Here is a 922,746-nt window from a genome sequence, read left to right as displayed (position 1 = left end):
CGCGCCTTGATCTTCTTGAGATCGGCGAGGCTTTCGATCTTCACCTTCGAATGGAAGAAGACCTCTTCCGGAAGCGGCGACAGGGCGCCGGGGAAGGTCATGACCTTGTAATCGCCCATCATCTTGTTCATGAGGTCGGCGCCGCCGCCGTAGTTGAACCACGTCCGGAGCGCTTCGCCGGCGAGCGCGCCGGGACGGGAGCTGATGAGACCGGCCGCCTTCCACTTGTCGAGGTTGTACATCGGGCACGTGTAGCACATCTGGAGAACGTTGTCGTTCACGGCGTCGACTTCCTTGTACGCCGGGACGATCGACCCGCCGACGAACGGCTTCACTTCGAGACGCCCGCCGGTCGCTTCGGTGATCGCGTTGCAGAGCTTGTCATGGTAGATCTGCGAGGGGTCGGACGCCGGGCCGTGGCCCGAGGATTTCCAGACGATCTTCTTCGGCGCGTCGGCGCACTCGCCCGTCATGCACGGGATAACCATTCCGGCCGCAACGAGCGACAGGATCGCTGCGAAAAGAACCTTCTTCAGAACCGTCATTGCGTACCCTCCTCCAATTTCGATGTCTTTCCGGGGTCCGCAGTGGTCCGGATTTGTGGAACCCCGCAATTCAGGAGCGTTGAGGTCTATTCGACGAAAAACGAACTGCCCGTGACGTTATGGAAAAATCCTCCGTTCGCGGCGCGAAGGCGCGCCATCGCGGTCTCTCCCGTACAGTGCGACACGCCGATCCGCCCGATGCCGTTCTCCCCGAAGTAGCGGACCGCGCTCTCGACGCCAGATTCGTCGGCCTCGACGAGGTGCGTTCCTCCCAACACCGCGTATATCGGCTTTTTCATACGTTCCCGGACCGCGTCGAGCATGTTCCTGACCCCGGGGTGCGAACAGCCGAGCAGGACGACAAGCCCGCGAGACGTTTCGACGGCGAGCAGGATCTCGTCTTCGAAGGCATCCGGTTCGAACCCGTCCGGCGTCCGGAGAACGAACCTCGGGTTGATCCGCTCGTCGTCGTGGATCCTCGGAAAGCCGGAAAGCGCGGAAACACCCGGAACAACCTCGCGGACTTCCTCCTGCACGACCGAATATCGGATTCCGCTTTCCGAAAGGAAGTGCTCGTCGAAGTCGTTGCCCAGAAACGAGCAGCCACTCTTCCCGTACCCGTACTTCTCCCGGAAGAACCCCGGACCGACGACGAGTTCGAACGACCGGGTCATTCCGGCGAGCGCCCGCAGGCCGCCCGAGTGGTCGTAGTGACCGTGGCTGAGAACGACGAAAGCGACGTCCGAAAGGTCGATTCCGAGATGCGCCGCGTTCTCGAGAAATGCCCCGGATTGTCCCGTATCGAAAAGAATCTTTTTTCCGTCCCGCTCGACGCAGAACGAGAGTCCGTGTTCGCAGCGCAACGCGTGATGCTCTCCGGGAGAGTTTTCGATCAGCGTCGTGATGCGCATCGTTCGCTCACCTTCCGATCCGCTCCGTATCCCGCATCCCGGCGGGCTGTGGCCGCTCCATGGATGCCCTGATGTCTTCAAGCGCGTTGTTCAGGTGCAACGTCATCCTCCGTTCCGCCGCCTCCGGATCCCCCCCTCCGATTGCCTCGAGGATCTCCCCGTGTTCATCCACGGTCTTCAGCACGCGCCCCGGTATGTGCAGGCTCGTGATCCATCCCTCCGGCAATGATTTCGTCATCGTTCGCATCAGGTAATAGAGCGTTCTGTTGGTCGTGGCCCGGGCAATCCTTCGGTGAAAGGTCTCGTCGGCCTGGATGAGCGTCGGAATATCGCACGCCGCGCCCCGCGCATTCGAGACGAACGCGTCGTGCGCCCTCCGTATGTGTGCGACCGCTTCGGCGTCCGCCTTTTCGGCGGCGAGCCGCGCGGCCTGCGGTTCGATGATGAGGCGGACCTCGAAATGGTCCAAAATGGAGGTTTCGTTGTTCCTGAGCCAGCCCGCGAACGGATCGGAACGATCTTCGGAGGGGTTCGCGATGAAAATGCCCTTCCCGTGGCGCACGACGACGCGCCCCGTCACTTCGAGGATCCGAACCGCCTCCCGTATCGAGGAGCGGCTGACCTCGAGCTTCGCGGCGAGTTCGTTTTCCGAGAAGAAACGGTCGCCAGGGGCGAAACGGCCCCCCGCTATCATCGTCTCAATGGCGTCGATCACACGGTCGGACAGGCGGATCCTCGGTATCGGTCCCATGGTCACGCTCGCACGGATGTTTTTTTGAGTCGATCCTGTGAAGTCGTCTACTCTTCAGACAAGTTGAATTCTACCGTCACATCCTTGCGACGTCAAGCTCGCGGAAGATGCGCAGGGAAGGTCAGCGGACCAGGCGATATCCCGCCCCGTACGCCGTCAGCAGGTGACGAGGCTCGGAAGGGTCGTTCTCGATCTTCTGCCGCAGTCGCACGACGTGCTGGTCCACCGTGCGCGTCGTCACCTCGCACGAAATGCCCCAGACATCTTCGAGAAGCGTGTTCCGGTCCACGACGCGCCCCTCGTGCGCAAGCAGGAAGCGGAGCAGCGCCGCCTCCTTCGGCGTCAACGGGAAATCCGTCCCGTCCGGTTTTCTGCCGCGGAGCGCGGCGAGATCGAGTTCGACGGAGCCGAGCGTCACGAGCCCCGAGTCTTTTCCTCCATCCCTCGGAAGCGACGACGCGAGGGCGCCGCGCCGGAGCGCCGAATGCACGCGCGCCAGAAGTTCGGCGATGCCGAAGGGTTTCACGATATAGTCGTCGGCGCCGAGTTCGAGGCCGATGACCTTGTCGATCTCCTGCCCCTTCGCGGTCAGCATGACGACGGGCGTGACGCGGTCCATGACGCGGATCTCCCGGCATACGTCGTATCCGTTCATCTTCGGGATCATGATGTCGAGGAGAACGAGATCCGGACGTGCGGCGCGAAAACGCTCGAGCGCCGCCGTTCCGTCGCGCGCGATGTCGACCGTGTACCCCTCGCTTTCGAAAAGATCGCGGATCCCCGTGAGGATCGCGGAGTCGTCTTCGACGACGAGAATGCGTTCGTTCATGACGGTGTCCTCCTTCGGTCGTTTTCCCGAGGAAGCCCCGGCAGGCGAAGCGAAAAAACGCTGCCGCCTCCCTCCCGCGGCGCGTACGTCACGTCGCCTCCGTGCCGCCTCGCGATGTCCCTCGCGATCGAAAGTCCGAGCCCCGTTCCGCTCCGGGACGACGAGAGGGAGTCGTCGCACCGATAGAATTCTTCGAAGATGCGCGTCGCCTTGCCGGGATCCACGCCGATGCCCCGGTCCATCACGCGGACAACTGCCTCGTCATCATCGGTGCAGGTGGACACCGAAATCTCTTTCGTCTCCCCGGAATACTTTTCCGCATTCGAGAAAAGATTCATGAGAACCTGCCGCAACGCCTCGGGGTTTCCCCGCACGGTCACCGACTCCTCGAGGTCAGTCGAAAGCGAAAAGCCGTTTCGCGTCAAGTTCGGTTTGAGCTGCGCGACCGTTTCTCCGGCCAGTCGCGAAAGATCCAGATCTTCCATGGCGTAGTCGGCCTTCGCGGTCCCCTTGCGGGAGAAGGCGAGAACGTTGTCGACGAGGCGCGAGAGCCGCTCGGCCTCGGAGAGCATCGTCCGGAGATATTCGTCCCGTTTCCTTTCGTCGGGCTGCCGCCGCTGAAGGAGCATTTCGGCGAAGAGTCGGATCGACGTCAGCGGAGTCTTGAGCTCGTGCGACACGTTGGCGACGAACGTAGTCTTCTGGCGCGCGAGGCGCGTTTCGGACGACAGCGTCCTGATGACGACCGCCCCGCCCGCGGCGATGACGACGAAGAGCGTCGCGACGAGGAGCGTCGCCACGATCGAGACGAAATGCGCCTGGGACTCCACGAGCGAGGGATCGGAGAGCCACGCTCCCGCCTCCCAGCGCGGCAGGAGCGGCGAGATTTCGCGTGCGACGAACGGGCGCCGCCAGTCCGGCCGCGGCGCGTTCTCCGGAATGAACACGGGCTTCCCGCTCTCGTCGAGGACCGTCAGGATACGGACCTCCGAACGCGTTTCCGGCACGACGTCCGCGAGACGATTCCTGAGTTCTCCCATGGAGACCGTGCATCCGACCGCGCCGCCCGGACGGCGCATCCAGAAAAGGAGATCGAGTCCCGTCTCCGAGAGCCGGGGCAGAAGTCCCCATTCGCCTTCGAGCGAAAGATCCCGGAACGACCTGCCGCGCGAGACGGTCTTCGAGCGCTCTTCCTTCGCCCCTCCGGGCGGCGTCATCTGGACCTGAGCCTGCGGCATCACGTTTCTCTGGAGAAGACGGAACCCTTCCTTCTCCGCTTTCCGGAAGGTTTCCTCGCGAAGCGTCGAATCGGTCGCGATCCGTCCGGCGGCCTTCTGTCTTTCGACTCCGTCCCACGCGCGTTCCGGTACGGCGGGAGTGCCCTTCGGAAGAGCGGAAAGAGCTTTCGGCGCCGAAGGCGCCTCTTCCGCAACCGGCGCCGCGATATGGTTTTCAGGTTCCGCCTCCGGCGCTCGTCCGCCGGATGGATGTTCCTCATTCCGTTCCGTCGCACCGGGAGCTTCCGTCTTCGACCGCAAGGACGCGAACGGCGTCCACTCTCTGCCATCGTCCGCATCGGCGGTCATCCGTCTCCGGTAGACATTCGCGATATCGTCGTAGACGGGAAGCTCCGTGCGACCTTCGAGAAATGCCCCGAAGGCCGACCGAAAAGCTCGGTCATCCGCCCCTGCCGGATCCGGAGTCGAGAGGCGCCCCGCTTCGAGCGCGAACGGAACCGCAACCAGCGCGTTCCGGCGTCTCCACGATTCGAGCGCCGCTTCGACGGAATCCTCCAGAGGCGCATCGTCCGCGAGTTCGCGCCCGATCCGGCGAAGCAGGTCCGCGATCTGGCCTGCGGCGTGGTTCACTTCGGCGAGAAGCGTATTCTCGAGTCTGCGCTCCACGTAGAGCGCTTCCCTGTTTGCGGCGCGAAGCGCGAGAAGGCTCAGCGCGACGCACGGCAGGAGAACGGCGAGAACGAAAACGAACGCGAGCGGGAGGCGGATTCCTCCGCCCCCCCGCCTTTCTTTCCGATCTTCTGACGTTCGTCCGAACATCGTGCGATCACCACGCTTCCCGCAGCGCCGTCACGCGGGGCGACGCCGTCCCTTCCTACTGATGGTCCGCGCTGACATCTCCGCTGACCGTCACGGGGGCTTGCTGGTTCTTCTGGACATACGCGTCGTTCATGACCTGCTTGCGTTCGGCGGACGACATTCCTCCCGCCGCCGAGATGCTCTGAGCGAGCTGTTCGAAGAGCCCCGCCTCAGCTTCGAGCTTCGGTGCGGCCTGTCCGACGCTCGGGGCGAGAAGGCGCAGGTCCCCCTTCCTGTGCTCGAGCAGTTTCGCCGCTTCCTTCGCCCGCCCTTCGTCCGCGAGCCGGATCGCCTCCTCGCGAACTTCCGCGTTCTTCGCAAGGGCCGTCTGGGCGACGATATCGCGGTTGAGAGAGCGTTCCACGTCGGCCCTGTCCTCCGCCGAGGAGACCCTGACGTTCGACAGTTCCTTCCGGACCTCCCCCGTGGACGCGTCCGTGTACTCGAGTTCGAGCTCCGCCGCATCGAACGAGGTTCCGGCGGGACGCTCGGGCAATTCGACCTCGAACAGCGCGTACTTCTCCCCCGTCCCGTAGAGATTGTCGATCGTCGTCTCCAGAGCGTTGTCGCGAAGGATTCCCTCGCGTCCGACAACTCGGACCGGACGCACGCCCTCGGGGCACCGGAGCGTGATGCGGACCCTTCTGGCCGTCACCTCGACCGCGTCCCGCATGTCGCGCGCGAAGATCTCCGGCAGCATCCCGGCGTGCCGCGCGAAGTAGGCATTTCCGCCGCTCGACGCCGCGACGGCCGTCATCAGGTCCTCATTGTAATCCAGACCGAGCCCGATCGTCGTGATCGTCATCTCCCGGTGCGCGAGCCTCCGGCCGAAGGCCGCGAGCTCCGACGTCGAAGACGGTCCCACGTTCGCGATGCCGTCGGAGAGCAGCACGATGCGCGGAATGTACCCCTCGTCGACGAACGTCCGCAACTGCTCCGCTCCGAGCGCGAGGCCGTCGTACAACGCCGTCGAACCTCCCGGAGACAGCCGCCGGATCGCTCTCGCGAGCGCCGGATCGTCCGCGCCGTTTCCGACGCTTCTCGGCGAGGCGAGAACCCTCGCGACATCGTCGTACGCGATCAGCGCGACGACGTCCCGCCGATCGAGGACATTCATCGCTTCGAGCGCACCGAGCTTCGCGTTTTCAATTTTTCCGTCCGCGCCCATCGACCCGGACTTATCCAGGACGATCGCGACCGCAAGCGGCGACCGCGTGAGCACGCGGCGCCCATCGGGCCGGACCAGCGCCCGGACGATCACGCGCTGTCCGCGTCTCGCCTCGACGACAGGCATATCCGTCGCGACCTCGAAAACCACCGAGGGCTTCTCCTGTGCGACGGCCCGTTTCACGAACCCTCCGAATCCCATCAGGGAAACCGACACCTCGAACCCCATGATCGCGCATGCGACGTACGCTCTTTTCCGGACCATGACAACCACCTCCGGAAAGAGAGTACGCCGCCCGAGCCGTCGATGTGTCAGAACGCCGTCACCCGGATGTCACGGGAGTGTAACATCTTCGGACTCCACTCGGGAGGAAGCGCGGTTGACAATGGAGTTCGTTCCGCTCTTCCGGCGCCGGGGTCATCCTTCGCCGTCCCTTGAAGCGGTGAGGATCGCCTGAGCCTCGTGAAGCAGCTTTTTTTCCGCAATGAGAAGCAACGTATCGAACGCCTCTATCACCGTCTCCCCATTCGGGACGACGAATCCCGGTCCCCTCCGGAGCAGCAGGATGAGCGACCCCTGTGGCAGCGACAGCTCCGAAACCCGCCTGCCGACCACAGCGGCGTCCGGCAGAATATCGATCTCGCGCGTTTCGCCGGGCATTCCCGTACCGGTCCTTTCAAACTCGAGCGGATATCGCGGGCGGGATACGAGCGGCTCGTCGACGCCGAGCAGTCTCGCGACGGACATGAGCGTCCTGCCCTGCAGCAGGACGGATGTCAGCACGATGAAAAACACCATGTTGAAGAGAATGTCCGACCGTTCGTACCCCGCCGTAAAGGGAATCGTCGCGAGAACGATCGGGACGGCCCCGCGAAGCCCCGTCCACGCGACAAGCGTCCGCTGCGCCGGGGAGAAGGAGCTTCCCAGAAGCCCGAGACAGACGGCGATCGGCCTCGCGACGAACATCAGGAACGCGGACACGATCAGAGCCGGGAGTGCGACGGCGGGAAGTCGCGACGGGAACACGAGCAACCCGAGGACGAGGAACAGGACGATCTGCATAAGCCAGCCGAGACCATCGTGGAACTTCGCAAGCGTGCGTTTGTTCACGAAGTCCGTGTTTCCGAGAACGATGCCGCAGACGTAGACCGCGAGGAAGCCGTTGCCGTGCAGGATTTCCGCGCCTCCGAACGTCAGCAGGACAAGGCTCATGCCGAGAACGGGGTAGAGTCCCTCGTATTCGAGCCGGACCGAGTCGAAGAGCCGCCCCGCGAGAAATCCGGTCGCCGCGCCCGTGAGAAAACCGGCCGTCATATCGACGCCGAGCGACGGAAGCAACGACACCCAGGATTTCGACGGGTCCGAGATGAGTCCGATCATCGCCGTTGTGAGAAAGATCGCCATCGGGTCATTGCTGCCGGACTCGAGTTCGAGAAGCGGCCTCAGATTCCCCTTCAGGCCGACGCCTCTGGAACGCAGGACGGCGAAGACCGCCGCCGCATCGGTGGACGACACGATGGATCCGAGAAGAAATCCCTCGTACATGTCGAAACCGAGGACCTTCCATGCAAAAATACCGACGAGCGCCGCTGTGAGAGCCACTCCGAGCGTCGCAAGCGCCAGCGCATTCCCGAGGACCGGGCGGACGCTGTCCCAGTTCGTGTCGATTCCGCCCGAAAAAAGAATGAAAGCCAGAGCGAACGTGCCGACGAGATTGGCGACCTCGGCGTTGTCGAAATAGATTCCCCCGGGTCCGTCCGCTCCGGCGAGCATTCCGATGGCGAGAAACATCAGGAGGACCGGCAGTCCGAACTTCCCGGAGATCTTGCTCGCGAAGATGCTCAGGAAGACGAGAAGTCCGACCGTGAAGACGACGAGATGCGGCGTCATCGTCTCAAACCATGTTTTCCGTCGGGCTTCGGCCCGAGGAAAAACCACGCGACATCCGGAAGGCGCGCCGGATCATGTCGGAACGATTCGTTTTCGGGCGGCGGAGAATGCAGCGTCTTCATGGCGAGTCCTCCCAGTGAGCGTCATTCCTCATTTGCGCTCATCGTACCACAGGGAGAACATGGAACAGAAGACGTTCCGGGGGATACGCCGCGTCTACGGTTCCTCCCCCGGGATGTTCCGGAGGTCTTCGAGCCAGGGGGCGTCCTCCCCGTCGCTCGGAGCGCGGTAGTCTCCCCGCGGCGACAGCGCCCCTCCCGACCCCACCTTCGGGCCGTCCGGAACGCACGACCGCTTGAACTGGCTCGTCCTGAAGAAACGACGGACGAAGACCGAAAGCCAGTGCCGGATCTCGGCAAGCGTGTACTCGTGCCGGGATGCGGGAGGGATGTCCGGCCACGCCCCCGCGCCGCGGTCGCGCCACGCGTTCCACGCGAGGAATGCGACCTTCGACGGCGAAAATCCGTACCGCGTGATGTAATACGTCGTGAAGTCCTGGATCTCGTACGGTCCGACGACCGCCTCCGTGCTCTGTCCCGGCGCGGAGCCGTCCTTCCCCGGAACGAGCTCCGGGCTGATCTCCGTGTTGAGGATATCGTAGAGGACCGTCGAGGCGTCGAGGCCGAACTGGTTGTTCGCCGCGGTCCAGCGGATGAGGTACTGGATCAGCGTCTTCGGCACGCTCGCGTTCACGTTGTAGTGCGACATGTGGTCGCCGACGCCGTAGGTGCACCATCCGAGAGCGAGCTCGCTCAGGTCGCCCGTGCCGACGACGAGCGCGCGCCGCAGGTTCGCGAGCCGGAAGAGCGTCGACGTCCGCTGCCCCGCCTGGACGTTCTCGAAGGTCACGTCGAACTCCTGCTTCCCCTGCGCGAAGGGGTGCCCGATGTCTTTGAGCATCTGGATGCACGCGGGCCGGATGTCGATCTCCCCGGTATCGACCCTGAGGGCCTTCATGAGCCGCGATGCGCTGTCGCGCGTTCTCGCCGACGTCGCGAATCCGGGCATCGAAAAGGCGCCGACATTCCTTCTCGGCAGGCCGAGGCAGTCCATCGTCTTCGCGCACACGATGAGCGCCTGCGTGGAATCGAGTCCTCCCGAAACCCCGACCACGAGATTCGTGACACCCGTCGTCTTCATGCGCTTCGCGAGCCCCTGAACCTGGATCTCGCTGATCTCCGAACATCTCCTGTCGCGGAGCGCGGGATCCTGCGGGACGTACGGGAAACGCGGGAACTCCCGGATCGGGAGGATCTTCCCGAACGGCGCTCGCAGCGGGACGCTCACCCTGCGGAAGTCGGGAACCGTCTCCGTCTTCGAGAAGCTCGTGAGCGTCATCCGCTCTCTCGAGAGACGGTCGACGTCGATCTCCGTGACGGCGACGCCCGGCTTCCACGAGAAACGCTCCGTCTCCGCGAGCTGGACGCCGTTCTCGCAGACGATCGCATGTCCGTCCCACGCGAGATCCGTCGTCGATTCCCCCGGTCCGGCCGCCGAGTAGACGTACCCCGCGACGCAGCGGGCGGATTGGCTCGCGACGAGATTGCGCCGGTAGTCGTCCTTTCCCGTCGTGATGTTCGAGGCAGACAGATTCGCGATCACGGTCGCGCCGTTGAGCGCCGCGTAGCTCGACGGAGGGACGGGAGCCCAGAGATCTTCGCAGATCTCGCAGTAGAACCGGAAGTCCGGGATGCCGTCGACCTCGAACACGAGATCCGCTCCGACCGGAACGTTCCTCTGGCCGCAGAGGTCGATCGTTTCGACGGGCAGTTCCCGGGCCGGACGAAAGTGCCGCAGCTCGTAGAACTCGCGGTAGTTGGGAGGGAAGCTCTTGACGGCGACGCCGGCGATCCTGCCGTTGCAGAGGACAACGCCGCAGTTGTAGAGCGCGTCGCGGATTTTCAGGGGCGCGCCGACGACGACGACCATCTCCATGAGCGATGTCGCGTCAGCGACGGCCCTGATTCCGTCGAGCACGGACCGCAGCAGGGCTTCCTGGAAGAAGAGGTCCCCGCACGAATACGAGGAAATCCCGAGCTCCGGGAAGACCGCGAGAAGGACGTTCCGCTCCTTCGCCGCACCCGCGAGTTCGACGGTCTTCGCGGCGTTGAAGGCCGGGTCCGAGACGCGGACTTCGGGAACGCACGCGGCGACCCGGACGAACCCGTGACTGTAGATGTTCGTGAACTCCCGGCGGGAAGCGCTGACGTCGATCTCGGGAGCGCGCACCTTCCCCGCGAGAGCGGCGAGCGCCGACGCACCGATCCGGCTCTTCTCGTCCTGCTTCCACCTATTGATGATCTCCGGGCTGATCCCGAGATCCCTGACGATGTCGCCGACGGTCTTCCCTTCGGCGATGAACCTTTCGAGCTCCTGCCTGAAATCCGGACCGCCGTACCGCGTCTCCTTCGAATCTCCCATTCAGGACACCCCCCCGGACGTCACTCATTTTCGGGGCCGCGCCCCGTTACGTCAACTGCCGGGGGAAAGGAACGCTTTCAGAGATCAGCGTCAGCACGAGACGAGGGAGTCTCTCCGAAATCGGCGGGAACGAAAACCCTGACGCCGTTATGGTCGACGATCTCGGCATCGAATTCGAACGCGTCGCGGATCATCGTTCCCGTCACCTCTTCAGGTTTCGCCGCGTGGATCACGGTCGCACCGGCTTCATCCGGAGAGTGCGAGAGAAAGAGCACCCGGTCCGCGAATCGGAGCGCCATGTTGATATCGTGAATGGTCATGACCGCCGCGATATGGTGCTCGCGGACAATGCGCCGGACGATCCCGAGAATCTCCATCTGGTGTCGCGGATCGAGGCTGCCCGTGGGCTCGTCCATGAGGAGAACGCGGGGATCCTGCACGAGAGCGCGGGCGAGAAGGGTCATCTGAAGCTCTCCTCCACTCATCTCGTCGACGCTCCGCAGCGCCAGACCTTCGATGCCGAGACGCCGCATCACGGCATCGGCCGCCCGGATATCCGCCCCTCCGATGCTCCAGCGGACGTGGGGACGCCTTCCGAGAAGCACGGCATCGAAAGCCGTGACTCCCGCGAGAACGGAACGCTGTGGAACGTACGCGAGACGCCGCGCCCTCTCCGCGCGCGGGAGACGCGTGATCGGGACGCCGTTCGTTTCGACGCTCCCCGAAGACGCCGGAAGAACGCCGTCGACGCACCGGAGCAACGTCGTTTTTCCCGCGCCGTTCGGGCCGAGAATCGCCAGAAATTCCCCCTCCCGCGCGTCGAACGACACGTCCCGGAGGACGACTCTGTCGGCGTAACGGAATCCGAGAGATCGGACCGAGAGACCTTCGGTCATGCGGTCCTCGTCCTCAGGATGATCGCGAGAAAAACAGGAACGCCCAGAAACGCCGTCAGCACCGAAACCGGCAACACGCGCGGCGCAAAGACAAGACGCGCCGCCGTGTCCGCCGCGAGCAGCAGGCACGCTCCCGCAACGGCCGACGCAGGAAGGAGGAATCGATGGTCGTTGCCGATGACGCGCCGGAGCATATGCGGGGCGACAAGCCCGATAAAACCGATGACTCCGAGGAATGCGACGACAACGGCGCTCAGCAGGGACACGACCCCCATTCCGAGAACCCGCAGGACGTCGACCGGGATTCCAAGACTCCGGGCCGTTTCGTCCCCCGCTTCGAGCGCGTTCAGATCGAGCGCGAAAAACGACGCCCCGGAGAAGACGCCCGCGAAAACGACGGCTATGATCGCGAGTTCCCGCCACGTCGCACGCGAGACGTCGCCGAACGTCCAGAACACGGCGGCCGCAACCTGCGAGTCATCGGCGAAATACTGGAGAAACATCGTCCCCGCGGTGAAGAGCGATCCGAGAGCGACACCGGCGAGGACCATCACTTCGGGCTTCGAGCGGCCCGCGCGTGCGATCAGCAGGACCAGCGCCGAAGCGAGCACGCTGAAGCAAAAGGCGCACGACGTGGCCGTAAGTGGGTTCGAGACGCGCACCGCGTCGGCTACAGTGCTCTGCATACGCCCCGCCCCGAGAAAGATGATCGAAAACGCTCCGCCGAACGCGGCCGCGTTCGAGATCCCGAGAGTGAACGGCGATGCGAGCGGATTGCGAAGGAGCGCCTGCGACAAAGTCCCGCAAAGCGCGAGCGAGGCGCCGGCGAATATCGCCGTCAGCGTCTGCGGCAACCGGATGTTCCAGACGATCGCCGAGATCCGCGGCGCCGTCCCGCTCCCCGAAAGCGCCGCGAGGACATCCGGGAGGGGAATCCTGACCGCGCCGAGACACACGGAGGCAATCGCGACGACGCACGTAAGGAGAAAGAGTCCCGTCAGCAGAGTTCTCTTGCGCGCGACATACCGGAGATATCCGTCCGGGACATTCCCCTGCTCGAGGTGCATCAGTCCTTCTGCGGCGAAAGTTTCGTAAAAACCTGGTTTCCGTACCCGGAATTCACCATCGGGAAAACGGGTTTTCCGACCAGGAATGAATAGATTTCGTCGGCCTTCTTCACGGGATCGACATCCGCGAAAAGCTCAGGATACAGAATCTTCCCGACGAACCATGCGTCCGCCAGGATCGAACCGAAGTTTATGGAGTAGGAATTATAGGGCAACACTCCGTAGATCTCGCCATTCCTCACCGCTGCGATGGTTGCAAGGGACGAGTCCGTTCCGAGTTCGATCAGCGCGTTCGCTTCCTTCCCTCCCGTTGTCGTGGAAAGGTCGATGAAGAAAACGGCCGGATCCCATTCGAGCAGTTTTTCCTTCGCGATCGTCGCGGTCCCCATCCCCTTGCCGGCCGGAACCGAAGCTACGTTTTCCGCACCAACCAGCGCGAACGGAGGATACCCCGGCTCTGTCGACGTGATGCCGTGCGGCCCTTTATAGGCAACGCCGCCGACGTAGCAGCGACGCCGTTTCTCCGGGGCGACGCCGGCAGTGCGACTGCGGATGCCTTTCATTTGTTCCTCGAAGAAGGCGACCACGCTTTCTCCTCGCTCCTTCACTCCGAGGACATCGGCCATGAGGCGCAAAGCCGCGAAAAACGTCTCTTTCTGGTCCGACAGATTCCCGTATTCAAAAGCGACGACGGGAATACCCGTCTTTGCCTGCAATTCGTCGGGCTGAACCGCCGATGGGGCGAAAACCTTGAAGATTACCTGAGGTTGCCGGGACAATCCAAGAATGAGCTCCGGGTTGTCCATTCCCCGGAATTCGCCGAAGAGCGGGAGTCCGGACAGTTCCGGATGCGCAGCGAGGTACGGTTTCGAAGAATGCAAAGAAGCGAGCGGCCCTGTGCGCTTTTCCGCCGAATCCACGCCGACCGCGCGATCCTGCGCATTCAGATACACGAGGAGGCGGAGACACCCCGACCCGGAACAGAGAACGCGCTCCACGGCGTCCGGAATCTCAACCGTCCTCCCCATTCCGTCGCGTATCGCACGCGCGCCGGCGAGTGACGAAAAAGCCGGTGAAAAAAGCAGGAACAACGCGAACATGAACGCATAACGACGACGCATCTCCATGCCTCCCGTTTCCCGCGGGAATTCCCGCAATATGGTTTGTTCTATAATAGCACGAAATATTACTTACGTGCTATGATTTCTCCGTCGGTCGGGTCGCAAAAGCACGCGAGAGGCATATAGTTGGTGTGCACCCAAGCAGCTCAGCGCACCTGTGTTACAATTCTATGATATCGTCACACGGAACGGAGGAATGACACGTGGTTGGATGTACCATCGACAAAGCGACGATCGGACGTACGATCGCGTTCCACGGGCACCGGTGCCCGGGCCTTTCCATCGGAATCCGCGCGTCGGAGATCGCGCTCCGGGAGGTCGGTTCGAGCCGGGACGAAGAGATTGTCGCGGTGACCGAGACGGACATGTGCGCCGTAGACGCCGTTCAGTTCCTCACGGGATGCACGTTCGGGAAAGGCAACCTCCTCTTCCTCGACCACGGGAAGGTCGCGTTCAGCTTTTTTCGCCGGAGCGACGGGCGATCATTCAGGATCGTCGCGAAGCACGCTCCGCGTCCCGATGACCGCGCGCGACTCGAACTCAGGATGCTGATCGCGTCGGGACGAGCGACGCCGGAAGAGGAGAAGGCGTTCGACGCCGCACAGCTCAAACGCTGCGACCTGATCATGGAGGCCGACCTCGACGATCTCTTCGAGATCGGGAGGGTTCCGTTCGCGCTTCCCGATCGGGCGCGGCTCTTTCCGACGCTCGTCTGCGACAAGTGCGGCGAGCCTTTCATGGAGCCGAGGGGACGGTTCTACAGGGGCGCAACGCTCTGCATCGCCTGTTTCAACAGGATCGAGCGCGGCGTCGAGTTCCTGTAGCCGCGAAGAACCGCAAAAAAGGGCGGAGGGGATTCCCTCCGCCCGCGTCGTTCAGAGCCCCTTCTTCTCGAACCACCGGAAAAGCACAAGCGTTCCCGCCACGAAGACAGCAATGACGATCCAGTGATTGACGCCGAGCAACTGCGGGACCGTTATCTTTCCGTAGTCGCCCCAGGTGAGGACCGTATTCTTCATAAGCGGGTAGATTTCGGCATAGATTCCCGCCCCGACAAGCATCCCCGCAAGGCCGAAGGCCGCGTCCAGCCGCCCCTCGCCGAGCGCACCCATCGCCGTTCCAGGGCAGTACCCGAAGATCGCCCATCCGACGCCGAAGAGCGCGCCGCCGATGACGACGCCGCCCAGAATCGTCGGTTTTGTCGACAGTTTCGCCATTCCGAGATCGACGAGAAGGTACGTTCCGACCATCGCGACGCAGATCGTCGAGAGCATGAACTTGAGGATCGTCATGTCGCGAAGGCGCAGCGCCGCGAGCTGCTTGTCGTACCGGATCACGCCGGCGCGCTGCAAGAGGACGCCGAAGATGATTCCCGTGACGAGTCCGAAAACCATTTCCCGGTTCATGTGTCGTCACCTCCGTACAGCATCCTGGCCACCAGGGCACCGACGACGAAGAACATCGCGAGCGCGATGAATCCGCTGACCGCAAGCTGAAGCGACCCGCTCAGCCCGTGACCGCTCGGTCAGCCGTCCGCGAGGCGCGTGCCGATCATCGCGACGACGCCGCCGATGAACGCCGCCGCGCTCCTCTTGCCGATCCCCGCGCCGAAACGCTCCCGCCACATGTCCGGAACCGAACGGAAGGAAAAGGTCCCGGAGAGAACGGCCGCCGCGAGCGATCCGACGAAGATCCCGATCACGAACATGAACTGCCAGTCGATCTTCGGGGCTTCCTTCATGAAGTACGCCATCTGCGCGACCCGTTCCGGGCCGAATGCCTTTTCGACGTAGCCCGCGGCGCGGACGAACGTCGTCGACGCCCCCAGGTACTTGCCCGCAAAGGCGACCGATGCGACGGAGAGCACCCCCGCGAGCGCGCCGGACACATACGGGTTCCACAATGCGTCCCTGCGTTCCGCCATACCCCTCACCCCGATTCTCTCACTCCTCCGGGAATCACCGGAGACACGAAGGGGGCCCGCGAAGGCCCCCGGCGTTTCACTTCAGCGCTTGCCGTAGACGTCTTTGGGATTCCACTCTTTCCAGACGTTTGCCACGAGACCGATACCCGGCTTCAGGACCTTGCCGCCCGGCGTCCAGCCCGAAGGGGTCACCTCTCCGCCCTTCGTCTCGCGGACGTGCTGGAAGGCGCGGATCTGCCGCAGCGTCTCGTCGACATTGCGTCCGACCGGGGGCGTCAGGACCTCCATGCCCTGGATCACGCCGTCCGGGTCGATGAGGAAGCGCCCGCGGACGTCAACTCCCGCGACCTCGTCATAGACGCCGTAGGCGCGGCCGATCGCTCCGCCGCTGTCCGACGCCATCGCGAAGGGTACGCCGCCTTCGACCATCTTCGACAGTTCGACGTCGTTCCACACCTTATGAACGAACTGGCTGTCGACGCTGACGGAAATCACTTCTGTTCCGAGGGCCTGGAATTCCGGGTATTTATCGGCGACCGCCGATACTTCGGTCGCTCAGACGAATGTGAAGTCCCCGGGATAGAAGCAGACGACAACCCACTTTCCGAGGAACGATGACAGCGACACCGGGGTGAAACTTCCCTTGTGGTACGCTGGCGCCGTGAAATCCGGAGCCTTTCTTCCGACCATGATCGTCATTCCCTTCGCCTCCTTCTTCGGTTCTTCCAGAGCGCCCGTCCCGGCGCTCTCCATCGCGGCGACGACCGCCGCCGGCCGCTCGCAACTCGCCTTTCCCTCCTGCATGTGGAATCCCTCCCTTTACTCTGTGAAATTACTCTATACAGGTATTATAGCATCAAACCGTTCGGAAGAAACCCCGGAATTACGGTTTCGGGCTCTGTGCATCCTTTCGTTTGAGATAATCGCCGACCGACTCCCGGACCTTCTCGTCGTTGACTCCCGGCAGCTTCTTGATCGAAACATCCCGGGACACGGTCTCCGGAAGCCCCGCGGCCGAGATGAAGACGTCTTCGGGCAGCTTCACGGCCTTCGCGGCCTGCGAAATCGTCATCCATCCGAATATGGAATCCGCCGAGGCGCTCTGCGCCGTCTTCGGCGACGCGTAGGTCACCCACAGCCCCGTCGCTTTCGCGCCTCCCCAGATGCCGAGAAACAGTGCGACGCCGAGAAGTCCGACGAACATAACGGAATGGTTTCGTGCGGCAGTTCCGAAGCGCAGCGTATCGGGAACCGGGCAACGTTCGGCGCACTGTCCGCACGCGAGGCACTCCGCACTTCTCACGACGGGAACGGTCTCGGGGTCGAGTCCGACGGGACATGAGCGGCCGCAGGCATGACAGTTGACGCACCGGGCTTCGTTCCGCCGGATCTTCACGAGGCTCAGCTTCTGGATGATCGCAAGAACGCCTCCGAGCGGACAGAGGTAGCGGCACCAGAAGCGTTCGACGCCGACGAAACTCGCGGCGATCACGGCTCCGAAGAGAACTGCGTACCCCCACGGGTTCTCCGACATCTCTCCAATTCCCGCCGAGAGGTGCATCCAGGCGACCCAGGGATCGAGACCTCTCCAAACGAGCGTCCCGGTCTTCCACGTCAGAAAAATGATGATCCCGAGCGTGAGATACTTGAGATACCGCGCGGGACGATCGATCGACGAAGGGAGGGAGAGTCTCCGGATCCCGACTTTTCGCCCTGCGGAGGCCGAAAGCTCGCCGATCGTCCCGAGGGGACAGATCCATCCGCAGAAGACGCGCCCGACGACAATCGTTACGAGAACGACGCCGACGAACAGGACGAGGGCGCTCGGCGCGACGCGTCGGAGCCATCCTCCCGTACCCAGGAAGGCGTACAGGGATTCGAGGCCGCCGAACGGACACATCGCGTCCACGGTTGGAACGCCCGTCGGGCCGCCGCCGAGCACCTGATGCCTGTAGCCCATCCACGACATGAACGCGAGAAACGCCACCTGCACCGCAAGGCGCACATTTCGGGAACTCATGGCTTCCCCCTCCTTTTGTTCGCGTATCGTGCGTCTATAATACATGAATGGAGAAATACAACACAGCTCGAGGTCCAACAAGGAGGATATCGCCCATGAATGCGACGATCGTCGCCGTGTGCGTGAGCCCGGCGCGACGGGAACCGAAGGTTCCTGTCGACATTGCGTTTCTCGAACCCGGAGGCATCAGGGGGGATTCGCACTTCGGCGTCTCATCGCGAGAGGTCAGCATGTTGCGCGAAGAAGACATCAACGCTGCGGCGGAGAAGGCCGGATTTCCGTTCCCGCCGGGGGCGCTCGCCGAAAATCTCGTGATCTCGGGCCTCCCGTCGGACCTTCCGACGGGAACGGTCATCGAGGCCGGGACGGCGCTCCTTCGGGTCGTCGAACGCGGCAAACGCCCCGGTGAACCGCATTCGTACGACTATCGAGGATACTGCCTGCTTCCGACGGTCGGCTTTTTCCTCTCGGTGATCCGAAGCGGCGTCGTCCGTCGCGGAGACGCCGTCGTCACGGAGAAATGATTCCCCGCGCGGACGGCCGGAAGGCGCGGGGACGTGCCGAATGACAGGGGGAACGACGAGCGGAACCGCGATGACGGTTCCGCTCGTCGTTTTTGGGGCATCGACACGAGAATCGGCCGAAGGGAATCTGTCTTATATATGCAACTTGCATATATAAGATTTATGTGGTACTCTTTCAGCGGAACGCAATGAAACGGTTTTCCCGAATCACGGAACGGAGGCGACGACATGCCGCAGGGGCGATGCAGACGACACGGGAACGGCCCGTGTTCGTGCGGAATGGGGAATATCTACCGTTTCGTCGAACCCGTCGTCCTCTTTCTTCTGAAAACCAAAGGCCACTCTCACGGATACGAACTCGCCGGGGATCTCGCCGAGTGCACGCTCACCGACTCTTCCGTCGATCTGGGAGGGCTCTATCGCATCCTTCAGCGCCTCGAGGGAGAGGGATTCGTCGTGTCCGAATGGGACACGTCGGGCGCGGGTGCGGCCCGCAGGATGTACGCGATCACTCCGGCGGGAGAGAACCGCCTCCGCCAATGGGTGACGGTGCTCGGGAACATGACGCGCTCGATGAACGCATTCCTCGAAAGGGCAAAAGAATCGGGCGTTGTGCCTTTGGCGGAAGGAGGGAGCGATCATGCCGCGAGGTGACGGAACAGGACCGTGCGGAGCCGGCCCCGGAACGGGACGCGGGAAGGGACGCTGCGGCGCCTCTCGCAGCGACAGTCTTCCGGGAGCGCGACGACGACAGGGTGGTATGGGAGGGGTGTTCCCCGTCGGGGACGATGGGGCGCCGCCGGATTCAAACGAAGGGAGCGATTGAGAATGCCACGAGGTGACGGAACGGGACCGACGGGACTGGGGTCGATGACGGGACGCGGAATGGGGTATTGCGCCGGAGCGGGGTTCCCCGGCTATGTCCGCGGAGGCAGAGGTTTTTTCGGATTCGGACGGGGGTTCGGAATGGGACGCGGCTTTTTCCGCGCGGTTCCGCCGGCGTATGGGTTTTTTCCGGCTGCGCCGGTAAGCCCCGAACAGGAAAGGACTGCGCTCGAAAATCAGGTTGCGGCGCTTGAATGGAATCTCGCCGAGCTCAAGAAACGTCTTTCGGAGATCGCGTAGAGTCGGCGGAGAGGTATCGCGCGACCGGCGCGAAAAACGGAGGCGCCATTCACTTTTTTCCGTTCCTTCCCGCGTCCGGGGAAGAGGCTTCCGGTTTATGTGGGAACCTCTTCATTCATCTGTCGAGGAGGTTCGTCATTCATGAAGATCGCTTTTTCCGCAAAGGGAACGACGCCTGAATCGCCGCTCGACGCACGGTTCGGTCGTACGGCTCGTTTTCTCGTCTTCGACCCGGAAATGGAAACCTGGGGTACGGTCGAAAACACGCAGAACCTGAACGCCGCACAGGGCGCGGGCATCCAGTCCGCGCAGAACGTGATCCGTTCGGGCGCGAAGGCTGTCGTCACGGGAGGTCATTGCGGCCCGAAGGCATTCGATGTTCTCCGGGCGGCCGACATCGAGGTGTTCGCGAGCGATGCCCCATCGGTCGCCGAAGCGTTGCGGCTCTTTCAGACCGGAAAACTCGAACGGATCGACGCGGCGGACGTGGAAGGGCACTGGGCATGATCCTTGCCGTGGCTTCCGGCAAGGGAGGTACGGGAAAGACGACCGTCGCGCTGTCCCTCGCGTCCGTCGCAAAGAACAGGATTATCTACGTCGACTGCGACGTCGAGGAGCCCAACGCGCACCTCTTTCTCAACCCCAGGATCGACCGTTCCGACGAGATCTGTATCCCTGTTCCGTTCGTGGACGAGACGCGATGCACCCACTGCGGGAAATGCGCGTCCATCTGCCGGTACGGAGCGATCGCCTCACTTCCGGCGATGACGCTCGTCTTTAAAGAACTCTGCCACGGATGCGGCGGATGCACGATCGCGTGCCCCGTGAGCGCGATAACGGAAAAGCAGCACCGGATCGGTGTCGTCGAATCCGGCTCGAGCGACGTTCTGGAACGCGTCACGCTCGTTCAGGGACGGATCGATGTCGGCGTTCCCCTGTCACCTCCCCTGATCCGGGCCGCAAAGAAGGCCGCGGACGATGAGAAGAATGTTCTCCTCGACTGCCCGCCGGGAACGTCATGCCCGATGATCGCGTCGGTGCGGGGCGCCGATTACGTCGCGCTCGTCACGGAGCCGACCCCTTTCGGCCTGCACGATCTGTCGCTCGCCGTGGAAACGCTCCGCGAACTCGCTCTCCCTTTCGGCGTTATCATCAACCGGTCATGCGAGCGCGACGGAATCATCGAAGCGTTCTGCGACGCGACGGGAACCGCGATCCTCGGGCGCATTCCGGATGATCGCAGGGTTGCGGAAGCGTATTCCCGCGGGGTTATCCCGACGGCGGAGTCTCCTCTCATGCGGAGGGTGTGCGAACGGGTCGCCGAGAGTGCTGCGGAACGGGCCTCGGAGAAAGGAGTCCGCCGATGAAAGAAGTTCTCGTCATCTCGGGCAAGGGCGGAACGGGGAAGACCAGCATCACGGCGTCGTTCGCCGCGCTGTCGCGTGATGCCGTGGTCGCCGATTGCGATGTCGACGCGGCGGACCTCCACCTTGTGCTTGCGCCGGAAACCCGGCGGCGGGAGGCCTTCATTCAGGGGAATCTCGCAACCGTTCGCACGAATGCATGCACGGCCTGCGGCCGCTGTTCGGAGGTCTGCCGTTTCGGCGCCGTTCGGACGACGGCGATCGGACACGCGTTCATCGACGCGTCGTCCTGCGAGGGGTGCGGCGTCTGCGTCTGGAACTGTCCCGTACAGGCGATCGACTTCCCCGAACGCGAGTGCGGCGAATGGTTCGTATCGGAGACGCGCTTCGGAACGATGGTTCACGCCCGTCTCCGGGCGGCCGCGGAGAATTCGGGAAAGCTCGTGAGCCTCGTGCGCCGAGAGGCGCGCAGGATCGCGGAGGAACGGGACAGGGCGATTCTCCTCACCGACGGCCCCCCGGGCGTCGGATGCCCCGTCATCGCCTCCCTGACCGGGGCGGACGCGGCCGTCATCGTGACGGAGCCGACGGTATCCGGAGAACACGACATGCAGCGCGTTCTCGGGCTCGCGCGTCACTTTCGCGTTCCCGCATACCTGTGCGTCAACAAGTGGGATATCAATCCGGCGATGTCGAAACGCATCGAAACGTTCGCGGCGCGCGAGAACGTACGGCTCCTCGGCAGGATTTCGTACGATGCGGCCGTGACGGACGCGCAGGTCTCAGGCCGGACGGTTACAGAACACGGGGGGACCGCAGCCGGAGAGATCCGGACGATCTTTTCGGCGCTTCGCGGCGCACTCGGGCTCGAAGCCGCCGAACGCTGTATTTGAACACGGCAAAAATCCAATTTCAAGGAGGGACCACGAACATGAAGATAGCCGTACCCGTAGCGAACGGAACACTGTGCATGCACTTCGGCCACGCGCCGCAGTTTGCGATCCTGACCGTCGACGACGCGACGAAGAAGGTCACGTCGAACGAAATTCTCGAAGCTCCCGAACACGAACCCGGCCTGCTCCCGAGGTGGCTCGGAGAGAAGGGTGTCACCGCGATCATCGCCGGCGGCATGGGGTCGCGCGCGCAGGGACTTTTCGGCGAACGGGGTATCGCCGTCGTTACCGGAGCGGCGGTCGGAACTCCGGACGAGGTCGTTCGCGACTATCTCGCCGGAACGCTGCAATGCGGCGAAAACGCCTGCGACCACTGATCTTCCGGAAGAACGCCCGCACATGAGGCGGACGGATGCATCGCCGGAAGGTGGAGAAGAACGGGCGTTCCGTCTTTCCGGCGGAACGCCCGTTCTTTGTACGACGCTGCGGCGGCTCAGTTGTAGGCGAGCCGCGTCTCCGGATCGCAGACGACCTGCGAGATCATCTCCTGCCACGAAGGCGATTCCCAGGTTTTCAGAGCCGTATGGATCGTGTAGTACTTCTCCGGGATCGGGTGCGTTCCGATGACGACGGGGAGCCCGTACGCCTCGTCGATGTAGCGCCGGAAGAAATCGATTCTGTGGCATGGCGGGTATCCCACCACGAGCCCCGTCGCGAGGTGGATCACGGTCGCTCCGTTCTTCTTCATCTCGGCGGGCGCGTACTCGACATTCCCGCCCGGGCATCCGTCGCATGTCGTATAGCCGACGAGCTCGACCTCCCTGCCCTTGTAGAGGCTGAAGGCCCCTTCGCGGTTCCGCAGCGACCGGAGGCATTTCCCCCCGGCGCAGGTGTGGTATCGGTTGCAGATGAGGATCCCCACCCGAACGATGTTGGTATTCATACAAAACCCCTCCCTGGCTCGGAAATCGTGTGATTCGCCCCCCGTTCCGTCTGTGGAACGGACACCACATACTGTACCGCAGATTGCCTCGTTTGTAACCCTCTCGGGGTTTTTTCATCGCGTGAAACAGAGCCTGTCGCGCGTTGCGTCTTCGACGATGTGCGATAATAGCAAAAGAAACACAACAATGCGTCTCTCCGGGAGATGATGGGATCATGCTCGATTCGCTCAAGGTTACCGTCCTCGTCGAGGACAGCGCACCGTACGAGAGTCCGCTTCTCGGGCAACACGGAGTCTCTTTCTGGCTCGAGGCTGCAGCCGGAGGCAAGACACGGCGGATTCTCGTCGATGTGGGACAGAACGCCGATACCCTGCTCCACAACGCCGGAGCTCTCGGAATTCCGCTCGGGGAAGCGGACGCCGTCGTGATCACGCACTGCCACTACGACCACACCCGAGGTCTCGCCCGTGTCGTGAAGGCCATCGGGAAAAGGGACGTTCCGGTCATCGCGCATCCGGCGCTCTTCCGGCCCAATTTCATCACCGCGCCGTTTCTTCGTCACGTCGGCATCATGCAGGAAGACGAACCGGAGGACATCCGCGCCGCGGGAGGAACGCTCTTCCCGGTTTCCGGACCGCTGCAGCTGATGCCGGGACTCGTCACGACAGGCGAAGTCCCACGCGTCACGGACTTCGAGGAAGTCGGCATCGCCCTCTCGACAATCGACGAACGGGGTCACGCCGTCCCGGACGCCATGCCGGACGATATCGCGGTCGCGGCGCGCGTCGCCGGGTGCGGCGCAGTCATCGTCACAGGGTGCAGCCATGCGGGGATCGTCAATATCCTGAAACACGCCACCGCTCCCGGGGAGCGCATCGCCGGGATCGTCGGCGGCCTGCATCTCGTCGAAGCATCGCAGGAACGAATCGCGAAAACCGTCGCGGCACTCTCGGAGTTCTCGCCATCCCTCCTAGCGGCCGGACACTGCACGGGGTTCCGGGCACAGGCGGCCATCTACGCGGCCTTCGGCGATCGGTTCGCAACCATGGGCTCCGGAACTGTCTTCGCTTTTCCGGCATAGCTTCGAATTCCGGTGCGAGGACGTTCCCGAAACGTCCTCGCCGTAGCGGAGAGCCTCGTCTCTGACGCTACACGATCCACTTCCGCCGCACGTTCCGCACGCTGAAGGCGAAAAGTACGGCGCAGAAGCCGGCGAGCGCCGCGAAATCGAGCGCGAGCGGCATCGACGCGCCGTTCGAGAGAGACTTCCGAAGCGCGTCCGCGCCGTACGTCAGCGGCAGAACGTAGGAAAGCGGCCGAAGCAGAAGCGGCAGCCGCTCGATCGGGAAGAACAGCCCGCACAGAAAGACCATCGGAAATCGGAAGAAGTTCGAAAAGGTCTGCGCCTCGAAGACCTCGCTGACCGACACGGCGACGAAGAGTCCGAGGAATGTGCATGAGACGGCCATGAGGAAGGTCGTGACGAGAAACGCACCCCACGAAACCTCGGAGAGGTCCGCGAGGAACGACGCGATCGCCACGGGAACGAACGCGTTGAGCACTCCGAAGAGGATCGCTCCCGACGTTTTCGCGAACATCAGAAGCTCCAGCGAAACCGGGGCGAGCAGGAGCCGTTCGAACGAGCGGCTTTTCTTTTCGAACGTGATCGTCACGGCGAGCATCGACGTCGTCCCGAACAGGATCGAAACCGCCACAACCCCAGGCAGGACGCCTGCGATGCTTTCGACGCCCTGCCCCGAGCGGATGAAGAACATTGCCGTCCACGCGACCGGAAAGATCAGTCCCCAGCTGACGTTCGGCGGCTTGAGATAGTACGTCTTCGTGTCCTTCAGAAGGATGTTCCAGAACGCGATCCACCGCTTCATCCGTTGCCACCGCCCTTTTCCTTTTCTTTTTTCATCGACTCCGCTTCGAGGCCCGTGATCCGGACGAAAATATCCTCAAGCGACGGACGCACCTTCCGCGCCTCTTCGACCTCGACGCCGCGTTCTTCGAGAAACCGCACGATCGGCCCGACCCGAAAGGGTTCCGTCCCTTCGGCGCGGACGCGCCCCTGCCCCGCGGAGTCGAACCGGAGAGCGGGAAATGTTCCGGAGAGCTGTTCGCAGACGTCGCCGGAACCGGAAACCGTCAGAACCGCCGCGCGAACGCCGCGCACTGGTTCGAGAAGATCGGACACCGAGTCGACGCGCAGGATCCGCCCCTTGACGATGAAGGCGACGCGGGTGCAGAGGCGTTCGGCCTCTTCGATATAGTGGGTGGTCAGAAGGATGGTCGTCCCCGAAGCATGGAGCGCCGCGAGGCGCTGCCGGATCGCGCGGGCGCTCGCGACGTCGATCCCCGTCGTGGGCTCGTCGAGGAAGAGAATCGGCGGCTCGTGGATAATCCCGGCCGCGATCGTGAGGCGGCGCTTCATGCCCTTGGAGTAGCCTCCGAAGAGCCGATCCCCGGCTTCCGAAAGACCGAACTCGTCGAGAAGGCGTTTCGCCCGCACGAGCCGCTCCGCCTTTGGCAGGCCGTAAAGCGCCCCGCAGAACGCGATGTTGTCGAGCCCCGTCATCTCTGGGTAGAGGTTGCTTTCGTCCGGCACGACGCCGATCAGGTGCTGCGCGGCTCGCGGGTTTTTGGAGCAGTCGACGCCTCCGATGGAAATCGTACCTCCGTCGGGACGCGCCAGCCCGATCAGCATGGAAATCGTCGTGGTCTTCCCCGCGCCGTTCGGCCCCAGAAGCCCGAAAAAGTCTCCCGTTCCGACGGAAAAGGAGACGTCTGAAACCGCCTGAACCGCGCCGAATCTCTTTCGCAACGCATTGACGACTATTGCGGACATGCCTGCGCTCCCTTCGCTCCCGGCGCCCGCGTCGTTACTGTCTCGTCGAAAGAAGCCCCTCAAGCCCCTCCCGGAAGCGGTCGAGAGTTTCCCCGTTCACGCGATAGTGGACGAAATAGCCCCTCTTGTCTGCGACCAGGATTGCGGCCTCGCGCAAAACGCGAAGATGCTGCGAGACTGCCGCCGGGGTGACCTCCAGGCGGGCCGCCAGCGCGTTCACGCAAAGTGGTCGCCGAAGCAGCAGTTCCACGATACGAACCCGTGTCTCCACCGAAAGAGCCTTGAATATTCGGACGAATTCAGATCGTTCCATGAGCGCCGTCCCTTTTAAGTGTATGCGCAGATACTTTATTCCACGTACGGTGATCCGTCAAGCGCCGCTCTTCCCGCGCGTGATCTTCGCAACGACCGCTCCGGTCGCACGCCGGAGGTCGTCGGGCGAGAGAAGCATCTGGACTCCGCGGGTTCCGGCGCTGACGCAGATTCGTTCGTGGGAGAACGCCGACTCGTCGAGAACGACTGGATAGGCCTTTCTCGTCCCGACCGGCGAGACGCCGCCCCGGACATACCCGGTCAGCGGACGGACTTCCGAAAGATGGACCATCTCCGCCCTCTTGTGCCCCATCGCGGCGGCGAGCCGCTTGAGATCGAGTTCTTCGGGACCGGGGATGCACGCGAGGACGATATCCCGCCCGTCGCAGCTCGCGACGAGCGTCTTGAAGACCCGGCCGGGGTCGAGACCGAGTAGCGAAGCGGCCCGTCCCGCCGAAAGGTCGTCCTCGTCCGGTTCGTACGTACGGACGTCAAGGGCGATCCCCATTCCCTCGAGAAGTCGGATCGCATTGGTCAGTGTCGCCATGGTATCAGTCCCTCCCGTCGCGGCCCAGCGCAACGCCCGCACGCATGAGCGGCGCATCGACATCGGGATCGTCGGCGCGGATCGACGTCACGGCGACACGCAATACGAAGAACTCCCGACCGAGCCCCGATATCGCGCGCTGCTCCTCCGAGCGTTCACGGATATGCTCCGCCAACAGCACCGCCGTCTCTTCCTCCACTCCGGGAAGGAGTACGGCGAATTCCGCGTCGCCGATGCGTCCCGCAACTCCTTCGGCGCCGATGCATTCGCGAATCACCCTTGCGATGGTCGTCAGGACACTGTCGCCCTTCGCGAATCCGAATCGATTGTTGACACGCCTCAGAGAATCGGAAGCGATCAGAAGCAACGGAACCGGAATGCCTCCGTGGCGTCTGAGGCGAATCCATTCGCCTTCGAGACGGGCGAGGAACGCCCGTCTGTTTGGAAGTCCGGTTACGGGATCGGACGCGGAACGTTCGCGCGACTCCCGTTCGCTCTCCGAGAGCGCTTTTTCCGCACGGACACGCCGCAAGGCTTCTGAATCCAGGTCGTCCGCAGTCTTCCGGATCCGGTTCGCCAGGTCGGAGCAGGAGCGGAACAACGTGTTGAACTCGCGGATCCGTCCGCCGGCATCCGCGACTTCGGAACGCTCGCCCCTCGCAAGCGCGGCGACGGCGTCGTTCAACCGGAGAACCGATTGCGCCGCCCGTCCGGAAAGGAAAACTCCAGAAAAGATGACGATCGCGAGAATACCGGCAATCAGAGCGATCGTCACGCGATGTTCCCTCATGACGCCCGACATGACGGCAGTCTCCGGAAGGACGACCACAACGAGCCAGTCGATTCCGGGAAGATCCCGCAGGGGACAGACCCGCAACGTGTATCTCCTGCCGTCGAGCGTGAATGAAAGATCCTCCGCCGAACGGACATTACCGAACGTCCCGAAGCGCTTCGCAATCGACTCCGCAGCGCGTCGCACCTCGGGAACGGCGCTGTCGAGGACATTGACGCGTCGTTGCATTCCGGTCTCCGCGACGACCGTGAAAGGCATTTCCCGTACGGACGACGCCACGAGAAATCCAGAACGCTCCATGACAAAGGCGAGCCCCGTGGGGCTGAAATGAAGTCTCGAGAGGAAGCGGGCGATGTGCGACAGGAAGACATCCACCGTGACGACGCCAAGCAGTTCCCCTTGCCGCGAATGGACGGGAAGGCTCGCCGGAAGGGCCATGTCCTGTCCCGTGAAGAGAACATAGATATCGCTCCAGACGGACGTTCCCTTCAGGACGGCATCGATATACCAGGAGCGCGTCCGAGCGTCGAAATTCGGAATACGCGCCAGAAGCCGGCCGAGCCGTCCTTCTTCGTCGACCTCATATTTCCGGAAAGTTCCGGCGACGAATCCATCTGTCAGGATCACGTATCGCGCGTCGCTGGACGTTTCCCTCCCGCTGTTGACCAGTCCTCCACTGGAATTGCCGAAGGAGATGCTCGAGACGGCCCCGAAGATGCCGATCTGTTCCCGAAAGCGGCTGGCAAGCCCCGAAGGGTCGTCCGGGGCGAGGAGCCCTTTTCTGAGGCTTCCGGCATTGGCCCGGTTTATGAGATGCGGAACGGAGAGAAAACTTTTTACGTGCTCCTCAATGCGGGACGAAATCTCGTCCCGCAAAACTTTCGATACATCGGCGACGGCATGTCGCCCGCCATCGAACGCGACATATCCGACAAGACCGGTCGTCAGAATTATGACCGCGATCATCGAGGCAATCAGAACGTTCTTCAGGGAAACCTCGGCAACCGGCTTCATTCCGTGTCAATTCCTTCCCGTGGTGACGGCGCAGGACCCGTCCCTGCACATTCATCGTGATGATTATAGCGCACTGGAGAAATCGCTACGGTTCCGCCCCGTCTCTTTGACGAAACACGTCCGCCGCGAGAAGGCACACTCCGAGTCCGACCCAGAGATCCGCGATATTGACGAAGAGCCCGGGGATTCCCGCGAGGCCGAGCGGAAGAAAGAGAAAATCGGTCACCCCACCGAGCGCAAGTCGTTCGACGGCATTGGAGAGGCCTCCGGCCCAGAGGAGCGCGAGACCGTACCGGCCCGCCCGTCCGCGAAGGGGAACAACATACGTGAGATACAGGAGGATGGCGACTCCGACGACTCCGAGCGCCCCCCCCCATGAACCGGCCATCCCGAACGCGACACCGGGGTTGGCGTGAAGACGAAGGAACGCACCGAACGGCAGGGAAACCGTCGTTCCGGAAAGAAAGGCCCGCGCGGCGGCCTTGGCGACCGCATCGAAAACAACCGCAAAGACAAAGAGTCCGTGCGGTCGCGATCTTTCGTTCTCTTTCCGGATGGACATCCCCTCCTCGCCCGGAGTCATGACCGATGTCGACACTATACCCGGACAACCGGACTTTGGAAAGAATCTCACCGAATCGTCCCGCCTATTATGGACGATACCAGTCCTGCACGTCTTGCCGGAAAATTGCGCCTGAACGTTCCATCATGTACTATTATAAATATTTTCAAATCGGAACGACACGCGGGTGTGTTCGATGACATCGTTTTCTTTCGGGAGATCGCACGGAGAACAGGAACCGGTTTACAGGTCTGCCCCCGGGAAATCCCGACTTTTCCTTCAGTACTTCCTCATCGGGATAATCCCGTCGCTTGTGTTGCTTGCGCTCCTCCTCCTCATCACGTATTACGCCCTCGTTCCCCTCGTCGACAGGAACTTCCGCCGTCTCAAGAACGAAACCTGCCGCACGATCGCAGAGGTCTTCCTGAGTTACCTCCGTTCAAAGAACGACGAGGTCCTCTCTCGCGAAATCTCGCTGGAGGACACGAAACGCGTCGCCATGAAGCGCCTTCCGGATCTGCGGTTCGGCCCGAACGGCAGGGATTACATCTGGATCATGTCGGACGAGGGACGGGTTCTCGCGCACCCGTTCCGCACGGATATCGTCGGACGCGCTCCCGGAGAACTTCCCGGAGTCGAAGGAGAACGACTCTCAGCGTTGTTTCGGCGGATGATCGGGATCGCACTCTCCCGAGGCGGCGGTTTCATCGACTACGAATGGACCCGCGTGGACAAGCCGTCCGAAAAGGGGAAGAAAACCGCCTATGTCGCCCGTTTCGAACCATGGGGCTGGATCATCGGTACCGGAATCTACATCGACGATATCGAGACGGAGCTTGCGCTCCTGAAACGGAACATCGTCCTGATCGCGCTGCTGATGGTTGCGTCCGCGATGATCGTCTCGCTCGCCATGTCCGTAACGGCCGCCCGGATCCGCATGCGGGAGCTCGCCGCGTCCAAGCGGATGCGCGAAAGCGAACGGCACTTCAGAGCGCTCTTCGATTCGAGCCCGTTCGGCATCACGCTCCACCGCCTACGGGACGGAGTCCTCCTCAACGCCAACCGGACCTTCGAGCAGATGGCGCGACGCGACGCGTCCGTCATCATCGGAAGGGAACTCGCCCGCCTCGCCCTTTTCGACGTCGCGGAGCTCGAACGCCGGGTCGTCGTCCCCATCGGACGCGGCGAATCACCGGACGGAATCCTCATCTCGTTCCGCCCCTCGCCCGAGGAGGAACGGATACTCCTGCTCTCGGCGGTCGCGATGGAAACGGGCACGGAACCCTGCATCCTCATGATGATGACGGACATCACCGAACAACAGAAGCTCCTGTCGACCAATCAGGAACTCGAAGCGCTCATCCGATCCCGCGAGGACGGATTGCGGGCGCTCGACGAGGAACTCCACAGCAGGCAGACGGCTCTCGAGCAGACGGAAAAACAGCTCGCGCTCATCGGGACAGTCTTCGATCACGTCGGCGAAGCCGTCTTCATCACGGATCCGGACGGCGCGATCCTCTCGGTGAACCCCGCGTTCACAAGCATCCTGGAGTACGAAAAGGAAGAAATCCTCGGGAAAAATCCCCGAGTCTTCAAGTCGGACCGTCACCCCCGGGAGTTCTACGAGGAGATGTGGAATTCGCTGATCCAGCAGCATCGCTGGAGCGGCGAGGTATGGAACCGGCGGAAGAGCGGCGAGGCCTTCCCCGGCCTCGTGAACATCACGAGCCTGACCGATGCCGGAGGACACGTCATCAACTACATCGCGGTTCTCCGGGACATGAGCGCTCTCCAGGAGACGAAGGACCGTCTGCGGCACCAGGTCCTTCACGACGCGCTCACGTCCCTTCCGAACAGATTCCTGTTCATCGAATCCCTGCGCGGGATGTGCGAACGCGCCCAGGCGTCCGGTCTGGGGGTCATCGTCGCGATGGTGGGGCTCGACCGTTTCGACGCCGTCAACAAGACACTCGGATACGTTCTCGGAGACCGTCTGCTCCAGGAGGCGGCGCGGCGAATGAAGGCAGTCTTCGCCGAAGATGGGGCTCTCGCCCGCTTCGGAGGCGACGAATTCGTCGTCGCATACCCGTTCCGCGAGAGCACGATGGCGGCCCTCGGCAGAATCGAACGCGCGCTCGAAGCCCTCCGCACGCCGTTTTTCCCGGATTCGCACGATATCTACATGACCGCGAGCGCCGGCGTCAGTCTCTTCCCGCAGGACGGAAACTCTTCGGAAATACTGTTCCGGAAGGCATCTCTCGCGATGGCGCGTGCGAAGAAGCAGAAAGGGAACACCTACGAACTGTTCACCGACGACATGAACGAACTCATCCACGAACGGATCCGGATGGAGGGAAACCTGCGCCGGGGCATCCAGCGCGGCGAGTTCCTGATGTATTTCCAGCCGAAGATCGTCGCCGGGACGCAGGCGATCGCCGGAGCCGAGGCGCTCATGCGGTGGATGACGGCGGAAGGGACGCTCGTCTCCCCCGCGCACTTCATTCCGCTCGCCGAGGAAATCGGAGAGATCAACCGGCTCGGGGAGTTCGCCCTTCTCGACTCGTGCAAAAAGGCGACCGGATTCTTCGCGATGGGACACCCGATCACGGTCAGCGTCAATGTTTCGTCGCACCAGTTCTCGAACCCCGATTTCCACTTCACCGTCATGAACGCGATCGAGAAGGCCGGACTCGATCCGAACTTCCTCGAACTCGAGATCACCGAGAGCGTCGTCATGAACAACCTGAGCGGAACGGTCCGCACGATGGAGCTCCTCCGCAGGGAAGGCGTGCGTTTCTCTCTCGACGACTTCGGTACGGGGTATTCGTCCCTGTCGTACATCCGGCATCTGCCGCTCTCGGGCATCAAGGTCGACAAGGCTTTCATATCGGACATCACGGGAAACACGGAGACGCAGGCCATCTTCCGCATGCTCGTGTCGCTGACGAAGGAGCTCCGGCTCGAGATCACGGCCGAAGGGGTGGAAACGATCGAGCAGCGCGACTTCATCGCATCCCTGGGAAGTGACATCCTGATCCAGGGATACTACTACTCCCGTCCGCTGCCTCCCGACGACTTCGCGGCGTTCCTCGGCGGCGCCCGCTGACCAGCGCCCAGGAAGCGGAGAGTGTTACAATACGTTTTGTTTTCCGCCCCGAACGTATTCCGCCGAAAGGATGAGTTCCATGCCGTCGCTTTCGATCCGCGGGCTCTCGAAGACCTTTGGGGCTCTCAGAGCCGTCGACGATTTCCCGTTCGACGCCGCGTCCGCGTCGATTCACGCGCTGGTCGGAGAGAACGGCGCGGGCAAATCGACCGTCGCTCGGTGTTTGTACGGCATGTACCGCCCGGACGGAGGGGAGTTCCTCCTCGACGGGAAAACCGTGTCGATCCGTTCGCCGCGCGACGCGATGCGACTCGGAATCGGGATGGTCCATCAGCACTTCATGCTCGTTCCGTCGCTTTCCGTCTTCGAGAACGTCGTCCTCGGCAACGAACCCCGAAAGGGCGTCCGATTCGCCCGCGACCGCGCGCTCGACGAAGTCCGCGAACTGATGGACCGCTATTCGATGGATATCGACCCGCTCGCTCCCGTTCGCACACTGTCCGTAGGCCTCCGGCAACGTCTCGAAATCCTGAAGCTCCTCTACCGCCGGGCGACGCTGCTCGTCTTCGACGAACCGACCGCCGTCCTCGCCCCGGAAGAGATCCTCGGACTGTTCGACATCTTCAGGACGTTCCGCGATGAGGGCAAGACCGTGATCTTCATCGCGCACAATCTCTCGGAGGTTCTGGCCGTTTCGGACAGAATCACCGTCATGCGGCACGGCAGGCACGTCGCGACGATGGATCGCGCCGGAGCGACACCGGACCTCCTGACGCGTCTGATGGTCGGGCGAAACGTCCCGTTCCCGGCCGCTCCCGGGGAGGACGCACTCCTCCGTTCCTCCGCCCCGGTGCTCGAAGTACGCGACCTCGGCCTCTTCCCTTCCTCGAAGGAAGGGGTCTCGTTCGACGTTCGGGGCGGCGAAATCCTCGGAATCGCCGGAATCACGGGAAACGGCCAGAAGGAACTCGAGGACCTCCTGACAGGTCTGAGCCCGGTCAGGCACGGGAGGATCCTTCTGTCGGGAACCGACATCACGCGCCGTCCGGTTCGGGAACGGCGCGACACGGGAATGGCGTTCATCCCGGAGGACAGGCTTCGGACGGGCCTCGCGCCGCTCGCGGCCGTCCGCGACAACGCGATCCTCGGCCATCACAGAGAGACGCGATTCCGATCCGGTCCGTTCGTCCGGAGGGGGGCCGTCGGAAACTTCGTCCGGACGCTCCTCGCCTCGTACGGGATCGCGGCGGCGCACGACGCGATCCAGGCCGGAACGCTCTCCGGCGGAAACATGCAGCGCCTCGTGATGGCGCGCGAACTCGAGCATTCCCCCCGTTTCCTTCTCGCGGCGCAACCCACGAGAGGCGTCGATATCGGCGGCCGGGCGGCGATCCACGAACGCCTTCTTTCGCTCCGTCGCGACGGCGGCGCGATCCTCCTGATTTCGGCGGATCTCGACGAAATCCTCTCTCTGAGCGACCGTATCGCGGTGCTTCTCGGAGGGCTCTTTACGGCGGTGCTTCCGAGGTCGGACGCTTCGCGCGACAGGATCGGAGCGCTCATGCTCGCGTCCGCGAAGTGACGGGCCCGTCGCGCGAGAAAGAAAAAAAGGAGAGATCCCACGTGAACCGTTCCGTTTTCCGCGAACAGCGAGATCTTCTGATCGTCATCCTGTCGTTCGGCATCAGCCTGTTCCTCGGCGCCCTCTTCATCCTCCTCTACGGGGCCGATCCGATCGATGCCTACGCGGGCATGCTCCGCGGAGCTCTCGGCGACCGGGACGCGCTCATCGCGACGCTCGCGCGCGCCGTTCCGATCGTCCTTTCGACGATGAGCATCGCGGTCGCGTTCAACGGCGGCATATGGAACATCGGCGCTGAGGGGCAGCTCTTTCTGGGTGCCTTCGCGGCCGCCTGGGTCGGAATCGACCTGAAGTTCCTGCCGGGGTACGTTCTCATCCTTCTCGGCCTCGCCGCCGCGATCGGCGTCGCGATGTTCTGGGCATGGATTCCGGCGCGACTCAGCCTCGACAGGGGGATCAATATCGTCGTCCTCACGATCATGCTCAACTCGATCGCGATTCTCTTCACGACATGGCTCGCGACCGGTCCGTACGCGGGCGCCCGCGCGAACGCCGGAACGACGGACCGTATCGTCGAAAGTATGCGCCTGCCGCATTTCGGCGCGTTCGGAACGCTGAACTGGGGGGTCTTCGCGGCCGTCGCGGCCGTCGCGGCCGTCGCGGTCATGATGACGGCGACCGTAGCCGGCTACGAGTGGCGCTGCTGCCGCCTGAACCCGATCTTCGCACGGTACGGCGGCATCGACGTGCCTGCGCGCAAGATGCAGGCGATGCTTCTGAGCGGCTCGCTCGCCGGACTCGCCGGCGCGTTGCTCGTCATGGGAGACCATTACCGTTTCATGACGACGATCTCCGCGGGGTACACGTGGACCGGGATGATCCTCGCGATGATGGTCGCGAACGCTCCGGCCGCCGGAATCGCCGCAGCGATCGTCTACGCCGTGATGAGTTCGGGAGCGCTCGAAATGGAGCTCGCGACGGGCGTCCCGACCGAACTCGTCTCGCTCATCGTCTGCTGCGCCGTGCTCTTCGTCACGGCGGGGATCGCCGTGGCCGACCGTCTCGCGAACCGCATCCGGGAGGACTGACGTGGAGCTCGTCCGGGCCTCCATCAGAATGGTCACGCCGCTGCTGTTCACCGCGCTCGGCGGAGCGTGGACGCAACAGACGGGAATCCTCAACATCGGCCAGGAGGGGGCCATGCTCCTGGCGTCGTTCTTCGCGATTCTGGGGAATTACCTCCTCGGCGGATGGATCGCGGGGGTCCTCTGCGCGATCGCCGCGTCGCTCGCGTACAACATTCTCTTCGGACTCCTCTGCGTGACGCTGCGGTCGAACATCTGGGTCGTCGGCATGACGATGAACATTCTGGCCGACGACATCGCGATGATTCTGATGAAATTCTTCTTCCACACGAAGGGGGGATTCCGCGATCCCTCCATCGTTCCGATGCCCGATATCTCGCTCCCCTTTCTGCCCGAATGGCTGAACGGACTGTCTGTCGCCGTGTGGGCCGCCATTGTCGTACTCGTCGTTATGCTCCGGATCGACAGATCCACCGTTTTCGGCCTCCGGCTCAAGTGCGCCGGAGAGAACGAAGACGCGCTCGCTTCGGCGGGCGTTTCCCCGACGAGGATGCGGTACGTCGCGCTGCTCGTGAACGGCGTTCTCGTCGGTGCCGCCGGAGCGTACCTCTCGACATCGTATCTCGTCGCGTTCGTCGTCGGAATGAGCGCCGGACGAGGGTGGATCGCCGTCGCGGCCGTCATCTTCGGAAATGGGCACCTCGGGTGGACCATTGTCGGCGTCTGTCTGTTCGGGCTTGCGCAGGCAACCGGAATTGAACTACAATCGCATGGTTTCTCGAGCCATCTCGCGCTCATGCTTCCGTACCTTCTCGTCGTCGCGGTACTCGTCGCGAAGCAGTGGCGTCTCCCCGGTCGTGAAAGACCGGGTCGTTCGGCCCCGGCTCAGGGGAATCCCAGACACAAGAGGTGAGGATCACTATGAAAAAAACGTTGGCTGTAACGCTGCTTCTCTCGCTTCTCGCGGGTGCGGCGTGGGTGTCCCCCGTCTTCGCGGCGGCGAAGACGAAAGTCGCCCTTCTGGTCGCGGGGCAGCTCGGCGACGCGTCGTTCTACGATTCCGCGAACGCGGGACTCCGCCGCGCCGAAAAGGAGCTCGGGGTCATCGTCAAGGTCATGGAGTGCAACATGGATCCCGCGAACTACGTGACCTACATGGCGACGGCCGCGAAGAATTTCGACCTCGTGATCGTCGTCGGGTTCGAATTCATCGACGCGATCGAGCAGGTCGCTCCGAAGTTCCCGCAGACGGACTTCGCGTACTTCGACGTCGCCGGGAAGACCGAGCACGTCACCTACGTCGATTTCAAGGAAAACGAGGGCAGCTTCCTTGCTGGCGCCCTCGCGGCGCTCATGGCGACGCGGAAGGGCGACCCGATGGTCTCCGGAAAGGCGATCGTCGGAGCCGTCTGCGGCGAAGACATCCCGGTCATCCACAACTTTCTCGTCGGCTACGAGCAGGGGGCGAAGTACATCGATCCGAACTGCAGGGTCGTCACCGGGTTCATCGGGAGCTGGTACGACCCCGCGAAGGGGAAGGAACTCGCCCTGAACCAGCACAAGAACGGCGCGGACGTGATCTTCCAGGTCGCGGGGGGTTCGGGAGAAGGTGTCATCGCAGCCGCGAAGGAGGCGCGGTTCTACGCCATCGGCGTCGACTCCCCGCAGGAGCGTCTCGCCCCGGACGTCGTTCTCACGTCGATGCTCAAACGTCTCGACGTCGCCGCGTTCGACATGATCAAGGCAAAGACGGAAGGGCGTTTTCCGCGAGGAACGACCGTTTCCTACGATCTGAAGAACGGCGGCGTCGACCTCTCGTGGTCCGAGAGCGCCCTCAGGCTCATCCCTGCGGATGTCGCCGCGAAACTGAAAGCCATTACGAAGGAGATCGCCGACGGAAAGATCGTCGTCGACGAATACAAGTAACCGGAAGGGTTTCCCCGGAAAGGAGATTCCATGAAACGGACGATCCGTACCCGCGCCCTCGGGGCGCTCGGATTTGTGTTGCTGCTTTTCGCGGCCGCGTGGACGGCGGACGCCGCGTCGGGCGTCGTGACGCTGCTTTCGATCAACGACATGCACAGCCACGTCTTCCCGTACAGGATCTCGGTCGAAGGCACGGAAGGACGGAAAGACGTCGAGGTCGGCGGACTCGCCCGCGCCGCGACGCTCATCCGGCAAGAAAAGGCGAAAGATCCGGGAAACGTTCTCGCGCTTTCGATCGGCGACGTCGACGAAGGGCCGCTCTTCTACTTCTACCACGGCGAGGTGGAGCTTCGCGGGCTTTCGCTCGCCGGATTCGACGCCGGGACGCTCGGCAACCACGAATTCGATCTCGGCGAAAACGTTCTCCGCGATGCGCTCGCGTGGGCGCGCTTCCCGATCGTCGTCTCGAACCTTCAGCCCCGTGCCTCCGACACGCGCGTACCATGGAAGACGTACGCGATTTTCACGATGCAAAACGGTCTGAAAGTCGGCCTTTTCGGCCTCGTGCCACCCGAACTCGCGATGGTCACGAGCGGGAGCGACGCGTTTCGAGCGGAGCAGGATCTCGCTGCGGTCGCGAACCGCATGGCGCCGTTCCTCCGGGACAAAGGCTGCGACATCGTCGTTGCGATGAGCCACGCGGGACTTTACGCCGACCGTGCGCTCGCTGCGTCGACGTCCGGAATCCACGCGATCGTCGGCGGACATTCGCACGATCTCCTGACGAAGCCCGAGATCGTCGAAGGACCCGGAGGGTGGAAGACCATCATCGGCCAGGCGGGGTCCATGTGCCGGTACCTGGGCGTCATGACGCTCGGCGTGAAGGACGGAGCGCTCGACTCCGGCGTATCGCGGTGGACCGTCCGGGAACTGGCGGCCGACGTCCCGCAGGATTTCAAGGTATCGCTGATTCTCGATCCGTACCAGGCGGAGCTCGAAAAGAAGCTCGGCGTTCCGATCGGCCCGATGGACCAGGCAGACGTGAGGAAGATCGTGGTCCGCGCGACCGAATCCGCCGTCGGCGACTTCATCGCCGACGCCTTCCGCTGGCGCGGCAACACGCAGATCGGCATCCAGAACGGCGGCAGCATCCGAGGCGACCGCGTCATCCCGGCAGGGAACGCCTCCTACAGGACGATGGTCGAGCTCATGCCCTACGGGAACTCGCTCGTCCGCATGACGCTGACCGGAAGGGACATCCGCGAGGCGATGGAGGCTTCCGCCTCGGCGCTCATCGGAGCGGGCGACCAGTACGACGGGAAGCTCCGGACGCCCACGGGCGGGTTCCAGCAGGTTTCCGGGCTCCGCGTCACGATCGACCTCCGGCTTCCGCCGGCGCTCATCGACAACGACGGCGTCACGAGGCAGGCGGGGCGGCGCGTCACGTCGATCCTCGTCGAGGAAAAGCCCGGAGCGTGGAGTCCGCTCGACGACGCAAAGACCTATACAGTCACGACATCGACGTGGGTGGCGGGAGGCGGCGACAAGATGACGGTTCTCAGGAAGAACGCCCGCGACCTCACGGATCTCCACATTCTCGACGCGGAGGCCGTCGCGGAATACGTCCGGCTCAAGGGAGGCATGAAGCCCGAACTCGAGGGGCGGATCACCCTCAAGCGATGACACGGTTCTTCGGAAACGGTGCGGGGGAGTCGCAGGACACGGCTCCCCCGCCTTCTGTCCTTCGTCGAATTCCGCCCCGGGATCGTCCGGGATCACGCCGCCGACGGGCAATTCCCCTTCGTTCCGTCGTCGAAGACGCCGACGCCCTGATCCGCAGCTCGCAGAATCTCCGGAACAACGTTCGTTTCGTCGAGGGGATTGACGACGAGCGCGTCGAATCCTCCTTCGATCATCTCTCTGAGCGCGACAAGGCTGTGCGTCCGGCGTTCCCCCGCACCCCGGGAGGATACAGGTGATTTTCCCGCCCCGTCCTACAGGACGGAATACGCGCGTTCCATATCCGTCCAGAACGCGTTCGCGCGGTCGCAGAGGAGAACGCCGGTCCGGAGATCACCGGAGGCGGTCATCGTCAGGCTTTCCGCGCCGCGATGATCGCGGCGCCGAGAGCCCCCGCGATCTGGGCGTCTTCCGATACGAGAACCGGACGGCCCGTCCTCCGTTCCAGAAGGCGCACCAGGTTCGAACTTCGCGAGACACCGCCCGTAAAGGCAATCGGTCCGTCGCCGCCCACTTTCTGAAGCATGGACGCCGCGCGCGCCGCAACCGAATCGAGCAGCCCCAGCGCGATCGAGCGTTTGTCGACGCCACGCGCGAGCAGGCTCACGACCTCCGATTCCGCGAAAACGGTGCACATGCTCGTGATCGGCTGCGGCGCCACGTCGTCGGGAATCGCGCCGAAGTCCGAAAGATCGTATTCGAGCAGAGACGCCATCATCTGGAGAAAACGACCGGTCCCGGCCGCGCACTTGTCGTTCATGAGAAAGTCCCGGACCGAGCCGTCGCGGTCCAGGAGGATCGCCTTGCTGTCCTGACCGCCGATATCGAGGACGGCCCGGGCTTCCGGATGCAGAAACACGGCGCCCGCCGCGTGACACGTGATTTCGGTCACGCGGTCGTCCGAAACGAACGCGTTGCGGCCATACCCCGTCGCGACGACGCGGAAGAGCGCGTCGCGACGAAGACCGTTCCGCTCAAGCAGCGTTTCCATCGCCGCCACCCCCGTTTCGCGGGGATTCCAGCCCGTTGGGGCAACAATCCGGTCGATAATCCTCTCCCTGTAAATAACCGCCTTGATCCCGACGGATCCGAGATCGATGCCGAGGACGAGCGGCGTCATCTCAGAGCATCTCCAGAAAGGCCGCGACGCGCGTCGAAAGCTGCCCGACGTCGCCCTGCGAGTAATCGGTCTCGATCGCCATATACGGCGTCCCATCCGCCCTGAACGATTCGCGGAGTCCGTGCGTCTCTACGTTGTAGGTGTGGCACGCCTGCAGGATGACGTCGAGGACGCCGTCGGCCCGGTACTCTCGCCCGAAGCGTTCGAGAAACTCCAGCCTCCGCGGATTCGGCGACATGCAGGAACACGGCGTCTTCAGATATCTTTCCGTCAGCGCGTCGACGGGGTCGATCGTCTCGTCGACGAGATCGGTCGTTCCCTTGAGGTTTCCGCAGTTCTCGAACGCGACAACCGTCCCGAGCCCGCCGTCCTCGACCGCGCGGACGACCTTGTGGAGGCTCCTGCCGAGCGGACACCCCGTGACGAGAATGCGTTTTCCCCCTTCCGGGACGCGGCGTTCGCCGGCCTCGTAGTTCTCCGCGACGCAGCGGATGAACGTCTCCTCCTGCGTGAGGACGGTTTCGTAGTCGAACCCGTATTTGACGTAGTCCGACGCCGTGAGGATGTCCATCCCGCTCAGCGCCGGCGGATCGGTTCGCGCGAGCGCGAAGAGACGGTTGAGGACGCTTCGTTCGCGGTTCCTGAGCCGGATCGCGTCACGGAGCGCGTCGTTCGTAACCGTCACGGAGAACACCTCCTCGACATAGCGGATCAGACGGAGAATCTCCTCCTTCCAGGCCGCGAGCGACTCCGGCACCGCCGACCGATACGGAAGATACATGACGTGGACCGGTTTCAGGGCGTTCAGATACTCGAACATCTTCTTCTTTCCGTCGCACGTCGTCTCGCCCAGAACGAAGTCGCAGAAGTGGAAGTAGGGACACGTGTCCGTTATCGCGAAGCCGTAGCTCGACTTGATGAGCGGGCACAGATTTCTCGGAAGGTGTTCCTCGGCCGCCGCGATCGGTTTCTCGCTCGTGCTGCAGAGCGAGACCGTGACGGCCCCCGCCGCGCGAATCACCTCCCAGGGCGTGAAGATGCAGAAGGTCCCGACGACGGGCGTCCCGGATTCCTTCGACTCCTTGATCCTGACCGGTGCCGCCGCCACGGAATCCTTCATGGATTCCAGCATGCTGTCGATATCGTGCATGATTTCTCTCCTATCGTGTGTATCGCCGTTTCGTCCTGATTTTCGGACAGGACCACCGAAGACGGAATGACGCATCCCACGGCGTATTGCCGGTAATATTCCATCGCGCCGAGCGATGCGCCATCGGGCACGACGACACTTTCGAAGCGTTTCGAAAGAGCGTCAATCCTGAGCCTCGGGGCCATCGTCGTTTCCGTACCCTTCCCCGGAAATCGCCGCGTCGAGCGTATCGAGGATCGACGCCGTCAATCGCCCGTACTCGGGATCGTCGCGGCGGCGCGGACGGTCGAACGGGACGGGGACCATCGCCGTGACGCGTCCGGGGCGCGCGGAAAACACCACGATCGTGTCGGCGAGGTAGACGGCCTCGTCGACGCTGTGCGTCACGAACAGGACGGTGTTCTTCCGGACCGAGCGGATCCGGAGCAGCTCCCGCTGCAAGAGGATCCGCGTGTGCGCGTCGAGCGCGCCGAACGGCTCGTCCATGAGCAGGACGTCGGGCTCCGCCGCAAGCGACCGCGCGATCGCCACGCGCTGGCGCATGCCGCCCGAAAGCTCGTGCGGCAACGCATTCTCGAAGGACGACAGCCCCACGAGATCCAGAAATTCCCGGGCGCGTTCGATGCGCTCGCACCCCGGCGCCCGTGCGTATTCAAGCCCCAGCGCGACGTTGTCCAAGACGTTTCGCCACGGGAGCAGGGAATACTCCTGAAACACCATGCCGCGCTCGCGTCCGGGACCCGCGATGGGGATCCCGCGATACTCCACGGTTCCGCCCGACGCATGTTCGAGTCCCGCGACGACGCGGAGCAGCGTCGACTTGCCGCACCCGGACGGGCCGACGATGCAGACGAACTCGTTCTCGCACGCATCGAGCGAGACTCCGTCCACGGCCGTCAGCGTCCCGCCGGAACGCTTCGGAAAGGTCACCGAAAGGTCCCGGACCGACACGACGGGAACAGCTTTCATCGGCTCAGGCGAACCCACTGGAACTTCCTTTCCTCGATCCGCCGGAAGCCGTAGTCCAGGAGCGCGCCGACGAAACCGATGCCTGCCATTCCGGCCACGACGACGTCCGTCCGCGCGAGCGTGTACGCGTGCGTGATGAGGTACCCCACGCCGGAGATGCTTCCGGGAAGCATTTCCGCGGAGACGAGACACATCCAGGCCAAGCCGAGCCCGACCCGGAGGCCGTTGACGATCGACGGCATCGCGCCCGGAAGGAGAATCGACCGGAAGATGTCGCGATCCGACGCCCCAAGCGTCCTCGCCGAGTCGATCAGGATCGTGCGCACGCCCCTGACGCCGTGGATGGCGCCGCTCAGGATCGGATAGACGGCGCCGATGAAGATGATGAAGAGCATCGAGAGCTTCAGGTTGTTCAGCGGCACGAACAACCTCCCTTCCTCCACGCCCGCCATCGTCGCGAAGCTGGCGACGCCGAACCACGCGAGAACGAGCGGCACCCACGCGAGCGGCGGAATCGGCCGGAAGAGGGACAAAAACACGTTGAGCAGTTCGTGGCACCGCGAGCTGTGCCCCATCGCGATCCCGAGGGGAATTCCTACGGCGACCGCAAGCGCGTAGCCGGTCAGGACGCGGGCGAGGCTCACGAGGATGTTGGACGCGAGCGACCCCATCCCGATGACAGACGCGAACGGCGACGCGAAAAGTTCCCCCACCTGTTCCGGTTGGGGAACGACCACCTGATTGTTCGCCTTCACGGCCGCGACATGCCACAGGAGAAGAAAGAGCGCGGGGATGACGAATGGAACGAGCGAAAACGTCCGTTGTTTCTTCATGACGAGAGAGGAGGAACCGCCCCCCGGAGAAAAGGGGGGAAGAAACCGGGGGACGGTCCGAACCTCAGCCTGTACGCGTCCCTATTTGCGGACGTGCGAAAAATCGAAGAGGATCTCCTGCGCGTCCTCTATCTTTTTGCCCTTGAGCGACCCCGAGAGCTTGTTCATCGCGTTGAGGACGTCGAGATAGGCCCCCGCGCCCCGAATCCAGCCTTCGGTCGGGTCGGTCCCGAAGACGATCGTCGAGCGTTCGACGGCCTCACGGGGCATTCCGAGCCACTCGGCCGTGATCGTCGCGGCCTCGCCTCTGTTCGCGTTGATCCACGCCGCGCTCTTCGTCAGCAGATCGACGAGGGCTGCCGTTTCGGCCGGATGCGCCTCGAGGATCTCCGTCCGCGCTGCGGCGACGCAGCACGGGAAGTTCGACCAGCGGCCCGCAGGAGGCAGGTCCTTCAGATCCATGACGATCTTTCCGGCCTTCTTCTCTGCCGCGACGGCCGGAATCGGGTCCGGCCCGACCCACGCGTCCACCTGTCCGCTCGTCAGCGCCATGATCAGATTTGACGTTTCCTTGAGGTCCACGAGAAGCACCTGGGCCTTCGAGTCCCCGGGGTCCTCCGTCACGGCGAGGCCCGATTCGCGCAGCGAGCCCTCGATGACGATTCGCGGGGCGCTCGTCGGAGAGTGGTAGCCCACTTTGACCGGCTGCTTCGCGCCCTTGACCCACGCGAGGAAGGAGTTCCAGTCGGAGACGGGATTCGTCGGGGCAACCACGAGCCCCATACCTTCGGTATGCACCGGGCAGAGGACCTTGATCGGAAGCCCCTTGTCGATCGCGGTCATCATGGCCGGAAGCGACCCGAGACCGACGTCGAGGTGCTTCTGGGCGAAGAGCGTCGATGTCTCCGCCCCGCTCTTCGCGACGATGACGTTGAGGCGCGCGACCGCGTTCCCCTTCACCATGAGGTCGTACTTCTCCTTCGCAACGACGGGCTTGAGATACACGCCCGAATCCGCGAACGCATCGCCGCGCGCGAGCGCGACCATGAAGGGCTCCTGGTGCGTCGTGAAAATATAGCTCACCGAAAGGCGCGGCAATTCACCGCCGAACGCGGCCGGCGCAAGCGCGAGCGTCGCCGCCGCGAGAAACGCGAAAATGATCTTTTTCAAAACGGATCCACTCCTGTCATAGTATGTCGATCGATTCTGATATCACTGTACACGCAGAGGAGCTTTGGTTTTTCCTCTCAGAGCCCCTCCCGGGAAACATCAGCCGCTGCGCGCCGCACGGCGCGGAGAGACCGGAACAGCAACAGCGCCAGTACACCCAGCCCGGCCGTCCTCGCGGCCGGGAACGGCGTCAGCAGGGCGAGCCCCGCCGCGGCGAAGGCCGCGCGGTCGGGAATGTCGATATTCCGGAAGCACCACCCCTGCGCGCCCAACGCGACGACGACGACGCCGAGCGCGGAGAGAGCGAGAACGGCCGTCGTCCCGAAGAGAGAGGTCCCCTGCAGCAGCATTTCCGGACTGTAGACGAACGCATACGGGATAACGAACGCGGGAATCGCCATAAAAAACGCCGTTTTCCCCGTCATCGACGGACTCGCTCCGGCTATCCCCGCGGCCGTGAACGAGGCGAGACACACGGGCGGCGTCACGTCCGCGAGAATGCCGAAGTAGAACACGAACAGGTGCGCGGCCAGCAGGGGGACCTTCAGCGCCGCCAGCGCCGGGACGACGACGGTGCTCGTGACGATGTAGTTCGCCGTGGTCGGAAGCCCCATCCCGAGGACGAGACACGCCGCCATCGAGAAAAAGAGCGTCGGGAAAAGGCTGTTTCCCGCCAGGCCGACGATGTTGTTCGAGATCGCCAGGCCGACGCCCGTCAGCGCAGCCGTCCCGACGACGAATCCGACGAGGGCGCACGCGACCGCCACGCCAAGACCTTCCCGCGCTCCTTCCGCCAGTGCGTCCCATATCGCCCGGAACGACATCCGCGTATGACGCCGCAACGCGCTGCACGCAACGGTCGAACAGACGCCCCAGAAGGCCGCCGTCAAAGGCGTGTACTTCCGGAGCAACAGCGCGATCACGACGATCACGGGCAAAAGCAGATGCCCGTCGCGCTGCAGGACCAGCCGCGCGTTCGGGACCGCGTCCGGCGGCAGCGCGCCGAGGGCGTTCCGGCGCGCGTTGAAATCCACGTTGCAATAGATCGAAAGGTAATAGAGGATCGCCGGGAATAGCGCAGCCGCGGCGATCGTGAGATACGAAACGCCCAGGAACTCCGTCATGATGAAGGCGCCCGCGCCCATGATCGGAGGCATGAGCTGCCCCCCGGTCGAGGCCGTCGCCTCCACGGCTCCGGCGAATTCCGGCCGGCAGCCGATCTTCTTCATGAGCGGGATCGTAAAGGTTCCCGTCGTGGCGACGTTCGCCACGGACGACCCGTTGATCGTCCCGAGAAGACCGGACGCCACCACCGCGACCTTCGCCGGACCACCGGGACTCCTCCCCGCCAGCGAGAGCGCGAGGTCGTTGAAGAAACGCGCCCCGCCGCTCGCGCCCAGAAACGCTCCGAAGAGGATGAAGAGAAACACGTAGGTGCTCGATACGCCAAGCGCGATTCCGAGGATTCCCTCCGTCGTCAGGTACATCTGCTGCACCACCCGGGAGAGCGAAAACCCCTTGTGCGCGAGAATCCCGGGCATATACCGGCCAAGAAAACAATAGAGCAGCGCCGCGAGGGCGATGCACGGGAGGACGTTCCCCGTCACCCTTCTCCCGGCTTCCAGGACGAGAACGAACGTCAGCAGACCAAGCCAGAGTTCGTGCGGCTGCACGAGCGCCCCACGCTCCATGATGGCGTCGTGCGCGATCACGAGGTATCCGACGCCGACGCCGGCAAGAAGCGCCAACAGCCAGTCGAACCATGAAGCGTTCTCGTTCCGTCCCGGCGCGGCGGGATAGAGAACGAACACCGCCGTCAGAACGAAAAAGAGGTGGATCGCACGGTGAATTTCCGTCGGCATCAGACCGAATCCGGCCGTGTAGAGGTGGAAGCAGGACATGGCGACAAGCCACAGCGTCAGCAGTGTTCCCGATACCCCGGCCCGCATGCGCCGGCGCGGGCCCGAAAGCGCTGACGCCTCCTCCGTTTCTATTCCTCGCGCCGTGTCGCTGTCCCGCCGGTTCATGGCCTCACCTTCTACTTCACTGCGCCCTTTTCGCGATAGTACTTCTCGGCGCCCGGGTGCAGCGGCAGCATGATGTGCGCGACATTTTCAAAGGTCATTCCGCTCATCTTCGGCGCATTCTGGATCAATGCATCCTTGTGCTCGTAGAGCGCCTTCGTCATCTCATAGACCAGGTTCGCATCCAGGTCGTCGCGGACGGTGAGCATGTTCCAGCTCGCGTATCCGACGACATCCTTCGTCTGCCCCTTGTACGTGTTCGCCGGAATGACGAATTTGTCCCACGCCGTCAGATCCTTGAGGACCTTCGCCAGGACGTCGTCCGGGACATCAAGGAAGTCGACGAGGCCGAGCGTGGTGATCTCCACGACGCCGGGAACTCCGAGGGATCCCACGAAGACGGCCGCGTCGATGCGCTTGTCGGCGAAGGCCTTCGCGGTGTCGGCGATGCTCAGGCGCTCGGGCGCGATGTCTCTGTCGGGATCGATCCCCGCCGCGGTCAGAAGCTGCCTGGCCATGACCTCGGTTCCGCTCGCGACCGCTCCGATGGAGACGCGCTTGCCCCTGAAGTCGGCGAACGTCCTGATGCCGCTGTCCTTCGCGACGATGAGCTGGAGCGCCTCGGGGAACAGCGGAACCATCGCGCGGATGAACGTCTGCGGCTTGCCTTCGTACTTGCCCTCGCCCCTGTATGCCGGGATGGAGACGCCGTCCATGAAGGCCACGTCGGCCTCCTTGTTTCCCATGAGCTGGATGTTGTGCACCGTACCGCCCGTCGTCTGGACGCCAGCCTTCATGTCCTTGACAGCGTCGTTCCAGATCTTGGCCATGACGGAGCCGATGGGATAATACGATCCCGAGGTACTGGCCGTCGCGATGTTGATGAACGTCGCCGCCTCCGCCTGCACGGCCAGCGTTGCGGCCGCCGCGAAGGCGGCGAGGGTGCGGATGAGATTTTTCGTCGTCATATGAATGTCCTCCCTGTGGTTCGATAGTGTGTTTCCGTTCGTCTTCAACTGAATTTTGCGGGACGCAGTTTCACGGGACGCCGCGTTTCTGGCGCAACACGTCCCCGCACGTATCGGAGCGTCTCCGTGAAATACCGGGCCGGTCTGAAGCTGCGCAGCCTTCGCGGTCTATCCGATCACGATGTTTTTCGACGCCGCGAAGACCGCCTCCGTGATCTCGAACATGTTGGAGATGCTTCCGACACCGACGGCGTCCGTCACGCCGAAGTGCTTCGCGCAGGTGCCGCAGACGAGGATCGTAACGCCCTTCGCCTCCATTTCCTTCAGCGTGTCGCACGTGGAGTGCTCGGGCAGCGCGAGGAAGACGCCGCCGTTCATGAGCGCGACGACCCTTGGCAAATCCTTCCGTTGCGCAAGCGTCCCGAGAAACGCTTTCATGAGGACGTCCCCGAGTTCGGGAGACTCGCTCCCGAGCGTCTTCGCGAGGATCAGCACGGCATAGTCGCCGCCTCCGGGCGCTTCAGGCGAGCACGTACAATCGGCCGCAGCCTCTGAGACCGCCTCGCCGGTCTTCCTGCCATACACCGTGAATCTCCCCGCCGCGCCGGCACGGGTCGTCTCATACCCCCGGCTCCGGAGATACTTCTCGACGTTGGAAACGGCGACTTGGTTGTCCACGATGACCTCCAGCTCCCCCGCGCCGTTGTCCGCGGCCGCCCTGGTCATCATCACGGGCTGCGGACAGTCCTTTCCCATCGCATCGATTCGCACCATGCTTCATGCTCCCTTCCCGGCGTCGCCGCCGTCTGTATTCGTCATCCGGCTCCGGCGCAAGACCCTGACCGGAACCGGACATTCGTTTGCGATACGTTCCACCGCGCCGGCGACGTCCGCGTGGAAGCGGAGCGCGATGCCGCAGCTCGCGTCGAGATCCCGCGGCGTCGGACAGATGTCGTGGGGAATCCCCGCACGTACGAGGGATTCGTGGAACCTCATGCCGTCGGTGTGCGACCCGAACACGGCGTAGACGGCGTCCGTCCGGAGCATCGTCGTGCCGTTCTTCGGTCAGCGAAGACCTTCAAGGAAGGCTTCGATCCTCGTTTTGAGCTGCCCCTCGTCGCCGGGCGCATAATCGGTCTCGAAGGCAAGAAAAGGAATATTCTCGGCCTGCATACGCTTCCGCAGCTTTTCGGCCTCGACCTGATAGGTCGTGCAGAAGCTCAGGTTCGCGTTGACGACTCCGTCTGCCTTGTATTCCCGCGCGAGGCGAACGATATCGTCGGCTCGGGTGCCGTTCGGCGTAAAGCATGCGCAGTTGATGTGATCGAAGTAGCGGTGCGCGATCGCGTCGATCATCCCCGGGACATCGGACGCGTCCGTTCCGACACGCTGCTCGAAATACCGCGTTCCGGTGCAGTTTTCCTCGACGACGACGGAAGCGCCGCTCGTCTCGATGAGGTGGTGAATCTTCCAGTTCGGGACGACGATCGGCGTCCCCGTAACGAGAATGCGCGGGGCGTTCGCCGCGAAGGGGCTCTCGCCGCTCGCGACGCGCTTCTCGCACTCGTCCGCGAGTTCGTTCGTCTTCGCGATGAAACGCTCGGGGTCGTCGTAGAACGCGATCTGACTCACGAGAAGGGCGTCTTTTCCGGAGATCGGCGATGGCGTCGCCTTTCGCGCGTCGTAAAGGCGCGAGAGAGCCGTTCGCTTCCGGTCCACGACGTCGATCGCTTTCCGGAGCCCCTCTGAGGTCAGTCGGTTGCCGGTCTTCTCCCCGAGCACGCGGACGAGTTCGTCGATTTCGGCGCGCCAGAGCGCGAATCCAGCGGGGCTCTTGGTGTTCGGAAGGTCCATGACGTGGATGGGGACGTGGTCGCCGAGGATCTCCCACGCCTTCTTCTTGCCGTCGCAGGTGTTTTCCCCCACGATGAGGTCGACCGACTGGAAGTAGGGGCAGGTTCGGGAAAGCTTCGCGCCGACTCCCGCCTTGATGAGGGGGCAGAGATTGCGCGGCAGCGCCGCCTCTCCCGCCGGAACCCAGAACTGCGACCCGGCGCAGAGCCCGACGGAAACCCCGCCGAGCGCGAGAATGATCTCCTCCGGAACGAAGATGCAGAACGAACCGATGATCTTTTCTCCCCGGAACTTGTGTTCGATGAGCTCCTGAATGCGGAGTCCGTGGACCTCCGCGATGACCATGTTGTAGTAGCCCATTCCTTCGGGGCGTTTCTCCTGTCCGAGGAAGTGCTCCTCGAACATGGGAGGAAGCGCGTCGCAGAGAAGGTCATGCGTCGGCAGGTCCATGCCGAGGGATTCCCACATCCTGTGATAGTCCGCCATACGAGTCATCTCCTTCGATCGCTGCGCGATCATCAGTATCGGGGCGCGCGCGTACGGCGCCCGCCAACGCCCGGCGACAGGCGCGGCTTCGGGAGCGAGAGACGACGCGGCCGGTATGACGCGTACCGTGCGGCTACAGGGAAATCGACGTACGACAGAAAGGGGGAACGGATCGACCGTTCAGCGACAGGAGGCGATACAGAATCGGGAAGGACGATATCCGGTCGGTGCGGGCGTCCGTCGGTCAGCCGACAGCGTTGTCTGCGATGAATGCATCCCGTGCATTGCCGATTCACACCGTCACCGGAATACCCGGACCATGGGCGCGCACACCTCCTTGTCATCGATCGTTCGGACTGTTGTTTCGTCCGGTTCGGAATTATATCATACACGTGTCCCCGGCAAAAACACGGGGGAACAATAATGCGGCAGGCCCTTCGATCCCGGTTCGTCTCCCTCCGCGCCGGCCGGAACGAACGATGATCGGGAGGGAGTATCATGCCGGAGTCGGAAAACCGCGAGTTCTTCTTCCGTTTCGACGCAACGCCGTTCTATGCCGAAAAAAGGTGGCTTCTCGGGTGCGGTCCGGTCGGCGGCAAGGCCAGAGGGCTCGCGTTCGCCCACCGGGCTCTTTCGGAAAACGCATTGTCGGCATCGGTTCGTTTCCCTCCCGTAACGCTGGCGGTCGGAGCCGACGTATTCCTCGGTTTTCTGGCCGACAACGCGATGGACTGGGTGTACGACGAGCCCGACTGGACACGGATCGCCATCGCTTTTTCGAAGGGACGTTTCCGCGAAAGCCTCACGGCCGACATCGGACGCGGGCTCGCGAAGCTCGGCGATGCGCCCGTGGCCATCCGTTCGAGTTCGGTCCTCGAGGACTCGATCCGGCTGTCTTTCGCGGGAAAGTACGACACGTGCTTTTCGGCCAATACCGGAACTCCCGTCCGCCGGATGCGGGAGATCGGGGACTCTCTGCGGACGGTCTGGGCCTCCCTGTTCAAGCCCGCCCCCCGCGCCTACAGGGCGAAGCACGGCTGTCGCGACCGGGACGAGGCGATGGCTGTCCTGATCCAGCCGATCATGGGGACGCTCCGCGACGACCTTTACTATCCGGAGCTCGCGGGAGCGGCGTTTTCCCGCGTCTACCGGCGTCCGACCCCGCGCGTCCGGAAGGAGGACGGAGTTGTTCGCCTGTGCTTCGGTCTCGGAACCCGGACCGTCGAGCGGTCGAACGCGCGGGTCTTCTACCTCACGAACCCCGATCTGCGCCCCGAGGGCAATCAGCCCCGGGACATCGCGCGCGCCGCGCAGACCGAGTTCGACTATATCGACCGGACCTTCGGGAGCTTCATGACCGGATCCCTCGGACAGTATCTCCCGTTTATCCTCTCACGACACAAATCCGTCCATTCGTTCGTCGAGGTCTTCGCCGACAATCTGCTCTACTGGGCCGGATATACCCAGACGGCGACGTCGCGTCCGGTCTTTTCGTTTTCGTCGTTTCCCGGCAAGCATCCGCACTTTTTCCGGCTCGTGCGCAACCTCCTGGCGTACCTCGAGAGCGCCATGGGAATGCCCGTCGACATCGAGTTCACCTACGACACGGAGGATCGTATCCTGCACCTGATTCAACTCAGGCCTCTCGCCGCGTATTCCGAAACGGCCCGCGTCGTCGCGCCGGACATTCCGCAGGACCGGGTGCTTCTGCGGGGCGACAGAATGGTGAGCACGGGGATGATCGAGCGGACCAAGTGGCTCGTCTACGTGGATCCGGATCTGTACGGAACCGATGGACGCAATCACGAGATCGCCCGCGAGATCGGCCGGATCAACCGGCAGCTCGAAGGCAGCCGCTACGTTCTTGTCGGTCCGGGACGATGGGGCAGCACGAACCCTGATCTCGGCGTCCCTGTCCAGTACGACGAACTGTGCAACGCGGGGTGCATCGTCGAAATCGGCATTCGCGAGCGCGATTTCACGCCCGAGCTTTCCTACGGAACGCACTTCTTCCTCGACATGGACGTCGACGAAATCCTCTACCTGCCCGTCTTCGCCGGGGAACCCCGCAACGAATACGCGAAAGAATGGTTCGACGGGAAACCATACACGAAGGGAAACCACCCCGCAGTCCGTATCTACAGGGGAATGTTCGCCGCATACATGGATGGAGAGAGCGAGACCGGCAGCGTCTTTCTGCGCTGAAAGGACAACGGGAGAAAATGGGAGGGGAGAGGAAGACGTTCCTCTCCCCTCCTGGCGTTTACAGCCTGTATTCAGACTGCCGTGCGCCGATCAGGGCCAGATTCCCCGGAAGCGCATGGCCAGGACAATTCTGCTTATGGCCCGGACGTATGCCGCCTGTCGCATGCGGATATTGTGCTGTTTTCTGATCTCCCAGATCTCGCGGAAAGCCATCGAAAGCCGCTCGTCGAGCTTTTCGTGAACGGTCTTCTCGGTCCAGTAGTCTCCCGATCGCCCCTGGATCCACTCGAAACAGCTCACCGTCACGCCCCCGGAATTCGCGAGGACGTCGGGGATCACGAGCGCCCCGTTGTCGGTGAGTATCTGTTCCGCCGCAGGCGTCGTGGGACCATTCGCAAGCTCGAGAACGATCTTCGTCTTTATCCTGCTCGCGTTCGTTTCGGTCAACACGCCCTCAAGCGCTGCCGGAATGAGGATATCGACGGGCAGTTCGAGGATGTCGTCCGTCGTGACGCGATCGCCCTCCGGATAGTCCGCGACCGTTCCGCTGTTCTTTTTGTGCGCGACGAGGGGCGCGTATTCGAGCCCCTTCGGGTTATAGACGCCTCCCTTGCTGTCAGCGGCTCCGACAATCGTTATCCCGATCTCCCCGAAGAGCTTGTGGGCGTTACCGCCGACATTTCCGAATCCCTGGATTGCCGCCGTGAGGGGTTTCCCCAGAAGTCTCAGCTCTCTGAGCGCCTCGCGGAGTACGTACATCCCGCCTCTCGAGGTCGCGTCGCCGCGCCCGAGCGATCCTCCGAGCGCGATGGGCTTGCCGGTGTAGCAGGAGGGCTCGCTCCTGCCGACGATCTTCTCGTAAGTGTCGATGAACCAGGACATGATCTGCGGATCGGTGTAGACGTCCGGGGCGGGGACGTCGACGTCGGTTCCCGTGAAACGGACGATCGCGAGAGCGTACGCCCGGCTCAGGCGCTCGAGCTCGTTCTTCGTGAGGTCGTGCGGCGAGACGCGCACGCCGCCCTTACCCCCTCCGTAGGGAAGCATCGCCGTGGCGCATTTGATCGACATCCATGCGGAGAGCGCCGTCACCTCCTCGCGCGAAACGTTCGGATGGTACCGGACCCCTCCCTTGTACGGCCCCAGCGCGTTGTTGTGATGCGATCTCCATGCCTTGACCATCTGGATCGTCCCGTCGTCCAGTTTCAGTGGAATGCTGACCTCCAGAACTTCCTTCGGTTCCTTGAGGATATCGATGTACTCCTGTTCCACACTCAGGTACGGAACCGCCTCGTCCACCTGTTTCAGGAACATCTCGAACGGGTTCATCTTCGCCATCTGTCGTCTCTCCTCCCGTTGTTTCCGTCCGGGCGATCGGCCCGGACGGATTCGACTCCGGAGCCTTCAATACTCATTCCGTCATCCTCCGACCGACCGCAGCTTCCTTTTGGATCACCTCTTTTTCCGCCCCCGCCCGAAGGGTCGGTCGCTTCCCCGGCGAAAATCACGACAGGCGCCATGCTCGCACATGAGCAGGCGCCTGTCGTTCGTCGTCCCGAGTGTGAAGTTCAGCGAGGTGCCTGCCCGTCAGGGCAGGTCAGTTCGACTTCTTCTCGTCCTTTTTGGGGTTCTTCTGGAGATCCTTCGGAGCTTCCTTCGCGTTTTCGAGGGCCTTGCGGCGCATCTCGACATCCGTCTTCCACGCCGAGGCCGCTTCCATCCAAGCCTTCTCGACATCTCCTCCGGGGACAACCATGCCGACAATCATCCGGACGGTATCGAGACCGGACGCCTCGAGCCGGAAGGAACGCATTCTCGCGACCGCGTCGCGGATCGTGAAGATTCCCTTCATCACGTCGTCGGTATCCGACCCCATGAACTGCCGCCAGTGTTCGCGATTCTTCACGACGTTGAGAAGCTCTTTGAGGAGCTCCTGGTTGTCGAGGAAGATCCACCCGTAGAGATCGTTCCGGGCGAGAAGCGTCGCGAGTTCCTGCGACGGCTTCGCCGGAGACGCGAGCTGCTTCGCGTCTAGGACGCCGAGAAGCAGCGTCGGGCCTTTGACCGCGAAGGTCAGCGTTCCCATCATGTCGAGTGCGGTCACGGAGTCCCATCCCTCGACTTTCGGCTGTTCCATAGGCGCGCCGAGACCGGAAACCACACCGGTCAGGGCGTCGTAGACCTTCTTCGCCGCGTCGCCCTGTCCGTTCAGGACCACGTAGGCTCCGGGGCCGGCCGTTCCGGCGTAGTTCGCCGTGCCGCCGATCACGGCGGTCACGGTTCCCGTCAGCAGATTCCTGAGGTCGTCCTCTTCGAGCCCGAACTGCCTGATGCCTTCGGTGATCTCCTTGTAGGCGTCCGCCCCCTCCTCGCCGCCATACTGGAGCAGCGAGCGGCGGAACTGGTCGAACACGAGCGGAGTGTGCATCACGGAGACGACGCTTCCCCCGCCGATCAGCAACGGCTGGGTCTTTACGGGAGCGAACTTCGCGAGATCCTCGGCGCTGAACATCGCCTTCGCGAGGTTCGTCGATATTCCGGCCGACCAGTCGTCGCCCTTCATGCCGAAGGCCGCCTCGAAATGAACGACGTCCCTCAGAAGCACGGGGACACCGCCGGCGAGGAGCCCCATCTGGAGCAGGCCGTTGTCGTTGAACAGGAAGAAGTTCGGTTCCCTGAAGGCACGCGGCACGTTGATCCGTTTCGCGGGATCCGCAAGCGCGTCCATGCACGCAAGCACTTCGTCGGCCGTGAATCCCATGAGCAGGAGGTTTTCCTTCGCGCCGACATAGAACCCTATGGGACCGAAGGAGAGTCCCTGAACCCGATAGACGGAAACGTTCTCTCTCGGAGAAAACGGCCCTTCGAGCTGGATGCCGAAAGCTCCGAAGGTGCCCTTGTCATCCGACGTAAGAGTTCCCGTCACCATCCTGCCAAGCATGGGCTGGAAGGATTCCTTCACGGTCGCCGCGATGTGGGCATGAAGGACTCCCTTGCCGATGCCTCCGCCGGCCGCCACGGAAACGAAGGGGAGCTGATCGATGATCGCCCTCGCCTCTTCGAGTCCGAGTTCCTCGGACGCGTCACCGGAGAGCGCGCTCCATGAGAGGACCGTTTTCGCCAGTTCCGGGACGTTTTCGACGTGTCCCACGAGATACTGGGACTCCGCCGTCCATGGGAGCAGCGCGTCCGCCGGTTTGAGCGGCGTTCCCGCCGCAAAGGCAGCGGCAGGAAGGATACATAGTGCGAGAAGGACGATCTGGAGACCTCGGATATTCCGCCTCATTCGTACCCACCTCCTTGAGATTGACGGTGCATCACGATCATGTAGAAGTATTGTATCTTTTCGCGCGCGTTACGCAACCGGAAAGTGCGCGCGGGGGTATAATGCGACGTATCGGGGGGGAAACGCATGCGGAAAACGCCACCTACGAGAGGGGCCTTCGTCCGGGCAGGAAGCGCGCTCACCCTCGCGCTTCGCGGCCACGACATCCTCGAACGGAAGCGACAGGTCCTTATGATGGAACTGTCCCGACGTATTCACGAGGCCGGGGAAATCCAGCGGACTACCCGCCGTCTCTTCGAAAAGGCGTACGCGAGCCTCCAGACGGCCGGACTTTCGCTCGGCATCGACACCGTCGAGGACATCGCGCACTCCGTTCCCGAGACATCGGATTTCACGATCCGGCTCCATGCCGTGATGGGAGCCGAGATTCCGGACGTGGACCCCGTTTCCTCCACCCCTTTCCCATGCTACTCCTGGTACGGGACCTCGGCTTCGCTCGATATGGCGTTTTTCAGGGCGAGGGAAGTCTGTTCCCTTATCGCGCGTCTTGCCGAGGTCGAAACGAGCGTCTACCGCCTCGCGGTCCATATCCGCAAGACGTGGCGGCGGGTCAATGCGCTCGAAAAGGTCGTCATACCCGGGCTGAAGGCGGATATGGCCAGGATCGCCGGATCGCTGGAAGAAGCGGAACGAGAGGATTTCGTGCGGATGAAGACTGCGCAGAAACTCCTCCGGCGAAAGGAGGCAAAGAGGAAAAGATGAATCTGCGGGAGGTATTGTCTACGCTGATCGCGACGGAAGATCAGGCGAAATCGATCGTCGAGGAGGCCAAAAGAACCGCAGCCGTGAAACGACAGGAAGCGCGGCAACGTTTCGCCTCGGATCGCGAGGCGCGTATAGCGGAAGCGCGGGAACAGGCACGGACGATCATCGAGAACGCACGGACCGCAGGAGAGGCGGAAGCGACGCAGATCCTGCAGCTTGGCGCGCGGGATCGCTCCCGTGCGGAAGACAGGTTCCGCGAACGTGCGGATTCCGTCGTTTCCGCTCTCGCGCTCGAGATCGCCGTTTCCCTGGTATCGAAGAGCTCGGCGCAATGAGCATTTCAAGCTTCGGGATCCGCGCCGCCATTTCCGTCAAGGCACGAACCCTTTCGGGAACCCTGATGACCAACGAACTCTTTCGGACCCTGCTCGCGTGCGCGACGGTCGGAGAGATCGCCGTCTGTCTGTCCGGCGTCTCCGGATACGGAGACGTCTTCGGGGACGCCCATCCCGAGACGCTTCACAGATCGGATCTTGAGGCGCGCCTCTATCTCGTCCCGTTCGCCAGAATGCTTCCGTTTCTTCACTACGCGGACCCCGTTCGCAGGAGAATCCTCCTGTCGTGGAAGGCCCGTTTCGACGGAGACGTGATCAAGCGCGTCCTCCGCTTCGTCCAGGCGCAGGGAGGAGAACGGGAAATACTCGGCCGCATGGTCGCGAAAGTTCCTCTCACGTCGGTCGACGGAGAACGTCTTCTCTCCGCCGAATCGATCGAAGACGTTCTCGCGGCGCTCTCCGGTTCTCCCTTCCACGAGGTCCTGAAAGAACCCCTCCGGCGGATGCGACGCCAGGGAGAGACGCTCTTTTCCGCAGAAATGGCGATCGACACGTCCGTCATCGACGCTCTCACCGCTTCCTTCGCTCCGCTGGGAGGCGAAGAGAAGCGGCAGCTTCTGCTTCTTCTCGGAACCAGGGCGGACCTCCTGAACATGTACTGGATTTATCGCGCGAAGCGCTTTTTCGGTCTCTCTCCCGAGGAAATCATCGGACGGCTGCTCCGCCTGAGGTACAGGGCGCCGTTCAGACTCCTTTCGGCGCTCGCCCGGGCGGAATCGCCCGACTCATTCCGTTCGTTGATCGAGTCGTCGCATTACGCGTCCGTTTTTTCCACCATTCCGGCGAAGCGCAACGAGATCGAGGAGATGGCCCTGGAAGCTTCCATGTATCGCCTGATCCGAAACACCGCCTGCAGGGTCCGCGACAGCGGGACCCCAGGCATCCATGTCGTTCTCGCGTGGCTCGTGCTGCTCGAAATCGAAATCCTCGACATCATCACAATTATCGAGGATGTCCGATATCGGCTCGACCGCGCTTCCGCGCGCCGATTCCTGTCGCGCGACATCGAGGCGGAGGTGAATCCCGCATGAGCATCGTGCGAATGTCCGGCGTCACTCTCGTCGGCCCCAGACAATCCGTCGAGAGCGTGGCGCTCCGTCTCCTCGCGACCGGACGATTCCAGCCCGTCCCGCTCGATCTGCTCATGACGGACCGGACGACGCTTTCGCGCGTTCGGCCCGGGCGCGACAACCCGTACGAGGAGATTCTCGGTCAGTTGCGTTCCGTGTGGGACACGGCGGGGGAACCCCTTCCCCAACCCGACTTCGGCAAGGTTACCGGACTCCTTCCGCTCGACGATGCTCGTTCGGGAATCCGAGCGACGGCCGAGCGGCTGACCCTTTGGGAAAAGCGCCGCCAACAGCTCGTCGAAGAGATGGAAGAACTTCAGGCCGCGTCTCTTTTCGTCGAATCCCTGTCGGATACGGGTTCCGTCGTCGGCGGGGCACTTGCCGCAACGACGTTCGACGTCTTCTTCGGCCGCGTCACGGAAGACAACTTCGCCCGACTGAGGGAATCCGCTCCCCTGTTGCCCGTCGTTCTCGTTCCCGTTCTCAGGCGGGAGCGCAGGGCCTGGTTTTTCGTCTTCTCCCCCGCATCAATGCGCGATCAGGTCACCCATATGCTCGATTCGGTCTACATGACGCGGTACGATCTCGCCGACCTTCTCGTTCACACGGAAGAAGGGCGGCTCGAGACGCTCCGGCACCGCATCGAAAACCACAAACGCGCGATCGGGGGACTCACCAGAGCCGCGAAGGAGTTTCTCGGGCGACACAGAAAGGAACTCGACCTGTTCTATAACCGCGTTTACTGTATGCAGCGGGTCTACGAACTCTGCGGACGCCGGGGAGAACTCGGGGACATGTTCGTCGTCTCGGGCTGGCTCCCGGAGGACGCGCTGCCGATGCTCCGCGAATACCTGAAGGAAAAGGCGCCGGACGTCATTCTGCTCAGCGAGGACGGACAGGCGGCGGACCGCTCCGGACGGACGATCCCCACTCTTCTGAGGAATCTGCCGTTCGTCCGGTGGTTTCAGGACATCGTGGCGCTCTACAGCCTTCCTTCGTATCGCGAAACCGATCCGTCGCTGCTCGTTGCGCTGAGTTTCTGTTTTTTCTTCGGATTCATGTTCGGCGACGCTGGACACGGCCCGATGCTCATAGGAGCGGCCGCACTGCTGAAACGGCGGGGAATGATGAAGCCGACGTTCGCGCATATCCTCGCGTTGTCCGGAGTCTCCTCCTTCGTTTTCGGCCTGCTTTACGGCAGCGTCTTCGGATCCGAGAACCTGCTCCGTCCGCTCTGGATCTCTCCCATGAAAGACGCGAACGCGCTCATCGTCGCCGCCATGGCCGTTGGAATCATTTCCCTGAGTGTGGGGATTCTCGTCAATATCCGCATCCGATACAAGCGCCGGGAGTTCGGAGAAATGCTCTTCGACGGACATGGACTCGCCGGACTCCTGCTCTACTGGACCATGGCGCTTCCCGTGTGGGCGATCCTCGCCGGCCACCCCTTCCCCGTTTCCGGAACCGTCGTCGGCGGAGCCATCGCCGCACTCTTTCTCGTCGTTCTCTTCGGCAACGTGCTCTCGGATTTTCTCGTTCGGCGCGAAGCGCGGAAAAAGCATCGGGAAAGCCCGGTCGTCCATACGTTTTCGACGCTGCACCACCTTCTTTCCTTCGTCAGCAACACGGCATCGTTCATGCGTCTCGCCGCCTTCGCCCTGAATCACGCCGGGCTTTCGATGGCGGTTTTCATGCTCGCGGACATGGTCCAGCACCTTCCGGGAGGCATCATCGCCCGCCTCCTCATCCTGATCGCGGGGCACATTCTCATCGTTTCGCTGGAAGGTCTGATCGTCTTCATCCAGACGCTCCGCCTGGAATACTACGAGTTCTTCGGCAAGTTCTTCTCCGGCGGAGGACGTCCGTTTATCCCGGTCACATGGTCGTCCCCGGCTTCAGGAAAGACTGTCGGAACGAAAGGAGTTGGTCGCTCGTGAATGCGCTCTTCACGCTTCCCTGTGTCTGTATCGCCGTGATTTCCATCGGATTCCGGCTTCGGAGACATGCCGTGAAACGTCCCCACGCGGTTCTCGCGATCGCATCCGCCGTGCTCTTCCTTACGCTTCTGCTCACGGCGTGCGTTCCGTGGTTCGTCTCGTCCGCATCCGCGGCGGGCGAGACCGTCGCCGCGGATGGCTCTTCGGGCATGGGATTCATCGCGGCCGGGATCTCCACCGGCCTCGCCTGCATCGCAGCCGGGATCGCGGTCGGAATGGTCGGCGCAGCCGCCCTCGGTCTCGTGGGCGAGAAACCGGAAATGCTGGGAACGACACTCATCTATCTCGGCCTCGCGGAAGGGATCGCAATCTACGGCATCATCGTCTCCCTGCTCATCCTCGGCAAGGTGTAGGCGATGCGCGCATTCCTGGTCAGCGACAACCACGATACGCTCGTCCTGCTCCGACTGGCAGGCATCACCGGAGTCATCGCACAGGGGATGGACGGTACCCGTTCCGCGGTGCAGCAGGCGCTCTCGATGCGCGACCTCGGAATCCTCGTCATGACGGAAAAAGCCGTTGCGGCCGTGCCCGATCTCGCGAGAGAGCTCAGAGAGAGCGGCAAGCTTCCGCTTCTCGTGGAAATCCCCGACCGGCACGGCAGCGTCCGAGGCAACGACGCGCTGACCCGCTACATTTCGAACGCGATCGGAGTGAAGGTCGGATGACGGAGCAGGAACGCGTCCCGGCACCCGAATTCCAGGACATGTCGGAAGAACGTCTTTCCGCCCTGAAGAACCTCCTTCTCACTCAGGCCGCGGAAGAGCGTAACAGAATCCTGGAAACGGAGACGCGGGAAACCGAAGCATGGCTGCGTGAAGAGGAGTCCCGCCTCGTTTCGATGATCGATTCGATCGCGGACGATGCGAGGAAACGCGCCGCTGAAATCCGTCAGAGGCAGGTCAGTACGGCCGAACGGGAGCGGGAGCACGATATGCTCCGGCTCAGGAACAGGCTTCTGGCTCAGACCCTCGAACAGATGCAGCAGGCGTGTTCCGAGTTCAGAAACAGGCCGGACTATGGGGATATCCTCTTTGGACTCGGGAAGAGCGCGCTCGACAGTCTGCCGGGAAGCGACGCGATCCGGTTGCGTCTGGCCGCGACGGATGCCGCCCTCGGCCCGGAGCTCGCGGCGCGTCTCTCCGATCCCGGGAGGGGCGTGACGATCTCCTTCGATCCGGATCCCGCACCGATCACGGGAGGGCTGTGGCTCGTCGCGGAGAACGGGAAACGCCAGTCCCTCGCCGACTGGAGCGTCGTCGTCCAGGAACACGCGGAACTCGTCGCGAAACGGCTCATGGCCATCCTCTAGCGAGGTCTCCCGATGACGATGCCTGAATGCCGCGTTACCAGCGTCAACGGTCCCGTCGTCAGAATTCTGGGCGCACGGGACAGGGCGATGCGGGAGCTCGTTCGCGTCGGATCGCTCGGCCTGCTCGGCGAAATCGTCCGGCTCGAGGGAGACGAAGCGCTCGTCCAGATGTACGAAGACACCCAGGGGCTCCGAGTGGGGGAATCCGTCGAGGGAACGGGACGTCCGCTTTCCGTGACTCTCGGCCCCGGACTCGTCGGAAGCATTATCGACGGCATAGGCAGACCGCTTTCGGCACTGCTGAAGGAAGAAGGAGACTTCATCTCCCGCGGCGTCTCCGTGCCGCAGCTCGACCTTTCCCGATCGTGGGAGATCCGCTCCGTCGTTTCCGCGGGCGATGTGGTCACGCAGGGGATCGTCCTCGCGACGGTCCGCGAATCCCCGTTGCTCGACCACAGAATCCTCGTCCCGTCCGGCGTGTCCGGCGAGGTCGAATATATCGCCCCGTCCGGCTTCGCGAAGGGATCGGACGTCATCGCGCGAATCAGGGATCCGATGGGAAAGAACCACGAGATCGGCATGGCGGCCCCCTGGCCGGTGCGCACGCCTCGCCCCTACGGCGAACGGCTTCTTCCCGACGAACCCCTCGTCACAGGGCAACGCGTGATCGACGGACTCTTTCCGATCGCGAAGGGAGGGGTCGCGGCGATTCCCGGCGGATTCGGGACCGGGAAGACCGTCACGCAGCATCAGCTCGCGAAATGGAGCGACGCGACTGTCGTCGTCTACATCGGGTGCGGCGAGCGGGGCAACGAAATGACCCAGGTTCTCGAGGAATTCCCCGCGCTCGAGGATCCCCGAACGGGAAGAGCGCTCATGGAGCGAACGATCCTCATAGCGAACACGTCGAACATGCCCGTGGCCGCGAGAGAGGCCTCCATCTATACGGGCATCACGATCGCGGAGTACTATCGCGATATGGGGTACGACGTCGCCCTGATGGCGGATTCGACATCCAGATGGGCCGAGGCGCTCCGGGAGATTTCCGGACGTCTCGAGGAAATTCCGGCGGAAGAGGGGTTCCCCGCATACCTGCCGACGCGTCTCGCCGAGTTCTATGAGCGCGCCGGACATGTCGTGACGCTCGGCGGCGAACGCGGAAGCATATCGATCATCGGCGCCGTATCTCCTCCGGGCGGAGATTTCACCGAACCAGTCACGCGCCACACGAAACGTTTCATCCGGTGCTTCTGGGCGCTCGACAGGTCGCTCGCGAACGCGCGCCACTTCCCGGCCATCAGCTGGACCGATTCGTACAGCGAATACGCCGAAGAGGTCGAACCCTGGTTCGAAGCGCACGTCGACGCCTCGTGGGGAAGTCTCAGGGATGAAGCGCGCAGCATCCTCGCCGAGGACGAGAAGATCCAGCAGATCATCCGGCTGGTCGGAGAAGACGTGCTTCCCAACGATCAGCGTCTCGTCGACCTCACGGCGTCTCTGCTGCGAAACGGATATCTCCAGCAGGGAGCGTTCGGGGCGGATTCCTTCTGCCCGCCCGAAAAGGGATTCGCGATCCTGAATCTGATCCTCCGTTTCCACAGGGCGGCCGAGAAGCTCGTGGCCGCAGGATGTCCTCTGTCGCTGATACGAAACATGGACGAACTCGTGGAACTGATTCACGCGAGAGAGATTCCTCCGGAAGAGACCGAAAGGCTGGAGGATCTGGGGAAACGGATCGACGAATCCCTTTCGCGAATCGGGTCGGAGCGCATGGCGCCGGAAGGGAGGGCGTAAAACCCGTGGCACGCACCGAATACGTGGGAGTCGACGCGATAGACGGACCGTTCCTGATGCTCGGCGGCATTCAGGGTGTGGGATATGACGAGCTCGTGGAGATCGAGGCTCCGGGAGGATCCCGGAGGCAGGGTAAGGTCGTGCTCGTCGGCGAGAATGCGACTCTCGTCCAGGTATTCTCCGGCACGGAAGGGCTCGCGCCTTCGGATACGCGCCTTCGTTTCTCGGGAATACCGCTCGAGATATCGGTCGCTCCGTCGATGATAGGTCGGACGTTCGATGGTCTCGGCCGCCCTCTGGACGGGTGCGGCACCGTTCTCGGAGGGGAACTCAGGAACGTGAACGGAGCTCCCATCAATCCGATGGCGCGCCAGTATCCGAGGGATTTCATTTCGACGGGAATCTCCGTCGTCGACACTCTCATGACGCTCATCCGAGGGCAGAAGCTTCCCATATTTTCCGGCAACGGACTGCCCCACAACCGGCTCGCCGTCCAGATCGCAACGCAGTCGCGCCTTGTCGGAGCCGAAAACTTCGCCGTCGTCTTCGCCGGGATCGGCATCCGGCACGACGACGCGGCGTTCTTCACGACCCGGCTCCAGGAATCGGGGCAGGGAAACAACCTGGTCCTCTTTCTCAACACGGCCGACGACCCCGTCATCGAGCGCATCGCGACGCCGCGACTCGCCCTGACGGCGGCCGAATACCTCGCATTCGACCTCGGGATGCACGTCCTCGTCATCCTGACCGATATGACGAGTTACGCCGAGGCTCTCCGTGAGCTCAGCGTCGCCCGCGGCGAAGTTCCGAGCCGCAAGGGATACCCCGCGTACCTCTACAGCGATCTCGCCTCGATGTACGAACGCGCGGGCGTGATACGGGGACGTGCGGGAAGCGTGACGCAGCTTCCGATCCTGACGATGCCGAACGACGACATCACGCACCCGATCCCGGACCTGACGGGGTTCATCACTGAAGGACAGATCGTACTGTCGCGCGAACTCGACGCTCGCGGCATCTACCCGCCGGTCGATCCCCTCACGAGTCTCTCGCGTCTCATGAAAGACGGGATCGGGAAGGGGTTCACGCGCGACGACCACCCGGGAGTATCGAGCCAGCTCTTTGCGGCATACAGCCGGACGCAGGATGCCAGATCCCTCGCGGGGGTCGTCGGCGAGGATGAAATAGGGGACACGGACAAAAAGTACCTCGAATTCGGGAAGGCCTTCGAAGAGCATTTCATCGCGCAGGGATCGGACGAAAACCGCGAAATCGGGCAGTCGCTCGACATGGGATGGTACCTGATCTCAATGCTTCCTGCGGCCGAGCTGACCAGGGTCACCATGGAGGAGTTGCGCACGCACGTCGGAGGTCCGGAAGGGACGAAATGACCGCAGGGCGGTCAGGCCGCCCTGCTTCCGACGTCCTGTGAAACTGTCATCGTATTCCCTTCCGCGAACGAAATCTCCGCGACGCGGATCCCGAAGCCGCGGGCGAGCGATTCGAGAGTCGCCCGCGCGGACGCGAAAACTTCCGGCTGTATGTCGCGCACGAGCGCCATCGCGCGCGATTCGGCGTGCGAGCGCGCCGCCCTGACGAGGCGGTTCCGGTCGTCCTCCCGAAAGTCGTCCCCGAGAAATCCGTTCACGAGATCCGGCAGAAGCCACGGAAGCAGGCGGGATCTCTGCTCGTCGTAGAACCGGATGTCGCGGATCCGCGTCTCGCAGCGGCAGGGCGGCATTCTTATGTCGACGAGTTCGTCGTCGACGGGCTCGATGGCGAACCCCGGGTCCCGGAGGTCGTACCTGAAATCGATCTCGAATTCGAAAATCATCGCCATCTTGCGGGACGACAGGATCCAGGAGAGATACTTGCGCCCGAAGTCTCCCCACGAGTGATCCGTTTCCGTGACGATTTCGCGCGTGAATGCGCGGTAGACCGACAGATGTCCGATGGAACGGAGCTGTTCGATCCCTCCCTGAACGTCCACACGAGGGCTCCTCCTGCGTGAACGGAACAGGAACAGCGCGGCCGCCGACGTCGCGACGAGGGCCCAGAGCGCCAGAAGCATGTTCGTGAGCGAGGTCATCCCGTTTCACCTCTCGTCGTTCTTTTCCTGATACGCGTATAATCCGTCACCGTGAGCACTCCGTCAAGGGCAGGACTCCTGGGAAGAGGCATCGCGTCTCGCGGAACGAAACGCCGAATCACTCTTCTGGACAAGGTGTGGGACTGCTATAATGGCATACAATTCGCCGCCGGACAGCCCGTCCCGGAACCAGGAGTGATTCCCATGAATGTCCGAAATGCCCGCCCTCCAGTACAGATCGCGCTGCTCAGCCTGCTGCACTTTCTGAACGACGTCAATGTCGCCTTTCTGCCGACGTTCGTGCCAGAAATCGTCAGGAGGCTCGGCCTCTCGCTCGCGCAGGCCGGAGCGCTGAACTCGCTCGCGGGGCTCATCACGATGTTCGGCCAGCCACTTTTCGGCTACTGGTCCGATCGGACCGAACGGCCGTGGTGCATCCTCCTCGGTCCGCTGCTCGCGTGCATCGGCGCGACACTCTTCCCGATCTCGCCGAACTACGCCGCCGCACTGTTTCTCGCGGGTCTCTGGAGCACCGGAAGCGCGATCTTCCATCCGCAGGGGAGCGGCGGCGTGGGACACCTCTGCGGCGGGTGCAACCTCTCGACGTACATCGCGATCTTCGGACTCGGCGGTATGCTGGCCGCCTCCGTGAGCCCCCTGTACGCCGTGACGCTCGCCCGCGTTATCGGGGTCAGGTGGATGTGGGCGGTCGCGATCGTTCCGGTCGCCGCTGCGACGGCACTCGCGTTCGTTATGATCCCGAAACTCAGGGACCGCGACGGCGTCTTTGTCTCGACGGGGATCATCCGCAGTTTCGGGGACGTTTTCGGAAAGGTCTGGAAGGTCTGGCTCGTGTCGGTGTTCCGTTCGATCTCCGAGCAGGGAATCCGCTTTTTCCTGCCCGTCGTCGTCGCCGCGCGCGGGGGAACGCTCGAGATGATCGGAACGGTGCTTTTCGTCGTCGTGATTTCGTCCGCCGTGTCGCCGCTCGTATTCAGCCGTGTCGCGGAACGCCGCGGACGCAACAGGACGCTCGCGCCGCTGCTCGCGGTCTCTCCGGCGCTTCTCGTTCCTGCCGCGCTGACCGACGGGTGGGTTTCCGTCTTCCTTTACATGCTGGGATACGGGGCTCTGACGGCGACCGAGCCGATCACGAACGCGATGGCGCAGGAGGCCGCCCCGCACGCGCGCGCGATGGCGAGTTCAATCATTATGGGGTTTGCGTTCGGGCTCGGAGGCCTCTTCACGGCGCCGCTCGGCGCCGTCGCCGACGCGTTCGGCCTTCACGTCACGATGGTTCTGCTCGGACTGGCGCCGCTGTTCGCGATCCCGGCCGTCCTGAACTTCCGGCCGGCGGCGAAGGAGTGACGTCCGTCGCTTCTCCCTTGTAGAGAAATTGGGGATACGGGCGAAGCGACTCTCCGTCGAAGAACTCGCTCGCCTTTCTTCCCGAAGCCACCTGGATAAAGGTGTCCATCCACCAGTAGACATCCTTCTGCCGGATCGTGTTCCGCAGCAGCCGCATGCGCCTCCGCTGCTCCTTCCGCGGCATAGAGACCGCCTCGGCGATTGCGTCCGCAGTCCCGTCGATATCGTGCGGATTCACGAGCATCGCGCCCCTGTAGAGCTGCGCCGCCGCTCCCGCGAATTCGCTGAGGACAAGGACGCCCGCCCCGTCAGTCCGGGCCGCGCAGTACTCCTTGCACACGAGGTTCATCCCGTCCTTGAGCGGAGTGACCATCGCCACATCGGCGGCCCTGTAGTGGGCGACAAGTTCCTCCCGGTTCACGCCCCTGACCATGAGGACGACGGGAACCCATCCGGATGACGTGAACCGTCCGTTGATGTGCCCCGCGATCTGTTCGATTTCCCGCCGCAGGGGAAGGTACCCTTCGACTCCTTCCCGGCTCGGGACCGCTATCTGAAGGAACGTAACATTTCCGCACAGCTCGGGGTGCGTCCCCAGCGCTTTCTCGAACGCCTTCAGCCTGTGGGGGATTCCCTTCGTATAGTCAAGACGGTCGACGCCGAGAATGATTTTCCGGTTGCCGGCGGTCTCCCGAACGCTCTGCTCGGCGAGGTGCGCCGAAGCGCTCCGGGAGATATTCTCGAATTCACGCGCGTCGATCCCTATCGGAAACACCCCGAGACCGACCTGACGGTTCTCCCTCCGGATGCGGATCACGTTGCCCCGACCGGAAGGGTGCGAACATGGGGAAATGTCGTCCACGCAATCGAGGAAGTTCCTGCGGTCGCGAAATGTCTGGAACCCCAAGAGATCGTAGTGGAAGAGCGCCTCGAGGATCTCCCGCCTCCACGGAAGTTTCATGAAGATGTCGGGCGGCGGGAACGGAATGTGCAGGAAGAAGGCGCAGGTTCTCTTCGTCCCGTGCTCCCTGAGGAACCGGGCGACATCCATGAGATGATAGTCGTGCACCCACACGAAGTCCCGCTCCTCGGTGCAGGATTCCACGCAGTCGGCGAACATCCGGTTCGCATCGAGGTAGGCCTTGTGGTACGCGATCTCGAAGACGGTTCGTCCCTGGAGATCGTGGAACAGCGGCCAGATCGTCGCGTTGGAAAATCCGTCGTAGTATCCTGTCGCGACGTCCTCGGGCAGAAAGACCGGGACCAGGTCGAATCCCCAGTCCGCACTCCCCGCCTCGAGGGTCTGGAGGACCTCCGGCTCCGGGACGCCGTCCGAATGTCCCGGCCACCCGATCCACATCCCTCCCCGCGCCCGCAGCACGGGAGTCATTGCCGAAATGAGTCCTCCCGATCCCGGAATCGCGCGGAGTCCGTCCGAGTTCCGTTCGATGACGACCGGAAGCCTGTTCGAGACGACGACAAACCGCGCATGCTTCCTCATTCGGGGCCCCCTCCTTCCACCGACGCCGCCCATCGTCCGAGAAACAGGAGGAGTTCCTCCGGCGGAACGATCCGATGTCGGGCTGCCGTCGGTCTCGGTTCCTTCCGGACGAGAACCGCGAGTCCCCTTGCTCCGAGAGCGAGAAACGCGTCCTCGTCCGTGAAATCGTCTCCGAGATAGGCAACGGCGTCGTCTTTCCCCGTTCCGGAAAGGATTTCCGAGACGGCCAGGGCCTTGCCGACTCGCTGAGGGCGCAGTTCGATTCCTCCGTCGAACCGCTGCAACGAGATTTCCTCCCGTCTCTCACCGAGCAGGGAGCGCCACACGCGTTCGAGAACGTCGAGACGGCGTTCTCCCTCCGGAACGCCGCGCACGTGGGCCGCGAGCGAAAGTCGCTTGCGCTCGAGTCGCACCCCGGGGCTTTCTCTCTGCGCCATTTCAACGGCTTTGGCAAAGAGCGTCTCCTGTTCCGCCCCCGGCGGGAAGAGAAAAACAGAAGCGCCGTCGCGGAAACGTTCCCCGCCGTGTTCGCCCCACAGATCAATCCCCGGCGTGTCGAGAAGTCCGAAAATCTCCCGCGCGGGGCGCCCCGAAACGACCGCGACTCTCGTCCGGCTGCGGGAGATACGGATAAGCAGCTCCCGGACTCCGGGATACGGAACCGCACGCGATGGATCGTCGCAAAAGGGCGCGAGAGTTCCGTCGTAATCGAGAATCAGAACGGGGGATTCGCTCGCGGCCGCTTTCCTCCAGAACCCCTCGGGAATCGGAGGCGTCCCGATCACAGGAAGACCTCGAGGCTGTCGGTTTCTCCGGCGCCGAGAGCGACCATGACGCTGAGTTCGTTCCGGAGCTGTCGGGTGATCAGAAAGTGCTCCCGGACGAACGCATACGCCTTTTCTCCCATCGTCTTCGCTTCCCCGGGATGCCGGACCAGATAGCGCATCCAGAGCGCGGCGCCCTCCGGCGTCCGGACGCGGAAGCCCGTCACGTGATCGATGACCTGGATGCGGATGCCCCCCGTGTCTCCCCCGATTACGGGACGGTGCTTCCACATCCCCTCCGCGACCGTGAGCCCGAATCCTTCCTTCGTCGACTTCTGGATGACGACATCCGCGCCGCGCTGCAGCGCGTTGATCGTCCGGTGCGCATCCGACGGCAGCGTGAGGACATGGATATCCGGATCGTCCGCGGCCGCCTCGCGAACCTCCCGGAGCACTGCGGCCCCCTCCGGATCGTCCGCGGCGTCGCCCCCGGCCAACACGAGCTGCAGGTCCATCGAACGCCTGCAGAGCCGGTAGGCTTCTATGACTCCGACCGGATCCTTGAAGCGGTCGAAGCGCGATACCTGGAGCGTCACGGGGCGCTCGGGATCGATTCCGAAGGAAATGAGAACCCGTCGGATCTCGTCTTCCGGGAGTTCGACGTTCTTTTCGCTCAGGGGATCGATACTTGGAGGAACGATATATTCCGGATGCGGCAACGGCTGCGCGTATTCGGCCATCGAAAAGACGCTCGCATCGTACGGTTCGACCCATTCGCGAAGGAAGTCCCAGACACGCCGTTCCGGGCGTCCGGAGTCGATGTGGCACCGCCAGATCCATTTTCCGCGCCGTCCCGGACACATCCTGAGGAGCGCGGCTGGCTGAGGATCGTGGATGAACACGAAATCCGCCGCCTCGAGAACGCTTCTCAGCACTTCCGCGTTGGCTCCATTCGTTTCCGTGTATGTCTTCTTCATCGCGTCCGAGAGCGCCTGTCCCGCCCCCTGGATCGCGTTGTGCATCCGTTTCGTGACCGCGAAAAACTCATCCGCGCCCGAGATGACCTCCCATCGGACGTCGATTCCGAGTTCCTCCATGAGCGGGACGAACCGGTCGAGAATTTCCGCGACGCCTCCACCTGAACGCGTCGAATTCACATGGACGACGGAGGCCCCTGCAAGCTTGCGCCCGAGAAGACGAATCTGCGAGAGAACGGTCGGGTGGACGACGCGTTCGTACTCCTGAAGCATTCCGCTCATTCCGGAGACCTCCCTTCGGAGCCTGTTCCGTCGCCGCGGACGGCCGCGACGATTTCCTCGCGCAACTGGTCGAGCGCGAAGATGAAAGGGTCGATCCTCCCGAGCTTCCGACGCAGCGAATCCGTCCGACTGCCGAAACCGGCGAGCCAGGACGAGATATCGTCCTCCTTCGCGCGTGTCCGTCTCCTGGCGTCGATGATGTGATAAAACACGCTTCCCCGATCGAAGGAACTCACCGCTTCCGGAAGTTCCTCGACTCCCGAGAAGCGTTTGTCCGTCGGGAAGACGAGGATCTGCGCCCGCACGAAGAAAAACGGATGATCGCTCTTCGCCCATGTGAGCGAATCGTCTTCGTCCATGCGTTCGTCGATCCTTCCGAGGATTTCGCGCCGGACGCCTTCGAGCGATTCGTGCTCCTCCGGGTTCACGGCGCTCAGTCGTTCCGCGAGAGTGATGTCTCTCAGGGAACGGGCGATCCATTCGGCGAAATCGTTGAAGTATTCCGTTTCTCCGATCTGGGGACGGAGTCTTCGTCCCCAGAAATGATAGTGGAGGCACCCTTCCGGAACGATCGTAACGGCCTGGCGCAGTTCGCCGATCGTTCTCGCATGGATGCCCGTGCTGATGGTGACAAGTTCGCACGTGCGAACTTCGAATGGAGCGTCGCCGGAATTCCTCTCGGTCATTGCCGTATCACCTCCTGGAAATTGCGGTGGGAGCGAAGCGCGGTGAAAATCCTGAAACGGGAGAGTTGTCTGTAAATAGGATATGATACCAAGAATGTTTTTGTATTATAGCACAACTTGTTTTTCGTACCGGCGACAAAAAAAGACGGGCCCCTCCCCCTGAGGGGGGTGGATCCCGTCTTTTATTTGTTGCAGGGTCGTCTATTCGCCGGTCTCTTTGACTTTCAGGATTTCGTCGAGGTCCTCATCGTCAAGAAGGAGGTCCTGCTCCGTCGGAACGGGAGCCTCCCCCTTCAGCCGGAGGATGATCTCCTCGGCGCGCTGCAGATCTTCTTCCGTGAGCGGTTTCTTCTCCTGTTCCATCTCCTTCGCCTCCCCCGAGATGTCAGCTCCCGCGTCCTACAGGAGCGGATACTGTCCGACGCTCGCCCTCGCTCCCATCAGGATGCGGACGTACTGTGCCCGCTTCCAGGCGTGCGGGTCCGTGTTGTGGAGCGCGTCCCGCCGCCCCAGGGCATCGGCGACGGTCGCGTAGCCCGCCATATCCATCCATTGCTGGAGTTCCTTTTTCATCGCCCCGATCGCGGAGATCTTCTTTCTGTAGATCGCGCTCACGACCTGAACCGCCGTCGCTCCGGCGAGGATCATCTTCGCGATGTCGAATCCCGACGCGATCCCTGTGGACGCACAGATGTCCGCGCCGATCCGTCCGCTCGCGAGCGCCGTGAAACGCAGCGGGAGCCGGTTTTCCATGCCCGTGCTCAGGTCGAACGTGAAGACGCTTTCCTCCGTCGCCGCGTCGAGATCGGGCTGGAAGAAGCGGTTGAAGAAGACGACGCCGCGCGCGCCGGCCTTCGCCATTCTCGACGCGAGATTGAGCGGGTTCGCGGAGAACGCCGACATCTTGACCGCAACGGGAAGCGGCGCGACGGTCCGGCAGACGTCCTTCACGATCGCCACCTGGTCGTCCTCGATGGCGTTCCCCGCGACCGACGGATCGACGGGCGTCGAATAGAGGTTGAGTTCGAGGCCGTCGACTCCCGTCCCGGCGAGGCGCTCCGCCCAGTTCCGCCATATTTCGTGCGTGTCCGCATTCAGCGACGCGAACATCGGTATGGATACGGCTTTCCGCGCCCGCACGAGCCATTCGAGATGCTCTTCGGGACCGGCGTAGGCCATCCCCGGGGAAAACGAGATCTCCGGTTGTTCCCGGCTGTCGTAGTCCATCGCGAAGTCTTCGAGGAGGTCGTTCTGAAGCGTGATCTGTTCCTCGAAGAGCGACGCCGTGACGATGGCGCCCGCTCCGGCATCCTGGATCTTCCTGATGACGCCCATGTCCGCGGTAAGACGGCTCGCGCCCACGATCAGGGGGTTCGCGAGGGAGATTCCGAGCCAGCGTGTCGCAAGATCAGCCATTTTCGTTCCCTCCTTCGTTTTCGGTGTCGAGATGCACCCGGCTTTCCGGACAGCTGCGGCTCCTGTCGAGAAAATCCATGACGATTTCGAAGGGGAGATCCCGCTCCGCGACGATATCCGAAAGGCGGGTCCCCGACTGCGCAAAGAACTCACGCCGTCCCCCCGCCCGCATGTCGGACACCGGAGACGTGTCCAGCGTGAACAGCCGACTCCACCCCGGTCCGGGTTCTTCGTCCCCGACGACGATGCGCGTCTCCGCCATGAGGTCAGTCCTCCCCGAAAACCGTTTCGGGTTTGCCGAGCGCCGCGTAGAGACCGTCCGGGTCGTCCGTCCCGACGACAAGGCGCCGTCCGTTCGTAAAACGGAGCTCCAGCGCGGTGCGTCCGGAAGCGTTCCAGATCCATCCTCCGGGAATGAGCTTGATGCCGATCGAATGCCACGGAACCAGGACCCGCGTCACGGACGCTATCGAGTCGAGCGGGACCCTCTTCCGGAGGAGTCCGACTCCGAGACGCAGGAGAAGCGCGTCTTCCGTCACCCGGGTTTCCATCCTGAAGAACAGAATCGCCACGAACGCCATCATTCCGAGGGTCACGACGAAATTTCTCGTCGAGCCTCCTCCGGCGGCCAATTTGTAAATCCCGTAAAAAAGAAGCGTCATGACGAGACACATCACGAGCGTGATTCTCGCCGTCTGGCTGTGACGATAGCGATCCATGGCATCCTCCTGCTTTTCGATGATTCTATGCTATTCTAGCATGGAGCACACCAAAGGACTTCAACGGACGGAGCGGACTCGATGGATTTCTACGACTGGCAGCTGCGCGCCTTCGAACACATCAGGGGACGGAGCGCCGTGCTCTCTTCCCCGACAGGTACGGGCAAGACCCTCGTGGCCTACCTGTGGACGGGAATCATGCTCGGGGACGGACGAATCACAGTCCCGGACGAACGGGTCATATTCACGGCGCCGATCAAGGCGCTCTCGAACGAACGCTATCTCGACCTGCGGCGCATGGGGCTCGACGTCGGCATCGAGACGGGCGACTTCAAGCGGAACGAAGGCGCTCCGATCGTCTGCTGCACGCAGGAGATCTATACGCTCAAGTACTGCCGCCTTCCGGGGCAGCGGCTCGTCGTCGACGAATTCCACTACGTCTTCTCGGATCCCGACCGTGCCCGCGCGTACATCGACGGCCTGCGCGACACGCACCCCGATACGCCCGTCCTCGTGATGTCCGCGACGTTCGGCGGATCGGAGACGGTCGGTTCGTACCTCTCCGCCGTGTCGGAACGCCCCTTTACCGTATACGAGAACACCGAACGCGTGACCGAACTGATCTTTCGTCCGAAACCGCCAGCGACGGTCGAATCAGTCCGCGACGCGCTCGTTTTCGTCTTTTCGCAGAAGGGGGCGAGGGAGCTGGCGTACAGGATCGCACGCGCGCGACGCAGAATCCCGTCCGAGGGGCGGAAGCGCCTCTACGAACTCGCCGACATCCTCGACGTCCCGAAAGTTCAGATGCCGTTGCTCTGCGGCGTCGGCGTCTATCACGGAGGGATGCTGCCGAAGGAGAAGCTTCTGGTGGAAGCCGCCTTTCGGGAACGGATCCTCGACGTCGTCGTCGGGACGGATGCGCTCTCGCTCGGAGTGAATCTTCCGGCGGAGACGGCCGTGTTCGCCCAGCTCGTCCACTACCACGACAATGCGCCGATCTCGAAGATCGAGTTCCTGCAGATGGCGGGACGAGCGGGACGAAAGGGGCTCTTCGACACGGGGTACGTGACGTGGCTCGCGGACTCTCCGTTCGAGCACAAAGACTTCAGGACGGACCTCGTCTTCCGCGACCTTCTCGAAGCCGAGCCGGAGGGTGCGTGCGTGACGTTGCGCCCGGCGTTCGGGCGGCTGCTGCGGAAGCAGGTCACTCTCGAGGACGAGGCCGCCTATATCTGCGACTATTCGCTGCCGCGTCAGGATCCCGCGATCGTAGGGGGCATGCTCAGGGACGGCCTGAAGAAGATCGACCGCGCCCTCCGGAGGCTCGTTCCCGTCAAGGCGCGGGAACGGTTCCGGAAGATCCTCGCGAACATCTGGTACGAGGAAATGGACGTCGACGAAAACCTCGAGGTCGCGCTGCTCTTCTTCCGGGAGGACACGCCGAGCGCCATCGAGGCGGCGAAGCTCGTCGTCCCGTTCGAGCGCAATTACCTGCAGGCGCTCCTCAAGATCAAGCGTTTCGCCAACCGTCTCCCGAAGGGATGCCGATTCCGGGGGATGCGGGACCTGAACACCGCCGTCGATTCGATCGACCCGACGATCTTCGGCTTCGAGGAGCGGATCGGCGAGATCGAGCACACGCTGTCGCTCGCGGATACCGGACGATGGTCAGTAGTCTCCTCCCTTCCCGAGGTCGTCGAAGGCCTTGATGATATACCTGCCGTCTCCGGCGCCGAGGTCGACGAACCGGGCGTCTTCTGACGGCCGTCGCCCTTTGCCGTCCAGCTCGATGATCACCTTCGGGCGGACGAGGTCCTGGTCCATGGCTCCGGCGACGACGCCGATACTGTAGTCCGAAAGCTCGACGACCGTCCCCGGCGGGTAGAGTCCGAGCTGCCGGAGCAGCGCCCGGACTACCCTGCCGTCGAAGTGCGTTCCGGCGCTCCCGACGATCAGCGAGACCGCCATCCGGCTCCCCATCGCGTCCTTGTAGATCCGCTTCGTCGTCAGCGCGTCGAAGACGTCGACGACGGCCGCGATCCTCGCTTCGAGGGAGGCCGTCTCAGCGGCGGTCCCGTCGGGGTAGCCGCAGCCGTCCCATCGTTCGTGGTGACCGCGGACCACCGAGAGGATTTTCGGATCCGCGACGCCGGAGTTCCGCGCAATGGCTTCGCCGTATTCGGGGTGCCTGCGCATGATCGCGAACTCGTCCTCGGTGAGTCGTCCCGGTTTGTTCAGGATTCCGAGAGGGATCGAGGCCTTCCCGAGATCGTGGAGAAGTCCGCCGACGGCCATCGCTTCCGCGAGATCCGGTCGTTCCGGCACGAGATGGGACGCGACGTACGAGCCGAGGAGCGAGACGTTCAGGGAATGGACGAACGTATATTCGTCCCAGCTCCGGACACGTCCAAGACACAAAAGGATCTGCGGCGACTTCGCGACCTCGCGGGCGAGGGTCTGCCCCTCCCGGACGAGTCCCCACACCGCCTCGCGGCTGTCGGCGTCCGAAACGATCCTCTGATAGACTTCCTGGACCTGGTGCAGCGTGTGCCGTGCGAGATCGGGATCGAGGCGCTCGATGGACGGTTCGGCACGATCGAGCATCCCGGAGAACTCCTCGAAGGACACGTCTGTGTTCCTGACGATGGAAAGGTATCCGATGCCCCGTCGGCGAAGCTGATCTGGCAAATCCGGAATGCTCCTGAGCACCGCACCGATATCGCTGCCTCTCGGGACGAGGACGGCGCCGTCGGAGGAGAGCACGTCTTCGGCGGTGCGACCGGCGACGTCCTTCAGTTCGTCCAACGGAATTCTGTTCCGGATCTCCATGCGTTTCCCTCTGATTCAGCCGATATGTCGTTTTTCAATAACCGCAAGAGATTATCACATCTCATGTCGGATTGCATTACAGACGAATCGTCTTAAGATTCTTCTGGGCGTGAACGATCGCCGAAATCGTCGCGGCCATGGATTCGAACTGAAGCGACGCATCCTCCATGACCTTCACGGATGCTTCCATCTCGTCGGAACTTCTCCGGATCGTTCCGCCCGCATCGGTCATCGCAGCATCCATTCGTTCCATGAAATTCTTGTTGGTCGAGAGAAACTCCGTGAACGACGCGAGCGACGTCCGGATCACGTCGAACATATCCGTAACCCTGCGGATATCGTCCATCGCATCCTGGACGGATGACGAAATTTCCGTGACCTTTTTCGCGATGGATTCCGAGGCGCTCTTCGTCTCGGCGGCGAGTTCCTGGACGTTTTTCGCCACGATCGCGAAACCGCGTCCGTGCTCCCCCGCCCGGGCGGCCTCGATCGACGCGTTGAGTGCGAGAAGGTTCGTCTGTTTGGCGATCCGCTGGATCTCCTTCGACATCTTTTCGATTTCAAGGAAGGACTGGAGCGTCCCGTAGGTCGCGTCCACCGTCCGGCCGACATCTTCGCTCATTCCCTCGAGGTCCGTGCCGGACTTCTCGAGGTCGCGCGCGAGCGTCTCGTTCATCTTGGCGATCCGTCCGACGCTTTCCCGCGTCTCCTCGCTCTTGTGCGAAAAGTCGCTCTCGAGCTCCGACAGCATATCCCGAAGCGTCGAGAAGCGCTCCGTCGTGTTCGAGATCTCGCCCTCGACGCGCCGGACCCGGCTGACAAGGACCTCGTCGAGCTGCGACATGAAAGAATTCATCAGGGTGTCGGCGAAATACGCCGACGCGAGGCGGCGGATCACATCGGAATAGGCGGCATCCATACCGGATCTCTCCTCACTTCCCGTAGATGTCACCCAGGACATCCGTGCCGCACTGGAGGCGCTCGAACCAGTCGAGGAACTTCCCGACGTTCTCCCCAGCCATGACGGCGCCATGTTGCGGAGCGATCACCGCGGGATCGAGCGCGCGCACGAGAGACACCCACTTTCTGCACGCGGCGTTCGACGCCATGTAGCGCCTGTGGAATCCCTCCATGAGGCGGATGTGGCTCTCGAAACTGCCCGCCTCGGGATACCGGCCGCCCTTCGGGAAGATCGCGGCGCCGATGTCCCCGGAAAAGAGGACGCGAGAGAGCGGGTCGAACAGCGAGAAGCATCCCGTGGAATGAAGGAAGTGCGACGGAATCAGCTTCACGGCTGCGCCGTTCCCGAAGGTCAGCGTCTCTCCATGGTCGGGGATGGCGGCGATCCTCTTCGTGTCGTAGATGCCGAAGTGCGGCAGGAAGCGGACCCAGAGTCCTGAGATGTGGACGGTTGCGCGCTCGGCCATCGAGAGCCAGAGCGTGATTCCCGAGGAGACGTCCGGATCCTGGTGCGAGTAGAAGATGTGACGGATCTTCCGGAGATCCACGATCTCCGCGACGTTGGCCAGAACCCTCGGGAAGACGTGCGCTCCGCCCGGATCGAGGAGCATGACCTCGTCGCCCGACGTGATGACGTACTGGTTCGTCTGAACCGCGGTCTCCTCTTCCTGTTCCTCCCATCCGAGGAAGAGGAATCTGTGCCCTCCCCGGTCGTACAGTGTCGTGGAACTGACGTGCTCCATAACGCTCAACCCCTTCCTGGAGTGGTGTTCCGTATGAAAGAAGCCCCGGCGTCCCCGCCCTTCAGATTCCTGACAGCTTCCCGCGGCGGCAGGGGGTGACCGAGAAGATACCCCTGGACCAGGTCGCACCCCTCCGAGCGCAGGAATTCGAGTTGCGCCGGCGTTTCGACCCCTTCCGCGAGAACGGAGATCCCGAGCGAATGCGCGAGATGGATGATCGTCCGCGAGATGGCGACGTTGCTCGCGTCCTCCGGGATGTTCGAGAGAAAGGATTTGTCGATCTTGATGATGTCGATCGGCAACGCCTTGAGGCGAGAGAGAGACGAATAGCCCGTGCCGAAATCGTCGATGAGGATGTGGACGCCCATGTCCCGGAGTCCGAAAAGCGTATTCTTCGCGCTGTCGACGTTCCCGATGATGCCCTGCTCGGTCACCTCGACGCCGACGGCCGACGGCGGAACGCCTGTCTCGTCCATGACGCACCGGATACGCTCGAGAAGTTTCGACGAGTGGAATTGCCGCGGAGACAGGTTGATCTCGACGCGGAAAGCCGGGACGTTCTCCTTCGTCCACTCGGCGCGTTGCCGCATCGCTTCGGCGAGAACCCAGTCCCCGACCGGGACGATGAGTCCGGAATCTTCGGCCACGGGAATGAAGTCCATCGGAGGAACGAGCCCCCGTTCGGGGTCGTTCCATCTGAGAAGCGCCTCCATGCCGCGGATCTGGCCGTCGGCGAGCGACATCATCGGCTGGTAATGCAGCACGAACTCGCGCTTCTCGATCGCGCCCCTGAGCGCGTTTTCCATGCGAAGCCGCATCGACGAGCGTTCGCCGAGTTCGGGCGTGAAGAACCGGTATGCGCTCGTTCCGATCTCCTTGGCCTTGCTCATCGCCATGTCGGCCTTCTTGAGGAGCGCATCGGGGCTCGTTCCGTCCTCCGGACAGACCGCAATGCCGATCGAGGCGCTGACGAAGAGCGTCTGTCCCCCCGCGAGCACGGGACGATCGAAGCTCCGCACGAGCGAGTCCGCCAGCGACGCGATCCGTTCGACCGATTCCGCGTCCGGGAGAAGAATGTAGAAATCGTCCCCTCCGACGCGCGTCACGGTCGGCCCCTCGCCGAGCGATGCCGACAGGCGTTCGGCAACCGCCTGGAGAACCTGGTCGCCGACGAGATGCCCCAGCGTGTCGTTGATGTTCTTGAAGCGGTTGATGTCGAAAACCATAACGCCGATGCGGGGTACGGGACGTTCCCGGTCCGCGAGTTCCTGCTGCAGGCGGTCGAGGAAGACCGACCGTGCGGGGAGCCCCGTGAGGTAGTCGTAGTTCGTCCGCAATTCGAGCTGCGCCTCCGCGAAACGCACTTCCGACAGATCGTTGAAAACCGAGACATATTCGGAGACGTTTCCTTCCCTGTCGTATACGGCCGTGACCGTCATCCATTCGGGGTAGACCTCTCCGTTTTTCCGCCGGTTCCAGATTTCGCCCTCCCACTTTCCGCGGCGCAGGAGCGTGTTCCAGAACCCCTCGTAGAATTCGCCGTCGTGACGGTCGGACTTGAGAATCCTCGGATTCCGTCCGACCGCTTCCGGCGCCGTATACCCCGTGATCGCGGTGAATGCGGCGTTCACGCGCCTGATCGTGCCGGCCGCGTCCGTGATGACGATCCCTTCGATAGTGTTGTCGAAGACGCTCGTGGCAAGCTGGAGCTCCTTTTCGGCGCGCCGGCTTTCGGTAATGTCCCGTGTCGTTCCGATAACGCGCACGACATTCCCCGCATCGTCCCGGACCGTCCTGGTGACGGCGAGCAGCGTCCGCTCGCCGCCTCCGGGAGGCAGCATCCGGTATTCGTACGACGCGGAATCGAGCTTTCCCGAAAGGATTCGTTCCGCAATCGCACGGATTTGCCCGCGATCGTCGGGGTGGACGAACCGATAGAACACGTCCCGGCCCGGCGTGCATTCATTCCGCGCGCAGCCGATCATCCGGAAGATGTTGTCCGACCAGATCATCGTCCCCGAGACGAGATCCATCTCCCACGACCCCATGTTCACGAGAGTCTGCGCTTCGTTGAGCATGTCCTCGCTCCGCCTGAGGTTCGCGAGCGTCCGCGTGTATTCCGTTATATCCCGTCCCATGGCGACGAGGAGGTTCCGTGTTCCGTCCTTCGAGAAGAACGGGACGCGGATCACATCGAAGGTCCTGGCCGCTCCGTCGCGATCCGGGATCGCGACCTCTCGCCGCGTGACGTCCCCGCTCCTCCACGTCTCTTCGTCAGCTTCCGATGCGCGCAGAAAGAGGTCGCCGTACGACGGGAAGAGGGCCGCAAGATCCTGAAATGCCGCTCCGGCATACTCCCTTTCGTCGATCCCGAAAAGACGTTTCGCCGTCCCGTTGGCGAAGAGCCACCGACCGGTTCCGTCCCGGATTACGAACATATCGGGGGAAACGTCGAAGAGTCGCCTCACGTCGACACCGCGTTCTCGAAATTCGGCGTCCGGAATCCGGTCCATGCGGCGATTCAGCTCCCCGCCGCGAGCGATGTCTCGCCCAGGATCGTTTCGACGAGGGTCGTCGCCGCGTTCGGGAACGCGAGGGCGCGCGAGCGCTTCCGCATCGTCGCGAGCTGCCGCCGGTCGCGCGAAAGCCGCAGGAATATCGAGCCGACGTCGTCCGCCGAACGCGCGAGGATCCCGGCGCCGTTCTCCTGGAGATACATGGAATTGTTGATCTCCTGCTTCGGGATGGGGTTCACGAGGATCATCGGAATTCCCGTACAGAGCGCCTCGCTGACGGTCAGGCCGCCGGGCTTCGTGACCAGCAGGTCGGAACGCCGCATGAAAGAGTCGAGATCGCTCACGAACCCGTACGTCGAAAGACGGACGTTCGGAGGCATATCGACGCGTTCGAGATCCCTCAGAAGGTCCCGGTTCCGTCCCGTCACGATCGTGAGATCCGTTTCGACGCCCGTTCGCCCGAGCGATCCCATGATGTCGAGCGCGAGTGAATTCGGAATGCTGCTCGTCACGAAGAGCGTCCTGAAACGTCCATCGGAGGACGGCTCCGGCGGAGTTCCGTCGCACCCGGCATACGCACGCATGACGGGGATTCCGGACATCGTGATCCGCTCCGCCGGAACGCCCCCGTCGAGCAGGCCGGTGCGGATCCATTCGCTCGCGATGAAATAGCGGTCGACGTATTCGTTGAGCCACATCCTGTGAAGGCCGTAGTCCGTGATGATCGTATAGATCCGGCCGCCGTAGAGCCCCTGTTTCTTCATGCGCGAAACGACGTTCAGCGGAAAGAAGTGCGTGCAGAGGATGACCTCCGGCTCATTTTCCGCGATGTACCGCATGAATTTCGTGACCTGGTTCATCGTGATGCTCTCGAGAAAGCGAAGCATCACGCTCTCCTCGCGGTTCTGGTCCGTGAGATCGTACATCATCCGGCACGCGAGGTGCGAATGCTCGCTCACGAACGCGTAGACGTCGCTGTACGACCATTTGAACAGATCGCTGGAGAAATCCAGAAGATCCATGATCACGTTCGGCACTCCCATGCGGTCGAACTCTTCCCGGACCGCACGGGCCGCCATGCGGTGACCGTTCCCGGCGGTCACGTAGACGATATGCACCGGCCTCATGCCGAAACCTCCCGACTCCGTGTGATTGTGATGCGTGATATCGGACACGAACGCCACAATTATACCCGACGCCGCATGTTAGAATGGTCCCCGGTATGCGACGGAACGTCGCCGATCAATTTCCGGACGGGAGGAAGATCCGTACATGGCCAATGCCACGCATAGAACGATGCACGCGCTCATTCTTGCGGGCGGAAGCGGGACCCGGCTCTGGCCGCTCTCGCGCGAGGAGCTTCCCAAACAGTTTCTGTCCCTGTCGGGAACGCGGACGCTGTTGCAGCAAACCGTCGACCGGATGTGCGCCGTCGTGCCTCCGTCGCGGATCCGTGTCGTCGCGTCGGAACGATGGCGGAGTCTCGTCACCCATCAGCTGAAAGACATCGTCGGAATTCCGAAGGATCCCGTCGTCGGCGAGCCTGCCGCGCGAAGCACCGCGCCCGCCATAGCGCTCGGCGCGACACACCTTCTGGACGAAGGAGCGGCCCCGGACGATCTGTTGCTGGTCTGCCCGAGCGACCACTATATCGCCGACCGGGAGGCATTCTCTCGCGCCGTCGAAATCGCTTCCGAAGCGGCGTCGGATGACGCGCTCGTCACGTTCGGCATCGTGCCGGAGTGGCCTGAGACGGGGTACGGCTATATCGAAGCTCCTCCTGACGAATCTCTCCCCTGGCGCAATGTATCGCGCTTCGTGGAAAAACCGGACGCGGCGACCGCGCAAGCGTACATCGATTCGGGGAATTTTTTCTGGAACGCGGGGATCTTCTGCTTTTCGATTACATCTTTCCTGTCCGCTCTCGACGAATACATCCCGGACCTCGGAGCGCTCGCCCGGCTGGGGAGCGCCGCGCTGACGGAGGCGTTCCCGTCGCTTCCTCCGGCTCCGCTGGAGTACAGCATCATGGAGAAGATCGGCGGCATCCGATGCGTACCGCTCGCGGCCGGATGGTCCGACGTCGGCTGTTGGGACACGGTCTACGACGTTTCGCCGAAAGACGTCTCGGGAAACGCGACATCAGGCGACGTTCAGCTTTTCGACTCGTCCAACACGCTGGTGCGCGGAGACAGGCGCCTGGTCGTCGGAATGGGACTGACCAATATGATCGTCGTCGACACGCAGGACGCGCTCATGGTGGCGAACCGCGGCTGCTGCCAAAACATGCGCGGCATGATCCACGCCCTGAAATCGCTGCACCGCCGCGAACTCGTCGAGACACCGGAGAGCACGCGGCCGTGGGGAACATATCGCGTTCTCTTCCAGGGAGACCGGTTCAAGATCAAGCATATCACCATCAATCCCGGTATGCGGTTGAGTCTACAGTATCACTTCCACCGTTCGGAGCACTGGGTGGTCGTTCGCGGAACCGCAAAGGTCTCCGTGAACGACAGGGAGCAGCTCTTTCACGAGGGAGAGAGCGTCTTCGTCCCGAAGAGCGCCGTCCACAGACTGGAGAACCCCGGGCGAGTCCCGCTCGAGATCGTCGAGATCCAGAACGGGGAATACCTCGGGGAGGACGACATCATCCGAATTCAGGACGACTTCAACCGGTAAAGGCGGGAAGACGCCGCGATCATTTCCCGGTAATTTCGAGATACTCCCGAAGCGCGAGCAGAACCGTGGCGGCGTCCCAGATCCAGGCGCCGCCATTTTTCGCCTCCCTTTCGAGACGCCGCGCCTCCGGCAAAACATCCAAAAGGACACGCTCCGCGAAGTTCCGGTCGCCGCACGCCAGCGCAAGGCGCAGGACGATCGCCATGTGGCCCGCCGACATCCGGTCGCATCCACGGTCGACGAAAGCCCGCTCTCCCGTGTCGCCATAGATGGCGTCTCCGATATCCGGCCATCGGGCGGCAATGAATGCGAGCGTTCTCCGTGCCGCTTCCGGAACGCTTCGCGCGATTCCGAGCGCGATCGCCGCGGAATCCCCCGGCTTGACGATGAAGTTCGGCGAAAAATGGAACGATGGAAGACACCCTCCGAAAAGAGAGTGAAGTTCGGGATCGAAGGAGCTGTGGAAGAGGCCATTCGGAAGAAACGCTTCGAGGACGAACGCGCGTGAACGCGCAGCAAGCCCTCTGAGGAGGTCGCCTTTTCCCGGGTCGCCTGCGGATGCCGCAAGCTCGTCGAGCAGATCCGGCGCGTACCCGAGCGTGTAGCTGTTCGGCGAAAACGCGCCGGTTCCGTAGTTGTAGTAGTTCCGGACGCGCCATGTCCGTCCGACCCCGTCTTCGTGCATCGCGTACCCGTCCGCAAGGTCCGTCGCCTCCCGAAGCAGTTCCTCGTCGCCGAAGCGGCGCGCTCCGGCGACGAGCGCTTCGACGCACAGCAGGATCTCCGTCGTTCCCGTGGCGTCCTTCTCCCCTCGACGGCCCAGACGCCACGAAACCGTCCGGCGGATGCGCCCCGCCACGTCAACCGAAACGACATACCCTTCCATCCCGGCGCGGATCTCATCGAACAGCCGCCTGTCCCCTGCCGCCGCGGCGGCGATCCACATCGTCGCACCGTCGACGGCGTACGAAAACCCGTCCTCCCGCGCAATCCTGCCCGGAGGGCCCGAAGCCCGAAGCGCAGTCGAAAGCCCGTCTGCTGCGCTCCCGACCGGGGACGGCACTCCGGATCGCGCCGGCGCAACCGCCGGGAAAAGAAGGCTATGGACGCACAACAGGAACAGAAACCGGCCGAACGTGTTCATGCTGTGTCGCCTCTTCCCGAAGGATCACCTTCCAAAATCCGTTGCCGAAAAAGATTCTTTCCGAGATCTCCCGCGTCGCGGACGACGGGAGCACCGCGATTCGCGAGGCGCTCCCCCTGGGCGCGCGGGAGACATCCGAAAGAAAGGCGAGGACGTCCGCGCCGTCTTCCGGCAACGACACCGGCTCGCGGGAACGCGTCACGCTTCTGAGGAATGCGGCCGTTTCCGCGTCCTCGGGGTACAGCGCGGCGATCTCCGGTTCTCCCTGAAGCGCCTGTTCCCACATCTCCAACAGCGACCATGTCCGTGGAAGTTCATACCACCCGACAGCCGAGAGAACGACGAGCAGCGTCAGTACGGGCACATTTCGCCGCCAGCCGCGGGGGGCGGCGGCCACGGCCGCGAGGCAGAGCATCGTCCCCATCGCGAGAACGAGGACGGGAATCTTTTCGTCGGAATCCCTTCCGAGAACGAACAGCGCCGCCAGAATCAGAAGATGCGCGATCCAGAAGGATTCGAAACGAACCATCCGGCCCCTGTCGCAGATCGTGAACGCTCCGTCGCGCGTCAGCATCAGTCGGCACGACGCGTCGTTTTCCGGATAGGACTGCCGGCCAATCACAAAGAAAATACAGGCGAGAAGGAGAAGGGAAAGCCGGCTCGAACCCCATATTGCATACAGGGCCCGGACGTTCGGAAAGAGCGGTCCGCCGCGCTCGTAGATCCAGTGCAGGAAGGCCCAGCCGCCTCCGAGAAGGGCAAACGGGGAGAACAGGACGATATAGAGCGCCAGCTTCCTGTCGCGATCTCCGGGAAACAGCATCCAGAGGATCATCGCCATGCCGATGACGTAATACAGCGCCGCGGGGTGGACGAACGGCGCCGCCCCGAGCGCAAGGCCCGCTACGAAAAGGAAGAACGTCCGTTCCAGAACGGCATAGGACAGGAGGGAAAACGCCGCAATGGAGCAGAACGCCAGAAGCAGCGCCCCGCCGGGACTCGTCGTCCCCGTGAACAGCAACGAAGGCGACGAGAGGGCGGCGAGGAAAAACGCGAAAAATCCGGGACCTTCAAGATGAGATCGCGTCGCAAGAAACAGAAGGACGCCCGTAAGCGTGGACACGCCCAGCGCACAGAGCACCCCCCATCCGGCGACGACGCCGTCCGGCGTCCTCCGGAAAAACGGGAAAACGGCTTTCCAGAGGACATGAACGCCAAGCGGCTTTCGCAGGATCGAGTCGGCCACGGAAAGCCCCTCGGGATCCCGCGCTTCGAGGAGCATCGGAAATGCCTCGGGAAGAAGGAATTTTTCCGCAAGCGGGACCGTCACCGTGCAGAACAGCGGCAACAACAGCGCCAGTGCGAAAAGCGCGCCTAAGAACTTACGCTGTCGGGTGTTCCGTATGGGACGCAAGTCCATGAGTCGTCTTCTCCCAATAGAACGGATTCGTCAGCAGCTGCCAGAGCGCCTTGTAGGCCGCCGTGGAGTGCAGGATCCAGTAGGCCGGATTGAGCAGCGCATAGGGTGTCAGCCAGAAGTACTGGCGCCGGAAGACCGCGAGCATGTTCATGTAGATCGCGACGGCATTCCCCAGAATGAGGTTCATATTCGAGATAACCACTACGGCGGGAGGAAAGTACGCATCCATCCATTGCGGACGGAGCGCAAGCCAGAGAATGAAGACGAGCCAGAGAATCGGGTTGATCAGAAACGTCAGGAAGGTTCCCCCCACCAGCAGCTGCAACCCCCAGAAGGCGCGCCAGCCCGCCTGACGGACGAAGCGGACGGGATGCCGCATATGGACGAGATATGTCATCATGAATCCCTTGATCCAGCGCGATCGTTGCCGGATCCAGTTGCCCGCGCGGCTGTTCGATTCCTCGTACGTCGTCGAATTGATGGTGGCGATCCGGTACCCCCTGGCGCTCGCACGGATGCCCAGATCCGCGTCCTCTGTGACGTTGAAGGGATCCCACCCTCCGAGGGCGCGAAGCGTCTCCACCCGGAAGTGATTCGATGTTCCCCCCAGAGGAATCGGGAAGCGGAGCGTCTCGATGCCCGGCAGCATGTAATCGAACCAGTACGAGTATTCCAGCGTGAACATCTTCGTGAGGAAGTTCTGCCGCGCGTTGAAATAGTTCAGGGCCGCCTGGACGCACGCGAGATTCTCCGGCCCCTTGGCGAAGGCGACGAGCGCCTTCTTGAGCTGGTCTCTGTCGGGAACGTCCTCCGCATCGAAAATCGTGAGGAATTCCCCGCGCGCGAAGAGAAGACCGTAGTTGCACGCCTTCGGTTTCGTCTTCGGGAACGAGTACGGCACGCGGACGATCTCGAAGTGCGCAGGCGGCTGAATCCGCCGCAGCGATTCGTACGTTTCGACGTCATCCTCCTCGAGCAGGATCTTCACGTCGAGCTTGCTCGTGGGATAGTCGAGCTTTTTGACCGACTCGATCAGCATCTTCACTACGACGGGCTCCCTGTACATCGGGAGAAGAACCGTATAGACGGGAAGATCCTCATCCTTCAGCTCCGCGACCTCTTCGTCCGAAACCTGCTGCCGGATCTCCGTGTGCGCGCCGGCCATCGAAGCCGTGAATTTGAAGAGAATCGAGACGAGATACAGGATGTTGACGAGGAGGACGATCCCGGTCCCCACAACACGCGGCCATTCGTATATACCGAAGAGCAAGGCCGTGACGAAAATGAAAATCGCCGCAAGCTGCGCGTTCGTGAAGGTCTGGATCGCCGACTGTTCGGGCGTTCTGTAGAAGAGTCCCATCACGGTTTCGTCGATATATGTCTGTCTGAAGACCGACATGAATGAGCGGGACATGTCCCGCTCGCTCGCGACGTACAGGACGATCTCCCGCCCGAGGCGCTCCGGAAGCTCTCCGCCGAAAACGGGGTCCGTGGGGTTGGAAGTCGCAAACGCGATCTTTCCGCCCTCTTCCCCGAGAGGGAGCGTCGAATGCGCGCGGAGAAACGATTCGCTGACGCGGGACAGAACATGGCGGAGCACGGCGGGATCCGGCGGCTCGGCTCCCGGATCGCGGTACGAGAGCGAAAACTGTTCCGCGAGCGCGAGCGCGATCTGCCGGGAGTTCACGAGTCCCAGCGCCATCAGGATCGTTCCTATCGGCGATGTCCACGTCTTCTGGATCTCCACCGCCCGGTCCAGCGTTTTCTGATCGATTGCGCCCTGCCTGAGAAGAATCGCTCCGAGTTTCATGTCGCCTCAGCGACGGGACGGAAACATCGTCGAAATGGAGAGTTCCACGTTCGTCCCCTCCCCCGTATAGGCTCCCAGAATGTCCCGATAGACGATAAGCGACAGCGAGTATCCGCCCGCGAGATGAACGACCGGTCCAAACCCCGCCTTCCAGAGCCTGTGTCCGCGTTTCGGGGCGGTCGGATCCGCGGGGTTCGGGCGTGCGATATGGTCGCTCTCCTCGACGTTCAGAGCCAGCTGCACTCCCCATGAGGGGGACAACGGCGTATAGAGGATTCCGTCGAACCGGAACTGGTTCGGCTCGTCGCCGTCGAAGGCGCGATACCCGGCTTCGAGATTCACGTAGCCGTAGCCGCCGCGCAGGGGCCAGCTCCTGCTCCAGACATAGCGGAGGTCCGCGTAGCGGTTCCCGGTTCCCAGCGCGACCGGAATCCGGTCGTCATATCCGGCCGGGACTCCGAACAGCAGCTGCAGGGCGGCGGCCTCGCTTCCGCGGTTCCAGAGCCGGCGTCTGAGTCCGATTTCTATGTCTCCGACGCCGCTGTCCGAGAGATCGGACGGCGACGCCTTCTCCTGGCGTTTCCAGGGAAGATTGAGAATGGCCGTGTACCGGTCGGTCATGCCATACTCCATGTACAGCCGCGCCTCGGTCTTCGAGAACGCCCCATCGAGAGCCTTTTTGCTCTCCCGCTGTTCGTCCCAGTACCAGGAGCTTTCATACCGCGCGACCGTCACGGTCATGTTCAGTGCGCCCTGGGGCTGCGTCCACGCTCCCGCGTGGGCGGCGGAGACACATGCGAGGACGAGGACTACCGGAAACAGTCCGCCGATCGCCCTCGGGCGATTCATGGGATCAGGACACCTTCCTTTTGTTCCCGAGCGCGATCTTCGCCAGAAGAGCGGTCACGAGAACCCAGATACCGAGCAGAATATAGCCGCGGTACCGGAACCAGATCCGTTCCGCCGTCGCCACGGGTTCGAGCGTGCGGACGCCCGTTTCCGGGCTTCTGGTATCGAAACTTCGCGAGAGTCCATCCTTCCCGTGAATGAAGAGCGTTCCATACATCTCTCCAGCACGCGCGGGATCCGTCGCGAACGAGACGGCCCGCCGCAGCGTCTCCGAATCCGCCGCGGTCGCCAGCAGTACGGGGCGGCCGGCGAAACTCCCGATTTCGAGCATTGCGTATCCCTTCGACGGTTCATGAGTAAAAACAACCTCTCCCGTGCTCTTCCGGTAAACGACACCCCCGATTCCGGGATCGAGCGGAAGGGTCCCTCGCAGCTGCTCCGGAAGAACGACGCTTTTCAGTGATCCGACGATGAGGGCATATCCCCGCTCTCCTTCATTCTTCAGATCCTCCAGAGGATGAAGGTCGGGGAGGAAAAAGACGTCTTCAGGATACTGTCGGTTCAGGAAAACGAGAAGATCAACCGTCGTCCTGAGGATCTCCGGATCGCGAATTCCATCCGTATAGACCGCACCGCGTGACATTCCGAAGAGTCCGAACGAGTCGAACGCCAGATTCCCGATCGGGAAGGTTCCATGCCCCGTCACGAAACTCCGGGAAAGAAGCCGCAAACGTGACGGAGTTCGGAGATACCGGCACAGACCCTCCGTGGACGGGTATTGTACGACCGCCCGGAGAGTGTTACGCGTGAAAAGGCCCGACTCCTTCGGCACCAGGAGATTCACGGCGAAACTTCCAGAATTGTCAAGCCTTTCGCTTTTCTCCAGCTTTCCGTTCCAGAAAAGATCGAGTCTCGGACGCCGGATCGCGTCATCGACAGGCGTATAGACCCCTTCGAGATGGAATGAGAGATCCGCCGGGGGCGTCGACATCAGTCCGGGGTAGACGGGAAGATCGGCCGCCGCGGAGAAATGCCCCGAGCCTTCCGTTTCGGCCGCAAACGCCGGGCTTCGATTCCCTGTTGTCCATTTTCGCACGGAAAACGCATCCCCCAGAACGGGGAAAACATTCCGCGCGGGGAGCGCCGAGATCTGCAACAGCAAGGCCGCGTCGTCCGATCCGACGATCGAAAGGTCTCCGGAAACCGGAGAGAATCCGTCCGGGAGAAGCGGCAGATCCGGGAAACGTTTTTTTCCCGATGAAATCAGAATCTTCGGCTGCGCGGCGGAGAAGGGTTCGCCGGCCACATGCAACGGAAAGGGCTGCCCCGGATACGTTTTTCGCAGCATCGACGCGATCCAGACGCCGGCAGTGGCTTCTCCGACCGTCGGTGACGGAGGGAGAAAGATCGCCGCGCCCGCAACGAGTGTGTCGAAAAAATCTGATGCCGAACGAACCGGCGGATGGCTGTAGCGGACCGTCAGACGCGAATCCGAGAGAATACCGTAGTACAGTCCTCCGCGCGACATATCGCTGCAGAAATCCTCCGTGATGAACAGCCGCGGTTCGATTCGAGCATGGAGGAATCCTCGCGACGCCACGTCCTCCGGCAACGGCAATGAGACAACCGGATTCTTCAGGAGATCCGCAACGCTTCGTCGGGTCGCAAGCCGGTCGTTGAGGAAAAACGAGAAGCTCGAAAGCGCATTGAGGGCGGACGAAGGGCGCAGCTCCCACGTCATGACCCCTTCTTCGATGGCGACCCGCGGCACCGGAAAGTATACCGACAACGGTGTCGCAGGCCCCTCGAAGAACATCTCGTCGGGATACCCGAGATCCCGAAGCGACAGGGAACGCGAATCCGCTACGGCGATATCACAAGCGGCGAAAACCGCGAAACATGCGGTCAATGCAACTTTCCACCATCTCGCACGATCCTTCGGATACGGAAGCACGGACTTCCCCTCCTTCGTCTTTATTCGCCCCTCCCAGTGCGCCGGAACAGCGCAGCGTCTCAGCTACTTCTTCTTCGCCAGGTTTCTGTCCCGGAAGTCGATCGCGGGTTCGTAGCTCGGATTCGTCGAAATCGAGCGGTCGATCCACTCGCGCGCGACACTCTTCTTGCCCATCTTGTACGCCGTGACGCCGGCCCAGTACATGTCGAGATAATTTCCGGAGTAGATCTTCACGGCTTCCTCGAACTGCTTCAGGGCGCGCGAGAAATTTCCCTTCGTGAGGTTATAGTACCCCGCCTTGTGGACGATGCTGATATTCGCCTTCTGTTCGGGCGTCAGCGGCATCGCGTCGAGAACGTCGATCTGGTCCGACTTGTTCGCGGTCGAGCCGGACAGAGGATTCACGGGAGCCTGCGTCGGCTGCGGTTCGGGCGTGGGCTCGGGTATGGGACGGACCGGCTCCGGAGTGGGCCGCGCGGTCTTTCCCTTCGGCGCGCCCGTCGGTTCCGGCTTCGGTTCGGGCGTCGGTTCGACCGCAGGAGTCGCCGCCGAGCCACCACCGAGGACGTTAAGCGCGGTCGCAATGCTCCGCCGCTTCAGCGGAACCTGATCCGGCTTTCCGAAAAACAGCTCGACGAGGTCGCCCCGGCCCGGAGCTCCTTCCATCCGGACGACCTCGCACTTGGAATAGGCGTTCTGAACTTCCTTCGCCTTCAGAATCGCGAGGTAGTTCTTTTCGATTCCGAGGACCTCTCCCTTGAGCCCGACGACGGGAGTTCCCTCGAGGTAGACCGCGAGCATCTGGCCCGGCTGGATCCCCTGCGACATGCCGGCGTCCACCGTCGCCACATCGCCGGCATACGCGAGAACGTGGTACGAGGACCCCGAAACCATCTGTCGCAGACGCTGCGCGATCTTCTGGATCGCGTTGTATGTCGCGGCCGAGAGGATGCCTCCGGATTCCCCCTCGCCGAACGCAAGTCCGGAGATCATGACGCCTCCCGCCGAGCGGTCGGCCGTCCCCGTCTCGCGTACGACCGACACGACCTCGCCGGTCTGGACGCGGACGACCCTGAGATCGAGCGCAACCTTCGCCGTCGAACTCCCCACGGCGACGCCCGTAAAGCCGCCGAGCGGGATGAATCCGCCCGAAGTCTTCGTCGAGAATTCCGTGATGGCCCCCGTTACGATCGCCTCGACGCCGACGAGCCGCCCGAGGGAAACGGCCGTGGTCGGATCGACGAGCCCCGACGCCGAAAGCTTCTGTTCCTTCGCGATCGCCTCGATGCGGCTGCGCTCATAGACGGTGAAGGCTCCGGTTTTGACGAGTTCCGTCGTGAGCATGTCCGTGATGCCGCGCCGGACGCCCTCCGTCACTTCCTTCGCTTCCGTGGCGTTGTTCTGGAACTCCAGAACGGCGATCCGCATCTTCGCCGATGCGACGCCGGAAAGCGCCGCGATGAAGAATGCACTCAACAACAATACGGTGCAACGGTGACTCCGGAGTTTCATGAACATGCCCCCATGTTTTCAGGATAGTGGTCCCTCGGGAGGAGGGACTTCGATATCACCGATCATTTCGAGAATTATACCATCCGCTTCGAATCCCCATCGACACGAATGGCGTTAAAAACAATATGATCAGATACATGAATTTATGCGCAAATGGATTGTCATTTTTCGGGCTTCCCGTACTCTATTCACAATACGACCGGAGGGAGGTGGAGATTCTGGATAGCGGAAGAGAGACGATTTTGCGGACGCTGGCGTCGGCGTTGTCGACGAACGGCGCGAAGGAAGACGGATGGCAGGAAACGGCCCTGTTCCTCGTGGATCTGAGTCTGAACGTAATCGTATCCGAGGGATCCGTTCGCGAGGGAGAAACGCTCGGAGAGGAGACCGCGGGGCAGAAATGCTATCGCGTTTTCCACCGGAGACGGGCCCCATGCCGCAAGTGCGCGACCCTCGAAACGATGCGCGACGGAATGCCCCACACGTTATTCACGGAGACCGGGGGCAGGAAGAAGAGAACCCGCTACCGGATCGATACCTTCCCCATCCGTGACGGGGCGGGAAAAATCTGGGGCGTTGCGGAACGGGTCTTCAGAGAGATGGAGAAAGAAACTCTTTCGAAAAAAGAGAAGGAGGAATGAGAGATGACTATACGGAACAAGCTTATCGGAATGGCGTGCATCGTTCTTCTGGTGATCGCGGCAATGGCGGGCGTGACGTACTATCGCGGCAGCGCCATGATGTTCGATCAGGTCGGGACGTCGGGGATGGAGATCGTGAAAGGAGCGGCCGAGGCCGTCAATTCACAGTTCGACAAGATCGAGGGAATCGTCGCGACCGCTGCGGATTCGGTCCTTCACGCGTGGCTCGTTCTCGGAACGACCGACGAGGAAGGTGTCGAGAAGGTTCTGACCTCGCTCGTCGAACGTGCTTCGGATAGCGGAATCGCCGACCTGTATTTCGGAATCGAATCGACCGGCAAACTCGCGCACGGTCGCGGCTGGAAGGAACCCGAGGGCTACGACGCGCGCGTCCGCGCCTGGTACAGGCAGGCCGCGGCAGCCGGAAAGGGAAAGGTCATTTTCACCGAGCCGTACGTGAACCAGAATACGAAGAAGGTCGTCGTCTCGGCGGCGACGCCCCTTTACGACACCGCCGGAAAACTTCTCGGCGTCCTGACCGGCGACATGGACACGACGGCGCTGAACGAATACGTCGTCAACCTCAAGATCTTCGGACAGGGGAGCGGCGTCATGATTCTCAGGAGCGGAGTCTTCGCGGCATACCGCGTCGCGGAGGACGTCCTGAAGGCCAACATGATGACGGACAGCAAGTTTCCAGAGCCCGTGCGGAACATCGCGAAGAAGATGGTCGCCGGAGAGAGCGGATTCGAAACCTACACCTACCAGGGCGAAGACCGCCAGATATTCTTCGCACCTGCGAGCCGCGACTTCTTCCTCGGAATCTTCTTTCCGAGATCCGTCGTCACCGGAATGGTGCGGGGACTTACGAACGTCCTGCTCGCGATCGCGGTCATCGCGATCCTCGTGACGGGCGGCGTCATCTTCGTCATCGTCCGGGGACTCACGAAGTCGATCGGGTCGATGAAGGCAACCACCGAAAAACTCGGAGCCGGGGACCTGACCGTCCACTACGCGGACTCCGGCAAGGACGAAATCGCAGACATATCTCGGAATCTCAACGGAATGGTCGTTTCGCTGCGCGATGTCATGGTTTCGATCCGGAAGGAGTCCGAGGAGACGGCCAGGCGCGCCGAAACCCTCGCGTCGCTTTCGGAGGAGACGCTCTCCTCGATGGAGGAGGTCTCGGGATCGATCGAGAAGGTGCAGGCCATGATGGAACACAGTTCGGCCGCCCTCGAGGAAACGAACGCATCGATCGAGGAGATCGCGTCGAGCGCGCAGTCGGCCGCGAAGGCGTCCGGCGACGGGGCCGAGGGCGCCACGCAGGCTTCCGAGGCGGCGAAGGGCTCTCTCTCCGAAGTCAACCTCGCCATCGGCAACATCAGGAACGCCGCGGGGGAATCGGCGAAGAGCATCGATCGGATCAAGGCGCTCGCGAAGTCGGTCGAGGACATCTCGGGATTCGTGACGACGATAACGTCGATCGCGGACCAGACGAACCTTCTGGCGCTGAACGCGGCGATCGAGGCGGCGAGGGCCGGAGAGGCGGGACGGGGCTTCGCGGTGGTGGCCGAGGAGGTCAGGAAGCTCGCGGAGGAATCGGCGCGGGCGGCGAACGAGGTCAACAAGCTGATCGACGGACTCCAGAGGCACTCCGGCGACTCGATCGCGGCGACCGAGAAGACGGGGACGATCCTGGAAGAGACGATGCGAGGCGCCGAGGCGACGCAGAAGAAACTGACGGCCGCGGTGGAGTCCATCGCGAAGATGGCGGAGGCGGTCCAGAGCATCGCGGCGGTATCGGAGGAGCAGGCCGCGGCGAGCGAGGAGATGACGAGCGCGGTTCAGAGCGTGACGGAATCGACGGGAGAAGTCGTGGAATCGGTGACGTCGATTCAGGCGGCGTCGCGGGAGACGACGAAGGCCGCCGAGGGGATCGCGACGGAGGCGCAGGACATGGCCTCGACGTCGGAAAACCTTCTGAATCTCGTCTCCCGGTTCATCATCGGCGACGACGCAACGCCGAAGGGGCTTGTGCCGAAGAAGTAGCGCTTCTCCGAACGCACCTCTCTGAAAACAAGGCGGATACACAGGAGCGCCCCCGCAGAAAGCGGGGGCGCTCCTGTGCCGGAAACCGCACGATTATTCCCTGTCCATATATTCCCTGCGATCGAACCCCAAATTTCTGAGACTCTCGAGTCCCGAGCTGAAGACGCCGTACACGGTCGCGGTCGTCTCATCCTCCGCGGCGGGGTCGGTGACGTCGAAGACCGCCGACCACTCCGCGAACGTCTGTCCGGTGGCGACGACCGGCGCGACGCGAATCACCGCGATGTAGTTTTTCAGCTTCATGCCGGTCTCCAGAATACTGTAGGCCACCGTTCGGTCGATATCGGAGATCCCGAGCAGACGTTCGCGCATTTTCACCCCTCCGGCGAGCGTGAAATGCCGCACGCACCCGACGTCCGTCCCCTCCTCCAGTTCGCTGTCCACGATGCCCGGGTGCCATTTCGGCAGGCCGTTGAAATCCCGGACCATTTTCCACACGACCTCGACGGGTGTATCGATGACAGTGCTGTAGTATACTCTGGGCATTGCCCGATTCCTCCCCCCGGTTCGCCCCGGACTAGAATTTCACGGCCTTGAAGGCCTGCGTCTGCGCCTTGATCGCGGTCTCCGTCGGCAGGCGCTCCATCGAACTCGCCCCGTAGAAGCCGTTGACGTTTTTGCAACGCTTCAGGACGTACGCCGCATCCTCGGGCATCGCGATCGGCCCGCCGTGACACAGGACGATGACGTCGTCGCGCACCGCCCGCGCCGCCGCGGCCCACTCGTCGATCAGCCCGACGCACTGATCGAGCGTCTTGGCCGTCTGCGCCCCGATCGAGCCCTTCGTCGTGAGCCCCATGTGGCAGACGAGGATGTCCGCGCCCGCCTTCGTCATCGCGACGGCGTCCTTCGCGCTGAAGACGTATGGCGTCGTCAGGAGATCCCGTTCGGCCGCCATGCGGATCGACTCGACCTCGAGCGCGTACCCCATCCCCGTCTCCTCGAGGTTCGCCCGGAAGACTCCGTCGATGAGGCCGACGGTCGGAAAGTTCTGGACGCCCGCGAATCCCAGGGACTTGAGGTCGTCTAAGAAGCAGTCCCAGATGACGAACGGGTCGGTCCCGTTGATCCCGGCGAGGACGGGGGTCTTCTTCACGACCGGAAGGACCTCCTTCGCCATGTCCTTCACGATGTCATTGGCGTTCCCATAGGCAAGCAGCCCTGCGAGCGATCCGCGCCCGGCCATGCGATACCGGCCCGAGTTGTAGATCACGATGAGGTCGATGCCGCCCGCTTCCTCCCACTTCGCGGAGATCCCCGTCCCCGCGCCGCCGCCGATGATCGGCTCCCGCTTCCGCACCATGTCCCGGAAACGGGACATGAGCTCCGATCGCGTCTGTCGCACCACCGTCGTTCCCCTCCCTCTCCGGAGCCTAATGTCCGGTGATGTCGCGGAAATTCGCCACGAGCGCGTCGGCGAATTCCGGATCGTTGATGTTGTACGGCAATCTCACAAGCCTCCGCAGGTTTGTCTGGATCACGGTGCGTTCGAGGGAATCGAAGAGCGCCGCGTCCGCCTCCGGCCAGTGGAACGGCTGTCCCGGAGCGTCGATCAGCGAGACTCCGTTGAGCGGCAGCAGGAAGCGGACCGGTCCCTCGCACCGGTTGAGTTTTTCCCCGATCCACTTGCCCATGTGGGCGTTCTCCTCGGGAGTCGTCCGCATCAGCGTGACCTGCGGGTTGTGGACGTGGAGCTTCCGGTCCCTATAGTGCGGCGGGACGGTCTCCATCGCGCCGAAATTGACCATGTCGAGCGCCCCGACGGAGCCGACGTAGGGGATCCTGGTCCGGACGATCGCCCCGAGCCGGTCCTCGCCGGCGCTGAAGACACCGCCCATCAGAAGGTCGCAGACCTCCGTGGTCGTCGCGTCGATCACGGAGGGGATCAACCCGGAATCCACGAGCTTCTCCATCGACTGGCCGCCCGTTCCGGTCGCGTGGAACACGAGGCAGTCGAATTCCTTCGCGAGCGCGTGTCTCACTCGCTCCACGCACGGCGTCGTCACACCGAACATCGTCATTCCGACGAGCGGTTTGTCCTCGCCGGATGGAACCGTTCCGCGAACCATGCCCGAGACGGCGTTAGCCGCGTTCGAGAGGACGACGCGCGAGATCCGGTTGATCCCGGCGACGTCCGTGACGGAGTACATCATGCAGATGTCGTTCGGCCCGACGTAAGGCGCGACGTTCGCGGAAGCGACGGTCGAGACCATGAGCTTCGGCACGCCGATCGGGAGCGATCGCATCCCCCGCGTCACGAGGGAGGTACCGCCCGACCCGCCGAGGCCGATGACGCCGCCGATGTCGCCCCGTGTCAGCAGGAACGCCGCGAGCGCCTCTCCCATTTCCGCGACGGCCTGCCCCCTGTCCCTCACGGAGTCCAGAAAACCGGGCCTGTCCGGATGACACGCAGCCACATCCCGGTTCGACACGTCGACTCCCGGTCCGGGAACACGCACCGTCGTCCCGACATCCACGAGGACGGCCGGAACCCCCTCCGCCTCGATGCGCTCCTTCACGAAGTGGAGATCCTCATACTTCGTATCGCACGTTCCGATGACGTATGCCTTCTTCATGGCGTCCCTCCTTGTCGGCATGACGGACACACTCGCCCGCCGATATGGTGCATGATTCCGAAAAAAAACGAAAATGCAACGATATGGTACTCCTTCGTGCGCCGGGGAACAAGATCGTTTCGTTCCCGACCCGCATGGTCGTTCATTCCACTTGCGAAACCCGGGGGATTTCGCGTATGCTCACAGGTATCCGAAGCAGGGATAGGAGCCGGATCACGATGAGCGTAACGTTGCGCGAACTCCTCGAAACACCTCTTCTGAAGGGCATCACCGTGCTCGCGGGGCATCGCGGGCTCGACCGGCGCGTGACGTCCGTCACCGTGCTCGACGCGCCCGACGGAGTCAACTGGCTCCAGGGCGGCGAGCTCGTCATCACCTCGGGCTATATCTTCCGGGACGATCCCAGGAGCCTCATCCCCGTCATCGACACGCTCCAGAGCCGCGGAATGTCCTGTTTCGGCATCAAGGTCAGCAGATACATCGGAAAAGTGCCGGACGAGGTGCTCCGCCACGCGGACGAACTCGGTTTTCCCCTTCTCGATATCCCGTTTCCGTTCGCTTTCCGGGACGTCATCGACCCGGTCCTGACGACCGTCGTCAACCGCCAGGCAGAACAGCTCAGGCTCTCGGAATCGGTTCTCCGGTCGTTTTCCGAAATCATGATGAACGGCGGCCCGACGGCGGAGATCGTCGCGGCCCTCCGGCGCTTCATCGGCTGCGACCTCGCGTTCGTCGACACGACGTTCGGCGAGAACATCCTCGCGTCGCGGAACCCGGCTTTCGATTCGCTCGTCCGGGACATGAGCCTTCCGCAGCTTCTCAGCAATCGCAGCAACGTGGCGGTCACGCTCGATAACAAGACGTACGGATATCTCGTCTTCGACGTTCTTCCCGAAGAGCCGCGAACGGGGTATGAGTGGGACATCTGCGTCGACCACGCAAAGACGGTCCTGCTCCTGAGCATCCAGAAACGCATCGCCCAGACGGAGGCCGAGCGCCGGTACCGGGACGAGTTCGTCCAGGATATCCTTTTCAACAACCTCCGGTTCGAAAAGGAAGTCTGGAACCGCGCGAAAATGTTCTCGTGGGACCTGAGCGGCCCGCAGGTCGCCGTCGACGTCGATATCGACAACTACAAGCTTCAGTTCGAACACTTCAGGGAGCGCGAGTCGGCGACGCTCATCGACGAAGGCAAGAAGCGCATCTACACCGTCGCCGCGGCTCACGTCCAGGATCGCTTCCCGAAAACGCCCTACGCCGAACTCAGCGACTCCATCGTCTTCATCCTGCCCGCGCGGAACACCCCGCCTGCGGAGTTCCGCTCCGAACTGAACTCGCTCGCGGCCGAAATCCAGCAGGACATCCGCGACCGGACCCACTTCACGGTGACCGTCGGGATCGGAGGCGTCAAGGAGAGCGTCTTCCAGTGCCACCAGAGTTACGACGAGGCGCGCAAGGGACTCGAAATGGTCCGGACCTCCTATGGCGGCGGGCGCGTCGTCTTCTGGGAGGAACTGGGCGTCTACAAGCTCCTCGGTCCCCTCTTCAATTCGCGCGACGCGGTTGCGTTTTATACCGACTACATCGGTCCGCTGATCGAATACGACCGGAAACGACGCGGCGAACTCGTGAAGACGCTCGAGGCGCTCGTCCGGCATAACTGGCAGGGGAAGCAGGCCGCGGAGGATCTTAAAATCCATTACAACACGATGAAGTATCGTTTCAGGAAAATCCGCGAGCTCATCGGACTCGACATCAACGACGGCGAACAGCGACTCGACATCGCCCTCTCCCTCAAACTATACATGATGAACAGTTTCTTCAAGTGACATTGTTCCTGAAGGACATCTACAAAAGCGCCGCCTGCTCTGCCTTATCCTTTATAGATAATAAAACAATATTAGTTTGTCCCTAATAACCACACATCTATCCCCCTCTCCGGCACATTGTTCCTCAAAGGCCTTTTCCTCGTATACTTTCGTCCTTCACAGCCATAGATTCCTCTCGCCACCTTTCCTATCATGGCGTCGTCGCACCGCGAAGGGGGAAAGGAGGGCGCGGCGCGCACGCAAACACGACGCGGAGGTGCAGGTTATGCCCGATATAGTTTTGAAAACGGCGAATGCCGGTATGGTCTGGGGAATCGCGATCGCGATCATCGCCATCGTTCTCGCACAGGCGCTTCTGTATGCGCGGCTGGCGTTCCGGACGGCCGAAACGATCGGCTTCCCGAAGGAAAAGTGCATGCTCGGGTTCCGGTCCGGAGCGATCTCGGCCATCGGTCCGTCGATCGCGGTCTTCATCGTCATGGTTGGAATGATGTCCGTCGTCGGCGGCCCGATCACGTGGCTTCGCCTGTCGATCATCGGAGCGGCCCCCACGGAACTCACGGCCGCCACGGTGGGCGCCGAGGCGCTCGGCGTCAAGTTCGGATCCCCGCAATACGATCTCATGGCCCTGGCTTCATCCTGGTGGACGATGGCGGTCAACGGAACGGGGTGGCTCCTCGTCACCGCGCTGTTCACCCATAAGCTCGAAGATCTCCGCGAAAAGGTCGGAGGCGGAGACGTCAAGTGGCTGGCGATCCTGTCGAGCGCGGCGATTCTCGGGTGCTTCGGCTTCCTGAACTCCCGAACCATCATCGCCGGCGTCAAGGCGCTCTCGTCGGGCTCGACGCAGGCGAGCGGACCCTTCTACGCCACCATCGGCGGGCTCGTCAGCATGATGCTTCTCGTCAAGCTCGGCCAGAAGATCCCGGCGCTTCGCGAATACAACCTCGGACTCGCCATGCTGATCGGAATGGCCACGGCCGTCATTCTCGCCTGACCCTGAGAGAGGAGAATCCCGAATGTCCACCGTCAATCACGAAGAATTCGAACGCATCTGGAAGGGACCGGCGATCCGCATCGGCGTCGTCACCGTCGTCGTTCCGATGCTCATGTGTTTCCTCCCCAACGTGTATCTGTACGTCGTTCACGGCGTCTTCCCGCCCTGGGGCGTCGCGTTCAAGGCGTGGGGCATGATCGCCGCGATCTTCGGCGCGTTCTACATCGTCGAACCGATTTCCTATTACCCCATCCTCGGCCTCACGGGAACCTACATTTCCTTTCTGAGCGGCAACATCGGCAATCTTCGCGTTCCGTGCTCCGCCGTCGCGCAGGAAGTCGTCGGCGTCGAACCGGGGACGCCCGAGGCGGAGATCGTCTCCACCCTCGGAATCACGGGATCCGTCATCACGAACCTCTTCTTCACCACGCTCGCCGCGATCGCGGGGGCGACGCTTCTTTCGATGCTGCCCGTCAGCATCGCCAACGCGTTCAAGAACTACACGGTCGCAGCGATTTTCGGCGCCATGTTCGGCCAGTTCACGCTCAAATATCCCCAGCTCGGACTCGTCGGGCTCGGAATTCCGGTCGCGCTGGCGCTCGGGGCTCCGGCGCTCGGGCTCCCTTTCCTGGCCCAGACGTGGGTTCTCATCGTGGCCTCCGTGTTCGGAACGATTCTTGTCGGCAGGATTTTCTATAAGGCGCACATCATCTGACGCGCCCGGGGAAAGAGAGGACGGAAGCAATGCGAACGTTCAAGGAAGAAGCGCACGGCATCCGGGAACAAATCGTCGCCTGGCGGCGCGATCTGCATCGGATTCCGGAAACCGGAGTCGACACGCCGCAGACCGAAGCGTACATCTGCGCGCGGCTCGACGAGATGGGGATCCCGTACCGGAAGGGAATCGCCGGTCATGGCGTCGCGGCCCTGATCGAAGGCGAAAAGCCCAGCCGCGTCTTCGCGATCCGAGCGGACTGCGACGGCCTTCCGATCCGCGAAGAGACCGGACTTCCGTTCGCGTCGACCAACGGCTGCATGCACGCGTGCGGGCACGACGCGCACGCGGCGATGGGGCTCGGCGCCGCGAAGATCCTCCACGAGCACCGGAAAGAGCTTTCAGGAACCGTGAAAGTGATCTTCCAGCCCGGCGAGGAAGGGTGTGTCAGCGGCCCCGGCGGCGCGAAGCGCATGATCGACGACGGCGTTCTCGAGAACCCGAAGGTCGAGGCGATTACGGCCCTGCACACGGGGTCGATCTGGCGCGAGGGATTCGTCCCCGGCGACGTGGGATACCGATACGGCGGCGTCATGGCCTGCATGGACCGCTTCGAGATCGTCGTCAGGGGCAAGGGGGCGCACGGCGCCTATCCACACGGCTCGATCGATCCCATCAGCATCGCAAGCCACATCGTCACGGAACTCCAGACCATCGTGAGCCGGGAGGTGAACCCTCTCGAACCCGCGGTCATTTCCATCTGCATGATCCACGCGGGGAGTGCCTTCAACATCATCCCCGGAGAATGCACGATCACGGGGACGGTCCGCGCGCTCAACCACGACGCGCGAACGTTCCTCGCGAAGCGAATCGAAGAGATCGCCTCGTCCGTCGCGCAGGGGATGCGCGGCTCGATCGCGTTCACATACGGATGGGACGGCCCCGCGCCGGTCGTCAATGACGCCGCCCTTACCGACATGTTCAGGAATGTCGCCGTCGCGGTCGTCGGAGAAGAACACGTCAAGGAAATCACCGTGCCGTCGATGGGCGGCGAGGATATCGCCTTCTTTCAGGAGCGCGTTCCCGGGACCTTCTTCTTCCTTCCGGGATGCGACGAGTCGAAGGGACAGACCTGGCCGCACCACAACTCGAAGTTCGACCTCGACGAAAGCGTCTTCCCGATCGGATCCGCGCTTCTCGCAACGATGGCCTCGGAGTGGCTCCGGACGCACGCGGAATAGCCGTCGCACACACACAACGACACTCTTCGGTGACGCTGTCTCCATCCCCCTGGGGACCTGTCGTCGCCCACTTCCTCCGGACCGGGACGGACTACGTCCCGGTCCTTTCGTTGCTGACATCCGCCGCGGAGTGAGCTATGATGACTGTGGATCCGGTTATGGATTCCAATTTCGTGTCAGCGCGTGCGCATTTAAGGAGGAACGGTATTCCGATGTGGTTCATCATTCTGGGCGTTTGTGCGATCGTTCTGGCCTCGCGAAAGGCATTCGCCTGTAGCGGACTGATTCTCGGGAAAGACGTCTCCCCGACCGGTTGCGTCGTCGTAGGACACGTAGAGGACGATGGCGGAAGGCTTCTCGTGCGGCACGGACTGGTTCCCGCCCGAACGCACGCCTCGGGTTCGGTGATCGTCGCCGAGGACGGTTCGGCGCGCGTTCCACAGGCATCCGAAACGTTCGGCTTCTTCTGGAGCGAGGTCAGGGGAGAACGCGGCCTGTCGAACGCGGACGTCTTCCACAACGACCGCGGCGTCTGCATCGTAACGGACAGCTGCCGCGATTCCCGGCTCGACAACGAACCCGACCTGATCGGCGGCGGTATCGAATACGCCCTCCGGCGCATCCTGGCCGAGCGGGCGACATCTTCGGCGCACGGCGTCCAACTGGCCGCGGAGCTTCTCGACCGCTACGGCTACCGGGGGTCGGGACGAACGTATCTCATCGCCGACGCGAGAGAAGCGTGGATGTTGCAGATCGCACAGGGACGACATTTCTGCGCGATCCGCGTCCGCGACGACGAGGCGGCCTTCATCCCGAACCACTACACGATCCGCGCCGGAGATCTCGCGACGCACCGGTTCCGGATGTCGGACGGACTCATCGGATATGCCCGGGACCGCGGCTGGTGCGACGTGGACGACGCGTCGCCGGAGCGTTTCGACTTCGCCCGGGCCTTCCAGGATCCTTCCGGATGGCGGAAGGACGTCAACACCCTCCGGCACCGGCATGCGTTGCGACTTCTGACCGGACGCGAGTGGGACGCCGACGGAGAGCTTCCCTTCGGCGTTCGCCCCGAGCGGATCGTGAGCCGGAGAGAAGTCGCGGCGATTCTCCGAACACACTACGAAGGGACGCCCGACGACAGACGCGTCCCGTTCGCGGGACGGTCGCCGCACTATACGCCGATCCGCCGCATCTGCTCCGGGACCACGGTGGAAGGACTCATCGCCGAACTCGACGAACACCCGGAACTCACGCGGCTCGTCATCGCGCAGGGGCACCCGTGCTCGGCGCCCTTCCTCCCGCTTCACGCCGGAGTCTCTTCCCTTCCGGAGTCACTGGATCCGATGGACGATCCGGCGGCGGAGCTCGAGACACACTGCGCCGCTAAGCCGCACCTCCTCGACGCGGACGGAAAAGGCTGGTGGCGCGTACGGCGCCGCCAGGCGATCATCGACCTCAGGTGGAACGACGTTCGCGGGACTCTCGGCGAATGGATCGCCTCGTTCGAGACGGATATTGACGCGGAGGAAGCCGACGTGCGTTCACGGGCGCGGGCGCTCTTCGACGAAGGGCGCGATTCCGAGGCGCGGACCATTCTGAACGATTGGGCAGCCCGCATCGCGGAAGAGGCCGAACACGGAATCGAAGCCGTCTTGCGTCCGTTCGTCCCGGCGGACGCATCATGCGACAGGAGCGGAATCACGCGAGGCGACCGTTCGGGCGAACTGGCGGTCAGTTTCCGTTGCGCCGGAACGCCGGACGAACCATCGATCCGCATGGGACAGGACGGAGTCTCCCACACGCTCTGGGCGACTCCTCTTCCCGGTACGCTGAGATCCGACGGAGACGGCTGGACGGTGCGTTTCCGCGTCCGCGAACTCACGGAAGCGGCCGTCCCGTGTCTTTCCGACTTCCACCTCGGCGGTCGGGATGCGGCCGGACGCGGCTTCGCGGCTCGGGTCACCCTCCGCGTGCTCCCTTCCGCGCAAGAGGATACGCTACCATACTGATTCCAGCCCGACGCGCACATCCGCGGCACTCCGACCCGGAGCATCAAGCGCATCCAGAACCATCGTGACGGCCGCGCCGCGCGTGAGCGTATCCTCCGCGGCCATCCCCCCCGGGAGGAGGATTCCCCGCCCGGAGGAACGGTCGCGGATCGAAATCGTTTCGAGGGCACGCCTGAATACTTCCGCGGAGGGAAACGGATCGGGCTGAGCGAGCCGGCCGGGAGTGCAAAAGCGTCCCGGAAACGCGACAGACAGACGTCCGAGGAGCTCGCTCGCCTGCCGCGCGGTCATCGGAAGCGACGGCGCGTACAGATCGCGCGTCATTCCCGGAAGGAGACCGTAAAGCGTCGCGATCTGGACGGCCTCCCACTCTGGAGTACCCTCGGGGACATCGGCAAACGCTTCCATCGAGAGACGGCTCCTCGCGTCGAGAAGAATCAGCTGGACATCTATCGGGTCCACATCGCGGACCTCGCACCCATTCCGGACGGCGAGGGCCGCGATCGCTCCGGTGGCCTGTCCCGCGAGCATGACGGCAGGTTGCAGCCTGATCGCTCCGTTCACGAGCCGCGATACAGAGATGTTTTTCTCCGCGGCGAGGAGGCCGTCGATCCTTTCGGGCACGAAGACGCCGAATGGAATCTGGAAAACACCCCTGCTCGGTTCCCATCCTCTCGGAAACGACGCGGCCGATTCGCCGAGATCGTGTTCCATGAAGCGGTCGAGGTGCGATCCGTGGATATCGACGGGATACTCGCCGAGAGCCATCGCCTCGGGCCAGTTTCTGAGCGCGCGTCCGTCCGAGCGGACGATGTCGGCGTTCCGCAGCGTCTCGAGCCCGACGAGCCGGCGCGACTCCCGGACGTACGGAAAGGGCGGGAAACAGCGCAGCGCGGCCGCGAACGCGTCCTTTGTGACGCCCCACACGTCCCACGCGGTCGTCGAGCGGCCGCTGTATCCCTGCGAATCGTCAACCGACCAGTCCGTCTGCCCGAGTTCCGACCGCAAATAGTGAAGAAAGCCGAGCGTCTTGAGAAGCGCCCCGCGGTCGGCGTGCTTTCGGAAAAGCCGGTCCTCGAGGTACCTGACCGTGAGCCCGGGGACGTCGCCGCCCCGGCCGGGCCAGTCGTTGGCCCAGTTCACGCCGGTCTTCGTGACGTTCGGCCACGTCGACGGCGTTCCGCTGTCCACAGGGAGCGGGTTCGCCGGATCGGGAAGGCCGCGGTAGGCGTTGTGGCTCACGACGTCGAACGGATAGCGTCCCGGCCATCGGTTCCCGTCGCGCGTCACGACCTTTCGGAAATCCGGGAGCATGGCCCCGTACCCCGGGGGTGGCGCGGTCGCGGCGGTCGCCTCCGCCACGGATGAAGATCCGTATTTCCGGATCACTGCGACGTACGTGATGTCCTGAATATTCGCATCCATGTCGATATCCGGGGACACGGAGTTCCCGGCCCGATAGCGGGCCCCTGCAAGCGGCAGCAGGTCGCCGCATTCGGTCGCGTCGACGAACACGGCGGCGCGGTATTCCGTAGGGCGGAAGTCGCGCACGGCGGTGACGGAGACGAGTCGGTTTCCTTCGCGCCGGGCCTGCGTCACGCGCGTTTCCGTCTCGACCGTCACGGAGCCGGGGGGCGGGACATTCCGGATCATTTCACGCAGGATCTCCTGCCCGACTGCAGGTTCGAACGCGATCGTGCCCGGCCCCCAGTAGCACGTCGAGACGCTCTTTCCGAGCGCGGCGTAGCGCGCCCGGACGCGCTCCGTGAACTCCCGGTATATTCCGGTCCTCGTCCGGCCGACGTCATCCATCGTCGAGACGGCGCCTCCCGTCATCTGCCCGCCGATCCAGTCGGATTCTTCGAGAATCAGGACGCGCATCCCAAGCCTCGCCGCCTGGATCGCCGCGGCGCACCCGCCCGCTCCCCCTCCGACGACGACGACATCGAACGAACGCACGGTCGCGGACGCCTGAAAGGCGAGCAATATGCCGAGAACGGCCGACAGGCACACTGCACGTCGCATCGTATCTTCCCCCTTCGCATCTTTCCTGCAATGATACATCCGTTTTCGCCCGACGCAGACGCTTCTTGAATTCCGCACAGGCGTGCTCTACAATTTTCTCTGAGAAAGACGCAAGGGAAGGGAGGGAGGCCGAAGAGTCGCCGGTCCTTTGTGGTTCTGGAGTCCGTCGCAACGATGACGGATCATGTCGTTTCATAACTTTTGCCGTTGAGGAGCGTGATTTTCATGAAAAAAGTTCTTCTGCCGTTTTTCGTCGTCTCAATGTTGCTTCTGGCGTCCGCGACAGCGTTCGCGGCGTTCGACTTCCTCGGCTTCGCCCAGAGCGAGCTTCTCGGCTGCGTCCATCCGACGGCCAGCGCCGAGAAGGCCAAGGTCGAATACGAAAAGGAACCCGTCCAGGACGGCGACCTCATCAAGGCACGGGTCAAGGTATTCTACAAGGGCTGGACGAAGAACAATTCCATGCTCGCGGACATCTACTACCTCGAGAACAAGAACGTGAAGCTCGTCCACGCCGAAGTTCTCGAGGATACGGCTTCAACCGGAAACGTCGCTCCGTGCAAATACGTCAACAGCTGGCAGGAAGTCAAGTAACGCCAGCTCCGGAGCGGACACAGGCGACCGCTTTATGTGGAAGCTGAATCCGGAAAACGTACGGCGGCGGTTTATGTCACTGGCGACGGTGACCGCCGCCGCTCTTTTTCTTTCCGTAGTGTTGTGGGTTCTCTACCGGGCTCTTTTTCCGTTTCTCCCCGAATCCGTCAGATCCCTGCTCGCCGAACTCGGACAGTCGGACTGGAAAGAGAGCGTCCGCAGACTGCGGGATGCCTTTGATTCGCTGGGATGGGCCAGAATTCCCGCGTTCCTGGGGGTGCAGTGCGCCCAGGTTTTTTTCGCTCCGATTCCCGGTCAGGTGACGGGGTTTCTCGGCGGCGTCCTTTTCGGCTTTCGCGACGGACTCGCGCTGACAATGGTCGGTCTGAGCATCGGCTCCGGACTTGCCATGGGAACGAGCCGCCTTCTGGGACGCCCGTTCGTGGTCCGCATGGCGGGCACTGGCGTCTTCGACAAGTTCGCGTATCTCATCGACGGCGGAGGGCTTTTCGGCTACTTTCTGCTCTTCCTGCTGCCCGCGCTTCCTGACGACGCCATCTGCTTCGTCGCGGGACTCTCCCGACTGCCGCTCGGTCGCCTCGTGCTCGTGTGCGTCATCGGAAGATTGCCCGGAATGGCGGTTCTCACGCTCGTGGGAGCGAGCACGGATACGGGAGGCATGACCGCGAGGGTGGTTTTCGCCGTCGCGATGCTGCTCTCGGGGCTTATCTGGCTTTATCAGGATCCGATCGAAACGTGGTACCGGACCCGCACAGGCGGAGGACGGAACTGACCTTCGTAATGAAAGGAAGTATGCGATATGGAATCGTTCACTGAAAAGGAACTTCGCCCCTCCTGGAAGTACAGCTGGCATCTCTTCCTTCTCTGCATCCTGATCGTACCCCTCGTCATGTACAAGGCCGGTCTCTGGTGGCTCTGGCTTCTCGTCTTCGGCATCCTGCCCGTCGGCTACGCCGCGATCGTCCGCGCCTCGACGCACCTCCTGATCAAAAAAGACGAAATCACGCTGGAAAAGGGACTCCTTTCGCGTGATTCAACCGAAGTCAAGATCCGTGACATCAAGACGATCGACGTCCAGCAGACGTTCGTGAACAGGATTCTCGGCATCGGCCGCCTCAGAATCGCCACGGCCGGAACGGAAGGATGGGAAATCGTCATCGACGGCATCGAATCGCCGAACGAAGTGCGGAATCTGATCCAGGCGCTCCAGGGTTGAGGTCCGGAAGGCCCGTCGCCTCCATCTGGCTCCGGCAACGGAAACGTGATATCCTTGTCGTGCAAGTCCGAACATACGATCGGGGAGGCGAGAGCCATGAAACGGGTGGTTGTTGCGGTGGATGGAAGCGAGGTCAGCAGGGCACTGATGGGGTACGCGTTCCATTACGCGTACCGCGAGGGAGATACGGAGCTGTATTTCCTGCACGTCGTGGAAACCACGAAATACGCCGGTTTCGAGCCGGGGCCGCTCTGGACGGGAGCGTACCTTCCCTGCGACGAGGATCGCATGAATCAGGCGCGGGCGTCGATCGAGGCCGGTGTGCAGGAAGCGCGGAAATCGTTTCCGCACGAGATCCCGAACATGTCCGTAACCGTGGTTCTCGGCGTGCCCTACCAGGAGATCGTGGACTTCGCGAAGGGAAAGGACGCCGACATGATCATGATCGGCCATCAGGGGCTGAGCAACCTGGAACGCTTCTTCATCGGAAGCGTCGCGGCGAAGGTCGTCGCGCACGCTCCGTGCAGTGTCTATGTCCTGAGGCCGAAGGCTGTCCCCGGAACGGGAGAAACGCAAAAGGCGTAGATCGGAACCGATGACAGGAGGGAAGCGGCACGCCGCTTCCCTCCTTGATTTTTCAGACGGGACGTATGCAGTATATCCTGAAATGGGACGCTCGCGTTCCGTGCCATGAATTTCATTTTCCTGTAGAATCAGAAACATATACGTTCAACGCGATACCTACCGCCGATCGGAGGTGATCGGGAAGCAACGGCGACACGACAGAACCGCAATGACATATCGCAACGACATATTTCGAAAGGAGACTTTCCACCGATGAAAAAGCTTGGCGTTCTTCTCGTTGCCGTCATGGCTCTCGCGATCCTTTCACTTCCCGCGGCCGCGGCCGGAAATTTCGTCACGATCGTCACGGGCAGCACCGGCGGAACGTACTACCCGGTCGGAACGATACTCGCCAACCATTTCAACACCGTCCTCGGTTCGAAGGGCATCAAATGGTCCGCGCAGAGCTCGGGCGGAACCGCCGAGAACCTCGAAATGATGAAAAAGAACGAGGCCGAAATGGCCATCGCGATGGCGAACCTGACCGGTTTCGCATATACCGGAACCGTCCGGTACGAGGGGAAGAAAATCGAGAACCTGCGCTACGTGATGGGGCTCTGGCCCGATGTCACGCAATTCGTCGTCCGCAAGGAAGCGAACATCAAAACGTGGGCCGACCTGAAGGGCAAGAAGATCGCCGTCGGACCGGCCGCCTCGGGCACCGAGTTCTCGAGCCGCGTCCTCCTGAAGGCGCTCGCCGGTTTCACGTTCGACGATATCGTCCCAGAACGCGTCGGCTATAACGAGGCGTCCCAGGCGCTCCAGAACGGAATGATCGACGCGTTCAACGCCGAGGCCGGAGTTCCGGTCGGAGCCGTCGCGGAACTCTACGCCGGACGCACCGAGGCCGGGATGCTCGAATTCTCGGACGAGGACATGGCGAAGCTCAAGACCGACGCCCCGTTCTACTACAGGGTCGTCATTCCCGCCGGTACCTATCCGAAGCAGGACAAGGACCTGAAGGTCGCGGGCATCAAATCCGCGCTCCTGGTCGCCAAGGACGTCCCCGAGGACGTCGTCTACCAGATGCTCACGGTCATCTACAACGACCGGGAAGCCATGAAGAAGGAACACGCGGCATTCACGAAGATCGATTTCGAACATCCGGCCGACGGCCTCTTCGGCGCTCCGCTGCATCCGGGCGCCGTGAAGTTCTTCAAGGAGAAGGGGCTTCCCGTCCCCGATTCCCTGATCGCGAAATAGCACCGCAGGCGACAGAATAGTCCGGAACGGGGCGGCCTTCCGAAAGGCCGCCCCGGTTTGATTCGAGTGGAGGAATTACCGTATGGCACTGAATTCCCTTCTGAAAGCGATCTCCCCGTTCGAGCAGATCCCGACCAGATCCCTGACGGGACGCATCGGTCTGTTCGCGCTGTGCCTCACCGTCGCGACGTCGCTCGTCCACTGCTGGATGAACACGTTCGGCGTGATGATGACGATCAAGATGAACGCGATCCACCTCGGGACGCTGATGGCCGTCACGTTCCTGCTCTATCCCGCGTTTCCAGGCTCACCGAGGGAGCGGCCGTCAATCCCCGACTGGATCCTCGCCGGACTGTCCCTCTTCGGAATGGCGTATCTGCTCCTCGTCTACAATCGCCTTCTCGACTCCAATATGGAGCCGCTGTTCATGGATCTCGCCGTGTCCGTCATGACCATGGCCGTCCTCACGGAGGCGAGCCGCCGTTCGATCGGCCTGCCGCTCACGATCCTGAGCGTCCTGTTCCTCGCCTACACGCGTTTCGGGCCATACTTCCCCGGACTCTTCGCACACCGGGGGTTCAACTGGGAACGGATCATCGTCCGCATGGCGCTCACGGACGAGGGAATTTACGGCACCACGCTGACCGTTTCGGCATCCTACGTGTTCATGTTCATCCTGTTCGGATCGTTCCTCGCCGCAACGAAGACGAGCGAGTTCTTCAACGACTTCGCGATGGCCCTCGCCGGACGCTTCCGGGGCGGACCGGCGAAGGTCTCCGTCGTCGCGTCCGGGCTCATGGGGACGATCTCGGGCAGCGCGCAGGCCAACGTCGCCACGACCGGAGCGTTCACGATTCCGCTCATGAAAAGGATCGGATACAAGGACTACTTCGCGGGAGCCGTCGAGGCGGCCGCGAGCACGGGCGGAATCTTCATGCCGCCGATCATGGGAGCCTCGGCATTCATCATGAGTTCGTTCCTCGGGCTCCCGTACACGACGATCATGCTCGCGGGGTTCGCTCCCGCCTTCCTGTACTATCTCGGGATCATGTTCATGGTCGACCTGAGGGCCAAGAAGGTGGGCATGAAGGGGCTCCCGAAATCAGAGCTGCCGTCGCTCCGGGCGACGATGAAGGACAAGGGGCACATGCTCTTCCCGCTCGCCTTCATCATGTACATGCTCATCGCCGGATACACGCCGCTGTATTCGGCGATGATGGGGCTGCTCGCGATCATCGTCGTCTCGTCGCTCAAGAAATCGACGCGGATGAACTTCCGGGCGTTCATCAACGCGCTCGACGACGGCGCGAAAAGCTCCGCCCCCGTCGCGGTCTCGTGCGCGGTGGTCGGGTTCATCGTCGGCGCGGTCGGAATGACGGGGCTCGGCCAGGTCATCGCGATGAACATCATGCGGTTCTCGGGCGGACACCTCTGGATCGCGTCGGTCCTCTGCATGGTCGCGTCGCTCGTCCTCGGCATGGGGCTCCCCTCGACGGCATGCTACATCGTCACCGCGACCATCGCGGCGCCCGCGATGCAGACGATGGGCGTCCACCCGCTCGCGGCGCACTTCTTCGCGTTCTACTTCGGCACGATGTCCGGCGTCGTCCCGCCGGTCGCGCTCACGAGCTTCACGGCCGCGGGGCTCGCCGGAGCCAAGCCGACGAAGGTCGCCATCGTCGGCCTCGCGCTCGCGTCGTCGGGACTCATCCTGCCCTTCCTCTTCGTCTACAATCCCGTGCTGCTGCTGATCGATTTTTCCTGGTCCCTCTTCCTCTTCGACTTCGCGATCGCGGCGCTCGGGATCTTCGCGCTCTCCGTGGCGTTCATCGGAATCTGGCGAAGCGTCACCCCGATGTGGGAACGCATTCTGTTCTTCGCCTCGGGTGTCGCACTCGTGAATCCGGTCCGGGACATGAGGTTCGGAGCGATCGCCGCCTTCGCGGCCGTCGTCGCGCTGCACTGGATCATGACCCGGCGGAGGGTCCGACACGCCTGAGACGGCGGGAGGAAAGCGCTCTGTACCAGCAAGGAAATGCCCCGGTCCCCGGACCGGGGCGTTTTTTTTCATGTGTATGAAGTGGCGTTTCCCCCGAGCCGCGCAACCGCCGCGAGATCCCGGACGAGCGGTCCGAGCCGGACGCAGTCGCGCCTCACGATTGAGTCGACGACTTTCGGGCCGCCATCCGTATCGAGGCGCAACGCACCGAAGAAGAACCCGGACTTCCACGTCACACCCAGGACGCGGTCCAGCCGGAGTTCGTCCTTCCTGGGCGTCAGGGCTCCCTGTTTCAGGAACAGGAGTCTTCGGTCCGTGACGAAAAGAACCCACGTATATTCCGCATAGAGACACCCCGTCATTCCGAAAAGGGCCTCGCCCTCTTCGAGAACGCCCGCAAGCAGCGCCGGTTCGTTGCGCCGCCGCCACTTCGGATATTCGGGAACGCCCTCGAGCTGCCGGAGAACAGAGTCTTCGTCAATGGGCATTTCATGCGCCTCCGATCCGGGATCGTACTCCGGATTCCATCATACACGACCGGAACGGAAAAGTCCGGTCTCCCCGACGATGGAGAGGCCGAACGCCGCATTCCCTGATCCTTTCAGGATTTTTTCTCGGACGCCATGACCGAACGGTACGCGAGGCAGAGGCCTTCGAAATCCCGCTCCATATCGACACTGTCGCACGTTCCGCGAACCGCCGCCTGTTGCTGTTCCTTCTTCTCCATCGTCGTCACCTCCCTTGCAGGAATCCTCACGCGACCCGCCGGACGCGACTCGCCTTTCCGTCGCTCCGGCCGAGCGCCCCGGGCTCCACGATCCGGAAACCGACGCGGATGCCGAGAACATCCCTGAGAGCGGCCACAGCCTCGCGCGCCAGCGCGTCGTAGGAATGCGCCGGGACGTCCGCCTCCGCCTCGCAGAGAAGAGCGAGCTCGCTGAGCCCCTCCCGTTCGCTGACATCGATCCGGTATTGCATCGACAACCCCGGAACGCGGGGCAGCACCGATTCGATCTGGGACGGAAAGACATTCACTCCCCGAATGATGAGCATGTCGTCATTCCGCCCGGGCACACGGCCGATCCTGACGCCCCCACGTCCGCACGCGCACGGCTCCTGCGTCAGACTCGTGAGATCGCGCGTCCGGTAACGGACGAGCGGCAACGCCTCCTTGCCGAGCGGCGTGAGGACAAGTTCTCCCGTTTCCCCGTCCGGAAGCGGCTCGAACGTCTCAGGATCGACGACCTCCGCGAAGAAGCGTCTCCCGTCGATGTGCATCCCGTCGCGATGCGGGCACTCCATCGCGACCCCAGGTCCCATGATCTCCGACAGACCGTAGATGTTCAGCGCGGTCACGCCGAGGCGCTCCTGGAGGGAATCCCGAAGCTCCCCGCTCCACGCCTCGCCTCCGAGAATCGCGATCCGGAGGCTGAGCCGCGACCGGACACCGATCTCTTCGATCCGCTCCGCAAGGTGCAGCGCATAGGACGGCGTACAGGCGAGAACGGTTGTCCCGAGGGATTCCATGAGCATGAGCTGTCGCTCCGTGAAACCGCCCCCCGCCGGAATCACGGTCGCTCCGATCCGCTCGCCGCCGTAGTGAAACCCGAGCCCGCCCGTGAACAGACCGTATCCGAACGCCACCTGGATGATGTCGTCGGCGGTCACTCCGGCCATCCGGAGACAATCGGCCATCGCTTCGGTCCAGTTTTCGAGATCGGCCTTCGAGTACGGGACGAATGTCGGCGTCCCGCTCGTTCCGGAGGAGGCGTGCAACCTGACGACGGCTTCACGGGGGCAACTCATGCTTTCGAAGGGTCCGCGGTCGCGGAGATCCTGCTTCGTCATGAACGGGACCTTCCGGAAATCCGCAATGCTCCTGACGTCGTCCGGAAGCATCCCGAGAGAACGCATCCGCTCCCTAAAGAGGGCGTTCACCCCGAAAACCCGATTCACCGTATCCCGCAACCGCTCGACCGTCTCCATCCTGAACGTCATCCCGCTCACGCTCCTCTCCTGGTTCCGCGCATAAAAAAAGGCCGGGTTCCCACGTGGGAACCCGGCCTGAGAGATCGGACCAACGACGCCTAGGCGTCGGCCCACCCCCGGGGTCCCACGCATCTGCGCCAAAAGGTAAAGGAGAAAACGGTTGTCTGCCCTGCCTTTTCGGATACCCCGGTACGCGCGATCATGTCGCACGCTCCTCTCCCTGCTCGGATTGCGGATGTTTATACCACCGCTCCGCCCGTATGTCAACAGTTTGCGCGACGACAGCCGGATTCGTCGCCGCGGCCCTCCTGCGGGACCCCGGCACTGGAAACTTTCATGGGAACTTCCCGCGTCTTTATGGTACGATTACATCGCGGAGGTGATGGAATCATGTACCATAGGGTGGGATACGAGCGTCTGCTCTCCCGGACGCAGGAAATTCTCGAGAAGATCGGATATCCGGCGCACAAAGCGAACATCACCGCGTGGGTTCTCGCCGAGGCCGACGCCAGAGGCGTCCCGTCGCACGGCGTCACGCGCGTCAAGGTCTACCGCAACGAGATGGAACAGGGCCACGTCAATCCCGAAGCGGAACCCGAGATCGTTCACGAGACTCCCGTCTCGATCGTCGTCGACGGCCATTACGGCGTCGGGGCGCATATCGCGGACTTCACGATGCGGCGCGTGATCGAAAAGACGCGGGAGCACGGAACATGCTACGCGTCGGTGCGCAACTCGAATCACTTCGGAATGGCGGGGCTCTGGGCCGAGATGGCCGTAAAGGAGGGGTTCGGCGGGAGCGCGTTCACGAACACGATCCGGTGCGCGGTTCCGACGCTTGGCTGCGAGCGACTCCTCGGGACGAACCCCATCGCCTTCGGACTCCCCTCCGACGAGGAGCTTCCGTTCCTGCTCGACATGGCGACGACAACCGCACCGCGCGGCAAACTCGGAGTCTATAAGCGACGCAATCGTCCGCTGCCCGAAGGATGGTTCGTCGGCGAAAACGGCGAACCGGTGACGGATCCCGCCGAGGCGACCTCCATTCTCGCCGATCCGACCGGAACGCACGGCGGCCTCGTATTCCTCGGCGGAACGACCGAGATCATGGGCGGCCACAAGGGATACGGGCTCGCGCTCTTCGTTGACATGCTCTGCGGCCCCCTCGCCCACGGTCCGTGGACGCGGGATGTCTTCCAGACGCAGGACGCGAACGTCGGGCACTTTTTTTCGGCGTTCCGGCTCGACCTCTTCGGCGACGAAGGTGACGTCCGCCGCCGGGTGGGCGACGTGCTCCGCGCGCTTCGCGCCTCGTCCCCGGGCGAACCGGCGGGACGCGTCCTTACGCACGGCGAAAAGGAAGCCCTCCGGAGAGCGACGGCCCTGAAGGACGGCGTCGTTCTCGACGAAACCACATATGAGATGATGGAGGAGTACGCGAAGGAATTCGGACTCGGGCCTCTTCCGGCGATCGAATGCGAAGAAACGGAGAAATAGGGGCGTCCGTCGGAGTTTCGGACCTGTGGAAAGCGAGGGAGATTCCATGGCGCGCATCGATTTTCCCTACCCCGGAATCGCAGGGGCGGACATTCCGGACGCAAATCTGACGGCGATTCTCGAACCCAGGGCGACACCCCCCGCCGCGGAGGACGATACGGCGGAAGTCCGCCGGGCGATGTCCTCCCCGATCGGAACGCCGCGGCTCCGCGACATGGCGCCGCGCGGGGGATCGGTCCTCATCCTGATCGACGACAACACCAGAAACACGCCGGCGGACCGGATTCTGCCGCTGCTGCTCGAAGAACTCGAACAGAGCGGCGTCGCGCCGAAGGACGTTACGATCATGATCGCGCTCGGCACCCACCGCCCGATGACGCGCGAGGAGACGGAACGCAAGGTCGGGCGCGCGATCCTCGAAACGTGCCGGATCGTCGAGCACCGATGGGACCGCCCCGACGGCCTTGTCCGGCTTGACGACACGGAGGGCGGCACTGAAGTCTGGGTCAACAAAATCCTGCTCTCGTCGGACCTCGTGATCGGCCTCGGACACATCACGCCCCACCGCGTCGCGGGCTTTTCGGGCGGATCGAAGATCGTCCAGCCGGGAGTCTCGGGCGGCGTCACGACCGGACAGACACACTGGATCAGCGCGCTATACGACGGGAAGGACATCATGGGCAGGCGCGACAACCCCGTCCGGCGCGAGATGGATTCCGTAGCGAAGGCAGCCGGGCTTCGTTTCATCGTGAACGTGATTCTCGACCGGCACGAGCGGATCTACCGCTGCGTCTGCGGCGACCCCGTAGAAGCCCACAGGGCCGGATGCGACGCGTCGCGCGAGATCTTCGGCGTCCCGTTCGGGCGGTACGCCGATATCGTCGTCGCCGACTCCTATCCGGCCGACTGCGAACTCTGGCAAGCCGCGAAGGGCATCTACTCGGCCGACCTCGCGCTCGCGCCGGGAGGAACGCTCATCCTCGTCACGCCCTGTCCCGACGGTGTCGCGAACGGACATCCGGAGCTCTCGAAGATCGGATACCTCCCGTTCGCCGAAATCGACGCGCTCGTCCGCGACAGGAAGATCGACGATCTCACGCTCGCCGCCCACATCGCCCACGTCGGACGCATCGTGCTCGACAACGGACGCAGGGGCATTCTCGTCAGCCCGGGAATCGACAGGGCGACGACGGAACGACTTCACATGGAGTATGCGGCGACTCCGTCCGAGGCGCTCGCGGCGGCTTTCGCACGCCACGGAAGGGACGCGCGAGTGACCGTCGTCAAGAACGGCGGGGACATGCTTCCGGTCTACGCGCCCGAAAAAGGAGGAGCGTGACATGAAAGGCGTCCTCGGGGTCGCGGAGGGGCTCTACCGACTGCTTCTCACGATCATGGCGATCGTCCTGTTCTGCGTCGTCGGCGCCTCCGTCTTCACGCGCTACTTCCTGAACAGCTCCCTCGGCTGGGCGGATGAACTCTCGCGCTTCACCTTCATCTGGATCTCGTTCCTCGGAGCGGCCTACGCGTACGCCTACGACGAACACCTCGGCCTCGACTTCGTCGTGGACCGCATCAGACCCGCAAGGCTCCAGCTTTTCGTCCGGCTTTTCGGCGACATTTCGATCGGCGCGGTCATCCTCGTCATCACGATCTACGGATGGACGGTCGCCGACTCCGCGACGAATCTTTCGCCCGCGCTCTACATCCCCATGAAGTGGGTGTATATGATCGTCCCGGCGACGGGCGCGTTCATGGCGGTCCTGAACCTGGCCAAGATCGCCGGACGCGTCATGGCCCTTTTCGGACACGACGCGGGGGCGGGACGCCACCCCGCTGACGGAACGGAGGGGAACGGCTGATGCTCTTGATCTTTCTTTCCATCCTCTTCGGCGTTACGATCCTCGGGGTTCCGATCGTCTTCAGCCTCGGCGTCGCGAACCTCGTGATGCTCGTCGTCATGGACCTTCCGTTCATGGTGCTCCCCGCGGAGATCATCTCGGGGATGAACAGCTTCCCCCTGCTCGCGATTCCGTTCTTCATGTTCGTCGGCGAGGTCATGAACCGCGGCGGCATCGCGAAACGCCTCGTCGACTTCGCCGATTCGCTCGTGGGGCATATCACGGGCGGACTCGGGCACGTGTCGATCCTGAGCAGCATGTTTTTCGGCGGCATCTGCGGTTCGGCCGTCGCCGAAGCCGCTGCGATCGGCGGACTCCTCGTGCCGCCGATGGTCAAACAGGGGTACCCATCCCCCCTAGCGGGCGCGATCACGGCGTCCGCGGCCGTCATCGGGATCATCATCCCGCCGAGCATTCCATTCATCCTGTTCGGAATCGTCACGAACACGTCCATCGCGAAGATCTTCCTCGGCGGCATCATCCCGGGGATCCTCGTCGGCCTCGCGCTCATGGTCACGACCTATTTCATCACGAAGAAACGGAACATCGCGACGCGGAAGACCGAGCGCCGCTTCTCCGGCGCCCGCGTATGGGAGACGTTCAAGGGAGCGGCTCTCGCGCTCTCGATCCCCGTCATCATCGTCGGCGGCATCCTCGGCGGAATCTTCACCGCGACCGAGGCCGGAGCCGTCTCCGCCTTCGTCGCGCTCTTCCTCGGACTCTTCGTCTACAGGGAAGTCTCGTTCCGCGACATTCCGGGAATCTTCCTCTCGACGGCGAAAACGACGGGCATCGTGCTCTTCCTGTGCGGCATGGCGATGGGGACGGCATGGCTCCTGACGCGAGCGCGCGTTCCGTTCGAGCTCGCGGAGACCGTCCGCTCGCTGACGGATTCCCGGATGGGAATCCTGCTCCTGACAAACGTCATCCTCTTCTTCGTCGGCTTCGTCATGGACCTGACGCCCGCGATGCTCATCCTCGCGCCGATCCTGCTTCCGCTCGTCCAGTCGGTCGGCATCGATCCCGTCTACTTCGGAGTCGTCATGTCCGTCAACCTCGGCATCGGACTGATCACTCCGCCGGTCGGAACGGTGCTCTACGTCAGCTGCGGCGTCGCGAACGTGCGCTTCGACGACCTCGTCCGTTCGATCGTCCCGTACGTCGTCGCGGAGGTCGCGACGCTCGTCCTGCTGCTTCTTTTCCCGCAGCTCGTGCTCTTCGTCCCGAACCTGGTGATGCGGTAGGGCCGGCGTTTCATCCGACGTCGCGGCAATGTCGGAAAGGAAGGGGGCGGCTCGGGGGAGGAGACGAACAGAGATACGGAGCGGAGAAGTTCGGGATCATGGAGACAGGCCGGTCCTTCCGGCATGTCGGGCGCCGGTGTTCGGCGATTTCCGGCAACGCTTCCGGAAAGGGGCGTTGCATGAAAGGAGACGTGACGTCATCGTGAAAAAGACTTTTTCGGTTCTTGCAGCTCTCGTACCGATTCTGTCCGTCTGTTCCGTCGCTTTCGCAGCCGAAACGTTCAAGATCTCGGCCGGGATCGGCCTCAACGACAAGTCCGCACAATACAAGTCTCTCGTATTCTTCAAGGATCTCGTCGAAAAGAACGGCCAGGGCCGGATCAAGGTCGATCTGTACCACTCCAGCCAGCTCGGAGACGACCGGAAGATGATGGAGGCGCTCAAGATGGGGACGCAGGAGATGACCTGCCCCTCGACGGCCCCGATGACCGGCTTCGTCAACGCGTTCAAGATCTACGACCTGCCGTTCATCTTCCCGAGCGAAGAGGTCGCGGATTATATTCTCGACGGCCCCGTCGGGAAGAAGATCCTCGACATGCTCCCCGCGCAGGGGCTCGTCGGCCTCGCGTACTGGGAGAACGGATTCCGTCAGCTCACGAACAGCACTCGCGCCGTGAAAACCCCCGAAGACATGAAGGGGCTCAAGGTTCGGACGATGGAGAATCCCATCCACCTCGCCGCGTTCAAGACCATGGGCGCGAATCCGACGCCGATGGCGTTCGGCGAGCTGTTCTCCGCGATGCAGCAGAAGGTCGTCGACGGACAGGAAAACCCGTGGGGAACGATCTACCTGCAGAATTTCTTCGAGGTCCAGAAGTTCGCGACCGACACCGGCCACATTTATTCGCCGTTCGTCCTGCTCATCTCCGAGAAGTTCTGGGACAAACTCCCCGACGATCTGAAGAAGATCGTCCAGGACGCCGCGAACGAGTCGAAGATTCACAACCGGAAGCTCAACCGCGAGATGAACGCCGAGTACCTCGAAAAGCTCAAGACGAAGATGGACGTGACCATCCTGACGCCCGAACAGCGCGCGAAGTTCCAGGAGGCCGTAAAGCCCGTCTATGACCAGTTCGCGAAGGAAATCGGAACCGAGCTCGTCGACGAGGTCATGAAGCTCGTCAGGGAGTACAAGAAGTAGTTTCGCAAACGAACGGGGCGCGTCCCGGGCGAAGGGAATGCGCCCTTTTTTTCGCTTCGGGCCCGTGCGCCGTCAGAGGATCAGGGCGTTCCGCCCCTCGATCCCTTCCCTGTAGATCTCGAGAACCGCAGCCGCATCCGAAGAACGCATCGGACGGATCATCCGGACGACCATCTCCGACTTTCGCAAATTTTCCAAATATTCTACGTCATCCGTTTACAAAAATCGCCGTCTGGAGTGAAATTGCTCTGGAACTCTCCAATCCGAAAGGAGGATCATCCGTGAAAACATTCTCCGAAAAGGATCTCGACGACGTCTGGATCCGGACCGAAATGAAACCCGGCGATCTCGGTGCGATCGTCCATCTGCACGGAACCCTCTACGCGAAGGAGTACGGCTTCGACACGACGTTCGAGACGTATGTCGCCAGACCTCTCTGCGATTTCGTGCTTCAGCCGTCGAAACGGCAGAAGATATGGCTCGTCGAGCGGGAACAGTCGCTCCGGGGGTGCATCGCGATCGTGGAGTCCACCCCGGAGGTCGCGCAGCTCAGATGGTTCCTGCTCCACCCGGACATCAGAGGACTCGGCCTCGGACGCTATCTCGTCGGAGAAGCCGTGAAACACTGCCGCTCCGAGGGGTTCTCCGAAGTGTTCCTGTGGACGCTCGAATCGCTCAGGGCCGCGCTGAAGCTCTACCGTGAACAGGGGTTTTCGCTCGTGGAGGAAGATCGCCACGTGATATGGGGACAGACGGTGACGGAGCAGAAATACGCGATGTCGCTGAGGAAGCCGGTCGCCTGACGGACCGTGCGGGACGGACGAGCATCCGTTCGCGTCCGCCCCTGCGCGATCCCCGAAACCGAAGCCTACGCTTTGAGATACCGCTCGAACCAGGCGACGATCTCCCGAAGGCGCGCGAGCCGGGGCTTCGGTCGCCCGGAACGGCTGAGTTCGTGGTTCTCGCCCCTGAAGACGCAGATTCTCGAGGGAACGCCATGACGCCTGAGCGCCGTGAACATCTGGAGCCCCTGGGTAAGTTCGCAGCGATGGTCCTCGTCGGAGTGGATGAAGAGCGTCGGCGTTTTCGCCCTGTCCGCGTATTTCAGCGGCGAATGCCACCAGAGCTTGTCGACGTCCGTCCAGATGTCGGCGGCCTGCTGATCCGGCACGAAGTAGTACCCGATGTCGGAGATCCCCGCCTTCGAGATCCAGTTCGAGATGCTCCGCTGCGCGACGGCCGCCCGGAATCGGTCCGTATGGCCGATGATCCAGTTCGTCATGTAGCCGCCGTAGGAGCCTCCCGTGACGCCGAGACGCCCCGCGTCGACGAACGGGAGGTTCGCGGTCGCCCAGTCCGTCACGGCCATGAGGTCGTCGTAGTCGATCGTGCCGTACTTTCCGCGGATGTCGTCGAACGCGTTGCCGTAACCGTCGCTCCCGCGGGGGTTCGCGTACACAACGACGTACCCTTTCGCGGCCCAGCACTGCATCTCGTGGAAGTAGACGTCGCCGAACGTCATCTTCGGGCCGCCGTGGATGTTGAGGATCATCGGGTACTTCGCGCCCTCGCGGAAACCGACGGGCCTCATGAACCAGACGTCGAGCGGATCGCCCGACCCCGGGTCGGTCCGGACGTGTTCGGGGCGGATCACGTCGATTTCCGACAGGATCTCCCGGTTGAAGTTCGTGACCCTCCGTTCACCGTCCGCATCGACGATGTACAGCTCTTCGAGGTCCTGCCCCTCCATGCCGACGACAGCCGCCCTGTCGCCGTTCACGTCGTAGTCGTCGACGGTCGAGATCGTCTTCGTGAGCCATTCGACGGCCCCTGACTCATCGACCCGTTCGAGGACGGAACGGGAGCCTTCCGTCGATACGAACCACGCCTTCCCGGTGCCGGAGAAGAAGCTCAGATTCAGATCCGCGCACCCGTAGCGGCAGTCGGACGCCACCGAATTTCGCAGGCCCCTGTCGAGTGCCGGGGTGACGCACGCGCGTTTCCCGCCCGAAAGCACGTGGAACCGCACGTTCTCGTTCACCCCGTGGGCGAGGCAGTCGCTCCCCGTGAGCAGGATCGCGTCGTCCGCGCCCTCCCACGGCGCGTAGTCGGCGCACTTGCACGAGAAGCCTTCCTTTTCTCCGTCGAGAAGGATTTTCCGGTCTCCGCCGTCGATCGCGATCTCCATCAGGACGTTTCTCTGCGGGCGGACGTCCCTGTAGACTGGTCCGAGCGCGAGGACGTTCGTCCCGTCCCGGGAAACGCGATATCGTTCGACATCCATATCCTCGGGCGTCAGCCGCGTGAGCGAGCCCGTCGAGAGGTCGCACAGGCAGAGCGCGTGTTTCTTCCCTCCCGTGAACCCCTTGCCGTTCGAGCAGAACGGCACCGATTCGAATACCATATAGTCGGCCTGCTCCGGATTGTCGATCTCGGGCTCGAAGGCCGCGAGAACGAGAGCGCGAGCCTCGCCGAGCGCCCGGATGCTCGTCACGTCGCGGGCGATCGTACAGACGGGACGGGCCTCTCCGCCGTCCGGCGAGAGCGCGTAGATTCTCGTCTGCCCCTTCGGAATTTCGGCGCGGTCGCTCGCGAAAATGATCTCGGATCCATCGCGGCTCCAGCAGAAGAACTTTTCCCTCGCGGATGTCGTGAGACGGCGGCTCGCGTCGCGGACGCAGTCGTACAGCCAGATGTCCGACGAATATCGGTTGGCCTCGAGGTCAGCCTGATGGACGAAGAACGCGACCTTCGTCCCGTCCGGCGAGAATCCCGGACGGGAGAGGAAACGGAAACGCAGGATATCCCTGGGTTCAACGGGTCTTTTCACGAACGATCGACTCCTTCCAGACGGATGCCGGAAATGCGAAACGGCGCCCCGGTCTTCAGGAACGCCGCCATATACTATCATATTCCGTTCCCCTGTCCGATCCTGCCATTGTCAGGCGAAAGCCGCACAGCGCCGCCCTTTTGCCGCCGTCACCGGCCCTCTCCCGCAGCTTCCTTCCCGATGGCTTCCCAGAGCCCGGCAAGGTACATGATCCCGAGTGCGCGGTCGTAGAGCCCATACCCCGGTTTCCCCGTCTCGCCCCAGATCATGCGGCCGTGGTCCGGACGCATCGGGCCCGAGAAGCCGACGTCGTGGTACGCCTTCATGATCTCGAAGATATCCAGCGATCCGCAGGCGCTCGGATGGGCGCTTTCGTGGAAGTCGCGCCCCTCGAGGATCTTCACGTTCCGAACGTGCGCGAAGTGGATGCGCTTCCCGAAACGCCGGATGATCTCCGGAAGATCGTTGTCGCGGCTGACGCCGAACGATCCGGAACACAGCGCGAGTCCGTTGTTCGGACTGTCGGCGAGCGACAACATCCGCTCGAGCGCCGCCTCGCACGTGATGATCCTCGGAACGCCGAACACCGGCCACGGCGGGTCGTCGGGGTGGATGCCCATACGAACGCCGGCCTCCTCCGCGACCGGAACCACGCGTTCGAGGAAGTAGCGGAGGTTCTCCCAGACGCCCTCTTCGCCCATGTCCCGGTACGCGTCGACGAGGCGGGGCATCTCCTCTTCGCCGTAGGAGAAGATCCACGCGGGAAGCGACTTCCCCCACGAGAAGAGATTCATCCCCGAGATCGCGTCGTGGTCGTACGAAAGGCATGTCGACCCGTCGGGAAGCCGCATGGCGAGATCGGTCCGCACCCAGTCGAACAGGGGCATGAAGTTGTAGCACAAGACGCCGACGCCCGCGCGCCCCATGTTCCGGACGCTCTCGCAGAACGCGTCGATATAGGCGTCGCGCGTTCCCCTGAGCCCGAGCTTGATGTCCTCGTGGACGGGGATGCTCTCGATCGCGGAGAGCGAGAAGCCCTTGTCCTCGACGCTCTTTCTGAGCGCCAGGATGCGGTCGGACGGCCAGACTTGCCCCGGCGGGATATCGAACAGGGCGCCGACGATTCCCGTGACGACCGGGATCTGTGCGATCCGCTCGAGCGTCACGGGATCGTCGTCGCCGTACCATCGGAACGAAAACTGAACCATGCGCTTCCTCCTTTTCTGCGGGCCCCCGGATCAGAACCCGATGCTCGTTCCGCCGTCCACCGGCAGCACGACGCCGGTCAGGTACCTCGCGGCGGGCGAGAGCAGGAACGCCGCGGCCATTCCGACCTCTTCGGGCGTTCCGAGACGATCCATCGGGGTCCTCGAGATGACCTTCGCCCTCCGGTTCGGATCGCCCTCGAACGCCTTGCGCGACATGGCCGTGTCGATGAACCCGGGAGCGACCGCGTTGACGGTCACCCCTTTGGGCGAGAACTCCGTGGCGATCTGCTTCGCCAGTCCCGCGACGGCCGCCTTGGACGCCGTATACGCGCAGACCTTCGGGATTCCGAACAGCGACGTCATCGAGGCTACGAAGAGAACGCTCCCCTCGCCGCGCGCAAGAAGCCGTTTGCCGACCTCGCGCGTCATCGCGAACGCGCCGAGAAGGTTGATCTGCAGGACCGCGAGAAATTCCTCGTCCGACGTGTCGACGACGTCCTTCTTGAGATTTCTCCCGGCGTTGTTGACGAGCCCCCAGAGCGGGCCCTTTTCCTCGACCTTCGCGACGAACGCGGGGATCGACGGAAGATCCGCGACGTCGCCGACGAACCGGGAACTCCGTTCGCCAAGCTCGCTGCACGCCGCAGCGAGCGTCTCTTCGTGACGTCCCGAGAGAACCGCGAAGCCACCGGCGTCGACGATCGACCGCGCGATCGCGAGTCCGATGCCCTGCCCCCCTCCCGTCACGAGAATGCGCTTTCCTTCGAGCGAAAACGGGTGCGCCATAGTTCCGTAGCCTCCCTGACCCGTTCCGGGTCCTGTGTTTGCGTTTCTACCTGCCGAGAAGGAGATTCGGCAGGAAGAGCGTGACCTGCGGCACGTAGGTCACGAGCCCCAGGACGACGAAGCTCGCCGCCAGGAACGGCAGGAGTGCCTTCGTGATATCCATGATGGACACCTTTCCGATTCCCGAGGCGATGAACAGACAGACGCCGACGGGGGGCGTATTCAGCCCGATGACCAGATTCAGGACGCACATGACCGTGAACTGGATCGGGTCGACGCCGACCTGGACGGCGACATTGAGAAGGATCGGCATCAGGATCATGACGGCCGCGATCGTCTCCATGAAGGTCCCCACGAAGAGCAGGAGAATGTTGATCATGAGCAGCAGGAGGTATTTGTTCCGCGTCAGGTCGAGCATCCACTCGGCCACCATCTGCGGGACCTGCTCCGTCGTGAGGATCCACGCGAAGAGGTTCGCGAGACCGACGAGCATCATGAGCGACGACGTCGTGATCGCCGTGTCCAAGAAGATCTTCGTGAGATCCTTCCATCCGAGATTCCGGTAGACGAAGACGCCGATCACGATCGCGTACACGACCGCCACCATCGCGGCCTCTGTCGGCGTGAAGTATCCGTTGGCGATCCCGACGAAGATGAGGACGATGAGGAGAAGCGCCCAGACCGCGTTCCAGATGGACGCGAAGAACTGCTTCAGCGACATCGGGGGTTCCTTCGGGTGGTTGTGCTTGACGGAGATGTAATACGACACGACGCCGAGCGCGAGACCCAAAAGAAGTCCCGGAACGACTCCCGCGATGAACAGCTTGCTCACGGACAGCCCCGCGACGGTCCCCGCGACGATCATCGGAAGGCTCGGCGGAATGATCGGGCCGCACATCGACGACGCGGCCGTGACCGCACACGAGAAGTCCGCCTCGTACCCCGCCTTCTTCATCGCCGGGATCAGGATCGCGCCGATGCTCGCGGTATCGGCGGCCGCCGTTCCGGAAATTCCGGCGAAAAAGACGCTCGCGGCGATGTTCGCGAGCGACAGGCCGCCGCGAATCCGTCCGACGAGGGCGTTCGAGAAGTCGATGATCCGTTCGGTGATCCCGCCGACGTTCATGAGGTTTCCGGCGAGGATGAAGCCGGGCACGCAGAGAATGACGAACGAGTCGATGCCGCTGAACATCCGCTGCGGGATGATATTGAGGGGGATATCGGCGACGATGAGGTAGACCGCCGAGGAAAGGCCGAGACAGAAGGCGATGGGGAAACCGATCAGCATGGCGAGGAAAAAGACCGCGAACATCGTGAGGATCATGGCTTGAGCGCCTCCCTTCCCGCGTCTCCGCCCGAAAGGAACGCGCGGACCGCTCCGCCGAGATCGGCGACGAGGTAGACCGTCAGCGTCAGGGCCGCCAGGAACATGCTGAAATAGAAGACGCTCATCGGCATCATCAGCGCCGCGGACGTCTGTCCCTCCACCGCGACGACGATGGACCACGCCTCGACGGTCACGGCCCCGAAAAAGGCCGCGAGGACGACGTCGATGAAGACTGCGAGGACGGTGTTCACGCGCGCCGAAAGGCGCGACGTAAGGATATCGACGTTCACGTACGCCCGCTCCCTGACCGCGAGCCCCGCGGAGAAGCCGACCGTGTAGAGCAGCATCAGCCGCGACACCTCTTCCGTCCACGTCGGGACCTTCGGGAAGAAGAGCCGGGCGACGACCTGGAGCATGACGACGCTCACCATTCCCGCCAGGCTCGCGATGCTTCCGAGTTTGAGAATTCCTTCGCATATGTTCCTGAGAGCCTTCACGCGGAATCGCACCTCCTGCAAGAAAGAACGGCAGGCGCCGCGTGCGCGGGCGCCTGCCGCGGGTCGATTACTGGATCGCCTGGATCTTTTTGTACATCTCCTTCTGGCCGTCGTTCAGGTTCTTCAGGACGGCTTCGCTCGCGATCTTCGCGAACGCCGCCTGATCGACGTCGACGAACGTCATCTTTTCCTTCAGGAACTTCTCGAGCTTGCCCTCCTCTTCGAGGAAGAGCGTGTTCTCGTACGCCTGCATCTCCCTGCCCGCGTCGAGGATGACCTTCTTCAGGTCGTCCGGAAGGGACGCGAAACGCTTCTCGCCGATGCAGACGTAGATCCAGCCGCGCACGTGCGACGTCTTGTTGAGGTACTTCTGGACTTCGTAGAAGTGCGCGCTCGAGATCAGCGCGTAGGGGTTCTCCTGCCCCTCGATGGTCCCCTGCTGCAGGCTCGTGAACACCTCGGAGAACGCCATCGGGATCGGCTTCGCGCCGAGGGCTTCCCACGCGGCGAGGAATATCGGGACGTTCGGCAGGCGGATCTTCATCCCCTTCAGATCGCCGGGGGTCTTCACGGGACGGCTGGAGGTCAGTTCGCGCGGGCCGCGCTCCATGTAGCCGAGAACGCGGAGTTTCGCCTTTTCGAGAACCTGGGCCTCGATCTCCCTGCCGATCTCGCCGCCGGCGACCTTGTGAAGGTGAGCGGCGTCGCGAAGAAGGTAGGGGGTCGCCATGAAGATGGTCTTGTCGGCGCCGAAGGTCGTCAGCGTTTCGCCGAAAATCCCCATGTCAGCCGTTCCGGTCTGGATGGACGTCACGAGATCCTTCTCCTTGCCGAGCTGTTCGTTCGGATAGATCTTGACCTCGATGCGGCCGCCGGAATTCTTCTCGACGAGTTCCTTGAACTTCAGGGCGCCGAGATGCCAGGTGTTCTTCTCGTCGGCAAGGTGTCCGAACTTCAGGACGATCTTGTCAGCCGCGAGCGCGGCGGAAGCACATGCAACGAAAATGGAAAGCGCGAGCAGTACGATACCCAGTTTCCTCATCCTGTTCCCTCCTTCGAATAGCCCCGCCCTTCGGTCGGGGGGATAGCCGCACGAAAGACGTTCCCGACGGAATCAGAACGTCAGAATCACCTTGCAGGTCTCTTTCGGAGAGCGTTCGATCATCGTTATCGCCCCGGCGGCCTCCTCCATGGGGAAGACGTGCGAGACGAGCGCCCGGGGGTTGACTTCGCCGCGCTCGATCCACCCGAGGGCCTCGGGGAACTTTCCGTTGTGGAGGCGGGATCCGAGAACGTCGAGTTCCCGCGCCGTGATCGAGCGTTCCGCAATCCTCGACGGTTCGGGGCCAAACCCCAGGACGACGATCCGTCCCGCCGGAGCCGCCATTTCGACGGACTGTTCGAAGATGTCGGCGCGGCCGACCGCATCGACGGTCACCGAAGGACCAACGCCCCCCGTCGCGGAGCGGACCCATTCGCGGATATCCCCCGCCGACGAGTCGAAGACGTCCGACGCTCCCATACACTTCGCGAGCGCAAGTCGCTCGGGGATGATGTCCGCGACCAGAACCCTCGTCCCGAGGCGGAGAGCTCCCTGGAGGATCACCTGGCCGATCGGGCCTGCTCCGAAGAGAAGCATCGTGTCGTCCCCCGTCACGCGCCCCCGCCAGAGCGTCTCGGCCGCGATCGTGAACGGTTCGCAGAGCACCGCGGTCTCGAACGGGATATCCTTCCGGAAAACATGGAGCGACGAGACGGGAAGAAGCAGCTGTTCCCGGGCCATGCCGTCGGTGTGGACGCCCCGGACGCGGAGATTCGAGCAGACGTTCCTGCGGCCGATCCGGCAAGCCGGACATTCGCCGCAGAAAATCACGGGATCGACGACGACGCGGTCGCCCGGCGACAGGGTTGTGACATCCGGCGCGACGGCGATCACCTCTCCCGCCGCCTCGTGGCCGATGACGCGGGGATAGGACGCGAAGGGGTTCTGTCCGTGAAGGATGTGGATATCCGATCCGCAGATCCCCATCGCGCGGACCCGGACGAGGACGTGTCCGGACTGTGGCGCGGTCGGAACTTCCCGTTCGACGATCCGGAGTTCTCCGGGTCGTGTCACTTCGATGGCACGCATGACGACCCCTCCCTCGATCTGGCGATCTGGTGGTTTTCTTGCGAGCGTTACTTACGAGCGTTATTTGCGAGCATTGTTTGCGAGTGTTATATGCAAGCATTGTAACAGAGATACGGCGGAAATGTCACCGGACGGCAATGCGTTCTGGCATATGGAACAAATAGACCGGCATATTTTTTCGTATTCTCCAGAAATCCCGCTTACTTCTGTACTTCGCGACTTTTTGGTAGAATGCCTTCTCGTGCGGTCCTCGCAGCCGGACCGTATATCTCCTGGAAAAGAGTGATGAGTGTGCACCGCGTTCTGCCGATCGTTCTCCTCGTCTTCTCGAACATTTTCATGACGTACGCATGGTACGGGCATCTGAAGGATATGCGGGCGAAACCGCTCATCGTCGCAATTCTCGCGAGCTGGGGGGTCGCCTTCCTCGAATACTGCCTCCAGGTTCCCGCCAACCGGCTCGGGAGTTCGATCTATTCGCTCGGGCAGCTCAAGGTCATGCAGGAGGTCATTACGATGTGCGTCTTCGCGGGATTCAGCATCCTCTACATGCGCGAACGCGTGACGCTCGACTTTCTCTGGGCGGGACTCTGCATGGCGGGCGCCGCGTACTTCATGTTCCGGGGGATCGCCGCGGGAGCGTAGTCCCGCCTTCGGAACGCACCTCGCGGGGAGGGAAAATGCGAAGCGGGGCCGCCCCTGTGGCGAGCCCCGCTTTTCTTCCAGCGATGTCGTACACGGGGGCCGTCCCCGCTAGCGTCTTCGCGCGGCCGCTATTCGGGCGGAAGCGAATCCGGCGGCCTTCCGGAACGTCGCGTCGTCTGCGCAGTAGAGCCGCATGAGCGGCAGGACGCCGGAGGAAAGCGAGACGACGCCGATGCCGTCATGCGGGACCGCCTTGCGAAAACGGTCCCACGGCAGCCACTTCGAGGTCCTGTAGTCCACCCGCGCCTGCGGTGGAAGCGCGTATACCCGCGCCGAGAGGGACTGCCCCAGTGAGAGGTCCGACGCGGAGCCCTTCGCGAGGCGCCCGTTCTCCATCGAGACTCCCTTCGAGTTCATGACGAAACGCGCGGCGAAGCGATTCCCGAGACCAGCGAGCGAGAAGAGAAGGTACGCCGCGTCGAACGCGGCGATAATGATCACGAGGAGTCCGAAAAAAGCCAGGAGCCCCGGGCGCGTGGGGACATACCCGAGAAAATTCGCGGCAACCGGAACGATGACGGCCGGAAAGACGAACGCCATGCACGAGAACATCAGGACGTCTCCGATGATGCACGGGTTCGTCACGATCGGGACGAGAACCTCCCACGCGACGACTTCGCCGCGTTCGGCCGGAGCCTCTTCGCGCCCGCCCGCCTCCTCGTTACCGCTCCCCTGCCGCAGCCGAAGCGCTCTCGGCAGTCCCTGTTTCCGTTCCGGCATCGATCGTCCCTCCATGTCCGGCGGCGAATCCCGCGTTACCGCTTGAGCTTCGGGTCCAGCGCATCGCGCAGTCCGTCGCCGACGAAATTGAGCGCGAGAATCGTCATCATGATCGCGAGTCCCGGAAAGAGCGTAATATGCGGGAAATCGCGGATGTAGGTTCGTCCGCTCGACAGCATCGCCCCCCATTCCGGAATCGGCGGCTGGATGCCGAGACCGATGAACGAGAGCCCCGCCGTGTTCAGAATGGCGGAGGCAACGCCGAGCGTCGCCTGGACGATGACCGGCGCCATGCAGTTCGGAAGCACGTGGCGGACGATGATCCGCGCATCCGACGATCCGACCGCCTTCGCGGCTTCGATGAACTCCTGGTTGCGGATCGACAGCACCGACCCCCGGACGATCCTGGCGTACCGCGGAACGCTCGCGATGCCGACGGCCACCATGAGATTGAAAAGACCGGGACCGAGCGACGCGGCGATCGCTATCGCGAGCAGCGTCGACGGAATCGAAAGCAGTATGTCCATCGTCCGCATGATGATATTGTCCGTCCTCTTGCCGTAGAACCCCGCGACGGCACCGAGGAGTCCTCCCAGGATCATTCCGATTCCGACCGCCACGAACCCGACCTGCAACGATACGCGGGCACCGTAGATGACACGGCTCAGGATGTCGCGCCCGAACTCGTCCGCACCGAACGGGTGATCGCGCGACGGGGGGTCGAGGGAGAGGAGAAGATCCTGTTCCTCGTAGCTGTATGGCGCGATGAAATCCGCAAACACGGCGAGGACGCACAGGCAGATCAGGATCGCCGCCCCGAAGAGCGCGAGGCGGTTCCTGCGGAATCGGGAGAGGATCTCCCGGGCGTTGCTTCGTCTCTTGGCCATGCCACTACCGTCCCTGATACTGCGCCTTGATCCGGGGATCGACATAGGCGTAGACGATGTCGACCAGAAGGTTGATCAGGCTGAACACGACGGCCATGTAGAGCACGCCTCCCTGCACGAGCGGGTAGTCGCGCGTCTTGATGGCCTCGACCATGAGACGGCCGACCCCCGGAACCGAGAAGACCGATTCCGTGAGCACCGCTCCCTCGAGAAGACCGCCGAACTGGAGCCCGACGATCGTGACGATCGGGATGAGCGCGTTGCCGAGCGCGTGCCGCCAGATGACGATGGATTCCTTCTGTCCCTTGGCGCGGGCGGTCCGGATGTAATCCTGGCGGATGACCTCGAGCATGCTCGAGCGAGTCATCCGCGAAATGACCGCGAGCGACGGCGTCGAGAGCGTCACTGCCGGAAGGACCATCGCCCGGAACGAATCGAATCCCGAGGCCGGAAACCATCCGAGGTGGACCGAAAAGAAGAGGATCAGGAGCAGGCCGAGCCAGAAGACCGGCATCGAGATCCCGACAAGCGCGAAGACCATCGCCACCGTATCGAACAGCGAATATTGCCGTATGGCAGAGACGATCCCGAGCGGAATGCCGAGGACGATGGCGATGATGACCGAAAAGATCGCGAGCTTGAGCGTCGCGGGGAATGCCGCGAGAATCTCTCCGGTTACGGGGTGTTTCGTGATGTAGGAACGTCCGATGTCCCCCTGGAGTGCGTTGAGGATATACCGGCCGAACTGGACGAAGAACGGGTCGTTCAGCCCCATCTCCTGCCGGAGGGCCTGAACGCGGTCCTCCGTGGCCATATCGCCGAGGAGCATCCGCGCCGGATCGCCCGGCGTCATGTACAGCAGGAGGAAGATGATGAAGCTCACCCCGAGAAGCACGGGGATGAATGCGACGACACGGCGGAGAATGTACCTCCACATGAGTCCCAGCCTCTTTTCCGACGGGGCGGAGAGGAACCTCCCCTCCGCCCCGTGAATATCATTTCCGGTCTCCTATTCCTCGAAATAGACCGTATGGAGCACGTGGTAACTCCCGGGATCGGGGGAGAAGCCCTTCACGTACTTCTGGGTTCCGACGAGCTGTTCGCCGTTGTGCAGCAGGAGCCACGGCTCCAGTTCGGCGATCCGCTTCTGGATGGAGCTGTAGATCGCTCCCCGCTCCGCGCCTTCCGGCGTGACGCGCCCCTTTTCGATGAGATCGTCGATATCCTTTTCCACGACCATCGACCTGTTCAGCCCTATCCTGGCCTGTGACGAGTGGAACGGTCCGAAGACGGAATAGTCCGGATCCGGAACCGCCGTCGTCCAGCTGTTCAGGTAGACCTCGTGAGTCCTGTCCTTGAGTTTCTCCTGGAATGCGCCCCACTCCATGACGTTGACGCCGACCTCGATGCCGACCTTCTTGAGCTGGTTCTGGATCACGGTGGCCATGTCGATGCGTTCCTTGCGGTCCGCGGTGAGGATCGTGAACCTGAAGCCGTCCTTGTACCCGGCCTCCGCGAGAAGGGCCTTCGCCTTTTCGGGATCGTAGGAATACGTCGGCATGTTCGGATCGTAGTACTTCACCGACGGAGCGAAGACGCTCTTCGGTACACCGCCGACACCCCGGAAGATGACCTTCACCATCTTCTCGACGTCGATCGCGTGGGCGATCGCCTGCCGGACACGGATATCGTCGAACGGCTTCTTCGAGAGATTGAATCCCATGTACTGCACGACCGCGTCCGGAGTCCGGAGCAGCCTGAGTTTCGGATTCGACTGCACCTTGCTCAGGTCGATCGGCAGGATCGCGTAGGAGATGTCGACGCCGCCCGCCTCGAGCTCGATGACCCTGTTCGTCGCCTCCGTGATCGTGCGGACGACGATGTTCGGAATCGCGCTCTTCTTGCCCCGGTAGCCGTCGAATCGCTTCAGGACGATCCGGTCGCCCTTCGCCCAGGAGACGAATTCATACGGCCCGGTTCCGACCGGGTGCGTCCCGAAGTCCTGTCCGGCGGCCTTCGTCGCCTTCTCGTTGAGGATGCATCCGCCGCCCCAATGCGTCAGGTGCGCGAGGAAACTCGTATCCGGAACCTTCGTCCGGATGATGATCGTATAGTCGTCGACAACCTCCGTCTTCGCAAGATCGATGTTTCCGAGGACGTAGTTGATCTTTCCTATGGCCGCCTTGCGTTCGAACGTGTACTTCACGTCGCTCGCCTTCAGCTCTTCGCCATTGTGAAACTTCACTCCCCTGCGGAGCGTGAAGCGGTAGGAGAGATCGTCGATGCGCTCGACCTTCTCGGCCAGGGACGGCTCGATCTGTCCGCCGGGCCCGACTTTCACGAGCGTTTCGTAGATCTGCACCATGATGTGCGCGGACGCTCCGTCTGGGGACTCGTGCGGATCGAGCGTCTTCGCGTCCGACGTCGTGGCGACGACGAGCGTGTCTCCCGCAGCGAGGGTCGGAAGCGACCACAGTGCGAGAATCGCGGCGACCGCCGGGAAAAGGATCCAGAAACGGTTCCACTTCATTACGGACACTCCCTTCGATCCCTGTCGTTCATTCAACGACCTACTCTTCAAAGAAGACCGTGGAAAGCCTGTGGTATCCCGCGGGATTCGGCACGAAGCCCTTCACGTTCCTCCGGATGCCGACCACCTGTTCCCCGTTCTCGACGTAGACCCACGGGGCCTGCTCGCACAGCAGCACCTGCAGGTCATGGTAGACCTTCTCCCGCTCCGGACCGTCCTTGAGCGTCCGTCCGAGATCCATGAGTCGGTCGGCCTCCGGGTTCGAGTAGACGGCCTTGTTCATTCCGGTGATCTGCGAAGAGTGGAAGATGCCGTAGACGGCGTAGTCAGGATCCGGCACGGGAGTCCCCCACCCCATCATGTACATGTCGTGGTTCTTCTCCTTGAGTTTCTCGAGGTAGGCCCCCCACTCCATGACCTGGATCTTCACGTCGATCCCGACTTTCTTGAGCATACTCTGGATCACGGTCGCGATGTCGATGCGCTCCTTCCGGTCGTTCGTCCAGATCTCGGCCTTGAACCCGTTGGGGTATCCTGCCTCGGCCAGAAGTTTTTTCGACAATGCCGGATCGTACTTCACGGGCGGCAGATTCGGGTTGGAGTAGCGGATGCCGGGCGGTACGGGCCCGAGAGCCGGCTTGCCGATGCCGCGGAAGACGGCCTTCACGAGCTTATCGAGATCGATCGCGTACGTGATGGCCTGCCGGACCCGGACGTCGCTGAAAGGCTTCTTGCTGCAGTTGAAGCCCATGTGCTGCACGGAAGTGTCGGGCGTGCGGAGAAGGACCAGCTTGTCGTTCTCCTGCACCCGCTTGATGTCGATCGGCGGGATCGCGTAGGCGATGTCCGCGCCGCCCGATTCGAGTTCGATCGTGCGGTTCGTCTCCTCCGTTATCGACCGGACGACGACATTGGGAATCTTCGCTTTCTCGCCCCAGTAGTTCTCGTTGCGCTTCAGCGTGATCCGGTCGCCCTTCGCCCAGGAGACGAATTCATAGGGGCCCGTCCCGACGGGACGCGAGCCGAACTCGTTGCCGGCGGCCTTCACCGCTTTCTCGCTGAGAATGCAGCCGCCTCCGAAGTGCGTCAGAAGGGCGAGAAAACTCGTGTCCGGCGTCTTGGTCTTCATCTCGACCGTGTAGTCGTCGATGACCCGAAGACCCTCCGGATCCATGTTGCCGACGATGTAGGCGATCGTCTTGCCGACGTCGAGGGCCCGCCTGAACGTGAAGACCACGTCCGACGCCCTGAGCTCGTCGCCGTTGTGGAACTTCACTCCCTTCCGGAGCGTGAAGCGATATGTCGTGTCGTCGACGCGCTCGAACTTTTCCGCGAGGTTCGGAACGACCTCGCCCTTGTCGGTGACCTTCACGAGCGTATCGTAGATCTGGACCATGATATGCGCCGACGCGAGATCCGGAGTCACGTGCGGATCAAGGCTTTTCGCGTCGTACATGTTGGCGACGACGAGAGTGTCTTTCGGTGCGGCGGAAACGAAAGCCGCTCCGGAGAGCAGGAACGCGAGGGCGCTTCCGAACGCCAGCGCCGTGAAACGATGGAATCGCATAGCCGTTCCCCCTTTGCGATTTGATGACGATGGTTACGGATTTCCCAGGATGTGACGGATATCTTCAGCCAGCGAATACAGGCGGTTGATCTGCGACCCGACGTATCCTTCCAGGACCAGCCTCCCTTCAGCGGAGCCCTTCCAGTCGAGAAGAGGATCTCCCGCCATGACGATTCCGGGAAGCCATCCCTGCGCGCACCCCGGATCCTGCCCGTACGCCGGGCACCGGACGTACAGGGCCTGATTGAGTTTCCTCACGACCGCGAGCCGGAGTCCGACCGGACGCTCCCGCGAGGGGAGCCCCCCCCAGAGCGACGCGAGGTCGCGATATTCCCCGAGGACGCCTCTGAGATCCGCAATCCGCGCATAGCGCCCGCACGCCGACGTCAGACGGTCGAGAAGAAATCCGAAGAGGGCGGCGACGTCCGGAGACGGGTCGTCGCCCGAAACGAGCGCTTCCGTCGCCCGGGCGTACACCTCCGCGTCCGTCGCGAGGATCGCGGGGTCGTGATATTGCAGGAGGTCGTCTTCCGTGTGCCACCACCAGCTCATGAACCCTTTCCCCGTCCGGTCCGGGCTGGAATCGGGCAACGTCGACCCCCACGCGAAGAGCGTCGAAAGCCCCATGTTCTGGAACGACTGGTCCCAGGCCCGGACGGGATCGGGCCATCGCCCCGTCTGCCCCGTGACGTCCCGTACGACTTTTTGCGCGAGCGCAAGGAAGTCCGGTCCCGCCGTGATCCGGCTGAAATCCGTGGCGCCGCGGAGTCCCGGCATGTCGGCGTTCACCGTGGCGATGCAGTTGCGGTACAGGTCGAGGAAGCGAAGGGAGGCGTACGCGGATGATCCCGCGTACTTTCCGTATTCGTGTCCGGACCACCAACACACGCGGAGCCCGTACCGGCGGCGCGGCAGGGACGCCGCGTGCAGCGCGAGGGCGAGCGTCAGGGCGCATCCGGTCGCGTTGTCTGTCGCCCCGTAGTGTTTCGCGTCGAGATGGCTTCCGGCGAGGAGAAACCGGGGATCCTCTTCTGTGGAGGGGATGGTCGCCTCTATCTGCTCGATTTCACGGACGCCGCGCTCCGCTTCGACGGAGAACCGGAGGCGGACGTCGCCGGTCCGCATCCTGGACTCCAGCTCGATCCCGTCGGCCCTGTTGATCGCGATCACGGGGATGTCGGTCAGGAGGGGCATTTCCTCCGGAAGCGGAATTCCCCACGGCAGAGATATGCCGCTTTCGTGGATCTGCCTCTCGTCGCCGTATGACCATCGGATGACGAAGGCGATCGCTCCCCGTGCCTGCGCTTCGAGAACCGCGAGGGGAGACGATGATTCCGTGACGACGACCGCCCCGTCGAGATCCCGCTCTCCCGGGAGCGACCGTTCCGCCATAAAGACGAGCGGATTCGTTCCGAAGCCGTTCTCCGGAACCCACGCCGCCCGTCCCTCCCGGATCGCGCCGTCCGTGGACGGAGAGAACCCCCACACGCGGCACGGGATCTCCGTTCCGTCCGCGTAGTGCAGCGTCCCGCGTCCCGGGACGCCGAGCAGAGCCTTGTGACGGAGCCGCCGGACATTCACGCCGGCGCTTCCGAGAACGTCGGCGATATACGCCCGTGCGGCCGCCTCTCCCTCGCCGCATGTCCGCCGGTGATGCGACGCGATGACGGCGAGGTGCCGCTCGATCTCATCGAACGGGAAACGCATGTCAGCGTCCGACGTCCAGTTTGAGGAATTCGCGGATGAAGGCTTCGATATACTCCGTCACCGCGTCGAACATTCGGTCCCCCCACTCCGGGGTCGCCGCGGACGATTCGTCCGGACCTCCGAATCCTCCGGTCGGAACGGAGTCGCGCACGTCGCGGATCATCCGGACAAATCCACCGCCGAACGAGATCTGGTGCAGGTGCGTATTCCGGAGAGCATCGCTGAAATGGTTCACTTCCGCGTCGCAGAGATCCGAACGGTCCACCCATTCCGGGCGCAGCGCCATCATCATCGCTGCCTCCTGCCCGGCGCCGTGGCCGCCGATCCACTCCCGGTTCAGCTGTCCAGCGAGGATCCACCAGTCGATGGTGGCCGCCTGGCCTCCCGCCCGGTAGATTTCGAGAGCGACCCTGTCGAGGGCGACGTTGTTTCCGCCGTGACCGTTCAGAAAGAGGAATTTCCGTACCCCCGAACGCAGCATCCCCGTCGCGATCCCGTTCAGGACGGCCGTCAGCGTCTCGATCCCGATATCGATCGTCCCCGGAAACGAGGTCAGTGTGGGCGCGTAGCCATACGGCATCGCCGGGAGAACCACGACGTCGTTCGGGAAGGAGGTCTCGATCCTTCGAGCGAACTCCTCGGGGATCAGGTAATCGGTCCCCAGAGGGCCGATCGGTCCGTGCTCCTCGACGCTTCCCAGAGGCATTACGGCGATCGTCCCGTCGGACAGCAGCCGCTCCGCCTTCTTCCAGCTCAGCCCCGCAAGATACATGGATCTCCACGCTCCTTGCCATTTCGGGATAGGTGAATCACGTACCGCTATTACTGGATCCAATTAAAAATCCACTCTACGCTCCCCTACCCTTTCCTGTCAAGGAACCTCGCTCCCCTGCGGACGACGGCTTCGAGAGACCGGACGCCCGTCACGAGCGTCGCCTCGTCCACGTCGAAGTGATCGTTGTGATGTCCGACTCCCGTATTGGAGCCGAGGCGCATGTAGGTCGCGACGCCGCCGCGGTCCTGGACGGCTCGCATCATCCACGTCGCGTCGTCGCTGCCGAGCGCGTCCCCGTCCATCTGCAGGTTCGAGATTCCCGGAACTCCGTCGAGCGCGTCGCGGATGATTTCGCGCAGGACAAAGTTGCTGTCGGCCGAAATCGCCTCTCCCGTCTTCTCGACCTCGGAGCGGACCCCGTAGGTTTCGGCGCTTCCGCGAACGACCGCCATCGCCCGCTCGTACATGTAGGACGCGACTTCGTCGTTGTCGCCGCGGGTTTCGGCTTTCATGAACGCCTTGCCGGGAATCACGTTCCGCCCCGTCCCAGCCGTCAGGACCCCGACGTTGATCCGCGTACGTCCCTCGCTGTGCGGGGCGATCGCGTGAAGGTTCAGCGCAGCCGTCGCGGCCGCGAGAAGCGCGTTGCGTCCCTCCTGCGGGGACCCGGCGGCGTGCGTCGACACGCCCGTATAGGTGACATCGAATTTCGTCGTGCAAAGGAATCCGTGACACCCTGTCGTGACCGTTCCGGACGGGATGCCGCCGCCGATGTGGATCGCGACGAGCGCGTCGACGCCGAGCAGGATCCCCCTGTCGACCATTGCGCGTGCGCCGCGGACGCCCTCCTCGGCGGGCTGGAAGACGATCAGGATCCTGCCGCAGAGCTCGTCCTTCTCCTCCGAGAGAACGCGCGCGAGCATGAGTCCCATCGCCGTGTGCGCGTCGTGCCCGCAGGCGTGCATCCAGCCCGGATTCACGGACGCGAAGCCCTCTTTCCGGGGCCGGTGGTCCGGGTCCTGCGTCTCCGCGACGTCGACGCAGTCGATGTCGAACCGGAAGGCCACGGTCGGCCCCGGACGCCCCGTGTCGAGGATCCCGAGCGCCCCGGTGTAGCCGTCCATGCGTTCGATCCACTTCGGATCGGCCCCCTGTTCGACGGCACGGGCGATGTTACGCTCGATCACGTCCTGCGGCGCACGCCCCATCACGGACTTCGGCGCGATCACGTCGAGCCCAGTGCGGACCTCGTATCCGAATCCCTCCAGCATCGACGCCGCGATCGAGGTGGTACGGAATTCGAGCCACCCGCTTTCCGGGTAGGTATGAAGATCCCGCCGGATACGGATCGCTTCCTTTTCGACGGCTTCCCAGTCGATCATTCTTCAAATCGCCCCTTTCAGGAATGGACGCGACGTCCGTCGGCTTCCGCCGTTCGCCGGAGAGCCTCTTCCGCCGTCATCCGTTCGGTTGTCTTCCCCGCAAAGCATCATAATCTCAGAACGAAAAGCGGGCAACGTGGCAACGTGGAGATTCCCGGCTCATCGCAGCGTGGCCGGTTTCTCGCACGGTACTATAATAACCTGAACGTTCCGGCAAAAACGAAAAGGAGCTGGTTACGATGGATTCCATCCCCTACGACCCGATTCGCGAGGATCCCGCGAAAGACCCCGATTTCCCGGCGACGATGCACGGATGCGTCTTCCGGGTGACCTATGCGCCCGAAAACGGCGAGCAGCGACTTTTCGGAATCGCCTACCTCCCGGGCGGTCGCGGCCCCCATCCGTGCATCCTGCTTCTTCACGGCTTTCCCGGCAACGAGAAGAATCTCGACCTCGCCCAGATGCTGCGACGCGCCGGCTGCACCGTCGTCCAGTTCCACTACAGAGGCTGCTGGGGAAGCGACGGAGAGTACTCCTTCGAACACGTCCTCGAAGACGTCCGCTCCGTCGTCACACTGCTTCGGACGCCGGAGTGGCGCGAACGGCTCCGTATCGATCCGGAGCGCTTCGTCCTCATGGGGCACAGCCTTGGCGGATTCGCTTCCCTGATGACAGGCGCGTCCGTCCCGGAAATCCGCGCAGTCTGCTCGATCGCGGGGTACGACCTCGGAGCGGTCGCGTCGCTCCTGAAGAACGATCCCGGCGACGCGTACGGCATCCGGGCGATGTTCCGGGACTCCGTCCTTCCGCTGAAGGGAACGAGCGACGGGATCCTCCTCCGCGAGGTCGAACGGCATGGCGCGACGTGGAACGTCTGCGGGCACGCATCCTCCTTCGCGGGAAAGAACGTCCTTCTCGTCTGCGCTCTCAGGGATAGTACGTCCATTCCGGAATTCCACCACCGGCCACTCGTCGCCGCACTTGCGGCGCACGGCGCGAACGTCTCCGAGGAAACGTTCGACGAGGAACACGGCTTCGACAGCGGCCGTCTGGAGCTCGGGGATGCGGTGCTCCGATGGATGCGCCGGAGCGGAATCGTCCGCGCGCAGGGCGATTTCCGACGGAAAGGGCATTCGTAACGGAAGAAAGAGCCCTGTGCGATCGCATCGGGGCTCTTTCCCGAAGGAAGGGGAGGTTCTCTATGAAAACGCCGCCTTACCCCGCGGCGGAGGGGACATCCGTGACGTCACGAAGCGCCGGGCCGCACGGGACATCCTTGTTGATGAACACGACGCCGTCAGAAGAGCTTCCGCCAGGGCGTCGTCTTTCCCGCCAGCGGACGATCTCCATCGCCCCGTCGAAATGTTCCACGAGCGCGGAGCAACTGTCGATCCAGTCGCCGCAGTTTGCGTACGCGAGTCCGCGAATGTTCCTGATCACAGGGTGATGAATGTGTCCGCAAATGACGCCGTCGACGCCGCGTTTCCGCGCCGACCGGACGAGGAAGTCCTCGAAATGCCCCACGTACATCACGGCATCCTTGACCTTCCGCTTCAGAAATCCCGAGAGCGACCAGTACCCGAGCCCGAGCGGAGAACGGACCGCGTTCAGAAACGCATTCGCCCAGAGCGCCACGTCGTACGCACGGTCGCCGAGCCGCGTAAGCCACTTCCGGCATCGTACGACGACATCGAACTCATCGCCGTGGACGACGAGGAAGCTGCGTCCGTCGGCCCCGGTGTGGACCGCTTCCTTCCGGACCGAGATGCCTCCGAAGCGGTACCCGTCGAATTCATCCATGAACGTGTCGTGATTCCCGGGGATATAGACGATGTCGGTCCGCTTCGACATCTTGAGCAACCACCGAACGACCTCGTTGTGCGACCGGGGCCATCGGGGACGTTTCCGCAGCTTCCATCCGTCGATGACGTCGCCGACCAGGTAGAGACGCTCGCACCGGAACGACGCCAGGAACGAAGTCAGCTCTTTCGCCCGGCACCATCGCGTCCCGAGGTGGATATCGGACAGGAATACCGTTCGGTATGAGGAGATCGTCGTATTTTTCATGTCGACAGCATACCACAGACCGTATAACGCGACGGTTGCCGAAATGCGACGGATGCGTTACGACCGTCCGAGTCCGTGATACCATGGTATTCAGGGTGAATTCGTTCCAGATTTTCGGGGAGGGTGTCGCATGAAAAGGGTATTCGCCGTCGTTCTCGCGCTTCTTTCGCTCCTGCCCGTCCCGTCGTGGGCGGAGCTTTCGGGGCAACCTCCGGAGGAGACGATGCGTTCCGTGATCGCTGAATTCGAGTCCTACGCGGTCCGCGCGATGAAGGATTGGGACATTCCCGGGATGTCGGTGTCGGTCGTTCTGGGAGACCGGACGATCTACGCGCGCGGGTTCGGCGTCCGCGGGATCGGCGGAACGGACCCCGTGAACGAACATACGCTCTTCCAGATCGGCTCGATCTCGAAATCGTTCACCGCGACGCTCGTCGCGATCCTCGCCGACCGCGGAAAGATCGAATGGACCGATCCCGTGACGGACCATCTCCCGGACTTCTCGATGTACGACCCCTGGGTGACGCGGGAATTCCGCGTTTTCGACATCATGTCCCAGCACAGCGGACTTTCCCCGTACGCCGGGGACTTTCTCCCCCTGCTCGGGTTCGGGCGCGCGCACATCCTCCGTTCTCTCAGGTTCCTCCGCCCCGTATCGAGCTTCCGTTCCGAGTTCTCGTACGTGAACAACCTGTTCGTCGTCGCGGGGCTTCTCGTCGAAAAGTATTCCGGGAAAAGCTGGGAAGACACGCTGAAAACCCAGCTCCTCGACCCGATCGGCATGAGGGAGAGCAGCGCGTCGCAGAAATCCTTCACGGGTGCGTCGAACGTCGCCTTCCTGCACGTGAGGGACAGGGGCGGCGTCAGAGCGCTGCCGATGGACTGGCCCTTCATGCGATGGGTGTACACGTACGCTCCGGCGGGCGGAATTGCCTCGACGGCCTCCGATATGGCGAAATGGATGCGCTTCCAGCTCGCGGACGGCGTCGCCGGCAGCAGGCGCATCGTTTCGAAACGAAACCTCGACGCGACGCACGCACCCAGGACGTCGCTCCCGATGTCCGCAGCGTATCCGGGAAACAACGCCTACTGCATGGGGTGGGTCCGAACCGAATACCGTCCCTATTCCCTTCTCTGGCACAACGGCGCGACGAGCGGCGTCTGCTCGGTCGTCATGCTCGCGCCGGAGATCGGCCTCGGAATCACGGTTCTCACGAACCTCTCCGATACGCAGGCGCCCGAGGCCGTCGCGAAACGTTTCATCGACCTCTTCTGCGGGACGAAGCCTTTGCGCGACTGGAGCGCCGAGGCTCTCGCGGAGGCACGGAAAGCCTCCTCCGCGCCGAAGGTCACCGCGCCGGAGTCCCCGGTCCCACCGATGCCGTTCGACGTCTACGAGGGAACGTACGACAACCCCGTCTTCGGATCTCTCGCGCTCGTCGCTTCGGGAGACACGCTGACCGGCGTCATGGGGCCCGACAGGGTCCGCATCGTTTTTCGCCACAGGGATCGCGACGAATTCATCATGGGCGTGCCGGATTTCGACCCCGAGATGGGGCGGGCTCATTTCACTTTGCGGAACGGAATCGCCGACACCCTGATCCTGGACGAACTCGAGAAGGACGGCATCGGGACGTTCGTCCGGAAAAATCCGTGAGAAGGAGGGCGTGAAGATGGAAGTGAACGTCACGCCGCGCAACAGTCAGGTTCGTCTGGAAAACGTTTTCTTCCCGGCAATGGAGTATCACGCCTTCCCGGCGAACGCCGCGCCGGGACTCAAGCCACCCGGAATGGGACGGTTTTCCGTCAAGGCCGAAGAACTCGACGAGACGCCGAAGAAGTGGCTCATCCAGGTGGAGCTCCACTCGGAAAAGAATCCCCCGAATACGCCGACCTATCTGTACGAGTTTTCCCTTGTCGCGGTCGGGGTCTTCGCATGGCAGGGTGACGAGCGTTCTCCGGCGGAAACACGGAGGTCCGTGGGGGAACTGGGCGCGTCGATGCTCTACGACGCGCTGCGGGAAGCCGTGAAGTACATCACGCACCTCGGGCCATACAAGCCGTTCCTGCTCCCTCCGCTCGAGTTCTCGGTCGCCGGGGGGAACGGGGACGACGATATCGTCCCGTTGCGAAAAGACGACGCGTAGACCAGGGAAAGGACGTGCAGCCATGAGATCGGATGTCGAACGGATCAAAATGGATATCGAACTCCTCGCAGCCTTCACAGCGACGCCGGGCGCCGGGGTGACCCGGTACAGCTTCTCGGACGAAGACCGGAAGGCGCGCGCCTACATCCGCGGCGAGATGGAGAGCGCCGGACTCCGCACCAGGGAGGACGGCGCGGGAAATCTCTTCGGAAGACGCGAGGGGCAAAGGGACGACGCGCCGCCGGTCGTCGTGGGGTCGCACTTCGACTCCGTGCCGAACGGAGGCGCGTTCGACGGCGACGCGGGCGTCTCGACGGCCCTCGAAATCGCGCGTATCCTGCGCGACCACGACGTCGTCACGGAAAAGCCGATGGAGTTCGCCGCACTCGTCGAGGAGGAGGGAGCGCGTTTCGCGTGCGGACTTTACGGAAGCCGGGCGATGACCGGACTTCTCGGGGACACGCATCTCGACGCCTTCAAAGATCGGGACGGCAGGACGCTCCGTTCGGTGCTCCGCGATTCCGGCTTCGCCCCGGAACGTTTCGCGACGGCCCGAAGGGCGCCCGGGTCGATCGCGGCCTTCCTTGAACTCCACATCGAACAGGGACCCGTCCTCGAAACCGAAGGAATCGACCTCGGAGTCGTGAGTGCGATCATCGGCGTGAGCCAGTTCGAGGCCGCCTTCGCGGGACGCGCGGACCACGCGGGCTCCACGCCGATGACGCTCCGGAAGGATGCCCTGGCGGCGGCGGCTGAGGTCGTCCTCGCGCTTCAGGCGGCGGCGCGGCGGGAAGGGGAAGGGACGGTCGGCACGGTCGGAAAGATGGCCGTCTCGCCGGGCGGTGCGAATATCGTCCCTGAGACCGCGACATTCACGATGGACATCCGTTCCTTCGACGAATCGCGCATGACGCGCGTCATAGACGACATGAAGACGCTCATGGGACGCATCGCCGCGCGCGACGGACTCGGGTGGCGAATGGACGAAAAGGTTCTGATCCCGCCCGTCGCGATGCATCCGGAGATCGTCGGCGCGTTCGAGGATTCGGCCCGCGGCCGCGGCTACAGCGCCCGGAGGATCGTGAGCGGCGCGGGACACGACGCGATGGTCATGTCGCGGCTCGCGCCCGTCGGAATGGTCTTCGTCCCGAGCCGGGGCGGACGAAGCCACTGCCCCGAGGAATGGACCGACTACGCGGATATCGCGAAGGGGGCCGACATCATGCTCGACGCGGCGCTCCACCTGGCGGTGCGCATCGCATAGGGGCGAAAAACGAATCCGGGGGGCTGGAAACGCATCACGTCCTCGCCCCCCGGTCGCGTCATCGCGTTACAGGAGCCACTCGAGCCCGAGCCGGAGAAGCGTCCCGGCTGGAATCGGGTCGGCGTCGGCGTCGTTGCCGAATCCCGCGTCAACGGCCCGGGAGAGCGTCGAGACTCGTTCCGCAGCCGCTTTCAGCTCGCTTTCGGAATACTGCCATCCGACCGCGGCCGAGAGGATTCCGGCCATGCGGCCGTCCGGATTTCCGGCCGTTCCCGTCATCCACGGCAACGAAACGTCCTCCTCCGGAGCGCCGTCGCCCGCGAGGCGCCTCATGGCCTTCGGGTCCGCGAATTCGGGTTCCGACGTTCCCTGGACGACGACGGCCTTCAGGCGCTTGTCCGAGAGGACCGATTCAAAGGGCGACAGTTCGTCCTCCCCTTCCGCGTTCCCGATCGCGAGGATGCCGTACCCCTCTCCGCTGAGCGTCTCCGAGATCGCGTCCTCCGTCTCCTCGGCCTCGGAGTTCCAGATATCCCCGGCGTCCACGACCTGCGCCCCCTCGTCGTCGTCGACGGAGAGCAGCGACGGGGCTTCCGACGCTCCCATGACGACAATCGCGTCGAATCCGCTCTTCTTGAGCGCTACGGGAAAGGCTCCTTCGAGACGTACCGTTCCGATTCCCGCACCGTCCGGCATCCTGAAGACGGCGGTCCCACGGTCGAACCCGTCCATCGGCGCGCCCGTCAGCGGCCCTGCCGTGAAGACCACCGGGTTGTCCGCCTCGGCCGCGGGAACCATCGGGTCAGCCATATACCGGAAAAGCCGGACCGCAATCCCCTCGCACCCGACATACGCGCGCAGCCACTCCTCGGGAAGCGGCAGCTCCTGCGCCGTTTCCTCGGTCAGATCGACAACGAGAACCCGTCCCCAATACCCCTTCATACCCATCCGTCCCTTCGTCGTTTTCTCTCTCACAGGCCGGAGCGCCCCACTCCGGTCCCTTCTCCCTCGCGGAACCCCGCGCGCTCGGCGACGAAGTAGAGCGGTCGTCCCTTCGCCTCGCGGTAGATGCGCCCGATGTATTCCCCCATGATCCCCAGGCACAGGAGCTGAACGCCGCCCATAAAGAGCAACGCGATGAACATGAGCGTCCAGCCGCTCACCCAGATATTCGTGAACAGCCGCAGCACGAGCGCGTAGACGATTCCGAGAAGCGCCATCGCACTCGCGGAAAAGCCCGTGAACGTCGCCACGCGCAGCGGTTTCGTCGAGAACGACAGAATGCCGTCGAGCGCGAACGCGAGCATCTTCCTCAGGGGATACTTGCTTTCTCCCGCGAAACGTTTCGCGCGGTCGTACGGAATAGCGCACTGCCGAAAGCCCACCCAGCTTATCATGCCGCGCAGGAACCGGTCGCGCTCGGGCATCTGCCGCACGGCCTCGACGACGCACCGGTCCATGAGTCGGAAGTCGCCCGTATCGAGAGGGATCGGCGTATCCGAAAGGCCGTTCAGGATCCGGTAGAATCCCCTCGCCGTCGCGAGCTTGAAGGCCGTCTCCCCTTCGCGGCTCCTCCGCCGTCCGTACACGACGTGAAAGCCCTTCTTCCATGCGTCGAGCATCTCGGCGATGACCTCGGGCGGATCCTGGAGGTCCGCGTCGATGAGGACGACGGCGTCTCCGGAGGCGTGGTCCATCCCGGCGGTGACGGCGATCTGGTGCCCGAAGTTCCGCGAGAACGACACCATCCGGACCCTGTCGTCGGCGTCCGCGAGCTCTCGGAGGATTCCGGGCGTCCCGTCGCGGCTTCCGTCGTTCACGTAGACGATCTCCCATGTCGCGCCGAGTCGGTCGAGAACGGCCGACAGGCGCCGGTGCGTCTCCCGCAGGACGGCCTCTTCGTTATAGCACGGGACGACGACCGAAAGGACCGGTGCCATCACTCCGCATCTTCCATTCCGAGCGTCGAGGCGCGGAGACGCTTGTCGGAGAAGACGTCCTTCTTCGGACCGAAACGCCGCCGATGCCATTCCCAGGCGGTCCGGACGATATCTTCGATCGCCGGAAACGCGCGTTTCCACCCGAGCGTCCGTTCGGCCCTCTTCGAGGAGGCGACGAGAACTGCCGGATCTCCGCTCCGACGCCCGGCCTCGGCGACCGGAACCGGATGCCCCGTTACGGCGCGGACGGTATCGATGACCTCGCGGACCGAATACCCCGTTCCATTCCCGAGGTTGAACGCCTCGCATCCGCCCTTTCCCTTCAGGAGGCGTTCGAGCGCGCTCACGTGGGCCGATGCGAGGTCGCTCACGTGGACGTAGTCCCGGATACAGGTTCCGTCCTTCGTCGGGTAATCCGTTCCGAAGAGCGTCGCGACGTCGCGACGGCCGAGCGCAACGTCGAGAAGGACCGGGATCAGATGCGTCTCCGGCTCGTGATGCTCTCCCGTCCGCCTGAGGACGTCGGCTCCTGCCGCGTTGAAGTACCGCAGCGAGACGCTCTTCAGGCCGAACGCGTCGTGGAAGCGCCTGAACGCCGTTTCGACGAAGGCCTTGCTCTCCCCGTAGGGGTTCGCAGGAGCGAGCGGCGCGTCTTCCGTGATGACCGTCGTATCCGGCTCGCCATAGACAGCCGCCGACGACGAAAAGACGAGGCGCTTCACGCCGTGGGCCTTCATGACTTCGAGAAGCGCCAGCGTCCCCGCGACGTTGACGTCGTAGTACTCGTCGGGCCGTTCCATCGATTCGCCGACGAGCGAACGGGCCGCGAAGTGGACGACGCCATCGATCGGGTGCGCCCGGAAAACCGCGTCGAGCGCGTTCCGGCTGCGGATGTCTCCTTCGACGAAGACGGCCCCGAACGCGAGGTCGCGATGTCCGCGGCTCAGATCGTCGTAGACGACGACGCCGTGCCCCGCCGCGATGAGCGCGAGGCTCGCCGCACTTCCGATGTACCCTGCACCGCCGGTGACGAGGATCATGGTCATTCTCCCTTCGTGACGGACCTTCGGCCGTTTCTGCGGAACCGTAGTCAATCCTACGGCAGGATGCGCTTTCGGGCAATGGGATGACGCGACGCTTTCGTCCGTCCGGGCGTGGTATCCGCGAGGGGCGTTGCTGTAGAATGATGCGCGGACGCCTGCATTCCAATTCTCCTGACGCGGAGGAATCACGATGACACATACCGTTGCGGTCGTCGGGGCCGGAATCACCGGACTCGCCGCCGCCTTCGACCTGATCGCCGGAGGGGACGCCGTCACGCTGTTCGACGTCTCTCCGGAAACCGGAGGACTGGCCTTCGACGTTCCGTGCGGGCACGGGCGCGTCGAGGCGTTCTACCGCCATATCTTCACGAGCGACACGAACATCCTGGACCTCGCGGCTGAGCTCGGTCTCGGCGGATCCATCCGCTGGCACGAACCGGACAACGCCGTCGCGCTCCCCGGCCCCGGAGGAAAGACGACCCTCCATCCGTTCACGACCCCCGGAGACCTGCTGCGTTTCTCGCCGCTTTCAATCGTCGGACGTCTCCGGCTCGGGATCTCGGTGCTCGGCGCGAAGCGCGTACGCGACTGGCGGGCGCTCGAAGGGGAAACCGCGCGTGACTGGGTGGTCCGGACCGCGGGACGCGACGTCTGGCGCACGGTCTGGGAGCCGCTGATGCGCTCGAAGTTCGACGACGACGCCGACGACGTGTCGGCCGTCTGGCTCTGGAACAAGCTTGCGCTGCGCGGACACACCCGCTCCTCGGGGATGAAGTCGGAACTTCTCGGCTACATGGACGGAGGATTCGGCCGCATCGCGCTCTCGCTGACCGACCGGATCCGAACGGGTGGGGGAACGGTCGCGACCGGAACGACCGTCGACCGGATCGAACGGGTGGAAGACGGCCGTCTTTCGATTGCGGCGACGGGGCCGAACGGTTCAGGCGCCCGGATCTTCGACCGCGTTCTCTGGACCGCGGCTCCGTCGCTCTTGGCCGACGCGATGCCGGCCCTGCCACCGGATGCCGCGCGCGTCCTCCGCGGCGTCCGCTACAAGGCGAACGTCTGCGCCCTGCTCGAACTGTCGCGGCCGCTTTCGTCCCGCTACTGGATTTCGGTCGCCGACCCCTCGATCCCGTTCGTCGCCGTCATCGAACACACGAACCTCGTCGGAACGGAACCGTACGGACGGCACATCGTCTACCTGAGCCGCTACCTCGACGCGTCGAAGCGACTTTTCACGGCGACGGACGGCGACGTTCTCGATTGTTTCATGGCCGCGTTGCAGCGCATCGCTCCCGGGTTCGACCCCGCGACGGTCCTCTCCGCGCGCGTCACGCGTGCGCGCTACGCCCAACCCGTAATCCCACGCGGCTATTCGGACAGGATCCCCCCGTTCGACCCCGCTCCCGGGAGCCCGATCTTCCTCGCCTCGATGCCGCAGATCTACCCCGAGGACCGCGGAATGAACTACGCCGTCCGGATCGGCCGCGAGGCCGCTGCGAGAATGCTTTCGCCGGAGGGGCCGCGATGAGCGACTACCCCGCCCTGCTGAAGCTCCTCTTCGCCGGAGAATACGGAGTCTGGTTCCTGAAGTGGTGGGGCGCGATCGTCCTGCTCGGACTGATCGCCGCGCCGCTCACGCGCGTCTTCATGGGGAGCCTTTCCGACCACGGCTATCCGTTCGCGCGCGTGACCGGATGGCTTCTCCCGGCGCTCGGGGTCTTTCTCGCGTCGATCCTCCGCGTCCTTCCGTTCGCGCGTCAGACGATCCTTCTCTCGGTCGCGGCCCTCGCGATCCTTTCGCTCGCCGCGGCGTTCGCGACGGCGCGCCGCGAGGGACTCCGGTCCTGCTTCCCGTCCCTTTCCGCGATCCTGACGACCGAATACCTTTTCCTGATCTGCCTCGCGGGATGGGCGTTCGTACGGAGCTTCCGCCCCGACATCGAAGGGCTCGAGAAATTCATGGATTTCGGGTTCGTCAACGCCGCGCTGCGCGCGGAATGGATGCCCCCCGTCGACATGTGGCTCGCGGGGGAACCGATCAACTACTACTATTTCGGGCACTATCTGACGGCGTTCATGATCCGTCTCACGGGAGTCCCTCCCGAGGTCGGCTACAACCTCATGATCGCGACGCTGTTCGCGCTCGCCTTCACGCTCGCGTTCTCCCTCGGGGCGAACCTCGCCGCGCGGTTCCTTTCCGACAGACCGCGGCTCGCGACGATCGCCGGGCTTCTCGCGGGCTGCCTTCTCGCGCTCGGCGGCAACCTTCACGGCTTCATCTTCGGCGATCTGCTCCCCGTCCTGAAGGAGCGGGGATACGTGTCCCTCGAACTGAAACCGTATCACTATCCCGACGCGACGCGCTTCATCGGATACTACCCGAAGGAGACCGACGACAGGACGATTCACGAGTTCCCGTCCTACTCGTTCGTCGTCTCCGATCTCCACGGGCACGTCCTCGATATCCCGGTCGTCCTGACAGCGATCGCCTGCTGCCTCGCAGCCGTTCTCGCGCGACGGAGGCGACCGGGCGACTCTTCCGCGCGCGCTCCGGCGATCGAACCGGCGGAGTGGCTTCTCGCGCCGCTCCTTTCGGTCATCTGGATGACGAACTCGTGGGATTTCCCGATCGTCGCGGGAGTCGCGACGGGGAGCATGCTCCTCGCGCGCCTCGCCGTCCGCCCGACGGCCCGGTCCGCGATCGATGGTCTCGCCGCCGCCATGATCGTCGTCCTCTGCTCGGTTCTCCTGAGCGTCCCGTTCACGCTCCACTTCGTCAACATCACGCAGGGGATTCACGCCGTCATGTCGCGCAGCCCCCTCTGGCAGCTCGCCGTACTCTGGGGGTATCAGGGCTTCTTCGTCGTCTCACTCCTTATCTTTCTGGCCGTCAGAAGCGTCGCGATCCTCCGCGAGAGGGATACGCCCGGACGGATTCCCGCCCTCCTGACGCGCCACGAGCCCGAGGATCTCTTCATTCTCGGACTCGCCGCCGCCGGAGCGCTTCTCGTGCTCCTCCCCGAGCTCATCTACGTGAAGGATATCTACGGAACGACCTATCATCGGTCGAACACGATGTTCAAGCTCACGTATCACGCGTTCATGCTCCTCGCGATCGTCTCCGCGTACACGGCGGTCCGCGTCCCGGCACACTTTCACGGGTGGAAGGGACTCGCGGCCGGACTCGTCGTCGCGTGCGTCGCGATTCTCCCGATGACGTATCCATGGAAGGCGATGAACGGCTTCTACGCGCGCCCCACACCTGCGAACTACAAACGCCTCGACGGACTCGCCTTCCTGCCCGCAGACGAGCGCGACGCGATCCGCCGGCTGAACGACACCGTCCGCGGAAATCCGGTCGTTCTCGAATCGGACGGGGACAGCTACACGCTTTTCGGGCGAATTTCCATGGCCACCGGCTTGCCGACGCTCCTCGGATGGTTCGCGCACGAATGGCTCTGGCGCGGTTCTCCCGATATCCCCCAGAAACGCAGCGCCGACGTTCGGTCCGTCTACGAAGCGACGACGCCGGACGCCGCAAGAAGGATTCTCGACGCCTACGGGGTCACCCACATCGTCCTCGGCGAACGGGAGCGATCGCGCTTTCCCAGAATGAAGGAATCCGTCGTCCGATCACTGGGAGAAACGATCTTCCGCTCGGGAAACACCGAGATCCTGCGCGTGACGTCAGGTCCCGCCCCGGACCCGAAAGGGGCACAGACGCAGTGACGCCGGATTCAGCCCCACATTCCCTCTGGAACGAGATCCCGGCGATGCTCTGGCGGACCGACAGTCGTTTCAGGCTCGTATCCGTCAGCAGGACGGCCGCGGAATACATGGGATTGTCCCTTGGGGACGACCTCGACGGACAGTTCGCCGGATGTGTGCATCCCGACGACAGCGAACGGGTCCGCGACCGTTTCGCGAACCCCGGGAATCTGCGGGAGTCCTTTCGGTGTACATTCCGCGTTCGCCCCGCGATCGGAACGAATGCGGAGTACCGCCGGATCCTCGAAAACGGGGCCCCCTTTTTCGGATCGGATGGAGAATTCCGAGGCTTTGCGGGGCTCTGGAGCGACATCACCGAACAGGTCGAAAACGAACGTCTGCTCAGGGAACTCGACGAGACTCTCGAGCTGCGCGTCCATGAGCGCACCGCGACGCTCAACCGGACGATCCGGGTGCTCGAACGCGAGGTCCGCGAAAACGCGGTCCTCGGCGAGGTGCTTCGCGTGTCGCGCGACGCCGCCGAGAAGGCCAGTGCGGCGAAGTCCGAATTTCTTTCCAATATGAGCCACGAAATCCGCACGCCGCTCAACACGATCATCGGAATGACCACGCTCGCCCTGCGCGACACCAGGGAGCCGAAGACGCGCAGGGCGCTCGAGGCCGTGAAAACGGCCGCCCTGCACCTGATGGAGCTCGTCAACGACGTCCTGGACTACTCCCGGATCGAAGCCGGCAGAATGGACATCCGGGGCCGCGCCTTCATGCTCCGCGCACTCGTCGACGAGGTTCTCGATATCGTCACGCCGCAAGCCATCCGCAAGGGAATCGCCGTGACGGTCCGCGTCGATCCGGAAACCCCGGACTATATCCGATGCGATCCGCTCCGCCTTCGCCAGATTCTGCTCAATGTCCTCGGCAACGCCGTCAAGTTCACCGAAAAGGGGCGAATCTCCCTCCGCGTGGAACTCGGCGAAACCTTCCCGGACGGAACCGACCTCGAGTTCGAAGTCGGGGACACGGGGCCGGGAATCGACCCCGTGAAGCTGTCGTCGCTTTTCAATCCGTTCTCGCCGCTCGACGTCTCCCCTTCGAAACACTACTCGGGAACCGGTCTCGGACTCGCGATCAGCAAACGTCTCGCGGAAGCCATGAACGGCCGGATCGACGTCTCGAGCGTCTCCGGAAACGGAACGACGGTCAGATTCTCGGTTCGCTGCACGCTTATCGATCCACGCGACGACCGCAACGTCTCCGGAACGACCGTGACATTCGCGGACGTCGATTCAGGAGAGAAGCTCAGGGTTCTCGTCCTGGACGACGATCCGTTCGGCCGAGCAGTCGTCGGGGGATATCTCGAGGAGACCGGATGGACGGTCGACAGCGCGTCCACGGGACAGGAAGCCCTCGAACTCCACGAAAAACGCCCGTACGACCTGATCCTGACCGATATCCAGCTTCCAGGGATGGATGGATTCCTGACCGCGCGAAAACTGCGGAACATCGACGGGAAACGTGGGCACAGGACGCTCATCGTCGCCCTGACCGCCTACGCGATGGAGGGGGACCGGGAACGCTGCCTCTCGGAGGGAATGGACGGATACCTCTCGAAACCCGTCGTCCCGGGGACGCTCTTCGAAACGCTCCGCCCCCTGTTGGCGAAGCGCGCCCCGGCCGTGAGCGCCGCGATGCCGTCCGTCCTTCGCAACGACGGAATGTTCTTCGTTCAATTGATCGACACGTTCCTCTCCGGAATGACGCTTCTCCGGCGCGAGCTCGACGAGGCCCGGAATAGCGACGATACGGATCGCCTCGCCTTCGTGTGCCACAGGATACGTGGAAGCGCCTCGTATCTCGATCTCCACGTCTGCGCGGAACTCGCGGAACGCGCCGAAAGGGCCGCAGCGGCGGGAGAAACCGACCGGCTCGCGGAGATCCTCTCTTCGCTGGCTCCCAGGATCGACGAAGCGATCGCGATGGCCCGGAAGATGCGGGATGAGGTCGAATCTCCGGAAGGAAGGGAGGAATAGCGAATGCGATACCGGGTGCTCATCTGCGAAGATGACCCCATGGTGGTTTCGATCAACGAGAAGTACCTCTCCTGCCTCGAAGGGTTCGAAGTCGCGGGGCGGTTTCCGGACGGAGCCGCGCTTCTCGATGCGTTTTCGCGAAGCGGCTGGGCGGACCTGATCCTGCTCGACCTCTTCCTGCCCGGGATGGACGGACTGGAAGCGCTGCGCCAACTTCGGTTCCGAGGCTACGAGGGAGACGTGATCGTCCTGACGTCCGGCAACCGCAGCGGACTCCTCCGGCGTGCATTCTGTTTCGGCGTTCTCGACTACCTCGTGAAACCCTACACGTTCGAACGGTTTTCGACGGCGCTGGCCCTCTTCAGAACCTTTCGCCGCTCTATGGACGAGATCAATCGTTCTCCCCGGCTGACGCAGGAACTCGTCGACGGCATCATGCTCTCCTCGCCCAGGGAGGAAAACGCGGACGTCATCAGGAAGGGAATCCAGGACGCGACGCTCCGGAGCGTGCTCGACGCGCTTCGCGGGGGAGAGGCTCTCTCTTCGGACGACATCGTCGCGCGAACGTCCCTCTCACAGTCCACCGTCCGAAGGTACGTCGCCCATCTGACCCAGATGGGACGCATCGTCGTCGAATTTGAATATCGCTCGGCGGGACGCCCCGTGAACCGGTACCGCCTGACTCCGTGACGATTAATGGAGAAAAACCGCGCATCAATGGGCGGAATCGTGGGAAATAGGGCGAAAACATTGCCGCCCCCTCTCCCCTTTTTCCATAATTACGGGAAACCGACACAACGGGGAAAAAGGAGGGACCGCGATGAAAATCTGCTGCACCATGCGCGTCGGAACGAAACTGTTCGTGATGCTCGGACTTATGCTCGTCCTCATGGCGGGCATCAGCGCGACGGGATACTGGTTCAACCGAAAAAGCACCGAAACGATAAGCGACATGTACTCGAACAAGCTCGTTCCGGTCCGGCTTCTCGGAGACAACCGCACCTTCAACCGGCAACTCGAGGCGATGATGCTCACATTGTTTCTCGTCACGAAAGAGGACGAACGCAAACACATCCTCGACGAAATGGGCGTCGTCGTCAAGAAATTCTACGAGAACCTCGAAGCATACGCGAAAACGCCGCTGGATCCGTTCTCCACGGATACGCTCGCAAAAATCCGGAATATCCTGTCCGCATATCGCGAAAAGCGCCTCGGCATTCTCGATCTCGTCGCGCAAAACCGCTCCGCCGACGCGTACGCGCTGTACGCGAAATCCCTCGCGCCCGTCATGAAGGATCTGGCGGACGAACTCGGAACGCTCGGAGAGCACGCACGTCAACTCGCCGGAGAGCAAAACGCCGAAAACATGAGCGAAGCCGCGCTGGCGTCGAGGCTGCTCGTTATCGTCCCCATGACGGCGGCGCTCCTCGCAATCGTCCTCGGCATTCTGATGACCCGGATGATCACCCGACCGCTGAAGCGCACCGTAGAGCTTGCGGAACGCGTCGGCGCCGGAGACCTGACCGTTTCCCGCGGGGACTTCTGCTACGACGGATCCGACGAGATCGCCGTGCTCTGCAATGCGCTCTCGAAGATGGTCCGGAATCAGGCCGATACGATGCGCCTGATCAAAAATACCGCCGAAACCATCACGCAGGGGGCCGAAAACCTCGCCGCGCTCTCGCAGGAGACGAACGCCGCCATCGAGGAAGTCAAGGGGTCGATCGAGGAGGTCACGACTCTCTCCGAATCGAACAGCGCCGCGATCCAGCAGACCAACGCCGGCATCCAGGAAGTCGCCTCCGGGACGCAGACGGCCGCGAAATCGGCATCCGAAGGCGCGAACTTCGGTACGACCGTGGGAGTTATGGCGAAAGACGCCGTCGATAACGTCGGGGCTGTCATCGCCGAGATCCGCACCGTCAGCGGAAAGTCGCAGGAAAGCGTCGAAAAGATGCGGACGCTGGCCGGATCCGTCGAAGAGATCTCCTCGTTCGTCTCCGTGATCGCATCCATAGCAGACCAGACAAACCTCCTCGCGCTCAACGCCGCGATCGAGGCGGCACGCGCCGGAGAAGCCGGACGCGGTTTCGCCGTCGTCGCCGACGAGGTCAGAAAACTCGCCGAAGAGTCCGCGAAGGCGTCGCAGCAGGTTTCCCGACTGATCGGATCGCTCCAGTCGCACGCGCAGAGTTCGATCACGGCGACCCAGCAGGCAGGGGAAATCATGAATGGCGCCATGGAACGCGCCGAATCCTCGCAGAAAAAGCTCGGGGACGGACTCGTCGCGATCGGAAGAGTCGTCGACGTCATCCACAATCTCGCGAGCGTCGCCGAGGAGCAGGCCGCATCGGGCGAACAGATGGCCGGAGCCATGGACACCATCTCCAAGGCGACGATCCGGATCGTCGAAATGATCGAATCCATCCGCAACGCGTCGACCGATACATCGAAGGCGTCGGAAGGCGTCGCCAGGGAAGCCGAGATCATGGCGACGGGGGCCGAGCGCCTCAAGGAACTGCTCTCGCGGTTCCGGATCGATCACTCGGAACGGGGACTAGCCCCAGCGGACGTTTCGCACTAGAATTCCGTTGCGGAGGAGGGCGTTTTCCCGCTCCTCCCGCAACGGCAGGGGGGAGTGACGCATGAGCCCGGAGTTCCATTACGCATTCGACAACATTCCGCTTCCGGTCCTGATTCTGGATGCGAAGGGACACTGCGAGTTCGTGAACCAAGCGCGGCTCGACTTCACGGGAAGAAGGATGCAGGACGAACTCGAATGGGGCTGGCTCGAAGACGTCCACCCGGAAGATCGCGCACCCTACGTGAACAGCTGTCGCATCGCGTGTCGTACGGCCGCCCCCGTCCGTATGGAATATCGTCTCCGTTACCGGGACGGATCGTACCGGAACGTGCTCGAATCGGGACTTGTCCTCGACGAGGAGGGTGACCCGGAGCCCAGGATTCTCGGAGTCTGCACCGACGTGACCGACGTCCGGAATTTCATGGAAGCGCTGACGAACAGCGAACGTCGTTTCCGCTCCCTCTATCAATGTATGTCCGAGGTCGTCGCATTGCACCGGCTGATCCGCGACGAACGCGGAGTTCCGGTCGACTACAGGATTCTCGATGTCAACCCGGCGTTCGAGAGAATCATCGGCTTCCCGCGGAGCCGTGCCATCGGCTCAACCGCGTCGGATCTCTACGGCACGGGCGACGCTCCCTATATCTCGGTCTACGCGCAGGTCGCCGAAACGGGGCAGTCGTTCGCGTTCGACACCTACTACCCGCCGCTGCGAAAACACTTCCGGATCTCAGTCTTTTCTCCCGAGCACGACACGTTCGCGACCGTAACGTCCGACATCACGCTGTGGAAGGAAGCCGAGGTCCGCCTCGCGGAAAACTACGCCCGTCTCCGGGGTCTCTTCGACAGTATCGTGACGGCGTTTTCCTGCATCGTCGAAAAGCGGGATCCGTATACCGGAGGGCACCAGCGAAGGAGCGCCGCGCTCGCCGAAGCTATCGCGGCGCTCCTTCGCGTCGACGACGACACGAAGGAATCCATCCGGATCGCGGCGCTGCTCCACGACATCGGCAACGTCGAAATTCCATCGCAGATCCTGAACAAACCCGGTCCGCTTTCGGAGGCGGAATTCGAGATCGTGAAGACCCACCCGACGGCGGGGTTCGAAATCCTCTCGGGAATCGAATTTCCGTGGCCGCTTGCCGAAATCGTCCTTCAGCACCACGAGCGCCTCGACGGATCGGGATATCCGACGGGACTTTCAGGGGATTCGATCCGCCGCGAGGCGAAAATCCTCGCCGTCGCCGACGTCGCGGAGGCGATGGCTTCCCACCGGCCGTACCGTCCGGCGCACGATCTCGACACCGTCATGCGTTATTTTCGAGAAACGGCCCGCGACGCATTCGACCCGGCCGTCGTCTCTGCCCTCGGCGAGCTTCGCGACAACGGTCTCCTCGCTCGAATCCTCGCCTGAATCCCCTGTCCGGAAAGCGCGAAAGGCCGCCCGGATCACTCCGGGCGGCCTTCGTTCGCGCGTCGACGTCGCCTTACTTCGCGATCTCGACGCCGCGGAAGAAGTCCCAGTTCCGCGGGGAGATATAGAGCCCCTTCACGGTCGGCTTGACCATGTACGGCGTCGCGTAGAAATAGATCGGCGCGACGATCGAATCCTTCATGAGGATCTCTTCCGCCTTGCGGAAGTTTTCGGCGCGCTTCGCCGGATCGTCGGCGGACATGGCCGCTTTCACGAATTTGTCATAATCGGCATTCGCAAGCCCGATGACGTTCTCGGGGAATCCGGTCACGAACAGCTCGAAGAGGCTTCCCGCATCGAAGAAGTCGACGAGATACGCATGACGCGCAAGGTCGTAGTTCTTCTGGATCCGAGTGTCGATGAACACCTTCCACTCCTGGTTCGCCAGCTCGACCGTGACGCCGAGGTTCTGCTTCCACATGGCCTGGAGCGCTTCGGCCACACCCTTGTTGATGACGCTCGTGTTATAGGTGTAGGTCACCTTCGGGAACCCCTTGCCGTCCGGATACCCGGCTTCGGCGAGGAGCTTCTTCGCCTCGGCGACATCCGCTCGGACCGGGAGATACTTCGGCGACTCGGCACGGAAATCCTTGTCCTTCGACCCTCCCGGGATCACATCGGGGATGAAGCCGACGGCTGGCTTCTGTCCGCCCTGCGTCACCTTCGCGACCATCGCCTCGCGGTCGATCGCGAGCGAGAAAGCCTTGCGCACGCGCGGGTCGTCCCAAGGTTTGCGCGTCAGATTGAAGCAGACGAAGGCCGTCCCGAGCGTCGGAGCGACCTTGGCCTCTCCCGCGGCGATGAGCTGGGGCACCATCGCGGGCGGGACGTTCTTGAAGTAGTCGATCTTGCCGGACTTGAACGCCGCGAGCGACGTATTGTCGTCGGCGATCATGACGAGACGGACCTTGTCGATCTTGACGTTCGCCGCGTCCCAGTAGTTCGGGTTCTTCGCGACCGTCATTTCGCTGTTGTGCTGCCAGTCTGTCAGGACGAACGGGCCATTGCAGACGATCGTCTCGGGCTTCGTCGTCCAGCCCCGGGGGTCCTTGTCGACGACATCGGGCCGTGCGGGGTAGAAGACATGATAGGCCAGGTAATCCAGGATCAGCGGCCACTTGTACTCGAGACGGATCTCGAACGTTTTGTCGTCGAGCGCCTTGAGCCCAACTTCCTCTTCCTTCGCCTTGCCCTCGTAGAACTTCTGGGCGTTCTTGATGAAGAACCCGTAATGCGAGTACGGGGAACCGACGTCGGCCCGAATCAACCGCAGGAAGCCGTAGCGGAAGTGCTCGGCCGTCATGGGCTTCCCGTCGGACCACTTCATGCCGTCGCGGAGATGGAAGACCCATGTCATTCCGTCGTCCTTCACGTCCCAGCTCTTCGCGTACCCCGGCTCGGGACGATCGTCGAAGCCGATGCGGACAAGTCCCTCGAAGATGTTGTAGATAACGGTCGAACCGTCCACGGCATTGTTCAGGACCGGATCGATCGTCCTCGGTTCGACGCGCAGATTGTAGACGAACGTCTTCTCGTCGGCAGCCGCAACGCCGGCCAGCGACGCGCACACCATAATCACCAGGGTGCAGAGTGCGAATAGCGTTTTCCTCGACATTGTGAACCAATCCCTCCTCAGTTTTTTTCGATGGATCACTTGACGAGACAGGCGCAATAGTGACCGTTGCCGCGATCCGTCAGTTCCGGAACCACCTCCCTGCATCTGGATTCGGCGTATCGGCAGCGCGTATGGAACTTGCAGCCCGGCGGTGGATTGATCGGGTTCGGGATCTCTCCTTCGAGCGGGATTCTCCGCCGTTCGTCCGCCCGGTCCGGGTCGGGAACGGGGATCGCCGAGAGGAGCGCTTCGGTGTACGGGTGCAGCGGCCTGGTATAGAGTTCGTTGCTTCCGGCGATCTCGACCATCGTCCCCAGGTACATCACCGCGATGCGATCGCTGATATGCTTGACCATCGAGAGATCGTGCGCGATGAAGAGATACGTGAGGGAGAACTCCTTCTGGAGATCTTCGAGCGTGTTCACGATCTGCGCCTGGATGGAGACGTCGAGCGCCGAGATCGGTTCGTCGCAGACGATGAATTCCGGCGACGCGGCGAGCGACCGGGCAATCCCGATCCGCTGACGCTGCCCCCCCGAAAATTCGTGCGGATACCGGTTGGCGTGCTCCGAGTTGAGGCCGACGGTTCGCAGAAGTTCCCGCGCGCGTTCCCGGCGTTCCCTCGGCGCGTGAAGCGAGTGGATCGTCATCGGCTCCATGACGATATCCCCAACCGTCATCCTGGGATTCAGCGACGCATACGGATCCTGGAAGATCATCTGCATCCGCCGCCTGAACGGGAGCATCTCGCGCTGCGAGAGATGCGCGAGGTCCGTCCCGTCGAACACGATCTCCCCCGCCGTCGGGTCGTACAGCCGGATGATCGACCGCCCAACGGTCGTCTTTCCGCACCCCGACTCGCCGACGAGCCCGAGAGTCTCGCCGCGCCCGATCGAAAACGAAACGCCGTCGACCGCCCGGGCAGCCTGATGCCGTCCGACCCGGAAGTGCATCGCGAGATTCCTGACCTCGAGAAGCGCGCTCATGCGCACGCACCCCCCGCGACGGACCGGGCACATCTCCGGTCGTGAAGCCAGCAGGTCGCGACGTGCCCCTCCGAAAGCGACGTCGGTCCGGGCGGCAATTCCATGCAGACGCGCATCGTCTCGGGGCACCGCGCCGCGAACGGGCACCCGGGGGGCGGGTTCAGCAGGTCCGGTGGCTGCCCTTCGATCGGAACCAGGCGTTCGCGGACGAGAGTGTCCGGGTTCGGCACGGAGTGCAGCAACCCTTTCGTATACGGATGGCCGGGTGCGTAGAAGATATCCTTTCGCGTTCCGCGTTCGACGATGCGTCCGCCGTACATGACGACCACGCGGTCGGCCATCCCGGCGATGACGCCGAGGTCGTGCGTGATCAGGATAATCGACGTCCCGGTACGCGCCTGAAGCGCCTTCATGAGTTCGAGGATCTGGGCCTGGATCGTGACGTCGAGCGCCGTCGTCGGCTCGTCGGCGATCAGGAGCGCGGGGTCGCACGTCATCGCCATCGCGATCATGATGCGCTGCCGCTGCCCACCGGAGAACTGGTGCGGATACTGGTCGATCCTTTTCTCCGCCGGACAGATCCCGACGTGACGGAGCATTTCGATCGCGCGTTCGCGCGCCTGCGTCTTCGTCATTCCCCTGTGCCGGATCAGAGGTTCCATAAGCTGGTATCCGACGCTCAGAACCGGGTTCAGGCTCGTCATCGGATCCTGGAAGATCATTCCGATCCTGTTCCCGCGGAGGTGTGCGACCGTCTCGTCGTCCGCCTCCGCGAGCTCCATTCCGTCGAAACGGATGTTTCCGCCAACGACGCGTCCGGACGTCCCCAGAAGGCGCAGGATCGAGAGCATCGTCACGCTCTTGCCGCTCCCCGACTCTCCGACGATTCCGAGAACCTCTCCGCGCCGCAGCGAGAGCGAAACGTCCCGCACCGCACGGACCTCTCCGGCGGGCGTGAAGAACGACGTATAGAGGTTCGTGATCTCGAGAAGCGTATCCATCTGGGACCTCACTTTCGCAGCCTCGGGTCGAGCGCGTCGCGGAGACCGTCGCCGAGGAAGTTGAACGCGAGGATCGTGACCGAGATCGCAGCCGCGGGGAAGAAGAGCTGGTACGGATAGATCGCGAGCGTGTTGATCGCGTCGCTCGTCAGAACGCCCCAGCTCGCCATGGGGGCCGACACGCCGAGGCCGATGAAGCTCAGGAACGCCTCGACGAAGATCGCCTGCGGGATCGAGAACGTCAGCGTGACGAGGATCGGTCCCATCGCGTTCGGGATCAGGTGTCGCAGCAGGATCCGCCGGGGCGACGCGCCGAGGACGCGGGCCGCGAGAACGAACTCCTCGTTCTTGATCCGGATCGTCTCCGCTCGGACGATCCTGGCCATCGACGCCCAGTACGAGATCCCGAGCGTCAGGAAGATGCTCTTGAGTCCCGGCCCGATGACGACCATGAGCAAAATGACGTAGATCATCAGCGGGATGCTGTGAATCGCGTCGACGATGCGCATCATGACGTTGTCGGCGCGCCCTCCGAGGTACCCCGAGATTCCGCCGTAGACCACGCCGATCGTGAGGTTGATCAGACTCGCAACGAGGCCGACGGCCAGCGATATCCGAGCGCCGTACAGCACCCGCACGAACAGGTCGCGCCCGAACATGTCCGTTCCGAAAAGGTGCGTTCCGGACGGCGCCTCGTTCGCGACGAGGAAGTCCTGCGCGTCGTATTCGTAGGCCGACAACATCGGGCCGAACGCCGCGAAGAGCACGACGATCACGATGACGGCGAGCCCTCCCATCGCGAGCGGGTCCGCCTTCAGCCGCCGCCACGCATCCTGCCAGTAGCTCACGCTCTCGCGGAGGAATTCGTCCTTTCGTTTCTCGTCGTCGCTCACACGCTCGAAGAGTGCCGGATCGATCGTCGAGAGCGACGCTTCCGAGGCGCCGTTTCCGCTTCTCATCGTCTCCATGGTCGCCTCTCAGCCTCCGAGCTTGATTCGCGGGTCGATGAAGCCGTAGCAGATGTCCACGACAAGATTCAGACTCACGAGCAACGCGCTGTAGAAGACCGTGACTCCCATGATCGTCGTGTAGTCGCGGTTCTGGATGCTCGTCACGAAGAAGGTTCCGAGCCCCGGCACACCGTAGATCTGCTCCACGACGAAGCTTCCGGTAAGGATTCCCGCCGCGAGCGGACCGAGGTACGTCACGACCGGGATCACGGCGTTCCTGAGCGCGTGGATGTAGACGACCGTACGTTCGCGCAGTCCTTTGGAACGGGCGGTCCGGATATAGTCCTGCTGGATGACCTCGAGCATGCTCGACCTGGTCAGGCGCGAAATGAATGCCGTCGGGTACCCGGCGAGCGTGATCGCCGGAAGGATCGCCGTCGAGATCCCCTCCCAGAAGCCCACCGTCACGATTCCAAGCCGGTACGCGAAGATGTAGACCATCAGGGTCGCGATCACGTAGTTCGGGATCGTGATGCCGAGCGTCGCCACGACCATGGCGCTCTTGTCCTGCCACCCGCCGCGCCTGAGCGCCGAGACAATCCCCGCCGGAACGCCGACGCCGAGAGCGATCAGGATCGCAAGCGACCCGATGAGAAGCGATATCGGAAAGCTGTTGCGTATGAGGTCGTTGACCGACATTCCCTCGTACCTGAAGGACGGTCCGAGATCGAAGCGTGCGAGACTCTGAAGATAGTGAAAGTACTGGACGTGGATGGGATCGTTCATGTGGTAGCGTTCGAGAACCTTCGTGAGAATCTGGGGGGGGATCGCTTTCTCGTCGGTAAAAGGACCGCCCGGGATGGCGCGCATCAGGAAGAACGTGAGCGTGATGACGACGAACAAGGTGACGGCGCTGGTCCAGATACGCTGAAAGATATACCGGCTCATTTCGATCTCCTTCCGGGAACAGAATGAATCCGAAATACAAGTTTATTATAGCCTTTTCGCTATCCGGATCAACTGTATCCTTTTATGTATCCAAAATTACGGGCAACAGAGTTGCATCTATGCGCCTCTTCTGCTAGTATTGTGAACACAATCACCTTCAATTAAGGAGGGATCGCAGTGTTTTCGCCAAAGATTCGAGTGGTCCAGTACGGGTGCGGAAAGATGGGGCGCGTGTTCCTCAGGTATCTTTACGAGAACGGAGCGGAGATCGTCGGAGCGATCGACAGCAATCCCGCCGTCGTCGGAAGGGACGCGGGCGAAGTCGCCGGGCTCGGTTTCCGTCTCAACGTCCCAATACGGAGCGACGCGCGCGAAGTCTTCGAGGAGTGCGACGCCGACGCCTGCATCGTCGCGGTCGCCAGTCTCATGACCGATATGTACGCGCACCTGGAGATCCCCGTGAGCTACGGCGTCAGCACGATCACGACCTGCGAGGAGGCCTTCTACCCGTGGACGACGTCTCCGTCGCTCACGAACCGGCTCGACCGGCTCGCCAAGGAGATGGGCTGCACCGTCACGGGGTGCGGCTACCAGGATGTCTTCTGGGGCAACCTGATTTCGGTCCTCGCCGGAGCCACGCATAAAATAACGCGCATCGAGGGCGTGACGAGCTATAACGTCGAGGATTACGGCATCGCGCTCGCGAAGGTCCACGGCTCGGGCCTGTCGATGGCGGACTTCGACCGGGACATCGCGCGCAACGATTCGCTGCCGTCCTACGTGTGGAACTCGAACGAATGGCTCTGCTCGCAGCTCGGCTTCACGATCAAATCGATGAAGCAGAAGCTCGTCCCCACGACGGCGAACGTCACGCTTCACTCGACGACGCTCGGGATGGACATCCCGCAGGGGCACGCAACGGGGATGTCGGCGGTCGTCACGACCGAGACCTTCCAGGGGCCGGTCATCGAGACGCAGTGCGTCGGCAAGGTCTACGCCCCCGGCGAGACGGACTGCAACGACTGGACGATCCTCGGCGAGCCGGACACGACCGTGAAGATCGCCTGCCCCGCAACGGTCGAACTGACGTGCGCGACGATCGTCAACCGGATTCCGCAGCTTCTGAACGCCCCGACGGGCTACGTCACGACCGAGAAGCTGCCGCCGGCGAAGTACCTCGCCTACCCGATGGAGCACTACCTCGAAGAGTAGCTTTCATCTGTCAGGATGACCGTGATACAACAGGGAACGACGCGGGACGCAAAAAAACAGCTTGCGTCCCGCGTCTTTTTTCGTACCATATGATATGGATCGTGACGGTTGTACGCGTCCGTCGTCCGAATATCCGGAACACGAGGGAGAGGGGAAAGATGAAGGCCAGATCCACCGCAGTGCTTGCCGTGTGCGCCATGCTCTTCGCAGGATGCGTCGCCGCCGTTCCCTGCGGCGCCCAAACGGCCGCCGTTTTCCCGGAGAAATGCGTTGTCGCGGCCGGGGCGACCGAACTGGACATCGCCGCGCTGTTCGACAGATGGAACGAGGCGCTCAGGTCCGGGGATCCGGAGAAGGTCGCCAACCTGTACGCCGAACGGTCGATCCTCCTGCCGACGCTCTCGAACACGCCCCGCCTCACGCGCGGAGAAAAGGTCGACTACTTCCGCCACTTTCTCGAGCGTCGGCCGTCCGGAGAGATCGTCATGCGACAGATTTCGATCGGAGCCGACATCGCCGTCGACACCGGCCTGTACACGTTCCACTACGCGACGACGGGCGAAAGCGTGCGGGCGCGCTACAGCTTCACCTACCGCTGGAACGGCGACAACTGGCGCATCGTCAGCCACCACTCGTCCGTCATGCCGGAGAAATAGGCGGGTAGCATCGGAAAAACGGAAGACGATGAACCTTTCGGCGCTTGTAACGGAGACATTACATTCCAAGCAGGCTTAGCTGGGGAATGGCACGGATTGGAGGGTGGAATAATGTTGCAGCGGCTTCGCATTCAAAATTTCAAGATCTGGAAGGACACCTCGGATATCCGGATGGCTCCGATTACGCTGTTTTTCGGGGCTAACAGCTCGGGGAAGTCGAGCATCGGGCAGTTCCTGATGATGCTCAAACAGACCGTGGAGTCTCCCGACAGAAAGGCCGTCTTCTACCCCGGAGGGAGGAACACGGCCGTACAGCTCGGTTCGTATCAGGACATCGTCTTTCATCACGATCCCAAAAAAGATCGCGTTCGAATATCAATGGGACGTGCCCGAGACGCTCAGATTCAGGGATGCGAAGACTAGCACCCAGTTTTCGGGAAACGCCGTGTCTTTCAACGGCGAAATCGGACTGGACGAAAAGGACCAACATTCGTTGATCGTCGATCATTTTTCGTACCGGCTTCTGCAAAAGGACAGTATGGTCCTGTTCGTCGGAATGCACCGGAACTCCGGCGCCAAGGCCGAATACAAGGTTGAGTTCGAGGACTACCAACTCAAACGGAATCCCGGGCGTGCGTGGAATCCCGGAGCGCCGGTCCGGTTCTACGGATTTCCGGACGAAGTCGTCGCCTATTATCAGAACGCGGACTTCGTCCAGGAGCTGAACCTGCGGCATGAAATGCTGTTCCGTTCTCTCAGCTATCTGGGGCCGCTGCGAACAAAGGCTGAACGATTGTATTCCTGGACGGGGATCGAACCGGAGAGCGTCGGGTACGCCGGTGAACATACCGTCGCCGCCATCCTGGCGGCCAAAAAGCGGAGAATCAACTTTGGTCCGAAACGTCCCACTTTTCCATTCGAAGGTGTTATAGCCAGAAAACTGAAGGAAATGGAATTGATCGAGGAATTCAGAGTCAACCCGATCTCGGAGCAGCGTCAGGAATACGAGGTCAAGGTTCGCACAAAGGGTTCTCCGGACTTTGTGGATCTTCCCGATGTGGGATTCGGTATCTCACAGGTGCTGCCCGTACTCGTTCAGTGCTTCTACGCCCCCAGCAACTCCATCATCCTCATGGAACAGCCGGAGATCCATTTGCACCCCCGGGCGCAGTCGCTTCTGGCGGACGCCATGATCGACGTCATCAACTCGCGGGAAAACGGCAAACCGCGCAACATCCAGATGATCATTGAGACACATTCGGAACACTTTCTTCGCCGCCTTCAAAGACGTATTGCGGAGGACGCAGTCCCCCAGGAAAAGGTGGCGGCGTATTTCGCCAACGTGTCGCAGCATCCGGCAACGCTGGAACACTTGGAAATCGACGAGTTTGGACGTATCAGGAACTGGCCGGAAAATTTCTTCGGCGATGAAATGGAAGATATCACGGAACAATCAAAAACTGCGATGGGAAAACGCATGGAGCGGAATGAGAAGAAAGAGAGTTCCGCAGAATGAGCAAATGCGTCGTCGATACGAACGTGCCTTTGGTTGCAAACCGTGCGCTGGACAGTGGAAGAAGCTGGCCGAATGGCTGGCTCCGAAGGTCGACGCTCTTTTCGAACAGCTGACGGACCGGTTCATTCTTTTCGGAGAATGGTGTTATGCGCGGCACACGGTCGCCTATGACAGGTTGCCCGACTGGTTTCTCGGTTTTGACGCATACGACAGGGAAGCGGCCCGCTTCTTCTCCGCGGCGCGAAGAAACGATCTGCTGAAAAAAGCGGGGATAATTCCCGTTCCGCAAGTCGCCAGAGGCCGGTTTACCATCGACGAGTTGAGCGGACTCCTGACGCGGTCGCGTTTCGGCGACAGACCGGCCGAAGGCCTGTATCTCCGGTCCGACGAGGGCGACTGGCTCGCAAGAAGAGCCAAGCTGGTTCGCCCGGCGTTCATCCAGTCTATCGAAGAACACTGGTCGCATTCGGGCATCACGGCGAACCGACTGAAAGCCTTCTGACCTTCAGTCGCGCCGGTCGATCTCGGGGACCGAGTCGTCGGAGACATAAGCACCGATCTTTTTCGGCGCTTACTCCTTCCGCAGATAGACGCTGTCGCACTCGATCGTGGCCTTGAGGGCGAAGCCGTGACGTTCGAGCAGACGCCGGATCGGCACGGTGTGCATGTTGTTTTCCACCGTGATCGCGCGGATCGGCACGGAGAAGTCGAATGTCGCGAGGATCTCGTATTCGCTGCCCTCCGTGTCGATCGAGAGGAAGTCCACATGATCGATCCCGAAGCGGCGCAGGAGGTCCTTCAGCGTCACGGATTCGACGTCGATGAAGTCGGAGTGCTTCCCCGAACGTTCGATGCGGCGCAACGTCCGGTCGTTATAGGCGTCTTCGATGCCGCTCATCGCGCTCGCGGCGCCCTCGACCGCCCGGAAGCGCACCGTGCCGTTCGCCGCGCCGATGCATCCGCGGAACAGGTTGCACGTGCGATTCCTTCGGAGTTCCTCGAATACGGCGGGGTGCGGCTCCACGGCGAGCCCGGTCCAGCCGAGCTCTTTTTCCATGTGGTACGTGTTGCTCAGCTCGACGCCGTCGTAGGCGCCGACGTCGACGAAGACGCCGCCGCGCATGTTTCCGAGCAGGTCGAGGACGTAGGCGTCCTGTCCATACTGGCTGTAGAAGCCCTTCGGCGCGGGGATCCGCTTCATGAACAACTTCGAGACGATCAGTTCGGCGATGCTTCGCACCCGGAACCACCCCTCGGGGAACGTATTTTTCGGAATGCGTCAAAGTTTTCCAAAGTTCGCTCGCTTCGGTTGAAGCGGCAGCATTGTACCACACGGCGATTGTCCCGGCGGGCTCGGTCGCGAAGAAACGAAAAGACGACGGATTCCGGCGTGCGGCGAGGGCCCCGGAACTGCGCCCAGGGGCCCTCGCCATGCGTTCAAAACGGATAGGAATCCGCTGTTTCAGCGCAGAACGTTTTTCAGGACGACGGTCTTGACCTGCGTGACTTCGTCGAGCGTGCAGGCGATGCCCTCGTTGCCGATGCCGCTCATCTTGTAGCCGCCGAAGGGCATTTCGCAGGAACGGAAGAAACTGCATCCGTTGACGACCACGCCGCCGCACTCCATGGCGCGCGCGACTTTCATCGCCCGGTTGATGTTCCCTGAGAAAACGTTGCCCGAGAGCCCGAAGCTCGACGCGTTCGCGATGTCGACGGCCTCTTCGTCCGTGTCGAAGCCGATGATCGGAATGACCGGGCCGAAGATCTCCATATCCACGGCGACGTCCATCGTCCGCGTGACGTCCGCGAGAACGGTCGGCGCGTAGAAGGCTCCCTTGCGCACGCCGCCCGCGACGATTTTCGCGCCCTGCGCGACCGTCTTCGCGACCTGCTCTTCGACGGTTTTCGCGGCCTTTTCGCTGATGAGGCACCCGACCGTCGTCTTCTCGTCGGCGGGGTCGCCCTGGACGAGCGTTTTGAGTCGCGCGACGATCTTTTCGGTGAATTCCTTCTTCACGGAGTTATGGATCAGGAAGCGCTTGCTCGCGCAGCAGACCTGGCCCGTGTTGTAGGTGCGGCCGAAGATCGTCTCCTCGACCGCGAGGTCGACGTCGCCGTCTTCGAGGACGATGAAGGCGTCGTTGCCGCCGAGTTCGAGCGCGCAGGGCGTCAGGTTCGCGGCGGCGGAGCGCATCGTCTCGATGCCGACCACCGTGCTGCCGGTCAGGCTGATGACGCCGATTCCGGGGTTCGCACAGAGCCGGCTGCCGACGGTGGATCCGGGGCCGGTGACGATTTCGATCGCGCCGTCCGGAACGCCCGCCTCGATCAGCAGTTCGCAGAGCCGGATCAGCGTGAGCGGGTTCTCGGTCGAGGGCTTCACGATGGCAGCGTTGCCCGCGATGAGCGCAGGGGCGATCTTCTGTCCGAACAGGTCCACCGGGAAGTTGAACGGAATGACGCACGCCACGACGCCCACAGGCTCCCGGACCGTTATCTGGAGCGTCGCCTCGGTTCCGGGCTCCGTTCCGGCGGGGATGGCCTCGCCGTACAGGTGCTTCGCCTTTTCCACGAATCCCTCGAACAGCGCGGGAATGTTGCCGATCTCCGCCCGGGCCTCGCGAATGGGTTTGCCCGTCTCGCGCGAGAGCAAGGATGCAAGCTCTTCCTTCTTCGACAGCGCGATCTCGACGAAACGGCGCAGAATCCGTCCGCGCTCGTGGAGCGGAACCGCGCCCCAGACTTTCTGTCCCGCTATCGCCTTCGCGACCGCTTCGTCGACATCTTCCGCCGCGGCGTTCGGGACCGTATCGACGACGGTTCCGTCCGCCGGGTTGATGACGTCGATCGTCGCGCCGCCGCGCGCGTCGACTTTCTTTCCTCCGATGATCATCTTCGCCATTTTCAAAACACCTCCGTGTTCGTTTCGCCGCTATTTCCCGAGCAGCATGAACGAGAGCATCAGACCGCCGCAGCCGTTGGCCGAGCCCTTCTCGAATCCGTATTCGCCGAACGTGAAGACGCCGATGTACGGAAGGCCTCTCGCGCTCTTCTTCAATTGTTCGGAGACCTCGCCGATGCGATCTCCGATGCCGCCCCGCCGTCCGCCGCAGTGAACGGCGATCAGCGCGCCCGGTTCGCCCGCAAGGCGCTCGCGGCAGACGCCGACCGCATCACCGACGGAGCCGACGAGTTCGTCGACTGTGGCCTCCATGAGTTCGACGGAACACCCTTCGACGAGGTTGTTGCCGACGTTGATGCTCATGTCCGGGTTGCCGCCCATGGGATGCCGGATCCATACGTGTTTCGCGTCCACGAGGTCGCGCTGCCCCAACGGATTCGTGATCGTCCGGAAGAGCAGATTCGCCCCCATCAGTGTGTCGGGAGAATTCCCGAGCCATCCGGCGACGACTTCGAGCGCCGGTTTTCCGTCGATTTCGCGCAGCACGCGTTTGTTATCGACCTTCGTCACGATGCCGCGCTTTCCGGTCGGTCGGTAGGCCCCGGTGTAGCGGTTTCCGAACGGCTTGTTCCAGAAGAACGCGACCGCGACGCCCGAGGGCATGGCTTTCTGTCCGTAGACATGCCACTTTCCGGTCAGGTCGTTGTCCGCCGCGCTTCCCCCGAAGAACGGGATCCGGCCGACGACCTCCTGGATTCCCGCAAGGTACGATTCCTCCTCGCCCGGAGGCGCGACCATGTAGAACCAGTCGGGATCGTCCGTCCGCCCGGAATTCCGCAGCGCCGCTTCCGCAACGCTGTGTCCGGCCTTGCGGGGACATTCGCCGCGCTCTCCGGAGGCGACGCCGACGGTCATCGACGGATCCTCGATCGCCATGACCCCCGCGAACCCGTCGGCTCCTCCGACGAAACCTTCGGGCGTGAGAACGCCGGTGAACGAACTGCACCCCAGAAACGGGACGCCGCCGAGACCTTCCTTGACGCCGGAGAGAAATTCCTCCGCGTCGTACCCTGCGCTGCCGTAGACGAACGCGACGCTTCCGTTCAGCCCCCGCGACGCCTTTTCCGCAGCTTCCCTGCCCGCCCGGCGCGCATCCGCCGCGACGCTTGACCCAACTTGCGCCTTCAGCATTTTCTGTCCCCCTCCTCGTAGTTCGTGACTCGTGAAGCTTCGATGCCCCATCTGAAACACACTGGAAGAGATCCGGTCGACGCCGTACAATAGGACGAAAGTCACATAATCCGACGCTATTCGTCACAATACTGATGCAATTTTATTCCGTTTATTTTTTCCCGTAAATTACGCACATTTTTGTAAGCAGGGAACAATTTTGTACCCTTCGACGGATCACGGGGAGAAACGGGGGGAAAACAGATGCCTTCGACGTTGCGGGACGATCTGCGGAAAAAGCTCGCGAACGGGGAATTCCACTGCGAAAAGGAACTGACGATGTCCATCATCAGCGGGAAGTACAAGGTCGTGATCCTGTGGCATCTGGGGCACGACGGCCCCATGCGCTACGGAGAGATCCACCGGCTCTTCCGCGAGATCAGCAACCGGATCCTCACGAAACAGCTCCGCGAGCTGGAGCAGGACGACATCGTCGACCGGACGATCTATCCCGAGTCGCCGCCGCACGTGGAGTACCGGCTGACGGACCGGGGCCGGACGCTCGTTCCCGTCGTCGACGTGATTTACGGGTGGGGATGCGCGAACATCGACTTCTACAGACGGAATATGTGACCGGCGCGAACCGTCAGGCGTTGCCGCGCCGTTCGATCCGCCTCCGGATCAGCCGGACGATGCCGGACACGTCCGTGACGACGCTCCAGGCGAGCACGAGATAGGGGATGCCGAGGATCGCCGAGGTCCAGATCATCAGCGCCGGTCCTTTGAAGAAGAGCAGCGCGGGCGTCAGGACCAGGAAGATCAGAATGATTCCGTAACGCGCCCGGATCGGCGGACGGCGCTCTTCTTTCCGCGCGGTGTCCGCGATCCGGAGGAAGCAGAAGATGAACAGAATGTCCGCGGCGCTGCACATCATGTTCGTGGCGACCTCGAACGTTCCGAGAAGTCCGCGGATGCCCTCCCATCGGGCGATCCACAGGTAGAAGACGTCAAGCAGCGAAGTCATGTTCCCCCGCCTCCCGCCGCAGGTTGCGCCACAGCAGCAGCGCGATCACGCCCATGCTCCCCTCCAGAACGAGATAGAGTCCGTTGACGATCCGGAAGTAGAACAGGCAGAGGAACTCCCACTCGAGCGGGTTCAGCCCGTACCGCCGCGTCACGGAGAGCGCGCCGCCGAACCAGAGTGCGTAGAGGATCAGGCAGCCGGTCGTCCACCAGAATGCGAAGCGCGCGCCGGCGGCTCCGGGATCCGCGCCCCGCACGGCGTGGAGCCGGTAGATCCGCCACTCGAACGACACGAGGCCGCCGTCGAGGATCAGCATGACCGTGCACAGGAATTGCCAGACCAGCGAGGGTGAGTTGTTCGAGTGCGGATGGACGGGCGGCAGGATCCAGAGGTCCGCAGCCGCGAGCGCGATGAGTGCGGCAAGCAGCGCGATCTGCTGCACGACGAAGCGACGCAGGTCGCGAGGGCGCTCTTCCGGGGCGCCGGCAGGCCGGACATTTTCCAGCAGGGTTCCGCGCAGATCATAGCAGGCCCATTTGGCGCAGCACAGGCACGTCTGCTGGACGAACACCCAGAAGAGCGCCATGGCGAAGCTGAACAGACGATAGGTCACGAACATCCGCCCCCTTCATCACGCCCGGCGACCGGTTCGCGCCCGTCGTTCCGGGGAATCAGCGACGCGCACGACGGATCGCAGCGTTTCCACCACTCCCGGGCGCTTCGGAAAGACCGCGTCGCGTAGCAGTACGAGCAGCCGAAAAGACACGTGTCGTATTCGCCGATGTCCCGGCTCGGAGCGCACCGGCACGCATGTCGCTGCCCCGGGTCCTTCGCCGCGGACGGCGGAAGCGACACGCCGCCGGTGAGCCTTCCGATCAGATCGGCGTCGATGCACGCGCCCGGAAGAATGCCGCTGTCCGCGCATATCAGCGGTTCGGCGCACGAACGAAGCTCCATTCCGGCTTCCCCGGCCGATTCGCGGAGCGAGCGCAGCATCGGTCGGATGTCCACGCCCTCCGGAACTTCGCCCGGAAAGAGCGACCGGGCCCCGTCAGCGCATCGCGCGACATGCGGCTCGCAGTCCGGGCCGAGCGCCCGAAGCCTCCGGGCCGCCGCGGCGTAGGGATCGTACAGGCTCAGGACGCATCGCCGCGTCGCGCCCGAAAGCGCCGACGACAGGCGCCGGAATGTTGCGATGTGCCATTCCGGCGGGGTCCGGCCCGTCAGCAGGATCGGGTCGTAGCGCCAGACGACGCGATCCGGACCGATCCGGTCGGCCAGTTCCCGGAAGGTCCGTACGGCGTTTTCGGGCGGGGGAACGTGCGGCTCGAAGACACCGGGCAATCCCGTGAGGGTGACCTGAACGTAAAACCTGTGCCCCATCCGTTCGATTTCCGGAATATGCGGCGTCAGCGGCGCGAAGTTCCTCGTCCAGAAGACGATGCAGCGCACGCCTTCCGGCGAGAGGTCCACCCGCGACAGCACACGCGGATTCCTCGGGTTGCGCGCATCGCATCGCCCCGCACGAAGACGGGCCATCATCCAGTCGGCGTAGAATGCCGGGATGTCCGTCCGGCGCGACGCGCTGACGATCATGTCTGGGCCGGGGGCGTTCACTTCGGAACTCGTTCGGCCCGCATCTCGACGATTCTGCGCCCGTTTCCGTACATGAAGAGGACGATGCGCAGGCTGTTGTTCCCCTCGTCGGGCCGCATCCGCACCCACAGCGGCATCGTCCGCCCGGAAAGCCAGATTTTCCCCCGGTAATGCCCTCCCCACCAGGTGAAGTCGATCGCAAAGCGGCCGGGCAGGACCGATATTCCGCGAAGCGAATCGAACCCGCCGAGTCTGAGGTCGAACATCCGATCCTCGTCCGTCCCCCGGATGACTCCCGCGGGGTCTTTCAGGATCCACCGCCCGACGAGCGGCCGGATGATTTTCAGCGTGTCGGGTGAAAGCGACACGTGGCTTCCGGCGTCTTCGTAGGCGTTGAGGACCACGAACCCGGCTCCGAGCAGAAGCAGCACGCCGACGAGCCCGCCCAGCGCAACGCGCGTCTTCTCCCGCGGCGCCCCGTCCGAATCGTCGCCCCCGTCGTCGGCGTCGTCCTCCGGAGCTACGGAACCGTCCGTCGCCGGGACGTTCCCGCGGGGGATCCCCGCGATCGCGCCGACGAGAAACAGGAAGACGTACAATCCTGAGTCGAGGAACGTGAAGCCGCGCCACCAGCCTCCCGTCAGCATCCCGGAATAGTTGCGGAAGTTGCCGACGCCGTAGAAGGGCTCCCTGATGAACCCCGAGGACACTTCGCCGAGCCATTCGAGCGGTCCCTCGAACGGGGCCGCCTGCATGAATCCCATCGTCAACAGCGTCGCGGACGTGAAGACGCACGCCGCAGCGATGCCGAAGAAGAACCGCTGACCGACGGACAGATATTCCGGGGAATCGTTCCTCCCGAGCCATCCCGCCGCGTAGCCGGTCGCGAGACCGATCGCCATCCCCTGAATCCCCGGCAGGAAGGGCATTCCTCCCCTGAGAATCCCGACCACGACGCCGAACGCCGCGCTCAGTCCAAGAACCGGGATAAATCGCCACAACAGCCATTCGGGAGCCCGCATCGCGTGATCTTCCGATCTCATCGGCTTCACCTCCGGACATGTCTCACAGTGTCCCGATGCAAGTATCATACCTCTGCGCGAACGCGCGGGAACAGTCCCGAAAAAAAGAGCCCCTTCGCGCGCTGATGCGGAAGGGGCTCTCGGCTCGCAAACGTCTAGTCGAGTTCGGCGACGACGTCGATCTCGACGAGGATGCCGCCGAGCAGTGCGCTTCCGACGGTCGTCCGCACCGGGAAGGGCGCCGTGAAGAATTCCTTGTACACGGCGTTGAACGCCTGGAAGTCGTCAAGATTCGCGAGGTGAACCGTGCTCTTCACGACGTGGTCCATCGTCGCGCCGCCCGCCGCGAGGATGTTTTTGATGTTCGTCATCACCTGGCGCGTCTGCGCCTCGATCCCTTCGGGCGTCGTCTTCGTCGCGGGATTGCGGGGCCCTTGTCCCGAAACGTACACCCTGTTGCCGATCACGAGCCCCTGCGAGTACGGCCCGATCGGGTCCGGGGATTTGTCGGTCCTGATTTCCTTCTTCATGTCGATCACTCCTCCTCTGTCGCAGCGTATGACGTATTTTTTTCTTTTCTTTCCCAGTTTATAATAATTGAAGGGGAGCAGAGCGTCAACGTCATCCGCTCCCTGTGCGCCGAAGGAGGCGGACTCGTGATGGGGATCAGGAAGTGCGACATTCTGGGACATATCGAACGGCTCGGCGTGGTGGGAATCGTACGGACGAAAGATGCCGGCGTAGGCGTCGCTTCCGGCGAAGCGATGTTCCGGGGCGGCGTGACGGCCGTCGAGGTTTCGACGACCTACCCGGGGGCGCTCGAAATCCTCGCGGAAGTCGGACGGCGCTGCCGCGCGCTGCCGAACGGGAAGGATCTCGCCATCGGCGTGGGAACGGTGGCGGACGCGGAGACGGCGCGTCTCTGCATCCTGAACGGCGCGGAGTTCATCGTCTCGCATTGCCTCAGCGAGGACGTGGCCCGGACCTGCAACCGCTACGGCGTGGCCTACATGCCCGGCGTCGGGACCGTGACGGAGCTCGTTCGCGCGATGGAACTCGGCGCCGAGGTCGTCAAGGAATTTCCGGGGGATGTCCTCGGGCCGAAGTTCATCAAGGCCGTCCACGGCCCGGTTCCATGGGCGAAAATCATGCCGATCGGGGGCGTCTCGCCGGAAAACCTCGGAGAGTGGTTCGCGGCCGGAGCCTTCGCGGTCGGCCTCGGAACCGCCCTCATGAAGCCGAAGGGTGTCGAGGGAGACATCGACGCAGTGCGCGAGGCGTCCGAACGCATCGTCGCGCGCATCGCGGAAATCCGGGCGAACCGGGACTGAGGACCGTCCCATGGCTCGCGTGGAATCGCTCGAACTGTTCAAAGTCCCTCCGCGCTGGCTGTTCCTGAAGATCACGACCGACGAATCGGAATTGCGATCGACGAGGCGGTCGTCCGCGAATGGGCGGGCGTCGGACACTCGTGGAAAAACCCGGTCTGGAGGAACGCGGACGGTTCCGTGACCGAGTGGTGAGCCGCCCGTACCGGGGCGGAAGGGAGCGAATCGTGAAATCAGGAGTTTCGCAGAAGGGAACCTGGCTCCATCGTCTCGCGGTGCGCCTTCTCACTGTCGTCCTCGCCGTGCTCGTCTTCTGGGTCCTCGATTTTCTCGTCGGGGACATCCGCACGATCCGGGGCCCCGATTTCGCCTCGATCGAAAAGGTGCATATCGCCCCGGATCTGATCGCGCATCGCGACGAACTGGCGCGGCGGATCTCGGACGTCGCGCGACGGATCGAGAGCGCAACCGAAAAGCAGCGTATCGTGGGCGACAGTTCGAGGAATCTCCAGCAAACGATCACGCAGCTTCTCGAACTCCGGAAGCTCGGGATCCAGAAGAGCGCGACGGTCTCTGAGGCCGAGCAGGAGAACGTTTCGACGGGCCTGAACGTCTTCCTCGAAAACCAGCGGAGATACCAGGAACTCGGTCAGGACGTGTCGGACCTTATCGAACGGCGTCAGTCACTCATTGCCGAAAAGGAGGAGACCGAAAGAAAGATCGGGGCGCAGCGCGCCCCTGCTCAAGAGGAGTACGACGCGCTCATGCAGGCGCACCGCATGAAGCTGGCTTTACTGCAACTCGCGCTTCTCCTGCCGGTTCTCGCCGTCGCGGCGTACGTCATTCTGGGAAAGCGTTCAGGGATTTATTTCCCGGTTTCGCTCGCATTCGGCGCCGCGACGCTCGTCATGATCGCCCGCGTCGTCCACGAATACTTCCCGAGCAGACTTTTCAAGTATATCTTCGTCGGCGGCCTCGTGATCGTCGTCACGAGAATTCTCGTCCACTTCATCCGGACGATCGCGTTCCCGAAGGCGCAGTGGATCATCCGGCAGTACCGCGAGGGGTACGAGCGCTTCCTCTGTCCGGTCTGCGACTACCCCATCCGGGTCGGCCCGCGACGTTTCCTGTTCTGGACGCGGAGGACGGTCAACAGGGCTGTCGTTCCGGACGAACGGAGCGCTCAGGAAGAGCCCTATGTCTGTCCATCGTGCGGCAGCGTCCTCTTCGACGAGTGCCCCTCCTGCCATGGGATTCGCCACGCTCTTCTGCCATATTGCATCCATTGCGGCGCGTCGAAGGAGGTCGCGGAGAGGGCGGAAGACGGGTGTGGGGGTACATAGCGGAAGCGATGCGCTCCGTGGGGCGCATCGCTCTCGTCGCGTACGCGTGCCTTTTCCTGTTCGCGTGGTTTCTTTCGGACAGGATCATCTTCCAACCGCATCCGTCGTCGTATGCGGACGGGGCGCCGTACCTGAAGATTCCGGTGCCCGGCGGCGGAACCGTCGCCGTCAGGCATATCGTCGTTCCCGGCGCGGATTTCACGATCCTCTTCAGCCACGGAAACGCCGAGGACCTCGGAAACATCTCCCCCGCCCTGTCCGCGTTCGCGTCGCGGGGGTTTTCCGTCGCGGCGTACGACTACAGCGGATACGGCGCGAGCTCCGGACGCCCCTCCGAACGGGCCGCATACGCGAACATCCGCGCGGTGTACGATTACCTTCGCTTCGAGCAGGGAGTCGCGCCCGAACGGATCGTCGCGTTCGGGCGCTCCGTCGGATCGGGGCCGAGCGTCGAACTGGCGCTCCGCGAACCCATCGGAGGACTCGTCCTCGAGAGCGCGTTCGTCTCCGCGTTCCGGGTGCTGACCATCCTTCCCATACTTCCGTTCGACCGTTTCGACAACATCCGGAAGATACCTTCGGTGAGATGTCCGATCCTGTTCATCCACGGCCGTCGTGACGGAATCGTCCCGTTTCCCCACGGCCCGGCCCTTTACAACCGCGCACGTTCCCCGAAAATGTGCCTCTGGGTTCCCGGCGCGGGGCACAACGACGTCATGACGACGGCAGGGGGCGCCTACTGGGAGGCTCTTCTGGTGTTCGCCCGACGCGTCCGCGCTACAGACCGAGAACGTTCGGGAGCCACGTCACCGTCCACGGAAGGTAGGTGACAATCGCGAGCGTGGCGAGCAGGGGGATCATCATGATCGCGAGGTCGTGAAGCATCTCCCGGAGCGTCGTCTTCGCGATGCCGCACGACACGAAGAGGCAGACCCCGAGAGGGGGCGTGCACATCCCGATCGTGAGGTTCACGGCCACGACCACGCCGAAGTGGACGAGGTCGATGTTGAAGGCCTTCACGAGCGGCAGGAAGAGCGGCACGAAGATCGTCAGGGCGCTGATCGTGTCGATGAATGTTCCCGCCACGAGAAGGACGACGTTCATCAGGAGCAGGGCCGTCCACTGGGAATGCACGATCTGCAGCAACACCTGCGTGACCTGCTGCGGGATCATCTTCACGGTCATGAACCAGATGAACAGGCTCGCGGTCATCAGAACCGTCAGGATGACCCCGTTCATGATCGCCGCGTCGATGAACGCATCGACGATGTTCCGCCAGGTCAGTTCGCGGTAGACGAGCCCGCCGATCAGAAGCGCGTAGGCGACCGCAATTCCGGCCGATTCGGTCGGCGTGAAGATTCCGAAGACGATGCCGCCGATGATGATGAACGGCATGAACAGCGCGAGAATCGCGTCCTTGAGTCCGGCCCACAACTCCGCGCGGCTCGACCGCGTCTCGCGGCCGACGTAGCCGCGCTTTTTGCTGACGATGTAGTTCACGATCATGAGCGCGATTCCCATGATGATCCCCGGGACGACGCCGCCCATGAAGAGCTTCGCGATCGACGCGCTCACCATGACGCCGTAGACCACGAGCGGAATGCTCGGCGGTATGATCGGTCCGATGGACCCGGCGCAGGCCACGAGCGAGGCCGTGTATTCCCTCGAGTATCCCTTCGAGACCATGACGCCGATGAGGAGTCCGCCGATGGCGGCGGTCGCCGCGATCGCCGACCCCGTGACGGCCGCGAAGATCATCGACGCCACGATCGTGACCATTCCGAGGCCACCCGGCCAGTGTCCGACGAGCGACTCCGAGAACGACGTGATCCGCCGCGAGATGCCGCCGACGGCCATGAGATTGCCCGCCAGGATGAAGAGCGGAATCGCGATCAGCGCGAAGTTGTCGACGCCCGTGAACATCCGCTGGACGATGACCTCCATCGGAATCGAGCCGCCGGAGAGCCCGACGAGCGTGACGAACCCCAGCGAGAACGCGATCGGGACGCCGAGGAAAAAGACTCCGAAAAGTCCGAAGATCCAGCTCACGCGGCGTCGCCTCCCTTCCGGGGAGAGCTGAAGACCGACCGGTACGTATCGACGACGAGGAAGACGATCATGACGGAGACGCAGAGCGGGATGATCGCGTAGACATAGCTCATCGGGAACATGAGATAGGGGGTGTACTGATCGGCGTTCGCCGTGATGAAGCGGAAGCTGTACCAGAAGACGGAAGCGAGGAAGACCGTCACGATGACGTTGGAGACGATGTCGAGCTTCGCCCGGACGGCCTCCGGCAGGGCGTGGACGACGACGTCGATGTTCAGGTGGGCCTTCTTGAGAACGCCGACCGCCATTCCGAGAAAGACCGAATAGACGAAGAAGATCCGGATGACGTCTGTGGACCACGGCATCGCCATCTGGAAGACGTAGCGCTGGATAACCTGCGCGAATGTCACGAGGAAAACAACGGCCAGGCACGCCCCGGAGAGAACGGACAGGACCGTCTGCACTTTTTTCACGTCACTCACCCCTGCGGGCGGACGCCCCCCGCACGAGAACGATCGGGGGCGTCCGCAAAGTCACTTCCCGTTACTTGGCTGCGGCGACCTCGTCCTTGATCATCTGGACGAGCTTTTCCGGGACCGTATCGGCGAGAACCTTGTGGATATCCGCCGTGGCCTTCGCGAACGCTTCCTTGTCCGGATTTTCCTCGATCACGACGCCGGCCTTTCTGATGATCTCGAAACGCTCTTTGTCCTTATCCGCGAGCGTCTGGCGCTGATAGGCGGCCGCGTCGGCGGCCGCCTTCAGGATGATGGCCTGATATTTCGGATCGAGCCCGCCGAACCACTTCGGGTTCGCGACGACGAGCGCCGGTTCATAGGTGTGGCCCGTGAGGGAGAGATACTTCTGTACCTCGTAGAATTTCATCGAGTAGATCGTCGCGATGGGGTTCTCCTGCCCGTCGACGACCTTCTGCTGGAGCGCCGAGTAGAGTTCGCCGAACGGGATGGGCGTCGCGACCGCGCCGAGGCGGTTCATGAATTCGATCCAGATCTTGGATTCCTGAACCCGGATCTTCAGCCCCTTCATATCCGCGGGAACCTTCACGGGGCGCGTGTTGTTCGTCATATTCCGGAAGCCGACCTCCCAGAACGCGAGGTTCCGGAAACCCTTCGCCGCCATGATGTTCGAGATTTCTTTACCGCCGTCGCCGTCGAGAACCGCGTACACCTTTTCGCGGGACGGGAACAGGAACGGAATTCCGAACAGCTGGAGTTCGGGAACGAATCCCGCGAGGTTTCCGGCGGCGACGGAGGCGATTTCGATCGTCCCCATCCTTACGCCTTCGGCGAGATCGCGCTCGCCGCCGAGCTGAGCCTGCGGGAAGATCGTGACCTTCAGTTCCCCCTTTGACTCCGCCTCGACGAGTTTCTTGAACTGCTCCGCGCCGATCTGGTACTGGTGCTCGAGACTTCCCGAATGCCCGAACTTGATCTCGATCGCCGCCATCGCCGGGACCGAGAACACCGCGGCACATGCCGCCGCTGTTGCCAATACGCCAAGTGCTCTTCCGAAACGCATTTCCCTACCCCTCCTGTCTCAGTGTGGACTACAGATCGTATACTTCCGGAGCCCGATCGGCGAATACCGGAAGGTACTTCCTCACCTCGCCCGACTTCGCGGGGTCGATCGTGACGAACGCGACCTCTTCGCCCCTCCCCGCCTCGAAGAGAACCTCGCCCCACGGAGACACGACGAGCGACCCTCCGCCGAAGACCGTTCCGCGCGTCTCCCCGCAGCGGTTGCACGCCACGACGAACATCTGGTTCTCGATCGCCCGCGCGATGGTGAGCGCCCGCCAGTGCGCGGCGCGAACGAGCGGCCACTCGGCGCTCACGAACAGTACTTCCGTCCCCTTGAGCGCGTAGGTGCGCAGAAGCTCGCAGAAACGGATGTCGTAACAGACGACGCATCCCGCCTTCGTCTCACCGAGATCGAAGAGCCCGAGCCCCGATCCCGGAGTGATGTGGAGATGCTCGTCCATGAGGCGGATCAGGTGGACCTTGTCGTACTGCGTCACGAGCTCGCCTGACGGATTCACGACCTGCGCCCGGTTGAAGAACTTTCCGCCCGACGACGCAAGGACGGAGCCGCCCGTGAACCAGACGTCGTACTTCCTCGCGAGCTCCCCGAGGAATTCGGCGGCGCTTCGCCCCTCGGGGTCCGCGACCGTCTTCGCCCGTTCGAGGTCGTACCCGACGTCCCAGATCTCGGGGATCACGATCGCGGTGGGATGCTCCGACGGCGTCAGACTCCGTTCGAGATGCGCCTCGAGGTTCCGGCGGTTCGCCTCGCGGTCGCCGACGCGGATATCGATCTGTACGATGCCGACCCGCAACATCGCCAACCCCCCCTAGTTCCTGTCCGGAAGGATCCGGACCGAATACTCGTGACGGATGCAGCGGCCGAGAACCGGGTCGCGGAGTTCGATCAAGAAAGCCTCTCCGTATACGATGTCGCCGCCGATGACGGGGAGCGTTCCCGAAAGAAGCGCGACGCGCGCTCCGGTCGGAACGTCAGTCCCCGTCCGTTCCCCGGCGAGCTCGAAAAGCTTCTCCGGAGGCAGCAGCCGAGCGAGCGTCCCCTGCTGATAGAGCGCCCAGCCATGTCTGCGCCCCTGCCGCGTGACGGGGCGGACACTGCACGTCAGCTCGAGAGCGTCCCAGTGGTCCCTGATGTCCGACACGTTCCAGAAGCACGGCCCGATCACCTTGGGGCAGATCTGCTTCGCCTTCGCGACGGAAACCGTTTCGAGCTGCCGGTCCGTATGGTCCGACGCAACGGTCACGCACATGTTTCCGACCTCGTCCCTCGCGAGAAAGACTTCGATCTCGCCGGATGTCTTTTCACCGACCGCCGTGATCTCCGTCGTGCAGGAGACGAGGTCCGGCGTCACCCAGTACATGCTTGGGATCGTCGACGGCACCGGGACGCCGATCGCCCGGAGCTCCTCGATATGCGCCCTGACCGCATCCTGATCCCGCCCCGCATATCCCACCGCGACGCACGCGTCGAACGACAGGTATGCGCGCTTCGCGTCGCCGTTTGAGCGCAAAACCACAGATTCGATCTTCATTCCCGTCACAGTTCCTCCTTCCCGCCGGAGTCCGCCGCCGTAAGCGACGCTCCGGACGTTCCTTCCGTTTCTCCGCTATCCCCGAATCGCGTCCATGTTCATTTCCGTGACGCGAGCCATCAGACGCCGCTCGGTGTCGTCGAGATGCGCGGTCATCGCCTCGCGCGATCCCCTTCGGAGCCTTCGCCGGACCGCTTCGACGATCCGTTCGTGTTCGCCGGTGACGGTATCGTAGCGCCGCTCGTCGTGTCCCATCGCCAGAATGCCGAGCCAGACGACGTCTTCGCTTAGCGTCTTCCACATCCGCGAAAGGCGGGTGTTGTGGAGCGCGTCGAAGAAGACCGCGTGAAACGCCTGATCCGCCGTGATGAACGAGTACAGATCCCCCCGCGACGCTCCCATGACGGCCATCGCCTCGTCGAGCTTCCACGGAAGCGACGCCGCGATCCCCAGGGAAAACGCGAGATCGATCGCCGCAGGCTCGATCATCCGCCGGGCCTGGAAGACTTCGCCGAAGTCGGAGATCGTGACCTCGCGGACCTGGATGTTGCGCCGCGCGTTGATCCTGAGCCAGCCCTCCTGTGCAAGGCGCTGGATGGCCTCGCGGACCGGCGTCCGGCTGACCTCGAGATCCTCCGCGAGAGCGCGCTCCGTCAGCAGCGTCCCCGGCTGATACTTCAACGACAGGATTCGGGTCTTCAGCTGCGCGTAGATCACGTTCGAAATCTTCCTGACTTGCGCCTGACCTTCCGCGCGAGAATCGGACGCGGTCGTCCCGTCGTCCGGTCGCGACGCGGCAGACTCCCGGCGTTTCACCGGCACGGAATCATTCCCTCCCGCCTCAGGGTCCGCAAAAGGCGTCACCGCTCGCGTTGCCCCGTCACTGCCGTTTGAGGAGCGAACAGGACGGGTCGAGAGGCTTCGCGGGATCCTGGTAGCGCGTCTCGAAACAGAGACACGACACGGGAATCTCGTACGGCCCGTGGACCATTCCGACGGGTCTGCACGCGTAATATCCCGCGGGGGCCGTCAGGTTCTTCGCCGTGTCGACCATGTATCCTTCGAGGATGAACACTTCCTCGCAGAAGTCGTGAACCTGCGTCTTCGGGATCGTCACTCCCGATCCGAAGCGCACGAGCCGCGTCAGATTCCCCGTTTCCGGATCGAGAGCGAGAATCTTCTCGAAGATGCCCTCCGAGGCCCCCTCGACCTGCCGCCATTGCCCCATCGGCACGGTGTCGCTGAACTCGATCGTCGGTTTCGCCATTCGCCTCACGTCCCTCCTCGGTGATGGTCCAAAACGGAATTCCCCGCCCGGACTTCCACGGCGACGCTTCACCGGAGAAAACGTCGCTCTATTCCTTGCTTGTATATGGCATTCCAGATCGTCATCTGGTATGCCACAAGCCTAAACGACTTTCCCCCGAGCGTCAAGCGAGCGTCACGCGAACGTCCCGGAGGACGGCCGTTCACGATACGGTCAGAACGCTTTCTCCATGTCCACCGGGCGCGATTCTCCAGCGAATTCCGGCGAGCCGTCCGAGAAAGCGTTCGTCGTGGCTCACGAGAAGCAGGGCGCACGGACACGACGCGAGCGCGCCTTCCAGCAGCTCGACTGCCGGCAGGTCGAGATGATTTGTCGGCTCGTCCATGACGATAAGGTGCGGAGACCGTGTCACGCCGAACGCGAGAAGAAGCTTTCGGACCTCTCCGGGGCTCTGCTCCAGATGCCCGATGATCTGCTCCGGCCGGGACCCGAGACAGCTCATCACCGTCATCAGGAGCCCCTTCAGATGCGTCGGGAGCGCCGCGATTCTCGAGGCGAGCTCCGCTGTTTCCTTCAGATCGACCTCCTGCGACATGTAGAGGACCCTTTGGGAGGAGAGGGTCACGTTTTCGAGGATTCGCCGCACGAGCGTGCTCTTTCCTCCGCCATTCGGTCCGCTCAGCGCAATGCGGTCCCGCGGCCCGATTTCAAGGTCAGGAAAGGCGAGCGTTTTCCCACCCCCGAGCTGGATCGTTCCCGCGCGCATCCGGAGGAGCGCGTTCCGGCACGAGTGCGAGTCGGGCAGCCAGAAGTTCATGTCATACCGTTTGACCGGGCGCTCCTCACGCAACGCCTGCACGGCTTGCCGAAGACGCCCGTCGAGCTGGCTCGCGAGACGTCCGGCGTGGCCATCGGCTCCCGAAACGCGCGCTGCATTGATCTTCGCCCTGCCGTCACTGTCGTGCAGTGCGAGTCCGCGCTTGGAGCAGCGACGATCGGCCGCGCTCGCCTCCGCGCGGCGACGCCGCTGCTCCGCCTCGATCCGCAGGACGTCTCTCTGACGCCGCTGGTACGCCTCCGCCGCGCGCGATTCGTCGAGAGCGCGCTGTTCCGAGGCGCGCGTATACCCTCCCCGGAAGACGAGATGCCGGGGTGGGTCGAGAAAGACGCACCAACCGCACAGGTCGTCGAGCAGACTCCGATCGTGGCTCACGAGGATTCCGACGCCGCGATGGCGCGCGAGCGCGTCCCGAAGCAGCGATCGGACCTCCGCGTCGACGTGGTTCGTCGGTTCGTCGAGGAGCAGGACGTCCGGGACGCTTCGAAGCGCCGCGGCGATCTGCGCGCGCTTTCGCTCTCCGTGGCTGAGCGTCGTCCAGCGGTTCTCCCAGTCCCCCCCGATCCCGAGGGCGGCACGCAGGCGAAGCGCTTCGGCATCCCGCGAACGCAGGAGCTCCCCGAGATCGTCTGGAGGCGCGTCGGTCCGCTGTTCGCAGAGGACGATCCTCCGCGGACGGATGATGCGCCCCTCCGTCGGTTCGAGAAGACCGGCGGCGAGGTAAAGCAGGGTTGTCTTGCCGGAGCCGTTCGCTCCGACGACGCCGCTCCACCCGGCGTGAAAATCGGCGTTGAATTGTCGAAACAGCGGTTGAGCCGAAAGGTCGTATCGGAAAGTTACGTTGCGAAAGAGAAGCGACACGGAAACCTCCAGTCCGTCCCCTTCACGGGGACTCGGGCAGGGCGCCCCGCCCTCCGGAACGCCGAAACGACATGCGTCCGCGACGCGACGATCCCGCCGCACGGACGGAAGATTGCGCGAAGATCGCGGCGATACAGATTGTTGGGAGATTTTCGTTTCGGAACGAACTGGAAGGGGGGACACGCAGAACAGACGGCTCTCTGACGCGAAAGCCGCGGAAAAAGGGACGACGGATTCTGCCTGTGTCCGGTCTAGCTTCGGCGCATCGGCGCGGTCTCCTGTACACACGAGAGGGTTCGTTCCCGGACCTCCGGGAACGAACCGATCCTACCCCCCCGGCGCTGAGACGTCAAGACGACGAATTGCCTCGCAAAAAATCCAAACGAAAGAGGAATGTTGCCTCACGTATGAATCCAAACGAACTACGATTCCCTGTAGGGTGGAGACCCGAAGGGGAAAACCGAGGGGGCCGTCTGACCTTCTCAGGAATTGACGGACGCAGAAGTGTCCGGAAAATGAAGGAGAAAACGACGAGGGTGTTTTAGGTGGAGGAAAAGCGGCAACGCCACTACGATGCGGAATTCAAGAAAGAAGTACTGAAGATGACGATGGAAGGCAAGTCGGTCGTTGACGTGGCGCGGGATCTTGGGATATTGCCGGAGCGCATCTACAAATAACGACGGGACGAAAAGCGCCAGATAGGTACAGTGGCGTTCGCGTCTGCGGGAGGCATGGCGCTGATGCCGGAAGAAGAACTTGGAGCCCTCCGGAAGGAACTTGAGACAACAAAACGAAACCGTCTTGTCGAAGAGATCCGGAAGCTTCACGAGGAAAGCGGCCGGGGGTACTCGATCGTGCCGAACATCCTGAACAGGGACTTCGAGTCGTCTGAACCGAACCGGAAATGGGTCTCCGACATCACCTACATCGCGACGGGAGAGGGATGGCTGTACCTGGCAGCGATCATGGACCTGGCGTCGAGAAGCATCGTGGGATGGGCGACAAGCGCGAACATAGACACGGCGCTCGTGAAGAAAGCGCTCGACCGGGCCGTGGCGAACAGGAAACCGCCGGTCGGGCTGATCCTGCACACGGACCGTGGGAGTCAGTACGCGGGGTATGAATACAGGAAAGCGCTCTGGAGAAACGGGATCATCTGTTCGATGAGCCGGAAGGGGAACTGCTGGGACAATGCGCCGATGGAAAGCTTCTTCGGGACATCGAAGAAGGAATGCGTCCACAGGGGAGAACACCGGACGCATGACGAAGCGAGGACGGACCTCTTCAGGCATATAGAAATGTTCTACAACAGAAAGCGGCTTCATTCGGGATTGGGGTACAAGGCCCCGGAGGGCTGCGAAAAAGAAAGGCAACGGGCGTAAATCTGTGTCCGGAGTTTCTGCGGAAGGTCAGTGCGTGCGGAATTTGGGGAATCATGTAGAATAGAACCTATGCAGACTAGAAAAGTTCTATTAGGATAATTTATGAAAGGGGTTTTTTTATGAGCAGAAATAATGAAAAAACACCACACCTAGTTCAATATCAAGGCTCGAAAAGACTTCTGGCTTCTAGCATTCTTCAGTATATGCCTAATACATTTGAACGTCTTGTCGAACCGTTTTCTGGCATGGCTGCAATTACGATTGCTGTAGCACAAGAGAAGAGAGCTTCCGCATATCACATTAACGACATAAATGGTCCACTAGTTTCTTTATTAAAAGAAGTTATAATTTCACCTGAAAATTTGGTATTACGCTATGAAAAACTATGGAAAGAACAGTTTGTATTCGCAGAAGGACATATTCAGCATTTCTATAAAGTGCGTGAAGATTTTAATAACGGAGATGAGTCTCCGGAGAAGATGCTCTACCTATTAGCCCGTTGTGTAAAAGGTTCTGTGCGATATGGAAAGACTGGAAAATTTAATCAATCACCAGATAAAAGAAGACACGGGGTCAATCCAAAGAACATTGCTAAAAGTGCATATTCAATATCTTGTTTGTTAAGAGATAAGTCGAGCTTTTCTTCAAAAGATTATAGAGAGATATTCGAAATGGTGCGTCCTGGTGATTTGCTATATATAGACCCTCCATATCAAGGTGTAACAAATACTAGGGATAATAGATATTTTGCTGGTATTTCATACGAGGATTTTGTAACGGCTATTGATACTCTGAACAAGAAAAGTATAGATTTTTTAATAAGCTATGATGGCGAATGCGGTGGAAAGTCTTACGGTATGGAATTACCAAAATACTTAGGATGCCAAAAGATGTTATTAAATGCTGGACTTTCAAGCCAAGGAACACTATTAGGAAAACAACAAACGACGTATGAAGCTTTATACATTAGCAAAAACTTGCAGCGATACATAAGACCTCGGCAGTTAGCATTGGATGATGTGGTATGAGTGATTATACTCAAGAATTTTTAGACTTTCTTAATTCTATACAAAGTAAGCGTCCTAAAACTGTCATTCAACATATCTTGGACCATGGGCATGTTACCTCGCAAGAGTTAAAAGATAAATATGGTTATAATCATCCCCCACGTGCTGCTCGTGATGTGAGAGAACAAGGTGTTCCACTAGATACTTTTTATGTAACAGGGACGGATGGAAGACGTGTGGCAGCCTATAGATTTGGGAATCAAAATGATTTAGGTAATACGCTGGCAAAAGCGTTAGGCAGAACAGCACTTTCAAAAGCAATAAAAGATGCCTTGATTGAAAAGTATGGTCCGAGGTGTTTTATTTATCTCGAAACAATAAGTAGCAACCTTTTGCAGGTGGATCATAGAATCCCGTATGAAATAGGTGGTAATCAGGACGAAGAAAATATAGAAATATATATGCTATTAAGCCCTTCGGCAAATCGCGCAAAATCTTGGGCTTGTGAGCACTGCCGGAATTGGTTGGAGAAGGACTATGATTTTTGCGTGAAGTGTTTCTGGGCGCATCCAGAGAACTATGAACATGTTGCAGGACGCTTTGAAAAGATAATCTCCATTGTTTTTTCAGGTGACGAGATATATGATTATAATGAGTTAATTAAGCTTGCTGGGTCTAGTGCAGCACAAACAACAATAAAAAAAATTATACACGAGTATCTGAAATAGGGGTTGATTTGTCGGAAGCGTACTTTCAATGGACAGAAGGCACGAATGGGAGAATGCTCATCGCATGAGCAGCGGCAACAGCGGCGGGAGGACGAGGATGATGCTGAGCAGGCGGACCGTCTGGATCAGGCTCACGATGACCGGATCCGCGCCGAACTCGTCGGCGATGCTCGCGATCTGCGACAGGCCTCCCGGAGACGAGGCGAGCATGCAGGTCATCGGCGAGAAGCCCGCGATCCTGTGAAGAAGCACCGCGAGCAGCAGGGATCCTCCGATCATGCCGACGGTCAGCAGCGCCAGCGGGCCGAGAAGCGACAGAAATCCGAGAAGGACCTCCTTCGTGATGGATCGCGCGATGATGACGCCGACGCCGACCTGCCCGAACGTCCTGATGAGCCGGTCTGGAAGCCGTGGTTCTCCTGCGGCGTTCGTCACGGCCCCCGAGGCTGCCATGGCTCCGATCAGCGCTCCCGCCGGAAGGGAAAGCCACTTTCCGGCAAGGCCTCCGGCGACGGCGGCGGCGGCGCACAGGACGTTCGTCCGCAACCGTGCGCGCGAAGGAACGGGCGTGCGGACTAGCTTGATGGGGTCGTCTCCTTCTTCCGCGACGCAGCAGACGGGCGACGGGTGGTTGCGCATCCACATGCGGCACAGCACCGGCGTCGTGAGCACGGCGGCCAGGAGCCGGAAGATCTGGAGCAGCGTGACGCTCGCGACGTCGGCCCCCATCGAGAGCGACAGGAGCGCCATCTCGGTGATCCCCCCGGCCGTCGAGCCGAGCATCGCCGTCGGCAGCGGCAGCGACGTGAAGGTCGACATCAGATACCCCATAGCGAGCGACAGGCCGAGCATCCACCCCGAAACGAGAATCGCGGGGCCGGGAAGATTCCGCAGGAGCCTGCACGATTCGCGGTTCAGCCGCACCCCGAGAAACAGCCCGATCGCAACGTTGCTCAGGAACGAGAGCGTTCCGGACGGATACGCGGGCTGCGTTCCCGTCATCGCCCAGAGGGCCGAGATCACGAGGGCGCCCAGCAACGCCGCGGCCGGGATGCGCGCTCTTTTGAAAAGCGCTCCCCCGGCCCAGCCGACGCAGACGACGAAAATCAGGTCACACCCCTGCAACAGAAAGGAAACCACGGTCAAACGAACATCCGCCTTTCGATACGATATCTCAAGAGGATACCACACGATACAGCGTATCGATGACGGAGCCGTCGCGGTATTCGACGACGCCGACGGGATGGTCGCGGTCGAGCGCGATCGGTCGCGGGACGCCCGTGATGCGCTCGACCCGTTCCTTGAGTTCCCGGATGTCCGTCACGCGGAGCCCAGCGCCCGCGAGCGCGTCCGCGAGGTCGGGCCGCCGCGGATTCACGCACGTTCCGCGCTCCGTGACGATGACGTCCACCGTTTCGCCCGGCGTCACGACCGTCTGCACGGCATCGCGGATCGACGGAACCCCCTCGCGGAACGACGGGACGACGACGACGGAGAGCTTCGCCCCTGCGGCCGTGTCGCAGTGCCCGCCGGAAGCCCCGCGCAGGACGCCGTCGTGCCCCGACAGAACGTCGACGTTGAAATCCACGTCGACGTCGAGCGCCGCGAGGACGACGACGTCGAGGTCGTCGACGAGACACCCGGACGCCGAGGGGTCCGCGTACCACGCGGCGTCGATCTCCACGTGTCGGGGGTTCGTCGCGATGGACTCCGTGACGGCGGCGTCGAAGCTCTGGACGTCGTAGAGCACCTCGAAGAGGTCGTCCGACAGCATCTGCGCCATCGACGCCGTGACGCCGCCGAGGCCGAACGATCCGCGGATCTTTTGTTCGAGCATGTACTCGCGGACGAAGCGCGCCACCGCGAGGCTCGCGCCGCCGCCGCCGACCTGGAAGGAACAGCCGGGGACGATGAGCTCGGACGCCCGGATGGCGCGGAAGGCGTTCTCCGCGATGACGAGGCTCAAGGGATCCCGCGTGATCCGCGTCGCGCCCGTCGCGATCTTCGAGGGGTCTCCGATCGACGGCACGACCGCGACCTGGTCCACGAGATACTGCGGGATCGAGACGCGCCCGGGGAGCGGACCGTCGAGAAGCGTGTCCGTAACCGCGACGACGTGTTTCGCGTAACGTGCGTCGACCATCGCATACCCGAGCGAGCCGCACGCCGACGGCCCGATCGAGCCCGTCAGGTTTCCTGCGGCGTCGCACGCGGGCGCGGCGATGAACGCGACGTCGATGACGACGGACCCTTCCGAGAGCGCCCGAGCCCTGCCGCCGTGGCTGTGGATCACGACCGGGTTCCGGACGCGGCCCGACGATATGGCCTGCCCCACCCGGCCCCGGACGCCCGACGTGTGGATCGTCGTGACGACGCCGCGTTCGGCGAGTTCCGCGACGCACTCGTGAGCGTCCGTCAGGGAGCTCGGGGCGAGCGTGAGGTCGCGGATTCCCATCTCGTCGATCGCCTGCATAACGAGCGGCAGAACGAAGTCGCCGTTCCGGAAGTGATGATGGAACGAAACTGTCATTCCGTCGCGCAGTCCGCTGCGGCGGATGGCCTCTTTGATGTCGCGGACGACCTTCCGCCCGCGCCCCGCTTCCCGCACGACGCGCCGTTCCGCTGCGGGAGTCATCTGACCATACGGAACGAGCCGGCCGTGCGCCACGGCAAGCAGTTCATCCGGGATGATCCGTCCGATGCCGTTTATCGTCCCGCTCATTCTGTCGGAACCTCCATTCCCGCGATGCGCGCAAGCTCGATCGTCCTGCGCGCCTGCGCGACGACCGGGGCATCCACCATTCGGCCGTCGACGGCGATGACGCCGACGCCCCGCTCTTCGGCCTCGCGCGCCGCCCGGACGACGCGTGAGGCCTTTCGGACTTCTTTTTCCTCCGGACGGAACGCCCGGTGAATCACGGCGACCTGCGACGGATGGATTGCGGCCTTGCCGCTGAAGCCCATGTTCGCGGCCGCGGCCGCGTCGGCGAAGAGTCCGTCGCAATCGTTCACGTTCGTGAAGACCGTGTCGAACGCGTCAACGCCGGCGGCCTTCGCCGCGGTCACGATCGCGGCGCGCGCGTAGAGCAGCTCGCCGCCGTCGCGCGTCCGCCGGATGCCGAGGTCGGCCGCGAAGTCCTGTCCTCCGATGGAGATTCCCGAAACGCGCGGGCTCGCCGAGGCGACGTCATACGCATGAAGCAGTGAGCGGGCAGTCTCAACCATGGCCTGGATGACCACGCTTCCTTCCGGCAGTCCGGCCTCGCGCTCGATGCGGGTCATCAGCGCATCCGCGCGGAGGACATCATCGGCGCCGTCGGTCTTCGGCAATCGGATGCCGTCCGGGCGCGCCGGAACGATCGCGCGGATGTCCTCCTCGAAGAAGGGCGTATCCGCGCCGTTCACGCGGACGAACACGGTCGTCCCCATAAAATCCAGCGTCTCGAGCGCATGCCGGACGAGCGACCGCGCCGCGTCCTTCTCCGTCAGCGCCACGGCGTCCTCGAGATCCAGGATGACCGCGTCCGCCCCGAGAACCATGCAGTTCTGCACCATCGACGGGGAGTTGCCGGGCACGTACAGCAGCGACCGCAACGGTCCCGAAGTTCTCACGCTGATCATCTCCCTACGGGCGGACGTCGGTGATCTTCCGGCGCTTCCTGAGCGAATAGACGATCGATATGGCGGCGAGGACCAGAAGCGTCAGGGATATCGGCTTCTCGACGAAGAACAACAGGTTTCCGTTTCCGATCGTCATCGCGTTCCGGAACGCCTGTTCCGTGGTTCCCCCGAGAATGAGCGCGAGCACCAGAGGCGGCAGCGGGATGTCGAGCTTCATCAGCAGATATCCGCCGAGCGCGAACAGGGAGACCAGGATGAAATCGAAGGAGCTGTAGTTCAGGAAGTACGTCCCCATGAACCCCATGCCCAGAATCATCGGCAGCATGATGCGCTGCGGTATCCGGAGGAGCTGCACGAGCGGAACCGCGAGCGGCAGGTTGATGACGAGGAGGATGATGTTGCCGACGATCATCGACGCGATGACGCCCCACGCGATCTCCGGATGCTGCTGGAAGAGGATCGGGCCGGGGCGCACGCCGAGCATCATGAGCGCGCCGAGCATGACGGCCGTGGTCCCCGAACCGGGAATCCCGAGCGTGAGCAGCGGCACCATCGCGCCGCAGGAGCACGCGTTGTTCGCCGCCTCGGGCGCCGCAAGTCCTTCGATGGCGCCCTTGCCGAACTTCTCGGGGTGTTTGCTGAGCGATTTCTCCACCGCATAGGACATGAACGTCGCGATCGTCCCGCCCATTCCCGGCAGGACGCCGACGACGAATCCGAGCGGCGAGCTGCGGAGCATCGGCACGAGGCACTTCTTGAAGTCCGCCCAGCTCACCCACACGCGGCCGATCGTCTTCGAGTCGACCCGGTACTCCGTGTTGATGTCCCGGTAGTTCTTGAAAACCTCCGCCACGGCGTAAATTCCGATCATGACGACGAGGAAGTCGATGCCGTCCTGGAGGTCCGTGACGCCGAACGTGTAGCGGATCACGCCCGACTGACCGTCGATGCCGACGGTCGCGAGCATGAAGCCGATTCCCATGGAGATGAAGCCCTTGAGCAGGCTCCCCTCAGAGAGCGTGACCGTCGCCGTGAGCGCGAAGAGCATCAGCGAGAACATCTCCGCAGGGCCGAACTTGAGCGCGACGGACGCGACGGGTTGCGTGAGGAAGATCAGAAAGATCATTCCGAGCGTCCCGCCGATGAACGACGCGATCGCCGATATCGCGAGCGCCGGTCCCGCTTGGCCGTTCTTCGTCATCGGGTAGCCGTCGAAGCACGAAACGATCGCGGACGAATCGCCGGGCGTATTGATCATGATGGAGGCGCGCGATCCGCCGAACATCGCGCCGTAGTACACGGCGCACATCGTGATGAGCGCCGTGGCCGGGTTCATGCCGTACGTGATCGGGATCAGGATCGCGACCCCGGTCGCGGGGCCGAGTCCCGGCAGCATTCCCATGATCGTTCCGAGCAGTCCTCCGAAAAAGACCCAGAGGACGTTGATCGGCGTCAGCGCCGTCTGGAGACCGATTCCGAGATTCTGGAAGATGATGTCCATTATGATTCCCCCCCCCGACTGCCCTAGAACGGCAGGAAGCCCAGAAGTCCCCTGGGCAAGCTCAGCTTCAGGAGTACCGCGAAGACGCCGAAGCTCACGAGGGAAAACGAAATCGAGATGACGGCGTTCTCCAGATGACGCCGGACGTTGATGAACGACGTGACCGCGAACATGAACAGGATCGTGGCGATGACGTACCCGAGCCAGTCGAGAACCATGCCGTAGACGACGCCGCAGACCATCGTGAGCGCGATGCGCGTCCAGACGTCACGCTCTTGCACGAAGCGGAGCGAAAACGCCTCGCCCGGCTTCCCCGCGCGCTCCCTTCTGTCGGCGGCGACGAGTGCGCCGCCGGAGAGCATCATGACGACGGAGACGATGACCGGAAAGAGCTTCGGCCCGACCTCGTCTCCTGCCGTGACCTCGGGAAGCAGCAACGTCGACGCGAGATACGCCGCGCCCAGAATAAGCGCGAAAAGTCCGGAAACGGTATTCTTGGTCATTTCGGACCTCCTCCAGAGAACTGGTTTTGAACGAACCGCGACGCTGCCGCCGGAAGGACGGACGTCGGAAAAGGCGGCGGAAGGCGCGCAATCCGCCTTCCGCCGCTGCGTGAACGCGCGAATCTCCGCTATTTGCTCAGTCCGACCGCCTTGAACAACTCCTTCGACCCCTCGTTCGTCTTCTCCAGGAATTTCTCGTTATCCGCGGCGTTGAGATAGTACGGATCCCATCCGAGCTTCTCGAGCGACTCCTTCCACGTCTTGCTCGCGACCATCTTCGCCATCGCGCCGTCCCAGAACGCCTTCATCTCGTCCGTGATCCCGGGAGCGGCGATGACGCCGCGCCAGTGCGGGAAGATGTGGTCGACCCCCTGCTCTTTCCACGTCGCGACATCGGTAAGCAGCGGATGTCGTTCGGGGGAGCTGATGCCGATGAGCCGGACCTTGCCGGCCTTGTGCTGCTCGAGCGTTTCCGCCATGCTGATCGTGATCGCCTTGACGTGTCCGCCCATGAGAGCCGGGATCTGCTCGGCGGCCGTGTTCGGATAGACGACGAGCTTTATCGTCTTGGGATCGACGCCGTACGCCTTGGCGAGCATCAGGAGCTGGATGTGGTCGTCATTGCCGAGCGCCGGGCCGACTCCGATCGGCATCGAAGCGGGATCCTTCTTGAGCGCCTCGAAGAACTCCTTGCCGGTCTTCCACGGCGAGTCCGCCGCAACGGCGACGACTTCCCATTCCGCCTGAAGATTCGCGATGACCGTAAAATCCCTGAATGTCAGATCGCTCTTGCCGAGAAGATTGTTCTGGAGGATGAGTGCCGAGGTCACCGCAAGGAACTCCCCCTGCCCCTTCTTGCCCCTGAGGTACGTCCACCCCGTCGCTCCGCCGCCGCCGGGCTTGTTCGTCACGACGATGGGAACGTTCACGATCTTCTCTTCGGTCAGCGCCTTCTGCATCGTCCGGGCCAGAAGGTCCCATCCGCCGCCGGGGCCGGCCGGAGCGACGATCTCCACCGGTCTCGCCGGAGCCCATGCCGCCCACCCGAGCGACGCGCCGCACAGAACCACCATCGCCAGAACGCCGATTCCAAGAACCTTTCTCATACATTCACCCCTCCTTTTCGTCTGGACACCCCCTCGGGGTGTCGAGTACTCGAGTTTCGGCTACGGAAGAACCTCCGGTTCGTCGAGGCGCTGCGGCAGCAGCACGACGCGCGGGAACTCCCGCGTGAAGATGTCGCGCACGGCGTTCCACGCCCGACGTTCCGGGTCGAAGCGGTTGTGGCACATGACCCGCGCGGGGCGAAGCATGTCGACGACTTCCAGAAAACGTCGGAGAGCATCTTCCCTCGAAACCGCCATCCCCGCCCCCCAGAGCGGCAGGCACGCGAGATCGATGCGCGGGCATTCCGCGGCGAGCTCGCGGAACACGGGATCGGGAACGCAGTCCCCGACATGAATGACTGTCGTCTCTCCGAGCGCGAAACGGTAGAACCCGTTCGGTTCGCAGGGTACGACCGCGTCTTCGGACGAAAGCGCCGGCGCTTCCGGATGCGGACACACGCGGTACGTCGCGTCGAACACGTCCCCGTGCATCGTCCACCCGTCGCCGACCTCCCGCACGGCGACACCTGCGCCCCGGGTCCGTCTGATATATTCCGCCAGCGGTTCCGGAGCGTAGAGAGGCGCGGCGCACGCCGCCGCGATGTCGGCCGAGTCCCCACGTCCCCAGTGTCCCGGGTGCCCGTGCGTGACGAAGACGTGCGTCGCGCGCCCTGGTCGAAAGTCCCGGAGGTCGAGGGAGCAGCCCGGGTTTCCCCGGATCCACGGATCGACGGCGATCCGGACTGCGGGCGACGCGATCTCGAAGAACGCGTTACCGCGCCAGGTCACCGACACGCGTCTCCCGGAGCGGCCCTCGTCTCGACGCATCGTCAGACGTAGTCCTGCCCGGGTTCCATGTCGATCGCCTCGAAAAACGACCGGAACGACGCATCGAGGTGTTCCTGCCAGAGCGCACACGCGCCGTCCTCGTCTCGGGCCTCGAGAAGGCCGAGAAGACGCTCGCGCGTTTCGAAGCTCTTCCAGAGCCGAGCGGTGATGATCACGCGCACGACGCTGAACCGCTGGAGGTAGTCGCGGTGCGTCCATATCAGGGAAATCAGGCGCGGAATGCGGCAGACATCGATCAGTATCCTGTTGTAGCGCGCGGCGAGGGGAATCAGCGCCTCTGCGAGGTTCTCCGCAGGAACCTGCGACTTCACCTCCGCCGCCTCGCGGACGACGTCCCGCAGCGAGTCGAGTTCCCCGGCTGTGATCTTCCTGGCCGCGTAGCGGACCGCAAGGCCTTCGATCGCCTTTCGGATCGCGAAGATGTGCGCGATCTCCTCGCGCGTGATTCCCGTCACGACCGTCCCCTTGCCGGGCTTGCGCTCGACGAGCCCTTCCGCCTCGAGCTTCCGGAGCGCCTCGCGGACGGGCATCCGGCTGACGCCGAAGCGCTCGGCGAGGTCCGTATCCGTGAGTTGCGTCCCCGAGGCCAGTTCGCCGACTATGATCGCCTTGCGGAGGTAGTCGTAGATCACCTCGCGGTACGACTTCATCACGGGGATTCCTTCGGAAAAAGCGATAATGGCGATCCTCTCCCCTCAGGATGTCTCATATGGATCATGGATCCATGATCCAAAATCACGTTCCTGAGATATACTATCCCTGCAACACTATTCTGTAAAGAGAGAAGGGGAGATTCGTGGGATACTCCTGCGCACAGAAACTCATCCGATCGCACTGCGCCCCCGCGACCGACTTCCGGCCGGGCGGCGAGATCCCGCTGCGCATCGACCAGACGCTCACACAGGACGCGACCGGAACCATGGCGTTCCTCGAGTTCGAGGCGATGGGCGTCCCGGGGGTCCGGACGGAGCTTTCCGTGAGCTATATCGACCACAACACCCTCCAGACGGGATTCGAGAACGCCGACGATCACGCCTTTCTCGCGTCGGCAGCCGCGAAGTACGGTGTCCGTCTCTCGCGAGCCGGGAACGGAATCTGCCACTTCGTCCACCTCGAACGTTTCGCCGTTCCCGGCAGGACGCTCCTCGGCTCCGACAGCCACACGCCGACGTGCGGCGGACTCGGAATGCTCGCGATCGGGGCCGGCGGACTCGACGTCGCGATGGCCATGGGCGGATACCCGTTCGTCGTCCGGATGCCGCGGATCGTCCGCGTTCTCCTGACGGGATCGCTGCCACCGTGGTGCTCCGCGAAGGACATCGTCCTCGAACTCCTGCACCGTCTCTCGACGAGCGGCGGCGTCGGAAAGATCTTCGAGTACGCGGGGCCCGGCATCGCCACGCTCTCGGTCTACGAACGCGGCACCATCACGAACATGGGTGCGGAGCTCGGCGCGACATCGTCGGTCTTCCCGAGCGACGAGCGGACCCGCGAATTCCTGAAGATACACGACAGGGAACGGGACTACGCGCCGCTCGAAGCGGACCCGGACGCGACCTACGACGACACCGTCGAACTGGATCTTTCGAAGCTCGAACCGCTCGTCGCGCTGCCCCACAGCCCCGACGCGGTCGTCCCGGTCCGGGAGGTCGCGGGGACGCCGCTCGACCAGGTCTTCATCGGCAGCTGCACGAACGGATCGTACCTCGACATGGCGCGCGTCGCCGCGATCCTCAGGGGGAAGGTCGTCCCGCCGAACATCTCGCTCTGCATCGCCCCGGGGTCGCGCTCGACGGTCGTTCAGCTCTCGCGCGGCGGCGAACTCGCCGATCTCGCCGAGTCGGGCGCGCGGATACTCGAGAGCGCGTGCGGCCCGTGCGTCGGCATCGGACAGGCCCCGCGCTCCGGGGGCGCGAGCCTCCGGACGTCGAACCGCAACTTCGAGGGACGCACCGGGACGAAGGACGCGCGCGTCTACCTCGCGAGCGCCGAAACCGCCGCCGCGTCCGCCCTCCGGGGGTGTATCGTCGACCCCAGGACACTCGGCGAATTTCCATCGCTGACGTGGCCCGAATCGCTCCCGTCAGACGACCGGATGATCGTCATGCCGCCCGAGGACGGAAGCCGCGTCGACATCGTCCGGGGACCGAACATCGCGCCGCTGCCGGTCTTTCCGCCGCTCTGGGACGATCTCGACGCCGAGATCCTTCTCGTCCTCGGCGACGACGTCACGACCGACCACATCATGCCCGCCGGCGCGAAAATCCTGCCGCTCCGGTCGAATATTCCCGAGATCTCGAAGCACTGCTTCGAACTCGTCGATCCGACGTTCCCCGCCCGGGCGCGCGAATCGGGAGCCGGAGCGATCGTCGCGGGCGACAACTACGGTCAGGGATCGAGCCGCGAACACGCGGCGCTCGCCCCGCGATACCTCGGCGTCCGCGCCGTCGTCGCGAAATCGTTCGCCAGGATCCACCGGCAGAATCTCGTCAATTTCGGCATCCTGCCCCTCCAGTTCGATGACCCCGCGGCCTACGCGCTCTTCCCGCCGGGGATGGGCGGACGCATCCGTCTCCGCGGAATGCGCCGGGCGCTCGAACTCGGCCGTTTCGAGGCGGAGTCCGACGCAGGGACTGTTCGCCTCGTCTGCCCGCTCTCGGAACGCGAGCGGGGCATCCTCCTCGCGGGCGGCCTCTTGAATCTCGCCGCGAAGCGCTGAGCCGGCGGCGGATACCGGAGAGTCATTCGCCATGTATTCGGAACGGTGGATCGGCGACGCGGAACGAGAGGGAGCGGAACGCCGGAAGCTGCTTGAATCGCTCGCTCTCTCGGTTCCCACAACGGATCCCGGGGACCGGATCCTCGGGATCTACGACGAATCGGACCGGCTCGTCGGAACGGGGACCCTGGTCGGCGCGACGCTCCAGTGCTTCGGCACACTGCCGGAATGCCGCGACGAAGGCATCGCCGCGCGGATCGTCTCCGCGCTTGTGAAGGAAGCGATCCGGCAGGGTCGGACGGAGCTCTCCGTGTTCACGAAACCCGAAACGGCACCGGTTTTCGGGGCGCTCTCGTTCGACCTCGTGGCGCAGACCGACGAGGTTGCGCTGCTGGAGTGGTCCGTCGCCGGAAGGGAGCGCGGAGGGCTCGCGTCGTATCTGTCGTTCCTGTCCGCCGTCGCGGAGGGCGGCCCCGACGGAGCCGGATCGGTCGTCGTCAACGCGAATCCCTTCACGCTCGGTCACAGGTATCTCCTCGAGACGGCGGCAGCCCGCTCGCCGCGTCTGTATGTCATCGTCGTCGAGGAAGATCGCTCGGCCTTCCCGTTCGATCTGCGGTTCGAGCTCGTCCGCGCGGGAACGTCCGACCTCGCGAACGTGTCCGTCCTTCGCGGCGGAGCGTACGTCATCTCGTCGCGGACCTTCCCGTCGTACTTCACGCGCGACGATGCCGTCGCGCGCGTCCATGCAAAACTCGACGCGACGATTTTCGCCGGGCGCATCGCCCCCGCGCTCCGCGTCTCGGAGCGCTTCGTCGGAACAGAACCCTTCTGCCCGGTCACGAGGACGTACAACGAGACGCTGAAGCGCGTGCTGCCGCCCGCAGGGATCCGCGTGACGGAGATCCCCAGGGTCGAACACGACGGCGAGGCCATATCGGCATCGCGCGTCCGTGAGCTCATCCGCGAGGGGCGGCTCGCGGAAGCGCGGCTTCTTCTCCCCGCGACGACCTACGACGCACTCGCAGCGATAGAGAGCGGCCGCGACGACGACCGTCGGGCCGCCGCTCTCTGGAGCCGCATCACACGCGCGGGGCTCAGGCATTGACGCGCCCCGCGGACGACGAACACGGAAAAAGGAGTGGGTATGACGTGAAGATCGAAAAAACCGCCAATGCGGGGTCGCTCGAATCGAGCGACGCGATGGTGACGGTCGGACCGCACCCGGGGGGGATCGAGATCGCCGTCACGAGTCCGGTCGAGCGCCAGTTCGGCGACCGGATGCGCCGGACCGCGCGCGACATCCTGGCCGGAAAAGGCATCATGGAGGGCCTCATCAGGATCGACGACAGGGGCGCGCTCGACTGCACGCTCCGCGCGCGCCTCGAGACCGCCATAGAGCGGGGGACGACGCCCCGCGGATGATGGCGCCTCCGTCGGAGTCACGCACTTCGATCGTTCACTTCGCGAAGAGCATCGTCGCGTAGCTCGTGCAGGGGGCGTCGGGCAGGTCCCGGATGGCGCCCGAGTCCGAATGGTCGAGGACGACGCCGCGCAGGCTTCCGAGGTCCCGGACAAGCGCGAGAAAGAGCGCCGCGCCACGCAGGGTGTCGATGTCGAGACCGCGAAGCGACGTCGCATCCATCCGCGCGAGGACGGGCAATGTCCGGGCGTCGTCGCGCGCCGCGTTCGCCGGGCTTTTATAGTGCGAAAGATCCATGCTCAGGATCACGAGTCCGCCGTCGCGGAGGAACGGCGCGAGCAGCTTTCTGAGAACGAGAAGCTGCATGTCGGACGCGGACGTCCGGACGACGACCGGAAGCACGGTCGCGTCCGGAAACGCCTCCCGGAGAAACGGAAGATGCGTCGTCACGCCGTGTTCGCGCACGAAGATCCGGTCGTCGCGCGTCGCCGCGCCCGAACGGACGACCGCGCCGACCATGCCCTCGTCCGCCGGGAGCTTCCCGGAGGCGGTCTCCCAGTCCGCGCCGCAGACCGTGACGGCGCTCCGACCCGCCCGGTAGTGGTCCGGAGCGATGAGAACGACGCGCTTCGGTGAGAGCCCCGAGGCCTTCAGCGTCGCGTAGAAGCGCAGGATCATCGCCCCGGCGACGTCGTGGTGCGGGGCGATGCCGCCGACGATCCGGCCTGCGACCGCAAGCTCATCGAATGAAGCCCGACCGGAGGCCGCGAGCCGGATTCCGGCGGGCGGCGGCGGACACACGAGCGCGTGCGCGCCGCAAGGGAAGACCAGCCCCCCGAGCAGCGCACACGCGACGACCGCTCGTACGAGCGCAGCGAGCGAAGCGAGCGGAACAGACACAGCCGGCGCTCAGTTCTCCGGTTTTCTCGTCCAGGCCGGCCGCAGGGCGTCGAGCGCCTTCTGGTCCTTGCCGTAGGCCAGCTTCTTCCAGGCCGCGTCGTCCATTCGCCCGGAAGCGAGCGGCCGCGCGAACGAATAGAACGAGAAGACCGCCCCCCGCGTCACGCGCGGACCACCCCACGGATCGTCGACGAAGACGTTGATGTATCGGGGCGCTCCGGTCGCGACATGGAGCGCGCGGCCCGCGAAATAGTCGGACGCGACGTCGGCGACGAGCGCCATCCGGAGCCGGTCGCGGACGTCGTCGGCGACCGGCGGATAGAGCTGCTGCATATCCTCGGGCAACAGGAGTTCGCGCGACAGCTCGCACGGGAACTCCCGGACGAAGCGGTAGTCGTCGGCCGTGATCTCGCCTCCGGTCGTCTCCTTTCCGGCGATCGCCGCGAGCCGCTTCATGAGGTCGGCGAAGGTCGCGAGTTTTCCGGAGTATTCCTCATCCGTGATCCCCGCGTTCGAGAGGAACCCCTTCACGCCCGACGCGCAGGACGCGAGCGCGTCGAAGAGCTTCGGCTGCGGCTCGACGTACCCGCGAGGCTCCGGGAACAGAAAATCGGGCGCGTACCAGACGTCTCCGCCGTCGCCCATCTCCGCGCCGGACTGCTCGCCGTAGAGGATCGTGTCGTGCTTCAGTTCCGCCCAGGCCGCCGATGCCGTGACGAGCTTCCGGTATTCCCAGTTCGGCGATTTCGTGAAGAACTGCCCGCCCCCCGTCGGCTCGAAGTACTCCGAGAGGATCCGCAGCAGTCGGGAGTAGACGTTCGCCGAGAGCGGATTCCGCGGGAAGGTCTTCCACGATTCCCGAAGCGTCTTCAGGTTCTCGCCGTATTTCGCGAATCCCTCGAACGCTTTCGCTTCGAACCGCGCGGCGGACGACCCGAGGGCCGCCATGACGTCGAGCGGGTCGGGCAGGTTCCGCGGCTTCTCGTCCGTTCCCGTCCTGGGCGACGTCAGCATATTGAAGGCCATCGCGTCGAACGTGAACCGCCGTCCGATGAACCGGAACCCGACCGCGTCGTCCGACCGCTCCTTCTGCGTCGCGCCGGTCCTCGGGGCCGGGACGCCGATGATGAGCGGCGGGCGGCTCGCGTCGAGGAGCGCGCGGTTGAGGGCACGCATCCGTTCAACGTCTCCGGGGGCGTCCGGCGAGAAGAGCTTCTTCGCGACGGGACCGTAGTCGTACCACGAGTTGTCGTTCGACGCGCCGACGAGTTCCGTGAATGGATCGAAGAGTTTTTTCCACGCCGCGAGCGTCGCCGGGTCTTCGAGCAGCGTGCAGAGGACCGCGATCACGCCCGTGTTCCGGAGCGCCGCCGCTTCCTCCTGCGCCTTCAGACCGAACGTGACGCCTCCGAGAAAGCTCATCGAGCGGAAGTACCGCTCGAGTTCCGGCGAGAGCGTGTAGTGTCCGCGCGGACGGTAGAGCGTATAGTCCTCCTCCCGGCCCGAGAGCGTCGATCGCGTCTTCTCCCTCGCGGCGAGAATCCTGTCGACTTCGGCCTTCGCTCTCGCGGAGAGGCGCCCCTCGCCCGTCAGCAGCGCGGACGCCACATCGACGTAATCGGACACCACATCCGCCGCCGCCTTCCCCTCGTCGCCCGCCGAGAGCGCCGGGGTCAGATTCGCGAGACCTTTCTTCATGAGCCCGAGCAGAGCCGCGAGCGAGGGCGCGAAGTGCCCTGCCTCGATCTTCTGGAGCATCCTGTCGAAAATCAGGTGGAACGCGTGGAGTCCGAGATCGGCCGTGATGAAGAGCGGCGTCACGTGGTCGCGAACGCGCGGATACGATTCCACGAGGTCGTCGACCTCGAGCGTCTCGAGGATCACAGGCTTCGGATCGACGTAGAATCCGTGGGCGACGAGCTTCCTGCGCTCCGCCTCTCCGAGGGCGATCCGCTTCTTCATGCTTCCGTCCTGCTCCGTCATGATCTGGGTCGGAACCCGGGACTCGTCGACCTTCGAGAGATCCGGAACATACGAGGCCCCGAGGCGCGTCAGGTCCGACGCCCGCGCCCACGCGAAGCGCGTCTGGACATCCGCGGGTTCCGGATTCTCCTCCGAGGCGCCGACGCTCGAGAAACGCAGCAGGATCCACTCCCCGCCGTCCGTCGATGCCTTTCCGACGCCCGTCACGGCCACTCCCCGCGGCAGGAAGAACGCGCTGTACTTCGCGGCCGGGTGTTTTCCGGGAAGCAGGAAGAGTTCGAGTCTCTCCGTCCTGACGGAGTAGGTTCCGGGGTCGGAGGAGTCGTACGCCGGGAACGGAACGATCGCGTTCTTCTCGATGAAGCCGAGCACCGTCTCTCCGCTTTTCAGCGCGACCCATTTCGAGGCGTGCCTCCCCGACACGGGGGCGACCGTCACGCGGCTTCCGTAGTAGACGCACGCCTCGATGTCGTCCCGCACTTCGATACCCCGGCCGTTTTCGACCGTTTTGTAGGGTCCCGGGTTCTTCATCACCGGCGCGATCTGACGGACGACGACGCAGGTTTCGTCGGCCGCGGCGACCGTTCTTCCTCCCGACGCTGCAAGCACGCAAAGCGCACACAACAGGACGATGCGATTCGCTTTCATACGCTCACGCTCCTCTCGATTCCGATATTCCGTCTGAAGTGTTCGTATCGTACACCGGAAACGGACAAAAGGAATCCCCCCTCCCGGGTAGCGGAAGGGGGGATTGCAGGTCTTCCGGAATACGACGCCGGGATCAGCGCGGCGCGACGTTCCGGATCACGTCGATGACCGTCCCGTCCCGATACTCGACGACGCCGATGATCCGGTCCCCGAACCTCGGTGTTTCCGGTTCGCCCGTCAGCGCGTACGCGTCGTCACGAAGGTCGGCGATATCGCGCAGGGGCAGGCGCGCCTTCCTGACCGCGCCCTCCAGATCCGTCCTCGCCGGGTTCACGGCGACGCCGCGCTCGGTCACGATCACGTCGACGGTCGAACCGGGCGTCGTGACCGTCAGGACCCGGTCGACGACCATCGGGAGCCTGCCGCGCAGCAGCGGCGTCACGATAACGGTCATCCAGGCGCCCGCAGCCGTGTCCATGTGTCCGCCGATACCGTGGAGGAGCACCCCGTCCGATTCGGTGTTGACGTTCACGTTGAAATCGACGTCGACCTGCGTCGCTCCGAGGATCGCAGCGTCGAGCCGGTCGACGACGCACCCGCGCGGTCCCGGACACGCGTACATCGCGGCGCTCATCTCGCGGTGGTTCGGATTCCGGACGAGCGACCGGATCGCCTCGGCGTCGAAGCTCTGGACATCGAGCAGCGCGTCGAAGAGCCCCTCTTCGTGCATTGTCACGAGATCGCCCGTGACGCCCCCCGACGCGAAGCTTCCCCGGACGCCCCGTTCGATCATCCGCGCCCGCACTGCGGCCGTCGCCGCGAGCGAGATGCCGCCCGCGCCGGCCTGGTACGACATTCCCGGCGCGATCACGCCGCACGCGTCGAGGACGCGCGCCGTGCGGTCGGCGATCAGGAGGCGCATCGGGTCCTTCGTGACCGCGAGCGTCCCCGAGACGATGCGTTCCGGAATCCCGATCCGTTCGACCGGAACGACCCAGTCCACGCAGGTCTGATCGATGGACGCGCGCAACAGTGGGTACGGGACGAGAGTGTCCGTCAGCGCGACGACCTGACGCGCGTAGCGCGCGTCCGTGTGCGCGTAGCCGAGCGAGCCGCACGCGGACGGCCCCGACAGGCCGCTCAGATTGCCCTCGGGGTCGGCGGTTGGCGCGGCGATGAACGCGACGTCGACCGGAAGTTCTCCTGAAGCGGCGGCGCGCGCCCTGCCCCCGTGCGACCGAAGCACGACGGGGCCGTCGAAGAGTCCGTCCGACGCGGCCCGCCCGACGGGACCGTTCACGCTGCCCTGAATGCCCGCGACTGCGCCCGTTCGGACGTGCGCCAGGATGGACTCGTGCGCCGGGAAGAGCGCCGTCGGCGCGAGGATCAGTCCCCTGAGGCCGCGGCGCGCCAGCGCGTCGAGGACCATCGCGACGACGAGATCCCCGTCGCGGAGATGATGGTGGAACGAGATCGTCATTCCGTCGCGCAGGTCGAGAAGGTCGAGCGCCCGTTCGAGCGGGACGACCTTCGCGCCGGAACGCCTGTGTGTTTCCGCGTCGCGCCCCCTCTCCGGAGCCTCGCTTCGGGGCGCGGCGGCGCCGTTCGGCGCAAAGGGACGCACGTCTCCATACCCCGGAATGCGGCCGGGAATTTCCCGTCCCGCGCCGTTCAGCGACATGACGACTCCTCCTCTCCGGGAAGCGCTCCGGCCGCCCGGGCCAGATCGAGCACCTTCCGCGCGCGCTTCAGCACCGGGGCGTCAACCATCTTTCCGTCGACGACGACGACGCCGACACCCTTTTCCTTCCCCTCGGCGAGGCCGCGCTCGACGCGCAGCGCCGCCGCGATCTCCTTCTCCGAGGGCGTGAAGGCCCGGTGAACGACCGGAATCTGGCGCGGGTGAATCACCGACTTGCCGTCGAACCCGAGGATCCGCGCCCGGCGCGCCTCCTCGAAGAGTCCCTCGTCGTCCGCGACGTCCGAATAGACCGAGTCGAGCGCCTGAACGCCGGCGACGCGCGCGGCAAGCAGCATCCGCGCGCGCAGGTCCGCAAGCTCCGCCCCGTCCTTCGTTCGGATCGCGCCGACATCGGCCGTGTAGTCCTCCGCGCCGAAGTTCAGCGCCGTGACGCGCGGGCTCGCCGTCGCGATCTCCATGACGTTCCAGGCGCCGAGCGCCGTCTCGATGATCGGCATGAAAGCGATCGATCCGCGTTCGACGCCCGACGCGGCCTCCAGATCGCCGACGATCCGGTCGACGTCCGTCACGTCCTGCGCGGTCTCGCACTTCGGGATGCGGATCGTGTCCGGGCGCTGCGGGACGATCATGTCGAGATCCTCCCGGCCGAATGGCGTCGAAAGGGAGTTGATCCGAACGACCACTTCGGCGGATGCGTAGCGTACGGTCGACAGCGCGTTCCGGAGAAGGGTTCGCGCGGCGTCCTTCTCCGCAAAGGGCACCGCGTCCTCGAGGTCGAAGACGAGGACGTCCGCCCCGTAGATTCCGGCGTTGATCAGCATCGCCGGGTTGTTTCCCGGAACGTAGAGCGAACTGCGGCGCAGGTTCTTCGTCACGTGCGGCTCACCTCCGCCGAAGCCCGGGCGCGCCGGACGGCGGTCTCGACGCGCGCCGCCAGCGTGCAGTCGAGCGCGCCCCGGTCCCTGATGACGACATCGGCGTCCGTCACGCCCAGGGCGCACAGCGTTTCCAGCGCGACGCGCCGCATCCTGTCCCCGCAGACCGCCAGGGAGGGGCTTTCAAGATGCAGCGAGACTCCCCCTCCGGGCGGGGGAAGCGTCACGACCACAAGCGCGTCGCAGGACTCGAACGACCCGGAGACGCCGCGGCCGGGGACGGCGGCTTCATTGCGATGCGCGACGGACATCGGCCCGGAATTCATGTTTCAGCGTCCCGTTCCGGCGCGGCGGCTGAGAACGACGACCAGCGCCAGAAGCACGATCCCGACGGCATCGGTGACGATCCCCGGAACGATCAGCAGAATCGCCGCGGCGAACGCGAGGAACCGCAGGGGGAGCGAAACCGGCCCGAGAGCGTAGCCCTCGGTGGCGACCGCCAGGGAGAAGACGCCGACGCAGGCCGTCACGACGGCGACGCCGAACGAGACCCAGTTCGTCACGTTCGTCAGCATGAGTTCGGGAGAGTAGATGAACACGAACGGGATGATGAACCCCGCGAGTCCGAGCCGCATCGAGGCGATGGCCGTCCGGTTCGGGTCGGCCCCGGCGATTCCCGCGGCCGTGTAGGCGCCGACGCATACGGGCGGCGTGATCGAGGAGAGCGCCGCGAAGTAGAAGACGAAAAAGTGGACGTCGAGCGGCTTGCAGCCGAGAAGGATGAGCGCCGGAGCACCGACCGCGCTCGCCATGACGTAGCTCGCGGTCGTCGGCATTCCCATGCCGAGGGCGACCGCCAGAAGCATCGTCGCGATCAGCGTCAGCGCGAGGCTTCCCTGCGTCATCGTGAGGATCGCGTCGCCGACGCGCAATGCGATGCCGGTGGCGCCCATCATCCCGATGACGACGCCGACGATGAAGCACGCGACCGCCACGGAGAGGGCGCTCTTCGAGCCGTCTTCGAGGGTTTTGATGAACTTCTTCGGCTCCATCCGGTCCTCCTTGCGGACGAAGCTCAGGATCACCGCGAGGATAATGCCCCAGCACCCCGCGTAGAGCGGGTTGTACCCCTGAACGAGGAAGTAGATGATCCCCGCGAGCGGAATGGCCTTGTACCCGTCTCTGAGAATGACGTCCTTCGCCTTCGGCAGTATGCTCTTCTCGAGCCCCTTCAGGCCGAGTTTCGAGGCCTCGAGGCTCAGGCTGCACCAGATTCCGAAGAAGTAGAGGATCGCCGGGACGACGGACGCCACGAGAACCTTGAGGTACGATATCCCGAGCGTATCGGCGATGATGAAGGCAGCCGCCCCGAGGACCGGCGGCATGATCTGCCCCCCGGTCGAGGCGGCGGCTTCGACCGCCCCCGCGAAGAACGGCTGGTATCCGATCTTCTTCATGAGCGGTATCGTGAACGTCCCCGTCGTCGCGACGTTGGCCGAGGTGCTCCCGCTGATCGTGCCCATCAGCGCGCTCGACAGAACCGCGATCTTCGCGGGACCGCCCTTGAGGTGCCCCGTCAGCGCCATCGCGAGATCGTTGAAGAACTTCGCCGTCCCCGTCGATCCGAGGAAGGCGCCGAAAAGGATGAACAGGTAGATGTACGTCGCCGACACTCCCGTCACGAGGCCGAAGAGGCCGTCGGTCGTGAGGTAGAGCTCCTCGATGATCCTCGGGACCGAGAGTCCGAAATGGCGGAAGGGGCCCGGCATGGACCGCCCGAAGTATGCGAAGAAGAGGAAGAAACCGCAGAAGACCGGAAGCGAATATCCGAGAACGCGGCGACCGGCTTCGAAGACGATGAAGATCATCATGGCTCCGAGGAAGAGCTCGATGGTTTTGTACATTCCCGCCCGATTCGCTATGTCCTCGTAGTTGAGGTAGATATAGATCGTGCAGACGGCGGCGATGACGGCCAGGATCCAGTCCGTCGCCGACGGGCGGTCCGCCGGCGACGACTTCCGCATCGGGTAGATCAGGAAAACGAGCGGCAGGACGAACGCCATGTGGAGGCTGCGCTGCTGCATGGCCGGGAAGAGGCCGAAAAACGCCGTATAGAGCTGAAAGGCCGCGAGACTGACGGTCAACACCGTGATCAGCGTTCCAAGCCGCCCCGTCGGCGAACGCTTCTTGCCCGCGACCGGCTTCTGGTCTTCCTCTTCGAGGAGAAGATCGTTTGGGTCCATGATCCGAAACCTCCCTTTCCCGCAAGAACGGGGGAGAGACGTTTCCCTCCCCCGTCGTATATCCTTTCTATTCCTTCAGGAGCCCCTTTTCGACGTAATACTTCTTCGCGCCCGGATGAAGCGGAACGGCCATTCCGTCGAGGGCCGTCTTCAGTTCGAAGTTCGCGAAGTAGTTCAGGCGCTCGCGAAGGAACGGCACGTTTTCGTGGAGCATCTTCGTGATCTTGTAGATGACGTCCTCCGGCATATCCTCGTACGTCAGCAGCGAACCGATCGCGGCGACGACCTGGACGTCCTTGTCGTACCCGGGATAGGTCCCCGCCGGGATGACCGCCGGAGCGTAGTGGGGGAACTTCATGACGATCTCGTGGACCTTGGCGGTCTCGATCGGAATCAGGCCGACCTTGCCGGAGCGAATCATGTCGGAAACCTGCGCGTTCGGCGCGTTCGTCGTCCAGATGTGGGCCTGGGAGTCGCCGGTCTTGAGCGCCTCCTCGACCTCGGAGCGACCGAAGCGTTCGACCGTCACGTCCGCGTCGGCAAGGCCGTAAACGGACATGAACTCGCGCGTGTTGACCTCGATCCCCTGTCCGACGGAGCCGTAGTCGACCTTCTTGCCCTTGAAGTCCGCGATGCTCTTGATCCCCGCGTCCGTGTTCACGAGAATGTGCGCGGGCATCGGATAGATCGCGGTCACGTAGCGCAGCGTCTTGATCGGCTTGTCCTTGAACGAGCCCGTTCCGTTCCACGCGTCGTTCACCGTGGACGACTGCACCATTCCGAGTTCAATTTCCTTCGTCCCGAGGTTGATGCAGTTCTTGACAGATCCGCCGGTGACGGCCGTGAAGTTGATGTCCTTCACCTTCGCGGTTCCCAGCTGCGCGATCGTATTTCCGATCAGGTAGAATCCGCCGCCCACCGTACTCGTTCCGATCCGGACGAACACATCCGCCGCCGGAGCGGACGAGGCCGCCAAAAGAACCATCGCCGCCGCAAGTGCTCCCAAACTCCGCTTCATTGCACACCCTCCCTTGAATTGGATTCCATTCGTTTCGAGCCCCGCACCGGGGAAAAACGAATCCGCACTTTCCGACGATACGCACAAAGCCCGAAGACCACCGTGCAGAACGCTTCGGGATCAAAACGCCTCGTCGAGAAACTCGCACTTCTTCGCGTCGAGCTGCTTGCGGACCCAACCGCGGTCCGCCGTTCCGTCGATCGCCGCCTGAAGCTTCGCCGTATCGCTCTTCTGGAACTCCTGCGCCTCGCGCAAGACGCGCTCGGCGTCGCGCCGCGGGATGACGATGACGCCATCCTCGTCGCCGACGACGATATCCCCGGGGTGAACCTCGACCCCGCCGCACGAAATCGGAACGTTCACCTCTCCCGGTCCCTCCTTGTACGGGCCGCCGGGCGTCGAGCCCGTCGCGTAGACGGGGAGTCCCGCCGTGGCGATGGCGCCCGCATCGCGGATCGGGCCGTCGAGAACGATTCCCGCCAACCCTTTCCGCTTCGCGTACTGCACCATGATCTCGCCCATCAGAGAACGGTTCCGCCCGCCCTCGTTGGAGACGACCACGACGTCCCCCTCGCCCGCCATGTCGAACGCCTGGTGGATCATCAGGTTGTCGCCGTAACACGTCTTCACGGTCAGCGCGACGCCGACCATATTCGACTCCCCGGCGAGCGTCATTCGACGAATCTCCGGATGCATCGCGAAATGCCGTCCCATGCAGTCCGCGACGTTCGCGGCCGGAATCGAGCGGAACGCCTCGACCAGCTCCCTCGGCGGCGTATTTCGTTTCATATACACGCGGAATCCTACGGACATATCTCACTCTTCCCTTTCTCTGCCGCGTTCCCCGTTCACCGAAGAACGCGCCGTTCTGACGGGATCAGCAATAGTTCTTTTTCTGCCAGATTCCGTACACGTCCGCCAGCGTCTTCGGAGCGACGCCTCCGAGTTCCTCGCGCGTTCCGAGCGAGGCGGACTTCTTCAGCCGCCGGACGATCGCCTCGGCCATGATCGGCTCGACGCCGACGTCGCGCATCTGCCCGATGGACTCCTCGACTTCGAACGCGCGCCGCTCCGCGTGGACGAGGTCCGCCGCGATCATCCGCTGCGCCGTGTTCTCGAACGGGACGTTCAGCGTCGCCGCGAGCGACGAGAGGACGATATCCTCCGCCCCGCTCCGGCGCGCGAACAGGAAGGTTTCCACGAGAAGCGCCTCGAGCCCCTTCATGAAGACGCTGCGGACGAGCTTGATCGCCGACGCCGCTCCCGCATGTCCCTCCGTGACCTCGATCTTCATGCCGTAGGGCGCCATCATCGCGGCCCATTCGGCCGCCGCCGCTCCGGACGCGAGGATCGGCACGCGGTGTCCGTTGACCGGCAGGGGGCCGAGCATCGCTCCGTCCACGCACCGGATTCCCCGCGCCGAAAACGCGTCTTCCATCTCGCGCTTCGAGGCGGGTTTCGCCGTCGTGACGTCCACGTAGAACTGCCCGGCCCGCATGAGCGGCAGCGCGTCCCGAGCGGCCTGCGGCGCGTACTTCGCCTGAACCGCGGCGATAACGACGTCCGCGCGCGCAAGCATGTCGGCGAGCGAATCGCACAGGACCGCGCCCGCTTCCGCCGCTCGGGACCGGATCGTGTCCGCATATGCGCCGTCGTTCGAAAGCGCGGCGTCGAACCCGACGATGTCGCCCCACCCGGCCCCCTCCAGGCCCTTCGACATGTGGTAGGCGACCTCGCCGAAACCGATGAAGCCCAGAACTCCGCTCATGCAGTCACCTTCGTTCCGCGTCTACTCGACGAACTTCGGCAGGAATTCCTTCTCCTGCTCGCGGAACTTCGGCACGCCGACCAGGTCCTTGAACTCCGTAAAGGTGGCGACGAGATCGGTCCGGCCGGGAGCGAGCTGTCCCCCCTTGATGGCTTCGAGGTACTTCTCGACGCCGCGCATCGCCGCGAACGTGGTTCCGACCGGGATGCTCACGCGCGCGACGCCCATGGCCGCGAGGTCCTTCACGGGGACGAGCGGCGTCTTTCCGCCCTCGACGTTGTCGAAGAGGTTGATGCTCACGAGCGCCCTGATCTCCCTGACGGCGCGGCCGATCTCCTCGACCGACCGGGGAGCCTCGACGAAGATCATGTCGGCGCCGGCGTCGGCGTACGCGTTTCCGCGCCGGATCGCCCCGTCGACGCCTTCGACCGCGATCGCGTCCGTACGCGCGTTGATGATGAAGTCGGGGTCGAGTTCGTCGCGCACCTTGCAGCACGCGCGGATCTTCAGGACCATCTCCTCCGTCGGAACGATCGTCTTGCCCTCGATATGGCCGCACCGCTTCGGAAAGACCTGATCCTCGATGTTCATTCCGGCGGCTCCGGCCTTGATGTACTGCTCCGTGACGCGCATCGCGTTGATGCTGTTGCCGAATCCCGTGTCGGCGTCGCCCATGACGGGGATCGACACGGCGTCGACGATGTTGCGCGTGAAGTTCAGCATGTCCGTCGACGACAGGAACGCCATGTCGGGCAGCCCGAGATACGTCGCGGCCAGGCCGAACCCGCTGACCTGGATGATCTCGAAACCGGCGCGCTCGATGAGCTTCGCGGAGATCACGTCATGCGCCCCCGGCGCCGGAACCGCCCGCCGTTCCTTCAGAATCCTGCGGAGAATCGTACTCTTCTTCATCGGAGCCTCCTTGAAAAACTTCCAATATATGGAAGTTATTTTCAATATATGGTATATTTATAATACCTGATCCCAAGGGCTTGTCAATCCGGCAAAAGGGAATATTCTGATGCGTGCGGGCCGACACCCGGCGGCGCGCAGCGAAGAAGAAGCGGAGGAGACATGTCATGCGATCATCCGAACACGAAGGGGGCACGGCCGCCCTCAAGAAGGGACTTTCCGTCCTCACCTGCTTTTCGTGGTACACACCGGCGCTCTCCGTCTCCGAGATCGCCGCGAAGCTCTCCCTGCCGCTTTCCACGGCGTCTCGGATCGTCTCCGCGCTCGTCGAGACGGGGTTCCTCGACAGGGACGATAGTTCGAGGCAGCTCCGCCTCGGGTCCGTCTGCTACTATCTCGGTTCTCTCGCGAAGCGGAGCGGGGCGCTGCGGACGGTCGCGCTTCCCTACATGGAGGAACTCAGGCGGCGTTTCAACGAAACGGTCAATCTCTACCTGCGCGAGGGGCGCATCCGCGTCTGCTACGAACAGCTCGAAAGTTCGCACAATCTCAAGCGATCCGCGAAACTCGGCGACCGTTTCCCCCTCTGGGCCGGAGCCTCGGGACGATGTTTTCTCGCGTTCATGTCAGCCGACGAGGTCGCGGCGGTCCTCAGGGACTCGACCCCGCTGACGCCGAATACGCTCGTCGATCCCGCGAAGGTCGAGGAACGCCTTCGAATCGTCCGGACCCGGGGATACGAGATGAGTACGGCGGAACGCGAACAGGGGGTCTCCTCGGTCGCGGTGCCGATATTCGACGCGAGCAACGCGCCCGTCGCGTGCCTGACCGTCTCGGGGCCGATTCCGAGGTTCACCGAGCCGATGATCGCCGAACTGGTCCCCGCGGCCCTCGAAAGCGCCCGCGCGATTTCGCTCCGTCTCGGCGCCGATCTCGAGGAGGGAACGACGCTTCCACGACCGGAAGCCGCGAACGACGGGAAGGGGGAATGACTCCGTGAAACCGCTCGATTCTTTCAGGGCGATTCTCGACGCGAGGGAGGAACGGACTCGCCGGCGCCTGGACTTCGCGAAACGATACGGACGCGCCATTCTCACCGTCACGATGAACATTCCGGGGCCCGACAAGAGTCCGGAACGCTACACCCACGCCTTCCGGACATTCGTTTCGGCGTTCGCCGCGTTCTGGAGCGAGATCGACTCCGGTATCCGGCATCTCGGCGTCATCGAAGGCATGGCCGGAACCGAGGCGCACTTCGCGACCCGCATCGACGCGGCGGACGCGAAGCGCCGCGCCGTCGGGTTCGAAAGCGCCCACCCGTGGGGAAGGTGCTTCGACATCGACGTTCTGGATCCCGAAGGGATCCCCGTGTCGAGACAGGGTCTCGGACTGCCGGAGCGCTCCTGTCTGTGCTGCCCGCTTCCGGCGCGTCTCTGCGCGCGCGACCGGACACACCCGCTCGCGGATCTTCTGGACGCGATCGATCGTGTGCTCGCGCTGCCGCCCGAACGATGAGGCTGAGTCTCCTCGAGCGGACGGTCCGCGATCGGGCGCTCCGGGCGATGCTCTACGAAACGGCCGTCCATCCGAAGCCTGGGCTCGTCGGTCCGTTCGACGCGGGGGCGCACCGCGACATGACGCGGTTCACGTTCATCGACAGCGCCGTCGCGCTCGCTCCGTGGATGCCGCTCTTCGTCCGCGCCGGTTTTCGCCGCAGGGCCGCGGCTCCTGGCGACCTGCTTCCGGTCGTCCGCCGGATCGGACGCCGCGCCGAACGGGCGATGTTCCGCGCGACGGGCGGCGTCAATACCCACAAGGGGCTTCTCTTTTCGTTCGCCATCCTGTGCGCGGCCGTCGGCCTGCTCGCATCGCGGGAGGAACCGGCCTCTCCGGAGCGACTCAGCGCCGTCGCCTCAGGAATCGTCGGAGGGATCGTGGAACGGGAACTCGCGTCTCTCCTCGTCACCCCCCCCTCCAGGCCACTCACCGCCGGGGAACGGCTCTACCTGAGCCACGGCCTCACCGGCGTCAGGGGAGAAGCGGAACTCGGGTTCCCGACCGTCGTCCGGCACGCGTTGCCCTTCCTCCGCGAAGCGCTGGATTCGGGACGATCTCCGGCCGAAGCCGGAACCGACACGCTTTGCGTCATCATGACGCGCTCGGACGACACGAACGTCGTCCACCGCGCAGGAATCGAAGGGCTCGAGTTCATGCGTGCGACAGCGAGGAAAATTCTCGCCGCGGGGGGAATGTCCACGGCGGAGGGAAGGCTCCTGCTCGCCGAGGCCGAACGCGCCTTCATGGAACGCGACATCAGTCCCGGCGGCAGCGCCGACCTTCTCGCCGTCGCCTTCATGCTGTATTTTTTCGTCTGAGCGCAGCCGAAAAGGACTCAATAGTTTATTAAAAAAACTATTGTTTTTCATTCTTCTTTCCGCTTCGGACGCCTCTCTTTACGGATTGAATATTTCCCGATCGTGAACGATCGTCTTGCACGCGTCCGGACTTCAGGGGATAATGAATTCGCTTTTTGCATGAAGGGATGTCTGCGATGCTTTCGATCGTCTGTACACGCTCCGATCCTGGATGGAACGGACGGCGGCATTCGTCCGCGGAGCGAAGTCCGTTTTTTTCATGATTGAATTGCGGCGCGTTCTCGCAGTGTCGTTTTTCCTGTTTCTCTGCCTGTTCGCGACATCCCGGATCGCAACCGGAATGCCGCGTCGTGTCGTCTACGGCATGGTGGAACTCCGGCCGCTGTTTTTTCGCGACGAACTGGGAGCCTTTCGTGGGTTCTTCGTCGATCTTCTTCAGGCCGTAGCCGGGGAAGAAGGCTGGGATCTCGCTTTCGTTTCCGCTCCGGGCGAGAGGCTCGTCTCCCGCCTGGCTTCGGGAGAGATCGATCTCGCGAGCATGACTCCGACGCCGCGCCTGACGGCCCAGTTCGACTTTTCGAAGATCGCCCACTACGGTACGTGGTTCACGATTTTCATGCACCCAGGGGAATCGTTTCTCGACATTCTCGACCTTCGAGGCCGGACGATCGCGGCCCAGAGGGGCTTCATCGGAATATCCGAACTCCGGAAGATTGCGGAACAGCTGAAGATGGACGTCCCGGTCCTCGACTTCGCGACGATCGGGGAGGCCTTCGACGCGGTCTCGAAGGGACACGCCCACGGCGTCCTCGCCGAATACGCCATCAACCTTCCCCTGGCCCGGAAGCACCATCTTCTCCGAACGCCGCTCGTCTTTTCGCCGAGCCGGGTCTTCTTCGCCACGACGAAGGGACGGAACCCGGACCTTCTCGCGGCGCTCGACCGACGCCTTTCCGACATGATCGGCGACGCGAAATCCCCCTATTACACGTTCCAGCGGCGCTGGCTCTACGACGAGGATCTCACCTTCATCCCGAACTGGACATACTGGGCCTTCGGCATCGGACTTCTGGTCCTGCTCGTGTTCACCTGCGGCATCATCCGCATCGCCCGCACGAGCGCGGCCCTGCGGTCCAGGCAGCGGGAACTTTCGCGCCTGCTCGGACACGAAACCGCAGTCTCCGAAATCGCGCGCATCCTGCTGAGCCACCGCGGCGCCGAAGACGTTCTCTCGCGGACGTGCGTTCGTCTTCGAGAGGCATCGGGCAGTCCGTGGTGCGCCATCGTCCGCATCGTCGCTCGCGAAGGCGGAAAAACGGCAAACGATTCGGCGGGCGGTCAGTGCCTCCACGTCATCGCCGAGTCCCGCGACGTCCCTCCGCACGCGAGCGCGGAATCCCCGACGCCGGCCCGCCTTCCCGTAGGACGTTCCCTTCTTCCGTTCATCGACTCCCTGAAGGAAGGAAAGAACGTCCTCCTCGGAAGGGACGCGATCCTGAACGCGCTGCCCGATGTCTCGCCGGGAAACGCTCACACATTTCTGTTCCTTCCGGTGTCCGAAGGGCGAACCATTTGGGGGACGCTCGGCGTCGCCTCCGTACAGCCGGACTTCGCCTGGGACGAAGAGACGCTCCGTCTCTTGCGGACGACCGCCGACATGGCCGGTGCCTTCCTTCGGATCCGCTCGGTCGAATCGGAACTCAGAAAAACGAGCGAAGTCGATCCCCTGACGGGGATCATGAACCGGCACGCGTTTCTCGAAACGCTCCGGCGCGAGATCTCCCGGAGCCTCCGCCACGGATACCCGCTGGTCCTCGCGATCGCCGACCTCGATCACTTCAAGGAAATCAACGACACGTTCGGCCACGATACCGGCGACCTCGTCCTCATGGACGTCGCGCAGGCGATCCGGGAGGAGCTCAGAGCGGAGGACCGCGTCGGACGCCTCGACGGCGAGGAGTTCGGGATCCTGATGCCCGAGAGCTTCCGGGAAGACGCCCAAGCGGCGCTCGAACGCATCCGCCTTCGGATCGAGTCCCTGAGCCGGGCGGGCGGTTTTGTCGGGAATCAGCGAAGCGTCGCCTCGCCGAAGATCAGCATCGGATTCACCCTCTTCAGGGGACGCGACGACTCCTCGCAATCGCTGTACCGACGGGCGGATCAGGCGCTGTATCGGGCGAAGGCGGCGGGGGGCAACGGGATCCTCGGGGACTGAACGCGTCCCGTCGGACGCCGGGGAGGGGGAACTATACGCCCGGTCCGCGGAGGATGTCGAGAACTTCCAGAAAAACGGGAACGAGATCCGGGTCGAACTGGCTTCCGGCGCACCGGACCAGTTCTTCGCGGGCCCGCGCTTCGCCGAACGGGGGTTTGTACGGTCTCTCGCTCCGCATGGCGTCGTAGGCGTCCGCGATCGAGACGATGCGGGCCGCAAGCGGAATGGCCCAACCGGAGAGTCCGAGGGGATATCCCGTTCCGTCCCACCGTTCGTGATGTCCCCGGATTCCGTCCGCCGCCGACGCGATATCCGGCGACGAGGCGCGCGCGATCCTGAAGCCCACGTCCGGATGTCTCCGGATCACCCGCCATTCCTCTTCCGACAGGGGCCCCGACTTCGAGAGAATACTCAGGGGGACCGATATCTTTCCGATGTCGTGGAGTCGTGCGACGAGATCCAGAATTTCGAGCCCCGCGTCGTCGAGCCGAAGCGCCTTCCCGATTCCGGCGCAGAGCGCGCGCAATCTGTCGGCATGTCCCTTCGTCTCCCGCGACGTCTCTTCCATCATCGTCTCGATCGTCTGCAGCAGAGCGTTGTGCATCGATCCCCGCCTGCCGCGCTTCTGTCTGAGCATACGCTCTTCCGCGATCTGAAGCAGCTCGCTCATCGGGCGTTCTCCCGTCGTCCGCGAAGCGCATCCCGTCGAAAAGCCGTACGGAATCCCTTCCGTCGGACACCCGGCAATCGCCGAGATGCGTTCGCTTATCCCCCTCACAAAGTCGGGACCGACGCCTGGCAGAAGCACGCAAAACTCGTCCTCTCCGATCCGGGCGATGACGTCCTTCGCACGACACGCGCCGCGAAGGACATCCGCGATATGGCGGAGAACCGCATCTCCCCTGTCGGTCCCGAACACGTCGTTGATCGTCTGCAGTCCGTCGATATCGAGCGCGAGAAGACTTGCCGAAAGCGTTTCCGGCGAACCGTCCGCCTCGCGCAGGATCCCGTCGAATGACGCCCGCGTCCGGAGTCCCGTGAGCGCATCCGTCTCGTCCGTTCCGCATCTCCCGCCGGACGTTCCGTCATCCCACGCCAGAAAACACCGGTACTCCCCCGGTATTCGGGCGAAGATCCCGGTGTCGTTCCTGATCGACACCACGGACGATGTCCGCTTCCGGGAGTCGCGGCGAACGCGTACGGGCCTGCCCCCCGCGTTTCTCATCCATGCGGGCAGGGAGCGCGTATACGCGATTTCCCCCGTGATCCGGCGCCATTCGGCGTTCCAGAACAGCGGGCGTCCCGTCATGTCCGCGACGCAGACGCCGACGGGAACGAACGACAACGGGTTCGTTTCCAGAGGGATGGACCACACGAGATCGCCGACGACCGATCGCGCCGTACAGTCGAAGGCATTCCCGTCCTGAAACGCGTGCACGTGGAAAAACGACGGCTCCTCGAGATACAGCGGGCATTCGGGACACGGGGTTTCCCTTCGCCGGAACACGCGATGGCACGCGCGACCGGCGAGGTATCGGACATCGGACGGTCCGTCGTCAAGAAAACAGGACGCGCTCCAGATCACGCACCTCGGCCCCACGAGGCATTCGTATTCTTCGCGCATCACCGAACCGGCGTTTCCGGGCCCTTCCCGCACGGCTGGCTCTCCTCCTCCCGAACGACGAAGAATTCCCCGGCACCGGGGGCATTCCGGCCGATGCCGATCCATCGTTCCCCATCCCCTCTTTCAGGTGCTCGTATACGGCGACAGGACGTCCGGCCGAAGCGCCGCATCGGAGAAATTGCCCCGTCATGAAGGCAACCGTCGGATCCGGTTCGGCGAGAAGGACGAGAGGCCTTCCCATGCGTACGCGCCGTATGTGCCAGGAGGCAGACCGATACGAAACCTCCCTCCGGTTCGAGCGGCGGGAGAGCGCCCGGCTGCGTGGGAAAAAGAGCGACATTGGGAAAACCATGTGAAGAATATGCGACGGCATCTCCTTCATCGGGGCGCGCGGACAGCGGATAACGAAAGTGCGGAACGCTCCGGGCAACGAAGCGTTCCGCACTGTGGCCTATTTATTTCTTCGGCACGAGTCCGTTCGGGACCGCGTCGCCGAGGACGAAGCGTCCGACGAGCTTCTGCAACTTCTCGGCCGTCGCGGCCATGTCCTGCGCCTCCGTCGCGATCCCCTCGGCAGCCTTCGTCGTCTCGACGGACGCGGATCTGATCGAATCGACCGACTCGACGATCTCTCCCGCCGAAGCCGTCACGCTCTGGATCGCGCTCGACATCTCCTCGCTCGAGGCCGCCTGCTCTTCCGATACGGCCGCGATGCTCTGGACGGCGTCGGCGACGCGCGCTATTTCCGAAACAGCCCCTTTGAGCTTCTCCTGCGTCCCGGCCGCCCGCTTCATGGTCTCGTTGAGGATCCTGCCCGTGTTCTCCGTCGCGGAAATCGAGTCGCCGGAGTGCCTCTGGAGTCCGTCGATCAGCTTGTTGACCTCGTTCGCCGCCCGCGCCGATTCCTCCGCGAGCTTCCTGACCTCCTCGGCCACCACCGCGAAGCCCCGTCCCGCCTCTCCGGCCCTCGCCGCCTCGATCGCCGCGTTCAGCGCCAGAAGGTTCGTCTGGTCCGCGATCGACGTTATCGTCGTCACGAATCCCGAGATGTCCTCGACCGACTTCGCGAGCGCCCTGATCCGATCGATGCTCTTCGCCGATTCCCCCGCGGCGTTCCTGATGTTGCCGATGACTTCGTCGACTTCCTTCACGGAAGTGCCTGCCGAGGCGGACGCCCGCGCCGCGTTCTCGGCCCCGTCGCCGGACGTCTTCGCGACGGACTGGGCGCTCGACGCGATCTCCTCGATCGACGCGTTCGCCTCCTCCAGCGCGGCGGAACTGTGCTCCATCATCTCGCGAACCTTCTCGATCGATCCCGAGACCTCCTCCATCGAGGAGAGCGTCTCCTCCGAAAGCGACGCGAGGGTTTCGGCGCGTTTCGCCGTTTCCTCGGATTCCTTCCGGATCGAGGTCATGACATCCCGCAGCGACGCGACCATGGCGTTGAGGATCTGCGAGATATGGGCGATCTCGTCCTTTCCCGAGTCGTCGTAACGGACCGTCAGGTCACCGTCGCCGAGCTTTTCGGTTACCCGTTCCATCGATCCGATGGACTTCGTGAGTCCCCTGGCGATGACGAAGATGACGCCGCCCGTCACGACGAGGGCGACGGCCGCGATCACGAGAAGAATCGTCGTCAGCCCCCGGACCGTCGACGCGATCTCCAAAACGGGATACTGGATGCCGAGAAAGAACCCCCGTTGCGTCGGGGCGTAGAACATCTGTTTCTCCTCGCCCCGGTAGGCGTACGTTTCGAACCCGGCCTCCCCGGAGATCATCTTCTTCGCGACCGAACGAAGCGTTTCGGGAAACTTCTCGTCCTTCGCGAGATTCGCCCTGAGGATATCGTCCTTTTCCGGACCGGCGGCGACGGTCCCGTCCCTGAGAAGCAGCATTCCGTAGCCTTTGCCGAAAATCCGGAGATTCGCGATCGATTCGTTCGACCCCGCGATATCCATATCTCCCGTCAGGACGCCCAGGAGCGCGCCGTCCTCGTACAGCGCGGTCGCCACCGAAACGACCAGCTTCTTCGTGATCTGGCTGACGTACGGGTCGGTGAAGATGACCTTCCCCTTTCCCGCCGCCACGGCCTCCCTGTACCACGGTTGGGTACGGGCGTCGTAGTCCGCCGGTTCCTTCCATCCGAGCCCGTCGGAAAGCTTCCCGGTCGCCTCGTACCCCATGTAGATATCGGAGACGCCGCTTTCCGCGGCGCTCCGGAGCACCGACGAAAGGATTCGTTCGATGCCGTCCTCGTCCCTGACGTCGAGCTGCGAATACGCGTGACGAACGGAATCCGCCGCGGCGCGGACGACTCCGGCGACCGTATTGCAGAGTCCGTCGATATTGCCCGCGGCGCCTCTGACGATCTCCATTCCGGCCCTGTCCACCTGATCGCGCATCATGGAGGCCCCGCGATAGTACGTCACGCCCGCCATCGTCGCTATGACGACGAGAACGACGACCGCCATTCCGAGAAGCTTGCCCCGAATCGTCAACCCCTATCCCTCCGTCGCACACAGGATTCTTGAGATCTTTTGTGTTTCCACTATATTACGGAAAAGTATCGCTTCGACCAGTTTTCTTTCTCTATGTTTCCGTTATTTCCACTTTTTTTCACGCCGCGTCACAACAACCGATAGAGCTGTGCGGGCCGCCCCACGGAGCGAAACGACACCGTCCTGCAAAGGAACCCGCACGCCGCGAGGTACTCCAGGTAGCGCCAGGCGGTCGTCCGGGAAATCCCCCACTCCGCGGCGATGTCGGCGACGCGGCTCAGGACGATCATCATCGAATCGCTGAACCGCTGGACGATCCTGACCGATTCGAGATCTCCGCGCCGCGACATCGCGGGCTCCATCAGGACGATATCGAAAGAGGCGCGCCGCAGCTCGTCCTTCATCTCCTCGCAGGTGAACGCCCTCCCGGCGCAGACAAACCCTCCGTTGCGCTGCACGCATCGTCCGACGATATACATGACCATCGGATCGGGCCCCGCGATCAGAACGCGTATCGAATCCCGACCCGCTTCCTCCCCTGGAACGTTCCGGCTCTCCACCCGTCGACCCACTCCCTCGTCCGGCCGCCCGACGCAACCGAACAGCATTCCATATCGCACGGGCATCCATGGCGCGCACCGTGCGTCTCTCCCGTTCCGTTCCGGTCCGTTCTGTATCGTCACTTCGCGAGCGGGGAGAGAATAACGAAAAGAAGAACAGCGAAGCGGTAGTTCCCTAATGAAAAACCGATGGTCCGGTTCCGTGCGACCGGTAATACTACATCTCGTGAAAGTCGTTGTCTTGTGTAAACTATTGCATTTTTCCCGGAGCGATATTTTACGCGGTGGGCATTTTGCCAGCAGACCGGTGTCTCTGCAGCGAGTGCGAAGTTTCCGTCGGATTCCGAACCTTTCTTCCCGAAATGACAATATACCTAATTTTATTTTTCGTGTTATAATGTCCTGAAGTTTACCACCCCGAAGAGCGGGTGAAACTTGGGGAGCGATACGGACATGGACAAGGCGGTGCTTCTTCTCGAGGACGGGGCGTTTTTCACCGGAACGGCGTTCGGCCGGACCGGGACGAGCGCGGGCGAGGTGGTCTTCAACACGGCGATGACGGGATATCAGGAGACGCTGACCGATCCTTCCTATAACGGACAGATCGTCGCGATGACCTATCCCCTGATCGGGAACTACGGCTTCAACGACGACGACGTCGAGTCATCGCGGCCGCGCGTCGAGGGCTTCGTGGTCAAGGAGCTCTGCGACGGCCCGGGAAACTGGCGGAGCACGATACGCCCCGCGGACTACTTCCGCGAACACGGCATCGTGGGCATCCGCGGGGTCGATACGCGCGCGCTGACGCGTCACCTTCGCGTTCGGGGAAGCATGTTCGGCATCATATCGTCCGAACGCGGCGACGCGTCCGTTCTCATGGAACGACTCGCGACGGCGAAATCGGTCCGTCGGGATCTCGTGGCCGAAGTGACCGTGGCGAAACCTCGCTTCGTCCCCGGAGAAGGAAAGCGCCTCGCGGTCCTCGACTTCGGCGTCAAGGAATCGATCCTGCGATCGCTCGCGTCCCGCGGTTGCGCGCTCTCGGTCTTCCCGGCGTTCTCGACGCCCGAAGAGATTCTCGCGTGCGCGCCCGACGGCGTCGTACTCTCGAACGGCCCCGGGGATCCGCGCGATATCCCGACATGCCTCGACACGGTCCGCTCCCTGATCGGGACTCGTCCGATCCTCGGGATCTGTCTGGGACACCAGCTTCTCGGCCTCGCGCTCGGCGGCGAGACCTACAAGCTTCCGTTCGGGCACCACGGCGGCAACCATCCCGTGAAAAACCTCGTCACGGGCCGGTGCGCGATCACGTCCCAGAACCACAATTACGCGCTTGGGGCCGGCTTCGCCGACGACGTCGCCATCACGCACGTGAACGTCAACGACGGAACGGTCGAAGGATTCCGCCACGCGTCCCTGCCGATCCTGAGCGTTCAGTTCCATCCGGAGGCCGCTCCGGGACCGCGCGACAGCGCGTCGATTTTCGACGACTTTCTCTCTCTCGTGGAGGATTGCCATGCCTCGGCGAACGGATATTGAGAAGGTTCTCGTGATCGGTTCCGGACCGATCACGATCGGTCAGGCGGCCGAATTCGACTACTCCGGCACGCAGGCCTGCACGGCGCTCCGGGAAGAGGGCATATCGGTCGTTCTCGTCAACAGCAACCCGGCGACGATCATGACGGACGCCGATATCGCGGACCGGGTCTACATCGAGCCGATCACGCCCGAGTACGTGAAGGCGATCATCCGGCGGGAATGCCCCGACGGGATTCTCGCCTCCCTCGGTGGACAGACGGGGCTCAACATGGCCGTCCGGCTCGCGGAGGACGGAATTCTCGACGAATTCGGCGTCGAACTTCTCGGGACATCGCTCGACTCGATCCGAAAGGCGGAAGACCGCGAACTGTTCAAGAAGACGATGGTCGGAATCGGCGAAAAGGTTCCTCACAGCACGATCGTCACGAACATGGACGCTGCCGTCGCTTTCGCGGCCGAAGTCGGATTCCCGATCATCGTGCGCCCGGCCTACACGCTCGGCGGAACGGGAGGGGGCATCGCCCGCGGTCTCGATGAATTCCGCTACATCTGCGGCAAGGGACTCAAGCTCAGCATGATCGGGCAGGTGCTTCTCGAACAGAGCGTCGCCGGGTGGAAGGAGATCGAGTACGAGGTCATGCGCGACGGCGCCGACAACTGCATCGTCATCTGCAACATGGAGAATTTCGACCCGGTCGGCGTCCATACCGGCGACAGCATCGTCGTCGCGCCGAGCCAGACGCTGTCGGACGTCGAATACCAGATGCTCCGGTCCGCTTCGATCCGGATCATCAGGGCTCTCGGGATCTGCGGCGGATGCAACATCCAGTACGCGCTGAACCCGGAAAGCTTCGAATACGTCGTGATCGAGGTCAATCCCCGAGTCAGCCGGTCGAGCGCGCTCGCGTCGAAGGCGACCGGGTATCCGATCGCGCGCGTCACGGCGAAGATCGCACTGGGGCTCACCCTCGACGAGATCAGGAACCCCGTCACGGGGACGACGTCTGCGTGTTTCGAACCAGCGCTCGACTATGTCGTGACGAAGGTCCCGCGCTGGCCGTTCGACAAGTTCGCGGGCGCCGACAGGACGCTCGGCACGCAGATGAAGGCGACCGGAGAGGTCATGGCGATCGGGCGGACGTTCGAGGAATCGTTGCTCAAAGCCATCGACTCGCTCGACGTCAAGTTCGACTACCAGCTCGGACTGAGCCTCTTCGAGCCGTTCTCCCGCGAACAGCTTCTCGATTTCATGAAGGGACACAACGACCAGATCGTCTTCGCGATCTGCAAGGCGCTCCAGAAGGGCGTCACCGTCAAAGAAATCGTTTCCGTCACCCGCATCGACGAGTTCTTCGTCCGAAAGCTCGAGAACGTCGTCCGGCTCGCGGAGGAGATCCGGGACTCGGGCTTTCTCCGGCTCGACTACGATCTGTACTCCAGGGCCAAGAAAATCGGCTTCGGCGACTCGTACATCGCGAACCTCGCCGGCGTCCCGCTCGATTCCGTCATGAGGTTCCGCCGGAAATTCCCGGTCAACCCGGTCTTCAAGATCGTCGACACGTGCGCCGGGGAGTTCGAGGCCGTCACTCCCTACTTCTACTCCACCTACGAGGAAACGGACGACGTCCGCGTGTCCGACCGCCGCAAGGCGCTCGTCATAGGGTCGGGACCGATCCGGATCGGACAGGGCATCGAGTTCGACTACTGCAGCGTCCATTCCGTCCGAGCCCTGCGGGAACTCGGGATCGAGTCCATCATCGTCAACAACAATCCGGAAACCGTCAGTACGGACTTCGACACGTCCGACAGACTGTACTTCGAGCCTCTCACGAAGGAGTGCGTCATGGACGTCATCGCCAGAGAACGCCCCGAAGGCGTGATCGTCCAGTTCGGCGGCCAGACCGCGATCAACCTCGCCGCGCAGCTCCAGGCCGAGGGCATCCGGATTCTCGGGACATCCGTCGAGAGCATCGACATGGCCGAGGACCGCGAGCGATTCCTCGAACTCCTCACGAGCCTCGGGATCCCGTTTCCCGCTGGAGGCAGCGCGACATCGGTCGAAGAGGCTCTGGACATCGCCGGACGCATCGGATACCCCGTTCTCGTGCGGCCGTCGTACGTCCTCGGAGGACGCGCGATGGAGATCGTCTACGGAGATTCGGAACTCGCGGAATATATGGGACGCGCCGTGGATCTCTCGACGGGACACCCTGTCCTGATCGACAGGTACATCCCCGGCAGAGAGGTCGAGGTGGACGGAATCTGCGACGGCTCCGAGATCCTGATCCCTGGGATCATGGAACACTTCGAGCGCGCGGGCGTCCACTCCGGCGACAGCATCGCCGTCTACCCGCCCCGAACGCTCGACGCCGAGACGATCGACACGATCGTCTCGTACGCCGGACGTCTCGCCGCGGCGCTCCGGATCGTGGGGCTCTTCAACATCCAGTTCGTTCTCGACGCGCACGGACGCGTTCACGTGATCGAGGTCAATCCGCGCGCGAGCCGGACGGTTCCCGTCATGAGCAAGATCACGGGAATCCCGATGGTGGACGTGGCGACGAAGCTGATGTTCGGCGCGACGATCCGGAGCCTCGGGTACGCGCCCGGGCTCGCGGCGGAGACAGGATTCGTCGCCGTCAAGGCACCCGTCTTCTCGTTTTCGAAAATGACGAACGTGGACACCTTCCTCGGCCCCGAAATGAAATCGACGGGAGAAGTCATGGGCGTGGACGCCGATTACGGGACGGCGCTCTACAAGGCGCTCCTCGCTTCGGGGCTCTCGATCCCTCCGTCAGGCCGGGTGCTTCTCTCGGTCGCCGACCGCGACAAACCCGAGTGCGTCCGGATCGCGCGCGCATTCGCGGAACGAGGGTACGACCTCTGCGCGACGGAGGACACGCACGCGGCGCTCGCGGGCGGGGGCGTTCCGGTCCGACTCGTCCCGCGCGGCGATGCCATCGGAGAGATCGTCGGCAACCGGATCTCGTTCGTCATCAACACGCCGACCCGCGGCAGAATCCCGGACCGATTCGGCTTCCTGCTCCGGCGCACCGCGATCGAGTACGGCGTCCCCTGCATCACGTCGCTCGATACGGTCGAGGCCATGCTCCAGGTGATCGACCGTTTCGTCGACCCGGGGCGGATCTCGGTGAACGCGCTCGACGAATACTCGGGAAAGCTCCGGGACGAACCGGCGTCTGCCTGACAACGCCCCCGGTCGCGCACGGAACGGAGCCGGACCGGTATGACCCCGGCCCGGCTCCGTTCCGTTTCCCGCATCGTATAATGGGTCTTCGAAGAGTGTCATCATCCCGATCCGAGGTGAATCGCGTGCGCTACGAAACCGATCGGCTCGTCCTGCGTTCCATTTCCAGGAGGGATGCCCCCCTTCTGCTCGACTACCTTTCGCGGAACCGCGACTTTCTCGCCGGGTGGGAACCGATCCGCGAGGAGTCATACTACACACCGGAGTCGGTCGCCGAAATCATCCGGTCGGAACACGCCGACCACAGGCGCAAGAGCGCGCTCAAGCTCCACATCTCGAAGAAGGGCGAACGCAGGATTATCGGGTATATCGGACTCTCGAACATCGTCCGGGGGGCGTTCCTTTCGTGCTTCGTCGGCTGCCGTCTCGATTCCGCGGAGATCAACAGAGGGTACACGACCGAGGCACTCGGCGAGGTTATCCGGATCGCGTTCGGATCGATGGGACTCCACAGGATCGAGGCGAATATCATTCCGAGGAACGTCCGCTCACGCAGGGTCGTCGAGAAACTCGGCTTCACGCTCGAAGGCCTGAGCCGGAAGTACCTCCGCATCAACGGGGTCTGGGAGGACCACCTCCACTACGTCCTTCTCAACGACGGGATCTAGCCCTGAAGATCCGCGATCGCGGACAGAAACGCGCCGCACCCCGTCTTCCTGCGGTGGAGCTTGTCGCGGTACATCCTGTCGTCGGCGACCCGGAAGGCCGTGCGCATCGGCGTCGCCGGGTCGGCCGACATGGCCCATCCGAGCGAGAGACGCGGAACGGCGAGGGAATTCGTGCCGGCGCGCGCGCCGCGATCGCGGAGCGCCTCCCCGATCCGGCCGACGATATGCTCCATCAGGCTCTCGTCGGCTCCCGGAAGCAGGATCGTGAATTCGTCCCCGCCGATCCGTGCGACGATATCCGTCTTCCGGACGACGTTCTCGAGCACGCGGGCCGTGTCGACGAGAAGCGCGTCCCCCTGGCCGTGCCCGAGCGTGTCGTTCACGAGCTTGAGGCCGTCGACGTCCGCCACGAGAAGTCCGACGGCTCCGGTCCGCCGGTGGTCGAGCCGGTCGAGTTCCTCCTCGAAGTAGGTCCTGTTGTACAGCCCCGTCAGGGCGTCGTGGAAGCTCAGGAAACGGAGCTGTTCCTCGGTCGCCTCCCGTTCCGTGATGTCGCGGATCGCGGCGATGTGGACCCGCCGCCCCCTCCAGTCGAAGTGCGTCGCGCGGATTTCGACCGGGAAGACCGTTCCGTCCTTCTTCCGGTGCCACCTCGTGGGAATCGATGTCATGCCCTCGAGCGTCGCACGCGTCGTCTCGTCGGGTTCCGCGGAGACGTCCGTATTCCTGAACGCGAGGAGTTCCTCGCGCGAATAGCCGTAGAGGAGTTCCGCCGCGCGGTTCACCTCGAGGATCCGTCCGCCGTCGTCCTCGATCAGGAAGATGGCGTCCGACTCCATCTCGAAGAGCTGGCGGTAGCGGTCCTCGCTCTCCTTCAGTTCCTCGGCCCGCGCCTGCGCGAGCTCCATCTGCTCCTGAAGCGCTTCCGTCCTGATCCTGACCATCTTTCGAAGCGTTCCGACGATGACGAGCAGGATGACGGCCACGATTCCCGCGACGACGAAGGCGATCTGAAATGCCCTGATCGTTCCTCCGTTCCCGAGGGGATCCCCCATCCACCGCCGGTCGATCTCGCGATATTCCGCGTCCGTGATGGCCGAGAACCCCGTCTCGAGAAGTCGCATCGTCGCGACGTCTCCCTTGCGGACGGCCCTGTGGAAGAATCCTCCGTAAAGAGGTTCCGACTGCCGGAAATCCTCGCGCAGCCCGAACCGGTAGAGGAAATAGTGGGCGGGCGGTTCGTCGACGACGAAGACCGCAACGTCGCGGGAACGCGCGGCCGTGACGATCTTCTCGTAACTATCATACTCGACGAGATCCCTGACGCCGTGACTTTCAAGAAACCGGATGGCGGCATCCCCCTTCTTCACGGCGACCCGGAACCCCTGAAGCGAAGATGCGTCGGCAATTCCGGAAAGCTCCGACCTGAAAAAGATCGGGACGTCGATCGGAGCGTAGGGCTCCGAGAAGTCGAAGACGCGCTCGCGGTCCTCGCTCCGGAAGACGGTATCGATAACGTCGAAATCTCCGGAAGCCATCCGGGACAGGGCTTCGCTCCAGTCCATGCCGAACAGCTCGACTCGGATTCCGGCACGCTCCCCGAAGAGACGCCACTGATCGACGAGGATCCCCCGCAATATTCCGCTCCCGTCCCGGAAGATGAACGGCGGGTAGTTGTCGTCGAGGACGACGCGAAGCGGTCCCGGACGCGTCGACGTGACCGTCGCCTCCGCATCGGCCCGAACCGCGGCGAAAGGGAACAATGCGACGACGAGAAAAAGGCCTGCGATCACCCGGAACAGGAAACGGAACCGACCCGACACGAACACCCCTCCCGCAGCCTCGACGGAAACCGGAAACGCTTCGGAACACCCGAGGCACGTTTCGGCCTTTTCGATAGTGTAATACGAAACGGAGTGCAGGAACAGCCCGCATCTTTCGCGAGCGATAAGCGAGCGGCAAGCGACCGCAACGCTCAGTCGCATATTCTGCAATGTTCCGTATTTACTGTATTATACAACAAAACAGGACATTGACATTTTTATAGTGCTATTTAATAATGCAATACTTCGGAAGACGGGATGAAGCCATTTCCCGGAATCTGCTTTGCACCTTGAGGCTTCATGAGGTGTGTGGTGCGTGGTTTTTTGTTCTTAATCGCCATGTTCGCACACTCTTCGGGTTCCCGATGCGAGCGTCCTCGAGAGCGGTTCACAACCAGTTCCCCTCAGGAGAGAAGAGCCATGCGTCGCAGGCGAACGGCCGGACTGAACGTGTGCGGCGCCGCGATCGCGAACATGATCTGCGTCAACAACGTCATCGCGGCGGTCATGGCGTACCTCATCTCGAAAGGCTTCAACCCGCTCCCACTGAAGGCGTAACCCGACGGAATCGGGAGAGTTCAATCAGGTCGGATACATGAGGAGGGCTCCCCGCGAACGCGGGAAGCCCTCCTCGTTCCAAGCGGAAACGCTCGCCGCATATCGCGCCGATTTCGTCCTCAGATCTCCCCGATCATTTTGAGGACGACCTGCGCGATGACGGCCGAACCGACGTACGTCCCGATGAAAACGACGAAGGAGACGACGACGATCCGCCAGCCCGTCTTCTTGAGCATGTCGAGATCCTTGCCGAGCGCGATTCCGGCGTAGGCGAGGATCGGCGTCGTCAGCGCGAGGAAGTTCACCTTCTTGACCCACGCAGAGATCGTCGCCGCTCCGGGGAAGCCCGGATAGGTCAGGATGCAGGCGAGCGTCACGATATAGGCCACCGACGGAATGCGGACCGGAATATGCTTCGCGCAGAGAACGCCCGCGATGCAGATCGCTATCAGGACCGCCATTCCGGGGAGCGCGTCCTGAACGGGAATCTTCGCCCCAACGAGATTCGCGGCGAGCGACATGATCGCGACGATGACGAGGACCGCGAGAACCTCGAGAGTCTTCATGAACGGACCTCCTTATAGACGGGTCTGTCGGGGAGCTGCCCGTATTTCATTCGGTAGCACGTCCTGTAGAGCCATTCGGACATCGGAAGCGCCATCCAGAGCGACATGTAGATGCCATCGAGGCCGGAGAGCATGTTACTCGCCGCGCCGAGCGCCTGGATCTTGTCCGCGAGCTGCGGGTACGCGGCGCTCAGCGATCCGACCGACGCCGTCATCATGCTCGCGCTTCCCACGCCGGACGCCATTCCGAGCGCGAGCGGGTGGAAGATTCCGAGCGCCGCCGTCACGGTCGCCATCAGGCCGTAGAAGATCGTGCCGAAGACCGTTCCGCAGATGTAGACGCCCATGACACCCTGTCCCTCGGCTCCGTCGAGACCGTATATGTCGCCGATCAGGGCGACGTTCGGTTCCCGCGCGACGGAGTGCGCCGCGCCGATCGCCTCGCGCTTGAGTCCGAGGAAGACCGCGACCGGGATGCCGATCAGCACCGTCCCGAGGTTGCCGAACTCCTGAAGGATGAGCGCGGGGCTCGTCTTGAGGATCATCGGAAGGTTCGGACCCACGAGCGTCCCGTAGCGGGCCATGAGAAGCATCAGCGTCACGCCGATGAGACTTCCGGCCTCGACCATGTCCTTCTGTTTCACGAGCTTCAGGAACTTCGGCCCGAGCAGCGCACCCGCGGCGAGCGCGTAGAGCATCGGGAGCAGGACGATCGTCCCGATCCCGACCTTGAACGAGTGGATGCCGATATACTCGGCCCCTATGACGAGAATGAGTACGAGGATATGATTCTTCCAGTTGCGTATTCCGTCCACCACTTTATTCCGCCCCTTTCATCGCGAAATACCGGTCAAGATTCCGGATGTACTCTTCGCGGCTCATGAGCGGGGGAGTACGCCGCATGACGTCCTTCCCCCCTTCCGCCCCGCCGGCCAGAAGGTCGATCACCGCCATGGCCATGACTTTCGCCGGAAGCACCACAGCCGCCTCGAAGTCGACGACCCTGAAGTCCCCCGAATGCAGCGCGCCCGTGACGCCTCCGAAATACGGGTGGATCGCGGGCATGATGTGGCAGATATCCCCCATGTCCGTCGACGCGTCGAAATGCGGCCCGATGACGACATCGTCTTTCGACAGGAGCGCCGCCGCGTTCGCCGCGAAGACCTCGTTCAGACGATCGGAACACGCGAGCGGCAGGTACCCCGGAATCGTCACGATCTCGGTCTTGGCGCCGACCGCGTCGCCGCCTGAACGGAACGCGCGGTCGAACTTCGCGTGCGTCGCGTCGATCGCCGCGGTGCTCTTCGCGCGGACGTACGCCTCGAGACGGACGTCCGCGGGGATCGTGTTCACGGAGTCCCCGCCCTTCGTGATGATGAAGTGCACGCGAACGTGATCGTCGTCGCGGAACGTCTCGCGCATCGAGTGGACCGCGTTGATCCCGATCACGGCGGCGTTGAGCGCGTTGATCCCCTCGTGCGGCGCGGCCGCCGCGTGCGTGGCCTTCCCCGTGTACCGGATCGTCTTCGCGACGAAGCCGTTTCCCGTTTTTCCGAGCATGAACCCGGGTTTCGGGACGTTCGTCCCGGCGTGGACCATCATCGCCATATCGACATCGTCAAACGCCCCGATCGCGACGAGCTCCTGCTTGCCGCCGAGAAACCGGATCTCTCCGCGCGCGCGACGCTCCATGCGCTCGCCGATCTCGATGAACTCCTCGGCCGGGACACCCATGAAGCACACGTTCCCATCGAGCGTTCCGGCGACGCCCGCGAGCCCCGCAGCCGCGCCGAGCATCGCACCGAGCTGAAGGTTGTGCCCGCACGCGTGCGCCGCGTTCGTCCCCTTCACGACCTGCGGGTGGTCCGGACTGATGACGCCGTCGAGTTCGCCGAGCACCGCAACGGTCGGCCCCTCGGAACTCCCCACGAGGCGCGCCTTCACGCCCGTGAGCGCCAGCCCGGTCTGTACGGGAAGCCCGAGATTTCCGAGAAACTCCGCGACGAGAGCCGACGTCCGGACCTCTTTGAACCCCAGTTCCGCATGTTCGCCGATATCCCGTACGAGCGAGAGCAGTTCGTCCTTCCTGCCGTCGATGCGCCGGCAGACCTCTTCCTTCAGCGCGCGACCATCCATGCCGACACCTCCATGCCGTTCCCTGTTAGCATTGCCGGTATACACTTTATCCTATCATGAAGTGAGAGGAATTCCCCGCATGTCTTCGTCGAAAATACAGCGACGTGGACTCTCCGCGATGCGGAAAGTTTCCGCGATCGCCGGAGTCGCCTCGTCGTGTCTCCCCGAAACGACGAGCGTCGGAATGCGGATCTCTCCGAGCCTCGCGACGATATCCCAATCCCGGATCACTCCGGTGACGTGGAACTCGCTCGGCCCGTTCATGACGGCGTACACTTCCGGATCGCGCGCAACCTTCTCGAACGTCCGCCGAACGCACTCGGGCATCGGATCGAGACGCCGGCGGCTTTTTCCAGCGTTCTTCGACGGGTATCAATCCCCGGCCGCCTTCGTTTTTCTCCAGACGGAAGAATCCCACGAGCTTCCGAAGTCCGACGGACAAAGACGCAAGATCGGCGATCTTCTTCGCCGCCCCGTCGCTCTCCTCTGCGAGCTTCCGGACCTCTTCCTCGGCGCCCGCGCCGGACTTGTCGGCCATCTCTTCGAGCGAGGCCCCCATTCTGGCGATCTCGTCCTTTCCTTCCGATTCGAACTTCGCGGCGGGATCTCCCGCAGCGAAGCGACCGACGCCATCGCGCAGACGGTTCAGGGGTTTCGATATCCTGGAGGCGATACAAAGACCGAAAGCGACGGCGAGGATGATCGCGCCGAGGGAGATCCAGACGATCAGGTGGATCGCCGTCGCGGCATTCTCTCGCTCGCCGTATTCAATCCTTTGGCCGATACGCGTTCGTATTCCGCAAAGTCCCGGACTTCCTTCTGATATTCGGTGAAGATCGGAAGCGCGTCTTTCGTAAACTGCGCGTACCCCTGTTCGTTGAGATTCGCCATGGCCGATCGGACGGTCTTCTCACATGCGGCGTCGAAGCGCCCCACAAGAGGACGCATCCTGGCGATTCGTTCCGTCTCCTCCGCTCCCGAGAGGCTCTTCTCGAGACTCGAGAAATTCTCTTCGACGGTCTTTTTCCTTCGCTGGATGTCGGCGAGGAGTGCCTGGTTTTCCTGCGCGTTGACTGTAAGCAGAAGCGCGCAGATATCCCCCTGAATGGCCCTGCCGTGAACGAGGCTGTCGAAAAGCCATCCGATCGGCTGAATACGAGAAGAGAACATGACTCTGGAATTAGCAGCGATCCGCGTGCCGTAGAAATATCCCGTATACCCCACACATCCGAGGAGTACAGAGACAAGCGCGATCAGAAAGAGGATCTTTGCTCTCGTACTCAGGTTCACGAAACACCGCACGACCGACTCCTCCTTCTTGGCCTTTCTTCGAAGATCGTACCGGGGGAATGATATATATTTAAGGACACCGGCGACAGAATATTGTCGACAGGATGATTATGGAGTATTCTAGTGCTTGCGGACGAAAGTATGTTTCGCTCGGAGGACGATGAGGCGGAAAACGTCGGGGAGCCGGATCCGGCTCTCAGGCGAAATACAGGAGAAAGAAGGTCGTGGCAATGGTTTTCAAGGCGGCGTTGTCGAACGTCACGGTGCTGGATCTGACGAGGGTACTGGCGGGGCCCTTCTGCTCCATGATGCTCGCGGACATGGGAGCGAACGTCATCAAGATCGAAAACCCGAAGGAAGGGGCCGACGAACGGAAGATGGGCCCCTTCAAGAACGGCGAGAGCGCGTACTACATGAACCTGAACCGGAACAAGAAGGGCGTCACGCTGAACCTCAAGAACCCGAAGGGGAAGGCGATGTTCCTGGAGATGGTGAAGAAGGCCGACATCGTCCTCGAAAACTTCCGCCCCGGAACGATGGAAAAACTCGGGCTCGGATACGAGGACCTGAAGAAGGTCAATCCGAAGATCGTCTACGGGTGCATCTCGGGGTTCGGCCACACCGGACGGTACAGCCAGAAGCCCGGATACGACATCATCGCGCAGGCGATGGGCGGACTCATGAGCACGACCGGGTGGCCCGGCGGCGAAGCGACGCGCACGGGAACCGCGATGGGCGACATTCTCGCGGGGCTTTCGGCCGGCGTCGGCGTCCTCGCGGCCCTGAACGCGCGCACCGTCACGGGCCAGGGGCAGAAGGTCGACATCGCGCTCGTCGACTCCGTCGTCGCGAGCCTCGAAATCATCAACATGATCTACCTCGTCCAGGGACGCATCCCCCAGCGCATCGGCAACCGCTACGAATCCACCTATCCCTACGACTCCTTCCGGGCATCCGACGGAAGCCTCGTGATCGGGGCGGGGAATGACAAGCTCTGGCAGGACCTCGCGAAGGTCATGGGAATGCCCGAACTCGCGGAGAAGCCCGAATTCCGGACCGTCCCGGACCGCGTCGCCCACCACGAGGAACTCCGAAAGATCATCGAGGGGTGGACCGCGAAGTACACGGTGCAGCAGATCTACGACATGGTCGACGGCGCGGGCGTCCCCTGCGCGCCGATCTACTCGATCGACCAGGTCGTGAAGGATCCCCACATCGCGGGCGACCGGAAGATGTTCGTCGAGACCGAACACCCCGTCGCGGGGAAGATCACGCTCACGGGCTCGCACCTGAAGCTCAGCGAAACGTCGACGGACGTCCGGAACCCGTCGCCCGCGCTCGGGCAGGATAACGAGAACGTCTACGAGGAACTTCTCGGCTATTCTCCGGAAAAGGTCGCCGAACTCAGGGCGGAAGGGGTGCTGTAGATATGAATTTCGACGGGCTGCCGAAGCGCGCGCACATCCGCGAAGTCTGCCCCCGCGACGGCTTTCAGAGCGTGAAGGACTTCATTCCGACGGAGAAGAAGCTCGAGTTCATCGAGGCGATGGTCGCCGCGGGAATCCGCGAGATGGAGGTCACGTCCTTCGTCAGTCCGAAGGCGATTCCGCAGCTCGCCGATTCGGCCGAAGTCCTGTCGGCCGTGAAGGCGCGCTGCGGCGACGCGGTCCGGCTCGTCGCGCTCGTCCCGAACGTCAAGGGCGCGGAGCGGGCGCTCGCGGGCGGCGCGGACTGCCTCAACTACGTCTTCTCGGCGAGCGAGTCGCACAACAGGGCGAACCTGAACCGGAGCGTCGACGAATCCCTCGCGGGGCTCGCCGACGTCATCGCGCTCGCGAAGGGAAAGGCGGAGCTTTCCGTCTCGATCGCGACGTCGTTCATGTGCCCGTTCGAGGGGCGCACCGCCCCCGCGCGCGTCACGGATCTCATGGAGAAGGCCCTCGACATGGGAGCCGACGGCATCTGCCTCGCCGAGACGATCGGGACGTGCAACCCGCTGCTCTTCTCCGAGACGCTCGCGGCCGTCCGGTCGCGTTTCGGCGACTATCCGATCTACCTGCATATCCACGACACGTTCGGCATGGCGCTCCTGAACGTCAAGGCGGCGCTCGACCTGGGCTACAGCCGTTTCGACGCGGCCATCGGCGGGCTCGGCGGCTGTCCGTTCGCGCCCGGAGCCGCCGGAAACGCGGCGACGGAAGACCTCGTCTTCTTCCTGAACGGAATCGGCGTCGAAACCGGAATGGACGCCGCGTCGCTCGTGAACGTCGCCCGCTCGCTTCAGGATTACGGGCTCAGGACGCTCGGACACCTCGTCGTCAGCAGCTTCGGACGGGAAAAGGAAGGGTGCTGCGGGGCATAGAGCTCCCGGGACAGCGCAACGACGAAGAGGGCGCCCGGACGGGGCGCCCCCTTTCTCATATCCGATACCCCGTTCAATATACGGGAGCGTTCCCGGTCCGATCCTGGAACTTCCGGAGAAAGACATGCGCGCTCTGGAGGACGTCCTTCGCCTGCGAGAAGGTGAACCGGTCCAGGAGAGCGGCCGCCTCCGCCTTTTTCCCCTCGCCGATCAGCTTCAGCGCCCTCGCCTCGATCACGGCGCAACTGTTCGCGATCACGGCTCGCCGCCCTTCCCAGAAACTCTTCAGGATACAGAACAGGAGATCGTGATCGCCGTCCGTCACCTTCTGCAGCATCCTGAAGGTCCACCAGGCCGAGTTCGGGCCATAGGCGCTGTTGACGTTCCTGTACTCTTCCGGGATCAGGGATGCCCCCGCATATACGGGGAAGTATCCGGAGTACCCCGGAATCGTCATGGCGTACCACATGACGCAACCGACCTCGACCGGAAGATGTCCGCGAAGATGCGCCACGGTGGACGACTGACAGAGATTCGTGCGGATCGCCCGCGGGATCAGGAGCTTGTCGGTCACGTCCTCCCATGGTTCCATATGATTGATCGGCTTGTGATACTTCGGAGTTCCCTCGTAGGCGTCCATCAGCACGGCCACGATATCGCCCGGCATGATCGCTCCTCTTTTGTCCTTCAGAAGATCGTAGGCGCGATTCTCACGATCGACATCGTATGGAGACGACATTCGTGCCGGATCGCCATAAACGGCCCTGAAGTTGAGCTTCGAACCTTCCTTTGCGGCGAACCAGCCCTTGTCCCGTGCCGTCTTCTCGAGACCCGCGCTCGCGAGATCGTATTCATCCCCGATCGTGAAACGGTTCGCTACGACGAGGACTTCGTCGTCCTTCACTCGCCTCGCGACCCAGTTTCTCGACGTCGTTTCGACGATCCAGGCTTCCGTCGGATCCGCGAGGCAATACGTCAGTCCGCCCCAGTCGGCCTGCCCGTACGTGTCGATCAGGGTCGCGATCAGCGAGACCGCTTCCCTTGCGGTCTTCGCGCGTTCGAGAATCAACTGCCGGATCGCGTATCGCCGGACGCCCTTCCCCGGCAGATTTTCCTCCTTCGAGTACATCCAGTTGCAGCTCATCGTCACTCCGAACTCGTTCATCCCGACGAGGACCGAGTCGTACGGTCGCGCTTCGGTCGCGATGCCGAGTCCGGAGGTTCCGAACGCGTTTCCCGACGCCCAGTAGCGGTACGTGACGCTCGGGACGTCGAGCTTCACGTAGGGGACGTCGACCTTTTCCCCCTGCCCGTGGGCGTTTCCTGCGACGGACCAGAGGCGTCCGACCGCCGTGAACCCCATATCCTCGTTATGTCCGTGCAAAACGGCGCCGTCCGCGGTTGCGTTCTTTCCGACGAGAATCGTCGTGCATCCTTCGGACGGCGCCGGAACGCCGCAGAAAACCGCAACAAGCAGAAGAACGGCGATGCGTATTTTCATCTCGCAGACTCCTTTCTTTGCCGATTCGTCTCCGCACTCGGGAACGACGAAAAAGGAAAGACGGAGCGCTTTTCGTTCTCTTCCGCAGCGTTGGCTCGCTTCTACGCGAGCCGCCGCACGACCATCGCGACGCCCTGGCCGCCGCCGATGCAGGCCGAGACGACGCCGAGTTCCTTGTCCTTCCGTTTGAGGACGTTGATGAGCGTCGCGAGGATTTTCGCACCCGTCGCGCCGATCGGGTGTCCGAGCGCGATCGCGCCGCCGCACAGGTTGAGTTTGTCCATGTCGAACGGCATCGCCCGATGACACGCGATGATCTGCGCCGCGAACGCCTCGTTGATCTCGATGACGTCCATGTCCGCAAGCGTCATCCCCGCCTTCGCGAGCGCCTTCGGCATCGCGAGCGTCGGCCCGAGGCCCATGTGATCGGCCGCGAGCGCCGCGGACGCATACCCCAGGATCTCGGCCATCGGCGCAAGCCCCTTCGACGCCGCCCAGTCGGGATCGGCGACGACGACCGCGCTTCCCGCGTCGCAGAGCGCCGAGCTGCTCCCCGCCGTGATCGTCCCGTCCTTGAAAAAGACGGGCGGCAATTTCGCAAGAGCCTCGATGGTGGTGTCCTTCCGCGGGATCTCGTCCTGGCGGACGGGGATGTCGCCCTTCTTGCGGTCCTTGAGGACGACCGTCACGATCTCGTCGTCGAACGCGCCGGACTCCATCGCCGCGACGGCCTTTCTGTGGCTTTCGAGCGCGTAGGCGTCCTGCTCCTCCCGCGTGATGCCGTATTCCTTGACGAGAATTTCCGCCGTCGCGCCCATGAGCATCCCTGCGAGCGGACACATGAAGCCGTCCTGATGCAGGCCGTCGACGGCCTTCTTCTCCCCCATCCGCATGCCCCACCGGGCGTCCGGAAGCAGGTAGGGCACGTTCGTCGCGGATTCCATGCCGCCCGCGACCATGCAGGCCGCGTCACCGAGGCGGATCCGGTCGGACGCGAGCATGATCGCCCGAAGCCCCGATCCGCAGCGCTTGTTGATCGTGAACGCCGGGATGTTCTGCGGCAGACCGGACCGGAAGAGCGCGATCCGGGCCGGGTTCGCCCCGACGCCCGCCTGCCAGCCGTTTCCCATGATGACTTCCTCGACGTCGGACGGATCGACCTTCGCGCGCGCCATGGCCTCCTTTATGGCGACGGCGCCGAGGTCCGGAGCGCTGAGATCCTTGAACGCACCGCCGAACTTTCCGCCGGCCGTTCTGCACGCCGACAGGAGCACCGGGTGTTTCCCTGATACAGTGCAGGTCATTTGCATCCCTCCATGGGCAGGACCGTATCCGCGATCTTCAGCGTCATGTCCGTGTGTGCGACGAGTTCCTCGACGGTGACTTCCGGCGCGATTTCGCAGAGCGTCATCACGCCGTCGATCTTCCGGACGACGCAGAATTCGGTCACGATGACGTCCGTGACTTCGGCGCCCGTCAGCGGCAGCGTGCAGGTCTTCACGAGCTTCGACTTCCCCTTCTTGTCGCAGTGCGTCGTCGCGACGTACACGGTCTTCGCGCCCGTCACGAGATCCATCGCGCCCCCCATTCCGGGGACGAGCTTGCCGGGGATCCACCAGTTCGCGAGGTTGCCCTTCCCGTCGACCTCGAGCGCGCCCAGGACGGTCGCGTCGAGATGGCCGCCGCGGATCAGCCCGAAGCTCATGTCGCTCGCGACGATGCTCGATCCGGGAAGCAGCGACAGGCAGCGTCCGCCCGCGCCGATGAAGCGCCAGTCGTCTTTTTCGGGCTTGGGCCCGGCTCCGACGACGCCGTTTTCGGTCTGCGTCACGACCGAGCGCCCCTCCGGGACGTAGTCCGACACGAGCGTCGGAATCCCGATCCCGAGGTTCACGACCGCGCCGTCTTCGAGATCGAGCGCGATGCGTTTGGCGATCCGGTGACGGACGATCTCTTCATCAAGTACGGGAAGCATAGTATCCGTCTCCTTTCAGCACGAGGATGTCGACGACGATTCCCGGCGTGACGATGTCGTTGGGGTCGATGCCGCCGAGTTCAAGGATCGCGTCGACCTCTGCGATGACGAGATCCGCGGCCGTCGCCATCGCGGGGTTGAAGTTCCGCCCCGTCCCGAAATAGGTCAGGTTGCCGTAGCGGTCCGCCTTGTGCGCCCGGATCAGCGCGACGTTCGCGCGAAGCGGTTTTTCGACGATATATCGTTTGCCGTCGACCTCGACGATCTGCTTGTCGTCTTCGTAGCAGGTTCCGACGCCCGTCGGCGTGAGGACGCCGCCGAGCCCGAACCCGCCCGCGCGGATGCGTTCGACGAACGATCCCTGGGGCACGAGTTCCAGTTCGAGTTTCTTTTCGTTGAAAAGCCGTCCCGTCTCGCGGTTGAGCCCGATATGCGACGCGGTGACCTTTCGCACCTGCCCGTTCACGACGAGCATTCCGTGACCGACCCCCTGCGGAACCGAGTCGTTGGCGTAGAGCGTGTCGTTGGCGATCAGGTGGAGATCCTTCACGCCGGACTTCACGAGCGCATCGACGAGCGTGTAGGGAACGCCGCCGTAGTTGAAGCCGCCGACCATGACGGACATTCCGTCACGGACCCCCGTGACCGCCTCATCGGCGGACATGACGGGCTTGATGAGTTTTGCGGGCACTTTTCACCGCACCTCCCTTTGTGTGTTCCGTCTCCCTCGCGCAGCCTACGTTAACTTTCCGCCGGCGAACCGGGATCGGAAGAAATAGAGTCCCGCGAGAATCACGACGCCGATGACATCCGTAACGATGCTCGGATGGATGAGCATGAACGGCACGGCCAGCAGCAACGCGCGTTCGATCAGCGTCAGTTTCGAAGTGTAGAATCCCTGGATGCCGGCCGAAAGGCCGATGACACCCATGACCGCCGTCACGGTGCTCCAGACGATCGAGAGAACCGATCCCTGGCACAGGAGCGCCGGGTTGTACACGAACATGTAGGGCACGAGGAACCCCGCGAACGCCGTGACGAGCGCCGTGAACCCCGTCACGAGAACCCCCGACCCGGCGATCCCCGCCGCCGCGTAGGTCGCGAGCGCGACCGGCGGCGTGACGTCGGCGAGCACGCCGAAATAGAGGCAGAACAGGTGCGCCGACATGAGCGGCACGCCCATCGCGTTCAGGGCCGGGGCTGCGAGCGTCGACGTGATGATGTACTGCGCCGTCGTCGGGACGCCCATTCCGAGAATGATCGATCCGATCATCGTGAGGATGAGCGCGAGCGGCAGGATTCCGTACGACATGCTCATGACGAACGACGAGAACGCGAGACCGATCCCGGTGATGCCGATGACGCCGATGATCAGGCCCGAACACGCGCACGCGGCCGCGACTTCGACGGCTCCGCACGCGCCGTCTATGAGCGCCCGGAGGACGCTCTTCGGCGTCATGCGGTATTCGGGCCTCCCGAGCCACGTCGCCGCGATCATGAGGACGATCGACCAGAAGACCGCCTTGACGGGCGAATATCCCGTCGCGAGGAATCCCACGAGCGTGACGAGCGGGAGAATATAGTGCCACCCGTTTTTGAGAACGAGCCGGACGTTCGGGATCATCTCCTCGGGCAATCCGGTGAGCCCCCGCTTCCCCGCCCTGAAGTGCACCATCGCGAACAGCGAGAAGAAATAGAGCGTCGCCGGGATGAACGCCGCGACGACGATCTCCCAGTACGCGACTCCGAGGAACTGGGCCATGATGAACGCGGCCGCGCCCATGATCGGCGGCATGACCTGTCCTCCCGTGGACGCCGCCGCGACGACCGCGCCCGCGAATTCCGACCTGTATCCGCCCTTCTTCATGAGCGGAATCGTGAACGCGCCCGTCGTGACCGCGTTCGCGACCGAGCTTCCCGAGACCATTCCCATGAGGCAGCTCGCGACGACCGCGGCCTTGCCCGGACCGCCGACGCTTCTCCCCGTGAGCGCGATCGCGAGGTCGATGAAAAACTGCCCCGCTCCCGAGACGCTCAGGAACGATCCGAAGACCACGAACAAAAAGATGAATGTCGCAGAAACGCCGAGAGGAACGCCGAAGATGCCGTCCGTCCGGAGGTACTGGAACGGTCCGAGTTCCTCGAGCGAGAATCCGGCGTGGGCGATGATGTCGGGAAGGTAGGGGCCGGCCATCGCGTAGAGCATCGCGACGATCGCCACGGAGGGCAACGCCCACCCCATCGAACGCCGGGCCGATTCGATGACGAGGACGATCATCATGACGCCGAGGACGATGTCCGAGGTGATCGGATTTCCCTCGCGCATCGAGATGGCTTCCCAGTTGAGGATGATGTTCATGCATCCGGCGATCATCAGGCCCGCGAGGATGAAGTCCCACCAGTCGATCCTGAGCCGGGAGCGATTCTTCGTCCCGGGATAGAGCAGAAAGATCAGCACACCCATCAGCATCCAGTGGATGCTTCGCTGGTACATTGCCGAGAGCAGGCCGAAGGCCGCCGTATATAGATGAAAGACGGACGCGGCGAGCGCTATGCCGGAGACGAGCCAGAGCTGCCACCCGCTCAGGCGGCGCTTCTTGCCCTCGCATTCTTCGAGCAGTTCCGAGGGATCCCTCGCGACGCCCGTCGTATCCTGTTCCGTCGTCATAATGTCGTTTTCCCCCCAGATTGACAGATCTGAAGCGGTCCGGCGGGAACCAGCCGCGCCGGACCGCGGGAATGCCGGACTACTTCTTCATCGTCACGCCTTTCTCGGTGAAGTATTTGACCGCACCGGGAGTGAAGGGGATAATACCGACGCTGGCCTCTTCCGGAGTGAAATGCTCGGCCTGCTTCGTCACGGTCACGAGATCGTTCCGTTTTTCGACGAACGTCTTGACGATGTCGTACGCGAGCTTTTCCTTCATGCCTTCCCTGACAACGAGGTAATTGGCGTCGGCGATGGTGAGAACATCGCCGTCGACCTTCGCGTAGGTTCCCTTTTTGATCGTGAACGGGAGCAGGAACGGATTCTTATCGACGACGCGCTTGACGAGATCCTCCGGAAGGGGAACCAGCACGATGTCGCGCTTTGCGGCGACTTCGAGGACGGCCGCGCCGGGGATCGCGAAATTCCAGAACACCGCGTCGATGTTTCCGTCGCTCAGCGCCATGACGCCTTCCGGCTGCGTGAGCTGATATTTTTTGATGTCCTTCTCGGGATCGATGCCGGCTTCCTTGAGGATCAGCTGCGTAAGGACCTGGTCGCCGCCGCCGGGGGCGCCGAGAGAGACTCTCTTGCCCTTGATGTCCTCGAACTTCTCGATGCCGGATCCCTTGACGGCCACGAGGTGCTGCGGCGCCGGGTACATGTTCATGAGGATCGAGAGCGGCAGCTTGCCGTCGTCCTTGAACGCCTCGATGCCGTTGACCGCCTGGAAGAGCGTCGAGCCCATCGACATTCCGATATGCGCCTTGCCGGACGCGACGAGGCGGCAGTTTTCCTTGGACGCGGCCGTCGCGCGCGACGTGGCCTTCACGTCGATTCCGGCCTTGTTGAGCATTTCAGCCATCGCGCCTCCGAGCGGATAGTACGTTCCTCCGACGCCGCCGGAGCCGATCGTGACGAACTCGAGCGCATACGCGCCTCCGGCGAGAGCGAGAACCGCAACAAGCGACAATACCAATCCGAACCGTTTCATACCCGTACCTCCCTTCAGATTGCCGGCGCCTGCGGCGCCGTCATCCCCGCGCCTTCGCGAGAAGAATCTCCGCCGCAGCCGCGAGGCCTTCCCCGAGGCGACGGACGATTTCGTCGATCTGCTGCGCCGTGGAGATCAGCGGAGGAGCGAGAAGGAACTGATCCCCGGCGCACCCGTCGATCTGCCCCGTCCCGGGGTAGATCACGAGTCCGCGCTCGAAGCACTCCGCGGTCGCTACGCCCGCCGCCTTGAACGACGCCGGGAAGGGTTCCTTCGTCCTTTTGTCCATGACGAGTTCGACGCCCCGCATCATCCCCATGCCGCGGACCTCGCCGACGATCGGGTTGTCCGTCACGGACGCGAGCGCCGCGCCGAGCCGCTCTCCCTGGACGGCGGAGTTCCCGAAGACGTCGTGGTCCTTCATGTACTTCACGGTCGCGGCCACGGCCGCCGCCGTGACGGGGTTCGCGTTGTACGTGTGTCCGTGAACGAAGGCCCCGCTCCCTTTCCGGAGCGTGTCGACGATCTCGTCCCGGACGATGATTCCTCCCGCGGGCGCGTACCCTCCGGTTATGGCCTTGGCCGTGCAGATGATGTCGGGCGTGACGTTCCAGTGATTGACGCAGAACGCCTTCCCCGTCCGGCCGAAGCCGGTCATGATTTCGTCGGCGATCAGAAGAACGTCGTATTTGCTGCAGATCTCCCGGATGATCGGCCAGTACTCCGCCGGCGGGTGAAGTCCGCCGACCGTCGACCCGACGACGGGCTCGGCGACGAAAGCGGCCACATACTGCGGCCCGATCCTGCGGATCTCGCTCTCGAGCCGGCGCGCGCACACGACGTCGCATTCCGGATACGTCTTCCCGTAGGGGCAGCGGTAGCAATAGTGCGCCTCGATCTTCGGCCCTTCCCTGAAAATCGGTGCGTAGAGCTGTCTCCGGGCCATGCTTCCCGCGAGCGCCATCGTTCCGATCGTGCTCCCGTGGTAGGAGTTCCAGCGCGCGATGTACACCGACTTCGCGCTCCCCGCCCCGTCGCGCTCCACGAAATACTGGCGGCTGATCTTCATCGCCGACTCGATCGCCTCGCTGCCGCCGCTGACGAGCCAGACCTGCGAAAGCCCCGCGGGAGCGATCGACGCGACCGCGTTGGCGGCCTCGACGGAGGCCTTCGATACCCAGCGCGATGGGTGGGCGAACTCGATCGACTCGAGCTGGGCGATCATCGCCTCGCGGATCTCGCGGACGCCGTGCCCGATGCTCGACAACAGCGCGCCGCTGCATCCGTCGATGTACTGCTTCCCGTCTTCGTCCCAGATGTAGATCCCCTCGCCGCGAACGGCGGTCTTGAGCGAACTCGCGTAACTTCTCGGGATCAGATGTCCCCATTCAGTCATGATCGCTGTGATTCCTCCTTTCCTTCGTGCCGTGCCTTCCGTTTCGATGTCCGCGCCCGATTCCCGCTCTCACCCCCCCGGTCGTTCATATCCGGAAACGGACCACCCGCCGCATAGACGCCCTGCTCGGTCCAGATCCGTTCGAGTTTTTCCAGACGTTCGCGAACACCGTCGAGATGGTTCGCGACCGAGAGGATCAGGCCGTTCAGCGCGCACAGCGGCGTCGTCAGCGAGTCGACGAACGAAACCGGCTGATACGCCACGGTCAGGAGGTGTCGCGCCTGTCGCCCGAGCGGACTCCCCGGCGTATCAGTCACGGCCGCGGTCGTCAGTCCCGAATTCCGTGCGAACGTGAGGACGTCCACGGTCCAGCGGGAGTAGCGCGGAAAGCTGATGCCGACGACGACGCTTTCCTTCGGGGCATTCACGAGCATTTCGTAGGGAACGTCATCCCCGATCAGGGAGACGTTCGGGAGAAGCCAGCAGAGGTAGAACGAGAGGTAATACGCGAGCGAATAGGAACTCCGGTACCCGGCGATGTAGACGGACGACGCGCGAGCGAGCGCCGCGCCGAGCTCGTCGGAGGCCTCCGGAACGAGCTGCCGCTGATAGGCCGAAAGAGTGACGAGATCCGCCTCTACGGCATCCGTCGCGGACGCCTTTCCGCCTCCCGTGGAGGATTTCTGCAGGCGTTCCAGCGTCGAGAGGTGGTCCATGAGCATTTCCTTTACGGCGTCCCTGAGCGCGTGGTATCCCGAAAAACCCAGGAAATACGCGAAGCGGATCACGCTCGCCTCGGAAACTCCCGCGGCGGCGCCAAGCTCCGTCGCGGTCATGAAGGCGGCTTCACGCGGAGAATGGAGGATCATGTCGGCGATTTTTCCCTGCCGGTCGGACATCTGCGATCGTCTGGTCTGGAGCAGCGTTCTCAGCACCAAATGCGCCTCCCTTCGACAAGTAAAGAAAAAAATCATCGTGAAGGATTTTTTTCGTATACAATACATTTATGAAGGATTTCCTTCAAAACTGTAGCATCCGGCGCGTCGAGTGTCAAGAATTGTCTTGTAGCTGGTGTCGTCGGACAGCGATGTGTCGTATTGAAGTGGAACAATGTCATGAAGACGCGGGGTGGTATTTTTCCGGGCGTCCGGAAAGCGGCACGAATAGCGGTGTTCGAGGGAACGCCGTGGGGAAAGGTGACGATGTCCGGTCAGGATGCCTCATTGCCGAAAGCTCAGTGTCGGACTGCGTCCGGCTTTTCGCTGTCACGAAGACCGGAAACGATTGAACTTCGGTTTTTCCGGAGCGAAGCGCCGCTCCGGAGTCCGTCCGGGATTTGCTACAATGTATACCATGTCGCCCGATGGATCCAAAAACGGATCGCATTCTGCGCGCATCATCTTCCCCTCAAGGAGTCGATACCATGAACGTCAACCGTCTCGGTCCCCGCATCACGGCAATGGTCCTCATCCTTCTCGCCGTCGCCGTCGGAACCGTTTCGTGGTTCGCGCTCGCGCGAAGCACGAACAGCCTCGAAGCGGCCGCCGACGCCTACGGCCGCGAAGCCGCCCTCCGCGTCGCGAACCAGCTCAGCGACACCTTCGACCGTTTCGACGGAACCTTGCTCGCTCTCAAGGCCTTCCTCGAAGGCACGTTCGAATTCGAACAGGCGAAAGACAACATGAAGATCTACATGTCCGTCTTCGTCCACGACAACAGACTGCTCGTCGAGAAGCTCGGCGGACAGTCGCCGGAGATCCGGGACATGTACATCTACTTCAACCCGGAGTTCTTCGGCGGCAAAGTCTTCGCCCTCACCTTCTCGCGTCCGGGCGAAAACGACGCGTTCGAACTCTCCCAGAAGCCGAAAGAAACCCAGGCGGAACTTTTCGACCGTGCGAATCCGCAGACATCGTTCTTCTGGAAACCGTTCGACGACGGCCAGACGTGGGGCGCCCCATTCCGCAGGGGGGACGCCGAACTGATCGGCTACGGAATGCCCGTCACCTCGGGAGGCAAGACGGTCGCCGTTATCGGCATCAATTTCGACTACGCGTTCGTCCGGAAGACCCTGAAGGATATCCGTCTCTACGACACGGGATATGCTGTGCTGCTCAACAGGGATCTCAGGTTCCTCTACCACCCCGCGTTTCCGTTCGATGGCCCCGGGTTTCGCGAGGTCTCGGGCGGACAGCTCGCTCCATTCGCGGATACGATCCTGAAAAACGCGATCGGAAGATCGGACTACGTCATGAACGGCATTCGAAAGACCTTCCACTTCGCGCACATGAAGAACGAGTTCATCGCGCTGATCGCCGTGAGCCGGAACGAGATCACCGCTCCCGTCGATTCGCTCAGGATGATGATCCTGATCGCCTCGGGGCTTATCTTCGCCGTCGCCGTCGTCGCTGCCGGGATCTTCGCGAAGAGCGTTTCCTCCCCGCTCCGCGCCGCCGCGGCCGCCGCGGCGGATGTCGCGAGGACCGGCGACCTCAGGCGCCGGATCGAGATCGCGACATCCATCGAGGAAATCCGCGGCGTTGCGGAATCCCTGAACGCCCTTGTTTCCGCAATGAAGGGGTCGGTCGGCGAGATCCTGGGCGGCGCGAACCGCGTGCTCGCGAAAGCGGAGGAGCTCAGCGCGGTTTCGGAGGAAACGACTGCCTCCGCCGAGGAAATCCTCGCGCTCGCCGACCGGGCGAGCAAACGCTCCGCGGACGCGGCATTGGCCGTCGAATCGGCGAACGCCGGCATCCAGGAGGTGGCGGCAGCCGCTACGACCGGCGCGAAGACCGCGGCCGAGGCCGGCGAACGCGCCGCCGAGATCGCTGCCGCGTCCGAACGGGGGGGACAGGCGATCCGCGATACGGTTGCGCTCATCGATACGATGGCATCCTCGAGCGGCAAAGTGGGAACCGCGATCCGCGAACTGGCGGATTCCGTCGGCGGAATCACGGGGTTCGTCAATACGATCACCTCGATCGCGGATCAGACCAACCTTCTCGCGCTCAACGCCGCAATCGAGGCGGCGCGCGCGGGCGAAGCCGGACGCGGATTCGCCGTCGTCGCGGAAGAAGTCAGAAAGCTCGCCGAGGAATCGGGCAGGGCTGCGCGAGAGGTCAGTTCCATCATATCGACCATCTCGTCGCGCACCGAGAACGCCGTCCGCGACAAGACGGAGGCCGACGGAAAGATGCGCCTCGTGATCGGAAAGGTCCGCGAGACCGAGGGAATCATCGGCGACGTGGTTTCGCGGATCGCGACGATCACGGACAACGTCCAGTCGATCGCGGCGGCGATGGAGGAACAGGCAGCCTCGTCGCAGGAGATGACGGCCGGAATGGATTCCGTCGCCCGCAACAGCGACGACATCGTGGAACAGCTCTCCTCGATCGACGCCGCGACGCAGGAGCAGGAGAAGGCGACCGAAACGCTCGCGCAGGCATCGGAAGAACTCGTCCGCCTGAGCGGCGAACTCCGGAACGCCGTCGCCCGATTCACGGTCGAAGACGCCGCGATCGAACCATCGCCTGCGACGAAGTAGCATCTGTCCGGGGACAGAAGGCTCAACGCCGGGCTCCTTCCGTTGCTGCGGGAGGAGCCTTTTTCGTTCACCCGCGCTTTCCTCCGCAGTCTCGCAAGACGGAGCCGCGACCTCCTCCCTTTCGTTTTCCGCGACATAACCTTTCCGTCGTTCCCTTTCCCGGACGAAACGAAAGTGTTATTGTTCCGACATGTTCAATCAGGAGGTGAACGACATGTTCGATTTTGCGCCGGAATTACCTGCAATGGCGATGATTGGAGTGCTTCTCTTCGCAACGCTCCCGGCAGGCGCCGCCGTGACGGCATCGGACGACGCGAAAGCGTCCGTACAGGCCTCGCGCGGTTCAGTACGCCTCCGGGGGTTCCGCGACCCGGAGATGGACTTCCAGGTCATCCGCTCGATCGGCGCGGATGCCTATGGAGGCGGAACGATCGGGGAGATCCTCGCCGCCCGCGACTCGATCGCCGACGGCGATCCGTCCGCGTGGACCGGCGCGTTCGCGGCTCTCGCGGAACGGCTCGAAGCCGACGGGAAAGACCGGATGCTGCGCGGGCATCCGGTCAGCGCCCGGGACGCCTTCCTTCGCGCCTCGAGCTATTGGCGGGCGGCGGAATACTACGGCGACCCTCGAAGAGATGATGCGCAGCGGTGCGGACTCCGATGCCGCGAGGCGTTTCTCGCCGGGACGCGACTCCTCCCCGGCGGAGTCGAAGATCTTCGCATCCCGTTCGGCGACACGCCGATCCGGGGATATTTCCTGCGGGCGGCATCCGACGACGTCGTCCGTCCGACGGTCCTCATGATGAGCGGGTACGACGGAACCTCCGAGGAGATGTTCTTCGCGGCCGGACGCGCCGGACTCGAGCGCGGATACAATGTCCTGCTCTTCGACGGCCCGGGCCAGACGGGGATGCGGCGTTTCTTCCCCGACTCGGCCTTCATCCCCGATTACGGCCCCGTCATACGCGCGGTCATCGACCACGCGATGTCGCGGACGGACGTCGATCCGAAGCGCATCGCGCTCTACGGCGTCAGCATGGGCGGATACCTCGCGCTCAGCGGGTCGATCGGCGAAGGACGCCTCGCGGCGCTCGTGCTCAACTCGCCGATTACGAATCTTCACGAGTACATGTCGGCCTTTATGTCCCGATCGCGCGACTCCCGGGACGATATGACCCTCGACGAGCTCGCGGCGCTTCCCGACGACGTCATTCCGTGGGGGCTCCGCAGCGCCGGGATGAACTTCATCCGGCGCTTCGGGGCGACGACGTTCTCGGGCGCGATGAAAGCGCTCGAGGCATTCGATAATCGTCCGCGCCTGAAGAGGCTGAAGGTTCCGACGCTCGCGCTCGCGTCTCGCGGCGAAGGAGCGGCCCCGGTGCGTCTTGCGGAAGAGTTCGCGGCGACGTCGCCCCGTCCCGTGACGCTCAGGATCTTCGAGCAATCGTCCGGAGCGAACATGCATTGTCAACTCGACAACCTGCCGCTGTCCGCGGCCGTGATCTTCGACTGGCTCGACGAAACCCTCCGGTGACGAAAGAGCGGGGGCGCGTTTTCCCCGCTCTTTCGTTTCATATTCGTCCGGCCGGCTTCGCGCGGGTTATTCCTCGAGGCGGACTCTCCCTTCCCGGAAAAGGGACTCGCATGCGTCGACGACTGCCGGGTCGTACGCGATCCCCTTTTTCGATTCGATCTCGCCGAGCGCCGCGTCGATGCCGAGCGCGGGCCGGTAGGGCCGGTGCGACGCCATCGCCTCGACGACATCCGCAACCCCGATGATCCGCGCCGCGGGAAGGATGTCGCCGCCCGAAAGCCCTCTCGGATACCCAGACCCGTCGATCCTCTCATGATGCTGATAGACGATTTCCGCGAGCGGCCACGACAGTTCGATGCCCTTCAGCAGCCTGTACCCCGCGGCGGCGTGCTCACGCACCAGTTCGAGCTCGATCCGGCTGAGTTTCTTCGTTTTCCCGAGGATTTCCGACGGCGTCTCGATCTTGCCGAGGTCATGGACCAGCGCCGCGAGTTCGATATGCCTCGCCCCATCCGGGCTCATCCCCATCTCGAGCGCGATCGCCTTCGAGAGATGCGCCACTCTGCGCTGGTGTCCCGCCGTATAGGGGTCGCGCGCCTCGGTCGTCGCCGCGAGCACCCGGATCGTCTGGAGACGCGCCCTTTCGAGCGCCGCTATTTCCTCCTGCAACCTCCTGTTGGAATCCGCCGCGCGGCGTTCCGCATCCTTGCGGGCGCCGATATCCTGATAGACCGCGTAAATCCCCGGGCACCCGGGCGACAGCATCACGGGAAACCCGGTGAAAGCGACCTCGATGACGGTGCCATCCTTGAGTTCGAGCACCATGCGATGCTGCGCCGTGACGTCCGGCGTGTAGCCGAGGATCTTGCCTCCTTCGATGCGGACGATGTCGATTCTGTACCAACATCTGGCGCCGTCGCGCCTGTAGGAAAAGATCCAGGAGTCCTCGTCCTTCAGGCGTCCGATACGGTCCCGCGCCTCGTTTTCCGCTTCCGGAGGAAGCAGCGTCCAGAGGGGTCCGGACATGGCCTGTCCTTCCTTCTGTTCCATCATGCGCAGAAATGCGGAGTTGACCTCGAGGACATTTCCCGCGGCGTCGGCGACGAACACGCCGATCGGGACGTGTTCGACATAGACCCGGAAGCGTTCCGTGCTGAACCGAAGCTCGCGACGCATCCGGTCGACGCCCGTCATGTCGACGACGCGAGCGGTCGGCTTGACACGAAGTAAAAAAAGCGTAGTATTTTGTGTTACGAAATAAAACTTTTGTGTTATAAATTGACGAAGGAGGGTATTTTTGTGACGAAACGCACACTCTCGCTTTTCGCGACGATTCTCTGCCTCGCGGCCTGCCTCGCGGCCGTTCCCGCGGCGGCGGCCCCTTCGACCGAAAAGACCATCACCTATTCCTGGCCCCTCAACGCCGGAGACATCAATCCGCATCTCTACTCCCCGAACCAGATGTACGCCCAGGCGCTCGTCTACGAGCCGCTCGTGAGCTTCGGCGACTCCGGAAAGATCGAACCCTGCCTGGCGGTCTCGTGGGCGATTTCCGACGACGGAAAGGCATACACCTTCACGCTGCGCGACGGCGTGACGTTCAGCGACGGGACGCCCTTCGACGCCGCGGCCGCGAAGAAGAACTTCGACACGATCATGGCGAACGCGAAACGCCATTCGTGGCTCGCGATCGTCGAGCTCATCGAAAAAACAGAAGCCGTCGATCCGAAGATCTTCCGCCTGACGCTGAAGGCCCCGTACGCGCCGACGCTCAACGACCTGTCGCTCATCCGCCCCTTCCGTTTCCTGTCGCCGAAGGCGTTTCCGGAGAGCGGCAATACCGCCGACGGCATCCGCGCGACGGTCGGAACCGGTCCGTGGGTGCTCGCGGAGACGAAGAAGGGCGAGTATGACGTCTTCGTGCGCAACGAGAATTATTGGGGACCCAGGCCCTTCTTCGACAAGATCGTCGTCCGCGTTCTGCCCGATCCCGAGGGGCGCGTCGTGGCGTTCGAAACGGGCGAGATCGACCTGATCTACGGATCGCAGATCAACATCGAATCCTTCATGCGCCTCAAGGGCTCCGGACAATACGCCACGGCCGTCTCCGGACCGATGACGACGCGCGCGTTCGCGATCAACTCAGCGCGCGGGGCGACGAAGGACCTTGGCGTCCGGCGCGCCATCCAGCACGCCGTGAACCGGGATGCGATCGTCCGATCGATCTTCCGCGATCTCGAACCGCGCGCGGACTTCCTGTTCCCGACGACGACCGCCTATTGCGACACAGGCGCGACACCGTACGAATACGACCCGGCGAAGGCCGCGAAACTTCTCGACGATGCCGGATGGAAGAAGGTCGCAGGCCGCGACTACCGGGAAAAAGACGGCAAAAACCTCTCCATGGAGGTCTGTTTCGTCGGCAACGATCCGCTCCAGAAGGCGCTCGCCGAAGTGATTCAGGGCGACTTCCGGAAGGTCGGCATCGAGGCCGTCCTGATCGGCGAAGAGCGGGATTCGTTCTACGGCCGCCAGAAGACCGGCGAATTCGATCTGATCTTCAGCCAGACATGGGGAGCACCCTACGAACCGCACGCGGTCGTCGGATCGATGCGCGCGCCGTCGCACGCCGACTATCAGGCGCAGGTCGGGTTGCCGATGAAGAAGGACCTCGACGCATCGATCACGAAGGTGCTGAGCGCCACCGACGAGGCCGAACGCGCGAAGCTCTACCGGGAAATCCTGACGACGCTTCACGAACAGGCCGTCTATCTGCCGCTGACCTATCCCACGCAACTTGCGGTCTACTCGAAGAAAATCGCGGACTTTCCATTCTCCGTGCTCCAGTATGTCGTTCCGTTCGAACGGATGAGCGAACGGAAGTAGGCGTCCCCGAACGATGCTGAAATTCATCGCGCGGCGTCTGCTCGCGCTCGTCCCGATCCTTCTGCTGATGTCCGTCGTCGTCTTCCTGATGCTCCGCATGGCGAAAGGAGACCCCGCGATGGCCTATCTCCAGCTGTCGAACATCCCTCCGACCGACGAGGCCATGGCCGAGGCGCGAAGCTCGCTCGGACTCGACCGACCGCTCGCCGTGCAGTACGTCGACTGGCTCGGACGGGCGCTGCGCCTGGATTTCGGCATTTCGTACACGTCGAAGCGGCCCGTTCTGGAAGGGATTCTCCGGTCGATGCCGGTGACGCTGGACCTCGCGTTCAAGGCGCTCGCCGTGACGCTTCTCGTCAGCTTTCCGCTCGGCATCCTGGCGGCGCTCCGCAAGGACCGCCTGCTCGACCACGCGACGCGCGTCTTCGCGTTCGTCGGCGTCTCGCTGCCGGGATTCTGGTTCGGCCTGATGCTCGTGACGCTCTTCTCGGTCGTCCTCAAGGTCCTGCCGCCGATGGGGCGCGGAACGCCCGCGCACTACATCATGCCACTCGCGACGCTGTCGCTCATGTCGATCGCGATCAATATCCGCTTCATCCGCGCGTCGCTTCTCGAGCAGATGAAAAGCCGCTCCGTGCTTTACGCGCGCTCCCGGGGCCTCACGAAGGGCGCGATGCTGCTCCACGTGCTGCGCAACGCGCTGCTTCCCGTCGTGACCGCGATCGGAATGCACCTCGGAGAGCTTCTGGGCGGGGCGGTCATCGTCGAAAACATCTTCGCCTGGCCGGGCGTCGGGCGGTATGCGCTCTTCGCGATATCGAACCGCGACTACCCCGTGCTCCAGTGCTTCATCCTGTTCATGACGGTCGTGTTCGTGCTCTGCACGCTCGCCTCCGATATCCTCTGCGCGTGGCTCGATCCGCGGCTTCGCCTCGGAAGCGGGGAACGGCAATGACGTTCTTCCGGCAGCCGCTCGTCGCCGTCGCGGCCGTGATTCTCGCGTTCATCGCCGGGCTTGCGCTCTTCGCCCCGATCGTCGGCTCGGGCGACCCCGTCGACACGCACCTCGAACGCAAGCTGGAGGGACCGAGCGCCGAGCACTGGCTCGGAACCGACCACCTCGGCCGGGACGTCCTCTCGCGCCTCGCGTTCGGGGCGCGGACGTCGCTCGGCGCCGTCTCGGTCATCCTCGCGATGATCCTCGTTGCGAGCACCACGGTCGGATGCGTCTCCGCGCTGTGCGGCGGCATCGTCGACTCGGTGCTGATGCGCCTCTGCGACACGTTCCTGACCTTTCCGACGATCATCCTGGCGATGTTCCTGACCGGAATCCTCGGCACGGGGATCGTCAACGTCGTCATCGCCGTCGTCCTGACGCACTGGGCGTGGTACGCGCGGATCATCCGGAGCCTCGTGCTTTCGGTCAAGAACCGCGAGTACGTCGCGGCCGCGAAGGTTTCCGGAACGACCGGAATCCGAACGGTCTTCCGGCATATCCTGCCCGCGACGGCCGCGCAGCTCGTCGTCCTCGCGACGCTCGACATCGGACACATGATGCTCCACGTCTCGGGGCTCTCGTTCCTCGGACTCGGCGTCCGTCCCCCGCTGCCGGAGTGGGGCGTCATGATCAACGACGCGCGCCCCTATCTGTGGACGCAACCGCATCTGATCCTCTACCCCGGTCTGCTGATCTTCCTGACCGTCGCGGCGTTCAACCTCTTGGGCGACGCGCTCCGGGACTTCCTCGACGTCGCCTCGACCGGAGGAAACCCATGAGCGACACGCTTCTGTCCGTCGAAAACCTGTCCGTCGCGCTTTCCCGCAGTCCTGAGACGCGTCTCGTGCGTTCGGCGTCGCTTTCGGTCCGGCGCGGGCGCGTGACGGGGCTCGTGGGCGAGTCGGGGTGCGGCAAGAGCCTGACGTGCCTCTCGGTCCTCGGCCTTCTCCCGGAGGGGGTCGCCCTTACGGGCGGATCGATCGACCTCCTCGGAACGCGCATGGACCGCGCATCCGAGGAGGAGCTTCGCGACATCCGGGGGCGTACGGCGGCCTTCGTGCTCCAGAACCCTGCGAGCTGCTTCGACCCCCTCTTCACGATCCGCCGGCATTTCTCGGAGACGCTGTCGTCCCACGGGGTCGGCGACCGGAAGCGACAGCGCGAACTGGCGGCGGCGCGCCTCGTCGAGGTCGGATTCCCGTCTCCGGCCGGGATTCTGGACGCCTATCCGTTCCAGCTCTCGGGGGGCATGCTCCAGCGCGTGATGATCGCGATCGCGCTCCTCTTCGACCCGCCGCTTCTCGTCGCGGACGAGCCGACGACCGATCTCGACTCCGTGTCGCAGTCGCACGTCCTCGACCTGCTCCAGTCCGTCCGAAAGCGGTACGGTATGTCCATTCTCCTCGTGACGCACGATCTGTCGGTCATCGATCGGATGGCCGACGACGTCTTCGTGATGCGCTGCGGCGAGATCGTCGATTCGGGAACGAAGGAGGAGCTGTTCGAGCGAAGCCGTCAGCCCTACACGCGGCTTCTGGTCGAGGCGCACCGGAAACTCTGCGCCTCGTGCGACGGGACGAAAGAGGGAGAAACACATGCAGACGCTGCTGTCGCTGCAAAGGGTTCATAAGTCGTACAGCCGCGGGGGCGTCTTCTCGCGCGGCGAACGGATCGACGTCCTGAAAGGCGTCGACCTGTCCCTTCCCGAGGGGGGCTCCGTCGGCCTGATCGGGCTGAGCGGGTCGGGCAAGAGCACGCTCTCGCGCGTCGCGCTCGGGATCGAGCGCCCCGACTCGGGAACCGTGTCGTACCTCGGGCGCGATATCCGGACGGGCGGCCGCGGCTGTTTCGCGGATTTCCGCCGGAACGTCCAGGTCGTCTTCCAGAACGTCCCGGCGTCGGTGAACCCGCGGATGACCGCCGCGCGGATCATCGCGGAGCCATTGTCGAACTTCGAATCGCTGACGGACAAAGAGACGCGCGAGCGCGTCCTCGAACTCCTGTCCGACGTCGGACTCAAGGCGACCGACGCGGAGAAGCTCCCTCACGAATTCAGCGGCGGCGAACTCCAGCGCGTGTGCATCGCGCGGGCGATCGCTGCGCGGCCGCGCCTGATCGTCTACGACGAGGCGGTCAGCAGCCTCGACATGATCGTCCAGGCGCAGATCCTGTCGCTGATCGAGCGCCTTCGCGCGTCGCTCGGAACCGCGTCGCTCTTCATCTCGCACGACCTTCGCGTCGTCCGCTCGGTCTGCGACGACATCGCGATGCTTCACGAAGGCCGCATCGTCGAACGGCTTCCGGCCGGCAAACCGCTTTCGGCGTGGTCGCACCCGGCGGCCGTCGACATCGCGAAGGCCGCCGCGAGAAATCTGCGGCCGTCCTGGGCGGGAGCCTGACGATCCCCTCTTCCCGGGAGGCCGTCAGCAGCCCGGACTCCCGGGAATCCGCTCGTTCGTGAGGATCCAGTAGAGCCCGACACGCTGGACGGCCTGCGTGAACTCGTCGAAGCTCACGGGCTTTCGGACGTAGCCGTTCGCGCCGAGATTGTAGCTCTCGACGATATCCCGCTCCTCGCTCGACGACGTGAAGACGACGACCGGAAGAAACCGCGTCCGCTCCTCCGAGCGGATGCGGCGGAGGACGTCGAGCCCGTCCACCTTGGGAAGCTTCAGATCCAGGAGGACGACGACTGGAAGTTCCCGGCTCCGCTCCGGCCCGAGCAGGCGGTCGATCGCCTGCGCCCCGTCCCGGACGACCGTGATCCGGTTCGTGATGTTCGCCTTCCGGAGCGCCCGCACCGTGAGTTCCTCGTCGTCCGGATTGTCTTCCACAAGAAGGATTTCCCTGTCTTCCACCGCCGCCTCACACTCCCTCTTCCGGCGCCGGCATCGTGAACGAGAAGGTCGCCCCCCCGTCGACGATTCCGTCCGCCCATATCCGTCCGCCGTGCCGCCGGACGATCCGCTGGACCGTCACGAGCCCGATTCCCGACCCGGGGAACTCGTCCGCGCGGTGCAACCGCTGAAACGGACCGAACAGCTTGTTCGCGTACTCCATGTCGAATCCCGCGCCGTCGTCCTTCACGAAGCACTCCCACATGTCGTCGTTCCTCGCCGCGCCGAATTCGATCCGCGCGGACGGCTTTTTCCCCGTGAACTTCCACGCGTTGCGCAGGAGGTTATCCATGACGATCCGCGCGAGCCCCCGGTCCGCCATCACGGGGACGCTCTCCGGGACAACCGTTTCGACGCGGCGGTCCGACTCCGCCTCCCGAAGCTCCTTCAGGATCGCCCGCGCGAGTTCCGCGAGATCGACGCGCTCGGGGTGCAGCTCGGATCGCGAGATCCGGGACAGCATCAGCAGGTCGTCGATCAGGCCGCCCATCCGGTCCGCCGCCGCGCAGATCCGGCCGACATACCCCCGGCACCGTTCGTCGAGCGCGTCGCCGCAATCCTCGGAAAGCGCCTGTCCGAACCCCGTCATGGCGCGGAGCGGCGCGCGTAGGTCGTGGGAAACGGAATAGGTGAACGCCTCCATCTCCGCCGTCGCCGTTTCGAGCTCCCTGGTCCGCTCGCGGACGCGCGACTCGAGATCGGCGTTCATCGTCCGGATGGTCTCCTCGGCGCGCTTGCGTTCGGTGACATCGCGGATGATGGCCTGGGAGAAAGTCCTGCCGTCGACGACGATGGATCGCGCGCTGATCTCCACGGGGAAGACGGTTCCGTCCCTTTTCCGGTGAAGCGCTTCGCTGCGGTAGGCTCCTTCGCGACCGATCCTGCGGATCCTTTGCCGGAACTCCTCGAGATCTTCGGGGGCGACGAGGTCGGTCGTCCGGAGCCGGAGGATCTCGTCCCCCGAATAGCCGTACGCCTCGGACGCGCGTTCGTTCGCCTCGACGATTCGTTCGTCGCCGTCGACGAGAAGGATGATGTCGTTGGCATACCGCACGAGGTATTCGAAATGACGGAGCAGCGCGTCGCGCTCGCGCCGCGCCTCGGCTTCGGCGCGGTAGCGTTCCTTCTGCACGCGCTGCACGAAGAAACCGGACACGACGAGGACGAGTGCCATGGAACCGAAAACGAGTGAAAAGATCAGCGCCGACTGCGTCCGGAAGCCTTCGAAAGCCTCCTCCTCGCTGATCTTTGCGATCAGGAACCACGACATCGACGGGATGGGTTCGATCACGGCAAACACCGGAACGCCGTTGTAATCCCGCCCGCGCGTGAAGCCCGTGTATCCGCGCATCGCCGCGACCGCCGGGACATCGGCCGTTTCGTCTCCGATGCGCACGCGGAGCGTCATTGCCGTGTTCCTGCGTTGGCGGAGTTCGTTGAGGGCCAGCACGAACTCTCCGTCTCTGCGGACGATCAGCGATTCGGCCGTTCGGCTCGGAACCGGCCAGGTCCGGATCATCGGGTAGAGGAACTCATCGGGGGAAATTTCGAGGTAGACCGCCCCGATCGCGCGAGCGGAGGCGCTGCCGCGCCGGAACAGCGGCGTCGCTACGCCGCACGTGGCGCCGTGCCCGGGCGCCGTGTGGAGATCGACGAAAAACGGCGTCCGGAGCTCCATGGCCCGGAGCGCCGCCGAGTGGACCTCCGGGCAGACGGGCTTCGGATCGCCGGAGAGGTTCAGGATACGTTCACCATCAGCGTCGAGCAGAATGACATCGGAATACCCGTAATAGAGCCGAAAACGTCTCAGGATTCCACGGACGCTGTCGGCGTCGGCTGAGGGATCTTTCGAAAGCAGCCGTTCGACCTCGCGGACGAGAAAGGGGCTTTCCATGACGATCCCGCCGTCGCCGAGCCGCTCGCGCCGCCAGAGTCCGATCTGATCGACCTTGAGGCGCGCGACCGTCAGGAGTTCGTTCCGGACGTCCGCGAGCACTCTCCCCTCGCGGACGTGATGGAAGACGAGCCCTCCCGCGAGAATGAGTCCCTCGACGAGAAGGACGACGAAAACGAAGGAAAACGGAAAAATCCGTTCCGTCTTCGCCATAGCCTCACGTCCGGCGCAGTCCGTCCTCAAAACGCGCCGTCATCGCTCCACCGCCGGCGGAAAATCGAACCGGCCTTCCCGAAACAACGCGACGCACGCGTCGGCGACGCAGGCGTCGTAGAGAACGCCGCGTCTCGCCCCGATCTCCGCGAGCGCGGCGTCGAGGCCGAGCGCGCTCCTGTACGGACGATCGGAGGTCATGGCCTCAACGACGTCCGCCACGGCCAGTATCCGGGCCTCTTCGCAGATCGCGTCGCCGGTCAGCCCGTCGGGGTACCCCGAGCCGTCCATTCGCTCGTGGTGTTCCCTGACGATCCGGGCAAGCAGCGGCGGGAAACCGACCTCGCCGATGATCCGGCCCCCCTCGGAGGCATGCCGCCGGACGAGATCCATCTCCTGCGGCGTCAGGGCGCCGGGCTTCCCGAGGATGTCCGGAGGAATCGAGATCATGCCGATGTCGTGAAGCATCGCGGCCGCCCGGACGAGATCGGTCCGCTCGGGATCGTAACCGAGTTCCCGCGCGACGGCCTCGGCGAGCAGGGCCGCCCTCCTGTCGTGCCCGGTTTCCGGACACTCCAGGCGATCCAGGATCTTCGTCGTGAGCGCGATGGCGTCGTCCATGAGCTTTCGGACGCGGCTCTTCTGCATGTCGGACTCCGAGAGAAGATCTTCGATAATCCGGGTGCGTCGCTCGAGATCCTCATTCGCCCGCCGGAGCTTCTCCTCCGCCTCGTGAAAGTCCGTGACGTCGTGGGCGATCGAAAAGATCATCGTCGCGCCCTCCATTTCGACCGGGCCCGCGAAGACCTCCATCCACCGGGATGAGCCGTCCCTGAGGCGATGCGGCATGAGGTACCTCCGCGGCCCCTGCGACGCTTCCAGAAGCCGTTGCCGTAACTCCTCCTCGACGGGCTCGGCGCTCAGGTCGCGTGTCCGGAGCTTCAGGAACTTCTCCCTCGGGTAACCGTAGAACTTCGTCGTCGCAGCGTTGCAATCGACGTATCGGCCGGTCTTCGGATCGACGATGTACATGACGGCGTGGGATTTGTGGAAGATGCTGCTGTATCGCCGCTCGCTCTCGCGCAGCGCGGTCTCCGTCTCGCTCTGCGCCGTGATGTCCCGCCCGACGAGTATGATCCCGGTCGGATCGCCGCCGGATGCCTCGTAGAGGTTCCGGACGGTCCATCGCATGTGGCGGCTCTTGCCGGATTTCGTTCGGATCGTCGAGATGAAATCTTCCGACGTTCCCTCCCCGCCGCCCAGGATCCTGAGACGCGACTCGACGGACGCCCGGTAGACCGGATCGGGATACAGCCACTCCCTGAATCCGGCCCCCTCCATGACGACTTCGCCTCGCGTGTATCCGCTGATGATCTCCGCCGCCCTGTTCCAGATGACGGGTTCGCGGTTTTCGTTGAGGACCTCGAACCAGATGTTCGCGTGATCGATGACGCTTTCGAGGTACTGCTTCAGGCTTTCCTGTTCCTGTTCCGCGAGGATATGCTTCGTCACGTCGCTCAGGATCGTCGCGAAGTATCCGAGCGCGGGCGAAAAGACGGAGATATCGAGGTGCTTGCCGAGTTTCGGATAGTACGCGACGAAGCGCGTCGAATCCCGTTCGAGCGCGGCTCTCGCGTAGATCGACAGATACGGGACGGGCGATCCGAAAAGCCCGCCTCCCCTTTTTCCGACGATTTCCTCGCGCGAGAGTCCGACGATGCGTTCGTAGGCGCGGTTGACGTCGAGAAACTCGTAGTCCGCGGCCCTTCCGTTCTCCATGATGACCCTGTGGAGCGCAAGGCCTTCCGCCATATTCGTGAACAGGGATCCGGCGAGATCGTGGATCCGGGCCGGGGATGGCTTCATATCGCTTTCCGCGCGACTTTCGATTTTCCTCTCCATGGTCTCAATCCTCCGCGACACTCATTTGAAGGCTTCGCGAACGATGGCGTTTCCGTCCGTGTCCAGTGTGAAAGAGGAGAACGTTTCCACTTTCCTGATGATCATCGTCTGGTCGAAAATCCGGATCGTCACGTTCGGGTAGATCTTCTCCCGGATACGGACCTTCGGCAGCACGACGCCGTCCGCGAACGGCCGCCGCCGCACGAGCTCCTCCTCGGCCGCCTGAAGCTCCGAGAGCGTCTTCACGAGTTTCGTGTGGTGCTGCGCGAGAGCGAGAACCGTCTTCCGGTCGTCGACGGACATCAGATCCTGCTGGAATCCATGAGTCTTCGTCTTCATCGACGCGAGGGCGAGTTCCACGCGCCCTTTCAGTTCTTCCGACTCTTTCTTCCTGGCAACGATATCCCTGAGCCACTCCTGAACGAACGGATCGGAACCGGCCTGGAGCTGCGTCACCGGCTCGAGGACCGATCCCGCGCCGAACAGCTCGATGAGGTTCCTCGCCATGACCTGCCCTCCGACGACACCGCGCTGGTTCTTCCCGAGCACGAAGACTGTATCCCGCGACTTGAGCGTCGCGAAAAGCGAATACCCCTGGACGTTGATATTCCCCGCCGCAATCACCGTTCCATACTCCACGAAACCGACCGTGGCCCCCTTGTCCGCCCGGATTACCGACTGGTCGCCGATCACGCCGCCCCTGACGAGGCAGACGCCTCCGCAGAAGACCTTTGCGTTGAGGACGCTCCTCGCGATCTCGACGTTTCCCGTCGCCTTGATCCGGAAGCCTTGCTGGAGACTTCCGCTGACGACGACCGCGCCGGGAAAGTCGATATCTCCCGTGTGCATCCCGACGTCTCCCTTTATATTCAGGACGGAGACGACGTCCAGAATTCTTCCGTCGAACGAAGGCTGTCCGTCGATTCGCGAAAGGACGCGCAGCGCGTCTCCTTCGGGGACGGCCTCGACGTTCGGACCGCAGGCGATCCCGAGATCCTTCGCGGGCGCAGCCGGAACCGGGGCGCCGAAGACATCCGTGCCGTCGCTCCCCGGAACCGGCAACGTGACGATCGCGATGGAATCGCCTTTCGCGACGACGGGGTTGCTCCACATATTCTTCCAGTCGATCGCCTGTTCCGTATTCGTATCATAGGAACGCGTCCGCTCCATCCGACACAGGAAGTCGATCGAGGAGGGCGTCGGTGACGTCGGCGGCGTTCCGCGCAGGACGACCGCCTTTTCGTCGACGATCGTTTCGCCGCTGTTGCAGCGTTCGACGAGCGACGTCGCAAGAGAGCGATCGACTTCGAGACGTTCCTGCTCGAGCGCGAGAAGAACTTCGGCCAGATCGACGGAGGCTCCTCCCGAGACTGGAGGGTAGAGCTCCAGCCATGCCGTCATCCGGTCCCGGTCGACGCGGATCTTGTAGCTGCCGTCGCGCGGCACGGGATCCGGAGGTTCCTGAATCGTCACTCCTGAGAGAAGGCGTTCGACGTCTTTCACGAGTTTCTGCAGGTTCGCGAGTTTCAGATCTTCGGTCGTCGGTTTCATCCCCTTTTTCGGAGGATCCGGCTGCGGTGACACGCGAAAAAACGCGAAAGACTCTACACGCAAATGGGATTTTACTGTATTGTTATACCATACTCGAACGTAGAAAACATATTACCGTGGTCCACAGGCGCACTTCCGAACGATGCTCCGCCCGGGAAACGAGGTGAGTGACGGGATGGCGCGCGAACCGCAGTGTCGCATCGGACTGTTCCGCTTCAGTCGATTCGGGAACGCCGCGATCGGATCGGGAATTGTTCTTGCGCTCTCGCTCGTCGCGCTTCATATCGCCGGGGAAACGTATCGCGAACGCCTGCTCGCGGAAGAACGAACCCGCGTCTCAGCGGAACTCACGCCGTACGGAATCGCCCTCGGCGTCCTCCTCGACCGCCAATTCGCCGCCATCGACGGGCTCGACTCGCTCATACGCTCGCATGCGGGAGGAGACATCGAAAATCTCCGGGATCACTTCCTCCGGTACGCCGAGAACTTCTACCCTCGCAGGAAGGGTCTTCGCGCACTTCAGATCTTTCCGCGTTCGGGAAGGGTTTTCGTCTATCCCGAGGCCGGGAACGAGGCGTCGCTGAAACGGACGCTCGATGACCTCGTCAACGATGAACGCCCCGCCGTCCGCGAGGACGTCCGGCGCGCGATCGAAACGAAAAGTTCGACGGTGAGTGGTCCGTACGAACTGCGTCAGGGTGGACTCGGGCTCGTCACGCGACGCGCCGTCTTCACGGGCGATACGCTCTGGGGAATCACCGTCATCGTCACGGACATCCCGTCCCTGCTTCGCGAGGCGGGTCTCGAACCCTCTCCCGACGGCATCGAGACCGCCATACGGAACGATCGCGGATTCGTCTTCCACGGACGAACGGAGGTCTTCGATTCCCTTCCCGCATCCTGCGACATTCCTCTCGCCTCGGGACACTGGCGGCTCGCCGCGATACCGGCCGAAGGCTGGGAACGTTCCGTCTCGGGCTCGATGCGTCTTTTCAGGATCATGGGGACGATGCTTGCGCTTCTCCTCTCGTTCCTCGCGTTTCTGTCGGTCTACCGGGGAGAGACGCTCAGAGAGCTCGTCAAGGCGCAGAACATCGAGCTCGACGACTCTCGACACCGCTACCGCCAGCTCTTCGACGCGAATCCGGACGCGCTGTTCGTCGTGACGCCCACGGGGGAGATCCTCGACGCGAACCGGTCCGCATGCAACTCCTACGGATATTCGCCCGAGGAATTCCGCTCCCTCGGGATCGAAACGCTCTCCCCCGACGACCGCAACAGGGAGATCCGGAAACGACTCGTCGTCGCGTCCCTCTCCGGAACGCCGTTCGAGTGGCGTCACCGGCGCAGGGACGGGAGCGAATTCTCCGTCGAGATCCATTCCGCGGCGATCACGCTCCAGAAGAGATCGTGCCTGCTCGAAACGGTCCGTGACATCACCGAACGCAAGGAGGAGACGATGCGACGGGAGATGGAACTCGAACGCCGCGTCCTGGAGCGCACCGCGAAACTCGAAGCCGCCAACGCGGAACTCGAGAGCTTCTCGTACTCTGTCTCGCACGATCTCCGGGCTCCCCTCCGGGCGATCAACGGATACACGGGAATCCTCCTCGAGGATCACGCGCCGCATCTCGACGACGAGGGGCGGCGCGTCTGTTCCATCATCCTCGAGAATACGACCCGGATGAGCGCCCTGATCGACGGCCTTCTGCCCCTGTCGCGCTTCGGGCGGATGGCGATGTCCCTTGTCCCCATCGATACGGAGGCCATGGTGCGTTCGGTCATCGGAGACATCGCGGCCGGGGGCGGGGAAGGACGCATCGACTTCCGCGTCGGTCCGCTCCCCGACGCAATCGGGGACGCCACGCTGCTGCGGCAGGTCTGGACCAATCTGATCTCGAACGCGGTCAAATTCTCGTCGAAACGGGATCACCCGCGCATCGAGATCGAAGGGAACGACGACGGCGCGGAGTTGACATTCACGGTCCGGGACAACGGCGCCGGGTTCGACATGCAGTATGCGGACCGGCTGTTCGGCGTCTTCAGACGGCTTCACAGCCCAGAGGATTTCGACGGCACGGGGGTCGGCCTCGCGATCGTCCGGCGCATCGTCGAACGCCATGGAGGCGGCATCCGCGCGGAAGGCCGGGTGGACGCGGGAGCGTCGTTCGTCTTCACGCTCCCGCATCTCCGGGAAGAGATGGGAAACCAAGACGGGGGGAAAGGTTGATCCGTGGACACTCCACTGCGAATCCTGATGGTCGAAGACATGCCCGCCGACGCGGAGCTCGCGCGGCGCGAAATCTCGCGGGACATTCCCGAATGCGCGTTCCGGAGGGTCGAGACGAAGGAAGACCTCCTGCGGGAACTCGAGGAGTTCCGTCCGGACGTCGTCGTCTCGGACTATTCGATGCCGCGCTTCGACGGGATGACCGCGCTGCGCCTGAGCATCGGGCGCGATCCGACCATTCCGGTGATCATCCTGACGGGATCGATGAACGAGGACACCGCGGTCGCGTGCATGAAGGCAGGAGCGACCGATTACGTCATCAAGGAACACACCAAGCGTCTGGGCCCGGCAATCCTCGGCGCGATCGAGAAGCGGAGGCTCTGGGTGGATGCGGCCCGCAGGGAGCGCGAGCGCGAAGATCTGTTCGCACGCCTTCGCGCGTCGCTCGACGGAACCGTCCACATCATCTCGACGATCGTCGAAAAGCGGGACCCCTACACGGCCGGACATCAGCGGCGAGTCGCGCTCCTTGCGGCGAGGATCGCCGGGGAAATGGGACTCCCGGACGACCGCGTCGAAGGGGTCCGGATCGCCGGAGTCCTGCACGACATCGGAAAGGTCGCGATTCCGTCGGAAATTCTGAGCAAGCCGTCGAGCCTGACGCGCAACGAGTTCACGCTCATCCGGCAGCACCCGTTCGAAGGGTACGAAATCCTGAAGGACACCGACTTCCCGTGGCCGCTCGCGCGAATGGTCCTCGAACATCACGAACGCATCAACGGTTCGGGATATCCGGACGGCAGACGGGGGGAGGATCTTCTGCCCGAGTCGAAGATCCTGATGGTCGCCGACGTCGTCGAGGCCATGGCGAGTCACCGCCCGTACCGGCCGGCGCTCGGCGTCGACGCGGCGCTCGATTTCGTCGCGGGAAGCAGCGGAACGCTCTTCGACCCACAGGTCGTCGACGTGTGCATCTCGCTTTTCCGCGAACGGGGCTTCATGTGGGACGGCGCTCCGTCCGCTTTCGGCGCTGTCCGGATAAACGAAAATACCCCCTGAGGACCGGACGGAGGATGGCTTTCGTCAGCCCCGGATGTCCGCCACCGAGGGATACCCGAACCCGCCGCGGGCGGAACGGACCGCGTCTGCGACCGCCTCCTCGACCGCGCGCGACGCGAGCGCGCCGAGCGCGTTCAGGTCGGCATCGAGATCGCCGACCGACAGGGCGAATATCGTGTCTCCGTCGACCATCGTATGCGACGGCCTCATGGATCGTGCGTATCCGTCGTGCGACATCGACGCGAGCTTTCCGGCCTGCGCCTTCGTCATATGCGCGTTCGTCGCGACGACGCCGATCGTCGTATTTCCGGAAAAGACGTCCCGCTTCTCCCCGAGCGCCGCGATGACCGCGTCCTCTGTTCCGAGGAAGCGTCTCTCGTCGCGATCCCACGCTCCCGCGAGAATCCGTCCCGTCCCCGGTTCGATGACATCGCCGAGACAGTTCACGGCGATCAGGGCGCCGACGACGACCGCCCCGGCCCGCCATGCGCACGCTCCAACGCCGCCGCGCATCGCGAACTCCGCTCCGTGGAACTTGCCGACGGTCGCGCCCATGCCGGCCCCGACGGAACCGCACGAGGGAACGTACGCAGGATCGATCGCGTTTTCCGCGGCCCTGAGTCCCATTTCGCGCCCCGGTCTTCGGGACCAGTCGCCGCAAAACAGGTCGAAAAGAACGGCCGAACAGACGATCGGCACCTTCGTGACGCCGACATCGAAACCGACACCGCGCCGTTCGAGAAACTCCATCACCCCCGAGGCGGCGTCGAGGCCGAACGCGCTTCCGCCCGACAGCACGATCGCGTGAATTCGCTCGACCAGGTTCCGCGGGTCGAGAAGATCCGTTTCGCGCGTCCCTGGCGCACCGCCCCGGACATCGACCCCCGCTACGGCACCGCCCTCGCAGAGCACGACCGTACATCCGGTCCCTGCCGTCTCGTCATGCGCGTGTCCAACGCTCAATCCCGGAATATCGAAAAACGACATCGATTCCATCAGAACCGCTCCCTCCGTCCTTCCACGACATCGTCAGCGCGCGGTCGATGGCGATCAGAACGCCCGTGACGCCCTCGGCGTGCACTGGTCTCGGAATGACCGTGCGCGTTACGGATCGCTCACGATGCTCCCCTTCCCGTCTCTTCGGACGGAACCGGCCCGGTCCGATGAAGGGCGAATTCGCGAATAATGCAGTGAAGTACGCAATATGCACGCAGTATAGATATCGGATCCGGCGCTGTCAAACGAACGGAATGTTTTCCGTATACATTTCAGCAGGTTCCGCCAATTAGTGAACTCATTGACGAATGGTATGGACAGTGATATCGTCTTCCCCGAAGATACGTGAAATACTTCTCATTGTTTGAGGGAGGGAATGAACGTGTGGGACAGTACGATAGACATCGGTTCCGTTCGCGAGATCAGGACGAAAACGACGGCGTATCTTGGCGTCGGCGCCATCGCGAAGATCGCTGACATCGCGACGGAGCTTCGCAACAGGGGAATCGACAGGGTGCTCGTCATGTGCGGCAGGGGATCCTACCGCTCGACGGGGGCGTGGGATCACGTGCAAAAGGCACTCGCTGCAAGCCGTATCGCGTTCGCGCTCTACGATAGAGTCACGCCGAACCCCACCGTCGACAGCGTGGACGAGGCCGTGGCACTCGGTCGTTCGTTCGGCGCACGGGCCGTCGTCGCGATCGGCGGCGGAAGCCCGATCGACGCGGGCAAGAGCGCGGCCATTCTTCTGGAATACGGGGACAAAAGCGCGCGCGACCTCTACGAGCTGAAATTCGTCCCTGAACGGGCCGTGCCGGTCGTCGCCGTGAACCTCACGCACGGGACCGGCACCGAAGTCGACCGCTTCGCCGTCGTGAGCATCCCGGAGAAGGAGTTCAAGCCCGCGATCGCCTACGACTGCATCTACCCGCTCTACGCGATCGACGACCCGGCGCTGATGACGGGCCTGTCGTCCGATCAGACGCGCTTCGTCTCGATCGATGCGGTGAACCATGTCCTCGAGGCATGCACGACGAAGGCTGCGTCCCCTTACACGATCCTGCTCGCGCAGGAGACCGTCCGTCTCGTAGCCCATTATCTGCCGATCGCGATCGAAAATCCGAAAGATCTCCGCGCCCGGTACTTCCTGCTGTACGCGTCGATGATCGCGGGAATCTGCTTCGACAACGGTCTTCTGCACTTCACGCACGCGCTCGAGCATCCGCTGTCCGCGATGAAGCCGGAACTCGCGCACGGTCTCGGGCTTGCGATGATCGTGCCGGCCGTCGTTCGCGAGATTTATCCGGCGGTGCCGGCCGTTCTCGCTTCCGTCCTCGAACCGATCACCGGACCGCTCAAGGGGCTTCCCGAAGAGGCCGAGACAGTCGCAAAGGCTCTCGAATCGTGGCTCTTTTCGCTCGGTGTCACGAAGAAACTCAGGGACGAAGGGTTTGCCGAAGACGCAATCGCCCGTCTCGTACACCTCGCGCGGCACACGCCGTCGCTCGACGGGCTGCTTTCGATGGCTCCCGTCGCGTCCGGCGATGACGTCATCGAACGGATCTACCGGACCTCGCTCGCTCCCCTGGCGTAACGCCCGGGGACTTCCTCTTTCGCAGCTCCACCCCCGAAACGAACGGCCGGGATTTCTTCCCGGCCGTTCGTTGTCCGTTCCGTTATCTCCGCCGTCGCGACCTCAGGAATCCGCCGCACCGGACGGCCGCGGGCTCCATTCCGTGAACAGGCGCGCACGTTCGGCTCCATCGGCGCCGAGGACCGAATGAAGGTAGCTTCGGACACCCGAGGGAGATTCCATCGTTTGCGTCCGCACGCTCACGAGCCCCCGTCCTTCGGTCGGACGCAGGAACTCCGCCTCGACGTGCGAGATTGCCCGCCCGCGCAGAACGCCGTCGGGAACGGCCTCCGCCGCCCAGGCGAAGTACACCGCGTTGTTGACGTGTCCGTTCAGGTCGAGATCCCATTCCCGGATCCGGAACGGCACTTCGAAATCCTCCCCGTCGAACGGAGGCAGATCCGGCAAATCGCCGGCGACCGGACGCGCCTCGCTGACGTAAAGGGGCGTCGAGCATCGGTCGAGCCGTATGGGGCGTCCGCGTCCGACGTCGATCAGAATCCAGCACGTCAGTGCCGTCGCGAAAGTTCCGTCGTCGTCGCGCATTTCGAACGCGCGCATCGAGTAGAGGTTTCTGTGCGGCTCGTGCCACGTCGTCACGTGGAGTTCCCGTCCGTGAACGGGGTAGCGGTCCACGCGGATGCTGTAGCGGCGCAGAACCCAGCTCACGCCGCGCGGCAGAAGGTTCGCGACGGACATGTCCATCCGACGCGCGTCGCGGTCCGCCATGTCCTGAAAGATGTCGAGAAGTACGGGGAATTTCATCCGTCCGTCCGGACCGATTCCCGCATACGGAATCTGTAAGGTCGCCTCGAGCACACGCATCATCCCGTTTCGTCGAATAGTGATCTTTCGTATTATGCGCCTTTTCGCACGTTCGCGGCGGGCGTCGTATAATATTGAAATTGGATGGCATTTCATTCGCGCCCGAACCCGGGCGCCGGAGGTCGAACGACGCATGAGGCGTACTGTCCGCGCGCTATTGATGCCGCTTCTCCTGTTGGCGGCCTGGGCCGGCTCCCTCTCCGCGGCGGAGCATCCGTTCGCGGTCCACACGGTGAAGGCCGGAGATACCGTTCAGGGCGTCGCAGCCCGCTATCGCATCGATCCCATGAACCTGACCGCCGCCAACGGGCTCTCCGCAGCGGACGCGCTGCCGCCGGCGGGGACGGTCCTTCTGATTCCGAAGTCGCCGAAGGACGTCCTCGCGACGCTCTACGAGGCCAAGCGCCGGGGACTCGGAGCATGGCCGAAACCGCGGTTCGCAGACGAATTTCTCGCGCCGCTCGTCCCGCAGGAGGACGTTCCCGAAAGTCGGGACTACCGCGCAAAGGTTCCCGATCGCGTCAGCGTCGCGACGCCGAAGGGCGGACACGAACAGCTGCGCCCCGACGAAGCGGCCGCAACCGCGCCGACACCGGCGCCGAAGGGCGAAGAACCCGCAGCCCCGCCCGCTCCCGAAGCGGCCTCCGGACGGAAGCCGGACGCAACGGAACATCTGGTCCGCGAGGGAGACACTCTCTACCGCATCGCGAGATCCTACGGGGTTTCGTTCTCGGAACTCCTGCGCGTCAACTCCTTCACGGAGTCGACCGTCATCCGGATCGGGCAGACGATCCGGCTTCCCGGCGCGGCGGACACGCCGACGCAGGAAAAGGCCCCTCCGAAGTCCGCGAAGCCGCGCGCCCGGGAGGCGAAGCCGACGCAACCACCGCAGCCCGCGAAGCAGAGCGGCCTCGAACTCCAGTGGCCGCTCCGGAGCGGTTCGGCTCCCAAACAGGTGGGCACGAACTTCGGATCGGGGCTGAGCGCGAGCGCGAAGCCCGGCGAGACCGTCTATGCAGCCGCCGACGCGACCGTGCTCCACGGCGGATGGATGAAGGACTTCGGCAACGCGGTCTACCTCAACCACGGCAACGGCATCGCCACGTTCTACGGAGGGCTCGGAACTCTCTATGTCACATCGGGACAGACCGTGAAGCGCGGGACGAAGATCGCGACAATCGGCGACGGCCCGGCCCCGAAGCTGGTCTTCCATCTCCTGCGCGACGGCAAGTCCGTCGATCCGAGGCCCTATCTGGCGAAGCAGTGATCTCCCCCCGGCCCGGGGAGCGCGGACGACAGGATCAGGTTCCGAGCGTCAGCCGTTCCCCGTAGCTGTCGAGGAAGTTGTACGCGATATCTCTGAATTCCCGTTCGTTCGCGAGGAACGCGTCGACGACGTCGGGATCGAAGCTCTTTCCCCGCTCTCCGGTGATGATTTCCACCGCCTTCGCGTGGGAGTAGGGCGGTTTGTAGACGCGCCGGCTGATCAGCGCGTCGTAGACGTCCGCAAGAGCCATGAGACGTCCGGAAACGGGGATGTCCTCGCCGGCCAGTCCGCAGGGATACCCCTGTCCGTTCCATTTTTCGTGATGCGTCGCGGCGATTTCGGCGGCAATCCGCAGGAAGGTACTCCCTCCCATGCTTTCCTCGGCGTTCCGTAACGCGCTCCGGCCATAGGCGGTGTGGAGCTTCATCTCCTCGAATTCCTCGCCGCTCAGCTTTCCGGGTTTCTTGAGGATCTGGTCCGGGATCCCGACCTTGCCGATATCGTGCAGCGGCGCTGTCTTGAACAGGAGGTCGATGATACCGTCCTCCGAGAGGTAGACACGGAATTTCGGGTGGCTTCTGAGGTGTTCGGCAAGCACGCGGACATAGCGCTGCGTACGCAGGATATGGCCGCCGGTCTCGAGATCCCTCGTCTCGGCGAGCGCGGAGAGGCTGTTGATCATGACCTCCTGCAGGGCGACGATTTCTCTGGTTCGTTCCCGGACGAGCTCCTCGAGGTGATCGCGGTATCTCTTGAGGTTCAGGTGGTTTTTCACGCGGGCCTTCACGAGCTCCAGAATGAACGGCTTCGTGATGTAATCCACGGCACCCATCGCCAGGCCGCGGGCCTCGTCGCTTTCCTCCGTCTTCGCGGTCAGGAAGATCACGGGGATATCCGCCGTTTCCGGAGCGGCAGACAGGCGTTCGTAGACCTCGTATCCGTCCATATCGGGCATGATGATGTCGAGCAGGATGAGATCGGGGCGGTCTTCGGCGGCGGTTTCCAGCGCCGTCTGTCCGTCCATCGCCACGCGGACGTCATAGAGATCCCCGAGCGCCGAGACGAGCTCGTCGACACTCGATTCGACGTCATCGACGATGAGGACTTTCGCCGGGGAAGATTCAACCATGTTTTCCGTCACTTCCTTCCTGTTGCGAAACAGCGTACTCCATCCGACCGCAATTTTCCACTATTCCTCTTTATCCGAAATATCGTCATCCGGGAATTCGCGGGCTATTTCCCCGATTTCATCCCCTACCCCGAGAAAACAGTCCGTCATTCCGGGATCGAACGACGTCCCGCGCCCTTCGGCGACGACCGAAATCGCGCGGTCATGCGGAAACGGCTCCTTGTACACCCGACGGCTGACCAGTGCGTCGTACACGTCGGCAAGAGCCATGATCCGACCCGAAACCGGGATTTCGGCTCCCCCGACGCCGCGGGGGTATCCGCTTCCGTCCCATTTCTCGTGGTGGGAGTACGCGATCTCGGCCGCCAGACGCATGAACGAGTTGGATCCAAGCCTTTTTTCCGCCATACGCAACGCCCGGAGTCCATACACTGTGTGTCGCTTCATCTCCTCGAACTCCTCGTGCGTGAGCTTTCCCGGCTTTCTGAGAATCGCATCGGGAACGCCGACCTTTCCGATATCGTGGAGTGGCGCGGATTTGTACAGGAGGTCGATCGTCGCGTCGTTCAGGGAGTCCCGGTATTCAGGAAGCAGGCTCAGACGTTCGGCGAGAAGGCGGACGTACCGCTGCGTCCGGAGTATGTGGCCGCCCGTCTCGGGATCCCGCGTTTCGGTGAACGACGCGAGGCAATATATCGCCACCTCCTGTGTCGCCGCCAGTTCGGCGGTGCGTTCCCGCACGAGATCCTCCAGTTTGTCGCGATAGCGCTTGAGTTCGATCTGGTTGTTCACGCGCGATTTCACGAGTTCGGGGCTGAAGGGTTTCGCGATGTAGTCCACCGCGCCGAGCGCAAGCCCGCGCGCCTCGTCGCTCTCGCTTGTCATCGCCGTCAGGAAGATGACGGGGATATCGTTCGTCGCGGCATTCGCCTTGAGGCGACGGCACACCTCGTACCCGTCCATTCCGGGCATCATCACGTCGAGAAGGATCATGTCCGGCTTTTCTTCCGAGACCGCCTCGAGCGCGCCCGCTCCGTCCATCGCGACGCGGACGTCGTAAACCGCGTCGAGCGTTCCGACGAGGACATCGACGTTCGCCTCCGTATCGTCGACAACCAACACCTTCGGCGGACCTCCTGTCATCCGTCTTTCGCCTCCTCTCCGGACAGCACGCGCAGGAGCGCCGTCACGCGGAGTTCCGCCTCCCTGAACTTGTACTGTCCGAGCAACGCGTCCATCTCGACCAGGGACCGGGAGTACCCGTCCGGCCACGAAAAGGCAAGGATCTCCGCCATGATTTCCCGGCACGGCCGCGGTTTGCGCTTTCGCATTTCGGGGAGCAGCCTTTCGAGCATCGACGCGAGCCGGGCAACGTCTCCGGGTTCGCTTCCTCCGGCGGACGAGGCTTCTTCCCCGGCAAGGCAGGCGACTACCGGATCGAGATCCCGGATCACGCGCACCAGCTCCTGCTCGAACGGCACCAGCGCACTCTCGTCCGTGAGTCCGGAGGAAACCGCCAGCGCCGATTCGAGGAGTTCGGCCCTTCTCTGGAGATCCGGCGCCCCGATCGTTCCCGCGACGCCTTTGATCGTGTGCGCCATTCTGAGGGCGCTCTCCGTGTCCCCGCCAGAGAGGGCGGAACGGATCTGTCCGGAAATCCCGGCGTAATCGCGATGGAACTTTCCCAAAAGGCTCGCGTACAGCTTCGTGTTCCCGGATACTCGGGAGAGACCGATCTCGCTGTTCACGACCGAGAGACTCGACAGGTCGCACGGATTCCCTTCCTCTTCCGGAACCGCTGGATTCGGGACCGCGTATTCCGGCGGGAGCGTCCGCTCTCCGGGACGGATCCACCGCACGAGCGTCCGCAAAACGTCCGCAGGGTCTACGGGCTTGGTCACGTAATCGTCCATTCCGCTTTCGAGGACCCGTTCCCGCACCCCCGCCATGGCGTCGGCGGTCATCGCGACAATCGGCACGGCGGTGGCCGCTCCGCCGGGTCCGACCTCCGCTTTTTCCCGGCGACGGATCTCGGAGGCGGCCGCGAATCCATCCATCTCCGGCATCTGAAGGTCCATGAGGACGACGTCGTAGGGCGTGGACGATCGTCTCGCCTCCGTCACCCGTTCGACGCCGATGCGTCCGTTTTCGGCGATGTCGACGAAGAACCCCTCCGACGAGAGAAGTTCCGTGGCGAGCTGCCGGTTGATTTCGTTGTCCTCTACCAGCAGCAGACGCGCCCCTCGGCGCTCGTCGAGCCCGTCCGGCGCCTCGATCTTCCGCTTCCCCTTCTCGATTCCCTGTTCCGCGGGATGCCCGAAAGCCTCCATGATCGCATCGAAGAGAAGGGACTGTGTCACGGGTTTGAGAAGATATCCGTCGAGATTGATCCGTTTCGCGTCCTCCATGACGTCATCCCGACCGTAACCGGTCACGAGGATGATTTTCGGGATCCGTTCGAGTGTGGATTCCTGCTGGATCCGTTTCGCCGCCTCGATGCCGTCCATTCCTGGCATCATCCAGTCCATGAAGACGAGGTCGAAGGGAAGCTCTCCCATAAAGGCGTCGGAACGGAGTTTTTCGACGGCCGCTTCCCCCGAGGCGGCGGAGAAAACGTCGCACGAGAACCCCCTCAGATAGTGCTCCATGACCTCGCGGAATGTGGCGTTATCGTCGACGACCATGATCTTCAGGCCGCGCACGGCCTCCGGAGCTGCGACGCGCGAGGACTGCCCTTTCCGGAGGCCGAATTCCGCGGTGAACCGGAAGACGCTTCCCTTCCCCGGCACGCTCTCGACTCCGATCGAACCTCCCATGTGCTCGACGAGGTTGCGACTGATGCTCAGACCGAGTCCCGTTCCGCCATAGCGCCGCGTCGTCGAGGCATCGGCCTGTTCGAAGGAGCGAAAAAGCCTGTTTCGCTGCTCTTCCGTCATTCCGATTCCGGTATCGCTGACCGCGAAGTTCAGCGTCGCGTCGTCCGGGCCGGCCCGGCCGCACGCGACGGAAACGACGACCTCGCCCCTTTCCGTGAACTTGACCGCATTGTTCACGAGGTTGAGCAACACCTGCCCCAGCCGCAACGGATCGCCGACGAGCGCCCCCGGAACGTCCGGAGCGACGTCGAAGATCAGTTCGAGTCCCTTCTCCTGTGCCTTCATCGTGACCTGATTCGCGAGATTTCCGAGGACTCCGCTGAGTTCGAAGTCGATTCGTTCGAGATCGAGTTTTCCGGCCTCGATCTTCGAGAAATCGAGAATGTCGTTGATGTCCCGAGGAGGTTCTGTGCCGAGGCGTTGACTTTCGTGACGTAGTCCCGCTGCTTCGGCGTAAGGTCGGTCCTGAGGGCCAGATGGCTCATTCCGATGATCGCGTTCATCGGCGTCCGGATCTCGTGGCTCATGTTCGCGAGAAAGTCGCCCTTCGCCTTCGTCGCCTCTTCGGCCTCGCGCCGGGCCTTCTCGAGGTCCGCCAGCATTTCCTGCATCCTGCCCTTCGCACGGTCACGTTCGGCGATCTGCACGCGCAGCTCTTCGCCGGTGCGATTGAGTTCGGCGACGACATGCCGGAGTTCGTTTTCTGCCTGCTTTCTCGCGGATACCTCGGACGAGAGCCGTCGGTTCCAGAACAGGATCAGCGAGAGCAGGAAGAGTGCCCCTGCCGTGACTTTCCAGACGAGCGCGTAGTCGATTCCCTTCGCGTATTCGACGTGCATCCAGCGGCTTTCGATCTCCCGGTGTTCCTGTTCCGTCATCGACGCGAAGACCTTGTCGATGATCGAGACAGCCTCAGGAAACCGCAAGTCGACGCCGATCCGGTGGTCGAACCGATACCCCGCCTCGCCCGCGATCTTGAGGTTCGAGAGACCGAGATCCCGCATCACCTCGATGGCGACCGCCATGTGCTCCACGAACGCGAACGCGCTGCCGTCGGCGACTCTCAGGAGTCCTTCGGCGACGTCGTTCGTTTCGACGATTCGGATTTCGGGGTAGTGCCTCCTGAGATAGTTCGCGGCCGTATACCCCCTGCCCGCGGCGACGGTCCGTCCCGCAAGCTCGCCGATGTCCCTGATGTAACTCACGTCGTTCCTCGTGACGATGACGAGCGGAAAAGAGGCGTACGGGGCGGACAGGAGGATCTCCCGTCCAGCGTCGTCGCCGCTCGCGAGCGCCGGGATCATGTCGATCTCGCGGCGGGCGTAGGCATCGAGAACATCGGACCACGTGTCGCGTTTGCGATACTCGAAACGCAGCCCGGAACGCTCCGTGATGATCTTCAGGTAATCGGCGATCAGTCCGTCGAAGGCTCCGGATTCATCGACGACGGATATCGGCCTCCAGTCGACATCGCTGAAGGTCATCGGTCCGTGGGATTCGACAAATGCCCGTTCGGCGGGCGTGAGCGGAATTCGCCCGTCCTTCCGGACCGACGCGGACTTCTTCCCGGTCCATTTTTCGTAGAGCCGCCGGACGTCGCTCTCCGGGATCAGCGCCATCCCACGACGAAGGATCGACGCGAGCAGCGGCTGATCCTTCCTGACCGCGACGTGCAGCCGCAGCGGACCGGCTCCCGCGATTCCGATATCGTCGCCGCGGACGAGTTCCTGTTCCCCGAGCCTCTCGCAGAGGAATTCGACCACGGGAACCGCGTCGACAACGACGTCCGCCTTCCCCCGTGCGACGGCCCAGACCGCCTCGCTCGAATCGGGAGTCTCGAACAGGTCGATCGAGGCGAAGCGATGAAGGATGTCCCGGGAAACGAACCCCCTCGTGACCGCGACGCGACGGCCGGAAAGATCCTTCACCGAGGTCACGCGGGGCGTTCCCCGGCTCGTGAACGGAGCGACCTCGACGGACGCGTACGCGGGCAGGAACGAGAGGAACTCCTCCCGTTCAGAAGTTGCCGCGACATTCAAAAGGACATCGAGATCCCCGGAGCGAATCATCGAGAAGAAATCGTTCCACTTTCCGTGAGTGACGAAACGGATGTCAAGCCCCGTCTTTTCCGCGAGCAGCATCATGTATTCGATCGAGAGTCCCTTCGGAATGCCGCCCTCACGGTAGTTCAGCGGCGCCCAGTCCTCCTCGTTCTGGACGCGGATCTCCCGCGTGTTCGCGAGAAAGGTCCGTTCCTCGTCGGTAAGCGCGGCCGCGAACTCGGCCGGGATCTGTCTCGCGTGACGGACGATCCACTTCTTCTCCAGTCCGTCGCGATCCCTGACGGAGATCTTTCCGAGCCCATCGTTGATGAGAGGAAGCAGGTCGGCTCTGTCCCGGGATACGGCGGCGCAGTAGACCTGCGAGAAGAGCGGCGCGGATTCGTCGAATGAGAAGATGTTCGAGAGGCGGTTTTGTCCCAGAAAGTAGTTCAGGCCGATCTTCGTCGACACGAAGACCTTGACGTCCCCACGCATCGCTGCGCGGAAGAGCGCGTCGAAGTCGTCGTAGAACGCGATTCGCGAAGCCGGGAGACGGGCCCAGAGAAAATCCTGCGTATAGCCGCTGGTGGCGATGCCGACGATCAGTCCGGACGTGTCGTCGAGCGTCCGGACGCGGCGGATCGCCGGGTGGGAGAACAGGAAGTAGTCGAGGCTCAGGATTGGGGCGGAAAACGCGAGGTACGATTCCCGCTCCGGCGTGCGGAAGACTCCGGCATGGATATCGGCGCTTCCCGTCCTGAGGTATTCGAGTGATTCGTTCAGTCCGGGGGCGCGCACGAGGTCGACGGACACTCCGGCCTTTTCCGACCAGAGCCGCCAGAAGTCTGCGAAGAGCCCCATCGCGTCCCCGGATTCGCTCTCGAACTTCAGCGGCGCGACGCCTGGGTTGTAGACAAAACTCAGCCGCGCTCCTCCCGACGTGGCGCCGGAATGCGTCGGAAACATCATGAAGGTCGCGAGCAGAAGAACGGCGAACAATGGAACGAACCGGCCGGAACGGGAACGGTCGCATTTCCGCATCGGGCACCTCTCCTCGGAGACTGCGTCAGAATGCGTTCATGTTTCCCCGGGTTTCCGGAATACCGTGTCGTATAATCGCCTGTCTGCGGACATACGAACCCTGTCAGTTGTATTCTATCAGAATCTTCGCTCTCCCGCTCCGTTTTTCCCTCGTTTTGTCCGCGTCAGGCCGTGAGCCGGCCTCCCTCGACGACGACGCGGCCGTCGAGCCGCAGCGTCGGCTTGCGCATGACGCCGTCGATGTGAATTCCCGCGGCGACGGTTCCTCCGAACGTATCGTTGCTGCCGAGCGCGATGTGTACCGTCCCGTAGATCTTTTCATCCTCGAGAATCACGCCCGTGAAGCGTGCGCGGTCGTTCGTCCCGATGCCGAGCTCCGCGAGGTTGCGGGCCTTCGGATTGTCCCCGAGCTGCGCGAGGATCGTGGAGCCTCCCCTTCCCTCGATGCCGGCGAGAAGCCCGTCCCGGAACGTCAGCAGCAGCGGTTCGTCGAGGACGCCGAGCCCGACGAACGATCCGTCGATGACCACGGAGCCGTTCGCACTCCCTTCGACCGGCGCGATGTACGCCTCTCCCGAAGGGAGGTTGCCCGATTCGCCCCTGTTGCGATAGACGCCCGTGCTCGGATGCCCTTCGCGCCCGGCGAGGGACATCGAGAGAGAGTGTCCGCCCGTTATGATCTCGGCCGTTCCGGCGTGGGAAAGCAGCTCAGTGTAGCGTTTCGTCACCGCTTCGACGATCGTGTAGTCGGCCGTGATCGGACCGTTGAAGTACATATCCCCGGTGATTCGCGGCATCGTCGCCACGCGGGCTCCCGCTTCGCACGCGCGCTTTCGCGCCTGCGTATGCGTCAGCGAGGCCCCGGTCGGGGCCACAACGACGTCGGCGGCCTTCATCGCGGCCGAGACGATGTCGTCCGGCTCAGCGCCGTTCCGTTCGGGAACGGGAATCCGGATCGCAGCCGTCTTCGCACCCAGGGCGCATCCCGCGAGAAACAGACTCTCGCCGATCTGCAATGTCGTCTCGTCGTAGACGACGACCAGCCGTTCGCCGGCGACAAGCCCCATATTGTCCTTCAGAAGCCGCTTCGACACATCGACGAAATCCATATTCCGAACGCCCCTCCTCATCCGATCAGTTCGCGAACGACGCGGGCGACGATGCCCCGCGCCAGGATCACGGGCCTGTCCGTCACTTCCCGGACCGCTTCCTGCATCGCAAGCGTATACCCCATGCAGTCCATGACCGTGAGATCGGCCCCCCATTCCTTCATCTCCGCCGCGGCCGCCCGAACGGCCCTTTCGGCATCCGCGTAGGGCGACGCCGGAACCACGCGAAGATCCGAGCAGACGCTCTTCCAGCGACGTCCGGATTGCGCGATCTGGTCGCGCGACGGCGTCAGGAACCCGACGCGCAATCCTTTCGCGACCGCCTCGACCGTATTGTACAGGATGCGTTGCGGACGCAGGAGCAGACCGTCGGTCGGGAAATCCGGGAATTCTCCCGTGCAGAGCAGCAGAACGGTCGAAAGACCGTTGTCGAAATGCTCCGCGATCCTGGCTTCCACGCGGGGCGCGATATATTTTTCGGCGACCTGGATCGACGAACCGTCCGCCAGGCGCGTGACGAGAACGTAGTCTCCGGTCTCGGGGGCGAGAGACGCGATCTCGTCCCGGGAGAGTCCGTCGAGCGCGCCGGCCTCGACGATGTCGATTCCGTCGCCGAGAATCGCGCGCAGATCGGGCGTCACGTCCGTTCGCGGCGACTGTCCGATCGTCACCGTTCCGAGAATCCGTTTCATCGGTCATTCTCCTTTCGAAGTTCGTCCCGATAACAGCACGCGAGATGATCCGCGCCGTTCGGTCCGCAGCGGAGGCACTCGTCGATGGAGCCGGCGACGCCGCTCGTCTCCGCTCCCCTGACACTCTCGAGAACCATCCGGAACGTCTCGAACCATCGGTCGTCGCCATCGACGACGAACGTCGCTCCGCCTTCGGCTCCCGAGACGCCGCCGCGTCCGATGACCCACGCGTCGCGCGCCCCGAGCGCGCGCAACGCCTCGGGTTCGCTCACGATCCGCCCGAAGAGGGGCACGAGTCCCACCGCCATGCCCATGGACCACGCCGGCGCCTTTCGGCCGCAGGCTTTCATCGCCTCCGGCACGGAAGTCGGGGAGATCTTCTCGACTCCCGCGGCGATGATGCATCGCACCCCCTGCGACGGCAGGAGCGGCAGTATCCGTCCCGGCTCGCCGCCCATGAACCGCCCGGCCATCATCGCCGCGTTCCCGCAGGAGTCGACGATGTTGGCGCCGCAGACGACGACGTCGTCCGGGCCCATCTCGGCGGCGATCGCCTCGAGACGGCCATCTGCCGCTTCGGGACGCCCTCCGCGAAGCAACAGGGAGTGCGCCCCTTCGACGGTCCGGGCCGCCGCGACGGTCCCCCGGAGGGATATCCGTCCGGAAATCCGGAGCGGCGTCCCGGCCAGTTCTTCCGCGAGCGCCGAGACCGTCGTCCCGCCCTTGAGCAGGATCATCCCGTCCGCCAACGCGCGGCGCACTTCGGGAAGCGCGGCGATCCCCTTCGCGATCAGTTTTTTGCCTTCCGCGACGGTAAGGGAAAACTGCGCTTTCATCTCATACGTCGCCCATTCCCTGAAGGTGCGTCATCGGGCCGTAGAGTTCGACCATGCGGTCGTATTCGGTCGGATCGTAGAAAGACAGATTCCCTTCGCCGAAGGCCTTCGCGACCTCGATGACGAACCGGACGGCCGATTCGATATCGACCGGCTGCGACGCACCCGTTGCGCATCCGGGAACCGCCGACTCCGCCGTAAGCGCGACGCCGACAACCGGAGCCGACGTCGCCGTGCACGGCTGCAGGATGCTGTTCAGATGGTAGAGTCCGTTGCCGTACGGGGTGATGTCCTGCATCGACAGCGGGAAGACGACGGGGGCGCGCCCGGTCACGTACGACATGACGGAGAGCAGGTCCTCGCTGACGCGCATGATCCAGCCCTCCCTGACGGTCGGCGAGATGGCGAACCCGCGATGGTTGATGACCCGGTTGCCGCGCGTCGTATCCACGGAGAGGACCGCGTCGAGATTTCCGGACATCTCCTCCGCGTTCGCGATCGCCATGTTGATCGGAGAATCCATGAACGGGACGGGGTCGTGCGGGCGCGTCGGAGCGTTCGGACAGATGTGGGTCGATACGAAGACGTCACCTTTCAGGACGTCTCCGACGGCCGACATGCGGGCCAGCTTCATCGCCGTCGCCACGGCCGTGACGGCTCCGTCTGCGTCCGACACCAGGCCGGTCCGCTCGGGTCTCGCCCCGATGCCGCCCAGTCGTCCGACGATTCCGAGCGTCGGGGCTGTTCCCCCGGATATTCTGCCCGACGAACCGCGTACCCAGACCTTCACGAAGTCGGTGTTTCCTTTCGGTCCCGTGACGGTCCGCACGACGACGTCCGCCTCCCCCGCCTCCAGAATCGCCGCCCTGACGGATTCTCCCGTGACGACCGGAGAATCCAGAAGTTCCATGGCCTTCATGGTCCAGTAGAGAGACATGAATTAGCTCCTTTCCCGGGATCCCCCGCGCGCATCGAAGGACAGGTACGCGAGAACGGGCTCCCCGACTATGCCCTCGACGGGCTCGAACAATTCCCTGCACCGCATCCCCGCTCCGAGAAGCAGGTTTCCGGACGGCGCGGCCAGAACGACGACGCGCATGTCGCGCCGAAGCTCCGCGGTCGTCACTGGAACTCCCGTCCCCGCGTCGAGCGTCATGATGAGGTCGGGGAACGTGTACCGGCGTTTTCCTCCGACGTCGAGCGTCATGTATTCGTTCCAGAAGGTCGCGGACACTCCCCCTTCGACCTCGATCCGGCCGTGGTCGAACCCGCCTTCGGTCGCGAGGTCGTACCGCACGACCGCGCCTTCCGCAACGACCGTTCCGCCGAGGAGCGCAGCCGCGGCGGCCGCGACCGCTTCCCCGCCGAAACCGGCGTCGCGCATCGCGAATCCGACCTCGATCGCCCTCCGGACCCCGCCAGGCGCCGCGTGCCGTTTCGCGTACGACGCCGGTACCGGATTTCGGGCCACGGACACAAGTCCGCCCGCACGTACGGAACTCTGTCGTACGAGCGCCGATACCGCCTCCATCGGTCCCCTGAAGATCGCCTCGAGGTACGTCCCCTTCTCAGGATCCCCACCCGCCGCGGCCTGCACCGAGCGATACGCGGCGTCGCGATGGAGCCCCATCGAGCCCATGAGCCCCGTCGGATGGGCGCGACCGTTGCACGGGGCGTCAACTACCGGTCGCCCGGTCATCGCGGCGGGAACCCATCCGTTGCAGATCGCGCTGCCACCGCATTCGTTCGTGATGAGCCCGCCGACCGAGAGATCCTCGAAACGTTCGAGCATCGTCACGACGCGTCCCGCCGCCTCCGGCGAAGCGCAGGCGTCTCTCGCCGCCGGCGCCCCTACGGCCGAACACGTCAGCAGCACGGCTTCCGGATCGACATCGTCGATATCGACGAGGTTCACTCCCCCGAGGCGCACCGCCTCGACCGCGAGAAGGCGCCCCTTCTCCATGGATCCGCCGCCGCCGCCGCCGAGCAGGCACCCTCCGAGAATCGCGGCATCGATTTCTTCCCGTGTCAGTTTCATACCCTTCACCCGCGTTTCGTTCTCTACGTCAGCAGAGTGCGGCGCGCATGGCCGCTCCCGCCGCGATCAGCGGATCGATGACGACAAGCCCCGTCTGCTCCCGAAGCACGGCCGCGATTCCGATCGTCGCGAACCCCGTACACGCGAGCGCGAGCACCCGGGCGCCGCGATCCCTCATCAGGCGCGCCGAAGCGATCGTCCGTTCCCGTCCTCCGTGAGTCATGAGGTCGAGCGTCGACGACACCCCATCCGGACGTCCGGACGCAACCAGCGCGTCGCCGAGAATCGCGCGCATCTCTTCCGGGATGTCCTCCATGATGCCAAGAACGCCCACCGCCGCCCCGAACGAACGGGCAAGATGCGCCGTCGCGATTCCCGCGCCGACGACCGGAACCGTGAGATCCCGCTGAAGCGTCCGTACGGCGGGATCTCCCGCACAGCTCACGAGAATCCCCCCGACCCCATCTCGTTCCATTTCGCGGGCAAGCGCGATCACTTTCGGAATCGCGAGGCGCTCCGTCCCGGAATCGTGGATCCCCTCGGGTTGGTCCGGAATGCAGCGGGACTCCACCCGAAGCCCCGGAAAGGTCCGTTCGAGGATGTCGCCGTGACGCCGGAGCAGCGACTCGTCGTCCGTGGTCAGGACCCGGATGAGGCCGACTTTCGCTTCGGTTACCACCATCCGAAACTCCTCCCGAGCGCGTTCACGAAGCCGTAGATTCCGTCTCCGGCAATGAACCCCGCGCCGTACAGCTCGAGGAGCTCCCCGTGATTCTTCTCGAACGCGAGTCTGATGGCGACGGCGACAAGAAGCCCTATCCCGTAGATCGGGTTGTTAATCAGGAGTCCCGTCGCGAAGAGCACGCCGAGCGCCTTTTTCGCGCCTCCCGCGAACTGGAGCACCGCTCCGGCAACCGACCAGACCAGAAGCTGGCGCAGGATCTCCGGGTGCGATCCCGCCTTGATCGTCGCCGCAAACACCTTGCTGACGGGCGGGATGAGATTCTGCCGGAAGTGCATGTCCATGAGAAGTCCGACGACGACCATCGCGATGACGCCGCCGATCAGCTCGGAGATCACCTGCTGGCGTCTGCCGTCGAGCTCGTATGCCGGGTTCGTTCCCCTGCCGCGGATGATCCATCCGGTCTTCAGGTCGTATCCCATATCCGCGAAGCACGGCCCGGTGCTGGCGACGTACCCCGTCAGCAGCGCGAGCGCCGCGGGGGGGAACCCCATGAAGAGTCCGAGACTCAGGAAGATGATGCTGATCGCGAACCCGGGAAACCATCCCGAGTGCATCGCGCAGAGCCCGACGAGAATCGGGCTGACCAGCGCGGAAATCGTGCTCCAGGTCACCCAGAGCGACAGCGTCGAAGCCGACATCTCCGACCAGATGCCCGAGATGAGCGACAGGGCCACTGCGCCCGCGAGGAAGAGGACGAAGCCCATTCCGATGGCCTTCTTCGTGGCGTCTTTGCTCACACTGTACGTATCCTGCATTGTTTCCGCGGCGCCGTTTCCGGATTTGCGCGTGATGATGACGATGGCCTGGATCAACGAGACGACTCCGGCCCCGATCATGACGCCATGGGGGATATAGGTCTTCCCGAGATCGACTGGGAGCCCCGAAATTCCCAGACTTCCAAGAAACGCCGCGATCTGCGGGAAGTACCCGCGGACGAGGAGTCCAAGGGCCAGCGCGACCATCGCGAACGTATTCGCGATGAAGGCGATGCCGACTCCCGCCATCGGCAGTCCGGCGGCGAGAAACGGCTTGATCTTGAGAGCCGCTCCCGCCGCTCCGAGCAGGATGCCTCCGAAGAGCAGCCGCCCCTTTCGTCCGCCTTCATCCCCCGCTATGAGCGCCTGCGCCGTCGCGACACCGGGAGGCCATGAACCGCTCGCCAGGAACAGCTCGGAATCGTAGACGCGATACACGAAGTACATCCCGATCAGCGTCGCGATCCCCGATCCGACGAGCATCGGAATGAGCTGCTTCATGTCGCCGAAGGCGAACAGGATTCCGACCGCGAGGAGTCCGCAGTTCGCCGCCCCGAAACCGGCGGCGGATGTCATCGTCTGCACGAGATTCTGCCTGTCGAGACTCCGGAACTTTTCCATCGACGCGAGCGGAATCCGCGCTATCGCCATCGCGAGCAGCGCCCCGATCACGGATGTGTTCGGGGTGATGCCGATCCTCGCGATGATCTGCATGCAGATCACGGCCGACAGAACCGAAACGAAGACGCTGACCAGCAGCGTCTCCCTCTCGAGCGCCTTCACGTGTGGTTCGTGTGGATCCTTCATGTGACCGCCCCCCTCAATTCGTCGTCAGAAAACGAACGGAACCGGAAAACACGCGCAACCGTAACGATCGTATCGCTCTCTCCTCTCTCCCGACCCGGGCACAGTGTACTATTTCCACTCGTCGGACGATATCGGCCATGTCGTATTTTCTGACATGACGAGGTCCGGAACAATGGTCCGTGGACACGAAAGTCCCCGAACTTCTCTGTGCGGGAGGCACACTCCTCAGGTGCGGCCTGAGTGCAGGTGACAGGAGACCTCCCGTCCGCCCGCCAGAACGCGGGGAGGCGGAGTTTCGCAAACATCGGACGCATCCGGACACCGTGTCCGGAAGGCGCAGCCTCCCGGCGGGTCGAGCGGACTCGGAATCTCTCCCCGGACGGGGTCGGATGTCATTCTCCGTCCCGGATCGGGAACGGCGCTCAGTAACGCCCTCGTGTACGGGTGAAGCGGAGAGTCGACGATATCCGAGACAGTTCCGCTTTCCACGATCCGCCCGAGGTACATGACCGCGACGCGGTCGGAGAAGCAGCTGACGATCTTGAGGTCGTGCGTGATGAGCAGGTATGTCAGGGTCCGCGTTCCGCGGATTTCCATAAGGAGGTTGAGGATCTGCGCCTGCACCGAGACGTCGAGTGCGGACGTCGGCTCGTCCAGCAGGAGCAGTTGCGGTTCGAGGATCAGGGATCGCGCGATCGCGACGCGCTGCTTCTGTCCGCCAGACAGTTCGTGCGGATACTTCGGAAGCAGATCCCTTCCGAGGCCGACGAGATCGAGCATCGCGGAAACCCGACCGGAGCGTTCGCGCGCGTTCCCCATTCCGCGGATCAGGAGTCCCTCCTCTATCTGGAACCTGATAGTCTTCCTCGGATCGAGCGATGATTCGGGGTCCTGAAAGACCATCTGGACGCACGCGCGCCTCCTGTCCGACTCCTTCAGCGGTTCGCCGGAGAGCAGAATCTCGCCCGACGTCGGCCGATGAACGCCGGCGACGAGATTGGCGACGGTCGACTTCCCCGATCCGCTCTCGCCGACGATACTGAACACGCTTCCGCGCGGAACCGAAAACGACACGGAACGTACGGCGTGAAGTTCGAGCGTCGGACGTCCGAACAGGTTTTTCCGGACCGGAAACGTCTTTCCCACGTTGCGCACTTCGAGGATGTCCATGGGTTTCACGCCCCTTCTCCACGGTATTTCCAGCACCAGACGACGCGGCCGCCGAAATCGCGGGGGGGCGGCGGCTGAGTCCGGCACACGTCCATGACCGCGTCGCATCTGGGATGGAACCGACACCCCGGCGGAGGGGAGAGCGGACTCGGGACGGTGCCCCGGATCGCCGCGAGCGGACATCCCCTCCGTTCCGCCCCGAGCGTCGGAATCGACCGGAGCAGACCGACGGTGTACGGATGGAGGGGATTCGCGAAGATGTCCGCGACCGGCGCGATCTCCATGACCCTCCCCGCGTACATCACCATGATCCGCTGCGCTATCTGCGACACGACCCCGAGGTCGTGCGTGATGAAGATGAGCGCCGTGTTCGACACCCGCTGCAACTCCCGGAAGAGATGAAGGATCTGCGCCTGGCTGATCACGTCGAGCGCCGTCGTCGGTTCGTCGGCGACCAGCAGCGCCGGTTCGCAGAGCATCGCCATTGCGATCATGACGCGCTGCCGCATTCCGCCGCTGAATTCGAACGGATACCGCTCCAGCATCCGCTCGGGGTCGGGAATCGCGAGGCGCTCCATCATTCCGACGACCCGGTCCCTGGCGGACGGGCCCGGCATTCCCAGATGCTCCTCCAGTACCTCGCCGAGCTGCCTGCCGATACGGATGGACGGGTTCAACGAGTTGAGGGGGTTCTGGAAAACCATCGACACGTCGCGGCCGCGGAACGCGGCCAGCGACGCGCAGGGCTGTCCCCTGAACGTCAGGTTTCCTTCCCTCCGGACCGATGGAGCCGAAACGAGATCCATGATCGAGAGGACCGTGACGCTCTTACCCGAACCGCTCTCCCCGACGATGCCGAGGGACTCCCCCCTTTCGACCGAGAAGGAGACGTCTTCGCACGCCGTCAGGATCCCTTCCGGAAGGCGGAAGCGGACCGAAAGCGAGCTGACGGAGAGCAGCGGAACGGAACGGTCCGTCAAAAATCCCGTCTCCTCTCGCGGAAGTACCGCGTCGCTTCGCGCATCAGATCTTCGTCGGCGAAGAGATCGCACGCCGTCAGCGCGAGAGCCTTGACGGCCCGGAGCATCGCGCCGTAGCCGTATTCGGAATCGGAACACGCGGCGAACTCGGGCGTATGCGTCGGGATCTTCTCTCCGGCCGTGATGTCGATATACCCCTGCGTTCCGGCGACGACCTGCGTCACCGCCCCGACGTCCGTGGATCCGACTCCGTCCCCGTAGATCCGCGGAGACACCTTCTCGCCGACGAGTTCGTAGTTCCTGTCGATCGTCCGCGCGATCGGGACGTTAACGTACACCTCGGGCTGCGCGTCCCGGAGCGTCAGCGAAACGCGGCAGCCCGTCATTTTCGCGGCGCCCTCCGCGATGTCGCGCAGTCGGACCTCCATCGCGTCGACTTCCTCCATGGTCAGCGCCCGGAGGCCGATCTCCGCCTTCGTATAGTCGGGGATCGTGTTGAACGACTGTCCTCCGTCGAGGATGATGCCGTGGACGCGCGTCCGCTCCTTCATCTGCTGGCGCATGAGACCGATGCCATTGAAGAGAGAGATCATGGCGTCGAGCGCGTTGACGCCCTTGTAGGGGCCGGCGGCCGCGTGCGCCGAGTGGCCGAAGAATTCGACGTAGAAGACCTTGATTGCGTACGAGATGTCGAACCCCGTGCTGAGCGTCGTCGGATGGATGATCATCGCCGCGTCCACGTCGCGGAAAACGCCTTTTTCGACGAGATGGATCTTGCCGCCGCCGTGCTCTTCGGCGGGGCAGCCCACGAACAGGATCATCCCCCGGCCCGGCGAGGGGATTCCACAGCTCCTGAGCGCGACGGCGGCTCCGGCTCCGATCGTTCCGATCATATTGTGGCCGCACGCGTGACCGACGCCCGGCAGGGCGTCGTACTCGCCGAGAAGCGCGATCCTCGGCGTTCCGGAACCGGACCGGGCGACGAACGCGGTCTCGAGTCCGCCCGCGTTCCACTCGACGTCGAATCCGTTTTTCCCGAGGAACTCGGCCAGCTCGCGCGACGAACGACGTTCCTGCCACGAAAGCTCATTGTATTCAAAAATCCGCTTCGCGATTCCGACAAGCTCATCCGAAAGAGCGTCGACACGGGATATGATTCGCTGCTTCACCGCATACACATCTCCTTTTCTTTCCGCGCCCCTCACGAACGCATGCGCGGGTCGAGGACGTCCCTGAGGCCGTCGCCCAGAAGGTTGAATCCGAGACACGTCACGAGAATCGCGACGCCCGGGAATATCGCGAGGAGTGGCGCCTTGTCGATGAAGGGCATCGCTTCGCTCAGCATACTCCCCCACGAAGGCGTCGGCGGCTGGATGCCGAGTCCGAGGAAGCTCAGCGTCGCTTCGCTGATCACGGCGCCCGCGAAGCTCAGCGAGGCGTAGATGATCACGGTCGGCATGATGTTGACGATCAGGTGTCGCGAGATGACCCACCATCCCGACGCGCCGAGAACACGCGAGGCGGTGACGAAGTCCTCGTTTCTGAGGCCGAGAACGGAACTCCGGACGACACGCGCGAAGCTCGGCACCATGACGAGTCCGATCGCTATCATCGCGTTGAAGAGACCGGCGCCGAGCGTCGCCATCATCGCGATCGCGAGGAGAATGTAGGGAAACGAAAGAAGCGCGTCCATGAGACGCATGAACAGGGCGTCGGGGAAACCGCCGCAATATCCCACGACGACGCCGATGGTCGTCCCCACGAACGCTCCGATGCCGACCGCGATGACGCCGACGAGAAGAGAGACGCGGGCCCCCCAGACGAGCCGCGTGAAAACGTCGCGCCCGAAATCGTCCGTTCCGAGGGGATGTCCGCCGACGCCCGGCGACGCGAGCGTATTCGCGAAGTCCATATCCTCGAACCCGAACGGCGAGATCGCGGGAGCGCCGAACGCGAGCGCGACGTTCAGCAGAACGATGCAGAGTCCCATGACTCCCTGCTTGCTCCTGAAAAAACGTTTCAGAAACGTCCCGGACATCTCACGCGCCTCCGTACGATTTTCGGATTTTCGGGTTCAGGAAGGCGTAGATCACATCGACGGCGAGGTTCACGAAGATATACAGGACCGCGATGAACAGGACCTCTCCCTGGACGAGAAGGTAGTCGCGGCGCATGATCGCGTCGACCATCAGCTTCCCGAGCCCCGGAAGGGCGAAGACCGACTCCGTGAGCACCGCTCCGGCGAGAAGGTGCCCGAGCTGGAGTCCGACGACCGTCACGACCGGGACGAGCGCGTTCCGAAGCGCATGTCGCCCGAGAACGAGCCGATCTCTGAGTCCCTTCGAACGGGCCGTCCGGATGTAATCCTGACGCATGACCTCGAGCATGCTCGAACGCGTGAAGCGGGTGATGATCCCCATGGACTGGAATGCGAGCGCGAAGGAAGGAAGGATGAGATGGCTCGCGACGTCCCATGCCCCCTTCTCCCAGCTTCCGAGACCGACCGAGGGAAGCCAGCCGAGAGTGAGGACGAAAAACACGATGAGCATCATTCCCACCCAGAAGATCGGCACCGATACCCCGGTGAGCGCGAATGTCGTTATGAGAAGATCGCTGAAACGATTGTGGCGGAGAGAAGCCCATATTCCGAGGGGCACGCCTGACAGCACCGCGAGAGAAAGCGCGCAGACGCTGAGCGTCATCGTCACGGGAAGCCGTTCGAAAATCAAGGAAAGGACATCCTGCCTGTAAATCAGCGAACGGCCGAGATCGCCCCTGAAGACACCCGAGACATAGGACGCGAACTGCGCGGGCAGAGACCGGTCGAGACCGAGTTCGACACGGAAGCGCGCGACATCTTCGGGACTCGCCTCGGGACCGAGAAGCACGAGAGCGGGATCACCTGGTATCATCTTCATGAGAAGAAAGATGACGAGCAGAACGAAAAACAGAGTCGGAACAATCTGGATGCAACGTCTGAGAATGAATCGTCCCACTCCGGCGCCTCCTTGCTCTGAATCCGGAATTCCTTCCATCCTGCGCGGGAAACGCCGTCTCAGCCGCGAAAAACGGAACGGAATCGGTGATATCCGCTCCGGGACCCCGGGAAGGGGGAGAGGCAGGTTCCCAGGTTTCCGGAGCGGATATCGCGGCGGGACGCGGAGCGGATCTCCCCCCCCGCCGGTGGTACGACGATCAGTCGGAAAGCCAGGCGCTGTATCCGGGGCCGAACAGGCGAATCACGCCGTTCGTCGCCGGGTGATAGTCCCTGAGACGCTTGTCCACGCCGTTGAGCGGCACGAGATGGTAGAGCGGATAGTAGCAGCGGTCCTTCATGATCAGCTCTTCGGCCTGTCGGTAGCAGCGGATTCGGTCTTCCTGCTTTCCTGTGGCCGCCGCCTTGTTGATGAGCGCGTCGACCTCCGGATTGCTGTACGCTCCGCCGTTTCCGTAACTCCCCTTCTTTTCCGAATGGAACATGTAGTAGATAAAGAACAGGGGGTCGGGATACCAGGTCCAGCCGATCGCGTAGATATCGGCGTCCGCCTTCGCGGTGACGCCCATGAAGCTTCCCCACTCGAGCGAAATGACCTCGACGTCGACGCCGACCTTCCGGAGCATCGCCTGCGCGATCACGGCGGCCTTCTTCCGGCGCTCGTCTTCGGACGTGTATATTTTCAGCTTCAATTCGCCGGGTTTCTTTCCAAGTTCCTTCAGAAGCTCGACAGCGCGCGCGGGGTCGTGCTTCGTATAGAAGCTGCGGACATCGGGATTATAGGCCCACGTTCCCGGAGGAATGGGTCCGTACGCCGCACGGCCGCTTTCGCCCGGGAAAAGGACTTTGGCGATCTGCTCGACGTCGACCGCACGGAAGAAGAGTTCGCGAACCTTCGGATCCGTCGTCGGCCCCTTGACCGAGTTCATATAGAAGGCGTAGACGTTGCACGGAGCCGCGGAAACGATATCGTACCCCGCCGCGGCCCTGATCTTCGAGACGTCCTGGTCGAGGACCTCCCGCGTCACGTGGACCTGTCCGCTCAGGAGCGCCGTCGTCATCGCGGTCTTGTTCGTGATGTACCGGAACGTGATCTTCTTCGGGAAGGGCTTGTGTTCCGCGTCCCAGTAATTCTCGTCGAGGGCGAGTGTCATGTGCGAGTCCTTCACCCACTCGACCATGCGGTACGGACCGCTTCCCACGGGGTGCAACGTGAAATCGGCGCCCCACTTCTCCACGTCCTCCTTCGGCACGACCGCCGCACCGACGTCGGTCAGAACCGCAAGGAGCGCCGCGAAGGGCTGGTTGAGCACGAGCTTCGCCGTACAGGCGTCGACGACCTCGACGTGATCGAGCATGAACAGGCGCTTCATCGGCGCGATCCTCGCCGCCCGTTCGAAGCTGTACTTGACGTCCTCGGCCGTGATTTCGCGTCCGGGCTGGTTGTCGGTCTTCTGGAAGCGCACGCCCCCGCGAAGCCGGAAGGTCCACGTCCGGAGGTCTTCGGAGAACGACCACGATTCGGCGATGCACGGGACGACCTCCGTCATCGGTCCGTTGTACCGAACGAGCGTCTCGTATACGTGGTACATGACCTGCGACGACGCCGCGTCCTGATACAGGGCCGGATCCATCGTGGTGGTGTTCTGATCCGTTCCGACGACGATCTCCCCCGAGCGATCCCCGGCCGCGAGGGCGATCGGGGTCGCAAACGCAGTCAGCGAGACGAGACACAACACAACGAAGCACCTTCTCATCATACGTGTCACCTCCAGTGGATTTGTCGCAATTCCCGGCTTTCTTCCGACGCACCGGTCGCGCAGCGCCGATTCGCCTCAACAATACATATTTTATTTATTATGAAACAAATGTTGCGAAATGCGCAATGTGTCGCGGAGACGAAAGAACTTCCACGCATTTATGCACTCCGCACGAGAACATTCAGTGGTTCAGCGCGAGGAATGTGAGGGCGATACGGTAGAGGAACGCTTCGTACCCTGTGAGCGCTCCGGGAGGAAGGAGTTCTTCGATCTTCGAAAGGCGGTATCGCAGCGTGTTTCTGTGGATATGGAGGATTTCCGCGGCTTCTTTGCAGGAACGGTCGCATTCGAGGAAGACTTTCAGTGTCTCGCAGAGGCTGGCGTTGTGTTCGCGATCGAACGATGACAGCGGCCCGAGGAGGGAACGCAGAGACGCAAGAAACTCCTCCCTCGCCGGATGATCGTCGAGACACGACAGGATCCCGCAGTCGCGGAAGCGGAACACTCCGCTGCGACACCCGAGCGCGGCGACGATGTCGAGGGTCCTTCGGGCTTCGTAGAGGCTCCGGCGCACGCCGCACGAGAGCCCGTGCGATTCTCCGGCGCCGATGAGGAACGCCATGTCGCCCGAGTCCGGCCGGAAGCGTCGCAGCATCGGCGCCGGATCCTCATCGGGGGGACTCTTCAGCAGAAAGACGATATCTTCGCCCCTGACGGTCAGGAGAAAGTCACGTCCGAGCGACACGAACATCTCGTACAGAGCGCTCCTGATCCACGACGCTGCGCTCCCGCCCGCCCGGAGGACAACGATCCGTACGGGGGCGTGTGCCTCCCAGCCGAAACTGCCGAGTTCCTCGGCGGCCTTTTCGGGCTCCGTCCCGTAGAGCAGCCGCGCAAGGCAGTCCTGCCGGAGCGACGTCGAGCGCATCTGCGCCTCCCGGTCGAAGATCGCGGACATGACTTCCCTGATGATGGGGATATAGGCTGTGGAACGGTGGAGTCGGACGATCGGGAGCGCGCTCTCGTCGGCGATGCGGTACGCCTCGGGCGGCAGGTCGTCGATGAACCTCCCGAGCTTGATTCCGAATCCCGAGACCCTTCGTTCGACCCCCGCGCGGATCAGGCGGCAGAGGGCTTCGGGTTCGTCCTTGAAGGCATAGGCCGTCGTGAAGAGGAAGCAGTCCGGGATGATCCAGTTTTCGGCATCCGGGACCTCGATGACGTCGACCGAACAGACGTACCGGTCGACGCCTCTTGCGCCGGCAATGACCTCGGCTTCCGCGAAGAGCGGCAGCCTGAGCATTTCCCCGACCCGGATCACGCCCCTTCCTCCTTCCCTGTATCCTCACGGAAGATCGGCTTCCGGTACAAGGGTACCCCATCGGGAGGCCCGACGCAACGCTCCCGATGGAACCGCCCCGTCATGCGTCCAGAGGGATCCGCAGGAGTTCCGGAAGTTCCATGATCCGGACCTCGGGCCCGAAGGCGTTCGCCGCGGGGATGATCGCCGTTCCCATGAGGATCGCCGGGATTCCGGCCGCGTGCGCCCCCACGACGTCGATCTCCGGCGTGTCGCCGACCATGACGCACCGGGTCCCGGAAGGGAGTGTCGCAAGTGCCTGCCGGAACATGTCCGGCGAGGGCTTTCCGACGACGTGCGGCTCGCGCCCGGTCGCGATCTTCAGCGCCTCGACGAGAACGCCGACGGCCGGGAGCGGGCCGCGTTCGGAGGGGTACGTCCTGTCAGCGTTCGTCGCGATGAAGCGGGCTCCTTCCCGGATCGCGATGCACGCCTCGCGGACATCCCGCATCGTGATCGCGTCGGCCCAGCCGACGATCACGGCGTCCCAGCCGGAACCGTCGCCGGTGGGACGCACGTCGAGCCCGGCCTCGCGGCATTCGTCGAGGAGCGCGTCGCCGCCGAGGATCATCGGCCGCTTGAGCCCTTCCGAGCCCGCGTATATCGCCGTCGCCCTGGCGGCCGTGAAGACCTCTTCGGGGAACGCGTCGACGCCCATCCGGTTCAGGCGCGCGGCGATCCCTTCGCGCGAGACGCTCGGATTGTTCGTCAGGAAACGCAGCCGCTTCCCGCGCGACCGGAGTTCGCGCAGCGTCTCGGGCGCCCGGGGCGTCGGATTGCGCCCGATGTACACGACGCCGTCGAGATCGAAGAAAAACGCGTCGAAAGAATCCGCGATGGTCCGTTGTTCCACGGCTCCGGTCCCCTTTGTCCGGTTTACGGTCATATCCGTCGCGTCACTGCCGGGCGCGCAGCAGACGCAGCGCGATGACGAAGAGCAGGATGCCTCCCCAGAGCGCGATGGCCAGATGCGGGCTCAGCCCCAGGAGGTTCAGACCGCTGCCGATCACCTGAAGCACCATCAGCGCCGCGACGAGCCCTCCGACCTTGCCGAAGCCGCCGTCGGGATTCACGCCGCCCAGAACGGACGCGAGAACGGTCACGAGCAGGTAGGAGCTGCCGTACCCCGCGCGCGCCGAGTTGAACCGCGCGATCATGATCAGGGCGGCGACGCCGCAGAGCAGGCCCGAAAGAATGTACGCCTTCATGAGAACGCGCTTCACGTCCACGCCCGAGTAGGCCGCGGCGTTCGCGTTCGAGCCGGTCATCCGGACGCCGACGCCCCAGGGCGTCCGGTCGATCCATACGCCGACGAGCACGGCGCAGACCGCGAAGATCACGATCGGAACCGGGATCCCGAGGACCGTTCCGTTCCCGACGAAGAGCACCGCGTCCGGAAAGCCCGAGATCACCGATCCCCGCGTGACGAGGACGCCGATCCCCTCGAGAACCGTCGTCGTCCCGAGCGTCGCGAGAATCGCGGAGACGCCCAGGTGCGCGACGACGAAGCCGTTCGCGGCGCCGACCAGCGCGGAGACGACCATGGCCGAAGCGTAGGCGAGCGCCGTAATTCCGAGGACCGCGCCGGACGACGCGTCGGCGCCGGCGAGCCGCGTGAAGCAGAACGCGGCGGTGATTCCCGCGAGATTCGCGGTCGTGATGATCGAGAGGTTGATGCCCCCGGTCATCATCGCGACCATCATCGCGAGCGCGAGGATGCCGAGCTCAGGGAGCTGGAAGGCCATCGACTGAAGGTTCGCGAGGCTGAAGAACCGCCCACCGAGAAGCGACGCGAAGAGCGCAACGAGGCAGGCCAGCAGCGCGAGCAGCGAACGGATCACGGGATCAATCCGGAACATCGATGCCGACCCCCCTTCCGGCTCCGTTCCGCGCGTTCCACGCCGTGGCGCTCACGGACGACAGGATCACGCACCCGATGACGATCTGGTGCCAGTACGACGAAACTCCCAGAAGCGTCAGCCCGTTCTGCAGGATCGCGATCAGCGCGACGCCGAGCATCGTCCCGAGGAGCGTTCCGCCGCCGCCCGAGAGGCTCGCGCCGCCGAGGACCACGGCCGCAAGGACTTCCAGTTCCCGCCCGACGATCGAGTTCGGAGCGACCGTCTGCATGACCTGCGCCTGGACGACCGCGCCGACCGCCGCGAGAAAGCCCATGTAGCAGAAGACGAACAGGCGCAGGCCGAGCAGGTTGAAGCCCATGCGCGTCGCGGCCTCCGGGTTTCCGCCCATCGCGTAGATCTTGCGCCCGAGCGTCGTCCGGTTCAGAAGGAAGGCCGTGAACGCGAGAACGGCGATCAGCGCGCAGATCGCGAGCGACAGGCTGTAGGTCGCGCCGCCCTGCGTGAAGCTCCAGACGTTCACGCCGTCGGCGAACCACTTCGGGAAGTCGTAGAGCCACTTTCCGCGCGTCACGAAGATCAGGATTCCGTAGAAGACGTTCAGCGTCGCGATCGTCACGATCATCGCGGAGACGCGGAGCGAGTGGACCAGCAGACCGTTCACCGCGCCGAGCAGCAATCCCGTGCAGGCGGCCGCGCTGAAGATCACGATCCAGCCGAAGGGAGCCCCCATCGACCCGCCATACTGCACGAGGATCGACGCGACGACGTACTGGGCCACCGTGGCGGTCGCCATGAAGGAGATGTCGATTCCGCCCGAGATGAGGACCGTGAGCAGCCCGGCCGCCATGATCCCGACGAAGGCGTAGCTGTTCAGCAGATCGAAGAGATTGCTCCACGAGAGAAAGCCGTCGGTCTTCGCGCCGAGAAAAGCGACGAGGAGCAGGATCACCCCCGCGAGCAGGAACTCCCCGCGCAGGGCCGCGAAGCCCACGCGCGTTCGGCCGCAGAGGCGTTCGTCATTCCGCATTGATCTTCACCGCCAGTTCCTTTTGAGAGATGCTGTCGGGGCGATACTCCCCGACGATCCGCCCCTTGCGCATCAGCAGCACGCGATGGGCGTTGCAGAGAACTTCGGGAACCTCGTCGGAGATCAGGATGATCCCGATCCCCCTGGCCGCGAGCGCCTTCACGATCTCGAAGATGCCGTGCTTCGCCGCGATGTCCACGCCGACCGTCGGCGAATCGAGGATCAGGATCTTCGGGTTCGTCGCGAGCCACTTGGCGAGAACCACCTTCTGCTGGTTGCCCCCCGAAAGCGTCCGGACCGGTACGACCGGGTCGGAGACCTTGATGTTCAGGCTTTCGATCCACTCCCGTACGGTCGCGTCGCACCTTCGGCCGTCGATGAGGCCCCCGCGGCCGACGAGGGAGTCGACAATCGAGAGGACGACGTTGTCCCCCGCCGACTGGTCCAGGACGAGCCCGAGCGTCAGCCGGTCCTCGGGCAGGTAGCCGATCCCGGCCCGGATCGCGTCGCGGTTCGATTCGAGCCGGACGGCCGTCCCCTCGACGCGGATTTCCCCGGAGTCCGGCGCGGAGCAGCCGAAGAGCGACAGCGCGAGTTCGGTGCGGCCCGATCCGAGCAGCCCCGTGACGCCGAGGATCTCCCCCCGGCGCAGCGTGAACGAAATATCGGCGTAGTTGCGCTTCTTCGAGAGATTCCGGACTTCGAGCAGCGGCGCGTTCCCCTCGCAGGAGGTCCGGTTGATGCCCCAGGTAAACTGCTTCCCCGTCATCAGAAACGCGAGACGGGCGTCGTCCAGCTCCCGCGCGTCGTACACGCCGGCCTGTTCGCCGTCGCGCAGGACGGTCACGCGCCGGGCGATCTCCATGACCTCGTCGAGCCTGTGGCTCACGAAGAGAATCGCGAGGTCCCGGCGCTGCAGATCGCGGACGACCGAAAGGAGCGCGTCGACCTCCGTTCGCGTCAGGGAGGCCGTCGGCTCGTCCATGATGACGAGACGAGCGTCCTCCGCGATCGCGCGGCAGATCGCGACGAGCTGGCGGTCCGCGATCGACAGCTCGCGGACGGGCCTGTCGGGGTCGAGCGACACGCCGATCCGGCGCATCGCGTCGTCGGCGGACTTCCGGAGCCGCCGCCAGTCCACGAGGCGCCGTCCCTTCTCCATGTACTGCCGGATGCCGATGTTCTCGGCCACGGAGAGGTTCGGGAAGAGCGAAAGATCCTGATAGATCACCTGGACGCCCGCCGCGATCGACTCGTGCGGCGTCAGGCGCGCGCACGGCTTGCCGTCGATGCGGATCTCTCCCGCGTCGGGCGCGTAGACGCCGGACATGATCTTGATGAGCGTGCTCTTGCCGGAGCCGTTCTCCCCGACCAGGCAATGGACCTCGCCCGGGGAGATCGAAAAATCGACCCCCTTCAGCGCGTGGACGCCGCCGAAGGACTTTCGTATTCCCGTGAGTTCGATGACGCAGGGCATATTCCGAGCCTCCAGACTGAAAAAGGAGCCGCGCCGACTGCGGGAGCGGCTCCCTTTGCTGCTGCTTTTTCCGCGAACGGCGTGCGGACTTCCCGCGAACGCCGTTATTGACTTCCCGCGCCGCTAGAAGCCGAGCTTCCCGGCGCTCTCCGCCGTGATGTCGAGGATCTTGTCGAACGTGATGACCTTTCCCTTCGTGTCCGGGTCAGTCACGATCTTCATGGCGCCGAGTCCCTTGATTTCCTGCCCCTCTTTGATCTCCTGCTTGTCGAGCATGGCCTTCGCCACCGCGACCATCGCGTAGCCCGCGTCCGCCGGATCCCAGAGGTAGCCGTGCGTGATGTAGCCGTCCTTGAGGGAGGGGGCCGCGTGGCTCGGGATCACCGTTCCGACGACCGCGACAGCGCCCGCCGGGCCCTTCTTCTTCAGGGCCTGCGCCGCGCCGATGGGGCCGAGGCTTCCGAAGCCGACGATGCCCTTGAGGTTCGGATAGGTCTTGAGAAGGTCGTTCGTCTTCTTGAACGACTCCTCGACCGACTCGCCGCAGGGGATCCGGTCGGTGACGAGCTTCATCTCCGGATACTTCGCCTTCACGTAGGCGAGGCCGACATCCGCCCAGTAGTTGTGGAGCGGAACGGTCAGACTGCCGACGAATACCGCGAACTCGCCCTTGCCGCCCATTGCCTTCGCGACGCGCTCGAAATTCATCTCGCCGAACTTCTTGTTGTCGATCAGCTCGATGTCGAAATCCGCGCCCTTCTGCTTGTCGGACTCGTGCGTCAGGACGATGATGCCCTTGGCCTTCGCCTTCGCAAAGACGGGTTCGAGCGCCTTCGCGTCGTTCGGGACGACGCAGATCGCGCTCACGCCCTTGGCGATGAGGTCTTCGACGATCTTGACCTGCTGCGCCGGGTCGGCGTCCGACGGCCCCTGCTGATAGGCGTTGACCTTGAGTTCGCCGGCCGCCCGCTTGACGCCCTCTTCAAGGCGGTTGAACCAGGGAATACCGCTGATCTTCACGACGACCGCGATTTCGGCGTCCTTCGCCTCCGCGGCGACGCCGCAGAGGATCAGGGAAAGAGCCATGACAAGCGCAAGAGCCACAGATACGTTCTTCCTCATATCCACACTCTCCTTCGTGCGATGATCCCCCGTTTTCGGGGGGAGAACTCATCCCCGCGCGGCCCGGAGCTTCCGCAGGGCCGCGTCCCACTTCCCATCCCGCCCCGGTTCGTAGGTCGCGATGTCGTACGATCGTCCGACGATCTCCCTCCCTTCCTTCGTTCCGGAAACGTCTCCCGTCGCGACGAGCTGCGACAGCATGTTGCCGACCGCCGTCGCCTCGACGGGCCCGGCGTGGACCGGCAGGCCCGAGGCGTCCGCCGTGAAGCGGCACAGAAGCTCGGCCTGCGACCCGCCGCTGACGATGTGAACGGCCGTCACGGGCCGTCCGAAGATCCGTTCCATATCCCCGATCGCAAGAGCGTGATTCAGCGCGAGGCTCTCGTACACCGACCGGGCGATCTCCGCTGCGGTCTGCGGCGCGTCCTCTCCCCGGTCCACGAACCACGCGGCGATCTCGCGCGGCATGTCGTCCGGATTCATGAAACGGGGGTCGTCGGGGTCGAACACGAAGCGGAGCCCCTCCGCCTCCCGCGCGGCGGCGTGGATGTCCGCGAACGAGAGGTCGTTCCCCGCTTCGCGCCAGCACCGGCGGCACTCCTGGATGAGCCAGAGCCCTCCGAGGATCTTGTTGTACGCGATCGTATCGGCGACGCCGCACTCGTTGGAGAAGTTCGCGTCCATCGACGCGGCGGAGCGCTCCGGCGTCGCGAGTTCGCGTCCGAGCAGCGACCACGTCCCCGCGCTGATGAACGCGCAGTCCGGCCCGACGGCCGGCGTCGCGTAGAACGCCGAGGCCGTGTCGTGTCCGCCGACCGCGACGACGCGGACGCTCTCCGGCGCCCCCGTGATGGAGCGCATCTCGGGCGTCAGCGGTCCGAGGACGGTTCCGGGCGCGACGATCGGGCACAGGAAATGGTGCGGGATTCCGAGCCGGTCGAGAAGGTCCCGCGCCCACTCGCCCGTTCCGGGGTCGAGGAACTGCGACGTCGACGCGATGGTCCGCTCGCTGACGCACCGCCCCGTCAGGACCCAGTTGAAGAAGTCCGGCGGAAAGAGCAGGCGCCGTGCCCGTTCGAGCACCCAGGGACGCGCCTTCTTCTCCGCGAAGAGCTGAACGAGCGTGTTGAACTGGATGAACATGATTCCCGTCGTCGCGTAGATCTCCTCGCGCGGCAGGAGCGGGAAGATTTCGTCGTAGAGCCCTTCGGTCCGGGGATCGCGGTAGTTATGGACATTCCCGAGGATCTGCCCCGTTTCGTCGACGAGCGCGACGTCGACGCCCCATGTATCCACGCCGATCGTGAACGGCTCGCCGCCGCTCTTCCGGACCGCGGCGCGGATTCCCTCCTCCACCTCCGACACGAGCCGGAGCATGTCCCAGTACCAGCCTCCGTGCATCCGGACCGGTCCGTTCGGGAAGGTGCGGAGAACCTCCATCGACAGCCGTCCACCGTCGAAGGTTCCCCAAAGCGCCCGGCCGCCCGAGCTGCCGAGGTCGAACGCGAGAAGGCGTCGGGGGTTCATGGTCACTTCTGGCCGTAGTTCGCGAACTTCCCGATGACGACCTCCATCTCTCCCCTCGGGAGGATGACGGGGTCGCCCATCGCCTTCGCGCGAACGTAGATCTGCGCCACGAGTTCGATCTCCTCGGCCGTCGAGAAGGCCCCGAGCATCGTCGGGCCGACCGCGAGAAGGCCGTGGTTCGCCATCAGGACCGCGTTGAACGAGCCGAGCGCGTCGGCCGTGTTGCGGGCGAGTTCGGGCGTTCCGTAGGTCGCGTACTTCGCGAGCGGGACCTTGTATCCCGAAAAGCCGACGAGGTAGTGAACGGCCGGAAGCTCCCACCCCATGCAGGCGATCGTCGTCGCGAAGACCGAGTGCGTGTGGACGACCGCGTTCACGTCGGGTCGCCGGCGGTAGACCTCGAGGTGCATCGCCGTCTCGCTCGACGGCTTCTTCGGAACTTCGACGGGCGTTCCGTCAGGCTCGAAGAGCGCGACGTCCTCCGGCTTCATCTCGAAATAGTCGACGCCCGAGGGCTTGATCGCGACGAGCCCCTCCTTCCGGTCGAAAAAGCTCAGATTCCCGCCCGTCCCCGTCGTCAGACGCGCCGTCACGAGGCGTCGCCCGAACTCAACGATCTGCGTCCGCGCCGTTTCCATTCTCATATCGTTTCCTCCATTCGCGCCGGAACCCGGCGCCCGTTTGTCCGCTCCGTATTCCGCGAAACAACGGGCATTTACTTTTCATTCGATATAATACACTACGAAGGGAAGAAAAGATGCCGCGCACCGTTACGGAGCATCTTTGAAGGAGGAGCGAAGCATGGACGACGAACGCGCTGTCCTGGGCGTGGACTTCGGAACGGATTCCGTCCGGGCGCTGGTCGTGGGCGCGACGGACGGCAGAGAGATCTCGGCCGGAACGGCCCCCTTCCCGCGATGGGCGGAGGGACGCCATTGCGACCCTGCATCCAATCGTTTTCGTCAGCACCCCCGCGACTACATCGAGGCGATGGAGCAAGCCGTACGGATGGCCCTCGATCCGCTGACGCGCGACGAACGCGCCGCAGTCGCCGGGATCGGCGTCGACGCCACGGGCTCCACGCCGTGCGCCGTCGATGCGTCCGGCGCTCCGCTCGCGCTGCTCCCGGAATTCGCGGACGACCCGGACGCGATGTTCCTTCTCTGGAAGGACCACACGGCCGTCGACGAAGCCGCCGCTATCAACGACGCCGCCCGACGCTCGCCGATCGACTACACGCGCCGTGTCGGCGGCGTCTACTCGTCGGAGTGGTTCTGGGCGAAGATCCTCCACGTCCTGCGCGTCTCGCCGAAGGTCCGCGCGGCCGCGTTCTCGTGGGTCGAACAGAGCGACTGGATCCCCGCGCTGCTCACGGGCGTTCGGAACGCCGCCGGCATCCGCCGGAACCGCTGCGCCGCCGGGCACAAGGGGGCGTGGTGCGCGGAGTGGGGCGGATTGCCGCCCGATGTTTTCTGGACGCAGGTCGATCCGTTGCTCGCGGGCGTCCGCGGCCGCGTCGCGGCCGAAACGGTCACGTCCGACCGGGCCGCCGGCGGCCTCTCGCCGGAGTGGGCGGAGCGCTTCGGGCTCGCACCCGGAATCCCCGTCGCGGCCGGAATCATCGACGCCCACGCGGGCGCGGTCGGCAGCGGCATCCGCGAGCGGACCCTGCTGCGGATCATGGGGACGTCGACATGCGACATCATGGTCGTCGACCCTGAGGTGATCGGCGACCGGACGATCCCGGGGATCTGCGGCCAGGTCGACGGCTCGGTCGTCCCGGGCCTCGTCGGGCTCGAAGCCGGGCAGTCGGGCTTCGGCGACGTCTACGACTGGTTCCGCCGCCTGCTCCTCTGGCCGATCACACACCTCGGGGGCAATGTCGCCGACTTCGAAAAGAAGATCCTTCCGGCGCTCTCCGACGCGGCCGCCGTCTTGCCGCCCGACGCATCGCTCCCGATCGCGCTCGACTGGTTCAACGGCCGACGGACGCCGTTCGCGGATCAGCGCCTCACGGGGGCCGTCGCGGGGCTCTCGCTCGGGACGGACGCCCCGCGCCTCTTCCGCTCGCTCGTCGAGGGAACCGCGTTCGGCGCCCGGGCCATCTTGGAACTCTTCCTGCGCGAAGGAATCTCGATCGACGACGTCATCGCGGTCGGCGGCATCCCGGACCGGAACCCCTTCGTCATGCAGGTCCAGAGCGACGTCATGGGCGTCCCGATCCGCGTCGTGAAGTCCGCGCAGCCGTGCGCCCTCGGGGCGGCCGTTTGCGCGGCAGTCGCCTCCGGAATCCACGGGACCGTCCGCGACGCGCAGGAACGGATGGCGAGCCCCGCCCGCGCGACCTACGCACCCGACCCCGCGCTGCGGTCGTTCTACGACGGGCGATACCGCTCGTATCGCGCGCTCGGCGAGGCGGCGGAACAGCTGATCCGCTAGAAAACGAAGGAGCGGGCTGGAGACTCCCCGCCCGCTCCGGAATGTCTCCGAAGCCGTCTAGCGCCTGCGCTTCCGAAGCGTCAGAAGAGCCGTCGCGAGAAGCAGCGCCATCCACGGCGTCCCCGCCGCCGAGCACCCGCCGCCCCCACTTCCGCCGGCCGCCGGAGTGACGCCTCCGGCGGTCCGGACCTTCGCGACGAACGCGTCGAAGATGAGCCCGCCGCCGTAGTGCGTCTGGAAGGCTCCCTCCGTAACCGGGAAGTTCGTCGACGTCGTCCATCCGGAGACGTACGCGCTCCCGGAGGCGTCGACGGCGATCCCATAGATCGCATCGGAATCGTTCCCTCCGAGATACGACGACCAGGCGAGCCCGACGCCCCCGAAGTGGAACTTCGTCACGAACCCGTCCCAAACGCCGCCGCAGAAGGCCATCCGAAACGCGCCCGGCGTCACGGGAAAGTCGGCCGCGAGCGTCCATCCGGTCACGTAGGCGTTCCCCGCGGAATCGGCGGCGATGGCGCGCCCCTCGTCATTGAGCATTCCGTCGCCCCCGAGGTACGTGGCGTAGACGAGCGACACCCCGCCGGGCGCGATCCGCACCACGAACGGGTCCGAATATCCCGCGCCCGTATAAGTCGTATCGAAGGCGCCCGGAGTCACCGGAAAGTTGGGCGAGGCCGTCATCCCGGTGATGAACGCCTCTCCCGTCGCGTTCACGGCGATGCCCATGCCGGCCTCGCCCTTGTCGCCGCCGAGATACGCCGAGTAGAGCAGCAGCGAACCGTCGGCGCTGAGCTTCGAGACGAAGGCGTCTCCATTGTCGTGATACAGGTTCGAAAACGATCCCGGCGTGACCGGGAAGCTGTCCGAAGCCGTCTGCCCCGTCACGTACGCGTTTCCCGACGCGTCGACCGCGATGGCGTAGGCCCTGTCCATTCCGACCCCGCCGAGGAACGTTCCGTAGACGAGGCCGGGGAGCGATCCCTTCCCGACGGCCGCGCCGCCCCCGGACATCCGCGCGAACGGCCGCGCGACGGCGCATCCGCGCGCCTCGGGGACCGCGCCGCACGGGCGCGGACCTTCTCGTACCTTCCGACACCGCATTCACATCCGGACACCTGACGGAACATCGCGACCACTCCTTTCCGAAAACCGCTCCCGGCGCCGAGCCGGGCACGATCTCTCCGGAACGGCGCACAATACGAATAACGCGCACAAACTCGAAAAATCCATCTGCTTTTGTGTTTATCATACCGGAAACCGCGCGGTCAATGAATGGATACCGGAACCCATCATTCATGGACCACTCGCATCCCGCACACCGGCATGATGCAGCGCGTTGCAATAGCGAGAACACTGTGTCATGATGCTCTCCGGCCGGGGACGTCTTCATCCGTCTCCGGACCTAACGCCTCATACGGGAGGAGAAACGAGATGCTCACACAGCGCGATGTACGGTTCACGAAACCGTGTCTTCAGGCGGTCGTCCTCGTTGCGGCGCTGCTGTTCGCGGCCCCGGCCCCGGCGGCACTTCCGTCGCTTCCCGGTCCGACCGAAGGCGCGGGACTCCAGAAGCTCCCCGCCCTGCCGGACCTCCCGACGCTCCCCGATCCCGGCGACGCCGCGGAACCGACGCCGGGCGCCGCGGCTGGTGGGCGCGAATGGACGATCATCGCCTACGTCGACGGCGACAATAACCTCGAACGCTACCTCCTCGCCGACGTGAAGGAGATGGAGCGGGCCTGTCCCGAATCCGGTCTCGATGTGATCCTCCTCATCGACCGATCGAAGGGATACACGAAGGCCTTTGGAGACTGGACCGGAACGCGCGCTTACCGCCTCAGGAAATCGTCCGCCGACGATGCGCTCGGCTCCGAACTCCTCAACGATTACGGCGAACTGAACATGGGCGACCCGAAGCTCCTCGGGGACTTCATCCGCGAAACCCTCAGGAACTACCCCTCCCGAAAGGTGGCCCTCTTCATGTCGGACCACGGCGCGGGATGGATCAACATGGCCAACGACGACGACGCCCCCGGCGCCGCGAAGAAGACGGACGAGATCACGCTCCAGGAGTTCAGGGCCGTCCTCGAACGGACCGCGCCTCTCTGTCCCGGAAAGGCGTTCGACCTCGTCTTCTTCGACATGTGCCTCATGGGACAGGCCGAAACGGTCGCCGCATGCGCCCCGTTCGCGCGCTACATGGTCGCCTCCGCCCCCACCGTCCCGGGGGTCGGCATGGACTTCACGAAGGCGCTCCCGCTCTTCGTCTCCGGGAAAGACACCCGCGACATCGCCGCGGGAATGGTTCGCGCAGGCGTCAGCGGATTCCTCGAAAACGGCGACCGGGACGGCTCCTACACGGCATTCGACCTCTCGAAGACGGACGCGTTCCTCGGCGCGTTCAGGGCATTTTCCGACACACTGACGACCATGATCCCCGGAGAATGGGCGAACATAACGCGGACGATCTTCTACTCGCAGAACTACGGCGGGCGCGAGGACTTCCTCAGGAAGAAGGATTCGATTTCGAGCATCGACTTCCGGGACTGGATCTCCCGCCTGTCGAAAACGCTCGCGAATCCTCCGGCCGCACGGATCGCGTCCCTCGAGAAGGCCCTGGACGCGCTGATCATCACGACGGAAAAGGGGCCGATGCTTCCGTTCTGCAAGGGCCTCTCCCTCTACGCGCCGCTTCGCGAAGACAACCTTCGCGCGGGGTACGACGACCTGGACTTCAGCCGGAAGACGGGCTGGAACGCGGCCCTCTCCGCGCTGTACGAGCGGCAGAAGGTCGACGGGATGACGCCGCCGAAGGTCGTCGCCATCGAAGTCGGCAGCCCGGTTCTCAAGGCGGGCGTCGGAAAACCCACCGGAGGGAAGGACTTCGACATCGCTCCGGCCCGGGAGGTCGTCCCGCTGTCCGGCGGCGACATCCGCGGAAGCTACGTGAAACTCACATTCGACGGGAAGGCCATCCTCTGGGGGTACGCCGCGTTCGCCTGGGCCGACGCCGAAAACGGCGAATACACCGTCGTCCACGACACGCTGCTCCTCGACGAGGACATCGATCCCGAAGCGAGCGCAAAGAAAAAGGAAGAGGCCGCGGACGTCACGACGGCACTGACCCCCGTCTTCACCGACGGCCGGAACGAACTCCTCTACCAGATCGGGGGACTCGTCCACAAGCTCGCGAACGGCGACCGGAGCGTCCCCGTCACGATCAAGTACCGGAACGTCGCCGACCTCTCCCGCTTCACCATCGCCGCGACCTACGCCGACGCCGAGACGAAGGGCGAGGTCCCGATCGAAATCACCGTCGACGCGACCGACTACAGGATCGCCGGCATCATTTCCATCGTTCCCACGGAAAACGGCGTCTCCGTCAGCAACGTCGAACCGAAGCCGGACGGGATCGTCCGTCCCTCGCTCCTGAAGTTCGGCCCGGACGGCAGGATCGTCGCGGTTCCGGGAGAACCGATCGAGTGGGGCGACGGACTCGACGTCATCCTCGACCTCATCCCGGGGGGAAAGATCCTCCGCATTCTCGGAAAGGCCGAATCCATCGGAGGCCGGGGAGCCGCGCTTCTCGGCGGTCCCGTCGTCGTCGCGGCAAACCCGCTGCTCACTCCGTACATCGATGCGACGCACCGCTTCGGAACGGAAAAACTGCCCGGACGATACGCCGCGTTCGGCGCGATTCCGTTGCGTTCCAACCCGAAGGAATACACGATGGCGCCCACGGGGGTCGTCATGGACCTCCGGGACGACGCAAATAACGGGAGAACGTTCCGGGGCGTCATCGAAAGCATGGGCGAAAAGCCCGTCGAACTTTCCTTTCTCTGGGAACCGCGCGGACTGCCGATGCTGACCTCCTGCGTCCCAAGCGATGACGGGAAACGCCTCGTCCCGATCGACCGGAAATTCGCCGTCCTCGTGACCGAAAACGGCAGGCATTCGTGGACCACCGTAAGCGCATCGGACGGATCGTTCCTCCGGCTCGTCCCCATCGGCGAAGCCGACTTCCCCCGGGAATTCCTGAGCGGAACGTGGAACGGAAACGACGGCAGTACACTCACGCTCGCGAAAGGATCGGCAGTCTACATTCCGGACAAAGGAGCGCGGATCCGCGGCGCGTTCACCGTCCGGGACAACCTTCTGACCATCGCCCCGGCGTCCGGCACGGCAGTGTCGCTGTATTTCGGCGTCAACAGGGAGGACAACAGCCTGACGGCGACGTTCACAGACACCGATACGGCCGTGATCTACACGAGGGGGAAGCCCGCGCCGAAGCCCACCGCGCAGCCGAAACCCCAGCCGCAATCACAGGGCATCACCCTCGACGGAACGTGGGGAACCATGTTCAACGGCCAGCAGCTCGTCATGCAGGTCGCGGGGAATCGCTACCAGGTCTGGATCGACGGAGCACCCTACGAATCGGGCGTGTTCAGCGTCCAGGGGGACGTCATGCACGTGCGGACCGCGAACGGGATGGTCTTCAGCCAGTACTTCCGGATCGACCCGACGGGAACCGTATTCACCGTTACGAACGCGCAGACGGGAATGACGGTTGTCTACCAGCGCCTCCGATAGCGCGAATAAAGCGACACCGGCCGGCCTGGCTAGGCCTCTCCCTCCGCGTCCCCGACCGGCCGGATCGCCCCGATCCCGAGAAGCGCTTCGAACGTATTGGCGGCGCCTCCATGTTTGACGAGCAGACCGTCGACGCCCGATCGAAATCGACGCCGTCGATCGTCACCTGTCTGCCGGTCGGAGCCACACCCAGCCAGGAACCCGCGCGAGTCCCGCGCGACGGTCTGAAAATTCGCGGCCTCCTCAATCAATCTCCGGCTCACCGCCTCGTTGCGCTCCTCCGTCGTCATGGCATCCTTCTTCTCTCCATCCATACACCCTGTGAGGCAACGAAAATATGACATTAATAACCTAATCCACATCAATGTAATGAATGCATTCTTTTTAATTATACAAATAAGCATATCTCGTGTTCCGAACGTCCGCAAGAATCCGTATAATATGCGCAGGTACATTTCGGGAGGGTTTTTTATCGAATGAAACTCATGACGTGCTCGCTCTGCCAAAAGCTTTTTTCCGGCGATGGCCCCGAAATCTGTCCGAACTGCATGGACAGGCTGAACTCCCTTTTCCATGTCATTCGCGACTATATCGAAAACAACCCGGAAAAGGATCTCGACGCGTATTCCCTGTCCAAGGCGCTGGACATCGATCTTCGATACGTCCAGGCGCTGGTTCGCCTGGAATACCTCGAACCGATGGTGCTGCCGCTTCCGGAACCGGCAGAGGTTCAGGAGCTGGGAGACGAAACCGAAAAAAAACGCGTGCTTGCCCGGCAGCTTCAGGAATCCCTCTCGAAATCGCTCGCATCGCAAGAGCAAAAAAGTTCGAGAGGCCTGAAAAACGCAATGTACGCACAGGACAAGTATGGCATCAAAGACGGAGGAAAATAGAATGGAATTTCTGGACCTGGCGCGACAACGGTGCACGACACGAGGCTTCACCGACAAGGAAATCGACGCGAGCGACCTCGGCTATATCCTCTCCGCCGCGCGCGTGGCGCCGACCGCGTGCAACAGGCAGCCGCAGCGGATCATCGTCGTCCGGCAGCCCGATGGAATTCTCAAGGTCCGGAAGGCGTACCATACCTTCAACTCCCGATGCGTCCTCATCGTCTGCCGGGACGCGAGAGACGCGCTCGTGCGTCCCTTCGACCAAAAATGTTCGGCCGACCTGGACATCGGCATCGTGTGCGACCACATGATGCTCGCCGCGCGGGAGCGAGGCATCGGTAGCGTTCTCGTCGGCCTCTTCGACCCGCGAATCATTGCCGAAGAGTTCGGCCTCCCCGGATATATCGAACCGACGACGCTGCTCTTCCTCGGGCGCCCGGAAAAAGGCTTCCTGAGCCCCGACCGGCACGAGACGGAGAGGAAGCCGCTTGAAGAGACGGTGATGTACGAGGGGTACTATCTCTGACGGATGCGATGGACAGCGGGCAACAGGATACGCGCCATGATCGCGATCCTGATTTCCGGCTTCATGACCGCCTTTTAACCTTTGCTCAGAATCAATGTTCGTTTTCTGCAACCACCCGTTGCGCCTCGACGATAAAGTCACGGATAGCGGGCGAAGCCTCTTTGAGGGAACGTATCGCGATCCCGAGTTCCCGGTGCGAATGAGGAAACACCGGCAGGACGCGCACCTTGTCGCAGCGTCCGCGTATCGCCAGCTCCGGCAGGATAGTCAAACCCATACCGTGCTCGATCAGATTGATTAAAGCCTGATCATCGATGTTTGTTGGGATGTAGTTCGGTTTTGCGCTGACGGACTCCATGGCGTGCATCATATCGACATCGAACCCTTGTGACGCCACATAAAGATCCTGGCCATCCAACTTCTCGAGACTGAATACCGCCTCACCCTTGTTGTCGTAATCAGGCGGAAGAACCGCATATAACGGGTCATCTTTCAGATAGACCCAGTCATACTTCCCTTCGGTAAGTCTGCTGGTGAAAACGATGTCCATCCCATCCTTGTCCAACAGCAACTCAATTGTATTCGACAAATCCACCATTCGAAAATCGACACTCACATTCGGATGCTTTGCGCTGAAACGCTGAATGACGACGGGCATCCATTGGATGGCGACACTTGCCAAGGTTGCAACGTGAATCGTTTCCTTATGCGCGTTTCTGATCTGCTCGATTTCGGCGCTCAGAGCGTCATAATCCTGTATTACCTTTCTGATCGCCGGCGCAAGGCGCTTTGCATCTTCTGTCAGTGATACGCCGCTATATTTGCGGACAAGAAGGGGAAAGCCGATTTCTTTTTCCAGACGGTTCATCATGCGCGTCAGACCTGCCTGCGTATATCGGAGCGCATCTGCGGCTTTGTTCATGCTGCCGAGCTCAACTGCTACGAATAGGGCCTTGATCTTTTCAACATCCATTATGCTCTCCCCCAAACAGCTATAACGACTTGTTATAGTCTTATTATATCTTGTCGTTTCTCAGAAAGCTATGGACTTGCTAAAATAGTAAAAATATTGCATTCGTGTTTGAGAAGGGATGAAAAATGAAAGATAGCAAATCTCCATTCGCATCGGTATTGCTCACGAGCGCATCTTTTGCGGGGTACAACATCGGCTCCGGCTTTGCCACCGGTGTGGAACCCTTGCAGTTTTTCGGTGCCTGGGGCGCGCAGTACGCATTTTGGGGAGTCTTCATAGCGGCGCTTGTTTGTATTGCGGTCTTGAGCGCGGTGTATGTGACGGGATATGAACAGCAGTTTACGAAGGGCAACGAGATATATTCCCATTTTTTCGGCCGGCGTCTCGGTATCGTGCTCGATTGTTATATTTACGTCAGCATGATTTGCGTCACGCTCACCATGATGAGCGGGGCAGGCGCTACGATTAGTCAGTACAGCGGGCTTCCTGCGTTTGTCGGAGCCGCGCTCATGGGGACTTTATGCATTATAGCCGCACTGCTCGGCCTTGAGAAGCTCAGGTACATCCTGAGCTATCTTTGCGTTTTTATTGTTCTGTTTGTTCTGCTCTGTGGAGGCTACGCCGCCCTCACGTCAGAGGTCGGCCCCTTTGCAGGCTCCGCCAACGTCGATCAGTATGCGGCGGCGGGAAAGGTTCTACGAGCCAACGTTTTTGGTTTTCGGAATCCTTATCTCAGCGGGGTATCCTCGGCCGGGCTCCTGATCGGCTCGGGCTTTGCGTGGACTTCCGCCACAGGCGGCCTGTGCGGCAGTAGAAAAGAGGCGGCCTTGTCCGGCATCTTTTCCTCGATGTTCTATTACGCTGCAACGGCGGTCGTCGTTTATCTGGTGCTTACCGCCATGAATCACATTGCGGGCGCAGAGGTGCCCTTGCTGGCGGTGGTGCAATTCTTTGTACCGAAACTGTCCGCTGTTTATTCATTCATTATCGTTGCGGCCATCTTCTCGACCGTTTCCGGCAGATTGTTTCTGATCGCCGAAAGATATGACCGCGGCAACAAAAAGCTGCACATCGCCATCATTGTCAGCATTACGATCTTCGCAGCAGCCTGGGCGTCTTTTATTCCTTTCAGCAAAATATCCAACGTCATGTTTTCCATTATGGGAGCCGTCGGAATTATATTAGGAAGTATTGTGTTGATGCGATTTTTTATTTTGAAAAGAGCGTCAAGTCAATAATTAGGAGGATCATGTAAATAAACAGATCCACGCTTGTCTAAATTTTATTTGGGATAGCCGCATATTTGTGATCATATCATCGCACGGAAAAAGTCCACGAAGTATTTTCCTCACACTCCCGTCGGGAAAAAGTGGTCGCATGCCTTCAGAAGGAGCTTCCGCTTCAGCGGATGCTCCCCCACGGATCCCCCGATCATCCCATCGAGGATGTCGAGAATGTCCGCCTCGTTTTCGTTCTCCAGACCGCGTCGGAGGATATTCACCGGGTCGGTGCGCATCTGCAGGACATGGATTTCCTGTTCGATTTCGGAGGCCGCCGAGAAGCGTTCTTCCGTCGTGAGCGACCGGTCGTCCTGCAGCCGCCTGAGTTCCAGCCGCGTATGTCCGATGCGCGCACGGTTCGTTTCGTAGTTCGACAGGCACCAGGCGATGTATTCGCCTATTCCACAGGGAATGCTTCTCATGTCCGCCTCCGCATCCGGTGGAGAACCCCGTGGTATCCCCCCGATCTGGCGTTTTGTCCCTTTCCGGCTATTGTCCCCGAAGAGCCCCGTTTTTTCCATTGAAAAATGCAGGAAATTTCTCTATTTTCCATCATAATATCCCTTTCCTCTTGAAGGATCGCTCGGATTCCGCGTTCCGCCCGGTGCGTGGCGGCGTGATATCATATTCCGTCGGTATACGGAATGGGGACGCATCCCCGGGATAGACGAGGAGTGAAGACGGAATGAGCGAAGGGAAAGAACCCGCCGCGGGCTCGCGCGAGGATTACGCGCTGACGCCCGTGCCGGAGAGCGAACGCAGGGGATTTTTCTCGATTTCGATGGTGATGCTCGGGTTCACCTTTTTCGCCGCGAGCATGTGGACGGGCGGGACGCTCGGAACGAGTTTTCGTCTCTGGCCGGATCTCGTGGTCACGGTGCTCGCGGGGAACCTGATACTCGGCGTCTACGGCGCGATGCTCGGATATGCGGCCTCGGCGACGAATCTGTCCACTCACGTTCTCGCCCGCTACGCTTTCGGCGTGTTCGGGTCGAAGTTGCCGTCCTTCATGCTGGCGATCACGCAGATCGGCTGGTTCGGCGTCGGCGTCGCGATGTTCGCCTACCCCATCAACAGGCTCACCGGCGTGCCGGTCATGCCGCTCATCGCGATTGGAGGCATCCTGATGACCGCGACCGTGGTCATAGGGTTCCGCGCCATCGAATGGATCAGCTGGATCGCCGTGCCGGCGATCGTCTTCCTCGGCTTCTGGTCGATGACTCACGCGTTTCTGGACGCGGGCGGGATTACCGCCCTCGCGGCGATAACGCCGACGAAGCCACTGTCTTTCGCGCAAGGGATCGCCCTCGGCGTCGGGTCGTTCATCAGCGGAGCGACGCTGACGCCGGATTTCGTGCGTTTCTCGCGCAGTCGTTCGGGCGGCGTCGGCGCCACGGTCGTCGGGTTCACGTTCGGCAACAGCCTGATGTTCTTTTTCGGCGCGATCGGAGCCATGGCCACAGGTCTTGCCGACATGTCCGAGGTTCTGGCGGCGCAGGGGCTCCTCGGCGGCGGCATCGCGCTTCTGGCGCTGAATATCTGGACCACGAACGACAACGCGCTCTACGCCTCCGGACTCGGGCTCGCGAACATCACGGGCGGCAGGCGCGCGCGGCTCACCGTCGTCGCTGGAACGACGGGAACTTTCCTGGCAGACTTCCTCTACAACAACTTCACGGGGTGGCTCGTCTTCCTGAGCGTTTCCCTTCCTCCGATCGGCGGCATTCTCATCGGAGATTTCTTCCTCCGACGGAGGGGACGCTGCCCTTCACTGAATGACGTATCCTTCCGCTCGGTGAACTGGGCCGCCATGATCGCATGGGCCGCGGCGATCGGCGTCTCGTCCGTCTCCCCCGCCCGCGGAGTTTTCTGCATCGCCCCCCTGAACGCGATCATCGCCGCCGCGGTTATCTATGTCGCCGCCGATCGACTCTTCTCGGGTTCCGTTCGGGTTTCGGACCGCGAGAAGTCGCTTTCCGCCGGGTGCGACGCGAAGGAGGAATGAAACGCATGATGGATCTCGTGGTACGAAACGCACGCCTTCGGTGGTGCACGGAACCTCGCGATATCGGCATCGACGGGGGCGTCATCCGCTCGGTCGGTCCGGCGCTCGAAGAGAAGGGGCGCGAGGAGATCGACGCGGCGGGACATCTGACGACGTCTCCCCTGTGCGATCCGCACCTGCACCTCGACGCGGCGCTTTCGGTCGGTGATCCGCGATACAACGAGTCCGGTACGCTGCTCGAGGGAATCCGGATCTGGGGGGAACGCAAGTCGGGACTCACGCGGCAGGTCATCGTCGACAACGCCGTCGAAGCCGTCCTCTGGGAGTTCGCGAACGGCGTCCAGTTCATCCGGACGCACGCGGACGCGACCGATCCGAAGCTGCTCACGGTCGAGGCGCTTCTCGAGGTGAAGGATCGCGTGAAGGATCTCGTCGACATCCAGATCGTCGCGTTTCCGCAGGACGGCGTCTTCACGACTCCCGACGGCGAAAAACTGATGCGTCGGGCGATGGACATTGGGGCCGATGTGGTCGGAGGAATCCCCCACAACGAGTTCACGCGCGAGGACGGCGTGCGTGACGTCGAATTCGCCTTCGCTCTGGCCGAAAGGCACAGCGCGATGATCGACATCCACTGCGACGAGACGGGCGACGACCAGTCGCGATTCGTCGAGGTCATGGCGAAGCTCGCGATCGCGGGCGGAATGGGAGAGCGCGTGACCGCGAGCCACGCGACCGCCATGCACAACTACAACAACGACTACGCGTTCAAGCTTCTCGGCGTCGCGAAGCGCGCGAAGATGAACTTCATCACGAATCCGTTCGACAATTCGGTGCTCCAGAACCGTACCGACGGCTACCCGCGCCGCAGGGGGCACACACGCGTCGACGAAATGACGGAGCGGAGCGTGAACGTCTGCATCGGACACGATTCGATCATGGACCCGTGGTACCCTATGGGGAAAGGTTCGATGCTCCAGGCCGCGAATCTGTTGATGCACACGGCTCACATGAGCGGTTTCGGGCAGATCGGGGCGCTTTTCGACATGATCACGGACAACTCCGCCCGAACCCTTCAGGTGGAGGACCGCTACGGCATCGCGCCGGGCAGGCCGGCGAATCTCGTTGTGTTCGACGCGGAAAACGAATTCGACGCGATCCGGCTGGGCAGCGAATGCCTTTTCGTGATTCGCGGCGGCGCAGTGGCGCTTCGGACCGTTCCCGCGCGACGGTCGCTCGATTTCGCGGGTTTTCGCAGGGATGTCGACTTCCGCGCGTCCGGACCGGTCGGAGCGTCCCCCGGAAGAACCCCCGGGGGACGATGACGACACGCGCCGCCTTCTTTACGAAGGCGGCGCGTGTCTTTTCTCCCCGTTTTTCTTCGATCCGCCGGCCTCAGAGCGTGATTCCGGCGTCGATCCTTCGGATCGTCCGTGCAAGAACCTCCGCGCCCCGAACGAGGTCATCCGGAGCCGTGTATTCGTCTTTCGAGTGACTGATGCCGCGAACGCTCGGCACGAAGATCATTCCCGTCGGGATGACGTGCGCGATCGGGCTCGCGTCGTGCGACGCGCCGCTCGGCATCCTGACGCACGCGACGTCGAGGTCGCGGCACGCCCCCTCGATGGCGTCCTGCATGACGCTGTCGAGGCGGACGGCGGGCTTGGCGACCATGAGCCGCATCGCTCCCGAACATTCCGTATCGGCCGACAGCAGCGAACGGAATTCGTCGGCCGCCTTCGCGGTGATCGCGTCTTCCGTGGACCGCAGCTCGAGCGTGAAGACGGCCGTTCCCGGAACGACCGGAGCGACGCCGGGTTCGAGCCGGAAGACGCCCACCGTGCTGACCATGTCCGTCCTTTCCCCGATCGACGCGAACCATCGGTCGAGGATCCGCGCCGAGGTCCGCATCGCGTCGTGGCGCTCCTTCATCGGCGTCGTGCCCGCGTGGTTCGCCTCTCCCGTGACCGTAACCTCGTAGCGCGTGATACCGACGATCGCGGTCGGGATGCCGATCGCGATTTTTCTCCTCCAGAGCGTCGGTCCCTGTTCGATGTGGAGTTCGAGGTACGCGGCGTAGCGCGAGGAGTCCGCCTTCGAGGCGGCGACGTCATCCGCCGTGAGCCCCACGTGTTCGAGCGCGAGCGGCGGCGTTTCGGACGCCATTCCGGCGAAGGAGCGGCTTCCGAACGTTCCGCCGAGCTCGCCGCCCTCCTCGGCCGTGAACGCGGCGATTTCGATGGTCCGCGTGTGCGGCGCGTATTCGTGGACGGCGCGCGCGGCCTCGAACGCCGCAAGGACGCCGTAGGCCCCGTCGTAGATTCCTCCGCCGGGGACGGAGTCGAGGTGCGACCCGGCGAGGATGGCGGGCTGGTCGGGCTCGGTCCCTTCGTACCAGCCGAAGAGGTTGCCGACCCTGTCGATCCTCGTGGCCATCCCGGCCGATTCCATGAGCGAACGGACGGAGTCCCTGCCTTCGGCATACGCGGCGCTGTAGGCGGTCCGGTTCAGTCCGTTCCCGCTCCAGCCGATGCGGCCGAGGGCCGAGACGTTACGAACCAGCCGTCCGCCGTCGAGCGAGAAGCCCTTACCGGACGGCAACGCCGAGACGCTCCAGAATTGCCCGGATGGCCTTTTTCGTTTCGTCCGTCGCGGGAAGGATCGGGAGACGCGGCAGGCCGCCCCTGTAGCCGACCATTTCCATGGCGGCTTTCATGCCGCCGATGCCGAACTTCGCCGTGACGGCCGCGTTGAGCGCCATGAGGTCGAGCTGGAGTTTGCGGGCCTTGTCGATGTCGCGCGCGACGCACGCTTCGTAGAGGTCGACGCAGCGGTCCGGCACGACGTTGGCGAGCGCGAGCGTCCCGCCGACGCCGCCCAGGAGCGTCGTGGCCATCAGGAAGCTGCCCGACCCGGCGAAGACGGAGAACGATTCGTCCACTCCGGCCAGGACTTCCGCGATCTGGACGATGTTTCCGCCGGAATCCTTGATTCCCGTGACGTTCGGGTGCTTCGAAAGGCGGATCGTCAGCGCCGACGGGATATTGACGCCGGAGTTTCCGGGCATGTTGTAGAGCATGACGGGAATCGGCGACGCGTCCGCGACCATCGCGAAGAACTTCTCGAGCGCGGCGTCGGTCATGTCCTTCTTGTAGTAGTTCGGCGTGACGACGAGCGCCGCGTCGGCTCCGGCGTCCGCGCATGCCTTCGTGAGCGCGATGGTTTCCCTGAGGGATTCGCAGCCCGTTCCGGCGATGACGGTCTTTCCGGAGGAAAGCCCCTTGCGGGTGGCCGTGACGAGCGCGACTTTTTCCTCGAACGAAAGCATCGTGAACTCGCCGTTGCTCCCGAGGGAGACGAGTCCCGAAAGCCGTGTCTTATCGTACGACGCCATGTTTTCGGCGTACGCGCCCCAGTCGATCTCTCCGTCTTTCGTGAAGGGCGTCGCTACGGGTGCGAAAATTCCGGTGATCCGTTTCATCTTCGATAGTCCTCCTTAGCGATTCTGTGCGGGTGTCCGCCTGTATGTCATTGTATTACCTGAAGAACTGCAATGGCCAGAGGGAAAGTGCGGGAATGTAGGTGATAAGGAGAACGGCGACGAGGTTCGCGAGCATGAATGGAATCGAGCCCCGAAGGACCTTTTCGAACGGTGTCTTCAGGATGTTGGCCGCGACGAAGAGGTCCACGCCCATCGGCGGCGTCACCATTCCGAGCGCGAGGTTCGCGACGATGAGGATTCCGAAGTGGATCGGATCGAGGCCGATCCTCGTCGCGAGCGGCATGAGCAGAGGCGTGAAGAGAACGATATTCGAGAGCGTATCGATGAACATTCCACCGATCAGGAAGATCACGTTGAAGATGAGCAGAATCACGACCTTGCTGCTCGTGAAGGACGTGATGAGGTTCGCGAGCATTCCCGGGACGTCCTTGACGTAGAGGAACTTCGCGAACGCTCCCGCCGCTCCCATCAGGATCAGGCACGACGCCGTGATGACGGCCGCTTCGACCATCGCCTTGCAGAGTCCCGAAAGCGACAGCCCGCGCGTGATGAACCCGAGCGCGATCGCGTAGACGACAGCGACGACCCCGGCCTCGGTCGGCGTGAAGACGCCCGAATAGATTCCGCCGAGGATGATGATCGGCATGAGCAGCGCCCACTTCGCGTCCCAGAAGCGCCCCACGACCCAGAGCGCCCCTCCCTGCCGCGGCGCGCCGACGTAGTTGCGCTTCTTCGCCATGAAATAGGTCAGGACCATGAGGGCGACGCCGACGAGAAGCCCCGGAACGACGCCCGCGATGAAGAGGTCGGTCACGGAGGTGCCGGTCGTGACGGCGTAGACGATCATCGGGATCGACGGCGGAATCAGGACGCCGATGCCGCCTCCGCACGCGAGGAGCCCGCCCGTGAATCCCTTGTCGTAGCCGCGTTCGTTCATCGCCGGGATCATGATCGCCCCGATCGCCGCGACGGTCGCGGGGCCCGATCCCGAGACGGCCGCGAAGAACATGCACGCGACGACGGCGGAGATTCCGAGTCCGCCGGGGAAGTCGCCCGCGACGGCTTCGGAAAGGTCGGTGAGCTTTTTCGAGATGCCGCCGTTGCTCATGAGCGTTCCGGCGAGGATGAAAAACGGCAGCGCGAGCAGTGTGAAGGAATCGGCCGTGGTGACCATCTTCTGGGCCGTGAGGATCATCGCGCGGTCGATGCCGCCCGGCATCCACGCCGAGAAGACGAGACTGCTGACGCCGATCGAGACGGCGATGGGGACGCCGACGAGCATCAGAAGGAACATCGTTCCGAAAACCGCGAGGAGCATGTCCTCTCCCCTCCTATCCGCGTGGAGACGGAGACGCGAAAACCGTCTTCCGCCGCGCGAGAAGCGGGATAATCTCCCGCTGTACGATCCGGACCACGAGCAGCCCGAACGCGACCGGCCCCACGACGAAGTAGGACCATGTCGGCAGGCTCATGGCCGGCGTTATTTGCCCGCTCGAGTATTGCATCTCCGTGATGATGACCGAATAGCGCACGAGAAGGACCGAAAATCCGACGAAGACGAGCGACGACGCGAGATCGAGGAACCATTGCGTCCTCGGTCCGACGAGAAGCTTGAGGATTTCGACCCTGACGTGCTGGAGCTTCTTCTCGCACAGCGCGAAGCCGACGAGACACAGCATGACGAAACAGACGCGCATGAGCTCCTCGGCCCAGCCGTAGACGAAGCTCATGAGATACCGCGTGAACACCTGCTGGATACCGACGAATGTGATGATCGAGAAGAGGACGACCGTGACGGCTTCTTCGAGATACGCGTCGATCCACTTGAAAACGTTCATGGAACTCACTCCCGTTTCCCCGGCCGGTTTGCGTGCGGCGTCATCCGGCGAGGATATAGTGTGCCGGGGGAGAGGGGGATCTCCCCCGGCGTCGAAAGGGGTGCGTCGAGATCAGTTCTGGGGTGGAACTTCCTTGAAGTCCTTCTGGAAGTCCATGACCTTCGTGTAGATATCCTCGCCGACTTCCTTGATGTGATCGTCGTAGACCTTCTGCGCGGCCTTGCGGAACGCGGCGCGCTGCTCGGCCGTCAGTTCGACGATCCCGGGCGCTCCGGCGGCCTTGAACTCCTCCATGACCTTGCGGTTCGCCGCGAGGACGTTTTCCTGGTCCCACGCGCAGGCGGCCTTCGCGGCCTTCATGACGACGGCCTTCTGATCGTCGCTGAGGGAATCCCACGTCTTTTTGGAGATGACGAGCATCATCGGATCGAGGACGTGTCCGTCCATCGTGATGTACTTCTGGACCTTGTAGAAGCCCTGCGCCTTGATGTTCTCGAACGGGTTCTCGCCGCCGTCGATGACGCCCTGCTGCAGCGCCGTGAAGACCTCGGAGAAGTCCATCGGGATCGCGTTCGCGTTCATGGCCTTGAACAGCTCCATGTGGATCGGCGTGGACATCGTGCGGATCTTCAGGCCCTTGAGGTCTTCGGGCGTCTTGATGGGCTTGTTGGAGTGGATGTGCCGCCACCCCTGCGTCATGTAGCCCACGGCCTTGATGCCCTTCTCTTCGAGGGGCTTGGCCACTTCGAGCGCGAGATCGCTGTTGAAGAACGCGATGCCCGCCTCGGCGCTCTTGAAGAGGTACGGAAGGTCGTAGATCGCGACGGCCTTGCTGAAGGGCGCGAGAAGCCCCGTGCTGATGACCCAGAAGTCCGTGACGCCCATCTGGATCTGTTCGATGCCCTCGCGGTTGTTGCCGAGCGCTCCCGCTCCGATGACGTTGACCTTCATCGCGCCCGCGGATTCCTTTTCGACGAGTTCGCCGAACATCTTCGCGGCTTTGCTGAAGATGTTCATGTCCTGCCCGGTATGCCCCAGCGACATCTGCCGGACGTCCGCGGACGCCGTTCCCGCGGTCATTGCGACGAACAACGCTCCGGAAACCAGCGCCTTCACTATCGACTTTCTGTTCATTCTCTGTGTCCCCTCCTTTGGGTAATCGGCGCTAGAACACGGGGTTGTAGCGCCGTTGCTTGCTGATGGATACGCCGTATTTCACGAGTCCCGTCGCGACGATGAGCGCGCAGACCACGCCGTCGAGCACCGGGACGCCGAGTTCCCGCTCCATGCGCTTGTCGAGTTCCGCGAAGCCCGCGCAGCCGAGGACGAGAACTTCGGCCATGTCTTCCGCGAGCGCGCGGCGCCCGACCTCGATAAGCTTCTCCTCTTCGGTCCCGGTCGCACCGTGCTTCGGGGCGCGGACGGAGGCGCAGTCGTCCGCGAGGTGGTACTTGCGGATCAGCGCCCATTTGTTCGGGACGTTGTGCTCGACGGGCGCGATGACCGTGAAGCTGTGCCCCAGCATCGTCGCGATCTTCATCGAGGCCTCCGCGATGCCGACGACGGGCTTCGTCGTGATCTCCTTCATGAGGTCCATGTTCGGATCGCCGTGGCACGCGATGACGAACGCGTCGAATTCATCCTGGTGCTGTCGCACGAGGTCGGCCATTCCGGGCGCGGCCTTCGCGTGATCCTCGTACGTCGCGACGAACTTCGACGCTCCGGGCGTCGAGACCGCGACGACCTCGTACTCCCCGTTCGCGAACGATTCCGCCTTTCGGCGGATCGCGTCCGTCATCGCCGCGTCGCTGTTCGGGTTGATGAGCAGAATCCGCATCTCAGCGGCTCCGCTCGGGGGTCAGGCATTTCCCCCAGCCCTGCGCGGACGCGTCGACCTTCCGGTCGCGCATGACGATCCGCCCGCGGACGATCGTGTGCACGGGCCGTCCGATGAGTTCCATTCCGTTGTACATCGTTCCGATGGCCTTCGCGTGCGTGACGAGGTCGTCGTTCGAGACCTTCCAGACCTTGTCCATGTCGACGACGACGAGATCCGCGTCCGCGCCGACAGCGAGGATCCCCTTTCGCGGGAAGAGCCCGAAGATCCGGGCCGCGTTCTCGCTCATGAGTTCGACGCAGCGTTTCAGCGTCAGCTTGCCGTCGCGGACGGCCGTGAGCATCAGCGGCAACGACATCTCGACGCACGGCGAACCGGCCGCGGCCGTGAAGATGTCCTTCAGACCCTTCTCTTTTTCGGAGAGCAGGAAGGGGCTGTGGTCGCTGCCGATGTAGTCGACCGATCCGTCGCGGACGTAGTCCCAGAGCTTTTCCATTGATTCGCGGCTCCGGAGCGGCGGATTGCCCTTGGCGAACGGGCCGATCTTCGCGATGGTCTCGTCCGTGAGGAAGAGGTAGTGCGGGCAGGTCTCGAGGTAGACCTCCTGCCCCGCGCGCCTGGCGCGGACGATCAGTTCCATCGCCTCGGGCGTCGAGACGTGCGCGAACGCGACGCGCGTTCCGGTCTCGCGCGCGAACCTGATGAGCTTCTCGACCGTCTCGACTTCGGCCAGTTCGGGACGCGACAGCGCGTGATATTCGAAGCCGGTTTTGCCTTCGGCCCGGAACTTCCTGATCAGGCGCTGGATCATGTCGTTGTTCTCGGCGTGGACGGTCAGGATCAGGCCCGTCTTCGCGACGGCCGCGAATCCGTCGAGGATCGCGCCGTCGTTGGCCATCGTGAGGCCCCGGAACTCCTCGTCACGCCCCTCGGGGGCCTCGTGGAGGAACGTCTTGAATGCGACGATGCCCTCCCTGGCGACCCGTCCGATCTCGTCCGTGAACTCCGATCCGGCCGCGCCGAAAAACGCGTAGTCCACGAGACACTGCGGAGTCGCCGAATCCTTGCGCCTCTGCAGGATCTCCGGCGAATAGGGGGGCGGGCAGGAGATCGGATGCTCCAGGAACGTCGTCACGCCCGCGCTCGCGCAGGCCATGCTCTCGGTCACGAACGTCCCGCGCTCCCTGTGGCCGGGATCGCGGACATGCATGTGCGAGTCCACAACACCGGGAAGGACCGCCTTGCCCCCCGCGTCCAGCTCTTCCCGTCCGGCAGGGAGGAAACGATCGTCGCCGATCGCGACGATCTTCCCTCCGTCGATCGCTGCGCCGCCCGGAACCAGCTCTCCGTTCGAATACACCTTCGCATTGCGTATGACAAGATCAACCGTGTTCATGATTTCTCTTCCGTACCTCCTCGTCCCCGACACAAGCGGGGGTTCAATTCATGTATTCCGCATTCGCCGACCGCTCCGCGCCGGAGTGACGGAGCCATTGCCCCCACCCGCGCGCCGTCGCGTCGGCGGAACCGTTCGAATAGACGCATCTTCCGCGCACCCACGTCGCGAGCACGCGCCCGACGACCTCGCGTCCGTCGTAGAGCAGCGCCGTTTCGCGCGCCTTCGTGAGCATCCGCTTCCGGTCCAGAACGAAGGGGTGCTCCGTATCCGCGAGGACAAGGTCCGCGTCCGCTCCCACGGCGATGACGCCCTTTCGCGGATAGAGGCCGAACGTGCGCGCCGCACGCTCGCCCGTGCAGCGGAGGAACGCGTCGAAGGCGAGCCGTCCGTCGCGGACGGCCGTCAGCAGCAGCGGCAGGCGTTCCTCGAACCCCACGCCGCCCGCGGGAGCCCGGAAGATGTCCGAAAGGCCGGGCTCCTTCTCTTCCGGCAGGAACGGGCCGTGATCGCTGCCGATGTAGTCGACCGTTCCGTCCGTCAGGAAGGGCCAGAGCCCCTCCATCGAGACGCGGTCGCGGATCGGCGGGTTGTATTTCGCGTACGGGCCGAACGCGGCCGCGTCATCCTCGCAGCAAAAGAGGTATTGCGGGCAGGTTTCGGCGTATACGGGGCGCCCGGCGCGCTTCGCGCCGCGGATCAGCTCCATCGCGCCGGGGGTCGAGACGTGGCAGACGCTCACGCGCGCACCGGCGTCGCCCGCATAGCGCAGGACCTTTTCGACCGCCCGGACTTCGGCGAGCGGGGGGCGCGACAGGCCGTGCGCCGCGAAATCCGTCCGTCCGGCCGCGCGAAGGCGCTTCGTCGCCGCGCCGATGATGTCGTCGTTTTCGGCGTGAACGGCGCAGATCCGCCCGGTCTTCGCGACCGCCTTGAACACGTCGAGCAGGACGCCGTCGTCAGGGGACAGGATCCCCTCGAACTCGGCCTCCCGGCCCGAGGGCGCGCGGAACAGAAAGGTCTTGAAGGCGACGACGCCCGCCGCCGCGAGTTCGGGGATGCGGTCGATATGCTCCGCTCCGGCGCCGCCGTAGAAGCCGAAATCGACGAGCGAAGCGCGGGAGGCGATGTCGATGCGATTTTTGAGGATGGCGGCGGAATACTGGGGCGGAGCGGAGATGGGCATTTCAAGAATCGTTGTGACGCCGCCGGCGGCGGCGGCGGCCGTTTCGGTCGCGAAACCGCCCCGTTCGGGGCAGGCGGGCTCGCGAAGATGAACGTGCGTGTCGATCCCGCCGGGAAGGAGCAGCGCGCCTCGCGCGTCGATCCGCTCCGTCGCCTGCGGGAGCCAGGAGCCGTCGCAGAGAACCGCGATCCGGCCGTCCCGGATCCCGACGGCGCCCCGGAAAACGCCTCCGGGGCAGGCGACGGTCGCGTTCCGGATCAGCAGATCGAGGACCGGGGCCATATAATCCGCTACGCTCCTTCCGCGGGAGCCTGCGTCAGATCCACGCGTTTGCGGATCTCTTCGGCCGCGTCCAGGACCTTCTGGACGAGAATTTCCAGCGTCTCTCCCGTCGCGCGGTTATCGGGCAGCGTAATGCCGACGCTGCCGCAGGAGCATTCGAACGGGAAATAAACCGGAACCGCGATTCCCGTAACGCCGGGATCGACCTCGCCCGACGCGACGATGTAGCCCTTTTGCCGTCGCTCGAGATACTTCTCGAAGACGTGGCCCGGATCGGTGATCGTCTTCGGCGTGAACGCCCTGAGGGGTTTTTCGTAGAGAATCTGCCGGACGCGTTCTTCGGGCATGCACATGAGAACGGCGAAGCCGGTCGCCCCTGCATGCAGCGGGAAATGCTGCCCGAGTTCGGAAGAGATCTTGAGGCGATGCGTCGTTTCGATCTTGTCGACGCAGATGGCCCCCTCCTCGTCGGACATCGTGAGGATGACCGTCTCGCCCGTGTCCGCGGCAAGCTCCTCGAGAACCGGCCGGGCGGCGGAACAGGACGTGATGCTCCGGTCGACGATGCGTCCGAGCGCCAGGACCTTGAGTCCGAGGCGGTACTTGTCCGTCCCCGGAACCCGAAGCAGCCACCCCGCGTGTTCCAGTGTAATCACGAGACGGTGGATCGTGCTCTTGTGGATTCCGACGATGCGGCTGATCTCGGAAACGCCGAGCGGGCTGGTGTGGCGGCTGAACAATTCGAGGATCTGCAACGCGCGCTGTATGGAGTGGTTCAGATACCGGGACGGATCCATTCCGCTCCCTCCATTTTTGTCTTGCATATCGAGACTGTGTCTAATTGTCTATTGCATTGTATCGGATTGTCCGTCAGATGTCAACGATTCTTCCGGGGAATGCGGCCGGGTGAAAAAACGGCCGGTCCCATACCGAGACCGGCCGAGGTCCGTGACGTCTCCCGTGAGGCGTGAATCCGATTCATACGCGCCGTCGGGAACGAAGCCTTTCCCGGTTCCCTGACGAACCGGGGTTCATCGCGTTCCGGCGTGTCAGATTTCCCGTCCGCCGGAAAAGAACTGGTCCGTCACCGCATTCGACGGGGCCGGCGTCGCAAGGCTCACGACGACGAGCGTTATCGTCCCGGTGATAAGCGACGGAAGAATCGGGAACCAGCCGAAGGGCTTTCCAAGCGCGTACCACGCGATCGCGGTCAGCAGCCCCACGATCATGGAAGCGAGCGCGCCCTGGCTGTTGGCCCGTTTCCACGCGAACCCGGCAAGCACGACGACGGAAAGGGTAGACCCCATGACGCCGACCATGTTCGCCTGAATCCACATGACGCTTTCGGTTGTATAGATCGTGAATCCGATCGAGAGGAACCCGATGACGAGCGTCGCGATACGGGATATTTTGAGAAGCTCTTTCGATGTATAGTTCCTGGACGAGAACTTCTGGAGAATGTCGCGGACGAATGTCGTGCCGGCAAGCAGCAGCACAGAGTCCGCAGTCGAAATGGCCGCTGCGAGGACGCCCGCCATGATGAGCCCGGCAGCCCACGGAGACATGAGTTTTCCGATCATCATCGGAGCGACGGCGTCGCCTTTTTCGATTCCCGGGAAGAGAATGATGCCCGCAAGGGCGATGAGCATCAGGGGCAGATAGAAGAAGAGAAAGCTTATCGTCGTGTATCCCATGCTCTTCGCCGCCGTTTCGGGATCCCGCGCGGAGTAGATGCGCGTGCTGAACTGCGGGGCTCCAAAGTTCCCGATTCCCCAGGTGAGGATCCACGAAATCGCGACTCCGACCGTGATTCCGCCTCCCGCGAAGGGGTCGAGCGCCGTCGGTTTGATCTTCGCGAGCGTCCTGTGGATTTCGCCCACGCCTCCCGCCGCTCCGACCGCCCGGAACATCAGCAGCCAGATCCCGGCGAGAATGACGACGGTGCAGAACGTGTCCGTCCAGGCCACGGACTCCATGCCACCGAGCGCCGTGAATATGATGAAGACAAGGCCGATGACGACGATCGCCGTCGTCCTGTCGACGCCTGACGACGTAACGACGACCTGCGCGGACCCGGCAAGCTGCGCCGACGTGAAGAACAGCATTGCAATGAGGATGATCACTCCGCCGAAGATGCTATGGGCGCGGCCGTATCTGGCTTCGAGAAAATCGGGCAATGTGACCTGGCCGAACCTGCGAAGCCGTTCCGCGAACCACATGGCGGCGATCAGCGAGGTGAGGGCCGTTCCGGCCCAGTTCCACCATCCGCCCCATCCCATCTTGTAGTAATACCCGAGATATCCGACGACGGAAACAGTGCTCACGATGGTTGCGAAGTACGTGCCGACAAGCGGGATGATGCCAAGGTTCCGCCCTGCGACGAACCAGTCTTCTTCCGTTTTGATGCGTTTCGATACCGCCACGCCGACAAGAAACAGAACGACGAGAAAGCCGACGATGCTGACGATGAACTCCATGGCGTTATTTCCCCGCTTTCTGCGCGTTTTGTGTTTTTCCGCGGTACTTCACGCCGACGTAAACCGCCGGGAAGATGCAGATGACTCCGAAAAAGACCCAGAAGAGCAGCAGAGAGTTCGGTATGACGTCCATGTGTTTTCCCCCTCCTTGCGAACGAAACAGGTGCGCGCGACTTCCTATCCGCTTTCCCCGAAGGACGCCCTTGAATCTTCGTCTGTCTGTCGGTCCGTCCCCCAAAATCCCCCCTTTTCAGAAAAAAGATCTTCAGGCCAAGCTTGTCTCACATATTAAGACAACGTCTTTATATTTGTGACTCATTATAAAAGTCATGCAATCGAACGTCAACTTTTCCTAAAAACACGGAACGCTTATATATGCAGGAGCGAGTAGCCTTGACGTTCTCTTTGCGTCGGAGTATGTATATCTATAGAAAATCTTGAGAAATTTTCGCACTGCCGTTTTTCCGGCGCCGCACAGAATTCCATCAATCAGGGAGGGATCGCGTTCATGTTCAGAAAGCACCTTGCATGGCTTCTTCTGTTGCAGCTCGTCTTTGTCCTCGGAGGGTGCGGAGGCGGGAGCGACTCAGTTCCGCCGTCGCACGTTTCCGTGCGATCGGTGGACGTCCTCCAGGAGGGAACGATCGAACCGAAAAGCGTCACGGCGATGTCGGTGACGCTGAGCAGCGACGCGGACTTCGCCGATCTCGCGGTTGCGTACTACCTCGTCAGCGGGGATGAGGAAGCCGGAGAGCCGGAGCTGTTCTACTTCGGCGGCGCGGTCATCCCGGCCGTCGCGTCCGGGGAAAACACGTACATCCAGAGCTTCGTCTTTTCCGACGACGTCCCCGCCGGAACGTATCACATTGCGGTCCACCTGGACCCCCTCGGGACGACGCTGCCCCGCGACATCATGTATTTCGCGCCGGACGACATCACGGCGCGGATCGGGACGGACCAGGGCAAGCCGGACCTCGTGCTTCACGACATCCGCCCCGATTCGTCGTATCTTATCCTTCTACAGGATGACGAAACCGGCGACGGCGTTCGGCGCGACAACCTCTCCGCGACGATCGACGTCGAATCCGTCGCGCACGGCGCCGAGAATGTGACTGCGATGGCCTATATCCAGACGACCGCGGGCTACGAACCCGTCCGGATCTGGAATCCGACGGGCGGCGTCTTCGCGGAGACCTTCACGATTCCCTCGCTCGGCGCGAACTCGGTTCAGTCGGTCGCGCTGGACCTTCTCGTGCCGGAAGATGTCCGCGCCAGACTGGCCGGAATGACGACGACGAACGTGAAGATCGTCGTCGACCCGCTTGACGCCGTCGACGAGAACGAAGATCTCATGGTTCTTTACGACCGCGCGAACGACAACGAACTCGTCGAGCCGGTCAATATCTTCGCGGGGACGCCCGTCGCGCCGAAAGGCGAAGGCGGCGCCACGTTCGAGACGAGTTTCAGCAAGGGATTCGACAACAGGTTCTTCGGCGCGAAGGTCGATTTCCGCGCCAAGGCGTGGTTCTCCGGGAAGGGAATCGGGTCGGAGGTGTCCGGCGCGACGCCCGTGACGGTCCTGAGCCACACCTTCGATTTCCTCGGCGTGACATCTTCCGCGCGCTACAACCCCGTTGCGCCGACCGATTCGGGCTTCGACCTCGACGTCGAGTTCGCGGGCTCCACGGTGTACTCCAAACACGGCGACGCGGGATTCACGTGGGAGCAGACGTGGCAGGTCGAGAAGAGCAAGGGGTTCGACCAGCGCTTCGTCATCGCCATCGTTCCGGTCAAGGTGAGCGCGGGCGTGAGCGGAGCCCTCGGCTTCAGGGCGGCCGTGAACGTCGGTTCGGCCTTCAACGGGACCGTGTCGCCGTTCGTCGATATCGGAACGTACGTCTCCGCGGGCGTCGACGCGTTCGTCGCGAAGGCCGGCGTCCGGGGGAATCTCCACCTGATCAAGTTCGACCTCGGAACGACGCTCGGCGGAACGATCGCCGCAGACGCGGGCGCGACGCAGCTCACCGGAACGCTCGACGGGACGGTCGGCTACACGCTGACCGGTCCGAAGGGCGAGATCGTGATCTATGTCGGGTATCCGTGGTGCTGCAAGTGGTGGATCATCTGCAAACCGTGCACGAAGGACGCGGAATGGACGCTCGTGAGCTGGTCGCCCTACTCGAAGACCGACACGCTGTTCGATAAGCACCAGTCGGTGACCGTGCCGCTGAAATAGCGCCCGGGAGTGAAACGCTGAAGGGGCCCCCGGGACGCGCTGCGTCCCGGGGGGCTTTTTTTCGCGCGACTGTATTTACGCGCCTGTGCGCCTTGACGATCCGGGGGCGACGCGGTATGTATACTTTTGAAGACTCCGGCGACGCATGCGGATCGACGACGATCCCCGCGCGCCGCCGGAGCGTTTTTTTCCGTTCTTCCATATTCCATACAGGGGAGGCAGCATGTTCATGCACAGAAAGTATCTGGTCTGGTTCCTGCTCCTGCAACTCGTCTTCGTCCTCGGAGGGTGCGGCGCCGGCGACGATCCGGCGCCTCGGTCGCAGGTCGCGGTCGGTTCCGTGGAGCTTCTCACCGCCAAAACGGTCGAAAAGGGGCAGGAGATCTCTCTGTCCGTGACGCTGAGCAGCGACGCGGATCTGAACGGCCTCGGAATGTCGTACTACCTTATCAGCAAGGACGAAGCGGCGCAGCGGATCGACAGCTATCACTTCGGCAGCGCGACGATTCCCGTCGTTTCATCCGGAGAGCATATCTACGCGCAGTCGTTCGTCTTCTCGGACGACGTCCCGGCGGGAACCTACAATCTCCTGGTTCACGTCGATCCGCTCGAAACCTCGCTGCCGGACGACATCGCGTACGAAGCGCCCCGCGACGTCGCCGTCACCGTCGACACGAACCACGGGAAGCCGGACCTCGTGGTTCACGCCATCCGCGCCCATTCCCCGTATCTCGTGATCTCGCACGACGAGGAACTCGGCGACGGGAACCGTCGCGACCACATTTCCCTGACCGTCGATGTGGAATCGGTCGCGCACGGCGCTTCGAACGTCGACATCATGGCCTACGTCGAGACGACCGCCGGGTACGAACCCGTCCGCATCTGGAATTCCGCGGGCAAGGCCTTCGGAAACAGCCTGGTTCTTTCAACGCTCGACGCGAACGTCCTGCAATCGGTCATGCTGGATCTTCTCGTCCCGCCGGAGGTTCTCACCCGGCTCGAAGGGAAGACCTCGACCAATGTGAAAATCGTCATCGATCCGCTCGACGCGGTCGACGAGAACGAGAACGCCCTGACGCTCGCGGCCCGCGCGAACGACAACGAACTCGTGCAGCCCGTGAACGTCTATGCGGGCTCCCCCGTCGCATCGAAGGGCAACGCCGGCCTGAACTTCCAGACGAGCTTCACCAAGGGCTTCGACAACCAGTACTTCGGGGCGAACCTCGACTTCCTCGGCAAGGCCTGGTTCGGGCTCAACGGCATCGGGGCGTCCGTCTCCGGAAAGCTGCCCGTGACGGTCCTCGGACACACGTTCGACTTCCTCGGCATCACGTCGGACGCGCACTACAACCCGATCCTGCCGACGGATTCCGCGTTCGACCTCGACGTCGAGTTCGCCGGAATCACGCTCTACAGCCAGAGCGGCAACGCGGGATTCGAGTGGGAGAAGACATGGCAGATCGAGAAGAACATGGGCTACTCGCAGACGTTCGTGATCGGCATCGTTCCGGTCGAAGTGAGCGCGGGAGCGAGCGGCGCGCTCGGCATCAAGGCGACCGTCAGCGTCAATTCGAAATTCGAGGGAACCGTGTCGCCGTTCGTCGACGTCGGCGCGTACGCATCCGCGGCCGTCAACCTCGTCGTCGCCAAGGGCGGCATCCGTGGAACGCTCTACCTGATCGGCTGTTCTTTCGATACGAAGCTCGGCGGAACCATCGCGGCCGACGCGGGCGCGACGCAGCTCACGGGGACGCTCGACGAGACGATCGGCTACACGCTCTCCGGCCCGAACGGCGGCCTCGTGATCTACGTCCAGTGGCCGAAGACGTGCTGGAAGTGGCATGTCATCCCCTATCCGTGCGGCTGGAACACCAAGGACTGGAGCCTCGTGAGCTGGTCGACGTACTCGAAGACCGACACGCTGCTCGACAGGCGCCAGTCCGTGACCGTGCCGCTGAAGTAGGGGCGCGCACTCCATGCGGCGTCGCAGCGTCGTTATCGCATCGTTTCTGCTGATCGCGGCCATTGCGGTTTTCGTCAACGGGAAAGCGGGCGTCCGCGTTCCGACAGCGTCGCCGGAGCGACCGCAACTATCCCGAACCGCGGCGGCGTTCGCCTGGTCGCCGGGAAGCGGCGCACGCTACGAAATCGACATCACGAGCGCCATTATGACGGGAGCGTCTTCGGACGCTCCCGTTCCTCCGACGCTCCATCTCTCGGGCGTCCTGAACGTTCGCGTTCTTTCGACCGACGCCGGCTCGGTTCTCGCGGGCCTGCGCCTCTTCCCGGTCTCGTGCGCGCTCTTCGGCGAAGTCCGCCCCGAGATGCGCGACCGATTCTCGCTCCCCTTCTCCGCGCTCTTCGGCAAAAACGGAACGATCGAATCGGTCAGCCTCTCCCCGACGCTTTCCGAAAACGAACGCACCGTCCTCGGGGAAGCGCTCCGGGCCCTGCAGATCGTCGTTTCGGGCGACGCCGCCTCGTGGACCGTGCGCGAGGAACACGCGACCGGGCCGTACGAGGCCCGGTACGAACGGACGTCCGACGGCGCGATCCGCAAGCGCAAGACGCGCTACCTCGCGCTTCCAGCGCCGATGCGCGTCGACGTTCTCGCGTCGGAAACGGTCGCACGCCTCTCGCCGACGCTGTGGCTCCAGTCCGCCGAGGGCCGCGAATCCCTCGCCGCGTTCAGCGGCGGGTCGCCGCTCCTCACAACGACGCTCGTATTCTCCCTGAAGACGCTTCCCGGGGCGCCGGACATTCCGGCCACGCTCGCCGGAATCGTCGCGATGCAAAAGGCCGGCCGCGTTGCGGAGCCTTCGACAGGCGCGGGAACGTTCGTCGCCATTTCGGGCGATACGGCCCCCGCCTCGGGCGACGCGAATGAAGCAGCGACGCGGTTCGCAGCGTCCCTCTCCCGGTTCGACCGCCGCAACCGGGAGACGTTCGACGACCTGATCGCGCAGCTCCGCGAACATCCGGAACTCGCGGCGGCCGTTAAGGCGCGCATTCTCGCTCCCGGAACGGACGACGCGACGCAGGCCGCGCTCATGGACGTTCTCGGAACGAGCGACACGCCCGCGGCGCAGACGGTTCTTCTTGAGATCGCCGCGGATCCGGGCGCGTCGCACATGAACGCGCTCCGTGCGATCATCGCCCTGGGCGGCGTCGCGCATCCGACGTCCGAAGCGCGCGACGGGCTCCTGTCGATCGCGCGGAAGGAAGGCGGCCCCGAAATCGCCGACCTCTCGCGCACGGCCCTTCTCGCGCTCGGCGCCATGGCGTCGACGCTGCGGACCAACGACGACCCGGCGGCGTCCTCCGTTACGGCGGACCTTCTTTCGGCGATCCCCGAAAAGGAGGGGCCGGACCTCCGCGTCGCGCTCAAGGCGCTCGGAAACACCGGCGATCCGGCCGTCGCGGGACGCATCCAGTCCTATCTCGCGTCGGAGAACGCGGCGACCCGTGCGGCTGCCGCGACGGCGCTCCGTCGGATGCCGGACGCACGGACAGGGGAGCTGCTGCTCTCGTCGCTCGCGAACGAGAAGACGCCCGAGGTGCGCGGCGCGGTCGTCCGAAGCATCGCCCAGCGCGGCCCCGACGACAATGCGCTCGCCGCGATCGCCGAAAGCGCCCCGAAAGAACAGAACGCCCTCGTCCGGGGCGAGATGATCCGCGCCCTCGCGAAGGGGGCGGACTCGTTCCCGGCCGCGCGCGACACATTACAGCGCCTGCTCGAAACCGAGCAGGACGCGCAGAACCTCGACCTGTTGCGCCGGACGCTCTCGAAGGCGCCGAAGACGCCGTAACGCGCGGACCGCGTCCACGCGGCCAAGAAAAAGCGCGACGAGGGCCCTCCGGAAACCAGGAGGGCCCTCGTCGCATTCAGGGGGAAGCACGTTGTATCCGCGTTTCACCGGGAGGCTCTCTGTTCCTCCGGAGGATGCGCTATTCCTTCACGAGCCCCTTCTGGAGCGTTCCGACGGCCTTGCCGAATTCGATCGCGTAGCCGCACTTGACGCACGCGCGCTCGACCGCGGCGATCGCGGAGACGAGAACGTGCTTGTCGACGTTGCCCATGTGTCCCATGCGGAAGCCCTTGCCCGCGTACGCGCCGAGACAGCCGGCAGTCTGCGCGCCCTCTTCGGCCAGCGCCTTGCGGAACGCCGCGTCGTCGAGGTTCGAGCCCTTCGGATAGAGGTAGACGGAAAGCGTCGGCGCACGGTACGGATTCTTCGCGGCGACCTCGAAGCCGATGGATTCGAGCGCGGCGTCGAACATCGCGGCCTGCCGCGCGTGACGGTCGAAGCGCTCCTGGAGTCCCTCGGCCTTCATGATCCGGATGGATTCCTTGAGGGCCCAGATCAGGTTGATCGCGGGCGTTCCCCAGTATTTGCTCGGGTCGTGCATGACGGGAAGCCATTTCTCGAAGTCGACGTAGGACTCGGGGATGTCGGGCATCGACTTGCGCTTCGCGACGGCCCGCTCGCTCGCCCACAGGAGAGCGAGTCCCGGCGCCACGCCGAAGGCCTTCTGGGAGCAGGACAGGAGGATGTCGATCCCCATCGGGTCAACGTACTGCTCGACGCCGCCCGTCGCGGCCACGCCGTCGACGATGTAGAGAACGTCGGGGTGCTTCTTCTTGAGCATCGCGCCGATCGCCGCGACCGGAGCCGCCACGCCCGTCGACGTTTCGACGTGGGTCACGGTGACGACGTCGTATTTCTTCGCGGAGAGCTTCGAATCGAGAAGTTCCGGCGTCACGGTCGTCCCCCACTCGACGGACAGGACGTCCGTCTCGAGCCCCTTGCGCTTGCACATGTCGATGAAGCGGTCGCCGAAGAACCCGTTGGAACAGATCAGGATTTTGTCGCCGCGCTTCGTGACGTTCGCGACGGCCATTTCCATGCCCATCGTGCCCGATCCCGCGACGACGAACGCCTCGCCCGAGCACTTCCACATCGCCTTCATGTCCGTCAGGACGTCCCGGAAGTCCGCGACGAACGCCGCGTCTCCGAAGGCCACCGTTTCCCGCGCCATCTGATCCTGGATGGAGCGCACCACCGGGGTCGGTCCCGGTATCATGACGAGCTTGTTCGTTGCCAGCATAATTTTTCTGCCCCCTTCTTTATTGCTGCGCCCGTATGGGCACAGGTATCGGCGTTTTTTGAAATGAACGCAGCGCGTCGGAGACCGCGCGGGCCGTTGTTCGCACCATCTCGCCGCGTTCGGGAACCATGGACGAGGGGAAGCGATAGACCGGCGCCGATATGCTCACCGCGCCGACTGGCCTTCCGAGTTCGTCCGTGACGGCCGCGCCGACGCAGCGCAACCCGGCCTCGTTCTGTTCGTCGTCCACGGCGTAGCCGCGTTTTTGTATGTCGCGGATCTCGGAGAACAGCTCGGCCGGGATCGTCTCGCCCAGTCCCTTCCGGTCTTCCGGCGAGAGGCTCGCGATGATCGCCTTCCCCGCCGACAGGTTCGTGAGGGAGCCCCGGACGCCGACGCGCGAATGCATTCGCACCTGGTACGGACTCTCCAGCTTGTCGAGGTAGAACAGCTCTCCGCTCTCGAACACGAACAGGTGCACCGTCTCCTTCGTATCGTTGCGAAGGTCGAGAAGGAACGGATGGGCGACTTCGGAGATCACCGTCCGCACCCTGTAGGCGTCCGCGAAGAGCAGCATCGTCGGTCCGACCGCGTATTCGCGCCCCCGGGTGATGACGGCGCGGATGTTCTCCAGGCTGGAGAGAATCCTATAGACCGTCGCCTTCGGAAGATCGGTCGCAGCGGCTATTTCCGTCACGCCGACGGGGCGCTTTTCGTCAGCCATGTACATGAGGATCGCAAACGCCCTGTCGAGAACCCGTATCGAGGAATTCTGGTCTTCCATATTTTTCACCTGTCGGATTTTTTGTTCGCACCGCGAACACGACCGTATGCTACCCTACCGAATCCAGTTATGTCAAGAGCCGAATTTCGATGAAAAAAAAACCCGCCTGCGATCGCATGCAGGCGGGCGACACGACATCACGTTCCTCCGGAAGCGGTCAGTCCCGGGTTTTCCCGAGGAACCGCAGGATGCCGTCCAGGATCGTCATCGGGTGCGGCGGGCAGCCGGGGATGAAGAGATCGACCGGGACGACCGGCGCGCGTCCGGCGAGGCACTCCGGCCGGGACGCGTACGCGCCGCCCGATATCGCGCACGTTCCGACCGCGATGACGAACTTCGGGTCGGGAATCGCGTCGTATGTTTCACGGACGGCGTACTCCATGTTTTCCGGAACGGGGCCGATCAGCAGCATGCCGTCGGCGTGCCTGGGCGACGCCGCGTACGACACGCCGAAGCGTCCCAGATCCCACGCGAGCGTGTTCAGGACGTTCGTGTCCGCCTCGCACGCGCCGCAACCGCCCGCGCTCACGACGCGGAGCGAGAAGACGCGGCCGTAGAGCCCCGACGCGTCCGAGTTCAGCGCGGCGGGCGCGGGGTTCGGCTCGCCGTTCGCTCCGCTGACGACAAGTCCCTCCCGCGAGGACGACGCGAGGCGATAGTCCTTCCCGAACGCGATGGCGCCGTTCGGACAAGCGTGTTCGCATTCGCGGCAAAAGACGCAGCGTCCGAGGTCGAAGCGCAGTCGTCCGCCGTCGCGGAGGATCGCGCCGGTCGGACAGGCGTCGACGCAGGGGCCGTCGCACCCCGCGCAACGGGACCGGTCGAGCCGCAGAAGGCCCGCGAAGCGCTCGGGCATGGCCGGCGCCGGTCCGGCCGGGTAGGGCATCGTCTGATGCCCCTGGATGAATCTCGTTCGGAAGATGTTATAGATCATGTCCCGTTTCCTCCGTCATCCGGACTACAGGTCGAACCCGCAGTACGAGAGGTTGAAACTCTTGTTGCACAGCGGGAAGTCCGAGATGCCCCGGTTGCGCATGGCCATCGCGAGCCCGAACCAGTTGTGGAAGCTCGGGTCGACGATCTTGTACCGCGACAACGCGCCCGCGCCGTCCGTCATCGCGATGTGGACGATCTCGCCGCGCCAGCCTTCGGTCATCGAGACGACCATCGAGTCGGGCTCAGGAGCGGCGTCCGGTCCGGCGAAAAGCGGCGTGTCCGGCAGATCGAGAAGGCGCGTGCCGACGTAGTCGAGCGACTCGACGACCTCCCGGCTCCGGACCCGGGCCCTCGCGAGGACGTCGCCCGTCTCCTCCGTCCGGATCGGAATCGGCGCGTCGTCGTACCCCGCGTACGGGAACGCCGACCGCACGTCGCGGGCGACGCCGCACGCGCGCGCCGCGGGGCCGACAAGCCCGATCGCGACCGCGTCGTCGCGCGTGAGGACTCCGGTCCCTTCGAAACGCGCCATGACCGTCGGCGTCTCCCAGAGAAGGTTCACGGCATCGACGGCGTCCCTGCGGACGCTCCGGAGCTGCCCCAGAAGGTGCGCCGCGAGCGGTTTGTCGATATCCTGCGTCACGCCGCCGGGCCGCAGGAGTCCGCGCGAGAAGCGGTTGCCGCAGAGGGCGGCCGTCATGTTCAGCACGACGCCCCGGATGCGCCCGCAAAACGAACTCGTCGGCAGGAACCCCACGTCCCCGGCCATCGCGCCGAGGTCGCCGATGTGACAGGCCGCGCGCTCGAGTTCCTGGGCAATGTTCCGGATCATCCGCGCGCGCCCGGGAACGCGGGTGCGCGAGAGCGCTTCCATCGCGCCGCAGTGCGCCGTTGCATGTCCCGCAGTGGAGTCGCCCGAGACGGACTCCGCCATGAGGCGCCGCATGACCGGCGTCGCTCCGGGAAACGCTTTTTCCACGCCCCGGTGCTGATACCCCAGCGAAATCTCCAGGTGCAGCACGATCTCGCCGTGGCACTGGAAGCGGAAGTGCCCCGGTTCGATGACGCCCGCGTGCACCGGGCCCACCGCAACCTCGTGAACTTCCTTCCCCTCGACGCGGTAGAAGTCCATCGCGCCGATCGAGCGGTGCGGCAGTGCGCTGTTCCGCGGGAAGCGGACCGGCTTGAGCCACGGATGCCCTTCGGGAAGCGGCCCCCCGTTCTCGGCGATCTCGCGCTCGAAAAGGTGCGCCTGGAGGCAGTCCGGCGTCAGCGAGGGGTAACGGTCCCCGTCAACAACGCCGAACGTCGCGCCGAGCGAACGGCTCCCGTCGTCCGCAAGGACGGCGCACAGCTTCGAACGGCCGTCGCCCGGGACGTGGAACAGCGCGACGAGGCGTTGCCCCGCCGCGACCTGACGGATGACGAGATCCCTGAAGTCCGCAATCGGACAGACCGGGACTTCGGAGAGCGGAAAGGCGTGCGCGTTTCGTATCGCCGGCCGGGACGTCGTCATATCAGAGCCCTCCCATGACCGCGGCCGCCTGCGTGATGAGCCGCGTCACCGGCTCCGGCAGCCACACGCCGAGCAGAAGGACGACGCAGAGCAGCGCGAGCGGCGGAACATCCGCGACGCTCAGGAAACGAACCGGCGCGCCGGACGCATACGACTCGGGCGGACGACCGAACGCCATCGGGATGATGATCCGCTGCATCCCGACGAAGACGATCCCGAGCGTCAGAAGGAACATCGCGAGCGTCCACCAGCGACCGTTCGCGCCGAGAACGGTCATGACGGAAAACTCGCTGACGAACGTCCCGAAGGGCGGGACGCCGCAAATCGCGAGAAATCCCGCTATCCAGAGCAACCCCGTCATCGGAGCGACGCGGAGCACGCCGGTCACGGTTTTCGTAGACTTCGTATGATAGGCGCCGAGGATGGCCCCCGCGACGAGGAAGAGCGCCCCTTTCGTCAGGGAGTGGTTCAGCGCGTGCAGAAGTCCTCCGAACGACGCGCCGGCGCCCGCGGCGATCGCAAGGATTCCCATGTGCTCGATGCTCGAATAGGCGAGAAGGCGCTTGAAGTCCGCCTGCTGAAGGATGAACCAGCCCGCGAGGAACATCGACCCGACGCCGAACGCGACGAGCAGGCCGTTGCTGTAGTCCCCGACCCCGGCGCGGACGAGGATCGCGTTCGTCCGCAGGATGCCGAGGAACGCGCAGTTGAGCAGCGCGCCGGAGAGCAGCGCCGATACGGGCGACGGGGCTTCGCTGTGCGCATCGGGCAGCCACGTGTGCATCGGCGCAAGCCCCATCTTCGTCCCGTATCCCACGAGAATGAACGCGAAGGCGATTTTCAGCCACACGGGGTGCAGCGACGCCGCGTGCGCCGCAAGCCCCCGGAAGGTCAGCGGAAGGCCGTACGTCGCCGGATGAAACGCAATCGAAACGGCAAGCGCCGTATTGCCGACCAGCGCGATCGCGATTCCCACCGAGCAGATCAGAAGGTACTTCCACACGGCCTCGAGGGATCGCGACGAGCGCTGGTGACTGATCATCGGCGCGCTCGCAAGCGTCGTGGCCTCGATGGCCATCCAGAAGACGCCCGTATGAAGGCTCAGGATCGCAAGCGTCGTCGTTCCGAGGAAGAAGAGCATGCAGCAGGTGAAGACGGCCTCGCGCGAAAACCGGCCACGCCGCTCCTCCGGAAGCTCGTGCGCCCGCAGGTACGTGACCGTCGCGAACGAGGACGCCGCGAAGAGCGCGCTCGTGATCAGCAGGAACAGCAGCGAAAGCGCGTCCAGCCCGAGCCACCGCCCCGCGGTCGGTTCGAGGCCGGCCGCCCACAGCGAGAGAGAGCAGGCGAGGTGAAAGAACGAGACGGCGGCGATCAACCGCCGCCGCACGCGGTCCGACGCGATTCCCAGGCTCGCGAGCCCGGCGAGAAACGGCGCGAAAAGCAGGATCCGGAGCATCATGCGATCAGTCCCTCAATTCGGAAAGCCGGTCGATATCGATATGTTTGAACTCCTGCCGGATATGCAGGATGATGACGCCCATGATGAACACGCCGACGAAGACGTCCAGCAGAACGCCCGTCTCGACGATCAGCGGCCCGTGGACCGCGAGCGCCGGGGCGAGGACGTAGACGCCGTTCTCCATCGCAAGGTAGCCGATGGCCTGGGAGATCGCCTTCCGCCGCGCCACGATCAGGAAGAGCCCCGTGATCATGGAGATCAGGGCCGCGGCGACAACGAGCGGGTCGGCGGCGCCGTCCGGCATCGGAAGCTGCGCGGCGGCCCAGATCGAGAACCCCGTGACGATCAGTCCGATGAACAGCGACACGCGATACCCGACGAGAGGCTCCACCTCGCGGCGGATTCCGGCGGACCGGAGCGCGCGCGTCATCATCGCGGGCAAAACGGCGCACTTGACGAGTCCCGTGACGGACAGGAACGTCCACCCCTCCAACGATACGGCCTCCTCGCGCGAAACGACCGCGAGGCAGACGAGAAGGAACGCCTGCAGGGCGACCCCGCGGATCAGGCTGTCCAGGCGGGACGTCGCGAACATCCGCAGATTGACGAGAAACAGCAGCGCAATGACGAGCTGATCGGTCATCGTTTCACCTCACCACCCACATGATCCAGAGGGTCGACATCACGAACGCGATTCCCAGCAGCAGGGGCACGCGCCCCATTTTCAGACGGGCCATCAGGGACTCGACGAGCCCCACGCAGATCTGGAGCGCCGCCATGCAGGCGAGCGAAACGCCCGCGTCCAGCCAGAAGGATCCGGTCGAGACCGGGAAGACGATCCCCGTGATCAGCAGGCCGAGCACCCAGAGCTTGAGCGCCCCGGCGTACTCGATGAACGCGAGGTCGACGCCGCAGTGATCCAGGACCATGACCTCGTGGATCATCGTGAGTTCGAGGTGCGTCGTCGGGTCGTCCACCGGAATCCGCGCGTTCTCCGTCAGGTAGACGATCACGAACGCGGCCAGGATGAAGATCATCGCCGGAAGGTGCGAGCCCAGAAACGCCGAGTTTCCGAGGCGTCCGTAGATCTCGCTGAGCGACACGCTCCCCGTGATCGCGCCGAGCCCCGCCACGCCGAGCAAAAGCGCCGGCTCGCTCAGCGCCGAGAAAAACGCCTCTCGGTTCGCGCCCATTCCCTCGAAGCTCGATCCCGTGTCGAGCGCGGCCAGAATCGTGAAGAAGCGCCCGAGGGCGAGAAGGTACGCCATCAGAAGGACGTCGCCTTCGAAGCGCAGCAGCGCGGGGTTCCCGCCGAACGGGACCAGGCACAGCGCGCCGAACATCGTCGCCAGCGTGACGACCGGCCCGGCCCGGAACATCCAGGTCGTCGTCGTGCTGTACACCGCGCCCTTGCGGAGAAGCCGCGCGAGGCTCCAGTAGGGCTGAAGCAGCGGAGGCCCCTGCCGTCCGGCCATGCGCGCCTTCGTCCGGTTGATGAGCGTCCGAAGGAACGGCGCAAGAATCAGCGCGAGGATCACGCCGAAAAGCGCGGCGAAGAAATCGGCGATCATAGCAGGCTCCAGACGAGAACCGCGACCAGCGCGAGGACGACGTAAAAGACATAGACGTGCGTCCCTCCCTGCTGGATCCGGCGCATCCGCAGCGCGACGCGCGCGAACGCGGCGAAGACCGGCGTGTAGAACCGGCGCATGAAGAGCCCCGGCGTGTGCGTCGTAAAGCTGGACGGACCCGGCAGGTATCCGGCCGGCCATTCGCCCCCCAATTCGGTGTGCAGCAACGATCGGAACGCGACGATGAGCGGTTGCGCAAAAGAGGACGCCGTGTACTGCATTCGCGGCGTGCCTCGCGGATATCCGCATCCCCAGGTCGGCCCCGTCCGGACGACGCGCCCCTTCTGGAGATGATCCCGAAACCGCCGGAGGCCATAGACTGCGGACAGAAGCACAAGCGCCGCGAGCGTGACGTTGAGATACAGCACGGCCGCTCCGCGCAGCGGAGAGAAGTCCGCTGCGGCAAGCGCGAGCGGATGGATTCGTGCGGCCACAGGAGAGACGACGCCGATCAGGAGACTGCCGCCGAGGCCAAGCGCGACGCAAAGCGCGGCAAGGACTTCCATCGGAATCAGCATCTCCCGTTCGGGATCGGTCGCGGCGAGACCATGCCCGGACCGGGGCTCCCCGAGAAAGACGATTCCGTACGCCTTCGTGAAACACAGCGCCGCCAATCCGCCGATAAGCGCCAGCGAGGAGATGACGACAAATCCTCCCGCTCGGAGGTTCACGGACGGCAGCCCCTGAGGAAGAACGCTCCAGTACGACGCGAGATAGATCAGGAATTCGCTGACGAAGCCGTTCAGAGGAGGCAAACCGCAGATTGCCGCCGCAGCCGTGAGAAAAATGACGCCGGTCTTGGGCATACGTTTCTGCAGACCGCCGAGGACGTCGATTTCCCTCGTGCCGACGGACCGGATAACGGCTCCGGCGTCAAGAAAGAGACAACTTTTGAATATCGCATGATTCAGCACGTGCAACAAAGCGCCCGCTATCGCAAGCTGCGCGACCGGGCCGACGGAGCGAGCCCCGAAGACGCCGACTCCGATTCCGAGACAGATGATGCCGATGTTCTCCACGCTATGATAGGCCAGCAAACGCTTCATATCGTGCTGTACGATCGCGAAGAGCACGCCGCCGATGCCGGACGCGATGCCGATGCCGATCAGCGCCCATCCCCACCAGGCGGGCCAGTCGTTCGCAAGGACCATCACGCGAAGCAGGCCGTAGATTCCGGTCTTGATCATCACGCCGCTCATCAGGGCGGACACGTGGGACGGAGCCGCAGGGTGCGCCTCCGGGAGCCAGACGTGAAGCCCGAAAAAGCCCGCCTTCGCCCCGAAGCCGATCACCGCCAGCACGAAGACGACATCCGCGACGCCTCCGAGCCCGTCGAAGTCACCGAAGTCGAACGAGCCGCACCGGCTGCCGAGCAGGACGAACATCGCGAACAGAAAGGCCGTTCCGAGGTGCGTCGCGACCAGGTAAACCCACCCCGCCTGCCGGACCTCGCGTTCCTCGTGCTCGAACACGACGAGAAAGAAGGCCGCCATCGACATGATCTCCCAGGCCAGCAGGAAGAGCAGGCCGTCCGAAGCGAGCAGCACGAAGAGCATCCCCCCCGCAAGCAGCTGGAGGAAAAGACCGCACGCATCAATCTCGCGGGGACGGTCGTGATGTCGCAGATACCCCGTACCGTAGAACGAAACGATCGGAGAGACAAGAATGACGGGAAGGGCGAACCATGCGGAGAGCAGATCGAGATGCAGGTGGAACGAACCGACCGGCAGACTCCAGGCGACCCGCAGGTCGACGGGCGCGCCGCCCGCAAGGACGTACAGGACCGGAACGAGCGCGCAGAGCGACGCCGCGACGCTCCCGAACGGAACGATTCTCGTCCCCCACACGGGATGTCGCCCCATTGCGAGCGACGCCAATCCCGAAAGAAGATACATGAGAAGAGACAACAGGAGAAAGAATGCCACCGTACACCCTCGCCTTCCGGGAAGTCCGAATTCGAAATCCCGCCCGAACCGCGTGAATCCGGCGCGCGCGGACGGGCGCAATAATCGGGATTTTATGCCATGATCGGCGCTTTGTCACGAACCATTGTCATTATCTCGCAAAAGAACAAAAATGTCAGCGCGCGTGCGTCGAATCGCCCGCACGGTCGTCCGTCAACGGAGCTACGACGCCGCGATAATCTCCAGAACGCACCGCAGCAACACGTTCGCCCCGTTGGCCAAATCCTCCGGCTCGGTGCGTTCCTCGGCGCAATGGCTCCTGCCGCCGATCGACGGGACGAAAATCATCGCCGTCGGACAGACCCGGTGCATGAACTGCGCGTCGTGCCCCGCGCCGCTCGGCATGAAAATCGTCGAAAGCTCCAGCCCCCGGGCCGCGCGCTCGACGACCTGCGTCATGAACGGAAGGAAACGGACCGGCAGCGCGTCCACCTTCTGCTCCAGTTCGAACGGAACGCAATGCTTTTCGGCGATGCGCCGGACCAGATCCTCGACCCGCCGCTTGCCCCGCTCGAACAGGTCGTCGTCGTACTGGCGGAAGTCGATCGTGAAAAAGGCCTCCGAAGGAATGACGTTCACCACGTCGGGAACGACACGGATCCGCCCCATCGTCGCGACCGTCCCGCTCCCGAGTTCCAGCGCGAGGGCGCGCAGTTCGCAGCAGAGATCCGAGGCGGCGAGCAGCGCGTCTTTGCGATACTCCAGCGGCGTCGTGCCCGCGTGATTCGCCTCGCCGCCGAAATGTCCGTACCACCAGGAGATCCCCTGGATTCCCCGGACGATGCCGATCTGAATCTTTTCCCTGTCGAGAACGGGCCCCTGCTCGACGTGCAGTTCGAGGTACGCGGACGCCTCGATCCTGCCCTTCCCCGAGTAGCCGATCCGGTCCAGCTCCTCGCGCACGGAGATCCCGTCGTCATCCATCGCGCGATACGCGCGGTCGATATCGAGAAGCCCGGACACGTACAGGCTACCCATCATGTCCGGCTGGAACCGGGCGCCTTCCTCGTTCGTAAAGGCCGCAACAGCGACCGGCTGCTGCGTCTCCACGCCGTGATCGTTCAGCGTCCGGATCACTTCGAGTCCCGCAAGAACGCCGAACGCCCCGTCATACGCTCCCGCGTCGCACACCGTATCGAGGTGCGACCCCATGACGATCGGTTTGGCGTTCGGATCCCTGCCGGGCCGGACGCCGCAGATATTGCCGATCGGGTCGATAACGACGTCGAGGCGTTCCTCCCGAAGCCATTTCACGAAGAGATCCCTGCCCGCGCGGTCCTCGTCGCTCAGCGTAAGCCGGGTCCGACCCGGACGCCCGGGATGCGCTCCAACCGCCCCCATCTCGTCGAGGGACCGGAGCAGCCGTTCCGGGGTGATCCGCATCTTGTGCATATGCTCATCCTCCTCTTCGCGGTTCGTGCCAGTTTATTGAAGAATTGTACCGCACAAAGGCGTCTTCGGGGGGGGGCGCGAGGGGATGCGGACCGCAACATTCCGCCTGCCGAGGGATGCCCCGCGCCGCTTTCGTATGGTATTATTCTATGCCAATTGTTACGGAAGCATAACGGTCCGGAAGTCTTGGACGCGAGATTCGCACGAGAGAAGGAGACGCGCATGCCGGGAAGAAGAGATGAAATAATCGGCTCCCTGCTGTATCAGGAGGACCGGGAAAAGATACTGACAATGGTGCGCAAGATGGGCAATATGGTTTCGGAGGCCATCGCCTCGGCCGTACAGTCCCTGGAAGGCAGGGACAACGCCCTCGCCGACCGGATCATCGAAGCGGACGACATCGTGGACGACCTCGAAGTCGAGATCGACCAGGAGTGCCTCTCGTCCATCGCGTTGCGCCAGCCGCTCCGCAAGGACCTGCGCTTCGTGTTCGCCGTGCTCAAGATCATCACCGACCTGGAGCGCGTCGGGGACCAGGCGGTCAATATCGCGAAGCGGGCGAAAGCGCTGAACCGATATCCGCTGCTGAAGCCCCTCATCGACATCCCGAAAATGCGGGATATCGCCACCGGCATGCTTCGGGACGCGCTGACATCGTTCGAAGAGGAAGACCCCGCGCTCGCCGAAGAGGTCTGCCTGCGCGACGAGGCGCTCGACATTCTCGACGAGCGGATTTTCGACGAACTCACCGGAATCATGGCCGGACAGAAGGCCGGGGACGCCGGCGTGGTCCAGCGGGCCGCGGGACTGATGTGGGTATCGCGGCATCTCGCCCGCGTCGGGGACCACGCGACGAACGTATCGGAGCGCGCGTACTTCATGGTCCGGGGCGAACGTCTGAAGCCGCTTATCGAAGCACGGAAAAAGGCGGCCGCGGAGAGCTGACCCGTCCTTCATTCAACATCCGCCTCCCGGTCGCCGAAACTAATGAAAGAACAAAGTGCGGAGCGAAACAACGTCGGTGCATCGTCTCAAAGCTCCAGGGAGGGATGTCCATGAAGATACAGAATGACGAAAACCTGATTTCCAGAATTTCGGGCGTGTTGTCGTCCATATTGTCTTCGAAGTCGCCTTCGGGCGGAAGCAGCGCGACGGAACAGTCGGCGGGCGCGGCTTCGTTCGGAGCGCTGCTCTCCGGAATGACCGGACAACAGCGCGTCAGCTTCGGCGACTGGATTCAGGAAGACGGAACGTGGTACCGCTCCGTCACGCCGCCCTATCAGACGCGCGGCGTGTCCTATTACGCCGACGCGGAGGGGAACCTGTACGCGAAGAGCGTCGTCCCGGGCGCGGAGATGCGTTCCGTGGAGACGCCCGACTGGTTCAGCGGGATGAGGCCGGGGAATCCGCCGGTATCGGTCTTGGGAGTCTCGTCTCAAGGACAGTCGTCGTATTCCTACGGCGGCACGGTCACGATCGACGGAAAAGAATACACGACCGTTGCCGTCAATGCCGCCCCCGGACAAGCCGGCGGCGGCTCCGGATTCCTCATCGACAACGACGGAAAATGGTACCGTCTTTCCGCCTCACAAGGAAACAAGCCCGTCTCGATCGACACCCCCTCCTGGTGGGATGGCGTTCTGCCGAACGGCGAGATGATCGCATTCACGTCGGCTCCAAGGCAGGATGCGTATTCCTACGGCGATGCGGTCACGATCGACGGGAAGGAATACTCGACCGTTTCCGTCAATGCCGCCCCCGGACAAGCCGGCGGCGGCTCCGGATTCCTCATCGACAACGACGGAAAATGGTACCGTCTTTCCGCCTCACAAGGAAACAAGCCCGTCTCGATCGACACCCCCTCCTGGTGGGACGGCGTTCTGCCGAACGGCGAGATGATCGCATTCACGTCGGCTCCAAGGCAGGATGCGTATTCCTACGGCGATGCGGTCACGATCGACGGAAAAGAATACACGACCGTTTCCGTCAATGCCGCCCCCGGACAAGCCGGCGGCGGCTCCGGATTCCTCATCGACAACGACGGAAAATGGTACCGTCTTTCCGCTTCACAAGGAAACAAGCCCGTCTCGATCGATACCCCCTCCTGGTGGGACGGCGTCCTGCCGAACGGCGAGACGAATACGCAGCTTTCCTCTTTTTCCGCGTCCTCTGCATCGTCGCTTGGGTTTCTCAGGCTCGGTCCATGGGAGAACATCAATGGGACAATGTATCGGACAATCTGGCAACCAGGCGTAGCGAACAGGGGTGGCGAGTACCTCATCGACGCCGGCTTTTCGTGGTACTACCGCACAGACGCTCAAGAAAGCAATCCGATACGCATTGACACGCCGGAATGGTTTTTGTAAGCATAGAATAGACTGAAAAACGGCTGTCGAATACTCTGAAAGAGGCTCCGCCGCCTGGCGGCGCCTCTTTTTTTGTCATCCTTCCTGCGTCTACGCGAATTCTCATCATCAGTCCTTTCGCTTTCTGCTTCAATGCTCTATAATGGCACCACGTTCAGATAGTAGCGCTTTTCAAAACAGGCAAAAGCATCGGGATGTTCAGCTCTGTTGAAAAGGCGTGGTTTGGAGAGTCTGTGCGTGCGCTTCTGAGGCGGTTCTACAGGTTATTGAACTATTGTTTCTGAGAGTAATTTTGAAGGGAGAGGGTCAACGTGCGAGTACGTTACAGAGCATTGTCGTGTGTCTGCGCTGTCGTTTTTTCCTTCTTTTTTCTTGCTCCGGTCATTGCAGGCGAAATTTCCCAGGCGCCGATCAACCCTGATTACCTGAAGTATGTGGAGGACTTGAAGACGGGGCGTGCTTCAACAATGCAGACCGGTGTTTTCACCGGCTATCGTCCTGGACCGCTTGACCTGTCGCACCTTGCAGGAAAGCGCATTTTCGGGAAAAATCTTTCCCGTGAGGCAACGTTTCCCGCTTCGTTCGATCTGAGGACATTGGATCGTGTCACGGCAGTCCGCGACCAGCAGTCGGCGGGCACGTGCTGGGCGTTTGCGGCGCTCGGTTCCGTCGAATCGAATATCCTGACGCAGGGTGGGGGCGTCACGAGTTTATCTCCGAAACACCTCGCATGGTTCGTGTTTAAGTCACCGGTCCACTTCACGTTTTCGCAGCAATACTTCGACGGCGACCCATCACAACCGTTCCCGCCGAACAGAAACGTCTTCGAGCAGGGAGGCAACAATTGGCAAGCGATCGCTGCGCTCGCACGATGGATCGGCCCGGTGAACGAGGCCGACTGTCCGTACGGAACATTCCCGTATAGCACTGCAGAGTTGTCGACAAGTGAACTGCCGACAGGGAATGAGACTGTCCAGCGCCATCTTCAAAACGCTCTCTATCTTGCAGGCCGACTGGGGGCATCACAAGTTTTCGAGCTTCCGGCGCATGCAGCGTTTGTCGCAAACGTAAAGACGGCTCTCCAGACATACGGTGCACTCTCGCTTTCGTACAGATATGACCCGAAGTTTCTCAACGAAGCGCATTCTGCGTTCTACCAGCCCGATGGGCAGGGCGGATTAAACGGACAGTACTCAAATCATGCCGTGACGCTCGTCGGTTGGAATGACAATTATCCGAAGGAAAATATGGTTGTCAGCGGCGATGACGGGGCCGGGTACACGCCTCCCGCGAACGGGGCATGGCTCTTCAAGAACAGCTGGGGTGCTTCAGCCGGAGACAATGGGTATTACTGGATCTCGTATTATAATAGAGTCCTTAAAGATGGAATCGCCTACGTCACCGAAGCGACAACGAATTACGACGCAGTATACGAACATGATCCGCTCGGATGGGTCACTTCTTATGGATATACTGCTTCGGCAACACCTGACACCGCGTACTTTGCGAATGTTTTCACCGCCGGAACGCCAACAGATCCGCTCGCTGGAAACTTCTCGGGAAGAACGTCTTCAGTTGAAACGCTCCGTGCAATAAGCTTTTATGCAGGAGCAATCAATTCCCAGTATACGATCCGGGTGTATCGCGGCGGAAGCGCCGGCGATCCGACGAACGGTACTCTGGTCTCCGGTCCGCAGGTCGGAGTTCTGGAGGCGCCCGGATATCACACCATCACGCTCGAAACCACACCGTCGTTTTCTGCCGGAGAACGATTCACCGTCGTCGTTCGCCTCAAAACTCCGGAATACACTTACCCGGTTCCAGCGGAAATGGTGTTTGCCGGGTACTCTGATGCTGCAACAGCAGGTGCGGATCAGAGTTACATTTCCTCAGACGGAACAACGTGGACGGATATGGTTACGGGTGAAGCTACCGCCAACGTCTGCCTCAAGGCGTTCACGACGACCTCGACGGTGACGCCGACGCCGACGACGACAATCGCGCCGACCGTCACCCCGACCGTCACGCACGCGCCGACCGTCACCGGCGGCGGAAGCAGCGGCGGCGGCGGATGCTCGGCAGGAATGTTCGCTCCGTTCGCGCTGCTGCTCTTCGTCCCGTTGTTCCTGACCCGGAAGTAACCCGCTCCAGTTCCGGACAGCGCATCGCTCAAAAAGGCGCAGCCTCCGTCTCAGGATGGAGGCCGCGCCTTTTTCGTCAAACCCTAGGGACGCCTCGTCGCCCGCGCGCGTATCGTTTTTTTTCCTTTATGCCGTACAATATTGTGCAATTATTTCACCCCCTTATGAGGAGGCATACACAAATGCGGCGTTTCTCGTTCCTTCCGACCCTTTTCCTGGCGATGCTCCTGTTCTCCGCTCCGGCGCTCGCGCTTTCATCCCGGTCCGCCCCGCTCGCACCAGAGTTTCTGGAGTCTCGCGGGCATGTTTCCGGCGAGGGGGTCGCCGGAAAGACCGGCTACCGGCCCGGGCCGCTCGACCTGTCGCACCTCGACGGCGTCCGGCTGTTCGGCGACTCGGCCTCCCGGACCGCGACCTTCCCGCTCTCGTTCGACCTCAGGAGCCTGAACCGCGTTACGCCCGTACGCGACCAGCAGATGACGGGAACGTGCTGGGCCCACGCCCCGCTCGGCTCGATCGAGTCGAACATCCTCACGCAGGGTGGCGGCGCGACGAGCCTGTCGCCGAAGCACCTCGCGTGGTTCGTCTACAGCGCTCCGGTCCACTTCACGGTATCGCAGCAATACTTCGACGGCGACGAGTCGCAACCGTACCCGCCGAACAGAAACGTCTTCGAGCAGGGCGGCAGCAACTGGATGGCCGTCGCGGCCCTCGCCCGCCTGATCGGCCCCGTCGACGAAACGGACTGCCCGTACGGATCGTTCCCCTACAGCCCGACCGAACTCACCGCAGACGAACTTCCGACCGGGAAAGAACCCGCCCGGCGCTTTTTGCGGCACGCGCACTTCCTGGCCGGTTCGGCCGAGGCGGCGGGACAGGTGTTCGACCTGCCCGCGCACGCCGCGTTCGTCGACAACGTCAAGACCGCGCTTCAGACCTACGGCGCGCTCGCGCTTTCCTACGGCTCCCTGTCGCAATACATGAACAAGGCGCACAGCGCCTTCTACCAGCCTGCCGGACAGGGAAGCGCGTCCAGCAACCACGCGGTCACGCTCGTCGGGTGGGACGATTCCTATCCGAAGGAGAACATGGTCGTCAGCGGCGACGACGGCGCGGGGTACATGCCGCCCGCAGACGGCGCGTGGATCTTCAAGAACAGCTGGGGAACGGACGCAGGCGAGTCCGGCTATTACCGGATCTCCTACTACAGCCGCGTGCTCAAGCACGGCATCGCCTACGTCACGGACGAGGCGGCGGCGGACGAATCGGTCTATGACCACGACCCGCTCGGATGGGTCAACTCGCACGGGTATCCCGGGTCGGACGCGGCGTTCTTCGCGAACGTCTTCACGGCGGGATCGCCGTCCGCCCCCCTCGGGACGTCCCGCGCGGGCGGAACGACGCGCGAAACGCTGAAGGCCGTGAGCTTCTACGCCGGGGCCGCCGGATCGGAGTACGTGATTCGCGTCTTCCGCGGCGGCGACGAGGGGAATCCGGCGAGCGGGACGCTCGTTGCCGGACCGCAGTCGGGAACGCTCGACACGCCGGGATACCACACCGTCGCGCTCGACATGGCGCCGACCCTTTCGGCAGGCGAGCGCTTCGCGGTCGTCGTGCGTCTGCGGACGCCGGGCTACCTGTATCCGATCCCCGTCGAATACGCGATCTCGGGCTACTCCGACGCCGCGACGGCGAACGCGGGCCAGGGGTACATTTCGGCGAACGGGACGACATGGGAAGATGCGTCGCTCTTCCATAACGGGACCATGAGCGTCTGCCTCAAGGCGTTCACGAAGACCGTCGCGACCACGCCGACCGTCACGCAGAGCGACAAGGGCAGCGGCGGCGGGTGCAGCGCCGCTGGGCTCGCCCCGCTCGCGCTGCTGCTGTTCGTTCCGCTCGTCCTGAAGAAGCAATAACCGCTCCGCACGCAACACGGCGCCCCATCGGTTTCCCGATGGGGCACTTGTCCCCTCGGTGATCCGTTCTCTCGAAAACCATGCAACGGATCCGCATCTTTCGTACGAAAAAATGCGGCGATTTTCCTCCCGCGGCGGTTCCGGATACGGTACACTTGACGCAATGGGGCCGCTCTCGTTCGCCTGCGTCCGGCCCCCTGAAAGGAGATGGTACCGTGTTCGCCGTTTTCTTCCTCTCCCTCTGCGCGCTGGTCGTCTACATCGCGATCGCGCTGATCCGCCATCGCATGAGGCAGAGAGGCGCCCCGAAGGAGGACGACGATTCCGGATTCGTCTTCCTGTCGAAAGTCCGCGGGCGTCTTTCCGGGTTCCCGTTCGTCAGGATCGTCCTGATCTTCGCCGCGGTTCTCCTGTGCGTCATGACGGTCACGCGGATCTTCTACACGGTTCCGGAGGGCTCCGAGACCATCGTCGTACGGCTCGGAATCCCCGTCGGAATCAAGGGCCCCGGATTCCACGCGAAGATTCCGTTCCTCGATTCGACCTATTCGCTCAGGACCGGGCGCGTCCTGCGCCAGGAGTTCGGATTCCGGACCGTCAGGGCGGGACCTCCGGCGCAGTACGAGGACGTCCCGATCGAACAGGCCATGCTCACGCGGGACAACAAGATCGTCCGCGTCGAATGGGCGCTTCAGTTCCGGATCGCCGATCCGCTCAGCTACTTCCTGAACCTGATGCGGAACTCCGACGCCACTGACATCGTCCGCAACTGGTCCGAATCCTCGATGCGCGAGGTCGTCGCGTCGCGCGAACTCGACAAGGTGCTGACCGTCGAGCGCGAGGCGATCCAGAAGGAGGCTCGGAAGACGATCCAGGCCCGGCTCGACGCGATCCATTCCGGCCTCGTCGTCACGGCCGTGACGCTTCAGGACGTACTGCCGCCGCAGGCCGTCATCGACGCGCTCAACGACGTCACGACCGCGAAGTCCGAGAAGGACCGCGACATTCTCCGGGCGGAAGAGTATTACAACGACGTCGTCCCGAAGGCAGAGGGCGAGGCGTCGCGGATTCTCAACGACGCGGAGGCCTACCGCGACCGCCGCGTCGCAGCGGCGAAGGGCGAGACGTCCCGGCTCGCGAGCCTGAAGGAAGCCTATCTCGCCAACCCCGAACTCGTCCGACTGAACTTCTACATGGAAAATCTGCGAGATGGATGGTCGAAGGCACGCGTCGTCTTCGTCGAGGACAATGTCGTGAACTTTCTGTCGCTCGGAGGAGAAGACACCCCCTTTTCCGAGGCCGTCAGACGGCAGTCCGGACAGCAGCAAAAGGGCCAGTAAGGCGGACGGGAGGATACGGACATGACACGAACCAGACTTCTGTTTCTTTCTCTTTTCGCGCTCCTTCTCGCGCTCGTCGGCGCGCAGGGCTTCTGCGTCGTCGGGCCGGACCAGCAGGGGCTCCTGCTGCGATGGGGAGAGGTCGTCACGACGTTCGGCCCCGGACTCCACATGAAGATCCCGTTCTCCGACTCGCTCGTGACGTACCCGACCTACGTGCTCCAGTACGATTCGGACCCGGTCGATACGGTGACGAGCGACAAGAAGAATCTCGTTCTCGATTCGGTCGCGCTCTTCCGGATCACGATCCCCAAGGTCTACTACAGCCGCTTCCGGACGATGGACGCGACGCAGCGAGGGCTTTCGGACGTCGTCGACGGAACCGTGAAGCTCGTCGCGAGCAGCCAGACGATGGAGGAACTTCTCGCGACGAAACGCGAGGAAGTCTTGCGCCGGATTCTCGCCATCGCCCGCGAGCAGACGAAGGACTACGGCCTGTCGATCGAGGATGTCGCCTTCAAGCGCGTTTCGCTGCCCAAACAGAACGAGCAGTCGGTCTACGAGTCGATGAGCACCGAGCGCAAGCGCATCGCGACGCAGCTGCGCTCCGAGGGCAAGGCGATGCGCGAGGAAATCATGTCGAAGGCCGACCGCGAGCGCACGCGCAGAATCGCCGATGCCATGCGCCGAAGCGAGGAGATCCGCGGCCTCGGCGACAGAGAGGCCCAGCGGGTGCTTTCGGAAGCCACGATCGGCGCGGGCGGAGAACTCTACTCGTTCCTGAAGTCCATGGAAATCTGGAAGAACGTCCTGCCTCAGGCGACGTTCGTGATCCGGCCGGGAGGCATCTTCCGGGATCTTCTCCGCTTCGATCCGGCGAAACATTGATCGCCCGGAACACCGGCGAGGCGCATTGGACCGCCTCCCATGAGGCCGCCGTTTCCGGAAAAACCCTCCTGATCGCATACCCCGGGACGGCCCCCCGTTGAGAAAAACGGCGCCACTTGGACGAATCGTTTTTCATGTCGTATAATGAACGGGTATTCACGCATCCATATGTGTATCCATTTTTCGCAGATTCAGGAAAGGGAGCGATGCCATGGGTCGATTCATCCTCCGGCGACTCGCGATGCTGATTCCCGTTCTCGTCGGAGTCTCTCTCGTCGCCTTCCTCATCCTCCACCTCGCCCCGGGAGATCCCGCCCGTCTCATGGCCGGAATCGACGCCTCGCAGGAAGACGTCGAGATGCTCCGCCACAAGTTCGGCCTCGACCGTCCCCTTCCCGCCCAATACGCGATGTTCGTCAGGGGGCTCTTCACGGGAGAGCTCATGTCGCTCCGGTACGAAAGCCCCGCGATGGAGGTCATCCTCCCCAGGCTCAAGAACACGCTGGTCCTCGCGTGCGCGAGCATCGTCGTCGCGGTCGTCCTCGGCGTCTCGGCGGGCGTGCTCTCCGCGACGCACCGGCGGTCGTGGGTCGACTACGCGGCCACGGTCCTCTCGCTCTTCGGCATCTCGATGCCGGTCTTCTGGTGGGGCCTGCTCCTGATGCTTCTCTTCTCCGTCAAGCTCATGTGGCTTCCGTCGGGCGGCATGGGGACGATCCGCCACATCATCCTCCCCGCGCTCGTCCTCGGAACGGCGTCGACCGGGATCATCGCACGGATGACGCGGTCGAGCATGCTCGACGTCCTGCGGCAGGACTACATCACGACGGCGACGGCCAAGGGCCTGACCAGGCAACTCGTCGTCAACCGCCACGCGCTCCGCAACGCCCTGATCCCGACCGTCACGGTCGTCGGCCTCCAGTTCGGACAGCTCCTCGCGGGCGCGGTACTGACGGAGACGGTCTTCACGTGGCCGGGGATCGGACGGCTTCTCGTCTCGTCGATCCTCGCGCGCGACCTCCCCGTCGTCCAGGCGACGCTCGTGATCGTCGCGCTCTTTTTCGTGTTCGTGAACCTGGCCGTGGACATCCTCTACGCCATCCTCGACCCGAGGATCCGCTATCATGGCTAGCCGGTCGCAGGGTTCGCTCGTCGTCCGCCGCATCCTCCGCAACCCGGTCGCGGTCGTCGGCCTCGTCATCGTCCTCTCCTACCTCTTCGTCGCCGCGTTCGCGCCCAGGATCGCCCCGTTCGATCCGAACGAACAGGATCTCTCGAAGAGCTTCGCGCCGATGTCCGCGGAGCACCCTTTCGGCTGCGACGAGTTCGGCCGCGATCTCCTTTCCCGGATCATCTTCGGGGCCAGGACGTCGCTGATCATCCAGATCTTCTCCGTCTGCATCGCCCTCGTCGTCGGCGTCTTCCTCGGCGCGCTCGGCGGATACTTCGGCGGATGGCTCGACGAGGGCATCATGCGCATGATGGACATCCTCCTCGCCTTCCCCGGAATTCTCCTCGCGCTCGCGATCGTCGCGATGCTCGGGCCCGACCTGCGGAACCTCATCATCGCGATCGGGATCTACTCGATCCCGCAGTTCGCGCGGATCACGCGCGGCTCGGTGATCTCCGTCAAACAGAACGACTACGTCACGGCCGCCCGGGCCGTCGGGGAGACGCAGGCGTCGATCATCCTGCGCTACGTCCTCCCGAACGCGATCTCCCCGATCATCATCCAGACGACTCTCCGGATGGCGACGGTCCTTCTCACGGCCGCGGGGCTCGGATTCCTCGGGCTCGGCGTGCAGCCCCCCGAGCCCGAATGGGGAACGATGCTCAGCAACGCGCGGATGTACCTCAGGAGCGCTCCGATGGTCGCGGTCATCCCCGGCCTGTCGATCATGCTCGTGGTCCTCGGGTTCAACTTTTTCGGCGACGGGTTGCAGGACGCGCTGAACCCGCGCCTCAAGGAGTAGGATCATGAAAACGCCGCTGCTGTCCGTCCGCGGACTGACCGCGCACTTCCATACCGAGGCGGGAATCGTGAAGGCGCTCGAGGACATCAGCTTCTCGATCGCCGCGGGTGAGGTCCTCGGGCTCGTCGGCGAAACCGGATGCGGAAAGTCCGTCACCGCGTCGTGCATCATGCGCCTCATCCCGATGCCCCCCGGACGTATCGTGTCCGGAGAGATTCTCTTCGACGGTCGGAATATCCTCGCTCTGCCCGACGACGAGATGCGCCGGATGCGGGGACACGACATGGCGATGATCTTCCAGGACCCGATGAGCAGCCTCAATCCCGTTTTCACGACCGGATACCAGGTCGGCGAGGCGATCGTCACGCACGAGCCGCAGATTTCCCGCAAAACGCTCCTCGGCCGCGTTCTCGACCTCTTCCGGAAGGTGAACATCGCCGATCCCGAGACGTCCGTGAACCGATACCCCCACATGATGTCCGGCGGCATGAAGCAACGCGTGATGATCGCGATGGCGCTCTCGTGCGGTCCGAAGCTCCTGATCGCAGACGAGCCGACGACCGCGCTCGACGTCTCGATCCAGGCGCAGATCCTCACGCTGATCAGGCGCCTCCGGCGCGAGGAGGGCAGCAGCGTCCTTCTGATCTCGCACGATCTCGGCGTGATCGCGTCGATGGCCGATCGCGTCGCCGTGATGTACGCCGGGAGCATCGCCGAGATCTCGCGCGTGAAGGATCTGTTCGACGCCCCGCAGCACCCCTATACGAAAGGGCTTCTCGGGGCGATCCCCCGGCTCGACCGCGACCAGGGGCGCCTCGCGGTGATCGCCGGGACGCTCCCGAATCTCATGGACCTCCCGAGGGGATGCAAGTTCCGCGAACGCTGCGCGGAAGCCCTCCCCGTCTGCGCGGAAGAGCGTCCCGCCCTGACGGAAATCCGACATGGACACGAGGTGGCCTGCCATGCCCGTACTCGACGCTGAAAATCTCGTCAAGCTCTACCCCGTCCGGACGGGGGGCTTCTTCGGACAGCGGAAGGCCTTTCTCCGCGCCGTCGACGGCGTCTCGCTCTCGATCGAACGCGGGGAGACCCTGGGGCTCGTCGGCGAATCGGGAAGCGGGAAGTCGACGGTCGGGATGCTCTGCCTCGGCCTGCTCGAAAAGACGTCGGGAACGATCCGCTTCCTCGGCCGGCCGATCGAGGACTATGCGGCGCGCGACGCGTTGCTCTTCCGCCGGAAGGCGCAGATCGTCTTCCAGAATCCGTTCGCGTCGCTGAACCCGCGGATGATCGTCCGGAACGTCATCGGCCGCGTGCTCGAAATCCACGGCCTCGCGACCGGCGCGGACGTCGGCGACAGGGTCGGCGCGCTGCTGCGGGAGGTCGGCCTCCGCGAAGACCAGATGACGCGCTATCCGCACGAGTTCTCGGGAGGGCAGCGACAGCGAATCGCCGTCGCCCGGGCGCTCGCGCCGGATCCGGAACTCGTCGTTCTCGACGAGCCGACGTCGGCGCTCGACGTCTCCGTCCAGGCGCAGATCCTGAACCTGCTCCGGGACATCCAGGCCGCTCGCGGCCTCGCCTATCTCTTCATCTCGCACAACCTCGCGGTCATCCGTCACGCGAGCCACCGCGTCGCCGTCATGTACCTCGGACGCCTCGTGGAAACGGCACGAAAGGACCATCTCTTCGCGCGTCCGCTGCACCCCTATACGAAGGCGCTCCTCGCAAGCGTCCCGAAGCCGTTCGTAACGGGCGACGACATCGAGGACGCGGTCATCTCGGGCGACATCCCGAGCCCGCTCCGTCCGCCGTCCGGATGCCGCTTCCACACACGCTGCGCCTGCCCGGTCGACCGATGCTCGACCGAAGAACCCACGTGGAGGGAGGTGGAGCCGGGACACTGCGTTGCCTGTCACCGCGTCGGCGATATTCCGTGACATCGAAAGACGAAACCGTGAAGGAGGCTGAGTGATCCAATGAAATCCCGTTTCCGGATTGCGATACTGTGCGCGTTCGTTCTGGTTCTCGCGGCCGCTCCGGCGTTTGCGGCCGGCGTGGTCCTGAAGGTCGGCCAGGGCGCCGAGCCCGTCGAACTGGATCCGCAGAACATCACGGATAACCCGTCCGAAGAGGTCTGCCACAATATCTACGAGGGGCTCGTCGGCTTCGACGTGAAGGACGACAAGCTCGTCATCGCCCCTCGCCTCGCGGACACGTGGGAGGTCACCCCGGACGGAAAGACGTGGACCTTCCATCTCAAGAAGGGCGTCGTCTTCCACAGCGGCGCGCCGTTCGACGCGACGGCCGTCAAGAAGAACTTCGACCGGCTCATCGGCGGGAACTACAAGCGCACCTCGCTCTTCAAGCCCATCCTCTCCGAAGTGAGGGTCGTCGATCCCCAGACCGTCCAGTTCATCCTGAGCCAGTCCTTCGGTCCGTTCATTCACACGATGTGCCATACCGCCGGACTCATCATCGACCCGACGCTCATCGACTCGAAGGCCGAAATCAAGAAAAACCCCTCGGGCACCGGCCCGTTCAAGTTCGTCAACTGGCAGAAGGGCGACAATATCACCGTCATGGCGTTCGACAAATACCGCGAGGGCAAGCCGAAGGTCGACACGGTCGTCTTCATGACCATTCCGGACGACAACGCCCGGACCATGCAGCTCGAGACGGGTGAGCTCGACATCGCCGAGCGGATCGCCACGTTCGAGGTCGAGCGGCTGAAGAAGAACGCGGACATCAAGCTCACGATCCAGCCCGGGATGCGCGTCATGTACGTCGCGATAAACGCGCAGCACCCGATCCTCAAGGACATGCGGATCCGCCAGGCGTTCAACTACGCCGTGGACCGCGCCGCGATCTGCGCGAACATCATGAAGGGCTTCGCGCACCCGATCGATTCGCCGATGGCGTTCGCCGTCAACGGCTACGCACCCGTCAAGGGATACACCTACGACCCGGCGAAGGCGAAGGCGCTTCTCGCCGAGGCCGGATGGAAAGATTCCGACGGAGACAAGATCCTCGACAAGGACGGGAAGAAACTCGAGGTCACGTTCTGGTCGCCGAGCGGCCGCTACCCGATGGATTACAAGGTCGCGGAGGCGATCCAGGCATACCTCAAGGCCGTCGGCGCCGACGTGAAGCTCTCGACGATGGACTGGGCCGCGTTCCTTTCGGAAACGTCCCGGAAGCCCGAGGAGACGAAGTCGCAGATGATCCTCATGGGCTGGTCCCCCTCGACGGGCGATGCCGACTGGGTGCTCCGTCCGATGTTCCACACGAACCAGTGGGTCCCTGGCGGCAACAACCGTTCCTTCTACTCGAACGCCGAGGCCGACAAGTACATCGATGTCGGCATGACCGAAAACGACCCCGCGAAACGCATCGAAGCCTACACGAAGGCGCAGGAGATCATCGTCCGCGAAGCCGCGTGGATCACGCTCTACGTCCTCGACAACGTCAACGGCCGCAGGGCGAACATCGAGGGGCTCGTCGAGTCCCCGCTCGAACTCCTCTTCATCAAAAACGTCGTGAAGAAGTAGCTCTGGCGCGGGCCATCCGCCGCATGACAAACGACAGGCCCCGGGGCGTTTCGGGCTCCGGGGTCTGTCGTTCGTCCCGCCGACGCATCGCCCCGTACGTACACGCGATCCTTCACCTGCGGTCTCCGCTGCGTCCACTCCGCAGGAAAAGCGGCAGGACAAGCAGCGCCATGACCGGAGCGAAACCGCCGGAACACCCTCCGCCGCTGCCCATCTCTCCAGAGGAGGGCATGGGTGACGTACCTCCCTTCCGGTACGTCACAACCACAGAAGCGACGTGGGAAGAAACGCTCCCGTTCACTGCTCCATCCTCGTCGGTAACGCCGCCATCCCGAACCGTGAAGGCACAGCTCCTCTTTCCCCCTTCGGGATCAAGTGCGATGCAGGCGACGTGCTGCATCGCGTACGCTGCGGAGTCGCCGCGTTCGTCAAAGGTCCGCAAGAGTACGAAGACCTCCGAAGCGTAATCCGGAGACGTGGAACCATAGGTGAACTCGATCCGGAACGCAATGTCCGGACTTTCAGGAGCGGAACGGTCTTCGGGCAAGAACGTCGAAGTGACGGAAAAGAACCGCACGAGTCCGGCATTGTAGTCGCCTGCGGCGATCGCCTCGGGATTCGTCCGCAGGAGACAGTCCTTCAGAGCTTCCGAGGAGAGGACGTCCCACGAAACCGTCGGGCCCGCTATGTCCGACGAGGAGACGATGATTCCCCCGCCGAACCCGCTGACCCAGATCCATGGCGGAATGACGACGGGAGACGGGCTGGGGGTCGGCGTGGGGGTCGACGCTCCGGACGGCGCGAGAGATGATGTCGGTCCCCCGGGCGTCGGACTCACCGGGAGTGACGTCGGCGCAAGGGTAGGCGTCGGAACTCCGGACGGAAACGGAACAACCGTCGGGGTGGGCGATCCGGGCGTCGGACCCGTCGGGGTCGGCGTCGGCGTCATGGTCGGGGTCGGCGCATATTCGTAGGCCCCGATGTCGTAGCCCTTGAGCATGGGTCTGCTGACGCCCCGCTGGTCCGCATCGGGAGCGCCGAAGGATGTCCCGGCGTCGATGGCGGAGCTGCCATCCCGAAGCGCGCAGGTTTCGGTGAGGCCTCCGTTGTCCGCGGGCGGCAGTAGCAGCGGATCCCCCGAGACGATGTGATTCGCGGCGTCGGTCGCGGCGTCGCACCCTCCACGGACCACGCAGTACGTCACCGTCGGGGAGCCGCCGTCGATCGCGAGATCCCTCCCGTCTCCATCCCAGAGGATGCAGTTGGTCACGACGGGGGCGCCCTCATCGTTGTACATGCCGCCGCCATCGGCGGCCTCGTTCCCCGAGAACGTGCAGTTCACGACCGCGGGACTGCTGTCGGAATTGAACATGCCTCCTCCGGTGCTGTTGGCGGCATCTTGGGCGATATTTTCCACAAACGTGCAATTCGTCACCTTCGGGGCGGCCGACATATTCCACATTCCGGCGCCGTCGTAGGCGGCGACGTTCTCCGAGAACGTGCAACCGCTCACCGTCGGCCTGCCGCCATCCCCGTTTCCCATGCCGCCGCCGAAGCGGGCGCCGTTGCGTTCGAACGTGCAGGCGGTCACCTCGGGGCCGCTTTTGACGTCCCTGTTGTACATTCCACCGCCGACAAGGTAGCTTGAGTTGTTCCTGAAGACGCACCCCGTCACCTTCGGGCTGCCCTTTTCGTTGTACATCCCGCCGCCGTAGAAATCGGCGTAGTTGTCCTCGAAAATGCAGCCGGCAACCGTGGGGCTTCCTTCGAAGATATATATTCCGCCGCCGTAGTTGTCGCTGTTCATGATATTCCTGTACGCATAGCCTCCGGTGACGACGAAGCCGTCGAGAACCGCCGTCCCGTCCGCGCCGCCTCCGGTCACGACGTGGTAGCTGTTGTCCGTGGAGAGCGCCTTATTCCCGATATTGCCCGAGAGAATCGTGACGTGCGTCGCCGGGTTCCGTTCTTCCCTGGAATTCTCGGTTCCCGCGAACCCTCCGTAGAGCGCCACGCCCGTCTTCAGGGCAAACGAGACGGCCCGATCCGTTCCCATGGTGGGTTTGTAGGTCCCTTCCGCCACCCAGATCTCCGTAACCGCCACGGCGCCGCTCAAGCCCCCCCGCAGGTCCGACGAGGCCCAGGCGTGATCCCAGTCGTTGCCGTCGCGTCCCGCTGCGCCGCCGTTTTCCGTGACGTACCTCCGTTTCAGCGAGGGAACCGGCGTCGGCGCAGGCGTCGGCGTCGGGGTCGGAATGGGGACGGGCGTGGGTGCGGGGGCGCCGTACTCGAACGCGCCGATGTCGAAACTTCCCCCTGCGGGATACGGCCGCGGCGCGCCCCGCTGGTCCGTGGCGGGGGCGCCTGAGGACGTCCCGGCGTCGATGGCGGAGCCGCCGTCCCGGATCGCGAACGTCTCGACGCCGCCGCCGAGGTCAGCCAATCCCGTAAGTAACGGATCCCCCGAAACGATGTGGTTCAACGCATCGGTCGCCGGATCGCACCCCCCTTCGACGACGCAGTACGTCACAGTCGGAGTCGCCGGAAAACAGTCGGGGTCGGCGACGATCTCGCCCTCTTCGTCGCCCCAGAAGATGCAGTTGGTCACGACGGAGCTGTCGCCGCAGAGGCGTATGCCGCCGCCGCGGCCGCTGTCGATGGCTTCGTTGCCGGAAAAGGTGCAGTTGGTTATCGTGCAGCCGCTGCTGATGCTCATGCCTCCGCCCCGATTGGCGACATTGTCCGCGAACGTGCAGTTCGTAATCGTAACGGCGCCGACGACGGCCATTCCGGCGCCGAAGCTGGAACGGTTTCGCAGAAAAGTGCAGCCTGCAAGTGCGGCTCCCCTTTGGCAGTAGACGCCGCCTCCGGCGTAGGACGCCTCGTTGTCCGCGAAGGTGCAGCCGGTCACTGCGGAAGCGCTGTTGTATCCCGTGAACATGCCGCCGCCCATGCTCGAGGTCCTGTTGCCCGCGAAGACGCAGCCGCTCACCGCGGGGCGGCCGAAATTGGCGTTGTACATGCCGCCCCCCTGGTCGTCGGCGTAGTTGTTCGCAAATCTGCAGGCGGTCACCGTGGGGCGACTGGAGGAGTCGTTATACATCCCGCCGCCGTTTCCGTTCTCCCCGATATCGTCCGCGTTTCCGTCGGCGACGGTGAATCCGTCCAGAATCGCCGTCTCGTCCGCGCCGCCGCCACGAATCACATGGTAGCTGTTATCCGAAGCGCTCCCCGTATCGCCGATGTTTCCCGAAAGCGTGACGACATTCGCCGCCGCGTCCCGCTGCCCCCGTTCCGTTTCCGCGCCCGAGAAGCCGCCGTACAGGGCGACGCCGCTTTTCAGCACGAAGGAAACGGTGCGATCCGTTCCCGCGGTCGGCTTGTAGATTCCGGCCGCCACCCAGATCTCGTCGCCGGTCACAGCCGCCGTCAACGCATCTTGCAGGTCCGTGAACGCGTCCGTCCACGATGTTCCGTCGTTCGATCCGCCCGCTCCGGCGTCCACATAGCGGATCTGCGCTCCTTCGGCAACCTCCGGGCGCACGGGAATCGCCCCGATGCCCGACGCCAGGAGGACTGCAATACATATCGCCGTTTTCAAGAATCCGGACAGTATTTTCCTCAACCTTTTCCATCTCCCGATTTGGAGCGCTTATCCGACGATTGCATACAACCGCCGGATTCATCGACAGTGTATTTGAGAGCGGGCGATGAGTGCAGGGGGATTTCTTTCACCCCCCCAGGGGAGGGGGTATCGTTCCGCGTACATTTCGGCGGAACGATCGCGGAAAAACGCATGGGAGCGGGTCCATGCGGCGGACATCCATAGGAACACCCCGGTCTTCGCGCCGGCCATGGCGATACCCCGAATTTCGCGGAGCGTGCGCCTACATCGTCTGCCTTCTGACCAGCTCAGCGAAGAGGCCTCCCTTCGCGAGAAGCCCGTCGTAGGTTCCCTCCTCGACGAGGGAACCGTCGTCGAGGACGAGTATCCGGTCCGCGCCGACGATCGTCGAGAGCCGGTGCGCGATGACGACCCGCGTTGCGGGGATGTTTTCGAGGCTCCGGCTGATCGTCGCCTGCGTCCTGTTGTCGAGCGCGCTCGTGGCCTCGTCGAAGATGAGGACGTGCGGCGCGCCCGCGATGGCCCGCGCGACGAGGAGCCGCTGCTTCTGGCCGCCCGAGATCGTGTTCGCCCCGTCCGTGATGACCGTGTGGATCCCCATCGGCATCGCGGCGATGTCCTCCTCCATTCCGGCCATCCGGAGGGCGTCCTGGACCTGTTCGACCGAGAGCGGCCGCGAGCACCGGACGTTCGACAGGATGTCGCCCGGAAGGAGCCCGCCGCTCTGGAGGACGACGCCGATCTGCCTCCGGAGCTTCCCGAGATCGAGTTCGCCCAGGGCCTTCCCGTCGTAGAAGACGCTCCCCGATTCCGGCCGGTCGAACCCGAGAAGGAGCCGCACGAGCGTCGATTTTCCCGCCCCCGACGGACCGACGACGGCGACGAATTCGCCCGGTTCGATGTGGAACGACAGCCCCTTGAGGACCGCGGGGCCGTCGCTCCGGTAACGGAAGAAGACGCGCTCGAAGTCGATCCGCCCGGCGAGATCTCCCGGATCGGTTCGGAGTTCCCCGGTCTCCGGCTCCGACTCGAGGATCGGCGCGAGGTTCTCGACCGTCGGCAGCATGTTCAGCGTCCCCGTCGCCGACCGGAGGATCTGGAAGAACGCCGTCTGGAGCGATCCGAACGCCGACCAGAACGCCATGAACCGCCCCGTGTCGTAGGAGCCGTCGTCGGCGCTCCAGCGGATCAGGACGTAGAGGAGGACCATCGAGACGCACAGCGGGAAGAACGCGAGCAGCGTGTTGAGGCCGACTTCGAGGCGCCTCGCGTGCGTTCCCATGGTCCGCTGCGCGCCGAACAGCTCGGCCCACCGCGAAAACGACCGGTCCTCCGCGCCCGCGACCCGGATCTTGGCGATTCCGTTCAGGATCTGGAACGTGAGGCTCGACAGGCGGTTCTGGAGCGCCGCCATACGCCGCTGGAAGCGGAGCTGCATGAGGTTCACGGCCGCCATGACCGCGCCCGGGACGACGAGGCACCCGAGGCCCGCGAGAGCGAGCTTCCAGTCGTACCAGAGCGACTGCCCGAGATGGAAGACGAGGAAGACGCTCTGGACGATGATGGTCTTCACGGTCCGGGAGACGGTCTCGCGAAGGAGGAAGACGCCGAGCGCCCTGTTCGCGAGGTCTCCGGCCGTCGTCTCCCGGAAGAACGTCACGGGCAGCCGGAGAATTCGGTCCCAGAGACCGGCCGAGACGTCGTGGTCGAGAACGGTTTCCGTCCGCAGAAAGGCCGCGCCGTTCGCGAGATGCAGCAGCCCCGTCGACAGCGCTACGGAGACGAGGATCGCGAAGAGCTGGAGCATCCGTCCGCGCTCGGCCTGCGGGATGACCTCGCCGAAGATGATGCGGTTGAGTTCCGGCGGGACGAGCCCGAGGGCCGCGAGGGCGACGGCGGTCGCGAAGAGGAACGCGATGTCGCGCCCGGTCCCCTTCAGTCCGAAGCGGAAAAGATTCCATCCTTTGAGGGACGAAGCGGGCAGCGGACGGTAGAGGTGGAAGGCGTTCGGCGAGAGCGTCGCCGCAATATCTTCGGTGACCGGATCTTCGGCGTCTCCGTCGACGATCCGGTAGCCGCCCCTCCCGGTCGGGATGAGCGCGACGGGCGACTCCCCGCGGAACGCGAGGAGCGGCGCGCCGTCCGTCGTCCACCAGGGGCCGGCGAGTGTCACGCTCCGGACCTTCACGTTCGCCGCAAGCGCCAGATCGCTCACCGACTCGTTTTCTTTCGCTCCGGAGAGCGGAGGGGGAATCTCGACGCCGAACGACGCGGCGGCCGTCGCGAACGCCCGCCTCAGGGGGGATTCCTCCCGGACGGAAACGCGCCTCCGTCGGCGCCCCGAGAGCGCGGACGCGAGCATTTCGAGCGACGCGGAGAGCGCGTGTCTTCCGGCGGCCTGCATGTGCCGGAGCGTTCCGAGGTCGTCCGCAGCGCGGAGCCGGGCGTTCATCGCGAGCGACGAGAAGACCATGCCGCAGAACGCGTCGAGCGCGGGAGCGAGCCGCCCCGAACGGACGAGGTCTTCGGTCCTTCGCCCCGTCGCGACGCACGCTTCGAGCGGCATGATCCAGCAAGTGGAGGGAATCGCGAAAAGCCCGCTTTCGGGCGAGAGGTCCTCCGTGCCCGTGAAGAGCGCGAGTCCCTCCGAAAGTTCCGCCCAGAGCAGAGCGTCGCTTCCGGCCGCCCGGCCCGGTTCGAGCCGGACGCTCCCGACGGCGAGCTTCTGCCGGATCCGCGGCTGCGGGACGATATCCTTGACGATGCCGCGCCCGAGCCCTTCGAGAAAGGCGTCGACAAGCGACGCAACGACGGCGGGGCCGTCGCCGTCCGTCTTCGAGAGGAGTTCGGCGCGTGCGACGCGCAGGACTCGTGTTCCGGGAATCCCGCCCGCCACGAGGCCCATCGTCGCTCCGAGAAGTCCGCCGTCGACGCCGAAAAGGACGTCTCCGGCGACGGCGCGGAAGAGAAAGTCCCGTCCGCCCGTCTGGACGTCGCCGTCGCGCGCGGCGACGTAGACGTTGACCTCGCCGTCGAGGACGCACCACAGCGTCTCCGGGTTGTCGAGGAAGAACGGCGTCTTCCCCGTGATTTCGAGTTCGGTTCCCCGTGCGGCGAGTTCTTCGAAAAGCGCGATCATCGCACCGCTCCCTTTTCCGGTCAGTTCTCGATGAGGCCCGCGTAGCGGCCGCCGAGCGAGAGAAGCTCCTCGTGGGTTCCGCGCTCGACGACCTTCCCCTGGTGGAGCACGACAATCTCGTCGCAGTCGCGGATCGTGGACAGGCGGTGGGCGACGATGAGGCAGGTGCAGCCGCGCCTGCGGAGCGCCCTGTCGATGGCCTCCTCGGTGGGGGAATCGAGGGCGCTCGTGGCCTCGTCGAGGACGATCAGGGACGGCGACCGGACGAGCGCGCGGGCGATTTCGAGGCGCTGACGCTGGCCTCCGCTGAAGTTCCGCCCGTTTTCCTCGACGTCCGCGTCGTATCCGCCCTTCCTCGCGGCGATATCCCGGTGGATCATGGCGTCGCGACACGCCGCCACGACCTGCTCCGCCGGGACGGAGGCGTCCCAGAGCGTGACATTCTCGCGGACCGTCCCCTCGTAGAGGACGATCTCCTGATCGACGAACGCGAACGACGTTGCGAGTTCCTCCTTCGAGATCTCCCCGAGCGGCCGGCCGTCGAGAAGCACCTCTCCCGACCACGGCTCGAACAGCCCGCAGACGATCCTGGCGATCGTCGACTTTCCCGACCCCGATCCGCCGACGAGCGCGACGCGCGACCCCGGGACCAGCGTCAGCGAGAATTTTTCGATGAGCGGCTCCGCGAGGCGCGAATAGCCGAACGAGACGTCGCGGAGTTCGAGACGTCCCGAGAGGCGGACCTTCTTCCCCTTCCCCGCGAAGGCGCCCTCGCCGAGCGTCTTCCGCGGCTCCATCCGGGGGTAGCGGAAGACGTCCTCGATGCGGTTGATGTTCCCCTGCGCGGCCTGGAACGAATCCCAGAGCGTGACGAGTTCCGTCACGGGCGCGAGCGTCTGGTTCATGAGCGTCTGGAGCGCGAGAAGCATTCCCATCGTGATGACCCCGTCCATCACGCGGAACCCGCCGAGGCAGAGGACCGCCGCCGTCGCCAGCGACGAGAGCATCGGGAGGAAGGCGTTGATCCGGACGGAGATCCGGGCGAGGGACGTCCGCGCGTCGGCGATCTTCGCGAGATGTCCCGCGAGGCGCGCGAACTGGTCGTCCTCGCCGCCGAAGGACTTGATCGTCTCGATGATGTTCAGGCCGCCGACGGCCGTCCCAGCGAACTTCCCGATCTCCCCGGCGACGCGTTCGTTGAGGTCCGAGCGCTTCCGGTTCACGGAGACGAGCATGAGCGCGCAAAGGACGGCCGTCCCGACCGCGACCGTCGCGAGCTGCGGGTCGTAGAGGGTGATCATGACGCAGTAGAAGCAGACCGTGAGGCACTGGAAGACCGTCGCGGCCAGTTCCCTCGAAAGAAGCTGCGCCACCCTGTCGTTGAGTTCGACCCTGTTGCCGATCTCTCCGGCGTACCGCTGGAGGAAAAACATGTACGGCAGCTGCAGCAGGTGGTTCACGAACGACGCCGATCCCCGGACCGCCATCGCGATTTCCTGCCGCAACAGCACCGATCCCTGAAGCTGCGTGAGCGCCCCTTTGACGACGGCGACAAGCGCCATGAGCGTCAGCAGCGGCCGGAACCATTCGAACCGCCCCTCGACGAGGAGACGGTCGACGAAGACCTGCTGGAACGCGGGCTCCATGAGTCCCGGAATGACGAGCGCAAGTCCCGCGAGAACGGCGAACGCGATCGCCCCGAACGCGCCCCGAAGACGTTTCCCGAGTGCGGCCCACGGACTCCGCCCACGTCCCGCAGGAGTGAAGTCCGGGCCGGGGACGATGGAGAGCGCCACGCCCGTGAACGCCCGGTCGAGCGTCTCCCTGTCCACGATTCTGGGGCCGGAGGCGGGATCGTTGAGATACACCCGGTCTCCGACGACGCCCTCCAGGACGAGAAAGTGATTGAAGTTCCAGAAGAGGATGACCGGAAGCGGAAGATCGCAGAGCCTGTCAGGCTCCTTCCGGAACCCCTTCGCCGTCATGCCGCGCGCGCGCGCCACCTTGAGGATGTTCAGCGCCTTGCTGCCGTCGCGGCTGATGCCGCACTCCTCGCGGAGCGTCTCGAGCGGCAGGTGGAGGCCGTAATGCCCCATCACGATTCCGAGCGCGGCGGCGCCGCACTCGGTCGCCTCCATCTGGATCACGGTCGGCGTCGAGACTCGCCGGTTTTTCCAGGGGACTTCCATAATCGCGGCGTCAGGCATCCTTTTTCCCTCCGGAGCGTTCCTCTCCGATCCCGAGGAAGAAATTCCTGAGGAACGGCAGGATGAGCGTCACCGGGGCCTGCCTCCGGACGACGACCGTCGCGCCGCAGAGCGTCCCGCTCTGGAGCGTGAGGGGCGGCCCGTTCCCCGAGGACCAGTCGTAGCCGCTCTCGGTCTTCTCCGAGGGAATGAGGGCCAGCGTCACCGTGATGGGCGCGCCGCCGCGAGAGAGCGTCTGAACGAGCTGATCGTTCCCGAGAACGCGCGACATCCCCTTCGCCGACGCCGGAAAGGACGACACGTGCGTGACGCGGGCCCGCAGGACGCCGAACTCCTCCTGCTTCACGACCGACGGGGTCACCTGCGCCTCCATGCCGGGGACGATCTTCTTGCCGTCGCGCGGCTGGACGTAAGCCCGGACGAAAAGGCGTTCCGTCCCTCCCGTCGTCCTCTCGACCGAGAGCAGCGCCTCGCCCGCGCCGATGACCTGCCCCTCCGTCTTGAAGACCTCGAGGACGCGCCCCGACGCGGGGCTCCGGACCGAGGACTCGAGATCGAGCCGTTCCTCGAAGGCGATCAGCTGCTTTTCGGCGGCGAGGATCCGCATCCCGACGTCGATCTTCTCCTTCTCGCGCTGCGAGGTCGAATCGGCCGCCGTCATGGGGATCCGCGCGAGGTCTTCGTTGTAGGAGAGGATCTCCTGGAGCGCGGCGTTGTACTTGTCCTTCACGTCGAGATATTGGCTTCGCGTGATGAACTTCTTCGCGTAGAGGGCGTCGTAGCGCTCGAGCTGTTCGCGGAGGGCCGCCGCGCGTTCGCGGGCCGCGCCGAGTGACGCCGAGACCGCCTTCCTCCGGCGCGCGAGGTACTCCGTCTCGAGGGTTTTCCTTGTGTCTCCCATTTCGGCGTCCGTATCGCGCTCGACACGCAGGATCTCGAGCTTCGCCCGGAGTTCGGCGATCTGGTGACGCAGTTCGGGCTGCGCGAGGCGCGCGATGACCTGTCCTTCGGCGACCGGGTCGTCTGCGCCGGCGAGAATCGCCTCGATCCTGCCGTTCCCCGGCGAGGGGGCGTCCTCGATGCCTCCCTGCCGCAACAGGATCCCCTGGCCGCTGACGAGCGTCGTCACCGTACCGAGGAAGCCCCACGCGACCAGGACGCCGAGCAGGAGGATCGCGGCGGCGAGCGCGGCCCACGCGGACGGACGGACGACCTGGAAGAGCATGTCGAGCTGCTCGGGCGAAGACAGCCGGTCGAGGACGGACTGTCGGAAGATCTGTCGCTTCATGGCGTTCCGACTCCTTTACGTTCGCGGACATCCGTAGCGCATCCGCGGATCTTCGGGTACAATACGTATTATATTTTCATGCAAAAATTTTTTATTGTACTATATCTTTGATGGAGGAACCATGGGACACCTTCGCATGCTGCTCGCCGCTTTCGCAATATCGTTCGCGTTATCCGGAACGGCTCTTTCGTCGCCGATCTCCGAAGAGGCCTATCTCGACCTCGTCATGGAGCGGAACAACTCCCTGAAAGCCCTCCGGAACGAGATCCGTTCGAGGGGATTTTCGATCCGCTCGGACCTCGCGTCGCAGCGCCCGTCCCTGAATCTCGCGGCGGAAACCGATCGCTGGTTCGACCACGACCGCGGCGACCGCTACGTCGACCTCGCCGTGACGCACCGCTTCGACCTCGCGGGACGGTACGGCATCCAGGAACGCGATCTTGTCCTCGGACTCGACATCCTGCGCTGCTCCTACGCCGATTCCGTCAACGACCTCCTCGCGCGGGCCGCCTCGACCTACCGGAGCGCCGTCATGGCGGCGCTGAAGCGCGACGCGATGGAGCGCATCCTCGGGCAGCGGCGCCGGTCGCTGCTCGTCACGCAGGAGAAGTTCGACAAGGAACTCGTCCCGCGGCTCGATCTGTTGCGCGCGAAGTCGCAGGTCGACGACGGCGAGGCGCTCGTCCTCCAGGCGCGCCAGACCTGCGACCAGCGGCTCATCGAACTCTCTGCGCTCGCGGGGCGGACTCCCGTGACGCCCGTGGTCTCCGTCCCGACGGTCACGTCGGCGGACGCGTCCGTCGATCCCGAAACGGCGTGGCGACGTCGCCCCGACGTGACGGCGCTCCTCCTGACGAAGGAGCGCGCGTTGCTCGCCCGGTCGCTCGCCGCCAGGGGGCTTTCCCCCGTGTTCGACGTCTCCGTGGGCCTTCGCCTGATCGAGGATTACCGCTCCTCCTACGCCGAGGACCAGAAGGGCGAGGTTCTCGCGAAGATCGTCATCTCCCTCCCGGTCGCCGACGGCGGGAAGACGTCCAACGCCGTGAAGGCGCAGGCGCTTCTCGTCGAAAAGGCCGCACGGGAACTCGACGCGCGGCGCGACAGCCTCCGGAAGGAGGTCGATCTCGTCCGCGAGCGATGGATCAGCGCCCTCCAAGCCGAGTCGATCCGGCGCCGGCAGTCCGTTCGGGCCTCCGAGGAACTCGAGATCGCGGACATGATGTACCGCGAAGGGCTCGCCTCGCAGCTCGACCTCATCAACGCCCAGGAGGCCCGCCAGAAGACGCTCACGGAACACCTCTCCGCCGTCGAGGAGCTGTGGCTCGTCCTCGCCGAAGCCGACCGCGTCATGGGGCGCTACGTCCGCTCCGGGCCGGAATGAAACCGGCCTGATTCAATCTTCGCGACATGAGCCCCTACGCCGCAGCAATCGCGATGTACCCGACGATGAAGACCAGGACCATCATGATCGTTCCCCCGGTCACGGCCTCGAGTTCCTCGTCGGTCATCTCGGGATTCCGCTCGAAGACGACCTTCTGCATCTCCTGTTTCGTGAATTCGAACCCGAGTTCCTTCTTGACGTACGGCTCGATCCTCTCCGGAGTCGCCAGCTCCCGGATTTTGTCCGCCACTTTCGTGTCCTTTTCGAGAAGTTCGTAGAACGCAACGGCCGCTTCCATCGACATGTCCGATCCCTCCCGTTTTCCTCCCCCGGCGGAACGTCACCGGGGGCTTCCCTTTTCAACAATCCGCTTCTAGCAGCGTCCCGGCCGCGAAGAACCGCCAGAGCGCCCCGGCGTTCATCCGGTCAACGGCCTCAGGGCGGACGACGAATTCGCCGAGCGGCGTCGCCCCGATCAGGCGCCGGACTTCCGGACGAAGATCCGGAAGCGACGGCCCGCTGTGCCAGAAGCCCGTCTTCCGGGTCTGGAAACGCACCCGTTCCGGTACTTCCGGGAAGAGCAGCCGCAACGGGTATTTGAGCATCCCCCCGCCGTAGAGAAAGTCGAGCCGGAAGCGCGACACGAGGTCGACGACGCCCGCGTCGAGCAGCGGCGCGCTTCCCCGGAGCCCGAAATGGTCCGCGAACCGGCGGTCGTAGTGGAGCAGATACCGCAGGCTCCGCACGGTCAATCCCTGACGCCTGAGGGCGTCCCAGTCGCCGAGGTCGGCCGCGAAGAAACGGACTCCCCGGCGTCCGACGACATCCTCCCGCGACAGTCCGAGAACGTCGCACGCCCCGCCGTCGCTGAAGGCGACCCAGCTCGCCGTGCGCGTGAAGCAGCGCCGGACGATCCGGAGGTCGAGGACGGGAAAGGGCGGACGCGCCTCGTGGAGCGCCTCCAGGCGCGCCGCCGTCTCGGGATCCCGCGCGCGGAGCTTTTCCATCGCGGGAGGAAAGTGCCACGGGTACCCGCAGAAGAGCTCGTCTCCCCCCTGGCCGCTGACGACCGTCCGCACCCCCGCGCGAGCCATCGTTTCCATCAGCCGGAACTGCGGGAGGGGCGCGCCCGGAATGTGCGCCGGAATCCCGAGGACGCGGAGCATCCGCCGCAATTCGTCGAGATCCGTCGTCTCCGCGAATTCCGGAAGAACCGGCCGGACGCCGAGAGATTCCGCCGTTTCCAGCGCGAGTTCCCGATCCTCCGACCCGGGGGCGCCATAGACGAAACACTGCGGTATTCCCGTTCGGCTCCAGGCCGCCGCAATGGATGAGGAATCGACGCCTCCGCTCAGACAGAGCGCGGCGTCCTCTCCGAGCCCCTCCACGGCGTCCGCGATGCGTTCCCGAAGCCGCGGAAGCGCCTCCTCGCCCAGTTCCTCCGTCGCGTCGGGCAGAAGGTCCCGGGCCGCGACGGACCATCGTCCCGACGTTATCCGAAGGTCATGTCCGGGCGGAACTTCGTAAACGCCTTCGAAGAATGTCGCTCCGTCGGGAAAGACGGCGATTCCGGCGGCGAGGAAGTCGATCATCGCGTCCTTCCGCCACCGCTTCGGAATCCGCCCCGAACCGAACAGATCGCCGTAGGTCTTTCCGACCGCCACGCCGCCGTCGAACGTCGCGTAGACGACCGGCTCGAGTCCGAGACGATCGCGCGAAACGACGGCATCTTCTCCGGCCGGAACGACGAAGGCCCGGGAAGGGCGCCGTTCCGCCGACGCATCGGCCGGTGTTCCGGTCGTCTTCGTCGGGTTCCGTTCCCCCGGCCGGGAAGAACGCACGCCTACGCTCCTGCGCCCGCGGCCCACATAAGGAAGATGAAGAGAAGCGCCCCGAAGGATCCGCCCGTCACGGCCTCGAGCTCCTCGTCGGACATTTCCGGATTCCGCTCGTAGATGACCTTCTGCATTTCCTCCTTCGTGTAGTCGAACCCGAGAACGTTCTTGACATAGGGTTCGATCTTTTCCGGCGTTCCGAGTTCCTTGATGTGATTCTTCACGTCCTCGTCCGTCTCCAGCCGCTCGTAGAACGCAATCGCCGATTCCATCGACATGTGTGGGACACCTCCTCGTTTATTGCCCCTCTCGCCGGAGGGGTGTATCCGTACTGCTGCGTCTTATGCGCAAGGCCCCGTTCAGGCCCGGTCGCTCCCGTGATTTTCGGCGCCGTTGGAAGGCGACGCGCCGAGGACTCCGCTCCAGAGACTCCTGGATGTCTTCGCCGCGAGAAACTCCTCGATCAGGTCGATCGGCTCCATTCCGGTTTCGGGAATGACATCGGGGAGCATCGCTCCGCTCCACGGGAACCCTTCCGCCCGAAGATGCTCGCGCGCGAGCTGCATGAACGGGACGATCGACGCCCGCCGCCATTCCGCCCGCCAGATGTCTTCGTTGTCGCGGATGATCGCCTCCCGGTTCGCGGCCCTCTTCTTCCACTCCGGATATCCCCCGCGGAGACGAAGCTCGTCGAGAAGCGCATCGGTGTTTTTGCCGTGGACCCGTCCCTGCATGAACCAGCGGTGCAGACGGTGGATCAGCACCTCCTCCTCGAGAAGACGCCGGAGGTCGCCGTCGTCGAGGTCGTTTTCTGTCTTCCATCGGGCGAAATCCTCGTCGGCCTTGAGATGGAAACGCCGTCGCAAGCGTTTTTCCTCCGCCTCGACCTCCCGATCCTCCGGTTCGACGCCCCACTGCGCGGCGAGAAGGAGGACGAGCTTCCGGTTCAATGCCCGAGCGTTCAGGTCTTCGGCCTCGGGGTGCGCGAAGGTGGCCATGTCGCCGATGCACCACTGCCGGAGCGGTCCGGTCGGCGAGTCGACCGGGCGATCGCGCTCTTCGAGGGAACGGAAGATCGCGGAGTACTCCCGCCTCGCTCCGGGTTGTCGCGCCGCACGAACGGCGTCCCCGTTTTCGGCAAGTTCCCTCACGCGGCGAAGCAACGCTTCGGTATCCGCCCGCACCGGATCGGGAGCCTCGAGCAGCCATTCACGGAAGCGTTCGACGTCGTTTCCGGAGAGCTCATTCGCCGCGTGCGACTCCAGAAGCGCCTCCCACGTCCGACGGCGCCAGAAGAGCCCTTCCGCCGCGCGCGTCAGTTCGAGCGTCGCCGCTCCGGAAAGAACGGCCTCCTTCGCCGCCTCGCCCAGAACGTCCCGCATGACCACGAGCGGCACGGAGAGGAGCCGCACTCCGTCCGGTCCCATCTCCCAGTCTCCGAGAACCTCGTCGTCGCGTTCGAGTTCGCCCGACGCGACGCGCCGGAAGATGCTCCCCACGCCCTCCATGCCGCACGGTGCGAGCTCCGCCGCGCGATGCGCCCCGACACCTGCGGCTCCGACGACCTTCACGCCCGCGTCCAGCGCGTACAGGATCTCCTTGTGCCACGTGGGAAGTGACCGGTAGGGCAGGTCGCAGTCAAGAAGACCGATCACGGCCGGATGATGCTTCCGGAACGCCGCGAGGACGTCTCCCTGCGCGGCGGGGGGAAGAACGACGATACCCTGAATCGGGAGATCGATCCCGCGAAGGGACGGACCTCCGAAGACGACCGCTACCATTCGGCTCCCTCCTTCCGGAAAAGAGGACTTCTCTCGCCGTAACCGTGCTGCATCGCAGCTTTCGCCCTCGCTCCGGGGCTGTAGTAGGGGAAGATGTACCCCTCGGCTCCCGGGATCACGACCCGCACGGCCTGGACGGGGTCGTCGGCGCGAGAGAGACGGAAGACGATCACGCGGTCCAGTCCGACCGAGGCGAGGCGGCGCAGGATGAAGGCGACGTCGTCCTCGAACGCGTCGAAGATCGTGTTCCAGAGGCCGGAGAGGTCGAGGCGCTCCGAAACGCTCTTCTCCGTCTGCCGCATCGCCCACGCACCGTCGGAGCGGAGCACCCTCCGGTACTCCTTCGACGGCACGATGTCCCTGACTCCGGAGAGAAAGACGCAGCGCGACTGCACCGACTCGGTGATCGCCCGGATCATGGCGGTCTCGTGGTCGATGGCGCTCCCCATGCCGTGGGCCGTGGCGATGGAACTCCTCTCTTCGAGATCCATGAGGTAGCAGTTCCACGTCGGGATGCCGACATCCGTACCGTTTTCCGCGAGCATCATCCCGATCCCGGCTGCGCGGACGCGCTCCGCGAGTTCGCGGACCCTCGGAAAGAGAATCGTTTCGAGACGCGCGATCCGGCGGACGGGAGCGGAAAATCCGGCCGCCCGGGCCGCCATCGTGCAACAGGTGACGGAATCCCGTTCGACGACTTCCAGAAGCGCCTGGGTGACCGCCTCGAGAAGATGGACGCCGCACGCAAGGCCGTTCGACCCCGCCTGGAAGAGCAGCCCCTCGGAAAGATCCGCGAGCTTGCGTTTTCCGCAGCCCGGGGAGAGGCGGACGAGTTCTAGGGGGACCGGGACCTCCTCCCCTTTGACCAGGTCCCACCCCAGGACCCACGGGATATCGAGATCCCTGTGGAAGAAGGAGTGGGGCGTCAGGGGCAGCCGTTCCGGAGGGATCATGGGGTATTTCCGCGACAGTTCGTTCCACGTTCCCCGGAACGACGGGATCTCCGCATTGACGCCGAACCAACGTTCGAGCGACTCTCCGGCCGCGGACAGCCGCGCGGCCGTCGGCGTGAATCCCTTGCCGTGGGCGGCCGTATACCCGTCGAGGCTCGGCCGGAGCACGTTGAAGACCGGGATGCCGATTCGGTCGAGCTGCGTGATGTCCGAAACCCGCGTCACGCCCGTCTTCTCGAGGAAGGGGCGGAAAGTTTCCCAGGCCTCGCCGGCGAAAACCGGGTGCGGCGACGTTCCCTCCGTGTCGGACGCCTTCGAAAGACGCATTTCGCAGCCCCGGAAGAAGACGGGCGACGAACGGGAAGCCACGGTCATGCAGGTTTCGGACACAGGAAACACGCTCCTCTCGGGACAAAACCGCGCCCGGATCCTTCGGGAAAAAAGATCGGTCCGGGGTGAAATCCAATGCAGTGTACCAAGGGAAACAGGCGCGAGGTAAGGGTGAAAAACATCCCCTCCCCTTGCGAAAGCTGTGATCCCACGATCCTACGGCTCTTTCGACGTGTGATATGCTTTTTTGAAGGAGGGAGATAGTGGTGACTACTGTTCCGGGTTCGTCGCGGGCAGGCGCGGCGGCCGTTTTTTTCCCGGCCTTCGCGCGGAATTCCGCAGGGTTGGGAACGCTGCTGCTCTGGCAGTGGCTCACCGTCCTGAAAGGGCCCCTCTTCGGGGTCGCCTCCTCGGCGCTGTTTCGCGAGCGTCGCATGGGCTACGTCGTCTTTTCGATCGTCCTGTGCGCAGCGTTGTTCGTCATCGCGCGATTCGGAGCGCGCCTTTCGCGTTCGTGGAACCGAAACGTCCTGTGGTACGCCGCCGTTCCCATGGCGCTCGCATGGCTTCCTGCTGCGGCGGCGAACGGGCTGTCGCACGCGGCGGCCGTCCTCGTCCTCTCGCTTCCGGCCATCGGGTCGGCGTTCCAGATAACATCGTGGGAATGGACGCTTTCCCGGTCTCCGAAAGCGCATCGGTCGACGGTCTTCGGCGCGGCGTGCGCCGTCCGGACGTTGGCGATCCTCGCGCTCACCCTTCTCGTTCCTACCCTGCTTCCCTTCGCGGCGCCGCTTCTTCCGTTCCTCGCCGCCCGCCTCTGGCCCGTTCCCGCCGAGGACGACGCAGGGCCGGCCGAGGACGACGCGTCGGAGGCCCCGGGCGGACCGTCGCGGAACGGCGTCCGGCTTCCGGCGGCATTCGTCCTCCGCGCCGCGTCGTTTTTCGTCGTCTCCGCGATGTTCGTGTCGCTCTTCCTGGCCAGGATGGGCGGCCGGATGGGACTCGCCGACGTCTTCAGCGACCCGTTCTCCACGATCGGCGCTCTCGCGGTCGCGATCTATCTCCGCCGCACCCCGGATCCGGATCGGGGGAAGGTCTATCTCTGCGCCGAAACGCTTCTGGCGATCGGATTTCTCTCCCTCGCGGCCGTCGGTTCGAGGAGCCCCTTTTTCCCGATGGCGTGCCTCCAGTCCGGCGCCGGGATCTTCGGCTCCTTCATCTTCGCCGAGATTCTCCGGTTAGGGGCGCAGGCCGGGCGCGACTTGGCGCTGCCACTCGTCGCGACAGGGCAGCTGGTCGTCACGGGGTCGCTGCTCGCCGGTACGCTGCTCGCCTCCGCGATAGGATCCCTCGCGGCTGCGGACGGCCTCTCCATCGTGCTGACATCGGGTCTTCTCGGCATCGGAATTCTCTTCTTCGCCGGCCTGTTCTTCAGAAACGGGCGATCGGGAGACGCCGCGAGGGACGTTCCCGACGGAACCGGAGACGCCTTGCGGGCGACGGTCCCGGACGAGACACCGAGAGGGGAGGAGCTTCTGGGACTCAGGTTGTTGCAGTCGGGTCTTTCGCGCAGGGAGGTATGCGTCGCGCTTCTCGTCGCGCAGGGACGGTCGAACGACGAGATCGCCGGGATCCTGTATATCACGGCCAATACGGTCCGCTCGCACATGAAGAGCATCAACAGGAAAACGGGGGCTTCCTCTCGGTCGGAGTTGAGGGAACAGCTGGAACAGCTACAGCGGCAATGACGGAAACGAGTTTTCCCCCCCCAATCGCCGCAGGCCGTGTACGCATACGGGGAGGCGCCCCGGGCGCATCGCCCGGGGCGCCTCCCCTCCCTTCCCGAAGATGACTTTGAACGGGTTCGTTCAGCGCCGCAGGAACGACGCGAGGACCAGCGGGACGAGCGACAGCCACGCGAATCCTCCGGCCGTCACGCGACAACCCCCGCCGCCGGAAAGCGCGTCGAGAAGGGCATCCGTCCACCACGGCTCGGCGCCGTGAATCCCGTCGTCGGCCTTGAACCAGACCCTGTTGTTCAGAAACCTCGCTCCGACCGGGGCGCTTCCCGTCGCGCCGGGGCGCACATCGCGCAGCATCGCCGTCCCGGCGTCCCATCCGTCGGTCACCCAGGGCTCAGCGCCGTGAACGCCGTCGGTCGCGAAAAAGACGACCGTATAGAACGTCGAGGCCATTTCGCCCCAGGAGATGCTTCCGTCGGGAGCGCCCGGGTTGACATCCTTCACCATCTGCGTTCCGGCCGTCGTCCCGTCGGTCCTCCACGGCTCCGCGCCGTGGACCCCGTCGTTGCCGATGAAGAGCAGCATCGGGTCGGCGACCGCGAACGCGTAGGGGTTCCCGTTCGCGGGGCCGGGGTTGATATCCCTGAGAAGCGCGGCGCCGGCGTAGTCGCCCGGGGCGACGGACCAGAGTTCCTGTCCGTGAGCGGCGTCGAACGCGGCGAAGACGAGCTTCCCGTTGAAGAGATTCATCCCGGACGGGAAGGCGCTCCCTGTCGGGTTCACAGTGTACATCTTCGTCCCGGCGTTCGTGCCGTCCGACTCCCAGAGCTGCCGTCCGATCGCGCCGTTATCGGCGGCGAAGTACGCGACCGCGCCCGAGCCCGGATAGTACGGCTGGGACGGGTACCCGTTCGCCGCGCCGGGATTGATGTCCTTCACGAGGAACGTACCCGCAGCCGTTCCGTCGGAGACCCAGAGCTCCCGTCCGTGGACGCCGTCGTCCGCGGTGAACAGCACCTTCCCCCAGGAGCTCCCGATATGCGTCAGATATTGCGGGGAGCTTCCGCCGGCCCCCGGATTGATATCCTTGACGAGAACCGTTCCCGCAGCCGTTCCGTCCGTCTTCCAGAGTTCATCTCCGTGAACGCCGTCATCCGCGGAAAAGAAAATCACGCCCGCGGCGATCTCGAACCATCCCGGGTTCGAGTCCGCCGCCCCCGGATTGATGTCCTTGACGAGAACCGTTCCCGCAGCTGTTCCGTCCGTCTTCCAGAGTTCGTCTCCGGCGATGCCGTTGTTCGCCCGGAAGAGGACGAAGTCTCCGCCGACAGCGAGCATTCCCGTCGGGTCGGAGTCGCCCGGGCCGGGGTTGATGTCCGCCAGAATCTGTGTTCCGGTCGTCGTTCCGTTGGAGATCCAGAGTTCCTTGCCGGCGATGCCGTCGTTTCCATTCAGAATGTAGATACCGGAACCGAGATAGACGAATTCGTCGCTGTTCCCGCTCTGGATTCCGGGCCGGATATCCCTGAGCAGGTTTGTCGCGGCCAGTCCCGACGTCGCACACGCGAGCACGAGACACACCGAAAAGACTCCCCGCAGAAGACGCATACAGCATCCCTCCTCTTCTTTGCGTTTCTTTGATTTCTGCATGGTATTCCTTCCAGAAAAATGCGTACGGTTCTTTCGGCTCATGCGCCGCGCGACCTGCGGAACGCGGAGACAAAAAAAAGAAACGCCCCGGGAGGAGCGTTTCTTCGGGTGATACATGCGACGATTTCGGAAGGCGCGATATCAGCGGCGTCTTCCGAAAAAGGCGGCCAGCGGCAGGAGAAGCAGCGGAATCAGGGGCGAGGCCCCGAGCGCGCATCCCCCGTTTTTCGCGGAAGATGCCGGCGCGGAGGTTCCGTCCGTCCACCAGGGCTCGGAGCCCCGACCGGTCTCGGCGCGGAACCAGAGCGTCGCTCCTCCAACGTACAGGATCGACGGACGGCTTGAGGACGGACTTCCGTCCGCGTCGACAAGCATCGTCGTTCCTTCGGCCGTTCCGTCCGAGATCCAGAGCTCCATGCCGCATTTCCCGTCGTCGGCCGGAAAGACGAGCCTGTTTCCGAACGCGACAAACGACGAGGCGGAGCCGAAAAGCGCCCCTCCTCGCCTGATTTCCGCGACCATCCGCGTCCCTTCGGAAGTTCCGTCGGATGTCCAGAGCTGCGATCCGTGAATGGCGTCGTCGGCCTGGAAGAACACCCTCCCTCCCGCAAACGTGAAGCACGACGGCGTCGAGGACGCCGTCCCGGCCGCGATATCTGCGAGCATCGATGGGGATTCGTCGCCGTCCCGCAAGATCCAGGGCTCCAGTCCGTGAACGCCGTCATCGGCCGCGAAGACGAGAATTCCGTTTCCGTACGCCATGTCCGACGTCCAGCGAAGCGTTCCCTGCCCGAACGCGACGGCGATCCGCGTTCCCGAACGGGTTCCGTCGCTCTCCCAGATCGCGCGGCCCGATACGCCGTCGTCCGCGAGAAAAAAGACCTTTCTCGAAGCGGCCACGATTCCAGACGGCATCGATCCGCCTCCTCCGCGCCGGATGTCGCGCACGAGTCGCGTTCCGGAACAAGTCCCGTCGCTCGTCCAGAGTTCGACGCCGTGCGTCCCGTCGTCGGCGGAGAAAAAGATTCGATCGCCGACGGGAACGAGCGAGGAGATCCTCGCGCCAGTCCCCCTCGGATTGATAGTATACAGAAGCGACGTCCCGACTTCCGTTCCGTCGCTCGTCCAGAGTTCCCTGTCCCCGGACGCGTTCGAAGCCTCGAAAAAGATTCTGTTCCCGGCAGCGACGAGTTTCGCGGGAGCCGCCCCTTCGCCGGGAGCGGGCACGAGGTCGGCGACCATTCGCGTTCCGTCAGGCGTCCCGTCGCTCGTCCAGAGCTCGCAGCCGTGGATCCCGTCGTTCGCGGCAAAATACGCCCTTCCTCCGTGCACTACGAAGAAACCGGGATTGCTGCTGCCCGTTCCTCTATTGATATCGGCCACGAGAAACGGAACCTCTCCCGGACCTTTCGTGGCCCAGAGTTCCTTCCCCTTCCGCCCGTCGTCGGCATCGAAGAGGAACAGACCGCCGACGGCCGTCATCGAAAGGGGTGCGCTCCCGTGAAGTCCGACGGACATCCCTCGGACGGGTTCCGTCCCCGCGAACGCCTGGGAGCACAAGAAAAGACACACCGCGAGAAAACGCGCGAAAACAGATCCGATGCACCGGAACCAACCAAGGCCGGTCATTCGAGTTCCTCCCCGAGGCTCTCCTCGAGAAGCCTGCGCGTCGTGACAATTTCCTCCTCCACGCGCTCAAGCATTGCCTTTCTCTTTTCCGGATCGATCGTCGCGGCTTTGGGGTCGGACACCAGGTACGTCCGCTTCTTTTCGAGAATCACCAGAAGCTGTTCGCGCTCCCGGATCATCCGCATCCGTTCGATGCGCTCCTGCTGGTCGCTGTCTTCCTTGACGAATGCGCCGCTCATGCCCGTCCCTCCCCGACATGCAGATTGTGTTATTGTACCCCACAAACGCGAAACGGGGGGAGAAGGGACTACCGTTTTCGAAGCGCCGCGGCGGGAAGAACGAACAGAAACGCAAAAAACGCGCCCGTGCCGGCGGAACATCCACCTCCGCCGCTCGCGGGAGAGGTCGTCGGCGTTGCGCTCGGTCCTTTCGTCGGCGATGGCGACGGCTCCGCGACGATAATATCGCATCGGGCGACGAGCCCTCCCGCCCGGGCCGTCACGATGGCGCGTCCGGGCGAAACGGCCGTGACGCTCACAGAGTTTCCCGTTACGCCGCTCAGCGTCACGACGTCGCGCAGCACCCGGTTCCCCTCCGGCGGCGAGAAAGTTTCGACGCCCCACAAAACATCTCCGGCAACGGGGCGACGAACGGCGGTGAGGGCAAAAGATCTCCCGACGACGACCGCGTCCGTCGGACACCTCTCTATGGCCAGCGTCCACGGCGTCGGCGCGACGCTCGGCGTCGGAATCGGTTCGACCCTCGCGATGTACAGGATGTTCTCGATCCTGCTGTCGGCTTTTCCGTCGAACACGAAGAGAACATCGTTCCCGGTGCTCAGGGTGGCGTTTTTGAAAGTCCTTCCGCCGGGAGACGGGCCGTCGACGACGAACACCGTCATCCACACCGTGAGATGGTCCACGGGGATGCGTCCGCCGCTCCGGATCTCGTCCGCGTCGGCCGCGACGAAACTCTGGCGGTCGAGAAGCGGCTTCGCGCGCCCCCCAAGATCGCTGGTGATATCGGAGGCGTTTCCTGAGATCGGGCGGCTCCTGAGCGTGAAGGCACTCCAGAAGAGTTTCCGCCAGTCCCCCGAGAAATCGTATCCGGCGAGCTTCCCCGCTGGGATCGTGAAACGGAGCTGCACTGGAAGGATGCCGCGCCCTCCGGCCGGGTCGACTCCCTCGACGGAGAACGCGTCGTACCAGACGAGCGCGTCTCCCTCCGCCGCGCGGAGCGCCGCGATGCCGGGGAAGTCCGATGGATCGGGGTTCCGGATGAATTCCGCGCGTCCGACGTCGAGATCGTCCGAGATGACGGAGATATCGCCGCTCAGATCCGGGAGAACGGCCCTCAGCCCCGCGACGATCGCGGGAGCCTCGCAGTCGCACGGGGCGTGGACGAAGAGGACCGAACAGTCGGGGGAACAGTCGTTCGAGACGAGACGCAGCGCGAACGCGAAGTAGTTCGTGTTCCACCGCCCCCGGACGGTCGTCCCGTCCTGCGCGGCGAAGACGAAATCGCTGTTCGCCATCGGCTGGATCGTCTTCGTGAACGCGGGGTAGACGGCGCTCCCGCAATTCAGGGTAATGATGTCGCCCGCTTCGGGATCGCCCACGCCTTTTCCGTTCCAGCGCCAGAAGTCGCCGTATCGGTAGGCGGCGTCGATCGTATACGATCCCATAGGCAGCCCGAGAAAAAGAAGAGGCGTCGATCCGTAGATTCCCCGTCCCCCGATATCCGGAATTTCCGGACGGTCGACCGCGTCGACGAACAGATATGGCAGCGTATCGCAGAGCCCGCAATCCGTCCCGCAGATTCCGTGCGCCGTGAGATCGCCGCAGCAGCCGGAAACGTCGAGCTTTCGTACGCCGAGGTTCTGGACCAGGACCCTCGGAACGAAATACGTCTCCGGCATGCCGCACGGATTCGCCCCGCAATCGCACGAGTCGGGACCGAGAAGCTCGAATCCTCCGTACCAGACGCCCAGATCGAGCGCCTCGCCGAACCGGATGTCGGCGATCTCGGTCAGATCCCAGGACGCGAACAGATCGAGGGACGTGAGCGATCCGAACAGACTCGTCCGCCACAGATAGCGGTCCAGAAGAAGTCCCATCTGGTCGGATGAGGTTCCCGTGTATTGCGGACAAGAGTTGTAATCCTTCTTCCACGGTCTGACGACGACATCGGAAAAATCGGGGAGGTCGCATGGCGATTCGGGATCCACCATGCTGTCAAGCAACTGCGTCAGCCAGAAGATGTGTGAATTCGGCGCAACCCTGACCCGGACGATATCCGCCGCGTCGTTCAGGCGCGCGACAGTCAGCGGGAAGCCCATGAATGCCGGCGTCCATTGGTCCGGGACATAGGCGAAACGAAGATCCTGGCAGCAGTATACTCCCGCGCGATCCGGCACGTCGAACCATACGCGGAGGCTCTGCCCGACGACATCCGCGTAGTCGCGCGCCGCACAGTCGTTCAGCGAAAAGCGCAGTCCGCAACACGCCGTCGAACAGGCGCCGGCACCCCCTCCGAAGAGATCGAGAAGGTTCAGGGTCCCGATCGTCTGCTGCGCGTCAGCGGAGACGAACACGCGGAGCGGAATCTCGACGGCGTTTTCGAGTCCCGGAGCGTTTCGGGTCGTCCGCAGCAACGCGCCGAACCATGAGAGCGGTGGGTCGGTCGCATCGTGCGAGATGTATCCTCCCTCAGTGCACGGCCCCCATGAATCGAGGACGTTCCAATCGGAACGAATCGTGACGAGCCCGGCCTTCACGAGAAAATCGAAGCTGGCAACCGATGCGTCGTCCCGGCTCAGAACGAAGGAAAAACCGGGAACATCCGCGGACAGAATCCCCTTGTTCCAGGAATTCAGAATGAGAGGGAAGGGAGACAGAGCGGACATATCCCCGCTGATCGTAAACATGTCGAACGCGCCCGAAACGCCGTAAGGGGCAAGAACGGCGTCTTCTCCGCCGCCGAGGGCATTCGCCGCCTCCCCCGACAGAAGCGCGAAAAGGAACGAAAGGATAGAAACATATCGTCGCGGGCCATGCAAGATTTTCATATCCGATCGATCCCTCCTGAGGGCCAAGGCACACGGAAAATTCTTCTGTACTCTTTTTCCTATATTGAGAATAGTCGTATGCAATTCGCGGAGTGTCAAGAGGAAAAAATGAAAAAAGTCCCGGAAAAGATCTCCCGGGACCCGTTATGACAATTGCGGTATGGAAACGGCGCCGGGACTCAAAGCATCCGTTTCCTCCAGAGGAAGTACGCGGCCCCGCACGCGAGGACGAGGGAGAGTCCGGTAACGAATGTGAATCCCATCGGATGTCCTGTGAACGGAACCGGGACATTCATTCCGAAAAAGCTGCTCACGGCCGTCGGAATCGCCAGAAGGATCGTCATCGAGGCGAGGAATTTCATGACGATGTTCAGGTTGTTGGAGATGATCGACGCGAACGCGTCCATCATGCCACTCAGGATGTTGCTGTACATCTGGACCATTTCGAAGGCCTGGTCGTATTCGATCTTGACGTCCTCGAGGAGATCCTCGTCCTCCTCGCGAACCCTGATGAGTTCGTGCATCTGGGAATTCGAGCAGAGGCGGATGAGCTTGTCGACGACCGCGCGATTCGCCCGGAGGGCGGCCGTAAAGTAAGTGAGTCCCTTTTCGAGGTCCAGAAGCTGGAAAAGCTCCTCGTTCTTCATCGACATGCGGAGGTTCCGCTCGATCTGGTCAGACTGACGGCTGATCTGCGTCAGGTGCTTGAGAAAAAGCGTCGCGGTCTTGAAGAGGATCTGGAAGAGAAAACGGGTCCGCTTGTAGGAGCAGAAGCCATTGATATTCCCGGGTTTTCTCGGAAGGATGTCGTTCTCTTCGAGGCAGACCGTCACGATATAGTCGGCCGTGATGACCACACCGAGCGGAATCGCGTCATAGTTGAAATTGCCGCATGCCTTCGGCGTATTGATGACGACGAGGATCGCGTTGTCCTCGACCTCGATGCGCGACGTTTCCTCGACGTCGAGGGCCGCGACGAGAAGATCCCTCTGAACTCCGGTAATCTTCGAGATCGTCTCCAGTTCCTCGCGAGACGGAGCGACGGCATTGATCCAGGACCCGCCGATTGCGCCTTCCGGCGCGAGCGGCTGCGATTCCTTTTCCGAAAAGCTCTTGACGATTGACAGCATCGATACCACCCCTTGTACCCAAAGATCGCGCGCGTTCGTCGCTCGTCGTCCGGGCGGCAGAACGCAACGCACCCGTGCGCGTTTCCGCACGGGAGAACGAAGGGTGGGCCTGAAAAGAGGAATCCTCTGCGATCTATGGGAATTTCGCGCCTCTCCTCATGCCCGGCAGGCGCCGGACATGGTCGGAACCATGAGGGGGCGCCGGAGATTATTCGGGTACTACAAAAGCGAAACAATGAAAACCGCACAACGGAACTTTTTGGCTACTGTCGCTTTCCATTCCACATCTCCTTCCCGTCCTGTGTGACACCGACCCATAGTGATTGTACTCGCCCCGATCACAATCGGCAAGGGGGGTAATCTGCGCCTCATGGAGTGCATTGAGTGCGAAAAAAGGCCTTCTTCGCGTTCATGCTTCTTCTGAGGGTTCTTTTCTAAAAAAAACGACGGCCCTTCCGGTCTCCCGGAAGGGCCGTCCGATTCCAGCAGCGCAGGAAACCCGCTACCGGCCCGAAACGACGCGCCCCTACTTCGACGGGACAGAAGACGGCGCGACCGCCTGCGTACCCTGCGCGGGAACCTGAACGTTCGCCGCGGCGTTTTCCTTCACCTGTTCCGCGAGCATCCGCTCGAAGCGCCACGCGGCCATCTCGGAGCGGAGAGACTGGATCTTCGCGAACAGATCCCGCGCCTTCGCCTGATCGACGGGATTCTCCATCATCGCGAGTCTCAGCTGAAGACGGGTCTTTTCCATTTCGGTCATCTTCGTTCTGAGCTCGGCGGGGACATCCATCCGCCCTTCACGCCGTCCCATCATCTTCCGTCCCCCGAAGCGGCAGTCTCCGTCATCGAAGCTCCGCATCATCCGCGATCCGCGAAACCCGCACGGTCCCCCACAACCGGACGCACCTCCCTGAGCCATGACGCACTCGCCGCCCGCCGCTCCGCACACCCCGCGCCCCATGCCGGGGCCGTACGCAAAGGCGACACCCGCGACAACCAGAACGACGACCGCCGCTCCCGCAAGAACCATTCGCTTCATCTCTCGCACCTCCAGTGGATTTTCCGATATGGCGCAAGTGTACGGTCCGGAAGTCGCAGGGACATCGGCAGAATACTCCAGCACAGTATGCGTACTTCTACGGGGTGTACAAAATCCGGCGAAGGATTCCTGCGCGAGATCGCGCAAAACGGTCGGACAGGGCGATCTATCTCCGCGCCCACCACAGGTACGCGAGGATCGCAGCCTGAATGACGACGACACCCCACGAAATGTATTGGAACGTTTTCTTCGAGACCTTGTGACGGAAGAGCCGCTGCGCCAGGAGGCCGGCCGGAGAACCTCCGAGGAAGTCGAGACCGTGCAGAATCCACTCCGGCACGCGGATCAGGTCGGTTTTCGAGATGACCTTGTCGTAGCCGTACATCCCGAACGTCACGACGTTGATCGAGAGAAGATACGCACGGACCGGATGCCACCGGAAGCGGAAGATGAGGTACGACGCGGCCGTGACGATCAGGAGAGCCGCCGTCGCGCCGAAGATCCTGTAGGGCGAGAGCTGCATCCCGAGCGTCGTGACCGACGTCGCGGCGAGCCCCTTCTCGGTCTTTTCGTACGCGAATTCGACGCGCACGCCGACGGCGGGGTTCATGTTCCCCGTGACCTTCGTCCCGTGGAAGAAGACGTCCCCTTCAAGCCCCTTCGCAGCGATAAAGCCGTACCCCTCCCCGGAATCGTACTTCACGATAACGCCCTTCATGGCGTCTGCGCCCCCTTTCGGCAAGAGTGTGGATAGGAGTAGTATACCCCCGTCCGCCTCGTCACACGAAAAATACGGCGAACTCCCGGCATCCTGGGAGGGCCGAGTCCGACGACACAACGAAAACTATCCGCTTGACAGCGTCCCGACAGCGTGCTACTCTACCGCACAATTCGAACCATCGGAGGTTTTTCGTCATGCAGCAGGCACAGAAGAGAGGGCAGCTCGTTTCCTACGTCTACTCCTATACGTACGCTCCGCGCCGTTACGACGCCGGAGAGGTTTGGACGTGTCCCCGGAGAGCCTGATCTTCTGAACGAAGTTTCAACTCCGCAAGGGCCGCCGACCAACCGGGTCGGCGGCCCTTTTTTTATTTTCGTGGAGATTTCTGGAGGTGGGAGTCATGCAGGGTATGGACGGTTGGGTGCTCGTATCGGGAGCGTCGCTTCTTTTCGCGTCGTTGTGGTCATTGTTCCGGCTCGTCCGGCCGAAACGGCGGAGGGTACGGGGATGGGCGCGCTGACCTGGGGACTCTGGATCGGGTACGCGGCGCTCCTCGTCTGGCTGTCGCGCTCGGGGCTCGGACGGCACGCACTCGCGCCGGGACGCGTCGGCGTCATCGTCCAGGCGTTCGCCTACGTCGCGACGTACGTCTCCGCGGTCGCGCTCGTTGGTTTCGCAGGGCTCTGTCACCGGTACGGACTTCAGATGCTCCTTATCGCCGCGGGCAACGTCTGGCTCGGCGTCTGGTTCGTCTACCGCTTCCTCGCATGGCCGACGAGGCTGCATCAGCGGCGGCTGGCGGCGAAGACCCCGGCGGAACTTCTTTCTCGCGCCTATAACGCCCCGCTTCTTCAGCCATTCCTCGGAGGCCTTTGTTCGGCGCTTCTCGTCGTGTACGGTTCCGCCGTCCTCAAAGGTGCGGCGATCATGCTTTCGGGCGCACTCTCGATTCCGGTCACGCATGCTCTCATTCTCGCCACTGCGTTCGTGAGCTTTTCGGTTATCGTCGGCGGCCTCCGGGCCGTCCTCTACACGGAGGCTTTCCAGGGAATGGTGATGGTAGCCGGAGTTTTCTTTCTCTTTTTCGCGACACTCCGCGCCGTCGGAGGTCCGGTCGAAGGTCTGAACGCGCTTGCGGCGCTTCCGCCGGTCTCGTCCGCGAACCGGGGCTTCCTCTCGCTCTCGGGCGGTGAAGGCGGTATGGCGATCCTCTTCCTCGCGTTCGTCACATCGGTCGGCGTCTGGGCACAGCCCCAACTCATCCAGCGCCACTTCGCGCTCGAAAGCCGCCGCGACGCGCGCCGCGCGATTCCCGTCGCGATGCTCGCGATGGCAGTCGTCGTGGGCGGAGCCTACCTCGTAGGAGGTCTATCGCGGCTGATTCTCGGCGGACAGGCTATTTCCCCGGACGACGTCATCCCGACGCTCACGCGGATGCTTCTCCCAGAGGCCGGACGGCAGCTCTTTTCCCTTGCGATCGTCTCGGCATCTCTTTCTACCGCAACGGCGCTGCTCCACGTCTCGGCGGCCGGAATCGGGCGCGATGTCGTCCGGCGAAGCCTCGAAGCGCGCGAGTGGCGGGCGTTCGTGCTCTTCGCCGCGATCGCCGGAGGCGTTCTGGCGATCAGAAGCTCGTCGCTCATCGCGTGGATCTGCGCGACGAGTTGGAGTCTCGTCGCCTGCGCGATCCTCGTTCCATACCTCGCCATGCTCGCGGGGCTGGCCCGCGCTGGACGCTTCGTCGCATGGGCGTCGTCGCTCGGAGGACTCGGAGGATGCGTGCTGTGGTATGCGTTCGGCTATGCGTCGACGTCCGTGAAGATGACGGGGCTCTCCGCTCCCGGACTCTGGGGCGCGCTTCACCCGCTCGCCGTCGGACTTGCGGCATCCGCGCTTTCTTTCGCAGTTGTCGCGCTCGTTCCGGCCCTCGCCCGGAAACTCGCCGGAGACAGCGCGCCAGTATAAGGAGAAAAAACGTTATCCGCGGAAGAGACGGCAACACGGACACGCCTCTTCCGCGACTCTCAGCGGGGTCTCCCGAACGCGATCACGGGAACGAGACACAGGGCCGAAACTGCGAGGCCGACGAAGAGAGGCTCGATGCCGGGAAGGATCAGCGGGGCGAGAAGCATACTCCCGAGGCCGCTCGTGGAAAGGAAGAACGCACTCCGACGCGTCAGCGCTCCGGGATGGAAGATCGCCATGATCAGCGGGAGGAACATCCCCGCGCCCCGGAGCCCCATGCCCACGTAGCTCAGCTGGAGGATCAGGCTCCCTTTCAGCGCAAGTGCCGAAATCGCCGAGATCGCGACGACGAGAACCACCGCCCCCCGGCTCATCCGCAGAACGCACGCGTCGCTTCCGTTCGCGCCGGGAATCTTCATATATAAATCGCGAGACAGGTTCGTCGCCACGCCGAGCGTCAGCCCCGCCGCGCCGCCGACGACCGTGATCGCGAGCCCCGCCCAGAGTGCACCTGCGACTGCGGGTGAAAAGTGCGCATTCAGAAAAAAGGGAAGCGCCTGTGCGGCGTCGACCACGACGCCGGACGCCCGCATACCCGAACCGATCCACACCCCCATGAGCCCCAGCGGAGGAATCAGGACGGACGCGACGAGGCAGCCCATTCGCGCGGCGCCTTCATCCCGGGCGGCGAAAACCGCCTGCATGTAGATCTGCGTGCACAGCACACCGATGAGGAGCGACACGCACGCGCCGACATCCACGCCGACGCCGCGCTCGAAGACGCCGAACCACGGCCGTGCCGCGAGATCGTGCGCGAAGTCGTTGGGCGAGAAACCCAGAGATATCGTCTTCGCCGTACAGAGGGCGAGCAGAAGATACAGGATGGCCGTCTTCACGTTGCCGATAACGCTGAAGCTCTTGAGTCCGCCCGTGAAGATGAACGCGAGGATCATGGCGGACAGGGCCGCCGTCGCGCCCCCCCGCGACACGGGAAAGACCGACTGGAGCAGGGCCACGCCCGCGATGAACTGCGCGATGATGGAAAGCAGCGTCCCGAGCGACGAACCGGCGAGCGTCAGAAGTGCCGTCGGCGCGCCGTACTGCCTCTCGATGAATTGTGGCAGCGTCACGAGTCCCGACCTCCGGACCGGACGCGCGAACCACAGCCCCAGAACGAGGCACCCGATGCCGCTCCCGAGCGTGAACCACCATCCCGACAGACCGTAGAGGTACGCCATTTGCACCGTGCCGATCGTCGACCCGCCCGCGACGAGCGCCCCCATGACGATCCCCGTGACCGAGAGCGGCCCGGCTCTGCGGTTTGCCATTTCGTAGGCGTTTGCGCTTCGGACCTTTCCCGACGCCGCCGCCCCGGCCGCGCAGAACGCGACGATCACGCAGAATGCTGCGAGCATGAACAGAGGCGTCATGGAATCACCTTCGGGGAGCACGAAATACTTCGGAGCACGATCGATCGCCACATTTCGTTCGGGGATTGGAAGCGGAAAGACGCATTCCGGGGTTCATTATCGCCGCTTACGAACAATACGGCCAGTAGTTGCACAATAGACAGAAGGTTCATTTCGCGCCGGCATATCCGACGAAACAATATTGTGCCTTCGTTCCCACACACAGAAAGGCATCGAAGATCCGTTCGAAGACGAATCCCCGATGCCTTTGCGAACCGCAGCATAGTTGGGACGGAGTGCTACCCCCGCCGCTCCATCCATTTGCTCTTTATCGTTCCCCAGACGCCCAAGGGCAGCCAGATGATGAAGATCACGAGCGCGACGCCGTAGATCACGAGGCGCAACGAGCCGGCCATTCGCAGGAACTCGGGCAGCAACGTCAGCGCGACGGCGCCGAAGACGGGGCCGAAGAGCGTCGTCATGCCGCCGAAGATGATCATGACGAGAAGGTTGATGGACTCCGCGATCGTGAAGGTGACGGGGCTGATGAACAGGATGTAATGCGCGTAGAACGACCCCGCCATTCCCGCGAGCGCGCCGCCGAGCGTGAAGGCGAACACCTTGTACGCCATCGCGTCCACGCCGATCGACCGGGCGAGTTCCTCGTTCTCGCGGATCGCGATGAGCGCGTTGCCGATGCGCGAGTTCACGAGGCGATACAGCAGGAACGCGACCAGTCCGACGAAGACGAGCCCGAGGTAGTAGTAGTCCGCGCGCGTCTCGAACGAGAGCGTCAGTCCGGGCAGCGAAATCGGCGACGGCCTCGGGATGCCGGGGACGCCCATCGGGCCGTTCGTCAGCTCGATCCAGTTGTTCAGGATCAGCGTGACGAGAACGCCGAAGAAGGCGGTCGTGATCGCGAGGAAGTGCCCGCGAAGGCGCAGGACCATCTTCCCGATGACGAACGACAGCAGCCCCGCGACGGCTCCCGCGCACCAGATCGTGACCCAGAAGGGCAGGCCGGACTTCAGGCTGATCAGCGCGGAGGCGTAGGCCCCGACGCCGTAGAAGGCCGCGTGCCCCATGGACACCTGGCCGGAGAAGCCCACGATCAGCGCGAGCGACATGGCGAGGACCGCGTAGATTTCCGACATGACGAACATGTGAAGGTAGTAGTCCAACGAGAAGAACCGCGGCACGGCGCAGAGCAGCGCCGCTCCGGCGAGTCCGGCGAGCCATTTCGCCCCGGTCATGCGTCCGTTCATCGTCCGCTCCCTCCCGTCAGCCCCTGCGGCTTGAGCATGAAGAGCAGCACCAACAGCAGGAAGGGGTATGCGTCCTTGTAGGCGTACGATATGAAGCCGCCCCCGAGGCTTTCGGCGAGGCCGATCATGACGGCCGCGACGATGACGCCCCGGATCTTTCCGAAGCCGCCGAGCGCGATGATGATGAAGCACTTGAGCGTGACCGAGAACCCCATCTCCGGCGAGACGAAGAACATCGCGCCGACCATCGTTCCGGCGGCCGCCGCGAGCGCCCCGCTGATCGCGAATGTGACCGTGTAGATCCTGGAGACGTTGATTCCCGCGAGCTGCGCCGCGACGCGATCCTGCGAAACCGCGCGCATGGCCTTGCCCGTCCGCGTGCTCTGGATGAACCAGGCGAGAAGCGTGACGAGCGCGACGCCGACGACGAGCACCATCAGGCGTTCGGCCGTGAGGTGCAATCCGAAGAACCGCAGGTGGTAGTCGGCGAGGCCGGATTCGATCTTTTGCGGGTCGGCGCCGAACAGCAGCAGCGCGAGGTTCGCGAGCGCCGTGGACAGGCCGAACGAGAGGAGCATGCTGTTGATCAGCGGCTTGCCGACGATCGGGCGGAAGACGGCCCGTTCGATGATCGCGCCGATGATCCCCATGCCGATCATCGCGATCAGGAGCGCCGGGAAGAAGGAGACGCCGAGCCCGGACATCGAAAACAGCGCCATGAAGGCGCCGAGCATGTAGAACTCTCCGTGCGCGAAGTTGGCCACTTCGAGGATCCCGAAGATGAGCGACAGCCCGAGCGCGATGAGCGCGTAGATGCACCCCAGGATGATTCCGTTCAGCGCCTGTTGCAGGAAGACCATGAGCATTCCGGCGATTCCCTCCCCGTATGACGGAGCCGTTCCCGCGTCGCGCGCGGAAACGGCCCCCGCAAGCTGTACCGTATTACTCCGCCATTATGGGTCCGGCGACGATTTCGAACTTCCCGTCCTTGACGGCGATGATGTATTCCCCGATCTGGAGCTGGTTCTTCGCGTCGAAATGCGCCTTGCCCTGCGGACCTTCGTATTCGATCTTCGCGAGCGCCTCGCGGACCTTCGCCGTGTCGGTCGAGTCGGCGTTTTTCACCGCGATCGCGACCATGTGCGCCACGTCGTACCCGGCCTGCGCGTACTTCTCGGGCGGGATGTTGTAGCGCTTCTGGTAGTCGGCGACGAACTTCTCCGCCTTCGGGGTCTTGATGGACGCGACGAAGCGGCTCGCGCCGATGATTCCGTTCGCCTTGGCCTTGGCCAGTTCAAGGAACTTCGGGTTGAAGGTTCCGCTCGTGGGATCCATGACGGTGATCTTTTCCTGGAGTCCCATCTCGTGGAACTGATTCACGACGCGCGACAGGTCAACGGTCTCGCCGAGCAGGCAGAGCGCGTTGGCCGGAGACGCCTTGAGCTTCGTGATGATGGGGTAATAGTCGGTTTCGCCCTGCTGGAAGTACTCCGTGTAGACGACCTCGCCGCCCAGGTCCTTGACCTTCTTGCCGAACGCGTCGACGGAACCCCGGCCGTAATCCGTGTTCACGCCGATGAACGCCCACTTGTCCAGCTTCTTTTCCTGTACGGCCCACTTCGTGAAGGCCTTCGCGATCATCTCGGAGCTGTCGCATCCGCGGAACGTCCAGACGTTCCCAAGCTCCGTGATCTTCGGGGCGAGGGAGATCGGGGTGATGAGCGGCGTCTGGGAACGCTTCGCGACGTCCATCATCGCGAGCGTGCCGGAGCTGCCGAAGTCGCCGATGACGGCGACGACCTTCTGCATTCCGACGAGCTTCTCCATCGCCGCGACCGCGGTGGCCGGAACGCCCGCCGAATCCTCGACGAAGAGCTCGATCTTGTGTCCGTTGACGCCGCCGGCCGCGTTGATCTCGTCGACCGCCATCTTGACGCCGTTGAGCGCCAGTCCTCCGTCATACGCCAGCGTCCCCGACGTCGGCATGACTACGCCGACGCGCACATTCCCGTCCGGCAGGGCGGCCCACGCCGCACACCCGAGGGACAACAGCGCCGCCACGCACAGAACCGACCGCAGAATGCCCTTTCCTCTCATTTCCCCGTCACCTCCATTAGTGTTTTTCCGGGTCATACGCCCAGATAGGATTTTCGGACCATATCGTTTTTCAGAAGCTCCGACGCCTTGCCCGAGAGCGCCACGCGTCCCGTTTCGAGGACGTACGCCGCATCGGCCAGCCCGAGCGCCATGAAGGCGTTCTGTTCCACGAGAATGATGGTCGTTCCCGAATTCCGGATTTCGCGGATGATATCGACGAGGTGTTCGACGACGATCGGGGCGAGCCCGAGCGACGGCTCGTCGAGCATGAGCAGCCGCGGGCCGGACATGAGCGCCCGTCCGATCGCGAGCATCTGCTGCTCCCCGCCCGAGAGGCTTCCGGCAAGCTGCGCCGACCGCTGCTCCAGGATCGGAAAGTGCGCGTAGACGCGCATGAGCCGGTCGCGAACGAGCGTCGCGTCGCCGACCTGGAATGCGCCCATTTCGAGGTTTTCGAGAACGGTCATCCCCGGCCAGACGCGGCGTCCTTCGGGGCACTGCGACAGGCCGAGCCGGACGATTTCGTCGGACGGGAGCCCGTCGATCCGGCGGCCGTCGTACTCGATTTCGCCGGAGATCGAGCGCAGAACGCCCGAGACGGCCATCATGAACGTGCTCTTTCCGGCGCCGTTCGCGCCGATCAGGGTGACGATGGACCCCTCCGGCGCGTCGATATCGACCGAGGAGAGGGCCTGGACTCGGCCGTAATGGGCGCTCAATCCCTTCACGCTAAGAAGCATGGCGGAACCCCCGTCCCAGATAGGCCTCGATGACCGCCGGATCGCGGGAGACCTGCGCGGGGCTCCCCTCCGCAATCTTCCGCCCGTAGTTCAGCACCGCGATGCGGTCCGATATGGAGATCACGAGATTCATATTGTGTTCGATCAGGAAGACCGTGATCTTGCGCTCGTCCCGTATGCGGTAGATGATGTCGATGAGTTCTTTCGTCTCGACCGGGTTCAGGCCCGTCGCGGGCTCGTCGAGGAGCAGAAGCGCCGGATTCGCGGCAAGCGCGAGCGCGATGGAGAGCATCCGCTGCTTGCCGTAGGGGAGGTTCTTGCCGAGATGCGCCGCCCACGGGGCGAGGCCCGTGAACTCCAGGATCTCGCGGGCGCGTTCCCGGACCTCGCGGGCTTCGGCGCGCGCGTCGGCCCCGCCGAAGACGATGCTCCCGAGCCCCGCCTTCAGCCGCGTGTGGAACCCGATCGCGATGCTGTGCTCAACGGTCGTCTCCGCGAAAATATTGGTCTTCTGGAAGGTGCGAACGAGCCCCAGCGCCGCGATGTCGTGCGGCGGCAGGCCCGTGACGTCCCGCCCGCGGAAGGAGACGGTCCCCCGGTCCGGGGCGAGGAATCCGGTGATCAGGTTGAACGCGGTGGTCTTTCCCGCTCCGTTCGGACCGATCAGCGTCATGATTTCCCCCTCGTTCACGAAGAGGTCCACTCCTTCCACCGCCTTGAGTCCGCCGAAAGAGATGGAAATGTCCCGCGCTTCGAGAAGCGTCATTCGTCTCCCCTCCTGCCGGTCGACGCCGTTGCGGAAAGCCGTCGCGGAAGAATGCGCCGTGCGGCGGCTTCGAGTTCCCGCAACATTTCGTCGATCCTGTCTTCGATTTCCGTCCGGGCTCCGGCGACGCTGAGCCCGGCTATCAGGTTGCCGTCGTCGTCGAGAATCGGAACCGAGATTTCCGCCGCTCCGGGAGTGAGCTCCTCGATACTTCGCGCATACCCGCGCGCGACGATGCGGTCGAGTTCCTCGCGAAGCGCCGGCGCATCGACGATCGTCGTCGGCGTGAATCGTTCGAGAGGTTGCGAAAGGACCCGTTCCTGAACGCGTTCGGGACTGAAGGCGAGGAGAATTTTGCCGCACGCGGCGGCATGGAGGGGGAACGTTTTGCCGACCTCGGCGACGAGCTTGAACGTCCGGACGGGCTCGACCTTGTCGATGCATCGTCCGCAATCGCCGTCGAGGACGAGAAGGAGCACCGTCTCCTGAGTCCGGGCGGAGAGATCCTCGAGAATATGCCTCGTCTGGTGAACGAGCTCGAAGCGGAGCCTCCACGAATTCGCGTAAGCGAGGAATCGCAGCCCGAGGCGGTATTTCTGCGTTTCGGCGGTCCTGCGCACCCATCCTGCCGTCTCCAGGGAGGAGAGCATCCGCTGGACGGTACTTTTCGGGACGTCGACCATCCGGGCGATGTCACGAATGCCGAGTTCGTCTTTCTGTGCAAGCAGGAGGTCCATCAGAAGCGTGACGCGTTGAACGGAATCCATTCGGGCGACACATCCTCTCAAATATGGGACACCTGTCCTGAATTTTACAACTCGCGGCGAAATTGTCAAGCAAATTCTCCATCTCGATATCGACTGTCTTTCGGGGAAGGGATTGCGGACTGGGACGGAAACATCGGGGGTACGTTCATCGCCCGAAAGGCGAATTTTCGAAACCTGGCGGGGAAGTCGATATCCGAGCGGAGTACTGTGCTATTGATCCGCTTCGCCTTTTTTGGTACAGTATTCGAGATTTGCTTCCATATATGGTCCGTCGCAGATAAAGATGCGGAAAGGAGGTCTTTCGGGTGATGTCCATGGTGTGACGCCGCAACGGTTCGATGCACGGGGTGCATTCGGCCGACCGGAAACGCACAGTGCAGGCATCGGAGCCCGGAAGATTCCCGTTCTTTTCGGACTGACCTCTTCCTCATTCTTCCCTTTCTGACGTCCTGTTCCACCTCCAAAAAAACGTTTGGCGGCGTTCTGTGCGCCCGTCCCGATCCGTTTCGGGGCAGGGTCGTGCCGTGTCTGCCATGTTCCTCGGCGTGATCGGCGGAGACAGCGTTCTGTCTTTCGTACTCCAATACACAATCTGAAAGGGGATCTTTTTTGTGAAGAAATCTCGCGCATTGCGCTGCATGCTCGCTTTCGTCCTCGTGTCCATATGTCTCGTCTCCGCGGCTTCGGCCGCGATGTCCGCGAAAAAGGCGGAGTACTTCGTCGATGTCGCCTGGCTCGCCGCCAATCTCGACAAGGTTGTCGTGCTCGACGCCCGGTCCGACAAGCATTACGCAGTCAGCCACATCCCCGGCGCGATCCACTCCACATGGACGAACTGGACCGACAGGTCCAAAGGCAAGCAGGGAGACAAGGGCTGGAACGTCACGATGGAGAAATCGAAGCTCGAAGCTTACGTGGGATCGCTCGGCATCGACGGAAGCAAGCCGATCGTCGTGTACGGCGATCCGAGCGGACTGGCCGAGGACGGCCGCGTGATGTGGGAGCTGCGCCTCGTCGGCGTGAACGCCGTCAAACTGCTCGACGGCGGCTTTCCGGCATGGAAGGCCGCGGGCAAACCCGTGACGGCCGACGCGCCGAAGATCCGGCCCGCGAAATTCGCGTTCTCTGCGATCCACGAAGAGTATCGCGTGCTGTTCGACGAGATCAGAACGAACCCGAAAAAGTGCGTCATTCTGGACACGCGCTCCCGCGACGAGTACATCGGCAAGATCAACCACGGCGAAAAACGAAACGGGCATATTCCGGGTGCGGTCTTCATGGCGTTCAACGAACTGTACCACGACGACGGAACGGTCATGGACGTCGACGAGATCCAGAAGCATCTCGAGTCAAAAGGCGTGAAGAAGGACCAGTGCATCATCACCTACTGCACGATCGGCATCCGCTCCGGGTTCACCGCACTGATGCTGCGAATGGCCGGGTACGACGCGCGGAACTACGAGGCGTCCTATTCGGAGTGGGCCGGCGACGCTTCGCTGCCGATCGAGAAATAGCGGCATGAAGGATTCGAAGCTTCGCCTGTTCCTCTGGCTGTCCGTTGCGGTGCTGGGCGGGTTCGCGATCCTGTACTTCACGGTTCCATCGTTCGCGCTGTTCATCAATGAGAGTACGTCCATTCTCGTCACGGCGGACATCAAGCGGATGCGGATCTACATACGGAGCTTCGGCGCCATCGCTCCACTCGTCTCCATGGGAATCATGGTCTTCCAGTCGATCGCGTCGCCGCTGCCCGCATTCGTCGTGACGTTCGCAAACGCGTGGGTGTTCGGCTGGCAGCTCGGCGCGGTGTATTCGTGGACCGGGGCCATGATCGGCGCGGCGCTCTGCTGGGCGATCGGCAAGGGGTTCGGCCGTCCGGTGGTCGAAAAGATGGTCGGGAAAAAGGCGCTCGACACGTCGGACAGGTTTTTCGAGAACCACGGAAGGCACGCGGTCTTCATCGCGCGATTGCTGCCCATCATGCCCTTCGACGTGATTTCCTACGCGGCCGGCCTGACCACGATGGGCTTCTGGGGGTTCTTCTGGGCCACGGGCCTCGGCCAGCTCCCCGCCACGATCCTGTACTCCTGGTGGGGGGAGAAGATGACCACGTCGGGAAAGGTCTTCCTGTGGGGCATCGCGGGATTCCTGACGCTTCTCACGATCGCGTGGGCACTCAAACAGCGGGCTTCGCGAAAGAGCGCGAACGCATGAACGCAAAAACGCTTTGCGTCAGGATCGCCGTTTCGGCGACGATCCTGATGCTTCTGTGTCGGGGTCTCGACCGTAACGGTCTGCTCCGTCTCGTCCGCGAGGCGGATCCCGGGTGGATGGCTCTGGCGGCCGCGTGGGTCGCCGCATCGATGGCCATCAGCACGGGAAAGTGGCGTCGCCTGCTGCTCGCACAAGAGATTCCCGTTTCATGGGGAACGCTCTGGCGCAGCTACTGGGTGGGACTCTTCTTCAACAACTTTCTGCCTTCATCGGTCGGTTTCGATGCGATACGCATCCTGACGCTGCGCGACGAAGGGCGGACGCCCGGAATTCTGCTCTCGGTCGTCGTCGAACGGCTGCTTGCGCTCGCGGGACTCGCCCTTGTCGGCGCGATCGCCGTCGCGTCCGGAAGAGCCCCGGCCGGCCTCGGGGCGCTGTTCGCGGTCGGAGGCGGCTTCGCCGTCGCACTGGTCGCGCTCGTCCTGTTTCCGCCCGCCCTGCCTTCGGGTCGGTCCGGAACGCGGATTCTCGCAAAAATCCGCGCCTTTCTCTCCGAGACCGCCGGCGAAGGCCGGCGTCTGCGCGCGCACCCCAGGACGCTGCTTTCGGGCATTCTTTGGGGAGCCGCGTTTCAGCTCACGGTGATCGCCGTCAATTACTCGCTTCTTCGCGCCTTTGGCGCGTCCATCGGTCTGCTCGAAGCGTGCGCCGCTATTCCGGCTGTTTCCGTCGCCGCGATGATCCCTCTTTCGATCAACGGCTTCGGCTTCCGCGAAGGAGCGACCGTATCGCTGCTGGGGTTCTACGGAATCGCGCACGAGACGGCCTTCGCGGTATCGTTGTCCTTCGCGCTCCTCGTCGCCGCCGAGAGCCTGTACGGCGGACTCCTGTGGATCGCGCGGAGCGCCGGGGAAAGGAGCAACGCATGACGTTCGCGGAACGTGCGCGCGAGTCGGCCCTGCGCGTGATGAAAGAGCGGGACAATTGCGCGACGGCCGTTCTGCTCGGCGTCGCCGACGCGTTCGGGGTCGGGATTCCGGAGCCGCTCGTCGATTCGAGCGGTTTTCTGCGCGAGGGCATGTTTTCGGGCTGCTGTTGCGGCGCGCTTTCGGGAGCCATGATGGCGAGCGGCGTCCTGAACGGCATTCGGCCGCACCCCCTCGGCGCGCAACTTCCGAAAGCGCTGCACGACGCCTTCCGGGAACGCTTCGGAGCGACGTGCTGCCGGGCCATTCGCGCACGACGCACGCTGCTGCAGCGGATCGGACGGAACGCCTGCCGCGACCTGACGGCCGAAACCGCCGCCATGACGGCGGATTTCTGGGCACCCGTCTTCGAGGAAGCGCAGAGGCGCGCGAAACGGACCCCGGACATCGCGAAGACGTAGCCCACGACTCCATGCCGCCTCGCTACGCGCCTCTGGAAAGCGGCATGGAGCCTTCCCGTGGGAATGGCCGCAAGAATTTCATTGAAGGAGGTATTCGATATCATGAGTCAGGAATACTACGATCCGGCGGATTTGCAGGACTTTCCGAAAATCGGCGAGGTCGCGTCCGTCCAGGGGGAAAAATTCTTCGCGTATTACGCCGCCGCGACATCCGCCGGCAGGCTCTCCGAACGCGAGAAAGCGCTGATCGCGCTCGCGGTCGCCACGGTCCGCCATTGCCCCTACTGCATCGACGCCTATACGAACAAATGCCTGTCGCTCGACGTCGACGAAAACGAGATGATGGAGGCGATTCACGTCGGCGCGGCCATGGTTGCGGGCGATACGCTCGCGCACGCGACGCAGATGCGCAAGATCGTCCGGAAAAAGGGGATGTAGATGGATCTCCGCGAGCAGCACGCACTTCTGGACGGCCTCGACCACCCCGAATCGTTCGCGGACAGGCTGCGTTCGTGCGGCGCCTATCCTTTGCGCGCGGCTTCGGTGGAGATCCTGCAGATGAATATCACGCGACGGTGCAACCTGTGCTGCCGTCACTGCCACGTCGAAAGCTCTCCCGCGCGCGCCGAGGAGATGAGCCGGGAGGACATGAAGGCATCCTTGCGCGCGGCCGCGCACCCTTCTATAACGACGCTCGATGTCACGGGCGGCGCGCCGGAGATGCACCCGAATCTCGAATGGTTCCTCCGCGAGGCCGCTATGATGGGAAAACGGCTTCTCGTCCGCAGCAATGCGGCGATTCTGCTCGACGCACCCTACCGGCATTTCGCGGACGTCTACGCGGAGACCGGCGTCGAAGTCGTCGCGTCGCTGCCGGGACTGAGCCGCGAAAATACGGATCGCATGCGCGGACCGGGAGTCTTCGACCGGATTATCGCGGCGCTCGTTGAACTGAACGCGCGCGGCTACGGGAAACCGGGTTCCGGGCACGTCCTCGACCTCGTCCACAACCCCGTCGGCGCGTTCCTTCCCGCGTCGCAGCAGACGCTCGAAGACGAGTACAGAATCAAGCTGCGGCGCGATTTCGGCATCGAGTTCAACCGCCTCTACTGTCTGACGAATTGCCCCGTCGGCCGGTACCTCGATTACCTCAGACGCAGCGACAACCTCATCGACTACATGAACCTTCTGCGGCAATCGTTCAATTCCGCCGCGGTCGGCAACGTTATGTGCCGCACGACGGTTTCCGTGGGAAGCGACGGTCGTCTCTTCGATTGCGATTTCAATCAGATTCTCGACCTTCCGCTTTCGCACCCCGCACCGGGCCGTATCGGAGACTTCGACTACGACGCACTCGCTCGCCGCGAAATAGTCGTCCGCAGCCACTGTTTCTCCTGCACCGCGGGAGCGGGGTCCTCGTGCCAGGGAGCGCCTGCGGACAAGTGACGCGAAAGGCCGCGCAGGATTTTGCGCATCGCTCCGCAATGACGCCATGACCGCCCCGAAACTCGTCGTTCTCGCGAAGTATCCCAGGCCCGGAGAGGTCAAGTCGCGCCTGATCCCCGCCCTCGGAGCCGACGGGGCCGCGGAACTCGCCCGGACGTTCTTCGAGCGGACCGTCTCGGAGGGGGTGAGGGCATCGGAGCTGCTGGGGATGGATCCCGAGGTGCGCGGCAGCGGCGCGCCGGACGCGGCGTTCCGCGCGCTTCACCACGGCGCGTGGCGCTATGCCGACCAGGGCGGCGGCGACCTAGGGGATCGACTTCTGCGAAGCTGTCGCGAGGCGGCCGCCTCCGGCGCGCCGTCCGTCCTGTTCGTCGGAACCGACTGCCCGGATCTCGACGCTTCCGTCTGCGACGCCGCGCTGAAGGCGCTCCGGACGCACAGGGTCGCTCTCGCTCCAGCGACGGACGGCGGGTATGTGCTTCTCGGGCTCCGGCTCGAAAAGAAGGACGATCTGCCGCGGATGCTTTTCGACCGCATCCCGTGGGGCACCGACCGCGTCGAGCGCGAAACGCTCGGCCGCCTCGCCGGCGCCGGTATCCGGACGGCGATCCTGCCGACCTTCTCGGATGTGGATCGTCCGGAGGATCTCGCATCCCTGCGGCGGGAGGATCTCCCCATTTCCGTCGTCATTCCGGCGCGAAACGAGAGCGCGTCCATAGCGGACGCCGTGCGTTCGGCACTGTACGGACGAGCCGTCGACGTCATCGTCGCCGACGGCGGCAGCGCCGACGACACGCGCACGCGCGCCCGGGAAGCCGGATCGCTCGTCGTGCAAAGCGGTCCGGGGCGCGGGCGACAGCTCAACGCGGGAGCCTCCGAAGCCGCGGGGGAGATACTGCTCTTCCTCCATGCGGACACGACGTTGCCCCCCGGATGGGCGGGGCGCATCCGGCGCGCGATGGACGATCCCGGAACGGCGGGAGGCGCGTTCCGTCTGTCGTTCCGGAACGCGTCGCCGGGTCTCGCGCAGGTGGCGCGCTGGGCGAACGTCCGCGCCCGACGCTTGGGCGTCCTCTTCGGAGACCAGGGAATTTTCGCGCGCGCATCCGTCTTCCGAAGTCTCGGCGGTTTTTCGGACGAACCGCTCATGGAGGATCTCGCGTTCGTCCGCGCGCTGCACGCGTGCGGGCGCTTCGAGCTGCTCCCGGACGCGGTCGAAACGTCGGGGCGACGGTACGAGCGGAACGGCGTCTTCAGAACGTGGCTCCTCCACCAGCTGCTGCTCGCGGGCTGGTTCGCCGGCATACCGGGCGCAACGCTCGCGCGCCTGAGAACGCGTTTTTCCCACGGATAGACCGGCCGCGTACCAATGTGTCTTCCCGATACGTCGGAAGTCGTCCGGAACGCCGCGGACCGGACTTTCGGTCCGCGATGCTCCGGACGACATGGGGGCACGTACCTGTCGGGAATGTCGCGCCATGAGCCGAATGCGAGAATGCGTCGAAAGAACGGCGGCCGCCTTTACTTCCCTCCGCCGAGGGTCTTCCGGATCGCGTCCCGGGCGGCGCGTCCCCGTTCGAGAAGCTCGCGGACCTTCCGCTCCTGCTCCCGGACGAACGTCTCGTCGCGGATGGATCCCAGGTTGATGTTCAGGTTCATGACCGCGCCCTCGACCCCGGCGAGCGATGCCGCCAGCTCGTCGGCACGTTCGCGGATTTTCGCGGCGAGCGGCCAGTATTCCTCGTAGCCCTTCTTTCCGTCGGTCAGACGGCAGACCATCGCGACCAGCCCCGCGGCCAGGGATCCCGAAAGCGCCGAGGCGCTTCCGCCGCCCGGTGCGGGCGAATCGGACGCCAGCTCCCTGACGAATGCGTCGACGGACAGCGACGACAGCTTCACGGAGACTACTCCTCGCCCAAGGCGAGGATGTTGTTTTCGAGGATCTGCTTTTCGTCGAAATCGACGAGGCGCAGGAAATACTCCGCCGCCGAAAGCAGGTCGCTCTGGTGGAGCGTTCCGCAAATCTGCGTTCCGACCACGGAGAGTCCGTACCGGCGCGCTTCGTTCTCGATGAGCTGGAAGGTGCGGTAGATCGGCGTGCTGTCCGTATCGAACATGTTCATGGACACGGCGACGTTGTCGTGGTTGTCCGGCTTGAACGCCACGGCGCGGATCGTGCTGAAGCCGCCGCTGGGTCCGCGCATCATCTTCGCGATGCGCCTGGCGATTTCCATGTCCGTCGTGCTGAGCAGCACGTTGATCGCGACGAGATTCTTCGCGGCCGCGCTCACGATCGTCGCTCCGGCGGTCGGATGAAGCTTCGCCGGTCCGATGTCGGGGGCGCGCTCCGGCAGGTACGCCACTTCCTTCAGACCTTCGTACTGCCCCTTCCGGATGAACGCGAGCTCCTTCCGTTCCGGCGTGCGCGCGTTCTCGCCGCTGAAGTAGATGGGAACCTGGTAGCGCTCCCAGACCTCGGCTCCGATTTCCTCGGCGAGGTCTTTCACCTCTTCGAGGGTGATGCCGCGAAGCGGGAAGAGAGGGATCGTGTCCTGGGCACCGATTCTCGGGTGCTTCCCGCGCTGTTGTTCCATGTCGATGAGTTCGTAGGACTTCCCCGCCATGCGGAGCATCGCCTCACGAAGCGGCTCCGGCTCCCCGATGCACTCGATGACGGTTCTGTTGAAGTCCGAATCGGGATAGTATCCGATCAGGCGGACGCCTTTCGTCCCGCGGACCTGGTCGACGATCGTCTCGAAAACGTGTTTGTCCTTGCCGTTGCTGAAATTGGGCACTGCGTGGATGTATTTCGTCACGAAATTCCTCTCCTTACGAATGGGTGTCTTCCCGGACGAATCAGGGCGGCCTTTCGGGCCGCCCTGCGAATCCGCCCTCGGGTTATTTCATCGACGCTTCGACTGAGGCCATCTCCTCGCGGAACTGTGCGAGCAGCTTCTTCGCGAATTCCGGGTTCCTCGAAAGCTGGAAGTACGTCTCGTCGGCCTTCTTGGCGATCTCGCGGAACGCGGCGCGCTCTTCGGCGGTCAGTTCGACGAGCTCCTGCCCGGGCTTGAATTCCTTGACCATCATTTCGAGACGCTTCGTGTTGAGGTCGTCCTGAACCTTCAGGATATAGGGGCGAAGCTCCTCGACGCTTTCGAGGACGATCTTCCGGATGTCCTCGGGAAGGCCCTTGAGGAACTGGAGATTCGCGAGATTCTGCATGACGTAGATGTTGTGGCGGGACGCGATCAGACACTTCTGGACTTCCATGAACTTCATTTCCTGAACGATATACGGCGCGTTCTCCTGCCCCTCGACGGTCCTGAGCTGGAGGGCGCTGTAGAGTTCGTTGAACGAAAGCGGCGTGGGGTTCGCGCCGTAGGCCTTGTATGCCGCGACGAGAAGTTCGGAGGGCATGACCCGGAACTTCACTCCCTTGAAGTCGTCGGGCTTGCGGATGGGTTTGTTCGCGGTCCAGTACATCGCGCCTTCATTGAAATAGGCGAGGACCGAGAGCCCCTTCTTTTCGTATATTGCGTTGAGTTCCTGGTTCAGCGCCTTGCTCGTCGCGAGGAATGTGTCGTTGACCTTCTGGTTGTCGCTGAACAGGAAGTGCAGTCCGAAGAGCTGGTTTTCCGGAACGATGGAACCGGACTGGCCGGGTCCGGTGAGGCAGAATTCGACCGCACCGTTCAGCGTCAGTTCGAACATCTCGGTCGGAGATCCGAGCGTCCCGGACGGATACACGTCGAGCTGGATCGCGCCTTTCGATTTCTCCTTGAGGAGGCGCGCGAATTCATGGGCGTACATGTCGGCGACGCTGCCCGCGATTTCCTCGCTCGCGATCCTCCACTGGTATTTCGGAGCCGCGATCGCCACGTTCGATACCGCCATCATCAGAAGAACCGTCACAGCTATGCAGGACATCCACTTGCGCTTCACTGCTACCCCTCCCTTTCGATTTCGGAACCTTCGCCGGATTCCGGCCTTCATGGAACACACCTTTCGGGGACAGATCCTTTCGTTTCCTTCGGCAACACCCCCCGGGCGACTCAGCGTACGGCCATGTCGCGCAGGAAGAGCGCGATCTGCGGGAACATGATCAGCAGCGCCGATACCGCGACCAGCATCGCGATGAACGGGAACACGCCCCGGACGACGTCGATGTATTTCTGCTTGAAGATGGCTATCGCCGTGAAGATGTTGCATCCGAACGGCGGCGTCGAGGATCCGATGGCCGCCTGCAACGTCACGATCGTTCCGACAAGCACGTTGTCGAGCCCCGAAGCGACGATCGCCGGCTTGAAGATCGGCGTCAGGATCATGATGACGACGACGGGATCGACGAACATGCATCCGAGGAAGTACGCGAGCGACAGAATCGTCAGGATCCGCGCGACCGACGGCGCATCGCCCAGAAGCGGCGGAAGGATGAGGTTCGGGATCCGCGCGAACGAGACCGTCCACGAAAACGCCTGTCCCATCGCGATGAGAATGAACACGATCGCCGTCACGACGCCGGTCCGCAGCGCGATGCGCGGGACATCGCGGAGCGTGATCGAGCGATAGATGAAGTATTCGAGGATGAACGCGTACAGCACCGAGATCGCGGCCGCTTCCGTAGGGCTGAAAATCCCGGAATAGATGCCCCCGAAGATGATGACGGGGAACGAAAAGCTCAGGAACGCCCGCCTGAGGGCAATCATCCGTTCGCGCCATGGGGCCTTCGGCATACTGTGCCCCTCGCCGGAGACGAGATAGCAGTAGACGCAGAAGAACAGCCACATCAGGAGCCCCGGTCCGACGCCCGCGATGAAGAGTTCGCCGATCGAACAGCCGCCGACGACGCCGTAGACGATCATGTAGACGCTCGGCGGAATCAGCAGCGCGATTTCCGCGGCATTTATGATGAGTGCCGTCGAGAAGGACGGAGAATATCCCGCGTCGAGAAGCAGGGGTCTCATCGGTCCGCCGATCGCGACGACCGTCGCCTGCGTCGAACCGGAGACCGCGCCGAAAAGCGTGCACGCGGTCGTCGCGGCGATCGGAAGACCTCCGCGTTTGTGCCCGACGAATTTGACGACGACGCCGAGAAGTCGTTCCGCTATTTCGCCCGACGTCATCAGGTCGGCCGCGAAGATGAACATCGGGACCGCGATGAGCGACACCGACTGGACTCCGCCGATGATCTGCTGTACGAGCATCGAGGGATTCACTCCCTGAAAATACACGCCGACCGTCACGAACGCGCCGACCGCAAGCGGCACCATCATCGGGAACCCGAGGAGCAGCAGGAACATCATGATTCCCATCATCAGAAGAAACATCGGGCCCCTCCCCCTAGACTTCGTAGGATTCCGAGGTTTCCTGCCCGTCGGCGAGCGTCGGGGAGATGTAGACCTCGTGTTCCCGCAGATTGCGGATGAACGTCGCGACGTACTGGAGCCCCGTCATCACGAATCCCACCGGAACCCACAGGATGACGAGATACAGCGGGATCTGGAGTCCGAGCGTATGGCGCTGCGTTTCGACGAGTTTCATCGTGTAGACGCCGCCGTACCACGCGAGATAGAACATCAGCGCGGCCGTTCCGGCCGAGATGACGAGCATGAGTCCCTTCCTGCCGCGCGGCCCGAGCGCGTCGAACAGCGCCGTCATCCGGATGTGCGCTCCCTTGCGCGCCGCGTAGCTCGTGCCTATGAACGTCACCCATACGATCGCGAACTGGGTCACCTCCTCGGCCCAGGAGAAGCTGTGCTGGAAGAGGTTCCGGCCGATGACGTTCGCGATGGCGACGAGCGCCATCAGGATGATGCTGAAGGAAACGACGAAGCGCTCGAATTTCTCCGCCGCCAGGTTCACCGCGTCTATCACATGCATTCGAATCGCACTCCCTTACCGCGTCGCAAGATATTCCGAGAGGACGTCCGCGATACGGACGACGCTCTCGGGACGGACATACTCGTCGGGCTGATGGAAGAAACCCTCGTCTCCGGGACCGAGCATCACGAACGGGACGCCGAGAGCCGGGACGAGAATCGAGGCGTCCGTGAAGTAATGGACTCCGCACGTCTTCCACGCGAGGGAGCGTGCGGCATAGATCGATCTGAAGGACTGTACGAGCGGGGCGTTCTCGTCCATTCCGATCGGAGGACGGTTGTTCGTGACCTCGATGGAGATCCTGAGTCCTGGTTTTTCCCGCTCGACGCCTCTCGCGAGCGCCGAAACGCCGGTCAGAAGGGTGTCGTGATCGACGCTCGGAAGCGTCCTGATGTCGATCGTCCCCTCGCAGCACTCGGGGACGACATTCGGCATATCTCCGCCCCGCAGCGTCGTAATCGTGCAGGAAGAGCGGCCGAGGAGTTCGTGTTTCCTTTCGGTTCCGAGAAGCGCCCTGATCCGGTCCGCAAAGGAGGAGAAAATCCCGAGGGCGTTGATCCCCGATTCGGGCATGGCGGCGTGCGAACTTCTGCCCTGAACGCGCACGCGCAGCCAGATCGCCCCTTTTTCGGCGAGGCCGATCTTCTCTCCGGTGGGTTTGACGACGACGAGCTCCTCGACTCCCGCCAGATATCCGCCGCCGACCAGGGCCTTCGCTCCCGTGCCGCCGACCTCTTCGTCGGCCGTGAAGCAGAAGTGAACCGTATTTTCCGTCCGGACACAGCGATCGAGCATCCGACGCGCCGCGAGGATCATCGACGTCAGGCCGCCCTTCATGTCGGAGGCGCCGCGCCCGAAGACGCATCCGTCCGACTCCTCTGCGCCGAACGGCGAACGGGTCCAGAGCGCCGCGTCCCCGATCGTGATGGTGTCCATATGTCCCGTGACGGCGACCGAACTTCCGGGTCTTCGTCCGCGAAAGGTCAGGACCAGGCTCGCGCGGTTCCCCTCATGCCCGATGAATCGCTTTTCGGCCCGTTCCTCCGGGAAAAGCGACGCGATGTAGACAGCCGCGTCGCGCTCGTCTCCCTCGGGCTGGACCGTCCGTATCCGGATGAGCTGTTTCAGGATCTCGGCCGCCGTGCGTATCTCCGTCCGTTCCACGAATACCCCTCCTTTGCGTTCTCAGGGTACCCGTTTCCGCTCGGAGGGGCATCGTCATGGCGTGAGAATCACGTTCCGGCTTTTTGTCACTTGTTGACAAAACCATCCTTTTCGGGGATGAGGTCGAGCAGGCGAAGGGCGAGACCGACGCGGAACCTCGAAGCCGCGTCATCGGGGTCGATTCCGAGGATTTCGCGGAGGCGGGCGTAACGATACTTGATCGTGTTGTAGTGGAAGCACATCTTCTCCGAGACGGCCCTGACGTTCCAGTTACACGCGTCCAGCATCCGGAGCGTTTCGAGAAGATCGGAGGCGGAGGAGACCATGTCGTCGAGCAGCGGTCCGAGAAGGTCGGCGCACAGGCGTCCGGCCTCGGGAGTCCGCGACATCAGCGACAGCAGGCGGTATTCTCCGAGGGAATCCCAGAAGATCGCTCTTTCGCCCGGAAAGACGGCGGATTGGACCGCGGCCGCGTACAGCGCCTCCCCGTGGCTCCGGGAGACCTCCGTCACGTCTCGCGCACGACCTCCCGCCGCGACCGATACCGAGAGGCCGAATTCCCTGGAGAACTCGTCCCCGAGGGACGCGGCGAACGACGATATGTTCTCACGGACACGGCCTCCCGGGGAATCTTCCGAAGAAAGGGGAACGATGAAGACGAGACATTGCGTCGTCACGGTATAGACGGTTCTCGGGAAAAAGGCTTTCAGGCGGGCGCGGGTCAGCTGTACTACCGCCTGAACGCTCAGCGGATCGGCGCTCTTCCCCCGCCCGTCGGAAACACGGACGATGACGACGAAGATCGTCCCTCCGAGATCCCATCCGAAAGACCGGGCCTTTTCGAGGGCCTTCTCCGCGTCCGGTACGCGCCCGTTGAGCAGATCGAGAAGGAATTCGTCGCGCTGTCCGAGCTCCGTCTGTCTGCGGCTCAGGAGACGCTCCGTATGGAGCGTCAGGGCGATGCGGAGATTTTCAAGCAGACGCCCCGGGATGTTTCCGACGCGGTCCCTTCCGTCGTTCGGGACGTTCAGCACGAGAATTCCGGCGGAGAGATCCCCGATCCGGATTTCCATCGTCCGGTAGAGACGAAGAACTTCCCGGAGAGGATAGATCTTCGTCGCCTCGCGAAAGCTCTCGGACTGCGCGCTGACCCAGAGCTTGCGGTTCAGCGTGTCGTGAAAGGCCAGATCGAGACCGGTCGCGCACCGGAAGAAATCGAGGAATTCCGCGACGTTCCCGCCTTCGAGCAGGATCGCCGCGAACGGAGCGAACGAATGAACGTCGTCTTTCATCGGTTCTCTTCCGGCCTCCTCCACCGGTGGGTTCGACGCGCCGTACCCCCTCTGCACGTTCCTTCGGACATGGACTGCGCCATGAAACGCGACGGGACGGAAGAAAGGAAAGACTCGGGCGCGGCAGCTCCCGCAGAAAGAGAGCCCCCTGCCGGGGGCTCCTGGGGGGATCGTCGATTCAGCGGTATCCGCCGAAGGCGGACGGTCCCGTGTAGCAGAAGCGTTCGTTCAGAAGGAAACGCACCCTGTCGGTGCACAGATCCCACGCGTCGGGTTCCCTGTTCAGCAGCGTCACCATCTCGTTGAGTGCCGCATCGATCGCGCCGGGCGTCGCCTTGGGATCGGCCGCGACGCTCTCGATCTTCGCGATGAGCTCCTTCGCTTTGGACATGATTCGGTGTCACCTCCTCCGTTTTGGTGCATCCGCCCGGATTATAGCAGAGGCGAAACATTGCGCATCGCGAAACGATCTCTCGCATTTTCCGCATCTTCGGGTATCATAAAGAAGTTTTATCTGACGGGATTTTTGGCCTGTTTTTTTCATGAAATGAAACACCGAGGTGAACCGCTCGTGACGTCCACTTCCCGATCAGGCCCGATTGCCGCAGCGTTTCTTCACTCCTTCTCGGGTTTTCTTGCATGCAGCGAACGCCCTCTCCTGTACGCCGGGATGCTTGCCGTCGAGGAAATCAACGCGAAGGGCGGCGTTCTCGGCCGGGAAATCCGTCCCGAAATTTACGACGGAGCCTCCAGACCGGAAAAATTCGCGGAATGCGCGAAACGGATCCTGCGTACGGAGTGCCGGACGATCTTCGGCTGCTGGACGTCGTCCGCGCGCAAGGCGGTGCGTCCGGTCGTCGAAGGCGCGGGAGGGATCCTCTGGTACCCCGTCCAGAACGAAGGGCTCGAGGAATCTCCGAATATCGTCTACACCGGGAGCTGCCCGAATCAGCAGATGATTCCGGCGCTCGACTGGCTGTCGGAAAACGCGGGGAACCGATTCTTCCTGATCGGATCGGACTCTGTGTATCCCCGGACGATGCACATCCTGATCCGTTCGGAGATCGAGCGGCGTGGCGCGGAGGTCGCGGGGGAGGAGCTCCTTCCGTCCGGAGTCGGGACCTGCCCCGACGCAGTTTACCGCGAAATGCTCGAATGCGCCCCCGATGCGGTCATCTCCACGCTGAACGTCCCCAACACCATCGACTTCATCACCCGATGCCGCTCTCACGGAATCGACCCGCGCGTGATCCCCGTCATGCACCTCGACGTTTCCGAAACGGAAATGCGTGCGGCCGGAGACGCGGCGGCCGGGCACATGGCGTGCTGGTCCTACTTCGAGAGCCTCCGGACGTCCGCGAACAGGGCATTCCTGTCGCGCTTCCGCGCGCGGTTCGGCTCCGTCCCATGCACCGCGAGAATGATCTCCGCATACGTCCAGGTCCACCTCTGGGCGCGGGCGTGCGAACGCGCGGAGTCGTTGGATCCCGGAGAGATCTCCTCCGTTCTCGACGGCGTGACGTTCGACGGTCCAGGAGGTCCCGTGCGCATCGAAGCCAACCGGCACGTGTCGATGATGAGCCACATCGGGCGATATGGCTCCGACGGCGAATTCGTGGTCCTCAGGAGCTCGGACGGGCCGATCCCCCCGACGCCATGGCAGGGTGTCGAATACTCGCGTTCCAGATTTCGCCAGATCGTTCGCGGCGCTCTGGGATATCTCAGCGAGGAGATTTTCCGTTCCGCGACGCTCGGAGAAACCCTCCTCGAGCGCACCACCGAACTCGAGGCCGCGAACCGCGAGCTTCGCCGGGAGATCGGCGAACGCGTCCGGGCACAGGAGGAGTTCCGGAAGAGCGAGGAGCGCTTCCGTACGCTCTTCAGCAAGGCTCCCGTCGCCATGGCGTTTCTCGGAGAGAACGGAACGCTGCTCGACGTGAACGAACGGTTCGTCGAGCTGACAGGGTACACACTCTCCGAAATCCGGGATTTCTCCGAGTGGATCGAACTGGGACTGCCCGACGACGATACGCGGCGAACGGTCGCCGAACTCTGGAACGGATTCGCGCCGACGCTCCGGACGGATATTTCCATCGGGGACCGACGGATCTCCCCGAAACGCTTCTCGATCCGCCGTGCATCCGACGGAACGCTGCGTTTCGTCGAATGCACGGCATCGATCCTGGACCGGGGAATCCTGATCTGCATGAACGACGTCACCGAACAGAACACCGCGATCGAATCGCTCCACCAGCTCAAGGAGAGTCTCGAGATCCGCGTCGTCGAGCGGACATCCGAACTGGAGATCGTCAACAGGAGGCTGCGGATGGCGAGCATGGAGGACGCGCTCACGAAGCTCGCCAACAGGAGATGGTTCAACGCGACCTTCGAACGCGAAATCCGCCGGGCACGACGGACAGGCGACTCCCTCACTCTCATGATGATCGACGTGGACTTCTTCAAGCAGTACAACGACCGCTACGGGCACATCAAGGGCGACCTCTGTCTCAAGAAAATCGGCGCCGCGCTCCGGGAAACGTTCCGCAGGGCCGAGGATCTTCCCTGCCGCTACGGCGGCGAGGAGTTCGCCGTCATCCTGCCGGGGATCGCCGCCGACAGCGCTCTTTCGCTCGCGGAACGCGTCCGTCGGAAGATCGAGAATCTGCTGATCCCGCACGACGCGTCTTCCGTCGCTCCCATGGTCACGATCAGCGCGGGTGTCGCGTCCGAAGTCCGCCCGTCGATATCGATGGAACAGTTCATCGACCGGGCCGATCGAGCGCTCTACAAGGCCAAGGAACAGGGACGCAACCGAGTCGTCCTCTGGGAGTGACGCGCCGGAAGACATACGTGTTGACAACTCTCTTCCATTTCATTACAATAAGTATGCTTTCCCAAGGGAGGGATACGCGATGTCATACGCCGAAACAAACGTCGGATCGGCAGGAAGCGCCTGCCTCGAAGTCCTCAGGAGAACCGTTGCGCTCGAACGGGGAGATACCGGGATCCTTCGGCTCGGCGGGAGTCGGGACATTCTCGTGATCGACCGAAAGCTGGCTCCCGGCGAGGGACACCTGACCGTCGCCGTCAAGGACGGTCGCGTAAAACTCCTCCGGCGCCGGGGCGCGTTCGATCTTTCGGGGCTCTTTCACCTGTTTCGCGAACCGCGGAAGGCTGTCACCCTGTAAATATTCCGGGCATTACCGGACGGCGATCTCGACGACGACCGCTACACCGTCGCCTTCGAGGAACGCGGAAACGACCTCCGCGGGGTTCCTCACGAACAGCGCGTCGAGCGCGGCGAGCGAAGCGAGCCCGGCGACGGAACAACCTCCCCGAAGGCAGATCACGGCCGTCGTCGTCTCCGGAAGAACGGAAATGTTTTCGGGAAACGCCCGGACGACGCGCGTCCGGGCCGAGACCCGGGCGCGAAGCGCCATGACGTTGAAATCCCGGATCGGACCGCCGCGGAGCGTTCCCGTAACGGGGACGTCTCCCGGGAAAACGAACGGATCGCCGAGCGCATCGAGCGTCGTCGCGCGGCCGTCGACATCGAGCGCCATTCCGTCGCCGTCGACGACGATGAGCGTCCGGTCGTACCCCGGAAAGAGCGAAAAGGGGCCGTCCGCCCGGACGACTGCGGAACTCAGCCGCCAGAGAAACGGATCGGCCATCGACGCTCCTTCCGGTTCGATCGCGATTTCCTCGGTCACGCCGAGCCCATTCCTCCACGGCATCTTCAGGTGTTGACCGCTTCTCCTGATCGTCACCCCATCCATTCCCGCCCCTCCTTCAGCCTTACCCGAGCAGCCGGTAGCGCATCACGGGGCGCCCGGTCCTGCCGTATTCCGGCTCGCACCGCGCCACTCCGCTCTCGGTGAGAAAGTCGAGGTATCGTCCCACCGTGGCACGCGACAACGAAAGCCGCTCGGCGATATCGGAAGGCGAGATGGGGCCAAGCGCCTCGCGCAACGCACTCGTGACGAGATCGAGCGTCGTTTGTTGCAACCCCTTCGGCAGACTCCCTGGCGCGGATGTCTGCTTCGTGCGGCGGAAAATCGCATCGGCGTCGTCCTGACACCCGGCAAGGCACCGCGTCGATACACGGAGTCTGTACGAGCGGTACGCGTCGAGCGTCTCGCGAAACCGCTCGAACGTGAAGGGCTTGAGAACGTAGTCGAACGCGCCGAGTCTCGCCGCCTCGGCGATCGTCCCCGTGGACTGTTCCCCGGAAACGCAGATCACGTCGATCGGATGTCCCCACGAACGGACCAGTCGGAGGACGTCGATGCCCTCCATTCCCGGCAGGTGGAGGTCGAGGATCACGAGGTCGATGTCGCCCGAGAACAGATGGTCCATGACGTCTTCTCCGCGCGCGGTCGTGCGGACGATCTCGAAGGATTCCGCCGACCGCAGCAGTGTCTCGTAGATTCTGAGGAGCATCAGGTCGTCTTCGACGATGAGCGTTCTGATTCGCTGTTTTCCGTCTGCTGATTGTCTGACATTCATCGTCCTATTGTACACCCGGCCCTCCGGAATCGCTTTCCTCCTACCGCCGCATCCAGAAACTCCTGTCTTCGACCACTTCGTAGACCCGCCCCTCCGTGCGGTCCCACGCGTACGTTCCGTTCGGGACGGGTCTCCCGACCGCATCGAGAAACGTCATTCCCTCAGCGAACGCGCGGTCGCGCGTGACGAATCCGCGAACCTCGCGGGCGAGCGGCAACCTGCCGACGATATCTCCCTTTCGCCAGACGCCGTGTGGGGGGAGCACTCCCTTCCGGGCGAGGAGATCGATGGCCATCGCGTATTCCGCGGGGCAATGGTCCGCGAAGAGCAGCGCCGCGGCCGGATTCGAGAGAAACGCGAGAAGGAGTTTTCTCGCGAGCCATGGCGCTCCGGGATCGTCCATCGGAGAAAGGGCGGACACGGCGACGAACAGGGCGTCGACGGCCGCGAGAGGTTTCGGAATCTCCCGCGGTCTCCAGAATCCGGCGACTTCGTTCCAGCGGGCTGGATCTCCGCCGGGCACGAGGGAATCGAGCAGGGCGAGCGCGTTCGCGGCCCGCTGCTCCGGCGACATGTCTCCACGCAGGAGCGAATCCCTGAGGTCGAGCGGCGATACGTTCTCCGCCAGAGCCGCGAGGCGAAGACGCAACGAGACGGCCGCCTCGTTGCCCGCCCATGTCGTCTCGTATCGCGCCGCGAGTTCGTCGAACCTCGACGCCGCTTCCGCGGACACTCCGGCCAGGACGATCAGCAGCGCGGCTGCGCACGCGTTCCATCCTTTCGTTTTCATGCGGGGTCACCTCCAGATGTCAGTTCATGTCAATGGTTCGGTACGCTTTTTCCGGCGCCCGTTTTCCGGCGAAACCAGTCTATCTCCTTTCCACTCCGTTGTCATGCGCCGTCTTCCCGCGATATCCGGGGCTTCATGTCAGCCGCACCCGGCCATCCGTGGAACATAAAAAGGGCGGCTCGCCTGAGCGAGCCGCCCTTCGTTCTTTCGTTTTCTCTATTTTTCCGGTTTCAGCCGTCACGCATCCCTGAATTTGGTCTTTTGATACCACCATTCGGCCGCAACGATCACGACGCCGATGATGTCCGTCGTAATCCCCGGCTTGATCAGAAGCAGCGCAGCCGCGAAGACGGCGACGCGCTCAACGATCGTGAGTTTGCCGCGCCAGAAACCGACTCCCGATACGGCAAGACAGAACGCTCCTATCAGGGCCGTCGTCGAGACGAAAATGACCTCCATCGCGGTCGTGTTGATCATCAGAAGCGACGGATTGTACGCGAAGATGAACGGGATCAGGAACGCCGCGATGGCGAGCCGGAGCGATGTCCACCCGGTCTTCATCGCGTTCGCGCCCGCGATTCCGGCTCCGGCGTACGCAGCGAGCGCGACCGGAGGCGTCAGGTCCGCGATGATTCCGTAATAGAGGATGAACATGTGCGCGGCCATCGGCGGGACACCGAACTTCTGAATGGCCGGCGCGGCCATCGACGCGAGGATGATGTACTTCGCCGTTGTCGGAAGTCCCATTCCGAGGATGATCGATGCGACCATCGTGAAGACGAGCGTGAAGAAGAAACTCCCTCCGGCCAGCAGGATGATGCCGTTCGCCATCTTGAGACCGAGTCCCGTGAGCGTGACGATGCCGATGATGATTCCGGCGCACGCGCAGGCGGCGGCGACGCCGAGCGCGCTTCTCGCGCCGTCCTCGAGGGCCTGCATGATATCGGAGAACTTCAGGCGCGTGCTCTTTCGCATCATGGCGACCACGACCGTTGCGATGATGCAGACGAGCGCCGCGCGAAGCGGCGTGTACCCCGCGACGAGCATGTAGATGATGACGCCGAGCGGGATCAGCAGATGACCGCCCTCTTTGAGAACCTTTTTCGCGTTAGGGAGCGTCTCCCGCGGCAGCCCCTTGAGCCCGAGACGTTTGGCCTCCATGTGGACCATCAGCGCGACTGCGAGATAGTAAAGCACGGCCGGGAGCGCCGCCGCGATCGCGATCTTGACGTAGGGAACGCCGATGAATTCGGACATGACGAACGCCGCCGCTCCCATGATCGGGGGCATGAGCTGTCCACCGGTCGAAGCGGCCGCTTCGACCGCCCCCGCGAAGAACGGCGGGTATCCGATGCTTTTCATGAGCGGGATCGTGAAGGTTCCCGTCGTCACGACATTCGCAACCGAACTTCCGGAAATCGTCCCGAAGAGACCGCTCGCCATGACCGCAACCTTCGCGGGGCCGCCCACCGTGTGTCCCGTGGCCGCAAGGGCGAGGTCGATGAAGAATTTGCCGAGGCCGCTCTTGTGCAGGAATGCGCCGAACAGGATGAACAGGTAGACGAACGTCGCGGAGACGCCGAGCGGCAATCCGAGGATGCCCTCCGTCGTCAGGTAGAGGTGGTTCAGGATCCGTTTCATCGCGAAGCCCCTGTGCCCGAGCATTCCCGGAATATAGGGACCGAGCAGGGCGTACGCGATGAATATCGTTGCGATGATGGAAATCGGCGCGCCGACGACGCGCCGGGACCCTTCGAGCACGAGAAGGACGGCGAGAGCCGCGAAGGTAAGATCGAGCATCGTCGGCAGACCGCCCCGCAGGACGATGTCTTCGTAGAAGATCACCATATAAAGGCCGATCGCGGTTCCGAGAATCGCGAGGACGATATCGAGCGGATGGATCGACGAACGGGATCCTTTCGATGTCGCCGGATAGAGCAGGAAAATGAGCGGCATCGCGAACGCGAGATGCGCGGCTCGCTGGATCTGGGCAGGAAAGACGCCGAACGCCGCCGTGTAGAGCTGATACAGCGAGAAGCAGACGCAGAGGATCTTGACGATCTGCGCCCACGATCCGGTCAGGACGCGGAACGTGGACTCCTTGTCGTACTTCGCGAGAATCTCGTCGACATTGATGGTCTTCGTTTCTTCCCCGGACTGTTTCTTTTCTTCGCTCACTGCAATACCTCCTGAAATGCTATCCAGAATACCGGACGGAACTCAACCCCGAACGTCAGGCTGCCCCCCGGTTTCTCCCACGCACGCAGCGGCGTCTCGTTCCCCCGCAGCAGCAATGCGTGTTCCGCCACACGTCCGACCCGGACGGTCACGCTCGGGAACCGACGCCGCATTCCCACCACCCGAAAGACGTCACGTTCGACAAGAAAGCGCTCCGCATCATACGGTTCGAAGGGCAACCCGGCGCCGAAGGCATCGAACGTCGTCTCCCTGAGAAGCAGTCCGCCGTCCCGCGCGGCGGTGAAGATTTCCCGGACCGGGCGACGGGCGACGGAATGCGTGTACCGGATGATGAAAGAATCCCCCGCGCCGAGCGGAAAGATCCGGAGAAGAGTCCCCGAGGCGTTCCGAACCGTCAGGGTCGGAACGATCGCGGACAGAAGCACGAAAACGGAGCATGAAATCAGAACCGCCGTCAACCGGCGCCGAATACGTCGTTCCATTAACGCCTCCCTCTTTCCCGAACATCAAGTCAAAAACGCCGGGGTGGGGATGCCCTCCCCTCCCCGGCTCCTTCGGATCGAAAAAAGTCCGAACCTTACTTGACCAGGCCGATCTCCTTGTAGTACTTCAGGGCGCCAGGATGCACCGGAACCGTGATTCCGTCGAGCGCTCTCTTGGGATCGATGCTGTTTCCCTTGTGATGCGCCTGCGCGATCTCCTTCTTGTTCTCGAAGAGCGCCTTCGTCATCGCGTAGACGATATCCTCCGGCAGGTTGTTCGCGACGATCAGGATCGCCTGGACCGCGACGGTCTCGACAGGTTTGTCCTGTCCCTTGTACGTGTTCGCGGGAATCGCCTCAGCCGCGAAGAACGGATATTTCTTCATGAGAAGATCCCTGTCGGCCCCCTTGATCTCGACGAACTTGAGGGGATGGAGCGTCGCGATGTCCTGAATCGCGGAGTTCGGCGCGCCGGTCGTGAACATGAAGGCGTCGATGAGCTTGTCCTTGAAGTGGTCGCCGGTTTCGGCATAGGAAAGGAAGTGGGCCTCGAAGTCCTTGTAGGTCATTCCGAAGACATCGGTGATCTGGCGGACGTTGGCCTCGTTACCGCTTCCCGGGGCTCCGACGGAGATCTTCTTGCCCTTGAAGTCCTTCACGCTGTCGATCGGGCTGTCCTTGCGGGTGACGGTCTGGATGATCTCGGGATAGATCCGGGCCATCGCGCTGAAGTTGGCGTTCTTCGTCTTGAAGAACTCGATGCCGTTATAGGCGTAGTGCGCGATGTCGTTCTGGACGATGGCGATGTCGACGTCGCCCGCGCCGATGAGGTTCATGTTCTCGACGGAGGCCCCGGTCGACTGAGCCGTAATGTTCACGAGTCCCGTCTTGGTGCTGATGATCTGCGCGATCGCTCCGCCCAGAGGGTAGTACGTCCCGGCCGTTCCGCCGGTCGCTAGCGTGAGCTGTTTGGGGGCCGCAAACACCGAGCCCGCCGCAAACATCACGCACAACAGCGCCGTCACCGCAATTACGAGCCTCATGCCGCTCCGTTTCCCTGTCACTCGCCGCATCATTCCTATCGCCTCCGCAACATGGATTTTGGAAATATCTTTCACAAAGACTTTATCGTAAATCGACGCAAAATGGAAGCTCCCGGCATCCTTGGATACAATGTCCCATACCACGCGCTCCACGCGTCTCACTTCCATTCATCGCCGCCTCAGTCCCTTCCGCGCGGCGAGCGTCGCGGCAAGCGACGCGAGGGCGTCCGCGACGGACGGTTCCGCGATGCGGCCCCGGAACGCTTCCCGGTAGCGCAGAAACGCATCCCGGTCGCCCGGTATCGTCACGGGTCGCGATGTCTGCATGCGCGCTTCCCTCCGGGGCGGGCGGATCCGTCCGACAAATGGCCGGACGCCTCGAAGCGCTATTCCGAAGCTCCGCTCGGCCCGCTCGCAGATGCGCCGTCCGTCGAGCATCGTCCGGTGAGCGACGGCCTGCGTCGTCGCGGCGATCACGAGGCAGCCGTCTTCCACGCGCACTGGAAACGTGATGGGCGCGAGCACCGGCCCCGCGACCTCCGTCCAGCGACGCGAGAGTTCCGCGAAGCGGAAATGGGCTTCCGCGCCGCGCGGAAGCGCGTTCCTGACCAGTGCCGACAGCTGGCGGACACTGCTGCTCCTGTACGTCCGATCCACGCCTGCCGCCTCCCTCCCCTTTCGACCCATGCCGGATTCTCCGGTGATGACGATTGTAGCATTCACCGCCTTCCGCAGCACTTGTCACTCTCCGGAACAGGGCGTATATTCTGTGCGGTAATGTCCGGGGCGTGTTTCGTCTTTCGGGAAAGTCCCCCCGGAAGAATCGAAATTCAATCTCAGGGGAGGGGTATCCGTAATGATCGGAAGAAAGCTGTTGCCGCTCACGGTTCTCGCGTTGTCGCTTCTCGCGTCGTCCGTCGCCGCCGCCGCCGATTCGGTCAAGGCGTACACGACGCTCGAGGAACCGCTCGCGAAGGCGCTCTTCGAGACGTACGAAAAGAAGAGCGGAGTCCACGTCGAGTGGATCCGCCTGACGACGGGAGAGGCCGTCGCGCGAATCGAAGCCGAGAAAGCCAATCCCCAGGTCTCGATCTGGGTCGGCGGCGTCGGCACGCTTCACATCGACGCCAAGGCGAAGGGACTCACCGTTCCCTACCGTTCGCGCGCGGCGGAAACGATTCCGGCAAAATACCGCGACCCCGACGGCAACTGGATCGGTCTGTACATCGGCCCCATTTCGTTCGCGACGAACACGAAGCGCGCCCAAGAGCTCGGCATTACGCCGCCGACATCATGGGCCGACCTGCTGAAGCCCGAGTACGAAAAGAAAGTCCGCATGGCGAACCCCGGCACGTCAGGCACGGCCTACAACGTCGTCACGACGCTCATCCGCGTGCATGGCGACGAAGGCAAGGCGTTCGACTTCATGAAGAAGCTCGACAAAAGCGTCGACCAGTACACGAAATCCGGTGCCGCGCCCGGCAAAAGCTGCGCCATCGGAGAGATTCCGGTCGCGATCGGCTACCTGCACGACCAGATCAAGCTGAAAAAGGAAGGCGCTCCGGTCGAGATCACGATCCCCTCCGACGGCACCGGATTCGAAACCGCGTCGATGTCGCTCGTGAAAGGCGGTCCCGACGCACTTCAGGCAAAAAAGCTCTACGACTGGATTCTCGGCAAGGCGGCGATGGAAATCATCGCGAAGTGGTACGTGATCCCGCTTTCGAGCGAGGCCGTCGCGACCGATACGGGCTTCGAGCTTTCGAAGATGAAGCTCGTCGACCAGGACGATCAGTGGGACGCGAAAAACAAGGCGCGGCTTCTCGAGAAGTGGAACGCCGAAGTTCCGGCCGCGGGCAAGGCCCAGACGAAGTAACCCGAACTTCGGTCCGAAAGGAACGGCGACGGTGTCCGTGAATCCCGCTCCCTCGCGCCTCCCGTTGAAGGGCTTGATCGTGCTGCTGCTTGCGCTCGCCGTCTTCGCCGCGGCCGACGCGTGGGTCTGGCGGACGCTCGAGATCGCCTACACGGGAGCGCGCGACGGGCGGATCCGCGGAACGGTCGCCTCCATCGCCGCTTCGGTTCCCGCGTCTCAGGAGGAGCGCATCGCCTGGGGGAAGCGACTCTCCGGGGCGGAGCGGGATTTCGACGCAGCCGTGACGGAGGGGTTCCCCGAAGCCGGGAAACCCTCCGGATCCGCTTCGATCGTCTCAACGGATCCTTCCCTCGCGTCGCTGATGACCGCGCCGATCCCGGATGTCGCGAAGGGAATCGAAAGCGTCGGCTACGACGAACCCTACCGGTTCACGCACCGCCCGACCGACGGAAGTCCCGAACGCATCTTCGTCTTCGCGCCGCTTCACGGGGCGGCCGGCGACGTGACGGGGGTCGCCCTGTTCGCGTTCCGGACGGACGGGTCCGACCGGTTCGTCTTTCTGCTGCGCCTCTTCGCGCTCCTCGCGACCGCCGCGTTCGCGGCCGTCCTGGCCATCGCGCGGTTCTCCCGCGACCCGGCGCTGACGGCCGTTGTCCTGACGCTCTTCGTCATCGTCGGCGTCTTCACGGCCTACCCGCTGTACGAGGCCGGACGGCTCACGCTCGTCCGCGCCGACGGATCCTTCACCTGGGACGTCTGGAAGTCCGTCTTCACGGAAGGGCGCTATATGGCCGCGCTCCGGGGGAGCATCCTCCTCGGCGCGCTGACGGCCACAGCGTCGACGCTCCTCGGATTCCTCTTCGCCTTCGTCGTCGGCCGAACGACGATCGGCTGCAAGCGCCTCCTCACGGCCGCCGCGACGATGCCCGTCATCTCGCCGCCGTTCTCGCTGACGCTGTCGGTCATCCTGCTCTTCGGCAACAACGGCCTCGTCACGAAACAGCTTCTCGGCCTCCACGACGTCTCGGTCTACGGCCTGACCGGCCTCGTTCTCGTCCAGACGATGGGGATGTTCCCGATCGCGTTCCTGACGCTCGCGGGAATCCTCGAAGGGATCGACTCGACGCTCGAGGAGGCGGCGATGGATCTCGGCGCGTCGCGCCTGCGCACGTTCCGGACCGTCACGCTGCCGCTCGCGGTTCCGGGGCTGCTCAGCGCGTGGCTTCTCGTCTTCACGAACTCGCTCGCGGACTTCGCGAATCCGCTGATCCTCGCGGGGGACTTCCACGTTCTCTCCGTCGAGGCCTACATCGAAGTGACGGGGATGAACCGCCTCGGAACGGGCGCGGCCCTGTCGATCCTGCTGCTGCTGCCGACGCTGACGGCTTTCACGGCGCAGCGCCGGTGGGTCGCGCGGAAGTCGTTCGTCACGGTCACGGGCAAGCCCTCGGCCCGGATCACGGAGATCGTCTCGCCCGGCGTCCGCCGCATCCTCGCGATCGCGGTCTGGGGCGTCGTGATCTTCCTCGCCGCCCTCTACGGGACGATCATCGCGGGATGCTTCGTCAAGAACTGGGGCGTGGACTACTCCTTCAGCCTCGTGAACATCCGCGAGGCGTTCGAGCGCGGGCGCGACGCGCTGATCGACACCGTCACGCTCGCGGCGATGGCGACGCCGATCGCGGGCGTCCTCTCGATGGTCGCGGCGGCGATCCTCACGCGACGCGCCTTCGCATTCAAGCGCCTTCTCGAATACGGCATCATGACGCCGTTCGCGCTGCCGGGGACGCTCATGGGCATCAGCTACATCCTCGCGTTCAACAAGCCGCCCGTCCTTCTCGTCGGCACGGCCGCGATCATCGTGATCAACTACGTGATCCGCGAGCTGCCCGTCGGCGTCGAAGGCGGCGTCGCGGCGCTCCGGCAGATCGATCCGTCGATCGAGGAGGCCGCGCAGAACCTCGGGGCCGACGCGCCGCGCGTCTTCCGCGACATCATCCTGCCGCTGCTGCGGCCGGCGTTCATCTCGAGCCTGTCGTACACGTTCGTGCGTTCGATGACGGCAGTCAGCGCCGTGATCTTCCTGATCTCGGCCCGCTGGTACCACGTCACGGTCCTGATCTACAACTTCTCGGAAAACCTCCGGTTCGGCCTCGCGAGCGTCCTCGCCACCGCGCTCATCGTCATCGTCCTCGCGGCGATGGGGCTCATGCGCCTTCTCGTCGGACGCAACCGGAACCTCGACAAGACACTGCTGTCGCGATAAGGAGAGGATTCGAATGCCCCCGTCCGGAGAACGGCGCGCCCCGAAATCCGTCAGGATCGAAAACGTCACGAAGGCCTTCCGCGATCCCTCGACGGGTCGGGAAAACATCGTCGTCAGCGACGTGTCGCTCGACATCGCGCCCGGAGAACTCGTGACGCTCCTCGGCCCGTCCGGCTGCGGCAAGACGACGACGCTCCGGATGGTCGCGGGGTTCGAACTCCCCACATCGGGACGGATCCTCATCGGCGGCGAGGACGTGACTCCCCTGCCGCCGAACCGGCGCGACACCGCGATGGTCTTCCAGAGCTACGGGCTCTTCCCGCACATGAACGTCCGCGAGAACGTCGCGTACGGGCTGAAGCTCCGGAAGATCCCAACGCCCGAGACGACCGCACGCGTGAACGACATGCTCGCGATGGTCGGACTCGCGGGATACGGGGACCGGCCTCCCTCCCGGCTCTCGGGAGGGCAGCAGCAGCGCGTCGCCCTCGCGAGGTCGCTCATCGTCGAACCCGGAGTCCTGCTCCTCGACGAGCCACTTTCGAACCTCGACGCGCTGCTGCGCGAGCAGATGCGCGTCGAGATCCGCAAACTCCAGCGCTCCCTCGCCATCACGGCGATCTACGTCACGCACGACCGCGTCGAGGCCATGAGCCTGTCCGACCGGATCGTCGTCATGCGCGCGGGCAAGATCGTCCAGACGGGGACGCCGCAGGAGATCTACCGGAACCCGACGTCCGTCTTCACGGCAGGATTCGTCGGCAAGGCGACCTTCTTTCCAGGCACCGTCAGAGGCGACGCCGTCGAGATCCGCGGGAAACGCGTCCGGGTCGCCCGATTCGCCCCGGAACTGAAGGACGGAGACGCGTGCGCCGTCATGTGCCGCCCGGAATCGCTCGTCCTCCTGCCGCCCGGCGATGGCGTCGCGGAAGGAGTCGTCGCCGCGAACATCTACCTGGGCCACAGCGTCGAGTCGATCATCCGGCCCATCGGAGCCGACGCGTCTCAGGCGGCCGATTTCGTCGTCCAGATCGACAACCCGCACCGGGAAGGCGACGGCGAACCGAGAGTCCGCCCCGAGGGATCGTGCGTCTCGATCGGCATCGATTCCACACTCGCGAAGGCGCTCTCCCCCTCCGGCGAAGAATAGGAAGAGCGAGTTCCGCGAAAAAAGAATATACTCTATTTCACGGAGGACGCGTCCGATCCGTTCCCCGGGGAGGCCCGTCCTTCGAATTCTCCGGAAAAGGTGGGACGAACATGGAACGGCACGCGTTCAGCGTGATTCTGGCCGGAATTCTCGGACTGGTTTTGTCGGTGCAGGCATTCGGCTGTACGACGACGATAACGGGGAAAAAAGCGTCCGCGGACGGCTCGGTGATGGTCTCGCACACGGATGACGGACTCGGCGACGCGAGGGTCGTCTACGTTCCGGCGACGGACCACAAGCCCGGGAGCACGCGCCCCGTGTTCTACGACGTCGCCGCGCTGGGCTACATGCCGAAATGGGGCGGCAGCGAACGGCATCGGCTGATCACCGACACCCGCGGCCCCGGGTACGACATCACGGGCGAGCCGAAGAGCGTCCCGCTCGGGTTCATCCCGCAGGTCCCGCACACGTACGCCTACATCGACGCGAACTACGGGATCATGAACGAGCACCAGCTCTCGATCGGCGAATGCACGGACAAGGCGAAGGTCCACCCCGAGCCCGAACCGGGCAAACGCATCTTCTACTCGTCCGAACTCTCCCGTGTCGCGCTCGAACGCTGCAAGACCGCGCGCGAGGCCATCCGGCTCATGGGCGACCTCATCGCGAAATACGGCTACTACGGCACCGGCGAGACGCTTCTCGTCGCCGACCCGGACGAGGGCTGGGTCATGGAAATGGCCGGATACGACATGAACGGAACGGACGGCGTCTGGGTCGCGCAGCGCGTTCCGGACGACGGCTACTTCGTCGCCGCGAACCAGTTCCGGATCCGCGACGTCCGCGAGAACGCCGACGACATGATGTTCTCGCCGAACATCTTCGACGTCGCGAAGGCCAAGGGCTGGTGGAAGCCCGAAGACGGCGCCCTCGACTGGACGGCCGCGTACGGCGACGGGGAATTCCACCACCCGTACTACTCGCTGCGGCGCGTCTGGCGCGCCCAGTCGCTCGCCGCGCCGTCGCTGAACCTTCCGGCGTGGGTCGACGGACCGAATACGCGCACGTACCCGTTCGCGATCAGGCCCGACAAAAAGCTCTCGGTCCTCGACGTCTTCACGATCCATCGCGACAACTACGAGGGCACGGAGTTCGACCTCACGAAGGGCCTCGCCGCAGGGCCGTTCGGGAACCCCAACCGGTTCGAGGGAAGCGCCGAGGCCGTCGCCGACAAGGAAGGCAAACTGACGCCGCTCAAGGGCGAATTCGAGCGGCCGCTGAACATCTACCGCTGCGCGTACGCCTACGTGAACCAGTCGCGCAAGTGGCTTCCCGACGAGATCGGCGGCGTGACCTGGCTCGGCGAGGACCGCCCGGCGACGGCCGCGCTCTTCCCGCTCTACGCGGGCGGCAACGGTCTGCCGAAATCCGTTCAGAAGGCGGACGTTCTGAAATTCGACAAGGGCAGCATGTGGACGACGTTCAACTTCGTGGCCAACTACGCGATGCTCAAGTACTCCTACATGATCAAGGACATCCGGGCCCAGCAGCAGCGGTTCGAGTCGCGCGCGTTCGGCCTCCAGCAGGGCGTCGAGGCGAAGGCGCTCGCGCTCCGGGAAAAGGGCGACGTGAAGGGCGCGCGCCGGATGCTCACGCAGTACTCCGAGAAGAACGCGTCGGAACTCCTGTCGGCGTGGTGGAAGCTCCAGGAATCGCTCTACATCAAGTACAACGACGGCTACCTCAACACGAAGGCCGGCATCGCGCAGGCGATCTTCTATCCGTCCGAGTGGCTCAAGGCCGTCGGCTACGAGAACGGCCCGACGTCGTACGAGAAACCGGCGGCGAAGTAGGAGGCGGCCTCCGGAAAGCGTGATACCATGAATCGACGCATCCGCGTCGCCCCGTGACCCGGGACATGGAGGAATCGACCAATGGGCAGGCCCCTCGACACAATCACCGTGAGCGGGTTCAAATCGATCCGCTCGCTCGAGAATTTCGAACTTCGGAACCTCAACGTGCTCATCGGCGGCAACGGCGCCGGCAAGAGCAACTTCATCGAGATCTTCCGGCTTCTTCGCGAGATGATGGCCCGGAATCTCGGCGGGTATGTCCTGTCGCGGGGCGGCGCGGATGATTTTCTGTTCAACGGTCCGAAATGTACGAAAGAGATCTTCGTTCGTTTCAGTTTCGGAGACAATGAGTATTCATTCTCGCTCGAACCGACGGTCGACGAGAAGTTTCTGATAAAGACCGAAGCAGAGAGATATGTGCACAGCTATTGGAAAACCATCGGATCCGGAATTTCCGAAAGCGCCCTTCCGGGCCGAAGGAACGAAGAAGGGATATATACGAAACAAGGCGTCGGGTTTTACGTGTATGACGCCGTTTCCAGCTGGACCGTGTATCACTTTCATGATACGGATGCGACGGCGCCCATGCGGCGGTCGGAGATCGTCGAAGATTGCGGCATGCTCCGACATGACGCCGCAAACATCGCCCCGTTTCTGCTCCGTCTGCGCAGCGAACATCCGCGTCGCTACGCGGAGATCGTCGATGCCGTCCGCCTCGCGACGCCCTTCTTCGACGACTTCCTCCTTGACGTCATGACGTTCGGCGAAAAGCGGAAGGTCAAACTCTCCTGGCGACAGAGGGGCTCCGACTACCCGATGCAGCCGTACCATCTCTCCGACGGAACGATCCGCTTCATCTGCCTGACGACGGCGCTGCTCCAGCCGAATCCGCCCTCGACCATCATCATCGACGAGCCGGAGCTGGGGCTTCACCCGGCGGCGATCGCCGTTCTTTCGGAGCTGATCGAAAACGTCTCGACCCGAACGCAAATGATCGTGGCCACGCAATCGCCGGCGCTGATCGACCACTTCGCCGTCGAAGACGTGATCGTCGTCAACCGCAGGGACGGCGCTTCGACCTTCGAAAGACTCCGGCAGGAGGATTTCAGCGAATGGCTCGAGGACTATTCGGTCGGCGAACTCTGGAGCAAGAACGTCATCCCCGGAGGCCCGGTCTATGAGTGAGTTCGCCGAAATCGTGGCGCTCGTTGAAGGAAAGACTGAAGAGATTTTCGTATCGAAGCTTCTCGCGCCGCATCTGTCCGCGTTGAGTGTGTACATGAAGCCGATCGTCATTTCCAAGCCGGGCGAGAAGGGCGGCGACGTCCGGTTCGGCCGCGTGAGAAACGACATCGGCCTCCACCTGAAACAGCGAACGGAAACGTACCTGACCCTCTTCATCGACTACTACGGGCTCAAGGGCGACTGGCCGGGGCTCGGCGAAGCGAAAAAACGCTCGCACGCCGCAGACAAAGCCGAAGCGGTCAACCGCGCGACGAAAGACGCCGTCTGCCGCCTCTTTCCCGAACGGAGGGCCGAGCGGCGATTCATCCCCTATGTCGCGATGCACGAATTCGAAGCCCTGCTCTTCAGCGCCCCGAAGATTCTCGCCTCCCGGCTTCAGGTGAAGCCGGCGCGGATCGCGGACATCGTCGCCGAGTGCGGATCGCCCGAGGAGATCGACGACTCGCCCGAGACGGCTCCGTCCAAAAGACTCATCCAACTGTCGAACGGTTTCAGAAAAACGACCACAGGCATCGCCGTCGCGGAGGAAATCGGGCTGCCCGGTATCCGCGCACAGTGCCCGCTCTTCGATGAATGGCTGACGGCCATCGAACGCCTCCCGGCATCGGATTCGGACTGAGCGACGGACATTCCGGAGCATACGGGAAGGAGACCCTTCATGAAACGAATCGTCATCGGCGTGGACCGGGACGGAAAAATCCGTATCGTCGAAAACCCGAAGAACGACTTCTTCATGGGGACGCTGTTCGTCCCCCAGTCGCGGGCGGAGAGGGATCCTCCCCACCCGGTCATCAGGGCGTTCGTCGAGGCGAGCATCCGAAAGGGATCGTAACGCCGGGAATCAGGGAACTCCGGCCCGCAGCTGCCGCCGCGACCGGGGGCTTCGTATTTCCATCCAGTCGCCGGACCGGGCCGTCACCCGGAAACCGAGCTTTTCATAAACGCCGTGGGCGTCCTTCGTGATCAGAAGCCACTGGTAAACGTCCTGCAGATCTTCGTGACAGAGGATTCCCCGGACCATCATTTGTCCTATTCCCTGTCGTCGACAGTTCTTGTCGACGTAGACATCCAGAATGTACGCGAAGCGCGTCCTGTCCGAGATCGCCCGCGCATACCCGACCTGCTCGCCGCCGTGGAACGCTCCGACGACCAGGGCGGAATTCTCCGCCCCACGCCGGACCTCGGCCTGCGAAATTCCCTCGCACCAGAAGGCGCCGGCAAGCATCGCCGTCACTTTCGCGAAATCCATCGCGTCACACCCGTATCGAAGACTGTATTCTCCGGCGCTCACGTGCGTCACCATCGGAACCCCTCCTGACGACCGTCTCGCATTCATTCCGATATGGTACCGCATTCCCTGCGTGATCGAGAGAAGAATCATCCGCGCCGTTGCCGTTCCGGTACCATGGCGCAAACCTGCCGTTGCCATCCGGAAGTAGCATTGAAGCACCGGGACGCATACTCGGACTTCATTTCGGAGGAGGCATCTGCATGCGAAAGTTCTGTGCAACACTGGCGCTCTTTTTCCTGCTCTCCACTCCGGCATTGGCCGCCGGGGTCATTTTCACGGAGCCGTATCTGCTGTCGCTGAACCCCGCGGCGGAGATGAACATCTGCTGGCTCACCGATTCGGCCGCTGAGACATGGGTGGAGTTCGGCGAGACGGCCTCCCTCGGCTCCAGAGTCGCAGCGAAACCATATGTGATCACAGGCCTCCGGACATCCGCCCGCCCCGACGGATACGATCCGGATCCCGCGAAGAACCCTGAACTCCCGGTGCGTCAGCACATCGCGACGCTCACCGGGCTCAAAGCCGGAACGACATATCACTACCGCGTCGTGACGCGGTTCGGAGCGCATACCGTCGAGGGACGCAAATACGATTTCCGCACCGCGCCCGAACAGGGGAAGCCATTCTCTATGATCCTGCTTTCCGACCTGCAGCAGAAACAGCAGATCCGCGACACCGTCCGGCTCGCGGGACAGCAGGGAGCGCAGTGCATCGTCTACAATGGCGATTTCCAGAACACTCCGTGGAAAGCCGGCGAATGGTTCCCCGTCGAAGGGTGTTTCATCGATCCGAAGGAAAAGGGCAAGGAGTGGTTCCCGACCATGCAGCAGACCGAAGGCGGCGCACGCTTGCTGCAACATGTCCCGTTCTTCCCGTGCCCCGGAAACCACGAAGCCGACGACCAGCGCATCTGGACCGACAAGGCGCTCGCGCAGAAGCCCGAACTCAAGACCCTGGCGATCTACCTCCAGCTCTTCCGTCCACTCTACCCCGAACAGCAGGCGCAGCATAACGGCAAACACTGGTACTCGACCGATTTCGGCGATCTCCATATCGTCTCCCTTTCCGTGATCCGGTGGCATCCATGGGATGGGTTCGAGGCGCCGGGCTGGTTCCCGCTCGACGACATCACCACTGACAGTCCGCAGATCCGCTGGCTCGAGAAAGACCTTACCGAAAGGAAGACCCGCTACACATGGGTCACGCAGCACTGGCATATGCTCAACAGAGGCGCCGACGGATGGGTGCCGTTCTCGGCCCCCCTCACCGATCCCGTGAGCGGCGACAGGACTATCTATCCCTACGGCGATCTCTGCTGGACCGTCCTTCGGCCGATCTACGAGAAGTACGGCGTCAATGCCGTGAGCTTCGGACATTCACACGTCTACGAGCGCTATCTCATCAACGGCGTGAACTACGTCGAGGCCGCCAGCATCGGCAACAACTACCGTGCCGGCAACGATCCCTTCCATTTCAGCGGCAACAGACCCGTGATCGAGGAGAACCGCTTCCGGTCGTTCCTCCTCGTGAACGTCACTCCCGAGAAAATGGAAGGCCGCGGCATCCGTGCAAGTGATGACGGCGGCGACGGCGTGAAGGTCGGCGAGGCGTTCGATACCTATGTGATCGCGAAATAGTTCCGCATAAGGCAACAGAATACATTCCACAGAAATACCGCCCAATCGGACACGATGGGCGGTATTTCTGTATATCCTGTTGACAGGTGAACGATCGTTGACTAGAATGACGGTAAACGATCGTTTGCTTCATGGAGAGGATGCCCGGATGCCCGACACGAAAGAGAACATTTTGCACGCCGCGCTTCGTCTGTTTGCGCGGGACGGATACGAGGCCGCCTCGGTCAGCGATATCGCCGGGGAACTCGGCATGACGAAAGGGGCCTTGTACAAGCACTACAGGAACAAGCGGGATATATTCGACAGCATCGTGGAACGCATGTATCGGATAGACGCCGAACGGGCGAAACGGTATGACGTTCCGGAGGAGACATTCGACGCATCGCCGTCGGCCTACCGCAACACCGCCGTGGATCACATCAGGACTTTCATTGAGGCGCAGTTTCGTTTCTTGACGGAGGACGAATTCGCAAGGAACTTCCGGAAAATGTTGACGCTGGAGCAATACAGAAACCCCCACATGGCCGAGCTGTATCACAAATGCTTCACAAGCGGGCCGGTCAGCTATATGGAAGACTTGTTCCGTGAAATGATGGAACAGGGCCTCTGGAACACAGGCGACCCGAAACGGCTTGCGATCGAGTTTTACGCACCGTTTTATCTGTTGATAAGCATTTCGGACGCGACGCCGGACGGGAACGAGGCCGCGAGGCTCCTGGCGGAGCATGTCGACAGGTTTATCGAAAGGAACGCCTCCCCGCGGGAATGCGCGCAGCGGATCCCCAAGACAGAAGGAGCATGACAATGGAAGAGATAAAGATCCACGAATTTGATTTCAATCTCATCAATGAATACTTCGCGGGATTTGAACGGCAGGGTCCAGGCAGCCCCGAGTACACCATCAAGGCGTTGGGTTTTGTCGGCGCCCTTTCTGACACGGCCAAAATCGCCGATCTGGGCTGCGGCACAGGCGCCCAGACGATGGTTCTGGCGCACAACACGGAAGCGAGCATCACCGCACTCGACCTGTACGCCGGTTCGATCGACACGCTGAACGCACGAGCCGGAAAACTTGGTTTGCAGAACAGGGTACACGGCGTTGTCGGGTCGATGGACGATTTGCCGTTCCAGAACGACGAGTTTGACCTTATATGGTCCGAAGGGGCCATCGCCAATATCGGCTTTGAAAAAGGCCTGAATCACTGGAAGAACTTCCTCAAAAAAGGCGGGTATGTCGCCGTAACCTACGAGTCGTGGTTCACCGACGAGCGGCCCGCCGAAATCGAGAAGTGGTGGACGGACGCGGTTCCCGAAATGAATACAATTGGGTATAATATTTCCGTCATGCAGAAATCAGGGTATGTTCCCGTCGCCATATTTACATTGCCGGAATATTGCTGGATCGATAATTATTTTATCCCGCAGAAGCCGAGGCAGGAGGAATTCCTGAAACAACATGCCGGGAACAGGACCGTCGAGAACATGATTGCGTTTATGAGGAGAGAATTTGATTTATATTTAAAATACAAGCAGCATTATGGATACGTCTTTTATATTGGGAAGAAAATATAAATAGAATTCCGGTATACGTCCCACCCTCGTACACCGGAACTTTGGGTGCGTTGTGTCCGGGGGAACGACGCGCCGGTTGCGCCTCGATACAGAATCGGACAATGCGGAGGGTTGACAATGATTGAGCAGCACATCGAACACGATCTGATAGAAAAACTGATCGACCTCAAATACGCCTACCGCCAGGACATACGCGACCGCGCGGCGCTGGAACGGAACTTCCGCAAACACTTCGAGGCATTGAACCGCGTGAACCTCACCGACAACGAATTCGGCCGACTGCTGGATAGCATCATCACCCCGGACGTCTTCGCCGCCGCCCGTAACCTGCGCGAGCGCAACACCTTCGAGCGCGACGACGGCACGCCGCTCCATTACACGCTGGTCAACATCAAAGACTGGTGCAAGAACAACTTCGAGGTCATCAACCAGTTGCGCATCAGCACCGATTACAGCCATCACCGCTACGATGTGATACTGCTGATCAACGGCGTGCCTGTGGCGCAGATCGAACTGAAGACGCTGGCGATCAGTCCGCGCCGGGCCATGCAGCAGATCGTCGATTACAAGAACGATCCCGGAAACGGCTACGGAAAAACGCTGCTCTGCTTCATGCAGCTCTTCATCGTCAGCAACCGCAGCGATACATGGTATTTCGCCAACAATAACAGCCGACACTTCAGCTTCGACGCCGACGAACGCTTCTTGCCGCTGTATCAGTACGCGGACGAGAGCAACAGGAAGATCACCCACCTGGACAGCTTCGCCGACGCCTTTCTGGCCAAGTGCACTCTGGGCGAGATGATCAGCCGCTACATGGTGCTCGTGGCAAGCGAACAGAAGCTGTTGATGATGCGCCCATATCAGATATACGCCGTCAAGGCGATAGTCGAGTGCATCCACCGACACTGCGGCAACGGCTATATCTGGCACACCACGGGCAGCGGAAAGACGCTCACGTCCTTCAAGGCGTCGACGCTGCTCAAGGACAATCCAGATATCGACAAATGCCTGTTCGTGGTCGACCGCAAGGATCTTGACAGGCAGACCAGGGAGGAATTCAACAAATTCCAGGAGGGCTGCGTCGAAGAAAACACCAACACCGAAGCACTGGTGCGGCGCCTGCTCTCCGATGACTATGCCGACAAGGTGATCGTCACCACCATCCAGAAGCTCGGCCTCGCGCTCGACGGCAACAACAGCAGGCGCAACTACGCGGAGCGGCTTGAGCCCTTGCGCAAAAAGCGCATGGTCTTCATCTTCGACGAGTGTCACCGGTCGCAGTTCGGAGAGAACCACAAGGCCATCAAGGAATTTTTCCCCGACTCCCAGTTGTTCGGATTCACCGGCACGCCCATCTTCGAAGAGAACGCCTCCTATCAGCAGATCAAGGGACAGCAGGCCAGCTACAGGACCACGGCGGACATCTTCCAGCAGCAACTGCACGCCTACACCATCACGCACGCCATCGAAGACCGGAACGTCCTGCGCTTCCATGTAGACTACTTCAAACCGGAAGGGAAGATGCCGGCCGAGACCGATGAACCACTCGCCAAGAGAGCCGTCGTCGAAGCGATTCTCGCCAGGCACGACGCCGCCACAAACGGACGCAAGTTCAACGCCCTGTTCGCCACATCGTCGATCAACGACGCCATCGAATATCACGAACTCTTCAAGGCGGTGCAGGCCGAAAAGCAGGATGAAGATGAGAACTTCCGGCCGCTGAACGTCGCCTGCGTCTTCTCGCCTCCCGCCGAGGGCAACAAGGATGTGCAGCAGATACAGGAAGACCTGCCGCAGGAAAGAGCCGACAACGAGCAGGAGCCCGACAGGAAGAAAGAAGCCCTCAGGAGCATCATCGCCGACTACAACGCGCGCTATGGGACCAACCACGGCGTGAGCGAGTTCGACCTCTACTATCAGGATGTTCAGAAGCGCATTAAAGACCAGCAATACTCGAACAGCGACCTTGCGCACAGCTCGAAGATCGACATCGTCATCGTGGTGGACATGCTGCTCACGGGCTTCGACTCCAAGTTCCTGAACACCCTGTACGTGGACAAGAACCTGAAGCACCACGGTCTGATTCAGGCGTTTTCCAGAACAAACCGCGTGCTCAACGACACCAAGCCCTACGGCAACATCCTCGACTTCCGCCAGCAGCAGGAGGCCGTTGACGCCGCCATCAGCCTCTTTTCCGGCGAAGCCGCCAAGCCGGCGAAGGAAATATGGCTGGTGGACAAAGCGCCGGTCGTCATCGAAAAGTTGGAAAGAGCTGTGCAGAACTTGGGGCAGTTCATGCAATCGCAGGGGTTGGAAAACAAACCCGAAGAGGTTCCCAACCTCAAAGGGGACGCCTCCCGCGCACAGTTCATCAACCTGTTCAAAGAGGTGCAGCGTCTCAAAACCCAGCTTGACCAGTACACCGATCTGACGGACGAGAACAAGGCGACCATCGAACAGGTGCTGCCCAAGGAAGCGTTGCAGGGCTTCAGGGGCGTCTATGTGGACACCGCGCTGCGTCTGAAGGAGAAGCAGGACAAAGGCGATGAGGGCGCGGAGCCTGAGGCCGGCGACACAGTGCAGCAGCTCGATTTCGAATTCGTTCTTTTCGCCTCGGCGGTGATCGACTACGACTACATCATGGCGCTGATCGCGAAGTATTCGCAGCAGGAGCCCGGCAAGCAGAAGATGAACCGCGCCCAGCTTATCGGCCTGATCCAGGCCGATTCCAAGTTCATCGACGAACGCGACGACATCGCGGAGTACATCGAAACGCTGGAAGCGGGCAAAGGGCTGGACGAGAAGACCGTCCGCGACGGGTACGTGCGCTTCAAGGAACAAAAGAACGCCCGTGAGCTTGCCGCCGTCGCCGAAAAACACGGCATCGAGCCCGCCGCCCTGCAGACGTTCGTGGATGCCGTTCTGCGCCGCATGGTCTTCGACGGCGATCTCCTGGGCGATCTGCTCGCTCCGCAAGATCTGGGGTGGAAGGCGCGCACGCGGAAGGAACTGGCGTTGATGGAAGACATGCTGCCGCTGTTCAAGAAACTCGCGCAGGGGCGGGAGATTTCGGGGCTGAGCGCGTATGAGCAATAACATGGAAGACACGAGCATGACGCCGAAGGCGCAGTGCGCGCTGGTTCCCAAACTGCGCTTCCCCGAGTTCCGGGATGCGGGGGCGTGGGAGGAAGTGTTCGGTGACAATCTCTTTGAGCAAGTGAACGATCGGAATCATGAGCAAAATCTTCCCGTCCTTGCCATAACTCAGGAGAATGGTGCGATCCCTCGTGATCTTATCAATTACCATGTCGTGGTAACAGAAAAAAGTATTGAAAGCTACAAGGTTGTACAAGTAAGTGACTTTATAATAAGCCTTCGATCTTTTCAAGGAGGCATAGAATATTCTCAGCATCACGGAATATGCAGTCCAGCATATGTCATCCTTAGACGATTGATTGATGGTTCGGATATTTATTTCAAGCACTACTTCAAGACGGAAAGATTTATTCAATTGCTCACGAGAAATCTTGAAGGGTTGCGGGACGGCAAGATGATTAGCTACAGGCAGTTTTCAGAGCTATTGCTGCCAGTTCCTAAGCCGTCAGAACAACAAAAAATCGCCGACTGCCTTTCCTCCATCGACGAGCTGATCTCCTTGGAGGCCCAAAAACTCGACGCGCTCAAGGCCCATAAAAAAGGACTGATGCAGCAGCTCTTCCCCACCGAAGGCGAAACCCTCCCCAAATTGCGTTTCCCCGAGTTTCGAGATGCAGGGGAGTGGTTCAATGAGCCGATGGAAGAGCTATACACATTCAAGGGAACCAATTCCCTTTCAAGAGAAAAGCTGAACTATGAAATTGGTTCAGTAAAAAATATCCATTATGGTGATATACATACGAAGTTTTCCACCCACTTCGAAATTCAAAATGAGGTAGTTCCGTATATCAATCCTTCAGAGCCTCTCTATAATGTTAAACCAGAAAGTTACTGTGTTGAAGGAGACATGATCTTTGCGGATGCATCAGAAGACACGAAAGATATTGGGAAATGCATTGAAGTGATCATGCTAAACAATGAGAGATTGCTATCAGGGCTACACACTATTCTGGCTCGCCCAAAAGGAAAACGCCTGATAATTGGTTTTGGTGGTCACTTGTTCCGCTCAGATAGCATACGGAAGCAAATTCAAAATGAATCTCAAGGCACTAAAGTATTAGGTTTATCTACAGTGAGATTGTCGAAAATTAAAATATGCTATCCAAAAAACAAAGCAGAACAGCAAAAGATCGCCGACTGCCTCTCCTCCATTGACGACCTGATTGCCTTGCAGATCAAGAAACTCGATTCGCTCAAGGTCCACAAAAAAGGACTGATGCAGCAGCTTTTTCCGTCCCCTGGCGAGGTGCGGGAATGACGCAGCTCATTCTCTACACCAGCGAAGACGGGCAAAGCCGGGTGCAACTGCGGGCCGACCGGGGCACGGTGTGGCTTACGCAGCTGGAAATGGCGGAGCTGTTCAGCACCAGCAAACAGAGTATTTCACTGCACCTGAAGAATATCTATCAGGACTTGGAGCTGGCCCCTACCGCAACTGTCAAGGATTCCTTGACAGTTCAAACCGAGGGCGGGCGCGAGGTGCGCCGCAGAATCACGCTCTACAATCTCGACGCCATTCTCGCCGTGGGGTACCGCGTGCGCTCGCCGCGGGGCGTACAGTTCCGCCGCTGGGCCGGCTCGGTTCTGGCGGAGTATCTGCGCAAGGGGTTCGTCATGGACGACGAGCGACTCAAGAACCCCGACGGCCGCCCGGACTATTTCGACGAGATGCTGGCGCGCATCCGCGATATTCGCGCCTCGGAGAAGCGCTTCTATCAAAAGGTGCGGGATCTCTTCGCACTGGCTGCCGATTACGACAAGACGGATCAGGCCACGCAGCAGTTTTTCGCCGCCGTGCAAAACATGCTGCTGTACGCCGTCACGCAGCGGACCGCCGCCGAAATCATCTCAGGCCGCGCCGACCCGAGTGATGCCCATTTCGGCCTGATGGCCTGGAAGGGCGACCGGGTGCGCAAGCACGACATTCTGGTGGCGAAAAACTACCTGACCGAAGAGGAAATCGACACGCTGAACCGTCTGGTGGTTATCTTTCTTGAAACCGCCGAATTGCGGGCCAGGCGGCAAACGGTCACCACCATGGGCTTCTGGCGAGAGAACGTCGTGCAGATCATAGCCACAAACGGCTTCCCTGTGTTGACGGGAGCGGGAACGATCAGCCATGCCCGCATGGAGCGGCAAATCACCCCGCTCTTTCTGGACTACGAGCAACGCCGAAAATCCCGGGAAGCCCAGGCTGCGGACGCACAGGACGAGGCGGAGTTGAAGGCGCTGGAAAACAGGATCAAGGGCCGCAAGGAGGCGGGAGCATGACAGAGCAAGACAAAAGACAACTAGGAACTATCCTCTGGGCTATCGCCGATCAACTGCGCGGCGCGATGAACGCGGACGACTTCCGCGACTATATGCTCTCCTTCCTCTTCCTGCGTTACCTGTCGGACAACTACGAAACGGCGGCGCAGAAGGAGCTGGGGCCGGATTATCCGACGCTGCAACCAGGCGACCGCCGCCCCCCTCTGACCGTGTGGTACGGCCAAAACTTGGACGATACCGCCGAGTTTGAAAAGCAGATGCGCCGCAAGACGCACTATGTGATCAAGCCGGAATACCTCTGGAGCAACATCGCCGAGATGGCGCGCACCCAGAACGGCGAGCTGCTGCACACCATTGAAAAGGGATTCGGCTACATCGAAAACGAATCCTTCGACAGCACCTTCAACGGACTGTTCTCGGAGATCAACCTGAATTCGGAGAAGCTGGGCAAGGGGTATGAGGCTCGCAACGCCAAGCTCTGCAACGTCATCAGGGCGCTTGCCGAGGGGCTGGCGGAATTCTCCACCGCGAACGACTCTTTGGGCGACGCCTACGAATACCTTATCGGCCAGTTCGCCGCCGGTTCGGGAAAGAAAGCGGGCGAGTTCTATACGCCGCAGCAGATATCCGGCATCCTCTCCGGCATCGTCACGCTGGACGGCCAGGAACCGGCCACCGGCCTGAGGAAGAACCTTGAAAGCGTCTTCGATTTCGCCTGCGGTTCCGGTTCCCTGTTGCTCAACGTGCGCCACCGCATGGGGACGAACGGCATCGGCAAGATCTACGGGCAGGAGAAGAACATCACCACGTACAACCTGGCGCGCATGAACATGCTGCTTCACGGAGTGAAGGATTCGGAGTTCCATATCTACCACGGCGACACCCTCACGAACGACTGGGACTGGCTGCGAGAGATGAACCCGGCCAGGATGCCGAAGTTCGATGCTGTGGTGGCCAATCCGCCGTTCAGTTACCGATGGGAGCCGACCGAAGCGATGGGCGATGACATGCGTTTCAAGAACTACGGTCTTGCGCCCAAATCCGCCGCGGACTTCGCCTTTCTGCTGCACGGCTTCCATTATCTGAAACCGGAAGGCGTCATGGCTATCATCCTGCCTCACGGAGTGTTGTTCCGGGGCGGCGCGGAAGAACGCATCCGCACGAAGCTGCTCAGAGACGGCAATATCGACACGGTTATCGGTCTGCCCGCCAACCTCTTCTTCTCGACGGGCATTCCGGTCTGCATCCTCGTGTTGAAGAAGTGCAAGAAACCGGATGACGTTCTCTTCATCAACGCCGCCGAGCACTTCGAGAAGGGGAAGCGCCAGAACCATCTGACGCCCGAACATATCCACAAGATCATCGACACGTATCAGCACCGCAGGGAAGAGGATCGCTACGCCCGCCGCGTTTCGATGGAAGAGATCGAAGAGAACGGCTACAACTTGAACATCACGCGCTACATCAGCACGCAGCAGATGGAGGAACCGATAGATTTGCAGGCGGTCAACGCCGATCTGGCCGCGCTGACAGAGGATATCGAGAAGGCGAGGAACAAACACAACGCGTTTCTCGAGGAGCTGGGCTTGCCGCTCTTGTAGCGGTTGGAGCTTTCATACCGCTCCCCATCGCCGACAAGCCGCGAAGAAGCCATCCAACAGGGGTATCCGAAAGGACTGTCGGCTATGGAGAGCAATCGTAGCGGTCGCCTCCCTCCAGGCCGCAGAGGCGCATTATGCCCCGGCGTCACAGCCCCATCGCGGCGCGGAGCTTCGCGAAGACGTCCGTGTTGTCGTACGAGCCGCGAAACAGCTCCTGCCCCGCGCCGACCGCCGATACGGGCATCGGCGCACCCGTGTGAACGAACGTCGTCCAGCCGATCCCAGCCTTGCGGCCGAGGATTTTCGTCGCCGCCACAGTGAGCGGATCGTATTCGCTGTACTTCCGGTATGGCTCTCGGCCCGCCTTGCGGCCTCGAAGCCCCGTCACGCTCTGCGCGAAGGCCTCGCGAAGCTCGCGGACGTCCGTCCCGTCGAGCGCGACGCCGTCGGCTGCGCCGCGGCCTTCCCCGAATCCCGCCGGGTATCGGAAACCGAAGAACGCCGCGAGGTCGCCCGCGACGTCTCCGAAGCGGGCCGTCCGGGCGTTGTGCGTCCGGATACAGTTCGCCATGAACGAGTCGAAGCGCAGATACGAACTCTTCTGCCGCGCCAGGACGGAATGGAGGCGTTCCATTCCTGCGGCCGCGTCGACGGACATCCCGCCCGTTTCGTGGTCGCCGAGGACGACGACGAGCGTCTCCGAGGGGCGCCGCCGGTAAAACCAGTACGCGACGCGGACCGCTTCGTCGAATGCGAGCGTCTCCCGGACGGCCGTCGCCGCGTCGTTGGCGTGACAGGCGAGGTCGATCTTTCCCCCTTCGACCATCAGGAAAAAGCCGTTCGGATTGTCGAGAAGCTCGATTCCCTTCGCGGTGAACGCCGCGAGCGATGTTCCGCCTTCCCTTCGGTCGATGTCGTAGGGCGTCGCACGCTGGACGGCGAAGACTCGGCCGGACGACGCGTCCAGGGCGTCGAAGTCCTCCCGCGTCTCCGTCACGCGATACCCCGCGTTGCGGATCGCGCCGAACGCGTCGGGGCGGTCTTTTTTCTGTTCCTTCGGCCGCCGGAGCCCGCCTCCGGCGAAGTAGTCGACGCCGCTTCCCGCGATCTGGAGCGCGATGTCGTAGTACGCGCTCCGCGAGACGGAATGCGCGTAGAAGGCCGCGGGCGTCGCGTCGTCGAGCGTTGAGGACGAGACGACGCCGGTCTTCATTCCGGCAGCCTTCGCAAGCTGCGTGATGCTCCGGAGGGTTTGTCCCTCCGGGTCGACGGCGAGGCGCCCGGCCGTGGTCTTTCGCCCGCACGCGAACGCCGTGGCGGCGGCGGCCGAGTCCGTGACGCGCCCGTCGGCGTCGTGCGTCGCGCAGACGCCCCGTACGGGGAGGGAGTTCATCAGGAGTCCGCCGGTCTTCCGCCCCGAGGCCTCCCGTTCGCCCGCAGCGAAGAGTTCCGCGGCGGTTCGTTGCCCTTCGGCCATGCCGTCGCCGATCATGAGAAAGACATATTTCGCCCTGGCCGCCGCGAAGGCGGACGATGCCGAGAGCGCACACAGGACGAAAACGACCAGAAGGAAAACACTCCGGCGCCGCTGCGCCGACGCGCGGTACAACCGTGCGGACACGAACATCACCTCGACGGTCTGTCCGGATTTCTCGGGACGGCTCGTCCCGGCCCGGTTTTCCGAACTATAGCAGATCGTCGTGGCGATGTCTCGGATGCGGATGTCCCGGATACGTCACCGCATCTCGTGTGCAGGCGTTGATTCTTCCTCCGGAAGCGGGTCGCGCGAGTACGCGAACGCGCCGACCGCGGCCGTCAGCGGCGCGACGAGAACGAGTCCGAAACTTCCGACGAGCGTGTGGAGAAATTCGGCGGCCGTGTAATTCATGTTGAAGACGTTGACCAGCGGAATTCCCTGCCCCATGAAAACCATGAGCATCGTCACGTAGCTTCCGGAGTAGGCCAGCAAGAGCGTCGTCGTCATCGTACCGATCACGGAGCGACCGATCCGGATGCCGGAACGGAAGAGTGCGGTTGCGCCGATCCCCGGCGTGTGGACCGCGATCTCCCGGAGTGCGGCGGACAGATCCATCGCGAGATCCATGACCGCTCCGGACGATGCAAGAAAGATCCCCGAGAGGAAGATCCTCGTGAGGTCGAGGAAGCCGAAGCCCGAGTAGAGCAGCGTTTCCGAGAAGGGACGCACCGCGCCGTGAAGCCGGAACGGCGGCGCGATGGCGAGCGCGAGCGCGCCCGTGAGGACGAGGCCGACCGTCGCGCCGCAGAAGGCGACGAATCCCTTCAGACCGAGCCCCGCGACGAGGAAGACGATGACGGCCGTCAGGGCGGTCACGACCGCGAGGCTCACGAGCAGCGGATCCCACCCCTTCAGGAAAAGCGGGATCACGAGCTTCCAGACCGCGAGCGCCGTGAAGAGAAAGCTCAGGAGCGCCTGGAACCCCGCGAATCCGCCGAAGAGCAGCAGCAAAAGCGCGAACGCGCCGAGCAACGCAAGCTCCAGCGTCACGCGGTAGTGGTCCGAGGCGTGGGCGTACGCGACCCTTCCACCCGAAGCGGTCAGGTCGACGAGCGCTGTGTCCCCCGGACGGAAGACCTTGTCGAGTTCGAGTTTCCCCATGAAGCGGTTCTCGGCCCGGACGACCGTTCCCTTGAACGTTCCTTCCGAGATGCGGACTTCGAGCACCTGAACGCCGTCGCGGATGAAGCCGTACTGTCTGACGAGCGAATCGTCGACCGAAAGAACCTCGCCGCGGACGTGTTCCATTCCGTCCGGAAGCCGGTCCTCGAACCCCGTGGGCAGGAACCAGAGCGCGACGACGAGCGCGGCGACGATGGCGGAAAACGCGACATCCCTGCGGCGAAAGCCTGAAAAAAACGACGAGACGTATTGCCGGAACATATTCATTTCCTCCAGTTCCGCCCTTCGCTCTGTGTCGCAAGCGGGGCGCCACTCGCACGAACGCTCCGGAGATCGGCCCGAAAAGGCCGACGGAAGTGAAAACGCGCGTCCGGAGCGCGAACGCGGCGACGCTTCCCGAAACGGCGGGAAGCGTCGCACAAAAGGCACGATGCGGATGATTCCTACAGGCCCATGGCCGCCTTCATCTTCGCGTGGACGTCCGTGTTGTCGTAGTAGCCGTTGAACGTCTCCTGCCCGACGCCGATCGCGGACACCGGCACGGGGACGCCCGTATGAGCGTAGGTTGTCCAGCCGATTCCGGCCTTGCGGTTGAGGATGTGGGTCAGGCAGATCGTGAGCGGCTCGTACTCGCCGTAGAGCAGGTAGGTTTCCTCGTCGCTCGAACGCTCCTTCGCGCCCTTCATGGTCTGGGCGAACGCGGCCCGGATGTCCTTCATCTCGCGCGGTTTGACCGCGAGTTCGAGTTCCTGCGCGGCCGCCCTGTCGCCGCCCTTCGCCTTCGACTCGAGATCGACGATCTTCTCGTCGGGCAGAAAGCGGAAGCCGAAGAACTCCGTGACCGTCGCCGCGATGTCGTCGAATTTCGCCGTTTCGGGCGAATGCGTCTTCTTGTACCCGTCGAGGAAGGCGTCGAACGCGATGTACGAGCCCTTCTGGAAGCGCAGCTTCGAGAAGAACGTGTCGTACTGCGTGCCGGCAAAACCGATCGACATGCCGCCCGTCTCGTGGTCGCCAAGGACGACGACAAGGGTTTCGTCCGGGTGCTTTTTGCAGAAGTCGAGCGCGACGCGGACCGCGTCGTCGAACGCGACCGTGTCCCGTATCGAGGCGACCGCGTCGTTCGCGTGGCACGCCCAGTCGATCTTTCCGCCTTCGACCATCATGAAGAAGCCGTTCGGGTTGTCGAGCAGCTCGATCCCCTTCGTCGTGAATTCCGCGAGCGTGATCTCTCCGTCTTTGCGGTCGACCTCGTACGAGAGCGCCTTGTCGCGGTCGAGCACGGGATTGATCGCGAGAATCTTCCCGGAGGACGCGTTCAGCTTCAGGAAGTCGTCGCGCGTGCGCGTGATGACGTACCCTGCCTTTTCGATAGCCTCGAACGCGTCCGGCTGGTCGCCCTTGTCGCCTTTGGGTTTCTTGAGTCCGCCGCCCGCGAAGTAGTCGAAGCCGCTCGACGCGAGCTGGAGCGCGATTTCGTAGTAGACGCTCCGCCCCGCCGCGTGCGAATAGAACGCCGCGGGCGTCGCGTGGTCGATCGACACGGACGAGACGATCCCGATTTTCCGGCCCGACGCCTTCGCGAGCTGCGTGATGATCGGAAGCTTTCGCTCGCCGTTCGGGTCCATCGCGATGACGCCGGATTTCGTCTTCTCGCCGCACGCGAACGCGGTCGCCGCCGCCGCGGAATCCGTGATCAGCGAGTTCGTCGAATAGGTGGTGCACATCCCTTGCGCGGGGAGTTCGTTCATCGCGAGTCGGACGATGCCGGGCTTCGTCGCGTCCCTTCCGGCCGCGAGGAAGATTTCGGCGGCGTTGCGCTGCGGGAGCGCCATGCCGTCCCCGATCATGAGGAAGACGTACTTCGCCTTCGTCGCCGCGAACGACGCGGACGAAAGCGCCAGAAGAACCAGAACCGCAAACGACAGCGCGATTCCGCGCCGTCGCGCCGACGCACGAACAGACATTCCGGACATGAGATCACCTCGCCATGAGATTCCGGAGCAACCCTCCGGGGGGTTCCGCCGAAGACTTTACACGGCGAAGGTCTCGGAAGCGTTTCGGGAATGTGCGAGGTTCGTAAAAAGCGTGTCAGTGCGGGACGGCGGGCGTCGGCGGGCTATCGGCATTCCGGCGGTCGGTCCGCCCGGGAATCCTCGGACGAAAGGCAGCGGTCGGAGGGCGACGCGTCCGGCGGCGTTTCGTCGTCCCCGCCCGGCGCAGAGAAGCGCGCGGCTCCGCGCCGTCCCTTCGCGAAGTCCTTGAGATCCTGCAGCGTCTGCGGATCGATCGTGCGGCCGATGTACGGCGCCCAGACCGTATTGTTCTGGAGCAGCGGCTCGGACGCGATCTCCGGAGAGCGGGCGCACGCATCGGCGAACATTCGGGTGCCCGGCAGCGGCGAGAACTCCGCGAGCTTCGGGACGGCCCCCCGCGAGCGGACGAACGCGATCGCGTCCGCGACCGACTCGGGCGTCTGGCCGGGGAGCCCGACGAGAAGGTACGTTTCCAGCCGTTCGGGCTCGTACCCCGCGTCGAGGAGGTTCGCGACGGCGCGTGCGTACTGGTCGCGCGAGACCTTGTCCGACCCCGAATGTCCGATCCCCGGATCGACACTCTCGAGGCTCAGCCGAAGCGTCACGAAGCGCGCACGCCGGAGCGCGCAGGCGCACGCCGCGTCGATCTCGCGGACGTGGAGGCCGTTCGGCGTGTGGAACCGCGCCCCGTCGAAGCGTTCGAGGAACGAAGCGAGGGGGAGGAAGCGCGTCTCGCGCCCCACGAGGAGCGCATCGTCGTAGAACGCGATGTCGTTCACCTCGGGAAGCGACAGCTCGAAGGAAATCTCCCGCTCTACTTCGTCGGGCGGACGGAGGACGAACGACGGCCAGAGGCGCGACGAGGCGCAGTAGCCGCACCGCAGCGGACACCCCCACGACGTCGCCGTGACCGCGTAGCCGAGGCCATCGTAGAGGTCGAACGCGGGACGCGCGGCCGAGACGGGGCGGAACTTCGTCTGGACGACGTCCGCGCCGAGCGAGTCCGCGTGCTCCGGACACAATCGCGCGTACACGCCCCCGAGGAGCACCGGAACGCCGGGCAGGACGTCGCGAAGGATCGCGAGGCACCACGCGACGCCGGGGTACCAGTAGGTCATCCCGGACGTCAGGAGCACAGCGTCGGGCCTCGGGAGCAAGGCGAGGCGCGACCGGAAGGCGGCCTCGCCCATGCCGTACTTCCAGTAGCGCCTCGGAATGTCCCGGTACGGCGCGGGCTTCGGAACGCTTTCGCGCGCGATCCGGAAGCGTCCGAACGGCAGCGGCTTTTCGCGCCCCTCGTGGACGCAATCGATCAGGGCCACGGAATTGCCGCGCTCGCGAAGCTCTTCGAGCAGGTAGAGCAGACCGAGCGGCTTGGCCCACACGTCGCCGAACGCGAAGTCGACGACCGGCGGGTTGACGCCGAGGACGAACGCGCCGTCGAGCCCCGCGAGGAAGGCGTCAGCGCGAGAGGTCGTAATAGTCCTCTCCCCAGACTGTCGCGATGAACTCGTCGCGCCCGGACTTCGCCCGGTCCTCGTGGTATTCGTCGGGGCTCTTTTTGTAGAAGTCCTGGTGATACTCCTCGGCGTCGTAGAATGTGGACGCGGGCAGGATCGGCGTCACGATGGGGCCGGGGAAGCGTCCCGATTCGTCCATCGCCTTCTTCGACGCCTCCGCCGCAACACGCTGCTCGTCGGTGACGTAAAAGATCGCCGTCCGGTACGAGGAGCCCCGGTCCTGGAACTGGCCTCCGTTGTCGGTCGGGTCCACCTGCCGCCAGAACGCCCGGAGCAGCGTGTCGTAGGAGACCGCGTCGGGATCATAGCGCACGCGGATCGCCTCGTAGTGCCCGGAGGTCTGGCTCTTCACGTCTGCGTACGTCGGGTTCGCTAGTCTGCCGCCCATGTAGCCCGAGCGCACCTCGACGATGCCGTCGAGCGCGTCGAACGGCGACACCATGCACCAGAAGCAGCCGCCCGCGAAATACGCCGTCGCCGTCGCCGTCGCGGTCTTTCTCACTTCCGTCTGTTCGTTCATGAAGACCCCCCGTTTCGTCGTGAGAGCGTTCATAATCTGACACAGCTTGCGCGGAAACACAACTCCTCCGGAGACTGCGGCAATGTGATGCAGGCGTCGGTTTGTCCGCGACGCGATTTGGCATCAATTGATGACATCTATTGATTGAAATGCTATACTTGTCACGATTCCAGAAACGGGGTACATCTCGTGGACGATACGCTTCGTTCGGTCAACGCGTTTCTCGACATGGCGCGATCGTCCGGAAGCTGCACGCGCCGCACCGAAGAAACGGCCCCATGGAGGAAAGCGATTTTTCGAAGCCGCCGGGAACGCTCTTTGACTTTCTGAAAAACGAGGAGCTGGATGAGCGGATACGGCCTCTTTACATCAAGCTGAAGATTCCCGACGGCGAACCCAGACTGCTGGTTCTGTCCATTCATGTTCAGGACGGCGCCGATGCGTGACGAACTCCCGAAAGGAGGGGAATTTCATGGGCGTCCTTTTTTGTCCGAATTGCGAACAAAACACCGCGTTCAAAACCGTAATGCGGAATCACGACATCGCCGTACGCGGGGAGACGTTTTGCGTTTCCGGCGAGGTGGACCTGTGCGAATCGTGCGGGGAGATTCTCTGGAACGAAAAATACGACGGGCTTCTGGCGCGGGCGTACGAGATGTACAAGAAAAAGCACGGATTGCTCTCCTCCGGAGAAATCCGAGATATCCGCACATCGTACAATCTTTCTCAGGACGTTTTTGCGGCTATTCTGGGAATCGGCTCCGCCTCTCTCCAACGCTATGAAACCGGAGCTGTGCAAACCATCCCCTACGATCGCCTGCTCCGTGAGGCCTCCGACGCAAAGCGGCTTCTCGACCTTCTGGAGACAAACCGATCGCGTCTGAGCGAAGAAGCGTACCGGGCGGCGAAAGAGAACATCCGAAAGAAAACGGCGCCCGACGCGAGTTCTCTCAGGCGTCATCTCCTTGCGGAGCTGCAGGAAAGGCCGTCGGATTTCAACGGGTTCCGCTCCTTCTCGCCGGACTCGTTCCACGCTGTGATCGCGCGCCTTCTCTCGCGGCTGAAGGACTCATGCGCCCCGATAACAAAGCTCCACAAGTTGCTCTTCTATATCGATTTTCTCTCGTTCAAAACCCGGCGTATATCCATGACGGGGCTGTGCTATGTCCATTGGCCCCATGGCCCGGTCCCCGGGGGCGCGCTCTCGTACGACCTCTATGACTCCGCATCCGAGGCGGGCATCGTCCGCATAGAGGAAGAGGAATGCGATGACGGAAACATCAAGCGGACCATCGCGCTTTCGGACGGAACCGTTGCGGACATTCCCGACCCGGAAGAACGAAGAATCATCGACCGCGTCGCCGACGCGCTCGGCAAACTCGGCGCACGGGAACTTTCCGCACTGTCCCACAACGAAGACGCCTACATGCGGACGCGGGACAAAGAACGGATTTCGTATGCGTACGCCGCAACGCTGAAAGCGATCCGGTGATACGGCAACCTACAGACTATAAATAATCCTGCAATCGATTATTTCTCACAGACAGCGCAGGGACAAGGGACCCCCTTTTCCCTGCGCTGTCTCCTGCCCTTCCTACCCGACGTTGACCGCGGAGTTCAGCAGCTTCCGGCGCTCCCGCCAGTCGGGAAGAAAGCCGTCCATCAGCGCCTTGAAGCGCGCGCCGTGGCCGCGTTCAAGCAGATGCGCCAGCTCGTGGACGACGATGTACTCCAGGCAGGGCTCCGGTTTCCGCGCCAGCTCCAGGCTGAACCAGATCCGGCGCGCCGCGATGTTGCAGCTCCCCCACCGCGTCTTCATCCTGCGGATGCGCCATTCGTCGACGGTCACGTTCATGACGGACCGCCATCGGTCGATCAGCGGCGGGATCAGTTCGGAGAGCCGGTCGCGATACCAGTCGAGCAGCGCGGCCTCCCGCTGCTCCCGCGTGCTTCCGGGCCGAACGGTGATCGCGATCGTCGCGTCGCCGCACACATCGACGCGGGCCGCGCGGTTCCGCTCGCGCACCAGCAATCGCCGCGGCTCCCCGAGAAACGCGTGAACCTCGCCGTCGACGAAGTCGACCGGGGCAGGCGGAGGGGCGGCCGCGATCTTCTCCCGCTGCCGCTCGATCCACGCAAGCCGCTCCGACGCCATGCGGAGCACGGTCTCGTCGCTCGCCTTCAGCGGCGCGGAGATCCGGACGCGCCCGTCCGGGGGGGAGACGCTGAGCCGCAGGGTCTTCATCCTCTTGCGCGTCACCTCGACGGGGATGTCGCCGAGCATGATGATGTTCGAAGCAGCCTTCATCGTTCGCTCACCGCGCGAATTCGTGCCGGATGTCCGTGATGCGTCCGCGCCAGTAGGGCTTCGGTCCGTCGGGAAGCAGCCACGAGACCTCGCCGTCGAGCCGCGAGAGGATACCGTTCGTCCTCCGCCTCCACAGAAATCTCCCCGCGCACGCAGCCGACGCAAGCAGCGCAAGCGTCGCGAAGGCAGCGACGACGAGAATTCTCAGGAACGCCGTCACGCCGGATAGTCCGACGGAACTCACCTGTTGAGCATCCACTTCCGCAACTCGCCCGCTTTCTTCGCATCGACCCTCTCGAGCGCGGCATACGTCTTTCTGGCCTTCGCGTCCTCACCCAGAAGCGTCTGCGTCATACCGAGGAGCAGAAGGGCCTCCGCATTATCCGGGTCGATCGCCAGCGCGTCCCCCAGAACGCCGGCAGTCTCGCCGAGCGATCCTATCTCGAAGAAGAGCTGCGCGAGCGCGAGGTACGCCGGAACGTACCGTTCGTCCGCGTCCATCGCCCGGGCGAAGAAATCAGCCGCTTCACCGATCCGCCTCCGGTCCTTGTACAGTCGCCCCATCAGGAGATAGGGCTCCGGGAGGTGCGGCGCAAGCTGTATCGCCTTCTCGAGTTCCGAAGTCGCACTGTGTGAGTCGCCCATCATGAAATAACATTTTCCAGCGAGCAGCCAGGCTTCCGCGAACGAAGGGGCGAAGGTGACGGCCTGGCGGGCGGCAAGAAGCGCGTCCCGATATCTGCCGGTTTCGAAGAGAATTCCTCCGAGGAAGAAACGCAACACTGCGTGCTTCGGACTCATTCGCGTCATTTTCTCCCAGAACGGCAGCGACGCGGTCGGATTGCCGAGGTTGTAGCGCCCGAGCGCTTCGTAGAGGTAGTATCGATAGTCGTCGGTCGCCTTCCCCTTGGTGGGCCGGCCCCTCGTCACGATCGCAAGGATGTCGGCCGCGAGGTTTTTCGACGCGAGCGCGATGTCGTCCTCGCCATCGGGAGAAACGCGCTCGAAACTCGCGAGGACCACGGACGACTCCACGTCGACGAGACGCGCCGTCGCGATGACGATCGATCCGAAACGCGTCACGGCTCCGAAGAGAAAATATCGCGCGCCGACGAGTTTTCCGGTTCGTACGGCCGTCTTTTCGTCGACGAGGCCCGAAAGGGCCAGCTTGTACTCTCCCGCAACCGCCGCAAGACGATTCCGCTCGACGACGACGAGATCCCTGTGCCCGACGAGTTCCGACGTCACGGCGTCGTTTACGGCGGAACCGAGCCGGATGCTCGTTCCCTGCGAGAGGAAGGGCGCGACGGCGAGTGTGACGGCACCTTCGGCCTCCGGAGAGATGAAAACGCACATGATCAGCAGGAACGCCGCCGCGATCGCGCGGGCATACCGACAAAGCAGAAGCTCGAAGCGCATACACGCGGGATGCGGCATTTTCTCCGTCCACACGCCGATTCATCGTCCTTTCTTTCGACTGGCCACAGCTTTGCAATACAACAAGGCTTTATTTTCAGAATTTTATCATGATCCACGGGACACTCACAGCGGATCTGCACGGGAAAAGGCATCCACCGGCGGGATCTCACGGTGGCGGAGGTTCACTGCTCCGAAACTGCGGAGGATCCGTCAGCGTTTTTCCGGCATCATTTTCGCGAGTGCTTCGAAGTATTCCGGTCTGCCGGTCCTGAAGAGGTTGTACCATGCGTCCAGGACCTCTGGGGTGAAGATGTCGAGCCTGCGGAAGATATGAAGCGCGAATTCGAGAGCTCCGGTTCCCGGGGCGGTGATCACGTTTCCGTGCGTGACGGCGGGCGCGTCCTCGTACAGCGCGGCCCCGCGATACTTCGTCGCCGCGAGGTATTCCCGCGAATTGCTCGTATGCCGGACATCGTCAAGCAGCCCGGCGCGGGCGAGTCCCGCGGTGGCGCCGCAGATCGCGGCCACGGGAACCCCGGCTTCGAGAAACACCCGGGCGACGGCGAGTGCCTCGCCGTGCGCGTCGCCGTCCCAGGTCGTTCCGCCGGGAAGGATCAGCATCGCGCTGCCCTCCGACGACACGCCCGAAAGGGGCGCGTCGGGTAGGATACGAATGCCACCCATCGTTACGACGGACGTACCTTCACCGGAACACGTCCGCACCCGGAATGCGCCCGGGCGTTTCTGGAACGGCTCGCTGCCGATCCCGGAAACGGCGTAGGCGGGTTCCCAGTCGGACATTGTATCGAGAACGTAGAGCCAGATCGTCTTTGATTTCATGGAATCACTCCGGTCGGAACGATCGTCGCGCTTCCGAGCCTCACGCGACCGAAAACGCCAGCAGAAACGCCAGAACGACAATGAACCCGAGAACGCCCTTGCCGAAAGCCATCGCTCTTCCCCCTTTTCGAGGGTTGCAGACTGCGGCGGTTATGGCATAAGTATAGTGCGATTCGTTTCGCGAAACAACGATGGTTTTCATCCGGAGGGCGTTCCAGAATATCGCCTTTTCCATTCGGACTGGATATGGAACTTTCTCGCTCCGATGGGTACGATACCCTTCAAGACGAGATCATCACGAGGAGGTCGGGAAATCATGTTCCTGAGACGTGTATTGGGAAGAGGACTGATGTTGGCGGCCATTGCCGTTCTCTTCGCATCCGCATCGCAGGCGGCGGACACGCTGAACGTCTACACGATCTGGTCGGAGCGCTACGCGACCGAAGTGTTCAGGGCATTCACGAAGGATACGGGGATCGACGTACGTTTCCTGCGGTTTTCGTCGGGAGAGTTGCTCGCACGGCTGATCGGCGAGAAGGCCAATCCGCAGGTCGACGTCTTCTTCGGCGGCATCGCGGACGCCTTCGTCGCCGGAAAGAAAGAGGGGCTCTTCGAGCGCTACGTGCCCAGGGGAGCGGAAGCGATTCCGGCGAAGTACCGGGACCCCGACGGATACTGGACCGGCGTCGCCATGGACCCCATCTGCTTCATGGTCAACGCGTCGTTCCTGAAGAAAAACGGCCTCGACGCACCGGCGTCATGGCAGGATCTTCTCCACCCCGCGTACCAAAAGGGCCTTCTCATGGCCGACGCCAGGACTTCCGGCACCGCCGTGTCGCGGATTTTCAGCCTCGTGAAGGCCATGGGCGAGGACGAAGCCTTCGCGTACCAGAAGAAGCTCGACGGGAACGTCCGGCAATACACCGAGAGCGGCGCCGGGGGCGCCCTGCCGATCGCCCGGGGACAGGCCGCCGGAGGAATTTTCTTCGTCGTCGACGCGCTCGAGATGCAGCAGAAGGGGTACGACGTCGCGATCAGCTACCCGAAGGAGGGCGTCGTCTACGGAGTCGAGGCGATGGGGCTCATCCGCGGGGCCAGGCAGCCCGAACTCGCGAAGAAGTTCCTCGACTGGGCCGCAAGTCCGAGGATGCAGCAGATCTACGAGGCGCAGAAGATCAATCTGATCCCGACCCACCCCGAGGTCAGGATTCAGAACCCCGCGCTCGACATGAGCGGCGTCAATCTGCTCGACCTCGACATCGAATGGTCGGGAGCCAACCGCAAACGTCTCGTGGACCGATGGGTGTCGGAGATTCTGAAATAACGATTCCAAAGCATTCACGACAACGACCGACGGCGGCCGGATTCGCCCTTCGAGCGGCGATCTGGCTGCTGTTGGCCGTTTTTGTGCTCTACCCCATAGCGCGGCTCTTTCTCGCGCTCTTCTTGCCGGACGGACAGTCCGGCGGCGCCTTCGACGCGATCGCCAGGCTCGCGGACGCGTTCGCCGACCGCTATACGCGCCGGGCGACGCTCAACAGCCTTCTTCTCGCGTCGTCCGTGGGGCTCTGCGGAACGGCGCTCGGCTTTCTGTTCGCCTTCGCGGTCACGCGACTCGGGATCCCGCGGATCGCGAAGGCCTTTTTCTCGTCCGTCACGACGCTGGCGTTCGTCTCGCCGCCGTTCACGGGAAGCGTGGCGCTGACGATCGTCCTCGGCCCAGGCGGCCTCCTTCCCACATTCTTCGGCCTTCCCGACGTCTCGATCTACGGCTTTCCGGGCACGTTGCTCGCCGAGACGCTGACATACTTTCCGCTCGCGTTTCTCACACTCGCGACCGTTCTCGCCGCGATCGACCCGACGCTCGAAGACGCCGCGCGCGGTCTCGGCGCTCCGGAGGGACGCGTCTTCCGGACCGTCACGCTGCCGCTGTGCATCCCCGGACTCGCAAATGCCTTCCTGCTCCTGTTCGCGGAGTCCCTCGCCGACTTCGCGACGCCGCTCGTCATGGCCGGAAAAACCTTTCCCGTCCTGCCCACGCAGATCTACCTCCAGATCACGGGAATGTACGACCTCCGCGGCGGGGCGATTCTCGCGTCCGTGCTGCTCGCGCCCGCGCTCGCGGTCTTCGTCGCGCAGCGCAGATGGGTCGGCGTCCGGAGCTACGTCACCGTTACGGGGAAGGGAATCGGCGCGCCGCGGCATACGAGATCCGGGATCCTCGCGCGCGGTGCCATTCTCGGGACGATCACCGTCGTCACGTTCTTCGTCGTTCTCCTGTACGCGACGATCGTCGCGAGTTCGTTCGTGAAGGTCCTCGGGATCGACAACAGCTTCACGCTCGACAACTACCGCTTCGTCTTCACGTCCGGGCTCAACTCGATCGCCGACACGCTTCTCATAGCGGTCTCGGCGGCGATTCCCGGAACGGCGCTCGCCGTCTGCATCGCGCTTCTCGCGCGGCGCGGCGGGTGGTGCGGCGCGGCGCTCGAATTCGTCTCGCTCGCGAACGCCGTCTTTCCCGGAACCGTCCTCGGAATCGCCTGGCTGATCGCGTTCAACTCCGGTCCGATCGTTCTCACGGGAACGATGGGCATCCTCGTGGCCCTCTGCGTCTTCCGGTACGACGCGACGGGCATCCGAACGACGCTCGCGGCGCTCAGACAGATCGACCCCGCACTCGAAGAGGCGTCCCTGAGTCTCGGGGCGTCGCGCCTGACGACGCTGCGGCGCGTCACGCTCCCGCTCGTCCTGCCCGCCGTCAAGGCCGGGATGCGCTCCCTGTTCACAGTATCGATGACCGCGATCAGCGCGGTGATCTTCCTCGTCTCCGTCAACTGGAGCCTGCTCACGGTCCGAATCCTGCAGTGCATGACGGAACTCATGTTCGCCGAAGCCGCGGCGTTTTCCGTCGTCCTCGTCGGCATCGTTTTCGCAGCGTCCGCGTGTATCGATCTGCTGTTCCGGTTCCTTTGCCCGGAACGGTGAACGGAAGGGCGGCCTTCTACTTCACGCAATAGAAGGCCGCCTGCATGTAGGACTTCCAGAAGACGTCGCGCACCCGGAAGCCGGTTTCGGCGTAGAGCCGCAGGTGCTCTTCGACCGTGATCGGGAAGTATTCCGTGTCGAAGCGGTTCATGTGCTTTTCGGCCTGTCCCGGAGTCTTGCCCGAGCGGATCTGGTATTGCTTCCAGTATTCGCGCACGATTCCCGTGGTTTCCGCGTCGGGAGGACGCGTATTCTCGGTCGCGATGAAGAGGCCTCCCTCGCGGAGCATGTCGAAACACCGCTTCGTCGCGCCTGCGCGCCCTTCCGCATTCATGTAGTGATGCGACTGGACGGCGGTGATCACATCGAAGGATCCGCCATCGAACGGCAGCGACGATGTATCGCAATTATGGAATTCGACACGGTGCGACGCGGTCTTCTCTTTCGCGACGCGGAGCATTTCGGCCGAAGGGTCCGCGAGGACGAGCCGGAGGGGTGCGAACGACTCCAGGATCTTCGTCGCGAGGAAGCCGGTGCCGCACCCCGTATCGAGCCACGCGCGCGGGGCGGGGTCGTACGCCCGGACGAAGTGAATGATTTCGTCGTTGATGCTGTCGTAGTACGGAAGCACGACGCGAACCCCCGCGTCGTATTCGGACGCCCGGTTGGAACTCGTGTTGTCGACGCTCATGCCGGTTTCCGCCGGCCTCAGATCGTCGGACGGATCACGTAGTCGACCTGATCCTCGAAATACTGCCTGTCGGCCTCGAAGACCTTCCGGTAGACGATCCCCTCGCGCGTGAGCGCCCGGTCGATCGCGAGAATTCCGTCGAGGTGGTCGATCTCGTGCTGCAAAAGTTCCGATTCGGCCTGCGGAATGTCCGTCCGCTCCCGGCTCTCGCCGTTCTCGTCCCGGTACGAAATGTCGATGGACACATGCCGCCGGACCATGACGAGAAGGTCGGGGAACGACATGCAGTCGTCCCACATCGTGAACGTCTCGGAACTGCGATGCGTGACGACGGGGTTGACGACCGTGCGCGTCCCGCTCCCGAGGTTCAGCGCGATCATCCGCTTCGGGATGCCGATCTGCGGGGCCGCGATCCCGCGGCCGAATCCCTTCTCCTTGCGGAACGCATCGAGGGCGTTCTTCAGCCGGCGGTTTTCCTCGACGAATTCGAGCCCCGAAAAATCCGTCACGACGTCGCACCGTCGTCTCAGGCGAGGATCGCCCAACAACAGAATCTCATCGGCCATTCGTCATCACTCCATTCATGCCCGGATAGCGGTCACCTCATGCCGTCCAGGGGATCCCCGGGATTCCGCCTTCGCGGCGGGCGCTTTTCCTTACAATGAATACCGGCAAAATATACTATCGACCTTCATGACCGGGAAGGCCGCCGGGAGGTCGTCCCGGGAGACTCTCGCGAAGCCGTTCTTCTCGTAGAAACGATGCGCCGCGAGGAATCTGTCGGTCGTCCCGAGGAATATGTCCGCGATTCCCCTGGATCCGCACCATCCGAAGACCGCATTCAGCAGGCCGGAAGCGACGCCGTACGATATTTACCCGCTTCGATCGCAACGCTGTCGTTCATGTCGTCGGCCGCCTCTGATGGAACCGCAGCAGTCAGGGTGCTTCCGGCAGCGATGTGTCGTCCCAATGTTCGCGACGCCCCCGGACCTACTTCTTCTTCGCGTCCTTTCGGATCTGATCGAGATACGCCCGGCTCTCCGCCGAGAGCTTCGTCCCGGCGGGCGCCTCTTCCTTCGGAGCCGCGGGGGCGACCGCCCCGCCGTCGACGCCTTCGGGAAGCCCCAGGGCGCTCTCCGCCGTCATCGGCGCCCATCCGCCGCCGAGCGCCTTGAACAGGCGCACGATGTTGGCGAGCATCTGCCCCTCGCTGATCGCGAGCTGCTCTTCGAGCGAGAGCTGGGCCGTCTGGGCGATGATGACGTTGTTGAAGGCCGACAGGCCCGTGACGTACTGGTCGTAGGCCACGGCGCGCGCGGTCTTCGCCGCCTCGACGCCGCTCCGGAGCGACGCGTTGCGCTCGCGCTCCTGCGTTTCGGCCGTCAGCGCGTCGCGCACTTCGGCGACCGCGTTCAGCACCGTCTGTTCGTATGCAGCGAGGAGCTGCTCTTCCTTCGCGGTCTGTGCCTTTATATTATTCCGGATCGCGCCGCCGTGGAAGATCGGCAGCGAAATCGCGGGACCGATGCTGTAGGTCTCGCCGTCGGAGGAAAAGAGCCCGCCGGTGGAGACGTAGGATCCCCAGCCGATGGCGCCGAGAAGGTTGAACTTCGGAAGGAGGTCCTTTTCGGCGGCCTTCTTCCGCGCCATCTGGGCGGCGAGGCTGCGCTCCGCCGCGAAGATGTCCGGCCGGCGCCGGAGCAGGTTCGCCGGAATTCCGACGAGCGCGGACGTATCGAGCTTCGGCATGGGCTTGTCGCCGAGCATCTTCACGAGACTCCCCGGAACGCGGCCGACGAGGATCGCCAGCCGGTTCATCGTCTGCTCCAGGCTCGCGCGCAGCGGCGGAATCGACGACCGCGTCTGCTCCATCGTGTACCTCGCCTGGCTCAGCGCGAGCTGGTCCTTGAGGCCCGAATCGTATTGCGACTGGAGCAGCCCGAGCGTCGAGAGCTGGAGCGCCAGGTTGCTCTCGGCGACCTGGAGACGCTTCTGAAGCGTCCGGAGCGACAGGTAGTTCAGCGCAACCTCGGAAGAGAGCTGCACCCAGGCCGCGTGCAGCGCGCCGAACTGCGCCTGCAGGTCCGCCGTGCTCGCCTTGATCTTCTGCGCCCTGCCGCCGAAGATGTCGATCTCCCACGACGCGTCGATCCCGAGCTTGTAATAGTCTCTCGGCCCGATCTGCGAGCCCGAGGACGAGGCTTCCGCGCCGGTCTTGGAATTCGTGAGCGAGGTCGACGCGTCGAACCACGGAAGCACGGCCGCCTTGCTGACGCCGAGCGCGGCGCGCGCCTCCGCGAACTTCGCCCGCGCGACCGTCAGGTCCCTGTTGCCCTCGAGCGCGAGGCGGATCAGTTGCGACAGCGTCTCGTCGCCGAGGACGTCCCACCACGTCGCGAGGACCTCGGGCGACGGGGCGTCCTTGGCGTCCCCGTCCGACGAAAAGAAGTACGGCATCGGGTGGCGCTTCGCGAGCGAAGTCCAGTCCCCTGAAGCGAGCGCCGTCCAGTCCCCCGAAGCGAGTTCCGCGTCCGCGGGGACGGGGCCCGTCCCCGCGGCCGTCGCGCCGCAGGGGAGCGCGGCGGCGAGCGCGAGCGCCAGCAGTGCGCCTATCTGTTTTCTCATGATTCCTCAACCTCTTTCGGCGCATTCGAGAAGATGCGGCCGATCATCGCCTTGGTCTTTTCCCGGTACGTCTGCAGGACGACGTACAACCCGGGGATCAGGAAGATTCCGAACCCCGTCGCCACGCTCATTCCGAAGAACATCGTCGTTCCGACGTGAAGGCGGCTTCCCGCGCCCGCGCCCGTCGCGAAGAGCATCGGCAGGACGCCGATGACGCACGTGAGCGCCGTCATCATGACCGACCGGAAGCGTTCGCCCCCCGCGATCCGGGCGGCGTCCAGAATCGACTGCCCGTGTTCGTCGTGCTGTTCCTTCGCGAACTCGATGATCAGGATCGCGTTCTTCGCCGACAGACCGACGAGAAGCAGGATTCCGAGCTGCGCGTAGATGCTCAGCGAGATCTTCATGATGAAGATTCCGACCAGGGCCCCGAGGAGGGCGACGGGCAGCGAGAGGATGACGCCCATCGGCACCGTCCAGCTCTCGTACTGCGCGACGAGGAACAGGTACCCGAACAGGACCGCGATCGCGATGATGATCCCCGTCTGTCCCCCGGCCTCGCGCTCCTGGAACGACATTCCCGACCACTCGTACGAATACCCTTCGGGCATCGCCGCCGCGATCTTTTCGACCGCGTCCATGCCCTCTCCGGACGAGAAGCCCGGCCTCGTGATCGCCGTGATCCCCGCGCTCGGGAACAGATTGTAGCGGTTGACCGTCCGCGGCGCGAGCGTCTTGCGGAGCGTCGTGAAGCTCTGCACGGGAACGTTCTCCCCCGTCGTCGCGCTCTTGACGAAGACGCTCCCGATGTTGTCGATCCGGTTCCGGTACGCCCAGTCGGACTGGAGGATGACCTTGTTGACGGTCGTTCCGATGTTGATGTCGTTGACGTAGGCCGTTCCGAAATACGTCTGAAGGGTATTGTAGACGCTCGCGACCGGAACGCCGAACATCTGCGCCTTCTCCCGGTCGACATCGAGATAGATGTGCGGCGTGTCGGACGTGTACGAACTGAACGCGTACATGAATTCCGGCGACCGGTTGATCTTGCCCAGAATATCGTTCAGCACCCGGGACAGCCGCTGCGGATCCTTGTCCTGCGTCGCCTGGAGGCGGACGTCGAGTCCTCCCGAGATGCCGAGCCCCTGGATCGCGGGCGGCGTGACGACGTTGATGCGCGCCTCCGGGGCGGCCGCCGTGATCGCGCGGATCCTGCCGACGATGGCGTCGAGCTTTTTCCCCGGCGTGTTTCTGTTGGACCACTCGTCGAGCGCGAAAATGACCGAGCCGACGTTTTCGCCCGAATCGCCCCCGAAGCTGAACCCCGCGATGCTGATGACCGACCGGACCCCGGGAATCTGCCGGAACTGCGGGACGAGCTTGTTCAAGAGCGCGAGCGTCCGTCCCTGGGTCGCGCCCTCGGGAAGCTGGATGAGCGCGAAGGCGGCCCCCTGGTCCTCGTCGGGGACGAACGACGTCGGCGTGATCTTCATGATCGCGAGGGAAACGCCGACCACGAGGGCGAAGAGTCCGACCGTGACCAGCGTCCGGCGGGCGATCCACATTGCGCCCTTGACGTAGCCGCGTGCGGCCATTTTATCCATTTTGTTGAACCACGCGAGCGGACCGCGCGTCTTCGGCCTGACGTTCGTGAGCATGTGGGCGCACATCGCCGGGCTCAACGTCAGCGCGACGACAAGCGAGAAGACGACCGAGAAGGACACCGTGACCGCGAACTGCCGGTAGATTTCGCCCGTGATGCCCCCCATGAACGCAACCGGGAGGAAGATCGCGAGGAAGACGAGCGTCGTCGCCGTCATCGGCCCCGTGATGTCCTTCATGGCCTGGACGGTCGCCTTGACCGAATCGACCTTGTCGCGCTCCATGACGTACATGACGCGCTCGACGACGATGATGGCGTCGTCGACGACCGTTCCGATGACGAGAACGAAGGCGAACAGGGTCAGGATGTTGATGCTGAAGCCGAGCGCGAGAAGCCCCGCGAACGTGGCGATGATCGACACGGGAATCGCCACGACCGGCACGAGCGTCACGCGCCAGTCCTGCAGGAAGAGGTAGCAGACCAGCACGACGAGGAAGAATGTCAGGCCGAGCGTCATGATGATTTCATGGATCGTCTCCCGGACGTACTCCGTCGAGTCGTACCCCAGAACGAACTTCGTATCGCTCGGCAACGTCGCCGTGAGCCGGTCGAGTTCCTTCTCGACGCCCTTCATGACGTCGAGCGCGTTGGACCCGGCCGCCTGCGAAATCAGGAGCATTCCGGCGGGAGACCCGTCGAACGAGCTGCTGAACGCGTAGTCCTCGGAGCCGAGTTCGATCGTCGCGACGTCCTTGAGCTTCACGAGTCCGCCCTCGGCCGTCGTCCGGAGGATGACGTTCTCGAACTGCTTCACGCTTCCGAGGCGTCCGGTCGTCGTCAGCGAATAGATCAGCGGCGAGTTTTCGTTCCCAGGCGCCGATCCGATGGATCCGAGCGACGCCTGCTTGTTCTGGCTCTGGATCGCGGCCGCGACGTCCGTCACGCCGATTCCCATGGCCGCCAGGCGTTCGGGGTCGAGCCAGATTCGGAGGCTGTACTTCGCCCCCATGACCCGCGCGTCGCCGACTCCGGGAATCCGCAGCAACGCGTTGCGGATGTTGTTCGAGGCGTAGTCCGCAAGGAAGAGCGAGTCCCTCGTCCCGTTCGGCGATATGAACGCGAGGAATCCGAGCGTATCGGAGAACATCGTCTGCGTCCGGATTCCGCGGGACGTCACCTCGCTCGGCAGAAGCGGCTCCGCCTGCTGGACGCGGTTCTGCACCTTGACGAGCGCCATGTCGGGATTCGTTCCCGTCTTGAACGTGATCGTCAGCGAATAGCGCCCCGTGTTGCTCGACGTCGAGGACATGTAGATCATTCCGTCGACGCCGTTGAGCGCCTCTTCGAGCGGCACGCCGACCGTGTTGGCCACGGTCTCCGCGTCGGCGCCCGGGAACGTCGCCCAAACCGATATCTGGGGCGGCGCAACGTCCGGGTACTGCTTGACCGGCAGGTTGAACGCCGCGATGGCGCCCGCCAGCATCAGGATGACGGCGATAACCATCGCGAAACGCGGACGGTTGATGAAGAAGGTCGAGAACATGGGCTATTTTTTCCCTTCCGCGGGTTCCTTCGCGGCTCCGTCCGAATCGCCGGACGCAATCGCCTTCAGGTCGAAATCCGACTCCTGCGCGCGTTCCGCCGGAGACTTGACTCCGTTCCCCGACGTTACCTCCGCGGGACGGACCGCAGCCTCGGGGCGAACCGACTGCAATCCCCGCCAGACGATCTTCTCGCCGGGCTCGAGCCCGGAAAGGATCTCGTACGTCGAGCCGAACTGCGCGCCGATCTTCACGCGGCGCTGGTGTGCCACGTTCTTGTCGTCGACGACGTAGACGAAGTCGCCCTTCTCGTCGGCGAGGAGCGTCTCCTGCGGGATGACCGACGCGATGCGGGAATTCGCGGGCTTCGCCGAAACGCGCACCATCGCCCCGGGCACGAGAAGCCCTCCGGCGTTGTTGAAGCGCAGGTTCAGCATCATCGTTCCCGTCTTCTCGTCCATCATGTTGCTCTCGAAGTCGCGGACGCCCTTTTCGGGGTACGCGTCGCCGTTCGGAAGCCGGAGCGTCGCGTCGTAGACGGCGCTCTCGGAGGAACGGAACGCCTTGATCTGGTCCAGGAAGTCCCGGTCCGGCAGCGCGAACGAGACCCGGACGGGGTCGATCTGGACGATCGTCGTCAGCGCGCCGCTCGACGGAGTCACGTAGTTCCCCTTCGTGAAGAGCGCCTTCCCGACCTGCCCGGAGATCGGCGCCGCGATCTTCGTGTACCCCAGGTCGATCTGCGCGATCTGGAGCGCGGCGCGGGCCTGCTCGACCAAGGCCCTGCCCTGCAGGACGTCGCTCTCCGCCATGTCGCGGTCCGACGCCGAGACGCTGCGCGCGTCGGCCGACTGGAGCCGTTTGTTGTACTTCAATGCCCTGTCGTAATTCGCTTCGGCCTTCGAGAGTTCGGCCCGCCGGAGCGCGAGCGTCGCCCGGTACGACCGGTCGTCGATCGTGAAGAGCGGATCCCCTTCCTTGACCATGGACCCTTCCTTGAAGTGGACCTCCTCGATCTGCCCGCTGATCCGCGGCTTCAGGGAGACGGACTGGATCGCCTCCACCCTGCCGATGTACTCCCTGCCGACGGCGAGGTCGGCGCGCTCGACGGTCTTGAGCATCACGAGAGGAGCCTGCGGTTGTTGCCGCCGCGGCGCGGCCGCCTTGCTCTCCGAACGTCCGCCGAGGAACGCCCCACCGTAGAAAGCCGCCGCCGCAAGAAACGCAAGGACGAGGAGCGTCTTCACGATCCTCGCTGCCAGACTGCCCTTTCTTCCCGTCATTTCCGTTTTCACGTTCCGTTCCGGAGATGTCATCGCGTAGCCAACCTTTCCTTTCTATCCGATCTCTTCGTGCACGGCGTTTTCCGGACGAAGTTCCTTCTCGACGGCGTCGAAGAGAAAATCGATATACCTCGAGAAATCGAAATGGAAGAAGTCGCACCCCTGAAAGATGAATATTCCATGAAAAACTGCCGTCACCAGCACCGAGAGATCCCGGGACGGAATGTCCCTCCGGATTTTTTCCTTCTTCTGAGCGATCTCGAGGAGACCTTCGATCATCCCGCGCTGTTGTTCGAGGTGTCCCTTCACGATGTCGAGAACTCTGTCACGGAGCTCCTTCGGCCACTCCTCCCTTCGGAGCATCAGCCGATGCATCTTGCGGAAGCGTTCGCTTCGCGCGGACTTTTCCAGCAGCTCCCTGTAATACGCACGCAGATCCCCGACCGACCCGAGAGACACGAGCGGCGCGGGCAGTTCCGCTCCCATCTTCGCGTGCATGTTTTCGACCACGCCGACGAGGAGATCGTGCTTGTTCCTGAAGTGCCAGTACAATGCTCCCTTCGAGAGGCCGATCCTTCTCGCGATTTCAGTCATCGAGACGCTCGCGAACGATTTTTCACTCATGATGTCGAGAGCCGACTCGAGCAGACTCGCACGCGTCGCCAGCGCCTCTCCCTTTATCCGTCGCACCGAATGAACACATCCCTTTCCCCTGTGGACATTGGCACAGTTTACATACCTTCTGGTATGTATGTCAACTGCAAAACCGCTCGCACCGTGCAAAGAAAACAAAAGTCGGCATCGTCATCGATGCCGACCTCGCCCTTGCTCACATGTGGAAAAGAGACGGGCCGCCGTACCGCGGATACTTCATTCCGAAAGCATCGACGTCAGCGCGGCGCGGATGTTCCCCTCCACGAGCCCGCCATGGTAGCACAAGACCCGGTCGATATCCATTTCGGCGAGATTCGCGACGGACCGCCTCGCGGCATCCATGTCGAGCGTGTACTGCGGGTTCGCCATGCAGAGGACGCCGTTTTCGGCGGCCAGCGCGTCGCCGGATATCAGGGCCCTCTCGCGCTCGATGAAGACCGAAATGTGCCCCGGCATGTGGCCGGGCGTCGCGACGATCCGGACGCCGCCGCAATACGGCAGAAGGTCGCCGTCCGCGACCGTCACGTCGACGGGCGTGCTTTCGACGCTTTCGAGGGTCTTCTGGAACGCGATCGCACCGGCGCGTTCGGCTTCCGGAAGACTTTCGAGCATCCGTTCCGCCTGTTCGAGCCGCAGGGAGCGCTTCGCGCCCGAGATATAGTCCCTCTCGACGGCCGACGAGACCACGAGCGCGTCCGGGAACATCGTCTTCAGCGCCCGGAGCGATCCGATATGGTCGTAGTCGTGATGCGTGATGACGATCGCCCTCAGGTCGCGAAGGTCCGCGCCGTTCCTGCGCGCCGCTTCGGCGAACCGCTTCGCCTGTCCGGGGTACCCCGCGTCGACGAGGACGAGGCCGTCGTCGCCGCACACGAGCGCCGGATGGAGGACCGTCGATCGCTCCCCGTTCCTGCTTTCGATATTCAGATCGAGAATCCGCACCATGTCGTTCCCCTCCCTTTGAATCGGACGTCCCCGGGCGGCCGGTCAGTCGCCGGCGAACAGCGGGACGAACGCCTGCGCGTCGACGTCGACGAGCCCCCGGTCCGTGAACTTGCCCTTCGGAATGACGGGCAGCGCAAGACAGACGATCCGCATGACCGGATTTCGCGTCGCGATCCCGAGCGAACGCAGCGCCGCGTTCATCGCGTCGACCCGTTCGACGAGTTCGCCGCACGGCAGCGGCGACAGCAGCCCGTAGATCGGCAGCGGCAGCAGCCCGACGACCGACCCGTCCTTCACGGCGCAGTGCCCGCCGCGACAGGCGATCAGCGCGCGGATCGCGACGAGCGCGTTCTCGGGCCGGTCATAGACGACCGCCAGGTTGTGGCAGTCGTGGCTCACGGTCGACGCGACCGCGCCTTCGCGCGTCCCGTAGCCGCGCATGACCCCGACCGCCATGTTCCCCGCACCGTGCCGGTTCAGGATCGCGACGTACTTGAGGTCCGGATCGCCCGAAATATCGAGCCATCCGTCGCGGACCGGAATGTCTTCGACGGCGAGCGCGGTGACGAGCGTATCGGGCGCGTCGTAGGCCGGGACGTTCACGCGCGCGACCGCGCCGCACCCCTCGGGCACGGCGATCCGGAGCCGCTCGGGCGACGGGACGTCGACGTCCATCGTGTCGAGCGACTCGGCGGCGAACGACCGGCGCGGCAGCGCGACCGTCAGTCGCCCGTATTCCGCGACGAGGTGCCCCTCGTGGAAGACCGCGACCGGCTTCGGGCACGAGAGGTCCGGAACGATCTGGAGGTCCGCGACCCAGCCCGGCGCGATCCCGCCCAGGTTCCGCAGACCGACCTCCCGCGCGACGTTGAGCGTCGCGCACCGGATCGCCTGCTCGGGCGACAGCCCCGCCTTCACGGCGCGCTCCACGGCGAGATTCATGTGCCCGCGCCGGATCAGGTCTTCGGGGTCGCGGTCGTCGGTGCAGAGGCACAGGTCGTCCAGGAAGCGAAAGTCCTTCACGGCCCCGATCAGCGTCGTCACGTCCGACGACACAGACCCCTCCCGCGCGTCGACGCGCATCCCGAGGCGGAGCTTCTCGCGCGCCTCGACGGCCGTCCGCGACTCGTGGTCGCTCTCGACACCCGCCGCGAGGTATCCGTTCAGCCGTCTGCCCGACACGAACGGCGCGTGCCCCTGAAGGAAGACCTGCCGCCTGCGGCCGACGTCCAGGATCGCGGCCATCCGCGGCGAATTGTTCAGGATGCCCTCGAAGTCCATGAGTTCCGCGACGCCGAGGACGCGCTCCATATCGAGAATCTCCGCGATCTCCGCGGCGCCGAAGACCGCCCCGGCCCCTTCGAGCCCCGGAACCGCCGGAACGCACGACGACGCCATCACGTAGACCCGAAGCGGCAGGTCGCGGCTCGACTCGATCATGTAGCGCACCGCGTCGAGCCCGCCGACGTTCGCCGCCTCGTGCGGATCGGTGACGACCGTCGTCGTCCCCTGCGGAACGACCGCCGCCGCCATGTTCGCGCACGTGACCATGCTGCTTTCGATGTGGACGTGCGCGTCGATGAACCCCGGGATCAGATACATCCCGCGCCCGTCGAACTCTTCGCGTGCCTCAATCGGAAACCCCGTCTCGCTTCCGTCGGGGTCCGCGCTCACGCACGCGATGTGTTTTCCCAGGACGCCGACTTCTGCGGCGTAGATTTCTCCCGTAAAGACGTTGAGCATCCGCACGTTCCGGATCGCGAGGTCGCACGGAACGCGCCCCATCGCCGCGTCCACGAGCGCGCTGCGGTTTTCGGGTTCTATTTTCACGATCATGTCTCCTTCGGGCGTTTCTATCGGGTGTCTCCGGGACGTGATTATACCCGTTCACGCGCCGGCGAACAGCGGGACGATCTTCTGCGCGACCACGTCGACGAGCCCCCGGTCGGTGAGCTTGCCCTTCGGGATAACCGGCAGCGCGAGGCTCGTGATGCGCATGAGCGGATTTTTCGTTTCGATCCCGAGCGACCGGAGCGCCGTCTTCATGGCCTCGGCCCGGACGGCGAGTTCCCCGCACGGCAGCGGCGAGAGCAGCCCGTAGATCGGCAGCGGTAGCAGCCCGACGACCGCTCCGTCCCTCACGGCGCAGTGCCCGCCCCGCGAGGCGATCAGCGCGCGGATCGCGACGAGCGCGTTTTCGGGCTGGTCGTACACCACGGCGAGGTTGTGGCTGTCGTGGCTCACGCTCGACGCCACGGCCCCCTCCCGGGAACCGAAATCCCGGACCACCGCGACCGCCATGTTCCCCGCGCCGTGCCGGTTCAGGACGGCCGCATACTTGAGCCCCGGGTCGCCCGCAATGTCGAGGAAGCCGTCGCGAACCGGGATCTCCTCGGTCGAAAGCGACGTGAGCGACGTGTTCGGCGAATCGTAGACGAGGACGTTCACGCGAACGCTCGCGCCGCACCCCTCGGGCGCGGCGATCCGGAGCCGTTCGGGCGACGGAACCTCGACCTTCATCGTGTCGAGCGACTCGGCCGCGAACGTGCGATTCGGCAGCGCGACCGTCAGCCGCCCATTTTCGGCGACGAGGCGCCCCTCGTGGAAGACCGCGACCGGCTTCGGGCACGACAGGTCCGGAACGATCTGAAGGTCCGCGACCCAGCCGGGCGCGACGCCGCCCAGGTTCCGCAGGCCGACCTCCCGCGCGACGTTCAGCGTCGCGCACCGGATCGCCTGTTCCGGCGACAGCCCGGCGTTCACGGCGCTTTTCACCGCCAGATTCATGTGCCCGTCGCGCAGCAACGCCTCCGGCTCGCGGTCGTCGGTGCACAGACACAGATTCCCGAGGAAGCGAAAGTCCTTCACGGCTCCGGCGACCGTCCCGACGTTCGACGACACGGCCCCCTCGCGCGCGTCGACGAACATCCCCAGGCGCAACTTCTCGCGCGCCTCCCCGCCCGTCCGCGATTCGTGGTCGCTCTCGGGCCCCGCCGCGAGATACGCGTTCAACCGCCTGCCCGAGACGAACGGCGCGTGCCCCTGAAGGAAGACCTGCCGCCTGCGGCCGACGTCCAGGATCGCGGCCATCCGCGGCGAATTGTTCAGGATGCCCTCGAAGTCCATGAGTTCCGCAAGCCCCAGGACGCGCTCCATGCCGAGCATCGCCTCCATCTCGGCCGCTCCGAAGACCGCCCCCGCCCCTTCGAGCCCCGGAACCGCCGGAACGCACGACGGCGCCGTCACGTAGACCCGAAGCGGCAGGTCCCGGCTCGACTCGATCATGTAGCGCACCGCGTCGAGCCCGCCGACGTTCGCCACTTCGTGCGGATCGGTGACGAGCGTCGTCGTCCCCTGAGGAACCACCGCCGCCGCCATGTTCGCGCACGTCACCATGCTGCTTTCGATGTGGACGTGCGCGTCGATGAACCCGGGGATCAGGAACATCCCGCGCCCGTCGTACTCCTCCCGCGCCTCTATCGAAAATCCCGTCCCGCTTCCGTCGGGGTCGGCGCTCACGCACGCGATGTGCGTCCCCAGGACGCCGACTTCGGCGGCGTAGATCTCTCCCGTAAAGACGTTCAGCATCCGCACGTTCCGGATCGCGAGGTCGCACGGAATGCGGCCCATCGCCGCGTCCACGAGCGCGCTTCTGTTTTCCGGCTCTATCTTCATCGGTCATGCCTCCTTGCAGAACGATTTCCGCACCGGCAAAAAAAAGCTCCGAAGCGACGCAAACGGTCGCCCCGGAGCGGAAAGAACCGCTACTTCATCCCGAGGAAGTAGATCACGAGCGGGATGCAGAGGATGTAGGTCCCCCAGTGGACATCCCGATACCGCCCGGAAAGCACCTTCGTCGCCGTGAAGATCAGGATTCCGGCGCTGATGCCGTTCGCGAGGCTCGCCGTGTAGGCCGTCACCAGGATCGTCATGAACGCGGGGAACGCCTCGGTGAAGTCGTCGAAGTCGATATTCTTCACGCCGGACATCATCATGAGGCCGATGACGATCAGCGCGGGCGCGGTCGCCTGGCTCGGAATGCACGTCGCGACCGGCACGAGGAAGATCGCGAGGAAGAAGCAGAGCGATGTCGTGACCGCCGTGAGCCCGGTGCGTCCGCCCGCCTCCACCCCCGAAGCGGACTCGATGAAGGTCGTGATCGTGGTCGATCCGAAGAGCGCCCCGACGACGGTGCCGATGGAATCGACGAGGAAGGGCCGCGAGATGCCCGGAAGGTTGCCGTCTTTGTCGAGAAGGCCCGCCTTCTGCGAGACGCCGAGAACAGTCCCGAGCGTCGAGAAAAAGTCCCCGACGAAGAACGTGAAGATGAACGGAATGTAGGCGACCTTGAGGGCCCCGAGGATATCGAGTTTGAACGCGATCGGGTCGATCGACGCGGGCATCGCGACGAACGACGCGGGGATCTTCGTGATCCCCATCGGAATGCCGACAGCCGCCGTAATGATGATGCTGAGGAGGATGCCGCCGGGAACCTTCCGCGCCATGAAGACGCTCGTGATGCAGAGCCCGACGAGCCCGAGGATCGCCTTGGGTTCGTAGAGCGAGCCCATCTTGATCCCGTTGTTCGTGAAGGCGATGAACCCGGCGTCCTTGAGCGCGAGGTACGCGATGAAAAACCCGACCGCGACCCCGATGCCGAACTTGATCGAGCGTGGAACGAGCCGGACGATGAGTTCCCGGATGCCGAAGACCGACAGCAGCACGAAGACCGTCCCCGAAATGAACACCATCCCCATGCCCACCTGCCACGACACAATGCCGCCCTTGACGAGCGTGAACGCGAAAAACGCGTTGCCGCCCATCGCCGGCGCGAGCGAAAACGGAAGGTTCGCGTACACGCCCATGAACAGCGAGAAGACGCCCGACATCAGCGCCGTGACGACGATCGACGCGCCCCGGTCCATCCCGGCGCCCGAGGCCATCCAGACCGGATGGATGACGAGAATGTACGCCATCGTCATGAAAGTGGTGAGTCCGGCGAGAACCTCCCGCCGGAAGGTGCTGCCGCGTTCCGTGATTTTGAAATAGCCGTCGAGCCCTGCGTTCATACGCGCGATCCCCCGTCGATCGAGAATGTCCGGAATGGCGTTCCGGGATTACACCCGATCAATTCTAGGAGATGTGACGTAAATGTCAACGATAAAGAGAGGGGCTCCAGTCAACGGAACGTGACCGACTCAGTGGGGCGTAGCCGGAAGTAAATCACGCGGAACTTCAGTTCGCGTTCCTGATCGACATCAAGGTAAGGTGCCGCATTGGTCCCCTCAAGAACACGCAACAGTTCATCGCGACATTATAAAATTCGGTCGGTAGAAGACTAACGGGAAAGATAAAAAAGAAGCGCCCAAAGCGATATAAAGAAACGAATAAAGCTTTACTGATAAATACTCAACATCGTTTCTTAATTTATAACGATGCGTGTTTAAAATAAATAATAGTATATTAGACTACTTAATCAATTGCTACTTATTGCTTATTATTTTTGTTTCTTTTTTGTTCCAGGAGATTCAAATATATTATTTACACCATCAAATTGAAAGCAAATATCTGGGATGCACGGTCGTTTTTTAATTAAACTTCTTACCATATTTTTAAATATTTCTTTTTCATCGTTGGTTGTTTTATAATCTATTATCCTAAGGCCATCAGTATAGTTTTCAACATTTTTAATCCATCTTTTTATTAAATCATTAACATGTTCATCTCTAAAACTATACCCAACAATATACAACTCACTAGCCTCTCCAGAATCGCATATATCCTTTGCTGATCTATAGTAAAATTCAAAAAGATATTGGACTATTTTGTCAGATTTGCCGCCACCGGTAATAATTGCTGGCATTAATGGAAGTTGATCATCACTTATTTTTTGATAAATTTCTTCAATGCCAATATCGTCACTTCTTAATTTCACAGCTCTGCTTCTTTCATAATCATAAAATAATGAAAGAGATCCATGAAGATGATGCAATTCTATTTTACGTTCCGGAGTATCGAAGAGCTCCCTGTTTCTTGCAGGATTAAAATCATATTTAGGAATAGGCGTGCCCTTCAAACAACCTGAAGGGAAACAAAAATCCGTAAACGATTTAGCTCCATCATTCTGAAGAATTATTGTCTCAACTAATAAATCATAGTTTAATGTAAATACATACATTTCATTGCATTCTTCCGATTTATTATTAAAAAAATCCATGAAAGGTTGCAATTTTGTTCTTAGCTGGTCCACATGAACATTACCACGTATGAGTTTAAGTATTTGATTAATATATTTTTATAGATTCTTTCGATTACTTCTTCATGTTTAATCAACTCTGGGTCTTTAAGCTCATATTTTTCTCTAAATTTATGTCCCACTTCGGAATCCATAAATTTTCTATATCTCACTAAGCTATCCAACGCTGCTTCTATCGCAGTAAAACTTTGCTCGAAGTTATCAAAATTAAAGATTAATCCAGAAGATATCGATACTTCTTCCAAGAAAGATCTGTCATTTTTATCTAAAGAAGCCATAAATTTCTGTGTTATTGTTTTCAAGGCAAAATCAGGAGATAAAGCAATTGAAAGGCCATTACCAATCAGAAATGCAGGCTTTTTCATATTATCTCCTTCTTTTAGACATAATTTTTTTACTCTTGCCAAAAAGTATTTTGGAGATATGCCTCCCCGGATCCTGGGATATCATCATGTCTGCCAACGAAACAACATCCCGGAAATACGGAGCCGTCATGATGATAAAGATATCGAGTCTTTTCGGATAAAGCCTCTCGGAGATCTTTCCTTCGTGGACTTTGAAAAACTGGTTTTCAAACACGAAGCGGAACGCCATGCCAAGGGATTCCGATGCAAGACGCAGCTTATTTCGATGCTCTTTTGTCATCTTGCGAGAGCTGACTCCCTCCGGGAGATCGTCAACGGCCTGTCCTGCTGCAACGGAAAGCTTGTCCATCTGGGAATCGGGACACCGCCAAAAAGAAGCACGCTGTCCTATGCAATAAGCAGGCGACCGACGAACATTCTTTTGTGAGTCGTCCTCCGCTTCGCTACGGATGCTTCGCGAAGTCGATCGCTTAGGGGTTTCATCAATGAGCGCCGCCCAGCGGCTCTTTTCGAGGATCTCTTCAACGAACTCCTCGCCCGTTTCCGGTCTGTGACGCATTTGGGAGCGAGAAAGACGAAGTTCCGGTTCAAAAACAAGCTGTTCTCGTTCGATTCGACGACCATCACGCTCTGTCTGTCGCTGTACCCGTGGGCGAACTACAGACGTGCGAAGGGCGGTGTAAAGGTTCAAGTGCTTCTCGATCACGACGACTACATGCCGTCGTTCGTCCGCATCACCGAGGCGAAGGTTCATGACAACCGCGCTGCGAAGGAAGTCTCGCTGAAGCCCGGATCAAAAGTCCCCCTTGTTCTGGGGGGATTGTCGCGGTGGACCGGGGATATCTGGACTTCAAACGCTTCCACTCCTGGACGGAGCAGAAAGTCTTCTTCGTCACGAGGATGAAGGAGAACATCCGCTACGTCGTCAGCATTTCAACGGACGTTCTACGAGTCCCGGATCTCTTCCCGGGGAAGAAACGAAACATCGTCTCCGACGGGGGCATTTCCCTGCGCGGGGATGCAACGTCGACCAAATATCCGGACGAATTGCGGCGAATCGTCGTCAGGGACAAGGAGAAGAACGAGGACATCGTGCTTCTCACGAACCATTTCGGCTTCGGAGCGACGACAATCGCGGCGATCTACAAGGACCGCTGGGAGATCGAACTGTTCTTCAAGGCGCTGAAACAGAACCTGAAGGTGAAGACGTTCATCGGAACGAGCGAGAACGCGCTTCGGATTCAGATTTGGACAGCTCTCGCCCCCCTAGGGGGCCTTCTCTTCGGTGTTCCTGACGGAACGGCGAATTCACCTTGTCTCCATGCTCGTGATCTAATGACTTCATCACCTGTCACAAACTCCGTGGTTCTTCCCGGACATGGCAACGATGTTGCGGCTGAATCTCTTCACCTGCCGTGATTTGCGTGCCAGGCTGGACGAACCGTACGAGACGCCGCCGGTGATTCCGAGGCCGGAGCAGCTCCATTTGAATATGGGGTGACTTGGACAGCCGGTTTCGTTTTTCAAGAGACAGCCATTTGAGGGACCTAGTTTCAAATCCGTCCAAATCGGACCTTCAAACCGTTGCAAAAACCGGAGACATTTTTCGGTTCCGGGTTATTTTGGACAGCAGTGAAATATTATCGCTATTTGCGCATCAAAAAAACATAACAACAGCACGCATAATGACAAAAGTATAATGCCGAAGCATTTGTTACGCTATTTAATTTTTCTTGCGCAGTCTCCAATCTGAACTTCTTCAAATGGTAGTTTGTCTCTTCTTATTTCGCTTTCCTCTATATTTGGAAAAATATTTGCAAATCCTGATGAAAATCTATTTGTTCTTTTAATTGTTGTTGGCGTCTCAGAGATTTCAATAGATTCAACTGTACATATTTTATTCTGCAAGTGAACTACCTTGCCTTTCCCTCTTGGAATTTCTAACCGTTCCAATTCCTCACCTGTATCGAGATCCTTTATCATTTCCCCCATTCCAAATATTAAAAACTTATCATTTATAGAAACATCATCATCTTTACCTATATTTAAAACGATTTGATATGGAGTATTTATTGACACAACCTTAACCGTTTTATCCATTATTGCCTCCTATCAAAAATTAATGACTCCAAAAATACACAATCAATATTTTTAGAAAAATATGTTGCCTTTCTCCTTGAATCTTCTTCAAAATATTTATCAATAAGAACTATTTCTTCAGGATATTGATCAGCAATAATACATGTTTCAGTGATATCCAATATCCTGAGTAGACAAATTGGTTGCGGTGCACCACTGCTATCACAATATAAAGTTACTATATCGTTTTTTAAAACATAAAGCTTATTTTCAAATACTGCGATTTTCTTATTTTTATATAAACCATCGCCTTGAATTATTCTTATGGCTATAGATTTTTGATCTTTTTTGATAAATAATTCATAGTATTGTCCTATTATTTTCGATATAAAAGAAATCAAAAACAAAATACCACAAATATATCATTTATTGTTCTCTGTAAATACAAGACAACCTATAATACCAATTAATGAAGCATAAGAAATAGCATTCCCCCAATCTTTAAAAATTAATGAAATAATAAAACCTAAAATTTTCGAGTTTTCCATTTTTCACCTCATTATTATCATATTTAGATAACTGACACATGCCCCTTGGTGCCGAAGGCACCAGCAAAAATGGAAATTTAAAAGATGCGGAGTTCTTACCATCTAAAATTCCTTGGAATCTTGCACTCCAAGAACGATAAAGTCGTTTCTTCCTATCTGACACGGATTCCGGCATTTTTGCGGATAAACACAAGAATTACCCTCTTATCAAGCATCCATTAGGCCATGCACATCTGAGGGTCTCCGATTGTCGAGTAACGCCGAACGGCAATAAATTAATGTTTATTAAACTACTACAAGCAAAGCTATTGTGTCAAGTCCCTATTTCGTTATTTTTTGCCGGACAGCGCTTCCGTCACTCCGAATCAGGACGCCGGAATTGCCCCGCTATGAATCGTTACAGCTCAATCTCCGTCTTGAAGACGATCCTCGCACGTCCCCCGACCTTCACGATCACGGGGTCGCCGCCGAAGCTGCGGACGATGACCTGCATATATCCCTTCCGCCCGATCGCCTCGCCCTGTTTGATCGTGAACGCGAAGCCCTCTTCGCGCGGGGGGAGTTTTCCGTAGAACGTCAGGTACGCGCCGAGCGGGCCGTTCGCGTTGCCGGTGACGGGGTCTTCCGCGATGCCGATCGCGGGCGCGAACATCCGTCCGCTCGTCAGGACGCCTTCCTCGCGGGAGTCGAAGGTGAAGACGTAGTAGCCGTTGCAGTCGATGTCCCGGCTCAGCGCGGACAGGATCCCGGCGTCGGGAGCGAGCGCGTCTAGGCGGTCTTTCGAGCGGATCGGGACCATGACCTTCGAGTGCCCCGTCGAGACGATCTGCACCGGCAGCTTCTCCTCCAGGTCGGCCTCCGCGAGCCCGAGTCCTTCGAGAAGCCGGGCGAGGCGCTCGTCCCGGATCATGTCGCCGAAGACGATCCCCGCCTGCGTCATCGTCACGAAGAGGTCGCCGTCCCGTTCGACGATTTCGACGGGCAACACGCCGGCCTTGGTCTTCTGGCGGATGACGCAGTCCGTCAGGCCGTGCTCCTTCGCGTAGACGTAATGCGCCGAGATCGTCGCGTGGCCGCAGATCGGGACTTCCCTCGTCGGCGTGAAGAAGCGCACTTCGATGTCCGCGCCGTCTTCCTGCCGGTTAAAGATGAACGCGGTTTCCGAGTTGTTCAGTTCCCGCGCGAGCTGTTGCATCTGCCTGTCGGTCATTCCGTCGGCGTTCGGGACCACGCCCGCGGGGTTGCCGGAGAACAGTTCGGTCGTGAACGCGTCGACCTGGTAGACGGTGATTTTCATCGTATCCCTCCCGTATGGAATCAGGGTCGCCCCAAAATTTTCCCGAGTGTAGCACGAGGCCGGATTTGTGGTATATACAGGAAACGCAAACGGGGAGTTCCGCCGTCTGACGGCTCGGAAACAGGCGATCTTTCCGAAGGATTCGCGACTTTGTGCAGGGAGGCTGGTATATCGTGGATTTCCAGACGCTCGCAAGGAACATCGAAGCCGATGTCATCGAATGGCGCAGACATCTTCACAGAAATCCGGAGCTGAGCGGACAGGAGTACGATACGGCCGATTACGTCGCGGGGATTCTGGAGAAAACGGGCGCCGACGACGTCCGCCGCGTCGGCGATACGGGCGTGACGGGCCTGATCCGGGGGCGAGGCCCCGGCCGGACGATCGCGCTTCGCGCGGATATGGACGCGCTCCCCGGCGACGAGAGGACGGGGCTGCCCTTCTCGTCCGAACGCCCGGGCGCGGCGCATATGTGCGGGCACGACGTTCACACCGCGATTCTTCTGGGCGTCGCGAAGGTGCTTCACGATGCGCGCGGCGAATTCGACGGGGCCGTCAGGCTCGTTTTCCAGCCCGCCGAGGAACGGCTCGGCGGCGCGGGGAGCATGATCGCGGGCGGCGTCCTCGAAAACCCGAAGGCGGACGCGATCGCGGCGCTTCACGTGTGGCCCCATCTTCCCGCGGGGACGGTCGGAATCCGCGACGGGGCGCTGACGGCGGCTGCGGACAGCGTGACCGTCGAGTTCGAGGGGAAGCAGGGGCACGCGGCGCACCCCCACCAGTGCGTCGATCCGATCGTGACGGCCGGGCAGTTCCTCGTGAACGTCCAAGCCGTCGTGGCGCGCGAGATCGCGCCGCTCGACGCGGCCGTCCTCACGTTCGGCAAGATCGCGGGCGGACACGCGGGAAACATCATCCCCGAGAAGGTTGTGATCGAAGGCACGATTCGGACGCTGTCGCCCGAGACACGCGATACGATGGCCGCGGCCGTCGAGCGCTTCGCGAAGAGCACGGCCGACGGGATGCGGGCGGGCGTTTCCGTCACGGTGCGGCGCGGCGTGCCGCCCCTGATCCCGGATTCGCGGCTCGTCGCCCTCTTCGCCGAAAGCGCGCGCGACCTGCTCGGCGCGGACAGGGTCGCCGTCCTTCCGACCCCGTCGATGGGCGGCGAGGACTTCGCGTTCTACCTCGAACACGTTCCGGGAGTCTTCTTCCGGCTCGGCGTGCAGCGTCCGGGCGCGCCCTTCCACCCACTGCACTCGCCCGAGTTCGACCCCGACGAGTCGGCCTTCGCGACGGGCGTCGCCGCGATGAGCCGCTTCGCCGCGGACTTCCTCGCGCAGAGGGCATAGCTCCCGCCCTGAGGTGCGTCTTCTTTCCCGAAAGCGGTTCGGCCCCCGCGCGTATCGGGGAGCCGAACCGCTTTCGACCTGTCGGAGGAAAAGCTACTTGAGCGGGACGCGGATCTCGGTGCGGAGCTTTTCGGGGGGCGTCTTCGAGCAGTCGTCGAGGTAGACCTCGAGGCTCGGGGCGTACTGCACCTCGCGGCCGCTTTCCGGAAGCCATTCTCCATAGATGCGGCGGTAGGCATCGTGAAGCCCCGAATACGGCCCCGTGTGGACGTACACACCGTAGTCGCCGCCCGCGATGCGTTGCGTGGAAAGCCCGTCGTCCGGAACGAACCCCGCCGGGACGGAGACGCAGACGTCGAGGCGAAGTTTGCTCGCTTCGGTGACGTCCGGATCGTCGTAGCAGATTCCGATGAACTGCGTGTCGGGACCAAAGGTCTTCTGCAGTCCGGGGAAGCCGCAGAGTTTTTCCCAGGCTGCGCCGCACTCCGAGTACGGTCCCGTGTGACGGATGAATGCGACATCGATGGGTTCGAAGGTCCTGATCGTTACCTCTTTCATCGAGATTCCTCCCTGTGCTTTGGGGCAGGATCGCGACCCCGGCATGGGGTCGCGGGAGGATTGGGCTTCTTGACGGTAGACTCCCGGGGGAACGCCGAAACGGGCGCGGAACGCCTTCGTGAAGGCTTCCTGCGTCTCGTATCCGGCTTCGTGGGCGACGAGGGGCAATGGCTTGCGGCCGTAGCGCAGCTCCAGCGCTCCCCGTTCCAGGCGCAGGCGCCGGACGTACTCCCCGATCGACTCCCCCACCAGACCCGCGAACAGGCGGTGGAAGTGGAACGGAGAGAACGCGACCTCCCGCGCAAGTGCATCGAGACGCAACGGCTCGTCCAGATGCCGCCAGATGTACGTCTGCGCAACAAGCACCCGTTTTTCGTACGCTTCCCTGGAACCTTCCCGCACGGCCTTCACCTCTGATAGAGAGCCTATCAGAAAGAACGGAACACTTCCTGTCCGCGCTTGCTCACCCGAGCGTCCTCTGCATCCACACGACGTCGAACGTCTCGCCGCGCTTGGCTCCGACGTCCCGGAAGCGTCCGCACTCGACGAATCCGTGACGCCTGTGGAACGCGATGCTTCCCCCGTTCTTTCCCGAAATGCTCGCGAGGATCACATTGATCCCCTGTTCCCGGCCGTCGCGAAGGAGAAGCTCGAGTATTTCCGAGCCGATCCCGCGGCCGCACGCGTCGGGGCGGAGGAAATACGTGATCTCGGCCGTCCGGCGGAACGTCGGCAGCGGCTGATGCGCGTGCAGGAAGCCGAACCCGGCGACCGCTCCCCCCTCGTCGAGAGCGACGTAGGCCGGATACCCTTCCGCCTTCTTCATGATGAGCCCGGCGGCTTCCGCGGGCAGCGGTCGTTCGGGATACGCCGCGAACGAATGCTCCACGTAGTGGTTGAAGACGTCCAGAATCCCCTTCGCGTGCTTCCCTTCCATCCTTTCGATCGTGTACTCCATGTTCCGTTTCCCCCTCCGGTCTTCACCGGTCCGAATAGATCCCCGCAAACGCCTTCGCGATGCGCCGGACGCCCTCTTCGATCTGCCGCTCGTCGAGCGTCGCGATCGACAGGCGGATATTCACGGCCGGACGTTCCGAGCCGAAAAAGTATCTCCCCGGAACGACCGCGACTCCGGACGCGCGGAACGCCTCCTCGATCTCCTCCCGCGACGCGCGCGCCCGCGCGAGCGTCATCCACACGAGATACCCTCCGGCGGGCTCGGTCCACGTCGCCTGTTCCGGCGAGATATGCTTCCGCAGGCTCCGGAGCATCGTCTGCATACGCTTTCGGAACACGCGGTGCATATGGCTGATGTGGCGGTCGTAGTAGCCGCGTTCGCAAAAATCGTTGAGCGCGGCCTGAAGGATCGCCCCGGTGCTCAGCTCGCCGAAGCGCAGCAGCGCCGAGAGGCGCTCGACGACTTCGGCGGGCGCCGCGACCCACCCGATCCGGACGCCGGGAAAGAGCACCTTCGAAAACGTTCCGCTGTAGATCACGACCCCGTTCGTATCCATCGACTTGATCGGCAGCGACACTTTGCCGAAGTACTTCATCTCCTCCTCGAAGCCGTCCTCGAGCAGCGGCACGCGATGGCGCGAGCACAGTTCGAGCAGGCGTTCGCGGTGCGCCTGCGACGTCGTCACGCCTGTCGGGTTCTGGAAGTTCGGCATCGTGTAGACGAGCGTCGGCCTTTCATCGGCGAGGACGCGTTCGAGGACGTCGAGGTCCATGCCGTCGGAGCGGAAGGGGATCTCGACCGGCCGGAGGCCGTGCATTCCGATGAGCGGCAGGAACTCTCCGTAGGTTGGCGCTTCGATCGCGATCGAGGCGCCGGGACGCGACAGCATCTGCAGAACGAGGCCGATCGCGTGCTGCGAGCCGTTCGTCAGCAGGATCTCCCGCTCCGTGACGCGGATGCCGTGCATCCTCAGGCGGGAGGCGATCGTCGCGCGAAGTGGCGCGTACCCCGCCGCGTCTCCGTATCCGAGGAGAACGCCGGACTGTTCGCGCAGGACCCGGTTCAGGCAGGTCCGGAAGTTGTCGAGAGGGAAGAGACGCTTGTCGACCTCGAGGCGGCGGAAGTTCACGACGCTCTCGTCCTGACGGGAGAGGACTTCGAGCCGGAAGCGCTCGTGAAAATTCCGCGCCTCAGACGAGAACGGGGTCGCGAGCGATTCCCAGTCGATGAGAGAGGGATCGCCACCGCGGCGCTCCGGCGCGACGGCCACGCGGCTGCGGACGCGCGGGACGGCGCCGGGACGCAGGTCGAGAAACCCGAGCGACCACAGCTCCTGATAGGCGGTCGCGACCGTCGAGCGGTGGATTCCGAGCGCTTCGGCGAGCGCGCGCGTCGAGGGCAGCGCGTCGCCGGGGACGAGGCCCCCTTCGGAGATCCTGCCCCGGATGCCGTCCATGATCTGCCGGAAGACGGGTTCTTTCGATTTCTCGTCAAGCCTGACCAGCAACATGCCGACTCCTCCCGCGAACGGCGAACGTCCGTTCACGGAAAAGGGTACGCGGAAACCAGCCGGTTGACAACCGCCAATTCAGGCCCTTTCGGAACCGGCCAGTGAGGAACCGGGCCGCTCAGTTGATGACCTTGTACCCCACGAACGAGTGGTACAGGAAGATCTTGCCGTCCTTGTCATTGGGGCAGCTCACGTACACGGCGATCTTGTCGCCGCTCCAGCGCGCGTCGCGCACGAAGAACCCGGCCCGGTTGACCGTGATCGTCCGGTACGTCACCGTGGAGTCGCGCTTGTAGACGCGCACGCCTGTCCGGCGGAGACCAGCAGCACCGCGGCGAGAACCGGGAGAAACAGAGACTTTCGCATGTGAGATACCTCCTTTGTGTCGTAGCCGAGAAAATTCTCGTCTCAGAAAAATATCGACGATAGACACGTATGATTCATACGTGGTATGCTTTGCTTATCGGATGAGGGGGTTCTTGCGTGAAGAGCTACAGCTCCAGAGAGATCATCAGGATTCTCGAAAAAGACGGATGGACGCTCGTCTGGAGCAGAGAGCGACACAAGCAATTCCGACACCCGACAAAACGCGGACTCGTGACCGTGCCGGATCCCATGAAAGACCTCGACATCGAAGTGCTGAAAAGCATCGAAAGACAATCCGGAATCAGGTTCGCGTAATATCCCGACACCCCTCTCGTCGATGATGCCTGAAAAAATGACCAACATCACATGGAGGCCCCAACATGCTGAAAGACCGCTATGACTTTCCGGCCCTGTTGCATTATACCCGCGACGGACGCATCGGAATCACATTTCCGGACCTGCCCGGATGCGTCAGCCAGGCGCACTCCGACGGAGAAGCCGTCGCGATGGCGACCGAGGCGCTCGAATTGCATATCTACGGCATGGAACAGTCCGAAACGCCTGTCCCGAATCCCTCGCGGCTGTCGGAGATTCCGACCGAACCGGATCAGCGGACCATCCTCGTCACCGCAATCATGCCGCTCGTTCGCGAGGACATGGAGACGAAAGCCGTCAAAAAGACCCTGACGATTCCCGCGTGGCTCAACCGCGCAGCCGAAGCCGCTCACGTCAACTTCTCCGCCCTGCTCCAGCGCTCCCTTCGCGAGCACCTCGGGATTCAGGACCGGTATCGCTGAGTCTTCTCCGCATTCAGCTCGGCTGCCATGCGTAGCAGGAGTAACGCCGTCCTTTCTTGGGCGACGTCGGCTTTTCTTCGCAATGAGAGAACATCCGGACGCCGTTTCCGAGGCGTTCTGTCCGTTTCCCGATCCCTTCGGTCCCGCGCATCCTACCTGCGTTTCGCTCTTTGCTTCAGGGCGGCGTCGATCGCGTGCTTCCCGAATACGGATGCAAGCTCCGCGACGATCTCGGGGCGCGCTATCTCCTTCCAGTTCCTAAAGGCGTACAGGCTCTCGTCGAACGACCGCCGGTCCCTTTTGAAAACCCATACGCCCTGCCTCGCGGCGAGAACCACCGTGTCGGCCTGCAATCTCAGGGCGTAGGATTTCGCCTGAACGAACGCTTCCCTCCGTTCTTTCGCCGTTGAAATATCGAACTTCGACTCGAGGAGCGCAACTCCTGCTTCCTCACCCGGTGTTTCATCCGCGCCCAATACGTAATCGGGGACGTTTCGCTCTCCCCGTCCCATCCGGATGCGCGGCTGATACCGCCAGTCCGCTTCGGAAAAACCGAGCCGTCGCAGAAGAGGCTCGACGAGATGCGTCTCGACGTCGCGCTCGCACGAAAGCGAGACGTCGGGAAGGTGAAGATCCTCCGGAGGTTCCGGCAGCGTCGCGATGTCGAATCCCTTTGCGGACGCAAGCCGGAGGATTTCCCGATACTCTTCCGCGCTGAAGGCCGTGCCGCTGCACCCCTGGAACCGCGACCGAACGGCGGATTTCCCCGAGAAGACGCTGTTGCGGGACAGCTCGGAAAACGATATCGGAGGAATCCTGACCGGTCTTCCGATACGGATCATGGAATAGTAATAGAAGTACGGGTCGTTGAAGCCGTCGTCGAGAACGCGCCAGACGGAATGGAGAGAACTTCTCGGCGAGACGCACCACATGAGGACGATATCTCCCCGACGCGCTTCGATATTCCCCTGCCAGTACGATACCGACGAATCATCGGCCGTATCGAGATATCTGAAATCCCCGTTTCCTCCGGTTCCACCCATGACGAACCATACCGCCGACGGCGCCGGAAGATCTTCCGTACGGCCGAGGGTCGAGTCTTTCGGTGCGAAGTCATACAGGAAGGCGTTCATCTCAGACGGGGAGAGCCCGTTCCTCTCGCGGAACCGTTGCATCTCCCTGTTGACCGCGACGTAAAACAGGGCCCGTTCGCGCTTCCGCAATTTTCCGGGAATATCCGGAAACGGAATGTCGTACCTGTCGCAGAGATCCCCGAGGGCGTCGCACCGTCGGGCGAAGAGGTACGGAAAGAAGAATTCGGGGAAGCATTCGTGAAGTCCGGCGCTCAGACCTTCGATGCTCGTGTAGACGTCGGTAAATCCTTCCGGATCCGCGGCCCCGCCGCCATACTGCGCCGTGTAGCGCTTTTCCCCGACGTCTTTCTCCCATTCGAGGCCATCCTCGACAATCTCGCGGAACAGGTCTTCCGCCTCTTCATGCGACCGGATGAACCCTCTGGAAAAAAGCCCCCGGATCTCGCGGCGAAGGTCAACAGTCACATCGGCGCCGTACGGCTCCGCGCTTTCGTCGTCGGGCAGCAGGAAAAGGTCATACCGGAACGCTGGGGCGTCTCGAACCGCCGGAATGGACGCGACATGCCCGTCGACAGTCCTCGCTATCGCCGCTTTCCCTTCCGGCGATTCCCGGTAGAGCTTCCACGCGTACGCGGAAAAGGACATCGATTTCCCTCTCTTTCGCGCCTGCCGGGGCTATTTCCGTTTCCCCTCCCGGGGCTTCCGTCGCAGCACGCTACTCGCCGGCTCCCCGGGGCAGGGTCTCTTCGGCGACGAAACCGGAATCGGCCTGCCGCCGGTAGAGCCACACTGCGTTGCCGCCGGGTTGCTTCGCGGCGTACATCGCCATATCCGCGTTCTTCGCGAGTTCGATCTCGTTGCATCCGTCGTCCGGCGCGATCGCGATGCCGATGCTGCACGAGACGCCGATCCTAAGGCCTTCGATCTCGAACGGTTTTTCGAGAGCCGCACGGAGTTTGCCGGCGACGACGAGCGCGTCGTCTTCCGTTTCGATGATCGGCAGCAGGACGACGAATTCGTCGCCGCCGATGCGCCCGACCGTGTCGGACGCCCGGATCGAGGAGCGCAGCCGTGTCGCGGCCTCGCGGAGCAGCACGTCGCCGACGGCGTGTCCGTAGGTGTCGTTGACGGGTTTGAAGCGGTCGAGATCGACGAACATGAGCGCAAGGCGCGTTCCGTTCCGCTTCGAGAGGGCGAGCGCCCGCTCGAGCCTGTCGGAGACGAGCATCCGGTTGGGCAGGTCGGTCAGCGTGTCGTGGCTCGCCATGTGTTCGATGCGCTCCGCGGCGCGTTTGCGCTCGGAGATGTCCCTGGTCACACCGTGGAAGCCGAGGAGCTTTCCGTCCCTGTCGCGGTGGGGGACGACGTTGATTTCGGTCCAGAGCGCGCTGCCATCCTTGCGCTTCTGCTCGAGTTCGAACCTGACGGTGCCGACGGGAACCCCGTTACGCTCGGCGCTGCGAAGCTCGGAGATCGCTCGCCGAACGCGTTCGGCCCCATCGGGCGTGAGCGCGCTCCATACGGTGGTTCCGATGACTTCGTCCCGCCGGAAGCCGCGCATCCGTTCGTCGGCGGGACTGATGTAGGTGAACCGGAGCGCCGTGTCCGTCCGCCAGATCGCGTCGCTCGAGTTTTCCGCCAGGTTGCGGAACTTCTCCTCGCTCTCGCGAAGCGCGTCCTCCATGCGCCGCCGCTCCGTGACGTTGCTGATGCTTGCCAGGATGCACCGTTCTCCGCCGACCGAGATGACATCGGCCGAGACCATCCCCAGAAAGATCTCTCCTGATCGCGTCCTGAACGGGTACTCCCGTTCACGCACGCTTCCCGTCTCCCGGAGCGCCTCGACCAGCGACGCCCTGTCCGGTCCGTTCGCCCAGAGCCCCAGTTCCGGATAGGTCCGTCCGACCGCATCCTCATAGGAGTAGCCGGTGGTCCTTACGAATCCGTCGTTGACTTCGTAGATCAATCCGTCGGAAAGACGAGTGAGGGTCAGCATATACGGAGCGATCCGGAATGCGGTGGAGAACTTCTCCTCCTGCGCGCGGACGTCGAGCAGCAACCTTCGGGTGACCATGAGCGTGAGACTGTATGTCAGAAGGATCGACAGGAGCTGATAGGAGAAGACAATAATCGTCTCGAAACCGTTTGCCTTGAAGAAATCGACCCACGTCCCATCCCCGCCCGAAAAGATCCGCAGCAACCGGATGACGTTGATCAGGGTGTACGCCGCATAGACCAGTCCCGTCAGGAAGGTCCAGCGGCGGACGTCCGGCCCGACCCGGGCGAGCAGAGTCCAGGCGATCTGGGCACAGTAGACGGTCATCAGGATCGAGATGAGAGCCGTTCTCGCCTGCAAGCTGTCGTGGACGAAGACATACCGGGCGAACAGCGCGGAAAAGAGCCCGAGGAGGAGGATGTCGTGAACGCGACGGCCCGTCCGTCCGAGGAAGTGGTCCGTCCCTATTATCGTCAGGAGGACACCGGACATGATGACGACGTTCGCGAGGAAGACCGAAACGACGTACGGGATGACCCCGCGCAGGGCCAGAAGAGAGAGTCCTGCGGCGATAGCCGCGAATCCCGCGCTCCAGATTCCTATTCCGGAAAACCTTCCACGATTCTGCTTCCAGAGCATCAGGAGCAGGAGCGAACAGACGAAGATGATCGCCGCACTGGTGATGACGACGGTCCGCATATCGAACGGGTTCATGAGATCAGGTTTTCCCTCCAAAACGCCAGGGTGTGACTGAACGAAAAAAACGGGCTGTTCCGTTTCGGGAGACAGCCCGGATGACGCTTTCTCTTACCTTTCCCCGCGCTTTCTTCGGTCACATTCGACGATGAGAAGCGGAAGAAGGAGGAACAGGGAAAGCGGCGCGAAGCCCGCCGAGCATCCGCCACCGCCGCCGCTTCCCCGGCCCGATGTGTCGAGACGCAATACGAAGGCCTCGCTCGTTCCCTCGACTTCGACTCCGTAGCTGTCGAAGGCCGAGACGTTGACGGTCAGGGCGTGGTCGAAGCTCGCCGGGACCGGAATGTCGTGTCGGAATTCGTAGATCGACGCCCGGTTGCTGTTGACGCCGTATCGCGTCAGTTCCACGCGCTTCGCGTCGAACGAGAGAACTTCCGTCGCGCCGTCCAGGAGAGAATAACGCACCGTGGCGATTCTGTTGTTCACCGTATAGGTTCCGTCTTCGTTCGCGACGACGTCCTCCGGATCGGGCTGGATCGGCATCACCGCTCCGAAGAGGCTCAGGAGCTGTTTCGGCTTCACGGCGACTCCGTCGGCCACGTTCCAGTCGACCTGCTTGTCCGCGAGGTCCGGCGAGCAGACGTAGTCGGCGGGCGACACTTCGGTCACGCCGTCGCCGCGGATTTCCGCGCGCGTGAGAACGAGCCTGTCGCCGGAAGCGAACGCGACGATGCTTCCCTGCTTCGTGGCGACGCTCCCGTTGCCGGGGTTGTATTTCACGGCCGGATCGCCGATATCGTAGTGGTACCAGAGCATCGAACCGGCCCCGAGCCTCAGGGCGTTCGCGAGGGCGCCGATTTCCACGGCCTGCGTCGCGCTCGTCGCGTTGACGTTGTAGACGACACCGCGCACCGTTCCGTTCATGTACTCGAGCGCGTCGTTGGGACGCCAGCGGCGGACGATCTCGTAGAAGAGCGTCGAGGGGGCCGTTCCGTGGGGGAGCGTCTTCGCGTCCCAGTATCCGGGGAAGAGGTCCGTGTAGACGTGCGAGTTGTTCGCGGCCGCGAAGGCCGTGACCTTTGCCATGTGGTCCGCGGGGCTGAAGCGGGAGAGGATCTTGTCCGGCACGGAGCCGAACGCGAGCGGGACGCTTTCCGTGTCGAGCGGGAGGCCCCCGCCGCCGACTGCGGTGACGGTGAGCGTGTAGTTGCCCTCCTCGATGTCCTGGACGTATGAAGCCGCGTAGTCGCTGTCGAAATTCTTCGTGCAGCCGCCTTGGATGAGCGCCGCCGCGTAGTGCGACGTCACGACGGCCTTCCGCTCCGGATGATACTTCGAAACGGGCTGCGCCGGATTGAACACGAGGTCCGGAAGCGGCGCGGCGAGGATGTCCGCCGACGTCCCGGGCGTCCACCCGTTCGCGTAATCCGTCTCGATCGCACCCGCCGGCGACAGGCCGTTGCCGTCGACGGAACTCGTGATGGAGCGTATCGCGGTCGGGTTCCCGTTACGGTAGAGTTCGAAACGGACGTTGAACGGCTCCTCCTCGGGATTTTTCCCCTCCCGGTCGAGCGAGACGATCACGTAGAAGTCGCGCGTCGGAGCAAGAATGCGGTTCCCCGCCGACGGAGCGGTGATCGCGATGCCGACGGCTTCAGCCGCCGGGCCTCCCGCAAGGAGGCAGAGACATATGAGCGCCAGCGCCGCTATTTTCTTCAACACGGACACATCCTTTCGGGAAGATCGCATGATGACGCCGATACGGCTTCACAGGCACATATCGTATCACGCTTTCGCCGGGTGAAAAGCGCCCCGGACGTTACCGGAACCATTCCTTCATCCTGAGCCGCGCTTTTTCCCTGTGTTCTTCCCTGACGTACGCCGCGACGATCAGGAACGCCGCGCCGATCGCGCCGAGGTCGTCCGTGAAGCCGGCGACGGGGATAAAGTCGGGGATCATGTCGATCGGCAGGACGAAGTAGCCGAGAACGCCCGTGATCGCGGCCTTCGCCCAGAGGGGTGTGGCTCCGTCGCGCAGGACGTAGTAGAGCGTCAGCGCCTTTTCGATGAGTCCGGCCCCGGCGCGCAGCGCGACCTTCGCGGCCTTCTCCCAAAAGCCGCCCTCGCTGAAATGGCGGCCGTATTTTTCGTATCCGCTCCGGGGACCGTCGCCGTCGTCGACGACTTCCGGATCGATCACGTCGCGTTCGTCGCGTTCTTCGTCCATTGCGCGTCAATCCCTCTTTCCGCGATGACGGGCGCCGGACATCCGGCGCCCGTGCGTTCAAGTATAGCCCCAAAATTCGTCTGACGATGAATTTTCTATCCCGCGGAGAGCCTGAGACTTCCCGCACCGGACGCGCCGCCGCGCGTGAGTTCGATCCGGACGCGGTCTCCGGCGCGGAGGCGGATGTTGAGCGGCCTGCGGCCCCCGAGGCGGAGAAGGTCCGAGAGACGGACCTTCGCGGCGACACTCCCGTTCACGAGGATCCGGATCTCGGCGCCTCCGTCGCCGTCGATCCCTCCTTCGACCGCAAGGACCCGGAGCGATGCGGTTCCGGCGAGGAGTCCCTCGCCGGCGACGCCCTCGAAGAGCGCCAAAACTCCCTTTCCGGCGTCGACGGAGCCGTCGAACAGGACGCGTTCTCCGGCCAATGCGGCTTCTTCGCTTTCGACCGAGCTCTCCGTGAAGGAATCTTCCCCGGAGCGCTTCCTCCCGGCGAATCCGATCCGCGAGAGAAATCCGGAAACGCCGCGCTTTCCGCGCGGAGAGGAATCCGCGCCCGCCCGGGGAGTCACCGTTGCCGACCTGTCGATCGAGAACATGACGACGTCCTGCGTCGGAGCTCCCGCGGAATCGGGCGGACACGGCTCCGAAGACATCATGCAGGGCATCGGGACCGCGAATTCCGCGTCCCATCCGCGAGGGAGCGCGTTCGGGACCACGAAGCCCTCCGAGACCTTCACCCCGGCCTCCTCGCGGACGGCGACGAAGGCCGTCTTCGAGCACGGAACTCCGGCCGCGAGCGATTCGCGGACCAGAAGCTCCGCGATGTCGGCCGTTGCAAGCCGTTCGTTTTCGGGATAGAGCGCCTCGCGGACCGTCGACGCGAGCCCCATGCGCTCGAGGATCTCCCGAGTGTTCCCGCGGGGCCGCGACGCGGCGATCGACTCGAGTCGCCGGACGCGCAGCGTTCCGTACAGTCCGCGGATCGCGTCGGCCCACTCTCCGCAGGTCGTTTCCGGATCGACCGACGCGGAGGCGAGCGTCTTCCCTGCGTCGTCCTTCAGGCGGAACGCGACGGGGCCGCCCGTCCGCTCCCGTCGCCGGAACCGGCCGCAAATCCACCTGGGCCGGCCGGCCGGAAGGTCGCCGAGATCGAGCGATCCGTTGCGGCACTCGTATCGTCCGGTCGCCTCCGCGAGATCCGCGTCGCTTTCGAGACGGAGCCCGAGCGCGAGCGGCCGCGAGAATTCGAGGAAGAGCTCGTCGAGAGCCGTCGCGATGTCGACCTCGTCGGGGTTCGACGTGAGGAAGCACGCGACGCCGCGTCCGGTTTCGGCCATCGCCGACGCGAGCGGTTCGTTGGGAGCCGCGTCGATGCAGACGACGCTGACGCGTCGGAAGTCTGCGAGCGCAGCCTCGCGTTCGAGCAGAGCCGCGATCCGGTCGTGATCGGAAACCTGCGCATCGGTGACGACGACGACGTGCCTCGCGGCGCGGCCTTCCATTCGCGACTGCGACAGTGCCTGTTCGAGCGCGACCCCGAGTTCGGTTCCGCCGGAATCGGTACAGACAGATATGAAGCGTTCCGCCCGGAGCCGGTTCTTCTCCGTCGCCTTCACGGGAGTTCGCGCCATCCACCGGCACGTGTCGTGAAAGAACCCCAGATTGAACGCGTCGTCGTCGCCGAGACGCGAGAGCAGGATTTTCACGGCCCAGTCCGCCGCCTCCCACTTGGGTCCGGACATCGAACCCGAGTGGTCCACGAGGAGCAGAATCTCCCGCGGCGCGCCCGCCTCTTCCGATGCGTCCGGCGCGTCTGCGGGCGAGGCGAGTGCGAGAAACGCGCCGCCGCCATCGTCCGAGGTCGCAAAGACGTCGAGCCCCACGGGCGCTTCAGCGTCGAGCGACGCCGAACGCAACTCCAGAACGAGATCCTGATCCGGCCAGACCGCATCCTCGGCGAATGTCACGCGCAGCGCCCCGTTTTCGTTCTCCGTCCGGATCGAGTTCGTCTGACACGACGCTTCCGCGACGCCCCGGCAGACGATCGACAGGCGAACCCTGTGCTCGGGGTCCCAGCGGGATTCGAACGGCTGCGTGTTCGCCCCGGCCGTCCGTTCCTCGTCGCTTCGGACATATCGCGGCGCGAGCGTCAGCGGCAACCTGAGCGACCATCCGCCTGAAATCGGCCTGAGCCAGAGAAGGAACGTCGTTTCCACGCGGACCGGGGCGTCCCGCGTGATTCCCGCAATCCGAAGCGTGAAGGCGTCGTCGCCCTCGCGCGTGACGAGTGCGGCCCGACGCCCCGTCTCGACCGCGTCGTCGTATTCCGCCTCGGCCTCGGCGCGCTCCGCGAGTCGCGTGGCGATGCACACCTCTCCGAACGTCACGGTCACGCCCCGGACGATCGCGTCGCCGGGCAGCGGAAAACGGTAGACCGCCTCGACGGCCGTTCCCTCTTTCAGGAATGAGCAATCGAAGAGCTGATTCAGGACAAGCGACGCGAGCGGCCCCTGGACGTTCCCCGTCACGGACGTCTCCTTCAGCGGAACCGGGCGGGGTTCGGGCATCTTCCGACCCTTTCGCGATGTTTCCCTGACTTCCAGCGTGGGACATCCACCGTCCCTCGAATTGTCAAAGCGCTGTGCCGACAATACCGTCATCGTTTCGCCCCCTCTTTCGCGAACAGATTCGTGAGTTCCCGCATCAGATCCTCCTTCGTCAATCGTCCGGTCATCATCAGGACGACGGGCGAATCGCCGCCGGACGCAAGAGCCCCGCCGATCAGCAGAAGGCGTTTGAGCGTCTCCGGGTCCGCCCCCGCGTCCATCCGGTCGCGCAGGAACCCGAACAGCGTCGCGTTGCGTCCGCGAGGCACGGCCCGCCCCGTCTCCCAGCGGCTCAGCGCCGCGACGGTCACGCCGACGATCTTCGCGAACTCTTCCTGCGTGCAGCCGAGGCACAGGCGCAGCGCCTTCACGTCCTCCGCCCCGAACAGCTCCTGAACCCGGTCCGTCACGATCCTCCCTCCTCTCCGTCACAACGTCTCGAAACAAAAACTACCAGTAGTTATACTACTGGTAGTTTTGAAACGCAAGGGGCCGAAAGCCCGAATCGGTCATATTTCTTCCCGGTTCCGCTATTTTTCCGCCGCCGCGAGTGTCACCCTGAAGCGCGCCCCCGCGTCGCCCATCAGGTGGAGATATCCTCCCAGCGGCGCGCCGGGCAGGGGCTCCGTCCCCCGAGCGTCGCTGTCCGCGACGCACGTGAACGAGGCGTCGAAGAGCATCCAGCGGAAGGCGTCCCCTTCCGGAGCGACCGTCAGCGTCGCGCCCGAAACGCCCGGGTCGAGCCGGAGCCATTCGCCGTCGCCCGCCGCCCCGATTTCGATGTCGCGCGCGACATCCGCCGACAGGACCGGAACGGTTTCGAGCGGCCGGAAGCGGTAGCTCCCGAAGCGCATCCACTCCTCGCCGCCGACGTCCGTGACGACGAGTTCGTTCTGGTCGCGGCCACCCCCCGCGGGAATCGTGATGCCCATTGCGGCGAACGTATCGCTTTCGGGCCGGACGAGATAGTACGTCTCCTTCGACTGCGGCTTCGCGAAGACCAGCCCCGGCAGTTCGGGGAGCGCCTCGAGCGCGAGGCACGGATACCAGGTCGCGCCGAGCGTGTAGAAGATGGGCGGCATGTTGACGAGGAGCCACGTTCGCGACAGGCGGCTCGTCCACGCCGCGCTCAGGGGCGTTCCGGGCCCGATCTTCTGGACCATCGGGGTTTCGTCCTGGTAGAGTCGCGAGGCGCCCGCGGCGCGGTTCATCGCGTACCGCATTCCGCGCCCTTCGGCGAAGGCGAACTCCGTGTTCGGGTCGCCGTCGGACGAGAAGTACCCGTTCACCCGGTAGGAAAGCCCTTCGAGGTAGGGCGTCCAGTCCCCTCCGGACCGCAGGAAGATGGAGAGATTTCCCTGGGCGTCCTGCTCCATCCGCAGGAGCCCTCCGGTCGACGTGTAGAATCCGGGGAGGTATTCCGAAAGGTCCGGGGCCTGCGCCCGCTCCTTCGGCGTCTCCGGCAGGACGTCGGGCATCGACGCGAGAAGGCCGCGTTCGACGAGCGCCGCGAGGATCACATGCTCCGCGAGCGCCGTCGCCTGGTTGGACTTGATCCCCGAGACGCCCGTGACGGCGACGCCGAGCCTGAGGTCCGGGATCACCAGGACGCAGGAGCCGTAGACGCCCGTCTCGCCGTTCTTCGACCACGCCGTCCGCCCCGCGAGTTCGACGGCGGGCTGAATGATCGTGTCCCATCCGAGGCCGTACCGGACGCCCTTCGAAACGCACATCTTGAATTTGCCGATCGTCTGGTCGACACCCATCGCCTGCACGGACGCCTCCGAGAGGACCCGAACGCCGTCGAGTTCGCCGCCGTTCGCGAACATCGCGAGCAGCCGGCAGAGGTCCGACGGCGTCGAATAGAGCCCGCCGCTCGCGAAGGTGTTGTTGTACTCCTGCGGTTTCGGCGACCCGTCGGCGTTGAATTGCGGCGCGTAGCTTCCGGCCGGGAAGGGGCCGGTCGGGAAGCGGCTGTGCGTCATCCCGAGCGGCGCGAAGATCTCGTCGTGGACGAACGTCGCGTAATCCGTCCCCGTCACCGACGAGACGAGTCTGTCGACGAGCGTGAAGCCGTCGTTGCAGTAGATGTTCATGTCGCCGGGCGCGTGCTTGAGGTGACTCCCCGCGAGCGTTTCGAGGACGCTGTCGACGTACCCCGGATTGCGCGCCGTCAGGACGGAGCCCCGATACTCGGTTCCCGGGAAACCCGACGAATGGTTCAGCAGCATCCGCACCGTGATGTCCGCGGCCTCCGGCGACTGCATCGAAAAATCGTTCACGTAGGTCGCGAAGGGCAGGTCGAGGGAGACGAGTCCGCGGTCGACGAGGATCATCGCGGCCGTCGTCGCGATCATCTTGCTCGTCGATCCGATGCCGAACATCGTCTCGGGCGTCGGAGCGCGTCCGGACCTTTTGTCGATCTCGCCGAACGCCTGGGCCCACTGCACAACCCCGTTTTCGACGAGCGCGACGGATACGGACGGCGACGAATAGGTCGCGAGCAGCGTCTTCGCATACGACGCGGCCTCCTGCATCGAGAAGGTCGCGTTTCCGCCGAGCCCGCTGCACCCTGCGCCCAGAAAGAGGACGGAAAGGACCAGCATGAAGGCCGTTCGTTTCGGCAGATTCCCTTTCAGGTTCATCCGAATCACTCCTTGTCGGGATGAATGTTTCCCCCGCAACTCATGATATTCGGAAAAGTCAGACCCCGCAATACGGGAGATGAGCGGTCGGAAGCGGGCGCGACGGCAGAGGCATTCCCGCAGCGGAGAAAAAAAGAAAGGGACCGGGCGAAAGATAGCCCCGGTCCCTTCAGTCTTCAGTTCTGCCCGGACCTACGCCCGCCGCAGGATCATCCCCGGCCGTTTGTCGGTGAGCCGCCCGTCGTCCACGACCACGACGCCGTTCACGACGACGGTCGGGATCCCTTCGGGGAAGTGGTGCGGATCGGTGAAGGTCGCCGTGTCGCGGATTCTTTCGGGATCGAAGACCGTGATGTCGGCCCGGAAGCCCTCGCGCAGCAGGCCGCGGTCGGGAAGGCCAAGGCGCGACGCCGGCATCGACGTGATCTTCCGGACGCCCTCCTGAAGCGTCATGAGCCTGCCGTCGAGGACGTAGCGGCGCAGGAAGCGCGGGAAGGTCCCGTACCCCCTGGGGTGCGGCTTGCCTCCGGCCGACGGCGTCGACGCCCACGAATCGGAGGCGACGCACGAAAGCGGGTGCGCGAGGACCGTCTTCACGTCCTCCTCGTCGATCGCGAACACGATCATCGTCGCGAGGCACTCGATGTCCGCGAGGAAGTCGAAGAGCCCGTCGAACCCCTCGCGGCCGGGATAGAGCGTGTCGACGATTTCCTTCAGGTGTTTCCCCTCGACGTCCGGACGCACGGCGCACCCGCTCACGAAGATGTTTTCGAGCCCCGCGCCCGCGATCCAGTTCTCCCACTGGCACCCCTTCCGGCGGATTTCGTCGGCCATCCGGAGGCGGTCCTCCGCGTTCCGAAGCCGCCGGACCGTTTCGGCCACGCCGCCCTCGTGCGCGAACGGGGGCAGGAGCGACGTCACGGTCGTCGAGGCGGCCGTGTACGGATAGGCGTCGCAACAGACGTCGACGCCCTGCGCTCGTGCCTCTTCCATCAGCCGGAGCGTGTGGCGGACCTTGCCCCAGTTCGGACGCCCGACGGCCTTGTGATGCGAGAGCTGCACCGGGACGTTCCACCGGCGGCCGATTTCGAGGGCCTCCGCGACGGATTCGGCGAGATAGTTTCCCTCGTTGCGGAGATGCGTCGCGTAGATCGCGCCGCGAGGCGCGAGTTCCCCCGCGAGTTCGAGGAGTTCGCGCTCTCCCGTGAAGCTTCCGGGCGGGTAGATCAGTCCGCTCGACAGGCCGAAGCATCCGTCGTCGAGCGCGTTTCGGAGCAGCTCGCGCATCCGGTCCATCTCGTCCGGGGTCGCTGCGGACGGCGAGAAGCCCTTCACGGCGATCCGGATCGTCCCTTGGCCGACGAAGAACGCGAGGTTCTGCGCCGTTCCGTTCAGTGCGATGGCCTCCATGTATTCGGCGTTCGTCCGCCAGCGCCAGTCGATCGCTTCCGAAGGCGGCACGAACGGCGCGAGATACCGGCGCGACAGGTCGATCGTCCGGTCGTCGAGCGGGGCCATGGACGCGCCGCAGTTGCCCGTCACCGACGTCGTGACGCCCTGCATGACGTAGCTGTCCACCGAAGGGTACGCGAGGACGCCGTTGTCCACGTGGTTGTGAATATCGATGAAGCCGGGACATATCGCCAGTCCCGACGCGTCGACGGTCCGCACGGCTTCGCCCTCTCCGATCCGGCCGACGCGCGCGATGCGTCCGTCCCGGACGCCGATATCGGTTCTCACAGCCGGGTTTCCCGTCCCGTCGAAAAGGAATCCGTTCCGTAACGCCAAGTCCATTTTCATACTTTCGCTCTCCTTGACCGCACGCATTCCCGTGCGGCGATATATCGCGTTCCTACCAGCTTCCGACAACTTCCGACCCGAGGACGAACGAGGGAAGCCAGCAGGACAGTGCGGGGACATAGGTCGTCAGCAGAAGTACCGGAATGCCGACGAAGACGAAGAATTTGAGGACGATCGTCGCGAGTTCCATGTACGAGCACCCTGAGAGACGCGTCCCCACGAACAGCGACATCGCGAACGGAGGCGTGATGACGCCGAGCCCGATGTTCAGGATGACGATGGATCCGAGATGCACGAGATTGACGCCAAGCTGTTGCATGAGCGGCAGGAACAGCGGAACCGCGAGCACGAGGATCGGCGTTCCGTCGATGAACATCCCGAGAACCAGCAACACGACGTTCATCGAGAGCAAAATCATCGCTTTCGTGTGGAACAGGCTCATCGCGTAGTTCGCGACCATCTGGGCGACGCCGATTTTGATGAGGTAGCGCCCGAAGACCGTCCCGGTGGCGATCAGAACGATGACGACACCGATCGACAGCACGGAGCTGTACAGCGCCCGGCGCGTCCCCTCGATCGTGAGCTCCCTGTAGACGAAAAATCCGACGATCAGGCAGTAGACGGCCGCGATCGCCCCTGCTTCGTTGGGCGTGCAGATGCCGCCGTAGATTCCGACCATGATCAGTGCGGGACACCCGAGGGCCGGAAGCGCCACCCACGTGGCGCTCCGGAGTTCCCGCATCGATTCGCCGAACGTCGCGGGTGTCGGAGGTGCCTCCCGGATAAGCTCCGGGTTCACGTATTTCGGACAGATGATGTAGTTCAGGATCGCATAGCCCCCGGCGATCAGGAGCCCCGGAATCACGGTCGCGAGGAACATCGCGGATACCGATTGCTGCGCGATGAGACAGTACAGCAGCGCCGGGACGCTCGGCGGGATCAGGTACCCGAGGAAGCAGCACGAACACAGGACAGCGGCCGTGTACCGCTTCTCGTACCCGTACCGCTCGAGCCGGGGCACGAGCAGCGGTATCAGCGCCGAGATGCACGGGATCGAGGATCCCGTGAGCGCGCCGAGGAAGAGCGTCGCGACGATCCCGACAGCCTCCATGCCGCCGCGCAGGCGTCCGACGAGTGCGTAGGAAAACCGCACGATCCTGTCGGCGAGCCCGGCCTCCGAAAGCAGGCTTCCCGCGAAGATGAAGAACGCGACGGCCGTCAGGACGTAGTTGTCGACGGCGTGAAAGAACGTCCCGGCAAGAAACGTCACCGGCGACCCGGTCGCGAGCAGCCCCGCGACGGAACTTCCGATGAAGAGCCAACAGAGCGGCATACCGACCGCCATGCCGACGAAGAGCGTCACGAGCGCTACGGTCGCTCCGCCCATCTCACTCGACCTCCTTCGCGGCGCCGGACTCCGACGCGGGGAATCCGAACTGCCTCGCGAGGCTCACCGCCGTATGCAGAATGCAGAGAACGAGCATGACGTAGCACGTCACGATCAGCCACGACGTATTGAACCACGGGACCATCGTCCCGTACGAGGGATACTTCATCGCCCGGACCGCGAACTGCAGCATTGGGCCGTGGAAGTATCCGAACGTCACGAGCGTCAGGATATAAATGAAAACCTTGTAGGCGCGCATCGCCCGCGGCCTGCCGGCGAAGAGCAGCTGACTCAGGATGTCCACCGACGTGTGCGCGTCGTCGCGCGTCGTGAACGCGATCGCGCAGAGCGCCATGAAAACGAATACGTACTGCGTGAAATCCCCGAGCCACATGACCTCGTAATGGATCAGATAGCGGTTGACGACGAGGGCCGTCGTCAGAAACGTGATTCCGAGAAGACCGATGTAGCACAGGGCGTTTTCGATCTTCTCGATTCCCCTGAGACACAGGGAAATAAACGTCACCCGAACCCCTCCTTTCCGAAAGGTGCGACCGGGGCGAGAAGATCGCGCCCCGGCGTCCCGTAAAACCGCGCTACTTCTTCGCACCCTTCGCGAGAACTTCCTTGTGGATCTTCTCGAGCTCCTCCGGGATCACCTTCACCATGTTCTGCCCCGGATAGCGTTTCTCGAGCCACTTGCCGCAGAGCTCCTGCCACATCGGCCCCATGTCCGACGCGGCCCGGAGGGCGTCGCGCTCCTCGGGGGTCAGCCACGTGATCGTAAAGTCCTTGCGTTCCTTGAGCTTCGCGATGAACGTCTGCTCCGCCTTCTGCTGGATGTCGAGAAGCTCCTTTTCCGTCTCGAGCGAAGCCTTCGTGACGGCCTGCTTGAGATCGTCGGGGAGTTTCTCCCAGAGTTCCTTGTTCATGACGACGTAAGTGCCGTCCCAGATGAAATTGAGATCGGAGAAGTGCTTGAGCACTTCGCAGTGCCGCTCCTCGACGAGTGAGGCCCACATCGTCCAGCAGCCGTCTACGACGCCCCTCGAAAGCGCGTTGTAGAGTTCTCCCCACGGGATCGTTTCGAGCGTGAGCCCCTTGCCTTTGCCCATGTTCGCGAGCGTCTTCACGCCGCCCGTCGACGCGGACACGCGGAGTTTCATGTTGGCGAAATCATCGGTCGTCCGGATCGGGCGCTTGTTGTTGCCCAGTCCGTAGGCGCCCTGGGAGCAGGCGAAGAGCAAGTGTCCCTCGACCTCGTCGAAGGCGTCCTTCATCACGCGGTAGAGGATGCCGTCCGGCTGGCGATAGGCCAGGCGCATCTCGTCCCAGTTCACGATGATCCAGGTCATGTTCGGAACGCAGCCGCCGGGGATCAGCGTCGGATAGGGCGAGAAGACGCCGATTTCGAGACTGCCTTCCTGCATCGCGTGGAAGCTCTCGTCGTGCGTGCCGAGCTGTCCGCTCGGGAAAAACTTGATTTCGATCCGGCCGCCCGAATATTCCTTCACGCGGTCGCAGAACTTCGTGAACGCCGCGTCGGTCAGCGGTCGGGTCCACGGCTGCGCGAAGCTCCACGCGTATTCCGCCGCGGACGCGGGCCTTCCGGCGGAAACGACCGCCGCGGACAGCGCGAGAACGCACGCGAGCGCGAAAAGCAAACAACTCTTTCTTCCCTTCATACGTCCGATCCCTCCTCGATCCAAACAAAAAACCGTCAAAAAAAGGAAAACGCGCGCTACACCCTGCTTCGCTCTTCCATATCTCCCCCCCATGGAATCCTGCTGCGGGAACGAATCTCTCCAACCTTTCCCGCCGCCCTGTAGAGGCGCTGCGGGCGCCCCCTCCCCGCGTGCGAAAGCAGGCCGCATTCGCTCACGAGGCACTCCCTGACCAGGGCGTTCATGACCTTCCGCGAACTCTTCGCCTGGATGCCGACGACCTTCGCGTACTCGGACGCCGTGAACTCGTCGTCGAAGCACATCAGCCCCTGAAGATAGCGGCAGAGCGTCGGCAGCGTAACGCCGAGACGCTCCGCAAGCGCGGCCATCTCCGGGTCATAGTAAAGGAACGGAAGCGAGGACTCCGCCGGCGCTCCGACGATGCGTCCCTTCTTTCCGTCGAACAGGTAACAGATGCCCTCACGGCCGCGCGCCATATCCGCCGCCTCGACCGCGTACTCCTCCGCGATCCGCAGGCTCGGTCCGACACCGAAGCCCGCCGTCACTGGAAATCCGCATTCGGACCTCAGCGCCGCGAGGGACGTCGCATCCGTCATATTCGACGTCCCGATGAGGAATTGCCCCATCGTCTCGATCGTCTGGAAGCTCAGGGAATCCCTCGGAATCGCGAGGATGCCGCGCTTCTTCGCGTACTCCATGAGACATGCGTTGAGCTTCAGCATCGCCTCTTCGTACTGTCGCCTGCCCGCGAAGACGCTCTCCGGACGAAAGACGCCCACGACGCTCAGGAGATGCGCGTTGCTCTGCCCGCGAACCTCGAGAATCAGGCGCTCGACGGCGTTCCGGATCGTCTGCCTCCCCGGCGATACGCGGTATGCCGGCAGGTTCCGGCGCAAAAGCGCGATGTGGACCGCCTCGACGCACGTGAGACAGATATCGACCTTCTTTTCGGCGAGCAGCCGCGTATGGAAGCTCGCGATGTCGTCAATGTCGATATGCGCGAAGTTACATGAATACGTGTAAATATCGCCAATATCGAGGGAACAGTCTTCCAGCCCCTCGCGGACCTCGTTTTCGCTCAGCGTGTCCACGCTCATGCGGACGCGTCCCCTGAGATGCTCCCGCGCGTTGAGGAGCGCGACGAGCAATCCCGTCGTCCGCAGCGGCAGGTAGGACCACGGAATCGTGCGCGGGACGGAGTCGAGACAGAGACAGTACGGAATGGAACCGCAGAAGAATATCGCGTCGAGGAAATTCTGGTGCTCGGCCACGAGGCCGCTCGCCTCGTGGGGCAGGACGTATTCGAGGGGAACGAAGGACGCATCGTCCAGATCGTGGACGACCGAGAGGATCTTTCGGAGGAGATTCGACGGACCGACGATTCCGACCTTCACGATTCTCACCATCCATGCGTCTATTTTGCGTATATTTAATGATATTCACTATAATCTGATTCGTTTCATGTGTCAATACGAGCACAAAAAAAGCCGGCCCCGAAGGGGCCAGCCCGATATGCCGTTCGCGCCGCAATCGGCGCGTTCTCGTTCCCGCGCCCCTATCCGCGCGCCTGAATCCTTGCCCACGCGTCCTTGAGCGCGACGGATCGGTTGAAGACGAGGCGCTCCGGCGTGGAATCCCGATCGACGCAGAAATATCCCTGCCGGAGGAACTGGAAGCTCTCGCCCTCCTTCGCGGACGCGAGCATCGGTTCGACGACGGCGTTCTCGCAGACCACGAGCGATTCGGGATTGAGATATTCGCGGTAGTCCCGCCCCTCTTCCATGTCCGCGAGGTTCCGCAACGTGAAAAGGACATCGTAGAGCCTCACTTCGGCGTGCACGCCGTGTCTCGCCGACACCCAGTGGAGCGTCCCCCTGACCTTTCGCCCTGCGGCGTCGCCGCTCTTCGTCGCGGGATCGTAGGTGCAGCGCAGCTCGACGACAGCACCGCTCGAGTCCTTGACGACCTCGTCGCATCGGACGACGTAGGCCCCCTTGAGACGGACCTCCGTGCCCGGAGAGAGCCGGAAGAATCCCTTCTTCGGAACTTCCATGAAGTCGTCCGACTCGATCCAGAGCTCGCGGCAGAACGGAACCTCGCGGCTGCCCGCGTTCGGATCCTCGGGGTTGTTCTCGACCTGCACCATCTCGACGCGATCTCCCGGCCAGTTCCCGATGACGAGCTTCAGCGGGCGCAGGACGGCCATCGCCCTCTGCGCCGCGGCGTTGAGTTCCTCTCGCAGACAGTGTTCGAGCAGTTCGATCTCCACCATGCTGTCGGCCTTCGCGACACCGATGAGTTCGCAGAAGCGCCGGACCGACGACGGCGTATAGCCCCGGCGCCGCAGTCCGCTGATCGTCGGCATCCGGGGGTCGTCCCACCCCGAGACGTATTTCTCGCGCACGAGCTGCAGCAGCTTGCGCTTGCTCATGACCGTATGGCTCAGGTTGAGGCGGGCGAATTCGTACTGGTGCGGCTTCGAGGGAGTGCTCACGTTGTCGATGAACCAGTCGTAGAGCGGGCGGTGGTCCTGGAATTCGAGCGTGCAGATCGAGTGCGTTACGCCCTCGATCGAATCTTCGTAGCCGTGCGCGAAGTCGTACATGGGGTAGATGCACCACTGCCAGCCCGTCCGGTGGTGGTCCGTGTTCAGGATCCTGTAGAGGACGGGGTCGCGCATGTTGATGTTCGAGTGCGCCATGTCGATCTTCGCGCGCAGGACGCGCGACCCGTCGGGAAATTCGGCGCAGCGCATCCGCTCGAACAGGTCGAGGTTCTCCCCGACCGTCCGGTCTCTCCAGGGGGAGTTCTTTCCGGGTTCGGTGAGCGTCCCGCGGTTGGCGCGGATCTCCTCGGCGCTCTGATCGTCGACGTAGGCCTTCCCCGCCTCGATGAGTTCGATCGCCCACCGGTAGAACCGGTCGAAATAATCCGAGGCGTAGCGAACCGCCCCGGCCCATCGGAAACCGAGCCAGGCGACGTCACGCTGGATCGCATCGACGTATTCCGTTTCTTCCTTCGCCGGGTTCGTGTCGTCGAAGCGAAGGTTGCACTCGCCGCCGAATTTTTCCGCAAGCCCGAAATTGATGCATATGGACTTCGCGTGCCCGATATGGAGGTATCCGTTCGGCTCCGGAGGAAAGCGGGTCACGACGGATGTCACCCTGCCCGCCTTGAGATCCTCCGTGATGATCTCTTCGAGGAAATTGAGTCCCCTGGTCGTCCCTTCCATAAAATGCGTCCGCCCCTTTCCTTCCGTTTCATACGGCATTATAGCGATGTGCGCCGAATACGGAAAGAACAACCTCATCGTGCCGAATCGTAACGTTCCCGTTCATTCGCGTACCCTCTTCCGTTACGCATCGTCCATAGACTTGGAGAACGGGTTCTCCATCGTCCCGCCCGCACTACACAAAGACGCTTCCGACGGAAAGAGGGAATGCCCATGCGAAATTCGACGACGATACGGACGCGACTGTCGCTTGCGACTGTCGGAGTGGTTCTCGCGGTGTGCCTGATGGCGGAACTGGCATACTTCAGGAGCACCGGTCTGATGCTGGATCAGGCCCGAAGGGACGAGGCGCTAGCGGCGCACATCGGGGCGGAAGCCGTCAGGAATTGGCTGCGCGGAATGGAAAACGTCCTTCTCACCGCATCGCGCAACATGTCCTTCATGATGGAAAATCTCGGGATCCTGCCGGGAACGACGGGAGACTACGTCAGGGATCTCTCGGAAAAAAGCGCTCCGGCAGGGTTTCTCGACGTTTCCCTGGCGCTCCCCGACGGACGATATCTCGACGGAAACGCGTGGATCCCGGACGTTTCTTTCGACGTCAGGAACACAGAGTGGTATCGCGAAGCGACCGGACGCGGGAAACCCGTCCTTACCGCACCATACAGGGACGAAAAAAGCGGGGAAACCGTCGTGACGCTGGCCGTTCCCGTGGTATCCCTGTACGACGGAAAAAGAATCTTCGGCGTCTTCACGGGAGACATTTCCCTGAAAGAGATCTCGGCGGTCATCGCGAAGCAACGGCAGGGTTCGGACGGACACATGCTGATTCTGGACGAATCGGGAATGGTCCTCGGTGCCGACGATCCGGCCGCGTCCGGACGACGAATCGCGGACGAAACCGGAGGACTTTCCCCGAAAACGAAGGCATTCCTCGGCGCCGTTCTCTCCGGAGACAAGGGGCACGATGCGTTCTTCATCCACTCCGAAGCGCTCCCGTACGGCCTCCGTGCCGTAACGGCCACTTCGCGGGAGGGCGTTCTCGCTCCCGTGAGACGTTTCGGGGCGGAACAGCTTGCGATCGCCTGCACCGTTGTTCTCGCGATCGGCGTCGCGCTCCTGAAACTGCGCCGCGATATTTCGAAACCGATAGATACGCTCGAAGGAATCTCGAAGCGGGTCGTCGCCGGAGACCTGACGGTTCGCGCGGAGAGCGGCGACCGCGACGAGATCGCGCGCGTCGGGCAAGCCATGAACGACATGATCGAGCGGGAACGTTCGCTCCTGCTCCGGCTCAGATCCGACGGAACCGCTCTGTCGCGGCAGTCGGAAGCGCTCGATTCCGTGACGGAAACTATAGAGGATGTCCTTGTGCGGATCAGGAACGAATGCCGCGACCTGCACGGCAAAATGCAGGATACGAGACACTCTCTCGAAGAAGCTCTCAAGGATGCGGCATCGGTCGCCGAAGAAGCGGCGATCGTCGCCTCAGGCTCCGGGATGGCGAGGACTGCTGCGGAGGAAATGGAGGCCGGGATACTCGAGGCACGCGGGATCGAGGCATCCGCCATGGAATCCGTGCGAAGCATGGCCGCCGGGTTCGCCAGGATGGACGACACCGTATCGTGCATGGAAAGCGGCGTTCGCGAAATCGGCGGCATCGTCCGGATGATTTCGGATATCGCCGATCAGACCGACCTTCTGGCACTCAACGCCGCAATCGAGGCAGCGAGGGCCGGCACGGCCGGGAGAGGTTTCGCCGTCGTGTCCGACGAGGTTCGGCGTCTCGCGGCGCAGAGTCGCGAAGCCGTATCGCAGGCGAAGAATCTCGCTGGGGTCGTCCTCGAAAGCATCGGCGAAATCGCCAGGGCATCGCGTTCCGGCAAGGCGTTGGGAGAGACGGGCCTCGAGAATCTCGAAGCGATGAATGCCGTATCCGGTAGCGTCCGACTCGCCGCGTCCGTCGTGAGCGAGCGCGTCGACGGGACGGTCCGGATCGCGGAAGAGCAGATGAGAACCTGCCATGCCGTCGGGGACAGCGTTTCGGTCGTCCTGAACCGGGCTTCGGAAGCGGAGGATTCCGCAGCATCGATAGAACGCGTTCTTGACGACGTCGCGCATCTCCTCGACATTCTGCGCTCCGCATCCGCCCACCTTCGGGAGCTCATCAGCGATCATAAGGGCGAAATGGACGGATATGTGCTCGACGCCGAAAAATCAGGGGACCATCACCCGGACGGACACATTCCCGTAGACGCGACGGCTTCGAGCAGCTCACGGATGTCGTCAGGACGGATATCGCCGATGCTGCCCACGCGGAAGCTCTCCACGCGCGCCACCTTGCCGGGATAGAGGACGAATCCGCACGCCTTCACGCGCGAATGGAAGGTCTCGAAGTCGAAGCCTGCGTGCGGATAGCGAAACGTCGTGATCACGGGAGATTGATGTTCGGGCGGCACGATCGATTCGAAACCGAGGCTCCGCATTCCTCCGGCGAGCACGCGCTGGTTTTCCGAGTACCGGCGGAACCTCGCTTCGACGCCGCCTTCCGCGTCGAGTTCGTCGAGCGCCTGCAGGAACGCGTTCACGACGTGCGTCGGAGAGGTGAAACGCCATTTTCCGCCGCCGTCTTCCATCTGCCGGTATTGCGAATACAGGTCGAGCGACACGGACCGGGCCCGTCCCCCGCACGCCTCGAGGATATTCCTTCGGGCGACCGCGAACGCGAACCCCGGAACACCCTGGATGCACTTGTTCGAACTCGAGAGAAGGACGTCCACGCCAAGATCCGAGACGTCGAGCGGAACACCGCAGAAACTGCTCATCGCATCGAGAACGAAAATCCGCTCTCCCTCTTCCTTCACGACCTCCGCAATGGGAGCGACCTCGTTCAGGATGCCGGATGTCGTCTCGCAGTGGACCATCGCCACGTGCGTGACTTCGGGGTGCTCCCCGAGCGCGCGGGCGACCGCTCCGGGAGTCGGGACTTCGGTTTCCCCGAAGGAAAGGACGAGGAACGGCATATCGAGGACACGGGCAATCTCCGCCATCCGGCGTCCGTATGCGCCGTTCTCGATGACGAGAAGCTTTCCGCCCCGGGGAACGAACGTCCCCATGGCCGCCTCGACGACGTACGTTCCGCTGCCCTGCAGGAGAACGGAGGTATAGGTCATGTCGTCATGCGTGGCGAGTTTCACGAGCCTGCGTCGTATCTCTTCGACGCGCCCGTTGTAGTCGCGGTCCCATGTGCACATGTCCTTCATCATCGCGAACCGGACGCCCGGAGTCGTCGTCAACGGCCCCGGCGTCAACAGAAGATACTCGTTCCCGCTTTCCTTCCGTCTCGACCACACGCTCATCATTCCCCCTCGATCCGATCGATCAATCCGGGCAGCTCGGCCATACTCCCGATAACGTAATCGGCCCCGGCCTCGAAAAACCGTCTTCGAACGCGCTCGACGCGTTCGCTGAACGACGCGCTCGAAAAGGCGTCCGCTTCTTCGCGGGAGAGCCCCATCTCGTTCGATCCGATCACGACGCCGACCGAAATCATCCCCGCGTTTTTTCCTTCGGAAATATCGGCGATCGTATCTCCGACTTTCACCATATCGGACATCGGGTAGACGCCGAGTTCGATCGCGTTGCGATAGCACATGAACGGCGCGGGACGCCCCAAGGAGACGTCGTCCGGCGTTACCAGCGCGTCAGGCGAGTATCCCCTCTCCGCGGCGAGAGGGGCGAGGACATCCATCATTCGTCGCGTATATCCGGTCGTCGATCCGATACGGATTCCGCGGCCACGCAGATTCAAGACGGCCTCTCTCACTCCTTCGATCGGATCGGCGTGGTTTCTGAGGATCGACAACAACGCCGGTTCGAACGCCGTGTAGAGACGTTCGACATCCGCCTCCGTCCAGGCAGTCCCGAAGCGGGTGCGCCAGAACCTCGACACCCGCCTCTGCCGGAGTATTTCCCGAAGGTGGTCCTTCTTGGGAAGTCCCATCGGCAAACGCGCTTCCTCCCGAAAGACGGGGATCCCCTCGTCCGCGAATAGCCTCAGGAAAACGTCCACTGGAGCGAGGCTTCCGAAATCCACCGTCGTGCCCGCCCAGTCGAAGATCACGCACGCGATCTTTCGCGTCATGTATTTTCCCCCTTTATCGAAGTGTTCCCGACCCTTCGCTTCCGAGCCAGGCCGATGCGCGCCGTTTCAACCGTCGCGTCCCGAGGTCGCAGAGCGCACGGACGGCGAGATTGGCGCCGATGATGACGACGCTCATCGCCGCGGCGGAGGCGATATCCCCCGCGTCTTCCATATTCACGACGGCAATCGAGGCCGGTCTGATCCGGGGCGAGTACAGAAAGACGAGCGCCGAAACGGTCGTCATCGAATTGACGAAGAAGAATTGCGCGATCTCGACGATAGCGGGAAGCGACATCGGCGCCGTCACGCGCAGGAACGTCGTCGTCCGTCCGACACGAAGGCTTTCCGAGACTTCCTCGAACTCCGGCGCGAGTTTCTTCAGCGCCGCGACCGACGTCACATACGGAACCGAGAAAAAATGCGAGATGTTTGCGGCGACAAGAAGCGCCATGGTTTGGTACATACCGTTCAGGGGATTCGCGCGCGCATTGAAGAAAAGAATGTACGACAGACCGATGACGAGTCCCGGCAACGCGAGGGGAACAAACGCAGACAGCCTCGCCATGCGGGAAAAGGTGCGCGGCGGAGAACATTTTTCGACGAGATAGGCATGGCAGAAAGTGAACGCCGTCCCCGCCAAAGCCGTAAGCAACGACATCCGAAGACTCGTCCACAGCGGGGCGAAGCCTTCGCCTCCTGCCGTCGCGCCAAACCGGAAGTTCCCGAACGTCGGCGCGAGATCGTACGGCCAGAAGGTCGCGAACGACGCAACGAGAACCGCTCCCTGCAGCAGCAGGATTGCTCCCGCAACGCATATGCAGATTACGAGGAAGGAAGCGTCGATCGCCGGACGGCTCGTGATCCGCAGCGGGACGCAACGCGACTGTATCGTTCCTCCCGCGCGACGCGACGCAAGGCGGTCTCCCGCAAACGCCAGAAAGGCCGGGACAAGCAACACGATCCCGACAACCGCCCCCATCGAGAGATTTTGCTGCCCGACGACCTGTTTGTAGATATCCGTCGCAAGGACCGAGTAATTTCCACCGACGACTTTCGGGGCGCCGAAATCGGTGAACGCGAGCGAAAAACACGCGAAGAACGCGCTGACAAGTCCGAATCTGGCGCCGGGGAGCGTCACGCTGAGGAACGTCCCGAACGGGGTAGCGCCAAGCATCGTCGCGGCCTCGTACTGACGCATGTCCGCGTTCCGAAGCGACACCGAGAGAATCATGAAGGCCTGGGGGAAGACGTACGCAAGTTCCGAGATCGTGATCCCGACCGGACCGTACAGCTGTACGTCGAGACCGAGCGACGTGAGCATCCCCTTGCGCCCGATCAGATAGACGAGGCCGATCCCATGCATCATCGTCGGGGAAAAAAGCGGCAACAGGGCGATGTATCTGAATACCCCCCTCAACGGAAGGGGCGTCCGTTCGACGCCGTATGCGTAGGCGAACCCCGACAGTACCGCCAGAACGGCCGAGAGAGAGGACACGAAAAGGCTGTGCGCGAACGAGACGGAAAGATGCGGCGATGCGATGTACTCCCGGAAGTTGCGAAGTCCCGCGAAATTCCCCGCCCGATCCTGAAAAGCCCGTACGAGGAGCGATGCGAGCGGGGCGAGCACGAACAGGAACATGACGGCGACGAACGCCGCGAGAACGACGTGTTCGATCCGGAACGTTCGTCTCCTCGCCGTCACCGTCTTCTCCTCAGGAAAGCCGCAGAGCCGGAATGACCCGCGAGTCGGGGATGCGGACGTAGACGTCCTGTCCGATGCGAAAACCATGCGCCGCAAAGTCGCGCGCGGGAATGTCCGAGAGAATGCTGCTTCCCTCGCTGTCGAGCAGGAGACGCCAGAAGGCTCCCCTGTATTCCATCGATTCGACCACGGCGCGGAGCGAATCGAACGACGGACCGGTCTCGACCGCGACGTCCTCTGGGCGAATGGCGATGCGTCCGCTCGGATGACGTCCGAGGGAAATGAAGTTCACCGATCCCACGAAGTCCGCCACGAACGACGTTGTGGGGCGCTCGTAGATTTCCTGCGGCGTCCCCGTCTGCTCCACGCGGGCGCGGTTCATCACGACGATCCTGTCGGACATCGTGAGCGCCTCTTCCTGGTCGTGCGTCACCATGATCGCCGTGATCCCAAGGGAGCGGACGATCCCCGTGATTTCGCGGCGCAGGAGAGTGCGTACCTTCGCGTCGAGGGCCGAGAGCGGTTCGTCGAGCAACAACAGGTCGGGCGACAGGACAAGAGCGCGGGCGAGCGCCACCCGCTGCTGCTGTCCGCCGGAAAGCTGCGCCGGATAGGAATCGCGGCAATCGGAGAGATGCACGGTCCGAAGCATTCCGAGGACGATGCGCTGCGTGCCGCGACATGACAGGCCGCGGTTTTTCAGTCCGTAGGCGACGTTTTCGTAGGCCGTCAGATTCGGAAAGAGTGCATACGACTGGAAGACGATCCCGAAATTCCGCCCCGACGGACGAAGACTCGTAATGTCATTCCCGTTCAGCGCGATGACGCCCTCGTCGGGCGTTTCCAGCCCCGCGACGACACGCAGGAGAGTCGTCTTGCCGCACCCCGAAGGCCCGAGGATGCAGACGAACTCTCCCCTTTCGACGGAGACGCTCACGCGGTCGAGCGCCTTCCTGTCACCGAACCTCTTCGATAGATCGCATACATCGAGATACGCCATGGGATACTCCTTTCCGGACATTCGAGACCGCTCCGGCATACGGATGACGGCCGAAGCGGTCTCTCCGCCGGGAGGTGGGGGAAGCGGAAGACGGACGACGCTATTTCGTCACTGACGAGCCTTCGAATTTCGCGCTCCAGGTCTTCAGGATCCTGTCGCGGTTTTTCGCCGCCCAGAGAAGATCGTTTTTCGCGACAAGCTGACTCACGGGATCCTTCGAATACCCTTCCGGCAATCCCGTACCGGAAAGCCTTACAGCCGTGATCGGATAGTTCTTCGCATATTCCTTCATGATTTCATCGCCGATCGCCCAGTCGAGGAATGCCTTCGCGTCGGCCTTCACGGACGTTTTTTTCACAAGCGCGTTCGCTTCGACTTCCCAGCCGGAACCTTCCCGCGGGAAGATCACGTCGACCGGAGCTCCCTTCTTTTTCTGCGACAGTCCCGCATATCCGAACGATACGCCGACGGTGCATTCGCCCGAAGCTGCGAGTTTCGCCGGCTTCGACCCGGAATGCGTATAGAACGCGATCTGTCCATTGAGTTTTTCGAGATAGCTCCACCCTTTTTCCTCGCCCATGAGTTGCAGAATCGCGGAAACCGTCAGGAATCCCGTCCCCGAAGACGCCGGGTTCGGCATAACGATCTTCCTCTTCAGCTCCGGTTTGAGAAGGTCTTCGAATCCGCGGATTTCGGGAAGCTTCTCCTTTTCGGCCTCGATCCTGTTCACGACGATCGCGGTCTCCCACACATCGATGCCTACCCAGAGCGGAGGATTCGCGCCGTCGCGGAAGGATGGGATCACGCGATCGAGCCCCGCCGGCGCATACGGTTCGAGCATCCCGAGATCGGCCATCACGAGCATGCTCGTCGCGGCCGTTCCCCATACGACGTCGGCTACGGGATTATCCTTTTCCGCCAGCAGCTTCGCCGTGATGATGCCGGTCGAATCCCTCACCACGTTGACCGTGATATCCGGACGCCGTAGAGCGAAGACTTTGAGATAGTCGCCGACCTGCTCGTTTTCGAGGGCGGTGTAGACGGTAATTTCTCCCGCCGTCGCCGTTCGGGAGCCAAGGCACAGGGCAGACAGCGTGAGGATGAGCGCAAGAACGGGTCGTTTCATGAACGGACACTCTCCTTCTGCGTGATCTTGTGTGTCTTTATTCAACTCTTCCTGCGTAACCGAAGTGCGAACGCCACGTATCGCGAACGTTCCGGAAAAGGCACGCCGCGGATGTCGCCGAATACGACGGTCCGGAATTCCGTTACGTGACGGGAACCATTTGAATCTTTTACACGAAGATGACACGCCGACAGAATAATGTGTGGTAGAATTTCCTTACAAAGTAGTCGTTATTATTTTCTATTCAGATTCATAGGCTCGGGGGCGGCTGCCGCGTGCGGAAAATTCCGAGGTATTTCCTTGTCGCCGCAGTGTGTATAGCAGGTCTCTTCCTCCTCGTCACGGGGCGCGGTCCGAACGTCGTTCCGGTTGCGCTTTTTTTCGAGGAGGCTGATCTGTCTTCGTCGGTCGTCTCGAGACAAAGCCTCCAGGCCGTCGTCCTCGCGATGGAGTTCTTCAACTCCCGATCTTCCTCCCACGTTTTCGCTCCGATTCCCTTTTCAGGCATCGATATGGAAACATCAATGCAGCTCGCCGCCCACCAAAGCGCCGTCGCCGTCGTGGGCGGCATCAATACGAGCTTCGCGTCGCTTCTCGCCGACGCCGCGCGCCGCGCGAACCTGCCGACGATCTGTCTCGCTCCGGGAGACTACCTCGCGCGATCCGACGACTTCGTCTTCCGGTCCCGTCCCGACAGCGGCGGCAAGGAGTTGGGCCGGGCGGCGAAACGCATGGGAATCCGCTCCTATACGGCTGTCGTCAGCGGCTTCAATGTCCGGTACGTCAAGGACTTCATCCGGGACTTCGAGTCCGGGGCGGAAATGCCTCCGAAGCGGACGGTCGTCTTCAAAGGCGCACTCGACAGACATATCGCCGATTTCGGAAGCGAGGACGCGTCTTCCGACGCCGTGCTGCTCGTGCTGCCCGACTGGCTCGCAGGAATCGCCGCACGGACAGTCAACGCCCAGGCTCCCCGGATGGCGATCTTCGCGTCGAACTGGGCGATTTCGCACCGTACGGCGCAGCTCGCCAATACTGTCGGCGACCGTCTGATCATCGCAGCGACAACGCACAGGCAATGGGACTCCGACGAGAACGAATTCCTCCGGTTCGTCGAGGACACGTATGGCCGGAGGCTGACGCCGATCACGCTCTCCACGGGATACGACACCGTCGCCATGCTGGATGCGGCGGTCCGGGACGCGAAATCGAACGCGCCGCGGGACATTTCCGCGGCGCTGAAACGCCTGAAAAACGTCCCGACTGTCGGCAGCGTCGTCCCGGTCGACGTCAACGGCGACATGCAGCAGCCCGTATCGCTTTTCTCGCTGAGCGACCGGGCGTGGAAACGGCTCTCCGGGACGGCTGGAGCGCCGCCGCGGAAAGAGTTCGCACGGGGGCTGCGATGAAGCGCCGGACGTTTTCCATACGCAGCATCTTTTCCATAATGATCGCAATATTTCTCTCCGTCGTTCTCGCGCAGGCGGGGCTCTCGATGTATTTCCACATCGTCGGCAGGCTCGATGCCGCGAAGGATCGGGCAGAGACCTTCCAGAAGACCGTCGCCGTCCTGCTGCGGAAGCAGGTGGAGGCAGCGGAGGAGATCGTCCGGACCGTCACCGTCGGAAAGGCTCCCATACAGGATGCGGGCGGCTCCGTTCTCGTGATCGCACTCCTGGACGGAAACAGCATTCAGCTTTCCATCAAGGGATGGCTTCCGAACGGACTCGAGCTGCCGCCGGATATCCTGACCCCGGAATGGACGGCGACCGACCTTCTCGACGCCTACGGCCGGAATCTCCTGGTTCGGGTGACCAAAATCAGGGGGCTCCGCGTTTTCGCCGCCATCAGCCCGGATATGCGGGACTTCGAGGAGTTCGCGAATCAGACCTTTCTCCCCGTCATCTTCGACTCGCAGGGGCACATTCTCTGGATGGGCGGCGAAAATCAGGAATCCCCGCTTCGCGCCCACTTCCGCGCCCGGGGGTTCGTCGCCCGCAGGAAGATCCCCGACAACGTCTGGACGATCTTTCCATCCCACCAGGGTTCGCGAATCGTCGTCAGACAGTCCTCGATCGCGTACGGCCTTTCGCTGTCCGTCATATACCCGCTGAAGGATCTTCTCGTCCCCGCGGTTCTCGGCGCCCTCTGGCAGTCCTCGATCGCCCTTCTGAGCCTCGCGGTCATCGTTCTCTTCTGGTTTCTCTGGCGGCGCGGAATCTACTCGAGCATCGCGGAAATCGCATCGCTCGCCGACGAGATGCGGACGCGGCTTTCGGACATCGGAGGAAAGGATCTCCAGGGGGCGAGCGAGGCGCTTTCGATGCTGGCTTCGAAGTTTTCCACCATACGCAGGACGTTCGTCCGTGAGATCGACACCTTCGTCCAGGATCTCTACGGCCTCTTCCACGTCATCTCGCGCCAGCAGGAGGAAATCGCGTCCTTCAACGAAGAGACGGAGGCGATGAACCAGGAACTCGAAGAGACGAACAACCAGCTCCTGCTGCGGGAGTCGGTGTGGGAACGGACGCTCGACATCTCCCGGATCTTCGTCGCCAATGCGGACATCCTGAGCGGCATCCGCGTGACGCTTTCGGCGATCCGCGAGGACATCGGCGCGTTCGGGGTCCTCGTATCATCCGTCGAGGACGATCTGTTCCGTCTCGTGGCATCGAGCGGCTACGACAACCAGCTCCTGAACTTCTCCATCAGGAAGGACGGGATCGTCGCGTCGCAGAGCATCGAGACGCGTCAGCCGGTGTGGGTCTCCGACATCTCGACGAATCCCACGGCGCATCCCGTGCATCCGAAGGTCAGGAGCGAACTTTTGATCCCGCTCTTCCAGGCCGGCGAAGAGGAGGGGGTCCTCGAGGTCGCCTTCGATTCCCCGATGCGGGAGGACCCGTTCCTGATCGAGACGCTGATGCCGGTCGCGGCCTACCTCGGCGGCCTGATCCACGGCGAGAAGATGCGCCGCGAGGTCAAGGGCTCCTACGGGTACCTCGCCGAGAAGCTCCAGTTCGTGACGAGCATCTATCACGACGAGACGGCGGCCCACATCTCGCGGATCGGGGAGTACTGCCGACTGCTCGCGTGGGCGATCGGGCGGGACGTGACGGAGCAGGAGGACATCGCGCTCTTCGCGCGGCTCCACGATATCGGAAAGCTCAAGGTACCGACCGAGATCCTCTCGAAACCAGGTCCCCTCACCTCCGAAGAGTTCAAGGTGATCACGAACCATCCCGTCTGGGGAGCGGAGATCATCGGGAACGCATCGTGGCTCTCGATGGCTCGGAACATCTGCCTGACGCACCACGAAAAATGGGACGGGAGCGGATACCCCTCCGGACTCAGGGGCGACGAGATCCCCTGGGAGGGACAGGTCGCCGCGATCGCGGATATCTACGACGCGCTGCGGTCGTACCGGACCTACAAGCCGCCTCTGTCGCACGAACGCGTGGTCGGGATCATCACGAAGGGCGACGGACGCGTCCGTCCGGAGCATTTCAATCCGGAGCTTCTGAGGGCGTTCGATCTCGTCGAGGATCGCTTCCCCGACATCTTCCTGCGACACAACGACCCCGACGAAGTCCCATAGGCGTCACGCTTCCGGCGTCGGAGGAGGCGGAGTCAGCGCCCGCCGGCGCTCGCTCCGGGAATCCGCCCTTCCCCAGCCTCTTCGACGGTCATTCCGTCCCTGATCCTGTAGATCCTCCGGAAGGTCGGGATGATCTTTTCGTCGTGCGTCACTACGATGATCGCCGTTTCGTACTTCCGGGCCATCGCGTTCAGGATGCCGATGACGGCGAGCGCCCGCTCGCCGTCGAGCGGAGCGGTCGGTTCGTCCGCGAGGACGATCGGCGGCCGGTTCGCGAGCGCGCGGGCGATGGCGACCCGCTGCTGTTCGCCCCCCGAGAGCGTCGCCGGCATCGCCGATGCCCGGTGCGCGCACCCGAGCGCCTCGAGAAGCTCCCGCGCCCGGTTGCGCGCCTCCCCGTTCGGCCGTCCGGCAAGCATCGGAAGCAACGCCACGTTGTCCGTCACATCGAGAAACGGGATCAGATACGGCGCCTGGAAGATGAACCCGATATAGTCCCGGCGGAGCGCCCGGAGATCCCGGATCGTCCATCCGCCGTCGAATATCGTTTCGTCGCCGAGACGGATGCGCCCCGAAGTCGGTTCGATCACGGCCCCGAGACACTTGAGGAGCGTGCTCTTCCCCGATCCCGACGGGCCGATCAGACCGACGACCTCCCCCGCCCCGACCTGCATGTCGACGCCCTGGAGCGCGTCGACCGCAGTCTCTCCGGAGCCGTATCGCTTCCGGAGCCCCTCGACGACGATTCCCGACCCCGCCATGTCAGCCTCCGACGGCTTCCGCGGGGTCCACTCGGATCGCGGCCCGGAGCGCTATTCCGCTCGCGAGCAGACAGATCGCGAGAACCATCGCGAGAGCGGCCAGCGAATCCCGGGGGATGAGGAGGACATGTTTCGGGAAGAACGGGGCCCAGAAGGTCGACGCGACCTTTCCCACTGCGAAACCGATCGCGCCGAGTCCCAGAGACTGCTGGACGATCATCGCGGCGATCGTCCGGTTTTTCGTTCCGATCAGCTTCAGGACCGCGATCTCGCGGATCTTTCCGAGCGTGAGCGTGTAGATGATGAACGCAACGATGGCGGCGCTGACGATCGCGAGGATCACGAGGAACATTCCGATCTGCCGCGCCGACGTCGCGATGAGCTTCCCCACGAGAATGTCCTCCATCTGCGCCGCCGTATATACCTGAAGGCGCTTCCATCGCCGGATCGACTCCGCGACCGTGTCCGCGGACGCCCCCGGCGCGACGCGGACGAGAATCGCGTTGACCGACGAACTCGATGTCTGCGAGGCGATGACCGCGTCGAGAACATCCGGCGCACCCGGCCGGTTGAAGACCGGATTGACGGCCGTCCGTCGCCGCTGCTGGAGAATCGCGTCGCTGTCCTTCAGGAACTGGGCCTCCTGCGCGTCCCGGAGCGGGATGAACACCATCGGATCTCCCCCGGAGGACACCATTCGGCTCGTCAGCCCGACGACGGCGTATTCGTTTTTCCGGATCCGGATGCGCTCCCCGACACGGAATCCCGCCGCGACGTCGGCAAGCGCCTCGTAATGCCCCCGGGTGATTCGGCGCCCGGCGACGAGACTCCCCGGCTGTCCCGGCTCGAGAGGAATTCCCGGAACGACGCCGACGACCATCGCGCGGACGTCCCGGTCCCGCGCGCCGACCTGCATGGTCACATAGACGGCGTTCGTCGCGTGAGCGACGCCGGGGACTCCGCGGATGCTCCGCCACGCCGCGTCGTGAACGCCCGAGGGCTCGGCGAAGGGTCCGAGCGTGTCCTTCTGGACGACCCACAGGTCCGCGCCGGTGTTGTCGAGAAGCGCCTTCGCGTCGTCGACCATCCCCCGGTACACGCCGGCCATCGTGAGGGACACTCCGATCAGGAGGCCAAGCCCCACCCCCGTGAAGACGAATCTGCCCCACGAGTGGAGGATGTCCCTTCCGGCGAGGTTGATCATGGCGCCGTCCCCCGAATGCGTTCGACGACCGATATCCTCCGGCCCTCGTCGAGCGGCCTTGCGCTGTAGACGACGACGCGCTCTCCCGGTCGCAGTCCGGAGAGAATCCGGAGGTTCCCGTCGAGGTCGCTTTCGCCCGGCGTCACCGGAACGAAACGGGCCCTTCCGTCGTCGTTTGTCCAGACGCCGGTTCGTCCGCCGACGCTCGCGAGACTCGCGGCCGGGATCACGGGAGAGGGAGGAAGGACGGGCAGCGCGATCGTCACTTCGACAAGTTCCCCGATCGACGGGAGCGGTTCGGGAATCCGATCGAAGGCAACCTTCGCGAGAATCTCCTCCGTCACCTCGTCGGCCAGCGGCTCCACCCTGAAGACACTGCCTGGAAGGGACGTCCTTCCGGCCGAACGCAGGACGATCGAGGCGGAAAGCCCCGCTTTCAGTCCCGACGCGTGCGTCTGGTCGATGCGGACGTGGACCCTGAGGCTCTCCGGATCGACGAGTTCGATGACGGGCTGCCCGGCCGATATTGTGCTTCCCGGTTCGCCTTCCCTCGAAACGACGAGTCCGTTGACGGGCGACGTGAGACGGAGATTTTTCAGCAGGGTGAGAAGCGCTTCCCGTTCGGCCCGCGTCCGCTCGAGTTCCTGCCGCGCCGCGGCCAGGTTGGCTCCCGCGGAGGCTGCGAGCGCCCCCGCGACGGCGCGTTCCTTGCGCCACGACTCGGCGGATTCGAGGCTGACGGCCTTCGCGCCGACGAGCTTCTCGAACCGCCGCGACTGGGAGTCGGCGTAGGAGAGCCGCGCCCGGGCGTCGTCGAGCTGCGAGACGGCCGCACGAACGGTGGCCTCGGCGCGTCCCGCGGCGGCCTCCTGGGCCCTGATTCTGTCGGGAAGGTCCGCGGGGTCCATCTCGCCGAGCGTCTGTCCCTCCCGAACCCGCTCTCCCACGGCGACGTCGAGCCGCAGGAGGCGCCCCGTCGCTACCGGACCGATCGCGTAGCGACGCCTCGCTTCGACATTTCCGATGCCGAAGATCGCCGGAGAGACGCTTCGCTCCGCGACCGTCGCGACCGTCACCGGAACCGCCGCGAACGGACCGGTTTTCACGGCGACGAACGCGAAGAGTCCCCCGAGCGCCGCAAGGATCGCGAAGAACGCGAGACTGCGTCCGGAGATTCGGATTCGCGCCGTCATGCCGCGGACACTCCCCTGAGCCAGATGATGAAAGCGGCATCCGCGCCCGCGCGGATGTCCCCGACGCGTCCGGAGAGCGTCGCCTGGATAACGAGCCCCTGGATGCTCCCGATGAGGGCCATCGCCGCCGAACGCATGCAGACCTCGGAAGAGACCTGCCCGAGTTGCTTCGCCTCGTCGAGCCGTTCGAGAATCCGCGCCGCGTAGGTCTCGAGAAACGCCGCCGTCGCCCGCTTCGCGCCCGTCTCTTCCGTCCGCTGGAGTTCGCCGAACATCAGGCGCGGAACGCCGGGATTCGACTCGACGAACCCGACGTGCGCCATGAAGATCCCCCGGAGCGCCCCGAACGGCGACGCCTCGTCCCGCACCGCCTCGTCGATCCGCGAGAGGATCCGCTCGGAGACCGATTCCATCACGGCCTGCAGCACGGCGTCCTTGTTCGGGAAATGCCGGAACAGCGCCCCCTGCGTCAGCCCCATGCGCTCCGATATTGCGGCCGTCGTGATGTCCGCCGGGTTCATCTCCGAGGCGAGGTCAATCACCGCATCGACGGCGAGCGCCCGCCGCTCCTCCGAAGATCGTCTCTTCCCGATTTCCATGCAATCTCCTCCGCGTATAGTAAGTAATCGATTACTTACTATACGCGGCCTCTCCTCCTTCGTCAAGCGTCCCCATCGCGCGCCCACCATTCCCTCTTCGCGCCGGATACGATACAATCGCCGCACGACTCCGGTCGGACGAATGGGGGAAGGGACGCTGCTTCTCGGAATCGCGCCCGCGCTGCGGGCCTTTCGGCACAGAAACTACCGGCTGTTTTTCTCGGGGGAATGCGTTTCGCTCACGGGACTCTGGATCCAGCGGGTCGCCATGAGCTGGCTCGTGTACGGCATCACGGGGTCCGCGCTCAGCCTCGGGATCGTCGACTTCACGGGGCAGTTCACGGTCTTCGTCTTCGGGACGTTCACCGGGGCGCTCATGGAGCGCTACGACCTCCGGAAGGTCATTCTCGTCTGCCAGAGCCTGAGCATGGTCCACGCGTTCACGATGGCGATCCTGACGCTCTCGGGAATCGTACAGTACTGGCACGTCGTCGTCCTCGCGTTCCTTCTCGGCGTCTCGGACGCGTTCGAGCTTCCGGCCCGCCAGGCCTTCGTCCCGCGGCTCGTCCCCGATCCGAAGGACCTGTCCAGCGCGATCGCGCTCAACTCGACGCTCTTCAACGGCTCCCGGCTCGTCGGTCCCGCGGTCGCGGGATACGTCATCGCGTTCGTCGGCGAGGGGGTCTGCTTCGCCCTCAACGGCCTGAGCTATTCGGCGACGCTCGCGGCGCTCCTCATGATGCGGATGCCGGCGGTTCAGGTCCGGCGGGAAAAACGGAATATCCTGAAGGAGTACGGCGAGGGGCTTTGTTCCGTCGCGTCCGTGGCGCCGCTGCGGAACGCGATGATCGGCCTCGCGTTCCTCTCGCTTTTCGGGATGCCCTTCATGACGCTGATGCCCGTCTTCGTCCGCGAGGTTCTCGCCGGAGGGCCGCAGTCGCTCGGGCTTCTGATGGCGTCCATGGGGATCGGGGCGCTCGCGGGATCGCTGCTTCTGGCGGCGCGCCCGTCGCCCGTCGGACTCGGGCGGACGATGGCGCTCGCGTGCCTGTCGCTCGGGATGTTCCTCGCGACCTTCTCGACGTCGCGCCATTTCGCGCTTTCGGCGATCCTCATGCTTCCGACGGGTTTCAGCCTGATCACGGCGATCGTCGCGTGCAACACGCTCGTCCAGACGCTCGTCGACGAGGACAAGCGCAGCCGCGTGATGAGCCTCTACGTGGCCGCGTCGGTCGGCGGGGCGCCGACCGGGAGCCTGCTCGCCGGATGGGCGGCGTCGCTGTTCGGCGCGCCGCTCACGATCGCGTTCTGCGGGGCCTTCGTGGCGATCCTCGGGGCCGTCCTTCTCGCGCGCCACCCGGCGACGCTCGCGGCCGTCACGGAGATCTACCGGAAAAAGGGGTTTATCGAATAAGTTTCGTCAATTCAGGGAGGGTGTTGTCATGACCGTATTCGAAACGCTGCGCGATTCCGTTGCAGACGAATGGGAGAGGCTCCTGGCCCATCCGTTCGTCTCGTCGATGGCGGACGGAACGCTCCGGCCGGAGACATTCCGGTTCTATCTCCGCCAGGACGACTACTATCTCGACGTTCTTCTCCGCTGCATGGGGGCGTTCGTCTCGAGGGCGCCGGACCGCCCGGCGCGGCGTCTGGGGGTTCGCCTTCTCGCGGGGACGCTCTCGGGAGAACTGGAGATGCACGATGACCTCATTGGAAGAGACGCCACGGAGGGTCTCGAGGTCTGCGACGCCGCGCTCGCGTACGAGGCCTTCCTGCTCCGGATCGCGATGGAAGGGGACGCGACCGCGATCCTCGTTTCGATGACGCCCTGCATCGCAAGCTACCGGGAGATCGCCGCGCGGTACGAGGGGCGCATCCGCTCGCACATTCCGGCCGCGTACGCAGAGTGGTTCGCAACATACGGCGGAGACGAATACGGCGCTCTCGTCGACGACACGCTCGCGTGGCTCGACGGGGCGATCCCGTCGCTCGACGGCGTCGCCGGGAAACGGCTCCGGAGCATCTTTTCCGAAGCGGCATCGCTCGAACGCCGCTTCTGGGACGACTGCGCCGGCCGCCCTTGAAAGCAGGACGCGCGACAAAACGCGGGAACGCCTCCGCCGACGGATGATCCTGTTGCGGCCTATGACTCACGCCGTTCGCGCAGAAACGCGCGGAGCGCGTCGAGCCCTTCCCCCGTGATCGACGTGGCGCGGAGGCTCGGAATCCATCGAAACACGCTGTCGTACCGTCTCGAAAAGATCGCGGAGATCGGCGGTTTCGACCCGAAAGACCCGTCGGAGATCTTCGCACTGCGGATCTGCCTGATGCTGCGGGATCTTCACGCCGACCAGCCGTTCAGGACGACGTGAACGCTCCTTGCCCTACCCCTTGATGACTCCGAGGGGCCGGAGGCGTGCGACCTTCCGGCAGAGTCCCGCCCGTTCGACGACATCGACGACGCGGTCGACGTTCTTGTACGCTTCGGGAGCCTCCTCGCCGAGCGTCCGCAGGTTGTCGGTCCGGACCAGAATCCCGCGATCCTCCATCCGCCGCATCAGGGCCCCCGGATCCGAAGCCCTCAGCGCCGCGGCTCATGCGGCGGCCCGCACCGTGGCACGTCGAGCAGAAGCATTCGGTCGCGCCCCTCTCCGCGGCGAGAACGTAGCTCGCGGTTCCCATGCTCCCGGGAATGACGACGGGCTGCCGCGGCGGGACGAAACCGGTTCGCGGGAGGCCGAGCGCGACGTCGTAGAACGCCAGGGAGCACTCGCCGACGAGCGCCTCGGGGCTTTCCGCCGCGATCTCGAGCCGGACGTCCGCCGGATGTTCCAGATGCCGCCACGGCATGACACTCCCTCCACGATGGTACGTGTGTCGATTATATCCCTTCGGCCGCGTTCCCGTCGGGCAGCGTGATTTCGACGAGAAGGCCCGGGGCCGCGTTCCGCGCGACGACCGTTCCTCCGTGGCAGCGGACGGCCCGCTCCGCGATCGCGAGGCCGAGCCCGACTCCGCCGCTCTCCCGGTCGCGCGCGGCGTCGATGCGGTAGAACGGACGGAAGATCCTCGAGAGCTCCTTCTCCGGCAATCCGGAACCGTAATCCCTGATGGAGATGACGATCTCCTCACCCCTCCGTTCCGCTCCGACGTCGACCGACGTCCCGGACGGCGTGACGCGCAGCGCGTTGCGGACGACGTTCTCGACCGCGCTCCTGAGGAGGTGGTCGTCGCCCCGGATTTCGAGGTCGCCCGGCATATCCCCGAGCCGGATTCCCTTGTCGTCGCTGCACCCCTCGAACCGGGCGTCCTCGGCGACTTCGGTCAGCAGCACCGGAACGTCCACCACGCCGTGAAGCATGTCGGGAGGGCAGAGTTCGGCCTCCGAGAGCTTGAGAATCTGGCCGACCATGTCGCTCACGCGTTCCGCCTCGCGCCCGGCACGGTCGAGAAAACCGCCCGCATCGGACGATATCTCCTTTCGCGCGAGCGTCAGCGCCACGTCGAGACGCTGGAGCGGGGAACGGAGTTCGTGCGATATGTCGCCCATGAGCCGCCGCTGCGAAACGATCAGATCCTCGATGCGTTCGGCCATCGCGTCGAAAGCCATCCCGAGGTCGGCGATCTCGTCGCCCCTGGCCGTCACCGAATTTCCTACCCGCGCGGCGAGTTCGCCGCGTCCGAGGCGCATCGTGGCGCCGCGGAGCTCCAGTATCGGAGCGACGATATGCCGTACGAGAACGAAGCACAATATCGCCCCGACTCCCATGGGGATCAGAAACATCAGCGGATTGCGCGGCGGAAGGGGGGGCTTTCCGCGAAAGACCGAAAAGAACGCCGAGAGTTCGTAGATGTCGCCCGAAACGGCGAACGGGACCGCGACGGAAACGACGTCGCCCCGGGGAGGCGGCGCCTCCGGGGCGACGGGCCTGGTGCCGCCTTCCGCGCAGCGCACGGAGAACTCGGCCCCGCTCTCCGCGCCCGCCTTTGCGAGACGCACCGCGAGTTCGTCCGCACGGCCGAGCTCGAGAAGTTCCGCGGCTTCCTTCGCGAGCGAGGAGGCCGTCCATCCGACGAATCTGTCGATGTTGTGGCGGGGATTGAATTCGTGACGGCCCTTGTCGAGCGTGAAGATGACCTCGTTGATCGCGAGGGGAAGGAACAGGGCGAGAAGGAAACCGAAGTAGACCTTCCAGAAGAGCGAAAGCCTCCTCATACCTGCTCCTTCTCCCTCCCGCCCTCGGATCTGTCCGGAAACACGAAGACGTATCCTTCGCCGCGAACGTTCCGAATCCGTTCCGACTCGTCCGGATAGGTCCCGATCTTGCGACGGATATTGCTGATGTGGACGCCGATGCTCCGGTCGAACGGAGAATGCCTGCGCCCGAGAACCTCCCGCGAAATCCTGTCGAGCGAGAGAAGTTCTCCCGCCGAGGCCATGAGAAGCTCGAGCATCCGGAACTCGGTTCCCGTCAGGTCAGTCGCCTTTCCGGCGATCGTCACGGAACGCGATTTCGTATCGAGGACGAGGTCTCCGATCTCGACGGTTCCCGCATCGCCGCACCCCGTCTCCGTCCTGCGCAGGACGGCGCGGATGCGCGCCGCGAGCTCCCGGGTGTTGAACGGCTTCGGAACGTAGTCATCGGCCCCCATCTCGAGTCCGACGATCCGGTCGACGTGCTCCCCCTTCGCCGTCAGCATGAGAACGGGGACCCTGCTCTTGCTCCGGATCTCGCGCAAGGCCTCGAAACCGTTGCACCCGGGCAACATGACGTCGAGGATCACCGCGTCGTAGTTTCCCGACAGGGTTTCGCGGATGCCGGAAAGTCCGTCGTGAACCGCATGGAATTCAAACCCCTCGCCCGAAAAGAATGCCGACAGCAGGTCGCACAGCTCCACATCGTCGTCGATCGCGAGAATCCGCCGCATCGCTCGTTCTCCTCTCCGTTGCCGTTCGATGGAGTCATTTTCCATGAAGTATAGCAAGAGCGCGAACGCCGGACGCACGGCTTTCCGTTTCTTGACATTTCTTTGTTCCGGCAGGCGTATCCTTGACGAACCCCTGACCACTCCTTACCGAAAACGCAACAAGAGCCCCCGTGCCGTCTTCCCGAAAGGAGGGACCGGAACGAAACGGGAAAAGGCGCACGAAATCCGGCATCAGGCGTATCATAGGAATAAGGAGGGACGGACATGCGTATTTCCGAAATGGCGACGACGATGAACACCGTACAGACATCGCAGGTCGGAAACGTCACCGCGCAAACGACGCAGGGCGGCGAAGAGGTATCGGACGGAGAACGGGACAAAGTTGGGATCTCCCGGTTCGCCGAACTTCTGAACAAACTCAGGGAGTTGCAGGAAAAGGACCCGGAACTTTTCAAGAGCACCGTCTCCGAACTCGCGAACGACGTCCGCGAGAAGGCGAAAACGGCCACCGGCATGGACGCGAAGATGCTCGGCAATCTCGCGGACGATCTCGAGACGGCCGCAAAAACCGGAGACCTTTCCGCGCTCCAGCCGAAAGCGCCCGAGGAGAACGACGACTTCGCCGTCTCCGCGAACGGAACGTACGGGCCGAAAAACGGACAGATGCCGCCGGAACCCCCGGAGGACCTGAACGGAGGATCGTCGATCGGGGCGCTCCTGGCGAGCCTCACGAGCAGAATCGACGAGGCGCTCGGCGCGTAGAAACTCACATATCATAAGGGAGGCACCGACGATGACGATGGAGATTCAGGGACTCTCAAGTCAGGCGAACTCGAAATACACGCTCCGGATCACCTCGGAGACAGAGGAGAAAACGAAGACGTCGACGGAGCAGGAAGCCGCCGCGGGGTCGTCTTCATCGTCCGGTTCGTCGAAAACGGCGAACACGGCCGCGACCCAGGCATCGGGCGGAACGGGGAGTGTTTCCGACGGGGCGACGAGCACGTGCGCGAACTGCGGCGCAACGCTCGAAGCGAACGCCATCGTCTGCGGCAAGTGCGGCTCGAAGGTTGAAACCGCCGCGGACAAGCTCCTCCAGGCACTGACGGAGAACGATATCAAGGCGAATACGACGGACAACGGAATATCCACGCTCTCCGTCCTCGGCCAGCTCGCGCAGCAGGAAGAAGAAGACCGATAGGATTCATCCCGCGCGCTTTTGCCGCTCCGGGGGATCCGTTCTCCCTACCGACGGATCCCCCGGAGCATATCGCGATCAGTACAGGTCCGTGCTCATGTACTTGAGGCCGGAGTCGCAGATCAGCACCGCGACGGTCTTTCCCCGGGCCGGTCCCTCGAGGAGCCTCGCCGCGGCCGCAACGTTCGCGCCGCCAGAGAATCCTCCGAAGATCCCCTCGAGTCTCGCGAGATCCCGCGCCGTCCGCATCGCCTCTTCGTCGGAAACCGTCAGGAACCCCGTCACCTCGCGGCCGTCGAGGAACGGGAGATCCATCGAATAGCCGCCTCCCTGGATACGATGGTTCGGGTTCGAGACGCGGCCCGCGGCGAGGTAGGGAGCCCCCTCGGGCTCCACGAGCCAGCACGGCATTCCCGGACGATGACGGCGCAGCGCGTTCGCGCATCCAACGAACGATCCGGCCGTCCCCGCGAAATCAGCGAACGCGTCGACGGTTCCGCCCGACTGCTCCCAGATCTCCTCGCCCGTATGAAGCTCGTGCGCCCGGATGTTTCCCCGGTTGCGGAACTGATCGGCGCGGAACGCGTTCCGTTCGCGGACGAGCTCCTGCGCGCGCAGCTCGACGAGCGCGAGGTCGTCGCCCGACACCTGCCCCACCATCGAACCCGGAGCCTGATCGACGAGGACCACCTCGGCCCCGAGAGCCGCCATCATTCGGGCGCGCTCCATCGAATTCCCCTTCGACATCACGGCGACGAACGGGTACCCCCGCACGCCGCAAACGATCGAAAGCCCCGTTCCCGTGTTGCCGCTCGTCAGTTCGACGACGGTCTGCCCCGGCTTGAGTTCCCCCGAACGCTCCGCGTCGTCGATGATCTGCAACGCGATCCTGTCTTTCTTGCTGAATCCCGGGTTGAGATACTCGAGCTTCGCGAGGATCCTCCCATCGAGCTTCCGCGCGGCGACAAACCGCGAGAGTTCCACGAGCGGCGTCTCGCCGATCGCCTCCAGAACGCTCCGCAGTACCGGTTTCATCCGCAGATCCCTCCCCTGCCGAAGATATTCTTTCGAAGAGATTCTACGTCGAGGCGGAAGGAAGTTCTTGAACGGAATTGCTCCGTAAAAAAAGCGGGTCGCCGGAAGGATATTCCGGCAACCCGCCACGATACCCGGCGCAGAATCCCGTTCCGGAGCGTCAGACGGCCTGGCCCATGAGTCTGGGAAGGAACAGCGCGAGCTCCGGGAAAGCGATTGTCAGCGCGATCGCGATCATGAGCGCGACCATGAGCGGCAGCGCTTCCCGGATCAGTTTTTCGAACGGGGCCTGAGAGATTCCCTGTGCGACATACAGGTTGACGCCGACGGGCGGGGTGATCATCCCGAGACAGAGATTCATCGTCATGACGACGCCGAAGAGGATCGGGCTGTACCCGACCGACGTCACGATCGGAAGGAAGAGCGGCGTGAAGAGCACGACGTTGGACGTCGTGTCGATGAACATTCCCGTAATCAGCAGGAATCCCATGATAAGCGCCATGAGAATGACCGGATTGTTCGTAAATGAGAGCATACTTTCCGCGAGCATCTGCGGAATCTGCTCCATGGTCAGGAGGCGGCCGAACGTCGTCGCCCCGCCGAGGATGAACATCGACAGGCACGAAAGAACCCCGGCCTCGACGCACGCGTCGAACAGCTTCGCGAACGAGAGCTGGTGGTAGACGAAATGGCCGACGACGAGCGCGTAGAAGCATCCGACGACCGCGGCTTCGGTCGGTGTGAAGACGCCGCCGTAGATTCCGCCGAGGATGATAAAGGGGAGAAGGAGCGCCCATTTGGCCTTCCAGCACTGGCCGAAGACCCATTTCGCTCCGCCCCGGCGCTCCTTGCCCCGGTATCCGCGTTTTTTCGCGATGAAGTAGTTGAAGAGCATGAGGATGAGCCCCATGAGAATTCCCGGGACGGCTCCGGCGGCGAACATTCCGACCACAGACGTTCCGGCGATGACGCTGTAGATGATCATCGGAATGCTCGGCGGGATGACGGGCCCTATCGTGGCCCCGGCCGCGACGAGCGATCCCGCGTACCCCGGATCGTACCCCCGCTGAATCATCGCCGGAATGAGAATGACGCCGAGCGCGGCGACGACGGCCGGCCCGGAGCCCGAAATCGCCGCGAAGATCATGCACGCGACGATCGTCGACGCGCCGAGTCCTCCCGGCATGCTTCCGGTCACGGCGTCTCCGACGTTGATGATTTCCTCCGCGAGTCCAGAACGGGACATCAGGGTGCCGACGAGCATGAAGAACGGAATCGCCATGAGCGGAAACGAATCGGCGGTGCTGATCATCGCCTGCGCGAGCAGCTGGATCATCGGACTCCCGGGATAGAATACCCAGAAGACCAGCGCGCACGCGGACGCCATCGCGATCGCCACGGGAACCGAAAGAAGCAGAAGAACGAGCAGGGAAACGAGAAGAAGCGGAATCATGCCGACTCACTCCCTTCCCTGGCGCGTTTCGCGCGCGACGCGAGAACGAGACGCTGGATCGTGCGGAACGTGAGCCCCAGCATCCCGAGCGTTCCGGCGACGTACATCGTCCACGTCGGAAGCCATGGAATCGACGCGAAAACCTGATGAAGCCGGACCTGCATCAGAACTGTCTTGAAGATGAGCCATCCCATATAGACACCGAACGCCATCGTGCAGACGTCCGAGAATTTTTCGATCGTTCGGGCGACGGAAGGAGGACAGACCTGCGTGAGGATATCGACCTTGAGGTGGATTCCCTTCTTCGCCGCGAGACTGATGCCCACCATCGTCAGCCAGACGAAACCGATTCGGGCCGACTGTTCGGCCCAGGAAAAGCTGAACGAAAACACGTAACGACACACGACCTGAACGAGAAGCGTGACAAGCATGAAGATCATTACGACGAACAGGACGTATTCTTCCCATCTGTCGAGAAACCGCAGAACTTTCTTCCCCATGGGAACGCCTCCGTGCTGTAATATTCGACGAATGCCGGAAGTTGCGCACCCCCGGCATTCGTCCGTCAAACGATTCTCCTGTGGAAGTTAAAAGTCTACCGCCCTGCCGAGCTCCTTGTAGATCTTCTCGACGGCGCCGTTCATCTGGGGAACGTACTTCTTGTACATCGGTACGAGCTTCTTGCGGAATTCGTTGCGTTGTTCGGGCGTCAGTTCGATGACGACGTTCTTCCCGGTCTTCAGGATGTCGGCCTTGAGCCTGTTGTTGATTTCCTCCTGTTTCGCGCGCTGCCAGACCTTGGTCTCCTCGGCGGCCTCGAGGATGATCTTCTGCTGCTCGGGCGCGAGCTTGTCCCAGTTCACCTTCGAGACGACGAGCGGAAGCGGGCCGTAGAGGTGGTGCGTTTCGATGATGTACTTCTGGACCGTGTGGAAGCCCGAGTTCACGATGTTCTGGTAGGGATTCTCCTGCGCGTCGAGAACGCCCTGCTGAAGGCTCGTCAGAACCTCGGAGAACGCCATCGGGATCGCGCTCGCGCCGAGCGTGTTCCATGCCTCGATGTGAAGCGGATTCTCCATGACCCGGATCTTGAGTCCCTTCAGGTCGGCCGGCGTCCGGATCTCCCTGTTTGCCGTCGTCTCGCGGAAGCCCTGGGACCACCAGGAGATGATCTTGATATTCGCGGCTTCGACGGACTTCGCGACTTCCTGGCCGACCGGTCCGTCGAGGACTTTCTCGGCCTGCTTGTTGTCGTCGAAGAGGTAGAAGAGATCGAAGACCTTGGTCTTGTCGGTGAATCCGCCCAGGGCGGGAAGCGCCGGGAGCGCCATGTCGAGGGCGCCGGCCTGCATGGACTCGATCATCTCGCGGTTTCCGCCGATCTGACCGTTGGGGAATATCTGAAGCTTGATCTTTCCGCCGGACTTCTTGTCGAGCAGCTCCGCGAACTTCAGGGAGCCGAGATGCTCGCCGCCCGTCTCGGTGACGACGTGGCCGATCTTCAGCTTCAGGACGTCGGCCGCAACGGAAACGGACGCATTGCACAGGAGAACGACCGCCATGAACGCAACGCACAGCGCCATACCAAGGAACCTTTTGCCCTTCATTTCTTCGAACCTCCCTTTTTATGTGTGTGACGGATCTCAGCGAACCGCTGCGACTTCCAGAATTTCCCTGTTGACCAGATGTTTCGGGCGCCCCTCCGTGAAGAAGCGCACCACCTCCTGCGCCGCCTTCACGCGAAGTTCGGGGATCGCGTCCTCCGAGTTCCACCCAGCATGGGGCGTGATCACGATGTTCGAAAGATCCGCAAATCGCGTCTTCTCCTTCGGCGGCTCCACGCGGAGAACATCCAGCGCGGCTCCGGCGATTCTCTTCGCCGCCAGCGCGTCGTAGAGGTCGTCCTCGACCACGAGGGCTCCGCGGGACGTATTGATCAGGTACGCCGTCGGTTTCATGAAATTCAGCGTCTCCTTGTTGATTATATCCGCGGTCTCGGGAGTCAGAGGCACATGGAGCGACACGACGTCGACTTCCGCGAGGAATTTCCGGAGATCGTCGTACCGCTTGATCCGTTCGTCGATGAAGACCTCCTCGGGCTGATACGGATCATACCCCGCAAGCCGCATCCCGAAAGACGCCGCGCGCCTCCCCGTCATTCGCCCGATGCCGCCGCACCCCAGGAGTCCGAAGACCTTCCCCTGAAGGCGCGGAACCGGGTCCGCGATCGACATGTCCCATCCGCCCGACCTGACCTGCCGGTCGAGCATCCCGACCTTCCGGGTGATCTCCAGAAAGAGCGCCATCGCGTGGTCGGCGACCTCCTCCTGGCAGTAGTCCGGAACGTTGCAGACCATGATGCCCCGTTCCGTCGCGAACGGAAGGTCCACCGTATTCGTCCCGATCCCCATCCGGACCAGGAGGCCGCAATGATCGAACATTCCGAGAAATTCCCTCTTCATGGGCGTGAAGAGAACCATCAGGGCGTCGCAGTCCTTTCCCTCGCGGCAGATCTCCTCGGGCGTACCGCCCTTCGAGAGGATCAGCTCTGCGTCGACGCTCTTCAGGATCCCCTTCTCGATTTCGATATCGGGCCAGATCTTGTCCGTCATGAATACCGTATATTTCGCCATGTCTCCACCGTACCTCCAGGATCGTTTGGAATTGAAACGAGTCGTGTCTTCCGGGAAAATCCGGTCCTACTCCCTGTAGAGCTCCGGTCTTCGCATGCGGAACACCTGAAGGTGATCGCGGATCTCGTCGACTTTCGAGGGATCGATGACGACGAAATGTCCTTCCTCTCCCTCACCGGCCTCGAAGAGCGCCGTTCCCCAGGGGTCGAGAACCACAGAGGAACCGCCGAAGAGCGTGTCCTTCGACGTTCCCACCCTGTTGCACGCGACGACGTACATCATGTTCTCGATCGCTCGGGCTTTGAGCAGCGCCTTCCAGTGATCGATGCGGATTTTCGGCCATTCGGCGGAGACGAAAAGGACCTTCGTTCCGCGAAGGGCGTACAGGCGCAGCCACTCGCAGAAGCGGATGTCGTAGCAGATCACGCACCCGGCGGTCGTGTCGCCGATCCGGAAGATACAGTCGGATTTCCCGGCATCGAGATACTTCTGCTCGTCCATCAGCGGAATCAGATGAATCTTGTCGTACTGCGCCACGAGCCTGCCCTGCGGATCGATCACCTGTGCGCGGTTCGCCGCCCCGGTCTTCGTGCCGGCAAGCACGGATCCGCCCGCGAACCAGGTTCCGTACTCCCGCGCCAGATGTCCGAGAAATTCCGCAGCCGAAGCGCCTTCCGGATCCGCGAGACGCCCGGCGTCCTCGAGGGCATACCCCACGTCCCAGATTTCCGGGAGAACGATGACGGTCTCTTGGGGACTCTTCACGTAATACCGCTTCATCCAGTCCGCGACTTTCTGCCGGTTTGCCTCACGGTTTCCGATCGAAATATCGATCTGAGCGATTCCGACACGCAGCATCCAATCCCTCCTCTTTCTTCGAAACACCGAGACGACGAATGAAAATCACAACACTCAACGTTGTGCGACTATTCCAATAGCACGAGCCGTATCATATCTCGGTATGCCAAAAATTGTCAAGGCATACCTTATTGATTTTTGGCATACCTTGTGCATAATATATCAAAAGACCGGGGCCGCCGGGACGGCCGCTGCCCCCCTCCGGTCGAATCCGGGTCTCCGGAGGATGCTCGGTGACAGGGAGATTCTTTTTGTTACAATACAATGAACCTTTTCAACGATTCCCGGACACGTTCCGCCGACGATACGCCGCCGGAAATCCACACATGGGAGATGCATCGGAGGAAATGACCCCACGGAACGATGAAGAACGGCAGAATCTTGCCGATCGCGTGTACAACGAAATCAAGTCTCGGATTGTCGAGCTGCGTCTGCCTCCGGAGAGCGTCGTCCAGGAACGCTCCCTCGCCGAAGCCCTCGGCACGAGCCGAACTCCCGTGCGCGAGGCGCTCAAGCGCCTCGGACAGGACGGGTGGATCCTGCTGCAGGAGAAGCGGAAGATCGTCGTGCGCGGCATCAGCATGGACGATGTCAGGGAGGTTTTCATGCTCCGCGAGATGGTCGAACCCTTCGCGATCAGGGCGATATTCTCTTCAGGCGAGCCCCGGTTTCTTGCCGGGATGCTCATTCCGTTGATCAACAACATGAAAGGTCTCACGGACGACTCGATCGCCTTCATCAAGGAGGACATGAAATTCCACACCGCGATCATCGCGAGTATCCGCAATCGCCGTCTCGACGAGATCTGGAGGAAAATCAGCGACGAGGTCACCCGGATCGCGATCTATTCGATCCACGAGCAGCGTCGACCGGAAACCATCATTCGCGAACACGAGGCGCTCGCGAACGGATTGTGGGACATGCAGTGCGACCTGACCATCCGGAAGATGGTCGAGCACTATCACGAGATCTACACCGCGTACGAGAACAGGTTCCGGAAGCAACACGCCGAAACGGAACGAACGGAGGTCATCTCATGAGCGACTTGAACGACTTGCGGATCGACGTCGAACGGCTGCTCCGCTCTCTCGGGGAAATGGGAAACATCGGGGGGCGGCCCGGCGGCGCGGGACGGACCCGCCTCGCGCTGGACGACGGAGACCGGGCGGGAAGGGATCTCTTCGCAGCATGGCTCCGCGACGCGAAGCTCGACGTCGTCGTCGACCCGGTCGGCAACATCTGCGGCGTCCGTCCCGGACGCAACGGATGCGCGAAACCCGTCATGATGGGGTCGCATCTCGACACGGTCCGGGACGCCGGCCCGTATGACGGCGTCTACGGCGTCCTCGCGGGGCTCGAAGTCATCCGGACGCTGAACGACCACGCCGTGGAAACGGAAACCCCCGTCGCGGTCACGGCCTTCACCAACGAGGAAGGCGCGCGCTTCCAGCCGACGATGATGGGAAGCATGTACGTGTCCGGCGATCTCGACCTCGAACGGATCTATCGAACGACGGACGACGACGGCGTCTCCGTCGGGGAGGAACTGGGGCGGATCGGGTACGTCGGGGAGGGGAAGATCGAAGCGTCGTCCTACCTCGAACTCCACGTCGAACAGGGGCCCGTGCTCGACCGGCGGAAGATTCAGGCCGGCGTCGTCCAGGGAATCCAGGGGATCGCGTGGTGGCGCGGCCGTTTCTCGGGCGAGGCCAACCACGCGGGAACGACGCCGCTGGAGTACCGCAGGGACGCGCTGCTCGCGGCGGCGGAACTCTGCTGCGAACTGCGGACGTTCGCCGAAGAGATGGGAAACGGCGCGCTCACGACGATGGGACGTCTTCGCGTGTCTCCCGACGTGGTCAACGTCATCCCTTCGGAAGCGGCGTTTACGCTCGACTTCCGCCAGTACGACGAAGACCTCTTCGAGCGCGGCAAACACGCCGTCGAGGACATGGTCCGCCGCATCGCCGACAAACACGGGCTCTCCTTCGACCTGGAGCGGAAGACCGACACGCCGCCGCTGCGCTTCGCCCCGTCGATGGTCGCGCTCGTCGAGCGGACCGTGCGGGAGCTTGGGTTGTCGAACATCCCGATGCCGAGCGGCGCGGGACACGATGCGAAGTACATGAGCCGCGTGTGCCCGACGGCGATGATCTTCGTCCCCTCGATCGGCGGCCGGAGCCATTGCCCGGAGGAACGCACGAGGCCGGAGGATCTGGCGGGCGGCGCAAACGTATTGCTGCGTTGCGCGCTGGAGCTGGCGACCCGGTAACCGCCCGGCCCGCCAGGCTACCGCAGCTACTTCGTGTAGACGTTCAGCCCGATCTTGACGGTCTCGTGCCCCGGCACGGACTGGTTGCCCTCCGTCGACGCGATGATCGTCGACTTGCCGCTCGAGGACTTCCCGAACGTCTGCGACAGGTCCACCGTAATCGTCAGGATCTCGCCTTTCACGCTCATTTCGACATTCTTCACGGGTTTCTACCTCATTTCCGAAAAAAATAAACGCGCACCACCCGCCGCAGATTGCGACGGGTGCGTTCCATTGTCGTGCTGCGGCCTGCGTCCGTCAATCCCGCCGCGCGACATCCCCGCCAGGATCAGCAGCGCGTAGATGTTGTCCTTCAGGGCGGCGAGGACCTCCGGCGCGCTCGGAGGCCGGTCGTTGACCGGCAGGTACCCGGCCCGTTTGGCGGTGACATGGACCGTCGCCATGAACATCGCCATCATCAGGAAGCCGGGGATGACCCCGCCGACGAAGAGGCGTCCGATGGACACCTCTCCCTCGGAGCCGTAGATGATGAACCCCATGCTCGGAGGGATCGTGCAGGTGATCATCGAGGTCAGGCCGTTGACGGCCGCGCCGTAGCCTCGGGAATACCCCTGTTTGATCATCTCGGGGCCGAGGATCCGGCTTTCCATGACGGCGTCGGCGTTCGCCGAGCCGGAGACGCCTCCCATCAGCGTGCTGAGCATGACGCTCACCTGTGCGAGGCTTCCCCAGGAATACGCGCCCTTCCGCCGCCGTGGACGGCGGAGGGGAAGTTCGTGATCTGCCGGAAGAGCCTGACACCCGAGGAGACGATCATCAGGAATGCGCTCACGGGAACGGCCGCCGTCACCCAGGAGTGGCTCATCGTGATGTTCTGGAACTGCCGCTTCGCGATGATCTCGGCCGCAGTGATCTTGCCCTGCTTCTCGAACTCTTCGAGAAGCATCGCGGGGTACGGATCCGGACTCCCTTGAGATCCTCGGGCTTCCTGACGGGCTTGTTCGTGAGGAAGTGGCGGGTGCCGTCGAACCAGTTGAAGGAGAGCACGCGGATGCCGTTCTCGGAAGCGAGCTTCGCGACGCAGTTCTTCCAGAACTTCGTCTTCTGGACCTTCAGGAGTTCATCGTAATTGTTCGTGAAATACGCCATGTCGACGATGCCGATGTCGCGGACGAGTTCGCCATGCGGCCACGGTTCCCTGCATTCCCTCCGCTCCCGTACCCTGGACGTATCTCCCTGGCGCGATCATCATCCGCAGCATCGCTCAGCCTTCTCGAAAAAGTGAAGGGGCTCCCAGGAACGCGTTGCCATAAGAGCCCCCCGAAAATAAGGTCCGTCACTTTTCGAACAGCATGTTCTCCCAGAGGCGAGGATCGTCCGCACCGACTTCCTGCGGGACAAGCGGCCCCTAAGCACGACGAACGCGCCGTCTTCGGCCCATGGATTCTTGACGACCTGCGCGGGCGACCAGAGAGCGTCCTTTACGACGATCGTATCGCCGATCTTCGGAACCGGCTTTCCATGAGTCATGTCGTAGAGGTACTGCACGGCGAGAAGCGCCGAGTCGTACGCGGGCTGTTCGACGACCGCCAGGACCTTTCCCTTCTTGATGAGGTCGATGCCCTCGGGACCGATGCAGAGATTCCGCAGATTCCGAAATCCTTCGCCTGGAGCCTCGCGGCCTCGATCGCGGAGACGACTCCCGCCCCCATGATGTCGGGCGTCTGGACGTAGATTCCGAGAACTTTTCCGCCGTAGCGCGTCAGCATGTCGGACGCCTTCGCGTGCGAATCGGTGTTGTTCCACTTTCCCTTGCCGCCGCTCATCGATGTCCCGTCGAGGAGCGCCCCCGGGAACGCGAGCATCGTCATGCCGTTTCCCATCGTGTTGGAGACCGAGTCCTGCCGCCCCGTCGTCAGGAGTCCGGCGACGGTGGAGGACGTACCCGCGATGACGACCCCGGCGACGATCATCTTCCGGGTGTCGATCCCGGCGACGTAGCTCGCGCGTTCGTTCCCTCCCGTCGCGAGGTAGTTCCGGCCGAAGACCGTGTGTTTCAGGACGACGTGAAAGACCACGCAGATGCCGGACGTCACGAACACGGCCGCCGGGACGTTGCCGAGAGCGGCGAAACGCGCCTTTCCGACGAACGAGAAGATGGGAGCGAGCGGGATCAGGAAAAGCGTCAGTCCCCGGAGAATGATCGAAAGCGAGAGCGTCTGCATGAACGCGTTCATCCCGAGACGCGAAACGCACACGCCGTTGAACAGGCCCAGCAGCGCGCCGGCGGCGAGTGTGAGCGCGAGGGCGACGTACGGGTTCGCGAGGATCGTCCCGGGGAACCACTTCGTCCCGGCCAGGATCACGAGCCCCGGCGCCAGGACGAGCATGCTCATGATCGTCGTGTGATACAGAATGTTGACGATGTTCGTCCACGAGGCGAAGTTCGGCACTCCGGCCGCGCAGACGCTTCCCGTCATCCGCGAAGCTGCGCCGAACGCTGGTGGCCGAAGAGTCCCTCGACGCCGGCGAGGTGGGCGCACGGCCCGGAAAGGCTCTTCGCGCCCTCCTCCGTGATCTCCTGGAAGGAGCTGACCTTGAGGAACGTGCCCGCGAAGACGCCGTTCGAGAACCTGGCGCAGGTCTGTGTCGGAAGGATGTGGTTCGGCCCGGAGACGTAGTCGCCGAACGCGACGGGAGCGTTGTGCCCGACGAAGAGCGACCCGAAGTTCGTGAGCCTGGCGGCGATCGACGCGCTGTCGCGCGTCATCACCTGAAGATGCTCGGGCGCGATGCTGTCGGTCGCGAGAACGGCCTCGTCGTCGGAGTCGACGACGAGGATCCGGCCGTTGTCGCGCCAGCTCGTCCGCGCGACGTCCGCCGTCGGGAGCGTCGCGAGCTGCGACTCGATCTCGGCACTCGCCGCTTGCGCGAGCGACTCGTCCGTCGTCACGAGGATCGTCCACGAGTTCGGATCGTGTTCGCATCGCGCGAGGGCGTCGGCTGCGACCCACTTCGGATCGGCCGTCCCGTCGGCGATGATCACGACCTCGCTCGGCCCCGCGAGCATGTCGATTCCGACCGAACCGCTCACCTGCCGCTTCGCCTCGGTGACGTACCTGTTTCCGGGGCCGACGATGATGTCCACGGCTCCGACCGTCTTCGTTCCGAATGCATAGGCCGCGATGGCCTGCGCGCCGCCCATGCAGTAGACTTCGTCGACGCCGGCAAGATCCATCGCGACGAGAACCGCCGGGTGGATGCCGTCCTGCCCCCGACTCGCGGGCGAGCACGCCGCGACGCGACGGACCCCGGCGACCTTCGCCGGGATCGCCGACATGAGCGCCGACGACGGCAGCGGGTATCTCCCGGCCGGGACGTAACAGCCGCACGAAGCCACCGGAATGAGCCTGTGGCCGAGCGTCACACCGGGGGAAATCTCGTAGCGGAGTTCCTTCATACAGGCGAGCTGGCGTTCCGCGAAACCGCGAATCCGGTCGGCCGCGAACTTCAGATTCGCGACCGTTTCCGGCTCCACCTTCGAGTACGCCGCCTTCACGGCGTCGGGCGGAACGCGCAGCGCCGCCGGACGATACCCGTCGAACTTCTCCGTGTAGTCGAGAACCGCACGGTCGCCCCACTCCCCGACGTCAGTCAGAATGTCCCGAACAACCCGTTCGACCGATGCCCTTTCTTCGCCCGGATTCCGGGCGGCTTCCTTGAATACCCTCATGTCCGTTCCGTCTCCTTTCGCGGTACTGCGCCGCTCAGCTCGCGAGCCAGCCGCCGTCCACGTAGATGATCTGCCCCGTCAGGTAATCCGACGCGGCGCTGCACAGGAAGATGACAGTCCCCATGAGATCGTAGGCCGTTCCGACACGGCCGGCCGGAATCCGCTCCTCGATCCATTTGCGGTGGGCCGGGTCCTGAAAGAAGGGCTCCGTCATGGGCGTCCGGAAGTATCCGGGGCCGAGCGCGTTGACCTGGACGTTGTGTTTCGCCAGTTCGATCGCCATCGTCCGCGTGATGCCGACGACGCCGCATTTGGAGCCGCAGTAGACCGACGATTGCGCAAGGCCGATCGCACTTCCGAGCGATCCGATGTTGAGGATCTTCCCCGCGCGCTGGCGCATCATGATCCGGGCGGCCGCCTGCGCCGCGAAGAAGGTTCCGCGGAGGTTGACGCCCATGATCGCATCGTACTGCGCTTCCGTCACGTTCACGAAATCGCTGATGTCCTCCGTTCCCGCGTTGTTGACCAGAATGTCGAGCCGGCCGCGCCGCGCCGCGATCTCCTCGAAAAGACGGCGTGATTCGCCGGGCTTCAAGACGTCGAGGACATGGGCCTCGGCCTCTCCGCCCGCGTCGCGGATCGCCTTCGCGGTCGCCTCCATACCGTCGCGACTGACGCCGCAGCACATCACGACCGCACCGACCTGGGCCAGCCCCTCGGCGTACCCCTTGCCGAGCCCGCGGGACGTTCCCGTGACGACCGCGACTTTGCCCGAAATATCGAATTTTGCGGAAATGGCCATCGTGCCCCTCCCATTTCACAAGCTAATAGACTACTACGCTGTCACTAGTTTTGGCAACCCCCGCTTTCGCTGCGCCACCGGGACGACAGTGACGTCACGATGGGGTAAGGGACAAGACAGCGCCATCCGGTGAAGACACCAGGCAACGTCTCCAGACGTGCGGATCGCGGACTGCCGGGATTGATTGCGACGTGAGGGAGATTGCGATCTCATGCCGATCTCTCCGCACGATACAGGATTTCCTGCGGACGAAAAAACGCCCCTTCCGGCGTCGACCGGAGGGGGCGTTCCGTATGTTCCGGGTTTTTCGGGCTGGCGTTACTTCCCGACCGCCTCGATGATCTGGCCGAGGTATCCCGCGAGGACGACGGATCCGATGGTGACCGTCGTGAATCCGCCGACGAGCATCTTGGGAAGAAGGCGGCTCATGCAGTACTCCTTCTCCTCGTGATTGGCGCAGCCGGCCGTTGTGACCTCGTCCGTGACGATGAAGGTTCCGGGAAAGCCAAAGAGACACGTCACGCCGATGGCCGTGGCCAGGGCCCACGTGACGCCGAGGATCTTCGACATGATGAACGCCGCGGTCACGATCCCCACGAGCGAGACTCCGAAGGCGACGACGACCGGGTAGACCAGCGAGCGAACGAGTTCGGGCGTGGCCTGCGGAAGGCTCACGAACACGAAGATGAGGCAGAAGAACATCGCGTAGCCTGCGGCGTTGGCCTTGTCGAGAATCTTGTGCTCGAGGAAGCCGGTCTCGTAGAGGAGGATTCCGACGATGAGCGCCATGACGAACTTGTGGATCTGGAGGTAGGGCATCCCGGCGCCCAGAACCATCGCGTTGTAGTGCTGCGCGACGAGAAGGGCGAGCCAGCTCGCGATCGCGGTCTTCGCGAGAAGCACGAAGGGCGTCTGGATCGGCTTCGGAAAAGCCGGGAACAGCCGGAACGACGGCTTTTCCGGATCGCTCTTTTCGCCGGAAGCGCCGGAAGCGCCTTCGAGTTCGCCCTTCCGGAACTTGTCGAGCAGGCGCCGCGTTTCGGACTTCAGGCACAGCGATGCGATCGGAAGGCCCACGAAGTTCTGGAGGACGAGCAGCAGCGTGGCGAACACGGCGAGACTTTCGAGCCCGACCTTCTTCGCGGCCTCCGAGACGATGATCGTCGCGACGATGCCGCCGGAGATCGGACCGGCCGCCGTCAACGCCATCACCTTGCCGAGGATCGGGCCGGCGATGAAGTAGAGGCCGATTGAAAGGCACACGAGGGCGGAGAACGCGATGATGACGGTCTTCCACTCCTGCTTGATGTCCCTGAGCTTCATGAGTGTTCCCATGTGGACGAGAATGAGCGGAAGGCTGACCGCTGCGTACGCGAACGTTCCGGTCGTCTGGAAGATGTTCTTCGGGAACCCGAACCAGAAGCCGAAAAGGAAGACGAACCCGGTGACGAAGATCATCGAGAAGACGGCCTTCGTCTTGTAGGAGAAGACGTCACCGATGGCGTACGCGATCAGCACGAGCATGAGCAAAGCGGTATTGATATCGCCTGCGTTGGTCAGGCCGAACGTCTGAAGAAAACTCATAAAATTCCTCCTGTCTCAAGGGGTGATGATCCGGAAAGAAAAAAAACGAGGTCTGTCGCGGAACCCTTTCAAGCGTTCTTCGGCCGCATCACCACCTCGATCCTGACATCCGCCTTCAGCGAATTGCTCACCGGACAGATACTCTCCACGAAGTGGAGAAACTCCTCGACCTCTTCCCTCGGAGACGACGACGCAACCTCCGCACGGATGCGGATGGTCTGAAAGCCTTCAGCCGTGTAGTCTCCTTCGATGTCGAGGCCGATATCCCGCACATCGATATTCCTGAGGGGCGCCTGCCCCCGCGCCACCATCGAGATACAGCCACCGAGCGCCGCGAGAACGACCTCCATCGGCTTCATCGTATCCTCGCGCCCGCCGTTTTTCCTCGACTGGTCCATGACGAGGCCGTATCCCCTCGCCTCCGCGACGACCGCCAGATCTTCGGGCCGGACATGCGTCGTCACCGACATCACTCCCACAGAATCCCCTCCCGTCCGGAACGTGCCCTCGGGCCGTTCCCCGCTTCATCCGGAAACGACCGGACGGGTGCCATTGTAGCACAGTCCGCCCCAAATATTGTATACATTCAAAAGCGCACACACATACCATCCCGTCAACTTCCCGATGCAACGTGTACGCTCCGAAGCTCCGCGACGGGGCGCATCCGTGATATATCGTAGAGCGCGTGGCTGATGCGCAAATCTTCGGCAAGGTCCAGCTCCACGAGCGGAGCAAAGAAGTTCGCGCCGCCGTACACGAGCATGTACCCCTTCTCCCGGTCCCTGTAGCTCATGCGGTAGGCTGGGGGAAGCTGCCCCTTCATCTCGATCAGGCCCGAGAACGATTCCGGCCTGAGACCGCGCAGAAGGTCCGCGACCTCGTCGAAGTACTGCGGCGGAAACGATTTGATCGACGCCGTCGCGAGCCCCGTCCCGGTCCGGACGACATCCGAGACGGACGTGTATCTTCCCCGGATCAGAAGTTCTCCGGGGCTCAGCGTCGTCCCCGAGTGGAACAGGATATCCGCGATGCCCTTCGGGCGGCCGTCCTCGATCTGGAGGAGCACCGTCGCGATCGTCTCGGTCGGGATCCGCCGCTTCTGGAGGAAGACATCGAAGTTGCGCGTCGTGATCCCGAGAAGCGCGACGGTCCCCTGCGGCACGACGAAGTTCCAGAGGCGTTCCCCCGCGCGAACGATTCCGACGCGCGACGAAACGATGACCGGAGATCCCGCGGTGTCCGCCAGGACGTCGAGAACGCCGCCGAGCCGCGCCTCGTCGATCAGGAGCGTGTTCACGAGCACCGTCCCGGCGTCGGCGGCGGGATCGTAGTCGCTGTCCGCCGCGACGCGCTCGATCTCCCGGGACGAGACGCCGATGCGGTCGAAGACAAGCAGCATCCGGGACTCCGCGACACCGCGGTCCGTGAGGACGACGCCCCTGTTTCCGAACCTTCGGACGATGCCGTCCTTCTCGAGATTCGCGAGGTGATACCGGATCGTCCGCAGCTCCAGGTCGAACCCCTGCTTTCGCAATGCGCCCCGGAGGTCCCCCGACGCCTGGATGCCTCCGGAGAAATAGAGAACGCGCAACATTTCGATGATCGTGTCCGGATACGTTTCGGGTTCAAACATGATCGGCCCCCCCGGATGGATAGTATGCCACATCTTTAGAAAGGAAATACACTGCCGTTTTATGTTCCGAACAAAAACACCGTCACATCGTCTCCAGGCTCGGAAACGCACTTCCGGCCCCAGAACGGACACGGGCAAGACACTTCGCGTCCGGAACGGGCAAGAGGCTTCAAAACGCCTGTTTATAAGCATTTATGACCGCAACGACTATCATGATACCCGCGAAGACGGAAAAAGGCAATATTTGCGGTCATCCCGTCAAATATCCACTAAAGGGACTTGACACTGAAAAAACGCTCGACTATTCTTGACACGTATTCGGCAATCTATTTCCGTTTTCTACACAACGCAGGATCATTAACGGACCGTCAGAGGAGGAGATGCACCCGTGCGGAAAGTATCCTTGCTGGTCTCTACGGGCAACCTGGGCGACAACATCATCGAGGAGGGATCCTTCTACGAGGGCGTCAAGCGGGATATCGACTTTTTCGGAGCCGATGCGGGGACGGCCGACGCGGGGCCGACGTTTTTGGGCGCGGACATGCCGCACAACCCCTACGAATGGGAGCGGCACGACCTCGAAATCATGCTCGTCGAGTCGCGGAAGAAGAAGGTCCCGATGATCGTGGGTTCGTGCAGCACCACCGGCACGGACCGGGGCGTCAACCTTTACGCGGACATCATCCGGACCGTCGCGAAGGAACGGAAGATGGAGCCCTTCAAGATGGCGATGATCTACTCCCAGATTCCGATGGCCACCCTTCGTGCGCGGGTCCGAAAGGGCGACACCGAACCGCTGGGCGCGGCGTTTCCGCTCGACGACGGGGTGCTCGACGCCACGACGAACGTGACCGCGAGCATGGGCATCGAGCAGATCGTCCACGCGCTGGCGAAGGGCGCGGACGTCATCATCGCGGGGCGTTCCTGCGACGACACGCTTCTCGCCGCGTACCCCGTCTTCAGGGGGTTCGACCGCGGCGTGAGCCTCCACATGGGCAAGGCGGCGGAGTGCGCGTCGCTCGTGTGCTGGCCGCAGAAGGTCAAGGAGTCGATCATCGGGACCGTGTACGACGACTGCTTCACGATCGAGCCGATGCACCCGGACCAGCAGGCGACGCCCCACAGCGTCGCGGCGCACTCGATGTACGAGCGCACGAATCCGTTCGTCCAGGCGCTCCCCGGCGGAATCCTCGACATGCACGAAAGCGTCTACGAGGCGCAGACCGACCGGATCTGCCGCGTCACGGGAAGCCGCTTCGTCCCGTCGCCCGACGGAAGCTACAAGGTCAAGCTCGAAGGCGCGGGCGAGGCGGGGCATCGCGTCTACAACCTCGTCGGCGTCCGCGACACGCGCGCGATCGCGTACATGGACCAGATCCTCGCCGACACGCGCAAGAAGGTCTCGCAGATCATCGGACCGCACCGCGACGGCCTGTACGAACTCTTCTTCCACGTCTACGGCGCGAACGCCGTCATGCAGGAGATCGAGCCCGTGAAGCAGACGCTCTCCCACGAGGTCGCGGTCGTTATCGAGGTCATCTCGAAGGACATCGAACTCGCGACGTCGGTCGCAAAGTGCGCGAAGTTCCGCTTCTTCTACATGAGCTACCCCGGGCAGATGAACTCCTCGGGCGGCTCGGTCGCCCTGCTCACCGACGAACCCCTCTTCCCGAAGAACAAGGCCTACCGCTGGACCGTCGACCATTTGCTCACGCTTTCCGACCCGCTCGACCCGGAGATCTTCCGCTACACGTTCGAGACGGTGTCCGGGAAATAGGACGATGGCGACGGACGTCACGCACACGCTGCTCTGCACGCTCGCGGACTTCTACGCGCGGCTCGGGCCCGGCGACATCCCGGAGCGGGTGTATGACAAGGCCCGCCGGACGCTCGCGGACTTCCTCTGCGAGACGGTCGCCGGATACTGCGAGGGCGACGTGGCGGCGATCTGGAACGAATACGCGCGGAACCTGGGCGGAAAGCCCGAGGCCACGATCCTCTGCGACGGGACGAAGGTCCCGGCGATGAACGCCGCGACGGCGACGGGGATCATGGCGCACTCCATCGAACTCGACGACGGCCACCGGTGGGGGACGTCCCACCCGGCGGTAGCGGTCATCCCGGCCGTCCTCGCGGTCGGCGAGCGCGAGGGGGCGTCGTTCCGCACGATCCTGAAGGCCATATCGGTCGGGTACGACGCGATGCTCCGCGCGGCGCGCTCCATCAACCCGTCGCACCTCAAACGGGGCTTCCACTCCACCGGGACGTGCGGATCGATCGGCGCGGCGGCCGGGTGCGCAAGCCTTCTCGGCCTCGACCCCGAACCGTTCGCCTACGCGATGTCGATGGGCGGGCTCCAGAGCGCGGGGCTCCAGGAGATGCTCCACGACAACCCCGGCATCAAGACGCTCCAGCCCGGCAAGGCCGCGATGGCCGGCGTCCTCTCGGCCGACCTCGCGCGCGCGGGGGCGAAGGCGCCCCGGACGCTCTTCGAGGGGCAGCACGGCTGGCTCAAGGCCATGTGCGCGGGGGAGTACTCGGAAGACGCGCTCACAGGCGACCTCGGGCGACGGTGGGAGATCCTTCTGACCTACACGAAGCTCTACCCGACCTGCCGCCACTGCCACGCCGCGATCGACCTCGTCCGCGAGGCGCGGACGAACCTCGGCTGCACGGACGCGGACGTCGAATCGATCCTCGTGCGCACCTACACGCTCGGGATCGTCGAGGTGGGGCAGGTCTTCACCCCGGAGACGTTCGAGGAGGCGATGTTCAGCATGCCCTTCTCGCTGGCCGTCGCACTCCGGACGGGAAACGTCACGCTCCGGGAGTACACGCCCGAACTGATCCGCGACGAGGGACTCCGCCGCCTCGCCCGGTCCGTTACGATCGAGGCCGACGAGCGGATGAACGCGGTTTACCCCGAGGAGCGCGGCGCGTGGATGCGCGTGCGCTTGCGCGACGGACGGACCTTCGAAAAGGGCATTCCGGTCGCGAAGGGCGAACCGGAGAACCCGGCGACCGACGCGGACCTTCTCGAAAAGCTCGCGCTCATGCTCGAGCCCTACGCGCCCGGCGGATTCGTCCGCGATCTGTGGCGGATCTGCGTGGAGTCGGACGTCGACTCCGCGACATACGGAGACATTCTCGGCTGTTTTGCGGCCCATGCGGCCGAAGGGGGGTTCTGCACACGATGAAGACGAAAAACATCTGCGACCTTGCACGGACCATCCGCAGCAAGAACGCGGGGAGCTTCATGATCACGCTCGAAATCATCTTCGCGGACCGCGGCGTCTACGAAAAGGTCAAGAAATCGGGCGCCGTCACGCAACAGGCGGTCGCCGACGCGTACGGCCTGCCCGCGGAACGCATCGAGGACTTCATGTTCTTCGACCCGGGCATGGGAATCAAGGCCAATATCCGTCGCCGCATCCCGAGCGGCGGCCCCGGCGAGACGGACGTATACGGCTGCCAGCAGTACGCGCCGCTCTTCGCGCTCGAAGTTCCCTGGGACGACTAGGCGGAGAGGACCGCGAATGGAGACGCACGCCGCAACGGTTTCGTCCGGATCACTCGCCTCGCGCCTCGCGCGCTTCTCCGCGTCACTGAGGTTCGACTCGCTCCCGGAGGCCGTCGCGCACCAGGCGCATCGCTGCCTGCTCGACACGACGGGCGCGATGATCGCCGGAAGTCGTCTCTCGCAGGCCGGACAGGCGGGCCGGCGACTGGCGGCCGGACTCGGCGAGCGCGGCGACGCGGCCGTGGCCGGAAGCACGATCTCCCGGTCGCCGATGACAGCGGCGCTCGTCAACGGGATGGCCTCGCACGCGCTCGAACTCGACGACGGCTCCAAGCACGCCACCTATCACCCCGGGGCCTCGATCATCCCGGCGGCGCTCGCGCTCGGACAGGCGAAGCGCATATCGGGCCTGCAGCTCGTCGAGGCCGTCGTCGCGGGGTACGAAGTCTCGCTGCGCATCGGAACGGCAATCAACCCGGGGCACTACCTGCGAGGATTCCACCCGACCGGGACGATCGCGACGTTCGGAACGACGGCCGCGGCCGCGAAGATCCTCGGGCTGGACGCCGAAACAACCGCCAACGCATTCGGCCTCGCCGGAAGCCTCGCCTCCGGAATCAACCAGTACGAAATCGACGGATCGATCTCCAAGCACCTGCACCCCGGAAACGCCGCCCGGAACGGCATCCTCGCGGCGATGCTCGCAAAGGAGGGAATGACCGGCCCCGAAGAAATCCTCGAAGGGCGCCTGGGCTTCTTCCACTGCTTCGCGCCCGACGGGGCAGACCCGGCGGTCGTGACGGACGGCCTCGGGCAGGACTGGAATTTCCTTCGGATCTACTTCAAGCCCTGGTGCTCCTGCCGGTACGTCCATTACGCGATCGAAGCGACGCAGAAGGACCTCGCGCAGCGCCCCTTCCGGCCCGACGAGATCGGATCGATCGTCGTCCGGACGCACCGGAACGCCAAGCAGGGGTCGGACATCCCGGACTACCGTTCGCCGCTGCACGCGCGGCTCAGCATCCAGTACGGGATCGCGTCGATCATCGTCCGCGGCCGCGCCGGACTGGGCGAATACGAAGACGACGCGATCGCGGACCCCGAAGTCCGGCGTGTGTCCGACCTCGTCCGGATCGAAGTGGACGAGGAGATCCAGAAGCTCTACCCGAACCCGCGGTCGATGGTCGTCGAGATCCGGGACCGCTCGGGCGCCGGCGTCTCGTCGCGGATCGACCACGCGAAGGGCGACCCGGAAAACCCGATGACCGACGACGAACTTCGCGCGAAGTTCCGCGACGTCACGGGCGGCGTCATCGACGAGGCGCGCGCCGGTGCGATCGTGACAAGCGCAATGTCCATCCGGGAGTGCGCGGACGTATCGTCCTTCGCCTCCCTGCTTCAATTCTGAAGACATAAGGAGAGATCGCCATGTTCGATGTGATCAACGAAAGACTCTCGAAATTCTCCTCGGAACTGCGTTATGAGGACATCCCGCCGGAAGTTCTCGACCACCTCAAGCGCGTGCTGCTCGACTGCTACGGCTGCGGGCTGTTCGGCTCCACGACGCCGTGGATGAAGATCTACCGCGACACGCTCGAGGGCATGACCGACCGGAAGGAAGCGAGCATCTGGGGCACCGACCGGAAGACCTCCGTGGTCAACGCGATGATGCTCAACGGCTCGGCGATCAACTCCTTCGAGCTGGACGACACGCACACGGACGGCATCATCCACGTCTCGACGGGCGTTCTGGGCTGCATCACGGCGTTCGCGGAGATGCAGGGGACCATGAGCGGCAAGGACTTCCTGACGGCCGCAGCGCTCGCCTACGAAATCTCCTGCCGCATCGCCGCCCCGGTCGGCATGGAGATCGCGCACCAGGGCTGGAACAACACGGGAACCTGCTGCCCGTTCGGCTCCACGGCGGGCGTCGGCCACATGCTCGGCCTCACGCCGGAACAGATGGGCCACGCGATGGGCATCGCCGGAAACTGGGCCGGAGGCCTCCAGGCCGTCCAGTTCGCGTCGATGGCCAAGCGCATCGTCCCGTCGAAGTCCTCCGAGGGCGCGATCATCGGCGCGCTGCTCGCCAAACAGGGGTTCACGGGAATCGAGGACGTGTTCGAGAACAAGTTCGGCGGCTTCTACAACTGCTTCACCGACGACGTCTACGACGTCGAGCGGACGAGCGGCGACCTGGGCTCGCGCTGGGAACTCATGGGCATCGGGCTGAAATTCTACTCCACGTGCCGGAGCAAGCACACGACGATCGGCGCGCTGCGCACGTTCCAGAAGGAACATCCGGACGTCAAGGCGGACGACATCGAGAAGATCATCGTCCACACGACATCGATCACGCACAAGTATTCCGTGGGGTCGGACGCGATCACGAGCGTCGTGGCCGCGCAGCTGAGCCACCCGTACGTCTGCGCCGTCACGCTTCTCGAGGGCAACGCGTTCATCCACCAGTTCACCGAGGAGAAGATCCGCGATCCGAAGATCCTCGAATACGCCAAAAAGGTCGAGGTCATCCACGACGAAGAGATCGAAAAGCTGCCGCGCCACCTGCGCTACACGGTGAAGGTCGACCTCGTCATGAAGGACGGGACGGTCTACAACATCGGCGAGACCTATCCGAAGGGGCACCCGAAGAATCCGTTCACGCACGAGGAGCTGCTCTGGAAGTTCCGGACGCTCTCGGGCCGGGCGATCCAGGACGGCGCAAGAATCGAGAAGATCATCGACGCCGTCCTCAACCTCGAACGGATCGACCGCTTCAACGCGCTAGCGGACCTTCTCTCGACGCGGGCGTAGGACGCGCATGGGAAAGACGGCGGTCGAGAAGATCATATCGGAGCACGCGGGGCATGACGCGAAGGCGGGGGATTTCGTCGTCGCGGACGTCGACCTCGCGATGACGCACGACACCACGGGCCCGATCGCGATCACGGCCTTCCGCGAGTACGGGAAGGAACGCGTGTGGGACGCGTCGAAGGTCGTCATCATGCTCGACCACGCGGCGCCGAGCCCCAACGAGCGGATCAGCAACCTCCACGCGCTCCTCAGGACGTTCGCCTCGGAGCAGGGAATCCGTCTCTACGACGTCGGCGAGGGCGTCTGCCACCAGCTCGTCGTCGAAGAGGGGCTCGTCGTCCCCGGAGACCTCGCGGTCGGCGCGGACTCGCACACCTGCACCTACGGCGCGCTGAACGTCTTCGCGTTCGGCGTCGGGTCGTCGGACATGAGCGGCGTCCTGCTCACGGGAAAGCTCTGGCTCCGCGTCCCGCAGACCGTCGCGGTCACCGTCGCCGGAGAGATGCCGAAGGGCACGTTCGCGAAGGACCTCATGCTTAACCTGATCGGGAAGATCGGCTCGGACGGGGCGGACTACCTCGCACTCTCATTCTGCGGGGAGACGATCCGCGGGATGTCCGTCTCCGAACGGCTCACTCTCAGCAACATGGCGATCGAATGCGGCGCGAAGGTCGGACTCATGGAGGCCGACGAAAAGACAACCCGGTATCTGGAAGGAAAGGGCGCGCGCGCGGCGCGCCCCGCGTTCGACGACGACGACGCGGCGTTCCGGTCGCGCATCGGGATCGACGCGTCCCGGATCCCGCCGCTCGTGAGCCGGCCGCACGCGGTGGATTCGGTCGTCCCGGCGGCGGACCTGGCCGGAACCGCCGTGTCGCAGGTCTTCATCGGAACGTGCACGAACGGACGGCTCGACGATCTCCGGGTCGCGGCCGGAATCCTCGACGGCCGCCGCGTATCGGCGAACTGCCGGCTGCTCGTCTGCCCCGCGTCGCGGGGAACGCTCCTCGCCGCGCTCGAAGAGGGCGTCATTTCGACGCTCGCGGCAGCCGGGGCCGTGATCCTTCCGTCCGGCTGCGCCGCATGTCCCGGGACGCATCTTGGCGTTCCGGGCGACGGCGAAAACGTCATCTCCACGGCGAACCGGAACTTCAAGGGACGGATGGGCAACAACAGGGCGTCGATCTATCTCGCGTCGCCCGCGACCTGCGCGGCGTCCGCCCTCGAAGGGCGCATCGCCGACCCGCGGGCGTACATCCGGTGAGGGGGGCGGCGAAATGCAAAGCATCCTGAACGGCCGGGCCCGGCGCGTCGGAGACGACATCAATACGGACTACATCATCGCCGGAAAGTACACGAAGACGCTCGACTTCTCCTCGCTCGCCGAGCATCTTCTCGAGGATCTCATCCCGGGCTTTTCGAAGACGATCCGCGCAGGCGACATGATCGTCGCGGGACGGAACTTCGGCTGCGGATCGTCGCGAGAGCAGGCCCCGATCGCCATCCGCTGCGCCGGGATCGCCGCCGTCCTCGCGAAGTCGTACTCACGGATCTTCTTCCGCAACGCGATCAACCAGGGAATCCCCGCGTTCCTCTGCGACACGGACGCGATCGGAGAGGGGGACCGTCTCGTCGTCGACGTCGCGAACACGACCGTCGAACTTCCCGACAGGGGGCTGTCGGTCCGCATGACGCCGCTTTCGCCCGTCATGCTCGACATCCTGAACGAGGGCGGCCTCGTGGAGTACCTCAAAAAGTACGGCGGCTTCGTCCTCGGGAACGCCCCGGGACGCCGCGCATCGACCGAAGGGAGGGAGTGACGGGACGGACACTCGTCAAAGGCGTTCGGAAACCCCTGCGGAACTCTTTTCTCAGGCGCACCCGGAAAAGACACGAACAGGAGGGATACAGGCATGAAACAGCGCACCAGGGTTTTCTCCCGGATTTTCGTCGTCTCGCTTCTCGCGCTCGCCCTCACGGGCGGAGCCGCGCTCGCCGAGGACATCCACCTGAACATGGGCAGCACGTCCTCGAGTTCCGGCGTCTACGCGTGGTGCGTGGCCGCCGCGAACGTCATCAACAAGGCGAAGAACGGCGTCAACGTCACCGTCGTCGAAAGCGGCGCGGGAATGGACAATCTGCGGAAGATCAGCTCGGGCGTCTTCGACTTCGCGCTCGCCATCGACCTCCCCGGAACCCTCCAGCTGTACAAGGGGATCGAGGGTTTCAAGGGCAAGGCATTCACGAATGTCCGGTGGCTGTTCGTCCGGAACGTCTTCGCCGATCGGCTGTACGTCCGCAAGGATTCGGGCGTCACGACGTTCGGCGACCTCAAGGGGAAGAAGTTCAACCCCGGAATCCCGGGCTCGGCCTCGGGCGCGTACGTCATGCAGTACAACACGATCCTGGGATACGGAATCCAGCTCGTCCCGTCCGCCTACGGCGACGCGGTGAACGCCCTCAAGGAGGGGCGGATCGTCGGCCTCCAGAAGTCGAGCGGCCTGAACAACATCGACTCGTCGCTCATCGAGGTCAACCTGACGACGCCGCTGACCGTCGTGGGCTACTCGAAGGACGACGTCGCGAAGATCCAGAAGGACATCCCGTACATGAGCTTCCTCGAGCGCCCGAAGGGGAGCATCAAGGAGTTTCCGGACGTCGGGCCGATCTGGGAGGAGTGCCCGATCGCCGGGGCCGTCGCGACGACCGCGATGTCCGAGGAGGTCGCCTACAAGATCGTGAAGGCGTACTACGAGGGATTCGATGAGGTCGCGGCGGCGTACGCGCCGGTCAAGGGATTCGACCCCGTCGCGGACTACTTCAAGTACGCGGGCGACGACGTCGTGCCCGCCCACGCCGGACTGATCCGCTACGCGAAGGAACGGGGCATCGACGTTCCGAAGCGCTTCATTCCGCCGGAGTACACGGGGAAATAGCATCCGCAGCGCCGGGGCCCGGGCCGCTTTTCCCCCGGATCGCGGCCCGGCGTCCGAACAGGAGGGATGGCGCGTGTCATTCATCATATCCGGGAAGACCAGAACCACCGTTCTTTTCGTCCTCGGCATCCTGCTCGCACTCTTCCAGCTCTTCGGCCCGATCTACCTCACGGGCCTGCTCGACATCCAGTTCCGGGCCATTCACGTCGCGTTCGGACTGACCATCGCGTTCCTCAACTTCCCGTTCGGGCGCAAGCGGACGGACGACGCCCCGACCGGGAGCATCGCGATCGCCGACGTCGCGATCATCGTCCTTCTGATCGCGGCCAACGCGAACGCCTTCCTGAAAGCCATGGACATCTACACGGGAATGACCGGGGCCGGGACGCTCGATCTCGCGCTCGGCGCGGCGCTCATCGTAATCGTCCTCGAATCGGCGCGGCGCACCGTCGGAATCGCCATCCCGATCATGGTCTTCCTGCTGCTCGGATACATCGTCGCCGGGTCGTCGTTCCCGGGGATCTGGAAGCTGCGCGGCATCGACCTGGAATACGTCGCGAACTCGCTCTACTACTCGCCGCTCGGGATCTACGGGAGCGTCACCGGAATGTCGGCGACGTTCATCTCGATGTTCATCGTCTTCGGCTCGCTGCTCTCGGCGACGGGCGGCGGCAAGACATTCATCGACATCGCGCTCGCGCTCACCGGACGATACGTCGGAGGCCCGGCGAAGGCTGCGGTGGTGTCGAGCGCGCTGTTCGGCAGCATCTCGGGGAGCGCCGTCGCGAACGTCATGGTCACGGGGACGTACACGATTCCGCTCATGAAGAAGCTCGGCTACCGGCCCGAGTTCGCGGGCGCCGTCGAGGCCATCGCGTCGTCGGGCGGGGGGATCACCCCGCCGATCATGAGCATCACCGCGTTCATGATGGCGGAGTTCCTGAACATCTCGTACTTCTACATCATCGGCTACGCGCTGCTCCCGTGCCTCCTCTACTACACGGGCGTGTTCAGCGGCGTCCACTTCCGCACCGTGCGGATGGGCATCCGGAAGCTCCCCGAGGAAGACATCCCGAAGTGGCGGGACATCCTCACGTTCGAACGTCTCGCAGGACTTCTCGTCCCCACCGGCATCCTCCTCTGGCTCATCGGAATCGGGCAGCCGCTCCAGCTCGCGGGGTTCTACGCATGCCTCTCGGCGCTCGGCGTCTTCTTCCTGCTCGGGCTCCGGAAGCGCGACCTGAAGGGAACGCTCCGGCTCATCATCGACGCGCTGGCCGAAGGAGGGCGCGACGTCGCCTCGATCGTCCCGATCCTCGTCTCGGTCAGCATGGTCGTCAACCTCATCGGCCTGACGGGGATCGCCCCCAAGATCAGCGGCGTCATCCTCCAGGTCGGCGGAACCAACATGTACTTCTCGCTCATGATCGCGACGATCGTGCCGTTCCTTCTCGGAACGTCGCTGCCCACCGTGCCGACCTACGTCCTCTCGGTCTCGATCCTCGTCCCGCCGTTGCTCAAGCTCGGCGTCGACCCTGTGGCCGCGCACTTCTTCTTCATCTACTGGGCGATCCTGGGCGGCGTGACGCCCCCGACCTGCACTGCGGCCGTCGCCGCCGCGGGCATCGCGAAGGCCGACTGGGTGAAGACGGGGTTCTTCGCCGTCAAGCTCGGAGCCGTCGCGTTCATCCTGCCCTATTTCTTCGCGCTCAACCCGGCCCTCGTGGGGCGCGCCCCGATAGTCGACGTCCTCATGCACGGCGCAACCGCATTCATCGGCGCCATTGCCATCGCGTACGGACTCTTCAGCCACCGGAACGGCCTCGTGACCAACGCGGCGATCTGCGTCGCGTTCTTCATCGGAGGACTGATGCTGCTCTTCCCGCAGAACGTCGTCTCCGTGATCGGCCTCGGGATCGTCGCCATCGCGTGCCTCATCGACCGGAAGGTGCTCCTCGCCGCGCCGGTCCCCCTGAACAACGACATCGACCGGAGGTCATAACCCGTGAAAAAGACATCGCTTCTCAAGAAGTACATCCTCGAACGAAACGCCCTCGTCTGCCCCGGCGCGCACGACGCCATCTCCGCGAAGCTCATCGAACAGAGCGGCTTCAGGGCGCTCCAGGTGAGCGGCTTCGGCCTCTCGGCGACGTATCTCGGCCTCCCCGACATGGCCTTCATCGGCTTCAGCGACGTCCTGAACTTCACGAGGAACATCGTGAACGCCGTGAACGTCCCGGTCATGGCCGACGCGGACACGGGCTACGGCAACAGCATCAACGCGATGCACGTCACGCGGGAATTTATCAGGGCCGGCGCCGCCGGGATGAACATCGAGGACCAGGTCTTTCCCAAGCGCTGCGGCCACCTCGAAGGCAAGCAGATCATCCCGCTCGGGGAGATGGTCCTCAAAATCAAAGCCTGCGCCGAAGCGCGCGACGAAATCGACCCCGACTTCGTCCTCAACGCCCGGACAGACGCCATCGCCGTCGCGGGCGTCGACGAAGCGATCCGGCGCGGAAACGCCTACGCCGAGGCGGGCGCCGACCTCATCTTCGTCGAGGCCCCGCGCGCCGTGGAACAGATCGAACGCGTCGTGAAGGAAATCAAGGCCCCCGTCAGCATCAACCTCATGGACGCCGTCGTCGGAGGCAAGACGCCGCTCGTCTCCATCGACACCCTCCGGAAGCTCGGCGTCGCGCGCGTGAGCATCCCCGTCGGTCCGCTCTTCGCGGCCGTCCGCGGGATGCGCGAATATCTGGACGCGATCAAGGGCGACCGGATCGCGGAGGGACGGACCGACCTCGTCGTTCCGTTCGCGGACTTCAAGAACCTCGTCGGCTTCGACGGATTCAGGGACCTCGAAAGGAAACACCTGCCGTCGTTCGTCGAATAGCCGGCGCGAACGAACCCGGCTTTCGGGTCTATCGGAAGAAAAGGAGGGCACGTGAATGAAACGTCTCGTCACGCTGTCGGCGCTTCTGGCGCTCCTGCTGTGTCCCGCAGCCTTCGCGGCCGAACCGTCGCAGGACGTCCTCGTCCTCGAGGGGAGCGCGGTCCAGGTCGGAACCATGTGGGGCGAGGTGAACAAAGAGTCCATCCTCAAGGCTTACAACGCGTTCCTCGCGCGCGCGAAGGACAAGGAAAAGGAGCTTCGGAACTTCGCGAAGCTCTCGATCGAACTGTCGGGCAAGATCGACTGCCCCTACTGGATCGATGAACTCAACGCCATCGCCGACACCGTGAAGATCGACCGCGAACTCTACATCGCCTTCACGTTCGGACGCTACCGCGACCTCGCGCTGCTCTACAAGGGCGTCGGCTGCACCTCGTTCGCCGTCACGCCGCCCGCGACAAAGAACGGACAGATCATCTTCCACAAAACGCGCGAGACCGCCCCCGACCTCCAGGCCGGCTACCTCAAGAAAATCACCGACACGACGCCCGGCGGCAAGAAGCCCTTCAAATTCTTCGGAGAGATGGGAACGGCCGACACGGGCGTGTCGTTCTTCGTCAACGAGAAGGGACTCGCGGGCGCGGCGGACGTCCCGTCGCAGTGGCAGCCCAACGAATGGTACGTCGAGCCGTACAAGGGCGAGACGCCGGACGTCAAGCCGCCGAAGTACGACGGATTCATGAACCACTACGTCCCGCGCTACATCGCCGAGCACTGCTCGAACGTCGACGAGGCCAAGGCCGTCCTGCACTCGTTCGTCGAGAAGGGGTACATCGCGAGCGGCAAGTGGGGCACGAACTACCTCTTCGCCGACGCGAGGGGCAAGGTGCTCCAGATCGCCGACAACTGCTACAAAATCGTCGAAGAAAACATGGACCCGTCGCTCGTGAAGGGCGGAAAGACCTACAAGGGCATCGCCTTCACGATCCTTCGCGAGAACGACTACGGCTCCCCCGAAGACGCGCTCATCGACAACTACGGCAAGATCACGGTCGAACTCGTGAACTCGCCGAAGGTCGGGAAGCACCCCGCGATCTGGAACCTGCCGCGCGCGCAATCCAGCTCGACCTTCCTGATCGACCCGAAGCACCCCGAAAAGCTCACGACGATCTTCGTGACGCTTCCCGCCTACGGCTACTCCATCCCGTTCCTGATGGGCGCGAACGCGACGCCGAAGGCGCTCATGGACGGCACGGTCTACCGGACGCAGAAGGAAGCCTTCCGCTACAGCGAGTTCTACGAGGCCGGCGTCAACGACGAGTGGCGGCGCTTCATCTACGCCGTCCGTCCGAAGGTCGAAAAGGGCGAGGACGCGACGAAGGACTTCAACGACTACTTCCTCAGGATGGTGAACCTGGTTCTGTCGATGAACAAGTAACTACAGCAACAAGACGAGGAAAGACAGCGAGGCCGCCCTTGAAGAAGGGGTGGCCTCGTCGCTGCCGAATCGTCGCCGTTTCAATGCTCCAGGTCTGAGATTTCCGGATCTTCATGTGCGGAATCTGCGACTTTCCTGCAACCGAATGCGATCCGCAAAACGCGAGACGATCCTCTCGGTGGTGTGCTTGGGATTCGAGCACCTAACGGCTTGTGCAAAAACCTCCGCCTCTTTGCCGGTGATTCCGCCAACCTTGTGGAGTTCGGCCACAAGCTCAAGCCCCCAGAGCAAAGAGACCCCTTCCTGTTCGCACAATTTCCGTAAATTCTTGTCGTTTGTCACGCATGTAAATCCATGCCGTTTCGCCGTAAGCAGGCACAGCCAATCCTCGAACGATAACGGTCCAGATCGGCCAGCCGCCGCATATGCATCTTCGATTTCCGGCTCGATGATGTTCAGTCCTAAGGCTACCAGTTCGTTTTCATCATCGATCTCGTTAACCTCGTCGACGACCGGGCTGGTCACGTACAGCGAGCCGATATGTTTCACCACAAGTTCCAGTATGGTCCGCTCCGCTTTGATGAAATCGATCAACACGCAAGCGTCCATGATCATCAACTTGCGGGGGGCGGGGCTTCGTGTCACAGAATGACCTCCCAATTCTGGAACAGGTCCTGCATCTCCTCGATGCCGATCCGAAGCATCTCTGCGCCGCGGCTGAGCGATATTTTGTCTTTTTCCACCGCTTCCCTTGTCAGGCGTTTGAATCGGTCTTCGTAGAAATCGAACCGTTGCATCCCGAACGGCTCCGCGGGATCGATGCCCATCGGCTCTTCCTTGAAGGAAAGCTTCCGGTCGAAGTGTTGTTGATAGGCTATGTTGAACTTCATCCAAATGGATTTGTCTACGGCCCCATCTTCCAGGAGACGCGAGAGAACAGTCTTGTAACTAACCCGGAAAATACGCTTGACTTTAAAGACCCTGTCCACGAAGTGCAATCCAGCTGCTTCATTCCATTCCTTGCGAAATCCCTCGTTCGGCATCAGAAAATGCCCGGCGAAACGGTCGGCCTCCTGTTCCTCATCCTTGCTTTCATCGACTTTAGCGACGTCGTAGGCATCGGGATGCAACATGAGATGGCCGAGTTCATGGGCGGCGCTGAAAATGCGCCTTTCCACCGAAATCCGCTCCCAAACGTTCACGGCAACCGCCGGGCCACCATCCTCCTCGCCCACAGAGAGGCCGAAGAAACTATCGGAAGCCAAGGGGACCGGAAAAACCTTCACACCCGTGTCTTCGAGCAGGCCACAGATATCGTGGATGGGCTCGGTGGTCTTCAATCCCAGCTTTTTCCGGCAAAGTCCGGCCGCTTCAGGAAGGCGCTCTCTGGAGCATTGCTTCCGGACAGCGCCAAGGTTGAACGGAATCTGTTTATTGAAAATCTCCTCAAGGAAATTAAAATCGTCGAGCCACTTCGCCACCTCGGCCAAGATATTCTCGCGATTATGCATCCGCTTCGCCGAACGGAAACGGACTGTGCGCAATTCCCGAACCGGCTGGAAAAGTTCTTGAAGCTTCACATCGAGGGCCTTGGCAATCGCCTGCATGGTCCTCATCCGCGGCTCGTTCTTTGCGAGTTCGAGGCTTTTTATCGCCGGCAAGGAGAGTCCCGCGTCGTCCGCCAGTGCGCTTTGGCTCAAGCGCTTCGCAGTCCTCAAACGCCTTACATTTTGGGCAAGTATCTGTAGATTCATGGTCGCTCCCCTCCCCCTTTTTTAAAAAATACCATTAAGCAAGATATTGTCAAGTGGTATTTTTTAGGAGAAAAAAGAGGTCTAGTGGTCCCAGAAAAATGGGCCAAAGGATACAGTGTTACATGCGATCACGTCGTTTCGGGCGCTATCGTAAACCGCCCCGATCGGAAAGCCCCTCCATATACGTCCGGATTCGCCGCACGCACTCGTCGATGCGCTCCTTCTTGCCGAGGACGATGTCGTCGATCATCGCGCCCGCCTCAGGCCGAGGGCCGCGACAGCAACTCCTCGTACGCGGCGAGGTCGCTTTCGGAGAAGCAGCAGAAGGTCACATCCATGTCGCCGGAAGACGCTTCGAGCACGGCGCGAACCGTATGGACCGCAATCCGCGCCACCTGGTCAAAAAGGTCTCGAAACACCCCGCGATCTGGAATCTGCCGCGCGCGCAGTCCAGCTCGACCTTCCTGATCGACCCGAAGCACCCCGAAAAGCTGACGACGGTCTTCGTGACGCTGCCCGCCTACGGCTACTCCATCCCGTTCCTGATGGGCGCGAACGCGACGCCGAAGGCGCTCATGGATGGCACGGTCTACCGGACGCAGAAGGAGGCTTTCCGCTACAGCGAGTTCTACGAGGCCGGCGTCAACGACGAGTGGCGGCGCTTCATCTACGCCGTCCGGCCCAAGGTCGAAAAGGGCGAGGACGCGACGAAGGACTTCAACGACTACTTCCTCAGGATGGTGAATCTGGTCCTGTCGATGAATAAGTAACCCGCACGGAACGCCGAATGACAGGCCCCCGCCGCATCATCCGCGACGGGGGCCTGTTTTCGCCGTCACCACACGTATGCTTCGGGTTGGCGGTTCGGAAGGCTCGGAAGCTGCGCCCGGATGACATCGACGTAATCCGGGTCGATGTCGGCGTAAATGACGCACTCCCGGTCCTCCGCGGTCGCGAGGACGACGCCCCACGGGTTGATGACCATCGACCTTCCGTAGGATTGGAAAGCGGGCTTCTTTCCGATCTGAGCCGGAGCCACGACATAGCACTGATTCTCGATGGCGCGGGTGCGGAGGATCGGTTCCCAGTGATCCTTCCCGGTGAAGAGCGTGTAATTGGCCGGAACGAACATGATGCGCGCCCCGCGAAGCGCCATGATGCGATAGAGTTCCGGGAAGCGCATGTCGTAGCAGATCGACAGGCCGACCTTGCAAAAGTCCGTATCGCACACCCGGATGGACTTCCCGGCTTTTTTCGTATCCGACTCCCTCGTCGAGGGGCCGTTCTTGATATCGACGTCGAACAGGTGGATCTTCTCGTACCGTCCCGCAAGGTTCCCCTTCGGATCGAACAGAAGGCACGTGTTGTAGAGCCGTTCTTCGCCCTCGATCCTTTCGCCGATGCTCCCGCAGTGCAGCCAGACGCCGTACCGCCTCGCGAGGGACGAGAACGCCTCCGACATGGGGCCGGGGATCGGCTCCGCATTCTCGAACGTCCCTTCCTTCGTCCCGATGTAATGCACGTTCTCGGGCATCGACACGAATTGCGCGCCTCGCCGCGCGGCTTCCGCGACGAATTTCTCCACAACGTCCAAGTTGCGTTCCTTGTCCGCCTGCGAATCCATCTGAATGGCGGCCATCACGAATCTCGACACGACACACCTCTCCTCTCGTTTGCGCCTCGTCGTCGCACAACGGCCACGAAGCGGCCTACAGCATCCCCCACATGCGCGGCAGGAACAGCGTGAGTTCCGGGAACGCCGCGATGATCGCAAGCGCCGCGATCGAGGCGACCACGAACGGCATGACCTTCGGGGCGAGTTCCTCCATCGACAGCTTGCTGATGCTCATGCCGACGAACAGGTTCGACGCGACCGGCGGCGTGATCTGCCCGATAGCGATGTTCACGGTGCACATGACGCCGAACCATATCGGATCCCACTTGAAATGCGCGACGATCGGCATGAACAGCGGGATGAAGATGTAAAAAATGGAGTTTCCGCCGATAAGCATTCCGGCGATCAGCAGGATGACGTTGATCAGCAGCAGCACCACGTTCGGATTGTCGGAAACCATAAGGATGACCGAGGCGGCCTTGTCTATCAGGCCGACGGTCTGCGCCGCCCACGCGTAGAGGCCTCCCATGCCGATGAGGATCATGACGACGGCGCTCGTGCTCGCCGAGAAGGCCAGCATCTCGTAGAAGACCTTCCACGTGAGCGTATGATAGATGAACACGCCGACGAACACGCCGTAGAATATGGACACCGCCGCCGCTTCGGTCGGCGTGAAGACGCCGCCGTAGATGCCGCCCAGGATGATCACGGGGGACAGGATCGCCCAGAACGCTTCCTTGAGCGCGTGCAGGAAATTTCCCTTGCGCGGCTCCGCCTTCCACCCGTTCTTGCGCGAGGTGAACCACGCCGCGGCGCACAGGCACGCGGACATGATCAGGCCGGGAATGAATCCCGCCGCGAACATCGCGCCGATCGACGTTCCCGTGATCGACGCGTACACGATGAACGAGATGCTCGGCGGAATGATGATCGCGATGCCGGATGCGGAGCTGACGACGGCCGTCGCGAACGCCTTGTCGTATCCGGCCGCAACCATTCCCGGGATCATGATGACCCCGATGACGGCCACGGTCGCCGGTCCCGAGCCGCTGATCGCGCCCCAGAACGTCGCGACGAGGATGGCCCCGATCGCGAGCCCTCCCGTAATGCTGCCGACGCACTCCTTGACGAAGTTGATCAGCCTTTCCGCAATGCCCGCGCGCTCCATGATCGCCCCGGCCAGAATAAAGAAGGGGATCGCCAGAAGCGGCACCTTCGCGATATTGGCGAAGAACGAGTACGAAATGCTCTGCCATCCGAGGTCGTAGACCCAGATGATGGCGGCGGCGGACACTCCCATGGCGATCGCTATGGGAAGCTTGAGCATGAGAGGGACCAGGAACAGGAAAAGAAGCCAGAAAGCGGGATCCGCAAACAGCGTCTTCATATCGGAAATATCCTTCCCCGCGCGTCAGTACGTTCCATGCGCGAAGTCCTCAAACGTTCGCTGCAACGTCCTCAGAACGATGAGCGCCGACCCGATCGGAATCGAACTCGTAAACCACCAGACGGGGATGACGAGCGTCTCCGTCATCGCATTCAGGGCTATCTCGTCGAGGATCTCGGCGTAACCGCAATAGCCGAGGGCGATGAAAAACGCCACCGTTACCGCCTGGATGAGCGCGTACAGGACCGCGCGCACCGGCTTCGGAAACATGTCGTAGACCATGCTGACGGACATGTGCGCGCCGTCGCGGCACGCCCAGGCGCTGCCGAGAAACGCGAGCCAGACGAACAGATAGAGGTTCAGTTCTTCCGTGAAATTCAACGACAGGTTGACCACGTATCGCGAAATGACATTGATGAAGGCAAACGACGACATCGATAAGAGAATGATCGCCGTGAGGATCTTCTCGAAGTTCTTCGACAGGTACCGCAATGCGTTCACTTCTTCACCTCCGTTGCGGATACAGGGACCGAACGGGCGGGGAGGGGACGAAAGGGGGGCCGCCCCCTCTCCGCCGGTCGTCACTCGACCTTCCGGATCGTCAGTCCCGCGGCGCGCATGTCCTCTTCGGCCGCCTTCACGAGATCCTCGCCCACCAGCTTCATGTGTTTCTCGAAGACGCCCTTCGTCGCCTTCCGGAACGCCATGATCTCCTCGGGCGTGGATGTGTGGATCGTCACGCCGTTGTCAGCGAGCAGCTTTCTGGGATCGCGCGGAATGACCTTCTCATCGTTGGGAAGGAGGTTCCGCGCTTCCAGCCACTTGTACGCGCTTCCGTCGTCGAAGCCGAGCTGATTCAGCATTCCCGTGTAGACGCCCGCCTCCTCGGCGCATTCGCGGAGGATCTTCTGCGTGTCCGCGTCGAACGACGCCCAGACCTTCGAGTTCGCGACGAACGCCATCGCGGCGCACGTGTAGTTCCATTCGGTGACGAACTTGTGGAACTCGTAGACCCGGTACGGGATGATGACGTTGTAGGGGTTCTCCCCCGCGTCCACGATCCCCTGCTGGAACGCAGTCACCGCTTCGCTCCAGTTGATGTTGACGCCGTTCGTTCCGAGCGCTTCGAGCGTATCCTTGTACAGCGGCGACGAGACGAACCGGATCTTCACGCCCTTCATTTCCTCCGGCGTCCGCAGCGGCTTGTTGGAATGGAGCTGCCGAGGCGCGTTGTACCCCCACCCGAAGACCGTCACGCCGGCCTTGGCCGCGATGTCCTCGAGCATCTTTCCCGCCTTGCCGTGGACGATGGCCTCCATGGCCTTCTGCGTATTGCCGCTCGACGCGATGAACCACGGGAGCGTGAACAGGTTCATCGACGGAAGCTGCGTCGCCCAGTTCGCGGGACCGGCGTACGAAAAGTCGATCGTGCCGTTGCGCAGCATCAGGAGTTCATTGCTCTGCTTTCCGCTCAGAAGCTGCGCGGAATAGTACGGCTTGATGTTGAGCTTCCCGTTCGTCTTCTGCTGGACGAGCTTGACGAACATCGCCGTGCCCTGTCCCCAGATGGTGTTCTCGGTCAGGTTGCAATTCAGCTTGTACTCCGGCTTGAACTCCGCGGACGACGGAACGGCGAGCGCGCAGAAACACAGGCACGCAAGCGCTGCTGCGAGACATTTCTTCATGGCGCGTCCTCTCCTCTCGAAATGGGATTCGTTTACTTCCACTGCCTCAGGAACCCGACGACGCGATCCACGGTCTTGTTGACGATCTGCTCGCCCTTTTCCCTGGTTCCGATCGTCGCGTCTCCGACGACCGCTTCCGTGTACAGTTCGTTCGTCAGCGTGAAGCGCGGGATATCGGGATACTCGTCGGGAACGGGGTCGACCCGGATCGCGCGATCCATCTTGACGAGGTCGGGCCGGAGATACAGGAACGTCGAGGTCCCCGCCTCGCTTGCGTGTCCGTGCGCCATCTTCCCGTCGTACTGAAGGATGCCCTCCTTCGCGCACAGCGGCTGGATGATGCGCCACCAGTCGATCAGGCAGCACTTGACGTTTCGCGTCTTGCGCAGATGTATGGCGATCTGCGTCACCACGGGGACGTTGCCGAGATGCGGGCTGACGAAGCAGAACCGCGTGACGCCGGTCTCGATCAGGCTGTCGAGGACGTCCTCGAGGTACGTCTTCAGGCTCTCCGGACGGACCGAGACGGTGCCGCCCTCCTTGAAATACAGGCTTTCCGAATACCCTACGGGCAGACAGGGCCCCACGATCCAGCCGATCTTCTTCGAGATGCGCTCTGCGATCTCCTCCGCCACCAGCGTATCCGCGCCGATCGGAAGGTGCGGCCCCCACACCTCGAACGCCCCGATCGGAAGAAGCATCGCGTGCGTCTTCTGAATCTCGTTCCGGTAATCGACCAGGTTCATTTCCTTCATCAACATGCCGTTTCCCCTTCTTTCCCGAAAAATGTGCGTTCAATGAATCCGTTTCGGCCTAATACGGAAGCAACACCGATGGAAGCCATATGGAAATCTGCGGTACGAACGACAGCAGAAACAGCAGCGCGAACAGGATGGACAGGAACGGAGCGACGCCTTCCACGACGTCCTCGACGGATTGTTTTGTCACGTCCGAGAGGACAAACAGGCCGATGCCGACCGGCGGCGTTGCGATGCCGATCGTGACTCCGAACGCGAGGATGACGCCGAGCTGTACGGGATCCACCCCGATTTGCTGCATCAGGGGAACGAGGATCGGCGTGAGCAGGATGATGATGCTCGCCGCGGTCGTTATCGTTCCCAGCATGAGGATCAGCGCGTTGACAAGGATCAGAATCACCCACTTGTTGCTCGTGAGGCTCAGGACGTATTCGGCGAGCAGGACGGGCGTACGTTCGAGCATCAGGATATACGACATCGTGGACGCGATGCCGAACAGGATGAGACTGTTCGCAGCCGTGAACATCGACGACACGATGACGTTCCAGAGAGACTTGCGATTGAGCGTCCCGTAGGCGAGCCCGAGGGCGAGCGAATAGAGCACCGCAACGACTCCGGCTTCCGTCGGGCTTATGAATCCGGTGGTCATTCCGAACAGAATGATCACGGGAGCGAGGAGCGCCCATATGGATGTCTTGAAAACCGCGAAGCGGTCGCGCATAGGAATCCGCTCGCCCAGCGGAAATTTGTCCGGGTGGCGATGGGCTATCCACGCGCATTGAAGCATGAGCGCAACGCCGATGACGATTCCAGGGCCGATGCCTGCGAGGAACAGCTTCGCGATGGAGACGTTCGCAATAACGCCATAGAGGATGAACGGAACGCTTGGAGGAATGATGGGGCCGAGCATCGACGACGCAAGCGTGACACCCGTGCTGTACTTCAGGTCGTAGCCGGAGTCGGTCATCGCTTTGATCTCGATAGGCCCCAGCGCCGCGCAATCGGCCGCAGCGGAGCCCGAAATGCCCGCGAAGATCATGGAACACAACACGTTGACGTGGGCAAGTCCGCCCTTCCAATGTCCCACGCAGACACGCGCGAACGAGAAGATCCGCTCCGCGATTCCGCAGGCGTTCATGATGTTGCCCGCCATAATGAAGAAGAAGATGGAAAGCAGACTCCACGTCATGGATCCTTCGATGACGCCCTGCGCGAGGATATGGATGGGATAGTCCCCGAGCCAGCATGCGACGAGGACGGACGTCCCCATGGCGACCGGGATCGGAGCTTTCAAGAAGAGAAGCGCGACGAGCGAGACAAGGAGACCCAGGGACACCATCAGAGAACGTCCTCCGCCAATTCGAGCGGACCCTTCGGTCCGACGCCCACGCCGAGCAGCTTCTCGGCCATACGCCATGCGATGCACAGCCCCAGCAAGTAGAGCGGCCAGATGTTGGCCTCAGGCGGCAGCGGCAAGTACTGTTCGGGTTTCGCCATCACCACGATCTCGCGGTATTTGAGGGTGGAGGCGATCAGCATCGCTCCGAACACGACTCCCACGAGCGCCACGAGACGAGCGAGCCAGAGACTCAGACGGTTCGGAAGCAGATTCACGAAGAAGTCGATCTCGACCTCTTCCCCGCGAAGAAAGGAAACGGCCGTTCCCGGGATGATCGAGTACAGGCCGAGGAACAGAAGGAGTTCCACAGTCCAGGCGACCGGATGTCCCAACGCTCGCGAGGTGATCTGCAGCGTGGCGATGAGGATCATCAGAATGCCGTTCACGCCCAACAGGATGGAGACTCCGACTATCAGCGCGCGTTTCACCGCGTTCAGTAACTCCCGCATGTCACCAACCCCGTTTCTCGTATGTCGGAGGGATCGCATGACTGTGCCCCTTCCGACGTTCGCAAAAGACTCTCTATTGGATGGCGCACACCTTCTCGACGAATCCCGCTGGGATGGTTCCCTGCTTTTCGAGTTCGGGGATGAACGTCGCGATCTTCTCCCGCCACGGGGCGAGATCGACCTCGTGGAACGTTACTCCGTACTTCTCCTTCATTTCCTTCACGAGCTTCTCGCCATTCTCGATCGCCAGCTTCGTGCAGATGTCGCCGGCCTCGCGGAGCGCGTCGTAGAGGATCTCCTGCTGCTCCTTCGTCAGGCTCTGAAACCGCTTCTCGTTCATGACCACCGCGACCTGCTGCTGGTATTCGTGCGTCACGGTCAGATGGGGCGCGACCTCGCAAAACTTCTGATAGAGGGCGTCGGTCACGGGGCACGTCACGGCATCGACGGTTCCCTGCTTCAGCGCGAGATACGTCTCGGAGTAGGGAAGGACGATCACGGACGCTCCGAGATGTTCCCACGCCTTCACGGACAAAGGTGCCGAGGCCATTCGCAACTTGAGCCCCTTCAGATCCCCCAACGAGAGAACGGGCTTTTTCGTCGCAAGGACGCGGTACGGACCGCGAAGCCAATTCTTGTCGCGGTTCATGATCCGAAGCCCCGCCTTTTCGACGAGCCGCTGCTCGATATCCTTCTGCATGTCGCTCAACAGATACCGCTTGTAGTGGTCGTTGTCCTTGAATAGATACGGCACGCCGCCCCCGATCACGCGAAACTCGGGAACATATGCGTCGTAGAACGAATACCCTTCCGCATAGAAGTCCTGCAACCCATGAATCATGTTCTCAATCTGCTTCTTGGAGTCGCCCAGCACCTCGCCGTAATAGATGTCGATCACGATTTCGCCGTTCGTGCGCTTTTTTACCGTATCCGCGAAATGTCGCAGCGCGACGCCTTCGTGATGCGACTCCGTCATCTTCATGCCGAGCTTCATCCGGACGACCGCCTCCGACCGGTCGGGGAAGCCGCACATCATCGCGGCCAGCGCGACTCCAAGAGCTACACCGAGGGACAAACAGCGTTTCTTCATCATCTCTTCCTCCTTTACGATGATGGTGCGTGTGCGACGTTCGCTATTTCACCGCCCAGCTTCCCCGAAGCAGGGCGTTGGCCTTCGAGATATCGGCCAGCCTTGTACCCTTTCGCAACAGTTCCTTTTTCTCCGGCTCCTTCTGTTGTCTTTCCTGCGCCTCCTTCAGGATACCGATCGCGTTCTCCGGCGGCATGACGACGAATCCATTCTCGTCCGCCACGACGATATCGCCAGGCGTGACGAGAACGCCGCCGCAACTCACGATCGTATTCAGCTCCCCCTCAATGCCCAGAATCCGGGTCGTGATCGCCGAAAGACGCCGATAAAACACCAGAAGCCCCATCTCGCGGATCTCCTGAATGTCGGTCGCAGCCCCGTCCACGATGACGGCCTCCACGTCCGCGAGCTTGAGTGCGTACGCCACGATTCCTCCGAGGCATGCGTACTGCATGTCGCCCGCACGGTCAATCATGAGAACGTCTCCCGGGCCGACGAACTCCGGAGCCTTGTGAAGCAACGTGGAGTCCATTGACGGGAGCCGGACCGTCACGGCGCGCCCGATCACCCGTCCGCCGGGGATGGACGTCCGGAACTCGGCCGTCGCAAAACCGAAGTGCGACATGTGTCCTATCGTCGCGGGGTCCACATCTGCATAGAGTCGAAGTGTTTCGTTGGGAATCGTCTTCACCGAGTCGCGGATGATCACCTGAAAACCCCCTTCTATTTTTTGAAATAGCAACGTTCACGGATGCTTCCGGATCGGTGGAATACACGCGTACGGCTATATCGGCGAAGTCGGCGCGCTCTTCGTCTCCCGTGCTGCCGTTTCGTCCGCGTTTGCACCGAAGACGGAACGGTACTCGACAATGTCACTTCGGGCGTAGTAACGGGTGAAATAGACGACGGTGCGGGATTGGTCGTAGTTGAACCGCTCGATGTGAAGAAGCGGGGAACCGCTTTTCACGTCGAGCAGACGGGAGGTTTCTTCGTCGGCGAGGACGGCTGTGACATATTCTTCGGCTGTTTCGAGGTGAATTGAAAAGCTATCCCGGAGAACATCCGTAATGTTGAAGACGGCACCCGCTCGTCGAAAGGGCTCCGCATTCATCGTATCGGGAAGAAACGTGTTGATCGCAAACACGGGAAGTCCCTTCCAGTTTCGGACGCGCACGATGCGAAGGACCTTCTGCCCGTCATGTAGACGCAGGGCGGCGTGCGTCGCCGGATCGGGATCTTCGTATTCGATCGATATCGTTCTGCATGAGAGTTCGTCGAAATGGTTTTTGTAGAAATCGCGGAAGCCGGCGAAAAGCAGCCAGCGCATCGTTTTGGACCGGTCCGTAACGAACGTTCCCTTGCCCTGCATCCGGACGATCAGGCCGTCGTGCTCCAGCCGTCCCATCGCCTGTCTGACCGGGGCCCGGCTTGCGCCGTAGAGCCGCTGGAGTTCTGCTTCCTGGGGCAGCATATCTCCGGGACGTAGACGCGCGTCGACGATCTGTTGCCGAATGTCGTCGTAGATTTTGGAGTGCAGCGGAACCGATGTCGCCATAAGAATTCCACCTTCCGGCATCTGGAGCGGATGCGCTTGCTAATCGTTATAACATCATAATCATTAGCAGTCAAGAAACACGATGTAACAGGGAGGCCTCCCCGGAATGGGGCGGCCTCCCTGTTTTGTTCGGCATCAATCCAATGGCCAGGAAATCATTTCAATTCGTCATAGTCCTTATCGGATACAGGTCCATCCATTCTACGGGCCCCGCGTGACAATTCGTTTCGATAGAAAGGTGGGAAAACCAGCTGTCTTTTGCAGCACCGTGCCAATGCCTGACGTTTGCCGGAATCCGTACTACATCGCCCGGATGAAGCTCCCGGGCTTCCTTTCCCTCCTGTTGAAACCATCCTCGTCTGCCGGTGACCAACAGTATCTGTCCTCTCGGAAACACCGCACCATCCGATAGACGATGTACGTTCATGTCATTCACTCCTCATCCGATCGTCTTGCCCATCTCGTACGCTTGCTTCATCACCGGATGCCCCTTGATGTCATCTTTTTGCCAGACTCCCGCAGCGTAGATTACGCCCTTCTCATGCGGATCTGTCAGACAATCGTCTGTAAACGCGCGGAAGCCTTCGATGGTTCGCTCCAACATCCTCCGGTCCGTATCGGCGGCCGTCGCGATGAAATAGAAGTCCTTGCCCGAAATTTCCGTATATCTTGGGACGGTGCGGTCGATAAGCGTTTTTATCTGTGCGTTCATCGTGTAAAAATACACGGGGGTCGCCATAACGATAAAGTCGGCCCGTACCATCCTGTCAAGCACGTCCGCCATGTCGTCCTTCAGGATGCATTCATGCGAGCTCTGACATGCGCCACCTCCGGTGCAATAATGTATCTTGTGATCGCACAGGAACACCTTTTCCGCTTTATGGCCCGCTTCCTCAGCGCCGCGAATGAATTCATCACATAGCGTATCGGAATTTCCTCCTAGAATAAAGTAGTTGCAACTGGGACAGCAAAGAGCCCGAAGAGTTGCGACGATAATAGAGGTATGCAGGGTGAGAGTCGCCGTTTCATCTCTTGGGATGCAAGTCTCGTAAAGGAGTTTGGCGCCTCGCCTCTTGCGGCGTTGCACGAATGAGCTGGATGTTGGGGCCGCCTGCGGCCGTCTCCGTCTGTCCAAGGAGGTTGTGCGCCGCAGGAGCGTGAGGATGTCCTGCAAATTCACCGTATGGAGTGTGCGTCATGCTGTATCTTGGAATCGATATCGGGAAAAACAATCACGAAGCCGGGCTCGTCGACGAGGATGGCGCTCGCCGGGGAAAATCCCTTCGGTTCTTCAACGATCAGGAAGGTTTTTCCTCGCTGCCGCAGTTCCTCGAACAGAAAGTCGGAGAGAACGAGGATCTGTGCGTCGGAATGGAAGCCACGGGGCACTACTGGCTTGCCCTGTATTCCTTCCCGCACGGAAAGGGCTTCAGGCTTCATGTCATCAATCCGATTCAATCCGACAGTTTTCGGAACTTTCACATCCGACAGGTGAAAACGGACTCGGTCGACTGTTTTCTCATCGCCGAGGTCATGCGATTCGGCAAGTTTTCCGAGACCCGTCCGGCCGACGAGGATGTTCTCGCGCTCCGCAATCCGGCCCGTTTCCGCGAATCGCTCAAGGACAGCTGCGCCGACTACAAGCGTCAGGTCGTCACCGTTCTGGACCAGGTCTTTCCCGAGTACGACTCGCTCTTTTCCGATATGTTCGGTGAAGGCTCCAAGGCCTTTCTCAAAACCTGCGGAACGCCTGAACAGGCATTGGAACTCGATACGAAGTCTCTGGCCGCGTTGTTGCGAAAGGCGAGCAGAGGGCGACACGGCGCGAAAAAGGCCGACGAGATCAATTCGCTTGCGGGACGTTCCGTCGGAATGACTCTCTGTCGGGACGCCTTCGCTTTCCGGCTGAAGATCCTCATCGAGCGGATCGAGTTCACCGAAAGGCAGATCGGCGAGATCGACGAAAAGCTCGCCCGACAACTGAAGAAGCTGAACTCGGTCGTTCTCTCCATTCCGGGCGTCGGCCCCGCAACGGGAGCGATCATCCTGGGCGAGATCGGAGACATCAACCGCTTCGAGAATCCCAAAAAGCTCGTCGCTTTCGCGGGCATCGATCCCACTGTGATGCAGTCCGGCAATTTCTCCGGAACTCACAACCGGTTCTCGAAAAGGGGATCGCCTCATCTGAGGAGAGCCCTCTGGATGTCCGCTGTTGTCGCCGCCCGCTTCGATCCCGTATTCAAGGCCTTCTACGAAAAGAAACGAAGCGAGGGGAAAGCCTACGGCACAGCTATCGGCGCCGTCGCCAGAAAGCTCACCTACGCCATTTTCGCGATTCTGAAGGCGAACAGACCCTATGAGGTCCGAATGATTCCCGAAGCCTGATCCCGAGCCGACAGAATTTCCCGCCGCTTCCCGCTCCCCTTCAGGAACGGGATGGTTTCGCTTGCTCTTTTTCCGGGCTCTATTTTGCTGTCAAGGTGCAATGCCGCATCATGTTCGAAAAAAATCCCCTATCTCCTTCAACATGAGCGCGGCCGCGAATGCCGCGGCTCTCAAGCTGCATCATGTTCGAAAAAAATCCCCTACCTCCTTCTTGCTGCTCTTCCTAACCTGATCCCTTGACTTTTGATAGCTGGTCTCCTTTTCTCGGGCTAGCGGAGATCACCAAAACATTTTTACCCATAACGCTCCCTCCCTTTATGAACTTTTGAAAACGAACGGGAACCCAGGCATGAACCTGGGTTCCAAAAATTCGTGACTTCATTGTCCGGCAGGCATGTTTTCCCGCATCGCTCTATTTCAGATGCTTAGTGAAAAAGGTCGTGAGTTTGTCCCACGGAATGAGGTCCACCCGGTCGTAGAGATCGACGTGGCCCGCACCGGGAACGATGTAAAGCTCTTTCGGTTCCGACGTTTTCCTGAAGGCGTGCTCGCTGAAGATGCGCGAATGCGCATGCTCTCCGGCAATGAACAACACGGGGCGCGGAGAAATCCAGCCAAGGTGCTCGAATGACCAAAACAGTATCAGTGCGGCATCGCTCGTACGCAGCCAGGCTGTTGTCGATCGTGGATGGTGGCCGCGCGGCTTGCGATAGTAGTCGAAAAACTCCTTGTCGATCTCCGATGAATCTTTGGAGATCGTTTCGGGCGTTCCGATAGCCAACGCCTTCTCCGCACCATCGACCTCCGCCCAGCGTTGCGCCGCGATATCTTCCAGGTTCTTTTTGAGCGCGGCCTTGTCCAGGCTTTCCGCCAGCTGAAGTGGTCCCCAAGTCAAGGGCCAAAATTTCTTCTAAGTCAGTCAGAATCAAAGGTGGTTTTGTGAAGACGTCATGCTTTTCCAAAGTATGCCTCTTGAGGCGTCCTATCGCCTCCTAATGACGAGTGCGGCCTCTTTTCGTTATAGAACCGAAACCATTTCCCAAGTCCTTCGGTAAGTTCGGGAACCGTCTCGTAGCCGTTGAGATAGATGCATTCGTATTTCACGCTTCTCCTGAGCCGTTCCGTGAAGATGTTGTCAAACGCCCTGTCTCCTCCGTCCATGCTGATGCTGATCCTGATTCCAGAAGCGCGTCCGTAAATTCCCCGTTCGTGTACTGGCTCCCCTGGTCCGTGTTGAAGATGTCCGGCTTTCCGTACCGATCCAGCGATTCGCGCAGCGCCTTCAGACAGAAAGAGCTTTCAAGGCTGTTGGACAGCTCCCAGGAAAGGACGTAACGCGTTCCCCAGTCGATGACCGCCGTGAGGTACATGAATCCTCCCGACATCCGCACATACGTGATGTCCGAATTCCATACGTGGTTGGCTCTTTCTACCGCGATGTCTTTCAGAAGATACGGGGATATACCCGATTTTCCGGGTACTTTCTGCTCGTCTCGGGGCCGGGAGTGACTCCATGAAGTCCCATGAGTTTCATCAGCCGCCGGATTCGCTTTCTCCCGACGGCGTATCCCTGCCGTCTCAACCACGACGACATCTGACGGGAGCCGAAAAACGGCGTCTTCATGTATTGCCTGTCGATGAGCGCCATGAGTTTCAGGTTTTCGTCGCTCTCGATCCACGGCTCCATCCGCGAACGAATGTAGAGGCTCGACCGGTTGAGTCCGAGAAGTTCGCATTGCCGCCGGATGCTGAAGACGGAATGATCCCGCTCTATCAGCCGTCTTTTTTCTTCAAGAGAGAGGCGGGCATTTTTTTCATCCAGTCCAGCTCCATTTTCAGCCGACCGATTTCCTGATAGAGCGGAGCCGTTACTTCTTCCGGCGTCCTTGCATCCTGCTTTTCCGCGAAGATTCGCCCCGCTTCGGACTGAAGCTTCTTCTATCGACAGATCTGTTCGGAGGAGACCCCGAATTCACTGGAAAGCTGTACAAGCGTCCTGTCTTCCCTGCAGGCCTCAAAAGCCACGTGCGCCTTGAATTCCGCAGTGTAACGCTTTCGTAGCGTCGTCATCTGTCGCTCTCATCCCCGGATGTATGATCCTTCGATTTTACCTTATCCTTCGGTCCATTTTTCTGGGACCACTATATGCGTTCCCGCCGATGATACCCGAAGCAATGGTCAGGTGGTCAATTTTCGGCTAGTTTGACTCTAAAGTGGTCAGTTTTAGAGTAGCAAAACCAGTCGCCTGACGACAGCATCCTCGGGCATATAGAAGTACAACAAAAACCTGACTTCATCCCGGAGTCGAGTGCAAGATCTCGGGAAACCACAAAACCGAAAGAAAATGGCATAAATCTGTGGTTCAGACTTCCAGAAGGTGAAACTCCGTGGCTTGACAGCACGCCGTCATATGCAATATATATTACATGTAACTTTCTAAATGCAACAGACATTGCATATCGAAGGGAGGTACGAAACATAAGCGACCTGCTTGAGACAATTAGGTCGGAATATTCCAGCTTATCCAGACAGCATCGTCTCATCGCGGCGGAGATTTTATCGAACCCTGGGAGCTTGGCCTTCTTGACAGCAAAGCAACTGGGAGACCATCTGGGCATATCCAGCGCTACGGTGGTTAGATTCGCACATAAGATTGGTTTCACCGGATATCCGGAGTTGCGTCGAGAAGTACAAAAACTTTTTCGCGAAGAAAACGAACCAATGAAGAAACTTAAGGAATCTTTTAATGGTCCTTTAGAAACCAAAGAAGCTTTCGAAATGATTTGCGCCCTCGATCAAGAAAACATCTCCCTCATGCTCTCCTCGGATCTGGGAGAAGAATTGGGAAGAGCCATGGAAATCATCCTAAATGCAGACACCTTGCTTCTTTTTGGCGGAAGAAGCACCTACTCTCTGGTTCACTATGCTGGCTTTCTACTGCGCCAGCTGGACAAAAAATTTGGTTTTTTCAATTCATGCGCGGATGACGCCTACGAACGCATGGAAGATTTATCTCCAAAAGATGCGGTTTTCGTAATATCCTTTCACCGTTATTACCAACGCACAATAGAGCTTGCCTTTTTTGCTCATGAAAAAGGCTCCCCTGTAATCTCCCTAACAGATTCCATTCAATCTCCCCTTGTCCCCATATCGACCGTTTCTCTTATGGTCCCCAACAAGGCTCCCTTCTATTCTTACGTTGCCCCTATGACTGTATTGAACGGCATAATAGCAACGTATGCAAAAAAGGCCCAACTGTCATCAAAAGAAATATTCTTACAGCGGAATAAAATGCTGCTTCAAAAAGGCATATACGCCTAGGTATTCGAAGAAATCACAAAAGAAAGGGGGGGAGAACTATTCAACAGAAGGCATTAAAGCACTCCTTTTAGAAGATCCATAAAGGACCACAAAACACGAAGAAGGAGGCAGAGCAATGCTTTCTCATCCATCGCTTTGGGGGTTGTTACCCTTAGTTGTTTATGTTGTTCTATCATTTACTCGTTTCAACCAACTTTCATGCGTATCAATAGCGGTGTTTCTTGGCGCGATTCTAAGTGGACAAACACTGATGAGTACAGCAAAGGCCATTCAAGCAGGACTTGGATCTTTTCTAACTTTCGTTGGATTGATTATTCTTTTAGGCGCAGGGTTGGGTGAGGTTTTAAACCGTACCGGTGTTGTACGTAATATCGTTTATTTCGTAACGAAAAAGCTTGGCGTCAATACCCCGAAACGGGCCATATTCGTAACCATGACAACTTCCGTTCTGCTCGTAAGTCTCTTAGGGACACTGGCCGGGGCAAACGCAATCCTCGCCCCGATAATCATTCCTATTGTCGCTGCGGTTGGAATCACCCCCAGTACTTTGGCCGTTGTCTTTCACGGCGCTGGAGCCACAGGGCTTTTCCTTGGCCCCTTCACCCCGCCCGTCGTGGCCCTCATGGGCTTTACAGGAATAACCTATCCTCAGATTCTTCTCAATGCAGGACTCCCCGTCTCCATCATCATGTGGGTTATTACCTTTTTTGTCGCGCTCAAAATCCAGAAAAGGACGACAGGGAAGAGCATGTACACCGCTGAAGACCTCGAGAGCCTTCGGATGGAGGAATGGAAACCCGATAGCAACGTGAACCGCGCAACGATCGTATTTCTGTCGGCCATGGCGGCCCTGGTCATTTATGGAATTAAAATAAAAGGAGGATCTAGCTTTGCGGTCGCAGTCATGCTCATTACCTCAATAGTGACGGGATTTGCGGCCAAACTCTCGATCAACGAAATTTTCGACTCCATCTCTAAAGGCGCTAGTCGATTGGTGTGGCTCTTCTTTCTATTCGTGCTCTTCAACCCTTTCATTCAATTCGTGTCCGATACCGGTGCCTTCACTGCTCTTGCCAATGCGATGCAGCCGCTGATCGAAAAAAGCGGACCTGTCGGTTTTGTCACACTCTCAACCCTTGTCGGGGTGTTTGGGATTCCGGGAGCCGCTGTTGCCCAAGTCAAGGTCATCCACGAAATGTTCCTTCCACTTCTGCAGCAACTCGGCATTCCTATGACTATTTGGGCTCTTGTGCTTCTGGTAGGTTCTCAGATGACTTTCTTTGCCTTCCCTGGGGGTGATATGGTCGCAGAGATGGGACTTGCCCGCTCGAACGATTTAAAGGCTATGATCATTAATGGGTTGATTATCACCTTTGCCGTAACGGTTTATGTCGTTGTAAGAGCATTTTTGGCCTTCTAGGGAAGCGTAAGATGATGCCTGGGTTCGAGAACTCCTTGAACGTAGAAATCCGCAATCTTCGCGGTGTTGCAGGAGTAGTAATAGAATCACTGAAGGAAAAATCTGTTACGTTCGCATGGAATGACTGTCAGCTATTTCCCGCTGCAAGCCTAATCAAACTTCCAATCATGTGGAAAGTGTTTAAAGAAATAGAATCTAACCATCTTAGTTTGTCACAAAAATTCCTGATTGACCAAAGCAATAAGGTAGGAGGATTTGGCGTTCTGAAAGAACTTCATTCTGGGATCTCGCTTTCTCTAGAAGACCTTGTAACTTTAATGATCATCATTAGCGACAACACCGCCACAAATTTTCTTATTGACCTTCTTGGGATGGACGCAATTAATCAGACGATTAGAAAAATAGGCATGAAACAGACATCTCTTCAACGCAAAATGATGGACCTTGAAGCCAAGCAGAAAGGATTAGACAACTTTACTTGCCCTTCCGATATCGCTATTTTTTTCAAAAAATTACTTTTCGGGCAGGATCCTTCCTGTGCTCTTCGTGAAAAAATGCTGGATATTCTCAAACGACAGCAATGCAATAACAAGCTTCCTCTTGGGTTACCGAAGGGGGCAATTTTGGCCCATAAAACCGGAGACCTGTCAGGAACGGAGCATGACGTAGGCGTTCTGTACCATGAGAACGATCCAAGAGCGTTCATTATTGTCTTGACAAAGGATCTCGTCGACAACGAAGATGGAATACGTTTCTGTCAATATGTAGCACGTGAGGTTTTTACTGAATTAGACATATAGCAATTTTTTGGAGGTGATTTTTTAATGTTTAGCCGCATTGTAGATCTTCAAGTTAAGGTCGTCGAGATTCCCCTGAAAAAGACTTGGGAAATATCGCTCTATTCAACCAGTAAACGTGCCCACACCATCGTTCGCATAAAGACGGAGGATGGTATTAGCGGTTATGGAGAGGCGTCTCCGGCCCCGGCTTTTATGGGAGAGTCTGGGTATACGATTGAAACTGTGATCCAGCGTCATCTTCGTGATGTCGTCGTAGGCGAGAACTGTTTTGATATCGCGAAGATACACAATAGAATGGATCATGTGATCGACGGGAATACAGCCGCAAAAGCTGCTGTCGATATAGCCTTGCACGATGCGGCCGCGAAAACCCTTGGCATTCCTGTCTGCGACTTTCTTGGGGGAAGGGTTCGACAAAATATATACCTAGCTTGGTCAATAGGTCTGCAAGATTTCGATAGTTCCGTTGAGGAAGCAAGATTCCGATATGAAGAAGGCTACAAAGTCCTGAAGGTAAAGGTTGGCAAAGATCTGGAAAAGGATGCGCGTCTGATTCTCAGGCTCAGGGAAATATTCGGCCCAGATATTCCCCTCAGACTGGATGCAAATCAAGGTTATTCCCCTGTCGACGCCATCTCCCTCATCAAACGCCTAGGATCGTGCGCCATCGAGACTTTCGAACAACCGGTGCGGAAATGGGATCTGGATGGGATGAGGCATGTCCGCGAGCACTCCAACGGAATTCCAATAATGGCGGATGAAAGCGTTTCCTCTCTACACGATGCGGGAAAGGTAATCCAAGGCAAGGTTGCTGATCTAGTGAATATAAAGGTCGGAAAAGTTGGAGGTCTTTACCGCGCAGGACAGATTGCTGCGATTGTCGAGGCAGCGGGACTCAAAGCTGCAGCAGGAAGTAATCTGGAACTTGGCATCGGAGAGGCTGCCAGCGTACACTTCGTCACGAGTCAAGCCGCTCTTTCAGTACCGTGTGACCTGATGTGCGGCACCGAGCTTCACGAGAGAAATCTCGTGATAAAGCCGATCCCCATCAACAACGGCGTTCTCCAATGTCCCGCTACTCCCGGATTAGGCGTAGAGGTCGACGAATCGTTATTTCAGTAATAACCAATGAGAAGCAGAAGAGAATCAATTGATTCTCTTCTGCTCTTTCGAGAGGAATTGAAAAATGCGTACTCAATATCTCAACAAAAAAATAATAACACAGGCAACAGAAGCCGCCATTGTCTTAAGAAGAGAGCTGCGCCAATATTCCAGAACTTTCTCATCGAGAAGTTGCCACTCAGGAAAGATTGTCTGGCCTATTAAGGCACTCTCCCAGTATTGATGAGGAAAGGGATAGCAGGATCCGGCATAGTTGTCGATCTTGACAGTTCGGCTCCAAGTGCGCTACAAGAAAGAATTGCATTTAGAGCCGATATGGATGCTCTTCCTCTGGAGGAAATTACGGGGTTGTCTTTTGCTTCTCAAAATCCAGGCGTTATGCATGCTTGCGGACATGACTGCCATATGTCGATTCTTTTCGGTTTGATGAGGATTCTATGCGCATGCCGCACGCACCTCCCAAGAAACTATAGGTTCCTTTTCCAACCCGCCGAGGAAGATAGCCCAAAAGGCGGCGCCGCACAAATGATCGCTGAGGGGGCCCTTGAAGGAGTTCGCGCCGTTTTTGGAGCACATGTCTGGCCGGATTTTAGGACAGGAGAAATCGGACTCAAGCCAGGCCCGCTCATGGGCGCAAGCGATCGAGTTACCATACGCATAGAAGGCAAGGGAGCTCACGCGGCCAAACCTCACCAAGGAGTGGATGCTGTCTTAGTTGCGGCAAACCTTTTGACATCTCTCCAATCTATTGTATCGAGATCCACAGATCCAACAACCGCATGCGCCATTACGTTCGGCAAATTGACGGCTGGATCTCGCTATAATGTCTTGGCTGATAGAGCCACCCTTGAGGGAACTTGCCGGACCATCTCTTCAGAAGCGCGCAACGACGCAGAATTTCTCTTGAGACGATTGTCAACCAATACTTCTGTCGGGTATGGCGCGGAATGCAACTTCGAGTATACTCGTGGTTATCCTGCGCTTAAAAATAACGAAAGTATCGCGCTGTTTTTATTAAATTGCTAAAAAACGATTTTCTGAGGTTAAAATTATTACTCCTAAATTTCCCGAACTCGTTGCTGAAGATTTCGCCTTCTTTGCCGAATCGAAACCTTCCCTTTTCGCATGGATAGGTTGTTGTCCAAGTGAAATAGATGTTGAAAGCTTCCCTAAACTGCACAACCCATCTTTCTCACCTGACGAAAGGTGTATAGATTTAGGTATAAAATATTTCTTAAATATTGCATTTGAATAAAACATTCCATCCATTTAGCAATGATAACGTCGGTCAATGTTTCAGCAACTATAACTGTTACAAGAATTACATTAGACTGATCGATCAACTGAGTAAAATAATAAGTCGAGATGTAGTGATCGAGCTTCGCAGCGGGACAGAAGAATTGCAATCCTGTGTCCTCAGCTGTCATAAAACACGAAAACCTAACTTGCGACAAATCGAAGGATTCACTTTAGAAGTAATCACAATAAGCCCGAACTGAACTACGTTGGTTTTGACAATAACCTAATCGTCAAGGACGCCCGAAGTTTGACCACCGCGGTCATTTTTCCGCATGGGGATCTGGTTGCGGAATTTGAATTTGTCGAGGATCTCCTGCACGTTGGGCGAGAAGCCGTCAAGATAGGCTTCGAAGTCGGCCTTGAGCTGCTGTTGCTTTGAGCGGTTCTTGAGGTCGCGTAGGGGAAGGGCGACAGATTGTAGAAAGCCTCGCCTGAGGCCTGACAGAGAGCGGCGTGCTGGTTGGCGACCTTCGCCGTGTCGAGCCGCTTTTTCATGCCGAGGACGTTTTCCTTGCTCGGCTCTAGAACCGCGTCGAGACGGCGAATGACCGTCATCGGCAGGATGACGTCGCGGTACTTGCCGCGCATAATGACGTCACGCAACACGTCGTCGGCGATGCCCCATATGAAGTTCACGATGCCGTTATGGATCACATGATTCATTGTCGGTCATGACTCCTCGCGTTCGTCGTCCACAGGGGTTTCGGGCGCGTTGCTCGCAGCTCTTCCGGGCTGCGAACGTGCGACGTTTCGAATAGACGCCGATAAGCCCTGACGATTTTCTCCGAGGATATCACGAGAACGGATTATTAAGGAGCCTTCGGGCGCGAGGTTCGAGAAACGCTTCTCATTTTTCGATCACGTAGGAACTGCAATCCCGCGCTGTCGCCCCGCGAACTACTCGATCTCCATCACGCGGACTGTGAACGCGACAAGGTCGTCGAGCCTGTGTTCGATGACGTCTTTCATGACCTCGATATCAAGTTCCCGGTAATCATGAATGAGGACATTGCGGAAGCCGACCATGCCTTCAAGCAGTTTCGAGAGTTCCTTCGGTATGAGCCCTTCCCTGGCCAACATGGTGAAGGACGCCCGGCTCTCCTTCGGGATCCCGAGTTTCCTGGCCTTGACGACGTGGTTGGCAAGGTCGATGCAGAGTTCCGCCGCCCGCTGAATGTTCATCGCTATGGCGTCCCGCCTGAGATAATCCTCCTCGAAGGGAAGATCCGAAGGACGCGCATAATACTCCCGGATCCGCCGGATGCACCGTTCGATGCTCTCTTTCTTGCCGAGGACGATGTCGTCGATCATCGCGAAAGCACCACTCCTTTTTCCACGATGTCGCTCAGGATGTCCGCACGTTCTTCGTTCAGCTTCTGGTACAGCGACATGGTCAGCATCTCGAAAGAACGGACATCGCTCGTAACCGGCGTCAGGAGACGTCCCGTCAGAACGATTTCAAACCGGAAGACTGCATCCGCATGACCAAGATCGATCAGATCGACATCTCTCCCGGTTATTTCCTCCACGGCGGCGCGACACGCTTCAAGGTTCGAACGGTTCCCCGTTGACGGCGGAAGGAGGATCGCGAGGTCGATATCGCTGTCGGGGCGTTCGTATTCCGTGCCGAAAGAGCCAAAGAGGTAGACGGCGCGCGCATCCGGAAAGAAACGGGACACCGTCGGGAGAATTACATTTTTGACAGAATGCTCCTGCACGGCCGTCACCGCCTTCTCAGATACTGTTCAAAAGCATTATATCGTTTCGACGGACATAAAACGAATTCAATACCGATCTTCACTCCGAAACGGGAAACCTCGGTCTGCGAAAAGAACCGTCGTGAACAGGAACGTCCGGCAGAATGCCCGATTACGTGCTCACGCCCCGCTCAGCAGTTTCCCGTACACGGCGAGGTCGCTCTCGGAGAAGCAGCAGAAGGTGACGTCCATATCGCCGGGAGACGCTTCGAGGACGGCGCGCACCGTATCGACCGCGATCCGAGCGGCTTCGCCGAACGGGTAGCCGTAGACGCCCGTGCTGATGCACGGGAAGGCGACGCTCGCGCACCCAAGGTCGCGGGCGGTTTCGAGCGAGCGGCGGTAGCAGGAGGCGAGAAGCTCCGCCTCTCCGTGGCCGCCGCCATGCCACACGGGGCCCACCGTGTGGATGACGTGCTTCGCGGGAAGGCGATACCCCTTCGTCGCCTTCGCGTCTCCGGTCCTGCAGCCGCCGAGGAGACGGCATTCCCGGAGGAGTTCCGGCCCGGCGGCCCGGTGTATCGCGCCGTCGACGCCTCCTCCGCCGAGCAGCGTCGAGTTCGCGGCGTTGACGATGGCGTCGACCCGCAGCGTCGTGATATCCGCCCTGATCGCTGTGAGCGTCATGTATCCGTCACCTCCGTCTTGATTGCATCACGGCCCGTCGCCTTCAGGATATTCGCAACAAGTCTGTAGACCGTCGTTACGCCTGGATTTCGGGGCCAATCTTCGCACGGAGGCGTATCGCGTTTTCTGGCCCTTTCGACCGCCGTTTCGATCAACTCTCGCTGGAATGACCTGATTCCGATGCTCTTGTCGTAGTTCGGAAGATGTTGCCTCAATCGATCAAGGCAACATTGCATGCCGTCGATTCTCGATCCGTCGTCGAAATGCAGCAACAACCAGTACTCAAATCCCGGATTGCTGACCGCAATGCCATGATTTTCCTTTTCCGAAGACCACGAGTACAGCTGGGATAACTGAATATCAGTCCATTTGTCCGTATCGACGATGAGCCACGCTTCATCCGTTTTTTTCAGCCCTTTTTTCTTGAGATGCCGCGCCATCCTCTCCAAAACCTGCACCGGAGAGCTTTTGCTTCCGCTTCTGATACACTCGATGTGAACGGCGCAATCGCCATCGTTGAAGATCGAGAAATATTCCGGTTCGGTCCTTTTCCCCTCGGTTGCCAGGACAAAGAGTTTCCTGTAAGGCCTTTCACCCGACGGACGCTGAAAGGATCGTCGCTTTTTCATCAGTCATTTCCGCTCCCGTCGTCCGCTCTTTTCGAACACGCGCCGCAGAAGAGGATTTTCGGAATTCCCCCGAGCCGCCCTTGAAGGTAACTCTTGCGAATATCCTTGTCGTACCGAACATCCTTGTATTCGCTGAACGAATACAGTCGCGATTCTCCAAGAGCGTTTCTCTCAGTGACCCACATTTCGTCACGACGAAGCATGTCTTGATCCATCTGAAGCACGTCATGCGTCGTGAAAAGAAGTTGTGTGCGACTTTCGGGCGAACAGCCGCCCAAGTACATTTCGAGCAGGCGACGCGTCAAAAGTGTATGCAAACTGCGGTCGATCTCGTCGATGACAACCACCTTGTTATTTTCGGATGAAAGAGCCAGAAACGCGGGAAGCAGATCGATAACACGCCGTGTGCCATCAGATTCGTCGCGTAGCTCGAATGGAACATCAGATCCATTCACTCTTGGATGAAATGCGACAAGCTTCTGTACCTGAAGTTGCTTGTTTTTCCTTGTGACCAGAAAACACTCGCCTCGTGGTCCCGAATCAATGCGAGCAGCTACGTTTTCCTTCACATCTTCCTCCAGCTTGGTCTTCACCTCGTCGGGAAGAGGTAATAGTTCAAAAGAAATATTTTCTCCACCAAGATGGCTAATTCCGGTATCAAATTGCAACAAAATTTCGCACATAGTAGCATTCAGAAGGTTCTCCCTGTCAAGAAACTGTTCAAATGATTGGAATCTTGATTCGGGAGTAAGTAGTAAGAGTGAATCCCTGAACCAGGAATACACCGGGGAAAAAACTTCCACTTTTTGTGAAACCGAGTTTGTAAGGAACAACTGATTGTCTCTGGTCCCTCTGAAAACGACGCGAAGAGTGTCGTCCTTGCCGAGGGATTCGCAAAAATTGGGTTCCCCATCACGACGATCGAACAGAATTTTCTCGGCAGAACTCGTTATTTCGACAAGCTTTTCCTCAATAACTGCGCTACTTGTTACCGCAAACACATATTCGTAGATCGTTTCACCGATAAGAAGCTCGAAACTAAACCGAACAGGATGTTCTCGACTGTCCTCATCAAGCCGAAATGTTTGGACCGGAATCAGGCTGTCTGGTTGCGTCACTCCGACGACAAATTTTCTCGCGAAGCTTAGCGCTTTGAAGAAATTGGTTTTCCCGGAAGCGTTGCCACCATATACAGCGGCGATGGGAAGAATCCCCATCCTGTATTTTTCTACGCGCGAAACACGTTCCCTATGCTGGCGCTCCCGGCTTGCGATCATTGAAAGCTCGGCCTTCCCGCGGAAAGACATCCAGTTCTCAACCGAAAAACGGACGATCATATCATCATTCCTCCAAAACGATATTTTCTCACTTCATGGAGAAAATATAGAGCCCTTTCGGGTCAAAAGTCAAATTTTGGGAGAAAAAATCTCTTTCGATGTCATGTGCATTTCGATGGTCTCCCCGTTATCTCTGTAATGACGCAAAAACCAGTTCCCGGCCGCAACAGGACCGTATCAGTCCGGGGAGCATGCGGGCGACGAGGATGTCCTTCATCCGCGTTTCCGGTGACAGGTCCGCGTAGGGCTTGAGGTCGGCGTGCTTCAGGTTCTCCCTGTCGGTTTGGGGCGCGTATTCCCACCCCGCGAGGATGCGTTCGGCCTGCCAGCGGTCGTGCTCGGCCTCCGCGAAGCGTTCGACGGTCTCTTCCTGGAAAACGCCGGAACGGGCCATATCTTCGATCACTCGTTCGGCGGCGCGAGCGTCGAAGTCCGGGGCGATCCGGAAGATGCGAGCGCCGCATCCGCTCGACCGGAACGTCCATCCGAAGCCACGAAGCCGCTCGACCAGCGCTGCCGCCCGATAGCGGCTCGACCAGCGGAACGTTTCCTTCTGCCGCGCCCAGAAGTATTCCTCGAGGCTTCCGCACTTCTGTTCCCGGGCGTCCGTGATGGCCGCGTCCAGCGCCACGGAATCGAGGTCGTGCATCCGGGAGAGCGCGTTGAGCAGCATCGCGAGGCGTTCGTTCTGCGTCTCGTCGTGGACGTATTCGTCCAGACCGCCGAAATAGTGGATGTTCTTCCAGATCTGAACGCCGTCGATGTTCCGGCTCTCGTCGAAGCGCTCCTTGAGGGCACGCAGTCCCGTATGCCCCTCCTGGCGGATCAGGACCGGAATTTCCGATTTCTTTATTTCGACCGGGAGGGCAAGCGCCGCGGACATGGCCCTGTCGACGTCGGAAAAACAGATTACGACGGTCGTCATCTGCCGGTCGTCCCGGTAGAGGGCCTTCAGGAATGCGGTGGTCCGCGGCGATTCGAGCGAGTCTGCGACGAATTCGATGTCGATGTCGCGGAGCGTGCATCGTCCCGTTTCGTCGAAGGCCGGAAAGTGGCTGACGAACGCGTCGCGCTCGCGCTCGACGTCCGTATCGATGACGGTGATTTTCGTTTTCGCCCCGTTGGCGTAGTGGCACACGCGGATCGCCTCGACGACGAGCGCCTGTCCCATCCTGCCGAATCCGGCGATGACGAGGTGGACGGCATCCCCCCGGGCCAGCCGATCCGGAGCGTAGGCGAGGGCTGGGAAGAGGTGCTCGTCCCCGTCCTCGGGGATCGTGCTCCAGAGTCGCTGCGCCCACTCCTCGTGGAAGTTGAACAGACGGATGTTCAGGTATTTCCGGTCGGATTCGGAGAAGTAGTCGCTGCCCTGCATCATGTTGAAGATATACAGGTCGTAGATATGGAAGAAACAGTCGATCGCGTGCGGTGGAGGGGTCGTCCCGAGAAAATCGAGGATCTTGACGGCCGTTTCGATGTTCCTGCTGTCGCGTGACGGATCGTCCGCGTCGCCGAGGATGTAAAGCCTCGCCGCCCTGTCGGGCGACAGGCCCGCGATTTCCTCTTCGTCGCCATAGTTCCCGTTGTAGAGGAAAAGTCGCCTGTTGCGGCCGATGTCGGCGGCGGCAAGCTCCTTCCGGATGCGTTCCGTCGGAATCGACGAAAGGACGACGATCCGGCCGTCTTCTCCCATGTTTTTCCTGAGAATTCCGGGGGCGGTTTCGTCCCAACCGAGGATGGCCGTGTATCCGCCGCCGAGCCAACATCGCCGTTTTCCTTCGCGGCCGTCCCGGGCGAGTCTCGCCCCGATGTTGACGCTCTGCGCGATGAAGAATCCGGCGAGCGGGATAAGCCCCGCATACCACGATCCCCACAGGATGAAACCGACGATGAAAAGTCCCGCGAGCGCGGCGGCGATCTGTGCGGAAACGCTTTCCTTGATGAGTCTGTTGAACGTCAGATAGCTCCGGCTCCGTATCTTCGGCATCGCAGAGCGCTCCTTTCGCGTTCGACGTCGCGATACGGTCATTATACCGTCGGCAGCGGGCAGGGGGCAGCCGCGGCCGGCCGCGCGCCGCAGGAAAACGACTCGGGGGACAGGAATCGTCCTCCGGCCCCCCGAGTCGTCGTGTGTACGAAAACGTCACTTGATCGTCCGGTCCAGCGTTGTCTTGTTGTTGGTTTCGTTCGATTCGGAGACCGTGCCCGTGCAGTCTGCGGTCAGCTCGTAGAAGAAGGATCCCATGACACCGGTATCCACGGCGATCGAAACCGATTCGCCGGATTTCAGCGCCTTCACGGACACCTGTTTGTTCGCGAGCTGCTTGGAGCCTCCGCCCGACCACAGCCGCACCTGGACGCACAGGACGCTCGCCGGGGCCGTGCCGACTCCGCTGTTCACGACCTTCGCCCGGACGATCTTCGCGTTCGACTGGTCGATATGGACATCCGAGACGACGAGGTCGGGGAGCAGCGGCTTCACGTTCAGCTGCGCGGTCGCCGGTCCCTTCTGCACCGTGAGCGTGTACTTCACCGTAATGCAGGTCTTTTCGCTGATCGGCTGCTTGATATCCACGTTGCCGCCGCCGGCCGCCACCACGAAGCACAGCGTCGAACCGTTTTTCGCGGAATCTGAAACGGTATAGGTCTTCGAGAACGTCACCGTTCCGATCTGTCCGGGCGTCGGATATTTCACCGTCTGGAGCTCGGTCGTCCACATCGTGCCGCCCAGATAGACCGACACGACGGGGGCCGGATTCTGATACGCCACCTGGGCCGTAAAGGTCAGCGCGTCTCCGGGTTTGACCACCGGAGACGGTGTCACCGACAACGTCGCCGAGACCGCATACGCGGAACTTGCCATACCGAGGAGAAGCAACGCGAGCACTCCCGCAACCCGCGCACGCCGGGCCGAAAATCGAATTTCACTCACCGCGGTTCACCTCCGGTCTTTTCGTAGAAGCCGCATATCACCGTTTCACTGACACCGCCGCATTTCCCGCGTCTCGCCAGGACGACCGCGCACCTCCTGCGTCGTCCCCCAAACACCTCCTCCTGCGTCGGCGCGCGCAGTCGCCGGGTTCGGAGATTCCCGTTCCGTGACGTATTATTGTACCTCTATTCCGTCTCTTCTTGACTTTTCAGGGTTTCGGGGGCGGTATTCCGGGGAGTCACGGGAAGGGAGAATCGTCGGGCGACGGGGCTATGCGTCTTCCCGGAGAGCGGCCGTTCCGTCCTTGCCGCCGATGAATGGCCGGCATTTGCCGCAGAAAGAACAGTGGACCTCGTGGACCCTGTCTTCTTCGAGCCCCCAGCGGCGAAGTTCGGTGAACACCGTGAAGATGCTCGCGCCCATGTCCGTCAGCGAGTATTCGACGCGCGGCGGCACTTCCGCGTAGACCGTGCGCACGATCAGGCCATCGCCTTCCATCTCGCGGAGCTGTTGCGTGAGCACCTTCGCGCTGACGGCCGGGATCTGCGCACCGAGCTGCCCGTAGCGCAGCGGCCCCTGTGAAAGTTCCTTGAGGATCAGCAGCCGCCACTTTCCGTTGATCAGCGAGAGCGTACATTCGATGGGGCACTTTCCGTTCATTCGAACACCTCCGTGTCCTGTTGCATCACATTACATACCTTCAGGTAGGCAAGGTTACCAAAAGGTGCATACTTGCGAAAGGAATGTAATGTGCGTACAGTACCATCAGCAGCTGCGAAAAACAATACGGGTCTTCGAATACGGCGGAGGAGATGATTTTCCATGAAAGACATAACGATCGGTATCGTTCGCGACGGGAATATAGAGCAGTGCAGGGATCTCTGCGACGAGCTGATGGCGTTCCAGAAGGCGAAGGCGACGATTTCGCCCGAGTGTTTCGACTCGATGAACTTCGATACGCGGATGAAGCGGAGCTGGCAGCACGCGCTCGACCGTCAGCTCATAGTCGCGAAGGACGGCGATATTCCCGTAGGGTACGTCTTTTCGACGATCGAGAGCGTCGGAGAGGGACGTGACGCGATTCCGGACTGGGCCCCGAAGGTCGAGAACGGAAAGGGGTTCTACCCGGACTGGCCCGATTTTTCCTCGAAGGTCGGCTGTCTGAGCAACCTGTATCTCCGCGACGGATACCGCCACATCGGGCTCGGGTCGAAACTGTTCGACCTGGCGATGGAATGGCTCGAAAGCTTCATGGACGTCCCCGTCGTTTTCATCTTCATCTCGAACGGCAACGACGAGGCGCTCGATTTCTACCTCAAACGGGGTTTTACCTTCAGTCATGACGTCTTCGGCGGGTTCATCAAGGCCGTGTACACGTTTGTGGACTCGTCGCACAGGAGGTGCGTGACGGGGAGGGGCGGAACGGCGCGGCAGACGGGCGGCGTCAGTCTCCTTCGATATCGAGAAGGACGAATGTGACGTTGTCGGCGCGCCCCGCCCGGCGCAGGGCGTCGGCGAGACTCGAAGCCGCGTTTTCCGCTTCGGAAAGAGACGCGCATCGCCCGAGTTCGTCGTGAGGCAGCGCCTCCCAGACGCCGTCGGAACAGACGAGCAGCCGCCCGGAAACGTCCGGCAGGTGTGCCGCGTAGAGCCTCGGCGGAGTCGTCCCGGCCATGACGGCCGAGGTGACGCGGTTTCGCATCGGGTGGACGCGCATCTCCTCGTCGGTGATCGTTCCCTCGTCGCGCAGACGCTGCACGACTGAGTGGTCGTGCGTGACCTTCCGGAAGTTTTCGTCGCCGCAGCGGTACACACGACAATCCCCGACGTTGAAAGCGAGTACGGATGCTTTCCGGACCAGGACTCCGGCCGCCGCTGCCCCCATGCCGCGCATCCCCGGGGTTTCTTCCGCCATTTCGTTCATCCGCCGGTGCGCACGCGTCACCATGCGGCCAAGACGGACGGGGTCGTCCTCTTCGCCGAGGGCGCCGGCGAACGCGCGCGCCTGGTCGCGGATCGCTTCGAGCAGAACGCGGCACGCGACCTCGCCGCAGGCGCAGCCTCCCATGCCGTCGGCGACGATAAAGAGCGCCGGGGTCTCGAACGGCCCCGCGACGCCGCTTTCGGGGCAATCCATGTCGCCGGTGACGACGCGTCCGTCGATCAGGAGACCGTCCTCGTTGTCCGAGCGGACGTCCCCGGTATTCGTGAAGAACGCGTACCGGACGCGGAACACTCGGAGGCGCCTCCCGCGCTAGGGATTGTCCCCGAGCTGCGCGTAGAGGTCGTCGACGGATTTCCTCGCGGCTTCCGTCTCCTTTTCGTCCGCCTCCCACGTGACCCGCAGAACCTGCCCCTCTCGAACCTCTTCCGGAAGCCACTCCGCCGGAAGGGTCACCGCAACCGACTCGTCCTCTCCGAGCAGAACCCGCACAACGCCATCCTCAACCGAATCGACGAACGCTCTCACGGATTGCACCTCCCGCAGGGCGTGTAGCCCTCGCGTATCGCGTCTTCCCTGTCGTCGAAGCGGACCCGCTTCTTCTCGTCGGGAAGCCCCGTGCAGGTCGGCAGATGGAAGACCCTGCTCCTGACGTTTCCGATGTAGCCCCCTCCGCCCGCCGCCGCAGCCCCGACGGCCGCGGAGGTCTGCGCACCCGTTTTGAGGAAGAGCCTCCTGCCGTCGCTCGAGATCACGACGCTGCCGTCCTTCGCCGTCGAGCGCCACGGAACCCAGGCTTCCCCGAGCATCCGGAGGACCGCTTCGTGCGGGTGACCGTAGTCGTTCTCCGCGGCGCAGGAGATGACGGCCACCTCCGGACGGACCTGCCTCAGGAAGGCCGCGTCCGTTCCGTTGTGCGACCCGTGGTGGGAGACCTTGAGAATCGCCGATTGCGGAAACGCCCCGACCGACGCCCGTTCCTCCCTTTCGGCGTCGGCCATGAGGAGCGCCGTGAAGTACCCGTAGGAGACGCGCAGAACGAGGCAGTTGTTGTTGACGTCCCCCTTCGTGCCGGAGATCTCCCTGATGGGCGCGAGAACGTCGATGACCGCGGCCCCGACGAGCTCCGAAAAGCCCGCCTTCGGCCGGCCGAACCGGATCTTCTTCCCCGCGACCGCCTCGAGGAACCGCCGCTGGAGTCCTGAGCCGTGCCGGTATCCGCTGTCCCAGATCTTGCCGATCCCGAACGCGGCGAGGACGTCGCTCATGCCGCCGAGATGGTCGGAGTGCGGGTGCGTCAGCACGAGGATGTCGATCTTCCGGACGCCGAGATTCTTCAGATATCGGACCACGGTCGGTCCGGCATCGGCAGGTCCGGCATCCACAAGCATCGTCGAGCCGTTCGGGAATTGGATGAATATCGAGTCTCCCTGGCCGACATCGATGACGTGCATCGCGATCCCGGACGCGAGCGCTGGGAGCGCAGCGAGAATACAGGCGAAAAGCAGGAACAGACGCGACAGGAATCGGATTCGCGTTTTCATGAACGCACCTCCCTCGCGTGTGTTTCGGCGCTCCGGAACTCGGGCGTTATCCGCCGGCGGACGTATCGAACGCGATCTCCCCGGCGACAACGGCCATCCGGACCCCGAGATCGTCGCCGAGGCACGCGAAATCGGCGTCGAACCCCTGCGCGATGCGTCCTCGCCGGTCCTGCATCCCGAGGATCCGCGCGGGCGTCTCCGATGCCATCCGGAGCGCGTCGGCGAGCGATATTTCCGCCGCGACGGCCGTCCGCACGGCCCGGTCCATCGTGCAGACGCTTCCTGCGAAGCCGCTGCGGTCGGGAAGTTTCGCGACCCCCTCCTCGACGATGACGTCGCGCCCCCACCTCAGGCTGCCGAGCCGCCACGTCCCTTCGGGCATTCCGGCGCCGCGCATCGCGTCCGTCACCATCGCCACGCGATCCGTTCCCTTGACTCTCTGGACGAGCCTGAGCAGTTCGTGCGGCAGATGCCGGCCGTCCGCGATCGCCTCGACCGTGACGTCGTCGAAGAGGTATCCGGCCTCGACCATTCCGGGGATCCGGTATCCCCGGTCGCGCCTCACGGAGCTCATCGCCGAGTAGAAGTGGACCATGTGGCGGAAACCGCAGTCCACGGCATCGCGAACCTGCGCAAGCGTCGCGTCCGAATGCCCCATAGCGGGGACGACGCCGCGTTCCGCGAGCCACGCGGCGCACGCGCACGTGCCGTCGAGTTCGGGCGCGATCGTGACGATCGAGACGCACTCGCACGAACCCAGGAGGCGTTCGAGGTCGGCGGGCGACGGAGGGCGAAGGTACGCGCGGTCCTGCGCCCCGGCCTGCGACGGCGCGAGCCACGGCCCCTCGACGTGGACGCCGCCGATCCTGGCCCCGTCCTGGAAGGGGCGATCCCCTCCGGCCGTCCGGACCAGACGCCTGACGACATCGAGAAAGCCCGAGATCTCATCGTCCGGCGCCGTCAGCGTCGTCGGACAGAGCGTCGTCGTGCCGTGGCGCGCGTGTGTCCGGCAGACGATGCGGATCGCGTCCTCGCTTCCGTCCATGAAGTCCGCGCCTCCGCCGCCGTGGACGTGGATGTCGACGAATCCAGGGACGAGACGATGCCCGAACAGATCGACGACCCTGTCCCCATCCCGCGGGACGATCCCCGGCGCGATGCGTTCGATCCGGCCGGCGCGGCAGAGGACGTCGGCGCGCGCGAAGCCGTCGCCGAGAAAGACGAGTCCGTTCGCGAAGACCGTCACGTCCATGCCCGCGTCACTTCGCATCTCGAAGATCCGTGACGCCGAACCGGGCGAGGAGCGCCCGTATGATGCGCGAGGCTCCGTCACTCGCGGCATCCGCCGCGAGCTCTTCTGGCGTTTCGTATATTCTGATTTTCATGGTTTCAGTCCCCTTTCGGAAAGCGCGACGACGCTTTCGACGCCGGAGCGTTCGCCCGGTCAGATCCGAGGCGCCTCCCGGGCTTCAGGGGGCGATCACGATGAGAAATGGAATGTTCACAGCAGGCATTGTATCATTTTTCTTAAAAATACAGAAAACACAAAAAAGCCATTCTCCCAAAGGGAGAACGGCCCGTTCGTGTCGTTTTCCGCACGACGGTTCGGAGGCTATTTCCTCGTGCGGCGAAGGTTCGTGACGGTCGCCCACCCCTCGCCGCCGGGCTCGACGTGGTAGAGCGCCATCTCGCGCCAGTCCATCGCGAGGTCGCCGTGAGCGAATCCGCCCTTGTCGTCGGAGAAGACGATGTCGAAATCGTCGTTCCCCCCGACCCCTCCGACGAACCCTTCGACCGGTTTGCTGTATTTCGTCCCGTCGGGGTATCTGGCTTCCATATAGCCGCTGAAGACCGGGCCGTCCTGCTTCTCGAAGACGTACACGGCCTTTCCCCGCTGCTGCAGGGCGCACTGCTGGTTGATCGCCATGATATATCCCACCCAGCGTCCGACGATGTTCGGATATTCCCCGTCGGCAAAGGCGGCCGGAGCGGAAACGGCAAGAACGGCAAGCGCGAAGACCGCGAACAGTTTCTTCATCTGTGCAGCACCCCCGCAAGTGGTGAATTCATTGTTGAATTATAGCATGGGAAAGTTCCCATCCGGGGGTGCGGACGGTTTCTATACCCAGAACGGCCGCTCCCACAGCGTCAACCAGGTTCCGATGTCTTTGGAGACGGCTTCGTCGAAGATCTTCCGCGCAACGACGATGTCTTCCGCCCCCATACCGACGGCGCAGAAAAATATCGTTTCATCGGATGTTTCGCGGCCCGAAAACTTGCCGTTTACGATGGATCCGAGTTCCGCATGCAACTCTCCCCGTTCCAGTTTCCCCATATTGGCCATGATCGCCGGCGTCTGAATACCCCTGTGAAGGATCGCATCCCAATTGTCCGCTACGATTTTGTCGGCCAGCCGTACGGCTTCGAATTCAAACTCGTAATTTCCTATATTGGCAAGAAAAGCTCCCTTCCGTATCCATTCCGCGCGGACAATCGGCGTCAGGGACGTCGTCGCCGTAACGACGATATCGGCGCCCCTGACGGCTTCCTCCGCCGTAGAAACCCCGACCAGAGGAATTCCCGGGAATCGCTCTCTTTCGATATCGATAAACGCGTCGATTCTCTCCTGAGAAATATCGAAAAGCCGGATTTCCGACAGGGAGGGAATCGCGGTCCGCACCGCCAGGATCTGGGTATGATTCTGTGTCCCGGCTCCAATGAAGGCCGCCGTCACGGAATCCCTGCGAGCAAGATATTTCGCAGCCACGCCCGTCACAGCTCCAGTCCTCATCGCGCTGATGACCGTTCCATCCATGACGGCCAGCGGCGCCCCCGTTTCCGGGTCGTTGAGAATCGTGAGCGCCGACGCTCTCGGAAGGGCGTGCCTTTGGGGATTCAACGGCTTGCTTCCTATCCATTTGATTCCGGCCGTTCGTATGTCTCCTCCGACGAATCCGGGCATGCCGTTTATTCTGCCCGTCACGGCTTCGGAAGCGGCGTCCCCCCACCGGAGCGTCACCTTGTCCGGCACGATGCATTCTCCAAGGTCATGCAGGGAAAAGAACCGTTCGATACGTTCGAGAACCATATCCATATCGAGGGCCCCGCAGCGAATGACATCCTCCTGGCTCAGGTACAGAAACTCGAGCTTCTGTTCCATCGGAGTCTCCTCCTATTCCCCGCCGACGAAATCGCGGATCTGCGTTGCGGACATTCCTTCCAGTCCCAGGGACTTCAGATTCCGTCCCGTCGCCCTGTAGTCCTTTCCGTGGATGATATCCGCAAGCAGAATGATGGCGTCCATCGTCGGGGCGCCGACGCCGAAAGCCCGCCCCAGTTCCGAGAGCGGAACCAGTCCCATGGGAACATCCTCGCTGATGTATCTCGTAAATACGTCCGCCGGAGCCTTGATGCCCCTGTATGCTTCCTGTTTGTGAATCGCTTCGTACAGGGATTCCGATTCCGCGACGTCCATCCCGTAGACTTCGTGAAGCCACTCTCGGGCGCCTTGCGTCCTGACATTCATGGCGCGGGCGACGGCCATCCGTTCATCGTTGATCCGCTCGAGAACCCTGGCCACGCTTGGCGAGATGCCCTGCCTGTAATGCTCGAAGCTTTCCTTTTCCTCGATGCGGGCTATATTCAGGATTGCCGGCGCCGGATGGAAGACGGAACCGATGTTGCCCAGGCTCGTTTCCAGAACGTTTTCCGCGGCCTCGAACTGCGGAAAATACGGCGCCGCAATCCCCAGAAGGTCCGGAGTCCTCGATGCCGGAAGAGCGGCGACCTTCATTCGGCGCTTCACGCTGTAGATCGTTGTCTCGGCATAGCCAGTCTTTCTGCACGCGAAAATCAGGGATTGTGTTTCCCCGACGGTAAAGGACGCGTCCGGATTCACATCTCTCGCCGTTTTCCGAAATTCGATGGCTCCGGCCGTTCTCCCCGGATTGAGAATCACCGTCTGTCCGTCGCCGAGGAACGGCGCGCAAACCCGGGCGATATCTTTGTGGGCGAAAGCCGGAGAAGCCACCATGATAAGCCTGCGCCCTTCCAGAGCCTCAGCGATATGGGACGTGACCTTCCGAATCGGGGCGAATCCCGAAAGTTCAGTCCCTTTGAGATGGATCCCCCCGGCATCGGAAATTTCTTTCAAAACTCCTTCGTCTTTATCGTACAGGCTCACGTTGCAGCCTTTGAGCGACATCCAGGCGGCTATGCCGGTGCCTCCGTTGCCGGCGGCAATGACGGCGACATCAATCATCAGAGTTCCCTCCTGAAATCGAGTCTGCTTTTGCTGGGAATGCATTTCGTGGGGAAAATTTCTGCGTGAGGAAAACGGCAGCTATCGCCCCGATCCCGACAAAATCCGATTTCAACCCCGGATACATCATGAGAAGCGCGGCTATTCCAAGCAGGAACCGTTGGTAGATGCGCAATTTCCCGAGAAAGTAGTTTTCCAGACAGGAAGCCATGGCGACAATGCCGAAAACGGCTGTGACCGTTGCGATCACGGCGTCGATCTTCGTCGCGCCGATCAGGAGCAGTTTGGGCTCGAGCGTGAAGATATACGGCAGAATAAACGCGGCCAACGCGAGTCTGAGGCCGTTGAAAGCCGTCCTGACGGGATCCGCCTTTGCGATTGAGGCCGCAAGGTACGAACTGAGCGCCACCGGAGGCGTCACGGCCGCCATACATCCGAAATAGAAGATGAAAAGATGTGCCGCGACGATCGGAACGTTCAGTTTGACAAGCGCCGGCGCCACCATTGCTCCAAGGATGATATACAGCGCCGTGGTGGGCATTCCCATTCCCATGATTATCGCCGCCACCATCGTCAGGAAGAGGGCGGGGTACAATTCTCCCCGCGCCAGTGTCACGATCAGGTCGGCGAATTTCAGTCCGACGCCGGTAAGCGTTACGGTCCCAACGATCAGTCCGGCCACGGCGCAGGCCGCTATAACGCTCAGGGACCCGCGCGCGCCCATCTCGAGCGCTCTGAGAAACTTCCTTGGCGAAAGCCTCGTTTCCTTTCTCAGAAAACTTGCGACGATAACCATGATTACAGCGGTAAAAGAAGCCTTTATCGGAGAATAGCCCGCCAGCAGCATATAGAAAATGCTCAGTGGGGCCAGGAGCAGGAACGCTCCCTTTCCGAGGGTTTTCAGAAATCCCGGAAGCTGCGCTTTCGACAATCCTTTCAGCCCCATCTTCGCCGCCTCGAGATCGACCATGAGAAATACCGAAAGATAAAACAGGACTGCGGGAATCGTTGCATGGACAACGAGTTTGCCGTAGGGAACGCCCGTCATCTCCGCCATGATGAAGGCTGCGGCTCCCATTATCGGAGGCATGATCTGTCCGCCTGAAGAAGCCGCCGCTTCGACGCCGCCCGCGAACTCCGGTTTGTATCCGACGCTTTTCATGAGGGGGATCGTAAACGTCCCGGTTCCGGCGACATTCGCGAAGGAGCTTCCCGATATTGTTCCCATAAGGCCGCTCGCAACGACTGCGGCTTTCGCCGGGCCGCCCCTGTATCTTCCGGTGACGGAAAAAGCGAGATCGATGAAGGACTGCGCGCCCCCCGTCTCCGTCAGGAAAGACCCGAGCAGGATGAACACGAAGACATACGTCGCAGTGACGTATATCGAAACTCCGTAGATACCCTCGCTCGTCAGAAACATATGCTCGATGACCCGGGACAGGTCGTACCGCTTGTGTCCGAGAGCTCCTGGGATCAGGTGACCGAAGAACGCATACAGCAGAAATCCCGCGGCAACGATGACCAGAGGCCACCCCATGGTCCTTCTCGTGGCTTCCAGAACGAGAAGGATGGTGATTCCGCCGAACACGAGATCTCGTGTCGCGGGATCTCCCGCTCTCGCGACCAGATTGATATAGTCCAGAGTCAGGTAGGCTCCGATTCCAAGGGAAAGTGCGACGGCGACCCAGTCGAACCATGGAAGCTTCTTTCTGTATCCGCTGGAAGACGGGTAGAGAAAGAACGTCAGAGAAAGCGCGAAAGCCAGGTGTATTGCACGGTGCTGCATTTGGGGAAGCATGCTCGCGCCCGAGGAATACAAATGAAAAAGAGACATGGCGACCGCAAGCGCACAGCAGATGCGACCGGCGACTCCCGTTAGATCACGATTCCTGTTGAATACGTCGTCCAGTTCTCTGAAGTCGGCCACAGGAAGCGGCTTTTTCTTTTTTCTGTCCAGGAAAAGCATCGATCTCACCTCGTATCAGATACTCCAGAAGAGAGACTCTTCGCGTCCGGATATCGACTCTTTCACCGTCCTCGACAATCGTCGCAAGATCAATTCGTCTGTAGCCGTCATCGAGCAAAAGGTATGGTCCGGTCATATGGCTCACCCTGAACGGGATGAAGCCGATCGGTCTGTTTATCGCTTCGATGATCAGAAAATTATCCTGGAATCTGCAATGCTCCCTGAAAGATGATGGAACTCCCCATCCGAGGTCCTGAAGCCTTGTTTCCGTGAGCACGATTCCACCGTTCGCATCTATGGAGTAATACTCGAAAACAGGGGAATGATGAACCGAGTGCCGGATCACTGTCGCAAACGAGTATCCCTGCTCGACCCGTTTTCGGAAAAGAACCGTTTCCTTCCCCTCGTAATGATCGATTTCCAGTAGAATTACAAAATACAGGAGTCCTGCCGAAAGGAACCCGGTTACGACAAGGGAAAGTGCATACAGGATTGTTCGTTTCCAGAGTGAAGGGACTTTTCATCACCGTCCTTCAAAAGCGGGCAGAGTTTTCAGTACGAAAAAGACCTCTACCCGCCTGCAACACGTTCGGTGCCTATTTCAGAACGCCGACTTCCCGGTAGTATTTCTCCGCGCCCGGATGCAGGGGAACCGACATCGCGCTGAGAGCGGTCTTCAGCGTGATCATTTTGCCCTGGGCGTGGACGGCCGCAAGATCACCCAGATGTTCGAACACGGCCTTCGTGATCTTGTAGACCGTCGCCTCGCCAAGTCCGGCTTCCGCGCTCAGAATGGCGGGACTCGCCACGGTCAGGATTCCCGTCGTGACGCCCCGGTACGTATCAGCCGGAATTTCGATCAACGAAAGATATGGGACACCTTTCAGGAAACTCTTCGTTACCGTTTCGTCCACCTTGAGGAGCCCGATGTCGAGCGTCGTCGAAATATCGACCACTGCGGACGTCGGAATACCGGACCCAACTATCGCGCAATCGATGAGTCGGTCCTTGAGCGCCGTAACGGCTTCTCCGAAGTTCAGGAACTGTTCCTCGACATCGTTATAGGTCAGTCCGTGCGCTTCGAGGACCATCTTCGCGGTCCGTTCGGTCCCGCTTCCCGGCGCGCCGACAGCGATCTTTTTGCCTTTCAGATCGGGAATACTCTGCATTCCCGAGTTCTTCAGCACGATAAATTGAAATATTTCGGGGTAGAGACAGGCGATTCCGCGGATATTCGTGACGGGTTTATCATTGAAGGGAGGTTCACCCTTGTAGGCTCCCCATGACGTGTTGGACGCACCAAGAATCAGCTCGACCTTCTTCTCGCGGAGCATTTTCAGATTCGCCACGGAAGCTCCGGTCGATTCGGCGGTTATCTCGATTCCGGGAACATTCTTCATGACGATCGACGCGATGCCTGAACCAATCGGATAATAACTTCCCGCCGTACCGCCGGTGGCAAGGGAAAGCCTCTCGGTAGCATACGCGGAACCGCTCACGCAAAAAAGAACCGTGAAGAGAAGAAACACCGTACGTTTTCCGAATCCCATATTTCTCGCCTCCCTGCAGATTTGTTATGGAACACACCGAAGAGACGCCCCATGCGCCGTCCTCAAATGAAGCCGGGATGGTGCAGAAAGATATGGAAAGGAACACGAACTCAGTCTATGATATTCGCAGAAGTCAAAAATAAAATAAATGCGATTTTTGAATGTCATTTTTGAGTGTAGCCATTGAGCTGCCACGTGTCAAATTAGTGAAACAGATAACTATATTTTTGAATTGCATACAAACAAGGTGTTTGTGTTCGGAGAGGGGATTGGACAATGGGGAACTACAGCAGAAAGGTGCCGGAAAATGTTGCCCCGGAGAAATTCGCCGGAGGGATATTGCAGTATCTCAGAACCGCGAAAAAATACCTGCCCCAGCAGCAACAGGTCGTCTGTGAATTCATTCTCAACAACTTCCAGAAGGCGGCGTTCCTGAAGGCGGAAGAGATGGCCAAGGCTTCGGGATCGAGCACCGCAACGGTTCTCAGAACCGCTGCCAGTCTCAAGTTCGATTCGTATGTCGCACTGAAGGAACGACTCCAGGAGGTTCTCTGTCAAAACTCCATCCCTCCCTTGGACAGATTGAGGGATACATTCCTGGGAATACCGGAAGACAACATCCTGGAAATGGTGATCGAAGAAAACATCCAGAACCTCAGGGGCATGCTGACTCCGCATCTCAAGGAACAATTCGCGAAATCGGCGGCGCTTCTGACGCGTTCGAGGAGGATTTATATCATCGGACTCCGATCGACCCGGGGCGTTGCGCTCTATCTTCACGCCCTGCTGCAGCAATTTCTTCCCGATGTCTTCATGGTCGACGCCACGGGCTCCGACACCATGCTCGATGTCATGATGGACATGGAACAAGAAGACGTCTTGATCGCACTGATGGCCGGAAGCCCCCACTATACGAAGCGAACGATCGGATGCGTCCGATACGCCCATGAAAACGGAATCCCCACCGTCCTGATTACGAACAGTCTTTCGAGCGTCGCGGCGTCGCTGGCGACGGTGCTGCTCCCGGCTCCGCAGAATACGACGCATTACAGTTCGGTCTCGTTCGTGACAATCTGCGACGCGCTCGTCGCCATGATGGGAATGAAAAAGATCGATTCCGCGCGGAGGAAGATCGATAAACTGGGGAGACTGCTGGTCGAATACGACATTTCGATGTAGAGTCTGCCTTCCGGAGCGATTTTGAGACGAAAAGAGCGGGAGAGGCTTTGGGCTCTCTCCCGCTCTTTTCGTCTGCCGTTACACCGCGAACGGTTCGAGGTGCGCCAGGAAGTGGTGGATTCCCGGGACGGGCGGCGCGTAGGAGATCCGAAGGCCGTAGCGGATGCTCTCGCGGCGCTTGTAGACGTCGACGATGGTCTGCGCTACGTATTCCATCTGGCAGTTCGTGTAGGACCGGCGGTTGATCGCGATGCGGTACAGTTCGAGCTTCGGCATGATCGTCTCGCCGGTCGCCTCGTCGTGCGTCTCGAACGCGAGCGCGCCGAGGCCGATGCCGCGGATCGCTCCCTCGCGGTAGATCTCGATGCCGAGGACGTCCGCCGGGTAGAACTTCTGCGGAATGTGCGGCAGAAAGGCCGCCGCGTCGAGGAAGATCGCGTGTCCGCCCGCAGGCTTCACGAAGGGGACGCCGCCCTCGGCGAGCAGGTCGCCGAGGTACTTCACCTGCGCAACGCGGTGCGACATGTACTGTTCGTCGGTCATCTCGCGAAGCCCCTGCGCGAGCCCTTCGAGATCGCGTCCCGCGAGGCCGCCGTAGGTGGCGAATCCCTCGAAGACGATCAGGCGCGGCAGCAGCGTGTGGTACATCTCCTGCGTCCGGCAGCAGATCATGCCGCCGATGTTGACGAGCGGGTCCTTCTTGCAGGAGACGGAGATCGCGTCCGCCGTGTCCATCGTCGCCTTCAGGATCTCCGCGAGCGACATGTTCTTGCAGGCCTCCTCGCGAATCTTGATGAACCACGCGTTTTCGGCCATCCGGGCCGCGTCGAGGAAGAACGGGATTCCGTGCTTCTTCGCGACGGCCGACGTCGCGCGGAGGTTTTCGAGGCTGACGGGCTGGCCGCCGCCGGAGTTGTTCGTGACCGTCGTCATGATGAGCGGAATGCCGTCCGCGCCGTACTTCGCGATGGCGGCCTCGAGCTTGGCGATGTCCATGTTCCCCTTGAACGGCGCTTCGAACGCCGGATCGAACGCCTGGTCGACGACGCAGTCGACGGGGATCGCGCCGTTCGCGAAGACGTGCGCCCTCGTCGTGTCGAAGGGCATGTTGAAGAGGATGTGCTGCCCCTTCTTCACGAGCGTTCCGAAGACGACGTTTTCGGCCGCGCGCCCCTGGTGGGTGGGGATGACGTAGTCGAAGCCGAGGACGTCCTTCACGGAGTCCCTGAGCGCGTAGAAGCTGTCCGCGCCCGCATAGGCCTCGTCGCCCCTCATGAGTGCGGCCCACTGGTTCTTGCTCATCGCGCCCGTGCCCGAGTCCGTGAGCAGGTCGATATAGACGTCCCGCGAGCGGAGACCGAACATGTTGAAATGGGCTGCTTCGAGCGCCTTCTCCCGCTGCGCCGCGTCGGGAATCTGCAGCGGTTCCACCATCTTGATACGGAACGGTTCCGGCTGAATGCGCTGTACCATGACCGAACTCCCCCTCTTCTCGTTGGTGTCACTTTTCCGACGACAAGGATATACTTGATATGTTCCGCGAGCTTGTACAATTTTGACGCGGAAAGAGGGGGCGAATCCGTGACGGAGGGGACGTCGGGACGCAGAGAACGGGTCCGGTACTGGCGCTGTCGCGATCTGCCGGGCGTGGAGCTTCTGGCCGCCGACTACGCGACGCAGTCCTACTCGTGGCACACGCACGAGACGTTCGCGTTCGGGGTGATCGAACGCGGCGGACTGACGATGCGCCTTCACGGCGTCCGGGGCATCGCACCCGCCGGAAACGTCGCCATCGTCTTCCCCGGCGAGGCGCACACGGGGCACGGCGTCGACCGCTCGGGGTGGAGCTACCGGATGTTCTACGTCGACCCGGACCTTCTCACCGACGCGGCCTCCCGGGTCATTCCCGGCTCACGCGGCCTTCCGTCGCTGCCACAGGGTACGATCGCCGACCCGCCGCTTTCGTTCGCCATCCTGACGCTTCACCGGATGCTCGATCTCGACCGCGGGACGACGCTCGAACGCCAGGAACGCCTCCTCGAAATTCTCACCGGGTTCGTCCGCCGCCACGCAATCCGGGACGCGCCGCCGCCGGACCGCGTCTCGCGCGCGACGATGGAGCGCGTCCGCGCCTACCTCGACGAGCGCGTCTCCGAAGACGTGAACCTGCCCGAACTCGCCGCCACCGCGGGGTGCAATCCCTTCCGACTCGTGAGGGCCTTCCGGAGCGCCTACGGACTGCCGCCGCACGCCTATCAGCTTCAGGGGCGCGTGCGCCGCGCGCAGGACCTCCTGCGCCGCGGCTGGAACGCCACGGCGACGGCCGCCGAGCTGGGGTTCGCCGACCAGAGCCACTTCACGCGCATCTTCCGGCAGATCACCGGCATGACGCCGGGAACCTTCGCCCGCTGCGTCCGGTCCGGCGAATCCCCCCGCGCCGGATCCCCTACCGGATGAAGTTCGTCTGCAGGCGCTTCTCCGGCACGGGAAGCGGAACTCCGGCGGAACGTCCGGCCGCGATGGACGCGAGCATCCACGCCATATTGTCGCCGAGCGTGCGCATCGTCTGCACCCCCTCGAGGTCCTGCCGGACCTCGTCGGGCGTGTTGCCGTGGACGCTGTTCCAGTATTGAGACGACACGACGGGCATCCGCGCGATCGTGAAGTATTTATTCAGCCGGTCGAACGACGCGCTCGCCCCTCCCCTGCGGCAGCTCACGACCGCCGCCGCGGGCTTGTTCGCGTAAGCGCCCGACTTCATGAAGAACATCCGGTCGAGAAACGACGTGATCTGCCCCGATGGCCCCGCGAAATAGACCGGAGAACCCACGACGAGCCCGTCCGAATCTTTGAGCAGGTCGATGCACTCGTTCACCGAATCGCCTTTGAAGACACAGTATCCCGACTTCGCGCACGCGCCGCATGCGGTGCAGTCCTGGACCGGTTTATTGCCGATATGGAGGATTCGTGTTTCGATCCCGTGTTTCCCGAGCTGCGACGCGACCTCGCCGAGCGCCGTGAACGTGCAGCCCGCAGCGTGCGGACTTCCGTTGATCAGAAGAACCTTCATCGTACGACCTCCCCGTTGTGGCGGCCCGCAGGTTTTGTCTGCGGTCCGATCCCGATATCCGAAGGCTGCCACAGAACGCCGATTGCCAGATGGCTTCTCTTGCGTATCCGTTGCGACACCTACACGTACGTTTCCCGGAGCATTTCCGCCACCGACTGATCGATCTGCTCCCGGCGCCTGATCGCATCGAAGCGATCGAGAAGATCTCCCGGTCTCAGGCGCTTCTTCGCGTCGCCTGAAATGTCCGCGACGACGCGCCCCCCGTGCATCATGACGAGCCGGTCCCCGAGGCTCACGGCCTGCTGCATCGAGTGGGTGACCATCAGCGTCGTGAGGTTTCCGGCACGCACGAGGCCGTCGGTGACGCGAATGATCATCTCCGCCGCACGCGGGTCGAGTGCGGCGGTGTGTTCGTCGAGCAGCAGCAGTTCGGGACGGCGTACCGTCGCCATCAGCAGCGTCAGAGCCTGCCGCTGTCCTCCGGAAAGCGAGCCGATTTCGTCGTCGAGGCGATTCTCGAGCCCCATTCCAAGTGTCCTGACGCGTTCGGCGAGCTCCTCGCGCGACCGGATCGATTCGTTCGGGCGCAGCGTGCGCCGCAATCCCCGCCGCGAGGCCAGCGCGAGGTTCTCTCCAACCGTCATGTGGGGCGCCGTGCCGCTGAACGGGTTCTGAAAGACGCGCCCGACGAGCGCCGCACGTCTGTGCTCCGGCCATCGCGTGATGTTCCGCCCGGCGAGCAGGATCGTCCCCCGATCGACGATGACGCTCCCCGACACAGCATTCTGGAGCGTGGACTTTCCCGACCCGTTCGTTCCGATGACCACCACGAATGTCCCGTCGCCGACGAGAAGGTCGACTCCGCGCAACGCGCGAACCTCGTTTTCCGTTCCGGGATGGAAGGTTTTGACGATTCCCCTGACGTCAAGCACGTCCGACTCCCTTTCCCTTTCCGAAACGCGCAGCCAGGTCCGGAAGAACGAGCGTCGCGAGAACGAATGCCGCCGTGACGAGTTTGAGGTCGTTCGGATCGAGCCCCCATCGGAGCGCGATCGAGACGAGCAACCGGAACAGGACCGACCCCATGACCGTCCCGGCGATCGCGACGCCGAGCGCGCGCGTGCGCACGAGCGCCTGTCCGATGATGACGCTCGCGAGCCCGAGAACGAGCGTTCCGACACCCATCTGGACGTCAGCGAACCCCTGGTACTGCGCGAGAAGCGCGCCGGAAAGAGCCGAGAATCCCCCCGAAACCGCGAGGCTGATGAGAAGCATGTCGGGTGCGCTCACACCCTGCGCGAGCGCCGACTGTGCGTTGTCCCCCGACGCCCGGAGCGCGACGCCGAAGTCCGTCGCCAGGAAGACGCGGAGCGCCAGGGCGAGAAGACACGCGACGGCCGCCGCGCCCGCGAGGGCCGCGAGATCCCCCGTCAGAACGCTCCAGGCTCCCATGCGGACCGTTTCGAGGCCCGTCAGCTTCCGGATCACCGTCCCCGCCATGTCGGCGAGCGTCGCCGTCCGCGACAGGGGAACGTTGCTCCCGCCCATGATCCGAAGGTTGACAGAGTAGAGCCCGGTCATGACGAGGATCCCCGACAGAAGGCTGTTGACCCGAAGGCGCGTGTGAAGCACTCCGGTCGTGCATCCGGCCAGCATTCCGGCTCCGGCCGCCGCGAGCGTCGCGACGACGGGGGACGCTCCCCGGGCGATGAGGATGGCCGCCACGGCGGCCCCGAGTGTCAGGACGCCGTCGGTCCCGAGATCCGCGAAGCCGAAGATCCGGAACGTGACGAAGACTCCGAGGGCCATCACCGCGAGGATGAAACCCATCGTGAGCGCTCCCGCGAGAAGACTCACGCGTCGCCTCCTTCGGGCGCCGTCAACGGCCCGGCCCAGAGAGCGCCGCCCAGAAACGCGCTCTCCCCCGCGCCGGAGATCGGACGCCGGTCGTGCAACAGGTGAAGCATCCCGACGGGCGTGAGCGCGTCGAAGATCTTCGCGAGCAGCGGACGGAGCTCCACCCGGCCCCTGGGGATCGCCCGGAACGGGAACACCGCCGCGTGGAAGTGCCCCCGAAGGTCGTCGCCTGGCCCGAGGGAACGAAACTGCGGCGCGAGGTCACCGGAATGGCCGATCGCCGCCGCGCCGACCACGACTGCCAGATGCCGGTCGTACCGCTTCTCCGGCCAATAGGCCAAGTGCTCTCGCACGGCCGGGAACGCAAAAAAGTCCGCGTCCGGCGGCGCGCTTCCCGCACGCGCGAGACCGCCTTCCGTGGAGCGCAGATTCAGGCTCGCGCCGACGAGCCCCGATGTTTCCGCGACGATCGCCATCGCGACCATCCGGGCCCCGGTCGCCCCGATCGCCCTCCCGACAAGCGCCGAGAGCGGCACACCCGGAAGGTCTTCGGAGAACCGCAGGCAGATCGACGATTCGCCGTGGAACACGAACCCCGACGAAAATCTGACCGACGGGACGAACTCTCCCGACGCGGCCATGAAATCCGGTGTCCCGCCGTCGCCCGGAGGAAGCTGCATCGCGAATCCCGCGACAATCATCACCTCGCCAGCCACGCCATCCTCCCCTCCGAACGATCCGATTCCGAGCCCCCACGAGCGCCCGTCACACGCGAACGGTTTCCCCGGCGCTGGAAACATGGCGTGAAAGCCCCCGGCCGGGTTCAGGACATACCGCTCGCCGTCGTCTTCCGGATCTGTCGCCGAAGGACGGTCGAGAGTGGCGAAGAGTTCGTCCATCCCCACCATTCCCAGAATCTCCCTGACGAATGCAGATGATCGCCGGATGCGGAGATCGCCGCCGAGCGATGCCAGAACCTTCCTGTAGCGCAGAAGGCTCCGGATGCCCGCCGAGCTCAGAAAATCCACGCCGCCCATGTCGAGCGCGACGCGATACGCCCCCCGCCGCAACGCCTCCTCGAACTCGTCCTCGAGGGCGCGGCAGCTCCCCGCGTCGAGCCGCCCTTCGAGCGCCAGGAGAAGCTCCGTCGATTCCTCTCGCCGTTCTATGCGCATTCCCGAGCGCCCCTTCCGGTCATCGCCCCGGAACCATCCGCGCCGAGCGCCGCAGCGACTCCGGAATGTCCAGCCCGTATCGCCGGGCGTTCGCCCCGTTGATCGTGACGACCGTCCGGCTGACGGGCGAGAACGGGATTCCCGCAGGGTTCTCGCCGCCGAGAACGCGGATCGCGAGACGCCCCATGTCCTCACCCCCGGCCGCATAGTCCCGGGCCACCGTCACGGCGGCGCCTCCGTTCGTCGCGGCGCTCGTATCGAACGCGAAGAGCGGAACCCCCGCGTCGAGGCACGCCTTCGAGATCGGGGCGAACGACGACATGAAGATATTCCCGACGACCTGGAGCACCGCGTCGACCCGCTTCGCGAGCAGCGCCCGGATGCCGTCGGAGATCTCGGCCGGAGTCGATACGGGAACGGAGACGCACTCGACGCCCCGCGCGGCGAGTTCTTCCGTGACGCGTCCGAGGTTGTAGACGCAGTTGACTTCGGACGGGTTCACGAGCGTTCCGACGCGCTTCGCTCCCCTGACGCAGCCGAGAAGCGCGGCGACTCCCTCCGCGTAGGCCGACGCCGACGAGACGCCCGTCACGTTCGGAAGGTGATTCGCGTCGCTCGTCCCTGCCCCCGCCGCGACAGGGTTCGCGACGACGCCGAAGATCACGGGGATCGTCCGCACCTTCTTCAGCGCGGCCTGGAGCGCGGGCGTGGACGTGAGCGCGATCAAATCCGCGTTCCGGCCGAGGGCGTTGTCGATCATCGCCGAGAGCGTCGGCATGTCGCCCTGCGCGTTGACGACGGACAGAGCGTACTCTCTCCCCTCCGTCCACCCCGCGTCACGGAGCGCCCTGCGGAATCCATTGAGGGTTTCCTCCGCCGGAGCCGAATCGACGTAGTTGAGAAAGAATATCTTCCGGCAACGAATTTCGGCCGCGTTCCGGCCGTCGTCCGGACCGTTCTTCCCGACGCGGGACGGGAGATCGGAAACGAGAAGCGCCGCGCCGGCGGCGGCGATCAGGAGCATTCCGGGAAGCAGACGCTTCAGGGTCGTGAGCACATCGATACCTCCGCAATATCCATTTGTTCGTAATTATTGCACACTCCGGGACTCCCCGGCTCACGAATCCTCCCGCAGCAGCTCGGCCTGCCGGGCGAGCCGAGAACGAGCGCGTCGACATCCCCGACCGACTCGAGAACCGGCCGGAGGTCGTCCCGACGGCGCACCGGCCGTAGCTTTCGCCGCCCCTGAGTTTGCACGCAAAACAACTCACGCACCCGGAAAACCGCAGGTCGCCGAGGTGAACCATCTCCGTTCGCGCCCCTTCCGACTCCGCGCCCTCGAGCACCTTCGCGAGAAGCGTCGCCGTGTTCCACGTCTTCCGCGGACTTCCGTTGACCGCGAGAACCTTCATTCGACCCCCTCCCTCGCCGGAGCGATCGCGGCGTCCATGCGCCGTCGGACACTATCATAGCGCATGCCGCTCAGGCCGAGCGACCGCCCCGTTCGCCGCGTTTCGATTGTAGAATAGATGCGGCTTGCCCGGACGGGGCGCCGTCATGAAAGGAGATGGACGCGAAATGAATCTCGCACGTTTTCCGCGCCGCCGGTACACCGAAGGCGCGACGCCGATGGAGCGTCTTTCGAGGCTTTCCGGACTGGTCGGAGGGCCGGAGATCTGGATCAAGCGGGACGACCTCCTCGGATTCTTCCCCGGAGGCAACAAGACGCGAAAACTCGAATTCCTCATGGCGGACGCGCTCGCGAAGGGCGCGGACGCGATCGTCACGTGCGGCGCGGTGCAGTCGAACCACTGCCGCCTCACCCTCGCCGCCGCGAAGAAGGAAGGCCTCGAGTGCCACCTCGTCATCACGGAACAGGTTCCGGGGAGCTACTCCCCGCACGCGTCGGGCAATAACTTCCTCTTTCAGCTCATGGGGGTCGACTCGATCACGGTCGTTCCGGGGACGTCCGACCCGACCGCCGAGACCGCGAAGGTCGCCGACCGGCTCCGCGCCGCGGGAAAGACGCCCTACGTCATCCCCGTCGGCGGATCGACCCCAGTCGGATCGCTCGGCTACGTCGCCTGCGCGGAAGAGATCCTGTCGCAGGCGTTCGACAAGGGGCTCGCCTTCGACCGGATCTTCACGACGAGCGGCAGCGCGGGAACGCACGCGGGCCTCGCGGTCGGCCTGTGGGCCAACAGGGCGGACATCCCGCTCACGGGGATCAACATCGGCGCGCCGAACTCCGTCCAGGTCCCGGCGGTGCACAAGCTCGCGGCCGACACGGCCCGCTTCCTCGGGATCGGCGAACCGTTCCCGGCCGGATCCATCGACTGTCGCGACGGGTACATCGGCGAAGGTTACTCGCTGCCGTCGGAGTCCATGCTGAAGGCCGTCCTCCTTCTCGCGCGGACGGAGTCCGTCCTTCTCGACCCCGTCTACACCGGAAAGGCCTTCGCGGGAATGCTCGACCTGATCGCGCACGGCCTCTGCGGCAAGGGACAGCGCGTCCTCTTCATCCACACGGGCGGCATCCCCGCGCTGTTCCACTACCAGAAATACTTCGACCCGGAACTCTTTCGGGACGCGGAAGCGCGGTAGGTCCGGCGTGCGCCTCCCCTTCGTTCTCGCCCTCGGCGCCTCCGTCGCGCTCTCGCTCTATCCGCCGACGAAGACGTGGGCCGTGGGGGCTGCGCTCCTTCTCGGCGCGCTCGCGGGCAACCTCGCGCCCGCGTCCGTCCCGGCATGGCTCGGGAAGGCGCGGAAGCTCACGCTGAACACGGCCGTCGTGCTCTTCGGGTTCGGGCTCAACATCCGGCAGGTCATCGCGGTCGGGGGGCAGGGGTTCTGGCAGACGGCCGTGAGCCTCGCGGTCATCCTGTCGCTCGGGTATATCCTGATGCGGTTCGTCCGGCTGCGCCCCGCGACCATGAAGCTCATCACGGTCGGGACGTCGATCTGCGGGGGAAGCGCCATCGCGGCGGTCTCGTCCGCGATGAAGGCGGACGACGAGGACATCGGCGTCTCGATGGGCGTCGTCTTCCTGCTGAACACGGTCGCGCTCTTCGCCTTTCCGGTTCTCGCGGGCGCGTTCGCGCTGACGCCGGAGCAGTACGGCGTCTGGTGCGCGCTGAGCATCCACGACACGAGTTCCGTCGTCGGCGCGGCGGCGGTCCTCGGCGACGCGTCCCTCTCGACGGCGACGATCATGAAGCTGACGCGGACCCTCTGGATCACGCCGATCGTCTTCGCGGTCTCGCTGCGACAGGGGGGCGGCGGCAAGCTCTCGATCCCGCTCTTCATCGTGCTCTTTCTTCTCGCGTCGATAACCGCGTCGGCGCTCCCCTTTCCGGCGCTCTTCCGCTTCCTCGCGTCGTCCGGGAAGGTCTTCATGGCCGCGGCCCTCTGCATGGTCGGGCTCGGCCTGCACCGCTCGGTCGTCACAAAGGCGGGCGTCGGCGGAATGCTCTTCGGAGCGGCGCTCTGGGCCGTCTCGATCCTCACGGGGTATTTCCTCGCGACCATCGGATGACGCCGGAAGAGACACACCAATACGGAAGGGGGAACGCGCCATGACAGGATTCATCGCAACCGCGCTCGCTGCGCTTCTCGTCGTCCTGCTGTCGGGGCGGCGGTCGGAGGCGGCGACGCACGTCTTCCGGATCGGCAGGGAACAGGCCTACAACGGCATGATCCGGAGCGACATTCCGCCCGCGCTCGAGATCGACGACGGAGACACGGTCGTTTGCAACACGCGGATGCTCTTCGAGGGCAAACTCGACGCGGACATGACGATCGACGACGTCCTCGCGATCCGCGGCGCGATCAAGGCGAAGGGCGGCGGGACCTACGCCTTCACGGGCCCCTTCTTCGTCCGGGGCGCGCGCCCCGGCGACGTCCTCGAAGTCCGGATCAGGCGGATCGTCCCGGGCGATTTCGGCGTCACCTACGTCTACCCGGACGCCATAGGCTTGGGCGGCCTCCCCGAGGGGATGGGGCCGGGCTTCTTCCGGACGCTCCGCTACTCGCCGGACAAAAAGAGCGTCGACTTCGCGCCCGGAATCACGCTGACGCTCCGCCCCTTCCTCGGCGCGATGGCGGTCGCCCCGAAGCCCGGCGAAGTCCGTCAGCCCGCGATCCCCGACTACTTCGCGGGAAACATGGACAACAAGGAACTCGTCGAGGGAAGCTCGCTCTTCGTCCCCGTGAACGTCGAGGGCGCGCTCTTCATGGCCGCCGACGCCCACGGGCTCCAGGGCGACGGCGAGGTCTCCTGCCTCGCGTGCGAGACGTACTTCGAGGAGGTCGAACTCGAATTCGTCGTCCGCAGGGACATGACGCTCGAGCGCCCGATGGCCGAGACGCCGACGCACTGGATCGTGATGGGCTTCCACGCCGACCTCGACGAGGCCATGAAGATCGCCATTGGCGACGCGATCGCCTTCCTCATGTCCGCGAAGGGACTGACGCGCACGGATGCCTACGCCCTGTGCAGCCTCGCGGTCGACTTCCGCGTCACGCAGGTCGTCGACGGGAACAAGGGCATCCACGGAATGATCCCGAAGGAGATCTTCCGCCGGACGTAAGCACGGCGCGGGGCTACTCTCCGGCGAGCGTCTTCTCAGCGAGCGTCCTCCCGGCGAGCATTCTTCCGACGATCGCGCGCATCGTCTCCGCGAAGACTCCGCGCGTGACGCGACCGCCGCCGCCGTTGAGGACGTACCCCGGATGCCAGATCGGGTACACCTCGAACCGGACGGGCGTTCCGCCGTCTCCCTCCATCCGGAAGACGTTCGGGGCGCCCCCGGCGGACGCCTCGACGAGCGACGTCACCGACAGCAGCTTCCAGCCCGACTCCGTCCGCGGAAAACGCGCCCTCTCGTCGTCTTCCGGCGCGGCGAACTCCACGAACCACCGGAGCGCCGTCCGTCCGACCGCGAGCACCGGAACGGTCCGGCGCGTTCGTCCGCTTCCGTCCCCGGCGAGGCACAGAAGCTGCCGCTTCAGAAACCCCGAGCAGGGGCGCATCTCATCGATCTCGGGCGGACGGTCCTTCATGGGATTGTCCGGTCTCGACGGGCGGCACTTGACCGCATTGCAGATGAAGACGTCTCCGGGATCGACCGAACAGGCCTCGAGCGCGGTTCGCAAAACCTTGCCGCATCTCCCGACGAACGGACGGCCGCACGCGTCCTCGTCCTTTCCCGGAGCCTCGCCGACGAGAACGAACGTCGGCGAGAGGCTCCCCTCCCCCGGAACCGCGAACGTCCGCGACTCGGCAAGCGCGCACGCGGCGCAGCCCGCGACGGATTCGCGGATCCGGTTCATCTCTTCATGACGGCATGTCACAGCGAAAACCTCCGGAAAACATCAGAGTACGGAGCGCACACACGGAAATTATGGCGCACGCAGGGCCTTCGCATCAAGCGCCGGTTGCGCAGTGCGTGATATACTATGAAGGTCATAACGAGGGACAAAACGAGGGGTGATGTGTGATGCAATTCGTCGCGACCAGAGATGTCCGGGCAAATCCCGCAGTCTTGCTCGCGGAAGAGGGAACGATCGTGACGCAGAACGGCAAGCCGCGGGCGATCTGCTTCCCTCTCGAAGACGGAGACGACCCGCTGCTCGCCGAACAGGCGTGGAGGCGCGCCCGCTTCGGGATCGCGCTGGAGACGCTTCGGGCCGATGCCGTACGAAGCGGCGCGGTGGCGCTCTCCGACGAGGAAATCAACGCGGGAATCGACGCGGCGCGTTCCGAGGCGACCTCCTCCTGACAATGGACACTGTCCTCGACACGAACGTGGTCGTCTCGGCGATCCTTCGTCCGGCGCGAGGCCCTGCGCTCGTGCTGAACGCCTTTCAGACGGGGTTGATCGGCCTCGTGGCGGATTGCCGCATCCTGACCGAATACCGGACCGTCCTGAAACGCCCGAAATTCGGTCTGTCCCCGAAGGTCGTCGACGCATTGGTCGACGACCTCGCCGCACTCGCACAGATCGTCGTCGCGACGCCCCTGCCCGCGGATCTGCCGATCCGCGACCCCGGCGACATCCCTTTCATCGGGTGCGCCCTCGCCGCCCATTGCCCCGTCGTCACCGGCAACGGGCGGCTTTTTTGGGATATCCCGGGCCTCCGCGTCCTCTCACCGGCGGAGATGCTCGCGCTGCTGAACCTCCGGGCGCCCTAGGAGCGGGAAAACCGCCCGACGAGCCGCGTAACGTCCGGATTTGAAACGTGATAGCTGACGATCGCGACGTCGAGATCGCGGTCCTCGCAGAGCCGCAGCGCGCGCTCGCAGCTCTCCGTGATCCATTCGGAGCGGTTCCCGAAGACGCCGCCGCCGACGAGCGTCAGAAAGACGCGGGCGTTCCCGGTCTCGGAGGCGTTCAGCACCGCGGCGCACATCGTCGCCTCGTAGGTCGCCTCGAGCACCAGGCGCGCGAAGGCCTCCCAGCACTCCGCAGGATGCTCGCCGTAGTTGACCGGAAGCGCCGAGCAGTAGGCCTGCGTCACGGTATGGCGTCCGCCGCGGATCGTCACCTGCGTGTTCCGCTGAAGGCCGATCCGCAGCAGTCCCTTCAGACGCTCGCGCTCCCCGGAGGACATCGCCCCGAGCGCCCGGGAGATTTCGGAAAGCCCGTCGCGCGTCGCCAGCGCGTACCCGTTGCGCATCGTCCAGAGCCGGTCCCCCGAATTGTCCAGCGCGTCGCCCAGGTCCGCGAGGCAGTCGATCTGATTGTCCGCCGTCTGCCCCGCGCGGCCGCGCACGGGCGCGAAATAGTTCCGGTAGATCGTCCCTGCGCCCGCGGCGACGGCGCACGCCGGCCCCTGCGTATGGTCGTGCTCGTAGATCCCGACGCCGCGTTCGGGCGTCACATCGGAGTTCGCCATCTCGAGAAGGTTGAACTGCGAGGCGACCTGAAACAGCGCCCCCGCATTCGACGGATCCGCGTGAAGCTCCCGGACGTCCGCGAGCACCTCCCGCACCGAGAGCCTCCCCGGCTCCGGAGCGATCCGGGCGACCCGTTCGCGAAGCTCCCCGAGGGACGGCGTCTCCAGCCGCCCGCAGAAAAACGACCGGCCGTTCACGCTGGAGCTCAGCGTCTCGCCGTCGAGGACGAGCTTCGCGCGAACGTCGTCGGCCGATGTTTCCAGAAACCCTGTCAATTCTTCAAACCAGGTCATCTTTGGGTTCATCCCCCTTCCCGGATCAGGAGCGCCGCGAGGCCGCGGAAGCGGCGACTTCCGACACGTCGAAGGGATCGAGTTCGAGAAAAGAAACACGTCCCGCGAGCGTCTCCCTCGCCTGCCGGAGCAGATCGAGGGACGCCGATCCGAGAAGAAGGTACAGCCCTTCGCGCCTCCCCTCCCTCCGCGCGCTGTCGATCAGGCCGCGAAGGACGGGAAAGAGCGCGGGGGCACGGGGGAATTCGTCGAGAATCACGAGCCTGTCGAGATGCGAGGAGAGATACAGCTCCGGCTCGGAGAGCTTCGCGAGATCCCGCTCGGATTCGAGGTCGAGGTACACCTCCCTTTGCGGGTCGAACGACGCGTCTTTCCGGCCTGTCTCGGGCCGAGAAGGACGACTGCGGGCGCTTCGTTCAGGCGTCGGACAAGCGTTCGGGAGATTCTTCGGTCAATCATGTCTGCAATTATGGCATCGTGATGTGTTATTTGCGAGTATATTTTGGAGCCAACCGGGAACCGGATGTTGCGGCGGGGATTCGGGGCTCGGGGAACCGTCCGCTCCGTTTTTCCTGGAAAGCCGCCGCAGGCGCAGCTACCGCGCAGCCCCGAAAGCCCGTTGCCGGCGATCGGTCCCGACCGCTTCTCCGTCAGTCGTCTCAGTCGTAATACCCGGAGTCGCCGACGCCGAGCTGCGCGCGCTTCCCCCCATATCGACCGGCGCGACGCTCCCGCTCAGGCCGTATTCGTGACGGTTCCCCATGTCGTCGAGCTCGAGGAAGGGACTGTCCGCATCTGGCACGAGTCTGATCTTCGAGCGGATCATCCCGAAATCGGCCGCGGAGAACTTCTCTTCGAGTTCGGCGATCCCGGACGACGGCGCGCGTTCAGACCCCGGAGTATCGTTGTGATGCGTCGGGACGGCCGGTAGATCAAAAAAAGGGACGAAGGGGGATTTTTCCCCTTCGTCCCTTCGTCGTCCGCTCTAGCTTTCGGCGCTCGTCTTCGTTCCGTCGCTCCACGTCACGGTGATCTTGAAGTGCGACGCGCCCTGCCGCATGGTGCCGTCGTCCTCGAAGAAGAGCTGGATCTTCGGGTATTGCGACGCGTAGAACGAGACGGAGCCGTCCCGCCGGTTTATCAGCCCCTTGCCCGGCGATACGACGCCCAGGGCCCAGTTGCCGTTTCCGGGGATCGTGTCCCAGACGCCCGGCGTTCCGACGGCTTCGGCGACGATCGCCTCGATCCGTCCTTCGCCGCGGATCTCGCAGTCGAAGAGCCAGTCGGCCTTCTTGTTCTTTCCGAGCTTTTCGCTCGTCCCGACATAGTCGCTGCTGGACGCCCGCCGCGGGTTCGAGAACAGGATCTCGCGTCCGCCCGCGCCCGGCGTGGGTTTCGCAACCGTCGGGGTCGGCTCCGGCGTCTCGATGCGCCGGACGACTTCGCGGGAAAGGGTCCGCCCGTCGTCGTAGGCCAGCGTCACGCGCGCGCGGGTTCCCTCGTCGGCGAGGACGTCGTAGTCCTCCATCCAGAGCTGGAGTTCCGTCGGCCTCTGAATCGGGATCATCACCGTTCCGTCCTCGCGGTTCAGGAGCGCGCCGCTCGAGTCGGTCACGCCGACGAGCCGGCGGCCGTTTCCGGCGAGAGTGTCCCACACGCCCGCGGGCCCGGCGATCGTATCCACCGTAACGGCGGTGATCGTGCCGCGGTTGCCGACCTTCAGGTCGATCTTCCAGTCCTTCGTTCCGTTGCCGGTCCGTCTTTCACCCTTTCCGACGAGGTCCCTGTCCGACGGTCCCGTGAGGACGGCGGATCCGACAAATTCCTCCCGGTCGCCCGGAGCCTGCGGCCCGCCCCGGTCGATCACGCGGGACGCAACGGACCCGTCGGCGAGGAAGAGTCGGACTTCGAGCCGGGATTCTCCCTTTTCGATGACGCCTGTGTCGGTCATCCAGAGTTCGAGGACCGTTCTGTCGCGCAGCGGCGCGGAGATGCTTCCGTCGGGACGGTTGAGCGTGACGCCGTCCTTCGTGACCGCGACGAGCGACGTGTTGTTTCCGGGGACGGTGTCCCAGGCCGCGCGTTCGCCTTCGACGCCCTGGACGGTGACGCCGGTCAGCGTTCCCGTTCCCTGCGTCATGACGCGGACGTTCTCGTCGGGCGTTCCGTCGCCGCGCAGACGTTCGCCGCGTCCAGTGAGGTCGCGGGTTTTCGCATCCGCCCATCGGGCCGACAGAATCCGCACGGACGCCGAGGACGATCCGTCTCCGGCCGCCTGGGGAGCGAACTCGGCCTGTGTCCGCGAGCCGTCCGCAAAGGTCGCGATCACCGCGAATTTTCCGCCCTTCGCCAGAGCGCCGTCCCTGTCGGTCAGCAAGAGGTCGAGGACGGTCTGCCCGCGGACCTGCGTTTCGATGCTTCCGTCACGGTTATTGAGTGTCTTGTCGGCATACGTCACCGCGATGCGCCCCGCCTGGACGCGCGGGTCCGTGTCCCAGACCGCCGATTGGCCTTCGGCGCCCCGAACGGTGACCCTCGTGAGCGTTCCCGCTCCCCTGAGGACGAGCCGGATGCCGTCGTCCGCTGCGCCGTCGCCCTGCATCCGGTCGCCGGGCCCCGTGAGATCAAGCGACTTCCTGCCCGTCCATTGGGCCGACACGATGCGCACGGTTTCGGAAGGACGCTGAAGCTTCGTGGGCGGGACCGAGATCGTCGCGTGGGCCTCGGAATCGTCGATGAAGCGCGCCGTGACCGTGAATTTGCCGCCCCGGGCGATGGAGCCGTCGTCGGGGACGGTCAGGGTGATTCCCATTCCGAGGAGGAGGGGTGTGTGCGCCATCCTGCCGTCGCTCCCGGCGAGGACGTTTCCGCTGCCGTCCTTCACGAGGATTCCGGCGACGCCGTTGCCCGCGACCGTATCCCACGCCGACTTGCCGTTCTCCGACTTGAGGGAGAACCCCGATACGGCCCCGACGCCCCGGAGACTCAGCGAGAAGGTCGCGTCGGGCCTTCCGTCGGGCGCGGCGCTTTCTCCGGGTCCAAGGACATCGCCCGCAAAGCCCTGGAACGCAAGATTTTCGATGTCCCCCATGGCACCCCATCCGAGCGACGCCGTACACAGGAGCAACATGAGCGACGCCGGTGCGATCCATCGCCATTTTCGTGTCATCGTCTGCATCCCCCTTCGTTGTGTCGTATTTTTGTATATTCTACCCCCTGTCAGTTTTCCGGGGCGTAGGACGGATTACCGTTCGGGGACAACCGGATCGGACGTTTGCGGTACGGCGCGCCCGCCTTTTCAACGGGCGGCCGCCCTCCGGATCAGCGGCTGCGTCGCGCAGCGGAGCGAGCCGCCCTGTCCGTTGTGCGTTCCGAAGAAGACGCGATGGACCCGGATTCCCCGCTTTTCGAGTTCGGTCCGGATGTATTCGTTGTCGCCGTGGTCGTTGTACGACAGGATGTAGGTCTTCGAGTCGACGGGGACGCCGTTGACGGCGAGCCGCCGGACGTCTTCGAGGCTGACTTTGATGAGGTCCCAGCCGGCGAGCTGTTTGGGCAGGCCGTCGACGAAGGCGTCCTCGCAGACGATCGCAAGCCCGTCGCGGGGGACGGAGAGCGCGCAGTCGAGGTGCAGAACGCTCTCGGCGAGCGGGACGCGGACGACGTCGTAGCCGTCGCCGAGGACGCTTTTCAGCCAGCGATGTCCCGCCTCGTTCGACCCGACGCTCGGATTCCGCGTGTTTCCTACGAGAATCGTCTTTCCGAGAACGATGACGTCGCCGCCCTCGAGGAGCGGCGCGTCGGGATCGGCGGACTTGAGCGGTTCCGTGTGGGGCATCGAGAACCGTTTCACGGTTCCGTCCGCGCACTTTTCAGCGAGGATCTTCCGGAAGCCGGAGATGTCCGCCTTGCGCAACGGCGTCCGCAGGTTGAGTTCGATGACGGTGTTTCCGATCACGGCGAGGTTGTCCCTCGGGAAGTCCTGACTGAAGCCGTTCGCGAGGATTCCCGCGCCGTAGTGTTCGCGGATGAATTCCGGCGTTATCCTCCCGGGCCGTCGCACCGTAACGCCGAGCGACTGCAGGATCGCGATGAACGCGCGGTTTTCCTCTTCGAGAAGTTCCGTCTCGCTCTTTCCGGTCTTCGGGTCGATCATCTCCGTCCAGAGCATCCCGGCCGTCTTTCGGGCGTACTCGGCCTCGTCGGCGGGGAGGACCTTCATCGCGTCCTCGAACCACGGGGCGTCGCGCGACGGCGACATGCCGTAGGGCAGCCCCACGATGACATCCCTGAGGTCGCCGTATTCGCAGTCGACGTAGACGGGCGGTTCCGCGGCCGGGGCGGAGAGCGCGAAAAGGGGAACGCATCCGAATACGAGAATAGCAGGCAGGACGATACGAACGAATTTCATGCCGAAACCGCAACCTTCCCCGAATGAAGAATCGGCGGGTTCATCAAAACGGAGACGGCGGAAAGCCGAACCCGATTTTCAATGAACCCGCCGTATCGTTTTTTTACTGTACCACTTCGGGAATGGGGGTGTCCATTCAGCCGCCCGTCATCGCCTCACCAGACGGCGACGCAGCCGTCGGTCCGCGACTCGGTCGCGCCCGCGAGCGATCCTTCGGGCATCTTCCAGATGATCTCTCCGCGACCGAAGGCATACGAATCGAGCTCGAACTTCACCGCGTGTCCCATGCGGCTCAGGCTCTGCGCGACGGCCGGGGAGAACCCCGGCTCGACCGATACGTTCATGCCGCCCATCCACTGCCAGCGCGGCGCGTCGAGCGCCTGCTGCGGGTTCATCTCGAAGTCGACCGTGTTCATGACGACTTGGACGTGCCCCTGGGGTTGCATGAAGCCGCCCATGACGCCGAACGGTCCGACGGGGACGCCGTCCTTCGTGAGGAAGGACGGAATGATCGTGTTGTAGGGGCGTTTGCCCGGCTCGAGGACGTTCGGATGTCCGGGGTCGAGCGAGAAGCAGTAGCCCCTGTTGTTGAGCGCGATTCCGGTATCGGGGACGACTACGCCCGAACCGAAGCCCATGTAGTTGCTCTGGATGTACGATATCATCGTTCCGTCGCGGTCGGCCGCGCAGAGGTAGACCGTGCCTCCGTGCATCGGGTCTCCGGCCTTCCTGTCCTCGGCGCGCTCTCCGAGCTGCGCGCGCCTCTGATCCGCGTAGGCATCCGCGAGAAGCTCCGCGACCGGGACGTCGTGGAAGCGCTGGTCCGCGACGTAGCGGTGCGCGTCGGCGAAGCCCATCTTGATCGCCTCGATCTGCCGGTGGATCGTGACGGGGTCGTCGTGCGACGGGAAGTCGAAGCCGCGGAGGATCGAGAGGGCGATGAGCGCGACGATTCCCTGTCCGTTGGGCGGAATCTCCCAGACGTCGTATCCCCTGTAGTTCACGCCGATCGGTTCGACCCATTCGGGCGCGAACGCCGCGAGGTCTTCGGGCGAGATGTAGCCGCCGGTCTTTCGCGCCGCGGCGACGATTCTCCCGGCGATGTCGCCCTCGTAGAAGGAGCGCGCGTCCGTTTCCGCGATCCGTTCGAGCGTCCTGGCGTGCGCTTCGGATTTCCAGATCTCGCCCGCGCGCGGCGCGCGGCCGAGGGGCGCGAACGTGTCGAACCACGCGCGAAACTCGTCGCCCTGAAGGGCCGCGTACTTGCGCCGCGCGAGTTCCCAGTGGTGCGCGATCGTGACCGAGACGGCGTGCCCATCGCGCGCGAGCGCGATTGCCGGGGCGAGATTCTCCGCGAGCGTCAACCGCCCGTGCGTCCGCGTCAGCTCGGCCCACGCCTTCGGGGCGCCTGGCACGGTCACCGGCGCCCATCCGAGCATCGGCAGCTTGCCTCCCGCCGAAGGCGCCGTCCAGCCCTTCGATTCGGCGACGTCCATCGAGAGCGCCTTCGGAATCGGGCCGCTAGAGTTGAAGCCCCGCAGCCGTCCGTCCTTCCAGAGAAGGGCGAACGCGTCGCTGCCGATGCCGTTTCCGGTGGGCTCGACGACGGTCAGTGCCGCCGCGGTCGCGACGATCGCGTCGACGGCGTTGCCGCCCTTTTTCAGGACCTCCAGTCCGGCCTGGGCGGCCGACGGGTGCGACGCGCAGACCATTCCGCGCGCGGCATACGTCATGTTCCTGCGGGACGGGTACGGGTAGTAGTGCGGGTCGAAATGTACGGTCATGTCACGGAACCTCCCTTAGCGTGTGATCATATGGCAGGCGACCTGATGGCCGCCGCCGACATCGACGAGTTCCGGCTCTTGCCGCGAACATATGTCCTCCCTGAGGCGGCAGCGCGTGTGGAACCGGCACCCCGGGGGCGGATTTATCGGACTCGGGACGCCGCCGGTCAGGATGACGCGCTCCCGCCGGCGGTTGAGCTTGGGGATCAGGACGGCCGAAAGCAGCGCCTGCGTGTAGGGGTGCAGTGCCCGCTCGAAGAGTTCGAGGCTCGGCGCGATTTCGACGATCCTGCCGAGGTACATCACGGCTATCCGCGTGCTGATGTGCTTCACGACGGACAGGTCGTGCGAGACGAACAGGTACGTGAGCTTCCTGCCCTCCTGGAGCTCCATGAGAAGGTTCAGGATCTGCGCCTGGATCGAGACGTCGAGCGCCGACACCGGCTCGTCGCAGACGATGAATCCAGGATTCAGCGCGAGCGCCCGCGCGATGCCGACGCGCTGCCGACGCCCCCCGTCGAGCTCGTGGGGATATTTGTTGTACATCCGCGGGCTCAGGCCGACCTGCTCCATCAGGCGGTCGACGGCCTCCTCCCGCTCGCGCTTCGATCCGACGCCGTGGATTTCGAGCGGCTTTCCGATCGTCTCGCCGATGCTCTTCCTCGGGTCGATCGAGGAGTACGGATCCTGGAAAATGATCTGCATCTCCTTCGTGAGATCGCGCAGTTCCCGCTTCGACGCGCCCTCGATGTCGCGCCCGCGGAAGCAGACGGAGCCCGACGTCGGCTCGATGAGACGGATCACGAGGCGTCCTGTCGTGGACTTGCCGCACCCCGATTCCCCGACGAGGCCGAGCGTCTCTCCCTCGCCGATGTCGAAGCTGACGCCGTCGACGGCATGGACGACGCCGTGGCGCATCGGAAAGTGCTTCGTGAGGTCGCGGACCGAGAGAATCGGATCAGGCATGGGACACGGTCTCCCTTCCGTGCGCGAACGCGCGTTTCCCGTCCGCGTAGAGATGGCAGCGGATCCTCCGGCCGTCGACGAGCGCGCCCCCGGGACGCTCGGTCGCGCACCGCGCCGTCGCCTCGGGGCACCGTGGCTCGAAGCAGCAGCCGGGCATCGGGACGAGCGGATCGGGCATCATCCCGCGGATCGGATGGATCGTCGACGCCGGCTCCTCGATGTTCGGGATGCACTTGAACAGACCGACCGTATAGGGGTGCATCGGCTGGTCGAAGATCTGCGCGATGTCGCCGTCCTCCACGATCTCGCCCGCGTACATGACGGCGACGCGGTCGCAGACCTCGCCGACGACGCCGAGGTCGTGCGTGATCATGATCATCGAGGTGCCGAACTCGTTCCGGAGCTCCTTCATGAGTTCGAGCACCTGGATCTGGATCGTCACGTCCAGCGCGGTCGTGGGTTCGTCGGCGATGATGAGGCGCGGATTGCAGGCGAGCGCCATCGCGATGACGACGCGCTGCCGCATTCCGCCCGAAAACTCGTGCGGATATTCCTGGAGGCGCTGCGCCGGGATCTGCACCTTTTCGAGCATCTGCCCCGCCTTTCGTGCGGCCTCCGCCTTCCCGAGCTTCTGATGGGCCTCGAGCGCCTCGGAGATCTGGAGCCCGACGGGGAGAACGGGGTTGAGCGACGTCATCGGATCCTGGAAGATCATCGAGATCCGGTTGCCGCGGATGCGCATCATCTCGCGCTCGGGGAGCGTCATGAGGTCGCGCCCCTCGAACGTCGCCGAGCCGCTGACGATCTCTCCCGGAGGCGTCGGGACGAGGCGCATGACGGAGAGCGCGGTCGTTGTCTTTCCGGCGCCGCTCTCCCCGACGAGCCCGAGCGTCCTGCCTGCCTCGAGGTCGAGGTCGATGCCGTTGACGGCGCGCAGGACGCCTTCGAATGTCCGGTAGACGACGCTGAGATTTCTCACCTGAAGCAGTGGCGTATTCATGGCCGATCCGCCCTTTCTACTGGCGCAGTTTCGGGTCGAGGGAATCGCGCAACCCGTCGCCGAAGACGTTGAGCGCCAGAACGACGATGGCGATCGCGAGCCCGGGATAGATCGAGAGGTGCGGCGCGCTCCGCAGGAATTGCCGTCCGGCCGAAAGCATCGATCCCCATTCGGGTGTCGGAGGCTGGATGCCGAGCCCGAGGAAGCTCAGGCTGGCGGCGGACAGGATGGCTGCGGCGACGCCGAGCGTGCTCTGGACGATGATCGGCGCCATGCAGTTCGGAAGGATGTTCTCGAGGATGATCCGGACGTCCGACGCGCCGATCGCGCGCGCGGCTTCGACGAATTCCTGCCCCCGGAGCGACATCGCCGACGCGCGGACGAGCCGCGCGTAGCGGGGAACCTGGCTGATTCCCACGGCGACCATGAGGTTCGTGAGGCTCGTGCCGAGCACGCCGACGATCGCGATCGCGAGAATGATCTGCGGTACGGCGAGAAGGACGTCCATCAGGCGCATGATGACGTTGTCGATCCGCTTGCCGTAGAAACCTCCGATCGCTCCAAGGATGCCCCCGAACACGGCTCCGATTCCGACGGCGACGAATCCCACGTAGAGCGAGATGCGGCTGCCCCAGATGATGCGGCTCAGGATGTCGCGGCCGAAGTTGTCGGTTCCGAGCGGATGCGCCGACGACGACGCCTGCAGGCGGATCTTCATGTCGATCCTGTTCGGGTCGTAGGGAGCGAGCAATGGAGCGAAAACGGCGACGACGAAAAGCAGCACGATCACGCTCATGCCGAGCAGTGCCGCCTTGTTGCGCCGCAGGCGTCTCCACACTTCGCCGAGCTGGCTGCGCTTCTTGTCGCGGATGACGGTCCGTTCGTTCACGGCGATCACCTATACTGCGCCTTGATGCGCGGATCGAGGAACGCGTAGAGGACGTCGACGACGAGGTTCACGACGCCGACGCAGAGCGCGAAGACGAGGATGCCGCCCTGAACGACGGGGTAGTCCTGCGAGCGGATCGCGTCGACCAGGAGGCGTCCGATGCCGGGGATCGAGAAGATCGTCTCGGTGATGACGACGCCGCCGAGCGAATGGCCGAAGTAGAGCCCGGCGATCGTGACGACCGGAATCAGCGCGTTGCGGACGATGTGCCGGAAGAGCACGAGCTTGTTCGCGATCCCTTTGGCGCGCGCGGTGCGGACGTAATCCTGCCGGATGATTTCGAGCACGCTCGACCGCGTCATCCGCGCGATGACCGCCATCGTCTGGATCGCGAGGACGACGGTCGGAAGCACCATATGCTTCCAGCTCCCGTAGCCCGACGACGGAAGAATCGGCACGACGATCGAGAAGAGCAGCATGAGCATGAGCCCCGCCCAGAAGTTGGGAATCGAGAACCCCGCGAGCGCGAGGAAGCTGCTGAGCGCGTCCCAGACGGTGTTCTGTTTCAGAGCCGCGATCATTCCGAGCGGGAAGCCGACGAGAAGCGCGAGGACGATGCTGCTGAACGCGAGCGTGATCGTCGCCGGGAAGCGCTGGAGCAGCTCTTCCGTCACGGGATTGTTCGTCTTGATCGAACGCCCGAGATCCCCCTGAAGGGCGTTTTTCAGGAAGATGCCGTACTGGACGACGATAGGCCTGTTCAGCCCGAGCTTTTCGCGGAGCAGTTCGATGTCTTCCCGCTCGGCCGTCGGCCCGAGCATCACTTCCGCGGGATCGCCGGGAGCGAGGCGGATGACGCCGAATATCAGGATGGACACTCCGAGCAGGATCGGGATCAGGAGCGCTATCCGCTTCAGGATGTACCGGATCATTGTGCGAGACTTCCTCCTCCGTGGGACTCCGAATGGCTGCTGCGTGCGGGGCGGCCCCCGTCCCGGAAGACCGCCCCGTTCCCTCCGTGGCCCGTTACTTCACCGATACCCCATACAGCGGACTGATGAGGCTCGGATACATGACGTACCCATTCACGTTCTTCTTCGTGGCCGCGAGGTTCTTCGTCACCGCGACGAAGATCTCGGGCGCCTCGTCGATAACGGCCGCCTGGAGCTTTTTGTAGACGTCCCTGCGTTCCTTTTCGTCGATGGTCGTCCGCCCCTTCTGGAGCAGTTCGTCGATTTCGGCGTTCTTCGTGCGGCTCCGGTTGGCCGCTCCGACGTTCGAGGAGTGGAATCTCGGGAAGAGACCGCCGTCGGCGTCGCCGGTTCCGGTCCAGCCCATGATGAACATCCCCTTCGCGCCCTTCGCCGTCGTGGAGAGGAACGCGCCCCATTCGATCGTCTCGATGGAGGCCTTCACGCCCACGGCCTCGAGGTAGGACTGGACGAGCTCGCTGATGCTCTTGCGTTCGGTGCGCGGATCGGTCAGGATCACGCACTCGAAGCCGTTCGGGAATCCGGCCTTCGCGAGAAGCGCCTTCGCCTTTTCGGGATCGTACGGGTAGGCGGGCTTCAGGGTCTCGTCGAACCCCCAGATGCTCGGCGAGATCGGGCCGAACGACGGAATCGCCTTCCCGAAGAAGACCGCGTCGACGATGGCCTGTTTGTCGACGGCGTAGTTGAGGGCCTGGCGGACGAGCTTGTTGTCGAAGGGCTTGAGTTCCTCGTTGAAGCCCATGTACAGCGTCGATTGTCCCTGAACCTCGACGACGGTGACGTCCGGGTTCTTGCTCATTCGGTCGAAATCCTGCGGAGGCAGGTTCGAAACGATGTCGACGGCGCCAGACTCGAGTTCGACGAGGCGCGTCGCGTCTTCGGGTATCGCACGGAAGAGGACGCCGTCGATCTTCGCCGGTCCCTCGAAGTAGTCGGCGAACTTCGCGAGCGTGACGCGGTCGCCGCTCTTCCACTCGACGAATTTGAAGGGTCCCGTTCCGACCGGGTTCTTGCCGTACGCATCGCCGCCCGCCTTCGTCGCCTTTTCGTTCAGGACGGAGAGTTCGTAGCGGCTGAGGCTGCTCAGGAGCGGGGCGAACGCGTTCTTCGTCGCGATCTTCACGGTGTATGCGTCCGGAGTCTCGACGGACGCGATCTCCCTGACGTGGACCGCGCCCGGAGAGGCGGTCTTCTGGTCGAGGATGCGCTCGATCGTGAACTTCACGTCCGAGGCCTTGAGTTCTTCGCCGTTGTGGAACTTCACGCCCTTTCTCAGGTGGAAAATCCACGTCTTCGCGTCGGGATTCTCCCACGAAGTCGCGAGATCACCCCGTATCCTGATCCTGTCGTCCATCGCGACGAGCCCGTTGTAGATCTGGCGAACCACGTTCGCGGAATAGACGTCATTGATCCTCTGGGGATCGAGGTTGCTGATGTCGGCCACTTGGGCCACCGTCAGAACCGTATCCTTCGCCTGCCCCGCGCCCGCGAGGGTCAGGCAGAGCAGAACCGCAACGACCACCTTGCGCATTCTCACCTTCGTCGTTCCTCCTCTCCCGGAAAACGAACCGCACCGCGCGCCCGACGCACAGGGGCGTCCCGGGGCACGCCCCTACAGCTCCAGAAGTTCCTTCGGCGCGGATGTCAGCACCTCACACCCGGCGTCCGCGACCAGAACGCTGTCTTCGATCCTCACCCCCCCGAGCCCCTCGACGTATACCCCCGGCTCGACCGTGACGACCGAACCCGGGAGAAGCCGTTCCGCATTCGCGGCGTTCACGAGCGGCAGTTCGTGGATCTCGAGGCCGATTCCGTGACCCGTCGAATGCGTGAAGCATTCCCCGAAACCGCGGGACGCGACGTGCTCCCGCGCCGCGGCGTCGACGGCCGCGCCCGTCGCGCCTTCCGGCGACGCGAGGACCGCGAGCGAACGCCGCTGCGCCTCGAGTACCGTCGCGTAGATCTCCGTCATCCGCGAGGACGCCCGTCCGACGCAGACGGTTCGCGTCATGTCGCTCACGTAGCCCCCGAAGAACGCCCCGAAGTCGAAGGTGACGAAGTCTCCCGCTTCGATCACCCGGTCGGAGAAAACGCCGTGCGGCCTCGCCCCGCGTTCGCCCGACGCGACGACGAAGTGCCCCTTCGCGAGCTGCCTCGCGCCCCTGAGACGGACTTCGTGGACGAGATCCGCCGCGACCTCCGCCTCGGTCCGGCCGGGGCGCAGGGAGGGAAGGAACGCGACGAACGCGTCCGAGACGATTCGGCACGCCTCGCGGAGACATCCGATCTCCTGCGCGTCCTTGACGGCGCGCAGGGCGAGCAGAAAGCGGTCGAGTCCCCTGAGGTCCGGATGAAGCGCCTCGAGGCGCCGGAACGCGTCGATATGCAGACGCTCCGTCTCGAAACCGAGCGTCCGGATCTTCATGTCAGCGAGCGTCGCGGCGACGGCCGGCCACGGATCGCGTCCCGCGATCCGGACGAGCGGCAGCGGCGACTCCTCCTCCGCCTGCAGGAAGTAGCGCGAATCGGTGATCAGCCGCGCATCCGACGGCGACAGGACGACGATCGCGAACGATCCGCCGAACGAACTGAGATACCGGATATTCGCGCTGTTGTCGTACTCCGCGCAGAACACGGCGAGGCCGTCGACCCCTTCCCGTTCCATCGCGCGGCGGACGCGCGCAAGACGTTCCGACAGCATTCAGAACTCCCCCGTTCCCCTCGGGGAATGTATCCCGCACGTCGCGGGAGAAATCCCCGATTTCGCATCCAATTGTAATATCATAACCGCCGAATTGTGTCAATTTCAAGGCATAATACGCGAACAATGGTCGCTAATGTATGTGAAACGCTCGGACAAAACAGCGGAACGAGGGATAAGCGAGGTGGAGATCCCGACGTTTCCGCCGCCTATTCCGAACATCGTTTCCGCGCTCGCCTCGGACGCCTCCACGACGTGCAGATTCGGCGCGACGGAGATCGGGCTCGCGATCGGAAAAAAGCTTTTCGGACTGATGGGCGGGAATATCGGCGCAAGAGAGTCGGGCCGTCGAAAGACCCGATATGGGCGATCTCGGAGAGAAATCTGAAAAGCGCCGGGGGCATCCTCCTCGCGGAAGACAGCGCACTCAACGGCGAAATGGGCTGCCGGCTGCTCGAATCCGCTGGAACACGCGCGAGTACGGCCGAAAACGACCGCGAGGCTTCCGGATGACGCGTCAGGCGAAGTGCGGGAGGCCGACGCGGCGATCCTCGAACGCCTCGCGAAGCTCCCCGGGGACAGCGACACTGCGGCGAACGGCCGCGAAAAATGGAGAATGGCCCCGGACCGGCGACGTCAGCGCGCTACCCTCGAATAGACGCACGTGTTCCGGAGTCTGCCGCAAAGGTCGAGACGCTCGTTTCGCAGCACCCCTTCGAGTTCGAAACCGGCGCGTTCCGCCAGACGCCGGCTCGCGGCGTTGCGTTCGTCGGTCGTAAGCCACACGCGGGACGCGCCGAGATCGTCGAGCGCATGGTCCGCAAGCGCGCGGACCCCCTCCGTGACGAACCCCCGTCCGCAGTACGCGGTGCGCCCCCAGTACCCCATCTCGAACTGCCTCAGCTCCCAGTTCGCACGGTGCAGTCCGCTGCCGCCGACCAGGACGCCCGAGTCCCGGAGAAAAAAGAGCGCCATGAGATCCTCGTTCAGCAGAAAACGCGCGTATGCGCGCCTGCACACGGATTCCGACTGATCGACCGAGGGCGCGGAAACCGCCCAGGCGAGCCACATCCCGAGTTCCGCGAGCGACTCGAGGATCGCTTCGTTGAAGACCTTCCCGTCGCCGGGTTTCGCGACGCGGACGACGAGCCGCTCCGTCTCCAGAGTTTCGGGAAGGACATTCCGCACCGCTTTCACCCCTCGCGATACCGTTCTACTTTCCCGCGGCCTTTCGGAGCAGTTCGAGCAGCAGCCGCTCCATCTCCGAAGCGCCGCCGTTTCCGCCCTGTCCGTTGTACCTGTCGGGGAACGGTCTGTGATCCGGCTGTCCCGGTCCGTAATACTCCCCCGGATAGGGGAAATAATACGGCATCCCGTGAATCACCCGGTTCGTCTGCGAAGGGTACGTCTCGTTCGTCGTTCCGCCGAAGAAGTTCCCGCATCTCGGGCACCGCTCGAACCGCCCGTATTCGAATGTCGCGCCGCAGTTGCCGCAGCGGATCATCGAATAGTTGGCGCCGCTGTGGAATATCGTGTTCTGCTGCATCTGATTCGGAATCCTGTCGTAATTCGGCTCCGCAAAGGCGTACCCCACGACGAGGAACGTCATCGCCGCCAGAAGTCCCGCCGCCGTCATGATCCGTTTCATCGTTCTCTCCCTCCTTCGATCCGTTGCACGTTTCATCCGCCGCCGCGAACTCCGGCGGCCCTCGTACCTTCGAAAATTATACGCTCCCCTGAGGGGCGAATATCCGCAATTCCCGCACCGGAAGCTCGTCTTAACCATTCTAAAGATTGGAGGACTTCCGGCAAGGACGCGCCGGAAGTCAGCTCCTTGACACAGTCCGGCGGCGCTCCTACGATGTACCGGAAAGTCACGCTTCAGGACGGGAGGGATATACCGTGACGCAACCCAAGAAGGCCGTGTATTTCGCATGCGTGCATTCGCCCGACTACGTCGCCGGGCACGTCTTCGAGACCGCCCGGAATCTCGTCCCCTTCGGGGAGACGGACATCGTCGTCGACCGCGATCCGGCGCTCCGCCACACCGACGGGGAGGGGAATTCGTTCTGGCTCGTGCGGACCGAACGGGTGGTCAGCCACGACTTCACGCGCTATCTGCCGATCATGCGACGGCACTTCGCCGATTTCGACCTCGCGGGGATCATCACGTGGCACGCCGGGGAGAACGCCCCGGACAACATCCTGACGACGCACACCACAGGCGACGTGGACTCGGGATCATTCGGCCCGGCGAACCCGGAATACATGCGAAACCTGCTTCTCGCGATGGAACGCAACAGACTCAAGGCGGGGCTCGACTTTCGCGTGACAACCGAGGCGACCCACTGGTCCGGGATGGTCTACGGAGGCGGAACTCCCGACCTGATCCCGCAGTATCCCGTCCCCGTGCTCGACATCGAGATCGGCAGCAGCGAGGGATGCTGGTCGAACGCGGCCGCCGCCGCCGTGCTCGCGAAGTCGCTCTTCGGCGCCTTCACGGGGGACGGACGCCGCGTGAAGCGCCTGCTTTGCGCGGGTGGCGTCCACTTCGAACCGTCGTTCGCCGCGGCGGCGCTCCAGACGTGGGACGACTGGGGGTTCGCCGTTTCGCACATCCTCGCGAACCAGTGGCTCGTGACCGGACGCTACGAAGACGACGACGGGGCCGAACGGCTCGACGCGTGTGCCCGCTCGATCGCGGGCGGAATCGACGCCATCGCGTTCCACGACAATCTCAAGGGCGTCTACAAGGACCGCTTCCGCGCCCTCGGCGCGAAGCTCGGAATTCCGGCATTCAAACACCAGTCGCTGCGTCGTCCCGAGACGATCGCATGGGGGGCATGACACATGGACGATGAAATACTTCCGGGCGACAAGAGGGATTTCCTGTCGCAGACCGTTATGTTCGGAGTCCTCGGCGACCAGGAGCCGGACTCCGAAGACCGGATCGCCATCGACCGGACGTTCGAAACGTTCGCGAAAGTCGTCGTCATCGATCGCGAATGGATCGGAACGAAGGCCGTCGAAGAGGGCGGAACTGCCGTCCTCGAAAAATACGCGGGGCTCTGGCTCGCTCCCGGGGATCCGTGCGCGGGATCGGAGGCCTTCGTCGCGGCGGCGGAATACGCGCGACGCAACGGGATCCCCCTTCTCGCGACGGGATTCGGCTTCCGCCACGTCGTCGAGGAGTTCGCGAAGAACGTGCTCCACGCGGCCGTTTCTCCGTTTTCGGGCGATCCCGACATCTTCCCGTCGCCGAAACCGGCGACCGTCAACATCAGGAGGGACACGCTCGCGTCCCTCCTGTACGACGCCGACCAGAGCGAGGAAACCGCGACATGCGGCTACGCGATGGATCCGGCGTTCCGCGAAGGTCTCGAGGGCACCGATCTCGTGATCAGCGGCGTCGACGAACGCGGCAGGGCGATGATCGCCGAACACGCGGACCGCAAGTTCTACGTCGGAACCGTCTTCTCGCCGCATCCGGCGAACGACCCCGCGGAGCTTCCCCCGATTCTTCACGGGTTCATCCGGAAGGGGTGCATGCTGCACCTCCGCAGATTTCTCGATTCGCTCTGACGAAAGGGCCCGGGCGGATATCCGCCCGGGCCCCCGTATCGTTCCGGATTCACCTCCGGATCATCGTCATCCGTCCCCGTCAATAAAAGGGGTGATGGGGCCGGTAAGGTGGACGGTCGGTGAATGGAAGCGGCCCGCGCCATTCCGGATGCCTACGGAAGTACGGATGCCGCCAGCCGTAGGGCCGCGGAGGAGGCGGAGCCGGGACGTAGTAGGGACGCGGCCGGACGTCCGGCCGCCAGGTACTGTACGGGTGCGGTCCGCCGGGCCGTTCCGGAAAGAAGTTTCCGCATCTCGGGCAGTGCCGGTATTGTCCGTAGTAGCAGATCGCGCCGCAACTGCCGCACCGGATCAGCAACTGGTTATCCTGCCGGTAGACGAAGTTCGGGTAGTGCGGTCGTCCGTACGGGGCCCACGCATCCGCCGAGGCAACGAGGAAAAGCGACGCCGCCATCGCAATCATCAGCGAATACCGGATCCTGCGCATGTCGTATCACACTCCTTTTCTTCCGCCGCGGAAACGGCTACTCGACCCTGTCGATCATCCTGTGAAGCAGGTGGATGATGACCTGTTCCATCCCGTCGCAACGATGCGGTCTCGGCGGGCAGGGGTACGCGTACGAAACCGGCCCGTGCCATTCCGGGCGCGGAGGTCTCGGCCCGAACGGAGGCCGGTGATCGTACGGTCTCGGCCTCGGTCCCGGTCCATAGGGCGGCCTGTCGTCGAAGGGACGGGGTCCCGGCCCCGGTCTGAAGTCGTAGGGTCGCGGATGGTACGGCGGCCGGCGATCGTACGGCCGCATCTCCTGCGGACGCATTCCCGGGTACGGCCCGGGCCCACCCTCCGGACCACTGTAGAACCTCTGATCCGGAGAATTGCCGCCCGACGGTTCGGCGAAGAGCGTCCCCGCTCCCGCCGCAAGTAACGCGAGACATATCGCGACAATGACAATTCTTTTCATCTTTCTCATCACCCTCCCTGGTGTTTCCAAAACGCCGGCACTACGGCCGGCCCCTCGCGAACGCCATGTCCTTCGGCTCTTTCCCCGTTCATTCCCTTGTTCATTCCCTCCCGCGCGACCCGTCGCCTCTCCGTCCTTCGCCGCGTCACCCATCTCCGTTTCGATCCGTCGATCCGGAGACGCTTTCAGTTGGATTTTACTCTTCCGGCACGGCAGGCACATACGTAAGTCCTCGTTTTTTAACCTTCTTTACCAATCTAAAGATTCGTAAAGAAAGATCGTAAAACTCGATATCATGCAACCCCGCACTTCCGGTCCGACAGACCGGAGCCCGACATCCGCCCTTACCGGGACGAGGCGTTCCGCACTGTTCAATTCCGCGACAAGCGGTACAATAGTCGTCAGGCAACGCCGGGGTCGGACATCGCAAACGAGATGAATTCCGGTGCTGTTTCTTCTTCCTTCCACTCCCGCATGACGTGTCGACCCTGTCTTCCGGTTCCGTTTTACGCCACGAAATCAGCTCAAAATTCCATTGTGTTCGCCGGTATTTTGAGACGGGCAAGAAATTGTGTACAATAAAGTCCGTCATGCGAATGGCGGGAGAAGCCCCGGACGAGGATGTCCGGGAGAACGAATAAGGAGGAGGATGTGCATGAATATCGGCAAGGTTTCACGCGCTCTGCTGTTGGGGACGGCCGCCTGTTTCGCGGCGACGGCTGTTCTGGCCTGCACGCCGCTCGGCGTCGGGCCGAAGGCGACGGTCGACGGTTCCGTGATGGTGTCCCACACCTGCGACGGCTGGTACGACCACAGGATTCAGATCGTTCCCGGAGGAGAACACAAGTCCGGCGAAATGATCGACGTCATGGTGGACCCGTGTCTCGGGACGCGCCCGGACAAGCCGCTCGTCAAGACCGGCCAGATTCCGCAGGCCGCGAAGACGAACACGTACTTCCACATCGGCTACCCGTTCATGAACGACAAGCAGCTCATGATGGGCGAGTTCACCTGGAGCGGCCGCGATGAACTCGCGAGCCCCAAGGGCCTGTTCTACATCGCCAACCTCGAGATCTACGGTCTCCAGCGCGCCTCGACGGCGCGCGAAGCCATCAAGGTCATGGGCGAACTCGCGGAGAAGTACGGCTACGCCGACGGCGGCGAAACGCTCGTGATCGGCGACGCGAAGGAACTCTGGGTCTTCGAGATCTGCGGCGGCGGCCTCCTCTGGACGCCCGAGAGCGGAACGCCGGGAGCCCACTGGGTCGCGCAGCGCGTCCCCGATGACGAGGTCTTCGTCGGAGCCAATCGCGCCCGCATCGGCGAGCTTCGCTTCGACGACGCGAACTTCATGATCTCTTCCCGGATCACCGAACTGGCCGAGAAGATGGGGTGGTGGAAGAAGGGCCTTCCGTTCAACTACGCGAAGGTCTTCAACCCGGAACCCTACGGCGCCCCGTTCTACCAGAGCCGCCGCGAGTGGCGCGCGCTGAGCCTTCTCGCCCCCTCGAAGCAGTTCCCGATCCATGACGAGTACGCCGAGTACCCGTTCTCCATCAAGCCGGACAAGAAGCTCGGCGTCAAGGACATCATGGACATCTACAGCGACCACATGGAGGGAACCCCCTACGACCTGACGAAGGACGCGGCTTCCGAACCCTTCGGCAACCCGAACCGCTGGCCCGTCGCCAAGGAACACAAGCCGGCCGGACGCGAGGGACAGGACTGGGAGCGCCCGATCGCGATGTTCCGCTGCTCCTACAGCTTCGTGTCGCAGAGCCGCGCCTGGCTTCCCGATCCCGTCGGCGGCGTTCTGTGGTTCGGCGAAGACGCGCCCGACACGACCGTCTACGTCCCGATCTACTGCGGCGTGACCGAGATCCCGAAGCCATGGACCGTCGGCAAGCGCCATGAGTTCGATCCGGAGAGCGCATGGTGGGCCTTCAACCTCGTGAACAACTGGGCCAACCTCCGCTGGGACGCGATGTACAAGGAGATCCGCGAGAAGAAGGCGAGCTACGAGGACGTCTTCTTCTCGAAGCAGGCCGAGACCGAAGCGAAGGCCGTCGAGCTGTACAAGAAGGATCCGGCGAAGGCCGTCGCCTTCCTGACGCACTATACGTCCTCGAACCTCGACAAGGTCGAGAAGGGCTGGTGGAATTTCGCCTGGCACCTGATCGGAACGTACTACGACGGCGGCCAGATCAGCCCCAAGGGCGCCATGCTCAAGCCGGGCTATCCGAAGGCGTACCTCGAGAAGGTCGACTTCGGCGGAACGGCCATTCGCGACCTCGAAGCGATCAAAAAGGCGAAATAGCACCGTCACACGTCTCCACCCGTCGGGCAAAGGCCGTACCGGCCTTTGCCCGACGTTCGCGAATGACAGGGAGGGAATCGGAATGAGAAAAGCGGCAATCGCGGTCCTCTTCGTTGCTGCGCTGGCTGCGGCGGCGTTCGCGGCCGACGCCCCGAAGCTCGAGGGACCGTATATCGTCACCACGTGCGGCCAGAGCCCAGGAGCCGTCATGATCGGGATGTCGGCGAAGCAGGCCGGCGTGAAGGCGGACTACAACAACAAGCTGACCGCCGACGACGTGAAGGGCGACTACAAGACGCTCATCGTCACGAGCGGCACGAGCATGAAGGGAATGGGGGCGGCGGGAACGAACGTCGACGCGGAGATCGACCGCTGCTCGAAGACCATCGCGGCCGCGAAGAAGGCCGGAATGACGGTCATCGGAGCGCACGTCGAGGGCATGGCGCGCCGGACGGACAGCTCCGACGCGGCGTCCATCGAGGCCGTCATGAAGGATGCCGACGTCATTCTCGTCGTGACCGACAGCGACAGCGACGGCTTCTTCACGAAGTATGCGGAGACCCACAAGAAACCCCTCATCAAGATCAAGGACGCCCTTGCGATCGGAACGGTACTCAAGTAGGGAACGACGACCGGGGGCCTCTTTCGGGGCCCCCGGTCAATTCTGTGGCGAAAGGATACGTTCACGATGACCATGTTCCATCATTCGATGCTGGCGCTTGGCGTTCTGGTGCTGGCATTCGCAGTCGCGAAGAGGTTCCGCCTCTCGACGGAACTCTCGATGTTCGCAGCCACGCTCGCGGCTCTCGCGGCTCACGCCGTGCTGCCGAAGGGAGCCGATCCCCGCTCCGCGCTGTCGTTCGCCGAAATCGTGCGACACGTGGTCGAGGGCGCGTGCACCTATTACGACGTCTGCCTCATCTTCCTGACGGCGACGTATTTCATGACGCTCTACAAGCAGGCCGGAGGCGTGGCGTTCATCGTCCGTCGGATCGTCGGCGCGTTTCACGCGCACCGGTTCGTCTGCCTCGTCCTGTTGACGTTCGTGATGCTCGTTCCGGGGGCCATCACGGGCTCCGGGGCCACGACGGTCCTGACGGTCGGCGCCCTTACGGGGTCGGTCCTCGCGGCGATGGGGGTTCCGGAGAATCGCCGAGTCGCGCTGATCTTCCTCCTGGCCGCCATGAGCGCCGCGTGCCCGCCGGTCAACCTCTGGGCGATGATGGCCGCGGCGGGGGCCAACATGCCCTATGTCGGTTTCGGCCTGCCGCTCGCGATCCTCTCGGTCGCGGGGGCTCTCTTCTCCACGTTCTGGCTGGCGGGAAAGGGCAGTCCCGTCGACCGCGACACGGCGCTCTCGGGGCTGCCCGAACCTCCCGAGGGGTGGAACTGGTTCCGGGCGATGTTCCCGTTCGTCGTCCTGATCGGCCTGACACTCGCCGGACGGGCGTGGCCTTTCTCCTTCCCGATCCTCGGAATGCCGCTCGTGTTCATGCTTTCGGCTCTGGCGACGGTGATCGTCAGCCCGGTGCGCCCGCCGCTGTTCGAGGTCGTTTCGACGACGGTCCGGAACCTGCTCGGTCTCGTCGGCATCATGGTAATCGTCGGCATCCTCAACCAGACAATGACCCTCACGGGAGCCCGCGGCCTTCTCTCGCTGGCCGTCGTGACGCTTCCCATAGCGGTGCTTTTCGCCTCGCTCTGGATCATCCTGCCGGTCTCCGAAGGCGTTCTCCAGTACGCCGTGGCCCCGCTCTTCGGCGTCCCGCTGATCATGCTCTTCAACATGCTGGGCTACAACCCCGTGATCTCCCTCGCGAGCTGGGCGGTCATGTGGCCCGTCGGCGACTGCCTTCCCCCGACGGCGGTCGTCGGAAGGGCGGCCGTCATGGAACTCGGCTACACGGGCGACTACTTCCGGGGATTCGTTCGCACGGCGCTCGTTCCCATGCTCTTCATCCTCGCGATGTGCACCGCGGTCATGGTGTACGGCAGGGAATTCGGCGCCCTTATCGGAGGCTGAGACAATGGACAGCACAACCGTCAGCACCGTCGTCATGGTGCTCTACTACTGCATCAACGCGTTTTTCCTCGTCGCGGTCGCCGCGAACTTCATCCGGACGCGCAACGCGCAGGAGGCCATCCTCTACGGCATCGTGATGGTTCCCTTCATCCTGCGCCTGCTGCGCCTCAAGTGAGGAGGGTTCCGGCATGAACCTCAGACTGGTCAAGGCGGCGACGATCGTCGCCGTGATCGCGGCGACGGGCGTCGCGGGAACGCTCTTCCGCGAGCACCGCGCCTTCAGGGAACCCGTCGTGGCGAGCGAGGGGATCTCGGCCGTCAAAAAGCTCGGCGACTACTCGAAGAGCGTGGCGGGAACCATTAACGACGCCAACGTCTACGTCTTCGACAGCGGCGTTCCGGGAGGCGCGCTCCTGATCATCGGGGGCACCCACGCCGAGGAACCCGCCGCGAACATGTCGGCGCAGGTCTTCACCGAAAACCTCCGGGTCACGCAGGGGAAGGTCTTCGTCATCGACCGCGTCAACACGAGCGCGTCCACCTGCACGCGGCTCGGGGAGGCGTACCCGCGCTTCCTCCACGTGAAGACGCCCTGGGGCACCAAGAAATGGCGCATGGGCGACCGCACGGCCAATCCGCTCGACTCCTGGCCCGATCCCGAGGTCTACATCCACTACCCCAGCGGCCAGAACCTGGCCTACATGGACGTCCGAAACCTCAACCGCAACTGGCCCGGACGTCCCGGGGGAATGCTCACGGAGCGCACCACCCACGCGGCGATGGAACTCATCCGCGCCGAGAGGGTGAACCTCACGATGGACTTCCACGAGGCCGAACTCGAGTACCCCGTCGAGAACACGATCGTCACCCACCAGAGGGGAAACGAGGTCGCGGCGATGACCTCGATGATGCTGACCTCGCAGACGTTCGACGTTCCGATCGGCATGGAATTCTCCCCGACGGCGCTCCACGGGCTGAGTCACAGGGAGATCGGCGACCACTCCGAAGCGGTCTCATACCTCGCGGAGGTCGCCGAGCCGATGCTCGACCGGATCCGCGGGATCACGGACGAAGAACTTCTCATGTCCGGCCGCGACCGCTTCGTCATGAAGGCCGGGGAGCACAAGCTCCTCTACGCGCCCATCGACGAAAAGGGCTGGCCGATCGACAAACGCGTCGCGCGGCACGTTACCACGCTGATGACGCTGCTTCAGGTGCACAACATGCTTCACCCCGACCAAACGATCCTCGTGGAGGGAATCCCCTCCTACGCCGAAATGATCGAAAAGGGCGTCGGCGCGTTCTTTCGCGATCCGTCGGCCGCGCCGAAGAACCGGCTCTTCTTCGACTGATCCGGCGCACAAACGAACGGCGTTGGAAACAAGCGGGGGCTCCGCGAACATCCGCGGAACCCCCGCTTTCATTTGGTGATTCCCCGATATCCGGCACGAAGTCACAGAGAAACCGACACGGTTTATCGGACAGGCTCGGGTGATCGGACGGGGCAAACAACCCGGCGAGCCCCATTCCTGCGATTACCCGGGTGCTGTCGCCGGCCACTTTCTCGAAATGCTCCACGGCGATGTGATACGGCCCGGGGATATCATGACGCTGACGGAACGGGAATATCGGTAATGCCCGGTCCCGACGAAATATGCCCCGATACGAAGAAAAGAGCCTCGGCCGTCTCAAGGTCGGCGCGTCTCTTTGTCTATGCTGATTCGAAGCACCAGCGTTCCCACCCCATGAGATTCGCCGGGATCGCTATCGTCGTGCCGAAAAATACGATTCTCTTTCCGCGAAATGCATCCAGAAGTCTGTCGATGGTCCCGTTCACGATCGTCGACCCCGTTATGACGACCGTATCGGCCCACGCGGCCGCCCGTTCGAGGTCCTTTTCCCCGTCGAGAATCGTGACGCCGGAAACGGTCCTGCCGATATTCTTCGGGTTCAGATCCGTTGCACGGAGCCTGTCCGGTCCGAGCGCGTCCGAAATTCCCCGAAGCAACGTCGGTTGATATCCCACGATGACGACGTTTCCCGTTCGCTCAGGATTTTCCGCCAGACGCGCCCCGAATTTTTCGCCGCACCTTCCGGGAGCGTCGTCCCTGCAATGGACCGTATCGTCTCCCCATCCAAGCGCCCGCCCCACGGCGTTGACGCCCGCCGTGAAAAAAGCCCGCGCCCGGCTTTCTTCGAGCGGCAGAAGAAGAAGATCTTCCAGACGTCCGGACCACGAGTCCGGGAAACCCGTAAACGCCTGGCCGCGCTCATGGCGGAAGGTCGCCTCCACGAGGCGCTCCTCTCCCTGTTGCAGCGCGAAGTCCGTGAAGGGTTTCGGCGATCCGATGGACTCCTTCACTCCCAGCGGAACGATGCGAATCTCCTCCCGCATGATGTGGGGGTCGGTGTCCCGCAGGCGACGGATCGTCTCCCGCAGGACGCGTTCAATCGCGCTCCCGGCCGGCATGGGGTCATTCCCCCGACAGAGGCTCGAAGCCCCAGCGCTCCCAGATCCTTGCGGCGTCGGAAGAGCGAAGGAACGTCCAGAAACGGACGGCGTTCGGATCGGCCTCCGCCGCGCGAAGGCCGCCAACCGTCGGGATCGGATCCGCCGGCAGAACGACATACGATCCGGCGACCTCGATCGCGAGGCTCATCGGAATAAGCGCAACTTCGGCGCTTCCGGTCTTTACGGCCATGACCGCCTGGAGAGCGTTGCCCGTCAGAAGCAGTTTCCTGTTTTCCGGCCCGACATCCCAGAGCTTCCTCGACGCGAGATACGTCTGCGCGAGTTTTCCATGGGATGTGGATTCGGGCGTCGGAGAGGCGACGATCCGATCCTGAAGCGTTTCAGGAGTACAGAACTCTTTTTTCTGCGACCAGAGGACAAGATGTCCCCTTGCGCACGGATGGAGATCCCGGAGTTTTCCGCGTTCCGCAAGCCATTGCGGCCACTTGGGATCCGCCGCGACCAGAAGGTCGTACGGCGCTCCCGCGTCGATCTTCTGCGCAAGCGGCCCGGTCGCCTCCTTGACGAATGTGAGCGGCGGATTTCCCGCCGCTGTGAACGCCCTGTGGATGTCCTCGACGCATTGCGCGATTCCGGCGGAAACCGCGACAACGCCCGCCGGTTCCTCAGCCTGGGTGCGGGATATGGCTCCGAAACACAGGAGAACGGTGCACAATATGACTCCGACCGTATGTTTCATGGAACTCCCCCTCGACAGTGCAACTGAGTTGCCGCATGAAGTATAGCACCTCGTTGCGTCGGATCAAAACGATTGTGTACCGCGGAACGAACATCCGATATGCGCCGTGTCTTTTGCCGCATCAGACTTCTGTATTATTTCGGGACCTCGCGGGTACGCTGATTCTCCGCTCCGCATTCCTTCAGGATGCGCCCTACGCTCTTTCCGTCGATATGATCATTTTCGAGATGACAGTACCGCTGTTTCTCCCGACCGTCTTGACAAGGGGAAGGGCATCTTCGAACATTGATTCATGGAGAACCTCCGGCGGAAAGACAGAATCTACAACGTCGCATTCGCGCTCGTCGACGCCTTCGCATCGCTGGAAGTCGGCGCTGTCATCGTCATCCACGCCCATATCGCGGAGAGCCTCGGGCTCGCGGAGGAACTTTCGGGCTACGTCGTCACGGCATACCTCTACCCGCTCTTCGGCATCCTCCTTCTGGCGCTCGTCTTCGGCTGACGGATCCGGAGCGCCGCCTCCCCGCGGAACCTCTTCCTCGCCGGACTCGCGCTCTTCGCCGCAGGCAACGGGACGTGCGCCCTCGCCCCCGGCGCGCCGTCGTTCTTCGCCGGACGGTTCGTCATGAGCGCGGGGGCCGCACTCGCCTTCGTGGGGCAGCTCTGGACCGCGAGCAGCTGCTTTTACGCGCGCCTCATGGCGATTCTCGTCTGGGGGGAGATCGGGGCGGCCGTAGGCGACATCGCGGGACCGGTGATCGGGGGCTTCTTCGCCGGCATCGCTCCCGGGGGGTGGCGCGCCTTCTTCCTGTTCGACGCGTGCGTCGGGCTCGTCACGCTTGCGGCGGCCGCGGTCGCGCTCGACGGGCGACAGGGACCGCCGGCGTTGTCCGCCGGCGCGCCCCCGACGGCGAAGGGCTGGACCGGACGGAGCGAAGCGGCGACGACGGCGCTACAGCAGGTCGCGGTCTCCCTGTTGCTCGTGGGGTCCGAATACTTCTTCTCCGACTTTCTCCAGCAGAAGATGGACGAGTCGCCCCTTCCCGTTGCGCTCGGGAATCTCGCGGCCTCGATCGGAACCATCGCCGGAGCCGCGTGGGCGGCCCGTATGGGACGGTCGCTCCGGCGCGTCCCCCTCGCCGCGGTCTTCGGGATGCTCTGCTCCCTCGCCGTCCTCGCGGCCTGTCTGTCGGGGAAGCGCGCCTTCCTCGCCGCGCTTCCGCTCTTCGTCTCGGGCGTCTTCATGGGGCTCGCGTGCGTGAGCCTCTACGCGTCGATCGTGAACGCCTCGACGCCGGACGGCTTTCTGCGATGCACGCTCGTCTACCTTCTGGGGATGCAGATCGGCAACGCGCTCGGCGTCCAGGCCGTCGGGATCGCGGAATTGTACGGCTTCGGCCCCGTCGCCACGGCTGCGACCCTGGCCGCCCTTCCCACCGCGATCGCCCTTTTCGTCCTCCTCTCCCCGATGGAGCGCCGCAGGTTCTGGGACGCGTTGCAGCCGCAGGAATGCCTGTTCGATCTCTGGTCCGTCCGGGAGTGTTTCGCGCGGCGCTTCGGATCGGAGCCGCATTTTCTCGTCGCGGAGAGGGACGGTCGGGCCGTCGGGCTGCTGGCCCTGAGCCGGACGCCGAACGCAGACGGGTTCCTGCAGTATCCGGGGGAGACGTGGCGGGGGGGAGCCCTGGCTCGAACAGAACAGAATTCCGGCCGAGAGTCCGTCGGTCGCGGAGGCGCTTCTTGCGCGCGCGCCGGGGGCGACGCGCCTGCGGTACCTCGCGGAGGGGACACTGCCGTCCGAACGGCTCCGGCCCGACGAGACGGATTACGTGTTCTTCCCGGAACGATTCGGCTTCGACGTCGACGCCGACCTCTCGACGCTCTCGGCGCGGACGCTCAGGCAGACCGCCGGAGAGGTCGGACGGCTCGAAGCCGCGGGCGTGGACTTCCGCCGCGATTGCCCCGCGGACCTCGACGCGCTGTTCGGGATGAACCTTCAGTCGTTCGGCGACGCCTCGTACTTCCGCGACCCGCGCTTTCAGGCGAGCTTCGAGGATCTCGCCGAGACGCTCAGTGCGAGCGGAATGCTTCGCCTGACGGCCGTCCTCGTGGGGGGCGCGTCGCCGCCGTCGACATCGGAGGGGTCTACCGGAACGGCTATACGCTTCTGGCGGGCGGAACCGCCCCGGAATTCCCGGGCGTCGCGAAGCTCATGAACCTCCACCACATCCGGCGCACCTGCGCCGAGCGGCTCCGGTTCGCGGATTTCCTCAGCGGGGGACTTCGGATGGAAGGAACGCTTCCGGCTTACGAGACGGCCGCTGTTCCGCATCGACCTCCCGACGCGTCCCGCGGCCGCGACCTGTGAGTGAGCGCCGTGCGAAGGCCCGTCGTCGTGGTCGGAACGACGCCCGATTACATCGACTGGATCCGCAGCGCGACTCCCGGCGCCGCCGTCTTCCTGACCGATCCCCTCCTTCGTCGCGGCGCGGGCGAACCGGACCCGGCCCCGTGGGAAGAGGTCCTCTGCGATCTTTCTGACCCGGAGCGCGCGTGGACGGCGCTTCGGGCGCACCTCGGCCGGTGGGAGATCCGGCCCGCAGGCGTGGCCTGCTACGACTGCGAGTCGCTGGACCTCGCGGCGCTCCTCGCGGCGCAGCTCGCATTGCCCTTCGCGTCGCGGGGTGCGGTCGCCCGCTGCAGGGACAAGCACCGGTCCAAACGCCTCTGGAGGGAGCACGGCCTCCCCTGCCCGGAGTCCCGCCCGATCCGCGGGGCGGACGACCTCGTCGCGTTCCGGAACGAACGGGAGGAAGCCGTCGTCCTCAAGCCGCTCCGCGGGACCGGGAGCGAGCTCGTCTTTCTCTGCGATTCCGAAGACGAATGCCGCCGCGCCGCCGCGACCGTCCTCGATGGCGTCCGGCGGCGTCCCGAACTCGGAGGGGCGATCGCGGAGGAACGGATCCGGGGAACGGAGTATAGTTGCGACTTCACGGTTTCCGGAGACGACGTGCGCCTTCTGCGGCTGACGCGCAAGATCGCGGCGCGCGGCGGCCTCTTCGGCGAGACGACGGGCTATCTCCTGTGTCCGCGCATGTCCGAACGACAGGACCGGGCGGACTTTTCCGAATCCCTTCGCCGGAGCGCGGCGGCGCTCGGAATCGCGAACGGGTTCTGCATGATCGACTTCATCGTCCGCGACGGGATTCCGGTTCTTCTGGAGCTGGCGCCCCGCCCCGGAGGAGACTGCCTCCCGCAGCTACTCCGCGCGGCGCGCGGCGTCGACGTGATCCTCGAGGAACTCCGGTTCGCCCGGGGGTTTCCCGTCCGCTGCGAATGGCGCGAGGGGGGGCCGTTCTTCCTGGGGCTGCGCCTGATCGCCCGGACGAGCGGCGTCCTGCGCGGGATCGCGACGGACCTCCTGAAATGGGATCGCCGGGTCCTCGAAATCGGCGGACTCCGGAAGCCGGGACACCGGATCGTCCCGCCGCCGGAGGACTACGACTCCCGAATCCTCGGGTGGGCCGTCGCGCGGCTCGACGACGGCGACCCCGACGGGCAGGCGGCGGAACTCGCGTCGCTCTGGAGCGCGGAGGTCGACGGATGAGACTTCCCGACGCGGATCTCGAACGATTCGTGAGCCGATACCTCGCGCAGCGCGAGCGCTTCCTCGCGATCCCGTCGGACGGGGCCGCCTGGCTGCTGGACGCGGACGCGCTGCGGGAGCGGGCGGATGCCTTTCGCGAAACGTTCATGGCGGCGCTGCCCGACTGCGCGTTCTATTTCGCGATGAAGAACAATTCCTGCCCCCGCCTGCTCGACATCATTCTCGACGCCGGGTTCGGGTTCGACGCGTCCGGCGCACCCGAGCTTGAAACGGCCTTCCGTCTCGGCGCGCGCGACGTCGTCTTCAGCGGCCCGGGGAAGACCGACGCGGAGCTGCGCCTCGCCGTCGGGCGCGCGGATCGCGTCACGGTCCTTCTCGACAGCTTCGGGGAACTCGAACGGCTCGAACGCATCGCCGACGCCGCGGGACGGAAGGTCCGCGCGGGCGTTCGCGTGTCGACGGACCCCGCCGGCCTGTGGGGAAAGTTCGGAATCCCGCCCGGCGAGCTGGCGCGCTTCCTCCGGGAGGCGCGATCGCGCGGCCGCGTGCGGCTCGAAGGGCTCCAGTTCCACACGAGCTGGAACATGTCACCGCGAGCGCAATGCGACTTTCTGGCGACGCTTGGGGGAATCCTCGACACGCTCCCGGCGGAGGACCTCGCCCGCCTCGCCTTCCTCGACGTCGGCGGCGGATACTGGCCAGAACGCGGCGAATGGCTCCGCGACGACGCGCCGTCGCCGGACCCGCTCATCCACCGGCTCGTACCGGCCGCGCCGCTCGAAGACTACGCCCGGGAGATCGCATCTGCGATCTGGCGGAGTCCTTCGCTCCGCGGCGTCGGCCGGATCTCGCCGTCGTCGACGCCGGGACGAACGCCGTCGGATGGGAGCGCTTCGAAAGCGACTACTGCCCCGTCCTCAACCTAGTGCGTCCTTCGACGCGCGAACGCCCCTGCCGGATCTTCGGCTCGCTGTGCACGCCGCACGACATCTTCGGCTTCTCGTACTTCGGCGACGGGCTCGAACCCGGCGATCGCCTGCTGATCCCGTGCCAGGGGGCGTACACGTACAGCCTCGCGCAGAACTTCATCAAGCCGGCGCCGCCCGTGAAGGAGGCGCGACGCTGACGCGCTTTCCCCGCCCCTTCGGGAACGCAAAAGGGCGTGAGGCCCGCGAAAATCGAGCCTCCCGCCCTTTCCACACTCGCGGCGGCCGGTCCGGAAGGGGGATATCCGGCGGACGTCGCAGGGGGCCGAGCTACTCCTGCGCGACGCCTTCCTCCGCCCGGAGCGCGCTGAGGAGGCACCAGCATGCGACGATCATGATGACCGCGAACGGGGCGGCCGCGGCGATCGAGGCGATCTGGAGCGCCTTGAGCCCGCCGCTCAGCAGCAGCGAGAACGCGAGCGCGGCCTGCAGGACGCCCCACACCGCCATGCGGCCTTTCGGCGGGTTCAGGTCGCCGTGCGTGGAGTACATCGATAACACGAACGTCGCCGAGTTCGCCGAGGTGATGAAGAACGTGCTGATCAACCCCACCATCACGACGGACATCGCCATCCCGAGCGGATAGTGGCGATACATTTCGAAGACCCCCGTCGAGATGTCCGCCGTGACCTGTTTGGCGATCGACGCCGCATGCGACAGCTCGAGATGCAGTCCCGCCCCGCCGAAGACCGCGAACCAGCAGAAGCTTCCGAGCGCCGGGACGATGAGGACGCCCGCTACGAACTCCCGAATGGTGCGGCCGCGCGAGATGCGCGCGATGAAGGAGCCTACGAACGGCGCCCACGCGATCCACCACGCCCAGTAGAAGAGCGTCCACCAGCCCATCCACTGCTTGTAGTCGCCGCCCCACGGGGCCATCGAGAAGCTCTCCGACACGACGGTCGAGAGGTAGTCGCCGACGCCCGTCATGAGCGCCTCGATGATCGCGAGCGTCGGCCCGAGGACGAAGAGCGCGACGACGAGAAGACACGCCAGGAAGAGGTTGAGATTCGAAATGGCTTTGATGCCCCTGTCGATTCCCGTGACGGCCGTTCCCGTGTAGATGACCGCGAGGACGACGATGATCGCGAATTGCATCGTGACGTTCTGGGGCAGCCCGAAGAGATACTTGAGGCCGCTGTTGATCTGGAGCGTCCCGAGCCCCAGAGACGTCGCGATGCCGGCGACGGTCGCGAAGATGGCGAGGATGTCGATGCTTTTCCCGACAGGCCCCGAGAGCCCCTTCTCGCCCAGGATCGGGAGGAACATGCTGCTCATGAGGCCGGGCGCGCCCTTGCGGAACTGGAAGAACGCCATCGAGAGCGCGATGACCGCGTACCCGGCCCACGGGTGCAGCCCCCAGTGGAAGAACGAAATGCGCATGGCGTCCTCGGCGGCCTTCGCGGACCCAGGCGTCGCGCCGAAGGGCGGCGTGAGCAGGTGGTAGAGCGGTTCGCCGACGCCGTAGAAGACGAAGCCGATCCCCATGCCCGCGGAAAAGAGCATGGCGAACCACGACAGGGTGCTGAACTCCGGTCGCGAATCGGGCTCTCCGAGCCGGACGCGCCCGTAGCGGCTCAGCGCGAGCGCGATCGGGAAGACGACGAAGATGTTCATCGCAAGCATGTAACCCCATCCGAAGTTCTTGATGAGGATCGCGAAGAGTCCGTTCGACGCCTTTTCGAAGGTCGCAGGGGACGCGATTCCCCACGCGACGACGGCGAGCGTCGCCGCCATGGATATTACGAAGACCGATGAATCCTTTTTCGGAACGGTTCTTTCCGTACTCACGGATACTCCCTCCCTCTGCTCTCGCGACGCGTCCCCCCCGGCGGGGAGTCGGGGGAGACGCGCGTGACTAGATCTTTACCGGGAAGACGGTCTGTTCGGTGATGGGCGTTTCCAGCGACGACAGGGCCACGCCCACCCTGTGGTAGCGGAGCGCCCATTCGTCTTCGGGCTGAAGGTGGGGGTTTCCGAGGGGACACGGAACGGAGACGGTGGGAACGATTCTGTTGACGCCGACGGTCTTTGCGATATTCGTGAGGTTGCACATGACGACGACGGGAAAGCCTGCGCGCTCTATTTCCTTTGCGATCGTTGACCCGCAACGAGTGCAGGTTCCTCAGGTCGCGGTCAGAAGCACGGCTCCGACATCCCGCGATTTCAGGCGCTCGACGATTTCGCGCGCCATCCGGGCGGCTTCGCCCTGCGTCGTTCCGGTGCCCACGGTCGTATAGAAGTGGTCGTCGACGACGCCCAGACGTCCCTCCCGCTGATAGGCGCGGATCGCGTCGAGCGGAACGACGACGTTGGGGTTCCTGTTCGCCTGTTCCGGGTCGTATCCGGCGTGGATCGTCTTGTATTCGAGCGCCGTGAAGCCGTGGTCGAGCTTCGAGATGTCGTATTCGCCCCACTTCGTCGCCGAGCACGACTGGATTCGGTCGGGGTTGTCCTTCGGGACGATGCCGCCGGATGTCACGATCGCGAGCTTGACCGAACGGAGATCGGCGACGGCCGGCGCGATCGCGACCCTGTCCTGCTTCGGGATCGGCAGCTCCGTGACGTAGGGCTTCCCGGCGAGTTTGGCCAGAAGCATGTCCACGACGCGGTCGGCGGCCATGACGGGCTCCCTGCCCATGTCGGACAGGAAGATCTCGTGGCGCACGCCGCGAGGGAAGTAGCCCTCGACGGATGCCGGAAGCAGGCGCTCGCCGCGCGCGAGGCGATCCGCGAACGACGCCATCTTCGCGACGTCCTCCTTCACGACGGTCGCGCGATGTCCGCCGTGGAAGATGTACATGTGCTTCCGGAAGAGTTCGACGCCGGGGTTCTCTTCGTTCATCGAGGCCACGACCGGAACGCCGAACTTCGCACCGATCATGCGGCCGACCTCGCCGCACGCGGTCCCGTAGCGCCCCGCGAGAAACGCCGGTCCCGCGAGGAACAGGCCGAACTCCAGTCCCGAAAGCATCTTCTCGATCCGCGCAAGGGCCTCTTCTGTGTGCGAGGCCATGAAATTGTCGCCGCAGATGATCGTGTGGGTGATGGTCACGTCCCTGAGCGTCTCCGCGAAGATTCTGCCGGGCCCGACCACGCCGTCGCGAAGGACGGGTTCGAAGTCCGCCAGATCCTCGCCGCCGATCTGTCCGAAAAACTGGTTGATATAGTGTACTGCCCTGAGCATCTCCGGTCCCTCCCCGTTAAAAGTCCGCGCAGGTCTTGACGGAAAATCCGCTGATGTGATCGGAACAGAACATGCCGTTGTTCTCCATCACGAGGGAGCCGTCCGGACGGACGCACCCTTCCCAGCCTCCCGAAAGACCGTCGCGCGCCATGGATTCGAGTTCTCCCAGAACGACCGGCATCGGCGGCAGCTCGAAGTACTGCGACACGTTCCCGGTCGACACGAGCGCGTTCGCGGCCTCGTCGAGAGCCACGAGCGGCTGCGACGCGCCGTCGCGGCCCGTGCACTCGTTGGAGATTCCGACGGTCTTCACGCCGACCTTCTCGAGTTCGACGATCGTCTGGATGTAATCGACGTCGGGATTTCCGTACCCTTCCTCCGCGACGATCGCGCCGTCCGCGCCGAGGTTGACGGCCATTCGCGCCACCATCTGGGCCGAACGCATCTTCTCCTCCATGACGACGTTGAGGTTCGACAGGATCACGCCCAGGAAGTTGACGGTCTTGCCGTGTTCGCGCATGAGGCGCTTGACCGTGGGATTGTTGCAGAACTCGTAGGTCGAAATCTTCGACGAGACGGGCATGAAGCTCCCCGAGACGATCGCGCCGTCGAGCATTTCGTTGGGGTGCATGAAGGTCGGGAGCATGTGGTTGCCGTCCCATCCGTAGACGAGCGTGTTGTAGCCCATGGCCTCCATCTGCGTCTGCGGCTGCAGGACGTACACGACCGACGGAAGGGCCTGGACCGCGGGGGATCTGCGGTTGACGGGTTCGAGTGCCCACGTCTCGATCTCCTGCGGTTCGAGGTCGCGCACGCAGCGTCCCACGTATTCGGCCAGACGGTGTCCGGCCCAGCGGAGCGCGTGGTTCTTCTTCTGCTGTTCGTTGCGCTCGAACGCCTCGTCCGTGTCGCCGACGAGAACGAGGTTTTTCATCATGCCGTAGATCGTGTTGCGCTGGTAGGCGCCGCCCATGTCGATCAGGCCGTCCTGGAAGCTGCCCCAGTGCTTCCCGACGACGAGCAGCGAGCAGTCCTTGAGCGCGTGCGTGCGCCCCCACCCGACGTGGGTCATGGGGTTCGTGACGCCGGGGAAGGTCGAGCCGCCCGACACCTTGACGCGCATTTCGATGGCCTCTTTCACGGGGACGAGGCGCACCATGTCGCCGGGCCTCACGATGTGCAGCTCGGCCTCGGTGATGTGGCTGTCCTCGCGTACGAGCGCAAGGGCTTCATCCCTGTCGATCGTGAGAACGCCGTTCGCGAACGACGTCTTCGACCCGAACGCGATGTCCGAAACGCGGAATTTCCCAATCTCAAGCTTCACGGTATCCCATCCTTTCCTTTCGGGAATGCGCCGTGCATGTGATGCAATGCACGAAACCGGATCAAGGATACCCGGAGGGAAGGGTGACTCGCCATCAGGCGAAACGTGATTCGGGGATCACGAAAATCGTGAGACGAAATCCGGAGGGAATGACGAAAGGGTCCGGGGCGGCTGCGTTACCGGTCCGGGCCCGCCAGCCCCTCTCGGAGCGCGAAGCGCGTGAGGTCGGCCAGATTGTCGCAGCCCGTCTTCTCGAGAATGTTGCGTCGGTGCGTGTCCACGGTGTTCCTGCTGATGTGCAGCGACGACGAAATGTCCCGGGCGCTCCGTCCGTCAACGAGAAGCCGGAGCACCTCGAGTTCGCGGGGGGAAAGGCCGCATTCCGGTTCGGGCGCCGCGCGGCCGAGGAGATCGAGGTAATCCGCCGTGACGATGGACGCGATCCTGGGACACAGGGCGATTTCGCCCTTCAGGACGGTGCGCAGCGCGATCAGGAATTCCGCCGAACTGCTTTCCTTAAGGACATAGCCGCGCGCCCCTGCCGCAAGCATTCCCGCGATGATGTGGCGGTCCGCGTGCATCGAAAGCGCGAGGACGAGAAGACCGGGACGTTCGCGCCGGAGGATCCGCGTCGTCTCGATGCCGCCCATCCCGGGCATCGTCACGTCGAGGACGACCACGTCGGCCGGACGGCTCCGGACGTATTCGACAACGGCCTCGCCCGTCGGGACGAGCGCGACGACCTCCATGTCGTTCTCCCGGGCGATCAGGTCGCGCAGACCGTCGAGGAACATCTCGTGGTCGTCCGCGAGGATGACGCGCGCGCTCATTTCTTCCACTCCCCCTTCGCCGCGGTTTCCGGCGGGGCGTCGGTGCGGCGTGGGGCGACAAGGATCACGGACGTCCCCTTGCCCCGGGACGAAAGGATCCGGATCGTCCCACCGAACGCATGCAACCGTTCGCGGATGCTGAAGAGCCCGAGTCCCTTCCACTTGCCCCAGTGCTTCTCCGGCGGACGCACGAACCCAACCCCGTCGTCCTCGACGACGACGCAGACGGAATCGTCCGAATGGCGCACGCGGACCGTCGCCTTCGACGCCTTCGCGTGCTTCAGGATGTTGAACAGCAGCTCGCGCGTCATCTGATAGAGAAGCACGCGGACCTCGAGCGCAAGCGGCACCGCGCCGCCGGCCGCGGCGAAATCCCACCGGATGCCCGCCTGTTCGAAGATCCCCTCGCCCAGCGAATCAATCGCGGCTTCGAGTCCGACGAGGTAGAGGCTCGGCGAGCTGATCCGGAAGGTGAACGAGCGCGTCTCCGAGATAGTCTCCTCGAGCATGGCCGCGATCGACGAAAGCTCCGCGCGGACGCCCCCGTCGACGTCGGGACGGTCGAGCCCCTGAAGGCGGTGCAGTATGGCGGCGAGCGAGTAGCCGAAATGATCGTGGAGGGTCGCCGCGATCTCGCGCCGCGTCTTCTCCTCGGACAGCGACAGCTCCGCGGCGAGGCGGCGCAGCTCCGAGCGATATTCGATCAGGCGCGCCTCGTTCTCGGCGAGCGCGTCGATCGCGCGCTTCCAGTCCGTCTTGTCCATGAAGATCACGGCGACCTCGCCCTTTTCGGGCGAGAAAGCGAGCGCATAGAGGTAGCGGTGCGTATCGACGCTCCATCCTTCGTACCACGCCGACTCTCCACCCGTCGCGACCCGTATGATGATGTCGCGCCATTCGCTCTCCTTCGCGGACCACACCTCGAAGAAGGTCTTGCCAATCATGTCCTCCCGGCGGACCCCCATGACGCGCTCGTAGGCCGGATTCACGTCGAGATAGCGGACGTCCGCCGGTTTCCCGGAGTCGTCGGATTCGACGTAATACAGCGCCAGCGGCTCGAAGATTCTCGATACGAGCACCCGGTAGAGACATTCGTTGCGTTCGCGCGCATCGGCCGGATTCGTTCCCGTCATCGGCGCCTCCGAAAAATAGGGGATGCCCCGGATCCTTCCGGAACACCCCTATTGTACCCTTCGGATGGGAAGCGTCACATCCCCCGACGCGTCGGGGATCGTGCATCCGCGCTCGACCACCTGCATCGCGGCCCGGATGTACCCCAGCGCGTAGGCCATCCCCGTGAGCCACGGCGTGTCGCAGGTCACGAGCGGCGAGTGGTCCGGGATGATGACGCCGTCGAAGCCGTTGTCGTACAGGACGCGGACGACGCGGAGGATGTCGATGTCGCCGTCGTCGAGGAAGGTCTCGACGCAGCACTCGATGCCGTTCGACATGCTCGGGACGATCTCGAGAACCCGCTGGTAGAGCGGAATCCGGTACACGAGGCGCGGCGTTCCGCGGACGGTATCGAAGGGCGGATCGTCGGGGTGGAGCGCCATCGTGACGCCCGCGCTCTCCGCGACCGGGACGATCTCCTTCAGGAAGCGCGAGAAGCGGTCCCAGAGCTGTTCGGAGGTCGTGGAGGGCAGGACGCCATTTCCGAAGTTCTCGGGGTCGTAGATCATGTTCCAGACCATGCCGCGCGGGATGGGCGGATCGTCGGTGCGCCCGTCGATGATGACGGTTTCCGCGCCGCCGCGCCCCAGGAGGCCGGTTGTCCGCCCCGCGACGCCCGCGAGGCTGAAGTTGTAGCCCATGACCGGGATTCCGACCTCGCCCATGTTCCGGATGAGGGTCTTGAGCCCGTCGATCTGCGCGTCGCGCTCCGGTCCGTCGAGCAGGACGTCGTACCAGAAGCCGGGGTCGAAGTTCTCGATGGCCTCCCAGACGAGCCCCGCGTCTTCGACGGTTCGCTTGATCGCGAACAGTTCGTCGGTCGTCCAGTCGGCCCGCCGCGTGAGATTGAGCAGGCGGATCCGGTCGAAGTGGACGTTGGTCGCCCGGATCAGCCGCCAGATCGTCTCGCGCCTCGCGCACCGGCGTCCGGCTCAGGCCGAGCGAATCCCCGACGGTCTTTTCCGAGACGGGCATCCCCGGCGACAGCACGAGCCCGACCAGGTTGTGGAGCAGCGTCCGGTAGACCCAGCCGCTCGCGGTCTCCCCGCCTTCGAGCGGGACGGAGACGAGTCCGTTCATCCGCGCATCGGTCCCCTCTCTACCCGCCATAGACGAGGTTCGGAAGAAACAGCGAAATCGACGGGAAGAACGCCAGGATCGCGACTTCGATCAGAATCGCGACGACGAACGGGACCGAGTCCCGGACGTATTCCCCCGTGGGACAGTCAAGAAGCGAACAGGTCGTGTACATTGCGACGCCGACCGGCGGCGTCATCCCCCCCATCGTGATGATCGTCATCATGAGCACGCCGAAATGAACCTGGCCGCGTCGCGCCGGAGAGCGCCGTTCCGATACGTCGCGAGGGGGAAAACGAAATTCGCTCCGGGTCCGTCAGGGCGCCTTCCTCGGAGAGCTTCCGAGCCTCCGGACGCTTTTCCCGAGCGTCTTGCCGAAAAACCTGCCTCCCTCGACGACAACGACGCCGTTCTTGACGACGTAGTCGATGCCGGTCGGCACGCGGCGCGGAGTGATGTAGTCGGCCGAGCCTCCGACGGTCGCCGGGTCGAAGACCACGAAGTCCGCGATCAGTCCCTGCTTGATGAGTCCGCGGTCGGCGAGATTGAATCGCTGCGCCGGGAAGCCGCTCATCTTCCACACGGCCCGTTCGAGCGACAGAACTCCCTCCTCCCGCACGAAATGCCCGAGTACGCGCGGGAAGGTCCCGAAACATCGCGGATGCGGCCGCCCGATCGCCATACGGCCCGTCATCGAGGAAGGCAGCGAATCAGAGCCAATCATCGAGAGTTCGTGCGCGATGATGCGTCTGTTGTCCGACGCCGACTGCGAATCGATGACGATCGTGACCTCCGCTTCCTCGGAGACGATGATGTCGAGGATCGCGTCGGCCGGGTCGACGCCCCGCGCTTCGGCGACCTGTCGCACCGTCTTCCCCTCGAGCCCCGCATCGTTCTTGCAGGTGCAGATCAGAATCCTGTCGTACGACGCCCCCTTGACGAAGTTGTCCCAGCCCGGGATCTCCTGCGTGAACTCGAACTTGATCCGCTCGCGATCCTCGGGCCGCCCGAGACGTTCGAGCATCTTCCCGACGCCGCCCTCCTTGGCCCACTGGGGGAGCACCACGCTGATCAGCGTAGCTCCCGCCGAGTAGGGGTAGACGTCGCACGCAACATCGACGCCGCGATTTCGCGCCTCCTCCATCATTCCGAGCGTCGTCCCGGAGAGCCCTTCGTATGCGTTGATGATCTTGTGATGCGAAATCTGAAGCCTGCAACCGCTCTTCTCGGCCGTCCGTATGGCTTCCTCGACGGATTTCAGGATCTCACCCGATTCGCCGCGCATGTGCGTCGCGTAGACGCCGCCGTACCGGGCCGTGACGCAGCAAAGTTCCGTGAGTTCGGCTTCGTCGGAGAAACATCCCGGCGGATAGATGAGCCCCGTCGAAAGTCCGACGCACCCATCCTCGAGCTCGCGCCCGAGAAGTTCTTTCATGCGCCCGAGCTCCTCTTCCGTAGGCTTCCGGTCGTCGAAGCCCATGACCGCGATGCGGATCGATCCCTGCCCCGCGAGGAACGCGAGGTCCGTCGAGTGTCCGTTCCGGTCGACGATGTCCATGATCTCGCCCGCGCGCGTCCACGAAAAGTCCGGCATGGCCTCCTTCGGGATGAACGGCTTGAGATAATCCCGGAGCAAATCCATCCGGTCCGACGAGACCGGCGAAATGGAAAGGCCGCAGTTGCCGCCGATTTCGGTCGTGACGCCCTGGAGGATCTTGCCGTCCGTATCGTTGACGGTCGTGCAGTTGCAGTCGGAGTGACAGTGGGGATCGATGAATCCCGGAGAGACGGCTCTGCCCTCCGCGTCGACGCACTGCGCCGCGTCCGACGCGTCCACCTTGCCTATGCCGGCGATGCGCCCGTTCCGGACCGCGATGTCGGCTTCGTACCACGGCCCGCCGCTTCCGTCGAACACCCTGGCGTTTTTGATAACGAGGTCATATCCGTGCGACATTCGTTCACGACTCCTTTCCGTTTCGGATGTGTCAGCCTCTGCTCAAACCGAACCACGTCTCGATGATCCCGCGTGGCGTCTTCGGCGTGACGAGGCTCACGCCCACGGTCAGCGCGAGCGAGACGACGAGCGCCGTCACGATCGCGTGCATTCCGAACGTGATCGGGAGGTACTTCCCGGCGCCGAGGATGTAGGTCGCCAGCCCGCCGATCATCCCTGCGGCCGCTCCGTATTCGTTGCACCGCATCCAGTAGAGCCCGAGCAGTGTCGGCCAGAAGAACGACGACGCAAGTCCGCCGATCGAGAAGATGATGAGATACTGCAACGCGTGCGGCGGCTTCACGGACGCGACGAAGATCGCGAGACACACGACGATCGTGACCCACAGGTTGACCTTCTTGAGGTGCTCCGACGAAGCTCCCGGATTGATGAAGGATTGGTATGCCTCCTTGATGAGGCTCGACGTGATCACGATGATCATGGCGCCGACGGTGGACTGGATCGCGCCAGCGACGCCGGCCAGCGTCACGCCCGCGAGCCACGGTGGAAGGACGATCATCGCGAGAGCCGGAATCGCGTGGTCGGCGACCTTCAGGTCGGGAATTATCGCCTTCGCCAGGACGCCGAGGTATGGCAGCGTCAGCGTCCAGAGAATGACGAAGGCCGCGCCGAGGACGATCGCCCGGTGCATCGCGCGCGTATCCCTGTATGTCAGCGCGCCCATCGTCGCGTGCGGAATGCCTATGATGACGAAACCGAAATTGAGCCACATGGAGACATGGTACGCGATGGACCACGTCCACGGGTTCAGCAGCTTCGGATCGACCTTTCCGATGCCCCGGATCGCGGTTTCGAGCGGCCCGGCGTGGACGACGGCCCCCGTCGTGAGGGCGATCACCGCGACCGTCATGACGACTCCCTGGAACACGATCGCGAGCGCGACGCCCTTGATGCCGCCAAGCGCGACGATGGCGAGAACGACTCCCGCGAAGAGGACGAGTCCGAGTTCGTAGGACATTCCGGTCATCGTTTCGAACAGTCTCGCGCCGCCGACGATCTGGGCGACGACGTAGCTCCCCATGAAGCAGACGATGCTGAGGACGCCGAACGCCGCGATCAGCCGGTTGCGGTTGTAGCGGTGAAGCAGCAGTCCGAAGATCGACTGCGCGCCGATGCGCCGGGCGACGATGCCGATCTTCTTTCCGACCTCGCCCAATACGATGAACGTCATGAAGTTCTGAGCCCCGGCGGCGACGACCCACGTCGCGCCGAGCCTGTAGCCCAGCCCGGGACCTCCGAGAAAGGTTCCCGCGCTGCAGAGCCCGGCCGCGATCATCATCGCGACGACCAATGCCCCCATTCCGCGACCGCCCGTGTAGAATTCGTCGATATACTTGTTGATGGCGACCCTGTCCATGTTTCTCTTGGCAAGCCATCCGATCAGGAGCATCCCCGCCGTGTACGCGAAAAACGTCACGATGACGACGAGCCTCGCGCTTCCCGAAACGTTCAGTTCCATTCGCGTCTCCCTCCCTTCGTCCTTCGGCGCGTTCTCATTTCGAGATATCCATGTTCCGGAACACGAAGAACGTGATCAGGATCACCGCGACGAAGAAGACTGCCGTCGTCAGCCAGACCCCTACCGCCATCCAGAGCGGAACGCCCCAGAGGTACGCGTAATTCGACGGCTCGCCCCTGCCGAGGAAGTAGCAGAGCGCGACGCTGACGATCGTATACGCGATCCACACCGCGAACGTAAGCTTCATCTCGGACTCGCACACCACGAACCTCGGATCGATTTCGATGTCCTCGAAACGGTAGTTCCTGTCGTTTTCCGCTTTTGCCGCCACACCAACCCCTCCTTCTGTCGGACTCGAACAGCCGCAGTCGCCGAAAGCGGACGCTTTTGCGCAATGCCACACTGCCGCGGCGAATTTGGGAGCATCCTCGCAGATGCGTCTTTATTTGTCAATAAAAACACGAATATTCGTGTCTCCATCGACATTCAGGTCCGTCCGTTTGACGCTTCGCTTCCCGGCTCATTGCCGGAACTGACGGCCAAAAAAAGACCGGGAGGGGACGTTTGTCCCCTCCCGGTCTGGTGTTGCTCTCTTCGGACCCGGACACAGGTTCCTCTCCGGAGCCGCCCGGGGAACGCGCGTCGGTTTAGCGCGCGCTGCACGTCACCGCGACGGCTTCGAAGGCCTTGTCGAGATCTTCGGTAAGATCCTCCGGAGCCTCGAGGCCGACTGAGAGCCGGACGAGGCCCTTGGAGATCCCGGCCGCCTTCAGCTCCTCGTCGGAGAGCGCGGAGTGCGTCATCGACGCGGGATGCTGGATGAGGGACTCGGCGTCGCCGAGGCTGACGGCGAGCGTCCAGAGGTGCGTGTTGTTGATAAGCGCCTTGCCCGCGTCGAGTCCGCCTTTCAGCTCCATCGCGATGATGGCCCCGAAGTAGCGCATCTGCTTCGCTGCGAGCGCCTTCTGCGGGAAGCTGTCGAGCCCCGGATACCAGACCTTCGCGACCTCGGGCCGTCCTTCGAGGAAGCGGGCGACCTTCATGGCCGACTCGCAATGCCTCGGGACGCGGACGTGAAGCGTCTTCATGCCGCGAAGCAACAGATAGGCGTCGAACGGCGAGAGCGTGGCGCCGGTCAGGTCCTTGAGCCCCTCCATCTTCACGCGTCCGATGAATTCCTTCGTGCCGACGACGATTCCCGCGATGATGTCGCCATGTCCGTTGAGGTACTTCGTGGCGGAGTGGACGACGACGTCGGCGCCGAACTCGATCGGGCGCTGGACGACGGGCGTGCAGTAGGTATTGTCGACGACGAGGATCGCGTTGTTCGCGTGGGCGATCTCCGCGAGCGCGGCGATGTCGGCGATGTCCATCGTCGGGTTCGCCGGAGATTCGCAGTAGATCATCCGGGTGTTCGGCCTCACGGCGGCCTTCACGGCCGCAGGGTCGGTGAGGTCCATGAACGTCGTTTCGATGCCGAAACGAGGGAACTGGTGGCTCATGAGGGAGAAGGTGCAGCCGTAGAGGGACTTCGCGGCGATGACGTGATCTCCGCCCGAAAGGGCCGTCCAGAGAACCGACGCGATCGCGCCCATGCCGGACGCCGCGACGGCGGCCGCCTCGCCGCCTTCGAGCGCCGCGATCTTATCCTCGACGGCCGTGTGGTTCGGGTTTCCGAGGCGCGTGTAGATATACCCTTCTTCCTCGCCCCGGAAGCGCCGGGCGCCCTCGTCGGCGTTCCTGAACGCGAATGTCGACGTCTGGTAGATCGGAGTCGTCAGCGCCCCAGTGACGGGATCGGGATGGGTTCCCAAGTGGACGCACTGCGTATCGAAACGGTAGGGCATGCGGTATTCCTCCTTAAGATGTTGGGTGATGCTCTTGTTCATATTTTATCATTCAAAGTACGCCTTTTACAAAAAAAGAGCGAGACGCCCTTCATGGCCGTCCCGCCCGCACCCCGACGCCGACGTTACGCCTTACATCAGCGGAATTCCGGAAGTCTCCGCCTCCTCGTCCGCCTTCCGCGCGACGACGAACGAAACCGGAAGGAGGTTTTTCACCGGAATCTGGAGCGTGACAGCGAACCCGCACCGTTCGAGGAGCGCGCGCAGGCTCCGCGACGTGAATCGCGTGTATACGGGGTGCCCCGTCCGCCTCAGCGCCCACGAGAAGATCCTGGCCCGGATCGACTCGCCGCCGACGTAGGTCGGCGCGATCAGCTTTCCATGTTTCCCGAGGACGCGAAACGCTTCCGCGAGCAGCGCCGCCGGACGTTCGACGACGTGAAGGACGTTCGCTGCGATGACCGCGTGGAAGGTCGCGTCGCGGAACGGAAGATTGTACGAACTGTGGATCGAAAACGCCACATTGCGCACCCCTCGTTTTCGCCCCTTCTCGCGCGCCGTCGCGATCATCTCGCGCGATACGTCGACTGCCTCGACGCTGGATACCTTTCCCGCGATCAGCAGCGGGATCTCTCCCGTCCCCGTTCCGACATCCAGAACGCTATCGTCGGGAGACAGCTCCTGAAGAATGCGGCGGACAACCTCCGCGTACATTTCCGCCAGGTATCGCGTGTGCCTGTCGTAACGCCTCGCCATTCCGTCCCAGAACGCCGCATCCCTGTCGGCCGCCGTTTCGTGCGACATCGTATCCTCCCTGACACCCGGAGTTTCGTTCGTGTCGCCAGTATAAATCGAATTTTCGCAAGAATGCAAGCGTACGGCACACCCGGACGAAAAAGAAGTGCGAACTCGGCGTATCCACAGAAGGGCGCGGAACCGACCGGAGGCATCTTTCCTCCGTTTCCGGTGCGTGTACAATATCCTGTGATCCGATTCGTCAGGAGGAATGCCCGGAATGAAGAAACGATTGTCGTATTTCGGAACGTTCGTCGCTGTCTTTTTCGCGCTCATGGGGTCGCTCGCGGGCACGGCGTCCGCCAGGACGGCCCTGGTCTTCCAGTCCGACTTCGGCCTCAGGGACGGATCCGTCGCGTGCATGAAGGGAGTCGCCTTCGGCGTGGACGCCTCCCTGCCGATATTCGACATCACTCACGAGATCCCCGAGTACTCGATCTGGGACGCCTCATACCGGCTGCTCCAGACCGTCGGGTTCTGGCCCGCGGGAACCGTCTTCGTCTCCGTCGTCGATCCCGGCGTCGGAACCGACCGCCGTTCAGTCGTCGCGAAGACGCGAAGCGGACACTATATCGTCACGCCCGATAACGGAACGCTGACGTTCATCGAAAGTTCCGTCGGACTTGAAGAGGTCCGGACGATCGACGAGACGCGCTACCGGCGCCCGGGGTCCGAGCAGTCGTACACCTTCTACGGCCGCGACCTGTACGCCCTCGCGGGCGCGAAGCTGGCTTCGGGGGCGATTTCGTTCGCGGACGTCGGTCCCGTCCTCTCCGGCCCCGTCGTCCGCATCCCGCACCGGAAGGCCGAGGCGAAGAACGGAGTCCTCTTCGGCACGATCCCCGTCATCGACGTCCGGTACGGAAACGTCTGGAGCACGATCGGCAAGCCGCTCTTCGATACGCTGAAGCCCGTGGCCGGGGCGAAGTTCGAAGTGACGATCCTCAACGACGGAAAGGAAGTCTACAGGGGCGTCGTTCCGTACGCGAACACTTTCGGGGACGTCCCGGAGGGAGAGCCGCTGCTCTACCTCAACAGCATGATGAACCTGTCCCTTGCGCTGAATATGAGCAGCTTCGCGGAGGAGCACGGCATCTCCTCCGGCCCCGAGTGGTCCGTCGTCGTGCGCCCCGAGAAGAAGTGAGCGGGGCCTCACGGTCGTCACGCCTTCTTGCCCTCCACCCGGTACCGGAGCCACAGGAGGCCCTCTTCGAGCGTCTCCGCGTGGTCGAGGCGCAGCCTCACGAGGTCGTCCGCGGACGCGACGTCCGGTCCGTCCATAAGTGTCGGTGACGTTCGCCCTCCGGCCATGCACGGCTGGATAATGACGCTGACCTCGTCCACGAGCCCCGCGCGCAGCAGCGCGCCGTTGAGCGATCCGCCGCAGTCGGTCCGCACCGTGCGAACGCCGAAGCGCGCGTTCAGCTCATCGAGAGCCGCGCGAAGGTCCACGCGGTCCTCGCCAGCGACGATCCACCCGACGTGTCGCTTTTCGAGGTATTCGAGGTAGGACTTGGGCGTCGAGCTGGAACAGAGCACGACGATCTCCCGCCACCAGGGCTCGGCGTCCATCATCCGCCAGTTGTGGATGCGCCCGCGGCTGTCCGGGACGACGAGCAGCGGGAGCGGCTCGGAGACCAGATTTTCCGTTCCGGCGCAGGGCGGTTTCTTCTCCGGCCTCGGCAGTTCGACGGCCGAAGCCTCGTCTTCGTGTCCGCCGAGCGGAAAGATAGTGTTCCCTCCCGCGAGAATCGCGTCGACCTTCCAGAAAAAGCAGCGGCGGTAGTACGACACGACCGCCTCCGGAACGTACTGCGCCCAGTCGATGCGCCCGTCCAGGCTGATGATGTTGTATATGGTCACGTGCGGCAGCATGATATCCCCTCCCGCCGAAAAGATTACCATGTGAGCGCTCTTAACGTAAATATATTCAAAAAGCATGTATCACCGACTTCACGCCGTCCGCAGGACGGCGGCGGATTCCCATCTGACTGCCGCCGTTGGCCGCACACCAAACACATCCCGTTTTTGCCATACGCTTCGAGCATGCTATACTATTTCATCGTAATACAACAAATAATGCTTCAAAAAATATATTTTTGAAGAAGGTGCGGCATGGACGATCGGGAGGCTTCCCCCAAGAGGAAAATACTGCAAAAGATCCTCGAAAAGGCGCGGAAGAGAATCGCCCGCTCCCCCGAGCACGAAATCGATCTGGTCGTCTCCGATTCGATCTACGAGAGTCTCTCGGGCGCGCGGACCCCGAAGCTCCGCGAGGATATCGTCGCCTATCTGCGGAACCGGGCGAAATACGTTTCGCCGCTCGATCGGCTCGTCGTCAACGTCGCCCCGCACGGTCCCGAAACGCTGAAGGATCTGGAGGACGCCGTACGGAACGCGATGAACGACGCCATTCTCTACGCCCACAACGAACTGCAGCAGATCAAAAAGTTCTACACGATCCTGTTCGTCCTCGGAATCCTGACGTTCGTCGTAAAAACGTTCGTCACCGTTTTTTTCAAGAACGCCGGCGTCAACGAAATCTTTCTCATCATCATGTGGGTTTTCGTCTGGAGGGCCGTCGAGCTGTTCTTCTTCGACCGCGGGGCCATCGTCCGGGAAAGCATGCGACTGGTCCAGCTCCACGAGGCGCGGTACGTCGCGGCGGATTTCTCCGCCACGGCGGAGCCGCGAAACGGCGATCCCGCCGACATTGTTGCGGATCGCACGGACGCCGCGGGAATGGACGACTGACGAAATCCTCGCGGACGACGTGCGCTTTCCTGACCTGCCCGGGTGCAAGACCTGCTTCTTTCGCCGAATACAAATGCGAGGGTGATTCGATGAGCGAACACGATGAAAAACGCTGCACGCTGCGGAGTGAATCCGAAAATACAGGTCTGGCGTACAATTTTTTCGACGGCATCGCCAAGGTCGTTGAACAGGCGCGGGGGCATGTCGAGCGCACCGTAAACCGAACGATATGCATGACCTACTATGAAGTGGGGCGGCGTATCGTCGAACGAGAACAGGACGGGGCGCATCGCGCCGCCTATGGCGCGAAATTGCTCTCCGAGTTGTCGTCGTACCTAACGGCGCGGTGCGGCAAAGGGTGGTCCGTCGGCAACCTGAAAAACGCACGGCAGTTTTATACGGTTTATTCACCTGAAATTCGCAAATCGGTGATTGGCGAATTGGAAAACCGCCAGTCGCTGTACGACTTTTTCAAATTGAGCTGGACGCACTACATCGTTCTGATGCGAATCAAGGACAAACATGCCCGGCATTTTTATGAAGTGGAGTCGGTGAACCAACAATGGACCGTTCGCCAACTGAAGCGGCAGTATGACAGCAGCCTGTTTGAACGGCTCGCCCTGTCTCGTGACAAAGACGGAGTCATGCGGCTCGCCATCGAAGGACAAACGATCGACAGGCCGAGGGATATTCTGAAAGATCCGCTCGTTCTTGAATTCCTCGATTTGGAACAAAGCCTTACGTATACGGAGTCAGATCTGGAATCGGCGATTATCGCCAATCTCCAGAAGTTCCTGCTCGAGATCGGCAAGGGATTTTTGTTTGAGGCGCGCCAGAAACGGTTTGCGTTTGACGAAAAGTCATTTTTCGTTGACCTCGTCTTCTATAACCGCCTGCTGCAATGCTATGTGCTCATTGATCTCAAGACAGGCGAACTCAAGCATCAGGACTTGGGGCAAATGCAAATGTATGTCCACTATTTCGACCGTCATGTAAAACGCGAGTTCGAAAAACCAACAGTCGGCATACTGCTCTGTCAGGAAAAGAACGACAACATCGTAGAGTTGACCTTGCCGAACGACAGTAATATCTACGCCTCAGAATACAGTCTCTATCTGCCCGACAAGGCTCTGCTACAGCGCAAGCTTGCCGAATGGGTCGAAGAGTTTGAAGAAACTCATGGAGGCGACAACACATGAAGCTCCAGTTCTTGGCGATGGCTTGATTCTGGAGCATATCCGCAGCATTCAGCGCGGACGAATGGACGCCCGTCGGAATCCAGGGGAGCCGGGACTCGTGACGATACCGCATCCCCGGAAGGATCTTGGGACCGGCGTGTTCCGGAATATCCTGCGACAGGCAGGGCTTGTGTAATTTGGAGGAATTCGATGAAAACGGACCGGAATGTCTTTCCCGCTATTTTCTTCCGCGATGAAAATGTGGTCGGCGTGCGCTTTCCCGACCTGCCCGGATGCAATACCTGCGGCGACAACCAGGAGGAAGCGCTGACGATGGCGCGGGACGCGCTCGGCGGACACCTGTTATGCCTCGAAGACCTCGGGGAGGCGATTCCCACGCCGACTCCCTTCGACAAGATCCGGACGAAAAAGAACGAGGTCGTCGCACTCATCGAAGTTCACCTGTCGATCCTGAGGGAAGAAGACCGAAAACGCGCCGTCAACAAAACCGTCACCGTACCCGCATGGCTCAACCGGATGGCGATGGACGCGCACATCAACTTTTCCAGCACGCTTCAGGAAGCGTTGCGGCAGAAACTCGGCGTTTAGGATCGCCGGGGACTTCGGCAGAAAGACGCCGTTCCCTTTTCGGAAATTATTCTTTTTCCTTCGGCGTCTCGGGGTACGAAAGCCCGAGACGAGCAAGTTCGTTTTCGACGGATCTCAAGAGCTTTTCATCCTTTACGCCCTCTTTTGGGATCCGCAGGAGTATCGCGTCGATTTGATGGGAATCCCAGCATCCATCGAGACACTTCAGCCCGCACAAAGTCAGCCGAAGGGTACTTTCGGGAAATCGCTCCGGAAGCTGCAACGTTTCATTGTCCAGCAGCATCCAGATATGGGTTATGTCGCCTTGTGCGCTCTCATCCGGCGTTATTTCCGTATTCCAACACACCAAAGAGACGGCCTCGCCGAAGACCGGCTCGAGGCACGGCAGCCATCCGAGCATTATCGCCCGCTCCACCGTTTCCAGCGGCTTCAGCGTTCCGCCAAAGCGTCGTCTGACGTAGTCTTTCAACCAACCATTCCAGACTCGCGTCAGAAAGGCGGAACGTTTTTCGTCGCAGGGAACCAATTTATGCAGTTCGGAAAAGAAACACCGTGCAAAATCCTGCCGATCTTCCTGTCCGGCGTTGAGAATAAACGGAGCCGTCCAATCCGCAAGTGTTTTTTTGAACGGAACATACAGGGATCCCCAAGCGACAAATTTGCAGAAGCGTCTCTTCCGTTCCCCCAGAACCGAGTCCATATCGGGGAACAGACTCACAAAGAGGGCTTGCATCTTTTGCATGACTTCCGTATTCCTCACTGTAGGTGACAGCACCCCGTGCCATGCCTGTGTCACGCTTAGGGATTTCTTTACGCCCTTCCTCAAACGCAAACGAGGAAATAGATTCCGCTTCATCCACTCAGGGAAGAGATCGTTCCAGAGATCGAGGTTTTGAAAGAGGATGATTCGTCCCATCTTGGCCGCTTCCGATTTTCCGAAAAGCACTTCCTCAAAAAAAGTGCGGAAATCGTCAGGAGGTTCGTCAAGCGGTTTCTTTTTCCACGATTCGCTTTGCCTCCGGATAACCGCAACGACGGCCTCCGTAAGGCTACCGCCGCCGCTGCCGGATGCTTCCGCGCTCCAATCGCCCGAAACCGTAGAGGCCGTCGCTTCTGTATCTACACGACATAGTGTCCGTAGCGTCGTTTCGGCTAACGGAACGATCTTCGAAAGCAAGTCATGAGAAAGGTCAGGCGTTTTAGATGCTTTTTCAAGAAGAATCGAAGTTGCGTTGGCAGTCTCTGTGTTTTCTGCACATCCAGTCATAAGTTCAAACAGCCGCATCCACTGATCGGAGGAGATAGCAGCTCGTTCCAGACCGTAAAAAACGGCGCTTGCGAGCCTCGGAAAATCTCCGGTGCAATCCAGAAGGGCTAACGCCCATTCGAGATTGCTTGCAGCGATATCGGCAACCTTGCTCAAATATGGATTCCAGATCCAACCGCGCTCGTCCGGAAGATCGGGCAGTCGCACAAACTCCTCGACAATTTTCTCGGGCGGCAACGCAAAAAGCGAATCAAGGGCATCGGACGTGAGATGTTCATCATCTCCCGTGGTTCTCACCCACTTGAGAAAGTCAGGATGCGGTCGCGGACGAAATGACGGGGCTTTTTTCGACAACCTTTCACATGCTTCATTGATGACCGGACATGGCGAGTCAGCCTCCCGGAGCCAATAGAGAAGCGAAAGGCGCGCATCGATGCCCGCACCTTCTTCGTTTTCGATCCTCTCGACCAGCTCCCGTCGCAGAGCGGGGGCCAGCTGCGGATACGCCGACGCCAGAAAGTGATAGATCTCGTGGCGACTCTCGCGCTCGAAGACCTTGAAACGATCGAGAAACCAGCGAACCTTTTCGTCTGGAGTCCGCCCTTCCCACTTGGTGAGGACAAAGAGCGCCATTTTCCTCAGAATGATTGCATCGGACCGAAACAGATTTTCGACCAATACCTTCGTGCGTTCCGGAATATGACGAACTATTCCAAGCGCGACATCCCGTAGCGCATCCGTCAGCAGCGAAAGATATTCGTGTCGATAGAAATTATTTTCCTCGCACTCCTCTATTGATTCTCTACTGCAAGAAATTTCCAAAGAAACGTTATCGTCGAAGGAAGCTAATTGTCGTTGCATATCTTCAAGATGTGATTGCAAAATACGAACAAGGCGTTCCCAGTGAAGTCGTAATGCTTCCTCGCTATCCTCTGGAAGGAATTTCTTTCGAAGTTCCTTGAGAATGAATTCAAGTTGACTTGGAGCCGCAGGCTTTGGGTTCACTACATTACTGCCGGCGAAAAAATCATCTTCCCCAGAAAATTCCGGATCCATAACGAAACTCCTCGGTTCGAAAACGAGACGCACCTTACAGCAATGATCGAAAAGCAGAAGAAATGCCTCCGCATCTCCCGGGAAACGACAAGAACTTGTAAGGTAACACAGCAGTTCGAGGCAACATCCCGATGAAATAGTCGCCACTAGAATATTACACAATCGTCTGAAAAGAACTGGAGAAAGTCCGCTATTTGCATCTCTTCGATCTCTCCACATAGCCCGCGCTACTCCATTCCAAAGACAGGGAGACACTTCTCCCTTCATCTCCTGAAAAACGGCAAGCGCTTTTCCGGGCGAGAACACCACCTGTTCGGCATACCACTCTGCAAAAATTTCACCGGCCCCTGAGGTATTCCTTGCATTTCCATCGAAAAGCACCCGAAACGCATCAACGTTCCTCAAAATCCACGGAAGCCACTTACCCGCGTATTCTCCGACGGCCGCAGTCGTGAAAAAACGAACCATTTCTTTTCTCCGAAGCTGCCTCTGCAAATAGCTGTACTCACAGTCCATGGAATCGGCACGTGATGGACACTTCCGGGCTATTTCCGTGATTCTGTTCCGATGATCAACATAATCCGCATGTATGTACTTTCCGGTGTTTATGATCACCGGGAGAAGTTCCGCATGATGGTCTGTTCCGCTCCCCGTCGGGTAGGGTATTGCCGCGATATCCAAACTGCGCCATTTTTGACCGTTTTCCTCCAAATCGACATCGAGCACCAAAGAAAAGCGTTCCGGCAACGGACCACTCTTTTCTTGAAAACTTGTTCTGGACGGCAGCCCCCTCACCAGATACGTCAACACCGTATCGTCGTGACTGTAGCCGACAAAGAGCACCGTGTAACTCCGGAACAGGTCGAGAAGAAAGCGGCGGGCCCATCCCTCCGTCAGATAGGCCCGGCCGAAGTCCTCGTCCGTGAATACGGTTCGTCGCGGTTCGTCGTGAACCGAACCGTGAATGTGAACGATACCGGTGAAATCGCTCCCGAGCGGCAGCGCCGGCGCCGTAAAGAGCTTCGGCTCCTTCTTGTGGAGAGATCGGAATGCCGACGCGAAGAGATCGTCCATGTTCGTCGTGACGACGCGAACGTGGTCGCCATCCGGAAAGAGCTCGAGAAGCGCTTCGTGAAGCGGCGTATGCCGTACGGCTGGGTCTCCAAGGCGAGACATCGCCGCGCCGTGAATTTCGATCTTGTTCCGTTCCAGCTCTCCGAGGAAAAAGTCCGGTTGCTCTCCTTTCTTCAGCTCTCTGCCCTTCTCCTTGCCGATTTCCGCAACAAGCCCCCGAAAATTCGGCAGATTTGCGGGGGCTCCCATGGAAACGCCGGCGCCCGCAAAAACGACCAGTTTTCCCGCTTCCATACTTTCGAGCAGAGAATCGGGCAGATCGACGGACGGCGCCACCAGCATGAAGAATTCCTCCCCGGAGGATCTAAAGGAGCATAATATTCGATTTGTTTATTATAGCAATTCTTATTTCGATTCCGCACCGGACGACGAAAAAAAGAGTTCGTTGGATTCTCACGCTTCGCTGATTCCGCCCCCCGTTGCCTTCCCGCAAAACGCCGCGACGCCGCCCCCGCATCGCTTCCCCCCCCCGTGCGCCGACCCAAAAAGCTGCTACAATCACCGGTATCGCATCCGCAGAAGGGAACGCAGGGAAACCGGCGCGTTCCGTACGGCGGAGAAATATACCGGGAGGCCTTCACATGAAATTGTTCCATCGCGCGTGTGCGTTGTCGCTTCTTCTCGTCCTTTCGCCGCTTTTCGCGGGACTTCCGCCGGCGATCGCGTCGGACGAGGCGGATTCGTCCGAATGGCGATTTTCCGTGACGCCCTACGTCTGGGCGTGCGGCGTCGTCGGGACGGTCGGCGTCATGGGGCGAAAGGCGCACGTCGATCTGAGCTTCAGCGACGTCTTGGGCCACGCCGACAAGACGGGGCTTCTCGCGTTCCAAGGGTTCAAGGGGAAGCAGTATTTCTTCTTCGACGGGATGTATCTCGACGCGGCGGACACGGAGCCCTACACGCTGCACGAGGAACAGGGGGCCCTGTTCGCGGACGTCGACATCACCATGAAGCGGATGCAGGCCGCATGGGGGACGCGCGTCTACGAAAGCGACTCCGCGGCCGCGTACGCTTTCGCGGGCGTCCGCTACTGGGGCCTCACGAACCGACTGACCTTCCGGACCGAGTCGGTCACGCTCAAGAGCTACAAGGACGACGAAAGCTGGATCGACCCGATCGTCGGCGTCCGCTTCGAAAAACAGCTCTCGCCCACGCTGTCCTTCATCGGGATGCTCGACGCGGGCGGGTTCGGCGTCGGATCGGATTTCACGTGGGAGGCCATGGCGGACTTTTCCTGGCGGATCTCGAAACGGTTCTCGATCGAACTGGGCTACCGGTATCTCTATCTGGACTACGAAAAGAACGGCTTCGTGATGGACACGTACAACGACGGGATCTTCATCGGACTGAACTGGAGCCTCTGACGCCCCGGGGGCGATTCCGAAAGGACGTGATTGCGGTGACGAACACGCGATACCCCCAAGTGAAACTTGCGGGAACCCCGAAAGAACGCGGACGGCTCTACGGCGGCGCCTGCCGCTCCATGATCGACGCGAGCGTCCGGAACTACGCGGACATGTTCGCCGCCTTCAGCGAAATCTCGTGGGAGAGCGCGAAGGCCCTGGCTCTCGACTACCTTCCGTTCATCCGTGACTACTGCCCCAAGGCCGTCGGGGAGATGGAAGGGATCGCCGAAGGCTCGGGGCGGGATTTCGGCGACATCCTCGCCCTGAACGTCCGGAGCGAGATCGTCCTCGACCGGTGCGTCGACGGCTGCACGGCGTTCGGCGTCTCGCCGGTCGCGTCCGCCGATGGCAGTACCTACGTCTGCCAGAACTGGGACTGGATCCGCCGCCAGCGGGATTCCGTCGTCGTCGTGACGCTCGAACAGCCGCCGGAGCCCACGCTCACGATGATCGCGGAGGCCGGGATGGTGGGCGGCAGAGGGCTCAACGACGCGGGGCTCGGGCTCTGCTTCAACGCCCTGAGCACCGGGAGGGGCGGGCCGGGCGTTCCCGTCCACATTCTGCTCCGGGGGATCATGGACTCCCGGACGCTCTCCGACGCGGTCCAGAGCGTCGCACTCGCGAAGCGGGCGAGCTCGGCCAATTTCGTCGTCGGGACGTCCGAAGGAGAGATCATCGACATCGAGGCGTGCCCCGAGGACTACTGGGTGTTCTACGCGGAACGCGGGTGGCTCGCGCACACGAACCACTTCACGGCCCCGAACCTCGTCGGCCGCGTCCCGGACACCGGGAAGACGATCCTGCCCGACACGTTCCAGCGGCTCGGGCGCATCGACGTCCTCCTCTCGGCGAGCGAGGGGTGCGTCGACGTCGACCGCTGCGCGGAGCTCCTCTCCGACCACGCGAACCATCCCGATTCGATCTGCCGCCACGAGGACCCGCGCGACCCGGAGGGAAAGCGTCTCGCGTCGGTCTACTCAATGATCATGAACCTGACGGAGCGGACCATCTGGCTCAGCGATTCAAACCCCTGCAAGCGCGCGTTCTCGGCGTATTCCGCTTCCGCCCGAAGCGGCGAATAGGGGCGATCCGCCCGGGGACATCGCTCTAGAAGTACGTTCCCTTGGTGCGGTAGTTCTCCCGGCGTTCGGCCGCCAGCTTTCGGGCAAACACGTCGAATTCGTCCCTTTTCTCCCGGTACAGGGCTTCGAAGTCGCGCGCGGACTGCGGCAGGATGATCAGGAGCGCCTTCTTCTCCACCTCGTCGAGAACGTACGCGACCGCCTCGTCGACGCTGATGGAGTCGGGCGGCGGCGTCAGGCCGCCGAAGATCGGCGTGACGACGTTGGCGGGGCAAAAGACGCTGAAGCGCAGCCCCTCGGGCTCCAGCTCGTAGTGCAGACTCTCCGTCATGGCGATGACGGCCGCCTTGCTCGCGGCGTAGACCGCCTGATACGGGACGGGGATCCGCCCCGTGATCGATCCGGTGTTGACGATGTGGCCGAAGCCCTGCTCCCGCATGACCGGAATCGCGGCGTACGTCCCGTGGACCACGCCCATCACGTTCAGGTCGAGGATGAACCGCCAGATCTCGAACGTGATCTTTTCCGTCGGAAGCGTCATCCCCATCCCCGCGTTGTTGAACACGAAATCGAGATGCCCGTCGAACGCCTTCGCGCTGCCGACGAGTCCGGCGACCTGCTCCTGCTTCGTGACGTCGGTGCATACGGGAACGACCCGGCCCGGATAGTCGCGGTTCAGCCGGTCGGACTCCTTCCGGAGGTTGCCCTCCTTCAGGTCGCCCATGAAGACGGCCTTCGCGCCCTTCGAGAGCAGGCGCTCGGTTATCCCCAGCCCGATGCCCGAAGCCGCCCCCGTCACCACCGCCACTGTGTCCTCGTAATATCCGCCCACGATCCTCGTCCTCCTTCCCTACGGCAACATTCTCGAATCGCCGACGTTGAGCCGCGCAACGCCCCGGAACATCGACGCGCCGAGGCTCCGGACGACCGGAAGGTCCGCCAGCGTTCCGATGATTCTCCACTGCAGCGGGTGCTGTTCGTACGAGGGCTTCGTCCACCGGATCGCGCCCTCGCCCGTCCACGCGCGGTTCACCCGCATCTCCTGCGGATAGAGCGTCGCGTGGCTCAGCGCCGCGCCGCCCTTCCCGAGGTTCGGAAGATAGCGCCAGCCGAAGAAGTTGACTTTGGAATTTTCGTTCATGACCGCGACGTCGCGTTCGGGCAGCTCGCCCTTCGACGTGAAATCGAGCGCCAGGAAGCCGAAGCTCTCGAAGCTCGCGGACGTGAACCAGCGGTCGCCGATGTGCCGTTCGGACGCGATGTCGGCGAAGACCTTGGGCATTCCGTCCTCCTCGCGGCCGCCGATGATCGGGCAGGCCTTGTTCTCCCAGATGACGAAGACGTACTCCCCTTCGAGCCCCTCGGAATTTCCCATGTACCGGACGGGCGCGGAGATCTGTATGAGCCGGTACTCGCCCCCCGCCATCCACTCGACGTCGCGGGCGTTGGCGTACTGGACGGACACGGTCGGCCCGCGGAGCTCGAACGCTTCCGGAATGAGGGGCAGCAACGCATCCGGCTCGGTCTCGAACCGGACGTTGATGCCGGACATGTCGCCATACACCGTCCGCACGGGATAGAACGGATGTCCCCCGAAGTGGACGGGCATGCTGTAGACGAAATCCTCCTGGAACACGAACCTGCCTCTCACGTGCTTCACCCCCTGTTTGGAATGAAAACGATACTCCCGGCCGGGAAGCCGCACGGTCCGTCGATGGCGGCCCGCCCGGAATTGTATATTTTGTGGCCGACGCAATATTTTCCTTCAATGTGTCGTTTTTTATGCTAATTATAGTCTTTTATGAGATGCAACGAAACATAGCGGCGGTCGGGCGGACGGAAGGGGCGTCTTCGGGCAGGCGATCGGGGCGGAAGTCGGTCGGGCCGTCGAATGCGGCGGAAGCGCCGTTTCACACGCCGGGGGGAAGCTTGTCCTCCATCAGACAGCGCAGATTCATGGTTTCGCCGTCGACGACGAACGTTCCGTCGCCGACGGCGTGGAAGGTGCGCCGTTCCTTCCGGGCGGCGTCGATCCACGCCCGTACGCCCCTCAGAAGGACGATGCTTGGTCCCTCGACGTAATCGGCCACGCGGCATTCCAGACAGGCGAGGCATTCGGCGACGAGCGGCGCGCTCACGTCGGCGGCCGGCAGAGGCGTCAGTCCGAACTCCCGGAACTTGTCGACGTTCGCGCCGGAGCAGTCGCCGATGCGGATCGCCGTTTCCGCGATGTCGACGGTCGGTACGGCAAGGACGCATTCCTTCGTCTTCATCAGCGCGCGGAACGAATGGTTCCACGGCCCCGTCGTGATCGCCAGCGCCGGGGTGAAGTCCGTCACCATATGCCAGGTGATCGTCATCAGGTTCTTCCTTCCGCCGTCATTCGTGGCGACCAGAATGACCGGCCCCGGCTCGAACAGCATGAACGCCTTTTCAAGCGGCAGCTCCGCAAAGCCCATGAAATTCCGCACCCCTTTCGTGTGGGTTTTCTCCCAGCCTTCGCAGGGCGATCATAAGTGACGGCGCGATTGTCGAGGACGCGCCGGAGCGAAAGTTGATCGGGAACGACCAGTGTGGAGGATCCGAAGGACTCATCCGCCGCATGGACTCCGGGACTCCCCGAACGCCGGTGCGAATGTGCACTATACTCTTCTCGATCTCGTGAGCCTCGAAGCACCGGAAAGGAGTTCTTGCGGAAATGATTCGGGAGACGAACACCCACTACGGGACCGGCGAAGCCGTACTCCGGGAAACGACGTGCAGGGCCGCCCTGAATCCGACGGGCATCCCGGGCTTCGACTATTGCATGAACCCCTACACGGGCTGCACGCACGCGTGCATCTACTGTTACGCGTCTTTCATGTGTCGTTTCACGGACCACCGCGAACCCTGGGGCGAATTTCTCGACGCGAAGGCCAACTTCCCGGAAGTCCTCGCAAAACAGCTCGACAGCCGGAGAAAGCATCCGGAGGGGCGCGTCCTCATCGGCACGGTGACGGACGCCTACCAGCCGGCCGAGGAGCGCTTCCGCCTCACGGCTTCGAGCCTCGAACTCCTCGCGGAATACCGTCTCCTCGACGTCCACATCCTGACGAAGTCGGACCTCGTTCGGCGAGACATCCCCATCCTGCTCCGAATCCCTAAGCGCGAGGTCGGGTTCACGATCACGACGATGGACCGGAGCGTCTCCGACATCCTCGAACCCGGCGCCTCTCAGCCGGAGCGACGTCTCGCGGCCGCGGCGGAGCTTCTCGGCTCGGGCGTCGCCGTCTGGGTCTTCATCGCGCCGCTGCTGCCAGGGCTGACGGATACGGAAGAGGCCCTCGCGGCGACCTACGGGGCGCTTCGCAATGCCGGAATCGCCTCGATCCGGCTGGATCGCCTCAATCCGTACTCCGGCGTTGTCCGACGCCTCGAGGACATCTATCGGCGACGGTTTCCGCAGGCGACCGAGGCCCTCGAGGAATACCTTCGGCACCCGAAGGACTACAGGAGAATCGTGGCGGAACGACTACGACGAGTCGGCGCGTGAGGGCGACACCCTTTCGTCTCCCGACCGTCTCAATCCAATCACAGGAGGATTCGACATTGAAGAAGATCATCAACGCACTTCCGGACATCGTGAGCGACATGCTCGACGGCGTCGCCTGCGCGCACCCGGAAACGCTCAGGCGGCTCGATGGATGGAACGTCATCGTCAGAAGGGAGATCCGCCCGGGCAAGGTGACGCTCGTGAGCGGCGGCGGAAGCGGACACGAACCCGCGCAGGCGGGGTACGTCGGGAAGGGAATGCTCGACGCGGCCGTGTCGGGCGAGGTCTTCACGTCCCCGTCCCCGGACCCGGTCAAGGCGGCGCTCGACGCGATCCGGACGGACGCCGGAACGCTCATGATCGTCACGAACTACTCCGGCGACGTCATGAACTTCGAGATGGCCGCGGAACTCGCCGAAATGGACGGAATGAAGACGCGGAGCGTCGTCGTCAACGACGACGCGGCCGTCATGGACAGCACCTACACGACGGGGCGGCGCGGCATCGCGGGGACGATTCTCGTCCACAAGATCGCCGGAGCGCTGGCCGAGCGCGGCGCGGACCTCGATGCCGTCGCAACGGTCGCACGGAAAGTCGTCGACAACGTACGGTCGATGGGCTTCGCGCTCTCGCCCTGCACCGTTCCCGCGAACGGGCGTCCGGGGTTCGACCTCGGCGACGGCGAGATGGAGTTCGGGCTCGGAATCCACGGGGAGCCCGGCATCCGTCGGATGGGAATCGAAAGCGCCGATTCCCTGGCGGAGCGGATCTGCACCGCCCTGTTCGACGACCTTCCGTTCCGGAGGGGCGACCGCGTCGCCGTCCTCGTCAACGGGCTCGGAGGGACGCCGCTCATGGAGCTGTACATCCTCAACCGTTCGGTCGCCGCGCTGTGCCGCGGTCGGGGGCTCGCCATAGCGAAGACGTACGTCGGGAACTTCATGACGTCGCTCGAAATGGCGGGGGCGTCCGTGACGCTCCTGCGGCTGGACGACGAACTCGAATCGCTGCTTCTCGACCCCGCGGACGCGCCCGCGTTCCGGCAGCGGTAAGGGAGTCGCAGGGAAAACGTCGTCGCGACGCACGCCATGTCGGTTCACCGGGACCAGTTCTCGTGGCTGACCGGCAACCTGTTGAGTTCGTTCCGGAAGGTCTTCCAGTGGGGCACGAGCCGATCCATGAGCGCGATGAACCGGGCGTTGTGCGTTGGCTCCACGAGGTGTGCCATCTCATGGGCGACGACGTATTCCAGAAACTCGCGCGGCTTGCGGGGTGTGTTCCGGACGTTTCCTGTCGCCGCCGCTCGCGGCCGGCAGCTGGAAGTCAAATATCCTTTGTGTCATAATATCCCGACTTCTCCGGCGCAGAGCGAAAAAAAACGGGCGGCGGGTGACCCGTCCCTCCGTCCTTATGATACACGGTCCGAAAACAGAGCCTCGAGAGGAGAGAATGTCCAATGAGGAAATGGCTATGGGTATTGAGTGTCGTCGCCATCGCAACCGTATTGCCGGTTCCGATGGCGCGGGCGGTGGATTCCGGCAGGGAAGCGACGCTCGAAGCCGCGTATCAGCGACTCACCAAAGCGATGGATCCGGACGACATGAAGAAGCTCTACTCCCTGCTCGACCGGATGAAAACGGCAGGGCTCGTCTACGACGAGCGACTCGTCGTCCCGGAGAGGAACGTCGTCGCGTGCAAGACTCCGGAACAGCTTCACGTCCTGTGGGGAATCATGGCGATGGATGCGACGTACGCGCTCCTGTTCGAAAAGAGCCCCGAACGCTTCGTGGCCGAGGGAAAGAAACTCGAGGAGCGCATCGCGTTCCCGCGCGACGTCCTGAAGCAGGAGAGCGTCGTGATGAACAGGGACGAGAAGGTCGACAAGTCGGTCGCCTTCACGCTCGCGATGCTGAAGACCGCGAAGACGGACCCCGTCGTGCTGAACATGTTCGTGGGAGGATTCTACGGCAGTACGATCGAACTGTTCCACCTGTTCTGCTCCCTCGGACTCGCGACGGGCGTGACGAAAGAATATCTCGAGCTCGTCAACGTCCACGTTCCGCAGCTCGCGCTGGCGAAAGAGATCCTCGACGCCTACTCCGATAACGGAGAGCTGACGAAACTGCTGGATACGGACAACAGGAGGCGGGTTATTTCCTCAATTATCGACATCATCGGCGCGAAACTCGGGAAACTGACGGAGGGTGACCTCGGGCGGATTCTGGAGATCATCGGCGCCGTCCGCGATCCTCTCGTCGCGGCCTGCAACTGACGCTCCGCCACGGGGTGCGGCCCGTTCTCCGGACCGCACCCCGTGAACCGCATTCATGACCGTCACCGAAATCGTTCTCAACGGCATTCTGAATCTCTTCGCCCTTCAGGCGGCGACGCTGCCCGAGGCAGTCCTCCCCCTTGCGCGCAAACGAGCGGCCTCCTATCTCCGCGATCATCTCGGTCTCGGGGAACCCGCCCCGTATCTCGCGCTGTACGATACGGTCCTCGAAATTCACCACACCGACGCGGGGCGCCACTCGACGGAACAGGCGCGATCCGTCGCTTCGGGACTCCGCTCCTCGCTGGCCCGGGACGGACAGTATCAGGTCGTCGTGGTTCTCGCCGACATCGAGGCGCTCGGAGAAGAGGCCGCGCCGTCCGCCGTCCGGGACGGCGTTATCGACGCGTTCGAGATTCCACGCGCGTTCGCGGGAGAATATGCCATCCTGTCCGCCCCGTCTTTTCCATGGGACGGCGCGGCGCTTTCGGAAAACTTTCTTCTTCCCGGGGAAAATCCGACCGGCAGCGCGCGCGTTCTGCGCCGCCCCCTTCACAGGAACGCGTTCGCGATTCTGCGTACCGCGGACGGTCCGCTGTTCCTCCGGAGTTCGTGCAGCGACCTTCAGCTCGACGGCGCGCCGCTTCCGTCCGGATCCGTCCGGGCGCTGAAACCGGGTTCGGTCCTCTGCGTTTCAGGCGACCGGATCCACTTTCCGGAGATCGCCGCGGCATTCTCCGCCGCGCTCGACGCGGGCGAGATTCCCGTTCTCAGAGCCGAGGGGCTCGACTTCCGGTATCCGGGGTCCGACGATGCCGGGCTCCACGACTTCAGTTTCTCCGTCTCCGGGGGCAATCTCGTCGCGATCATGGGGGGCAGCGGCTCCGGAAAGACGACGCTCCTCTCGCTGCTCACGGGCAAGTTGCGTCCCAGGGCCGGAAGGCTCCTGCTGAACGGCCGCGACGTGACCGACGGCTCCATGGCGCACACGGGAATCCTGGGGTACGTTCCCCAGGACGATCTGCTTTTCGAGGATCTCACCGTTTTCGACAACCTCTATTACTGCGCCCGCCTCAGCCTTCCGGGCCTCGACGACGCCGGGCTGCGCCGCCGGTGCCTCGCCCTGCTGGACGAGCTGAATCAGCTCGACATCGCAGAAATCCGGGTCGGAAGCCCCCTCGACAAGACCATAAGCGGCGGGCAGCGGAAACGTCTCAACATCGCGCTCGAACTCATCCGGGAGCCGGCCGTCCTCCTCGTCGACGAACCGACGAGCGGACTGTCCTCCGCGGACTCCGCGAACGTGGTCTCACTCCTGAAGGCCCAGACGGCCAGGGGAAAAATCGTGATCGCCGTCATCCACCAGCCGTCCGGCGAGGTGTTCAGGATGTTCGACCGACTCTGGATGCTCGATGCCGGAGGCCGTCCCATCTTCGACGGCAACCCCCTCGACGCGCTCGTCTATTTCCGGACGGCCTCGTACCGCGCCGGCAACGAGGAATTCGCCTGCCCGCGCTGCGGACACGTGAACCCCGAGCAGATCTTCGACATCGTCGAGGAACGGACGGTCGACGCGCGGGGGTTCCCCACGCGGATACGGAAGACGACGCCGGAGGAGTGGAACCGCCTGTACGTTCGGGAGAGGGAAAGAAGGGAAGCTCCCGGGCCGGAGCCGATTCCGGCGGAAAGCGCCTCGGCAAAACCCGCCCCGGCGGAACCGGCCGGGAAGCGCGCCGCGCCTTCCCTGCGCGAACAGTTCGCGGTCTTTTTCCTCAGGACGGCCAGGAGCCGGATCGCCAACACGGGCTACCGAATGGCCGCGACACTGGAGCCTCTCATTCTGGCACTGGCGGCGGGCTTTCTCTTCCGGGGCTTCCGGGGCGCGGAGTACGTGTTCAGAAACAACGCCAACGTGCCGGGGTATTTCTTCATCAGCGCCGTGATCGCGGTCTTCCTCGGCATGGCGCTCGCGGCCGACGAGATCAACGGAGACCGCAAAATCCTCGAACGGGAACGGCTTCTCGGACTCGACCGTCGATGCTATCTCGCGTCCAAGGCCTTCTGGCTCCTTCTCGTGTGCGGTCTCCAGACGGGGCTCTACGCAACGCTGGGCAATCTCATCCTCGAAGTCCCGTCTATGGGGCTCTGGACGTGGATCATCCTCTTCAGCACGTCCGTCTCCGCCGCAATGCTGGGGTTGATCCTCTCGGACGCGATCCCGTCGCCATCGGCGATCCACATCATGATCCCCGTGCTGCTCGCGCCCCAGATCATTCTCGGCGGGGCCGTCATTCCGTTCGACGATCTCCTGCCCTCCGGCGCGGGCAACCGGAATGTCCCGATCATCGCCGACGTCATGCCGACGCGATGGGCCTACGAAGCCCTCATGGTGCAGCACTATCGCGGGAACCCGTTCAACGCCCCCCTCTTCGGGGACGATACCGTCGCCAAGCGGCTGGACTTCCTCATCGGCGTCCACCTGCCCGAACTCCGGGGGCTTGCGAGCTACCCGTTCGTCCCCTCGACGACGCCGGACGACGGGGAAATCGCCCATCGCCTCTCCGTGCTTCGCAACGAACTGGACGCCCTGTCCCGCGAAACCGGAATCCCATGGCGGGATGACGGCGTCCCCGAATCCGACCTGACGCCGGACGCATATACGAAGGAGATCCGGCAGCGCGTCTTCGCGCACCTGAAACGGGTCGAACGCCTTCTGAAAACCGAGAGGGACGAGGCCGTCGCGCGCCGGAACGCCACTGAAGACACGGTCCGGAAGAGGCTCGGAAACGCGGGATACGACCACTTCATGGACATGAACTTCAACAAAGAAACGGAGAAGCGCCTGTTGGGAATCACGTTCGACGACCGGATCGTCATCTCCGGATCGAGGCTCGTGAGCAGGGTGTTGCCGATCGCGACGCCCCCGGAGTCGTGCTTCGGACGGGCCCATCTCTTCGCTCCCTTCAAGCGGCTGGGAGATCGCGACATTCCGACCCCCGCGTTCGACGTCGGGGCCCTGTGGCTCCTCTCGGCGCTCTTCTACGGAGCCCTGTCGCTCCGCGTTCCGGAGCGCGCCGCACGCTTCCTGACGCTGGCGTTCAGCGGAAAATCGCCAACGCGCGCCAAACGACGTCTTACGGTTCCGTGACCTTCCGGCGGATCATCCTTTACGGAACGCCGGTATTCTGTGCGCGCAGGAGAGTTCCATCGGCGGGGGGATCGTATTGCAGACGACTTCGATGATCGACATGACGCCCCGGGATATCGTGGATCAGTTCCGTATGCTCATTCGCGACGGAGGGATCAGACCGGTGTTTCAGCCAATCGTTGATATTCGCGGAGGTTCGGTGTTCGGGTACGAGGTCCTGTCGCGCGGGAAACCGCCCCTCGAATCCCCGGAGGCGTTCTTTCGCGTTGCGCGCGAGAACGACATGCTCTGGGAATGCGAACAGGCGTGCCGGAAAGCCGCGTTTTCGAGCGGTCCGTTCAAGGCGTGGAACAAAGATGCGCGCCTCTTCATCAACGTCAGCCCCGAAATTTTCGTCGATCCCAGGTTCCGGCGGACGTTTTCGGCCGCGCGCCTCAAGGAAGCGGGTTTCTCGGAGCGACAAATGGTTTTCGAGATCACGGAGAAGTGTTCCGTCCCGGATTACCGCGCGTTGTCGGAGGCCGTCGCCCACTTCAGGCATCAGGGATTCGAAATCGCGCTCGACGATCTCGGGGCCGGAAATTCCGGACTTCAGACGCTGGCGTGCTGCGCTCCCGACTACATGAAAATCGACATGTCCCTGATCCGTGGAATAACGCACGACCCGTACAAGCAGAACATCGTGGCGTTCCTCTGCTCCTTCTCGTCGAAGGTGAACGCGAAGGTCATCGCCGAGGGCGTCGAGGACTGGGACGACCTCAGGACGGTCCTTGAGCTCGGCGTCCGCTTCGCGCAGGGGTATTGCCTCGCGAGACCGACCGGGGAGATCGAAGCTCCTGAAGAATCCGTCATGCGGGAGATACGGGACATCCGGAACGACATCCTCCGCAGGACGGGTGACGTCTGCGAGGGTGAAGAGGGCGTCATGGCGCTGGCGCAACGGGGAACGGTCCTGCGGTGCGCAGAGATCGACTGCGAGGAGATGGAGCGCCGTTTCCGCCGTTCCCCCTCGACCGACCACGTCGTCGTCTTGGACGGGGCGAAACCGTACGGTCTCATCACGCGTCAGGGATTCTTCCAGAAAATGGGAGGTGCCTTCGGCTACCAGCTCTTCCAGAAGCAGGCGGTCGAATGCGCCGCGAAACGCGATTTTCTCGCGGTGCCGCGGCAGACGCCCGTGAGCGGACTCGCGAAGTCGGCAATGGAGCGATGCCACGACGACCTGTACGATCCCGTCGTCGTCGTCGACGAAAACGGGAACTACTCCGGCACGATCACGATGAAGCAGATCATTTCGCGCGCGGAAGAACTCGAGATCGAGCGCGCGCTGAACTGCAACCCGCTGAGCGGCCTGCCGGGAAACCGGCACATCGAGGCGTGGATCCGCGAGAGCAGGGACGGCGGAACGCCGTTTTCGCTGATCTACGCGGACCTGGACCGGTTCAAGGAATACAACGACACGTACGGCTTCACGAACGGCGACCGGCTGATCATGTTGCTGACACGAATCCTCAGGGACGCCCTCGCCGATCTTCCGAAAGGCTCCCGTCTGGGGCACGTCGGAGGGGATGATTTCGTCTGCGTCGTTCCGGGAAAGGTTCCGGCGGATGTCCTGAAAACCGTGTGCGTTTCCTTCGACAGGGACAGGATGGAGCTCTTCAGCAGGACGGACGCCTTGCGGGGGTTTTTCGAGGCGAGAGACCGGAAGGGCGAGATCTGTCAGGTTCGGCTGACCACGCTTTCCCTTTCCGTGGTCGAGAGTGAAAAGCTGGAGGCCGGAATGCACGCGGGGCACATCGCGCAGGTCGCCGCATCCCTGAAGCACTACACCAAGCAGATGACGGCCCTCGAAGGGAAAAGCACGTATCTCTTCGAACGCAGGGTTCATTCGACTCCCATCCTGCTGGGAACCGGAGCCGTTTCCACGCCGCGCTGAGGGAACCCGTCGAGGCGCACGACAACGAGTACGTCACTCGTCGGATTCCGGTTATGTCGAACCCCGCGCGATCGCCTCGAACTCGGCGGCGCACCCGAGGAAAACCCTGACGAGACGCGGGTCGAAATGGACTCCGGCACCCGCGACGATAATGGCGACGGCCTCCTCGTGGGGAATCGGGATCTTGTAGGGGCGTCCGCTTACGAGCGCGTCGTAGACGTCGGCGATCGCCATGACCCTCGCGATGAACGGGATATCCTCTCCTTTGAGCCCGTGCGGGTATCCCGACCCGTCCCACTTCTCGTGGTGGAATTCCGTGATCTGCCGCGCGTAGACGATGAAGGGGGCGTCCCCCAGGATCCTCGCCGCCTCGAGGAGCACGTCGCTCCCGATCGTCGTGTGTCGCTTGGCGATATCGAACTCGGGCGGCGTCAGCTTTCCGGGCTTGAGGAGGATCATGTCCGGGACCCCGACCTTCCCGATGTCGTGAAGCGTCGCGGCCTGCCAGAGAAGGGGGATATGCTCGCTGGGGAAAAACGCCTCGCCCCCCGAACGCTCGAGGAGCAGCCGGAAATACTCCTTCGTCCGCAGGACGTGGTCTCCCGTCCCCTGGTCGCGATACTCCGCGAGGATCACCATGCTCGCGATCAGGACCTCCTGATGGCGCTCGAGTTCTTTCGTCTTGGCGGCGATCAGAAGCTCGAAGCGCTTGCGTTCGGAAATGTCGCGGATGCTCTCGATGGCGCCGACGACCTTTCCCTCCGCGTCGCGCAAAGGTGAGACCCTCGCGTAGATCCAGCCGCCCCTGCCTCCGTTCATCGCGGGACAGAACGCTTCTCCTTCGTAGACGTCGCCGTTCCGGATGATCGGCGAGTAGAGTTCCGCCGTCGCGGGTTCGTATCCGAACACCATATCCATGAGCTGCGGCCGCTTTTCGCCGTAGAACGGAACCGTGTAGGCGTAGTCCCCCCGGCCAAGCATCTCAGAAGCCGGGATTCCCGTCATCTCCTCCATCGCCCGGTTCCAGATGATCACGCGTTTCTCCCTGTCGACGGCCAGCGTCGCGTCCGGCAGAAAGTCGATGATATCCCTCAGCTGCCGCCTCACCGCGGACGCCTCGGTTTCGGCCCGCATCTTTTCGATATAGACGCTGAGCTGGTTCGCGACGACCTGGAGGATCTCGAGGGCGACATCGTCGTACGCCGCCGGATCGCCGTAGCTCTGCAGGATGACGGCGCCGAAGACGCTGCCGTTGTTCTGCATCGGAACGCCGAGCCACACCTCGGCGCGCGCTCCGACGAGGTCGATGATCCCTTCGTCGGCGAGCCTCCGGATATCCGCCTTCGTGAACCGCATCGCCCGCCCGTTCCGGATGACCATCCCGGTCAGCGATCTCTCGCCGGACCAGCACGCCGGAAGCTCCTTTTCGTCGCGACTCAGGTCCGGCAGGGTTCGGAGGGTTTTCGCGGCTTCGTCGTACTCCGCGACGAGGAAATTCCGCGTATCCATCAGTTCGCCGAGTTCCCTCCGGGCGATTCCGACGACCTCGTCCGGCGTCCTGGCGCTCACGATGCCGTCGGCGATCGCGCGCTGCACCCTCTCGACCACTTCCGCCCGCTTCCGGTCGGTAACGTCCGTATCCGTTCCACGATAGCCGCACAGCTTTCCGCCGTCGTCGAACAGGGGAACCGCGCTCACGGAGAACCACCGGACGGCGCCGTTCCGCGCCCTCACGGGCATCTCCCGCATCCGGAAGGGTTCTTCCCGGCCGAACGCCTCCGATATGACTCTGCAGAATGCCTCCCTTCCTTCGTCCGGGTGAAGATCGCACAGCCGAACCCTTCCGACGAGATCCCCGGGAGGGTATCCGAGAAGCGCTTCCGCCGCGCGGCTCACGAACGTATACGTCCCGCCGGCGTCGACCTGCCAGAGGAACGTCCCGCTCAGCTCCGCGATCCGGTTCAGAGTGTCGTCGCATTCCACGTAGATTTCCGCTTCGCACGAACCGTCGTCAGCGGTACCGCTCCGCTTCCCGGCCAGATCCCCCGTCATCGGAATTCGCCCCCTCCGCCGCCTCTTTCTTCCCGGATATCCGGAAAAACCGCCTCGCCCGGAGCGGATTCTCCCGACAACGGGATGTCGCGTTCCGGTTTCGTCCGCATGGTACCACCATGCCCCGAGAGCGGCAAGAAGCCCCCCGTTGACGATCTCCCGGAGACGTCGTATCATCGTTATATTCACCATTTGTATATATGAGGTGATGATTCATGCCCACGGTACGCATGACGAAATCCGCCGCGAATCCGAGGGTACGGGATCCGCTCTCGAATCTGACGGACATTCTCGTCCCCTCCCCGCAGGCGACCTTCCTCTTTCGCGACGGAGAGGACGCGGAGGATTCCGGCGGAATCGGGCGCCCCCCGCGACGCATCCTCGTCGTCGACCGCTCCCGCCCGGCGACGCCGGGCGCGGACGCGATCCTCGAACGCGACGGCGCCCTCGTCCGGGGAAAGGTGTCGGACGATGCGGAGGAAGAGCTCGTCTGGGGCGTCGTCACCTGGGAACTGATCCGTCGCTCCTGACCGCCATGCCGCTCATCGGACTGTGCGACTGCAACAACTTCTTCGTCTCGTGCGAACGGCTCTTCCGGCCCGACCTGAAGAACCGGCCCGTGGTCGTCCTCTCGTCGAACGACGGGGTCGTCATCTCGCGCTCCAACGAGGCGAAGGCTCTCGGAATTCCCATGGGCGAGCCGTTCTTCAAGATCGAGGGGATCGTGAAGGCGTACGGGGTGAACGTCTTCTCGACGAACTTTCCGCTCTACGACGACATTTCGAATCGCGTCCACGCGATCGTCCGGAGCCGTACCCCCGAGACGGAAGACTATTCCGTGGACGAATCGTTCTTCTCCCTCGACATCGCGGCGCTCTCCTCTCCCGAGGCGTACGCGCGCGACCTCGCCGCGACGATCCTGCGGTGGGTCGGAATTCCCGTTTCGATCGGCCTCGCCCCCACGAAGACGCTCGCGAAGCTCGCGGCCGACCACGCGAAGAAGCACGCGGAGACGGGAGGCGTCCATCGGATCGCCCCCGGGCCGGAGCTCGACGCGATGCTCGGCCGAACGCCGGTCGGAGACGTCTGGGGCATCGGACGGCGTCACGCGGACTTCCTGAGACGCTGCACCGTGGACACCGCCCGAAAGCTCCGCGACAAGCCCGACGAATGGCTCCGGCGTCACCTCACGATCCGGGGGCTCCAGACGGGGTGGGAACTCCGCGGCGTGTCCTGCGTTCCGATCCGGACGGCCGATCCGCCGCAGAAGTCGATCCAGGTGTCGCGGTCCTTCGGCGCTCCGACGACGATGATCGACCCGATCCGCGAAGCCGTGACGACGTTCGCCTCCCGCGGGGCCGAGAAGCTTCGCGCGCAGGGAATGCGGGCCGGCGTGCTGAACGTCTCCATCACGACGTCCCGGTTCCGTCCGCCCGTCACGTGCCCGGTCGGGAGGAAGACGTTCGAGGCGCCGACGTCCTACACCCCGACGCTCGTGAAGGCGGCGCTTTCCGTCCTCGACGAGATCTTCGTCCCAGGCGAATGGTACGTGAAGGCTGGCATCGCCCTGTCGGAGTTCTCGGATGAGGGGCGGCGACAGCTCTTCCTGCCCGGCGCGTCGACCGCGCCGGAGGAGGACGAGCGGAGGGCGCGCTGCATGGAGGCCGTCGACCGGATCAACAGGATCCTCGGGCAGGACGCGATCCGCCCCGCCGCGATGCCGCCGCGCGGCGGGGAATCGGGATGGGCGCCGCGACGCGATTACGGGGCGCACCAGAAGGCGTATCACTGACGCGCGGGCGTTGACAGAACGCGGAAAACGGCGTTGAATAGGCGCGTTTCGATCTCGGAACGGGGTGAAAGTCCCCACTGGCGGTATCCCGGCCTCCCGGCCGGGGAGCCCGCGGGCCATCCTTCCCCGCACGGCGCGGAGGGGCGCGCAGATTCCGGTGAGAGGCCGGAGCCGACGGTGACAGTCCGGATGAAAGAGAGGAGGACGCATCATGACATCGCAGTTGCAGGAGCGTTTCGGGGATTCCGAGGCCCGTGTCGCCGCGGCGGTCGCTTCCGTCGCGGAAGGCCGCGGCATTCTGGTCACGGACGACGGAGACCGCGAGAACGAGGGGGACCTGATCTTCGCGGCCGAAAGCCTCACGGTTCCCCAGATGGCCATGCTGATCCGGGAGTGCAGCGGAATCGTATGCCTCTGCCTGACTCCCGAGAAGATCGACTCGCTGGAACTCCCCCCGATGACGCGGACCAATACGAGCCGCTACTCCACGGCGTTCACCGTCTCCATCGAGGCGGCGGAGGGAGTCACGACGGGCGTCTCGGCCGCGGACCGCGTCCGGACCGTCCGCGCGGCGAGCGCGCCCGGCGCGCGGCCGTCGGACCTGCGGCACCCCGGACACGTCTTTCCCCTTCGGGCCCGGCCGGGCGGCGTCCTCGAACGCCGCGGGCATACCGAGGCCACCGTGGACGTCATGCGTCTCGCCGGGCTCGCTCCCGCGGGAGTGCTCTGCGAACTCACGAACCCCGACGGCACGATGGCCCGCCTTCCGGAGATCCTCGAGTTCTCGCGGCGGCACGACTTCCCCGTCGTCACGGTCGACGACATCGCGCGCTACCGCGCGGCGCACGACAGCCTCCATCCGTGACGCTCGTTCCGCAACGTTTCAGGCATTCGGGCCCGCTTCGACGGGCAAGGGACGATCAGGGGCGGGAAACGGATTCCGTCGCGTCCGGCAACGACAGATCGCCGCCATAACCGCCATTGCCGAGAATATGGCGTTGCAGCAGCGCGACCCCCTCTTCCTCGCGCTTCTCGCGGAGCAGGCGCACGAGCTCGCGATGCTCGTCGAGACTGGGGTTCGTGTCGAAATCGAGAAAAGACTCGAACAGTACCATATAAATGAACGAACGGGAGAGAAGATTTTCGACCAGTTCGCAGAGCGCGACGTTGCCGCTCGCCCGAGCAATGATCTTGTGGAACCTGGTGTTGACATCGAGATAGCGATCGAGGTCGCGCGTGGCGAAGATCGCCTCTTCTTTCGCTATTTCCTCGTCGAGCATGCAGAGCTGTACGGGCGTGATGCGGTGGATCGCCTTTCGAAACGACAGGACCTCGAGGTAGGCGCGTACTTCAATGGTATCCGCGCGCTCCTGCCTGGAAGGGTTGACGATGCTCGCGCCCTCGTTCGGGAAGATTCCGATGAGCCCCTCGTTCGCAAGCCACCGAAACGCCTCGCGAACGGGGGTGCGACTGATGTGCAACTGCTGTGCGATCGCTATTTCCGGCAGATGCTCGCCGGGCTGGAACTCCTTGTTCAGGATTCGCCGGCGCAGAGTCGCGTACGCGTACTCCGCCGAGGATTTGTTCGTCTGTTGAGCCAATGGCCGCACTCCCCCAAAGATGATGTACTCGGTGAAACGAGAATCCCCCGGCCGATTACAGGAACGTACAGATGTACTCCGTAATCGTCGCGCACTTTACCCGAAAGGAGGAGTGCGCGGGCACCGTATACGACTCGCCCACGCCGATCGTGCGCCACGCCGTTTCGCCGGGAAGCAGGATTTCTTCTCCCCCGCGCGTGATTTCGACGACCTCGGCCTCGTGGGTATCGAACGCGTATTCGCCGGGAAGAATGACGCCGAGCGTCCGGCGCCTGCCGTCATCCGCATGATAGGTCCGGCTTTGGACCGCGCCATCGAAGAAGATGTTCGCGAGAACATTCACCTGTGCGTTCCGGATCGTTTCCGGTTTCATGATACTCCACTCCTTTTCTGATGTGCAATGCACTTTCGCTCAGCGGACACAATACATCGCGTACTGTCCGTTTCCCGTGACGCAGCGGATGTAACCGGAGTATTTGGCATCGATCCCGGGGTCTCCGGTATCGACAAGCATCGGCGAACCTTCGAGCGCACACAGCTTCGCCGGCGTACACAGCACGAGCAGGTCCGATGGATCGAAAAACCGCAGCACGCGCGCGCTGATCTGCTGGTTGCCGCGCCCGAAGAGAAACCCCTGCCCGCCGATCGGCGTCATAACGAGCTTCCGGCGCTTGTAAGCGTCGCAAAGATCGAGCAGGCGCGTCTCGGTCAGATCCTTTCCCGTCATTTTTCCGCCGAGCGCCGCGTCGACGCCGAGCAGCGTTCCGTCCAGACCGAGACGATCCTTGAGCGCCATTGTCGTGGTGCCCGGACCGATCACGTAGAGCGTCTCCGGCTCCATCAGCTCGCGCACGACGTACCCCGCGATCGTACGCTGCACCGACTCCTCGGAGAGCGCGCTGCCCGCTTTCAGCCCCTGTACGCGCTGCCGAACGTACGGCACGCACAGGAAGCCGTGAAGCCTCGCCTGCACCGAGCCCTCCCGGAACAGCTCCTCGTCGATATCCATGACTTCCGACGCGCGCGTCGCGGTCGCCGGATCCTCGAGGAACTGCCTCGCGACGTCCCCGCTTTCCCGCGGAGAACAGCCGAATACCGCGGAATGAATCTTGACCCCCGCCGGAATGCCGAGCGACACGACATCGGTCCCCACGACGCCGCAGATGTCCCGCGCGGTGCCGTCGCCGCCGGCGAAGAGCAACAGATCGACGCCGCGCCGCAGAATCGCTCCGGCGGCTCGGATCGTGTCGTTGCGCGTGGTCGTCGTCGGGTCGATTTCATCTTTCAGCAACACCTCCGGGGAAAAACCGGCGGCGCGCGCAGCGTTTTCCCCCATGTCGCCCGGAAACGTGACGATTCTCACGACGTCGCGGAGGGGCGACAAGCAGGCCAGAGCGACAGCCGTCCGCGATTGCGAGCGCGGCGTCGCGCCGCGCTCGATGGCTTGCCGCAAAACGGACATTCCGTCGGTGCCCTTCAGGCCGACGCTCCCGCCCATTCCGGCGATCGGGTTGACAATCAGGCCAACCGTCTTCATTCGTTCCCGATCCGCGTCATTTCGCGACGAAGTAATCGTCGAACTTCTTCCGATACATGCGCCACGTGATCGCCCACTTCTTCTCGTCGTCGAAGTACGAGTGGTCGATGTGATGGACCGTGCTGCGGTGCGGCGCGTTCCTGACGACTTCCGGCGTCTCGTACGCTTCGCGCGCTATCTCGGCCGTGATCGCGAGAAACTCGTCGAGTTCCTGCTTCGAATACGACTCCGTCGGCTCGATCGTGAACGGCTCGGGCACGACCCACGGCTCGTGGCTCGTCCAGTAATGCACGCCGAAGTCGAACATCCGGTTCTGGACGTCCGACGTCGTGACGCCGGTTTCCCGCTTCATCGTCTGCCAGCTGTACCGCACCTGCTCCATGCGGTGCTCGTCCGGAGCGTACGGCGCCGACGCGCCGCGGATCTTCAGGACGTTGCGGAACATGTAGTTGTTGTTGAGCACGGCGACGCGCGCGACCTCGCGCAGGCCGTCCGCCCCGAGCGCGCGGATCCACGCCAGCGCTTTCAGCATCGCGTGGATGTTGCCGTGGAAGTTCTTGATCTTGCCGACAGAGTTCGGCAGGTCGTAGTCGAGATAATACCGGCCGGTCGCTTCGTCCTTTTCCACGAGCGGCACGGGAAGGAACCGCCGAAGGCTCGAGCGGACGCCCACGACGCCGCTCCCGGGGCCGCCGCATCCGTGGGGCGCCGAGAAGGTCTTGTGCAGGTTGAAGAAGCACAGATCGAATCCCGATTCGAGCGCGCGCGTGACGCCGATGATGCCGTTGAGGTTCGCCTGATCGTAGCTGCACAGCCCCCCGTGCGCATGAACGAGGTCCGTGAATTCCCCGATTCGATGGTTGTAGACGCCCGTGTCTTCGGGGTTCGTGATCATGAGCGCCGCCGTCCGGTCGGACACGGCCGCGCGGAACGCCTCGATATCCGGACGTCCGTCGGGTCCCGGATAGATCGTGATGATCCTGAAGCCCATGAGCTTCGCCACCGCGGCGTTCGTCGGATGCGAGAAGATCGTCGTGACGATCTCGTCCTTCCTGCCGAGCTGGCCGGTGTGCTCCACCCACGCGCGGATGATCGAAATGATCGCGTAGAGCCCCTGCGACCCGCCGCCCGACTGGAGCGAGAACGCGTCCATGCCGGAGATGGCCCGGAGCGCGCGGTCGAGTTCGTAGACGATTTCGAGCGCTCCCTGAACGGTCGATTCGTCCTGATACGGGTGAATGTCCGCAATTCCGGAATTCCGCGACAAGATCTCATTGACCTTCGGGCTGTATTTCATCGTGCAGGTTCCCTGTCCGATGTCGATATTGAGATCGGCCCCGAGATTTTCCTGCGACAGCCGCAGGTAATGCTTCAACACGCGCATCTGCCCCATCTCGGGCAGTTTCGGCGCTTCCTGACGAACCATATCCGCAGGCAGGGCCGCCAACGCCTTTTCACCCGCACGCCGGACATCGGCCGGGGCTTCCGGCACCAGAACGCCGCGCTCGCCCGGCGTCGTCAGTTCGAAGATGATCGGTTCGTCCCAGCGAGCCTGGTGGAAATCGCGCAACTTCGTCGTCATGTCCATTCCCATGAATGCCGCCTCCCCCGCCTACGCGACGATGTCGCGGAGCGCCGCGACGCACGTGTCCATATCCCGCTGCGTCAGCACCTCGGTGACGCTGTAGAGCGCGCATTCGCGTCCACCCGTAACTTCCGTCCGGAAACCGCCGAAGATGCCCCGGTCACGCAGCGCGGCGTTGATGGAATCGACCGTCTTCCCCGTGCCGTCGAAGCAGACGACGAACTCCTTGAAGTGCGGCGTCGCGGCGAACGGAAGCGTCACGCCAGGGACGGCCGCCATCCGGTCCATGAGGTACCGGCATCGCATGAAGACGCCCTCGCCGAGTTCGCGCATCCCTTTCGGCCCCATGAGCGCGAGATAGACGCCCGCAGTGATGCCCCAGAGCGCCGCGGCGGTGCCGACGTATTCCTTCGCGTGTTCGCGGTCCGCGAACGAGGTTCGTTCCCACGCGACGTCGCCGAAGCCCCACTCGCCCTTCGCGGTCGGCGCGATGCCGAAGAGCCGCGACGGATACTCGCGGATGAATTTCGGATCGTCTCTTGTCGCGATGAAACCACCCCGCCCGCCGCCGAAATACTGGTGCATGCCGAGCGGCTGGATGTCGCCGCACGTAATGTCGGCGCCGCGGCGCGACGGCGGCGTCAACAGCCCCAGAGACGAAGGGTCCGTTCCGACGACGAAGAGCGCGCCCGCTCCGCGGACGATTTCTGCGATCGCCCCTGTCGACGCGTCGATCGTACCGAAAAACGACGGATTTTCGACGTACACGGCCGCGGTTTCGCCCGTCACGGCGCGCCGGAGCGCGGCGCGGTCGACGCAGCCCGTTTTCGGGTCGATCGGCACGACCTCCGGCGAGAGATCGGGATGGCAGTAGTTTCGGATCACCGCCTGCGTTTCGGGGTGGACATTCGCCGCGACGAGCACACGCCTCCGCCCCGTGATCCGGGAGCACATGCGGATCGACGTCGCGGCGGCCTGCGCGCCGTCATAGGTCGGAACGTTGACGACATCCATATCGACAAGTTCCGCCATCATGCTCGTATACTCGAAGAGCGCCTGGAAGCGTCCGTGGTCTTCGTAGGGTTCCCCCGCGTACGCCGTCAGGAATTCGCTGCGCTGGTTGATCTCGTCGCAGATCGCCGGAACGTAGTGGTTCCAGCAGCCGCCGCCGAGAAAGCTGATATTCTCGTTCGTGGTGGCGTTTTTCGCGAGAATGCGCGTAAAGCAGCGATGCAGTTCCGCCTCCGACAGCAGCGGCGGCGGAAGATCGAGCGGTCCGTGCAGCCGGACATCGCCGGGAATGCGTTCGAACAGTTCGTCGACACTCGCCGCGCCGATCGAGTCAAGCATCTCGCGCTGTACCTCTGGAACAGAGTTCGGAATATACGGATACACGACTCCGGAAGTCGTCATCTCCTCAGCCTCCCTGAATGAATTCGAACAGATAGAGCGATACGCATCGGATGGAAAGCGCCCCCGCGTTCGGGCAACGTCGCCCGGGTCCGGCCGATGCCGGACAAACGCCGGCGCCGCTACAGGCGCGTGAAGTCGGCGTTCCGGTATTCTTCGAGAACGCCGGTCACAATCGGGCCGAACCGCTCGGCCAGAAGCGCGTGCACAAGCGCGGCCATCCCGGCGCCCTCACCGCCATAGACGTCCTCGACCGTATGCCGGAACGTATGGAAGACATGCGCCACGTGATAGTCGAACGGCATGACGACCACGGCGCCCGGAGGAACGAGACGATCCCGCGCGTTCATCGTGTCGTTCGTGATCCGGGCATCTCTGAAATAAAACCGGCAACACCCCCCGCGATGCTGGGTGCTCTCGAGGTCGAGGCGGAGCGACGGCGAGAAGCCGCGCACGATCGCCGCGTCGATTTCGCTGCAATACGCCACGCCGCACTCGACGGCGTCCTCCTCGCGGAACGTCGCCGCCCACGGGCACCGCGTCACGCGTTCGTCGACGACGCCGGCCCCGGCCGTTACCGACATGTCGTACGCACCGGGCGAAGGCGACCATTCGCTGTACGCGAAATACGCGTCGAAGTCGAGTCGGTTGCCGTCGCGGAGAGCGCGCAGGCTCATGCGCCTCCCCCGCTGTTCGCCGTAGGTTTGTGCGGCCTTGATGAATGTGTTCTTCCCGTTCTCGCCGTACGCCTTCGCGAGGTGCGCAAAAAACAGCGACAGAATGACGGCGTGGTGTCGTTCGGCAAGCATCGTGCAGACCTCCTTGACGCAATGGGTGTCACCACATGGGGGGAGTGCCCCGCCCCGACCGGGACGGGGCACTCTTTTTCCGGGTCAGTCCCGGATCTTCGGATCCCGCGTTTCAGGGGGAAGCGGGGGCTGCGTATTCGGGAACGCGAGGATCAGCGCAAGCGCGAGCGTCGCGCCGAGTCCGGCGTAATACATGCCTGGAGCCTGGCCCTTGTTGAAATACAGAATCGCGCCGTAGACGAAGAAAAAGTTCGCGACGAGCATCAGGAGGCAAAGCCACGTGCGCGCCTTGAGTCCCATAACGATGGATTCGAGTATGTTCGACATCTCTCTCACACCCCCAGCTCGGTCAGAACGAACGTGATGAACACCAGATTGAGCGCCACGATCGACACGATGATCCCGAGGTTGACAAGGTAGCTCTTGACGACGTGGCTGCCCAGCGCGCGGATATCGTTCCCGAGGAGATACCACGAAAAGCCGCTGAGCCAGTTGAAGAGCGACTGCATCGCCGCGACCGTGATGACCGCCCACAGCGGCTTGCCGATGAACGCGCCGAGGAAGCCGATGTGCGGCAGCAGAAGCCCGATCTTCCATACGAGGCTGTTCGTGTCCTGCGGGAGATTCAGCGAGTGACAGAGACTCTGTGCGGAGACGATGGGCATGCCAACCATCGTGCTGACGACGATTGCGATGATCCCAAGGTAGAACCCGACCCGGACCCAGACGCTCGGCAGCACCGAGACGAGCGCGTTCGAAAGGTCCATGGCGCTTTCGGGAATGCCGGTCTTCCCCGCGAACGTCTCCGCGAACGCGATGCCGATGAACGCCAGAACCAGCGTCACCGGAATCAGGCCGCCGAAGATCGAGTCGAAGACGGACAGTTGCTCGTGATGTCTCGTGTATCCGCGCGTCTTGGACGCATAGTGGTATTGCACCCAGTCCATGACGCCCATCGCGGCGGTGAGGCCCGCGATGACGACCATGATGCCCTCGACGCCTCGCGGCACGGAGGGTACAAGGACGCCTCTGAGCATGGCGGGCACGTTGATGCCGGTCTTGACGACGACCGCCAGGAATGTCAGGAGCATGATCGCGATCAGGATCTGCATCGATTTCTCGACGAAACGGACGAGCCGGTGGCTCTTTCCGTAGAGCAGCGAAAGCCCCACGGAAACGGCCATGATCGCGACCCAGTTGATGTGCCGCGGGAAGTCGAATCCCATGAGCTTCGACATCGAGGCAAGCGCGTCGGTTCCGAGCGCGTACTGTCCGAACGAGAAGACGACCGCCGCCAGGAAACACGCTACGAAACCGGTCGAGAACGATCCGACCGCCTTCGTGTGGTACTGGTTCTGCAGTTCAATGATGGAATCCTTCCGGTGAATCGCGAACTTCGCACCCAGATAGAGCATGAAGAGGCCGAACAGATACGAGTAAAACGGCACCCACAACATGTCGTATCCGTGCGTCGCGCCCGCCATGACGGCTGCCGTGAACGACCCCGCGCCGAGAGTCGTGGCGGCTTCCATACCGGCCGGCCCCATGAACCTGAAATACCCGCCCAGTCGCCCCAGAAACGGCCGTGTATTGATCTCCTTCAGTTGCTCCACTTCGCGCTCGAGATCGGCCGAGCGCCCCTCTTGCCCCTGCGCCATACGTGTCACGCTCCCCGTCAGTGAAATACGGCCCGCTCCACGCAAGGCCGTCGTTTCATCGGATCTATCCGCAGATCAGATCGCGAACCACATCCTTTTTCGCCGGTTCGAGCAAAAGCTTGTCCCCGGACACGAGTTCCCTGCACGCGAGGACAACCTTTCCGTTCGCCTTCACCACGCACTGCCCGCACACCGCCTGCCGGCACGCCGCGTGGGAGAAGTACGCGAGGGTGCGATCGAGACGCGAGGAGATATAATCGAGAACGTTCATCACCGATACGATGTCGCCCTCATCAATCGGAACTTCATATTCCACGGCACGCGGCTCTTCGCCCTCTTCGCGGCGAATCACCGTGACGATCAGTTTTTTCATCGCTGACAGCGCCTCCCTCAGCTGAGCTTTTCGATCGCGGCTTCGATGCCGTCGATATAACTCACGACGCCGCCCGGAGCCTCGATACGGCACGGTTTCACCGGTTCCAGCCTGCACTCGGACGCATCGCCCGAAACGACGATATTGCCCAGAAACCGGACGTTGTCGGTTACGAGATGGTCCTGCCGCACGTGGACGCCCCGGCTTTCCGTACGCATCGACGCCGCCGCGAGCATCGCCCCGGCCACGGGCGTCATGTTCCGGAGTTCGAGATAGTCGAGCCATTCGCGGTTGTAGGCCCGCGATGCCGTCGACACGCTCGCGGATGTCAGTCGCGACGCGACGTCGTGAACGAGCGAGGCCGCGCGATCGAGTTTCTCCTGCGTCCGCAGAACCATCAGGCTCTCCGAAACGGCGTCGCGCAACGTCTCTTTGAGTTTCAGAACATCCTCGCCGCGCGACGCCGCGAACGGACGCCGCAGCTCTCCTTCGATCGCGTCGAGCCGATCCTTCGGCATCGCCACGGAGTTGCGGCATACGGCAAACTTCGCCGCACCCGGACCGGCGATCGCGCCCTCGATAAGCATTTCAGTCGTCGCGGCGGAAACCCGATTCGCGCCGAACATTCCTCCGGCGCACTCACCGGCCGCGAACAATCCGGGGAGCGATGTCGCGGCATGTTCGTCGATTCTGATGCCGCCCTCGAAGTAATGTGCGGCCGGACTGATCGCGACCGCCTCGCCGCGCTCGAATATCGCCATGATGTCTTTGTAAATGCCGGTTCTGAGGGATGGAAGCGCGTGATACAGCTCGTCGAAGAGGTTCGACGGATAGCGATCGAGCGTGAAGTACACGCCGCCGCGCATCGTGCCGCGCCCGTCCCCGATCTCCTTCTGGATCGCGTACGAAAGCAGCATCTTGTTCCACTCGCTGTCCAGCGCGAGTTCCTCCATCGCGGGCGACAGGTGACGCCCGGTGAAAGTCTTGCCGAACCTGTTACGCAGCGTGCCGAACCCGAGCGTAAGGAAGATATAGGGGAGGATATTGCCCTCGTAGATTCCGGGGCGCTCGATGACCGCGGGACAGAACGAAATCATTTCCATATCGACAAGTTCCGCCCCGGCGCGGAACGCCGCGCCGATGCCTTCACCGCACAGGTCCGTCGATCCGCTGTTATGCCGGAAGAGGCCGTGACTGCCGCCGCTCGCCATGACGACGGCTTTTGCGCCGTACGCTTCGATGGAGCCCGAGACGATATCGACGCAGACGACGCCGCACACGCCGTCCGCGTCCGTGACGAGATCGGTGAGAACGCGCTGTTCGCGGAACTCGACGCCGAGCGACGCGGCGCGGGCGTGCAGGACGTCGAGGATGGCGGAGCCGAAAACGGAAATTCCGCGGTCGCCCTCGGTCCCGAGTACTTCGATGCCCCAGTCGATGAGTTCCCGGATCCTGTCCGGAGCCTGGTCGACGAAGATTTCGACGAGTTTCGGGTTATTGAGGTGGAACCCCTCGTGGATAATATCGGAAAAGAACTTATCTTTCGTGTCACCCTTGTTTGCGTCCGTGATGCCCAGCTCGGCGAGGCTTCCCCCGTCGCACGCAATATCGGCGCTGATATTGGCGCCCGCCAGAAGGGTTGCGCCGCTCCGATCGCTTTTTCCGCGGCACAACACAAGCGTCTTCGCTCCCGCCGCCGCCGAACCGATCGCCGCCCGCAGCCCGCCGCCGCCGCTTCCCGCGACGATAACGTCGTATTCCCCGTTCACCCGCATCTCCAAGCATCCTCCTTCGAAAAAAACAGCTTCGGTGGAGCCATGTTCGTCCCGAAAATGAGGTTCAGTTATGAACGTTTTTTGAAGGCAAAGGACCGCAGTGCGGCCTTCGGAGCTCGAAAAACATCGTATTCATTGAATACAGTGTATGCAACTAATATAGACATACTCTTTCCGCCTGTCAATAGCAGGCCATGGAAGAATCGGTTTTCTCTGACCGGGGCCACCGTTGACATCACGCGCCCCCGCGGGGGCCGCTTTGCGAACTCACGGACCCCGAAGGCCCGATGGCCCGCCGCCGCGGAATCTTCAGCGCAGCTTCCTGCAACGAAAGGCCCCTTCGACCGGTTCGGTCGAAGGGGCCTTTTCTTTCGGCGTTCCTCGAATGAAACCGCCCTACGGACGCAGGGTCCCGGCCGGATAGAGCGGGAAGCGGCCGATGAGCGCCATCGCCTCGGCCCGGGCCGCGTCGAGCGTCTTCTGGTCCTCGACGTTCCCGGCGACCGTGTTCATGATCCGCGCGATCTCGACGACCTCGGGTTCCTTCAGGCCCCTTTGCGATATCGACGTCGTTCCGATGCGCACGCCGCTGGTCACGAACGGCTTCTCCGGGTCGAACGGGATCATGTTCTTGTTCACGGTGATTCCGACGTACTCGAGCGCCTTCTCGAACTGCTTTCCCGTCAGCTTCTTCGGGCGCAGATCCGCAAGAACGATATGGTTGTCCGAGCCGCCGCTGACGATCCGGAAGCCGTGCTTCGTCAGCTCTTCGGCGAGCTTTCGCGAATTCTTCACGACTTGCAGCATGATCTGTCGGAACTCCTCGGTCGCGGCATACTTGAACATATACGCCTTCGCGGCCATGATGTTCAGATGGATCGAGCTCACCGCGCCGGGGAACACGCCCTTGTCGAGCGCCTTCGCGTGTTCGGCCCTGCAGAGCACGAGGCCTCCGCGCGGACCGCAGAGCGTCTTCGTCGTCGAGGACGTCACGAAGTCGGCGTGCGGCACGGGGCTCGGGATGACCTTCGCGGCGACGAGGCCCGACACGTGCGCCATATCGACCATGAGGTACGCGCCGACGGATTTCGCGATCTTCCCGATGCGCTCGTAGTCGATCAGACGGGGGTAGGCGCTCCCGCCCGCGATGATGAGCTTCGGCCGCTTCTCGTTCGCGAGGCGCTCGAGCTCGTCGTAGTCGATCTGCTCGGTGTCCTTGTGGAGCCCGTAGGACGTGAAGTTGTAGACCTTGCTCAGGAAGTTCGCGGGGCTGCCGTGCGTCAGATGGCCGCCCTGGTCGAGCCGCATTCCGAGCACCGCGTCGCCGGGGGTCAGGACCGCAGCGTAGACGGAATAGTTCGCGGTCGAGCCCGAGTAGGGCTGGAGGTTCGCGTGCTCCGCGCCGTAAAGCGCCTTGCAGCGTTCGACGCCGAGACGCTCCATTTTGTCCGCGATCTGGGACCCCGCCTGGAACCGCGCTCCGGGATACCCCTCCGTCGTCTTGTTCGTGAAGACGCAGCCGGACAGCTCCATGATCTCGAGGCTCGCCGTGCTTTCCGACGCGATCATCTCGATATTGTGCTCCTGCCGGTCGAGTTCCTCGCACGTGATGCCGTACAGCTCAGGGTCCGCCATTTTCGTGTGTTCGAGCATGGTTCGACACTCCTTTCTTGAGCCGGCGCCGCGCAGGCGTCGGCATGTAGTCCGACAGTATTATAATGGCTCGGGCGCGGTTATACGAAAGGTGGAACGACAAATGACGGAACTGCTTTCAGGACTGACGGGACTGGACATTCCGCTGTGGTCATGGTGGGTCGTCCTGCTCGGCGGGACGAGCATCGGACTCGCGAAGACAGCCATTCCGGGAAGCAGCATCCTCCTGGTCGTCCTCATGGCGATGGCGCTTCCGCCCCGGCTGTCGGTCGGGGTCATGTTGCCCATGCTGATTTTCGGAGATTTCTTCGCGATCGGCAAATACTGGCCGCACGTCGACCGAAAGCGGCTCTTCACGCTCCTGCCCTTCTCCCTGATCGGCCTCGGAGGAGGATACATCATCCTCCGCTACGTGACGGACGAACAGCTCAAACCGATCATCGGCGGCGTCGTACTTGCGATGCTCGCCTTGCAGCAGGTCAACTCATTCCTGAAAAAGCGTCGCCGCGACGCGACGGATCGCCCTGTTTCCCCCCTCGTCACGGCGGTCTTCGGCATCCTGTCGGGAATGACGACCGGCATGGCGAACGCAGCAGGACCGATCCTGAACCTCTACTTCCTCATAGCGCGGCTGCCCAAGCTTCGGTTCATCGCGACGTCCGCGGGATTCTTCTTCATCCTGAACCTTCTCAAGGTCCCTCTCTTCGTGAACCTCGGCATCATCAACGCCCAAAGTCTGCGGGTCAACCTGCTGACGCTTCCCAGCATCGCGCTCGGCTCGTTGCTCGGCTTTTGGCTCGTGAAGCGCGTTTCGCAGGAGGTCTTCAACCGGATCGTCGTCGCGCTCGCATTCGTCGCGGCCGCCAGGCTGCTGGTTGGATAGGGCGCGCGCATCCGTCCGGCGTCGCGCACCCCGTCCCCGCGTTCATGCTGAATTTTCCAAGAAGAGATACAATATGAATGCAGGCGACCCTGCGTCGGCATCGCGGATACCGGCGAAATGGCCGCTCCGGAAGGGACCCCGGCGGACGACCGGGCGACGCGTCCGGAGGGATCGTGCGATAATGGCGAAAAGAGGCTTCATGGACGATTCGATTCGAGAGGGGTGGATACCGTGAGAAACCTGAAACGATCCGTTCCGTTCGTTTCCATTCTCTGCCTGTTGCTCGCGTCCTGCGCGGCGCACGCGGCCGTCGTTCCGTCCGGCGACGCGTACCGGAACACCGTGACGGCGGCCCGCGAGGCGCTCTGGAAAACGATCGTCTCGGGCGCGGGGAACGCCGCGACGATCGCGGTCATGGACGGCGGACGGATCGTCTACTCCGAGGGCTTCGGCCCCGCCGACCGCGCGACGAACCGCCCCGTGACGGCCGACACGCGCTTCAACATCGGCTCCACGAGCAAGATGTTCGTCGCCGTCGCGACCCTGCTTCTGGCCGACGACGGGAAGCTCTCGGTCGACGACCCGGTCGCGAAGCACCTCCCCGAGTTCGTCATGAAGGACCCGCGCTATAGGGACATCACCGTCCGGATGCTCTTCAACCACTCGTCCGGCCTTCCGGGATCGACCTTCGAGTTCGGTTACGCGCTCGACGCAAAGCCGCACGCCACGTTGCTCGAACGGCTGAAGGACGCGACGCTCAAGCACGCGCCCGGCGCGATGGGAATCTACTGCAACGACGGCTTCACGCTCGCCGAAATGATCGTCGAGCGCCTGTCGGGCAAGAAGTTCACGGATTTCCTCGCCGAACGCGTCTTCGGCCCGCTCGACATGAAGAACTCCGGCCCGAGCATCGGCGAGTGGCGCGGCGACGTCGCGGCGTACTACGACGCCGTCGGCAAGAAGTACCCGCCGGAGGTCGTCCAGGTCTACGGCGCTGGCGGCCTCTCGTCGACGGCCGAAGACCTCTGCCGCTTCGCCGACAGCTTCGCCCCCGGCGGAAAACACATCCTCTCGGACGCATCCGTAACCGAAATCCTCAAAAGCCAGCCCACGGACTTCACCCCGTTGCTGAAGGGCCCCGCCATCCTCGACGCCTTCGGATGGGACGACGCGCAGCTCACGGGCTACAAAAAGTTCGGCTTCCAGGTCCTTTCGAAGAGCGGCGGAACGATGTTCTTCTCGACGAACCTCGCCCTCCTCCCGGCGAAGAGGATGGCCGTCGCCGTCAGCATTTCCGGCCACGCGGCCGCCGACGCCGTGACCTACGCGGTCATGAACGCGCTGCTGAAGGACAGGGGGCTCCCCTTCCCCGAAGCGCCCTCCGTGCACAAGCCGGCGGAACCGCAGCCGATCCCGCCCGAACTGCTCGCCCACGCGGGATTCTACGCCAACCGGGACGGAGGCGCCCGGATCGCCTTCGACACGACAAAACACACTCTGAACGTCCACAGGCTCGGAGCGAAAGACGAACCGCCGGTCCTCACGCTCGTCCACAACGGCGGATTCTTCCATGACGGCGCGAAGGGAACGCGATACTACTTCGTCGCGAAAGACGGCCGAACCTGGCTCGTCATCGGCGACATCCCCCGCTTCGGCGCCGACTCGCAGGAATACCTCAAGATCGAACCCGCGACGAACCCCGTGACATTCGCCGAAGACCTGAACGGAACATTCTGGCTCCGGCGCGACGCCTCTCCGTTCGTCCAGGTTTCCGACGGATTGCTGACGCGCTCGACCACGAGCGCGGAACTCCCGGGCTACGCGACGTTCTTCGGCATCGTCAGGATCGAGACACCCGATTTCGCGAGAATCGCGGCGACCGGCTCCCGCGACCAGACCGACATCGCGCTCGTGAAAAAAGGAAGCGACGTCCGGCTGAAGGCGGCGGGCTTCACGTTCTCCCCGGTCCGTTCGGCCGGAGCGCTCGCTGCCGGAAAGACCGCCGTCACCATCGGCGCAGACGGCGAGAACGAATGGAAGCGGCTCGACGCCGGCGCGATCCTGTCGTTCGAGCGGCCGGAAAAGGGACGCGTGGTCGTGCTGACGTGGGGGGAGGACGACCCGAAGGCGCTCTTCGACAGCATCGTGGACTCGGGCGACGTCTACGCCCCCGGAGGGAGCTTCGTCTTCTGCGCCGGAAAGCCCGGCGACGCGTTCGGGATCACGGCGAAGTAGCGAAAACACTTGGCGACGCAACATCCAGGCGCCGCAGGCCGAAAACAAACGAAGCCCCGGAGCGGGTAAAAAAACGCCCCGAGGCTTCGTTTGTCGCTCACAACAAATTCGCTGCTCGCAGTAATTCGTTGCTCGCCGCTACCTGTCGTCGCGGAAGACGACGCCGCCCTTCATCACGAAGGAGACCTTCTCCGTCGCGGAAATGTCGTCGAAAGGACTCCCCGGCATCGCGACCAGATCCGCGTTCTTTCCGGCGGCGATGACGCCCGCAGGCAGCCCGAGCATCTCCGCCGCCGCCGACGTCCCGGCCTTCAGCGCCCGCAGCGGCGCGATTCCGTTTCGGACCATCTCGGCGAACTCCGTCGCGCCGTTCACGGAGAAGTCGAACGTCCCGACGTCCGTCCCGAAGGCGAGCTTCACGCGGCTCTTCGCGACATTCGCGGCGCACTCCAGGAGCCGCGGCGCGTACTTCAGGTCCTTCTCGCGGACGTACTCCGGCGCACTCATGTCGATATGGCCGCTCGCGGTCGCCCGTGCATTCGCCACGACGGCGATCTGCGTCGGAACGAGCCAGACGCCCTTCTGCGCGAGCATGTCGAGCGTTTCGACCGAGGCCAGGCTTCCGTGCTCGATCGACGCCGCGCCCGCGACGGCCGCCCGGCGGACGGCCTCGTCGCCGTACGCGTGGACGAACACGGACTTTCCGATATCCCGCGCCGCCGCGACCGCCGCGTTCATCTCCTCCTGCGAATACGACACGTCCTCGGGTCCGTCGCTCGGCGACATGAAGCCGCCGCTGCCCGCGATCTTGATCCACTCCGCGCCGTGGCTGACCTCGTTGTGGACCGCGCGCCGCACGCCGTCCACCCCTTCGGCGACCGATGCCTGATCGAGCGTCACGCCGTTCCGGAGCAGACCGGCGGCGTCGAAGTGCCCCCCGACAGCGGAAATCATGTGCCCGCCGCAGACGATCCGCGGTCCCCGGATGATCCCGGATTCGACGGCCTTCTTCAGCTCGGGGACGACCCAGAAGGAGAAGCTGAAATCCCCGGCGTCGCGAACGGTCGTAAAGCCGTTGTCCAGAAGGAGTCCGCAGGCGCGCACCCCGTTCAGCGTCAGCGAGGCGTCGTTGCTCCCCATCGTGTTCGCGAAAAACCGCGCGCCTCCCGTGAGGTGGACGTGCGCGTCAATGAACCCCGGCATCACGAACTTCGACGACAGGTCGATCACGCGAGCGCCCTCCGGCCGCGCGACGCTCTTCCCGACTTCAGCGATCCGGCCGTCGACGACGAGAATCTCCGCGGCCCCAAGCGGCGCGTCCGACACGCCGTCCCAATAATTCCCCGCCAGCAGGACCGTCGTCACCTGCTTCGGCGCAGCCGCCGCGCAGGAGGGAAGCAGAAATACCCCGAACACCAGCAGTGAAACGAGAACGTTCCGCATCACCCGTCACCCTTTCTGAAAAACGCATTGTGCGAAAACGGAGAAACGATACCGCAGGAGAGGGATGTTTGTCCAATCGGGAGGATACGACGAGTATCCGGAACTGTTGTTCGTGTATTGCGGGATCTTCCACGTGACGCAGAACGAAGCGAATGCGATCTTCGATATGTGCTCAGGCTTCGGTGCGTATTCTTTTCAACAATGCCGTGACGCGCTCGCACACGTCGCGCAGGAGAATCTCCCGCTCCTCGCCTGCCGGAAGCTCCATAAAGTCTGCTACATCGACGGGACCCGCATGTTCCGGCGTCGCGAATTTCGCCGCTATTTTCTCCAGGGCGTCCAGAAGCTGCCGATTCTGAAGATGCGGACGAAATTCTTCGGCCAGCGACTCGATCCCTCCCGGATAGTGCGCCGTGCAGAAGTAGATGTCATACGCGTCTTTCGCCTTTCCCCGTCCCAACGCGGCGGCCTTCATGACAAAAAAAGGCGCCACCGCGGCAACCCGCACGATCCCGCTGTCACGCGCGCCGTCCGGACGTCGCCCTTCGATAGCGACCTTTTTCGCAGGGATCAGAAACGCAAAATCACCGCCGGTAGCCTTGAGCGCCCTTATCCCCTGAACGTGTTGTGCGCGCTTTTTCGGAGCAGTTCCGTCGTAGACTCCCGCAAGCAGATCCAGCCCCACCGAAACCAGAGTATCCCCAACCATGACCCTGCGGACAAACGTGAAAAACTGTTCGGGGTGTTTCTCGTAATTGTTTCGCGTCAATACCCTCTCGATGGTCAGGTACATCTCATGCACCGCAAGGGTGCGATGGTCGAGAAGAAGATCGACGTCGAGACTCCCGACATGCCCCTCTCCGGGAAAGAGAAGCTCGGGAACCCAACCTCCGACAATCATCAGGCAGTCCTGATACTCGCTCAGGATATTCGAAAGTTCCAGCAGGACGCTTCTGGCGGCTTCGACCTGAACAGCGGAATAATCGATCCGGCTCTCCGGCTCGCGAATCACCATTTCTTTCCGATCGCTCCTTCCAAAACGGCCTGAGCGGCTTCCTCCCCGCGCCCCTTCAATCCCATGAGATCCAGATATGCCTGGACAGGAGATACGACGACACCGTTCCCGACCTCACGAACTCCGATCAGGACGCAGGAATCGTACGGAACGAAAAGCGATACGTTCGCCCCGCTCGAAACGCGCTTCCATCCGAAAGACGCGGGAAGGTCCTCAAAATGCCCGCGATCGACGTATGCGTGAACGCGCTGGTATCGGACGGCCGGAACATACCGAACCCCGCCGGAAAATCCGGTCAGGGCGCCTTTAATATGCTTTCGTCGGAAGGCTTCGGAAAGCTTCGCCTCGATTTCGGGAATCGGATCGAGCGCGTAGAAATCCATACCGTCGTTCGGCTTCCTGTTGTACGTCGCGCTCCACTCTGCCAGAACCCCGGCGGAATCTGTCAACCGAAATCCGGCCTTTGTGCTCTCGATCCATTCGCGATCCTCGAGGAACCGCTTCACCTTCGACACCTGTCCCAAACTCACGCCGGACGCCTCGACCATTTGATCGATCTTCCAGACCCTGCCGGGATGCTCGAAGAAATGTCGCAAGACAACGCCGGATTTCACAGACGAACGCTCGAAAACGGATTTCATCCCCCTGCTTGTCGCAAACGGATTCGGCCTGCCCTCTATCCGGACGTAGACCGCTTCGTGACGAACGAGGCAATTCCCGGCCAGATCGATATATCCCACCCCGGCTTCCTCGCATATCTCCGCCCCGGACTTCGAGATATACGGCGCCGCGAGGATGCCGTAGAACACGCCCTTTCCTCTGTTTATCGCCTGTTCGATCCGCGCCGCAAGCGATAGAACCCCCGTTCGCAGGAATCGGGGTTCTCCGCTGTTCTTCGCTTCGATACAGAGATACAGATGCCCGCCGGAAACAAGAGAGACATCGAGAACACCGTCGAACCCTTCCCGTTCACAGCTTTCCGGCGGATCCGTTCGAATATCCCTGAAGGCCGGAAGATGCGAGAGAACGTCCGCAAGCGCCTTTGACGCCTGCAGGACTATTTCGCTGTCTCGCGGCGGTGCAAACGAAGACGGTCTTTGTTTCATTGTTATCAACCACTTTCACGATTCGGTGAAACATACTATAACAATGAAACTCAGAGATATCAAGTCCGGATTCGGGGATGGCCCAGAAATGAAAGGCGCTTCTTCACCGGGATGACCATATCAATCCTGCTCCGCGGATGTCACCGGCCGGATGGCACCGATTTCGAGAAGCGCCTCGAACGTGTTGGCGGCGCCGCCATGCTCGACGATCAGGCCGTCCACGACGCGGTCCACATTGACGCCGGTGATCACCACAGGCTTACCGGTCGGCGCCATTCCGAGCCACGAACCCAGGTGTGACCTGCGTCGCCACCCATTCGCCCTCCGCTATCTGGTTCCCCACGGTCAGGTGAAGATCCGGATACGTTTCCCGCACCGCCCGGACGTGATCCGCCATCCCGGCTGCGCCGCAACGGACACGGACCTTGCCGTCGGTCGCGACGCACTCGGGGGAGACGAACCGGTCCAGATGGGTCACATCTCCCGTATTGCCGATCTCCTCGATGAAACGACGGATCAGGAGCTTGTTGTGTTGCGTCGTGGACATTTTCGGCCTCCTTTTTACAGTTTTTCACGTACAACATTATGATACTTTAATGTCCAAAGACCTTCTCATATCCTTACGAGAATATTTTAGACAAGACCGGTTGGAACGACGCGTTCCATCCCGGCGAACACCCGAGCCCCCGGCAGATTCCTCCCCGGTTCACGTTCCCATCGAAATGATAAAATACTTGTTCGGAAACTCAATACGGAATATGTTATTAGGAGGAGTGTTCCGTGATCGCCTATTGCGGCATCGACTGTTCCAAATGCGAAAGCCGCCTCGCGACCCAGTCCGGGAGCGACGAGGATCTTGCGAAAATCGCGGACAGGATGGCGACGCTCTACAACACCGAGGCCAGGCCCGAAGACGTCCTCTGCGACGGATGCAAGGAGGGCGAGCGGCATTTCTACTTCTGCTCCAACATGTGCGCCATGCGGAAGTGCTGCGCCGGGAAGCGCTACGACACCTGCGCCGAGTGCAGCGACTTCCCCTGCACGGACCTTCAGGCCGTCCTGGACCACGTCCCGGACGCACGGAGCAACCTCGAAAAGCTGCGCACGCGCTGAAGAAGATCCTCCGCGACCGCAAACCGTCCAATGATACCCTCGCGGACTATTGAAATCTTTTGAATACCGTGCGCCCTGAATTGAGCCGCGTATGGTTTTCGTATCGTCACCTTCTTTCGCTCTCGTCCACGAATTTCCGATCCTTCGACGTAGCCTCGTTCTTCGGTCCATTTTTCTGGAACCGCCGTCACTCTCCCGAACTCCCTTGCGAATGAAGTCTCACAACGGATCGTTTCCTTCGCCGCCTCGACCGAACCATCAAATTGAAGTACCATGTTTCATAGGGTATTTCTCATCAAGAAACGCAAAGGAGTTGAAACAAATGCCGGCGATAATCGACATGGAACGATTGGCGCGGGATGTCGGGGCGCTTCCTCCGGAGGGGCAAAGGACCGTATGGAACATGGTCCAACACCTGCGGAAAAGCATTGAGCGTCAGAGCGACGACGACGCCCTCGAAACGGAAATCGCAGAATTCGAAGCGCTTGGACGCCCTCTTTCGGACAGCGAACGTGAAGAACTCCGAAGAGATCTCCTATAAACCCGGTCAAATCATCCGGGCGAACTTTCCCTTCTCCGACCTTCCGGAAGAGAAGAACCGGCCGATTCTCGTATGGAAAGATACGGGAGATCGGCTTGTCGTGAGCATGATTACGAGCAGAATCCGATACGGAAAATGGGAAGTCGCCATCTCTCCCGATGCTGGAAACGGACTGAGCAAGCCGAGCGTCATCCGAATCGACAAGACGATATCCATCGAAAAGTCTCGCATAACGACGGACGCTGCGTGGAAAATTGGAGAAGCGAACCCTTTCGTCCTCATCGTTGCGAAGGAAAAACTTGCGGAGTGGCTTGATTCGCACGTCTGAAGCCGAAGAAAACGGATGGAGTTCCGTCTTCCGGGGAGGCGAGGACTCTTCGGATCGTTGCCGTCGTCGTTCATCACGAACCTGAAGGCGAGGGTCGGAGAGAGCTTTCCGGAATGATAGGATATTCGTTCGTGAGCCGAAAACGGATTTTGTCATAAGGGGGAATGTTCCATGATCGCCTATTGCGGCATCGACTGTTCTACATGCGAAAGCCGCCTCGCGACCCAGTCGGGAAGCGACGAGGAGCTGGCGAAAATCGCCGACAAGCTGTCGAAGCTCTACCATGCCGAGGTCAAGCCCGAATACGTCGTCTGCGACGGGTGCAAGGAGGGCGAACGGCACTCCTACTTCTGCTCCAACATGTGCGCCATGCGGAAATGCTGCGTCGAGAAGCACTACGAGACCTGCATCGAATGCGGCGACTTCCCCTGCGCCGATCTTCAGGCCGAACTGGACCACGTTCCGGACGCACGGAGCAACCTGGAAAAACTGCGCAAGCGCTAACGGTCGGCTTTCATAAGGCGCACCCCGCCGGACGGCCGATCGCCCCCGTCAGGATTCGCAAAGGTCCGCAAATCCTTCCGCGCAACGCGCGCAGCGCGAGGGTCCGCCATTTTCCGGAAAAATTGTCGTTTGCATCATCTTCGCTTTGGAAAATTCCGTCACATCGCGTACAATAGAGGATAAAGCGAGAAGCCGGGGGACACGCGCCGGCTTCTCGCATTTCTTGCATCAAGAAGGAGAAATGCACGAAACATGTCGACATGCTGTGAAGTTCCCGTCAAAGACACGCCGCTCGCCCGGGAAATCGAGCGACGCCGGACATTCGCCATCATCAGCCACCCCGACGCGGGGAAAACCACGCTCACCGAAAAACTGCTGCTCTTCGGAGGCGCCATCAACATGGCCGGAGCCGTCAAGGCCCGAAAGGCCGGGCGCTACGCCACAAGCGACTGGATGAGCATTGAACAGGAGCGCGGAATCTCCGTCACCACATCGGTCATGAAATTCGAATACCGGGGATTCGAGATCAACCTGCTCGACACCCCCGGCCACGAAGACTTTTCCGAGGACACCTATCGCGTCCTGACCGCCGTCGACAGCGTCATCATGGTCATCGACAGCGTCAAGGGCGTCGAAGCGCAAACCCGCAAGCTCATGGAAGTCTGCCGGATGCGCAACACCCCGATCATCACATTCGTCAACAAGCTCGACCGGGAGGGAATGTCGCCCCTCGACATCCTGGGCGAGATCGAGGACAAGCTCCAGGTGGAGTGCGCCCCCCTCTCGTGGCCCATCGGCATGGGCAAGCGGTTCCGGGGGACCTACAACCTCTACCGGAAGGAACTGAGCCTCTTCACCGCAGGAAGCGACCACGTAGAAGAGGCGCGCGTCATCTCGGACGTGAACGACCCCGCGCTCGACGCCGCGCTCGGGCTCCAGGCCGACGAGCTGCGCGACGACCTCGCCCTGCTGGAAGGAGCCGCGAACCCCTTCGAGATCGAGCACTACCTGAAGGCGAACCAGACGCCCGTCTTCTTCGGCAGCGCGATCAACAACTTCGGCGTGAAAGAGCTTCTGGACACATTCGTCGAAATCGCCCCGTCCCCCCTTCCGCGACAGGCGACGACGCGCATCGTGGCGCCGGACGAGGAAGCCTTTTCGGGCTTCGTCTTCAAGATCCAGGCCAATATGGACCCCTCGCACCACGACCGGCTGGCCTTCATGCGAATCTGCTCCGGGCGTTTCCAGCGGGGAATGCGCATCCGGCACCACCGTCTGGGCAAGGACGTGACGGTCGCGAACCCCGTCATCTTCATGGCGCAGGAACGGACGCTGGCCGAAGAAGCGTGGCCCGGCGACATCATCGGCATCCACAACCACGGAACCATCAAGATCGGCGACACCTTCTCCGACAGGGAGCCCCTCAAGTTCACGGGTATTCCGAGCTTCGCGCCGGAGCACTTCCGGCGGGTGCGCCTCCAGTCGCCGCTGAAGGTGAAGCAGCTTCAGAAGGGCTTGCAGCAGCTTACGGAAGAAGGAGCGGTGCAGCTCTTCCGGCCACTCGGGCGGAACGAGTACATCCTCGGGGCCGTCGGCGTCCTGCAGTTCGACGTGACCATCTCCCGGCTGAAGGCGGAATACGGCGTGGACGCGGACTACGACGCCGTGAACTGCGAGACGGCGCGCTGGGTGACCTGCGCCGACGACAAGCGCCTGGCGGAGTTCCAGAAGGCGAATCAGAACTTCCTCGCCATCGACGGAGAGGGAAACCTGGCCTTCCTCGCCGACGGAGAGTGGCGGCTGAAGTCCGTGTCCGACAGATGGCCGGGAATCGAGTTCCACACGACAAGGGAGTTACGCTGAAAGAGTAGCGAACGGGGGCGCGAGAGCGCCCCCGTTTTGTCGGGCAAGCGCCCTTCGCGTCGCCCTGTCCGGTCACAGATTGAAACACAACACATTGACGGAGAAACACGATGGTATATTTTCCGGTGGAGGTAATGTCGATGGATTTCTATACGGTCACGGATCTGCGGACGGCGTCGAAAAGAGTCTGGGACAGCCTCTCCGCCCAGGGGCATGTCGTCATCACCAACAACGGAAAACCGACGGCCCTGATGATCGACATCGCGGACAACAATCTGGAGGAAGTTCTTGCCGCCGTGCGCCAGGCGCAGGCGATGCGCGCCATGAACAGGCTTCAGGCCGATTCGCTGCGAAGGGGTCTCGACGGGTTGACTGAAGAGGACATCGAGACGGAAATATCCGCCGCCCGGAAAGGACGAAAGCGGAAGATCGATGTCGCCGGTGGTCGTTGACGGCAAGGCGCCGACTTCCGCGTTGCGCCGGAGCCGCTGGACATCCCGTTTGCGGATGAGGACGACAAGAAGTTTTACGAAGTCGCGAAACAGGTCAACGCGAAGCTGATCACGGGAAACCGGAAGCACTTTCCGGAAGATCCTCTCGTTACGACAGTCGCGGATTTTCTCGTCTGGCGACGTCGTTTTGAGAGTTGCTGAAAACCGACCGTATTGCCGGGGAGTTGACCGCGTCGAGTCCCCTGAAGACGTTCATCGCGTACGGAGAGCAGCGGCTGAAGTTCGTGGCCGAGCGAGGCCGGGGACGATCACTCCGTGGTTGTGACAACGCAAATCTGATCACCAGGGAGAGCCGTAACAGCGCCTCGCTATCCCGTATGCCGTCCGCCGCAACCGGTTGTGTTACACCTTATTTTCAAAAAGTTGCGTCTGCACGCGCGCTCTGTAGCGCACCGGCTTGTTCATCTTTTCGACCGCGCCTTCATCGACGAGACGCTGCAACCACGCCTTTGTCTGCGCGTTTGTGACACCAAGCGCGGCGGCCACTTCCGCGTCTTTCATCGGCAGGATCAATATCGTCCGAATCGCTTCCCGCACTGCTGAAAAGAGCGTCTCAGCCGGAGTTACTTCCGGCTGGTGTAGCTCTTCGAGCGTTTCGGCACGCGCCGCCACATCCGATGCGGCCGGCTGCGTGTGCACAACATCATCGACAGGCGCCGATGGTTCGTTTTCCGTCTTTATCGCCCTGGCGAGATCGAGCTGCACGGGCTCCGCTGGAGTGGCTTCCACCGCCTGCATTCCGTCGATGAGCGAAAGCCCGACACGTTGGGATACAGTCATAGAAGGCGCCCGAACGTCAAACACTTCAGCGAAGGAATCGACATCCTGCGGGTTCGGCCAGGGAAGCGCTCCCTTGTTTCGCAGCGCGTCCAGTCCGGCGGACGGTTCGCCCGTCGATCGAACGAAGACGGGGACCAACTTCAGCTTGCCGAGCTGCTCCACGGCGCCCGCCCACGTGCCCCCCTTGTTGATGTCGGAACTCACAACCAGAGAGGCGTCGGCAAACGCATAGATCAGCTTGTTTCGCTGCATGGCGTTGCCGACGTTGAACCCTGCGTTCGGGTCGTAGGGTGAAATCAGCACCAGCCGACCGTCGAGCAGGACGTTGCGGTTTTCGCGGTTCATAACGCTCTTCTCAAGACCGTCCGCCAGGACGCCGCAGACTGTTCCGCCCGCCTCGAGCGCGCCGCGCATAGCGGCCTGATCGATGCCCTTGGCCCCGCCCGAGACGATCGTTCTGCCGGCGCGTGCAGCCAGTCGCCCGATGGACACGGCATAGTCGATCAATACGTCGTCCACATGGCGCGACCCGACGACGGCAAGCCCGCCGGAATCCAGCAGGCTCATGTCGCCGCAGCCATAGAGCACAGCAGGCGCGTCTTCCCGGAGGCGGATCTTCAGGCGTCTCGGATACCCGGCATCGGCGCGACTGACCACCCAAACAGCGCGCGCTTGCCAGCGTTCGATCACCTGACTCAGCAGGAATCCTCGCCCCAACAACCGCTGCATGCGGCTTTCGTCGATCACCGATCGGCACGCACCCAGGACATCGGCCGCGTCCGGCGAGACAAAATCGGCCGGCTGACGCTGAATCTCGCGCAAATGGCGCGCAAGACGCTTATATTCGCCCGGCGAGAGCAGATCGGGCGACGACGCAGCGCCGCCCTGCGCGATCAACGGCGCCGTCAGCAGCAGGATCGCCTGCGTGTTGGGCGAAAGGACCGGCGTCATTCGCCGTGTCCCGCGTGCGAAAGGGCCATCGGCCAGACTGCGCCGCTCCCGTTCGTGCGCAGCAGCCACGCCGCCACGGTCAACGTCCAGCGCGAATCGACCATGTCATCGATCAGGAGGACGGGGCCGGACGGAACTGGCCTGCGGTTCAGCGAAAGCGCACCGTCAACATTGCGCGCCTGTTGCGTGCTGTTATTCATCGTTTTTTGTTCGGGCCTTTCGCATTGTTTTACGATGACCGCATGAAACGGCAGACGCAGCGCCGCAGCCACTCGCCGGGCGAAATCCGGGACAAGGTCGGGATGCCGGAGCGACGGCACGCAGGTCACCCAGGCCGGCGCCGGTTCCGGATTCCACTCCTGGAACATCTTGACGCAGGCGGCGACAAGGTCGTCCGAAAAACGGCCGTCGCGGTATTTGCCGTGTCGCACCAGGCCGCCCCAACCGGCATCGCCCCAGACGCAGAGGGCTCTTCCGGGCTCGGCCCGATGGGCGGGCGATATGGATCCTTTGACGTCATACAGGGGCATCCCACCATCAGGCCACTTCTTGCGCGGCTCGATGGGCAAGCTGGTTCGGCGAAGAAACGCGACCGCCGCTTTCACCAGGTCGGGATCCACAGTCGTCGGCAGTGGAGGCAGGGCAGGTTCAGTAACGACGCTCGGGTCGCCGTCGAGCGCCCGAACCAGAAAGCCCATGTGCGCGCCAAACGGCAGGCTGACGTAATCCTGCATCTGCCGGTGCTCGTCCCGCCGAAGCGACGTGAGGCGTTCCGCACGTTCCCAAAACGCTTCGCTCAGCCTCGCCGCCGTGAGCTGCCACTTGCCGCCCTCCCTGGCGATGGGAGCCGGAGATTCGAGGGAAAGCAGCTCGATCGTCTTCTCGACACGTCCCTTGCTCGCATTGACCCGGCTCAGTATCCCGGGAACGGACAGGCCGTCGGGCTCCGTTTCAAGCGCCTCCAGGACATGGGCGACCTCCTCGCGGGTCGGAAAGGCGCTCCGGATAAACCACTCGTTGATGTCAGACTCTTCCTCCCCGCTGAGCAGCACCCCGTAGGCGGAGTCCAGCGCTCGTCCCGCACGACCGACCTGCTGGTAGTAGGCGACCACCGACCCCGGCATCTGGTAGTGGATGACAAACGCCAGGTCGGGCTTGTCGAAGCCCATGCCCAGGGCCGTTGTGGCGACCAGCGCCTTGACCCGGTTGTCGAGCAGCGCCTGTTCCAGAGGCTCCCGACGCTCACCTGTTTCCCCGGTGTAGGCCTCGACATTGAAACCTCGGACCTTCAGCCAGTCCGCGACCTGATCGGCGTCACGCTTCGTCAATGTGTAGATGATGCCGCAGCCTTGCAGCGCAGCAAGTTGCTCCGCCAGCCATGCCAGGCGTTCGGTCTGGCTGGGGAGACGGATGGTCTGCAACGAAAGCGAGGCGCGATTGAGATCGCCCCGGGACACCTCGAGATTGGGGCCGAGCACCGCGGCGAGATCGTCCATCACCCTGTCGTTCGCTGTCGCCGTAGTGGCGAGGAGCCGGAGATTTGGCGGCAATGTCCTGACGATGCGTTCCAGCAGCCGGTAATTGGGACGGAAGTCGTGCCCCCAGTCGGAAATGCAGTGCGCTTCGTCGATGACCAACAGAGAGATCTGCGCCGCGATACGCGCCAAAACCTGACTGCGAAAGCGCTCGTTCGCCAGGCGCTCGGGCGAAATCAACAGGATGTCGATCTCCCTTCGGGCCAGTTTGCGCTCCACCGCCGTCCAGTCGTCCATGTTGTCGGAGTTGATCGTGGCGGCGCAAACGCCCATCCGTTCCGCCGCGGCGATCTGGTTTCGCATCAGCGCAAGCAACGGCGAGATAAGCAGCGCAGGACCTGCGCCGGTTTCCCGCAGCAACTTTATTGCGATGAAGTAGACGAAGCTCTTGCCCCATCCGGTCTTCTGCACGACCAGCAAACGGCCTTTGCCTTCGACGATGTGGCGGATAGCCTCTTCCTGGCCTTCGCGGAAAGCGGCGTCGGGAAGTCGCGTCCCGGTCCTGAGAAGTTGCAGCGCCGTTTCTTTCTTGAATTCCATAAGTCTTCACCAGACCTCTTGAGTAAAATGATGAGATGGCTCCGTAAAAAACGCAGGTTTTCCGGTCACCGTCCGCATACGACCCCTCGAAAATTTGCTCCGGAGACGCGCGTTATACCCGATGTGACGGGAAGCGTCTCATCGCCCGCTATCGTTGCCTTGTAGGAAGGACACTCGTCACAATTGACGCTGCAATGCGCTATCATCACTGATGCCCCCTATTGGTTACATTCGCATTGAATCAAAACACATATCTTCATGATTATCAACACTTCATTGAAGAAGCCGTTTCGCACCCCCGTGGAACATCCAGGCGCAGGCGATACGGCCCCTAAACAGGCTTCAGGCCGACTCGCCGCGAAAAGGGCTTGACGGGCCGTCCGAAATTTTCCTTCGACCGAACCTCGTGCCGGGATCTCATGAGCGTCCTTCCGGGGAATGGAATTTCCGTCGCGGCGGAGCCGCTTCGATGACCTGCGACGACTGCGAGGGAAACCTCGCCTTCCTCGCGGACGGAGAGCAACGGCTGAAGGTCGTGGTCTAGGGGCGAGTTCCACACTACGTAGGAGCTGCGCTGAAAGAGAAAAAGAACGGAGGCGCGAGTGCCCCTTTTTTTGTCGAGAAACCTTGTTCCTTTTCTAATGATGCCGGATAATGGGGCAGCAAGGATAAAGGAGGTGGGTGCCGTGAACGGGACCGTTTTGGACGCGAACACAAATCGAAGCGAGCTGACGGAAGAACAACGGCGCTGCCGATGCAAGACGGTGAACCGTCTTTGTGGCACGTATGCCGAAAAACTTTCGGGCAGCGAGGAGTTCCTCGAAGAAAAGCATCACGACATCGAAACATGGTAGTCATCCTTGACGCCTGGGCGCTAATCGCCTGTTTGACGGGGTACAGGCTATCGTAAGGGCGATCCTCATTGAGGTGCTCGTTGCGGCCGGATATGATCCTCCGATCGAACGAAACCGTTTCCAAAAAGGGCAAGAGTACGATATGCGTCGCTGCGCTACGCCTCACAAAGTCGGTCGATTGTCGATCCTTATCCACCTACCCCTATGCACGCCAGCAATCGACTCGAGTAGGACGATTCGTTCTGCAAGAATCCCGAAAAGACCAGTTCTCGATGGAGAAGTTCGGGCGCCGTGCTGTTGATAAGGGAACCTATTTGTCGTTTGTCTTGAAAACGGCGTGTCTGCGAGGGGCGTGTGCGAAGAAGCTCTTGTGACAGCCGCTCCAGATATGGCGACCGCTCGCCCCCTTCAGAAATTCCCAACCTTATGACCTTCTGTTGAACCTGGCCGCCCTTGCCGTGGACCACCACGAGCCAAATCGTAATCAAGCCCGTCGCGTTTCCATTGCCTTCGATGTCGCCGAAAAGCGCCCGGTCTTGCGGTTCGATGGAGATGCAGGCGTCGAGCCACTGCCGGACCACCGGATGCTCAAGGCCAAGGAGGTTCAACTCCTCCTCCTGAAGCGCCTTGTCACGATCCGTGGTGAATCGGAGAGGTTCGGAATTCGGGCGGTTCAACACAAAGACATCCTTCCCGGCGGGGCGGAACTCGCCCCCCTCGAAACGCGCCGCCAGCTGGGCGAAGGACAGAAGCCGCTGCATGCCTCGCCCCTCGTCGTCAAACTGTTTGTAGTCGCCCAAGTTGAATCTATCGAGGTCCTGGAAAAGCTCGAAGACTACCTCGCGAGCGAGATTGGCGTTGGTCATCGCCACTTCGAGTTCCTGCCGCGTCCGTCTCAGGGTCGGATCGAGGATCGCATCCTGGTACAAACGCTCGTAACTCAGATGGCTGCTCAGCTGGCCCAGAACCTGTCCTCTGAGGTCTTCAGCGATCTGGCCGTTATCGTCCAGCTTGCCCAGGGTCTGCGCTATTCCGTGCAATTTTTCTTCGAGCAGCAGAAATATCCTGCCCTCGATAGTGTCCGCTGCGACCAGATTGTAGACCTGGGCGGTGTCCTTCTGTCCGTAGCGATGGATACGTCCGATTCGCTGCTCCAGGTCCATGGGGTTCCAAGGGAGATCATAGTTGAAGAGCACTCGTGAGAACTGGAGGTTTATTCCTTCGCGCCCTGCGGCCGTGCTGAGCAACACCTTCGGGCCGTCCGGACGTCGGAAACGTCGCTGTGCGGCCGTCTTCGCCCCGTGATCGCCGCCCTTCAAGATCTCGACGCGTTTTTCGGGGAAGACGGCGTCGATCGCTGCACGCAGACTCTCGATGCTCCCGAGATACGTAGCGAAGATCACGACCTTCTCGTCGGGGCTGATTCTCCAGAGTTGCCGCAATGCCTCCAGAAGGACGCTCGTCTTGGTTTCCATCTCTTCGGGGAACTGCTCGAGAAGTTCCCGAATCCGCCTTCGCTCCTCGGGAAGAGCCACGGAGACAAGGCTTGCCACAGCATCTTCACCTGTGACCGCAGTAAGCTCGGTGTCGCTGAAACTTTCCGCAGTCTGGACAAAGGACGCGGTCTCCTTCCGCTTCTTCAAAAGCTGGACTTTGGCGTCCGCGAGCAACTGCTCCGCCTGCGCCATTCCGAAGATGTCGTCAGGCAGCTTGTACATCTCCCGGATCAGGCCCCTCGCATCTTCGATGGTGCGGTCCCGACCGTCGACATCGAGCAGTTCGTCTCTCTCGATAGCCTCCTCGATGGTCAGCATCAGGAGCCGTTTGCGCAGCGTCGCCCGGACGGCGGCGAAACTGCTTGCGGCGATCTTCTGGAAGATGGTCATGACAAATCCGAGCGCACGCCCTTGTTTCCCCTGGGCGGCCGCAAGGTTGTATCCGTCGCGCAGATAATCAAGCAGTGCCTGATAAAACGCCATCTCCCTTTCGCCGAGCGTGAACCCTTGGGTATGAACCACCCGCCGGGCAAAAAGCGGACTTCCGTCTGAAGCGCAGGCGTCCGCCTTGGTCCGACGCACCACTACGGCGTTAAGCCGGTGTCGGTTCTCGACCATGTCGCCTTCGTCTTCGAAGAGGGACGGATCGAGCAACCGTACAAGCATCCAGAACCGGAAATGGTCACCCTGGTGCGGCGTGGCGGAAAGCAGAAGCAGGTCCCGACAATGGGGACGGATCGCTTCGGCCAGCTCGAAGTTTTCGGTTTTGCGCATCGTTCTGCCGGTCTTGTAAACACTCAGATGATGGGCCTCGTCGAACACAACGAGGTCCCACGGCGGCGCATCCAGAAGCCTCTTCACCCGAGCCCTTCTTTTGAGCGAATCCACGGAGACGATCAGCCGGTTGTGCTTCGCGAAGGCGTTTGACTTCCGGTCCGTTACGTCGCCCTCCGACCCGAACACCTCGAAATCGAGATTGAAGACCTCGTTCAGTTCGCGCCGCCAGTTATCCACCAGGCCTGCCGGCACGACCATCAGCGCCCGGCGCATTTCGCCGCGCGACGCCAATTCCCGGAGGATCAGGGCCGTCTCGATGGTTTTGCCGAGGCCGACTTCGTCCGCAATGAGAAATCTCCTGGGTCTGGCGTTGGCGACCCGATGCACGACCACGACCTGGTGGGGGAGCAAATCCACCTTGGCGGAGGTCAGGGTCGCCGCGCTTTCCATGAGCGGCAGCTCGGCCGCTTCCACAGCCAGCCACAGGCGCTCGATGGCCTCCGGGGTGACCGGTTTCAACCCGGCTATAACACGGTCGGTCCAGCTCTCCGCTTCCTGAAGCGCATGCAGCGGAACCTGTCGTTCCCCCAGCGCCCGGAAGAAGACGCGGACGAACCCCGTCGGCTCGAAGCCGACGACAACGCCCTCCCCCAGCTCGGGGTGTTCGACCTTCCGGCCGATCTGCAGGTCAGGAAATCCTTGCGACATGGTATCCAAACGTTACGTTCTTCCCCTGTTCGTCACGAATCAGGCGCGTCATGTTCATGGTGGCGCTTCCGTCCCAGAGGGAATTCGACAGCCGCACCCGTTCGCGGTCCCGTCGGATGAACAGCACCTCTTCGTCGGATGCCGTCAGCTCGAACGATCCCTCCCGGGCGCCGAAGCCGAAGACCACCCCGCACTGGTCCCAGCGGTCCTGGAATTCCTGCACGAACGTCTTCACGCGGCTCTTCAGGAACGTCTCGGCATCTTCCGGTTTCAGGACTTCGAGGAAGGTCTCGATGCCGCAAACGAGCACCGTCCGACCGCTCGCGGGCGGCTGGGCCGGCCAGTCGTTCATCCACCTGAGGGCTTCCCGCATGGAGACAAGGGCGCCGGCCTCTATGAGCGGACCGAGGGGGAGCGGATCGAACACGACGCTCGATCCGCGTCGATTCCACGCGCTTGAGGACATATCCCGCATCATTCGACCTCCGCTTCCAGTTGTTCGAACAGCGTCATCTGACCGGACGCCGGGGCCTTCTCCTGCTTGGCCCGCCAATGGCCGACAAGTTCCATCGCAAGCGCGGCGGCCCGTTGAATCTCCCTGTCGGGGTCGGTCTGCGCACACCAGTCTAGAATCGGTACCACCGATCCCTTGATCCGGAAGGTGGCCCGGTTGAGTTCATCTGAGACATTCACGCCGCTGCCGGGCGATGCCGCGCCGATCAGGAAATGAGCCTGATCCAAGTCGGTCTTGAGGACCTTGCGGTTTCGTCCCGGAGCAGTGAAATACTGAAAACGCTCCACAACGGGGATCACAAACACCTGCGTCCCGACCACGCGAATCCAGCCTTGCGCTTCAAAGTCGCCCTGCGAAACCCCCGTGCCCCGAAGCGTCTTGTGAAGCTCATCCCGAGCCATGACGCGACGACCCTGGAAGACGCGCAAAAACAGCCGCGACGTCGGTTCCGCCGCATCGGGCGGGCGGCGCTTGCCCTTCTCATCCTTACCGGTCAGCAGGTCGTCCAAGAGCAGGTTGATCCCGAGGAGCGCGTCCCGCACTCCCAGCACCTGACCGTCACCCGTAAGGACCCGGCCGTAATGGCGGCTGTAGAACTCGAGGGCCTTTCCGCGCAGAATGACCAGAAGGTCCGATTCGGGAAGCTCCCTTCCGTGGGAATGCTCCAGAAGCTCCTTGAGCTGCGCCGCCTCATCCTTGACCCATCGGCGCATCCGCGCCCAGCTCACCGCTTCCGGTTCTTCCAATCGCTTCCGGCAGACATGAATGATGTCGTATTCGATCTTCCGGGAACCGAACGCGCCGGCGGCGCCCTTGGTTTCGTCACTTCGAATCGGATACGTGGCGACCAGGAGGTATCCGGCGTTGAACAGGGCCTCGAGGACATCCACCCACGGCGCATCAGCGCTATGGTGGAAGGTGAACGCCATGAGACCGCCCTGCTTCAGGAGCCGCCCTGCCTCGGCCCAGCAGGCGGTAAGCGTCTGCTGATAGAAGTCAGCGGCTGGTTCCGGCCTGTAGAGCGGGTTCGGGGCGTTTTCTCCGAGTTCCGTATCGCCGGTTCGTTCGCGCACCCCGGCGAGAATGCCACTCGTGAGGAGCGGCTCCCGCTCGAAGTCATCCCGGTCGTCAGAATGCTCGACGGTGTTGTCAACGGCCTCCGCCGCGTGAGGAGTCCGTTCCGGCTCGAAATACTTGCGCTCCGGCATGCCGCGGTACCACTTGCGCAAGGGCAGGCGCATCCAGACGTAGAAGAAATCGGCCAGATCGGCGTAGAACAGATTGTTCCCGAAGGGGGGGTCGGTGATGACCAAATCAAAGAGGGCGCCGTTCAACATCGAAAGGTCGGTGGAGGAGCTGCAAAACAAGTCTGCCGCTGCAGGACTAATATTGTCGCCAATTTCCACTCTCGTACTCTTGGCCTTTTCGGTCTCTGGAAGAAGAGCAACTTCCCAAGGTTCGTTTTCCCATCTAACCCCTTCAAGAGTGGCTGCTTGGGCGGATTGCCAATTCCCTCTTCCAAGCTGGTTACAAACGCAATTCTCAATAACCAATGCTTTGGGGTGGTAGTTCGCGTTGGATAGATGTGGTGCCATGCAATCGCGTGAAATATCCCAGAAACAGAACATGTTCTGATTCCGCAGATACTGCTGCAGCGCACCCAGGGCCTGTTCCCGAACATCCAGCGGCCATTCGTTTTCCGGGGCCTCGGTGATGGTGCGCAAAAGCTGCGTATGCACGAGAAGCTGGCGCGGGTTGAACATCTTCCACCAGTGGGTATATCCCCAGCCGACGTTGACCCCGCCGTTTGCTCGCATCATGTAGGCGTCCCAGCATTCCTGACGCGGCCAATATTCCTTCAGGTCAGCCTCGTTCCGGTCGGCCCATTCCCGCTCGGCCTGGATCAACCGCTTCACATCGCCCGGCTCGATGGGCTTGAAATAGCGGCCGTTGTAGCTATACCCCTCGGCCTCGCACTGCGGGCAATGACATTGCAGGGCGTAGGCCGCCACGGGCGCCGTGTGCTTCGTGGGCTTGACCGATTCGAGGATGTCCTGTGTCTTGCCGCACTTCTGGCAGACGAAGTGGGATTTTTGCGGCACCGTTCCCGTCCGGGTCTGGATGCGCGTACCGTCGGCGAGCACGATCTCGCGGGGCAACCCGAACTTCTTGCGGTCCGCCGCGGACCCGGCGTCATCTTCCCCGGCGCCGTCCTCGTCTTCGCCGGACTCTTCCTCGTCCTCCACGGCGATCTCTTCGTCAGCAAGGCGGATGCGGCCGCGGACCTCGACGAACTTCATTCCTTCAAGCCGTTTCTCAAACCACCGGGCGGTCAGCTCCGGATCGGCGCCGGCGTAACCGCCCAGTTCCCTGCCGTCATCGAGGCCGGACGAGCCCTCCAGCCACTTCGGATGAATCAGAAGATACATGAAGACATGGCGGCTCTCGATGCCGAGGTCCGCTTTCCTGACGTTCCCCGCCCTGAAGTCATTGCCGACATGCGAGTTCCCTTCTTGATCGACCCATTCGATTCTCTCGCCCCGGTGATTTTCGAGAACCCTTTTTATTCCTTCCCCGGCGAACGCGCCGCACTTCGGGCAACGCACCCCCGCTTCAGCGTCCAACATCTCCAAGGCCCGACAGATTCGCTCCTGCTTTTCCTCTTTGTTCCCCTTGCTGTAGTCCTTGAGGAGTTGCGCAAACTCCTGACTTGTCTCCGTGAAGCCCGGCTCGTTGTCGAGCACGACGCGCTCGACTCCCGGAGCCATGCGCGTTTCGCCCAGTTCGATATTGAATTCATGACCGCAGGACGGGCATGTCGATGGGATGAAGTGGGCGGTCAGCTTCTTTTCGGCGATGACGGGCGAGCGGAAGATCGGAGTTCGATGATTGCAGTCTCGTGCGTCACAGGGTCCGTGCTTGGCCCAGAAGGTGTAGATGATCTCCGCCCCTTCCCACCGGTACCGGCTGCGCTGGTCCGGGGGGATCTCGGCGGGATCGATGTTCACGACATCGTTGGTCTCCCGGTTCACCCAGCGCCCCGTGTGGCCCCGCGGACAGGTCGTGGTGTAGAAGGGCTGAATGAGGGGCTTTACCTCGGTCTCGATTGCCTTGAAGAGCGCTTTGACTTGTTCGGGGTCGCTGCACGCAAGCTCGTTCTTCGTCACGAACCAGGCCACGGGATTGAGATCGACGCCCGCCATCTGAAAGCCAAGCCGAGCGCCTTCGACCAGGGTGGTCCCGCCTCCCATGAAGATGTCGAGCACCCGGAGCTTGCGAAAATGCCCGGCCTTCTGGTGGTTGCTGTAGTAATGGTCCCAGACTCGTTTGGCCGCCTGGGACGGATCTTCGGGCGCTTCTGTGGCGGCCGCGATCAGCAGGCTCCGAAAGACGCTCGAGCGGCGACGGGCCCACCATTTGGACATTTGATAGATGGGTTTGCCCGCATTGCCTTCGAGATTTGAGAGCGCGTTGACGGGCACGATGGGAAAGTCCACTTCCAGACAGACGGGAGGTCTGTCCGGATTGCTGAAATCGGCTACCGGAAGCCGGATGGCCTTGCCGAGGTTTGGGGGGTCGTATTCGTTCGTCTTCCTGCGGGGCTTCTTCCCGGACGGCTTCTCGTCGGCCGGCGTCGGCTCCACTCCAAACAGATCGTTCGTTCCGTCGTTCATCATGTCCTCCCGGATCACAGCGGCGGCAGTTCAATGAAGGGAACGGCGACTTCCAGAAGGCTCATGCCTCCGTGACACACATGTGGGAAGCCGCCCTGGACCTTCCATTTTTTCTGCCCCATGACGATGTGGTGTTCGTTGTGGGTTACCGCAATCGGGGGCATGAACCGTTGCCGCCAAGCGTCATTTGCGTTCTTGTACCGCGCCGCGCCGAAGGTCTCGCGCAGTTCCCCGATAACATCCGGATCGGTCTGCTCGCTCGAAAACAGCTTGCTCACTGCATATCCGTGGTCGGACGTGATGACGAGTTTTCTCCCCTGCCGGAGCCTGTTGACGAATTTCCAGAACCCGTCGTCCTGGAGCGTTGCAGCCGCGGCCTTGTAGATCTGATCCGGGAGTATCTTGGGAACGTGGATGAGATCGTCGAGCCAGCTATGCCATACGAAGACGTTGGGCTCATGGGGAATCCCTCCGGCGGAGTCCTCAAAGGGGACTCTGATCACATCCGTGTAGGCCTTCGAGTCAAAGAGATTGAAACTTCCCGGCGCGCCGTTCCCCGCCAGAGAACTGCGGGAGGGCAGCCCCAGCGCGCGTGCGAACTGGTCTGTGTCGGACGGCGCTTCGGCGCCGGTCACACATACATCGGCGGGCCGGATATTCCGTTTTTGCGCGCCGCCCAGGAGCCACGGCATCTCGCGCAAAGACAGGGCGTCCAGCACAAGAACGGCGCGGCCGACGCAGGATGGAGCGGAACACCATACCTTGAGCTTGGTCGAGGTTCTGGGAGCAGCCTCGGGATAGGCCTCCCATAATTCCCAGGCGCTCTCTGCCAGAAGGCGGTCGGGAACGACAGTCTGGTTGTGGAGATCGACCGGGGAGCAGGATACGGCGATTTCCTTCAACTGCGAAAAGATCCCACACCACGAATCCACGGCCGAGGGAGCGTCCAGGATGATGCCGATCCAATCGGAAGCTGCATTCATTCTTCTCCTCCCTCCTTGGTGAGCGACACTTCCATAGAGGCTTTGAGACTCGAAGGAAGGCGCGAGAGAATCTGCTTCACCTGTAGTACGGTGAGGCCGTTGAACTCGATCGTGGTCGTATCCAGCACGGCGCTGGGATCAACGCCCCATTTTTCAAAGCATGCGGAGAGGTTGATGCCGGAGGTCGCCTCTCCCGTCCGGTGGACCGCCCTGGGCGCAGTCACCGGAGGCACATGCCCGACCGGCCCTGTCGGCGGCGTCATCGGAGGCGTCACCGGGGGCTTCGGATCGCCGCCGGGCGGTTGCGGGGGCGCCACGTGAGGCTGTGCCTCCGGGCCCCTGACGGTCGTCCCTCCCACGGCCGCCGGAAGGCCAAGCTGGATATGCCGCAACTCCTGCCCGACGCGGAAACCCTTGGACCGGACAAAACGGAGCGCGTCTTCATCGCTCGAATGCTCCGGCAGACGGCTTATCCAGGTTCCGCCGACATTCAGCACAACCTTGCCACGCGAGACGATCTTCAGGACTTCTTCATTGATTGGGGTTTCGCCAAGGAACGGAATGGCATCCCTGGTATCCGGCGGCGGCGGTTCAGAAAGCTCGTCAAGCAGATCCCCCACAAGGCACGATTCCTTGGCCCGCTCCACAACCAGGGATTGAAACTCGTCGGGATCGAAGAGGTCCTCGACAAGAGCTTTTTCGACTGCGGCCGGGATTTCATCGCCTTGCGCGGTCACACGTTCCACGTCGAAGATGCATTGTTCCGGCTGCCGGTAATTCCATCGCCGCAGCACGGCAAACCTGTTGAAGCGCTTCTTCAGCGCGTCCCGAAGCGGCTTGTCGAATTCTTCTTTCAGGCTGCGGTATTTGGAATCATCGCGCCACGCTATCGAGGTAAGGAAGGAACACCGCGAACAGAAAAGAAGCTCTCCATCGCGGTAGATGCCTTTCTCTGTGTCCGCCGGCAAAAGGAATCTGACCATATTTCGCTTTGCGGGAACATGAGCGGCAAGCCATGCGCCGAGGGCCTCCACGCGTTTCGCATCGCTCGTTTTGAGCGCTTCAGGAATGACAATGAGAACCGGTCTGTCCCATTTCAAAGGCTTGTCCGCATCTTCGACATCGGCCCAGGGATCGTCCTGCCAGTTTGGGCCCAGAACGATGACGCGAGAGGATGATTGCTTTGTTTCCGGAACAAGGGTGTGACGCAGGGTATTGCGAACATGCTCGATATCTTTCCCCGGATAGACCGTTTGCCCCGCCTCGGCAGCCGAAACGCCCTGTTGCCAGAGCTTGTCGTTTTTTGCCGAAGCACGGACCTTCGAGCGGGGATTTTCTTCCAAACCGAATTTCAGGCGACCGTCCGGGCTTTCTTCTCCATGGATGTTGATGCTGGCTTCAATCAACTGAACGAGTTCGCCCTGAAACGAATTGTCGTCGACGGGTCGTTCGCGAGTAATGTCGAGCTGAAGCTCCTGTCTCGTTCCGCCCGCGTTTCTTCCGGGCGACATGGATCGTATCCAGAGTGCGCTGACCAGTTCGCGCGCATGGGGTACAGGGGCTCCGATCGTCCTGATTGTTTCGAGGTTTCGTTGAGCCACTTGCCGGAGCCTTTCCTGCTCTCCAACTGTGGCGATCGAATCCAGGAGCGATTGAACGCCGCACGTGTCATCATCCACGAAGAAATCGGCGGGGGTAATGATCGGGACTTTTTCGCCTCTCTCCCGATAGGAGGAGGCGAGGATGCGAATGAGGTCGCGCGTCTCCTGGGCAGCCTGGGACATGAGGATGTGATCTTCCAGCAGCTCCATAAGTTCAGGCGAAAAAGGCCAGCAGGCCGTGACCTCCGATACAATCCGAGATCTTTCGGATTCCGGAAGATGAGAGAAACGAAGCCGGAAACGCTCTGACGCATAGGAATCAAGAAGATTCCGGATGTCGTCCGTTGGGATGTTCTGGCGGTTTTTAAAGAGACGATACAGGAGCAGATTCTTCCGGTCGTCCTTCGCAGTCGGTCCCCGGAAATCGACAACGACGGGACTGTCGCGGTGTACTTGTCGAAAGGCCTCCGTATTGTTATTGAGCACTGAGATGACAAGAATCAGAATATCCGGCCGATCCTTGGATAGTTCGGACAGATTCTGGATGAAATTCTCGGCCAAGGTCCGATACTTGATCCCTTCCGCCCCAGGCTGATCGCTCAGACCGTCGAACCATTTCTGGAATTCATCGAGAATCAGCGCTATGGGTTGAGCTTCGAACATCTCCTCCAACAGAGATCGAGGCGGATATGGCCGCCCCATCTGATTGAATTTGCCTCGGAAAAAGTCTCCCTTGGGGTGACGCTCGAATATGAGGTCCCACAGCTTCGGGTACTCCTGGTTGTGAACCGGTTCTGAAATGGCGAAGAAGCGGTTTTCCAGAACGAGACCGCTCAAGGGCTGCGAGCCAAGTCTGTTTCCCCATTCGTTCGCCCAGCTTTGAACCTGAGAGGGCGACTTGATCGCATGGTGCATCACGGCCATGATGTGGGATTTGCCGCGGCCACGATCCCCCATCAGGACAATGGGGCGCTTGGAACGATCGGTGCTGACCGCGCGCAAAGCCGTCTGAACGTCCGCGGTCGGGTATGTAATTGAAAGGATGTAATCCGGCGTTCCTTGAGCGGCTCCGGAGTTGTCCTTCCTGCGCAGGGTAATGGCTGTGCCCGGCATCTGGGAACCGAGGAATTCGTCTCGCAACTGTAAGTTCAGCATCATCAGCCTCCACGCTGGATTCTTTCTTCCTGCCGTCAGGGATCTGACTCTGTTCGTTGTCTCAGCCCCGTTTGTCTTCACCCGCGCAACCAATTCGTCTTTGCGGAATTTCTGCAGGCGCCTCATACGGTGCGCTCATTTGGGAGACAGTATGCCGCTGAACCGTAAGAAGACGCAGTTCTGTTTCTCTTCCGTTTTTTCTCAAGGATACTCAGCGAAACAGAAACAATAGTATAATATCATTTCAAATTATTCATAATACATCTCAAGGTATTTTTCTATTCGTTTGTTAGTCCAATTACCCGCCGCCGGAAGCAGGAAGTCATTCAATATGTATTTGACAATAGCGTCTTCGCTGAAAACAGGTTCTTCTTGACTGTCATAATAACCATTGTAGTCTTTAGCCTGAAACCAAATAATTCGCTTCGTTGGAAGATCAATTTTTTCAACCCTATACTCTATAAGTGATTGGATCGTATCCAAATAAGCATCCCACATTACAGATTCTTCATCTTGTACCTGAACGCATATTTCGTCCCAGACATTCCTGAGAGGCGTGTCGTCCCCCGACTGCATGCCTTCCTTCATTTTCTGGAGTTCGAGGATAACCGCGCCGGAAATTTTTCTGCAACGCTCCTTCGCTACTTCCCGGATGATTTCGTCCTTTAATTCCATCTCTTTGAGATCTAGCTCTTCATCATGGAATGCTTTATGTTTTCCTGGGTGAGCAAAGGAAATCTTTCTGTTTGAATCAGCGATTCTCCAGCCTTCCATCTGACGCCGAAAGGGTTCCCATTCGGAAGGACTGCCTAAACGCCGCAAATATTCGGTTGCATCTCCACTTTCCCAGTCATACCGCTCTGCGAAGTATTCCACAAACCCGAGCAAGTGGTAGAACGCCTGATCGCCCACCTGATACCAAAGGTCCGCACCGATAAAATCGCCGTACCCAGCGCTATATTCCAACGCATTACGGTGCAGCTGAAGTGCGAATTCCGCCACAACATCTCTCACCGCGTCCTGTTCAAGTCCGGTCTTGTCGGCAATATCGCTGATTATTGTTCGATCCATCTGTGTCTCCTTTGCTGTCCAAAGGTTCCCACACGTAGATGATCTCCGGCGTTCGCTTCCATCAAGAGTTATTTCGACACGTCGATTTACATATTCATTAACAAAAAATAAAATAACTCAAATACAAGTGTCTTGTCAAGCTCAAAACCCACATTTGGAAAACAGTGCATTGAGCGCTTCGGACGACGATGAAACAGGGATGTAGCGCCGGTCTGAATCCGCAACGATGTTTTACGTCCTCGACAAAACAATCGCTATCTATAGTTTTCACCGATTAGAAGCCGTGTCCGCCGGAGTTGCGCCGCGAATGCCTCACCGGCTCGCGCGGGCGTTCTTGGCGCGCAGGAAGGCGTTCATACGGTCGCGGGGCAATGTTCCGTCGCCCCGGTACGGCTTCACCGTGTCGCAGGTTTCGTATTCGTCGCACGTCGCGCAGAAATCCACGCCCTTCGCCCGCGCGCACGCACGGATCGCGCAGCGCGCGCAATCCGTGGCGATAAGTTTCAGATCGGGATACTTGCACCCCAGGCAGACGAAGTCGATCGCGTCGCTTTGCACGTCGCCGTACTTCTCGTTCATTTCGACGAGAAGGCTTTCGTCGCCTGCAATCGTCCCCTTGTAGGAAGGACACTCGTCACAGTTGATGCCGCAATGCGCTATCATCCCCGATGCCTCCCTTTCATGTCCGTATCGCGCGGCGGGATGCGGACTTTCCGGTCGCCGCTTGGGCCGCGTTCATTCGTACTCCTGCCCCTCGATCCAGCCATGCAGGAACTCGAGCTGTTCGGGCGTGTGAAAGTAGTGCTCGCCGCCCTTCATGACCGTCACGCGGCACTTGAACTTCCGCGCGAAGGAGTCGAGGACGTCCCGTTCGGTCAGGGTGTCGTTCTCTCCGTACAGGATGGAGGTCGGGCTGTCCCATCGCGTGACCGGGTGGTTCCTCACATATTCGTAATACTCCCACGACAGCGTTTCGCCGAAGGACGTTTCGATCCGCTTTTCGCCCCGAAGGCGCTCTTCGGTGACGTTCGACCAGCGCATCATGGTGCGGATCAGGCGTTCCATGTCGAGGATCGGCGACACGAAGAGGCAGCGCGCGAATGCGACGCCGCCGTACGCCACCAGGCTGAAGTACGCTCCCAGGCTGCACGCGTAGAGCGACAGGCTCCGGTGTGCGTTCGTCACCGCGTCGTATATGGCGCGCAGGTCGCGGACGCCGTTCCGGACGGTGCAGGGATACGCCTCGCCCGCGCGCTCGCCGTGTTCGGGAAGGTCGAAGCTGACGACCTGATAGCCCTTTGCGGTCACGACGCGCGCGAAGGATTCCGCTTCTTCCTTTCTGGAATACCGTCCGTGAACGAAGAGGAAGGCCTTGTCGGAAGGGGGGCCGTAAAGAAGCGCCGGGATGCCGGCGATGTTTGTCTGTGTCGTTTCCATTGTGTGTTTTTCGTTCTCCTTGTTATGTCCGAATAGTGCGATCTTCTCACTTTCGGGCGTCGTGTCAAGCGCCCTTATCCGATCGCCCCGCCGAGGTAGGCCGCCGTTCGCGCGTCCTTTGGGGCCGCGAAGACGTCCGCGGCGGGGCCCTCTTCGACGAGGCTCCCGTCCATGAGGACGACGACGCGGTCGGCGATGCGCCGGGCCTGCGCGAGGTTGTGCGTCACGATCACGAACGTGTAGCGCCCCTTCAGGCTTTTGAGGATGTCCTCGATGTTCGCGGTGTTCCCCACGTCGAGCGATGAGCAGGGTTCGTCGAGAAGCAGGGCCTCCGGTTCGGTCGCGAGCGCGCGGGCGATGCAGAGCCGCTGCTGCTGGCCGCCGGAGAGGTGCAGGGCCGAGCGGTCGGGGTCGTGCGCGACTTCGTCCCAGAGGCGCACCATTTCGAGCTTTTCCCGGACGATGCGCTTCTGCTCCGCCCTGTCGCTGACGCCGCGCGACGGCAGCGCGTAGGCGACGTTTTTGCGGATCGAGAGCGGAAAGGGCATCGGCGTCTGGAAGACCATTCCGACCCGTTCGCGCAATGCGTGCGCGTCATCGCGCCCTGCCGCAGCTCCGTTCAGCAGGAGGTCGCCGTCGACGGCCGCGCCGGGTTCCTCGTCGATCAGGCGGTTCATGACCTTGAGAAGCGTCGTCTTGCCGCACCCGGAGGGGCCGATGATCGCGGTGATTTCGCCCCGGGGGATGCGGAGCGACAGGTTCGAGAGCGCAGTCGTTCGGCCGTATCGGACGGTGACGTTTCGGAGTTCCAGCAGGGGCATGGCGGCGTGTCTCCTTTCGGGCGTGTCAGCGCCGTTTTCTTCCGGAGAACAGGAAGGCTGCGGCGTTGAGGATCAGGACGAGCGCGACGAGAACGAGCGCGGTCGCGGCGGCGTGGTCCATCGAGATTCCCTGGGTCACGAGGACGTAGAGGTGCATCGGCAGCGCCGTGACGGGCGACAGGGGCCCGAGCGGCGCGGACGAGTAGAAGACGGCCCCGGTGAACATGACGGGCGCGGTCGCCCCCATCGCGAAGCCGGCGGCCTGCGCGGCGGCCGATGCGAGGTCCGGCAGGCAGGCGGGAACGACGAGCCGGAAGACCGTGGCGTACCGGCCGACCCCGAGCGCGAGCGACGGGACGAAGAGGCGCGTCCGTTCGCGCAGGAAGGCCTCTTCGGCGCGCACTTCGATGAACGGGAAGATCATGATTCCGAGGACGATCCCGGCCGCGAGCAGCGACAGCCCCATCCGGAGCCCGGAGACGAGGAAGGCCGCGCCGAACAGCCCGAGGACGATCGAGGGGATTCCGGCGGTCACGCGAACGGCCATGTGCAGGAGGGCCGCCTCGAACGCCGACGGACGCCCGAAGACGAGGTGCAGCGCGACGGACAGACCCAGCAGCAGGCCGAACAGGCACGCCGTTCCGCCCAGGAGCAGGCTTCCGAGAATCGCGGGACCGACGCCCCCCTCCCGTCCGATCGGAAGGCCCGAAGGCGGTTGCGTCAGGAAGCCGGCCGTCAGGACGCCCCGGCTCTCGAACACCAGAAGCGCGACGATCGCGATCACCAGGCCGAACGCAACGCCGCACGCGAAGCGCGACGCGGCGCGGACGAACGCGGGAAGGGCGCGCCTCATCGTCCGGCCCTCCCCCGGAGGCGATGCGCGGCGAGCGACAGCGCGAACAGCAGCACCGTCAGCACGAACCCCGCCGCGTAGAGCCCGGAGACGTGGAGGCTGTCGACCTCCGCGCAGCCCATTTCGAGCGCGATCAGCGCGGGAATCGTCTCGGTGCGGCCGAGAAGCGTCGGGAAGAGCGGCGAGTTGCCCGCGACCATCATGACGGCCATCGTCTCGCCGAGCGCGCGGGCCAGCCCCGAAACGGCCGCCGCAAGGATCGCCCGGCGCGACGCGGGCAGCACGAGCCGCAGCAGCATCTCGTCGCGCCCGACGCCGAGCGCGAGGGACGCCGCGCCGTATCGCGCGACGGCGTCGCGCATGGCCTCCTCGCACACGGCGACGATGAAGGGCAGGATCATCGCGCCGAGGACGAGCGACGCCGCGAGCACCGACTCCCCCGACGCCATCCCGAGCCGCTCGAAGCCGCGAACGACCGTCAGAAGGCCGAGGAAGCCGTACACCACCGACGGGATTCCGGCCAGAACGTCGATCACGGGCCGGACGACGGCGCGCGTTCGCGGTCCCGCGACGCAGAGCGCGAGCGCCGCGCCGACGCCGACGGGCAGCGCGACGACGAGCGCGCCGAACGACACGGCGAGCGTTCCCGCGATCATCGGAAGGATTCCGAGAACCGGGTCGGTCAGCGTGGGCAGCCAGTCGCTCCCGGAGAGAAAGCCCCACAGCGACGCGTGCGACAGCGCGGGGAGGCTCTCCTTCAGCAGCGCCAGCGCGACGAACAGGAAGAGCGCCGCCGCCCCCCTGGCCAGCCAGGCCACGGAAGCGGCGACGACGGATTCGAACCGGCGGGATGTCACCGCGGCGCGCAACCTACTTCGCGGGGACGAACCCCATGTCGGATACGATCTTCATGCCCGCGGGCGACAGCAGCGCATCGACGAACGCCTTTTCGGGCGCGGTCAGCTCGCCTTTTTTCAGCACGAGCAGCGGGCGGGAGATCTTGTAGAGCCCCTTGTTGATGTTCTCGTTCGTCGGCTTCACGCCGTCGACCGCGAGCGGGATCAGCTTGCCCTCGTTCTGGGCGGAGATTCCGGAGGACGCGTAGCCGATCGCGTTTTTGTTCTCGATGATCTTCGTCACGAGCGCGCCCATCGACGGGGCCTGGATCGCGTCCTTGCGGACGGGTTTGTCCTTGAGAACAGCGTCCTGGAAGACCTTGTGCGCGCCGCCGCCGATGTCGCGGATGACGGCCACGATCGGGTCCTTCAGCAGCTTCGCGTCGAGGTCGTTCCACGTCGCGTATTCGCCCCCGAAGATCTTCGCGAGTTCTTCGGTCGAGAGGCCGTCGCGGAGCTTCGCGATTTCGTTGGCCGGGTTGACCGAGATCGTCAGCGCGTCGGTTCCGAGAAGGTACGCCTTCAGTCCGTCGATAGAGGCCTTTTCCTTCTCCGAGAGCGGACGCGAGATGAGACCGAAGTTCGCGAGGCCCCCCGTGACGGCCTTGATTCCCTCGCCGGAGCCGCTCCCCGATACGACGATCCGGATGGGCAGCGCGGGCAGGGACGGGTCGACGGCGTTCCACGTCTTCTTCTCGTCGGCGAGCGTCTTGGCGACCTGCGAGATCACGGGCCCGAGCGTGGACGAGCCCATGAGCGTCAGCGTTCCGTCGAACTCCGCCGCGCAGGCGAGCGTGGCGGAAAGCGCAAGTGCGAGAGCGAACAATAGGGATGCGAATCGTTTCATGAAAAACACTCCTTTCAAAATTCGGCAAGACATTCGGGAATGCCTGTGGACAACTTCGCCACAGGCGACAGGGTTCGACACATTTGTGGATAACAGATGTGGATTGTGTGGATACATTGCGGGGATCTTTCGCACCTGACAGGCGGCCGCAGGGGGCCGTGAACGAAAGAGACTCTTACGGACGAGCGGACGGAGCGAACGACAGGGAGACATCCCGCCCGGAATGCGGTTCCGCAAGGGTCGGCGCGCCGCGCCTCCTCATGCTTCCTCACATGCACATCCCGGACATGGGCTTCCCTCCTTCGTGACGAACGTGATGAAACCTGTTCGATTATAGCCGAAGCGGTCGTTTTCACAATCCGCGCCCCTTGACGCGCATAATAATGCGCATTACACTCCGTTTGCTGGGGCGTGATGGAGATGAGCGCGAAAAAAGATATTCGGGTCTATCCGGCGCTGCTTTCGGAAGAGGGCCAATATGTCAACGTGCGCTTCCCGGATCTGCCGGGATGCAACACCTTCGGCGAGGGGTACGCCGATGCCGTCGCCAGCGCCAGGGACGCGCTGGGAGGTCACCTTCTCTGCATGGAGGACGATCACGACGACATTCCGTCGCCGACACCCCTGAACGAACTCCGGCCGAAGAAAGGCGAAATCGCCGTTCTCGTCGACGTTCGTCTGGACATTCTCCGCGGCGAGGACTCCAACAAGTCCGTCAGCAAGAACGTCACGATTCCCAAATGGCTCAACCGCCTCGCGATGGATTCGAACGTCAATTTTTCCAGCACGCTGCAGGAGGCGTTGCGGGAAAAACTCGGACTGTGATCCCCCGTCGGAATGTCCACAAAAAGGAGCGCCTCTCGCGGATCGCGGCGAGGGGCGCTCTTTCATTCTTCTGCCCGGCGAAAGTGCGGGCCCGTATCTCTTTTTCCCGGACTGTAATAGTCGTGACTGAATCTTCGTGCTAGACTTTCGTTCGTATGGTTCCGCCTCGGTGCGTGCGTCCGGAACCCCCGCGGCGAGCGACGCGCCGGGCCGAGTGACGCGCCCCGGCCTTCGGTCGTGACGGAGGTCCGCGATCATCCGCGCGATACATGTTCCGCGCGGAAACACAGAAAAGTTTTCGGCTTTTCCGCTTGACTCTGACACGATGTCAGGGTGCATATTTATCGAAATCGGGGATTGTGTTCTTTTTCGTCAGACTGCCCTTGCGGCGATGGGAGATGATTCGGGTGAGACTCACAGACGGAACGAAGCGGTCCTACCGGCATTGCATTCTATTCGGCGTCGCGCTCGCGCTGCTGTCCGGCTGCGCGTCCGCAGGCGACGCGAAGACGTGGACGGTGACGACGACCGAGGATTCATCCATACACTCCGGGGCATTCCGGTACATTCTGGCGAACGCGGGGAACGGGGACACCATCACATTCTCGAGCACCGGTTCGACGCTCACGTCGCAGCTATATATCAGGAAAAATGTAACGATCGAGGGGCCGGCGACCATCCGGCAGACGGGATACCAGCACCGCATTTTCGTGGTGAACGACGGCGTTACGGCTGCGCTGAAAAACCTCATGCTGAAGGGTGGCGTCTCGTCGCACGGCGGAGCGCTGTGCAACTACGGCGACCTGACGATGGAAGGCTGCACCCTGACCGGAAACTCCGCGTGGATTCAGGGCGGCGCCGTTCTGAACGGCGCGACGCTGACGATGAAAAACTGCACGGTCTCGGAGAATGCTTCCGCCGAAGCCGGGGGCATCATCAATTTCGACGTCCTGAAGATGACGTCGTGCACGATCGTGAGAAACATCGCGTCGGGGTCGTGCGGCGGCGTGTTCAGCTACGGAGAGACGCAGATGAAAGACTGCGTCGTGGAACATAATTCGGCGTCCGGCTGCTGCGGCGGCGTTTCTCACGCCAACGGGACGCTGAAGGCCGAGGAGTGCGCGATACGGTACAACCTCGCGGGCGGCGACGGCGGCGGAATCGGAAACAGCGGCGTTCTCGAGATGAAGAAGTGCTCGATCGCGAACAACGACTCCGGAGGAAAGGGCGGCGGCATCTATCTCCCGCCCGAAAAATACGGCGAATCCGGGACCGTCACCCTGACAGACTGCGCCGTCACGAATAACGCAGCTTCGTCCGGCGGAGGCGTCTTCAATTCCGTCGGCCGGGACAACTGCTCGCTCAAGGACAAGACTGCCGTGAAAAACAACACGCCGGACCAGATCTCGGGCCCCTACAAGGCCGACAGCAATTGCACGATCGGGACGAACCCGAACAGGTCCTCTGCGGCGTTCTCGGGGTATTCCGGCGAGACGGAGCCCGAGCCCCGCTCGATCGTCGGCGACGCGGACGTGACAGAAGTGAAGAGCGCCCTGGCCGACCCGACGAGTGATATCTTCGCGGCCGTGAGGACGGCCCTCTCGAACGACGTCGGCGGGATATCGGGCGACGCGACCGCGTCGCTTTCGGGCATGACGGCGTCGCTGTATTACGCGAACACGTTCGAAAACGTCGCGATCGAGAGTCGGGATCTCGTTGTCGAATACACGGCCTCGTATCCGGAGCGGGTGCGCTACTACGCGCTCTTCTCCCGGGCCGACGGCTCGGGCTTCGACATGCCGGGCAGGGGCGTCCAGTTCGAGCTGCAACCCGGGCAGACGCTCCCCGACGGCGTGACGCCGCCCGATTTCTACGTCCCGGGCGAAGGCCTCATGACCTGGCGCAATGTCGTAACGGACAATGGCTCCTACGACCTTGAACCGACGACCGGAATCGTGACCTTCCGCGTCTGCTCGGTCCGCGCGGCCGAAGCAACCGGCGACACAGGCAGCGGCGGTGGGTGCAACGCCGGCGCGGGAGGGACCGAAGGCGCGTCGCTCGCCCTGCTTTTCGCCGTGCCGCTGCTGTATTTCCCGAATCCAAAAAGAAACGCCCCGAAACGGCGCGAGCGATCGCGGTGAAAAAGTTTTGGGAGATCTCTTGACTCTGCCGTTGTGTCAGAGCGCAAACTGTTTTCAGGCTCCACAAAACGTAGCGGGGAGATGAACGATACATGACACGCAACGACGGTTTCGCGTTTCGGGTTCTTCCGGCGCTCGCTGTGCCCGCCTTGCTCGCGGCGCTTTTGCTGTTCGTCCCGGCGCATCCGGCGCACGCCGTCGTCCGGACCGTGACCGATCCAGGAGACGATCTCGCCAATTGGCCGGACAAGGCGGGAATGTTCCGAACGGTCATCTACGACTGTCAGGACGGGGACGAAATCCGGTTCGCGGATACCGCGAAAACCGTGTATCTCCGGGCGGACGTCTGTTTCACTCCCGGGAGGGCCGTCACGATCACGGGCCCGGCGACGATCACGACCGCGCAGTACTATTCGGGAACCCGCTATTTCGTCGTTCCGAAAGGCGCGACCGTCGTCATGAAGAGCCTGGTGCTCTCGGGAGCCTTCCCGACGAGCGGCTCCGGCGGCGCCGTCAGGAACGAGGGGACGCTGACCATGACGGGATGCGCGATAAAAGACGGCCAGTGCCGGGGCAACGGCGGAGCCATCGACGCGGGCGATGGCTCCGTGACGACGCTGACGAACTGCGTCATTTCCGGCAACAAGCTGCTCAACTACGGCTGCTCCGGGGGCGGCATACACGTGTACAAGGGAACGCTGACGATGACCGGCTGTTCGGTGACGAACAATACGGGCGCGTTCTTCGGCGGCGGCGTCGACTTCCTGGGAACGGCGACGCTGACGAACTGCATCATCGAATCGAACACCGCGTACTCGTACGGATCCGGGGGAGGCGTCTACGGCGGCGGGATCCTGACCATGTCGGGAGGCGCCGTCCGAAACAACTCCTGCGGGCTATTGGGAGGCGGCCTCTGCTTCACGGGGGGGACGGCGACGCTGGCGAGCTGCGCCGTCGAATCGAATTCGGCGTCCCAGTCGACGGGCGAGGGCGGCGGCATCTACAACGGCGGAACAACGCTGACTCTGGTCAAGTGCGCGGTCAAGAACAATACCGCCGGAAAGCGCGGCGGCGGAATCGGAACCTCGGGTTCGCTCTCATTGAAGAACGCATGCACGATCACCGGAAACACGCCGGACAACCTCTACGCCTATTACGGATACACCTCCGACGGAACGAACCAGATCGGGACGTCCCCGAACAAGTCGGCGACGGCGTTTTCGGGCTACTCGGGCGAAACCGAACCGGAGCCCCGCTCGATCGTCGGCGACGCGGACGTGGCGCAGGTGAAAAACGCCCTGACCGATCCGGCGAGCGACGTGTTCCGGGCCGTGTCGGGCGCATTGTCGCAGGATCTCTCCGGGGTTTCGGGCGACGCGACCGCGACGCTTTCGGGCATGACGGCCTCGCTCTATTACGCGAACACGTTCGAGGGCGTCGCCGTGACAAGCACGGACCTCGTCGTGGAATACACGGCCTCATACCCCGCGCGGGCGCGGTACTACGCGCTCTTCGCGCGCTCAGACGGATCGGGGTACGAACTTCCGGACAGGGGCGTGCAGTTCGAACTCAAGCCCGGCGGGACGCTGCCCGACGGCGTGACGCCGCCCGACTTCTACGAAAAGGGCGAAGGGCTCATGACCTGGCGCTCGGTCGTGACGGACGGCGGGTCGTATGACCTCGAACCCGCGGCCGGAATCGTGACCTTCCGCGTCTGCTCGGTCCGCGCGGCCGAAGCAACCGGCGACACAGGCAGCGGCGGCGGGTGCGACGCCGGCGCAGGAGGAAGTTTCGCCCCGCTCGCGCTGCTGCTTGCCTTGCCGCTTACACTCAGGTTCGCGACTTTCGCGAGGATGCGGAGAAATACCCGGCAATAGCCCCGTCGCAGCGGTCCGAAGCGACCTCTCCGCCCTTCATCGGCCTTGACCTTCACACCGTGTGAAGGTGTATTCTCCCGGAGCATTACGATGCGGTATACATCACTTTTTCTACACTCTTTTTTCGACTGGGGATGACGTTTGGTGACACATGGGGTTCGGATCGGAAGGGGCTTTCGGAATCTCGCGGCGCTCGGCATCGGCGCCGCGATGTTTTTTCTCTTCGCAGCCGCCGGCGACGCGAAGACGTGGACGGTGACGACGACCGAGGATTCCGCGACGGATACGGGGTCGTTGCGGTGCATCATATCGAAAGCGGGCAACGGGGACACGATCAGATTTTCAAGCGGCGGGTCGAATATCACAGGTCTTCTGGCGATCGACAAGAAACTCACGATCGAAGGCCCGGCGACCATCAAGCAGGTCGGAGAATACCGCATATTCTCCATTTATCCGAACAGGAGCGTCACGCTCAAAAAACTGACGCTCACCGGGGGCGGACGGTCCATGGAACGCGGCGGAGCGATCTACAGTTCCGGCTCCCTGACGATGGAAGACTGCACGGTCACGGGAAATTCGTCGAGCAAAGAGGGCGGCGGCATTTTCTCCGAGGGAAATCTGACGATGAAAAACTGCACCGTCACGGGAAATTCGTCATCCGTCGCCGCGGGAATCATGAACCGCAAGACCACCTACGGAGCCAAACTCACATTGAAGAATTGCGTGATCGAACACAACACCGCGCACTCCCGTTGCGGCGGCGTCTATAACGAAGGCGCGCTCGAAATCGACGGAGGCGCGATTCGGAACAACATCGGCGGCTCCGCGGGAGACACGGGAATATACAACGCGGGCGGCGCGTCCGCGGAAATCGAGGATTGCGAGATCGCGAACAACACCGGCTGGGGCGGCGCCGGGGGGCTCAAAAACGAGGGAACCCTCGAGATGAAGGGCGGCAGCGTCAGCTCCAACAGCGGAGGCTCCAGCGGCGGCATCGAGAACACGGGATCGCTCAAACTGAAGAAGTGCGCAATCACCGGAAACAGCGCCGGCTGCAACGGGGGCGGCATCTACAATAACGGCGCTTCCATGACGGCGGAAGGCTGCACGATTACGGGAAACAACGCCAAATACTACGGCGGAGGCATCTTCCATCTCGAGGTGCGCTCCGACCCCAACCCCGCCGAGAAGTGCCGGCTCAAAGACAAGACCATCGTGACGGGCAACGGGCCGGATCAGGTCTGGGGTTTCTACAAGGCCGACAGCACCTGCACGATCGGAAGCGCTCCAAACAAGTCGGCGAGGTCGTTTACCGGCTTCTCCGGCGCGACGGAGCCCGAGCCCCGCTCGATCATCGGCGACGCGGACGTCGCGCAGGTGAAAAATGCGTTGGCCGACCCGGCGAGCGACCTGTTCGCAACCATCTCAAACACCATCTCGAACGACATCGGCGGAGCGTCGGGCGATGTGACGGCCGTGCTTTCGGGTGTGACGGCGTCGCTCTACTACGCGAACACGTTCGAATGCGTCGCGGTGACAAGCACGGATCTCGTCGTGGAATACACGGCCTCGTACCCCGAGCGGGCGCGCTACTACGCGATCTTCGCCCGGGCCGACGGTTCGGGGGGCTACGAGCTTCCGACGCGCGGCACGCAGTTCGAGTTGCAGGCCGGCGGGACGCTCCCCGACGGCGTGACGCCGCCCGACTTCTTCGAAGAGGGCGAAGGGCTCATGACCTGGCGCTCGGTCGTGGCCGACGGCGGGTCGTACGACCTCGAACCGGCGGCCGGCGTCGTGACCTTCCGCGTCTGCTCGGTCCGCGCGGCCGAACAGGCCGTCGGCGATACGGGAAGCGGCGGCGGATGCAACGCGGGTGCTTCGGCGGCCGAAGGCGCGCCGCTCGCGCTGCTGCTCGCCCTTCCGTTGCTGCATTTCCTGAATCCGGGAAGCAATGTCCCGAAAGGGCGCGAACGTTCGCGCTGAAAAGGATTCGGGAGACCCCCTGAGTATGCCGTGGAGCCCGAACCCATCCCGCGCCCGGGCTCCACAAAATATGTCGAGGAGATGAATGGATCCATGACACGCAACGATAGGTTCGCATTTCGGTTTCTTCCGGCGCTCGCGCTGCTCGCAGCGCTCCTGCCGTTCGTACCGGCGCATCCGGCGCGCGCCGAAGTCCTCACAGTGACCGATCCCGGCGACGATCCGACCAATTGGTCGTACAAGACGGGAATGTTCCGGACGATCGTCAACAACTGCCGGAACGGGGACGAAATCCGGTTCGCGGACGGCGCGCGAACCGTCTCCCTCCGGGCGGCCGTATCGATCTCTTCCGGGAAGACCGTCACGATCGCGGGACCGGCGACGATCACGGCGCAGTACTCGGGAAGCCGCCTTTTCGTCATCCCGGGAGGCTCGACCGCCGTCATGAGGGATCTGACGCTCTCGGGCGCCTTCCCGTCGGGCGGGTACGGCGGCGCCGTCGACAACGCCGGGACGCTGATTATGGAACGATGCGTCCTCCAGAACAACCGGTGCCGCGGCAACGGCGGCGCAATCGCCGCGGACGCCGGATCCGTGACGACGCTGACGGACTGCGTCATTTCCGGCAACACGCTGCTCAACAGCTCCTACTCCGGAGGCGGCGTCTACGTGTCCAACGGGACGCTGACGATGACCGGCTGCACGGTGAAGAACAATACGGGCGCGCTCTTCGGCGGCGGGGTCGCCTTCTCGGGAACGGCGACGCTGACGAACTGCGTCGTCGAATCGAACACGACGGACTCCTATGGGGACGGGGGAGGCGTTCACGGCAACGGAACCCTGACCGTGTCGGGAGGCGCCGTCCGAAACAACGCCTGCGGATATCTTGGGGGCGGCGTCTGCTTCACGGGGGGAACGGCGACGCTGACGAACTGCGCCGTCGAATCGAATCGGGCGTCCCAGACGAAGGGCGAGGGAGGCGGCCTCTACAACGACGGAGCCGCAGCGACCCTGGCCGGAAGCGCGATCCGGAACAACTCCGCCGGAAAGCGCGGGGGCGGCATCGGAGGCGGCGGCTCTCTCTCGCTGAAGAGCGCATGCACGATCGCCGGAAACACGCCGGACAACATCTACGTCTACAACGGATACACCTCAGACGGAACGAACCAGATCGGAAGCGCCCCGAACAGGTCCGCCACGGCCTTTTCCGGCTATTCCGGCGCGTCCGAACCGGAACCCCGGTCGATCGTCGGCGACGCGGACGCAGCCAACGTGAAAAGCGCCCTGGCCGATCCGGCGAGCGATCTGTTCGCGGCCGTGAGGACGGTCCTGTCGCAGGATCTCTCCGGGATTTCGGGCGACGCGACCGCAACGCTTTCGGGCATGACGGCGTCGCTCTATTACGCGAACACGTTTGAGGGCGTCGCCGTGACAAGTACGGACCTCGTCGTGGAATACACGGCGTCCTACCCCGCGCGGGCGCGCTACTACGCGCTCTTCGCCCGGGCCGACGGGGCGGGCTACGAGCTTCCGGACAGGGGCGTGCAGTTCGAGCTCAAGGCCGGCGGGACGCTGCCCGACGGCGTGACGCCGCCCGACTTCTACGAAGAGGGCGAAGGACTCATGACCTGGCGCTCGGTCGTGACGGACAACGGGTCGTATGACCTCGAACCCGCGACCGGCGTCGTGACCTTCCGCGTCTGCTCGGTCCGCGCGGCCGAAAAGGCGATCGGCGATACGGGCAGCGGCGGCGGGTGCAATGCAGGCGAAGGGACAGGCGTCGCGCAGCTCGCGCTGCTGCTGGCCCTGCCGCTGCCGGCGTTTGCGCGATCGCGACGAAACGCCCGGAAATAGCCTCCAACAGGCCGCGAAAGCCTTCCCGGATCGGCCTTGACCTTCACATCGTGTGAAGGTGTATGCTTTTGAAGCATTACGATGCGCTTTTTATCAATTTTTCCATACTCTTTACTCGAACGGAGATGAATCGGTTGAACCATGCAGTTCGGATCAAAGCAGGGAGGCGCGTTTCCGCAGCGATCGGCGCAGCGGTCGCGCTGGTTTTCGGTTGTGCGGCGCTGTGCGACGCGAAGACGTGGACGGTCACGACGACCGCCGATTCCGCGACGGATGCGGGATCGATCCGGTACATCGTTTCGAAGGCGGGCAAGGGCGATACGATCAAGTTCTCGAGCGGCGGCGCGACCCTCACGAACTACCTGACGCTTGACAAGAAGCTCACGATCGAGGGACCGGCGACGATCGGACAGACCGGAGGGAACCGCATCTTCTACATTCCCGCCGGCGGAAACGTCACGCTCAAGAAACTGACCCTCACCGGGGGCGGGAGAGATATGGGGGAAGGCGGAGCGATCCGCAACGACGGCTCCCTGAAGATGGAAGACTGCACCGTTACAAAAAATCGCGCCGCATTCGAAGGCGGCGCCATCTTCTCCCAGGGAACGCTGACGATGGAAAACTGCGTGATCGAGAACAATACGTCGGGCTACAGCTGCGGCGGCATTTGGAACACAGGGAAACTCGAAATCGACGGAGGCGCGATTCGGAACAACGCCGGCGGCAGCGGAGGGTGTTCCGCGATATACAACGCGGGCGGCGCGTCCGCGAAAATCAAAAACTGCGAGATCGCGAACAACACCGGCAGCGGGGGTCCCGGAGGAATCAGCAACGGGGGGACTCTCGAAATGAGCGGGTGCACCGTCGCATCCCACAGCGGAATCAGCAGCGGCGGCATCGAGAATACGGGAACGCTCAAACTCAAGAACTGCTCCATTACCGGGAACCGTTCCGGCTGCAACGGGGGCGGCGTTTACAATAACGCCGGAGTCCTGACGGCCGAGACATGTCTGATTACGGGCAACAGCGCCCAATACCGGGGCGGCGGCATCTTCCATCTCTACGGGCTCTCCGACCCGAACGCCGCCGGGAAGTGCCGGCTCACGAAAAAGACCGTCGTGACGGGCAACGGACCGGACCAGATTTCCGGCCTCTACAAGGCCGACGGCGACTGCACGATCGGGAGCGCTCCGAACAGGTCGGCGAGGTCGTTTTCCGGCTACTCCGGCGCGTCCGAACCGGAAGCCCGGTCGATCATCGGCGACGCGGATGTCGCGCAGGTGAAGGACGCCCTGGCCGATCCGGCGAGCGGCCTGTTCGATTCCGTGATGACGGCCCTCTCGAACGACATCTCCGGGATTTCGGGCGACGCGACGGCCTCGCTTGCGGGCATGACGGCGTCGCTCTACTACGCGAACACGTTCGAGGGTGTCGCGATCAAGAGCCGGGATCTCGTCGTGGAATACACCGCGTCCTACCCCGCGCGGGCGCGATACTACGCGCTCTTCGCGCGGGCCGACGGTTCGGGCTACGACATGCCGGACAGGGGCGTTCAGTTCGAGCTGCAACCCGGCCGGACGCTCCCCGACGGCGTGACGCCGCCGGACTTCTACGAAGAGGGCGAAGGACTCATGACCTGGCGCAATGTCGTGGCCGACAACGGATCGTATGACCTCGAACCGGCCGTCGGAATCGTGACCTTCCGCGTGTGCTCGGTCCGCGCGGCCGAAACAGCGGTCGGCGATACGGGCAGCGGCGGCGGGTGCGACGCCGGCGCTGCGGCGGGCTCCCTACCGCTCGCGCTGCTGCTTGCATTGCCGGTTTTCCTGACGAGACGATAGCGTTCCGGGGGGAGACGCGCCCGATGCGCGTTTCCCCCGATGTCCGGACAAAAACTGGTATCACTCAAATCCACTCCGCAGCCGAAACAGAATACAGTTACGAGACTCCTCGCAACGATCCCATCTCATCGCCAAACAAGGAGAGATTGCTCTATGCGTTTTCGATCCGCTTTCGCGTGTCCGCTTCTCGTCGCCGTCCTTCTGCTGTCCTCGGTTTCGTCCGGAATGACCGCGGAACTCGTCGCGGCTCCAATGAACCCCGCGTTCGTGAAATACATGGACGACGTTCGGGCGAAGCACGCCCTGCCCGTCACGGGCGATTCCGAACACTCCACGGGATACATCCCCGCTCCGATCGATCTGTCTCACGTGAAAGGCCGCTCCGCCGCCGCACGGGCGGGCGCGCCCATCCCCGCTTCGTACGACCTCCGCGCCCTCGGACGCGTGACGCCGGTCAGGAACCAGAACCCCTACGGGACCTGCTGGACCTTCGCGACGCTCGGATCGATCGAATCGTTCCTGCTGGGGTCGGTGGCCGCCGAAAGCCGCGACTTCTCCGAGATGCACCTCGCATGGTACGCCTATACGGGAGACGGCTCCTTCACGAAAAAGGTTCTGCCGGCGGGAGACGATCCGACCCTCGATCAGGGCGGAAACCTGTGGAAGTCGACGGCATTGCTCGCCCGCCGAACCGGCCCCGTCGACGAGGCCGACTGCCCGTATTCGACCGTCGAACGCCCCTCGGGACACTGGTCGAACTACGCGACCCGGAAGCACCTGACGGACGTGAACTACCTTGCTTGGACCACCGGCAAGACGAGCGACGCCGACATCAAGAGCGCCCTGATGACATCGGGCGCCGTCGCGGTCGCGTTCCGGTGGGAGTCGAAATACTACTCCGCCGCGAACGGGACGTACTACTACGACGGCGCGGGCGGTTCCAACCACGAAGTCCTCGTGGTCGGCTGGGACGACGCGTTCAGCCATGACCTCTTCAGCCCCGACGCGGGGACGAACGGCGCGTGGATCGTGAAGAACAGCTGGGGGACCGGATGGGGCGACGGCGGATACTTCCATCTTTCGTACAACGACGCGTCGCTGTGCGACGGAGCGGTCTTCATCGCGGGCCCGACGACGGAATCCGATGCCGTCTACAACTACGATCCCCTGGGATGGGTCGATGCATTGGGCTTTGGAACCACACCCACGGCGTGGTTTTCGAACGTCTTCACGGCCGGGAGCGGGCGCGGGAGCAAACACGCGACGCGCGAAGACCTGACGGCCGTGAGCTTCTACACGGCGACGGCCGACGCCGCGTATGAAATCTCCGTCTACACGGGCGTCGCCGCGGGCGACCCCGTTTCCGGAACGCGCGCGATCGGCCCGTTCGGCGGAACCATCGCCGCCCCAGGCTATCACGTCGTCGCGCTGCCGTCGCCGGTCACGCTGACAGGCGGGCAGCGCTTCTCCGTCGTCGTGAAGCTCACCACCCCAGGGTACGGATACCCCATCCCCGTGGAGTACGCGTACCCCGGGTACAGCGACACGGCGCGGGCGAATACCGGGGAAAGCTTCTACAGTTCTTCGGGAACGACCTGGTACGACCTCACCACCTATAACGCTACCGCGAACGTCTGTCTCAAGGCGTTCTCGAAGACCGTCACGCTGACGCCCACGCCGACCCCGAGTCCGACGCCGACCGCCACGCTGACGCCGACGCCGGCCCCCACCTCGACGCCGATTCCGAGTCCGACGCCGAGCCCTGCGCCGACGCCGTTCACGATCCCGGCTGATCCGTCCGGCGACATCCCCGACGCGGCCGCGCTCGAAGAGGCGCTCGCCGTCCTCGGCATCCGCGCCTCCGACCTGAACATCCTGAAAAGCGTCATCGAATGGCTGCCGGAATCCGACCCCGACGCCGTCCGCCCCGGAGCGCAGGATCTCCTGAACGATACCTACGCGCTCACTGAGTTTCTGGGGAAGTTGCTCATCGAAGCGAACCCGGACCTCGTCGCGAAAATCGAACAGGGGGCGCTCCCGCGGGACACCTTCAACAGGGCCCTCTACACCGTCGCGGTCTATCTTCAGGAAGTTCTTTCGTCCGCTGCGGCGCGCGGCGCCGCAGCGCCCGGGCGCGGCGCGGCAACGAGCCTTTCGGAGATCCGCTCCCGCGGCGGCGTGGTCGAGATGACGCTCGCGTCGGGATCGAAACAGGGCTCCTTCACGGCGACATTCCCGGACGCACCGCACGCGGGTGAAACCGGTTGGCGGACGCACCGGCTCGTGCTGCTGCTCAATCGCGGCTCGAAGAAGTGGGAGCGCGTCTTCACGGAGACCGACTCCGGGACGCAGTCCCGCGAAGCCGCGGCAGCGTGCGCAGACGGACAGGGCGTCGACATCACCGTCACGGACGGGCTTTCGTATGACTGGAACGAGACGGCGGGCGTCGTCCGCGTCGCGGTGACCGTCATGGCCATCGGAATCCCCGACGGCGCGCAGGCGCCGACGCCTCAGGCCCGCGCGACCGGCGGCGGGGGCGGATGCTCCGCGTCGGCAGTCGCGCCGATCGCGCTGTTGCTGATCGTCCCGCTGTTGCTGACCGGAAAACGCCGCTCCTGACGGACCCTCACGTAAGAAAACGCCCCGTTAGCCGCAATTGCGGTTAACGGGGCGTTTTTTGCTTTCCGGCGCATGATTCGATGACGGAAAGCGTCTTCCGTCAATACCCGATTTCGCGCTGGTGCCGCACGGCGACGATCAGGGCGATATTTCCGTCGTAGCGGGAGAGAAGAACATAGCCGCTGTCGCCGTCTGTACGCGACGTCTTCCGTTTCATGCAGCGCCGGTTTGTTTGTGATATGTTTTCCACAAACTCTTGCCGGGATATCCCGCGCGTTCCCGCTTGGGGAAGTGTAATTGTCGCGAGTCGAAACGGGAGCATTCCATGCATAAAACCGGTCGGGAACGCCGTCTTGCTCGGCGATCCTCCAATGGCTCCCGCCCGGGGCGGAGGTGCGTTCGACATGAACCGCGGAAAAAGCGAACTACTCGGAAACGAAGAAGCCTCTATGGACCTTCCGTCTGATTATGCGGAACTGCTGTCTTCCGTGAAGGAACGCGTGCGTTCGGCGCAGTATGCGGCGCTGAAAGCAGTCAATGTGGAACTGGTGAGCCTTTACTGGGATATCGGACGGATGATCGTTGAAAGGCAGAAGGGAGAAACCTGGGGGAAGTCCATCGTCGAACAGCTTGCCGGCGATTTGCGGCGGGAGTTTCCCGGCGTCGGAGGTTTCTCGGCTTCAAATCTCTGGAGAATGAAGGGGTTCTATGAGACATACAGGGACGCTGAAAAACTCGCACCACTGGTGCGAGAAATAGGCTGGAGCCACAATCTCGTCATTCTGGAGCGATGTCCCGACACGTTGGAACGAGAGTTCTACATCCGCATGACCCGCAAGTTCGGCTGGTCGAAAAATGTGCTTCTCCACCAGATCGAAAACGGGAGCTACGAAAAATCCCTTCTCGGTCAGAGCAATTTCGACCGGACGCTTTCGCCGAAGTTGCGCGCCCAAGCCAAGCTCGCGGTGAAGGACGAGTATACGTTCGACTTTCTCGAACTGGGAGATGAACACAGCGAGCGGGAACTGGAGCGGGCAATCATTGCGAGAATCGAAGACTTCCTGCGGGCCATGGGCGGGATGTTCGCCTTTATGGGCAGTCAATACAGGATTGAGGTCGGAGAAAGAGAGTACTTTATCGACCTTCTTCTCTTCCATCGACACCTGCGATGTCTCGTCGCCATCGAACTCAAGATCAGCGAATTCCAGCCGGAATTCGTCGGCAAGATGCAGTTCTATCTGACCGCGCTGGACAAACAGGTTCGCCGGGAGGATGAGAACCCCTCAATCGGAATCATTCTCTGCAAGGAGAAGAATCGCACCATCGTCGAATATACGCTTCACGACGCCCGAAAGCCCATCGGCGTCGCCACCTATGAGATCACTCGAAAACTCCCGCTGAATCTGAGAGGACAGTTGCCGTCGCCCGAAGAAATCTCCCGGCTTCTCGAGAACATCGAAATGTGAAACGCACATCCACAATCGACGCCGGCTGCCGCCCCCGTCAGGGCGCAGCAGCCCCCCGCATCCCCGACGGCTGCTCCAGGCGGCAGCGTTCGAGAAGCGCCGCGTCGGAGAAGACCCTGCGCGTATCGCCGTCCGCGGCGATGCGCCCCTCGTGGAGGACGATCGTCCGGGGACAGACGTCGAGCACCATGTCGAGGTCGTGCGTCGCGATCAGGCGCGTGTGGCGGAAGTCGCGCAGCAGGCCGATCAGCAGGCGGCGTCCGTACGGGTCGAGTCCCGATCCGGGTTCGTCCATTATCAGGACGTCCGGCAGCATCGCGAGGACGGTCGCGATCGCGACGGCGCGCTTCTCCCCCCCGGAAAGCCGGTAGGTCGGCCGGTCGGCGAGGCGTTCCGCGCCGACGCGTTCGAGCGCATCCGTCACGCGCTCGCGGACCTCGGACTCCGAGAGCCCCTGATTGACCGGCCCGAAGGCCACGTCGTCGAACACGGTCGGCATGAAGAGCTGGTCCTCGGAGTCCTGGAAGACGAAGCCGATCCTGCGGCGCACCTCGCCGACCGTCTTCTTCGACAGCAGCGTCCCGCCGACGTCGATCGTTCCGCCGGAAGGGACGATCAGCCCGGTCAGCGCGAGCATCATCGTCGACTTCCCCGCGCCGTTCGCGCCGACGAGGCCGATTGCCTCGCCGTGCTCCAGCCGGAACGAAACGCCCCGCAGGGCTTCCGTGCCGTCGGGGTAGGCGTACCGGAGGTCGCGGACGTCGAGATAGTGATGGCTCATCGGGCCATAGCCAGGCCGGACAGGAGTCCGGGCAGATTCACGAATCGGCACATCAGGAAGAACCCTCCCCATGCGAGGATGAACACAAGGTCGCTGCGCGCGAACGCGAGCGGCCGCAAAACGCGGATCTCGCCGTCGAAGAGGCGCGCCTTCATCGCCCGGTGGACGCGCGTCGCGCGGTCCAAGGCGCGCAAAAGCAGCAGCCCGATCATCGGGGCATACGCGGCGAGCGCGAGCTTCGGCCTGTTTCCGCCCGAGCGCAGGTCGTGCGCCCGAACCATGCGCTGCGCCTCGCCCGCAAGCAGGCCGATGTAGCGGTGGAGAAATTCGAGCTGCGTCACGAAGACGCGGGGGACGCCCATCTTCGCGAGGCCGAGGCAGAGCGCGTCGAAGCGCGTCGTGAGCACGAGAAGCACGGCCGCCGACACAGCGAGGAACGACCGGACCGCGATCGAGAGGAACGACATCCACCCGCCCGTGACCGCGAGGCCGCCGATTCGAAAGAGAACCTGCCGGTCGAAGAAGGGGTTGAACAGGCCGACGAGCAGGATGAAGGGCGTGGCGAGCAGCGTGCGCTTCAGGACCGCGCCCGTCCGGACGCCCGACAGCGCGGTGATCGCGACGGGATACAGGACGAACGGCGTCAGCCGCGACACGTCGTACTTTCCGAACGACGTCACGGCGACGACAAAGAGAACGGTCACGAGGCACTTCGCCCGGGGGTCGAGCCGGTGGACGGGGCTCGACCCGAGCGATTCGCCCGCGGCGCCGGCAAGCTCCGTCAGGTTTCGGTCGAGGGAATGCGACATTCGAAAGGAGGGCGCTGCGGCCGAAAAAGGCGGGAGGCTTTGACGTATCCCCCCGCCCGAACGCTTACCTGCGCGCGGTCGATGCGCGCCGCAGAGCCAGGCCGATCACGACTGCAAGCGCCAGCGTCAGCGCGCCGCCGACGAGGCCAGCAACGCTCGTGCCCATGTCGGGGTTCGGCCAGGCGGCCGGTTTCTCGGACTGAGAGGCCTCGGCCCGCGCTTCCGCCGGGTTCTCGGCTTCGCTCGCGCGGAAGCCGTAATCCGGAAGGAATGCGGTCTTCTCCTGAATCCCGGCCAGCGCCGCGTGGACGCCGCCCGCAGGGGCCGAAAGCTCTTCGCTGCCGGAGGTCTTCGCCATCGACCACTCAAGGCCGTCGGGATACGTCGAGGCGAACCAGGAGAGCGCGCCGCCCGTGAAAACCGCGGCGACGGCGAGTCCGGCAAGGATTTTTTTCATCGAAACGCCGCGCATCGGGGCGTTCTCCGCGGCCATCGAGAGGACCTCCGGCCGGGCCTGCCACACGAAGAGGACGACGGCGGACGTCACGACCCCTTCGACGAGGCCGATCGCGAGGTGGATCGGCTGCATGAGCAGCACGAAGGTGTTGAACGGCAGCGCGGAGACTCCCGAGGCCATCGTCTCGAGGACGACGGAGAAGGCCCCGAGCTGCAGCCCGATCACGGACGATGCTGTCGCGGCGATGAAAATCGTCTTCGCGGTCGCATAGCGACCTGCGATCGCCTTGTAGATGAACGGATACGCGATGAAGCACGGAAAGAACGCCATGTTGAAGATGTTGCACCCCAGCGCGAGAAGGCCCCCGTCCGCGAAGAAGAGCGCCTGGACGACGAGAACGGAGGCGAGCGTCAGGAAGGCCGCGTGGGGCCCCAGCAAAATCGCCAGGATCATCCCCCCTCCGAGATGGCCGCTCGACCCCGTGGCCGGTATGCTGAAGTTGATCATCTGGGCCGCGAAGATGAACGCGCCCAGGACGCCCATCAGCGGAACCCGCGAGTCGTCGGGCGACTCCCTGAGCTTCTTCGCCGAGTACGCCGCCAGTCCCGCGGTCACCGCCCACATCGCGCCGCCGACCGCAGGGGAAAGCAACGCATCCGCCATATGCATCGAGAAAGGCCCCTTTCGTGTTACGTATTATTTCTATTGTAGCACCACCCTTCGCGCTGTCAATGGCGGTCTTTCGCCGCGGCGGCGAAACGGCCTTCGAAACGAGATCCGGCCCGGAAGGGCGCGTTCCCCTCCGGGCCGGACGAACATTCCGCTATCGTGAGTTCCGCCGTTTTCGTTACGCCCGGCTCTTCCCGAGAATTTCCGAGAACGCCGCGCAGAGGATGTCGGTGTTTTCCGGGTTCATATTCATGGAGTAGACCCGGATCTTGTTTTCCGTGACATACCGGTCTCTGAGGAAGATATTCCGCTCTCGCATTTCGGCGCACAGCCGCGCCGCGCCGATTCCGGCGCGGTCGTCGAGCGTCAGCTCGAGGGTCGGATATTCGCAGAGGCAGTACTCCGACGGGACGAACGCGGCGCTGAAGCCCGGAAAGCGCGTGACGCACGCGGCGACCTTTTCGAGCAGCGCGGTCATCGCCCGTTCCTTCGCCGCGAACTTTTCGGGGCTGATGTTCCCGAGCGCGGTCAGAAGGCCGATGATGGTCTCCTTGCTCACCTTCATGCCGCGACCGATGCCATGCGACGGCGTCGACCGGAACTTCTCCTTCGGCATCAGCGATTCCGGCGGATTCCAGTCGGGGTAGTGCTCCGACGGTGCTTCGAGCATCTGTGCGGCGGCGGAGGCGATCAGGTCACTCCGGCCGCAGAGGATGCCGCTGTTCTGCGGCCCGCGGATGCCCTTGCCTCCGCTGATGCAGACGAGGTCCGCCCCCATGTCGATGAATTTGTGGAGGTTTTCCAGCGGAGGAACTTCCGGCCCCGCGTCCACGATGACGGGAATTCCGTGACTCTCCCCGACCCCGATGACGTCTTCGAGCTCCGGATGGCTGTCCGTCCGCGCGGCGTAGGCGATGGCAACCGTTCTCTCCGTGATCGCGGCTTCGATGTGCCATTTGTCGATCCTGTAGACGGACATCGGCGCGATCGGCGCGTGGGGGATTCCGGCGGCGACGAGCTTCGCGCCCGCGGCCCGGAACGAGTGCGCGTAGCCGCTGATCTGGTGCGAGGGCATGATGACCTCGTTCGGCATGTCGCTCGAGTCCGGAAGGCGGTCCATCCGGGCGACGTCGAAACCGCACATGCACGCGGCCGTCGCGAGCGTGAGCGCCGAGAACGCGCCGCTCGTCACGATGCCCGCCTCGGCGTGGGTCACCCGTGCGATGACCTTCGAGGCCGCCGCCTGCAGCCGGTCGATGGGAACCGTATGCTTCGCGGCCTCGTCCATCGCGTCCAGGGTTTCCTGTTCCATGATGGCGCCGCCGTACCGCGTCAGCGGACCGTCGAAATTGAGAATCGGACTGACTCCGTAGCGTTCGTAGATGTTCATTGTCGCACCTCCGGTATGGTCGTTCGCGACGATCACTCGTCGATTCTGCCGGCCGTCCCCTCGCCCGAGAACAGGGCCGGAAGGCCGCCGGTGTGCCAGAACAGGATGCGGCTCCCGCGCGCGATCACGCCCCTGCGCAGATAGTCGAGAAGCCCGGACATCGCCTTCGCGCCGTACACCGGGTCGAGCAGGATCCCTTCGCTCCGCGCGACCTCCCGGATCGCCCTCGTGCTCCCGGGCGTCGGGACATCGTAGGTTCCACCGAAGTCGAAATCGACGCGGACATCCTCTTCGCGGAACGTCAGGTCGAGCTTCAGGAACTCCGCCGTCGCGCGCGCCGCCTTCAGGATGTCGTCGACCATCGTCGGGTGCATCGAGGACGTGCAGAACCCGTACATCGCCGTCTTCGCCCCGAAGAGCTTCTTCGCCGTCAGCATCCCGGCGTACGTTCCCCCGGCCCCGAGCGGCGTAACGATACAGTCGAAGTCGTCGAGCGTCATGTTCAGCGCGTCGAGCTGGACGGCAAGTTCGGCGAGAGCCGCGAAATACGCGGTGTGCCCGCTGGCGAAGGGCGCTCCGACCGTGAGATACCGGCATATATGGCCTTCGGCTTCGAGCTCGCGGATGCGTTCGAGCCTCATGCCTTCCGTTCTTCCGAGACCGCCGTAGAGATTTTCTCCCGGCTCCAGCCGGACGAAATGGACTTCCGCCCCGAGCGCCCTGTCCAGAAGGAGATTCCCCCGGCTGTCGTCCGGAATCTCCGGCCCGTAGAGATACAGGACCGTCCTGAGGCCGCACCTGTTGCCCGCCGCGACGGTCTGGCGGCACCAGTTCGACTGGACCGACGCCCCCGTCACGATGCGGTCCGCACCCTCCGCCAGAAGGCCGGGGAGGACGAACTCCAGCTTCCTCGTCTTGTTTCCCCCGAACTCGGGGCCCGTCAGATCGTCGCGCTTCATGTAGAAATCGACGCCGTAGCTCCGCGACAGATTTTCGAGCCGCTGGAGCGGCGTCGGCAGAAAGGCCAGACGGACTCTCGGAACGTCCCGGAGGATCTCTCGCGTCATTTCGCTGATTTCCCGGATCGCTTTCATCGTCTCACTCCCATGCGACACACTCGAAAAATTTTCCGCTACGTCCGGTCCGCCGGGGTCGCCCCGGGCCGAACGCCCTTCATCGCCGACCCGGCCGCGATCAGGATCGGGTCGTACACCGGCGCGACGGGAGGGGCGTAGACGAAGTCGACGTCGTTGAGCTCGCCGACCGTCATCCCCGCCGAGATCGCCGTCGCGCAGACGTTGATCCTTCCCGCGACGGACTCGCTCCCCACGGCCTGCGCCCCGAGGAGCCGGCCCGACCGCCGGTCGTAGACGAGCCTGATGCGATTGTCCCTGCCGCCGGGATAGTACGACGCCCTGTCCTGCTTGACGATCTTCGTCTCCCCCGCGTCGAACCCAACCTCCGCCGCCTGTTCCGGCGACACGCCGGTCGACGCAACATACAGGGAGAACACCTTCGTTGCCTGCGACGCGAGGACGCCCCTGAACGCGGCGCGCTCCCCGACGATGTTCGCCCCCGCGACCCGCCCCTGCTTGTTCGCCGTCGTTCCGAGGGGGACGTAGGCCGGACGCCCCGTCACGAGGTTGACCGTCTGGACGCAGTCGCCGCAGGCCCATATCGAATCGTTCGACGTCTTCATCGTCTCGTCGACGGCGATGGCGTTCCTGACGCCGAGCCTGAGTCCGGCCTTCTCAGCGAGCGCGGAGTTCGGCCGGACCCCGACCGAGACGACCACGATATCCGCCTCGAGGATCTCCTCCCCGCGCACCCGGACGCCCGTCGCCCGCCCGCCCTCGCTCACGATTCCGTCGACGGTCGTTCCCGCGAGGAGCCGGACCCCGTTTTCCTCGAGCTCTTTCCGCACGATGGCCGAATACTCGTCCCCCAGAAAGGGAAGCGGCATGGGGAGCGCCTCGACGATCGTGACCCGAAGCCCGTTCTGCGCGAACTGCTCGGCCATCTCGAGGCCGATGAATCCGCCGCCGACGAGAACCGCCGTCCGCGCGCCCGGCGCCCGGACGGCGCTCCGGAGCGCCATTCCGTCCTCGACCGTCCGGAGGAAGAACACTCCCTCCGAACGGATTCCCGGGAGCTCCGGGATCACGGGCGACGCTCCGGTCGCGAGAACGAGGAAATCGTAGGCAACGTCGCGGCGTTCTCCCGAGGTCAGGTTCTCGACCGCGACGGTTTTGCCCGCGACGTCGATTCCGGTCGCCTCGCATCGGATGAACGTCCGGATGCCGCGCTCGCCTTCGAGCGTCTCCCGCGTCAGTGAAACGAGGTCGTTCTCCGACGCGACGAGCCCGCCGACGTAATACGGAAGTCCGCAGGCGCCGTAGCTGACGAATCCCGACCGCTCGTACACCTCGACCTCGAGATCCGGTCGCGTCCGCTTCGCCTTCGACGCCGCGCTCAGCCCCGCCGCCGTGCCTCCGATGACGACGAGGCGCTTTCCGGAACCGGCCCCGTTCACGGTGGCTTACGCGGTGGCGCCGTATTTCTCGACGACGCCCATCTCCCGCATCAGATTCCCGAGTTCGTCGAACTTCGGTCCGGCGAAGTCGAGGTAGGGCCGTCGCAGATGCCCGCCCGGCAGGCCGAGGATCCGAAGGGCCGCCTTGATGACGATCGGGTTGGACAGCTGGTAGAGGGCCTGCAGCAGCGGATAGTATCTGAAATAGGTTTCGCGGCACTCTTCCATGATCTGCATGTTCGCCCACGGGCGCGAAAAACGCGCGACCTCCTCCGGAATGATGTTGCCTCCGATGTTCGCCGTCCCGTTTCCTCCGACGGCGAGCGTCGGGATCACGATGGAATAGTTCGGGTAGTCGCAGCAGAGGATGTTGAGCCTGTCGCCGCAGAGACGTTTGACCTGGACGAGCTGTTTGACGTGCGGCATCGCTTCCTTGTCGACGATGAAGTTCGGGTTGTTCGCGGAAAGGCGCGCGATGGTCTGCGGCTCCACCTGGACGCCGAGCCGCGACGGGTTGTTGTAGATGCCGCAGGGGATCCTGACGGCTTTCATGCAGGTGTCGAGGTGCTCGTACACCGCGTCCTGCGGGATGAGGACGTACGGGGGAACCGTGAAGACGACGCCGTCGCCGCCTTCGCCCTCGACGTATTTCGCGAACTCGACGCTGCCTTCCGTCGTGTTGGACGACGCGTTGAAGAACACGGGGATTCTCCCCTTCGTCATCCTGATAACCCGCCGGACGATCTCCTTCTTCTCCTCGACCGTCAGAAGGCTGATCTCTCCGCACGATCCGAGGACGAAGAGCTCCGATGTTCCGTAGCGGATCTGCCTCTCGATGAGAACCTGAAAACCGTCGTAATCGATCGCGTTGTCGGCCCTGAACGGCGTCGGCATCGCGACCCAGGAACCTGTGGGTCGAAACACGCTACGCATCTCCTTGTCGTGGTGTCGTGTGATGTGAATCCATCGGAATCAGCGGTTCGCCGTATCGATCTCGACGATCATGTCGATCTCGACCGACGTGTTCACCGGAAGCTCCGCGACCCCGGAGGCGGAGCGGACATGCCGTCCGTCGTCGCCCCAGAGCCGCACGAGAAGATCCGACGCTCCGTTGACGACCTGCGGCTGCTGCGTGAATCCCGGGGCGCTGTTGACGTAGCCGACGAGCCGGACGATCCTGCGGATCCGGTCGAGGCTTCCGAGCTCCGCCCTGAGCGCCGCGAGGCAGTTGAGACACGCGTCCCGGGCCGAGAGCGCTCCCTGCTCGAGCGAGAGATTCCCCCCGACCTTCCCGAGGTAGCGCCGCTCGCCGTTGATATAGGCCGTCTGCCCGGCCGTGAACGCGAGATTCCCGACGACGCGGACCGGAATGTACGCCCCGGCCGGAGCCGGCGCCTGCGGCAGTTCGAGCCCCAGGGCGGCGAGTTTTTCTTCGATGGTCATGTCATGCCCCTCCTTTTTGTTCTTCCGGGAGAGTCGCGCGCGACATCCGCTGGACGACCCAGAGGACCGCGAATATTCCCGCTCCGACAAGCGACGTATGCAGGGCCGGATGACAGCACAGCATCGAGGCCACGAAGAAGAGCAGCCGTTCGGGAATCGTCACGCGCCGGAAGAGGTACCCCGTGACGAAGACGTCGAGAGAGAAGACCGCGACGAACGCGAACGCAATCGTGCCGAGGATTTCCACGGGCGACCCCTCGAGCAGCAGGCCGGGCTGGAAGATGAAGATATAGGGAACGGCGAGAATCGGGATCGCCATCTTGAACGCCTCGACGCCCGTATCCCACGGATTCGACCCCGCAAGCCCCGCGGCCCCGTAGGTCGCGGTGGCGACGGGCGGCGTGATGTTGCAGAGGATGCCGAAGTAGAACGCGAACAGATGGCACGCGAGAACGTGGAGTCCCATCGCGGTCATCGCCGGAACGAGCAGGACGGAGACGATGATGTAGACGCCCACCGTCATCATTCCCGTTCCGAGAATGAGCGCCGTGATCATCACGAGCGGCAGGAGAATCGACATCCTGCCCCCGGCGACGTTGATCAGCGACGTGCTGAGCGTGTACCCCAGACCCGATTGCATGACGCACCCGACGATGATCCCGGCGCACGCGCACGCGGTCGTGACCGAGAACGTCATGCGGACCGCGTTGTTGAGGCCTTTCACCAGCGTCCGCAGCGTGAAACGAGTGTCCCGCCCGAGCATACTCGCCGCGAGCAGCGACACGACGCCCCAGAAACCGGCCTTGACCTCGCTCGCCCCCGCGAGCATGAGGTAGATGAGGACGAAGAGCGGCAGAATGAGGTAGCTTTTGGACGCGAGCGATCTCCACGACGGCAGCGCCTTCATGTCCTCGTCCGAGAGCCTCATGAGGCCGTGCTTCCTCGCCTCGAGGTGGACGATGCAATAGATCGAGAAGAACCAGAGAACGGCCGGAACCACGGCAGCCTTGCAGACGGCGCCGTATGAAATTCCGAGGACCATCGCGATGATGAACGCGGCCGACCCCATGATCGGCGGCATCACCTGCCCGCCCGTCGACGACGTGGCCTCGACGGCGGCCGCGAATTGCGGCCTGTACCCCAGCTTCTTCATGAGCGGGATGGACACCTGACCGACCAGAAGCGCGTTGCCGACGGCCGTTCCGTTCACCATGCCGACGAGGCCGCTCGAAATGACGGCGACCTTCGCCGGTCCGCCCGTCGACTTTCCGACGAGCTTCATCGTGAAGTTCATGAAGACGTCGAGAACCCCCGTTTCCATGAGGAGTCCCGCGAAGATCAGAAAGACGATGACGAACCCGGCCGCGGCCGCGACCGGAGATCCCCAGACACCCTCGAGATCGAGGTACTGGATGTTGATGATTTCGCCGACCGAAAACGGCGCGTGATTCAGGAAGCCCGGGAACCACGGCCCGGCGTACACGTAGATCAGAAAGAAGACCGTGACCACGACGATGCTCATTCCGACGTGGCGTCTCGACGCTTCGATGACGAGAAACAGAAGAACGGTCCCCATGAACAGATCCGTCGTCGTGGGGCTGCCGGCACGGAGCGGAATCTCGGTGCTGTTCGCGAACGTGTAGATCAGGACGACGGCGGAGAGAATCGCGAACGCCGCGTCGACCAGAAGGCATACGGCTCTCTTCGCGGAAGGCTGCTCCTTCGAGTACCGCTGCTCCATCGAAGCGAGGAAGAGGACGATCAGCACCATCATCAGATGGACGGTTCTGTGGCGGAACGCCTCGAGCTGGCCCGAATACGACGTGACGAGATGAAAGAGCGCGAGAGCGACCGCAAGGACGGTCACGGCGGTCGCCAGAAAGCCGTTCTCCCTGATGACTCCGGCGAGCGTCTCGTCATCACGCAATCCGATAATATCTCTTTTGAATGACATCATGCCCTCCAAAATGTGTTTTCCTGCGTCCGGCGCATGTGGAGCACGCGCCATCGCTTTTCCCGTAACGCGGTCTCTTCTCCGGGGAATATCGCGCGATGCGGATCGATCTGCGGAGCACGCGCGGAGCCGGTCGGAAACCGTGCGGTCGCGACAGGGGGAAAGACGGCCGCACGGTCCATCCGGCAGTGCCGGTTTCCTATTTCGCGGGAGCCTCTCCGGCCTTCGGAATCGTGAATCCCTTCTCTTTGTAGAACTTCAGCGCGCCGGGATGGAGCGGAACGACCGTGCCCCGAAGCGCGTTCTCGATTTTGATCTGGCCCTTGAAGGACGCGGGGGCGACTTCGACGAAACGCTCCACGTTCTCCCAGAGCGCCTTCGTGATGTTGTAGACGAGTTCTTCCGGAACATCCTTGTTGCAGTAGAATCCGCCGCTATAGCCCACCGTCGCGATGTCCTTCGTCACACCCTTGTAGGCTCCGGCCGGGATCACCCACTTTTCCATCCCGTATTTCGCAGCCATCCGGTCGAGGAGATCCTGCGGCAGCTGCATGATCTCGACGGGAGAAAACGTGTCGACGTCCATGAACGCCGAATTGGGAGGCATCGTGAGCAGCGCGTAGAAATCGATGTGGTCGTCCTTCATCAGGAGAGCGCCGTCCGGGAACCCGACGAGCGTCACCTTGCCGAAGTCATCGTACTTGAGGTTGGATTCGACGAGAAGCCTGTCGAAGATAATCTTCCCAGTGAAGCCTTCCTTGCCGGGGCTGAAGCGCTTGCCCTTGAGATCATCGATGGTCTTGTACCCCTTGGACGAGAGAAACACGATATGGAACGGCTCGATATACTGGTTGCCGATGTACCGCAGATTCCGGCAGGGCTTCTCGAACGGAGGACGTCCCTCCCACGCGTCGAGCGCCGTGCCGCTGTACGAATACCCTATCTGGGCGCGGTTCGCGTCGATATCGCGGCAGTTGCTCACGCCGCCGCCGATCGTCGGCGACGCCCGGACGCCCTCGATCTTCTCCGTCAGGATGCTCGCAAGTACCGAGCCGCCCGAAAACCACGTCCCCCCGACAGTCCCCGTGGCGATCTTGAGGTACGTCGTCTCCGCGCATTCTCCGACGACGCACGCCGGACCCGCAAACAGGAGCATCGACACGACCAGGAACACGCCGAACGCCATTCCGCACAGCTTTCTCAACTTCTACCCCTCCTCGATATGGTGTATGACTGGTGCAGACGCACTCGCTCATGGGCAAAACCGCTCCGGGAGGTGAAACGGCGTTCAGGTCCCCGCGCGGCTACCTCTTCAGGTTCTTCTCGACATACTCGAGATCGCCGAGAATGTTGTTCAGATGGTTCGTCATCGCCATCCTGGCCTTCGCGGAATCCCTCGCGCATATCGCTTCCAGGATCTCCCTGTGGTCTTTTCCGATGACGCTTCCGGCGGTGTTCCGCAGCTTCTCGACGATCGACGAGTCCTGTCCGCCGTGCCGGATCACCCTCAGGGCCGTCTCGATGATCGGATTCTTCGATGCCTTCGAGATCGCCTCGTGAAACCTGATGTCCGTGACGGCCATGCTCCTGTTCGACGCAAGGAGGTTTTCCATCTCGCGCAGGGCACGCTCCATCGACGCGAGGTCCTCGTCCGTCGCGTGTTCCGCCGCAAGCGCCGCGGCCTCCGATTCCAGGGCGCGCCGCGCCACGAGAATGTCGCGGACGTGCGTCCCCTCGTCGGTGAAGAGGAACTGCCCGAAGTTCCGGAGCGACTCCTTCTTCTCCTGCACCGACAGAAGGCGTTCGAGATGCTCCCGCCCCGCGTCCGAGAGGACCCGTCCCTGAAAGCCGATTCGTTCGACGAGCCCTTCGTTATCCAGCTGCTTCAGAATCCGTCCGACCGTCGCCTCGCCGAGCCGGAATCCATGCCCGCCGAGATATTCCCGGATCACGCCCGCACCCTGCGGTTCACCCGCGACGGAAAGAAACGAAAGCACCAGACATTCAACCTTGCTCGATCCCATGTGCCCCTCCCCCATCGCTGCTCATCAACGATGAGTAGCGACATGACTATTATAGATTTTTTCCGACCGGAGTCAAGCGAGACTGTTCATGATCCGCGATCGGACAGCACCAACGTCGTATCGGAAAATATCATGCCATATCCCGGGACGGAATGCTTCCGCTCCACAATGGCGGATGACTGCGGTACGACTGGTCAACGACAATTACACTTCCCCTGACAGGAACGCACGGGAACTATCGGTCAGAGACGCTCGAAACGAGACTTTGTCCGCACCCCCTTCATGTGGAACGAATTCGCTCCACTCCTGTCCGAACTCTCGTACTTCAGTCTGAAGGACGATGGAATGGAACGCGTTTTCCCATCTTATGTATGGGCGGTATTTTTTTCTTGTTTACAAAGGATGGACTCTGTGGTATATCACCATAAACGCTTCGTAGTTATACAAGGCGCTATGCTCAAACATAACAACAAATTTGCGCAGAACCATCATACATTCGTCGTTTTTAGACACCGAAATTGATCATTACGATCGAAACAACGCCGGATGCGATGTCGCACACTCGCGGAATGCGGGAAAAGCTTTTTCGGGAAGGGAGGGCGGAAGGGAGCGGTACCGAAGAGAAGCATACCGTCAGAGATTGAAAGGGGGAGTTCCGTGTGAACCTGTATCTTCTGTTCCTGTGCCTTGCTGTCTTCGCAATCGGCGACATTCTCGGCGTTGCGACAAAGGCGAAGCTTTCATCGGTTTTCGTCGCGCTTCTGCTCTTTCTCGTCGGTTTCCTGACCGGCTTCTTCCCGCCCGACGTCATCGACAAGGCGGGCCTCTCGCAGATCGCGAAGTGGGCGTCCGGGTTCATCATCTTCCATATGGGAACGATGATCAATCTCGACGAGCTCCGCCGCGAGTGGAAAACCGTCGTCATGTCGCTCTTCGCGATGCTCGTCGCCGTCGTATCGATCATCGCGGTCATTCCGCTCATCGGGAAGGACGCCGCGATCGTAAGCATCCCGATCGTCAACGGCGGAATCATCGCGACGCAGATCATGACCGAAGCGGCGATGCAAAAGGGACTGACGCTCGCGGCGGCTCTCGGCGCGATCGTCTACGCGGTCCAGAAGTTCGTGGGGACGCCGCCGGCCTCGTTCTTCGGCCTCAGGGAGGCGGAAATCATCCTCAGGGAATACCGCGCGACGGGCGGAGCGCCCGCGCAGAGCGCAGCGAAAGCCGACACACCGGCTTCTCCCGTCCGGCAGTCATTCCTCCAGAGAAACGATCTCGACAAGTATTACACGAATTTCACGTGCCTCGCCGTTACGGGACTTTTCGCGTGGCTTTCAATGGAGCTCCAGAAGAAGACCGGCGTCAACTATTCGATCTGGGCGCTGCTGGCAGGAGCGACCGTCGCGCAGCTCGGCATCGTTCCGGAGCGCATTCTGGACAAGGGTAAGGCGTCCGGACTCCTGAACATGGCCGTCTTCGCCGCGATCATTCCGTCCCTGGCGAAAATAAAGGTCGCGGATCTCGTGACGCTTTCCTGGCAGACGATCGTCATCTTCGCAGCCGTCCTCGTCGGAACGATCATCTTCATGTACCTTCTTCCGACGTGGAAGTTCATCGGGTCGCGGAACCTCTCGGTCGGCATCGCGATGGGACAGCTCCTCGGCTTCCCGGCGACCTATCTGATCGCCAACGAGATCGCGACGGCCGCCGCACAGAACGAGGGGGAACGCGCAGCCGTCCTCAAGAAGATCATGCCCGCCTACGTCGTCGCCGGACTCGCGTCGGTCACGACCGTTTCCATCGTGATCGCGGGGTTCTTCGTCAAGTTCCTGTAGCGCCGCGACCCGAGCGAAAGAACGGGGGCGGGGAAATGTATCGCTTCCCCGCCCCCGTTCCATACAGAGTCCCCTCGCGCGGAAACCCGAACGCTTCCGGCTGATCGCCCGCTCGTCACCGCGCTCCGTAGTACCGCTTCGCCTCCCGCCGACAATGGACGGGATGGCAGCCCTCTTTCAGGAGGGACCCGCCTGGAGAGGGACGAAAGGACGCACGATGCGGGATTCCGCTATTTTTTGATCGCATCCGCCACGGATTCGATGAATTTTCGCGACGGCGCCTTTTTATCCCTTTCGGAAACATCGACGATCAGCTGGTACAAGTCGACGTTCTTTTCCCTGGCGACTTCCCTGAAGGTCGGGAGAAAGCTGGAGTGACACCCGGCAATCCCCAACACCAATTCGACCGGAGGTATCGGGGGCGTGAACTTTCCCCTCAAGGGCGGCATGATCTCGTTATCTATGCTGGACAGAAGGGAATGCAAATCATAACGGGACGCCTCTCCGAACCGCTGAAGCAGAGCAACCATCGCCTCCGTTGGAATGTTGCCGACGCTTCGCGCCATTCCCATGACGCCGCAGTCAATGGACGCAGCCCCGGCGCGCCATGCCGCAAGGCCGTTCGCGACGGCCAGGCCGAGATTGTTGTGTCCGTGGAATCCCACAGGGATCGACACGGCGTCTTTCAGGACGGCGACATACTCCTCTACCTCTTCCGGAACCATATGTCCGGCGGAATCCATTATCGTCACCGCGTTGGCCCCCGCGGCCTCAAGGGCACGGGCCTCCCGGGTCAGTCCGGCGGCGGGAAGACCGTACGCTTTCATCAGACTGGTTCGTACTTTGATTCCGTACCTCCGGATCATTCCAATCAGATCCGCCGCTCCGGCCGAGTCTCCCGCATTGATCCCGACGCGGAGAAACCCGAGCCCCTTTCGTGCGGCGGACTGAACCTTGTTTTCGGTGGCGAACTTCGGTTGACAGAACATCCCGATCTCGGCCTTTCCGAAATACGGTGAGGCGACTTCCAGGTATTCCTCGTCCGACAAGGGCGCTTTCTTGGCGCTGCCTTCGTTTCCGCCGAGGCCGCTGCAGTGCCCCATCTCTATGACTTTTATGCCGCCCCTGAGCAGAGATTCTATGATCGTTACGGTCATTTCCTTCGAAAACCCCGCTCCGACGACGTTGCTTCCGTCTCTCAGGGTGCAGTCGAGCAATTCGACCATAATCGGGTCCTCCTTTTTTCTTTCAATATCACGTTCGTACTTTCCGTACCTCGCGCAGGATCGGATATCCCACGGAAACGAGAATCAACGCGAGTATGGCGAGACTGAGCGGACGGTACAGAACCGGAAGAAGACTTCCGTGGAAAAGAACCAGCGTCCTCCGGAGTTCGGCTTCAACCATGGGACCGAGGACAAGGGAGAGAACGATGGGCGCCTGGGAGATTTTATACCGTTCCATAAAGTATCCTAAAATGCCGAACCCGAAAAGGAGCCACACATCGAAGAAATTGTTTCTGATGGCGTACGAGCCGATCACGCTGAGAACGCAGATGACGGGCGCCAGGACGAGGTTCGGGACTCTGAGCACCTTCACGAACTGTCTGGCGAACGCCATTCCGACGACCCAGAACATGATGTTGGCCAGGAAAAGGGAGACCATCAGCGTATAGGTTATCTCTCCGTACTTGATAAACAGGTTGGGCCCCGGGATCAGTCCCTGAATCGTCAATCCTCCTATAAAGACCGCCGACACGGCATTTCCGGGGATCCCGAGCGTCAGCGTGGGAATGAGAGAGCCCCCCGTTACCGCATTGTTCGCCGCTTCCGACGCGGCCACGCCTTCGATGTTTCCCTTTCCGAAAGAGTCGGGATCCTTCGACGCCCGTTTCGCCTCGTTGTAGCTGATGAAAGCGGCGACGCTCGTTCCTGCGGCAGGCATGATCCCTACGATGACTCCGATGATGGAGGATCTGAGAATCGTGAGCCAGGTCCGCTGAATATCTTTCTTCTCCGGGAGAATACGGTCGGAGATGGCGATGTCTTTCGACGAAACGATATTTTTCTGACTTCCCGCGGCGAGCTTGATCGCCTGGGAAAGGGAGAACAGGCCGATCAGCGCGGGAAGAATCGGGATTCCGTCCAGAAGGGAATCGTTTCCGAAGATATATCGCGGGAACCCAGTGAAGTTATCCATGCCTGCGGTTGCGATGAGCAATCCGAAAATCGCCGACAGAAACCCTTTCAGATAGGAACCGGACGAGAGACTGACGATCACCGACAGGCCGAAAAGGCCTACGAGAAAGTATTCGGACGGCCCGAACTTCAGCGCGATTTTCGCCAGGGGCGGGGCGATGAAGAGGAGCGCCACGGCGCTGACAATGCCCCCCGCGAGAGACGCCGTGGTCGACATTCCGATAGCCTTTCCGGCAAGCCCCTTCTGGGTCATCGGGAAGCCGTCGAACGTTGTCGCTATGGACGCGTCCGTCCCGGGCGTCCTGAGAAGAATCGCGCTGATCGATCCGCCGTAGACCGAGCTGCAATAGACCGCCCCCAGCAACATCAGTCCCATCTTGGGATCCATGCCGAACGTGAGGGGGATGGCGAGGGCGACTCCCATCGTGGAGGAAAGACCGGGAAGGGCTCCGACGATCAGCCCCGCAACGGTTCCTGCGAACAGAACGAGAAGGGCTTTCGGTTCGAAACAGTTTCCCAACGCGGGAAGAAGAAATTCCATCATGCGGATTCCACCTCCTTTCTCTAGAACAAAAGCCCTCTGGGAATGGGAATATGAAGCAGAATTTCAAAGAAATAGTAGACCGCCACCGACGTCCCGACGGAAACGCCCAGCGAGACGAAAAGGGAAGCCGCGTGCATGACTCCGAGGAAGACAAGCATAAAGAGCGCGGTAGACGTGTAAAACCCGAGGATCTGGATCGACACGATATATCCGAGAACAAGAGCCATGACGAGAAACACCCTGGGAATCGGCTCGTCTTTCCAGGCGGGATCTTCCGGTGCGGCATTCCGTCCGAAGAACGCCCTCAGGCCGAGCAGAATCGCGACGAGAATCAGGAGCGAACTGTAAATGTACGGCATCAGCCTCGATTGCTCGGGAAAGTCGGAAGCTTTCAGGATCGCCGCGATTCCCACGCCGAACATCATGATGGATACAACGATATCCGCCTTCTTCATGTCGCCCTCCTTGAAAGGCCGAAGATAATCCGCGAGGGAGACTTCTCCCTCGCGGACATCCCGGTACATCGGTTTTTCGTGTGGAAAATTCTCCTTCTATTTTGCAATCCAGGGATCCGTCTTCCAGAGGTCGGACCAGAGTTTGTCCTGCTCCAGAAGAAGTTTCGTGAATTCCTCCCCGGGCACGAAGTCGATGGGCATGTTCAGCTTTTTCAATTCAGCCTTGTACTCCTCGGACGCCACGATTTTCTTCATTGCGTTCACGAGCGCGGCGAGCGCCTCGGAAGGAACGTCCTTCGGAGCGGCGAACCCACGGGACGCGGTGCCCTGGATCACGGTCGGATATCCGAGCTCGGCGAATGTTGGGACATCCGGCAATTCGGCGGACCGCTTCGTATTCTGTACGGCGAGGGCGCGGAGCTGTCCCGCCTTCACCATTTCGGCGATTTCCGACACGTTCACGGCGAGAACGTCGATATGGCCGCCAAGAAGCGCGGCCTTCGCCGGAGCGTCTCCCTCGAATGGAACGGGATTCAGCTCGGCCCCAGCCTTCTTCATGAACTCGACGACGCCGAGATGGTCGCCGGAACCCTTCCCCTCGTGGGAGATGGCGAGCTTTCCGGGATTCGCCTTCGCCGCCGCGACGAGATCCGCAAGCGTCTTTATGGGACTGTCCGCCTTCACGCAGAAGACTCCGGGGTCGGTCACGACGTTGGCGATGCCGACAAAATCGGTAATCCTGTATCGCACGACGTCAGGCTGAACTATCGGGTTCACCACGACGCCGCTGAGGTTGATAAGGCCGATCGTATAGCCGTCCGGCTTCGCCTTGGCTATTGAAGTGAACCCGACGCTCCCGGCGGCGCCGGGTTTGTTGACGACGACAAACGGCTGCTTGAGTTCCGCCTCGAGGTATTTCGCGGTGATGCGGGCCAGAATATCGGTGCTTCCACCAGCGGCATAGGCGACGATCATTGTGACCGGCTTCGCCGGATATCCCGCAAACGCCGCTCCGGAAACGGCCAGGAGCGACAGGACAGCGACAGCAAGATACTTCTTCATCGAGATTTCCCTCCTTAGTGACATACACGTCTGACATTCGCCGGAAGAATACACTCCACCCATCAGCACTCCGCGCGGATCTCGTCAAGAAACTCCCCGAAGCGCCTCACCCCCTCGCGAATGTCGTTTTCCGGACAGGAATACGAAATCCTGACGAATCCCGGAGAAAGGAACGCGGTCCCCGGAACCATCGAAACGTTTTTCCGTTCCAGAAGCTCTTCGCACAATTCGATGTCGTCCCCGAGAAAGATCTTCGCTTTTCCACCGAGAAAAGAGGAAATATCGACGAATACATAGAAAGCGCCCTGCGGGGGAACGAAACGAATTCCTCCGATCCCGGAAAGAAGCCGGACGATACAATCCCTTCTTTTGCGGAATCCCTCCCGCATCTCTTCGCACGCCTCCTGAGAGTTTCGGAGCGCGCCGGCGGAAGCCCACTGGGATATGCTGCTCGTCCCGGACGTCAGATGGCCCTGGAAATCCGCAATCGCCTTTACCAAACCGGCGGGGCCGAGACCGTAGCCTATCCGCCATCCGGTCATCGCAAACGCCTTGCTGACGCCGTTGACATTCAGGACGAGGTCTCTCGCACCCGGGCAGACGTGAAGTATCTGGGGGGATTTCGCGCGGTCGAAAACAAGCCGCTCGTACACTTCATCGTTGAGGATCGCGATGCCCTTTTCCATCGCGAGGCGCCCCAGATCGCCGAGGCATTTCTCGGGATAGACGACGCCCGTCGGGTTGTTCGGAGAATTGAGCACCATGGCGACGGTTCTGGAAGTGATCGCGGCCTCGACCTTCCGGATATCCGGAATGAAACCGGTTTCCGACGTGTCGACCTCCACGGGAACTCCTTCGAAAAGTCGGATCTGTTCGACGTAACTCACCCAGGCCGGCGGAAAGACGATGACTTCGTCCCCCGGATTCACCAGAGCTCCGAGGGCCTGGTAAATGATCTGTTTGGCGCCGGTGCCAACGACGATTTCCTTCGCGGGATCGTATTCCAGTCCGAAATGATCGCGGTAATACCCTGCGATCGCCTCGCGGAGCGGCGCTATTCCGCCCGTCGGAGGATAGTGGGTTTGCCCCTCGTTCATGGCCTTCACCGCAGCGGCCACCGCCGCCGGTGGAGAATCGTAGTCCGGTTCCCCGGTCGCGAACGAGATGACGTCCAACCCGAGCTTTTCCTTTTCGCGCGCCTTCGCCGCCATGAGCGCCGTCGCCGATGGACGCATTCTGAGAAGTCTGTCGCTCAACCTCACTTTTCTTCGCCTGCGCTTTCCGTCTGATCTTCTTTATAGAAAATGTTCCATCTTATCGCGATGTCACTGAACATCTCCACCCTCTCGTGGACGGCGTCCCGGTGCTTCAGGGCCAACGTCGTCGCGAGAGCGTTCAGGAGAGCCATCACGGCCACATTCGAGTTGAAGAAACTCATGCTCTCGTAGTCCACCCGAAGAACGACATCGGCAAGCCGCCCCGTCGGAGAGAGTTCATTATCGGTTACGGCGACGACCCGGCATCCTTTCTCCACCGCTTCCTTGGCGGCACGGACCGTGAACGTCCCGTATCTGGGCAGGCAGATGGAGACGAGAACATCCTCGGGAGAGAATCTCGAGAAGCAATCGAGGTAATCCATGGATTCCTGCGATATCAGCGTGACCCCTTGCCGAATCTGCTTCATGACGCCGCTGAAGTAGAGGGCGGAAGGATATTGGGTTCCCAGACCGACGACGAAGACTTCCCGCGCCTCGAGCAGCATACGTATCGCAGCGTCGAATCGCTGGTCCGTCACATTCTCGAGAACGTGCCCTACGTTCTCCATATCCTTCCGAAGGGAATCCCGGAAGCTGAATTTTCCGTTTTCAGGCACCGCCTGCTCCATACGGACGGTTGGAAGAAGCTTTTTGCGGAGGTATTCCTGCACCTCCTTTTGCATCTCCTGAAAACCAGAGTACCCCGTGTCGACCGCGGTACGGGAGAGCGAAGATGTGCTGATGCCTATTCTTTCGGCAAGAGCGTCGATCGACAGAAACGCGGCGGTTTCCGGATGATCCAGAATGAACGCGACAGCCTTTGCCCGTGTTCCCTTAAACGTCGAGCGATTCAGCTTCAATCGTTCCATTGTTCAGCCTCCTGCTTCGGAAAAAAGAGCGGCGTCCTTCAGAGTGACGACTCTTTGGAACGCGCCTGAAGTGCGTTCGGGTCGATCCGACGGGAGAACGCATCCCGGCAAGCCGGCCGACACGAATCGAATCCGCATAGAACAACAGACGGAACATTCAGTCCTGTTCCGGGAAAAAACGCCCCAACGGTTCTGAAAAAATATTACCATATTGCGTTATAATATGCAAATTTATTTTCTTATCCGGAGCGTTTTCTTTCATCTCCGGGCAGGCAGGAACGTTCCCGGATCGGTATGACGGTATTGCGGAGGTGGAAACGATCGGGAATGGCCGTCGCGACAGGGACGGAATCAGAAAAAGGGAGCGGAGGATCACAGGGATCCCCGCTCCCGTTCGTCGCGATCACAATTCCCGGCGGAACGCGAGTGCTTTGGCACTCGTCCACGCCCGCCATCCCGCTTCCGGTCGCCCGGTGTTCTCAGAAGGCGATATCCCGGATCGCGAAATTCCTGCCGTCACTCCCCATGTCGCTTCTAATTGATATTCAGCTTCCAGGAGTCTCCGGTCACCTTCGCGCTGCAGTTGAAATAGACCGTCCTGAAGTTCTTCCCGTCGGGGCATCCATCGTGTTCGTAATACTTGAAGGCGTTGCTGACGACATTCCGGCGCGCCCACCCTTCGCTCCTCTTGTGGACGACCTTGCCGCCGGACTCGACGTAGTAGTAGATCCTCTTCTTGGGATGGTGGGGAACATTGATCGTACGCTCACCCGACGCGTCCACGATCCACCAGCCCTGACAGCACCACGAGCCCTCGTTGACATCGTAATAGAGCAACGCTACCGATATCTTCTTGTCTCTGTAGTTGTCCAGGGTGACAGGGATGGCCTCCGCCGTTCGCGACATCCCCAGAACGCCAAGACCGGCAAACAGTATCGCCGCGAAAATTCCAAACACCCGTCGTATCTCCGTCATTTCTCTCTCCTCCTGTCAATAAAAACCACATCCATCAGTTCGCGCGCCGTTACGGTCACGCGTCCGCTCCCCCACGACACGACGTCGCCATCGGTGGTTACCGAACGGAACAGCTCCGGATTCCTGAGATCGGAATACCGCGCCGTATCCAGCTTGCGGCTCATATCCACAACGATTACGCTACCGGTCTCCATTTCCACGAACAGTCTCCAGTCGTTCAACGGCACCACCGACGTGATGAAGGCCATCCTCCCTCTCCTTCCCCCCGCGCGACGTTCTCCGTCAGTCGACCTTTTTTCCGAGTCCGACCGTATCTCCGTCGAAGTCGATGCGGACCGTTCCCCCGCCGAATCCCTTGTTCAGGTAGAGCGAATCGTCCGAGGCGGTATCGCCATTCCCCGGCCCGAACAGCCCACCGTGACCGGCCGTCCGCGATCCCCACGCCGTGAAGCCTGGCGTCGCCCCGGCGCTCCACCCCGACGAAAAAAAGAACCGGCGTCCCGTTTCGCTCTGAATCAGAGGATACGGAACGCCGGTCGAACGGACTATACTCTTCCGGGGTGGTCTCAGGGGTGGATTTTCCGGAGCGCACCCTTCAGATTGCGGCGAGACGCGATTCCCAGCTTTCGGAAGATCGATTTCAGGTAATATTTCACGGTGTTCTCGGACAGGAAGAGCAGATCCGCGACTTCACGGTTGCTTCGGCCCTCGGTGACCAGCCGGGCTATCTCGTACTCGCGGAGGGTGAGGCCGTCAGGCCGATTTCCGCCCGGCCGCTGCCTGAGAAGCGCGTCTTTGCCCCGTGAATGCCGTTCTTTCAGGGCCAGGATTTCCGGACGCTTCTCCCTCCACGAGCGGTTCAGCGCACGCCCCAGGGTCGCACCCAGAAGGTCGGCGTTCTCCGCGAAAGGAACGATGAGTCCGTCGGGCAGCGCGAGATCCAGAGCGCGACACAACGTGTCTCCGCCCTCGTCTTCCCTTCCCATGCGGTGCTGCGTCACGGCGATGTCGATCGTCACGTACACCTCGGCCAGAAGACTCCGGTAACGCCGGGCGGCGGACAGAAATTCCTCTGAGCGCAACAAAAGCTCCCGCTCCCGCCCGGTCAGCAGCAGCAGACGTCCGTAGATCATGCAGGCGAACGGGAGCGCCGGAGAGAGCGTTTTCAGGAAATCGCCGCTGCGAAGCCATTCCGGGACGCCATCCGGTTCGTCGAGCAGAACGGCCATGAATCCCGTCGCCATGTCGGCGATGCGCCGGGAGAGCGCATACGCGGAGTTGTGGGCGTTGCGCTCCATGAGGGATCTGCCCGCGTCCCTGGCCGCGGCATCGCCCCGCAACAGGGCGATCCGCTGGAGCAGGAACGTCGCGCAGATGTACAGACTGTCCTGACTGCACCGCCTGGTGACGTCGAGCGCCTTCAGGGCCAGGGGCTCCGCGTCGTTGTCGCATCCGCGGTGGAACAGGGTTTCCGCGCGAAAGAGCAGATCGGCTCCGCTGCCGTTTCCCAAGGTCAGCGCATTGTAGCGGGGGATCCAGTAATCCATCTGTCCGATCTCGGAGTCCATCTTCCCGCAGGCGCTGTGGTACATTCCGAGAACGGACGGCCACCCGAAGGTCCACGGAGAGTCCGGACGGAAGAGGGTACTGTGCGTTTCGAGCAGCTCGAAGGCGCGCTGATGTCCCCTCCCCATACCCTCGATATCGTTGTAGAAACCGAAGGAGGCCGCCAGGGAAAGTTCTCCGAGAAGGGCGCGACGCTTCTCCTCTTCCATGTCGCAGGTCTCCAGGAGCTCCTTCATTTCGCTGCAAAGCCGTCCGTAGAGCGCCATATCCCCCAGGGTGAAGGCTTCGAAGGCGATGGAAATCATCGTGAAGGCGTGGTCGCGCCGGAGATCCGGGGGCGCGTTGTCCACGACGTCGCGCAGGATCGCCAGCATCCGCCCGGGGCTGGAGTCCAGTATGGCCCGGCTTATGTCGGCACAATGGAGGTCCAGGGACAGGATCGCCGGAAAATCCCTCAGGCGGTGGAAGAAATTCAGCGCCTGCGTCTTCTCGCCCCGACCCGCGCACCATTCTCCGGCCCGATGAAGGATCTCCCGGCGCAGCGGCTCCGGCTCCTCCGAAAGAGCCGAGCGCACGAAGTCCCACAGGATCGTGTGGGGGAAATATCGTCGGCTCGCGATATCGTAGCGGATGAACATCCCGTGGTTCAGGCGTTCGGCGAGCGTCTCCGGAAGGATGTCCACTCCGAGGAGGAAGCACGCCTGGTGGACGGTGAAGTTGTCGAAGGGCGAGAGCCGGAAGATCGCGTTCCGTTCCTCCCGGGAGAGCCCCCGCCAAAACAGCTCGTTCACGAGATCGTATATGCTCGACTTCCGCTCGAAGGAGCCCGTGCGGACAAAGCTTTCGAGCTGGAGATACAGGGCGGCGATCCACCCCTCGGAGTAGCTGTGGAGCCGGCGCATCTGCTCCGAATCGAGCTCCACCCCGGCCATGCGGTAGTACTCCCCGATCTCTTCCGCATTCAGGCAGAGATCCTCGTTCTCGATCCGGAGAACGTCCGAGTTGCTCAGGACGGCCAGTCCGCGGGACGGGAGCTGCTGCGTGAGGACGACGATCCTGAGTCCCTCGCCGCCGTGATCGACGAAGGCTCTCCAGACGGACGCGGGAAGGCTTTTCTGGATGAACTGGAAGTTGTCGCAGACGAGGTAGGTCTCGGTGTCGCACCGGAGATCCATCAGGACCTGGGCGACCTCTCCCTGGTTCTCTTCGACGGGGAGGCCGAGCCGCAACAGGCGCGCTCCCGCGCGGGGATCGATCGCGTCGATCTCGCGGCACAGGCGCAGCCATCCCGATGTGTGGGGTTCTTCGCTGGCCACGAACCATCGAATCACGTTCCCCTTCATTCCGGGGGTTCCGAAATGGTCCTGAATGGCCGTAGTCTTGCCCGCTCCGGACGGAGCCTCGACGAAGGTGGTGCGGAATTCCCGGATCCGTTGCAGCCTGTCCCTCAGCCGATCCGAACAGTAGTGAACCTGGGGACGGTATTCCTGCGAAACGATTTTCGGACACCTCTCCTTCTTGCGTACAGGGATTGCCCGGCGCGGAAGTACGCGATAGTCCGAAAAGGATCATACCATAAACCCGGAATGCGACCCCGTCATCGAAAAAAAGCGGGAGTCGTGCGGCGGAACGCGAACGGAAACGTCAGGTCAGATATCCAGTGGGACCTTGAAAATATCGAGCCACACGGAAGTGATGTGTTCGATCATCGCTTCCCGGGCACAGTGGGGATTGCGTTCCCTGAGGCACGAAAGAATTCCGATGTGATTCCGCAGGAGATTTTTCGATCCCTCGACGCTCCACTTGAAATAGAACTCCCGCTGTACGGAAATCTCGTCGTGTATCGAACTCCACATCCGTTCGAGCAACGCATGCCGCGCGATCCGGACCAGACCGCCGTGGAAACGGATGTGCGCCTGATACCGCATCGCGGGGTCAGGCGTATCGCACAACAGGGGTTCGAGTTCCTCGAACTCCTTTTCCGTGCCTCTCGCGGCCGCGTAGTAGGCGATCTGCCCTTCGACAAGGCATCTGGTTTCCATAAGCTCCTTGAAATTGACGTCCTCGAAAATGTATTCCTGCTTCCGGGCAAAGCGCAACAGATCCCTCGCGTTCTCCGAAAGGAAGGTTCCGCTGCCGGGTTTCGTCTCGACGATACGGCGACTCGCCAATACCTTTATCGCTTCCCTGATGCAATTCCTGCTTACGTCGAACTGACCGGCCAACGCTATTTCCCCTGGAATCCTCGTCCCGGGGGACCATTCTCCGGTCTCGATGGCGTCGTAAAGCTGGGCGAGGATGTTTTCATGAAGCGTTGTGCGCGCGACGGCTTTGAACATCGGATATCCTCTCTTCTGTCGAGAGATCTGGAGCGGGAATCGAGGATATATAAAAAATACTCTTCTGTCAACCTGCTTTGCCGAATTGCCAACAATGAAGCCTCATTGATAATTCTAATATATAAAAAAACAATACGCAGCGTTATGCCGCGTATTGTTTTTAATTTATAAATATAAAAAAATTATTTACTACTCTCAATTATATCATCGATACTAAAATTTTGTATGCCTAATTTCTCAAGCGTCGTACCGCTGGAGAAATAGTCGACGCCATGAAGAAACGACGCCAATCCTACGACCAATTCCGCGATGGGGAGAGCGATTCCCGCTTTCGCCGCAAGCTGGACGAACGGGACGACGACGCCGGGGACATCTTCCGTTATGTAGCGACTTTTTATGCTCTGGCCAACCAAATCGAAATAGGGCGATTCCCCGCTATGCACATATTCATAAATATCAGCCGCGTCGTTCGTGCCGTAGTACATTTTTATTTGCGACAAACATTCCTGGAGTCTCAACCCGATTCCCGAGCCGGCTTTGACGCGCTCGATATCCATCGACTTCATCCGTTCCGATATTTCCGGCGTTATGCCGTCTATATAATGGCGGAATGTCTTTGAATTTAACTCAATCGCACCAAAATTCAAAAGCACGGGGAGCGGATGCAGCGTATAGTTGATATTATCGCAATCGATCGAAAGAAGACTGTCGGACGCAATGTATTCCACATAGCCGTCAAAAACATCGTTCATAACTTCTCGTACATATTCAGAGAATGAAAATGGCGAAGTTGCGATTTGAAGCTTCAGCTTCCTTTTATATACGGTGACCGTGTCGAATCCGGATATTCTGCACGCATACGGCATCGAGGCCGTTTCGGATATCGTTATCTTTCTGGAGACGCCGGCCTCGCGCATGATCTTCCTGAGCCTGAAGCCGGCGAAGTTCCCGGGGACCACCACGACGTTCTGTCCGTCCCGGAGGTGCGGGATCATTTTGCGGAAGATCGGTTCGTGCGCAAACGACGGCACGACGATCAGGACGAAATCGGCTCCCTTCATGGCTTCGTCGATCTTCATCGTGACGTTCGCGAGTCTGCCTCCGAGATTCATGTCTCCGCAGAGGCGGATTTCCGGACGTGCGACAAGTTTCCTGAAATCGTCGGTCGCTTCGAGGGGCTCCCACATCGTTACGGAGTACCCTTTCGCCGCTATTTGTGCACACCAGGCACGTGCGCCGTTTCCGCTTCCCAGCACCGCGAATGTGCATTCATGTTTCATTTTGCATTTTCACCTCTATAATATAAAATTATGTTATATATTTAGCAAAACAGATTCTAAAAGATCCGAATCGATGAGCGCGTAGTCGTTACCCGATTGTGTCGAGGTATCGATACGGCTCTCGCGAACGCGCTCGAGCGCGTCTTCTATGCATTCCACGTCGGCGCCCCTGATCTCGTTCGTCCGCGGACCCAAAACGACCGAACGGTACGGGTTCCGGCACAGTCGCGCGTTGCCGGCAAGCGGATGCGCGGGCAGGGCGTATCCGACATGGACTCTGCCGCGCACGAACGAAAGGACATCGAACGAGGATCCTTCCACCCGGGTGCAGTGTGGATAACGCTTCCACACCAGTGGATTGTTCGAAACGATCTCGGCAACCATTGGATCAGAAAACCGTCTGTTCCGAAATCTCCGCCGTGAGAGCGTTCAGGGCTTTCCGGAGAAGATCCTTGCGGATACGGAACTCGGCATCCGGTTTCTCGTCGGGAGCCCCCGCGGGATGCGGAATTGCGACTCCGCGTACGATGCGGTTCGCACCAACCGTAAGGGCGATCGACGGCACGGCGGTAATCAGGACGGCAGGCAGGCCGGTCCGTTCGATCTCGCGTTCGAGCGTTGCACCGCAACGCGTTCCGGTGCCTCAGGTCGATGTCAGAATGACCCCCTGAACGCCTTCGGCCTTGAAGGCTTCCCCTATTTCATGCCCGTACCGTTCGGCCGATCGCACGGCCGTGACGTTGCCGACCGTTACGGCGTAGAAATCGTGCAGTTTCCGGAACGCTCCGTCCCGCTCGAGGGACCTCGCGGCGTCAAGCGGAAGGACTCTGTCCGGATCCGCATTCGCCGGGACGGGGTCGTAACCTCCATGCGCAACTTCATAATCGCCGGCTTTGAGGTCGTCGAGGGACGCGATGGAATAGCGACACCATTTCGAGGCGTTGTGCGCTTCGATTCTATCCGGGTTCCCCCGCGGAACGATTCCGCCTTCCGTCGCTATGGCGATCAGCGCGCCTTTCATATCGGCGACGGGTTTCGCGGGAGGAACGCGATCGAATGTCGGCATCGGAAGTTCCGTCGTGAACGGCGCCCCGCGAAGTTTCGCGACGAGCATGTCCACGGCTCGTTTCGACCCTCTCCGGTCGGAGCGGACGTTGATGCGGATCCCCCTCGGAATGTACCCCTCTTCCGCCGGGAGTCCCACCGGTTCGTCGCCGAGCAGCTTATCGGCGATGCGGACCATCTTTTCGGCGGCATGTCCGATATCTCTGGCGGAATCCTTCGTCTCGACGATGTAGACGTTCCTCCGGGCGATATCCACTCCGGGGTTGACCGGATGCATGGCGGCAATAACGGGAATCTTCAACTTCGTCGCAATCGCGTTGCACAGGTGACCGCACGCGGTGCCGTAGCGTCCGGCGGCAAAGGCGGGGCCGGCGATGAACAGGTCCGGTTCCTCGTTTTCGACCCATTCGATGACCTGCGCTTCAAGTTCTTCCAGATGTTCCGCGGCGAAATTGTCGCCGCAGATTATCGTCTTCCCGATCGCGTACCGTTTCCGGGTGAGAGTTTCGAACAACAGCCCGGGGCCGACGGGGCCGTCGGTTATTCTCGGTCCGACGTTCGCGCACTCTTCCCCGCCGATCCTGCCGAAATACTGGTTGATGTAGTGGACGACTCTGATCGTGTGCATGACGCTTCCCCCTTCCGCTTCAGACGGCTATGGTCGTAAGGTTTTCAATGCCGAGTTCGTTCGTGGATCCCATGATCCCGGCTATCTCGACCGCAACCGACCCGTCCGGAAGCAAACTCCCGGCGTGACCTCCGGTGATACGATCGACCGTCTCCAATACGCCTATGGTTCGCTCCATGGGGGGAAGAACGACGCGCTGGTTTCCATTCCCGTTCGTCACGACCGCATCCGCTTCGGGAGTGACATCGGCAAGCCCCTGCGACGCGCCGTCGGAGCCCGCGTACTCGTCCGTAACGAGGACGGTCCGGATGTCGTTTCGCTCGAGGTGCCGCGTGACGATCATCAGATCCGCCTCCGGATTGCCGCCGCCGTCTTCTGAAAGAATGACCCCCTGGGCGCCGAGCGTCTTCGCGAGCTTGAATACCTGCATGCCGTTGCGTTCCTTTTCGCTGAACGCGGTACGGACGGGTTCGAGGATGACTCCCATGAATACGAACGATTTTCCGTGTTGTTCGTACAGGTCCTCGACAATCGGATTGTTCTGCTGGTGGTAGGTGGTGTGCTTGTGGCACGGCGCCGCGCAGTTCCCGCTGACTACGGCTCCGTCCATGAATTCGGTCGGAGCCATGAAGACCGGCAGGCACCCCTGCGCGTTCAGTCCATAAATGTAGTTGTCGTGGAGCAGCCCTTCGGCGATGGCCTGACACACGTAGACGACCCGGGGCAGGGAAGGATCCATCGAGAAAAGTTCAGGCAGCGTTTGCACGGGGTATTCCGAAAATGAGTCCGCTTTCGCGTCTCGGGCCGCAAGCGCGAGATAGCGCGCGATTTTCACGCCGGCGATCCGGACGGCGCATTCGTGTTCGTGTTTTCCGAGGTCTTTCACGGGGCGGATACACAGCGCGACGATGCATTTCTTCGAGAAGACGCTGAATTCCGCCCCCCTTCCCGACATATCGATCAGCCCCTCCTGGAAGTTCACGAGCGGTCCCGTCGTGACGACCGCCGCACCGTCGAGGACGACGGTTGTTCCGACTCCGGCCCGGAAGTTCGCGTCGGAGAAAAATCCGGGGAACGTATCTCCACAATCGTCGGCTTTCGCGCGAGGCTCGATGACGTCCTTGACCGGAACGATGCGTACGCTCTCCCCCGGACGGGCGAGCTCGACATCGACCGCATCGATTCTGGGATCTTCGAGAACGGCCTTCCTGACCTCGTCCATGTCGACGAACAGGGTTCCATTCTCGACGCACGTCCGCGAACCGAACGCGACATTCCGTATCCTCACTCTGTTCAGGATCAATCGTTCCATGATCTCATCCTCCGGGATGTTTTCTTGTAAAGATATAAGTTTCACTTCATGCAACAAAAGAACCGCGAAAAAAAACGTCCGTTCCCGATCCGCACGGGAGAAGGACGAGGCCGGCTGCCTGGGATATAATGCCTCCAGCGGGAAGCTCCCGTCCGAAAGGAGGCCGATTCGGTGAAGACATCTCTTCCATCGACGGACGACGAAGCGATAGAAATCCGTGCCGGCAGGCGAATCAAGGAACTTCGGACCGCTAACAGGCTGACGATTCAGGCGCTGGCCGATATCGCCGGCATTTCGAAACCTCTCCTTTCAAAGATCGAGAACGGAAAGGTCGGTTCTCCGATATCCACGTATGCCAGAATCGCGCGGGCGTTGCACGCGGATATCGGAGATCTTCTCAGGTACGAAGAGGCGGTCAACTTTCTCGTCGTCCGTAAAAACGACCCGAAGCCGTCGCCCCGGAGAAAGATTCCGCACGGATACAGCTTCGAACTCCTGGGCGAACGGTGGCCCGCGAAAAAGTGGCATTCCTATATCCTCACCTACTCTCCGGCGGATTCCGCCGGAGAGCTCCCGAGCTTCACCCACGAGGGGGAGGAATTCCTTCTCGTTCTCGAAGGAGAGCTCGAGTTTCACTTCATGGAGCAGAAGGTGACGTTGCAGACCGGGGACTGCGTTTTCCTCGACGGCTCCTTCCCGCACGGGGGGCGGGCCACCGGGGAAAACAAGTGCGTCGCCCTTATGATAGAAACCCCCAGGTAGGAATATCCGGCCTCCCGATCGCCCCGACACGGGCTCCGGAAGGGGAACCCATGCCCGGGCGATCGTTCGTATCCGTTCTTTCTACTTGACGAGATTCTTGACGACGTCGTCGAAGAATTTCGCGCCGATGTCGTTCCGGAGTGCAGGCCAGACGACCTCCCGGGCCTTTTTCTCGAGCCTTTCGAGATCGGCCGGAGACATGTCGAGGACCGTGATCCTGTAGTCGCGAAGTTTCTGTTCGTTCGCCTTCTGATCGGCTTCCGCCACCGACATACGCTTGTTTTCCATTTCGGCGGCGACCTTCTGGACGAGCGTCTGGTCCTCTTTGGACAGGGATTCCCAGACATCCATGCTCATGATGAAATACCACTGCTCGAAGTGGGTATTTGCGGGGACGTAGTACTTGATGACATCCCGGAAGTTCGCGTAGTATCCTTCCGCGCCGGCCCCGTAGGCGCCATCGACGATGCCCGTCTGGATGGCCGTAAACGTTTCGGCGAAGGGCAACGGAGTCGCCTGATATCCGAAGGCTCCCGCGAGAAGCTCGAACGATTTCTGCGTCGGAATGCGCACTTTCATGTTTTTCGCGACGCTTGGATCCCCCGGTTTCTCCGGTTCCTTCACGAGGGCTATCCCCCCGAAATATACGGGCCATACGGCGAGAAGCTTGATGTTCTGTTTCGCGAGCAGGTCCGCGGCCGTTTTCATCAGCGGAGCGCCGGTCGTGTAGTTCTTCTTCACTCCATCCCAGTCCTTGACGAGGTACGGAAAGTTCAGGATCTGGAGGCGCTTGTCCGCCGTCGTTCCGATCGGCTCGATCGCCATCTCGATGGATCCAACGCCGACGCGTTCCTGGACGACCGTATAGTCCCCAAGCTGTCCCGCGTTGAATATGTCGATTTTTATGCGTCCGTTCGATTCCTTGTTGAGTTTTTCGACGAACCATGTGACATCTTTGTCGATTGCGGTGTCCGCAGGACGAATGTGCGATATTTTCCATGTATAGGAATTTCCCGCCGCAAATGCCGTACCAATCGTAGCCATGAGACAGACGAACATCAAAAAGACGACAAGTTTCTTCATATCGCAAAACCCCCTTTGATATAGTGTATATATTCCTTACGCCTTGCGGCAAAAGGTCAATAAATAATTTATATATATTTCAACGAAACTTCCTATACATACCCCATGAGCCTCGGAAGCCATAAGGCCAGGTCGGGCCAAAAGGTGGTAAGGAACACGACCGGAATGTATCCGAAGAGGATGAACGTCATTGCGGGAGGAAGGATTTCCATGAAATCGACCTTTCCGATCCGCATTCCGAGATACAGGATGCTGGCATAGGGAGGCGTGACGCCGCCCATCGCGAGGTTGACGCCGACGATCGCCGCGAAGTGGATCGGACTGACTCCTATGGCCTGGACGAGCGGCAGGAGAAGCGGCGCGGTCAGGATGATCCCCGTGAGATCGTTGACGATCATCCCTATGAAGAACATGAGAAAGTTCAGGAGAATGAGGATTACCGTGCGATCCTGCGTGACCCCGAAGATACCCTTCACGAGCGCCTGCGGAACCCTGAGCAGCACGAACGTCTGGCTCAGCATCAGGCTGAACATGATCATGACCATGATCGCTCCGACGGATGTCGCCGATTCTTTGGCGACTCTGCAGAAGGTTTTGACGTTCAGGCCCCTGTACACGAAGAATCCGATTGGAAGCGAGTAGACGACGGCCGTTGCCGCCGCCTCGGTCGGAGTCATGATTCCCCCGTAGATTCCGCCGAGGATCAGAACCGGCATGAAGAGCGCGGGAAGGGCCATTCTCGTCCTCGTCGAAAATTGCCGGATCTTTTCGTCGAACGAGACCTTCGGTTCGAGAACGAGCGGAAAGCGCCGGGCCCATATGAGGTTGATTATCGAGAAAAGAATGGTGATAATCACGCCGGGGATAAGCGTCGAGAGAAAGCACGCGAGAATGGATGTCTCGGTGACCCATCCGTAAACGATCATCGTGACGCTCGGGGGGATAAGCAGGCCGAGAATTGACGAGTCGGTGACGAGGGCGGTCGCATATCCCTTCGGATAGCCTATCTTCGTCATTTTGGGAATCAGGATCGGCCCCGTCGCCGCGACTCCGGTGAAACCGCTGCCCGAAATCGCCCCGATGATTGCGCACGTAATCGCCGCGACGCACCCCATGCCGCCGCGAATTCGTCCGACGAAAACATCCACCCACTGGAGGAGATGCTGTGCTATCCCGCTTTCGCTCATCAGACTGCCGGCGAAGATAAACAGGGGAACGCACAGCAGAACTGGGCTGAGGATCTGCTGGAGCCCCCACATCATCATTCCCTTCATCGTAACGTTTCCCGCCACGCTCATGTAGAAAAGAGCGCCGCCGAAGCAAAAGGGCACCGCCACGCCGACCGACATCAACGCGACGAGAACGGCCAGAGCAACGGTCACTGTTGAAATCATGGGATACGCCTCCTAGATCTGCTTGTCAGCGAGAGCGATTTCTTCGTTTCTGGACTCCGCGGCAATATTCAGATTGTCGACGAGTTCGACCACCGTATAGAGAAGCATCATGGCCAAGCCAACAAAGACGATCATCTCGGCGTAAATCATCGGGATATACAGAGTCGAACTTTCTTTTTGGATCCGGAGGGCGTATTTCAGGTAATCGTATCCCCAGTAGGTGAGCCAGGAGAGAATCAGGATCGATAACGACGACGCCACGGCGCGGACGATATATATCGTTCGTTTCTTCGTGAACACGATTTCGAGAACGCGCGCATAGATCTGGCTTTTTTCGAAGGATGCGTGAACCGCTCCAATAAAATAGAGCCACGCCGTGGGGAACATCAGAAGCTCTTCAATACCCATCAATGGGGCGCGGAATACGTAGCGCAGGAGGACCTGAACAAAAACTAGGAGAGAGACGCCTGTCAGAAGGACAATGAGTATGCCACTCTGTATCCTGTCCATCCATGACCGAAGCTTCGAGAAGAACGTCCGCTCAGACAAGAGCCATCCCGTCCTTTCGAACCCGGCCACTCCGTACGGACCGCACGGAAGAGACGAATCACGTAAAGAAATCCCTGAGATTCACCTTGTGATCGAAAATGATCGATGCTTTTTGACTTTCGAAAAAAAATGACACTGTGCATTCTCCTCCTTTCCCTGGTACCTGAAAAAACCTGTAGGATATTTGAACAAATCGTTTCGCGAAAGGTACCACAGGGGAGGGATGCGTGTCAAGGATTATGAAACAAGTTTCTTAAAGTGAACCATAAACGAGGAGGCTTCGATCCGGCGTGAAAGCCTGCACGCAAGATTCGCCCCTTTCGGGTATAATTTTTAAAAATGGTACTGTTTTCATACCCGAAAGGGTGCGATTTCTATGCCGACAACGGATCTCGCGGGGTCGCTCGCCGATACGGTCAAACAAATGCGAAAGCGTCTGAAACTCTCACAGGCCACGGCCGCCGAACGTGCCGGCGTCGGGCTGCGTTTTTTTCGCGAGCTCGAGGCGGGAAAACCGACGCTCCGGATGGACAAGGTCAACGCCGTGCTCTTCCTGTTCAGTTTGCGACTCGGTCCGGTCCCGCTGGAACCTCCCGCCGAAAGCGCCGAAGACGCGTCATTCGGGGAAGGGCGACGTCCGCTATGACAACGGTCCTGTGACGCTGCCACGTGCCGATGTTCGGCAAGGAGGCCGGATCCTCTTGAAGACGTTCGGGCGCTGCCTCGGGCGCCACGAACCGATTGAAGGGGACGCACCACACCCGCTGCCCGCGGGCGCTCATGCCACGAATTTTCTGAAACGAATTCCGACGCCGTTTGTCGCTATAGCGGCGTCTTTTCCATTTCGATCATTCGGATCGCGAAGCTGCCGACGCGTTCGTCAATCTCCCCAAGACGGACATATCCAAGCCTTCGGTAAAACTCTACAGCCGCACTGTTCGCCTGAAGGCGCAAGCGCTTCAGCCCGCCGTCGCGGGCAATCTCTTCGACACGCTGCATCAACGCGCCGCCGATTCCCCTTCCATGTCGGTCCATGCGAACGAACACGTTCCGGATCCGATCCCTCTCAAGCGTCGCCGTCCCGGCGATCCTCGTCCCTTCAACCGCCACGTACATCTCGCCGTTGCGCGCGTACTCCCGAATCAGGTCCGGCGAATAGAAGGAAGCCAGCTCCTTCGCGGCACCCTCGCCGTACTCGCGGACGTTGACCAGCAAAAGATTGTCGGTCACGAGTCGGGCGACATGGCCTGCGTCTTCGTCCGCGAAACGGCGAATTGCGAAGATGTTCGCCGACATCCACGTGATCTCGTCCGCCGCATCCGGCTGTTCTCCACAGATGGAGAAACCCGCCTTCCGATAGAAGGGAACCGCATTGCGGCTGCTGGGGACATGAAGGAGTTCTACCCCCGCGTCCCGGGCCGCCAGCAGGATATGCCCCATGAGAAGACCGCCTATCCCGCGCCCGTGCAGATCGGGCCGGACGAAAAACTGCGAGACGCAATATTTCGGTTTTCCTTTGTCGCCGAAATCCGCCAGCCCTCCGCTCGCGACAATTCCGTCCGCATCTTCGACCACGAAGATCCGCTTCCACGCCATCTGTCGCCTGAGCCAATCCGGCGTCACCTCTCCCCTGAACCGGGAGACGACGGCGGGAGAATGGTGCTGCGACATGACTCCATCCCAGTTCCGAAGCATGATCCCGACGACCTCCGGAATATCGCGATCCTCGATCGGACGAATATTCATTCCCTATGCCTCCAATCTGTTGTAGTATTTCCCGGCGAAACTGACGCTCGCGGACACGGTCGGAAAGATGCGAAAGCGCCGAAGACGCGTCATTCGGAAAGGATCGGATTCTTGCGTCCATCGGAGAGGGCTTCTTTCCCGAAGCGATGGTCCGCAACTATCGGGACCTCGTCCGCGAGAGGGCCGTTCGGTTGGGAATAGATGAGAGCTTTCCGATCGCCGTGCGAGCATTGTCCGCACACCTTCCGAAACGTCCCTGCCGTCTCACTTCATATGGCTTTTCAGAAAACGCATCGGATCGTGGAAATACAGGTCAAGTTCTTTCATCGTTTCGGACGTGTAGCTGCGCTTTCCGCCGTCGTCAATGCGCTTCCGGATTTCCAGATGCACGTGACACGCGGGAAATCGGGACCTCCGCTGCTCGTCCTTGCTGAACAACCGTGCAATGCACGTAGTTTCGTCGACGATGTCGCCCGGCTTCACCCGCATGTCCACAACATGATAGTAGCCGGAGTAGAAGATATCGCCGTTTTTCAGGCGATGCCGGACCAGTACGGCCCTGTTCGGAAATTCGCCGACGAAACCGACGACTCTTCCCTTTCCGACGGCATAGACCGGTTCGGAAGGTACCCCCACCAGATCGAGCCCGGAATGCAAATGCCCCCTCCGGTACGCTCCGTAGCCGTCGTGTGCGCGAAGTCGTATGGAACGCATCGAGCGCCGGTCGTCCGAAAGAAACGGACTGAAGAGGCGCACGCAGACCGGTGCCTCCTTCGCGTTTTCTTCACGGGCATCGACGGAGATGGGAGCGAGGAGAAGATGCAGAAGAGCCAATGCGACGACGGAATACCCGACGAACGCGCAATCGGGCGACCGCCGTCGGCAAGCGTGCGGGAAGGAGATTCCGATCATCCGGGAAACGCTCCCTTTCTTCCGATGTGTCCCCGTATGAACGCGCAGATTTCCTCCATCGCCCGCGTCGCTTCGGGAAACAGGGGGGCGCACAAGGGGTAGCAATGGAAGAGTCCCTGCCCGATCCGCAGCGCGACGTCAACACCGGCCTCTTTCGCCCGTTCGGCGAAGCGGATCGAGTCGTCGAGGAGGATTTCGTCGCTTCCGGCGAACAGGAGCAGCGGCGGAAGGCCGCGAAGGTCCGCGCAGAGCGGCGAGATCAGCGGATCCGCGGGATCGTGTCCGGCGGCGTAATGCGCGCTGAACGCGGTCCACGTCCCTTTCGGCGAGAGGCATCGGCCCGCGTTCGTCCGGTACGAGTCTCCCCTGCACGCGAGGTCGGTCCACGGAGAGAGCGCGACGGCCGCCGACGGAAGGGCGACGCCCCGATCCCGAAGCGCGACGAGTGTCGCGAGGCAGAGCCCTCCGCCTGCGGAATCCCCGGCGAAAACGACCCGTTCCGGCGAAACGCCCTGCGAGAGCAGCCACTCATACGCCGCGACCGAATCGTCGAGAGCGGCGGGATACGGATGCTCCGGCGCGAGACGATATTCGAAGAGCAGGGCTCCGATGCTGCTCCCCGCGACGAATTTCGAAACGTGGATCCTGTGGTCCGAACACGAACCGGAAACGTACCCTCCGCCGTGAAAGAAAAGGATCGCGGCGTCCTTCGGCGCCCCGGAGGGAAGGATCCATTCGGCCGCAAGACCTCCGGCGGAAACGGGTTCGATATCGATCCCCGGAGGCATCGAGCCGAACCGGGCGGCGCCCGCTTCGCACTCACGGCGGAAACGGACGATCGAGTCGTGCGCCGTCCAGTCGACGGCGTCCCTCTTCGGGCGAAAGCGGAACAGGTGACGGTTTCGGAGCAGGAAGACGAGGAATCGTGCGCGCAGACTGGGCATGTGAAGTCTCCTTTTCACGGGTTGGCGAGCGTATGAAACACCTTCACGGCGTCTCCGTCAACTTCGGGGATCCCGCTTCGTGGCGTATACTCGTGACGCGGCGTTGCGCCGCGACGACGGGTCCGTCCCGAGACGGACCGTCCGGAGGAGAATCCCGTGACGAATACGAAAAAGATCGCCGAAACGAAAACGTCGCCGCCGACCGAGAGGGAGAAGATGCTTGCGGGGAAACCGTACATTTCTTCGGGGCCGGAGCTTTTCGGCGCGCGGCAGGCCGCGAAGGAGCTTCTGTTCGACTTCAACGCGCTGCGGCCGGGGCAGGTGGAGGAACGCAACGCGATCCTGCGACGGCTCTTCGGGCGCATCGGCGAAACATTCTTCGTCGAACCGCCCTTCCGCTGCGACTACGGGTCGAACATCGTCATCGGCGAGAACTTCTACGCGAACTACGACTGCGTCATCCTCGACTGCGCCGTCGTCACGATCGGCGACAACGTGCTCTTCGGCCCCGGCGTCCACGTCTACACGGCCGGACACCCCGCGCATCCGGAGCCGCGAAACGCGGGGATCGAATACGCGATGCCCGTGACGATCGGAAACAACGTCTGGCTCGGCGGCGGCGTCATCGTGACGCCCGGCGTGACGATCGGCGACAATGCCGTGGTCGGAGCCGGAAGCGTCGTCACGCGGGACGTCCCCCCGTCGGCGATCGCGGCCGGGAACCCGTGCAGGGTGTTGCGCGCGATCACCGACGAGGACCGGAAGTTCTACTTCCGGCGTCTGCCGCTCGAAGAACCTTCCCTGTAGCCTCGCTCCATCAGCGGGTCAGCGCGGGTTCGAGGAACCTGACCGTCCCCTCGTCTGCATCCATCTCGGCCGTGACGCCGAACGGCAGCGTGAGGTTGATGTCGCCGTGCCCCGCGTGAAGCCCTTTCATGATCGGTTTGCCGAGCGGGACCAGGATATCCCGGACGACGTCGTCGAGCGTCTGGGATCCTTCGGGAGCCACGCAGTCCACGAAGTCGCCGAGGATGAACCCCGCGACGCCGTCGAGCTTTCCGGAGTTGCGGAGCTGCGTGAGCATCCGGTCGATCCGGTAGACCTTCTCTCCGACATCCTCGATGAACAGGATCTTGCCCCGGACGTCGACTTCCCACGGCGTTCCCATGAGCGTGCCGATCATCGTGAGGTTCCCGCCGGCGAGCGGCCCCCGCGCGCGTCCGCCGACGACCCGTTCGAGCGCTTTGACCGTCGTCAGCGGTCCGGGAAGCGCATCCGGGTCTTCGAGCAGCCGGTGCATCCAGCGCATCCAGCCGAAGAGCCCCGCAAGTTGCGGGTCGCCGCCAGCCAGCGAGCGCAGCGATGGAATGACCATCGGGCCGTGGAACGTGACGAGGCCGCACGTGCCGTTCAGGAACGAATGGATCGCGGTGATGTCGCTGTAGCCGATGAAGACCTTCGGGTGCGGCGCGATCCGTGCCGGGTCGAGAAATGGCAGGACGCGCTGCGAGCCGTAGCCTCCGCGGAGGCACAGGATACCGTCGATCTTCGGATCTTCGAAGGCGCGGTTGAGTTCCTCCGCCTTTTCCCTGTCGGACGTTCCGGAAAGGTAGCCGCGCGATTCCCGCGTCGACGGGTACAGCACTGGCTCGTAGCCGAACTGCTCGACCAGGACCTTCACGGATCGTTCGATGTCCGCCTGGGTCGACGGGCTCGCGAGGGCGATCACGGCCACGCGGCTGCCGGGCCCGAGCGGCGCGGGAAGCCGTATCTGCCGGTGTGCCGCCGGAGGTTCCGCACCCGCCGCGGCCGGGGAGGACCGCGGGCGGTCCGGGACGAACGAATCGAACCACGTCCGTGCGGAAAGAAGCGACGGCATGAACGTCCCGCGATGGTTCACGGCTCCGACGTCCACCGCTTCGACCGGAGCGCCGGCGCGTTTCATCCGGGCCTGCGTCTCGAGCGCGAGGTCGTGGGGAACGAGGGTATCCTTCGTGCCGTAGTACAGTCGGACGGGCGCTTTCGGGGTCCAGCCGTCGACGTCGTTGAGCGCGAGGAGCCGGCAGATCGGGTGCGTCCCTCGCCCCATGGCGCGCAGGAACGCCCCGGTGAAGACGGACGATTGCTCGGGCGGAAAGCTCTTCGCGACCTCACGGGCGCCGGACGTTCGGCCGTAGAGCAGATTGTCGGCCTTTCGCGCCCAGCCGGGAAGGAAGGCGTCTGCGCCCGCGATTCCGTAGATATCCGAATAAGAGATGATAACCTTCGCCATGAGGGCGGGCGCGAAGGGATCGCCGTCGCGGAGCCACAGCCGCCAGCACGGAAGCAGCCGGTACGGGCCGGAAATCGGCGCCGAGGCCGTGACGGGAACGCCACCCCCGCTTTCGAGAAGGCGATGCATCGCCATCGTCGCGTGCCCTCCCTGCGAGAGCCCCGTCAGGAAGAGACTCCCGGAGAGCGGCACGCCGAGATCGGCGCACAGCCGCCGCGTGGCCTCCAGGAGATGGACCCCGGCCGAGGCTTCGGTCGCCGCATGAAGAAACGGGTGCCGGGCGAGGGAATGTCCCTGGCCGATGTAATCGGGAAGCGTCACGACGTAGCCGTAGGCCGCGAAGACGTGGAGCATCGCCGTGGCTTCGCCGCTCCGGAGCATCGACGGCGCGGCGAGCGGATCGAGGATCGTTCCCTGCTGGTACGACACCCACGGCCGCGGTCCGGAGAGCATCGGAATCATCACGAGCCCGGACGCGACGGCCGGTACGCCGTCGACGTCCCTCGTGGCGTACTCAACCGCATAGAGCCGGACGCCGTTTTTCGCCGGGCCGAGGGCTTTCACGTCCCCCGCGACGGACGGAGTCATGACGGGGGCGAACTCCTGCCTGACGGTGAGCGCGTTCGCGTCGATCCATTCGCGCGAATACTCCTTCAGGAACTCCGTCCGGACGACGCTCCCATCCGGCGCCGCCGCGACCGGAACGACCGGAACCGCAAGCCAGACAATAACCGCGAGCGGAAGAATCCACGCCGTCCGCATCCGTCCGAATCCCGAACATCTCCGCATCGAATCGCCTCCCAGGAATTGTCGACAGTCTCTTCCCGCACAGGATACCACGACCGACGGACAACGGAAAAACGCCCCGGGACGGCGAATTCCCCCGAGATCCGGGTGCGCGACTGGCCTTCCGTATCGCCTGAAAATACCGATGTGATATACTTATTTCGTAAATTCCGACATAGCATTCGGGGGGTGGAATTCATGAAGCGGGTCGTGGTTGCCGTGGACGGAAGCGAGATCAGCCGGGCGCTGGCGGAATACGCCTTTCACTACGCACATCGTGAGGGAGACGCGGAACTCTTCTTCCTGCACGTCGTGGAGGCCCCGAACTTCTCGCGTTTCAATTCGGGACAGGCGCTGGTGAAGCTCCCCACCGAGGAGGAACGCATCAATCAGGCGCGCGATGCGATTCAGGCGCAGCTCGACGACGCGAAAAAAACGCTCCCCTACGCGCCTCCTCACGCGTGCGTCGTCGTGGCGTCGGGTGTTCCGTATCAGGAGATCGTCGATTACGCGAAGACCCAGGACGCGGACATAATCATGATCGGACACCGCGGCCTGAGCAACCTGGAACGGTTCTTCATCGGCAGCGTGGCCGCGAAGGTCGTCGCGCACGCTCCATGCAGCGTCTACGTCCTCCGTCCGAAGAAATAGACGGGGGAGCGGTTCCCGAACAAACGGAAACGCGTCGAACGAGTTCCCGAAAAAGGGGGGCGGAATCTTCCGCCCCCCTTTTTTTGCGCGGAGTCCGGGTGAAATTCCGGGAATCCCCCGTGACGGCCCGCTCCGATGCCTGTATGATGTGAAGCCGGAACGATTCGGGAGGGAGCCGTGCCGATGGTCGCAGGAACGAGATACGTCGTGAGTCTTCTGGCGGCGCTTCTGTCGCTCGCGTTCGGACAGATGTCGCTCGCGGCCCAGGACGCGCCGAAGGAAGACGCGTCGAAGGCACTGTCGCGGATGCTGCTCGACATGGAGGTCGCCGCGAAGACCGCCGAGGCGGAAATCGCGAAACTCCCGAGCATCGTCGACGACGAATGCGCCCGGATCAGGAACTCGCTCGACCGCTGGGCGAACTCGCAACTCCGCGCGATCGTCGCCGGAAACCACGCCGCCGTCGGCCGGCTTCTCGATGCCACGCACCTGCCGCAGGAGGAGGGCGCCTTCAGCGTCTGGTGGAAGCAGACGAAGGCCGGCGTCGGAAGCGACGGAGATCTCGACGCGCTTCTGAAGACATACTTCTCGATCCTTCAGCCCGGGATTTCCTCCGTGAACGAGGAATTCCAGAAGCAGATCATGGACAGTCTCGGGCAGGAAACGCTCGCAGGTCTTCAGGAGTCGATGGAACGGATCCGGAAGCCCTTCATCGGGATCCTGAAACAGCGTCTTCCCATCTACAACACGATCCCGGTTCCGAACACCGACAGGGCGACGGCGACGTTCTCGACGTCCGGAAAGATGGGCGACTTCCGGCAGGGAGCCATCCCCGTCAAGGGACTCGTCGGGGCCGCGCTGATCCTTCTCGGGAAACGGATCGTCACGCGCATCATGAAATTCCTCGCCGTCAAGATCGCGGGCAAGGTGCTCGCGAAGCTTCTGCCGGTCGTCGGGTGGATCCTTCTCGCGTTCGAGGTCTACGACATCGCGGGCGCCCGGGACCGATTCGAGGACGAGATGCGGAAGGCGTTCCTCTCGGAATACACCGCGGAGATCAACGCCGAAACCCTGTGGTGGAAGGGAGAGGACGCCCAGACTCCGTCGATGCGGGACGAAGTCAGCAGAAACGTCTGCTCGCTGCTGAAAAACTGGGAGAGGATCTGCCGCTCGGAGGCCGCGTCGATGATCCAGAGCGCGCACATCCTCTCGTTCTCCGAACCCGTCCGCGAGTACGTCTCGAAGGAACTCGACGGCGGCGCGGAATTCGAACCCGTCCTCCAGAAGATGGGCATCCTCTGGGACGTCTTCGGACCGCTGCTCGCGCAGGGGAAGATCGACACGTTCGAGTCCATGATCCTCGCGACTCCGGACAGGAACGACCTCCGGCTCCTCGCCGCGAATCTGGGGCCGAGGCTGCTGGAGATGTACCGGAAGTTCGGCCGTGACTTTCTCCAGGGCGTGAACAGGATCGGCGTCCGGAACTACCTTTCCGCCGGCGAGTGGGCGGACGGAAGAATCGACTGGAAGCTGCTCAACGGGCGCCTCTCGCTGCTTCCAGACCTCGGCGACGACAGGGAGGCGTCCCTCGGCCTCCTCACGCTCGTCCAGGAGGACGCCCCCTTCGAGGGAATCGCTCCGGCCTCGCTCTCGGACATCGCCGCGAACAGGGAACTTTTCCGTTCGGTCTGGCGGGCCATCCGTCCCGACATCCGGAAAACGCTCCTCATTCTCGGGAACAAAAAGGCCGCTTCGACCGTCGGCGAATGCCTCGAAGTCTCCCCCGGAGCCGCGTCCGCGTTCCTCGGAAGCTACGGGCCGGAATTCTGGACGGCCTGGTCGCGGGACGACATCCTGATCCTGCTGCGAATCACCGACTTCCGCTCGACGACCCTCGGGAAGCCGATCGACGCGTGCCTCCCGGCGGCCGAGGACCGCGCCGCCATGATCGCCGTCTGGCGCCGGACGGGAAAGCAGGGGATCGCGCTGTGGGACGCGTACGCGACCGAGGGCGCGGGCGCGCTCGGCAGAAAGCTCGCGAACGACGCGGTCGAGAGCCTGTCCGACGGCTACCCCTTCGGGGATCTGAGGGACCGCGCGCACCTTGAATTCGCCGTCGCGTGCCGGAAGATCCCGTTCGCGGGACGCCTTGTCTACGACACGTTCCGGAACCTCGGCGCGATCCCCCGGATCCTCGTCGTCGCGGCAGGCGCCGCGGCGGTTCTCGGCATGATTCTCGCCATCTTCGGAAGGAGAAGACGATGACCGGGAAAGGCATTCCCATCCTGACAGTAGACAACGTCCCGGGCGCGACGCTCGAATTCATCGGATGCGTCACGGCTTCGTGCTGCCTCTCGAAATCCATCGTCGCGGACATGTCCGCCAACCTGAAGAACTGGACGATCGGCGGCGAACTGACCCAGTACAGCAGGATGATCGACGACTCCGTCGGCCTCGTGCTGGAGCGCATCCGCAAAGAGGCTGCCCGCACCGGCGCGGACATAGTCGTCGGCTTCCGCCTGTCGACGACGAGCGTCTCCTCAGGCGCAGCCGAGATCATCGGGTACGGGACGGCGGTCCGCCTCGTCCGGAAGTGACCGCCGCGAACCGGAATCCCTCGTCGTCCTCAACGAACTGGTCATGAAGGGGTGCCAGGCGGGCATGGGGTGTCAGGGTAACGGCGGCCACCGCGTCGTGAAGGACGACATCGCGCCGCTGCTCGAGGAGATCTACGAAGCCGTGTCGTACACGCTCGACGCGATCGTGTACCGGGGACTCTCGGACGTGGAGATCGCGACGCTCGAAGAGCTGCTGCGCCGCGTGCAGGAGAACCCGGAGTCGTAGCCCCCGCCCTCCGCCGCAACGGAAACGCGAGGCCGCGCCCTCATCAGGCGCGGCCTCGCGCGTGTCGCGAAGCGCGGTTCTCTTCCGTTCCGGTACCGCTCTAGTAGCGCGACTGGAAGACCTTGACCGTGTACGTCCCCTTGCCGTCGGCCGTGCTCAGCGTTATCTTCGCGGTCCGGTCGCTCCCGGTCGCGTTCGGTTCCACCGTGACGTACACGTTGTTCGCGGCGTTCTTGTCCCCCGACGTCGCGCTCAGGGTACACCAGGACTGATCGCTCGCGGCGGTCCAGTTCCTCGCCGTTCCGAAATCGAGGCGCGCGTGGCTCCCCTTCGCGTCGAAGTCGAGGTTGTTCCCGGCGATCAGCGGCGGGTAGATGAACGGGATGACGTACGTCCTCGAGTCGGACTCCCAGTCCTGATGCTTCGTCTTGATCGCCTCGACCCACATCACGTACTGGTTTCCGTACGAAAGACCGTTCTTCCACGAGAACTTCGACTTGAACTGTCTGACCGCGTCCCTCGCCTCCGGGGCGATCTTCCACATCCACTGGTTGTACGGCTGGAAGTTGCTCCGCGACAGGAGGACGGCGTCGTTGAACTGGCCCAGATAGAACGGGTTGCCGCCGGAGCTCTTGATCGTCGGGCGCGGGAAGCTGTACGTCCAGTGGGCGTTCGTCGACGAGCTCGTCGGCACGGACGAGTTGGTGACGGTGCAGTCGCTGATCGTCACCGACTCCGACGACGAGTAGCTGATCCCGGCGCTGAGCCCTCCCGTGGGGCCGGAGGCGTTGAATCCGATGTTGCCTCCCAGGTTCCAGGAGAAGCCGCTCGTCGTGCTCGAGCTGCCCTGCGTCGTCCCGGGCGTCGAATTCATGAGCTGGACGTACCGGCGCGAATTGTCGTAGTCGAGCCAGTTATCGAACTCGTAGTCGACCATATACCCCGAAATCCTCGCGAGCGTCGTTTTGCTCCACCCCATCTGACCGTTCTTGTTCTCGTAATTGTTCGCGGGGTTCAGCATCCCGCGCTGCTGGACGACGAACCAGTCGTAGTCGACATTGTTGGCCTCGTTGTACGAATGGCAGGCATAGAGGTAATACGTGATCTGGAAGGCCTGACTGTATATCGAGGCGTCGTAGGTGTATATCTGCGCCTGGGCCAGCTGCGTCAGCTCGCCCGTGGACGCCGTCACCGCGGCCTCTCCCGCTTCTCGCGCCTGTCTGACCGCCTCCTGCTTCGCGTCGTTGTCGGCGACGTACCTCGCGAAATTCCTCGCCCGCATCTCGTGGAACGCCTCCATGTCCGGTACTTCCGGTTTTTCGTCATCACTCGCGATGGGCTCCGAAAGAACCATCGGGCTTTTGTCGGCGGGGGTGATCCACGTACAGATGTCGGTATTGAGAGCGTCGCGCGAGAGCTTTTCGACGGCGTACAGTTCCACGTAGTCCAGGCCGTCCTCGGCGGTATCGAGACTGAAGTTCGGCTCCTGGCCGATAGCCGCCAGGAAGCCGTTGACCTCGTCGACCGTCGCGTGCTCGACCGCCACGACCTGCCCTGCGTCGAACACCTTTTTGACCGCGTCCTTCGTGGATTCGTCGGGGATAAACCCGTCACGGAACGATACGAGCAGCGGCGAATCCGTCGCCTCTCCGTCGTACGGAAGGAATTCGGTCGCTATCGCCCTGAGGTACGCGGCGAGATCTCCGTGAACCTCCCCGATGTAGTAAATCTTGTCGAGAATCCCCTGAGAGTCCCCACCACCTCCACCGCACCCTCCCGAAAACAACGCCATCGCGAACAGCAGAACAACGCACAGAATTATCTTCTTTCCGCTCATCCGTCGCACCTCCCGATGTAATGTTCGTCGCGCATGGTCTGGCATGACGCTGCCGAGTATAGCTCACATTTCTCCATTTGGCTTTCGGGAGATGATCCCCCCTGACACAGTGTCAGAGTCAATAGGGCAAACCCTTTCGTCCTCAAGACGCAGCTCCCCTGGCGTACCCGTACTCTCCTCCGACTTTCTCTTCGTCCGCGTGCGGCACAACGCACATGTCGCCGGACGAGATCTCCGGCAATCCGTAATCGTCCTGAATTTCCCGTTCGGCCTTGCTTTCCGCGAAAAGATGAGGCGAATCCGACCTTCCAGAGAAATGTCCGGCTCAACTCGACGAGCCGGTCGGATATGGAGGTGTTTTCCCGAAGGGAGGTCCCAGGGCTGAAGATTCCATATCCATGAACCTCTCGTTCCTCTCCGTATGGACCGCCTGTCGACGAATCAGGAAATCGCTCCCGGCCCACGTTCAGCATCAAATAGTAATACTTGTTAAAAAACAAATCAAACTACTAGCTTCAATTGCTGTTTCCTTGAAAAACCTCCCATACAAGCCATCCTCCTGGTTTTTTTCACTTTTTTTCAGGAAAGACTCAGAATCAAGAAAAAAACGATCATCGTCAATGGAGTACCTGAGCGGATCCAACGTGTTTTCCTCCCAGAAAAATAGATAGAAAGTGCTAGTACATCTATATTCTAAAAATTAGCCTTAAATTATTGCAAATACTACGTTTTTGCTTTTTATTCAAATATAAATATAAATGACAAGAAATACTCTCTTCAAAGCGACAAGTTCTGAGACAACTCCTAAAATTATCAAGGTATTGTGTTTTGTTTTCGCGATTCATGGCTGTCCCCCACTGGGAAGGAACGCTCGTTTCATTCCCTTTCTTTCGTTTTCTCAATCCCTGCAAGGAGTGAACACCGAAAGAAACAGAGAAAACACTCCGGAGATATCTGCGGAGTGCCATTCCGTGCATTGTGTAAAACATCACTGAAAAGGGAGGAACGTGGGCAATGGACGAGGCACATCGCCTCTGGAAGAGGAGCAAGAAAAAGATACACGTATTGATCGCCGGGGCGGATCCTATGGTGATGCATATCGTGGAGCGCTGTGTGCGCGGGCAGGGCGGGTTCGAACTCGTCGGAGGCGTTTTCAATTCTACGGACATGCGCAGAGTCCTGCGGTCCGCGTCTCCGGACCTCGTCATCCTGGAACCCGCCATGTCGCCCAGGCGGCCTCTCGAAGCGGTTCGGATTGTCCAGCGGGAGAGCATTGCGATGATGATCGGGGTGAGTCGCATCAGTAACGTCGTCGCGATCGATTCCATTCTCGGGTATCGTGTCTTCGACTTCATTCTGAAGCCCTTCGGTATTGACCGGCTCGTGACATCGATAGAGGCATTCCGGAAATTCTTCGAATACCGGTCGCGGTTATCGGGGAGGGTGTATCAGGAAGAAGTCGACAAGCTCCTGACGGAGCGACGCCTGTCGATCGTCGGCAAGGAGACTCCGAAGGGCCTGCAGCGCGAGTGCCTTTCCCGAATATTCGCCGCGTTCGAAACGGATCCGTTCCGGACGATGTCCGTTGCCGATGCCATGCAGATCTGCCACATCTCCCGTTCGACCGCGTGGCGCTATCTGGAATATCTGGTAACGGACGGCGTTCTTTCGAAAACGCCGTCATATAAACCAATCGGGCGGCCGGTTTCTCTCTATCGAAGAGTCGGACAGGTCGGTCCTTCCGGAAAGTAAGCGGCACATTCCGTTTCATTCGCTTTTTCCGATCTCCAGGGAGCCTGACGCGCATCTTTCATTATGCGGACTCCAATCCGCACAAATCGGACTTTCAAACCGTTGCAAACACCGGATGCCGTTTTCGATGGAGGCGAAGGATATCTCCACGAAGGGGCATTTGGAGCAGATTGGTTTTGACAACGCAAATCTGATCACCAGTGATAGCCGAATTTTGACCACCTCGGTCATTCTTCCGCGCCTTCCGTTTTGAGTTGTATCCGGCTTCTCTTCCGTCCCTCCTTCAAAGTTTCCTTCAGTCTGTAGCTCTCCCACGCGCACTCGATGATGTGCGCCTTGTGGGTCAGACGGTCAAGCAGGGCCGCCGTCATGTTCGGGTCGCCGAAGACTTCCGTCCAGCTGCCGAATCCAAGGTTCGTCGTTACTATGACCGATCCGCGCTCGTGTCGTTCCGCGAAGACCTGGAACAGAAGCTCGCCTCCTTCCTTCGAAAAAGGAACGTACCCGAGTTCGTCCACGATCAGAAGATCGTACCGGGTGTACTTTCCGAGGGTCCGCGCAAGGGTTTTCTCTCCCCGGCTTTCCAGAAGTTCGTTGACGAGGTTGCAGGCCGTCGTGAACCGCACCCGCATGTTCTTCCGACAGGCTTCTATTCCCAGGGCGGTGGCGAGGTGCGTCTTCCCGCACCCGCTTTTGCCCAGGAAGAGGATATTCCGGCGCCGGGAGATGTAGTCTCCGGCGGCCAGTTCCCCGATGAGCCGCCTGTCAAGCTGCGGAGCCTCTTCGAAGATGAAGGTTCCCAGTGTCTTGACCAGGGAGAACCGGGCTTCCTTCAACCTTCTCTTTTCCCTGTTCTCCGAGCGGATCTGGAGTTCCAGTTCCGTGACGTCAAGGAGAAATTCTTCGTAGCTCGCTCCCCGTTCCTCGGCCTGCCGGAGGCGTTCTTCAAGGTGTCGGGCGGCGTTGCCGAGGGTGAGGCTCTTCAGGTTTTCCTGAACCTGCATGAGGAGTCCCGCGTTCATTGTCTGGCCTCCAGGACAGAATAGGCCGATACGTCCGCCGGAGGAAGCACGGTCCACCGTTCCGATTCGAGGGGACGGACGAACTCCTCCCGCGTCCCGGCCGTTTCAAGCAGGCAGCGGATTCCAGCGGCGCTGCCCAGTCCGCTCTCAAGAGCCCGTTCCACCGCGTCCTCAACCGGCTTTTGCCCGTAATTCCTGGCGAGGAGCAGGACGTCGATGAATTCCTTGATTCCCCGGTTCTCTCCCCGACGTTCCCGGAACTGTTCCAGAAGGGTGTTCATGGATTCGCTCCATGTCTTTTTCCATTCCGTAAGCGGGCGGGCGTCCCGGAAGGCTCCCGGCCGTTCCCGGAGAAGCTCCAGGTAGTGGTCCGCATCGAGGATCCAGTGGTTGTTCCCGTATTTCCTTCCGTGGTCGGCGACCCGGGTTCCTCCGCTGTAGACCGATATCCTGTCCACCGTGAGGATCGCCCTGAGCGGCCGGCCGGCGTAGGAGGCGGGGACGGAGTACCGGTTCTTGTCCACCATGACGGTGGCGTATTTGTCCGCCTTCACCGGTACGGTCTGTTCGTTGCCGTAGGGGTGGCGCGGAAGGGGAATGAGGACCTCCCTTTCCGCCTCGTGAAGCTCCCTTACGGTTCCTTCCCGCCCGGCGATCCTGTGGGAGCCGTAGGAGAGACATTCCTCCACAAGTCTGTCATTGATGTCCTCCAGACTTTCTCCCTGCGGGACGGGCGTCAGGAAGTTCCGGCGCGCGAATCCCACGAGCCCTTCGACTCCGCCCTTCTCGTTTCCCCGTCCCGGCGAGCAGAAGCGGCCGATGAAGGTGTACCAGGAGCGAAACCGGACGAAGCTTTCCCGCTCTTTCCTCTCTTTCCCGAGAAGAACCTTCTCCACCGCCGCGCTCAGGTTGTCAAAGATCACTACGGGAAAGACTCCCCCGTAATAGACGAATCCCCGGCTGAGCCCGTCGAATAAGGCCTGCTGCCGTTCGCAGGGGTAGAGCCGGACAAAGGGCGTTCCCGAGTACTTCGATCTCATGCAGAAGCATTTCACCCGTACGGCTTCTCCGCCCAGGATTACAGCGACGGTTCCCCAGTCCGCCTCCGCCTCTCCTCTCGGTGACGGCTCCAGGGGGATGAATGCCCCGGAACTTTTCAAGCCGAGCGTTCTCTTGACCGCCGCCACGTGGCGCCGCACTGTCGTTTCGCTTCCGGTAAACCCGTATTCGTTCACCAGTCGGGTATATATCCGCTTCGCCGTATGGCGCTGCTTCTTCGGACTTTCAAGGTCCCCTTCCAGCCATTTGAATATGATCTCGTGATAGGGGCCGAGCACCGGAAAAGGCTGGATCTTTCTTGGAGAATAGCCTGTGAATTCCCCCCGAAGCACTTTCTTCACCGTGTTGCGTGAATGCCCCGTCTCCCTGGCTATTTCGCTCACGTTCTTGCCGTAAATCCGCTGAGCGGTCCGTATGTATTCGTACTGGTCCACACTGAGCATCCTTTCCCCTCCGGCTTCATCGTCGTGGTGTGCGTCCCCGCCGATGATACCCGGAGCTATGGTCAGGTGGTCAATTTTCGGCTCTCGTTCGCCTCTAAAGTGGTCAATTTTAGAGTACCAAAACCAGCAGATCACCGGAATATGCGGCCGATATGTGCTGGAGACCTACGGATCGACGCAGCTCTTGTCGGATCTCGGGCTCGCCGCCAGGCTTCACGACATAGAAATAGAGAGGTATCAGCGATACAGTGCCGAACAAACCTGGGCGGTTGGCCAAGGAGGAGATGGCGTACATGAGGAAACATCCGCTCATCATGGGGCAGATCCTCCCGCCGTTTTCCAATTCAGAAGGCGATCGCGGACATAGCGAAGCATCATTACGAAAGATTCGACGGAAAGGGCCCCCGACGGACTCTCGGGGAGGGGAATCGATCCACATCGGGAGCAGGATGCCGGCATTGGCCGACGCGTACGACGCGATGACGTCTGTCAGGCCGTACAGAGACGCCCCCGGAATCGAAGATGTGACCGTCGGGATTCGGTAAAATCCCGGAAAGCAGTTCGATCCGGACGAGGGAAGGAGACTCGTCGATCTCTTGTGTCTCTCTTACCCATTTCATAAATTTGGTATATTTTAATGACGAAATTTTTAAATATACAAAAATAAATACGCATGTTAATATTCATAGGTCAGTAACTATACTTGCGCAATTGATTTTTTATAATTAAAAAATCAATTGCAACTATTGCCGAAATACTTGCTTGAATTTCAAAGCCATTCCCAGAGCCAACCTGGTCTCGGAGTCACGGAGAGACACATTGAGCACTTTTTCGATGCGTCGCTTTCGAAACAGAACGGTCTGGCGATGTACATAAAGTTGTTCTGCCACTTCTTCCAGATTGTTCGACTGCATGATTTTCGTCAATGTATTTTCAAGATCTGTCCCATGGGTATGATCGTATTCCTCCAGCCTCCCCAGAGTCCGACTTATGAAATCATTCACATGCTCTTTATCCAATACAGCCGGGAAAAATTGAAATACTCCGATGTCCAGATAATGGTGAATACACACGCCGGGTTCCAGCTTCTCTCCCAATTCGGCTGCGGTGCGAGCCTGTCCGTATACTTTGGCAAGATTCCAGAAAGTATTCTCATGGAATTCGGCGATTCCAATGCAGATCTCAGTTTCCGGAGCGTATTCGTCTATCGCTCCCTGCCAGCTGCTTGCCTGCTCTCGTTCTTCGAGTTGAATATCACGCACGTCGTGAAGAGCCGGAACTAAAACTGCGATACCTTCCTTGCTTTCCCACGCGATGACCTCGGAATTCCCGGCGAGAAGTCCCATCAAATCGTCGATCGCCGCATGCGTTTTTCTTTCTCGCTCCCGCGGCATTTCCTGGGAGTCCAGAGATCCTTTGAAAGCGATCAGAAAGCATGAGAAATTCCGCCCCAGATTCAGCCTCACCTGCCACGCCTGATCCAATACTTCACGCGATGGAGCGATCCTGCCTTCTATCAGACCATTCAGCAGGTCGTTCCTCCGTTGTCTCGCATATGCCGGATCGGACATTTTTTTTATCTTATTTTGTTCAGTAACATCAAGCATATTGCATGCAACCGTACTTTTATTTGATATTTTATATGCAATAGGGACAATTCGCACAGAGAAACATCTGCTTCCCAACTCCGAGATTAATACGAATTCATCAAATTGAGGAGTTTTATTATCAATAGCACTCTTTACTTTTTGGATTAACTTTTGCGATATTTCTATCGGAAATAGATCACATATATTTCCCCAAGACAATTCTCTAGAAATATTTAAAGATAATAATTTATTTTCATCGAAAATTTCTATAATATTCCCAAGTTCATCGAGTATCATTCCGGCTCCCGGCATTGATTTTGAGAATTCTCTCAGGCGAACTATTATATCTTTTTCCGTTTTATCTCGTTCACTCTGCTGGGTAATATCTTCAATTCTCCCTAAAATATCACTTGATCGACCATCCGAATTTTTCAATGTAACGCCGCTCACTCTGATCAACCGGATCTCGCCATTTGACAAGTGAGCATGTACTTCTTCGGAAAAATAACTGTTATTGCGAAAAAGCGATAGAATTCCCTTCTTGATTTTTTTTACATCATCCGAAGCGGAACGAGAATACAGTATTCTGTAGGATTCTCTTTCAAGCTCTTCCCTGCTGACTCCGAATAACTCCAGAATTCCATCCGAACATGTGAATTTTCTGGTCGTCAGGTTTATTTTCCAGCTGCCCGTCTTTCCCAATCTCTCCGCCTCGATAAGCTGTTGTTTCATTTCGGATCGTTCGGAAACATCCATAACCGCTACGATGATTTTTTCGACGATGCCGTCGGAAGAACGAATGGGCGCGTATACTCCGTGAGTCCAGATTTTTTTCTTCGATCCAGCCCTTTGATATTGATCAAGAAAATCCATGGTTTTTCCCTGCAGCGCTTCAAGAAACATTCGAGTATGCTTTTCGCGCAATTCCGGCGCAATCGCGTCGCCGAAGGGACGCCCCTGGATCTCCTGCCTGTCAATTCCCCAGAAATCGGCAAATCGCTGATTCACCTGGAGAAGCGTGCCGTCATAGTTGATGCAGCACAGAAAACAGGGCGCCGCATCAATAAATAACCGCAGGGACTGCTCTCTTTCGGCCAACCGGCGGCACAAATCCGCCGGATGTCCATGCTGGTCGAGTCTCCTGCTGATGCCTGCCGCTTCTATGCCTCCATTCATACGGCGAAACAGGCAGACTGCGATTTCGACCCATACGGTTGTTCCACCCCTGCACGGTTGCTCCACGGTCTCGATGAACTGAATCTCACGAGTCAGAGAGTGGGACAGAGACGCAAGCCATTCCGGTATATGCTCTTTAATTCTTTTATAAGAATCAGGCATAAGCAGCTCTTTCATTCCGCGACCGACAATCTCTTCCGGATCGAATCCTCGAACCTTTTTCACAGATGGGCTGACATCGAGCACCGTCATCGTTTCCAGGTCGAATCGCCAGATGACGTTATCGAATACTTTCGTCATCATGGAGTACAAAACCCTCTGACGCCGCAATTTCTCTATCCGAACCGACTTTATGTCGTCGTTTCCAGCTGTTTTTCTTTCATCTCGTGTCCCGTCCATAGCGTACGCCGCCCCTTGTGATTAAAATCTATTTTAAACAATCATAAGAATTTTAATGCTTTGATATTTTTATTTCAAAACAATAACTCCAATAACTTTTATATATTTTAGATCTCATTAAAATTATTTAGTAAAAGTGAGAAAATATACCTTGTGATCAAAATTCTATCATCTCAGGCCACGTCCCGAGTTTTATTCAATATATGACTCAAGATACAATTTCACGGACATATTTTTATACTGATAGAACAACTTGACCTTGAGATACGGCGAACGACAATAGGGATACTGACCGTCGCAAAGTGTTGTTTGATCGTAGTGTGGAGTTTCGAATCCGAAAATGTTTTTAAAAAAAACCGGATTATGCGCATCGGAAAGCCAAAAGGAGGAGTGCATCCGAGAGATTCCCAGAAAAACAGAACCCGATCCGATCCGACTCCTGTACCCGTATTTCTGAAAGCTCCGGGTTCAATCGGGCGAATGTGATCCTGTACCCCGCAAGCAGAAACATGCCATAGAAAACTTCGACAATCGACGGAGGCGGGAAAATGACGATACGAGGAAAATTGATTTCGATGGCCGCAGTCGTCCTGCTGGTGATTGCGACGATGGCTGGCTTTACCTATTACCGCAGCGATTCGCTGATGCGCGATCAGGTGAACTCCGCCGGCATGGAGATAGTTAAAGGCGCGGCCGATATCATCGACGGAAAGTTCGACAGAATCCAGGGAGTCGTTCGTACGGCGGCCGTCTCCGTGCAGTATGCGGCGACGCAGCTCGGCGTGAGCGACGACGCAGGTCTCCAGAGGATCGCCGTGAACCTCGCGCAACAGACGAAGTCTGACGGCGTTCTCGATATATACATAGGCAACGAGGCGACCGGCAGGCTTTCGGACGGCACCGGCTGGAAGGAGCCCGCCGGGTACGACGTGCGCTCGCGCCTGTGGTACAAGCAGGCGGTCCAGGCAGGCAAGGACCGGATCATTTTCACCGATCCCTTCAAAAGCATGATCACCGGGAACACGGTGATTCTGGCCGCAACGACAATAAACGACAGGGAAGGAAAACTGCTCGGCGTCGTCGCGGGGGAAATGGACATCGCCGCCATGAACGAATTCGTCGTGAATCTGAGGATATTCGGCAAGGGAAGCGGCCTGATGACTCTCAGGAACGGACTTCTCGCGGCGTACCATATCAAGGAGGATGTCCTGAAAGCGAACATCACTACGGACCCGAAGCTTCCCGAAGCCGTTCGGAATATAGGAAAGAAAATGATCGCCGGGAACACCGGATTCGAGTCCTATACGTATCAGGGCGAGGAACGCCAGATGTTCTTCGCGCCGACGCAGCGCGGATATTCCCTCGGCGTCCTCTTCCCCGTGTCGGAGATCACGGCGATGGTGCGGGGGCTGACGACGATTCTGCTCGCGATAGCGGCCGTCGCGCTCGTCATCACCGGCGCCGTCATTTTCTTCATCGTCAGGAGCCTCGCGAGGTCGATCGGAACGATGGGGACGGTTACGGAGAAACTGGGAGCGGGGGATCTGACCGTCAGCTACGACGATTCCGGGAAGGACGAGATCGCGCAGATCTCCCGCATCCTCAACGGAATGGTCGCTTCCCTTCGCGAGGTCATGACATCCATCCGACATGAGGCCGAAGAAACGTCCCAAAGGGCGGAAACGCTCGCCTCCCTCTCGGAGGAAAGCCTCTCGTCGATGGAGGAAGTGTCCGGTGCGGTCGAAAAGGTCCAGAGCATGGCGGAACAAAGTTCGGCGGCCCTCGAGGAAACGAACGCCTCGATCGAGGAAATCGCGTCGAGCGCCCAGTCCGCGGCCCGGACCGCGAGCGACGGGGCGAAGGAAGGAACGGAAGTCTCCGAAGGGACGGGACACGCCGTCGAAGAAGTGAGCGCCGTTATCGAAGACATCGGGAAGGCGGAAGGGGAATCGGAGAAGAGCATCGAACGGATCAGGGCGCTCGCGAAGTCGGTGGACGACATCTCCGGATTCGTGGCGACGATCACGTCGATCGCAGACCAGACGAACCTGTTGGCCCTGAACGCGGCGATCGAGGCGGCGAGGGCCGGAGAGGCCGGGCGGGGCTTCGCGGTCGTCGCGGAAGAGGTCAGGAAGCTTGCGGAGGAATCGGCGCGCGCGGCGCAGGAAGTCGACAAGCTCATCGAAGGGCTTCAGAGGCATTCCGGCGACTCCATAACCGCGACGGAAACCACGGGGAGGATTCTCGGCGAGACGATGAAACGGGCGTCCGGGACGCAGGAGAAACTCACGGAGGCGCTGGCGGCGACCAAGAAGATGGTCGAGGCGATCCAGAGCATCGCGGCGGTGTCGGAGGAGCAGGCGGCGTCAAGCGAGGAGATGACGAGCGCGGTGCAGAGCGTGACGGAGGCGACGGGGAACGTCGTCGAATCGGTCGCGTCGATCGGATCCGCGTCGCGGGAGACGACGAAGGCGGCGGAGTCGATCGCAAAGGAGGCGCAGGAGATGGCCGCGACGGCCGAGAAGTTGCAGAAGCTCGTGGGACGTTTCGTCGTCGACGACTCCTCGAACGGACTCCTGCCGAAGAAATGAAGACCGACGGGGAATCCGGACGTTTTTCAGCGATCGTCGCGGTTCGGCAACCGACGGGGAGGGAGTGAAGATGGTGGAACATCAGCTGGTGGTATTCGGCCTGGGCAGCGAAGAGTTCGGAATCGACATTTCGCAGGTCCGCGAGATCGTTCGTCTCCAGAACATCACGGCAATTCCGCAATCCCTCGATTTCATCGAGGGTATCGTGAACCTTCGCGGCCAGATCGTCCCGATCGTCGACCTGTGCAAGCGTTTCGAAACGAAAAACGGGAGAAACGCGGACGAGTCGCAGCGGCGAATCATCGTGGTGAACATGGGAAACCAGAACATCGGAGTCCTCGTGGACGGAGTGTCGGAAATCCTGCGGATTCCGGAAGAATCCGTCGAGCCGACGCCGCCGATCGTTGCGAACGGAGTCTCGTCGGACTTCATTCGCGGAGTCGCGAAGGTCGAGAACCGGCTGATCATCATTCTGGATCTTGATCGTATTTTCACGTTGGAGGAAAAAGGAGCGCTCGAGAGAAGACGCGCAGGGGACGGATAATCTCAGGAGAAGGATGACATCGGGAAAAGCAGGCCGCACGGCGCACCGTGCGGCCTGACGGCAAATCCGGACTTCGCGCTTCTTTCGCCCTAGAACACGGGAACCTTCAGCTCCGACGGGTCCGCCCTCACGAACTTTTTCGACACGTCCCCGCAGTAATCGGGATCGTTCTTCCCCAGGTCGAGCTTCATCGCCGTGGCCTCCTCCGAGAGGTCGAACGACGAAAAGTCCGCCCAGATGAGGAACGGGCTCGTCGTCGACTCGTAATAATAGACCCCGTTCGTCGAATCGGCGACGACCCTCCAGATCGTCGCGGCGATGTACGGGTTCTTCGGGTCGACCGACACGCTGAACGGCTGCGACGCGTTCCGGGTCACGCTGAGGACTCCCGCGACCGCCTCCCGCAACGTATTCGGTTTGGGGAGGTACTTCATGTAGTACGCGGCGCGAACGAACCGGTCGAGCGAATCGGCCGTCCCGGGGAGCGGCCTGGTTCCTCCGAAGCCCCTGTATTTCCCGAGGTTTTCCTGTTGCTTTTCAAACGTCGGACGGTTCGTCATGATCGTGTAGTTCCGGTCGTGGTGGATGAGCGGCTTGCCGCCGACGTACTCGACGATCGCAGAGTCCCCGGAAGAATCCGCGAGGGAGAGGTGGAGCGTGGCTTCGGACATCGTGACGCCGACCTTCGGGATGTCCATCGGAACCTTCATCCCCACGATCTGGTACTGCGCCGACCGCATCGCCTTCACGGCCTCGCTCACGGTCTCGCAGGTGTCGAGGACGTACTGCGCCCACAGGGCGACGGAGAGCCCGGGAACGTCCTTGCGTCTCTTTCCGTAGTCGCTTTCGTCGAGCCACAGCAGGTTCGCCACGAGGCCCCTTTCGTTCATCCCGTCGGCGACGAAGGCGTTGTTTCCGACGACGGAGGCCGCGACGATGCTTCCGTATTTCGATTTCCACACGAGGGAGTTCTCCCCGGGGAGGCCGTCGCGGCGGAGTCCGCGCGGAAGGGCCCACAGGGAGATCGCCGTCTTTTCGGGCCAGTCCATGTTTCTGCCGACGAGGACGGCCTGTCCGTTCGAGGACGAAAGCACGCGGCTGCACGCGGTCGCGGCGACGCCCGTCGCGGCGAGGATGACGGCCGCGAGAAGGATGATCGTCGTGAACATGGAACGAGACGCTGTACCGTTATTGCGCATTGCTCTGCCTCCTTGTCATCGCATCCGGGAGGGATGCCCCGGATGCCGCGGTGATCGATTTCGGAACGGCGCGACCGGGATGAATCCGGGCTGCGTCATGGTGGACGGACCGTTCTGAAGCGCTTCACGGCGGATGCTTCAGGCATCGGACGCCACCGTCCCGGACGTTCGCGCGGAGACGAGCCGGACGAAAACCTCGACGATCTCCGGGTCGAAGATCGTTCCGGCCCCCTTCCGGATCCGGTCGAGCGCTTCCTGCGGGGCGAGGACGTGTCCGCCATCCTCTTCCGTCATCGAGACGAAGCTCTCCGCGATCCGGACGATCCGCGACGCAAGGGGAATTTCCACGCCGCTGATGCCTCTGGGATACCCGGACCCGTCCCAGTTCTCGTGATGGTTGAGGACTCCTTCGGCGAGATCGAGCGTATCGTCGAAAAGGTTGAGGATCCGGAACCCCACGACGGGGTGCTGCTGGAACGCCTCGATTTCCTCCTTCGTTCTCGGAGTGCGAACGTGCGCCGTGCCGCCGGTCAGGGCGATCTTCCCGATGTCGTGCAGCAGACCGGTTTCCCGGAGTTTGCGGATCTCGGTCTCGGGCATTCCCATCGCCGTTCCGATTTCCCGGCACAGACCGCTGACGAGAAGGGCGTGCCGCTTCTCCCAAGGGTTCTCCGAATGGAACGTTTCGACGATCGTGTCGATCATACCGGAGGCGACAGCCTTTCGATCCAGCGTCTTCGTCCGGTACATCGCGTCCTCGGCGTTCCTGAGCGTCTCCTCGATGGACTGCCGGGCCTCCGTCTTCGTGTCGAATCCCACGGAGACGCTCGCCCTGATCGCGACGATCGTCTCCTTCGCGAACTCGCGCCCGATCCGCTCGACGATCCGCGCGGCCTCCTCCGGTTCCGTCTTCGCGAGAAGGATCGCGAACTCGTCGCCGCCGACGCGGGAGATCACGTCGCTCTCCCGGCAGACGCGCCTGAGGATCCCGGCCGCCTTCCGGAGAAGTTCGTCCCCGGCGGCGTGTCCGAAGATGTCGTTCGTGAGCTTCAGGCCGTTGACGTCGCCGAAGACGATCGAGACGGGCAGATTTTCCGGGACGTCGATCCTGCGGAGTTCGCTCTCGAAGAACATCCGGTTGCTCAGCCCCGTCAGGACGTCGTGGAGACTCAGGTAGCCGATGCGCTCCTCGTTTTCGCGCCGATCGGTGTCGTCGAGGAAGGTGACGACGACGCCGACGATCTCACCGTTTCTGAACTGCGGATACGAGAAGTATTCGACGTAGAAACAGGTTCCGTCGGCTCTCCGGAAAACCTCTCCGTCGACATGGATCCCCTCGCCGGACGCGAACGCGCGGAAGATTCTGCACTCCTGCGATGAAACCGGCGTCCCGTCGGGACGGGAGTGGTGGATCGCGTCGTGCATGTTCCGGCCGATCAGGTCGGACTCGCGGGCGTACCCGAGCATTTTCAGGCCGCTCGCGTTGCGCCGCGCGCCGTAGTATTCTCCGGCTTCGGAACCGTAGCTGAAGCTGTAGACGAACTCCGGCTGCGCGCGAAGAACCCCGGTGAAGAAGCGCTCCCGCTCCGCGGCGTCATCGAGATCGACGACACCGCTTTCTATGGCGGCCCGGTGGACTTCGTTCATCGACAGCGGCGTCGCGAGATGCGAGTCGATCTTTCCGAAGATGTCCTCGTTCATGTCGAGCGCGAGTTTTTTCGACACGCTCCGCGCCGAAGAAAACCAGTTCGAGAACACGATGAAGCCGACGGAGGCGGTCGTGATCGCCATGAGTGCGACGAAAACGACGACGATGACGCTTCTGATCGACATATCCCGTGTCGCCACGCCGCCACCTCCGCTTCGCGCGTGGAATTCCACCCGCCTTCCGTCGCTCTTCCGTGCACCGCACGATCACGAAGCAGACAGGCCGGACGTCACGCGCTTTCCGTGCCGTATGACGCGTATTGTAGCAAAAACGCGCCGATCCCGGAGATTCTTCCCGGTGGGCCGCGAACGCGGCGCCGTCCGAAGGCCCGATGGTGTATTCTTGAGAAACGCTTCGACAAGCGTCGCGGAAGCTTGGGAGTTGTTTCTCCTGCACCCGAGATGTGTGGTCTTTTCTTCAGAAGATGGGAGTGATGCCGAAATGACGGAATCCGGACAATCCCGGACGCAGTTCAGCGAAGAGGACCGGACCGCCCTGGTCCTTCTGCGGCATCTGTGCGCGACCATCGGGAGCGCCAACGACGCCGACGATCACGGGTACTCCGACGACGCTCGGAGGATGCGCGAGGAGTCCGTCGAGTCGATCCGGAATCTGGCGGCGCAGCACCCCTTCATTTCGGAGCGCTTCCCGACGCTGGAGCGGGACATCGAGACCGGACGAATCTTCATCTTCGCCTGGAGCGAGATCTGCAACGCGGCAAGCGCGCTTTTGAACGGATCTTCGGACGGCGACGGAAACGCGCGACACGACGCCAATGAACGGAGGCATACCATGCAGAACGGAGAATCGCACGAGGCACTCCGGACACAATGCGGCACATGCTCGGGGCTGAAGGACGAGGAATACGCATTCCTGAAATGCGGCCGGCAGGAGAGCAGCACATCGCTGCCCGCCGCCGCCGGATCGCTCGAAATCGTCCGGGATTTCAAGCCTCTGAGCAGCCGCGCGCTGCAGCTCAGGCGGTGCCCCGAGTGCGGCGCGTATTTCCTCTACCGAAGCGACTACGAGTACCTGACCAACGGGACGGAGGACGAAGAGTTCCTGACGCGGCTGACGGACGAGCAGGTCGCCGAATGGCTCGAGCGGCCCGTGCAGCCCTGACGGCCGCGCGTTTCCGACGGAGCCCGGGAGCGCCCCCGGTCACGGACGATCCTCGCTCCCTTCCCGTCCGCTCTCCTGCCGGATCCGCTCGACGAGGGCGTCGATGTCGTCCCTTTCGCCGGAGATGAGAAGACGGTCTCCTCCGCCGATGACCGTGTCGGCCGTCGGGAAGAGGAATTTTCCGTCCCGCGCGAAGAGAAGCACCATGACGTTGTACGTCTTTCTGAAATGAAGTTCCGAGAGCGTCTTTCCCACCATCTCGGCGAGAGGCGCCACCTCGCCGATGAAAAACGAGCTTCCCGATATCTGGCTGAACGACGAGATCCACGGGTGGACGATCTGCTCCGCCACCCTCTTTCCGATATCCCTCTCGGGGAAGATCACCTTCTGCGCCCCGACCCGCGACAGGATCCGGGCGTGGAGTGCGCTTTGCGCCCGCGCGATGACGAGGGGGACCCCGAGCCCTTTCAGGATGGTGGTCGCCAGGATGCTCGCCTCGAGACTCTCGCCGATGGCGACGACGCCGACGTCGACTTCCTTGGCGCCGACTTTGACCAGGGCGTCTTCGTCCGTCACGTCGACCTGCGCGGCGATATCGACGTAGTCGGAGACGGACGCGACCCGTTCGCGGTCGGTATCCACGGCGACGACGTACTGGGAGATGGCCGAGAGCTGTTCGCACAGAGCCGTACCGAAGCGCCCGAGCCCCGCGACGAGAACCGTCTGTTTCCGCTTCATCATGAATGCATCTCCTTATCCCACGGGAATATGCGTTTCCGCGTACGAGACGCGCGACGGAGCCTCCCGCGCGGCGATTCCGTACATGAACGTCAGGATGCCGACCCGGCCCCAGAACATCAGAAGAACGATCATCACCTTTCCCGCCGGGGAGAGCGACGACGTGATCCCCAGGGAGAGCCCCACCGTCCCGAGCGCGGACGCGACCTCGAACGCGAGCGCCCTGAACGGGTGCGTTTCGAGGACCGCGAGCACCGTTATCCCGATGAGGATCGTGAGCGTGTAGAGGACCGCCAGCGTGAACGCGAGCGAGACGTTCTCCCGGCCGACCGAGCGGTTGCCGACGACGAGTTCGTCCCGTCCGCGGATTTCCCTGGCGGTCGACAGCATCAGCAGGGCGAAGCTCGTCGTCTTGATTCCGCCGCCCGTCGAACCTGGGGACGCTCCGATGATCATCAGCAGGATCGTGAAGAACGCGCCGAGGGATGTCAGCCTGTCCATCGGGATCGTGTTGAACCCGGCGGTACGGGGGGAAACGCTGTGGAAGAGTGCGTTCCACAGCTTCCACCTCCACGAATGCCCCGCGAGGGCGCCGTTCCAGTCCGAGACGCAGATCGCGAGCGCACCTCCGACGACGAGAAGAGCCGACACGGCGACGACGAGCCGCGAGTGCGCCGAGAGTCGTCCCCCGCGGTGAAGCAGGGAGTTCCGGATGTCGTCGATGACGAGAAACCCCGCTCCGCCCAGGAGAATGAGCGTCATGACGGTCAGCGGAATCGTGACGGTCCCGGAAAACCGCTGAAGGCTGTCCGAAAAAGGTGAAAACCCGGCGTTGCAGAAGGCGCTGACGCTGTGGAAGACGGCCAGATAGAGCGATCTCGGCCCCGGAAACGAGCTCCTGAACGCGAAGAACATCGGGATCGCGCCCATCGCTTCGATGAACACCGTGATGAGGACGACCTTCTTCGCGAGCCGGACCGCTCCGGACGGCGAATCGAGCCCGAGCCCGCCGGAGAAGAGCATTCTCTGGCGGATTCCGATGCGCCGCCGGAACGCGTACAGGAGGGCCGTGGTCGCGGTCATGACGCCCAGTCCGCCGAGCTGGATGAGGACGAGAATCACGATCTGCGATGCCTGCGAAAAGTCCGTCCCCGTGTCGAGCGTCGACAGGCCGGTGACGCAGACGGCGGATGTTGCGGTGAAGAGACAGTCCAGCAGCGGCACGCGGCGGTACGGCATGTTTCCGAACCACAGCGCGAAGGTTCCCGCAAGGATGACCGCCAGAAAGCCGAAGACGATCATCCGCTCGATTCTGAACGAGCTGTATATTTTCATATCGCCTGCGTCGCCTCGCCCGTGTCGGATCCGTCCCCGTCGCCGGTCCGGAAATCGGCGGCGACGCGATATCCCACGCCGGGTTCCGTGCGGATCAGCCGCGGTTTCGACGGATCGGGCTCGATCTTTCGCCGGAGATTGCTCATCGTGACCTGGAGCAGGTGTCGTTCCCCGAGATACCCGTCTCCCCAGACGGCCCGGATGATCTGCGCGTGCGTCAGCACCTTGCCCGTGTTCCTGAGGAGCGCGCGAAGGAGGTCGTACTCGATCGGCGACAGGGAGACGGGCTCCCCGTGAAGCGTCACGACGCGGCACTCGAGATCCACCCGAAGATCCCCCCTCTCGAAAACGGGTTGCCGGACTTCTCCCCCCTGCGTCCGGAGAACGGCGCGGATCCGCGCGGCGAGTTCCCCTTCGCCGAACGGCTTCGTGACGTAGTCGTTCGCCCCCGCGTCGAGCGCGGCGACCTTCTGCTCCTCCGCGTCCCGGACGGAGAGGACGATGACGGGAACTTCGCTCCACTCGCGAAGCCGCCTGATGACCTCCACTCCGTCGACGTCGGGGAGACCGAGGTCGAGAATCACGAGATCGGGCCGGAACGACGCGACCGCGGAAAGACCGAGCTCGCCGGTTTCGGCCTCCCGGACGTCGTATCCCCTCGCGCCGAGGGAAACCCGGAGAAACCGACGGATCGACCGTTCGTCATCCACAACGAGAACCCGAAGTCCTTCCATCATGCCTCCACCTCCTCGCACGCCGGCAACACGACGCGGAAAACCGTTCCTCCCCCGTCGCGGGGAAGGACTTCGACGGTTCCGCCGTGCGCCTCCGTCACGGCCTGGCATATCGAGAGCCCGAGTCCAGTCCCGCCTCCGTCGCCATCGCCGTCGCCGATCCTGTAGAACTTTTCGAAGATCCGTTCCCGGTGCTGCGCCGGGATCCCCTTTCCGCGATCCGCGACGTCGAGAACGACGTTCCGCCCCTCCACGCGAAGCGTCACGTCGATCGGCGCCCCTTCGGGGGAATAGCGCGCGGCGTTTTCGAGAAGGTTGCCGACCACGAGGTCCATCAGCCCCGGATCGACCGACGCGATTGGAACGGCGTCGCACCGCACGGAAACCGGGTGCGCCACTATGGCGCCGCGAAGGTTCTCGACGCTCTCGTCGACGATATCCCGCAGATCGGTCGGAAATCGGTGCAGCGTCAGGCGCCCCGCCTCGATCCGGCTCATCCCGAGCAGGTTTCCGACCAGCCTGTTCAGCCTGGCCGCCTCGTCTCCGGCGGAATCGAGAAGCTCGCGCCTGTCTTCCGGCGGAAGCACGAAGTCCCCGTCGGTCCGTTCGGCCTCGCGCAGCGCGCTGATAACTCCCGTAATGGTGGCGAGCGGCGTCCGGAATTCGTGGGAGATCGAACTCAGGAGCGCCTCCTGAAGACGCTCCCGCTCCCGCGCGATCTCCCCCTCGCGCGCCGCGGCGGCGAGCCGCTCGCGGTCGAGCGCCGCCGAGGCCTGCAACAGGAAGACGTCGAGCAGGCGTCTCGTATCGCCGGCGAACGGAGGCCGGCCTCCTCCCGAAAGCGCCAGGACGCCGGGAGCGCGATCGGTTCCCGGAAGCGGACACAGCGGCAGGAAGGTCGCCTCGACCGGAACGAAGGCATCCGTTCCCTGTCCGCAGGGGGCCATGTGCCGGACGCTCCATTCAACATTCGCGGGAAAATCGGAAGATTCCCAGAACCCTTCCGTCGATTCGGCAAGACGGTGCGCTCCGGCCCCGTCGGGAAGATACAGGCCGACGTCGCGTCCGAAGAGGCGCGCCGCATGTCTCACGATCACGGAGGCGACGTTCGCCGAAGCCCCGGACAGCTCCCCGATGAACTCGTACAACGCCCTGGCCTCGGCCTCGCGGCGCCGGGCGAAGTCCTCGCGCTCCCGCGATCTCGAGGCGAGCGCGCTCACGACGAGGCTGACGAAGAGCAGTCCGACGAACGTGATGACGTACTGGGAGTCGTCGACGGCGAGCGTATACATCGGAGGAACGAGGAAGAAATCGAAGGCCAGCACTCCGAGGATCGAAGCGAAGATCGACGGGCCCCGGCCGTAGGCGAGCGCCGAGACGACCGAGACGAACAGATAGGCCATCGCGAGATTCGTGAGGGCGAAGGCGCTCCGGAGGACGAACCCGAGAAGCGTCGCCGCTCCCACGAGCAACGCCGCCCTGAGATAGGGAAACGCGGGAACGGCTCCCGCTCCCAACGTACGGATTCTTTCGAACATACGCGACACGGACATCCCCCCGTCGGATGTAGTGTCGCATCAACCGAAAAACCTGTCCAGTCCTGAGACAAGAACGGAAAGACAGAACTCCGCGCTCCGGAAATAGACGAACGTCGCGAACAGCCCCGCCGCGCCCGATGCGAACAGAAGCCGGCGATATCCCCTCTTTCGTGACGGCGAAGCGATTTCGACGCCCCGGAGAAGCACGAGAATCCCGGCGAGCATGACGACCGCGTTGAACAGGATCGCAAGCGGCACCAGGTGCGCCGCGCCGGAAAGGCCGAGGATGTCCCACGTCCGAAGTTCCGGTACCGCCCCGGCGAGGACTGCCGGGAGGAGGATGGCGCACTTCGACGCGTCGACGGCGAACCCGAAGAACGTCAGCAGCGACCGGATCGCGGCGAACTTCTTCCCCGTCGCCACCGCATCCCGCAGTCGTGCCGCGCACTCGTCGACGGTCAGAAAATCCACCGCGGCCTCCGCGCGGGACGAGAGGACGACATCCACGCACCCGGGATCCTCCGGCGACATCGCCGCACGAACGCGCCCCTTCGCGCGCTGCGCGGCACATGGATCCTCCCCGGCGACACGCGCCCGGATCGGAACGAAATCGTCGATCCCGGCCTCGGCCGCGGCGGAAGCGACGGTCGCCTCATCGGCCGAATCGACCAGAATCGTCCGAACGCCCCACCGGCGGAGCGACCTCATCGGCTCCAGAACGCTCTCGCGCAGCGCGCGCCGCAGGTGGACCGCGCCCAGAACCTCGGTTCCGTCGGTGACGAGAAGCGGAACGCCTCCCGACCGCACGATATCGTCCACGACATGGCGCACTGCGCGCGGAATCTCCTCTTCCGCGTCTTCCAGGGAACGAAAGACCTCCCCGGGCGTCCCCTTTCCGAATCGGCCGCCTTCGGCCTCGTTCCGGACGCAATCGTCCTCTCCGGATTCCGCGAGGCGCCTCGAACACGCGAGAATCGCCTTTCCGAAGGGCGTCTCGTCGTCAAGGGACGCGCATCTGGCCGCCCGGAGCAGAACCTCGACATCGATCTTCGGCGCAGGAATGAACTCCTCCACCCGCAGCGCCGACTTAAAAACCGAAGAAAGCCCTTCGAGGACCACCGTATCGACCTTCGCGGACTTTTCGAGCGCGTCGCGCGATACCGGAACGATTCCCCTCGCGGCAAGCTCGCGCCTCCAGCAGAGCCGGACAAACGGCAGGATGCCGAGTGTCGTCGGAATCAGGCACGCGACGAGCGCGAGCAGCCGAACGGCCGTCACCCCGCCCGCTCCGTGCGGCGCCCCGGTCAGGGCGAACGCCGCGAACGTCAGCATCAGTGCGATCGACACGAACGAAACGAGAAAGAGCAGGACGCTCCGGACGATATCGTCCGGATGGTCGTCCGGCTCCGGCAGTCGCGAACTCCAGGGGCGGGGCGAATCGACGCGGCCGGCGGACAGGCACACGGCGACGAGAAGACACAGCATTCCCGCCGGATACCCCGCGAACGACGCGCCTTCGCCCGTATCGCACCCGAAGAGGGCGCACCCCCACGCGCTCGCCAGCAGGACGGCCGCGACGCAGATCGCCGGAAAAACCGGAATCGCCGACGCGGTCCGTACAAACGCATCCCGAAACGACGCATGTCGCAGACCGGAAGGAAATTCCTCTTCGAAAAACGTCTCTTCATGAACCATATGAATCACACCTCCCGGGTATCCGGAAACAGGATACCGTTTCCGCCGTCAAGGCAGGAGCAAGGATGAGCCGCGAACGCTCAAAAAATCGTCAAAACGGACGGAGGACGTACGATTCATCCGATTCGCTTGACGTTCCGGCCATTTGTGACTATTCTTATGAAAATCTGATGCGGGGGAGCTCGCGCGAACGCGGGCTGAGAGGATGGCGCGGCGCCGTCGACCCTTGAACCTGATCCGGGTAATGCCGGCGGAGGGAAGGATCGCAGTATCGTTGACGGAGGGCCGTCCTCGCCGGCAGGCAGGGACGGCTTTTTTCGTATCCCTCGCCGGCCCGCGCCCCCGAAACAACCGGAGGTGCGTTCACATGAGGGCATTCGATCTGTCGGTCTACCTGCTCACCCACCCCGTCGACGACCTGCTCGACAGGGTGCGCGATTCGATCGCCGGAGGCGCGACGCTGATCCAGTACCGCGACAAGGTCCACGGAGACCGCGAGTTTCTGGACACGGGCAGGCGCGTTCGCGACATCGCCCGCGCGGCCTCGATTCCGTTCATCGTCAACGACCGCGTCGACCTCGCGCTCGCGCTCGACGCGGACGGCGTCCATCTCGGACAGGAAGACATCGAGGCCGGACGCGCCCGCGCGCTCATCGGGCCGGACAGGATCCTCGGGATATCGACGAGCTCCGTCGACGAGGCGAGGAGGGCCATCGCGGCCGGGGCGAACTATCTCGGCGTCGGCGACGTCTTCGGCACCGCGACGAAGAACAAGGAAGAAGGGCCCATCGGCGTCGAAGGTCTCCGCGAGATCGCCCGGGCCGTCGCGATCCCTATCGTGGCGATCGGCGGCGTGACGCTCGAAAACGCGCCCCTCGCGATCCGCGCGGGCGCCTCGGGCGTCTCCGTGATTTCGGCGATTCTGTTCGCCCCCGATTCCCGCACGGCGACGGAGGGCCTGGCTCGAGCCGTCCGGACGGCGTTCGCGGAACGGGCGTGCCGGCAATGATCCCGTCCGGCGCCGACGCCCTCCGGGAGGCGGCCGCGCGCGCCCTTTCGGCGCTCCACGCGACGCACCCGTGCATCAACCACATCACGAACTTCGTCGTGATGAACGACACCGCGAACATCACGATCATGACAGGAGCCCGCCCAGTAATGGGGCACGCGCTCGAGGAGGCCGGTCTCTTCGCGACCGACGCCCTCGTGATCAACGCGGGCAACGCGACCTTCACGGACTGGAACGAGGCCATGATCCGATGCAGTCACGAGGCGTACGGTCGAAACCGCCCCGTCGTTCTCGACCCCGTCGGAATCGGCGCCAACGAGGTGCGGACGCGCATGATCCGGAGAATCCTCGCCGAGGGACACGTCGATATCATCCGCGGCAACCAGGGGGAGATCGGCGCTCTCTCGGGCCTCGGAGGACGGGTCCGGGGCGTCGACGCGATCGTCGGACTCGACGATCCGGCGAAAGCCGTCGCGGCCCTCGCGCTTTCGACCGGCGCGGTCTGCGCCGTCGGCGGCGAGTCCGATTACGTCTCCGACGGGCGACGGACGGCGCGCATCCGCTCGGGGCACCGGTACCTGACGATGCTCACGGGAACGGGATGCATGGCGACATCGGTCATCGCGGCCTTCGCGGCCGTCGAGCGGGACTATTTCGCCGCCGCCTGCGCGGCCCTCGGGATGTACCGCCTCGCGGCGGAGCGTGCCGGTCGCGCGGCGGGGGGCCCCGGAACGTTCCGCGCGCTGCTTCTCGACGAAATGGCAAACATGGCGCCGGACGACCTCGGCGAAAACCTTCCCGCGGAGATGGTCGCATGAAACTCCACGAGATCGGGGAATTCGGCCTGATCGACCGGCTCGCCGCGATCCTGCCGCAGGACGGAAAGCGAGTCGTTCTCGCCGTCGGCGACGACTGCGCCGTCCTCGACATGGGCTCCCCGTCGGACCCCGGGCGCGGGTACTGGGTGTGGACCACCGACGCGTCGATCGAGAACCGGCACTACCTGCCCTGGCTCGCCACGCCCGAACAGATCGGATACAAGGTCATGATCACGAACCTGAGCGACGTCGCGTCGATGGGTGCAAGCCCGCGCTTCGCGACCGTGTCGCTCTCCGCGCCCGCCGACGGGTCGGTCGAATGGACGGAGGGGCTCTACCGGGGTCTCGCGGCCGCGGCCGCCGCGAACGGAACCGTCATCGTCGGCGGCAACACGACGCGGTCGCCGATAGGGTTTTCAGTCGATGTCGGGCTTCTCGGCGAGGTCGAACGCGACCGGCTGATGCTCCGCAGCGGCGCGCGTCCCGGCGACGCCCTGCTCGTCACGGACACGGTCGGCGACGCCTACTGCGGCCTCGAGTGCGTTTTCAAACCGCAGATACCGGTGCCGCAGGAGGCGCGCGATCACCTGATCCACCGGTACATCGCCCCGGCTTCGCGCGTCCGCGAGGGACGCGTCATCTCGGGCTCCCGCCTCGCGACCGCGATGATGGACGTCAGCGACGGTCTCGCGGGAGACGTCGCGCACATCTGCGAACGCAGCCGCGTCGGCGTAGAGATCGACGTCCGCGCGTTGCCCCTGTCGTCCGAAGTCCGCGCGTTCGCTTCGGCCGCGCGCGACGCGGGAATTTCACCGTTCCCCGCGTGGCGCTACGCGCTCGTCGGCGGCGACGACTACGGACTCCTGCTCACCTGCCCCGAACGCGAGGCGAAAGCGCTCGCGCGCCTCGTCGCCGACGAAACGGGAACGACGCTCACCCGTATCGGAACGGTCACGCCGCCGGAGAAGGGGCAAACGCTCGTCCTCGACGACGGCCGGACCGCTCCGCTCGACCTCGGGAGCTGGCAGCATTTCGGCATGGAGTGACCCGGGAACGTCCCAGAACGTAAACGCCTCCGGACGGGCAGCCTGTTCCCGCCGGAGGCGTGCTGCACAATAGCGAAAGCCGTATTCCCCTCCGCTATCCGAGCCCCAGAAGAAAAAACGATTGTTCCGACGCGACCGCCAGGAGGCGAAACCCTTCGGGGACGCGGCGTTCGGACAAGGATATCCGCTGTCAGGCATGAACGCAAGAGTAAGTATGATGACGGAAGTTCCTGGGGCCGCCTCCGAGAAGTTCGTCCTTTCAGCAGAAAGGAACGCGCTTCCGTGGCATAACCGCACCCCAGTGGCTTTCATGGGAGTAATATCCGAAATCCCATACTCCGCCGACCAACTGGAAACCGCAGACGCCGATCAATTCTCCGGTATTGTAACGTCCGTGAAGGGATATCGGACACACGGAAGTCGCCCAAGCGATGCGTGAATTTTCTCACAAATCGACGTCACGACACCACCCCTCCTATGGGACACAGATCGGAACAACGCCCATTCGCGATATGTGATATAACGAACCGGGAGGTGTTCGCATGGCAGACGAGGACATCCGATGGATGCAGCGGTGCGCGCATTTCGAGAAGGCGCTGTCGCAGCTCGTGGCGGCCGTCGATCTTTCGCGGACGCGACAGCTCTCGAAGCTCGAAGAGCAGGGGCTGATCCAGGCGTTCGAGTATACGCACGAGCTTGCGTGGAAGACATTGAAGGATTTTCTGGAATCCCGCGGCGTCGGAGACCTGTACGGTTCGAAGGATACGACGCGGGAGGCGTTCCGGACGGGGCTGATCGAAAACGGCGACGCCTGGATGGATATGATCGCGAGCCGCAACCTGACGTCGCACACCTATAACGAGGACACTGCGGCCCACATTGTCGCCGCGATCACCGGTTCGTACGCCACGGAGTTCGGGGCGCTCCGGAATAAACTCGAGGACCTTCGGCGGGAAAAACAATGACGTTCGGCCTGAGCGACGCTACGATCGAAAAAATCCGTTCGGTCTTCGCGCGCCACCCACAGGTGGAGAAGGTCGTTCTCTACGGTTCGCGCGCGAAGGGAACGTTTCGGAACGGCTCGGATATCGACCTTACGCTGTTCGGCGACGACCTGACGTACGAAATGCTCTGCCGGATCAGCCGGGAACTCGACGATCTGCTTCTCCCCCATTCGTTCGACCTTTCCCTGTTCGCGCACATACGCGACGCCGACGTCGTCGACCACATCCGGCGCGTCGGCGTCGCGTTCTACGAGAAGACCGATCCCTTCGGAGGTGCGAAAAGCGACGGCGGCAGGCGCTGATCCGGTTTTCGGGGTCCATGCTGCGCCAGCCGCCGCCGGCACGTCAGCAATACTCCGATAGAAAGACGGGGTGGTCTCTCTCCGAGAAGGAGATGAGATGCCGCGTGAGGTAGTGAAGAACGACACAGACGTAGGCTTCGTGTGGAACAAGGAACGGCAGGAATATATACCGACAAGAGCATTCGTGACGGTCTGTTCCAGATGGGGAGTCCACGCATTTCCCGATTATCCACGGAGAGCGAGGTGAGCTGGAATGTCCTTGACGGTTGGCCTGCTTACGAAGTCGAAATCGTACGAGGCGATTCCGAACATCCAAAAGGCAGGAAAATCGTTTTCATCGATTCGGAGATCGAGTCTGCTGAAGAACTTGAACCGACCAGCGAGCAACACGATGTAGAAGCCACTATTCGAAGCCGACCCATCCTCGGGTGGGCGGTTTTTTTTACGGGCTTCTCTCAGCCGAGGATGGACGTAGGTTTATCGTGACAAGAGACGGATTCCGGAAAACACCTCGTCGTCGCTTTTTGCGAACCGCGGCAGGTTCGGAAAAAAACAGCCCCGCTCGGACTCGACTCGAGCCCAGCGGAGCTGTTTTATGCACCTTCTATTCCTGAACAGGAACATTATCCGGCATGACGCGGAGCAATGCGCCAGACAATTGTCATTCATTCCACTCAGGCGCTCCCCAGGAATCCGAGGTTCCTCCAGAGGACGTCGAGGTATTCGTTCATGTTCAGTCGCGCAAGTTTTTCGCGGATCCCGGGATCGAGCGATTCAAGATCGCGCGCGTCGCGGATCGCCGTGGTTTCATCCATCGAAAAGGACTCTCCGGAAAAGACGGGGTTCATGCGGCCCGCGTTTTCCGGACACACGGTCTGACAGCGGAGACACCCGACGAGCGCGTTGTGCCACGAACGCGGAATATCCGCCATATCATCTTCGGCCGACTCGTTCGCGAACGTCAGACAGCGGTCGGCGCCGACGATGAAGCACCCCTCCGTGAAACAGCCGGCCGGACAGCTCCGAACGCACGCGCCGCACGACGAACACCGGTCCATGACGCAGGGTTCCCCCCAGCAATCCGTCCCCGTTCCGAGCGGCAGGGAGCAGTAGAAGGCCGCAAGACGCGCCGCGCTCCCCATTCCCTCGACGTAGCACAGGTTGTTCCGCCCGTAAAGAGCGAGCCCGCTTCGCGCCGCGAGAACCTTTCGCGGTCCGAGGGCGGGTTCGATCCGGGCCGCGCCCGCCGAGTCCCGGAGAAGCGAAAGCGCCCGGCTTTCGTCCCGACCGTAGACGTACGTCGGCGGGATTGCCGCCTGGACGGGGCCGTCCCCGATATCGAAGAGAACGACGCTTACGGAAGACGAAATCGCCACGACAAAAAGGCTCTTCGCCCACTCCGGCGTCGCGAGATACTCAGGAGCGACGTATCTCCCGAAAAAGCGCGTCGAGACGCGCGGATCCGTCTCCCCGCGCCGGCATCGTTCCGTCACGTCGCCGCACGCCTCGCGAGCTCTCCCGGGCCGCACGGCGACTGCCTTCATCCCCGCCTCTTCGAGCGCGGGCAGAAGATCTTCCGCATACCGCATCGCGTCAGTCACTCCCTTCCCGTGACGTCAGTCCCGGGGGCATTCGGTTACTTCAGCCACTTCTCGAAGAGCCGGTCGAGGTCGCCGCGGAGCTTCGCGTCGTTCCAGAGGAAGTTCATGATCTTGAGAAACGCCGGGTCGTCGTCGCGGATGAAGAAGCCCATGAAGCTGATCTTCGTGAGCGGCTTGTCCGTGAACGCGCCGTAGAGCCGGTCGTCCTTGCGGGCGTAGACCACGGCCTCGTACGTCTCGGAGATCATCACGTCGCCTCTGCCTTCCGCGATCATCGCGGGGATTTCCGCGTTGGCCGGATGGACGACGACTTTCGCCTTTTTGAAGTTCGCCTTCACGAAACGCTCGTTCGAGCCGCCGGGGTTGACGATGACGGTCGTCTCGGGGACGTCCATCTTTTCGAGCGACGTGAATTTCTCTTTGTCGGTCGTACGGATGATCGCGACCTTGCCGTTGGGCGCGTACGGGGGCAGAAAATCGCCCTTCAGCATCCTGGCGAGTCCCCGCGTGATGCCGCCGACCGCGATGTCGAACTTGTCGCCGAGGTAGTCCTCCATGAGCTTCGGCCACGACGTGGCGACGTATTCGACCTTCACGCCGAGGTCCGCGGCAAGCAGCTCGACGAGGTCGATGTCGTGCCCCTCGTACTTGCCCGTCGTCGTGTCGAGCATCGCGAAGGGGCGATAGTCCCCCGGAGTTCCGACACGAAGGATCTTCGTTTCCATGACCCGGTCGAGCCGCGCCCCCGCGGACGCGCAGGCCGCGAAGAGGACGACGGCCACAAGACCGAGAATCGCCGCGATTCCGAGCGCTTTTCTGGTGCGAACCATCCGAAACACCTCCGCTTTGAAAAATTTCGTCAATTCTGAGGGTATTTTCCGCGAATGTCAACGATCGGTCACGTTCTTTCGCCCTTGCCGAGATGCGGAACTCAGGGCTCTCTGATATGCTGGGCGCATCTGCGATATATGAAAGGGATGGTATCTCGGACATGAGAAATATGTACGGAATTCTCATCGCGGCGGCGCTCGCGTTCGCCATGGCACAACCGGCGAACGCGCTCGGCGACGCGGAGCACAGGGCGATGCTCGCGCAGTCGCAGGAGTACCGCGAGGCGGACGAGGGGCTCAACGGCGCGTGGAAGGAAGCGAAGAAGATGCTTCCCGCGGACGAATACAAGAAGCTCCTCGCGGATCAGGCACAGTGGGTCAAGAGCGGTCGCGACGCGGAGGCGAAGGCCCAGATCGACGCCGGGACGTCGAAGGCCGACGCGTACGCGAACGTCACGATGGACCGGATCCGGTACGTCAACAACGTCATCTCCCGCTCCGTGCTGGTTCACAGCGACAAGGGCAGGCAGGGGCTCTACACGTTCACGGGAAATGGAATGACGGGCGTCCTCGAAGTCTGGTGGTACGACGAGAGCGACCCCGTGCATTACGTCATCTTCGAGAACAGCGTTCCGTCGGGAAAGGACGGCGCGAACCTCTGCTCGTTCCAGGGCAAGGGGCCGCTCGAAGGAAACACAATTGTCGCGGTGTCCGACCAGGACGACTCCATGAAGGTCACGATCGTCTTCGACGGAAAGAAAGCGACCGTCACGACCGACAAGGCGTTCAAGTCGGGCGGCGTCTGCGGGCAGGGCGTGATCCTCGACGGAGAGTATTCGAGGTAGAACGGCGCATCGTCCCGGGAAGGAACCGCACATTTTCAACGAAACGGCCGCCGCCGCCCCCATCCGGGCGGCGGCGCTTTTTTCCCCGGGAAGCCCCGGGGAGTGCCGTGTCGGACATAAGACTTTCAGCCCGTGCGGCATGAGACATAATATCGACCCGTATGGGAGGGTGGTCGTTGTAAATTTGAAAATTCGAACTGCGATAGGAGTGAAAGGGAGGCGTCCCTTACGTCATCCGAAGTGCTCGCGCCGGACCGACGACTTCGACCGCGCCGAGAGAAAACGGGAGCCGCCGACGCGCCGGATTTGCCGCCGATGGGTGCCTATTTCCGTTTTTCCTCAAAGATCGCGTGCGCGACCGTGTCGTACCGCACGCAGCCGAAGAACGCGGGATCGAATTCGTCGTAGCGCTTCTCCGTATGCTCGAAACCGGGAACGTACGACGCGCAGTTGGAGATCAGCCTGAATCTGACGCGGCCGACGTCCGAGGGCTCGAGATTCCCGCAGGCGTCCCGGATCGTGTAATATACGCAATGCGACGCCGCCTCGCCGCAGAAATAGACCGTCGTGTCCTCGCGGCACCCGCCGGACGCCGCGTCCCCGAGCAGCAGCGACGCGATCCGGTCGCGGTTCGACGCGAAGACGGAGTACTCCTCCCGGAACGGGTTCATTCCCTTGAAGAGATATTCGACGTACTTCCCCGTCGCGAAGGACCATCCGTGAAGCGCCTCCCGAACGTCGTCGTTGATGGCGTTCCCCCACGTTCCGATCACGCAGTGCACGGGCCATATATCGATGCCGAACCGTCCCCGGCGAATCGCGTCACGGGGTATGAACGGCTCGTACGCCGGATTTTTCGGATGGAATCCGTCGATGTTTCCGCGGTCGATCGTACCGACGCCCGAGACCGGCTTTCCGTTCTCGAGCCAGAAGACGTCGTGGAACACGGACTGCTCCGTGTGCATGTCCATGCTGACGACGACCGCGTCGAAGAACTCCACGCCGCGTTCCAGCATATCTCGGATCGTTCGGCAATCCTCCCCGGCGTGCGGCAGCGAGAGCGACCCGCGTGACGCGTCGCAGAAATCGTTCTGGGGATCGGTAATGAACAGGACGTTTCTCATGATATCCGGATCCTTTCGTCATCGATTGCGGCTCGGTCGTGCCGCGATGCCGTCCTCCCGGCGGCGACGTCCGAAGTGTACCACTCCGCGGGGAAATTCTATCCGCCGGAATCGATTTTACCCTATGACGGGCCGGAACCTTCGCCGAGACGGGCAGTGGTCGTCGTGGAGCGATAAAACGCCGGGAAGAGAAATCGTAACGCAATCGGGATCTTCCGGTAAAAAAAACGAGCATCCGGAGAATCGTTCCAGAGGCTCGTTCTTTCCCTTCGAGGCCAGAATCAGCAGGGTTCTGCGGGCTTTTCTCCCTCAGGCCTGTTCGCCATGGGGACGGTTTTCACCAAAAAAACGCGGCTTTCTTTCGACAGAAAGAGTGCCTACCCCTGATATGTGGAAGAATATCTGCCCTTCGAGAACGCAGGAGAATTTTATCGAAATCGTGCATGAAATACGAAACTTCCTTCGCGGCCCGACGGCGTATATGATGAGACAGGCATTTCATTTCCTGTTCGGCCACGTTAGCCGAGCATCTCGTAGCGATACCTTTCGATACGTATTGCGCGATGATATGGGTTTTACGTCGTCCCGACACCTGCGGTTACGCCAGAAGATCGACGAGCGTCCCGATGCCCGGGGCTCTCCGCGTCTCCGGCGCGGCGCGCCCGATGACGGCGACCCTTCCCGGCGCGCCGGGAACGACCCCCTGCGTCGGAGCGACCCCCGTCGACGACGAGACGTATTCGAGGCGTCCCGAGACAGAGGACGCCTCGGTCTCGAGGCTGTCGATGATCGTCTGGGACACCTGAGCGTCGCGGAGAAGCCCGATCGCGTAGTTGATCCGGTTGCGCTTGTCGAGAAGCGTCTGCGTCCCAAGGCTGATGGCGCGCTTGATGTAGGCCTTGTCCTTGCACGAGTTGTAGTACCGCTCCCAGTTGCCCGCGATTCGCGCATACTGCCGGCCGTAGATCGCGTATTCCGCCATTGCCGCATCCCCCTTCCCGGACCATACGAAGTATTTGTAATTGTACAATACATCGGGTGCGACCGCCCGTTCCTCCGACCCTCTCATCCCGGGGCCGTTCGTCCCGAAAATCGAAAAGCGTTGAAAGCCGAAACGGAAAAAAGCCCCGTCCGGTTTCCGGAGGGGGCTTTTTTCCGCAACTGCGTCCCGGGCGGGAACCCCTCCCGGGGGCCGCCGCGCGGTCTATTTCGACGCGTAGATGTCGAGGATCTTCAGGATGACCTGAACGGACTTCTCGAGCGACGGGACGGGGAGAAATTCGAACTTGCCGTGCGCGTTGTGTCCGCCGTAGAAGATGTTCGGGCACGGAAGGCCGCGGTACGTGAGCTGCGATCCGTCGGTGCCGCCGCGGATCGGGACGATCTTCGGCGTGATGCCCAGGGACTCCATCGCCTGCGTGGCCGTCTCGACGATGTGCATGTGCTTCTCGAGGACGTCGCGCATGTTGTAGTAGGTGTCGGACAGCTCCAGCTCGAACCGCTCCGCGCCGTACTTGTCCTGCATCCACTTCACGGCGCGCTTCACGAACTCCTTGCGCTGCGCGAACTTCGTCCGGTCGTGGTCGCGGATGATGAACGACAGCGTCGCCTCCTCGACGGCGCCCTTGAACGAGGTTACGTGGAAGAAGCCTTCGTACTTTTCGGTGTGCGAGGGCGTCTCGGCGGGCGGAAGCAGGGCGAGAAGCTCCGTCCCGAGAAGCGTCGCGTTGAGCATCTTGTCCTTCGACGTTCCCGGATGCACGGCGCGGCCGTGGATTTTGACGTCCGCGCGCGCGGCGTTGAACGTCTCGTAGTTGATCTGGCCGACGGGCCCGGCGTCGACCGTGTAGGCGAAGTCCGCGCCGAAGGCCTCGATGTCGAGAAGGCTCGCGCCGTGCCCGATCTCCTCGTCGGGGGAGAAGGCGATCTTGACGGCGCCGTGCCTGATCTCCGGATGATGCACGAGGTGATCGACCGCGGCGACGATCGCGGCCATTCCGGCCTTGTCGTCCGAGCCGAGGAGCGTCGTTCCGTCCGTGACGACGACGTCCTGCCCGACGTAGTCGTTCAGGTCCGGGAAGTCCTTCGGCGACAGGACGACGCCCAGGGATTCGTTCAGGACGATGTCGCCGCCTTCGTAGCGCACGACCCGGGCCTTGACGTTTTCCCCTGTGACTTCGAGCGCGGTATCGAGATGCGCGTTGAATCCGATCGTCGGGATCTTTTTGTCGGTATTCGCGGACAGCGTCGCGGTAACGTAGGCGTGCTCGTCGACGCGGACGTCAGAAAGCCCGAGTTCTTCGAGTTCTTTCGCGACGGCTTTCGCGAAGATCATCTGCCCCTCGGAACTGGGGACCTTGCCGGTCTTTTCGACGGCCTGGGTGCTGAACGTCGTGTAGCGCAGGAAACGCTCAAGCGCGGTGCTCATGTGATCTCTCTCCTTTTGTCGAATTCAACTCGCAACGCTCTCTTCCGACGGTCCCCGCACGAAGGGAGGCGAAGCGCGGAAACGACCTCCGAAATCGCGGGCCATCGGGACCATACCCCGTACATTGTACACTACCCTGCCGTCGTTTCGCGAATCGGGCCTGCTTGCCCCGGACGGAAACGCGCAATGCGATCATCGGCCGGCGATCTCCCTCCCCTCACATAAAACGCAGTGTACGACATTTCCGCGCGCAATTCATCAGCCGGATGAGGCGATGTTTTTTTTCGTATGGAAAAAGCGTCGCGCTATTTGATACAATGCGTATGCGCCATGCGACCGGAAAAAACGAAAACCGGGAGGCTCCCCATGCGGAAGCGTGCGAATGGAATGACACGATGCAACGCTCTGCCGACGTTCGCCAAAACGCTCGCGATAACGATCGCGGCGCTTTTCGTCGGGGCGGTGCTCGTCGTCGGCGCGATCCTGCTCACCGATCGCTTTTTGCGCGAAGGACTCCTCAAGGACGCGCACATTATCGCGACCTCGATAAATCCGGAACGCGTCGCCTCTCTGTCCGCAGAAGGCGTCTTTTCGGGAAACACGGACTACGTCCGGCTTCTCGAGCAGATTTCGGCGCTCAGGGCGGTGCAGGAGGGGTGTACGAGGCTCACGCTGCTCGGCCTCGCGAAGGACCGCCCCGTCATCTTCGTCGACGCGACCGATGACGCAATGAAGCCGCGCGCGCCGGGAACCCCATATAGTACGGCGGGCGATGAGGCGCTTCGCGTCTTCCGCACCGGGGAGCCGCTTCTGAACGGACTGCTCGTCCGATCGGACCGTCGGTTCGTTTCCGTTCTGGTCCCGATACGGAATCCGGGCAACGCGACGAATCCCGGCGTTCTCGGTATCGAAATCGCAGCCGAATACTGGATGTGGAATCTCGTGGCTCACGCCGCGCTTCCGGTGGGGCTGGCGGTCGCTCTCACGGTTCTCGCGCTCGTCCAGGCGACCGCGGTCCGGATGGCGTCGTCGCTGCGAAGCGAGCAGGAGCGCTTCCGCCGGTTCTTCTACGCGTCTCCGGACGCCTATCTGATTCTCGAAAACGGCGTTTTCACCGGGTGCAACGACGCGGCGGCGGCGTTCCTCCGCACGACGCGCGACGACATCGTCGGGTCGCTTCCGGCGGATTTCTCCCCGCCCCGCCAGCCCGACGGAACGCCGTCGCTTTCCTACGGAATGGAGTGCGCCCGCGAGGCCCTGCAAAACGGCGTCGCCCGCTTCGAATGGCTCCACCGACGGAAGGACGGCTCCGAAGTGCTGACGGACGTCTTTCTCGTCGTCCTGTCCTACCCGCGAAAGAACGGACTCCTGGCGCACTGGCGCGAAATCCCGAGGGGCGCGCGCCGGCGCCCCGTGGATTCCGTGATCGTGTAGCGGGGCGTCCGCCCGGTCGTTCCGCATTCCCTCGCGCCGCGGCGTTCTAGAACGTTCGTTTCTCCGATTCCGGAACCTTGGAGATTCTCCGTTTCTTCCGTCCGCTTCCCGCGATCTCCCAGATTTCGCGCCCGTTCATGATGCCGCGCGGCTTGTAGATCATGACGAGGACGAGCAGGACCGCCATAAGAACGTTGACGAGACCGAAGGCTGGCGGGATGCGGACTCCCAGGATCATGAATCCTTCCTGGACCGGAGCGAGAAGCTCCGCGCCGAAGGTCAGGATCCCCGCCCCGACGAGCGCGCCGGAGATCGTCCCGGTTCCTCCGATCGCAAGCATCGCCACGATCTGAAACACGTATTCGAGCCCGAACGCCTTCGGATTCATGGTGAGAACCAGGTGGACCCACAGCACTGCCCCGATTCCGGTGATGAACCCGCCGATCGCGAAGGATAGCACCTTGTATCGGGCGATATCGATCCCCATGACGCCGGCGAGTTCCCGATCCCTTGAGATCACCGCGAGCGCGCGACCGTACTTCGACTCCATGAACCTTCGGATGCAATAGATGACCGCGACGAGGAGGCCGTACGTCCACCAGATGTTCGTGAAGGCCGGAATGCTTCGGAGTCCCATGTCGCCGTGCGTCAGGCTTCCGAGGTTTTCGGCGAGATTGCCCGTCACGATGGTGACTCCCATCGACGCGAGAACGAAGGAATGTCCCCGGAGGCGAAACGCCGACAACAGCAGAATCACGCTCGCGAACATCGCGAGAATCCCGCCGCAGATCATCGCGACGGGAAAGGAGACGCGCGCCTGTTCCAGCCAGAGCGGCAGGTGGAGGACAGCGCCCTTGTACGCCGGGGACAGCGTCAGAAGCACCGAGGCGTACCCCGCCACCATCATGGGACCGCCGAATCCCAGCGAGAGGATATTCGTATATCCGTTGATGACGGTGACCCCGAGCGCCACGATCGACGTGACGCCGAAGAGGATCACGAGGCGGAGATAGTAGCCCCGCAGGAACGTCTCCGCGAGAAACAGGAGTCCGAGAAGCGCGAGAAGCCCCGCCGTTTTTTTCATCGCAGTGCCCATCCCTCCTCTCCTTACCTGTTTTTCATATTGGGCCGGAATAATCCGGACGGCTTCAGGAAGAGGATGAACAGCAGCAGCGCCCAGACGAAGGTCGTGCGTACCGCGGAATAGTCCGGCGGCAGCAGCGCGACGAACAGAATCTCCCCGAGGCCGATGATATACCCCGCGACCGCGGCGCCCGGAACGCTGCCAACCCCTCCGAGAACCGCGGCGATGAAGGCGTCCAGTCCGATGCGATATCCCATGCTCGGGGTAACGATGCCGTAACTCACGCCGTAGGCGACGGCGGAGACTCCGGCGAGGGCCGACGCGAGAACGAACGCGGTCAGGACCGCCGTCGAGCCGTTGACGCCCACGAGCCGCGCCGCGTTCGCGTCATACGCGACGGCCCGCATCGCGATTCCCGCTTTCGCGTATTTGACGAAGACGCTCACCGCGACGACCATGACGACCGTCACGCCGATGATCCACAGATCCTTGACTCCCACCGTGAGCCCGGAATCCGTGACGATGATGCCTTCGAGGAAGTCGGCGGTAGGAAACTGCCTCCTGCCGTCGCCGAGAAGCATGGTGAAGAGATTTCTCATACCGAGCGACGCGCCGAACGAGGCGATGAAAATCGTGAGGGTTCCGGGACTCCTCCGGAGACACGGCCTGTAGACGAAGCGCTCGATCAGGAGCCCCGCGAGGACGGATCCCGCGATGGCGGCGATGAAGCCCGCCGGAAAGGACATTCCGAGAATCTCGACGACGCCGAAACACGCGAATGCCCCGATCATGAAGATCTCGCCGTGCGCGAAATTGATCAGGCCGAGAATGCCGTAGATCATCGTGTATCCGATGGCGAGCAGCGCGAGGATGCTGCCGTACGAAAGCGCGTTGATGAGCTGCTGCGCGAGGTACTGCGCCGACATGCCCCTTACCTCGCCCCGAGATAGGTGTCCACGACGTAGGGATCCTTCGCGAGTTCGGAGCTCGGCCCGGAGATCCGAATCAGCCCGCTTTCCATGACATACGCCCTTCCCGCTGTCTCCAGCGCGAGCCCGATATCCTGCTCCACGAGCAGTATCGAAGATCCTTCCCTGCAAATTTGGGCGATTTTTTGGTAGATCTGGTCCACGACGACGGGAGCGAGACCGAGGGATGGCTCGTCGAGCAGGAGAAGATCGGGTTCGTTCATGATCGCCGTTCCGATCGCGAGCATCTGCTGTTCCCCGTCGCTCAGCGACTCCGCGCGCTGCCCCGTGCGTTCCTTCAACCGCGGAAAGAGATCGAACACCCACTCCATCCGCTCTTTCAGCTTCGCGCGCCCCCTGATGACGTACCCGCCCATCGCAAGATTTTCGTGTACGGTGAGATTGCCGAAGATACTGCGCCCCTCCTGGGCGCAGCTGATTCCCGCGCACACGACCCGATGGGCGGGCATCGCCGCGATGTCCGCTCCGCCGTACCGGACCGATCCGCCCCAGGGTCGGATTTCACCCGTGACGCACCGGATCGTCGTCGTTTTTCCGGCTCCGTTCGGGCCGACGAGCGCGACGATCTCCCCGGGACTGACTTCGAGGTCGATGCCGTGGATCACCTGTGCCTTGCCGTATCCGGCGACCATGTTTTCGATGGACAGCACGCGTCACGCCTCCAGAAAATCCGGTTCGGCGGTCAGTCGCCTCAAGGTCTTCTCCCCGAGATACGCGCTGATGACCTTTTCGTTGCCGCGGATTTCGGCGGGCGACCCCTGGGCGATGAGGCTTCCGCGGCTCATGACGACGATCCTGTCGCTGAGTTCCATGACGACCCTCATGTTGTGTTCGATGACGATGATCCCGATATGCGACCGTCCGCGGATCAGCCGGACGATGTCCGTGATCTCGTCCGCTTCGGCCGGATTCAGTCCCGACGACGGCCCGTCGAGGAGCAGGATCTTCGGATCGCACAGAAGCGCCCTCGCGAGCTCCAGCTTCTTCTGGACGCTGTAGGCGAGGTCCTCGACCGCGATATCCGCACACCACCCGATCTCGAGAAGGCCGAGCGTTTCGCGGATTTTCGCGAGTATCTCCGCCTCGGCCCTGCGATAGCGCGGCGTCTGGACGAGAGAGTCGAACCATGCGTATCGCTCGATGAGATAAAAGGCGGGCTTCAGGTTTTCCACTGCAGTCATGTCTTTTATCAGGCGTGGACTCCGGAACGTTCGCGTCATTCCCCCGCTCGTGATCCGATGCGACGGTCGACCGGCGATGTTCTCGTTGTCCATGAAGATCGCGCCCGAGTCGGGTTTCAGGATCCCCGACAGGAGGTTGAACACCGTGGCCTTCCCCGCGCCGTTGGGGCCGATGAGGCCGAGGATTTCGCCGTCATCGAGATCGAAGGTCAGACCGGAGACGGCCTTCAATCCTTCGAAGCTTTTCGTGAGTTCCCGGACATTCAGCATCCGGTCACCTCCGGAACGCAGGAGGCGAATCGTGAGCCCGATCCGCGCGGGACTCCTTGTACACGTCCTCAGGATCGAGGATCGCGCGAAATACCCTGTGGCCGTTTTTTATTTCCTTGAAGACGACCGGCTTTTCGGGAATTCTGGGGTATCGCACCGTTTCCGGGTCCGGGTAGGAGATCGGCATGGTCGTCGTGACATACGCGTGAATCTGGATCGTATCCCGTATCGCCGTCCGCTTTTGGACAAGAGACATCGAGTCCCATTTTTCCCTTCCTATCGCCCCGATGGTTTCCGCGAGGATCATGACGGCGTCGAAGCCGAGACACTCGAACGCGCCGGGTTCGGTCCCGTACTCGGCCGCGTAGGCTTCGACAAATCGCCTCGCGTTCTCCGTGAGGGGATACTCCGCCGCGAAATGCGTGGATATGAACGCTCCTTCGACATGCTCCCCGCCGACTTCGATCACCGTCGGGTCGTCGGCACCGTCGGTCAGCATGATCGGAAGCCGGATCCCGAGCCTTCTGGCCTGTTTCGCGAGAATCGGGCTGTCCTGCGGAAACGGGGGAATGATCACGATTCCGTCGATTGTGTTCGCGTCGCATTGCCGCCGCAGGCGGGTCAGCTGTGCCGTGAAATTGACGTCGCCGGTGCGGTAGATCTCCTGATGGATCACGGCGTTCTCGTCCCCGGTTATTTCCCTGAAAGCTTCGATGAAGAACTTCGAAAGCTCCGTACTGTAGGCGCTCGCGCCGTCCCGGATGACGGCGACTCTTTTCCACCCGAGCGTTGCGACGCAGAAGCTCGCGACCGCTCTCCCCTGATAGTTGTCGCCGAACGGAACCATGAAGATGTAGTCTCCGATACTCGGAATCGTCGGCGTCGTGGCCGACGCGACGAGAAACGGCGTCTTCCCCGACTGGAACAGCGAACCGGCAGCGGACACGAGCGAATCGTCGCACAGTCCGCACGCCGCGACGACCCCGACCTCCTCGATCAGTCGGATCGCCGCGTTGGAGATGACGGTGATATCGCTCTGACCGTCGATATTTTTGAGTTCGAGGGGGCGGCCGAAGACGCCCCCCCGTTCGTTGACGATTTTCACGGCCAGACGGCCGCCGCGAAGCCCCGCCTGTCCCGGAGGCGCCGCGACGCCGACCTGGCTCCAGATGGAGCCGACGACGATCGGAGCCTCCGCCGCGAACGTCGCGAAGCCCGAAAGAAGCGATGCGATGCACACTGCCGCGAAAAGGGATTTCACGATCTTTCGGATGCCGTCCGCCATCCGGCGCCTCCAGTGACCGCTCCGCGTCCGCGTTTCACGCGGCCGGATCTATTTTCCGATATCGTCCGGAGTCAGGCACACGAGTTGATGATCCTTCGGGCTCATCTTTCTGTAGACGCCCATGAGAATCGGCGGAACCAGCCCGATCGCGAAATAGATCGCCAGAGAGACGTACCCCCCGATCGGGAGTTCCCGCATCGAGCCGATGATGATCCAGACCGAGATGAGGGATCCGAGGACGGGAATGAGGGTTTCGCCGGGATAGCGGTACGGCCGGTTCCATTCCGGGTGTTTCTTCCGGAGCACGAGGGCGTCGAGACAGCAGAAGAGGTACACGACGCCAGCGGCGATGCACGAGACCGCGTAGATGTATTGTACCCAGTTGTCGCCCGTGAAGGCGCAGAAGAACACCGAAAAGAGCAGCACCGTCAGGTTCGAGAGGTAGGGCTGTCCGTGGGAATTGAGCTTCTGGAAGAATTTGGGAAGCTGGTTGAGCTGGGCCGCGCCGTACAGGACCCGGGCCGACGACGTCCAGAATCCCATCAGCGTCGTCAGCGCGTGGAGCACGCCCCCCGTGATCGCGAGGATCGCGACGACGCCCGGAAGCCCCAGCTTGCGCACGAGCTCCGGCTCGGGCATGCTCATCTTCGCGATTTCCTCCCACGGAGCGAGGCCGCCCATGGCGAGGACGACGATCGCGTACAGGATCGCCGGAATGAACAGCGCCGCCAGGATGACGAGTCCCATCTTCCTGACCGGAAAGTTGACCTCCTCGATCATCGTCGGCGTCATTTCGAAGCCGATGAACTTGAGCGAAAAGACCGCCATCGCGATGAAGATGCCGCCGCCTCCCGCCGGAAAGAACCCTCCGTGCGCCGTGATGTTCGTCATGGACCAGGAGGGATGCGTCAGGAACACCGTCGCGACGACGAGAGACATTCCGACCATCCCGAAGAAGAAGATGTTGGAGAGCATCCCGGTGAGACTGATGTCGAAGTTGGACAGCACGTACCATACGAATACGATGCCGATCGCGACGTAGACCTGAAGCTCCTTCGGGATCGGAAAGAAGAAGTCGATGGCCGTGATGAAGATGAACGCCATCATCGGCGGTTCGACGACCTGGACGAGGAACATCATCCACTGCATAATCCACCCGACGCCGTGGCCGAACGCGTTGGTGGTCCAGACGTCCACCGCGGACGAGAACGGCAGCATCGCCGACAGTTCGGCGAACGCGAGTCCCACCGGAATGAGCAGGAACGCGAGCAGCGGGAAGATCCACGCCGCGCCCGCGCCGGTGATCGAGAACCAGTACGGCGCCTCCGCGAGCCATCCGCCGATGACCGCGCCGCACGCGATCGAAATCATGCTGATGAACGAGAGTTCCTTTCTGAGCGACTCCTTTTTCTCTGGCATCCGCGATCCCTCCCGTCAGCCTATTGCGGCGAGCAGTTCGTCCGTATTGATGACGTGGCAGTAGATGTTGTTCAGGACTTCGAGCTCGTGCCGCTGGATTTCCTTCGTCCCGGCCATGCACGCGTCTTCGATGAGCCAGACCCTGAAGCTCTCGTCGGCGAGGCTCCGGACCGTTCCGGAGACGCACTGGTCGGTGTAGACGCCCGTCACGACGACCGTATCGATTCCCATGTTATGGAGGATGAGCCGAAGACTGCTCCCCGTCACGGCGCTGTCGGTCGTTTTCGTGACGACGATTTCGTCGTCGACCGGCGCGAGCTCGGGGATGATTTCAGCGTCCGCGGAGCCGATGGGGAGGAGCAGCTCGTTGAATCCCGTCGCCTTCTGGTCGAGCGATCGGTCTTTGCCGTTTTTCTTGTGGCACTGGATTTTGGCGAAGAGGACTTCCATCTGTTTTTCGCGGAAGGCCTTCAGGATCCGCCGGTTGTTCGGGACGACGATCTGTTCGATCGTATCGTAGAAGGGTTTCCATCGCTCGAGATGGACACGCTGCTCTTTCGTCGGGTCAGGATAGACGGGGCGCGTGACGAAAACCCGCTGGAGATCGACGACCAGAAGCGCCGTCCGTTCCGGTTCGATCGTGACGCTCCCCCTGTCGTGATCCGGTTCGTAATAGAATGAGACATACCTGTCGTTGACTCTCATCGCGAAAAACCACCCTTTCGGCACAATGTCCACGTCCGATCTTCCGGGACGTTTCCTCCGACCGGTCCGTCCCCGGAACCGGGCGTGTCGTTCGATGTCGCCTCCGGCTTCCCTCGCCGTGACGATCTTCCGGACCTCCTTCTCTCTCCGGACTCGTGCCCGGGAAAACTCGGGCGATCGCCTTCCGGCGCTTCCCCGCGGTCAGAAGGCACCGAATGAATGCCCGCTGTCCGTGCTGAACATACATACGGCATTACACTACCGTCGGAAAGGGAAACGGCACATCGGCGCCGGAGGCAGGGCGTTCGCTCCCCGTCGTCCGAATCGCAGTATTTTTTCTAGGGAAAAAAGGAAGGGGACGGTCCCGAAAACCGCCGTTCGTCGGGGGTGACGAAACGGGCGGCGTCAGCGGGAAACCGGTATGATCCCTTTGGAGATCGCGTATTTCGTGAGTTCCGCGATATTTCTGACTCCGAGCTTCTTCATGAGGTTCTGGCGATGCGTTCCGACGGTCTTGACGCTGACGTGGAGCGTTTCCGCGATTTCGGCGTTCGTGCGCCCCTCCGCGAGCATCTTCGCGATCTCGCTCTCCCGGGGAGAAAGCCCCGAATCGCCCCTCTCGCCGCGAACGGTGTTCACGTAGAGCTTCGCCACGATTTCCGACACGCTCGGCCCGAGGTAGACGTCGCCTTTCCGCACGGCGTACACGGCTTCCATGAGTTCGGTCGAGGCGCAGTCTTTCAGGAGGAATCCTCTCGCCCCCGCCCGGAGCATCTCCGATATGAAGTGTCTGTCGGAATACATCGAAAGCGCGATGATTCCGATTTCCGGGTTCCGGCGCGTGATCGCGACGGTTGCCTCGATGCCGTCGGCTTCCGGCATGATGACGTCCATAACGATGACGTCCGGCTTGAGTTCGTCCGCGAGCGCGATGACCTCGCGGCCGTTGGAGGCTTCCGCCACGACGGTCACTTCCGGGATGCGATTCAGTATCATCCTGATTCCTTCCCTGACGATGGTGTGATCGTCGGCGATGACGACTCTGATCATCGCGCTCACGCTCCCTTTCGTTCAAAGGCTTCGACGGGAACGACAAGCGTCACTCTCGTTCCACGTCCTTGTATCGACCGGATGTCCGTATGCCCTCCGAGGGATTTCAGGCGTTCTTTCAGGCTGAAGAGTCCGAAGGATGTTTCGTTCCATCCGGTGAAGGAGATTTCTCCGGCGTCGAATCCCTTCCCGTGGTCGATGACGCTGAGCCGCAGAAAGCGCTTGTCGGAGAAGGAGCTCACGACCTTCGCGCGATCCGTTCCGGCGTGCTTCACGACGTTCATGAGCAACTCGCGGAGCGCCCTGAAGAGAAACGCCTTCATCTCGTCGACCATCGTGTCGGGAAGACCCCTGTTGTCGTAGGCGACCCTGAGCCCGTATTCGTCGTACAGCTTCTCGGCGAGCCAGTTGACGGAGGGGCCGAATCCGAGCTTGTACAGGACGGGGGTGCCGAGTTCGAACGTCAGCGCCCTCGTCATGCGGATCGATTCGTCGATGGCCCCTAGGACGTGCGACAGCTCCTCCAGCGTCCCGGGGTCGGTCGTGTTCTGGGAGAGCAGCACGAGCCGGATTTTCGACAGCGCGAGGTTCTGGCCGATCGTGTCGTGCAATTCCGACGCGATCTTCCGGCGCTCCTTTTCCTCCGAGTCGGAAAGAGCCGCCGCAAGAGCCTGCAACTGCCGGCGGTATTCGCTTTCCCTGCGCTCGATGCGCCGCTGGATCGTGACATCGTTCGCGTGCATGATGACGCAGTCCGGAGCGAGATGGAAACAGGAGACCTGGAATTCGGACGTCGTCCCGCCCGGACTGAGCGTGAGCTCCCTTTCGAGCGTACACCGCCGTTCAATGCAGGTGCGCAGCAGCGAGGAGAGTTCGCCGCCGTCGGCGTACAGGTCCGTCAGCTTCTTTCCGACGTCTTCCGAAACCCGATTTCCGCTTTTTTTCATCGCGGCGCAGTTGTAATTGACGAGGACGAAGCCGCCGTCTTTCGCCCGCCAGGTGTACGCGGCGGTCGGGATGCTGTTGTAGTACGTCAGAAAGCTCCTGTCCCGAACGTTCAGTTCCTCGCGGATATTTCTCGAAAAGCGCGCCCTCCAGCCGAAAAAGATGACCGCCGGAAGCAGGAGAAGGACGATCGTCACGCCGAAGACGCGGCGAACGGACCAGTATGGGGCGTCCCCGACATACCGGCGCCCGTTGATGCCGGCGAACAGGTCGCTCCCGCGGAGCGTTCCGATGGCGGCGTTGATCTCGGAGAGCAGGTCTCCGTCCGCCGCGGAGAGAGCGAATCCTTCCCTCGACTCGAACAGAACCTCGCCGATCATCGAGATCCGGTCGAGGACACCCGAGTCTCCCGCGACGCGGATCAGGGGGGCCTGCGGGCACACGACCGCGTCGACGGCACCGGAAAGCAGCGCATCGACGCAATCCGGGACGGATTCAAACGGCTCGATGTCCCGGACGCCGACCCTCTTCAGATAGGGAAGAGCGAAGCTCGACCGAACCGCGCCGATCGTCATCTCGTTCATCTTCCGCTGCGAATTGAGCGCCGCATTCCGCTTCAAAACGAAGGTTCTGACCGGAAAGCGTTCGAGTGGTTCGGAAAAGACGATCCCCTGCCCGGCCAGCGCCGATCTGCTGAGTCCGGAGTTCGGAATGAGATCGACCTCTCCGGCCGACAACGCTCCGAGCATTTCGTCCCACGCGTCGAAGACCACGTAGCGGATCTCCATGTTCCCGATCCCGCCGAGGGCGTCGATCATCTCGACGGTCGCCCCGCCCGGCGCACCGTCGCTCCCGACGACGTACTGCGGGGGAAAGTTCCCCGGAACGGCGACGCGGACCACCCGGTTCTTTCCCGCGGGAACCTCCGCCGCCCACACGCCGGACGCTAGGGCGAACATGAGAATGAGCACCCGGACAAGCCGCTGCGCCACACGGTCCGGGAACAGTCGCATCACGTTTTTTCGAAGCGTCGCAGAAATTTCGAACATCCCCCGTGCACTAGAATATCTCATCCCCGGACGGGGCTCGACGTCTCACGCGCCGCGGCGTCCTCCACGGCCGAGCGACTCGGCGATCGTGAAGGGATGCAGATCAATTGACGCTCTACGGTTTGGGCGCCTCGTTCCAGATATCCCTGAAGATCTTCCACGAACCGTCCGGCTGCTTTTTGAGAACGAGGACGCAGTATCCTTCGACGGACGTCTCCCCGCCGCCCGCTTTCGGGATATCGGTTCTCGCGAATTCCACGTTCATGAAGGCCCATCCGTCGCACACGCGGATATCGCCGGACCTCAGCTCGAACCTGAAGCGGGTCGTCCTGAAAAGATCGCGGTATCTGTTTCCGATATTCTCTCTGCCGGTTACGGCGGGCATCCCGGGCGGCAGCAGAGTCCCCTCCGCGTCGAAGACGCGTTCGATAGCGTCGGCGTCTCCCGCATTGAACGCCGCGTTGAAATCGATCCGGACCTTGTCGACGGCGGCCGTCTCGTCCGCAGCGAACGCGATGGTTCCTCCGAACGTCGCGCACAAAGTTACGAGCGCGAAAACGATGATTCCCGAATACCATGACCGTCCTTTCATTCTGCAAGTCCCCCTTCGATATCGGATGCGTCGCCGCATCCGTTCCATACAGTATAAGTCATCCCGCCGTCCCGATCCTCCCCCGGATGAAGGACGCGATGCCCTCAACGGCCTCGCGTCCCTCGCCGACGACGTTCGCGAGCATCTGGAAGACATGCCACATGCCCTCCCACACTCCGAATGTCACGGGAACTCCCCGGTCGGCGGCGCGCCGCGCGAGAAGCCCGATTTCGCCGAGAAGCACCTCGTCGCCACCCGCCTGGATCAGGAGCGGCGGCAGGCCCGAGAGATCGCGGTCGACCGGCGAGACGAATCCCTCCGGGATCGCGGGGCGGAAGAACGCTTCGACGCACATCCGGTTGCCATCGAGGCTGACGAACGGATCGCGGCCCGCGTTCGTCCGGTACGTTTCGGAATCCATCCGCGTGTAGTCCACGAACGGCGAGAGAAGGAAGGCCCCGGCGGGAAGTTCCTCCCCGGCGTCGCGCAGCGCGAGGAGCGCCATGAGCGCAAGGCCGGCGCCCGCGGAGTCGCCCCCGAAGACGACGTTTCGGCTTCCGTAGCCGTCCGCCCTGAGGCGGCGCCACACGGCGAGCGTATCGTCGAGTGCCGCCGGATACGGATGCTCCGGCGCGAGCGCGTAGTCGAACGTCAGGACCGGGACGCCGCCCGACCGCGCGATGTGCGCGGCGAGCTTCCGGTGCGTCTCGACCGATCCGGCGAAGAAGCCGCCTCCGTGGACGTAGAGCACGAGCCCATCGCTCGCGGCGGCCGCGGGGCGGACGATCTCGGCGCGGATTCCGCCGAGCGCGAACGGCTGCGCCGTCACGCCGGAAAGCGGCGTTCCCGAAGACAGCAGGACGCGTTCCTCTTCCCTCACCCGGGCGACCGTCTTTCCGGCAAAGCCGTGCCGCGAGAGAACCCTCCTGATCGGCGCAAGTCTTTCCTCCGGCGTTCGCGTCATTCGCTTCCTCCTCCCCTTCAGAACTTCTCGTCCATTTTGATCTTGTATATATTGGAAAGCAGCCTCAGGTCCTCGTAGAATTTCGAAATGTCGATCGACGACGGAAATGTGACGAGAAGATCCACCTGAACGCGGTTTTTGAGGATCTCCTGGATGACATTGATCGTCTGGACCCTGATGCCGAAGTGTTTCGTGACGCCGAGAATCTCCTGCGCGTCGATTGAGGAGCTTTCGAAGTACAGGCTGATCGTCTTGATCTGCTGCGACGGAAAGAAGCGGCGTTCCAGCCGTTCGAAGAGAATCAGCGCGACGAGCATGAACGCGATCGTGACGGCCGCGGGCGCGATCAGTCCGGCCCCGATGGCCAGACCGATGGCCGCCGTGACCCAGATCGAAGCGGCCGTCGTGAGTCCTTTGACGCTGCTTCCTATCTTGAGGACCGCGCACGCGCCGAGGAAGCCGATTCCTGAGACGACCTGCGCGGCGATGCGCGACGGATCGAGGGAGACGTGTTCTTTCGAAAGAATATCGGTGAAACCGAATTCCGAGACAAGCATGATCAGTGTCGCACCAACACAAACAAGCATGTGTGTGCGCAATCCCGCAGGCTGATGGCTGTGCTCTCGTTCGAGCCCGATCAGGCCTCCCGCGAGAAAGCTCAGCGACAGTCGGAGAAGGGCCGTCGCGAACACGATATTCCCGCAGGAAAAAAGGGTGCGGAGGAACGTCACGTCGAATCACCGCCTTCGCGGCTCCGGAAGGCCGCTTTTTTTCGGTACAGTGTACCGCTTCCATCGCCCGTTCGCGAACGCGAATCTCACAATATCAGGATATATCAAATGTTTATCCCACTTTTTGATCTTCACCGAGCGTTGTACCTCCTCTCGGATTTCCGGAAGCGACTTCCGGGGTGCGTATCGGGAAAGTTTCTTGCATTTTCCGCCGTTTGTGGCATTCTTATTCATTGCAGAACACGGAATCTCACGCCCCATGCGGCGGAAGGCTGGTGGTTGCGTCTCCCCTTCGGGGAGGCATCTCTTGTTTTTCGGGAAGGAACGGTCGACGATGGCAGGAAATCCCCTCATCCGCGTCACTGATCTCTGCAAGAGTTTCGAAAACGGCGAAGTCCTCAACAACATCTCCATCGACATCCGCGAGGGAGACCTCGTCTCCATCATCGGCCCGTCGGGCTGCGGAAAATCCACGTTTTTGCGGTGCCTCAACTGCCTGGAGTACATCACCTCCGGAACGATCACGATCGCGGGCGTCACGGTCCGCAGGTCGCCTGGCGTCACGCGGCTCGACGGCGCGTTTCTCGACGCGTGCCACGAAATCCGCAGAGAGGTCGGAATGGTCTTCCAGTCGTTCAACCTCTTTCCGCACAGGACCGTTCTCGAAAACGTGATGCTCGCGCCCATGGTCGTCAAGAAGGAATCCCGCGACTCGGCCGAGACCACGGCAATGCGCCTCCTCGCGAAGGTCGGCCTGCGCGATTTCGCGGACCGCTATCCCGCGACGCTCTCGGGTGGCCAGACGCAGCGCGCGGCCATCGCCCGCGCCCTCGCGATGAACCCGAAGGTCATGCTCTACGACGAGCCGACGAGCGCGCTCGACCCCGAGCTCGCGGGAGAGGTTCTCCAGGTCATGAAGGACCTCGACGCCGAGGGGATGACCCAGATCATCGTCACGCACCAGATGCGCTTCGCGAGAAACGCGTCGGACTACATCATTTTCATGGACGGAGGGGAGATCGTTGAAAAGGATGACGGCGATGTCCTGTTCACGGCGCCGAAGAACGAGCGCACGCGCGCGTTTCTCCGGCACTTCTCCGAGGAGTACCTCTGATGACTGACCGAAGCCTTCGCCGCATCGCGGCGGCGTTTCTGTCCTGTCTCCTGGCGCTGACCTGCCCGGCGGCGACGCTTGCGCACGGGATGACGGGCGGCGGGAAATCGCCGGTTTCTTCCGATGCGGTCGTCGTTTCGGCCGAACCGGAGGACGAAATGGCCGGCGTGGAGCGCGTCGCTCCGGACGCCGCGATCCTCCGCTGGGGCGGCGACACGGAGGGCGGCGCACCCTACATGTTCTGGGATCCGAAAGACCAGAACCGCCTGATCGGGTACGAGGTCGAGATCATGGAAGCCATAGCGGCATACCTCGGCCGCAGGCCCGTGTTCGTCCAGAACGGCTGGGACAACCTCATCCCGGGGCTGAACCGCGGCCTCTACGACGTCGCGATCGACGGTCTCGAAATCACGCCCGAACACGCCGAGGCCGTGAACTTCTCGATCCCCTACTACCGGACCTTCATGCAGCTCGCCGTCCGCAAGGGGACGAAGGACATCGAGACGCTCGAGGACTGCCGCGAGCATGTCGCCGGCACGCTCAAGCAGTCGCTCGCGTACTACACGCTCGAAGAGGCCGGCGTGAAAGACATCCGCACCTACGAGGACGAGATCAACGCCTATACCGATCTCGAGAACGGACGCCTCGACGTCGCGCTCTTCGACGACCCGATCGCGATGTACTACGCCGGGTTCAACCCGAATATCGAATTCGTCGGACGTCCGATCGGACGGATGGAATACGGCGTCGCGGTGCGCAAGGGAGACGACGAACTCCTCGCGAAAGTCAACGGGGCGATCATCCATCTTCGCGACTCCGGCAGGCTCCGCGAGATCTACGACCGCTGGAACCTCTGGAGTCCCGTCATGGCGGAGATGTTCCGCGACCACTCTCCGCAGAAAGCGGACGCCGTGATGTTCCGCAAGTGGACCGAGCACCAGAGGCCCGTTCCGACGTGGGAAAAGATCCTCGAGCGCTACGTCGGTTTCCTACCCGTCTTCGGGAAGGCGGCGCTCGTGACGATGGAAGTCTCCGTCGTCGCGATGGCGCTCGCGATAACGCTCGGACTCTTTCTCGCGATGGTGCGGATCTTCGCCCCGAAGCCCCTGTCGTGGCTCGCGGTCGCGTACATCGAGCTGATCCGCGGAACGCCGGTTCTGATTCAGCTCTTCTTCATCTTCTACGGACTGCCGAACATCGGCGTCCGCCTGAGTCCGTTCGTCGCCGGGGTTCTGGGTCTCGGGCTCAACTACGCGGCCTACGAGGCGGAGAACTACAGGGCCGGATTGCTCGCGATCCCGAGGCATCAGATGGAGGGCGCGATGGCGCTGAGCATGACGCGCTGGCAGGCGCTGCGGCACGTCGTCCTGCCGCAGGCGGTCCGCGTCGCGCTCCCGCCCGTGACGAACGACTTCATCTCGCTGCTCAAGGACTCGTCGCTCGTCTCGGTCATTACGATGGTGGACCTCACGAAGGCCTACGGCCAGATCGCAACGACGTACTACGACTACTTCGGCACGGGGCTCATGGTCGCGGCGATCTACTTCCTCCTCGGGTTTCCGTTCGTCCGTCTCGCGCGATGGGCCGAAAGGCGGATGGCCGTAGCGATCCACGGGCGCGTCGGCAGCGCAGACATGCCGCACAGTCGCAAGCCGGCGAGCTACTGACGGAAAAAAGGCCCCCGATTCGGGGGCCTTTTTTATTCTTCACTTCCGGGATTCGTTCGTTTCAGGGTTCTTCCCTGCGTTTCCCGCCGCCGCGTCTCGAGGACGATCGACAGCAGCTGGATGTCCGCGGGCGTGACGCCCGAGATCCTTCCGGCCTGCCCGAGCGTCATCGGACGCACGCGCTCGAGCTTCTGGCGGCTCTCGGCGAGAAGACCGGGGACGGACGCATAGTCGAAGTCGTCCGGAATCTTCGCGTGGTCCATCCGCGAGAGCTGCGCGGCCGCGCGCTCCTGCCGCCCGATGTAGCCCGCGTACTTGATCTCCGTCTCGACGCAGCGGATGTCCTCTCCGTCGAGCGGCGATTCGGGCGGAATAAAGGCCGCGACGAGCGCGTACGTCACCTCGGGGCGCTTCAGGAGTTCGGCGGCCGTGACCGACTCGGCGACCGGAGCGGTTCCGGCCTCCCGAAGCCGCTCGTTGAGCGCGTCCGATGCCGCCAGCTTCACGCTCCGCAATCTCTCCGCCTCCCGGTCGCGCCGTTCCCACCGCCGCAGGAGCGCGTTCCAGCGGTCGTCGCCGATCAGGCCGAGCCTGCGTCCTATGGGCGCGAGGCGCCGGTCGGCGTTGTCGTGCCGCAGCAGGAGCCGGTGTTCGCATCGGCTCGTGAGCATCCGGTAGGGCTCGTTCGTCCCCTTCGTGACGAGGTCGTCGATGAGAACGCCGGTATAAGCCTCGTCGCGCCGCAGGACGAGCGGTTCCTCGCCGCGTACAGAAAGCGCCGCGTTGATCCCGCCCATGAGTCCCTGGGCCCCGGCCTCCTCGTACCCTGACGTTCCGTTGATCTGCCCGGCGCAGAAGAGCCCCTTCACGGCTTTCGTCTCGAGCGACGCGAGGAGCTGCGTCGGAGGGACGTAGTCGTACTCGATGGCGTACCCGGCACGCGTGATGTGCGCGCGCTCGCATCCGGGGAGCGTGTGGACCATCTCGACCTGGACGTCGTACGGGAGGCTCGTCGAGAAGTTCTGGACGTAGACCTCCCGGTTGCGCCTCGAGACGGGTTCGAGGAATATCGGGTGGCTCCCCTTTTCGGGAAACCGGATGACCTTGTCCTCGATCGACGGGCAGTAGCGCGGCCCGAGTCCCTCCATTTTCCCCTTGTAGAGCGGCGAGCGCTCGAGGTTCGCGCGGATGACGTCGTGCGTCCCGGGAGTGCTCCGTGTCAGGAGACACGCGTATCCGTCGTAGACGCGCCCCTCGCCCCAGAGGTCGAAGCAGAGCGGTTCGGGGTCGCTCCGCTGTTCGACGAGCGACGACGAATCGATCGTGTCGAGGTGAAGCCGCGGCGTCGTGTCCGTCCGGATGCGCTCGAGTCTGACGCCCGCATCTTCGAGCGAGTTCGAGAGTTCCGTCGACGAGTTCTGGCCCATCGGCCCCGAGCGGAAGGAGGTGAATCCGACGTGGACGAGGCTCCTGAGGTACGTTCCCGTCGTGACGACGATCGCCTTCGCCTCGTACGCGAGTCCGTAGAGCGTCCGGACCCCTCTGACCCTCCCCTCTTCGACGACGATGTCGGTGACGGTATCCTGATGGACGTCGAGGTTCGGCGTCGTCTGCAACACCTTCACGTAGTGGTCTCGGTAGTCGTGGAGATCGCACTGTGCCCGGAGCGCCCGGACCGCTGGGCCCTTCGACGTGTTGAGCCAGCGGACGAGCATCGTCGACGCGTCCGCCGCGCGCGCCTGTTCGCCGCCGAGCGCGCTTCCCTCCCGGACGAGGTGCCCCTTCGCGGGGCCCCCGATCGACGGGTTGCACGGCATCAGCGCCGTGTTGTCGAGATACAGGTTGAGCATGAGGGTCCGAACCCCCATGCGGGCGGACGCGAGGGCGGCCTCGCATCCCGCGTGCCCCGCGCCGATCACGATGACGTCGTATGTCGTTCCCATTGATGTCCTCTTCCTTCCACTTTCCGGATGAATTCCCGAAATAGTATCCCCGCCGGGGCAACGCGTTTTTCCTCAGGAACCTACCGGATTCTGCGAACGCTCCCGGATTCGACTTCCCAGACGCCTCCGGGCCAATCTTCGGCCGGAGCTTCCGCCGTCGCGGCAAAAACCTGGAACCCCGACTTCCGCAACGCGTCAACGGTCTTTCTCCGGCCGTCCCCGTCGAGTTCGGCGGCGATCTCGTCGAGAAGGAGCACCGGCGCGCGCCGGACCGTCTTCTCGACCGCGAACGCGGCCGCGATCATGAGCGCGACGGCGGTCCTGCGCCGCTGCCCGCGGCTCAGGGCAAGGACGGAGCGGCCGGAATTTGTCAGGACGAGGTCGTCCCGATGCGGACCGACGAGGGGAATCCGCGCCTCCCGCTCCCGCTGCCCGTAGCGTTCGAGCCCCGCGGCGAAATCATCGGGAGGAGCGTCGCGTCCGGCGCTCCCGCCGCGCGCGTGACGCATTTCGAGCGGAGCCGGAAGAAGATCCGAAAGACGTTCGAGTTCCGCAGCGAGCATCGCGACGGACGACTGCCGGCTCTCCCAGATCCACGACGCGAGCGGCGCGAGAACCTTCGCGGTCAGCGAAGCGTTCCGTCCCTGCTTCAGGAGGACGGCCCGATGCCGCAGCGCCCGGCGCATTTCCGAAAGACGCCAGGCGTAGGGAGGGAAGAGCAGCGTGCAGAGCCTGTCGAGGAATGCGCGCCGGACGCCCGGGGTGCCCTCGACGAGCGAGAGATCCCCCGCGAGGAAGGCCAGCGACGGAACCCGCTCGCGGACGTTCGTCCAGCTCGCACGGCGTTCGTCGCACCGGACGAGCGTCCGTGCCCCGACGCGGAGTCCGACGTTCACGGACTCTTCCCCCCCGAATTCGCCGTAGAGATAGGCCGAGGGCTCTCCGGAGTCCCACGCGACAGGAGACGCGCCGGTCCTGAAGCACCCCCAGCCCGAGAGCGCGTGAAGGCACTCGATGATATTCGTCTTTCCGGCACCGTTGGGACCGGTGAGACAGTTCAGCCCCGCCTCCCATTCGAGCCGACGGGGCTGGAGATTCCGGAAGAACTTCGTGACCGAGACGGAACAGCGCATGAAGCTACTCCGCGGAATCCCCCGTCTTCGGATCGTCCGCGTCAGTCGGAACGTCCGCCTCTTCGAACTCGGCGACGTCCGTCTCCGTGAGCTTGATCGGCATGAGCATGTACAGGAAGGAATCCTCCCCCTGGCGGATCAGGCAGACCTGTCCGAGCGGACCGTTGAAGCGCATGTACGCACGGTCGCCCTGAAGCGCCTTGAGACCGTCGAGAAGGAACCCGACGTTGAACGCGATCCGGATATACTCCCCCGTGATCGCGGCCTCAAGAACCTCGCAGGCCTCGCCGATCTCGGGCGCTCGCCCCGTCATGTGGAGCTCGCCGCCCGCGTCCATCTTGAATACGACCATCCGCGTGTATTCCCTGACCATGACGTCGATGCGCTCGAGCGCCGCGATGAACGCGGTCCGGTCGATTTCCATCGTCGTCGTGCTGTCCGGGTTCAGGATCTTCTCGTAATTCGGGAAGGACGACTCGACGCGCCGGACCGAGAATTCCAGGCTCCCCATCTGAAAGAAGACGAGCGAATCGTCGACGAGGATCTTCACGGGAAATTCCGGGTCGATAGTCGACAGAATCCTCATAAGCTCCCTGAGGCCGGACATCGGCAACAGGACGTCGGTCTCCTCGCCTCCGGCGAGGACGTCGGCCTTCGCGAGCGAAAGGCGCTTGCCGTCCGTCGAGACGACGAGAAGGCGTCCCTCCTTGACCTTGAGAAGACATGCGCTCAAGTACTTCGGAAATTCGTCCGTCACCGTCGCGGCGATGCTCCCCTCGGCGAGGACGCGGGAAAGGTCGAACGCCTGAAGGTCACAGAAGTGGTTCGCCGCATCAGCGGCCGGAAGTTTCGGAAAGTCCTTCGCGGAATATGTCGAAAACCTGTAGCGGTTTCGTCCGGCCGTGATGTACCCGGTTCCGTCACCGATCGTCACCGTGAAAACGTCGGTGGGCGCTTTCTTGAAGAGCTCTCCGACGATCCTCACCGGGAAGACCGTCTCCCCTTCCTCGATGACTCGAATCCCTTCGACGACGCAAGTCACGGATGTCTTGAGGTCGGTCGCCTCGAGAAGAACGGTCGTTCCGCTTGTCGAGGGACGACACAGAATTCCGGTCAGGGACGCTATCGTGCTTTTGGGGTTGACCGTCCGTTCCGCGATCTGCCAGCTCTTCATGAAGTCCTGTTTCGTGATTTCAAGTTTCATCCCTGGTCTCCTCCCCCGATGAAGCTTCCGAAAATCACTCGGTCTTCATCCTCTTCTTTTATTATTATCTTTCAAGAGAAAAGGCAGTAGTAATAATAATAAGGCCTGTGAATACTGTGGATAACGGCTCCAACCCGGTCCGGCGACGGTGAATGGGGACGTGGATAACGCTGTGTGGCTAGAAGTTCAGTTATACACAATATCCACAGTTTTTTTGTGAAAAAGCGCGTTTCTCCGGTTATCCAACGCCCCGTTCAGGGGAAAATCACAGCTTCTGCTCGATGTTATCCACAATTTGCTTCATCCGCGGCTGTTCCTCCACGAGCTGGGAGATCTTCCGCTGTGCGTGGAGGACCGTCGTGTGATCCTTCTTCTTGAACGCGAGGCCGATTTGCTGGAGGCTCGCCTCGGTTTTCTTGCGGCACAGATACATCGCGACCTGCCGCGCGAGTGCGAGTTCGGAGGTCCGTTTGGAACTGACGAGATCCTCCGTGGACATCCCGAAGGATTCAGCGACGGCCTGCTGGATCGCGTCGATGCCGACGGGACCTCGGATATCCTTCCTGATAACGTCCTTGAGCCATTCGCCCGCGTTTTCGGGAGTGATCGGTTCGCTGTTGAGTTCGGCACACGCGACGACGCGGTTGAGCGCGCCCTCGAGTTCCCGGATATTGCTTGGGATGTTCTGCGCGAGAAAGAGGATGACGTCCTCGGGCATCTCGTATTTCTTGAGCAGCGCCTTCTTCTGGAGGATCGCGATGCGCGTCTCGAGGTCGGGCGACTGGATATCCGTCACGAGCCCCCATTCGAAACGGCTCACGAGCCGGTCTTCGATGTTCTGGATTTCCTTCGGCGGCCTGTCGGAACAGATGACGATCTGTTTTTTCGTCGTATGGAGGCTGTTGAAGGTGTGGAAAAACTCCTCCTGGCTGCTCTCCTTGTTGCCGAGAAACTGGATGTCGTCGATCAGGAGGACGTCCATGTTGCGGTATTTCGATTTGAACTCCTGCGTGCGGTTTTTCTGGATCGACTGGATGAATTCGTTGATGAACTTCTCCGAGCTGATGTAGGCCACCTTCATGTTCGGGTTGCGGTCCAGGACGTAGTGTCCGATCGCGTGCATCAGATGCGTCTTCCCGAGTCCGACGCCTCCCCAGATGAAGAGCGGATTGTATGCTTCCCCCGGCGTCTCGGCGACGGCGAGACTCGCCGCGTTCGAGAGGCGGTTCGATTTGCCGACGACGAATGTGCTGAAGACATAGCTCGGGTTCAGTCCGCCGCGCGCGGCGGGCTGCTGCTGCGCTCCCTGGGCGGCCCGCTCGGCCCGGACCTGTTCGTCCTTTCGCGTTTCGGAGCCCACGCGGAACTCAACGTTTCCCGCAACGCCGCGTTCTTTCACGAGCGTCACGAGATCCTTCAGGAAGCGCGACGAAATCTGTTCCTTGACGAAGACGTTCGGGACGTCCAGAACGAGCGTATCCCCCAGGATTTCCACAGGAATGCACGTCTTGAGCCAGAGATCCGCCGCTCCCTGCGGCAATTTCGTCGAGGCTTCGGAAAGCAGGTCCTGCCAGATCTGTTCGATGTTTGTGTCCACCATGGTCCCCCCAGCAAACGAATCATATCATGATATCACACGGGATATCCACAAAAGTTGTCCACATATCCACATTCGATTCGGACAAAACTGTGGATATCCGAAAAGCCGCACCAGGACGGGTGTAACGAAAGTATTAAATCGAGCGCATCTGTGACCTTTATGTACCAAGTGGAGAATACCAGCTGCCGGAGGTTATCCACAATCCGTCCACCACTGTGGATAAATTCGTCCCTTCGGGCGGCCATCCCAGCCGAAAAATCTCAATTCTGTGGATATACCCTCTTCGACGCGTCCCGAATGTGTTTAAATTGACACCGGTTGGACTTTGAAGGACACTTATGTGGAAAAATTCGGCTGAAAGGGTGCGACGCTCTATGACGACCGTTCTTCACGTTATCAGCCATACCGACCTCGACGGAGTCGCAGCCGCCGCGACGGCATGGCTCGCATACTCGCCGGAACGCCCCGTCCGCCTCTCGCTCGCGGGATACGGCAGCGTGGATGCCCTCGTCACGGAAAGCCTCGAAGGCTCCATCCCGTTCGTCGTTCTCGACCTCTTCTGCCAGGACGCCCGAACAGTCGACGCCGTCGACCGGACGTGGAAGGACGGGGACATGCCCGTCGCGTTCGACCATCACGAGACGACCGCATCCCGTTACGGCGGACGCCCGTGGATCGTGTTCGATTCATCCGTCTGCGGCGCGAAGGTTTTCCACAGATGGCTCTCCGGGCACGGCACGAGCGAACAGGCGGCGCGGATTGCGGGGCTTTCGGACTTTGTGGACATCGCGAACGACCGCGATCTGTGGATCAACGAGCGCCCCGAGGGACGGCTCTGGCAGGCCCTCATCACTCTCTGCGGCCCGTGGAGCGTCTTCACGCGCGTCGTCTCGGGCGAGAGCGCGTTCCGCGAAAGCGAACGGGCGACGGCCGAGGACTTCGTCGTCCGGCAGGAGGCGAGGTTCCAGCGCGCGCTCGAGCGCGTCAACCGGTCGAACCGCGATCTCGCGTTCGTCGAGCCCGGTATCCTCGAATACGGCGACGTGTCGGACTTCGGCGGCCTGATCCTCGACCGAATGGAAAAGCCGCCGTTCCTCGTGGCAGTCGCGGCGAAGCGAACGGGCGGCGAATGGGCCGTGTCCCTCCGGAGCCGTTCGGAGACGGCGGGAAAGGTCGTGGCGCTTCTCAAGGACGGCCGGAAGGTCCGTGGCGGCGGACACGACGACTCGGCGGCGCTCTACTTCCCGTCGTCGTACACTCCTGATCAGATCAGGGAGACGCTGTCGGCCGCGCTTCGGACCGTGCAGGACAGGGAACGCCCGACGGGCGTCACGCTCGGAGACGTGTTCGCGAACGCGTTCCGCAGGGAAGGATAGGCGACGGCCGGGAACAAACGAACGAAGGGGGATTCGCGGTGCGACGATTGCTGTGGACGACGTTTCTCGGCATTGCGGTGTTTTTCGGAGTCGCGTTCGCGGCCGTTCCCGACGCGGACGACGGTTTCATCGCGGCGAGGGGACAGGGAACCCCGCCGCCGCGGTTCGCGGGGACGCCGCAGGGAAAGCTGATGGCGAAGCGCGCCGCGATGGTCGACCTCCAGCGGACGATTCTCGAGCACGTCAGGGGCCTTCGCGCCGAATCCCGGAAGACCGTGGGAGATCTCATGGCCGACGGAGCCGTCCGTATCGCCGTCGATGGCGTCATCCGGGAGGTCGAGGTCACCGATGGAACGTACGACGGCTGCACCTACACGCTCGATGGGCGCGTCGACCTGAGGGGCATCCGCCGCTCGCTCCTCCCGGCGATTCCTGAGATCCAGTCGTGGCCGAAGCCGGCAATTCCCGAAGGGGCGTACCGCGGCCTCGTCGTCGACGCGAGAAAGTTCGACGTGGCGCCGTCGATCGTCCTGCGCATCAGGAGCGCGGGCGGGCGAGCCGTCTACGGACCGGAGTTCGTCGACAGGGAGATGTTCGTCGAGCGAGGCATGTGCCGCTTCGACGACGACATTCCGAAGAACACGCGTCGTCTGGCCGCCGCGCCGCGGCTGGTCGGAACGGCCGAGGCGTCCGAGCCAGAGGGGCCGTACCTGCTGATTCGCGCCTCGGGACTGTACGGCGACGGGACGATTCTCGTCGGCGACAGGGAGGCCGCGGCCGTCGAACGCCTCGCGCCGCTCGCTCGCGTCGACGGCAATGTGGTGGTCCTCGTCCGGCCGTCGGCCCTCGGGAAGTAGTGACAATCGGAAAGCGGCAACAATCGGGGATATAGAGGGAGGGCGGCCGCATGTCGTGGAGGGAGCGTTTCCTCGACTTTTTCGGCATCAGGCGGAGCATCGCGGGGCTTCTCGTCATGGTGCTCCTCGTCGGCATGGGAGAGCGCATGGCGGAGCGGTTCCTGCCGATCTACCTTCTCGCGCTCGGCGGCGGCGCCCTTTCGGTCGGCGTCCTCAACGGACTCGACAACCTGCTCTCCGCGCTCTACTCGTTCCCCGGCGGGTACCTCGCCGACCGGCTCGGGACGAAGCGCGCGCTCCTCGTGTTCAACCTGCTCGCGATGGCCGGGTTCCTCGTCGTCGTCTTCGTTCCGAAGTGGCAGGCCGTCATCGGCGCGTCGTTCCTCTTCCTGTCGTGGACTGCGATCTCACTGCCCGCGACGATGAAGCTCATCGCCCGCGCGCTGCCGAAGAACAAGCGCACGATGGGCGTGTCGGTCCATTCGCTCGTCCGCCGCGTCCCGATGGCGCTCGGTCCGCTCTTCGGCGGCGCGATGATCGGCCTGTTCGGCGAGGTCTGGGGCGTCCGCGTCGCCTTCGCCGGCGCGTTCCTGCTCGCGTTCGTCGCGCTCGTCGCGCAGCAGGTCCTGATCGACCCGGACGACGCGGTCATCGAGCGCGCCGAGAAGAATCCGCTCGTGATCTTCCGCCTCATGAGCCCCGATCTGAAGAACCTTCTCGTGTCGGATATCCTGATCCGGTTCTGCGAGCAGATCCCGTACGCGTTCGCGGTCGTGTGGGCGATGAAGGTCATCCCCGAACCCGTGTCCGCGTGGCGGTTCGGCGTCCTGACGGCCGTGGAGATGGCGACGGCCGTCCTCGTCTACATCCCCGTCGCGTACCTCGCCGACAGGGGCGGCAAGAAGATCTTCGTCCTCATGACCTTCTGCTTCTTCACGGCCTTCCCGGTCGTCCTCTACTACTCCCGGTCGTTCTGGCCGCTCGTGGCCGCGTTCGTCGTCCGGGGGCTCAAGGAGTTCGGCGAACCGACGCGGAAATCCCTGATCCTCGACCTGTCGCCCGAGGACCGGCAGGCCGCGATGTTCGGCCTGTACTACCTGATGCGCGACGTCGTCGTATCCGTCGCCGCCTTCGGCGGAGCGCTGCTCTGGATGATCTCTCCGGCCGTCAACTTCTGGACCGCGTCGCTCTTCGGCCTCGCGGGGACGGTCTGGTTTGCGCTGAAGGGGCGCGACGTGTCGCGGTGAACCACGAAGGAACGGAGACGAAGACGCCGCAACCGGTCGATCGCCCGGAATGGGGTGCGGGGGCGCTGGATTTCCGGAACGGCAGTAGCGTATAATATTCCGGCGCCGGTCGCACGTGGAGTGCACGGCAATTCGCACCGACTCCCGGGGAGGAGAATCTCATGAAAAAGACTCTGCTTCTGCTGTCGATGTTTTTCGTGCTTCTCGCGTCCGCCGCGTTCGCGGGAAAACAGGACTTCGTCCTCGTCAACAAGACGGGCGTCGAGATCCACGCGGTCTATGTCAGCCCGTCCAAGAGCAACGACTGGGAGGAGGATATCCTCGGCGACGACACGCTTCCGAACGGCGAGTCCGTCGAGATCACCTTCGATCGCAGCGAAAACGCCTCAATGTGGGATCTCAGGATCGAGGACAGCGACGGGAACTCGATCGAATGGAGCGACATCCCTCTCAAGAAGGTCAACAAGATCACGCTGACCTATAACCAGAAAAGCGGAAAGGGAACCGCGACGTTCGACTAGAAACTCCGGCGTCTGAAGCGGGTGGATTCTTTCGCGAACCTCCGCGGCGCGACGCCGCGGAGGTTCGTGGTATCATGGGACCGTTGCGCCGCTCTCGCCGGAGAGCGGACGTTCTGACCGGGAGGCATCGTACATGGCAAACGAGAACATCGGACGCATCGTCGCGGTGGGGAGCGGCAAGGGAGGCGTGGGAAAGAGCACGGTCACGGCGCTTCTGGCGCTCGCCGCGGCGCGCCAGGGGCTGAAGGCGGGAATCCTCGACGCCGACATCACGGGGCCGTCGATCCCGAAGCTCTTCGGACTCGAGGGACTGCCCGCGCCCACGGGAGACAGGCCTGAACCCGCCGTCACGAAGGCGGGAATCCGCGTCATGTCCATCAACCTGCTGCTCGACGACCCGACGAAGCCGGTCGTCTGGCGCGGACCGATGGTCGGAAGCGTCATCACGCAGTTCTACACGGACATCGACTGGGGAAAGCTCGACTACCTGTTCATCGACCTTCCGCCGGGAACGTCGGACGCGCCGCTGTCGGTGATGCAGTCGATCCCGGTGGACGGATTCCTGCTGGTGACGTCGCCGCAGGAGCTGTCGGTTCTCGTGGTCGAGAAGGCGGCGGCGATGACGAAGATGTTGGAGGTCCCGCTTCTGGGGCTCGTTGAGAACATGGCGTGGCTGAAGTGCCCGGACTGCGGGAAGCGGATCGACCTGTTCGGGAAGAGCCATGCGGGGACGCTCGAGAGTTCGTACGGGGCGCCGCTGTGGGCGACGCTGCCGGTGGAGCCTGAAGTGACGGCGCTCGCGGACGCGGGGAAGATGGACCGCTACGCGGACCACGAGGTTCTCGACACGCTCTTCGAACGCCTCGGGGACTCGCTCTCCGCCCTGCCGCGCCGGGCGGACACGTTCCACCCGCTGCTCGAGACGGCCGACGAGGCCGGCGGCTGTCCGGGAGAAAACCCGGAGGCGTCCTCCTGTTCGGGAAGCTGCGGTTCGTGTCCATCCGCCGGCGGATGCGGCAGCAGGCACTAAAGGCGTCCTTCGGATGTCATGAAAGTGTCGGGAGGCGCCCCGCTTCGGCCGGGCGCCTCTTTTCTACTCCCGGGGACATCGTAGGAGGATTCCGTTTTTTCGTGCGATAATTGCACTGACGATATATCCTGAAATCGCTTCCGGAAGGCGGGATGCCGACATGAACGGAACGACGGCAGGACGCGCGTCCGGGCGAACCCCGCTCGGGGAAAGCAGACGGTCGTCAGGGGCGACGCGTGGGGCGTCTCGTGGCCCGCGACGCTCCTCGTCCGGTACGGCGCGCTGCGTGACTGCGCGGGACAGACGAGAGGGGTGGAACGATGGCGATCCTGAACACGCAGATGCGACGGGTGTGGATATCGCTCGGGGTCGGGGCCGCCGGCTTTCTCGCGGCGGCGTCGGTTCCGCTGTTCGACATCGATATCTTCGCCGGGGGCGGGGCAATGATCATGGTCGGACTGCTCATCGGCTTCACGGGGCTCGTCGTCGCGCTGCTCTTCGTGAAGTTCGCGCGCGTCCTCGCGCGAATGATCCGCGGCGAAGGGGTTCTCGCGCACTGGACCTACGACCCCGCCTTCTGGAAGACCTTCCTGGCGACGGAGGAGCGGGAGGTGAAGAGCGAGATGCGCGGCCTCTTCATCATCGTCGCCTCGCTCTGCGGTCTCGTCTTCGTGTCGGTCCTCATCGCCGACGTTCGGGCCGCGATGTGGGTCGGCGCAGCCCTCGCCGTGACGCTCGCGCTCTGTGCGCTCGGCGCGTGGCATCGCGTGCGCTGCCTGCGCGGCGACGCCTCCTCTGCGGCCTCCCCCGAAGTCCTGATCGGACGCGAGGGCGTCTGGCTGAACGGTGACTTCTTCACGTGGGCGTTCGTGAGCGCCAGGCTCGAATCCGTCGGGATGGCGGAGGGGCGCGACGGCGTCATCGAAATATACTTCACGTCGGCCGCAAAGAACGGACGACAGGAGACGACGATCCACATCCCGGTCCCCCAGGGGAAGGAGGCGGAGGCCGCATCGGTCCTGAAGGCCCTCGAACGGGAGATCGGGTAGGCGGAACTCCCCGCTCCGACCCGGCGTTACGCCTTTGCTGGCAGCTCCTCCGAGACGTACCCGACCGGGATCGCGCCGCCGGCTGCGCGGCTCACGGCTGTTGCGCCTTCGGCGTGGAACGCGCCGCAGAGTTCGATGAGTTCGACCCCTTCGGCCGCGAGTTCCTTCGCCGCCTCGCAGGCTCCGTCGAAGGTCGCCACCGCCACGATCGTAGAGCGGAACAGGCCCGAATCCATAACGGTCCGCTCTCCCGCAAAGCCCGGGGCCTTGAAGATATACGCGTAACGGGTCAGTTTCGACATGTCGATTCTCTCCCTGCATGACTCGAATTTTCCTGTCCGTAGCATCGTTATTGTAACCGTGTTGAAAAACGGACTCAAGGAAGAAACGCCACCCCGAAATATCCTCCGACCCTTGCCGGACGCTCCCCTGGGTGGCACAATCTTTTATGAAAGAATCATCGTACTCGACGGGGGCGTGATCTCGAAATGACGATCCGGGACGCATGGGTGTCGTCGCATCTTCGCGGACGGGGGCGCGTGCTCTTGTTCGCGCTGCTTGTCTGTGTCGCCGGAACTCCATGTGCGTCCCATGCTCGGGCGGCCGATCCCGCCACCGAAGTCCGGACGCTCTCGGGCCCCGTTGCCGGGACGACCGAAACGGGCGTTCGCGTCTATCGGGGAATCCCGTTCGCTGCGGCGCCGGTCGGAGACCTTCGCTGGAAGGCTCCCGAACCGCCCCGCCCGTGGACGGAGGTCCGGAATTGCACGGAATTCGGTCCGGCGTGCCCCCAGCCGCCGCGGATGAAGGTCGGAACGACGGGCGAAGACTGTCTGTACCTGAACGTCTGGACCGCGGCTCCGGGCGCCGGGGCGAAACGCCCCGTCATGGTCTGGATCCACGGCGGCGCGTTCATGTCGGGGAGCGGATCGCTTCCGGCGTACGACGGAACGGCTCTCGCGCGAAAGGGAGTCGTCCTCGTGACCTTCAACTACCGTCTCGGGGCGTTCGGCTTCCTGAGCCACCCCGCGCTCGACGCGGAATCCCCGCTGAAAACCTCGGGAAACTACGGACTTCTCGACCAGGTCTTCGCGCTCGGCTGGGTCCGCGACAATATCGCCGCGTTCGGCGGCGATCCGGACAACGTCACGATATTCGGGGAGTCGGCCGGAGCGGTCAGCGTCACGTACCTCATGACGAGCCCCATGGCCAAGGGACTCTTCCACCGGGCCATCGCCCAGAGCGGCGGTCCGTTCGGCCTCGCCGACATGCGCCCGCGCGAGGACGCGAGAACCCGCGCGCTGCGCAGCGGGGAGCGCTTCTCGGCGTCGCTCGGACACCCCGGCGCCGGTGCGGACGCGCTTGCGGCGCTCCGGTCGAAATCGCCGGAAGAGATTCTTGCCGCATCCGCGAAAACCCCCTCCCATCTGAAATCCTCCGGGATCCGCTTTATGCCCGTTGTCGACGGCGTCGTGCTGCCCGAACATCCGGCGCGCGTCTTTCTCGACGGCCGTCAGGCCGATGTCCCGGTGCTGACCGGGAGCAACGGAAACGAAGGGACGATCTTCTACGAGCCGTTCACGCAGAGGGAATACGAGGCGTGGGTGACCGGCGTGTTCGGCCATGAAGCGTCGAAGATTCTCTCGATCTTCCCGGCCCGCTCCGACGGCGACGTGCCGAACGCGTTCGACCGGCTCGTCACGTGCGCGGCGTTCGCGGCCCCCGCGCGTTTCGTCGCGGCCTGCGCGTTTCGTCGCGGCCGGAAGGCCTTTCTCTACCGCATGACGCGACGCCCTCCGACCCCTTCCGGCAGGAAATACGGAGCCTTTCACGGCGTAGAGATCCCGTACGTCTTCGGATCGCTGCAGCGGGGCAAGGGCTTCACGGACGCGGACGCGTCGCTCTCGAACGCGATGATGGACTACTGGGTCTCCTTCGCGCGAAGCGGCGATCCGAATACCTGGGGACGCCCGGCATGGTCCGGATACAAACCCTCGAACGGCAGGGCGCTCGAACTGGGAGACAGAATCATCCCGCGTTTTTTTTCCGGGCGCTGCGCGAATATGTTCGTCGAAAGGATCATGCGCGAAGCGATCGGAGCGAGGTAGCGTTTCGCGGGATCGGCGTATTGAAACGCCAACCTTTGTATGCAATAATCGGCGAAAAGTGCGACGGGCCTCCGTTTTCGTGACGAAGATCCGTTGGTATGGCGACTGCCGGAAGGGAGTGTTCGATCATGCTGTACCGCACCATGCCCCGGATTAAGGAAAAGCTTTCGGTCCTTGGATTCGGCGCGATGCGCCTGCCGGTGAAGGCGGACGGATCCGTCGACGACGCGACCGTCGACGTGATGATGCGCAAGGCGCTCGATGGAGGAATCAATTACGTCGACACCGCGTGGCCCTACCACGGGGGCAAGGGGGAGGACGCCGTCGGCCGCGCGCTCAGGGGCGGGCTTCGCGACAGGGTCATGCTCGTGACGAAGATGCCCGTCTGGATCATGAACTCCCAGGCGGACATGGAGCGGACGCTCGACGAGCAGCTGAAAAAACTCCAGACGGACCATATCGACATCTATCTCCTTCATTCGATGACCGAACCCAGGTGGCGGAGCATGTGGAAACTCGACGCGCTCGACTTCATGGAGCGCGCGCGAGCCGCCGGCAAGATCCGCTACATCGGCTTCTCGTTCCACGACGGCGTGAAGCTCTTCAGGGAGATCGTCGACGCCTACCCGTGGGACATGTGCCAGATCCAGTACAACCTTCTCGACTGGAACTTCCAGGCCGGGACGGAAGGCCTTCGCTACGCGGCCGGCAAGGGCATCGGAATGACCATCATGGAACCGCTCAAGGGCGGCATCCTCGGAATGCCCGTCGAGGGCGACCTGCGACCCATCGCCGAACGGGCGGGCTACGACGGACCGAACCTCGCGGATCTCGGCCTGAGGTGGGTGTGGAACCACCCGGAGGTCAGCGTCGTGCTTTCCGGCATGAGTTCGCCCGAACAGATGGACGAAAATCTCGCCTCGGCGAACCGCGGCGTCGCGAACGGCATGAGCGCCGCGGACCTGAAAATGGTCGACGATGTCCGTGATCTGCTGAAAAACAGAATCCGTGCCGCCTGTACGGGGTGCGCCTACTGCATGCCGTGCCCGCAGAGCGTCGATATCCCGCAGTGCTTCCGGAGCCTCAACGACGCGTCGCTTTCCGGAAAGTGGGACGCGCTGAAGGCGAACTATCTCTACCTTCTCGGCGGCACGAGAGAGCTCAAGGGAGCGTCGCACTGCGTCGAGTGCGGCCTGTGCGAGACGAAGTGCCCGCAGCATCTCCCGATCCGCAAGCTCCTGAAGGAAGTGAAGGAAGCCTTCGGGGTGTAGGCCGGAACGTCGCGGACGAAAAAACGAAGGCGGGGTCGAAAGGCCCCGCCTTCTCGTTTCACGGACACCCCTGAACGGGCCTCGCGCACTGTTTTTCCGGCGAGAGCCATCCGTTGAACTGGACGCCGTCGCCCGCGGTGTAGCGGACGAGCGCCCATTTTCCGTTCCCTCCGAGAACCGTCGCCTCCCCCTCGCCGAAGATCGTTCCCGTCACCGGGGAGGCCGAGTCGGGCAGACGGTGGAGCGTCGCCTCGTCGTCGCTCTCCGTGTTTTTGACCCAGATCCCGACGAGTTCGTGATAGATCCAGCCCGTCGTCCCATCGTCGAGCCGGACGCGGAGCCACGTGTCGGCCGAGCCGAGAACGTGATACCCCGTCACGCGGACGTACGCCGATTTGTTGGCGCTGAACGGAATCGTCCGGATGATCCTTCCTTTGGGGGCGTCGCGGACGTTCGCCCCCTTTGGGTCGGGATCGATGATATACGCTCCGAAGTCGCACATCTTCTCCTTCGGGACCTCGATCGCCGCTCCGGCCGCGCACGCCGCGCCGAGCAGAACGAGTGCGGCCGCGACCGCTCCGAATGCCGGAATCCTCCTCACGGATCACCCCTCCTCCTGTTTCGCCGCCTGCCGTTCCGGGCGACGTCATCGAACGCCGTGCGTCCTTGCAGGGTGCGCTCCCGCGTCAGGAGAGCCTTCCCGCGAGATCCTCCAGGCCGCAGTCTTCCCAGTGGAGTCGGTGCGACGCGAACGCGGCCGTATATTTGAGCCCCGAGCCCGTGAACACGAGGGCGACGCGCTCTCCCTCCTTCACGATCCCCTTCGCCCGGGCCCGACGCAGCGTCGCGAGCGGAACGGCCGCCGCGGGCTGTCCGAAGAGGCCTGAACGCGCAATGTCAGCCTGCGCGCGGACGATCTCTTCCTCGGTCGCCGCGAGCGAATGCCACCCGCGCGAGCGGAGTTCGAGAAGCACGCGGTCGCCGCTCGGCGGGAAGGGGTTCTCGATCGCGTGGGCGATCGTGTGCGGCTCGGGGAACGGGCTGACGCGCTCGTCGCCGCGAGAGAACGCCGTCGCGATCGGCGAACACCCGGCGGCCTGCGCGCAGATGAAGCCGGGGACGCGGTCGGCGAGTCCGGCCGCCTTCAGGTCGAGGAAGCCGTTGATGATTCCGCGGATATTGCCGCCCGCGCTCGTCGGGACGATCACCCAGTCGGGCGGGCAGCCGTCCGTCTGCTCGAAGATCTCGAACGCGATCGTTCGCGACCCGGCGACGCGAAACGGGACGTCCGAGTTCATGAAATAGATCCCCCGTTCCGCCCCGAGTCGCATACTCTCCGTGTATAGCCCGTCGTACGCGCCCTGGACGCGGATCAGGCGCGGCCCGTAGATCGCGATCGGGGCCATCTTTTCCTCCGCGAGGTCCCCCTTGACGAGGATGACCGTCTCGAGCCCTGCGGCCGCGCCGTACGCCGCGACCGAGGCCGCCATGTTCCCGGTCGAGACCGTCCCGACGCGCGTGAAGCCGAGGGCGCGCGCGTGCGCGACGCACGCGGCCGTCCCGCGGTCCTTGAACGACCACGTCGGGTTTGCGCTCTCGTTCTTGGCGACGAGCGACGAGAGTCCGAGGTCGTCCGCGAGGCGCGGCAGGGAAACGAGCGGAGTGTTCCCCTCGCCGAGCGACAGCCACTCGCCCGGCTCGAACGGGAAGAACGCGCCGTAGCGCGACGGAAGGTCGCGTCCGTCCGTGTCGATCCCGGAGTTTTTCCATTCGAGATCGAGCGGTTGGCCGCAAGCGCATCGGAACACGGCCCCGGCGTCGACATGAGCGCCGCACGAGCGGCAGCGAAGCGTGCATTCTCTCATTCGCAAACCTCCCTTTCCGGTTGCCGACGCCTGGCAAGGGCGTCTTTGCCACTGAAGCATAGCACCCGCGACACGAGTGCGACAGTCCCGGAACGACGCAATCGCGACGAAGTCAACGGAATGTTTTGACAAACTATTTTCGGTATGGTACTGTTACATAAAGAAAATATTTCATTGTTGAAATAAATTTCAAAAGCATTGCGGACGCGGAGTTGCCGAAAACAAGCGCTCGCGCCGTCGAGAGATCGGAGGCCCCATGGTTCCTGAATACGAACGGCTCCTGACGAAGGTAGCCCACCTCTACTACATCGAAGACACATCCCAGGCGGAAATCTCAAATGTCCTGAGTCTCTCGAAATCGAGGGTTTGCCGCCTGCTGGCGGAAGCGCGCAGCAGGGGCATCGTCGAGATCTACGTGAACGGATCGCTCTCGTGGTGTCCGGCGCTCGAATCCCGCGTCGAGAAGAAATATGGCCTGAAAGAGGCATGCATCGTCGAGACGCCAGCGGATCGTCCGATCGCGCAGACGCTCGGCCTCGCCGGGGCGCAACTCCTCAAGCGTCTCATGTCGCCGAAGGACATCCTTGGCATCTCGTGGGGAAAGACGCTTCTCTCGCTCGTCTCGAACTTCCACGAGTCGCATCTCAAGGGGCCGCAGGTGGTTCAGCTTGTCGGATGCCTGAACATGGGCGGCGAGGACATGCAGGTCATGGATCTTCTCCGTCGTCTCGGCGAATACTTCGAGACGCGACCGCTCGCGCTCTTCTGCCCGTCGATCGTCAGCAGTCCGCAGGTGAAAGCCGGACTCCTCGAGGATCCGAAAATCGCCGAGGTCGTCGAGGCGGCGAAGCGCTGCACGATCGTTCTCGCGGGAATCGGAGAGCTCAGCGCGACGTCGACGCTCTATCAGCAGGGGTATATCAGTCCCTCGTGGTGGGGAAAGCTGACGGATTCCGGAGCGGTCGGAAACATGTGCATGAATTTCTATAACGCCGACGGAGAGGCGTGCTGTCCCGCGTTCCAGGAAGTCACGATGACGACGACCTCGCTCTCCGACCTGAAGGAAATCCCCACGGTGATCGGCATCGCGGGCGGCCCGGAGAAGCTCGCCGCCATCAGGGGAGCGCTCCGGAGCGGCGTTCTGAACATATTGCTGACGGACAGGGACACGGCGGAGGCCCTTTTGTGAGAGGCCGGCGCCGTTTTTTTCACAACCCGAAGACAAGGAGGGGTGGCGACCGATATCTGCAGTGCGGCGGTGATGGTTCGTTTCGGTAACGACGGGAATGTATCACACGACTCGAAGAGGAGGATCTCATGATGAGAAAGTTTTTGCTGCTCGGACTTGCGCTCTCTGTGTTCGTCGCGTTTGCCGCTCCCGGTATGGCTGCTGAAAAGGTCATCAAAATCGGATACATCGGCGCCCTGACGGGCGATACGGCCGTCTGGGGACAGGCGGGGCTCAACGGCATGAAGCTGACCGCGAAGAAGGTCAACGACGCGGGCGGCGTTCTCGGAAGCGCGATCGAGGTCATCGGAATGGACGGAAAGGGCAAGCCCGAAGACTCCCTGAACGCGCTGAGCAAGCTCATCGACATGGGCGTCATCGCGGTCGTCGGCACGAACTTCTCGAGCTGCAACATTCCGATGGCGCCCGTCGCGACGGCCAAGAAGATCCCGCTCCTCGCGACCGCCGCGTCCGATCCGAAGGTCACCGTCGACGAGACCGGCAAGCTCCTGGAGTACAGCTTCCGCATCGGATTCATCGATCCGTTCCAGGGCCGCGTCCTCGCCGCGTTCGCGATCGAAAAGCTCGGTGCGAAGACCGCCGCGATCCTGACGGACATCGGCTCCGACTATTCGTACGGCCTGTCCTCGTACTTCGAGGAGGAATTCAGGAAGTTCGGCGGAAAAATCGTGGCCTCCGAGCAGGGACGCGCGGGCGACAACGACTACCGCGCGCAGCTCAGCAAGCTCAAGACCGTGAACCCGGACGTCATTCTCGTGCCGTGGATCGACAAGGACGTCGCGCTGATCGCAAAACAGGCGCGCGAGCTGGGCATCAAGGCGGCCTTCATGGGTGGCGACGGATGGGACAACCAGGACATGATCACGATGGCGGGCGCCGCGCTCGAGGGCGGATACTACACGTCGCAACCCTCGTTCGGACGCGAGGTCACGAAGCCCTACTACGACGAATACGTGAAAACGTACAACATCAAGCCCGAGACCGAGGCGCTGTTCGGGCACGACGCGGTCATGTGGATCGTCGACGCGCTGAAGCGGGCCGGCAAGGCGGATTCCGTCGCGCTCAAGGGCGCGCTCGAAAACACGACCGGCTTCGAGGGGCTCATGGGAACGATGAACATCGAGAAGAAGACGCACAACCCGGTCAAGCCCTGCAGCGTCATGACGATCAAGGGCGGCAAGATCGTCTACGTCGGAGATTTCATGCCCAAAAACTAGGACGCGCCCCGTGGGGGAGGAGCGTGGCTCCTCCCCTTCCTTTGTCCCGTGATTTCGGGTGTCCGTCCCGATTTTTGCGGACACGCCGACCACATTCGCGCCGGAGCGATATTCCGGGACGCGTGTATTCCACTACCATTCAGGAGAGGTCTCATGCTGGCTCAGCAACTGATCAACGGACTGTCCGTCGGCGGCATCTACGCGTTGCTCTCGACGGGATACGCGCTCATCTACAGCCTGCTCGGATTCTCGAACTGGGCGCACGGAGAGGTCGCCATGCTCGGGGCGTATATCGCCGTCATGTCGGTCATCGCGGCGAAATTGCCCTTCGTCGCCTCCCTGGCGCTCGCCCTGGCCGGAGCCGCGCTCATCAGCCTCGTCAACGAGAAGTTCTTCTACCGCCATATCCGCAACAACAACTCGCCGACCATGTTCCTGATGATCGCGGCGATGGGCCTGTCGACGACGTACAAGAACCTCATCGTCGTTCTCGTCGGGCCGAAGTTCAAGTACTTCCCGCAGATACTGCCGTTCGAGTCGTTCGAGTTCTGTGGGATCAACGTCGGCGTCCTCGATATCTTCTCCATCGTCGTGTCGCTTGCGGCCATCGTTCTTCTGGACGTCCTGATCTATCACACGAAGTTCGGGCTCGGGATCCGCGGATGCGCGTCGGACTCCGTAACGGCCGAACTCCTCGGCGTCAACGTCAACCGGTACATCCTGATCGTCTTCCTTCTCGCGGGCGGCCTGGCCGGATGCGCCGGCGTGCTGCTCGGAATGAAGTACACGGTCTACCCCTCACTGGGAAATGTGGCGCTCAAGGCCTTCATCGCGTCGGTCTTCGGCGGACTCGGGAGCATCCGGGGGGCCATCCTGGGCGCCTTCATGATAGGGATTCTGGAGACGCTCGTCTCCGCGTACGTCAGCTCCGGACTCAGGGACCTCTTCACGTTCGGACTGCTGATCGCCATTCTTCTCATTCGTCCGGAAGGGCTTCTCGGCAAGAGCGTCGAGCAGAAATCCTGATTCGCGGAGGAGGTCACGCATGTCGGACTACACACAAGGCGTCATCATCCTGGTCTGCGTCAACGCCGTCGCGGTGCTCGGCGTGTCGATCCTGACCGGGTTCACGCGGCTCTTCTCGTTCGGAAACGCCGGGTTCATGGCGATCGGCGCCTACGCGTCGGCGATCCTGACGAAGCAGTACGGCTGGCCGCTCGCGTGCAGCATGCCCGCCGCGATGTTTCTGGCCGGTATCGCGGCCTACTGCATCGGCAGGCTGACGCTCCGGCTCAAGGGGGACTATTTCCTTATCACGACGCTCGGCTTCGGCGAATGCATCCGCGTCGCGCTCGACTACGCGTACAAATACACGGGAGGTCCGAGGGGGTATTCGAATATCCCGCACTACACGAACGTGTACCTCGCGATCGCGATTCTGATCGTCGCGACGATCGTCGCGCGGAATTTCATCCGGTCGAAGTACGGGTGGCATCTCATGGCCATCCGCGAACAGGAGGTCGCGGCCGAGGCCGTCGGCGTCGACACCGCGAAGTACAAGCTCCTGTCGTTCGTGATGAGCGCGCTCTACGCGGGCTGCGCGGGCGTGCTCTTCGCGCACTTCCTCCGGTTCATCAACCCGACCATGTTCAATCTGGACAAATCGGCGGAATGGGTCATCACGGTCGTCATCGGCGGCTTGGGGAGTCTCTCCGGATCGCTCGTCGCGAGTGCGATCCTGACCCTTCTGCCCGAAATTTTCCGAAGCCTTGCGGAGTACCGGATGCTGCTCTACGGAATCGCGGTCGTCTTCATCATTATGCTCCGGCCGAACGGGCTCATGGGGTATCGCGAGATCTCATCGTACTTTCCGCGCAGGCTCTGTCCCCAGGCGGCTCCGGAGACGCGCAAATGAGCGCCGCGCTTTCGATTTCGAACCTGAACCAGTCGTTCGGGGGCGTCCGGGCCATCGACGACTTCCATCTGAACGTCGAACAGGAGTCGATCCACGGGCTCATCGGCCCCAACGGCGCGGGGAAGACGACGGTCTTCAACGTCATCACGGGAATCTACCGGCCCCGGAGCGGATCGGTGCTCTTCGAGGGGCGCGAACTCATCGGCAGGAAACCCTTCGAGATCGCGAACATGGGGGTCGGCCGCACATTCCAGAACATCCGTCTCTTCCCGATGCTGAGTGTCCTCGAAAACGTCGTCATCGCCGGGCACCGGGACGCCGGGTACTCTTTCGTCGAGGCGCTCACGCACCTCGGACGGTACCGGCGCGTCGTCCGGGCGCAGTGCGACCACGCGCGCGGGCTTCTCGCGACGGTCGGCCTCGAACACAGGGAGAGGGAGCAGGCCGGAAGCCTGCCCTACGGCTTGCAGCGCCGCCTCGAGATCGCCCGCGCCCTCGCGCTCCGACCTCGGCTGCTGCTGCTCGACGAACCAGCCGCGGGAATGAACGAGGAGGAATCGCTCGGTCTCGTGAGCTTCATCCGCGAGATTCAGAAAAAGTTTTCGCTCACGATCCTCATGATCGAGCACCACATGGACGTCGTGACGAGCCTGTGTCACGACATCACGGTCCTCAACTTCGGCAGGATCCTCGCCCAGTCTTCGGACATCGCGGAGATCAAGAAGAATCCGGCCGTCGTCGAGGCGTATCTCGGAAAGGAGTGACGCGGGACCGTGCTGTCGGTAACGGATGTCCACGTCTCCTACGGAGGCATCAGGGCCCTGCGCGGCGCCACGCTGCACGTGAAGCCCGGCGAGATCGTCGCGGTCCTCGGCGCGAACGGCGCCGGAAAGACGACGCTTCTCAAGGCGATTTCGGGCATGGTCCCATGCACGGGAGAGATCCTCTTCAAGGGTGCGAAGCGTCCTTCGTCGACGTATCGGCTCGCCGGATGCGGATTATGTCACGTTCCGGAGGGGCGACGGATTCTCGCGAACCTCACGGTGCTCGAAAACCTCCAGCTCGGCGCGTTCTCGCGGACGGACAAGAGGGGCGTCGCCGAAGACCTCGAACGGGTTCTCACGCTCTTCCCGCGTTTGCGGGAGCGGCTCGGGCAGTATGGCGGGCTCCTCAGCGGCGGCGAGCAGCAGATGCTCGCGATCAGCCGCGGACTCATGGGGCGTCCCGATCTGCTGATGCTCGACGAGCCGTCGCTCGGCCTCGCGCCGATCATCGTCAAACAGATCTTCGACATCATCCGGGAGATCAGCTCCTTCGGAACGGCGATCCTTCTCGTCGAGCAGAACGCGTTCAAGGCGCTGTCGATCTGCGGGCGCGCGTATATTCTCTCGGTCGGCGAGATCGTGAAGACCGGCGCGCGGGAGGAACTTCTGGACAATCAGACCCTGATCCAGGGGTATCTGGGCTAGAAACGTCAATGGGTGAGAAAGGCGGTGGCGGGGATATGGAAAAAATGGCCGTCGGAATCTGGGCCTACGGAAAATGCGCCGAGCGGTACGTCTCGGACGGGTACAGGGAGGCGCTCCCCTTCGAAGAGCGTCTCCGGAAAGCCGCGGCGCTCGAAGGCGTCCGCGGAGTGGAACTGAGCGCCCCGCACGACATCGGCGCGGAAACGTGGGGCGACGTGAAGGACCTTCTGGACCGCAACGGGCTCGCGATCGCGTCGATCATCGCGGAAACCGTGTGCGACGCGAGCTGGCGGAACGGATCCCTGAGTTCTTCCGACGGATCGGCGCGCGACCGGGCCGTCGCCGGCATCAAGGCGACGATGGACGTCGCGGCGCTTTCCGGCGCGGGCGTCGTCAATCTGTGGCTCGGGCAGGACGGGTTCGACTGCGTCTTCGAGGCGGACTACGCGGCCGCGTGGGAGAATCTCGTCCGGGGTCTGCGCGAGTGCGCGGCGTACCGCCCGGATGTCCGGCTCGCGCTCGAGTACAAGACGAGCGAGCCGCGCATGAAGAGCTACGTGAGCAACGCGGGGACGGCGCTCGCGCTCTGCCTGATGACGGGGTGCGAGAACGTGGGCGTCACGCTCGACATCGGGCATTCGTTCAACGCGGGAGAGAACCCGGCCGCCTCCGTCGCGCTGCTCGCCTCGCAACGGCGGCTCTTCCACGTCCACATCAACGACAACTACGGCGTCGCCGACGACGACATGCCCGCCGGAAGCGTCCACTGGCCCCAGTGGTTCGAGTTCGTCCACTGGCTCCGGAAGGTGAGGTACGACGGCTGGGTCTCCGTGGACATCTACCCCTACCGGGACGACCCGCAGGAGGCCTGCCGCGCGTCCGTGGAGTTCTTCGAACTGGCCGGCAGGGTCGCCGACCGGATGACCGTCGGGGACGCGCCGTCGAAATCGGCGACGCTCCGAAGGCTCTTCGACATTCTGAAATGAGGCGGTTGCGATGAAGGCAGCGTACTGGCACGGACACAAAGATATCAGGATCCGGGAGGTTCCCGAGCCCGAAACGACGCCGGGGACCGTGAAGATCCGCGTCGCGTGGGCCGGGATCTGCGGAACGGACCGGCACGAATATACGGGACCGAACTTCATTCCGACGACGAAGCCGCACCGGCTGACCGGAAGGACCGCGCCGCTCGTCATGGGACACGAATATACGGGCGAGGTCGTCGAGGCGGCCCCGGATGTCCGGGGCTGGGCGCCGGGAACGAGGGTGACCGCCTCGGGGACGCTCTGCTGCCGGGAGTGCCCGGCGTGCGTCGACAAGAAGCGGCCGAACGTCTGCGAAAAGCTCGGCTTCACGGGCGTCAGCACCGACGGGGCGTTCGCCGACTATGTCGTCGTCCCGGCCTATCAGCTCTACGAGGTTCCGGAGGGGCTCGACCTCCGGACGACCGTCCTCGCCGAGCCGCTCGCGTGCGGACAGCACGCCGTGAACCTTCTCGGCGGCGTCGCGGGCGAACGCGTCCTGATCAACGGATCGGGAATCATCGGACTCAGCGCCTTCCTCGCGTGCAGGGTCGGAGGCGCGCGCGACGTCACGGTCGCGGGCTGGGGGGCGGAAAAACGTTCCTATGTCGAGAGGCAGGGCGGACGCTATATCGATGTCTCGACCGACGAGGGCGCGAAGCGTCTCGCCGGACAGCGCGCCGACGTCGCGTTCGAGTGCGTTGGGCTCGAAGGCACGCTCCGCTCTGCGATCGACGCCCTCGTTCCCACGGGGAAGCTCATGGTCATGGGCGTGTTCGCCCAGGAGCCGCACTTCCCGATGAACTTCTTCCAGGAGGGAGAACGCACGCTCTACACGTCGCAGGCCTACAACGAGGAGATCGGCGAGGTCCTGAGTCAGATGGCCGAAGGGCGCTACGCGGACCTCGAATCGCTCATCACGGCCGAGATCGGGCTCGATGACCTCGTCGGCAAGGGTTTCGAGGAACTGGAACGGAACGCGGCGAAACACGCCAAAGTCATCATCCGCCTGAGCGGAAAACGATAGATTCTGAGGAGGAGTCGAATCATGCTTCCCGAAAACGCATCGTTCGCGACACAGGCCGTCCACGCGGGACAGGCCCCCGATCCGGAGACCGGGGCGCTCGTGGCCCCCGTCTTCATGACGAGCACCTATCTCTTCACGCCCGAGAAGATGGAACGCTATCTCGCGGGCGACAAGGCCGGGATCTTCACCTACGGGCGTTCGCGCAACCCGACCCAGAACGACCTTCAGAAAAAGGTGGCGACGCTCGAAGGCGCGCCCGCGGCGCTCGCCGTCGCGTCGGGAATGGCCGCCGTCTCGCTCGCGATCCTGAACTGCGTCCGTCACGGCGATCACATCATCTCGTGCCACACGGTCTACGGCGGGACGCACGCGCTGCTGACCAAGGTCTTCACCGAATTCGGCATCAGACACACGTTCGTGAAAAAGATGACCGTCGACGAACTCGACCGTGCCGTGACGCCCGAGACGAAGGCGGTCTACTTCGAGACCGTCTACAACCCCACGCTCGAAATCCCCGACTTCGAACCGATCGTGAAGTGGGCGAAGGCGCGCGGCATCACGACGATCATCGACAACACCTTCGCGTCGCCCTACATCTTCCGGCCGCTCTCGGTCGGCGTCGACGTCGTCATTCACAGCTCCACGAAATACATCAACGGGCACGGCGACCTCATCGGAGGCATGATCGTCGGGCAGGCCGACTTCGTCGACAAGATCCGAAGCGGCATCTACCAGGAACTCGGACCGGTCCCCGCGCCGATGAACTGCTACTTCACGCTGCGCGGGCTCAAGACGCTGCATCTGCGAATGCGCGAGCACTGCGCCAACGCGACGGCGTTCGCGCAGCACTTCCGGAACCACCCGCTCGTCGAACGGGTCGTCTTCCCCGGCCTGCCGGAGGACCCGAGCCACGCGAACGCGGTGAAATACTTCCGGCCCGGCTGCTTCGGGGGCATGGTCTCGCTCGTCGTGAAGGGCGGCGTCAGGGAGGCGCAGACGGTCATCAACAACCTGAGGATGGCGCACTACTGCGTGAGCCTCGGCGACCTCGACACGCTCGTCCAGCAGCCCGCGACGATGACGCACGGCAAGATCGATCCCGACGAGCGCCGGAGCATGGGCATCCCGGACAGCATGATCCGCGTCTCGCTCGGCGTCGAGGACATCGACGACATCATCGCCGACTTCGAGCACGGCCTCGCCGCGCTGAAGGCGTAGCCGACGGGGCGGCCCGCACGATGGAGAAGCGCTACCTCTGCGCGGACGCGGGAACGACGCACCTGAAACTGGCGCTCCGGGACGAGTCCGGACGCACGCTCGGCCGCTATGCGACGCGACTCGAAAGCCGCGTCGCGGAGGACGGATGCAGCGAGATGGACATGGACGCGCTCTGGGAGGCGTTTCGCGGCGGCGTCGACGCGCTCGGGCGCGAGAGCGCGGAGAACCTCGCGGCCCTCGGGAATCTTTCGGGCATCGGAATCTGCGCGCAGGGCGACGGCCTCTGGGCGATCGGTGCGGACGGCCGTCCGGTCGGTCCCGCGATCCTCTGGAACGATACGCGCGCTTCCGACCTCATGCCCGAAGTCGAACGGCTTCTCGCGCCGCGCTATGCGGAGTCGCGCACGGCGGCGCAATTCTCGGGCGCGAACGCGGTGTTGCTGCGTTTTCTCAAAATGAACGATCCGGAGCGGTATCGGCGCATCGCTTCCGTTCTGCACTGCAAGGACTGGCTCAACTACAGACTGACGGGGCGGATCGGGACGGAGCGCACCGATGCCGGGACGAGCGTCTTCAGCCGAACGGCGGAAACATACGACGAAACGCTGCTGCGGCTGCTCGGCATCCCGGAGGCGGCGGCATGGCTTCCTCCGGTCCTCGCCTCGGACGCCGTTATCGGCCGGACGATCGAAGGGGCGCTGCCGCACGTGAGCGCCGGTGTTCTGGTGATCGCCGGCGGCCTGGACCTCGCCGCCGCCGCATTCGGACTGGGCGTTCGGGCGGCGGGGCAGACGCTCTGCATCCTGGGAACGACATTCTGCGTGCTGCAGGTGGTCGATGACGCGGCCGTCGCCGAATGGCCGAAAATCGGCAGCGTCCTGTACAGCCTGGTTCCGGGGCGCAGCATCCGGCTGCTCGCGTCGCTCAACGGCAGCGCCGTCCTCGAATGGGGACGCCGGATCATGGGCGGGCCGGGCATCGAAGACGCGGAGCGCGAGGCGTCCGCCGCCCCGGCGGGGTGCGGCGGCGCGGCGTTCGTCCCCTTCCTCTACGGCGAACGGGCGCCCTTCAGGGATCCGGGCGCGTGCGGAGCCTTCGTCGGCCTTCGTGCGCACCACGACAGGGGGTGCATGCTTCGCGCGATGTACGAGGGGTTGGCCGCGGCGATGCGACTGTGCGCCGAATCGCTGCCCACATACCCCCGACGCGTCGTCGTCACCGGCGGCGCGTCGAACAGCGACCTGCTCTGCCGGATTCTCGCCGATACGCTTGAAGCCACCGTCGAGCGGGTTCGCGTGAGCGAACCGGGAATCGAGGGGATCTTCTCGCTGCTTGCCGGGCGGCGCACGGAGCGCGAAAGCGATGCGGAGCGCTTCCGCTTCGCTCCCGGAAACGCGGGCGTCCCCCGCGACGCGATCGACCGTCTCCGCGCGCATTCCCGGAGAAGCGACGCGTCCGGACGGGGCGGCGACACTCGCACGGTTCATATACCAGAGAGAACAGAGGGCTATTGATGGCTGACGAAAGAGAAACGAATACGCGATACAGGATAGCGGTCACTGCGGATATCACGCCCCCGTACTTCCGGAAGCTCAGCGAACTCGGCGACGTCGAAACGTGCGGCTGGGTAAAAACGGGAGTCCTGATGAGCGAAGAGGAACAGATCGAGTACATGAAGGGACGCCAGATATATCTTGTGGGGTACGAGCGCGTGAGCGAACGGGTCGTGGCCAGGCTGCCCGAACTGCGGCTGGTCGCCTGCGCCCGCGCCAATCCGGTCAACGTGGAGAGCGGCGCGCTTTCGCGGCGCGGCATCCCGCTCGTCTTCACGCCGGGGCGCAACGCGGTCGCGGCCGCGGAGTTCACGATCGGGATGATGCTCTCGGAGGCGCGGCACATCGCGCGGGCGCACCACGCGCTGAAAACGGGCCGGTACCTCGGCGCACCGTCGGCGGACGTCCTCGAGACGCCGGAGCGCGACGACGTGGTCTGGAATCTGAGCGGAGACTCGCCCTACAAGCTGTTCCACGGCTTCGAACTCAGCGACAAGACGCTCTCCCTGCTCGGATTCGGGCACATCGGCAGGATGGTCGCGCACTACGCGCTGGCGTTCGACATGCGGATCCTGTCCTACGATCCGTACGTCGATCCGGGAGAGGCCGCGGCGCTCGGGGTGACGCTCGTCGACCTGCCGACGCTCTACCGCGAGGCGGACTTTCTGAGCGTCCACTGCAAGGTGAGCCCGGAGACGAAGGCCATGGTCGACGCCCGCGCCTTCGCGCTCATGAAGACGACGGCGATCATCGTCAACGCGGGACGCGCGTCCATCGTCGACCAGGCCGCGCTTCTCGACGCGCTGCGCAACAAACGAATCGCGGGGGCCGCCCTCGACGTATTCTGGGAAGAACCGCTGCCCTCGAACCACCCGCTGCTGGCGCTCGACAACGTCACGATCACGCCGCATCTCGCGGGCGCGTCGTACGACGTCCCCGGCAGGCAGTCGAGGATGATCGTCGAAGATATCGAGCGATGGATCCGCGGGGAACGGCCGCGGAACGTCTGGAACCGGGACGCGCTATGAACGGAGGGAATGATATGTTGCTTCGGGAAGAACGCGAACAGGTCGTCGAATACTGCCGGATGCTGACGACCCACAAACTGACCAGGGGGACCGGCGGAAACATCAGCGCCTTCGACAGGAAGAAGGGCCTCATGGCCATCAGTCCGAGCGGAATGGACTACTTCAGGACCGAACCGGAGGACGTCGTCGTCCTCGACCTCGAAGGCCGCGTCGTCGAAGGGCGCCGGATTCCGTCGAGCGAAGCCGAAATGCACCGGCTGCTCTACGTCGACCGGGGCGACGTCAACGCCGTCGTTCACACGCACTCGACCTACGCGACGACGCTCGCGTGCATGCGATGGAACCTCCCGGCCGTCCACTACCTCGTCGGCTTCGCGGGACACGACGTGCGCTGCACCCCCTACGCGACGTTCGGCACGCCGGAACTCGCACAGCTCGCGCGCGAAGGGATGAAAGACCGCTTCGCCGTACTCCTCGGCAACCACGGCCTGCTCGCCGCGGGGCCGAACATGCACTACGCGTTCAACGTCGCCGAGGAGATCGAATTCGTGTGCGAGCTCTACTGGCGATCGAAAGCGGTCGGAGATCCGGTTCTTCTTGACGCGGGCGACATGGAGACGATTCTCGAAAAGTTCAAAACGTACGGACAGCGGGACTGAGTCGTTCCCGGAGGATCGATCGTTTGTCCGGAAAAACGTGCGTCCTGCCGCCCTGGTTTCGGGGCGACGGGACGCTTTTTTCACCCCCACGAGCGGAACGCCCGGCGAATGGCTCGAAATTTCCGCGGCATCCTGCCATAATGGCGGGTATTCCCGCATACGGAGGTGCGACAGAAATGAGCGGCATGAAGCGGATTCTGGCGATCAACGGAAGCCCGAGGGGGCGCGGGAGCAACACGCAGCGGCTCGTGAACGCGTTCTTCGAGGGGGCGGCGCAGGCGGGCGCGGCGTGCGAGACGCTATACGCGACGGAACTCGACGTCCACGACTGCGTGGGATGCTTTTCGTGCTGGAACAAAACGCCCGGCGTCTGCGTCTTCAGAGACGACATGCCCGGAGTGCTCGAGAAGATGCTCGACCTGGACCTTCTCGTCTGGGCCACGCCGCTTTACCACTTCGGGATGACCGCGAGGCTCAAGCGGATCATGGAACGGACGCTCCCGTTCGCGAAGCCCTGGATCGTCCGCGACGGGGAGCACTACCGACATCCCCTGCGATACCCGGGACGGATGGCGCCGAACTTTCTTATCTCGAACTGCGGCTTTCCCGAGCGACACCACTTCGGGGCGCTCGTCGAGGAATTCCGGCTCCTTCTGGGAAATCACGGCGACGCCTTCCTCGGCTCGATTCTCTGCACGTCGGGCGAACTCCTGAAGATCCCCGAACTCGCCTCGCGGACATCGTGGTACCTCGACGCGGTCCGTACAGCCGGAAAGGAGATGGCGGAACGTCGCACGATCTCCGCTGAAACGGCCCGGACGCTCGAACGCCCGCTCATCGACGTCCAGTCGTTCGCCCTGATGGCGAACGCGACGTGGGGCGTTCCAGGCGAAATTCCGCCGACGCCCGAAGAGGCTCTCGGCGGAGAGCCGAGGACGCCCGAGGCCGCCGCGACGCTCCGGATGCTCGCGATGCGGGGGGCGACGGAAAAGAGCTGAAAATCGAAAGAGACTGAAACGGAGCCCGGAATCCCTGCCGGCGAGAACATCCGTCCGTGACGGGCACGCCTGCAAAAAGAAAAAAGCGGGAAGGAGAAAGGAACCCCTCTCCCTCCCGCCTTACATGCGTGAAGCAATCGGTCAGATCTTGCCGTCAGACATCCCTTCGCCGCCGACGACGCCCTTGAGGTCCTCGTCCTTCAGTTCGCTCTTCTTCTTTTTGTCCGGTTTCTCTTCTCCGGCATTGCAGGCATTGCACGGTTTGTTCTTTCCGCAGACCATCGTTCGTCCCTCCCGGGGAATAGTATGTGTTCCGCACATCATTCCTTCGCGGCCGTTCGCCGTCATATTTCCGACGTATCGGTCCGACCGCGACACCGTTCATCTTTCAGAGAAAAGATACACCCTGACACCGTGTCAGAGTCAAGAGGTTTCTTCAAAAAAACGTTTCAATTTTCAACGTCCCGGGCGCTCTTTCGGGAAAAATCGTCATGCGCTTTTCCGCAAAACGGGATCTTCACCCGTCTCGCATGATGACCGGAAAGGAGCATCGGCGCGGCGAGCAGCAGCGCGAGCGGTGCAAACCCTCCTGTCACGTCGCATCCGCCGCCGCTTCCCGTGTCGCCCGTCGCCTCGGACGCGCGGACCGAGCAGACCCGGAAGGTCACCACGCCGGCCGTCGGATTGAGGTCGTACGACCCGCCGTCCGTCACGACGTTGCGCCACGTCATGAGTCCCTCGTCCGAGACGTAGAAGTCGGGCGGCGTCACGCCGTCGGGGAGGCTCTGCCCCGCCTTGATCTCGAACTGGACGCCGCGTTCGGGAATTTCGTAGCCCGAACCGTCCTCGCGGGAGAAGAGCGGATAGTACCGCACGTTCTCCGGCCAGGACGCCGTGTACTCGACGACGAGATCCTGACTCTCGACGGCGACGTCCTCGTATGTCTTCGCGTAGTAGAGCGTCGCTCCCATTCCGGCGAACGAAGTGAGCGGAGCGAGCGCCTCGGTCTTCTCGGCGACGGTCTTCCCGAGGTCGGCCGCAAGCGTCCGTTCGATCGCGCCGTAGAGCGCGCTCTGCGGATTCGCGAGGGCGACCCTCACGTGCTCGACGTCGTCGTCGCCGGCGATCGACCGGGGCTCGGGTTCCTTTTCGCCCTCGTATCCCGCGAACGCGACCTGGCTCTTGCGCGGCGAGCTCCCGATCGTGTTCGTTCCGTCGGAGACATACGCCCCCGAGACGTTGTCCGGCGTGTTCTGCCGAATGACGCTCCCCGAGAGATTCGTCGTCCCGAGGCTCGCCGTCCGGATGCCTCCCCCGATTCCCGAAGAAGCGCTGTTGCCGATCACGGTGCACCGCGTCAGGGTCATCTCGCCGCTCTCGTTGTGGACGCCGCCCCCGGCGCCCTTGTCGCCGCCGTTGTAGATCGTTCCCGTGACGGTATTTCCCGTGATCGTGCAGTCGAGCAGCGTCGCTCTCGCGGTGTAGTCGATGGTCATGTTCATGACGCCGCCGCCCCGGACCCACGCCGTGTTGCCCTGGATCGTGCAGTTTTCCATCCTCAGCGTCGCGAGATTGTACACCCCGCCGCCGTACTGCTGCGTCCGTCCGCCCGTGATCGTCAGATTCCGCATGGTGCACGAGGCCCCCGAATTGACGCAGATAACGCCTTCGAGGGTGCTCGTCTGCGTAATCGTCACCGGTCCCGTAATGGTCACGCTCTTCCCGGGCCAGACGTTCAGCAGGCTCGTCAGCGTGACGGTTTTCACGCCACTCGCGAAACGGATTTCGTCCCCGTTGGCGCAATTGCCGATCGCGTGCCGCAATGTCCCCCGGTCATACGTATCGCCGCCGCTCGTCACCGTCCACACGGCGGCGTCCGCAGCGGACGCCGCGCAGAGAAACGCCGCCATCGCAATGACGGAAAGCATCGATCCGAAAACGCCGTGTCGCATTCTCTCAAAACCTCCCCGAATATGTGAGTCCGTTTCGCTCAGATCGGAATGACGTCCCCCGACGCAAGAGATAGTCCCGTCATGAATCCGCGTTATGTCCGACGGCGCTATTCGCGCCCCTTCCGCACCGGCGGCCCCTGTCCCCGCGCCAATGTCGCATCCGGCGCCGACCGTATTCCCAAACCGCCGTTTCGTTTCATCGTATTCTCTTCTCCGCACTGAAAATCCATTCAGCATGAGCAGTGTGCGCCCTGACACAACGGCAGAGTTGCGAATCGTTTCCCTTCGTTCGAAGCCGAAAAAAGCGCCGGAGCGTCTCCCCGGCGCCGGCTTCCCATCCTGTACGCCTTATCGTTCCGGCTCGAGCACCGGGATGGCCACTTCGACCCGGCCATGGGGGGCTTTTTCGTCGTCGAACGGGAAATAGCACTCCTGAATCCTGCCCGTCACGACGAGCTTCCGGCTTTCGATCCAGTCCATGAGCCGTCCGAACGATTCGCCGATGTGGTCGTAGGGCCCCCGGTGAAGCGTCGCGGCCATCGTGCCGCCCGGAAGCGTTCGCCCCGTTTCGTGGTTCACGATCACGCATACGGTCGCGTCGAGCGTCGCGAACGGCGAAGCGACCGATGCGGGGGCCGGATTCTCGAAGGTGCAGAAGATCGGTGCGGAACAGGGATCGTACGTCGCGCCGACCTCGTCGAGCAACGGTTTCGCGGCTTCGCAGGCGAGGGTCCGCAGACGCGTCCTCGGGGCGCGGAAGGATGCCGCCAGAACGTGGGCCTCGGCCGTCCGGACCAGGCCGCAGGGTTCTACAGGCTCGTCGCAGAGCATGTTCTCGAGCGTCTCGAGCGACGTCCTGAGCGCCTCCATCTTCTGCCGGAGCGCAAGCTTCTGTTCCTCGACGAAACGGCGGACATCGCCGCATACCGCTCCGTTGAGCAGCGCCGCCATGTCCCGGACGGAAAAGTCGACATCGCGGAACCCCTGCAACAGACGGGCTTCCATCAACTGGGATACGAGGTATCGCCGATACCCCGTCCGGGCGTCCGTATGCGCCGGAACCAGAATGCCCCGATCGGCATAGAACCGGAGCATTCTCGGAGAAATCCCGCTTCTCCGGGAAAATTCCCCGATCGACAGAAGACGGGGAGCCAGCGCGCTGACCCGCTCCTCCGCGGAACACGCTCCGTTTTCGTCACGCGCCGGTTTCATGATCACTCGCCGAACCTCCCGTCGTCGAAGAAGGTTCCGGCCGCGTTGAGCATCTCGAGGTCCTCGTCGGAAAGTCGTCCTTCGTCCTTGTCTCCGCGCGTTCGAAAACCCTCCGCCATCGCGCAGACTTCCTCCCGGAGGTCTTCCAGTTCGACGAGCTGGAGTTCGAGCATCTCCTCCGCTTCGTCAAGAGCGGCGAGAACCGCCTTTTCGCGCCCTTCGCCAATCTCCTTCCTGACCCACTCGGGGTCGATGCCGAATGAACGCAGCCTTTTGTCGATATCGTCCATGGCGATCAGCCTCCGTCGCTTCGTACGGGTCGGGGCCGCTCCCTTGCGGCTACGCGAAGGAAACGGCCCTGGACACGCGTCAGATCTTTCCGTCGGACATCCCTTCGCCGCCGACGATTCCCTTCAGTTCGTCGTCGTTCAGCACGTCGGTCTTCCCGGTTTTGTCGAATGTCTTCTCTTCAACCTTCGGTTTTCCTTCTTCCCGCGCCATTGCCGTTTCCCCCTTGATGTGCGAATGATGTCCCCGGTATCCAGAGCCAATCCTAAACCGTGACACGATGTCAGAGTCAAGAGCCCTCCGCCGGCGTCACGCGGTCGTTTTCGTTTCCGGACCCTTGTAGCGGAAGCAGAGCATCGTGATGTCGTCGGACTGCTCGGCCCCGCCCACGAACAGGGAAATCCGTTCGCGCATGCGCTCGAGGAGGACGGTGCTCTCCGGATTTCCGAAGGACGTCTCGGAAAGCCACGTTTCGACGCGCGCCTCTCCGAGAAGCTCCTCGCGCCCGTTGAGCGCCTCGGTCACGCCGTCGGTGAACATAAAGATCGAATCGCCGGGCAGAAGCCTTCCGGCCCCCTCTTCGAACAACACTCCGCCGACGGCGCCGACGAGCGGCCCCTTCACGCGCGCCAGCGGAACGACGCGTCCGCCGGAGATCTTCCACGGGGAGGGGTGTCCTCCGTTCGCGTAGCGGAAGCTGCCGTCGCGAAGATCGACGGTGGCGCAGAAGAGCGTCACGAACATGCACGCGTCGTTGCCCTCGACGATCCGGTCGTTGACGGCCGACAGGAGCGCGGCCGGTCCGTCCGCCCTGTCGTCGGAAACCGAATCCGTCATGGACGCGAACGCCTTCATGAAACTCCGCGTCACGGCCATGAAGAGCGCGGCCGGAACTCCCTTGCCCGAAACGTCGCCGACGACGAGAAGCAGATGGTTCCCGTCGGTCATGAAGAAGTCGTAGAAGTCGCCGCCGACTTCACGCGCGGGTTCGAGCATCGCGAAGAGGTCGATCCGGTCGTCCTTCGGGAACGGCGGGAACGTCCGCGGAATCAGGCTCATCTGGATGGACCGGGCGATATCGAGCTCGCTCTCGATGCGTTCGCGCGCGGCCGTCGTCGCCCGAAGCTCCTCGATATGGACGAGCAGACTGTCGCGCATCGACGTGAAGGACTCGGTCAGGCGCGCGACCTCGTCGTTGCCCGAGATCGGCGGCAACGGAGCGTCGAGCCTGCCGGACGCGAGAAGCTGCGTCGCGTCCTTGAGCGACCGGATCGGACGGCTGATGCGGCTCGCGACGAAGAGCGACACCGCCAGCATTCCGGCCATTCCGGCGAGCCCGAGGAGGAATTGCGTCCGGCTCAGCCGGTTTACGCCGGCGAGGATTTCCTTTTCCGGAAAGACGATCCCGAGCGACCAGCCCATTCCCTCGATCGGCTGGTGCCAGACGAGAAGGCGCCTGTCGCGCTTTCTGTCGTGATACCTGAAGAGCCCTCTCTTTCCCTCGACCATCCGGCGCCCGAGATCCCAGAGTTCGGGGTTCCCCTCCTCTTCGGAGATCGAGAAGACGGTCTCCTTCATGATGATCTCGCGCCTCGGGTGCGACACGATCGTTCCGTTCGCGGTGATCAGAAAGATATATCCGTTGTTCCCGACATTCATCGTCGAGATCGCGTTCGTGAGCCAGTGAAGCTCGATCGACGTCCCGATCGACGCGAGGTAGCGCCAGTTCTCGTCGTAGATCGGAACGCAGTAGTCCACGACCATGGACCCCGTCCCCTCGTTGCCGAAGAACGGCTCGGTCCAGACGGGTTTCCCGAGCTGCAATGGAAGCTGGTACCAGTCCCATACGGTCCAGTCGTACACTTCGGCGAGGTTGCGCCACCCGATCGTCGAATCCTGACGGTAGACGAACGGGCAGAAGTTGTCGAGCAGCGCGTCCCCCGTCTGCCGGGAGAACCCCACGAACAGGCCCGACACCTCGGGGTGCGGCTCGATCAGGCTTTTCATCACGTCGCGGAGCTGTTCGGGATCCGGCCTGAACGAACGCAGGATCGTCGCGAGATCGTGCGTCACCGCCTCGGCGACGCGGGGAATTCTGCGGATCTTGCTTGCGGTGGCCTCGCCGAGGTTTTCGATGCGGGCGTGGAACTCCGCCTCCATCGCCCCGACGGAGCTCACATAGCCGTACGCGATGATGAGAAGGAAAATCAGTCCGACGCCCGCCATCGTCATGAGCGCGAGCTTCCCAGCGATCGAGAGTCCCGTACGGGCGCTTCCGAGGAACGACGAACGCCTAACGGACATCGAAAGACACCGCCCCTCTCGGGGTCGTCCCTTCGACGCCGGTCGGATGGAAAACGTCGTAGGACACGTTCCACTGGTCTCCGACGAACACTTCGTCCATCATCGCGACGGTGCGCTCGTAGGCGCTTTTCGAAAGGACGCCGGGGGTCCACGGAAGTGTTCCCGAATCCGACGACTCCGGGAAGATCGATGGAAGGATCGTCGTGAGCATCGAACGGAGAAGCAGTCTGTTGACGGTGTAGCCGACCCCGTCGGCCAGGCGCGCGATCAGATCGACCGCTTCGTCGGGGTGCGCGGCGGCGTATCGCCACCCTTCGAGCGACGCATCCAGGACGTCGCGACACAGGGCGGGATCGCTCCTCCACGTCTGTTCGAGGCAGTAGATCCCGTCTTCGGGAAAGTCGTATCCTTCCCCGCGCAGAGGGATCACCGTCAGATCTTCCGGACGGTACCCCGCCTGGAGGATGCGGATGTATTCGTTGTAGGACATCGCGTTACACGCGTCGACGGCGCCGCGAAGAAACAGGTCGACCGAGAAGAACTGGGGGCGGATCACCGGCCAGATGCGCTGCGCGTTGAAGAGCTTCTTGTACGCGCCCGAGAAGTGGTCGCCCCAGAGGCTCATCTTGCGGCCGTTCAAGTCCGCGACCGTCTTGATGCCGCTTTTCTTCTTCGCGACGATCAGGAGATTGCCCCGGTTCACGATCTGCCCCACGTTCACGAGCCGGAGCGTCTCCGAGCGGAAGCGAAGCGCTCCGGTCAGGAACATCGTCGAAAACGTCGTCCGGCCGGACCGCAGCTCCTCGACGACGTCGACGTCGGCCCCTCCCCGCCGGATCTCCATATCGATCCCGCGCGCGCGGAAGAACCCCTTTTCGAGCGCCATGTAGTAGCCCGCGAACTGCGTCTGGGGGTACCAGTGAAGCGTCATCGACGCCTTCCGGAGCGGCGGGGCGGACATCTCCGCCATCGCCGGACCCGCGAACGCCATCGCGGCGAGAAACGCGCACAAACGGGCGAACCGGCGAAACGCCGGTTTCCGGAACGTACTTTCGGCGGTCATTCGGGTTTCGTCACGACGATTTTCAGACAGTTCAGGTTCCCCCTGCGGGCATAGTGGACTTCGTCCATGGTCCGCCGGACGAGCAGGATGCCGAGCCCGCCCGCCTCGCGTTCCATCAGTGGACGGGAAACGTCCGGATCCTCGAGCGCGAGCGGGTCGAACGGGACGCCGTTATCGACGAACTCGACCGAAAAGGATCCGGGCGTATCCTCGATCCGGATCGTCACCTCGCCCGGAGGCGTCTGATAGGCATAGGAGCAGATGTTGACGACGATCTCTTCGAGCGCGAGGTCGAGGTGCGACAGACGCCTCGGCGGCAACGTGCCGTCCTCGGCGATCTCCATCACGAAGGCGCGCATCTCCTCGAGACAATCGAGCGAGGCCGGCCACGTGCGTTCCCCGCGAACGCCCCCCGCGATCGCGTTTTCCCCTGCGTTCAGGACAGATCCGTTGGACTCGTTCATCATCGTCGTTCTCCTCCGTTTCCCTACTCGGGCAGCAGGCCGATGGCCTCCTCCCGGCTTTTCGTTACCGGAAGGAAGCTGTCGAAACCGGAGACGCCGAAGACCTCCTCGACGACGCCGGACATTCCGAAAAGCACGAGCTTGCCGCCGAGCGGAAGCAGGCGCTTCGCGAGCACGAGAATCGACCTCAGCCCCGCGCTGCTGATGTATTCCAGCTCGGTGAAGTCCAGAACGACGTTGCGGCACTCCCACGAGAGGGCCGTCTTTTCGAAATCCTGGGCGGCCTTCGTGTCGAGCCGTCCCGTCAGCAGGGCCACACGCCCCTTCGCCTCATCCTCGAATTTCATCTCGAACACCATCGATCACTCCCAACGAAAGAAATCGCAGAGAACGTTCCCTGATCCACACAAAACATCCGGATGGGTCTTCGGAGACCTTCCCTCCGGATCGGGAAACTCATTTCTCCCTGACAAAACGTTGCCCGAAGAAAAGAAAAAATTATCTCAAGTCAAACAAGAATTCGGTTCATATAGATTTTCCTATTATACGCAATCCGTCGGGTTGCGGAAGATGCCTGCGGAGAAATACGCCGTTTCTCCCTTTTGGCGGGATGTCGTGTTCCGTACTTGCAACCGGCTCGGCGGAGCGTCTACTAGTGCGCCTCAAACGATGGAGGTGTCTGCGGCCGCCCTTCCCGACGGCGAAGAATCCGGGTCCCGGAACGCGGCATCGAAGGCCCTTGAATCGAACCGTAACTCGAAAGTCTCATCGTCGACGCAATGTATATTTACAAGCGTTTAGATATGTGATACATTGCCATCCAAACGACGCAATCATTCAATAAACGACCATCCAAGAGAAAAAGCAAGAATTGCGGGGAGACGAGGACATGGGAATCGTATACGGAATAGGAATCTTCCTTCTCGGAATAGGACAGGGGTTTCTGAACACGATCGCGGGGGGGGGCTCGTTCGTCGTCCTGCCCGCGCTGACGTTCATGGGGCTGGATCTCGCGGTCGCGAACGCGACGAACAGGGTCGGCGTCATCATTCAGGCGATCTCCGGAGCCGCGACGTTCCACCGCCACAAGGTTCTCGATTTTCGGGCAGCGCTTCCGCTCGCGGGCGTTTCTATGCTCGGGTCGATCCTCGGAACTTTGATGGCCGTCCAGATCGACAAGCGGATGCTCAATATCGTCGTCGCCGTTCTGATCTCGATCATGGCGTTTCTGCTCGTCTTCAGGCCGAAGATGTGGGAGGGAGGGGAGAGGAAGCCGCGGCCGAAGTGGGTCGTCTTCGCGATCTTCTTCGCGATCGGAATCTACGGCGGCTTTCTTCAGGCGGGCGTCGGGTTCTTCCTGACGTGGGCCGTCGCCGTCGTTCTGGGGCAGGACCTCGTCCGGGGGAACGCGCTGCGGACGCTCATCGTCGCCGCGTTCACGACCGTCAGTCTCGCGATTTTCATCTCGAAGGGGCTCGTCGTTTTCAGCGTCGGCCTCGTCCTCGCGGCGGGGAACATGATCGGCGGCGTCCTCGGGGCGCGTTTCACTGTCCTCAAGGGCAACGCGTGGGTCCGCCGGATCCTCGCGGTCGTGATCGTCGTCAGCGCGATCAAGATGGTGGCATCCGCGTTCTAATTCGTTCGGCGGGAAAAAAGAGAGCCGGGGCGCCTTGTCGACGCTCCGGCTCTCTTCGTTGCGTTCGTTCCCCGCGCGGCGCTAGTACGACACGCGGTACGGCCCCACGAAGCTGTTGAACAGAAGATCGCCGTTCTTCAGATACTGCAGGATCGCGTAGGCGCCGTTACCGTAGGTCTGTCGCCCGAAGATCGTCCTATGAACCGTTTCGCCGGTTGTCCAGTCCATCCCCGTGACCTCCCAGCCGTCGGCCGCCGTATAGCCGTTCACGAGAGCCATGTTTCCCGACTGGCTGTGAATGGGCACCATGCTCGTCGACGACACGTCGCTCCGGGTCCACACGGATCTCCATTCGTCCGCATCCGGATCCCACTCGAAGCGCTCCGCGCCCGTCGGCGGAGCGTACATCGGTCCCATCGCGGCAACGCCGAGGATCTTGTTCGCGCTGGCGATATCGTAGGTCGCGGCGTTCTCCGGAAGGTTGTTCACGACGAACGCGCCGTACCCGTTGACGACGACCGACTGCTCCGACTGGATCCACTCCGGAAGCGGCGAAAACCCGCACGTCACCTGAATCTGCCCCGCGATGCGACGGGACGCCGTTCCCGGCTTCTGGACGAAGCCATCGGGGATCTCGTCGCGCCAGAATGCCACGAGCTTCATGCGCTTGCAGCCGTCCGTGATCACGACGAGCTTGTCCGGGTCGGTTCCGAAGCCCATGAGCGTCGGCGTCGATCCCGTTCCGAGGCCGAACTTGATCATCGGCGGCACGGCGTCCGTCGGCGCGTCGTATCCGCTGGTCCACGCCCCGTCGGACTCCTGGGTCGACAGCGTCGTCCCGGTCCAGACGAGCTTTCGCATGTACTTGTCCGTCGCGATGTAGACGCCGTTCTTCTCGTCCACCGCGATCGAATTGTTCACGGTCTCCCCGGCCCCGAACGGGACGAACTGCGCCGTCGCGGGGTCGAGGCTCCTGTCGATCACGGCGAGTCCGTTGCTGAAGGCGACCAGAAGGTGTCCGTCGTAGGTCATCGACAGTCCGAAGAGACGCACGCCGTCGACGACCGCCCCCTGGATCGTCCTGATGTCCGCGATACTCCGGACGATCGAAATCCCCGCCGAAGGATTCGAGGCGTCGGCGAGCGCGAACGCGTAGACGCCGTTGCCGTAGTTCGCGTACAGGACATTGTCGTTATCCACGGCCGAATACGAGGAGTTCATGATCCGAAGGTTGTAGGCCTGCCCGTAGCCTTGGACGAACAGGGCGTTGAGATCCGCCGACGTCATCCCCTCGAGTTCCCTCTCCCCGATCGAGCGATGGAACTCCGGATCGACCGGCCCCAGCGTCGGCGCCATGTACGCGGGCGCCTCGATGCGTGCCTCCTCGAGCCACGCGCCGTTCGACGAGCGGATATACGCGACCCTGTCCGTCCCCACGCCCCACATAAACGTTGGGTTCGTCGACGCGAGCGTGATGATGTTCACCGGCCCCGCGAACGAAATCGGATACGTCTCCGGGGACACGCGGTACGTCCCCCTCGGCGGTCCGTAGAGGGTCGAATCGCTCTGGGACGGGTCGAAGTGGGTGATCCCGTACAGGGCGGCGGACAGAAACGGATTCGTCACCGGGCCGTTGACGAAGTGTTCGGTGTTCGTGGAACACCCCGCGGCAACGAGTCCGAGCAGACACAAAAGGAAAATCGCTCCGGAACGTACCTTGCGTCTCATATGAAACACCTCCAGAATCGGGATAGTCCGAAACGGACGGATTCCGAGCCGAACCGAAAACATGCGCGAAACAGCCTTCCACGCGGGCGAACGCCGACGCTCCTCCCTTGAAGACGTGTCACCCCGGATAACACCCCCACGTTTCCTTTCGACCCAGCCGCCGGACTTCTGAAATTCTAGGATAGATGATATCATTCACGCAATACCAGACAGAAAATTCCGCTGCATTGGCGGCGGGCGCCGTCCTTCATCGTCCCTTCGGCCTGAAGACTCCGCGCTCTGGATCTCCGGCCGCAACGGAGGGAAGGGGAACGCTCCGTTTTCGTCACAATCGACATGGCGGCAATCCGGCCATTACGGCATCGTACGAAGGGGGGCTGTCCGCAAATGGGAAACGCGGTCCGGAACACCCTTGCCATCGTCTGCGGAGGAGGTCCCGCACCGGGCATCAACAGCGTCATCAGCTCCGTGACCATCGAGGCCATAAACTCCGGCTGGGAGGTCTACGGCGTCTACGACGGCTTCCTCCACCTGGGACAGGGCGAGAAGAAAGTAACCCCTCTCGCCATCGACCAGGTCACCCGGATCCACTCCGACGGAGGCAGCATCCTCCGGACGTCGCGATTCAACCCGACCAAAAGCGACGAAACCATGAAAAACGTCGTGGATACCCTCATCGGCATCGGCGTCACGCACCTCGTCACCATCGGCGGGGACGACACGGCGTTCGCCGCGTCCAAAGTGGCCGACTACGCCAAGAACAACATGGGGCTCACCATCAGCTTCGTCCACGTGCCCAAGACCATCGACAACGACCTCCCGCTGCCCGAGGGAACGCCGACCTTCGGCTTCGAGACGGCCCGCTCGCTCGGAACGCAGATCGTCTCGAACCTCATGACCGACGCGAAGACGACCGGCCGGTGGTACTTCGTCGTGGCGATGGGGCGCGTCGCCGGACATCTTGCACTCGGCATCGGCAAGAGCGCCGGGGCCACGCTGACCCTCATCCCCGAAGAGCTCGCGTCGGAAAAGCGGATCCGGATGTCCCTCCTCGTGGACATCATCACCGGATCCATTATCAAGCGTCTGGCTTCCGGACGGAATTACGGCGTGGCCGTCATCGCCGAGGGCCTGATCGAAAAAATCAAGTCCGAAGACCTCGAAGAAGCGGACTGCGTCCTGTACGACGACCACGGACACATCCGCTACGCGGAGATCAACTTTTCCGAAGTGCTCAAGCGCGAGACGCTCGCGAACCTGTCGTCGCTCGGAATCGACATGACGATCAACCACAAGGACGTGGGGTACGAAATCCGGTGCGCACCGCCCAACGCCTTCGACATCGAATACACGCGGAACCTCGGCTTCGCGGCGATGGAATTCCTGCGCAACGGCGGGACCAACGCCATGATCACGATCCAGAACGACCGGATCGTCCCCGTTCCCTTCCGCGACATCATCGATCCGCTTACGGGAAAGACGCGGATCCGGATGGTCAACACGGAGTCCATCCAATACCGGATCGCGCGGGAGTACATGATCCGGCTGGAAAAACGGGACTTCGAACCGGGAATCGAATTCGAGAAACTCGCCGTCGCGGCGAAACTGTCCCCCGAAGAATTCCGCAGGCGGTTCGAATACGTGACGTGGTACTGATGCTCGGGCGCCAGCTCCGCAAAGGCGTCGTTGTTGGCCAGGGTGCTGCTTAAAACGAATCCGGAAAAGAAATCTGAATTGTGACGGTCTCCCCTGGGGCGCTGCGGTTCGCGTAGTCCATGCTCACCATGACCACCGGATAGAGAAAGCGGCTCTTGATCGCATTCCGTCCACCTTGTTTTTTCCGTTCCGCGAAAGACGCACCAGATTCCACCGATTCATTTTCCGGATCCTGGGGCGCTGCGACGATGCGGAACCTCTCCTCAGGCGCGCGGTTGCCATCCGCGAGAAGACCTGCGGACACCACAGGACGATCCTCGCGGACAGCCTCCGCGACCTCGCAGGGCTCTACCACACGAAGGAGCGGCACGATTCATCGTATTCATTGACCATAGATATCAATAGTGATACCATTTCATCATGGACGAGAACGCAAAAGTTCTTGAGATGATTCGAAACGGATGCGTCGATATCCGATACGAAGACCTGAGAAGTCTTTGCGAGTCCTATTTCGGCTTTCCCCGCCAAAGCGGAAGCAGTCATGCGGTCTTCAGGATGCCGTGGTCGGGAGACCCCCGCATCGATATTCAGCGGGACAAGAACGGCAAAGCCAAGAAATATCAGATCCGGCAGGTTCTGAAAGCCATAGATCGCCTTCACGAGGAAGGAGAAAGGAGTCCGTCATGAGCAGAAATACATCTCACTACATTTACCGCGTGGAATGGTCCCCCGAAGATCAGGAATACGTCGGACTCTGTTCCGAGTTTCCGAGCCTCTCGTGGCTCGCCGAAGGCGACGACGAGGCGTTTTCCGGAATCCGTTCCCTTGTCGCCGATGTTGTCGCCGAGATGGAACGCAACGGGGAAACAGTCCCGGAGCCCCTCGTCGATCGTACCTACTCAGGCAATATCCTTTTCAGGACGACGGCGGAAATGCACCGGAAAATCGCCATCAAGGCTGCGGAGTCGAAAGTCAGTTTGAACCGCTATTTGAACAGCAAGCTCACGTCCATCCTCGGCTGAAAGAAGTCCATGAAAAAAACCGCCCCGAAAGGAGCGGCTTGAAGCCAGGCTTTTTTGAAGGGCGGTTTCACTCCGTCTCGATATCGAACTCTATGCCGAAGACGCTCTTCAGTTCCTTATACTCGGACAGAATTTCGTGCAGCCGAAAATTGATGCCGTCGGCCGCGTCGCCGAGACGACGCCTGCAGCACGGACACGCAAGCGGAGCGGGCGGCGTTTTGCCCGCCACGATCGTCATCGAAGATCCGCATTGACGGCACCGAAGCGTTATCGACTTGATCTCGGAGAGATCGACTCTGTGCATCGCAACCGGCGTCATGAGGGGATGTCCTCCAAAACTGGATTTTAGCACCAGCGACAGCAAGCAACAAAAAGACCGCCCCAAAGGGAGCGGCCGTTCCTTTTATGGTTTCATTTCCTTTCTGTCACATTGCTATTGGTTTCAAGCTCTGGCAACTTCTACAGGTTCGACACTCTTGATCTGGTGTGCCGAAACCACGTATGTACCTCCGCGAGGATTCTTGGCATCTCCTTTGACCATCAGGACGCTGTAAGCCGGTCTGCTTTTATTGTCGAAGGTAAGGCCGAGAGGTTCGACGATGTATTCCTCGCCGGTTTTCAGCCGCAGTCGGACATTGCCCGTCATTCTTTCCAACACGTCGAGAACGTATTCTTTCGCCATTACCTCTCACCTTTTTTCGGGTAATCCGGAAACACGTGCGCTTGACCTCCCCCGGAAACTCCGGACACAGATTTACGCCCCGATTCTTCCGTTTTCGTGGCTTTCCGGTGGCGTGTACCCCAGTACCGAATGAAGCCGCTCTCTGTTGTAGAACATTTCTATATACCTGAAGATCTCCGTCCTCGCTTCGCCACGCGTCCGGTATTCTCTTCCGTCGACGCCGTTCTCTTTCAACGCCTGCAGTATTCCCGGACTTCCGTATCGCATCGCGGCTCAGAGAACCTGAGGTTCTTTCGAGAAGATGGCCGAGGCCTTTTTCAGGATGTCATGTTTCCGCTTCGTCGTCTCGAGTTTCTGCCGACAAAGTCCACACGGGTCTGGTGGAGGGCGCGAAGCTCTTCTTCCGGCGCCAGCGCCTTGCCTCCGGGGGACGCGAGGGCTGCCGCGTAATGACCCCCAGAAATATACGATTAATGCCTGAACCTTGTCAAAGAAAACCGGTGGCTTGTTTATCCCAGGGTCTGGTGCGGTCGCTCGCTGTTGTAGCAACGAATCCAGGATCCGATGACACTCTAGGTCTGGGCCAGGGATTCAAACCCATGCTGCCAGACGCACTTTTCCTTCAGACTCTTGATGAACCTTTCCACGATCCCGTTCTGTTGCGGTGTGTAGGGAGTGATGAACTCCTGGACCAGCCCGTAGCTTCTAACGGCGTTCGTGTAGCGCTTGCCGGTGAAGACTAGACCATTGTCGCTTCTCAGGATGATTTGCTTCGTCGTTCTCCCCAGATGCCTGAATCGGCTGATCAGAGCCTCTTCCAGGGCCGCTTCCGCCGTTTTGGTATGACCTCGGGAGGAGAGGCGTCAGCCCAAAAGCTCCCGGTTTTCGCAGTCGATCACCAGGGCCAGATGACATCATCGATCTCGTCCGCACCAGATTATGGCCAGGTCGGTGGACCAACGGATGTCTCGTTCCGGTGTTTGCGAAGGGACCACCTTCACCCTAGGGCGATGTCCTGCCGGTCGTTTCCGGACCTGCCAGTGCTTCTTCTGCAGGATCCTCTGGATCACCTTGCGGTTCTCGTTCAGCACCAGGGCGAGGCGCCGATACCCATAGGTCGGAAACCTCTCGATGCAATCGGACACTTTCCGCACCGTGTCAGGGTCCAACGGGACCCGTCTTTCCCGAGGGATGTAATAGAAGCTCCTCCTCGGCAAACCCAAAATCCGGCAAAGGCTCTTGATGCCGACCTTCTTCCCCTCTCGTTCGAGGTCCGCCTGCAGGGCCTTATGCTTTCGGGGGTTGACCGAACAAACGCTTGGCTTTTTTAGGACATCGTGGTCAACGACGATTACACTTCCCCGTTAGCGACAATAAACAGGAACGCGCGGGAACTATCAGTCTGGAACGCTCGAAACGAGATTTTGTTCCGGTTTTCCTGACATTTTGTCTGTCTGAGGCGTATTTGTCTCTTTTTCACCCCCCTCCGTTCTTTCTCATGACCGCCTCTCTCGCCCGATAGCTGTCGCACGTCAGTTCCAGGATGTGAGCGTGATGCACCAGACGATCTATCGCCGCCATTGTCGTCATCGGATTCCTGAATATACGGTCCCATTCTCCGAGCGGGAGGTTGCTTGTCACGATCACGCTTCTGCTCTCGTACCGCTCGGCAAGGAAGTCGAAGAGAACTTCCATTTATTCCGCAGATTGCTGCACGTACCCGATGTCGTCAAGGATCACGACGTCGGCCCTGTCGAGTTTGACGAGCGCCCTGTTCAGCTGGTGTTCCTGCTTCGCTCCGAGGAGCGTTTCCACAAGACGACGCGCCGGGGTGAAGTACGTCCGGACCTGCTTCCGGACGAGTTCGTGTCCGAGGGCGCAGGCCAGATGCGTCTTCCCACGTCCCGGAAGGCCGAAGATCAGGATGTTCTCGGCCTTCCTCGCGAAGGTTCCTTCGACCAGCAGAGCGATTTCGTTCCGGACTTTCAGCGGCAGGAGGTTCATGTCGAAGACCGAGAAGGTCTTTTCCCGCGACAGGCCGGATTCGCATATGTAGCGTTCCACGCGTTTGTCCTGTCGTCCCGCAAGTTCGCAGTCGACAAGGCATCCGAGGTATTGCTCGTGACTCCACCCTTCTCTCAGCGCCATTTCCTGCGCCTCGCCGAGCATCCGCAGCATCGTCGGCAGACGCAACGCCTTCAGGCCGACGGCAAGGGCGGCATTCATGTCCGCACCTCGCAAAAGCACGCCGCATCCACGAGGATGTCGTATTCGCCCGGGTCGGGACGGTATTCTTCGAGTTTCGGGTACGCTTGCGTTCCGTTCGCGAGAAGGTCTTCAAGCGCGCCGAGACTGAACGGCGTGTCGTTTTCCAGAAGTTCGAGCGCCGCAAGGATGTTCTCTTCCCCTTCGCACGCCGCCCTGTTCAGAACGGCGAGGTAGATCCGGTCCGCCCTGTCTTCCGGGTGTTCCCTTCGCAGCCGCTCGTAGAATTCCGTGAATGCTGCGTTCGGAAAGAGCGCTTCCCGATACCGGCAGTTCCGGAACGCTCCCGGCTTTTTCACGAGGTTTCCGATGATGTCCCGGTAGTCCAGTCCTTCCGGGCCGTTGTCCGCTCCGCTCCGGTCACGCCGCATCTGGAGGATTCCTCCGCACCATGCTTCCACCGTCTTCTCCGTGAGACGCGCGAGGACCGTTTCTCCGACCAGACGCGACGGAACGCTGTACACCCGTCCCCTGACGCGGATGATTCCGTTCCGCGTGACGCGCGCCGTGATTTCCTCGTATCAGGGTATTCGCGCGACGTCGCACGACCTCATCGTCCGAAGTTCCTCCTCCAGTCGCTCCCGCCGCGAGAGGTTCGTCTTCCTGACGATTTCGCCGATGAACGCTTCGTACTCCCCGAATGTCCCGAAGTCACGGTCGCCTCGCAGCCGAAGCTCCTGGTCGATCCGACGCTTGATGTGTCCATTGGCGCTTTCGATGTCGCCGTTTTCCTCGGGCTTTGCCCTTTCAATGACCGTCGGCGTCATTCCGAACGCCGACATCAGATCCAGATACCCTTCGTTGAAGTCCCTCGCCGATCGTCCCCGCCGCAACGCATGCGTCGCCGTCGAGCTGTGGTCCGTCCGATGATACCGCGGGATCTTCCCCAATTCCCCGATGACCTTTTTCAGCTGACAACGCAGCGACAGCAGCGATTCCGTACGGCACAGGCTCACGCCTTCCCAGTTGCTGTACGTCAGCACCGAGTGGCATAGTTTGTGCGGGAAAAATTCCCCCGATATCCGTATCTCAAGTCTGTTCATGTCCGTCCAGTCCGTTTCCAGGATCTCTCCGGGCCTGTGCTGCTGATGAAACCCCTAAGCGACCGACACGAACAGAAATGACGTTTGGTCGTCTGCTTATGAGGAAACCAGATTTCCTTTTCCGGTCCGTGCTGGGATTTCCGCGCCCGGATGCACCGCTGCAACGTCCGCAACTGTCCCGGTGCATATCTTCCCGGATTTCTCTCCGATACCAGTTCGAACAGCGTCACCGCCTCAAGTCCGGGATCCCGTTCCAGTTCCCGCTCGATTTCAGCCCAGTCTTCACTGAACGGATCTTCCCGGGTTCTCCCGACCGGGAAGTGGAATTGTCGTTTAAGGGGAAGTGTAATTGTCGTTAGCCACCACGCTCCCGCATGGGGAGCGACCAGGTATCGGACCTCGTGCCGGCAGCGGGACAAAGTTTCAATCCACGCTCCCGCATGGGGAGCGACCGTCGATCACCTGAAACCGGCCGTCCTGATCGCCATGTTTCAATCCACGCTCCCGCATGGGGAGCGACTGGTCTTTTGTAGGAATCATCTTCCCAATATTTTGTTTCAATCCACGCTCCCGCATGGGGAGCGACATGAACCATGCTGCGCCATCTCTCCCGCCGCAAGTTTCAATCCACGCTCCCGCATGGGGAGCGACGGAGCGCCGGAGTCCGGGTTCCAAGGCTTTTTGTGTTTCAATCCACGCTCCCGCATGGGGAGCGACGTGCCGGGAGCGATCGAGGCGCTGGAGGATCTGGTTTCAATCCACGCTCCCGCATGGGGAGCGACAGGAGATGGTTTTGACAACGCAAATCTGATCACCAGTGATAGCCGAATTTTGACCACCTCGGTCATTCTTCCGCGCCTTCCGTTTTGAGTTGTATCCGGCTTCTCTTCCGTCCCTCCTTCAAAGTTTCCTTCAGTCTGTAGCTCTCCCACGCGCACTCGATGATGTGCGCCTTGTGGGTCAGACGGTCAAGCAGGGCCGCCGTCATGTTCGGGTCGCCGAAGACTTCCGTCCAGCTGCCGAATCCAAGGTTCGTCGTTACTATGACCGATCCGCGCTCGTGTCGTTCCGCGAAGACCTGGAACAGAAGCTCGCCTCCTTCCTTCGAAAAAGGAACGTACCCGAGTTCGTCCACGATCAGAAGATCGTACCGGGTGTACTTTCCGAGGGTCCGCGCAAGGGTTTTCTCTCCCCGGCTTTCCAGAAGTTCGTTGACGAGGTTGCAGGCCGTCGTGAACCGCACCCGCATGTTCTTCCGACAGGCTTCTATTCCCAGGGCGGTGGCGAGGTGCGTCTTCCCGCACCCGCTTTTGCCCAGGAAGAGGATATTCCGGCGCCGGGAGATGTAGTCTCCGGCGGCCAGTTCCCCGATGAGCCGCCTGTCAAGCTGCGGAGCCTCTTCGAAGATGAAGGTTCCCAGTGTCTTGACCAGGGAGAACCGGGCTTCCTTCAACCTTCTCTTTTCCCTGTTCTCCGAGCGGATCTGGAGTTCCAGTTCCGTGACGTCAAGGAGAAATTCTTCGTAGCTCGCTCCCCGTTCCTCGGCCTGCCGGAGGCGTTCTTCAAGGTGTCGGGCGGCGTTGCCGAGGGTGAGGCTCTTCAGGTTTTCCTGAACCTGCATGAGGAGTCCCGCGTTCATTGTCTGGCCTCCAGGACAGAATAGGCCGATACGTCCGCCGGAGGAAGCACGGTCCACCGTTCCGATTCGAGGGGACGGACGAACTCCTCCCGCGTCCCGGCCGTTTCAAGCAGGCAGCGGATTCCAGCGGCGCTGCCCAGTCCGCTCTCAAGAGCCCGTTCCACCGCGTCCTCAACCGGCTTTTGCCCGTAATTCCTGGCGAGGAGCAGGACGTCGATGAATTCCTTGATTCCCCGGTTCTCTCCCCGACGTTCCCGGAACTGTTCCAGAAGGGTGTTCATGGATTCGCTCCATGTCTTTTTCCATTCCGTAAGCGGGCGGGCGTCCCGGAAGGCTCCCGGCCGTTCCCGGAGAAGCTCCAGGTAGTGGTCCGCATCGAGGATCCAGTGGTTGTTCCCGTATTTCCTTCCGTGGTCGGCGACCCGGGTTCCTCCGCTGTAGACCGATATCCTGTCCACCGTGAGGATCGCCCTGAGCGGCCGGCCGGCGTAGGAGGCGGGGACGGAGTACCGGTTCTTGTCCACCATGACGGTGGCGTATTTGTCCGCCTTCACCGGTACGGTCTGTTCGTTGCCGTAGGGGTGGCGCGGAAGGGGAATGAGGACCTCCCTTTCCGCCTCGTGAAGCTCCCTTACGGTTCCTTCCCGCCCGGCGATCCTGTGGGAGCCGTAGGAGAGACATTCCTCCACAAGTCTGTCATTGATGTCCTCCAGACTTTCTCCCTGCGGGACGGGCGTCAGGAAGTTCCGGCGCGCGAATCCCACGAGCCCTTCGACTCCGCCCTTCTCGTTTCCCCGTCCCGGCGAGCAGAAGCGGCCGATGAAGGTGTACCAGGAGCGAAACCGGACGAAGCTTTCCCGCTCTTTCCTCTCTTTCCCGAGAAGAACCTTCTCCACCGCCGCGCTCAGGTTGTCAAAGATCACTACGGGAAAGACTCCCCCGTAATAGACGAATCCCCGGCTGAGCCCGTCGAATAAGGCCTGCTGCCGTTCGCAGGGGTAGAGCCGGACAAAGGGCGTTCCCGAGTACTTCGATCTCATGCAGAAGCATTTCACCCGTACGGCTTCTCCGCCCAGGATTACAGCGACGGTTCCCCAGTCCGCCTCCGCCTCTCCTCTCGGTGACGGCTCCAGGGGGATGAATGCCCCGGAACTTTTCAAGCCGAGCGTTCTCTTGACCGCCGCCACGTGGCGCCGCACTGTCGTTTCGCTTCCGGTAAACCCGTATTCGTTCACCAGTCGGGTATATATCCGCTTCGCCGTATGGCGCTGCTTCTTCGGACTTTCAAGGTCCCCTTCCAGCCATTTGAATATGATCTCGTGATAGGGGCCGAGCACCGGAAAAGGCTGGATCTTTCTTGGAGAATAGCCTGTGAATTCCCCCCGAAGCACTTTCTTCACCGTGTTGCGTGAATGCCCCGTCTCCCTGGCTATTTCGCTCACGTTCTTGCCGTAAATCCGCTGAGCGGTCCGTATGTATTCGTACTGGTCCACTCTGAGCATCCTTTCCCCTCCGGCTTCATCGTCGTGGTGTGCGTCCCCGCCGATGATACCCGGAGCTATGGTCAGGTGGTCAATTTTCGGCTCTCGTTCGCCTCTAAAGTGGTCAATTTTAGAGTACCAAAACCAAGGAGAGATCGTTTCTCAGGTCATCAAGGAAAAGTTTCAATCCACGCTCCCGCATGGGGAGCGACGGGACACGATACCCGCGTAGCGTTCTGCGCTTTGGTTTCAATCCACGCTCCCGCATGGGGAGCGACGACCACCAGACCGGGTTGTTCGTGTAGCGCGTTCCGGTTTCAATCCACGCTCCCGCATGGGGAGCGACTTCCAGTAATTTGCAATCTCGGCGTTTTGCGAGGCGTTTCAATCCACGCTCCCGCATGGGGAGCGACGGCGTCTCCCTTGACGGCGGCGATATAGTCTTTTGTTTCAATCCACGCTCCCGCATGGGGAGCGACTCGAAACGCTCGTCAAGGTGCACAAGGAGTCCGACGTTTCAATCCACGCTCCCGCATGGGGAGCGACCGCGTCGGAGGGTTGTTCATGGATATGGGAACGGGTTTCAATCCACGCTCCCGCATGGGGAGCGACCACGGCACGCACGCGATGCTAGGATGTTCGACCGGAGTTTCAATCCACGCTCCCGCATGGGGAGCGACTCATTCGGCTTGGATGGGGCGACGACGAGGTGGCGTTTCAATCCACGCTCCCGCATGGGGAGCGACCGGCAGGTCGATGGTTGTCTTCCCCCTGCGCAGGTTTCAATCCACGCTCCCGCATGGGGAGCGACCAAGGACTACGACGCGTTGCCGTTCTATCGGTTCGGTTTCAATCCACGCTCCCGCATGGGGAGCGACCGAATCCGGCCGCCGGGTTGAAGGAATTCGCCGAGTTTCAATCCACGCTCCCGCATGGGGAGCGACGACGAGCGGTTGTGGATCGTCGCATTCGATGGAGTTTCAATCCACGCTCCCGCATGGGGAGCGACAGAATCCGCTCGCCGTCCAGGATCGTCGCATCCGGTTTCAATCCACGCTCCCGCATGGGGAGCGACAGAATCCGCTCGCCGTCCAGGATCGTCGCATCCGGTTTCAATCCACGCTCCCGCATGGGGAGCGACTTCGTCGACGCTCTCATTTCGTGCGAATTTCTGGTTTCAATCCACGCTCCCGCATGGGGAGCGACCGTCGTCGGAAGAATTTGCCTATCCACTGTGGGAGTTTCAATCCACGCTCCCGCATGGGGAGCGACCCCGCTCGATCGTATCATTGATGCACAGGATGTTGTTTCAATCCACGCTCCCGCATGGGGAGCGACTCGCCTTGCGCATCTCGTCGAGCAGCTCCACCACGGGTTTCAATCCACGCTCCCGCATGGGGAGCGACCACGCGCGCGTCGACTTGATGCCGGCGAGATTGGTTTCAATCCACGCTCCCGCATGGGGAGCGACTTCCTTTGCCCGCTGCCATTCGCATGTTCCGTGACGTTTCAATCCACGCTCCCGCATGGGGAGCGACGTCCACTGCACCGACACGCCGACCGGCAACAGCGGGTTTCAATCCACGCTCCCGCATGGGGAGCGACCGTCGCGGCGGCATTCGACGGTATCGTAGCGTCGGTTTCAATCCACGCTCCCGCATGGGGAGCGACGTCGGCGATTTTGGCGTTTTTGATCGCGCCGTCCTGTTTCAATCCACGCTCCCGCATGGGGAGCGACACCAGACGGACCTCGGCGACATTGGGAGCACGCCGTTTCAATCCACGCTCCCGCATGGGGAGCGACATGGACCTGACCCGTGATCTCGGGACATTTACGGTTTCAATCCACGCTCCCGCATGGGGAGCGACTCCGTGACGTGGAAGAGTATTTCCAACGTACCGGGGTTTCAATCCACGCTCCCGCATGGGGAGCGACACAGGTGTCTCGGACACAACGCCGCCGTTGGTGGTTTCAATCCACGCTCCCGCATGGGGAGCGACATCAGCATGTTGCCAACACGCACCTTCCCAATCTGTTTCAATCCACGCTCCCGCATGGGGAGCGACGCGGTCAGGTAGTCCAGGATCACGACGCCGGGACGTTTCAATCCACGCTCCCGCATGGGGAGCGACGATGGTGTCCTCAAGATCCCGAGACCATAACCACGTTTCAATCCACGCTCCCGCATGGGGAGCGACTTGATACGGTCGGCAACGAGAACATCGTGGAGGGGTTTCAATCCACGCTCCCGCATGGGGAGCGACCGGATGCTTGCGAGGAACTTGTACAGCTTATTGTGGTTTCAATCCACGCTCCCGCATGGGGAGCGACTTGAACGCTTCAAGCGCCTCTTTGCTCTTGTCGAGGTTTCAATCCACGCTCCCGCATGGGGAGCGACGGGATGCTTTCCGCTCCGACGGCGGTCGCTATGGGTTTCAATCCACGCTCCCGCATGGGGAGCGACCGATGTCGGAGTGTGGTGCATCGGGAGATCCGGGTTTCAATCCACGCTCCCGCATGGGGAGCGACTACGACCGAAAGGGATGGCGCAGGACGACGACTCGTTTCAATCCACGCTCCCGCATGGGGAGCGACCCGGAATACTGCGCCGACGGACAGCCGATGATTCTGTTTCAATCCACGCTCCCGCATGGGGAGCGACGATGCCCTCGCGCGTATGGCGGAGACGGCAACCGTGTTTCAATCCACGCTCCCGCATGGGGAGCGACTCGGGCTCGAGGGGTACGAGACGCTGCGCGAGTCGGCGTTTCAATCCACGCTCCCGCATGGGGAGCGACCGAGGTCGTCATGGAGGGGCTCTGGCTCATCGGGGTTTCAATCCACGCTCCCGCATGGGGAGCGACATAAGGATCAGGCGATTAGCGCCCGACGCATAGAGTTTCAATCCACGCTCCCGCATGGGGAGCGACCGCATCATTGCATGGGCGGTTAAGCAATATCGAGTTTCAATCCACGCTCCCGCATGGGGAGCGACAACACGCTATGACGCGTACATGATCGCGATTCAGTTTCAATCCACGCTCCCGCATGGGGAGCGACCACCACTTCACCCGACTCGGTTTCAGCTCCACACAGTTTCAATCCACGCTCCCGCATGGGGAGCGACTCGCGTCCTCGTTGGCCTCACCAGCGGGGCGCATGTTTCAATCCACGCTCCCGCATGGGGAGCGACATACGATATTGGGTTGCACCCGTGCGGGACAAGCAGGTTTCAATCCACGCTCCCGCATGGGGAGCGACTTGCGTCGATAGGCCGGTGTCTACGTATCTCAAAGTTTCAATCCACGCTCCCGCATGGGGAGCGACAAGAGGATGACTTATAATTGGCTCAATTAAAACTTGGTTTCAATCCACGCTCCCGCATGGGGAGCGACTGGAGCTGCCGTTGCTATTGGATATGGCATATATGTTTCAATCCACGCTCCCGCATGGGGAGCGACGCAGCACAACATTCTTCATTCAGCCACCCTCCAGTTTCAATCCACGCTCCCGCATGGGGAGCGACGCGAACAAAATAACCGCCTATCTCGCGGAGTGGGTTTCAATCCACGCTCCCGCATGGGGAGCGACCTCGTCGACGACCACGAGGATGTGCTCCTCGTGGTTTCAATCCACGCTCCCGCATGGGGAGCGACAGACATAGCATCACACCTATTGCTTATGATGTATGTTTCAATCCACGCTCCCGCATGGGGAGCGACGTATAGACTCATGCGCTGCGCTCATGCTCAGATATGTTTCAATCCACGCTCCCGCATGGGGAGCGACCTGCGTTGTCCTTGATCCGCTGCGCCAGCCATGCGGTTTCAATCCACGCTCCCGCATGGGGAGCGACGCCGCTGTCAGTGTGCTTTTGCCATTCTTACGTGGTTTCAATCCACGCTCCCGCATGGGGAGCGACGTCTGCATCCTGCCTGTCCGGTCCAATGGTATACGTTTCAATCCACGCTCCCGCATGGGGAGCGACTGGGCAGCAAGCGGCGTGGATATGGGTATTTTTGGTTTCAATCCACGCTCCCGCATGGGGAGCGACTCTCTATCTCGTCCTTGCCGTACACTTTGTCCTCGTTTCAATCCACGCTCCCGCATGGGGAGCGACTCGCGTTTATCGCAGTGATGGTTTTCGCTTCGTCGTTTCAATCCACGCTCCCGCATGGGGAGCGACAGGTCCGACTGTGCCGCATCGGTTGGGTCATAAGGTTTCAATCCACGCTCCCGCATGGGGAGCGACCCGAGACTCCCGATGCGGCACTTGAGATGCACGCGTTTCAATCCACGCTCCCGCATGGGGAGCGACGTCGGTCGCGTCCGAACCGGCGTAGTTGACCTTAAGTTTCAATCCACGCTCCCGCATGGGGAGCGACTATGGCGACAGATTTACACTCGGGGCAAGAGATCGTTTCAATCCACGCTCCCGCATGGGGAGCGACCCTGAAGGGCGACAAGGGCGACGCGGGGGACGACGGTTTCAATCCACGCTCCCGCATGGGGAGCGACATTCACGGTACAGAGATACCTCCAAGCCATAGACGTTTCAATCCACGCTCCCGCATGGGGAGCGACGATGTCGCGGATAGCCCCATTTCGCGTATGACGCGTTTCAATCCACGCTCCCGCATGGGGAGCGACTCGGACTACATCCGGCATCAGATCGGCAGTCGAAGTTTCAATCCACGCTCCCGCATGGGGAGCGACCGGTCGCGTCCGAACCGGCGTAGTTGACCTTAAGTTTCAATCCACGCTCCCGCATGGGGAGCGACCATCCGTCCGCGGAGGTGACGATATCGGCCGGGGAGTTTCAATCCACGCTCCCGCATGGGGAGCGACGTCTGGCTTGTGAGGTACGGGTATATCGGCATGACGTTTCAATCCACGCTCCCGCATGGGGAGCGACTGACGCGGCAGATTTTTATGACTACATCGCGCCGGTTTCAATCCACGCTCCCGCATGGGGAGCGACATTTTGCGTTGGCTCGATGCCCGCGCTTGAGGGTGTGTTTCAATCCACGCTCCCGCATGGGGAGCGACTATATGGTCCCACCTGACCCTCCGGCACTACGTCGTTTCAATCCACGCTCCCGCATGGGGAGCGACCAATGTCCTCGTGACGGAGTTCGAGAGCGGCAAGTTTCAATCCACGCTCCCGCATGGGGAGCGACCATCCATCCGCGGAGGTGACGATATCGGACGGTGTTTCAATCCACGCTCCCGCATGGGGAGCGACGCGATTATCGGGGCGAGGTCGGGGTCATCTTGGAGTTTCAATCCACGCTCCCGCATGGGGAGCGACTACCGGTTATCTACGGTGAGGTTCGCGTTGGTGGGTTTCAATCCACGCTCCCGCATGGGGAGCGACACCTTGTTCTGCCGGTCAGGGACGTACACCCGTTGTTTCAATCCACGCTCCCGCATGGGGAGCGACGCACAGACCCGAACACGGTCTACGCAGCGATCAAGTTTCAATCCACGCTCCCGCATGGGGAGCGACCCGGCATATTTGAGCCAAGTTATTCACGGATCTAGTTTCAATCCACGCTCCCGCATGGGGAGCGACTAAGGGTCGATGTACTTCTTGCCGTATTTGACTCGGTTTCAATCCACGCTCCCGCATGGGGAGCGACCAGGCAAATGGGCCGGGCAGAGATTTGACCTTCAGTTTCAATCCACGCTCCCGCATGGGGAGCGACTTCGGCGTCAAGTTGTAGCGGTTGATGGTGTCAATGTTTCAATCCACGCTCCCGCATGGGGAGCGACTGATCAATCCCCGCCGGATCACGGTGGGGCAGTGGTTTCAATCCACGCTCCCGCATGGGGAGCGACCCGGTGGTCGGTGGGGTTGTGGTGATAGAGACGGTTTCAATCCACGCTCCCGCATGGGGAGCGACGGGGAGGTGCGACAAAATGACGAAGCTCGATGATCTGTTTCAATCCACGCTCCCGCATGGGGAGCGACGGTATCGACACAAGGAGCAGACGATCGTGACGACGTTTCAATCCACGCTCCCGCATGGGGAGCGACGACACGGCGCTGGCAGCCCGCGGCGAATAGGGAGATGTTTCAATCCACGCTCCCGCATGGGGAGCGACAGTCGGACGAGACAATATAAGGCGACGCCCGCGGCGTTTCAATCCACGCTCCCGCATGGGGAGCGACGCGCTCGACGGGGATCATGTTGACGCGACGTGGGTTTCAATCCACGCTCCCGCATGGGGAGCGACGAGGTGTGGCATGTGCGGCCCGTTTGCGTATTCGGTTTCAATCCACGCTCCCGCATGGGGAGCGACCTTGTCGCCAACGGTCCGAACCCGTAGGGAGGTGTTTCAATCCACGCTCCCGCATGGGGAGCGACGTGCGGAGGAGATCGCGGTGGCTCTCGCTGCGGCGTTTCAATCCACGCTCCCGCATGGGGAGCGACGAGAGCTTCGGCGGAGGCCGGTTCCGGCTGCGTCGGTTTCAATCCACGCTCCCGCATGGGGAGCGACAACGATGTGATCCTGGATGATCTTTTCTTTGGTGTTTCAATCCACGCTCCCGCATGGGGAGCGACCTCGACATCGGGCCGGACCTCGGGTATCCGAGAGTTTCAATCCACGCTCCCGCATGGGGAGCGACCCCGGCGCTCTTCACCTTCACCCACCCCGTCGAGTTTCAATCCACGCTCCCGCATGGGGAGCGACCAGCAGACACGGCGACCTATGCTACATCGGCGGGTTTCAATCCACGCTCCCGCATGGGGAGCGACCTCGTCGGTCACCTTCTTCAGTGCAAGGCAACCGTTTCAATCCACGCTCCCGCATGGGGAGCGACGGTGAACGCATGTACTGCCAGATCCGAAATGACGAGTTTCAATCCACGCTCCCGCATGGGGAGCGACCGTTGGACAGCTCGACGCCGATGATTCCGCAGACGTTTCAATCCACGCTCCCGCATGGGGAGCGACCCGCCCGACCGGACCCATCGCCCGGCGCACTTGGGTTTCAATCCACGCTCCCGCATGGGGAGCGACTTTTTCAAGATACTCGTCGATCAGGCCGCGCACGAGTTTCAATCCACGCTCCCGCATGGGGAGCGACGCGCTATCGGTATATAGGTCTATAGACTCATCTTTGCGTTTCAATCCACGCTCCCGCATGGGGAGCGACATATCCCTCGCAGAGCGGCGGACCCCTAATTTCTGGTTTCAATCCACGCTCCCGCATGGGGAGCGACCGGCACGACGGCGGCGTGACGACCATCGTGGACGGTTTCAATCCACGCTCCCGCATGGGGAGCGACGCCGCGGGTGAGGCGGTCGTCGAGGCGGCGAAGATGTTTCAATCCACGCTCCCGCATGGGGAGCGACGCGCCGGCATGGGACTGCCGATCATCGGGAAGCCGTCGTTTCAATCCACGCTCCCGCATGGGGAGCGACCTCCCGGTGCCGGCGCAGGAGCGCGGAGGCGGAGTGGTTTCAATCCACGCTCCCGCATGGGGAGCGACAGAAGCGCGTGATCAAATTCAGCAGGGGAAAGAAGTTTCAATCCACGCTCCCGCATGGGGAGCGACACATGCGTACGAGCGCCTCAAGGCAAAATACGAGGTTTCAATCCACGCTCCCGCATGGGGAGCGACTTGTAGCCGCCGACAGGGCGGCTTTTTTGTTGCTCGTTTCAATCCACGCTCCCGCATGGGGAGCGACCGCGGTACCAGGGCGTCCACTGGACGAAGGAAATGTTTCAATCCACGCTCCCGCATGGGGAGCGACGCCGTCAACAGCAGGGTATGCGTCAGCCCGTCGCGTTTCAATCCACGCTCCCGCATGGGGAGCGACCTCGGACAGCCGCTCTCGGACATGCGGATCAATGTTTCAATCCACGCTCCCGCATGGGGAGCGACCCGGCCGCTCGACATCCTCCGCCGCATCGAGGCGGTTTCAATCCACGCTCCCGCATGGGGAGCGACGTGCGAGCGGGAGGCGGACGCAGGCGGGCTCTGGTTTCAATCCACGCTCCCGCATGGGGAGCGACTTCCGACGGCGTCGGACGTGCTTCAGGCCGGAGGTTTCAATCCACGCTCCCGCATGGGGAGCGACGCGACATCCCGGCGGAGATTCTGCTTCGCCTTCCGGTTTCAATCCACGCTCCCGCATGGGGAGCGACTCGATGTATGCCGGAGGAACGGCGGCGGACTTTCGGTTTCAATCCACGCTCCCGCATGGGGAGCGACCGGCGACGGGCTGACGCATACCCTGCTGTTGACGGCGTTTCAATCCACGCTCCCGCATGGGGAGCGACGAGTACATCTCGAGAATGGACTATCTCGTCACGCGTTTCAATCCACGCTCCCGCATGGGGAGCGACTTTATGGATGTTTTTATCTCTAGGTCCATATCTTGTTTCAATCCACGCTCCCGCATGGGGAGCGACCGCGGATGGCATGGAGATTCAGGACGAACTGTTGTTTCAATCCACGCTCCCGCATGGGGAGCGACCACCAGCCGACCGCCGACGAGGTGCGGGAGCGGCGAGTTTCAATCCACGCTCCCGCATGGGGAGCGACGCGAGAGTGGAGGGGGTAGGCGGTGGATTCGCAGTTTCAATCCACGCTCCCGCATGGGGAGCGACCGGCGAACGGGCTGATGTCCTCGACGGACAAGGCGTTTCAATCCACGCTCCCGCATGGGGAGCGACCAACCGCCGCTGCCACTCTCGATGCGACCGGAAGCGTTTCAATCCACGCTCCCGCATGGGGAGCGACGGGAGTTTCGTTGAATGGCGGCGACTGAGACGATGTTTCAATCCACGCTCCCGCATGGGGAGCGACGCATCGAGCCCGCCATCGTCTGCATGGCCGTACTGTTTCAATCCACGCTCCCGCATGGGGAGCGACTCAGGGCGTTCGTCGCGTGGCTCGGGCGACTGTCGTTTCAATCCACGCTCCCGCATGGGGAGCGACGTGCTGCGGCAGTCAGCGAAGCCGGGACCATGGCGTTTCAATCCACGCTCCCGCATGGGGAGCGACTACGGATAGATTTCGCGATCCGCTTCGCACTGGCAGTTTCAATCCACGCTCCCGCATGGGGAGCGACGTCGAGCCGGAGATCCGACACGACGGTGACACGGTTGTTTCAATCCACGCTCCCGCATGGGGAGCGACACGATCGCGTTGTGATCCTTCGCCGTGATCGTAGGTTTCAATCCACGCTCCCGCATGGGGAGCGACGGGGGCGGTCAAGCGCATGGCGGCTGCGGCAGAGGTTTCAATCCACGCTCCCGCATGGGGAGCGACGCGGAGGTTGGGATCGATGACGCCCTTCGAGACTGTTTCAATCCACGCTCCCGCATGGGGAGCGACTCGACGCGGCTATCAAGTCCTTCCAGACATTGACGTTTCAATCCACGCTCCCGCATGGGGAGCGACAATGCGGACTGGTATTCGTGGTACCGCATTACGATGTTTCAATCCACGCTCCCGCATGGGGAGCGACAGGGATTGAGCCGCTTCGATGGCTCGGGTCCGGTGGGTTTCAATCCACGCTCCCGCATGGGGAGCGACCCGCCCGGGCGGGGGCACGGCCCGGAGGATGCAGTTTCAATCCACGCTCCCGCATGGGGAGCGACCGTCGCGAAAGTTCGCGACCTTCGACGTAGACGAGTTTCAATCCACGCTCCCGCATGGGGAGCGACCGACGACGCTGTATCAAGGTGCGCCGCCGTGTTGTTTCAATCCACGCTCCCGCATGGGGAGCGACCTGTTCGCGATTCGGTGGTTGCCGCCCATTCCTGTGTTTCAATCCACGCTCCCGCATGGGGAGCGACATCGGATGCGCAGATCGTCGTCTACGCGGAGGATGTTTCAATCCACGCTCCCGCATGGGGAGCGACAGAGGCTCGTGTCGCATCTATAGAGCGCCCCGGAGTTTCAATCCACGCTCCCGCATGGGGAGCGACGCGGCGATCAACGCGTCAACGATCGTTGTCACGTGTTTCAATCCACGCTCCCGCATGGGGAGCGACTTGTGCGTTCGTTCTGCGCGATCCACATACTTGCGGTTTCAATCCACGCTCCCGCATGGGGAGCGACGGGCGAGGAGTATTTCGAGGAGACGCCTGGCGAGGGTTTCAATCCACGCTCCCGCATGGGGAGCGACGAGAAGGACCGCGACGCGTACAAGGAGAAGAACGGAGTTTCAATCCACGCTCCCGCATGGGGAGCGACGAAAGCCGCCGGAGCACAGTTCGGAGAGGTCATGGTTTCAATCCACGCTCCCGCATGGGGAGCGACGTGTTTGCAAGGCTTCCCACGATTTGAGATTCAGGCGTTTCAATCCACGCTCCCGCATGGGGAGCGACAGCATCCCCACCGGACCCGAGCACCAGACCGAGCGGAGTTTCAATCCACGCTCCCGCATGGGGAGCGACGCGTATAGGCGCAGAAGCAAAGACCATATCCCGTGGTTTCAATCCACGCTCCCGCATGGGGAGCGACGTACGCATGACGGTACATCATCGTCTTTCGGGCCGTTTCAATCCACGCTCCCGCATGGGGAGCGACATATACTTTTCATGGAGCCGTTCCCCGCAGCGGGGTTTCAATCCACGCTCCCGCATGGGGAGCGACCATCCCCACCGGACCCGAGCACCAGACCGAGCGGAGTTTCAATCCACGCTCCCGCATGGGGAGCGACGATTGCAACGCTTCCCATGATCGACAGTTTTTCGGTTTCAATCCACGCTCCCGCATGGGGAGCGACGTGCGGCGCGCGTTCGATGGGTGGTTCCGATCGCTCGTTTCAATCCACGCTCCCGCATGGGGAGCGACCTGGACTTTGATAATGACCTTCGCATCTTCCGGAGTTTCAATCCACGCTCCCGCATGGGGAGCGACTCGGGCGTGTACAGGGCGGCGCTCGCGGCCGTCGTTTCAATCCACGCTCCCGCATGGGGAGCGACGTACCAGGCATGTCGGCACGCATGGTATAGCGCACGTTTCAATCCACGCTCCCGCATGGGGAGCGACAGTGGCAGGTTATTTTCCAGTCATAGTGCGCTTTCCGGAATACATTTCCGCGAACCCTCTTGTCAAACATGGAATATCAAAAAGAACATATGCCTCCAGTTGATCACATTCACTTCCTGACGGTGTTTCCGGCTTCGCGCGGACCTCCCGGCATTTTCCCCGTCACTTGAGGTTCGCGCTAAAAAATCATGGGACCTTCGGGATCGTACGTTGCCTTTGTCCCCTGATGTTCTACGCGATTTTTCCAGTTTGCCCCGAGGAAGTAGAATCGCAGACTATCCTTTTCCGGATCGTATATTTCGAGAAGTCTATGCCGCAACTCACTCCATTGCGCCGGATCGACGAGACATTCAAATACGGAATTCTGTACGCGCTGGCCGAAATTCAGGCACGCTTTCGCGACATGCCGCAGCCTCCTCGCCCCTCCGTCGGATGCCGTGCTCACGTCATACGTCACAAGGACCATCACAGTCTCATGTCACCCCCCCCCCCTATTTCCAGCGATATGGAGGATACCCGTCGAGGTCTCCTCTCAGAAAACGAGCCAGCAGCATGGACTGCACGTGCGGGATCAACCCGATGCACATCTTCTCGCCGATAAACGGGTGAACGATCTCTTCCTGCTTTCGTTTCTGGTACGCGATGAGAACTTCCTTTCGCGTCTTTTCATCCATGAGGACGGCCCCCGTCTCGGTACTCGCGAATCCACCCCCGCGAACCTGCTGCCGATTGACCAGCGTCAGTGCAAGTCGATCGGCTATCATTGGGCGGAACTCCTCCATAATGTCCAGAGCGAGACTCGGACGTCCCGGACGGTCACGATGCAGAAAACCTACCGCCGGGTCGAGCCCGATTCCCTCGAGCGCCGATGCCGTATCATGCACGAGCAGGGTGTATATGAAGGAAAGGAGCGCATTCATTGCATCCAGCGGCGGACGTCGGGATCGTTCCGTAAAGAAGAACGCCTCTTTTTGAGAAACGATCATGTGATCGAAGACCGAAAAATACGTCCGGGCGGCGTCGCCCTCGATGCCGCGAACGGAATCGAGCGAAATCAACGGTTTCTCCAACATTGAAATATGGTGCGCCATGTCTGAAGCCGCCGCGGAAAGAGCTTCGCATGACGCCGGAGCGACGTGTTCTCGCGCGGCCCTCATAATGCCGGTTCTGCCGTTCGCGATCTTCGCGATGACAACCGAACGGGCGATTTCGGCAGAACGTTCCCGGCTGTCGGCGCAACGATACTGTTCGCGCCGGAGCAGCACATTCCCGGACACCGGTCCCTGGACGCGCGCAAGGAATCTGCCGTTTTCCGTCATGAACGTCACGGAGACGCCTCTCTCTCCGCAGAGACCGAGAAGAAACGGGCTGCACGAGACTTGTCCGAAACAGACGATGCTTCCGATCGTGTGGATTGGAACGTGAAGCTTCGTCTCCTGTTCCTGGCGGACAAGAACGGTTTCTCCCTCGCGGGCGAGATACGAGCCCTGCGTCGTGATATAGAGCGTATTGAGCAGGCGTTTCAGGATGACTCCTCCTCTCCCGACTCGCGTTGCGCGGCGGAAATGAATTTTTCGATGTAGCGCCGTGCGCTGTGCCTGCCGTCAGTGGCTTCCGGCATACACGCGTCAATGAGGGAACAATTGTCGCATCGGGGTGCAGGCGAGGCTGGAGGAGTAACGCCCCGCGCCGTCAGATCGTGAAGCTTTTTTACAAGATTCTCGGTCTTCTGTCGGAGATCCTCCGAGAAGAGGATCCGATGGCGTCGTCTGATACGACCGTAGAAAATGTCTCCTTCCGAAATATCGACGCCGAGCATCTCTTCGAGGCATAATGCCTGGGCGCAGAGCTGTATTTCGTCACTCGCGTCCAGTTTTGGCTTCCCGTGTTTGTGCTCCACGATATGCGGCGGGGCATCGGGAGAGAACTCGACGACATCCGCCTGTCCTACAAGCCCCAGACGAAACGAGCGAAGCCAAGGGGAGTGTGCGATGCGTATCTCCCCATTGGCTTCGACGTCATCGTCATGGACGCGCTCGTGCTGCCAGCGGCCTTCGGCCGTAAGTGTGTTTTCACTCCAGACACGCTCCAAATGGATCAGTCCCCACTGACGCTCGCAGAACGCCAGATGCTGGAGCGCCGAGATCGGGAGAAGATCGTCTTCGGTGAACATATGAACCGGCGCCGTACGCCCGGCTACACGTCGACGATCGTGAATGTCTCCGTGACGGGATTTCCGTCGAGCAGAATGCTGTAATCCGTAAAGCTCCGTGCAGGCCCGTCGTTTGTTCGTTTGCATGTCACTCTGGAAAAAAGTTCATGCGCGGGTCTATTCCCCAGAGCCGTCGCGTGTTTGAACGCAATAAGCCTACGGGTGCTCATCAGGCCTCTGGCGGCGGAACGGTCGTACTCGAACATTTCCTGAAGCGCTTTCCAGAACAGATCGAGGTCTTCCTGAGAAAACCCCGTCTGTGCAGCCAGATGCGCGGAAACGAAGCCATGAGTGCGATAGAGTCCGTACGGGACCGTATATTTTCTCCCCATGGTGCGGTTGTCGCCGCTCTGCTTCTCGGCTTCCGCTTCCGTTGCGACGGCCATCCGCGTAATGCTGTGTTCGAGCGCGATGATGGGATCCACCGATCGGGCGAATGTCAACTGGATGGGACCGCGAACCTGCCCGGCGTTTTTTCCCGTACTCATAACAGCGCCAAAAGTCCGTACATCGTAATATTTTTTACACATCCAGTCTCGTGCCGCTTCTGTTCTATCTCCCTTTTCCTTGTTCTTCACCGATTCTTGCTCATGCGCTTCATCAATACTGAGATTGAGAATGGCTTTTTCTTTTATGAAGATATCGTTCTTTGTCGTTACCTGAACGTAGTTTCTTATTTTTCGCTTTATACATACATCCGTAACGAGCCCCATGCCTGTTTCGGCATCAATCCGGGGAAGATTCCCCGCATCCGGGTCTCCGTTGGGGTTCCCGTCCTGAACATCGAAGAAAAGGACAAAATCGTATCTATTTGTAATCATCGTTCGTCCCTCCTGACTAGATATTGGGTAACGTTTGCTGTGCCGTCTTACTCGTGAAGAAATCCTGGCGCTGATGGTAGTATCCGATCGCAAAATACGCCTGCTGGTCCAACGTCAGATGCCCGGGGAAACCCGAGATTTCGCTCATGACCTCCATGATCTCTTTCTCGAAGTTGACTCGCCTTCCGGGATTGCCGAGCTTCGAAAGGTGGTAGTTCTTTAGCTTGAGCAACTGTGAGAAAACTGCAACCGGGCTCGAAGAAGCGGCGCCGTAGAAACGATCGCGAATCGTGGCATTGATCCCCGGATTCGCCTCCTCCTGAATTTTTTCGAGAACGGCGAAGAGGCGTCCCAAGCGATATCCGATATCAGTGTTTGTCCTGTCAAGCGACACGAGTATCTTCTCCTTTCCGGAAACTCCCGGAGCTCGGTTCAGGAATGCCTTCAGAATCCCTGCCCGGGAACGGTTCACATTTTGCTCCGCGCGGACGCGACGGATGCATTCCTGCATGAGCGTACGCGGGTACGGCGTTCCGTCGAGCATGCTCGTTATGACGGCGCCCGCAAGGTTCGGACGGACGTTGTCCATTTTGTATTCAAGAGCCGTGGCGCGGAGGATCTGATTCAGCGAGAGATGCTCGGGCTCCTTTGAACTGTGGACTATCTGTATGTCGTCGAAATGTCTCAGTATTTTTTCGCCGATCTCCCGGACGGATCCCTGTCGCCAGAAACGGACCGATATCCTGGCGGCATTCGGCGAAAGCCCCAGGACGTAAAAACGATCGCCTTCATCCAAAGGAACCGCACCGGAATGAACGGCGTCATACAAATCTCTCACAGCACGGACACCCCGGTCCGGATCGTCTCGCGACTCCACGAACCATCCGAAGGCGTCCTCGATATTGAAATCCTGCGGTTTCGCCTGTTCCGCCCAGAAGACGATCGTTGCGTCTCCGGAGGATGTCTTGTTCCTGGAATCCTTTCCCAGAAGCATGTTCAGGGCCGTTGTGTAGGAAAACGCCGCGCTCTCTCCGATCGGCGCGTTGTAGTTCTGCGCCTTCCCGAACGAATTGAACGCCGGCAGGTTGAAAGCAACCAGAGCCCCCCCCGAGGTATTCGTTCCTCTAACGCCTTTGATTGCTGGATGCAGGCGCGATATCGTCGTATGTTCTCCCGAAACAAGGCAGATACCATTCTCGGATATGCCGGAACTCTTCCGAATACGTGAACGGATGGAATCGAATATCGTCGTTCCCTCGATGCCATCGACTTTAAAGGTGATAAACGAGTTGCTCTCAAGAAGTTCCTTCCAAACTTCCCCACATTCGGGGTGCTTTGCGATTTGTTCAAGCGGGGTCTTTTCAAGAAAAGACGACACTGATGAAACAGGAGGAGAATTCATGAGATCCTGAAGATCCGCCCGTATCCGTTCCTTGAAGGCCGAGTGTCGCTTCTCGATATCGTTGCGATCTCGAGGGTTCGCGCCGAGGACATATTCAACGTTATCCCAAAGCAGGTTTGAACTGATGTTGACAGTTTTCTTCATCCCTTGCGGAACGAGGAACGCTCTCGCGCGCTTCTTCCTGCCCTCGCCTTCACGTGTATCGAGTATTGTCTGAAAGACACCGTCACTGTCGATAACGATGAGAAAGGGTATTTCCTTGAACTCCCATCCCTCTGGAGCTACTGAATCGTTGTCGTTTTCCGATTTCCTGCGGTAATAGTCGCTGAGCGCCTGAATGATCACCGTTTCACCTCCTCGCTGTCGGGGTCGGGAACCATCACGACGCCATCGTTCATTTGTGCGCGGAAGAACATTGGAGCAGGGGTGTTCAGGTCTGAATAATCCAAGTCATAAAGCATAAACCCCAGATCTCTGGTTTCCGGAATGCAGATGGTTCCGTCATTCGGATCTTCGATGAGTCCAAAAGAGCAACTGAACTCGCGGCATCCGAGATACGGCTGGTTGAAACACTGTCCTTTCCGTGCACGACGTTCGAAAATAGCGTTATATTTTCCCGGATTTTCGTCACTGGAGAGAACTGTTTTTTCTTCTTCGGAAAGGAACTGTCGAGCTATCAGCTCATTCTTCGAGTAACCTTGCGAGTGCTTTCTTGCAGCGGGAGGAATGAATAAAAGTTCCGCGTGTAGTCTGTACCTGACGTCACGCAGAAAAAGCCCCGCGCGCTGCTGTCTTTGGTCTTCGATATAGATCCCGTCAGACCTCGGACTCATCGTGACTCCAACCTCATTTCGTCGCACCGATGTCCACCGGATCGGATTCAGCACCTGGATTTTTCTGACCTGCCAGCGAATCGCAGGCTTCCAGAATATGGCCTCGAAGACGGCCCGCGCCGCGGAAGGCGTTATAACGTCGTAGCTGACCCGTTCGACCTTCATTTCCGGGCGCGTGAAACACGCGAACGGTCCTTCGACTTCGATGCAGAAGGTTTTGTTGTGGTGCTCCAATGCGTTCACCTCCTTCCCATGGTCTAGAGTATGAGCTGTTCGGCGTCCCAGACATCCGAATCAGCGAGAAGCCCCAACCCCGGCCTGTACATGGCCGTGGATTGCTGGACCAGATAACCGCGAACGTCCTCTATCGCGCCCTTGTTCTTCAGGACCTCAGCGACACGATCCGGCACGTTCACGGAAAAGCGCTGGAGTTTTCGGAGAATCCACGATTCAGGCCCTTTCCGCCTCAGAAGATCCAGAAGCGTACAACTTGAATGAAATTTGCCTTCATAATTCACTAATATGGCTTTTTGTCTTTCGTTATTTATAAGTTTAAAGTTATTAGCAAATGTTCTGAACTGAAATTTGCATTCATCAGCATTGTCAATAAATATATTTTGAAAATCCGAGGCATCAAAAGTATTTATAGAGCTATAAAATATGTTGAAATATTTCTCATATATATCCGGAGTAAGCTCCGCGACTATCCGCGTACGCAACAGCTCGGAGCATGCATCCGCAGCCTTGCGAAGCAGTCCGCGGGGAACCGGCTTGGGGGGCATAAAAACGTGGACTTCCCCTGGCGACTCAAGCCGCCCCTCCCTGTTGCAGCGTCCGGCCGCCTGAGCAATCGAGTCCATTCCGCCCAACGCGCGGAACACCACGGGGAAGTCGATATCGACGCCGGCTTCGATGAGCTGCGTGCTGACGACCCGAACCGGGGACTTTTGCCGCAATGTCGCCTTCACGTTGCTGATGACGTCGCTGCGTTCCTCGGGACACATGAGGGCGGAGAGGTGGACCGTCCCTTCGGGCATTAGCGAGTGAAGCGTCCTGCAGTCCGCTCGCGTATTGACGATGCACAGGGTCTGCGGAAGGTCCGAGAGCCGGCGCGCAACATCCTCCCAGCTGGAAAGAACGCTTGGAGACTTCGGGAAGAAGACGTTCACCCGTTTGAAGTCACGTGTTAGTCCGACCGCATCGTTCGTAATTTCTGTACAGTTGAGAATGCCGTCAAAAGCGGATGAATCGGCGCCGATGCGTCCCTTGAGCGCGGGCTGGGTTGCGGTGCACAGAACGACCGTTACTTTCAGGTGTTCCACCAGTCCGCGGAGGACTGAAAGAATTGGCTTCAGATATTCCGGCGGAAGCATCTGCGCTTCATCCAGAATGATGATGCTGTTGGTCAGGTTATGCAGTTTGCGGCAGGCCGATGTTCTGCTCGCGAAGAGGGACTCGAAAAGCTGAACGTTCGTCGTGACGATTACGGGGGCGTCCCAATTCTCCGAAGCGAGTCTGCTCTGAAGAGTTTCCTTTTCCGGGTCGAGATTACTGTGATGTTCCAGAACGGCGTCCTCGCCGAAAAGCCATTGTCCGGTTTTCAGAATTTCCGGGATGAGGGAGTCGTCGTCCGTTCCGTACTTATAGACCTTCGCGGTCTGCTCGATGATACTCGTGTACGGGATCGCCATGATGACGCGCTGTTTGTCCCATTTCAGGGCATGTTCCAGGGCGAACGCCATGGACGAGAGTGTCTTGCCGCCCCCCGTCGGAACCGTGAGGGAAAAGAACCCGGGGCTCTTCTGCGCGGCTTCGCGGCACTGCCGCAAGACCTCGTTGCGCTTTTTATTGATGACCGACGGCTCTGCGGTTGCCTGTTTTTCTTCAATGAAGGCATCAAAGCGCTTTTTCAGCTCGGATAGCTTCGGGTACACCCCGCGTTTGTCCGTGTTTTCAGGCGTCATGAAGGCTTCGGTATCCAGAAAATCGGCATCGACAAGACAGGAGAAGAGCATCCGGATCCACAGGTGGACATACTGTGGGTCACACCGTCCTGGTGATCCGAAGGGGGGAGAGCTCGGGAGAGACTGGTCCAAAAAGGCTCTTGCTTCGTCGTTTCCCAAGATCGGGTTCATTTCCTCTCTACGCAGTTCGCTCCGTATAGTGTCGAACAAGCGGTTGTCGAGACTACCGGCCGTCCCTGACCAATCGGCAAGGCCGGCATGATGTCCGGCAATAATGTATGAGATCGCACGTGCAATCCGCTTGTATTGAGATGGGAACCGGAGGAACGCATTCAGCGCGCCATGCAGGCTGTGATATACCCGCTTTGTCCCTTTGGTTTGATCAATATCATCGCAACAGTATTCTCTGCGTATATACCCCTGCCAATCCGGGGAGTATTTTCCAAGATCGTGCGAACTTCCAAGAAAATATCCCCAGTCTCCATTACCGAATTCTTCCGCAAATGTCCTTGCCTGTTCTGCAGTGCCTTTGAGATGGGCCGATAAAGATTGCGATATGACACTGCCGTGCCCATCGTCTTTCATGTGGGCGACAGACTCCACTCTACCACCTCCGATTCGATGGAAATTCCTAAGAGGATCATAGAGACATACAATTACAAGAAAGTTTCAATCCACAACACAAAAATTATTTGTGTTGATATTTAAATTATCTATACTTTATTTCAGAATTTTTTATTAATAATATATGTATGCCAAGTTTGATATATAATATTAAAGTCTTATTGCTTGTATATTGTTTAATATTGTTGTTATGAATATGAGGAGGCTTGGAGTCAGCCGATATCCCATCAGCTAATATGTACCTGGCAATCGTTTCTAGAATACGCCGCAAGAGGCACATAGTCTCCCTCTCCTTCAGTCCGATATGTAATTCTTTCTATGTATGTATTCTCTAGATCACTTAGATATACCTCCTAAAGCAAGGATACCTTACTCTTCTTGATCACACGAGTCAAGTAAAAAGCACAAAATTTTCCGAAAAAATATTTTCTCCCTATCTTTCGAACGCGGACGATGTCATGCAACATCACACCTCCAAGCTTCATTAGCGTTGTATGACCCGTTATCGGAATCTGGATACTCCCCCCTCCTCACTTCTCCCCGCACGCAGCCTTCGCCCACGTCGTGACGAGGTCGCGCAGCTCCGGCGGGTCGAGGGGCTCCGCGTTGGGGGCCGACGCCAGAATCCACCGAGCGACTTCGTCGAGGTTGGGAACGGCGGCTTCCAGCACCAGGCTGCTTCCGTCCTTCGCCCACGTGATGCGCTGCGTGGGGTGCCACATGGTTTCCGAGACGGCCGTGGCGAGCGGCGCGAGCACGCGGATGCGCACGGGCGTGATCGCGGGGCCCGGCATTCCGTACCACGCGCTCGAGGCGTACTGCTCCACGCAGAGGTCTCCGGGGGGAACTTCGTGCCATGCCCTGTCGAGGATGTCCGCGCGCGTGATTCGGCCGATGCGGAAGGGGTTCGGCGTGGTGAACCGTTCGTTGAGCGCCCACAGGTACCATGCGTGCGCCCGGAAGTACACGCCCCACGGGGAGACGTCGTGTTCGTGCGGAGAGTCGCCGGAACGTCCGGGGGCCGCGTAGCGGAGCCGGAGCATGCGCCTGTTCGTGATCGCGGTCGTGATCGTCTCGAAGATATCCGGGTCGACGGGCGAGACGGGCAGGGCGACGACGGCGCTTTTGCCGAGTTCATCTCCCTGTCGCGCGAGCGCTTCGGGAATGGCGGTTCGAAGGGTGTTCCAGAGGCGGTCGCACCCATCCTCGAGGTGGGGCAGAAAGTGTGCGGCCATTCGAAGTCCGGCGGAGAGGGCCATGACGTCCTGTTCCGAAAGGTCGAGCGTGAGCAGGAAGCGTCCCTTCCCCTTGAGGGCGTAGCCTTTCTTCCCGCGGTCGTAGGCGATATCGACGCCGAACTCCTCCCGCAGGAAGGCGAGGTCGCGCTCGAAGGTTCGGCTCTGCGTATATTCCAGCCGCTTCATGACCGCGCTTTTCGAAACGCAGCCGCCGGACGCGAGTTCGAGCATCATTCGGTTGAGACGGCGCAGACGTATGGAACTGAGGTCCTGGGGCACGGATATCTCCTCCCTTTATTCCCCGTCCTGTGAAAAAAACACAATCCCGACCCAATTATAGGCGTCGATTTGCGCCGATAAATTAATTGTATTCACTATTAATGAGGTTGCGTCGCTGGTGCCGACGGAATGCGTCGATGTTGATGATACCGTTCCGGAGCGACAGGATAGGGGGGGTGTGGCGGGATTCGTTCTCTAGTAAGGGCGCTATTTCTTTTCGGTCGCGTCGAGCGTCCTGAAGAACCGTCGTGCGAAGGGAATGCAGCAGAGAAACGTGCAGGCGTCGGCGAGCGCCTGCGTGATCTGGACGCCGATCAGGCCGATGATCCCCGGCAGGATCAGGATCAGCGGGAAGAAGAAGATGCCCTGCCGCGCGGTGGAAAGGAACGTCGCGGTCCACGCGTGGCCGATCGACTGGAAGGTCATGTTGCACACCACTCCGAGCGGGACGAGCGGCATGGCGAGGCTGATGCACCGGAGGGCCTTCGCGCCGATTTCGACGACGCGGGGGTCCGTTTCGATGAAGATTCTCATGATCGACGGGGCGAAGGCGAAGCAGAGAACGGCACAGGTGGTCATGGCCGCGCACGCGACCTTGAACGTGAACAGGAAGGAGGTCCTGACCCTGTCGAACCTGCGGGCGCCGTAGTTGTAGCCGACGACGGGCATGTACCCCTGCCCGATTCCGAGCGTGATGGCGAAGATGAACATGAAGATCCTGCCGACGATGGACATCCCCGCGACGGCCGCGTCGCCGTAGAGGGCCGCGGCGATGTTCAGCGCGACGGTCGCGGCGCTCGCGAGCCCCTGCCGGCAGAATGAGGGGAGTCCGTTCTTGAGGCTCTTGAGGTAGTCGGTCGCGCGGAGCGGGATTTTTCCGATGCCGGGTTTCGTGACCGTCCGGCCGGTCAGGAAGCACGAGAGCAGGATGGCGAAGCTGACGCACTGGCTGAGGGCTGTCGCGATGGCAGCGCCCGCGATGCCGAGCCCGAAGGTGAAGATGAAGACGGGATCGAGGATCATGTTGAGAATGCCGCCGGACGTGAGTCCGACCATGGCGAGGCGGGCCCGTCCTTCGGCGCGGAGGATGTTGTTGAGCAGGAAGGACGCGGCCATGACCGGCGCCGCGAACAGAATCCACTTCGCGTAGTCGCGCGCGTAGGGCAGGATGGTCTCCGTCGCTCCAAGGATGCGCATGAGCCGGTCGATGAAGAGGATTCCGAAGACCGAGAGGAGCAGCCCGAAGCCGATGGCCATGAGGAAGCCGCCCGAGGCCACGACGTTCGCGTCGTCCGTCCTCTGCGCGCCGAGAAGGCGCGAGATCCGGCTGCCGGATCCCATCCCGATCGTGAACCCTACGGCCTGGATGATCGCCATGAGCGAGAACACGATGCCGACGGCGCCCGATGCGCTGGTTCCGAGTTTGGACACGAAGTAGGTATCCGCCATGTTGTAGATCGCCGTCGTGAGCATACTGATGATCGTCGGGATGGCGAGGGAGGTGATGAGCCGACCGACCGGCGTCCGGGTCATCCGGATGTATTGCGCGTTTTCCTGGTCCATGTGTCCGTCACGTTCTTTCAGCGATGGCGCAGCGAGTGTGAAATACAAGGAAATATCGCTCTTCCGGGTACGGATGTCAAGCGGAGTATCGCCGGTTTTCCACGGAACGGCGGCAACTCTCTTCCCGCTTTGGCGTTTCGAGCGTCCGATGTCCGGTTCAGCGGGCGTTCAGGTCGCGGAGGATTTTCTGGGTGATGGCCTCGCGCGCCGGAGCGATGACGGCAGGATCCGGGTGTTCCACGAGCGTGACGAAAAAGAGGGTTCTGTCCCCGTTTTCGACGTATCCCGCGTACCATCCGACGTGGGGAGGGCGTTGCGTGACGGAGCCCGTCTTGCCCCGGATGGTCCCCCATTCGTTTTTTCCGCGGATGATGATGTTGCGGACGATGTCGAGGTTCCTTTTCGAAAACGGCAGCCGTCCCGTCTTGAGGCGCCGCATGAATTCGAGCTGTTCGAGCGGGCTGACGCGCAGGTTCCCGTCGAGCCAGAAACTGTCGATAGCCCCTCCGGTGTCCCCGTTGCCGTAGTTCGCGCGGCGAACCCAGAAGTTCATGCGTTCCGGCCCGATTTTCCGCGCGAGTTCCTGGTAGACCCAGACCGCGGAGCAGGCTATGGCCTCCCGCATGTCCATGTCGCGGTCCCACGTCGCAACCTCGCGCTCCGTTCGGTTCCACGGTATGATTTGCGTCTCGTCGCTGACGACGCGGGTTTCGAGCGCGATGAGCGAACTCAGAACCTTGAACGTCGACGCGGGAAGGAACCGGTCGTTGATCCGCAGCGGCGCGCTCGAATAATAGCGGTCCGCGGAGTCGTCGTAGACGAGAACGACTCCCGTGACGCGATGGGCGTCGAAGAGTTCGTTCCATTCCGGCACGGGTTCGACGGTGAACGCGAACGCGGATGCCGCGCAGGCAACAACTGCGATCACCGACAGGACGAATCGAATGTGTCGCATGACTGTCTCCTTCGTGCGGACTGAGGATTTTGACGGGTATTATAGCCCTTTTCAGCTATTTGTGCTGAAGGTTTCAATTATTCATTTCTAACCATAGTTTATTGGTTATTCCGTTCTATGCAATGCACTTTCGATGCCTTCTCGCGGGAGTCCGGCCTTCGTGTTGCGCGAACGCTTGAGACGGACAGGGACCGTATGCAGTTGGAGAGGCGCTTTCCGATTCTTGACAGTCGATATTTATCAACTTAGCATATACATATATGCGCATAACCTACTTTAATCGGCGGGGAGGTATGAATATGAGCGAAGTCGATCATGATCGATCCGTCGTGGCGAAGGGCGACGGTCGCGAGACGGCCGACGCAGCGGCGCTGGAGGCCGTTTTGGCGTGCAGGGAGCGCGGCGAGGCCGTCGCGCTGGTGACGGTCATCGGCGCGACGGGGTCCGCGCCGCGCGGCATGGGAGCGACGATGGCGGTCCGAAAGGACGGCTCGATCGTCGGCACCGTCGGCGGCGGCAATCTGGAGCTGTTCGCGATCCGTCACGCGCTCGCGTCCATCGGGGACGGCTGTCCCCGGCGGTTGCACTACGACTTCAGCGGCGGTCCGGAACAGAACGTCAGCAAGGCGTGCTGCGGGACGACGGACTTTTTCATCCAGCCCTTCGTGGAAATGCCGCGCCTCGTCGTGTTCGGCGCGGGGCACGTCGCTCACGCGCTCGTTCCGCAGGCGCGCGCGTGTGGCTTTTCCGTCCTCGTCGCGGACGACCGCCGGGAATTTCTCAACGCCGCGACCTTCCCCGAGGGAACGGAGTTCCTCTCCGGGCCGTTCTCCGAGACGGCCGCGCGCGCTCCTCTGGACGAGTCGACCTACGCGGTCATCATGACGTACGGGCACGAGCACGACGAAGAGGTGTTGGCCGCGTGTCTGAAACGTCCGTGGAAGTACCTCGGTCTCATGGCGTCCCGGGCGAAGGTCGCCGAACTGAAGGAGCATCTCGGGACCACCGACGAAGCCCGGCGGCGACTCGAACTCGTCCGGATGCCCGTAGGTCTGGACATCGGCGGGCGTTCTCCCGCCGAGATCGCCGTGTCGATCATGGGCGAGATCATCGCCGAGCGCTACGGAAAGGCGTGAGCGATGGACAAAGCCGCGGCCCTTTTCAGCGCGCTGTCGGATCCGACGCGACTTTCCCTTTTCACGGCGCTCCTCGGGTTCGGCGAGGCGTGCGTCTGCCAGTTGCACAGGGGGCTTGGGATCCCGCAGTCGATGGCTTCGAGGCACCTGCGAATTCTGTACGACGCCGGTCTGCTCGACAAGCGGCGCGTGAAGCAGTGGATGCACTATTCGGTGCGGGCGTCGGACGATCCGTTCGTCCGGCAGGTCACCGGGGCGATCCGCGAGGCGCATTGCGATGCTCCCGAATTCGCTGCCGTGTACGAATGGATGCGGCGCATTTCGTGCGACGACCTCGGGGAGGGCGATTCGTGATGAACGAGAGAATTCAGGCTCCGGCGCGGGGATTGGGTTTCTTCGAGCGGTACCTCACCGTGTGGGTGGTACTTTCGATCATCGGGGGCGTTTTCCTGGGCAAGGCGACCCCGGAGTTCGCGCGGACGCTGGACGGCATGGCGATCTATGTCGACGGGGCGCCGGTCGTGTCCATCCCGATCGCGATATGCCTCTTCTTCATGATGTACCCGATCATGGTCAAGATCGACTTCGGCGAGGTCCTCAAGGCCGGCAGAAGCGTCAGGCCAGTCGGGCTCACGCTTTTCGTCAACTGGGCCGTCAAGCCCTTCACGATGTACGTGATCGCGGTCTTCTTCCTCGGAACCGTCTTCAACCGGTTCATCGGCCCGGACGCGACGGATATCGTGAAAATGCCGCTCGGGCTCGACCTCGCCGTGGGAGATTCCTACGGCGTCGGCAAGGTCATCCTCGTCGAAGGCGTCAAGGCGTTGCAGGTTCCGCTCTGGCGGAGCTACCTCGCCGGCTGCATTCTTCTCGGGATCGCGCCCTGCACGGCGATGGTCCTCGTCTGGGGATACCTCGCCAGGGGCAACGACGGACACACGCTCGTCATGGTCGCCATCAACTCGCTCTCGATGCTGCTGCTCTACGGACCGCTCGGCGGCTTCCTCCTGGGCGTCGGCCGGATTCCGGTGCCCTGGCAGGCGCTCGTGCTGTCGATCGCCATCTACGTGGCGCTGCCGCTCGTCGCGGGATACTGGTCCCGGAAGGCCATCATCGGCGCGAAGGGGGAAACGTGGTTCCGCGAGAAGTTCCTTCACGTCCTCACGCCGATAACGATCGTTTCGCTCCTGGCGACGCTGGTCCTGCTCTTCTCGTTCAAGGGGGCGGTCATCACGGCCAACCCGCTCACGATCCTGTGGATCGCGATTCCGCTCTTCCTTCAGACGGTTCTGATCTTCGCGCTGGGATACTGGCTGTCGCGCGTCCTGAAGCTCAGCTACGCAGACGCGGCCCCGTCGGCGATGATCGGGGCGTCCAACCACTTCGAGGTGGCCATCGCGACGGCCACGATGCTCTACGGTCTGTCGTCGGGTGCGGCGCTCGCGACGGTCGTGGGCGTTCTCATCGAGGTGCCCGTCATGCTGATGCTCGTGAAGATCTGCCTGAGAACGCAGCACTGGTTTCCGGCCAAAGACGGAAGCGACCGGGCGAAACGGTGAAGCCGGTTCCGGCTTATGAACGGAAGTTTTGCAGAGAGTACTCCGCAGAATTACCGGGTCGGCTTCTGAGATATGTGGTAATATGCACACATTCAAATATGATGTTTCGGAGGAACAGCCTTGGCCAACCAGGGTGTTTTGAAGATGTGGATTTTCACTGTCTTTCGGGGAGTGATCGCAGTATGAAGGGGAAGAATGTTCTGACGGTCGTGTTGCTCGTGTTCGTTATCGCGAGTCTGGGCTATGTGGCGTTCGGCGAGCTTGGAGGCCGCGCTTCGGCTCCGGCGCCTGGGAAGGCCGCCGCACCCGTTTCGCCCGAAACTCCGGCCAGACCCGCGGCTCCGGTTGCGACAGATGCGCCTGAGCGCGTGACCACAGTCGCTGCGCAGGAGGCGAAGACGCTCGAATCCCTTCCGGAGAGGACGCCCGAAGCGGCAAAAAGTGCGACGGCCGAAGCGCCCGCCGCAGGAAAGCATTTCGTCGCCTATTACCTTCACGGCCGGAAGCGGTGCGTGAGCTGCACGACGATCGAGCGGCTGACGAAGAACGCGCTCGACGCGCACTTCGCCGACGCGCAGAAGAACGGCCTGATGGAGGTTCGCCTGGTCAACGTCGAGACGCCCGAAAACCGGCATTACATCCAGGACTATCAGATCACCAACCAGTCGGTGATCCTCTCCGAGCTTCAGGACGGCAAAGAGGTCCGCTGGAAGAACCTGAAGCAGGTCTGGCGTCTGTTCCGGGACGAGACGGCCTTCGACGACTATATCCGTACGGAGACGGAGGCCTTCCTCAGGGGAGACGAAACGGGGTCGGTGAAGCGGTGAGCGCCCTCTGGTTCGGCGTCGCGACGGCGTTCTGGCTCGGACTTCTGACGGCCGTCAGCCCGTGCCCTCTTGCGACCAACATCGCGGCGGTGTCGTTTCTCGCCCGACGGGTCGAAAGTCCGCGGCAGGTCTTCCTTGCGGGAATCCTGTACACGCTGGGCCGGGTGCTGACCTACGCCGTCCTCGGGGTTCTGCTCGCGACGAGCGCCCTGTCCGCGCCGGGCGTCTCCGCGGCGCTCCAGTTCACCGTAAGCAGGCTGCTCGGGCCGCTTCTGGTCCTCGTCGGGATGATCCTTCTCGGGCTGCTGTCGCTGCCGTCGTTCGGCGGCGGGGCGTCCGAAACCCTGACCCGGCGCGCGGAAGAGATGGGGCTGTTCGGCGCGTTGCTTCTGGGCGTGATGTTTTCGCTGGCGTTCTGTCCGGTGTCGGCCGCGCTCTTTTTCGGCTCGCTGCTTCCCCTCGCGGTCAATGTGGGATCCGGGCTGCTTCTGCCCGCCGTGTACGGCGTGGCGACGGGGTTGCCGGTGCTCGCCTTCGCGCTTCTGATCGCCTTCGGCGTCAAGAGCCTGTCGGGAGTCTTCGGTCGCGTGACGCGGATCGAACTGTGGGCTCGGCGGATCACCGGCGGGATTTTCATCGGCGTCGGACTGTACAAGACCTTGCAGGACATATTCGGCCTGTTCGTGTAGAACGGGTTTCGACGAGGAGGATTCGGACGGAATGACCGATTGGGAAAAGGTTCCCCAGACCGAAATCGTATGCGGGTGCGCGAGTGTCACAAAGCGCGACATCGTTCGCGCCATCGCCGCTGGAGCCGAAACGTTCGAGGCGATTTGCGACGCGACGGGCGCCGGCAAGGGACACAAGTGCGCCGAACTGAACCCGAGGGGGCGCTGCTGTCACGGGGATATCCGCGAACTGCTCGCGGCGTATGGCCCGGCGCTCGAGCGGATGAAGGGGGGATGTTCCTGTGGCGGAGGGTGAAGCGCCTGAGACGGCCGGTTCGGCCGCAGCATATAGGGAATGCCCGGTAATGAGCGAACGCATACAGCAGCAAAAGGCCGATATCCTCAAGGCTGTGGCCCATCCCGTGCGCCTTTCGATCGTGGAGATGCTCGGGGAAAGGGAGCGGTGCGCGTGCGAGATCTGCGACACCTTTCCATGCGACCGGACGACGGTGAGCAAGCATCTTGCCGTCCTCAAAAGCCTGGGCGTGATCGAGGACCGGAAAGAGGGGTTGTACGTCTATTACCGGCTTCGAATGACGTGCCTGCTTCCGTTCCTCGCGTGCCTTGAGCGGGTTGTCCGGAGCGGCGGGTGCGGGTGCGCGGGCTCCCTCGCGGAAGAGGCCCCCGAAAATGTCGTTGTTCCGGATCGTTGAACGTTTTTGAATGTGAGGAGGAATCGGGAATGAAGATTCAGGTTCTTGGAACGGGATGCCCCAAGTGCAAGAAGCTTGCGGCGAACGCCGAAGAGGCCGCGAAGGGCCTCGGGATCGCGTTCGAGATCGAAAAGGTGACCGACATCGACAGGATCGTCGATTTCGGCGTCATGACGACTCCGGGCCTCGTCGTCGACGGAAAGGTCGTCGTCGTCGGCAAGGTCCCCTCCGTGGAAGAGATCAAAAAGCTGCTGGCGTAGCGCGCCGCTGCGCGCCGTCGCATGGAGGCCCCCACGGGCGTGTCGTGTGACGGTGACCGGAGTCGCGTTCTGCCGTCGGATGTATCGGGATCTTCGGGCCGTCTGTGGAAGATCCCGTTTTTTGAGAGCTTTATGTGGCAAAAAAGCCACGTTACGGCATTCGGTTTTTTCCGGGAGGGCCTTCCGTATGAATGACGAACTGAAAAAATTTCTGTATCTCGCCGCCGCGTTTCTCACGTTCTACTTCATGCCCGTCGACAGTCCGCGCTTGCAGGCGGCGGCGATCGAATCGCTGGCGATGCTCCACGAATACGCCAGGGAACACGTGCTGCTCTGCCTCGTTCCCGCGTTCTTCATCGCGGGCGCGATCAGCGTTTTCGTCTCCCAGCAGGCGGTCATGCGCTACCTGGGCGCGAAGGCGAAGCGATGGGTCGCCTACACCGTGGCGGCCGTTTCGGGGACGATCCTCGCGGTGTGTTCCTGCACGGTCCTTCCGCTCTTCGCCGGAATCTACAAGCGCGGAGCTGGACTGGGGCCGGCGTCGGCGTTTCTCTACTCCGGCCCGGCGATCAACGTCCTCGCGATCATCATGACCGCGCGGATTCTGGGGCTGGAACTCGGCGTCGCGCGCGCCGTCGGCGCGATCGTCTTCAGCGTCGTCATCGGCGTTCTGATGGCCTTCATCTTCCGGCATGAGGAGACGCAGCGCCAACAGGCGTTCGCGGACCTGCCCGTTCCGGACGCGGTGCGTCCGCTGTGGAAGACGGTGTTCTTCATGATGGGCATGGTCGTCTTCCTCGTGTTCGCGAACTGGGCCGCGCCGAAGCTCCCGATCGGCGTGTGGGCCGCCCTCTACGGCGTCAAATGGTGGATCGCAGGAGCCGCGCTCGCCGCGACGATCCTCTCGGTTCGCATGTGGTTCACGCGCGACGAACGCTCCGAGTGGTACGCCTCGACGTGGGGGTACGCGCTCCAGGTGTTGCCGCTGCTCTTCGGCGGCGTTCTCGCGGCGGGATTTCTTCTCGGCCGGCCCGGACACGAGGCGATCATTCCGAGCCAATGGGTCACGGCCCTCGTCGGCGGCAATTCCCTCTTCGCGAACTTTTTTTCCTCGGTCGTCGCGGCGTTCATGTACTTCGCGACGCTGACGGAGGTTCCCATTCTCCAGGGCCTCATCGGGGCGGGCATGGGCAAGGGGCCGGCGCTTGCGCTGCTGCTCGCGGGCCCGGCGCTGTCGCTTCCGAACATGCTCGTCATCCGAAGCATCGTCGGGACGAAGAAGACGGTCGTCTACGTGAGCCTCGTGGTCGCGCTTTCGACGATCGCGGGGATGCTGTTCGGCGCATTTTTCGGGTAGTCGGGGTTTATCGAAGTCTTTTTTCGGATGGCCGTCGCGGATTGATCCGCGAGACGGTCACTCATGAGGGGTGACGGGACAATGGTTCAGGATTCACACGCGCAGGACGCGCTTCGGGAAGCGGTGCGGAAGCGCTACGGCGACTCCGTGACGCGGCGGAAGAGCTGCTGCGGAGGCGAGAGCTGCGAAGGCGGTTTCGCTTCCGGGGTGTACTCGGGCGACGAGAACGCCGCCGTTCCGGAGGAGGCCGCGGGGCTCTCGTTCGGTTGCGGCAGCCCGACGCGGCACGCCGGGCTCCATGACGGCGAGGTTGTTCTCGACCTGGGGTGCGGGGCCGGGACGGACCTGGTGCTCGCGGCCGGGATGGTGGGCCCCCGGGGGCTCGTGTACGGCCTCGACATGACCGACGAGATGCTCGAAGCGGCGGATCGCACGGCGAAGGCGTCTGGCTTCGACACGATCCGGCTGCTGAAGGGCGTTCTGGAACGGATTCCGCTCGCCGACGGCTCCGTGGACGCGATCATCTCCAACTGCGTGATCAACCTGGCGGGCGACAAGGCCGCGGTGCTCCGGGAGGCGCTTCGCGTTCTCCGGCCCGGCGGACGGCTCTGCGTCGCGGATACGACCTTTTCGGGGAGCGTGCCGGACGCGATCCGGAGCGCCGGTCCCGAAGCCTGGTGCGGGTGAGTGTCCGGCTCTCTTCCGGAGGAAGAGTATGCCGAATTGCTGCGGAAAACGGGCTTCGTCGATGTCGCGGTCGAACGCATCCGAACCTATCGCCTGACGGACGCGGACGGCCGTTCGGTCTTCGGCTCGCTGACCGACGACGAGGCGAAGGCCGCGGACGGTCGGCTCGGAAGCGCGATCGTCCGCGCGAAGAAGCCCGTCGCAACACCCGTCGAAGGGCGGGAGTACGAACTCCGGAGCGCGACACCCGGAGATCTCGAAGGCGTCGTCGGGCTCGTCGAAGCGTGCGGACTGACGAGCGAGGGCATCGAACGGGAGATCGGGGACTTCGCCGTGATCACGCTCGCGGGCGTGACGGAGATCGCCGGGTGCGTCGGGCTCGAATGGGGCGGCGGCGCGGCGATGATCCGGAGCCTCGCGGTGCGGCGGTCGGCCCGGAAGTACGGCTTCGGCGAGCGGCTCGTCCGCTGGGCGATCGAACGCGCCCGGTCGGCCGGCGTGGAACGCGTCGTGCTGCTCACGGAGACGGCGCCGCGCTTCTTCGCGCGCCTCGGGTTCGCGGCCGTCGAACGCTCGTCGCTGCCGAAGGCGCTTCTCGAATCGTCCTCCGTCGCGCCGACCTGAAATCCCGAAGGGGTCTCCTGTATGGAGGTGCGCCTCGCGTAGGATTCGTGGGAGCGCTTCAGACACTGAGCGGAAGCAAGAGCAGGCAACGAAAAAAGCGTTCCAGAGGGTATCTCATGTTGAATTGTGCCTATGTCCCGTACGGTTCTCAAGGCCCCTAAAAAAACCCAATTCCGGCAGGCCGGTTTTCGATTCTGCAAGAATCGTTTATACTTTTCCCGCCTGTTCGTCCCATTGCCAACGAACGAACTCGAAGGGGGACTGAGAGACTCATGCGTGGGAAACGAAAGCTCGTTGCGGCAACGATCGCGGCGTCGATGGTGGCGTCCGGGTGCGCGGCCGAAGCGGTCGCGAAGAAGGCGGCTCCCCGCTTTTCGCCGAAGCCGAACGCGGACGGGAACTACAACATCGTCTTCATCACCACGGATCAGGAGCAGTATTTCGTGGAATTCCCGCAGGGGACGGCGTACGAGGCCCGGCGGCTCCTCGCCGAAATCGGGACGACGTTCGAGAAGCACTACAACTGCGCGACGATGTCGACGTCGTCGCGGTCGGTGATCTACACCGGAAGGCACATCACGGACACGCTCATGATCGACAACACCGATTTCGAGTGGCAGGGGATGCTCTCCGAGAACATGCGGACGGTCGGCGACATGATGCGCGCGGCCGGTTTCTACACCGCCTACAAGGGCAAGTGGCACATGGGGAACTCGAGCACGCTCTCCGATGTCTCCGAGGAGCTGACCGACCTCGAGCCCTACGGCTTCGCCGACTGGAACGTCTCGGGCGACTATATCGGCAAGATGTGGGAGGGGTGGGAGAAGGACCCGGAGATCGTGAGCCACGCGGCGAAATGGCTCCGGGAGACCGGCGTCGCGAAGAACGCGCAGGGGACGTCGTTCTTCCTCGCGATCAACATGGTCAACCCGCACGACATCATGTACTTCAACGACGATCCGGCGTGGGTCGGCCCGGTCCCGGTCGGCCTGCCGCCCGACGACCCCGTGTACGCGACGTCCTACGCCGCGGGCATTCCGTCGTCGTGGAGCCAGGACGTCAGCGACGACAGACTCCCGGACGCGCTCGCGATCTTCAGACAGTTCATGTCGAGGCAAACGGGCCCTGTTTCGTCCGCTGCGAGCTGGAAGAGCTTTCAGGACTATTACTGGAACTGCATCCAGGACAGCGACAACAATCTCATGGGCATCCTCCGGACATTGACGGATCTCGGGATGCTCGACACCACGATCGTCGTCTTCACGGCCGACCACGGCGACATGGCCGGAGCGCACGGGCTCAAGGGCAAGGGCGGCTTCATGTACGAACAGAACACGCACGTTCCGCTCTATATCCACCATCCCGAGATCCCGGGCGGCGGATCGGTCACGGCGGTCACGAGCCACATCGACCTCGCGCCGACGTTCGTCCACATGGCCAACATCGGCGAGGCGCGAAAGGCCGCGATCACGGCCGGACTTCCCGGAAAGAACCTCATGGAACTCCTCCGGGGAACGAAACGGTCCGTCCGCGACGGCGCGCTGTTCTGCGCGGAGCTGATCTCGACGACGATGGCCCGGGCGAACAGGGACGCCGCCGGAAACATCGTGTATTACTCCTTCGATACCAGCGTCCGCGGGTTCGTTCGGGCGATCATGACCGAACGGTACAAGTTCGCGCGGTATTTCCCGCTCGAGTTCGGCACGCCGACGACGATGGACGAGCTTCTGGCGAACAACGACATCGAACTCTACGACCTCGAGAACGATCCGGGGGAAATGACCAACCTCGCGGCCGACCCGGTCGCGAACGCCGCGCTGATCATGGAGATGAACGCGAGGCTCAACGCGTTGATCGCGGACGAGATCGGCGTCGACGACGGCTCCGAGGCGAAGGACATGATCGCGGCCTACAACGCGGCGCACGAGATTCCGAAGACCGGAAGCTGCGCCGCCGGGCCGACCCCGCTTGCGGGGCTTCTCGTACTGCTGCCGCTGTTCGCGGCCGCGTCCGGATTCAGGCGCGGGAAATAGCGCCCCGGATGGGCGGCGACACGCGGACCTTCGCCGTCATGGCGAAGGTCGTCGGCGGACGGTGCAACCTCGAATGCGCCTACTGCTACTACGTCGAAAAGCCGAAGCTCCTCGGGCAGACCTCGGCCGTGATGTCCGACGAGGTTCTCGAGGCGTACGTCCGGCGGAATCTCGAGATCAACGGGCGGGACGCGACGGTCGAGTTCGCGTGGCACGGCGGCGAACCGACGCTCGCTGGGCTCGGCTTCTTCCGGAAGGCGATGGCGCTCGAGCGACGGTACGGCGCGGGGCGGAAGATCGTCAACACGATCCAGACGAACGCGACGCTGCTCGACGACGACTGGTGCACCTTCTTCGCCGAGAACGGCTTTCTCGTCGGGGTGAGCGTCGACGGCCCGGAAGCGTTCCACGACGCCTACCGCCGCGGTCCGGCGGGCGGGAGCTTCGAACGCGTGATGAAAGGGATCGGGCTGCTCCGGAAGCGCCGCGTCCCGTTCAACACGCTGACGACCGTGAACGCCGCGAACATGGCGCACGCCCGCGACGTGTACGACTTTCTCAGAGAGTACACGGACTTCATGCAGTTCCTGCCCGTCGTCGAATGCGGCGGAACGGCCTTCGAGGCCGGAGACGGACAGCGGTTCGCGATGCCCCCGGGGATCCGGGGCACGAATCTCCTCCACCCGGCGACGGACTTCTCGGTGACGGCCGAGGGATACGGGGCGTTCCTCTGCGACGTCTTCGACCGCTGGAAGGCGCTCGACTTCGGGCGGAAGTTCGTCCAGCTCTTCGAAGTCACGATCGGGAACATGCGGGGGATCCGAGGCGGCCTGTGCGTCCACGACGCGCTCTGCGGCCACGCCGCGTCCGTCGAGGTCGCCGGGGACGTGTATTCGTGCGAACGCTACGCCTACCCGGACTACCGGCTCGGAAACATCCTCGAGACGCCGCTCGCGGAACTCATGGAGGGCAATCGGGCGTTCGGGATGCACAAGACCTACGGGCTTCCGAAGGAGTGCTTCGAGTGTCCGCACATCCGCCTCTGCTTCGGCGGCTGCCCCAAGGACAGGATCCTGCTCTCGAAGGACGGGCGGCGGGGCAGAAACTACCTCTGCGACGGCTACAGGCGCTTCTTCTCGCACGTCGCCGCGAACTCCGGCATATCGTGAACGGGTCCGGGCTCCGGCGGCCCTGCGCCGCCGGAGCCCGGACGAATGCCGTCATCTCCTGTGCGGACGGCCGATGATCATCGAGGCGGTCATCGATCCCTTCCCGTTGCATTTCGCGACGACGGTGATCTTCTCTCCCCTGCGCAGAGGACGGAGGTAGAAGACGTCGATCTGCGACTTCTCGTTCGTCTGCATCGTGTAGGTGCGCGCGGCGATGACCTTGTTCCCTGCCATGACCGAGATCCGGCTGATATAGTGGGCCGTGACGTCCGCCACCGGATGAAGGACCCGAACTTCGAGCACCCGCTTTCCCGTCTCCCAGTGCAGGCCGATCGCGCTCGGAGCGTGGGCGGACGCCGCGCCCGCCGCCAGCAAAAGGAGAACACCCAGACACACGGCGACGCCGGTACGAAACTTCCTCATTCCAATCCCCTCCCTTGACGGATTTTCCGAAGGATTTCTTCAAACATTATAGTCTATTCCAAAACTACCCACAAGGCGTGAACACGGCTCAGAATAAGATTACTATTTGTATATAATCATAGGCCGGCACACTCTTATAGACGTCACCCGGGAGAGTCGTCGCAATGGCGGCGGCGGGGTGAACATGACGACGAAGGAGTGATACGGATGGCGACCTATTCGCCGATGGACAGCAAGGTGGTTCTGCGCGTGCAGACCGGAACGGATTCCGGCGGAAAGCCGGTTCTCCGGAGCATTTCCCTGATGAAGGTGGCGCACGCCGCTTCGGCCGACAGGGTGAAGGCGGTATCCGACGCGCTCGGGGCGCTTCTGGCCCATGAGATTCGCGGCATCGAAAAGATCGACAACAATTCCGTGGAGATCGCCTAGGCGGTCCCTGAAAGGAGCTGATTGGGATGAAGACTGTGCGGATGCGTTTCGGAACCGCGGACGGAGCGACGATGTCGCTCTCCCTGGGGTACGCGAAAGACACGCTGACGGAAGCCGAAGTCCGGACCGCGATGCAGGCGGTGATCGACAATCCGATTTTCGTTACGGCCCCGGCGACCGTCAAATCGGCGGAACTCGTGGACCGGACGGTCACCGAACTGATCGAGGGCTAGCCGCGGGAGGCGGATCATGGAGGATATTCTGGCGTCGTCGATCCAGAGCGGCTTTGCGGTCGCGGTGGCCGCATACCTTCTGGTCCGGATGGAAAAGCGCCTGGATGATCTGAGGGTGGCGATCGACGAGCTTCGGTCGGCCATCGAGGGAGAGGATGCCCGGTGAGGTTGAACGACGTCCGGGTGTCGCTCCACTTCTCGCTCCGCGAGTTCGAGTGCCCGTGTTGCCACAGGGTGCGGATCCATCCGCTCCTGGTGCTCCGCCTCGAGGAGCTCCGCGGGGTCTGGGGGCGTCCCCTTCTCCTGACGAGCGGATACAGGTGCGATTCGCACAACTCGCGGGTAGGGGGCGTTCCGAAGAGCGACCATCGTCTCGGGCTCGCGGCGGACGTGGCCGTGGCGCGGGAGGACCAGGAATCGTTCGTCCTCGCCGCGGCCGACGCCCACTTTCACAGGATTCTGCCGAACGGGGCCCGGGAGTACGTCCACCTCGCTGTGGACGCGGGGGGCGCATGACGACTCCCGCGGGAACGATTGGGGCCGGGGAGGCGTGCGCCGCCTTCCGGCCCCTCGTCCGGGCGACTGCCCGGCGGTACGTCGGGCGCGGGGCCGAGTTCGAGGACCTGGAACAGGAGGGGTATCTCGCGCTGATCCGGCTGCTTTCCCGCTGCCCCCCGGAGGAGCCGCTCCCGAAATTCCTGAAAATGCGCCTGCCGGCCATGGTACGCGACGCGGCGGAGCGGATGCGCTCCAGAGCGAGCGTGAATGTCGACGACCTCGAGGGGACCGAAGCGGAACCCTGGTGTCCGCCCGGTGAGACCGGAGAATCGCCGCTCTTCGGACGATTGCTTTCGGGAGAGGATCTGGACATCGTCCGCCGGCTCGCCGAAGGATGGTCGCAGGCCGACATCGGACGCGGACTCGGGGTATCGCAACAGGCGGTGAGCGCGCGTCTGCGCCGGATACGTCCGATGCTCCGCCCTCTCCTTTTCGAATAGACTGAACGGACATGAAATCAGGCCGGGGAGATTCTTTTGCCATGTAGGCGAAAGGCCTCCCGGCCCTTTTCATGTGTTCCGGAACTCCCGAAGCGCGTATAATCTATAAAAGGAATCGCTGGAGGGACTTTCGGATGTCCATTCGATCGAAGCTCTGGATGCTCGCGCTCGGAATATGCGTCGCCGTGATGGGGATGTCTGTCCTGACGTATTTCTGGGTCAGCGATCTCTTCGGTCGCCGCCTGGAGGAAGCGGGGCTCGCGTCGGCGCGCGACGGCGCCGACGCGATCACCGAGTACTTCGAAAAGCTCCGGGTTCTCACGGAGAACGTCGCGGTCGCGACATCGTTTCATCTGGCGGAGCCGGCCCTCGCGATGCGACGCGACGATCACGTCGAGACTCTGATGTCCTCGTTCCTCGAACGGCATATCGGCGCCGGAATTCAGGACATCTTTGCCGGACTCGAGTCGGACGGCTCGTTCGCGGACGGGTCCCGCTGGCGCGAACCCGAAGGCTACGACTGCAGGAAGCGTCCGTGGTACCGCCAGGCCGCCGACTCGGGGCGTACCGTGGTTACGAAGCCCTATCTCGACCTGATCACCAGAAAAAACGTTCTCTCCGTCACGACCCCAGTCCGTTCCGCCGATGGCGCGCTGCTCGGCGTCGCTGGAATCGACGTCGACATGCAGCGCCTTCAGACGCTCGTTTCGCCGCGGCGCGTCTTCGGATCGGGCTTCGGCATCCTGATCGGCGGCGACGGGACGATCCTCGCCGCTCCGTATCCGGAACTCGTGCTGTCCACGAACATCCTCGACCGGGATTTCGCCGAAAAAGACTTCCGGCTCGCGGGAGAACGCATGCTCGACGGAACCTCCGGAAGCGCGGATGTGTCGTTCCGGGGGCAGCGATGGCGGCTTTTCTTCCATCCGTGCGGGAAATTCCCGGGATCGACGGAACGTCTTTCGTTCGGTCTTCTTTTTCCGGAACGCGAGCTTCTCTCGCTCGCCCGCGATGTCGCTTTCCTGCACATGGGGGGCGGACTGATGGCGCTTTTCCTCGTCCTGCTCGTGATCATCCCGACAGCGATGGGAATCTCGAAGGCATTCACCGGACTGCAAAAGACGTCCGAGAAGATCGCGTTGCAGTTCTCGCCGAAGCGTGATCTCGCGGAAGCCGCGCTCTCGCTCACGATGCTGCACCAGTCCGTCGTCGAACAGAAGCGCCGGACGGGAATCTCGGAACTTTCCTCGTTCCTCGGAGGGCTCGAATCCGCGCTGAACGCGATCTCCGGACAGCAGGAAGAAATATCGGCGCTCACCGAAGAGACCATGGCCATGAACGACGAGCTGATCCATGCGAACGAAGCCCTTCGCAGGCGCGAGGATATCTGGTCGCGTACGCTCGAAGTGGCCGTCGCGATTTCGAGCCCCGGCGAGTTCGAAGACAAGCTCCACTCCATCGCGGAGACGATCCGGCAGGTGACGGGCGCGTTCGGCGTCCTGATCGCGCGCATCGACGGCGATGTCGCGATCAGCCTCGCGACGGCGGGATACCGCAACCAGATGGTTTCGCCGACCGCGCCGCTCGACGGGACGGTCGTCGGGCGCGTCGCGAGGACGGGGTTGCCGGCATGGGTCGAACGCGTCGATCGCGATCCCGAATATTTCCCCGTCAACCAGGCGGTCCAGTCCGAGGTCGAACTGCCGCTTTCGGAAATCGGGAAGGTCATCGGAGTCCTCGAGCTGGCCTTCGACCGCAGGACGCCGCGCAACGAAGAACTCCTGCAGACGCTGCACCCCGTCGCGTCGGCCCTCGCGGGCCTCATCGGCGCCGAGTACTTCCACCGCGAGATTCTCGACTCGTACCGCTACCTGGCAGAAAAACTCCAGTCCGTCACGGGAATCCACCACTACGAGACCGCGGAGCACACCGACCGCATCGGCGCCTATTCGCGGCTCGCGGCGGCGTGGTTCGGCCGGACCAAGGACGAGCAGGAAAATATCTTCGTTTTCGCGAGGCTTCACGACCTCGGCAAGCTTCGGGTTCCCGTCGAAATTCTCGCCAAACCGGGGCCGCTCACGGCCGAAGAGATGGATGTCGTCAGGAGGCACCCCGAGTGGGGCAGGGAACTTCTCGGCGACGCCAGCTGGCTCGATATGGCGCGCAGGATCTGCATGACGCACCACGAAAAATGGGACGGTTCGGGATATCCGTTGGGGCTTCGCGGCGAGGAGATTCCATGGGAGGGGCAGATCGTCGCGCTCGCCGACATCTACGACGCGTTGCGATCTCCGAGGGCCTACAAGCAGGGGATGACTCACGGAGAAGCCTGCCGGATCGTCATCGAGGGCGACGGCAGAACGATGCCCGGCCACTTCAGTCCGAAGGCGCTCGCGTTCTTCCGCGAGCGCAACGCGGATCTCGACCGTATCTTCTCCGAATCGATCCGGAAAACGAAGACGGTCTAGGTGTCTGTGCCCCTCCGCCATCCGGCCTCGGGGGGAAAGATCGCGCGCAGTTCGCGTTCCCAGGAACCGGAGAGAACGCATTGCGTCGTATCCGTTCCGACCACGACGAGGCGCGCGGCGTTCTGCTGCGCGTCCGACAGGACCGGGCGCCCCGCGCATTCCAGGATCGTGCAGTCGCTTCCCGTCTCGAGAACGTCCGCGTACGCTCGGTCGATCTCGCCCGAAACGACCCTTTCGACGTCGAGAATCTTGCCCGCAGCGAGAGACGGCTCTTCGTACGAACGACTCCTGAGCGCCGTGGCCGCCGCGACGCTCAGCGTCTCGAGAAGCGTCACGTCGCCGAATTCGGTCCCCGTCACCGCGTCCGAAACCGCCACATACCCCAGAAGTCTTCCCTGATCCCAGAAGAGAAAGAAATATTCCATCGAGTCTTTGTCCGGAACATCCGCAAGTCCGCGGACCCCAAGGCTCCTGAAGTAGTCGTCCGCGAGCGGCGCGGGCAGCGACGGGGGCGTTTCGCGGTCTTCGGCGAGCAGGATCGGAAACGCCTGCGGGACGCCGACGGCGACCGTTCGGCCGTCCTCGCGCTTCGCGAAGCGCACGTATCCGCCCGCGCGGGGCTGCCAGATCACGAGATGGACGGTCCGCGCCTGCGACATCTCGGCGAAGATCTCGAGAATCAACAGGAAGAGCGACTCCTTGCCGTGTTCCTCCATCATCCGGAGCGTCGCCTGGTGGAGGCTTTCGAGCCCGAACGCCTTCCGCGAGACCTCGGCGAACGCGGCCTCGCGTTCGCCCGAGAGGCACGAGAGCGACAGGGCCTTCGCCGAGACGTTCCCGAGCAGCTCGAGGAAGTTCATGTCCTCCTCCGTGACCTCGCGCTCCCACGCGAGAAGACAGTACACGCGGTTCTTGCACCCGGGAATCGGGAGGAGCACCGAGTAGTCCTTCGAGAGAAGATCCGAGTTCCGCTCCCCGAGGAGATCCCTGTGGGCCACGTCGATGCGTACCGGAACCGGCGAGAGGATCGGATCGCGGAAGAGGCCGACGCGTTCGATCGCGGGAGTTCCGTCCCCTTCCTTCGCCGAAAACGCCGCGCCGTCGTCGAGAAGCACGGCGATCCGGGATGGGAAGAGGCTTTCGCGGAGGACGTCCGAGAGGAACGCGATGAAGTAGTCGATCGGCATGGGCTCGAAAACGGAAGCGAGCGTGCTCTTCGTGGCGAGGATCATGTAGGCGAGCCGGGAGAGGCGTTCCTCGACGCGGTTCCGCCGGAGCGAATCCTGCCAGAGCCCAACGAGCGCCGCCGCGGGCCTGAGCTGCTCGAGAAGGTTCTCCGAGGGGTCCTGGCCGAGAAGGACGAACAGCTTCCAGTCGATGCCGCTCAGCCGGACGACGCAGGGCCACATCCCTTCGCTCCGGGCGAGATCGACGCGCGCTCCCGTCTCGGCGGCGGAACGGGGCGGGAAGAGCTCCTGAAGCTGCCCGGAGAGACGGCGCATATGCAGGCTCGACGTCGTGGTTCCGATGCCGTCCAGAATGACGAGATCCTCGCCTTCGGGCTGGACGATCAAAGCCGAGGATACCTCCGCGGCCAGGACATCCGACAGGAGATTCAGCGCTCCCCCGTTCAGGATGAATTCGACTCTCTCGTAGAGGTCCCGCATGTCCGTTCACTCCTTCCCCATCATTGTATGTATGGTAGCGCAAGTCGTGCGATGGCGCCAGATCTCCGACCGGATACGTATCGGTTCATTTTTTTCAAGCTTGTCTTTTATCCCCGTCGTCGTAGAATGCTCTTGAGGGGAAAATTGCCCCAGACATCATACATTTCAGGGAAGAACGGTGATAGCGCATGAACAAACTCGGAACGAGAATACTCGCGATCGTGCTCGTGTTGCTGCTCGCGTCGTCGGGGATCGTGGCGTTCTACGCGCTCCGCGTGAGCACGGAGCAGATGACCGTCGCCGCCGCCGACTACGAGGGGGCGCTCGCGAAGGCCACGGCCGAACAGCTCAACGATACCTTCGACCGCTTCAGCGGCATCCTCGTGGCCATGAACGCGCTCGTACGCACGCGGATCAACGTCACTGAGACCAATGTCGGCGTTCTCGACGTCCTCGTGGGGCAGTTCGCCGCGGCGAACGGGAAGTTCATCTCGGACCTCGGAACCCAGGCCGCGGAGATCACGGACGTCTACGTCTACTTCAACCCGGAGATGACGAAGAAGGACGCTCCGACCCTCGTCAACTTCACCCGGAACCAGGAAAAGGGCATCTTCATGTTTTCCGACAAGACCCCCTACACGTCGAAGGAGCTTCTGGACCGGAAGAACGCGGTGACGAACTGGTTCTGGAAGTGCCTCGACACGAAGGGGGCCTTCTGGGGCGACCCGTACGTCCGTGAGGGGAAGGAGCTCGTGAACTACTCGCTCCCGGTCGTGAACACGGAAGGGGCGACCATGGCCGTCGTCGGGATGACGTTCGACTACTCGTTCGTCCGGAAGGCAGTCTCCGCCGTGAAGATCTACAAGAGCGGCTACGCGTTCCTGCTCAACCAGGACGTGCGGTACATGGCGCATCCGACGCTCAAATTCGAGGGGCCGACGCTTCGCGAAGTCCAGAACGGGGCGTTCAAGGGACTCGCCGAGAAAATGCTCGCGGAGAAGCGCGGACGGTACGACTACGTCTGGGAGGGACAGGAGAAGACGATGACGTTCGAGACGCTGAAGAACGGCTACATCGTCAGCATGGCGTCGTCGAAGGCCGAATCGCTCGAAGGGGTATCGCAGATCCGCAACGCGGTATTCGCGGGCTCGGCGGTCATCCTCGCGGTGGCGGTCGTCATCATGATCTTCTTCGCGCGGAGCCTCTCGAAGCCGCTGGAGAACGCGGTGAGGCAGGCGAAGAAGATCGCCGAGACGGGAGACCTCTCGAAGGAAGTCGCGGTCGACACGTCGATCGTCGAGATCCGTCAGGTGGCCGAGGCCGTCAACGAGATGGTCCGCAGCGTGGACGGAGCCGTGAGGTCGATCCTGGACGTTGCGCAGAGGACGCTTTCCCGCGCGCAGGACCTTTCGGCGGCGTCGGAGCAGTCGGAAGCGTCCGCGAAGGAAGTTCTCGAAATGGCGGGACGCGCGGCGCGGAACACGCAGGACTCTGCGGCGGCGGTCCAGCAGGCCAACGCGGGAGTGGAGGAAGTCTCGGCGGGGGCGCAGGCCGGGGCGAAGGCGGCGGCGGCGGCGAGCGAACGGGCCGCCGAGATCGCGAAAGCGACGGAAAAGGGAGGCGACGCGGTCGACGAGATGGCGCAGCTGATCTCGCAGGTCAGCGCATCGGGCGACCAGGTCGGGGCGGCGATAGCGGCGCTGGCGAACACGGTATCGGGAATCAGCGGCTTCGTGGCGACGATCACCCAGATAGCGGACCAGACGAACCTGCTTGCGCTCAACGCGGCGATCGAGGCCGCGAGGGCCGGAGAGGCGGGACGTGGCTTCGCGGTCGTGGCGGAAGAGGTCAGGAAACTCGCGGAAGACTCCAACAGGGCGGCTGCGGAAGTGGGCAAGCTGATCGGCGACATCTCGAACCGGACGGACGCGGCGACGCGGGACCAGAAGGGATCGGCGGAGAAGGTGGCGCAGCTCGTGGAACGCGCGCGGGAGACGAAGGCGGCGATAGACGACGTCGTGGCGAAGGTATCGGTGATCACGGAGAACGTGCAGTCGATCGCGGCGACGATGCAGGAGCAGTCGGCGTCGAGCCAGGAGATGACGGCGGGGATGGACCACGTCGCGAAGTCGGGACAGGAGATCGCGGAGCAGATGGAGGCGATCAACGCGTCGGTGACGGAACAGAGCCGCGCGACGCAGTCGATCGCGGAGTCGGCGCAGGAGATGGTGGCGCTCGGCGAGGAGCTCCAGAAGGCCGTCGCGCGCTTCACCCTCGCGCAGTCCTCCGGCGGACTCGTCGCTAAGTAGACCCGATACGCCGACACAGGAAACGATTTTTTTCGGAAAGGGCCCCTGTGGATATCTGCGGGGGCCTTTTGTGCTTCCGAAACACAAAAAAACCGTTTTTTTCTTTTGTCTATTGAGTCTATTTTGTCCCGTCATCGTATAGAATAGTGATGGTTGCGGGAAAGGGGAGACTTCATGAAGCCGGACAACTATCGCGGGCCGGACAAGCGGCGTTTCTTCAGGGCGGAATGCCGCCTGAACACTGAATTCCAGATTCTGGACCCTGCGTTCGACGGCATATGGGATCCCCTCAGGCGCGCCGTCTCTGCCGATGTCCTCGATCTCAGCGTCGCGGGGATGAAGATCCGCTTCATTCCCCCGTCATGGGCGGATCCCGCCGACGGCACGGGCTTCGAATGGATGGAATGCGCCTTTCGCTTTATGATGAAGGGATCCTATCTCGTTCTGCCGGGACATATGCTCCGGATCTACGAACGGTACGGAAACACGTGCGTGACGGGGGTCGAGTTCGCGCCGCTGCCGCCCGACGAACAGTTCCGGATCGTGGAGCTTTTCGCCGAGTTTCGCCGGCGGCTCGCGGGGAACTGACGTCCACATTCGGAATGGATTCGCCGCCGGATGCAGTTCGTTGTAATTTACCCGTTTCGTCGTAGAATGAAGCATGAAGAAGAAAGAAACAGCGTTTCTTTGTCCTGATCTCATCATTATACGAAGAAAGAGCGGTGATACCGGATGAACAGACTCGGAACGAGAATACTCGCGATCGTGCTCGTGCTGCTGCTCGCGTCGTCGGGGATCGTGGCGTTCTACGCGCTCCGCGTGAGCACGGAGCAGATGACCGTCGCCGCCGCCGACTACGAGGGGGCGCTCGCGAAGGCCACGGCCGAACAGCTCAACGATACCTTCGACCGCTTCAGCGGCATCCTCGTGGCCATGAACGCGCTCGTACGCACGCGGATCAACGTCACTGAGACCAATGTCGGCGTTCTCGACGTCCTCGTGGGGCAGTTCGCCGCGGCGAACGGGAAGTTCATCTCGGACCTCGGAACCCAGGCCGCGGAGATCACGGACGTCTACGTCTACTTCAACCCGGAGATGACGAAGAAGGACGCTCCGACCCTCGTCAACTTCACCCGGAACCAGGAAAAGGGCATCTTCATGTTTTCCGACAAGACCCCCTACACGTCGAAGGAGCTTCTGGACCGGAAGAACGCGGTGACGAACTGGTTCTGGAAGTGCCTCGACACGAAGGGGGCCTTCTGGGGCGACCCGTACGTCCGTGAGGGGAAGGAGCTCGTGAACTACTCGCTCCCGGTGACGAACTCGGAAGGGGCGATCATGGCCGTTGTCGGGATGACGTTCGACTACTCGTTCGTGCGGAAGGCGGTCTCCGCCGTGAAGATCTACAAGAGCGGCTACGCGTTCCTGCTCAACCAGGACATGCGGTACATGGCGCATCCGACGCAGAAATTCGACGGTCCGACGATGCGCGAAGCCCAGAACGGAGCGTTCAAGGGACTCGCGGAGAAAATGCTCGCGGAGAAGCGCGGACGATACGACTACGTGTGGGAGGGAGTCTCGAAGACGATGACGTTCGAGACGCTGAAGAACGGCTACATCGTCAGCATGGCGTCGTCGAAGGCCGAATCGCTCGAAGGGGTATCGCAGATCCGCAACGCGGTATTCGCGGGCTCGGCGGTCATCCTCGCGGTGGCGGTCGTCATCATGATCTTCTTCGCGCGGAGCCTCTCGAAGCCGCTGGAGAACGCGGTGAGGCAGGCGAAGAAGATCGCCGAGACGGGAGACCTCTCGAAGGAAGTCGCGGTCGACACGTCGATCGTCGAGATCCGTCAGGTGGCCGAGGCCGTCAACGAGATGGTCCGCAGCGTGGACGGAGCCGTGAGGTCGATCCTGGACGTTGCGCAGCGGACGCTCTCCCGCGCGCAGGACCTTTCGGCGGCGTCGGAGCAGTCGGAAGCGTCCGCGAAGGAAGTTCTCGAAATGGCGGGACGCGCGGCGCGGAACACGCAGGACTCTGCGGCGGCGGTCCAGCAGGCCAACGCGGGAGTGGAGGAAGTCTCGGCGGGGGCGCAGGCCGGGGCGAAGGCTGCGGCGGCGGCGAGCGAACGGACGGCGGAAATCGCGAAGGCGACGGAAAAGGGAGGCGACGCGGTCGACGAGATGGCGCAGCTGATCTCGCAGGTCAGCACATCGGGCGACCAGGTGGGAGCGGCGATAGCGGCGCTGGCGAACACGGTATCGGGAATCAGCGGCTTCGTGGCGACGATCACCCAGATAGCGGACCAGACGAACCTGCTTGCGCTCAACGCGGCGATCGAGGCCGCGAGGGCCGGAGAGGCGGGACGTGGCTTCGCGGTCGTGGCGGAAGAGGTCAGGAAACTCGCGGAAGACTCCAACAGGGCGGCTGCGGAAGTGGGCAAGCTGATCGGCGACATCTCGAACCGGACGGACGCGGCGACGCGGGACCAGAAGGGATCGGCGGAGAAGGTGGCGCAGCTCGTGGAACGCGCGCGGGAGACGAAGGCGGCGATAGACGACGTCGTGGCGAAGGTATCGGTGATCACGGAGAACGTGCAGTCGATCGCGGCGACGATGCAGGAGCAGTCGGCGTCGAGCCAGGAGATGACGGCCGGGATGGACCACGTCGCGAAGTCGGGACAGGAGATCGCGGAGCAGATGGAGGCGATCAACGCGTCGGTGACGGAACAGAGCCGCGCGACGCAGTCGATCGCGGAGTCGGCGCAGGAGATGGTGGCGCTCGGCGAGGAGCTCCAGAAGGCCGTCGCGCGCTTCACCCTCGCGCAGTCCTCCGGCGGACTCGTCGCTAAGTAGACCCGGTCTTGTGTTTCCGGCCCGGAAAGACCGAAACGCGTTATGTTCGGAGGTGGCGTGATGGAATGCGTGCTCATTGAACGGGATCCGATGGTTTCATCGCTGGTGCGTCAGTTCGTGACCTCGGTCGCGGGGATGGAGATCTCAGCGGAGTATCGCGATCTTCCCGACATCGCCGATTCCGCGCTCGAAAGCGCCGAGATCGTCCTTCTCGAGCATCCTGCGACGCTCGACATCATGGAACTGCTTCGTCGCATGCACTCGATCGCGCCCTCGTGCAGCGTGGTTCTTCTCTCGGAGAGCAGGCGGGCCGACGACGCGATCCGCGCCTTCGAGAGCGGCGCGTTCGATCTTCTCTTGCGTCCGTTTTCGTTCGAACGACTCCGTGATGCGCTCGAAAATGTCGTCGCCTATCGCCGTTTTATGGCGACGGTTCCGGCGGAGGTCTCCCAGAGCGCTGTCGACGACCTGCGCGGCATCCGTTCGGCGAGCGCCCCGTCGTCGGCGCTGCCGATGAATATCGTTCGTCAGACGATGGACCTCATCCTCGACGCGCTGGAACAGGGGGAGTCCATGACCGCCGAAGAGGTCGCCGCAAGCGCCGGGCTGTCCCGCCCGACCGCATGGCGCTACCTCGAACACCTGTGCCGCTCCGGTCAGGTCATGAGTTCCCACGGATACAGACCGAAGGGGAGGCCCGTGCGCCGCTACAGCCTGCTCCACCGCTGATCCGGCCTCTTCCGGAATTGTCGATTCTGACGCTGTCCGGCGCCATGACGGGCCGGACAGCGTCGTGTACGGAGATGATACAGAAATGCCCCGATCCGTCGACCACAAACGAATACGCTTCTGGACGCACACTCGGCGCCGGCGCCAGTCGCAGCTGATCCGGGCGCTCGTCGTCGGCCTCGCGGCCGGCGCGCTCGGCGTCCTCTTCCAGTACGGCCTTTCGTTCGCCGAGTCGCAGCGTTTCGCGCTACTCGGCGCGCTCGAAGGCAGCCCCTTCCGGTGGGTCATCGTCCCGGTGCTCTGCGCGGTTGCCGGCGCGACGTCGCGCATGATCACGGGAGCGTGGGCGCCGGAAGCGTCCGGAAGCGGCATCCCGCACGTCAAGGGAGTCCTTCTCGGCCTCAGGTCCCTCAAGAAACGCATCATCCCCGTCAAGTTCCTGGGCGGCATGCTCGCGATCGGCGCGGGGTTCTCACTCGGACGCGAAGGACCGACGGTCCAGATGGGAGCGGTCGCGGGACATGCGGTCTCGCAGTTTCTCGGGGTCCCTCCCCGATACCGTCCCCAGCTCGTCGCCGCCGGCGCAGGAGCCGGGCTCGCGGCCGCGTTCAACGCGCCGCTCGCCGGATTCGTCTTCGTCATTGAGGAGCTGCAGCGCGAAATGTCCCCCTACACCTATGGTGCGGCCCTTGCGGCGACCGTCGTGGCGGACGTGGTCACGCGAACCTTCATCGGGCAGTTTCCCTCGTTCGACATCACAGGGATCTCCATTCCGCCGCTGAACCACCTTCCGCTCTTCCTGCTCCTCGGGCTTCTCTGCGGCCTGCTCGGGACGCTCTTCAACGTCGCGCTCCCGGGCGCGATGAACGCGATGCAGCGGATTCCCGGACCGCGATGGGGCAAGGCGGGAGCCGTCGGTGCGGCCGTCGGGATCGCTATCCTGATTTTTCCGAGCGCGACCGGCGGCGGACAGCACATCGCGGAGATCATCCTCCAGGGGCGCGCCGTCGAACTCCTGAAGACCGTCCCGTTCGCGACGGGACTTCTCGGGTTTCTCGGGGCGCTTCTCGCGGCAAAATTCCTTCTCACGCTTTTTTCGTATGCCGCCGGGGTTCCCGGAGGAATTTTCGCCCCGCTGCTCGTGATCGGTTCCGTAGCCGGAGCGCTGTTCGGCGAGCTGATCGACCTCTGGGTGCCGGGACTCGTGGCGCATCCGGAGGCGTTCGGCGTCCTCGGCATGGCGGCGCTTTTCGCGGCGGTCGTCCGGTCGCCGCTCACGGGCGTCGTGCTGATCCTCGAGATGACCGGATCGCACGCGCTCCTCTTCGCCCTGATCGTCACGGCGATGACGGCGTATTTCGTCGCCGATTTCCTCGGCACGAAGCCGATCTACGAGGCGCTGCTCGAACGGGACCTGCGCAGGAGCGACCCGTCGCGGAACGACGATCCGGACGATCCGATACTCGTCAACATGGTAGTCGAACCGTTCTCCGCAATGGAGGGCCGCCTCGTGAAGAACCTGGGATTGCCGAAAGGGTGCCTCCTGATCACGATCACGCGCGGAGGGCACGAGATCATTCCGGACGGAGGCACGGAACTTCAGGGGGGCGATCAGCTCATGGTCCTGACGTCCGGAACGTGTCCGATTCCGGATATCCGCCACAAGGGCCAGTTCGGCGGCGACGTTGCCTGAAACGATTCGGGCCGCGCTTGTGCGAAGCGCGGCCCGAATCGTTTCATTCCTCCGGAGTCCTGCCCTTCCTGACGGACGCGTTCTTCTCCGCCTCGTACTGCTTTTTCCAGAAGTAGTTGACGTGATGGATCATGGCCTCCCACGCCTTCTGCGGAGATTTCGACCTCATGGCCTCGAGGACTTTCCAGTGCTCGCGCCTGTCTTCGTCGGGAAGGATCGAATAGTGGAACTTCCGTTGCGCCCAGATCTCGCCGCGCAGCGAATCGAGAAGCTTGACGAGAAGCCTGTTTCCCGAGATTTCGACGATCGCGTTGTGAAACGCGTCGTGAATGTCGTTGAGAGACTCGCTGCGCTCTTCCCCCCTCAGGATGTACTCGAGCCTGTCGAGATCCGCGGGAGTCGCCCTCTGTGTCGCCCAGTACGCCGCCTGTCCTTCGAGAAGCTGCCGGATCTCCATGAGTTCCGTGTAGGAGGAGTCGGAAAACATCGTGACGGCAAGCTGGGTTCCGTTCAGGATCCTGTCCGCGTTTTCCGACAGGAACGTCCCCTGTCCCGGATGGGCTTCGAGAACCCCCGAATGCGCGAGCGCCTTCAGAACCTCGCGGATGCACGTCCGGCTGACGCCGAATGTCGCGGCCAACGACTGTTCCCCCGGGATCCGGCTCCCCGGAGTCCAGTGGTTCTCCTTTATCGCCGCTATCATCTGGGCCATGACGTCGTCATGGAGCGTGGATCTGTTCGCGTGCTTCAGCACTATGGTGTCCGACCTCCCTGAATGGTGCGGTGTTCCGTGCCGCGTTCGGGCGCTCCGGACGGAAGACGGCGGACAGATCGCGGCTTTTGTCCGGAGAATATATTATACAGTACGACATGCCGTTTATGGAGCGGCGAGTCGCACATCATGATGTTTTTTTCACGATGTTGCGGTCATCACCGGACGATCGACAAAAAAGGCCGTCCATCCCCTACCTGAGGGGACAGACGGCGTTCCCGAAAGACGGGGACGAAGGGGGAGTCGTCCGGTTCCGTCTATGATAGGGGGCATCCTTCGTGCTTCTTTCGCGCGGCCTCGCGCGGGACGATGTACTCGAAGTTTCCGTTGATCTCGGATTTCGTCTCCTTCCCTCCGGCGATTTCCAGGAGAAGATCGTAGAGCGCCGCGCCGGTCTGCGGGATCGTCGCTCCCTCGATGACGACGCCCGCGTTGAAGTCCGTGATGCTGCCGAGCTTCCGGAACGTCTCGGGGTTTCCCGTGAGCTTGAGCGTCGGCATGACCGCGTTGCCGACGGGAGAGCCGCGTCCCGAGCTGAAAGCCGTGACGACGGCTCCCTGCATCGCGAGACCGGTCAGGTTGAACGGATCGGGGCCCTGGGCGCGGTTGTCGATCACCCAGAGGCCGGGATGGGGCATCGTCTGGCCGAGCTTGAGAACGCCCTGGACCGGCGACGTTCCCATCTTCTTGATGTTTCCCATCGACTTTTCGACGAGTGTCGTGATTCCGCCGGCCTTGTTGCCCGGAGTCGGGTTGACCTCCTCGATTTTCTGCCCGTAGGTTTCGATGTATTCAGCCCGGAGTTCCGAGATCATGTCGAGTACCCGCAATCCCACGTCGTGAGTCACGGCGCGCGACGCGACGATGTGCTCGCTTCCCGGGAAGCCCGCGACTTCCGACATGAGGACGCTGCCTCCGTTCGAGACGACGAGATCGGTCATCGCGCCGATGACGGGGTTTGCCGAGAGCGCCGTGGTCCAGTCGGACCCGCCGCACTGGACGCCGACGACGAGGTCCGCGACCCGGCACGGAACGCGTTCCTGCGATTCGCAGACGCCCTTGAGCCTCCGGACGATCCCGATGCCCTTCCGTTCGGCCTCGGGAGACCCGCCCTCGCGCTGGATCAGGATGGCCTCGACGGGCTTTCCGGTCTCCGCGACGGCCGCTCGGACGCTATCGATGTTCGTCTGTTCGCAGCCGAGGCCGACGAGAAGGACGGCTCCGACGTTGGGGTTCCGTCCCGCGGATATGAGCGCGAGGCGCGTCCTCGCGTGGTCGTGTTCGAATTCGCAGCACCCCTGCTCGTGGACGATCGGGATCGTTCCGGTCGCCCGGGCGATCCGCTCCGTGACCGTGTTGGAGCACGAGACCATCGAGATCACGAGGACGTAGTTCCTGATTCCGATGCGTCCGTCGGGGCGCCTGTAGGCCATGATTCCGGTCATGTCCCTCACCCCTTTATCGCGCGGAAGGCGCGCTCGTATTCGTTGCAGAGACGATTCGTGATGTCTTCGACGTTCTGCGAATGAACGTGCGCGCCCGGGGCGATATCGCACGAGGCGAGGCCGATCGTGACGGCGTACTTGACGATCCTCTCCCCGCGCGGGATGCGCGACAGGGCGATCTTGTGGCCGAGGGGGACGGCGTCCTTCGCCGTGAGGCGTTCCCCCGCGCACTCGAGCGTCTCGCCGGCCGCCGTGTCCTGCGCGACGACGGCGACGTTGTCCTCGGGCTCGATCCGTATCGCCTTTTTCATCGTGTCCTACCCCCGCATCAGCGTTTCGATCTCGCGGATGGTCTTTCCCTCGAGTCCCATCTTCGCCAGAGTCTGCCCCGTCGCGAAATAGTCCTGCCCGAGCAGCAGGCCGCAGAGTTCGACGACGGCGTTCATGACGGGCGTCGCGACACCCGCGAGTTTCCCGAGTTCGACGAGCGGGACCATCGAGAAGGGCGTGTCCTCCGTGAGGAAGCGGTGGTCGAGCGTTTTCGGCGCGTCGGGCTTCGTTCCGCCGAAGGCGGGGTTCGCGAGGATGACAGAATGAAGGTCGTCGCCCGTCACCTTGTATTGCGTGCGGATCGTGTCGACGGTGCTCGCGAGGTCGAGTCCGAAGGCCTTCGCGATCGCGAGACGCTCCCGGTCGACGGTCTCCATCGCGCGGCAGACGCATTCGGGCATTCCGTCGAAGTAGAACCGGAAGTCCCCTTTGGTTCCCTCGATCCGGCCGGCGTTCATGAGCATCGGCACGCAGTGGACGACCATGTTCGTGTTCGCCATGCTCGTCTGCAACACGTTCGCGCCCCGTTTGTACGAGGTACAGAACGCGTCCTTCATGACGGCGTCGACGCGGTCGTAGTCGTTGTCCGGGAGGACGGCGAGCGTAACGGGGTTCTTGACGCCCCGGACGTTGACGCGGCCCGGTTCGACGGCCGCGCAGGCGTAGGGCAGGTTGTCCGTCTCTCCGACGAGGACGTTTTTTCCGAGCTTCCGGAACGCGTCCTTGAGTCCGAACGTCCCATAGTTTCCGGGCGAGAGAACGAGGATCTGTCCGTTTTCGAAATGAGGCAGCGCAAGGTCGAAAAACGCTTTCTGCGCGAACGACGGCGCCGTGAAGTAGACGATCTCGGCCCCCTCGAGCGCTTCGGAAGCATCTGTCGTCGCGCGCGAGAGTTTCCCGGCGCCGATGATCTTGTTTTCGAGTTCGATCGTGTTTCCCTTTGCCCGGATTGCCTCGACCGTGGCCGCGAACTTCGGGTGTTCGTAGAGCGTGACGTCGTGTCCCCGGAGCGCGAGGTCTCCGGCGAGCGCCTGGCCTCCGTTGCCCGCGCTCATGACGGTGATTTTCCTCATCGTGGTGTCCCCTTCTTTCGAGGGATATCGGGAAGAGGCCGCGTCGCGGCCCCTTCCACGCGTGTCGCGATTATTCGAGAACGAACGTCGAGACGATTTCGTTATATGCCTTCTCGCCGATGACCTTTTTGAACTCCGCCCAGGAGACTTCGCGGCCGATCTTCGCGAATTCCTTGAGCTGCGCGTCGGTCGGACGGTAGACCTTCGTCCCGGCCTTCTCCATCAGGTCGACGTAGTGATCCTGATCGGTGACGGCCTTGACCCAGCGGCGCTGCTCGAGTTCCTTCGCCTTCGCGTCGAGGATCTTGCGGTCGGCTTCGGAGAGCGAGTTGTACAGCTCGAGGTTGATCGTGAGCGGCCAGCACTCGAAGTGCGTGTTCGCCGCGATGTAGCACTTCATGAGATCCTGGAAGGAAACGTGGTAGTTTTCCGCGCCGCCGCCGAAGATTCCGTTGACGATTCCCGTCTGGGCCGCGGTGAAGAACTCGGCGAACGGGAGCGGCGTCGCCTGGTAGCCGAACGTGTTCGCGAGCGTCTCCCACGTCTTCATCGTGGGCACGCGAACCTTGAGGTTCTTCGGCGACGTCGGGTTGAGCGGATCGGCGGGTTCCTTCAGCAGGCCGATGCCTCCGAAGTAGACGGGCCAGTAGGCCAGAACCTTGATGTTCTGCTTCTCGTAGAGCTTCGCGATGTAGTTGCCGAACGGCGTGCCCGACGCGTAGTTCTTCTTCGCGAGTTCGTAGGTCGGCACCACGTACTGGAGCGTGAACGCGAGAAGCTTTTTGTCGACGTTCGTCGCGGCGGACATGACACCCATTTCGACGGAACCGATGCCGATCTTTTCCTGAACGACGGTGTAGTCGCCGAGCTGGTTGGCGCCGTAGACCTTGATGTCGATCCGGCCGTTCGTCGCCTTGCGCATCTCGTCGACGAACCAGGTGACTTCCTTGTCGATCTCCGAATTGGCCGGCCGGATGTGGGCGATCTTCCACGTGTAGGACTTGTCGGCGGCGAACGCGCTCCCGGCGAGGAACGCACAGCTCAGGACGATGGCCAGCGCACACAGAACAGCGTATTTTTTCACACGAGACCCCTCCTTGTGTCGAAACATGAAAATCCTGAATTCATGAAACACCGCTCGGAACCGGGTGAACCACACTTTCCGGCGTCTGCGACCGGCACCCCTCCCTCCACAGGAACGACGCTGTATTCCCCTTACATATAGCCGAGCATCCTCGGGAGCGTCAGCGAGAGCGCGGGCCAGTAGGTCGTCAGGAGCATGACGGGGACGTACCCGAGCAGGAAGAGGCCCACATGGGGAAGGATGTCCATGAATTCGACCCTGCCGATGCGCATTCCGAGGTAGAGCAGGCTCGCGTACGGAGGCGTGAGGCTGCCGATCGCGAGGTTCACGCAGAAGATCGCGGCGTACTGGATCGGATGCAGTCCGATCGCCTGGGCGAGCGGCATGAGCAGCGGCGCGACGAGGATGATTCCCGTCACGTCGTTGACGATCATTCCGACGAAGAGAAGCAGGAGGTTGATCAGGATCAGGATCATGACCTTGTTCGTCGTCAGGCTGAAGACCGCCTTCACGATGAGCTGCGGGATCTGGAGCACGACGTACGTCTGGCTCAGCATCATGCTGCACATGATCATGATCATGATCGATCCCGTCGAAACGCCCGAACTCTGCGACACGGACCAGAACGCCTTCGGAGTCAGCCCCTTGTAGACGAGGAAGCCGACGGGGATCGAATAGACGACGGCCGCCGCCGCCGCCTCGGTCGGCGTCATGACGCCCCCGTAGATTCCGCCGAGGATGAGGACGGGCATGAAGAGCGCGGGCAGCGCCTTCCACCCCTTGGTGACGATCTGGCGCCGCTTTTCCTGTTTCGTGATCGCTGGCGGGATGACGAGCGGGAACTTCTTCGCGCAATACAGGTTGATCGCGCAGAAGATCGCCGTCGTCAGGAGTCCCGGTCCGACGGTCGACAGGAAGCACGCGAGGACGCTCGTCCCCGTGACCCAACCGAAGATGATCATCGGCGTACTCGGCGGGATCAGGACGCCGAGGATCGACGAGCAGGTCACGAGCGCGGTCGCGAACGGCCGGGGATATCCGCGCTTGACCATCTCGGGAATGAGCATGTTGCCCGTCGCCGCGACGCCCGTGAACGCACTGCCCGATATCGCGCCGATGAGCGCGCACGTGATGGTCGCGACGATTCCGAGTCCGCCCCTGACCCGTGCGACGAAGACGTCCACGAACTCGAGAAGGTACTTCGCGATGCCGCTCTCGCTCATGAGCGACCCCGCGTAGATGAAGAGCGGAATGCAGAGGAGCGCCGGGCTCAGGATTTGCTGGAGTCCCCAGAGCATCATGCCCTTCATCGAGACGCCGCCGACGATGCTCATGTAGAGCAACGAACCG

816 protein-coding genes, 9 pseudogenes, 2 CRISPR repeat arrays and 2 riboswitches (2 of these 829 running past the window's edge) are annotated in these 922,746 nt (G+C 62.5%); of the genes and pseudogenes, 303 read left to right on the top strand and 522 right to left on the bottom strand.

From position 1 onward, the window contains the following. The 12 genes from dctP (ACZ5IU_RS10830) to ACZ5IU_RS10775 all read right to left on the bottom strand — a co-directional run. Positions 1 to 545 carry the 5' portion of a TRAP transporter substrate-binding protein DctP gene (gene dctP / locus ACZ5IU_RS10830; RefSeq protein WP_464417161.1) on the bottom strand. The gene continues 511 nt to the left of window position 1, outside the view, so only the first 545 of its 1,056 coding nucleotides appear in the window; the start codon lies at positions 543 to 545; its stop codon lies beyond the left edge, outside the window. A gap of 86 nt (positions 546 to 631) precedes the next feature. Continuing rightward, positions 632 to 1,456 carry an MBL fold metallo-hydrolase gene (locus ACZ5IU_RS10825; RefSeq protein WP_464417159.1) on the bottom strand — a complete coding sequence of 275 codons (825 nt, stop codon included), beginning with the start codon at positions 1,454 to 1,456 and terminating at the stop codon, positions 632 to 634. 7 nt (positions 1,457 to 1,463) lie between these two features. Then, positions 1,464 to 2,207: a FadR/GntR family transcriptional regulator gene (locus ACZ5IU_RS10820; protein WP_464417157.1), complete on the bottom strand. Its 744-nt coding sequence runs from the start codon at positions 2,205 to 2,207 to the stop codon at positions 1,464 to 1,466. A 121-nt stretch (positions 2,208 to 2,328) separates the two neighbouring features. After that, a complete protein-coding gene (locus tag ACZ5IU_RS10815; RefSeq protein WP_464417155.1) occupies positions 2,329 to 3,036 on the bottom strand; it encodes a response regulator transcription factor in 708 nt (235 codons plus the stop codon). After that, positions 3,033 to 5,093, bottom strand: a complete 2,061-nt coding sequence (locus ACZ5IU_RS10810) for a sensor histidine kinase (RefSeq protein ID WP_464417153.1) — start codon at positions 5,091 to 5,093, stop codon at positions 3,033 to 3,035. The genes ACZ5IU_RS10815 and ACZ5IU_RS10810 overlap by 4 nt, the downstream gene beginning before the upstream one ends. A 55-nt stretch (positions 5,094 to 5,148) precedes the next feature. After that, positions 5,149 to 6,564, bottom strand: coding sequence for a vWA domain-containing protein (locus ACZ5IU_RS10805; RefSeq protein ID WP_464417151.1), 1,416 nt, complete (start codon positions 6,562 to 6,564; stop codon positions 5,149 to 5,151). 153 nt (positions 6,565 to 6,717) lie between these two features. Beyond that, the gene (locus ACZ5IU_RS10800; protein WP_464417149.1) at positions 6,718 to 8,190 is read right to left on the bottom strand and encodes a potassium/proton antiporter; all 1,473 of its coding nucleotides are present in this window, start codon (positions 8,188 to 8,190) and stop codon (positions 6,718 to 6,720) included. Next, on the bottom strand, positions 8,187 to 8,312 hold the full coding sequence (locus ACZ5IU_RS10795) for a hypothetical protein (RefSeq protein ID WP_464417147.1): 126 nt from the start codon (positions 8,310 to 8,312) through the stop codon (positions 8,187 to 8,189). Before ACZ5IU_RS10795 ends, ACZ5IU_RS10800 begins: the two co-directional genes overlap by 4 nt. Before the next feature lie 94 nt (positions 8,313 to 8,406). Next, complete coding sequence (locus ACZ5IU_RS10790) at positions 8,407 to 10,671, bottom strand: NAD(+) synthase (protein ID WP_464417145.1); 2,265 nt, start codon at positions 10,669 to 10,671, stop codon at positions 8,407 to 8,409. A 77-nt stretch (positions 10,672 to 10,748) separates the two neighbouring features. Next, positions 10,749 to 11,567, bottom strand: a complete 819-nt coding sequence (locus ACZ5IU_RS10785) for an ABC transporter ATP-binding protein (protein WP_464417143.1) — start codon at positions 11,565 to 11,567, stop codon at positions 10,749 to 10,751. After that, complete coding sequence (locus ACZ5IU_RS10780) at positions 11,564 to 12,634, bottom strand: FecCD family ABC transporter permease (protein WP_464417141.1); 1,071 nt, start codon at positions 12,632 to 12,634, stop codon at positions 11,564 to 11,566. The genes ACZ5IU_RS10785 and ACZ5IU_RS10780 overlap by 4 nt, the downstream gene beginning before the upstream one ends. Then, positions 12,634 to 13,755 carry an iron ABC transporter substrate-binding protein gene (locus tag ACZ5IU_RS10775; RefSeq protein ID WP_464417139.1) on the bottom strand — a complete coding sequence of 374 codons (1,122 nt, stop codon included), beginning with the start codon at positions 13,753 to 13,755 and terminating at the stop codon, positions 12,634 to 12,636. The genes ACZ5IU_RS10780 and ACZ5IU_RS10775 overlap by 1 nt, the downstream gene beginning before the upstream one ends. Positions 13,756 to 13,958: 203 nt before the next feature. Between ACZ5IU_RS10775 and ACZ5IU_RS10770 the strand changes: the two genes are divergently transcribed. Next, positions 13,959 to 14,579: an FmdE family protein gene (locus ACZ5IU_RS10770; protein ID WP_464417137.1), complete on the top strand. Its 621-nt coding sequence runs from the start codon at positions 13,959 to 13,961 to the stop codon at positions 14,577 to 14,579. 51 nt (positions 14,580 to 14,630) lie between these two features. Here ACZ5IU_RS10770 and ACZ5IU_RS10765 read toward each other — a convergent pair whose 3' ends face one another. From ACZ5IU_RS10765 to ACZ5IU_RS10750, 4 genes are all read right to left on the bottom strand, one after another. Beyond that, positions 14,631 to 15,161: a DUF6691 family protein gene (locus tag ACZ5IU_RS10765; RefSeq protein WP_464417135.1), complete on the bottom strand. Its 531-nt coding sequence runs from the start codon at positions 15,159 to 15,161 to the stop codon at positions 14,631 to 14,633. Positions 15,162 to 15,280: 119 nt separating this feature from the next. Continuing rightward, positions 15,281 to 15,679, bottom strand: coding sequence for a YeeE/YedE thiosulfate transporter family protein (locus ACZ5IU_RS10760; protein ID WP_464417133.1), 399 nt, complete (start codon positions 15,677 to 15,679; stop codon positions 15,281 to 15,283). An 81-nt stretch (positions 15,680 to 15,760) separates the two neighbouring features. Beyond that, positions 15,761 to 16,369, bottom strand: a complete 609-nt coding sequence (gene prxU, locus ACZ5IU_RS10755) for a thioredoxin-dependent peroxiredoxin (RefSeq protein WP_464421898.1) — start codon at positions 16,367 to 16,369, stop codon at positions 15,761 to 15,763. A gap of 193 nt (positions 16,370 to 16,562) precedes the next feature. Next, complete coding sequence (locus ACZ5IU_RS10750; RefSeq protein ID WP_464417131.1) at positions 16,563 to 17,699, bottom strand: 4Fe-4S binding protein; 1,137 nt, start codon at positions 17,697 to 17,699, stop codon at positions 16,563 to 16,565. A 95-nt stretch (positions 17,700 to 17,794) separates the two neighbouring features. Between ACZ5IU_RS10750 and ACZ5IU_RS10745 the strand changes: the two genes are divergently transcribed. The 8 genes from ACZ5IU_RS10745 (at position 17,795) to ACZ5IU_RS10710 (ending at position 21,982) form a co-directional block, all read left to right on the top strand. After that, positions 17,795 to 18,223 carry an MOSC domain-containing protein gene (locus ACZ5IU_RS10745; RefSeq protein WP_464417129.1) on the top strand — a complete coding sequence of 143 codons (429 nt, stop codon included), beginning with the start codon at positions 17,795 to 17,797 and terminating at the stop codon, positions 18,221 to 18,223. A gap of 228 nt (positions 18,224 to 18,451) precedes the next feature. Further along, positions 18,452 to 18,877, top strand: coding sequence for a PadR family transcriptional regulator (locus ACZ5IU_RS10740; RefSeq protein ID WP_464417127.1), 426 nt, complete (start codon positions 18,452 to 18,454; stop codon positions 18,875 to 18,877). Beyond that, positions 18,864 to 19,049, top strand: a complete 186-nt coding sequence (locus ACZ5IU_RS10735) for a DUF5320 domain-containing protein (RefSeq protein WP_464417125.1) — start codon at positions 18,864 to 18,866, stop codon at positions 19,047 to 19,049. The genes ACZ5IU_RS10740 and ACZ5IU_RS10735 overlap by 14 nt, the downstream gene beginning before the upstream one ends. Before the next feature lie 2 nt (positions 19,050 to 19,051). Beyond that, a complete protein-coding gene (locus ACZ5IU_RS10730; RefSeq protein WP_464417123.1) occupies positions 19,052 to 19,348 on the top strand; it encodes a DUF5320 domain-containing protein in 297 nt (98 codons plus the stop codon). A 141-nt stretch (positions 19,349 to 19,489) separates the two neighbouring features. Then, on the top strand, positions 19,490 to 19,855 hold the full coding sequence (locus ACZ5IU_RS10725) for a NifB/NifX family molybdenum-iron cluster-binding protein (protein ID WP_464417121.1): 366 nt from the start codon (positions 19,490 to 19,492) through the stop codon (positions 19,853 to 19,855). Continuing rightward, complete coding sequence (locus tag ACZ5IU_RS10720) at positions 19,852 to 20,715, top strand: ATP-binding protein (RefSeq protein WP_464417119.1); 864 nt, start codon at positions 19,852 to 19,854, stop codon at positions 20,713 to 20,715. The genes ACZ5IU_RS10725 and ACZ5IU_RS10720 overlap by 4 nt, the downstream gene beginning before the upstream one ends. Then, positions 20,712 to 21,605 (top strand): ATP-binding protein, encoded by an 894-nt coding sequence (locus ACZ5IU_RS10715; protein WP_464417117.1) that lies wholly within the window; start codon positions 20,712 to 20,714, stop codon positions 21,603 to 21,605. Before ACZ5IU_RS10720 ends, ACZ5IU_RS10715 begins: the two co-directional genes overlap by 4 nt. Positions 21,606 to 21,643: 38 nt before the next feature. Next, positions 21,644 to 21,982: a NifB/NifX family molybdenum-iron cluster-binding protein gene (locus ACZ5IU_RS10710; RefSeq protein WP_464417115.1), complete on the top strand. Its 339-nt coding sequence runs from the start codon at positions 21,644 to 21,646 to the stop codon at positions 21,980 to 21,982. A gap of 116 nt (positions 21,983 to 22,098) precedes the next feature. Here ACZ5IU_RS10710 and ACZ5IU_RS10705 read toward each other — a convergent pair whose 3' ends face one another. Next, positions 22,099 to 22,548: a CGGC domain-containing protein gene (locus tag ACZ5IU_RS10705; protein WP_464417113.1), complete on the bottom strand. Its 450-nt coding sequence runs from the start codon at positions 22,546 to 22,548 to the stop codon at positions 22,099 to 22,101. A 215-nt stretch (positions 22,549 to 22,763) separates the two neighbouring features. On the opposite strand from ACZ5IU_RS10705, the gene ACZ5IU_RS10700 reads away from it, so the two are divergent. Next, the gene (locus tag ACZ5IU_RS10700; RefSeq protein ID WP_464417111.1) at positions 22,764 to 23,630 is read left to right on the top strand and encodes an MBL fold metallo-hydrolase; all 867 of its coding nucleotides are present in this window, start codon (positions 22,764 to 22,766) and stop codon (positions 23,628 to 23,630) included. Positions 23,631 to 23,697: 67 nt separating this feature from the next. Here the strand turns inward: ACZ5IU_RS10700 and ACZ5IU_RS10695 are convergent, their stop codons facing one another. The 6 genes from ACZ5IU_RS10695 to ACZ5IU_RS10670 all read right to left on the bottom strand — a co-directional run bounded on the left by ACZ5IU_RS10695 (position 23,698) and on the right by ACZ5IU_RS10670 (position 28,628). Beyond that, positions 23,698 to 24,435, bottom strand: a complete 738-nt coding sequence (locus ACZ5IU_RS10695; protein WP_464417109.1) for an ABC transporter permease — start codon at positions 24,433 to 24,435, stop codon at positions 23,698 to 23,700. Then, complete coding sequence (locus tag ACZ5IU_RS10690; protein WP_464417107.1) at positions 24,432 to 25,400, bottom strand: ABC transporter ATP-binding protein; 969 nt, start codon at positions 25,398 to 25,400, stop codon at positions 24,432 to 24,434. The genes ACZ5IU_RS10695 and ACZ5IU_RS10690 overlap by 4 nt, the downstream gene beginning before the upstream one ends. A 34-nt stretch (positions 25,401 to 25,434) precedes the next feature. Further along, positions 25,435 to 25,713 carry an ArsR/SmtB family transcription factor gene (locus ACZ5IU_RS10685; RefSeq protein WP_464417105.1) on the bottom strand — a complete coding sequence of 93 codons (279 nt, stop codon included), beginning with the start codon at positions 25,711 to 25,713 and terminating at the stop codon, positions 25,435 to 25,437. A gap of 57 nt (positions 25,714 to 25,770) precedes the next feature. After that, on the bottom strand, positions 25,771 to 26,259 hold the full coding sequence (gene ybaK / locus ACZ5IU_RS10680; RefSeq protein ID WP_464417103.1) for a Cys-tRNA(Pro) deacylase: 489 nt from the start codon (positions 26,257 to 26,259) through the stop codon (positions 25,771 to 25,773). 4 nt (positions 26,260 to 26,263) lie between these two features. Then, on the bottom strand, positions 26,264 to 28,066 hold the full coding sequence (locus tag ACZ5IU_RS10675; protein WP_464417101.1) for a diguanylate cyclase domain-containing protein: 1,803 nt from the start codon (positions 28,064 to 28,066) through the stop codon (positions 26,264 to 26,266). 85 nt (positions 28,067 to 28,151) lie between these two features. Continuing rightward, complete coding sequence (locus ACZ5IU_RS10670; protein ID WP_464417099.1) at positions 28,152 to 28,628, bottom strand: signal peptidase II; 477 nt, start codon at positions 28,626 to 28,628, stop codon at positions 28,152 to 28,154. 196 nt (positions 28,629 to 28,824) lie between these two features. Here ACZ5IU_RS10670 and ACZ5IU_RS10665 point away from each other — a divergent pair, with 196 nt between their 5' ends. From ACZ5IU_RS10665 to ACZ5IU_RS10640, 6 genes are all read left to right on the top strand, one after another. Then, complete coding sequence (locus ACZ5IU_RS10665) at positions 28,825 to 31,734, top strand: EAL domain-containing protein (RefSeq protein ID WP_464417097.1); 2,910 nt, start codon at positions 28,825 to 28,827, stop codon at positions 31,732 to 31,734. Between the two features lie 79 nt (positions 31,735 to 31,813). Further along, positions 31,814 to 33,316, top strand: a complete 1,503-nt coding sequence (locus tag ACZ5IU_RS10660) for an ABC transporter ATP-binding protein (RefSeq protein WP_464417095.1) — start codon at positions 31,814 to 31,816, stop codon at positions 33,314 to 33,316. Between the two features lie 41 nt (positions 33,317 to 33,357). Beyond that, the gene (locus ACZ5IU_RS10655) at positions 33,358 to 34,404 is read left to right on the top strand and encodes an ABC transporter permease (RefSeq protein ID WP_464417093.1); all 1,047 of its coding nucleotides are present in this window, start codon (positions 33,358 to 33,360) and stop codon (positions 34,402 to 34,404) included. A 1-nt stretch (position 34,405) separates the two neighbouring features. After that, complete coding sequence (locus tag ACZ5IU_RS10650) at positions 34,406 to 35,314, top strand: ABC transporter permease (protein ID WP_464417091.1); 909 nt, start codon at positions 34,406 to 34,408, stop codon at positions 35,312 to 35,314. Between the two features lie 8 nt (positions 35,315 to 35,322). After that, the gene (locus ACZ5IU_RS10645) at positions 35,323 to 36,327 is read left to right on the top strand and encodes a BMP family lipoprotein (protein ID WP_464417089.1); all 1,005 of its coding nucleotides are present in this window, start codon (positions 35,323 to 35,325) and stop codon (positions 36,325 to 36,327) included. 30 nt (positions 36,328 to 36,357) lie between these two features. Next, positions 36,358 to 38,010, top strand: a complete 1,653-nt coding sequence (locus tag ACZ5IU_RS10640; RefSeq protein WP_464417087.1) for a bifunctional metallophosphatase/5'-nucleotidase — start codon at positions 36,358 to 36,360, stop codon at positions 38,008 to 38,010. A 92-nt stretch (positions 38,011 to 38,102) separates the two neighbouring features. Here the strand turns inward: ACZ5IU_RS10640 and ACZ5IU_RS10635 are convergent, their stop codons facing one another. The 11 genes from ACZ5IU_RS10635 to ACZ5IU_RS10585 form a co-directional block, all read right to left on the bottom strand. Beyond that, positions 38,103 to 38,243 carry a hypothetical protein gene (locus ACZ5IU_RS10635; RefSeq protein WP_464417085.1) on the bottom strand — a complete coding sequence of 47 codons (141 nt, stop codon included), beginning with the start codon at positions 38,241 to 38,243 and terminating at the stop codon, positions 38,103 to 38,105. 176 nt (positions 38,244 to 38,419) lie between these two features. After that, positions 38,420 to 39,187 (bottom strand): acyl-CoA dehydratase activase, encoded by a 768-nt coding sequence (locus ACZ5IU_RS10630; RefSeq protein WP_464417083.1) that lies wholly within the window; start codon positions 39,185 to 39,187, stop codon positions 38,420 to 38,422. A 1-nt stretch (position 39,188) separates the two neighbouring features. Further along, complete coding sequence (locus tag ACZ5IU_RS10625) at positions 39,189 to 40,337, bottom strand: double-cubane-cluster-containing anaerobic reductase (RefSeq protein ID WP_464417081.1); 1,149 nt, start codon at positions 40,335 to 40,337, stop codon at positions 39,189 to 39,191. A 162-nt stretch (positions 40,338 to 40,499) separates the two neighbouring features. Further along, complete coding sequence (locus ACZ5IU_RS10620; protein WP_464417079.1) at positions 40,500 to 41,324, bottom strand: ABC transporter ATP-binding protein; 825 nt, start codon at positions 41,322 to 41,324, stop codon at positions 40,500 to 40,502. Further along, the gene (locus ACZ5IU_RS10615) at positions 41,303 to 42,139 is read right to left on the bottom strand and encodes an ABC transporter permease (RefSeq protein WP_464417077.1); all 837 of its coding nucleotides are present in this window, start codon (positions 42,137 to 42,139) and stop codon (positions 41,303 to 41,305) included. The genes ACZ5IU_RS10620 and ACZ5IU_RS10615 overlap by 22 nt, the downstream gene beginning before the upstream one ends. 81 nt (positions 42,140 to 42,220) lie before the next feature. Further along, positions 42,221 to 43,309 (bottom strand): ABC transporter substrate-binding protein, encoded by a 1,089-nt coding sequence (locus ACZ5IU_RS10610; protein ID WP_464417075.1) that lies wholly within the window; start codon positions 43,307 to 43,309, stop codon positions 42,221 to 42,223. Between the two features lie 77 nt (positions 43,310 to 43,386). Then, on the bottom strand, positions 43,387 to 45,336 hold the full coding sequence (locus ACZ5IU_RS10605) for a TRAP transporter permease (RefSeq protein WP_464417073.1): 1,950 nt from the start codon (positions 45,334 to 45,336) through the stop codon (positions 43,387 to 43,389). 11 nt (positions 45,337 to 45,347) lie between these two features. Continuing rightward, positions 45,348 to 46,301, bottom strand: a complete 954-nt coding sequence (locus ACZ5IU_RS10600) for a TAXI family TRAP transporter solute-binding subunit (RefSeq protein WP_464417071.1) — start codon at positions 46,299 to 46,301, stop codon at positions 45,348 to 45,350. Between the two features lie 168 nt (positions 46,302 to 46,469). After that, positions 46,470 to 47,075 (bottom strand): sulfurtransferase-like selenium metabolism protein YedF, encoded by a 606-nt coding sequence (gene yedF, locus ACZ5IU_RS10595; RefSeq protein ID WP_464417069.1) that lies wholly within the window; start codon positions 47,073 to 47,075, stop codon positions 46,470 to 46,472. A gap of 3 nt (positions 47,076 to 47,078) precedes the next feature. Next, the gene (locus ACZ5IU_RS10590; protein WP_464417067.1) at positions 47,079 to 47,348 is read right to left on the bottom strand and encodes a putative Se/S carrier protein; all 270 of its coding nucleotides are present in this window, start codon (positions 47,346 to 47,348) and stop codon (positions 47,079 to 47,081) included. An 18-nt stretch (positions 47,349 to 47,366) separates the two neighbouring features. Next, positions 47,367 to 48,641 carry a double-cubane-cluster-containing anaerobic reductase gene (locus tag ACZ5IU_RS10585; RefSeq protein WP_464417065.1) on the bottom strand — a complete coding sequence of 425 codons (1,275 nt, stop codon included), beginning with the start codon at positions 48,639 to 48,641 and terminating at the stop codon, positions 47,367 to 47,369. Between the two features lie 498 nt (positions 48,642 to 49,139). Between ACZ5IU_RS10585 and ACZ5IU_RS10580 the strand changes: the two genes are divergently transcribed. Then, positions 49,140 to 50,846: a PEP/pyruvate-binding domain-containing protein gene (locus tag ACZ5IU_RS10580; protein ID WP_464417063.1), complete on the top strand. Its 1,707-nt coding sequence runs from the start codon at positions 49,140 to 49,142 to the stop codon at positions 50,844 to 50,846. 90 nt (positions 50,847 to 50,936) lie between these two features. On the opposite strand, the gene ACZ5IU_RS10575 is transcribed toward ACZ5IU_RS10580, so the two are convergent. Next, positions 50,937 to 52,184: a Glu/Leu/Phe/Val family dehydrogenase gene (locus tag ACZ5IU_RS10575; RefSeq protein WP_464417061.1), complete on the bottom strand. Its 1,248-nt coding sequence runs from the start codon at positions 52,182 to 52,184 to the stop codon at positions 50,937 to 50,939. Positions 52,185 to 52,443: 259 nt separating this feature from the next. Then, positions 52,444 to 54,132: a hypothetical protein gene (locus ACZ5IU_RS10570; RefSeq protein ID WP_464417059.1), complete on the bottom strand. Its 1,689-nt coding sequence runs from the start codon at positions 54,130 to 54,132 to the stop codon at positions 52,444 to 52,446. A 126-nt stretch (positions 54,133 to 54,258) separates the two neighbouring features. On the opposite strand from ACZ5IU_RS10570, the gene ACZ5IU_RS10565 reads away from it, so the two are divergent. From ACZ5IU_RS10565 to ACZ5IU_RS10525, 9 genes are read left to right on the top strand one after another with little or no spacing between them, the layout of a single operon-like run. Further along, positions 54,259 to 54,894 carry a V-type ATP synthase subunit D gene (locus ACZ5IU_RS10565; protein WP_464417057.1) on the top strand — a complete coding sequence of 212 codons (636 nt, stop codon included), beginning with the start codon at positions 54,259 to 54,261 and terminating at the stop codon, positions 54,892 to 54,894. Further along, on the top strand, positions 54,891 to 55,232 hold the full coding sequence (locus tag ACZ5IU_RS10560; RefSeq protein WP_464417055.1) for an ATPase: 342 nt from the start codon (positions 54,891 to 54,893) through the stop codon (positions 55,230 to 55,232). Before ACZ5IU_RS10565 ends, ACZ5IU_RS10560 begins: the two co-directional genes overlap by 4 nt. After that, complete coding sequence (locus ACZ5IU_RS10555) at positions 55,229 to 56,323, top strand: V-type ATPase subunit (protein ID WP_464417053.1); 1,095 nt, start codon at positions 55,229 to 55,231, stop codon at positions 56,321 to 56,323. The genes ACZ5IU_RS10560 and ACZ5IU_RS10555 overlap by 4 nt, the downstream gene beginning before the upstream one ends. Further along, on the top strand, positions 56,320 to 58,299 hold the full coding sequence (locus ACZ5IU_RS10550) for a V-type ATP synthase subunit I (protein ID WP_464417051.1): 1,980 nt from the start codon (positions 56,320 to 56,322) through the stop codon (positions 58,297 to 58,299). The genes ACZ5IU_RS10555 and ACZ5IU_RS10550 overlap by 4 nt, the downstream gene beginning before the upstream one ends. Beyond that, positions 58,296 to 58,712 (top strand): ATP synthase subunit C, encoded by a 417-nt coding sequence (locus ACZ5IU_RS10545; protein ID WP_464417049.1) that lies wholly within the window; start codon positions 58,296 to 58,298, stop codon positions 58,710 to 58,712. Before ACZ5IU_RS10550 ends, ACZ5IU_RS10545 begins: the two co-directional genes overlap by 4 nt. Positions 58,713 to 58,715: 3 nt before the next feature. Then, positions 58,716 to 59,027: a V-type ATP synthase subunit F gene (locus tag ACZ5IU_RS10540; RefSeq protein WP_464417047.1), complete on the top strand. Its 312-nt coding sequence runs from the start codon at positions 58,716 to 58,718 to the stop codon at positions 59,025 to 59,027. Continuing rightward, positions 59,024 to 59,671, top strand: a complete 648-nt coding sequence (locus ACZ5IU_RS10535; protein WP_464417045.1) for a V-type ATP synthase subunit E family protein — start codon at positions 59,024 to 59,026, stop codon at positions 59,669 to 59,671. Before ACZ5IU_RS10540 ends, ACZ5IU_RS10535 begins: the two co-directional genes overlap by 4 nt. 18 nt (positions 59,672 to 59,689) lie before the next feature. Beyond that, the gene (locus ACZ5IU_RS10530) at positions 59,690 to 61,465 is read left to right on the top strand and encodes a V-type ATP synthase subunit A (protein ID WP_464421895.1); all 1,776 of its coding nucleotides are present in this window, start codon (positions 59,690 to 59,692) and stop codon (positions 61,463 to 61,465) included. Between the two features lie 5 nt (positions 61,466 to 61,470). Further along, positions 61,471 to 62,856 carry a V-type ATP synthase subunit B gene (locus tag ACZ5IU_RS10525; protein ID WP_464417043.1) on the top strand — a complete coding sequence of 462 codons (1,386 nt, stop codon included), beginning with the start codon at positions 61,471 to 61,473 and terminating at the stop codon, positions 62,854 to 62,856. Between the two features lie 11 nt (positions 62,857 to 62,867). Here ACZ5IU_RS10525 and ACZ5IU_RS10520 read toward each other — a convergent pair whose 3' ends face one another. Beyond that, a complete protein-coding gene (locus tag ACZ5IU_RS10520) occupies positions 62,868 to 63,554 on the bottom strand; it encodes a DUF4230 domain-containing protein (RefSeq protein WP_464417042.1) in 687 nt (228 codons plus the stop codon). Between the two features lie 204 nt (positions 63,555 to 63,758). Between ACZ5IU_RS10520 and ACZ5IU_RS10515 the strand changes: the two genes are divergently transcribed. Further along, complete coding sequence (locus ACZ5IU_RS10515; protein ID WP_464417040.1) at positions 63,759 to 64,922, top strand: MFS transporter; 1,164 nt, start codon at positions 63,759 to 63,761, stop codon at positions 64,920 to 64,922. On the opposite strand, the gene ACZ5IU_RS10510 is transcribed toward ACZ5IU_RS10515, so the two are convergent. The 8 genes from ACZ5IU_RS10510 to ACZ5IU_RS10475 form a co-directional block, all read right to left on the bottom strand. Next, complete coding sequence (locus ACZ5IU_RS10510) at positions 64,843 to 66,423, bottom strand: alpha,alpha-trehalose-phosphate synthase (UDP-forming) (protein ID WP_464417038.1); 1,581 nt, start codon at positions 66,421 to 66,423, stop codon at positions 64,843 to 64,845. The genes ACZ5IU_RS10515 and ACZ5IU_RS10510 overlap by 80 nt on opposite strands. Further along, complete coding sequence (otsB, locus tag ACZ5IU_RS10505) at positions 66,420 to 67,208, bottom strand: trehalose-phosphatase (RefSeq protein ID WP_464417036.1); 789 nt, start codon at positions 67,206 to 67,208, stop codon at positions 66,420 to 66,422. The genes ACZ5IU_RS10510 and otsB overlap by 4 nt, the downstream gene beginning before the upstream one ends. Next, the gene (locus ACZ5IU_RS10500) at positions 67,205 to 68,446 is read right to left on the bottom strand and encodes a glycosyltransferase (RefSeq protein WP_464417034.1); all 1,242 of its coding nucleotides are present in this window, start codon (positions 68,444 to 68,446) and stop codon (positions 67,205 to 67,207) included. The genes otsB and ACZ5IU_RS10500 overlap by 4 nt, the downstream gene beginning before the upstream one ends. Then, positions 68,443 to 69,132 carry a DUF5752 family protein gene (locus ACZ5IU_RS10495; RefSeq protein WP_464417032.1) on the bottom strand — a complete coding sequence of 230 codons (690 nt, stop codon included), beginning with the start codon at positions 69,130 to 69,132 and terminating at the stop codon, positions 68,443 to 68,445. Before ACZ5IU_RS10495 ends, ACZ5IU_RS10500 begins: the two co-directional genes overlap by 4 nt. Before the next feature lie 201 nt (positions 69,133 to 69,333). Beyond that, positions 69,334 to 69,495 carry a hypothetical protein gene (locus tag ACZ5IU_RS10490; RefSeq protein ID WP_464417030.1) on the bottom strand — a complete coding sequence of 54 codons (162 nt, stop codon included), beginning with the start codon at positions 69,493 to 69,495 and terminating at the stop codon, positions 69,334 to 69,336. 36 nt (positions 69,496 to 69,531) lie between these two features. After that, positions 69,532 to 70,548: a dihydroorotate dehydrogenase-like protein gene (locus ACZ5IU_RS10485; protein ID WP_464417028.1), complete on the bottom strand. Its 1,017-nt coding sequence runs from the start codon at positions 70,546 to 70,548 to the stop codon at positions 69,532 to 69,534. Next, on the bottom strand, positions 70,541 to 70,810 hold the full coding sequence (locus tag ACZ5IU_RS10480; RefSeq protein ID WP_464417026.1) for a hypothetical protein: 270 nt from the start codon (positions 70,808 to 70,810) through the stop codon (positions 70,541 to 70,543). Before ACZ5IU_RS10480 ends, ACZ5IU_RS10485 begins: the two co-directional genes overlap by 8 nt. 4 nt (positions 70,811 to 70,814) lie before the next feature. Then, a complete protein-coding gene (locus tag ACZ5IU_RS10475) occupies positions 70,815 to 71,267 on the bottom strand; it encodes a hypothetical protein (protein ID WP_464417024.1) in 453 nt (150 codons plus the stop codon). Positions 71,268 to 71,348: 81 nt separating this feature from the next. Here ACZ5IU_RS10475 and ACZ5IU_RS10470 point away from each other — a divergent pair, with 81 nt between their 5' ends. Continuing rightward, positions 71,349 to 73,028 carry a DEAD/DEAH box helicase gene (locus tag ACZ5IU_RS10470; RefSeq protein ID WP_464417022.1) on the top strand — a complete coding sequence of 560 codons (1,680 nt, stop codon included), beginning with the start codon at positions 71,349 to 71,351 and terminating at the stop codon, positions 73,026 to 73,028. Here the strand turns inward: ACZ5IU_RS10470 and ACZ5IU_RS10465 are convergent. The 5 genes from ACZ5IU_RS10465 to ACZ5IU_RS10445 form a co-directional block, all read right to left on the bottom strand. After that, positions 72,936 to 74,096: an HD-GYP domain-containing protein gene (locus ACZ5IU_RS10465; protein WP_464417020.1), complete on the bottom strand. Its 1,161-nt coding sequence runs from the start codon at positions 74,094 to 74,096 to the stop codon at positions 72,936 to 72,938. The genes ACZ5IU_RS10470 and ACZ5IU_RS10465 overlap by 93 nt on opposite strands. 76 nt (positions 74,097 to 74,172) lie before the next feature. After that, positions 74,173 to 75,015, bottom strand: a complete 843-nt coding sequence (locus ACZ5IU_RS10460) for a methyl-accepting chemotaxis protein (protein WP_464417018.1) — start codon at positions 75,013 to 75,015, stop codon at positions 74,173 to 74,175. 13 nt (positions 75,016 to 75,028) lie between these two features. Next, the gene (locus tag ACZ5IU_RS10455) at positions 75,029 to 75,799 is read right to left on the bottom strand and encodes an oxygen-binding di-iron domain-containing protein (RefSeq protein ID WP_464417016.1); all 771 of its coding nucleotides are present in this window, start codon (positions 75,797 to 75,799) and stop codon (positions 75,029 to 75,031) included. Between the two features lie 5 nt (positions 75,800 to 75,804). After that, positions 75,805 to 78,312, bottom strand: a complete 2,508-nt coding sequence (locus ACZ5IU_RS10450) for a sensor domain-containing protein (protein WP_464417014.1) — start codon at positions 78,310 to 78,312, stop codon at positions 75,805 to 75,807. 8 nt (positions 78,313 to 78,320) lie between these two features. After that, positions 78,321 to 79,442: an MGDG synthase family glycosyltransferase gene (locus ACZ5IU_RS10445; RefSeq protein ID WP_464417012.1), complete on the bottom strand. Its 1,122-nt coding sequence runs from the start codon at positions 79,440 to 79,442 to the stop codon at positions 78,321 to 78,323. 145 nt (positions 79,443 to 79,587) lie between these two features. On the opposite strand from ACZ5IU_RS10445, the gene ACZ5IU_RS10440 reads away from it, so the two are divergent. After that, the gene (locus ACZ5IU_RS10440; protein WP_464417010.1) at positions 79,588 to 80,994 is read left to right on the top strand and encodes a mannose-1-phosphate guanylyltransferase/mannose-6-phosphate isomerase; all 1,407 of its coding nucleotides are present in this window, start codon (positions 79,588 to 79,590) and stop codon (positions 80,992 to 80,994) included. A 19-nt stretch (positions 80,995 to 81,013) separates the two neighbouring features. Here ACZ5IU_RS10440 and ACZ5IU_RS10435 read toward each other — a convergent pair whose 3' ends face one another. The 6 genes from ACZ5IU_RS10435 to ACZ5IU_RS10410 form a co-directional block, all read right to left on the bottom strand. Continuing rightward, positions 81,014 to 82,138 carry a hypothetical protein gene (locus ACZ5IU_RS10435; RefSeq protein ID WP_464417008.1) on the bottom strand — a complete coding sequence of 375 codons (1,125 nt, stop codon included), beginning with the start codon at positions 82,136 to 82,138 and terminating at the stop codon, positions 81,014 to 81,016. Beyond that, positions 82,095 to 83,558, bottom strand: coding sequence for a hypothetical protein (locus ACZ5IU_RS10430; protein ID WP_464417006.1), 1,464 nt, complete (start codon positions 83,556 to 83,558; stop codon positions 82,095 to 82,097). Before ACZ5IU_RS10430 ends, ACZ5IU_RS10435 begins: the two co-directional genes overlap by 44 nt. Next, positions 83,521 to 85,368, bottom strand: a complete 1,848-nt coding sequence (locus ACZ5IU_RS10425) for a glycosyltransferase family 2 protein (protein WP_464417004.1) — start codon at positions 85,366 to 85,368, stop codon at positions 83,521 to 83,523. Before ACZ5IU_RS10425 ends, ACZ5IU_RS10430 begins: the two co-directional genes overlap by 38 nt. A gap of 6 nt (positions 85,369 to 85,374) precedes the next feature. Further along, positions 85,375 to 86,217: a hypothetical protein gene (locus ACZ5IU_RS10420; protein ID WP_464417002.1), complete on the bottom strand. Its 843-nt coding sequence runs from the start codon at positions 86,215 to 86,217 to the stop codon at positions 85,375 to 85,377. A gap of 4 nt (positions 86,218 to 86,221) precedes the next feature. Beyond that, the gene (locus ACZ5IU_RS10415) at positions 86,222 to 88,171 is read right to left on the bottom strand and encodes a cellulose biosynthesis cyclic di-GMP-binding regulatory protein BcsB (protein WP_464417000.1); all 1,950 of its coding nucleotides are present in this window, start codon (positions 88,169 to 88,171) and stop codon (positions 86,222 to 86,224) included. Positions 88,172 to 88,234: 63 nt separating this feature from the next. Next, positions 88,235 to 89,683, bottom strand: a complete 1,449-nt coding sequence (locus tag ACZ5IU_RS10410; protein ID WP_464416998.1) for a CsgG/HfaB family protein — start codon at positions 89,681 to 89,683, stop codon at positions 88,235 to 88,237. 209 nt (positions 89,684 to 89,892) lie between these two features. Between ACZ5IU_RS10410 and ACZ5IU_RS10405 the strand changes: the two genes are divergently transcribed. Both ACZ5IU_RS10405 and ACZ5IU_RS10400 read left to right on the top strand, forming a co-directional pair. After that, positions 89,893 to 90,324: a hypothetical protein gene (locus ACZ5IU_RS10405; protein ID WP_464416996.1), complete on the top strand. Its 432-nt coding sequence runs from the start codon at positions 89,893 to 89,895 to the stop codon at positions 90,322 to 90,324. A 3-nt stretch (positions 90,325 to 90,327) separates the two neighbouring features. Next, complete coding sequence (locus ACZ5IU_RS10400) at positions 90,328 to 92,376, top strand: methyl-accepting chemotaxis protein (protein WP_464416994.1); 2,049 nt, start codon at positions 90,328 to 90,330, stop codon at positions 92,374 to 92,376. Positions 92,377 to 92,469: 93 nt separating this feature from the next. On the opposite strand, the gene ACZ5IU_RS10395 is transcribed toward ACZ5IU_RS10400, so the two are convergent. From ACZ5IU_RS10395 to ACZ5IU_RS10385, 3 genes are read right to left on the bottom strand one after another with little or no spacing between them, the layout of a single operon-like run. Continuing rightward, complete coding sequence (locus ACZ5IU_RS10395; protein ID WP_464416992.1) at positions 92,470 to 92,922, bottom strand: SRPBCC family protein; 453 nt, start codon at positions 92,920 to 92,922, stop codon at positions 92,470 to 92,472. A gap of 31 nt (positions 92,923 to 92,953) precedes the next feature. Beyond that, complete coding sequence (locus ACZ5IU_RS10390; protein ID WP_464416990.1) at positions 92,954 to 93,784, bottom strand: phosphoenolpyruvate hydrolase family protein; 831 nt, start codon at positions 93,782 to 93,784, stop codon at positions 92,954 to 92,956. Positions 93,785 to 93,809: 25 nt separating this feature from the next. Beyond that, positions 93,810 to 95,012, bottom strand: a complete 1,203-nt coding sequence (locus ACZ5IU_RS10385; protein ID WP_464416988.1) for a Tm-1-like ATP-binding domain-containing protein — start codon at positions 95,010 to 95,012, stop codon at positions 93,810 to 93,812. A gap of 218 nt (positions 95,013 to 95,230) precedes the next feature. Between ACZ5IU_RS10385 and ACZ5IU_RS10380 the strand changes: the two genes are divergently transcribed. The 5 genes from ACZ5IU_RS10380 (at position 95,231) to ACZ5IU_RS10360 (ending at position 101,806) form a co-directional block, all read left to right on the top strand. Beyond that, the gene (locus tag ACZ5IU_RS10380) at positions 95,231 to 96,841 is read left to right on the top strand and encodes a PucR family transcriptional regulator (protein WP_464416986.1); all 1,611 of its coding nucleotides are present in this window, start codon (positions 95,231 to 95,233) and stop codon (positions 96,839 to 96,841) included. 265 nt (positions 96,842 to 97,106) lie between these two features. Then, on the top strand, positions 97,107 to 97,838 hold the full coding sequence (locus tag ACZ5IU_RS10375) for a DUF5058 family protein (protein ID WP_464416984.1): 732 nt from the start codon (positions 97,107 to 97,109) through the stop codon (positions 97,836 to 97,838). 22 nt (positions 97,839 to 97,860) lie between these two features. After that, positions 97,861 to 98,553, top strand: a complete 693-nt coding sequence (locus ACZ5IU_RS10370) for a hypothetical protein (protein WP_464416982.1) — start codon at positions 97,861 to 97,863, stop codon at positions 98,551 to 98,553. A gap of 29 nt (positions 98,554 to 98,582) precedes the next feature. Beyond that, a complete protein-coding gene (locus ACZ5IU_RS10365; RefSeq protein ID WP_464416980.1) occupies positions 98,583 to 99,794 on the top strand; it encodes a M20 metallopeptidase family protein in 1,212 nt (403 codons plus the stop codon). Positions 99,795 to 100,006: 212 nt separating this feature from the next. After that, a complete protein-coding gene (locus ACZ5IU_RS10360; RefSeq protein ID WP_464416978.1) occupies positions 100,007 to 101,806 on the top strand; it encodes a C69 family dipeptidase in 1,800 nt (599 codons plus the stop codon). On the opposite strand, the gene ACZ5IU_RS10355 is transcribed toward ACZ5IU_RS10360, so the two are convergent. Continuing rightward, positions 101,795 to 103,831 carry an FAD-dependent oxidoreductase gene (locus ACZ5IU_RS10355; RefSeq protein WP_464416976.1) on the bottom strand — a complete coding sequence of 679 codons (2,037 nt, stop codon included), beginning with the start codon at positions 103,829 to 103,831 and terminating at the stop codon, positions 101,795 to 101,797. The two genes, ACZ5IU_RS10360 and ACZ5IU_RS10355, sit on opposite strands and share 12 nt — an antisense overlap. 225 nt (positions 103,832 to 104,056) lie before the next feature. Here ACZ5IU_RS10355 and ACZ5IU_RS10350 point away from each other — a divergent pair, with 225 nt between their 5' ends. The 6 genes from ACZ5IU_RS10350 (at position 104,057) to ACZ5IU_RS10325 (ending at position 109,488) form a co-directional block, all read left to right on the top strand. Beyond that, complete coding sequence (locus tag ACZ5IU_RS10350) at positions 104,057 to 104,425, top strand: hypothetical protein (RefSeq protein WP_464416974.1); 369 nt, start codon at positions 104,057 to 104,059, stop codon at positions 104,423 to 104,425. Positions 104,426 to 104,498: 73 nt separating this feature from the next. Continuing rightward, complete coding sequence (locus ACZ5IU_RS10345; RefSeq protein WP_464416972.1) at positions 104,499 to 105,218, top strand: TVP38/TMEM64 family protein; 720 nt, start codon at positions 104,499 to 104,501, stop codon at positions 105,216 to 105,218. 27 nt (positions 105,219 to 105,245) lie between these two features. Further along, complete coding sequence (locus ACZ5IU_RS10340; protein WP_464416970.1) at positions 105,246 to 105,662, top strand: PH domain-containing protein; 417 nt, start codon at positions 105,246 to 105,248, stop codon at positions 105,660 to 105,662. Positions 105,663 to 105,758: 96 nt separating this feature from the next. After that, positions 105,759 to 106,247 (top strand): universal stress protein, encoded by a 489-nt coding sequence (locus ACZ5IU_RS10335; protein WP_464416968.1) that lies wholly within the window; start codon positions 105,759 to 105,761, stop codon positions 106,245 to 106,247. 252 nt (positions 106,248 to 106,499) lie between these two features. Next, positions 106,500 to 107,489, top strand: a complete 990-nt coding sequence (locus ACZ5IU_RS10330) for a TAXI family TRAP transporter solute-binding subunit (RefSeq protein ID WP_464416966.1) — start codon at positions 106,500 to 106,502, stop codon at positions 107,487 to 107,489. 82 nt (positions 107,490 to 107,571) lie between these two features. After that, positions 107,572 to 109,488, top strand: coding sequence for a TRAP transporter permease (locus ACZ5IU_RS10325; protein ID WP_464416964.1), 1,917 nt, complete (start codon positions 107,572 to 107,574; stop codon positions 109,486 to 109,488). Between the two features lie 68 nt (positions 109,489 to 109,556). Here the strand turns inward: ACZ5IU_RS10325 and ACZ5IU_RS10320 are convergent, their stop codons facing one another. The 3 genes from ACZ5IU_RS10320 to ACZ5IU_RS10310 all read right to left on the bottom strand — a co-directional run bounded on the left by ACZ5IU_RS10320 (position 109,557) and on the right by ACZ5IU_RS10310 (position 111,486). Next, positions 109,557 to 109,976: a PH domain-containing protein gene (locus tag ACZ5IU_RS10320; RefSeq protein ID WP_464416962.1), complete on the bottom strand. Its 420-nt coding sequence runs from the start codon at positions 109,974 to 109,976 to the stop codon at positions 109,557 to 109,559. A 113-nt stretch (positions 109,977 to 110,089) separates the two neighbouring features. Further along, on the bottom strand, positions 110,090 to 110,215 hold the full coding sequence (locus tag ACZ5IU_RS10315) for a hypothetical protein (protein WP_464416960.1): 126 nt from the start codon (positions 110,213 to 110,215) through the stop codon (positions 110,090 to 110,092). Between the two features lie 26 nt (positions 110,216 to 110,241). Beyond that, positions 110,242 to 111,486, bottom strand: coding sequence for a phenylacetate--CoA ligase family protein (locus ACZ5IU_RS10310; RefSeq protein ID WP_464416958.1), 1,245 nt, complete (start codon positions 111,484 to 111,486; stop codon positions 110,242 to 110,244). A gap of 381 nt (positions 111,487 to 111,867) precedes the next feature. On the opposite strand from ACZ5IU_RS10310, the gene ACZ5IU_RS10305 reads away from it, so the two are divergent. The 5 genes from ACZ5IU_RS10305 to ACZ5IU_RS10285 all read left to right on the top strand — a co-directional run bounded on the left by ACZ5IU_RS10305 (position 111,868) and on the right by ACZ5IU_RS10285 (position 117,320). Beyond that, positions 111,868 to 112,974: an Ldh family oxidoreductase gene (locus ACZ5IU_RS10305; protein ID WP_464416956.1), complete on the top strand. Its 1,107-nt coding sequence runs from the start codon at positions 111,868 to 111,870 to the stop codon at positions 112,972 to 112,974. A 46-nt stretch (positions 112,975 to 113,020) separates the two neighbouring features. Beyond that, positions 113,021 to 114,313: a nickel-dependent lactate racemase family protein gene (locus ACZ5IU_RS10300; RefSeq protein ID WP_464416954.1), complete on the top strand. Its 1,293-nt coding sequence runs from the start codon at positions 113,021 to 113,023 to the stop codon at positions 114,311 to 114,313. Position 114,314: 1 nt separating this feature from the next. Next, the gene (locus ACZ5IU_RS10295) at positions 114,315 to 114,836 is read left to right on the top strand and encodes a TRAP transporter small permease (protein WP_464416952.1); all 522 of its coding nucleotides are present in this window, start codon (positions 114,315 to 114,317) and stop codon (positions 114,834 to 114,836) included. Then, complete coding sequence (locus ACZ5IU_RS10290) at positions 114,836 to 116,119, top strand: TRAP transporter large permease (protein WP_464416950.1); 1,284 nt, start codon at positions 114,836 to 114,838, stop codon at positions 116,117 to 116,119. Before ACZ5IU_RS10295 ends, ACZ5IU_RS10290 begins: the two co-directional genes overlap by 1 nt. 202 nt (positions 116,120 to 116,321) lie before the next feature. Then, positions 116,322 to 117,320 carry a TRAP transporter substrate-binding protein gene (locus ACZ5IU_RS10285; RefSeq protein ID WP_464416948.1) on the top strand — a complete coding sequence of 333 codons (999 nt, stop codon included), beginning with the start codon at positions 116,322 to 116,324 and terminating at the stop codon, positions 117,318 to 117,320. A gap of 72 nt (positions 117,321 to 117,392) precedes the next feature. On the opposite strand, the gene ACZ5IU_RS10280 is transcribed toward ACZ5IU_RS10285, so the two are convergent. Further along, positions 117,393 to 117,518, bottom strand: coding sequence for a hypothetical protein (locus tag ACZ5IU_RS10280; protein ID WP_464416946.1), 126 nt, complete (start codon positions 117,516 to 117,518; stop codon positions 117,393 to 117,395). A gap of 83 nt (positions 117,519 to 117,601) precedes the next feature. On the opposite strand from ACZ5IU_RS10280, the gene ACZ5IU_RS10275 reads away from it, so the two are divergent. Continuing rightward, positions 117,602 to 118,123: a GNAT family N-acetyltransferase gene (locus ACZ5IU_RS10275; RefSeq protein WP_464416944.1), complete on the top strand. Its 522-nt coding sequence runs from the start codon at positions 117,602 to 117,604 to the stop codon at positions 118,121 to 118,123. 65 nt (positions 118,124 to 118,188) lie between these two features. Here the strand turns inward: ACZ5IU_RS10275 and ACZ5IU_RS10270 are convergent, their stop codons facing one another. The 7 genes from ACZ5IU_RS10270 to ACZ5IU_RS10240 form a co-directional block, all read right to left on the bottom strand. Next, on the bottom strand, positions 118,189 to 120,150 hold the full coding sequence (locus tag ACZ5IU_RS10270) for a S9 family peptidase (protein WP_464416942.1): 1,962 nt from the start codon (positions 120,148 to 120,150) through the stop codon (positions 118,189 to 118,191). Positions 120,151 to 120,299: 149 nt separating this feature from the next. Beyond that, positions 120,300 to 121,358, bottom strand: a complete 1,059-nt coding sequence (uxuA, locus tag ACZ5IU_RS10265) for a mannonate dehydratase (RefSeq protein ID WP_464416940.1) — start codon at positions 121,356 to 121,358, stop codon at positions 120,300 to 120,302. A 30-nt stretch (positions 121,359 to 121,388) separates the two neighbouring features. Continuing rightward, positions 121,389 to 122,144: an SDR family NAD(P)-dependent oxidoreductase gene (locus ACZ5IU_RS10260; RefSeq protein WP_464416938.1), complete on the bottom strand. Its 756-nt coding sequence runs from the start codon at positions 122,142 to 122,144 to the stop codon at positions 121,389 to 121,391. A gap of 46 nt (positions 122,145 to 122,190) precedes the next feature. Beyond that, a complete protein-coding gene (locus tag ACZ5IU_RS10255; protein ID WP_464416936.1) occupies positions 122,191 to 123,468 on the bottom strand; it encodes a TRAP transporter large permease in 1,278 nt (425 codons plus the stop codon). Further along, complete coding sequence (locus tag ACZ5IU_RS10250) at positions 123,465 to 123,968, bottom strand: TRAP transporter small permease (protein WP_464416934.1); 504 nt, start codon at positions 123,966 to 123,968, stop codon at positions 123,465 to 123,467. Before ACZ5IU_RS10250 ends, ACZ5IU_RS10255 begins: the two co-directional genes overlap by 4 nt. A gap of 67 nt (positions 123,969 to 124,035) precedes the next feature. Beyond that, positions 124,036 to 125,010 (bottom strand): TRAP transporter substrate-binding protein, encoded by a 975-nt coding sequence (locus ACZ5IU_RS10245; protein WP_464416932.1) that lies wholly within the window; start codon positions 125,008 to 125,010, stop codon positions 124,036 to 124,038. 72 nt (positions 125,011 to 125,082) lie between these two features. Next, positions 125,083 to 126,099, bottom strand: a complete 1,017-nt coding sequence (locus ACZ5IU_RS10240; RefSeq protein ID WP_464416930.1) for a zinc-binding alcohol dehydrogenase family protein — start codon at positions 126,097 to 126,099, stop codon at positions 125,083 to 125,085. 291 nt (positions 126,100 to 126,390) lie between these two features. Here ACZ5IU_RS10240 and ACZ5IU_RS10235 point away from each other — a divergent pair, with 291 nt between their 5' ends. Further along, positions 126,391 to 126,744 carry a DMT family protein gene (locus tag ACZ5IU_RS10235; protein ID WP_464416928.1) on the top strand — a complete coding sequence of 118 codons (354 nt, stop codon included), beginning with the start codon at positions 126,391 to 126,393 and terminating at the stop codon, positions 126,742 to 126,744. A gap of 108 nt (positions 126,745 to 126,852) precedes the next feature. On the opposite strand, the gene ACZ5IU_RS10230 is transcribed toward ACZ5IU_RS10235, so the two are convergent. The 8 genes from ACZ5IU_RS10230 to ACZ5IU_RS10195 all read right to left on the bottom strand — a co-directional run bounded on the left by ACZ5IU_RS10230 (position 126,853) and on the right by ACZ5IU_RS10195 (position 136,372). After that, a complete protein-coding gene (locus ACZ5IU_RS10230) occupies positions 126,853 to 127,524 on the bottom strand; it encodes a hypothetical protein (RefSeq protein WP_464416926.1) in 672 nt (223 codons plus the stop codon). A 35-nt stretch (positions 127,525 to 127,559) separates the two neighbouring features. Next, positions 127,560 to 128,411, bottom strand: a complete 852-nt coding sequence (locus ACZ5IU_RS10225) for an ABC transporter permease (protein WP_464416924.1) — start codon at positions 128,409 to 128,411, stop codon at positions 127,560 to 127,562. A gap of 4 nt (positions 128,412 to 128,415) precedes the next feature. After that, entirely contained in the window at positions 128,416 to 129,348 is a 933-nt protein-coding gene (gene nikB, locus ACZ5IU_RS10220) for a nickel ABC transporter permease (RefSeq protein ID WP_464416922.1), read from the bottom strand. A gap of 72 nt (positions 129,349 to 129,420) precedes the next feature. Beyond that, positions 129,421 to 130,941, bottom strand: a complete 1,521-nt coding sequence (locus ACZ5IU_RS10215) for an ABC transporter substrate-binding protein (protein ID WP_464416920.1) — start codon at positions 130,939 to 130,941, stop codon at positions 129,421 to 129,423. A 40-nt stretch (positions 130,942 to 130,981) separates the two neighbouring features. Beyond that, positions 130,982 to 132,508 carry an ABC transporter substrate-binding protein gene (locus ACZ5IU_RS10210; protein WP_464416918.1) on the bottom strand — a complete coding sequence of 509 codons (1,527 nt, stop codon included), beginning with the start codon at positions 132,506 to 132,508 and terminating at the stop codon, positions 130,982 to 130,984. A gap of 33 nt (positions 132,509 to 132,541) precedes the next feature. Beyond that, positions 132,542 to 134,215, bottom strand: a complete 1,674-nt coding sequence (locus tag ACZ5IU_RS10205; protein ID WP_464416916.1) for a M28 family peptidase — start codon at positions 134,213 to 134,215, stop codon at positions 132,542 to 132,544. 1 nt (position 134,216) lies between these two features. Further along, positions 134,217 to 134,987, bottom strand: a complete 771-nt coding sequence (locus ACZ5IU_RS10200; RefSeq protein WP_464416914.1) for a creatininase family protein — start codon at positions 134,985 to 134,987, stop codon at positions 134,217 to 134,219. A gap of 86 nt (positions 134,988 to 135,073) precedes the next feature. Beyond that, a complete protein-coding gene (locus ACZ5IU_RS10195) occupies positions 135,074 to 136,372 on the bottom strand; it encodes an amidohydrolase (RefSeq protein WP_464416912.1) in 1,299 nt (432 codons plus the stop codon). A gap of 239 nt (positions 136,373 to 136,611) precedes the next feature. Between ACZ5IU_RS10195 and ACZ5IU_RS10190 the strand changes: the two genes are divergently transcribed. Beyond that, positions 136,612 to 137,511 (top strand): alpha/beta hydrolase family protein, encoded by a 900-nt coding sequence (locus tag ACZ5IU_RS10190; RefSeq protein ID WP_464416910.1) that lies wholly within the window; start codon positions 136,612 to 136,614, stop codon positions 137,509 to 137,511. A gap of 76 nt (positions 137,512 to 137,587) precedes the next feature. On the opposite strand, the gene ACZ5IU_RS10185 is transcribed toward ACZ5IU_RS10190, so the two are convergent. Further along, positions 137,588 to 138,439: a UDP-2,3-diacylglucosamine diphosphatase gene (locus ACZ5IU_RS10185; protein WP_464416908.1), complete on the bottom strand. Its 852-nt coding sequence runs from the start codon at positions 138,437 to 138,439 to the stop codon at positions 137,588 to 137,590. Between the two features lie 130 nt (positions 138,440 to 138,569). Between ACZ5IU_RS10185 and ACZ5IU_RS10180 the strand changes: the two genes are divergently transcribed. From ACZ5IU_RS10180 to ACZ5IU_RS10170, 3 genes are read left to right on the top strand one after another with little or no spacing between them, the layout of a single operon-like run. After that, positions 138,570 to 140,096: a serine hydrolase gene (locus tag ACZ5IU_RS10180; protein ID WP_464416906.1), complete on the top strand. Its 1,527-nt coding sequence runs from the start codon at positions 138,570 to 138,572 to the stop codon at positions 140,094 to 140,096. 16 nt (positions 140,097 to 140,112) lie between these two features. Next, entirely contained in the window at positions 140,113 to 140,586 is a 474-nt protein-coding gene (locus tag ACZ5IU_RS10175; RefSeq protein WP_464416904.1) for a hypothetical protein, read from the top strand. 22 nt (positions 140,587 to 140,608) lie between these two features. Continuing rightward, positions 140,609 to 141,850 carry an allantoate amidohydrolase gene (locus ACZ5IU_RS10170; protein ID WP_464416902.1) on the top strand — a complete coding sequence of 414 codons (1,242 nt, stop codon included), beginning with the start codon at positions 140,609 to 140,611 and terminating at the stop codon, positions 141,848 to 141,850. A gap of 66 nt (positions 141,851 to 141,916) precedes the next feature. On the opposite strand, the gene ACZ5IU_RS10165 is transcribed toward ACZ5IU_RS10170, so the two are convergent. The 3 genes from ACZ5IU_RS10165 to galE are packed head-to-tail and all read right to left on the bottom strand — an operon-like array spanning position 141,917 to position 144,830. Next, the gene (locus tag ACZ5IU_RS10165) at positions 141,917 to 142,792 is read right to left on the bottom strand and encodes an aldehyde ferredoxin oxidoreductase N-terminal domain-containing protein (protein WP_464416900.1); all 876 of its coding nucleotides are present in this window, start codon (positions 142,790 to 142,792) and stop codon (positions 141,917 to 141,919) included. A gap of 29 nt (positions 142,793 to 142,821) precedes the next feature. Further along, entirely contained in the window at positions 142,822 to 143,790 is a 969-nt protein-coding gene (locus tag ACZ5IU_RS10160) for a glycosyltransferase family 2 protein (protein ID WP_464416898.1), read from the bottom strand. Continuing rightward, positions 143,790 to 144,830 carry a UDP-glucose 4-epimerase GalE gene (gene galE, locus ACZ5IU_RS10155; RefSeq protein WP_464416896.1) on the bottom strand — a complete coding sequence of 347 codons (1,041 nt, stop codon included), beginning with the start codon at positions 144,828 to 144,830 and terminating at the stop codon, positions 143,790 to 143,792. The genes ACZ5IU_RS10160 and galE overlap by 1 nt, the downstream gene beginning before the upstream one ends. 193 nt (positions 144,831 to 145,023) lie before the next feature. On the opposite strand from galE, the gene ACZ5IU_RS10150 reads away from it, so the two are divergent. The 6 genes from ACZ5IU_RS10150 (at position 145,024) to ACZ5IU_RS10125 (ending at position 154,593) form a co-directional block, all read left to right on the top strand. Continuing rightward, entirely contained in the window at positions 145,024 to 146,367 is a 1,344-nt protein-coding gene (locus ACZ5IU_RS10150; protein WP_464416894.1) for an NAD(P)/FAD-dependent oxidoreductase, read from the top strand. Beyond that, a complete protein-coding gene (locus ACZ5IU_RS10145) occupies positions 146,364 to 148,568 on the top strand; it encodes a DUF2298 domain-containing protein (RefSeq protein ID WP_464416892.1) in 2,205 nt (734 codons plus the stop codon). The genes ACZ5IU_RS10150 and ACZ5IU_RS10145 overlap by 4 nt, the downstream gene beginning before the upstream one ends. After that, the gene (locus ACZ5IU_RS10140) at positions 148,565 to 150,595 is read left to right on the top strand and encodes an ATP-binding protein (RefSeq protein WP_464416890.1); all 2,031 of its coding nucleotides are present in this window, start codon (positions 148,565 to 148,567) and stop codon (positions 150,593 to 150,595) included. Before ACZ5IU_RS10145 ends, ACZ5IU_RS10140 begins: the two co-directional genes overlap by 4 nt. Before the next feature lie 3 nt (positions 150,596 to 150,598). Further along, positions 150,599 to 151,285 carry a response regulator gene (locus ACZ5IU_RS10135; protein WP_464416888.1) on the top strand — a complete coding sequence of 229 codons (687 nt, stop codon included), beginning with the start codon at positions 150,599 to 150,601 and terminating at the stop codon, positions 151,283 to 151,285. A gap of 130 nt (positions 151,286 to 151,415) precedes the next feature. Next, on the top strand, positions 151,416 to 153,179 hold the full coding sequence (locus ACZ5IU_RS10130) for a methyl-accepting chemotaxis protein (RefSeq protein ID WP_464416886.1): 1,764 nt from the start codon (positions 151,416 to 151,418) through the stop codon (positions 153,177 to 153,179). 61 nt (positions 153,180 to 153,240) lie between these two features. Continuing rightward, entirely contained in the window at positions 153,241 to 154,593 is a 1,353-nt protein-coding gene (locus ACZ5IU_RS10125; RefSeq protein ID WP_464416884.1) for an HD domain-containing phosphohydrolase, read from the top strand. A 73-nt stretch (positions 154,594 to 154,666) separates the two neighbouring features. Here the strand turns inward: ACZ5IU_RS10125 and ACZ5IU_RS10120 are convergent, their stop codons facing one another. From ACZ5IU_RS10120 to ACZ5IU_RS10100, 5 genes are read right to left on the bottom strand one after another with little or no spacing between them, the layout of a single operon-like run. After that, positions 154,667 to 156,268: a peptide ABC transporter substrate-binding protein gene (locus tag ACZ5IU_RS10120; protein WP_464416882.1), complete on the bottom strand. Its 1,602-nt coding sequence runs from the start codon at positions 156,266 to 156,268 to the stop codon at positions 154,667 to 154,669. Between the two features lie 35 nt (positions 156,269 to 156,303). Further along, positions 156,304 to 157,254: an ABC transporter ATP-binding protein gene (locus ACZ5IU_RS10115; protein WP_464416880.1), complete on the bottom strand. Its 951-nt coding sequence runs from the start codon at positions 157,252 to 157,254 to the stop codon at positions 156,304 to 156,306. Then, positions 157,251 to 158,255: an ABC transporter ATP-binding protein gene (locus tag ACZ5IU_RS10110; protein WP_464421891.1), complete on the bottom strand. Its 1,005-nt coding sequence runs from the start codon at positions 158,253 to 158,255 to the stop codon at positions 157,251 to 157,253. The genes ACZ5IU_RS10115 and ACZ5IU_RS10110 overlap by 4 nt, the downstream gene beginning before the upstream one ends. An 8-nt stretch (positions 158,256 to 158,263) precedes the next feature. Further along, complete coding sequence (locus ACZ5IU_RS10105) at positions 158,264 to 159,223, bottom strand: ABC transporter permease (protein WP_464416878.1); 960 nt, start codon at positions 159,221 to 159,223, stop codon at positions 158,264 to 158,266. A 9-nt stretch (positions 159,224 to 159,232) separates the two neighbouring features. Then, positions 159,233 to 160,153: an ABC transporter permease gene (locus ACZ5IU_RS10100; protein WP_464416876.1), complete on the bottom strand. Its 921-nt coding sequence runs from the start codon at positions 160,151 to 160,153 to the stop codon at positions 159,233 to 159,235. Positions 160,154 to 160,330: 177 nt separating this feature from the next. Between ACZ5IU_RS10100 and ACZ5IU_RS10095 the strand changes: the two genes are divergently transcribed. The 5 genes from ACZ5IU_RS10095 to ACZ5IU_RS10075 all read left to right on the top strand — a co-directional run bounded on the left by ACZ5IU_RS10095 (position 160,331) and on the right by ACZ5IU_RS10075 (position 164,039). Continuing rightward, positions 160,331 to 161,365, top strand: coding sequence for an NAD(P)H-dependent amine dehydrogenase family protein (locus tag ACZ5IU_RS10095; RefSeq protein WP_464416874.1), 1,035 nt, complete (start codon positions 160,331 to 160,333; stop codon positions 161,363 to 161,365). Positions 161,366 to 161,523: 158 nt separating this feature from the next. Further along, positions 161,524 to 162,021, top strand: a complete 498-nt coding sequence (locus ACZ5IU_RS10090) for an SgcJ/EcaC family oxidoreductase (protein ID WP_464416872.1) — start codon at positions 161,524 to 161,526, stop codon at positions 162,019 to 162,021. A gap of 111 nt (positions 162,022 to 162,132) precedes the next feature. Continuing rightward, complete coding sequence (locus ACZ5IU_RS10085) at positions 162,133 to 162,444, top strand: AAA family ATPase (RefSeq protein ID WP_464416870.1); 312 nt, start codon at positions 162,133 to 162,135, stop codon at positions 162,442 to 162,444. Between the two features lie 316 nt (positions 162,445 to 162,760). Next, entirely contained in the window at positions 162,761 to 163,537 is a 777-nt protein-coding gene (locus ACZ5IU_RS10080) for an AAA family ATPase (RefSeq protein WP_464416868.1), read from the top strand. A 4-nt stretch (positions 163,538 to 163,541) separates the two neighbouring features. Continuing rightward, the gene (locus tag ACZ5IU_RS10075; RefSeq protein ID WP_464416866.1) at positions 163,542 to 164,039 is read left to right on the top strand and encodes an RNA ligase family protein; all 498 of its coding nucleotides are present in this window, start codon (positions 163,542 to 163,544) and stop codon (positions 164,037 to 164,039) included. A 69-nt stretch (positions 164,040 to 164,108) separates the two neighbouring features. Here ACZ5IU_RS10075 and ACZ5IU_RS10070 read toward each other — a convergent pair whose 3' ends face one another. From ACZ5IU_RS10070 to ACZ5IU_RS10060, 3 genes are all read right to left on the bottom strand, one after another. Continuing rightward, positions 164,109 to 164,777, bottom strand: coding sequence for an FkbM family methyltransferase (locus tag ACZ5IU_RS10070; RefSeq protein WP_464416864.1), 669 nt, complete (start codon positions 164,775 to 164,777; stop codon positions 164,109 to 164,111). Between the two features lie 222 nt (positions 164,778 to 164,999). Beyond that, positions 165,000 to 166,439 carry an aldehyde dehydrogenase family protein gene (locus tag ACZ5IU_RS10065; protein WP_464416862.1) on the bottom strand — a complete coding sequence of 480 codons (1,440 nt, stop codon included), beginning with the start codon at positions 166,437 to 166,439 and terminating at the stop codon, positions 165,000 to 165,002. Positions 166,440 to 166,469: 30 nt separating this feature from the next. Beyond that, positions 166,470 to 167,630 carry an FIST signal transduction protein gene (locus tag ACZ5IU_RS10060; RefSeq protein WP_464416860.1) on the bottom strand — a complete coding sequence of 387 codons (1,161 nt, stop codon included), beginning with the start codon at positions 167,628 to 167,630 and terminating at the stop codon, positions 166,470 to 166,472. A gap of 243 nt (positions 167,631 to 167,873) precedes the next feature. On the opposite strand from ACZ5IU_RS10060, the gene ACZ5IU_RS10055 reads away from it, so the two are divergent. Beyond that, positions 167,874 to 168,242 (top strand): winged helix-turn-helix transcriptional regulator, encoded by a 369-nt coding sequence (locus tag ACZ5IU_RS10055; protein WP_464416858.1) that lies wholly within the window; start codon positions 167,874 to 167,876, stop codon positions 168,240 to 168,242. Positions 168,243 to 168,255: 13 nt separating this feature from the next. Here the strand turns inward: ACZ5IU_RS10055 and ACZ5IU_RS10050 are convergent, their stop codons facing one another. The 5 genes from ACZ5IU_RS10050 to ACZ5IU_RS10030 all read right to left on the bottom strand — a co-directional run bounded on the left by ACZ5IU_RS10050 (position 168,256) and on the right by ACZ5IU_RS10030 (position 171,781). Beyond that, positions 168,256 to 168,633, bottom strand: a complete 378-nt coding sequence (locus ACZ5IU_RS10050; protein ID WP_464416856.1) for a hypothetical protein — start codon at positions 168,631 to 168,633, stop codon at positions 168,256 to 168,258. After that, complete coding sequence (locus ACZ5IU_RS10045) at positions 168,617 to 169,246, bottom strand: hypothetical protein (protein WP_464416854.1); 630 nt, start codon at positions 169,244 to 169,246, stop codon at positions 168,617 to 168,619. Before ACZ5IU_RS10045 ends, ACZ5IU_RS10050 begins: the two co-directional genes overlap by 17 nt. After that, entirely contained in the window at positions 169,243 to 170,250 is a 1,008-nt protein-coding gene (locus ACZ5IU_RS10040; RefSeq protein ID WP_464416852.1) for a DUF1848 domain-containing protein, read from the bottom strand. The genes ACZ5IU_RS10045 and ACZ5IU_RS10040 overlap by 4 nt, the downstream gene beginning before the upstream one ends. Beyond that, positions 170,247 to 171,272 (bottom strand): hypothetical protein, encoded by a 1,026-nt coding sequence (locus ACZ5IU_RS10035; protein WP_464416850.1) that lies wholly within the window; start codon positions 171,270 to 171,272, stop codon positions 170,247 to 170,249. Before ACZ5IU_RS10035 ends, ACZ5IU_RS10040 begins: the two co-directional genes overlap by 4 nt. Before the next feature lie 134 nt (positions 171,273 to 171,406). After that, complete coding sequence (locus tag ACZ5IU_RS10030; protein WP_464416848.1) at positions 171,407 to 171,781, bottom strand: RidA family protein; 375 nt, start codon at positions 171,779 to 171,781, stop codon at positions 171,407 to 171,409. Between the two features lie 129 nt (positions 171,782 to 171,910). Here ACZ5IU_RS10030 and ACZ5IU_RS10025 point away from each other — a divergent pair, with 129 nt between their 5' ends. The 3 genes from ACZ5IU_RS10025 to ACZ5IU_RS10015 all read left to right on the top strand — a co-directional run bounded on the left by ACZ5IU_RS10025 (position 171,911) and on the right by ACZ5IU_RS10015 (position 174,752). Further along, the gene (locus tag ACZ5IU_RS10025) at positions 171,911 to 172,582 is read left to right on the top strand and encodes a beta/alpha barrel domain-containing protein (protein ID WP_464416846.1); all 672 of its coding nucleotides are present in this window, start codon (positions 171,911 to 171,913) and stop codon (positions 172,580 to 172,582) included. Between the two features lie 224 nt (positions 172,583 to 172,806). Next, positions 172,807 to 173,922, top strand: a complete 1,116-nt coding sequence (locus tag ACZ5IU_RS10020) for a hypothetical protein (RefSeq protein ID WP_464416844.1) — start codon at positions 172,807 to 172,809, stop codon at positions 173,920 to 173,922. After that, complete coding sequence (locus tag ACZ5IU_RS10015; RefSeq protein ID WP_464416842.1) at positions 173,907 to 174,752, top strand: alpha/beta hydrolase; 846 nt, start codon at positions 173,907 to 173,909, stop codon at positions 174,750 to 174,752. The genes ACZ5IU_RS10020 and ACZ5IU_RS10015 overlap by 16 nt, the downstream gene beginning before the upstream one ends. Here the strand turns inward: ACZ5IU_RS10015 and ACZ5IU_RS10010 are convergent. The 8 genes from ACZ5IU_RS10010 to ACZ5IU_RS09975 all read right to left on the bottom strand — a co-directional run bounded on the left by ACZ5IU_RS10010 (position 174,700) and on the right by ACZ5IU_RS09975 (position 182,031). Next, positions 174,700 to 175,971: a TRAP transporter large permease gene (locus ACZ5IU_RS10010; RefSeq protein ID WP_464416840.1), complete on the bottom strand. Its 1,272-nt coding sequence runs from the start codon at positions 175,969 to 175,971 to the stop codon at positions 174,700 to 174,702. The two genes, ACZ5IU_RS10015 and ACZ5IU_RS10010, sit on opposite strands and share 53 nt — an antisense overlap. After that, positions 175,968 to 176,444 carry a TRAP transporter small permease gene (locus ACZ5IU_RS10005; RefSeq protein WP_464416838.1) on the bottom strand — a complete coding sequence of 159 codons (477 nt, stop codon included), beginning with the start codon at positions 176,442 to 176,444 and terminating at the stop codon, positions 175,968 to 175,970. Before ACZ5IU_RS10005 ends, ACZ5IU_RS10010 begins: the two co-directional genes overlap by 4 nt. 70 nt (positions 176,445 to 176,514) lie before the next feature. Then, positions 176,515 to 177,510 (bottom strand): TRAP transporter substrate-binding protein, encoded by a 996-nt coding sequence (locus tag ACZ5IU_RS10000; protein WP_464416836.1) that lies wholly within the window; start codon positions 177,508 to 177,510, stop codon positions 176,515 to 176,517. 28 nt (positions 177,511 to 177,538) lie between these two features. Next, positions 177,539 to 178,330 (bottom strand): carbon-nitrogen family hydrolase, encoded by a 792-nt coding sequence (locus ACZ5IU_RS09995; protein ID WP_464416834.1) that lies wholly within the window; start codon positions 178,328 to 178,330, stop codon positions 177,539 to 177,541. A gap of 12 nt (positions 178,331 to 178,342) precedes the next feature. After that, the gene (locus tag ACZ5IU_RS09990) at positions 178,343 to 179,065 is read right to left on the bottom strand and encodes a DUF2848 family protein (RefSeq protein WP_464416832.1); all 723 of its coding nucleotides are present in this window, start codon (positions 179,063 to 179,065) and stop codon (positions 178,343 to 178,345) included. A 75-nt stretch (positions 179,066 to 179,140) separates the two neighbouring features. Next, entirely contained in the window at positions 179,141 to 179,887 is a 747-nt protein-coding gene (locus ACZ5IU_RS09985) for a GntR family transcriptional regulator (protein WP_464416830.1), read from the bottom strand. Between the two features lie 58 nt (positions 179,888 to 179,945). Then, entirely contained in the window at positions 179,946 to 180,332 is a 387-nt protein-coding gene (locus ACZ5IU_RS09980; RefSeq protein WP_464416828.1) for a cupin domain-containing protein, read from the bottom strand. Between the two features lie 202 nt (positions 180,333 to 180,534). Then, positions 180,535 to 182,031 carry an ATP-binding cassette domain-containing protein gene (locus tag ACZ5IU_RS09975; protein WP_464416826.1) on the bottom strand — a complete coding sequence of 499 codons (1,497 nt, stop codon included), beginning with the start codon at positions 182,029 to 182,031 and terminating at the stop codon, positions 180,535 to 180,537. A gap of 545 nt (positions 182,032 to 182,576) precedes the next feature. Here ACZ5IU_RS09975 and ACZ5IU_RS09970 point away from each other — a divergent pair. From ACZ5IU_RS09970 to ACZ5IU_RS09955, 4 genes are all read left to right on the top strand, one after another. Further along, positions 182,577 to 182,708, top strand: a complete 132-nt coding sequence (locus ACZ5IU_RS09970) for a transposase (protein ID WP_464416824.1) — start codon at positions 182,577 to 182,579, stop codon at positions 182,706 to 182,708. Between the two features lie 63 nt (positions 182,709 to 182,771). Then, positions 182,772 to 183,413, top strand: coding sequence for an IS3 family transposase (locus ACZ5IU_RS09965; RefSeq protein ID WP_464416822.1), 642 nt, complete (start codon positions 182,772 to 182,774; stop codon positions 183,411 to 183,413). Between the two features lie 119 nt (positions 183,414 to 183,532). Next, positions 183,533 to 184,441 carry a Dam family site-specific DNA-(adenine-N6)-methyltransferase gene (locus tag ACZ5IU_RS09960; RefSeq protein ID WP_464416820.1) on the top strand — a complete coding sequence of 303 codons (909 nt, stop codon included), beginning with the start codon at positions 183,533 to 183,535 and terminating at the stop codon, positions 184,439 to 184,441. Further along, the gene (locus ACZ5IU_RS09955) at positions 184,438 to 185,148 is read left to right on the top strand and encodes an HNH endonuclease (protein WP_464416818.1); all 711 of its coding nucleotides are present in this window, start codon (positions 184,438 to 184,440) and stop codon (positions 185,146 to 185,148) included. The genes ACZ5IU_RS09960 and ACZ5IU_RS09955 overlap by 4 nt, the downstream gene beginning before the upstream one ends. Positions 185,149 to 185,205: 57 nt before the next feature. On the opposite strand, the gene ACZ5IU_RS09950 is transcribed toward ACZ5IU_RS09955, so the two are convergent. The 8 genes from ACZ5IU_RS09950 to ACZ5IU_RS09915 form a co-directional block, all read right to left on the bottom strand. Next, the gene (locus ACZ5IU_RS09950; RefSeq protein WP_464421888.1) at positions 185,206 to 186,288 is read right to left on the bottom strand and encodes an AbrB family transcriptional regulator; all 1,083 of its coding nucleotides are present in this window, start codon (positions 186,286 to 186,288) and stop codon (positions 185,206 to 185,208) included. Positions 186,289 to 186,322: 34 nt separating this feature from the next. Then, positions 186,323 to 187,870 (bottom strand): citrate lyase subunit alpha, encoded by a 1,548-nt coding sequence (citF, locus tag ACZ5IU_RS09945; protein WP_464416816.1) that lies wholly within the window; start codon positions 187,868 to 187,870, stop codon positions 186,323 to 186,325. After that, positions 187,867 to 188,760, bottom strand: a complete 894-nt coding sequence (locus ACZ5IU_RS09940) for an HpcH/HpaI aldolase/citrate lyase family protein (RefSeq protein WP_464416814.1) — start codon at positions 188,758 to 188,760, stop codon at positions 187,867 to 187,869. The genes citF (ACZ5IU_RS09945) and ACZ5IU_RS09940 overlap by 4 nt, the downstream gene beginning before the upstream one ends. A gap of 13 nt (positions 188,761 to 188,773) precedes the next feature. After that, positions 188,774 to 190,270, bottom strand: coding sequence for a tripartite tricarboxylate transporter permease (locus tag ACZ5IU_RS09935; RefSeq protein WP_464416812.1), 1,497 nt, complete (start codon positions 190,268 to 190,270; stop codon positions 188,774 to 188,776). A gap of 23 nt (positions 190,271 to 190,293) precedes the next feature. Next, on the bottom strand, positions 190,294 to 190,773 hold the full coding sequence (locus ACZ5IU_RS09930) for a tripartite tricarboxylate transporter TctB family protein (RefSeq protein WP_464416810.1): 480 nt from the start codon (positions 190,771 to 190,773) through the stop codon (positions 190,294 to 190,296). A 128-nt stretch (positions 190,774 to 190,901) separates the two neighbouring features. Beyond that, positions 190,902 to 191,879 (bottom strand): tripartite tricarboxylate transporter substrate binding protein, encoded by a 978-nt coding sequence (locus ACZ5IU_RS09925; RefSeq protein ID WP_464416808.1) that lies wholly within the window; start codon positions 191,877 to 191,879, stop codon positions 190,902 to 190,904. A gap of 60 nt (positions 191,880 to 191,939) precedes the next feature. Then, positions 191,940 to 192,668 carry an MBL fold metallo-hydrolase gene (locus tag ACZ5IU_RS09920; protein WP_464416806.1) on the bottom strand — a complete coding sequence of 243 codons (729 nt, stop codon included), beginning with the start codon at positions 192,666 to 192,668 and terminating at the stop codon, positions 191,940 to 191,942. A gap of 41 nt (positions 192,669 to 192,709) precedes the next feature. After that, positions 192,710 to 193,378: a GntR family transcriptional regulator gene (locus ACZ5IU_RS09915; RefSeq protein ID WP_464421885.1), complete on the bottom strand. Its 669-nt coding sequence runs from the start codon at positions 193,376 to 193,378 to the stop codon at positions 192,710 to 192,712. 146 nt (positions 193,379 to 193,524) lie between these two features. Between ACZ5IU_RS09915 and ACZ5IU_RS09910 the strand changes: the two genes are divergently transcribed. From ACZ5IU_RS09910 to citD, 3 genes are read left to right on the top strand one after another with little or no spacing between them, the layout of a single operon-like run. Further along, positions 193,525 to 195,447: an aconitate hydratase gene (locus ACZ5IU_RS09910; protein WP_464416804.1), complete on the top strand. Its 1,923-nt coding sequence runs from the start codon at positions 193,525 to 193,527 to the stop codon at positions 195,445 to 195,447. Positions 195,448 to 195,478: 31 nt separating this feature from the next. Then, the gene (locus tag ACZ5IU_RS09905) at positions 195,479 to 196,555 is read left to right on the top strand and encodes a [citrate (pro-3S)-lyase] ligase (RefSeq protein ID WP_464416802.1); all 1,077 of its coding nucleotides are present in this window, start codon (positions 195,479 to 195,481) and stop codon (positions 196,553 to 196,555) included. Positions 196,556 to 196,599: 44 nt separating this feature from the next. Further along, the gene (gene citD, locus ACZ5IU_RS09900; protein WP_464416800.1) at positions 196,600 to 196,872 is read left to right on the top strand and encodes a citrate lyase acyl carrier protein; all 273 of its coding nucleotides are present in this window, start codon (positions 196,600 to 196,602) and stop codon (positions 196,870 to 196,872) included. A gap of 34 nt (positions 196,873 to 196,906) precedes the next feature. Here citD and amrB read toward each other — a convergent pair whose 3' ends face one another. From amrB to ACZ5IU_RS09850, 10 genes are all read right to left on the bottom strand, one after another. After that, on the bottom strand, positions 196,907 to 197,770 hold the full coding sequence (gene amrB / locus ACZ5IU_RS09895) for an AmmeMemoRadiSam system protein B (protein ID WP_464416798.1): 864 nt from the start codon (positions 197,768 to 197,770) through the stop codon (positions 196,907 to 196,909). Between the two features lie 9 nt (positions 197,771 to 197,779). Next, a complete protein-coding gene (locus ACZ5IU_RS09890) occupies positions 197,780 to 200,401 on the bottom strand; it encodes a DUF3160 domain-containing protein (protein ID WP_464416796.1) in 2,622 nt (873 codons plus the stop codon). 133 nt (positions 200,402 to 200,534) lie between these two features. After that, positions 200,535 to 202,082 carry a citrate lyase subunit alpha gene (gene citF, locus ACZ5IU_RS09885; RefSeq protein WP_464416794.1) on the bottom strand — a complete coding sequence of 516 codons (1,548 nt, stop codon included), beginning with the start codon at positions 202,080 to 202,082 and terminating at the stop codon, positions 200,535 to 200,537. Next, on the bottom strand, positions 202,073 to 202,978 hold the full coding sequence (locus ACZ5IU_RS09880) for an HpcH/HpaI aldolase/citrate lyase family protein (RefSeq protein ID WP_464416792.1): 906 nt from the start codon (positions 202,976 to 202,978) through the stop codon (positions 202,073 to 202,075). The genes citF (ACZ5IU_RS09885) and ACZ5IU_RS09880 overlap by 10 nt, the downstream gene beginning before the upstream one ends. Next, a complete protein-coding gene (locus tag ACZ5IU_RS09875) occupies positions 202,975 to 203,304 on the bottom strand; it encodes a citrate lyase ACP (RefSeq protein WP_464416790.1) in 330 nt (109 codons plus the stop codon). The genes ACZ5IU_RS09880 and ACZ5IU_RS09875 overlap by 4 nt, the downstream gene beginning before the upstream one ends. Positions 203,305 to 203,307: 3 nt before the next feature. Then, entirely contained in the window at positions 203,308 to 205,221 is a 1,914-nt protein-coding gene (locus tag ACZ5IU_RS09870) for a TRAP transporter permease (protein WP_464416788.1), read from the bottom strand. 67 nt (positions 205,222 to 205,288) lie between these two features. Next, positions 205,289 to 206,239 carry a TAXI family TRAP transporter solute-binding subunit gene (locus ACZ5IU_RS09865; protein ID WP_464416786.1) on the bottom strand — a complete coding sequence of 317 codons (951 nt, stop codon included), beginning with the start codon at positions 206,237 to 206,239 and terminating at the stop codon, positions 205,289 to 205,291. Positions 206,240 to 206,359: 120 nt separating this feature from the next. Next, positions 206,360 to 207,028 carry an RraA family protein gene (locus ACZ5IU_RS09860; protein WP_464416784.1) on the bottom strand — a complete coding sequence of 223 codons (669 nt, stop codon included), beginning with the start codon at positions 207,026 to 207,028 and terminating at the stop codon, positions 206,360 to 206,362. A gap of 88 nt (positions 207,029 to 207,116) precedes the next feature. Continuing rightward, positions 207,117 to 208,007, bottom strand: coding sequence for an NAD(P)-dependent oxidoreductase (locus tag ACZ5IU_RS09855; RefSeq protein WP_464416782.1), 891 nt, complete (start codon positions 208,005 to 208,007; stop codon positions 207,117 to 207,119). Positions 208,008 to 208,028: 21 nt separating this feature from the next. Then, on the bottom strand, positions 208,029 to 208,919 hold the full coding sequence (locus ACZ5IU_RS09850; protein ID WP_464416780.1) for an isocitrate lyase/PEP mutase family protein: 891 nt from the start codon (positions 208,917 to 208,919) through the stop codon (positions 208,029 to 208,031). Between the two features lie 167 nt (positions 208,920 to 209,086). Here ACZ5IU_RS09850 and ACZ5IU_RS09845 point away from each other — a divergent pair, with 167 nt between their 5' ends. From ACZ5IU_RS09845 to ACZ5IU_RS09830, 4 genes are all read left to right on the top strand, one after another. After that, entirely contained in the window at positions 209,087 to 209,911 is an 825-nt protein-coding gene (locus ACZ5IU_RS09845) for an IclR family transcriptional regulator (RefSeq protein ID WP_464416778.1), read from the top strand. Positions 209,912 to 209,915: 4 nt separating this feature from the next. Then, positions 209,916 to 210,434: a citrate lyase holo-[acyl-carrier protein] synthase gene (citX, locus tag ACZ5IU_RS09840; protein WP_464416776.1), complete on the top strand. Its 519-nt coding sequence runs from the start codon at positions 209,916 to 209,918 to the stop codon at positions 210,432 to 210,434. After that, positions 210,431 to 211,294 (top strand): triphosphoribosyl-dephospho-CoA synthase CitG, encoded by an 864-nt coding sequence (gene citG / locus ACZ5IU_RS09835; protein ID WP_464416774.1) that lies wholly within the window; start codon positions 210,431 to 210,433, stop codon positions 211,292 to 211,294. The genes citX and citG overlap by 4 nt, the downstream gene beginning before the upstream one ends. A 259-nt stretch (positions 211,295 to 211,553) precedes the next feature. Continuing rightward, positions 211,554 to 213,509, top strand: coding sequence for a diguanylate cyclase (locus ACZ5IU_RS09830; protein WP_464416772.1), 1,956 nt, complete (start codon positions 211,554 to 211,556; stop codon positions 213,507 to 213,509). Positions 213,510 to 213,540: 31 nt separating this feature from the next. Here the strand turns inward: ACZ5IU_RS09830 and ACZ5IU_RS09825 are convergent, their stop codons facing one another. From ACZ5IU_RS09825 to ACZ5IU_RS09815, 3 genes are all read right to left on the bottom strand, one after another. Next, a complete protein-coding gene (locus ACZ5IU_RS09825; protein WP_464416770.1) occupies positions 213,541 to 215,166 on the bottom strand; it encodes an HD domain-containing phosphohydrolase in 1,626 nt (541 codons plus the stop codon). 422 nt (positions 215,167 to 215,588) lie between these two features. After that, entirely contained in the window at positions 215,589 to 217,631 is a 2,043-nt protein-coding gene (locus ACZ5IU_RS09820) for a methyl-accepting chemotaxis protein (protein ID WP_464416768.1), read from the bottom strand. Between the two features lie 128 nt (positions 217,632 to 217,759). Next, entirely contained in the window at positions 217,760 to 218,191 is a 432-nt protein-coding gene (locus ACZ5IU_RS09815) for a response regulator (protein WP_464416766.1), read from the bottom strand. Between the two features lie 453 nt (positions 218,192 to 218,644). On the opposite strand from ACZ5IU_RS09815, the gene carA reads away from it, so the two are divergent. The 3 genes from carA to ACZ5IU_RS09800 all read left to right on the top strand — a co-directional run bounded on the left by carA (position 218,645) and on the right by ACZ5IU_RS09800 (position 223,609). Then, positions 218,645 to 219,733 carry a glutamine-hydrolyzing carbamoyl-phosphate synthase small subunit gene (gene carA, locus ACZ5IU_RS09810; protein WP_464416764.1) on the top strand — a complete coding sequence of 363 codons (1,089 nt, stop codon included), beginning with the start codon at positions 218,645 to 218,647 and terminating at the stop codon, positions 219,731 to 219,733. Then, on the top strand, positions 219,711 to 222,941 hold the full coding sequence (gene carB / locus ACZ5IU_RS09805) for a carbamoyl-phosphate synthase (glutamine-hydrolyzing) large subunit (RefSeq protein ID WP_464416762.1): 3,231 nt from the start codon (positions 219,711 to 219,713) through the stop codon (positions 222,939 to 222,941). The genes carA and carB overlap by 23 nt, the downstream gene beginning before the upstream one ends. A 125-nt stretch (positions 222,942 to 223,066) precedes the next feature. Continuing rightward, positions 223,067 to 223,609, top strand: a complete 543-nt coding sequence (locus tag ACZ5IU_RS09800) for a GNAT family N-acetyltransferase (RefSeq protein ID WP_464416760.1) — start codon at positions 223,067 to 223,069, stop codon at positions 223,607 to 223,609. On the opposite strand, the gene ACZ5IU_RS09795 is transcribed toward ACZ5IU_RS09800, so the two are convergent. Next, positions 223,606 to 225,432, bottom strand: coding sequence for a diguanylate cyclase (locus ACZ5IU_RS09795; RefSeq protein WP_464416758.1), 1,827 nt, complete (start codon positions 225,430 to 225,432; stop codon positions 223,606 to 223,608). The genes ACZ5IU_RS09800 and ACZ5IU_RS09795 overlap by 4 nt on opposite strands. A 420-nt stretch (positions 225,433 to 225,852) precedes the next feature. On the opposite strand from ACZ5IU_RS09795, the gene ACZ5IU_RS09790 reads away from it, so the two are divergent. Beyond that, a complete protein-coding gene (locus ACZ5IU_RS09790) occupies positions 225,853 to 225,990 on the top strand; it encodes a hypothetical protein (protein ID WP_464416756.1) in 138 nt (45 codons plus the stop codon). Positions 225,991 to 226,109: 119 nt separating this feature from the next. Here ACZ5IU_RS09790 and ACZ5IU_RS09785 read toward each other — a convergent pair whose 3' ends face one another. The 5 genes from ACZ5IU_RS09785 to ACZ5IU_RS09765 all read right to left on the bottom strand — a co-directional run bounded on the left by ACZ5IU_RS09785 (position 226,110) and on the right by ACZ5IU_RS09765 (position 229,994). After that, positions 226,110 to 226,556 (bottom strand): hypothetical protein, encoded by a 447-nt coding sequence (locus tag ACZ5IU_RS09785; RefSeq protein ID WP_464416754.1) that lies wholly within the window; start codon positions 226,554 to 226,556, stop codon positions 226,110 to 226,112. Next, the gene (locus ACZ5IU_RS09780) at positions 226,553 to 227,371 is read right to left on the bottom strand and encodes a DUF3100 domain-containing protein (RefSeq protein ID WP_464416752.1); all 819 of its coding nucleotides are present in this window, start codon (positions 227,369 to 227,371) and stop codon (positions 226,553 to 226,555) included. The genes ACZ5IU_RS09785 and ACZ5IU_RS09780 overlap by 4 nt, the downstream gene beginning before the upstream one ends. Before the next feature lie 4 nt (positions 227,372 to 227,375). Then, positions 227,376 to 228,692: an amidohydrolase gene (locus ACZ5IU_RS09775; protein WP_464416750.1), complete on the bottom strand. Its 1,317-nt coding sequence runs from the start codon at positions 228,690 to 228,692 to the stop codon at positions 227,376 to 227,378. 46 nt (positions 228,693 to 228,738) lie between these two features. Beyond that, complete coding sequence (locus tag ACZ5IU_RS09770; RefSeq protein ID WP_464421882.1) at positions 228,739 to 229,332, bottom strand: hypothetical protein; 594 nt, start codon at positions 229,330 to 229,332, stop codon at positions 228,739 to 228,741. Between the two features lie 86 nt (positions 229,333 to 229,418). Next, positions 229,419 to 229,994, bottom strand: coding sequence for an MCP four helix bundle domain-containing protein (locus tag ACZ5IU_RS09765; RefSeq protein WP_464416748.1), 576 nt, complete (start codon positions 229,992 to 229,994; stop codon positions 229,419 to 229,421). Positions 229,995 to 230,212: 218 nt separating this feature from the next. Here ACZ5IU_RS09765 and ACZ5IU_RS09760 point away from each other — a divergent pair, with 218 nt between their 5' ends. Continuing rightward, on the top strand, positions 230,213 to 231,409 hold the full coding sequence (locus ACZ5IU_RS09760; RefSeq protein ID WP_464421879.1) for a CaiB/BaiF CoA transferase family protein: 1,197 nt from the start codon (positions 230,213 to 230,215) through the stop codon (positions 231,407 to 231,409). Positions 231,410 to 231,411: 2 nt separating this feature from the next. After that, positions 231,412 to 232,344: a hydroxymethylglutaryl-CoA lyase gene (locus ACZ5IU_RS09755; RefSeq protein ID WP_464416746.1), complete on the top strand. Its 933-nt coding sequence runs from the start codon at positions 231,412 to 231,414 to the stop codon at positions 232,342 to 232,344. A gap of 73 nt (positions 232,345 to 232,417) precedes the next feature. On the opposite strand, the gene ACZ5IU_RS09750 is transcribed toward ACZ5IU_RS09755, so the two are convergent. The 8 genes from ACZ5IU_RS09750 to ACZ5IU_RS09715 form a co-directional block, all read right to left on the bottom strand. Then, positions 232,418 to 233,845 (bottom strand): C69 family dipeptidase, encoded by a 1,428-nt coding sequence (locus ACZ5IU_RS09750; protein ID WP_464416744.1) that lies wholly within the window; start codon positions 233,843 to 233,845, stop codon positions 232,418 to 232,420. A gap of 101 nt (positions 233,846 to 233,946) precedes the next feature. Continuing rightward, positions 233,947 to 235,149, bottom strand: coding sequence for a thiolase family protein (locus ACZ5IU_RS09745; protein ID WP_464416742.1), 1,203 nt, complete (start codon positions 235,147 to 235,149; stop codon positions 233,947 to 233,949). Continuing rightward, positions 235,146 to 235,820 carry a 3-oxoacid CoA-transferase subunit B gene (locus ACZ5IU_RS09740; RefSeq protein ID WP_464416740.1) on the bottom strand — a complete coding sequence of 225 codons (675 nt, stop codon included), beginning with the start codon at positions 235,818 to 235,820 and terminating at the stop codon, positions 235,146 to 235,148. Before ACZ5IU_RS09740 ends, ACZ5IU_RS09745 begins: the two co-directional genes overlap by 4 nt. Next, positions 235,804 to 236,511, bottom strand: coding sequence for a CoA transferase subunit A (locus ACZ5IU_RS09735; protein ID WP_464416738.1), 708 nt, complete (start codon positions 236,509 to 236,511; stop codon positions 235,804 to 235,806). Before ACZ5IU_RS09735 ends, ACZ5IU_RS09740 begins: the two co-directional genes overlap by 17 nt. 45 nt (positions 236,512 to 236,556) lie before the next feature. Continuing rightward, the gene (locus ACZ5IU_RS09730; protein ID WP_464416736.1) at positions 236,557 to 238,488 is read right to left on the bottom strand and encodes a TRAP transporter permease; all 1,932 of its coding nucleotides are present in this window, start codon (positions 238,486 to 238,488) and stop codon (positions 236,557 to 236,559) included. Between the two features lie 79 nt (positions 238,489 to 238,567). Next, a complete protein-coding gene (locus tag ACZ5IU_RS09725) occupies positions 238,568 to 239,521 on the bottom strand; it encodes a TAXI family TRAP transporter solute-binding subunit (protein ID WP_464416734.1) in 954 nt (317 codons plus the stop codon). A 40-nt stretch (positions 239,522 to 239,561) separates the two neighbouring features. Next, the gene (locus ACZ5IU_RS09720) at positions 239,562 to 240,917 is read right to left on the bottom strand and encodes an aminotransferase family protein (protein ID WP_464416732.1); all 1,356 of its coding nucleotides are present in this window, start codon (positions 240,915 to 240,917) and stop codon (positions 239,562 to 239,564) included. Further along, complete coding sequence (locus ACZ5IU_RS09715; RefSeq protein ID WP_464416730.1) at positions 240,914 to 241,852, bottom strand: MurR/RpiR family transcriptional regulator; 939 nt, start codon at positions 241,850 to 241,852, stop codon at positions 240,914 to 240,916. The genes ACZ5IU_RS09720 and ACZ5IU_RS09715 overlap by 4 nt, the downstream gene beginning before the upstream one ends. A 488-nt stretch (positions 241,853 to 242,340) precedes the next feature. Between ACZ5IU_RS09715 and ACZ5IU_RS09710 the strand changes: the two genes are divergently transcribed. Then, on the top strand, positions 242,341 to 244,461 hold the full coding sequence (locus ACZ5IU_RS09710) for a methyl-accepting chemotaxis protein (RefSeq protein ID WP_464416728.1): 2,121 nt from the start codon (positions 242,341 to 242,343) through the stop codon (positions 244,459 to 244,461). Between the two features lie 214 nt (positions 244,462 to 244,675). Next, a complete protein-coding gene (locus tag ACZ5IU_RS09705) occupies positions 244,676 to 245,995 on the top strand; it encodes an alpha/beta hydrolase family protein (protein WP_464416726.1) in 1,320 nt (439 codons plus the stop codon). 66 nt (positions 245,996 to 246,061) lie between these two features. Here the strand turns inward: ACZ5IU_RS09705 and ACZ5IU_RS09700 are convergent, their stop codons facing one another. After that, the gene (locus ACZ5IU_RS09700; RefSeq protein ID WP_464416724.1) at positions 246,062 to 247,171 is read right to left on the bottom strand and encodes an HD domain-containing phosphohydrolase; all 1,110 of its coding nucleotides are present in this window, start codon (positions 247,169 to 247,171) and stop codon (positions 246,062 to 246,064) included. A gap of 123 nt (positions 247,172 to 247,294) precedes the next feature. Here ACZ5IU_RS09700 and nikA point away from each other — a divergent pair, with 123 nt between their 5' ends. Genes nikA through ACZ5IU_RS09675 form a run of 5 tightly spaced genes read left to right on the top strand, consistent with a single transcriptional unit; the run spans position 247,295 to position 252,277 of the window. Beyond that, the gene (gene nikA / locus ACZ5IU_RS09695; protein ID WP_464416722.1) at positions 247,295 to 248,881 is read left to right on the top strand and encodes a nickel ABC transporter substrate-binding protein; all 1,587 of its coding nucleotides are present in this window, start codon (positions 247,295 to 247,297) and stop codon (positions 248,879 to 248,881) included. A gap of 13 nt (positions 248,882 to 248,894) precedes the next feature. Further along, the gene (gene nikB, locus ACZ5IU_RS09690) at positions 248,895 to 249,836 is read left to right on the top strand and encodes a nickel ABC transporter permease subunit NikB (protein ID WP_464416720.1); all 942 of its coding nucleotides are present in this window, start codon (positions 248,895 to 248,897) and stop codon (positions 249,834 to 249,836) included. Beyond that, positions 249,833 to 250,657 carry a nickel ABC transporter permease subunit NikC gene (gene nikC, locus ACZ5IU_RS09685; RefSeq protein ID WP_464416718.1) on the top strand — a complete coding sequence of 275 codons (825 nt, stop codon included), beginning with the start codon at positions 249,833 to 249,835 and terminating at the stop codon, positions 250,655 to 250,657. The genes nikB (ACZ5IU_RS09690) and nikC overlap by 4 nt, the downstream gene beginning before the upstream one ends. Continuing rightward, positions 250,654 to 251,508 (top strand): ABC transporter ATP-binding protein, encoded by an 855-nt coding sequence (locus ACZ5IU_RS09680; protein ID WP_464416716.1) that lies wholly within the window; start codon positions 250,654 to 250,656, stop codon positions 251,506 to 251,508. The genes nikC and ACZ5IU_RS09680 overlap by 4 nt, the downstream gene beginning before the upstream one ends. After that, positions 251,474 to 252,277 (top strand): ABC transporter ATP-binding protein, encoded by an 804-nt coding sequence (locus tag ACZ5IU_RS09675; RefSeq protein ID WP_464416714.1) that lies wholly within the window; start codon positions 251,474 to 251,476, stop codon positions 252,275 to 252,277. Before ACZ5IU_RS09680 ends, ACZ5IU_RS09675 begins: the two co-directional genes overlap by 35 nt. Before the next feature lie 24 nt (positions 252,278 to 252,301). Here the strand turns inward: ACZ5IU_RS09675 and ACZ5IU_RS09670 are convergent, their stop codons facing one another. The 4 genes from ACZ5IU_RS09670 to ACZ5IU_RS09655 are packed head-to-tail and all read right to left on the bottom strand — an operon-like array spanning position 252,302 to position 258,335. Beyond that, positions 252,302 to 252,736 carry a response regulator gene (locus ACZ5IU_RS09670; RefSeq protein ID WP_464416712.1) on the bottom strand — a complete coding sequence of 145 codons (435 nt, stop codon included), beginning with the start codon at positions 252,734 to 252,736 and terminating at the stop codon, positions 252,302 to 252,304. A 7-nt stretch (positions 252,737 to 252,743) separates the two neighbouring features. Continuing rightward, a complete protein-coding gene (locus ACZ5IU_RS09665; protein WP_464416710.1) occupies positions 252,744 to 254,882 on the bottom strand; it encodes a sensor histidine kinase in 2,139 nt (712 codons plus the stop codon). A 39-nt stretch (positions 254,883 to 254,921) separates the two neighbouring features. After that, on the bottom strand, positions 254,922 to 256,784 hold the full coding sequence (locus ACZ5IU_RS09660; protein WP_464416708.1) for a PAS domain S-box protein: 1,863 nt from the start codon (positions 256,782 to 256,784) through the stop codon (positions 254,922 to 254,924). A 21-nt stretch (positions 256,785 to 256,805) separates the two neighbouring features. Beyond that, positions 256,806 to 258,335: a DUF342 domain-containing protein gene (locus ACZ5IU_RS09655; protein ID WP_464416706.1), complete on the bottom strand. Its 1,530-nt coding sequence runs from the start codon at positions 258,333 to 258,335 to the stop codon at positions 256,806 to 256,808. Between the two features lie 175 nt (positions 258,336 to 258,510). Here ACZ5IU_RS09655 and ACZ5IU_RS09650 point away from each other — a divergent pair, with 175 nt between their 5' ends. Together ACZ5IU_RS09650 and ACZ5IU_RS09645 are read left to right on the top strand one after the other, a co-directional pair. Then, the gene (locus tag ACZ5IU_RS09650) at positions 258,511 to 260,565 is read left to right on the top strand and encodes an ATP-binding protein (RefSeq protein ID WP_464416704.1); all 2,055 of its coding nucleotides are present in this window, start codon (positions 258,511 to 258,513) and stop codon (positions 260,563 to 260,565) included. A 3-nt stretch (positions 260,566 to 260,568) separates the two neighbouring features. Continuing rightward, the gene (locus tag ACZ5IU_RS09645; protein ID WP_464416702.1) at positions 260,569 to 261,624 is read left to right on the top strand and encodes an HD domain-containing phosphohydrolase; all 1,056 of its coding nucleotides are present in this window, start codon (positions 260,569 to 260,571) and stop codon (positions 261,622 to 261,624) included. A 24-nt stretch (positions 261,625 to 261,648) separates the two neighbouring features. On the opposite strand, the gene ACZ5IU_RS09640 is transcribed toward ACZ5IU_RS09645, so the two are convergent. Then, positions 261,649 to 262,620 carry a P1 family peptidase gene (locus ACZ5IU_RS09640; RefSeq protein ID WP_464416700.1) on the bottom strand — a complete coding sequence of 324 codons (972 nt, stop codon included), beginning with the start codon at positions 262,618 to 262,620 and terminating at the stop codon, positions 261,649 to 261,651. A 382-nt stretch (positions 262,621 to 263,002) separates the two neighbouring features. Here ACZ5IU_RS09640 and ACZ5IU_RS09635 point away from each other — a divergent pair, with 382 nt between their 5' ends. Beyond that, positions 263,003 to 264,214, top strand: a complete 1,212-nt coding sequence (locus ACZ5IU_RS09635; protein ID WP_464416698.1) for an iron-containing alcohol dehydrogenase — start codon at positions 263,003 to 263,005, stop codon at positions 264,212 to 264,214. A 102-nt stretch (positions 264,215 to 264,316) separates the two neighbouring features. On the opposite strand, the gene ACZ5IU_RS09630 is transcribed toward ACZ5IU_RS09635, so the two are convergent. Continuing rightward, positions 264,317 to 265,072, bottom strand: coding sequence for an acyl-[acyl-carrier-protein] thioesterase (locus ACZ5IU_RS09630; RefSeq protein ID WP_464416696.1), 756 nt, complete (start codon positions 265,070 to 265,072; stop codon positions 264,317 to 264,319). 139 nt (positions 265,073 to 265,211) lie between these two features. On the opposite strand from ACZ5IU_RS09630, the gene ACZ5IU_RS09625 reads away from it, so the two are divergent. Beyond that, a complete protein-coding gene (locus ACZ5IU_RS09625) occupies positions 265,212 to 266,345 on the top strand; it encodes a LysM peptidoglycan-binding domain-containing protein (RefSeq protein WP_464416694.1) in 1,134 nt (377 codons plus the stop codon). Positions 266,346 to 266,379: 34 nt separating this feature from the next. Here ACZ5IU_RS09625 and ACZ5IU_RS09620 read toward each other — a convergent pair whose 3' ends face one another. From ACZ5IU_RS09620 to ACZ5IU_RS09500, 25 genes are all read right to left on the bottom strand, one after another. Further along, entirely contained in the window at positions 266,380 to 267,474 is a 1,095-nt protein-coding gene (locus ACZ5IU_RS09620) for a response regulator (protein WP_464416692.1), read from the bottom strand. Between the two features lie 60 nt (positions 267,475 to 267,534). Next, on the bottom strand, positions 267,535 to 268,617 hold the full coding sequence (locus ACZ5IU_RS09615) for a response regulator (RefSeq protein WP_464416690.1): 1,083 nt from the start codon (positions 268,615 to 268,617) through the stop codon (positions 267,535 to 267,537). Then, on the bottom strand, positions 268,614 to 270,635 hold the full coding sequence (locus ACZ5IU_RS09610) for a response regulator (RefSeq protein WP_464416688.1): 2,022 nt from the start codon (positions 270,633 to 270,635) through the stop codon (positions 268,614 to 268,616). The genes ACZ5IU_RS09615 and ACZ5IU_RS09610 overlap by 4 nt, the downstream gene beginning before the upstream one ends. Continuing rightward, positions 270,632 to 273,433 (bottom strand): transporter substrate-binding domain-containing protein, encoded by a 2,802-nt coding sequence (locus tag ACZ5IU_RS09605; RefSeq protein WP_464416686.1) that lies wholly within the window; start codon positions 273,431 to 273,433, stop codon positions 270,632 to 270,634. The genes ACZ5IU_RS09610 and ACZ5IU_RS09605 overlap by 4 nt, the downstream gene beginning before the upstream one ends. Before the next feature lie 164 nt (positions 273,434 to 273,597). Beyond that, positions 273,598 to 274,542 carry an aminopeptidase gene (locus tag ACZ5IU_RS09600; RefSeq protein ID WP_464416684.1) on the bottom strand — a complete coding sequence of 315 codons (945 nt, stop codon included), beginning with the start codon at positions 274,540 to 274,542 and terminating at the stop codon, positions 273,598 to 273,600. A 17-nt stretch (positions 274,543 to 274,559) separates the two neighbouring features. After that, on the bottom strand, positions 274,560 to 275,234 hold the full coding sequence (locus ACZ5IU_RS09595; RefSeq protein ID WP_464416682.1) for an AroM family protein: 675 nt from the start codon (positions 275,232 to 275,234) through the stop codon (positions 274,560 to 274,562). Continuing rightward, positions 275,231 to 276,070: a hypothetical protein gene (locus tag ACZ5IU_RS09590; RefSeq protein WP_464416680.1), complete on the bottom strand. Its 840-nt coding sequence runs from the start codon at positions 276,068 to 276,070 to the stop codon at positions 275,231 to 275,233. The genes ACZ5IU_RS09595 and ACZ5IU_RS09590 overlap by 4 nt, the downstream gene beginning before the upstream one ends. Before the next feature lies 1 nt (position 276,071). Further along, on the bottom strand, positions 276,072 to 277,007 hold the full coding sequence (locus ACZ5IU_RS09585) for a DUF1177 domain-containing protein (RefSeq protein ID WP_464416678.1): 936 nt from the start codon (positions 277,005 to 277,007) through the stop codon (positions 276,072 to 276,074). Between the two features lie 3 nt (positions 277,008 to 277,010). Continuing rightward, entirely contained in the window at positions 277,011 to 278,108 is a 1,098-nt protein-coding gene (locus tag ACZ5IU_RS09580) for a DUF917 domain-containing protein (protein WP_464416676.1), read from the bottom strand. 28 nt (positions 278,109 to 278,136) lie between these two features. After that, positions 278,137 to 278,790 carry an aspartate/glutamate racemase family protein gene (locus ACZ5IU_RS09575; protein WP_464416674.1) on the bottom strand — a complete coding sequence of 218 codons (654 nt, stop codon included), beginning with the start codon at positions 278,788 to 278,790 and terminating at the stop codon, positions 278,137 to 278,139. Beyond that, on the bottom strand, positions 278,781 to 280,415 hold the full coding sequence (locus tag ACZ5IU_RS09570) for an OPT/YSL family transporter (RefSeq protein WP_464416672.1): 1,635 nt from the start codon (positions 280,413 to 280,415) through the stop codon (positions 278,781 to 278,783). Before ACZ5IU_RS09570 ends, ACZ5IU_RS09575 begins: the two co-directional genes overlap by 10 nt. Positions 280,416 to 280,640: 225 nt before the next feature. Beyond that, on the bottom strand, positions 280,641 to 281,585 hold the full coding sequence (locus ACZ5IU_RS09565; protein WP_464421876.1) for an oligopeptide/dipeptide ABC transporter ATP-binding protein: 945 nt from the start codon (positions 281,583 to 281,585) through the stop codon (positions 280,641 to 280,643). A 5-nt stretch (positions 281,586 to 281,590) separates the two neighbouring features. Beyond that, positions 281,591 to 282,565, bottom strand: coding sequence for an ABC transporter ATP-binding protein (locus ACZ5IU_RS09560; RefSeq protein ID WP_464416670.1), 975 nt, complete (start codon positions 282,563 to 282,565; stop codon positions 281,591 to 281,593). After that, positions 282,562 to 283,734, bottom strand: a complete 1,173-nt coding sequence (locus ACZ5IU_RS09555) for a M20 family metallopeptidase (protein ID WP_464416668.1) — start codon at positions 283,732 to 283,734, stop codon at positions 282,562 to 282,564. Before ACZ5IU_RS09555 ends, ACZ5IU_RS09560 begins: the two co-directional genes overlap by 4 nt. Positions 283,735 to 283,766: 32 nt before the next feature. Then, on the bottom strand, positions 283,767 to 284,603 hold the full coding sequence (locus ACZ5IU_RS09550) for an ABC transporter permease (RefSeq protein ID WP_464416666.1): 837 nt from the start codon (positions 284,601 to 284,603) through the stop codon (positions 283,767 to 283,769). Position 284,604: 1 nt separating this feature from the next. Beyond that, complete coding sequence (locus tag ACZ5IU_RS09545; RefSeq protein WP_464416664.1) at positions 284,605 to 285,561, bottom strand: ABC transporter permease; 957 nt, start codon at positions 285,559 to 285,561, stop codon at positions 284,605 to 284,607. A gap of 199 nt (positions 285,562 to 285,760) precedes the next feature. After that, positions 285,761 to 287,320 (bottom strand): ABC transporter substrate-binding protein, encoded by a 1,560-nt coding sequence (locus ACZ5IU_RS09540; RefSeq protein WP_464416662.1) that lies wholly within the window; start codon positions 287,318 to 287,320, stop codon positions 285,761 to 285,763. Positions 287,321 to 287,501: 181 nt separating this feature from the next. After that, positions 287,502 to 288,641 carry a PucR family transcriptional regulator gene (locus ACZ5IU_RS09535; RefSeq protein ID WP_464416660.1) on the bottom strand — a complete coding sequence of 380 codons (1,140 nt, stop codon included), beginning with the start codon at positions 288,639 to 288,641 and terminating at the stop codon, positions 287,502 to 287,504. Positions 288,642 to 288,741: 100 nt separating this feature from the next. Next, positions 288,742 to 289,533: an HAD-IIA family hydrolase gene (locus tag ACZ5IU_RS09530; RefSeq protein WP_464416658.1), complete on the bottom strand. Its 792-nt coding sequence runs from the start codon at positions 289,531 to 289,533 to the stop codon at positions 288,742 to 288,744. Between the two features lie 43 nt (positions 289,534 to 289,576). Beyond that, positions 289,577 to 290,539: an ABC transporter permease gene (locus ACZ5IU_RS09525; RefSeq protein WP_464416656.1), complete on the bottom strand. Its 963-nt coding sequence runs from the start codon at positions 290,537 to 290,539 to the stop codon at positions 289,577 to 289,579. Then, positions 290,526 to 291,569, bottom strand: coding sequence for an ABC transporter permease (locus ACZ5IU_RS09520; RefSeq protein WP_464416654.1), 1,044 nt, complete (start codon positions 291,567 to 291,569; stop codon positions 290,526 to 290,528). The genes ACZ5IU_RS09525 and ACZ5IU_RS09520 overlap by 14 nt, the downstream gene beginning before the upstream one ends. Beyond that, positions 291,559 to 293,046, bottom strand: a complete 1,488-nt coding sequence (locus ACZ5IU_RS09515) for a sugar ABC transporter ATP-binding protein (protein ID WP_464416652.1) — start codon at positions 293,044 to 293,046, stop codon at positions 291,559 to 291,561. Before ACZ5IU_RS09515 ends, ACZ5IU_RS09520 begins: the two co-directional genes overlap by 11 nt. 123 nt (positions 293,047 to 293,169) lie before the next feature. After that, the gene (locus ACZ5IU_RS09510; protein ID WP_464416650.1) at positions 293,170 to 294,168 is read right to left on the bottom strand and encodes a substrate-binding domain-containing protein; all 999 of its coding nucleotides are present in this window, start codon (positions 294,166 to 294,168) and stop codon (positions 293,170 to 293,172) included. Between the two features lie 48 nt (positions 294,169 to 294,216). After that, the gene (locus tag ACZ5IU_RS09505) at positions 294,217 to 295,695 is read right to left on the bottom strand and encodes a rhamnulokinase (protein ID WP_464416648.1); all 1,479 of its coding nucleotides are present in this window, start codon (positions 295,693 to 295,695) and stop codon (positions 294,217 to 294,219) included. 2 nt (positions 295,696 to 295,697) lie between these two features. Further along, positions 295,698 to 296,339 (bottom strand): L-fuculose-phosphate aldolase, encoded by a 642-nt coding sequence (locus tag ACZ5IU_RS09500; RefSeq protein WP_464416646.1) that lies wholly within the window; start codon positions 296,337 to 296,339, stop codon positions 295,698 to 295,700. 157 nt (positions 296,340 to 296,496) lie between these two features. On the opposite strand from ACZ5IU_RS09500, the gene ACZ5IU_RS09495 reads away from it, so the two are divergent. Beyond that, the gene (locus ACZ5IU_RS09495; protein ID WP_464416644.1) at positions 296,497 to 298,134 is read left to right on the top strand and encodes a ribulokinase; all 1,638 of its coding nucleotides are present in this window, start codon (positions 296,497 to 296,499) and stop codon (positions 298,132 to 298,134) included. A gap of 57 nt (positions 298,135 to 298,191) precedes the next feature. Here the strand turns inward: ACZ5IU_RS09495 and ACZ5IU_RS09490 are convergent, their stop codons facing one another. Continuing rightward, positions 298,192 to 299,238, bottom strand: coding sequence for an SBBP repeat-containing protein (locus tag ACZ5IU_RS09490; protein WP_464416642.1), 1,047 nt, complete (start codon positions 299,236 to 299,238; stop codon positions 298,192 to 298,194). 330 nt (positions 299,239 to 299,568) lie between these two features. Between ACZ5IU_RS09490 and ACZ5IU_RS09485 the strand changes: the two genes are divergently transcribed. After that, positions 299,569 to 302,727, top strand: a complete 3,159-nt coding sequence (locus ACZ5IU_RS09485; RefSeq protein ID WP_464416640.1) for a clostripain-related cysteine peptidase — start codon at positions 299,569 to 299,571, stop codon at positions 302,725 to 302,727. Positions 302,728 to 302,756: 29 nt separating this feature from the next. Here ACZ5IU_RS09485 and ACZ5IU_RS09480 read toward each other — a convergent pair whose 3' ends face one another. After that, positions 302,757 to 303,017 carry a hypothetical protein gene (locus ACZ5IU_RS09480; protein WP_464416638.1) on the bottom strand — a complete coding sequence of 87 codons (261 nt, stop codon included), beginning with the start codon at positions 303,015 to 303,017 and terminating at the stop codon, positions 302,757 to 302,759. 186 nt (positions 303,018 to 303,203) lie between these two features. Between ACZ5IU_RS09480 and ACZ5IU_RS09475 the strand changes: the two genes are divergently transcribed. Continuing rightward, positions 303,204 to 303,620, top strand: coding sequence for a hypothetical protein (locus tag ACZ5IU_RS09475; RefSeq protein WP_464416636.1), 417 nt, complete (start codon positions 303,204 to 303,206; stop codon positions 303,618 to 303,620). 1 nt (position 303,621) lies between these two features. Then, complete coding sequence (locus tag ACZ5IU_RS09470) at positions 303,622 to 304,146, top strand: nitroreductase family protein (RefSeq protein WP_464416634.1); 525 nt, start codon at positions 303,622 to 303,624, stop codon at positions 304,144 to 304,146. A 91-nt stretch (positions 304,147 to 304,237) separates the two neighbouring features. On the opposite strand, the gene ACZ5IU_RS09465 is transcribed toward ACZ5IU_RS09470, so the two are convergent. Then, complete coding sequence (locus ACZ5IU_RS09465; protein WP_464416632.1) at positions 304,238 to 305,119, bottom strand: LysR family transcriptional regulator; 882 nt, start codon at positions 305,117 to 305,119, stop codon at positions 304,238 to 304,240. A 125-nt stretch (positions 305,120 to 305,244) separates the two neighbouring features. On the opposite strand from ACZ5IU_RS09465, the gene ACZ5IU_RS09460 reads away from it, so the two are divergent. Next, entirely contained in the window at positions 305,245 to 306,357 is a 1,113-nt protein-coding gene (locus ACZ5IU_RS09460) for a hypothetical protein (RefSeq protein ID WP_464416630.1), read from the top strand. A 110-nt stretch (positions 306,358 to 306,467) separates the two neighbouring features. On the opposite strand, the gene ACZ5IU_RS09455 is transcribed toward ACZ5IU_RS09460, so the two are convergent. Beyond that, complete coding sequence (locus ACZ5IU_RS09455) at positions 306,468 to 306,821, bottom strand: hypothetical protein (protein WP_464416628.1); 354 nt, start codon at positions 306,819 to 306,821, stop codon at positions 306,468 to 306,470. A 263-nt stretch (positions 306,822 to 307,084) separates the two neighbouring features. Between ACZ5IU_RS09455 and codB the strand changes: the two genes are divergently transcribed. Continuing rightward, positions 307,085 to 308,404: a cytosine permease gene (gene codB / locus ACZ5IU_RS09450; RefSeq protein WP_464416626.1), complete on the top strand. Its 1,320-nt coding sequence runs from the start codon at positions 307,085 to 307,087 to the stop codon at positions 308,402 to 308,404. Next, positions 308,401 to 309,729: a cytosine deaminase gene (gene codA / locus ACZ5IU_RS09445; protein ID WP_464416625.1), complete on the top strand. Its 1,329-nt coding sequence runs from the start codon at positions 308,401 to 308,403 to the stop codon at positions 309,727 to 309,729. Before codB ends, codA begins: the two co-directional genes overlap by 4 nt. Positions 309,730 to 309,799: 70 nt before the next feature. Here codA and ACZ5IU_RS09440 read toward each other — a convergent pair whose 3' ends face one another. From ACZ5IU_RS09440 to ACZ5IU_RS09390, 11 genes are all read right to left on the bottom strand, one after another. Next, entirely contained in the window at positions 309,800 to 311,005 is a 1,206-nt protein-coding gene (locus tag ACZ5IU_RS09440) for a hydantoinase/carbamoylase family amidase (RefSeq protein ID WP_464416623.1), read from the bottom strand. Beyond that, entirely contained in the window at positions 310,992 to 311,885 is an 894-nt protein-coding gene (locus ACZ5IU_RS09435; protein WP_464416621.1) for a dihydrodipicolinate synthase family protein, read from the bottom strand. The genes ACZ5IU_RS09440 and ACZ5IU_RS09435 overlap by 14 nt, the downstream gene beginning before the upstream one ends. Before the next feature lie 55 nt (positions 311,886 to 311,940). Continuing rightward, on the bottom strand, positions 311,941 to 313,224 hold the full coding sequence (locus ACZ5IU_RS09430; protein WP_464416619.1) for a TRAP transporter large permease: 1,284 nt from the start codon (positions 313,222 to 313,224) through the stop codon (positions 311,941 to 311,943). Positions 313,225 to 313,237: 13 nt separating this feature from the next. After that, positions 313,238 to 313,744 (bottom strand): TRAP transporter small permease, encoded by a 507-nt coding sequence (locus ACZ5IU_RS09425; protein WP_464416617.1) that lies wholly within the window; start codon positions 313,742 to 313,744, stop codon positions 313,238 to 313,240. 111 nt (positions 313,745 to 313,855) lie between these two features. Next, positions 313,856 to 314,878: a DctP family TRAP transporter solute-binding subunit gene (locus ACZ5IU_RS09420; RefSeq protein WP_464416615.1), complete on the bottom strand. Its 1,023-nt coding sequence runs from the start codon at positions 314,876 to 314,878 to the stop codon at positions 313,856 to 313,858. A 31-nt stretch (positions 314,879 to 314,909) separates the two neighbouring features. After that, a complete protein-coding gene (locus tag ACZ5IU_RS09415; RefSeq protein ID WP_464416613.1) occupies positions 314,910 to 315,581 on the bottom strand; it encodes an aspartate/glutamate racemase family protein in 672 nt (223 codons plus the stop codon). Position 315,582: 1 nt separating this feature from the next. Continuing rightward, positions 315,583 to 316,977 (bottom strand): allantoinase AllB, encoded by a 1,395-nt coding sequence (allB, locus tag ACZ5IU_RS09410; RefSeq protein ID WP_464416611.1) that lies wholly within the window; start codon positions 316,975 to 316,977, stop codon positions 315,583 to 315,585. A 43-nt stretch (positions 316,978 to 317,020) separates the two neighbouring features. Further along, a complete protein-coding gene (locus ACZ5IU_RS09405; protein WP_464416609.1) occupies positions 317,021 to 318,445 on the bottom strand; it encodes a dihydroorotase in 1,425 nt (474 codons plus the stop codon). A gap of 8 nt (positions 318,446 to 318,453) precedes the next feature. Beyond that, positions 318,454 to 319,242 carry an IclR family transcriptional regulator gene (locus ACZ5IU_RS09400; protein WP_464416607.1) on the bottom strand — a complete coding sequence of 263 codons (789 nt, stop codon included), beginning with the start codon at positions 319,240 to 319,242 and terminating at the stop codon, positions 318,454 to 318,456. Between the two features lie 252 nt (positions 319,243 to 319,494). Then, entirely contained in the window at positions 319,495 to 320,922 is a 1,428-nt protein-coding gene (locus tag ACZ5IU_RS09395) for a sodium:solute symporter family protein (RefSeq protein ID WP_464416605.1), read from the bottom strand. 4 nt (positions 320,923 to 320,926) lie between these two features. Next, positions 320,927 to 321,055 (bottom strand): hypothetical protein, encoded by a 129-nt coding sequence (locus ACZ5IU_RS09390; RefSeq protein WP_464416603.1) that lies wholly within the window; start codon positions 321,053 to 321,055, stop codon positions 320,927 to 320,929. Positions 321,056 to 321,430: 375 nt separating this feature from the next. On the opposite strand from ACZ5IU_RS09390, the gene ACZ5IU_RS09385 reads away from it, so the two are divergent. The 3 genes from ACZ5IU_RS09385 (at position 321,431) to ACZ5IU_RS09375 (ending at position 326,967) form a co-directional block, all read left to right on the top strand. Beyond that, entirely contained in the window at positions 321,431 to 323,158 is a 1,728-nt protein-coding gene (locus ACZ5IU_RS09385) for a hypothetical protein (protein WP_464416601.1), read from the top strand. Positions 323,159 to 323,387: 229 nt separating this feature from the next. After that, on the top strand, positions 323,388 to 325,121 hold the full coding sequence (locus tag ACZ5IU_RS09380) for a hypothetical protein (protein ID WP_464416599.1): 1,734 nt from the start codon (positions 323,388 to 323,390) through the stop codon (positions 325,119 to 325,121). Between the two features lie 13 nt (positions 325,122 to 325,134). Beyond that, positions 325,135 to 326,967, top strand: coding sequence for a HEAT repeat domain-containing protein (locus ACZ5IU_RS09375; RefSeq protein WP_464416597.1), 1,833 nt, complete (start codon positions 325,135 to 325,137; stop codon positions 326,965 to 326,967). Between the two features lie 139 nt (positions 326,968 to 327,106). On the opposite strand, the gene ACZ5IU_RS09370 is transcribed toward ACZ5IU_RS09375, so the two are convergent. From ACZ5IU_RS09370 to ACZ5IU_RS09330, 9 genes are all read right to left on the bottom strand, one after another. Beyond that, the gene (locus ACZ5IU_RS09370) at positions 327,107 to 328,267 is read right to left on the bottom strand and encodes a pyridoxal-phosphate-dependent aminotransferase family protein (RefSeq protein WP_464416595.1); all 1,161 of its coding nucleotides are present in this window, start codon (positions 328,265 to 328,267) and stop codon (positions 327,107 to 327,109) included. 19 nt (positions 328,268 to 328,286) lie between these two features. Beyond that, the gene (locus ACZ5IU_RS09365; RefSeq protein ID WP_464416593.1) at positions 328,287 to 329,051 is read right to left on the bottom strand and encodes an IclR family transcriptional regulator; all 765 of its coding nucleotides are present in this window, start codon (positions 329,049 to 329,051) and stop codon (positions 328,287 to 328,289) included. Between the two features lie 157 nt (positions 329,052 to 329,208). Next, complete coding sequence (locus tag ACZ5IU_RS09360; RefSeq protein ID WP_464416591.1) at positions 329,209 to 329,985, bottom strand: NADH-quinone oxidoreductase subunit B family protein; 777 nt, start codon at positions 329,983 to 329,985, stop codon at positions 329,209 to 329,211. 24 nt (positions 329,986 to 330,009) lie between these two features. Beyond that, positions 330,010 to 331,503, bottom strand: a complete 1,494-nt coding sequence (locus ACZ5IU_RS09355; protein ID WP_464416589.1) for a hydrogenase large subunit — start codon at positions 331,501 to 331,503, stop codon at positions 330,010 to 330,012. 1 nt (position 331,504) lies between these two features. Continuing rightward, on the bottom strand, positions 331,505 to 332,965 hold the full coding sequence (locus ACZ5IU_RS09350) for a proton-conducting transporter transmembrane domain-containing protein (RefSeq protein ID WP_464416587.1): 1,461 nt from the start codon (positions 332,963 to 332,965) through the stop codon (positions 331,505 to 331,507). A gap of 4 nt (positions 332,966 to 332,969) precedes the next feature. Beyond that, positions 332,970 to 333,608, bottom strand: coding sequence for a hypothetical protein (locus ACZ5IU_RS09345; protein ID WP_464416585.1), 639 nt, complete (start codon positions 333,606 to 333,608; stop codon positions 332,970 to 332,972). Between the two features lie 4 nt (positions 333,609 to 333,612). Further along, complete coding sequence (locus ACZ5IU_RS09340) at positions 333,613 to 334,536, bottom strand: respiratory chain complex I subunit 1 family protein (RefSeq protein ID WP_464416583.1); 924 nt, start codon at positions 334,534 to 334,536, stop codon at positions 333,613 to 333,615. Further along, the gene (locus ACZ5IU_RS09335) at positions 334,533 to 336,521 is read right to left on the bottom strand and encodes a proton-conducting transporter transmembrane domain-containing protein (protein WP_464416581.1); all 1,989 of its coding nucleotides are present in this window, start codon (positions 336,519 to 336,521) and stop codon (positions 334,533 to 334,535) included. Before ACZ5IU_RS09335 ends, ACZ5IU_RS09340 begins: the two co-directional genes overlap by 4 nt. 201 nt (positions 336,522 to 336,722) lie before the next feature. Next, the gene (locus ACZ5IU_RS09330; RefSeq protein ID WP_464416579.1) at positions 336,723 to 337,952 is read right to left on the bottom strand and encodes an allantoate amidohydrolase; all 1,230 of its coding nucleotides are present in this window, start codon (positions 337,950 to 337,952) and stop codon (positions 336,723 to 336,725) included. Between the two features lie 222 nt (positions 337,953 to 338,174). Here ACZ5IU_RS09330 and phoU point away from each other — a divergent pair, with 222 nt between their 5' ends. The 11 genes from phoU to ACZ5IU_RS09275 all read left to right on the top strand — a co-directional run bounded on the left by phoU (position 338,175) and on the right by ACZ5IU_RS09275 (position 352,130). Further along, a complete protein-coding gene (gene phoU, locus ACZ5IU_RS09325) occupies positions 338,175 to 338,897 on the top strand; it encodes a phosphate signaling complex protein PhoU (protein WP_464416577.1) in 723 nt (240 codons plus the stop codon). A 110-nt stretch (positions 338,898 to 339,007) separates the two neighbouring features. Then, positions 339,008 to 340,318 (top strand): hypothetical protein, encoded by a 1,311-nt coding sequence (locus tag ACZ5IU_RS09320; RefSeq protein WP_464416575.1) that lies wholly within the window; start codon positions 339,008 to 339,010, stop codon positions 340,316 to 340,318. Positions 340,319 to 340,629: 311 nt separating this feature from the next. Further along, positions 340,630 to 342,459 (top strand): lectin like domain-containing protein, encoded by a 1,830-nt coding sequence (locus tag ACZ5IU_RS09315; RefSeq protein ID WP_464416573.1) that lies wholly within the window; start codon positions 340,630 to 340,632, stop codon positions 342,457 to 342,459. Between the two features lie 182 nt (positions 342,460 to 342,641). Then, positions 342,642 to 344,378: a lectin like domain-containing protein gene (locus ACZ5IU_RS09310; protein WP_464416571.1), complete on the top strand. Its 1,737-nt coding sequence runs from the start codon at positions 342,642 to 342,644 to the stop codon at positions 344,376 to 344,378. 215 nt (positions 344,379 to 344,593) lie between these two features. Then, positions 344,594 to 345,718, top strand: a complete 1,125-nt coding sequence (gene hflK, locus ACZ5IU_RS09305) for an FtsH protease activity modulator HflK (RefSeq protein ID WP_464416569.1) — start codon at positions 344,594 to 344,596, stop codon at positions 345,716 to 345,718. Positions 345,719 to 345,739: 21 nt separating this feature from the next. Continuing rightward, the gene (gene hflC / locus ACZ5IU_RS09300; RefSeq protein WP_464416567.1) at positions 345,740 to 346,606 is read left to right on the top strand and encodes a protease modulator HflC; all 867 of its coding nucleotides are present in this window, start codon (positions 345,740 to 345,742) and stop codon (positions 346,604 to 346,606) included. A 211-nt stretch (positions 346,607 to 346,817) separates the two neighbouring features. Beyond that, on the top strand, positions 346,818 to 347,738 hold the full coding sequence (locus ACZ5IU_RS09295; RefSeq protein ID WP_464416565.1) for an ABC transporter permease: 921 nt from the start codon (positions 346,818 to 346,820) through the stop codon (positions 347,736 to 347,738). Continuing rightward, complete coding sequence (locus ACZ5IU_RS09290) at positions 347,731 to 348,579, top strand: ABC transporter permease (RefSeq protein ID WP_464416563.1); 849 nt, start codon at positions 347,731 to 347,733, stop codon at positions 348,577 to 348,579. The genes ACZ5IU_RS09295 and ACZ5IU_RS09290 overlap by 8 nt, the downstream gene beginning before the upstream one ends. Positions 348,580 to 348,583: 4 nt before the next feature. Further along, positions 348,584 to 349,561 (top strand): ABC transporter ATP-binding protein, encoded by a 978-nt coding sequence (locus tag ACZ5IU_RS09285; RefSeq protein WP_464416561.1) that lies wholly within the window; start codon positions 348,584 to 348,586, stop codon positions 349,559 to 349,561. Next, complete coding sequence (locus ACZ5IU_RS09280) at positions 349,542 to 350,519, top strand: ABC transporter ATP-binding protein (RefSeq protein ID WP_464416559.1); 978 nt, start codon at positions 349,542 to 349,544, stop codon at positions 350,517 to 350,519. Before ACZ5IU_RS09285 ends, ACZ5IU_RS09280 begins: the two co-directional genes overlap by 20 nt. A 39-nt stretch (positions 350,520 to 350,558) precedes the next feature. After that, entirely contained in the window at positions 350,559 to 352,130 is a 1,572-nt protein-coding gene (locus tag ACZ5IU_RS09275) for an ABC transporter substrate-binding protein (RefSeq protein WP_464416557.1), read from the top strand. Positions 352,131 to 352,242: 112 nt separating this feature from the next. Here the strand turns inward: ACZ5IU_RS09275 and ACZ5IU_RS09270 are convergent, their stop codons facing one another. The 4 genes from ACZ5IU_RS09270 to ACZ5IU_RS09255 form a co-directional block, all read right to left on the bottom strand. After that, positions 352,243 to 355,755 (bottom strand): choice-of-anchor Q domain-containing protein, encoded by a 3,513-nt coding sequence (locus ACZ5IU_RS09270; RefSeq protein WP_464416555.1) that lies wholly within the window; start codon positions 355,753 to 355,755, stop codon positions 352,243 to 352,245. 262 nt (positions 355,756 to 356,017) lie between these two features. Then, entirely contained in the window at positions 356,018 to 358,894 is a 2,877-nt protein-coding gene (locus tag ACZ5IU_RS09265; protein WP_464416553.1) for an NHLP bacteriocin export ABC transporter permease/ATPase subunit, read from the bottom strand. Positions 358,895 to 358,914: 20 nt separating this feature from the next. After that, positions 358,915 to 361,101, bottom strand: a complete 2,187-nt coding sequence (locus tag ACZ5IU_RS09260; protein WP_464416551.1) for an NHLP family bacteriocin export ABC transporter peptidase/permease/ATPase subunit — start codon at positions 361,099 to 361,101, stop codon at positions 358,915 to 358,917. Then, the gene (locus tag ACZ5IU_RS09255; RefSeq protein ID WP_464416549.1) at positions 361,094 to 362,389 is read right to left on the bottom strand and encodes an NHLP bacteriocin system secretion protein; all 1,296 of its coding nucleotides are present in this window, start codon (positions 362,387 to 362,389) and stop codon (positions 361,094 to 361,096) included. The genes ACZ5IU_RS09260 and ACZ5IU_RS09255 overlap by 8 nt, the downstream gene beginning before the upstream one ends. Positions 362,390 to 362,510: 121 nt before the next feature. Between ACZ5IU_RS09255 and ACZ5IU_RS09250 the strand changes: the two genes are divergently transcribed. Next, complete coding sequence (locus ACZ5IU_RS09250; RefSeq protein ID WP_464416547.1) at positions 362,511 to 363,770, top strand: TolC family protein; 1,260 nt, start codon at positions 362,511 to 362,513, stop codon at positions 363,768 to 363,770. A 34-nt stretch (positions 363,771 to 363,804) separates the two neighbouring features. Here the strand turns inward: ACZ5IU_RS09250 and ACZ5IU_RS09245 are convergent, their stop codons facing one another. The 5 genes from ACZ5IU_RS09245 to ACZ5IU_RS09225 all read right to left on the bottom strand — a co-directional run bounded on the left by ACZ5IU_RS09245 (position 363,805) and on the right by ACZ5IU_RS09225 (position 368,729). Beyond that, entirely contained in the window at positions 363,805 to 364,074 is a 270-nt protein-coding gene (locus tag ACZ5IU_RS09245) for a Nif11-like leader peptide family RiPP precursor (RefSeq protein ID WP_464416545.1), read from the bottom strand. Between the two features lie 55 nt (positions 364,075 to 364,129). Next, positions 364,130 to 365,611, bottom strand: a complete 1,482-nt coding sequence (locus ACZ5IU_RS09240) for an asparagine synthase-related protein (protein WP_464416543.1) — start codon at positions 365,609 to 365,611, stop codon at positions 364,130 to 364,132. Between the two features lie 2 nt (positions 365,612 to 365,613). Next, a complete protein-coding gene (locus ACZ5IU_RS09235) occupies positions 365,614 to 365,883 on the bottom strand; it encodes a Nif11-like leader peptide family RiPP precursor (RefSeq protein ID WP_464416541.1) in 270 nt (89 codons plus the stop codon). 81 nt (positions 365,884 to 365,964) lie between these two features. Beyond that, entirely contained in the window at positions 365,965 to 367,386 is a 1,422-nt protein-coding gene (locus tag ACZ5IU_RS09230) for a TfuA-like protein (protein ID WP_464416539.1), read from the bottom strand. Continuing rightward, positions 367,380 to 368,729: a YcaO-like family protein gene (locus ACZ5IU_RS09225; protein WP_464416537.1), complete on the bottom strand. Its 1,350-nt coding sequence runs from the start codon at positions 368,727 to 368,729 to the stop codon at positions 367,380 to 367,382. Before ACZ5IU_RS09225 ends, ACZ5IU_RS09230 begins: the two co-directional genes overlap by 7 nt. A gap of 206 nt (positions 368,730 to 368,935) precedes the next feature. Between ACZ5IU_RS09225 and ACZ5IU_RS09220 the strand changes: the two genes are divergently transcribed. Next, positions 368,936 to 370,417 (top strand): helix-turn-helix transcriptional regulator, encoded by a 1,482-nt coding sequence (locus ACZ5IU_RS09220; RefSeq protein ID WP_464416535.1) that lies wholly within the window; start codon positions 368,936 to 368,938, stop codon positions 370,415 to 370,417. A 120-nt stretch (positions 370,418 to 370,537) separates the two neighbouring features. On the opposite strand, the gene ACZ5IU_RS09215 is transcribed toward ACZ5IU_RS09220, so the two are convergent. The 7 genes from ACZ5IU_RS09215 to ACZ5IU_RS09185 all read right to left on the bottom strand — a co-directional run bounded on the left by ACZ5IU_RS09215 (position 370,538) and on the right by ACZ5IU_RS09185 (position 379,647). After that, positions 370,538 to 372,019 (bottom strand): ELWxxDGT repeat protein, encoded by a 1,482-nt coding sequence (locus ACZ5IU_RS09215; protein WP_464416533.1) that lies wholly within the window; start codon positions 372,017 to 372,019, stop codon positions 370,538 to 370,540. 183 nt (positions 372,020 to 372,202) lie between these two features. Then, on the bottom strand, positions 372,203 to 373,690 hold the full coding sequence (locus tag ACZ5IU_RS09210; RefSeq protein ID WP_464416531.1) for an ELWxxDGT repeat protein: 1,488 nt from the start codon (positions 373,688 to 373,690) through the stop codon (positions 372,203 to 372,205). Continuing rightward, a complete protein-coding gene (locus ACZ5IU_RS09205) occupies positions 373,687 to 373,929 on the bottom strand; it encodes a hypothetical protein (RefSeq protein ID WP_464416529.1) in 243 nt (80 codons plus the stop codon). Before ACZ5IU_RS09205 ends, ACZ5IU_RS09210 begins: the two co-directional genes overlap by 4 nt. Before the next feature lie 68 nt (positions 373,930 to 373,997). Next, positions 373,998 to 376,757, bottom strand: coding sequence for a hypothetical protein (locus ACZ5IU_RS09200; RefSeq protein WP_464416527.1), 2,760 nt, complete (start codon positions 376,755 to 376,757; stop codon positions 373,998 to 374,000). Between the two features lie 179 nt (positions 376,758 to 376,936). Continuing rightward, complete coding sequence (locus tag ACZ5IU_RS09195; RefSeq protein ID WP_464416525.1) at positions 376,937 to 377,887, bottom strand: magnesium transporter CorA family protein; 951 nt, start codon at positions 377,885 to 377,887, stop codon at positions 376,937 to 376,939. Positions 377,888 to 378,413: 526 nt separating this feature from the next. Further along, positions 378,414 to 378,929, bottom strand: a complete 516-nt coding sequence (locus ACZ5IU_RS09190; protein WP_464416523.1) for a hypothetical protein — start codon at positions 378,927 to 378,929, stop codon at positions 378,414 to 378,416. Between the two features lie 166 nt (positions 378,930 to 379,095). Beyond that, on the bottom strand, positions 379,096 to 379,647 hold the full coding sequence (locus ACZ5IU_RS09185) for a DUF1294 domain-containing protein (protein ID WP_464416521.1): 552 nt from the start codon (positions 379,645 to 379,647) through the stop codon (positions 379,096 to 379,098). Between the two features lie 510 nt (positions 379,648 to 380,157). On the opposite strand from ACZ5IU_RS09185, the gene ACZ5IU_RS09180 reads away from it, so the two are divergent. Further along, positions 380,158 to 381,615 carry a sodium:solute symporter family protein gene (locus ACZ5IU_RS09180; RefSeq protein ID WP_464416519.1) on the top strand — a complete coding sequence of 486 codons (1,458 nt, stop codon included), beginning with the start codon at positions 380,158 to 380,160 and terminating at the stop codon, positions 381,613 to 381,615. Positions 381,616 to 381,674: 59 nt separating this feature from the next. On the opposite strand, the gene ACZ5IU_RS09175 is transcribed toward ACZ5IU_RS09180, so the two are convergent. From ACZ5IU_RS09175 to ACZ5IU_RS09145, 7 genes are all read right to left on the bottom strand, one after another. Beyond that, the gene (locus ACZ5IU_RS09175) at positions 381,675 to 383,045 is read right to left on the bottom strand and encodes a sodium:solute symporter family protein (protein ID WP_464416517.1); all 1,371 of its coding nucleotides are present in this window, start codon (positions 383,043 to 383,045) and stop codon (positions 381,675 to 381,677) included. Between the two features lie 278 nt (positions 383,046 to 383,323). Then, the gene (locus ACZ5IU_RS09170; protein WP_464416515.1) at positions 383,324 to 384,289 is read right to left on the bottom strand and encodes a branched-chain amino acid ABC transporter permease; all 966 of its coding nucleotides are present in this window, start codon (positions 384,287 to 384,289) and stop codon (positions 383,324 to 383,326) included. Beyond that, positions 384,286 to 385,155, bottom strand: a complete 870-nt coding sequence (locus ACZ5IU_RS09165) for a branched-chain amino acid ABC transporter permease (RefSeq protein ID WP_464416513.1) — start codon at positions 385,153 to 385,155, stop codon at positions 384,286 to 384,288. Before ACZ5IU_RS09165 ends, ACZ5IU_RS09170 begins: the two co-directional genes overlap by 4 nt. A 76-nt stretch (positions 385,156 to 385,231) precedes the next feature. After that, complete coding sequence (locus ACZ5IU_RS09160; RefSeq protein ID WP_464416511.1) at positions 385,232 to 386,386, bottom strand: ABC transporter substrate-binding protein; 1,155 nt, start codon at positions 386,384 to 386,386, stop codon at positions 385,232 to 385,234. A gap of 32 nt (positions 386,387 to 386,418) precedes the next feature. After that, positions 386,419 to 387,126: an ABC transporter ATP-binding protein gene (locus ACZ5IU_RS09155; RefSeq protein WP_464416509.1), complete on the bottom strand. Its 708-nt coding sequence runs from the start codon at positions 387,124 to 387,126 to the stop codon at positions 386,419 to 386,421. Then, positions 387,116 to 387,892, bottom strand: a complete 777-nt coding sequence (locus ACZ5IU_RS09150) for an ABC transporter ATP-binding protein (protein WP_464416507.1) — start codon at positions 387,890 to 387,892, stop codon at positions 387,116 to 387,118. The genes ACZ5IU_RS09155 and ACZ5IU_RS09150 overlap by 11 nt, the downstream gene beginning before the upstream one ends. Further along, complete coding sequence (locus ACZ5IU_RS09145; protein ID WP_464416505.1) at positions 387,889 to 388,659, bottom strand: IclR family transcriptional regulator; 771 nt, start codon at positions 388,657 to 388,659, stop codon at positions 387,889 to 387,891. The genes ACZ5IU_RS09150 and ACZ5IU_RS09145 overlap by 4 nt, the downstream gene beginning before the upstream one ends. A 611-nt stretch (positions 388,660 to 389,270) precedes the next feature. Here ACZ5IU_RS09145 and ACZ5IU_RS09140 point away from each other — a divergent pair. The 7 genes from ACZ5IU_RS09140 to ACZ5IU_RS09110 all read left to right on the top strand — a co-directional run bounded on the left by ACZ5IU_RS09140 (position 389,271) and on the right by ACZ5IU_RS09110 (position 395,060). Then, positions 389,271 to 390,173, top strand: a complete 903-nt coding sequence (locus ACZ5IU_RS09140; protein WP_464416503.1) for a sulfurtransferase — start codon at positions 389,271 to 389,273, stop codon at positions 390,171 to 390,173. A 4-nt stretch (positions 390,174 to 390,177) separates the two neighbouring features. Further along, positions 390,178 to 390,873: a TVP38/TMEM64 family protein gene (locus tag ACZ5IU_RS09135; RefSeq protein WP_464416501.1), complete on the top strand. Its 696-nt coding sequence runs from the start codon at positions 390,178 to 390,180 to the stop codon at positions 390,871 to 390,873. Beyond that, positions 390,870 to 391,802 (top strand): lysylphosphatidylglycerol synthase transmembrane domain-containing protein, encoded by a 933-nt coding sequence (locus ACZ5IU_RS09130; protein WP_464416499.1) that lies wholly within the window; start codon positions 390,870 to 390,872, stop codon positions 391,800 to 391,802. The genes ACZ5IU_RS09135 and ACZ5IU_RS09130 overlap by 4 nt, the downstream gene beginning before the upstream one ends. Then, a complete protein-coding gene (locus ACZ5IU_RS09125) occupies positions 391,799 to 392,260 on the top strand; it encodes a C-GCAxxG-C-C family protein (protein ID WP_464416497.1) in 462 nt (153 codons plus the stop codon). The genes ACZ5IU_RS09130 and ACZ5IU_RS09125 overlap by 4 nt, the downstream gene beginning before the upstream one ends. Positions 392,261 to 392,362: 102 nt before the next feature. After that, positions 392,363 to 392,698: an arsenosugar biosynthesis-associated peroxidase-like protein gene (locus tag ACZ5IU_RS09120; RefSeq protein ID WP_464416495.1), complete on the top strand. Its 336-nt coding sequence runs from the start codon at positions 392,363 to 392,365 to the stop codon at positions 392,696 to 392,698. After that, entirely contained in the window at positions 392,699 to 393,706 is a 1,008-nt protein-coding gene (arsS, locus tag ACZ5IU_RS09115; RefSeq protein WP_464416493.1) for an arsenosugar biosynthesis radical SAM (seleno)protein ArsS, read from the top strand. 46 nt (positions 393,707 to 393,752) lie between these two features. Continuing rightward, entirely contained in the window at positions 393,753 to 395,060 is a 1,308-nt protein-coding gene (locus tag ACZ5IU_RS09110) for a TIGR04283 family arsenosugar biosynthesis glycosyltransferase (RefSeq protein ID WP_464416491.1), read from the top strand. Between the two features lie 167 nt (positions 395,061 to 395,227). Here ACZ5IU_RS09110 and ACZ5IU_RS09105 read toward each other — a convergent pair whose 3' ends face one another. The 8 genes from ACZ5IU_RS09105 to ACZ5IU_RS09070 all read right to left on the bottom strand — a co-directional run bounded on the left by ACZ5IU_RS09105 (position 395,228) and on the right by ACZ5IU_RS09070 (position 402,436). Then, positions 395,228 to 395,605, bottom strand: a complete 378-nt coding sequence (locus ACZ5IU_RS09105; protein WP_464416489.1) for a cyclodeaminase/cyclohydrolase family protein — start codon at positions 395,603 to 395,605, stop codon at positions 395,228 to 395,230. Positions 395,606 to 395,610: 5 nt separating this feature from the next. After that, on the bottom strand, positions 395,611 to 396,522 hold the full coding sequence (ftcD, locus tag ACZ5IU_RS09100) for a glutamate formimidoyltransferase (RefSeq protein WP_464416487.1): 912 nt from the start codon (positions 396,520 to 396,522) through the stop codon (positions 395,611 to 395,613). Positions 396,523 to 396,604: 82 nt separating this feature from the next. Continuing rightward, positions 396,605 to 397,651, bottom strand: coding sequence for a DctP family TRAP transporter solute-binding subunit (locus ACZ5IU_RS09095; protein ID WP_464416485.1), 1,047 nt, complete (start codon positions 397,649 to 397,651; stop codon positions 396,605 to 396,607). Between the two features lie 110 nt (positions 397,652 to 397,761). Then, a complete protein-coding gene (locus ACZ5IU_RS09090; protein WP_464416483.1) occupies positions 397,762 to 399,036 on the bottom strand; it encodes a TRAP transporter large permease in 1,275 nt (424 codons plus the stop codon). Positions 399,037 to 399,049: 13 nt separating this feature from the next. After that, positions 399,050 to 399,589 (bottom strand): TRAP transporter small permease, encoded by a 540-nt coding sequence (locus ACZ5IU_RS09085; protein WP_464416481.1) that lies wholly within the window; start codon positions 399,587 to 399,589, stop codon positions 399,050 to 399,052. 15 nt (positions 399,590 to 399,604) lie between these two features. Continuing rightward, positions 399,605 to 400,753 carry a M20 family metallopeptidase gene (locus ACZ5IU_RS09080; protein ID WP_464416479.1) on the bottom strand — a complete coding sequence of 383 codons (1,149 nt, stop codon included), beginning with the start codon at positions 400,751 to 400,753 and terminating at the stop codon, positions 399,605 to 399,607. Between the two features lie 86 nt (positions 400,754 to 400,839). Beyond that, entirely contained in the window at positions 400,840 to 402,045 is a 1,206-nt protein-coding gene (locus tag ACZ5IU_RS09075) for a PucR family transcriptional regulator (RefSeq protein WP_464416477.1), read from the bottom strand. A gap of 178 nt (positions 402,046 to 402,223) precedes the next feature. Further along, entirely contained in the window at positions 402,224 to 402,436 is a 213-nt protein-coding gene (locus ACZ5IU_RS09070; RefSeq protein ID WP_464416475.1) for a hypothetical protein, read from the bottom strand. Positions 402,437 to 402,616: 180 nt separating this feature from the next. Here ACZ5IU_RS09070 and ACZ5IU_RS09065 point away from each other — a divergent pair, with 180 nt between their 5' ends. Beyond that, positions 402,617 to 404,878, top strand: coding sequence for a transporter substrate-binding protein (locus ACZ5IU_RS09065; RefSeq protein WP_464416473.1), 2,262 nt, complete (start codon positions 402,617 to 402,619; stop codon positions 404,876 to 404,878). Positions 404,879 to 404,957: 79 nt separating this feature from the next. Continuing rightward, the gene (locus ACZ5IU_RS09060) at positions 404,958 to 405,233 is read left to right on the top strand and encodes a hypothetical protein (RefSeq protein WP_464416471.1); all 276 of its coding nucleotides are present in this window, start codon (positions 404,958 to 404,960) and stop codon (positions 405,231 to 405,233) included. 12 nt (positions 405,234 to 405,245) lie between these two features. On the opposite strand, the gene ACZ5IU_RS09055 is transcribed toward ACZ5IU_RS09060, so the two are convergent. The 7 genes from ACZ5IU_RS09055 to ACZ5IU_RS09025 all read right to left on the bottom strand — a co-directional run bounded on the left by ACZ5IU_RS09055 (position 405,246) and on the right by ACZ5IU_RS09025 (position 411,725). Beyond that, positions 405,246 to 405,824 (bottom strand): HutD/Ves family protein, encoded by a 579-nt coding sequence (locus tag ACZ5IU_RS09055; RefSeq protein WP_464416469.1) that lies wholly within the window; start codon positions 405,822 to 405,824, stop codon positions 405,246 to 405,248. A 19-nt stretch (positions 405,825 to 405,843) separates the two neighbouring features. After that, complete coding sequence (locus ACZ5IU_RS09050; protein ID WP_464416467.1) at positions 405,844 to 406,569, bottom strand: response regulator; 726 nt, start codon at positions 406,567 to 406,569, stop codon at positions 405,844 to 405,846. A 25-nt stretch (positions 406,570 to 406,594) separates the two neighbouring features. Next, positions 406,595 to 407,344 carry a cell division protein FtsL gene (locus tag ACZ5IU_RS09045; protein ID WP_464416465.1) on the bottom strand — a complete coding sequence of 250 codons (750 nt, stop codon included), beginning with the start codon at positions 407,342 to 407,344 and terminating at the stop codon, positions 406,595 to 406,597. 237 nt (positions 407,345 to 407,581) lie between these two features. After that, entirely contained in the window at positions 407,582 to 409,522 is a 1,941-nt protein-coding gene (locus ACZ5IU_RS09040; RefSeq protein ID WP_464416463.1) for a TRAP transporter permease, read from the bottom strand. Next, positions 409,519 to 410,025, bottom strand: coding sequence for a DUF1850 domain-containing protein (locus ACZ5IU_RS09035; RefSeq protein WP_464416461.1), 507 nt, complete (start codon positions 410,023 to 410,025; stop codon positions 409,519 to 409,521). The genes ACZ5IU_RS09040 and ACZ5IU_RS09035 overlap by 4 nt, the downstream gene beginning before the upstream one ends. A gap of 95 nt (positions 410,026 to 410,120) precedes the next feature. Further along, positions 410,121 to 411,101, bottom strand: coding sequence for a TAXI family TRAP transporter solute-binding subunit (locus ACZ5IU_RS09030; protein WP_464416459.1), 981 nt, complete (start codon positions 411,099 to 411,101; stop codon positions 410,121 to 410,123). 135 nt (positions 411,102 to 411,236) lie between these two features. Next, positions 411,237 to 411,725, bottom strand: coding sequence for a DciA family protein (locus ACZ5IU_RS09025; RefSeq protein ID WP_464416457.1), 489 nt, complete (start codon positions 411,723 to 411,725; stop codon positions 411,237 to 411,239). 199 nt (positions 411,726 to 411,924) lie between these two features. Here ACZ5IU_RS09025 and ACZ5IU_RS09020 point away from each other — a divergent pair, with 199 nt between their 5' ends. The 7 genes from ACZ5IU_RS09020 to ACZ5IU_RS08990 all read left to right on the top strand — a co-directional run bounded on the left by ACZ5IU_RS09020 (position 411,925) and on the right by ACZ5IU_RS08990 (position 420,290). After that, positions 411,925 to 412,944 (top strand): ABC transporter substrate-binding protein, encoded by a 1,020-nt coding sequence (locus ACZ5IU_RS09020; RefSeq protein WP_464416455.1) that lies wholly within the window; start codon positions 411,925 to 411,927, stop codon positions 412,942 to 412,944. A gap of 79 nt (positions 412,945 to 413,023) precedes the next feature. After that, positions 413,024 to 415,210: an ABC transporter permease gene (locus ACZ5IU_RS09015; protein WP_464416453.1), complete on the top strand. Its 2,187-nt coding sequence runs from the start codon at positions 413,024 to 413,026 to the stop codon at positions 415,208 to 415,210. A gap of 13 nt (positions 415,211 to 415,223) precedes the next feature. Continuing rightward, positions 415,224 to 416,360: an ABC transporter ATP-binding protein gene (locus ACZ5IU_RS09010; RefSeq protein ID WP_464416451.1), complete on the top strand. Its 1,137-nt coding sequence runs from the start codon at positions 415,224 to 415,226 to the stop codon at positions 416,358 to 416,360. A 110-nt stretch (positions 416,361 to 416,470) separates the two neighbouring features. Then, on the top strand, positions 416,471 to 418,213 hold the full coding sequence (locus ACZ5IU_RS09005) for a dipeptidase (RefSeq protein ID WP_464416449.1): 1,743 nt from the start codon (positions 416,471 to 416,473) through the stop codon (positions 418,211 to 418,213). 81 nt (positions 418,214 to 418,294) lie between these two features. Beyond that, positions 418,295 to 419,398, top strand: coding sequence for an AAA family ATPase (locus ACZ5IU_RS09000; protein WP_464416447.1), 1,104 nt, complete (start codon positions 418,295 to 418,297; stop codon positions 419,396 to 419,398). Further along, on the top strand, positions 419,391 to 420,077 hold the full coding sequence (locus ACZ5IU_RS08995; RefSeq protein ID WP_464416445.1) for a DUF4276 family protein: 687 nt from the start codon (positions 419,391 to 419,393) through the stop codon (positions 420,075 to 420,077). The genes ACZ5IU_RS09000 and ACZ5IU_RS08995 overlap by 8 nt, the downstream gene beginning before the upstream one ends. A 39-nt stretch (positions 420,078 to 420,116) precedes the next feature. Further along, positions 420,117 to 420,290, top strand: a complete 174-nt coding sequence (locus tag ACZ5IU_RS08990; protein WP_464416444.1) for a hypothetical protein — start codon at positions 420,117 to 420,119, stop codon at positions 420,288 to 420,290. A 9-nt stretch (positions 420,291 to 420,299) separates the two neighbouring features. Here ACZ5IU_RS08990 and ACZ5IU_RS08985 read toward each other — a convergent pair whose 3' ends face one another. Next, positions 420,300 to 420,761 carry a GNAT family N-acetyltransferase gene (locus tag ACZ5IU_RS08985; RefSeq protein WP_464416442.1) on the bottom strand — a complete coding sequence of 154 codons (462 nt, stop codon included), beginning with the start codon at positions 420,759 to 420,761 and terminating at the stop codon, positions 420,300 to 420,302. Positions 420,762 to 420,949: 188 nt separating this feature from the next. On the opposite strand from ACZ5IU_RS08985, the gene ACZ5IU_RS08980 reads away from it, so the two are divergent. The 7 genes from ACZ5IU_RS08980 to ACZ5IU_RS08950 all read left to right on the top strand — a co-directional run bounded on the left by ACZ5IU_RS08980 (position 420,950) and on the right by ACZ5IU_RS08950 (position 430,989). Then, complete coding sequence (locus tag ACZ5IU_RS08980) at positions 420,950 to 422,386, top strand: purple acid phosphatase family protein (protein WP_464416440.1); 1,437 nt, start codon at positions 420,950 to 420,952, stop codon at positions 422,384 to 422,386. 148 nt (positions 422,387 to 422,534) lie between these two features. Beyond that, the gene (locus ACZ5IU_RS08975; RefSeq protein ID WP_464416438.1) at positions 422,535 to 423,188 is read left to right on the top strand and encodes a TetR/AcrR family transcriptional regulator; all 654 of its coding nucleotides are present in this window, start codon (positions 422,535 to 422,537) and stop codon (positions 423,186 to 423,188) included. Between the two features lie 2 nt (positions 423,189 to 423,190). Then, a complete protein-coding gene (locus ACZ5IU_RS08970; protein WP_464416436.1) occupies positions 423,191 to 423,958 on the top strand; it encodes a class I SAM-dependent methyltransferase in 768 nt (255 codons plus the stop codon). A 117-nt stretch (positions 423,959 to 424,075) separates the two neighbouring features. Then, positions 424,076 to 427,057, top strand: a complete 2,982-nt coding sequence (locus ACZ5IU_RS08965; RefSeq protein WP_464416434.1) for a type I restriction endonuclease subunit R — start codon at positions 424,076 to 424,078, stop codon at positions 427,055 to 427,057. Positions 427,058 to 427,073: 16 nt separating this feature from the next. Then, positions 427,074 to 428,375, top strand: a complete 1,302-nt coding sequence (locus ACZ5IU_RS08960; protein ID WP_464416432.1) for a restriction endonuclease subunit S — start codon at positions 427,074 to 427,076, stop codon at positions 428,373 to 428,375. Continuing rightward, on the top strand, positions 428,372 to 429,388 hold the full coding sequence (locus tag ACZ5IU_RS08955; RefSeq protein ID WP_464416430.1) for a virulence RhuM family protein: 1,017 nt from the start codon (positions 428,372 to 428,374) through the stop codon (positions 429,386 to 429,388). Before ACZ5IU_RS08960 ends, ACZ5IU_RS08955 begins: the two co-directional genes overlap by 4 nt. Next, positions 429,385 to 430,989 (top strand): type I restriction-modification system subunit M, encoded by a 1,605-nt coding sequence (locus ACZ5IU_RS08950; RefSeq protein WP_464416428.1) that lies wholly within the window; start codon positions 429,385 to 429,387, stop codon positions 430,987 to 430,989. Before ACZ5IU_RS08955 ends, ACZ5IU_RS08950 begins: the two co-directional genes overlap by 4 nt. Positions 430,990 to 431,134: 145 nt before the next feature. Here ACZ5IU_RS08950 and ACZ5IU_RS08945 read toward each other — a convergent pair whose 3' ends face one another. The 5 genes from ACZ5IU_RS08945 to msrA all read right to left on the bottom strand — a co-directional run bounded on the left by ACZ5IU_RS08945 (position 431,135) and on the right by msrA (position 437,724). Continuing rightward, positions 431,135 to 432,610 carry an alkaline phosphatase gene (locus ACZ5IU_RS08945; protein WP_464416426.1) on the bottom strand — a complete coding sequence of 492 codons (1,476 nt, stop codon included), beginning with the start codon at positions 432,608 to 432,610 and terminating at the stop codon, positions 431,135 to 431,137. 114 nt (positions 432,611 to 432,724) lie between these two features. Beyond that, on the bottom strand, positions 432,725 to 433,909 hold the full coding sequence (locus ACZ5IU_RS08940; protein WP_464416424.1) for a YibE/F family protein: 1,185 nt from the start codon (positions 433,907 to 433,909) through the stop codon (positions 432,725 to 432,727). A gap of 182 nt (positions 433,910 to 434,091) precedes the next feature. Further along, a complete protein-coding gene (locus tag ACZ5IU_RS08935; RefSeq protein WP_464416422.1) occupies positions 434,092 to 435,624 on the bottom strand; it encodes an alkaline phosphatase in 1,533 nt (510 codons plus the stop codon). A 143-nt stretch (positions 435,625 to 435,767) separates the two neighbouring features. Continuing rightward, positions 435,768 to 437,069 carry a B12-binding domain-containing radical SAM protein gene (locus tag ACZ5IU_RS08930; protein WP_464416420.1) on the bottom strand — a complete coding sequence of 434 codons (1,302 nt, stop codon included), beginning with the start codon at positions 437,067 to 437,069 and terminating at the stop codon, positions 435,768 to 435,770. Positions 437,070 to 437,145: 76 nt separating this feature from the next. After that, positions 437,146 to 437,724 (bottom strand): peptide-methionine (S)-S-oxide reductase MsrA, encoded by a 579-nt coding sequence (gene msrA, locus ACZ5IU_RS08925; RefSeq protein WP_464416418.1) that lies wholly within the window; start codon positions 437,722 to 437,724, stop codon positions 437,146 to 437,148. A 278-nt stretch (positions 437,725 to 438,002) separates the two neighbouring features. Between msrA and ACZ5IU_RS08920 the strand changes: the two genes are divergently transcribed. Then, entirely contained in the window at positions 438,003 to 438,170 is a 168-nt protein-coding gene (locus ACZ5IU_RS08920; RefSeq protein ID WP_464416416.1) for a hypothetical protein, read from the top strand. A 26-nt stretch (positions 438,171 to 438,196) separates the two neighbouring features. Beyond that, entirely contained in the window at positions 438,197 to 439,216 is a 1,020-nt protein-coding gene (locus ACZ5IU_RS08915; RefSeq protein WP_464416414.1) for a type II TA system antitoxin MqsA family protein, read from the top strand. A 102-nt stretch (positions 439,217 to 439,318) separates the two neighbouring features. Here the strand turns inward: ACZ5IU_RS08915 and ACZ5IU_RS08910 are convergent, their stop codons facing one another. The 5 genes from ACZ5IU_RS08910 to ACZ5IU_RS08890 form a co-directional block, all read right to left on the bottom strand. Then, positions 439,319 to 440,032, bottom strand: coding sequence for a M48 family metallopeptidase (locus ACZ5IU_RS08910; protein ID WP_464416412.1), 714 nt, complete (start codon positions 440,030 to 440,032; stop codon positions 439,319 to 439,321). Between the two features lie 7 nt (positions 440,033 to 440,039). After that, positions 440,040 to 440,276 (bottom strand): hypothetical protein, encoded by a 237-nt coding sequence (locus ACZ5IU_RS08905; protein WP_464416410.1) that lies wholly within the window; start codon positions 440,274 to 440,276, stop codon positions 440,040 to 440,042. Continuing rightward, the gene (locus tag ACZ5IU_RS08900; RefSeq protein ID WP_464416408.1) at positions 440,273 to 441,484 is read right to left on the bottom strand and encodes a tetratricopeptide repeat protein; all 1,212 of its coding nucleotides are present in this window, start codon (positions 441,482 to 441,484) and stop codon (positions 440,273 to 440,275) included. The genes ACZ5IU_RS08905 and ACZ5IU_RS08900 overlap by 4 nt, the downstream gene beginning before the upstream one ends. Positions 441,485 to 441,661: 177 nt before the next feature. After that, on the bottom strand, positions 441,662 to 442,291 hold the full coding sequence (locus ACZ5IU_RS08895) for a DJ-1/PfpI family protein (protein WP_464416406.1): 630 nt from the start codon (positions 442,289 to 442,291) through the stop codon (positions 441,662 to 441,664). 40 nt (positions 442,292 to 442,331) lie between these two features. Further along, on the bottom strand, positions 442,332 to 442,493 hold the full coding sequence (locus tag ACZ5IU_RS08890; protein ID WP_464416404.1) for a hypothetical protein: 162 nt from the start codon (positions 442,491 to 442,493) through the stop codon (positions 442,332 to 442,334). 114 nt (positions 442,494 to 442,607) lie between these two features. Here ACZ5IU_RS08890 and ACZ5IU_RS08885 point away from each other — a divergent pair, with 114 nt between their 5' ends. Together ACZ5IU_RS08885 and ACZ5IU_RS08880 are read left to right on the top strand one after the other, a co-directional pair. Further along, a complete protein-coding gene (locus tag ACZ5IU_RS08885) occupies positions 442,608 to 443,615 on the top strand; it encodes an ABC transporter substrate-binding protein (RefSeq protein WP_464416402.1) in 1,008 nt (335 codons plus the stop codon). A gap of 71 nt (positions 443,616 to 443,686) precedes the next feature. Next, positions 443,687 to 445,279, top strand: a complete 1,593-nt coding sequence (locus ACZ5IU_RS08880) for an ABC transporter permease (protein ID WP_464416400.1) — start codon at positions 443,687 to 443,689, stop codon at positions 445,277 to 445,279. Between the two features lie 16 nt (positions 445,280 to 445,295). Here ACZ5IU_RS08880 and ACZ5IU_RS08875 read toward each other — a convergent pair whose 3' ends face one another. The 13 genes from ACZ5IU_RS08875 to ACZ5IU_RS08815 form a co-directional block, all read right to left on the bottom strand. Next, positions 445,296 to 445,970: a class I SAM-dependent methyltransferase gene (locus tag ACZ5IU_RS08875; protein ID WP_464416398.1), complete on the bottom strand. Its 675-nt coding sequence runs from the start codon at positions 445,968 to 445,970 to the stop codon at positions 445,296 to 445,298. A 17-nt stretch (positions 445,971 to 445,987) separates the two neighbouring features. After that, positions 445,988 to 446,536: a peptide deformylase gene (locus tag ACZ5IU_RS08870; protein WP_464416396.1), complete on the bottom strand. Its 549-nt coding sequence runs from the start codon at positions 446,534 to 446,536 to the stop codon at positions 445,988 to 445,990. A gap of 90 nt (positions 446,537 to 446,626) precedes the next feature. Continuing rightward, a complete protein-coding gene (locus ACZ5IU_RS08865; protein ID WP_464421873.1) occupies positions 446,627 to 446,779 on the bottom strand; it encodes a hypothetical protein in 153 nt (50 codons plus the stop codon). Between the two features lie 181 nt (positions 446,780 to 446,960). Beyond that, on the bottom strand, positions 446,961 to 448,595 hold the full coding sequence (locus ACZ5IU_RS08860; protein WP_464416394.1) for a TolC family protein: 1,635 nt from the start codon (positions 448,593 to 448,595) through the stop codon (positions 446,961 to 446,963). Then, complete coding sequence (locus ACZ5IU_RS08855) at positions 448,592 to 451,741, bottom strand: efflux RND transporter permease subunit (protein WP_464416392.1); 3,150 nt, start codon at positions 451,739 to 451,741, stop codon at positions 448,592 to 448,594. The genes ACZ5IU_RS08860 and ACZ5IU_RS08855 overlap by 4 nt, the downstream gene beginning before the upstream one ends. 3 nt (positions 451,742 to 451,744) lie before the next feature. Beyond that, a complete protein-coding gene (locus ACZ5IU_RS08850) occupies positions 451,745 to 453,022 on the bottom strand; it encodes an efflux RND transporter periplasmic adaptor subunit (protein ID WP_464416390.1) in 1,278 nt (425 codons plus the stop codon). A 54-nt stretch (positions 453,023 to 453,076) separates the two neighbouring features. Then, positions 453,077 to 453,712: a TetR/AcrR family transcriptional regulator gene (locus tag ACZ5IU_RS08845; RefSeq protein ID WP_464416388.1), complete on the bottom strand. Its 636-nt coding sequence runs from the start codon at positions 453,710 to 453,712 to the stop codon at positions 453,077 to 453,079. 180 nt (positions 453,713 to 453,892) lie between these two features. Further along, complete coding sequence (locus ACZ5IU_RS08840; protein ID WP_464416386.1) at positions 453,893 to 454,621, bottom strand: MBL fold metallo-hydrolase; 729 nt, start codon at positions 454,619 to 454,621, stop codon at positions 453,893 to 453,895. A gap of 42 nt (positions 454,622 to 454,663) precedes the next feature. Continuing rightward, complete coding sequence (locus ACZ5IU_RS08835; RefSeq protein ID WP_464416384.1) at positions 454,664 to 456,451, bottom strand: adenine deaminase; 1,788 nt, start codon at positions 456,449 to 456,451, stop codon at positions 454,664 to 454,666. Between the two features lie 57 nt (positions 456,452 to 456,508). Continuing rightward, positions 456,509 to 458,296, bottom strand: a complete 1,788-nt coding sequence (locus ACZ5IU_RS08830) for an adenine deaminase (protein WP_464416382.1) — start codon at positions 458,294 to 458,296, stop codon at positions 456,509 to 456,511. Positions 458,297 to 458,385: 89 nt separating this feature from the next. Further along, positions 458,386 to 459,690, bottom strand: coding sequence for an NCS2 family permease (locus ACZ5IU_RS08825; RefSeq protein ID WP_464416380.1), 1,305 nt, complete (start codon positions 459,688 to 459,690; stop codon positions 458,386 to 458,388). Between the two features lie 428 nt (positions 459,691 to 460,118). Continuing rightward, positions 460,119 to 460,871, bottom strand: a complete 753-nt coding sequence (locus ACZ5IU_RS08820) for an SIR2 family protein (protein ID WP_464416378.1) — start codon at positions 460,869 to 460,871, stop codon at positions 460,119 to 460,121. After that, the gene (locus ACZ5IU_RS08815) at positions 460,859 to 461,242 is read right to left on the bottom strand and encodes a hypothetical protein (protein WP_464416376.1); all 384 of its coding nucleotides are present in this window, start codon (positions 461,240 to 461,242) and stop codon (positions 460,859 to 460,861) included. The genes ACZ5IU_RS08820 and ACZ5IU_RS08815 overlap by 13 nt, the downstream gene beginning before the upstream one ends. A gap of 58 nt (positions 461,243 to 461,300) precedes the next feature. Between ACZ5IU_RS08815 and ACZ5IU_RS08810 the strand changes: the two genes are divergently transcribed. The 3 genes from ACZ5IU_RS08810 to ACZ5IU_RS08800 all read left to right on the top strand — a co-directional run bounded on the left by ACZ5IU_RS08810 (position 461,301) and on the right by ACZ5IU_RS08800 (position 462,661). Next, a complete protein-coding gene (locus ACZ5IU_RS08810; RefSeq protein ID WP_464416374.1) occupies positions 461,301 to 461,669 on the top strand; it encodes a DUF4372 domain-containing protein in 369 nt (122 codons plus the stop codon). Positions 461,670 to 461,792: 123 nt separating this feature from the next. Then, the gene (locus ACZ5IU_RS08805; RefSeq protein ID WP_464416372.1) at positions 461,793 to 462,146 is read left to right on the top strand and encodes a transposase; all 354 of its coding nucleotides are present in this window, start codon (positions 461,793 to 461,795) and stop codon (positions 462,144 to 462,146) included. Beyond that, positions 462,071 to 462,661, top strand: coding sequence for an IS4 family transposase (locus ACZ5IU_RS08800; RefSeq protein WP_464416370.1), 591 nt, complete (start codon positions 462,071 to 462,073; stop codon positions 462,659 to 462,661). The genes ACZ5IU_RS08805 and ACZ5IU_RS08800 overlap by 76 nt, the downstream gene beginning before the upstream one ends. A gap of 300 nt (positions 462,662 to 462,961) precedes the next feature. On the opposite strand, the gene ACZ5IU_RS08795 is transcribed toward ACZ5IU_RS08800, so the two are convergent. The 3 genes from ACZ5IU_RS08795 to ACZ5IU_RS08785 all read right to left on the bottom strand — a co-directional run bounded on the left by ACZ5IU_RS08795 (position 462,962) and on the right by ACZ5IU_RS08785 (position 465,166). After that, positions 462,962 to 463,342: a hypothetical protein gene (locus ACZ5IU_RS08795; RefSeq protein WP_464416368.1), complete on the bottom strand. Its 381-nt coding sequence runs from the start codon at positions 463,340 to 463,342 to the stop codon at positions 462,962 to 462,964. Beyond that, a complete protein-coding gene (locus ACZ5IU_RS08790) occupies positions 463,342 to 463,722 on the bottom strand; it encodes a hypothetical protein (RefSeq protein ID WP_464416366.1) in 381 nt (126 codons plus the stop codon). The genes ACZ5IU_RS08795 and ACZ5IU_RS08790 overlap by 1 nt, the downstream gene beginning before the upstream one ends. 544 nt (positions 463,723 to 464,266) lie before the next feature. After that, complete coding sequence (locus tag ACZ5IU_RS08785) at positions 464,267 to 465,166, bottom strand: PhzF family isomerase (protein WP_464416364.1); 900 nt, start codon at positions 465,164 to 465,166, stop codon at positions 464,267 to 464,269. Between the two features lie 173 nt (positions 465,167 to 465,339). Between ACZ5IU_RS08785 and ACZ5IU_RS08780 the strand changes: the two genes are divergently transcribed. Then, a complete protein-coding gene (locus ACZ5IU_RS08780) occupies positions 465,340 to 466,518 on the top strand; it encodes a M20 metallopeptidase family protein (protein ID WP_464416362.1) in 1,179 nt (392 codons plus the stop codon). 93 nt (positions 466,519 to 466,611) lie between these two features. On the opposite strand, the gene ACZ5IU_RS08775 is transcribed toward ACZ5IU_RS08780, so the two are convergent. The 4 genes from ACZ5IU_RS08775 to ACZ5IU_RS08760 form a co-directional block, all read right to left on the bottom strand. Then, a complete protein-coding gene (locus ACZ5IU_RS08775) occupies positions 466,612 to 467,478 on the bottom strand; it encodes an AraC family transcriptional regulator (RefSeq protein ID WP_464416360.1) in 867 nt (288 codons plus the stop codon). A 61-nt stretch (positions 467,479 to 467,539) separates the two neighbouring features. Then, positions 467,540 to 468,034, bottom strand: a complete 495-nt coding sequence (locus ACZ5IU_RS08770) for an N-acetyltransferase family protein (protein WP_464416358.1) — start codon at positions 468,032 to 468,034, stop codon at positions 467,540 to 467,542. Between the two features lie 22 nt (positions 468,035 to 468,056). Further along, positions 468,057 to 469,544 (bottom strand): MocR-like pyridoxine biosynthesis transcription factor PdxR, encoded by a 1,488-nt coding sequence (pdxR, locus tag ACZ5IU_RS08765; RefSeq protein ID WP_464416356.1) that lies wholly within the window; start codon positions 469,542 to 469,544, stop codon positions 468,057 to 468,059. Positions 469,545 to 469,662: 118 nt separating this feature from the next. After that, positions 469,663 to 469,848 (bottom strand): hypothetical protein, encoded by a 186-nt coding sequence (locus ACZ5IU_RS08760; protein WP_464416354.1) that lies wholly within the window; start codon positions 469,846 to 469,848, stop codon positions 469,663 to 469,665. Positions 469,849 to 470,027: 179 nt separating this feature from the next. Here ACZ5IU_RS08760 and ACZ5IU_RS08755 point away from each other — a divergent pair, with 179 nt between their 5' ends. Both ACZ5IU_RS08755 and ACZ5IU_RS08750 read left to right on the top strand, forming a co-directional pair. Continuing rightward, positions 470,028 to 470,225: a type II toxin-antitoxin system HicA family toxin gene (locus ACZ5IU_RS08755; protein ID WP_464416352.1), complete on the top strand. Its 198-nt coding sequence runs from the start codon at positions 470,028 to 470,030 to the stop codon at positions 470,223 to 470,225. Between the two features lie 65 nt (positions 470,226 to 470,290). Further along, complete coding sequence (locus tag ACZ5IU_RS08750) at positions 470,291 to 470,707, top strand: type II toxin-antitoxin system HicB family antitoxin (RefSeq protein WP_464416350.1); 417 nt, start codon at positions 470,291 to 470,293, stop codon at positions 470,705 to 470,707. A gap of 152 nt (positions 470,708 to 470,859) precedes the next feature. On the opposite strand, the gene ACZ5IU_RS08745 is transcribed toward ACZ5IU_RS08750, so the two are convergent. The 13 genes from ACZ5IU_RS08745 to ACZ5IU_RS08685 all read right to left on the bottom strand — a co-directional run bounded on the left by ACZ5IU_RS08745 (position 470,860) and on the right by ACZ5IU_RS08685 (position 490,078). Beyond that, positions 470,860 to 472,446, bottom strand: coding sequence for a hypothetical protein (locus tag ACZ5IU_RS08745; protein WP_464416348.1), 1,587 nt, complete (start codon positions 472,444 to 472,446; stop codon positions 470,860 to 470,862). A gap of 70 nt (positions 472,447 to 472,516) precedes the next feature. Continuing rightward, on the bottom strand, positions 472,517 to 474,511 hold the full coding sequence (locus tag ACZ5IU_RS08740; protein WP_464416346.1) for a diguanylate cyclase domain-containing protein: 1,995 nt from the start codon (positions 474,509 to 474,511) through the stop codon (positions 472,517 to 472,519). Between the two features lie 93 nt (positions 474,512 to 474,604). Further along, positions 474,605 to 476,212, bottom strand: a complete 1,608-nt coding sequence (locus tag ACZ5IU_RS08735) for a Synerg-CTERM sorting domain-containing protein (RefSeq protein WP_464416344.1) — start codon at positions 476,210 to 476,212, stop codon at positions 474,605 to 474,607. A gap of 100 nt (positions 476,213 to 476,312) precedes the next feature. Then, positions 476,313 to 476,720: a YkvA family protein gene (locus tag ACZ5IU_RS08730; RefSeq protein WP_464416342.1), complete on the bottom strand. Its 408-nt coding sequence runs from the start codon at positions 476,718 to 476,720 to the stop codon at positions 476,313 to 476,315. Between the two features lie 95 nt (positions 476,721 to 476,815). Further along, positions 476,816 to 479,383 carry a VIT domain-containing protein gene (locus ACZ5IU_RS08725; protein WP_464416340.1) on the bottom strand — a complete coding sequence of 856 codons (2,568 nt, stop codon included), beginning with the start codon at positions 479,381 to 479,383 and terminating at the stop codon, positions 476,816 to 476,818. Continuing rightward, complete coding sequence (locus ACZ5IU_RS08720) at positions 479,380 to 479,739, bottom strand: helix-turn-helix domain-containing protein (protein ID WP_464416338.1); 360 nt, start codon at positions 479,737 to 479,739, stop codon at positions 479,380 to 479,382. The genes ACZ5IU_RS08725 and ACZ5IU_RS08720 overlap by 4 nt, the downstream gene beginning before the upstream one ends. A 120-nt stretch (positions 479,740 to 479,859) precedes the next feature. Then, a complete protein-coding gene (locus tag ACZ5IU_RS08715) occupies positions 479,860 to 481,974 on the bottom strand; it encodes a serine hydrolase domain-containing protein (protein WP_464416336.1) in 2,115 nt (704 codons plus the stop codon). Between the two features lie 192 nt (positions 481,975 to 482,166). Continuing rightward, a complete protein-coding gene (locus ACZ5IU_RS08710; protein WP_464416334.1) occupies positions 482,167 to 483,774 on the bottom strand; it encodes an N-acyl-D-amino-acid deacylase family protein in 1,608 nt (535 codons plus the stop codon). A gap of 52 nt (positions 483,775 to 483,826) precedes the next feature. Beyond that, complete coding sequence (locus tag ACZ5IU_RS08705) at positions 483,827 to 485,161, bottom strand: TRAP transporter large permease (RefSeq protein WP_464416332.1); 1,335 nt, start codon at positions 485,159 to 485,161, stop codon at positions 483,827 to 483,829. 1 nt (position 485,162) lies between these two features. Further along, a complete protein-coding gene (locus ACZ5IU_RS08700) occupies positions 485,163 to 485,687 on the bottom strand; it encodes a TRAP transporter small permease (protein ID WP_464416330.1) in 525 nt (174 codons plus the stop codon). Positions 485,688 to 485,757: 70 nt separating this feature from the next. After that, entirely contained in the window at positions 485,758 to 486,846 is a 1,089-nt protein-coding gene (locus tag ACZ5IU_RS08695; RefSeq protein WP_464416328.1) for a TRAP transporter substrate-binding protein, read from the bottom strand. A 56-nt stretch (positions 486,847 to 486,902) separates the two neighbouring features. Then, entirely contained in the window at positions 486,903 to 488,240 is a 1,338-nt protein-coding gene (locus tag ACZ5IU_RS08690) for a hypothetical protein (RefSeq protein WP_464416326.1), read from the bottom strand. Between the two features lie 161 nt (positions 488,241 to 488,401). Then, complete coding sequence (locus ACZ5IU_RS08685) at positions 488,402 to 490,078, bottom strand: glutamine--tRNA ligase/YqeY domain fusion protein (protein ID WP_464416325.1); 1,677 nt, start codon at positions 490,076 to 490,078, stop codon at positions 488,402 to 488,404. Positions 490,079 to 490,285: 207 nt separating this feature from the next. On the opposite strand from ACZ5IU_RS08685, the pseudogene ACZ5IU_RS08680 reads away from it, so the two are divergent. Continuing rightward, positions 490,286 to 492,067: pseudogene (locus tag ACZ5IU_RS08680) on the top strand (methyl-accepting chemotaxis protein); the annotation flags it as partial. A 239-nt stretch (positions 492,068 to 492,306) separates the two neighbouring features. On the opposite strand, the gene phnW reads toward ACZ5IU_RS08680, so the two are convergent. From phnW to ACZ5IU_RS08655, 5 genes are all read right to left on the bottom strand, one after another. After that, complete coding sequence (phnW, locus tag ACZ5IU_RS08675; RefSeq protein ID WP_464416323.1) at positions 492,307 to 493,431, bottom strand: 2-aminoethylphosphonate--pyruvate transaminase; 1,125 nt, start codon at positions 493,429 to 493,431, stop codon at positions 492,307 to 492,309. Positions 493,432 to 493,436: 5 nt separating this feature from the next. After that, on the bottom strand, positions 493,437 to 494,222 hold the full coding sequence (gene phnX / locus ACZ5IU_RS08670; RefSeq protein ID WP_464416321.1) for a phosphonoacetaldehyde hydrolase: 786 nt from the start codon (positions 494,220 to 494,222) through the stop codon (positions 493,437 to 493,439). Positions 494,223 to 494,235: 13 nt separating this feature from the next. After that, positions 494,236 to 495,924: a putative 2-aminoethylphosphonate ABC transporter permease subunit gene (locus tag ACZ5IU_RS08665; protein WP_464416319.1), complete on the bottom strand. Its 1,689-nt coding sequence runs from the start codon at positions 495,922 to 495,924 to the stop codon at positions 494,236 to 494,238. A 10-nt stretch (positions 495,925 to 495,934) separates the two neighbouring features. Further along, positions 495,935 to 496,945 (bottom strand): ATP-binding cassette domain-containing protein, encoded by a 1,011-nt coding sequence (locus ACZ5IU_RS08660; protein ID WP_464416317.1) that lies wholly within the window; start codon positions 496,943 to 496,945, stop codon positions 495,935 to 495,937. 79 nt (positions 496,946 to 497,024) lie between these two features. Beyond that, positions 497,025 to 498,050: a putative 2-aminoethylphosphonate ABC transporter substrate-binding protein gene (locus ACZ5IU_RS08655; protein ID WP_464416315.1), complete on the bottom strand. Its 1,026-nt coding sequence runs from the start codon at positions 498,048 to 498,050 to the stop codon at positions 497,025 to 497,027. 275 nt (positions 498,051 to 498,325) lie between these two features. Between ACZ5IU_RS08655 and ACZ5IU_RS08650 the strand changes: the two genes are divergently transcribed. Beyond that, entirely contained in the window at positions 498,326 to 499,459 is a 1,134-nt protein-coding gene (locus ACZ5IU_RS08650) for an ABC transporter substrate-binding protein (RefSeq protein WP_464416313.1), read from the top strand. After that, on the top strand, positions 499,393 to 501,648 hold the full coding sequence (locus tag ACZ5IU_RS08645; protein ID WP_464416311.1) for an HD domain-containing phosphohydrolase: 2,256 nt from the start codon (positions 499,393 to 499,395) through the stop codon (positions 501,646 to 501,648). The genes ACZ5IU_RS08650 and ACZ5IU_RS08645 overlap by 67 nt, the downstream gene beginning before the upstream one ends. Positions 501,649 to 501,680: 32 nt before the next feature. Here the strand turns inward: ACZ5IU_RS08645 and ACZ5IU_RS08640 are convergent, their stop codons facing one another. The 4 genes from ACZ5IU_RS08640 to ACZ5IU_RS08625 are packed head-to-tail and all read right to left on the bottom strand — an operon-like array spanning position 501,681 to position 505,405. Further along, complete coding sequence (locus ACZ5IU_RS08640) at positions 501,681 to 502,409, bottom strand: ABC transporter ATP-binding protein (RefSeq protein ID WP_464416309.1); 729 nt, start codon at positions 502,407 to 502,409, stop codon at positions 501,681 to 501,683. 1 nt (position 502,410) lies between these two features. Further along, positions 502,411 to 503,613: an ABC transporter permease gene (locus tag ACZ5IU_RS08635; RefSeq protein WP_464416307.1), complete on the bottom strand. Its 1,203-nt coding sequence runs from the start codon at positions 503,611 to 503,613 to the stop codon at positions 502,411 to 502,413. Then, positions 503,610 to 504,806, bottom strand: coding sequence for an efflux RND transporter periplasmic adaptor subunit (locus ACZ5IU_RS08630; protein WP_464416305.1), 1,197 nt, complete (start codon positions 504,804 to 504,806; stop codon positions 503,610 to 503,612). Before ACZ5IU_RS08630 ends, ACZ5IU_RS08635 begins: the two co-directional genes overlap by 4 nt. After that, complete coding sequence (locus ACZ5IU_RS08625; protein WP_464416303.1) at positions 504,803 to 505,405, bottom strand: TetR/AcrR family transcriptional regulator; 603 nt, start codon at positions 505,403 to 505,405, stop codon at positions 504,803 to 504,805. Before ACZ5IU_RS08625 ends, ACZ5IU_RS08630 begins: the two co-directional genes overlap by 4 nt. A 142-nt stretch (positions 505,406 to 505,547) precedes the next feature. On the opposite strand from ACZ5IU_RS08625, the gene ACZ5IU_RS08620 reads away from it, so the two are divergent. From ACZ5IU_RS08620 to ACZ5IU_RS08610, 3 genes are all read left to right on the top strand, one after another. Beyond that, positions 505,548 to 506,819, top strand: coding sequence for an MFS transporter (locus tag ACZ5IU_RS08620; protein ID WP_464416301.1), 1,272 nt, complete (start codon positions 505,548 to 505,550; stop codon positions 506,817 to 506,819). A gap of 28 nt (positions 506,820 to 506,847) precedes the next feature. Next, entirely contained in the window at positions 506,848 to 507,489 is a 642-nt protein-coding gene (locus ACZ5IU_RS08615; RefSeq protein ID WP_464416299.1) for a TenA family protein, read from the top strand. A 114-nt stretch (positions 507,490 to 507,603) separates the two neighbouring features. After that, positions 507,604 to 507,777 carry a helix-turn-helix domain-containing protein gene (locus tag ACZ5IU_RS08610; RefSeq protein ID WP_464416298.1) on the top strand — a complete coding sequence of 58 codons (174 nt, stop codon included), beginning with the start codon at positions 507,604 to 507,606 and terminating at the stop codon, positions 507,775 to 507,777. Positions 507,778 to 507,789: 12 nt separating this feature from the next. On the opposite strand, the pseudogene ACZ5IU_RS08605 reads toward ACZ5IU_RS08610, so the two are convergent. The 3 genes and pseudogenes from ACZ5IU_RS08605 to ACZ5IU_RS08595 all read right to left on the bottom strand — a co-directional run bounded on the left by ACZ5IU_RS08605 (position 507,790) and on the right by ACZ5IU_RS08595 (position 510,334). Then, positions 507,790 to 508,087 (bottom strand): annotated as a pseudogene (locus ACZ5IU_RS08605) (RtcB family protein). 199 nt (positions 508,088 to 508,286) lie between these two features. Beyond that, entirely contained in the window at positions 508,287 to 509,621 is a 1,335-nt protein-coding gene (locus ACZ5IU_RS08600) for an ATP-binding protein (RefSeq protein ID WP_464416296.1), read from the bottom strand. Beyond that, entirely contained in the window at positions 509,618 to 510,334 is a 717-nt protein-coding gene (locus tag ACZ5IU_RS08595; protein ID WP_464416294.1) for a response regulator transcription factor, read from the bottom strand. The genes ACZ5IU_RS08600 and ACZ5IU_RS08595 overlap by 4 nt, the downstream gene beginning before the upstream one ends. 264 nt (positions 510,335 to 510,598) lie before the next feature. On the opposite strand from ACZ5IU_RS08595, the gene ACZ5IU_RS08590 reads away from it, so the two are divergent. After that, positions 510,599 to 511,096: a hypothetical protein gene (locus ACZ5IU_RS08590; RefSeq protein ID WP_464416292.1), complete on the top strand. Its 498-nt coding sequence runs from the start codon at positions 510,599 to 510,601 to the stop codon at positions 511,094 to 511,096. 31 nt (positions 511,097 to 511,127) lie between these two features. Then, positions 511,128 to 511,535, top strand: a complete 408-nt coding sequence (locus ACZ5IU_RS08585) for a TFIIB-type zinc ribbon-containing protein (protein WP_464416290.1) — start codon at positions 511,128 to 511,130, stop codon at positions 511,533 to 511,535. 75 nt (positions 511,536 to 511,610) lie between these two features. On the opposite strand, the gene ACZ5IU_RS08580 is transcribed toward ACZ5IU_RS08585, so the two are convergent. From ACZ5IU_RS08580 to ACZ5IU_RS08555, 6 genes are all read right to left on the bottom strand, one after another. Continuing rightward, on the bottom strand, positions 511,611 to 512,567 hold the full coding sequence (locus ACZ5IU_RS08580) for a PLP-dependent cysteine synthase family protein (protein WP_464416288.1): 957 nt from the start codon (positions 512,565 to 512,567) through the stop codon (positions 511,611 to 511,613). A 160-nt stretch (positions 512,568 to 512,727) separates the two neighbouring features. Beyond that, positions 512,728 to 514,020 carry a TRAP transporter large permease gene (locus tag ACZ5IU_RS08575; protein WP_464416286.1) on the bottom strand — a complete coding sequence of 431 codons (1,293 nt, stop codon included), beginning with the start codon at positions 514,018 to 514,020 and terminating at the stop codon, positions 512,728 to 512,730. Next, positions 514,017 to 514,520, bottom strand: coding sequence for a TRAP transporter small permease (locus ACZ5IU_RS08570; RefSeq protein WP_464416284.1), 504 nt, complete (start codon positions 514,518 to 514,520; stop codon positions 514,017 to 514,019). The genes ACZ5IU_RS08575 and ACZ5IU_RS08570 overlap by 4 nt, the downstream gene beginning before the upstream one ends. Positions 514,521 to 514,607: 87 nt before the next feature. After that, on the bottom strand, positions 514,608 to 515,627 hold the full coding sequence (locus ACZ5IU_RS08565; protein WP_464416282.1) for a TRAP transporter substrate-binding protein: 1,020 nt from the start codon (positions 515,625 to 515,627) through the stop codon (positions 514,608 to 514,610). A 36-nt stretch (positions 515,628 to 515,663) separates the two neighbouring features. After that, positions 515,664 to 516,653, bottom strand: a complete 990-nt coding sequence (locus ACZ5IU_RS08560) for a C-terminal binding protein (RefSeq protein WP_464416280.1) — start codon at positions 516,651 to 516,653, stop codon at positions 515,664 to 515,666. 66 nt (positions 516,654 to 516,719) lie between these two features. Then, positions 516,720 to 517,511 (bottom strand): carbon-nitrogen family hydrolase, encoded by a 792-nt coding sequence (locus ACZ5IU_RS08555; RefSeq protein WP_464416278.1) that lies wholly within the window; start codon positions 517,509 to 517,511, stop codon positions 516,720 to 516,722. A 347-nt stretch (positions 517,512 to 517,858) separates the two neighbouring features. Between ACZ5IU_RS08555 and ACZ5IU_RS08550 the strand changes: the two genes are divergently transcribed. Together ACZ5IU_RS08550 and ACZ5IU_RS08545 are read left to right on the top strand one after the other, a co-directional pair. Further along, positions 517,859 to 518,551, top strand: coding sequence for a GntR family transcriptional regulator (locus ACZ5IU_RS08550; protein WP_464416276.1), 693 nt, complete (start codon positions 517,859 to 517,861; stop codon positions 518,549 to 518,551). Beyond that, positions 518,548 to 519,783 carry an allantoate amidohydrolase gene (locus tag ACZ5IU_RS08545; protein WP_464416274.1) on the top strand — a complete coding sequence of 412 codons (1,236 nt, stop codon included), beginning with the start codon at positions 518,548 to 518,550 and terminating at the stop codon, positions 519,781 to 519,783. Before ACZ5IU_RS08550 ends, ACZ5IU_RS08545 begins: the two co-directional genes overlap by 4 nt. A gap of 26 nt (positions 519,784 to 519,809) precedes the next feature. Here the strand turns inward: ACZ5IU_RS08545 and ACZ5IU_RS08540 are convergent, their stop codons facing one another. From ACZ5IU_RS08540 to ACZ5IU_RS08495, 10 genes are all read right to left on the bottom strand, one after another. Next, a complete protein-coding gene (locus ACZ5IU_RS08540) occupies positions 519,810 to 519,986 on the bottom strand; it encodes a hypothetical protein (protein WP_464416272.1) in 177 nt (58 codons plus the stop codon). A gap of 6 nt (positions 519,987 to 519,992) precedes the next feature. Next, positions 519,993 to 520,487, bottom strand: coding sequence for a TRAP transporter large permease subunit (locus ACZ5IU_RS08535; RefSeq protein ID WP_464421870.1), 495 nt, complete (start codon positions 520,485 to 520,487; stop codon positions 519,993 to 519,995). Positions 520,488 to 520,492: 5 nt separating this feature from the next. Then, entirely contained in the window at positions 520,493 to 520,729 is a 237-nt protein-coding gene (locus tag ACZ5IU_RS08530) for a hypothetical protein (protein ID WP_464421984.1), read from the bottom strand. Further along, positions 520,645 to 520,932, bottom strand: a complete 288-nt coding sequence (locus ACZ5IU_RS08525) for a hypothetical protein (RefSeq protein WP_464416270.1) — start codon at positions 520,930 to 520,932, stop codon at positions 520,645 to 520,647. The genes ACZ5IU_RS08530 and ACZ5IU_RS08525 overlap by 85 nt, the downstream gene beginning before the upstream one ends. 377 nt (positions 520,933 to 521,309) lie before the next feature. After that, entirely contained in the window at positions 521,310 to 522,263 is a 954-nt protein-coding gene (locus ACZ5IU_RS08520; RefSeq protein ID WP_464416268.1) for an ABC transporter permease, read from the bottom strand. Next, positions 522,260 to 523,516, bottom strand: coding sequence for a histidinol dehydrogenase (gene hisD, locus ACZ5IU_RS08515; RefSeq protein WP_464416266.1), 1,257 nt, complete (start codon positions 523,514 to 523,516; stop codon positions 522,260 to 522,262). The genes ACZ5IU_RS08520 and hisD overlap by 4 nt, the downstream gene beginning before the upstream one ends. Positions 523,517 to 523,550: 34 nt before the next feature. Continuing rightward, entirely contained in the window at positions 523,551 to 524,318 is a 768-nt protein-coding gene (locus ACZ5IU_RS08510) for an SDR family NAD(P)-dependent oxidoreductase (protein ID WP_464416264.1), read from the bottom strand. 318 nt (positions 524,319 to 524,636) lie between these two features. Beyond that, a complete protein-coding gene (locus ACZ5IU_RS08505) occupies positions 524,637 to 525,902 on the bottom strand; it encodes a hypothetical protein (RefSeq protein ID WP_464416262.1) in 1,266 nt (421 codons plus the stop codon). 68 nt (positions 525,903 to 525,970) lie between these two features. Beyond that, the gene (locus tag ACZ5IU_RS08500; RefSeq protein WP_464421868.1) at positions 525,971 to 526,372 is read right to left on the bottom strand and encodes an OsmC family protein; all 402 of its coding nucleotides are present in this window, start codon (positions 526,370 to 526,372) and stop codon (positions 525,971 to 525,973) included. Between the two features lie 143 nt (positions 526,373 to 526,515). Next, positions 526,516 to 527,535: an NrpR regulatory domain-containing protein gene (locus ACZ5IU_RS08495; RefSeq protein WP_464416260.1), complete on the bottom strand. Its 1,020-nt coding sequence runs from the start codon at positions 527,533 to 527,535 to the stop codon at positions 526,516 to 526,518. 388 nt (positions 527,536 to 527,923) lie between these two features. Between ACZ5IU_RS08495 and ACZ5IU_RS08490 the strand changes: the two genes are divergently transcribed. From ACZ5IU_RS08490 to ACZ5IU_RS08440, 11 genes are all read left to right on the top strand, one after another. Continuing rightward, on the top strand, positions 527,924 to 529,312 hold the full coding sequence (locus ACZ5IU_RS08490; protein ID WP_464416258.1) for an acyclic terpene utilization AtuA family protein: 1,389 nt from the start codon (positions 527,924 to 527,926) through the stop codon (positions 529,310 to 529,312). A 4-nt stretch (positions 529,313 to 529,316) separates the two neighbouring features. After that, positions 529,317 to 530,732 (top strand): MmgE/PrpD family protein, encoded by a 1,416-nt coding sequence (locus tag ACZ5IU_RS08485; RefSeq protein ID WP_464416256.1) that lies wholly within the window; start codon positions 529,317 to 529,319, stop codon positions 530,730 to 530,732. Further along, positions 530,729 to 531,055, top strand: coding sequence for a DUF4387 domain-containing protein (locus ACZ5IU_RS08480; protein WP_464416254.1), 327 nt, complete (start codon positions 530,729 to 530,731; stop codon positions 531,053 to 531,055). The genes ACZ5IU_RS08485 and ACZ5IU_RS08480 overlap by 4 nt, the downstream gene beginning before the upstream one ends. A 16-nt stretch (positions 531,056 to 531,071) precedes the next feature. Then, complete coding sequence (locus ACZ5IU_RS08475) at positions 531,072 to 532,463, top strand: MmgE/PrpD family protein (protein WP_464416252.1); 1,392 nt, start codon at positions 531,072 to 531,074, stop codon at positions 532,461 to 532,463. A 20-nt stretch (positions 532,464 to 532,483) separates the two neighbouring features. Continuing rightward, positions 532,484 to 533,869 (top strand): MmgE/PrpD family protein, encoded by a 1,386-nt coding sequence (locus tag ACZ5IU_RS08470; protein WP_464416250.1) that lies wholly within the window; start codon positions 532,484 to 532,486, stop codon positions 533,867 to 533,869. 7 nt (positions 533,870 to 533,876) lie between these two features. After that, positions 533,877 to 535,133, top strand: coding sequence for a 3-isopropylmalate dehydratase large subunit (locus ACZ5IU_RS08465; RefSeq protein ID WP_464416248.1), 1,257 nt, complete (start codon positions 533,877 to 533,879; stop codon positions 535,131 to 535,133). Positions 535,134 to 535,146: 13 nt separating this feature from the next. Continuing rightward, complete coding sequence (locus tag ACZ5IU_RS08460; protein WP_464416246.1) at positions 535,147 to 535,689, top strand: LeuD/DmdB family oxidoreductase small subunit; 543 nt, start codon at positions 535,147 to 535,149, stop codon at positions 535,687 to 535,689. Positions 535,690 to 535,782: 93 nt separating this feature from the next. Continuing rightward, the gene (locus ACZ5IU_RS08455) at positions 535,783 to 536,805 is read left to right on the top strand and encodes a TAXI family TRAP transporter solute-binding subunit (protein ID WP_464416244.1); all 1,023 of its coding nucleotides are present in this window, start codon (positions 535,783 to 535,785) and stop codon (positions 536,803 to 536,805) included. 73 nt (positions 536,806 to 536,878) lie between these two features. Beyond that, positions 536,879 to 538,807, top strand: coding sequence for a TRAP transporter permease (locus tag ACZ5IU_RS08450; RefSeq protein ID WP_464416242.1), 1,929 nt, complete (start codon positions 536,879 to 536,881; stop codon positions 538,805 to 538,807). A gap of 3 nt (positions 538,808 to 538,810) precedes the next feature. Next, positions 538,811 to 539,701, top strand: a complete 891-nt coding sequence (locus tag ACZ5IU_RS08445) for an isocitrate lyase/PEP mutase family protein (protein WP_464416240.1) — start codon at positions 538,811 to 538,813, stop codon at positions 539,699 to 539,701. Positions 539,702 to 539,756: 55 nt separating this feature from the next. After that, positions 539,757 to 541,139 carry a C45 family peptidase gene (locus tag ACZ5IU_RS08440; RefSeq protein WP_464416238.1) on the top strand — a complete coding sequence of 461 codons (1,383 nt, stop codon included), beginning with the start codon at positions 539,757 to 539,759 and terminating at the stop codon, positions 541,137 to 541,139. Between the two features lie 111 nt (positions 541,140 to 541,250). Here the strand turns inward: ACZ5IU_RS08440 and ACZ5IU_RS08435 are convergent, their stop codons facing one another. From ACZ5IU_RS08435 to ACZ5IU_RS08425, 3 genes are all read right to left on the bottom strand, one after another. Then, complete coding sequence (locus ACZ5IU_RS08435; protein ID WP_464416236.1) at positions 541,251 to 541,784, bottom strand: PIN domain-containing protein; 534 nt, start codon at positions 541,782 to 541,784, stop codon at positions 541,251 to 541,253. Next, the gene (locus tag ACZ5IU_RS08430; RefSeq protein ID WP_464416234.1) at positions 541,781 to 542,893 is read right to left on the bottom strand and encodes a helix-turn-helix domain-containing protein; all 1,113 of its coding nucleotides are present in this window, start codon (positions 542,891 to 542,893) and stop codon (positions 541,781 to 541,783) included. Before ACZ5IU_RS08430 ends, ACZ5IU_RS08435 begins: the two co-directional genes overlap by 4 nt. Positions 542,894 to 543,153: 260 nt before the next feature. After that, the gene (locus tag ACZ5IU_RS08425; RefSeq protein WP_464416232.1) at positions 543,154 to 543,288 is read right to left on the bottom strand and encodes a hypothetical protein; all 135 of its coding nucleotides are present in this window, start codon (positions 543,286 to 543,288) and stop codon (positions 543,154 to 543,156) included. Between ACZ5IU_RS08425 and ACZ5IU_RS08420 the strand changes: the two genes are divergently transcribed. Then, complete coding sequence (locus ACZ5IU_RS08420) at positions 543,268 to 543,663, top strand: hypothetical protein (RefSeq protein WP_464416230.1); 396 nt, start codon at positions 543,268 to 543,270, stop codon at positions 543,661 to 543,663. The genes ACZ5IU_RS08425 and ACZ5IU_RS08420 overlap by 21 nt on opposite strands. 65 nt (positions 543,664 to 543,728) lie before the next feature. Here the strand turns inward: ACZ5IU_RS08420 and ACZ5IU_RS08415 are convergent, their stop codons facing one another. The 11 genes from ACZ5IU_RS08415 to ACZ5IU_RS08365 form a co-directional block, all read right to left on the bottom strand. Continuing rightward, positions 543,729 to 544,547 (bottom strand): carbon-nitrogen hydrolase family protein, encoded by an 819-nt coding sequence (locus tag ACZ5IU_RS08415; RefSeq protein WP_464416228.1) that lies wholly within the window; start codon positions 544,545 to 544,547, stop codon positions 543,729 to 543,731. 55 nt (positions 544,548 to 544,602) lie between these two features. After that, positions 544,603 to 545,895, bottom strand: a complete 1,293-nt coding sequence (locus tag ACZ5IU_RS08410; protein WP_464416226.1) for a TRAP transporter large permease — start codon at positions 545,893 to 545,895, stop codon at positions 544,603 to 544,605. A 24-nt stretch (positions 545,896 to 545,919) separates the two neighbouring features. Continuing rightward, positions 545,920 to 546,396 (bottom strand): TRAP transporter small permease, encoded by a 477-nt coding sequence (locus tag ACZ5IU_RS08405; protein WP_464416224.1) that lies wholly within the window; start codon positions 546,394 to 546,396, stop codon positions 545,920 to 545,922. Positions 546,397 to 546,476: 80 nt separating this feature from the next. After that, on the bottom strand, positions 546,477 to 547,580 hold the full coding sequence (gene dctP / locus ACZ5IU_RS08400; protein WP_464416222.1) for a TRAP transporter substrate-binding protein DctP: 1,104 nt from the start codon (positions 547,578 to 547,580) through the stop codon (positions 546,477 to 546,479). Between the two features lie 32 nt (positions 547,581 to 547,612). Then, positions 547,613 to 548,341 (bottom strand): creatininase family protein, encoded by a 729-nt coding sequence (locus tag ACZ5IU_RS08395; protein WP_464416220.1) that lies wholly within the window; start codon positions 548,339 to 548,341, stop codon positions 547,613 to 547,615. A 52-nt stretch (positions 548,342 to 548,393) separates the two neighbouring features. Continuing rightward, on the bottom strand, positions 548,394 to 549,677 hold the full coding sequence (locus tag ACZ5IU_RS08390; protein WP_464416218.1) for a TRAP transporter large permease: 1,284 nt from the start codon (positions 549,675 to 549,677) through the stop codon (positions 548,394 to 548,396). Then, positions 549,677 to 550,186, bottom strand: a complete 510-nt coding sequence (locus ACZ5IU_RS08385; RefSeq protein WP_464416216.1) for a TRAP transporter small permease — start codon at positions 550,184 to 550,186, stop codon at positions 549,677 to 549,679. The genes ACZ5IU_RS08390 and ACZ5IU_RS08385 overlap by 1 nt, the downstream gene beginning before the upstream one ends. A 73-nt stretch (positions 550,187 to 550,259) precedes the next feature. Further along, the gene (locus ACZ5IU_RS08380; protein ID WP_464416214.1) at positions 550,260 to 551,276 is read right to left on the bottom strand and encodes a TRAP transporter substrate-binding protein; all 1,017 of its coding nucleotides are present in this window, start codon (positions 551,274 to 551,276) and stop codon (positions 550,260 to 550,262) included. A gap of 43 nt (positions 551,277 to 551,319) precedes the next feature. Continuing rightward, positions 551,320 to 551,985 (bottom strand): RraA family protein, encoded by a 666-nt coding sequence (locus ACZ5IU_RS08375; protein ID WP_464416212.1) that lies wholly within the window; start codon positions 551,983 to 551,985, stop codon positions 551,320 to 551,322. Between the two features lie 75 nt (positions 551,986 to 552,060). Beyond that, the gene (locus ACZ5IU_RS08370; protein ID WP_464416210.1) at positions 552,061 to 552,831 is read right to left on the bottom strand and encodes a GntR family transcriptional regulator; all 771 of its coding nucleotides are present in this window, start codon (positions 552,829 to 552,831) and stop codon (positions 552,061 to 552,063) included. Positions 552,832 to 553,270: 439 nt separating this feature from the next. Continuing rightward, the gene (locus ACZ5IU_RS08365) at positions 553,271 to 554,011 is read right to left on the bottom strand and encodes a flavodoxin family protein (protein ID WP_464416208.1); all 741 of its coding nucleotides are present in this window, start codon (positions 554,009 to 554,011) and stop codon (positions 553,271 to 553,273) included. 17 nt (positions 554,012 to 554,028) lie between these two features. Here ACZ5IU_RS08365 and ACZ5IU_RS08360 point away from each other — a divergent pair, with 17 nt between their 5' ends. After that, positions 554,029 to 555,216, top strand: a complete 1,188-nt coding sequence (locus ACZ5IU_RS08360) for an IS110 family RNA-guided transposase (protein WP_464416206.1) — start codon at positions 554,029 to 554,031, stop codon at positions 555,214 to 555,216. Positions 555,217 to 555,628: 412 nt separating this feature from the next. Here ACZ5IU_RS08360 and ACZ5IU_RS08355 read toward each other — a convergent pair whose 3' ends face one another. Both ACZ5IU_RS08355 and ACZ5IU_RS08350 read right to left on the bottom strand, forming a co-directional pair. Next, positions 555,629 to 556,111, bottom strand: coding sequence for an alpha/beta hydrolase (locus tag ACZ5IU_RS08355; RefSeq protein WP_464416204.1), 483 nt, complete (start codon positions 556,109 to 556,111; stop codon positions 555,629 to 555,631). A gap of 53 nt (positions 556,112 to 556,164) precedes the next feature. Beyond that, positions 556,165 to 557,286: pseudogene (locus tag ACZ5IU_RS08350) on the bottom strand (IS3 family transposase). Between the two features lie 186 nt (positions 557,287 to 557,472). On the opposite strand from ACZ5IU_RS08350, the gene ACZ5IU_RS08345 reads away from it, so the two are divergent. From ACZ5IU_RS08345 to ACZ5IU_RS08325, 5 genes are all read left to right on the top strand, one after another. Further along, positions 557,473 to 558,537: a MurR/RpiR family transcriptional regulator gene (locus tag ACZ5IU_RS08345; protein ID WP_464421865.1), complete on the top strand. Its 1,065-nt coding sequence runs from the start codon at positions 557,473 to 557,475 to the stop codon at positions 558,535 to 558,537. A 115-nt stretch (positions 558,538 to 558,652) separates the two neighbouring features. After that, complete coding sequence (locus tag ACZ5IU_RS08340) at positions 558,653 to 559,957, top strand: GntT/GntP/DsdX family permease (RefSeq protein ID WP_464416202.1); 1,305 nt, start codon at positions 558,653 to 558,655, stop codon at positions 559,955 to 559,957. A gap of 11 nt (positions 559,958 to 559,968) precedes the next feature. Continuing rightward, on the top strand, positions 559,969 to 560,757 hold the full coding sequence (locus tag ACZ5IU_RS08335; protein WP_464416200.1) for a serine hydrolase: 789 nt from the start codon (positions 559,969 to 559,971) through the stop codon (positions 560,755 to 560,757). A 24-nt stretch (positions 560,758 to 560,781) separates the two neighbouring features. Further along, positions 560,782 to 561,879: a mandelate racemase/muconate lactonizing enzyme family protein gene (locus ACZ5IU_RS08330; protein ID WP_464416198.1), complete on the top strand. Its 1,098-nt coding sequence runs from the start codon at positions 560,782 to 560,784 to the stop codon at positions 561,877 to 561,879. A 222-nt stretch (positions 561,880 to 562,101) separates the two neighbouring features. Beyond that, entirely contained in the window at positions 562,102 to 562,905 is an 804-nt protein-coding gene (locus tag ACZ5IU_RS08325) for a M20 metallopeptidase family protein (protein WP_464416196.1), read from the top strand. Between the two features lie 474 nt (positions 562,906 to 563,379). On the opposite strand, the gene ACZ5IU_RS08320 is transcribed toward ACZ5IU_RS08325, so the two are convergent. From ACZ5IU_RS08320 to ACZ5IU_RS08280, 9 genes are all read right to left on the bottom strand, one after another. Further along, positions 563,380 to 563,841 (bottom strand): type I restriction-modification system subunit M N-terminal domain-containing protein, encoded by a 462-nt coding sequence (locus tag ACZ5IU_RS08320; protein WP_464416194.1) that lies wholly within the window; start codon positions 563,839 to 563,841, stop codon positions 563,380 to 563,382. 234 nt (positions 563,842 to 564,075) lie between these two features. Beyond that, positions 564,076 to 564,489 (bottom strand): type VII toxin-antitoxin system HepT family RNase toxin, encoded by a 414-nt coding sequence (gene hepT / locus ACZ5IU_RS08315; RefSeq protein WP_464416192.1) that lies wholly within the window; start codon positions 564,487 to 564,489, stop codon positions 564,076 to 564,078. Beyond that, on the bottom strand, positions 564,486 to 564,896 hold the full coding sequence (mntA, locus tag ACZ5IU_RS08310) for a type VII toxin-antitoxin system MntA family adenylyltransferase antitoxin (RefSeq protein WP_464416190.1): 411 nt from the start codon (positions 564,894 to 564,896) through the stop codon (positions 564,486 to 564,488). Before mntA ends, hepT begins: the two co-directional genes overlap by 4 nt. A 159-nt stretch (positions 564,897 to 565,055) precedes the next feature. Then, positions 565,056 to 565,562 carry an O-acetyl-ADP-ribose deacetylase gene (locus tag ACZ5IU_RS08305; RefSeq protein WP_464416188.1) on the bottom strand — a complete coding sequence of 169 codons (507 nt, stop codon included), beginning with the start codon at positions 565,560 to 565,562 and terminating at the stop codon, positions 565,056 to 565,058. Further along, positions 565,559 to 566,191, bottom strand: coding sequence for an RloB family protein (locus ACZ5IU_RS08300; RefSeq protein ID WP_464416186.1), 633 nt, complete (start codon positions 566,189 to 566,191; stop codon positions 565,559 to 565,561). The genes ACZ5IU_RS08305 and ACZ5IU_RS08300 overlap by 4 nt, the downstream gene beginning before the upstream one ends. Further along, entirely contained in the window at positions 566,191 to 567,528 is a 1,338-nt protein-coding gene (locus ACZ5IU_RS08295) for an AAA family ATPase (protein WP_464416184.1), read from the bottom strand. The genes ACZ5IU_RS08300 and ACZ5IU_RS08295 overlap by 1 nt, the downstream gene beginning before the upstream one ends. A 127-nt stretch (positions 567,529 to 567,655) precedes the next feature. Further along, complete coding sequence (locus ACZ5IU_RS08290) at positions 567,656 to 569,515, bottom strand: RyR domain-containing protein (protein ID WP_464416183.1); 1,860 nt, start codon at positions 569,513 to 569,515, stop codon at positions 567,656 to 567,658. Positions 569,516 to 569,671: 156 nt separating this feature from the next. After that, positions 569,672 to 570,460, bottom strand: a complete 789-nt coding sequence (locus ACZ5IU_RS08285) for a CARDB domain-containing protein (protein ID WP_464416182.1) — start codon at positions 570,458 to 570,460, stop codon at positions 569,672 to 569,674. 270 nt (positions 570,461 to 570,730) lie between these two features. Further along, on the bottom strand, positions 570,731 to 571,120 hold the full coding sequence (locus ACZ5IU_RS08280; RefSeq protein ID WP_464416181.1) for a winged helix-turn-helix transcriptional regulator: 390 nt from the start codon (positions 571,118 to 571,120) through the stop codon (positions 570,731 to 570,733). Positions 571,121 to 571,282: 162 nt separating this feature from the next. Here ACZ5IU_RS08280 and ACZ5IU_RS08275 point away from each other — a divergent pair, with 162 nt between their 5' ends. Continuing rightward, complete coding sequence (locus tag ACZ5IU_RS08275) at positions 571,283 to 571,939, top strand: GNAT family N-acetyltransferase (RefSeq protein ID WP_464416180.1); 657 nt, start codon at positions 571,283 to 571,285, stop codon at positions 571,937 to 571,939. On the opposite strand, the gene ACZ5IU_RS08270 is transcribed toward ACZ5IU_RS08275, so the two are convergent. The 11 genes from ACZ5IU_RS08270 to ACZ5IU_RS08220 form a co-directional block, all read right to left on the bottom strand. Further along, positions 571,905 to 572,696, bottom strand: a complete 792-nt coding sequence (locus ACZ5IU_RS08270; protein WP_464416179.1) for a PP2C family protein-serine/threonine phosphatase — start codon at positions 572,694 to 572,696, stop codon at positions 571,905 to 571,907. The genes ACZ5IU_RS08275 and ACZ5IU_RS08270 overlap by 35 nt on opposite strands. An 18-nt stretch (positions 572,697 to 572,714) precedes the next feature. After that, positions 572,715 to 572,930 (bottom strand): DUF3006 domain-containing protein, encoded by a 216-nt coding sequence (locus ACZ5IU_RS08265; protein ID WP_464416178.1) that lies wholly within the window; start codon positions 572,928 to 572,930, stop codon positions 572,715 to 572,717. Next, complete coding sequence (locus ACZ5IU_RS08260) at positions 572,927 to 573,946, bottom strand: ComEC/Rec2 family competence protein (protein ID WP_464416177.1); 1,020 nt, start codon at positions 573,944 to 573,946, stop codon at positions 572,927 to 572,929. The genes ACZ5IU_RS08265 and ACZ5IU_RS08260 overlap by 4 nt, the downstream gene beginning before the upstream one ends. A gap of 46 nt (positions 573,947 to 573,992) precedes the next feature. Continuing rightward, a complete protein-coding gene (nagA, locus tag ACZ5IU_RS08255) occupies positions 573,993 to 575,198 on the bottom strand; it encodes an N-acetylglucosamine-6-phosphate deacetylase (protein WP_464416176.1) in 1,206 nt (401 codons plus the stop codon). Between the two features lie 7 nt (positions 575,199 to 575,205). After that, a complete protein-coding gene (locus ACZ5IU_RS08250) occupies positions 575,206 to 575,331 on the bottom strand; it encodes a hypothetical protein (protein WP_464416175.1) in 126 nt (41 codons plus the stop codon). A 227-nt stretch (positions 575,332 to 575,558) separates the two neighbouring features. Further along, positions 575,559 to 575,984 carry a hypothetical protein gene (locus ACZ5IU_RS08245; RefSeq protein WP_464416174.1) on the bottom strand — a complete coding sequence of 142 codons (426 nt, stop codon included), beginning with the start codon at positions 575,982 to 575,984 and terminating at the stop codon, positions 575,559 to 575,561. A gap of 81 nt (positions 575,985 to 576,065) precedes the next feature. After that, a complete protein-coding gene (locus ACZ5IU_RS08240; protein WP_464416173.1) occupies positions 576,066 to 577,106 on the bottom strand; it encodes an ornithine cyclodeaminase in 1,041 nt (346 codons plus the stop codon). 12 nt (positions 577,107 to 577,118) lie between these two features. Next, positions 577,119 to 578,207, bottom strand: a complete 1,089-nt coding sequence (locus tag ACZ5IU_RS08235) for an NAD/NADP octopine/nopaline dehydrogenase family protein (RefSeq protein WP_464416172.1) — start codon at positions 578,205 to 578,207, stop codon at positions 577,119 to 577,121. After that, positions 578,200 to 580,173 (bottom strand): TRAP transporter permease, encoded by a 1,974-nt coding sequence (locus ACZ5IU_RS08230; protein ID WP_464416171.1) that lies wholly within the window; start codon positions 580,171 to 580,173, stop codon positions 578,200 to 578,202. Before ACZ5IU_RS08230 ends, ACZ5IU_RS08235 begins: the two co-directional genes overlap by 8 nt. After that, positions 580,088 to 580,519, bottom strand: a complete 432-nt coding sequence (locus ACZ5IU_RS08225; protein WP_464416170.1) for a DUF1850 domain-containing protein — start codon at positions 580,517 to 580,519, stop codon at positions 580,088 to 580,090. Before ACZ5IU_RS08225 ends, ACZ5IU_RS08230 begins: the two co-directional genes overlap by 86 nt. A gap of 250 nt (positions 580,520 to 580,769) precedes the next feature. After that, entirely contained in the window at positions 580,770 to 581,723 is a 954-nt protein-coding gene (locus ACZ5IU_RS08220; RefSeq protein ID WP_464416169.1) for a TAXI family TRAP transporter solute-binding subunit, read from the bottom strand. Between the two features lie 276 nt (positions 581,724 to 581,999). On the opposite strand from ACZ5IU_RS08220, the gene ACZ5IU_RS08215 reads away from it, so the two are divergent. After that, the gene (locus ACZ5IU_RS08215) at positions 582,000 to 582,902 is read left to right on the top strand and encodes a MurR/RpiR family transcriptional regulator (protein ID WP_464416168.1); all 903 of its coding nucleotides are present in this window, start codon (positions 582,000 to 582,002) and stop codon (positions 582,900 to 582,902) included. 78 nt (positions 582,903 to 582,980) lie between these two features. Here ACZ5IU_RS08215 and ACZ5IU_RS08210 read toward each other — a convergent pair whose 3' ends face one another. After that, the gene (locus ACZ5IU_RS08210) at positions 582,981 to 584,375 is read right to left on the bottom strand and encodes a tryptophanase (RefSeq protein ID WP_464416167.1); all 1,395 of its coding nucleotides are present in this window, start codon (positions 584,373 to 584,375) and stop codon (positions 582,981 to 582,983) included. A 108-nt stretch (positions 584,376 to 584,483) separates the two neighbouring features. Between ACZ5IU_RS08210 and ACZ5IU_RS08205 the strand changes: the two genes are divergently transcribed. Beyond that, the gene (locus tag ACZ5IU_RS08205) at positions 584,484 to 585,359 is read left to right on the top strand and encodes a helix-turn-helix domain-containing protein (protein WP_464416166.1); all 876 of its coding nucleotides are present in this window, start codon (positions 584,484 to 584,486) and stop codon (positions 585,357 to 585,359) included. Here the strand turns inward: ACZ5IU_RS08205 and ACZ5IU_RS08200 are convergent. The 6 genes and pseudogenes from ACZ5IU_RS08200 to ACZ5IU_RS08175 all read right to left on the bottom strand — a co-directional run. Continuing rightward, positions 585,349 to 585,972: a flavodoxin family protein gene (locus ACZ5IU_RS08200; protein WP_464416165.1), complete on the bottom strand. Its 624-nt coding sequence runs from the start codon at positions 585,970 to 585,972 to the stop codon at positions 585,349 to 585,351. The two genes, ACZ5IU_RS08205 and ACZ5IU_RS08200, sit on opposite strands and share 11 nt — an antisense overlap. A 119-nt stretch (positions 585,973 to 586,091) precedes the next feature. Next, positions 586,092 to 586,904 (bottom strand): ABC transporter ATP-binding protein, encoded by an 813-nt coding sequence (locus tag ACZ5IU_RS08195; protein ID WP_464416164.1) that lies wholly within the window; start codon positions 586,902 to 586,904, stop codon positions 586,092 to 586,094. Continuing rightward, on the bottom strand, positions 586,897 to 587,829 hold the full coding sequence (locus ACZ5IU_RS08190; RefSeq protein WP_464416163.1) for an ABC transporter permease: 933 nt from the start codon (positions 587,827 to 587,829) through the stop codon (positions 586,897 to 586,899). Before ACZ5IU_RS08190 ends, ACZ5IU_RS08195 begins: the two co-directional genes overlap by 8 nt. Continuing rightward, the gene (locus tag ACZ5IU_RS08185; RefSeq protein ID WP_464416162.1) at positions 587,826 to 589,004 is read right to left on the bottom strand and encodes an STAS domain-containing protein; all 1,179 of its coding nucleotides are present in this window, start codon (positions 589,002 to 589,004) and stop codon (positions 587,826 to 587,828) included. Before ACZ5IU_RS08185 ends, ACZ5IU_RS08190 begins: the two co-directional genes overlap by 4 nt. Before the next feature lie 19 nt (positions 589,005 to 589,023). Next, the gene (locus ACZ5IU_RS08180) at positions 589,024 to 590,061 is read right to left on the bottom strand and encodes an ABC transporter substrate-binding protein (RefSeq protein ID WP_464421767.1); all 1,038 of its coding nucleotides are present in this window, start codon (positions 590,059 to 590,061) and stop codon (positions 589,024 to 589,026) included. 280 nt (positions 590,062 to 590,341) lie between these two features. After that, a pseudogene (locus ACZ5IU_RS08175) lies at positions 590,342 to 590,416 on the bottom strand (flavodoxin family protein); the annotation flags it as partial. A 166-nt stretch (positions 590,417 to 590,582) separates the two neighbouring features. On the opposite strand from ACZ5IU_RS08175, the gene cuyA reads away from it, so the two are divergent. The 3 genes from cuyA to ACZ5IU_RS08160 are packed head-to-tail and all read left to right on the top strand — an operon-like array spanning position 590,583 to position 593,593. After that, on the top strand, positions 590,583 to 591,608 hold the full coding sequence (cuyA, locus tag ACZ5IU_RS08170; RefSeq protein WP_464421765.1) for a D-cysteate sulfo-lyase: 1,026 nt from the start codon (positions 590,583 to 590,585) through the stop codon (positions 591,606 to 591,608). Between the two features lie 7 nt (positions 591,609 to 591,615). After that, a complete protein-coding gene (locus ACZ5IU_RS08165; RefSeq protein WP_464421763.1) occupies positions 591,616 to 592,539 on the top strand; it encodes a YeiH family protein in 924 nt (307 codons plus the stop codon). Between the two features lie 40 nt (positions 592,540 to 592,579). Next, positions 592,580 to 593,593: an acetamidase/formamidase family protein gene (locus ACZ5IU_RS08160; protein WP_464421761.1), complete on the top strand. Its 1,014-nt coding sequence runs from the start codon at positions 592,580 to 592,582 to the stop codon at positions 593,591 to 593,593. A 13-nt stretch (positions 593,594 to 593,606) separates the two neighbouring features. Here the strand turns inward: ACZ5IU_RS08160 and ACZ5IU_RS08155 are convergent, their stop codons facing one another. Beyond that, entirely contained in the window at positions 593,607 to 594,356 is a 750-nt protein-coding gene (locus tag ACZ5IU_RS08155) for a uracil-DNA glycosylase (protein WP_464421759.1), read from the bottom strand. A gap of 143 nt (positions 594,357 to 594,499) precedes the next feature. On the opposite strand from ACZ5IU_RS08155, the gene ACZ5IU_RS08150 reads away from it, so the two are divergent. Both ACZ5IU_RS08150 and ACZ5IU_RS08145 read left to right on the top strand, forming a co-directional pair. After that, positions 594,500 to 594,784 carry a hypothetical protein gene (locus ACZ5IU_RS08150; protein ID WP_464421757.1) on the top strand — a complete coding sequence of 95 codons (285 nt, stop codon included), beginning with the start codon at positions 594,500 to 594,502 and terminating at the stop codon, positions 594,782 to 594,784. 2 nt (positions 594,785 to 594,786) lie between these two features. Continuing rightward, positions 594,787 to 595,197: a putative toxin-antitoxin system toxin component, PIN family gene (locus ACZ5IU_RS08145; RefSeq protein ID WP_464421755.1), complete on the top strand. Its 411-nt coding sequence runs from the start codon at positions 594,787 to 594,789 to the stop codon at positions 595,195 to 595,197. On the opposite strand, the gene ACZ5IU_RS08140 is transcribed toward ACZ5IU_RS08145, so the two are convergent. The 14 genes from ACZ5IU_RS08140 to ACZ5IU_RS08075 all read right to left on the bottom strand — a co-directional run bounded on the left by ACZ5IU_RS08140 (position 595,194) and on the right by ACZ5IU_RS08075 (position 610,586). Continuing rightward, positions 595,194 to 596,195: a hypothetical protein gene (locus tag ACZ5IU_RS08140; protein ID WP_464421753.1), complete on the bottom strand. Its 1,002-nt coding sequence runs from the start codon at positions 596,193 to 596,195 to the stop codon at positions 595,194 to 595,196. The genes ACZ5IU_RS08145 and ACZ5IU_RS08140 overlap by 4 nt on opposite strands. 25 nt (positions 596,196 to 596,220) lie before the next feature. After that, entirely contained in the window at positions 596,221 to 596,538 is a 318-nt protein-coding gene (locus ACZ5IU_RS08135) for an AAA family ATPase (protein ID WP_464421751.1), read from the bottom strand. A 252-nt stretch (positions 596,539 to 596,790) separates the two neighbouring features. After that, entirely contained in the window at positions 596,791 to 596,997 is a 207-nt protein-coding gene (locus tag ACZ5IU_RS08130; RefSeq protein ID WP_464421749.1) for a hypothetical protein, read from the bottom strand. 183 nt (positions 596,998 to 597,180) lie between these two features. Further along, a complete protein-coding gene (locus ACZ5IU_RS08125; protein ID WP_464421747.1) occupies positions 597,181 to 599,364 on the bottom strand; it encodes a hypothetical protein in 2,184 nt (727 codons plus the stop codon). Positions 599,365 to 599,493: 129 nt separating this feature from the next. Continuing rightward, the gene (locus ACZ5IU_RS08120; RefSeq protein ID WP_464421745.1) at positions 599,494 to 600,606 is read right to left on the bottom strand and encodes a dimethylarginine dimethylaminohydrolase family protein; all 1,113 of its coding nucleotides are present in this window, start codon (positions 600,604 to 600,606) and stop codon (positions 599,494 to 599,496) included. Between the two features lie 155 nt (positions 600,607 to 600,761). After that, the gene (locus ACZ5IU_RS08115; RefSeq protein ID WP_464421743.1) at positions 600,762 to 602,390 is read right to left on the bottom strand and encodes a gamma-glutamyltransferase family protein; all 1,629 of its coding nucleotides are present in this window, start codon (positions 602,388 to 602,390) and stop codon (positions 600,762 to 600,764) included. Between the two features lie 15 nt (positions 602,391 to 602,405). Further along, positions 602,406 to 603,356, bottom strand: coding sequence for an ABC transporter ATP-binding protein (locus ACZ5IU_RS08110; RefSeq protein ID WP_464421741.1), 951 nt, complete (start codon positions 603,354 to 603,356; stop codon positions 602,406 to 602,408). Continuing rightward, the gene (locus tag ACZ5IU_RS08105) at positions 603,349 to 604,356 is read right to left on the bottom strand and encodes an ABC transporter ATP-binding protein (RefSeq protein ID WP_464421739.1); all 1,008 of its coding nucleotides are present in this window, start codon (positions 604,354 to 604,356) and stop codon (positions 603,349 to 603,351) included. The genes ACZ5IU_RS08110 and ACZ5IU_RS08105 overlap by 8 nt, the downstream gene beginning before the upstream one ends. Before the next feature lie 16 nt (positions 604,357 to 604,372). Then, entirely contained in the window at positions 604,373 to 605,254 is an 882-nt protein-coding gene (locus ACZ5IU_RS08100; RefSeq protein WP_464421737.1) for an ABC transporter permease, read from the bottom strand. After that, the gene (nikB, locus tag ACZ5IU_RS08095) at positions 605,251 to 606,177 is read right to left on the bottom strand and encodes a nickel ABC transporter permease (RefSeq protein WP_464421735.1); all 927 of its coding nucleotides are present in this window, start codon (positions 606,175 to 606,177) and stop codon (positions 605,251 to 605,253) included. Before nikB (ACZ5IU_RS08095) ends, ACZ5IU_RS08100 begins: the two co-directional genes overlap by 4 nt. Positions 606,178 to 606,271: 94 nt before the next feature. Further along, positions 606,272 to 607,768 (bottom strand): ABC transporter substrate-binding protein, encoded by a 1,497-nt coding sequence (locus ACZ5IU_RS08090; protein WP_464421862.1) that lies wholly within the window; start codon positions 607,766 to 607,768, stop codon positions 606,272 to 606,274. Positions 607,769 to 607,849: 81 nt separating this feature from the next. Next, positions 607,850 to 608,938, bottom strand: coding sequence for a M24 family metallopeptidase (locus tag ACZ5IU_RS08085; protein ID WP_464421733.1), 1,089 nt, complete (start codon positions 608,936 to 608,938; stop codon positions 607,850 to 607,852). Between the two features lie 636 nt (positions 608,939 to 609,574). Then, complete coding sequence (locus tag ACZ5IU_RS08080; RefSeq protein ID WP_464421731.1) at positions 609,575 to 610,126, bottom strand: GNAT family N-acetyltransferase; 552 nt, start codon at positions 610,124 to 610,126, stop codon at positions 609,575 to 609,577. Between the two features lie 25 nt (positions 610,127 to 610,151). Further along, positions 610,152 to 610,586 carry a hypothetical protein gene (locus ACZ5IU_RS08075; protein WP_464421729.1) on the bottom strand — a complete coding sequence of 145 codons (435 nt, stop codon included), beginning with the start codon at positions 610,584 to 610,586 and terminating at the stop codon, positions 610,152 to 610,154. Between the two features lie 254 nt (positions 610,587 to 610,840). On the opposite strand from ACZ5IU_RS08075, the gene ACZ5IU_RS08070 reads away from it, so the two are divergent. Together ACZ5IU_RS08070 and ACZ5IU_RS08065 are read left to right on the top strand one after the other, a co-directional pair. After that, on the top strand, positions 610,841 to 611,785 hold the full coding sequence (locus ACZ5IU_RS08070) for a D-aminoacyl-tRNA deacylase (protein WP_464421727.1): 945 nt from the start codon (positions 610,841 to 610,843) through the stop codon (positions 611,783 to 611,785). Positions 611,786 to 611,788: 3 nt separating this feature from the next. Next, on the top strand, positions 611,789 to 612,520 hold the full coding sequence (locus ACZ5IU_RS08065; RefSeq protein WP_464421725.1) for a CTP synthase: 732 nt from the start codon (positions 611,789 to 611,791) through the stop codon (positions 612,518 to 612,520). A 79-nt stretch (positions 612,521 to 612,599) separates the two neighbouring features. Here ACZ5IU_RS08065 and ACZ5IU_RS08060 read toward each other — a convergent pair whose 3' ends face one another. Together ACZ5IU_RS08060 and ACZ5IU_RS08055 are read right to left on the bottom strand one after the other, a co-directional pair. Next, on the bottom strand, positions 612,600 to 613,007 hold the full coding sequence (locus tag ACZ5IU_RS08060; RefSeq protein ID WP_464421723.1) for a hypothetical protein: 408 nt from the start codon (positions 613,005 to 613,007) through the stop codon (positions 612,600 to 612,602). 37 nt (positions 613,008 to 613,044) lie between these two features. Then, positions 613,045 to 613,482: a hypothetical protein gene (locus ACZ5IU_RS08055; RefSeq protein WP_464421721.1), complete on the bottom strand. Its 438-nt coding sequence runs from the start codon at positions 613,480 to 613,482 to the stop codon at positions 613,045 to 613,047. Between the two features lie 655 nt (positions 613,483 to 614,137). Here ACZ5IU_RS08055 and ACZ5IU_RS08050 point away from each other — a divergent pair. The 5 genes from ACZ5IU_RS08050 (at position 614,138) to ACZ5IU_RS08030 (ending at position 619,174) form a co-directional block, all read left to right on the top strand. Continuing rightward, entirely contained in the window at positions 614,138 to 615,799 is a 1,662-nt protein-coding gene (locus ACZ5IU_RS08050; protein ID WP_464421719.1) for a dipeptidase, read from the top strand. Between the two features lie 82 nt (positions 615,800 to 615,881). After that, positions 615,882 to 616,421: a DUF6305 family protein gene (locus ACZ5IU_RS08045; RefSeq protein WP_464421717.1), complete on the top strand. Its 540-nt coding sequence runs from the start codon at positions 615,882 to 615,884 to the stop codon at positions 616,419 to 616,421. Between the two features lie 66 nt (positions 616,422 to 616,487). Then, complete coding sequence (locus tag ACZ5IU_RS08040; protein WP_464421715.1) at positions 616,488 to 617,822, top strand: C4-dicarboxylate ABC transporter; 1,335 nt, start codon at positions 616,488 to 616,490, stop codon at positions 617,820 to 617,822. Positions 617,823 to 617,826: 4 nt separating this feature from the next. Next, entirely contained in the window at positions 617,827 to 617,997 is a 171-nt protein-coding gene (locus ACZ5IU_RS08035) for a hypothetical protein (protein ID WP_464421713.1), read from the top strand. Positions 617,998 to 618,010: 13 nt separating this feature from the next. Further along, positions 618,011 to 619,174 carry a succinylglutamate desuccinylase gene (locus ACZ5IU_RS08030; RefSeq protein WP_464421711.1) on the top strand — a complete coding sequence of 388 codons (1,164 nt, stop codon included), beginning with the start codon at positions 618,011 to 618,013 and terminating at the stop codon, positions 619,172 to 619,174. A gap of 359 nt (positions 619,175 to 619,533) precedes the next feature. Here ACZ5IU_RS08030 and ACZ5IU_RS08025 read toward each other — a convergent pair whose 3' ends face one another. Both ACZ5IU_RS08025 and modA read right to left on the bottom strand, forming a co-directional pair. Further along, positions 619,534 to 620,292, bottom strand: coding sequence for a Rossmann-like domain-containing protein (locus ACZ5IU_RS08025; protein ID WP_464421709.1), 759 nt, complete (start codon positions 620,290 to 620,292; stop codon positions 619,534 to 619,536). 4 nt (positions 620,293 to 620,296) lie between these two features. Then, positions 620,297 to 621,034, bottom strand: coding sequence for a molybdate ABC transporter substrate-binding protein (modA, locus tag ACZ5IU_RS08020; RefSeq protein ID WP_464421707.1), 738 nt, complete (start codon positions 621,032 to 621,034; stop codon positions 620,297 to 620,299). A gap of 292 nt (positions 621,035 to 621,326) precedes the next feature. Between modA and ACZ5IU_RS08015 the strand changes: the two genes are divergently transcribed. The 6 genes and pseudogenes from ACZ5IU_RS08015 (at position 621,327) to ACZ5IU_RS07990 (ending at position 625,767) form a co-directional block, all read left to right on the top strand. Further along, positions 621,327 to 621,536, top strand: a complete 210-nt coding sequence (locus tag ACZ5IU_RS08015) for a hypothetical protein (protein ID WP_464421706.1) — start codon at positions 621,327 to 621,329, stop codon at positions 621,534 to 621,536. 3 nt (positions 621,537 to 621,539) lie between these two features. Further along, positions 621,540 to 622,334 (top strand): annotated as a pseudogene (locus tag ACZ5IU_RS08010) (MFS transporter); the annotation flags it as partial. Between the two features lie 529 nt (positions 622,335 to 622,863). After that, a pseudogene (locus tag ACZ5IU_RS08005) lies at positions 622,864 to 623,402 on the top strand (GNAT family N-acetyltransferase). Between the two features lie 27 nt (positions 623,403 to 623,429). Beyond that, the gene (locus ACZ5IU_RS08000; RefSeq protein ID WP_464421705.1) at positions 623,430 to 624,641 is read left to right on the top strand and encodes an ATP-grasp domain-containing protein; all 1,212 of its coding nucleotides are present in this window, start codon (positions 623,430 to 623,432) and stop codon (positions 624,639 to 624,641) included. After that, the gene (locus tag ACZ5IU_RS07995; RefSeq protein ID WP_464421704.1) at positions 624,638 to 625,567 is read left to right on the top strand and encodes an alanine racemase; all 930 of its coding nucleotides are present in this window, start codon (positions 624,638 to 624,640) and stop codon (positions 625,565 to 625,567) included. Before ACZ5IU_RS08000 ends, ACZ5IU_RS07995 begins: the two co-directional genes overlap by 4 nt. Next, positions 625,567 to 625,767 carry a hypothetical protein gene (locus ACZ5IU_RS07990; protein ID WP_464421702.1) on the top strand — a complete coding sequence of 67 codons (201 nt, stop codon included), beginning with the start codon at positions 625,567 to 625,569 and terminating at the stop codon, positions 625,765 to 625,767. Before ACZ5IU_RS07995 ends, ACZ5IU_RS07990 begins: the two co-directional genes overlap by 1 nt. Before the next feature lie 130 nt (positions 625,768 to 625,897). Here the strand turns inward: ACZ5IU_RS07990 and ACZ5IU_RS07985 are convergent, their stop codons facing one another. The 13 genes and pseudogenes from ACZ5IU_RS07985 to ACZ5IU_RS07925 form a co-directional block, all read right to left on the bottom strand. Further along, complete coding sequence (locus ACZ5IU_RS07985; RefSeq protein WP_464421859.1) at positions 625,898 to 627,364, bottom strand: BCCT family transporter; 1,467 nt, start codon at positions 627,362 to 627,364, stop codon at positions 625,898 to 625,900. Positions 627,365 to 627,485: 121 nt separating this feature from the next. Continuing rightward, positions 627,486 to 628,814 carry a glycine/betaine/sarcosine/D-proline family reductase selenoprotein B gene (locus ACZ5IU_RS07980; protein ID WP_464421700.1) on the bottom strand — a complete coding sequence of 443 codons (1,329 nt, stop codon included), beginning with the start codon at positions 628,812 to 628,814 and terminating at the stop codon, positions 627,486 to 627,488. A gap of 16 nt (positions 628,815 to 628,830) precedes the next feature. Next, complete coding sequence (locus ACZ5IU_RS07975) at positions 628,831 to 630,138, bottom strand: glycine/sarcosine/betaine reductase component B subunit (RefSeq protein WP_464421698.1); 1,308 nt, start codon at positions 630,136 to 630,138, stop codon at positions 628,831 to 628,833. Positions 630,139 to 630,314: 176 nt separating this feature from the next. Beyond that, complete coding sequence (locus ACZ5IU_RS07970; RefSeq protein ID WP_464421696.1) at positions 630,315 to 630,968, bottom strand: response regulator; 654 nt, start codon at positions 630,966 to 630,968, stop codon at positions 630,315 to 630,317. Then, on the bottom strand, positions 630,965 to 632,101 hold the full coding sequence (locus ACZ5IU_RS07965; RefSeq protein WP_464421694.1) for a sensor histidine kinase: 1,137 nt from the start codon (positions 632,099 to 632,101) through the stop codon (positions 630,965 to 630,967). Before ACZ5IU_RS07965 ends, ACZ5IU_RS07970 begins: the two co-directional genes overlap by 4 nt. Before the next feature lie 48 nt (positions 632,102 to 632,149). After that, on the bottom strand, positions 632,150 to 632,806 hold the full coding sequence (locus tag ACZ5IU_RS07960) for a mannonate dehydratase (RefSeq protein ID WP_464421692.1): 657 nt from the start codon (positions 632,804 to 632,806) through the stop codon (positions 632,150 to 632,152). Positions 632,807 to 632,827: 21 nt separating this feature from the next. Beyond that, positions 632,828 to 632,944 (bottom strand): annotated as a pseudogene (locus ACZ5IU_RS07955) (hypothetical protein); the annotation flags it as partial. A 296-nt stretch (positions 632,945 to 633,240) separates the two neighbouring features. Beyond that, positions 633,241 to 633,444 carry a TRAP transporter large permease subunit gene (locus tag ACZ5IU_RS07950; protein ID WP_464421856.1) on the bottom strand — a complete coding sequence of 68 codons (204 nt, stop codon included), beginning with the start codon at positions 633,442 to 633,444 and terminating at the stop codon, positions 633,241 to 633,243. A gap of 90 nt (positions 633,445 to 633,534) precedes the next feature. Beyond that, positions 633,535 to 635,172 (bottom strand): N-acyl-D-amino-acid deacylase family protein, encoded by a 1,638-nt coding sequence (locus ACZ5IU_RS07945; protein WP_464421690.1) that lies wholly within the window; start codon positions 635,170 to 635,172, stop codon positions 633,535 to 633,537. A gap of 31 nt (positions 635,173 to 635,203) precedes the next feature. Continuing rightward, on the bottom strand, positions 635,204 to 636,691 hold the full coding sequence (panF, locus tag ACZ5IU_RS07940; protein ID WP_464421688.1) for a sodium/pantothenate symporter: 1,488 nt from the start codon (positions 636,689 to 636,691) through the stop codon (positions 635,204 to 635,206). Between the two features lie 34 nt (positions 636,692 to 636,725). Further along, a complete protein-coding gene (locus tag ACZ5IU_RS07935; protein ID WP_464421686.1) occupies positions 636,726 to 637,022 on the bottom strand; it encodes a YhdT family protein in 297 nt (98 codons plus the stop codon). 316 nt (positions 637,023 to 637,338) lie between these two features. Then, positions 637,339 to 638,538, bottom strand: a complete 1,200-nt coding sequence (locus ACZ5IU_RS07930; protein ID WP_464421684.1) for a trans-sulfuration enzyme family protein — start codon at positions 638,536 to 638,538, stop codon at positions 637,339 to 637,341. 132 nt (positions 638,539 to 638,670) lie between these two features. Continuing rightward, positions 638,671 to 639,342 carry a class I SAM-dependent methyltransferase gene (locus ACZ5IU_RS07925; protein WP_464421682.1) on the bottom strand — a complete coding sequence of 224 codons (672 nt, stop codon included), beginning with the start codon at positions 639,340 to 639,342 and terminating at the stop codon, positions 638,671 to 638,673. Positions 639,343 to 639,553: 211 nt separating this feature from the next. Here ACZ5IU_RS07925 and ACZ5IU_RS07920 point away from each other — a divergent pair, with 211 nt between their 5' ends. Continuing rightward, positions 639,554 to 640,477, top strand: a complete 924-nt coding sequence (locus ACZ5IU_RS07920; RefSeq protein ID WP_464421680.1) for an SAM hydrolase/SAM-dependent halogenase family protein — start codon at positions 639,554 to 639,556, stop codon at positions 640,475 to 640,477. Between the two features lie 17 nt (positions 640,478 to 640,494). On the opposite strand, the gene ACZ5IU_RS07915 is transcribed toward ACZ5IU_RS07920, so the two are convergent. Then, positions 640,495 to 641,208 carry a dihydrofolate reductase family protein gene (locus tag ACZ5IU_RS07915; protein WP_464421678.1) on the bottom strand — a complete coding sequence of 238 codons (714 nt, stop codon included), beginning with the start codon at positions 641,206 to 641,208 and terminating at the stop codon, positions 640,495 to 640,497. A gap of 240 nt (positions 641,209 to 641,448) precedes the next feature. Here ACZ5IU_RS07915 and ACZ5IU_RS07910 point away from each other — a divergent pair, with 240 nt between their 5' ends. The 4 genes from ACZ5IU_RS07910 (at position 641,449) to ACZ5IU_RS07895 (ending at position 643,874) form a co-directional block, all read left to right on the top strand. Then, the gene (locus ACZ5IU_RS07910) at positions 641,449 to 642,087 is read left to right on the top strand and encodes a hypothetical protein (RefSeq protein ID WP_464421676.1); all 639 of its coding nucleotides are present in this window, start codon (positions 641,449 to 641,451) and stop codon (positions 642,085 to 642,087) included. Between the two features lie 89 nt (positions 642,088 to 642,176). Beyond that, positions 642,177 to 643,286, top strand: a complete 1,110-nt coding sequence (locus ACZ5IU_RS07905; RefSeq protein WP_464421674.1) for a PDDEXK nuclease domain-containing protein — start codon at positions 642,177 to 642,179, stop codon at positions 643,284 to 643,286. Then, complete coding sequence (locus tag ACZ5IU_RS07900; protein WP_464421672.1) at positions 643,267 to 643,461, top strand: type II toxin-antitoxin system HicA family toxin; 195 nt, start codon at positions 643,267 to 643,269, stop codon at positions 643,459 to 643,461. Before ACZ5IU_RS07905 ends, ACZ5IU_RS07900 begins: the two co-directional genes overlap by 20 nt. Before the next feature lie 14 nt (positions 643,462 to 643,475). After that, positions 643,476 to 643,874 (top strand): type II toxin-antitoxin system HicB family antitoxin, encoded by a 399-nt coding sequence (locus ACZ5IU_RS07895; RefSeq protein ID WP_464421670.1) that lies wholly within the window; start codon positions 643,476 to 643,478, stop codon positions 643,872 to 643,874. Positions 643,875 to 643,920: 46 nt separating this feature from the next. Here ACZ5IU_RS07895 and ACZ5IU_RS07890 read toward each other — a convergent pair whose 3' ends face one another. Next, entirely contained in the window at positions 643,921 to 647,613 is a 3,693-nt protein-coding gene (locus tag ACZ5IU_RS07890; protein WP_464421668.1) for a DUF4020 domain-containing protein, read from the bottom strand. Positions 647,614 to 647,912: 299 nt separating this feature from the next. Between ACZ5IU_RS07890 and ACZ5IU_RS07885 the strand changes: the two genes are divergently transcribed. Continuing rightward, positions 647,913 to 648,695, top strand: coding sequence for a hypothetical protein (locus ACZ5IU_RS07885; protein WP_464421666.1), 783 nt, complete (start codon positions 647,913 to 647,915; stop codon positions 648,693 to 648,695). 35 nt (positions 648,696 to 648,730) lie between these two features. Further along, complete coding sequence (locus tag ACZ5IU_RS07880) at positions 648,731 to 649,819, top strand: C45 family autoproteolytic acyltransferase/hydolase (RefSeq protein WP_464421664.1); 1,089 nt, start codon at positions 648,731 to 648,733, stop codon at positions 649,817 to 649,819. Positions 649,820 to 649,844: 25 nt separating this feature from the next. Here the strand turns inward: ACZ5IU_RS07880 and ACZ5IU_RS07875 are convergent, their stop codons facing one another. The 3 genes from ACZ5IU_RS07875 to ACZ5IU_RS07865 form a co-directional block, all read right to left on the bottom strand. Next, on the bottom strand, positions 649,845 to 650,651 hold the full coding sequence (locus tag ACZ5IU_RS07875; RefSeq protein WP_464421662.1) for an SDR family NAD(P)-dependent oxidoreductase: 807 nt from the start codon (positions 650,649 to 650,651) through the stop codon (positions 649,845 to 649,847). An 18-nt stretch (positions 650,652 to 650,669) separates the two neighbouring features. After that, positions 650,670 to 651,470 carry an acetoacetate decarboxylase family protein gene (locus ACZ5IU_RS07870; RefSeq protein ID WP_464421660.1) on the bottom strand — a complete coding sequence of 267 codons (801 nt, stop codon included), beginning with the start codon at positions 651,468 to 651,470 and terminating at the stop codon, positions 650,670 to 650,672. A gap of 259 nt (positions 651,471 to 651,729) precedes the next feature. Further along, positions 651,730 to 652,278, bottom strand: a complete 549-nt coding sequence (locus ACZ5IU_RS07865) for a flavin reductase family protein (RefSeq protein WP_464421658.1) — start codon at positions 652,276 to 652,278, stop codon at positions 651,730 to 651,732. Between the two features lie 239 nt (positions 652,279 to 652,517). Between ACZ5IU_RS07865 and ACZ5IU_RS07860 the strand changes: the two genes are divergently transcribed. Next, a complete protein-coding gene (locus tag ACZ5IU_RS07860; RefSeq protein ID WP_464421656.1) occupies positions 652,518 to 653,351 on the top strand; it encodes an SPL family radical SAM protein in 834 nt (277 codons plus the stop codon). 56 nt (positions 653,352 to 653,407) lie between these two features. Further along, positions 653,408 to 654,403 carry a dihydroxyacetone kinase subunit DhaK gene (gene dhaK, locus ACZ5IU_RS07855; protein WP_464421654.1) on the top strand — a complete coding sequence of 332 codons (996 nt, stop codon included), beginning with the start codon at positions 653,408 to 653,410 and terminating at the stop codon, positions 654,401 to 654,403. Between the two features lie 44 nt (positions 654,404 to 654,447). Here dhaK and ACZ5IU_RS07850 read toward each other — a convergent pair whose 3' ends face one another. Beyond that, entirely contained in the window at positions 654,448 to 654,567 is a 120-nt protein-coding gene (locus tag ACZ5IU_RS07850; protein WP_464421652.1) for a hypothetical protein, read from the bottom strand. A gap of 240 nt (positions 654,568 to 654,807) precedes the next feature. Here ACZ5IU_RS07850 and ACZ5IU_RS07845 point away from each other — a divergent pair, with 240 nt between their 5' ends. The 3 genes from ACZ5IU_RS07845 (at position 654,808) to ACZ5IU_RS07835 (ending at position 660,707) form a co-directional block, all read left to right on the top strand. Further along, positions 654,808 to 655,623, top strand: a complete 816-nt coding sequence (locus tag ACZ5IU_RS07845; RefSeq protein ID WP_464421650.1) for a hypothetical protein — start codon at positions 654,808 to 654,810, stop codon at positions 655,621 to 655,623. Positions 655,624 to 655,678: 55 nt separating this feature from the next. Continuing rightward, positions 655,679 to 658,771 (top strand): ATP-binding cassette domain-containing protein, encoded by a 3,093-nt coding sequence (locus ACZ5IU_RS07840; protein WP_464421648.1) that lies wholly within the window; start codon positions 655,679 to 655,681, stop codon positions 658,769 to 658,771. Positions 658,772 to 658,847: 76 nt separating this feature from the next. After that, positions 658,848 to 660,707, top strand: coding sequence for an EAL domain-containing protein (locus ACZ5IU_RS07835; protein WP_464421646.1), 1,860 nt, complete (start codon positions 658,848 to 658,850; stop codon positions 660,705 to 660,707). A 51-nt stretch (positions 660,708 to 660,758) separates the two neighbouring features. Here ACZ5IU_RS07835 and ACZ5IU_RS07830 read toward each other — a convergent pair whose 3' ends face one another. Beyond that, positions 660,759 to 662,936, bottom strand: a complete 2,178-nt coding sequence (locus tag ACZ5IU_RS07830; protein ID WP_464421644.1) for a PAS domain-containing protein — start codon at positions 662,934 to 662,936, stop codon at positions 660,759 to 660,761. A gap of 38 nt (positions 662,937 to 662,974) precedes the next feature. Here ACZ5IU_RS07830 and ACZ5IU_RS07825 point away from each other — a divergent pair, with 38 nt between their 5' ends. The 3 genes from ACZ5IU_RS07825 (at position 662,975) to ribB (ending at position 665,416) form a co-directional block, all read left to right on the top strand. Further along, the gene (locus ACZ5IU_RS07825) at positions 662,975 to 663,289 is read left to right on the top strand and encodes a hypothetical protein (protein ID WP_464421642.1); all 315 of its coding nucleotides are present in this window, start codon (positions 662,975 to 662,977) and stop codon (positions 663,287 to 663,289) included. A gap of 5 nt (positions 663,290 to 663,294) precedes the next feature. Further along, on the top strand, positions 663,295 to 664,551 hold the full coding sequence (locus ACZ5IU_RS07820; RefSeq protein ID WP_464421640.1) for a Y-family DNA polymerase: 1,257 nt from the start codon (positions 663,295 to 663,297) through the stop codon (positions 664,549 to 664,551). Between the two features lie 46 nt (positions 664,552 to 664,597). Further along, a riboswitch (FMN riboswitch) is annotated at positions 664,598 to 664,756 on the top strand. A gap of 6 nt (positions 664,757 to 664,762) precedes the next feature. Beyond that, a complete protein-coding gene (ribB, locus tag ACZ5IU_RS07815; RefSeq protein WP_464421638.1) occupies positions 664,763 to 665,416 on the top strand; it encodes a 3,4-dihydroxy-2-butanone-4-phosphate synthase in 654 nt (217 codons plus the stop codon). Positions 665,417 to 665,471: 55 nt separating this feature from the next. Here ribB and ACZ5IU_RS07810 read toward each other — a convergent pair whose 3' ends face one another. From ACZ5IU_RS07810 to ACZ5IU_RS07760, 11 genes are all read right to left on the bottom strand, one after another. Beyond that, complete coding sequence (locus tag ACZ5IU_RS07810) at positions 665,472 to 666,152, bottom strand: GntR family transcriptional regulator (protein ID WP_464421636.1); 681 nt, start codon at positions 666,150 to 666,152, stop codon at positions 665,472 to 665,474. A 55-nt stretch (positions 666,153 to 666,207) separates the two neighbouring features. Beyond that, on the bottom strand, positions 666,208 to 666,525 hold the full coding sequence (gene ppnP / locus ACZ5IU_RS07805; protein WP_464421634.1) for a pyrimidine/purine nucleoside phosphorylase: 318 nt from the start codon (positions 666,523 to 666,525) through the stop codon (positions 666,208 to 666,210). A gap of 39 nt (positions 666,526 to 666,564) precedes the next feature. Then, complete coding sequence (locus ACZ5IU_RS07800) at positions 666,565 to 667,689, bottom strand: ATP-NAD kinase family protein (protein ID WP_464421632.1); 1,125 nt, start codon at positions 667,687 to 667,689, stop codon at positions 666,565 to 666,567. Between the two features lie 16 nt (positions 667,690 to 667,705). Next, positions 667,706 to 669,277: an aminomethyl-transferring glycine dehydrogenase subunit GcvPB gene (gene gcvPB, locus ACZ5IU_RS07795; protein ID WP_464421853.1), complete on the bottom strand. Its 1,572-nt coding sequence runs from the start codon at positions 669,275 to 669,277 to the stop codon at positions 667,706 to 667,708. A gap of 24 nt (positions 669,278 to 669,301) precedes the next feature. Further along, positions 669,302 to 670,687, bottom strand: coding sequence for an aminomethyl-transferring glycine dehydrogenase subunit GcvPA (gene gcvPA / locus ACZ5IU_RS07790; RefSeq protein WP_464421631.1), 1,386 nt, complete (start codon positions 670,685 to 670,687; stop codon positions 669,302 to 669,304). A 119-nt stretch (positions 670,688 to 670,806) separates the two neighbouring features. After that, on the bottom strand, positions 670,807 to 671,493 hold the full coding sequence (locus tag ACZ5IU_RS07785; protein WP_464421629.1) for an L-2-amino-thiazoline-4-carboxylic acid hydrolase: 687 nt from the start codon (positions 671,491 to 671,493) through the stop codon (positions 670,807 to 670,809). Positions 671,494 to 671,577: 84 nt separating this feature from the next. Beyond that, the gene (locus ACZ5IU_RS07780; RefSeq protein ID WP_464421627.1) at positions 671,578 to 671,820 is read right to left on the bottom strand and encodes a hypothetical protein; all 243 of its coding nucleotides are present in this window, start codon (positions 671,818 to 671,820) and stop codon (positions 671,578 to 671,580) included. Between the two features lie 5 nt (positions 671,821 to 671,825). Next, complete coding sequence (locus ACZ5IU_RS07775) at positions 671,826 to 673,151, bottom strand: divalent metal cation transporter (protein WP_464421625.1); 1,326 nt, start codon at positions 673,149 to 673,151, stop codon at positions 671,826 to 671,828. A 64-nt stretch (positions 673,152 to 673,215) separates the two neighbouring features. After that, complete coding sequence (locus ACZ5IU_RS07770; protein WP_464421623.1) at positions 673,216 to 673,524, bottom strand: 2Fe-2S iron-sulfur cluster-binding protein; 309 nt, start codon at positions 673,522 to 673,524, stop codon at positions 673,216 to 673,218. A gap of 17 nt (positions 673,525 to 673,541) precedes the next feature. Continuing rightward, positions 673,542 to 675,299, bottom strand: a complete 1,758-nt coding sequence (locus ACZ5IU_RS07765; protein ID WP_464421622.1) for an FAD-binding protein — start codon at positions 675,297 to 675,299, stop codon at positions 673,542 to 673,544. Positions 675,300 to 675,695: 396 nt separating this feature from the next. Next, positions 675,696 to 676,952, bottom strand: coding sequence for a serine hydroxymethyltransferase (locus ACZ5IU_RS07760; RefSeq protein ID WP_464421621.1), 1,257 nt, complete (start codon positions 676,950 to 676,952; stop codon positions 675,696 to 675,698). A 103-nt stretch (positions 676,953 to 677,055) separates the two neighbouring features. Between ACZ5IU_RS07760 and ACZ5IU_RS07755 the strand changes: the two genes are divergently transcribed. Further along, positions 677,056 to 677,835: a sulfite exporter TauE/SafE family protein gene (locus tag ACZ5IU_RS07755; protein ID WP_464421620.1), complete on the top strand. Its 780-nt coding sequence runs from the start codon at positions 677,056 to 677,058 to the stop codon at positions 677,833 to 677,835. 231 nt (positions 677,836 to 678,066) lie between these two features. Beyond that, positions 678,067 to 680,070: a serine hydrolase domain-containing protein gene (locus tag ACZ5IU_RS07750; RefSeq protein ID WP_464421619.1), complete on the top strand. Its 2,004-nt coding sequence runs from the start codon at positions 678,067 to 678,069 to the stop codon at positions 680,068 to 680,070. 138 nt (positions 680,071 to 680,208) lie between these two features. On the opposite strand, the gene ACZ5IU_RS07745 is transcribed toward ACZ5IU_RS07750, so the two are convergent. The 4 genes and pseudogenes from ACZ5IU_RS07745 to ACZ5IU_RS07730 form a co-directional block, all read right to left on the bottom strand. Beyond that, a complete protein-coding gene (locus tag ACZ5IU_RS07745) occupies positions 680,209 to 681,513 on the bottom strand; it encodes a metal-dependent hydrolase family protein (RefSeq protein ID WP_464421618.1) in 1,305 nt (434 codons plus the stop codon). 172 nt (positions 681,514 to 681,685) lie between these two features. Further along, positions 681,686 to 682,528: a hypothetical protein gene (locus tag ACZ5IU_RS07740; RefSeq protein ID WP_464421617.1), complete on the bottom strand. Its 843-nt coding sequence runs from the start codon at positions 682,526 to 682,528 to the stop codon at positions 681,686 to 681,688. Then, on the bottom strand, positions 682,522 to 683,634 hold the full coding sequence (locus ACZ5IU_RS07735; RefSeq protein WP_464421616.1) for a type IV toxin-antitoxin system AbiEi family antitoxin: 1,113 nt from the start codon (positions 683,632 to 683,634) through the stop codon (positions 682,522 to 682,524). Before ACZ5IU_RS07735 ends, ACZ5IU_RS07740 begins: the two co-directional genes overlap by 7 nt. Positions 683,635 to 683,754: 120 nt before the next feature. Beyond that, a pseudogene (locus ACZ5IU_RS07730) lies at positions 683,755 to 684,181 on the bottom strand (ester cyclase). A 233-nt stretch (positions 684,182 to 684,414) separates the two neighbouring features. On the opposite strand from ACZ5IU_RS07730, the gene ACZ5IU_RS07725 reads away from it, so the two are divergent. The 5 genes from ACZ5IU_RS07725 to ACZ5IU_RS07705 all read left to right on the top strand — a co-directional run bounded on the left by ACZ5IU_RS07725 (position 684,415) and on the right by ACZ5IU_RS07705 (position 688,435). Continuing rightward, on the top strand, positions 684,415 to 684,747 hold the full coding sequence (locus ACZ5IU_RS07725) for a DUF3795 domain-containing protein (protein WP_464421615.1): 333 nt from the start codon (positions 684,415 to 684,417) through the stop codon (positions 684,745 to 684,747). A 512-nt stretch (positions 684,748 to 685,259) separates the two neighbouring features. After that, positions 685,260 to 685,616, top strand: a complete 357-nt coding sequence (locus tag ACZ5IU_RS07720) for a type II toxin-antitoxin system PemK/MazF family toxin (RefSeq protein WP_464421614.1) — start codon at positions 685,260 to 685,262, stop codon at positions 685,614 to 685,616. A gap of 171 nt (positions 685,617 to 685,787) precedes the next feature. Then, complete coding sequence (locus tag ACZ5IU_RS07715; RefSeq protein ID WP_464421613.1) at positions 685,788 to 686,120, top strand: DUF3795 domain-containing protein; 333 nt, start codon at positions 685,788 to 685,790, stop codon at positions 686,118 to 686,120. A gap of 252 nt (positions 686,121 to 686,372) precedes the next feature. Next, a complete protein-coding gene (locus ACZ5IU_RS07710) occupies positions 686,373 to 687,983 on the top strand; it encodes a peptide chain release factor 3 (protein ID WP_464421612.1) in 1,611 nt (536 codons plus the stop codon). 140 nt (positions 687,984 to 688,123) lie between these two features. Next, a complete protein-coding gene (locus ACZ5IU_RS07705; protein ID WP_464421611.1) occupies positions 688,124 to 688,435 on the top strand; it encodes a type II toxin-antitoxin system Phd/YefM family antitoxin in 312 nt (103 codons plus the stop codon). Positions 688,436 to 688,837: 402 nt separating this feature from the next. Here ACZ5IU_RS07705 and ACZ5IU_RS07700 read toward each other — a convergent pair whose 3' ends face one another. Beyond that, positions 688,838 to 690,226 (bottom strand): DNA-processing protein DprA, encoded by a 1,389-nt coding sequence (locus ACZ5IU_RS07700; RefSeq protein WP_464421610.1) that lies wholly within the window; start codon positions 690,224 to 690,226, stop codon positions 688,838 to 688,840. After that, positions 690,223 to 692,301 carry a RecQ family ATP-dependent DNA helicase gene (locus tag ACZ5IU_RS07695; protein ID WP_464421609.1) on the bottom strand — a complete coding sequence of 693 codons (2,079 nt, stop codon included), beginning with the start codon at positions 692,299 to 692,301 and terminating at the stop codon, positions 690,223 to 690,225. Before ACZ5IU_RS07695 ends, ACZ5IU_RS07700 begins: the two co-directional genes overlap by 4 nt. Before the next feature lie 686 nt (positions 692,302 to 692,987). On the opposite strand from ACZ5IU_RS07695, the gene ACZ5IU_RS07690 reads away from it, so the two are divergent. Continuing rightward, positions 692,988 to 693,155 carry a hypothetical protein gene (locus ACZ5IU_RS07690; RefSeq protein ID WP_464421608.1) on the top strand — a complete coding sequence of 56 codons (168 nt, stop codon included), beginning with the start codon at positions 692,988 to 692,990 and terminating at the stop codon, positions 693,153 to 693,155. 188 nt (positions 693,156 to 693,343) lie between these two features. Here the strand turns inward: ACZ5IU_RS07690 and ACZ5IU_RS07685 are convergent, their stop codons facing one another. The 12 genes from ACZ5IU_RS07685 to ACZ5IU_RS07630 form a co-directional block, all read right to left on the bottom strand. After that, a complete protein-coding gene (locus ACZ5IU_RS07685) occupies positions 693,344 to 696,136 on the bottom strand; it encodes a DEAD/DEAH box helicase (protein ID WP_464421850.1) in 2,793 nt (930 codons plus the stop codon). Next, the gene (locus ACZ5IU_RS07680) at positions 696,117 to 696,614 is read right to left on the bottom strand and encodes a hypothetical protein (protein ID WP_464421607.1); all 498 of its coding nucleotides are present in this window, start codon (positions 696,612 to 696,614) and stop codon (positions 696,117 to 696,119) included. The genes ACZ5IU_RS07685 and ACZ5IU_RS07680 overlap by 20 nt, the downstream gene beginning before the upstream one ends. Beyond that, positions 696,611 to 700,327 carry a hypothetical protein gene (locus ACZ5IU_RS07675; protein ID WP_464421606.1) on the bottom strand — a complete coding sequence of 1,239 codons (3,717 nt, stop codon included), beginning with the start codon at positions 700,325 to 700,327 and terminating at the stop codon, positions 696,611 to 696,613. The genes ACZ5IU_RS07680 and ACZ5IU_RS07675 overlap by 4 nt, the downstream gene beginning before the upstream one ends. Before the next feature lie 11 nt (positions 700,328 to 700,338). After that, positions 700,339 to 701,307 (bottom strand): PglZ domain-containing protein, encoded by a 969-nt coding sequence (locus ACZ5IU_RS07670; protein WP_464421605.1) that lies wholly within the window; start codon positions 701,305 to 701,307, stop codon positions 700,339 to 700,341. Next, positions 701,304 to 704,066, bottom strand: a complete 2,763-nt coding sequence (locus tag ACZ5IU_RS07665) for a DUF499 domain-containing protein (RefSeq protein WP_464421604.1) — start codon at positions 704,064 to 704,066, stop codon at positions 701,304 to 701,306. Before ACZ5IU_RS07665 ends, ACZ5IU_RS07670 begins: the two co-directional genes overlap by 4 nt. 246 nt (positions 704,067 to 704,312) lie before the next feature. Then, positions 704,313 to 705,134 (bottom strand): hypothetical protein, encoded by an 822-nt coding sequence (locus tag ACZ5IU_RS07660; protein WP_464421603.1) that lies wholly within the window; start codon positions 705,132 to 705,134, stop codon positions 704,313 to 704,315. 312 nt (positions 705,135 to 705,446) lie between these two features. Beyond that, positions 705,447 to 705,797 carry a DUF3795 domain-containing protein gene (locus ACZ5IU_RS07655; RefSeq protein WP_464421602.1) on the bottom strand — a complete coding sequence of 117 codons (351 nt, stop codon included), beginning with the start codon at positions 705,795 to 705,797 and terminating at the stop codon, positions 705,447 to 705,449. A gap of 72 nt (positions 705,798 to 705,869) precedes the next feature. Beyond that, the gene (locus ACZ5IU_RS07650) at positions 705,870 to 706,571 is read right to left on the bottom strand and encodes an alpha/beta hydrolase (protein ID WP_464421601.1); all 702 of its coding nucleotides are present in this window, start codon (positions 706,569 to 706,571) and stop codon (positions 705,870 to 705,872) included. Positions 706,572 to 706,645: 74 nt separating this feature from the next. Beyond that, the gene (locus tag ACZ5IU_RS07645; protein WP_464421600.1) at positions 706,646 to 707,392 is read right to left on the bottom strand and encodes a phosphate ABC transporter ATP-binding protein; all 747 of its coding nucleotides are present in this window, start codon (positions 707,390 to 707,392) and stop codon (positions 706,646 to 706,648) included. Between the two features lie 25 nt (positions 707,393 to 707,417). Beyond that, positions 707,418 to 708,245 (bottom strand): ABC transporter permease family protein, encoded by an 828-nt coding sequence (locus ACZ5IU_RS07640; protein WP_464421599.1) that lies wholly within the window; start codon positions 708,243 to 708,245, stop codon positions 707,418 to 707,420. Next, complete coding sequence (gene pstC / locus ACZ5IU_RS07635) at positions 708,242 to 709,102, bottom strand: phosphate ABC transporter permease subunit PstC (protein ID WP_464421598.1); 861 nt, start codon at positions 709,100 to 709,102, stop codon at positions 708,242 to 708,244. Before pstC ends, ACZ5IU_RS07640 begins: the two co-directional genes overlap by 4 nt. A gap of 13 nt (positions 709,103 to 709,115) precedes the next feature. After that, positions 709,116 to 709,988 carry a phosphate ABC transporter substrate-binding protein gene (locus ACZ5IU_RS07630; protein ID WP_464421597.1) on the bottom strand — a complete coding sequence of 291 codons (873 nt, stop codon included), beginning with the start codon at positions 709,986 to 709,988 and terminating at the stop codon, positions 709,116 to 709,118. Between the two features lie 420 nt (positions 709,989 to 710,408). On the opposite strand from ACZ5IU_RS07630, the gene ACZ5IU_RS07625 reads away from it, so the two are divergent. The 8 genes from ACZ5IU_RS07625 (at position 710,409) to ACZ5IU_RS07590 (ending at position 724,594) form a co-directional block, all read left to right on the top strand. Continuing rightward, entirely contained in the window at positions 710,409 to 710,813 is a 405-nt protein-coding gene (locus ACZ5IU_RS07625) for a type II toxin-antitoxin system HicB family antitoxin (protein ID WP_464421596.1), read from the top strand. A 407-nt stretch (positions 710,814 to 711,220) separates the two neighbouring features. Further along, positions 711,221 to 712,954, top strand: coding sequence for a right-handed parallel beta-helix repeat-containing protein (locus ACZ5IU_RS07620; protein WP_464421595.1), 1,734 nt, complete (start codon positions 711,221 to 711,223; stop codon positions 712,952 to 712,954). A 92-nt stretch (positions 712,955 to 713,046) separates the two neighbouring features. Further along, the gene (locus ACZ5IU_RS07615; RefSeq protein ID WP_464421594.1) at positions 713,047 to 714,831 is read left to right on the top strand and encodes a right-handed parallel beta-helix repeat-containing protein; all 1,785 of its coding nucleotides are present in this window, start codon (positions 713,047 to 713,049) and stop codon (positions 714,829 to 714,831) included. A gap of 144 nt (positions 714,832 to 714,975) precedes the next feature. After that, positions 714,976 to 716,814, top strand: a complete 1,839-nt coding sequence (locus tag ACZ5IU_RS07610) for a hypothetical protein (RefSeq protein WP_464421593.1) — start codon at positions 714,976 to 714,978, stop codon at positions 716,812 to 716,814. Between the two features lie 93 nt (positions 716,815 to 716,907). Further along, positions 716,908 to 718,668, top strand: a complete 1,761-nt coding sequence (locus tag ACZ5IU_RS07605) for a right-handed parallel beta-helix repeat-containing protein (RefSeq protein ID WP_464421592.1) — start codon at positions 716,908 to 716,910, stop codon at positions 718,666 to 718,668. Positions 718,669 to 718,802: 134 nt separating this feature from the next. After that, the gene (locus ACZ5IU_RS07600) at positions 718,803 to 720,509 is read left to right on the top strand and encodes a right-handed parallel beta-helix repeat-containing protein (protein WP_464421591.1); all 1,707 of its coding nucleotides are present in this window, start codon (positions 718,803 to 718,805) and stop codon (positions 720,507 to 720,509) included. A 153-nt stretch (positions 720,510 to 720,662) separates the two neighbouring features. Then, positions 720,663 to 723,128 carry a C1 family peptidase gene (locus ACZ5IU_RS07595; protein WP_464421590.1) on the top strand — a complete coding sequence of 822 codons (2,466 nt, stop codon included), beginning with the start codon at positions 720,663 to 720,665 and terminating at the stop codon, positions 723,126 to 723,128. Positions 723,129 to 723,532: 404 nt separating this feature from the next. Continuing rightward, on the top strand, positions 723,533 to 724,594 hold the full coding sequence (locus tag ACZ5IU_RS07590) for a PDDEXK nuclease domain-containing protein (protein ID WP_464421589.1): 1,062 nt from the start codon (positions 723,533 to 723,535) through the stop codon (positions 724,592 to 724,594). 37 nt (positions 724,595 to 724,631) lie between these two features. On the opposite strand, the gene ACZ5IU_RS07585 is transcribed toward ACZ5IU_RS07590, so the two are convergent. The 11 genes from ACZ5IU_RS07585 to ACZ5IU_RS07535 all read right to left on the bottom strand — a co-directional run bounded on the left by ACZ5IU_RS07585 (position 724,632) and on the right by ACZ5IU_RS07535 (position 736,654). Beyond that, entirely contained in the window at positions 724,632 to 725,426 is a 795-nt protein-coding gene (locus ACZ5IU_RS07585) for an energy-coupling factor ABC transporter ATP-binding protein (protein WP_464421588.1), read from the bottom strand. Next, on the bottom strand, positions 725,372 to 726,184 hold the full coding sequence (gene cbiQ, locus ACZ5IU_RS07580; protein ID WP_464421587.1) for a cobalt ECF transporter T component CbiQ: 813 nt from the start codon (positions 726,182 to 726,184) through the stop codon (positions 725,372 to 725,374). Before cbiQ ends, ACZ5IU_RS07585 begins: the two co-directional genes overlap by 55 nt. A gap of 64 nt (positions 726,185 to 726,248) precedes the next feature. Continuing rightward, positions 726,249 to 727,310, bottom strand: a complete 1,062-nt coding sequence (locus ACZ5IU_RS07575; RefSeq protein WP_464421586.1) for an energy-coupling factor ABC transporter permease — start codon at positions 727,308 to 727,310, stop codon at positions 726,249 to 726,251. Positions 727,311 to 727,488: 178 nt separating this feature from the next. Next, positions 727,489 to 728,700 (bottom strand): DegT/DnrJ/EryC1/StrS family aminotransferase, encoded by a 1,212-nt coding sequence (locus tag ACZ5IU_RS07570; protein ID WP_464421585.1) that lies wholly within the window; start codon positions 728,698 to 728,700, stop codon positions 727,489 to 727,491. A gap of 32 nt (positions 728,701 to 728,732) precedes the next feature. After that, positions 728,733 to 729,794, bottom strand: coding sequence for a 1-aminocyclopropane-1-carboxylate deaminase/D-cysteine desulfhydrase (locus ACZ5IU_RS07565; protein ID WP_464421584.1), 1,062 nt, complete (start codon positions 729,792 to 729,794; stop codon positions 728,733 to 728,735). Positions 729,795 to 729,832: 38 nt separating this feature from the next. After that, positions 729,833 to 731,233, bottom strand: coding sequence for an FAD-dependent oxidoreductase (locus ACZ5IU_RS07560; RefSeq protein ID WP_464421583.1), 1,401 nt, complete (start codon positions 731,231 to 731,233; stop codon positions 729,833 to 729,835). Positions 731,234 to 731,239: 6 nt separating this feature from the next. Next, on the bottom strand, positions 731,240 to 732,157 hold the full coding sequence (locus tag ACZ5IU_RS07555; RefSeq protein ID WP_464421582.1) for a dihydrodipicolinate synthase family protein: 918 nt from the start codon (positions 732,155 to 732,157) through the stop codon (positions 731,240 to 731,242). Positions 732,158 to 732,205: 48 nt separating this feature from the next. Beyond that, positions 732,206 to 732,676 (bottom strand): RidA family protein, encoded by a 471-nt coding sequence (locus tag ACZ5IU_RS07550; protein ID WP_464421581.1) that lies wholly within the window; start codon positions 732,674 to 732,676, stop codon positions 732,206 to 732,208. 1 nt (position 732,677) lies between these two features. Then, positions 732,678 to 734,633: a TRAP transporter permease gene (locus tag ACZ5IU_RS07545; protein WP_464421580.1), complete on the bottom strand. Its 1,956-nt coding sequence runs from the start codon at positions 734,631 to 734,633 to the stop codon at positions 732,678 to 732,680. A 196-nt stretch (positions 734,634 to 734,829) separates the two neighbouring features. Further along, positions 734,830 to 735,834: a TAXI family TRAP transporter solute-binding subunit gene (locus tag ACZ5IU_RS07540; RefSeq protein WP_464421579.1), complete on the bottom strand. Its 1,005-nt coding sequence runs from the start codon at positions 735,832 to 735,834 to the stop codon at positions 734,830 to 734,832. A 100-nt stretch (positions 735,835 to 735,934) separates the two neighbouring features. Beyond that, positions 735,935 to 736,654 carry an FCD domain-containing protein gene (locus ACZ5IU_RS07535; RefSeq protein ID WP_464421578.1) on the bottom strand — a complete coding sequence of 240 codons (720 nt, stop codon included), beginning with the start codon at positions 736,652 to 736,654 and terminating at the stop codon, positions 735,935 to 735,937. A 659-nt stretch (positions 736,655 to 737,313) separates the two neighbouring features. Here ACZ5IU_RS07535 and ACZ5IU_RS07530 point away from each other — a divergent pair. Next, a complete protein-coding gene (locus ACZ5IU_RS07530) occupies positions 737,314 to 738,492 on the top strand; it encodes a hypothetical protein (protein ID WP_464421577.1) in 1,179 nt (392 codons plus the stop codon). Positions 738,493 to 738,722: 230 nt separating this feature from the next. Here the strand turns inward: ACZ5IU_RS07530 and ACZ5IU_RS07525 are convergent, their stop codons facing one another. The 14 genes from ACZ5IU_RS07525 to ACZ5IU_RS07460 all read right to left on the bottom strand — a co-directional run bounded on the left by ACZ5IU_RS07525 (position 738,723) and on the right by ACZ5IU_RS07460 (position 754,041). Further along, positions 738,723 to 739,718 carry a beta/alpha barrel domain-containing protein gene (locus tag ACZ5IU_RS07525; RefSeq protein ID WP_464421576.1) on the bottom strand — a complete coding sequence of 332 codons (996 nt, stop codon included), beginning with the start codon at positions 739,716 to 739,718 and terminating at the stop codon, positions 738,723 to 738,725. A gap of 28 nt (positions 739,719 to 739,746) precedes the next feature. Continuing rightward, positions 739,747 to 741,234, bottom strand: coding sequence for a tripartite tricarboxylate transporter permease (locus ACZ5IU_RS07520; protein ID WP_464421575.1), 1,488 nt, complete (start codon positions 741,232 to 741,234; stop codon positions 739,747 to 739,749). Positions 741,235 to 741,254: 20 nt separating this feature from the next. Further along, the gene (locus tag ACZ5IU_RS07515; RefSeq protein ID WP_464421574.1) at positions 741,255 to 741,689 is read right to left on the bottom strand and encodes a tripartite tricarboxylate transporter TctB family protein; all 435 of its coding nucleotides are present in this window, start codon (positions 741,687 to 741,689) and stop codon (positions 741,255 to 741,257) included. A gap of 96 nt (positions 741,690 to 741,785) precedes the next feature. Continuing rightward, a complete protein-coding gene (locus ACZ5IU_RS07510) occupies positions 741,786 to 742,751 on the bottom strand; it encodes a tripartite tricarboxylate transporter substrate binding protein (RefSeq protein WP_464421573.1) in 966 nt (321 codons plus the stop codon). Between the two features lie 62 nt (positions 742,752 to 742,813). Further along, complete coding sequence (locus ACZ5IU_RS07505; protein WP_464421572.1) at positions 742,814 to 744,013, bottom strand: pyridoxal phosphate-dependent aminotransferase; 1,200 nt, start codon at positions 744,011 to 744,013, stop codon at positions 742,814 to 742,816. Further along, entirely contained in the window at positions 744,010 to 744,876 is an 867-nt protein-coding gene (locus ACZ5IU_RS07500; protein ID WP_464421571.1) for a MurR/RpiR family transcriptional regulator, read from the bottom strand. The genes ACZ5IU_RS07505 and ACZ5IU_RS07500 overlap by 4 nt, the downstream gene beginning before the upstream one ends. 534 nt (positions 744,877 to 745,410) lie before the next feature. Then, positions 745,411 to 745,851 carry a hypothetical protein gene (locus ACZ5IU_RS07495; RefSeq protein ID WP_464421570.1) on the bottom strand — a complete coding sequence of 147 codons (441 nt, stop codon included), beginning with the start codon at positions 745,849 to 745,851 and terminating at the stop codon, positions 745,411 to 745,413. Next, a complete protein-coding gene (locus ACZ5IU_RS07490; protein ID WP_464421569.1) occupies positions 745,848 to 746,099 on the bottom strand; it encodes a DUF2442 domain-containing protein in 252 nt (83 codons plus the stop codon). The genes ACZ5IU_RS07495 and ACZ5IU_RS07490 overlap by 4 nt, the downstream gene beginning before the upstream one ends. Positions 746,100 to 746,417: 318 nt before the next feature. Next, positions 746,418 to 748,748: a LuxR C-terminal-related transcriptional regulator gene (locus ACZ5IU_RS07485; protein ID WP_464421568.1), complete on the bottom strand. Its 2,331-nt coding sequence runs from the start codon at positions 748,746 to 748,748 to the stop codon at positions 746,418 to 746,420. A gap of 318 nt (positions 748,749 to 749,066) precedes the next feature. Next, positions 749,067 to 749,756 (bottom strand): FadR/GntR family transcriptional regulator, encoded by a 690-nt coding sequence (locus tag ACZ5IU_RS07480; protein WP_464421567.1) that lies wholly within the window; start codon positions 749,754 to 749,756, stop codon positions 749,067 to 749,069. Positions 749,757 to 749,938: 182 nt separating this feature from the next. Further along, entirely contained in the window at positions 749,939 to 751,012 is a 1,074-nt protein-coding gene (locus tag ACZ5IU_RS07475; protein WP_464421566.1) for an NAD/NADP octopine/nopaline dehydrogenase family protein, read from the bottom strand. Between the two features lie 57 nt (positions 751,013 to 751,069). After that, the gene (locus ACZ5IU_RS07470) at positions 751,070 to 751,420 is read right to left on the bottom strand and encodes a GrdX family protein (RefSeq protein ID WP_464421565.1); all 351 of its coding nucleotides are present in this window, start codon (positions 751,418 to 751,420) and stop codon (positions 751,070 to 751,072) included. A 4-nt stretch (positions 751,421 to 751,424) separates the two neighbouring features. Then, the gene (locus ACZ5IU_RS07465) at positions 751,425 to 752,729 is read right to left on the bottom strand and encodes a glycine/betaine/sarcosine/D-proline family reductase selenoprotein B (RefSeq protein WP_464421564.1); all 1,305 of its coding nucleotides are present in this window, start codon (positions 752,727 to 752,729) and stop codon (positions 751,425 to 751,427) included. Positions 752,730 to 752,748: 19 nt separating this feature from the next. Then, on the bottom strand, positions 752,749 to 754,041 hold the full coding sequence (locus ACZ5IU_RS07460; protein ID WP_464421563.1) for a glycine/sarcosine/betaine reductase component B subunit: 1,293 nt from the start codon (positions 754,039 to 754,041) through the stop codon (positions 752,749 to 752,751). A 171-nt stretch (positions 754,042 to 754,212) separates the two neighbouring features. Here ACZ5IU_RS07460 and ACZ5IU_RS07455 point away from each other — a divergent pair, with 171 nt between their 5' ends. Continuing rightward, complete coding sequence (locus ACZ5IU_RS07455) at positions 754,213 to 754,803, top strand: helix-turn-helix domain-containing protein (protein ID WP_464421562.1); 591 nt, start codon at positions 754,213 to 754,215, stop codon at positions 754,801 to 754,803. Between the two features lie 81 nt (positions 754,804 to 754,884). Here ACZ5IU_RS07455 and dctP (ACZ5IU_RS07450) read toward each other — a convergent pair whose 3' ends face one another. The 3 genes from dctP (ACZ5IU_RS07450) to ACZ5IU_RS07440 all read right to left on the bottom strand — a co-directional run bounded on the left by dctP (ACZ5IU_RS07450) (position 754,885) and on the right by ACZ5IU_RS07440 (position 757,829). Continuing rightward, complete coding sequence (gene dctP, locus ACZ5IU_RS07450) at positions 754,885 to 755,886, bottom strand: TRAP transporter substrate-binding protein DctP (RefSeq protein WP_464421561.1); 1,002 nt, start codon at positions 755,884 to 755,886, stop codon at positions 754,885 to 754,887. A 92-nt stretch (positions 755,887 to 755,978) separates the two neighbouring features. After that, positions 755,979 to 757,280 (bottom strand): TRAP transporter large permease, encoded by a 1,302-nt coding sequence (locus ACZ5IU_RS07445; RefSeq protein ID WP_464421560.1) that lies wholly within the window; start codon positions 757,278 to 757,280, stop codon positions 755,979 to 755,981. A 12-nt stretch (positions 757,281 to 757,292) separates the two neighbouring features. Further along, positions 757,293 to 757,829 (bottom strand): TRAP transporter small permease, encoded by a 537-nt coding sequence (locus ACZ5IU_RS07440; protein ID WP_464421559.1) that lies wholly within the window; start codon positions 757,827 to 757,829, stop codon positions 757,293 to 757,295. Between the two features lie 376 nt (positions 757,830 to 758,205). On the opposite strand from ACZ5IU_RS07440, the gene ACZ5IU_RS07435 reads away from it, so the two are divergent. Further along, positions 758,206 to 758,475, top strand: a complete 270-nt coding sequence (locus ACZ5IU_RS07435) for a helix-turn-helix transcriptional regulator (RefSeq protein WP_464421558.1) — start codon at positions 758,206 to 758,208, stop codon at positions 758,473 to 758,475. Positions 758,476 to 758,651: 176 nt separating this feature from the next. Here the strand turns inward: ACZ5IU_RS07435 and ACZ5IU_RS07430 are convergent, their stop codons facing one another. From ACZ5IU_RS07430 to ACZ5IU_RS07420, 3 genes are all read right to left on the bottom strand, one after another. After that, entirely contained in the window at positions 758,652 to 759,575 is a 924-nt protein-coding gene (locus tag ACZ5IU_RS07430; RefSeq protein WP_464421557.1) for a GNAT family N-acetyltransferase, read from the bottom strand. Positions 759,576 to 759,839: 264 nt separating this feature from the next. Further along, positions 759,840 to 760,487, bottom strand: a complete 648-nt coding sequence (locus ACZ5IU_RS07425; RefSeq protein ID WP_464421556.1) for a M23 family metallopeptidase — start codon at positions 760,485 to 760,487, stop codon at positions 759,840 to 759,842. Continuing rightward, positions 760,484 to 761,431, bottom strand: coding sequence for an alpha/beta hydrolase (locus ACZ5IU_RS07420; RefSeq protein WP_464421555.1), 948 nt, complete (start codon positions 761,429 to 761,431; stop codon positions 760,484 to 760,486). The genes ACZ5IU_RS07425 and ACZ5IU_RS07420 overlap by 4 nt, the downstream gene beginning before the upstream one ends. Before the next feature lie 156 nt (positions 761,432 to 761,587). On the opposite strand from ACZ5IU_RS07420, the gene ACZ5IU_RS07415 reads away from it, so the two are divergent. Continuing rightward, positions 761,588 to 762,238: a sugar O-acetyltransferase gene (locus tag ACZ5IU_RS07415; RefSeq protein WP_464421554.1), complete on the top strand. Its 651-nt coding sequence runs from the start codon at positions 761,588 to 761,590 to the stop codon at positions 762,236 to 762,238. A 10-nt stretch (positions 762,239 to 762,248) separates the two neighbouring features. On the opposite strand, the gene ACZ5IU_RS07410 is transcribed toward ACZ5IU_RS07415, so the two are convergent. Continuing rightward, positions 762,249 to 764,492 (bottom strand): S66 peptidase family protein, encoded by a 2,244-nt coding sequence (locus ACZ5IU_RS07410; protein ID WP_464421553.1) that lies wholly within the window; start codon positions 764,490 to 764,492, stop codon positions 762,249 to 762,251. A 195-nt stretch (positions 764,493 to 764,687) separates the two neighbouring features. On the opposite strand from ACZ5IU_RS07410, the gene ACZ5IU_RS07405 reads away from it, so the two are divergent. From ACZ5IU_RS07405 to ACZ5IU_RS07390, 4 genes are all read left to right on the top strand, one after another. Next, entirely contained in the window at positions 764,688 to 765,140 is a 453-nt protein-coding gene (locus tag ACZ5IU_RS07405; protein WP_464421552.1) for a universal stress protein, read from the top strand. Positions 765,141 to 765,323: 183 nt separating this feature from the next. Beyond that, a complete protein-coding gene (locus ACZ5IU_RS07400) occupies positions 765,324 to 767,405 on the top strand; it encodes a hypothetical protein (protein ID WP_464421551.1) in 2,082 nt (693 codons plus the stop codon). Beyond that, entirely contained in the window at positions 767,402 to 767,737 is a 336-nt protein-coding gene (locus tag ACZ5IU_RS07395; protein WP_464421550.1) for a YbjQ family protein, read from the top strand. Before ACZ5IU_RS07400 ends, ACZ5IU_RS07395 begins: the two co-directional genes overlap by 4 nt. Positions 767,738 to 767,801: 64 nt before the next feature. Then, the gene (locus tag ACZ5IU_RS07390) at positions 767,802 to 767,984 is read left to right on the top strand and encodes a hypothetical protein (protein WP_464421549.1); all 183 of its coding nucleotides are present in this window, start codon (positions 767,802 to 767,804) and stop codon (positions 767,982 to 767,984) included. 100 nt (positions 767,985 to 768,084) lie between these two features. Here ACZ5IU_RS07390 and ACZ5IU_RS07385 read toward each other — a convergent pair whose 3' ends face one another. Further along, positions 768,085 to 769,821, bottom strand: a complete 1,737-nt coding sequence (locus ACZ5IU_RS07385) for a BACON domain-containing protein (RefSeq protein WP_464421548.1) — start codon at positions 769,819 to 769,821, stop codon at positions 768,085 to 768,087. Positions 769,822 to 770,293: 472 nt separating this feature from the next. Further along, entirely contained in the window at positions 770,294 to 770,464 is a 171-nt protein-coding gene (locus tag ACZ5IU_RS07380; RefSeq protein WP_464421547.1) for a hypothetical protein, read from the bottom strand. 371 nt (positions 770,465 to 770,835) lie between these two features. Here ACZ5IU_RS07380 and ACZ5IU_RS07375 point away from each other — a divergent pair, with 371 nt between their 5' ends. Then, complete coding sequence (locus ACZ5IU_RS07375; RefSeq protein WP_464421546.1) at positions 770,836 to 771,573, top strand: response regulator; 738 nt, start codon at positions 770,836 to 770,838, stop codon at positions 771,571 to 771,573. A 227-nt stretch (positions 771,574 to 771,800) separates the two neighbouring features. Here ACZ5IU_RS07375 and istB (ACZ5IU_RS07370) read toward each other — a convergent pair whose 3' ends face one another. The 3 genes from istB (ACZ5IU_RS07370) to ACZ5IU_RS07360 form a co-directional block, all read right to left on the bottom strand. Further along, positions 771,801 to 772,595, bottom strand: a complete 795-nt coding sequence (gene istB / locus ACZ5IU_RS07370; RefSeq protein ID WP_464420571.1) for an IS21-like element helper ATPase IstB — start codon at positions 772,593 to 772,595, stop codon at positions 771,801 to 771,803. Continuing rightward, positions 772,592 to 774,097, bottom strand: coding sequence for an IS21 family transposase (gene istA / locus ACZ5IU_RS07365; RefSeq protein ID WP_464420569.1), 1,506 nt, complete (start codon positions 774,095 to 774,097; stop codon positions 772,592 to 772,594). Before istA (ACZ5IU_RS07365) ends, istB (ACZ5IU_RS07370) begins: the two co-directional genes overlap by 4 nt. Positions 774,098 to 774,840: 743 nt before the next feature. Further along, on the bottom strand, positions 774,841 to 777,261 hold the full coding sequence (locus ACZ5IU_RS07360; protein WP_464421545.1) for a PAS domain S-box protein: 2,421 nt from the start codon (positions 777,259 to 777,261) through the stop codon (positions 774,841 to 774,843). Between the two features lie 548 nt (positions 777,262 to 777,809). On the opposite strand from ACZ5IU_RS07360, the gene ACZ5IU_RS07355 reads away from it, so the two are divergent. Beyond that, on the top strand, positions 777,810 to 779,852 hold the full coding sequence (locus ACZ5IU_RS07355; protein ID WP_464421544.1) for a methyl-accepting chemotaxis protein: 2,043 nt from the start codon (positions 777,810 to 777,812) through the stop codon (positions 779,850 to 779,852). A 70-nt stretch (positions 779,853 to 779,922) separates the two neighbouring features. Then, on the top strand, positions 779,923 to 780,396 hold the full coding sequence (locus ACZ5IU_RS07350; protein WP_464421543.1) for a chemotaxis protein CheW: 474 nt from the start codon (positions 779,923 to 779,925) through the stop codon (positions 780,394 to 780,396). Positions 780,397 to 780,485: 89 nt separating this feature from the next. On the opposite strand, the gene ACZ5IU_RS07345 is transcribed toward ACZ5IU_RS07350, so the two are convergent. Further along, entirely contained in the window at positions 780,486 to 781,595 is a 1,110-nt protein-coding gene (locus tag ACZ5IU_RS07345; protein ID WP_464421542.1) for a linear amide C-N hydrolase, read from the bottom strand. A gap of 138 nt (positions 781,596 to 781,733) precedes the next feature. Then, entirely contained in the window at positions 781,734 to 783,443 is a 1,710-nt protein-coding gene (locus ACZ5IU_RS07340) for a sensor domain-containing diguanylate cyclase/phosphohydrolase (protein ID WP_464421541.1), read from the bottom strand. A 301-nt stretch (positions 783,444 to 783,744) separates the two neighbouring features. On the opposite strand from ACZ5IU_RS07340, the gene ACZ5IU_RS07335 reads away from it, so the two are divergent. Then, the gene (locus ACZ5IU_RS07335; protein WP_464421540.1) at positions 783,745 to 784,425 is read left to right on the top strand and encodes a hypothetical protein; all 681 of its coding nucleotides are present in this window, start codon (positions 783,745 to 783,747) and stop codon (positions 784,423 to 784,425) included. 39 nt (positions 784,426 to 784,464) lie between these two features. Here ACZ5IU_RS07335 and ACZ5IU_RS07330 read toward each other — a convergent pair whose 3' ends face one another. Genes ACZ5IU_RS07330 through ACZ5IU_RS07310 form a run of 5 tightly spaced genes read right to left on the bottom strand, consistent with a single transcriptional unit; the run spans position 784,465 to position 790,465 of the window. Beyond that, positions 784,465 to 785,166, bottom strand: a complete 702-nt coding sequence (locus tag ACZ5IU_RS07330; protein ID WP_464421539.1) for a potassium channel family protein — start codon at positions 785,164 to 785,166, stop codon at positions 784,465 to 784,467. A gap of 12 nt (positions 785,167 to 785,178) precedes the next feature. Next, a complete protein-coding gene (locus tag ACZ5IU_RS07325; RefSeq protein WP_464421538.1) occupies positions 785,179 to 786,498 on the bottom strand; it encodes a TrkH family potassium uptake protein in 1,320 nt (439 codons plus the stop codon). After that, entirely contained in the window at positions 786,495 to 787,235 is a 741-nt protein-coding gene (locus ACZ5IU_RS07320) for a response regulator (protein WP_464421537.1), read from the bottom strand. Before ACZ5IU_RS07320 ends, ACZ5IU_RS07325 begins: the two co-directional genes overlap by 4 nt. Then, entirely contained in the window at positions 787,232 to 788,770 is a 1,539-nt protein-coding gene (locus ACZ5IU_RS07315; RefSeq protein WP_464421536.1) for an ATP-binding protein, read from the bottom strand. The genes ACZ5IU_RS07320 and ACZ5IU_RS07315 overlap by 4 nt, the downstream gene beginning before the upstream one ends. Positions 788,771 to 788,809: 39 nt before the next feature. Beyond that, positions 788,810 to 790,465, bottom strand: a complete 1,656-nt coding sequence (locus ACZ5IU_RS07310) for a hypothetical protein (RefSeq protein WP_464421535.1) — start codon at positions 790,463 to 790,465, stop codon at positions 788,810 to 788,812. Positions 790,466 to 790,629: 164 nt separating this feature from the next. Next, positions 790,630 to 790,742: riboswitch (TPP riboswitch) on the top strand. A gap of 90 nt (positions 790,743 to 790,832) precedes the next feature. Between ACZ5IU_RS07310 and thiE the strand changes: the two genes are divergently transcribed. The 5 genes from thiE (at position 790,833) to ACZ5IU_RS07285 (ending at position 794,644) form a co-directional block, all read left to right on the top strand. After that, positions 790,833 to 791,474, top strand: a complete 642-nt coding sequence (gene thiE, locus ACZ5IU_RS07305) for a thiamine phosphate synthase (RefSeq protein WP_464421534.1) — start codon at positions 790,833 to 790,835, stop codon at positions 791,472 to 791,474. Beyond that, positions 791,471 to 792,292 (top strand): hydroxyethylthiazole kinase, encoded by an 822-nt coding sequence (gene thiM / locus ACZ5IU_RS07300; RefSeq protein ID WP_464421533.1) that lies wholly within the window; start codon positions 791,471 to 791,473, stop codon positions 792,290 to 792,292. Before thiE ends, thiM begins: the two co-directional genes overlap by 4 nt. Further along, positions 792,289 to 793,338 carry a thiamine-phosphate kinase gene (thiL, locus tag ACZ5IU_RS07295; protein WP_464421532.1) on the top strand — a complete coding sequence of 350 codons (1,050 nt, stop codon included), beginning with the start codon at positions 792,289 to 792,291 and terminating at the stop codon, positions 793,336 to 793,338. Before thiM ends, thiL begins: the two co-directional genes overlap by 4 nt. A 542-nt stretch (positions 793,339 to 793,880) precedes the next feature. Continuing rightward, entirely contained in the window at positions 793,881 to 794,303 is a 423-nt protein-coding gene (locus ACZ5IU_RS07290) for a nucleotidyltransferase substrate binding protein (protein ID WP_464421531.1), read from the top strand. Beyond that, the gene (locus ACZ5IU_RS07285; RefSeq protein ID WP_464421530.1) at positions 794,300 to 794,644 is read left to right on the top strand and encodes a nucleotidyltransferase domain-containing protein; all 345 of its coding nucleotides are present in this window, start codon (positions 794,300 to 794,302) and stop codon (positions 794,642 to 794,644) included. The genes ACZ5IU_RS07290 and ACZ5IU_RS07285 overlap by 4 nt, the downstream gene beginning before the upstream one ends. A gap of 674 nt (positions 794,645 to 795,318) precedes the next feature. Here ACZ5IU_RS07285 and ACZ5IU_RS07280 read toward each other — a convergent pair. Together ACZ5IU_RS07280 and ACZ5IU_RS07275 are read right to left on the bottom strand one after the other, a co-directional pair. Next, positions 795,319 to 796,233, bottom strand: a complete 915-nt coding sequence (locus tag ACZ5IU_RS07280; protein WP_464421529.1) for a 4Fe-4S double cluster binding domain-containing protein — start codon at positions 796,231 to 796,233, stop codon at positions 795,319 to 795,321. A 47-nt stretch (positions 796,234 to 796,280) separates the two neighbouring features. Further along, positions 796,281 to 797,075 carry a transporter substrate-binding domain-containing protein gene (locus tag ACZ5IU_RS07275; RefSeq protein WP_464421528.1) on the bottom strand — a complete coding sequence of 265 codons (795 nt, stop codon included), beginning with the start codon at positions 797,073 to 797,075 and terminating at the stop codon, positions 796,281 to 796,283. A 161-nt stretch (positions 797,076 to 797,236) separates the two neighbouring features. On the opposite strand from ACZ5IU_RS07275, the gene ACZ5IU_RS07270 reads away from it, so the two are divergent. Next, complete coding sequence (locus ACZ5IU_RS07270) at positions 797,237 to 797,920, top strand: lysozyme inhibitor LprI family protein (protein WP_464421527.1); 684 nt, start codon at positions 797,237 to 797,239, stop codon at positions 797,918 to 797,920. 323 nt (positions 797,921 to 798,243) lie between these two features. On the opposite strand, the gene ACZ5IU_RS07265 is transcribed toward ACZ5IU_RS07270, so the two are convergent. The 3 genes from ACZ5IU_RS07265 to pepT all read right to left on the bottom strand — a co-directional run bounded on the left by ACZ5IU_RS07265 (position 798,244) and on the right by pepT (position 801,472). After that, on the bottom strand, positions 798,244 to 799,044 hold the full coding sequence (locus tag ACZ5IU_RS07265) for a cysteine hydrolase family protein (protein WP_464421526.1): 801 nt from the start codon (positions 799,042 to 799,044) through the stop codon (positions 798,244 to 798,246). Positions 799,045 to 799,642: 598 nt separating this feature from the next. Further along, positions 799,643 to 800,026: a hypothetical protein gene (locus ACZ5IU_RS07260; protein ID WP_464421525.1), complete on the bottom strand. Its 384-nt coding sequence runs from the start codon at positions 800,024 to 800,026 to the stop codon at positions 799,643 to 799,645. Positions 800,027 to 800,248: 222 nt separating this feature from the next. Beyond that, positions 800,249 to 801,472: a peptidase T gene (gene pepT / locus ACZ5IU_RS07255; protein WP_464421524.1), complete on the bottom strand. Its 1,224-nt coding sequence runs from the start codon at positions 801,470 to 801,472 to the stop codon at positions 800,249 to 800,251. 366 nt (positions 801,473 to 801,838) lie between these two features. Between pepT and ACZ5IU_RS07250 the strand changes: the two genes are divergently transcribed. Then, positions 801,839 to 802,906 carry a PAS domain-containing protein gene (locus ACZ5IU_RS07250; protein WP_464421523.1) on the top strand — a complete coding sequence of 356 codons (1,068 nt, stop codon included), beginning with the start codon at positions 801,839 to 801,841 and terminating at the stop codon, positions 802,904 to 802,906. Positions 802,907 to 802,952: 46 nt separating this feature from the next. Here the strand turns inward: ACZ5IU_RS07250 and ACZ5IU_RS07245 are convergent, their stop codons facing one another. The 12 genes from ACZ5IU_RS07245 to ACZ5IU_RS07190 all read right to left on the bottom strand — a co-directional run bounded on the left by ACZ5IU_RS07245 (position 802,953) and on the right by ACZ5IU_RS07190 (position 815,170). Then, entirely contained in the window at positions 802,953 to 803,990 is a 1,038-nt protein-coding gene (locus ACZ5IU_RS07245) for a branched-chain amino acid ABC transporter permease (protein WP_464421522.1), read from the bottom strand. 23 nt (positions 803,991 to 804,013) lie between these two features. Further along, positions 804,014 to 804,916 (bottom strand): branched-chain amino acid ABC transporter permease, encoded by a 903-nt coding sequence (locus ACZ5IU_RS07240; protein WP_464421521.1) that lies wholly within the window; start codon positions 804,914 to 804,916, stop codon positions 804,014 to 804,016. A 5-nt stretch (positions 804,917 to 804,921) separates the two neighbouring features. Beyond that, positions 804,922 to 805,629: an ABC transporter ATP-binding protein gene (locus ACZ5IU_RS07235; protein ID WP_464421520.1), complete on the bottom strand. Its 708-nt coding sequence runs from the start codon at positions 805,627 to 805,629 to the stop codon at positions 804,922 to 804,924. A gap of 3 nt (positions 805,630 to 805,632) precedes the next feature. After that, positions 805,633 to 806,430: an ABC transporter ATP-binding protein gene (locus ACZ5IU_RS07230; protein WP_464421519.1), complete on the bottom strand. Its 798-nt coding sequence runs from the start codon at positions 806,428 to 806,430 to the stop codon at positions 805,633 to 805,635. Between the two features lie 4 nt (positions 806,431 to 806,434). Next, the gene (locus ACZ5IU_RS07225; RefSeq protein WP_464421518.1) at positions 806,435 to 807,715 is read right to left on the bottom strand and encodes an ABC transporter substrate-binding protein; all 1,281 of its coding nucleotides are present in this window, start codon (positions 807,713 to 807,715) and stop codon (positions 806,435 to 806,437) included. Positions 807,716 to 807,763: 48 nt separating this feature from the next. Continuing rightward, complete coding sequence (locus ACZ5IU_RS07220) at positions 807,764 to 809,134, bottom strand: APC family permease (protein WP_464421517.1); 1,371 nt, start codon at positions 809,132 to 809,134, stop codon at positions 807,764 to 807,766. Between the two features lie 15 nt (positions 809,135 to 809,149). Further along, on the bottom strand, positions 809,150 to 809,872 hold the full coding sequence (locus ACZ5IU_RS07215; protein WP_464421516.1) for a cysteine hydrolase family protein: 723 nt from the start codon (positions 809,870 to 809,872) through the stop codon (positions 809,150 to 809,152). Positions 809,873 to 810,244: 372 nt separating this feature from the next. Further along, complete coding sequence (locus tag ACZ5IU_RS07210; RefSeq protein ID WP_464421515.1) at positions 810,245 to 810,889, bottom strand: response regulator; 645 nt, start codon at positions 810,887 to 810,889, stop codon at positions 810,245 to 810,247. 5 nt (positions 810,890 to 810,894) lie between these two features. Then, positions 810,895 to 812,847, bottom strand: a complete 1,953-nt coding sequence (locus ACZ5IU_RS07205; protein WP_464421514.1) for an ATP-binding protein — start codon at positions 812,845 to 812,847, stop codon at positions 810,895 to 810,897. A 151-nt stretch (positions 812,848 to 812,998) separates the two neighbouring features. After that, complete coding sequence (locus tag ACZ5IU_RS07200; protein ID WP_464421513.1) at positions 812,999 to 813,475, bottom strand: YybH family protein; 477 nt, start codon at positions 813,473 to 813,475, stop codon at positions 812,999 to 813,001. A 58-nt stretch (positions 813,476 to 813,533) separates the two neighbouring features. Next, positions 813,534 to 814,439: an alpha/beta hydrolase fold domain-containing protein gene (locus ACZ5IU_RS07195; protein WP_464421512.1), complete on the bottom strand. Its 906-nt coding sequence runs from the start codon at positions 814,437 to 814,439 to the stop codon at positions 813,534 to 813,536. Between the two features lie 17 nt (positions 814,440 to 814,456). Next, positions 814,457 to 815,170, bottom strand: coding sequence for an MgtC/SapB family protein (locus ACZ5IU_RS07190; protein WP_464421511.1), 714 nt, complete (start codon positions 815,168 to 815,170; stop codon positions 814,457 to 814,459). Positions 815,171 to 815,504: 334 nt separating this feature from the next. Between ACZ5IU_RS07190 and ACZ5IU_RS07185 the strand changes: the two genes are divergently transcribed. Both ACZ5IU_RS07185 and ACZ5IU_RS07180 read left to right on the top strand, forming a co-directional pair. Next, positions 815,505 to 816,284 (top strand): amino acid ABC transporter ATP-binding protein, encoded by a 780-nt coding sequence (locus ACZ5IU_RS07185; RefSeq protein WP_464421510.1) that lies wholly within the window; start codon positions 815,505 to 815,507, stop codon positions 816,282 to 816,284. 158 nt (positions 816,285 to 816,442) lie between these two features. Continuing rightward, positions 816,443 to 817,951 carry an ABC transporter substrate-binding protein/permease gene (locus tag ACZ5IU_RS07180; protein WP_464421847.1) on the top strand — a complete coding sequence of 503 codons (1,509 nt, stop codon included), beginning with the start codon at positions 816,443 to 816,445 and terminating at the stop codon, positions 817,949 to 817,951. A 32-nt stretch (positions 817,952 to 817,983) separates the two neighbouring features. Here the strand turns inward: ACZ5IU_RS07180 and mnmG are convergent, their stop codons facing one another. The 4 genes from mnmG to dnaA all read right to left on the bottom strand — a co-directional run bounded on the left by mnmG (position 817,984) and on the right by dnaA (position 823,831). After that, positions 817,984 to 819,894 carry a tRNA uridine-5-carboxymethylaminomethyl(34) synthesis enzyme MnmG gene (gene mnmG, locus ACZ5IU_RS07175; RefSeq protein WP_464421509.1) on the bottom strand — a complete coding sequence of 637 codons (1,911 nt, stop codon included), beginning with the start codon at positions 819,892 to 819,894 and terminating at the stop codon, positions 817,984 to 817,986. Positions 819,895 to 819,974: 80 nt separating this feature from the next. Then, positions 819,975 to 821,027: a DNA replication/repair protein RecF gene (recF, locus tag ACZ5IU_RS07170; RefSeq protein WP_464421508.1), complete on the bottom strand. Its 1,053-nt coding sequence runs from the start codon at positions 821,025 to 821,027 to the stop codon at positions 819,975 to 819,977. Positions 821,028 to 821,031: 4 nt separating this feature from the next. Beyond that, on the bottom strand, positions 821,032 to 822,231 hold the full coding sequence (gene dnaN / locus ACZ5IU_RS07165; protein WP_464421507.1) for a DNA polymerase III subunit beta: 1,200 nt from the start codon (positions 822,229 to 822,231) through the stop codon (positions 821,032 to 821,034). A gap of 265 nt (positions 822,232 to 822,496) precedes the next feature. Beyond that, positions 822,497 to 823,831, bottom strand: a complete 1,335-nt coding sequence (gene dnaA, locus ACZ5IU_RS07160) for a chromosomal replication initiator protein DnaA (protein WP_464421506.1) — start codon at positions 823,829 to 823,831, stop codon at positions 822,497 to 822,499. Positions 823,832 to 824,205: 374 nt separating this feature from the next. Between dnaA and ACZ5IU_RS07155 the strand changes: the two genes are divergently transcribed. The 6 genes from ACZ5IU_RS07155 to ACZ5IU_RS07130 all read left to right on the top strand — a co-directional run bounded on the left by ACZ5IU_RS07155 (position 824,206) and on the right by ACZ5IU_RS07130 (position 829,911). After that, positions 824,206 to 825,207 (top strand): DHH family phosphoesterase, encoded by a 1,002-nt coding sequence (locus ACZ5IU_RS07155; RefSeq protein ID WP_464421505.1) that lies wholly within the window; start codon positions 824,206 to 824,208, stop codon positions 825,205 to 825,207. Between the two features lie 38 nt (positions 825,208 to 825,245). Further along, positions 825,246 to 826,064, top strand: coding sequence for a hypothetical protein (locus tag ACZ5IU_RS07150; protein WP_464421504.1), 819 nt, complete (start codon positions 825,246 to 825,248; stop codon positions 826,062 to 826,064). Positions 826,065 to 826,114: 50 nt separating this feature from the next. Further along, the gene (locus ACZ5IU_RS07145; protein WP_464421503.1) at positions 826,115 to 827,311 is read left to right on the top strand and encodes an MFS transporter; all 1,197 of its coding nucleotides are present in this window, start codon (positions 826,115 to 826,117) and stop codon (positions 827,309 to 827,311) included. 161 nt (positions 827,312 to 827,472) lie between these two features. Next, positions 827,473 to 827,832 (top strand): hypothetical protein, encoded by a 360-nt coding sequence (locus ACZ5IU_RS07140; RefSeq protein ID WP_464421502.1) that lies wholly within the window; start codon positions 827,473 to 827,475, stop codon positions 827,830 to 827,832. Positions 827,833 to 827,965: 133 nt separating this feature from the next. After that, positions 827,966 to 828,862, top strand: coding sequence for a P-loop NTPase (locus ACZ5IU_RS07135; RefSeq protein ID WP_464421501.1), 897 nt, complete (start codon positions 827,966 to 827,968; stop codon positions 828,860 to 828,862). A 320-nt stretch (positions 828,863 to 829,182) separates the two neighbouring features. Continuing rightward, entirely contained in the window at positions 829,183 to 829,911 is a 729-nt protein-coding gene (locus ACZ5IU_RS07130; RefSeq protein WP_464421500.1) for a hypothetical protein, read from the top strand. 26 nt (positions 829,912 to 829,937) lie between these two features. Here the strand turns inward: ACZ5IU_RS07130 and ACZ5IU_RS07125 are convergent, their stop codons facing one another. Further along, the gene (locus ACZ5IU_RS07125) at positions 829,938 to 830,213 is read right to left on the bottom strand and encodes a DUF6506 family protein (protein WP_464421499.1); all 276 of its coding nucleotides are present in this window, start codon (positions 830,211 to 830,213) and stop codon (positions 829,938 to 829,940) included. Positions 830,214 to 830,399: 186 nt separating this feature from the next. Between ACZ5IU_RS07125 and ACZ5IU_RS07120 the strand changes: the two genes are divergently transcribed. Then, positions 830,400 to 832,019 (top strand): carboxylesterase/lipase family protein, encoded by a 1,620-nt coding sequence (locus ACZ5IU_RS07120; protein WP_464421498.1) that lies wholly within the window; start codon positions 830,400 to 830,402, stop codon positions 832,017 to 832,019. Positions 832,020 to 832,147: 128 nt separating this feature from the next. Then, positions 832,148 to 833,290: an aldo/keto reductase gene (locus ACZ5IU_RS07115; protein ID WP_464421497.1), complete on the top strand. Its 1,143-nt coding sequence runs from the start codon at positions 832,148 to 832,150 to the stop codon at positions 833,288 to 833,290. 58 nt (positions 833,291 to 833,348) lie between these two features. Here ACZ5IU_RS07115 and ACZ5IU_RS07110 read toward each other — a convergent pair whose 3' ends face one another. Continuing rightward, on the bottom strand, positions 833,349 to 833,891 hold the full coding sequence (locus tag ACZ5IU_RS07110) for an SH3 domain-containing protein (RefSeq protein ID WP_464421496.1): 543 nt from the start codon (positions 833,889 to 833,891) through the stop codon (positions 833,349 to 833,351). An 85-nt stretch (positions 833,892 to 833,976) separates the two neighbouring features. Further along, a complete protein-coding gene (gene thrC / locus ACZ5IU_RS07105; protein ID WP_464421495.1) occupies positions 833,977 to 835,155 on the bottom strand; it encodes a threonine synthase in 1,179 nt (392 codons plus the stop codon). Between the two features lie 256 nt (positions 835,156 to 835,411). Between thrC and ACZ5IU_RS07100 the strand changes: the two genes are divergently transcribed. From ACZ5IU_RS07100 to ACZ5IU_RS07040, 13 genes are all read left to right on the top strand, one after another. Then, on the top strand, positions 835,412 to 836,344 hold the full coding sequence (locus tag ACZ5IU_RS07100; protein ID WP_464421494.1) for a sugar-binding transcriptional regulator: 933 nt from the start codon (positions 835,412 to 835,414) through the stop codon (positions 836,342 to 836,344). Positions 836,345 to 836,472: 128 nt separating this feature from the next. Beyond that, a complete protein-coding gene (locus ACZ5IU_RS07095; protein ID WP_464421493.1) occupies positions 836,473 to 837,621 on the top strand; it encodes an ABC transporter substrate-binding protein in 1,149 nt (382 codons plus the stop codon). Positions 837,622 to 837,774: 153 nt separating this feature from the next. Next, positions 837,775 to 838,647 carry a branched-chain amino acid ABC transporter permease gene (locus ACZ5IU_RS07090; RefSeq protein WP_464421492.1) on the top strand — a complete coding sequence of 291 codons (873 nt, stop codon included), beginning with the start codon at positions 837,775 to 837,777 and terminating at the stop codon, positions 838,645 to 838,647. A gap of 19 nt (positions 838,648 to 838,666) precedes the next feature. Then, positions 838,667 to 839,536: a branched-chain amino acid ABC transporter permease gene (locus tag ACZ5IU_RS07085; protein WP_464421491.1), complete on the top strand. Its 870-nt coding sequence runs from the start codon at positions 838,667 to 838,669 to the stop codon at positions 839,534 to 839,536. Continuing rightward, positions 839,533 to 840,300 carry an ABC transporter ATP-binding protein gene (locus ACZ5IU_RS07080; RefSeq protein ID WP_464421490.1) on the top strand — a complete coding sequence of 256 codons (768 nt, stop codon included), beginning with the start codon at positions 839,533 to 839,535 and terminating at the stop codon, positions 840,298 to 840,300. The genes ACZ5IU_RS07085 and ACZ5IU_RS07080 overlap by 4 nt, the downstream gene beginning before the upstream one ends. Positions 840,301 to 840,309: 9 nt before the next feature. Next, complete coding sequence (locus tag ACZ5IU_RS07075) at positions 840,310 to 841,005, top strand: ABC transporter ATP-binding protein (protein WP_464421489.1); 696 nt, start codon at positions 840,310 to 840,312, stop codon at positions 841,003 to 841,005. A gap of 35 nt (positions 841,006 to 841,040) precedes the next feature. Next, positions 841,041 to 841,991, top strand: coding sequence for a sugar phosphate isomerase/epimerase family protein (locus ACZ5IU_RS07070; protein ID WP_464421488.1), 951 nt, complete (start codon positions 841,041 to 841,043; stop codon positions 841,989 to 841,991). Between the two features lie 10 nt (positions 841,992 to 842,001). Further along, positions 842,002 to 843,054, top strand: coding sequence for an alcohol dehydrogenase catalytic domain-containing protein (locus tag ACZ5IU_RS07065; RefSeq protein WP_464421487.1), 1,053 nt, complete (start codon positions 842,002 to 842,004; stop codon positions 843,052 to 843,054). Between the two features lie 21 nt (positions 843,055 to 843,075). Continuing rightward, positions 843,076 to 844,272, top strand: a complete 1,197-nt coding sequence (locus ACZ5IU_RS07060) for a trans-sulfuration enzyme family protein (RefSeq protein WP_464421486.1) — start codon at positions 843,076 to 843,078, stop codon at positions 844,270 to 844,272. 20 nt (positions 844,273 to 844,292) lie between these two features. Then, positions 844,293 to 845,786, top strand: a complete 1,494-nt coding sequence (locus tag ACZ5IU_RS07055; RefSeq protein ID WP_464421485.1) for an FGGY family carbohydrate kinase — start codon at positions 844,293 to 844,295, stop codon at positions 845,784 to 845,786. Beyond that, a complete protein-coding gene (locus ACZ5IU_RS07050; RefSeq protein ID WP_464421484.1) occupies positions 845,786 to 846,853 on the top strand; it encodes a 2-hydroxyacid dehydrogenase in 1,068 nt (355 codons plus the stop codon). The genes ACZ5IU_RS07055 and ACZ5IU_RS07050 overlap by 1 nt, the downstream gene beginning before the upstream one ends. A gap of 14 nt (positions 846,854 to 846,867) precedes the next feature. Next, complete coding sequence (locus ACZ5IU_RS07045) at positions 846,868 to 847,512, top strand: L-fuculose-phosphate aldolase (RefSeq protein WP_464421483.1); 645 nt, start codon at positions 846,868 to 846,870, stop codon at positions 847,510 to 847,512. A gap of 176 nt (positions 847,513 to 847,688) precedes the next feature. Beyond that, positions 847,689 to 848,510, top strand: coding sequence for a flavodoxin family protein (locus ACZ5IU_RS07040; RefSeq protein WP_464421482.1), 822 nt, complete (start codon positions 847,689 to 847,691; stop codon positions 848,508 to 848,510). A 141-nt stretch (positions 848,511 to 848,651) separates the two neighbouring features. Here ACZ5IU_RS07040 and ACZ5IU_RS07035 read toward each other — a convergent pair whose 3' ends face one another. The 9 genes from ACZ5IU_RS07035 to ACZ5IU_RS06995 all read right to left on the bottom strand — a co-directional run bounded on the left by ACZ5IU_RS07035 (position 848,652) and on the right by ACZ5IU_RS06995 (position 856,152). Then, positions 848,652 to 848,792: a hypothetical protein gene (locus tag ACZ5IU_RS07035; RefSeq protein ID WP_464421481.1), complete on the bottom strand. Its 141-nt coding sequence runs from the start codon at positions 848,790 to 848,792 to the stop codon at positions 848,652 to 848,654. 167 nt (positions 848,793 to 848,959) lie between these two features. Beyond that, on the bottom strand, positions 848,960 to 850,462 hold the full coding sequence (locus ACZ5IU_RS07030) for a right-handed parallel beta-helix repeat-containing protein (protein ID WP_464421480.1): 1,503 nt from the start codon (positions 850,460 to 850,462) through the stop codon (positions 848,960 to 848,962). 348 nt (positions 850,463 to 850,810) lie between these two features. After that, on the bottom strand, positions 850,811 to 851,674 hold the full coding sequence (locus ACZ5IU_RS07025; RefSeq protein WP_464421845.1) for a MerR family transcriptional regulator: 864 nt from the start codon (positions 851,672 to 851,674) through the stop codon (positions 850,811 to 850,813). A gap of 2 nt (positions 851,675 to 851,676) precedes the next feature. After that, positions 851,677 to 851,964: a hypothetical protein gene (locus ACZ5IU_RS07020; protein ID WP_464421479.1), complete on the bottom strand. Its 288-nt coding sequence runs from the start codon at positions 851,962 to 851,964 to the stop codon at positions 851,677 to 851,679. A 79-nt stretch (positions 851,965 to 852,043) separates the two neighbouring features. Next, complete coding sequence (locus ACZ5IU_RS07015; RefSeq protein WP_464421478.1) at positions 852,044 to 852,175, bottom strand: hypothetical protein; 132 nt, start codon at positions 852,173 to 852,175, stop codon at positions 852,044 to 852,046. Between the two features lie 96 nt (positions 852,176 to 852,271). Then, positions 852,272 to 854,266 (bottom strand): SpoIIE family protein phosphatase, encoded by a 1,995-nt coding sequence (locus ACZ5IU_RS07010; protein ID WP_464421477.1) that lies wholly within the window; start codon positions 854,264 to 854,266, stop codon positions 852,272 to 852,274. Next, positions 854,256 to 855,329: an ABC transporter substrate-binding protein gene (locus ACZ5IU_RS07005; protein WP_464421476.1), complete on the bottom strand. Its 1,074-nt coding sequence runs from the start codon at positions 855,327 to 855,329 to the stop codon at positions 854,256 to 854,258. Before ACZ5IU_RS07005 ends, ACZ5IU_RS07010 begins: the two co-directional genes overlap by 11 nt. After that, the gene (locus tag ACZ5IU_RS07000) at positions 855,326 to 855,796 is read right to left on the bottom strand and encodes an ATP-binding protein (RefSeq protein ID WP_464421475.1); all 471 of its coding nucleotides are present in this window, start codon (positions 855,794 to 855,796) and stop codon (positions 855,326 to 855,328) included. The genes ACZ5IU_RS07005 and ACZ5IU_RS07000 overlap by 4 nt, the downstream gene beginning before the upstream one ends. Before the next feature lie 20 nt (positions 855,797 to 855,816). Next, entirely contained in the window at positions 855,817 to 856,152 is a 336-nt protein-coding gene (locus ACZ5IU_RS06995) for an STAS domain-containing protein (RefSeq protein ID WP_464421474.1), read from the bottom strand. Positions 856,153 to 856,682: 530 nt separating this feature from the next. Between ACZ5IU_RS06995 and ACZ5IU_RS06990 the strand changes: the two genes are divergently transcribed. Further along, positions 856,683 to 857,429, top strand: a complete 747-nt coding sequence (locus ACZ5IU_RS06990; RefSeq protein ID WP_464421473.1) for a sulfite exporter TauE/SafE family protein — start codon at positions 856,683 to 856,685, stop codon at positions 857,427 to 857,429. A gap of 81 nt (positions 857,430 to 857,510) precedes the next feature. Here the strand turns inward: ACZ5IU_RS06990 and ACZ5IU_RS06985 are convergent, their stop codons facing one another. Beyond that, a complete protein-coding gene (locus ACZ5IU_RS06985; RefSeq protein ID WP_464421472.1) occupies positions 857,511 to 859,157 on the bottom strand; it encodes a hypothetical protein in 1,647 nt (548 codons plus the stop codon). A gap of 387 nt (positions 859,158 to 859,544) precedes the next feature. Between ACZ5IU_RS06985 and pfp the strand changes: the two genes are divergently transcribed. Next, positions 859,545 to 860,813, top strand: a complete 1,269-nt coding sequence (gene pfp, locus ACZ5IU_RS06980) for a diphosphate--fructose-6-phosphate 1-phosphotransferase (protein ID WP_464421471.1) — start codon at positions 859,545 to 859,547, stop codon at positions 860,811 to 860,813. Positions 860,814 to 860,862: 49 nt separating this feature from the next. Here the strand turns inward: pfp and ACZ5IU_RS06975 are convergent, their stop codons facing one another. Next, positions 860,863 to 861,117 (bottom strand): hypothetical protein, encoded by a 255-nt coding sequence (locus ACZ5IU_RS06975; RefSeq protein ID WP_464421997.1) that lies wholly within the window; start codon positions 861,115 to 861,117, stop codon positions 860,863 to 860,865. Between ACZ5IU_RS06975 and ACZ5IU_RS06970 the strand changes: the two genes are divergently transcribed. Next, positions 861,034 to 861,264, top strand: coding sequence for a tetratricopeptide repeat protein (locus ACZ5IU_RS06970; RefSeq protein WP_464421842.1), 231 nt, complete (start codon positions 861,034 to 861,036; stop codon positions 861,262 to 861,264). The two genes, ACZ5IU_RS06975 and ACZ5IU_RS06970, sit on opposite strands and share 84 nt — an antisense overlap. Positions 861,265 to 861,496: 232 nt before the next feature. Continuing rightward, positions 861,497 to 861,835: a type II toxin-antitoxin system HicB family antitoxin gene (locus ACZ5IU_RS06965; RefSeq protein ID WP_464421470.1), complete on the top strand. Its 339-nt coding sequence runs from the start codon at positions 861,497 to 861,499 to the stop codon at positions 861,833 to 861,835. A 67-nt stretch (positions 861,836 to 861,902) separates the two neighbouring features. Here the strand turns inward: ACZ5IU_RS06965 and ACZ5IU_RS06960 are convergent, their stop codons facing one another. The 19 genes and pseudogenes from ACZ5IU_RS06960 to ACZ5IU_RS06870 form a co-directional block, all read right to left on the bottom strand. Next, positions 861,903 to 862,154 carry a hypothetical protein gene (locus ACZ5IU_RS06960; RefSeq protein WP_464421469.1) on the bottom strand — a complete coding sequence of 84 codons (252 nt, stop codon included), beginning with the start codon at positions 862,152 to 862,154 and terminating at the stop codon, positions 861,903 to 861,905. 123 nt (positions 862,155 to 862,277) lie between these two features. Beyond that, positions 862,278 to 862,517: a hypothetical protein gene (locus tag ACZ5IU_RS06955; protein ID WP_464421468.1), complete on the bottom strand. Its 240-nt coding sequence runs from the start codon at positions 862,515 to 862,517 to the stop codon at positions 862,278 to 862,280. A gap of 72 nt (positions 862,518 to 862,589) precedes the next feature. Continuing rightward, positions 862,590 to 862,784, bottom strand: coding sequence for an IS3 family transposase (locus tag ACZ5IU_RS06950; protein WP_464421467.1), 195 nt, complete (start codon positions 862,782 to 862,784; stop codon positions 862,590 to 862,592). A 305-nt stretch (positions 862,785 to 863,089) separates the two neighbouring features. Continuing rightward, entirely contained in the window at positions 863,090 to 863,164 is a 75-nt protein-coding gene (locus ACZ5IU_RS06945) for a hypothetical protein (RefSeq protein ID WP_464421839.1), read from the bottom strand. Positions 863,165 to 863,993: 829 nt separating this feature from the next. Further along, positions 863,994 to 864,665 (bottom strand): annotated as a pseudogene (gene istB, locus ACZ5IU_RS06940) (IS21-like element helper ATPase IstB). Positions 864,666 to 864,739: 74 nt separating this feature from the next. Continuing rightward, complete coding sequence (locus ACZ5IU_RS06935; RefSeq protein ID WP_464421466.1) at positions 864,740 to 865,246, bottom strand: hypothetical protein; 507 nt, start codon at positions 865,244 to 865,246, stop codon at positions 864,740 to 864,742. Between the two features lie 57 nt (positions 865,247 to 865,303). Further along, positions 865,304 to 865,825 carry an IS21 family transposase gene (locus ACZ5IU_RS06930; protein ID WP_464421465.1) on the bottom strand — a complete coding sequence of 174 codons (522 nt, stop codon included), beginning with the start codon at positions 865,823 to 865,825 and terminating at the stop codon, positions 865,304 to 865,306. 354 nt (positions 865,826 to 866,179) lie between these two features. Further along, positions 866,180 to 866,607: a CRISPR direct-repeat array (repeat unit 32 nt; unit sequence GTTTCAATCCACGCTCCCGCATGGGGAGCGAC). 62 nt (positions 866,608 to 866,669) lie between these two features. Next, positions 866,670 to 867,464 (bottom strand): IS21-like element helper ATPase IstB, encoded by a 795-nt coding sequence (gene istB / locus ACZ5IU_RS06925; RefSeq protein ID WP_464420571.1) that lies wholly within the window; start codon positions 867,462 to 867,464, stop codon positions 866,670 to 866,672. Beyond that, positions 867,461 to 868,966, bottom strand: coding sequence for an IS21 family transposase (istA, locus tag ACZ5IU_RS06920; RefSeq protein WP_464417879.1), 1,506 nt, complete (start codon positions 868,964 to 868,966; stop codon positions 867,461 to 867,463). Before istA (ACZ5IU_RS06920) ends, istB (ACZ5IU_RS06925) begins: the two co-directional genes overlap by 4 nt. 159 nt (positions 868,967 to 869,125) lie before the next feature. Further along, a CRISPR array of direct repeats spans positions 869,126 to 879,966; the repeat unit is 32 nt; unit sequence GTTTCAATCCACGCTCCCGCATGGGGAGCGAC. Between the two features lie 178 nt (positions 879,967 to 880,144). After that, complete coding sequence (cas2, locus tag ACZ5IU_RS06915; RefSeq protein WP_464421836.1) at positions 880,145 to 880,432, bottom strand: CRISPR-associated endonuclease Cas2; 288 nt, start codon at positions 880,430 to 880,432, stop codon at positions 880,145 to 880,147. Positions 880,433 to 880,457: 25 nt separating this feature from the next. Next, on the bottom strand, positions 880,458 to 881,465 hold the full coding sequence (cas1c, locus tag ACZ5IU_RS06910) for a type I-C CRISPR-associated endonuclease Cas1c (protein ID WP_464421834.1): 1,008 nt from the start codon (positions 881,463 to 881,465) through the stop codon (positions 880,458 to 880,460). Between the two features lie 23 nt (positions 881,466 to 881,488). Further along, positions 881,489 to 882,139, bottom strand: coding sequence for a CRISPR-associated protein Cas4 (gene cas4 / locus ACZ5IU_RS06905; protein ID WP_464421464.1), 651 nt, complete (start codon positions 882,137 to 882,139; stop codon positions 881,489 to 881,491). A 23-nt stretch (positions 882,140 to 882,162) separates the two neighbouring features. Further along, on the bottom strand, positions 882,163 to 882,999 hold the full coding sequence (cas7c, locus tag ACZ5IU_RS06900) for a type I-C CRISPR-associated protein Cas7/Csd2 (protein ID WP_464421463.1): 837 nt from the start codon (positions 882,997 to 882,999) through the stop codon (positions 882,163 to 882,165). Between the two features lie 16 nt (positions 883,000 to 883,015). After that, on the bottom strand, positions 883,016 to 884,746 hold the full coding sequence (gene cas8c / locus ACZ5IU_RS06895; protein ID WP_464421462.1) for a type I-C CRISPR-associated protein Cas8c/Csd1: 1,731 nt from the start codon (positions 884,744 to 884,746) through the stop codon (positions 883,016 to 883,018). Further along, the gene (gene cas5c, locus ACZ5IU_RS06890) at positions 884,743 to 885,477 is read right to left on the bottom strand and encodes a type I-C CRISPR-associated protein Cas5c (protein ID WP_464421461.1); all 735 of its coding nucleotides are present in this window, start codon (positions 885,475 to 885,477) and stop codon (positions 884,743 to 884,745) included. The genes cas8c and cas5c overlap by 4 nt, the downstream gene beginning before the upstream one ends. A gap of 14 nt (positions 885,478 to 885,491) precedes the next feature. Continuing rightward, on the bottom strand, positions 885,492 to 887,801 hold the full coding sequence (locus tag ACZ5IU_RS06885) for a CRISPR-associated endonuclease Cas3'' (RefSeq protein ID WP_464421460.1): 2,310 nt from the start codon (positions 887,799 to 887,801) through the stop codon (positions 885,492 to 885,494). 551 nt (positions 887,802 to 888,352) lie between these two features. Then, complete coding sequence (locus ACZ5IU_RS06880; RefSeq protein WP_464421459.1) at positions 888,353 to 889,339, bottom strand: helix-turn-helix transcriptional regulator; 987 nt, start codon at positions 889,337 to 889,339, stop codon at positions 888,353 to 888,355. Positions 889,340 to 889,546: 207 nt separating this feature from the next. Next, the gene (locus ACZ5IU_RS06875; RefSeq protein ID WP_464421458.1) at positions 889,547 to 890,902 is read right to left on the bottom strand and encodes an MATE family efflux transporter; all 1,356 of its coding nucleotides are present in this window, start codon (positions 890,900 to 890,902) and stop codon (positions 889,547 to 889,549) included. 157 nt (positions 890,903 to 891,059) lie between these two features. After that, positions 891,060 to 891,857, bottom strand: coding sequence for a penicillin-binding transpeptidase domain-containing protein (locus tag ACZ5IU_RS06870; RefSeq protein WP_464421457.1), 798 nt, complete (start codon positions 891,855 to 891,857; stop codon positions 891,060 to 891,062). A gap of 299 nt (positions 891,858 to 892,156) precedes the next feature. On the opposite strand from ACZ5IU_RS06870, the gene ACZ5IU_RS06865 reads away from it, so the two are divergent. The 13 genes from ACZ5IU_RS06865 (at position 892,157) to ACZ5IU_RS06805 (ending at position 902,890) form a co-directional block, all read left to right on the top strand. Continuing rightward, on the top strand, positions 892,157 to 892,993 hold the full coding sequence (locus ACZ5IU_RS06865; RefSeq protein ID WP_464421456.1) for an XdhC family protein: 837 nt from the start codon (positions 892,157 to 892,159) through the stop codon (positions 892,991 to 892,993). Positions 892,994 to 892,996: 3 nt separating this feature from the next. Next, positions 892,997 to 893,347 carry an ArsR/SmtB family transcription factor gene (locus ACZ5IU_RS06860; RefSeq protein WP_464421455.1) on the top strand — a complete coding sequence of 117 codons (351 nt, stop codon included), beginning with the start codon at positions 892,997 to 892,999 and terminating at the stop codon, positions 893,345 to 893,347. Further along, on the top strand, positions 893,347 to 894,552 hold the full coding sequence (arsB, locus tag ACZ5IU_RS06855; RefSeq protein WP_464421454.1) for an ACR3 family arsenite efflux transporter: 1,206 nt from the start codon (positions 893,347 to 893,349) through the stop codon (positions 894,550 to 894,552). The genes ACZ5IU_RS06860 and arsB overlap by 1 nt, the downstream gene beginning before the upstream one ends. Before the next feature lie 182 nt (positions 894,553 to 894,734). Then, a complete protein-coding gene (locus ACZ5IU_RS06850; RefSeq protein WP_464421453.1) occupies positions 894,735 to 895,379 on the top strand; it encodes a nitrophenyl compound nitroreductase subunit ArsF family protein in 645 nt (214 codons plus the stop codon). After that, complete coding sequence (locus ACZ5IU_RS06845) at positions 895,376 to 896,068, top strand: aromatic aminobenezylarsenical efflux permease ArsG family transporter (RefSeq protein WP_464421452.1); 693 nt, start codon at positions 895,376 to 895,378, stop codon at positions 896,066 to 896,068. The genes ACZ5IU_RS06850 and ACZ5IU_RS06845 overlap by 4 nt, the downstream gene beginning before the upstream one ends. Before the next feature lie 31 nt (positions 896,069 to 896,099). Further along, positions 896,100 to 896,363 carry a (2Fe-2S)-binding protein gene (locus tag ACZ5IU_RS06840; protein ID WP_464421451.1) on the top strand — a complete coding sequence of 88 codons (264 nt, stop codon included), beginning with the start codon at positions 896,100 to 896,102 and terminating at the stop codon, positions 896,361 to 896,363. 49 nt (positions 896,364 to 896,412) lie between these two features. Beyond that, a complete protein-coding gene (locus ACZ5IU_RS06835; RefSeq protein WP_464421450.1) occupies positions 896,413 to 896,760 on the top strand; it encodes an ArsR/SmtB family transcription factor in 348 nt (115 codons plus the stop codon). Positions 896,761 to 896,789: 29 nt separating this feature from the next. Continuing rightward, entirely contained in the window at positions 896,790 to 897,020 is a 231-nt protein-coding gene (locus ACZ5IU_RS06830; RefSeq protein WP_464421449.1) for a thioredoxin family protein, read from the top strand. Between the two features lie 187 nt (positions 897,021 to 897,207). Next, positions 897,208 to 898,377, top strand: coding sequence for a permease (locus ACZ5IU_RS06825; RefSeq protein WP_464421448.1), 1,170 nt, complete (start codon positions 897,208 to 897,210; stop codon positions 898,375 to 898,377). Between the two features lie 81 nt (positions 898,378 to 898,458). Beyond that, a complete protein-coding gene (locus tag ACZ5IU_RS06820; RefSeq protein WP_464421447.1) occupies positions 898,459 to 899,064 on the top strand; it encodes a methyltransferase domain-containing protein in 606 nt (201 codons plus the stop codon). A 36-nt stretch (positions 899,065 to 899,100) separates the two neighbouring features. Then, on the top strand, positions 899,101 to 899,688 hold the full coding sequence (locus ACZ5IU_RS06815; protein WP_464421446.1) for a GNAT family N-acetyltransferase: 588 nt from the start codon (positions 899,101 to 899,103) through the stop codon (positions 899,686 to 899,688). A gap of 272 nt (positions 899,689 to 899,960) precedes the next feature. Further along, positions 899,961 to 901,721 (top strand): sulfatase-like hydrolase/transferase, encoded by a 1,761-nt coding sequence (locus ACZ5IU_RS06810; protein WP_464421445.1) that lies wholly within the window; start codon positions 899,961 to 899,963, stop codon positions 901,719 to 901,721. Between the two features lie 8 nt (positions 901,722 to 901,729). Next, positions 901,730 to 902,890, top strand: a complete 1,161-nt coding sequence (locus ACZ5IU_RS06805) for an anaerobic sulfatase maturase (protein WP_464421444.1) — start codon at positions 901,730 to 901,732, stop codon at positions 902,888 to 902,890. A gap of 51 nt (positions 902,891 to 902,941) precedes the next feature. Here the strand turns inward: ACZ5IU_RS06805 and ACZ5IU_RS06800 are convergent, their stop codons facing one another. Further along, positions 902,942 to 903,313 carry a hypothetical protein gene (locus ACZ5IU_RS06800; RefSeq protein ID WP_464421443.1) on the bottom strand — a complete coding sequence of 124 codons (372 nt, stop codon included), beginning with the start codon at positions 903,311 to 903,313 and terminating at the stop codon, positions 902,942 to 902,944. Positions 903,314 to 903,520: 207 nt separating this feature from the next. Here ACZ5IU_RS06800 and ACZ5IU_RS06795 point away from each other — a divergent pair, with 207 nt between their 5' ends. The 6 genes from ACZ5IU_RS06795 (at position 903,521) to ACZ5IU_RS06770 (ending at position 907,441) form a co-directional block, all read left to right on the top strand. Then, positions 903,521 to 903,742: a DUF1659 domain-containing protein gene (locus tag ACZ5IU_RS06795; RefSeq protein ID WP_464421442.1), complete on the top strand. Its 222-nt coding sequence runs from the start codon at positions 903,521 to 903,523 to the stop codon at positions 903,740 to 903,742. Between the two features lie 26 nt (positions 903,743 to 903,768). Next, a complete protein-coding gene (locus tag ACZ5IU_RS06790) occupies positions 903,769 to 903,975 on the top strand; it encodes a DUF2922 domain-containing protein (protein ID WP_464421441.1) in 207 nt (68 codons plus the stop codon). 16 nt (positions 903,976 to 903,991) lie between these two features. Beyond that, positions 903,992 to 904,141 carry a YvrJ family protein gene (locus ACZ5IU_RS06785; RefSeq protein WP_464421440.1) on the top strand — a complete coding sequence of 50 codons (150 nt, stop codon included), beginning with the start codon at positions 903,992 to 903,994 and terminating at the stop codon, positions 904,139 to 904,141. Beyond that, the gene (locus ACZ5IU_RS06780) at positions 904,138 to 904,491 is read left to right on the top strand and encodes a D-Ala-D-Ala carboxypeptidase family metallohydrolase (protein ID WP_464421439.1); all 354 of its coding nucleotides are present in this window, start codon (positions 904,138 to 904,140) and stop codon (positions 904,489 to 904,491) included. Before ACZ5IU_RS06785 ends, ACZ5IU_RS06780 begins: the two co-directional genes overlap by 4 nt. Then, positions 904,488 to 904,973, top strand: a complete 486-nt coding sequence (locus ACZ5IU_RS06775) for a sigma-70 family RNA polymerase sigma factor (RefSeq protein WP_464421438.1) — start codon at positions 904,488 to 904,490, stop codon at positions 904,971 to 904,973. The genes ACZ5IU_RS06780 and ACZ5IU_RS06775 overlap by 4 nt, the downstream gene beginning before the upstream one ends. A 134-nt stretch (positions 904,974 to 905,107) precedes the next feature. Then, the gene (locus tag ACZ5IU_RS06770; RefSeq protein ID WP_464421437.1) at positions 905,108 to 907,441 is read left to right on the top strand and encodes an HD domain-containing phosphohydrolase; all 2,334 of its coding nucleotides are present in this window, start codon (positions 905,108 to 905,110) and stop codon (positions 907,439 to 907,441) included. Here the strand turns inward: ACZ5IU_RS06770 and ACZ5IU_RS06765 are convergent. Then, entirely contained in the window at positions 907,438 to 909,108 is a 1,671-nt protein-coding gene (locus tag ACZ5IU_RS06765) for a hypothetical protein (RefSeq protein ID WP_464421436.1), read from the bottom strand. The two genes, ACZ5IU_RS06770 and ACZ5IU_RS06765, sit on opposite strands and share 4 nt — an antisense overlap. A 188-nt stretch (positions 909,109 to 909,296) precedes the next feature. On the opposite strand from ACZ5IU_RS06765, the gene ACZ5IU_RS06760 reads away from it, so the two are divergent. From ACZ5IU_RS06760 to clcA, 5 genes are all read left to right on the top strand, one after another. Continuing rightward, positions 909,297 to 911,417, top strand: a complete 2,121-nt coding sequence (locus tag ACZ5IU_RS06760; protein WP_464421435.1) for a methyl-accepting chemotaxis protein — start codon at positions 909,297 to 909,299, stop codon at positions 911,415 to 911,417. Positions 911,418 to 911,591: 174 nt separating this feature from the next. Continuing rightward, positions 911,592 to 912,005: a PilZ domain-containing protein gene (locus ACZ5IU_RS06755; protein ID WP_464421434.1), complete on the top strand. Its 414-nt coding sequence runs from the start codon at positions 911,592 to 911,594 to the stop codon at positions 912,003 to 912,005. A gap of 144 nt (positions 912,006 to 912,149) precedes the next feature. Further along, positions 912,150 to 914,270 carry a methyl-accepting chemotaxis protein gene (locus ACZ5IU_RS06750; RefSeq protein ID WP_464421433.1) on the top strand — a complete coding sequence of 707 codons (2,121 nt, stop codon included), beginning with the start codon at positions 912,150 to 912,152 and terminating at the stop codon, positions 914,268 to 914,270. Positions 914,271 to 914,330: 60 nt separating this feature from the next. Further along, the gene (locus ACZ5IU_RS06745) at positions 914,331 to 914,999 is read left to right on the top strand and encodes a helix-turn-helix domain-containing protein (RefSeq protein ID WP_464421432.1); all 669 of its coding nucleotides are present in this window, start codon (positions 914,331 to 914,333) and stop codon (positions 914,997 to 914,999) included. An 85-nt stretch (positions 915,000 to 915,084) separates the two neighbouring features. Continuing rightward, a complete protein-coding gene (gene clcA / locus ACZ5IU_RS06740) occupies positions 915,085 to 916,692 on the top strand; it encodes a H(+)/Cl(-) exchange transporter ClcA (RefSeq protein ID WP_464421431.1) in 1,608 nt (535 codons plus the stop codon). Between the two features lie 43 nt (positions 916,693 to 916,735). On the opposite strand, the gene ACZ5IU_RS06735 is transcribed toward clcA, so the two are convergent. From ACZ5IU_RS06735 to ACZ5IU_RS06710, 6 genes are all read right to left on the bottom strand, one after another. Further along, entirely contained in the window at positions 916,736 to 917,446 is a 711-nt protein-coding gene (locus tag ACZ5IU_RS06735; RefSeq protein WP_464421430.1) for a FadR/GntR family transcriptional regulator, read from the bottom strand. A gap of 275 nt (positions 917,447 to 917,721) precedes the next feature. Then, positions 917,722 to 918,909 carry a UxaA family hydrolase gene (locus ACZ5IU_RS06730; protein ID WP_464421429.1) on the bottom strand — a complete coding sequence of 396 codons (1,188 nt, stop codon included), beginning with the start codon at positions 918,907 to 918,909 and terminating at the stop codon, positions 917,722 to 917,724. A 5-nt stretch (positions 918,910 to 918,914) separates the two neighbouring features. After that, the gene (locus tag ACZ5IU_RS06725) at positions 918,915 to 919,220 is read right to left on the bottom strand and encodes a UxaA family hydrolase (protein ID WP_464421428.1); all 306 of its coding nucleotides are present in this window, start codon (positions 919,218 to 919,220) and stop codon (positions 918,915 to 918,917) included. Between the two features lie 6 nt (positions 919,221 to 919,226). Next, positions 919,227 to 920,312 carry an NAD/NADP octopine/nopaline dehydrogenase family protein gene (locus tag ACZ5IU_RS06720; protein ID WP_464421427.1) on the bottom strand — a complete coding sequence of 362 codons (1,086 nt, stop codon included), beginning with the start codon at positions 920,310 to 920,312 and terminating at the stop codon, positions 919,227 to 919,229. Between the two features lie 70 nt (positions 920,313 to 920,382). Then, positions 920,383 to 921,396 carry a TRAP transporter substrate-binding protein DctP gene (gene dctP / locus ACZ5IU_RS06715; protein ID WP_464421426.1) on the bottom strand — a complete coding sequence of 338 codons (1,014 nt, stop codon included), beginning with the start codon at positions 921,394 to 921,396 and terminating at the stop codon, positions 920,383 to 920,385. A gap of 131 nt (positions 921,397 to 921,527) precedes the next feature. Further along, positions 921,528 to 922,746 carry the 3' portion of a TRAP transporter large permease gene (locus ACZ5IU_RS06710; RefSeq protein WP_464421425.1) on the bottom strand. It continues 80 nt past the right edge of the window, so only the last 1,219 of its 1,299 coding nucleotides appear in the window; the start codon falls outside the window, past its right edge — the gene reads right to left on this strand; its stop codon occupies positions 921,528 to 921,530.

The sequence above is a fragment of the Lactivibrio alcoholicus genome (assembly GCF_055390895.1).
The sequence above is the reverse complement of the archived record's forward strand: the minus strand, read 5'-3'. Positions and strand labels throughout refer to the sequence as shown.

Bases quoted from the DNA above. Each gene is read 5' to 3' on its own strand.
- arsS (WP_464416493.1), top strand. From the start codon at position 392,699: ATGGATCTCCGCGAGCAGCACGCACTTCTGGACGGCCTCGACCACCCC.
- ACZ5IU_RS09550 (WP_464416666.1), bottom strand. From the start codon at position 284,603: ATGTCCGGGACGTTTCTGAAACGTTTTTTCAGGAGCAAGCAGGGAGTC.
- ACZ5IU_RS10335 (WP_464416968.1), top strand. From the start codon at position 105,759: ATGAAACGGGTGGTTGTTGCGGTGGATGGAAGCGAGGTCAGCAGGGCA.
- ACZ5IU_RS09480 (WP_464416638.1), bottom strand. From the start codon at position 303,017: ATGACGACGGAGGAGCGCAACGAGGCGGTGAGCCGGAGATTGATTGAG.
- ACZ5IU_RS10460 (WP_464417018.1), bottom strand. From the start codon at position 75,015: ATGGATGCCGCCTATTCCGATGTGATCCGCCGCCTCGCGTCGGCGTAT.
- ACZ5IU_RS10165 (WP_464416900.1), bottom strand. From the start codon at position 142,792: ATGAAGGGGTATTGGGGACGGGTTCTCGTTGTCGATCTGACCGAGGAA.
- ACZ5IU_RS07135 (WP_464421501.1), top strand. From the start codon at position 827,966: ATGGCAAACGAGAACATCGGACGCATCGTCGCGGTGGGGAGCGGCAAG.
- ACZ5IU_RS07640 (WP_464421599.1), bottom strand. From the start codon at position 708,245: ATGAGGCGCGCCCTTCCCGCGTTCGTCCGCGCCGCGTCGCGCTTCGCG.
- ACZ5IU_RS08570 (WP_464416284.1), bottom strand. From the start codon at position 514,520: ATGGGGAAGAAAGTTCTGCGGTTTCTCGACAGATGGGAAGAATACGTC.
- ACZ5IU_RS10660 (WP_464417095.1), top strand. From the start codon at position 31,814: ATGCCGTCGCTTTCGATCCGCGGGCTCTCGAAGACCTTTGGGGCTCTC.
- ACZ5IU_RS09510 (WP_464416650.1), bottom strand. From the start codon at position 294,168: ATGAGGAAGAACGTATCTGTGGCTCTTGCGCTTGTCATGGCTCTTTCC.
- ACZ5IU_RS09380 (WP_464416599.1), top strand. From the start codon at position 323,388: ATGCACAGAAAGTATCTGGTCTGGTTCCTGCTCCTGCAACTCGTCTTC.
- ACZ5IU_RS07425 (WP_464421556.1), bottom strand. From the start codon at position 760,487: ATGATCGGAATCTCCTTCCCGCACGCTTGCCGACGGCGGTCGCCCGAT.
- ACZ5IU_RS09345 (WP_464416585.1), bottom strand. From the start codon at position 333,608: ATGACCGATCAGCTCGTCATTGCGCTGCTGTTTCTCGTCAATCTGCGG.
- ACZ5IU_RS10495 (WP_464417032.1), bottom strand. From the start codon at position 69,132: ATGACCGAGAGGAATTCCGGCGACGCTCCATTCGAAGTTCGCACGTGC.
- ACZ5IU_RS09045 (WP_464416465.1), bottom strand. From the start codon at position 407,344: ATGAAAACGAAAGGATGGAACGCGTGCGCAGCCGCGCTGCTGATCGTC.
- ACZ5IU_RS08325 (WP_464416196.1), top strand. From the start codon at position 562,102: ATGAGGAAAGGGATAGCAGGATCCGGCATAGTTGTCGATCTTGACAGT.
- cuyA (WP_464421765.1), top strand. From the start codon at position 590,583: ATGAATCTCGCACGTTTTCCGCGCCGCCGGTACACCGAAGGCGCGACG.
- ACZ5IU_RS08090 (WP_464421862.1), bottom strand. From the start codon at position 607,768: ATGCGCAAGGTGGTCGTTGCGGTTCTGCTCTGCCTGACCCTCGCGGGC.
- ACZ5IU_RS06825 (WP_464421448.1), top strand. From the start codon at position 897,208: ATGAATGACGAACTGAAAAAATTTCTGTATCTCGCCGCCGCGTTTCTC.
- ACZ5IU_RS07050 (WP_464421484.1), top strand. From the start codon at position 845,786: ATGGCTGACGAAAGAGAAACGAATACGCGATACAGGATAGCGGTCACT.
- ACZ5IU_RS07595 (WP_464421590.1), top strand. From the start codon at position 720,663: ATGCGTTTTCGATCCGCTTTCGCGTGTCCGCTTCTCGTCGCCGTCCTT.
- dnaN (WP_464421507.1), bottom strand. From the start codon at position 822,231: ATGAAACTTGAAATCACGAAACAGGACTTCATGAAGAGCTGGCAGATC.
- ACZ5IU_RS10180 (WP_464416906.1), top strand. From the start codon at position 138,570: ATGAAAAGGGTATTCGCCGTCGTTCTCGCGCTTCTTTCGCTCCTGCCC.
- cas4 (WP_464421464.1), bottom strand. From the start codon at position 882,139: ATGTTCACCGAAGACGATCTTCTCCCGATCTCGGCGCTCCAGCATCTG.
- ACZ5IU_RS07435 (WP_464421558.1), top strand. From the start codon at position 758,206: ATGCCGACAACGGATCTCGCGGGGTCGCTCGCCGATACGGTCAAACAA.
- ACZ5IU_RS10645 (WP_464417089.1), top strand. From the start codon at position 35,323: ATGAAAAAAACGTTGGCTGTAACGCTGCTTCTCTCGCTTCTCGCGGGT.
- ybaK (WP_464417103.1), bottom strand. From the start codon at position 26,259: ATGGCGACACTGACCAATGCGATCCGACTTCTCGAGGGAATGGGGATC.
- ACZ5IU_RS10320 (WP_464416962.1), bottom strand. From the start codon at position 109,976: ATGCCCATTGACGAAGACTCTGTTCTCCGGCAGCTCGAGGGCGTTCCC.
- citF (WP_464416816.1), bottom strand. From the start codon at position 187,870: ATGAGCGGGACGATAAACGGCATCGGACGGATCATCCCGGATGAACTG.
- ACZ5IU_RS07205 (WP_464421514.1), bottom strand. From the start codon at position 812,847: ATGCGACTGTTCCCGGACCGTGTGGCGCAGCGGCTTGTCCGGGTGCTC.
- ACZ5IU_RS08940 (WP_464416424.1), bottom strand. From the start codon at position 433,909: ATGTTCCGGCAATACGTCTCGTCGTTTTTTTCAGGCTTTCGCCGCAGG.
- ACZ5IU_RS10625 (WP_464417081.1), bottom strand. From the start codon at position 40,337: ATGCACGATATCGACAGCATGCTGGAATCCATGAAGGATTCCGTGGCG.
- hisD (WP_464416266.1), bottom strand. From the start codon at position 523,516: ATGAGGGTATTCAAGGAAGCCGCCCGGAATCCGGGCGAAGAAAGGGCA.
- ACZ5IU_RS09915 (WP_464421885.1), bottom strand. From the start codon at position 193,378: ATGAAGTCGTACCGCGAGGTGATCTACGACTACCTCCGCAAGGCGATC.
- ACZ5IU_RS06960 (WP_464421469.1), bottom strand. From the start codon at position 862,154: ATGACGCCGGTTGCGATGCACAGAGTCGATCTCTCCGAGATCAAGTCG.
- ACZ5IU_RS09210 (WP_464416531.1), bottom strand. From the start codon at position 373,690: ATGACCGGCCTTGGTTGGTTCCGGTGCATCGGATCTGTTTTCGCGCGT.
- ACZ5IU_RS10145 (WP_464416892.1), top strand. From the start codon at position 146,364: ATGAGCGACTACCCCGCCCTGCTGAAGCTCCTCTTCGCCGGAGAATAC.
- ACZ5IU_RS09365 (WP_464416593.1), bottom strand. From the start codon at position 329,051: ATGGAAGACCAGAATTCCTCGATACGGGTTCTCGACAGGGCGTTTGCG.
- ACZ5IU_RS10205 (WP_464416916.1), bottom strand. From the start codon at position 134,215: ATGCGTTTCCCGTTCGATGAGATCGAGCGGCACCTCGCCGTCATCGCG.
- ACZ5IU_RS09925 (WP_464416808.1), bottom strand. From the start codon at position 191,879: ATGAGAAAGGTTCTTGGAATCGGCGTTCTGGCGATGGTGGTTCTGTGC.
- ACZ5IU_RS09120 (WP_464416495.1), top strand. From the start codon at position 392,363: ATGAGTCAGGAATACTACGATCCGGCGGATTTGCAGGACTTTCCGAAA.
- ACZ5IU_RS08815 (WP_464416376.1), bottom strand. From the start codon at position 461,242: ATGAAAAAGCCTGCATTTCTGATTGGTAATGGCCTTTCAATTGCTTTA.
- ACZ5IU_RS07085 (WP_464421491.1), top strand. From the start codon at position 838,667: ATGTCGGACTACACACAAGGCGTCATCATCCTGGTCTGCGTCAACGCC.
- ACZ5IU_RS10260 (WP_464416938.1), bottom strand. From the start codon at position 122,144: ATGGCGCACCCGTTTTCGCTCGAAGGAAAGCGCATTCTCGTGACGGGA.
- ACZ5IU_RS10630 (WP_464417083.1), bottom strand. From the start codon at position 39,187: ATGACGCCGCTCGTCCTCGGCATCGATCTCGGATCCGTCGGGATCAAG.
- ACZ5IU_RS06725 (WP_464421428.1), bottom strand. From the start codon at position 919,220: ATGAAAAAGGCGATACGGATCGAGCCCGAGGACAACGTCGCCGTCGTC.
- ACZ5IU_RS10370 (WP_464416982.1), top strand. From the start codon at position 97,861: ATGTCCACCGTCAATCACGAAGAATTCGAACGCATCTGGAAGGGACCG.
- ACZ5IU_RS07005 (WP_464421476.1), bottom strand. From the start codon at position 855,329: ATGACCGCCGAAAGTACGTTCCGGAAACCGGCGTTTCGCCGGTTCGCC.
- ACZ5IU_RS08840 (WP_464416386.1), bottom strand. From the start codon at position 454,621: ATGGTGCGGATTCTCGATCTGAATATCGAAAGCAGGAACGGGGAGCGA.
- ACZ5IU_RS07495 (WP_464421570.1), bottom strand. From the start codon at position 745,851: ATGACGGAGATACGACGGGTGTTTGGAATTTTCGCGGCGATACTGTTT.
- ACZ5IU_RS06790 (WP_464421441.1), top strand. From the start codon at position 903,769: ATGAAGACTGTGCGGATGCGTTTCGGAACCGCGGACGGAGCGACGATG.
- ACZ5IU_RS10745 (WP_464417129.1), top strand. From the start codon at position 17,795: ATGAATGCGACGATCGTCGCCGTGTGCGTGAGCCCGGCGCGACGGGAA.
- ACZ5IU_RS07920 (WP_464421680.1), top strand. From the start codon at position 639,554: ATGAAGAAACGATTGTCGTATTTCGGAACGTTCGTCGCTGTCTTTTTC.
- ACZ5IU_RS08470 (WP_464416250.1), top strand. From the start codon at position 532,484: ATGTTCGATGTGATCAACGAAAGACTCTCGAAATTCTCCTCGGAACTG.
- ACZ5IU_RS07930 (WP_464421684.1), bottom strand. From the start codon at position 638,538: ATGCCCTACCGTTTCGATACGCAGTGCGTCCACTTGGGAACCCATCCC.
- ACZ5IU_RS06730 (WP_464421429.1), bottom strand. From the start codon at position 918,909: ATGACCGGAATCATGGCCTACAGGCGCCCCGACGGACGCATCGGAATC.
- ACZ5IU_RS09250 (WP_464416547.1), top strand. From the start codon at position 362,511: ATGGGACACCTTCGCATGCTGCTCGCCGCTTTCGCAATATCGTTCGCG.
- ppnP (WP_464421634.1), bottom strand. From the start codon at position 666,525: ATGAAACCGGAAACGATCCGGAACGCACAGGTGAATGTTCTCGCGAAC.
- ACZ5IU_RS10065 (WP_464416862.1), bottom strand. From the start codon at position 166,439: ATGGCGAAGATGATCATCGGAGGAAAGAAAGTCGACGCGCGCGGCGGC.
- ACZ5IU_RS06775 (WP_464421438.1), top strand. From the start codon at position 904,488: ATGACGACTCCCGCGGGAACGATTGGGGCCGGGGAGGCGTGCGCCGCC.
- ACZ5IU_RS06870 (WP_464421457.1), bottom strand. From the start codon at position 891,857: ATGCGACACATTCGATTCGTCCTGTCGGTGATCGCAGTTGTTGCCTGC.
- ACZ5IU_RS08785 (WP_464416364.1), bottom strand. From the start codon at position 465,166: ATGAAAATCACCGTCTACCAGGTCGACGCGTTCACGACCGAACTGTTC.
- ACZ5IU_RS07225 (WP_464421518.1), bottom strand. From the start codon at position 807,715: ATGGCGGACGGCATCCGAAAGATCGTGAAATCCCTTTTCGCGGCAGTG.
- ACZ5IU_RS10530 (WP_464421895.1), top strand. From the start codon at position 59,690: ATGCCTGAATGCCGCGTTACCAGCGTCAACGGTCCCGTCGTCAGAATT.
- ACZ5IU_RS09060 (WP_464416471.1), top strand. From the start codon at position 404,958: ATGTCATACGCCGAAACAAACGTCGGATCGGCAGGAAGCGCCTGCCTC.
- ACZ5IU_RS09615 (WP_464416690.1), bottom strand. From the start codon at position 268,617: ATGACAGGAGGTCCGCCGAAGGTGTTGGTTGTCGACGATACGGAGGCG.
- ACZ5IU_RS09390 (WP_464416603.1), bottom strand. From the start codon at position 321,055: ATGGACGTCATACCGAACTCTCTGCTGCTCTTCTGGGTCTTTTTCGGA.
- ACZ5IU_RS10295 (WP_464416952.1), top strand. From the start codon at position 114,315: ATGAAAGGCGTCCTCGGGGTCGCGGAGGGGCTCTACCGACTGCTTCTC.
- ACZ5IU_RS09185 (WP_464416521.1), bottom strand. From the start codon at position 379,647: ATGAAGGGCGTTATCGTGAAGTACGATTCCGGGGAGGGGTACGGCTTT.
- ACZ5IU_RS10350 (WP_464416974.1), top strand. From the start codon at position 104,057: ATGAAAAAAGTTCTTCTGCCGTTTTTCGTCGTCTCAATGTTGCTTCTG.
- ACZ5IU_RS09500 (WP_464416646.1), bottom strand. From the start codon at position 296,339: ATGAGAATGGAAACGGCGCGGACGCAGATCGTTGAGTTCGGGCGACGC.
- ACZ5IU_RS08910 (WP_464416412.1), bottom strand. From the start codon at position 440,032: ATGAAGGCTGCTTCGAACATCATCATGCTCGGCGACATCCCCGTCGAG.
- ACZ5IU_RS08250 (WP_464416175.1), bottom strand. From the start codon at position 575,331: ATGAAAATCAGAATATACGAAACGCCAGAAGAGCTCGCGGCGGATGCC.
- ACZ5IU_RS06765 (WP_464421436.1), bottom strand. From the start codon at position 909,108: ATGCGGGACCTCTACGAGAGAGTCGAATTCATCCTGAACGGGGGAGCG.
- ACZ5IU_RS09595 (WP_464416682.1), bottom strand. From the start codon at position 275,234: ATGAAACGGATTCTCGGAACGGTGACGATCGGACAGTCGCCGCGAACG.
- ACZ5IU_RS09265 (WP_464416553.1), bottom strand. From the start codon at position 358,894: ATGATCGCGCTTTTCGAAGAACTCGCCGCACGGGGAACCGAACTCGAA.
- ACZ5IU_RS08430 (WP_464416234.1), bottom strand. From the start codon at position 542,893: ATGAATCTACAGATACTTGCCCAAAATGTAAGGCGTTTGAGGACTGCG.
- ACZ5IU_RS10345 (WP_464416972.1), top strand. From the start codon at position 104,499: ATGTCACTGGCGACGGTGACCGCCGCCGCTCTTTTTCTTTCCGTAGTG.
- ACZ5IU_RS09175 (WP_464416517.1), bottom strand. From the start codon at position 383,045: ATGACGCCTCTGTTCATGCTCGCAGCATTCTGCGTGATCGTCGCGTTC.
- ACZ5IU_RS07965 (WP_464421694.1), bottom strand. From the start codon at position 632,101: ATGACGGGAACGAATCCGGCCGATGCGCGCGAACGCAACGAATGTCTC.
- ACZ5IU_RS09340 (WP_464416583.1), bottom strand. From the start codon at position 334,536: ATGATCGCCGATTTCTTCGCCGCGCTTTTCGGCGTGATCCTCGCGCTG.
- istB (WP_464420571.1), bottom strand. From the start codon at position 867,464: ATGAACGCGGGACTCCTCATGCAGGTTCAGGAAAACCTGAAGAGCCTC.
- ACZ5IU_RS09995 (WP_464416834.1), bottom strand. From the start codon at position 178,330: ATGTTGCGGGTCGGCATCGTACAGATCGATATCCGCGTCGGCGACCGC.
- ACZ5IU_RS09605 (WP_464416686.1), bottom strand. From the start codon at position 273,433: ATGCGGAAATGCGACCGTTCCCGTTCCGGCCGGTTCGTTCCATTGTTC.
- ACZ5IU_RS09415 (WP_464416613.1), bottom strand. From the start codon at position 315,581: ATGCGGATTCTGCTCATCAACCCGAACAGCGACGCGGCGATGACGGAC.
- ACZ5IU_RS07685 (WP_464421850.1), bottom strand. From the start codon at position 696,136: ATGTCGCAAGGATTTCCTGACCTGCAGATCGGCCGGAAGGTCGAACAC.
- ACZ5IU_RS08370 (WP_464416210.1), bottom strand. From the start codon at position 552,831: ATGGCGACATCGGTTCCGCTGCACTCCAAAATCTACGACGACATTCGG.
- ACZ5IU_RS08585 (WP_464416290.1), top strand. From the start codon at position 511,128: ATGACGATGGAGATTCAGGGACTCTCAAGTCAGGCGAACTCGAAATAC.
- ACZ5IU_RS10675 (WP_464417101.1), bottom strand. From the start codon at position 28,066: ATGAAGCCGGTTGCCGAGGTTTCCCTGAAGAACGTTCTGATTGCCTCG.
- ACZ5IU_RS07140 (WP_464421502.1), top strand. From the start codon at position 827,473: ATGAAAAAGACTCTGCTTCTGCTGTCGATGTTTTTCGTGCTTCTCGCG.
- ACZ5IU_RS07680 (WP_464421607.1), bottom strand. From the start codon at position 696,614: ATGATGCGGGATATGTCCTCAAGCGCGTGGAATCGACGCGGATCGAGC.
- ACZ5IU_RS08385 (WP_464416216.1), bottom strand. From the start codon at position 550,186: ATGCGGGAGTTACTGAACGCGGTGAAACGCGCGCTGATAGTCGGAGTC.
- ACZ5IU_RS09680 (WP_464416716.1), top strand. From the start codon at position 250,654: ATGAGCGACACGCTTCTGTCCGTCGAAAACCTGTCCGTCGCGCTTTCC.
- ACZ5IU_RS09830 (WP_464416772.1), top strand. From the start codon at position 211,554: ATGATTGAATTGCGGCGCGTTCTCGCAGTGTCGTTTTTCCTGTTTCTC.
- ACZ5IU_RS07715 (WP_464421613.1), top strand. From the start codon at position 685,788: ATGATCGCCTATTGCGGCATCGACTGTTCTACATGCGAAAGCCGCCTC.
- ACZ5IU_RS08590 (WP_464416292.1), top strand. From the start codon at position 510,599: ATGCGTATTTCCGAAATGGCGACGACGATGAACACCGTACAGACATCG.
- ACZ5IU_RS09460 (WP_464416630.1), top strand. From the start codon at position 305,245: ATGAAAGATAGCAAATCTCCATTCGCATCGGTATTGCTCACGAGCGCA.
- nikB (WP_464421735.1), bottom strand. From the start codon at position 606,177: ATGATCCGGTACATCCTGAAGCGGATAGCGCTCCTGATCCCGATCCTG.
- ACZ5IU_RS09875 (WP_464416790.1), bottom strand. From the start codon at position 203,304: ATGAATTCCGGGCCGATGTCCGTCGCGCATCGCAATGAAGCCGCCGTC.
- ACZ5IU_RS07840 (WP_464421648.1), top strand. From the start codon at position 655,679: ATGACCGTCACCGAAATCGTTCTCAACGGCATTCTGAATCTCTTCGCC.
- ACZ5IU_RS09205 (WP_464416529.1), bottom strand. From the start codon at position 373,929: ATGAGCGGCGCATTCGTCAAGGAAGACAGCGACCAGCAGGAGCGCATC.
- ACZ5IU_RS10090 (WP_464416872.1), top strand. From the start codon at position 161,524: ATGAAGGCCAGATCCACCGCAGTGCTTGCCGTGTGCGCCATGCTCTTC.
- carA (WP_464416764.1), top strand. From the start codon at position 218,645: ATGGACAAGGCGGTGCTTCTTCTCGAGGACGGGGCGTTTTTCACCGGA.
- ACZ5IU_RS10315 (WP_464416960.1), bottom strand. From the start codon at position 110,215: ATGGAGAAGAAGGAACAGCAACAGGCGGCGGTTCGCGGAACGTGCGAC.
- ACZ5IU_RS07995 (WP_464421704.1), top strand. From the start codon at position 624,638: ATGAGACTTCCCGACGCGGATCTCGAACGATTCGTGAGCCGATACCTC.
- ACZ5IU_RS09730 (WP_464416736.1), bottom strand. From the start codon at position 238,488: ATGACGACGGAACAGGATACGACGGGCGTCGCGAGGGATCCCTCGGAA.
- ACZ5IU_RS07195 (WP_464421512.1), bottom strand. From the start codon at position 814,439: ATGACGCGAACGCCGGAGGAAAGACTTGCGCCGATCAGGAGGGTTCTC.
- ACZ5IU_RS08935 (WP_464416422.1), bottom strand. From the start codon at position 435,624: ATGTCCGGAATGTCTGTTCGTGCGTCGGCGCGACGGCGCGGAATCGCG.
- ACZ5IU_RS08550 (WP_464416276.1), top strand. From the start codon at position 517,859: ATGACCCCACGGAACGATGAAGAACGGCAGAATCTTGCCGATCGCGTG.
- ACZ5IU_RS07650 (WP_464421601.1), bottom strand. From the start codon at position 706,571: ATGGAAACGACACAGACAAACATCGCCGGCATCCCGGCGCTTCTTTAC.
- ACZ5IU_RS07915 (WP_464421678.1), bottom strand. From the start codon at position 641,208: ATGCTGCCGCACGTGACCATATACAACATCATCAGCCTGGACGGGCGC.
- ACZ5IU_RS08545 (WP_464416274.1), top strand. From the start codon at position 518,548: ATGAGCGACTTGAACGACTTGCGGATCGACGTCGAACGGCTGCTCCGC.
- ACZ5IU_RS09280 (WP_464416559.1), top strand. From the start codon at position 349,542: ATGCCCGTACTCGACGCTGAAAATCTCGTCAAGCTCTACCCCGTCCGG.
- modA (WP_464421707.1), bottom strand. From the start codon at position 621,034: ATGAAACATACGGTCGGAGTCATATTGTGCACCGTTCTCCTGTGTTTC.
- ACZ5IU_RS06860 (WP_464421455.1), top strand. From the start codon at position 892,997: ATGGACAAAGCCGCGGCCCTTTTCAGCGCGCTGTCGGATCCGACGCGA.
- thiM (WP_464421533.1), top strand. From the start codon at position 791,471: ATGATCCCGTCCGGCGCCGACGCCCTCCGGGAGGCGGCCGCGCGCGCC.
- ACZ5IU_RS08685 (WP_464416325.1), bottom strand. From the start codon at position 490,078: ATGGAAGGGACGACCAGGGGACTCAATTTCCTCGAAGAGATCATCACG.
- ACZ5IU_RS07310 (WP_464421535.1), bottom strand. From the start codon at position 790,465: ATGGTTCATGAAGAGACGTTTTTCGAAGAGGAATTTCCTTCCGGTCTG.
- ACZ5IU_RS08455 (WP_464416244.1), top strand. From the start codon at position 535,783: ATGAAACAGCGCACCAGGGTTTTCTCCCGGATTTTCGTCGTCTCGCTT.
- pepT (WP_464421524.1), bottom strand. From the start codon at position 801,472: ATGAGCACCGCGCTTGAGCGTTTCCTGCGCTACACGACGTTCAGCACC.
- ACZ5IU_RS07700 (WP_464421610.1), bottom strand. From the start codon at position 690,226: ATGACGCCGGTCCTTTCGCCCAACACGCAGGCGATCCTGCTGCTGACG.
- ACZ5IU_RS07125 (WP_464421499.1), bottom strand. From the start codon at position 830,213: ATGTCGAAACTGACCCGTTACGCGTATATCTTCAAGGCCCCGGGCTTT.
- ACZ5IU_RS10395 (WP_464416992.1), bottom strand. From the start codon at position 92,922: ATGCCCAGAGTATACTACAGCACTGTCATCGATACACCCGTCGAGGTC.
- cas2 (WP_464421836.1), bottom strand. From the start codon at position 880,432: ATGGTCCTTGTGACGTATGACGTGAGCACGGCATCCGACGGAGGGGCG.
- ACZ5IU_RS07745 (WP_464421618.1), bottom strand. From the start codon at position 681,513: ATGCGGAACGTTCTCGTTTCACTGCTGGTGTTCGGGGTATTTCTGCTT.
- ACZ5IU_RS07210 (WP_464421515.1), bottom strand. From the start codon at position 810,889: ATGATCAGAGTCGTCATCGCCGACGATCACACCATCGTCAGGGAAGGA.
- ACZ5IU_RS10510 (WP_464417038.1), bottom strand. From the start codon at position 66,423: ATGAGGAAGCATGCGCGGTTTGTCGTCGTCTCGAACAGGCTTCCGGTC.
- ACZ5IU_RS10695 (WP_464417109.1), bottom strand. From the start codon at position 24,435: ATGAAGCGGTGGATCGCGTTCTGGAACATCCTTCTGAAGGACACGAAG.
- ACZ5IU_RS08240 (WP_464416173.1), bottom strand. From the start codon at position 577,106: ATGGAACAGAAGCTCGAGTTTCTGTACCTGAGCCAGGAGGATGTCATT.
- ACZ5IU_RS07825 (WP_464421642.1), top strand. From the start codon at position 662,975: ATGCCCACGGTACGCATGACGAAATCCGCCGCGAATCCGAGGGTACGG.
- ACZ5IU_RS08045 (WP_464421717.1), top strand. From the start codon at position 615,882: ATGAGAAAAGCGGCAATCGCGGTCCTCTTCGTTGCTGCGCTGGCTGCG.
- ACZ5IU_RS10685 (WP_464417105.1), bottom strand. From the start codon at position 25,713: ATGGAACGATCTGAATTCGTCCGAATATTCAAGGCTCTTTCGGTGGAG.
- ACZ5IU_RS07130 (WP_464421500.1), top strand. From the start codon at position 829,183: ATGGCGATCCTGAACACGCAGATGCGACGGGTGTGGATATCGCTCGGG.
- ACZ5IU_RS10485 (WP_464417028.1), bottom strand. From the start codon at position 70,548: ATGGCTGATCTTGCGACACGCTGGCTCGGAATCTCCCTCGCGAACCCC.
- ACZ5IU_RS10585 (WP_464417065.1), bottom strand. From the start codon at position 48,641: ATGGCGGACTATCACAGGATGTGGGAATCCCTCGGCATGGACCTGCCG.
- ACZ5IU_RS09400 (WP_464416607.1), bottom strand. From the start codon at position 319,242: ATGGATCCGTCCCGGTATCTGAACCACTCCATACAGCGCGCGTTGCAG.
- ACZ5IU_RS06835 (WP_464421450.1), top strand. From the start codon at position 896,413: ATGAGCGAACGCATACAGCAGCAAAAGGCCGATATCCTCAAGGCTGTG.
- ACZ5IU_RS09215 (WP_464416533.1), bottom strand. From the start codon at position 372,019: ATGCGTCTTCTGCGGGGAGTCTTTTCGGTGTGTCTCGTGCTCGCGTGT.
- ACZ5IU_RS07780 (WP_464421627.1), bottom strand. From the start codon at position 671,820: ATGTCGAACATACTCGAATCCATCGTTATGGGACTCAAGGCGCGCACG.
- ACZ5IU_RS07405 (WP_464421552.1), top strand. From the start codon at position 764,688: ATGAAGCGGGTCGTGGTTGCCGTGGACGGAAGCGAGATCAGCCGGGCG.
- ACZ5IU_RS07390 (WP_464421549.1), top strand. From the start codon at position 767,802: ATGGGGTGTCAGGGTAACGGCGGCCACCGCGTCGTGAAGGACGACATC.
- ACZ5IU_RS08340 (WP_464416202.1), top strand. From the start codon at position 558,653: ATGCTTTCTCATCCATCGCTTTGGGGGTTGTTACCCTTAGTTGTTTAT.
- ACZ5IU_RS07900 (WP_464421672.1), top strand. From the start codon at position 643,267: ATGGAGGCGACAACACATGAAGCTCCAGTTCTTGGCGATGGCTTGATT.
- ACZ5IU_RS07400 (WP_464421551.1), top strand. From the start codon at position 765,324: ATGGTCGCAGGAACGAGATACGTCGTGAGTCTTCTGGCGGCGCTTCTG.
- ACZ5IU_RS07545 (WP_464421580.1), bottom strand. From the start codon at position 734,633: ATGATGTCATTCAAAAGAGATATTATCGGATTGCGTGATGACGAGACG.
- ACZ5IU_RS09275 (WP_464416557.1), top strand. From the start codon at position 350,559: ATGAAATCCCGTTTCCGGATTGCGATACTGTGCGCGTTCGTTCTGGTT.
- ACZ5IU_RS09000 (WP_464416447.1), top strand. From the start codon at position 418,295: ATGGGCAGGCCCCTCGACACAATCACCGTGAGCGGGTTCAAATCGATC.
- ACZ5IU_RS10475 (WP_464417024.1), bottom strand. From the start codon at position 71,267: ATGGATCGCTATCGTCACAGCCAGACGGCGAGAATCACGCTCGTGATG.
- ACZ5IU_RS10355 (WP_464416976.1), bottom strand. From the start codon at position 103,831: ATGCGACGTGCAGTGTGCCTGTCGGCCGTTCTCGGCATATTGCTCGCC.
- ACZ5IU_RS07985 (WP_464421859.1), bottom strand. From the start codon at position 627,364: ATGGCGGCGACGCTCGCCGTCGTCGCGTGGGGAATCGCGTCCCCTGCG.
- ACZ5IU_RS07470 (WP_464421565.1), bottom strand. From the start codon at position 751,420: ATGGTTGCCGAGATCGTTTCGAACAATCCACTGGTGTGGAAGCGTTAT.
- ACZ5IU_RS08410 (WP_464416226.1), bottom strand. From the start codon at position 545,895: ATGAAGACGCTGTTTGCGGATCCCGCTTTCTGGCTTCTTTTCCTGTTC.
- ACZ5IU_RS08580 (WP_464416288.1), bottom strand. From the start codon at position 512,567: ATGAAACCGGTACTGCGGAGCGTTCTGGAGGCGATCGGCGAGACGCCG.
- ACZ5IU_RS10490 (WP_464417030.1), bottom strand. From the start codon at position 69,495: ATGGAACAGGAGAAGAAACCGCTCACGGAAGAAGATCTGCAGCGCGCC.
- ACZ5IU_RS09055 (WP_464416469.1), bottom strand. From the start codon at position 405,824: ATGGATGGGGTGACGATCAGGAGAAGCGGTCAACACCTGAAGATGCCG.
- ACZ5IU_RS07060 (WP_464421486.1), top strand. From the start codon at position 843,076: ATGCTTCCCGAAAACGCATCGTTCGCGACACAGGCCGTCCACGCGGGA.
- ACZ5IU_RS06990 (WP_464421473.1), top strand. From the start codon at position 856,683: ATGGGAATCGTATACGGAATAGGAATCTTCCTTCTCGGAATAGGACAG.
- ACZ5IU_RS07065 (WP_464421487.1), top strand. From the start codon at position 842,002: ATGAAGGCAGCGTACTGGCACGGACACAAAGATATCAGGATCCGGGAG.
- ACZ5IU_RS09745 (WP_464416742.1), bottom strand. From the start codon at position 235,149: ATGACCTGCACTGTATCAGGGAAACACCCGGTGCTCCTGTCGGCGTGC.
- ACZ5IU_RS10190 (WP_464416910.1), top strand. From the start codon at position 136,612: ATGGATTCCATCCCCTACGACCCGATTCGCGAGGATCCCGCGAAAGAC.
- ACZ5IU_RS09260 (WP_464416551.1), bottom strand. From the start codon at position 361,101: ATGCCTGACGCCGCGATTATGGAAGTCCCCTGGAAAAACCGGCGAGTC.
- ACZ5IU_RS10710 (WP_464417115.1), top strand. From the start codon at position 21,644: ATGAAGATAGCCGTACCCGTAGCGAACGGAACACTGTGCATGCACTTC.
- ACZ5IU_RS06795 (WP_464421442.1), top strand. From the start codon at position 903,521: ATGGCGACCTATTCGCCGATGGACAGCAAGGTGGTTCTGCGCGTGCAG.
- ACZ5IU_RS08870 (WP_464416396.1), bottom strand. From the start codon at position 446,536: ATGGCCGATGAGATTCTGTTGTTGGGCGATCCTCGCCTGAGACGACGG.
- ACZ5IU_RS09625 (WP_464416694.1), top strand. From the start codon at position 265,212: ATGAGGCGTACTGTCCGCGCGCTATTGATGCCGCTTCTCCTGTTGGCG.
- ACZ5IU_RS10300 (WP_464416954.1), top strand. From the start codon at position 113,021: ATGGCGCGCATCGATTTTCCCTACCCCGGAATCGCAGGGGCGGACATT.
- ACZ5IU_RS08475 (WP_464416252.1), top strand. From the start codon at position 531,072: ATGGAGACGCACGCCGCAACGGTTTCGTCCGGATCACTCGCCTCGCGC.
- ACZ5IU_RS07885 (WP_464421666.1), top strand. From the start codon at position 647,913: ATGAAATTGTTCCATCGCGCGTGTGCGTTGTCGCTTCTTCTCGTCCTT.
- ACZ5IU_RS07500 (WP_464421571.1), bottom strand. From the start codon at position 744,876: ATGGAACGATTGAAGCTGAATCGCTCGACGTTTAAGGGAACACGGGCA.
- ribB (WP_464421638.1), top strand. From the start codon at position 664,763: ATGACATCGCAGTTGCAGGAGCGTTTCGGGGATTCCGAGGCCCGTGTC.
- ACZ5IU_RS09285 (WP_464416561.1), top strand. From the start codon at position 348,584: ATGAAAACGCCGCTGCTGTCCGTCCGCGGACTGACCGCGCACTTCCAT.
- ACZ5IU_RS09710 (WP_464416728.1), top strand. From the start codon at position 242,341: ATGAACGTCAACCGTCTCGGTCCCCGCATCACGGCAATGGTCCTCATC.
- ACZ5IU_RS09525 (WP_464416656.1), bottom strand. From the start codon at position 290,539: ATGTTCCGGATTGATCCCGTGATCCGTTCGCTGCTCGCGCTGCTGGCC.
- ACZ5IU_RS08725 (WP_464416340.1), bottom strand. From the start codon at position 479,383: ATGACGGTATTGTCGGCACAGCGCTTTGACAATTCGAGGGACGGTGGA.
- ACZ5IU_RS09775 (WP_464416750.1), bottom strand. From the start codon at position 228,692: ATGGATGGTCGCGCGCTGAAGGAAGAGGTCTGCCGGCGCATCGACGGC.
- ACZ5IU_RS07710 (WP_464421612.1), top strand. From the start codon at position 686,373: ATGTCGACATGCTGTGAAGTTCCCGTCAAAGACACGCCGCTCGCCCGG.
- ACZ5IU_RS10290 (WP_464416950.1), top strand. From the start codon at position 114,836: ATGCTCTTGATCTTTCTTTCCATCCTCTTCGGCGTTACGATCCTCGGG.
- ACZ5IU_RS10225 (WP_464416924.1), bottom strand. From the start codon at position 128,411: ATGGCCAAGAGACGAAGCAACGCCCGGGAGATCCTCTCCCGATTCCGC.
- istA (WP_464417879.1), bottom strand. From the start codon at position 868,966: ATGCTCAGAGTGGACCAGTACGAATACATACGGACCGCTCAGCGGATT.
- ACZ5IU_RS06840 (WP_464421451.1), top strand. From the start codon at position 896,100: ATGACCGATTGGGAAAAGGTTCCCCAGACCGAAATCGTATGCGGGTGC.
- ACZ5IU_RS10775 (WP_464417139.1), bottom strand. From the start codon at position 13,755: ATGCGTCGTCGTTATGCGTTCATGTTCGCGTTGTTCCTGCTTTTTTCA.
- ACZ5IU_RS10540 (WP_464417047.1), top strand. From the start codon at position 58,716: ATGCGCGCATTCCTGGTCAGCGACAACCACGATACGCTCGTCCTGCTC.
- ACZ5IU_RS07675 (WP_464421606.1), bottom strand. From the start codon at position 700,327: ATGATGAACGACGGAACGAACGATCTGTTTGGAGTGGAGCCGACGCCG.
- msrA (WP_464416418.1), bottom strand. From the start codon at position 437,724: ATGAACGAACAGACGGAAGTGAGAAAGACCGCGACGGCGACGGCGACG.
- ACZ5IU_RS07015 (WP_464421478.1), bottom strand. From the start codon at position 852,175: ATGGCGCGGGAAGAAGGAAAACCGAAGGTTGAAGAGAAGACATTCGAC.
- ACZ5IU_RS09310 (WP_464416571.1), top strand. From the start codon at position 342,642: ATGCGGCGTTTCTCGTTCCTTCCGACCCTTTTCCTGGCGATGCTCCTG.
- ACZ5IU_RS09930 (WP_464416810.1), bottom strand. From the start codon at position 190,773: ATGACCAAGAATACCGTTTCCGGACTTTTCGCGCTTATTCTGGGCGCG.
- ACZ5IU_RS09395 (WP_464416605.1), bottom strand. From the start codon at position 320,922: ATGGAGTTCATCGTCAGCATCGTCGGCTTTCTCGTCGTTCTGTTTCTT.
- ACZ5IU_RS07115 (WP_464421497.1), top strand. From the start codon at position 832,148: ATGCTGTACCGCACCATGCCCCGGATTAAGGAAAAGCTTTCGGTCCTT.
- ACZ5IU_RS07510 (WP_464421573.1), bottom strand. From the start codon at position 742,751: ATGAAGAAGTATCTTGCTGTCGCTGTCCTGTCGCTCCTGGCCGTTTCC.
- ACZ5IU_RS09070 (WP_464416475.1), bottom strand. From the start codon at position 402,436: ATGTCCAAAGCGAAGGAGCTCATCGCGAAGATCGAGAGCGTCGCGGCC.
- ACZ5IU_RS09110 (WP_464416491.1), top strand. From the start codon at position 393,753: ATGACCGCCCCGAAACTCGTCGTTCTCGCGAAGTATCCCAGGCCCGGA.
- ACZ5IU_RS07670 (WP_464421605.1), bottom strand. From the start codon at position 701,307: ATGAATGCAGCTTCCGATTGGATCGGCATCATCCTGGACGCTCCCTCG.
- ACZ5IU_RS07035 (WP_464421481.1), bottom strand. From the start codon at position 848,792: ATGGTCTGCGGAAAGAACAAACCGTGCAATGCCTGCAATGCCGGAGAA.
- ACZ5IU_RS08575 (WP_464416286.1), bottom strand. From the start codon at position 514,020: ATGATTCCGCTTCTTCTCGTTTCCCTGCTCGTTCTTCTGCTTCTTTCG.
- istA (WP_464420569.1), bottom strand. From the start codon at position 774,097: ATGCTCAGTGTGGACCAGTACGAATACATACGGACCGCTCAGCGGATT.
- ACZ5IU_RS08015 (WP_464421706.1), top strand. From the start codon at position 621,327: ATGGAGAACCTCCGGCGGAAAGACAGAATCTACAACGTCGCATTCGCG.
- ACZ5IU_RS09330 (WP_464416579.1), bottom strand. From the start codon at position 337,952: ATGCACAAGATGCGGATCACCCCGGAACGGCTGCTCCGGTCCCTCGAC.
- ACZ5IU_RS10085 (WP_464416870.1), top strand. From the start codon at position 162,133: ATGTTGCAGCGGCTTCGCATTCAAAATTTCAAGATCTGGAAGGACACC.
- ACZ5IU_RS10780 (WP_464417141.1), bottom strand. From the start codon at position 12,634: ATGCACCTCGAGCAGGGGAATGTCCCGGACGGATATCTCCGGTATGTC.
- citG (WP_464416774.1), top strand. From the start codon at position 210,431: ATGAGGCTGAGTCTCCTCGAGCGGACGGTCCGCGATCGGGCGCTCCGG.
- ACZ5IU_RS08495 (WP_464416260.1), bottom strand. From the start codon at position 527,535: ATGTTTGAACCCGAAACGTATCCGGACACGATCATCGAAATGTTGCGC.
- ACZ5IU_RS07785 (WP_464421629.1), bottom strand. From the start codon at position 671,493: ATGCTTGCCGAACGACACCACGCCGTCATTCTGTCGCTGTTTTTTGCG.
- ACZ5IU_RS07890 (WP_464421668.1), bottom strand. From the start codon at position 647,613: ATGCTGGTGGCGCCGTCCGTCGATCTGCCCGATTCTCTGCTCGAAAGT.
- panF (WP_464421688.1), bottom strand. From the start codon at position 636,691: ATGGAACTGAACGTTTCGGGAAGCGCGAGGCTCGTCGTCATCGTGACG.
- ACZ5IU_RS07180 (WP_464421847.1), top strand. From the start codon at position 816,443: ATGGCCGGCGTGGAGCGCGTCGCTCCGGACGCCGCGATCCTCCGCTGG.
- ACZ5IU_RS08895 (WP_464416406.1), bottom strand. From the start codon at position 442,291: ATGAAATCAAAGACGATCTGGCTCTACGTTCTCGATACAATGTCCGAC.
- ACZ5IU_RS10115 (WP_464416880.1), bottom strand. From the start codon at position 157,254: ATGAGCGCGCTTCTCGAGGTCAGGAATCTCGCGATGCACTTCCGGGTC.
- ACZ5IU_RS09085 (WP_464416481.1), bottom strand. From the start codon at position 399,589: ATGCATGTGATAGACGCGGTGAACCTGGCGGCGGAGAAATTCGAGCGC.
- ACZ5IU_RS07520 (WP_464421575.1), bottom strand. From the start codon at position 741,234: ATGATGGAATTTCTTCTTCCCGCGTTGGGAAACTGTTTCGAACCGAAA.
- ACZ5IU_RS10240 (WP_464416930.1), bottom strand. From the start codon at position 126,099: ATGCGTGCCATCGAAGTGACACGACCCGGAGAACTCCGGATCGTCGAA.
- ACZ5IU_RS10430 (WP_464417006.1), bottom strand. From the start codon at position 83,558: ATGGACTTGCGTCCCATACGGAACACCCGACAGCGTAAGTTCTTAGGC.
- ACZ5IU_RS07950 (WP_464421856.1), bottom strand. From the start codon at position 633,444: ATGATGACGATCATCACGATGGGGGGGATGACGCCGCCGGTCGGCGTC.
- ACZ5IU_RS07765 (WP_464421622.1), bottom strand. From the start codon at position 675,299: ATGCGGGTGAACGGGGAATACGACGTTATCGTCGCGGGAAGCGGCGGC.
- dctP (WP_464421561.1), bottom strand. From the start codon at position 755,886: ATGAAGAAACTTGTCGTCTTTTTGATGTTCGTCTGTCTCATGGCTACG.
- ACZ5IU_RS07350 (WP_464421543.1), top strand. From the start codon at position 779,923: ATGGTGGAACATCAGCTGGTGGTATTCGGCCTGGGCAGCGAAGAGTTC.
- ACZ5IU_RS07845 (WP_464421650.1), top strand. From the start codon at position 654,808: ATGAGGAAATGGCTATGGGTATTGAGTGTCGTCGCCATCGCAACCGTA.
- ACZ5IU_RS07525 (WP_464421576.1), bottom strand. From the start codon at position 739,718: ATGGTCGAATTGCTCGACTGCACCCTGAGAGACGGAAGCAACGTCGTC.
- ACZ5IU_RS07775 (WP_464421625.1), bottom strand. From the start codon at position 673,151: ATGGCGCAGGGGCAAGAGGGGCGCTCGGCCGATCTCGAGCGCGAAGTG.
- ACZ5IU_RS09855 (WP_464416782.1), bottom strand. From the start codon at position 208,007: ATGAGCGGAGTTCTGGGCTTCATCGGTTTCGGCGAGGTCGCCTACCAC.
- ACZ5IU_RS10410 (WP_464416998.1), bottom strand. From the start codon at position 89,683: ATGAAACTCCGGAGTCACCGTTGCACCGTATTGTTGTTGAGTGCATTC.
- ACZ5IU_RS10580 (WP_464417063.1), top strand. From the start codon at position 49,140: ATGCCGGAGTCGGAAAACCGCGAGTTCTTCTTCCGTTTCGACGCAACG.
- ACZ5IU_RS10210 (WP_464416918.1), bottom strand. From the start codon at position 132,508: ATGCGATTCCATCGTTTCACGGCGCTGGCGTTCGGAAGCGCCCTCGCG.
- ACZ5IU_RS09655 (WP_464416706.1), bottom strand. From the start codon at position 258,335: ATGAAACCGACGACCGAAGATCTGAAACTCGCGAACCTGCAGAAACTC.
- ACZ5IU_RS10135 (WP_464416888.1), top strand. From the start codon at position 150,599: ATGCGATACCGGGTGCTCATCTGCGAAGATGACCCCATGGTGGTTTCG.
- gcvPA (WP_464421631.1), bottom strand. From the start codon at position 670,687: ATGACGACTTCCGGAGTCGTGTATCCGTATATTCCGAACTCTGTTCCA.
- nikB (WP_464416922.1), bottom strand. From the start codon at position 129,348: ATGTGGAGGTACATTCTCCGCCGTGTCGTCGCATTCATCCCCGTGCTT.
- ACZ5IU_RS08625 (WP_464416303.1), bottom strand. From the start codon at position 505,405: ATGGAAATCGGGAAGAGACGATCTTCGGAGGAGCGGCGGGCGCTCGCC.
- ACZ5IU_RS09705 (WP_464416726.1), top strand. From the start codon at position 244,676: ATGTTCGATTTTGCGCCGGAATTACCTGCAATGGCGATGATTGGAGTG.
- ACZ5IU_RS10820 (WP_464417157.1), bottom strand. From the start codon at position 2,207: ATGGGACCGATACCGAGGATCCGCCTGTCCGACCGTGTGATCGACGCC.
- ACZ5IU_RS08730 (WP_464416342.1), bottom strand. From the start codon at position 476,720: ATGGACGAAGAACGCGACGAACGCGACGTGATCGATCCGGAAGTCGTC.
- thiE (WP_464421534.1), top strand. From the start codon at position 790,833: ATGAGGGCATTCGATCTGTCGGTCTACCTGCTCACCCACCCCGTCGAC.
- ACZ5IU_RS10030 (WP_464416848.1), bottom strand. From the start codon at position 171,781: ATGAAGAAGGAAATCAGGACCGACAAATCCCCGGACCCGATCGGGCCG.
- ACZ5IU_RS07280 (WP_464421529.1), bottom strand. From the start codon at position 796,233: ATGCGGTATGCGGAAGATCTTCTGCCCGCGCTCGAAGAGGCGGGGATG.
- ACZ5IU_RS09420 (WP_464416615.1), bottom strand. From the start codon at position 314,878: ATGAACAGAAAGTCGATAGTGAAGGCGCTGGTTTCCGGAGCGTTGTTC.
- ACZ5IU_RS10590 (WP_464417067.1), bottom strand. From the start codon at position 47,348: ATGCTCCGGACGGACGCCGTCTACGCCGTGTTCGGGTCGCACACCGAC.
- ACZ5IU_RS10690 (WP_464417107.1), bottom strand. From the start codon at position 25,400: ATGTCCGCAATAGTCGTCAATGCGTTGCGAAAGAGATTCGGCGCGGTT.
- ACZ5IU_RS10725 (WP_464417121.1), top strand. From the start codon at position 19,490: ATGAAGATCGCTTTTTCCGCAAAGGGAACGACGCCTGAATCGCCGCTC.
- ACZ5IU_RS08990 (WP_464416444.1), top strand. From the start codon at position 420,117: ATGAAACGAATCGTCATCGGCGTGGACCGGGACGGAAAAATCCGTATC.
- ACZ5IU_RS06875 (WP_464421458.1), bottom strand. From the start codon at position 890,902: ATGGACCAGGAAAACGCGCAATACATCCGGATGACCCGGACGCCGGTC.
- ACZ5IU_RS08230 (WP_464416171.1), bottom strand. From the start codon at position 580,173: ATGCTTTTCCTGGACAGAAAAAAGAAAAAGCCGCTTCCTGTGGCCGAC.
- ACZ5IU_RS07430 (WP_464421557.1), bottom strand. From the start codon at position 759,575: ATGAATATTCGTCCGATCGAGGATCGCGATATTCCGGAGGTCGTCGGG.
- ACZ5IU_RS08085 (WP_464421733.1), bottom strand. From the start codon at position 608,938: ATGCTGTCGGAACGTCTTGCGCGCGTCCGCCGCGCGATGGAACGGGAA.
- ACZ5IU_RS09290 (WP_464416563.1), top strand. From the start codon at position 347,731: ATGGCTAGCCGGTCGCAGGGTTCGCTCGTCGTCCGCCGCATCCTCCGC.
- ACZ5IU_RS06810 (WP_464421445.1), top strand. From the start codon at position 899,961: ATGCGTGGGAAACGAAAGCTCGTTGCGGCAACGATCGCGGCGTCGATG.
- ACZ5IU_RS09145 (WP_464416505.1), bottom strand. From the start codon at position 388,659: ATGGATTCCGTTCAACGCGTCACGCTTCTGATGGACCTCCTGCTTGCA.
- ACZ5IU_RS07665 (WP_464421604.1), bottom strand. From the start codon at position 704,066: ATGATGCTGAACTTACAGTTGCGAGACGAATTCCTCGGTTCCCAGATG.
- ACZ5IU_RS10080 (WP_464416868.1), top strand. From the start codon at position 162,761: ATGCTGTTCCGTTCTCTCAGCTATCTGGGGCCGCTGCGAACAAAGGCT.
- ACZ5IU_RS09990 (WP_464416832.1), bottom strand. From the start codon at position 179,065: ATGAAGATCGAATCTGTGGTTTTGCGCTCAAACGGCGACGCGAAGCGC.
- ACZ5IU_RS07250 (WP_464421523.1), top strand. From the start codon at position 801,839: ATGCGGAAGCGTGCGAATGGAATGACACGATGCAACGCTCTGCCGACG.
- ACZ5IU_RS08635 (WP_464416307.1), bottom strand. From the start codon at position 503,613: ATGATCAACCTCGCCGGAAGGGACATCCTCCACTCGTGGGGCAGATTC.
- ACZ5IU_RS09600 (WP_464416684.1), bottom strand. From the start codon at position 274,542: ATGGATTTCGTCGATGTGTCGAAGCGGCTTCTGAAGGACAATATGGGG.
- ACZ5IU_RS10120 (WP_464416882.1), bottom strand. From the start codon at position 156,268: ATGTCGAGGAAAACGCTATTCGCACTCTGCACCCTGGTGATTATGGTG.
- ACZ5IU_RS10175 (WP_464416904.1), top strand. From the start codon at position 140,113: ATGGAAGTGAACGTCACGCCGCGCAACAGTCAGGTTCGTCTGGAAAAC.
- ACZ5IU_RS09675 (WP_464416714.1), top strand. From the start codon at position 251,474: ATGCAGACGCTGCTGTCGCTGCAAAGGGTTCATAAGTCGTACAGCCGC.
- ACZ5IU_RS07245 (WP_464421522.1), bottom strand. From the start codon at position 803,990: ATGAAAAAAACGGCGGGGCTTCTCGCGCTTCTCGGACTCCTGTTTCTC.
- ACZ5IU_RS10105 (WP_464416878.1), bottom strand. From the start codon at position 159,223: ATGGAGACGATGAGAAGCGGAAACGGCGCCTCGGAAGCGTCGCTCTCG.
- ACZ5IU_RS09350 (WP_464416587.1), bottom strand. From the start codon at position 332,965: ATGATGCTCCGGATCCTGCTTTTCGCGCCGTTTCTCGCCGGGCTCGCG.
- ACZ5IU_RS09135 (WP_464416501.1), top strand. From the start codon at position 390,178: ATGAAGGATTCGAAGCTTCGCCTGTTCCTCTGGCTGTCCGTTGCGGTG.
- ACZ5IU_RS10450 (WP_464417014.1), bottom strand. From the start codon at position 78,312: ATGGACCGGATTCCGGACGCCGAATTTCGAGAACGCGGTGTCGACGTG.
- ACZ5IU_RS08040 (WP_464421715.1), top strand. From the start codon at position 616,488: ATGACCATGTTCCATCATTCGATGCTGGCGCTTGGCGTTCTGGTGCTG.
- ACZ5IU_RS10550 (WP_464417051.1), top strand. From the start codon at position 56,320: ATGAGCATCGTGCGAATGTCCGGCGTCACTCTCGTCGGCCCCAGACAA.
- ACZ5IU_RS07385 (WP_464421548.1), bottom strand. From the start codon at position 769,821: ATGAGCGGAAAGAAGATAATTCTGTGCGTTGTTCTGCTGTTCGCGATG.
- ACZ5IU_RS08440 (WP_464416238.1), top strand. From the start codon at position 539,757: ATGAAACGTCTCGTCACGCTGTCGGCGCTTCTGGCGCTCCTGCTGTGT.
- ACZ5IU_RS08560 (WP_464416280.1), bottom strand. From the start codon at position 516,653: ATGGCGAAATATACGGTATTCATGACGGACAAGATCTGGCCCGATATC.
- ACZ5IU_RS08320 (WP_464416194.1), bottom strand. From the start codon at position 563,841: ATGAATCATGTGATCCATAACGGCATCGTGAACTTCATATGGGGCATC.
- ACZ5IU_RS08480 (WP_464416254.1), top strand. From the start codon at position 530,729: ATGAAGACGAAAAACATCTGCGACCTTGCACGGACCATCCGCAGCAAG.
- ACZ5IU_RS09435 (WP_464416621.1), bottom strand. From the start codon at position 311,885: ATGAAACGGATCACCGGAATTTTCGCACCCGTAGCGACGCCCTTCACG.
- ACZ5IU_RS07265 (WP_464421526.1), bottom strand. From the start codon at position 799,044: ATGAGAAACGTCCTGTTCATTACCGATCCCCAGAACGATTTCTGCGAC.
- ACZ5IU_RS08630 (WP_464416305.1), bottom strand. From the start codon at position 504,806: ATGACGGCGCGAATCCGAATCTCCGGACGCAGTCTCGCGTTCTTCGCG.
- ACZ5IU_RS10385 (WP_464416988.1), bottom strand. From the start codon at position 95,012: ATGAAGAAGGCATACGTCATCGGAACGTGCGATACGAAGTATGAGGAT.
- ACZ5IU_RS09570 (WP_464416672.1), bottom strand. From the start codon at position 280,415: ATGAAGGATCCACACGAACCACACGTGAAGGCGCTCGAGAGGGAGACG.
- ACZ5IU_RS09180 (WP_464416519.1), top strand. From the start codon at position 380,158: ATGGGCGCGCTGACCTGGGGACTCTGGATCGGGTACGCGGCGCTCCTC.
- ACZ5IU_RS09130 (WP_464416499.1), top strand. From the start codon at position 390,870: ATGAACGCAAAAACGCTTTGCGTCAGGATCGCCGTTTCGGCGACGATC.
- ACZ5IU_RS10670 (WP_464417099.1), bottom strand. From the start codon at position 28,628: ATGTCCATCCGGAAAGAGAACGAAAGATCGCGACCGCACGGACTCTTT.
- ACZ5IU_RS08245 (WP_464416174.1), bottom strand. From the start codon at position 575,984: ATGAAGAAACTGTTCGCGGTCTTCGCGCTTGCCGTTCTTGCCGTTTCC.
- ACZ5IU_RS09520 (WP_464416654.1), bottom strand. From the start codon at position 291,569: ATGCGGAATGACGAACGCCTCTGCGGCCGAACGCGCGTGGGCTTCGCG.
- ACZ5IU_RS07860 (WP_464421656.1), top strand. From the start codon at position 652,518: ATGATTCGGGAGACGAACACCCACTACGGGACCGGCGAAGCCGTACTC.
- ACZ5IU_RS09160 (WP_464416511.1), bottom strand. From the start codon at position 386,386: ATGAGAGGAAAGGGCATTCTGCGGTCGGTTCTGTGCGTGGCGGCGCTG.
- ACZ5IU_RS06995 (WP_464421474.1), bottom strand. From the start codon at position 856,152: ATGGTGTTCGAGATGAAATTCGAGGATGAGGCGAAGGGGCGTGTGGCC.
- ACZ5IU_RS08855 (WP_464416392.1), bottom strand. From the start codon at position 451,741: ATGTTCTCGACCTTCTTCATCAACCGTCCGCGTTTCGCGATGGTTATC.
- ACZ5IU_RS10575 (WP_464417061.1), bottom strand. From the start codon at position 52,184: ATGGCGAAGATGAACCCGTTCGAGATGTTCCTGAAACAGGTGGACGAG.
- ACZ5IU_RS07705 (WP_464421611.1), top strand. From the start codon at position 688,124: ATGGATTTCTATACGGTCACGGATCTGCGGACGGCGTCGAAAAGAGTC.
- ACZ5IU_RS10570 (WP_464417059.1), bottom strand. From the start codon at position 54,132: ATGAGGCGGAATATCCGAGGTCTCCAGATCGTCCTTCTCGCACTATGT.
- ACZ5IU_RS07645 (WP_464421600.1), bottom strand. From the start codon at position 707,392: ATGCCCCTGCTGGAACTCCGAAACGTCACCGTCCGATACGGCCGAACG.
- ACZ5IU_RS07565 (WP_464421584.1), bottom strand. From the start codon at position 729,794: ATGAAAGCGATCCGGGAAATCAGCGAAATGACGCGAGAGATCCTCCGG.
- ACZ5IU_RS09255 (WP_464416549.1), bottom strand. From the start codon at position 362,389: ATGAAGCGACAGATCTTCCGACAGTCCGTCCTCGACCGGCTGTCTTCG.
- ACZ5IU_RS07145 (WP_464421503.1), top strand. From the start codon at position 826,115: ATGTCGTGGAGGGAGCGTTTCCTCGACTTTTTCGGCATCAGGCGGAGC.
- ACZ5IU_RS10825 (WP_464417159.1), bottom strand. From the start codon at position 1,456: ATGCGCATCACGACGCTGATCGAAAACTCTCCCGGAGAGCATCACGCG.
- ACZ5IU_RS07030 (WP_464421480.1), bottom strand. From the start codon at position 850,462: ATGCGACACGGCGTTTTCGGATCGATGCTTTCCGTCATTGCGATGGCG.
- ACZ5IU_RS10515 (WP_464417040.1), top strand. From the start codon at position 63,759: ATGAATGTCCGAAATGCCCGCCCTCCAGTACAGATCGCGCTGCTCAGC.
- citF (WP_464416794.1), bottom strand. From the start codon at position 202,082: ATGTCGCTGAACGGCGCGGGACGGGAAATTCCCGGCCGCATTCCGGGG.
- ACZ5IU_RS10765 (WP_464417135.1), bottom strand. From the start codon at position 15,161: ATGAACCGGGAAATGGTTTTCGGACTCGTCACGGGAATCATCTTCGGC.
- ACZ5IU_RS09245 (WP_464416545.1), bottom strand. From the start codon at position 364,074: ATGTCGATGGAAGCGGCCGTTGCGTTCTACGAACTTCTCGAAAAGGAC.
- ACZ5IU_RS07000 (WP_464421475.1), bottom strand. From the start codon at position 855,796: ATGATGAACGAGTCCAACGGATCTGTCCTGAACGCAGGGGAAAACGCG.
- ACZ5IU_RS08710 (WP_464416334.1), bottom strand. From the start codon at position 483,774: ATGAAAATGGACTTGGCGTTACGGAACGGATTCCTTTTCGACGGGACG.
- ACZ5IU_RS08705 (WP_464416332.1), bottom strand. From the start codon at position 485,161: ATGGGCGGAGCGACCGTAGCGCTCGTGACGCTCTTCGTCGGCATGGCG.
- ACZ5IU_RS10815 (WP_464417155.1), bottom strand. From the start codon at position 3,036: ATGAACGAACGCATTCTCGTCGTCGAAGACGACTCCGCGATCCTCACG.
- ACZ5IU_RS06850 (WP_464421453.1), top strand. From the start codon at position 894,735: ATGAAGGGGAAGAATGTTCTGACGGTCGTGTTGCTCGTGTTCGTTATC.
- ACZ5IU_RS09700 (WP_464416724.1), bottom strand. From the start codon at position 247,171: ATGCGTCGCGAGCTTCGGTTCAGCACGGAACGCTTCCGGGTCTATGTC.
- thrC (WP_464421495.1), bottom strand. From the start codon at position 835,155: ATGAGAGAATGCACGCTTCGCTGCCGCTCGTGCGGCGCTCATGTCGAC.
- ACZ5IU_RS07290 (WP_464421531.1), top strand. From the start codon at position 793,881: ATGGCAGACGAGGACATCCGATGGATGCAGCGGTGCGCGCATTTCGAG.
- ACZ5IU_RS10000 (WP_464416836.1), bottom strand. From the start codon at position 177,510: ATGCGTTTCGGAAGAGCACTTGGCGTATTGGCAACAGCGGCGGCATGT.
- ACZ5IU_RS08875 (WP_464416398.1), bottom strand. From the start codon at position 445,970: ATGAGCGTCGACAACACGAGTTCCAACCGGGCGTCCGAATACGACGCG.
- ACZ5IU_RS08235 (WP_464416172.1), bottom strand. From the start codon at position 578,207: ATGATTGATGTCGCCGTCATTGCCGCCGGCAACGGAGGCACCGGCATA.
- ACZ5IU_RS08395 (WP_464416220.1), bottom strand. From the start codon at position 548,341: ATGTTGATGAAGGAAATGAACCTGGTCGATTACCGGAACGAGATTCAG.
- ACZ5IU_RS09585 (WP_464416678.1), bottom strand. From the start codon at position 277,007: ATGTCTCTCTACTGGACCATGAAGGCCATGGAACTTCTGGATTCTCCG.
- ACZ5IU_RS08140 (WP_464421753.1), bottom strand. From the start codon at position 596,195: ATGACCTGGTTTGAAGAATTGACAGGGTTTCTGGAAACATCGGCCGAC.
- ACZ5IU_RS08750 (WP_464416350.1), top strand. From the start codon at position 470,291: ATGCTGAAAGACCGCTATGACTTTCCGGCCCTGTTGCATTATACCCGC.
- ACZ5IU_RS07045 (WP_464421483.1), top strand. From the start codon at position 846,868: ATGTTGCTTCGGGAAGAACGCGAACAGGTCGTCGAATACTGCCGGATG.
- ACZ5IU_RS09075 (WP_464416477.1), bottom strand. From the start codon at position 402,045: ATGAAAGACGACGTTCATTCGTTCGCTCCGTTCGCGGCGATCCTGCTC.
- nikB (WP_464416720.1), top strand. From the start codon at position 248,895: ATGCTGAAATTCATCGCGCGGCGTCTGCTCGCGCTCGTCCCGATCCTT.
- ACZ5IU_RS09090 (WP_464416483.1), bottom strand. From the start codon at position 399,036: ATGTTTCTTCTGATGATGGGAATCATGATGTTCCTGCTGCTCCTCGGG.
- ACZ5IU_RS08955 (WP_464416430.1), top strand. From the start codon at position 428,372: ATGACGCAGCTCATTCTCTACACCAGCGAAGACGGGCAAAGCCGGGTG.
- ACZ5IU_RS07490 (WP_464421569.1), bottom strand. From the start codon at position 746,099: ATGGCCTTCATCACGTCGGTGGTGCCGTTGAACGACTGGAGACTGTTC.
- ACZ5IU_RS10555 (WP_464417053.1), top strand. From the start codon at position 55,229: ATGAGCATTTCAAGCTTCGGGATCCGCGCCGCCATTTCCGTCAAGGCA.
- ACZ5IU_RS09640 (WP_464416700.1), bottom strand. From the start codon at position 262,620: ATGGAATCGATGTCGTTTTTCGATATTCCGGGATTGAGCGTTGGACAC.
- ACZ5IU_RS10215 (WP_464416920.1), bottom strand. From the start codon at position 130,941: ATGAAGTGGAACCGTTTCTGGATCCTTTTCCCGGCGGTCGCCGCGATT.
- ACZ5IU_RS08105 (WP_464421739.1), bottom strand. From the start codon at position 604,356: ATGAATACGCCACTGCTTCAGGTGAGAAATCTCAGCGTCGTCTACCGG.
- ACZ5IU_RS09515 (WP_464416652.1), bottom strand. From the start codon at position 293,046: ATGCCCTGCGTCATCGAACTCACGGGAATACGAAAGTCCTTCGGCGGC.
- pfp (WP_464421471.1), top strand. From the start codon at position 859,545: ATGGGAAACGCGGTCCGGAACACCCTTGCCATCGTCTGCGGAGGAGGT.
- ACZ5IU_RS08295 (WP_464416184.1), bottom strand. From the start codon at position 567,528: ATGATCGTCCGTTTTTCGGTTGAGAACTGGATGTCTTTCCGCGGGAAG.
- ACZ5IU_RS08915 (WP_464416414.1), top strand. From the start codon at position 438,197: ATGGGCGTCCTTTTTTGTCCGAATTGCGAACAAAACACCGCGTTCAAA.
- ACZ5IU_RS09155 (WP_464416509.1), bottom strand. From the start codon at position 387,126: ATGCTTCTTAGCGTGAAGGGATTGAGCGCCCATTACGGCCGAGTCCAG.
- ACZ5IU_RS07970 (WP_464421696.1), bottom strand. From the start codon at position 630,968: ATGAGCGCGCGCGTCATCCTCGCGGACGACCACGAGATGTTCCTCGAC.
- ACZ5IU_RS09565 (WP_464421876.1), bottom strand. From the start codon at position 281,585: ATGGACATCCTCGAAGTGCGCAACGTGGGAAAGACGTTTCCGGTCCGG.
- ACZ5IU_RS09405 (WP_464416609.1), bottom strand. From the start codon at position 318,445: ATGGCCCCGGTCCTCGATCTGCTGATCCGGAACGCGACCGTCGCCTGC.
- ACZ5IU_RS10800 (WP_464417149.1), bottom strand. From the start codon at position 8,190: ATGACGCCGCATCTCGTCGTCTTCACGGTCGGACTTCTCGTCTTCCTG.
- ACZ5IU_RS08985 (WP_464416442.1), bottom strand. From the start codon at position 420,761: ATGGTGACGCACGTGAGCGCCGGAGAATACAGTCTTCGATACGGGTGT.
- ACZ5IU_RS07960 (WP_464421692.1), bottom strand. From the start codon at position 632,806: ATGGGCGAGGTCGGAATCCCGGTCATGGGCTACAACTTCAGCCTCGCG.
- ACZ5IU_RS09490 (WP_464416642.1), bottom strand. From the start codon at position 299,238: ATGCGGTGTCGGAAGGTACGAGAAGGTCCGCGCCCGTGCGGCGCGGTC.
- ACZ5IU_RS08260 (WP_464416177.1), bottom strand. From the start codon at position 573,946: ATGAAAACGCGAATCCGATTCCTGTCGCGTCTGTTCCTGCTTTTCGCC.
- ACZ5IU_RS08330 (WP_464416198.1), top strand. From the start codon at position 560,782: ATGTTTAGCCGCATTGTAGATCTTCAAGTTAAGGTCGTCGAGATTCCC.
- ACZ5IU_RS08795 (WP_464416368.1), bottom strand. From the start codon at position 463,342: ATGGATAAAACGGTTAAGGTTGTGTCAATAAATACTCCATATCAAATC.
- ACZ5IU_RS07895 (WP_464421670.1), top strand. From the start codon at position 643,476: ATGAAAACGGACCGGAATGTCTTTCCCGCTATTTTCTTCCGCGATGAA.
- ACZ5IU_RS07905 (WP_464421674.1), top strand. From the start codon at position 642,177: ATGAGCGAACACGATGAAAAACGCTGCACGCTGCGGAGTGAATCCGAA.
- ACZ5IU_RS06865 (WP_464421456.1), top strand. From the start codon at position 892,157: ATGAGCGAAGTCGATCATGATCGATCCGTCGTGGCGAAGGGCGACGGT.
- ACZ5IU_RS09200 (WP_464416527.1), bottom strand. From the start codon at position 376,757: ATGAAAATCTTGCATGGCCCGCGACGATATGTTTCTATCCTTTCGTTC.
- ACZ5IU_RS10790 (WP_464417145.1), bottom strand. From the start codon at position 10,671: ATGGGAGATTCGAAGGAGACGCGGTACGGCGGTCCGGATTTCAGGCAG.
- ACZ5IU_RS10705 (WP_464417113.1), bottom strand. From the start codon at position 22,548: ATGAATACCAACATCGTTCGGGTGGGGATCCTCATCTGCAACCGATAC.
- ACZ5IU_RS07020 (WP_464421479.1), bottom strand. From the start codon at position 851,964: ATGGACGATATCGACAAAAGGCTGCGTTCATTCGGCATCGACCCCGAG.
- ACZ5IU_RS06830 (WP_464421449.1), top strand. From the start codon at position 896,790: ATGAAGATTCAGGTTCTTGGAACGGGATGCCCCAAGTGCAAGAAGCTT.
- mnmG (WP_464421509.1), bottom strand. From the start codon at position 819,894: ATGGGAACGACATACGACGTCATCGTGATCGGCGCGGGGCACGCGGGA.
- ACZ5IU_RS06930 (WP_464421465.1), bottom strand. From the start codon at position 865,825: ATGAACAGACTTGAGATACGGATATCGGGGGAATTTTTCCCGCACAAA.
- ACZ5IU_RS08980 (WP_464416440.1), top strand. From the start codon at position 420,950: ATGCGAAAGTTCTGTGCAACACTGGCGCTCTTTTTCCTGCTCTCCACT.
- ACZ5IU_RS08960 (WP_464416432.1), top strand. From the start codon at position 427,074: ATGACGCCGAAGGCGCAGTGCGCGCTGGTTCCCAAACTGCGCTTCCCC.
- ACZ5IU_RS08830 (WP_464416382.1), bottom strand. From the start codon at position 458,296: ATGAAGATAGAGCCGGAAAACAGAAGCGCGCTCGTGGACGCGGCGATG.
- ACZ5IU_RS08595 (WP_464416294.1), bottom strand. From the start codon at position 510,334: ATGCGGCGGATTCTCGCGATCGACGACGATGTGGAGCTGTGCGACCTG.
- ACZ5IU_RS08110 (WP_464421741.1), bottom strand. From the start codon at position 603,356: ATGCCTGATCCGATTCTCTCGGTCCGCGACCTCACGAAGCACTTTCCG.
- ACZ5IU_RS10440 (WP_464417010.1), top strand. From the start codon at position 79,588: ATGGCCAATGCCACGCATAGAACGATGCACGCGCTCATTCTTGCGGGC.
- ACZ5IU_RS10750 (WP_464417131.1), bottom strand. From the start codon at position 17,699: ATGAGTTCCCGAAATGTGCGCCTTGCGGTGCAGGTGGCGTTTCTCGCG.
- ACZ5IU_RS10035 (WP_464416850.1), bottom strand. From the start codon at position 171,272: ATGAGATCGGAAGATCACGCGATGCGGGCTCCCGAATGGCTGTTGTGG.
- ACZ5IU_RS10200 (WP_464416914.1), bottom strand. From the start codon at position 134,987: ATGTATCTTGCGGGGCTGAGCTGGAAGAAGGCGGAGCGGCTGCTGTCC.
- ACZ5IU_RS07445 (WP_464421560.1), bottom strand. From the start codon at position 757,280: ATGATTTCAACAGTGACCGTTGCTCTGGCCGTTCTCGTCGCGTTGATG.
- ACZ5IU_RS08030 (WP_464421711.1), top strand. From the start codon at position 618,011: ATGAACCTCAGACTGGTCAAGGCGGCGACGATCGTCGCCGTGATCGCG.
- yedF (WP_464417069.1), bottom strand. From the start codon at position 47,075: ATGGTGCGAATCGATGCGATGGGAAAGGACTGTCCGCAGCCCGTGATG.
- ACZ5IU_RS07420 (WP_464421555.1), bottom strand. From the start codon at position 761,431: ATGCCCAGTCTGCGCGCACGATTCCTCGTCTTCCTGCTCCGAAACCGT.
- ACZ5IU_RS08465 (WP_464416248.1), top strand. From the start codon at position 533,877: ATGGGAAAGACGGCGGTCGAGAAGATCATATCGGAGCACGCGGGGCAT.
- ACZ5IU_RS06760 (WP_464421435.1), top strand. From the start codon at position 909,297: ATGAACAAACTCGGAACGAGAATACTCGCGATCGTGCTCGTGTTGCTG.
- ACZ5IU_RS07625 (WP_464421596.1), top strand. From the start codon at position 710,409: ATGAGCGCGAAAAAAGATATTCGGGTCTATCCGGCGCTGCTTTCGGAA.
- ACZ5IU_RS07460 (WP_464421563.1), bottom strand. From the start codon at position 754,041: ATGGAACGATTGATCCTGAACAGAGTGAGGATACGGAATGTCGCGTTC.
- ACZ5IU_RS09170 (WP_464416515.1), bottom strand. From the start codon at position 384,289: ATGAACGGACGCATGACCGGGGCGAAATGGCTCGCCGGACTCGCCGGA.
- ACZ5IU_RS10600 (WP_464417071.1), bottom strand. From the start codon at position 46,301: ATGACGACGAAAAATCTCATCCGCACCCTCGCCGCCTTCGCGGCGGCC.
- ACZ5IU_RS08390 (WP_464416218.1), bottom strand. From the start codon at position 549,677: ATGGTGTCCCTGGGTCTCCTTGTCTCGCTCGTCGCGCTTCTCTTCTTG.
- ACZ5IU_RS07830 (WP_464421644.1), bottom strand. From the start codon at position 662,936: ATGATACGACGTCTCCGGGAGATCGTCAACGGGGGGCTTCTTGCCGCT.
- ACZ5IU_RS09475 (WP_464416636.1), top strand. From the start codon at position 303,204: ATGAAACTCATGACGTGCTCGCTCTGCCAAAAGCTTTTTTCCGGCGAT.
- ACZ5IU_RS10150 (WP_464416894.1), top strand. From the start codon at position 145,024: ATGACACATACCGTTGCGGTCGTCGGGGCCGGAATCACCGGACTCGCC.
- ACZ5IU_RS10310 (WP_464416958.1), bottom strand. From the start codon at position 111,486: ATGACGTTCAGGATGGAGACGGTCGAGCGGTTGCGGGATACGGTGAAT.
- ACZ5IU_RS09355 (WP_464416589.1), bottom strand. From the start codon at position 331,503: ATGACGACGTCCCGGCCGGCGATACGAAACGCGCACGCCTTTCCGCTC.
- ACZ5IU_RS10025 (WP_464416846.1), top strand. From the start codon at position 171,911: ATGGGGATCAGGAAGTGCGACATTCTGGGACATATCGAACGGCTCGGC.
- ACZ5IU_RS09470 (WP_464416634.1), top strand. From the start codon at position 303,622: ATGGAATTTCTGGACCTGGCGCGACAACGGTGCACGACACGAGGCTTC.
- ACZ5IU_RS07575 (WP_464421586.1), bottom strand. From the start codon at position 727,310: ATGCATATGGCGGATGCGTTGCTTTCCCCTGCGGTCGGCGGCGCGATG.
- ACZ5IU_RS08360 (WP_464416206.1), top strand. From the start codon at position 554,029: ATGCTGTATCTTGGAATCGATATCGGGAAAAACAATCACGAAGCCGGG.
- ACZ5IU_RS08535 (WP_464421870.1), bottom strand. From the start codon at position 520,487: ATGCTCAGCACGCTGATGGGAGGCGTCTCCGGCTCGGCGAACGCCGAC.
- ACZ5IU_RS10470 (WP_464417022.1), top strand. From the start codon at position 71,349: ATGGATTTCTACGACTGGCAGCTGCGCGCCTTCGAACACATCAGGGGA.
- ACZ5IU_RS10520 (WP_464417042.1), bottom strand. From the start codon at position 63,554: ATGACCTCGCTCACGAACATGCTTCTGGCGCTCTGGGCCCTCGTCGCG.
- ACZ5IU_RS08300 (WP_464416186.1), bottom strand. From the start codon at position 566,191: ATGAAAAAGCGACGATCCTTTCAGCGTCCGTCGGGTGAAAGGCCTTAC.
- ACZ5IU_RS10420 (WP_464417002.1), bottom strand. From the start codon at position 86,217: ATGAATCGCCCGAGGGCGATCGGCGGACTGTTTCCGGTAGTCCTCGTC.
- ACZ5IU_RS08825 (WP_464416380.1), bottom strand. From the start codon at position 459,690: ATGAACGCAGGGCTCGACGGCTATTTCAAAATCACGGAACGCGGCAGC.
- ACZ5IU_RS06820 (WP_464421447.1), top strand. From the start codon at position 898,459: ATGGTTCAGGATTCACACGCGCAGGACGCGCTTCGGGAAGCGGTGCGG.
- ACZ5IU_RS07660 (WP_464421603.1), bottom strand. From the start codon at position 705,134: ATGGATCGAACAATAATCAGCGATATTGCCGACAAGACCGGACTTGAA.
- ACZ5IU_RS09485 (WP_464416640.1), top strand. From the start codon at position 299,569: ATGCTCACACAGCGCGATGTACGGTTCACGAAACCGTGTCTTCAGGCG.
- ACZ5IU_RS10245 (WP_464416932.1), bottom strand. From the start codon at position 125,010: ATGAGGAAACTGGGTATCGTACTGCTCGCGCTTTCCATTTTCGTTGCA.
- ACZ5IU_RS10375 (WP_464416984.1), top strand. From the start codon at position 97,107: ATGCCCGATATAGTTTTGAAAACGGCGAATGCCGGTATGGTCTGGGGA.
- ACZ5IU_RS08025 (WP_464421709.1), bottom strand. From the start codon at position 620,292: ATGCCGGCCGGGAGCGCGATTGAACGCGTCCTGCGGGAGACGATCCGT.
- ACZ5IU_RS06800 (WP_464421443.1), bottom strand. From the start codon at position 903,313: ATGAGGAAGTTTCGTACCGGCGTCGCCGTGTGTCTGGGTGTTCTCCTT.
- ACZ5IU_RS08885 (WP_464416402.1), top strand. From the start codon at position 442,608: ATGTTCCTGAGACGTGTATTGGGAAGAGGACTGATGTTGGCGGCCATT.
- ACZ5IU_RS10760 (WP_464417133.1), bottom strand. From the start codon at position 15,679: ATGGCGGAACGCAGGGACGCATTGTGGAACCCGTATGTGTCCGGCGCG.
- ACZ5IU_RS08520 (WP_464416268.1), bottom strand. From the start codon at position 522,263: ATGACGGGAAGCGTCTGCGCGGCCGGAGTGCCGAACTTCGCCTCGTGG.
- ACZ5IU_RS08860 (WP_464416394.1), bottom strand. From the start codon at position 448,595: ATGAGAAAACAGATAGGCGCACTGCTGGCGCTCGCGCTCGCCGCCGCG.
- ACZ5IU_RS09320 (WP_464416575.1), top strand. From the start codon at position 339,008: ATGAAGATACAGAATGACGAAAACCTGATTTCCAGAATTTCGGGCGTG.
- ACZ5IU_RS08185 (WP_464416162.1), bottom strand. From the start codon at position 589,004: ATGCGCATAGAACGGCGAGAGGAATCGACGGAGCTTCTCCTGGCGCTC.
- ACZ5IU_RS09165 (WP_464416513.1), bottom strand. From the start codon at position 385,155: ATGCTCATGGTCTTCCTGCAACAGGCGCTGAACGGAATCATCCTGGGG.
- ACZ5IU_RS08995 (WP_464416445.1), top strand. From the start codon at position 419,391: ATGAGTGAGTTCGCCGAAATCGTGGCGCTCGTTGAAGGAAAGACTGAA.
- ACZ5IU_RS07240 (WP_464421521.1), bottom strand. From the start codon at position 804,916: ATGTCGGCGCAGTACCTCGCGCAGCAGCTCATCAACGCGCTTTCGTAC.
- ACZ5IU_RS09195 (WP_464416525.1), bottom strand. From the start codon at position 377,887: ATGCTGTCAATCGTCAAGAGCTTTTCGGAAAAGGAATCGCAGCCGCTC.
- cas7c (WP_464421463.1), bottom strand. From the start codon at position 882,999: ATGATTACAAATAGATACGATTTTGTCCTTTTCTTCGATGTTCAGGAC.
- ACZ5IU_RS10130 (WP_464416886.1), top strand. From the start codon at position 151,416: ATGAAAATCTGCTGCACCATGCGCGTCGGAACGAAACTGTTCGTGATG.
- ACZ5IU_RS08335 (WP_464416200.1), top strand. From the start codon at position 559,969: ATGATGCCTGGGTTCGAGAACTCCTTGAACGTAGAAATCCGCAATCTT.
- ACZ5IU_RS09465 (WP_464416632.1), bottom strand. From the start codon at position 305,119: ATGGATGTTGAAAAGATCAAGGCCCTATTCGTAGCAGTTGAGCTCGGC.
- ACZ5IU_RS10055 (WP_464416858.1), top strand. From the start codon at position 167,874: ATGCCTTCGACGTTGCGGGACGATCTGCGGAAAAAGCTCGCGAACGGG.
- ACZ5IU_RS07100 (WP_464421494.1), top strand. From the start codon at position 835,412: ATGGTTCCTGAATACGAACGGCTCCTGACGAAGGTAGCCCACCTCTAC.
- ACZ5IU_RS10805 (WP_464417151.1), bottom strand. From the start codon at position 6,564: ATGGTCCGGAAAAGAGCGTACGTCGCATGCGCGATCATGGGGTTCGAG.
- ACZ5IU_RS07080 (WP_464421490.1), top strand. From the start codon at position 839,533: ATGAGCGCCGCGCTTTCGATTTCGAACCTGAACCAGTCGTTCGGGGGC.
- ACZ5IU_RS07760 (WP_464421621.1), bottom strand. From the start codon at position 676,952: ATGCTCGAACACACGAAAATGGCGGACCCTGAGCTGTACGGCATCACG.
- nagA (WP_464416176.1), bottom strand. From the start codon at position 575,198: ATGGACGTGACGGTCTTCGCGAACGGACTCGTCTTTCTCGGCGACGGC.
- ACZ5IU_RS09150 (WP_464416507.1), bottom strand. From the start codon at position 387,892: ATGACGCTTCTCGAAGCGCGGGACATTTCCATCTCTTTCGGCGGACTC.
- ACZ5IU_RS10455 (WP_464417016.1), bottom strand. From the start codon at position 75,799: ATGGAGCACGTCAGTTCCACGACACTGTACGACCGGGGAGGGCACAGA.
- ACZ5IU_RS08810 (WP_464416374.1), top strand. From the start codon at position 461,301: ATGCCTCCCCGGATCCTGGGATATCATCATGTCTGCCAACGAAACAAC.
- ACZ5IU_RS08200 (WP_464416165.1), bottom strand. From the start codon at position 585,972: ATGAAGGTTCTTCTGATCAACGGAAGTCCGCACGCTGCGGGCTGCACG.
- ACZ5IU_RS10810 (WP_464417153.1), bottom strand. From the start codon at position 5,093: ATGTTCGGACGAACGTCAGAAGATCGGAAAGAAAGGCGGGGGGGCGGA.
- ACZ5IU_RS07630 (WP_464421597.1), bottom strand. From the start codon at position 709,988: ATGAAACGATTCGCATCCCTATTGTTCGCTCTCGCACTTGCGCTTTCC.
- allB (WP_464416611.1), bottom strand. From the start codon at position 316,977: ATGAACACGGTTGATCTTGTCATACGCAATGCGAAGGTGTATTCGAAC.
- ACZ5IU_RS09870 (WP_464416788.1), bottom strand. From the start codon at position 205,221: ATGGACCCAAACGATCTTCTCCTCGAAGAGGAAGACCAGAAGCCGGTC.
- ACZ5IU_RS07155 (WP_464421505.1), top strand. From the start codon at position 824,206: ATGACGACCGTTCTTCACGTTATCAGCCATACCGACCTCGACGGAGTC.
- ACZ5IU_RS08050 (WP_464421719.1), top strand. From the start codon at position 614,138: ATGAATATCGGCAAGGTTTCACGCGCTCTGCTGTTGGGGACGGCCGCC.
- ACZ5IU_RS10605 (WP_464417073.1), bottom strand. From the start codon at position 45,336: ATGAACCGGCGGGACAGCGACACGGCGCGAGGAATAGAAACGGAGGAG.
- ACZ5IU_RS08965 (WP_464416434.1), top strand. From the start codon at position 424,076: ATGATTGAGCAGCACATCGAACACGATCTGATAGAAAAACTGATCGAC.
- ACZ5IU_RS09580 (WP_464416676.1), bottom strand. From the start codon at position 278,108: ATGAAACTGACACGGGAAGAAATCGATGCCGCGATTCTCGGAGGGTGC.
- ACZ5IU_RS08600 (WP_464416296.1), bottom strand. From the start codon at position 509,621: ATGAGGAGGCTTTCGCTCTTCTGGAAGGTCTACTTCGGTTTCCTTCTC.
- ACZ5IU_RS07185 (WP_464421510.1), top strand. From the start codon at position 815,505: ATGGCAGGAAATCCCCTCATCCGCGTCACTGATCTCTGCAAGAGTTTC.
- ACZ5IU_RS08695 (WP_464416328.1), bottom strand. From the start codon at position 486,846: ATGAAGGGAAGAAAGAGTTGTTTGCTTTTCGCGCTCGCGTGCGTTCTC.
- ACZ5IU_RS07590 (WP_464421589.1), top strand. From the start codon at position 723,533: ATGAACCGCGGAAAAAGCGAACTACTCGGAAACGAAGAAGCCTCTATG.
- ACZ5IU_RS10400 (WP_464416994.1), top strand. From the start codon at position 90,328: ATGACTATACGGAACAAGCTTATCGGAATGGCGTGCATCGTTCTTCTG.
- ACZ5IU_RS07740 (WP_464421617.1), bottom strand. From the start codon at position 682,528: ATGGTGATTCGCGAGCCGGAGAGCCGGATCGATTATTCCGCTGTTCAG.
- ACZ5IU_RS10720 (WP_464417119.1), top strand. From the start codon at position 19,852: ATGATCCTTGCCGTGGCTTCCGGCAAGGGAGGTACGGGAAAGACGACC.
- ACZ5IU_RS08660 (WP_464416317.1), bottom strand. From the start codon at position 496,945: ATGTCCGGAAAGGAGTATCCCATGGCGTATCTCGATGTATGCGATCTA.
- istB (WP_464420571.1), bottom strand. From the start codon at position 772,595: ATGAACGCGGGACTCCTCATGCAGGTTCAGGAAAACCTGAAGAGCCTC.
- ACZ5IU_RS10565 (WP_464417057.1), top strand. From the start codon at position 54,259: ATGCGGAAAACGCCACCTACGAGAGGGGCCTTCGTCCGGGCAGGAAGC.
- ACZ5IU_RS07735 (WP_464421616.1), bottom strand. From the start codon at position 683,634: ATGAAACAAAGACCGTCTTCGTTTGCACCGCCGCGAGACAGCGAAATA.
- ACZ5IU_RS08975 (WP_464416438.1), top strand. From the start codon at position 422,535: ATGCCCGACACGAAAGAGAACATTTTGCACGCCGCGCTTCGTCTGTTT.
- ACZ5IU_RS08485 (WP_464416256.1), top strand. From the start codon at position 529,317: ATGGCGACGGACGTCACGCACACGCTGCTCTGCACGCTCGCGGACTTC.
- ACZ5IU_RS07655 (WP_464421602.1), bottom strand. From the start codon at position 705,797: ATGATAGCGCATTGCGGCATCAACTGTGACGAGTGTCCTTCCTACAAG.
- ACZ5IU_RS10635 (WP_464417085.1), bottom strand. From the start codon at position 38,243: ATGATCGAAGGAGGATTCGACGCGCTCGTCGTCAATCCCCTCGACGAA.
- ACZ5IU_RS10305 (WP_464416956.1), top strand. From the start codon at position 111,868: ATGTACCATAGGGTGGGATACGAGCGTCTGCTCTCCCGGACGCAGGAA.
- ACZ5IU_RS07095 (WP_464421493.1), top strand. From the start codon at position 836,473: ATGATGAGAAAGTTTTTGCTGCTCGGACTTGCGCTCTCTGTGTTCGTC.
- ACZ5IU_RS10195 (WP_464416912.1), bottom strand. From the start codon at position 136,372: ATGATCGACTGGGAAGCCGTCGAAAAGGAAGCGATCCGTATCCGGCGG.
- ACZ5IU_RS10110 (WP_464421891.1), bottom strand. From the start codon at position 158,255: ATGGATACGCTTCTCGAGATCACGAACCTCTATACGTCGTTCTTCACG.
- ACZ5IU_RS06720 (WP_464421427.1), bottom strand. From the start codon at position 920,312: ATGAGGAAAATCACCGTCATGAGCGCGGGCAACGGAGGCCAGGCGCTC.
- ACZ5IU_RS09370 (WP_464416595.1), bottom strand. From the start codon at position 328,267: ATGCTGGCAACGAACAAGCTCGTCATGATACCGGGACCGACCCCGGTG.
- ACZ5IU_RS09845 (WP_464416778.1), top strand. From the start codon at position 209,087: ATGCGATCATCCGAACACGAAGGGGGCACGGCCGCCCTCAAGAAGGGA.
- codB (WP_464416626.1), top strand. From the start codon at position 307,085: ATGAGCGAAGGGAAAGAACCCGCCGCGGGCTCGCGCGAGGATTACGCG.
- ACZ5IU_RS06965 (WP_464421470.1), top strand. From the start codon at position 861,497: ATGAGCAGAAATACATCTCACTACATTTACCGCGTGGAATGGTCCCCC.
- ACZ5IU_RS07605 (WP_464421592.1), top strand. From the start codon at position 716,908: ATGACACGCAACGATAGGTTCGCATTTCGGTTTCTTCCGGCGCTCGCG.
- ACZ5IU_RS08220 (WP_464416169.1), bottom strand. From the start codon at position 581,723: ATGGGATTCGGAAAACGTACGGTGTTTCTTCTCTTCACGGTTCTTTTT.
- ACZ5IU_RS10665 (WP_464417097.1), top strand. From the start codon at position 28,825: ATGACATCGTTTTCTTTCGGGAGATCGCACGGAGAACAGGAACCGGTT.
- ACZ5IU_RS09020 (WP_464416455.1), top strand. From the start codon at position 411,925: ATGATCGGAAGAAAGCTGTTGCCGCTCACGGTTCTCGCGTTGTCGCTT.
- ACZ5IU_RS07910 (WP_464421676.1), top strand. From the start codon at position 641,449: ATGGACGATCGGGAGGCTTCCCCCAAGAGGAAAATACTGCAAAAGATC.
- ACZ5IU_RS09385 (WP_464416601.1), top strand. From the start codon at position 321,431: ATGTTCAGAAAGCACCTTGCATGGCTTCTTCTGTTGCAGCTCGTCTTT.
- ACZ5IU_RS08035 (WP_464421713.1), top strand. From the start codon at position 617,827: ATGGACAGCACAACCGTCAGCACCGTCGTCATGGTGCTCTACTACTGC.
- ACZ5IU_RS09505 (WP_464416648.1), bottom strand. From the start codon at position 295,695: ATGAACCCCCGACGCCTTCTCGCGTTCGACCTCGGCAGCTCGGGCGGC.
- ACZ5IU_RS08920 (WP_464416416.1), top strand. From the start codon at position 438,003: ATGGAGGAAAGCGATTTTTCGAAGCCGCCGGGAACGCTCTTTGACTTT.
- ACZ5IU_RS09955 (WP_464416818.1), top strand. From the start codon at position 184,438: ATGAGTGATTATACTCAAGAATTTTTAGACTTTCTTAATTCTATACAA.
- nikC (WP_464416718.1), top strand. From the start codon at position 249,833: ATGACGTTCTTCCGGCAGCCGCTCGTCGCCGTCGCGGCCGTGATTCTC.
- ACZ5IU_RS07360 (WP_464421545.1), bottom strand. From the start codon at position 777,261: ATGGACGGGACACGAGATGAAAGAAAAACAGCTGGAAACGACGACATA.
- phoU (WP_464416577.1), top strand. From the start codon at position 338,175: ATGCCGGGAAGAAGAGATGAAATAATCGGCTCCCTGCTGTATCAGGAG.
- ACZ5IU_RS08555 (WP_464416278.1), bottom strand. From the start codon at position 517,511: ATGCTGCGTGTCGGAATCGCTCAGATCGATATTTCGATCGGAAACCGT.
- ACZ5IU_RS06745 (WP_464421432.1), top strand. From the start codon at position 914,331: ATGGAATGCGTGCTCATTGAACGGGATCCGATGGTTTCATCGCTGGTG.
- ACZ5IU_RS10325 (WP_464416964.1), top strand. From the start codon at position 107,572: ATGGCACTGAATTCCCTTCTGAAAGCGATCTCCCCGTTCGAGCAGATC.
- ACZ5IU_RS07230 (WP_464421519.1), bottom strand. From the start codon at position 806,430: ATGCTGAATGTCCGGGAACTCACGAAAAGCTTCGAAGGATTGAAGGCC.
- ACZ5IU_RS09905 (WP_464416802.1), top strand. From the start codon at position 195,479: ATGTATTCGGAACGGTGGATCGGCGACGCGGAACGAGAGGGAGCGGAA.
- ACZ5IU_RS10075 (WP_464416866.1), top strand. From the start codon at position 163,542: ATGCGTCGTCGATACGAACGTGCCTTTGGTTGCAAACCGTGCGCTGGA.
- ACZ5IU_RS10330 (WP_464416966.1), top strand. From the start codon at position 106,500: ATGAAAAAGCTTGGCGTTCTTCTCGTTGCCGTCATGGCTCTCGCGATC.
- ACZ5IU_RS07375 (WP_464421546.1), top strand. From the start codon at position 770,836: ATGGACGAGGCACATCGCCTCTGGAAGAGGAGCAAGAAAAAGATACAC.
- ACZ5IU_RS08060 (WP_464421723.1), bottom strand. From the start codon at position 613,007: ATGCGCAGGATCCGGTATTCGCTGATGATTGCGATGGCGGCGTCGCTT.
- ACZ5IU_RS10050 (WP_464416856.1), bottom strand. From the start codon at position 168,633: ATGACTTCGCTGCTTGACGTCTTCTACCTGTGGATCGCCCGATGGGAG.
- ACZ5IU_RS09455 (WP_464416628.1), bottom strand. From the start codon at position 306,821: ATGAGAAGCATTCCCTGTGGAATAGGCGAATACATCGCCTGGTGCCTG.
- ACZ5IU_RS09035 (WP_464416461.1), bottom strand. From the start codon at position 410,025: ATGGAACGACGTATTCGGCGCCGGTTGACGGCGGTTCTGATTTCATGC.
- ACZ5IU_RS08160 (WP_464421761.1), top strand. From the start codon at position 592,580: ATGACAGGATTCATCGCAACCGCGCTCGCTGCGCTTCTCGTCGTCCTG.
- pdxR (WP_464416356.1), bottom strand. From the start codon at position 469,544: ATGTTGCTGGTCAGGCTTGACGAGAAATCGAAAGAACCCGTCTTCCGG.
- ACZ5IU_RS08615 (WP_464416299.1), top strand. From the start codon at position 506,848: ATGACCGTATTCGAAACGCTGCGCGATTCCGTTGCAGACGAATGGGAG.
- ACZ5IU_RS06785 (WP_464421440.1), top strand. From the start codon at position 903,992: ATGGAGGATATTCTGGCGTCGTCGATCCAGAGCGGCTTTGCGGTCGCG.
- ACZ5IU_RS07120 (WP_464421498.1), top strand. From the start codon at position 830,400: ATGACGATCCGGGACGCATGGGTGTCGTCGCATCTTCGCGGACGGGGG.
- ACZ5IU_RS08565 (WP_464416282.1), bottom strand. From the start codon at position 515,627: ATGAAGGGCAAAAGGTTCCTTGGTATGGCGCTGTGCGTTGCGTTCATG.
- ACZ5IU_RS08420 (WP_464416230.1), top strand. From the start codon at position 543,268: ATGGACCGCAATCCGCGCCACCTGGTCAAAAAGGTCTCGAAACACCCC.
- thiL (WP_464421532.1), top strand. From the start codon at position 792,289: ATGAAACTCCACGAGATCGGGGAATTCGGCCTGATCGACCGGCTCGCC.
- ACZ5IU_RS07410 (WP_464421553.1), bottom strand. From the start codon at position 764,492: ATGCGGAGATGTTCGGGATTCGGACGGATGCGGACGGCGTGGATTCTT.
- ACZ5IU_RS07615 (WP_464421594.1), top strand. From the start codon at position 713,047: ATGACACGCAACGACGGTTTCGCGTTTCGGGTTCTTCCGGCGCTCGCT.
- gcvPB (WP_464421853.1), bottom strand. From the start codon at position 669,277: ATGGACATGACGACGAAGTTGCGCGATTTCCACCAGGCTCGCTGGGAC.
- ACZ5IU_RS10425 (WP_464417004.1), bottom strand. From the start codon at position 85,368: ATGAAACTCGGAGCGATTCTTCTCAGGCAGGGCGCAATCGATCAGAAA.
- ACZ5IU_RS10230 (WP_464416926.1), bottom strand. From the start codon at position 127,524: ATGCCGGAACGGAAACAGGGACTGCCGAGAGCGCTTCGGCTGCGGCAG.
- ACZ5IU_RS07820 (WP_464421640.1), top strand. From the start codon at position 663,295: ATGCCGCTCATCGGACTGTGCGACTGCAACAACTTCTTCGTCTCGTGC.
- ACZ5IU_RS09755 (WP_464416746.1), top strand. From the start codon at position 231,412: ATGAATTTCGACGGGCTGCCGAAGCGCGCGCACATCCGCGAAGTCTGC.
- ACZ5IU_RS08065 (WP_464421725.1), top strand. From the start codon at position 611,789: ATGGACGATGAAATACTTCCGGGCGACAAGAGGGATTTCCTGTCGCAG.
- galE (WP_464416896.1), bottom strand. From the start codon at position 144,830: ATGATCCTCGTCACCGGCGGTGCAGGGTACATCGGAAGTGCGGCGAGC.
- ACZ5IU_RS07925 (WP_464421682.1), bottom strand. From the start codon at position 639,342: ATGTCGCACGAAACGGCGGCCGACAGGGATGCGGCGTTCTGGGACGGA.
- ACZ5IU_RS07010 (WP_464421477.1), bottom strand. From the start codon at position 854,266: ATGTCCGTTAGGCGTTCGTCGTTCCTCGGAAGCGCCCGTACGGGACTC.
- ACZ5IU_RS07260 (WP_464421525.1), bottom strand. From the start codon at position 800,026: ATGGCGGAATACGCGATCTACGGCCGGCAGTATGCGCGAATCGCGGGC.
- ACZ5IU_RS08745 (WP_464416348.1), bottom strand. From the start codon at position 472,446: ATGTCCTTTTCCGCGTACGCGTGGAAGCTCTACCGGGAATCGCCGGAA.
- ACZ5IU_RS07395 (WP_464421550.1), top strand. From the start codon at position 767,402: ATGACCGGGAAAGGCATTCCCATCCTGACAGTAGACAACGTCCCGGGC.
- ACZ5IU_RS10160 (WP_464416898.1), bottom strand. From the start codon at position 143,790: ATGGCACCGGTCCTTTCGGTCGTCGTCCCGTGCTATAACGAAGAGGCC.
- ACZ5IU_RS07090 (WP_464421492.1), top strand. From the start codon at position 837,775: ATGCTGGCTCAGCAACTGATCAACGGACTGTCCGTCGGCGGCATCTAC.
- ACZ5IU_RS10700 (WP_464417111.1), top strand. From the start codon at position 22,764: ATGCTCGATTCGCTCAAGGTTACCGTCCTCGTCGAGGACAGCGCACCG.
- ACZ5IU_RS07220 (WP_464421517.1), bottom strand. From the start codon at position 809,134: ATGCCAGAGAAAAAGGAGTCGCTCAGAAAGGAACTCTCGTTCATCAGC.
- ACZ5IU_RS08460 (WP_464416246.1), top strand. From the start codon at position 535,147: ATGCAAAGCATCCTGAACGGCCGGGCCCGGCGCGTCGGAGACGACATC.
- ACZ5IU_RS07755 (WP_464421620.1), top strand. From the start codon at position 677,056: ATGACGGAACTGCTTTCAGGACTGACGGGACTGGACATTCCGCTGTGG.
- ACZ5IU_RS09620 (WP_464416692.1), bottom strand. From the start codon at position 267,474: ATGGTTGAATCTTCCCCGGCGAAAGTCCTCATCGTCGATGACGTCGAA.
- ACZ5IU_RS10735 (WP_464417125.1), top strand. From the start codon at position 18,864: ATGCCGCGAGGTGACGGAACAGGACCGTGCGGAGCCGGCCCCGGAACG.
- ACZ5IU_RS08215 (WP_464416168.1), top strand. From the start codon at position 582,000: ATGGGGAACTACAGCAGAAAGGTGCCGGAAAATGTTGCCCCGGAGAAA.
- ACZ5IU_RS10445 (WP_464417012.1), bottom strand. From the start codon at position 79,442: ATGAGGCCGGTGCATATCGTCTACGTGACCGCCGGGAACGGTCACCGC.
- carB (WP_464416762.1), top strand. From the start codon at position 219,711: ATGCCTCGGCGAACGGATATTGAGAAGGTTCTCGTGATCGGTTCCGGA.
- ACZ5IU_RS07200 (WP_464421513.1), bottom strand. From the start codon at position 813,475: ATGAAAGGACGGTCATGGTATTCGGGAATCATCGTTTTCGCGCTCGTA.
- ACZ5IU_RS10615 (WP_464417077.1), bottom strand. From the start codon at position 42,139: ATGAAGAAACAACGGACGTTTTCGCTCGTTCCATTCGTCATCCCCGCG.
- ACZ5IU_RS08620 (WP_464416301.1), top strand. From the start codon at position 505,548: ATGGGGGAAGGGACGCTGCTTCTCGGAATCGCGCCCGCGCTGCGGGCC.
- ACZ5IU_RS09375 (WP_464416597.1), top strand. From the start codon at position 325,135: ATGCGGCGTCGCAGCGTCGTTATCGCATCGTTTCTGCTGATCGCGGCC.
- ACZ5IU_RS07570 (WP_464421585.1), bottom strand. From the start codon at position 728,700: ATGAACATCTACGAACGCTACGGAGTCAGTCCGATTCTCAATTTCGAC.
- ACZ5IU_RS10500 (WP_464417034.1), bottom strand. From the start codon at position 68,446: ATGAGCGGAATGCTTCAGGAGTACGAACGCGTCGTCCACCCGACCGTT.
- ACZ5IU_RS07285 (WP_464421530.1), top strand. From the start codon at position 794,300: ATGACGTTCGGCCTGAGCGACGCTACGATCGAAAAAATCCGTTCGGTC.
- ACZ5IU_RS09230 (WP_464416539.1), bottom strand. From the start codon at position 367,386: ATGGTAGCGGTCGTCTTCGGAGGTCCGTCCCTTCGCGGGATCGATCTC.
- ACZ5IU_RS06750 (WP_464421433.1), top strand. From the start codon at position 912,150: ATGAACAGACTCGGAACGAGAATACTCGCGATCGTGCTCGTGCTGCTG.
- ACZ5IU_RS07345 (WP_464421542.1), bottom strand. From the start codon at position 781,595: ATGCGCAATAACGGTACAGCGTCTCGTTCCATGTTCACGACGATCATC.
- cbiQ (WP_464421587.1), bottom strand. From the start codon at position 726,184: ATGTCGCATTCCCTCGACCGAAACCTGACGGAGCTTGCCGGCGCCGCG.
- ACZ5IU_RS09790 (WP_464416756.1), top strand. From the start codon at position 225,853: ATGCGTCGCAGGCGAACGGCCGGACTGAACGTGTGCGGCGCCGCGATC.
- ACZ5IU_RS08715 (WP_464416336.1), bottom strand. From the start codon at position 481,974: ATGAACCTGAAAGGGAATCTGCCGAAACGAACGGCCTTCATGCTGGTC.
- ACZ5IU_RS09660 (WP_464416708.1), bottom strand. From the start codon at position 256,784: ATGGAGAGGAAAATCGAAAGTCGCGCGGAAAGCGATATGAAGCCATCC.
- ACZ5IU_RS09610 (WP_464416688.1), bottom strand. From the start codon at position 270,635: ATGAAGGCACAGGAGAAGGGACTCGAACTGATCTTCGACGTCGCTCCG.
- ACZ5IU_RS07480 (WP_464421567.1), bottom strand. From the start codon at position 749,756: ATGTTCAAAGCCGTCGCGCGCACAACGCTTCATGAAAACATCCTCGCC.
- recF (WP_464421508.1), bottom strand. From the start codon at position 821,027: ATGCGCTGTTCCGTCTCGGTCACGAAGTTCTTCCGGAATCTCCAGCCC.
- ACZ5IU_RS07270 (WP_464421527.1), top strand. From the start codon at position 797,237: ATGAGAAATATGTACGGAATTCTCATCGCGGCGGCGCTCGCGTTCGCC.
- ACZ5IU_RS08290 (WP_464416183.1), bottom strand. From the start codon at position 569,515: ATGCCGAAGATACGGAGCCGGAGCTATCTGACGTTCAACAGACTCATC.
- ACZ5IU_RS07330 (WP_464421539.1), bottom strand. From the start codon at position 785,166: ATGATGAAGCGGAAACAGACGGTTCTCGTCGCGGGGCTCGGGCGCTTC.
- ACZ5IU_RS10060 (WP_464416860.1), bottom strand. From the start codon at position 167,630: ATGCTGAAGGCGCAAGTTGGGTCAAGCGTCGCGGCGGATGCGCGCCGG.
- ACZ5IU_RS06805 (WP_464421444.1), top strand. From the start codon at position 901,730: ATGGGCGGCGACACGCGGACCTTCGCCGTCATGGCGAAGGTCGTCGGC.
- uxuA (WP_464416940.1), bottom strand. From the start codon at position 121,358: ATGGTTCAGTTTTCGTTCCGATGGTACGGCGACGACGATCCCGTGACG.
- ACZ5IU_RS08525 (WP_464416270.1), bottom strand. From the start codon at position 520,932: ATGGCGTATTTCACGAACAATTACGATGAACTCCTGAAGGTCCAGAAG.
- ACZ5IU_RS08145 (WP_464421755.1), top strand. From the start codon at position 594,787: ATGGACACTGTCCTCGACACGAACGTGGTCGTCTCGGCGATCCTTCGT.
- ACZ5IU_RS09295 (WP_464416565.1), top strand. From the start codon at position 346,818: ATGGGTCGATTCATCCTCCGGCGACTCGCGATGCTGATTCCCGTTCTC.
- ACZ5IU_RS07025 (WP_464421845.1), bottom strand. From the start codon at position 851,674: ATGAAACCGGCGCGTGACGAAAACGGAGCGTGTTCCGCGGAGGAGCGG.
- ACZ5IU_RS09495 (WP_464416644.1), top strand. From the start codon at position 296,497: ATGGACGACGAACGCGCTGTCCTGGGCGTGGACTTCGGAACGGATTCC.
- dctP (WP_464416222.1), bottom strand. From the start codon at position 547,580: ATGAAGAAATGTCTCGCAGCAGCGCTTGCGTGCCTGTGTTTCTGCGCG.
- ACZ5IU_RS08640 (WP_464416309.1), bottom strand. From the start codon at position 502,409: ATGGCGGGGTCGGGAATCGTCGTCGAGGGGCTCCGGAAGCGATACGGC.
- ACZ5IU_RS10740 (WP_464417127.1), top strand. From the start codon at position 18,452: ATGCCGCAGGGGCGATGCAGACGACACGGGAACGGCCCGTGTTCGTGC.
- ACZ5IU_RS10380 (WP_464416986.1), top strand. From the start codon at position 95,231: ATGAGCGTAACGTTGCGCGAACTCCTCGAAACACCTCTTCTGAAGGGC.
- ACZ5IU_RS09785 (WP_464416754.1), bottom strand. From the start codon at position 226,556: ATGAAGACTCTCGAGGTTCTCGCGGTCCTCGTCATCGTCGCGATCATG.
- ACZ5IU_RS10125 (WP_464416884.1), top strand. From the start codon at position 153,241: ATGAGCCCGGAGTTCCATTACGCATTCGACAACATTCCGCTTCCGGTC.
- ACZ5IU_RS09235 (WP_464416541.1), bottom strand. From the start codon at position 365,883: ATGTCGATGGAATCGGCGATTGCGTTCTACGAGCGGCTGGAGACGGAC.
- ACZ5IU_RS09125 (WP_464416497.1), top strand. From the start codon at position 391,799: ATGACGTTCGCGGAACGTGCGCGCGAGTCGGCCCTGCGCGTGATGAAA.
- ACZ5IU_RS07550 (WP_464421581.1), bottom strand. From the start codon at position 732,676: ATGACCATCGAAGAAAAACTCGCCGCCCTGGGGCTCGAACTGCCGCAG.
- ACZ5IU_RS07055 (WP_464421485.1), top strand. From the start codon at position 844,293: ATGGAGAAGCGCTACCTCTGCGCGGACGCGGGAACGACGCACCTGAAA.
- ACZ5IU_RS07320 (WP_464421537.1), bottom strand. From the start codon at position 787,235: ATGATGGAAGGACTTCGGGTTCTCGTTGTGGATGACGAACGGTCGATC.
- ACZ5IU_RS07070 (WP_464421488.1), top strand. From the start codon at position 841,041: ATGGAAAAAATGGCCGTCGGAATCTGGGCCTACGGAAAATGCGCCGAG.
- ACZ5IU_RS09760 (WP_464421879.1), top strand. From the start codon at position 230,213: ATGGTTTTCAAGGCGGCGTTGTCGAACGTCACGGTGCTGGATCTGACG.
- clcA (WP_464421431.1), top strand. From the start codon at position 915,085: ATGCCCCGATCCGTCGACCACAAACGAATACGCTTCTGGACGCACACT.
- ACZ5IU_RS08770 (WP_464416358.1), bottom strand. From the start codon at position 468,034: ATGGAGTACACGATCGAAAGGATGGAAGGGAAGCACGCGAAGGGGATT.
- ACZ5IU_RS09360 (WP_464416591.1), bottom strand. From the start codon at position 329,985: ATGATCTATAACATCTTCCGAACGAGATTCATCCAGGGGCATCAGACG.
- hepT (WP_464416192.1), bottom strand. From the start codon at position 564,489: ATGATCGACGACATCGTCCTCGGCAAGAAAGAGAGCATCGAACGGTGC.
- ACZ5IU_RS07040 (WP_464421482.1), top strand. From the start codon at position 847,689: ATGAGCGGCATGAAGCGGATTCTGGCGATCAACGGAAGCCCGAGGGGG.
- ACZ5IU_RS08530 (WP_464421984.1), bottom strand. From the start codon at position 520,729: ATGCTTCTCGAAGAGTTCGAGAAGCAGGGCAAGATCACTGCGGCCGAG.
- ACZ5IU_RS10365 (WP_464416980.1), top strand. From the start codon at position 98,583: ATGCGAACGTTCAAGGAAGAAGCGCACGGCATCCGGGAACAAATCGTC.
- ACZ5IU_RS08055 (WP_464421721.1), bottom strand. From the start codon at position 613,482: ATGAAAAGAATTGTCATTGTCGCGATATGTCTCGCGTTACTTGCGGCG.
- ACZ5IU_RS10640 (WP_464417087.1), top strand. From the start codon at position 36,358: ATGAAACGGACGATCCGTACCCGCGCCCTCGGGGCGCTCGGATTTGTG.
- ACZ5IU_RS09865 (WP_464416786.1), bottom strand. From the start codon at position 206,239: ATGAAGCGGAGTTTGGGAGCACTTGCGGCGGCGATGGTTCTTTTGGCG.
- ACZ5IU_RS10170 (WP_464416902.1), top strand. From the start codon at position 140,609: ATGAGATCGGATGTCGAACGGATCAAAATGGATATCGAACTCCTCGCA.
- ACZ5IU_RS09575 (WP_464416674.1), bottom strand. From the start codon at position 278,790: ATGGTGGTAACCGAAGCGAAAGTCGGCCTCATCCGGGTCCTGACCACG.
- ACZ5IU_RS08125 (WP_464421747.1), bottom strand. From the start codon at position 599,364: ATGACACGAAAATGGCGATGGATCGCACCGGCGTCGCTCATGTTGCTC.
- ACZ5IU_RS07335 (WP_464421540.1), top strand. From the start codon at position 783,745: ATGACGGAATCCGGACAATCCCGGACGCAGTTCAGCGAAGAGGACCGG.
- ACZ5IU_RS10560 (WP_464417055.1), top strand. From the start codon at position 54,891: ATGAATCTGCGGGAGGTATTGTCTACGCTGATCGCGACGGAAGATCAG.
- ACZ5IU_RS07695 (WP_464421609.1), bottom strand. From the start codon at position 692,301: ATGGAATTCAAGAAAGAAACGGCGCTGCAACTTCTCAGGACCGGGACG.
- ACZ5IU_RS10730 (WP_464417123.1), top strand. From the start codon at position 19,052: ATGCCACGAGGTGACGGAACGGGACCGACGGGACTGGGGTCGATGACG.
- ACZ5IU_RS09965 (WP_464416822.1), top strand. From the start codon at position 182,772: ATGCCGGAAGAAGAACTTGGAGCCCTCCGGAAGGAACTTGAGACAACA.
- ACZ5IU_RS08115 (WP_464421743.1), bottom strand. From the start codon at position 602,390: ATGACCGTACATTTCGACCCGCACTACTACCCGTACCCGTCCCGCAGG.
- ACZ5IU_RS10535 (WP_464417045.1), top strand. From the start codon at position 59,024: ATGACGGAGCAGGAACGCGTCCCGGCACCCGAATTCCAGGACATGTCG.
- ACZ5IU_RS09750 (WP_464416744.1), bottom strand. From the start codon at position 233,845: ATGAAAATACGCATCGCCGTTCTTCTGCTTGTTGCGGTTTTCTGCGGC.
- ACZ5IU_RS08970 (WP_464416436.1), top strand. From the start codon at position 423,191: ATGGAAGAGATAAAGATCCACGAATTTGATTTCAATCTCATCAATGAA.
- ACZ5IU_RS09650 (WP_464416704.1), top strand. From the start codon at position 258,511: ATGGCGCGCGAACCGCAGTGTCGCATCGGACTGTTCCGCTTCAGTCGA.
- ACZ5IU_RS07355 (WP_464421544.1), top strand. From the start codon at position 777,810: ATGACGATACGAGGAAAATTGATTTCGATGGCCGCAGTCGTCCTGCTG.
- ACZ5IU_RS09935 (WP_464416812.1), bottom strand. From the start codon at position 190,270: ATGGACATCATCTTCCAGAATCTCGGAATCGGTCTCCAGACGGCGCTG.
- ACZ5IU_RS06755 (WP_464421434.1), top strand. From the start codon at position 911,592: ATGAAGCCGGACAACTATCGCGGGCCGGACAAGCGGCGTTTCTTCAGG.
- ACZ5IU_RS10795 (WP_464417147.1), bottom strand. From the start codon at position 8,312: ATGAAGACGCTGCATTCTCCGCCGCCCGAAAACGAATCGTTCCGACAT.
- ACZ5IU_RS09005 (WP_464416449.1), top strand. From the start codon at position 416,471: ATGGAACGGCACGCGTTCAGCGTGATTCTGGCCGGAATTCTCGGACTG.
- ACZ5IU_RS08075 (WP_464421729.1), bottom strand. From the start codon at position 610,586: ATGAAACGGATCATGACGGCGGCGGGACTTCTGGCGGCGATGACGTTC.
- ACZ5IU_RS07865 (WP_464421658.1), bottom strand. From the start codon at position 652,278: ATGGGCTTTGCGGAGCTGCCGCTTGAAAAGGCGTTCATGCTGTTCGAG.
- ACZ5IU_RS08380 (WP_464416214.1), bottom strand. From the start codon at position 551,276: ATGAAGAAACGCTGTTTGTCCCTCGGTGTAGCTCTTGGAGTCGCGCTG.
- hflC (WP_464416567.1), top strand. From the start codon at position 345,740: ATGACACGAACCAGACTTCTGTTTCTTTCTCTTTTCGCGCTCCTTCTC.
- ACZ5IU_RS08505 (WP_464416262.1), bottom strand. From the start codon at position 525,902: ATGAGTTTTCTTCAGACGTTCGGCCTGACCAACGCAGGCGATATCAAT.
- ACZ5IU_RS09540 (WP_464416662.1), bottom strand. From the start codon at position 287,320: ATGATGAGAAGGTGCTTCGTTGTGTTGTGTCTCGTCTCGCTGACTGCG.
- ACZ5IU_RS10785 (WP_464417143.1), bottom strand. From the start codon at position 11,567: ATGACCGAAGGTCTCTCGGTCCGATCTCTCGGATTCCGTTACGCCGAC.
- ACZ5IU_RS06985 (WP_464421472.1), bottom strand. From the start codon at position 859,157: ATGAGACGCAAGGTACGTTCCGGAGCGATTTTCCTTTTGTGTCTGCTC.
- ACZ5IU_RS09740 (WP_464416740.1), bottom strand. From the start codon at position 235,820: ATGCTTCCCGTACTTGATGAAGAGATCGTCCGTCACCGGATCGCCAAA.
- ACZ5IU_RS10340 (WP_464416970.1), top strand. From the start codon at position 105,246: ATGGAATCGTTCACTGAAAAGGAACTTCGCCCCTCCTGGAAGTACAGC.
- ACZ5IU_RS08210 (WP_464416167.1), bottom strand. From the start codon at position 584,375: ATGGTACAGCGCATTCAGCCGGAACCGTTCCGTATCAAGATGGTGGAA.
- ACZ5IU_RS07315 (WP_464421536.1), bottom strand. From the start codon at position 788,770: ATGTTCGAAAGAATCCGTACGTTGGGAGCGGGAGCCGTTCCCGCGTTT.
- arsB (WP_464421454.1), top strand. From the start codon at position 893,347: ATGAACGAGAGAATTCAGGCTCCGGCGCGGGGATTGGGTTTCTTCGAG.
- ACZ5IU_RS08740 (WP_464416346.1), bottom strand. From the start codon at position 474,511: ATGAACCCGTTCGATATGCGGACCGTCGTCATCACCAGTGCGGCGATC.
- ACZ5IU_RS10465 (WP_464417020.1), bottom strand. From the start codon at position 74,096: ATGGAGATCCGGAACAGAATTCCGTTGGACGAACTGAAGGACGTCGCC.
- ACZ5IU_RS07535 (WP_464421578.1), bottom strand. From the start codon at position 736,654: ATGGGATCGAGCAAGGTTGAATGTCTGGTGCTTTCGTTTCTTTCCGTC.
- ACZ5IU_RS09850 (WP_464416780.1), bottom strand. From the start codon at position 208,919: ATGAAGAAGAGTACGATTCTCCGCAGGATTCTGAAGGAACGGCGGGCG.
- ACZ5IU_RS09960 (WP_464416820.1), top strand. From the start codon at position 183,533: ATGAGCAGAAATAATGAAAAAACACCACACCTAGTTCAATATCAAGGC.
- ACZ5IU_RS08890 (WP_464416404.1), bottom strand. From the start codon at position 442,493: ATGAAAACCATCGTTGTTTCGCGAAACGAATCGCACTATACTTATGCC.
- ACZ5IU_RS07325 (WP_464421538.1), bottom strand. From the start codon at position 786,498: ATGAAAATATACAGCTCGTTCAGAATCGAGCGGATGATCGTCTTCGGC.
- ACZ5IU_RS10715 (WP_464417117.1), top strand. From the start codon at position 20,712: ATGAAAGAAGTTCTCGTCATCTCGGGCAAGGGCGGAACGGGGAAGACC.
- ACZ5IU_RS10360 (WP_464416978.1), top strand. From the start codon at position 100,007: ATGTGGTTCATCATTCTGGGCGTTTGTGCGATCGTTCTGGCCTCGCGA.
- ACZ5IU_RS09860 (WP_464416784.1), bottom strand. From the start codon at position 207,028: ATGAAACGAAATACGCCGCCGAGGGAGCTGGTCGAGGCGTTCCGCTCG.
- ACZ5IU_RS08850 (WP_464416390.1), bottom strand. From the start codon at position 453,022: ATGACGGGAAGAAAGGGCAGTCTGGCAGCGAGGATCGTGAAGACGCTC.
- dnaA (WP_464421506.1), bottom strand. From the start codon at position 823,831: ATGGTGGACACAAACATCGAACAGATCTGGCAGGACCTGCTTTCCGAA.
- ACZ5IU_RS09590 (WP_464416680.1), bottom strand. From the start codon at position 276,070: ATGAAAGCGCAGTTTTCCCTTACCGTCGCGGAAGGCAAAAAACTGATC.
- ACZ5IU_RS09030 (WP_464416459.1), bottom strand. From the start codon at position 411,101: ATGATGCGGCGAGTGACAGGGAAACGGAGCGGCATGAGGCTCGTAATT.
- ACZ5IU_RS09010 (WP_464416451.1), top strand. From the start codon at position 415,224: ATGCCCCCGTCCGGAGAACGGCGCGCCCCGAAATCCGTCAGGATCGAA.
- ACZ5IU_RS07945 (WP_464421690.1), bottom strand. From the start codon at position 635,172: ATGTCGCACGGATATGACCTCGTTATCAAAAACGCCAGGGTGTTCGAC.
- ACZ5IU_RS08950 (WP_464416428.1), top strand. From the start codon at position 429,385: ATGACAGAGCAAGACAAAAGACAACTAGGAACTATCCTCTGGGCTATC.
- ACZ5IU_RS07275 (WP_464421528.1), bottom strand. From the start codon at position 797,075: ATGGTTCGCACCAGAAAAGCGCTCGGAATCGCGGCGATTCTCGGTCTT.
- ACZ5IU_RS08280 (WP_464416181.1), bottom strand. From the start codon at position 571,120: ATGAACGGAAAGTGCCCCATCGAATGTACGCTCTCGCTGATCAACGGA.
- ACZ5IU_RS09980 (WP_464416828.1), bottom strand. From the start codon at position 180,332: ATGGCGAAACCGACGATCGAGTTCAGCGACACCGTGCCGATGGGGCAA.
- ACZ5IU_RS07770 (WP_464421623.1), bottom strand. From the start codon at position 673,524: ATGAAAAAACTGATCGTCACGGTGATTCGCCGCGAAGAGGGCGAAGAG.
- ACZ5IU_RS08655 (WP_464416315.1), bottom strand. From the start codon at position 498,050: ATGAAACGACCCGTTCTTGCGCTCATCCTCACGCTGTCTGCCCTGTGC.
- ACZ5IU_RS08500 (WP_464421868.1), bottom strand. From the start codon at position 526,372: ATGTCGGTGACGACGCATGTCCGGCCCGAAGATCTGGCGGTCGTCGCG.
- ACZ5IU_RS09720 (WP_464416732.1), bottom strand. From the start codon at position 240,917: ATGACTGAATGGGGACATCTGATCCCGAGAAGTTACGCGAGTTCGCTC.
- ACZ5IU_RS10255 (WP_464416936.1), bottom strand. From the start codon at position 123,468: ATGATCCTCACGATGTTCGCGGTCTTTTTCCTCGCCATGCTGATCGGT.
- ACZ5IU_RS08305 (WP_464416188.1), bottom strand. From the start codon at position 565,562: ATGACGCTCACAGCGATCAGGGCGGATATCACGACGCTGCGGGTCGAC.
- ACZ5IU_RS08275 (WP_464416180.1), top strand. From the start codon at position 571,283: ATGAAAGACATAACGATCGGTATCGTTCGCGACGGGAATATAGAGCAG.
- ACZ5IU_RS09190 (WP_464416523.1), bottom strand. From the start codon at position 378,929: ATGAAGCGAATGGTTCTTGCGGGAGCGGCGGTCGTCGTTCTGGTTGTC.
- ACZ5IU_RS10185 (WP_464416908.1), bottom strand. From the start codon at position 138,439: ATGAAAAATACGACGATCTCCTCATACCGAACGGTATTCCTGTCCGAT.
- ACZ5IU_RS09665 (WP_464416710.1), bottom strand. From the start codon at position 254,882: ATGGCGAAGACGGAACGGATTTTTCCGTTTTCCTTCGTTTTCGTCGTC.
- ACZ5IU_RS10100 (WP_464416876.1), bottom strand. From the start codon at position 160,153: ATGAGCCGGTATATCTTTCAGCGTATCTGGACCAGCGCCGTCACCTTG.
- ACZ5IU_RS06770 (WP_464421437.1), top strand. From the start codon at position 905,108: ATGTCCATTCGATCGAAGCTCTGGATGCTCGCGCTCGGAATATGCGTC.
- ACZ5IU_RS06950 (WP_464421467.1), bottom strand. From the start codon at position 862,784: ATGCGATACGGAAGTCCGGGAATACTGCAGGCGTTGAAAGAGAACGGC.
- ACZ5IU_RS08510 (WP_464416264.1), bottom strand. From the start codon at position 524,318: ATGGCCATTTCCGCAAAATTCGATATTTCGGGCAAAGTCGCGGTCGTC.
- ACZ5IU_RS08120 (WP_464421745.1), bottom strand. From the start codon at position 600,606: ATGAAATTCGTTCGTATCGTCCTGCCTGCTATTCTCGTATTCGGATGC.
- codA (WP_464416625.1), top strand. From the start codon at position 308,401: ATGAAACGCATGATGGATCTCGTGGTACGAAACGCACGCCTTCGGTGG.
- ACZ5IU_RS07800 (WP_464421632.1), bottom strand. From the start codon at position 667,689: ATGAAGACGGTTGGCCTGATTGTCAACCCGATCGCCGGAATGGGCGGG.
- ACZ5IU_RS09430 (WP_464416619.1), bottom strand. From the start codon at position 313,224: ATGCTCCTCGCGGTTTTCGGAACGATGTTCCTTCTGATGCTCGTCGGC.
- ACZ5IU_RS07515 (WP_464421574.1), bottom strand. From the start codon at position 741,689: ATGAAGAAGGCGGATATCGTTGTATCCATCATGATGTTCGGCGTGGGA.
- phnX (WP_464416321.1), bottom strand. From the start codon at position 494,222: ATGACGCGAAAGATCGCGTGCGTGATCTTCGACTGGGCGGGCACGACG.
- ACZ5IU_RS09725 (WP_464416734.1), bottom strand. From the start codon at position 239,521: ATGAAACGGTTCGGATTGGTATTGTCGCTTGTTGCGGTTCTCGCTCTC.
- ACZ5IU_RS10435 (WP_464417008.1), bottom strand. From the start codon at position 82,138: ATGAACACGTTCGGCCGGTTTCTGTTCCTGTTGTGCGTCCATAGCCTT.
- ACZ5IU_RS06955 (WP_464421468.1), bottom strand. From the start codon at position 862,517: ATGGCGAAAGAATACGTTCTCGACGTGTTGGAAAGAATGACGGGCAAT.
- ACZ5IU_RS09890 (WP_464416796.1), bottom strand. From the start codon at position 200,401: ATGAAAGCGAATCGCATCGTCCTGTTGTGTGCGCTTTGCGTGCTTGCA.
- ACZ5IU_RS10480 (WP_464417026.1), bottom strand. From the start codon at position 70,810: ATGGCGGAGACGCGCATCGTCGTCGGGGACGAAGAACCCGGACCGGGG.
- ACZ5IU_RS09425 (WP_464416617.1), bottom strand. From the start codon at position 313,744: ATGAACGTTTTCAAGTGGATCGACGCGTATCTCGAAGAAGCCGTCACG.